At 50.6% G+C, this 922746-nt stretch carries 827 protein-coding genes, 7 tRNA genes, 2 pseudogenes and 2 riboswitches (2 of these 838 cut by a window edge); of the genes and pseudogenes, 440 read left to right on the top strand and 396 right to left on the bottom strand.

Features of this window, described 5'->3' with window-relative positions; genetic code table 11:
- The 4 genes from GS398_RS11910 to GS398_RS11895 all read left to right on the top strand — a co-directional run.
- On the top strand, positions 1-733 hold the 3' portion of the coding sequence (locus GS398_RS11910; protein WP_160906973.1) for a Gfo/Idh/MocA family protein. The gene continues 398 nt to the left of window position 1, outside the view; only the last 733 of its 1131 coding nucleotides appear in the window; its start codon lies beyond the left edge, outside the window; it ends in the stop codon at positions 731-733.
- A gap of 78 nt (positions 734-811) precedes the next feature.
- Positions 812-1432, top strand: coding sequence for a hypothetical protein (locus tag GS398_RS11905; RefSeq protein WP_160906972.1), 621 nt, complete (start codon positions 812-814; stop codon positions 1430-1432).
- Positions 1433-1455: 23 nt separating this feature from the next.
- Positions 1456-2007, top strand: coding sequence for a hypothetical protein (locus GS398_RS11900; protein WP_160906971.1), 552 nt, complete (start codon positions 1456-1458; stop codon positions 2005-2007).
- Complete coding sequence (locus GS398_RS11895; RefSeq protein ID WP_160906970.1) at positions 2004-2939, top strand: alpha/beta hydrolase; 936 nt, start codon at positions 2004-2006, stop codon at positions 2937-2939. The genes GS398_RS11900 and GS398_RS11895 overlap by 4 nt, the downstream gene beginning before the upstream one ends.
- Before the next feature lie 116 nt (positions 2940-3055).
- On the opposite strand, the gene hrpB is transcribed toward GS398_RS11895, so the two are convergent.
- Entirely contained in the window at positions 3056-5542 is a 2487-nt protein-coding gene (gene hrpB, locus GS398_RS11890; RefSeq protein ID WP_160906969.1) for an ATP-dependent helicase HrpB, read from the bottom strand.
- Positions 5543-5749: 207 nt separating this feature from the next.
- Between hrpB and GS398_RS11885 the strand changes: the two genes are divergently transcribed.
- The 7 genes from GS398_RS11885 to GS398_RS11855 all read left to right on the top strand — a co-directional run bounded on the left by GS398_RS11885 (position 5750) and on the right by GS398_RS11855 (position 18278).
- On the top strand, positions 5750-7675 hold the full coding sequence (locus GS398_RS11885; RefSeq protein WP_160906968.1) for a 7TM diverse intracellular signaling domain-containing protein: 1926 nt from the start codon (positions 5750-5752) through the stop codon (positions 7673-7675).
- Between the two features lie 429 nt (positions 7676-8104).
- A complete protein-coding gene (locus GS398_RS11880; protein WP_160906967.1) occupies positions 8105-11173 on the top strand; it encodes a SusC/RagA family TonB-linked outer membrane protein in 3069 nt (1022 codons plus the stop codon).
- Positions 11174-11185: 12 nt separating this feature from the next.
- Positions 11186-13066 carry a RagB/SusD family nutrient uptake outer membrane protein gene (locus tag GS398_RS11875; RefSeq protein ID WP_160906966.1) on the top strand — a complete coding sequence of 627 codons (1881 nt, stop codon included), beginning with the start codon at positions 11186-11188 and terminating at the stop codon, positions 13064-13066.
- 87 nt (positions 13067-13153) lie between these two features.
- Positions 13154-15061, top strand: coding sequence for an ulvan lysase-like protein (locus tag GS398_RS11870; RefSeq protein ID WP_160906965.1), 1908 nt, complete (start codon positions 13154-13156; stop codon positions 15059-15061).
- A gap of 255 nt (positions 15062-15316) precedes the next feature.
- Positions 15317-16177, top strand: a complete 861-nt coding sequence (locus GS398_RS11865) for an alpha/beta hydrolase (protein WP_160906964.1) — start codon at positions 15317-15319, stop codon at positions 16175-16177.
- Between the two features lie 361 nt (positions 16178-16538).
- The gene (locus tag GS398_RS11860; protein WP_160906963.1) at positions 16539-17204 is read left to right on the top strand and encodes a GDSL-type esterase/lipase family protein; all 666 of its coding nucleotides are present in this window, start codon (positions 16539-16541) and stop codon (positions 17202-17204) included.
- Positions 17205-17555: 351 nt separating this feature from the next.
- Positions 17556-18278 carry an SGNH/GDSL hydrolase family protein gene (locus GS398_RS11855; protein ID WP_160906962.1) on the top strand — a complete coding sequence of 241 codons (723 nt, stop codon included), beginning with the start codon at positions 17556-17558 and terminating at the stop codon, positions 18276-18278.
- Positions 18279-18311: 33 nt separating this feature from the next.
- On the opposite strand, the gene GS398_RS11850 is transcribed toward GS398_RS11855, so the two are convergent.
- The 5 genes from GS398_RS11850 to tgt all read right to left on the bottom strand — a co-directional run bounded on the left by GS398_RS11850 (position 18312) and on the right by tgt (position 24906).
- The gene (locus GS398_RS11850; RefSeq protein ID WP_160906961.1) at positions 18312-18581 is read right to left on the bottom strand and encodes a hypothetical protein; all 270 of its coding nucleotides are present in this window, start codon (positions 18579-18581) and stop codon (positions 18312-18314) included.
- Positions 18582-18589: 8 nt separating this feature from the next.
- Complete coding sequence (locus tag GS398_RS11845; protein WP_160906960.1) at positions 18590-21442, bottom strand: TolB family protein; 2853 nt, start codon at positions 21440-21442, stop codon at positions 18590-18592.
- Between the two features lie 221 nt (positions 21443-21663).
- The gene (locus GS398_RS11840) at positions 21664-22557 is read right to left on the bottom strand and encodes a DMT family transporter (RefSeq protein WP_160906959.1); all 894 of its coding nucleotides are present in this window, start codon (positions 22555-22557) and stop codon (positions 21664-21666) included.
- Positions 22554-23633 carry an LptF/LptG family permease gene (locus tag GS398_RS11835; RefSeq protein ID WP_202406028.1) on the bottom strand — a complete coding sequence of 360 codons (1080 nt, stop codon included), beginning with the start codon at positions 23631-23633 and terminating at the stop codon, positions 22554-22556. Before GS398_RS11835 ends, GS398_RS11840 begins: the two co-directional genes overlap by 4 nt.
- A gap of 142 nt (positions 23634-23775) precedes the next feature.
- The gene (gene tgt, locus GS398_RS11830) at positions 23776-24906 is read right to left on the bottom strand and encodes a tRNA guanosine(34) transglycosylase Tgt (protein ID WP_160906958.1); all 1131 of its coding nucleotides are present in this window, start codon (positions 24904-24906) and stop codon (positions 23776-23778) included.
- 235 nt (positions 24907-25141) lie between these two features.
- On the opposite strand from tgt, the gene GS398_RS11825 reads away from it, so the two are divergent.
- From GS398_RS11825 to GS398_RS11810, 4 genes are read left to right on the top strand one after another with little or no spacing between them, the layout of a single operon-like run.
- The gene (locus tag GS398_RS11825) at positions 25142-26257 is read left to right on the top strand and encodes a glycosyltransferase (RefSeq protein ID WP_202406027.1); all 1116 of its coding nucleotides are present in this window, start codon (positions 25142-25144) and stop codon (positions 26255-26257) included.
- Positions 26248-26853: an RNA polymerase sigma factor gene (locus tag GS398_RS11820; protein ID WP_160906957.1), complete on the top strand. Its 606-nt coding sequence runs from the start codon at positions 26248-26250 to the stop codon at positions 26851-26853. The genes GS398_RS11825 and GS398_RS11820 overlap by 10 nt, the downstream gene beginning before the upstream one ends.
- A complete protein-coding gene (gene rsmG / locus GS398_RS11815; RefSeq protein WP_160906956.1) occupies positions 26850-27476 on the top strand; it encodes a 16S rRNA (guanine(527)-N(7))-methyltransferase RsmG in 627 nt (208 codons plus the stop codon). The genes GS398_RS11820 and rsmG overlap by 4 nt, the downstream gene beginning before the upstream one ends.
- Positions 27477-27529: 53 nt before the next feature.
- Entirely contained in the window at positions 27530-28945 is a 1416-nt protein-coding gene (locus tag GS398_RS11810; protein ID WP_160906955.1) for a dihydrolipoamide acetyltransferase family protein, read from the top strand.
- A gap of 9 nt (positions 28946-28954) precedes the next feature.
- On the opposite strand, the gene GS398_RS11805 is transcribed toward GS398_RS11810, so the two are convergent.
- The 4 genes from GS398_RS11805 to GS398_RS11790 all read right to left on the bottom strand — a co-directional run bounded on the left by GS398_RS11805 (position 28955) and on the right by GS398_RS11790 (position 33646).
- On the bottom strand, positions 28955-30322 hold the full coding sequence (locus GS398_RS11805; protein WP_160906954.1) for an NAD-dependent succinate-semialdehyde dehydrogenase: 1368 nt from the start codon (positions 30320-30322) through the stop codon (positions 28955-28957).
- A gap of 304 nt (positions 30323-30626) precedes the next feature.
- Positions 30627-31661, bottom strand: coding sequence for an oxygenase MpaB family protein (locus GS398_RS11800; protein WP_160906953.1), 1035 nt, complete (start codon positions 31659-31661; stop codon positions 30627-30629).
- 9 nt (positions 31662-31670) lie between these two features.
- Positions 31671-32996, bottom strand: a complete 1326-nt coding sequence (locus tag GS398_RS11795) for an ABC1 kinase family protein (RefSeq protein WP_160906952.1) — start codon at positions 32994-32996, stop codon at positions 31671-31673.
- A gap of 2 nt (positions 32997-32998) precedes the next feature.
- On the bottom strand, positions 32999-33646 hold the full coding sequence (locus tag GS398_RS11790; protein ID WP_160906951.1) for a TetR/AcrR family transcriptional regulator: 648 nt from the start codon (positions 33644-33646) through the stop codon (positions 32999-33001).
- A gap of 109 nt (positions 33647-33755) precedes the next feature.
- Between GS398_RS11790 and GS398_RS11785 the strand changes: the two genes are divergently transcribed.
- On the top strand, positions 33756-35600 hold the full coding sequence (locus GS398_RS11785) for an ABC transporter ATP-binding protein (RefSeq protein WP_160906950.1): 1845 nt from the start codon (positions 33756-33758) through the stop codon (positions 35598-35600).
- A gap of 126 nt (positions 35601-35726) precedes the next feature.
- Here GS398_RS11785 and GS398_RS11780 read toward each other — a convergent pair whose 3' ends face one another.
- Positions 35727-37025 (bottom strand): M20/M25/M40 family metallo-hydrolase, encoded by a 1299-nt coding sequence (locus GS398_RS11780; RefSeq protein ID WP_160906949.1) that lies wholly within the window; start codon positions 37023-37025, stop codon positions 35727-35729.
- 11 nt (positions 37026-37036) lie between these two features.
- Positions 37037-38383, bottom strand: a complete 1347-nt coding sequence (locus GS398_RS11775; RefSeq protein ID WP_202406026.1) for a metal-dependent hydrolase family protein — start codon at positions 38381-38383, stop codon at positions 37037-37039.
- 78 nt (positions 38384-38461) lie between these two features.
- Between GS398_RS11775 and GS398_RS11770 the strand changes: the two genes are divergently transcribed.
- Entirely contained in the window at positions 38462-40858 is a 2397-nt protein-coding gene (locus GS398_RS11770; RefSeq protein ID WP_160906948.1) for an ABC transporter permease, read from the top strand.
- A gap of 54 nt (positions 40859-40912) precedes the next feature.
- Here the strand turns inward: GS398_RS11770 and GS398_RS22270 are convergent, their stop codons facing one another.
- Positions 40913-41107, bottom strand: coding sequence for a hypothetical protein (locus GS398_RS22270; RefSeq protein ID WP_202406025.1), 195 nt, complete (start codon positions 41105-41107; stop codon positions 40913-40915).
- Positions 41108-41809: 702 nt separating this feature from the next.
- Here GS398_RS22270 and GS398_RS11760 point away from each other — a divergent pair.
- From GS398_RS11760 to GS398_RS11745, 4 genes are all read left to right on the top strand, one after another.
- Positions 41810-44995: a SusC/RagA family TonB-linked outer membrane protein gene (locus GS398_RS11760; protein ID WP_160906947.1), complete on the top strand. Its 3186-nt coding sequence runs from the start codon at positions 41810-41812 to the stop codon at positions 44993-44995.
- Between the two features lie 10 nt (positions 44996-45005).
- On the top strand, positions 45006-46817 hold the full coding sequence (locus tag GS398_RS11755; protein WP_160906946.1) for a RagB/SusD family nutrient uptake outer membrane protein: 1812 nt from the start codon (positions 45006-45008) through the stop codon (positions 46815-46817).
- Between the two features lie 174 nt (positions 46818-46991).
- Positions 46992-47738 carry a hypothetical protein gene (locus tag GS398_RS11750; protein WP_160906945.1) on the top strand — a complete coding sequence of 249 codons (747 nt, stop codon included), beginning with the start codon at positions 46992-46994 and terminating at the stop codon, positions 47736-47738.
- A gap of 62 nt (positions 47739-47800) precedes the next feature.
- Positions 47801-48010 carry a hypothetical protein gene (locus GS398_RS11745; protein WP_160906944.1) on the top strand — a complete coding sequence of 70 codons (210 nt, stop codon included), beginning with the start codon at positions 47801-47803 and terminating at the stop codon, positions 48008-48010.
- 76 nt (positions 48011-48086) lie between these two features.
- Here GS398_RS11745 and GS398_RS11740 read toward each other — a convergent pair whose 3' ends face one another.
- The 4 genes from GS398_RS11740 to GS398_RS11725 all read right to left on the bottom strand — a co-directional run bounded on the left by GS398_RS11740 (position 48087) and on the right by GS398_RS11725 (position 52290).
- Entirely contained in the window at positions 48087-49523 is a 1437-nt protein-coding gene (locus tag GS398_RS11740; RefSeq protein ID WP_202406024.1) for an NAD(P)(+) transhydrogenase (Re/Si-specific) subunit beta, read from the bottom strand.
- A 22-nt stretch (positions 49524-49545) separates the two neighbouring features.
- Positions 49546-49860 carry an NAD(P) transhydrogenase subunit alpha part 2 gene (locus GS398_RS11735; protein ID WP_160906943.1) on the bottom strand — a complete coding sequence of 105 codons (315 nt, stop codon included), beginning with the start codon at positions 49858-49860 and terminating at the stop codon, positions 49546-49548.
- A 2-nt stretch (positions 49861-49862) separates the two neighbouring features.
- Complete coding sequence (locus GS398_RS11730; protein WP_160906942.1) at positions 49863-50978, bottom strand: NAD(P) transhydrogenase subunit alpha; 1116 nt, start codon at positions 50976-50978, stop codon at positions 49863-49865.
- A 268-nt stretch (positions 50979-51246) separates the two neighbouring features.
- On the bottom strand, positions 51247-52290 hold the full coding sequence (locus GS398_RS11725; protein ID WP_160906941.1) for an NAD(P)-dependent alcohol dehydrogenase: 1044 nt from the start codon (positions 52288-52290) through the stop codon (positions 51247-51249).
- A 379-nt stretch (positions 52291-52669) separates the two neighbouring features.
- On the opposite strand from GS398_RS11725, the gene GS398_RS11720 reads away from it, so the two are divergent.
- Both GS398_RS11720 and GS398_RS11715 read left to right on the top strand, forming a co-directional pair.
- Positions 52670-53041, top strand: coding sequence for a hypothetical protein (locus GS398_RS11720; protein WP_160906940.1), 372 nt, complete (start codon positions 52670-52672; stop codon positions 53039-53041).
- An 11-nt stretch (positions 53042-53052) separates the two neighbouring features.
- A complete protein-coding gene (locus GS398_RS11715) occupies positions 53053-54087 on the top strand; it encodes a hypothetical protein (RefSeq protein WP_160906939.1) in 1035 nt (344 codons plus the stop codon).
- A gap of 342 nt (positions 54088-54429) precedes the next feature.
- Here the strand turns inward: GS398_RS11715 and GS398_RS11710 are convergent, their stop codons facing one another.
- On the bottom strand, positions 54430-54609 hold the full coding sequence (locus GS398_RS11710) for a hypothetical protein (RefSeq protein WP_160906938.1): 180 nt from the start codon (positions 54607-54609) through the stop codon (positions 54430-54432).
- Between the two features lie 197 nt (positions 54610-54806).
- On the opposite strand from GS398_RS11710, the gene GS398_RS11705 reads away from it, so the two are divergent.
- Positions 54807-56027, top strand: a complete 1221-nt coding sequence (locus GS398_RS11705) for a hypothetical protein (protein ID WP_160906937.1) — start codon at positions 54807-54809, stop codon at positions 56025-56027.
- Complete coding sequence (locus GS398_RS11700; RefSeq protein ID WP_160906936.1) at positions 56027-56779, top strand: hypothetical protein; 753 nt, start codon at positions 56027-56029, stop codon at positions 56777-56779. Before GS398_RS11705 ends, GS398_RS11700 begins: the two co-directional genes overlap by 1 nt.
- Positions 56780-56833: 54 nt before the next feature.
- On the opposite strand, the gene GS398_RS11695 is transcribed toward GS398_RS11700, so the two are convergent.
- The 3 genes from GS398_RS11695 to GS398_RS11685 form a co-directional block, all read right to left on the bottom strand.
- Positions 56834-56918: transfer RNA gene (locus tag GS398_RS11695), tRNA-Leu, on the bottom strand.
- Positions 56919-56968: 50 nt separating this feature from the next.
- Positions 56969-57044 (bottom strand) — tRNA-Gly (locus tag GS398_RS11690).
- Positions 57045-57267: 223 nt separating this feature from the next.
- Entirely contained in the window at positions 57268-58560 is a 1293-nt protein-coding gene (locus GS398_RS11685) for a C1 family peptidase (protein WP_160906935.1), read from the bottom strand.
- Positions 58561-58776: 216 nt separating this feature from the next.
- On the opposite strand from GS398_RS11685, the gene GS398_RS11680 reads away from it, so the two are divergent.
- A complete protein-coding gene (locus GS398_RS11680; protein ID WP_160906934.1) occupies positions 58777-60036 on the top strand; it encodes a carboxypeptidase-like regulatory domain-containing protein in 1260 nt (419 codons plus the stop codon).
- A gap of 3 nt (positions 60037-60039) precedes the next feature.
- Here GS398_RS11680 and GS398_RS11675 read toward each other — a convergent pair whose 3' ends face one another.
- Together GS398_RS11675 and GS398_RS11670 are read right to left on the bottom strand one after the other, a co-directional pair.
- Positions 60040-60762, bottom strand: coding sequence for a LytR/AlgR family response regulator transcription factor (locus tag GS398_RS11675; RefSeq protein WP_160906933.1), 723 nt, complete (start codon positions 60760-60762; stop codon positions 60040-60042).
- Positions 60755-61804, bottom strand: coding sequence for a sensor histidine kinase (locus GS398_RS11670; RefSeq protein WP_160906932.1), 1050 nt, complete (start codon positions 61802-61804; stop codon positions 60755-60757). The genes GS398_RS11675 and GS398_RS11670 overlap by 8 nt, the downstream gene beginning before the upstream one ends.
- Positions 61805-62001: 197 nt before the next feature.
- Here GS398_RS11670 and GS398_RS11665 point away from each other — a divergent pair, with 197 nt between their 5' ends.
- From GS398_RS11665 to GS398_RS11650, 4 genes are all read left to right on the top strand, one after another.
- Positions 62002-64386, top strand: coding sequence for an outer membrane beta-barrel family protein (locus tag GS398_RS11665; RefSeq protein WP_160906931.1), 2385 nt, complete (start codon positions 62002-62004; stop codon positions 64384-64386).
- A 76-nt stretch (positions 64387-64462) separates the two neighbouring features.
- Positions 64463-65662 carry a hypothetical protein gene (locus GS398_RS11660; protein WP_160906930.1) on the top strand — a complete coding sequence of 400 codons (1200 nt, stop codon included), beginning with the start codon at positions 64463-64465 and terminating at the stop codon, positions 65660-65662.
- Between the two features lie 6 nt (positions 65663-65668).
- Positions 65669-67324: a DUF8832 domain-containing protein gene (locus GS398_RS11655; RefSeq protein WP_160906929.1), complete on the top strand. Its 1656-nt coding sequence runs from the start codon at positions 65669-65671 to the stop codon at positions 67322-67324.
- A gap of 106 nt (positions 67325-67430) precedes the next feature.
- Positions 67431-68453: a DUF3500 domain-containing protein gene (locus GS398_RS11650; protein ID WP_160906928.1), complete on the top strand. Its 1023-nt coding sequence runs from the start codon at positions 67431-67433 to the stop codon at positions 68451-68453.
- Here GS398_RS11650 and GS398_RS11645 read toward each other — a convergent pair.
- On the bottom strand, positions 68447-68905 hold the full coding sequence (locus tag GS398_RS11645) for a regulatory protein RecX (protein ID WP_160906927.1): 459 nt from the start codon (positions 68903-68905) through the stop codon (positions 68447-68449). The genes GS398_RS11650 and GS398_RS11645 overlap by 7 nt on opposite strands.
- 85 nt (positions 68906-68990) lie before the next feature.
- Here GS398_RS11645 and GS398_RS11640 point away from each other — a divergent pair, with 85 nt between their 5' ends.
- The 7 genes from GS398_RS11640 (at position 68991) to GS398_RS11610 (ending at position 76493) form a co-directional block, all read left to right on the top strand.
- Positions 68991-71453 carry a bifunctional UDP-N-acetylmuramoyl-tripeptide:D-alanyl-D-alanine ligase/alanine racemase gene (locus GS398_RS11640; protein ID WP_160906926.1) on the top strand — a complete coding sequence of 821 codons (2463 nt, stop codon included), beginning with the start codon at positions 68991-68993 and terminating at the stop codon, positions 71451-71453.
- A gap of 84 nt (positions 71454-71537) precedes the next feature.
- A complete protein-coding gene (locus GS398_RS11635) occupies positions 71538-71786 on the top strand; it encodes a type B 50S ribosomal protein L31 (RefSeq protein WP_160906925.1) in 249 nt (82 codons plus the stop codon).
- Between the two features lie 99 nt (positions 71787-71885).
- Positions 71886-73061, top strand: a complete 1176-nt coding sequence (locus GS398_RS11630) for a putative sugar nucleotidyl transferase (protein WP_160906924.1) — start codon at positions 71886-71888, stop codon at positions 73059-73061.
- 11 nt (positions 73062-73072) lie between these two features.
- Positions 73073-73843: a triose-phosphate isomerase gene (gene tpiA, locus GS398_RS11625; RefSeq protein ID WP_160906923.1), complete on the top strand. Its 771-nt coding sequence runs from the start codon at positions 73073-73075 to the stop codon at positions 73841-73843.
- Positions 73840-74688: a 50S ribosomal protein L11 methyltransferase gene (prmA, locus tag GS398_RS11620; RefSeq protein ID WP_160906922.1), complete on the top strand. Its 849-nt coding sequence runs from the start codon at positions 73840-73842 to the stop codon at positions 74686-74688. The genes tpiA and prmA overlap by 4 nt, the downstream gene beginning before the upstream one ends.
- 59 nt (positions 74689-74747) lie before the next feature.
- Positions 74748-76109, top strand: coding sequence for a UDP-N-acetylmuramate--L-alanine ligase (locus tag GS398_RS11615; RefSeq protein WP_160906921.1), 1362 nt, complete (start codon positions 74748-74750; stop codon positions 76107-76109).
- 42 nt (positions 76110-76151) lie between these two features.
- Positions 76152-76493, top strand: a complete 342-nt coding sequence (locus GS398_RS11610; protein WP_160906920.1) for a helix-turn-helix domain-containing protein — start codon at positions 76152-76154, stop codon at positions 76491-76493.
- 37 nt (positions 76494-76530) lie between these two features.
- Here GS398_RS11610 and GS398_RS11605 read toward each other — a convergent pair whose 3' ends face one another.
- From GS398_RS11605 to scpB, 3 genes are all read right to left on the bottom strand, one after another.
- Positions 76531-77664, bottom strand: coding sequence for a GNAT family N-acetyltransferase (locus tag GS398_RS11605; protein WP_160906919.1), 1134 nt, complete (start codon positions 77662-77664; stop codon positions 76531-76533).
- A 63-nt stretch (positions 77665-77727) separates the two neighbouring features.
- On the bottom strand, positions 77728-77940 hold the full coding sequence (locus tag GS398_RS22265; RefSeq protein ID WP_202406053.1) for a hypothetical protein: 213 nt from the start codon (positions 77938-77940) through the stop codon (positions 77728-77730).
- A gap of 116 nt (positions 77941-78056) precedes the next feature.
- The gene (gene scpB, locus GS398_RS11600; protein WP_160906918.1) at positions 78057-78617 is read right to left on the bottom strand and encodes an SMC-Scp complex subunit ScpB; all 561 of its coding nucleotides are present in this window, start codon (positions 78615-78617) and stop codon (positions 78057-78059) included.
- Between the two features lie 163 nt (positions 78618-78780).
- On the opposite strand from scpB, the gene GS398_RS11595 reads away from it, so the two are divergent.
- The gene (locus GS398_RS11595) at positions 78781-79473 is read left to right on the top strand and encodes a ferritin-like domain-containing protein (RefSeq protein ID WP_160906917.1); all 693 of its coding nucleotides are present in this window, start codon (positions 78781-78783) and stop codon (positions 79471-79473) included.
- A gap of 11 nt (positions 79474-79484) precedes the next feature.
- The gene (locus tag GS398_RS11590; RefSeq protein ID WP_160906916.1) at positions 79485-80339 is read left to right on the top strand and encodes a ferritin-like domain-containing protein; all 855 of its coding nucleotides are present in this window, start codon (positions 79485-79487) and stop codon (positions 80337-80339) included.
- Between the two features lie 152 nt (positions 80340-80491).
- Here GS398_RS11590 and mqnC read toward each other — a convergent pair whose 3' ends face one another.
- Positions 80492-81616, bottom strand: a complete 1125-nt coding sequence (mqnC, locus tag GS398_RS11585; RefSeq protein WP_160906915.1) for a cyclic dehypoxanthinyl futalosine synthase — start codon at positions 81614-81616, stop codon at positions 80492-80494.
- Between the two features lie 62 nt (positions 81617-81678).
- Positions 81679-83328: an adenine deaminase gene (gene ade / locus GS398_RS11580; RefSeq protein WP_160906914.1), complete on the bottom strand. Its 1650-nt coding sequence runs from the start codon at positions 83326-83328 to the stop codon at positions 81679-81681.
- A 76-nt stretch (positions 83329-83404) separates the two neighbouring features.
- Between ade and GS398_RS11575 the strand changes: the two genes are divergently transcribed.
- The 8 genes from GS398_RS11575 to trxB all read left to right on the top strand — a co-directional run bounded on the left by GS398_RS11575 (position 83405) and on the right by trxB (position 94953).
- Positions 83405-84286, top strand: coding sequence for a lysophospholipid acyltransferase family protein (locus GS398_RS11575; RefSeq protein WP_160906913.1), 882 nt, complete (start codon positions 83405-83407; stop codon positions 84284-84286).
- A gap of 8 nt (positions 84287-84294) precedes the next feature.
- Complete coding sequence (locus GS398_RS11570; RefSeq protein ID WP_160906912.1) at positions 84295-85575, top strand: M16 family metallopeptidase; 1281 nt, start codon at positions 84295-84297, stop codon at positions 85573-85575.
- Between the two features lie 12 nt (positions 85576-85587).
- Positions 85588-86859: a M16 family metallopeptidase gene (locus GS398_RS11565; protein ID WP_160906911.1), complete on the top strand. Its 1272-nt coding sequence runs from the start codon at positions 85588-85590 to the stop codon at positions 86857-86859.
- Between the two features lie 84 nt (positions 86860-86943).
- Positions 86944-88413 (top strand): IMP dehydrogenase, encoded by a 1470-nt coding sequence (gene guaB / locus GS398_RS11560; RefSeq protein WP_160906910.1) that lies wholly within the window; start codon positions 86944-86946, stop codon positions 88411-88413.
- Between the two features lie 273 nt (positions 88414-88686).
- Complete coding sequence (locus GS398_RS11555) at positions 88687-91260, top strand: TonB-dependent receptor (RefSeq protein WP_160906909.1); 2574 nt, start codon at positions 88687-88689, stop codon at positions 91258-91260.
- A gap of 107 nt (positions 91261-91367) precedes the next feature.
- On the top strand, positions 91368-91958 hold the full coding sequence (locus tag GS398_RS11550; RefSeq protein ID WP_160906908.1) for an LOG family protein: 591 nt from the start codon (positions 91368-91370) through the stop codon (positions 91956-91958).
- Positions 91959-92091: 133 nt separating this feature from the next.
- The gene (locus GS398_RS11545; protein WP_160906907.1) at positions 92092-93723 is read left to right on the top strand and encodes an acyl-CoA carboxylase subunit beta; all 1632 of its coding nucleotides are present in this window, start codon (positions 92092-92094) and stop codon (positions 93721-93723) included.
- 261 nt (positions 93724-93984) lie between these two features.
- Positions 93985-94953 carry a thioredoxin-disulfide reductase gene (gene trxB, locus GS398_RS11540; RefSeq protein ID WP_160906906.1) on the top strand — a complete coding sequence of 323 codons (969 nt, stop codon included), beginning with the start codon at positions 93985-93987 and terminating at the stop codon, positions 94951-94953.
- Here trxB and GS398_RS11535 read toward each other — a convergent pair.
- Entirely contained in the window at positions 94950-95492 is a 543-nt protein-coding gene (locus GS398_RS11535; protein ID WP_160906905.1) for an RNA recognition motif domain-containing protein, read from the bottom strand. The genes trxB and GS398_RS11535 overlap by 4 nt on opposite strands.
- Positions 95493-95808: 316 nt before the next feature.
- On the opposite strand from GS398_RS11535, the gene GS398_RS11530 reads away from it, so the two are divergent.
- Positions 95809-98532 (top strand): PKD domain-containing protein, encoded by a 2724-nt coding sequence (locus GS398_RS11530; RefSeq protein WP_160906904.1) that lies wholly within the window; start codon positions 95809-95811, stop codon positions 98530-98532.
- Between the two features lie 99 nt (positions 98533-98631).
- On the top strand, positions 98632-99642 hold the full coding sequence (locus GS398_RS11525) for a PorP/SprF family type IX secretion system membrane protein (RefSeq protein WP_160906903.1): 1011 nt from the start codon (positions 98632-98634) through the stop codon (positions 99640-99642).
- On the opposite strand, the gene rpoN is transcribed toward GS398_RS11525, so the two are convergent.
- On the bottom strand, positions 99639-101111 hold the full coding sequence (gene rpoN, locus GS398_RS11520) for an RNA polymerase factor sigma-54 (protein ID WP_160906902.1): 1473 nt from the start codon (positions 101109-101111) through the stop codon (positions 99639-99641). The genes GS398_RS11525 and rpoN overlap by 4 nt on opposite strands.
- A gap of 237 nt (positions 101112-101348) precedes the next feature.
- Between rpoN and mscL the strand changes: the two genes are divergently transcribed.
- Positions 101349-101762 carry a large-conductance mechanosensitive channel protein MscL gene (gene mscL / locus GS398_RS11515; protein WP_160906901.1) on the top strand — a complete coding sequence of 138 codons (414 nt, stop codon included), beginning with the start codon at positions 101349-101351 and terminating at the stop codon, positions 101760-101762.
- A gap of 3 nt (positions 101763-101765) precedes the next feature.
- On the opposite strand, the gene GS398_RS11510 is transcribed toward mscL, so the two are convergent.
- Entirely contained in the window at positions 101766-102644 is an 879-nt protein-coding gene (locus tag GS398_RS11510) for a ChaN family lipoprotein (protein ID WP_160906900.1), read from the bottom strand.
- 154 nt (positions 102645-102798) lie between these two features.
- Here GS398_RS11510 and rpmH point away from each other — a divergent pair, with 154 nt between their 5' ends.
- Genes rpmH through tsaB form a run of 4 tightly spaced genes read left to right on the top strand, consistent with a single transcriptional unit; the run spans position 102799 to position 104325 of the window.
- Positions 102799-102957, top strand: coding sequence for a 50S ribosomal protein L34 (rpmH, locus tag GS398_RS11505; protein WP_160906899.1), 159 nt, complete (start codon positions 102799-102801; stop codon positions 102955-102957).
- A 48-nt stretch (positions 102958-103005) separates the two neighbouring features.
- On the top strand, positions 103006-103398 hold the full coding sequence (locus GS398_RS11500; RefSeq protein ID WP_202406023.1) for a ribonuclease P protein component: 393 nt from the start codon (positions 103006-103008) through the stop codon (positions 103396-103398).
- Positions 103382-103624, top strand: a complete 243-nt coding sequence (gene yidD / locus GS398_RS11495) for a membrane protein insertion efficiency factor YidD (protein WP_160906898.1) — start codon at positions 103382-103384, stop codon at positions 103622-103624. The genes GS398_RS11500 and yidD overlap by 17 nt, the downstream gene beginning before the upstream one ends.
- An 11-nt stretch (positions 103625-103635) precedes the next feature.
- Entirely contained in the window at positions 103636-104325 is a 690-nt protein-coding gene (gene tsaB, locus GS398_RS11490; RefSeq protein WP_160906897.1) for a tRNA (adenosine(37)-N6)-threonylcarbamoyltransferase complex dimerization subunit type 1 TsaB, read from the top strand.
- On the opposite strand, the gene GS398_RS11485 is transcribed toward tsaB, so the two are convergent.
- Positions 104322-105701, bottom strand: coding sequence for a DUF5723 family protein (locus GS398_RS11485; protein WP_160906896.1), 1380 nt, complete (start codon positions 105699-105701; stop codon positions 104322-104324). The two genes, tsaB and GS398_RS11485, sit on opposite strands and share 4 nt — an antisense overlap.
- Positions 105685-108330 carry a chromate resistance protein gene (locus GS398_RS11480; protein WP_160906895.1) on the bottom strand — a complete coding sequence of 882 codons (2646 nt, stop codon included), beginning with the start codon at positions 108328-108330 and terminating at the stop codon, positions 105685-105687. The genes GS398_RS11485 and GS398_RS11480 overlap by 17 nt, the downstream gene beginning before the upstream one ends.
- A gap of 131 nt (positions 108331-108461) precedes the next feature.
- On the opposite strand from GS398_RS11480, the gene GS398_RS11475 reads away from it, so the two are divergent.
- From GS398_RS11475 to GS398_RS11465, 3 genes are all read left to right on the top strand, one after another.
- Positions 108462-108851: a DUF423 domain-containing protein gene (locus GS398_RS11475; RefSeq protein WP_160906894.1), complete on the top strand. Its 390-nt coding sequence runs from the start codon at positions 108462-108464 to the stop codon at positions 108849-108851.
- Positions 108851-111331 carry a replication restart helicase PriA gene (gene priA, locus GS398_RS11470; RefSeq protein WP_160906893.1) on the top strand — a complete coding sequence of 827 codons (2481 nt, stop codon included), beginning with the start codon at positions 108851-108853 and terminating at the stop codon, positions 111329-111331. The genes GS398_RS11475 and priA overlap by 1 nt, the downstream gene beginning before the upstream one ends.
- A gap of 77 nt (positions 111332-111408) precedes the next feature.
- Entirely contained in the window at positions 111409-112065 is a 657-nt protein-coding gene (locus GS398_RS11465) for a protein-L-isoaspartate(D-aspartate) O-methyltransferase (protein WP_160906892.1), read from the top strand.
- 26 nt (positions 112066-112091) lie between these two features.
- Here GS398_RS11465 and smpB read toward each other — a convergent pair whose 3' ends face one another.
- From smpB to GS398_RS11435, 6 genes are all read right to left on the bottom strand, one after another.
- Positions 112092-112541, bottom strand: coding sequence for an SsrA-binding protein SmpB (gene smpB, locus GS398_RS11460; RefSeq protein ID WP_160906891.1), 450 nt, complete (start codon positions 112539-112541; stop codon positions 112092-112094).
- Positions 112542-112689: 148 nt separating this feature from the next.
- A complete protein-coding gene (locus tag GS398_RS11455; protein WP_160906890.1) occupies positions 112690-113916 on the bottom strand; it encodes a hypothetical protein in 1227 nt (408 codons plus the stop codon).
- Positions 113913-114365, bottom strand: coding sequence for a QcrA and Rieske domain-containing protein (locus GS398_RS11450; protein ID WP_160906889.1), 453 nt, complete (start codon positions 114363-114365; stop codon positions 113913-113915). Before GS398_RS11450 ends, GS398_RS11455 begins: the two co-directional genes overlap by 4 nt.
- Before the next feature lie 2 nt (positions 114366-114367).
- Entirely contained in the window at positions 114368-115573 is a 1206-nt protein-coding gene (locus GS398_RS11445) for a di-heme oxidoredictase family protein (RefSeq protein ID WP_160906888.1), read from the bottom strand.
- A 12-nt stretch (positions 115574-115585) separates the two neighbouring features.
- On the bottom strand, positions 115586-117457 hold the full coding sequence (locus tag GS398_RS11440) for an Nramp family divalent metal transporter (RefSeq protein ID WP_160906887.1): 1872 nt from the start codon (positions 117455-117457) through the stop codon (positions 115586-115588).
- Positions 117447-118103, bottom strand: a complete 657-nt coding sequence (locus tag GS398_RS11435; protein ID WP_160906886.1) for a metal-dependent transcriptional regulator — start codon at positions 118101-118103, stop codon at positions 117447-117449. The genes GS398_RS11440 and GS398_RS11435 overlap by 11 nt, the downstream gene beginning before the upstream one ends.
- 124 nt (positions 118104-118227) lie before the next feature.
- Between GS398_RS11435 and GS398_RS11430 the strand changes: the two genes are divergently transcribed.
- Positions 118228-118698 (top strand): Lrp/AsnC family transcriptional regulator, encoded by a 471-nt coding sequence (locus tag GS398_RS11430; RefSeq protein ID WP_160906885.1) that lies wholly within the window; start codon positions 118228-118230, stop codon positions 118696-118698.
- A 125-nt stretch (positions 118699-118823) separates the two neighbouring features.
- Here GS398_RS11430 and ung read toward each other — a convergent pair whose 3' ends face one another.
- The gene (gene ung, locus GS398_RS11425; protein ID WP_160906884.1) at positions 118824-119501 is read right to left on the bottom strand and encodes a uracil-DNA glycosylase; all 678 of its coding nucleotides are present in this window, start codon (positions 119499-119501) and stop codon (positions 118824-118826) included.
- Positions 119502-119580: 79 nt separating this feature from the next.
- Between ung and GS398_RS11420 the strand changes: the two genes are divergently transcribed.
- The gene (locus tag GS398_RS11420; RefSeq protein WP_160906883.1) at positions 119581-120123 is read left to right on the top strand and encodes a tetratricopeptide repeat protein; all 543 of its coding nucleotides are present in this window, start codon (positions 119581-119583) and stop codon (positions 120121-120123) included.
- Positions 120124-120130: 7 nt separating this feature from the next.
- On the opposite strand, the gene GS398_RS11415 is transcribed toward GS398_RS11420, so the two are convergent.
- From GS398_RS11415 to GS398_RS11390, 6 genes are all read right to left on the bottom strand, one after another.
- A complete protein-coding gene (locus tag GS398_RS11415; RefSeq protein WP_160906882.1) occupies positions 120131-120346 on the bottom strand; it encodes a hypothetical protein in 216 nt (71 codons plus the stop codon).
- Between the two features lie 103 nt (positions 120347-120449).
- A complete protein-coding gene (gene lysS / locus GS398_RS11410; RefSeq protein WP_160906881.1) occupies positions 120450-122186 on the bottom strand; it encodes a lysine--tRNA ligase in 1737 nt (578 codons plus the stop codon).
- Positions 122187-122442: 256 nt separating this feature from the next.
- Positions 122443-124356, bottom strand: a complete 1914-nt coding sequence (locus GS398_RS11405) for an AMP-dependent synthetase/ligase (protein WP_160906880.1) — start codon at positions 124354-124356, stop codon at positions 122443-122445.
- A gap of 79 nt (positions 124357-124435) precedes the next feature.
- The gene (locus GS398_RS11400; RefSeq protein WP_160906879.1) at positions 124436-124762 is read right to left on the bottom strand and encodes a HesB/IscA family protein; all 327 of its coding nucleotides are present in this window, start codon (positions 124760-124762) and stop codon (positions 124436-124438) included.
- A gap of 93 nt (positions 124763-124855) precedes the next feature.
- A complete protein-coding gene (gene iscU / locus GS398_RS11395) occupies positions 124856-125269 on the bottom strand; it encodes a Fe-S cluster assembly scaffold IscU (protein ID WP_160906878.1) in 414 nt (137 codons plus the stop codon).
- Positions 125270-125345: 76 nt separating this feature from the next.
- Positions 125346-126557 (bottom strand): IscS subfamily cysteine desulfurase, encoded by a 1212-nt coding sequence (locus tag GS398_RS11390; protein WP_160906877.1) that lies wholly within the window; start codon positions 126555-126557, stop codon positions 125346-125348.
- A gap of 157 nt (positions 126558-126714) precedes the next feature.
- Between GS398_RS11390 and mce the strand changes: the two genes are divergently transcribed.
- The gene (gene mce / locus GS398_RS11385; RefSeq protein ID WP_160906876.1) at positions 126715-127119 is read left to right on the top strand and encodes a methylmalonyl-CoA epimerase; all 405 of its coding nucleotides are present in this window, start codon (positions 126715-126717) and stop codon (positions 127117-127119) included.
- Positions 127120-127137: 18 nt separating this feature from the next.
- Positions 127138-127734, top strand: coding sequence for a DUF502 domain-containing protein (locus GS398_RS11380; protein ID WP_160906875.1), 597 nt, complete (start codon positions 127138-127140; stop codon positions 127732-127734).
- On the opposite strand, the gene GS398_RS11375 is transcribed toward GS398_RS11380, so the two are convergent.
- The 3 genes from GS398_RS11375 to GS398_RS11365 are packed head-to-tail and all read right to left on the bottom strand — an operon-like array spanning position 127718 to position 130534.
- Positions 127718-128245: an O-acetyl-ADP-ribose deacetylase gene (locus GS398_RS11375; protein WP_160906874.1), complete on the bottom strand. Its 528-nt coding sequence runs from the start codon at positions 128243-128245 to the stop codon at positions 127718-127720. The genes GS398_RS11380 and GS398_RS11375 overlap by 17 nt on opposite strands.
- A gap of 46 nt (positions 128246-128291) precedes the next feature.
- Positions 128292-128996: an LOG family protein gene (locus tag GS398_RS11370; RefSeq protein WP_160906873.1), complete on the bottom strand. Its 705-nt coding sequence runs from the start codon at positions 128994-128996 to the stop codon at positions 128292-128294.
- Positions 128997-129025: 29 nt separating this feature from the next.
- The gene (locus tag GS398_RS11365; RefSeq protein ID WP_160906872.1) at positions 129026-130534 is read right to left on the bottom strand and encodes a sodium:solute symporter; all 1509 of its coding nucleotides are present in this window, start codon (positions 130532-130534) and stop codon (positions 129026-129028) included.
- A 67-nt stretch (positions 130535-130601) separates the two neighbouring features.
- Here GS398_RS11365 and recR point away from each other — a divergent pair, with 67 nt between their 5' ends.
- Both recR and GS398_RS11355 read left to right on the top strand, forming a co-directional pair.
- Positions 130602-131219: a recombination mediator RecR gene (gene recR, locus GS398_RS11360; RefSeq protein WP_160906871.1), complete on the top strand. Its 618-nt coding sequence runs from the start codon at positions 130602-130604 to the stop codon at positions 131217-131219.
- Positions 131220-131270: 51 nt separating this feature from the next.
- Complete coding sequence (locus tag GS398_RS11355; RefSeq protein ID WP_160906870.1) at positions 131271-132083, top strand: SDR family oxidoreductase; 813 nt, start codon at positions 131271-131273, stop codon at positions 132081-132083.
- A gap of 14 nt (positions 132084-132097) precedes the next feature.
- Here GS398_RS11355 and GS398_RS11350 read toward each other — a convergent pair whose 3' ends face one another.
- The gene (locus tag GS398_RS11350) at positions 132098-132985 is read right to left on the bottom strand and encodes a YitT family protein (protein WP_160906869.1); all 888 of its coding nucleotides are present in this window, start codon (positions 132983-132985) and stop codon (positions 132098-132100) included.
- Positions 132986-133230: 245 nt separating this feature from the next.
- On the opposite strand from GS398_RS11350, the gene trpD reads away from it, so the two are divergent.
- From trpD to GS398_RS11315, 7 genes are all read left to right on the top strand, one after another.
- Positions 133231-134217: an anthranilate phosphoribosyltransferase gene (trpD, locus tag GS398_RS11345; RefSeq protein ID WP_160906868.1), complete on the top strand. Its 987-nt coding sequence runs from the start codon at positions 133231-133233 to the stop codon at positions 134215-134217.
- Positions 134214-134855: a phosphoribosylanthranilate isomerase gene (locus GS398_RS11340; protein WP_160906867.1), complete on the top strand. Its 642-nt coding sequence runs from the start codon at positions 134214-134216 to the stop codon at positions 134853-134855. The genes trpD and GS398_RS11340 overlap by 4 nt, the downstream gene beginning before the upstream one ends.
- A complete protein-coding gene (trpB, locus tag GS398_RS11335) occupies positions 134855-136036 on the top strand; it encodes a tryptophan synthase subunit beta (protein ID WP_202406022.1) in 1182 nt (393 codons plus the stop codon). The genes GS398_RS11340 and trpB overlap by 1 nt, the downstream gene beginning before the upstream one ends.
- Positions 136037-136047: 11 nt before the next feature.
- Positions 136048-136821: a tryptophan synthase subunit alpha gene (trpA, locus tag GS398_RS11330; RefSeq protein WP_160906866.1), complete on the top strand. Its 774-nt coding sequence runs from the start codon at positions 136048-136050 to the stop codon at positions 136819-136821.
- A gap of 336 nt (positions 136822-137157) precedes the next feature.
- Positions 137158-137328 (top strand): beta-propeller fold lactonase family protein, encoded by a 171-nt coding sequence (locus tag GS398_RS22825; protein WP_160906865.1) that lies wholly within the window; start codon positions 137158-137160, stop codon positions 137326-137328.
- A 144-nt stretch (positions 137329-137472) separates the two neighbouring features.
- Positions 137473-137697: a hypothetical protein gene (locus tag GS398_RS11320; RefSeq protein WP_160906864.1), complete on the top strand. Its 225-nt coding sequence runs from the start codon at positions 137473-137475 to the stop codon at positions 137695-137697.
- Between the two features lie 73 nt (positions 137698-137770).
- Positions 137771-138583: a DUF72 domain-containing protein gene (locus GS398_RS11315; RefSeq protein WP_237488158.1), complete on the top strand. Its 813-nt coding sequence runs from the start codon at positions 137771-137773 to the stop codon at positions 138581-138583.
- A 131-nt stretch (positions 138584-138714) separates the two neighbouring features.
- Here the strand turns inward: GS398_RS11315 and GS398_RS11310 are convergent.
- Positions 138715-138796 (bottom strand) — tRNA-Leu (locus tag GS398_RS11310).
- A 166-nt stretch (positions 138797-138962) separates the two neighbouring features.
- Between GS398_RS11310 and asnS the strand changes: the two genes are divergently transcribed.
- The 9 genes from asnS to GS398_RS11265 all read left to right on the top strand — a co-directional run bounded on the left by asnS (position 138963) and on the right by GS398_RS11265 (position 149520).
- Positions 138963-140411, top strand: coding sequence for an asparagine--tRNA ligase (gene asnS, locus GS398_RS11305; RefSeq protein ID WP_160906863.1), 1449 nt, complete (start codon positions 138963-138965; stop codon positions 140409-140411).
- A 126-nt stretch (positions 140412-140537) separates the two neighbouring features.
- Entirely contained in the window at positions 140538-141578 is a 1041-nt protein-coding gene (locus GS398_RS11300) for an iron-sulfur cluster-binding domain-containing protein (protein ID WP_160906862.1), read from the top strand.
- A gap of 132 nt (positions 141579-141710) precedes the next feature.
- On the top strand, positions 141711-142331 hold the full coding sequence (locus GS398_RS11295) for an L-threonylcarbamoyladenylate synthase (protein WP_160906861.1): 621 nt from the start codon (positions 141711-141713) through the stop codon (positions 142329-142331).
- Positions 142332-142357: 26 nt separating this feature from the next.
- A complete protein-coding gene (gene nhaA, locus GS398_RS11290; protein WP_160906860.1) occupies positions 142358-143509 on the top strand; it encodes a Na+/H+ antiporter NhaA in 1152 nt (383 codons plus the stop codon).
- Positions 143510-143686: 177 nt separating this feature from the next.
- Entirely contained in the window at positions 143687-145033 is a 1347-nt protein-coding gene (gene tig / locus GS398_RS11285) for a trigger factor (RefSeq protein ID WP_160906859.1), read from the top strand.
- Positions 145034-145138: 105 nt separating this feature from the next.
- Positions 145139-145831, top strand: coding sequence for an ATP-dependent Clp protease proteolytic subunit (locus GS398_RS11280; RefSeq protein ID WP_160907112.1), 693 nt, complete (start codon positions 145139-145141; stop codon positions 145829-145831).
- A 1-nt stretch (position 145832) separates the two neighbouring features.
- The gene (clpX, locus tag GS398_RS11275; RefSeq protein WP_160906858.1) at positions 145833-147074 is read left to right on the top strand and encodes an ATP-dependent Clp protease ATP-binding subunit ClpX; all 1242 of its coding nucleotides are present in this window, start codon (positions 145833-145835) and stop codon (positions 147072-147074) included.
- Positions 147075-147174: 100 nt separating this feature from the next.
- Complete coding sequence (locus tag GS398_RS11270) at positions 147175-148038, top strand: AMP nucleosidase (RefSeq protein WP_160906857.1); 864 nt, start codon at positions 147175-147177, stop codon at positions 148036-148038.
- Between the two features lie 120 nt (positions 148039-148158).
- Entirely contained in the window at positions 148159-149520 is a 1362-nt protein-coding gene (locus GS398_RS11265; protein ID WP_160906856.1) for a pyridoxal-phosphate dependent enzyme, read from the top strand.
- On the opposite strand, the gene GS398_RS11260 is transcribed toward GS398_RS11265, so the two are convergent.
- Genes GS398_RS11260 through truA form a run of 3 tightly spaced genes read right to left on the bottom strand, consistent with a single transcriptional unit; the run spans position 149517 to position 153835 of the window.
- Positions 149517-151076, bottom strand: a complete 1560-nt coding sequence (locus GS398_RS11260; protein ID WP_160906855.1) for an ArnT family glycosyltransferase — start codon at positions 151074-151076, stop codon at positions 149517-149519. The genes GS398_RS11265 and GS398_RS11260 overlap by 4 nt on opposite strands.
- A gap of 41 nt (positions 151077-151117) precedes the next feature.
- Positions 151118-152947 (bottom strand): ABC transporter ATP-binding protein, encoded by a 1830-nt coding sequence (locus tag GS398_RS11255; RefSeq protein WP_160906854.1) that lies wholly within the window; start codon positions 152945-152947, stop codon positions 151118-151120.
- A 6-nt stretch (positions 152948-152953) separates the two neighbouring features.
- Positions 152954-153835: a tRNA pseudouridine(38-40) synthase TruA gene (gene truA / locus GS398_RS11250; protein WP_160906853.1), complete on the bottom strand. Its 882-nt coding sequence runs from the start codon at positions 153833-153835 to the stop codon at positions 152954-152956.
- A 143-nt stretch (positions 153836-153978) separates the two neighbouring features.
- Between truA and GS398_RS11245 the strand changes: the two genes are divergently transcribed.
- From GS398_RS11245 to GS398_RS11215, 7 genes are all read left to right on the top strand, one after another.
- Positions 153979-154740 carry a hypothetical protein gene (locus GS398_RS11245; protein ID WP_160906852.1) on the top strand — a complete coding sequence of 254 codons (762 nt, stop codon included), beginning with the start codon at positions 153979-153981 and terminating at the stop codon, positions 154738-154740.
- 287 nt (positions 154741-155027) lie between these two features.
- Positions 155028-156953, top strand: a complete 1926-nt coding sequence (gene thrS / locus GS398_RS11240) for a threonine--tRNA ligase (RefSeq protein WP_160906851.1) — start codon at positions 155028-155030, stop codon at positions 156951-156953.
- A 13-nt stretch (positions 156954-156966) separates the two neighbouring features.
- On the top strand, positions 156967-157536 hold the full coding sequence (gene infC, locus GS398_RS11235; protein WP_160906850.1) for a translation initiation factor IF-3: 570 nt from the start codon (positions 156967-156969) through the stop codon (positions 157534-157536).
- Between the two features lie 145 nt (positions 157537-157681).
- Positions 157682-157882 (top strand): 50S ribosomal protein L35, encoded by a 201-nt coding sequence (rpmI, locus tag GS398_RS11230; RefSeq protein ID WP_160906849.1) that lies wholly within the window; start codon positions 157682-157684, stop codon positions 157880-157882.
- Positions 157883-157957: 75 nt separating this feature from the next.
- Positions 157958-158302: a 50S ribosomal protein L20 gene (gene rplT / locus GS398_RS11225; protein ID WP_160906848.1), complete on the top strand. Its 345-nt coding sequence runs from the start codon at positions 157958-157960 to the stop codon at positions 158300-158302.
- A gap of 342 nt (positions 158303-158644) precedes the next feature.
- Entirely contained in the window at positions 158645-159559 is a 915-nt protein-coding gene (locus GS398_RS11220; RefSeq protein ID WP_160906847.1) for a DUF72 domain-containing protein, read from the top strand.
- Positions 159560-159696: 137 nt separating this feature from the next.
- A complete protein-coding gene (locus GS398_RS11215) occupies positions 159697-160332 on the top strand; it encodes a peroxiredoxin (RefSeq protein ID WP_160906846.1) in 636 nt (211 codons plus the stop codon).
- Between the two features lie 113 nt (positions 160333-160445).
- Here the strand turns inward: GS398_RS11215 and GS398_RS11210 are convergent, their stop codons facing one another.
- The 4 genes from GS398_RS11210 to GS398_RS11195 are packed head-to-tail and all read right to left on the bottom strand — an operon-like array spanning position 160446 to position 164063.
- Positions 160446-161642 carry a class I SAM-dependent methyltransferase gene (locus GS398_RS11210; RefSeq protein WP_160906845.1) on the bottom strand — a complete coding sequence of 399 codons (1197 nt, stop codon included), beginning with the start codon at positions 161640-161642 and terminating at the stop codon, positions 160446-160448.
- A complete protein-coding gene (locus GS398_RS11205) occupies positions 161639-162904 on the bottom strand; it encodes an aspartate kinase (protein ID WP_160906844.1) in 1266 nt (421 codons plus the stop codon). Before GS398_RS11205 ends, GS398_RS11210 begins: the two co-directional genes overlap by 4 nt.
- Complete coding sequence (locus GS398_RS11200) at positions 162891-163370, bottom strand: GNAT family N-acetyltransferase (protein ID WP_160906843.1); 480 nt, start codon at positions 163368-163370, stop codon at positions 162891-162893. Before GS398_RS11200 ends, GS398_RS11205 begins: the two co-directional genes overlap by 14 nt.
- Before the next feature lie 3 nt (positions 163371-163373).
- Positions 163374-164063 (bottom strand): YggS family pyridoxal phosphate-dependent enzyme, encoded by a 690-nt coding sequence (locus GS398_RS11195; RefSeq protein ID WP_160906842.1) that lies wholly within the window; start codon positions 164061-164063, stop codon positions 163374-163376.
- A gap of 39 nt (positions 164064-164102) precedes the next feature.
- On the opposite strand from GS398_RS11195, the gene GS398_RS11190 reads away from it, so the two are divergent.
- The 6 genes from GS398_RS11190 to GS398_RS11165 are packed head-to-tail and all read left to right on the top strand — an operon-like array spanning position 164103 to position 167762.
- Complete coding sequence (locus GS398_RS11190) at positions 164103-164630, top strand: DUF4296 domain-containing protein (RefSeq protein WP_160906841.1); 528 nt, start codon at positions 164103-164105, stop codon at positions 164628-164630.
- 4 nt (positions 164631-164634) lie between these two features.
- Positions 164635-165579, top strand: a complete 945-nt coding sequence (locus GS398_RS11185; protein WP_160906840.1) for a YbbR-like domain-containing protein — start codon at positions 164635-164637, stop codon at positions 165577-165579.
- Positions 165579-166178 carry a dephospho-CoA kinase gene (gene coaE, locus GS398_RS11180; protein ID WP_160906839.1) on the top strand — a complete coding sequence of 200 codons (600 nt, stop codon included), beginning with the start codon at positions 165579-165581 and terminating at the stop codon, positions 166176-166178. Before GS398_RS11185 ends, coaE begins: the two co-directional genes overlap by 1 nt.
- Positions 166175-167122 carry an MBL fold metallo-hydrolase gene (locus GS398_RS11175; RefSeq protein WP_160906838.1) on the top strand — a complete coding sequence of 316 codons (948 nt, stop codon included), beginning with the start codon at positions 166175-166177 and terminating at the stop codon, positions 167120-167122. Before coaE ends, GS398_RS11175 begins: the two co-directional genes overlap by 4 nt.
- Positions 167116-167274, top strand: coding sequence for a C1orf53 family protein (locus tag GS398_RS11170; protein ID WP_160906837.1), 159 nt, complete (start codon positions 167116-167118; stop codon positions 167272-167274). Before GS398_RS11175 ends, GS398_RS11170 begins: the two co-directional genes overlap by 7 nt.
- A 38-nt stretch (positions 167275-167312) precedes the next feature.
- Positions 167313-167762: a MarR family winged helix-turn-helix transcriptional regulator gene (locus tag GS398_RS11165; protein ID WP_160906836.1), complete on the top strand. Its 450-nt coding sequence runs from the start codon at positions 167313-167315 to the stop codon at positions 167760-167762.
- Positions 167763-167767: 5 nt separating this feature from the next.
- Here the strand turns inward: GS398_RS11165 and GS398_RS11160 are convergent, their stop codons facing one another.
- Positions 167768-168478: a ZIP family metal transporter gene (locus GS398_RS11160; protein WP_160906835.1), complete on the bottom strand. Its 711-nt coding sequence runs from the start codon at positions 168476-168478 to the stop codon at positions 167768-167770.
- Complete coding sequence (locus tag GS398_RS11155) at positions 168460-169038, bottom strand: phosphatase PAP2 family protein (protein ID WP_202406020.1); 579 nt, start codon at positions 169036-169038, stop codon at positions 168460-168462. Before GS398_RS11155 ends, GS398_RS11160 begins: the two co-directional genes overlap by 19 nt.
- Positions 169039-169175: 137 nt before the next feature.
- On the opposite strand from GS398_RS11155, the gene glmM reads away from it, so the two are divergent.
- The 3 genes from glmM to GS398_RS11140 all read left to right on the top strand — a co-directional run bounded on the left by glmM (position 169176) and on the right by GS398_RS11140 (position 172291).
- On the top strand, positions 169176-170570 hold the full coding sequence (gene glmM, locus GS398_RS11150; RefSeq protein WP_160906834.1) for a phosphoglucosamine mutase: 1395 nt from the start codon (positions 169176-169178) through the stop codon (positions 170568-170570).
- 4 nt (positions 170571-170574) lie between these two features.
- Positions 170575-171708, top strand: a complete 1134-nt coding sequence (locus GS398_RS11145) for a cysteine desulfurase family protein (RefSeq protein WP_160906833.1) — start codon at positions 170575-170577, stop codon at positions 171706-171708.
- A 103-nt stretch (positions 171709-171811) separates the two neighbouring features.
- The gene (locus tag GS398_RS11140) at positions 171812-172291 is read left to right on the top strand and encodes a hypothetical protein (protein ID WP_160906832.1); all 480 of its coding nucleotides are present in this window, start codon (positions 171812-171814) and stop codon (positions 172289-172291) included.
- A 95-nt stretch (positions 172292-172386) separates the two neighbouring features.
- On the opposite strand, the gene accD is transcribed toward GS398_RS11140, so the two are convergent.
- Entirely contained in the window at positions 172387-173232 is an 846-nt protein-coding gene (gene accD / locus GS398_RS11135) for an acetyl-CoA carboxylase, carboxyltransferase subunit beta (RefSeq protein WP_160906831.1), read from the bottom strand.
- A gap of 108 nt (positions 173233-173340) precedes the next feature.
- Between accD and fbaA the strand changes: the two genes are divergently transcribed.
- The 3 genes from fbaA to GS398_RS11120 all read left to right on the top strand — a co-directional run bounded on the left by fbaA (position 173341) and on the right by GS398_RS11120 (position 175519).
- Complete coding sequence (fbaA, locus tag GS398_RS11130; RefSeq protein WP_160906830.1) at positions 173341-174420, top strand: class II fructose-bisphosphate aldolase; 1080 nt, start codon at positions 173341-173343, stop codon at positions 174418-174420.
- A gap of 163 nt (positions 174421-174583) precedes the next feature.
- Positions 174584-175087 (top strand): low affinity iron permease family protein, encoded by a 504-nt coding sequence (locus GS398_RS11125; protein WP_160906829.1) that lies wholly within the window; start codon positions 174584-174586, stop codon positions 175085-175087.
- Positions 175088-175096: 9 nt separating this feature from the next.
- The gene (locus GS398_RS11120) at positions 175097-175519 is read left to right on the top strand and encodes a GNAT family N-acetyltransferase (RefSeq protein WP_160906828.1); all 423 of its coding nucleotides are present in this window, start codon (positions 175097-175099) and stop codon (positions 175517-175519) included.
- Positions 175520-175523: 4 nt separating this feature from the next.
- On the opposite strand, the gene GS398_RS11115 is transcribed toward GS398_RS11120, so the two are convergent.
- From GS398_RS11115 to cmk, 9 genes are all read right to left on the bottom strand, one after another.
- Complete coding sequence (locus GS398_RS11115; RefSeq protein ID WP_160906827.1) at positions 175524-176372, bottom strand: hydroxymethylglutaryl-CoA lyase; 849 nt, start codon at positions 176370-176372, stop codon at positions 175524-175526.
- Between the two features lie 86 nt (positions 176373-176458).
- Positions 176459-177763, bottom strand: a complete 1305-nt coding sequence (locus GS398_RS11110) for an NAD(P)/FAD-dependent oxidoreductase (protein ID WP_160906826.1) — start codon at positions 177761-177763, stop codon at positions 176459-176461.
- A gap of 53 nt (positions 177764-177816) precedes the next feature.
- On the bottom strand, positions 177817-178137 hold the full coding sequence (locus tag GS398_RS11105) for a 2Fe-2S iron-sulfur cluster-binding protein (protein ID WP_160906825.1): 321 nt from the start codon (positions 178135-178137) through the stop codon (positions 177817-177819).
- Between the two features lies 1 nt (position 178138).
- Positions 178139-179143, bottom strand: coding sequence for an NAD(P)/FAD-dependent oxidoreductase (locus tag GS398_RS11100; protein WP_160906824.1), 1005 nt, complete (start codon positions 179141-179143; stop codon positions 178139-178141).
- A gap of 5 nt (positions 179144-179148) precedes the next feature.
- Positions 179149-179583 (bottom strand): MarR family winged helix-turn-helix transcriptional regulator, encoded by a 435-nt coding sequence (locus tag GS398_RS11095; RefSeq protein WP_160906823.1) that lies wholly within the window; start codon positions 179581-179583, stop codon positions 179149-179151.
- 95 nt (positions 179584-179678) lie between these two features.
- Positions 179679-182636, bottom strand: coding sequence for a protein translocase subunit SecDF (gene secDF / locus GS398_RS11090; RefSeq protein WP_160906822.1), 2958 nt, complete (start codon positions 182634-182636; stop codon positions 179679-179681).
- A gap of 109 nt (positions 182637-182745) precedes the next feature.
- Positions 182746-183228 carry a dihydrofolate reductase gene (locus GS398_RS11085; protein WP_160906821.1) on the bottom strand — a complete coding sequence of 161 codons (483 nt, stop codon included), beginning with the start codon at positions 183226-183228 and terminating at the stop codon, positions 182746-182748.
- A 10-nt stretch (positions 183229-183238) separates the two neighbouring features.
- Positions 183239-184033: a thymidylate synthase gene (locus tag GS398_RS11080; protein ID WP_160906820.1), complete on the bottom strand. Its 795-nt coding sequence runs from the start codon at positions 184031-184033 to the stop codon at positions 183239-183241.
- 3 nt (positions 184034-184036) lie between these two features.
- A complete protein-coding gene (cmk, locus tag GS398_RS11075) occupies positions 184037-184714 on the bottom strand; it encodes a (d)CMP kinase (protein WP_160906819.1) in 678 nt (225 codons plus the stop codon).
- 58 nt (positions 184715-184772) lie between these two features.
- Here cmk and arfB point away from each other — a divergent pair, with 58 nt between their 5' ends.
- A complete protein-coding gene (arfB, locus tag GS398_RS11070) occupies positions 184773-185186 on the top strand; it encodes an alternative ribosome rescue aminoacyl-tRNA hydrolase ArfB (protein WP_160906818.1) in 414 nt (137 codons plus the stop codon).
- Positions 185187-185192: 6 nt separating this feature from the next.
- On the opposite strand, the gene GS398_RS11065 is transcribed toward arfB, so the two are convergent.
- The 3 genes from GS398_RS11065 to lon all read right to left on the bottom strand — a co-directional run bounded on the left by GS398_RS11065 (position 185193) and on the right by lon (position 189322).
- A complete protein-coding gene (locus tag GS398_RS11065; RefSeq protein ID WP_160906817.1) occupies positions 185193-186152 on the bottom strand; it encodes a lipid A deacylase LpxR family protein in 960 nt (319 codons plus the stop codon).
- Positions 186153-186215: 63 nt separating this feature from the next.
- Positions 186216-186788, bottom strand: coding sequence for a hypothetical protein (locus GS398_RS11060; protein ID WP_160906816.1), 573 nt, complete (start codon positions 186786-186788; stop codon positions 186216-186218).
- A 59-nt stretch (positions 186789-186847) separates the two neighbouring features.
- Positions 186848-189322 carry an endopeptidase La gene (lon, locus tag GS398_RS11055; protein ID WP_160906815.1) on the bottom strand — a complete coding sequence of 825 codons (2475 nt, stop codon included), beginning with the start codon at positions 189320-189322 and terminating at the stop codon, positions 186848-186850.
- A 264-nt stretch (positions 189323-189586) separates the two neighbouring features.
- Between lon and GS398_RS11050 the strand changes: the two genes are divergently transcribed.
- Both GS398_RS11050 and GS398_RS11045 read left to right on the top strand, forming a co-directional pair.
- Positions 189587-190240: a tetratricopeptide repeat protein gene (locus GS398_RS11050; protein WP_160906814.1), complete on the top strand. Its 654-nt coding sequence runs from the start codon at positions 189587-189589 to the stop codon at positions 190238-190240.
- A gap of 40 nt (positions 190241-190280) precedes the next feature.
- Entirely contained in the window at positions 190281-190616 is a 336-nt protein-coding gene (locus GS398_RS11045) for a hypothetical protein (RefSeq protein ID WP_160906813.1), read from the top strand.
- Here the strand turns inward: GS398_RS11045 and GS398_RS11040 are convergent, their stop codons facing one another.
- The 3 genes from GS398_RS11040 to gpmI all read right to left on the bottom strand — a co-directional run bounded on the left by GS398_RS11040 (position 190617) and on the right by gpmI (position 193255).
- On the bottom strand, positions 190617-191096 hold the full coding sequence (locus GS398_RS11040; RefSeq protein WP_202406018.1) for a CAP domain-containing protein: 480 nt from the start codon (positions 191094-191096) through the stop codon (positions 190617-190619). It lies immediately after the preceding gene.
- A gap of 87 nt (positions 191097-191183) precedes the next feature.
- Positions 191184-191732: a hypothetical protein gene (locus GS398_RS11035; protein ID WP_160906811.1), complete on the bottom strand. Its 549-nt coding sequence runs from the start codon at positions 191730-191732 to the stop codon at positions 191184-191186.
- A 2-nt stretch (positions 191733-191734) separates the two neighbouring features.
- Positions 191735-193255: a 2,3-bisphosphoglycerate-independent phosphoglycerate mutase gene (gene gpmI, locus GS398_RS11030; protein ID WP_160906810.1), complete on the bottom strand. Its 1521-nt coding sequence runs from the start codon at positions 193253-193255 to the stop codon at positions 191735-191737.
- A gap of 88 nt (positions 193256-193343) precedes the next feature.
- Between gpmI and GS398_RS11025 the strand changes: the two genes are divergently transcribed.
- From GS398_RS11025 to GS398_RS11010, 4 genes are read left to right on the top strand one after another with little or no spacing between them, the layout of a single operon-like run.
- A complete protein-coding gene (locus GS398_RS11025) occupies positions 193344-193769 on the top strand; it encodes a DUF4783 domain-containing protein (protein ID WP_160906809.1) in 426 nt (141 codons plus the stop codon).
- 26 nt (positions 193770-193795) lie between these two features.
- Positions 193796-194650, top strand: a complete 855-nt coding sequence (gene nadC / locus GS398_RS11020) for a carboxylating nicotinate-nucleotide diphosphorylase (protein ID WP_160906808.1) — start codon at positions 193796-193798, stop codon at positions 194648-194650.
- A 41-nt stretch (positions 194651-194691) separates the two neighbouring features.
- Complete coding sequence (gene plsY / locus GS398_RS11015) at positions 194692-195339, top strand: glycerol-3-phosphate 1-O-acyltransferase PlsY (protein ID WP_160906807.1); 648 nt, start codon at positions 194692-194694, stop codon at positions 195337-195339.
- A gap of 38 nt (positions 195340-195377) precedes the next feature.
- Positions 195378-196160: a M48 family metallopeptidase gene (locus GS398_RS11010; protein ID WP_160906806.1), complete on the top strand. Its 783-nt coding sequence runs from the start codon at positions 195378-195380 to the stop codon at positions 196158-196160.
- A gap of 73 nt (positions 196161-196233) precedes the next feature.
- On the opposite strand, the gene GS398_RS11005 is transcribed toward GS398_RS11010, so the two are convergent.
- The 4 genes from GS398_RS11005 to GS398_RS10990 all read right to left on the bottom strand — a co-directional run bounded on the left by GS398_RS11005 (position 196234) and on the right by GS398_RS10990 (position 201666).
- Positions 196234-197535, bottom strand: coding sequence for an anthranilate synthase component I family protein (locus GS398_RS11005; protein ID WP_160906805.1), 1302 nt, complete (start codon positions 197533-197535; stop codon positions 196234-196236).
- 20 nt (positions 197536-197555) lie between these two features.
- On the bottom strand, positions 197556-198830 hold the full coding sequence (locus GS398_RS11000; protein WP_160906804.1) for an adenylosuccinate synthase: 1275 nt from the start codon (positions 198828-198830) through the stop codon (positions 197556-197558).
- 32 nt (positions 198831-198862) lie between these two features.
- Positions 198863-199336: a Fur family transcriptional regulator gene (locus GS398_RS10995; protein WP_160906803.1), complete on the bottom strand. Its 474-nt coding sequence runs from the start codon at positions 199334-199336 to the stop codon at positions 198863-198865.
- A gap of 101 nt (positions 199337-199437) precedes the next feature.
- The gene (locus tag GS398_RS10990) at positions 199438-201666 is read right to left on the bottom strand and encodes a RelA/SpoT family protein (RefSeq protein WP_160906802.1); all 2229 of its coding nucleotides are present in this window, start codon (positions 201664-201666) and stop codon (positions 199438-199440) included.
- A 230-nt stretch (positions 201667-201896) separates the two neighbouring features.
- On the opposite strand from GS398_RS10990, the gene GS398_RS10985 reads away from it, so the two are divergent.
- Genes GS398_RS10985 through bshB1 form a run of 3 tightly spaced genes read left to right on the top strand, consistent with a single transcriptional unit; the run spans position 201897 to position 203746 of the window.
- The gene (locus GS398_RS10985; RefSeq protein WP_160906801.1) at positions 201897-202514 is read left to right on the top strand and encodes a DUF4294 domain-containing protein; all 618 of its coding nucleotides are present in this window, start codon (positions 201897-201899) and stop codon (positions 202512-202514) included.
- A 3-nt stretch (positions 202515-202517) separates the two neighbouring features.
- Complete coding sequence (locus tag GS398_RS10980; protein ID WP_160906800.1) at positions 202518-203030, top strand: glutathione peroxidase; 513 nt, start codon at positions 202518-202520, stop codon at positions 203028-203030.
- Positions 203027-203746 carry a bacillithiol biosynthesis deacetylase BshB1 gene (gene bshB1, locus GS398_RS10975; RefSeq protein WP_160906799.1) on the top strand — a complete coding sequence of 240 codons (720 nt, stop codon included), beginning with the start codon at positions 203027-203029 and terminating at the stop codon, positions 203744-203746. The genes GS398_RS10980 and bshB1 overlap by 4 nt, the downstream gene beginning before the upstream one ends.
- On the opposite strand, the gene lat is transcribed toward bshB1, so the two are convergent.
- The 4 genes from lat to GS398_RS10955 all read right to left on the bottom strand — a co-directional run bounded on the left by lat (position 203741) and on the right by GS398_RS10955 (position 208399).
- On the bottom strand, positions 203741-205072 hold the full coding sequence (gene lat, locus GS398_RS10970) for an L-lysine 6-transaminase (RefSeq protein ID WP_160906798.1): 1332 nt from the start codon (positions 205070-205072) through the stop codon (positions 203741-203743). The genes bshB1 and lat overlap by 6 nt on opposite strands.
- 51 nt (positions 205073-205123) lie before the next feature.
- Entirely contained in the window at positions 205124-206350 is a 1227-nt protein-coding gene (locus GS398_RS10965; RefSeq protein ID WP_202406017.1) for a sterol desaturase family protein, read from the bottom strand.
- Between the two features lie 82 nt (positions 206351-206432).
- Positions 206433-207308 carry a 1-aminocyclopropane-1-carboxylate deaminase/D-cysteine desulfhydrase gene (locus GS398_RS10960; RefSeq protein ID WP_369410255.1) on the bottom strand — a complete coding sequence of 292 codons (876 nt, stop codon included), beginning with the start codon at positions 207306-207308 and terminating at the stop codon, positions 206433-206435.
- 23 nt (positions 207309-207331) lie between these two features.
- The gene (locus GS398_RS10955) at positions 207332-208399 is read right to left on the bottom strand and encodes a DUF6588 family protein (protein ID WP_160906796.1); all 1068 of its coding nucleotides are present in this window, start codon (positions 208397-208399) and stop codon (positions 207332-207334) included.
- Between the two features lie 90 nt (positions 208400-208489).
- Here GS398_RS10955 and GS398_RS10950 point away from each other — a divergent pair, with 90 nt between their 5' ends.
- The 8 genes from GS398_RS10950 to GS398_RS10915 all read left to right on the top strand — a co-directional run bounded on the left by GS398_RS10950 (position 208490) and on the right by GS398_RS10915 (position 217110).
- The gene (locus tag GS398_RS10950; RefSeq protein ID WP_160906795.1) at positions 208490-209527 is read left to right on the top strand and encodes an RluA family pseudouridine synthase; all 1038 of its coding nucleotides are present in this window, start codon (positions 208490-208492) and stop codon (positions 209525-209527) included.
- Positions 209520-210356, top strand: a complete 837-nt coding sequence (locus tag GS398_RS10945; RefSeq protein WP_160906794.1) for an aminotransferase class IV — start codon at positions 209520-209522, stop codon at positions 210354-210356. Before GS398_RS10950 ends, GS398_RS10945 begins: the two co-directional genes overlap by 8 nt.
- A gap of 62 nt (positions 210357-210418) precedes the next feature.
- A complete protein-coding gene (locus GS398_RS10940) occupies positions 210419-211450 on the top strand; it encodes a sulfite exporter TauE/SafE family protein (protein WP_369410254.1) in 1032 nt (343 codons plus the stop codon).
- A gap of 77 nt (positions 211451-211527) precedes the next feature.
- Positions 211528-211601, top strand: a tRNA-Arg gene (locus GS398_RS10935).
- A 264-nt stretch (positions 211602-211865) separates the two neighbouring features.
- Positions 211866-213041, top strand: a complete 1176-nt coding sequence (locus tag GS398_RS10930; RefSeq protein ID WP_160906793.1) for an ATP-binding protein — start codon at positions 211866-211868, stop codon at positions 213039-213041.
- A gap of 459 nt (positions 213042-213500) precedes the next feature.
- Positions 213501-214583, top strand: a complete 1083-nt coding sequence (locus GS398_RS10925) for a DUF3500 domain-containing protein (protein ID WP_160906792.1) — start codon at positions 213501-213503, stop codon at positions 214581-214583.
- Between the two features lie 159 nt (positions 214584-214742).
- Complete coding sequence (locus tag GS398_RS10920; protein ID WP_160906791.1) at positions 214743-215834, top strand: DUF3500 domain-containing protein; 1092 nt, start codon at positions 214743-214745, stop codon at positions 215832-215834.
- A gap of 19 nt (positions 215835-215853) precedes the next feature.
- Complete coding sequence (locus GS398_RS10915) at positions 215854-217110, top strand: HupE/UreJ family protein (RefSeq protein WP_160906790.1); 1257 nt, start codon at positions 215854-215856, stop codon at positions 217108-217110.
- A gap of 16 nt (positions 217111-217126) precedes the next feature.
- On the opposite strand, the gene GS398_RS10910 is transcribed toward GS398_RS10915, so the two are convergent.
- Together GS398_RS10910 and GS398_RS10905 are read right to left on the bottom strand one after the other, a co-directional pair.
- Positions 217127-218317 (bottom strand): HupE/UreJ family protein, encoded by a 1191-nt coding sequence (locus GS398_RS10910; RefSeq protein WP_160906789.1) that lies wholly within the window; start codon positions 218315-218317, stop codon positions 217127-217129.
- A 19-nt stretch (positions 218318-218336) separates the two neighbouring features.
- Positions 218337-219548, bottom strand: coding sequence for a DUF3500 domain-containing protein (locus GS398_RS10905; RefSeq protein WP_160906788.1), 1212 nt, complete (start codon positions 219546-219548; stop codon positions 218337-218339).
- Positions 219549-220614: 1066 nt separating this feature from the next.
- Here GS398_RS10905 and GS398_RS10900 point away from each other — a divergent pair.
- The 5 genes from GS398_RS10900 to GS398_RS10880 all read left to right on the top strand — a co-directional run bounded on the left by GS398_RS10900 (position 220615) and on the right by GS398_RS10880 (position 226342).
- Positions 220615-221010, top strand: coding sequence for a BlaI/MecI/CopY family transcriptional regulator (locus GS398_RS10900; protein ID WP_160906787.1), 396 nt, complete (start codon positions 220615-220617; stop codon positions 221008-221010).
- A gap of 4 nt (positions 221011-221014) precedes the next feature.
- A complete protein-coding gene (locus tag GS398_RS10895) occupies positions 221015-222454 on the top strand; it encodes a M56 family metallopeptidase (protein WP_160906786.1) in 1440 nt (479 codons plus the stop codon).
- A 70-nt stretch (positions 222455-222524) separates the two neighbouring features.
- Positions 222525-224042, top strand: a complete 1518-nt coding sequence (locus tag GS398_RS10890) for a serine hydrolase domain-containing protein (RefSeq protein ID WP_160906785.1) — start codon at positions 222525-222527, stop codon at positions 224040-224042.
- Between the two features lie 40 nt (positions 224043-224082).
- On the top strand, positions 224083-224832 hold the full coding sequence (locus tag GS398_RS10885) for a hypothetical protein (RefSeq protein WP_160906784.1): 750 nt from the start codon (positions 224083-224085) through the stop codon (positions 224830-224832).
- A 1-nt stretch (position 224833) separates the two neighbouring features.
- The gene (locus GS398_RS10880; protein ID WP_369410253.1) at positions 224834-226342 is read left to right on the top strand and encodes a serine hydrolase; all 1509 of its coding nucleotides are present in this window, start codon (positions 224834-224836) and stop codon (positions 226340-226342) included.
- A 78-nt stretch (positions 226343-226420) separates the two neighbouring features.
- Here the strand turns inward: GS398_RS10880 and msrB are convergent, their stop codons facing one another.
- From msrB to GS398_RS10865, 3 genes are read right to left on the bottom strand one after another with little or no spacing between them, the layout of a single operon-like run.
- On the bottom strand, positions 226421-226924 hold the full coding sequence (gene msrB / locus GS398_RS10875) for a peptide-methionine (R)-S-oxide reductase MsrB (protein WP_160906782.1): 504 nt from the start codon (positions 226922-226924) through the stop codon (positions 226421-226423).
- A gap of 53 nt (positions 226925-226977) precedes the next feature.
- Positions 226978-227247: a hypothetical protein gene (locus GS398_RS10870; protein WP_160906781.1), complete on the bottom strand. Its 270-nt coding sequence runs from the start codon at positions 227245-227247 to the stop codon at positions 226978-226980.
- 11 nt (positions 227248-227258) lie between these two features.
- A complete protein-coding gene (locus tag GS398_RS10865; protein WP_160906780.1) occupies positions 227259-227825 on the bottom strand; it encodes a sigma-70 family RNA polymerase sigma factor in 567 nt (188 codons plus the stop codon).
- A 126-nt stretch (positions 227826-227951) separates the two neighbouring features.
- Between GS398_RS10865 and GS398_RS10860 the strand changes: the two genes are divergently transcribed.
- The 6 genes from GS398_RS10860 to GS398_RS10835 all read left to right on the top strand — a co-directional run bounded on the left by GS398_RS10860 (position 227952) and on the right by GS398_RS10835 (position 232748).
- A complete protein-coding gene (locus GS398_RS10860) occupies positions 227952-228719 on the top strand; it encodes a DUF1223 domain-containing protein (RefSeq protein ID WP_160906779.1) in 768 nt (255 codons plus the stop codon).
- Between the two features lie 4 nt (positions 228720-228723).
- Positions 228724-229437 carry a cytochrome b/b6 domain-containing protein gene (locus GS398_RS10855; RefSeq protein WP_160906778.1) on the top strand — a complete coding sequence of 238 codons (714 nt, stop codon included), beginning with the start codon at positions 228724-228726 and terminating at the stop codon, positions 229435-229437.
- Positions 229409-230194, top strand: coding sequence for a molybdopterin-dependent oxidoreductase (locus GS398_RS10850; protein WP_160906777.1), 786 nt, complete (start codon positions 229409-229411; stop codon positions 230192-230194). Before GS398_RS10855 ends, GS398_RS10850 begins: the two co-directional genes overlap by 29 nt.
- A 291-nt stretch (positions 230195-230485) precedes the next feature.
- Positions 230486-231562 carry a PDDEXK nuclease domain-containing protein gene (locus GS398_RS10845; RefSeq protein ID WP_160906776.1) on the top strand — a complete coding sequence of 359 codons (1077 nt, stop codon included), beginning with the start codon at positions 230486-230488 and terminating at the stop codon, positions 231560-231562.
- 84 nt (positions 231563-231646) lie between these two features.
- Positions 231647-232330, top strand: coding sequence for a peroxiredoxin-like family protein (locus tag GS398_RS10840; protein WP_160906775.1), 684 nt, complete (start codon positions 231647-231649; stop codon positions 232328-232330).
- Between the two features lies 1 nt (position 232331).
- Positions 232332-232748 (top strand): thioredoxin family protein, encoded by a 417-nt coding sequence (locus tag GS398_RS10835; protein WP_160906774.1) that lies wholly within the window; start codon positions 232332-232334, stop codon positions 232746-232748.
- Positions 232749-232776: 28 nt separating this feature from the next.
- On the opposite strand, the gene GS398_RS10830 is transcribed toward GS398_RS10835, so the two are convergent.
- Positions 232777-233121 carry a TfoX/Sxy family protein gene (locus GS398_RS10830; protein WP_160906773.1) on the bottom strand — a complete coding sequence of 115 codons (345 nt, stop codon included), beginning with the start codon at positions 233119-233121 and terminating at the stop codon, positions 232777-232779.
- A 250-nt stretch (positions 233122-233371) separates the two neighbouring features.
- Positions 233372-233923, bottom strand: a complete 552-nt coding sequence (locus GS398_RS10825; protein ID WP_160906772.1) for a fasciclin domain-containing protein — start codon at positions 233921-233923, stop codon at positions 233372-233374.
- A 348-nt stretch (positions 233924-234271) separates the two neighbouring features.
- On the opposite strand from GS398_RS10825, the gene GS398_RS10820 reads away from it, so the two are divergent.
- Positions 234272-236233 carry a PAS domain-containing sensor histidine kinase gene (locus GS398_RS10820; RefSeq protein ID WP_202406016.1) on the top strand — a complete coding sequence of 654 codons (1962 nt, stop codon included), beginning with the start codon at positions 234272-234274 and terminating at the stop codon, positions 236231-236233.
- A gap of 254 nt (positions 236234-236487) precedes the next feature.
- Here the strand turns inward: GS398_RS10820 and GS398_RS10815 are convergent, their stop codons facing one another.
- Positions 236488-239136 carry a tetratricopeptide repeat protein gene (locus tag GS398_RS10815; protein ID WP_160906770.1) on the bottom strand — a complete coding sequence of 883 codons (2649 nt, stop codon included), beginning with the start codon at positions 239134-239136 and terminating at the stop codon, positions 236488-236490.
- Positions 239137-239313: 177 nt separating this feature from the next.
- Here GS398_RS10815 and GS398_RS10810 point away from each other — a divergent pair, with 177 nt between their 5' ends.
- Entirely contained in the window at positions 239314-241857 is a 2544-nt protein-coding gene (locus tag GS398_RS10810) for a right-handed parallel beta-helix repeat-containing protein (protein WP_160906769.1), read from the top strand.
- Here the strand turns inward: GS398_RS10810 and GS398_RS10805 are convergent.
- From GS398_RS10805 to GS398_RS10760, 10 genes are all read right to left on the bottom strand, one after another.
- On the bottom strand, positions 241838-242617 hold the full coding sequence (locus tag GS398_RS10805) for a WecB/TagA/CpsF family glycosyltransferase (RefSeq protein ID WP_160906768.1): 780 nt from the start codon (positions 242615-242617) through the stop codon (positions 241838-241840). The two genes, GS398_RS10810 and GS398_RS10805, sit on opposite strands and share 20 nt — an antisense overlap.
- Before the next feature lie 20 nt (positions 242618-242637).
- Positions 242638-243729: a glycosyltransferase family 4 protein gene (locus tag GS398_RS10800; RefSeq protein WP_160906767.1), complete on the bottom strand. Its 1092-nt coding sequence runs from the start codon at positions 243727-243729 to the stop codon at positions 242638-242640.
- Between the two features lie 10 nt (positions 243730-243739).
- Positions 243740-244276: a serine acetyltransferase gene (locus GS398_RS10795; RefSeq protein WP_237488157.1), complete on the bottom strand. Its 537-nt coding sequence runs from the start codon at positions 244274-244276 to the stop codon at positions 243740-243742.
- A 54-nt stretch (positions 244277-244330) separates the two neighbouring features.
- Positions 244331-245326 (bottom strand): glycosyltransferase family 2 protein, encoded by a 996-nt coding sequence (locus GS398_RS10790; RefSeq protein ID WP_160906766.1) that lies wholly within the window; start codon positions 245324-245326, stop codon positions 244331-244333.
- Between the two features lie 4 nt (positions 245327-245330).
- A complete protein-coding gene (locus GS398_RS10785; RefSeq protein ID WP_160906765.1) occupies positions 245331-246800 on the bottom strand; it encodes a lipopolysaccharide biosynthesis protein in 1470 nt (489 codons plus the stop codon).
- Positions 246784-248106, bottom strand: coding sequence for an O-antigen ligase family protein (locus GS398_RS10780; protein WP_160906764.1), 1323 nt, complete (start codon positions 248104-248106; stop codon positions 246784-246786). The genes GS398_RS10785 and GS398_RS10780 overlap by 17 nt, the downstream gene beginning before the upstream one ends.
- Positions 248107-250569: a GumC family protein gene (locus GS398_RS10775; protein WP_160906763.1), complete on the bottom strand. Its 2463-nt coding sequence runs from the start codon at positions 250567-250569 to the stop codon at positions 248107-248109. It lies immediately after the preceding gene.
- Positions 250570-250574: 5 nt separating this feature from the next.
- The gene (locus GS398_RS10770; protein WP_160906762.1) at positions 250575-251360 is read right to left on the bottom strand and encodes a polysaccharide biosynthesis/export family protein; all 786 of its coding nucleotides are present in this window, start codon (positions 251358-251360) and stop codon (positions 250575-250577) included.
- A 429-nt stretch (positions 251361-251789) separates the two neighbouring features.
- Positions 251790-253127 carry a right-handed parallel beta-helix repeat-containing protein gene (locus tag GS398_RS10765; RefSeq protein WP_160906761.1) on the bottom strand — a complete coding sequence of 446 codons (1338 nt, stop codon included), beginning with the start codon at positions 253125-253127 and terminating at the stop codon, positions 251790-251792.
- A gap of 15 nt (positions 253128-253142) precedes the next feature.
- The gene (locus GS398_RS10760; protein WP_160906760.1) at positions 253143-253436 is read right to left on the bottom strand and encodes a hypothetical protein; all 294 of its coding nucleotides are present in this window, start codon (positions 253434-253436) and stop codon (positions 253143-253145) included.
- 180 nt (positions 253437-253616) lie between these two features.
- Here GS398_RS10760 and GS398_RS10755 point away from each other — a divergent pair, with 180 nt between their 5' ends.
- On the top strand, positions 253617-254732 hold the full coding sequence (locus tag GS398_RS10755) for an acyltransferase family protein (RefSeq protein ID WP_160906759.1): 1116 nt from the start codon (positions 253617-253619) through the stop codon (positions 254730-254732).
- Between the two features lie 102 nt (positions 254733-254834).
- Here GS398_RS10755 and GS398_RS10750 read toward each other — a convergent pair whose 3' ends face one another.
- From GS398_RS10750 to GS398_RS10725, 6 genes are all read right to left on the bottom strand, one after another.
- Entirely contained in the window at positions 254835-255197 is a 363-nt protein-coding gene (locus GS398_RS10750) for a DUF2200 domain-containing protein (protein ID WP_160906758.1), read from the bottom strand.
- Positions 255198-255299: 102 nt separating this feature from the next.
- A complete protein-coding gene (locus GS398_RS10745) occupies positions 255300-256655 on the bottom strand; it encodes a rhamnogalacturonidase (protein ID WP_160906757.1) in 1356 nt (451 codons plus the stop codon).
- Between the two features lie 84 nt (positions 256656-256739).
- On the bottom strand, positions 256740-258368 hold the full coding sequence (locus tag GS398_RS10740) for a right-handed parallel beta-helix repeat-containing protein (protein ID WP_160906756.1): 1629 nt from the start codon (positions 258366-258368) through the stop codon (positions 256740-256742).
- A 185-nt stretch (positions 258369-258553) separates the two neighbouring features.
- Complete coding sequence (locus tag GS398_RS10735; RefSeq protein WP_160906755.1) at positions 258554-260239, bottom strand: hypothetical protein; 1686 nt, start codon at positions 260237-260239, stop codon at positions 258554-258556.
- 47 nt (positions 260240-260286) lie between these two features.
- Positions 260287-261846 carry a RagB/SusD family nutrient uptake outer membrane protein gene (locus tag GS398_RS10730; protein WP_160906754.1) on the bottom strand — a complete coding sequence of 520 codons (1560 nt, stop codon included), beginning with the start codon at positions 261844-261846 and terminating at the stop codon, positions 260287-260289.
- Positions 261847-261857: 11 nt separating this feature from the next.
- Positions 261858-264842, bottom strand: coding sequence for a SusC/RagA family TonB-linked outer membrane protein (locus GS398_RS10725; protein WP_160906753.1), 2985 nt, complete (start codon positions 264840-264842; stop codon positions 261858-261860).
- Positions 264843-265223: 381 nt separating this feature from the next.
- Here GS398_RS10725 and GS398_RS10720 point away from each other — a divergent pair, with 381 nt between their 5' ends.
- The 3 genes from GS398_RS10720 to GS398_RS10710 all read left to right on the top strand — a co-directional run bounded on the left by GS398_RS10720 (position 265224) and on the right by GS398_RS10710 (position 270877).
- Positions 265224-267905: a glycoside hydrolase family 2 TIM barrel-domain containing protein gene (locus GS398_RS10720; RefSeq protein WP_160906752.1), complete on the top strand. Its 2682-nt coding sequence runs from the start codon at positions 265224-265226 to the stop codon at positions 267903-267905.
- A 2-nt stretch (positions 267906-267907) separates the two neighbouring features.
- Entirely contained in the window at positions 267908-269425 is a 1518-nt protein-coding gene (locus GS398_RS10715; protein WP_160906751.1) for a right-handed parallel beta-helix repeat-containing protein, read from the top strand.
- 267 nt (positions 269426-269692) lie between these two features.
- Complete coding sequence (locus GS398_RS10710; protein ID WP_160906750.1) at positions 269693-270877, top strand: alginate lyase family protein; 1185 nt, start codon at positions 269693-269695, stop codon at positions 270875-270877.
- 121 nt (positions 270878-270998) lie between these two features.
- On the opposite strand, the gene GS398_RS10705 is transcribed toward GS398_RS10710, so the two are convergent.
- Both GS398_RS10705 and GS398_RS10700 read right to left on the bottom strand, forming a co-directional pair.
- A complete protein-coding gene (locus GS398_RS10705; protein ID WP_237488156.1) occupies positions 270999-272573 on the bottom strand; it encodes a hypothetical protein in 1575 nt (524 codons plus the stop codon).
- Between the two features lie 37 nt (positions 272574-272610).
- Positions 272611-276783, bottom strand: coding sequence for a hybrid sensor histidine kinase/response regulator transcription factor (locus GS398_RS10700; protein ID WP_160906749.1), 4173 nt, complete (start codon positions 276781-276783; stop codon positions 272611-272613).
- 283 nt (positions 276784-277066) lie between these two features.
- Between GS398_RS10700 and GS398_RS10695 the strand changes: the two genes are divergently transcribed.
- On the top strand, positions 277067-277492 hold the full coding sequence (locus GS398_RS10695; protein WP_160906748.1) for an EamA family transporter: 426 nt from the start codon (positions 277067-277069) through the stop codon (positions 277490-277492).
- Between the two features lie 121 nt (positions 277493-277613).
- On the opposite strand, the gene GS398_RS10690 is transcribed toward GS398_RS10695, so the two are convergent.
- The 4 genes from GS398_RS10690 to GS398_RS10675 all read right to left on the bottom strand — a co-directional run bounded on the left by GS398_RS10690 (position 277614) and on the right by GS398_RS10675 (position 284462).
- Positions 277614-278093 (bottom strand): SusE domain-containing protein, encoded by a 480-nt coding sequence (locus GS398_RS10690; RefSeq protein ID WP_160906747.1) that lies wholly within the window; start codon positions 278091-278093, stop codon positions 277614-277616.
- A gap of 14 nt (positions 278094-278107) precedes the next feature.
- Complete coding sequence (locus GS398_RS10685) at positions 278108-279811, bottom strand: RagB/SusD family nutrient uptake outer membrane protein (protein ID WP_160906746.1); 1704 nt, start codon at positions 279809-279811, stop codon at positions 278108-278110.
- 23 nt (positions 279812-279834) lie between these two features.
- A complete protein-coding gene (locus GS398_RS10680; RefSeq protein ID WP_202406015.1) occupies positions 279835-283038 on the bottom strand; it encodes a SusC/RagA family TonB-linked outer membrane protein in 3204 nt (1067 codons plus the stop codon).
- Between the two features lie 209 nt (positions 283039-283247).
- Entirely contained in the window at positions 283248-284462 is a 1215-nt protein-coding gene (locus GS398_RS10675) for a FecR family protein (protein WP_160906744.1), read from the bottom strand.
- A gap of 201 nt (positions 284463-284663) precedes the next feature.
- On the opposite strand from GS398_RS10675, the gene GS398_RS10670 reads away from it, so the two are divergent.
- Both GS398_RS10670 and GS398_RS10665 read left to right on the top strand, forming a co-directional pair.
- On the top strand, positions 284664-285251 hold the full coding sequence (locus GS398_RS10670; protein WP_160906743.1) for an RNA polymerase sigma-70 factor: 588 nt from the start codon (positions 284664-284666) through the stop codon (positions 285249-285251).
- A 37-nt stretch (positions 285252-285288) separates the two neighbouring features.
- Positions 285289-286413, top strand: coding sequence for a glycoside hydrolase family 43 protein (locus tag GS398_RS10665; RefSeq protein ID WP_160906742.1), 1125 nt, complete (start codon positions 285289-285291; stop codon positions 286411-286413).
- A gap of 51 nt (positions 286414-286464) precedes the next feature.
- On the opposite strand, the gene GS398_RS10660 is transcribed toward GS398_RS10665, so the two are convergent.
- Positions 286465-287025, bottom strand: coding sequence for a DUF1543 domain-containing protein (locus GS398_RS10660; protein WP_160906741.1), 561 nt, complete (start codon positions 287023-287025; stop codon positions 286465-286467).
- A gap of 62 nt (positions 287026-287087) precedes the next feature.
- Here GS398_RS10660 and msrA point away from each other — a divergent pair, with 62 nt between their 5' ends.
- On the top strand, positions 287088-287576 hold the full coding sequence (gene msrA, locus GS398_RS10655) for a peptide-methionine (S)-S-oxide reductase MsrA (protein WP_160906740.1): 489 nt from the start codon (positions 287088-287090) through the stop codon (positions 287574-287576).
- A gap of 458 nt (positions 287577-288034) precedes the next feature.
- Here the strand turns inward: msrA and GS398_RS10650 are convergent, their stop codons facing one another.
- Positions 288035-289000: an SAM-dependent methyltransferase gene (locus tag GS398_RS10650; RefSeq protein WP_160906739.1), complete on the bottom strand. Its 966-nt coding sequence runs from the start codon at positions 288998-289000 to the stop codon at positions 288035-288037.
- 188 nt (positions 289001-289188) lie between these two features.
- On the opposite strand from GS398_RS10650, the gene GS398_RS10645 reads away from it, so the two are divergent.
- The 13 genes from GS398_RS10645 to GS398_RS10585 all read left to right on the top strand — a co-directional run bounded on the left by GS398_RS10645 (position 289189) and on the right by GS398_RS10585 (position 300641).
- The gene (locus GS398_RS10645) at positions 289189-290433 is read left to right on the top strand and encodes a hypothetical protein (protein ID WP_160906738.1); all 1245 of its coding nucleotides are present in this window, start codon (positions 289189-289191) and stop codon (positions 290431-290433) included.
- Positions 290421-290783: a type II secretion system protein gene (locus tag GS398_RS10640; protein WP_160906737.1), complete on the top strand. Its 363-nt coding sequence runs from the start codon at positions 290421-290423 to the stop codon at positions 290781-290783. The genes GS398_RS10645 and GS398_RS10640 overlap by 13 nt, the downstream gene beginning before the upstream one ends.
- Positions 290773-291246: a PulJ/GspJ family protein gene (locus GS398_RS10635; RefSeq protein ID WP_160906736.1), complete on the top strand. Its 474-nt coding sequence runs from the start codon at positions 290773-290775 to the stop codon at positions 291244-291246. The genes GS398_RS10640 and GS398_RS10635 overlap by 11 nt, the downstream gene beginning before the upstream one ends.
- 39 nt (positions 291247-291285) lie before the next feature.
- On the top strand, positions 291286-292422 hold the full coding sequence (locus GS398_RS10630) for a type II secretion system F family protein (protein ID WP_160906735.1): 1137 nt from the start codon (positions 291286-291288) through the stop codon (positions 292420-292422).
- 73 nt (positions 292423-292495) lie between these two features.
- Positions 292496-292912 carry a type IV pilin protein gene (locus GS398_RS10625; protein WP_160906734.1) on the top strand — a complete coding sequence of 139 codons (417 nt, stop codon included), beginning with the start codon at positions 292496-292498 and terminating at the stop codon, positions 292910-292912.
- Positions 292912-293424 (top strand): hypothetical protein, encoded by a 513-nt coding sequence (locus tag GS398_RS10620; RefSeq protein WP_160906733.1) that lies wholly within the window; start codon positions 292912-292914, stop codon positions 293422-293424. Before GS398_RS10625 ends, GS398_RS10620 begins: the two co-directional genes overlap by 1 nt.
- A complete protein-coding gene (locus tag GS398_RS10615; protein ID WP_160906732.1) occupies positions 293421-294854 on the top strand; it encodes a GspE/PulE family protein in 1434 nt (477 codons plus the stop codon). The genes GS398_RS10620 and GS398_RS10615 overlap by 4 nt, the downstream gene beginning before the upstream one ends.
- Before the next feature lie 36 nt (positions 294855-294890).
- A complete protein-coding gene (locus tag GS398_RS10610; protein WP_160906731.1) occupies positions 294891-296837 on the top strand; it encodes a type II secretion system protein GspD in 1947 nt (648 codons plus the stop codon).
- Positions 296838-296839: 2 nt separating this feature from the next.
- Positions 296840-298054 carry a hypothetical protein gene (locus tag GS398_RS10605; protein WP_160906730.1) on the top strand — a complete coding sequence of 405 codons (1215 nt, stop codon included), beginning with the start codon at positions 296840-296842 and terminating at the stop codon, positions 298052-298054.
- Positions 298055-298056: 2 nt separating this feature from the next.
- Complete coding sequence (locus GS398_RS10600; RefSeq protein WP_160906729.1) at positions 298057-298599, top strand: hypothetical protein; 543 nt, start codon at positions 298057-298059, stop codon at positions 298597-298599.
- On the top strand, positions 298596-299549 hold the full coding sequence (locus GS398_RS10595; protein WP_160906728.1) for a fibronectin type III domain-containing protein: 954 nt from the start codon (positions 298596-298598) through the stop codon (positions 299547-299549). The genes GS398_RS10600 and GS398_RS10595 overlap by 4 nt, the downstream gene beginning before the upstream one ends.
- Positions 299550-299556: 7 nt before the next feature.
- On the top strand, positions 299557-300042 hold the full coding sequence (locus tag GS398_RS10590; protein WP_160906727.1) for a hypothetical protein: 486 nt from the start codon (positions 299557-299559) through the stop codon (positions 300040-300042).
- 2 nt (positions 300043-300044) lie between these two features.
- On the top strand, positions 300045-300641 hold the full coding sequence (locus GS398_RS10585; RefSeq protein ID WP_160906726.1) for a toxin-antitoxin system YwqK family antitoxin: 597 nt from the start codon (positions 300045-300047) through the stop codon (positions 300639-300641).
- 140 nt (positions 300642-300781) lie between these two features.
- On the opposite strand, the gene GS398_RS22670 is transcribed toward GS398_RS10585, so the two are convergent.
- A complete protein-coding gene (locus GS398_RS22670; RefSeq protein ID WP_255494199.1) occupies positions 300782-300916 on the bottom strand; it encodes a hypothetical protein in 135 nt (44 codons plus the stop codon).
- A gap of 110 nt (positions 300917-301026) precedes the next feature.
- Between GS398_RS22670 and GS398_RS10580 the strand changes: the two genes are divergently transcribed.
- Positions 301027-301827 (top strand): helix-turn-helix domain-containing protein, encoded by an 801-nt coding sequence (locus GS398_RS10580; protein WP_202406014.1) that lies wholly within the window; start codon positions 301027-301029, stop codon positions 301825-301827.
- 63 nt (positions 301828-301890) lie between these two features.
- A complete protein-coding gene (locus GS398_RS10575) occupies positions 301891-302292 on the top strand; it encodes a DUF1398 domain-containing protein (RefSeq protein WP_160906725.1) in 402 nt (133 codons plus the stop codon).
- 282 nt (positions 302293-302574) lie between these two features.
- Here GS398_RS10575 and GS398_RS10570 read toward each other — a convergent pair whose 3' ends face one another.
- On the bottom strand, positions 302575-303480 hold the full coding sequence (locus GS398_RS10570) for a helix-turn-helix domain-containing protein (protein WP_160906724.1): 906 nt from the start codon (positions 303478-303480) through the stop codon (positions 302575-302577).
- Between the two features lie 132 nt (positions 303481-303612).
- Complete coding sequence (locus tag GS398_RS10565) at positions 303613-304332, bottom strand: 3-keto-disaccharide hydrolase (protein WP_160906723.1); 720 nt, start codon at positions 304330-304332, stop codon at positions 303613-303615.
- 275 nt (positions 304333-304607) lie between these two features.
- On the opposite strand from GS398_RS10565, the gene GS398_RS10560 reads away from it, so the two are divergent.
- Entirely contained in the window at positions 304608-305768 is a 1161-nt protein-coding gene (locus GS398_RS10560; RefSeq protein ID WP_160906722.1) for a sialidase family protein, read from the top strand.
- Positions 305769-305804: 36 nt separating this feature from the next.
- Here the strand turns inward: GS398_RS10560 and GS398_RS10555 are convergent, their stop codons facing one another.
- The 3 genes from GS398_RS10555 to GS398_RS10545 all read right to left on the bottom strand — a co-directional run bounded on the left by GS398_RS10555 (position 305805) and on the right by GS398_RS10545 (position 310465).
- On the bottom strand, positions 305805-306908 hold the full coding sequence (locus GS398_RS10555) for an ATP-binding response regulator (RefSeq protein ID WP_160906721.1): 1104 nt from the start codon (positions 306906-306908) through the stop codon (positions 305805-305807).
- A 73-nt stretch (positions 306909-306981) separates the two neighbouring features.
- Positions 306982-307416, bottom strand: a complete 435-nt coding sequence (locus GS398_RS10550) for a response regulator (RefSeq protein WP_160906720.1) — start codon at positions 307414-307416, stop codon at positions 306982-306984.
- A gap of 256 nt (positions 307417-307672) precedes the next feature.
- Complete coding sequence (locus GS398_RS10545; protein ID WP_160906719.1) at positions 307673-310465, bottom strand: hypothetical protein; 2793 nt, start codon at positions 310463-310465, stop codon at positions 307673-307675.
- A 159-nt stretch (positions 310466-310624) separates the two neighbouring features.
- Here GS398_RS10545 and GS398_RS10540 point away from each other — a divergent pair, with 159 nt between their 5' ends.
- From GS398_RS10540 to GS398_RS10515, 6 genes are all read left to right on the top strand, one after another.
- Complete coding sequence (locus tag GS398_RS10540; RefSeq protein WP_160906718.1) at positions 310625-311392, top strand: CHASE3 domain-containing protein; 768 nt, start codon at positions 310625-310627, stop codon at positions 311390-311392.
- A gap of 41 nt (positions 311393-311433) precedes the next feature.
- Positions 311434-314292, top strand: coding sequence for a PAS domain-containing protein (locus GS398_RS10535; RefSeq protein WP_160906717.1), 2859 nt, complete (start codon positions 311434-311436; stop codon positions 314290-314292).
- Positions 314292-314594: a hypothetical protein gene (locus GS398_RS10530; protein WP_160906716.1), complete on the top strand. Its 303-nt coding sequence runs from the start codon at positions 314292-314294 to the stop codon at positions 314592-314594. The genes GS398_RS10535 and GS398_RS10530 overlap by 1 nt, the downstream gene beginning before the upstream one ends.
- Position 314595: 1 nt before the next feature.
- Positions 314596-315474 carry a diiron oxygenase gene (locus GS398_RS10525; RefSeq protein ID WP_160906715.1) on the top strand — a complete coding sequence of 293 codons (879 nt, stop codon included), beginning with the start codon at positions 314596-314598 and terminating at the stop codon, positions 315472-315474.
- A 165-nt stretch (positions 315475-315639) separates the two neighbouring features.
- The gene (locus GS398_RS10520; RefSeq protein ID WP_160906714.1) at positions 315640-316470 is read left to right on the top strand and encodes a fumarylacetoacetate hydrolase family protein; all 831 of its coding nucleotides are present in this window, start codon (positions 315640-315642) and stop codon (positions 316468-316470) included.
- A gap of 68 nt (positions 316471-316538) precedes the next feature.
- Complete coding sequence (locus tag GS398_RS10515; protein WP_160906713.1) at positions 316539-317417, top strand: methylated-DNA--[protein]-cysteine S-methyltransferase; 879 nt, start codon at positions 316539-316541, stop codon at positions 317415-317417.
- Positions 317418-317485: 68 nt separating this feature from the next.
- On the opposite strand, the gene GS398_RS10510 is transcribed toward GS398_RS10515, so the two are convergent.
- Entirely contained in the window at positions 317486-318289 is an 804-nt protein-coding gene (locus tag GS398_RS10510; protein WP_160906712.1) for an alpha/beta hydrolase, read from the bottom strand.
- Between the two features lie 170 nt (positions 318290-318459).
- Here GS398_RS10510 and GS398_RS10505 point away from each other — a divergent pair, with 170 nt between their 5' ends.
- The 9 genes from GS398_RS10505 (at position 318460) to GS398_RS10465 (ending at position 327300) form a co-directional block, all read left to right on the top strand.
- Complete coding sequence (locus GS398_RS10505; RefSeq protein ID WP_160906711.1) at positions 318460-318906, top strand: cold-shock protein; 447 nt, start codon at positions 318460-318462, stop codon at positions 318904-318906.
- Between the two features lie 137 nt (positions 318907-319043).
- Positions 319044-320090: an AAA family ATPase gene (locus tag GS398_RS10500; RefSeq protein ID WP_160906710.1), complete on the top strand. Its 1047-nt coding sequence runs from the start codon at positions 319044-319046 to the stop codon at positions 320088-320090.
- A gap of 25 nt (positions 320091-320115) precedes the next feature.
- On the top strand, positions 320116-320997 hold the full coding sequence (locus GS398_RS10495) for a DUF58 domain-containing protein (protein WP_160906709.1): 882 nt from the start codon (positions 320116-320118) through the stop codon (positions 320995-320997).
- A 33-nt stretch (positions 320998-321030) separates the two neighbouring features.
- A complete protein-coding gene (locus tag GS398_RS10490) occupies positions 321031-321942 on the top strand; it encodes a BatD family protein (protein ID WP_160906708.1) in 912 nt (303 codons plus the stop codon).
- Entirely contained in the window at positions 321929-322933 is a 1005-nt protein-coding gene (locus GS398_RS10485; RefSeq protein WP_237488155.1) for a vWA domain-containing protein, read from the top strand. The genes GS398_RS10490 and GS398_RS10485 overlap by 14 nt, the downstream gene beginning before the upstream one ends.
- Positions 322933-323970, top strand: coding sequence for a vWA domain-containing protein (locus GS398_RS10480; protein ID WP_160906707.1), 1038 nt, complete (start codon positions 322933-322935; stop codon positions 323968-323970). The genes GS398_RS10485 and GS398_RS10480 overlap by 1 nt, the downstream gene beginning before the upstream one ends.
- Complete coding sequence (locus GS398_RS10475; RefSeq protein WP_160906706.1) at positions 323967-324740, top strand: tetratricopeptide repeat protein; 774 nt, start codon at positions 323967-323969, stop codon at positions 324738-324740. Before GS398_RS10480 ends, GS398_RS10475 begins: the two co-directional genes overlap by 4 nt.
- Before the next feature lie 18 nt (positions 324741-324758).
- Positions 324759-326549 (top strand): BatD family protein, encoded by a 1791-nt coding sequence (locus GS398_RS10470; RefSeq protein WP_160906705.1) that lies wholly within the window; start codon positions 324759-324761, stop codon positions 326547-326549.
- Between the two features lies 1 nt (position 326550).
- On the top strand, positions 326551-327300 hold the full coding sequence (locus GS398_RS10465) for a tetratricopeptide repeat protein (RefSeq protein WP_160906704.1): 750 nt from the start codon (positions 326551-326553) through the stop codon (positions 327298-327300).
- Between the two features lie 2 nt (positions 327301-327302).
- Here GS398_RS10465 and GS398_RS10460 read toward each other — a convergent pair whose 3' ends face one another.
- The 3 genes from GS398_RS10460 to GS398_RS10450 form a co-directional block, all read right to left on the bottom strand.
- A complete protein-coding gene (locus GS398_RS10460; protein ID WP_160906703.1) occupies positions 327303-327932 on the bottom strand; it encodes an alpha/beta hydrolase in 630 nt (209 codons plus the stop codon).
- Position 327933: 1 nt separating this feature from the next.
- Entirely contained in the window at positions 327934-328869 is a 936-nt protein-coding gene (locus GS398_RS10455; protein ID WP_160906702.1) for a ring-cleaving dioxygenase, read from the bottom strand.
- A gap of 151 nt (positions 328870-329020) precedes the next feature.
- The gene (locus GS398_RS10450; protein WP_160906701.1) at positions 329021-329602 is read right to left on the bottom strand and encodes a Crp/Fnr family transcriptional regulator; all 582 of its coding nucleotides are present in this window, start codon (positions 329600-329602) and stop codon (positions 329021-329023) included.
- Positions 329603-329716: 114 nt separating this feature from the next.
- Between GS398_RS10450 and GS398_RS10445 the strand changes: the two genes are divergently transcribed.
- The 4 genes from GS398_RS10445 to GS398_RS10430 all read left to right on the top strand — a co-directional run bounded on the left by GS398_RS10445 (position 329717) and on the right by GS398_RS10430 (position 333997).
- Positions 329717-331078: a 3-keto-disaccharide hydrolase gene (locus tag GS398_RS10445; RefSeq protein WP_160906700.1), complete on the top strand. Its 1362-nt coding sequence runs from the start codon at positions 329717-329719 to the stop codon at positions 331076-331078.
- A gap of 20 nt (positions 331079-331098) precedes the next feature.
- Positions 331099-331932 carry a sugar phosphate isomerase/epimerase family protein gene (locus GS398_RS10440; protein ID WP_160906699.1) on the top strand — a complete coding sequence of 278 codons (834 nt, stop codon included), beginning with the start codon at positions 331099-331101 and terminating at the stop codon, positions 331930-331932.
- A gap of 86 nt (positions 331933-332018) precedes the next feature.
- On the top strand, positions 332019-333128 hold the full coding sequence (gene dinB, locus GS398_RS10435) for a DNA polymerase IV (RefSeq protein WP_160906698.1): 1110 nt from the start codon (positions 332019-332021) through the stop codon (positions 333126-333128).
- Between the two features lie 107 nt (positions 333129-333235).
- On the top strand, positions 333236-333997 hold the full coding sequence (locus tag GS398_RS10430) for a sulfite exporter TauE/SafE family protein (RefSeq protein WP_202406013.1): 762 nt from the start codon (positions 333236-333238) through the stop codon (positions 333995-333997).
- Between the two features lie 26 nt (positions 333998-334023).
- Here GS398_RS10430 and GS398_RS10425 read toward each other — a convergent pair whose 3' ends face one another.
- A complete protein-coding gene (locus GS398_RS10425) occupies positions 334024-334365 on the bottom strand; it encodes a hypothetical protein (protein WP_160906696.1) in 342 nt (113 codons plus the stop codon).
- Positions 334366-334452: 87 nt separating this feature from the next.
- Here GS398_RS10425 and GS398_RS10420 point away from each other — a divergent pair, with 87 nt between their 5' ends.
- The 9 genes from GS398_RS10420 to GS398_RS10380 all read left to right on the top strand — a co-directional run bounded on the left by GS398_RS10420 (position 334453) and on the right by GS398_RS10380 (position 341908).
- Entirely contained in the window at positions 334453-335394 is a 942-nt protein-coding gene (locus tag GS398_RS10420) for an alpha/beta hydrolase (RefSeq protein ID WP_160906695.1), read from the top strand.
- A gap of 54 nt (positions 335395-335448) precedes the next feature.
- Positions 335449-336588 (top strand): putative sensor domain DACNV-containing protein, encoded by a 1140-nt coding sequence (locus GS398_RS10415; RefSeq protein WP_160906694.1) that lies wholly within the window; start codon positions 335449-335451, stop codon positions 336586-336588.
- A gap of 66 nt (positions 336589-336654) precedes the next feature.
- A complete protein-coding gene (locus GS398_RS10410) occupies positions 336655-337584 on the top strand; it encodes a type III polyketide synthase (protein ID WP_160906693.1) in 930 nt (309 codons plus the stop codon).
- On the top strand, positions 337584-337739 hold the full coding sequence (locus tag GS398_RS10405; RefSeq protein ID WP_237488171.1) for a 3-oxoacyl-[acyl-carrier-protein] synthase III C-terminal domain-containing protein: 156 nt from the start codon (positions 337584-337586) through the stop codon (positions 337737-337739). Before GS398_RS10410 ends, GS398_RS10405 begins: the two co-directional genes overlap by 1 nt.
- Positions 337740-338243 carry an isoprenylcysteine carboxyl methyltransferase family protein gene (locus GS398_RS10400; protein WP_160906691.1) on the top strand — a complete coding sequence of 168 codons (504 nt, stop codon included), beginning with the start codon at positions 337740-337742 and terminating at the stop codon, positions 338241-338243.
- Positions 338244-338279: 36 nt separating this feature from the next.
- A complete protein-coding gene (locus tag GS398_RS10395; RefSeq protein ID WP_160906690.1) occupies positions 338280-338891 on the top strand; it encodes an START domain-containing protein in 612 nt (203 codons plus the stop codon).
- Between the two features lie 12 nt (positions 338892-338903).
- The gene (locus tag GS398_RS10390; RefSeq protein ID WP_160906689.1) at positions 338904-339956 is read left to right on the top strand and encodes an MBL fold metallo-hydrolase; all 1053 of its coding nucleotides are present in this window, start codon (positions 338904-338906) and stop codon (positions 339954-339956) included.
- Positions 339949-341133, top strand: coding sequence for a cation:dicarboxylate symporter family transporter (locus GS398_RS10385; protein WP_160906688.1), 1185 nt, complete (start codon positions 339949-339951; stop codon positions 341131-341133). The genes GS398_RS10390 and GS398_RS10385 overlap by 8 nt, the downstream gene beginning before the upstream one ends.
- 4 nt (positions 341134-341137) lie before the next feature.
- On the top strand, positions 341138-341908 hold the full coding sequence (locus tag GS398_RS10380) for an SDR family NAD(P)-dependent oxidoreductase (protein WP_160906687.1): 771 nt from the start codon (positions 341138-341140) through the stop codon (positions 341906-341908).
- Between the two features lie 26 nt (positions 341909-341934).
- On the opposite strand, the gene GS398_RS10375 is transcribed toward GS398_RS10380, so the two are convergent.
- Together GS398_RS10375 and GS398_RS10370 are read right to left on the bottom strand one after the other, a co-directional pair.
- Positions 341935-343206, bottom strand: coding sequence for a DUF1501 domain-containing protein (locus tag GS398_RS10375; protein ID WP_160906686.1), 1272 nt, complete (start codon positions 343204-343206; stop codon positions 341935-341937).
- Between the two features lie 209 nt (positions 343207-343415).
- Positions 343416-345407 carry a DUF1800 domain-containing protein gene (locus GS398_RS10370; protein WP_160906685.1) on the bottom strand — a complete coding sequence of 664 codons (1992 nt, stop codon included), beginning with the start codon at positions 345405-345407 and terminating at the stop codon, positions 343416-343418.
- Between the two features lie 105 nt (positions 345408-345512).
- Between GS398_RS10370 and GS398_RS10365 the strand changes: the two genes are divergently transcribed.
- Together GS398_RS10365 and GS398_RS10360 are read left to right on the top strand one after the other, a co-directional pair.
- Positions 345513-346232 carry a proteasome-type protease gene (locus GS398_RS10365; protein WP_160906684.1) on the top strand — a complete coding sequence of 240 codons (720 nt, stop codon included), beginning with the start codon at positions 345513-345515 and terminating at the stop codon, positions 346230-346232.
- 20 nt (positions 346233-346252) lie between these two features.
- Positions 346253-347095 (top strand): transglutaminase-like domain-containing protein, encoded by an 843-nt coding sequence (locus tag GS398_RS10360; RefSeq protein ID WP_160906683.1) that lies wholly within the window; start codon positions 346253-346255, stop codon positions 347093-347095.
- Positions 347096-347099: 4 nt separating this feature from the next.
- Here GS398_RS10360 and GS398_RS10355 read toward each other — a convergent pair whose 3' ends face one another.
- Positions 347100-347828 carry an acyl-CoA desaturase gene (locus GS398_RS10355; RefSeq protein ID WP_160906682.1) on the bottom strand — a complete coding sequence of 243 codons (729 nt, stop codon included), beginning with the start codon at positions 347826-347828 and terminating at the stop codon, positions 347100-347102.
- Positions 347829-348044: 216 nt separating this feature from the next.
- Here GS398_RS10355 and GS398_RS10350 point away from each other — a divergent pair, with 216 nt between their 5' ends.
- The gene (locus tag GS398_RS10350; RefSeq protein WP_160906681.1) at positions 348045-349079 is read left to right on the top strand and encodes a glycosyltransferase family protein; all 1035 of its coding nucleotides are present in this window, start codon (positions 348045-348047) and stop codon (positions 349077-349079) included.
- Positions 349080-349085: 6 nt separating this feature from the next.
- Positions 349086-350438 (top strand): GH1 family beta-glucosidase, encoded by a 1353-nt coding sequence (locus tag GS398_RS10345; protein ID WP_369410252.1) that lies wholly within the window; start codon positions 349086-349088, stop codon positions 350436-350438.
- On the opposite strand, the gene GS398_RS10340 is transcribed toward GS398_RS10345, so the two are convergent.
- Positions 350435-351286 carry a UDP-2,3-diacylglucosamine diphosphatase gene (locus tag GS398_RS10340; RefSeq protein ID WP_160906680.1) on the bottom strand — a complete coding sequence of 284 codons (852 nt, stop codon included), beginning with the start codon at positions 351284-351286 and terminating at the stop codon, positions 350435-350437. The genes GS398_RS10345 and GS398_RS10340 overlap by 4 nt on opposite strands.
- Before the next feature lie 164 nt (positions 351287-351450).
- On the opposite strand from GS398_RS10340, the gene GS398_RS10335 reads away from it, so the two are divergent.
- From GS398_RS10335 to GS398_RS10325, 3 genes are all read left to right on the top strand, one after another.
- Entirely contained in the window at positions 351451-353226 is a 1776-nt protein-coding gene (locus tag GS398_RS10335) for a tetratricopeptide repeat protein (RefSeq protein WP_160906679.1), read from the top strand.
- Between the two features lie 356 nt (positions 353227-353582).
- On the top strand, positions 353583-353774 hold the full coding sequence (locus GS398_RS10330; RefSeq protein WP_160906678.1) for a hypothetical protein: 192 nt from the start codon (positions 353583-353585) through the stop codon (positions 353772-353774).
- 44 nt (positions 353775-353818) lie between these two features.
- The gene (locus GS398_RS10325) at positions 353819-354262 is read left to right on the top strand and encodes a nuclear transport factor 2 family protein (protein ID WP_160906677.1); all 444 of its coding nucleotides are present in this window, start codon (positions 353819-353821) and stop codon (positions 354260-354262) included.
- On the opposite strand, the gene GS398_RS10320 is transcribed toward GS398_RS10325, so the two are convergent.
- From GS398_RS10320 to GS398_RS10310, 3 genes are read right to left on the bottom strand one after another with little or no spacing between them, the layout of a single operon-like run.
- On the bottom strand, positions 354252-354815 hold the full coding sequence (locus GS398_RS10320) for a C40 family peptidase (protein WP_160906676.1): 564 nt from the start codon (positions 354813-354815) through the stop codon (positions 354252-354254). The genes GS398_RS10325 and GS398_RS10320 overlap by 11 nt on opposite strands.
- Positions 354816-354843: 28 nt before the next feature.
- Entirely contained in the window at positions 354844-355362 is a 519-nt protein-coding gene (locus tag GS398_RS10315) for an ExbD/TolR family protein (protein WP_160906675.1), read from the bottom strand.
- Between the two features lie 49 nt (positions 355363-355411).
- On the bottom strand, positions 355412-357328 hold the full coding sequence (locus GS398_RS10310) for an ABC-F family ATP-binding cassette domain-containing protein (RefSeq protein ID WP_160906674.1): 1917 nt from the start codon (positions 357326-357328) through the stop codon (positions 355412-355414).
- A 143-nt stretch (positions 357329-357471) separates the two neighbouring features.
- Here GS398_RS10310 and GS398_RS10305 point away from each other — a divergent pair, with 143 nt between their 5' ends.
- Entirely contained in the window at positions 357472-358509 is a 1038-nt protein-coding gene (locus GS398_RS10305) for a quinone-dependent dihydroorotate dehydrogenase (RefSeq protein ID WP_160906673.1), read from the top strand.
- A gap of 29 nt (positions 358510-358538) precedes the next feature.
- On the opposite strand, the gene GS398_RS10300 is transcribed toward GS398_RS10305, so the two are convergent.
- Positions 358539-360023 (bottom strand): S41 family peptidase, encoded by a 1485-nt coding sequence (locus tag GS398_RS10300; RefSeq protein ID WP_160906672.1) that lies wholly within the window; start codon positions 360021-360023, stop codon positions 358539-358541.
- A 163-nt stretch (positions 360024-360186) separates the two neighbouring features.
- Here GS398_RS10300 and GS398_RS10295 point away from each other — a divergent pair, with 163 nt between their 5' ends.
- Genes GS398_RS10295 through GS398_RS10285 form a run of 3 tightly spaced genes read left to right on the top strand, consistent with a single transcriptional unit; the run spans position 360187 to position 361368 of the window.
- Positions 360187-360738 carry an RNA polymerase sigma factor gene (locus tag GS398_RS10295; RefSeq protein ID WP_160906671.1) on the top strand — a complete coding sequence of 184 codons (552 nt, stop codon included), beginning with the start codon at positions 360187-360189 and terminating at the stop codon, positions 360736-360738.
- An 11-nt stretch (positions 360739-360749) separates the two neighbouring features.
- Positions 360750-361145: a hypothetical protein gene (locus tag GS398_RS22260; RefSeq protein WP_202406012.1), complete on the top strand. Its 396-nt coding sequence runs from the start codon at positions 360750-360752 to the stop codon at positions 361143-361145.
- Positions 361146-361155: 10 nt separating this feature from the next.
- Positions 361156-361368 carry a hypothetical protein gene (locus tag GS398_RS10285; RefSeq protein ID WP_160906670.1) on the top strand — a complete coding sequence of 71 codons (213 nt, stop codon included), beginning with the start codon at positions 361156-361158 and terminating at the stop codon, positions 361366-361368.
- Between the two features lie 525 nt (positions 361369-361893).
- On the opposite strand, the gene GS398_RS10280 is transcribed toward GS398_RS10285, so the two are convergent.
- The 4 genes and pseudogenes from GS398_RS10280 to GS398_RS22935 form a co-directional block, all read right to left on the bottom strand.
- Positions 361894-362067 (bottom strand): spore protein, encoded by a 174-nt coding sequence (locus GS398_RS10280; protein WP_160906669.1) that lies wholly within the window; start codon positions 362065-362067, stop codon positions 361894-361896.
- A 28-nt stretch (positions 362068-362095) separates the two neighbouring features.
- Positions 362096-362166: transfer RNA gene (locus tag GS398_RS10275), tRNA-Cys, on the bottom strand.
- Positions 362167-362252: 86 nt separating this feature from the next.
- Positions 362253-362780: an RNA methyltransferase gene (locus GS398_RS10270; protein ID WP_369410251.1), complete on the bottom strand. Its 528-nt coding sequence runs from the start codon at positions 362778-362780 to the stop codon at positions 362253-362255.
- 3 nt (positions 362781-362783) lie between these two features.
- Positions 362784-363029: pseudogene (locus GS398_RS22935) on the bottom strand (RNA methyltransferase); the annotation flags it as partial.
- On the opposite strand from GS398_RS22935, the gene tamL reads away from it, so the two are divergent.
- Positions 363020-365383, top strand: coding sequence for a translocation and assembly module lipoprotein TamL (gene tamL / locus GS398_RS10265; RefSeq protein ID WP_160906667.1), 2364 nt, complete (start codon positions 363020-363022; stop codon positions 365381-365383). The pseudogene GS398_RS22935 and the gene tamL overlap by 10 nt on opposite strands.
- On the opposite strand, the gene GS398_RS10260 is transcribed toward tamL, so the two are convergent.
- Positions 365380-365919, bottom strand: a complete 540-nt coding sequence (locus tag GS398_RS10260) for a hypothetical protein (protein ID WP_160906666.1) — start codon at positions 365917-365919, stop codon at positions 365380-365382. The two genes, tamL and GS398_RS10260, sit on opposite strands and share 4 nt — an antisense overlap.
- A 78-nt stretch (positions 365920-365997) precedes the next feature.
- Positions 365998-366639, bottom strand: coding sequence for an outer membrane beta-barrel protein (locus GS398_RS10255; RefSeq protein ID WP_160906665.1), 642 nt, complete (start codon positions 366637-366639; stop codon positions 365998-366000).
- A gap of 255 nt (positions 366640-366894) precedes the next feature.
- On the opposite strand from GS398_RS10255, the gene mgrA reads away from it, so the two are divergent.
- The 3 genes from mgrA to GS398_RS10240 all read left to right on the top strand — a co-directional run bounded on the left by mgrA (position 366895) and on the right by GS398_RS10240 (position 370616).
- A complete protein-coding gene (gene mgrA / locus GS398_RS10250; RefSeq protein WP_160906664.1) occupies positions 366895-367881 on the top strand; it encodes an L-glyceraldehyde 3-phosphate reductase in 987 nt (328 codons plus the stop codon).
- An 18-nt stretch (positions 367882-367899) separates the two neighbouring features.
- Entirely contained in the window at positions 367900-370236 is a 2337-nt protein-coding gene (locus GS398_RS10245) for a DUF2339 domain-containing protein (RefSeq protein ID WP_160906663.1), read from the top strand.
- A 182-nt stretch (positions 370237-370418) separates the two neighbouring features.
- Positions 370419-370616, top strand: coding sequence for a hypothetical protein (locus GS398_RS10240; RefSeq protein ID WP_160906662.1), 198 nt, complete (start codon positions 370419-370421; stop codon positions 370614-370616).
- Here the strand turns inward: GS398_RS10240 and GS398_RS10235 are convergent.
- Complete coding sequence (locus GS398_RS10235) at positions 370613-371560, bottom strand: NADP(+)-dependent, decarboxylating phosphogluconate dehydrogenase (protein ID WP_160906661.1); 948 nt, start codon at positions 371558-371560, stop codon at positions 370613-370615. The two genes, GS398_RS10240 and GS398_RS10235, sit on opposite strands and share 4 nt — an antisense overlap.
- A 68-nt stretch (positions 371561-371628) precedes the next feature.
- On the opposite strand from GS398_RS10235, the gene GS398_RS10230 reads away from it, so the two are divergent.
- Positions 371629-372438 carry a HipA family kinase gene (locus GS398_RS10230; protein ID WP_439649217.1) on the top strand — a complete coding sequence of 270 codons (810 nt, stop codon included), beginning with the start codon at positions 371629-371631 and terminating at the stop codon, positions 372436-372438.
- The gene (locus GS398_RS10225; protein WP_160906660.1) at positions 372416-372805 is read left to right on the top strand and encodes a DUF3037 domain-containing protein; all 390 of its coding nucleotides are present in this window, start codon (positions 372416-372418) and stop codon (positions 372803-372805) included. The genes GS398_RS10230 and GS398_RS10225 overlap by 23 nt, the downstream gene beginning before the upstream one ends.
- 25 nt (positions 372806-372830) lie before the next feature.
- On the opposite strand, the gene GS398_RS10220 is transcribed toward GS398_RS10225, so the two are convergent.
- Positions 372831-373625: an SDR family oxidoreductase gene (locus GS398_RS10220; RefSeq protein ID WP_160906659.1), complete on the bottom strand. Its 795-nt coding sequence runs from the start codon at positions 373623-373625 to the stop codon at positions 372831-372833.
- Positions 373625-373915 carry a hypothetical protein gene (locus GS398_RS10215; RefSeq protein WP_160906658.1) on the bottom strand — a complete coding sequence of 97 codons (291 nt, stop codon included), beginning with the start codon at positions 373913-373915 and terminating at the stop codon, positions 373625-373627. The genes GS398_RS10220 and GS398_RS10215 overlap by 1 nt, the downstream gene beginning before the upstream one ends.
- Positions 373916-373990: 75 nt before the next feature.
- Between GS398_RS10215 and GS398_RS10210 the strand changes: the two genes are divergently transcribed.
- From GS398_RS10210 to GS398_RS10200, 3 genes are all read left to right on the top strand, one after another.
- The gene (locus GS398_RS10210; RefSeq protein ID WP_160906657.1) at positions 373991-374371 is read left to right on the top strand and encodes a ribosomal maturation YjgA family protein; all 381 of its coding nucleotides are present in this window, start codon (positions 373991-373993) and stop codon (positions 374369-374371) included.
- Positions 374371-375138, top strand: coding sequence for an oxygenase MpaB family protein (locus GS398_RS10205; protein WP_160906656.1), 768 nt, complete (start codon positions 374371-374373; stop codon positions 375136-375138). Before GS398_RS10210 ends, GS398_RS10205 begins: the two co-directional genes overlap by 1 nt.
- Positions 375139-375222: 84 nt before the next feature.
- Positions 375223-375609, top strand: coding sequence for a hypothetical protein (locus GS398_RS10200; RefSeq protein WP_160906655.1), 387 nt, complete (start codon positions 375223-375225; stop codon positions 375607-375609).
- 35 nt (positions 375610-375644) lie between these two features.
- On the opposite strand, the gene GS398_RS10195 is transcribed toward GS398_RS10200, so the two are convergent.
- From GS398_RS10195 to GS398_RS10185, 3 genes are all read right to left on the bottom strand, one after another.
- On the bottom strand, positions 375645-377564 hold the full coding sequence (locus tag GS398_RS10195; RefSeq protein ID WP_160906654.1) for an OmpA family protein: 1920 nt from the start codon (positions 377562-377564) through the stop codon (positions 375645-375647).
- A gap of 84 nt (positions 377565-377648) precedes the next feature.
- Complete coding sequence (locus GS398_RS10190; protein WP_160906653.1) at positions 377649-378431, bottom strand: dienelactone hydrolase family protein; 783 nt, start codon at positions 378429-378431, stop codon at positions 377649-377651.
- Positions 378432-378484: 53 nt separating this feature from the next.
- Positions 378485-379108: a 7-carboxy-7-deazaguanine synthase QueE gene (locus GS398_RS10185; RefSeq protein WP_160906652.1), complete on the bottom strand. Its 624-nt coding sequence runs from the start codon at positions 379106-379108 to the stop codon at positions 378485-378487.
- Positions 379109-379192: 84 nt separating this feature from the next.
- Between GS398_RS10185 and GS398_RS10180 the strand changes: the two genes are divergently transcribed.
- Entirely contained in the window at positions 379193-379540 is a 348-nt protein-coding gene (locus GS398_RS10180; protein ID WP_160906651.1) for a Rieske (2Fe-2S) protein, read from the top strand.
- 13 nt (positions 379541-379553) lie between these two features.
- Here the strand turns inward: GS398_RS10180 and GS398_RS10175 are convergent, their stop codons facing one another.
- The 3 genes from GS398_RS10175 to lepA form a co-directional block, all read right to left on the bottom strand.
- Positions 379554-380399, bottom strand: a complete 846-nt coding sequence (locus tag GS398_RS10175) for a CvfB family protein (protein ID WP_160906650.1) — start codon at positions 380397-380399, stop codon at positions 379554-379556.
- The gene (locus GS398_RS10170; protein ID WP_160906649.1) at positions 380399-381283 is read right to left on the bottom strand and encodes a bifunctional 5,10-methylenetetrahydrofolate dehydrogenase/5,10-methenyltetrahydrofolate cyclohydrolase; all 885 of its coding nucleotides are present in this window, start codon (positions 381281-381283) and stop codon (positions 380399-380401) included. The genes GS398_RS10175 and GS398_RS10170 overlap by 1 nt, the downstream gene beginning before the upstream one ends.
- Before the next feature lie 101 nt (positions 381284-381384).
- Positions 381385-383172, bottom strand: coding sequence for a translation elongation factor 4 (lepA, locus tag GS398_RS10165; RefSeq protein ID WP_160906648.1), 1788 nt, complete (start codon positions 383170-383172; stop codon positions 381385-381387).
- A 41-nt stretch (positions 383173-383213) separates the two neighbouring features.
- Between lepA and GS398_RS10160 the strand changes: the two genes are divergently transcribed.
- Entirely contained in the window at positions 383214-384092 is an 879-nt protein-coding gene (locus GS398_RS10160) for a fructosamine kinase family protein (RefSeq protein WP_160906647.1), read from the top strand.
- Here GS398_RS10160 and GS398_RS10155 read toward each other — a convergent pair.
- The 6 genes from GS398_RS10155 to GS398_RS10130 are packed head-to-tail and all read right to left on the bottom strand — an operon-like array spanning position 384089 to position 388295.
- On the bottom strand, positions 384089-384955 hold the full coding sequence (locus tag GS398_RS10155) for a hypothetical protein (protein ID WP_160906646.1): 867 nt from the start codon (positions 384953-384955) through the stop codon (positions 384089-384091). The genes GS398_RS10160 and GS398_RS10155 overlap by 4 nt on opposite strands.
- A gap of 55 nt (positions 384956-385010) precedes the next feature.
- Positions 385011-386195, bottom strand: a complete 1185-nt coding sequence (locus GS398_RS10150) for an acetyl-CoA C-acyltransferase (protein WP_160906645.1) — start codon at positions 386193-386195, stop codon at positions 385011-385013.
- Positions 386196-386250: 55 nt separating this feature from the next.
- Positions 386251-386421, bottom strand: coding sequence for a type II toxin-antitoxin system antitoxin (locus GS398_RS10145; RefSeq protein WP_160906644.1), 171 nt, complete (start codon positions 386419-386421; stop codon positions 386251-386253).
- A gap of 6 nt (positions 386422-386427) precedes the next feature.
- Complete coding sequence (locus tag GS398_RS10140; RefSeq protein ID WP_160906643.1) at positions 386428-386913, bottom strand: hypothetical protein; 486 nt, start codon at positions 386911-386913, stop codon at positions 386428-386430.
- Positions 386914-386920: 7 nt separating this feature from the next.
- Positions 386921-387436: a hypothetical protein gene (locus GS398_RS10135; RefSeq protein ID WP_160906642.1), complete on the bottom strand. Its 516-nt coding sequence runs from the start codon at positions 387434-387436 to the stop codon at positions 386921-386923.
- 1 nt (position 387437) lies between these two features.
- Positions 387438-388295 (bottom strand): SPFH domain-containing protein, encoded by an 858-nt coding sequence (locus tag GS398_RS10130; RefSeq protein WP_160906641.1) that lies wholly within the window; start codon positions 388293-388295, stop codon positions 387438-387440.
- Positions 388296-388514: 219 nt separating this feature from the next.
- Between GS398_RS10130 and GS398_RS10125 the strand changes: the two genes are divergently transcribed.
- Both GS398_RS10125 and GS398_RS10120 read left to right on the top strand, forming a co-directional pair.
- A complete protein-coding gene (locus GS398_RS10125; protein WP_439649216.1) occupies positions 388515-390596 on the top strand; it encodes an HD family phosphohydrolase in 2082 nt (693 codons plus the stop codon).
- A gap of 122 nt (positions 390597-390718) precedes the next feature.
- A tRNA-Ser gene (locus GS398_RS10120) sits at positions 390719-390808 on the top strand.
- Positions 390809-391167: 359 nt separating this feature from the next.
- On the opposite strand, the gene GS398_RS10115 is transcribed toward GS398_RS10120, so the two are convergent.
- Genes GS398_RS10115 through GS398_RS10105 form a run of 3 tightly spaced genes read right to left on the bottom strand, consistent with a single transcriptional unit; the run spans position 391168 to position 394811 of the window.
- Positions 391168-391800: a TVP38/TMEM64 family protein gene (locus tag GS398_RS10115; protein ID WP_160906640.1), complete on the bottom strand. Its 633-nt coding sequence runs from the start codon at positions 391798-391800 to the stop codon at positions 391168-391170.
- Positions 391801-391810: 10 nt separating this feature from the next.
- Entirely contained in the window at positions 391811-392851 is a 1041-nt protein-coding gene (locus tag GS398_RS10110) for a ferritin-like domain-containing protein (RefSeq protein WP_160906639.1), read from the bottom strand.
- 10 nt (positions 392852-392861) lie between these two features.
- Positions 392862-394811: a hypothetical protein gene (locus GS398_RS10105; RefSeq protein ID WP_160906638.1), complete on the bottom strand. Its 1950-nt coding sequence runs from the start codon at positions 394809-394811 to the stop codon at positions 392862-392864.
- A 444-nt stretch (positions 394812-395255) separates the two neighbouring features.
- Here GS398_RS10105 and GS398_RS10100 point away from each other — a divergent pair, with 444 nt between their 5' ends.
- From GS398_RS10100 to GS398_RS10090, 3 genes are all read left to right on the top strand, one after another.
- Entirely contained in the window at positions 395256-398696 is a 3441-nt protein-coding gene (locus GS398_RS10100; RefSeq protein ID WP_160906637.1) for an ABC transporter permease, read from the top strand.
- 361 nt (positions 398697-399057) lie between these two features.
- A complete protein-coding gene (locus GS398_RS10095; RefSeq protein WP_160906636.1) occupies positions 399058-399951 on the top strand; it encodes an SDR family oxidoreductase in 894 nt (297 codons plus the stop codon).
- Positions 399952-399964: 13 nt separating this feature from the next.
- Complete coding sequence (locus GS398_RS10090) at positions 399965-400885, top strand: helix-turn-helix domain-containing protein (RefSeq protein WP_160906635.1); 921 nt, start codon at positions 399965-399967, stop codon at positions 400883-400885.
- A 135-nt stretch (positions 400886-401020) separates the two neighbouring features.
- Here the strand turns inward: GS398_RS10090 and GS398_RS10085 are convergent, their stop codons facing one another.
- Together GS398_RS10085 and GS398_RS10080 are read right to left on the bottom strand one after the other, a co-directional pair.
- Positions 401021-401743: a LytR/AlgR family response regulator transcription factor gene (locus tag GS398_RS10085; RefSeq protein WP_202406011.1), complete on the bottom strand. Its 723-nt coding sequence runs from the start codon at positions 401741-401743 to the stop codon at positions 401021-401023.
- Positions 401740-402846: a sensor histidine kinase gene (locus GS398_RS10080; protein WP_160906634.1), complete on the bottom strand. Its 1107-nt coding sequence runs from the start codon at positions 402844-402846 to the stop codon at positions 401740-401742. Before GS398_RS10080 ends, GS398_RS10085 begins: the two co-directional genes overlap by 4 nt.
- A gap of 220 nt (positions 402847-403066) precedes the next feature.
- On the opposite strand from GS398_RS10080, the gene GS398_RS10075 reads away from it, so the two are divergent.
- The 10 genes from GS398_RS10075 (at position 403067) to GS398_RS10030 (ending at position 412567) form a co-directional block, all read left to right on the top strand.
- Entirely contained in the window at positions 403067-403918 is an 852-nt protein-coding gene (locus GS398_RS10075) for an ABC transporter ATP-binding protein (protein ID WP_160906633.1), read from the top strand.
- On the top strand, positions 403918-404679 hold the full coding sequence (locus tag GS398_RS10070) for a hypothetical protein (RefSeq protein WP_160906632.1): 762 nt from the start codon (positions 403918-403920) through the stop codon (positions 404677-404679). Before GS398_RS10075 ends, GS398_RS10070 begins: the two co-directional genes overlap by 1 nt.
- A gap of 1 nt (position 404680) precedes the next feature.
- Positions 404681-405364 carry a hypothetical protein gene (locus GS398_RS10065; RefSeq protein WP_160906631.1) on the top strand — a complete coding sequence of 228 codons (684 nt, stop codon included), beginning with the start codon at positions 404681-404683 and terminating at the stop codon, positions 405362-405364.
- Between the two features lie 269 nt (positions 405365-405633).
- Positions 405634-405957, top strand: a complete 324-nt coding sequence (locus tag GS398_RS10060) for an ArsR/SmtB family transcription factor (RefSeq protein WP_160906630.1) — start codon at positions 405634-405636, stop codon at positions 405955-405957.
- Positions 405958-405999: 42 nt separating this feature from the next.
- Positions 406000-406491: an SRPBCC family protein gene (locus GS398_RS10055; protein WP_160906629.1), complete on the top strand. Its 492-nt coding sequence runs from the start codon at positions 406000-406002 to the stop codon at positions 406489-406491.
- 90 nt (positions 406492-406581) lie between these two features.
- Positions 406582-407022 (top strand): VOC family protein, encoded by a 441-nt coding sequence (locus GS398_RS10050; RefSeq protein ID WP_160906628.1) that lies wholly within the window; start codon positions 406582-406584, stop codon positions 407020-407022.
- 215 nt (positions 407023-407237) lie between these two features.
- On the top strand, positions 407238-407831 hold the full coding sequence (locus GS398_RS10045; RefSeq protein ID WP_160906627.1) for an RNA polymerase sigma factor: 594 nt from the start codon (positions 407238-407240) through the stop codon (positions 407829-407831).
- Positions 407832-407876: 45 nt separating this feature from the next.
- Positions 407877-408866 (top strand): FecR family protein, encoded by a 990-nt coding sequence (locus tag GS398_RS10040; protein ID WP_160906626.1) that lies wholly within the window; start codon positions 407877-407879, stop codon positions 408864-408866.
- Between the two features lie 233 nt (positions 408867-409099).
- Positions 409100-411760 carry a TonB-dependent receptor gene (locus tag GS398_RS10035; protein WP_160906625.1) on the top strand — a complete coding sequence of 887 codons (2661 nt, stop codon included), beginning with the start codon at positions 409100-409102 and terminating at the stop codon, positions 411758-411760.
- A gap of 3 nt (positions 411761-411763) precedes the next feature.
- On the top strand, positions 411764-412567 hold the full coding sequence (locus tag GS398_RS10030; protein WP_160906624.1) for a DUF4249 domain-containing protein: 804 nt from the start codon (positions 411764-411766) through the stop codon (positions 412565-412567).
- A gap of 53 nt (positions 412568-412620) precedes the next feature.
- Here GS398_RS10030 and GS398_RS10025 read toward each other — a convergent pair whose 3' ends face one another.
- Positions 412621-413946 (bottom strand): serine hydrolase domain-containing protein, encoded by a 1326-nt coding sequence (locus GS398_RS10025; protein ID WP_160906623.1) that lies wholly within the window; start codon positions 413944-413946, stop codon positions 412621-412623.
- A 316-nt stretch (positions 413947-414262) separates the two neighbouring features.
- Here GS398_RS10025 and GS398_RS10020 point away from each other — a divergent pair, with 316 nt between their 5' ends.
- The 5 genes from GS398_RS10020 (at position 414263) to GS398_RS10000 (ending at position 419490) form a co-directional block, all read left to right on the top strand.
- Positions 414263-414916, top strand: a complete 654-nt coding sequence (locus GS398_RS10020) for an NAD-dependent epimerase/dehydratase family protein (RefSeq protein WP_160906622.1) — start codon at positions 414263-414265, stop codon at positions 414914-414916.
- A 29-nt stretch (positions 414917-414945) separates the two neighbouring features.
- Entirely contained in the window at positions 414946-415227 is a 282-nt protein-coding gene (locus tag GS398_RS10015) for a hypothetical protein (protein ID WP_160906621.1), read from the top strand.
- Between the two features lie 206 nt (positions 415228-415433).
- Positions 415434-417296, top strand: coding sequence for an ABC transporter ATP-binding protein (locus GS398_RS10010; protein WP_160906620.1), 1863 nt, complete (start codon positions 415434-415436; stop codon positions 417294-417296).
- A 22-nt stretch (positions 417297-417318) separates the two neighbouring features.
- Complete coding sequence (locus tag GS398_RS10005) at positions 417319-418293, top strand: glycosyltransferase family protein (protein ID WP_160906619.1); 975 nt, start codon at positions 417319-417321, stop codon at positions 418291-418293.
- 72 nt (positions 418294-418365) lie between these two features.
- Positions 418366-419490, top strand: a complete 1125-nt coding sequence (locus tag GS398_RS10000; protein ID WP_160906618.1) for a D-TA family PLP-dependent enzyme — start codon at positions 418366-418368, stop codon at positions 419488-419490.
- 10 nt (positions 419491-419500) lie between these two features.
- Here the strand turns inward: GS398_RS10000 and GS398_RS09995 are convergent, their stop codons facing one another.
- The 5 genes from GS398_RS09995 to GS398_RS09975 all read right to left on the bottom strand — a co-directional run bounded on the left by GS398_RS09995 (position 419501) and on the right by GS398_RS09975 (position 424993).
- The gene (locus GS398_RS09995; protein ID WP_160906617.1) at positions 419501-421087 is read right to left on the bottom strand and encodes an ABC-F family ATP-binding cassette domain-containing protein; all 1587 of its coding nucleotides are present in this window, start codon (positions 421085-421087) and stop codon (positions 419501-419503) included.
- 339 nt (positions 421088-421426) lie between these two features.
- On the bottom strand, positions 421427-422068 hold the full coding sequence (locus GS398_RS09990) for a DNA-3-methyladenine glycosylase family protein (protein ID WP_160906616.1): 642 nt from the start codon (positions 422066-422068) through the stop codon (positions 421427-421429).
- A 152-nt stretch (positions 422069-422220) separates the two neighbouring features.
- On the bottom strand, positions 422221-422724 hold the full coding sequence (locus GS398_RS09985) for a methylated-DNA--[protein]-cysteine S-methyltransferase (RefSeq protein WP_160906615.1): 504 nt from the start codon (positions 422722-422724) through the stop codon (positions 422221-422223).
- A gap of 10 nt (positions 422725-422734) precedes the next feature.
- Entirely contained in the window at positions 422735-423862 is a 1128-nt protein-coding gene (locus tag GS398_RS09980) for a TFIIB-type zinc ribbon-containing protein (protein ID WP_160906614.1), read from the bottom strand.
- A 15-nt stretch (positions 423863-423877) separates the two neighbouring features.
- Positions 423878-424993, bottom strand: coding sequence for an SPFH domain-containing protein (locus tag GS398_RS09975; protein ID WP_160906613.1), 1116 nt, complete (start codon positions 424991-424993; stop codon positions 423878-423880).
- 172 nt (positions 424994-425165) lie between these two features.
- Here GS398_RS09975 and GS398_RS09970 point away from each other — a divergent pair, with 172 nt between their 5' ends.
- Both GS398_RS09970 and GS398_RS09965 read left to right on the top strand, forming a co-directional pair.
- On the top strand, positions 425166-425648 hold the full coding sequence (locus GS398_RS09970; RefSeq protein ID WP_160906612.1) for a hypothetical protein: 483 nt from the start codon (positions 425166-425168) through the stop codon (positions 425646-425648).
- A gap of 16 nt (positions 425649-425664) precedes the next feature.
- The gene (locus GS398_RS09965; protein WP_160906611.1) at positions 425665-427329 is read left to right on the top strand and encodes a beta-N-acetylhexosaminidase; all 1665 of its coding nucleotides are present in this window, start codon (positions 425665-425667) and stop codon (positions 427327-427329) included.
- Between the two features lie 383 nt (positions 427330-427712).
- Here the strand turns inward: GS398_RS09965 and GS398_RS09960 are convergent, their stop codons facing one another.
- Genes GS398_RS09960 through GS398_RS22820 form a run of 3 tightly spaced genes read right to left on the bottom strand, consistent with a single transcriptional unit; the run spans position 427713 to position 432695 of the window.
- Positions 427713-429455 (bottom strand): bifunctional lysophospholipid acyltransferase family protein/GNAT family N-acetyltransferase, encoded by a 1743-nt coding sequence (locus GS398_RS09960; RefSeq protein WP_160906610.1) that lies wholly within the window; start codon positions 429453-429455, stop codon positions 427713-427715.
- The gene (locus GS398_RS09955; protein WP_160906609.1) at positions 429452-430879 is read right to left on the bottom strand and encodes a purple acid phosphatase family protein; all 1428 of its coding nucleotides are present in this window, start codon (positions 430877-430879) and stop codon (positions 429452-429454) included. The genes GS398_RS09960 and GS398_RS09955 overlap by 4 nt, the downstream gene beginning before the upstream one ends.
- A 10-nt stretch (positions 430880-430889) precedes the next feature.
- The gene (locus GS398_RS22820; protein ID WP_160906608.1) at positions 430890-432695 is read right to left on the bottom strand and encodes a cytochrome-c peroxidase; all 1806 of its coding nucleotides are present in this window, start codon (positions 432693-432695) and stop codon (positions 430890-430892) included.
- Positions 432696-432797: 102 nt separating this feature from the next.
- Here GS398_RS22820 and GS398_RS09945 point away from each other — a divergent pair, with 102 nt between their 5' ends.
- The 5 genes from GS398_RS09945 (at position 432798) to GS398_RS09925 (ending at position 441684) form a co-directional block, all read left to right on the top strand.
- Entirely contained in the window at positions 432798-433853 is a 1056-nt protein-coding gene (locus GS398_RS09945; RefSeq protein ID WP_160906607.1) for a LacI family DNA-binding transcriptional regulator, read from the top strand.
- Positions 433854-434179: 326 nt separating this feature from the next.
- Positions 434180-436024, top strand: coding sequence for a hypothetical protein (locus tag GS398_RS09940; protein WP_160906606.1), 1845 nt, complete (start codon positions 434180-434182; stop codon positions 436022-436024).
- 17 nt (positions 436025-436041) lie between these two features.
- Positions 436042-437562 (top strand): hypothetical protein, encoded by a 1521-nt coding sequence (locus tag GS398_RS09935; RefSeq protein ID WP_160906605.1) that lies wholly within the window; start codon positions 436042-436044, stop codon positions 437560-437562.
- Complete coding sequence (locus GS398_RS09930; protein WP_160906604.1) at positions 437552-441073, top strand: DUF6443 domain-containing protein; 3522 nt, start codon at positions 437552-437554, stop codon at positions 441071-441073. The genes GS398_RS09935 and GS398_RS09930 overlap by 11 nt, the downstream gene beginning before the upstream one ends.
- Positions 441073-441684 (top strand): hypothetical protein, encoded by a 612-nt coding sequence (locus tag GS398_RS09925; RefSeq protein ID WP_160906603.1) that lies wholly within the window; start codon positions 441073-441075, stop codon positions 441682-441684. Before GS398_RS09930 ends, GS398_RS09925 begins: the two co-directional genes overlap by 1 nt.
- 50 nt (positions 441685-441734) lie before the next feature.
- On the opposite strand, the gene GS398_RS09920 is transcribed toward GS398_RS09925, so the two are convergent.
- Positions 441735-442088, bottom strand: a complete 354-nt coding sequence (locus tag GS398_RS09920) for a helix-turn-helix domain-containing protein (RefSeq protein ID WP_202406009.1) — start codon at positions 442086-442088, stop codon at positions 441735-441737.
- Positions 442089-442110: 22 nt separating this feature from the next.
- Between GS398_RS09920 and GS398_RS09915 the strand changes: the two genes are divergently transcribed.
- The 4 genes and pseudogenes from GS398_RS09915 to GS398_RS09905 all read left to right on the top strand — a co-directional run bounded on the left by GS398_RS09915 (position 442111) and on the right by GS398_RS09905 (position 445052).
- Positions 442111-442863, top strand: a complete 753-nt coding sequence (locus GS398_RS09915) for a PDDEXK nuclease domain-containing protein (protein WP_202406008.1) — start codon at positions 442111-442113, stop codon at positions 442861-442863.
- Between the two features lie 886 nt (positions 442864-443749).
- A pseudogene (locus GS398_RS22665) lies at positions 443750-443894 on the top strand (RHS repeat domain-containing protein); the annotation flags it as partial.
- Complete coding sequence (locus tag GS398_RS09910; protein WP_202406007.1) at positions 443885-444532, top strand: hypothetical protein; 648 nt, start codon at positions 443885-443887, stop codon at positions 444530-444532. The pseudogene GS398_RS22665 and the gene GS398_RS09910, both read left to right, overlap by 10 nt.
- Before the next feature lie 7 nt (positions 444533-444539).
- Complete coding sequence (locus GS398_RS09905) at positions 444540-445052, top strand: hypothetical protein (RefSeq protein ID WP_160906602.1); 513 nt, start codon at positions 444540-444542, stop codon at positions 445050-445052.
- Positions 445053-445150: 98 nt separating this feature from the next.
- Here GS398_RS09905 and GS398_RS09900 read toward each other — a convergent pair whose 3' ends face one another.
- Positions 445151-445303: a hypothetical protein gene (locus GS398_RS09900; RefSeq protein WP_202406006.1), complete on the bottom strand. Its 153-nt coding sequence runs from the start codon at positions 445301-445303 to the stop codon at positions 445151-445153.
- Between the two features lie 88 nt (positions 445304-445391).
- Here GS398_RS09900 and GS398_RS09895 point away from each other — a divergent pair, with 88 nt between their 5' ends.
- The 6 genes from GS398_RS09895 (at position 445392) to GS398_RS09870 (ending at position 447369) form a co-directional block, all read left to right on the top strand.
- The gene (locus GS398_RS09895) at positions 445392-445763 is read left to right on the top strand and encodes a site-specific integrase (RefSeq protein WP_160906601.1); all 372 of its coding nucleotides are present in this window, start codon (positions 445392-445394) and stop codon (positions 445761-445763) included.
- A 17-nt stretch (positions 445764-445780) separates the two neighbouring features.
- Entirely contained in the window at positions 445781-445999 is a 219-nt protein-coding gene (locus GS398_RS09890; RefSeq protein WP_160906600.1) for an integrase, read from the top strand.
- A 92-nt stretch (positions 446000-446091) separates the two neighbouring features.
- Positions 446092-446382: an ORF6N domain-containing protein gene (locus tag GS398_RS22445; RefSeq protein ID WP_160906599.1), complete on the top strand. Its 291-nt coding sequence runs from the start codon at positions 446092-446094 to the stop codon at positions 446380-446382.
- 58 nt (positions 446383-446440) lie between these two features.
- On the top strand, positions 446441-446590 hold the full coding sequence (locus GS398_RS22440) for a hypothetical protein (protein ID WP_160906598.1): 150 nt from the start codon (positions 446441-446443) through the stop codon (positions 446588-446590).
- A 150-nt stretch (positions 446591-446740) separates the two neighbouring features.
- A complete protein-coding gene (locus GS398_RS09875; protein ID WP_160906597.1) occupies positions 446741-447031 on the top strand; it encodes a PH domain-containing protein in 291 nt (96 codons plus the stop codon).
- An 86-nt stretch (positions 447032-447117) separates the two neighbouring features.
- A complete protein-coding gene (locus GS398_RS09870; RefSeq protein WP_160906596.1) occupies positions 447118-447369 on the top strand; it encodes a hypothetical protein in 252 nt (83 codons plus the stop codon).
- Between the two features lie 309 nt (positions 447370-447678).
- Here GS398_RS09870 and GS398_RS09865 read toward each other — a convergent pair whose 3' ends face one another.
- The 8 genes from GS398_RS09865 to GS398_RS09830 all read right to left on the bottom strand — a co-directional run bounded on the left by GS398_RS09865 (position 447679) and on the right by GS398_RS09830 (position 454624).
- Positions 447679-448221, bottom strand: coding sequence for a hypothetical protein (locus tag GS398_RS09865; RefSeq protein WP_160906595.1), 543 nt, complete (start codon positions 448219-448221; stop codon positions 447679-447681).
- 2 nt (positions 448222-448223) lie between these two features.
- A complete protein-coding gene (locus GS398_RS09860; RefSeq protein WP_160906594.1) occupies positions 448224-448703 on the bottom strand; it encodes an RNA polymerase sigma factor in 480 nt (159 codons plus the stop codon).
- Between the two features lie 12 nt (positions 448704-448715).
- A complete protein-coding gene (locus GS398_RS09855; RefSeq protein WP_160906593.1) occupies positions 448716-448907 on the bottom strand; it encodes a hypothetical protein in 192 nt (63 codons plus the stop codon).
- A gap of 441 nt (positions 448908-449348) precedes the next feature.
- Positions 449349-449795, bottom strand: coding sequence for a hypothetical protein (locus GS398_RS09850; protein ID WP_160906592.1), 447 nt, complete (start codon positions 449793-449795; stop codon positions 449349-449351).
- Positions 449796-449798: 3 nt separating this feature from the next.
- Entirely contained in the window at positions 449799-451658 is a 1860-nt protein-coding gene (gene hscA, locus GS398_RS09845; RefSeq protein ID WP_160906591.1) for a Fe-S protein assembly chaperone HscA, read from the bottom strand.
- A gap of 230 nt (positions 451659-451888) precedes the next feature.
- A complete protein-coding gene (locus GS398_RS09840; RefSeq protein WP_160906590.1) occupies positions 451889-453223 on the bottom strand; it encodes a dihydroorotase in 1335 nt (444 codons plus the stop codon).
- Between the two features lie 2 nt (positions 453224-453225).
- Positions 453226-453978, bottom strand: a complete 753-nt coding sequence (locus GS398_RS09835; protein ID WP_160906589.1) for a DUF3307 domain-containing protein — start codon at positions 453976-453978, stop codon at positions 453226-453228.
- Positions 453953-454624: a hypothetical protein gene (locus GS398_RS09830; protein WP_160906588.1), complete on the bottom strand. Its 672-nt coding sequence runs from the start codon at positions 454622-454624 to the stop codon at positions 453953-453955. Before GS398_RS09830 ends, GS398_RS09835 begins: the two co-directional genes overlap by 26 nt.
- Positions 454625-454776: 152 nt before the next feature.
- On the opposite strand from GS398_RS09830, the gene GS398_RS09825 reads away from it, so the two are divergent.
- The 15 genes from GS398_RS09825 (at position 454777) to GS398_RS09755 (ending at position 466051) form a co-directional block, all read left to right on the top strand.
- Positions 454777-456135 (top strand): DEAD/DEAH box helicase, encoded by a 1359-nt coding sequence (locus GS398_RS09825; protein WP_160906587.1) that lies wholly within the window; start codon positions 454777-454779, stop codon positions 456133-456135.
- A gap of 2 nt (positions 456136-456137) precedes the next feature.
- Complete coding sequence (locus GS398_RS09820; RefSeq protein ID WP_160906586.1) at positions 456138-456392, top strand: hypothetical protein; 255 nt, start codon at positions 456138-456140, stop codon at positions 456390-456392.
- A 35-nt stretch (positions 456393-456427) separates the two neighbouring features.
- Positions 456428-456778: a gliding motility protein GldC gene (gene gldC / locus GS398_RS09815; protein ID WP_160906585.1), complete on the top strand. Its 351-nt coding sequence runs from the start codon at positions 456428-456430 to the stop codon at positions 456776-456778.
- 34 nt (positions 456779-456812) lie between these two features.
- Positions 456813-457232: a hypothetical protein gene (locus tag GS398_RS09810; RefSeq protein WP_160906584.1), complete on the top strand. Its 420-nt coding sequence runs from the start codon at positions 456813-456815 to the stop codon at positions 457230-457232.
- Positions 457233-457242: 10 nt separating this feature from the next.
- On the top strand, positions 457243-457902 hold the full coding sequence (locus tag GS398_RS09805) for a heme exporter protein CcmB (protein WP_160906583.1): 660 nt from the start codon (positions 457243-457245) through the stop codon (positions 457900-457902).
- Positions 457903-457965: 63 nt separating this feature from the next.
- Complete coding sequence (gene ccsA, locus GS398_RS09800; protein WP_202406005.1) at positions 457966-458643, top strand: cytochrome c biogenesis protein CcsA; 678 nt, start codon at positions 457966-457968, stop codon at positions 458641-458643.
- Positions 458640-458846: a CcmD family protein gene (locus GS398_RS09795; RefSeq protein ID WP_160906582.1), complete on the top strand. Its 207-nt coding sequence runs from the start codon at positions 458640-458642 to the stop codon at positions 458844-458846. The genes ccsA and GS398_RS09795 overlap by 4 nt, the downstream gene beginning before the upstream one ends.
- A 154-nt stretch (positions 458847-459000) precedes the next feature.
- Positions 459001-460431 carry a Glu/Leu/Phe/Val family dehydrogenase gene (locus GS398_RS09790; RefSeq protein WP_160906581.1) on the top strand — a complete coding sequence of 477 codons (1431 nt, stop codon included), beginning with the start codon at positions 459001-459003 and terminating at the stop codon, positions 460429-460431.
- 232 nt (positions 460432-460663) lie between these two features.
- The gene (locus GS398_RS09785) at positions 460664-461080 is read left to right on the top strand and encodes a cytochrome c maturation protein CcmE domain-containing protein (RefSeq protein WP_160906580.1); all 417 of its coding nucleotides are present in this window, start codon (positions 460664-460666) and stop codon (positions 461078-461080) included.
- Positions 461080-463542, top strand: coding sequence for a heme lyase CcmF/NrfE family subunit (locus tag GS398_RS09780; protein WP_160906579.1), 2463 nt, complete (start codon positions 461080-461082; stop codon positions 463540-463542). The genes GS398_RS09785 and GS398_RS09780 overlap by 1 nt, the downstream gene beginning before the upstream one ends.
- Positions 463543-463544: 2 nt before the next feature.
- Positions 463545-464321 carry a Rossmann-like and DUF2520 domain-containing protein gene (locus GS398_RS09775; RefSeq protein WP_160906578.1) on the top strand — a complete coding sequence of 259 codons (777 nt, stop codon included), beginning with the start codon at positions 463545-463547 and terminating at the stop codon, positions 464319-464321.
- A 26-nt stretch (positions 464322-464347) separates the two neighbouring features.
- A complete protein-coding gene (locus GS398_RS09770) occupies positions 464348-464680 on the top strand; it encodes a 2Fe-2S iron-sulfur cluster-binding protein (RefSeq protein WP_160906577.1) in 333 nt (110 codons plus the stop codon).
- A 10-nt stretch (positions 464681-464690) separates the two neighbouring features.
- Positions 464691-464933 carry a Fe-S cluster assembly protein IscX gene (iscX, locus tag GS398_RS09765; RefSeq protein WP_160906576.1) on the top strand — a complete coding sequence of 81 codons (243 nt, stop codon included), beginning with the start codon at positions 464691-464693 and terminating at the stop codon, positions 464931-464933.
- Positions 464930-465463, top strand: a complete 534-nt coding sequence (locus tag GS398_RS09760) for a KdsC family phosphatase (protein ID WP_160906575.1) — start codon at positions 464930-464932, stop codon at positions 465461-465463. The genes iscX and GS398_RS09760 overlap by 4 nt, the downstream gene beginning before the upstream one ends.
- Before the next feature lie 9 nt (positions 465464-465472).
- Positions 465473-466051: a Maf family nucleotide pyrophosphatase gene (locus tag GS398_RS09755; RefSeq protein WP_160906574.1), complete on the top strand. Its 579-nt coding sequence runs from the start codon at positions 465473-465475 to the stop codon at positions 466049-466051.
- On the opposite strand, the gene GS398_RS09750 is transcribed toward GS398_RS09755, so the two are convergent.
- Together GS398_RS09750 and GS398_RS09745 are read right to left on the bottom strand one after the other, a co-directional pair.
- Positions 466048-466971 (bottom strand): Ppx/GppA phosphatase family protein, encoded by a 924-nt coding sequence (locus tag GS398_RS09750; protein ID WP_160906573.1) that lies wholly within the window; start codon positions 466969-466971, stop codon positions 466048-466050. The genes GS398_RS09755 and GS398_RS09750 overlap by 4 nt on opposite strands.
- 9 nt (positions 466972-466980) lie before the next feature.
- Positions 466981-468255 (bottom strand): exo-beta-N-acetylmuramidase NamZ family protein, encoded by a 1275-nt coding sequence (locus GS398_RS09745; protein ID WP_237488154.1) that lies wholly within the window; start codon positions 468253-468255, stop codon positions 466981-466983.
- 42 nt (positions 468256-468297) lie between these two features.
- Here GS398_RS09745 and GS398_RS09740 point away from each other — a divergent pair, with 42 nt between their 5' ends.
- On the top strand, positions 468298-469524 hold the full coding sequence (locus GS398_RS09740) for an ABC transporter permease (protein WP_160906572.1): 1227 nt from the start codon (positions 468298-468300) through the stop codon (positions 469522-469524).
- Between the two features lie 6 nt (positions 469525-469530).
- Here GS398_RS09740 and GS398_RS09735 read toward each other — a convergent pair whose 3' ends face one another.
- The 12 genes from GS398_RS09735 to GS398_RS09680 all read right to left on the bottom strand — a co-directional run bounded on the left by GS398_RS09735 (position 469531) and on the right by GS398_RS09680 (position 483947).
- Positions 469531-471018: a PorP/SprF family type IX secretion system membrane protein gene (locus tag GS398_RS09735; protein WP_160906571.1), complete on the bottom strand. Its 1488-nt coding sequence runs from the start codon at positions 471016-471018 to the stop codon at positions 469531-469533.
- On the bottom strand, positions 471005-471565 hold the full coding sequence (locus tag GS398_RS09730) for an RNA polymerase sigma factor (RefSeq protein WP_160906570.1): 561 nt from the start codon (positions 471563-471565) through the stop codon (positions 471005-471007). The genes GS398_RS09735 and GS398_RS09730 overlap by 14 nt, the downstream gene beginning before the upstream one ends.
- Before the next feature lie 14 nt (positions 471566-471579).
- Complete coding sequence (locus GS398_RS09725) at positions 471580-472005, bottom strand: hypothetical protein (protein WP_160906569.1); 426 nt, start codon at positions 472003-472005, stop codon at positions 471580-471582.
- 134 nt (positions 472006-472139) lie between these two features.
- Positions 472140-472949, bottom strand: a complete 810-nt coding sequence (gene mazG, locus GS398_RS09720; protein WP_160906568.1) for a nucleoside triphosphate pyrophosphohydrolase — start codon at positions 472947-472949, stop codon at positions 472140-472142.
- A 21-nt stretch (positions 472950-472970) separates the two neighbouring features.
- Entirely contained in the window at positions 472971-475385 is a 2415-nt protein-coding gene (locus tag GS398_RS09715) for a response regulator (RefSeq protein ID WP_160906567.1), read from the bottom strand.
- A gap of 50 nt (positions 475386-475435) precedes the next feature.
- Positions 475436-476239 (bottom strand): alpha/beta fold hydrolase, encoded by an 804-nt coding sequence (locus GS398_RS09710; protein WP_160906566.1) that lies wholly within the window; start codon positions 476237-476239, stop codon positions 475436-475438.
- An 89-nt stretch (positions 476240-476328) separates the two neighbouring features.
- Entirely contained in the window at positions 476329-476793 is a 465-nt protein-coding gene (locus tag GS398_RS09705; RefSeq protein ID WP_160906565.1) for a methionine-R-sulfoxide reductase, read from the bottom strand.
- Between the two features lie 99 nt (positions 476794-476892).
- On the bottom strand, positions 476893-477774 hold the full coding sequence (gene sucD, locus GS398_RS09700) for a succinate--CoA ligase subunit alpha (protein WP_160906564.1): 882 nt from the start codon (positions 477772-477774) through the stop codon (positions 476893-476895).
- 222 nt (positions 477775-477996) lie between these two features.
- Positions 477997-479322, bottom strand: coding sequence for a UDP-N-acetylglucosamine 1-carboxyvinyltransferase (gene murA / locus GS398_RS09695; protein ID WP_160906563.1), 1326 nt, complete (start codon positions 479320-479322; stop codon positions 477997-477999).
- Positions 479322-480038 (bottom strand): DUF4290 domain-containing protein, encoded by a 717-nt coding sequence (locus tag GS398_RS09690; protein WP_160906562.1) that lies wholly within the window; start codon positions 480036-480038, stop codon positions 479322-479324. The genes murA and GS398_RS09690 overlap by 1 nt, the downstream gene beginning before the upstream one ends.
- Positions 480039-480138: 100 nt before the next feature.
- Positions 480139-482424, bottom strand: coding sequence for an ATP-dependent helicase (locus tag GS398_RS09685; RefSeq protein WP_160906561.1), 2286 nt, complete (start codon positions 482422-482424; stop codon positions 480139-480141).
- A gap of 53 nt (positions 482425-482477) precedes the next feature.
- Positions 482478-483947, bottom strand: a complete 1470-nt coding sequence (locus tag GS398_RS09680) for a tetratricopeptide repeat protein (RefSeq protein ID WP_160906560.1) — start codon at positions 483945-483947, stop codon at positions 482478-482480.
- A gap of 148 nt (positions 483948-484095) precedes the next feature.
- On the opposite strand from GS398_RS09680, the gene GS398_RS22660 reads away from it, so the two are divergent.
- The 8 genes from GS398_RS22660 to GS398_RS09645 all read left to right on the top strand — a co-directional run bounded on the left by GS398_RS22660 (position 484096) and on the right by GS398_RS09645 (position 487007).
- Positions 484096-484230 carry a hypothetical protein gene (locus GS398_RS22660; RefSeq protein ID WP_255494197.1) on the top strand — a complete coding sequence of 45 codons (135 nt, stop codon included), beginning with the start codon at positions 484096-484098 and terminating at the stop codon, positions 484228-484230.
- Positions 484231-484283: 53 nt separating this feature from the next.
- On the top strand, positions 484284-484445 hold the full coding sequence (locus tag GS398_RS09675; RefSeq protein ID WP_160906559.1) for a hypothetical protein: 162 nt from the start codon (positions 484284-484286) through the stop codon (positions 484443-484445).
- A 50-nt stretch (positions 484446-484495) separates the two neighbouring features.
- Complete coding sequence (locus GS398_RS09670; protein ID WP_160906557.1) at positions 484496-484657, top strand: hypothetical protein; 162 nt, start codon at positions 484496-484498, stop codon at positions 484655-484657.
- A gap of 52 nt (positions 484658-484709) precedes the next feature.
- Complete coding sequence (locus tag GS398_RS09665; RefSeq protein WP_160906558.1) at positions 484710-484871, top strand: hypothetical protein; 162 nt, start codon at positions 484710-484712, stop codon at positions 484869-484871.
- A gap of 50 nt (positions 484872-484921) precedes the next feature.
- Positions 484922-485083 carry a hypothetical protein gene (locus GS398_RS09660; protein ID WP_160906557.1) on the top strand — a complete coding sequence of 54 codons (162 nt, stop codon included), beginning with the start codon at positions 484922-484924 and terminating at the stop codon, positions 485081-485083.
- Between the two features lie 52 nt (positions 485084-485135).
- On the top strand, positions 485136-485303 hold the full coding sequence (locus GS398_RS09655; protein WP_160906556.1) for a hypothetical protein: 168 nt from the start codon (positions 485136-485138) through the stop codon (positions 485301-485303).
- A 68-nt stretch (positions 485304-485371) separates the two neighbouring features.
- Positions 485372-485545, top strand: coding sequence for a hypothetical protein (locus GS398_RS09650; protein ID WP_160906555.1), 174 nt, complete (start codon positions 485372-485374; stop codon positions 485543-485545).
- An 85-nt stretch (positions 485546-485630) separates the two neighbouring features.
- Complete coding sequence (locus tag GS398_RS09645; RefSeq protein WP_160906554.1) at positions 485631-487007, top strand: dipeptidase; 1377 nt, start codon at positions 485631-485633, stop codon at positions 487005-487007.
- On the opposite strand, the gene GS398_RS09640 is transcribed toward GS398_RS09645, so the two are convergent.
- Complete coding sequence (locus tag GS398_RS09640; protein ID WP_160906553.1) at positions 487004-488101, bottom strand: mandelate racemase/muconate lactonizing enzyme family protein; 1098 nt, start codon at positions 488099-488101, stop codon at positions 487004-487006. The genes GS398_RS09645 and GS398_RS09640 overlap by 4 nt on opposite strands.
- Positions 488102-488191: 90 nt before the next feature.
- Here GS398_RS09640 and GS398_RS09635 point away from each other — a divergent pair, with 90 nt between their 5' ends.
- On the top strand, positions 488192-490210 hold the full coding sequence (locus GS398_RS09635; protein WP_160906552.1) for a thioredoxin domain-containing protein: 2019 nt from the start codon (positions 488192-488194) through the stop codon (positions 490208-490210).
- 79 nt (positions 490211-490289) lie between these two features.
- A complete protein-coding gene (locus GS398_RS09630) occupies positions 490290-490787 on the top strand; it encodes an FKBP-type peptidyl-prolyl cis-trans isomerase (RefSeq protein ID WP_160906551.1) in 498 nt (165 codons plus the stop codon).
- 86 nt (positions 490788-490873) lie between these two features.
- Here GS398_RS09630 and GS398_RS09625 read toward each other — a convergent pair whose 3' ends face one another.
- The 3 genes from GS398_RS09625 to GS398_RS09615 form a co-directional block, all read right to left on the bottom strand.
- A complete protein-coding gene (locus GS398_RS09625) occupies positions 490874-492112 on the bottom strand; it encodes a homoserine dehydrogenase (RefSeq protein WP_160906550.1) in 1239 nt (412 codons plus the stop codon).
- Between the two features lie 18 nt (positions 492113-492130).
- Entirely contained in the window at positions 492131-493192 is a 1062-nt protein-coding gene (locus tag GS398_RS09620) for a homoserine O-acetyltransferase family protein (RefSeq protein WP_160906549.1), read from the bottom strand.
- A 208-nt stretch (positions 493193-493400) separates the two neighbouring features.
- Positions 493401-493511, bottom strand: a riboswitch (SAM riboswitch).
- A gap of 238 nt (positions 493512-493749) precedes the next feature.
- Positions 493750-494139 (bottom strand): response regulator, encoded by a 390-nt coding sequence (locus tag GS398_RS09615; RefSeq protein WP_160906548.1) that lies wholly within the window; start codon positions 494137-494139, stop codon positions 493750-493752.
- 248 nt (positions 494140-494387) lie between these two features.
- Here GS398_RS09615 and proB point away from each other — a divergent pair, with 248 nt between their 5' ends.
- Positions 494388-495422, top strand: coding sequence for a glutamate 5-kinase (gene proB / locus GS398_RS09610; RefSeq protein ID WP_160906547.1), 1035 nt, complete (start codon positions 494388-494390; stop codon positions 495420-495422).
- A 3-nt stretch (positions 495423-495425) separates the two neighbouring features.
- Entirely contained in the window at positions 495426-496679 is a 1254-nt protein-coding gene (locus GS398_RS09605; protein ID WP_160906546.1) for a glutamate-5-semialdehyde dehydrogenase, read from the top strand.
- Here the strand turns inward: GS398_RS09605 and GS398_RS09600 are convergent.
- From GS398_RS09600 to trpS, 7 genes are all read right to left on the bottom strand, one after another.
- Positions 496676-497833, bottom strand: coding sequence for an AI-2E family transporter (locus tag GS398_RS09600; protein WP_202406004.1), 1158 nt, complete (start codon positions 497831-497833; stop codon positions 496676-496678). The two genes, GS398_RS09605 and GS398_RS09600, sit on opposite strands and share 4 nt — an antisense overlap.
- Before the next feature lie 36 nt (positions 497834-497869).
- Complete coding sequence (gene pbpC, locus GS398_RS09595; protein ID WP_160906545.1) at positions 497870-500257, bottom strand: penicillin-binding protein 1C; 2388 nt, start codon at positions 500255-500257, stop codon at positions 497870-497872.
- Positions 500258-500264: 7 nt separating this feature from the next.
- The gene (locus tag GS398_RS09590; RefSeq protein WP_160906544.1) at positions 500265-501251 is read right to left on the bottom strand and encodes a c-type cytochrome; all 987 of its coding nucleotides are present in this window, start codon (positions 501249-501251) and stop codon (positions 500265-500267) included.
- Positions 501252-501321: 70 nt separating this feature from the next.
- Positions 501322-502644 carry a M23 family metallopeptidase gene (locus GS398_RS09585; protein WP_160906543.1) on the bottom strand — a complete coding sequence of 441 codons (1323 nt, stop codon included), beginning with the start codon at positions 502642-502644 and terminating at the stop codon, positions 501322-501324.
- A 73-nt stretch (positions 502645-502717) separates the two neighbouring features.
- Positions 502718-503470: a 3-deoxy-manno-octulosonate cytidylyltransferase gene (gene kdsB, locus GS398_RS09580; RefSeq protein ID WP_160906542.1), complete on the bottom strand. Its 753-nt coding sequence runs from the start codon at positions 503468-503470 to the stop codon at positions 502718-502720.
- Positions 503471-503492: 22 nt separating this feature from the next.
- Positions 503493-504107 (bottom strand): deoxynucleoside kinase, encoded by a 615-nt coding sequence (locus GS398_RS09575; RefSeq protein ID WP_160906541.1) that lies wholly within the window; start codon positions 504105-504107, stop codon positions 503493-503495.
- A 93-nt stretch (positions 504108-504200) separates the two neighbouring features.
- The gene (gene trpS, locus GS398_RS09570) at positions 504201-505196 is read right to left on the bottom strand and encodes a tryptophan--tRNA ligase (protein ID WP_160906540.1); all 996 of its coding nucleotides are present in this window, start codon (positions 505194-505196) and stop codon (positions 504201-504203) included.
- A 40-nt stretch (positions 505197-505236) separates the two neighbouring features.
- Between trpS and GS398_RS09565 the strand changes: the two genes are divergently transcribed.
- From GS398_RS09565 to GS398_RS09540, 6 genes are all read left to right on the top strand, one after another.
- Positions 505237-505968, top strand: a complete 732-nt coding sequence (locus tag GS398_RS09565) for a lysophospholipid acyltransferase family protein (RefSeq protein ID WP_160906539.1) — start codon at positions 505237-505239, stop codon at positions 505966-505968.
- Positions 505965-506252: an Asp-tRNA(Asn)/Glu-tRNA(Gln) amidotransferase subunit GatC gene (gatC, locus tag GS398_RS09560; RefSeq protein ID WP_160906538.1), complete on the top strand. Its 288-nt coding sequence runs from the start codon at positions 505965-505967 to the stop codon at positions 506250-506252. The genes GS398_RS09565 and gatC overlap by 4 nt, the downstream gene beginning before the upstream one ends.
- A 45-nt stretch (positions 506253-506297) precedes the next feature.
- Positions 506298-507062: an ABC transporter ATP-binding protein gene (locus tag GS398_RS09555; protein ID WP_160906537.1), complete on the top strand. Its 765-nt coding sequence runs from the start codon at positions 506298-506300 to the stop codon at positions 507060-507062.
- Between the two features lie 92 nt (positions 507063-507154).
- Positions 507155-507703, top strand: coding sequence for a cob(I)yrinic acid a,c-diamide adenosyltransferase (locus GS398_RS09550; RefSeq protein WP_160906536.1), 549 nt, complete (start codon positions 507155-507157; stop codon positions 507701-507703).
- An 80-nt stretch (positions 507704-507783) separates the two neighbouring features.
- Entirely contained in the window at positions 507784-508005 is a 222-nt protein-coding gene (locus GS398_RS09545; protein ID WP_002996718.1) for a DUF2795 domain-containing protein, read from the top strand.
- Positions 508006-508147: 142 nt separating this feature from the next.
- Entirely contained in the window at positions 508148-508294 is a 147-nt protein-coding gene (locus GS398_RS09540; protein ID WP_160906535.1) for a lmo0937 family membrane protein, read from the top strand.
- Here the strand turns inward: GS398_RS09540 and GS398_RS09535 are convergent.
- Both GS398_RS09535 and queA read right to left on the bottom strand, forming a co-directional pair.
- Positions 508291-509004 carry a 2-C-methyl-D-erythritol 4-phosphate cytidylyltransferase gene (locus tag GS398_RS09535; RefSeq protein ID WP_160906534.1) on the bottom strand — a complete coding sequence of 238 codons (714 nt, stop codon included), beginning with the start codon at positions 509002-509004 and terminating at the stop codon, positions 508291-508293. The two genes, GS398_RS09540 and GS398_RS09535, sit on opposite strands and share 4 nt — an antisense overlap.
- Before the next feature lie 71 nt (positions 509005-509075).
- Positions 509076-510125 (bottom strand): tRNA preQ1(34) S-adenosylmethionine ribosyltransferase-isomerase QueA, encoded by a 1050-nt coding sequence (gene queA / locus GS398_RS09530; RefSeq protein WP_160906533.1) that lies wholly within the window; start codon positions 510123-510125, stop codon positions 509076-509078.
- A 144-nt stretch (positions 510126-510269) separates the two neighbouring features.
- Between queA and GS398_RS09525 the strand changes: the two genes are divergently transcribed.
- On the top strand, positions 510270-511520 hold the full coding sequence (locus tag GS398_RS09525; RefSeq protein WP_160906532.1) for an ABC transporter permease: 1251 nt from the start codon (positions 510270-510272) through the stop codon (positions 511518-511520).
- A 20-nt stretch (positions 511521-511540) separates the two neighbouring features.
- Here GS398_RS09525 and GS398_RS09520 read toward each other — a convergent pair whose 3' ends face one another.
- From GS398_RS09520 to GS398_RS09505, 4 genes are all read right to left on the bottom strand, one after another.
- Positions 511541-512527, bottom strand: coding sequence for a bifunctional heptose 7-phosphate kinase/heptose 1-phosphate adenyltransferase (locus GS398_RS09520; protein WP_160906531.1), 987 nt, complete (start codon positions 512525-512527; stop codon positions 511541-511543).
- The gene (locus GS398_RS09515; RefSeq protein ID WP_202406003.1) at positions 512502-513722 is read right to left on the bottom strand and encodes a pyridoxal phosphate-dependent aminotransferase; all 1221 of its coding nucleotides are present in this window, start codon (positions 513720-513722) and stop codon (positions 512502-512504) included. Before GS398_RS09515 ends, GS398_RS09520 begins: the two co-directional genes overlap by 26 nt.
- Positions 513723-513801: 79 nt before the next feature.
- Positions 513802-514596 carry a glycosyltransferase family A protein gene (locus GS398_RS09510; protein WP_160906530.1) on the bottom strand — a complete coding sequence of 265 codons (795 nt, stop codon included), beginning with the start codon at positions 514594-514596 and terminating at the stop codon, positions 513802-513804.
- Positions 514597-514625: 29 nt separating this feature from the next.
- Complete coding sequence (locus GS398_RS09505) at positions 514626-515462, bottom strand: polysaccharide deacetylase family protein (RefSeq protein WP_160906529.1); 837 nt, start codon at positions 515460-515462, stop codon at positions 514626-514628.
- A gap of 69 nt (positions 515463-515531) precedes the next feature.
- Between GS398_RS09505 and GS398_RS09500 the strand changes: the two genes are divergently transcribed.
- From GS398_RS09500 to GS398_RS09485, 4 genes are all read left to right on the top strand, one after another.
- Entirely contained in the window at positions 515532-516506 is a 975-nt protein-coding gene (locus GS398_RS09500; RefSeq protein ID WP_160906528.1) for a cation diffusion facilitator family transporter, read from the top strand.
- Between the two features lie 14 nt (positions 516507-516520).
- Positions 516521-516997 carry an NUDIX domain-containing protein gene (locus GS398_RS09495; RefSeq protein ID WP_160906527.1) on the top strand — a complete coding sequence of 159 codons (477 nt, stop codon included), beginning with the start codon at positions 516521-516523 and terminating at the stop codon, positions 516995-516997.
- Positions 516990-518279, top strand: a complete 1290-nt coding sequence (bioA, locus tag GS398_RS09490; protein ID WP_160906526.1) for an adenosylmethionine--8-amino-7-oxononanoate transaminase — start codon at positions 516990-516992, stop codon at positions 518277-518279. Before GS398_RS09495 ends, bioA begins: the two co-directional genes overlap by 8 nt.
- 101 nt (positions 518280-518380) lie before the next feature.
- Complete coding sequence (locus GS398_RS09485) at positions 518381-518908, top strand: hypothetical protein (RefSeq protein ID WP_369410249.1); 528 nt, start codon at positions 518381-518383, stop codon at positions 518906-518908.
- Here GS398_RS09485 and GS398_RS09480 read toward each other — a convergent pair.
- Together GS398_RS09480 and GS398_RS09475 are read right to left on the bottom strand one after the other, a co-directional pair.
- The gene (locus GS398_RS09480) at positions 518905-520770 is read right to left on the bottom strand and encodes an LTA synthase family protein (protein ID WP_160906524.1); all 1866 of its coding nucleotides are present in this window, start codon (positions 520768-520770) and stop codon (positions 518905-518907) included. The two genes, GS398_RS09485 and GS398_RS09480, sit on opposite strands and share 4 nt — an antisense overlap.
- Positions 520771-520831: 61 nt before the next feature.
- Positions 520832-521491, bottom strand: a complete 660-nt coding sequence (locus tag GS398_RS09475) for a hypothetical protein (RefSeq protein WP_160906523.1) — start codon at positions 521489-521491, stop codon at positions 520832-520834.
- Between the two features lie 120 nt (positions 521492-521611).
- On the opposite strand from GS398_RS09475, the gene GS398_RS09470 reads away from it, so the two are divergent.
- From GS398_RS09470 to GS398_RS09450, 5 genes are read left to right on the top strand one after another with little or no spacing between them, the layout of a single operon-like run.
- On the top strand, positions 521612-522415 hold the full coding sequence (locus tag GS398_RS09470) for a PorV/PorQ family protein (protein WP_160906522.1): 804 nt from the start codon (positions 521612-521614) through the stop codon (positions 522413-522415).
- Positions 522405-524450, top strand: a complete 2046-nt coding sequence (locus tag GS398_RS09465) for a helix-hairpin-helix domain-containing protein (RefSeq protein WP_160906521.1) — start codon at positions 522405-522407, stop codon at positions 524448-524450. The genes GS398_RS09470 and GS398_RS09465 overlap by 11 nt, the downstream gene beginning before the upstream one ends.
- A complete protein-coding gene (locus GS398_RS09460; protein WP_369410248.1) occupies positions 524432-526576 on the top strand; it encodes a ComEC/Rec2 family competence protein in 2145 nt (714 codons plus the stop codon). The genes GS398_RS09465 and GS398_RS09460 overlap by 19 nt, the downstream gene beginning before the upstream one ends.
- Positions 526576-527352, top strand: coding sequence for an enoyl-CoA hydratase/isomerase family protein (locus GS398_RS09455; RefSeq protein WP_160906519.1), 777 nt, complete (start codon positions 526576-526578; stop codon positions 527350-527352). The genes GS398_RS09460 and GS398_RS09455 overlap by 1 nt, the downstream gene beginning before the upstream one ends.
- Before the next feature lie 55 nt (positions 527353-527407).
- Entirely contained in the window at positions 527408-528460 is a 1053-nt protein-coding gene (locus GS398_RS09450; RefSeq protein WP_160906518.1) for a metallophosphoesterase, read from the top strand.
- A 16-nt stretch (positions 528461-528476) separates the two neighbouring features.
- On the opposite strand, the gene GS398_RS09445 is transcribed toward GS398_RS09450, so the two are convergent.
- Both GS398_RS09445 and GS398_RS09440 read right to left on the bottom strand, forming a co-directional pair.
- Complete coding sequence (locus GS398_RS09445) at positions 528477-529358, bottom strand: diacylglycerol/lipid kinase family protein (protein ID WP_160906517.1); 882 nt, start codon at positions 529356-529358, stop codon at positions 528477-528479.
- Positions 529359-529385: 27 nt separating this feature from the next.
- Positions 529386-529721 (bottom strand): MerR family transcriptional regulator, encoded by a 336-nt coding sequence (locus GS398_RS09440; protein ID WP_160906516.1) that lies wholly within the window; start codon positions 529719-529721, stop codon positions 529386-529388.
- Between the two features lie 112 nt (positions 529722-529833).
- Here GS398_RS09440 and alaS point away from each other — a divergent pair, with 112 nt between their 5' ends.
- On the top strand, positions 529834-532473 hold the full coding sequence (gene alaS, locus GS398_RS09435) for an alanine--tRNA ligase (RefSeq protein WP_160906515.1): 2640 nt from the start codon (positions 529834-529836) through the stop codon (positions 532471-532473).
- Here the strand turns inward: alaS and GS398_RS09430 are convergent, their stop codons facing one another.
- The 3 genes from GS398_RS09430 to GS398_RS09420 are packed head-to-tail and all read right to left on the bottom strand — an operon-like array spanning position 532474 to position 534784.
- On the bottom strand, positions 532474-533124 hold the full coding sequence (locus GS398_RS09430) for a uridine kinase family protein (RefSeq protein ID WP_160906514.1): 651 nt from the start codon (positions 533122-533124) through the stop codon (positions 532474-532476).
- Complete coding sequence (locus tag GS398_RS09425; protein ID WP_160906513.1) at positions 533114-534001, bottom strand: septal ring lytic transglycosylase RlpA family protein; 888 nt, start codon at positions 533999-534001, stop codon at positions 533114-533116. The genes GS398_RS09430 and GS398_RS09425 overlap by 11 nt, the downstream gene beginning before the upstream one ends.
- Before the next feature lie 27 nt (positions 534002-534028).
- Positions 534029-534784 carry a DUF4905 domain-containing protein gene (locus GS398_RS09420; RefSeq protein ID WP_160906512.1) on the bottom strand — a complete coding sequence of 252 codons (756 nt, stop codon included), beginning with the start codon at positions 534782-534784 and terminating at the stop codon, positions 534029-534031.
- A gap of 140 nt (positions 534785-534924) precedes the next feature.
- Between GS398_RS09420 and GS398_RS09415 the strand changes: the two genes are divergently transcribed.
- Positions 534925-536745, top strand: coding sequence for a UbiD family decarboxylase (locus tag GS398_RS09415; protein WP_160906511.1), 1821 nt, complete (start codon positions 534925-534927; stop codon positions 536743-536745).
- On the opposite strand, the gene bioD is transcribed toward GS398_RS09415, so the two are convergent.
- The 5 genes from bioD to GS398_RS09390 all read right to left on the bottom strand — a co-directional run bounded on the left by bioD (position 536690) and on the right by GS398_RS09390 (position 540460).
- On the bottom strand, positions 536690-537304 hold the full coding sequence (bioD, locus tag GS398_RS09410) for a dethiobiotin synthase (protein WP_160906510.1): 615 nt from the start codon (positions 537302-537304) through the stop codon (positions 536690-536692). The genes GS398_RS09415 and bioD overlap by 56 nt on opposite strands.
- Positions 537301-538425, bottom strand: a complete 1125-nt coding sequence (locus GS398_RS09405; RefSeq protein ID WP_237488151.1) for an aminotransferase class I/II-fold pyridoxal phosphate-dependent enzyme — start codon at positions 538423-538425, stop codon at positions 537301-537303. Before GS398_RS09405 ends, bioD begins: the two co-directional genes overlap by 4 nt.
- A 77-nt stretch (positions 538426-538502) precedes the next feature.
- Positions 538503-538889 carry a DUF4890 domain-containing protein gene (locus GS398_RS09400; protein WP_160906508.1) on the bottom strand — a complete coding sequence of 129 codons (387 nt, stop codon included), beginning with the start codon at positions 538887-538889 and terminating at the stop codon, positions 538503-538505.
- A 244-nt stretch (positions 538890-539133) separates the two neighbouring features.
- On the bottom strand, positions 539134-539604 hold the full coding sequence (locus tag GS398_RS09395; RefSeq protein ID WP_160906507.1) for a Spy/CpxP family protein refolding chaperone: 471 nt from the start codon (positions 539602-539604) through the stop codon (positions 539134-539136).
- 79 nt (positions 539605-539683) lie between these two features.
- Positions 539684-540460: an XRE family transcriptional regulator gene (locus GS398_RS09390; RefSeq protein WP_160906506.1), complete on the bottom strand. Its 777-nt coding sequence runs from the start codon at positions 540458-540460 to the stop codon at positions 539684-539686.
- 124 nt (positions 540461-540584) lie between these two features.
- Here GS398_RS09390 and GS398_RS09385 point away from each other — a divergent pair, with 124 nt between their 5' ends.
- Complete coding sequence (locus tag GS398_RS09385; protein WP_160906505.1) at positions 540585-540929, top strand: GIY-YIG nuclease family protein; 345 nt, start codon at positions 540585-540587, stop codon at positions 540927-540929.
- 743 nt (positions 540930-541672) lie between these two features.
- Here the strand turns inward: GS398_RS09385 and GS398_RS09380 are convergent.
- From GS398_RS09380 to GS398_RS09370, 3 genes are all read right to left on the bottom strand, one after another.
- Positions 541673-542350, bottom strand: coding sequence for a fasciclin domain-containing protein (locus tag GS398_RS09380; protein WP_160906504.1), 678 nt, complete (start codon positions 542348-542350; stop codon positions 541673-541675).
- A 234-nt stretch (positions 542351-542584) separates the two neighbouring features.
- The gene (locus GS398_RS09375) at positions 542585-545749 is read right to left on the bottom strand and encodes a PD40 domain-containing protein (RefSeq protein ID WP_160906503.1); all 3165 of its coding nucleotides are present in this window, start codon (positions 545747-545749) and stop codon (positions 542585-542587) included.
- Positions 545750-545885: 136 nt separating this feature from the next.
- A complete protein-coding gene (locus GS398_RS09370) occupies positions 545886-548318 on the bottom strand; it encodes a transglycosylase domain-containing protein (protein WP_160906502.1) in 2433 nt (810 codons plus the stop codon).
- Positions 548319-548475: 157 nt separating this feature from the next.
- Between GS398_RS09370 and GS398_RS09365 the strand changes: the two genes are divergently transcribed.
- Positions 548476-549354, top strand: a complete 879-nt coding sequence (locus GS398_RS09365; RefSeq protein WP_160906501.1) for a polyphosphate kinase 2 family protein — start codon at positions 548476-548478, stop codon at positions 549352-549354.
- 1 nt (position 549355) lies between these two features.
- Here the strand turns inward: GS398_RS09365 and GS398_RS09360 are convergent, their stop codons facing one another.
- Positions 549356-549640, bottom strand: a complete 285-nt coding sequence (locus GS398_RS09360) for a GNAT family N-acetyltransferase (RefSeq protein WP_160906500.1) — start codon at positions 549638-549640, stop codon at positions 549356-549358.
- 392 nt (positions 549641-550032) lie between these two features.
- Between GS398_RS09360 and GS398_RS09355 the strand changes: the two genes are divergently transcribed.
- Entirely contained in the window at positions 550033-552246 is a 2214-nt protein-coding gene (locus tag GS398_RS09355) for a T9SS type B sorting domain-containing protein (RefSeq protein ID WP_160906499.1), read from the top strand.
- Here the strand turns inward: GS398_RS09355 and GS398_RS09350 are convergent, their stop codons facing one another.
- Positions 552247-553485 (bottom strand): TCR/Tet family MFS transporter, encoded by a 1239-nt coding sequence (locus tag GS398_RS09350; protein WP_160906498.1) that lies wholly within the window; start codon positions 553483-553485, stop codon positions 552247-552249.
- Positions 553486-553599: 114 nt separating this feature from the next.
- Between GS398_RS09350 and GS398_RS09345 the strand changes: the two genes are divergently transcribed.
- A complete protein-coding gene (locus tag GS398_RS09345) occupies positions 553600-553908 on the top strand; it encodes a hypothetical protein (protein ID WP_160906497.1) in 309 nt (102 codons plus the stop codon).
- A gap of 199 nt (positions 553909-554107) precedes the next feature.
- Here GS398_RS09345 and GS398_RS09340 read toward each other — a convergent pair whose 3' ends face one another.
- Positions 554108-555202: a glycosyltransferase family 2 protein gene (locus GS398_RS09340; protein ID WP_369410247.1), complete on the bottom strand. Its 1095-nt coding sequence runs from the start codon at positions 555200-555202 to the stop codon at positions 554108-554110.
- A gap of 46 nt (positions 555203-555248) precedes the next feature.
- Here GS398_RS09340 and GS398_RS09335 point away from each other — a divergent pair, with 46 nt between their 5' ends.
- Together GS398_RS09335 and corA are read left to right on the top strand one after the other, a co-directional pair.
- Positions 555249-555857, top strand: coding sequence for a WbqC family protein (locus GS398_RS09335; RefSeq protein WP_160906496.1), 609 nt, complete (start codon positions 555249-555251; stop codon positions 555855-555857).
- Between the two features lie 2 nt (positions 555858-555859).
- A complete protein-coding gene (gene corA / locus GS398_RS09330) occupies positions 555860-556978 on the top strand; it encodes a magnesium/cobalt transporter CorA (RefSeq protein ID WP_160906495.1) in 1119 nt (372 codons plus the stop codon).
- Between the two features lie 18 nt (positions 556979-556996).
- On the opposite strand, the gene GS398_RS09325 is transcribed toward corA, so the two are convergent.
- Positions 556997-558598: an arylsulfatase gene (locus tag GS398_RS09325; RefSeq protein ID WP_237488150.1), complete on the bottom strand. Its 1602-nt coding sequence runs from the start codon at positions 558596-558598 to the stop codon at positions 556997-556999.
- 22 nt (positions 558599-558620) lie between these two features.
- The gene (locus GS398_RS09320) at positions 558621-559043 is read right to left on the bottom strand and encodes an acyl-CoA thioesterase (RefSeq protein ID WP_160906494.1); all 423 of its coding nucleotides are present in this window, start codon (positions 559041-559043) and stop codon (positions 558621-558623) included.
- A gap of 56 nt (positions 559044-559099) precedes the next feature.
- Between GS398_RS09320 and GS398_RS09315 the strand changes: the two genes are divergently transcribed.
- The 11 genes from GS398_RS09315 to GS398_RS09265 all read left to right on the top strand — a co-directional run bounded on the left by GS398_RS09315 (position 559100) and on the right by GS398_RS09265 (position 571298).
- Positions 559100-559540 carry a DUF5990 family protein gene (locus tag GS398_RS09315; RefSeq protein WP_160906493.1) on the top strand — a complete coding sequence of 147 codons (441 nt, stop codon included), beginning with the start codon at positions 559100-559102 and terminating at the stop codon, positions 559538-559540.
- 4 nt (positions 559541-559544) lie between these two features.
- Complete coding sequence (locus GS398_RS09310; RefSeq protein WP_160906492.1) at positions 559545-559739, top strand: hypothetical protein; 195 nt, start codon at positions 559545-559547, stop codon at positions 559737-559739.
- Between the two features lie 4 nt (positions 559740-559743).
- Positions 559744-560358, top strand: coding sequence for an IMPACT family protein (locus tag GS398_RS09305; protein WP_369410246.1), 615 nt, complete (start codon positions 559744-559746; stop codon positions 560356-560358).
- A 112-nt stretch (positions 560359-560470) separates the two neighbouring features.
- Positions 560471-560749: a 30S ribosomal protein S15 gene (rpsO, locus tag GS398_RS09300; RefSeq protein WP_160906491.1), complete on the top strand. Its 279-nt coding sequence runs from the start codon at positions 560471-560473 to the stop codon at positions 560747-560749.
- A gap of 126 nt (positions 560750-560875) precedes the next feature.
- Positions 560876-563020, top strand: a complete 2145-nt coding sequence (gene pnp / locus GS398_RS09295) for a polyribonucleotide nucleotidyltransferase (protein WP_160906490.1) — start codon at positions 560876-560878, stop codon at positions 563018-563020.
- A gap of 171 nt (positions 563021-563191) precedes the next feature.
- Entirely contained in the window at positions 563192-563857 is a 666-nt protein-coding gene (rpe, locus tag GS398_RS09290) for a ribulose-phosphate 3-epimerase (RefSeq protein ID WP_160906489.1), read from the top strand.
- A gap of 2 nt (positions 563858-563859) precedes the next feature.
- Positions 563860-566277: a carboxypeptidase-like regulatory domain-containing protein gene (locus GS398_RS09285; protein ID WP_237488149.1), complete on the top strand. Its 2418-nt coding sequence runs from the start codon at positions 563860-563862 to the stop codon at positions 566275-566277.
- A 48-nt stretch (positions 566278-566325) separates the two neighbouring features.
- The gene (serC, locus tag GS398_RS09280) at positions 566326-567393 is read left to right on the top strand and encodes a 3-phosphoserine/phosphohydroxythreonine transaminase (RefSeq protein ID WP_160906488.1); all 1068 of its coding nucleotides are present in this window, start codon (positions 566326-566328) and stop codon (positions 567391-567393) included.
- A 170-nt stretch (positions 567394-567563) separates the two neighbouring features.
- On the top strand, positions 567564-568520 hold the full coding sequence (locus GS398_RS09275) for a D-2-hydroxyacid dehydrogenase (protein WP_202406002.1): 957 nt from the start codon (positions 567564-567566) through the stop codon (positions 568518-568520).
- A 131-nt stretch (positions 568521-568651) separates the two neighbouring features.
- On the top strand, positions 568652-569899 hold the full coding sequence (locus GS398_RS09270) for a DUF1015 domain-containing protein (RefSeq protein ID WP_160906487.1): 1248 nt from the start codon (positions 568652-568654) through the stop codon (positions 569897-569899).
- A gap of 103 nt (positions 569900-570002) precedes the next feature.
- Positions 570003-571298 (top strand): flavin monoamine oxidase family protein, encoded by a 1296-nt coding sequence (locus tag GS398_RS09265; protein ID WP_160906486.1) that lies wholly within the window; start codon positions 570003-570005, stop codon positions 571296-571298.
- Here GS398_RS09265 and GS398_RS09260 read toward each other — a convergent pair.
- The 3 genes from GS398_RS09260 to GS398_RS09250 form a co-directional block, all read right to left on the bottom strand.
- Complete coding sequence (locus tag GS398_RS09260) at positions 571280-572665, bottom strand: MBL fold metallo-hydrolase (protein WP_160906485.1); 1386 nt, start codon at positions 572663-572665, stop codon at positions 571280-571282. The two genes, GS398_RS09265 and GS398_RS09260, sit on opposite strands and share 19 nt — an antisense overlap.
- Positions 572666-572772: 107 nt before the next feature.
- Complete coding sequence (locus tag GS398_RS09255) at positions 572773-573276, bottom strand: hypothetical protein (RefSeq protein WP_160906484.1); 504 nt, start codon at positions 573274-573276, stop codon at positions 572773-572775.
- Positions 573277-573427: 151 nt separating this feature from the next.
- Positions 573428-574207, bottom strand: coding sequence for an SAM hydrolase/SAM-dependent halogenase family protein (locus GS398_RS09250; protein WP_160906483.1), 780 nt, complete (start codon positions 574205-574207; stop codon positions 573428-573430).
- A gap of 99 nt (positions 574208-574306) precedes the next feature.
- Between GS398_RS09250 and GS398_RS09245 the strand changes: the two genes are divergently transcribed.
- From GS398_RS09245 to GS398_RS09225, 5 genes are all read left to right on the top strand, one after another.
- Positions 574307-575266 (top strand): PhoH family protein, encoded by a 960-nt coding sequence (locus tag GS398_RS09245; protein WP_160906482.1) that lies wholly within the window; start codon positions 574307-574309, stop codon positions 575264-575266.
- A gap of 105 nt (positions 575267-575371) precedes the next feature.
- Positions 575372-576319 (top strand): phosphoribosylaminoimidazolesuccinocarboxamide synthase, encoded by a 948-nt coding sequence (locus GS398_RS09240; protein ID WP_160906481.1) that lies wholly within the window; start codon positions 575372-575374, stop codon positions 576317-576319.
- A gap of 46 nt (positions 576320-576365) precedes the next feature.
- Complete coding sequence (locus GS398_RS09235) at positions 576366-576743, top strand: STAS domain-containing protein (protein WP_160906480.1); 378 nt, start codon at positions 576366-576368, stop codon at positions 576741-576743.
- Positions 576744-576759: 16 nt separating this feature from the next.
- Entirely contained in the window at positions 576760-577671 is a 912-nt protein-coding gene (locus GS398_RS09230) for a ribonuclease Z (RefSeq protein WP_160906479.1), read from the top strand.
- A 64-nt stretch (positions 577672-577735) separates the two neighbouring features.
- Positions 577736-578455, top strand: coding sequence for an RluA family pseudouridine synthase (locus GS398_RS09225; RefSeq protein ID WP_160906478.1), 720 nt, complete (start codon positions 577736-577738; stop codon positions 578453-578455).
- Between the two features lie 34 nt (positions 578456-578489).
- On the opposite strand, the gene GS398_RS09220 is transcribed toward GS398_RS09225, so the two are convergent.
- Both GS398_RS09220 and GS398_RS09215 read right to left on the bottom strand, forming a co-directional pair.
- Entirely contained in the window at positions 578490-579023 is a 534-nt protein-coding gene (locus GS398_RS09220) for a DUF695 domain-containing protein (protein WP_160906477.1), read from the bottom strand.
- A 140-nt stretch (positions 579024-579163) separates the two neighbouring features.
- Positions 579164-580555, bottom strand: coding sequence for an arginine decarboxylase (locus GS398_RS09215; protein ID WP_160906476.1), 1392 nt, complete (start codon positions 580553-580555; stop codon positions 579164-579166).
- A 60-nt stretch (positions 580556-580615) separates the two neighbouring features.
- On the opposite strand from GS398_RS09215, the gene prmC reads away from it, so the two are divergent.
- From prmC to GS398_RS09200, 3 genes are all read left to right on the top strand, one after another.
- A complete protein-coding gene (gene prmC, locus GS398_RS09210; protein ID WP_160906475.1) occupies positions 580616-581503 on the top strand; it encodes a peptide chain release factor N(5)-glutamine methyltransferase in 888 nt (295 codons plus the stop codon).
- A gap of 99 nt (positions 581504-581602) precedes the next feature.
- A complete protein-coding gene (locus tag GS398_RS09205) occupies positions 581603-582187 on the top strand; it encodes an HD domain-containing protein (RefSeq protein WP_160906474.1) in 585 nt (194 codons plus the stop codon).
- Positions 582187-583068, top strand: a complete 882-nt coding sequence (locus GS398_RS09200) for a YitT family protein (RefSeq protein WP_160906473.1) — start codon at positions 582187-582189, stop codon at positions 583066-583068. The genes GS398_RS09205 and GS398_RS09200 overlap by 1 nt, the downstream gene beginning before the upstream one ends.
- Before the next feature lie 81 nt (positions 583069-583149).
- On the opposite strand, the gene GS398_RS09195 is transcribed toward GS398_RS09200, so the two are convergent.
- Positions 583150-584193, bottom strand: a complete 1044-nt coding sequence (locus GS398_RS09195; protein WP_202406001.1) for an adenylate/guanylate cyclase domain-containing protein — start codon at positions 584191-584193, stop codon at positions 583150-583152.
- Positions 584193-584570 carry a response regulator gene (locus tag GS398_RS09190; protein ID WP_160906472.1) on the bottom strand — a complete coding sequence of 126 codons (378 nt, stop codon included), beginning with the start codon at positions 584568-584570 and terminating at the stop codon, positions 584193-584195. The genes GS398_RS09195 and GS398_RS09190 overlap by 1 nt, the downstream gene beginning before the upstream one ends.
- A gap of 369 nt (positions 584571-584939) precedes the next feature.
- Between GS398_RS09190 and GS398_RS09185 the strand changes: the two genes are divergently transcribed.
- Positions 584940-586688, top strand: coding sequence for a glycoside hydrolase family 99 protein (locus tag GS398_RS09185; RefSeq protein WP_160906471.1), 1749 nt, complete (start codon positions 584940-584942; stop codon positions 586686-586688).
- Between the two features lie 46 nt (positions 586689-586734).
- Here GS398_RS09185 and GS398_RS09180 read toward each other — a convergent pair whose 3' ends face one another.
- The 3 genes from GS398_RS09180 to xerD are packed head-to-tail and all read right to left on the bottom strand — an operon-like array spanning position 586735 to position 591236.
- Positions 586735-588876 carry a sensor histidine kinase gene (locus GS398_RS09180; protein ID WP_160906470.1) on the bottom strand — a complete coding sequence of 714 codons (2142 nt, stop codon included), beginning with the start codon at positions 588874-588876 and terminating at the stop codon, positions 586735-586737.
- A 29-nt stretch (positions 588877-588905) separates the two neighbouring features.
- A complete protein-coding gene (locus GS398_RS09175; protein WP_160906469.1) occupies positions 588906-590261 on the bottom strand; it encodes a sensor histidine kinase in 1356 nt (451 codons plus the stop codon).
- A 54-nt stretch (positions 590262-590315) separates the two neighbouring features.
- Positions 590316-591236, bottom strand: a complete 921-nt coding sequence (gene xerD, locus GS398_RS09170) for a site-specific tyrosine recombinase XerD (RefSeq protein WP_160906468.1) — start codon at positions 591234-591236, stop codon at positions 590316-590318.
- An 88-nt stretch (positions 591237-591324) separates the two neighbouring features.
- Between xerD and aroQ the strand changes: the two genes are divergently transcribed.
- The 6 genes from aroQ (at position 591325) to GS398_RS09140 (ending at position 597114) form a co-directional block, all read left to right on the top strand.
- A complete protein-coding gene (gene aroQ, locus GS398_RS09165) occupies positions 591325-591744 on the top strand; it encodes a type II 3-dehydroquinate dehydratase (protein ID WP_160906467.1) in 420 nt (139 codons plus the stop codon).
- 116 nt (positions 591745-591860) lie between these two features.
- Complete coding sequence (gene mgtE / locus GS398_RS09160) at positions 591861-593210, top strand: magnesium transporter (RefSeq protein ID WP_160906466.1); 1350 nt, start codon at positions 591861-591863, stop codon at positions 593208-593210.
- A gap of 10 nt (positions 593211-593220) precedes the next feature.
- Positions 593221-593787, top strand: coding sequence for a UbiX family flavin prenyltransferase (locus GS398_RS09155; protein ID WP_160906465.1), 567 nt, complete (start codon positions 593221-593223; stop codon positions 593785-593787).
- A 21-nt stretch (positions 593788-593808) separates the two neighbouring features.
- Positions 593809-595128 carry a tRNA (N(6)-L-threonylcarbamoyladenosine(37)-C(2))-methylthiotransferase MtaB gene (gene mtaB, locus GS398_RS09150; protein WP_160906464.1) on the top strand — a complete coding sequence of 440 codons (1320 nt, stop codon included), beginning with the start codon at positions 593809-593811 and terminating at the stop codon, positions 595126-595128.
- Positions 595129-595162: 34 nt separating this feature from the next.
- Positions 595163-596326 carry a prolipoprotein diacylglyceryl transferase gene (locus tag GS398_RS09145; protein ID WP_160906463.1) on the top strand — a complete coding sequence of 388 codons (1164 nt, stop codon included), beginning with the start codon at positions 595163-595165 and terminating at the stop codon, positions 596324-596326.
- Positions 596326-597114, top strand: a complete 789-nt coding sequence (locus tag GS398_RS09140; protein WP_160906462.1) for an inositol monophosphatase family protein — start codon at positions 596326-596328, stop codon at positions 597112-597114. Before GS398_RS09145 ends, GS398_RS09140 begins: the two co-directional genes overlap by 1 nt.
- A 101-nt stretch (positions 597115-597215) precedes the next feature.
- Here GS398_RS09140 and GS398_RS09135 read toward each other — a convergent pair whose 3' ends face one another.
- Complete coding sequence (locus GS398_RS09135; protein WP_160906461.1) at positions 597216-597779, bottom strand: NifU family protein; 564 nt, start codon at positions 597777-597779, stop codon at positions 597216-597218.
- A 96-nt stretch (positions 597780-597875) separates the two neighbouring features.
- Complete coding sequence (gene purB / locus GS398_RS09130) at positions 597876-599219, bottom strand: adenylosuccinate lyase (RefSeq protein WP_160906460.1); 1344 nt, start codon at positions 599217-599219, stop codon at positions 597876-597878.
- Positions 599220-599445: 226 nt separating this feature from the next.
- On the opposite strand from purB, the gene GS398_RS09125 reads away from it, so the two are divergent.
- From GS398_RS09125 to GS398_RS09110, 4 genes are all read left to right on the top strand, one after another.
- Positions 599446-600057: a TetR/AcrR family transcriptional regulator gene (locus GS398_RS09125; RefSeq protein WP_160906459.1), complete on the top strand. Its 612-nt coding sequence runs from the start codon at positions 599446-599448 to the stop codon at positions 600055-600057.
- 21 nt (positions 600058-600078) lie between these two features.
- On the top strand, positions 600079-601398 hold the full coding sequence (locus GS398_RS09120; protein WP_160906458.1) for a TolC family protein: 1320 nt from the start codon (positions 600079-600081) through the stop codon (positions 601396-601398).
- A 25-nt stretch (positions 601399-601423) separates the two neighbouring features.
- Positions 601424-602524: an efflux RND transporter periplasmic adaptor subunit gene (locus GS398_RS09115; RefSeq protein WP_160906457.1), complete on the top strand. Its 1101-nt coding sequence runs from the start codon at positions 601424-601426 to the stop codon at positions 602522-602524.
- A gap of 84 nt (positions 602525-602608) precedes the next feature.
- Positions 602609-606013 carry an efflux RND transporter permease subunit gene (locus GS398_RS09110; protein ID WP_160906456.1) on the top strand — a complete coding sequence of 1135 codons (3405 nt, stop codon included), beginning with the start codon at positions 602609-602611 and terminating at the stop codon, positions 606011-606013.
- Positions 606014-606122: 109 nt separating this feature from the next.
- Here GS398_RS09110 and GS398_RS09105 read toward each other — a convergent pair whose 3' ends face one another.
- From GS398_RS09105 to GS398_RS09095, 3 genes are all read right to left on the bottom strand, one after another.
- The gene (locus GS398_RS09105; RefSeq protein ID WP_160906455.1) at positions 606123-606317 is read right to left on the bottom strand and encodes a hypothetical protein; all 195 of its coding nucleotides are present in this window, start codon (positions 606315-606317) and stop codon (positions 606123-606125) included.
- Positions 606318-606444: 127 nt separating this feature from the next.
- Complete coding sequence (locus GS398_RS09100) at positions 606445-606651, bottom strand: hypothetical protein (RefSeq protein ID WP_160906454.1); 207 nt, start codon at positions 606649-606651, stop codon at positions 606445-606447.
- A gap of 143 nt (positions 606652-606794) precedes the next feature.
- Positions 606795-606986: a hypothetical protein gene (locus GS398_RS09095; RefSeq protein ID WP_160906453.1), complete on the bottom strand. Its 192-nt coding sequence runs from the start codon at positions 606984-606986 to the stop codon at positions 606795-606797.
- Between the two features lie 130 nt (positions 606987-607116).
- Between GS398_RS09095 and GS398_RS09090 the strand changes: the two genes are divergently transcribed.
- Both GS398_RS09090 and GS398_RS09085 read left to right on the top strand, forming a co-directional pair.
- Complete coding sequence (locus tag GS398_RS09090; protein WP_439649221.1) at positions 607117-607683, top strand: RNA polymerase sigma factor; 567 nt, start codon at positions 607117-607119, stop codon at positions 607681-607683.
- Between the two features lie 12 nt (positions 607684-607695).
- Positions 607696-608793 (top strand): S1C family serine protease, encoded by a 1098-nt coding sequence (locus tag GS398_RS09085; RefSeq protein ID WP_160906451.1) that lies wholly within the window; start codon positions 607696-607698, stop codon positions 608791-608793.
- Here GS398_RS09085 and GS398_RS09080 read toward each other — a convergent pair.
- The 3 genes from GS398_RS09080 to pdxH are packed head-to-tail and all read right to left on the bottom strand — an operon-like array spanning position 608790 to position 611167.
- Positions 608790-609959 carry an NADH-quinone oxidoreductase subunit D gene (locus GS398_RS09080; RefSeq protein WP_160906450.1) on the bottom strand — a complete coding sequence of 390 codons (1170 nt, stop codon included), beginning with the start codon at positions 609957-609959 and terminating at the stop codon, positions 608790-608792. The genes GS398_RS09085 and GS398_RS09080 overlap by 4 nt on opposite strands.
- A 52-nt stretch (positions 609960-610011) precedes the next feature.
- Positions 610012-610512, bottom strand: a complete 501-nt coding sequence (locus GS398_RS09075) for an NADH-quinone oxidoreductase subunit C (RefSeq protein WP_160906449.1) — start codon at positions 610510-610512, stop codon at positions 610012-610014.
- 1 nt (position 610513) lies between these two features.
- Positions 610514-611167 carry a pyridoxamine 5'-phosphate oxidase gene (pdxH, locus tag GS398_RS09070; protein ID WP_160906448.1) on the bottom strand — a complete coding sequence of 218 codons (654 nt, stop codon included), beginning with the start codon at positions 611165-611167 and terminating at the stop codon, positions 610514-610516.
- Positions 611168-611305: 138 nt separating this feature from the next.
- Between pdxH and GS398_RS09065 the strand changes: the two genes are divergently transcribed.
- A complete protein-coding gene (locus tag GS398_RS09065) occupies positions 611306-611869 on the top strand; it encodes a YqgE/AlgH family protein (RefSeq protein ID WP_160906447.1) in 564 nt (187 codons plus the stop codon).
- A 2-nt stretch (positions 611870-611871) separates the two neighbouring features.
- Here GS398_RS09065 and purE read toward each other — a convergent pair whose 3' ends face one another.
- From purE to GS398_RS09035, 6 genes are all read right to left on the bottom strand, one after another.
- Positions 611872-612339 (bottom strand): 5-(carboxyamino)imidazole ribonucleotide mutase, encoded by a 468-nt coding sequence (gene purE / locus GS398_RS09060; protein WP_160906446.1) that lies wholly within the window; start codon positions 612337-612339, stop codon positions 611872-611874.
- 18 nt (positions 612340-612357) lie between these two features.
- Entirely contained in the window at positions 612358-613497 is a 1140-nt protein-coding gene (locus GS398_RS09055) for a 5-(carboxyamino)imidazole ribonucleotide synthase (protein ID WP_160906445.1), read from the bottom strand.
- Between the two features lie 24 nt (positions 613498-613521).
- The gene (locus GS398_RS09050) at positions 613522-615204 is read right to left on the bottom strand and encodes an ABC transporter ATP-binding protein (RefSeq protein ID WP_160906444.1); all 1683 of its coding nucleotides are present in this window, start codon (positions 615202-615204) and stop codon (positions 613522-613524) included.
- The gene (locus GS398_RS09045; protein WP_160906443.1) at positions 615201-615914 is read right to left on the bottom strand and encodes a 3'-5' exonuclease; all 714 of its coding nucleotides are present in this window, start codon (positions 615912-615914) and stop codon (positions 615201-615203) included. Before GS398_RS09045 ends, GS398_RS09050 begins: the two co-directional genes overlap by 4 nt.
- Positions 615915-616094 (bottom strand): hypothetical protein, encoded by a 180-nt coding sequence (locus GS398_RS09040; protein WP_160906442.1) that lies wholly within the window; start codon positions 616092-616094, stop codon positions 615915-615917.
- A gap of 105 nt (positions 616095-616199) precedes the next feature.
- Complete coding sequence (locus GS398_RS09035) at positions 616200-616889, bottom strand: arylesterase (RefSeq protein WP_160906441.1); 690 nt, start codon at positions 616887-616889, stop codon at positions 616200-616202.
- 157 nt (positions 616890-617046) lie between these two features.
- Between GS398_RS09035 and GS398_RS09030 the strand changes: the two genes are divergently transcribed.
- The 3 genes from GS398_RS09030 to GS398_RS09020 are packed head-to-tail and all read left to right on the top strand — an operon-like array spanning position 617047 to position 621049.
- Complete coding sequence (locus tag GS398_RS09030; RefSeq protein WP_160906440.1) at positions 617047-617727, top strand: ABC transporter ATP-binding protein; 681 nt, start codon at positions 617047-617049, stop codon at positions 617725-617727.
- 11 nt (positions 617728-617738) lie between these two features.
- Positions 617739-620294, top strand: a complete 2556-nt coding sequence (locus GS398_RS09025) for an ABC transporter permease (RefSeq protein WP_237488147.1) — start codon at positions 617739-617741, stop codon at positions 620292-620294.
- 38 nt (positions 620295-620332) lie between these two features.
- A complete protein-coding gene (locus GS398_RS09020; protein WP_160906439.1) occupies positions 620333-621049 on the top strand; it encodes a phosphatase PAP2 family protein in 717 nt (238 codons plus the stop codon).
- A 13-nt stretch (positions 621050-621062) separates the two neighbouring features.
- On the opposite strand, the gene GS398_RS09015 is transcribed toward GS398_RS09020, so the two are convergent.
- Together GS398_RS09015 and GS398_RS09010 are read right to left on the bottom strand one after the other, a co-directional pair.
- Positions 621063-622607: a M56 family metallopeptidase gene (locus tag GS398_RS09015; protein WP_160906438.1), complete on the bottom strand. Its 1545-nt coding sequence runs from the start codon at positions 622605-622607 to the stop codon at positions 621063-621065.
- Positions 622608-622619: 12 nt separating this feature from the next.
- Positions 622620-623015, bottom strand: coding sequence for a BlaI/MecI/CopY family transcriptional regulator (locus tag GS398_RS09010; RefSeq protein ID WP_160906437.1), 396 nt, complete (start codon positions 623013-623015; stop codon positions 622620-622622).
- Positions 623016-623098: 83 nt separating this feature from the next.
- Between GS398_RS09010 and GS398_RS09005 the strand changes: the two genes are divergently transcribed.
- On the top strand, positions 623099-623830 hold the full coding sequence (locus GS398_RS09005; RefSeq protein WP_160906436.1) for a DeoR/GlpR family DNA-binding transcription regulator: 732 nt from the start codon (positions 623099-623101) through the stop codon (positions 623828-623830).
- Here GS398_RS09005 and GS398_RS09000 read toward each other — a convergent pair.
- From GS398_RS09000 to GS398_RS08990, 3 genes are read right to left on the bottom strand one after another with little or no spacing between them, the layout of a single operon-like run.
- The gene (locus GS398_RS09000; protein ID WP_160906435.1) at positions 623827-625476 is read right to left on the bottom strand and encodes a response regulator; all 1650 of its coding nucleotides are present in this window, start codon (positions 625474-625476) and stop codon (positions 623827-623829) included. The genes GS398_RS09005 and GS398_RS09000 overlap by 4 nt on opposite strands.
- The gene (locus GS398_RS08995) at positions 625457-626104 is read right to left on the bottom strand and encodes a hypothetical protein (RefSeq protein WP_160906434.1); all 648 of its coding nucleotides are present in this window, start codon (positions 626102-626104) and stop codon (positions 625457-625459) included. Before GS398_RS08995 ends, GS398_RS09000 begins: the two co-directional genes overlap by 20 nt.
- Before the next feature lie 8 nt (positions 626105-626112).
- Entirely contained in the window at positions 626113-626577 is a 465-nt protein-coding gene (locus GS398_RS08990; protein ID WP_160906433.1) for a hypothetical protein, read from the bottom strand.
- A 163-nt stretch (positions 626578-626740) separates the two neighbouring features.
- Here GS398_RS08990 and GS398_RS08985 point away from each other — a divergent pair, with 163 nt between their 5' ends.
- Positions 626741-626941, top strand: coding sequence for a YqaE/Pmp3 family membrane protein (locus tag GS398_RS08985; RefSeq protein ID WP_160906432.1), 201 nt, complete (start codon positions 626741-626743; stop codon positions 626939-626941).
- A 78-nt stretch (positions 626942-627019) separates the two neighbouring features.
- Positions 627020-627802, top strand: a complete 783-nt coding sequence (locus GS398_RS08980; RefSeq protein WP_160906431.1) for a hypothetical protein — start codon at positions 627020-627022, stop codon at positions 627800-627802.
- Positions 627803-627804: 2 nt separating this feature from the next.
- Here the strand turns inward: GS398_RS08980 and GS398_RS08975 are convergent, their stop codons facing one another.
- The 3 genes from GS398_RS08975 to GS398_RS08965 are packed head-to-tail and all read right to left on the bottom strand — an operon-like array spanning position 627805 to position 630983.
- Complete coding sequence (locus GS398_RS08975; protein WP_160906430.1) at positions 627805-629274, bottom strand: T9SS type B sorting domain-containing protein; 1470 nt, start codon at positions 629272-629274, stop codon at positions 627805-627807.
- Positions 629275-629295: 21 nt separating this feature from the next.
- The gene (locus GS398_RS08970) at positions 629296-630198 is read right to left on the bottom strand and encodes a prohibitin family protein (protein WP_160906429.1); all 903 of its coding nucleotides are present in this window, start codon (positions 630196-630198) and stop codon (positions 629296-629298) included.
- A gap of 53 nt (positions 630199-630251) precedes the next feature.
- Positions 630252-630983: a GntR family transcriptional regulator gene (locus GS398_RS08965; RefSeq protein ID WP_160906428.1), complete on the bottom strand. Its 732-nt coding sequence runs from the start codon at positions 630981-630983 to the stop codon at positions 630252-630254.
- 165 nt (positions 630984-631148) lie between these two features.
- Here GS398_RS08965 and GS398_RS08960 point away from each other — a divergent pair, with 165 nt between their 5' ends.
- The 10 genes from GS398_RS08960 to GS398_RS08915 all read left to right on the top strand — a co-directional run bounded on the left by GS398_RS08960 (position 631149) and on the right by GS398_RS08915 (position 649134).
- On the top strand, positions 631149-632711 hold the full coding sequence (locus GS398_RS08960) for a sulfatase family protein (RefSeq protein WP_160906427.1): 1563 nt from the start codon (positions 631149-631151) through the stop codon (positions 632709-632711).
- An 86-nt stretch (positions 632712-632797) separates the two neighbouring features.
- Positions 632798-635995 (top strand): SusC/RagA family TonB-linked outer membrane protein, encoded by a 3198-nt coding sequence (locus GS398_RS08955; protein ID WP_160906426.1) that lies wholly within the window; start codon positions 632798-632800, stop codon positions 635993-635995.
- Between the two features lie 12 nt (positions 635996-636007).
- Positions 636008-637936: a RagB/SusD family nutrient uptake outer membrane protein gene (locus GS398_RS08950; protein WP_160906425.1), complete on the top strand. Its 1929-nt coding sequence runs from the start codon at positions 636008-636010 to the stop codon at positions 637934-637936.
- An 11-nt stretch (positions 637937-637947) separates the two neighbouring features.
- On the top strand, positions 637948-638697 hold the full coding sequence (locus GS398_RS08945) for a DUF3823 domain-containing protein (protein ID WP_160906424.1): 750 nt from the start codon (positions 637948-637950) through the stop codon (positions 638695-638697).
- Positions 638698-638888: 191 nt separating this feature from the next.
- A complete protein-coding gene (locus GS398_RS08940) occupies positions 638889-640703 on the top strand; it encodes a class I mannose-6-phosphate isomerase (RefSeq protein WP_202405999.1) in 1815 nt (604 codons plus the stop codon).
- 51 nt (positions 640704-640754) lie between these two features.
- Complete coding sequence (locus GS398_RS08935; RefSeq protein WP_160906423.1) at positions 640755-643085, top strand: GH92 family glycosyl hydrolase; 2331 nt, start codon at positions 640755-640757, stop codon at positions 643083-643085.
- 26 nt (positions 643086-643111) lie between these two features.
- A complete protein-coding gene (locus GS398_RS08930; protein WP_160906422.1) occupies positions 643112-644461 on the top strand; it encodes a sugar porter family MFS transporter in 1350 nt (449 codons plus the stop codon).
- Positions 644462-644541: 80 nt separating this feature from the next.
- On the top strand, positions 644542-645414 hold the full coding sequence (locus GS398_RS08925; protein WP_160906421.1) for an ROK family protein: 873 nt from the start codon (positions 644542-644544) through the stop codon (positions 645412-645414).
- Complete coding sequence (locus tag GS398_RS08920; RefSeq protein ID WP_160906420.1) at positions 645411-647759, top strand: GH92 family glycosyl hydrolase; 2349 nt, start codon at positions 645411-645413, stop codon at positions 647757-647759. The genes GS398_RS08925 and GS398_RS08920 overlap by 4 nt, the downstream gene beginning before the upstream one ends.
- Positions 647749-649134 carry a sialate O-acetylesterase gene (locus tag GS398_RS08915; RefSeq protein ID WP_160906419.1) on the top strand — a complete coding sequence of 462 codons (1386 nt, stop codon included), beginning with the start codon at positions 647749-647751 and terminating at the stop codon, positions 649132-649134. Before GS398_RS08920 ends, GS398_RS08915 begins: the two co-directional genes overlap by 11 nt.
- Before the next feature lie 87 nt (positions 649135-649221).
- Here the strand turns inward: GS398_RS08915 and GS398_RS08910 are convergent, their stop codons facing one another.
- Positions 649222-652389, bottom strand: coding sequence for a GH92 family glycosyl hydrolase (locus tag GS398_RS08910; RefSeq protein WP_160906418.1), 3168 nt, complete (start codon positions 652387-652389; stop codon positions 649222-649224).
- 330 nt (positions 652390-652719) lie between these two features.
- On the opposite strand from GS398_RS08910, the gene GS398_RS08905 reads away from it, so the two are divergent.
- The gene (locus GS398_RS08905) at positions 652720-653445 is read left to right on the top strand and encodes a ThuA domain-containing protein (protein WP_202405997.1); all 726 of its coding nucleotides are present in this window, start codon (positions 652720-652722) and stop codon (positions 653443-653445) included.
- Positions 653446-653514: 69 nt separating this feature from the next.
- Here GS398_RS08905 and GS398_RS08900 read toward each other — a convergent pair whose 3' ends face one another.
- A complete protein-coding gene (locus tag GS398_RS08900; RefSeq protein WP_160906416.1) occupies positions 653515-654303 on the bottom strand; it encodes a M90 family metallopeptidase in 789 nt (262 codons plus the stop codon).
- Positions 654304-654388: 85 nt separating this feature from the next.
- Positions 654389-654700 carry a hypothetical protein gene (locus GS398_RS08895; RefSeq protein WP_237488146.1) on the bottom strand — a complete coding sequence of 104 codons (312 nt, stop codon included), beginning with the start codon at positions 654698-654700 and terminating at the stop codon, positions 654389-654391.
- A gap of 137 nt (positions 654701-654837) precedes the next feature.
- On the opposite strand from GS398_RS08895, the gene GS398_RS08890 reads away from it, so the two are divergent.
- On the top strand, positions 654838-655683 hold the full coding sequence (locus tag GS398_RS08890; protein ID WP_160906414.1) for a sugar phosphate isomerase/epimerase family protein: 846 nt from the start codon (positions 654838-654840) through the stop codon (positions 655681-655683).
- A 138-nt stretch (positions 655684-655821) separates the two neighbouring features.
- On the opposite strand, the gene GS398_RS08885 is transcribed toward GS398_RS08890, so the two are convergent.
- The 4 genes from GS398_RS08885 to GS398_RS08870 are packed head-to-tail and all read right to left on the bottom strand — an operon-like array spanning position 655822 to position 661076.
- Positions 655822-657771: a tetratricopeptide repeat-containing sensor histidine kinase gene (locus tag GS398_RS08885; protein ID WP_160906413.1), complete on the bottom strand. Its 1950-nt coding sequence runs from the start codon at positions 657769-657771 to the stop codon at positions 655822-655824.
- A 19-nt stretch (positions 657772-657790) separates the two neighbouring features.
- A complete protein-coding gene (locus tag GS398_RS08880) occupies positions 657791-658378 on the bottom strand; it encodes a TMEM175 family protein (RefSeq protein ID WP_160906412.1) in 588 nt (195 codons plus the stop codon).
- A gap of 3 nt (positions 658379-658381) precedes the next feature.
- Positions 658382-659917, bottom strand: coding sequence for an ATP-binding protein (locus tag GS398_RS08875; protein WP_160906411.1), 1536 nt, complete (start codon positions 659915-659917; stop codon positions 658382-658384).
- Between the two features lie 16 nt (positions 659918-659933).
- On the bottom strand, positions 659934-661076 hold the full coding sequence (locus GS398_RS08870) for an FIST signal transduction protein (protein ID WP_160906410.1): 1143 nt from the start codon (positions 661074-661076) through the stop codon (positions 659934-659936).
- 300 nt (positions 661077-661376) lie between these two features.
- On the opposite strand from GS398_RS08870, the gene GS398_RS08865 reads away from it, so the two are divergent.
- Positions 661377-663938 (top strand): phosphoenolpyruvate carboxylase, encoded by a 2562-nt coding sequence (locus GS398_RS08865; RefSeq protein WP_160906409.1) that lies wholly within the window; start codon positions 661377-661379, stop codon positions 663936-663938.
- 124 nt (positions 663939-664062) lie between these two features.
- Here the strand turns inward: GS398_RS08865 and GS398_RS08860 are convergent, their stop codons facing one another.
- Positions 664063-664257, bottom strand: a complete 195-nt coding sequence (locus GS398_RS08860) for a cold-shock protein (protein ID WP_160907085.1) — start codon at positions 664255-664257, stop codon at positions 664063-664065.
- A 92-nt stretch (positions 664258-664349) separates the two neighbouring features.
- On the opposite strand from GS398_RS08860, the gene GS398_RS08855 reads away from it, so the two are divergent.
- Positions 664350-665363 (top strand): Gfo/Idh/MocA family protein, encoded by a 1014-nt coding sequence (locus GS398_RS08855; RefSeq protein WP_160906408.1) that lies wholly within the window; start codon positions 664350-664352, stop codon positions 665361-665363.
- Here GS398_RS08855 and GS398_RS08850 read toward each other — a convergent pair.
- Positions 665329-666375 carry a glycoside hydrolase family 43 protein gene (locus tag GS398_RS08850; protein ID WP_160906407.1) on the bottom strand — a complete coding sequence of 349 codons (1047 nt, stop codon included), beginning with the start codon at positions 666373-666375 and terminating at the stop codon, positions 665329-665331. The genes GS398_RS08855 and GS398_RS08850 overlap by 35 nt on opposite strands.
- A 72-nt stretch (positions 666376-666447) precedes the next feature.
- The gene (locus GS398_RS08845) at positions 666448-667518 is read right to left on the bottom strand and encodes a sugar transferase (protein ID WP_237488144.1); all 1071 of its coding nucleotides are present in this window, start codon (positions 667516-667518) and stop codon (positions 666448-666450) included.
- 434 nt (positions 667519-667952) lie between these two features.
- Here GS398_RS08845 and GS398_RS08840 point away from each other — a divergent pair, with 434 nt between their 5' ends.
- The 3 genes from GS398_RS08840 (at position 667953) to GS398_RS08830 (ending at position 671609) form a co-directional block, all read left to right on the top strand.
- Positions 667953-668462, top strand: a complete 510-nt coding sequence (locus tag GS398_RS08840; RefSeq protein WP_160906406.1) for a hypothetical protein — start codon at positions 667953-667955, stop codon at positions 668460-668462.
- Positions 668463-668547: 85 nt separating this feature from the next.
- The gene (locus GS398_RS08835) at positions 668548-669066 is read left to right on the top strand and encodes a DUF3347 domain-containing protein (protein ID WP_160906405.1); all 519 of its coding nucleotides are present in this window, start codon (positions 668548-668550) and stop codon (positions 669064-669066) included.
- A 2-nt stretch (positions 669067-669068) separates the two neighbouring features.
- Positions 669069-671609, top strand: coding sequence for a M20/M25/M40 family metallo-hydrolase (locus GS398_RS08830; RefSeq protein ID WP_160906404.1), 2541 nt, complete (start codon positions 669069-669071; stop codon positions 671607-671609).
- A gap of 225 nt (positions 671610-671834) precedes the next feature.
- Here GS398_RS08830 and GS398_RS08825 read toward each other — a convergent pair whose 3' ends face one another.
- Positions 671835-672368: a DUF8685 domain-containing protein gene (locus GS398_RS08825; RefSeq protein WP_160906403.1), complete on the bottom strand. Its 534-nt coding sequence runs from the start codon at positions 672366-672368 to the stop codon at positions 671835-671837.
- Between the two features lie 188 nt (positions 672369-672556).
- On the opposite strand from GS398_RS08825, the gene GS398_RS08820 reads away from it, so the two are divergent.
- The 3 genes from GS398_RS08820 to GS398_RS08810 all read left to right on the top strand — a co-directional run bounded on the left by GS398_RS08820 (position 672557) and on the right by GS398_RS08810 (position 674702).
- Positions 672557-672901: a hypothetical protein gene (locus GS398_RS08820; protein ID WP_160906402.1), complete on the top strand. Its 345-nt coding sequence runs from the start codon at positions 672557-672559 to the stop codon at positions 672899-672901.
- A gap of 164 nt (positions 672902-673065) precedes the next feature.
- A complete protein-coding gene (locus tag GS398_RS08815) occupies positions 673066-674256 on the top strand; it encodes a BaiN/RdsA family NAD(P)/FAD-dependent oxidoreductase (RefSeq protein WP_160906401.1) in 1191 nt (396 codons plus the stop codon).
- A 47-nt stretch (positions 674257-674303) separates the two neighbouring features.
- Positions 674304-674702, top strand: a complete 399-nt coding sequence (locus GS398_RS08810) for an META domain-containing protein (RefSeq protein ID WP_160906400.1) — start codon at positions 674304-674306, stop codon at positions 674700-674702.
- Between the two features lie 88 nt (positions 674703-674790).
- Here the strand turns inward: GS398_RS08810 and GS398_RS08805 are convergent, their stop codons facing one another.
- The 4 genes from GS398_RS08805 to GS398_RS08790 form a co-directional block, all read right to left on the bottom strand.
- The gene (locus GS398_RS08805) at positions 674791-678033 is read right to left on the bottom strand and encodes an amidohydrolase family protein (protein WP_160906399.1); all 3243 of its coding nucleotides are present in this window, start codon (positions 678031-678033) and stop codon (positions 674791-674793) included.
- A gap of 58 nt (positions 678034-678091) precedes the next feature.
- Positions 678092-678919, bottom strand: a complete 828-nt coding sequence (gene murI, locus GS398_RS08800) for a glutamate racemase (protein WP_160906398.1) — start codon at positions 678917-678919, stop codon at positions 678092-678094.
- Positions 678920-678928: 9 nt separating this feature from the next.
- A complete protein-coding gene (locus GS398_RS08795; RefSeq protein ID WP_160906397.1) occupies positions 678929-679666 on the bottom strand; it encodes a class I SAM-dependent methyltransferase in 738 nt (245 codons plus the stop codon).
- 129 nt (positions 679667-679795) lie between these two features.
- Positions 679796-680086, bottom strand: coding sequence for a YciI family protein (locus GS398_RS08790; RefSeq protein WP_160906396.1), 291 nt, complete (start codon positions 680084-680086; stop codon positions 679796-679798).
- Between the two features lie 74 nt (positions 680087-680160).
- On the opposite strand from GS398_RS08790, the gene GS398_RS08785 reads away from it, so the two are divergent.
- Positions 680161-681459, top strand: coding sequence for a PQQ-dependent sugar dehydrogenase (locus tag GS398_RS08785; protein ID WP_160906395.1), 1299 nt, complete (start codon positions 680161-680163; stop codon positions 681457-681459).
- Positions 681460-681554: 95 nt separating this feature from the next.
- Positions 681555-682955 (top strand): DUF4403 family protein, encoded by a 1401-nt coding sequence (locus GS398_RS08780; protein WP_160906394.1) that lies wholly within the window; start codon positions 681555-681557, stop codon positions 682953-682955.
- Between the two features lie 117 nt (positions 682956-683072).
- On the opposite strand, the gene GS398_RS08775 is transcribed toward GS398_RS08780, so the two are convergent.
- Both GS398_RS08775 and GS398_RS08770 read right to left on the bottom strand, forming a co-directional pair.
- Positions 683073-683963 carry a 3-hydroxybutyryl-CoA dehydrogenase gene (locus GS398_RS08775; RefSeq protein WP_202405995.1) on the bottom strand — a complete coding sequence of 297 codons (891 nt, stop codon included), beginning with the start codon at positions 683961-683963 and terminating at the stop codon, positions 683073-683075.
- An 18-nt stretch (positions 683964-683981) separates the two neighbouring features.
- Positions 683982-684479, bottom strand: a complete 498-nt coding sequence (locus tag GS398_RS08770) for a SixA phosphatase family protein (RefSeq protein ID WP_160906393.1) — start codon at positions 684477-684479, stop codon at positions 683982-683984.
- A gap of 129 nt (positions 684480-684608) precedes the next feature.
- On the opposite strand from GS398_RS08770, the gene GS398_RS08765 reads away from it, so the two are divergent.
- From GS398_RS08765 to GS398_RS08750, 4 genes are all read left to right on the top strand, one after another.
- Positions 684609-687629, top strand: coding sequence for a SusC/RagA family TonB-linked outer membrane protein (locus GS398_RS08765; RefSeq protein WP_160906392.1), 3021 nt, complete (start codon positions 684609-684611; stop codon positions 687627-687629).
- A gap of 11 nt (positions 687630-687640) precedes the next feature.
- Positions 687641-689149 carry a RagB/SusD family nutrient uptake outer membrane protein gene (locus GS398_RS08760; protein WP_160906391.1) on the top strand — a complete coding sequence of 503 codons (1509 nt, stop codon included), beginning with the start codon at positions 687641-687643 and terminating at the stop codon, positions 689147-689149.
- A gap of 11 nt (positions 689150-689160) precedes the next feature.
- Positions 689161-689670: a DUF4843 domain-containing protein gene (locus tag GS398_RS08755; protein WP_160906390.1), complete on the top strand. Its 510-nt coding sequence runs from the start codon at positions 689161-689163 to the stop codon at positions 689668-689670.
- A 216-nt stretch (positions 689671-689886) separates the two neighbouring features.
- Positions 689887-690555, top strand: coding sequence for a hypothetical protein (locus GS398_RS08750; protein WP_160906389.1), 669 nt, complete (start codon positions 689887-689889; stop codon positions 690553-690555).
- Between the two features lie 2 nt (positions 690556-690557).
- On the opposite strand, the gene GS398_RS08745 is transcribed toward GS398_RS08750, so the two are convergent.
- The 3 genes from GS398_RS08745 to sppA are packed head-to-tail and all read right to left on the bottom strand — an operon-like array spanning position 690558 to position 694990.
- A complete protein-coding gene (locus GS398_RS08745; RefSeq protein WP_160906388.1) occupies positions 690558-691517 on the bottom strand; it encodes a glycosyltransferase family 9 protein in 960 nt (319 codons plus the stop codon).
- Positions 691514-693196 (bottom strand): DNA polymerase/3'-5' exonuclease PolX, encoded by a 1683-nt coding sequence (locus tag GS398_RS08740; RefSeq protein ID WP_160906387.1) that lies wholly within the window; start codon positions 693194-693196, stop codon positions 691514-691516. The genes GS398_RS08745 and GS398_RS08740 overlap by 4 nt, the downstream gene beginning before the upstream one ends.
- Before the next feature lie 24 nt (positions 693197-693220).
- On the bottom strand, positions 693221-694990 hold the full coding sequence (sppA, locus tag GS398_RS08735) for a signal peptide peptidase SppA (protein WP_160906386.1): 1770 nt from the start codon (positions 694988-694990) through the stop codon (positions 693221-693223).
- An 88-nt stretch (positions 694991-695078) separates the two neighbouring features.
- Here sppA and folK point away from each other — a divergent pair, with 88 nt between their 5' ends.
- A complete protein-coding gene (folK, locus tag GS398_RS08730) occupies positions 695079-695564 on the top strand; it encodes a 2-amino-4-hydroxy-6-hydroxymethyldihydropteridine diphosphokinase (protein ID WP_160906385.1) in 486 nt (161 codons plus the stop codon).
- A gap of 12 nt (positions 695565-695576) precedes the next feature.
- Positions 695577-695963 carry an Hpt domain-containing protein gene (locus GS398_RS08725; protein WP_160906384.1) on the top strand — a complete coding sequence of 129 codons (387 nt, stop codon included), beginning with the start codon at positions 695577-695579 and terminating at the stop codon, positions 695961-695963.
- Between the two features lie 35 nt (positions 695964-695998).
- On the opposite strand, the gene pssA is transcribed toward GS398_RS08725, so the two are convergent.
- Both pssA and rho read right to left on the bottom strand, forming a co-directional pair.
- Positions 695999-696694 carry a CDP-diacylglycerol--serine O-phosphatidyltransferase gene (gene pssA / locus GS398_RS08720; protein WP_160906383.1) on the bottom strand — a complete coding sequence of 232 codons (696 nt, stop codon included), beginning with the start codon at positions 696692-696694 and terminating at the stop codon, positions 695999-696001.
- A 17-nt stretch (positions 696695-696711) separates the two neighbouring features.
- A complete protein-coding gene (gene rho, locus GS398_RS08715; RefSeq protein ID WP_160906382.1) occupies positions 696712-698382 on the bottom strand; it encodes a transcription termination factor Rho in 1671 nt (556 codons plus the stop codon).
- A gap of 237 nt (positions 698383-698619) precedes the next feature.
- On the opposite strand from rho, the gene pyrF reads away from it, so the two are divergent.
- The 3 genes from pyrF to GS398_RS08700 are packed head-to-tail and all read left to right on the top strand — an operon-like array spanning position 698620 to position 700992.
- Positions 698620-699453, top strand: coding sequence for an orotidine-5'-phosphate decarboxylase (gene pyrF, locus GS398_RS08710; RefSeq protein WP_160906381.1), 834 nt, complete (start codon positions 698620-698622; stop codon positions 699451-699453).
- Between the two features lie 32 nt (positions 699454-699485).
- On the top strand, positions 699486-700799 hold the full coding sequence (locus GS398_RS08705) for a DUF2851 family protein (protein ID WP_160906380.1): 1314 nt from the start codon (positions 699486-699488) through the stop codon (positions 700797-700799).
- Positions 700771-700992 carry a PspC domain-containing protein gene (locus GS398_RS08700; protein ID WP_160906379.1) on the top strand — a complete coding sequence of 74 codons (222 nt, stop codon included), beginning with the start codon at positions 700771-700773 and terminating at the stop codon, positions 700990-700992. The genes GS398_RS08705 and GS398_RS08700 overlap by 29 nt, the downstream gene beginning before the upstream one ends.
- Here GS398_RS08700 and GS398_RS08695 read toward each other — a convergent pair.
- From GS398_RS08695 to lpdA, 5 genes are all read right to left on the bottom strand, one after another.
- Complete coding sequence (locus tag GS398_RS08695; protein WP_237488143.1) at positions 700989-701603, bottom strand: hypothetical protein; 615 nt, start codon at positions 701601-701603, stop codon at positions 700989-700991. The two genes, GS398_RS08700 and GS398_RS08695, sit on opposite strands and share 4 nt — an antisense overlap.
- On the bottom strand, positions 701569-702372 hold the full coding sequence (locus GS398_RS08690) for a metallophosphoesterase family protein (protein WP_160906378.1): 804 nt from the start codon (positions 702370-702372) through the stop codon (positions 701569-701571). The genes GS398_RS08695 and GS398_RS08690 overlap by 35 nt, the downstream gene beginning before the upstream one ends.
- Positions 702373-702475: 103 nt before the next feature.
- A complete protein-coding gene (locus GS398_RS08685; protein ID WP_160906377.1) occupies positions 702476-703315 on the bottom strand; it encodes an MBL fold metallo-hydrolase in 840 nt (279 codons plus the stop codon).
- Between the two features lie 20 nt (positions 703316-703335).
- Positions 703336-703653, bottom strand: coding sequence for a DMT family transporter (locus GS398_RS08680; protein WP_160906376.1), 318 nt, complete (start codon positions 703651-703653; stop codon positions 703336-703338).
- A complete protein-coding gene (gene lpdA, locus GS398_RS08675; protein WP_160906375.1) occupies positions 703653-705041 on the bottom strand; it encodes a dihydrolipoyl dehydrogenase in 1389 nt (462 codons plus the stop codon). The genes GS398_RS08680 and lpdA overlap by 1 nt, the downstream gene beginning before the upstream one ends.
- A gap of 308 nt (positions 705042-705349) precedes the next feature.
- Here lpdA and GS398_RS08670 point away from each other — a divergent pair, with 308 nt between their 5' ends.
- Entirely contained in the window at positions 705350-708739 is a 3390-nt protein-coding gene (locus tag GS398_RS08670; RefSeq protein WP_160906374.1) for a TonB-dependent receptor, read from the top strand.
- Between the two features lie 97 nt (positions 708740-708836).
- Here GS398_RS08670 and GS398_RS08665 read toward each other — a convergent pair whose 3' ends face one another.
- Both GS398_RS08665 and GS398_RS08660 read right to left on the bottom strand, forming a co-directional pair.
- Positions 708837-710015 (bottom strand): AIR synthase related protein, encoded by a 1179-nt coding sequence (locus GS398_RS08665; RefSeq protein ID WP_160906373.1) that lies wholly within the window; start codon positions 710013-710015, stop codon positions 708837-708839.
- 96 nt (positions 710016-710111) lie between these two features.
- Positions 710112-712283: a glutamine synthetase III family protein gene (locus GS398_RS08660; RefSeq protein WP_160906372.1), complete on the bottom strand. Its 2172-nt coding sequence runs from the start codon at positions 712281-712283 to the stop codon at positions 710112-710114.
- A gap of 97 nt (positions 712284-712380) precedes the next feature.
- Between GS398_RS08660 and GS398_RS08655 the strand changes: the two genes are divergently transcribed.
- Positions 712381-713301, top strand: a complete 921-nt coding sequence (locus tag GS398_RS08655; protein WP_160906371.1) for an energy transducer TonB — start codon at positions 712381-712383, stop codon at positions 713299-713301.
- 73 nt (positions 713302-713374) lie between these two features.
- Here GS398_RS08655 and GS398_RS08650 read toward each other — a convergent pair whose 3' ends face one another.
- Entirely contained in the window at positions 713375-714319 is a 945-nt protein-coding gene (locus GS398_RS08650; protein ID WP_160906370.1) for a sensor histidine kinase, read from the bottom strand.
- A 157-nt stretch (positions 714320-714476) separates the two neighbouring features.
- On the opposite strand from GS398_RS08650, the gene GS398_RS08645 reads away from it, so the two are divergent.
- From GS398_RS08645 to fbp, 5 genes are read left to right on the top strand one after another with little or no spacing between them, the layout of a single operon-like run.
- Entirely contained in the window at positions 714477-715673 is a 1197-nt protein-coding gene (locus GS398_RS08645; protein ID WP_160906369.1) for a PAS domain S-box protein, read from the top strand.
- The gene (gene gloA2 / locus GS398_RS08640; RefSeq protein WP_160906368.1) at positions 715670-716059 is read left to right on the top strand and encodes an SMU1112c/YaeR family gloxylase I-like metalloprotein; all 390 of its coding nucleotides are present in this window, start codon (positions 715670-715672) and stop codon (positions 716057-716059) included. The genes GS398_RS08645 and gloA2 overlap by 4 nt, the downstream gene beginning before the upstream one ends.
- Before the next feature lie 55 nt (positions 716060-716114).
- Complete coding sequence (locus GS398_RS08635; RefSeq protein ID WP_237488142.1) at positions 716115-716774, top strand: tRNA1(Val) (adenine(37)-N6)-methyltransferase; 660 nt, start codon at positions 716115-716117, stop codon at positions 716772-716774.
- A 6-nt stretch (positions 716775-716780) separates the two neighbouring features.
- On the top strand, positions 716781-717275 hold the full coding sequence (locus GS398_RS08630; protein WP_160906366.1) for a metallophosphoesterase family protein: 495 nt from the start codon (positions 716781-716783) through the stop codon (positions 717273-717275).
- Positions 717276-717294: 19 nt separating this feature from the next.
- Positions 717295-718362, top strand: coding sequence for a class 1 fructose-bisphosphatase (fbp, locus tag GS398_RS08625; RefSeq protein ID WP_160906365.1), 1068 nt, complete (start codon positions 717295-717297; stop codon positions 718360-718362).
- Here the strand turns inward: fbp and rnhA are convergent, their stop codons facing one another.
- Positions 718363-718836: a ribonuclease HI gene (gene rnhA / locus GS398_RS08620; RefSeq protein WP_160906364.1), complete on the bottom strand. Its 474-nt coding sequence runs from the start codon at positions 718834-718836 to the stop codon at positions 718363-718365.
- Between the two features lie 72 nt (positions 718837-718908).
- On the opposite strand from rnhA, the gene GS398_RS08615 reads away from it, so the two are divergent.
- A tRNA-His gene (locus GS398_RS08615) sits at positions 718909-718984 on the top strand.
- A gap of 222 nt (positions 718985-719206) precedes the next feature.
- Entirely contained in the window at positions 719207-720181 is a 975-nt protein-coding gene (locus GS398_RS08610; protein WP_160906363.1) for a DUF7802 domain-containing protein, read from the top strand.
- Positions 720182-720371: 190 nt separating this feature from the next.
- Here GS398_RS08610 and GS398_RS08605 read toward each other — a convergent pair whose 3' ends face one another.
- Positions 720372-721052: an ArsR/SmtB family transcription factor gene (locus GS398_RS08605; protein ID WP_160906362.1), complete on the bottom strand. Its 681-nt coding sequence runs from the start codon at positions 721050-721052 to the stop codon at positions 720372-720374.
- A 61-nt stretch (positions 721053-721113) separates the two neighbouring features.
- Here GS398_RS08605 and GS398_RS08600 point away from each other — a divergent pair, with 61 nt between their 5' ends.
- The 6 genes from GS398_RS08600 to GS398_RS08575 all read left to right on the top strand — a co-directional run bounded on the left by GS398_RS08600 (position 721114) and on the right by GS398_RS08575 (position 724702).
- The gene (locus tag GS398_RS08600) at positions 721114-721509 is read left to right on the top strand and encodes an amino acid-binding ACT domain-containing protein (RefSeq protein WP_160906361.1); all 396 of its coding nucleotides are present in this window, start codon (positions 721114-721116) and stop codon (positions 721507-721509) included.
- Positions 721510-721525: 16 nt separating this feature from the next.
- Entirely contained in the window at positions 721526-721999 is a 474-nt protein-coding gene (locus tag GS398_RS08595; RefSeq protein WP_160906360.1) for an OsmC family protein, read from the top strand.
- Positions 722000-722145: 146 nt separating this feature from the next.
- The gene (locus GS398_RS08590; RefSeq protein WP_160906359.1) at positions 722146-723183 is read left to right on the top strand and encodes a GNAT family N-acetyltransferase; all 1038 of its coding nucleotides are present in this window, start codon (positions 722146-722148) and stop codon (positions 723181-723183) included.
- Between the two features lie 80 nt (positions 723184-723263).
- Positions 723264-723698, top strand: a complete 435-nt coding sequence (locus GS398_RS08585; protein ID WP_160906358.1) for a helix-turn-helix domain-containing protein — start codon at positions 723264-723266, stop codon at positions 723696-723698.
- A 49-nt stretch (positions 723699-723747) separates the two neighbouring features.
- Entirely contained in the window at positions 723748-724161 is a 414-nt protein-coding gene (locus GS398_RS08580; protein WP_160906357.1) for a VOC family protein, read from the top strand.
- A 100-nt stretch (positions 724162-724261) separates the two neighbouring features.
- Positions 724262-724702, top strand: coding sequence for an SRPBCC family protein (locus tag GS398_RS08575; protein WP_160906356.1), 441 nt, complete (start codon positions 724262-724264; stop codon positions 724700-724702).
- Between the two features lie 9 nt (positions 724703-724711).
- Here the strand turns inward: GS398_RS08575 and GS398_RS08570 are convergent, their stop codons facing one another.
- From GS398_RS08570 to GS398_RS08560, 3 genes are all read right to left on the bottom strand, one after another.
- Positions 724712-725071 (bottom strand): GNAT family N-acetyltransferase, encoded by a 360-nt coding sequence (locus GS398_RS08570; RefSeq protein WP_160906355.1) that lies wholly within the window; start codon positions 725069-725071, stop codon positions 724712-724714.
- A gap of 342 nt (positions 725072-725413) precedes the next feature.
- A complete protein-coding gene (locus GS398_RS08565) occupies positions 725414-726178 on the bottom strand; it encodes a formylglycine-generating enzyme family protein (protein WP_160906354.1) in 765 nt (254 codons plus the stop codon).
- 3 nt (positions 726179-726181) lie between these two features.
- Positions 726182-726553 (bottom strand): VOC family protein, encoded by a 372-nt coding sequence (locus tag GS398_RS08560; RefSeq protein WP_160906353.1) that lies wholly within the window; start codon positions 726551-726553, stop codon positions 726182-726184.
- A gap of 477 nt (positions 726554-727030) precedes the next feature.
- On the opposite strand from GS398_RS08560, the gene GS398_RS08555 reads away from it, so the two are divergent.
- From GS398_RS08555 to GS398_RS08450, 22 genes are all read left to right on the top strand, one after another.
- Entirely contained in the window at positions 727031-727915 is an 885-nt protein-coding gene (locus GS398_RS08555) for a diacylglycerol/lipid kinase family protein (RefSeq protein WP_160906352.1), read from the top strand.
- Between the two features lie 8 nt (positions 727916-727923).
- On the top strand, positions 727924-728460 hold the full coding sequence (locus GS398_RS08550; protein ID WP_160906351.1) for a protein-tyrosine phosphatase family protein: 537 nt from the start codon (positions 727924-727926) through the stop codon (positions 728458-728460).
- 50 nt (positions 728461-728510) lie between these two features.
- Entirely contained in the window at positions 728511-730046 is a 1536-nt protein-coding gene (locus GS398_RS08545) for a carbon-nitrogen hydrolase family protein (RefSeq protein WP_160906350.1), read from the top strand.
- Between the two features lie 149 nt (positions 730047-730195).
- On the top strand, positions 730196-730483 hold the full coding sequence (locus GS398_RS08540) for a hypothetical protein (RefSeq protein ID WP_160906349.1): 288 nt from the start codon (positions 730196-730198) through the stop codon (positions 730481-730483).
- Positions 730484-730653: 170 nt separating this feature from the next.
- Positions 730654-730818, top strand: a complete 165-nt coding sequence (locus tag GS398_RS08535) for a hypothetical protein (RefSeq protein WP_237488141.1) — start codon at positions 730654-730656, stop codon at positions 730816-730818.
- Positions 730819-730999: 181 nt separating this feature from the next.
- A complete protein-coding gene (locus GS398_RS08530) occupies positions 731000-731476 on the top strand; it encodes a GbsR/MarR family transcriptional regulator (protein WP_160906348.1) in 477 nt (158 codons plus the stop codon).
- A gap of 166 nt (positions 731477-731642) precedes the next feature.
- On the top strand, positions 731643-732986 hold the full coding sequence (locus tag GS398_RS08525; RefSeq protein ID WP_160906347.1) for a TolC family protein: 1344 nt from the start codon (positions 731643-731645) through the stop codon (positions 732984-732986).
- Positions 732987-732995: 9 nt separating this feature from the next.
- Positions 732996-734063, top strand: coding sequence for an efflux RND transporter periplasmic adaptor subunit (locus tag GS398_RS08520; protein WP_160906346.1), 1068 nt, complete (start codon positions 732996-732998; stop codon positions 734061-734063).
- 31 nt (positions 734064-734094) lie between these two features.
- Positions 734095-737289: an efflux RND transporter permease subunit gene (locus GS398_RS08515; RefSeq protein ID WP_160906345.1), complete on the top strand. Its 3195-nt coding sequence runs from the start codon at positions 734095-734097 to the stop codon at positions 737287-737289.
- Between the two features lie 140 nt (positions 737290-737429).
- Positions 737430-738122 carry a response regulator transcription factor gene (locus GS398_RS08510; RefSeq protein WP_160906344.1) on the top strand — a complete coding sequence of 231 codons (693 nt, stop codon included), beginning with the start codon at positions 737430-737432 and terminating at the stop codon, positions 738120-738122.
- Positions 738119-739483, top strand: a complete 1365-nt coding sequence (locus GS398_RS08505) for a sensor histidine kinase (RefSeq protein WP_160906343.1) — start codon at positions 738119-738121, stop codon at positions 739481-739483. The genes GS398_RS08510 and GS398_RS08505 overlap by 4 nt, the downstream gene beginning before the upstream one ends.
- A gap of 197 nt (positions 739484-739680) precedes the next feature.
- Positions 739681-740172, top strand: coding sequence for a hypothetical protein (locus tag GS398_RS08500; RefSeq protein ID WP_160906342.1), 492 nt, complete (start codon positions 739681-739683; stop codon positions 740170-740172).
- Positions 740173-740204: 32 nt separating this feature from the next.
- Positions 740205-741131 carry a bestrophin family protein gene (locus tag GS398_RS08495; protein WP_160906341.1) on the top strand — a complete coding sequence of 309 codons (927 nt, stop codon included), beginning with the start codon at positions 740205-740207 and terminating at the stop codon, positions 741129-741131.
- An 80-nt stretch (positions 741132-741211) separates the two neighbouring features.
- Positions 741212-741553, top strand: coding sequence for an ArsR/SmtB family transcription factor (locus GS398_RS08490; protein WP_160906340.1), 342 nt, complete (start codon positions 741212-741214; stop codon positions 741551-741553).
- Positions 741540-742049, top strand: a complete 510-nt coding sequence (locus GS398_RS08485) for an SRPBCC family protein (protein ID WP_160906339.1) — start codon at positions 741540-741542, stop codon at positions 742047-742049. Before GS398_RS08490 ends, GS398_RS08485 begins: the two co-directional genes overlap by 14 nt.
- A gap of 242 nt (positions 742050-742291) precedes the next feature.
- Complete coding sequence (locus tag GS398_RS08480) at positions 742292-742597, top strand: hypothetical protein (protein ID WP_160906338.1); 306 nt, start codon at positions 742292-742294, stop codon at positions 742595-742597.
- Between the two features lie 193 nt (positions 742598-742790).
- The gene (locus tag GS398_RS08475) at positions 742791-743336 is read left to right on the top strand and encodes an RNA polymerase sigma factor (RefSeq protein WP_160906337.1); all 546 of its coding nucleotides are present in this window, start codon (positions 742791-742793) and stop codon (positions 743334-743336) included.
- Positions 743317-743583 (top strand): hypothetical protein, encoded by a 267-nt coding sequence (locus GS398_RS08470; RefSeq protein WP_160906336.1) that lies wholly within the window; start codon positions 743317-743319, stop codon positions 743581-743583. The genes GS398_RS08475 and GS398_RS08470 overlap by 20 nt, the downstream gene beginning before the upstream one ends.
- A gap of 16 nt (positions 743584-743599) precedes the next feature.
- The gene (locus GS398_RS08465) at positions 743600-744295 is read left to right on the top strand and encodes an ATP-dependent Clp protease proteolytic subunit (protein ID WP_160906335.1); all 696 of its coding nucleotides are present in this window, start codon (positions 743600-743602) and stop codon (positions 744293-744295) included.
- Positions 744296-744371: 76 nt separating this feature from the next.
- The gene (locus GS398_RS08460; RefSeq protein ID WP_160906334.1) at positions 744372-744959 is read left to right on the top strand and encodes a TetR/AcrR family transcriptional regulator; all 588 of its coding nucleotides are present in this window, start codon (positions 744372-744374) and stop codon (positions 744957-744959) included.
- 53 nt (positions 744960-745012) lie between these two features.
- Positions 745013-746227 carry an MFS transporter gene (locus tag GS398_RS08455; protein ID WP_160906333.1) on the top strand — a complete coding sequence of 405 codons (1215 nt, stop codon included), beginning with the start codon at positions 745013-745015 and terminating at the stop codon, positions 746225-746227.
- 101 nt (positions 746228-746328) lie between these two features.
- Positions 746329-747987: a M28 family peptidase gene (locus GS398_RS08450; protein ID WP_160906332.1), complete on the top strand. Its 1659-nt coding sequence runs from the start codon at positions 746329-746331 to the stop codon at positions 747985-747987.
- A gap of 84 nt (positions 747988-748071) precedes the next feature.
- Here the strand turns inward: GS398_RS08450 and GS398_RS08445 are convergent, their stop codons facing one another.
- Positions 748072-748890 (bottom strand): sulfite exporter TauE/SafE family protein, encoded by an 819-nt coding sequence (locus GS398_RS08445; protein ID WP_160906331.1) that lies wholly within the window; start codon positions 748888-748890, stop codon positions 748072-748074.
- A 588-nt stretch (positions 748891-749478) separates the two neighbouring features.
- On the opposite strand from GS398_RS08445, the gene bioB reads away from it, so the two are divergent.
- The gene (gene bioB, locus GS398_RS08440) at positions 749479-750462 is read left to right on the top strand and encodes a biotin synthase BioB (protein WP_160906330.1); all 984 of its coding nucleotides are present in this window, start codon (positions 749479-749481) and stop codon (positions 750460-750462) included.
- A 31-nt stretch (positions 750463-750493) separates the two neighbouring features.
- Positions 750494-751843 carry a murein hydrolase activator EnvC family protein gene (locus tag GS398_RS08435; protein WP_160906329.1) on the top strand — a complete coding sequence of 450 codons (1350 nt, stop codon included), beginning with the start codon at positions 750494-750496 and terminating at the stop codon, positions 751841-751843.
- A 7-nt stretch (positions 751844-751850) separates the two neighbouring features.
- Here GS398_RS08435 and GS398_RS08430 read toward each other — a convergent pair whose 3' ends face one another.
- Entirely contained in the window at positions 751851-752312 is a 462-nt protein-coding gene (locus GS398_RS08430; RefSeq protein ID WP_160906328.1) for a GNAT family N-acetyltransferase, read from the bottom strand.
- 222 nt (positions 752313-752534) lie between these two features.
- Here GS398_RS08430 and GS398_RS08425 point away from each other — a divergent pair, with 222 nt between their 5' ends.
- The gene (locus tag GS398_RS08425; protein WP_160906327.1) at positions 752535-753008 is read left to right on the top strand and encodes a ferritin-like domain-containing protein; all 474 of its coding nucleotides are present in this window, start codon (positions 752535-752537) and stop codon (positions 753006-753008) included.
- A gap of 11 nt (positions 753009-753019) precedes the next feature.
- Complete coding sequence (gene ku, locus GS398_RS08420) at positions 753020-753784, top strand: non-homologous end joining protein Ku (RefSeq protein WP_160906326.1); 765 nt, start codon at positions 753020-753022, stop codon at positions 753782-753784.
- 122 nt (positions 753785-753906) lie between these two features.
- Here ku and GS398_RS08415 read toward each other — a convergent pair whose 3' ends face one another.
- The 4 genes from GS398_RS08415 to GS398_RS08400 all read right to left on the bottom strand — a co-directional run bounded on the left by GS398_RS08415 (position 753907) and on the right by GS398_RS08400 (position 759873).
- Complete coding sequence (locus tag GS398_RS08415) at positions 753907-755091, bottom strand: tetratricopeptide repeat protein (protein ID WP_160906325.1); 1185 nt, start codon at positions 755089-755091, stop codon at positions 753907-753909.
- A gap of 6 nt (positions 755092-755097) precedes the next feature.
- A complete protein-coding gene (locus tag GS398_RS08410; protein ID WP_160906324.1) occupies positions 755098-756201 on the bottom strand; it encodes a tetratricopeptide repeat protein in 1104 nt (367 codons plus the stop codon).
- 14 nt (positions 756202-756215) lie between these two features.
- Complete coding sequence (gene gyrA / locus GS398_RS08405) at positions 756216-758810, bottom strand: DNA gyrase subunit A (protein WP_160906323.1); 2595 nt, start codon at positions 758808-758810, stop codon at positions 756216-756218.
- A gap of 94 nt (positions 758811-758904) precedes the next feature.
- Positions 758905-759873 carry a 3'-5' exonuclease gene (locus tag GS398_RS08400; protein WP_160906322.1) on the bottom strand — a complete coding sequence of 323 codons (969 nt, stop codon included), beginning with the start codon at positions 759871-759873 and terminating at the stop codon, positions 758905-758907.
- A gap of 73 nt (positions 759874-759946) precedes the next feature.
- Between GS398_RS08400 and GS398_RS08395 the strand changes: the two genes are divergently transcribed.
- Positions 759947-761917, top strand: a complete 1971-nt coding sequence (locus tag GS398_RS08395) for a DUF3858 domain-containing protein (protein ID WP_160906321.1) — start codon at positions 759947-759949, stop codon at positions 761915-761917.
- Positions 761914-763821, top strand: a complete 1908-nt coding sequence (locus GS398_RS08390; RefSeq protein ID WP_160906320.1) for a DUF3858 domain-containing protein — start codon at positions 761914-761916, stop codon at positions 763819-763821. The genes GS398_RS08395 and GS398_RS08390 overlap by 4 nt, the downstream gene beginning before the upstream one ends.
- A gap of 117 nt (positions 763822-763938) precedes the next feature.
- On the opposite strand, the gene GS398_RS08385 is transcribed toward GS398_RS08390, so the two are convergent.
- From GS398_RS08385 to mutS, 4 genes are all read right to left on the bottom strand, one after another.
- Positions 763939-764544 carry a thioredoxin family protein gene (locus tag GS398_RS08385; protein ID WP_160906319.1) on the bottom strand — a complete coding sequence of 202 codons (606 nt, stop codon included), beginning with the start codon at positions 764542-764544 and terminating at the stop codon, positions 763939-763941.
- A gap of 5 nt (positions 764545-764549) precedes the next feature.
- Positions 764550-765032, bottom strand: coding sequence for a TlpA disulfide reductase family protein (locus tag GS398_RS08380; protein ID WP_160906318.1), 483 nt, complete (start codon positions 765030-765032; stop codon positions 764550-764552).
- A 91-nt stretch (positions 765033-765123) separates the two neighbouring features.
- A complete protein-coding gene (locus GS398_RS08375; protein WP_237488140.1) occupies positions 765124-765687 on the bottom strand; it encodes a C40 family peptidase in 564 nt (187 codons plus the stop codon).
- Positions 765688-765747: 60 nt separating this feature from the next.
- Positions 765748-768357: a DNA mismatch repair protein MutS gene (gene mutS, locus GS398_RS08370; protein WP_160906317.1), complete on the bottom strand. Its 2610-nt coding sequence runs from the start codon at positions 768355-768357 to the stop codon at positions 765748-765750.
- 345 nt (positions 768358-768702) lie between these two features.
- Between mutS and GS398_RS08365 the strand changes: the two genes are divergently transcribed.
- Together GS398_RS08365 and GS398_RS08360 are read left to right on the top strand one after the other, a co-directional pair.
- A complete protein-coding gene (locus GS398_RS08365) occupies positions 768703-770223 on the top strand; it encodes a sensor histidine kinase (protein ID WP_202405994.1) in 1521 nt (506 codons plus the stop codon).
- An 89-nt stretch (positions 770224-770312) separates the two neighbouring features.
- Positions 770313-770990, top strand: a complete 678-nt coding sequence (locus GS398_RS08360; RefSeq protein WP_160906316.1) for a LytR/AlgR family response regulator transcription factor — start codon at positions 770313-770315, stop codon at positions 770988-770990.
- 89 nt (positions 770991-771079) lie between these two features.
- Here the strand turns inward: GS398_RS08360 and GS398_RS08355 are convergent, their stop codons facing one another.
- A complete protein-coding gene (locus tag GS398_RS08355; RefSeq protein WP_160906315.1) occupies positions 771080-772318 on the bottom strand; it encodes a metallophosphoesterase in 1239 nt (412 codons plus the stop codon).
- Between the two features lie 74 nt (positions 772319-772392).
- Here GS398_RS08355 and GS398_RS08350 point away from each other — a divergent pair, with 74 nt between their 5' ends.
- Both GS398_RS08350 and GS398_RS08345 read left to right on the top strand, forming a co-directional pair.
- Entirely contained in the window at positions 772393-773658 is a 1266-nt protein-coding gene (locus GS398_RS08350) for a type IX secretion system plug protein (RefSeq protein WP_160906314.1), read from the top strand.
- 56 nt (positions 773659-773714) lie between these two features.
- The gene (locus GS398_RS08345) at positions 773715-774224 is read left to right on the top strand and encodes an acyl-CoA thioesterase (RefSeq protein ID WP_160906313.1); all 510 of its coding nucleotides are present in this window, start codon (positions 773715-773717) and stop codon (positions 774222-774224) included.
- 53 nt (positions 774225-774277) lie between these two features.
- On the opposite strand, the gene GS398_RS08340 is transcribed toward GS398_RS08345, so the two are convergent.
- Complete coding sequence (locus GS398_RS08340; protein ID WP_160906312.1) at positions 774278-774694, bottom strand: EVE domain-containing protein; 417 nt, start codon at positions 774692-774694, stop codon at positions 774278-774280.
- Positions 774695-774956: 262 nt separating this feature from the next.
- Here GS398_RS08340 and GS398_RS08335 point away from each other — a divergent pair, with 262 nt between their 5' ends.
- Complete coding sequence (locus tag GS398_RS08335) at positions 774957-775421, top strand: DUF2062 domain-containing protein (protein WP_160906311.1); 465 nt, start codon at positions 774957-774959, stop codon at positions 775419-775421.
- A gap of 430 nt (positions 775422-775851) precedes the next feature.
- On the opposite strand, the gene GS398_RS08330 is transcribed toward GS398_RS08335, so the two are convergent.
- On the bottom strand, positions 775852-776724 hold the full coding sequence (locus GS398_RS08330; RefSeq protein WP_160906310.1) for a carbon-nitrogen hydrolase: 873 nt from the start codon (positions 776722-776724) through the stop codon (positions 775852-775854).
- Positions 776725-776818: 94 nt separating this feature from the next.
- Here GS398_RS08330 and cmoA point away from each other — a divergent pair, with 94 nt between their 5' ends.
- Both cmoA and GS398_RS08320 read left to right on the top strand, forming a co-directional pair.
- Positions 776819-777562 carry a carboxy-S-adenosyl-L-methionine synthase CmoA gene (gene cmoA / locus GS398_RS08325; protein WP_237488139.1) on the top strand — a complete coding sequence of 248 codons (744 nt, stop codon included), beginning with the start codon at positions 776819-776821 and terminating at the stop codon, positions 777560-777562.
- An 81-nt stretch (positions 777563-777643) separates the two neighbouring features.
- A complete protein-coding gene (locus tag GS398_RS08320) occupies positions 777644-778366 on the top strand; it encodes a methyltransferase family protein (RefSeq protein WP_160906308.1) in 723 nt (240 codons plus the stop codon).
- 35 nt (positions 778367-778401) lie between these two features.
- Here the strand turns inward: GS398_RS08320 and GS398_RS08315 are convergent, their stop codons facing one another.
- The 4 genes from GS398_RS08315 to GS398_RS08300 form a co-directional block, all read right to left on the bottom strand.
- On the bottom strand, positions 778402-779634 hold the full coding sequence (locus GS398_RS08315) for an alkaline phosphatase family protein (protein WP_160906307.1): 1233 nt from the start codon (positions 779632-779634) through the stop codon (positions 778402-778404).
- Between the two features lie 24 nt (positions 779635-779658).
- Positions 779659-780576 (bottom strand): metallophosphoesterase family protein, encoded by a 918-nt coding sequence (locus tag GS398_RS08310; protein WP_160906306.1) that lies wholly within the window; start codon positions 780574-780576, stop codon positions 779659-779661.
- 5 nt (positions 780577-780581) lie between these two features.
- Positions 780582-782369 carry a RagB/SusD family nutrient uptake outer membrane protein gene (locus tag GS398_RS08305; RefSeq protein ID WP_160906305.1) on the bottom strand — a complete coding sequence of 596 codons (1788 nt, stop codon included), beginning with the start codon at positions 782367-782369 and terminating at the stop codon, positions 780582-780584.
- 124 nt (positions 782370-782493) lie between these two features.
- A complete protein-coding gene (locus GS398_RS08300; protein ID WP_160906304.1) occupies positions 782494-785703 on the bottom strand; it encodes a SusC/RagA family TonB-linked outer membrane protein in 3210 nt (1069 codons plus the stop codon).
- A 185-nt stretch (positions 785704-785888) separates the two neighbouring features.
- On the opposite strand from GS398_RS08300, the gene GS398_RS08295 reads away from it, so the two are divergent.
- Positions 785889-786515 carry a TetR family transcriptional regulator gene (locus GS398_RS08295; RefSeq protein WP_160906303.1) on the top strand — a complete coding sequence of 209 codons (627 nt, stop codon included), beginning with the start codon at positions 785889-785891 and terminating at the stop codon, positions 786513-786515.
- Here the strand turns inward: GS398_RS08295 and GS398_RS08290 are convergent.
- Complete coding sequence (locus GS398_RS08290) at positions 786483-786746, bottom strand: CBU_0592 family membrane protein (RefSeq protein ID WP_439649215.1); 264 nt, start codon at positions 786744-786746, stop codon at positions 786483-786485. The genes GS398_RS08295 and GS398_RS08290 overlap by 33 nt on opposite strands.
- 150 nt (positions 786747-786896) lie before the next feature.
- Here GS398_RS08290 and GS398_RS08285 point away from each other — a divergent pair, with 150 nt between their 5' ends.
- Positions 786897-787733, top strand: a complete 837-nt coding sequence (locus GS398_RS08285) for a maleylpyruvate isomerase N-terminal domain-containing protein (protein WP_160906301.1) — start codon at positions 786897-786899, stop codon at positions 787731-787733.
- Between the two features lie 135 nt (positions 787734-787868).
- On the opposite strand, the gene rpmA is transcribed toward GS398_RS08285, so the two are convergent.
- The 6 genes from rpmA to proS all read right to left on the bottom strand — a co-directional run bounded on the left by rpmA (position 787869) and on the right by proS (position 793554).
- A complete protein-coding gene (gene rpmA, locus GS398_RS08280) occupies positions 787869-788336 on the bottom strand; it encodes a 50S ribosomal protein L27 (protein ID WP_160906300.1) in 468 nt (155 codons plus the stop codon).
- 47 nt (positions 788337-788383) lie between these two features.
- The gene (rplU, locus tag GS398_RS08275) at positions 788384-788695 is read right to left on the bottom strand and encodes a 50S ribosomal protein L21 (protein WP_160906299.1); all 312 of its coding nucleotides are present in this window, start codon (positions 788693-788695) and stop codon (positions 788384-788386) included.
- Positions 788696-788802: 107 nt separating this feature from the next.
- Positions 788803-789267 carry a hypothetical protein gene (locus GS398_RS08270; protein WP_160906298.1) on the bottom strand — a complete coding sequence of 155 codons (465 nt, stop codon included), beginning with the start codon at positions 789265-789267 and terminating at the stop codon, positions 788803-788805.
- A gap of 39 nt (positions 789268-789306) precedes the next feature.
- Positions 789307-791124 carry a MutS-related protein gene (locus tag GS398_RS08265; protein WP_160906297.1) on the bottom strand — a complete coding sequence of 606 codons (1818 nt, stop codon included), beginning with the start codon at positions 791122-791124 and terminating at the stop codon, positions 789307-789309.
- On the bottom strand, positions 791108-792013 hold the full coding sequence (locus GS398_RS08260; protein ID WP_160906296.1) for an aldo/keto reductase: 906 nt from the start codon (positions 792011-792013) through the stop codon (positions 791108-791110). The genes GS398_RS08265 and GS398_RS08260 overlap by 17 nt, the downstream gene beginning before the upstream one ends.
- A 68-nt stretch (positions 792014-792081) precedes the next feature.
- Positions 792082-793554, bottom strand: coding sequence for a proline--tRNA ligase (gene proS, locus GS398_RS08255; protein ID WP_160906295.1), 1473 nt, complete (start codon positions 793552-793554; stop codon positions 792082-792084).
- Between the two features lie 156 nt (positions 793555-793710).
- Between proS and GS398_RS08250 the strand changes: the two genes are divergently transcribed.
- The gene (locus GS398_RS08250) at positions 793711-794643 is read left to right on the top strand and encodes a hypothetical protein (protein ID WP_160906294.1); all 933 of its coding nucleotides are present in this window, start codon (positions 793711-793713) and stop codon (positions 794641-794643) included.
- A gap of 32 nt (positions 794644-794675) precedes the next feature.
- Positions 794676-796196: an OmpP1/FadL family transporter gene (locus tag GS398_RS08245; protein WP_160906293.1), complete on the top strand. Its 1521-nt coding sequence runs from the start codon at positions 794676-794678 to the stop codon at positions 796194-796196.
- A 118-nt stretch (positions 796197-796314) separates the two neighbouring features.
- On the opposite strand, the gene pckA is transcribed toward GS398_RS08245, so the two are convergent.
- From pckA to GS398_RS08200, 9 genes are all read right to left on the bottom strand, one after another.
- On the bottom strand, positions 796315-797940 hold the full coding sequence (gene pckA / locus GS398_RS08240) for a phosphoenolpyruvate carboxykinase (ATP) (RefSeq protein WP_237488138.1): 1626 nt from the start codon (positions 797938-797940) through the stop codon (positions 796315-796317).
- Between the two features lie 152 nt (positions 797941-798092).
- On the bottom strand, positions 798093-799016 hold the full coding sequence (locus GS398_RS08235; RefSeq protein ID WP_160906292.1) for a DNA-3-methyladenine glycosylase family protein: 924 nt from the start codon (positions 799014-799016) through the stop codon (positions 798093-798095).
- Positions 799017-799331: 315 nt separating this feature from the next.
- Positions 799332-800417 (bottom strand): AI-2E family transporter, encoded by a 1086-nt coding sequence (locus GS398_RS08230; RefSeq protein WP_160906291.1) that lies wholly within the window; start codon positions 800415-800417, stop codon positions 799332-799334.
- A 34-nt stretch (positions 800418-800451) separates the two neighbouring features.
- Positions 800452-801159, bottom strand: coding sequence for a copper homeostasis protein CutC (locus tag GS398_RS08225; RefSeq protein WP_160906290.1), 708 nt, complete (start codon positions 801157-801159; stop codon positions 800452-800454).
- Positions 801160-801254: 95 nt separating this feature from the next.
- On the bottom strand, positions 801255-802265 hold the full coding sequence (locus GS398_RS08220; RefSeq protein WP_160906289.1) for a hypothetical protein: 1011 nt from the start codon (positions 802263-802265) through the stop codon (positions 801255-801257).
- Positions 802228-803271, bottom strand: a complete 1044-nt coding sequence (locus GS398_RS08215) for a cytochrome-c peroxidase (RefSeq protein ID WP_160906288.1) — start codon at positions 803269-803271, stop codon at positions 802228-802230. The genes GS398_RS08220 and GS398_RS08215 overlap by 38 nt, the downstream gene beginning before the upstream one ends.
- Positions 803272-803273: 2 nt before the next feature.
- A complete protein-coding gene (locus GS398_RS08210) occupies positions 803274-804041 on the bottom strand; it encodes an MbnP family protein (protein WP_160906287.1) in 768 nt (255 codons plus the stop codon).
- 154 nt (positions 804042-804195) lie between these two features.
- Entirely contained in the window at positions 804196-804528 is a 333-nt protein-coding gene (locus tag GS398_RS08205) for a hypothetical protein (protein ID WP_160906286.1), read from the bottom strand.
- Between the two features lie 48 nt (positions 804529-804576).
- Positions 804577-805053, bottom strand: coding sequence for a DUF6702 family protein (locus tag GS398_RS08200; RefSeq protein ID WP_237488137.1), 477 nt, complete (start codon positions 805051-805053; stop codon positions 804577-804579).
- A gap of 57 nt (positions 805054-805110) precedes the next feature.
- Between GS398_RS08200 and GS398_RS08195 the strand changes: the two genes are divergently transcribed.
- The 5 genes from GS398_RS08195 to GS398_RS08175 all read left to right on the top strand — a co-directional run bounded on the left by GS398_RS08195 (position 805111) and on the right by GS398_RS08175 (position 812176).
- Entirely contained in the window at positions 805111-805719 is a 609-nt protein-coding gene (locus GS398_RS08195) for a HupE/UreJ family protein (protein ID WP_160906285.1), read from the top strand.
- Complete coding sequence (locus tag GS398_RS08190) at positions 805719-808055, top strand: M1 family metallopeptidase (RefSeq protein ID WP_160906284.1); 2337 nt, start codon at positions 805719-805721, stop codon at positions 808053-808055. Before GS398_RS08195 ends, GS398_RS08190 begins: the two co-directional genes overlap by 1 nt.
- A gap of 135 nt (positions 808056-808190) precedes the next feature.
- Positions 808191-808396: riboswitch (cobalamin riboswitch) on the top strand.
- A gap of 164 nt (positions 808397-808560) precedes the next feature.
- Positions 808561-809529 (top strand): ribonucleoside-diphosphate reductase small subunit, encoded by a 969-nt coding sequence (locus GS398_RS08185; protein ID WP_160906283.1) that lies wholly within the window; start codon positions 808561-808563, stop codon positions 809527-809529.
- A 45-nt stretch (positions 809530-809574) separates the two neighbouring features.
- Positions 809575-811965, top strand: a complete 2391-nt coding sequence (locus GS398_RS08180) for a ribonucleoside-diphosphate reductase subunit alpha (RefSeq protein WP_160906282.1) — start codon at positions 809575-809577, stop codon at positions 811963-811965.
- Positions 811940-812176 carry a cysteine-rich CWC family protein gene (locus GS398_RS08175; protein WP_369410245.1) on the top strand — a complete coding sequence of 79 codons (237 nt, stop codon included), beginning with the start codon at positions 811940-811942 and terminating at the stop codon, positions 812174-812176. Before GS398_RS08180 ends, GS398_RS08175 begins: the two co-directional genes overlap by 26 nt.
- Positions 812177-812178: 2 nt before the next feature.
- On the opposite strand, the gene GS398_RS08170 is transcribed toward GS398_RS08175, so the two are convergent.
- From GS398_RS08170 to GS398_RS08150, 5 genes are read right to left on the bottom strand one after another with little or no spacing between them, the layout of a single operon-like run.
- Positions 812179-813474, bottom strand: a complete 1296-nt coding sequence (locus GS398_RS08170) for a M20/M25/M40 family metallo-hydrolase (protein ID WP_160906280.1) — start codon at positions 813472-813474, stop codon at positions 812179-812181.
- Positions 813475-813484: 10 nt separating this feature from the next.
- Positions 813485-814975 (bottom strand): YfcC family protein, encoded by a 1491-nt coding sequence (locus GS398_RS08165; RefSeq protein WP_160906279.1) that lies wholly within the window; start codon positions 814973-814975, stop codon positions 813485-813487.
- Positions 814976-815005: 30 nt separating this feature from the next.
- Positions 815006-815770, bottom strand: coding sequence for an NIPSNAP family protein (locus tag GS398_RS08160; RefSeq protein WP_160906278.1), 765 nt, complete (start codon positions 815768-815770; stop codon positions 815006-815008).
- A 58-nt stretch (positions 815771-815828) separates the two neighbouring features.
- The gene (locus GS398_RS08155) at positions 815829-816344 is read right to left on the bottom strand and encodes a hypothetical protein (RefSeq protein ID WP_160906277.1); all 516 of its coding nucleotides are present in this window, start codon (positions 816342-816344) and stop codon (positions 815829-815831) included.
- Positions 816345-816346: 2 nt separating this feature from the next.
- Entirely contained in the window at positions 816347-817720 is a 1374-nt protein-coding gene (locus GS398_RS08150; protein ID WP_160906276.1) for a dicarboxylate/amino acid:cation symporter, read from the bottom strand.
- A 66-nt stretch (positions 817721-817786) separates the two neighbouring features.
- On the opposite strand from GS398_RS08150, the gene GS398_RS08145 reads away from it, so the two are divergent.
- The 4 genes from GS398_RS08145 to GS398_RS08130 all read left to right on the top strand — a co-directional run bounded on the left by GS398_RS08145 (position 817787) and on the right by GS398_RS08130 (position 819436).
- Positions 817787-817993 carry a hypothetical protein gene (locus tag GS398_RS08145; protein WP_160906275.1) on the top strand — a complete coding sequence of 69 codons (207 nt, stop codon included), beginning with the start codon at positions 817787-817789 and terminating at the stop codon, positions 817991-817993.
- Positions 817994-818056: 63 nt separating this feature from the next.
- On the top strand, positions 818057-818305 hold the full coding sequence (locus GS398_RS08140) for a hypothetical protein (RefSeq protein ID WP_160906274.1): 249 nt from the start codon (positions 818057-818059) through the stop codon (positions 818303-818305).
- 41 nt (positions 818306-818346) lie between these two features.
- The gene (locus GS398_RS08135; RefSeq protein WP_160906273.1) at positions 818347-818844 is read left to right on the top strand and encodes an RNA polymerase sigma factor; all 498 of its coding nucleotides are present in this window, start codon (positions 818347-818349) and stop codon (positions 818842-818844) included.
- Complete coding sequence (locus GS398_RS08130; RefSeq protein ID WP_160906272.1) at positions 818831-819436, top strand: hypothetical protein; 606 nt, start codon at positions 818831-818833, stop codon at positions 819434-819436. The genes GS398_RS08135 and GS398_RS08130 overlap by 14 nt, the downstream gene beginning before the upstream one ends.
- Positions 819437-819456: 20 nt before the next feature.
- Here GS398_RS08130 and GS398_RS08125 read toward each other — a convergent pair whose 3' ends face one another.
- Positions 819457-819948 carry a D-glycero-alpha-D-manno-heptose-1,7-bisphosphate 7-phosphatase gene (locus GS398_RS08125; protein WP_160906271.1) on the bottom strand — a complete coding sequence of 164 codons (492 nt, stop codon included), beginning with the start codon at positions 819946-819948 and terminating at the stop codon, positions 819457-819459.
- Positions 819949-820019: 71 nt separating this feature from the next.
- On the opposite strand from GS398_RS08125, the gene GS398_RS08120 reads away from it, so the two are divergent.
- The gene (locus GS398_RS08120) at positions 820020-820589 is read left to right on the top strand and encodes a 2'-5' RNA ligase family protein (RefSeq protein WP_160906270.1); all 570 of its coding nucleotides are present in this window, start codon (positions 820020-820022) and stop codon (positions 820587-820589) included.
- A gap of 13 nt (positions 820590-820602) precedes the next feature.
- On the opposite strand, the gene dprA is transcribed toward GS398_RS08120, so the two are convergent.
- Positions 820603-821694: a DNA-processing protein DprA gene (gene dprA / locus GS398_RS08115; RefSeq protein ID WP_160906269.1), complete on the bottom strand. Its 1092-nt coding sequence runs from the start codon at positions 821692-821694 to the stop codon at positions 820603-820605.
- A gap of 265 nt (positions 821695-821959) precedes the next feature.
- Between dprA and GS398_RS08110 the strand changes: the two genes are divergently transcribed.
- On the top strand, positions 821960-822331 hold the full coding sequence (locus GS398_RS08110; RefSeq protein WP_160906268.1) for a BlaI/MecI/CopY family transcriptional regulator: 372 nt from the start codon (positions 821960-821962) through the stop codon (positions 822329-822331).
- Positions 822328-823749: a M56 family metallopeptidase gene (locus GS398_RS08105; protein ID WP_160906267.1), complete on the top strand. Its 1422-nt coding sequence runs from the start codon at positions 822328-822330 to the stop codon at positions 823747-823749. Before GS398_RS08110 ends, GS398_RS08105 begins: the two co-directional genes overlap by 4 nt.
- Here GS398_RS08105 and GS398_RS08100 read toward each other — a convergent pair.
- Complete coding sequence (locus tag GS398_RS08100) at positions 823733-824977, bottom strand: competence/damage-inducible protein A (protein WP_160906266.1); 1245 nt, start codon at positions 824975-824977, stop codon at positions 823733-823735. The genes GS398_RS08105 and GS398_RS08100 overlap by 17 nt on opposite strands.
- Before the next feature lie 4 nt (positions 824978-824981).
- Entirely contained in the window at positions 824982-827624 is a 2643-nt protein-coding gene (locus GS398_RS08095; RefSeq protein ID WP_160906265.1) for a putative LPS assembly protein LptD, read from the bottom strand.
- 135 nt (positions 827625-827759) lie between these two features.
- Between GS398_RS08095 and GS398_RS08090 the strand changes: the two genes are divergently transcribed.
- Together GS398_RS08090 and GS398_RS08085 are read left to right on the top strand one after the other, a co-directional pair.
- Complete coding sequence (locus tag GS398_RS08090; RefSeq protein WP_160906264.1) at positions 827760-828623, top strand: N-acetylmuramoyl-L-alanine amidase family protein; 864 nt, start codon at positions 827760-827762, stop codon at positions 828621-828623.
- A gap of 24 nt (positions 828624-828647) precedes the next feature.
- Positions 828648-829595: an MlaD family protein gene (locus GS398_RS08085; protein WP_160906263.1), complete on the top strand. Its 948-nt coding sequence runs from the start codon at positions 828648-828650 to the stop codon at positions 829593-829595.
- A 45-nt stretch (positions 829596-829640) separates the two neighbouring features.
- Here GS398_RS08085 and GS398_RS08080 read toward each other — a convergent pair whose 3' ends face one another.
- Positions 829641-830915, bottom strand: a complete 1275-nt coding sequence (locus tag GS398_RS08080) for an MFS transporter (RefSeq protein ID WP_160906262.1) — start codon at positions 830913-830915, stop codon at positions 829641-829643.
- A 145-nt stretch (positions 830916-831060) separates the two neighbouring features.
- Here GS398_RS08080 and GS398_RS08075 point away from each other — a divergent pair, with 145 nt between their 5' ends.
- Entirely contained in the window at positions 831061-832524 is a 1464-nt protein-coding gene (locus GS398_RS08075; protein ID WP_160906261.1) for a DUF6600 domain-containing protein, read from the top strand.
- A 76-nt stretch (positions 832525-832600) separates the two neighbouring features.
- On the opposite strand, the gene GS398_RS08070 is transcribed toward GS398_RS08075, so the two are convergent.
- The 5 genes from GS398_RS08070 to htpG all read right to left on the bottom strand — a co-directional run bounded on the left by GS398_RS08070 (position 832601) and on the right by htpG (position 839803).
- The gene (locus GS398_RS08070; protein ID WP_160906260.1) at positions 832601-833410 is read right to left on the bottom strand and encodes a phosphatase PAP2 family protein; all 810 of its coding nucleotides are present in this window, start codon (positions 833408-833410) and stop codon (positions 832601-832603) included.
- Between the two features lie 54 nt (positions 833411-833464).
- Entirely contained in the window at positions 833465-834025 is a 561-nt protein-coding gene (locus GS398_RS08065; protein ID WP_160906259.1) for an RNA polymerase sigma factor, read from the bottom strand.
- Positions 834026-834127: 102 nt separating this feature from the next.
- Entirely contained in the window at positions 834128-834757 is a 630-nt protein-coding gene (locus GS398_RS08060; protein WP_160906258.1) for a response regulator, read from the bottom strand.
- 57 nt (positions 834758-834814) lie between these two features.
- The gene (locus GS398_RS08055; RefSeq protein WP_160906257.1) at positions 834815-837895 is read right to left on the bottom strand and encodes a ligand-binding sensor domain-containing protein; all 3081 of its coding nucleotides are present in this window, start codon (positions 837893-837895) and stop codon (positions 834815-834817) included.
- Between the two features lie 84 nt (positions 837896-837979).
- A complete protein-coding gene (htpG, locus tag GS398_RS08050; RefSeq protein ID WP_160906256.1) occupies positions 837980-839803 on the bottom strand; it encodes a molecular chaperone HtpG in 1824 nt (607 codons plus the stop codon).
- A 142-nt stretch (positions 839804-839945) separates the two neighbouring features.
- Between htpG and GS398_RS08045 the strand changes: the two genes are divergently transcribed.
- On the top strand, positions 839946-840278 hold the full coding sequence (locus GS398_RS08045) for a hypothetical protein (protein WP_160906255.1): 333 nt from the start codon (positions 839946-839948) through the stop codon (positions 840276-840278).
- A gap of 46 nt (positions 840279-840324) precedes the next feature.
- Here the strand turns inward: GS398_RS08045 and GS398_RS08040 are convergent, their stop codons facing one another.
- The 3 genes from GS398_RS08040 to GS398_RS08030 form a co-directional block, all read right to left on the bottom strand.
- Positions 840325-841854 carry a malate:quinone oxidoreductase gene (locus tag GS398_RS08040; RefSeq protein WP_160906254.1) on the bottom strand — a complete coding sequence of 510 codons (1530 nt, stop codon included), beginning with the start codon at positions 841852-841854 and terminating at the stop codon, positions 840325-840327.
- A 217-nt stretch (positions 841855-842071) separates the two neighbouring features.
- Positions 842072-842530 carry a YMGG-like glycine zipper-containing protein gene (locus tag GS398_RS08035; RefSeq protein ID WP_160906253.1) on the bottom strand — a complete coding sequence of 153 codons (459 nt, stop codon included), beginning with the start codon at positions 842528-842530 and terminating at the stop codon, positions 842072-842074.
- 182 nt (positions 842531-842712) lie between these two features.
- On the bottom strand, positions 842713-845538 hold the full coding sequence (locus GS398_RS08030) for an FAD-binding and (Fe-S)-binding domain-containing protein (RefSeq protein ID WP_369410244.1): 2826 nt from the start codon (positions 845536-845538) through the stop codon (positions 842713-842715).
- Positions 845539-845608: 70 nt separating this feature from the next.
- Between GS398_RS08030 and GS398_RS22245 the strand changes: the two genes are divergently transcribed.
- Genes GS398_RS22245 through GS398_RS08020 form a run of 3 tightly spaced genes read left to right on the top strand, consistent with a single transcriptional unit; the run spans position 845609 to position 848334 of the window.
- A complete protein-coding gene (locus GS398_RS22245; protein WP_202406052.1) occupies positions 845609-845830 on the top strand; it encodes a hypothetical protein in 222 nt (73 codons plus the stop codon).
- The gene (locus GS398_RS08025) at positions 845831-846031 is read left to right on the top strand and encodes a hypothetical protein (RefSeq protein ID WP_160906251.1); all 201 of its coding nucleotides are present in this window, start codon (positions 845831-845833) and stop codon (positions 846029-846031) included.
- The gene (locus GS398_RS08020) at positions 846028-848334 is read left to right on the top strand and encodes a DUF5703 domain-containing protein (protein WP_160906250.1); all 2307 of its coding nucleotides are present in this window, start codon (positions 846028-846030) and stop codon (positions 848332-848334) included. The genes GS398_RS08025 and GS398_RS08020 overlap by 4 nt, the downstream gene beginning before the upstream one ends.
- A gap of 26 nt (positions 848335-848360) precedes the next feature.
- On the opposite strand, the gene GS398_RS08015 is transcribed toward GS398_RS08020, so the two are convergent.
- From GS398_RS08015 to GS398_RS07965, 11 genes are all read right to left on the bottom strand, one after another.
- Positions 848361-850382, bottom strand: coding sequence for an aceric acid hydrolase (locus GS398_RS08015; RefSeq protein WP_160906249.1), 2022 nt, complete (start codon positions 850380-850382; stop codon positions 848361-848363).
- A 6-nt stretch (positions 850383-850388) separates the two neighbouring features.
- Positions 850389-853709, bottom strand: coding sequence for a glycosyl hydrolase (locus GS398_RS08010; protein WP_237488135.1), 3321 nt, complete (start codon positions 853707-853709; stop codon positions 850389-850391).
- Positions 853710-853795: 86 nt separating this feature from the next.
- On the bottom strand, positions 853796-854821 hold the full coding sequence (locus GS398_RS08005) for a substrate-binding domain-containing protein (protein WP_160906247.1): 1026 nt from the start codon (positions 854819-854821) through the stop codon (positions 853796-853798).
- Between the two features lie 25 nt (positions 854822-854846).
- Positions 854847-857252, bottom strand: a complete 2406-nt coding sequence (locus GS398_RS08000; protein ID WP_160906246.1) for a glycoside hydrolase family 2 TIM barrel-domain containing protein — start codon at positions 857250-857252, stop codon at positions 854847-854849.
- Between the two features lie 162 nt (positions 857253-857414).
- Entirely contained in the window at positions 857415-857909 is a 495-nt protein-coding gene (locus tag GS398_RS07995) for a hypothetical protein (protein ID WP_160906245.1), read from the bottom strand.
- A gap of 12 nt (positions 857910-857921) precedes the next feature.
- The gene (locus GS398_RS07990) at positions 857922-858725 is read right to left on the bottom strand and encodes a TlpA family protein disulfide reductase (RefSeq protein ID WP_160906244.1); all 804 of its coding nucleotides are present in this window, start codon (positions 858723-858725) and stop codon (positions 857922-857924) included.
- Positions 858726-859035: 310 nt separating this feature from the next.
- Positions 859036-861189: an alpha-L-rhamnosidase-related protein gene (locus tag GS398_RS07985; RefSeq protein ID WP_237488134.1), complete on the bottom strand. Its 2154-nt coding sequence runs from the start codon at positions 861187-861189 to the stop codon at positions 859036-859038.
- A 42-nt stretch (positions 861190-861231) separates the two neighbouring features.
- Positions 861232-862821, bottom strand: a complete 1590-nt coding sequence (locus GS398_RS07980; protein ID WP_160906242.1) for a sodium:solute symporter family transporter — start codon at positions 862819-862821, stop codon at positions 861232-861234.
- The gene (locus GS398_RS07975) at positions 862818-863858 is read right to left on the bottom strand and encodes a Gfo/Idh/MocA family protein (protein WP_160906241.1); all 1041 of its coding nucleotides are present in this window, start codon (positions 863856-863858) and stop codon (positions 862818-862820) included. The genes GS398_RS07980 and GS398_RS07975 overlap by 4 nt, the downstream gene beginning before the upstream one ends.
- A gap of 2 nt (positions 863859-863860) precedes the next feature.
- Positions 863861-864553: an L-rhamnose mutarotase gene (locus tag GS398_RS07970; protein WP_160906240.1), complete on the bottom strand. Its 693-nt coding sequence runs from the start codon at positions 864551-864553 to the stop codon at positions 863861-863863.
- Positions 864546-866459 carry a right-handed parallel beta-helix repeat-containing protein gene (locus tag GS398_RS07965; protein ID WP_160906239.1) on the bottom strand — a complete coding sequence of 638 codons (1914 nt, stop codon included), beginning with the start codon at positions 866457-866459 and terminating at the stop codon, positions 864546-864548. The genes GS398_RS07970 and GS398_RS07965 overlap by 8 nt, the downstream gene beginning before the upstream one ends.
- 161 nt (positions 866460-866620) lie before the next feature.
- Here GS398_RS07965 and GS398_RS07960 point away from each other — a divergent pair, with 161 nt between their 5' ends.
- The 4 genes from GS398_RS07960 to GS398_RS07945 are packed head-to-tail and all read left to right on the top strand — an operon-like array spanning position 866621 to position 871206.
- The gene (locus GS398_RS07960) at positions 866621-867865 is read left to right on the top strand and encodes a ribulose-bisphosphate carboxylase large subunit family protein (RefSeq protein WP_160906238.1); all 1245 of its coding nucleotides are present in this window, start codon (positions 866621-866623) and stop codon (positions 867863-867865) included.
- Positions 867865-869244, top strand: a complete 1380-nt coding sequence (locus GS398_RS07955) for a four-carbon acid sugar kinase family protein (protein ID WP_160906237.1) — start codon at positions 867865-867867, stop codon at positions 869242-869244. Before GS398_RS07960 ends, GS398_RS07955 begins: the two co-directional genes overlap by 1 nt.
- Before the next feature lie 19 nt (positions 869245-869263).
- The gene (locus tag GS398_RS07950) at positions 869264-869917 is read left to right on the top strand and encodes an aspartate/glutamate racemase family protein (protein ID WP_160906236.1); all 654 of its coding nucleotides are present in this window, start codon (positions 869264-869266) and stop codon (positions 869915-869917) included.
- Positions 869918-869922: 5 nt separating this feature from the next.
- Positions 869923-871206 carry a bile acid:sodium symporter family protein gene (locus tag GS398_RS07945; protein ID WP_160906235.1) on the top strand — a complete coding sequence of 428 codons (1284 nt, stop codon included), beginning with the start codon at positions 869923-869925 and terminating at the stop codon, positions 871204-871206.
- On the opposite strand, the gene GS398_RS07940 is transcribed toward GS398_RS07945, so the two are convergent.
- The 13 genes from GS398_RS07940 to GS398_RS07880 form a co-directional block, all read right to left on the bottom strand.
- Positions 871193-872341, bottom strand: a complete 1149-nt coding sequence (locus GS398_RS07940; RefSeq protein WP_369410243.1) for an ABC transporter permease — start codon at positions 872339-872341, stop codon at positions 871193-871195. The two genes, GS398_RS07945 and GS398_RS07940, sit on opposite strands and share 14 nt — an antisense overlap.
- An 80-nt stretch (positions 872342-872421) precedes the next feature.
- Positions 872422-873171, bottom strand: coding sequence for an ABC transporter ATP-binding protein (locus GS398_RS07935; RefSeq protein ID WP_160906233.1), 750 nt, complete (start codon positions 873169-873171; stop codon positions 872422-872424).
- Positions 873168-874415 (bottom strand): efflux RND transporter periplasmic adaptor subunit, encoded by a 1248-nt coding sequence (locus GS398_RS07930; protein WP_160906232.1) that lies wholly within the window; start codon positions 874413-874415, stop codon positions 873168-873170. The genes GS398_RS07935 and GS398_RS07930 overlap by 4 nt, the downstream gene beginning before the upstream one ends.
- A gap of 4 nt (positions 874416-874419) precedes the next feature.
- The gene (locus GS398_RS07925; protein WP_160906231.1) at positions 874420-875763 is read right to left on the bottom strand and encodes a TolC family protein; all 1344 of its coding nucleotides are present in this window, start codon (positions 875761-875763) and stop codon (positions 874420-874422) included.
- Between the two features lie 129 nt (positions 875764-875892).
- Positions 875893-877146 carry an L-fucose:H+ symporter permease gene (gene fucP, locus GS398_RS07920; protein ID WP_160906230.1) on the bottom strand — a complete coding sequence of 418 codons (1254 nt, stop codon included), beginning with the start codon at positions 877144-877146 and terminating at the stop codon, positions 875893-875895.
- A gap of 1 nt (position 877147) precedes the next feature.
- Positions 877148-877588: a MaoC family dehydratase gene (locus tag GS398_RS07915; protein WP_160906229.1), complete on the bottom strand. Its 441-nt coding sequence runs from the start codon at positions 877586-877588 to the stop codon at positions 877148-877150.
- A gap of 3 nt (positions 877589-877591) precedes the next feature.
- Positions 877592-878668, bottom strand: a complete 1077-nt coding sequence (locus GS398_RS07910) for a Gfo/Idh/MocA family protein (protein WP_160906228.1) — start codon at positions 878666-878668, stop codon at positions 877592-877594.
- Positions 878669-878671: 3 nt separating this feature from the next.
- Positions 878672-879916, bottom strand: coding sequence for an extracellular solute-binding protein (locus GS398_RS07905; RefSeq protein ID WP_160906227.1), 1245 nt, complete (start codon positions 879914-879916; stop codon positions 878672-878674).
- 3 nt (positions 879917-879919) lie between these two features.
- The gene (locus GS398_RS07900; protein WP_160906226.1) at positions 879920-881062 is read right to left on the bottom strand and encodes a CaiB/BaiF CoA transferase family protein; all 1143 of its coding nucleotides are present in this window, start codon (positions 881060-881062) and stop codon (positions 879920-879922) included.
- On the bottom strand, positions 881049-882215 hold the full coding sequence (locus GS398_RS07895; RefSeq protein ID WP_160906225.1) for a CaiB/BaiF CoA transferase family protein: 1167 nt from the start codon (positions 882213-882215) through the stop codon (positions 881049-881051). Before GS398_RS07895 ends, GS398_RS07900 begins: the two co-directional genes overlap by 14 nt.
- Positions 882212-883369, bottom strand: coding sequence for an ABC transporter substrate-binding protein (locus GS398_RS07890; RefSeq protein WP_160906224.1), 1158 nt, complete (start codon positions 883367-883369; stop codon positions 882212-882214). Before GS398_RS07890 ends, GS398_RS07895 begins: the two co-directional genes overlap by 4 nt.
- 2 nt (positions 883370-883371) lie before the next feature.
- Complete coding sequence (locus GS398_RS07885) at positions 883372-884487, bottom strand: glycoside hydrolase family protein (protein WP_237488133.1); 1116 nt, start codon at positions 884485-884487, stop codon at positions 883372-883374.
- A gap of 2 nt (positions 884488-884489) precedes the next feature.
- Positions 884490-887198: a family 78 glycoside hydrolase catalytic domain gene (locus GS398_RS07880; RefSeq protein ID WP_369410242.1), complete on the bottom strand. Its 2709-nt coding sequence runs from the start codon at positions 887196-887198 to the stop codon at positions 884490-884492.
- A 210-nt stretch (positions 887199-887408) separates the two neighbouring features.
- Here GS398_RS07880 and GS398_RS07875 point away from each other — a divergent pair, with 210 nt between their 5' ends.
- The gene (locus GS398_RS07875) at positions 887409-888182 is read left to right on the top strand and encodes an IclR family transcriptional regulator (protein WP_160906222.1); all 774 of its coding nucleotides are present in this window, start codon (positions 887409-887411) and stop codon (positions 888180-888182) included.
- A gap of 4 nt (positions 888183-888186) precedes the next feature.
- Here GS398_RS07875 and GS398_RS07870 read toward each other — a convergent pair whose 3' ends face one another.
- The 22 genes from GS398_RS07870 to GS398_RS07765 form a co-directional block, all read right to left on the bottom strand.
- Positions 888187-889005: an RpnC/YadD family protein gene (locus GS398_RS07870; RefSeq protein ID WP_160906221.1), complete on the bottom strand. Its 819-nt coding sequence runs from the start codon at positions 889003-889005 to the stop codon at positions 888187-888189.
- A gap of 125 nt (positions 889006-889130) precedes the next feature.
- Complete coding sequence (locus GS398_RS07865; RefSeq protein WP_160906220.1) at positions 889131-890015, bottom strand: sugar phosphate isomerase/epimerase family protein; 885 nt, start codon at positions 890013-890015, stop codon at positions 889131-889133.
- Positions 890015-891403: an alpha/beta hydrolase family protein gene (locus GS398_RS07860; RefSeq protein WP_160906219.1), complete on the bottom strand. Its 1389-nt coding sequence runs from the start codon at positions 891401-891403 to the stop codon at positions 890015-890017. Before GS398_RS07860 ends, GS398_RS07865 begins: the two co-directional genes overlap by 1 nt.
- The gene (locus GS398_RS07855) at positions 891400-892965 is read right to left on the bottom strand and encodes a sodium:solute symporter family protein (protein WP_160906218.1); all 1566 of its coding nucleotides are present in this window, start codon (positions 892963-892965) and stop codon (positions 891400-891402) included. The genes GS398_RS07860 and GS398_RS07855 overlap by 4 nt, the downstream gene beginning before the upstream one ends.
- Positions 892962-894143: a four-carbon acid sugar kinase family protein gene (locus GS398_RS07850; RefSeq protein WP_160906217.1), complete on the bottom strand. Its 1182-nt coding sequence runs from the start codon at positions 894141-894143 to the stop codon at positions 892962-892964. Before GS398_RS07850 ends, GS398_RS07855 begins: the two co-directional genes overlap by 4 nt.
- Positions 894140-895189, bottom strand: a complete 1050-nt coding sequence (gene pdxA / locus GS398_RS07845) for a 4-hydroxythreonine-4-phosphate dehydrogenase PdxA (protein WP_160906216.1) — start codon at positions 895187-895189, stop codon at positions 894140-894142. Before pdxA ends, GS398_RS07850 begins: the two co-directional genes overlap by 4 nt.
- Entirely contained in the window at positions 895186-896124 is a 939-nt protein-coding gene (locus GS398_RS07840; RefSeq protein WP_160906215.1) for a dihydrodipicolinate synthase family protein, read from the bottom strand. The genes pdxA and GS398_RS07840 overlap by 4 nt, the downstream gene beginning before the upstream one ends.
- Positions 896124-897269 carry an iron-containing alcohol dehydrogenase gene (locus GS398_RS07835; protein WP_160906214.1) on the bottom strand — a complete coding sequence of 382 codons (1146 nt, stop codon included), beginning with the start codon at positions 897267-897269 and terminating at the stop codon, positions 896124-896126. The genes GS398_RS07840 and GS398_RS07835 overlap by 1 nt, the downstream gene beginning before the upstream one ends.
- A 1-nt stretch (position 897270) precedes the next feature.
- On the bottom strand, positions 897271-898449 hold the full coding sequence (locus GS398_RS07830; RefSeq protein ID WP_237488132.1) for a sialidase family protein: 1179 nt from the start codon (positions 898447-898449) through the stop codon (positions 897271-897273).
- Positions 898450-898456: 7 nt separating this feature from the next.
- On the bottom strand, positions 898457-899152 hold the full coding sequence (locus GS398_RS07825) for a DUF3826 domain-containing protein (protein WP_160906213.1): 696 nt from the start codon (positions 899150-899152) through the stop codon (positions 898457-898459).
- A 2-nt stretch (positions 899153-899154) separates the two neighbouring features.
- Complete coding sequence (locus GS398_RS07820; RefSeq protein WP_160906212.1) at positions 899155-901908, bottom strand: alpha-L-rhamnosidase; 2754 nt, start codon at positions 901906-901908, stop codon at positions 899155-899157.
- Positions 901909-901921: 13 nt separating this feature from the next.
- The gene (locus tag GS398_RS07815) at positions 901922-904717 is read right to left on the bottom strand and encodes a glycoside hydrolase family 2 protein (protein WP_160906211.1); all 2796 of its coding nucleotides are present in this window, start codon (positions 904715-904717) and stop codon (positions 901922-901924) included.
- A complete protein-coding gene (locus GS398_RS07810) occupies positions 904714-906144 on the bottom strand; it encodes a sialate O-acetylesterase (RefSeq protein WP_237488131.1) in 1431 nt (476 codons plus the stop codon). Before GS398_RS07810 ends, GS398_RS07815 begins: the two co-directional genes overlap by 4 nt.
- 36 nt (positions 906145-906180) lie before the next feature.
- Entirely contained in the window at positions 906181-908031 is a 1851-nt protein-coding gene (locus GS398_RS07805; RefSeq protein ID WP_160906210.1) for an exo-alpha-sialidase, read from the bottom strand.
- A 3-nt stretch (positions 908032-908034) separates the two neighbouring features.
- Positions 908035-908967: a glycoside hydrolase family 43 protein gene (locus tag GS398_RS07800; protein WP_202405992.1), complete on the bottom strand. Its 933-nt coding sequence runs from the start codon at positions 908965-908967 to the stop codon at positions 908035-908037.
- A gap of 16 nt (positions 908968-908983) precedes the next feature.
- Positions 908984-910381 carry a glycoside hydrolase family 140 protein gene (locus GS398_RS07795; RefSeq protein ID WP_237488130.1) on the bottom strand — a complete coding sequence of 466 codons (1398 nt, stop codon included), beginning with the start codon at positions 910379-910381 and terminating at the stop codon, positions 908984-908986.
- On the bottom strand, positions 910363-913497 hold the full coding sequence (locus tag GS398_RS07790; protein WP_202405991.1) for a DUF6298 domain-containing protein: 3135 nt from the start codon (positions 913495-913497) through the stop codon (positions 910363-910365). Before GS398_RS07790 ends, GS398_RS07795 begins: the two co-directional genes overlap by 19 nt.
- Positions 913494-915128 carry a pectate lyase family protein gene (locus GS398_RS07785; RefSeq protein WP_160906209.1) on the bottom strand — a complete coding sequence of 545 codons (1635 nt, stop codon included), beginning with the start codon at positions 915126-915128 and terminating at the stop codon, positions 913494-913496. The genes GS398_RS07790 and GS398_RS07785 overlap by 4 nt, the downstream gene beginning before the upstream one ends.
- Positions 915128-916795 (bottom strand): pectate lyase family protein, encoded by a 1668-nt coding sequence (locus GS398_RS07780; RefSeq protein WP_160906208.1) that lies wholly within the window; start codon positions 916793-916795, stop codon positions 915128-915130. Before GS398_RS07780 ends, GS398_RS07785 begins: the two co-directional genes overlap by 1 nt.
- A gap of 211 nt (positions 916796-917006) precedes the next feature.
- The gene (locus GS398_RS07775; RefSeq protein WP_160906207.1) at positions 917007-919019 is read right to left on the bottom strand and encodes a RagB/SusD family nutrient uptake outer membrane protein; all 2013 of its coding nucleotides are present in this window, start codon (positions 919017-919019) and stop codon (positions 917007-917009) included.
- Between the two features lie 29 nt (positions 919020-919048).
- Positions 919049-922291 (bottom strand): SusC/RagA family TonB-linked outer membrane protein, encoded by a 3243-nt coding sequence (locus GS398_RS07770; protein ID WP_160906206.1) that lies wholly within the window; start codon positions 922289-922291, stop codon positions 919049-919051.
- A 63-nt stretch (positions 922292-922354) separates the two neighbouring features.
- On the bottom strand, positions 922355-922746 hold the 3' portion of the coding sequence (locus GS398_RS07765) for a DUF3826 domain-containing protein (RefSeq protein WP_160906205.1). The gene runs 289 nt beyond the window's last position; only the last 392 of its 681 coding nucleotides appear in the window; the start codon falls outside the window, past its right edge — the gene reads right to left on this strand; the stop codon is at positions 922355-922357.

Genomic DNA, 922746 nt, shown 5'->3' with positions numbered 1-922746 from the left:
GGCCGCGGCGAAAAAAATGCAGGACCTCGCCCGTAAATATAAGATCCACTTGCTTACCGACTACGAGACATCCTGGTACCCGGCCGTAGAAAAGGCCTTTCAATTGGTGAAGGACAGTAATTTCGTGGGGCAGGTGCGTAAGGTGGTAATCCACGACGGGCACCAGGGGCCAAAAGAGATCGGTGTGGGCCCCGAGTTTTTTAACTGGCTGACGGACCCGGTGCTGAACGGCGGCGGAGCCCTCATCGATTTCGGATGCTACGGCGCCAACCTGATGACCTTCCTGATGAAGGACGAAAAACCCATTTCTGTTACGGCCGTTACGCAGCATTACAAACCCGCGATCTATCCAAAAGTGGAAGATGAAGCAACTATCGTGGTAAATTATCCATCAGCGCAATGCATTATCCAAGCATCGTGGAACTGGCCTTTCAGCCGCAAAGACATGGAGATATACGGTGATGCGGGATATATCGTGCAGGTGGATAAATCCGCTATGCGCATCCGCGGAAGGAAATTCCCTAAAGAACAGGCAGTGCAGGTAACCGATAAAGACATTGCGGTATATACCGATCCGTTTACCTACCTGGCCGACGTGATCCATGGGAAGATCACCGTGCCTCCCCATGGATTATATGCGCTGGAAAATAATGTGGAAGTAGTAAAGATCCTGGACGCGGCACGTACTTCGGCGAAAACGGGTAAAACGATTTACTTTAAACCGGGGAAGTGAACTAACCTCTTTGTTTGCGGGGATCAGCTGAAATTTCTTAATTTTAACTGATCTCTCAAAACTATAAACTATTAGCGTATGAAACTGGCAGCATTTATTGTACTGGCGATGCTCATGCAAACCAAGGTAGAGCATTACGTATTCACTAATTTTGAGCGTGGGGTTATCAAGTATAAAACGGGGAATCCGCTTACGGCGATGATCAATTACAACACCCTCACCGAAGAAATGGTATTTAAGAAAGGTGACGCTTATATGGCCATGACCGAAACCGCGAAGATAGATACAGTATTCGTGGCAGGGCATAAGTTTGTTCCGGAAGGGGAGACATTTAAGGAAGTGCTGCAGGTAAAAGATAAGACACTGTACATTCGTTATCATTCAACTGCTGTGGCGGTGGTAGCCAAGGCGGCCGGCGCCGGTGCTATTTCTCAGAATGCCAGCCAGCTGTCTACCAAAAGTTCTAAAGGTATTGCGGGTGTGTACAATATGAACATCCCGGAGGAGTTTAAGATCACTTCCGCCAACGAATGCTATATTAAAACTGGCAAAGGCATTTACCAGCGTATTACCAATACCAAAAGCCTCGAGGTGATTTACCCTGGCCGTGGAGATGACATCAGGAAATATGTAAAGAGCAATCACCTGGAACTTAATAAGGTGGCAGACCTTACCCAGTTGATCGAATATCTTGGTTAACCGCGGTATTGCTATTCCGCTGTATGAAAAAGCAACGTATCATCCTGGTCACTTCCGGGATATTTTTTTTCTTTCTCAGCCTGCCTTCGAAATCGTACGGACAGCAACATACCGTAGATGCCGGGCTCCGGTTCCAGAAAGCTGTCGGCCTTTATTATGAGAACGGGCTTACCGCACAATACAATTACAGCCGGCGATGGGTATTCGGCGTCTCTTACATTACCAGCCGGCTAGGCTCCGCGAGCCGCTCCAATGCCATTAAGCAAGATAATTTTCTCATTTCCGGCGCTTATTTGTTCAAGGCGGCTGCGGCGCTGAATCCTTTCGTGCGCGCCAATACCGGATATTTTCGTGCCGATTACGAGACAGAGATCTTTAACCGGCTGCCAAAGAGCTCGGTGCTCTTGTCGGCGGATGCCGGATTGATGTACCGGTTTAAGTTTCCCCTGAAAATGAACGTGTCTATCGGCTATAACGCCATCACCGGCGACGGAGAAAGCGGTCCTGGCACGCTCTACCCGCTATTTTACCAGTTAAGCGCTCTCTGGAACCTTGGAAAACACCAGGCTAAATGAAGAAAAAAATCCTGTTAGCCGCTGCCATGATATGGTTAACCTCCTGCGGTAAGGAGCCTTCACTCGGAAGTGCTTCGCTCGACAGCGGGTTTTATATGGATCCTTCGCTAACGGATCCCGGTAACTACCTGTTGTCTTCAAAGAAACCCAACCCTACCATCCCGGAAATGCAGAAGCCGGTAATTATCGCCATCCACGGCTTTGGGGCGACCACATTTGAGTGGGACGAGCTCCGTACCTGGATGGGCGCAAGAACGGATTTTTACCTGTCGCAGGTATTGCTTGGCGGACATGGCCGTGATTTCCACACGTTTAAAAGCGCCAGCTGGGAAGATTGGCGGGCTCCCATCATGACGGAATACGAGAAACTGGCCAGCCTGGGCTATAACAATATCAGCTTTGCGGGTTCGTCGGCCGGCTGCACCCTGCTGCTGGAGATGCTTGCCGATGGCTATTTTAATGACCGGCTAAAACCGAAACATATATTCATGGTCGATCCTTTCGTGATCCCGTCTGATAAATCGTTATCCATAGTGGGATTGCTGGGGCCGATGGTCGGGTATACTACTGTGGACAATACCTCGGGGGAGGAGCGGTACTATTATAACTTCCGCCCGGTGGAAACGCTGAAGGAGCTTAACGAAATAAGCGGGCTGGTACGTAAGAAGCTCGAGCAAGGTTTCAGGCTGCCGGAGGCCTGTACCTTGAAAGTTTTTAAGTCGGACAAAGATGAGGTGGCCGACCCGGTGAGCGCACTGCTGATCTACAAGGGGGTGAAAACCCGTGGCGGCGAGCCTATCCAGGTGACGATGATATCGTCGAAACTGCATGTTTTTACCCGGCTCGATGAGCGTAAAAACAGCCCGACCGCACAGGATCGCGCTAACCAGCTGGCGGCGTTTAGCGAAATGGCGATGGTGGTAACCCAGTGATGGGCGCATAACCTAAGCTCCGTTTCAGTTTCACCGTTTTTCGTGGTGTTGGGCTAGGGGGCGCCATGGTGTTGTTACCAGTATTCATTGTGCGCTATCGCAGGAAAACTCGTTAATTACGGTTGCCGCTTTCTGGCGCCGCTTACTGCTTCGGCCACCAGCGGATTCTCGGGCCAGGAGTGTTTCGGGTACCGGCGCTTCAGCTCTTTACGCACCTCGAAATACGTGTTCTTCCAGAAGCTCCGGAGGTCGGTGGTAACCTGTACCGGTTTAAATCCCGGGGAGAGCAGGTGCATCACGATCGCTTTCTGACCGTTGTTTACGCGGGGCGTTTCCATCATCCCGAAAACTTCCTGCAACCTGACCGCCAGCACGGGATCTTCGCCATGGGCTGGGTAGCTCAGCTTAATCGTTGAACCGCTGGGTACGCGTATGGATGCGGGTGCCAGTTTTTCCAGGGCCAGTTGTTGCTCATAACTTAATAGCTGCTGTACTGCTCCTGTTAAATTGATCTTTTTGAGATCTTCAGCTTTCTTTACCTGTGGCAGCCACGACCACAACCAGTCTTTATTTCGTAACAGTAATGCCTGGGTGCTCACCTCCGGCCAGTCTTCGTCGGGCCGCCAAAGGCGAAGCGCATTTACCCGGCTTTGCCATTGTTCCAGCTCTTCTGTGAAGTTGAGCAGGGCGCTGCCTTCGTCTTGTATCGCCTGCGAGATCACCCCGGTAACGAGCGCTTCAGCCGGCGCTGGTAAGGCAACTGACCGGATCACCAGGCTGCCGATGCGCAGATCCCGGGAGGCGATGAGGCCTCCTTTGCGTGTATTCCAGCTGATGTTGTCGGAAGGCGCGGCCATGGGCAGCAGGTCTGCGGGGTTCAGCGGGGCGGCCAGGAAGATCTTTCCCAGGCCTTTCCTGTCGTCTACCTGTGCAATAGCGAGCCAGCTTTCTTCTGCCAGTTCATCCTCCCGGGAGGTAGCCGCATTTTTGCCATTTGCCAGCTGGAACTGCCCGGGTTGCCCGGCTTTTGCGGAAGCGATCCTTTCGGGGTAGGCATAGGCGAGCAGGAGACCGGTTTCGTAAGGATCTGTTGCCTGGTTGTTTACCTCCGTCCGGAAAAGACGGCGGTACGAGGAAGCGATCTTTTCAATGACGTCCATGCGCCGGTCTTTGCGCTGCTCGCTGCGGTGCCGCCTTAAAGCCTCGATGCGAAGATTGAGGTCGATGCCGGCGGTTTTTTCCAGCGGGTCGCGCTCTTCCAGCAAGGCAGCGAGATCGGCGGCCAGGTGCAGCACCTGGCGCGCTTTGGCGATGATCAGCATGTTTCCCAGCCTGGGGTGAAGCGGCAGTTGCTGAACTTCCCGGCCATGTGGTGTAATGCGGCCGTTTTTTAGCGTTTGCAGTTGGGTGAGAATTTCCACCGCCCGTGTGAGCGCGTTGGCGGGCGGCGGCGAAAGCCACGTGAGGCGTGAAGCGTCATAGATCCCCATTTCGGCCAGGTCCAGCACCAGGGGCGCGAGGTCGGCCTCCATGATCTCGGGCACGCGGAACGGCGCCATACGTTCCTGGGTGGCCTTGCTCCACATGCGGTAACAGGCGCCTGGACTAAGCCTGCCCGCACGACCTGCCCGCTGGTCTGCGGAATCGACGGAGATAAGGGCGGTCTTTAGTACCGACAGCCCTGATTTGGGGTCGAAGCGCGCCGTGCGCCCATAACCGCTGTCTACCACAATGGTAACGCCCTCGATGGTTAAGCTTGTTTCGGCGATCGAGGTGGCGAGCACGATCTTGCGGCGCCCATGCGGATCGGGGAGGATAGCCGCCTGCTGTTCTATGCCCGGCAGCTGACCGTACAGCGGGTACACCAGCGCGGACGCCGCATTTCGTTTCAGCAGGTCGGCACAACGGGTAATTTCGCCCTGTCCCGGCAGGAAAGCGAGCACATCGCCTTCTTTTTCGCGCAGGGCGCGGTTAATTACGGAGGCACACTGTTCAGGCAACTGCTGCGGGTCGCAATCTTCGGTGTAGATCACCTCAACCGGGTAGATCTTTCCTTTGCTCTCTACCACGGGCGCCTTTAGCAGGCTGGACAGCCGGGTCATGTCAAGTGTAGCCGACATTATCAGGATGCGAAGATCGGGCCGCAATACTTCCTGGGTTTCCCTGCAAAGCGCGAGCGAAACATCGGCATGGATGCTGCGCTCGTGGAACTCGTCAAATATTACGAGGCCTACGTCTTCGAGGGCATTGTCGTGCTGGAGCATGCGCGTAAGGATGCCCTCGGTTACTACCTCTATGCGCGTTTGGGGGCTTACCTTATTTTCAAAACGGACTCGGTAGCCTGCGGTCTTGCCAACGGGCTCGCCCAGTAAGGAAGCCATACGGCTGGCAATAGTGCTGGCGGCGAGCCGCCGTGGCTCAAGCATGATGATCTTCTTGTTGCCAAGCCAGGGCAGGTCAAGCAGCGCCAGCGGCAGGAGCGTGCTTTTCCCGGCGCCAGGCGGTGCGCTTACGATCAGCGTCGGGTTGGCTGCAAGGTGATCGCCCACAGTCTGCAGGATCTCCTTAACGGGAAGCGGGGTGCTATAAGGATTAAAAGTCAATTTTAACGGATTGAACGGTCAAAGATAAGTTTCACGCGGGCTGGTGCAAACGATAGCGGCAAATCATTCAAGAAGCTAGTGATAAATGGCTTCTGAACGTGTTTGATACGCTTAGTCCGCAAACGTTTCCGTAATTAACCCGCAAGATATTTGTAGCAGGCGCCATTTGTTTTTACCTTCGGCAGTAACCAATTATCTATATTCCCTATGACGATAAGCTTGCTGAACCGATTGGTTTTCCTGTTCCTGTGTTTTGGTGTTCTGCCTTCATTTGCCCAAAAAACCATCACCATTGGTGAGAAAACAGATGAATATATCTTTAACACGTCAGATCTCGCAGGATTGGAAGATCCCTCGGGAAAGCTGACTTTCGAACAGGTTTCGTCCGCGGCTTTCGAAAATCGTTTCACCACTAATAAGGATTATTATCCAAAGAACTATCACCAGGCTTCGGCCTATTGGTATCGTATTAAAGTGAAACTCCCTGAAGGGCTGGCGGGTAATTCCCTGTTTGAGTTTTACGACCAGACCACAGATGCGATCGAAGCTTACGTACCCGGACCAGGAGGCAAATACCTTAAAAGCGTAGCCGGGGCCAGGCTGCACTTTACCGAGCGCATGTTTGAGCATAAAAATTTCGAGTTCCTGATCCCGAAGAATGCCAGCGGCGAGCGGCTGTATTATTTCCGCGTGAAATCTGCGCAGCCGGTGAACGTGATCGTGGTGTTCAGGACCATGGGCCGCTTTATTAAATACGGACTCACCGAGTATTTTACCTACGGACTGTTTTACGGGATGATCCTGATATTTAGTTTTCATAACCTGCTGATGTTCATGGCAGTGCGAAGGCGGCAGTATCTTTTCTATGTGTTATATATTCTTAGTATCGGCCTGTATGAGCTTTCGGCTGATGGGATTGCTTTTCAATACATCTGGTCGGATTTCCCGAAATGGAATCATTACGCCTATGGGATCGCACTTTACATGATCAGCATCTTTTCCCTGGTTTTTACCAACGAGCTGCTGCACGTAAAATCAAAAGCACCGTTAATACATAAGGTCTTTAAGGTGGTAATTGTGCTGCGGACCGCCTTTTTCCTGGTAAGCCTGTTTTATAAGCCGGAGTGGTTCATTTATAAGTTCATCGAATTTGTGCCGCTCACTCTTGCCTTTTTTACGGGGATGTGGATCTGGCGCAGCGGTTACCGGCCCGCACGGTTTTTTGTGATGGCTTACGGGTTCCTGTTCGTGGGATTCACTATGAAGGTGCTTAACGTGTTGGGTTACAGTCGGTTTATTCCCGGTTACATTCTTTATTACAGCCTGAGCTTTTGTTTTGTCCTCGAAATGGTATTGCTCTCTTTTGCCATTGGCGACCAGGTTCGTCTCCTGAAAAAGAAGAAGGACAAAGCCCAGAAGAAGATCATCAGCCAGATGGAAGTAAATGCCCGCCTGAAAGATTCCATTAACAAGGAATTAGAGGCACAGGTACTAAAGAGGACGAGAGAGGTGGTCGAGAAATCCCGTGAGGTGTTCGAGAAGTCCCAGATCATAGAGGACCAGAATGCCGAGCTGATCTCCATCAATCTTATACTGCAGCGGCAGGCGGAAGAGATCTCGCGGATGAACGTGCTGCTGGAGAACGACAACATCACGCTTAAAACCAATATCGAGAAGGTAACGGATGCACGTGTGCTGTCTACAGACATGGAATTCGATGAGTTTAGCCAGAAATATCCGGACAGGGATTCCTGTTATAAATTCCTGGCGGATCTGAAGTGGGAGAAGGGTTATTCCTGTGTCCGCTGCGGTAACCAAACGTTTTGCAATGGCCGGATCCCGCATAATCGCCGTTGTACTAAATGCGCCTACGAGGAATCGGTGCTCCATAATACCATTTTCGAAAACAACCGCATCCCTATCAATAAGGCGTTTTACCTCGTGTACCTCATGTACACCAGTAAGGGCACTATCTCGTCGCATAAGCTGTCAGAAAAGCTGGGTATCAGGCAAAGTACCTGCTGGGTATATGCCAGCCGCGTAAAAAAGGTGCTGGATTCCCGAAAACGGGCGCTTAAAGGGAGCGGTAATTCCGGGTGGAGTAAGATCCTGTTCGAAACGGTCCCCCAATAACCGCTGAATCCCCATCCATCCTGATCTATGCTGTTCTGCACGGCATTTGTGGATAATTTTTTTAATGCTCATGAACCGTATCATCCATAGCGAGAGCTATCGGATTGCCGTACGATCTGCTCAGATTTATATCACGATACCAGATTTAATTTTGCTTGGTACAATATCAAGTAACCTCATCAATTTTAACTAGTTGTAACCGGCGGGGCACAAGTAGTGTGGTGATTATGTAGTGTTATCTGGTGATTTTTTTGTTCTGCAGCTCATTTCCCTCCGAAAATGCAGGAACGTCCCGCTTGCGACTGAAGCGTATTAAAATATTTGTAACGTCCTAATTATCAGTACGTCACGAGTTTTTTTATTTGCTTTTTAAACTTGAACACCTTTAAATTTAGCCCACCAAATCAATTAACTAACCAAATAATTCGTATGAAAAAACAAATTACTCTTCTTATTGCGTGCTTGTTTTCTGCCATTTCCCTTGCTGTGGCCCAGCAAACGGTTACCGGTACGGTGAAAGACAGTAAGGGCGAGGTGCTGCTGGGTGTAACCATCAGGGTAAAGGGATCTACCACGGGTGTTTCGACCGGCATTAACGGAACGTATTCCATTTCCGCCCCTTCAGACGCGGTGCTGGTAGCCAGCAGCATTAGTTATGTAACACAGGAACAGCCGGTAAGCGGCCGTTCGACGGTTGATTTTATACTGGTGGATGATAAGACCCAATTACAGGAAGTGGTAGTGATCGGCTACGGTACTGCCCAAAAGAAGGACGTGACCGGGGCGGTTTCAAGCGTACGTGCCACGCAGCTCGAAAACGAAAATCCACAAAGTGTGGCAGATATCCTTCGCGGTAACATCGCCGGTTTGAATGTCAGCTATAACAGTTCGGCAAAAGGCGGCGGCGACCTCCTGGTACGTGGCAAAACTACCCTGAGCGCGAGCACTTCCCCGCTCATCGTATTGGACGGTGTGATCTACATCGGGCAGTTGTCTGACATTAACCCGAACGACATCGAAACCGTAGACGTATTAAAGGATGCGAGCTCTCTTGCAGTTTACGGCGCAAAAGCGGCTACCGGTGTGGTAGCCATCACCACAAAAAAAGGCAGGGCAGGCGCAGCGCAGATCAGCCTGAATTCGAATGTTGGTCTGGCGACGATGTCGGTAAACCAGAACGTATATGACGGCCCGGGCTTTTTGAAATGGCGCGGCGACGTGGCCCGCAGCGGCGGAACCACCCCGGCGTACATTTACCTCGATCCCAACAACCTGCCTGCCGGAGTTACCCTTACACAGTGGCTGAACGGGCAAACCACCACTAACCCCACCGATCTCTGGTTGACCCGCCTCGGCCTCGTGGATAACGAAAAAGCCAATTATCTCGCCGGTAAGACAACAGATTGGTATGACCTGCTCTTTCGCGATGGCAAACGCCAGGACCATACAGCCAGCTTATCCGGCCGCAAAGAAGACGTGACCTATTATATGTCGCTCGGCTACCAAAAAAATGAAAACCTGATCGAAGGCGGCGATTTCAGCTCGTTCCGTTCGAGAGTGAACCTGGAAGGTAAGGCTGCGAAATTCCTCACTGTAGGGATGAACCTGCAGTTCGCTAACCGGAATGAAGGCGCTATCGAAGCAGATTGGGGCCAGTTGGTGAACCTCTCGCCTTACGGCGATTTCTACAATGCCAACGGAACGATAAGAAGGATCCCGACAGACGACAACGGCTTGAACGCCAGGAACCCGTTCCTTGCCACTACCTATAACTCGAGGTTACAAAAACAGGGTACCGTATTCGGAAGTCTTTACGCGAAAGCGGCACTACCTTTCGGCATCACTTACTCACTGAACTTCAGTCCTGGCTATGACAGCTATCGCACGTTTAACGCCGGCTCTTCACTCAATCCGGAAGTTACCACACCGGGCGGCACCGCGTCACGTGCTACCGAAACCCGTTACAACTGGCAGATAGATAACCTGTTAAAATGGAACAAAACCTTTGCGAACATCCATAACGTAGATGTTACCTTGCTGGCGAACGCAGAGAAATACCAAACCTGGTATACCATTGCATCCAACACCGGGTTTGTGCCAAGTGACATTCTCGGTTACCATAACCTGGCCAGCGGAACCACGCCAACCGTAAGCAGCGACGACCGGATCTATACCGGCGACGCCCTGATGGCCCGTTTGAATTATTCGCTGATGTCACGCTACAGCCTGACCCTTTCTGTTCGCAGGGACGGATACTCCGGGTTTGGTGCGCAAAACAAGCGTGCTACATTCCCCGCCGGCGCACTGGCATGGACCTTCACCGAGGAGCCCTTCCTGAAATCGATCGGTAACGTGCTTAACTACGGTAAGATCCGCCTATCATACGGTATCAACGGTAACCGCGAGGTGCGCAGTTCAGGCACCATCGACCCGTATGTGGCGTTATCACAGCTCGACGTGGGTAAATACCAGCTGGTGAACAGCAGCGGTTCGGCAAGCGAGATCAACACCGTGTCGGTAAACAACAGGATCGGGAACAGCGGTCTGAAGTGGGAGAAGACAGCTTCCCTCAACTTCGGGCTCGACCTGGCGTTCCTTAATAACCGGTTCACCGCCACCTTTGATGGTTACGACAAAAAAACCACCGACCTGCTGATCAGCCAGACATTGCCTAACATCACCGGTTACTCTAACGTAACATCGAACCTGGCACAGGTAAGTAACCGCGGTTTTGAGGCCAGCGTAACCAGCAAGAATATGTCTACCAAGAACTTTAGCTGGAACACCAGTGTAAATTTCTTCCTGAACCGCAACAAGATCGACAAGCTGGCGACACCTGCCAATGATCTTGGCAACGGCTGGTTCATCGGTAAAGACATCGACGTGATCTGGGACTACAAGATCCTTGGCGTATGGCAGGCGGATGAGCTTACCGAAGCAGCCAAGTACACCAAAGCGGGCATCAAGGCGGGTGACTTTAAGCTTGAGGACGTAAACGGAGACTATTTGTACACCGATGCCGATAAGCAGTACCTCGGTTACAGTAACCCACGCTTCAACTGGTCGATGCGCAACGAGTTTAACATCTACAAAAACTTCGACTTCTCGTTCCAGTTGGTTTCCAGCTGGGGCCAGTATGCTACAGATAACCTCCGCAAGAACAACATCGGTGGGGTAGGTTATTTCAGGACCAACTCTTACGCGGTTCCTTACTGGACGCCTGAGAACCCGATCAACGATTATGCGCGCATCAATTCAGCATTCAGCGGAACAAGCTTTAACGTGTACGCAAAAAGCTCGTTCATCAGGCTGAATACGGTTGCGCTTTCTTACAGTATCCCTAAAATGCTGCTTACCAGGGCTAAGATCCAGAACGCGAAGCTGTACGTAAACGTAGCGAATGCAGGCGTGTACGCTCCTGACTGGAAATATTGGGATCCGCAGAACGGCGGCCCGACCCCAAGGTATTACACGCTTGGCTTAAATGTTTCATTGTAAAACTGAACAGACATGAAGATCAATCATAAATTAATTATCATGAGTTCCGTGGCGGTACTGCTGTCGGCGAACGCGTGTAAAAAAGACTATTTAGACAACAACGCGCTTTCGAAATACGAGCCTGCGGCGTCGCTAACTACCCCTGCCGCGATGAAAGCCGCCCTCGCCGGCGCCGGTTTAACTACCCGCGGCGAATTCTTCGGAGATATGGCGCCAATTGTTACCGAATCTATCTTTTCTGATGTGGCGGTTGACGGTACCACCGATAAATCTACACAGGCCCAGGATATGATCAGCCGCGTGACTCCCGAAGCAGAGCTGGATAACCCGGATTATAACCGCATCGGTTACTACTGGACGAACTTTTTTAGGGGCATACGCCAGGCCAATACGGTGATCTCTAATATCGACGTGCCAACCTATGCCAACGCAGCGGAGAAAAACTCCATCCTGGGGTCGGCTTATTTCTTCCGCGCGTATTTTTACTACCGGTTAGTACACCAGTTCGGCGATGTGCCGCTGCTGTTAAGCGACCTGGATGCGCCGAAAGACGACTTTTATTCCACTAAACGTGAGGTGATCCTCACCAAAATGAAAGCAGACCTCGAGTTTGCGCAGGCAAACGTAACTGACGTAGCCAACAGGGGTGAAGTAACCAAAGGAGCGATCAGCCACCTCCTCACTAAAGTGAACCTGGCATTGGGCAAATTTGACGATGCGATCGCTTCCGCCAGCAGCGTGATCGGCGGAACTACCTATTCACTGATGCGTACACGTTTCGGCAGTACGGCCGGCGATGCTTCAAAGAACGTGATATGGGACCTTCACCGTATGGATAACAAAGCCATCGCAGCTAACAAGGAAACTCTTTACCTGGTGATCGACCGGGAGGCATTTGTGAGCAGTTCGACCGGAAGCGGCTCGCAGGTAATGCGTAACTGCGTACCGATGTGGCACCTGAACTTACTCAGAACGCCGTCCGGCGCTAACCAGGCCATCACCGATGCGGTAACCGCCGAGATCCCGCTTACACTGATGTATGGCCGCGGCATCGGACGCTACCGCGGTACGCCTTATGCCACTAAATATATCTGGACAGACAATACCGATTATCGCCATGCGAAAGGCATGTGGATGGATATGACAGACCTGGTATACAACAACCCGGCGCTCAAAACCTCTACCAATCCAACTGAAAAGGCACTTTACGGGCAACCGTTGGTGCAATACAATTCGACTACGGTAAATAACATGTTTACCAACAAATCGCTCGATACGATCCGTCACTGGTTCGGATGGCCGCATTACAAAACCTTTATCAACTCCACCAACGCGTTGGCGGTAGATAAATGGTGGTCGCCGCCAAGAGGTACCAATACTGACTGGTATGTGTTCCGTTTAGCGGAAACCTACCTGCTGCGTGCGGAAGCCTACGTCTGGAAAGGCGAGCTGGCTTTGGCCATGGCGGATATCAACCAGGTCCGGACACGCGCAAACGCTGCGCCGCTGACCGATGCCTCGAAAGTTAATATCAGCACTATTCTCGATGAGCGTGCACGCGAGCTTTATTACGAAGAGCCCCGCAAAAGCGAGCTGACCCGTATTGCTTACATCTTTGCATCGACCGGTAAAACGGCTCCGAACGGTAAAACCTATTCGCTTGCTACGTTCTCAGACAACAACTATATGTACGATCGCATTATTGAAAAGAACGAATTCTACCGGGATAAGGTTCCTACCGTGAGTGGCGTGAGATTCCAGATCGCACCGTACCACGTATTATGGCCGGTTCCGGCAAGCGCCCAGCGGTTCAATACCAACGGACGTATCAACCAGAACAAAGGATATACAGGCTATGAACTTAACGTTCCTGCCTTAGACAAGCTCCCTTAGTTAGTTAGTTAGTTAGTACAATGGCGAGGCCTCATTCAATTGAATGGGGCCTTTTTTATAACTTACATTCATTCGTATAAACGCTATATGAAGCAGATCCAAACCCGCCGAGATTTTATTCGCACCACCGCCATAGCAGGCGCCGCTGCCGGTTTTCAATTACCGGATTGTTTTGCCGCTATACCGACTGCCGCGTCGTCGCCGCTATACGCACTCAGCAAATCGCTGGTTGAACAATGGGCTAAGGCGTTGCTAGCGCTGCAGGTTACCGATGCTGCCCGTGACGCCGATTATGGAGGTATCTGGTGCCCCGCCAATAAACTGGTGCATGGCCGTGTGGCCGATAGCATCTATCCCTTCGCTTATATGGCCGCAAAAACCAGCGACAGCCGTTACCTCGACGCTTCGGTATTACTGTATCGCTGGATGGAGCGCCGCGTAAGCCAGGACGACGGGTCATGGCTTAACGAACCGGTAAAGGGATCGTGGAAAGGGACGACCGTGTTCACCATCATTGCCTTTTGCGAGACACTGAAGAACCATGGCGCCATACTCGACCCATCCTTTAAAAAGGAGATGGAAGACCGCCTGCGGAAGGCCGGCGAATATGTGTACGATACATTTTCGATCGATTACGGAAATATCAACTACCCCATCTCGGCATCGTACGCGCTCACACTCCTCGGCACGCTGTTGGATATACCTAAATACCGGGAAAAGGGGAAGATGCTTGCCAAACAAACCCTGCCCTTTTTTACGAAAGAGGGATTCCTCTACGGGGAAGGAAGGCCTTACGACCAACCGAGTAAAAAGGGTTGTTTTTCCGTTGATCTTGGCTATAACGTAGAAGAGTCGCTCCCCTCGCTGGTTTTGTACGGCCTGTTTACCGGGGACGAAGAAGTGCTCGCCGCCGCCACCCGCTCGCTTCAAACCCATATGGAATTTATGCTGCCCGATGGGGGATGGGACAATAGCTGGGGAACCCGCAACTATAAATGGACGTACTGGGGCAGTCGTACTTCGGATGGTTGCCAGCCCGCTTATGCCTTGCTGGCAGACCGTGATCCGCGGTTCTATAAAGCGGCACTGCGTAATACGGAGCTGCTGCGGCAATGTACAGACGGGGGGCTGCTGTATGGCGGCCCGCATTATCGTTCGCACCAGGTACCGCCCAGTGTGCACCATACGTTCTGCCACATCAAGGCACTTACTACTATTCTGGATCATGGCAATGCCGAAAAGAAATATGATCTCCCGAAGATTGTTCTTCCCCGCGAAAAAGTTTACGGCGGGCGATTTTTTAACGACATCCAGACCTGCCTGGTCTCAACCGGTAAATTCCGCGCAACCGTAACCGGCTACGACCGCGAATACCACCCCGACCAGAATGGTCACGCATCCGGCGGCGCACTTTCCATGTTATGGCATGAGCACGCCGGCCCGATCCTGGCGGCGAGTATGACGGATTATACGTTGATTGAAGCCGGCAACATGCAGGCAGATAACGACCCGCTGAGCATGCCGCTTACACCAAGGCTGGAGTGGCGAACCGATCACAACACGTACAGGAATATAAGCGATCTGCAGGCGGTTGTGAGCGACAGCAACGAAAAGGGAAAAGTAATGGTGAAAACACGTTCGCGCCTCGTGGACAAAGCCCAAAAGGATCCGTCGACCGGTCCGGTACATTGCGAAGTGAGCTATATGTTTTCTGCGGAAAAAGTAGTCATTACTTTCACACACGATCAGCCGGAGAACCGGGAGATCAGGCTGATCTTACCGGTGATCTCACGCGCAGATGAAACGGTCCGGGTGTTATCCGACCGGAAGATCACCGTTAAAAAAGCAAGGTCAACCGTAACCATCTTATCAGACCAGTTGTTGACCCGGCTGCCCGTTACGCAGCAAAGATTGTTTAATTTCGTGCCCGGCCTGGAGGCGGTGCCAATATCCGCCGGCGGCGGTAAGATTACGATAGAGATCCTGGTAAGTTAATACGGGGTCGACGAACTTGCCCTATTGACCGGCATTATCGCCGGGTGATGCCTTACGACCCTGCTCATATACCCGGTATTGGATGAAACGCCGTTAGGTGGCGGTCGCCATTCCCGCCATTATGGCTTATTTTTTAAGCGGACCTGGTGACATAATTAGGACACCCAAAAACAGCAATCGCGGATTTTTAGAAAATAAAGATGCGAATTTCGTGAAAGCTTACGATCTTTCGTAGAATTAACTAACCAAACCGCAATGAAACGATTCTCCTTTCTCACAGTATACGCGTTGATTACCTGTTCTGTATTCGCGCAAAGCGGAAAAGTGTATGACAACCTCACAGTGCCAAGTAAGCTGTTAAAGATGGAGCGCAAATACGCCGTTTACCTGCCACCCGATTACGAAACTTCTGGACGCAGCTACCCGGTACTTTACTTGCTGCATGGCGCCGGCGATGACCAGACCGGTTGGGTGCAATTTGGCGAGGTGCTTAACATCACCGACCGCGCCATCGCCGAAGGAAAGGCTACGCCTATGATCATTGTGATGCCCGATGGGAATACCGGCCGCCGCGGTTACTTTAACGATCCCAAAGGCGACTGGAATTACGAGGATTTTTTCTTCACGGAATTTATGCCCACCATTGAGAAAAAATACCGCATCAGGGGCGAGAAGCGGTTCCGCGCGATCTCAGGCCTTTCCATGGGCGGCGGCGGTACTTTCGTGTATGCCCTTCACCACCCGGAGCTGTTTTCGTCTGCTTGTCCGCTAAGTGCCGCAACCGGTCCGCTTACGCTGGATGAGGCCCGCCGTAACATTACCCGAACCCTGCCCGCTGCCACGGATACCCTTGTTACCGGGTACTATAACCTCCATAGCGTAGTGGCCATGATGAATAACATGCCCGATGTTCAGAAAAAGGCCGTTCGCTGGTTTATCGATATCGGCGACGATGATTTCCTGTACGAGGGTAATGACCTGGTACACATCGCCATGCGGAAGAAAGAGATTCCGCACGAGTTCCGTATCCGCGAAGGTGGCCACACCTGGACCTACTGGCGCGGCTCACTTCCCGTGGTGCTGGAGTTCGTGTCGCAGGGGTTCCATCAGTATTGATGGCGCTTTCTGTCAGCGTGTCATCCTGAGCCTGCCGAAGTAACTGACACCCGGGATACAGGTAAAATGGCTACATCCAACGACCCGTACCCCCTGGGAATCCTTCGTTTTTTTTCGGGAATACGGTGCGGTTACTTTTCGTACATTTACGTTTCCGGCTAACGAACAGGAAGGAGCTACCATGATACTTAATAACGTCTGCCAGGTAAAAAGACCCCGACGGGGAGGCCGGGAAGATACTGGAGCAGGTTTACTATGGTAAGAAATTTTAACTGGTACCGATAGCTGACCACCCAAAACCGATTTAACCACGTTCACCATAATTACCACAGACCCAACCGGAAAACTGACAACTGACAATATGCTTACACCAAGATCACTATTCCCAATCGTATTCTTACTTGTATTTTCCGCGCAAGCCTATGGCCAGCAATCTCCCCGCTTTTCCGAAGATGTAAAGATCATTAAGGCATACGATAAGCTTTTTGAGCCGCCGGCTGACCCGATCCTGTTTGTCGGCAGCTCCTCCATCCGCAAGTGGACGCGGTTGGAACAGGTTTTCGGCGCTTATAACGTCATCAACCGGGGCGTGGGCGGAACCGTTACCAACGAGATTACCGGTTTTGCAAAAGATATCATCTTCCCGTACAATCCCCGGCAGATCGTGATCTACGTAGGCGAAAACGATGTGGTGAACGAACAGGCGTCTGCCGACACGATCTTTAACCGCTTTAAGGTGCTGTATGCTACCATCCGCCAGCAAATGCCGGTGGTGCCCATCGTATACATTTCCTTAAAACCAAGCCCTTCACGCGAAAAGTTCGTGGAGAAGACCAAAGCCGTAAACAAACTGATCAAAACCTATCTTGCGGCCGAGAAGAATACCGCGTTTGTAGATGTATTCAGCAAAATGCTGGATAAGAACGGGAAAATGCGCCCGGAACTGTTCGTTAGCGACATGCTGCACATGAAACCGGAGGGCTATATGATCTGGGAAAAGGCGGTGAGGCCGTACTTGTTGAAGTAGCCATTAGCCAATAACTATCGGGGCACATGATGAGCGCGTAGCCGTAGCTATCGCCCGCCGATGCACAGCAGCCGGTGAATACGTCCACCTGTATATCCCGGAGATTAATATTAACCCTTGCCTTGTTTGGCTTTACGGTATATATGCTCACCGGCGAAGTACGCTTCTACCACAATTTTATTTATGTTTGACCCTTTATACAGGATCGGTGATCGGCCCGTGGCATAGCGAATTGCGTTTCGGATCCGCGGGGAAGAATGAGGAAAAGGATAAGGCAGCTTAAAAATGCTCCTGTGCCACAGCCGCGCATGTATAGAAGTAATTAAATGACTAACCATCCCGGAATCGCTAATGAAGCTCAAGCTCTTATTTCCCGCGTTAATGCTGTTCGCTAGCGCTTACGCGCAGCAAGGTACACCGGTCGTCCAGGCGCCAGCCGCCAAAGAAGATTTTAAGGACGACTGGGCAGACCTGAACCACTATTCAAAAGAAAATAAATTGTTAGGCGACCCGAAAACGGGGGAGAAGCGCGTGGTGTTCCTGGGGAGCTCCATCTTTGAAAACTGGAAGAAAATGGTGCCGGAGTTTTTCGCAGGAAGGCCTTACATCAACCGCGGGGTGAGCGGCCAGATCTCGCCGCAGCTGCTTATCCGTTTCCGCCAGGATGTGATCGACCTGAAACCCAAAGCGGTGATCATCCTCGCAGGAAGTAACGATATTTCCGGCAGTACCGGGCACGTTACCAACGAGACCATTATGAATAACATCCGTTCCATGGTGCAGCTGGCCAAAGCCAACAAGATCAAAGTGATTCTCTGCGCATACCTCCCTGTGTTCGATTATCCCTGGCGGAAAGGGATCGAACCGGCGGGTAAGATCATGTCGCTGAACAAAGAGATCATCGCGTATGCGAAAAAGAACAAATTGGTGCTGCTGGATTATTTCACCCCCCTGGTGGACGACAGAAATGGCCAGAAGGCCGAATTGACCCTGGATGGCGTGCATCCGAACGTGGCGGGATATGCCATTATGGCTCCGGTTACGGAGGCGGCAATTGCGAAAGCGTTGAAATAATCACCACATAACACGCAGGTCCCGGTCACCCAACTATTTGATATATTCTTCGTCTTCAGCACTAAGCTCTTTCCGTTCGACGGGGCTGCCTTCCAAGCTGGTGTTTTCCACTGGTTTCTTCTTCCTTGGCCTTCCCAGGATAAACCCGAAGACCAGCCCGAGCCCGAACATCGTACCCAGCACGGCGAGCTTTTGTACATACCTGTCGCCGAAGATCCAGAACTTTACCTCGTCGGTATTTTTCATCAGGATGATGGTGACCAGTACGGTGACAATAACCAGGAAGATATATTTCGGTTTCATGAGCGGAGCTAGTAGTTATAGGTGAATCCGGCATCTAATATCGTTTTTTTGCCGCTTGCCGCATCCGAGAAAATGATTTTGGTGCTGAACGAGAAGTCGGGAAGATAAAACCGGAGCAGGTTCATGTCGGCCCTCACCTCGGCGCCGAACGTGCGTGGCGCAAAGCGGTTGCCGTGCCCTGCGTTCTCGAAATCGGCGAAAAAGCCCCCGGTGAAGCGCTTGATATAGGCCAGCGGACCGATCTCCCAGTCGGGATAGAAAAGCGGCATCCGGTAAGCCGTTAACAGTGTATTGTGCACGGCGCCCGCCGGAGGCAGGTTGCTGTAACCGCTTACCCGCGGGATATCGTTCGTCATGTCGTAATTGCCCGAGCCTTCCTGGTAGTTGAAAGATGCCTGCAGCGAGTGGTTGAGGAACAGGCCCGGGAAAAAGAACGTGCTCTTAAAGGTAAGCAACTCGCCCTGCAGCTGGTTCTCGAAAGGAAAGTGCCGGTATTGAACCGACATGTTCTGGCCCCAGCGCGGCGCCAGGTCACGTGCGCTCCGCTGGGTGTTCATGCTTTCGTAAAACCGGTAAGACATCGGGAACTTCAGCCGGGTGACTACATTTCCGGGCCGGTTCTCGAACCCGTAACGGGTAACGTACGACGTAGACACCTCGAAGCCCGTGCCGTACGTTTTGTTGAGCCGGTTAAATACCAACGGGATCTTCATGGTGGCTTCCCACGCATTTTCGCGCCAGCTTACCGGCACATCCGGCAGCGGGGAAGTAGGCAGCCGTTTCACGTACGTGAAGCGGGCACGGTTGAGGTAACTGAGGTCGAACACCGGGAACAGTCGCGACCAGGTGAGGCCGGCCAGGTATTCGCTCCTGCCGAGCGCGTTGTTGTATTGGTAACCGACGTACGCGCCGAGCGTGTTCAGCTTGTTGTTTGACTGAAGCTTGAGCCCGTAGTTGTTGTCGTTGAAATAGTCATTCTCTTCCGCGATGGGTACCAGGCTGTGAAAATAGAACAGGTTGGCAAATTCCCGGTAGGGTTTTGACGGGTAGTTCACAGCCGGGATGCTATCGAACACATCGCGGTTGCCTTCCTGCTTCGCTACCGGCTCTATGTAGGGAAGCACTTCACTGCCCGGCGCCGGGCGACTGCCGGAAAGTTCAGCCGCGCTAATGGCGGCGGCATTGTAACCCGATGGCTGGTAATCATTGAATAATACCCGGTTCGTGGCAGCGTCGTAAGAAGGATTATAAGCGCCGTAGGGCGATGATGTGACCTGCAGGGTACTCCTGCCAGGATCGAGCAGCATCAGGTTGTCTGTGCCGTTATTTTGTCCTTTGTAAAGGATCTTGTTTTCTATGTACACCGGCTTGGAGATCAATTGCAGCAGGTAAGGCATCAGCATAGTGAATTTCCCGGTATTGCAGTCGAGCTCGTACAGCGTCTTGCCTTTCCCGGAAACGCCGGTCACCACTACCTTTTGCCCGCTGGCATGCCACGACGGGTTTTGCAGCATGTCATTCCCCGGGCTGGGAAATTCGCGGAGCGTTTTCCCGTTTCGGTCCATCTCTACCAGCGAGATCACGTTGGCATACGAAACCGCCACCGCGATGATCGTTTGACCGTCGGGCGAAACGTTCGGTGCAAACAGCCGCGTTTTATGGGTAAGCTGCCGTTTGGCGCCGGTAGCGGGATCATAGCTCATGACCACGTTAAAGGAGCGCTTATGGAACCGGGCATCGAAACGGAATTCATCCCACACATACAAACCGGCCGCGTACCTGAAATACGGCTCCTCCTGGATCCCGATCCGCACGAGGGTGGTTTCTTTGCCGGCGCTGCCGAGCAGGACGATGGCGGGTACCTGGCCGACACCCCGCCGGAGCACGGCTGTTTTGCCGGGCGCAACGGCCACCGGCATCAGGTAATTGAGCTCGGCCCGCGTGCGCCGTTTATTGATAGGGGCGTAGGGGGCAACGCCCGCGGCAACCTGTTGTTGTTTCCATAGACCGGTGAGTTCCGCGACGGTAGAGTCATGCAGCTGCCGCGTATTCATGCCCGTAAGTTTCTTGATGGAGCGGCTCAGGCGGTAGGGCAGGAAAGGCGCGCGGGCCACCCGGCTGAGGATGCTGTCCATAATACGGGGGCCATAATCGCGCCGCAGTTTAGCAGTCATAAAATAACCGAGCGGGTAGTAGCCGGGAGTATTATCGGTAAGCGAGCCGAGGTAGTTTTTCGAGTAGCTGAACCGGCGTCCGCTGAGCAGGTTTGCGCGGAACGGAAGGTCGAACTCCGCCTGTCTCCCGCGCCCAGCGTGGGTAAGCGCGGTCTCGGTTACCACGGCATCCCCTTCGTAAAACCAGGGGGGTAAGGTGATACCGAAAATGGCCAGTCCGAGGCTTTCCAGGGGCGCCTTAAAACCGCCCGCCAGCTTGTCGAATTGCACTACGTGGCGGAGCTCATGAACGGCCAGGCTATTGAGCCAATCCTGGTAATCGAACTCTTGCGAAGGGATGGTAAAAAACTCCGAACGGCGCGGCGCCAACTGTACGAAACCGTTGGAAGTGGTGCCCTGGTTTTGCAGGATCACGGTGATCTTTCGCGGGACTTTATGATAAGAGCGGCTCACTTTTTCGATGATCGCGGTAAGCGTATTGGCCATGCGGCGGGCCTCGCTCTCCAACCCGGCGGGATACACGACCTGGAAGTTTTTGGTATTCAGCTGCCGCCATTCCAGGGAAGGAGGATTTTGGGATTCGTCGAATAACTGTGAAAATGCCTTCTGGAAAGTTAAGGTTAATATTATCGTAAGCAAGTATTTGATCGATAACGTTTTATAGTTATAAATGCTGGCTCTTTTCATGGAATGCTAAAAAATATAGTACTAATCGGTCTCCTGGCGCTTCATTACTTGAATCTACACTTGTATTGATATTAAATAATCCACTGGTTTACAGCATCATATTAATATATTTTAATTCGTGTGAAGTACAGGTAATTATTAAAAATAAGCCGTAACTTACTGGAATAAATGTAGGAAAAAAGTTTTATGCCGGAAGGTATACGTTGACGTTTGGCGGTTCCTCACCTACCCGCCCTTCCTCTTCCCATCTTATTTTTCACTACCGGGTAGAGGAATATGGCGCCCAGGATCATCACCGATCCGCCATAAAAGCCGGCGGTCATCTGCTCTCTTTTTCCGAAGAAAAGAAAGGCCAGTATGATGCCGTATACCGGCTCTAAATTGGTGATGAGGGCTACCCGGAAAGCCGACAAAAACTTCATCACAGAAACGCCCGCCACGTATGCGACGGAAGTGCACAGGATGCCCAGAATAAGCAGGTAAAAGAGGTCCGAAAGACGCAGCCGCATCTCCTGGTTAAAATTTCCGGAGACCGCCAGGTACAATGAAATCCATATCCATGCGCCAAATAATTCATAGAACCCGATGATGGGCGCCGGGCGGTTTTGCACCTGCCTGGAGTTGATGATGGAGAACAGGCTGGCACAAACCGCGCTGGCCAGGCCGCAGATAATTCCGGTGGTGTATTGCGACTCGAAAGTAAAGATGAGACAGATCCCGGCTATGATCATCAGCCCGGTGAAAATCTCCAGCGGCGAGATCTTCTTACGGTTAATGATGGGCTCGAAAATAGCCGTAAACAGGGTGATGCTGGACAGGCACACCAGCGTTACCGATACCGTGGACGACTTGATGGCCTGGAAAAAAAGGATCCAGTGCAGCCCCACGACGGCTCCGGTAAAGAACAGCTTGAAGAACACTTCGCGGGAAACCCGGATATCGGTTTTCTTCCACTTAAAATAGACGAACAGGGTAACGAAAGCGATCAGTACGCGATACCAGACAAGGTGCGCCGCTGAAACGGATATGAGCGCTCCCAGCACACCGGTAAAGCCCCATACCAGTACTGTAATGTGCAGGATAAGCAGGTCTGTTTTAATCTGCTTATTGGTCATTTGGGCGCCTGCTTGATGAGGTACGTGCCTAAAGCACCGAACAGGATGTTAGGGATGAATACGGCGATCAACGGCGACAGCCCGCCTTTGAGCGAGAACATCGTGGTGAACTGGATAGACAGGATGTAGGCAAAGCTAAGGAAGATCCCGATGCCCAGCGGCAGCCCGATCCCGCCTCTTACCTTGCGGGAAGAAAGCGCCACGCCCATCAGCGTGAGTACGAATGCCGACAGCGGGTACACAAAACGCTTATATTTCTCCAGCTCCATATTTACCATCAGGCCGGTGCCGCGCAGCTTTTCCTTGTTCATCCGGTCGTTCAGCTCCTTCATGGTCATCGCCTGGAAGATGTTATCATAGGCTTCGAAATCGCCCGGGCGCATGTCCAGCACGGTGTCTTTAGCGGCGCCGTTGCTCATCTTTTCGTGCAGGCCGTCTATTTTTCGTATGGTGTATGTAGAGAGCTTCCACACATGTTTCAGCGAATCCCAGGCCACCTGGTCGGCCATTAACCGTTCCTTCATCTCGTCGCCCTTAAACTTCTCCATGGTAAAGCGGTAGCCTACTTTGCGGTTATTGTCGAAACTTTCAACATACACATAGGTGTTTTTATCGAGCTGCATATGTGTTTCCCGCTTGGTATTATCGGGGTTGGGATTGATATATACATTTTCGAAATCGACCTTCCAGCGATTGGTCCTGGGTATCACGTAGATATTGAAAAATAAGGTTACCAGGAAGATCACCAGCGACGATATAAAATAAGGGTAGAGGAACCGGTTAAAGGTAACGCCGCTGCTCAGGATGGGGACGATCTCCGTCTGGTCGGCCATTTTCGCGGTAAAAAAGATCACCGCGATAAAGTTGATCAGCGGCGAGAGCATGTTCAGGTAAAACGGGATCAGGCCTGCGTAGTACTGTGTTACGATGCTCGAGAGCGGCGCGTGGTGTTTCAGGAAATCGTCGAGCTTCTCCGAAACGTCAAATATCACGATCACCACGGTAAATATCGCCATAGTGAATGCGAAGGTACCGAGGTATTTTTTGATGATGTACCAGTCGATGATGCGGATCATGTTGTTGCGGTATGGTTCGACGTTTTACGCCTGGTTAGGTTAACTAACGGGTTTCCTGGTTATTTATGTTTATCGTTACATGTTTTTACGCACAGGCTGTTACGTATTTTGGCGGCACGCCCAACCTTTATCGTTCAACCTCCTACAATCTTTGCGCGAGCGTCACTACCATTTTCTGTTTCCATTCATAAAACGTGCCGTCAATGATCCGTTCTCGCGCCTCGCGGACCAGCCACAAATAAAAATGCAGGTTGTGCAAGGTAGCGATTTGGGCGCCTAAAATCTCTTTTGAATGGATGAGGTGGCGCAGGTAGGATTTGGAATAGGCGAGATCGGCGAAGAGGTCGCTTTCGGCATCGACGGGGCTGAAATCGTTCTTCCATTTTTCGTTGCGGATGTTGATGATCCCGTCCCGGGTGAAGAGCATGCCGTTACGGGCGTTGCGTGTGGGCATTACACAGTCGAACATATCGATGCCGAGGGCGATATTTTCGAGAATATTCACCGGTGTTCCTACCCCCATCAGGTAACGGGGTTTGGATTCGGGTAAGATGCCGCAAACCAGCTCGGTCATGGCGTACATTTCCTCGGCAGGTTCACCTACCGAAAGACCACCGATGGCATTCCCTTCGCGCCCGAAGGAGGCGATGGTTTCGGCCGATTTTATCCGGAGGTCCTTGTACGTGGAGCCCTGTACGATGGGAAACAGCGCCTGGTCGTAACCGTATTTTGGCGTGGTTTCGTCGAACCTGTCGCAGCAGCGTTTCAGCCAGCGGTGCGTCATTTCCATCGACTTCCGGGCGTACCCGTATTCGCACGGGTAGGGGGTGCACTCGTCGAACGCCATAACGATGTCGGCACCGATGACGCGCTGGATATCCATTACATATTCGGGCGTGAACAGGTGTTTGGACCCGTCTATATGCGACCTGAAAGTAACCCCTTCCTCTTTGATCTTGCGCACGTCGGTGAGGGAATACACCTGGTAGCCGCCGCTGTCGGTAAGGATGGGCCCTTGCCAGCCGTTAAATTTATGCAGACCGCCCGCCTGCTCAAGGGTATCGAGCCCCGGGCGTAAATATAAATGATAGGTATTTCCTAAGATGATCCGGGCCTCAATATCATCCTTCAGTTCGCGCTGATGTACCGCTTTTACCGATCCTGCGGTGCCGACCGGCATAAAGATAGGCGTTTGTATGGTTCCGTGTGCGGTAACGATCTCGCCTGCACGTGCCTTCGAGAACTTATCTGAAGAATGTAAACTAAATTTCATCTGGTGCGCAAAAATAAGAAAATAACCAGCGGCGCCGTGCTCAATTTTTTATCAACATTCATGCGTACGGTCGGGTTAAAAATGCCAACTTTGTTTTTTTGCAGCTAGCTGCTGCCCATTGATAGTTAAGCGCTGTCAGCGGTCAGCTGCCAGCTGGTTAACGTAACGATCCCGATCAGTAAACACAACAGGGCTGGTAGCTGATAGCTGACAGCTGATAGCCGGATAAGACATTTTGGATTACCTTCTCATTGCCATCTTCATTCTCTTCCAGGTAACCTTCCTGGTGCAATTATATTTTATCCTGGTGATCCACCAGAAACTGCGTGCTAAAGCTCCTGCGGAGCCGCTGTTCGAATCGGTGCTGCCGGTTTCGGTGATTATTTGCGCCCGTAACGAGGATGCCAACCTGCAGGCAAACCTGCCCCTGGTGCTGGAGCAGCGGTATGACGATTTTGAAGTGGTGGTGGTGAATGATTGCTCATCCGACGAGTCGGAAATGACCTTAAAAGCGTTCACTGAGCGGTACCCGCAGCTGCGCGTGGTAACCATTGACGAGCACAAACGCTATAAGCATGGTAAGAAATTCGCGGTAACGCTGGGCATTAAAGCGGCCCGGTACGACCATTTACTGTTTACGGATGCCGATTGCAAGCCGGCATCGCCCAACTGGATCGCGCTGATGGCTTCGAAGTTTCGCCATGGGGAAAGTATCGTGCTGGGCTACTCGCCGTACATGGCCGAGGGTGGTTTTCTGAACAGGCTGATCCGTTTCGAAACCTGGTATACAGCCATGAATTACCTGTCGTTTTCGCTGGCCGGTAATCCTTATATGGGAGTGGGCCGTAACCTCGCTTATACCAAATCGCTGTTCTTTAAAGGGAAAGGCTTTGCATCGCATATGCATATCCAGTCGGGCGACGACGATCTTTTTGTGAACCAGCACGCAAACGGGCTTAATACAGTGATCGAGATCAGCCCGGATGCGCATACTTGGAGCGAACCTAAGCATTCATTCAGCGCGCTGATGCGCCAGAAGATCAGGCACCAGGGCGCTGGCGGTGCTTACCGGCGTGAGCATAAACGCATCCTGGCTGCACAGGCGGCTTCCGGTTTGCTGTTCTATGTTTCGCTGGCCTGCCTGATCGTGCTGAAAGCACAATGGTGGGTTCTGCTCCCGGTATACGCCGTGCGCTTGCTGGCGCAGTTATGGGTATATCTCCCGGTATTTAAAAAGCTGAGATACAGCGACCTGGCCTGGTGGTTGCCATTATTTGATTTAATTTATTATTTTTATCTATTCGCGCTCACTTTCATATCCCTATTTAAGAAGAAAATTCAATGGAAATAAATCCGAATTTTTCAGAGAATGCGAAAAATGATTTTAACCTCGTACTGCGTGCCAAAGAAGGCGATCAGCGGGCGTATGCCGAGCTGATGCAGCGCTACAAGGACGCCATTTACTTCATGGCGCTCAAAATGCTGAATAATAAAGACGATGCCATGGACCTGGCGGTAGAAACTTTCGGAAAGGCCTTCGAAAACCTCGATAAATATAAACCCGACTTCGCCTTCAGCACCTGGCTGTTCCGCATCGCCACCAATAGCTGCATCGACTTTATCAGGAAGAAAAAGCTGAACGTGGTTTCATTGAACACGATGGTGGACGATGACGGCGACGATCGTCCGCTGCAGATCAAATCAGACTCACTGAATCCCGAAGAAAGCTCCATCCGCAAGCAGCAAAGCAAGCAGCTCAAAATGATCGTAGACAACCTGCCGCAGCGCTACCGTAACCTGATCGTCCTGCGTTATTATAACGAACTTTCGTACGAGGAGATCGCCCGGCAGCTCGACCTGCCGCTGGGCACCATTAAGGCGCAGCTTTTCAGGGCACGCAGCCTGCTGTATCATATTATGGACCGAAAACGAAAAATTGAGCTGTGACCACTGATCTCATCTATTCTTATTTCCCTGACCTTACTACCCATCAAAAGGACCAGTTTACCGAGTTAAATGCGCACTACCGTCACTGGAACGCCCAGATTAACGTGGTATCGCGTAAAGATATCGACAGCCTGTACCTGCACCATATTCTTCATTCGCTGGCCATCGCCAAAGTGATCAGTTTCCTGCCGGGCGAGAAGGTGCTCGACGTAGGTACCGGCGGCGGATTTCCGGGCATCCCGCTGGCTATTCTTTTCCCGGAGACAAACTTTCACCTGGTAGATTCTATCGGCAAAAAGATCAAGGTGGTGAATGGTGTGGCAGGCGGCGTGGGGCTGGGCAACCTGGTGGCAACACATGCCCGCGCTGAGCAGATCAACGATAAGTTCAACTTCGTTGTTTCGCGGGCCGTTACACAATTGAAGGAGTTTTATCCCTGGATAAAGGGCAAGTTCCTAAAGGATTCGCGCAACACCCTGCAAAACGGCATCCTGTACCTGAAGGGCGGCGACCTTTCGCAGGAGATCCTGGAATCCGGGCTGCAGGCAACGCTGATCCCTGTTTCCGACTTCTTTAAAGAGGAACACTTTAATACCAAATACGTGGTATATATTCCACAGTAATAGCTAGCGAGGCTAAAAATCATTAATTTTGTTTTTTCTAACCAAACACATCCATGGCACAAATTGAATTACTACTTCCAAAAATGGGCGAAAGCGTTGCCGAAGCGACCGTGATCAAATGGTTGAAGAAACCCGGCGATATGATCAGCGAGGACGAAGCGGTATTGGAGATCGCCACAGATAAGGTAGATTCAGAAGTGCCTTCTCCCGTTAGCGGTCGTTTGATAAGCCAGTTATATAAAGAAGAGGAGGTGGTGCAGGTAGGCGACGTGATCGCACTGATAGAAACGGCAGCAGCAGCAGCAACACCAGCCGGGGGAGACACGGTGGGCGAAAATGCACCCGCGGTCGAACCGGTCGAACCGGGAATCCCGTTGGAGGACATTTTTCCGGGCATGGACATGCTCAGTCAGGCGCAACCCGAGCCCGGGAAACGGGAAACAACTGCCGCAGCACCCGCAACGGTGTCCGGCAGGTTTTACTCACCATTGGTGAAAAGTATTGCAGCCGAAGAAGGTATTTCACCCGAAGAGCTTGAAAAGATCACCGGAAGCGGCTCTGAAGGACGATTGACCAAGGAAGACCTCCTGGGCTATGTAAAGAACAGGAAACCCGGCGCAGAAACCGCGGGCCCCGGAGCCCTGAATGAAGCGTCGAAAGCCGAAGAGCCTGCTCCAGCCCCGTCAAAAGAAGCTGAAGCTCTTAAAACAGGTGTAAACAAGCCGTCAGCCGGCAGCCAACAGCCGCCGCCCGCAACCGGCAACATCGAGATCATCGAAATGGACCGCATGCGCCGCCTCATCTCCGACCACATGGTGATGAGCAAGCAAACCTCGCCGCACGTAACCTCGTTCGTGGAGGCCGACGTAACGAATATTGTGAAATGGCGCGATCGCGTGAAGAACAGCTTTGAAAAACGCGAGGGACAGAAGATCACGTTTACGCCCATCTTTATCGAAGCGGTAGCGAAAGCCATCAGGGATATGCCGATGATCAACGTGTCGGTAGACGGCACGAAGATCATCAGGAAACGCGATATCAACATCGGTATGGCTACTGCGCTGCCTTCGGGTAACCTGATCGTCCCGGTGATCAGGAACGCGGACTTCCTGAGCCTCGTCGGCCTCACCAAAACCGTGAACGACCTGGCCAACCGCGCCCGTAACAATAAGCTGCAGCCCGACGAAGTAAAAGACGGTACCTTTACCATCACCAATGTGGGTACCTTTGGCAATGTGATGGGCACCCCCATCATTAACCAGCCCCAGGTAGCTATCCTCGCCATCGGCGTGATCAAGAAAAAGCCCGCGGTAATAGAAACCCCCGACGGTGATATGATCGCTATCCGTCATATGACCTATCTTTCGCTGTCTTATGACCACCGCGTGGTCGACGGTGCGCTGGGCGGCTCCTTCCTGAGAAGGATAGCGGATTATTTGGAGGGGTGGAATGCGGGCCGGGAGTTTTAATCAACCCGTCTATTTAACATACACCGTTTTAATATTCACAAATTCATGAATTCCGTACAGGCCGAGCTCGCGCCCGTAGCCGGAGGCGTTGATGCCGCCAAATGGCAGCCTTGGGTCTGACATTACCTGCGTGTTGACGAAGCAGGAGCCCGCGTTTAGCTCCAGCCGGGCGATACGTTCGCCTTTTTGCAGGTCGTTGGTAAACACGGCGGCGCCTAATCCAAAGGGTGTGTCGTTCGCGATGCGGATGGCATCGGCCTCGTTTTTTGCGGATATGATGGCCGCAACAGGGCCAAACAGCTCATCGTCATAAGCCGGTGCGCCCTTTTTTACCTGGGTGAGAACGGTAACCGGATAGTATGCGCCCTTGCCCTTTGGGATCTTTCCGCCCAATACCAGGCGGGCGCCCTTGCCAATGGAGTCGCCTACCTGCCGGTGAAGCTGGTCGCGGAGATCGGTGCGTGCCTGCGGGCCAATGTCGGTGTCTTCCTCCCTTGGATCTCCCAGCTTTTTGGCCGACATTTTTTCCACAAAAAGCCTGGTGAACGCTTTTTCCACCTGCTTAACCACGATAAATCGCTTGGCGGCAATACAACTCTGGCCGCTGTTGATCAGGCGGCTGTCTGCACATACACGGGAGGCCAGCTCGAGATCGGCATCTTCCAGCACAATGTAAGGGTCGCTGCCGCCGAGCTCAAGCACGGTTTTCTTTAAGAGTGATGCAGCTTTGGTCGCCACTTCCGTCCCCGCGGAAGTACTACCGGTAAGAGTTACCGCTTTCACCAGCGGGTTTTCGATCACGGCGCCTGCTTCTTTGCCGCTAACAAGGAGGGTTTTAAAAACGTGTTCGGGAAAGCCGGCATCTGCCAGCATCTCCTCGATGACCAGCGCACAGCCCGGTACGTTTGATGCGTGTTTAAGCACGCCGCAGTTCCCCGCCATCAGCGCAGGCGCGAGGAAGCGGAACACCTGCCAGAAAGGGAAGTTCCAGGGCATTACGGCGAGTACAACGCCCAGCGGTTGAAAGGAAACATAGCTTTTGGCGGCTTCTGTTTTTACCGGCCCGTCGGCCAGGAAGGTTGCGCCGTTCTTTGCATAGTAGTCGCAAACCGTGGCGCATTTCTCTATCTCGGCGATGCCCTGTTTTATCGGCTTGCCCATTTCCAGCGCCATCAGGTTTGCCAGTTCCGCTTTGCGGCGATGCAGCACCGAGGATATATTGCGGAGCAGCGCGGCACGCTCATTAAAGGTGGTTTGTTTCCAGGAAAGCCAGGCCTTATGGGCCTGCGAGATCTTTCTGGTAACCTGTTCAGGAGTGTGAGCGCGGTAAGTTCTGATCACTTTGCCGGTAGCCGGATTAACGGATTGAATTGCCATAGTTGCACAACAGTTCGGTTAGAGAAGAGTTTGTAAAGTTTCCCCTTCGCCTCTTTGCGTGAAACGAAGCGCTTTATTTCACACAAAAAATACGCAAGCAGGATCAAGAATAATAGAATCGTCCTTGCCGATCAGGATGCCGCGCTGACATGCCGGAAAATTCGATCGCAGCTCCCGCTGAACCCTGGCAAAATCACGCTAATACCCGGATCATATTAGTTGTCACCCTGAGCTTGCCGAAGGAACTAACACCCTGAACCTGCCGAAGGAGTATCCGGACTACGCCGGCGCTTCACCGGCATCATCACCTTCGTTGAAACGTACGGGATTTTCGGTACCAGGCCGCATCAGCGGTTTCACCGGGTGTGAAAGCGAGAACGGCGCTATTGATCCTGAGCAGGTAGGGCAGGTGAACAGGAACCGGCTCGTCTATTCCCAGCAGGTTTGCGGGCTCGTCGCCAAGCAGGTAACGCATCAGCTGGCGGATTTCTTTTTCCGTAACACGGGAGCTGATGGCGCCGGTAAAATACGCAGTCAGCGATCGCGTCAGTTCCCTCCCGTGTTCCGATGCTTTAAAATGTCGCGTCCTGATCGCCTGCTCGAGCAAATTGGCTGATTTCCCGTCGTGTGTAATGAGCGGTTCCCGGATCCCCATCAGCGAACCGATCACATTCCATAAATGGAGGAACGCTTGCTGGTCCGCATACGAAATGGAATGACCGAGCTTACGCAACCCGCGGATCACGATGAGGGAGAATGCGAGGTTAGTGCCGGCCATGTCTTCCTGGTTGATGGGATAGCCATCTGCAAAATCCCAGGTTCCCGCACGCAGCAGGTAGTAACGCCCGGCGGCATGCGTAAGCCTGATCTTCAAAATAGCGGTAAATCCCTTTCCCCCAGGAGCGAAAGCCCTGGGCGATAAAACGTCCCATACAAAACTTGCGGTATCGGTAAGGCGCTTACCTGCATCATGCGTGAGCCGTTGCGAGAGATGGAGCACTTTTGCACCATCTGCAGCTGCGTAACAATAGGGCAGGGAAAGGAGGCCGAGCAGTTGCATGATCTGTTCGGCGTGTTTAGCGAAGAAGGCGGCGCCATTGGCCATCATGTGCCTGTTCGCCCAGGCCGGGAGCTGCAGCGCCGGGGATACCGGCGGACATTGATACGCCGCAGGGAGGTGCCGGAGCGCTTCGTTGCTTCCGAGGCTGTTCAGCCATTGCTGAAAGGCCAGTTTAGACGATGTATCGGTAAATTGAGTTTCGATAAACCGGTCGGCCTCGTCGTCACCCGATACGCGTTGGGAAGAGAGAAACTCGGTTGACCAGGATACCGCGACCATGTTTTTGTGTTAATGCTGCAGGGCCAGGTCGGCTACGAACGTATCCGTGCGTACGGTTGCCTTCAGTTCATGCAGGATATTGTACAAACCGAAATTCGTGCGGTTAATATAGATGAAATGTTTCACCCCGCGGGCCTGCTTAAACTCCGGCATCCGGGCGATCATTTCGCCGTAGCGGTAAATGTCTTCGAAAAATTCCGTTCCGGTGAAATCAAATATACCCGTGGAATACGGTTTGGCAAACAGCCCGATCATCTGGCAGTACATCTCGTAGTAAAAGTCGACCTGTGCAGGGGTGTCGTTCGGCTGTACCATCTCCAGCTCCCTGAATGCCCGGAGTGTTTTTTCGCGGTCATCTAAAAAGCCGGAAGAGGTGAGGGAAAAGAACGGGTAGTAAAAATCGTCGGGCAATACCTTGATACAACCGAAGTCGATGATGCCAAGCTTTCCATCCGGGGTTACCAGGAAATTCCCGGGGTGGGGATCGGCGTGTACGGCGCGCAGCTCGTGCTGCTGGAAATTGTAGAAATCCCACAAGGCTTGCCCGATGCGGTTTCGGTCTTCCTGCGAAGGGTTGGTTTGCAGGTATTCTTTCAGGTGCATGCCCTCCAGCCAATCCATGGTGATGGTCCTCTTACTGGAAAGTTCCGGGTAATAGGTCGGGAATATGATATTTTGCAGGTTGGCACAGGCCTGCGAAAACTCCACGGAGCGGCGTACTTCCAGCTCGTAGTCGGTTTCTTCGAGCAGGCGCTCTTCTACCTCTTTCATGTAAATGTCCAGTTCTTTTTCGCTCATGCCCAGTAAACGGAACGCAAAGGGTTTGATCAGCTTCAGGTCTGACGTGATGGAATCACCTACCCCCGGATACTGGATCTTTACCGCCAGCCATTTCCGGTTGAGGGTGGCTTCGTGTACCTGTCCGATAGATGCCGCATTGGTTGACCGGATATTGAACGTGTCGAAAACCTGTTCCGGTGTTTTTCCATAGAATTTCCTGAAGGTTTGCACGATCAGCGGGCCCGAAAGGGGAGGCGCATTATATTGCGATTTCGAAAACTGGTTGATATATGCTTTGGGCAGGATATTCTTATCCATACTCAGCATCTGCGCCACCTTAAGTGCGCTGCCTTTCAGTTTGCTGAGCGACTCGTAGATATCGGTCGCGTTGTCTTCATTCAGCTCATCCCGGCTGAGGTCAGGGTTAAACAGCTTTTTGGAGTAGTGTTTTACATAGTTCCCGCCGATCTTAAGTCCCGTTTTTACAAATTGAGTAGATCGCTCTGCTTTGCTGGTGGGAATGCTGTCCTGCTCCCTTGCATCTTTTCCGGCCATGATCAGAAGGGCATTTTAATGCCTGAGTTTTTTGCGAGGAATTTCCCGTAGTCGAACAGCTCGTCTACCGGCGACCGCTGGAAGAAGTTATAAGTTACGTTTACGCCCCGCTCGATGGCCTCATCGGTTTTATCAAACCCGGCGGAGGTATCGTTGAGCCAAAAGTTGAGGATGAAACCGAATTGTGCCCACAACGCATCTTTGTATCTATTGGCGAAGAAGGGCCGGTCCATCAGTTCGCCGGATTCGATTCCTTCGCGGATGATCTCCGTGCCGAAGTTCTCAAATTCGGTTTTCAGTCCTTTCAGCACGGGGCGCGTGCCAAGGGTCCTGCCTGCCTGTTTCAGGCTGAACGTGGCAAAGCTGCGTTTACTTTTCATGAACTGGATAAAACTGTAAAACAGGCTGAGCGCTTTTTCGCGCGAGGTGTATTGCGCCCATATTTCCTGGTTCTTTACTTCGGCGATGGTGTGCGACATAAAATCCTTCCAGGTCTGGTGCTCGATGCTTTCAAAAGAACCGAAATAATTGTAGAATTCTTCTTCGGCCATGCCGTTCTCCTTTGCAAACAGGTATACGGATTTAGGTTGTTCGCCATGGTTCAGCACATGGTGAATGTAAGCGTCCTGGAGCGTGTTTTTGATATCCATATAATGGGAACGTTTTTGAAGAAGTGAAATTATAGGGCAAATATCGTGATTTATATTAACTTGATCAGATGCCCCGTAATCTCCATTAATTCCCTAAATTTTGCCCGAAATGGCAAGATCACGAATTTACCCGAAACCCGAAGATGCACCTACACCGACTTTTAAGGAGCGTCTAAGCGCGCTTGGCAATGTGCCCAGGTTCCTGCTGCTGGTGTGGAAAACCAACCCAGGCCTGGTTATAACCAGCGCTGTGCTGCGGGTGCTCCGCTCGGCGGTGCCGCTGGCTATCCTGTATGTAGGCAAGCTGATCATCGATCACGTGGTGCTTTTTACCCGCGAGCCTGCCGGTGTTTCGCATGAGCGCCTCTGGGAGCTTGTGGCGCTGGAGTTCGGGCTGGCCATTGCCGCCGACGCGCTTAGTCGGGGCATCTCGCTTTGCGACAGCTTGCTGGGCGACCAGTTCGCCAACCAATCATCGGTAAAGATCATGCGGCACGCCGCGAAACTGGACCTCGACCAGTTTGAGGATTCGGTGTTTTACGATAAGCTGGAACGTGCGCGGCAGCAAACTGTGGGGCGCACCCTTTTACTTTCAGCCGTAATGAGCCAGGCGCAGGACCTGGTAACTATGGGTTTCCTTGCCGTAGGATTGCTCGCGTTTAGCCCCTGGCTGATCGCGTTGCTGCTGCTGGCCATCATCCCTTCTTTTTTGGGCGAATCGCATTTTAATAACCAGGCCTATGTAATGAACCGATGGCAAACACCCGAACGCCGCGAGCTGGATTATGTGCGTTATCTTGGGGCAAGTGATGAAACGGCTAAAGAAATAAAGATCTTCGACCTTTCTGATTTTATCGTGGAACGATTCCGCGCTCTTTCTGCGAAGTTCTATAACGAAAACCGCAGGCTGGTGATCCGCCGGGCTACCTGGGGCGTCTTCTTCTCCATGTTAGGAAGTGTTGGTTACTATGCCGCCTACGTAATCATCCTGGTGCGTACCATCAATGGACGTGTGACTATCGGCGAGCTGACGTTCCTGGCAGGTTCCTTCCGGCAGATGAAGGGGTACCTCGAGGGGATCCTCACGCGGTTCACCGGGATCTCGCAGGGTGCCATTTACCTCGGCGATTTCTTTGAGTTTTTCGAGATCCAGCCCAAGATCCGGACCGCGGCAAACCCGCTGCCATTTCCACGGCCCATAAAAACCGGTTTCACGTTCGAAAATGTGGGCTTCCGTTACCTTAATTCCGAACGCTGGGCAAACCGGGGACTGAGCTTTACCCTTCACCCGGGCGAAAAGCTGGCCCTTGTCGGTGAGAATGGCGCCGGCAAAACGACGTTGGTGAAGCTGCTCGCCCGCTTGTATGATCCTACCGAAGGCCGCATCCTGCTTGACGGCGTCGACCTGAGGGAATACGACCTCAGCGACCTCCGCCTGAACATGGGCATTATTTTCCAGGATTACCTCCGCTACCAGATGACGTTGGCACAAAATATCGCCGCAGGAAATATCCGCGAAGCGGATAACCGGGAACTGATCATGGCTGCCGCGAAGTCGAGCCTGGCCGATGAGCTGGCCAACAGGCTGCCCGGGCAATATGACCAGGTGCTTGGCAAACGTTTTGCCAATGGGGTGGAGCTTTCAGGCGGCGAATGGCAAAAGATCGCACTCGCCCGCGCCTACATGAAAGATGCGCAGTTGCTGATCCTTGATGAGCCCACGGCGGCACTCGACGCCCGGGCCGAGTACCAGGTGTTCGAACGGTTCGCGGAGCTAACGAAAGGAAAATCTGCCGTGCTCATCTCTCACCGGTTCTCCACCGTGCGCATGGCCGACAGGATCCTGGTGCTCGAGAAAGGCCGGTTGATGGAGATCGGCAGTCACGAAGAACTCCTGGCTAAACGGGGAAGGTATGCAGAACTGTTCGAGCTGCAGGCGATGGGGTACAAATAAGAGCACAATTATTTGTTTGAATAGTGTGACCAGGAACATAACAAATGGTTTCATGCCGGTTGAATGCTTACGCACGACGAAAGGTTTAAGCGAATTACACTTTTACAGCTATGACCTGGCTGTTTTCTATTCCTTGTCTTCTAACGACAGGCGATAAATAAGCAATGCCGCCCGCTGCACCAAATAAGGAAACTGTTTAAGGTTGATGGTTTCGCCGGGATTGTGTGAGCCGCCGCCGGAAGCCCCGAGGCCGTCTAAGCAATCGGTGTATTGCGCCACGAAGGAAATGTCTCCGGCCCCGCGCGACCCGGGATCGCCGGCATTGGTTGCACCGATACCCATATCCCTCGAGATCTTATCCAGCACGGTAACCAGCCGGTTATTGCCTGCGGTAGGCGACATGGCCGGGTAACCATCGCTAAAGGTGAGCGAGGATTTTGTACCGTTGAGGTTTTGCGCGGCTATTGCCGACATTTTTGCCCGGGCGGCTTCTTTTTGCGCTTCGGTAATAAACCGAAGGTCGCCGGTTACCAATGCTTCCGGGGCAATGATATTGGTTTTCGAAACCGTTTCGCCGCGTACCAGTGCGGCATCTTTTTTGATCTCGGTACCGCCGATAAACATGCCCGGGTTAAATGTGAGGTATTTTTCGGCTGATAGCTCTTCGCGGAAGCTGTTCACTACCCGGGCTGCTTCGTAAATGGCGCCATAACCGGAGCCCCTGCCGAACACGCCCGAAGAGTGGCCCGTTTTTGCGGTCACCCCCAATGTCCAGCTGCTGGACCCGCGGCGGGCCGTAGCCACCGTATTGAGCCCCTGTGCGCCTTCAAAGCCCAGGGATATATCGCTTATCTTTGCTTTGGCAATAAAATCCGCCCGGGCTACGCTGTAGGGGAGGCCCGGCTTTTCCTCGTCACCTGTTAGGTAAGCGATGATGCTGGCGTCCTTTAACGACCCTGTTGCGTTAAGCGCCTGCAATGCGGCGATCATGATCACGTCGCCGCCCTTCATGTCGTTGGCGCCCTGCCCCGTGGCTGTGGAATCGTTAAGCCTGGTATAAGGCGAAAACTTCATGTCGAGCTCGAATACGGTATCCAGGTGACCGATAAGCAACAGCCGCTTTTTTCCGTTGGCGCCCTTGCGCACCGCCACCAGGTGACCGGCACGATTCAGTGAGTCGGGGAGATTTACCCATTCGGTGGTGAAGCCGATCTTGTCGAATTCTTTCCGGAAAATATCGCCGGTTCTGCGCACGCCTTCTTTATTGAGGGTGCCGCTGTTAATGTTCACTGTCTGGATCAGCAATTGCTCTGCCGCGGGCAGGTTCCTGTTTACATAGTCGATAATTTTGCGCTCCTGCGGGCTCAGCTGCGCATGGGTTGTGATAGCGGCGAGAATTAACAGGAAGGTCAGTCGTAGTTTCATACATAAAAATATCACTTTTTAAGGTAGATCACCCCGTCTTTCATCACGAATATCACGTTGCGCGTGCGCGTGATGTCGAGGGAAGGATCTCCCTGTACCGCCACCAGGTCGGCCAGCATGCCATTTTGCACCCTGCCCACCTGGTCCCCGATGCCGAATACCGAAGCGTTTACAGAGGTAGCGGATTTGAGCACGTCGAGTGGCTTCATGCCGTATTGCACCATCAGCTCCATTTCGCGGGCGTTGGTGCCGTGACTAAACACTCCTGCATCGCCTCCCATACAGATGGTAACGCCGCTGCGCAATGCTGCCTGGAAGCTTTTTTTCTTTTCGACGATACGCTCCGGATCTGGTTCCGTTCCTTTCTTCCACCCGTTGTATTGTTGGGTAGCATCGCTAGCGGCAAGCGTGGGACATAAGGCCACTCCTTTTTCTTTCATCAGGCGGAAGATCTCTTCATCCCCGAAATCGCCGTGTTCGATGGTAGATACACCGCCTGATACCGCTCTCCTTATACCTTCTTTGGTTGAAGCATGCGCTGCCGTTTGCCGGCCACCGCTTTTGGCGATAGAAACGGCCATGGCGATCTCTTCCAGGGTAAATGTAGCGGCCGGCGCTCCCCCCGCTCCCCAACGATAATCTGCGTAGAGCTTAACCACATCCGCCCCGCGGCTTACCTGGTTACGTACTTCGGCAGCCATTTCCTGTACGTTGCCTACCTCGGCGGCGCCCTGCGGCAGGTCGAGATCCGGGTTGCCGTAGTTTGGGCCGTAGCTTCCCTTGGCTACGATGCCCTTCGTGGCGATGATCATCCTCGGACCGGGGGTGATCTCTTTCCCGATGGATTGCTTTAACCCTACGTCGTCATATGCCGCCCCCTCTGTACCCAGGTCGCGAACAGTGGTGAAGCCCGCCATCAACGTGGCCCGCGCATGCGTAACGGCCCTTACGGTGCGTTCCGAGCGGCTTTCTTTTAATACCTGGTCGTTCCACGAAGCTTCGTTATAAGGGTGTAGGAAAAGATGGGAATGCCCTTCGATAAACCCTGGCAGTAACGTTGTGCCGGGCAGTTCGATCACCCTGGTTCCTGCAGGAAGCTTAAACTGCATGGCGCCTGCGGCTTGTATGGTATTGCCTTTTACCAGGACCACCCAGCCGGTATGCATGGTTTCGCCATCAAATACACGCGTTGGCTTAAGCAGGTAAACAGAATCGGTTTGGGCGCAAACGCCGCAGCCAAAAAGCAGTAGTACGAAGATGTGGAGATATTTCATGCCTTGCGGAGCTAAAAGCTTGATCGGGGTAATATAGGTGATTTCCTGTCCAAAACCGTGCGCTCCCTGTGCGAAAATGAACACTCTATTGCGTGTTTAAGTAGTAATCAACTGATAGTTAATGAAATGCATAAATGGTATGAACTTTGGCAATGATCGGTTATGATAAAAAGTTACCTCAGGTCCGCATGGCGCAATACCTGGAAGAATAAGGTTTTCTCGGCCATTAACATCGCCGGCCTGGCCGTGGGTATGGCGGCTTGTATTACGATACTCCTGTTTGTCTCGTACGAGCGGAGCTTTGATAATTTCCATGCAAAGAATCTCTACCGCCTCAACGAGGTGCAGAAATTCCCGGGCATGCTGGCGTCGCAAAAGGTGGCGCTTTCGATGTACCCGATGGGGCCGGCGCTTAAAAGCGATTTTCCCGAGATCCTGAATTTTACACGGGTAAGCTGGGGCCAGCAGTACCAGGTAACTTACCAGGAAAAGCGCCTGTTCCTGCCACAGGCATTGGCGGTTGATTCGACGTTCCTGCAGTTGTTTGATTTTAAGCTGGTTAAAGGAAATCGCGCCACGGTGCTCCAGAAACCGAACAGCCTGGTACTTACACAGGCTGCCGCGCAGAAGCTGTTTGGCGATACCGACCCGGTCGGTAAAACGGTAACGCATTACGCCACCGATACCGTTGGATTCGTGGTTACGGGTGTGCTGGCCGATGTACCGCAAAACTCGCAGATCCAGTTCGATGCTATTTACCCGATCAGCACCAACTACCAGTCGTGGATGAACAGATGGGGTGGCAACTGGCTGAATACCTACTTCGAGCTTGCTCCGGGCACGAGTCTTGCTTCGCTGGAGAAGAAGTTCCCTTCATTCCTGAAAAGGCATATGAACGCGGACCAAGCTACGTATTACGAGCTTTTTATGCTTCCGCTGACGGACGTACATGGCGGTTCGGCAGACATAGGCCTGGATTACCTCAACTTCCAGAAGTTCGATAAAAAGACCACGGCGTTGTTTACCATCATCGCCTTTATCGTGCTGGCCATTGCAGCCATCAATTTTATGAATCTCTCTACCGCCCGTTCTGCGGAACGCGCCAGAGAAGTGGGCGTGCGTAAATCTATCGGTGCGAAACGCTCGCAGCTAGCCGGGCAATTCCTGGGCGAAACCCTTATGCTGGCGATGATGGCGCTGCTGATCGCCATTGGCCTGGTGGAGCTGGCTTTGCCGTATATTAACGGGCTCAGTTTACGCGACCTGCATTTCCCGCTGTTCACCAACGTAAAAGTGCTGCTGACGGTGCTTGGCGGAACCGCGCTTTTGGGACTGGTGTCTGGGATCTACCCGGCTTTATTTCTTTCGTCGGTGCAACCTGTAAAGGTGCTGAAGGGGGTTACCGATACAGGCGGCGGTAAAAGCTCCCTGCGCAATATGCTGGTGGTGGGGCAGTTCACCAGCGCAGTGTTCCTCATGATCGCCACCATTTTCGTAGTGAAACAGCTGCATTTTATGAAGGATAAGGATCCCGGCTTCGTACGCAGCCAGGTGGTGACCATCCCCCTGAGTCGTGTAACCTCGCAAAAATATGCCTTGCTGAAGCAGGAACTACTGGGAAATAGCCTCATTTCCGGCGTAACCGGCTCTATTGATAACCTCGGCAGCCACCTCGACCAGGGTGGGGTGATCTTTAAATATGGCAATGACCCGGTGCGCGAAATTACGGCCACGGGTCTTATCGTAGATCACGACTACCTGGACCTGTACGGCATCCAATTGCGGGAAGGGAAGAACTTCTCGCATGAAAAGTCGGCTAACGGACGCGAGTACATTATTAACGAGGCCATGGCGAAGGAGCTGCTGAAGGATCATCCCAAAGCTGCATTGTCAACGCTTATCGGTAAACAATTCGGCGTCGATTCGCTGGGTAAGATCACCGGGATCGCAAAGGATTTTAACTTTAATTCGATGCATCATAAGATCGAAACTTTGTATATGTTCAACCAGTCTGATTGGGGCTTCAGGTATATGTCTGTTAAGATCAACGGACAGAAGGCAAAAGAATCGCTGGCATTTATAAAACAAACATGGCAGGCCATTCAGCCCGATTTCCCTTTCGAGTACCAGTTTCTCGACGATCATTTCGAGGAAGTTTACCAGGCCGATAACCAGGTGAGCAAAATCGTGAGCCTGCTGGCCGGCCTGGCGATCTTTATCTCGTGCCTGGGTCTGTTCGGCCTGGCTTCGTATTCTGCGGAGAAGCGGGTGAAAGAGATCGGTGTAAGAAAAGTGCTGGGAGCATCCGTCAGGAATATCGTGGCCTTACTTGCGGGGCATTTTATCAAGCTCGTACTCATTTCCAACCTCATTGCGTGGCCCATCGCCTGGTATGCCATCAGCAAATGGCTGGAGGGTTTTGCCTACCGCATTGAAGTGAGCTGGCTGGTTTTTGCTGCCATTGCACTGGTATCGGTGCTGATCGCGATGATTACCATCAGTTTCCAGTCGGTAAAGGCGGCGATTGCCAACCCGGTACGGAGCCTAAGGAGCGAGTAAGAAGCTACGGATGCGTCTTGGCAAGCCCAAAACGTTCGATCTCCTCCAATTCTCTTAATTAGTACTGGCCGACGCCGATTGAGGTTTTTCCAATACTGCTTTGGCTGGCTCCGTAACTTCATATTTCCCGGTCTGGAACAGCAATTTATCGGAAATATCGATGTACACTACGCCTTTGTTTACTTTAATGTTGATATCCTTGTCGTTGAGGTTGCCTATAGCGCCTTTCAGGTTCATAACCAATGCCATGTTGAGCGAATCTTTCGCGAGATAGCCGATTGCAGGTTGCGGATGTACGAATCTTTACCGCTGATGTTATCGAGCGATTCTTGATGCTCTCCGCCTGGGAACCGGAAATTACCGAAAGGTCCTTTAGCTGGTTTACCAATTGGTCGTTGGTGCTGCTTTGCCGGCTTACCTGATCCCGGGCCGCCAGCAGCTGTTCGCGCAATAACCTGTTTCTGCCCTGGTAGTTGCGGATGGTGTCCTGCGCCGCGCCGTATGAGCGCTGTAATACCTGGTAATTACTATCAGACGTATTGTAGCGTACCGCTGCAGACTGGAGCTCTTTCTTGAATGGAGTGTACCGAAATTGTTGCATGGCTTGCGGTTTTTCTGCGGTTTTTTGGATGCCATTTGTCGGTGGGATCCTTTGCCGCATGTTTTTTGCAACCTGCGACATTGCGTAGAAAATAACCTGCTGTTTTATATCATATTGATAATCAGTATCTTTTTTGAGTAAAAATATTCCCGGAGCGTTACGGAAACGTTTGCGTAAAACGATTTATAAAAAACAGGCAGTTAGTGTTGTGTATTAAAAATATTACTAGCTTTAGTTAACTAACTAAAGCTAAATTAAATTCCCACCATGCTCACAAGACTAAACACTTCGTGAACCAGGACTTCGTATTGTCCAAGGTTGTAAAATCACTTATTTCTTAAAAACTAACTATGCTAATAAATTTACCAAATGGCAAGATTTTGTCCATTCGCAAACTCTTGTGCCTTATTGCCGGCATTTCACTATGTGTGCCACAGCTCACTAAAGCCGCTAATGACAAAAACGGGTCGACCCCCGCAACAGGAAATTACCTGCCCATCGCCGTAGTCACCGGGAAAGTGGTCGACCAGGCGAACATGCCCCTTCCGGGCGTAAACGTGGTGATAAAAGGGACCACCGCCAGCACCACCACCAACGCTGATGGTATTTACTCCATCAAAAATGTGCCCGATAACGCCGTCCTCGTGTTCAGCTATGTCGGCTACCTCACACAGGAAATTCCCGCCAGGGGCGAAACATTGAATGTAACCATGACCGAAAAGGTTAACGACCTTAGTGAAGTGGTGGTGGTGGGTTACGGTACCCGCCAAAAAAGGGACCTTACAGGCGCTATTTCCCAGGTAAAGGCCACTCAACTGGAAAACCAGCACCCGAATAGCGTGCAGGATCTGCTCCGCGGAAATGTACCGGGACTTAACGTGGCTTTTTCCGCTTCACCTAAAGGAGGCGGCAACGGCGACCTGCAGGTGAGGGGACGGGCATCGCTTATCGCGGGAACCACCCCGTTGCTGGTGGTCGACGGGGTAATTTACCCGGGCCAGTTAAGCGACATCAACCCCAGTGATATCGAAACGATCGACGTACTGAAAGACGCAAGCTCTGCCGCTGTTTATGGCGCCAAAGCAGCTAGCGGTGTGGTGATCATTTCGACAAAAAAGGGGAAGGCGTCTAAACCGACCGTCAACATCAATACCACTACCGGCGTCGCTTCGCGGGAAGTGACAGAACACGTGTATGATGCAGCCGGTTTCGTGAACTGGCGTACCGAAGTATTGAAAAGTATCAACGTTACCACTGCCGCAACCCAGCCTTACCGGTTTAATGATCCGCGCACACTGCCGCCATCTGTTACACTGGCGCAGTGGTTTGCGTACGATGCCACCCCTGCAACGGCCGATCCGGTAAACACCTGGTTAACACGGCTGAAATTATTTCCCGTGGAAATTGCTAATTACAATGCGGGCAAAGAGACCAGCTGGGAGGACCTCATTTATACCAATGGCCGCCGCCAGGACCACACGATGAGCCTTTCGGGCAGGAAAGAGGAGATCACCTACTATATGTCTGGAGGGTATACCAATAACAACGGGCTAACAGTGGGCGACCAGTACAAAAATGCACGCGCCCGGTTAAACCTGGAAGGCAGGGCGGCGAAATTCGCCACGGTGGGTGTCAACTTCCAGTACGCAGGACGCGATGAGAGCGCCGTACCGATCGATTACGGCCAGGTGAAAAATGCTTCGCCTTTGGGCGAAATGTTCCAGGCGGACGGCGTCACCCTGCGATCGAGCCCCAACGATGATTTTGGTAACAACAGGAACCCGTTCCTGGATAATTACTACCGCACCCGCGTGTTGAAGTACAATACGATATTTTCTAGCTTATTCGTGAAAGGCGAACTGCCGTACGGCTTCTCCTACAGCGTTAACCTTACGCCGAGCTACGATCAAACCCGTGAGTTTAATCACTACAAGATCACCCATCCTGATTACACCGCGCGTAAAGGTTATGCCAACCGTACCGGCACTACCCGCTTCAACTGGCAGATAGACAACGTATTGAAATGGAACAAGACTTTCGCCAGCAAGCACCAGTTCGATGTAACGCTGCTTGCAAACGCCGAAAAGCTGTCGCAAACCTCCGAAAAAATGGAGAACGAAGGCTTTGACCCGAACGATAAGCTTGGCTACCACAATATGGGTGCCGGTATCAAGCCGGTGATCAGCAGTAACGATATCCAGACTACCGGCGATGCCCTGATGGCAAGGCTTAACTATACACTTGCGTCAAAGTACATGATCACGGGAACCGTTCGCAGAGACGGCTATTCTGCCTTCGGTCAGAAAAACCCGCGTGCCACGTTCCCGTCGGTAGCCCTTGGATGGGTGTTCAGCGACGAAAGCTTTGTAAAGAAAGCAAACTGGCTAAACTACGGAAAGCTCCGCCTGTCTTACGGCGGAGTGGGTAACCGCGATATCGACGGCTACCTGGCGCTTTCCGATCTCTCTACCGGTAAATACCTGTATGTAACACAAGCAGGAGTGGTTACCCCGGTTTCGCAGTTATTTGTGAACAGGATGACTAATAAAGACCTGAAATGGGAAACTACTTATTCGCTCAACGGCGGACTCGATTTCGCGGTGCTTAACAACCGCATCGACGGTTCGGTCGAAATTTATAACCGCGATACCCGGGACTTGCTTCTTAACCGTGCCCTGGCGGATGTAACCGGGTTCACCAGCGTAGCATCTAACCTCGGAAGCGTGCGTAACCGCGGGTTCGAGCTCGCGCTGAATACCAAAAACGTTCAAAGTAAGAACGTTTCGTGGAGGTCGACCCTGAATTTTGCCCTGAACCGCAATAAGATCGTTCACCTGTTCGGCAAGGTGAACCAGCTCGACGCGAAAGGAAACGTCATCGGGCAGATCGAAAATGACGATATCGCGAACAACTGGTTTATTGGTAAAGACATCAACGTGATCTGGGATTACCGCGTACTCGGCGTATGGCAAACCGAAGAAGCTGCTGAAGCGCTGAAATACGGCGTTAAACCCGGCGATTTTAAAGTACAGGACCTGAACGGCGATTTAAAATACACCAATGCCGATAAACAATTCCTCGGTTCACGAAATCCTAAGTTCACTACCTCCCTGCGCAACGAGTTCAACCTCTTCAAAAAGTTCGATTTCTCATTCTCGATGTACTCTTACTGGGGAGCGATGACTGACTTTAACGAAGCCAAGAACAACGCCGGTTTCCAGGACCGGCAGAACTCATACAAGCTGCCATTCTGGACCGCCGAAAACCCGATTAACGATTACGCAAGGCTTTACTCGAGCAACGGCAGCGCCAACTATAGCGTGTACCGTAAAACGTCGTTCATCAGGCTCGACAACGTTTCGCTGGCTTACACGTTGCCGAAATCGCTGGTTCAACGTGCCAGGATCAGCAATGTAAGGGTATTCGGTACCGTTCAAAATGCCGCCATATACACCCGGGAGTGGGAGTACTGGGACCCGCAGAACAAAAACCCTACACCCAGATATTCTACCCTTGGTTTGAACGTAACGCTATAAAATTGACATCATGAAAAGTATATATAAGATATCCGTCACCGGCTTTGCCGCATTGATGCTGGTTGGAACAAGCTGCAGCAAAAATTACCTGGAACCGGAGCCGCTTTCATTCTATGCACCTGAAAACGCCTATGTAGATGCCGCAGGCTTTCGCGCCGCGCTCGTGGCCTGCGCACGTAACCTGCGCAACGAGTACTATGGCGACGGTGCTCCGTTTATTACTGAGCAGATCTTTACGGATATAGCCGTTGAAGGCATCACCGATAAATCGGGACCGGCACAGGACCTTAACCTGCTGATCACTCCCGATGCACAGCTGAATAGCGTAGACTACAACCGGATAGGCTACTATTGGATAGAAGGATACAAAGGCATCAAATATGCCAATACCATCATTACCCGTATCGACGATGCAAAATACAAGGATGAAGCCGAACGTAATTCGATCCTGGGTTCAGCGCTGTTTCACCGCGCTTTTCGCTACTACCGGCTGGTAAACCAGTTTGGCGACGTTCCGCTTTCGCTGGAAGAAGTTTCAACCGCTAAGGTAGATTACTATACTACCAAACGGGAGGTGATCCTTCAGAAGATGAAAGAGGACATGGAGTTTGCCGCAAAATGGGTGACAGACAACGTGAGCCGGGGTGAAGTTACCAAAGGAGCGGTGAATCACCTGCTTACCAAGATCAACCTCGCCCTGGGCAAATTCGATGACGCCATCGCTTCTGCTTCCGCGGTAATTACCGGTAGCCCGTACTCGCTGATGACCGCCCGTTTCGGCACCACCAAAGGCGATCTGACCAAAAACCTGGTATGGGACCTGCACCGTCCCGACAATAAGTCGCTGGCAGAGAACAAAGAAGGATTGTTCATGATCATCGACCGGCAGCAGGAAGGCGGATTCGAAGGCTCGAACCTGATGCGTAACTGCGTTCCCCAGTTCTATGGCCCAACAAATACGCCGAATGGTAAAAAAGGGCTCAGTGACCTGGCCACCGCCGAGATCCCGCTTTCCAGTATGTATGGAAGAGGGATCGGCCGCTTACGCGGAACATCTTACAGCACACAGGCTATCTGGGACGATGCTAACGACCTCAGGCATATTAAAGGCAACTGGATGAATATGGAGGACCTCGTTTACAACGAGCCCGCTTTAAAGACTACTGATCCCACCTATTATGGTAAACCGGTTCAGCTACGTAATGCCGCCGGCGGTTTATTATGTACCGACACCATCAGGAGTTATTACGGATGGCCTCACTACAAGCTTTACCTGCCCGACCTGGAACGTACGCCTATGACGGGAGGTCACTCTGATTGGTACGTGTTCCGCATTGCGGAAACCTACCTGCTGCGCGCCGAAGCCTATTATTGGAAAGGCGATGCCGCCAGCGCCGTAGCCGACCTTAATAAAGTGAGGGTCCGGGCGAACGCCGCTCCCTATACCGCCGCGCAGCTAAACATCGGCACCATCCTCGACGAGCGCGCCCGCGAGCTTTTCTACGAGGAACCAAGAAAATGTGAGCTTACCCGTATCGCTTACCTGTTTGCCATGACCGGCAAAACAGCTTACAATGGGAAAACCTATACGCTGGCGAACTTCTCAACCGATAACTTTTATTACGATCGCGTGAAAGAGAAGAACGTTTTTTATAAGAACGGCGTGCGTACTAACCACGGCGACCAGTACACCATGAGCCCTTACCATGTGTTATGGCCTATCCCACAGGCAGCCATTACCGCCAATGTATTAGGTCATATTAACCAGAACAAAGGCTACAACGGCGCCGAAAGTAATATACCCCCGTTAGATAAGATCTAAAAAGACCTGCCTTACTTAAACCTAAGCCTGTTCCGGATCAAACCGGGGCAGGCTTTCTTCATTTATTTCGCGTATTTTGCGGCTGGCATGTGGTGTCGCGGTATATTTTTACGATGGCTAACGGGGATCTTGCTGATGTGCGGTTCCGGTTGGCTGCACGCCCAGCCTCGAAACATGACGGGAACCTGGGCGGGGGCGTACCTTTTGCCCGGCGTACCCAACGCACACATTATTCTCAACCTTAAACAAGATGGGAATACCGTGAAAGGAACCTCGAAAATTTACTCAGATATGGACAGCATGTACGTGGTATATGCTATAGAGGGCACGATCAATGGCAACGGTGTCGTGCTCAACGATGCAGGCGTAGCCGATCACAACAGCAAAACCAATAATTACTGGTGTAAACGTATCTCCAAAGGCACGATTTCCATGGAAGGCGATTCGCTGGTGATCAGGGCCGACGTAAGCTCTACCGGTTACGGATTCAGCGGCAACAAAGCTATCCGGATAGACCGGGATTGTGCGCCGGGTAAATTCACGGTCTTTAAAAGCTTACCGAAACCGGTAAAGAGCGTGGTAAGCAGCCCCGCTGCCGGCCCTCGCCGGGTACGCCTCGCTATTACAGACCGCGGCATCGCCGATAACGACCGGGTGACGATCAGTTTCAACGGGCGGCCCCTCAGCGATGTATATAACCGGCCGCTCAGGGATGCCGCGCTTACCCGGAACCCGCTGTATGCGGATGTGGTACTATCGGCCACGGGGCCAAACCTCCTCGAAATCGCGTCCACCAGTACCGGGAAAAGCGCAACCAGCACCTTATTGGTTACCTTCTGGAGCAAAGCGCTGCGGAAACGGGTAGAATATACCGTGGATTGTTCTCCTGGTAAAAATGGAGCAATTTCCATCGATCAGTAAAAGTGCCATCAAACAGCGGTTCTGCACCACCAACCGTAACAATAATTGGTCATTTTGATGGTATGAAAAGTTTGCTGGTATATGATATTCCGGGCAATTTCGACCGTTTTGATGTGCAGCCGTTCCAGGTGTATTGTATGGTGCCGGGCCCCGGCAGAAGGCTCATCCGCGCTGCGTGCCAAATGTCCAAGATACAGGCGGGGGAATATGTTCAGTACTGGCTTACGCCGGGGCTGCATTTTAATAAGGAGATGGCGGGTAGTGATCAGTAATCAGTGATCTGTTCCTGCATGGCGCCAACGTTGGCTGACACTGACCGCTGATAACGTACTGACGAATGACGACTCATTACAGTTCCTTTATCGCCCCTGCCAGGTTTTGCAGCACGCTTTTTGCGTCGCCAAAGAGCATAGAGGTATTGGGCTCGGAAAAAAGGGCGTTGTCGATCCCGGCATACCCCGGACGCATGCTGCGCTTGTTGACCACCACGGCTTTCGCTTTGCCCACTTCCAGTATAGGCATGCCGTAAATGGGGCTCGAAGGGTCGTTTTTAGCAGCTGTATTCACCACGTCATTGGCGCCGAGGATCAATACTACATCGGCGGTTGCCAGGGCATCGTTGGCGGGCTCCAGGTCGAGCAGCTCATCGTAAGAAACGTTCGCTTCGGCCAGGAGCACGTTCATATGGCCCGGCATCCGGCCCGCTACGGGGTGGATGGCATATTTCACTTCCACGCCTTTATCGCGCAGCAGCTTTTCCATTTCGTGGCAAACATGCTGCGCCTGGGCCACTGCGAGGCCGTACCCCGGCACGATCATCACTTTACGGGCATACGCCATCAGGATGGCCAGGTCGTTTAAGCCAATCTCTTTATAGTTGCCTTGCTCCCCGCCAGACACCGGGCCGCCGGATGCCGTGGCGCTGAACGACCCGAGCAGCACATTCCTGATGGAACGATTCATCGCTTTGCACATCATAATGGTGAGAATGGTACCCGCGGACCCCACAAGGATGCCGCCGGTAAGCATCACCTGGTTGTCGTACAGGAAGCCGCCAAAAGCCGTTGCAACGCCTGTGAACGAGTTTAACAGGGAAATAACCACGGGCATATCCGCCCCGCCTATCGGGATCACGAATAGTACCCCGTAAAACAGCGAAAGGAAAGTAACGGTATAAAAGATGAGTGCGGGCTGACGGGGATCGCCGCAAATGAGGTAGACGGACAATGCCGCAATGGCGGTGATCACCGCCATGTTCACTACCTGCTGCCCGGCGAAGTTCCGGTCGCTGATCTTGCCGTCCAGTTTACCGAAAGCGATAACGCTCCCGGCGAACGATACGCCGCCGATCACCAGCCCGGCAAGGATGGCGAGCACATAGAGCGACAATTGCCGGCTTTCGAGCACCTGTGCAAAGGTGACCGATGCATCTTCGGGTAATAAGCGGTTGAACTCGATCACGGCGATCAGCATGGCGCATAAGCCGCCCATCCCGTTAAACAAGCTCACCATCTGCGGCATAGCCGTCATTTTTACCTGTCGCGCCGCCATCGTGCCTACCACGCTGCCAATGACCAGGCCACCTGCGATCCACCCGTAATTATGCAGGTGTTCGCCATCGTGCCGGTAAAGGAACAGGGTGCCCAGGATAGAGATCACCATTCCTGCCGCTGCCAGCCAGTTGCCTCTCCTGGCGGTTTCAGGGTGCGAAAGCATCTTTAAACCGACGATGAAAGTGACCGAGCCAATAAGATAACAGACTGATAATATACTGGAAGGTATCATGGTATATGCTCTTTGCGGTGAGTTATTTCTTTTTGCTTGATTTGAACATTTCGAGCATGCGGTCTGTTACCACGAACCCGCCGACCACGTTCAGCGTCCCTACGATCACGGCGATAAAACCCAGGAACAAGGCGGTGTAATTTCCGCTGTCGGCTTCGCCCATCACAATGATGGCCCCGATAATGATCACGCCGTGGATGGCGTTTGCGCCGCTCATCAACGGGGTATGCAGTACCGCCGGTACGCGGGAAATGACCTCGATGCCCAGGAATATCGACAGGATTACGATGTAGAACATCTGGAGATTGGTGTGGATAAAACTCAGGATTGCTTCCATAATCAGGCTTGTAATGCGTTAAGTCGTTCGTTTGTAATGGCTCCGTCATGCAGCATGCAGGCGCCTTTTACCAGGTCGTCGCCGAAATTGAGGTTGAGCGCGCCTGTATCATCTATGATCAGTTTCAAGAAATTCATCACGTTTTTGCCGTATAGCTTGCTGGCATCGAAGGGGAGAGAGGCCGCCAGGTTCGAATCGCCGATGATGGTAACTCCACCGTGGACCACGTGCTCATTGTCTTTGGAGAGCTCGGTGTTGCCGCCGGTAGAAACTGCCAGGTCTATGATCACGGAGCCCGCCCGCATGGTGCCGATCATTTCGGCGGTAACCAGTACAGGCGCTTTTTTGCCGAAGATCTGCGCGGTGGTGATCACGATATCGGCCCTGGCGATGCTGGCCGCAATACAGGCTTTTTGCTTCCTGGCGAACTCTTCCGATTGCTCTACGGCGTACCCGCCCGCCTGCGATACATCGGCGGTCCCTTCTACCTCCACGAAACGGGCGCCTAGGCTCATTACCTCTTCTTTTACGGCGGGGCGTGTATCAAACACTTCAACTACGGCGCCAAGCCTGCGCGAAGTGGCAACTGCCTGCAGGCCTGCTACGCCGGCGCCCAGTATAAGCACTTTCGCGGGAGCGATACTGCCCGCCGCTGTCATCAGCATCGGGAAATAACGGGGATATTGAGCTGCCGCCAGTAACACTGCTTTATAACCGGCAATATTTGCCTGCGAACTGAGCACGTCCATGCTTTGCGCACGTGTGGTACGCGGCAGCATATCGAGGCTGAATACGGTATGCCCCGCAACCGCCCAGCCGGCCATCAGGCCCGGGTGATATAGCGGCTGGTAAACACCTGCCAATACTTTGTTTTTTAAACCTGGGGTAAGTGCGGGATGGTTAATAGCCAATAACAGGTCAGCTTCCGCGAAAATCTCGGCGGCAGATCTTAGCAGGGCACCTTGTTTTACGTAGTCGTCATCTGTGCAAAATGCGCCTGAACCAGCGCCGGGCTCTACCCAGACTGTTACTTTTCGTTTTAGCAAAGCGGCTACCTCATCCGGCAGCAATGATACCCTTGATTCGAACGCAGGTTCTTTCAATATGGCGATGATCATCAGTATAATGGGTTAGTAAACGGACCAGGCGATCCGTTTCCGAAAGTAGTAAAAATTAAGAGGTTGCCGCTAAGGTAAAGATGATTTTACCGACGGCGAAATCGGTCGGTCATAACCCCCTTGGAGGTAATTTGTAAAAAGGTAAAAGCATAAAACCTCCGTGCGCTTGCGTACGCTGTGGTTTTACCAGGCCGCATTACTTACCAAGCAGTATACAGGGGCACGGAGGGGGGAATTACACAGGCTTAAGCCTGTGTAAAACAAACGATTATAACGTCGCCAGGTCGATCACGAACCGGTAGCGAACATCACCTTTTACCATGCGGGCGTAAGCAGCCTGGATGTCTTTGATGTCGATCAGTTCAATGTCTGATACGATGTTGTGTTCGGCACAAAAATCCAGCATCTCCTGGGTTTCGGCAATGCCGCCGATGCCCGAGCCGGCCAGGCTTTTACGTCCGCCGATCAGGCTGAATGCCTTGATGGCGGCAGGATTTGGCGGCACGCCCACGGAGATCATCACCCCGTTTGTGCGTAACAGCGACAAGTACAGGTTGAAATCATGCTCGGCAGACACGGTGTCGAGGATAAAGTCGAAGCTGTTTTTTGCTTCGGCTAGCTGTGTTTCATCCGTGGTGACCACGAAGTGATGGGCGCCTAGTTTTTTAGCGTCCTCCTCTTTATTTGGCGAGGTACTTAACACGGTAACGTCGGCACCAAAAGCCACACCGAACTTAACCGCCATATGACCGAGACCTCCAAGGCCAAGTACGGCGAGTTTATGCCCTTTACCTACTTTCCAGTGTCTTAACGGCGAATAGGTGGTAATGCCTGCGCAAAGCAGCGGCGCTACGGCAGCAAGGTCCAGCTTGCCGGAGATGTGCAATACAAACTCTTCGCGTACCACGATGGTATTGCTATAGCCCCCATAGGTAGGCGAGGAGCCGTCGCGCTCCATCCCGTTATAGGTCTGTGTGTTACCTTCAAGGCAATATTGCTCCAGGTCTTGCCTGCAGTTTTCGCAAACCTGGCACGAATCAACCATGCAGCCTGTGCCTGCGAGGTCGCCAACCTTAAATTTCTTTACGTGGTCGCCTACTTTAACCACGCGGCCGACAATTTCATGACCGGGCACCATCGGGAAGATCCCCGGGAACCAGTCGTTATTCACCTGGTGCAGGTCTGAGTGGCAGACGCCGCAGAATAAAATATCGAATTGCACATCGTGCGGACCGACCTCGCGGCGGTTAAAATTCCAGGGAGCTAGTTCGGCATTGGGTGTTTGGGCAGCGTATCCTTTTGCAGGGTTCATATCAGTAAATAATTAGGTATGTGAATTATCGTGCAAGATACGAATCAATTCCTGATCGTGATCGCGTTTGACGGTGTATCTGAATAACTATCATGGCCGGGGAGGGCTGAGCATGGATCGATGAGTGTGGGTCTTTCACAAACAATATTTTGTGCTGAAGGACAAATACAGGTGTTTTCTGCTTATAAGATTAACGGACTTAGTTATACACATTATTTTATTTAATATTACCCCTATATTCAGCAATAATTGGTAGACGCCAATGTGTTTTATACAGTAAAATTACATCTCCAGTGTTTGTAAGGCGTTTATTCGAGAGCGCTAAGCGAATTTTGGTTTTTTAAATAACCGTCCATTTATTATTCAACTTAAAAAAAGCATGAAAAAAATTACCCTTGGGCTCCTGTTTTTTATTGTTTCCACGGCTTATTCGCAAAGCGTTCCGGGAAATGCAGAGCTACTGAGTATGTCTGTGACCTTGAAAGTACAGGATATCGCTTCAGCGGTTTCTCTTACGGATGCAAAGAAGGTGGCCTTGTCGGCTTTCTTTCAGAAAGAAGAGAAAGCCATCGCCGCGGCGGCGAGCTCCAATATGAACGCCGGCCAAACCGTAGCGCTGACAAAACAGTTACAGGCAGAGTTTAGGTCAATATTAACGGCGGAAGAACTGAAAATATACAGCCATAAAAAGAAAGGTTCGATATACGCATTGCCTGATACGATTAAACCAGCCACCATTCAAACTCCCTAACCGATATCTTTATGAAAACGCTCCTTAGCTTCTTCGCCCTTTGTAGTGCGTGCCTGTATGTCCATGCCCAGAGTAATATCTTTCCGGCCTCAGGTGACGCCGGTATTGGCACCACCTCTCCCACCTATTATCCTGGTTTTTCAAACCTCACGCTTAATAACTCGACGGGCGGGGTGTTGGATATCAAACAAAGCGGCACCGTGAGAGGCCAGATTTGGGGTACCTCTATCAACGTGGGTATGTTCGCCAATACCGGTGTTGGCCTGACATTCTGGACGGACGGGAATGAGAAAATGACCATGTTGACTAACGGGAACCTGGGTATTGGAACCAATATTCCGTCCGCAAAACTGGACGTGGCAGGGAACACCCGTTTAGGTGGCGCTATCAGCGCCGGAGACAGCGGGATTATGCCGGCGAGTGGATCCATGAGCCTCGGTAATTCTTCCGTAAGCTATTCACCGGATATCATTAACTGGCCCAGCAGCGGCTCGACCCTTTTACTTAGCGGCCTCGATTATTCTACGCTGGGGTTTCATGACTCGGGTTTACGAGTCGACTTCATCCGTGCCGGGGCGGGAAAGATCCAACTGGGCTACGATGGCGGTTTCGGTGAAGCCAGCATCGGGATGCCAGGAACAGGGATCTGGAATCATGACGGAAACGTTGGTATAGGAACGGTGAGCCCGGATGAAAAGCTAACCGTAGCCGGTAAAGTGCATTCGCGGGAAGTGATCGTCACCATTGATGCCGGTGCTGACTTTGTTTTCGCAGATGATTACGCATTGAAACCGCTTGCAGAAGTGGATAAATATGTGAAAGCGAACAAGCATCTGCCAGAGATCGCGCCAGCGGCCGAAATGGAGAAGAGCGGGCTGCAATTAGGGGAGATGAATATAAAGTTGCTTCGGAAGGTAGAGGAACTGACGCTATATCTTATCCAAAAAGATAAAGAAGTTACCGCATTGACTGAAGCGCTGAAAGAACAAAAAGAACGAAATGATCAGCAGGATCGCCAACTTCAAAAGCTGGGAGTAAAGAATTGAATGGGCTGCTGTTTAGTCAGGAACTTTTTGCGTACTTCCCACTGATAATGGAATATTTAGTTTATGGTGCATATCAAGTAGGTGAAGTAGTGTAGTTTCTAGGGTTTGACTGCCACTCTCCGCGTAGGAAAGTGACCTCCCGGGAAGGCAAGTAAAACCGTTGATCGGCGCTGTCGGTTTTTTCAGGGAATAGCTTTTTAAACACTTCAAGAAGTGATTTCCGGTGTTAATTTTAGCTTTCCTGTTCTTACTGAAAATCATCTCTTTTTATCATCTGTCACTGACCCCGTTACTTACTCATTTTTTATTCTTCCCCCGTTCAACCATATCTTTGCATCTGAATTAACGCCTCTTTTTTTGTCTGCTTCCCTGAGGCAATCCCTCTTTCAGGCCGTTGAGATATTCGTTTTTCTCGGCCTGTGATGCGTTAAGATTTTTGGCAAGTTCCGGCTTATACTTATTATCCAGTATCCGGCCATCATTATAGCCTTCGACAAGTTCCTGTACGTTATCTATGGTCATGATTATCTGCCTGATTTTTTCTTGCTTCTTAGATACGCGCCGAGCGAGGCTGTTTCATACATATAAATCCTCGGATACCTGTGGTTGGATCTACAACTTGAAAAATCTAATTTCAAAAAAATAGATTTACAGGAGCGTATAATATCACTATGTCGCAATTTCTTATATATTTGATTGTCCACTTAAACCCGCAGACAATGAAAACAAAAAAAATCTTATCCTTTTTGATTGGACTATTTATAACAGGCGCTGTTATCCATTCCTGTAAGAAAGACGACACCATTTCAAAAAAAGACCATATCAGTGGAGTAAAGAACTGGTATGAACAGGCTATCGGAAAAAAAGAACAAAGCGTGTCGATTTTCAAGCCGCTAAGCGATGGAAATTCTATTTCGTCGGAAACCGCCGCTTTACCAATCATTCCCGATTGGGAGAGCGCGATCGTTTACCAATCAGGCGACAGTACGATTTCGGAAATTCCTGTCGGCAGCACAAAAACCTTTGCCGTTTCAATAAACAGCGACGGTAAAAAAGCCGATGAAAAAAAAGCCGGATCGTTTCTAAGACTGATCTTCATCGAAAGCGCAGGAACGACTTCGGCTTTTTATATGACCGTTATCGGAGATAAACAATATCTCGCCGCCAATCCCGGGTCACTGGTAAAAAACACGTTTAAAGCGAAAACGGGTAATTTCTCCGGCACCGTGTTGATTAATTCCCTTTCCGGTCAGTTGATAGGTGGCAATGGCTATAAAGACGGTGCCGCTGTAAGCACTATTCATGCGGCTTCAGTTCCCAAGAAAACGAAGGACGATAAAATGAAGCTTGTGAACCCGGATGATTGCGTCCCGTTCACAATCGATTGGTATTGGTACGAGTGCGATTATCTTCTCGGAGCATGGTATTGCGATGAAACATATATGTATTCGGAAACAGTTGATAACTGCCCCACAGGCGGCGGCGGAAGTGAGGCGCCACCAAAAACTTGTTTGGAACTTGCAGAAGAGGCATTTGACGGGATGGGTTGGACGGTAGCCAATAGCGAATCCGAAGCGGCTAATCCAAATTATAGTGAGGCTGTAGACAACATATACCCCATGATTTACGTGTGGTATCCGGCACATGCCAGCGCCGTTGCGGCGAACAAAATTAAAAGTGTGGAGCTAGCCACAGTAAAAGTGATCACCAGCACCAATCATCAGTATCAGACATTTACGCATCAGTCATTGACGTATGTCGGAGCAGGCCCGCTAAGCTATGAAACCGCATCAATCACCGCAGCGCCGTATATCTATCCCGGTCATAAACAGGTATCAATGGCGATTGCCGCGGTAATGACTTCTTATTGTGACTGTTCGCCAAAGGTTCCGGTTAAAAATATCGATATTAACACGATAAAATCCTGGACACTGCCATAATGATGTTTCGAAAAATCTCTTTGCTATTGTTATCCGGGTTGGTTTTATACAGTATCGTGTCATGCGATGCGCATTACATGGCACAAAAAACTTCACAGGCTTTTGTGCTGATAAATCATTTTCATTGGGTCGATACGATCACAAATAAAGTAATGATCGATGACGACAGCCTTGAAGTGATGCCTGTCGGCGATCTGATATTCTTTAAGCGGTTTTATGAAGAAATCTTTGAGAATTTGCAATTCGATCCGGCGACCAACACGGAAAAAACGCTAAGCTTCAAGAGTACCAGGAATGCGAAGTATGTCGTGCAATCCGGTCGAAACGCCACAGGCATAATTTTTAACAGCTATGCGGATAGTCTCGGTAAATCGGCGCGGATCGACTCCATCCTTATGCTATATGGCTTTAAAGGGGCGCAGTTTTTCGATTTGACCCAAAAACTGTTCAAAACGGAAAACGATCAGACGGGTAAGGTAAAAGAAACTTATCTGCCTGACAAAACCGTTAGCAGTAAATACCCGGATACCATGATTTATACCTACGATAAGCGATTAAATCATATAGCTTACTCTCTTGCGCCCGGCAGGGATAGCACCCTTACCGGAAAGCTCGTTGACGTTAAGATGATATTTAATAGGAAAAAAGGTGTCCCCAGGCGAATTTTCGAATTCGAATTGAAACCTTCCGCCGGACTTGGCAAAGATGAAATAGAAACCATACAAAGAAAGTTCCGATCGCGCCGCCAGTGATTACAAAACAAAAAAACCGCCTCATAATTGACTTATGAGACGGCTTCTTTTTTGTACTCGGAGCGGGAATCGAACCCGCACGCCTGTTGAGGGCACAGGATTTTAAGTCCTGCGTGTCTACCAGTTCCACCATCCGAGCAACTGTTTTTAAACTTTAAATCCCTTCTTTTTCAGGGAAGGGATCTATTATGGAGCGAAAGACGAGGTTCGAACTCGCGACCTCAACCTTGGCAAGGTTGCGCTCTACCAACTGAGCTACTTTCGCATGTATGTTTTGTGGTCTTCGAAACTTGCTTTCTCTAACCTCCCAGCCCGTTCTTTCGTGTTGGGAGTGCAAATATAGAGAGATTTACAACGCTGTCAAGAAGTTTTTTAAAAAAATGGCTTAGCGCCTGAATTTGAAATGAATAGACATTGTAAGACGGGTGCCTTGTAAGCGGGGCCGCCTGCACGTGCAAACGGCCCCGCTCGCTCATAGGCGGTCTTTCCTAATTAGGAAGAGTGTAAAATGGTAAGCCATTATATGTCCATCCGGGGAAGGGGCTGGCGGCGTTAATATTCGTAGAATAAAAATGATCTCCCGAGCCATGCCAGAACTCGTAAACGGGTACCGTTCCGGGTGCATTGTAGGAGTAGGCATAAAATACGATCCCGTCGTATACGTAATAAGGTCCGAATCCAGGATACCGGTTAGTGGTATATACATGATCCGCGTTTGAATTATTAAGGAACTGGTAAACCGGGACGGTGCCTGTGAGGTTTTTGGCATATGCTTTAAAAGGCTGCGCATTGTGATTCCATCCTGCGTGTAAAGATGGCAGACCGTAATTTAAGCTAAGCGCGTGGTTGCCCAGGGATGAGTTGTAGAACTCGAATACCTCCTGCGGCGATCCGCTGTCGGGACTAGCTACAAATAGCTGTGTGCCCATCGCACCATTAAAGAGAACGCCGTAATCAAGCCACATACAGCCCGGGTAAGTGGCATCTCCACCAAACGTACCCCATGAGTTCTGTATCAGCACCGCATTTTTGGCATCGTCATACCCCACGATACAAACGGCATGCGCGCCGCGGTAATTACCGCTGACGGAGGAGAATGTAGTGCCGAAAAAAAACGCATCGTCGAAGCTATCAAATACATTAAAGCCCATTTCTACCGGGAGGTGCAGGCTTAGCGCTGTTTTGATCTGCGTGAGGTTAGAAATGGTGCCATACCGGTAAAGCACCTTATTGGTTGCAGCATCGGCATTAACCGTAGAGGAGGGGGCCACGCAGGGCGACCCAAGCGAAGGGTCGAGGCTTTCGGCCGGAACGCCGCTGTTGGTGGCGATGGTCATTCCATTCACAATGGTCATACCATCCTGGTCGCTGCAATTTCCAACCGCAGAGTGATCTTTTTGATAGATGTACCATCCGCTGCGTGGATTTACCACATTTACCGTTGGAAATTCATTGTTCAAAGTACCCATCAGCGCATAACCGATGGACCATGACACGCAAGTTCCCGTAAAACCCTGGTCGCCGGCAGCGGGATGATTCAATATCACACTGCCGGGTAACACAGATACGCGGTCTGCCGAATACCCTAACTTGCTCAGCGTCTTCCTGATCTCGTTAAAGTCTGCCGGCTGAATTTTTTGGTAAGCTTTGTTGTCGAGAATGGCCCCTAATCCATGCTTGGGTTTTGCCTCGTCTGAAGCTCCAGGTTGGTTTTTTTTACAGGAACCGATGGTTAAAACCAGTAAGAAAGCCCATAGGACTGCCAGGTAATGTTTTTTCATAAATTTTTGATTATAGATTTTCTATTTTTAGACTTATACTGTTTCAGAATAAAAATGTTGCAAGGTATGCAGATAAAAGTCGACGGGTAAATCGCCTACGGCGGATAAAAGTCGTCGAATAACGATAGGTGGTCTCTTTATTATGCTGCGTGGTATACTTTAGGCCTGGCATAAGTTACTATTGCGCATCTTGAGCCGGTAAATATCTTGCAAATCATGAGCATAAAATTTCGGGCCTTTCTTTTGTTATCGCTTCTTACCCTCGCCGGCCTTGCTTCCGCCCAAAAAAACACCATTGTGATCAGCGGCAACGTCAGCGCTGCGGAGGACCGGCAGCCGGTGCCTCATGCCAATATCAGCATCAACGGCAAAGGGATTGCTACAGCCACGAATACGGCGGGCAGGTTTGCGCTCATTATCCCGGAAGAAAACCTCGGCGACACCTTAAAAGTATCATGCATTGGGTTTATGACCAGGTATTTTCCTGTTTCCGGGCTGTCTGACAAGCAGGCGTTAATTATATCGCTTACAAAAAACGTAACGGCACTTAAAGAAGTGAACGTGATCTATTACGATGCGCAAAAGATCCTTCAAAAGGCTATTGCCCGTATTCCGGGGAACTATATCAGTCATCCCCATATCCTCCGCGGCTTTTACAGGATGTATACTCATAGGGATTCTTTGCCGCTGCAGCTGTCTGAAGCGGTGTTCGATGTGTATAACTTTGGTTATGGCGACCAGCATGCCGACCAATTCAAGCTGCTAAAAGCACGCAGCGAAACGAATTCCCGCGATTTCGATATGCTGAAATTAGGGCAGAAGCCTAACTCCGTGTTCGAGGACGACATCATCAACCACCGTGCGGCCAGCGGCTTTTTAAGCGATAAGGGGATACCCAATCACCAGTTTCACGTAACCGACGTGGTCGACTTCCAGGGCTACCAGGCTTACGAGATGGAGTTTAAAGAAAAGCCCGGATCAGAAGGCGCTACATTTCGGGGCAAAATGTACATCGACACCAGGACCTTCGCCTTTATTTATTTCGATTTCGGCCTGAGCCCTTCGGCGATAAGCGACTGGCGGTCGTCGAATTTTATTGCGCATGCGCTGGTAAGTGCAGGTGATGTAACCATCGGGCTTAAACAGGATAGTACCGGGGTTCTTTACCAGCAGGTGGGCAAAAACTGGGTACTCTCTCATGTGCAGGGAGACCACCTGCTGGCACTTAACACCTCCGACGGGAAGGCCGTTCTCGCCGCACACGTAAAATTTAATTACCAGGTAACGGCCGTGGATACGGTGGCGAAATCGTCCTTCAATACCAAACTGGGTCGCGGAGAGAACATCAACGACTATAAAGGAAACGACGATCCGAAATTCTGGAAGGATTATAACATTTTGTTGTCGGATTATGATGCGGAGGGTACGTTTAAAAAGATCCAGGAGATCAATAAGGGCTTATCAAAGCCCAAATAAAAGCTACCTGTAAATATACCCGTCGAGCCTTCCCTTAAACGTATCGCTCACCGGCAGCAGTTGCTCCCCGATGGAAACGCGGCTTCGTTCCACAAAATTGATCTTGTCCAGCGCAACGATATATGATTTGTGGATCCGCATAAACCGGTTTCCCGGCAATCTTTCTTCGAGGTTTTTCAGGCTCTCCAGCGTTAGCACCTGCCCTTCGCGGGTGTGGATCACCACATAATCCCGCGCGCCTTCCAGGAACAGGATGTCGTCGAACTCGACTTTCAGCATGCGGTACTCTGTTTTAACGAAAATGTTGTTCGGGACGCTGGCGTGTTGTGCAGGATGCCCGGTGATTGGTTGGATCAGGGGAAAACGCCCGGTCGCTTTTTCCACGGCGATAATGAACCGGTCGAAAGTGATCGGTTTCACCAGGTAGTCTACCACATGATGCTCATAGCCCTCCAGCGCATATTCGCTATAAGCGGTGGTAACGATCACCAGGCTCCGTTGGCCGAGGATTTTCATGAACTGCAGGCCATTGAGCTCGGGCATCTGGATGTCGAGGAAAATGAGATCGGCTTCGCCGGAAATAGCCAGCGGCAAGGCTTCCATTGGGTCGGAAGTGGCCTTGTACAGGTTCAATTGCGGGATCTTCCTGATGTAGTCACTCAGCAGCGATAGTGCAAGCGGCTCGTCATCTACCACCATACAATTAAGTACCCCTGGCTTACTCATGCAATTGAATGTTCAGTTGGACGGAAAATAACAGGTCCTGGTCGTCGATCGTTAGCTGGCGACGTTCTCCATAGATCAAAGTTAAGCGTTTTCGCACATTATCGAGGCCAATCCCGCCTGTTTCATCTTTCTGGTGCCGACCTTTTTTATTGATTACCTCAAAAAATAAGCGACCCTCGTTTACCGCTATGCTGATCGTGAGCGGGAACGACGCATCCTTCAGGTCGCCATGCTTAAAAGCGTTTTCCACGAAGGGGATCAGCGTAAGCGGGGCGATCTTGAGCGGGAGATCTGCGGGAATGCCGGTCGTTACCGCCAGGGCGGGCTCGAAATTGTAGCGCATCAGCTGCAGGTCGATGTAGTTACGCAGAAATTGCACTTCCTTTTGAAGCGGCACCAGCTCGGCCTTTTCATAGAGCATGTAACGGAGTAATTCAGAGAGCGTGCTGATGGAGGGCAGGGCGTTGGGCGAGCCCTGGTAAACCAGGGTATACACGTTATTCAGGCTGTTGAAAAGGAAATGCGGGTTGATCTGCGAACGCAGGAATGAAAGCTCCGCATTGCGGTTCTGCAGCACCAGTTCCTGTTGACGGCGTTGGTTATAGCTGCTTAGTTGCAGGAAGAAGAACACGATGCCAAACATGCTGTAATAGATAGCGAAGTAAATATTGTCCATGAAATACCGGGCAGGTACGCGCATATGCTCACCGTAATTGTGGTAGCCGAACAAGGAGTAGAACAACGTTTCCTGGATGAGGTAGCGTCCGCAGATCATCACGGGAATGGTAACCAGCAGGTAACCTGTTATGGCCGCCACCTTTAGTCTCCGGCGGTAATAGAGCACAAAGAATAACCCGTAGCTGAGGAGGTTATCCAACAGGAAAGGGAGAAAATTAGAAACCTCCACCGCCAGTCCGCGCCAGCTCTTAAGGAATCGGTAAATGTCGTTCCCCGCGAGGTAATTCCCGATCTGCCAGTTCATGTCTGTGAACAGGTAAAACAGCAAAAAACAAAGCGATAACAATAATAAGCGGGGCTTCATGGCCTAAAGCTAAAAGAACCGCCGGAGGTTTACGGCCAGAATCGTACTCCCCCAGGATTTTATCTGCAAAATGCGGCTATTTGTCTGCGATAGGGTTACAGACAAAAACAGGCAGGTTGCCGTAGAAAAATGCCCGAACAAAGAATCCGTGCTTTAGCCGTTGGAGCCGCAAATATATTTGATGATAATCTTATCACATGACCAGGTTTTTGCTGACTATTTTCTTTCTCGTGCCGTTATTACAAACTTTCGCACAAACCCCAAAAACGTTTCGTGGAACTGTGCTCGACACAGCCGGCGGACCAATTGCCGGGGCCACGATCACGCTCTACGGCGCCGATTTCAAACCCACCGGCAACGTCGCTACGGGAGCCGATGGCACATTCCGCATTCAGGTTCCCGCAGGGGCCTCGTATGGCTATATCACCCATACCGGTTACTTTCCTTTCCGGATCAACAGCCTGGCGAAAGATTCGGTGCTGATCTACCTGAGGCCGGAAACCCGTCAGCTCGCCGAAGTGAACATCCGGTCGGAAAAGCCTTTCATTGAACAGCAGTTCGATCGTATGGTGGTGAACGTGGATGGCGATCCCAAGACCGGGATGAATGTGCTCGACGTGCTGAAGAAGGTCCCCGGCCTGGTGATTCCCAATGAGAACAGCGTCGTTTTCGAAAATAAAAGCGTCAGTATTTTAATCGATGGTAAGCTTACCCGTCTTTCGGGCCGCGAACTGGTGACCTTGCTGGCCAGTACGCCCTCCTCCGGCGTGAGCCAGATCGAAATAATGCCTACTCCCTCCGCGAAATATGATGCACAAGGCGACGGCGGTCTGATCAATATCAAAACGATTAAGCGGGTGAAGCCGGGCTACGACGCCAATGTTAGTCTCACCGGCGGACATGGCTGGAAGTATTTGTCCAACAACAGCGCCTACGCCGGGTTGAACTACCGGTGGGGCAAAAACTATGGGTACGGCAGCTACGGCTACGGTTTTGGCAAACAATCCCAGGAGATCCAAACCACCACTTACCTGGAAGGTGCGGGGCAGCGGTTGCTCGATTCGCTCCGTTATAAAACCCCGTACCGCAATCAGAATGTACGGTTAGGCTGGGACCACTACCTGGATAAAAACGAGGTGTTCGGTGCGCTGCTTACCGCCTACCGCGGACATTATGACCCACAAACCGTTTCTCAGACAGGCATTTACCGCTTAAAAGATTTCCGGCCCGACTCGGTGCGTTATGCCGATAACGCGACTTTCAGGACCACGCAGGGTGTTAACCTTAACCTGAATTACAAAACCCTGCTCGATTCGGTAAAGAAAAAGGAACTTAGCATGGACGCCGATGCAGGGCTTTTTCATTACCAAAACGATAACCGCATCGGTCTCCAGCTAAAAAGCAACGGGGGAAGCGCCCTTTCGCCGGTTCAGCAGCTTTCGCAAAATGGGGAAACGCTCACAAAAATTTACAGCTACAAAGCAGATTACCTGCAGAAATTTAAAAAAGGGACTCTTGAAACCGGCATTAAAGGAAGTTACGTAACTATCGAAAATGATTTCCTGGCCGAAAGCGGCATTGCGGGGAGCGTGTTGAGCGATAATGGCAGCAATGACTTCCGCTACCGCGAAACGGTGCTCGCGGGGTACGTCACCTCCAAACAAACATTCGGGAAGCTTACGCTCCAGGGAGGATTGCGGGCCGAACAAACCTTTACGCAGGGAAACTCGCTAACGCTCGACAGCGTGGTGGACCGCCATTACCTGAACCTTTTCCCAAACCTCATTGGCGGTTATAATTTCGGGAGCGGCTCGCTGAATGCTTCCTACGCCCGCAGGATCGGGCGGCCTTCCTACGGTTACCTCAACCCGTTCCGCATAGTAAGGGGCGCTTACTCGGTTTTCAGGGGCAACCCTTACCTTCAGCCCTCCTTTACCAGTAATTACCGGCTGAGCTATACTGCCAAAAGTAACTTCAGCTTTACGGCAGCGTATAGCCGGTCAGAAAACGTGATCGCCGACCTGAGCCTGGTAGACGAGCAAAGTAAGGTGACCACCGCCTTAAAAGCCAATTTAAACGACAATATCAACGGCAGTATGCAGGTTAGCTATTCCGGGAAACTGTTCGGCTGGCTAGCGGCAAGCTATACCGCCGGCATGGCCCGCAACAGTTATCATTTCGATTACCTGCAGTCGCCGGTAACGGTGAGGCAGCTTACCGGGTATACCTACCTGGATAACCAGGTGGAGCTGCCCGCGGACTGGTGGCTCGATGTATATATCTACGCCCAGTCGCGGGTAACCTACGGCAACGAGGTAAACCTGCCGCTTACCACCACACAGCTAAGCGGCGGTAAGAAAGTGCTAAAAGGAAAAGGCAGTTTCTCGTTCAGCATCAACGACATTTTTTTTACAGGTGTACAGCGAAGCCGCGCCAATTACGGGAACGTAAACAACGAAACCCGGAGCCGTTACGACAGCCGGAATGTGCGTCTCAGCCTGAGCTATAATTTTGGCAGCGCCAAAGTGGATGTACGGAAGCGAAATTCAGGTTCGGCGGAGGAGCAGCGGAGGAGTTTGTAAAAAGGCCACGAAACTTTATGTAATCTCATTACGCCGCCGGTTAAAAATCAATATCTTTAGCTCGTAACCCTATTTTATGAGCGCTATTACCTTATCACCCTCCGGTCTTTCGGTGGCGCAGGACCGGCCTGCCGCAGCCGCTGCGAAAGTTCCCCTGTACATTTATGCCACGGTATTTTCGTCGCTGAGCATCATTATCGGGCTGATCTGGGATATTTCCTGGCACATGAGCATTGGTCGCGACGGGCTCTTTTCCCCCCCGCACCTGGCCATTTATCTTGGAGCGGTAGTAGCGGGTACGTTTTCCGGGTACCATGTGCTGCGGGTTACATTTGCGGGCAGTGCGGCAGAACGGAGCCAAAGCGTTAAGTTCTGGGGGATGTTTTACGGCTCGCTGGGCGCGCTTTTCGCGATATGGGGCGCTTTTACCATGATCACTTCCGCACCATTCGACGATTGGTGGCACAATACTTTCGGTCTCGATGTGCAGATCCTGTCGCCACCGCACACCGTATTGCTGCTGGGAATGGTTACTGTACAGTTCGGGGCCATAGTGAGCGTGCTCGCGCTTGGGAACCGGCTGGATGCCGGCGCCAGCAATGCCACGCGTACGGTGCTTCGCTGGAGCTTTGCTCTTTCTTCCGGGTTCATGCTTATCATGCTGTTCACCATCGCGTCCGAATATCTTACCCGTCATGATATGCACAGTACGGTTTTCTACCAGGTAAGCGGCGGGCTTTTCCCGCTCTTTATGGTGGCGGTGTCGGTTTCTTCATTTTCGCGTTGGGGCGCTACCGCGATGGCGGCCGTTTATACCGTCATCATGGCTTTAATGGTATGGGTACTTCCGTTATTCCATGCCGAGCCTTTACTGGGGCCGGTACTTAACCGGGTCGAATCTTTTCAAAGCTTCCATTTTCCGCTGCTGCTTATTGTTCCGGCTTTTGGCATCGACCTCGCGCTTCAGCGCCTGGGCGGGAAGAATATTTTTATCCGGGCGCTGGCGACGGGCGTAATTTTCACCGCCTTGTTATTCGCGGCGCAGTGGCCGTTCGGTAACCTGCTGATGTCGGGCAGCCCCAATCGTTTCCTGGGCACGGATTCTTGGTATTTTGGCTCTTCGCCGGATTATGCGTACCGGTACCTGTTTTACCCGGGCAACGTGGCTTCGGGCGTTTACCTGGTAAAAGGAATGGCTATCGCATTGGTGGCAGCCATCATCTCCTCCTTTGTTGGATTAAGCTGGGGAAGCTGGATGAAATCTGTAAAACGTTAAACGGCGATGAGAAACCTGTTTATTTTCCTGTTTGTTGTTGCCTGTTCGTTCAGCGGTTTCGCCCATGTTGGCAGTCCCGGGGTTACCTACGAGGGCAAGGCGGGCCCGTATAAAGTGTTGGTTAGTATTGCGCCGCCGGATGTGATCCCCGGAACCGCGCAAGTAAGTGTATTCCTGGAGGGCGCTACCAAAGATGTGCGCATCACGGCCATGCCCGTATATTTTATGAGCGGGAAGGAGGGGACGCCTAAGTCTGACGAAGCGAAAGCCACCGATCAGCCCGGGCGGTATGATGTAAGGCTCTGGTTTATGAGTGCCGGCGCATCGAGTGTGTCGGTTAAGGTCGACGGGCCGGCGGGTAAAGGCGAAGTGCTGATCCCCGTAATGGCCGTTTCTACTGCGGTAAGGACCATGCCGCCCGGCCTTGGCTGGGGATTGCTGGCCATGGCGGTCTTCCTGGTGATATTGATGGTGACCATTATCGGCTCGAGCGTAAGCGACGGGCAGCTGATGCCAGGTATCTCTACCGATAGTAAAAGGGCAACCCGCAGGATCATCGGTTCGGCAGGCTCTCTCGTAGTGCTGGCCCTGATCCTTTGGGGCGGGAAAACCTGGTGGAACGGCCTTGCCGCCGATTACCGCGATTATCTTTACCAGCCGTTCCAGGCCACCACCATCGCCGACGTAGACAATCATATACTCACGCTCAGGATCGATTCCATGCTCCTGCATAAAATGAGAACCACGGGCCGCTTCGTTACCACCCGGAAGTTAAACTACCTCGTACCTGATCATGGCAAACTGATGCACCTGTTCCTGGTAAAGGCAGGCGAGCTGGATGCCTTTGCGCACCTGCATCCGAAAAGGGTCGATTCGGTGACCTTCGAGTCGGCCTTGCCGGAACTTCCTGCAGGTAAGTACTGGCTGTATGCCGATATCACGCGGTTGAGCGTTTTTGCCGAAACAATTGTTGATACCGTTGAAATTCCCGGTATGCGCATGCGCAATGCCGCTTATTCGCCGGTTAGCAGCGCTCCCGACCGGGATGATACGTGGTTTGTTACCAATGGCATTTCTGCCGCTTCAAGGAACTTGCGCAATGCGGATGTGGCGATCTGCGGGAGCCCCGGGGTAAGTGTTCCCCTGGCCGATGGGTCCGCCGCTACCTGGATGCGCAAGTCCGGAGAGCGTCTCCAGGCGGGCAAACTTACCGACCTGCGCTTTGCCTTTACCGGTCCCGAAGGAAAGCCAGCCTTACTCGACCCTTACCTGGGGATGATGGCTCATGCGGTGATCCTGAAGGATGATGGCACCGTCTATATCCACCTGCATCCAAACGGCAATTACTCGATGGGCTCACAACGTGCCATCCTCGATCGCATTGCGTTTCATAAACCGATCTCGGAATACCTGCCCAGGCCGAGGGTGTTTGCAGACAGTATCGACCATTTTGTACGGAAGCTCGATGAAATGGACGATAATACCCGCAACGCGCTGCTGACGCTGGGCATGGATCACACCGCAAGTGCCGGAGGGCATACCGCACATGAGGTTAGCTTTCCATACGCATTTCCGAAAGCAGGCAAATACAGGGTGTGGGTGCAGGTAAAGCGTAACGGGAAGATACTGAACAGCGCGTTTGATGCGGAGGTGAAAGATTAAAGTGACAGTGCTTCGGCAAGCTCAGCGTGACAGCGCTTCGGCAAGCTCAGCGTGACAGTAAAGATGTGGGAGAATATTTATAGCTTTAAGCACCAATTAATCCCTAATGAAACCAAGGTTAATCCTGCTCGCCCTATGCCTGTCCACTTCACAGTTGCTGCATGCGCAAACCGATAAAGCGTTCAACCTCGCCACGAAATTTGTTTCCGGCTTAACAGAGGACCAAAAAGCGAAGGCGCTTTATGCATTCGAAAGCGACGAACGCTACAACTGGCATTTCGTTCCCCTGCAAAACCGCATCGGTGTTAAGTTTAACGAATTAAGCCAGGCGCAGCGCGACCTCGCGCTCGAGCTGCTGCGGGCCTATATCGGCGATAAAACGTACCAGAAAACGCTCGACATCATGAAGATGGAGCTGTTGCTGCACGAGCTCGAAAAGCGCGAACCGGGTAGCTGGAACCGCGACCCGGGCCGGTATTCGCTCACCTTTTTTGGTACGCCCGCTCCTGGTCATGCCTGGGGCTGGCGGTTTGAGGGCCACCATGTGTCGTTCAGCTTTTCGAGCATCAATAACAAAGTGATCGCCTCAACGCCCTCGTTCATGGGCGCTAACCCGTCGATCGTTCTTGCAGGCCCCGAAAAGGGAAAACAGATCTTTAAGGACGAAGCACAACTCGGTTTCGCTTTGCTGCATAAGTTTTCGCCCGAACAGGCGGCAAAAGCGGTTTACACTACCACGGCGCCGGGCGACATCATTACGATGACAAACAGGACGGCGCTGATCACACCCTCCGCCGGGATTCCCTATGCCGAACTTAACAAGGAACAGAAAGCGTTATTTATGCAGCTGATGAGCCTGTATATCAATCGCTTTTCGCCGCGGTTCGCGGATGACATGATGCACGAAATAGAAATGGCCGGTGTGGATAAACTGCTTTTCGCATGGGCAGGCGCCACCGTAGAGGAACTGGGAAAAGGACATTATTACCGCATCCAGGGGCCGACCGTATTAATTGAGTATGACAATACGCAAAATGAAGCGAACCATGTGCATACCGTGGTGCGCGACCTGAAACATGATTACGGCGGCGATGAGCTGCTGGCGCATTATAAGAAGTTTCATTATTGAAGGTCCAGCTCCTCTATGGCAGAGACGATCAGGTCTGATTCAAACCCCTTGCCGTACGCAAACTGCATAAGCTGGTAACGACGCTTAAGCGGGCTTTGCTCTTTAATCGAGAACGATTTTTTTTCGAGCAGCGTTTTGAGCGTTTTTTCATATTCCCGGGCATCCAGGCCGTTTAGCGCCTTCGCGATAAGCTTGTCGGGAACTTTCCTTAGCTTTAACCCCTGTTTGATCTTTGTCTTTCCCCAGCGCTTGATGCGGAATTTGCCGCTGGCATACGCATTGGCAAACCGCTCCTCGTTTAAGAAATTGCCTTCTATGAGGGCTGAGATCGTCGCTTCCACTTCCGAAGGAAAAACACCCCATTCATACAGCTTATCACGGACTTCCTGCTGCGCACGTTCCCGGTAAACGCAGTAGTTTTCGATGCGGGTGAGTAGTTTCGGATCAGGCATGTCGTTTGGCGTTGGCAGAAGCGGTGAATTCTATTCCCTGTTTCCCATTCCTTATTCTGGTAAAAATAATGGAAATTAGCACCACATGAACCATAAAATCTATCCTGTTACGGAAGTGGGTAAAGTGACCGGGGCGTTTACGCATTTTTCTGATCCGGGAGCGGGGATCAGGACACTCAGTACCGACAGCCGTAAGCTTGCGGATATGGACCACGCCGTGTTTTTTGCGCTGGCAGGGCGCCGCGACGGGCACCAGTTCATCCCGGAGGTGTACCAGGCAGGTGTGCGGAATTTTATCGTTTCTGCGTATGATCGCGACCTCGACCGGTATCCCGGCGCAAACTTCCTTGTGGTACCTGATACGCTGAAGGCGCTGCAGGCACTTGCGGCACATCACCGCAGCCAGTTTTCATTCCCGGTGATCGCCATAACGGGAAGCAACGGCAAAACAGTCGTAAAAGAGTGGCTGTACCAGTTGCTCGCGCCCGAATATCATGTTATCCGGAGCCCTAAGAGCTATAACTCGCAAATCGGCGTTCCCTTGTCCGTTTGGGAAATGAATGAGAGCCATACCCTCGCCATCTTTGAAACGGGGATCTCCCGCACGGGTGAAATGGAAGCGCTAAGAGAGGTGATCCAGCCGACTATCGGCATCCTTACCAATATCGGTGAAGCGCACCAGTCGGGCTTTTCTTCCCGGGAGGAAAAGATTGCAGAGAAACTGCGGCTGTTTAAACAGACCGGTTTGTTTATTTACGCCCCGTTTTACCTGGAAAATTATATCGGGGAAATTCCCGGTGAACGCCGTTTTACCTGGAGCCGCCACGGTCATGCAGACCTGGAGGTGGTCGACGACGAGATCCTGGAAGATAAATATCAATTCCTCCGCGGACGTTTCGGAGCGGAAGAAGTGCAGTGCCTGGTACCGTTCATGGACGCGGCTTCGGTAGAGAACGTGATCTGCTGCTGGGCAACCTTGCTGGCGCTTGGCTACGATCCGGAAGTGGCCGACGATCGCCTGGAAAAGCTGCAGCCCGTAAGAATGAGGCTGGAACTAAAGAACGGTATCAATAATTGTTCGGTTATCGACGACTCGTATAGCCTCGATACTTCGTCGCTGGCTATCGCGCTCGATTTTTTAAAGCAGCAAAATCAACATCCCAAGCGTACACTGATACTTTCTGATCTGCCCGGCACGGGGCCGCAGGATGACTTGTACGAACAAGTGGCGTCGCTGCTCGGGAATAAGTTCGTGGACCGGCTGATCGGGGTGGGGCCGGTGATCGGAACGCACCACGACAAGTTTAAGATGCAGGCACAGTTTTTTGACTCCACAGAAGAGTTGCTCGATAACCTCGGCAACCTGAAGCTGGTAAGCGAAACTATCCTGCTCAAGGGGGCGCGCATTTTCGGGTTCGAGCGCATCAGCAAAGCGCTTACACAGAAAGTGCATGAAACCATCCTGGAGATCAATCTCAATGCCCTTGAGTTTAACCTGAACTTTTACCGTTCGCAGCTGCGGCCGGGAGTTGGAATAATGGCCGTGGTCAAAGCGTTCTCGTACGGCAGCGGCAGCTTCGAGATCGCCAACCTGCTGCAGTTCAATAAGGTAGACTACCTGGCGGTTGCGTTTGCAGATGAGGGCGTCGCATTGCGGAAGGCGGGGATCACCCTGCCCATCATGGTGATGAGCGCCGATGCGGGCTCGCTCGATACGCTGATAGCGCACGGGCTGGAACCGGAGGTGTACAGTTCCCGGATCCTTGAAGAGTTAATTACCGTGCTTAGCCAGAAGAAAACAGAGAAATACCCGGTGCACATTAAACTGGATACGGGAATGCACCGGCTCGGCTTTATGCCCGCGGAGGTTGGCGGGATGCTTGAATTATTGAGGAATGCACCTTCAGTAAAGGTTAAATCGGCTTTTTCTCACCTCGTTTCAAGCGAAGATGCGGCAGACGATGCATTTACCAGCCACCAGGCCGCGTTATTCAGTGAGCTTACGGCTACGATGGAGGAAACGCTGGGCTATTCCTTCCTGCGGCACCTGTCTAACACATCGGGCGTTACCCGGCATCCTTCGGCACAGTTCGATATGGTTCGCTTAGGCATCGGTTTATATGGCATCGATACGGCTTTTAAAACGCGCTCGCCGCTGCAGACCGCTGTGGTGCTTAAAACCAGTATTTCGCAGGTAAAAATACTTGAGCCGGGCGAAACGGTGGGCTACAACAGGAGGGGAGTGCTGCCGCACGGCGGAAAGATCGCTACGGTAAAGATCGGCTATGCGGATGGGTATGATCGCCGCCTCGGTAACGGTGCAGGTAAAATGAGTATAAACGGCTACCTGGTGCCTACCATAGGCAATATCTGCATGGACATGTGCATGCTCGATGTTACTGGTACCAATGCCCGCGAAGGGGATGAAGTGATCGTATTTGACGAAGAGATCAGGATAGAGGAAATGGCCAGGCAACTGGGCACGATCCCGTATGAGATCCTGACAGGCGTTTCGCAACGGGTAAAACGGGTGTATTTTTACGAGTAGGAATGGGGGAAAAAAGATTCCGTCACGTTTTGTACTTTCAAACAAGATCGTTATCTTTGCACCTCTTAAAACGAATAGAATATCATGAAGGCGGACTTACATCCTAAAAACTATAGACCAGTTGTGTTTAAAGACATGTCTAATGACTATGCCTTTTTAACCCGGTCATGCATTGATTCAAAGGAAACGATCCAGTGGGAAGACGGAAATGAGTATCCTTTAATAAAGCTTGAGATTTCTCACATGTCGCACCCTTTTTATACCGGCAAAATGAAACTCGTAGATACCGCAGGACGTATCGATAAGTTCCGTACCCGTTATGCAAAGAAATAATTCTGCGATTAAAAAAATATCCCTGGTCCCGGTTCAATAACCGGGACTTTTTTATTTTTGCCGGGTAAGGCTCCCTGGCGGGGCTTTAAGAAAGAATGCATGAAGATCACCTTATTTGATGATTCAAGCCGGCAAACCCTGCTTCCGCTAACCTTTACGCGTCCGGTGGCAGGTATACGCATCGGTATCCTCACAATTGCCGGGAAATGGCAAAAATGGCTAGGCGCCGAAGTGGCTTTCCATACCGAAGATTATTTGCAGGAGCTCTTCCCGCCGCATACCGATCGTTCCTCATTGTTTATAAATGGGTCCGTTTGCCCTGATGAGCCGTTGCTGAACGCCATTTCGGCGTTGAATACCGGTGATGCGCTGATGGCCGGGGACCTGCTGATCGCGGTAGCCACCGGAAATGCGGATTTTGAGGGAACGGCTGCCAGCGACTTCAAACCGGTTCCTTACACAGGAAGTTTTACACGGCTGGTTTACCCGGAAGACATCTTTAAGAATAACGATACCGAGCTCAGGAAAGATTTCGCGCTGCTTACCACAGGCAGGAGCTCCGCAAGCCTGAGCGCTACCAATACGATCATTGGCGACCATTTATTCGCAGAGGAAGGCGCGGAGGCCGAATGTGCGACCTTTAACACGTTGAAGGGCCCGGTTTACCTGGGCCGGAACAGTGCTGTATGGGAAGGCAGCAACATTAAAGGGTCGTTTGCCCTGTGCGATAACTCGCAGGTAAAAATGGGTACAAAAATTTACCCGATGACCACCATCGGTCCTTACTGCCGCGTGGGAGGCGAGATCAACAATGCGGTCATTTTCGCTCATTCCTCTAAAGGGCATGAAGGCTACCTGGGTAATTCCGTGCTCGGGGAATGGTGCAACATCGGCGCCGACAGCAATAACTCGAACTTAAAAAATAACTATGCGGAGGTGCGGCTTTGGGATTATTCCAGGGATGATTACCGTAAAACAGGACTGCAGTTTTGCGGGTTGATCATGGGCGATCATACCAAATGCGGGATCAACACCATGTTTAATACCGGCACCGTGGCGGGCGTTTGCGCGAACGTTTTCGGCGCGGGCTTCCCGAAGAACTTTATCCCCGATTTTTCATGGGGCGGCTCAGCAGGGATAGAGACATATCGCCTCGAAAAGCTCTTCGATACCGTGGAACGGGTGTTCGAACGCCGCGACATAAAGCTCGATGCTGCTACCAGGCGCATGCTGACCGCCATATTTGAAAAAACAGAAAAATATAGAAGTTTTTAACAGGAAATATCATGAGAAAAAAAATTGTAGCTGGTAACTGGAAAATGAACCTGGACCATACCGCGGCGCAAAGCCTCTTTTCAGAGATCGTGAACATGGTGAACGACGAGGTGCTGGGCCAGCAGGAAGTGGTGGTTTGCCCGCCCTCAGTTCACCTGTATACGCTGGCACAGCTTGCCGGTAAAGATGCAAAGGTGGCGATTGGTGCGCAGAATTGCCACCAGGCTGCTTCAGGAGCCTTTACAGGCGAAATATCTGCTTCGATGGTGAAATCGACCGGTGCAAGCCATGTGATCCTCGGTCACTCGGAACGCCGCCAGTATTTCGGCGAAACCGACGAACTGCTGGTACTAAAGGTGAATACCGTATTGGAAGCCGGTCTGACCCCTATTTTCTGTATTGGCGAAACACTTGAGGAAAGAAATTCCGGGAATCATTTCGACGTGATCAGCGGTCAGCTGAAAAATGGCCTGTTCCACCTTCCTGCCGGATCATTCGGCAAAGTTGTGCTCGCCTATGAGCCGGTATGGGCCATCGGCACCGGGTTAACGGCGAGCCCGGAGCAGGCGCAGGAGATACATGCATTTATCCGTCAGCAATTGGCTGATCAATACGATGCGACGTTCGCCGGATGCGTTTCCATTCTGTATGGCGGAAGCTGCAACGCGAAAAACGCACCTGAATTGTTCGCTCAACCCGATATAGACGGTGGCCTGATCGGCGGTGCATCCCTTAAATCAAGGGACTTTACAGATATCGCAAAGGTTTTTAATCATCAATGAATTACAGGGAAGTAGTTTTTAAGGTCGGTAAAGGAGAGGCGTTTCACCGCGACCTGCTGATCGCGGCACTTGCCGATGCAGGTTTTGATACGTTTGAAGAAAACACGGAAGGCTTTAATGCCTACATACCCGACGGAAATTTTAGCCAGGAAGCGCTGGAGTCCCTGGCGGCCTCTTTCCTGACCCGGGAATTTGAATTTTCGTTTGAAACGAATTTTATCGCGCATAAGAACTGGAATGAAGTATGGGAAAGCAACTTCGAACCGCTTCTTATCCGCGATGCGTGTTATGTGCGCGCCACATTCCACGAACCGCACCCGGAATACCCGCACGAGATCGTGATCGACCCGAAGATGGCCTTTGGCACCGGGCACCACGCCACCACTACTCTCATGATCAGCTATATGCTGGATGAGGATTTTACCGGTAAATCGGTACTGGATATGGGATGCGGCACAGGGATCCTGGCGATCCTGGCAGCCCGCTCCGGCGCCGAAAAGATCCTGGCGATCGATTATGATCCCCTGAGCTATGACAGCACCGTCGAAAATTCGGTGTTGAACGGCGTGCCCCGGATCGAAGCGCGCTGCGGCTCGAAAGAAGCGATCCCCGACACCGAATTCGACGTCATCCTGGCCAACATCAACCGCAACATCCTGCTGGACCAGATCGGCCGTTATGCTGAGGTGATGACCCCTGGCGCGGTTCTTTATCTCAGCGGGTTTTACGAAGAGACTGACCTCCCGATGCTTATCCAACAGGCAGGAAGCGTGTCGTTAACCTATATCGGCCATCGTAAATCAGGCGAGTGGGTAGCCGCGAAATTTATGCGGCAGCTCGTGTAATTCCTTTTTTACTGAAAAAATTTTTACTTCTTAAAAATATTTTTTACGTTAGCGTTTCAATGTACACACATTTTATTGCAATTGGCGGAAGTGCGATGCATAATCTTGCTATAGCTTTAGTCAAAAAAGGAGTAGAAGTAACCGGGTCTGACGACGTGATATTCGAACCCTCGCGATCGAGGCTGGAGCGCTATGGATTGCTTCCCGCGACCATGGGATGGGATACAAATAATATTACAGCCGACCTGGATGCCGTGATCCTCGGTATGCATGCGCGTCCGGATAATCCTGAACTGCTAAAGGCCAGGGAGCTCGGTTTGCGGATCTATTCGTACCCCGAATATGTATACGAGCAGGCCAAAGAGAAACTGCGCGTGGTGATCGGCGGCAGCCATGGTAAGACCACCATTACGTCGATGATCCTGCATGTGCTGAAAGCGAACAACAAGGATATCGATTACCTGGTAGGTGCGCAACTGGAAGGCTTCGAAACGATGGTGAGGATCACAAGAGATGCGCCGGTGATGGTGATCGAGGGCGACGAATACCTGGCATCGCCGATAGACCGCAGACCTAAATTTCACCTGTACCGGGCTGATATAGGGGTTATAAGCGGGATTGCCTGGGATCATATCAATGTGTTCCCGACATTTGAGAACTATGCAGATCAGTTCAGGCAATTCCTGGATACCATTACACCGGGAGGTACCATCATCTATTGCAGCGAAGATCCGTTGTTGAACGAAATGGTGAAACATTATGACATTCAACTGGAAAAAATTCCATACCAAACACCGGCATATGTCGTTAAAGACGGAGTTACCGGATTGGTAGAGAATGGTGAGCGGGTTCCTTTGAAAGTATTCGGGCGACATAACCTGTTAAACCTGACCGCCGCCCGTCTCGTGTGCGGGAAATTGGGCGTGAGCGACCGCGAATTTAATGCCGCCATCAGCACTTTCACCGGTGCTGCGAAGCGGCTGGAAGTGATCGGCAGGGGTGCCGGTACCATGGTTTATAAAGATTTCGCACATTCTCCTTCCAAGCTTACGGCAACCACCAGTGCGGTAAAAGAACAATATCCCGACCGCGAATTAATTGCCGTGATCGAACTGCATACTTTTAGCAGCTTAAACCGCGATTTTCTTAAGGAATACGAGGGAAGTATGAAACTTGCCAATGAAGCAATAGTTTTTATAGATAAGCACACTTTCGAGCAAAAAAAGATGCAGGAATTTAGTGAAAGTGAGGTTAAGGCTGCCTTTGGCGACAATAAGTTAAAATTTTTCAATAACACTGAAACTTTGGAAAGGTTTTTGAGTTCCCTTAATTATAAGGGTAAAAATTTGCTTCTGATGAGCTCTGGCAACTTTGGCGGTATGAACTTGCAGGAATTAGCGGAAACAGCAGTTAACAGTTAAACAGTAACAAACACACACACAGGATAATTAATTAAGAAGTAAATGAAAACGTTAGGAAAAAAGATCAGGTTGTTAAGGCACCAAAAGGGTTGGAGCCAGGAAGACGTAGCAAAAAGACTGGATATTTCGATCCCTGCTTTTTCAAAGATAGAAACCGGAATTACAGATATTAACTTATCGCGGCTGGAGCAGATCGCTACCTTGTTTGAGATGAGCGTAGTGCAATTGCTCACGTTTAACGATTCGGAGCAGCAGGAAAAATATGTCTCCGAGCTGGAAATACTCACCAAAAAGCTGCAGGAGAGAGAAGCCGAAGTGATCGGTCTTCAGAAAAAGATCATCGACCTGTTCGAGGAGATCAGGAGAACAAAAATTTCTGTGTAAAATGCCGGGTCGGGTATCAGCTGATTTAACTGGTACCTTACGCCTGGTCCTCTTTAAATAACTTACGCATCGTGAGGTGTTTCTTTCCGGGAACCGCCCCTGTTGCTTCATGGATCGCCAGCATCTTGCTGTTAAAATCGCCTACCCACGAAAGTTCCAGCTCTTCGTATCTGTTAAGCGGAAGCACGTATTCTTTTAATTTGATAAACATGGCCGATTCGAGCCCATGTTTCTGGTATGCCTGCTTGGTGCCCATCACAATTGCACGCATCCGGTTTACGCCGCGGTAGCGGTAATACAGGAACTTTAGCTTTCCGATAAGGCCCAGTTTTCCATTTAGCGGTTTTATGATCTGGTTGGCATCCGGCATAATTACCACGAAACTGGCGGGCTCGCCATTGATATAGGCAAACCAGATCAGTTTCTCGTCCATGATCGGTTTCATTTTTTCGAAACTTTCCAGGATGGTTTGCCTGGTGATGGGAACAAAATTCTTGAAGTCCTTCCAGGCATCGTTGTAGATCTCCATAAAGTCTGTGGCGAATTTACCGAACTGCTTTACTTCGAGGTGCCTGAACTCGTAACCGGGCTTTTTAGCCACCCACTCTGCGATTTTTGTGAACCGTTCGGGGAACGGCTTCTTAACTGCCAGGTGGTTGGTGATCTGCTCGTAAAGCGTTTGGAAACCGTACGCATTAAACAACCGGTGGTAATAGGGCGGGTGGTAATTCATCCCGAAAGAGGGGTGTGTGAATCCTTCTACGAGGAGACCCCAAAAGGTATCGTTCTCGCCGAAGTTTATGGGGCCGTCCATGGCCTGCATCCCGTTTCCGGTAAGCCAGTTGCGCGCGGTATCAAACAGCATTACCGATGCCGGTACGCTGTCGATACATTCGAAGAAACCGATCCCGCCGGTCGGTTGTTCATTCGCGTAAGCTTTTAGCTCGTCGATAAACGCGGCGATGCGGCCGATGAGGTTCCCCGATGCATCTTTAAGGATCCAGCGGGTTATTTTGCCATGTTTATGGAAATTATTTCTCGCGGGATCGAATACGCTTTCGACCATCTCATCGAGCGGACACACCCAAACCGGGTCGTTCCGGTAAATGGTCCTTGCTGCATCCAGGAAATCTTTTTTGTCTTGTCGGGAAATAACTTCGCTTATCACCATCCGCGCTAAAATAAAAAAGCATCCGTAGAAATCCGGATGCTGCGCCAATTTTATCTGTAATGATTAATAATCGTCGTCGTCATCGTAGCTGTTCAGCTCGTCAAAACCATCAATCTCGTCCAGCGGCATGCCGTCGAAATCATCGTCGTCGTCGTCACCCGTGAACCGGCTGTTCATCATTTTATCCTCGGCTGGTTTACCGGCTGTGTTCTTAATCTCTTTGCCAGGAGTTTTATTAATGCCTGCCTTCTTATCGGTTTTCTTTGGAGTCTTCATCGAATTAAATTGTGATAAAACGAATGGTTGTTACTTCCTGTACTTTAAAATTAATAAGATTTTTACTTCTACCAAATTTACAAGAAATCATAGTTTCTGAAATAGCAGAAAATAATTTATTCGGCATGTTCGCCGATTTCATTTTGTTCGCCTGAGATGTCTTTCATCTCAGGAAGTTCGGCCATCGAGTTGATCCCGAAATAATCCATGAACAGCGAACTGGTGCTGTATAAGATGGGTTTTCCTACGGTTTCGGCTTTGCCGGAGATGCTGATAAGCTCTTTATCGAGCAATTTTTGTACCGAGTAATCGCAGTTTACACCCCTGATCTGCTCGATCTCCAGCTTGGTGATCGGCTGCCGGTAAGCGATGATGGCCAGCGTTTCGAGCGCCGCCTGCGAGAGTTTTTTCCGGGAACGCTGTACCTGCAGCTGGTTAATCACGGGGTAAAATTCCCTGGCGGTAAGAAACTGGTAGCCGCCGTTCAGCTCGGCAAGCCGGATAGCGAATTGACCGTCGCTGTATTTTTCCCGGATCGTGTGAATGGCCGATAAAATCGCTTCGTAGTCCGGCGCAGGCTCGATGAGCGTTTGCATAACTTCCCTGATATCGGCAATTCCCACACTTTGCTCGGAGGCGAAGATCAACGCTTCAGTATATAAAACCAGCTTGTCCAAGTATGTATGTTTTGAGGGCAATTATAAGGAAATGAACTTTTGCTACACAATTGTCAGGAAAAAATCATGTTGCGAAAACTGGTCCTGGTTTTTCATCGTAAGTTCATTTAACCGATATGAAAATTCTTACTCAATAATTATACATCACTTTAACAATTAACCTATGGAAAAATTAACTTATGCTGAAGAGAAGAAAGAGAAAGCCTTTCTATCCGCCAGTCTCCAACGCCGTTCGTTCCTGAAATATGCAGGCGCAGGAGCAGCATCGATCGCTTTGCTGGCTGCGGGTTGCGATAAGGACGACGAAATAAACGGGGTATATTTCGGTACGGGGGATATCGCCATCCTTAACTATGCATATGCGCTGGAGCAACTGGAAGCCGCATTTTACACCCAGGTGGTGGCTACACAGTACGCCTCGATCACAGCGATGGAAACGTCTTACCTGACCGATATCCGCGACCATGAGATTGCCCACCGCGAGTTTTTTAAGGCGGCGCTTGGGGTTAATGCGATCGCCGCATTGGAGGTGAACTTCTCGTCGATCAATTTTAACAGCCGTGATAGCGTGCTCGCTACCGCGAAGGCCTTTGAAGACCTCGGTGTTTCTGCCTATAACGGCGCCGGGTTCCTGATCCAGAATCCCGAATACCTGACGCTTGCGGGCAAAATCGTTTCTGTGGAAGCCCGGCATGCTGCGCTCATCCGCGACCTGATCAGCAACGGCACGTTCGTTGGTACCGATGTGTTGGACGGTTACGCGATGGAGAAATCACGCAGTCCTTCGGAAGTATTGGCGATCGCAGGCGCGTACATCAAGACAGCAATTAACGTAGAAGGACTTCCAACCTATTAAAAACAGCAAACATGAACTTATTAAACATTATAAAAGAAATTGAGACCGTTGATCCCGAATTTAATGAGCGCATTAGTCCGCGCCGTGCCGCGATCAAGAATATTACCAGCTTCGGCTCAAAAATTGCCATAGCGGCATTACCTATGGCATTTGCGACTCTTTTCAAGAAAGCATACGGACAGCAGTCGACTGCCGACGTAAACGCGGTACTGAATTTTGCGCTTACGCTGGAATATCTCGAGTCGGAGTTTTATGCGGCGGGCACCAATTCAACGCGCAGCGCATTGTTTACCACGCAGGGACAGAGTACTGCCGCGGCAAGTGCATTGCTGCGTATCGCCGGGGATGAAAACGCGCATGTGGCGTTCCTGAAGTCTGTATTGGGCACTGCCGCCATCGCCAAGCCTGCCTTTGATTTTACAGCAAAGGGCACTTTCCCAACGGTATTTACCAACTATGACACGTTCCTGGCCGTCGCCCAGGCATTTGAAGATACCGGCGTACGTGCCTACAAAGGACAAGCTCCTTCGCTGGTGGGAAATAAAGTAGTGCTCACTGCGGCATTAAACCTTCATTCCGTGGAAGCACGTCACGCTTCTCATTTGCGGCAGATGCGCAGGGGAAGAGCCACTTCAATCGCCGCCTCGGCTATGAAGCCTTGGATCACAGGAACCAATGATACCGGCATCGGTACTTCGGTCGACGCGATCTATGCGGGTGAAAATAACGTGTCGCAGAGCGGTGTTACTATTACTTCCATTATGGGAGTGGGCGGCAACATCTCTACCAACGCGGCTACAGAAGCCTTCGACGAACCGCTCACCAAAGCAGCTGTTCTCGCAATAGTTACTCCGTTCCTGGCTTAACGGTCGTTCGGGGAACTATAAAAGAAAGAGGCGGGAGAAATCCTGCCTCTTTCTTTTATATATGGAATGTTATACGTTCGGCGCTGTACACCCGGGTGCATACGTCCGCAATGTGTTTTAAGCGGGGGACAGGAACGTCTAAATGCCGTACCTTAATAATTAATTACCTGTTCCTCAATTTCCGCCGGGATGTCGCGGAACCGGTAGCGCTGATCGCGCAGTTGTGGTTCGAACCCTGCTTCGATGATCGCTTCCTGGATCCCTTTGGCAGTGAACCGGTGAGGTGCACCCGCAGCCGAAACCACGTTCTCCTCGATCATAATAGAGCCGAAGTCGTTGGCGCCGCCGTGCAGGCATAGCTGGGCTACCTGTTTTCCCACGGTGAGCCACGAAGCCTGGATATTCCTGATGTTGGGAAGCATGATGCGGCTGAGTGCGATCATGCGGATATATTCATCGCCGCTTACGTTGTTGGTAATGCCGCGTACTTTCCGGAGCAGCGTACCGTCGTCCTGGAACGGCCACGGGATAAATGCGGTAAAGCCCATGGCGTGTTCGGGCTTTTCGGCCTGTACCTGCCTGATCCATACCAGGTGTTCGAAGCGTTCCCCGACGGTTTCCACGTGCCCGAACATCATGGTTGCCGATGACGGAAGATCCAGTTTATGTGCGGCGCGCATCACGTCGAGCCACTCCTGGCCGCCGCATTTACCTTTAGAGATCAACCTGCGCACCCGGTCATTCAGGATCTCGGCCCCGGCGCCGGGAAGCGAGTCAAGCCCGGCTTCCTTCAACGCCTTCAATACGTCGTAATGCGACATGCCTTCGAGCTTTGAAACGTGCGCAATCTCCGGCGGGCCGAGCGAGTGTAATTTCAGGTTAGGATATAATGATTTTAATTCCCGGAAAAGGTCCGAGTAGAACTGAAGCCCCAGGTCGGGGTGATGCCCGCCCTGTAGCAGCAGCTGGTCTCCGCCATAGCGGAAAGTTTCTTCAATTTTTTGTTTATAGGTTTCGATCCCGGTAATGTAACTGTCGGCATGCCCGGGACGGCGAAAGAAATTACAAAACTTGCAGTTGGCAATACAAACGTTCGTGGTGTTTACATTGCGGTCGATCTGCCAGGTTACCTTGCCATGCGGTACTTGTTTTTTCCGGAGTTCGTTGGCCACATGCATCAATTCGGCGGTGCCGGCATGTTTAAAAAGAAAAACGCCTTCTTCTTCCGAAAGAAAATCGAACGCCGCAGCGCGGTTAAGGAGCTCCGAAACAATCATAAAGCAAAGATAGCGAGTAGCGATCCAGATTGAGAATGGGAGGGGGGTTATTTTACATTGGGTCAACGTGAGGCGTTAACCAGGCTGAACTTCTCCCCGTCAAACAACCCCATATCACTCAGTTTAAGTGAGGGGATGACCAGGAGTGCCATAAAAGAAAGCGACATGAAAGGTGAGGCGAGGGTTGAGCCCAGATTTTTTGCAAAAGCGTCGATATGGGTGTAGGCGGCCGCCACCCGGTAACCATCGTTATCGCTCATCAGGCCGGCTACCGGGAGCGGAAGCACGAGCGCCTGTACATGATCATCCACCGCGCTGATGCCTCCTCTCGCCCCGATCACCAGGTTGACGGCCCGGGCGATGGTTTCGTCGCTGGTGCCAACTACTACGATATTATGACTGTCGTGCGCTACCGACGACGCAATCGCGCCCCGTTTAAGGCCGAAATTATGAATAAAAGCCGTAGCCACGGGTGCTTCGTGGTAACGGTTCACCACGGCGATCTTTAAGATATCACGGCTAAGATCGGGACGGATCATCCCGTTCGTTACCGCCACAGCTAGCATGAGCTTGTTGGTGATGAGTTGCCCGTCAAGCGCTTCTATTACGGGAACGTTTATTTCGGGAACGGTTTCTGTGGTGTGAACGGCAAAATCGGCGGGAACTTTGGATTCGCAATTGAACTGGTTGAGCGGCACCACCGGTTGGCGATCGATAAACGAGACGCCGTCTTCCGCGACAAGGATACCGTTTATGTAAGTCTTAACAATTTCGAAACGCACGAGGTCTTTTAGCAGGATAAAATCGGCGGTATCGCCTTCCCGCAGCAAACCGACGTCGAGCGAATAATGTATGACCGGGTTGATACAAGCCGCTTTCAGGACGTTATATAACGGGACGCCTTGTTGTACCGCACGGGCGCATAGCTGGTTAATGTGCCCGGCTATGAGGCTATCGGGGTGTTTATCGTCGCTGCAAAACATGATGCTATCCGGGTATTCATGCAGCAAACCGATCAACGCGTCGAAATTCTTTGCGGCGCTTCCTTCCCTGATCAGGATCTTCATGTTATGGTCCAGTTTATCCCGGGCTTCTTCGCGCGTAAAACATTCGTGGTCGGTACTGATGCCTGCGCCACCGTATTTTTTTATTTTCTCACCGCGTAGCCCGGGTGCATGGCCATCAACAGGCTTGCCCAGCCGGTGGGCTGCGGCGATCTTTTGCAGCACTTCGGGGTCGTCAGACAGCACGCCCGGGAAATTCATCATCTCCGACAGGTACTTAACATCGTCGCGTTCAAGCAGTGCGGTCACTTCGGCTACGTTGAGCCGGGCGCCGGCGGTTTCAAATGAAGTGGCGGGGACACAGCTCGGTGCGCCGAAATTGAACTTAAACGGTACGGTTTTGCCGTTTTCGATCATGAATTCTACGCCGGCCATGCCGCAAACATTGGCAATCTCGTGCGGGTCGCTTACCGTGGCTACGGTACCATGTACCACTGCAAGCCTGGCAAATTCCGAAGGCACCAGCATAGAGCTTTCGATGTGTACGTGGGCATCCACAAATCCCGGGAGGATAAAAGGAGCCCCGGGATCCGCCATCGATTCCAGCGGCAGGATCCGGGTGATCCGTCCGTTTTCTACGAAAATGGTTGCGGGAAATATGGCGGATCCTGCAATATCAACAAGGTTCCCGGTGAGGTTGAAAGTCATTCCTGGGTTTAATTTCGGACGGAAGATAGGGAAAACAGAATAATTGATAAGTTTGAATGTTCAAATTATCGCCTTAATGATAAGATCGGGATTGACAAGGATCGCCATCGGGTTACTGTTTTTGCTTTCGCTGCTGCCGTTTGGGGTGTTGTACGTTGTTTCTGACTTCATCTTCCTGGTGCTGTATCACGTGGTGAAATACCGCCGGCCGGTGGTCCGTATGAACCTGCGCAACGCCTTCCCGGAAAAAACGGAAGCAGAGTGCGCCGAAATTGAAGAGGCTTATTACCGTTATTTATCGGATCTGATCGTGGAATGTGTAAAAATGATCACCATTCCTTACAAGGAGGCGGCCAAACATTTCGTATTTCTTAACCCGGAGGTATTGCACAAGTATTTTGCTGATGGAAAAAGTGTTATTTTGGCCGCCGGTCATTACGGCAACTGGGAGATGGCGGCTACGATCGGGTCGTTAACGGATAAAAAAGCATTGGTGATCTATAAGCCGTTGGCGAGCGGAATTTACGAGGATTTCACCAGGAAGGTACGGTCGCGGTTTGGGGCGGTAATGGTGCCGATGAAACTTACGTTGCGAAAGATCGCGGAATTCAGGCGTGAGCCTTCCATATCGGTTTTCCTAAGCGACCAAACCCCGGTAAAGCACGAAACACAGTTTTTTACCTCGTTTCTAAACCAGCCGACAGCGGTATTCCTTGGGATCGAGAAGATCGCAAAAACAACCAATTATCCTGTCGTGTTCTGTGATGTCAGGGTGGTGAAGCGAGGGTACTATAGCTGCAATTTTGTGCCGTTGGTAGAGAACCCGGCCGAAATGAAGGAGCACGAAATTACCGAAGCGCATGTGAGGTGCCTGGAGCGCCTCATTATTCGGGAACCACGGTATTGGCTTTGGTCGCACAGGCGATGGAAGTTCAGGCCGGAGGATTATAAACGATAGAAAACTACATGGTAAAATTTAACCGGTTTACACTCGCAAATGGGCTGCGGGTGATTGTGCATGAAGACAAAACCACCCCCATGGCGGTGATGAACATATTATACGATGTAGGTGCGAGGGATGAAAACCCGGAACAAACAGGATTCGCCCACTTATTCGAGCACCTGATGTTTGGCGGCTCGGTAAACGTGCCGAGTTACGACGAGCCCTTACAGCGCGTTGGCGGGGAGAATAACGCCTTTACGAGTAATGATATCACCAATTATTACATCACACTGCCAGCGGTAAATCTAGAAACCGCCTTCTGGCTGGAAAGCGACCGGATGCTCGGGCTGGCGTTCAGCGAGAAAAGCCTGGAAGTACAGCGGAACGTGGTTTCGGAAGAGTTTAAGCAGCGATATCTTAACCAGCCATACGGCGATGTGTGGCTTAAGCTTCGCCCGCTGGCTTACCGGGAGCACGCGTATCAGTGGGCCACAATCGGTAAAGATCTTTCCCATATCGAAAACGCAAAGATCGAAGATGTGAAAGCGTTCTTTTACAAGCATTATAACCCGCAAAACGCGATACTGGTGGTGGGCGGCGATGTTGAAACGGCTGCGGTTAAATTGCTGGCGGAGAAATGGTTCGGGAACATCCCCGCAGGAGAAAAATATGTGCGCAACCTGGTGCAGGAACCTGCGCAAACCGCAGAGCGACGGCTGGTGGTGGAAGCGAAAGTACCGGTGAACGCGATCTATATGGGATTTCACATCCCGGCAAGAAGGACCGGCGGATTTTATGAGTCGGACCTTTTGTCGGATATCCTGTCGAGGGGGAAATCTTCACGGTTTTATCTCAGCCTGGTAAAAGAGCAGCAACTTTTCAGCGAAGTGAACGCGTATCATACCAGCAGTGTTGATCCGGGCCTGTTTATCCTGGAAGGTAAACCGGTTGCCGGCGTAACGCCCGGACAGGCGGAAGCGGCGCTTTGGGCAGAGCTGGATGTGCTAAAAAACGGGCTGATTGGCGACGATGAACTTACCAAGATTAAGAACAAGATCGAATCGACTGCCGCTTTTGCGGAGATGAGCCTGCTGGATAAGGCCATGAACCTGGCCTATTTCGAGCTTCTTGGCGATGCCGGGGACCTGAACCGGGAAACCGAAAAATACCTGGCCGTTACTTCCGAAGATCTGCGGAACCGGGCCCGCGAGGTATTTACCAAACAAAACGCCTCTGTAATGTACTATCTCGCCGAAACGCCGGGAAAGGTAGCCGAAACCCCGGAAGCTTTACGGGCATCCTGATAAGAAAGAAAAATGGATAGAAAAATAGCGCCTGCCTTCAGGCAGGTAGAAAATATTGAGCTTATACGCCCGCTTAAGCACGTGCTGCCAAACGGGATAGAAATTTTTACAATCGATGCCGGCGACCAGGAGCTTTGCCGGATTGAGTTTATTTACCAGAACGTAAACTGGGATGCTGCAAAACCGTTGCAGGCCCAGGCAGTGAATACCATGCTGAACGACGGCACAGGCAAGCTGAAAGCTTCGGAAATAGCCGGGCGCGTGGATTACTACGGTGCATTTATCCAGATGGAGCACAGTGTTGATCAATCGTCCGTAGTGCTTTATACGTTAAATAAGCACCTTCGATCGGTATTGCCGGTGGTGCGGGAGGTGATCACAGATTCGATATTCCCGGGGCAGGAACTTAAAACTTTTAAACGTAACCAAAAGCAAAAGCTGCTGGTGAGCCTGGAAAAGAACGACGTGGTTGCCAGGAGAGCATTCTCGTACGCCTTGTTCGGAACGACGCCTTACGGCTTCCCGGTACAGGCCGGCGATTATGACCGGCTGACCCGGGAGGATCTCCAGCATTATTTTAAGAAGTGCTACCGTCCTAAGAACTGCACCATCATGATAGCCGGCAGGGTAACGGGCGATATGATCGACGCGATCGGCGAATATTTTGGCAGCGATGCAGACTCCGGCGCACCCGCAAGAAAAAACAATTTTACTTTTTCGAAGGGAGCAGGGCAGGAGCATTACGTAGAAAAGCCGGGCGCGCTGCAGTCTGCTATCAGGATCGGGCAGTTGTCGGTAAATCGTACGCATGCAGATTTCCCGGGATTGCAGGTGCTGAATACCATTCTGGGCGGCTATTTCGGCTCGCGGCTGATGGCAAATATCCGCGAAGACAAGGGCTATACCTATGGCATCGGCTCGGGCCTTGCGTCGATGCAGCATGCCGGGTATTTTTTTATCTCTTCCGAGGTCGGGGCGGAAGTATGCAGCGCTGCCGTTAACGAAATTCAAAAGGAGATCACTTTGTTAAAAGAGGAACCGGTGGGCGGGGAGGAGCTTGGGCTGGTAAGAAATTATATCCTGGGGTCGTTCCTCGGCGGCCTGGAGAATGCGTTCTCACATGCCGATAAATTTAAGAACATTCATTTTTTCGGATTGGATTACGATTATTATGACCGCTACCTAGAGGTGATTAAAACGATCTCGCCTCATGAGCTGCTTCGGCTGGCCAACGAGTACCTGCGGTTTGAAGATATGGAGAAAGTGATTGTGGGCAAGCGGTAGGCTTTGACGTTAAACGTACATAACTTTCCAAAAAGATTCCATACCTTTGCCCGGCAAATAAGCGTTCCTAAAACCCTGTTTGCTATGTATCTTGATCCAGAAAAATTCGTAAGTGAAGGCCTTACTTATGACGATGTCCTGTTAATTCCTGCTTACTCCGAAGTACTGCCGCGCGAGGTAGACACGCGCAGCTGGCTTACCAAAAAGATCCGGCTAAATGTCCCCGTGGTGTCTGCGGCTATGGATACCGTTACCGAGTCGGGTCTGGCCATCGCCATCGCACAGGCTGGCGGTATCGGCATGCTGCATAAGAACATGAGCATCCGGCAGCAGGCCGAAGAGGTACGTAAGGTTAAGCGCTCTGAAAGCGGGATGATCCAGGATCCCGTTACCCTCCATGAACGCGCGCTGGTAGGAGATGCATTCAAGATCATGCGCGGGCATAGTATAGGGGGGATCCCGGTAATTAACGACGAAAATATCCTGGTCGGGATCATTACTAACCGCGATCTGCGCTTCCAGAAGGATATGAGGAGACCGATCAGCGAAGTAATGACTTCAAAAAACCTGGTCACCGCTCCCAAGGGGACCACCCTGGTGCAGGCGGAAGAGATCCTGCAGGATATGAAGATCGAAAAACTGCCGGTGGTTGATGATCGCGGCGAACTGATCGGCCTTATCACGTTTAAAGATATTCAAAAAGTAAAAAATTACCCGGCCGCCTGTAAAGACGAGCACGGACGGCTGCGCGTAGGAGCAGCGGTGGGCGTAACCGCCGATACCCTCGATCGCGTAGATGCCCTGGTAAAAGCGGGTGTGGACGTGGTGACCATCGATACGGCACACGGCCATTCTAAAGGCGTGATCAGTATGCTGAAGGAGGTAAAAGCGGCGTTTCCTGATCTCCAGGTAATTGTAGGTAACATCGCCACCTCCGAAGCCGCCGCGGCATTGGCCGAAGCAGGAGCAGATGCCGTGAAAGTAGGCATCGGTCCTGGCTCGATCTGTACCACGCGGATCATAGCCGGGGTAGGTGTTCCACAGTTATATGCTGTTTACGAATGCGCTAAGGCGCTCCGCGGAACCGGTGTTCCCGTTATAGCCGATGGCGGAATTAAACATACCGGCGATATTTCTAAAGCCATAGCCGCCGGTGCAAGCTCTATTATGGCGGGCTCATTATTCGCCGGAGTGGAGGAATCTCCGGGCGAAACCATTATTTACGAAGGGAGAAAGTTTAAGTCTTATCGCGGAATGGGATCCATCGAAGCGATGGAATCGGGTTCTAAAGACCGTTATTTCCAGGATGTGGAGGATGATATCAAAAAACTTGTGCCTGAAGGCATCGTGGGCCGCGTTCCATTTAAAGGCACGCTCGCCGAAGTGATGTACCAGTATGTTGGCGGCCTGAAGGCAAGCATGGGCTACTGCGGTGCAGCCACCATCGAAAAATTACAGCAAGCCAGGTTCGTGAAGATCACTGCGGCAGGGATGAAAGAAAGCCACCCGCATGATATTACCATTACGAAGGAGGCGCCCAACTATTCGAGGTGAGAAATGGGGAATGGAGAATAGAATCTGTTCCCGCTTTCTCCTTTTACTCTTCTTTTTTTAAAAAAAGTTTGCAGCATCCGATCTCTCACCGTATAATTGTCTATTAATCCTATAGACTTTGTAATTAATGAACCGGATCATTCATTCTTCATCTCCATGTTGCTGCTGTTGTTGCGTCTCCTGCAACTGAACGGGACCTGTTTCCCGACAGCTTCGTTTATTTCCCGGTAACATATCATTCCTTAACACAACTTTTTATATCCAACTCACATTATGAAACGTTTACTTTACGTAATAAAATTTTTGCCTTTATTCGTTCTGCTCTTACCAAACACGGCGGCGCTTGCCCAGGGCACGTTAACCGGCGTGATAAAGAACGGCAAAGGGGAGGCGGTACCACGCGCAACGGTGGCGATAAGAGGCACCACGGTTTCCGTAAGCGCAGATGACAATGGCGCCTTCAGCATCAATGCAAGGCAAGAGCCGCCGTTCTACATCAGGGTTAGCTCGGTTGGTTATACTCCCCAGGACTTCCAGGTGCTGAAGCTCCAGGATACTCCGCTGGAATTAGTGCTCGTAGAAAATGCGCTGCTTGACCAGATCGTGGTAACCTCCAGGCGGCGTGCGGAGGTGCTGCAGGATGTGCCAATTCCTATCTCGGTGGTAAGCGGCGCCCAGATAGAACAGTCGGGCGCGTTCAACGTAAACCGGTTGAAAGAGGTAGTTCCCTCGCTCCAGCTTTATACGTCAAATCCCCGCAATACGGGTATCAACGTCAGGGGCATCGGCTCGCCGTTCGGGCTTACCAATGACGGTCTCGACCCGGGTGTGGGATTTTACGTGGACGGCGTGTACTACGCACGACCGGCCGCCGCCACTTTCGACTTTATCGATGTAGAGCGCGTTGAAGTATTACGTGGTCCGCAAGGCACCCTGTTCGGTAAAAACACCGCAGCAGGTGCGATCAATATTACCACCAGGAAGGCTAGTTTTATCCCCGACGCCGATTTCGAGACCAGCTTCGGCAATTATGGATATATCCAGGCCAAAGCTTCGGTTACAGGACCGTTAAGCAAGAAGTTTGCCGGCCGTCTTTCCTTTTCTGGGACGCAGCGTAACGGCCTGGTTGAGAATGTAAGAACGGGAAGAGCGACCAATGACATCAATAACCTGGGCGTTCGCGGTCAGCTGCTGTTCAAACCATCTGAAAATACGGCCATCACGCTCGCGGGCGACGCATCAGATCAAAAACCGGATGGTTATGCCCAGGTAGTGGCAGGCGTGGTTACTACGTTACGACCTGCATACCGCCAGTTTAACGCCATCATTGCTGATCTTAATTACACGCTGCCAAGCCTGAATGCTTTCGACCGCAAGATAGATCACGACACCCCATGGAGGTCAGGCAACCAATTGGGCGGCGTTTCACTGAATGTTGATTCAAAGATCGGGTTCGGTACGCTCACCTCTACCACGGCATGGCGCTATTGGAACTGGGACCCGTCTAACGACAGGGATTTTACCGGTCTCCAGGCACTCGCAAAATCACAGAACCCGGCCGAGCACAGGAGCTGGTCGCAGGAAGTGAGGTACGCCGGGGAGTTGTCGTCCAGGCTTAGCGGCGTTGTCGGCGTATTCTATTTCGACCAGGAGGTTAAAATCCATGGTACAGAAGAGTCTGGTTCCGCGCAATGGCGCTTTTCGCAAAGCTCGACCAGCGCTTTATGGAAAACACCGGGCCTGTTCGAGGGGTACGGAATTTATACGGAGGCTTCTATCAAGTCGAAAAGCGCGGCGGTATTTGCTAATCTTGACTGGCAGATCTTCGAGGGATTCCATGTATTACCCGGTGTGCGCTTCAACTACGACAAAAAAGACGTCGTATACGACCGTGTTGCGAAAGGTGGTCTCCAAACTACAGATGCCGCCTTAATCGCTTTAAAAAATGGTGTATATAGCAGCCAGTCGTACGCTGCAGATGCGGATGAAAATAATTTTACCTACCAGCTTACCCTGGCTTACAAGCCCACCGGCCGTATCAACGCGTTTGCTACCTATTCTACCAGCTACAAGCCTGTTGGGGTGAACGTCGCCGGTCTCCCTACCGTTAATGGCGCTGCAGCGACAGACCTGGCGGTTATCAAGCCCGAAGACACTAAACATTATGAACTTGGGGTTAAAACCACGCCCGCAGATAACCTCACCTTCAACGTAACCTTCCATAATTCTGATATTAAAAATTACCAGACAAACGTTCAGTCGGCCGAACTTGGCGTTAACCGCGGTTACATCGCCAACGCCGAAAAGGTAAATGTAAAAGGGGTGGAGCTGGATGCCAATATCAGGGGCGGGCAGCATTTCTCGTTCTTTGGAGCCGGCGCCTATACCGATGCCAAGTATGTTCGCTTTACCAATGCACCGCTTCCGCTGGAAGAAACAGGTCTTGCCAACAGCAGCAATGTACAAATAGCCTTTAAAGATATCTCGGGCGGCGTACTCCCGGGTGTATCGAAATGGGCCGGATCGCTCGGAGGCGAATTCTCTGCTGCGGCTAAATTTGTAAGCCACGGCTCGAAATTCTTTTTCGCGGCCGACGGATCTTTCCGGTCGCATTTTTCTTCGAGCCCGTCTCCGTCAAAATACTTGAATATCGATGGCTATACGCTGGTTAACGCCAGGACGGGTTTCAGGGCGACTTCGGGCCTCTCGGCTTTTATCTGGAGCCGTAACCTGTTTGATAAGAACTATTTCGAACAACTATTGCCGGCCGGCGGCAATGCCGGGCATTATGCAGGGGTATTGGGGGATCAACGTACTTTTGGCGTAACCTTACACTATTCTTTTTGATAACCAGCATATTACATGACGAATAAATAAGACTTGTTTGTTTGATTGAGGAAAAGGGAGATCCATAGCGGCTCCCTTTTTTATTTAAGTCTTGTTACATTTGCCCGATGAAATTAAAGGCGATTTGTATTTTTTGTGGCTCAAATTTTAATGGTGATCCGGCGTTATCTGCTGCGGTTGAACAATTGGCGGCGATCCTCGTCCGCAATAACATCACGCTTGTTTACGGTGGCGGTAAAGTAGGCGTAATGGGCCTTATAGCCGATGCCGCACTCGCCAGGGGCGGCAAGGTGATCGGGGTGATCCCGCGGTTCCTGGTAGATAAGGAGGTAGGGCATACGGGGATTTCGGAGTTGATCATCATTGAAAACATGCATCAGCGGAAGCAAAAAATGGCTGATCTGTCTGACGGATTTATCGTGCTCCCAGGCGGATTCGGTACCCTGGAGGAGTTTTTCGAAGTACTGACCTGGCTGCAGCTGGGGTTACATGGAAACCCGGTCGGCGTTCTGAATATCGGCGGCTTTTACGATCCGCTGTTTGCCCAGATGGACGTAATGGTACGGCACCGCTACCTGAAGCCGGCGAACAGGGAACTGGTCTTCAATGAACCAGATCCACAGACGCTGGTGGAAAAGATGAGTAAGTACGACGCTAAACCCGATGAAGTTTGGTTCAGGGACCGAAACCTTACCTGACCGTTTTTCCTGCACGGTACCGGAACATATTCCTGGTAACCCTGTTTCTCCTTTGGATAAAGCTGCGAAAATACCATAGCTTTATCCGTACCCCCAACCGTGAATCCCCGTAAACGCCTAGTTACTAACCATTATGACCGATCTGAACTTCAACAAGAATGAGGATGTTAACAAACAGCTGAGCTATGAACTGGGCACACGGCTAAAAAAAGCGTTTGCCGGTGGCGGCGAAAAGGCGGCGCTCAGACAAAAAGAGCGGGGTAAAATGCTGGCCCGCGAACGCGTCAGTTACCTGATCGACCCCGGAAGCCAATGGCTGGAGATCGGCGCACTGGCGGCGGAAGGTATGTACGCCGAATATGGCGGTTGCCCATCGGCCGGGGTGGTTTGCGGTATAGGGTATGTGTCAGGACGGCAATGCGTTATCATTGCCAACGATGCCACGGTGAAGGCCGGCGCCTGGTTCCCCATGACGGCGAAAAAGAACCTGCGGGCGCAGGAGATCGCCATGGAAAACCGGTTGCCGGTGATCTATCTGGTAGATTCCGCAGGCGTTTTCCTGCCGCTGCAGGATGAGATCTTTCCGGATAAAGAGCATTTCGGCCGCATCTTCCGGAACAACGCACGGATGAGCAGCGAGGGGATCATACAGGTTTCGGCCATTATGGGCTCTTGTGTGGCGGGAGGCGCTTACCTGCCGATCATGAGCGACGAAGCGATGATCGTAGAAGGCACCGGTTCCGTATTTCTCGCGGGAAGTTACCTGGTGAAATCCGCCATCGGCGAAGACATTGACAACGAAAGCCTCGGTGGCGCTGCCATGCATTGCGAAATTTCGGGGGTGACGGATTACAAGCATAAGGACGATACCTCGTGCCTCGACTCGATCAAGAAGATCATGAGCATGACAGGGCTCCCCGAAAATGCAGGATTCGACCGTGTAAAACCGGCCCCCCCCGTCAAAGACGAAAAGGAACTCTACGGGCTGCTGCCGGACAGCCGCGAGAGCCCGTACGATATGCTGGAGATCATTTACCGGATCACCGATCATTCAGAATTTGAAGAATATAAGAAACTGTATGGGCAGACAATAATCTGCGGGCTTGGCCGGATCGATGGTTGGGCGGTAGGCATCGTAGCTAACCAACGAAAAGTGGTGAAATCAAAAAAAGGAGAAATGCAGTTTGGCGGTGTGATCTATTCGGATTCTGCTGATAAAGCGGCCCGTTTTATCATGAATTGTAACCAGAAGAAAATCCCGCTGGTTTTTCTCCAGGATGTAACGGGTTTTATGGTGGGCAGCCGCTCTGAACAGGGCGGGATCATCAAAGACGGGGCTAAAATGGTAAACGCAGTAGCCAATTCAGTCGTCCCTAAGTTTACCATCGTTATCGGAAATTCTTATGGTGCAGGTAATTACGCCATGTGCGGCAAGGCATATGATCCCCGGCTGATATTTGCCTGGCCTTCGGCGAGGCTGGCGGTAATGGGCGGCAGCCAGGCGGCGAAAACACTTTTGCAGATCCAGGAATCTGCCCTGCGGGCGAAAGGACAGGAAATCAGCGCGGAAGAAGAGGCGGAACTCCTCAAGAAGATCAGCGAGCGGTATAATAGTCAAACGTCGCCATATTACGCATCTGCACGCTTGTGGGTGGATGGGATCATCGATCCGCTGGAAACAAGGAAGGTGATCTCGATGGGGATTGCTGCGGCCAACCAATCCCCGATCGTGAAGAAGTTCAACCCGGGTGTAATACAAACCTGATCATCGTTTGATGAATAGGACAATCAAGCCAAAGGTGGATAAATCTGTGCGCCCCAGAAAATGAACATACATTTAATTATTAAGAAATAAAATACGACTTTAGGCAATTTATAGAAAATTTTAATCTTATTTCCTGGCGCTTGTCATCTTTCGATAAATTACAGGAGAATTATTTATCCCGCGTCATTTTAGTCGTCCTCCGGCTGATACCTGTTGTACAACCCTTAATAAACCCTTAAATTTGTGTTTCGAAATACTTCAATGTCACAAGAAAACGAACACGTTCACTGCCTCATTATAGGCTCCGGTCCGGCCGGTTATACTGCCGCTATTTATGCTGCCCGTGCAGACCTGAAACCGGTAATGTATACCGGGATTGTCCCCGGCGGACAACTCACCCAAACTACCGATGTAGAAAACTTTCCCGGTTATCCGGACGGCATTATGGGCCCGGAGATGATGGAAGATTTCCGCAGGCAGGCAGAGCGTTTCGGCACGGAGATCCGTTTCGGATATGTCACTTCGGTTGATTTTTCCTCGCTGCCTCACCGCGTGGTGGTGGATGAGCATAAAACGATCACTGCCGATACCGTGATCGTGGCAACCGGCGCTTCCGCCAAGTGGCTCGGCCTGGAAAGCGAACAGAAATACAACGGTTTCGGCGTTTCAGCATGCGCGGTTTGCGACGGATTTTTCTTCAAGGGAGAAGAAGTGGCGATCGTTGGCGCCGGCGACACCGCCGCAGAAGAAGCCACCTACCTGGCAAAGCTTTGCCGCAAGGTGCATATGCTGGTACGTAAAGGAGAATTCCGCGCCTCGAAGGCCATGGTTAACCGGGTGCTTAATACGCCTAATATCGAGATCCACTACCATACCGAAACCCGGGAAATTATGGGGAACGGCCAGAATGTAACGGGCGTCCGCGTGTTAAATAACAGCACCGGCGAGGAGTCGACCATCCCGGTTACCGGTTTTTTCGTGGCCATCGGGCATAAGCCCAATACCGACATCTTTGTGAACTGGCTCGATATGGACGAAACAGGGTACCTGATCACCAAACCGGGTACCACGCAAACCAACATCGATGGCGTATTTGCTTGCGGCGATGCGCAGGACAAGATCTTCCGCCAGGCCGTAACGGCAGCCGGAACAGGTTGTATGGCTGCGCTGGAAGCAGAGCGCTACCTGGCCGCTAAAGAGTACGAGCCGCAAAAAGAAGTACAGCTCTAAGGCTTTCTTTCGGTGCGGGGGCGTGTGCCTGGCCCGGAAGTTCCATTGGTACGTTTACGGTATCCGCCGGTGCGGATGGTGGCATTGTCGCCGCTGGTACTCTGGTTATAGCTGTTTGCGTTGTTGCCGTTGTAGTTCGTGTTTGATGCATAGCTGGAGCCTGCGGTATTGCTGTTATAGGTATTCCCGTTTACACCGGCACTGGTTTTGTTCCGTTTAGGCGCATAGCCGCTTTTGGCAGGGGCATTGCCATAAGGTTTGCGCGCTCCTTTTACGAAAGGCTTTTTAGGTGGTTCCACTTTTTCAACTCCGGCTTTTACGCTTACCGTCATCCCGTCGACCACCGCTTCATGCAGTGCCTCGATAGCGCGCATCGCCTGCTCGCGGTCGGGCATCTCTACAAATCCATAGCTTCGGCTGATACCGGTCTTTTTATCAGTTACCACCCTGGCAGAGCTTACTTGTCCAAAATCGGTAAAAGCGTCGAGCAGATCGCTGTCCGTAATATCTTTCGGTAGTCCTCCTACAAAGATTTTCATGAGAATCGGTTTTTTAAAGGTGAGCTGACAGATAAGCTGTTAGTCATTTTATCGGTATAGGTAAATCTTTTTGTGAATGTCACGAAGTGCGCGATCATCGCGTAAAGATAAAGAAATTAGCCATAGCTGCAAAAATCATGAGGTATTAGTAGATTGCACCGTCAATTTTTTATTGCAGGACAATCCGGCGGGTAGTTTCTGCGTTGTGAAGGAATCAATAAGACCGGGAGGGTTGCCGTTGCGTATTTATACAAATATTGCTTCTGTTTACAAAGTTAGCTATGCGGCACACGCATGTGTGTTATCGCTGTGCCTGTTGTTTTCGTTATTCGCGGGCCGCTGCCTGGCGCAAAACGTATCGAACGAAGGTACGGAGTTTTATGCCGTATTTCCCACGCACGTGCCCGGCTCCGCAAGTACCGGTATCGGAAGGCCGGTACCTTCCCTCGCAAAGTATAATATCCTGATCACGGGCCGTCAAAAGTCGTCGGGCGTAGTTTCGGTCGGCAACTTCTCCACCCCGTTCGATTTCGATCCGGCCAAAGAAGCGGTGATCAGCATCCTCATTCCCAGGGACCAGGCTTATATCAGCAGTGCCGACAAGGACCAGGTCATTAAAAAAAAGGTCATCAGGGTTTCTGTAAATCCCGGGCAGCCTCGGGTGGTGGTATACGGTCATATTTATGGGGAAGCGCGTTCCGCAGCTTCGCTGATCCTTCCCGAAAATGCGCTCGGCCAGCGTTACATCGCGATGAGCTACAACCAGTATCCCACTTCCGATGCCGACCTGGAACCCCGGCTTTCGATGATCACCATCGTAGCTGCTGATGACAATACCGACGTGCTTATCCGCGTTCGGCAAAATAACCAGCCCACCGGTAACATTGTGCGTATCAGGCTTCCCCAAAAAGGCGATGTGTATGAATACACAAATACCCAGGATCTTACCGGGACGATCGTTGAGGCAGATCCGTCCACTTCCAGCTGTAAACGAATTGCCGTTTTTACGGGAAGCTCGGCCACTACCATTTATGCCCCTAATTGTTCTCCCCGCAATATTTCGGCAGACCCGCTTTACCAACAGGCTTACCCGGTAGAAAGCTGGGGAAATACTTACGGATTTGTCCCATTCAGCACACAGCGTCCCGGCGGAAAAAGCGCCCGTACCCGTGGCAGTATTTACCGGGTAGTTGCTAAAGAGGACCTGACCACGGTGCGCTCGGATAACCAGGTGATCGCTACCTTAAATGCGGGACAGTTTTATGAGCTGCCGTCGCCTGCCACGGCTGCGTCGATGATCACTGCCGATAAACCCATCGCGGTAGCCCAATATGCGCTTACACAGGATTGTGCCGGAGGCGCGCCCAGCGACCCGGATATGGTGCTGCTGAACCCGGTAGAGTACAATATTTCGAATATTACGGTGTTCTCATCGCCGCTGCAGAATATCCAGGAGAAATACCTGAACGTGCTGATCAAGACCACAGCCGCGGCGAGCTTCAGGATCAATGGCGCCATGCCGGCGGGTAATTTCACCGCGATGGGTACTTCCGGGTATTCTTTTCTTAAATTGATCCTGAACGGGAATTACTTCAAGCTTTCGGCGAGCGAAGGCTTTAACGCGATCGCGTACGGATTTGGTGACTACGAATCGTATGCCTATTCAGCGGGAACGAACCTTGCCTCCACACAGACGCTTACGGCGGTAAGAGTAACAGGGGGGCAGGAGACCGGTCCTGAATTATCAAACGCCTGTACGCTGGAGGATTTTAGATTCAGGTTGGTGTTAAATGAACCCGCAATAAGTCTCCGCTATAATTTCGCCGACGGCTCTGAAGTTGTTTTTGACCCGAATCCTGTTCCGAAGGTTATTGTGAAGAATGGCAAAACACTTTATCAATACTTTCATCCGAAAACCAAGACCTTTGAAACCGCGGGACAACGGAATGTGGAAGTCACTGCCCAATATGCCGGCGTAGGAAGCTGTAACCTGGCTTTCCAGGACATCGAATTTATTTTCGATGTGTACGATCCGCCGACGGCCGACTTCTCCGCGGCGACGGCGGCCTGCGCTAAAACGGGGATCTCTTTTACGGATAAGAGCACCGACAAGGTTAAGGAGATAAGTACCTGGACCTGGGATTTTGGCGATGGCGAAATTTCTTCGGAGCAAAACCCGGTACATAGCTACGCACGACCAGGAACGTATATCGTTAAGCTCAGCGTGGCCAGCGGCACCGGTTGTACCAGTAACGTAGCCGAACATACGGTGACGGTACGACCGCTGCCGGTCGCCGTTTTTGCCAATACCGACGGAACCTGCGAGAACAACACATTCACCTTCACCGGTTCATCGCAGCCTGCCGAAGGGACGATCGTTAAATGGAGTTGGGACTTTGGCGACGGTACTACCGTGGAACGGATATCCGGAGGCTCTTTTAATCACACCTTCGCTAAGGTGGGCAATTACCCGGTAGCGCTCCGCGTAACCAATTCGCTTGGGTGTACCAGCGAACCCGCCGTGCGTGTAGTAAACGCATTCGCGCCCTCCCTCGAAGCCGGTCCTGACATGGTCATACTGGTAGACGGTGAAAAGAAAATGAACATCTTCGCAGATGGCAACAACATTCGTTATAAATGGACGCCGTCCGCAGGCCTGAGCCGCGATGATATCAAAAATCCCGTAGCGTCGCCAAAAGAAACCACCATTTACTCGGTCACCATCACTACCGGGGAGAACTGCACCCGGACCGACCAGCTGGAGGTGCGCGTGATCCCTGATTTTAAAGTTCCCAATACTTTTACCCCCAATAACGACGGGATCAACGATCATTGGACGATCAATTACCTCGATAGCTATCCCGACGTGCTGGTTACGGTGTTTAACCGGTACGGCATCCGGGTATTTATGTCTGTCGGATATACCCAGCCATGGGATGGCACCTCCAATGGAAACCCCGTGCCGGTGGGGACCTACTATTACGTGATACAGGCCCGCGACAGGAAGCCGCATTCGGGGTATGTTGCCGTGGTGAGGTAGATCTGTCATCCGAAAGAAATATTCCTAATGCATTTGTTCTGAGATAATTTATGGGGGATATACCCGTTTAATTATATTTATGCACGATTTGTAACGCTTATGAAGAAATGGCTACCCGGGATGTTGTTGTTATGCAGTGCTACGTTGACCTTTGCCCAGCAGCGGCCGCAGTATACCCAGTACATTTTTAACAGCTACCTGCTTAACCCGGCCATTACAGGAATTGAAAACTACATTGACGTGAAAGCAGGTTACCGCAACCAGTGGAGCGGCCTGGATGGTGCGCCTGTGACCTCTTATATTTCTATTCATGCCCCGCTTGGCAAGAACTTTTTATGGAGCTCCGCTAATTCGTTCGGCGGCCAGGGTGACAACCCGATGAACCGTAGTTACGTACAAAACTACGCCGCTTCTGAACCGCATCATGGCATCGGTTTCCACGCAGTGGTGGATAAGGCCGGCCCCATCAGGCGTACTGACGTGAACGGTACCTATGCTTACCACATCGGCGTAAGCAACACCGTAAATGTTTCTTTGGGCGTGTCTGCCGGTTTTTCGCGCATTAGTCTCGACCTGGATAAGATCAGCCTGGAAAATGCGGTAGATCCCGCTATCGTAGAAGATGAGAATAACCGCGTAAAGCCTGATATGGGCGCGGGTATTTATGTATACGGCGCCCGCTATTTTGTGGGACTTTCGGCGCAGCAGCTATTAAGCCGCCGCATAAACTTTACCAACGACGATACCTATACGCAGGGTAAACAGGTTCCGCACTTTTTTGGCACTGCGGGGTATAAGTTCTTTCTGAACGAAGATATTGCAGCCATTCCATCCGTAATGGTAAAATACGTATCCCCGGCGCCTACCTCGGTGGATGTGAACATGAAAGTCGCTTTCCGCGATAAGTTCTGGCTCGGCGGCAGCTACCGCAAGAACGATTCGTTTTCGGCGCTCGCCGGGTTTAATATCAGTTACCTGTTTAACCTGAGCTATTCGTACGATTTTACTACCTCGGATCTCCGCACCGTAAGCAACGGCTCGCACGAATTTGTACTGGGAATCTTGCTGAATAACAGGTATAAGGTAACGTGTCCGCAGAAAACGTTTTAAAGCTCCTTCCTCAGCCTGGCCACCGGTATATTCATCGCTTCGCGATATTTTGCGACCGTTCTCCTGGCGATGTTGTAGCCCTTCTCCTTAAGGATCTCGGTAAGGCGTTCGTCGGCGAGCGGGCGGCGTTTATCTTCTCCGCCGATGCATTCCTCCAGGATCTTCTTCACCTCTTTGTTCGATACCTCTTCGCCGCTATCGGTTTGGATAGCCTCAGAAAAGAAAGATTTGAGAAGGAACGTACCGAATTCCGTTTGCACATATTTTGAGTTGGCAACACGCGAAACCGTGGAGATATCCATCCCGATCCGGTCGGCAATATCTTTGAGTATCATGGGACGCAGGTTACGCTCATCACCGGTGAGGAAATAGTCGTACTGGTAGTTCATGATGGCGTTCATCGTTTTCAGCAGTGTTTGCTGGCGTTGCTTAATGGCGTCGATAAACCACTTAGCCGAATCAAGTTTTTGCTTAACAAACTGAACGGCTTCCTTCAGTTTCTTATCTTTCTGCGATGCTTTGTCGTAATGCTGGAACATGTCCTGGTAAGAGCGGCTTACCTTCAACTCCGGCGCATTCTTCGCGTTCAGGGTCAGGATCAGGATCCCGTCGTTATTGGCGATGTGGAAGTCGGGGATCACCTGTAGCTGTTTGGTGGTCGCTTCGCCGGTATCGCCCGGTTTAGGATTTAATTTTATGATCTCGTTCACTACCTCTTTCAGCTCGTCGGAATCCATATTCAGGATGCGTTCCAGCTTGTCGTAGTGTTTCCGGGTAAATTCGTCCAGGTAATCTTCCACCACGCGGATCGCCTTCTGGATCACCGGGCTGTAAGCGTCCTTTTTTCGAAGCTGGATGAGCAGGCATTCCTGCAGATCGCGGGCGCCGACTCCCGGCGGGTCAAAGGACTGGATCACTTTCAGCATTTCCTCCACTTCCTCGTCTTCCGCGAAAACGTTCTGTGAAAATGCCAGGTCGTCTACCAGCGAAGTAACCGCGCGCCGCAGGTAGCCGTCGTCGTCAAGGCTGCCTATGATCTGCATGCCGATCTGGAAATCTTTATCCGATAGCGGCACCAGGTTAAGTTGTTGTTCGAGGTTCTCGAAAAAAGAGTTCTGGATCGCTATCGGGATCTCTTTGCGTTCCTCGTCGTCGTCGTTGTTCTGATCATACTTGGAACCGTAATCGTTGATATTATCTTCCTGGAGGTATTCCTCCACGTTAAACTCGTTGAATTCGTCAGAGCTGTCGTCCTTATCGAAGTTGTCGTCCGGGTCTTTGTCCGGGTATTCTTCAACGGGCTCGTTCATGTTTGCCAGGCTCAGGTCCTCCAATGCGGGATTATCCTCGAGCTCCTCCTTGATTCGCGTATCCAGCGCAAGCGTAGGTACCTGTAAAAGCTTGATGAACTGGATCTGCTGCGGCGAAAGCTTCTGTAATAATTTCTGTTGAAGATTTTGTCTTAGCATGTTGTGTGTAGAAAACCAAAATTACATTAATATATTGATTAGCGGAACAAGGTTTTAGGGGAAATGTTCGGCGGCCGGCAAGTGATTTGGAAGTGTAAACGAAAAATAAGAACTTCGGTTTGGAGTTTGACTTTCGGGGTTTTACGTTCCGGCACCAGGCACGGCTGCGCGCTTATTTATAGCCGTGACAGAACGTATAACGTCGAACGTACTATTCCAAAACCCTAAAAGATTACTATGGGCCTTCTCAAAGAATTCAAAACGTTTGCGATAAAAGGAAACGTGATCGACCTGGCGGTAGGTGTGATCATCGGCGCGGCATTCGGCAAGATCGTTACTTCGATTGTTGACGATATTATTATGCCGCCGATCGGCTACATCTCGAATGGGATAGATTTTAAGGAGATGAAGTATGTGCTGGTTAAAGCCGATGAAGCCAATAAGGTAAGCGAAGTGGCCATCAAGTACGGGAATTTTATCAACACCGCTATCCAGTTTCTTATCGTTGCCTTCTGTGTGTTCCTGATGGTGAAGCTGATCAATTCCCTGAAAAGAAAGGAAGAAGCTGCCCCGTCCGCTCCACCTGCGCCTGCAAAAGAAGAAGTACTGTTAACGGAGATCCGCGACCTGCTGAAAGAGAAAAACCTTTAATGTTCAATAGCTCCGTTTCACGCCCGGGTCGGTGATGATTATGAAGTCTCCCAGCGAGGCCAGCTCATCCCAGGAGGGGTTTGGAAAGCCCTTGTCGGAAAAGCTTGATATATTCACAATTTCCAGTTTAGGGGCATACCGGGCCAGTTGTGCGGCGGCGCCGAATTTCTGGTCGCTATGGAAGCGCCCGTTCACCTGGAAAACTTTCGCATCCTTATTTTTCTTCAGGTAACGAAGAATGCTGGAAGCCATGGTGGCATCCCAGAGGTTTTGCGATTGGTAGATCTTCATGCCGCCCATCGCGCTGTGGCCTCCCATAGTTGTCACGAACTTCTCGTAGTAAGCACCGGTTGCGGTGTCGATCGGGAGCGGCGCAAGATAGGCTTTCGCTGCTTTCCCCAGGCCGTTAAGAGCGGGCAGACCGCCGCGGGTGACCATATTCGTATAGCGTGCGGGCGCGTTTGCAGCGATCACGGGCAGGTGCTTGCTTTTGGCGAATTCTATCATGGTACGGTAGTCTTTGTAATTAGACCAGGCACGTGCATCTTTGATGAAGTTCTTCTCGCGGATCAGCCCTTTAAGGTATTCGTCTACCACGATCTGCACGTCGTTTTCGAACATCTCCATGGAAAGGGCCATTTTTTCGCCATAGTTGTCATATAGCTTCTCAAAGATCCGGTTTTCCAGGTAGTGCCCGATCGAGTCGTTATGCTCTTCCCCGAAAAATACCACGTCGGCATTCTTTACGTTTTTAACAAGCTCGTCGATGGTGATCACCTTTTTCTGAGCCGCATCATAGACGCGGTAGTGCGCTTCCATGTTCGCCTGTGAGAAACCGGTAAACGGCATAAGCATGGTGAATAAAAAAAGCATTCTTTTCATCTCCGCAAGTTAACAATTCACGCGTATATTCGATGCCCGGCACGCCGGTCATAACCGCCCGGACCTCCGTCAAAGGATAAAACATTTCTTGCATTTTTGAAATCATTCTCCTATATTTGCGCTCTTGTTTTTTAGAGCATAGTAAAAAAACGTCATGAAAAGAACATTCCAACCTTCCCAGAGAAAAAGGAGAAACAAGCACGGTTTCAGAGAGCGCATGAGCACTGCAAATGGCAGAAGGGTGCTGGCTTCCAGGAGAGCTAAAGGCAGAAAAAAACTGAGCGTATCTGACGAGAGTCGTCATAAAGCATAATTTTGATTGCAGGCCTTTCTGATCTGCATCAGGGCTTATTCAATCAAAATGTACACTTTTAGTAAAGAAGAACGGTTATGCGGAGAGAAGCTGGTTAGCAAGCTTTTCCATAGCGGTTCTTCTTTTGTTTTATATCCTTTTAAGGTGATGTGGCTTAAGGAAACGGAAGCCATGATGTTCCCGGCAAAGATCGTGATCAGCGCACCCAAACGCCGGTTTAAACGGTCCGTGGACCGCAACCTGTTAAAACGGCGCATTCGCGAGGCTTACCGTCTCCATAAGGAAGAGCTGCTGTACGCTTTCCTCCGCGATCACCAGCTCCAGTTGTTATTGGGGATTACTTTTATCGGCAAGGAGGTCATCGGGTATGATTTTATCGAGAGGAGAATGAAGGCGATGCTGGAAAAACTTAAAACAAGTTGTAATGAAGCAGCCGGGTGATGCCATCGCAAGAGTTATCGGATTCTTGTTCCTGCTCATTATCAGGTTTTACCAGTATACCATCTCGCCGTTGCTGGGCCCTTCCTGCCGCTTTACGCCCACATGCTCGGCTTACGGGGTGGAGGCGATAAAAAAATATGGACCTTTTCGTGGCGGTTGGCTTACGCTGAAACGCATCGGCCGATGCCATCCATGGGGAAAACACGGGCACGATCCTGTACCCTGATCAATTACAGTATGGCACTTATCTTACAAATAGAAACCGCAACGGTTGCCTGTTCGGTAGCGCTGGCCGCTGACGGCGAATGTATCGCGCGCAAAGAGCTGGCAGAAAGGAATGTTCACGCAAGCCACATTACGTTATTCATCAAAGAAGTGGTGGAAGCAGCCGGGAGATCGCTGCATGAGCTCGACGCGGTGGCGGTAAGCATGGGCCCGGGCTCTTATACCGGCCTGCGGATCGGCGTATCTACCGCCAAAGGACTGTGTTTCGCCCTTGATAAGCCGCTGATCGCCATCAATACCCTTCAATCGATGGTTTACGGCTTCGCCGGAAGTAATCCCACCGCGCCAGGAAGCCTTTTTTGCCCGATGATAGATGCCCGCAGGATGGAAGTATATACCGCGCTTTTTGAATCGCCGGTACGGGAAGTGCTTCCGGTGCAGGCGATGATCGTAGACGGGCAGGCGTTTGCACCTTTCCTGGAAAATAAACAGGTATATTTCTTTGGAGATGGCGCTTCAAAATGTAAACAGGTACTTGACCATGCCAACGCGGTCGTCGCCGAAACTTTCGTGAATTCCGCGGCGGATCTTTCGGCGCCTGCTTTTGCAAAATTTAACGCCGGCGATTTTGTAGACGCCGCCTATTTCGAGCCGTTCTACCTGAAAGATTTCATCGCCGGAAAGCCGGCCATAAACCCCTAATAAGTGCCGGGGATCCGGTTCGTGTTCATGGGATGTTCGACCACCCGCCCAAAATTGAAAGCCATCCCCCAATAAACAGAGGCGCCCACATGCCCGGAGCCGAATTCTTTATCGCCGTTAATCGCGCCCCGTATCATGGAGTAGGTTTTAAACACCTGGTCGCATCCCAGGAACACCTCGAAACCAGGCGTTTTATAAAGGAGCGAGCCGCCCGCCATAAACGCTTTCGAGGTATTGTATACGGTAGATACGCCAAGATTCCAGCTACCGTACTTTATTTGCTGGATCAGGCCGATGTCGCCGCCCCTGAAAAAGGTGTTTTTTGAAAGCAGCAGCGACGGTTCGTAATGTTCGTAAGTTTTGGTGAGCAGCATTTCTGCCTTTCCATTGAGCAGCCCGATAAAGCTTTCGGTTTTATAGCTCTCGTTAATGGCGCTGTCGAGCTTGTTTCCCAGGCGTGAGGAAGCGTTCTTACTCTGTGCGTTCTCCACCGTAATGGTTTGCTTTAGCGAGTATTTCGGCGAGTTATTGTTCCAGCGGATAAAACCTATATCTTTTAAATGTCCCGAAATATTCCAGTTGTACCGCAATTTATAGGTCGCGCCTACGGTAACCGCTGCGCCCGGGTTGGTGAATCCCGGAACGGCGGATGCCGAAACGATACTGTCGGCGCCATCAAACGCGAAACTTGAACGATATACGCCGTCCATTTTAAGGTTATACGTCCTGAGCTGCGGGTTTACAAAAAGAGAGGACTGCCTGACGTTTATTTTCTGGTAAACGATGCCGCTCAGGTAACTCAATTTAAAGCCCACACCAAGGCGTTTGTCGTAGTTTTCTCGGTAACTGAAGCTAAACTGGTGGTAGTTTTGGCTAACCGCGAAATTATTGAACGGATCTGTATAATTGGGATCGGTAAACAGCCGGTAATTGTCGAGAATGGCGATCGTTTCGTCAGATGCGCGAACATACGTATCCGATCTCAGCTGCCAGGCAAAGCCGAATTCGCTGTGTCTTAACACATCGTGGTAAACACGAAGCATCGCCAGGTAAGTATTATTATTGATAATGAGATTGTTAAAATTTTTCTTCCCAATGGTAACGCCCGTTCCGGAAAAGACGCCTTCACCGATCATTCTCCGCAGGATAGGTTCGGCATTGCCGGCAGCGATCGCATTGGTCCCCATGTTTGGGAAGAAGAAGTTGAAGGAAAATTTCCGGCTCGTATCCTGTGTGTACACTTTGCGTTCGGGGTTTTCGAATGCATCGAAGAGCGTTTTCGTATTATAAAGCGCGTATTGCTGTGCCGATAACTGGCCCGCATAAGTGAACGCCAGCAACAGCAGCAGGCTTTTTAGTCTAAAGTTTATACACATACAGATAATTATCGGTTTTCCCACATATAAAGTACCTGGCGCGGCCTTTATCCAACGTGCCGGTATAAAAATCCGGCAGGCAATGGAAAGGGAAACCTTTCAAAATACTTCCATCGTCATTAAAAAGATATACCAGCTGATCGCTTGCGGACGCCACACCCAGCTGGTAAGATTGAGACTCCATCGAGAAAAACTCCGGGCGGCTCAGAATATTGTGTCCAAACTCATAATTAAATACGAGATTACTGTCGGCGCCGAAAACATATAATTGGTTGTTGTCGAGATAGATCAGCTCCTTCGACTCGTCATTGGCTATGTTGTACGTATCGAAGAAATGCCCGGCGGACCAGCTTCCCATATTTTTAACGTTCATTCTGCCTTCCAGGTTTACGGTTACCAGTTGCCCGGCCTGGTTAGTGGTTACCATAAAGGTGCTTTTTAAGTCCGCGCCGTTTTGAATAGTTACGGGATTCCGGTATTGCGGCGTTGGTGTGGGATCGGCTGCCCGGGTAACTATTTTCCCGCTAAGATCAAATACGGTGAATTTTCCATTTTCTGTGCAGGCGGTCACGTAGCTGGTTTCGTTTACGGTGGCGATCTTAAGTTCTTGCACAAGTTGTCCGCCCGTATTTTTGTTCCATCCGGGTACGTCGTGTCCAGAGGCGTCAACAGCGGCGATCATGTCGCCGCAAGGGATAAAAATAATTGCCGCCGCCGGGTCAATGCTGCTGAACGTGGCGCCTGCCGAAGCCCTTAAGGCGAGTTTACGCGGAAATCCGGCCATCATACTTCCGCCGGTATTCAGGCGGTATAGGTAATCCGCCGTGGTACATACCAGCGAACGGTCGGTTAGCTGGGTGATCGGCCCGGTAAGGCGACCGGTTAGCTGTAAGGCCCAGCGTTTTTTCCCTTCGGGCGATAAGGCATACAGGTTATTCACTTTATCCTGTACCACCAGGAAGGGGGAGCCCTGTTCGTCACTAAAAACCTGCGGCGTGTTTGCGATTTGTGCATTCAGGCGATATTTCCACGCAAGCTGCATGGGCGAGCTGGCGGTATCGGCGTACCCGGCATACAGGTTGGTAAAGAAGTGATCGCCGTCGCCGCTCCATTGCCATTGCCACCCGAAGAAATTCTTCAGCCCGTACGCCTGGTCGGAAAAGGCGTCTGCGTAAGGCAGTTTTAAGTCCGACCGTACGATCGATTTCGAATTCGCCGTGTGAAAAAACATCGACACATTGGATTGTGCCGCCACAAACTGGTTGAAACTGGTAAAATCGGCAGACCTTGTAAGCAGCTTTGCCGACGAATAGTCGCTCATGAACCGGTTAACCGTAGAAGCGGCGTTGGCAATTACCAGGTAGCTGTCTGTAATGGTGTAGTAAGGTCGCGCGAAAGCCCGGAAGGGATCGCCAAAAAAGTAATACGGAATATTGGCATTTTTTAACTGGAAGAGGTTTTCCGTTACCGGTGAGCTTACCTGCGCGAGTGCGGCAGACAACGCCTGCGTATTCTGGATCTTAACGATGCCGATCTTCTGCTGGTCGGCGAGCTGGATCATAGCGAATTCATTACCGATGAGTGGTTTAAGCTGCTGTTCGACGTCGAATCCCGTACTGTTTCGCAGCAGCTTATATTGCGTTTCGAGCCTGGCTAGTTCACCCCGGCGGGCGAGCAGCTGATGCAGCGCCTGGTAAAATTCGTTGTAGGAGGAAGTCCCGAAGGCCACGTAATTGGCGGTAGCTGCCGGGAATGTTTGCTGCAGGGTTAACGGCACCGGTGTTTGCCTGAGAAACAGGTCAAGGTAACTATGTGAAGCCGTATCGGGTTTACTGATGCCGCTAAACATCAGCGCATCACTTTTATAATTCAGGTTTAACGTGGTCTGCCCCGACATCCCGCCGAGTAAACCAAAATTACCGTTTAACTTCCCCTTCACCAACAGGGTTAGGAAGGAGGCTGCCGCATGGTGGTTAATAAACAGGTTCACGGGGGAGGCTTCCGTTTGCCGGCTTCCTGCGCTGATCTCGCGGATAAACTCTTTGCCGATCCTGGACTGTGGCGGCCTCTCCAGCGAACGCTGCAATACCGACCTGGAAAAACTGCCGATCGCCATGCCATCTCCTACGAAAAGGTAGAAGCTTTTTTTCAAGGCGGTAAGTGTAACCTGCATCACCGTCTTCCCCGAAAGGGTGATTTTGATAGCGTTAAAGGTTTCATCCGGCTGCAGCAGTATATCCACAAGGTCGTTTTTGTCGGCCTTATCACTAAGGGTCATCAGCAGCAGCAAGGAAATGCCATCCTGCTTTTCGGTATGAAAGCTTAGAAAAATGTTCTGTCCTTCGGCAGCTTCCATGATGCCCGGACGTAACAGCAGCAATTGCTGAAGCTGCCGCAGTTCTTCCGTATGTACCGTTCCGAGCACCGCGCTGAACAACTGGTAGTCGCGGAAAATGTCGTAAAAAGCTTTCTCATTCCTGAATCCGGCAACCATCGCGGCATCGCCGGGTATGAATGCCAGCGCCTTATCGTTACTACGGGTGGAGATCCCCAGCGTCGAAAAGTACAGTACGGCCACAGCGATAGTGGTTACGGTCAGTAATGAAATAAGAATAAGAATTTTCCTCATCGGGAGCCCCTGTACAAAATTAATTTTTTAAGTTGAAGAATGGGGAGTAATTTAGCTGATCGGTAGCTGTTTGCCGCTGGCCGGCGCTCGATTACCGGCAGTTTCTCACTGATACGATCAAAATCTGCTAAATGAAACAATCCTTTGTTATTACCGCATGTGTTTTTGGCCTCATTGCCGTGGTGCTCGGTGCTTTTGGCGCCCACGGGCTAAAAGATAAGCTAGCCGCCGATCAGCTGGAGAACTGGAAAACCGGTGTGAGCTATCAATTCTACCACACCCTGGCGATCCTGTTCCTGGCGAGCCTTTCCGGCGATATGGATAAGGGCTGGGTTAATTACTCGTTTATTTGCTTCGTAGTTGGCATACTTTTTTTTTCAGGGTCGTTATACCTGCTTTCCACGCGGTCGCTGACCGGTATTACGGCGACCAGAATCCTCGGCCCTGTTACGCCGGTGGGTGGCTTGGCATTCGTTCTCGGGTGGGCGTTCCTCTTAGTCTCTGCACTTAAAGGCAAGTAATGCTTGAGCTGAACCAGGAACAGGCGGGCCGGACTACGCTTTTTGTGGAAGTGATCCTGCCGTTGGCTATTTCCAGGAACTATACTTACCGGGTTCCGCTTTCCATGAACGATGGGATCAGGATCGGCTCGCGCGTCATCGTACAGTTCGGTAAGAGCAAGATCTATACGGCGATTATTTATTCGGTGTCTGAAACGGCCCCGGAGCTATACGAGGCCAAATACATTCTCGATGTGCTGGATGAAGAGCCCGTGGTCAATGCCCAGCAATTAAGGCTGTGGGAATGGATAGCGGCTTATTATTTCTGCAGCCTTGGAGAAGTAATGCAGGCCGCGTTGCCTGCCGCCCTTAAGCTCGCCAGCGAAACCAGGATCATCCTCATGGAGGATCACGAGACCGATAAAGCTACCTTAAATGATAAGGAATACCTCATCGTAGAGGCGTTGAGCATCCAGCCGGAGCTGAAGATCAGCGAAGTGACGAAATTGCTTGGCCAAAAAACGGTTTACCCGGTGTTAAAATCGCTTTTTGGAAAGGGCGTTATCCACATTTCGGAAGAAGTGATCCAGCGATATAAGCCAAAGAGAAAGGCGTTTTTCGAGCTCCACACCGATTATGCCGACCAGGAGAACCTGCGCGCGTTGTTCACCGTACTGGAAAGAGCGCCAAAACAGCTGGAAGCGTTGATGGGTTATATTAAGTTAAGAAGGCAAGGACCGCAGATCTCGAAAAAAGAACTGTTAGAGGCCGCTAACTGCGGGGAGGCCGCCATAAAAGCACTGGTAGAGAAAGGGATCTTTATCCAGGAAGAGCGGATCGTAAGCAGGCTTTCGACGGACGAAGCCGAAACCTATACCAACTTTACCCTGACCGTAACGCAGGAACAGGCTTTACAATCCATCAGGCAACAATTCGACTCGAAAGAGGTTGTACTGTTGCACGGCATTACTTCGTCAGGTAAAACGCTGATCTATATCAGGTTAATAGAAGAGGTGATCACGTCCGGCAGGCAGGCGCTGTTCCTTCTTCCCGAAATTGCGCTTACCACGCAGGTGATCGAGCGGTTAAAGCAATATTTCGGTAACCAGATCGGGGTTTACCATTCGAAGTTCAGCGACAACGAACGCGCAGAAACCTGGACGCAGGTGCTTAAGGGGCAGTACAGGCTCGTGTTGGGTGCGCGGTCTGCGGTACTGCTGCCGTTTGCAGACCTCGGACTGATCATCGTTGACGAAGAGCACGAAACCTCGTATAAACAATTTGACCCCTCACCTCGCTACCATGCGCGCGATACGGCGATCTACCTCGCCCACGTGCATCGCGCCAAAGTACTGCTGGGATCTGCGACGCCCTCGCTCGAAAGCTATTACAACGCCGAAGCCGGTAAATATGGCCTCGCCACCATTTCCGGCCGGTTCGGTAACTCGCGCCTCCCCGAGATCCGGGTGGTAAGCATTGCCGAGGAGACGAAGCGTAAAACGATGGTTTCGCACTTCACTTCCGTGCTCATTACCGAAATCGGGGACGCTTTGAGCCGCAAAGAACAAGTGATCCTTTTCCAGAACAGGCGCGGGTATACTTCCTTTTTGCTTTGCCGCACCTGCGGATTCACCCCAAAGTGCATTAACTGCGACGTAAGCTTAACCTACCATAAAAGCACACAAAAGCTGCATTGCCATTATTGCGGGTATAAACAGGAAACCGTGTCGGTTTGCCCGGCATGCGGATCTACCCACATCGAGCAAAAGGGATTCGGTACCGAAAAAGTGGAGGATGAGCTGGCGATGATCTTCCCCGGGGCCGTGATCGCGCGGATGGACCTCGACGCCACACGCACAAAATACAGCTTCCAGAAGATCCTGGCCGATTTTGAAGAACGCAAGACGGACATCCTGGTAGGCACGCAAATGATCACCAAAGGCCTTGATTTCGACCATATTACGCTTATAGGCATCATCAATGCGGATAGTCTCCTCAATTACCCCGATTTCCGGGCGTACGAAAAAAGCTTCCAGCTGCTATCGCAGGTGGCCGGTCGTGCCGGAAGACGTGAGAAAACCGGGAAAGTAGTGATCCAGGCTTATGATACCCAGCATCGCGTGCTGCACCAGGTGATCAGCAATGATTATCATGCGCTTTATAAAACGGAGCTTGCCGAACGGAAAAACTTCGCTTACCCGCCATTTTACCGGCTCATCCGGCTGGACATTAAACATAAAGACCAGCAGAAAGCAGAGATGGTGGCCACCCGGATGGCCGCTGAACTGAAGGTAACCTTCGGCGACCGGATCCTGGGGCCGCAGCCGCCGCTGATCGCCCGCGTGCGCAACTTCTATATCCAAACGATCCTGATCAAGTGTGAACGTGCAGGCGATTCCATCCAGAAAATAAAGCAGGCGCTTGCCGCGATCCTACTGAAGTTTGAAGCGGATAAAGCGAATAAGGGCATCCTGCTAAGGGTAGACGTCGATCCGTTTTGATGCGTTTGCCTTTGACAGCCAGCGATCAATAAATATCTCATACATTTTAAGCACGCGAGCCGTATTTTAGTACCCGGATGGCCTATAAATTCGTTGATAATTACCGTGAAAAAGGAGCAAGAAAACGTCTCGTAAATAAATTGCGCGAAAACGGGATAGACGACGAGCGTGTACTTGCCGCGATCGGACGCGTGCCCCGGCATTTCTTTTTTGATGAAACATTCTGGGTGCAGGCCTATAAAGACATCGCTTTCCCGATAGGGGATGGACAAACTATCTCGCAACCATATACCGTGGCCTACCAGACCCAGCTGCTGCAGATCAAAAAAGGGGATAAAGTACTCGAAATCGGCACCGGCTCGGGTTACCAAACGTGCGTACTGCTGGACCTCGGCGCTAAGGTTTTTACCATCGAGCGACAGGAGAAACTCTTTAAAAGGACTGAGTACGTGCTCCCGAATATCGGGTACCGGCCGGCATTCTTTTGCGGTGACGGCTCGAAGGGAATCCCGGAACATGCTCCTTATGACAAGATCCTGGTAACCGCCGGCGCACCGTTTGTCCCCGGGCTGCTGCTAAAACAGCTTAAGGTGGGCGGCACCCTGGTGATCCCGGTAGGTGACGAAAAGGAACAGAAAATGATCACGGTTCTCCGTGTAAGCGAAACGGAATATGACCGGATCGTACTGGATACCTTCCGGTTTGTGCCACTGGTAGGCGACCAGGCATGGTAGGGTAGTGACACCTGGTTACTGACGACTCACCCTTTCAGCGCCCGTTCCATTTCGATCTTTGAATCGCGCTCCTTCATGGTTTCGCGTTTGTCGAACGTTTTCTTTCCCTGTGCAAGGCCGATCTCGAGCTTGGCAAACCCGCGGTCGCTGATATATAATGAAAGAGGAATAATGGTGAGCCCCTTTTCTTCGCCTTTTTCCCTTAATTTTTTTAACTCTTTCCTCGTGAGCAGGAGTAACCGGTCGCGCTTCGACTCATGGTTGTAAAAAGACCCGTGCGAATATTCGGCGATGTGCATATTCCGTACGTACAGCCCCTCGTTCATGAACGTACAGAAAGCATCGTTCACATTCGCCTTGCCTTCGCGGATGGATTTGATCTCCGTGCCAAGCAGCTTAATACCTGCCTGGTATTTCTCGAGGATATGGTATTCGAAATATGCTTTTTTATTCCTGATGTTCAGATCACTTCCCATAACTGCAAATATACTAAACCTGCAACTTAAGTGGCGGCTGCAGGACTGGAGAATAATCCCTGGACTATTTCCATCTCCGGTCGACGGATCATCCGGCAGGGCCGGCATGCGCATGGTCGTGCAACAATCACTTAAGCCCGTAGCTGCCCTAAAAATAAGTGGAGAACCCGGCCTGGAAGCCCGCCGTCCGCGCCGGGGGATTGCCCAGCAAATCGGTTTTCCACTGGTACCGGTAGTTTAGCCTCAGCACCGTTTGCGCAGAAGGGCGCCAGCTAACGGCAGGTACGATGCTGTAGACATGATCGGCTATATTGGTGCCGGTAGAAGAAAACGTGCCCTGGTTAAAATCGGCATATTCCAGTCGCAGGGCGGCGTTTAGTACTGCGTCGGGAAAGTCGAGCATCCTTCTTTTTAACAGGGGCTGCACGATATCTACGAAACCGCCTGCCTGTTTCCTGCCGAATTGCTCGGTATAAGTTTCCGGAACGTCGACGGCAAGCCACGCCCACTCGCCATTGATGAACGTACCGGTTTTAGCTAAGGTTGTGTTAAGATCTAACGCAAAAGTCCGTACGCTGCGTTTTTTGTCTAACGTGAGGCCATCTTCCTCAAACTTGTTGTAGATCCCGCCCATATATGATAAGCCCAGTTCCCCCAGTTTCTTGTGCCTTAATGCTACTTTCCCCGTGAACAACGGAATCCCGTTAAAGCTTTCTTCGAACCGTTCACGATTTTCTTTGGTGGCGGGCAGCGAAGTGCGGTTCCCGCTATTGCTGATGATCTTATCGTCGAACCCGTTGGTAAGGTAAGCTTCATAGGCATACACCCAGTTTCCTGTGTATTGCTTCCCGAAAATGCCAAAGCCGGCATTGCTCCAGGTCGCAGGCAGCAACCGGGTGGCGGAGATCGGCCGGTCTACAAATTCCCATTTAGGGCCGTCGTGGTTTTGGTTGAAAGCCCCGATCGGGTTCATGATAATACCGCCACGGATATTCAGGAGGGAAGCGAGCTCAAAGTCGACGGAAGCGAACTCGAGGCTGATCTCCCGGGTGCCGTCTTCAAATTCGAGCTCCGACAAAAACCTGATCCGTTTGTTCACGGCCGATGACAGGAAAAAAGTAAACCGGCGCATCTGGAACTGGTGACCTTCACTGATCCCGTCTTCATTTAAGTATTGGTAGTTTGCTTCCACATATCCGCCAACGGCGACCGGTGTTTTGCCAAGATTCATGAAAGGCCGTTTGTATACCGCGTCCATATTAAGCTGCAGGCCCGTTGTATCGCCAGCGGGTTTCTTCAGGAGATCAGGATTAATCTGCGCCCGGCAGCAGAGCCCGGCCGCCGAAAGCAATATAAAGATCAAATTTCCTTTCATGCTTTTTTTCTTAGATCGATGAATAGCTGGGCGTCGTCCTGCACAATTACGGGAAAATTTAATAGCTGCCTGTTTGCCGGTCCCGAACTCACGCTGCCGCGGTTATCGAATTCACTGCCATGCGCCGGGCATTGCAGCGAATCGCCGAATACCTGTAGTTCAGCGCCCTGGTGCGTGCATTGCATCCATAGCGCCACGTACTGTGTGCGGGAAAAACGGTAGAGGCAGATCGGGAATTTCAACGCACTGTTGCGGACCACGAGGTAGGGATGGAAGTGGTCCCCGCCTTTTTTCCCGTTCCTGAAATTGGCCGGATCAACCACCAGGCCGTCTTTAACCAGCAACCCGGCGATATAACGGGATGTATTGCACGACGAAATAATTCCGCCCAGGAATCCGGCAGCAATACAGGCAGTACAGGTTTTGGTGATAAAATCTCTTCTGTTCATGATCATAACGATTCCAGGAAGTGTATCAAACTGCTTTTCTCTTCGGCGCCCAGGCCCTGGAAACTGGTCTTGCTTTTCAGTCCCTCGCCACCATGAAACAGGATGGCTTCTTCAATAGACCTGGCCCGCCCGTCATGCAGCAGGAAATAGCGGCCTCCCTGGGAGTTTTTCGACAGCCCAAGCCCCCATAATGCAGGCGTTTTCCATTCGGACGTTTTTGCGCTTCCTTCGGTGAAGCCATCATCCAGCGCATTGCCCATATCATGCAGCAAAAGGTCTGTATAAGGGTAAAACTGTCGGTTGCTGAGGGCTGCGATGGTGGACGTTCCGGTTGTTAGCGTCTGTTTATGACAGCTTTCGCACCCAATGCGGATAAAAACCGCCTTTCCCTTCACTACTTCCGGGTCGCCGGGCATGCGCTGAATAGGCGCTTTGAGCGTTTTCAGGTAAAATACCACGTCGTTTACCGTTTTATCGGACACCTCGGGGTCTATCTCCAACCCGCTATAAGTATCCACAGGCTCGAAAGACGATGTGATGCCCATATCCTGGTTATACGCCGTGGCGGTTTGCTGCAGCAGGTCGTACACACTTCCTTTTTTGCCGAAACGGCAGATGTAGAGACCGTTTTTAACCACCGTATTCTTTCTTATGGTTACGTAAGGCGGGATCTTGTTCCAGTTAACCGCGCCCGAAATGCCGTCCCCGTTAAGATCGTCGGGATCGGCCATCGCCAGCAGGTCGGCATCAGGAACGAGATCGATAAAGCCCAGGCCGGTATTGGCCGGTGGCGTGAATTTCGAAAAAGGCACGTTCCTGGGAAGCTGCTCCGGCAGGAACCCCGGGATGGCCCGGTTCTGCAGTTGGGTAGGGCCCTGATCGAGCACGGTATTGCCGGTACTGTCTTTAGCAGCGGTGAACCGGATCAGTGTCGAAAAGGGATGGCCCTTTCCATCGCCTGCGTGGCAACTTCCGCAAGAAGTCGCTACGAATACCGGTCCCAGGCCGGTTTCCGTCGTAAATACTTCGTCATTAAACGCAATGTCGCCATTAAGAAATTGCCTGTTTTGCCCGCCCGTCAGGTCTGCTACAGGGCCGTCCAGCAGTCTGTCGTCTGCGGGCGCAGGCGGAAAGATCTTCTCACACGATGCCATGACAACAATTAAGGAGAAGATCGCGCACAGCAGGAGCAGGTGTTTTTTATTCATAGGGAGATGCCGCTACCGGATGATCATTACCGGGATCTTTACCTGGTGGCGTACGGAATCGAGCGTAGTGCCGAAAATCAGGTCCTTCAGCCCTTTATGGCCATGCGCGCCCATCACCAGGAGGTCCATGTGGTAGGTTTGGGCAAGGGCCGAGATCGCTTTAGACACGTTTCCATACCCGATATGCGTAGCCGCACTATATCCAAGGTTGCCCAGGTCTTCTTTATACTTTTCGAGATTTACCAGGTCGCTTTGTGTTTCGTGATCCATTACTTTTTCGCCATGGTATCGCGCGGCGGCGGTTTCCACGATGTGAATGAGGTGATAATCGGCCTGTTTTCCGCCCTGCATCAGCGCATGGCGGATAGTTTGCAGGTCGTTTTTTGAGAAATCGACCGGGATGCCGATATGCAGGTAATTCACTTTTTCAATTTCTGTGATCTGCAGCGCCTGCCCGTGCGGGATGTTGGAATTGGAGATGCCGTTTTTCCTGAAAAAAGGTTTCAGGAAAACATAGACTAACAGGCTGAAAACAACCAGGGTAAGCGGGATCACCAGCAGGTAGATGAGTACGGGGTTGTCTGCCGTGTTTAACCAGCCTGCGATCTCCTCAAAAACGAGCTTAATGTTTAGTCCCACGATAATGCATGCACTCAGCCATGCAAGTACCTTCGTCCAGGTCTTGATAGCGAATTCTTTCATTTGCACTTTATCTGAGGTGAAATGGATCAATGGGATAATGGCAAATCCCAATTGGAGGCTCAGTACCACCTGGCTCATGACGAGCAGGTCCCCGAGGGCTTCTTCACCAAAGTACAGGATAGTGAAAATGGCCGGAAGGATGGCGAGCAACCGCGTAAGCAGCCGGCGCATCCAGGGTTGAATGCGCAATTTTAGATGTCCCTCCATAATAATCTGGCCGGCCAGTGTTCCCGTGATCGTAGAACTTTGCCCGGAGGCGATCAAAGCAACGGCAAACAGGGTGGGGGCAAGCGAACCGAAAATGTTGTCGAGCAATTTATGCGCATCCTGGATCTCAGCTACTTCATGCAAGCCATTTTTAAAGAAAGCGGTGGCAGCCAGGATCAGGATCGCGGCGTTTACGAAGAATGCCAGGTTTAAGGCAATCGCGGTATCGAAAAAGTTAAATCGCAGCGATTCGCGGATGCCTTCGGACGTCCGGTTGATCTTTCTTGTTTGTACCAGCGAAGAGTGCAGGTAAAGGTTATGCGGCATCACGGTGGCGCCAATGATCCCGATGGCGATATATAGCGCGCTGCCGCTTAAAATAGATGGCTTAAACCCCGACGCAATTTCGACAATGTTAGGTTTAACGATAAACATCTCCGTTAAAAATGAGACGCCAACGATAAATACCATCGACACGATGAATGTTTCCATCATACGCATGCCTTTATTCAGCAGGAACAGGAGCAGGAACGTGTCGAGGATAGTAACCGAAACGCCCCAGATAAGCGGCAGCCCGAATAGCAGGTTTAACCCGATGGCCATCCCGATGATCTCCGCAAGATCGCAGGCAATGATCGCGGTTTGCGCCAGCACGAACAGCGGCAGATTAACCATTTTGGGATACGCATTGCGGGATGCCTGTGCGAGGTCAAGGCCTTTTACGATCCCAAGCCGTGCGCTGAGCGATTGCAGCAGCAGCGCGATGAGGTTCGACATGAGCAGGATCCAGATCAGCTTATACCCGAACTGGCTGCCCCCGGCGATGTCGGTAGCCCAGTTCCCGGGGTCCATATAACCGACGCTTACGAGGTAAGCCGGCCCGATAAAAGCAAGCAGTTTCCTGAAACCGGTCTTCCCGGCGGTGTTTACGGAGGAGTGGACTTCGCTTAAAGATTCAGAATTTTTATTGCTCATATACCAGGATGTTTTTTGCTACGTCGCGACTGACGGTGATCTCCTGGTTGTCTACCAGCAGGGTTACCGAACTGTCGAATTCTATTATTTCGTAGATGACCACCTTTTTACCAAGCACCAGGCCGGTTTTTTCCAGGTAACGGAGAAAGCCCGCAGAGTGCTCGTTCACCCCCGAAATGCTTCCTGAATCGCCCACCTTCATCTTCGATAAACGGATCAGCTCTTTTTTGTGGAACTTTCCATGTTTGTCGGGGATCAGGTCGCCATGCGGATCTGATTTCGGGTTCCCGAGAAACTCCTGTAACCGGTCCACCAACTCCTCAGAACGGATGTGCTCCAGCTCCTCGGCAATATCGTGCACCTCATCCCACTTAAAGTTCAGCTTCTCCACGAGGAAAACTTCCCATAAACGGTGTTTCCGGATAATGCCGAGTGCGGCCTGCAGACCTTCGCCGGTAAGGCTCACCCCCTGGTACTTTACATAGTGGATCAGGTTCTTATCGGCCAGCTTTTTAAGCATGTCCGTTACAGACGATGCCTTGGTGCTCACCGAATCCGCAATGTTATTGGTAGTCACCAGGGCGTTTCCTTCTTTGCTCAAGTGATAAATGGCCTTGAGATAATTCTCTTCAGTTAACGAGTTCACGAAAAAATTGTTTTTGCAAACCTAAGTATAAATTTAGATTTATCTAAAAATTATTATTAAATTTTAGTGCTATTGAGAGAATTAAATTCTGTACATCGAATAAAAAGTTATTTTTGTACTACTTATGGCACTAGAAGCAGATAAAATTGATTTTCAGATACTAAGGATTTTGCAGGAGAACGGCAGGATCACCAACCTTCAGCTTTCGAATGAGATCGGTCTTTCGCCGGCTCCAACCCTCGAACGGGTAAGGAAACTCGAGAACGCAGGGTATATTAAAAGTTACCATGCCCTGGTAGACGAAGAACTGTTGGGTCTTGGTATTAAAACCTTTATCCAGGTCCAGCTGGACTTCCATAAGAACAATACTATCCAGACGTTTGTAGACGAGATCCGTCTCATCAAGGAGATTACGGAATGCCACCACGTAACTGGCCAATGCGATTTCCTGCTGAAGGTGTATGTAAAGGACATCAAGGCATACGAAAGACTGATCATGGATAAGATCAGCAAAATCACCGTAGTGAAAACCTTCCAAACGATGATGATCATGTCCACCAGCAAAAAGGAGCCGGCAGTTCCGCTGGAATATTAGGAGGGGGAACAGGGAACGGGAAATTGGGAATGGAAAATAGAGAATAGAGAATAGAAAATGGAGAATGGAGAATAGGCGGCGCAAAGTCCCTATTCTCCATTCTCTATTCTCTATTCCCCATTCTCCTACACGATCTGCCAATCAATCCCCGTTTTGCCGTTTTCTTCGAGGATCGCATTCGTTTTCGAGAAATGTTTACAGCCAAAAAAGCCGTCGTTAGCAGAATACGGGGAGGGGTGTGCGGCTTTAAGCACCGTGTGCCTGGCCGAATCGATCAGCAGCGCCTTGGATTGTGCAAATTTCCCCCATAGAAGGAAGATGATCCCCTCGCGTTTCGCCGAAAGGCGTTGAATTGCATTGTCGGTGAACTCCTCCCATCCTTTCTTCTGGTGTGAGGCCGGCTGGCCTGCGCGCACGGTAAGCGTGGCGTTCAGCAACAGTACGCCCTGGTCGGCCCATTTGGTTAGCTCGCCGTGCGGCGGATAGGTAAAGCCCGGAATGTCGTCCTGCAGTTCTTTGTAGATACTTCGCAGTGACGGGGGAATGGTAACTCCTTTTTGCACAGAAAATGACAGACCGTGTGCCTGGTTTTTGCCGTGATAAGGGTCCTGGCCGATAATTACTACCTTTACTTTGTCGAACGGTGTATGGTTAAACGCGTTAAAAATGAGGTTTCCAGGGGGATATACCGTTTGGCCCGTGGCTTTTTCCTCCTGCAGGAACGCTTTCAGGGTTTTCATATACGGTTTTTCAAATTCATCCTGCAGTTCTTCTTTCCAGGAAGGCTCGAGTTGGACGCTCATAATTATCGGGCAGCTATTGGTTAAACGCGCAAATAAACAGATATTTGCAATCACGAATTTAGAAGATTGAACTAGAAATATGCCTAATTTTATCAGATTAATTATCGCATTTGCATTCCTTGGGTCGGCGGTTACCCTGTTTGTATTCGGTTTTTGGGGGTGGGGGATTTTGGGAATTTTCCTTGCGATACTGGTTGCAGTAACCTTCTTTTTTAATGAGAACATGCTGGTCGCCCAGTTCTACATGCGTAAAGAGAACATGGACAAGGCAAGCCAGTGGCTCAACCGGATTACCAACTATGAGAAACAGCTGATCCGTGCCCAGCACGGTTATTACAACTTACTGATCGGGCTCATCGAATCGCGTAAGGCGCCGATGCAGTCGGAGAAATACTTTAAACGCGCCCTTTCCCTGGGTATGACGATGGACCATAACGTAGCGCTGGCCAAATTAAGCCTGGCAGGTATCGCTATGTCGAAGCGCAATAAACGCGAGGCCACTATGTACCTCCAGGAAGCCAGGAAGGCCGACAAAAACAAACTGCTTGCCGAGCAGATCAAGATGATGAAAGACCAGATGGGGATGATGGACCGCCAGGTAGTGAAGGGCGGGTACCGTTAATTACCAGTTATTTATCATCAAGATTATCATGCCACGGAGTATCCGCCTCCGCGTTGCGGCTGATAATGTCTTCTTCCATTTCCATAAACGCGTTACGGCTAAAAAACGATTGTTCAGACTGGATCCTTTTCAGTAGCTGGTTAATAAACGAAAGGTCAAAGTCATCTTTATTCAACCTGATCAGGTATTCCTGCCCGGTGATCTCTAAGCTTGATGTTCTCATAATCTCCATATATCTTGGGATTATAAAAATAGAAAAGGCTTATAAACGTGTTGTTTATAAACCTTTAAGATTGTGTTAATCCCGGTTTTAAGGTAAGGATTACCTAACCCTCACCTGTAGTTGAGAACCAGGTCATAGCCTCTTCTTTGGTGGGCAAGGCAATAGCAAGTTTTAATTTCTTCCGCATGCTTCCCAGGTCGTTAAATACCTTGTTTGGGTTGGCTGCCTGCAGCTCTTCAGGGGTGTTAAAGCCCATTTTGTGCAGAACAGGAACCCATTCCGCAGGTACGCCAATTTTTAAGAAATCATTTGCGGTAATAACGCGTGCTTTTTTCTCGGGACGCATCTGCGGAAAGAACAACACTTCCTGGATGGTGCTTTGACCGGTCATCAGCATCACCAGCCGGTCGATACCGATACCGAGGCCGGAGGTAGGCGGCATGCCGTATTCAAGTGCGCGAAGGAAGTCGTCGTCCATTGCCATGGCTTCCTCATCGCCGCGATCGGCCAGCAGCAGTTGTTCTTCAAGCCGTTCGCGCTGATCGATCGGGTCATTCAGCTCTGAATAGGCGTTTGCAATTTCTTTCCCGTTTATAAAAAGTTCAAAACGCTCTACCAGGCCTTCTTTGCTCCGGTGTTTTTTGGCCAGCGGGGTCATCTCGATCGGGTAATCGGTGATATAGGTGGGCTGGATGAGGTTGGCTTCCACTTTTTCACTAAAGATCTCGTCGATCAGCTTTCCGCGGCCCATGGTGCCGTCTACTTCGATAGCAAGTTCCTGGCAGAACTGGCGAAGAGCGGTTTCGTCCATGTCGGTAACGTCAGTGCCTGTATATTTCCCGATCGATTCGTACATCGACATGCGCTCGTATGGCCCCGCGAAATTAATCTCGTGCGTGCCTACCGGTATTTTCGTGGTTCCATGTACTGCGAGGGCCACTTTTTCCAGGCAGTCCTCTACCATCTTCATCATCCAGATATAGTCTTTGTAAGCTACATAGATCTCCATCGAGGTAAATTCAGGGTTATGGGTGCGGTCCATGCCTTCATTCCTGAACATTTTACCAAACTCGTACACACCGTCGAACCCGGCTACGATCAGTCTTTTAAGGTACAGCTCGTTCGCGATGCGCAGGAAGAGCGGCATATCGAGCGTGTTATGATGCGTTTTAAACGGACGTGCCGCCGCACCGCCATGTACTGGCTGCAGGATCGGTGTCTCTACTTCCATCCATCCCTGTTCATCAAAATAATTCCGCATGGTGTTGATCACCTTCGATCGCTTGATGAAGATCTGTTTAAAATCGGGGTTTACCGTAAGGTCCACGTAGCGCTGGCGGTACCGCAGCTCGGGATCGGTGAACGCGTCAAAAATATTGCCTTCCTCGTCGCGGCGCACCACCGGCAGCGGTTTCACGGACTTCGAAAGTATGGTGAGCTCTTTTGCATGGATGGAGGTCTCGCCAGTTTGGGTAATGAACACGAAACCTTTTACGCCGATAAAGTCACCCAGGTCGAGCAGCTTTTTAAAAACGGTGTTGTAGAACGTTTTGTCTTCGCCCGGCGAAATATCGTCGCGCTTTACATAGACCTGGATACGACCCGTGGAATCCTGGAGCTCCACGAAAGATACGCTGCCCATGATCCGGCGGCTCATGATCCGGCCTGCGAAGCTGATATCCTGGTATAATTCCGTATTAGCCGGGTAATGCTGTTTTATTTCTTCTGCCGTGGCACTAACGTCAAACGACCCGGCAGGGTAGGGGTTGATGCCAAGATTGCGGAGGTCCTGCAACGCCCCGCGGCGTAATATTTCCTGTTCGGATAATCCGATGCTCATGTTTAAATTTTTTGCGAAATTACGTTTTTACGCCCGATATTAAAGTAATTTGTGCGATTCACCCGTGGCTCCCGCCCGGGAGAAAGATAAAATATAGTTTTGTGCATGAGTAAAACCGGAGCTTCCAGGTGGTTCTGAGATTTGGTCACCTGCTCACGTTATAATAGGTCGTTCCTCTGGTTTTTTAACGTAGAAGTAGCCCCGGAAAAGAGCGATCCGGAGCTTTACGTGTTAGCGAATGCGTAACGATGGATGGTTATTCGGCTTCGACCTCGCCGGCATACATCTCTTCGATCGTTTCGGCGTACTTTTTTTCGATCACTTTTCGCTTGGCTTTTAGCGTGGGGGTGATCTCACCTTCCTCGATGCTAAAAGGCAGCCTTTTGACCTTGAAATTCTTGATCCGCTCAAATTTCGCCAGTTCTCCCGAAAGCTTTCGGATATCCTGGCCAACCCAATCAATAATGTGCTCATCCTGGATGAACTGATCCGGTTGCTGGAAGAAGTCTTCTTTCAGTCCAAATACCTCTTGCAGGGTTTCTTTCGACGGTACCACGATGGCAGTGATATATTCCCGTTTATCCCCTACCAGGAAGATCTGTTCGATCTTCTGGCTTTTCAGGTAGGTGTTTTCTACCGGCGTCGGGTAGATGTTTTTCCCATAGGCATTTACAAGCATGTTTTTGATACGGTCGGTGATCTGAAGGTTGCCTCTGTAGAAACGACCGATATCGCCTGTGTGGAACCAGCCATCGGGATCTATTACGGAACCGGTTTCATCCGGCTTTTTCCAGTAACCCTTCATTACGCAATGGCCCCTCACCACGATTTCGCCTTCGGCGGATTCGAACGTCTCCTTAAAAGTATGGTGCGTTTGTACGGTAACGAAAGCCTTGGTGTCTACATCCTGGATGCCAACTTCGATGCCTGGGATCACGCGGCCAACGGTACCATATACCTGCCGGTGGTACTCGGTAACAGACATCACCGGTGATGTTTCCGTAAGGCCAAATCCTTCCAGGATCTTGACTCCCAGGTTCCCAAAAAACTCCCCGACATTTTTAGGTAATGCGGCGCCTCCTGAAAGCATGAATTTAAGGCGGCCCCCGGTTTTTTCTCGGATCTTGCTAAATACCAGCTTGTCGGCAAGTTTTTGGCGTATGCTTAAAAAGATTCCGGGCTCCTTGCCTGCTTCTTTGATTTCCCGGTAGGTTTTACCCACATTAAGCGCCCAGAGAAATATGCCTGCTTTAATTCCGCCGGGAGCCGTGCCAGCTTTCATTGCTTTGTCGTGGATCTTTTCCAACAGTCTCGGCACGGCATTCATAACCGTGGGCCGGATCTCGCCCATGTTTTTTGCCAGCAGCTCGAGGCTCTGGGCGAATGCGATCTTACACCCCTTTGCACAACAAACATGATAGGTAGCTGTGCGCTCAAAAACATGCGATAATGGTAAAAACGACAGGAAAAGATCGTCTTTGTCGATCATGGGGATCTGCTCGAGGCAAACCTTTACGTTCTCTACAAAATTTGAATGTGTTAACATCACCCCCTTGGGGATCCCGGTAGTGCCGGAGGTATAGATTAATGAGGACAGGTCAGAAGGGAGGATCGATTCGCGTAAGCTTTTGATGGCAGGTGCATGTGCAGCCAGAACTTGCTTTCCTTCTTCGATCAGCGGGCCTAAGCCGATCACACCTGCTTCCAGTGAGAGTTTCGCGGTAAATTTCTCATAATCCGTAAATACGGGGATGATCCGTCGCAGTTCCTTACAGTGGTTGGCTATCTTCAGCACTTTCCGGAAAAGGAAGGGATTGCCGGCAAGAATGGTTCTTGCGCCGGAGTCGTTTAAGATATATTCCAGTTCCTGTTCAGACAAGGTAGGGTATACGGAGACGTTCACGCAGCCGATCTGCTGCAATGCCTGGTCATAAAAAACGTATTCGGGCGAGTTTTCGATCAGCAAGGCAAGGCGGTCGCCTTTTTGGATGCCCATTTCCAGGAAATAAGCGGCGATTGCATCCGCCGTATCCAGCGTTTTTTTGTAAGAGATCTCCTCCCATACGGCCCCCGACTTCCTGATCAGGAACGTTTGGTCTTCGGGATGGATATTGGCTACTACGTTGCGGAGTAATGAAGGAACAGTGTTTTTATCCGTTATCAGGCTCATTCGAATAAACTGGTTGTGGAAAACAAGTATACGAATTTAGCGTGAAATTGAAAGAAAGCCGTTAGCTGATCGCTACTGCTTACACTGAAAAACTCTCCCCGCATCCGCAGGTGCGCGATGCATTAGGGTTATGGAAATTAAATCCTTTCCCGTTCAGCCCATCGGTAAAGTCCAGTTCTGTGCCGGCCAGGTATAGGAACGACTTCATATCGAGCGCCATCCTTATGCCTTTGTCTTCAAAAAACTGGTCGCCTTTTTTCTCTTCGTTATCAAAATCCAGGTTGTAGGACAATCCTGAACATCCTCCGCCCTGAACAGATACGCGCAAAAAGTAAGAGCTATCCAGTCCGGAAGTACGGACCAGGTCTTCTATCTTGCTTTTTGCCTTATCGGTTACTGTTACCATGAATCTTATAGTTTCAGTAACCAGCGATCAATAGCCAGTATCTTTTAGCGCCCTGGCGGGCCTGATAACTGGCAACCGATCACTGATCACTCATTAATGATGTACCTTCGCCACCTCCAGCACTTCCATGCCGTTTTTTACGCGATAGTCGTTAATCGCTGCTTTGATTGCGTCCTCCGCGAGTACAGAGCAGTGAATTTTCACCGGTGGTAGAGAAAGTTCTTCCACGATGTCCATGTTGTCGATTTTCATGGCATCGTCGATGTTTTTGCCTTTCAGCCATTCGGTGGCCAGTGAAGAAGAGGCAATTGCGGATCCGCAGCCGAAGGTTTTGAACTTCGCATCGGTGATCACGTTGTTTGCATCTACCTCGATCTGGAGGCGCATTACGTCGCCGCATTCCGGAGCGCCTACCAGGCCCGTGCCCACATTGGATTTGCTTTTGTCCAGTGTGCCTACGTTGCGCGGATGGGTATAATGATCGATTACTTTATCTGAATAAGCCATAGCTTTGTTGTTTATAGTTTCATATGATGGCACGTTTCACACTGAACGTGGTACGTGCCGGTTTGATTGTTTTTTGTTAGTGCTCTACCCATTCCACCTTATCCAGGTCGATGCCTTCTTTAAACATTTCCCATAACGGGGAAAGGTCGCGCAGGTGGGTTACCGCTTGTTTGGTTTGCGCTATCGCGAAATCGACTTCCTCTTCTGTCGTAAAACGGCCCAGCCCAAAACGTATCGAAGAGTGTGCCAGGTCGTCGGACAGGCCAAGACTTTTTAATACATAAGACGGCTCTAAAGAGGCGGAAGTACAGGCAGAGCCTGAAGATACGGCCAGGTCTTTCATTGCCATCATGAGGCCTTCCCCTTCCACGTATTTGAAAGAGATGTTCGCTACATGTGGCAGGCGATGTGCCGGGTTACCGTTCACGTAGCTTTCTTCAAGCTGCAGCAGCGATGCCTGGAGCTTGTCGCGCAGCGCGGACAAACGGGTTGCCTCTTCGTCCATTTCAAGGCGGCAAAGCTCGCAGGCCTTACCAAAGCCTACAATGCCGGGCACATTCAGCGTGCCTGAGCGCATGCCGCGTTCGTGACCACCGCCATCCATTTGAGCAGTTACCTTCACCCTTGGGTTTTTACGGCGAACATACAGCGCGCCAACACCTTTAGGACCGTACATTTTATGTGCGCTGAAAGCCATCAGGTCTATACCGTCATTAATCACGTTCACCGGGATCTTACCAACCGCCTGGGTAGCGTCTGTAAAGAACAGGGCGCCATGCTTATGGGCAAGGTCTGCGATGGCACGTACCGGCTGGATTACGCCGATCTCGTTGTTGCCGTACATGATGGTCACAAGGATGGTTTCGCTGGTAATGGATGCTTCCAGCAGCTTAAGATCGATCAGCCCGTCTTCCTGCACCTGCAGGTAAGTTACGCGCGCGCCCAGTTTCTCCAGGTGCTTGCAGGTATCGAGCACCGCTTTATGTTCTGTGGTACAGGTGATAATGTGGTTACCTTTGTCTTTGTACATCTCGAATACGCCTTTGATCGCGAGGTTGTCTGACTCGGTGGCGCCGGAGGTAAAGATGATCTCTTTTTCGTTTGCACCTATCAATTTTGCTACCTGCTCACGGGCGTAGTCCACGGCTTCTTCAGCCACCCAGCCAAAAGGATGGTTGCGGCTAGCCGCGTTACCGAACTTGCTGTTAAAATAAGGAAGCATGGCATCCAGTACCCGTGGATCCATTGGAGTAGTTGCGTTGTTGTCTAAATATATAGGGAGATTCATGATTTGATCCGTATAATTCCTAGTGAGAGACAAAGATACGAAAAACTTTATGAGTAGTTATCAATAGCTATGGCGCGGATATGGTTTAAAATGGTCATTTTTATGCCACAATCTGTCCGGGGATCAATGGTGATCTGCGGAAGATCAGCACAGCAGGATGGAACGGATAGAACATATCGGCATTGCGGTAAAGAGCCTGGAAACCGCCGGGCTGTTATACAGGAAGCTGCTCGGCACGGAGCCGTACAAAACGGAAACGGTGGAGCCGGAAAAAGTTTCTACGCAATTTTTTAACGTGGGCGGCAACAAGATCGAACTGTTGGAAGCTACCTCGCCCGACAGTACCATCGCCCGGTTCATCGAGCGGAAAGGAGAAGGGATCCACCATATCGCCTTCGAGGTGGACGACATCGCAGCAGAAATGGCGCGTCTCCGCGAAGAAGGCTTTATCCTGCTGAGCGAAGAGCCGCTGCCCGGCGCCGACAATAAATGGGTGTGTTTTGTGCACCCGCGCACTACCGGCGGCGTGTTGGTGGAGCTATGCCAGGAACGCTCCGTATAATTTGTTTACTTTTGCGTAATGAACAGGTTGTTAACTGCGCTTTTAAAATATTTCATTAAAGGAATTCTCGTGGTGGTGCCGTTGGGCGCCGCTATTTTCCTGGTTTACTGGATCGTATCGTCTGTAGACGCCCGGCTGAACGTAAGCGACCTCCTTCCGATGAACAGTGAAACCGGCCAACCGGTCTACATTCCGGGCCTGGGCATCGTAACCGTACTGGTGCTTATCCTGCTGGCGGGGATCATCGTCACCAATTTTATTACCGACCCGATCAAGCAATGGATCGGCCGTTGGCTGAACAGGCTGCCGCTGTTTAATTTCCTGTATTCTTCGATCAAAGACCTCACCGAAGCTTTTGTAGGCGATGAGAAGAAGTTCAACGAGCCCGTACTGGTGGAAGTGAACGAGTCCGGCCTCCGGAAAATTGGTTTCCTTACGCAAAAAGATCTCTCCGCGCTGGATCTTCCTGGCGACGTGGCGGTATATTTCCCTTATTCGTACTCGTTTGCCGGGCAGTTATGCATCGTTCGGAAAGACAAAGTTCATCCCGTTAAGATGAACGGTACCGATGCCATGAAGTTTGTGGTTTCCGGCGGCGTTAGCGGCCTGGAATAAGCTCCCGGTAGATCCGTTCGCTTTCCTCGTCAAAACATACGAACAGCACTTCCCGGATCCCGGTTAGTTTGTGCAGGTGTTCCGTCACGGTTTCCACCGCTACCTTCGCGGCGTCTGCTTTGGGGTAGCCGTATATCCCGGTACTGATCCCCGGAAATGCGACAGACACAACCTGGTACTTGTTGGCCAGGTCGAGGGAATTCAGGTAGCAATTCCTTAAGAGCCCCGGTTCACCGTCGTTCCCGCCCCGCCAAACCGGCCCCACGGTATGGATCACGTATTTCGCCGGTAGTTTGCCTGCGGTGGTGATCACGGCTTCGCCGGTAGCCAATCCGCCTTGCCGGGCCACAATATCACGGCATTCGTCCAGGATCTTTGGTCCGCCCTTACGGTGTATCGCCCCATCTACGCCACCGCCGCCCATCAGTGAACTATTGGCCGCATTCACGATTGCATCTGCCGCGATTTTCGTAATATCTCCTTTAACTACGGTTAATTTAGCAGGTTCCATATAACGAAAACGGTTTGGGAGGGGAAAGGTTTGGAAGGGGATTTCCTTAAAAATTCGGCTTCAGCACATATTTGTCATAGAACCTGAAGATGTGTTCTACGGCGTCTTCAGCGGTATCTACCAGCCGGTAGAGGTTCATGTCTTCGGCGCTGATATTTCCGGCTTCGATCATCCGTGTTTTTACCCATTCCAGCAATCCGCCCCAGTAATCCGATCCCACCAGTACGATGGGGAAACGGGCGATCTTACCGGTCTGGATGAGCGTGATGGCTTCGAACATCTCGTCCATGGTGCCGAACCCTCCCGGGAGGACGATAAAGCCTTGTGAATATTTCATGAACATCACCTTACGCACAAAGAAGTAATCGAACTCCATCAGCTTGTCGCGATCGATGTATTTATTGTGGAACTGCTCGAAAGGAAGCTCGATATTCAATCCCACCGATTTGCCGCCGGCTTCATAAGCGCCTTTGTTGGCAGCTTCCATGATCCCGGGGCCGCCGCCGGAGATCACCCCGTACCCGCGTTCAGAAAGCAGCCGCGCCGTATCTACGGCCATCTGGTAATATTTGCTGGTATTTGCGGTACGTGCGGAACCGAATATGGATACACAAGGACCGATCCTGGCCATTTTCTCAAACCCATCTACGAACTCGGCCATGATCTTAAAGATCTGCCAGGAGTCTGTCACCTTGATTTCCTGCCAGTTACGGTTCGCGAACGCGTTTCTTATTTTATCATCACTATTCATTTCACTAAAATTACAACGTTAAATTATTACTAATACTGAGTTTTTCCGGCCGTAGGTTTGCTGATCGCCATCAGCCCGGCGAACGTAATAAGCCCGTTTACGAGGATCAGCTCATTGTCAAATACGTATCCGCCCAGGATTGTTTTCGAATTTAAATTAAGGAAATAGCATACAACGGGGGAGAGCAGGCAGATGAGCGGCACCAGCTTGTCGTGCACTGTACGGCCCTTCATAAACAGGCCGAAGCCGTACAACCCGAGCAACGGGCCGTAAGTGTAAGAGGCCACCGTGAATATGGCGCTTACCACCGACTTGTCATTTACCGAATTAAATAACAATATCACCAGGAAGATAAGCAGCGAGAAAGCCACATGTACCCAATGGCGAAGACCTTCACTCCCTTTTTTCTGTTTGTTCTCTGTTTTGTCCATTCCCAGGAAATCCACGCAGAAAGAAGTGGTTAGGGCGGTCAGCGCAGAATCAGTAGTGGCGAAGGTAGCCGCGGTAAGTCCCATCATGAAAATGATCCCTGGCAGGATCGACAGGTGATTTAACGCGATCTCCGGGAAAAGAAAGTCGGTACGCACGACGCCTGTATGTGCATCCACCGGCATGGCGATGCCGTTTTTACCGGCGTATACGTACAACAGGGCGCCTACGCTGAGGAAGAACAGGTTGATCACCACGAAAATCGACGTAAACGTGAACATGTTCTTTTGTGCTTCGCCGATGTTCTTACAGCTCAGGTTCTTTTGCATCAGGTCCTGGTCTAGGCCGGTCATGGCGATGGTGACAAAAATTCCCCCGATCAGCTGTTTGCTTACGTGAAATTTACTGGCGGCAAAATCCTCCACGAACACGATCTTTGCGTAACCGCTGTTCTTTACCGTTTCGAACGCTTCTGCGATGTTGAGGCCCAAACTGCTGCAGATGAAGTAAATGGTAAGGAACACCGAAGAAACCAGGAAAACCGTTTGCAGGGTATCGGTGATGATGATCGTTTTTAAACCGCCTTTAAACGTGTACGACCAGATGAGCACCAGCGAGATGAGCACCGTCGCCCAGAAGGGAATATGGTAAGAGTCGAAGATGAATCGCTGCAGTACGATCACTACCAGGTAAAGCCTGAACGACGATCCGATGGTGCGGCTTAGTAAAAAAATGGATGCGGCCGTTTTATAGCTGTAAGTGCCCAGGCGCTGTTCGATGTACCCGTAGATCGAAGTGAGTTTCATCCGGTAGTAAAGCGGAAGCAGCACGGTAGCGATGATTACGAACCCGATGGCGTTGCCCAGCACAAACTGGAAGTAGGCAAACTCTTTACCCGCCGCGTTCCCTACTTCGCCGGGCACGGAAATAAAGGTGACCCCCGACAAAGCCGTGCCAATCATACCGAACGCGACCAGGTACCATTTTGAATTCCTGTTGGCGATAAAGAACGAAGAGTTATCTGAATTATTCCGCGACGTAAAATAAGAGACCGCGATCAGCAGCAAAAAATACCCGATAATAAACGATAAAAGGATAGACGGCGCCATGTGGAATTTTTGTTGAGGCGCTAAATGTAGTAATTAAGATTGAAAAGCAAATCTTACCTTTGTGTACATGAATTTCTCTTCGCGCCTGCTCGAATCTGCTGTTGATGAATTTGCCAGACTGCCCGGTGTGGGACGAAAAACCGCGCTGCGCCTCGTGCTTCACTTGTTAAACAGGCCGGAGGCAGAGGTGGAACGGTTCAGCTTGTCGATGACCAGCCTTCGCAGCGGGATCCGCTTTTGTAAAGTATGTCATAACATCTCGGACCAGCTTGTTTGCGGGATATGTACGGCGACCCGGCGCGACCGTTCGCTGGTTTGTATCGTGGAGGATATCCGCGATGTGATGGCAATTGAAAATACCAACCAATACCAGGGCGTTTACCATGTATTGGGAGGCGTTATTTCGCCCATGGACGGCATCGGCCCGTCAGACCTGAATATCGCCACGCTGGTAGAACGTGTACAGGCCGGCGAAATTAAAGAGGTAATTCTTGCCCTGTCGGCCACCATGGAAGGCGATACCACCATTTTTTACATTTATAAGAAACTGAAAGATCTGCCGGTACGCATCTCTGCTATCGCCCGCGGAATCGCCTTTGGCGGCGAGCTGGAGTATGTAGACGAGATTACCTTAGGCCGCTCCATCGCCACGCGCGTGCCTTATGAAAGCACCTTAATGAAATAACAGGATCCGGGTTATCAGCTATCAGCCAGCTATAAAAATAAAGAAACCACTATGTCCCTGAACAATAAAGTAGTAATTATTACCGGTGCTTCGTCCGGGATCGGTAAAGCCTGTGCCGGGGAGTTCGCGCGCCAGGGGGCAAATATCGTGCTCGCCGCCAGGCAATATGTAACGCTTTGCGAAATCGCGCAGGCGATAGAAAAAGAGTTCAGGGTGAGGGCGCTGGCCGTACAATGCGATGTAGCCCATGAGGATGATTGTGATCATTTGATAAAGCAGGCCATCGCCACCTTCGGGCGAATTGACATCCTGGTAAATAACGCGGGGATCAGCATGCGTGCCTTGTTTAAAGATCTCGACCTGGTGGTGATCCGGAACCTGATGGACGTAAATTTCTGGGGGAGCGTTTACTGTACTAAATTCGCCCTGCCGGAGTTGCTGAAGAACAGGGGCTCGGTAGTGGGAGTAAGTTCGCTCGCAGGTTACTATGGCCTCCCGGGAAGGACGGGTTATTCGGCTTCGAAGTTCGCACTGAAGGGATTCCTGGAGGCGCTGAGGATCGAGAGCCTGCAAACCGGGCTTCACGTGATGGTGGCCTCGCCGGGTTTCACCTCCTCCAACATCCGCAAGGCGGCACTTAATAAGCGGGGTGCCTCACAGGGGGAAAGCAGCATGGACGAAGGTAAAATGATGACCCCGGAAGAGGTTGCCGGCATTATCGTGAATGGCGTGATCAACCGCAAACGGAACCTGGTGATGACAAGCCAGGGGAAACTATCGGTGTTTCTCAACAAGGTAGTGCCTGCCGTGCTCGACAAGCTGGTGTTCAAGCATTTTAAAGGCGAAAAAGATCCCCTGATCTAGGCTGGTCCTCCGGGCTAATGCAGCGGCCTGCGTTTAACGATCCCGCCCTTGGTATCGGTGATCACATTCATCACCATAAACGCCTTGCGGTCGATTCCCAGCACTACTTCCTTTAATTTAGAGACTTCCAGCCGGGTGATCACCGTGAAAATAATGTTGATGTCTTTATTTCGTACGCCAGTGCTTCCAAAGCCGCGTTCCCCTTTGTAGATGGTTACTCCACGGCCAAGGTGATTGATGATCGCTTCCCTGATCTCGTCGCTTTTGGGGGATACGATGGTAACCCCTGTGTATTCCTCGATGCCCTGGATGATAAAATCCACCGTTTTTGCCGCTGCGAGGTAGGTAAGGATGGAGTATAGCGCGGTTTCGAGCGTAAGTACGAATGCGGCGATCACGAAGATCAGCACGTTGATCAGCAGGATGATGTCGCCGATGCTGAATACACTTTTCCGGTTAATATAAACCGCCATGATCTCGGTGCCGTCAAGTACGCTGCCGCCTCTCATGGTAAGGCCGATCCCCGCACCCACGAAAAATCCGCCGAAGATGGACGTTAATAATTTATCATGGGTGATCACGGGGAAGTCGATAAAAAAGATCACCGTTGCCAATACCAAAATGGCAAGTAAAGTGGTGAGGGCGAATCGCTTACCGATCTGTTTCGCACCGATGATGATAAAGGGGATGTTGAAAATTACCAGCCAAACCGAAACCCGTATATGCGTAACATGTGCCGCCAGCAGGGAGAGGCCGGTTACCCCTCCGTCGATAAAATCGTTGGGAATGATAAACCCCTTTAGCCCGAACGAAGCAAGCAGTACGCCGATCATAATGAACAGCCCTTTGGTGAAATCCTGTTGAAAGTGTTTGTATCGTCTATGCCATTTATTGATCTTCATCCCGTAAGATAGTAAAAAAAATGGTGCCCCAAAATAATGGGCTAACTCTTGCAGCAGATAAAAAGAATAGCCATATTTGTCGCGGAACGATGATGAACAATACCAGATACAACAGTTGGTGGCTTCCCGAAAGAGGATAGCAGCCATCCGCATGTATTCAATTTTGAACTAAATTTGAACTAAAGATATTGGGAAGGGTTGCTTAACAGGCAGCCCTTTTTCTTTTTACAAACCGTGCATCAACCATGAAACAGATACTGAACCACCTTTTCGAGCATAAAACATTTAGCCGCCCGGAAGCGATGGAGATCCTTACCCATATTGCCACCGGAAAGTATAACCCTTCGCAGATGGCCGCTTTTATGGCGGTATATTGTATGCGCAGTATCACGGTAGAGGAACTGGCGGGATTCAGGGACGGCATGATCAGCCTTTGCCTGGACCCGAAACTACAGGATTATGAGCTGGTTGACCTTTGCGGCACGGGCGGCGACGGGAGAGATACGTTCAACATCTCTACACTGGCTTCGTTCGTAGTGGCAGGAGCTGGCCATTTAGTGGCAAAACACGGCAATTACGGCGTTTCGTCGGGCTGCGGCTCTTCAAACGTAATGGAACACCTCGGCCACCGGTTCACCAGCGACCCCGGTATCTTAAAACGTAACCTCGACGAAGCGGGCATCTGCTTCCTGCATGCCCCGCTTTTTCACCCGGCCATGAAAACGGTAGCGCCCATCCGCCGTGAACTGGGCGTGAAAACCTTTTTTAACATGCTCGGTCCGATGGTGAACCCCGCAAAACCGGCAAACCAGCTGGTAGGCGTATTTAACCTGGAACTTGCACGGTTATACGCGTATCTTTACCAGAAATCGGGCAAGAACTATACAATACTGCATGCCCTCGAAGGTTATGACGAGGTATCGCTGACCTGCGACTTTAAAACGTTTTCAAATGCAGGGGAACAGATCCACCGCATTGCCGACCTGGGTTTCGAAAAGATCGAAGCCGCCAGTATCGGCGGCGGAAGCACCGTAAAGGAATCTGCAGAGATCTTCCTTTCGGTACTGAATAATGAAGGCACTACCGAACAAACGAACGTGGTGCTGGTAAATGCGGCGATGGCGATCAAAACCATTCACAGCGAGCGCTCTTTCGCCGATTGTTTCTACAAGGCAGAAGAATCGTTGTTAAGCGGCAAAGCCATGAAGAGCTTTAAAAAACTGGTAGCATGAAGATAAAAGTATGCGGGATGCGCGACCCGGAGAACATCAAAGCGGTTGCAGCACTGTCGCCGGATTATATGGGGTTTATTTTCTATCCCGGGTCGGAACGTTTTGTCGCCGGCCTTCCGCCAAAGGCGATCTGGTCGCTGCCGGAAGATATTATTACTACCGGTGTGTTTGTGGATTCCGGTTACGACGAAATTATCGCAAATGTGGAAAAGTTCCGGTTACAGGCGGTACAGCTTCACGGCAGCGAGACCCCCGAATTATGTGGAAAACTCTATGCGGATGGATTGCAGGTGATCAAGGCCTTCGGCGTAAACGAGCAATTCGATTTCGATACCACGGAGCCTTTTTCTGAATATGCGGACTACTTCCTGTTCGATACCAAAACACCCGGGCACGGCGGCTCCGGTGCTTCCTTCAACTGGGCGCTGCTGGAGAATTACCTGCTGGATGTGCCTTATTTCCTCAGCGGGGGGATTGGCCCGGATGCAGTGGACGACCTGAAAGCGAACTACGATCACCGGTTTTATGCCGTCGACCTGAACAGCCGCTTCGAGGTTTCCCCCGGCCTGAAAGATGTGGAAAAACTAAGAAACGTATTTAAACAACTAAGAAGCCCGGTAAGAGGGCAGGAGAAATAATGAGCTATCACGTAAACGAAAAAGGCTATTATGGCGACTTTGGCGGCGCCTATATCCCGGAAATGCTGTACCCGAACGTAGAAGAACTGCGGTCGAAATACCTGGAGATCATCCGAGAGCCGGGTTTCACCGCCGAGTTCGAAGCGTTATTAAGGGATTATGTAGGGAGGCCCTCTCCGCTGTTCCTGGCGGGAAGGTTGTCTGAAAAATATGGCGCGGCAATCTACCTTAAACGGGAAGACCTGAACCATACCGGCGCGCACAAGATCAACAATACCATCGGGCAGATCCTGGTGGCCGAACGGCTTGGCAAGAAGCGCATCATCGCCGAAACAGGCGCCGGTCAGCATGGGGTGGCCACCGCTACCGTATGCGCGTTAAAGGGACTGGAATGCGTGGTATACATGGGTGAGGTCGACATTGAGCGGCAGGCGCCCAACGTAGCCCGCATGAAAATGATGGGCGCCACGGTGATCCCGGCCACATCAGGCAGCAAAACGCTGAAGGACGCCACTAACGAGGCGATGCGCGACTGGATCAATAACCCGGAAAATACCCATTACATTATCGGGTCCGTTGTAGGCCCGCATCCCTACCCGGATATGGTGGCGCGGTTCCAGTCGGTGATCTCGGAGGAGACCCGCTGGCAGCTTAAAGAGAAAACCGGCAGCGAAAGCCCGGACTATGTACTGGCCTGCGTAGGCGGCGGAAGTAACGCCGCGGGCATGTTCTACCATTTCCTCGACGATCCGAAAGCAAAACTGGTTGCGGTGGAAGCCGCCGGTAAGGGAGTTCACTCCGGCGAATCGGCAGCCACTACGGCGCTTGGCAAAGAAGGGGTGCTTCATGGCAGCCGTTCTATCCTCATGCAAACGGAAGACGGACAGGTGGTAGAGCCTTACTCCATATCGGCGGGCCTGGATTATCCGGGTATCGGTCCGCAGCACGCACACCTCTTTAAGGTTAAAAGAGCCGAATATGTGAGCGCCACAGACGACGATGCCATGAGGGCCGGCCTGCTGCTGGCGCGCCTGGAAGGCATTATACCTGCCATTGAGAGCGCACATGCGCTGGCGCACCTCGACAGGATGACCTTTACCGGCAACGAGACCGTAGTTGTTTGCCTCTCCGGCAGGGGGGATAAGGACCTGGCAACGTACATGAAATTCTTTGGTTTATAGCCCGTACCGTCATGAACAGACTCAATCAACTTTTCGACACCAAAAAAGAACCCATACTTTCCATCTATTTTACTGCCGGTTACCCGGAGCTGAACGCCACGCTCGATATTGCGGAAGCCCTGGAAAAGGCTGGCGCCGATTTCCTCGAAATTGGCTTTCCGTACTCTGATCCCGTAGCCGATGGTCCCGTTATCCAGGAAAGCTCCCAACGGGCACTCAATAATGGCATGACGCTCAACGTGCTTTTCGACCAGCTGAAAGACCTGCGAAAACGCGTTTCTATCCCGGTACTGCTGATGGGCTATGTAAATCCTGTGCTCCAGTATGGCGTGGAGCGGTTTTGTGCCGCTGCCGCGGAAGCGGGTGTCGATGGCGTGATCGTACCAGACCTGCCTATGTACGAATACGAGGAGCTGTACCGCGATTGTTTCGGGAAACATGGCTTAAGCAACGTGTTTCTTGTTACGCCGCAAACAGCGGAGGCAAGGATCCGCAAGATCGATGAGCTGACGAACGGGTTCATTTACCTGCTGTCGTCGTCGGCGACCACGGGGAAAAACCTCGATGTTTCTGTTACAACGGAAAGTTATTTCTCTCGTATCCGCGATATGGAACTAAAAAATCCGGCCATGATCGGCTTCGGGATCTCAGATCACCGCAGCTTTCAGAAAGCGGCACAATACACCCGCGGCGCCATCGTGGGAAGCGCCTTTGTGAAGATCCTGGGCGCGTCGGACTACCTTGCAAACATTCCCGCGTTTATTAGGTCGATTAAAGAAGGGTAGGGGAATTATCCCCGGTATCAACAGCATAAGCTTTGCCAGGGCCAATGATTAATGGTTAATGCTCGTCAAGGTTAATACGGAGATCCGGTATCCGCTCTCAAGAAAACCTACGTGATGCCGTTTGGGGGAACGGCAATCATCCGTTCGGTTTGGTTCACCGGCTGTTTTAACGCTTCTCGCGCCCGATGCCGGATACGGTTGCCGTACAATTATATGCCGGCATCAGCCGGTTGTCTGTGAGGAGCTGCAGATGGGTGGCCGGCACGTTGCGCACACGGCTGTTTCTAAGATGGGGCGGATGATTCCGTAAGCGAGTTTACGGCTGGCCGGGGTTCGGTGCATTATATCTCCTTCGAAGGAGAAGGCCCTGCGCTAGCCCGGAAGGGACTTGCGCACTTACACCGTGCGGCCATCTCTCCCGGTAACCGGTTTCTTTTCGCGAATGATTCCGGCAGCGACCGGATATACGTATTGCGGATCAGTAACGCAAAAAGATGTCGCCCCTGACCGGCATCCACGTGTTTTCTTTGTTGAAGTGAGTGTTGTTACGGTCTTTATAAATGCGTAATTTTTCCGGACATAACGAGTACTTCTAACAAGAACACAGCAACGGGCATGGTGTTATTTATCTAATTATTAAAACACGACATTATGTATCCCGATCAGCAAGAGCAAAATTCAAATAATAAACCTGGCTCAACCGGCTCTAATCCCGGCGCGCCCGGGGGAACGCGCGAAACAAATGATGACGAAATCGTTAAAGGTGCCCAGCAGGACGACCAGCTACAACGGCTGCACCCTGACGCGGAGGTAACGCCCGGTGAAAATGAAAATACCGGTTCTCCCCCGGACACGACCGTTGAGAATGGGGAATAACTGAATCGACAGTTTTTTAAACCTGCCTGCTATTTAGCGCCTGGTTAAAAGAAAAAGGTATTTCCGGCATTAAATGCGTAATAACAAGGCAAAACAAGATGCGGACGTTTACGTTTCCAGGAGCGACCATATGAAATTACACTGGCACACCGGCTGTTCAGGCTTTCATTATAAGCATTGGAAAGGCGTTTTTTATCCTGATGGCTTGCCGCAACGCTTGTGGTTCGAACATTACTGCAGGCACTTCCGCACGCTGGAGCTTAATGTAACGTTTTATCGCTTCCCAAAAGTGTTGTTTTTGAAAAGTTGGCACGAACGAAGCCCTGAAGATTTCCGCTTTGCGTCCAAGGTTCCGCGGGCGATCACGCATTTTAAAAAGCTGATCGGGACAACCGGTATGTTAAACGACTATTACGGTGCGGTTCGCGAAGGATTACAGGAAAAACTAGGCTGTGTACTTTTCCAATTCCCCCCTAATGTGCCCTATTCTGAAAAATTTCTCCAGCGAATTTGGGATAGCCTGGATCCGGCTTTTCAAAATGTGGTGGAGTTCCGGCATGCCAGTTGGTGGCAGGCTGAAGTTTACCAGCGCCTCGCAGAAAGAAATATAACCTTTTGCGGCATGAGTCACCCCGGGCTGCCTAAAGAGATCGTGACGAACACCAGGTTCGTATATTACCGGTTCCACGGCGACGAACAGCTCTATGCATCGTTATATAGCCCCGACATTTTGCGGGAGGCCGCCCACCACATCGCTGGCGTAAAGTCAGTCGAAGATGCTTACATTTTCTTCAACAACGACATACATGGATATGCAGTGACGAACGCCGGGCAAATGCAGGAAATCGTAGCGCAGCTAAAGGCGCCAGAGGCGGAGAAGGATTAATTCCCGGATCTACTCCTCCGGATTTGTTGCTTGATCGGATACAATCGATGTCCCCTAAAATATCGCCCGATCTCTTTTTTACGCATAAAAAAAGGGACAGCTGCCTTTGAAATTGGAAGTGTCCCTTAGTGTGCGGAAGAAGGGACTCGAACCCCCACGCCGTGAAGCGCCAGATCCTAAGTCTGGTGCGGCTACCAATTACGCCACTTCCGCAGTTAGGAAGTGCAAAGGTAAGAAATCGTCGCAGGAACACAAATCTTTTTTAACGTATAGCGTACAACGTCAAACGTATTTCCTAATGCCGCCCCTATTTGTATTTTTGCGGGGAACACAAGACAAGTCACGTAAACATACAATGTATTACGTCAAACGTACACTCATGATGAAGCGCACTAAGATTAAAGATCTCTTATCGTCAACAGAATTCGGCCGCCAGGTGGTAGTAAAGGGCTGGGTAAAAACTTTCAGGAATGACCGGTTTATCGCTATCAACGATGGTTCGACCCTGAATAATATCCAGGCGGTAGTTGATTTTGAGCATACCGGCGAAGCGCTATTGAAACGTTTAACCACCGGAGCGGCAGTTTCTGTGACCGGCGAGCTGGTGGAATCGCTGGGGAAAGGGCAGCGTGTGGAGGTAAAGGTTACGGAACTCGAAATACTGGGCGACAGTGATGCCGAGAAGTTTCCGCTGCAGCCCAAAAAACACAGCCTCGAATTTTTACGGGAAATTGCACACCTGCGGTTCCGCACCAACACATTTAACGCGGTTTTTAAGATCAGGCATCATCTCGCGTTTGCGGTACACCAGTTCTTCTACAGCAAGGGGTTCGTGTACATGCACACGCCTGTGATCACGGGGTCTGATGCCGAAGGCGCCGGCGAAATGTTCCGCGTATCGACGATCGATTTCGATAACATTCCGCGTAACGAAGACGGCACGGTAGATTATACAGCCGATTTCTTTGGAAAACCGACCAACCTTACGGTGTCAGGTCAGCTTGAAGGCGAGCTGGCCGCGATGGCGTTCAGCGATATTTATACGTTCGGACCTACCTTCAGGGCGGAAAATTCGAACACTACCCGTCACCTTGCCGAGTTCTGGATGATTGAGCCGGAAATGGCTTTCTACGATATCCGCGACAACATGGACCTCGCCGAAGAATTGCTGAAATATGTGATCAAAACGGCATTGGAAAATTGCCCAGATGAACTGGAGTTTTTACGGAACCGCTTACTGGAAGAAGAGAAATCGAAACCCCAGAATGAGCGCTCGGACCTCGACCTGATCGCCAAACTTAATTTCTGCCTGGAAAATGAATTTGAACGCCTCACTTATACGGAAGCCGTTGAAGTGTTAAGGAACTCGAAACCTAACCAGAAGAAACAGTTCAAATACCCCATCGAAGGCTGGGGCGCCGACCTGCAATCGGAACATGAGCGCTACCTCGTAGAAAAACACTATAAGAAGCCGGTGATCCTGACGGATTACCCCGCAGACATCAAATCTTTTTACATGCGCCTGAACGACCCGGATGCGCAGGGCAGGAGAACGGTACGCGCCATGGACATCCTCTTTCCCGGCATCGGGGAGATCGTTGGCGGCTCGCAACGCGAAGAACGCTACGATCACCTGGTAGGCCGCATGGATGAAATTGGAATTCCCAGGCACGAGATGGACTGGTACCTGGATACCCGGCGCTTCGGCTCGGTGCCGCATTCAGGTTTCGGACTGGGATTTGAACGACTGGTGCTGTTCGTTACCGGCATGACCAATATCCGCGATGTGATCCCTTTCCCGAGAACGCCGAAGAATGCGGAATTTTAGGGGTCGGAGCGTTTGACGTGGACGTTAACGCGCCGCGCAACAGATCAGGAATGGAGGAATAAACCTATAGATGATTCCGGGCAAACGTACACGTAAACGTATTACGTTACCACAAAATCCACATTGATGCCGCTCAGATTCCGCATTGTTTCGATTGTACAGGAAACTTCCCAGGCGAAGACCTATACGCTTGAGCAGGTCGGGGCAGACCAGGTTTCATGGGAACCCGGGCAGTTCCTTACCTTTATATTCGGGATCGACGGCAAGGAATTGCGCCGGTCGTATTCCATCGTTTCGCTCCCGGGTGAGCCGCTGCAGGTTACCATCAAGAAGGTAGAAAACGGGGCCGCTTCCAGGTATGCGCTTATCCATTTGAAAGAAGGACAGGAGATTGCGGCGCTCGCCCCGGCAGGCAGGTTCGTGCTTACCCCTCAAAAGCTGGTGCAGCGCGATATTTTCTTCATCGTCGCCGGAAGCGGGATCACCCCGGTACTTCCGCAGTTGAGGCGTCTATTGGTCGCCGAGCCGCAAAGCGCTATTCACCTTTTTTACAGCAATCATTCGGAGCAGGACACGCTGTTTATGGAACGGTTAACGGCGTTGCAACGTAGTCATCCCCAACTGCAGGTTTACTGGTTTTTCAGCGATCCCGCCAGCCGTTCGTTCCCGCAGCGGCGGCTTAACAACGGGATCCTCGAGATCATGGTGAGAGAGAAAATGCGGTTTGCGCCCGGGCAGGCCGTTTTCATGATCTGCGGACCGTTCACCTTTATGCGGATGGCAAGGATCACCCTGATCTTTATGCACGTTGAGGAAGACCGGATCCGCCGGGAAAACTTCCTCCCGGAGATCATGCGCAGCAGCCCGGGAACGGCCCATCATTTCGAAGATCATACCGTTACCCTAGAGTTTAACGGCACCAGTTACCGCTTGCCCGTTAGGCACGATGAAACGATATTACGCGCGGCGATGGCACACCATATACCGCTTCCCTACAGCTGTGAAGGCGGCGTCTGCTCCACCTGCGCGGCCAGATGTACCCGTGGAAAAGTGGAAATGACCGTTAACGAGGTGCTTACCAACCAGGACCTGGCCGAGGGTTGGATATTAACCTGTACGGGGCACCCGGTGAGCGAAAACGTGTGGATAACGTTTGACGTACGTTAGACATTGTATGTGCCTGCAAGGCGCCGGTGGGAGTACCCGCCCGCCGGGATAAACACCGCCTGGGCGCATGGTCCCGGAGCGGTAACAACGGTTGTAAAACTATTGGCTCCCGAAATTGTACTTTACCCTATCATGCTAATCCGTATTTATAAAGAGAACCCCAACGAGAAATCCATCCAGCAGGTGGTTGATGTGCTGAAAAAAGGCGGTCTTGTTATTTATCCCACCGACACGGTATACGGGCTTGGCTGCGACATTACTAACCAACGCGCCATTGAAAAGATCTGCCAGATCCGAGGAATTAAACCGGATAAGGCGAACTTCTCCTTCATCTGTTACGACCTGAGCCATATTTCCGACTATATAAAGCCGATCGACACCACCGTGTTCCGCGTATTGAAAAAAGCGCTTCCCGGGCCGTTCACTTTTATATTTAACGCCAATAACCAGGTACCCAAGTTGTTAAGCTCCAATAAAAAAACGGTAGGTATCCGTGTACCCGACAATAATATCGCCCGATGCATCGTGAAGATGCTTGGTAACCCGATCATCTCCACTTCTATCCACGACGAAGACGACATCGTAGAATACTCCACCGACCCGGAGCTGATCCATGAAAAATACGAGGACCGCGTAGACATGGTGATCGATGGAGGTTACGGCGAGAATATCCCTTCAACCGTGATCGATTGCACCTCCGGTGAGTTCGGGATCGTTCGCGAGGGTAAGGGTAACCTGGAAGATTACCTGTAGAGAGCAAATTCCAGTATCTTAGCCGGATGCGGAAACAGGTAGCCCATGCTTTCAGGGATTTCTTTCGTTCGGAACAAACCGGCGGTTTGATCCTGTTCTTTTGTGTGATCCTTTCGCTGGGCATTGCGAACTCGCCTTTTGGCGATGCTTTTGCCGGTCTGCTCTCCTGCCGGCTTTATTACCCCGTACTTTCCTGGATCAATGACGGGCTGATGGCCGTTTTTTTCTTGCTGGTTGGCCTGGAGATTAAACGTGAAATGCGTACCGGGGAACTTTCTACTCCACAAAAGGCCGCCATGCCTGTTCTCGCCGCACTTGGAGGGATGTTGTTCCCGGCCGCCGTTTTTGCATTTATTAACCAGGGGGCGCCTTCGCGTGCAGGCTGGGGGATCCCGATGGCCACCGATATCGCGTTTGCGCTGGCAGTGATCGGGTTGTTGGGCAAACGGGTGCCGGCATCGCTAAAGGTGTTCCTGGCAGCGCTGGCTATTGCCGACGACCTGGGAGCCATTATCGTGATCGCCGTGTTTTACACCGACGGACTGCATGCCGATCACCTGTTATATGCGGCAGCCATATTACTGGTATTGATCATTTTCAACCTGCTGAAAGTGAAGAGGCTGTATTTTTACCTCCTCCCGGGAATTTTACTCTGGTATCTCATTCACCATTCGGGGATCCATGCCACCATTGCCGGGGTGTTGCTGGCGCTGGTCATACCTGCACACGGTTCGCAGGGAACATCGCCGCTCGTTAGGCTGGAGCATATTCTCAATAAGCCTGTCGGCTTTATCATCATGCCGCTTTTTGCGCTCGCCAATACCAATATCCGGTATGAACCGGGAATGTTTGCGGGTTTGTCCTCGCCTTTGGGACTGGGGATCATGGCCGGTTTACTGCTCGGCAAGCCGGTCGGGATCGTGTGCTTCTCATGGCTGGCGGTTAAACTAAAACTGGGTGCGCTTCCCCACCGGGCAGGATGGATACACATGGCCGGTACCGGTTTACTCGCGGGTATCGGGTTTACGATGTCAGTGTTTATCGCACTGCTCTCGTTTAACGATGCAGGCCAGCAGGCAACGGCGAAATTTGCGATCCTCGTTACGTCTGCCGTCGCCGGCACTTGCGGGTATTTGCTGCTTACACGTGCCCGTACGGCCAGGCCCAAAGCGCGTTAATTAATCAAGCGCTGGGGCGCTCCCGCGTGGTATCTTCCCTGCCATGGCTTCCCCCGGCATAACATTTGTTATGCAAAACCCGTTAAAAAATCTTAATTTCGCGCCCCTTAAGTAGTCGCTAAAAAGGCGGGTAACGTGAAGTCAAATTTAAGTAAAAACGTACAAAACGAATAAACTATGAATATTACCCAGGAGAAAATTGATAACCTGAATGCAGTTGTTAAAGTTGTCATCAAACCTGAAGATTACCAGGCACGTGTTGAAAAAGCGATCAAGGACCAGGCAAAAAAAGCGAAGCTTCCCGGATTTCGCCCGGGCATGGTGCCGCCCGCACACATCAAAAAGATGTATGGCAGGAGCATCCTGGTGGATGAAGTGAATAACCTGCTCAGCGATTCGATCAACAATTACATCACCGACAACAAAATCGACGTGCTCGGTCAGCCATTGCCGAAAATGGATACCGGGAAAGCGTTCAACTGGGATTATAACGACGAGTTTGAATTCGATTATGAACTGGGACTGGCCCCGGAATTCGACCTTAACTTTTCGTCGAAAGATGCATTAACCTCATACGAAATCCGGATCGACGAAGAAACCCTGGCATCGAGGATCAAGAACCTGCGCAAAAGTTATGGCAAAATGTCAAATCCTGACGTATCGGCAGAAGGTGACGTGCTTTATGGGGAATTAAAACAGCTTTCGTCGGATGGTGCTGTTTTTGAAGAAGGAATTACCAGCACCGCATCCGTACGTCTTGACCAGGTAGAAGACGGGGAAATTTTGAGATCACTTACCGGCTTGAAAAAAGATGACGTGGTTACTTTCGATATTCGTAAAGCGTTCCATGGAAACGCGACGATCATCGCCAAAGTGCTGAACATCTCCGAAGAAGATGCACAGGACCTGAGGTCTGACTTCCGGCTTACGGTTAAAAATGTGAACCGTTTAAGCGAGTCGGACCTTGACCAGGAGTTCTTTGATAAGGTATTTACACCGGGTACCGTAACCACGGAGGAGGCTTTCAAAGCCAACGTGACGGCGGAGCTGGAGTCGATGATGGAACAAAACTCCGAGCAAAAGCTGCAGAATGATCTTCACAAGTTCGTTACAAGGCAGGTGAACTTCGAGCTGCCAGACGAGTTCCTGAAACGCTGGCTGAAGGCGACGAACGAGAAGCTTACCGACCAGGAACTGGAAGAGGGGTACGACGATTTCGCCGCTAACCTGAAGTGGACACTGATCGGCAATAAGATCGTGAAAGACAACGGGATCGAGATTAAGTACGAAGATGTGTTTAAAACAGCAAAAGCGCGCCTTGACGCACAGTTCAGGATGTATAGCCCGCAGCCGATCCCCGAGGAGCAGCTGGCGCAGTACACCGTACAGTTCCTCCAGAACAAAGAGAATGCGAACAAGATCTTCGAAGAAGTGAAATCTCTGAAAGTTTTCGAATACCTGAAAGACGTGATCACGATAAATAAAGAGACGATCGGGTACAATAAATTCCTCGAGTTGGCATAACGGAAAGTTGTCTGTTGTGTGAGTGTAGAGGGTCGGAAAAATTGTTAGCACATTGTCATTTGTATTTATCTTAAACTTTACACTTTAAAAACTGTATAACTTTAAATTATGATTGATAAAAAAGAATTTCGCAACTACGCGGTTAAACACCACCGCATAGGAAGTCAGCACGTAGATAGTTTTATCGGCCGCGTGGAGAATAATTTCCCGAAAGGAATGACGCCTTACATCATAGAGGAACGTCAGTTAAATGTGGCCCAGATGGACGTGTTTTCGCGGCTGATGATGGATAGGATCATTTTCCTGGGCGATGCCATCTACGATTCGAACGCCAACATTATCCAGGCGCAGCTATTGTTCCTGCAATCTGCAGATACCAAGCGCGATATCCAGATCTATATCAATTCACCGGGAGGTTCGGTTTACGCCGGCCTGGGGATCTATGATACGATGCAGTATATTTCGCCCGATGTGGCAACCATCTGTACCGGTATGGCCGCATCGATGGGAGCGGTATTGTTATGTGCCGGCGCAGCCGGGAAAAGGGCGGCGCTGCCGCATTCCCGTGTGATGATCCACCAGCCGTCGGGAGGCGCGCAGGGCGTGGCTTCGGATATGGAGATCAACCTGCGCGAAATGTTGAAGCTGAAAAAAGAATTATACGATATCCTTTCAAAACACTCCGGCCAAAGCTACGAGTGGGTAGAGAAAGCATCCGACCGCGATTACTGGATGATCGCATCTGAAGCGAAAGAATATGGCATGATCGATGAGGTCCTTGCCCCAAGCCCTAAATAAAATGAGTAAAAGCAATAAGGATATCAAGTGCTCTTTTTGTGGTTCCGGCAAACAGGACACGCTGATGCTGATCGCGGGCCTCGATGCCCATATCTGCGATAAGTGTGTAGCCCAGGCTAACCAGATCCTTTCGGAGGAATTGGTAACCCGCAAATATAAATCCACGCAGTCCCACCTCACGCTGCTGAAGCCGCAGGAGATCAAGACGCACATGGACCAGTACGTGATCGGGCAGGACGATGCCAAGAAGGTGTTATGTGTGGCCGTTTATAACCATTACAAACGCCTTAACCAGAAGATCGACAAAGACGAGATCGAGATCGAGAAATCGAACATCATCATGGTAGGTGAAACCGGTACCGGCAAAACCCTGCTGGCGAAGACCGTTGCCAAGATCCTGAATGTTCCGTTCTGTATTTGCGATGCCACCGTGTTAACGGAGGCCGGCTATGTAGGCGAAGACGTGGAGAGTATTCTCACCCGCCTGCTGCAGGCCGCCGATTATGACGTGGCGGCTGCCGAAAGAGGCATCGTGTATATCGACGAAGTGGACAAGATCGCCCGCAAGAGCGATAACCCTTCCATCACCCGCGATGTGTCCGGAGAAGGCGTGCAGCAGGCATTGCTTAAGATCCTGGAAGGTACGATGGTGAATGTTCCGCCACAGGGCGGGCGAAAGCACCCCGACCAGAAAATGATCGCGGTGAACACCAACAATATCCTGTTTATCTGCGGCGGCGCATTTGACGGCATAGAAAAAAAGATCGCCAATCGCCTGCGTACCCAAACCGTCGGTTACAAAGTGAGCCGCGATGAGCTCTCGATCGACCTCAAGAACCTGTATAAGTACATTACTCCGCAGGATCTACGCGCATTCGGGTTGATCCCGGAATTGATCGGAAGGCTCCCGGTGATCACGCACCTGAACCCGCTGGACCGCTCAGCCCTGCTGAACATCCTTACCGAGCCGAGGAATTCGCTGATCAAACAGTATAAAAAGCTGTTCGACTATGAGAACATTAGCCTCGATTTCGACCAGGAGGTATTCGAATTCATCGTAGATAAGGCTATGGAGTTCAAGCTTGGCGCGAGGGGGCTGCGCTCTATTTGCGAAGCCATTATGATCGACGCCATGTTCGAAGTTCCTTCCGCAAAGAATAATCCCAAGGACCTGTACATCACCCTGGATTATGCGGAGGAGAAATTTTCGAAATCGGATATTAAGAAATTAAAAGTAGCTTAGAACGTTGGACGTAATACGTTAAACGTTGTACGTAGATCCGTAATACGTTGTACGTGTAATGCCCCAGGCAGGAGCGTCCGACGTATTACGTACAACGTATATGAACGAAGAAAAAGACATTAAAAAAGATCCCGGGATCGTGGCGCAGGCCGAAAAGATCCGGGAAGTGGAAAGCCCGGTAAAAAAGGGCCTGAAATCTAAAGAAGAAATTGTGAACAACTGGCTGCCGCGGTACACCGGCAGGCGACTCGACCAGTTCACCAGCTTTATCCTCCTCACCAATTTCTCGAAATACCTGCAGCTCTTTTCGGAGTGGCATGACAATGCACCGATCATGGGCCTTGACAAGCCGATGCAGAGCGTTTCCGCGGAAGGCATTACCCTCATTAATTTCGGAATGGGGAGCCCCCTGGCGGCGACCATGATGGACCTGCTGAGCGCGATAAAGCCAAAAGCGGCGCTATTTCTCGGCAAATGCGGCGGCCTTAAAAAGAAAAACAACCTGGGCGACCTGATCCTGCCCATCGCGGCCATCCGGGGAGAGGGAACGTCCAACGATTATTTCCCGGCAGAAGTACCTGCGCTGCCTTCCTTCGCGTTGCAAAAAGCGATCTCGACCACCATTCGCGATCATTCACGCGATTACTGGACAGGAACGGTATACACCACCAACCGCCGCGTTTGGGAGCACGACAAAGAGTTTAAGAAATACCTGAAAACGCTGCGTGCGATGGCTATCGACATGGAGACCGCCACGATATTTACTACGGGATTCGCCAATAAGATCCCTACCGGGGCGATCCTGCTGGTGTCTGACCAGCCGATGATCCCGGAAGGGGTGAAGACCGCGGAAAGTGATTCTGCCGTTACGGAGAAATACGTGGAAACACACTTGAAAGTAGGCATCGATTCGCTGAAACAGCTGATTAACAACGGGCTGACCGTACGTCACCTGAAATTCTAAACCTGGACATCGCCATTACGCCGCGCCCTTTGCCGGAACCAGGCGCCTTTTCAAGCGAAGGCCGCAAAAAGGGCTTTAGATTCTCTATAGAATTGATATACTAAATACTACCTTTGCCCGATGTGGTACAAGAATATATTAGAAACGATCGGGAATACCCCGCTGGTCCGGTTAAATAAGATCACCAGGGATGTGAGCGCCACCGTACTGGCTAAAGTAGAGACTACCAATCCAGGCAACTCTATCAAAGACCGGATGGCCATCAAGATGATAGAGGACGCCGAGCGGAGCGGTGCATTGAAGCCCGGCGGCACCATCATAGAAGGTACATCGGGCAACACCGGGATGGGTCTTGCGATCGCGGCGGTGATTAAAGGCTATAAATGTATTTTTACCACAACTGATAAACAATCGAAGGAAAAAACCGACGCCTTGCGGGCATTTGGTGCGGAGGTGATCGTTTGTCCCACGAATGTGGACCCGGAAGATCCAAGGTCCTATTATTCGGTGTCGTCGCGATTAGTACGCGAAACCCCAAACGCCTGGAAACCCAACCAATACGACAACTTATCAAACAGCCAGGCCCATTACGAGCAAACAGGCCCCGAGATCTGGGAACAGACGGAAGGCAGGATTACACACCTGGTAGTAGGGGTGGGCACGGGCGGAACCATCTCCGGTGCCGGAAAGTACCTGAAAGAGCGAAATCCCGGCATCCAGGTATGGGGTATCGATACGTTCGGCTCCGTTTTTAAGAAATATAAGGAAACGGGGATCTTTGATAAAGACGAGATCTATCCTTATATCACCGAGGGGATCGGCGAAGACTTTCTTCCGCAGAACGTGGATTTTTCGGTGATCGACCTGTTTGAAAAAGTAACGGATAAGGATGCGGCGTTGACCACGCGCGAGATTGCCCGTAAAGAAGGCATTTTCGCCGGTAACTCGGCTGGCGCGGCAGTGGCCGGATTGCTGCAGCTAAAGGACCGGCTGAAACCGACGGATGTCGTGGTGATCATTTTTCACGATCACGGATCGCGTTATATGGGTAAGATGTATAACGACGACTGGCTGCGCGAACGCGGCTTCCTGCACGACGAGAAGTTAACGGCGAAGTCGATCCTGGCCAAACGTGATCGACAGGAGATTGTGACCATCGACGCCGATAAAACCATCCTGGAAGCGGTGAACACGATAAAGACCCTTAATATTTCCCAGATCCCGGTTACCCAACAGGGCATGGTGATCGGGAAGATCACGGAGAGCGACGTACTTTCAGCGTTGCTGGAAAACCCGTCGCTTAAGGCAAGCAAGGTGCAAACGATCATGACGCAATCATTTCCTTTTGTGGACCTGAATACGTCGATCGATAAGATCTCGTCGATGATCAGCAAGGAGAACACCGCGGTGCTGCTGGAAGATGAGATGGGTAAGATCGAGATCATCACCCAGTACGATATTATCAGCGCCATTTCCGGTTAGTCGCTTTTGCCGGAGCGGGCTTCTTTGAGCTTGGCTTCGTACGTATTACGGATGCCGTCGAGCGGGTTCCAAAGGAGGTATACCGAGGCGCCTTTTTCGCGTGCGTAAGGATTAAGCACTTCGCCAACTTTCTGAAAAGACTTGAAACCTGCGCTGACCCTGGGCACACCCCGTGCTTCCGACACATAGATCAGGTATTTAGGCTCGATGCTGGCCGGCGCCCAGAGGAGGTAGCTGCTGTTAAAGGAAACGGCTTTGGGCAACAGGTACTTCTTCCCGAGGTGGTCTATTGCGCCCGCCATTCCATAATTTTCCGCAAAAATGGTCACGAATTTTTTGTCGGCGGCACTCACCAGGCTATATGCTTTTTCCACGTGATCGGTTATCTCGTTCCATCCGAGCATATCCGCATAATCCTGTGTAGTGGCGTGCATTTGCTGGTCCTCCCATCTCAGCGGGAAGTCGATGTCCATCTTTTCTGAGGCGAAAGCGAAGAACTTTACGGTGACAGGGAGCGACAGGACGGGAATGGCAATAGGTACGAATAACAGCGCGGGCACGAGGCAGGCGCCGAGGATGGTATATCTCCCGGGGGAAGTAAGGCGGGTCATCACGCGGTCCCAGGCAAGTCCGCCGGCCGCGAACAGGGCGGGGTAAGCGCCAAACCCGTAGTACACCTTTCCATGAAGAAGGAGCAATACCACCATCGTGGTAACGAATGCGTACGAGATGAAGGTAAATTTGCTCTTTACCCGGCTGGCGAACAGGTATACCATTCCGGGGATCCAGATCAGCAGGCCGGTAGCATGGATCATAAGCGATTCAAGGAGGAATGTGAAAGGATCTACATATTCCAGCTGGGTCTTTTTGAGCTCCCGCATGTGTGCGAGCACCGGGAAATCATGGCTGATCTGCCAAAGCAGGTTAGGCAGGAACAACAGGAGGGCCACCAGCATGGCGCCGATAACATGCCGGTTAAACAGCATTTTGCGTTGTGAAGAGATCAGCAGGCCAACAAACAGGCTGAATCCGTACAGGAGCATGGTGTATTTATTGAGCATCCCGATGCCGCATGCCACGCCGAGGCAGTACAGGTAAGTGATCTTTTTCGTCTGGATATACTTTACCATGAAATAGGCCGCAAGTGTCCAGAAAAGCTGGTCGAATACGACGGGCTGCAGCAGGTATTGGCTGGCAAGAAACGCGGGCGATAAGATCACGCCGATACAGGCGGCGCTCACGGCAAACCGTTTTCCGCCCATATGGACCACCATCAGGCCGGTAAGATAGACGATGAACGCGCCGGCGATAGAAGGGATCAGCCGGGAGGCGAATACTGAATCTCCAAAAAGATGCCCCGACAGCCAGGAAATAAACGCAATAAAAGGAGGAACTTCCTTAAACCCCCAATCCAGGTGATCGCCCAATGCCAGGTACAGCAGCTCATCCCGGTGAAAACCGAAATTGCTGTTTGCGGCAAGATGAATAACGAGCTTGAGACAAGTGAAAAGGAGGATCAGGCGGGCTTCTTTTAGGTTTCTCCTGAAGATTGACATGTAGCTGTGAAGTTAGTCCGGATAAATATAAAGAAAGAAAGTTACTTGTTTATTCCTGCAGTGGTAAACTGGAGGTCATATAATCGCTTATAATAGCCGTTCATCTGGAGCAGTTCCTGGTGCGTGCCGGCCTCCCTGATCTCTCCTTTATCGAGCACCAGTATTCGGTGCGCGTTCTGGATGGTCGACAGGCGGTGAGCGATCACGATCGAGGTGCGGCCGGTAAGCAGCTTGCTGATGGCATTTCGGATGAGCAGCTCGGTCTCGGTGTCCACGGAAGAAGTCGCTTCATCGAGTACCAGTATTTCCGGGTCGTTCACCAGGGCGCGGATAAAGGAAATGAGTTGTGCCTGCCCTGTAGAAAGCGTGGCCCCACGTTCCATCACTTCATAATCATATCCGCCGGGAAGGCGCTCAATAAATTCGTGTGCGCCCACTTCTTTTGCTGCTGCGATCATTTTTTCACGGGAGATGGCCGGGTTGTTCAGGCTGATGTTACCCGCAACGGTATCGGAAAAGAGGAATACGTCCTGGATCACGGTGCCGATCCGCGAGCGCAGGAAGTTAAGCTCGTATTCGCGGATGTCGATGCCGTCGAGCGTAATATGGCCGCGGCCGATCTCATAGAAGCGGTTCAGGATATTTATTACGGACGATTTCCCGGCGCCTGTAGCACCAACCAGCGCCAGTGTTTCGCCGGGACTGATATGGAAATTGACGTCTTTCAGCACCCATTTATCGGTATCGGGAGGCGTTTCTCCTTCTTTGGGTGCTGTCGGGTAGGCGAACCAGACCCCGTTAAAACGTATTTCTCCCCGGATCGTTGCGGGCTGCAGGTGGCCTTCGGAAGAAGTGAACTCGTTAGTATCCAATACCTGGAAGATCCGGTCGGCACCAACCATCCCCATTTGTAGGGTGTTAAACTTATCGGCCATCTGGCGGATAGGCCGGAAGAGCATGTTGGTGAGCGCAATGAACGAGATCACCAGTCCGGGGGTAACGCCTTTGGCGGAAACGGAAAGCTCCGCCAGTTGCTGGTCGGATAAGATGCGCCCCGACCCGTACCAAACCAGTAGCCCCATAGAAAGTGCCGAGATCAGCTCCACTACCGGGAAAAAGATCGAGTAATACCAGTTAGAGCGGATATGCGCATCGCGATGCTTTTGGTTCACCTCGTTAAACCTGAGCATTTCCTGCTTCTCGCGGGCAAAATACTGGATGATGGCCATCCCGGTAATGTGTTCCTGCAGGAATGTATTGAGCCGGGCCACTTGCGTGCGCACTTCCTGGAAAGACGATTTGATCGCTTCCTGGAAAATATACGTGGCGAGGATCAGCAGCGGCAGCGGTACGAGCACCACCAGGGTAAGTTTCCAGTCTTTTACCGCCATAAAGATCACGATGCCGATCACCAGCAACAGGTCGCCGAGGATGGAGATGAGGCCTTCGGAAAAAATATCGGCGATCGTTTCCAGGTCAGAAACGGTGCGGGTGATAAGCATGCCGATAGGTGTACGGTCAAAATAACTGAGCCGGAGTGCGGTGATGTGGTTGAAAACCTTGATGCGGAGGTCCCGGATCACCGATTGCCCGATGGAATTGGTAGAATAGGTCTGGAAATATTGTACCAGCGTTTGCACCAGCAGCAGCACGATCATGAGGATGATGATAAAGGTGAGTCCTTCAAAATCGTCTGCCAGGATGTATGAGTCGATGGCCTTTTCCATCAGCAGCGGCTGCGACAGCGAAATCGCCGACAGGAATATCGTGAAAAATGCAGCCAGGATGAACGTAGCCCGGTAAGGGGCAGCCAGCTTTAATAAGCGGCCGAGCAGCCTGGTGTCGATGACTTTACCGGTTACCTGCGACATGAGCGTTTAATTGTTAACGTGGGTAATATACGGATACTCCACCGCTGTTAGGTAGAGTCCGCAGGCTGGAACCGAAGCGCCGGCGTTCGACCTGTTTTTGCTTTCAATGATCCCCCGGATGGCAAGGGGCGATATCTTCCCCCTGCCGATCTCCATCAGCGTACCTACAACGGCGCGCACCATATTGCGCAGGAACCGGTCGGCAGAGATGTAAAATACCAGGCTGTCATCTCGCCATAGCCATTCGGCCTTCGAAACGGTGCAGTTATTGGTAAAAACCTGGGTGTTCGATTTGCTGAAACAACTAAAGTCTCGAAAATCGGCCAGCTGTACAGCAGCCTGGTTCATGGCAGCTACGTCAGGAACATCGCGCAGCAACCACGAAAAGCCGTGCTTAAACGGATCTTTCATAAAATGTACGTGGTATTCATAAGACCGTAACGTAGCGTCGAAACGTGCATGCGCCCCTTCATTAACCGCGATCATCCGTTTTACGGCGATCTCAAACGGGAGGAGGGCATTAATGCCGTTGGTGACGTGCTGATGGCTGATAGCTGACTGCTGTTGGCTCATAGCTGATAGCTGACTGCTGATAGCTGTTGACTGATGGCTGATAGCTGACGGCTGACCGCTGATAGCTGACTGCTGATGGCTGATAGCTGATAACTCATCCCTTCCTTCGAGGTCGAAATGTAAATAGAATTGTTTGGCATGTACACCGGTATCGGTCCTTCCGCAGCCTACGGTGGCTATTGGTTGCCGGAAATAAATCGACAAGGCTTTCTCAAGCACCTCCTGCACGGTCGCTGCATTGGGTTGCACCTGCCAGCCATGGTACTTGCTGCCATCGTAGGCGATCTCGAGAAAGTAGCGGCTGGGTCGGTTCACGGGGCGAAGATAAGAAACAATGGATAATGAAGCATAGGCTGGCCATGATCCCGTTTTAACACTTCTTAACCTTTTTTAACAACTCCGCTTTACGCGATGCCTTAATTTCGGTAATTATTAATTTCAACTTAAAACGCAAGCATATGTTAAAAAAGTTTTACACAATTTGTCTCCTGGTAACTGCCGCAGTTATCAACATACAGGCGCAGGACAAAACGTCGGGAGTGATCTACTATGAGCAGGTGATCGAGCTCAAGATGGCGAACGGGCAACCCGGCGGCGGCGTAGTCGCTTTTGGCGGCGGTGGCAGCGTGACCCTACCTAAAAGCATAACCAACCATTACGAGATCGAATTCAGCCCGGCAGGAGCGAAATACCAGAAGACGATAGAGGACGTAGCCCCGGCCACCGGCGGACTCGTAATGCGCATGGGCGGAAGCGAGCGTGAGATGTTTTTCAGGGACGAGAAAGTGATCGAATCTTTCGAGCTCGACGGTGAGCCCCTGATGATGGAAAATAAGCTTGGTTACGGCTCCGCAAAGGCGGAAAACACCGACGAAACCAAAATGATTGCCGGTTATACGTGCAAAAAGGCGGTGATCACCGGCCTGAACGATGCGAAAACCACGATCTGGTATACCCCTGAGCTGGCGTTCAAAGCTTCGCCTTTGTCTGCTTTCTGGACAGAAGGTGTGGTGCTCGGCATAGAGAACGACCGCATGAAGATGTTTGCCACCAGCATTGAGTACCGCAAGGTAAAGGATTCCGAATTTACCCTTCCCAAAAAAGCCAGGCTCCTTACCCAGGAAGAATATGCCAAAAAGATGGAAGAGTTTCGTGCTAAAATGGGCAACGGGATTTCTGTCGGCCCGAACGGGGAACGGAGGGTGATCAGGATGAACTAAACAGGTTTTTAGGGTAGACGTTCGACGTTGTGCGTGATACGTGCTGGTGTAGAGCAGGTATGATGTGCAACGTTTTTATTTTGATCGGTTGCTGCAAGTTAAACGCACCGGCATCATGCACGTACCGCGCCATGCGTAACGTTAAAGCAAAATATCTTGTATTAGAAAGTTTTGCCTACTTTTGCCCCTCATAAAATATCACGTCGTAAGTGATAGCAGAGAACATATTTTATTAACCGGTTCCTGGCTTTTTCGAAAGTACAGCCAGTACCAGATCATAGTTGTAGATGATTAATATTACACTTCCCGACGGATCCGTCCGTCAGTACGACAGTGGGATCACTTCGTACCAGATTGCGCAATCAATTTCAGAAGGACTGGCCAGGAATGTGCTTGCCGCCGAAGTAGACGGACAGGTTTGGGACGCAGCACGCCCGATTGACGCGGATGCTTCTGTAAAGTTGCTCACCTGGAATGACCTTGCCGGCAAATCCACGTTCTGGCATTCGTCGGCACACCTCATGGCCGAAGCGCTGGAAGCGCTGTACCCCGGTACTAAGTTCGGCATCGGCCCTGCCATCGAAACCGGGTTTTATTACGATGTCGATTTCGGCGATCGCGAGTTTTCTTCCGATGATTTCAAAAAGATCGAGGATAAGATCCTCGAACTGGCCAGGACAAAATCTGAATTTATCCGCAAACCGGTAACTAAAGAGGATGCTATCGCCTATTTCACCGAAAAGGGCGACGAATATAAGCTTGACCTGATCAGGGACCTGCCGGACGGATCGATCACGTTTTACACACAGGGCGAGTTTACCGATCTTTGTCGCGGACCGCATATTCCAAATACCGGCTTTATTAAGGCCGTAAAACTGACCAACGTAGCAGGCGCTTACTGGCGTGGCGACGAGACCCGCAAGCAGCTGACCCGGATCTATGGGGTAACCTTTCCAAAGCAAAGCGAGCTGACCGACTACCTCCACATGATCGAGGAAGCCAAGAAACGCGATCACCGCAAGCTGGGGAAAGAACTGGAGCTATTCACCTTCTCTGAAAAAGTAGGTATGGGCCTTCCGTTGTGGCTGCCAAAGGGCGCGATGCTTCGCGAAAAGCTGGTGAATTTCCTGCAGAAGGCACAGGTGAAATCGGGATATGAGCAGGTGATCACGCCGCATATCGGTCATAAAAACCTGTATATTACTTCAGGACATTATGAAAAATACGGCGCGGATTCTTTTCAGCCGATCAGGACCCCGCAGGAGGGGGAGGAGTTCTTCCTGAAACCGATGAATTGCCCGCACCATTGCGAGATCTATAAGTCGAAACCGAGATCGTATAAAGACCTTCCTGTTCGCTATGCGGAGTTCGGCACCGTTTACCGGTACGAACAAAGCGGGGAGCTGCATGGATTGACCCGTGTACGCGGGTTTACACAGGATGATGCGCATTTATTCTGTCGCCCCGACCAGGTGAAGGAGGAGTTTAAAAAGGTGATCGACCTGGTGCTGTACGTGTTCGGGGCCCTTGGTTTTGAGAACTATACCGCACAGGTTTCCCTGCGCGACCCCGCCAATAAAGCCAAATATATCGGCAGCGATGAAAGCTGGGCATTAGCGGAGAGCGCCATTATCGAAGCGGCGGAAGAAAAAGGATTGCCTACCGTCGTAGAACTCGGCGAAGCAGCATTTTACGGCCCGAAGCTGGATTTTATGGTGAAAGATGCGCTTGGCCGCAAATGGCAGCTCGGCACAATCCAGGTTGATTACAACCTCCCCGAGCGATTCGAGCTGGAATACACTGGCAGCGACAATCAAAAACACCGGCCGGTGATGATCCACCGGGCACCGTTCGGCTCCCTGGAGCGTTTCGTGGCGGTATTGATCGAACACTGTGCAGGCAACTTCCCGTTATGGCTCAACCCCGTACAATTCACCGTGCTGCCGATCTCTGAAAAGTATGAAGATTATGCAAAAAAAGTTTTAGAATCGCTTAATAATTCCGATATTCGCGGCTCCATTGACCTGAGGGATGAAAAGATCGGTCGCAAAATACGCGATGCCGAGGTGAAGAAGGTACCATATATGCTGATCATCGGGGAAAAAGAGATGAACGATGATCAGGTATCCGTGCGGAAACACGGTCAGGGAGATTTAGGAAGCATGCCTGTTGGAAGCTTTAAGGATCAGTTAATTACAGAAATAACAATTTAATATAACATAGCATTTGGCATTAGGTAGACCAGGATTCAACAGAGGGCCCCGTCCTCCGTTCAAGAAAAAAGAAGCAGAGCACAACATTAACCAGTTTATCAAAGCGCCTGAAGTGCGGCTGGTAGGCGATAATGTTGAGCAAGGCATATTTTCATTGAAAGATGCATTGGCGATCGCCCATGAGCAGGAACTGGACTTAGTCGAAATATCGCCAAATGCGGTTCCCCCGGTTTGTAAGGTTGTTGACTATAACAAGTTTATCTATGAGCAAAAGAAGAAGCTCAAAGAGATCAAGGCCAACGCTAAGCAAACGGTAATTAAAGAGATACGTTTCGGTCCGAATACCAACGATCACGATTTCCAGTTTAAACTGAAACACGCGATCAGTTTCCTGGAGGCAGGCGAAAAGGTGCGGGCCTATGTGCACTTTAAAGGCAGGGCGATCGTGTACAAAGAGCATGGAGAGATCCTGTTGCTGAAGTTTGCCCAGGCCCTTGAAGAGGTAGGGAAGGTAGAGCAACTGCCAAAGCTGGAAGGAAAACGGATGTTTTTAACCGTTGCCCCGAAGGCCGGGAAGAAGTAGTAACGTTTGACGTGAAACGTTTGACGTTGTACGTTTGATACGAGTTAAATGATGTCCGGCTTTTCCCGGGCAGGAGTAGGATAATAATAGTTAGTAGTAAACAAAACGTCTGACGTAAAACGTCAAACGTCCAACCCAAAGTGTTATGCCAAAAGTAAAAACCAATTCCAGTGCTAAAAAGCGGTTCAAGCTTACTGGAACAGGTAAGATCAAGCGCAATAGTGCGTACATGAGCCACATCTTAACCAAGATGTCGACTAAACGTAAGCGTAACTTAAGCCACAGCAGCCTGATTTCGGATGCTGACTTAGGTAACGTAAAACGGATGCTCGGTATCGGTAAGTAATTAATTAATTTTTAACCCAGGCTTTCGGTATTAAGTTTCTGTAACAAGAGCGCCGTCCGCCAAAAACAAACAAACATGCCACGTTCGGTTAACGCAGTCGCGTCAAGAAGAAGAAGAAAGAGAATCCTCGACCTAGCCAAAGGTTACTGGGGATCAAGAAGCAAGGTTTATACTGTTGCTAAGAACACGGTGGAGAAAGGTTTGCAATATGCTTACCGCGACCGTAAAACCAAGAAAAGAGAATTCAGGGCGCTTTGGATCCAGCGTATCAACGCAGGTGCCCGCCAGCACGGAATCTCTTACTCACAATTGATCGGTAAATTAGCTGCTAAAGAAATCGGCCTGAACCGTAAGGTATTGGCTGACCTGGCGCTGAATAACCCCGACGCTTTTAAAGCGGTGATCGATGCGGTGAAATAAGGGATTTTAATTCCGGTAATAAAAAGAGGGATGACGTAAATGTTATCCCTTTTTTGTTAAGACGCAGTGCTGGAGCGGGCTTTCTTGATCAGGCAATATTTTGGGGCGACCCAGCTCATTCCTCCCTCCCCTTCGGTGAACTGTCCAGGTCGCTTGGCGTGTCAACCTACTATTACTAATGCCATGTACTACCCATTGCATTGCGCGGTAGTTACTCCATTACCGGGGAGCTATCATTGAACGAAAGATGGATGGTATATGGAATAGCAGGCTTTTTAAAGGAAATGGAAAATATTCTTTGATGGATATTCTTACGAGATAATTATCAATTATCTTCGTTCTATGGATTTCGGTCGTCTCCCCCAAGAAGAGCTAAACAGCGTAGATTTTACGCTGCCCCCTGATAAAGCGCTCACCCAACAAGTGCTCAATGGTACAAGGCTAGACGAAATTGAACTTTTTGTCGGTTGTGCCAAATGGGGACGCAAGGAATGGGTCGGTATGATCTATCCGCCGAAGACGAAAGAAGCAAAATTCCTGGATGAATACGTAAAACACTTTAACAGCATCGAGCTGAATGCCGTTTTTTACGGGATGCCTAAAAAGGAGCAGGTGCGTACCTGGCGCGAGAAGGCGGAAGCGGGAAGGAAGGGTTTTAAGTTTTGCCCCAAGTTTACGCAAAGCATCAGTCATATCCGCCGGTTAAAGAACGCCGACGAGGAAACCTCGAAATACCTGGAAAGTATTTCGGAGTTTGGCGAATACCTGGGACCCTGTTTCCTGCAGTTAAGCGACAACTTCGGTCCCAATAATTTTGATACGTTAAAAGAATATCTCGAAAAACTTCCCCACGATTTTAAAATGTTCGTGGAAGTACGTCATAAAGAATGGTTCGCCGATCTTTCCGTCCGCAACGAGCTGTTCGATATGCTTCACGGGCTTAACAAAGGCGCCGCAATCACCGATGCCAGCGGTCGCCGGGATTGCGTGCATATGGAACAGCCGACAGCGGAAGCGTTTATTCGCTTTGTTGGGAACGGGCTGCACCCAACCGATTTTACCCGGATAGATGAGTGGGTGGAACGCCTTGCGGTTTGGGTAAACAACGGCTTGCGGTCGATCTGCTTCTTCCTGCACCAGCACGACGAGAAAGACACCCCGATACTTGCAGATTATACCATTAAAAAGCTCAACGAGCGGTTGGGAACTAACCTGGCGCCCCCCGGGTTTATCGCAAAAGAGCCACTGCTCCTGTAGTGCGGTCTGATTCACCCGGTAGTGTCACAACTTATTTTCTACCTTATTCTGACACTGCCGCTTGCATTACTGGATAAAAACCTACTAAATTAGTAGATAATTAACCTGATTAGCATTAACCCAAAATATAACTTATCATGAGTTTAAGATTAGGCGACAAAGCCCCCAATTTCCAGGCCCACACTTCGCAGGGCGACATTGACTTTTATGAATATACCGGCGATAGCTGGGTAGTTTTGTTCTCGCATCCGGCAGATTATACACCTGTTTGCACCACCGAGCTTGGCCGTACCGCTTCGTTAAAAAGCGAGTTCGACAAGCGGAACGTAAAGGTGCTCGCATTGAGTGTTGACCCTGTGGAGAAACACCACGGCTGGATCAGCGATATTAACGAGACCCAAAACGTGGAGGTGAATTTTCCCATCATCGGCGATGAAGACCGCAAGATCGCGGAAGCCTACGATATGATCCACCCGAATGCGTCGCTCACCGCTACGGTGCGGTCTTTATTCATTATCGCCCCCGATAAAACCATCAAGCTGATCATTACTTACCCGGCTTCAACAGGCCGTAATTTTGTGGAGATCCTGCGTGTGATCGACTCCCTGCAGCTTACCGCCAACTACAGCGTAGCTACTCCGGCAGACTGGAAACATGGTGAGGACGTGGTGGTGGTACCGGCCATAAAAACGGAAGATATTCCCGCTAAATTCCCGAAGGGTTATACAGAGGTGAAGCCGTACCTGCGTACTACGCCTCAGCCGGATATTTGAAGGGATGGAGAAAGATGGAGAATAGAGAATAGAGAATAGAAAATAGAGAATAGAATACAGGCGCCCATTCTCTATTCTCTATTTTCTATTCTCTATTTACTAATTACTATTTTCTATTTTCTATTTCCCCCCCTCACAGGTGCCGCATCTATCACCACCAGCTTATCCGGGTGAACGGTGGTAAAGAACAGGTATTGTTCGCCGCCTTCCGCGATCTTGTGTTTCGTCCTGATCTGTCCGACGGTGAGAGGGAAGTTCCTGGAAATGATATTCGCTTTTTTAAGCTGGCTTCCCTTGCTGAAGTCTTTGTATGATGAAACTTCGTTGATCGTAAACGTACGCCCGATAAAGTCCTCGCGGGCTGACCCGGCGGTGTACAGGTGCGAGTGCTGATGCAGTTTTTGGATGCCGAACCGTTCGCCGATAAGCTTAAATGCGCCTCCTTTCATCAGGGCGGCATCGGGCTCATATAGGTATTTACCAGGAGGGAACCATTCGCCCGTGGTATGTTCCCGTTCCACGGACGCTTTAAATGAAAAGCTCCGGGTCTCCGTATCTGCCAGCGCGGAGCAGGTGATGAGCGGTTCGCCTTCGAAATCGCGCTCTATGAGCCAAAGCACTTCTTTACATTCGTTTTTTACACTCAACACGTGGATTTGACTTACGTGCGATAGCTCTCTCAACCCCGATTGGATATCGAGCAGGGGAGCGGTTTTTACCAGGATGCGGGGTGCTCTGCGGAGCAGCAGGGGGAGAGTGGACACTATATCTGGCTCGCAATCTTTCAGGAAGAACACTTTCCCGGCACTCGTTCGGCGGGAAGGATCTGCATAGATAGTGTCGAATTCCGCCTCCGCCGAAGCGATCCGCGAGATGCCGTTTTCGGCTTTGTACCTGATGTTGCCCGCTCCTAATAGCGCGGCATTATGTGCGGAAATAGCGGATAGCTCCGGGTTTAGCTCGCAGTGGATAACCTGTTCCGCGGTTAGCGAAAAGTAATAGGAGTCGACGCCAAAGCCGCCGGTAAGATCGATCACCGAGCCGCCTGTTAGTAAGCTGCTTTTGTATTTCGCCGTCAATGCGGAAGATGCCTGTTCGATAGAGATCTTTGGCGGATAGTACACCCCCTCCGTGCTGAACCATAAGGGAAGCTTTTTCTCGCAGCGTCTCCTGCTTTCTACCTGCCCGGCAAGTTCCCGGGAAGATACAGCGGGGAAGGGACTTTTAGAGAGCAGGATCCGGGTCACGTCCTTATCCGTGTGAGAACGGATAAACTGTTGTACAGCGGTATCGGTTATTGCCGGGTTCAATCTGGTATTTTTACAACTAACTGCGCAGTGTTACGGCTCAGCTGTTCGAGCAAAACTACGCGGCCGGCGGTTAATTCGGTGATCAGGTCGCGTTTATAATGGCGGATAGTAATCAGCTGGAGGGGCGAATTATATTTCAGGTGATATACGCTTCCCAAGGCGGCGACCAGTTTCGCGAAACGTTTCTCATCAAAATCAAAGCATACCGAGAAACTTATCGCAGATATCTGCATCATGTTGATCTTTACCTGGTGAGTGGCAAACGTTTTGAAGATCTCGCTCAGGTGTATTTCGGTAATGAACGAGTGGTCTTTTGCGGCCATAGACACCAGCGCCTGGTTGTTTTTTACAATAATGGCCGGTATGGAAGTATCCGTTTGTGAAGTTTCGCTAACCAGCGTCCCGGGTTCTTCAGGTGCGTAAAAAGGTTTTACATACAGCGCTATCCGTGCGTTTTGAAGCGGCTTGATGGTTTTAGGATGGATCACGGTGGCTCCATAGTAAGTCATTTCCAGTGCTTCGGGATAAGAAAGCTCACTGTACTTTTTCGTGTCGGTAAACAACCTCGGATCGGCATTCAGCACACCCGGAACATCCTTCCAGATGGTCAGTGAACGCGCCCCGAGGCAGGAGGCGAAAATTGCCGCGCTGTAATCGGATCCTTCACGGCCAAGCGTGGTGGTGTAATTCTCTGACGTACCTCCTATAAAGCCCTGCGTTACCAATACCTTGCTTTCTAATAACGGAAGGAGCTTTTTGGTGCTCTCCGCACGTGTTTTCTCCCAGTCTACCTGTCCTTCCCGGTAGGTGTTGTCGGTATGGATAAAGCTGCGGGCGTCTACCCATTGTGAACTGATGCCGGTATATTCGAGATAGGCGTTCACGATGCGGGTGGATACCAGTTCGCCGACAGATACCACCTGGTCGTAAATAAAGTCGAAGTCTTGGTGCGGCTCTTCTTCCAGGATCCAGTCGATCTCTACGAAAGTGTTGGCTACCTCGTTAAAAACCGGGTGCGAGGTTGTACCGAAGAGGTCAGCCAGGACCTGTTCATGCGAATGCTTTAATGTATCGAGTAACGAAAACGCGTCGCCGCCACCCACGTACGCCGTCGTGATCGCTTCCAGTGCGTTGGTTGTTTTACCCATGGCCGAAACTACGATCAATAAAGGTTCTTCCCCGGCAAGAGATACGATCCTGGCCAGGTTTTTCACGCCTTCGGCGTCTTTAACGGATGCCCCGCCGAATTTATAAACCCGCATGCGCCGTTACCAGTTCCTTTGAAAGCGAAACATTCAGCCAGCCTGGTTCCAGGTGGGCCTTGTATTTATTGTAAAAATTAATGGCGGGCTCGTTCCAATCGAGCACCTGCCACACCATCCCGTTAAAGCCCCTCTTTTGCGCTTCGGCGATGGTGCGCTCAAAAAGCAGCTTCCCGAGCCCCTGGCCGCGCATGGCTTCCGTTACGATAAAATCTTCGAGGTACAATCGGCATCCTTTCCAGGTAGAGAAACGAATGTAATAAAGCGCAAAGCCGTGTATCCGCCCGTCGGATTCACCTACGAACGCTTTCCATACGGGGTTTTCGCCAAAGCCGGCATCTTCAAATTCCTGCAGGGTTACGGTCACCTCGTCAGGTGCTCGTTCATATTCGGCCAGTTCTTTTACCAGCTCGAGTAGCCGGGGGCAATCCTGTTTTTCGGCTTCGCGAATGATGATGTTGTTCATGAATTAATTATTTTTCCAATGGGGGATCACCCGTTTTCCAAAAATGGTGCTTCCCATCCGTACCATGGTGCTTCCTTGTTCTACCGCGATCTTGTAATCGCCGGACATGCCCATGGAAATCTCCTTAAAGGAGTCTTCTTTCCGGAAATAACTTGCTTTCAGTCCTTTAAAAAAGGTGGCCAGCTCATAAAATTCTTCGCGGATCTGTTTCGGGTTGTCGGTGTTCGTGGCAATACCCATCACACCGGTGATACGCACATGCTGTAACGCGGAGAACCCGGCCGAGCCGAGCAGTTCCACCACTTCGTCGAATCCGAGGCCAAATTTGGTGGCTTCATCCGCAATATACACCTGCAGCAGGCAGTCGATCACCCGGTTGTTTTTAGCGGCTTGTTTGTCGATCTCCTGGAGCAGTTTCAGGCTGTCGACCGATTGGATGAGCGTTACAAACGGTGCGATATATTTGACTTTGTTGGTTTGCAGGTGCCCGATCAGGTGCCATTCTATATCTTTCGGCAACTGCTCGTATTTTTCGGTCATTTCCTGGACGGTATTTTCGCCGAACACCCGCTGACCGGCTTCGTAAGCTTCACGGACGGCTTCTACCGGTTGTGTTTTAGAAACAGCAACGAGCTTTACGTTCACCCGTTCAACTTCGCTCTTTAACAAGGATATATTAGCCGCAATGCTCATTTATGTGTAATTTTGCACGAAACACGGCAAAATTAACAAATGAAGCGTTTAATCCCTTTCTTTTTTATTTTCATTTTTTTTGCCAATTGCCGCGACAATGAAGCTGAAAAAGGGATCCTGCCGGAAGAAAGAATGATCAGCCTGCTGGTAGATGTTCACCTGGTAGATGGTTACACCAATTCCGTAAGCGCCGATTCGCTGGCTAAATACGCCCCGGTTTATTACCACTCCGTTTTCCAGAAGCACCATACCAATTTCTGGGGCTTTGAGCGGAGCCTGAAATATTATTCGGAGCAGCCTGCCCGTTTTTCGCGGATGTACGATACCGTGAAGGTACGGCTGGAAAGGCTTCAAAAGGTCGAGGATAAACGTGTTAAAGACGAAGCCGTCCGGAAAGAGCGCGCAGAGGCGAAGAAAAGAAAACGAGCCGAAGCGCTGAAAAAGCAGCGTGAGGCTGATGAAAAAAAGAAAGCCGATTCGTTAAAGAAGGCAAAAGATTCCCGTTTGAAGAAACGGACGGACTCCCTGCAGAAAGTAAAAAAGCGCCCTGCAACCAAACCCAAATAAAAGGATGGCGATCCTGATGCTGAATAAGTCGGAACAGCGTAAGCTCACTTTGTTTGTTACCTGCCTGGGTGCTGCGGTGGGCGTGTGGCTGCTGGTCGCCCTTTCGAAGCATTATGTTTATAAGGTGCAAACACCGGTTCACTATGTGAATTTCCCGGGTAATAAGTCGGTACATCCGCTTCAATCAGATTCGGTAAACCTCCAGATCCAGGGAACGGGCTGGCAGTTGATGTTCGACCGGATCCGGCTCAGGCCGGGCACCATTAAGGTAAGCCTCAGGCGGCTGGACCGCCAGAACTTTGTAACATTTACCGACCAGTTGACCGCCATAAACGCCGATTTTGGTTCGGATCAGCGCATCGTATCGGTAAACCCGGATACCCTGTATTTTGATTTTTCTCCGCGCGCAGTAAAACAAGTGCCGGTACGGGTAGCCTATCGTTTCCAATTCGTTAAACAGTTCGATATTTCCGCACCGCTGAAAGTAAGGCCGGCGTATGTGAATGTTACGGGCCCGAAGGAAGAGCTGATCCATATTCGCGAGTGGGTAAGCGACAGCTTGACAGGGAACCGGATCTCTTCCGGTGTAAACCGGAAAGTGTTGCTGAGACAAAGTGATAAACCCGGTATCGATGTTTACCCCGGGGTGGTGGATGTGCGCGTGCCGGTAGAGGAGTTCACAGAGAAGATCATCGAAGTGCCGATAAAAGTTTTGAACAACCGGAGCTACCAGGTTAAGCTGCTGCCTGAGAAGGTGAAGGTTACTTTTATGACTTCGTTGTCTGATTATCAAAATGTGGATAAAGATGACTTTACGGTGAGCGTCGACCTTGCTGACTGGATTGATAAAGGCTTTCCGCAGTTGCCGGTGATACTGGGCAAAAAGCCGGTGTTTTGCCGGATCGTTAGTATAGAGCCCCAAAATATCGATTTTATTATACGTAAATAATGCTGAAAGTTGGAATAACCGGCGGAATAGGAAGCGGTAAAACTACCGTATGCATGATATTTGAGGTGTTAGGAACCCCCGTATTTTATGCAGACGACGCTGCCAGGACTGTTATGAACACTGACAACGACCTGGTAAAAAAACTCATCGCTGCCTTTGGGAACGAGACTTATATTAACGGCCTTCTTAACCGGAAGTACCTGGCGGGAATAGTTTTCAACAATGCAGCTAAGCTTGCCGAGCTGAACGCGCTCGTGCATCCTGCTGTTTTCCGGGCGTTCGATAAATGGGTGGCCGCACAAACGCGCGCACCCTATGTGCTCAAAGAAGCGGCATTGTTGTTTGAAAGCGATTCTTATAAACTGTGCGATACCAGTATCCTGGTAACGGCCCCGGCTGAGCTAAAAATTGCGCGGGTAATGGCCCGTGATAAAGTTAGCGCCGCCGAAGTGCGTGTACGTATGGATAAACAACTAAGCGATGAGCAGAAATCCCGGCTTGCCGGTCACCTCCTGGTAAACGACGAAACGCAGCTCCTCGTTCCCCAGGTGCTTAGTCTTCATGAGGAATTTATCCGGTTATCTGTTGCCGCGCTATGATCGTCCCCGATTTCCTGGTGATTAATGAAAACGGGATTTATTGCAGGCCGGGCAATTTCTACCTCGACCCACAGTTACCGGTTCAAACGGCGGTGATCTCTCACGCGCACAATGACCATGCGGTAAAGGGTAACCGCGCCGTTTATTGCACACCCTCCACCAAGACCATTATGGAGCTAAGGCACGCGAAAAACCATGCTACACAATTTAATACGGTAGGGTACCGCGAGCCCTTCTCTATCGGAGACGTTACCGTTACCTTTATCCCGGCTGGCCATATATTGGGTTCGGCACAGGTGGTGATGGAGTATGCAGGAGCCCGCTACCTGTACACCGGCGACGTTAAACTACAGGCCGACCCTACCTGCGAGCCAGCCGCTTTTTGCAAAGCGGATGTGCTGATCACCGAAACTACTTTTGCAGACCCGGCCGTTTCGCACCCTGACCAGGTATCGGAAATAGAAAAGCTTAGCGCCAGTCCCCATAATATTTTACTGGGAGCGTACAGCCTTGGCAAAAGTCAGCGGTTAATCAGCCTGCTAAACAGGCATTGCCCCGAAAAAACGGTGCTGGTGCATCGTAACGTGCTGTCGATCAACCGCGTTTACGAGTCGTTTGGTTATCCGCCGGGAAAATACCTGCCCTATAGCCGTAAGCTGATCAGGGAGGCGGCAAAGAACTACGTCTATATCGTTCCCCCGCTGACATTTAATAGTTACTTTAGGGCAAAGAACGTGTTGAGGGTCTTTGCTTCCGGCTGGAAAAAGCTGCATCACCAAAATGATATAACATTACTTATCTCGGACCATGCCGACTGGAACGACATCCTGGCGATTATTACCGAGGTTGAACCAAAGGAAGTGTGGACGCTGCATGGCGATGGCAGGCATCTTGCGCATCATTTCCAGGACCGCCCGGTTGTTAAGATCCTGAATAAATGCTGAAAGAAGGGGTTGACTTCTATTATGAGAACGGTTTCATGGTGTTTACCGAACAATATCACCTGAAACGCGGTAGCTGCTGCAAAAGCGGCTGCAGGCACTGTCCATGGAAATATACCCGTCCTAAAAATACGGACGGCGGGCAAACAAAATAGCCGCTGGTTTATTTACTATGAAATTTTAGGTGTAATTCATGGAGCTCGAGAAGGAAATTGTAAGCGATAAGTTCAAAGATAATTATCATAAAGCGGTAGTAAACCTGGTTTATACCTATAATTGGTTAACTAACCTGCTGAAACAGAAGCTTGATCAGTACCAGATTACCCTGCAGCAGTTTAATTTGCTGCGGATATTACGGGGACAATACCCCAAGCCGGCTACCATTAACTTGTTAAAAGAGCGAATGCTCGATAAAATGTCTGATGCTTCCCGGATCGTTGAACGGCTTGTTCAAAAAGGGATGGTTACGCGGTGCACCAACCAGCGCGACCGGAGAGCGGTAGACATCATCATCAGCCAAAAAGGGCTTGACCTGCTGAAAAAGCTGGACACGGAGATGACCGGGGCTGACATTTTAGAAAAAAATCTTACTGAAACCGAAGCGGGGCAGCTGAACGTGCTCCTCGATAAGCTGAGAGGCTGATGCCGTTACACTAAGAAGCTGAGCAGCGCGATAGCCGTTCCGGCCAGCACTGCCAGCAGCTTTTTCCTGTTAAAGTGATGATCTACGCTTGATTCGAAAAGGATCGTGGTAGATATGTGCAGGAATATCCCGATCACGATGCCCATCATCCTGGGGAAATAAGCGCTGATCGTAACGGAAGAGCTGTTGCTGATGAGGTTGCTCAGTAAATAACCGGCCGGTGTCATTAAAGCGAAAACGAAAATTATCACCAGTATGCTCTTCCTGGAAATGTGCCGCTCCAACAGTAGGCTTCCAAGGGCAAATGCCGCAGGAACGTGATGCAGCGCGATGCCGAATACCAGCTCATTCCGGTGGCCGCCCGATAGTGGCATCCCCTCCAGCAGGGCATGCAGGCATAAACTCAGGATGATCCCGAAAGGAAACGAATGATGACCATGCGGGTGGCTGTGCATATGTCCGTGTTCGATCCCCTGTGAATACTGCTCCAGCAGGACCTGGAAAAGAAAGCCACCCAGCACGAAAAGGCCGATATAACGATCGCCTTCGATATATACTTCCGGTATCAGGTGCAATATGGTAATGGCAAACAAGTACGCGCCGCTAAAAGAGAGGATGAGCTTGAGGCGCCGCGTATTGTTGCCTTTGGTGAAAAAAATAGTAATCCCGCCTGCGAAACAGCCCGCAAACAGGATGATCAGCTGCCAGGGTGCCATTGCTTGCCTGTTTGAAGGGTGAGAAATATAGTGCCGGTAACATAGCCGATCATGCAGCCCAATACTGCGCCGGCGATAACGTCTAACGGAAAATGCACGCCCACGTACACCTGCGCCAGGGAAATAGAGAACGCCCAGCCAAGGCCAAGTGCCATGATCCATTTCCATTTACGGCGGAACACCGTAATTAAGAAAAGCGCGATTGCAAAATGATTGGCGGCATGGGAGGAGGGAAAGCTGAATCCCGACCCGCAGGCAACGATTGAATTGACGTCGTGTTTTAACGTTACATCGTTGCACGGCCGCAGCCGGTGGATGGCCGGTTTGATCATTCCCGAGCTCAACATATCTGTAATGGCGAACGTAACCAGCAGGAACACAACCAGTACAAATCCTTTGCGCCCGTAGTTCCGGGTAAAAAAAATGATCCAGAAGAGGTACAGCGGGGCCCAGAAAAACCGGTTCCGCAGGAACGGCATCAGCCAATCGAAAAAGGGATTCGAAAGCCCGTTATTAATGGCGAAAAAGAGCTGGTGATCTAACTGGATCAGTTGTTCCATGATGGGGTTTGGCGGGCTGAAAATAACTGTTCCGTTGCTGGCACGAACGCGGCAAATATAGGAAATTCGGGAATGACTGCATTATGCTGTTGAAGGATGTGCTTTTATTCCTAATTTTGGCGAGAAAAAAATATACGGTGACGCTCATAAAATCTATCTCTGGCATACGCGGGACGATCGGTGGAACCCCCGGAAACGGTCTTACCCCGGTAGACATTATAAAATTCACAGCTGCATTCGGGCAATGGGCAACCGCCCGTTCAGGTACCAAAACGATGGTGATCGGGCGCGATGCGCGGATCTCGGGCGACATGGTGCGCAACCTCGTGGCGGGCACATTACAGAGTATCGGGATCGATGTGATCGACCTCGGCTTGTCGACCACTCCCACCGTGGAGCTTGCTGTTCCGGCGGAGAACGCTGCGGGTGGCATTATCCTCACCGCAAGCCACAATCCCAAGCAATGGAACGCGCTGAAATTACTGAACGATAAGGGTGAGTTTATCAGCGAGGCTGACGGGCAGGAAGTGCTCGACCTGGCAGAGTCGGGCGAGCTCAGCTTTGCCGACGTAAACCAGCTGGGAAAAGTAACGTTTGACGATTCCTGGATGCAAAAACACATCGACCATATCCTCGGGCTTGTACTGGTGGATGCGGATGCCATCAGGAACGCCGGTTTCAGGATCGCTATTGATTGCGTAAACTCCAGCGGCGGTATTTTTGTGCCGGCCCTGCTTAAGGCGCTTGGCGTCGGCACGGTGTATGAGCTTTATTGCGAGCCCGACGGGAAGTTTCCGCATAACCCTGAACCACTGCCCGAAAACCTCACCGATCTCTCAAAGGAGGTGGTGAAGAACCGGGCGAGCCTGGGTATTGCCGTTGACCCGGATGTTGACCGCTTGTGCTTCGTTTGCGAAGACGGCTCGATGTTCGGTGAAGAATATACGCTGGTAGCCGTAGCAGACTACGTGCTGGGCCAAACTCAGGGAAATACGGTATCAAATCTTTCTTCTACGCGTGCATTGCGTGATGTAACGGAACGTGCCGGCGGATCTTATCATGCCGCCGCCGTAGGTGAGGTGAACGTAGTGACAAAAATGAAGGAGGTGAATGCCATTATCGGCGGTGAGGGAAATGGCGGCGTGATATACCCCGAATCACATTACGGGCGGGATGCGCTCGTGGGCATCGCCTTGTTCCTCACACACCTGGCCAAAGTGAACAAGCCTGTTTCGTTGCTCCGGAGCAGCTACCCTAACTATTTTATTTCCAAGAACAAAATCACGCTGACCCCGGAAATGGACATCGCGAAATTGCTGGTCCGGGTAGAGGCGAAATACCAGGCACAACCCCATAGCACGATCGACGGGCTGAAAATAGAATTCGATGAAGAATGGGTACACCTGCGCCGTTCGAACACCGAGCCGATCATCCGGATCTATTCCGAGGGAAAATCGGAGACCGTAGCCGATAACCTCGCCAGAAAGATCATTTCGGATATCAAAGAAATATTAGGGGATAAAAATAGCTGAAGCAATGCGCGTATACTTAGATAATGCGGCCACAACACCCGTTGACCCGGAAGTGCTGAAAGAGATGTATCATATCATGGAGAACCAGTTTGGTAATCCATCGTCTATCCATTCTCACGGGAGGGAAGTGCGTACCATCGTAGAGAAGGCGCGTCGTTCGGTAGCGGCGCTGCTGCACGCCTCGCCGTCAGAGATCTTTTTCACCTCCGGTGGCACCGAGGCCGATAATACCGCGATCCGCTGCGGGATCATAGATAACAAGCTGTCGCACGCCATCACCTCCCGGATCGAGCATCACGCGGTGGTGCATACGCTCGAGGCGATGGAGAAAAGCGGGCAGATCAAGCTGAGCTTCGTGGATGTCGACGGGAAAGGGAACGTCGACCTGGCCCATCTCGAAAACCTGCTAAAGGATAACGAGCGCTCCTTCGTTTCGCTGATGCATGCCAATAACGAGCTGGGAACGCTTACAGATATCGTTAAAGTGGGCAACCTGTGCGAGCAATATGAGGCGGTCTTCCATTGTGATACGGTTCAAACCATGGGACACTACCCGCACAATGTGAAAGAGCTCAAGGCTAACTTTATTGTTTGCGCCGCACACAAGCTGCACGGGCCCAAAGGCGTGGGTTTTTTATATGTGAGCAGCCGCACAAAAATAAACCCCATGATCTTCGGCGGCTCGCAGGAGCGGAACATGCGTGGCGGAACGGAAAACGTATACGGCATCGCCGGCCTCGCAAAGGCGCTCGAGACGGCTTATACGGAAATGGGAGAACACCAGCAACATATACAGCAGCTGAAAAGTTATATGATGGCCCGGTTACTGGAAAATATTCCCGGTATCCACTTCAACGGCGAAACAGAACCTGAGAAAAGTCTCTACACGGTGTTAAATGTATCGTTTCCCGAAATGGAGATGGCGGATATGCTGCTGTTCAGCCTGGATATCGCGGGCATCTCTGCGTCAGGCGGAAGTGCATGCAGCTCGGGTACCAATATCGGTTCCCATGTGCTAAATGGTATCGGCGCCAATCCTGACAGGCCGGCCGTGCGCTTCTCTTTCAGCAAGTATAATACCCGCGGGGAGATCGACTACGTGGTAGCGAAACTAAAAGAGATCCTGGCCGGTAAATAAGGGAACCGGGGGCATCTCAGCGGTCTGCCGGCAACGATTTCATTTTTTCAAAACAATACCTGCCTCCCGGCGTGTTTACCTAGTACATTTAAACACGAAAGCCATGGAAAACATTCAGAATGATTTCAACGACTACAAAGATGAGAACGCAGGTCACGACATCCAAACGGTGACCCCAAACAACGACAATGAGCCCGATAACATCGTTTTCCGTGTAGGCGGTGATGATGATGACGGCGATGATGACGAGCTGATCCCTGTTGAAGGCGATGACTACGAGGATACCGATGCGGACGACGCCGACCTGGATGATGACACCCTGGATGATGACACATTGGATGATGACACCCTGGAGGATGACACATTGGACGATGACACCCTGGAGGATGACACTTTGGAGGATGACACCCTGGACGACGATTTCGAAGAGGAGGATGATGACGAAGAGCTCGACCCGTTAGCAGACCGGCCGACCACCTTTGAAAGCAACGCCAATTTTTCGAATAACTCGCACGGACGCAGCACCGGCACCATGGTAGATCATGAGCCCGGTATCCCGGGGCCCATCGGGGGAAGGCAGTAACTGCAGCAAGCTAAGCGTTAAACAACAAAGCTTAAAGCTGAAAATATAAGCTCCGGTGTGGCGCTTCATCTTTCAGCTTTAAGCTTTTTGATTTATTAGTTCTTCATCATGGTGAGGAAAGAAGCCAGCTTGGTTTTCATCTCCCTCCTGTCTACAATAAAGTCGAGGAAACCGTGCTCAAGTACGAACTCGGCTGTCTGGAAACCTTTGGGAAGGTCTTTCTTGATGGTTTCTTTAATTACCCTCGGTCCGGCGAAGCCGATAAGCGCCCCCGGTTCGGATATGGTAATATCGCCCAACATGGCATATGATGCGGTAACGCCGCCTGTTGTCGGGTCGGTGAGCAGGGAAATATAAGGGATCTTTGCCCGGCTTAGTAGGGCCAGCATCGCTGACGTTTTCGCCATTTGCATCAGCGAGAACGCGGCTTCCATCATCCGGGCGCCGCCCGATTTGGAGATCATCAGGAACGGGATTTTATTATCGATGCAGTAGGTGATGGAACGCGCGATTTTTTCGCCTACCACCGAACCCATAGATCCCCCGATAAAGTTGAAGTCCATACAGGCGATCACCAATTCCTGGTCACCTATTTTGCCGTGGGCTGAGCGGATCGCATCGTTAAGGCCGGTTTTAGCATAGCTTTCTTTTAACCGGTCGGTGTATTTTTTCGTGTCTTCGAACTGCAGCGGATCGCCGGAACGAAGGTTGTTGAATAATTCTGTGAACTGGTTGTTGTCAAATAAGATCGAAAAGTACTCTTTCGACCCTATGCGGAGGTGGTACCCGCAGTAATGACAAACATATTTATTTTCAACCTGCTCAGCGTAGTGCAGCGGTTTTTTGCAATTTGGGCATTTATTCCAGATCCCGTCAGGTGCCTCTTTTTTATCTTCGGTAGAAGTGATAATCCCCTTTTTCTCTCTTTTAAACCAGGCCATATGTGTTTGGAATGAACATGCAAAGGAACGAAATTTTAATTTATTTGTTGATGCGCCGCCTTAAGTTAAAATCTTTAATTTCGGGAAATTTAAAATCATAGCAATATTATGGGTCTGAAAGATTATAAGGGTGTTTTGTATGGCGATCTTGTTCAGGAATTGTTTGAGCACGCCAAGAAGCATCAGTACGCAATTCCGGCAGTGAACGTGATCGGTACCAACAGCATTAACGCGGTACTCGAAACCGCTAAGGCGGTGAACTCGCCGGTCATCATCCAGCTTTCTAATGGCGGCGCGCAGTTTTACGCAGGTAAATCGTTACCGAACGATCAACTGCAGGCATGCATTACCGGTGGTATTTCTGCCGCGCAGCACGTGCACCTGCTTGCAGAACAGTATGGTGTTGCTGTGATCCTGCACACTGATCACGCGGCCAAAAAATTGCTCCCCTGGATAGACGGTATGCTCGACTTTGGCGAGAAGTTCTATAAGCAGAACGGCAAACCTTTGTTTTCATCGCATATGCTTGATCTTTCTGAAGAGCCCATTGAAGAAAATATCGGGATCAGCAAAAAATACCTCGAGCGTATGAAGGCACTCGAAATGACCATTGAAGTGGAACTTGGCGTAACCGGCGGCGAAGAAGATGGTGTGGATAACTCGGATGTAGACAGCTCCCGCCTATATACTCAACCTGAGGAAGTGGCGTATACCTACGAAGAGCTGAAGAGCGTAAGCGAACGTTTTACCATCGCAGCAGCTTTTGGTAATGTACATGGCGTTTACAAACCCGGCAATGTAAAATTGCAGCCCGTGATCCTCAAAAATTCGCAGGACCACGTGAAACGGAAGTTCGGTATAGATGCTGAAAAGCCGGTCAACTTCGTGTTCCATGGAGGTTCCGGCTCTTCACAGGAGGAGATCAGGGAAGCCATCTCGTACGGCGCTATCAAAATGAATATCGACACGGATATGCAATGGGCGTTTTGGGAAGGGATTCTCGGGTATTATAAATCCAAAGAAGCCTACCTGCAAGGCCAGATAGGCAGCCCCGAAGGCGAAGATTCGCCCAACAAAAAATACTACGATCCCCGCGTATGGCTTCGTAAAGGCGAGGAAGCCTTCGTGAAACGCCTTAAACAAGCTTATGAGGACCTGAATTGTATCGGGGTGAATGATAAGTTGTAGTGAGTTATCAGTGGTCAGTTATCAGTGGCCAGTAGTCAGTTCTGGTATTGCGGCTGTAGCCGGCCGCTGATGCCGGTAACCGCTCACTGACAACAATAATAAAAATGCCATCGTTACCTAAACAACGATGGCATTTTTGTTATTATTGACGTAAACAGGTACCATGACAAAGAAAAAGGAAAAAAGGGGGATTTTTGAACGTTTCTCTAACGCAGCAACACAGGCAACGGGCAGTTCGGGGGCTTTTATCGCCGCCGTTTCGGTAATAGTGGTGTGGGCGTTAACAGGCCCGATCTTTAATTATTCGGATGTTTGGCAACTGATGATCAATACCGGCACCACGATCATTACGTTCCTGATGGTGTTTTTGATCCAGAAATCCCAGAACAAGGATTCGAAAGCCATCCACCTGAAGCTGAACGAGGTGATTGCCGCGCAGCAAGGCGCCAGTAACCGGATGGTAGACCTGGAGGACCTTTCGGAGGAGGAACTTGACCAGCTTCATAAATTCTATGCAAAACTGGCGCAGCTGGCTAAAAAGGACAACGACATCCTGTGCTCTCATTCGATCGACGCAGCAGAGGAGATCAATACGGAGAAGGAAGCCAAGTTTAGTCCCATACGTAAAAGAAAATCGAAACCGGCGCACACCGCCAAAAAACCATAGCTTTATTTCATGGAAAATAATATAGTGGTCAGGAAAGTCTCCGATCCTGCAGCACTCGAAAAAGTGTTCGCCATACGGCGGATCGTGTTTGTGGGCGAGCAGAACTGTCCGCCCGAATTGGAATGGGAGCATGAAGATGAGTCCACGCATTTCCTTGCTACAGTAAATGATGAGCCTGCGGGAGCCTGCCGCTGGCGGAAGACAGAGAATGGCTATAAGCTTGAACGGTTTGCGGTGCTTAAAGAGTTTCGCGGCCAGGGAGTAGGACAGGAACTTGTGAGAACCGTGTTGGCAGATCTGCCGGAGGACGCTTCGTACGTGTACCTGAACGCGCAGATCGATGCGATCGGTTTATACCAGAAGTTCGGCTTTAAGAAAGTAGGAGCGCAGTTCGAGGAAGCCGGGATCCAGCATTTTAAGATGGAGCGATAACCCGTTAGCGTAAAAATACCTTACCGGAGAGGTCCATGGCTTCCTGCCATTTTGAGTAGTTTATTCCCGGAAGGTCTTTTTTTTCTGCAAGGTATGCCAGCAGGTTTTCGGTGGCGATGTTTCCCGTAAGCACATCGCTGGCCATGGGGCAGCCGCCATACCCTTTTAATGCGGAATCGAAACGCCTGCAGCCTGCTGAATAAGCCGCGTCTATCTTTTCCCGCCACGATGCCGGCGTGCTATGCAGGTGAACGCCGAGTTCTGCGGCCGGGAACGTAACCGCCAATGACGAGAAGAGCGTTTCAATGTCTCCGGGCTGCGCGCTTCCCACGGTATCGGCCAGGGAAAGTATAACAACGCCTCTTTTTACCAGTTCAGCGGCCCAATGTTCGGCAATTTCTATGTTCCATGCATCGCCATAGGGATTGCCGAAAGCCATCGATAAGTAGATCACCGGCGTTTTATGATGTCGGGCAGCAAGTTCCACCAATTTTTCAACCGTTACCAACGATTCCCGGATGCCCGAATTGGTATTTCTTTGCTGGAAAGTCTCCGAAATAGAAAACGGAAAGCCAAGATAAATGATCTCGTCGTATTGTACCGCTTCTTCTATCCCTCTCAGGTTGGCCACAATAGCCAGCAATTTCGTGGATGACGCCGAAAGGTCCAGTTTGGAAAGTACGCCGGCCGTATCCCGCATTTGTGGAATAGCTTTCGGAGAAACGAAACTGCCGAAGTCGAGGGTGTCGAATCCTACTTGCAGCAACAGGTTAATATAGCTGGCCTTTAAGTCTGTCGGGATAAATTCATGGAGGCCCTGCATGGCATCACGGGGACATTCGACCAGTTTCATAGATTTCAATGGAATCAACTAACCTAAGTTATGTTTAAATTACCGGATATCGCTGCGTACCCGGCATATCACTCGTATTGCGGCTATTACTTGATCCTCGTGTCCTCTGTCATCGTCCCCCGGTTAAAAGGACGGATGATAAGCCTGGTCCCGCGATCGTAGCTGAAATAGCTCCACATCCAGTTTACAAATGTTACTACCTTATTCCTGAAACCGACGAGCGACATCAGGTGGACGAACATCCATACAAACCACGCGAATATGCCATGAAAGTGAATTTTGCCGATATCCACCACCGCACGGTTTCGTCCCACGGTTGCCATGGAACCTTTATCGAAATAGTCGAACGGTTCCGTTTTTTCCTTGCTGATCAGTCTTAACAGGTTTTTCGCCAGGTGCTGTCCCTGTTGTTGTGCCACTGGAGCCACCCCCGGGTGCCCATGCGGGTATTTCTCTGTGATCATGGCAGCCACATCGCCGATGGCAAAAATGTCGTCCTGGCCCTTTACCCGGTTGATCTCGTCTACCTGGATGCGGGCCCCACGCCCGATCGCTTCTTGCGGAAGACCGGGAACCACCTGGCCAACCACGCCCGCAGACCATAACACGTTTTCGGTATTGATCTCCTGGCCGGTAGAGAGCGTGACCGTATTGCCGTCATAGTTTAATACCCGGGCATTAGTCAGCACATTTACCCCCATATCTTCGAGGAATTTTTGTGAGCTGCGCTGTGATTTCTCAGACATTGGCCCCAGTACTTCAGGTGACCCTTCGATGAGATAAATGTTCATGGATGAGATGTCCAGTTCCGGGTAATCCTTAGGAAGGATATGTCTTTTTAACTCGGAAATGGCGCCTGAAAGCTCTACCCCGGTAGGCCCGCCGCCAACTATTGCGAAATTCAGGAGACCGGCTTTTTTTACGGGGTCTTGTTCGACCAGCGCTTCCTCCAGGTTCTGAAGGATCATACTGCGAAGGTTGAGCGCCTCCGGGATGGTTTTCATCGGCATGGTATAATGCTCGAGCTCCTTGGAACCAAAGAAATTGGTATCTGAACCGGTGGCGATTATAAGGTAGTCGTATTCGATTTCGCCAATTGATGTATGCACAACTTTGCGTTCAGGTTCGACGTTGGTTACTTCCGCATTGCGAAAGCTAAAGTTTTGCTGGTTCTTAAAGATTTTCCGGAGCGGGAATGCGATGGAATCTGCCTCGAGGCCGCCGGTAGCTACCTGGTATAGCAAGGGTTGAAATGTATGGTAGTTGTGGCGATCGAGCATTACCACGCGTACTTCTTTGTTTTTAAGCTTTTTGGCCAGCTCGATGCCGCCAAACCCTCCGCCTATGATCACAATCTTGGGAAATTCGACAGGCTGTTTAGGTGCTTCCATGTTTTTAGTGATTAAGATGATTGTAGAACCCGTTTTTAAAGGAAATGTTGGGGCTAATATTCATTCCCCAGGATGCATAGTTCCATGCCGTCGAGGTTTTCGTGCACGCGGACCTGGCAGGCGAGGCGACTGTCAGGTCCTGCATCAGGCAATGTATCGAGCATGTCGAGTTCCGCGTCGCCGGGTGGCGGCAGTTGTTCTCCGCCTTGTACTACCCGGATATGACAAGTAGCACAAAGGGCCATTCCGCCGCAGGTAGCCATAATGGGGTAGTCGTATCCTTTCAGTACTTCCATCAGGCTAAGGCTGATATCTGTTGGTACCTCTACCGGTTCCCGGCCGCCGGTTTCATTCCGGACATATAACGTGATCATGCTAAAATGTATTTACTCCGTAAACGGTGGTATATTTAAAGCTCAGTTTCTGGTCGGGGTATACGTACCTGAAAGCGCTTTGTGCCATCAGCGCCGCTTCGTGAAAGCCGCAGAGGATCAGTTTCAGTTTGCCGGGGTAGGTGTTGATATCGCCAATGGCATAGATCCGTTCGGTATCGGTGGCATAATCGAATGTGTTTACCTGGATAGCCGACCGGTCGATCCCGACGCCCCAACCGGCAATCGGACCGAGTTTAGGGCTTAACCCAAAAAGCGGGATGAGGTAGTCGGTATCCAATTGCTGGTCGGTTCCGTCGCGCCCTTTTACGGTGACTTGCTGCAGGTGACCGTTGCCGTCGATACTCATTACGGTGGATTGAAGCAGTAAATTAATGCGGCCGCCGCGGGCGAGCTCCGCTACTTTTTCTGAAGAGTCGGGCGATCCCCGGAAGGTATCTCCCCGGTGCACAAGTGTAACCTCGCTGGCTATTTCAGACAGGAACAACGTCCAGTCGAGCGCCGAATCGCCGCCGCCGGCGAGGACCACCCGTTTATTGCGGAAGAGCGCTGGGTTCTTCACCATATAGGCGACGCCTTTCCCCTCAAATTCGGCGAGGTTGGTGATATCGGGCTTCCGCGGCTCAAAGCACCCGAGGCCGCCCGCGATAACGATTACCTGGCAGTGTACTTCCGTGTCGTCATCGGTACGGATGATGTAAGAGCCATCAGGTTGCTTTTCCACTGTCTCTGCACGTTCGCCAAGAGTAAATCCCGGCTTAAACGGGCTGATCTGTTCCATCAGCTTTTCAACGAGGTTCTGCGCGTTTATCGCCGGGTAACCCGGGATGTCGTAGATCGGTTTTTGAGGGTAGATCTCTGAAAGCTGCCCGCCCACCTGTGGCAGCGCATCGATCAGGTGGCAGCGCATTTTTAATAAGCCGGCTTCAAATACAGCAAAAAGGCCAACGGGCCCGGCACCGATAATTCCTATATCTGTGGTGATCATCTTGTTTATAAATCAAGGTTCGAATAAATTTTATTGAGGATCTTTTTTAGCAATTCGTAATCTTCTTCCGTAAGGTTCTCCCAGGCTTTCATCCTGATCTCGGCGACTTTTGGCGACCATACCACTACGCTTTGTTCCCCGGCCTCCGTTAGGTGAACGGTAAAGCTCCTGCGATCGCCAGGATGCACACGCCGTTCCGTAAGGCCTTTTTTACACAACAGGTCGATGATCCGGGTTAGGGTGGGATGGTCTTTGCCGGTGAGTTCGGCCAGCTCGCTTTGCGAGAGATCAACCCCTTTGTTCAGGTTTTTCAGGATCAGCCATTGATCTACGGTAACGTCCAGGTTTTCCTGGTTGAACCTTCGCTGGGCATATTGTTTTACCCTGCGCGCCGTTCGGTCGAGCAGGTAGGAATACATAGAGAATTTTTCTGTTGGCATGATAATAATTAGTATGACAAATATATTAAGAAATATTGGAAACAAAAAAGGCCCCGGGAATTAATTCCGGGGCCTTTACGAGGAGGTAAGGTATATTAAACTTTTTCCTTGATCTTACGTTGGAATTCAACCACGAACGGCGTTGCCACGAAGAGTGAAGAGTAAGTACCAAAAATTACACCGATCAGCATTGCGAAGGAGAAGCCGCGAAGGGTTTCGCCACCGAAGATGAAGATGATGATAAGCACCGCCATGGTACAGAGGCCTGTGATCACCGTACGGCTGAGGGTACTGTTTAATGCGTTGTTGATCACCGCCGGCAGCGATTCATCTTTAGAATGATGTTGCTCGATGTATTCGCGTACGCGGTCGAATACCACCACCGTATCGTTGATCGAATAACCCATTACGGTAAGAATGGCGCCAATAAATACCTGGTCGATATCCAGCGCGAACGGAACGATGCCGTTCAGCAGCGAGAACAGCGCAAGGAGCACCAATACGTCATGCAGCAAGGCCACGATGGCGGCCAACCCGAACTCGTACCGGCGGAACCTCGCCAGGATATAAAGAAAAATACCAAGGATAGAGAAAATTACGGCCCATACCGCGGAAGTCTTAATGTCTTTTGCGATAGTAGGCCCAACCTTCTGGGCATCCATGATCACATATTTATCGCCTACTTTTTTAAGACCGGTATTCAGCTTCTGCGTTACCAGGGCTTCGCTGGCCTCGCTGGTAGAGTCGCTCATAAAGGGTGTGGTGATCTTTACCTCGTTGTCTTTCCCGTAGGTTTTTACTTCTGATGTTTCCTTAAATTCTTCATTGAGGATATCGCGAAGCTTGTCCTTATCAACCGCTTTATCAAATTGTACGAAGTAAGAGCGGCCACCTTTAAAGTCGACACCCAGGCTGAAGCCGCGGGTGAACATAGAGATGATCCCTGCCACGATGATGATCGTAGAAAGTGCATAGAACTTACGTCTTCCGCTGATAAAGTCGAACTTGGAGTCTTTGAAAAGATTTTGGGTTGCTTTGATCGAGAAAGAGATCTGGCGATCTTTTTTCAGCATGCCTTCGAAGATGAGGCGGGTGATAAAGATCGCTGAGAACAACGAGGTGATGATACCGATCATCAGCGTAGTGGCGAAGCCCTGGATGGGGCCCGTACCGAACGCGAAGAGGATCAAACCGGTTAAGAAGGTAGTAATGTTTGAGTCGAGGATAGACGACATCGCTTTCTGGAAACCCGTCGCGATGGCAATCCGCATGCCTTTGCCTTCAGCAAGCTCTTCACGCACACGTTCGTAGATCAGTACGTTCGCGTCTACCGACATACCCAGCGAAAGTACGATACCTGCAATACCAGGCAAGGTGAGCACGGCGCCAAACGAGGCGAGCACTCCCATCAGGAAGAATAAGTTAATAACAAGGGCAACGTTGGCTACCCAACCGGCCTGTGAGTAGTACAGGGCCATAAAGATCAGGATAACGGCGATACCTACCAGGGAAGAGATCATACCTGCGCGGATCGATTCCTCACCCAGTGAAGCGCCTACCTGGTATTCGCTAACGATGTTGGCTTTGGCAGGTAAACGACCGGCCTTTAGCACGTTTGCAAGGTCCTTGGTATCGTTGAGCTGGAAGTTCCCGGAGATGGAGGAGGTACCGTTGGGGATTTCGTTCTGTACGGTCGGTGCTGAGTAAACAAGATCGTCGAGCACGATCGCGATACTTTGCTTGTTCTGCTGGTCGGCAGAAGCTGCTGCCGTAAGGATCCGCCATTCGCGGGCGCCTTCCGCATTCATATACATGGTAACCTCTGGATCGCCATTCGGGCTGATGTCGTCGCGGGCATCGATCACTACGCTGCCTTTTAATGCGGCCGAGCCATCGGGTTTGGTCACCCGGATCGCGTACAGCTCGAACATTTTGCTTTCAGGGGTCATTGGTTTTACACCCCACAATAACCGGATATTCGAAGGCACCACGGCTTTAACGGCCGGTGTGCGGAAGTACCGGTTGATGTCGGCGGTATCTTTTTGAGCGGCGTAACCTACAACCGGCCCGCGTCCCAATCCCTGCTGACCATTAGGCCCCTGTGTAAGGTTCGGTGCAAGTTTGGCAAATAAGGGGTTCAGTTTTGCTTGTGCTGCCAGTGATTTGGCGGCTGCCGAAGTATCTTTGGAAGCGTCTTTTTTGCTCCCGAGGGCAGCCAGCTTACCGGCAGCACCGGCGGTGGCAGTATCCGCTTTTGCGGTAGTGGTGGTATCGTTCGTTTTTTCGGTCGACGCCAGGATCTTGTTTACGTTGTCGAGCAGCGGGAAGATCTGGCTGTTATCATAAGTTTCCCAGAATTCCAATGCTGCAGATCCCTGTAATAATTTACGCACGCGCAGGGGATCTTTTACGCCAGGTAACTCGATCAGGATCCTGTTGGTCCCTTCCTGCAGCTGGATGTTTGGAGACGTCACCCCAAATTTATCGATACGTGTACGCAGGATGTTAAAGGAGTTGCTGATCGCGCTTGCAGACCGTTCTTTCAGGAAAGAAATAACGGTTGAGTTGTTTGCATCTGGTTTTACATAGGCCGCGTTTTCGGTAGTTGCAAAGAACTTGGAAAGTTTACCGTCGTTAGAAAGCTTTTTGTATTCGTCGGCGAAAACTTCGATGAAATTAGCGCCTGTTTTCTTAACGCGTTTGTCTGCTTCGTTCAACGCGGTGTTAAAAGCCGGATCGGTCGGCGAATTGGCCAGGTTACGTACAAGGTCCACGAGGGAGATCTCCATGGTCACGTTCATACCGCCTTTAAGGTCGAGCCCGAGCGGGATCTCTCTCGCTTTTGCGTACTGATAGGTAATATATTTCGGAAAATCTAACACTGGCAGCGAAGCGACCGAATCTAAATACCCGTTGTATTTATCGTTATCCCCCTTTGAAAATTTTTCCGCATCATTCTCAACCTTTCTCGCAAGCCAGGTGAATGAAAGGCAATACAAACAAATGATAGCAAATACTATCGTGAAAACTTTAATGAGTCCTTTACCTTGCATTTCAATTAATTATGTAAACTTTTTTTATATGGCGCTTCTAAACAAGTCGGCAAACTTAGATAAAATTTTTGCCTTTTGAAGAAATGAAACAAAATTTTTTATAGGCTGTTTAGCGGCGGCGGTAGGTGATAAATGAATAGGGGAAGGGGTTCTTTTCATTGGCTTCGTGATCTTTCCGCCCGGTTTCTTCCCAGGTATGGGGATCTATCGCCGGGAAAAAAGTGTCGGCCTCAAAAACGGCATGGATCCTGGTCAGGTAGATCACGTCGGTAACGTGGATGGCTTGTTCGTAAATAGTAGCGCCTCCCACCACGGAAATATGACTGGTCCCGCCGCACAATTCCAATGCTTCGGGGAGTGAATGAACAACTTCGGCACCGGCTATTTCAATATCCTGCGTAGTGATCACGATATTTCTTCTCCCCGGTAACGGTTTGCCTACCGAGTCGAACGTTTTTCTTCCCATGATCACCGGGTGACCGATGGTTAGTTCCTTAAAGTGCTTCAGGTCTGCCGGCATATGTGCAAGCAATGCGTTATCGCGGCCGATGCCGTTCTCCCTGTCTGCAATCACTACGATCCTTACTTCCATTTACGTGGTACTAAACGGCTACAGGCGCTTTGATGTGCGGATGCGGATCATAGTTACTTAGGGTAAAGTCGCCGAACTTAAAGTCGAAGATCTCTTTAACGTCCGGGTTCAGCGTCATTGCCGGCAGCGGCCGCGGTTCGCGGCTCAGCTGAAGTTCAGTTTGTTCGAGGTGGTTATTATAAAGGTGTGCATCGCCCAGGGTGTGGATAAAATCGCCTGCCCGGAGACCGGTGACCTGCGCCATCATCATAGTTAGCAGGGCATATGATGCGATATTAAATGGCACTCCAAGGAAAATATCCGCGCTGCGCTGGTAAAGCTGGCAGCTCAGTTTGCCGTCGGCCACATAAAATTGAAAGAAACTATGACAGGGGGGCAGCGCCATATTTTCTATTTCCGCCACGTTCCAGGCGGATACGATTATCCTGCGTGAATCCGGGTTATTGCGGATCTGGTTCACCACTTTGGTGATCTGGTCGATCGTACCGCCATCCGGCGCGGGCCACGAGCGCCACTGCGATCCGTACACCGGGCCTAGCTCGCCATGCTCATCCGCCCATTCGTCCCATATGCTGACGCCGTTTTCCTTCAGGTAACTGATATTGGTTTCTCCTTTAAGGAACCAGATAAGCTCGTGGATGATCGAACGCAGGTGGACTTTTTTGGTGGTTACCAACGGGAATCCGTCAGCCAGGTTGAAACGCATCTGGTAACCAAATACGCTGATGGTGCCCGTGCCGGTGCGGTCATGTTTTTGCGTGCCGTTCGTAAGCACGTGGTTCATCAGGTCGAGGTATTGTTTCATGGTCTAACTCTTCAAAAACGGTTCTATTTTCTCCGTAGCGAAATCCAGCTGCTGGGCTTCTGTCAGGTTGGTATTATCGAGAATGATGGCATCTGTTGCCCGTACCAGCGGACTTTCTACCCGGGTAGTGTCCTGGTAATCTCGGTGGGCCAGGTTCTCAAACACTTCTTCGAGGGTGATCGGGTCGCCTTTGGCGGAAAGCTCTTTAAACCGTCGCTCTGCGCGGACATTGGGATCGGCGGTCATAAATATTTTCAGCTGGGCATCCGGGAATACCGTAGTGCCGATATCCCGGCCATCCATCACGATGTTTTTCGACTTTCCCATGCGCTGTTGCTGCTTCACCATTTCATGACGAACTTCACGTATGGCGCTCACAGCGCTTACATACTCAGAAACAGGCATAAGCCGGATCTCTTCCGACACCTCTTCGTCATTTAGCGTGATATGCGTCTGGTAATCGCGTGCGTGAAAATTAAGGTGAATATCTTTAAGCGCGGCGATCACTTTATCATGGTCGTTCACATCGATGTTATTTCTCAGGAAATAAAGGGTTACTGCCCGGTACATCGCCCCGCTGTCGATATAAATAAAATGAAGTTTTTTGGCAAGGGCTTTTGCCAGGGTGCTTTTTCCGCAGGAGGAATACCCGTCGATCGCGATAACTAGATTTGTTCTCATCAAAGCACAAAGATAGTGCTTCATTTAAAAACCCATGCCGATTTAAGTATTTTTGGCGATGATCATTTCTGAGGAGGCGCTGTTGCCTTATATTTCATTTAAAACCTCCCGCAGCGGCGGAAAAGGCGGTCAGCATGTAAACAAGGTGTCGAGCAAAGTGGAGCTTAACTTCGATGTGGAGGCGTCGGCTCTGTTTACTCCCGGGCAAAAAGACAGGATCCGAGAGAAACTGGCTCACCGGCTTACCGCGAATGGAATGGTACAGGTGATCAGCGAAGCCGACCGCAGCCAGTATAAAAATAAAGCCGATGCCATCGAACGCTTAATCGTGCTCATCGTGCAGGCTCTCCACCAGCAAAAACAGCGGAAGCCGACAAAGCCTTCCCGGCAGGAGATCGCGAACCGTGTTAAAGACAAACAGCAAAAGGCATTGAAGAAGATCATGAGACGGAAGAACTTCCCGGGAGAATGACCGGGCCTAGTTAAACCGGTAATACAGGTTTGCCGTTCCGAACTGGTGCGCGCGTGCGGCGCTTTCGATCTCCCTGGTTTGGAACACCGCCGAGAAATTGGCCGACCAGCGCTTATGGGCGAACATCACCCCGGCCTCCTGCGAAAAAACGAGCGGTTTAACATCATACGTTACCGGGCCTTTGTTATCGCTAAACAAGCCACCCTGTATGGTGGCATCATAGGCCACGTACGCAAGCCTGGGACGTAAATAAAAGAAGAACTCCTTAGCCGGGGCAGCATTACTCCCGGAAGCGGAGATCCGGCTGTTTGCCGATACCGAGCCCGAAAGCGGGTTGAGGGCACCAAGGCGAATGAGGGCCCCTGCGCCAAGCCCGGAGAAAGTGGTACCCGCTTTTAACGCAGTTTCAAATAGCACGTCGGCGTTGCTGTCGCTGGTTCGTGCAAGCAACTGGCTATAACTTAACGCGGTGTTTAACTGTAATTCGTTATTCACCTGGAACTGCCAGCCGTCTATTTCATAAAATCCGATGATCTTATGAAGCAGTTCCTGCACATCTTTACCGAATGCGTGCGGGCCTATAGTGCCGCCGTGCACGGAAAACTGGAGCAGCTTATCGTTCTTGTAAAACCAGTTTAATTTTCCGCCGGCATACAAATAAGCGGCGAAAGGGCGATCCACCAGCCCGATGGTGGGGACCGAGCCTGATTGTGCGTTGTACATTCGCTGCCCGACCTCCGCTTCCCAGGTCTTTTTTATTGCCTTTTTTGCGTTTTCAGGCATCGTTATGGCATGCCTGAAAGTAATGAATAAGCCATTAGTATAATAGCGGTCAGAACCCTGGGCGAGATAAGCGTCGTTATCGCTCTGGAAGCCAAATTCATTACGGAAGTTTTTATCCTGCGCATAAGCGACCAAAGGAAGCAGGAAAAGAAGCGGAACAATGGTTTTTATAGCGATCTTCATGTGAACCAATGAAAAGCCCGGTAACAAATGGTACCGGGCCGCCAGGATTACCTGGATGTGTTGTTAAAAAGTATAACCAAGACTTACCCCTGCATAATAGGGGACGAAGAAGTCGCCGTTAAATACCGGGGTAAAACCCGCCCTTAGTGAAAATCCTTTGTCAACAGGCTGTAACCGGTAAGCAAAGCTCATGGTTCCCACTACGTTGCCGCCGTTTTCGTCAAAGATGATAGAATCGTCGTCAGAGCCTGCCGTAACTACCGTTGCACCCAGTCCGATCTCGAAAAAACTCCTGCCTTTGCCAAGCAGGTAATTCAATGAAAGCGGGATGGTGGTTACATGCTCGCCGTCAACCGCAAGGTAGCCGATACCTGCACGGCCGCCAAGCCCGTCGCGGCGGTTGCCAAAACGGGTATCGTAGTTTACGGTAAAGAGGAGACCCTGTCCGCCTAACTCGACAAATACGTTCTGTGCACGCGGACCTGTAGTTTCTGCCTTAGGAAGCTTTAAGTCCATGGGGGCTTTAAGGTCCATTTTTACCGCCCTTGCTTTGGCATAGTTAAACTGCTGCGCAAAGGAAACAGACGTTGCCGCCATCAAAAGCAGGGTAATACCTAATAAATAAATTTTTTTCATTGTTGGTAAGTTTAGTTCCGGGGTTGAATATAATAAACCGGATCGAACGAACAATGCCTTTAATTTAAAACGGTTGCCGGTTGTTCCCTTACCTTAAGGTCTACCGGGTTCTTCACCTTGTCGGCCGTTAAAGCGAGATTGATCACTTCCGTCATTTCGGTCACGTAGTGGAATTTAAGGTCCTTGATATAGTCTTCTTTAATTTCCAGGATATCCTTCTGGTTCGATTTCGACAGGATAATTTCTTTAATGTTGGCACGTTTTGCCGCCAGGATCTTTTCCTTAATGCCGCCCACCGCCAGCACTTTCCCGCGAAGGGTAATTTCGCCGGTCATAGCAAGGTTCGGTCTCACCCTTCGTTGGGTGAACGCGGACGTCAGCGCCGTAAGCATGGTGATCCCGGCAGAAGGGCCATCCTTTGGCGTAGCCCCGGCCGGTACGTGCACATGCACGTCCCATTGTTCGAATAAGCGGTAATCGATGCCGAAATCGCCGGCATGCGCTTTTAAATAGGCCAGGGCGATGCTGGCTGATTCTTTCATTACCTCTCCCAGGCTGCCGGTTAGCGAAAGTTTTCCTCTTCCGGGGCTGAGGCTGGCTTCAATAAAGAGGATATCGCCGCCTACCTGCGTCCAGGCCAGGCCAGTAACAACGCCGGCAACATCATTGCCTTCGTACAGGTCCTTGTCAAAGACCGGCGGACCGAGAAATACTTCTACATCCGCTTTGGTAACGGCGGAAGAGTGTTCTTCCTCCATGGCCAGCTTCGTGGCAATCCCCCTTACCAGGCCACCTATTTTTTTCTCAAGCCCGCGCACGCCGGATTCCCTGGTATAATCTTCGATTACTTTTTCGACCACGTTGCTTTTGATCGTGATCTGGTTGGGTTTCAGCCCGTGCTGTTCGCGCTGTTTGGGCAGCAGGTGTTGTTTGGCGATCTCGATCTTCTCTTCGATGGTGTAGCCGTTCACCTCGATCACCTCCATGCGGTCGACAAGTGCCGGCTGAATCGTGCTCAGCGAATTGGCGGTGGCGATGAACATCACGTTCGAGAGGTCGTAGTCCATCTCCACGTAGTGGTCGTAAAATGCGTTATTCTGTTCGGGGTCCAGTACTTCCAGTAACGCTGATGATGGATCGCCGCGGAAATCGCTTCCCACTTTGTCGATCTCGTCGAGCACGAATACCGGGTTGGAAGTGCCGGCTTTTTTCAGCGACTGGATGATCCTGCCGGGCATCGCCCCGATATATGTTTTCCGGTGACCACGCACATCGGCCTCATCGTGGATCCCGCCGAGCGCCATGCGCACGTATTTCCGGCCAAGCGCACGTGCGATGGATTTCCCGAGCGACGTTTTGCCCACCCCCGGAGGGCCCACCAGGCACAGGATCGGCGCCTTCATATTGTTCTTAAGCTTAAGAACGGCCAGGTATTCGATAATGCGGCGTTTCACTTTGTCCAGCCCGTAATGGTCTTTTTCCAGGATCCGCCGGGCGCGCTTCAGGTCGAAATTATCCCTGGTGAATTCGTTCCAGGGCAGGTCGAGCAGGAGTTCGAGGTAGTTGATCTGCACCGAGTAATCGGCTGCCGCCGGGTTAATTCTGCCCAGTTTTTCGATCTCTTTGCTAAAATGTGTGCCGATCTCTTTCGCCCATTTCTTTTTCGCCGCACGCACGCGAAGGTTTTCGATCTCCAGGTCGGGCGAATTGCCGCCAAGCTCTTCCTGGATGGTTTTTAGCTGTTGGTTGAGAAAGTAGTCGCGCTGTTGCTTATCCAGGTCGGTACGCACCTTCGACTGGATCTGGTTGCGAAGCTCCAGCATCTGCAGTTCCCCGGTTAAATGCTCGAGCACCATTTTCGCGCGCTCGCGCAGGTTGGTCACCTCCAGTAATTGCTGTTTTACCGGCACGTCGGCGTTCATATTCGACGATATGAAATTGATCAGGAACGAAGTACTCTCGATATTCTTGATCGCGATGCCCGCTTCGCTCGGTATGTTGGGCGAAAACTGGATGATCTGCATGGCCATTTCTTTCACAGAAGCTACCATTGCCTTAAACTCCTTGTCTACCTTGTTTTTGGTTTCCTCGAACTTATTGATGGTGGCCTTGATGTAGGGTTCGCTTTGTACCTCCTGGTTCAGCCGGAAACGTTGTTTGCCCTGGATGATCACCGTGGTGCTTCCATCGGGCATCTGCAGCATCTTAATGATCAGGGCCAGGGTACCCACCTGGTTCAGCTGGTCGAACGCCGGATCTTCCACCGCCACATCGCGCTGTGAAACCACACCGATCATTTTATCGCGGCGGTAGGCATCTTTAATTAATTTGATGGATTTATCACGCCCGACCGTGATCGGGATCACCACACCCGGGAACAATACCGTGTTCCGGAGCGGGAGAATGGGGAGAATTTCAGGCGTTTGTTCATTGTTCATTTCCTCTTCGTCCTCCTGGGACATTAACGGAAAGAACTCGGTATCTTCATTTATAATAGGTAGCGCCTGGTTAAAATCGAACAAGTCGTTATTCATGAATTGCGGTATATAGTCAAACTGACAGTAAACTGGAAAAAACAGGTTGGTTATTCCAGTAATAAGTAGTCATGCAATGGATATGCCAAGCCGTTCGCGATTCAAAAATATAATTAATGTGCTGCTAAACGGTAAATATTTGTTAGGTTCAGATCAGGATAACTGTTAAAACGTCAGGTGCGAAGTCCGTACGCATTTCCCGCACCTTTGGGAAATAATTTATATACTTGCTTCGTTTAACTAACAACTTAACGTAAGAGATAAATGAGAACCGTTTTCCCTTTATTTGCCTGTTTTTTAGTGAGCGTTGGCATTTCCGCAGTCGCTCAGCCAAAAAAAGATACTCCCAAAAAAGAAAATCAATATGCACTGATCGGCAACAAAGATCTGCTCGACGGCAAGTTCGTGGAAGCCTCGGCCAACCTCGAAAAAGCCTTGCTGGCAGACAGTAACAATGTTGAAGTGCTGTATATGCTGGGCTATTCGTATTACCATTCGGGCAATTATGCCAAATCGGTCGCTTCTTTCAGTAAGGTTGTTTCTTTAAAGCCCGGTGATGGTTCGGCCTATTATTACCGCGGGAAAGCGAGAGATATTCTTGCCACGCAATCAAACACCACGCTTTCTTATGCGGAACGCGAAAAGCTCCTGCAGGCGTCGGTGAAAGATTTTACCCGGGCGATAGAATTGGCCGCAGACGACATGAAGCTATACCAGAACCGCGCCATCGCTTACCGCGACCTGGGAATCTTAAAGAGCCAGAAGATCCCGAAGTTTTATGATAAGGCTGTCGCCTCTTCCGCTTACAAATCCTGTATCGCCGACTTCCAGAAGGTGCTCGACTCGAACCCTACCCGCCAGGACCTGCAAATGGAGATGAAAAAAGCGCGGGTATACCTGGCTAACCTGGACAACTAATTGGTTGGACGTAATATGTCAAACGTCCAACGTTCAGAAAATGCATCTTCGTAAGCTCGAAAACGCCCATATCGCGTTATGGTTACTAAAGGACACTTGCTGGGTGATGGATTTGCATGTGCCGGGCCTGGTCATGATCGCGCCTACGCTTGCGCTGGCGATCTTTATCACGGCCAGGTTTCGCCGGTATACGGCAGAGTTATTTCATAATATTGCGGTCTGTCTCTGGATCACCGCGAATTCCGTGTGGATGATCGGAGAGTTCTTTTATGATGACGGGCTGCGGCCCTACGCTACCGTACTTTTTGTAGCCGGGCTGATCACGGTAGCTTATTACTACCTGTTCTTATCGCGGAAAGAGATCCGGGAAACCTGATTACTGTGTAGCCTGGTAGTTTTCTTTAAAGGGAACCCGACCGCCAAAATCCTGTACCCAATATAAGTTTTCTACTGCAACGCCAACTTCCCGGAAATCAGGGTTCATCAGGTTTTTGCAGTGGCCGGGGCTGTTGAACCAGTCGTTCGTTACCTCGCGGATGGAACGCTGCCCCTGGGCGATGTTTTCACCTATCGTCCAGCTTTTGTAACCGGTAACAGCGTAACCGGCGGCGAAAGTGCGATCGCGAAGCTTTCTGCCGTCCAGGCTGTAATGACTGAAATAGCGATTGGCCGCCATGTCACGGGCATGCGCATACGCCGAAATGGCGAGGTTATCATTCCATACTACCGGGTCGGCGGGCGGCATGTAGGTTCCGCCGCAATTACACCCTTTTGCACGCATGGTGTTAATCCGGCCTAATACTTCATATTTGAAAGTTTCGTCGGTATGGGCGGGTTTGCCCGTGGTAAACGACATCAAGATAAACAGGGCTCCCAGGGCCCCAGCTACCATTCTCCTCATAAATTCTCCCTGATCTTGATAAATAACGACGAGCAGTGTAAATTATTGGGAGCTGGTATTTATTTTTCCTGTTACCAGGTAACTGGTTTCCCCCAGCAGCATTACCTGTTGTTTCTTTTCCACCTGGTAAAGCGAGTCAGGAAAGAAATCGAGCACCTCGTTGGAGGTGTACAGGTAATTCGAGGTATGGTTCACGATCCTGATGTGCGTTACGCGCCCCTTGCTGTCAGAGCTGATGCTTAGCTGCCGTGTTCTCAATTTCGGGTCTGTGGAGAGGTAGCTAACCTCCCCCTCCTTTTTTACCTCACGGTAACTGGATCGCCAGGCGGGCTTGTTGATGTCGGATCCGGCGAATATCGCCAGCTCACGTTTCCAGTTAACGATCTGTTTCGTTTTACTTTCAGGTATGCCGTTCTCTGTTACCGACTTAAGCACTTCAGGGTGAGTCTTCTGCATGGCTGCCACCTGCTGGCGCATATACGAGGCCAGGTCAAAGTAGCTTTGCTTCTTTGTTTCTACCCCCGCGTGCTCCGTTTGCATGCAGGAAGAAAGCACAGCGATCAATCCCAGGACACCGGTGAGTCGTTTCATGATCAGACCAGCACGTTCCCCGTCATTTTTTCCGGGGCGGCAATGCCCAGGATCTTCAACACGGTGGGGGCGATATCGCCCAGTTTGCCATCGCGCACGGCTTTATAGTCGCTGTCGATCAGGATACAAGGTACCAGGTTGGTGGTATGGGCAGTATTGGGAGATCCGTCTTCGTTGATCATAAACTCCGCATTGCCATGATCGGCGATAATAATGAACGAATAACCCAGCCCGATACCAGTTTCCACCACCGTTTGCGCACAATGGTCGACCGTTTCTACGGCTTTTACCACGGCTTCGAAACTCCCGGTATGACCCACCATATCCGGATTAGCGAAATTCAGGCAGATAAAATCAGGATGATTATCCTTCATTTCCCTGCAGATCGCGTCGCGGATCCCTTCGGCGCTCATTTCCGGTTTAAGGTCGTATGTTGCCACTTTGGGCGAAGGGATCATCAGTCTTGTTTCACCTTCAAACGGCTGCTCTCTTCCGCCGGAGAAGAAGAAAGTTACATGCGGGTATTTCTCTGTTTCCGCTATGCGGACTTGTTTTCTGTGATTTCTTTCGAGTACTTCGCCCAGCGTATCGGTAAGGTCGTCTTTGCGAAAAACTACCTGGACGTCCTTAAACGTTTCATCGTAGCTGGTCATGGTGATATAATTCAGCGGGAGCGGTTCCATCTGGTAATCAGGAAATGCTTTCTGTGTAAGCGCGATGGTGATCTCGCGCCCGCGATCGGTGCGGAAATTGAAGCAGATCACCACATCACCGGGACGTATCACGGCGAGCGGCCGGTTGTCGCTGCCAACTTTTACGATAGGTTTGATGAATTCATCGGTCACCCCCTCATTATATGATTTTTTAACGGCGGCAGCGAGATCGCTCACCGCTTCGCCGGTACCATGTACCAGCAGGTCATAAGCCATTTTTACACGTTCCCAGCGGTTATCGCGGTCCATGGCATAATATCTTCCGATGAGGGAGGCGATTTTCCCTGACGAGGCAGCAAGGTGCTCTTCCAGCGCGGCGATAAAGCCGAGGCCGGAATTCGGGTCCGTATCGCGCCCGTCCATGAATGCGTGGACAAATACCTGGTCGAGGCCGGCGGCTTTTGCGGCGTCGCACAGCCCCGATACATGGCCGATGTGTGAATGTACCCCGCCGTCAGACAATAACCCGATGAGGTGCACCGGCTTATTTTCGCGTTTGGCGTAGGCAAAAGCTTCAGACAGTACCGGGTTGGTGGTCAGCTCGTTATCGGTTACCGCCTTGTTGATCCTGCCCAGTTCCTGGTAAACGATCCTGCCGGCGCCGAGGTTCATGTGCCCCACTTCCGAGTTGCCCATCTGCCCGGCGGGAAGGCCAACGGCTTCACCGGACGCTTCAAGCTTCGAGTTGGGATAGGTGGCGACAAGTTTGTCGAAAAAAGGAGTATCAGCCTTTAATACAGCGTTCGAGCGGTCGTTTTTTCCGTATCCCCAGCCGTCGAGGATCAGGAGCGCGAGTTTTTTTTCTTTCACGGCACAAAATTAAATATTTAGCCCGGCGTTTTTATGAAAAGGCATTTTATTTAAAGTGTTTGTACATCGTTTTCGCTATTTTTACCATATGCTCCCATCCATACATACCCGGATCAGTCCTTCTTTTAGCAGCCTTCTTCTATTGATGTTGCTGTCTGTTAACTCATTAGCAACAACGCCGGCGGATGCCGCCGACGATCTGCTGGCGCTCCTTAAAGCAGGCAATGCCAAAGAGATCGCCAAATCGCTGAACGCCACCGTAGAGCTGACGATCTTAACCGAAGAAAATATGTATTCGAAGGTACAGGCGGAGGCCATCCTGAAAGATTTCTTTGCCAAGCACCAACCCTCGGCTGTTAAGCTGGTGCACAAGATCGCTTCCAATCCCAATCACCGGTTTGCCGTAGTATTGTTAACTACCAACAATGGCATTTATCGGTTGTCATTTGCCATGAAGAACACGGAGGGCACCTTCCTCGTGACCGAAATGCGGATCGAGGCTGCCAAGGAGTGAAATAATTCCGTTATTTTCGCCCTGTTATGCAAGAATACCAGGAGCTGCTTCAAAAATTTATCGTAAATGCGTTAGCGGAAGACGAGGGCGACGGAGACCACACGTCGTTATCCACCATCCCGGAAGGAAGTACCGGTGCGGCTAAATTACTCATCAAGGAAGAGGGCGTGGTTGCCGGGGTGTCGGTTGCGCTCGAAATATTCAGGTTGGTGGATCCTGGTCTTGAAGCAGAGGTGCTTATAGGCGATGGCGCCCGCGTTTCACCCGGTGATATCGTGCTGGTAGTGAAAGGCAGCGACCGGTCGATCCTGCTCGCCGAGCGGCTGGTATTGAACACGATGCAGCGTATGAGCGGAATCGCCACTGCCACCAGATACATTGCAGAGCGGCTGGAAGGTACCCGCACCCGCGTGCTCGACACCCGCAAAACCACGCCCAATCTGCGTTTTCTCGAGAAAATGGCCGTTAAGATCGGCGGGGGGACCAACCACCGCTTCGGATTGTATGACATGATCCTGATCAAAGATAATCACGTAGATTATGCAGGCGGGATCGCCAATGCGCTGAAAGCGGCCCGGCAATACCTCGTAGAAAAGCAAAAGCAACTCGCCATTGAGATCGAAGTAAGAAGCATCGGCGAACTGGAACAGGTATTGGCGGAAGGCGGCGCCGATAGGATCCTGCTTGATAATTTTGACTACGAAACACTGCGTACCGCCGTAAAATTGATCAACGGCCGTTACGTAACTGAAGCATCGGGCGGTATTACGGCAGAAAATGCCCTCGAATATGCCGGATGCGGCGTCGACTTTATTTCGATGGGCGCCCTAACGCATTCTGTAAAGAGTCTCGATATGAGTCTAAAAGCTATGCACGAATAATTTTTTTATTATACGGCCTTTTCTTTTATTATTGTAGCTGAATGATATCCATTTTCTCCCTTTCGGCTTTACTTACTGCATATTTATTCGGATCTATTCCAACAGCTGTCTGGATAGGACAAGCGTTTTATGGTATAGATGTGCGCGAATACGGAAGCGGCAATGCGGGCGCTACTAACACTTTCAGGGTACTTGGCAAGAAGGCCGGTATCAGCGTTATGCTGATCGATATTTTTAAGGGGTATACGGCAACCAACCTGGCCTATTTTATCGGCATCTCTATCACGGGGCCGCACGATTCGGTTCAGTTTGTGAATTTCAAACTTGCGCTTGGCATTATCGCAGTAATGGGCCATCTTTTTCCCATTTTCGCCGGTTTCAGGGGAGGCAAAGGAATCGCTACCTTATTCGGTATGATCCTGGCTATCCACATCGAGGCCGCGTTGCTTTGTGTGATGGTTTTCCTGGTGTTTTTCATTATCTTCAAATATGTTTCGCTGGGATCTATCATGGCCGGTTTTACCTTCCCACTGAGCATTATTTTCATCTTTCACTCGCCCATCCGTTCCATGGTGCTTTATGGCATGTGTATTACCGTGCTGATCCTTGTTACCCATCAAAAAAATATCGAACGTTTGCTGAAAGGAAAAGAGTCGAAAATCAGTCTCTTCAAAAAACCGCAAAACTAAATCGCTGTTAACTGTTTATTGATCAAATAAACATAGTTATGAAACAGTTGAAATTCCTATTTACTACTATCGCTATACTCGTACTCGCCGCCTGCGCTACCGTACCGCTTACCGGGCGTAAAAAGTTAAGCCTGGTAGACGAGGCTTCTATCCAGACGGAAGCGGCCACCGCTTACAAGCAGTTCCTCTCCGATCCCAAAACAAAAGTGATCGCCAATTCTACTGACGCGCAGCGTGTTAAGCGGGTTGGTACCGCCATAGCGGGCGCCATAAGCCGGTATATGCAAGCCAACGGGTATGGCACCCAGTATAATTACAACTGGGAGTTTAACCTGGTAGAAAGCAAGGACATCAACGCCTGGTGTATGCCCGGCGGAAAGGTTGCGGTTTACACCGGGATCTTGCCGGTTACCCAATCAGATGCCGGCCTGGCCACCGTTATGGGACACGAGATCGCCCATGCCATCGCCGGTCACTCTTCAGAACGGGCTTCGCAAACTGCCCTGGCCCAGGCAGGGGGCAGCGTAATTGGTGCCGCTACCGGTTCGCAAACTGTTGCACAATTGTATGGCGTAGGCGGTCAGCTTACCCTGCTTAAGTACGGCCGTAACCAGGAATCTGAAGCAGACCGGCTAGGGCTTATTTTTATGGCGATGGCCGGCTACGATCCGCAGGCCGCGGTATCTTTCTGGCAGCGGATGGCTACAGCTTCCCAGAACGGCGGTACGCCCGAATTCCTGAGCACGCACCCCAGCGATGCTACCCGGATTGCCGATATCCAGAAACGTTTGCCGGAGGCGATGAAATATTACAAGAAATAACAAGCTTCAATAGGCGCATCTCAAGCCTCTCTTTTGCTTCGCGTTGTTGCGGGTAAGAGGGAGGCTTTATCAATTAATCCCAGGACTTCCCCAGGATGCTCATAATTCCGCTGACCTTTAGCAGGCACTCCCCGTATTCCTTTTCCGGGTCGGAATCGTAGGTAATGGCGCTGCCTGCCTGGAATGACAGGTATTTTTCGGCCGCGTTGTAGAGTAAGGTCCGGATCACTACGTTGAAATCAAAATCGCCTTCGGGCGTAAAGTACCCGATGGCACCGGAAAACGCCCCCCGTTTTGTGCGTTCATATTGTTCGATCAGCTGCATGGCGCGAAACTTCGGCGCCCCGGTCATAGAGCCCATGGGGAATACGGCGCTTATCAGCGAGGCAGGGCCTTTTGCGGGATCGGGATTGCTTACGATCGTCGAGATCATCTGGTGCACCTGGCTGAAGCTGTAGATGCCAAACAATTCTTCTACTTTTACGGATCCCGGTACAGAACAACGGGTAAGGTCGTTGCGCACGAGGTCCACGATCATTACGTTCTCCGCCTGTTCTTTTGCGTCCGAGCGTAATTGCCCGATGATCTCCCGGTCGGTGTCCGGGTCGGCGCTCCTGCTGGCCGTACCCTTAATGGGTTGTGAGATCAGCCTGTCCTTCGCTTTTTTAATAAATCTCTCCGGGCTCGCCGAAAGAATGTACCGTTCGTTATGTTTCATGAAACCCGAAAACGGAGTAGGAGAGATCGCATTTAAGGCAAGGTACAGGCTTACCGGGTCGATCGATGCGTTTTCTGCATAGAACTCCTGGCAGAAATTCAGCTCATAAACATCACCACGGCGAAGGTGTTCGCGGATAGCCTGCACGGTTGCGATATAGTCTTCCCTGCTGAAACGGGCGTTGATGAGGAGGTTTTCCTGGCGCGTAGTTGTTGTCATCTCTTGCATACGCCCGATGGCAGCCAGTACCTCATCCGGGTTTGCCGACATTATGGTGAGTTCGCCGCCTTTCACCAACAGCAGGTGGAGTGGCTGGAAGAAGCAGAGATCAGGAAAACGCAGATGGTCCGCATTCGCTGAAGTTAGCTCTTCGACGTCGTTTTTCAGGTCGTAAGAAAGAAATCCGAAATACCATCCGGGTTCTTTTTCCAATAGCGCCCCGAGTTCGCCGAAGGCATTCTCACCCTGCGGGGTGATCAGCCTCCTGGTCCCGGCTGCGATGGCCAGGTCGAATGAAGTATAAGGGTCGGTGAACCCGTTAGAATCGAGCAGGCATGCCGTATCAAACGAAGAGGCCCATTGAAGGGCCTTTTCTTTAAATTTATCAATAGCTGGCAGGGCGGTTTTCACCTGCAGAAGATCATCATCAGCGTTCATCTATGCTGGTAATAGCGTAATTATTTCATCACCAGTGTTTGTACTCTGTCTGGTCCTACAGAGAGGTATTTTACCGGTACTTCCAGCGCATTCTCCAGGTATTTAACATAAGCGGCAAGTTTTGCGGGCACTTCCGCCGGTGTGCGGATCCCCGTAAGGTCTTCATGCCACCCTTCGATCTCCTCGAGTACAGGTTCCGGTTTAATGGTGCAAATGTCGTAGGGCATGTAGTCAATTTTTTCGCCGTTATACTGGTAATGCGTGCAGGCATAAATTTTCTCGAAACCGCTCAATACGTCGGCTTTTGTCATTACCAGCTCGGTTACGCCGTTTAGCATAATGGCATATTTAAGCGCAGGGAGGTCGATCCACCCGCATCTCCTGGGCCGGCCGGTGGTAGCGCCAAACTCATGACCGATACGGCGGAGCTCTTCCCCGGTATGGTCATTCAGTTCGGTTGGAAATGGCCCGCCGCCCACCCGCGTACAATATGCCTTAAAGATCCCGATCACGTTGCCGATATTTTTAGGAGCCACGCCAAGCCCTGTGCATGCGCCCGCGGTGGTGGTATTGGAGGAAGTAACAAAAGGGTAGGAGCCAAAATCAACGTCGAGCATAGCGCCTTGTGCACCTTCGGCCAGCACGGTTTTCCCCTCTTTAAGATATTTGTTTACGAAATGCTCGCTATCTACCTGTTCAATGGTTTTGAGGAACTCTACTGCTTCAAAAAAAGCGGTTTCTTTCTCGCTGAAGTCAGCAACTTCACCGTAATGCGATAAGATCGACCGGTGTTTGCCGACGAGTTTCTCATAACGTTCGCGGAAATCCGGAAGAGTGGTGTCGCCTACACGCAAGCCGTTACGACCGGTTTTGTCCATATAAGTAGGACCAATACCTTTTAGCGTAGAACCGATCTTGCCTTCGCCCATACGGCTTTCAGAAGCCGCATCTAATAATTGATGAGTCGGCAGGATCAGGTGCGCTTTACGCGCGATCACCAGTTTGCCCAACCCTACAGGGTCGAAGCCATTTTTCTCCAGGTTATCGAGCTCTCTTTTTAAAATGATGGGGTCGATCACCACGCCGTTACCGATCAGGTTCATGGTCCCCGGGTTAAAAATGCCGGAAGGGATGGTGTTCAGCACATACTTTTGTCCGTCGAACTCGAGTGTATGCCCTGCATTGGGGCCGCCCTGGAACCTGGCGATGAGGTCATAATGCGGGCATAGCACATCAACGATCTTTCCTTTGCCCTCGTCACCCCACTGGAGCCCCAATAATACGTCTACAGCCATTAATTATGGATTATACTGGTAAAAAAGTTAAGTTAATTTTTGGAATATGATTCGCAAAAGCCCTGTTTCAGCTTCGCGCAATCACCGTACATGTTTAATGAATGGTGTTTGATCTCGAATTTCAGCAGGTCGCCCATCATGCTTTGGATCTGGCCGATCCGCGGATCGCAGAATTCCACCACTTTACCGCAATTAAGGCAAATGATATGGTCGTGCTGTTTGTACCCGTACGATTTTTCGAACTGCGCCATGTTCTTGCCGAACTGGTGTTTGGTCACCAGGTCGCAGGAAACAAGCAGTTCAAGCGTATTGTATACCGTGGCGCGGCTTACACGATATTTTTTATTCTTCATGTGAATGTAAAGCGACTCCACATCGAAATGGTCACTTCTCGAGTATATTTCTTCCAGGATAGCGAAACGCTCAGGAGTTTTACGTAGGCTTTTATTTTCGAGATAGGCCTCGAAAATCTTTCTAACCATATCAATGGTTTCTTGTACTGCCATATAAGTGATGTAGTAAGAGGCAAAGGTAATATTATAAAGAACAATTAGCAACGGACAATTGGGTTATTAACTATCAGCTATCAGCCGTCAGCTATCAGTCGTCAACCATTACTCGTTACCGCCGCCTGCGAGTCGAACCGGGTGACTGCCGTTACGCCTTTTACCTGTTTTAAACGTTTAATGAGGTTATCGAGATGTTGCGTGTCATTTACGTAAACCATAATGGAGCCTTCAAAGATCCCGTCGTTGCTATCCACGGTAATAGAGCGCATGTTTACCTTAAAGTCGTTGGATATCACGGTAGTAAGCTTGTTAATAAGGCCCACGTCATCTATCCCCCGTATGCGCAGCCCGGTTAAAAAGGCGAGTTCTTTCTGCGAAGTCCACCGCGCTTTTACGATCCGGTAACCGTAGTTCGACATCAGCTTGGTGGCATTCGGACAATTAGTGCGGTGTATCTTGATCCCTTCGTTAATGGTAATAAACCCGAACACATCGTCGCCCGGGATCGGGTTGCAGCAGTTCGCCAGCTTGTAATCTATTTTCTGGAGGTCTTCGCCGATGAGCAACGTATCGCTATCCTTGGCTTTTACCCGGTTCATCAAGCCTTCTATCTGGGCGCTTTCGATCTTCTCGGGAGAGCGGTTCTCTACCAGCTTTTCAGATGCGTGGAAGTCCTTGAGGTCGCGGAGGTCGATCTTTCCACGGCCTACTTCGTAAAAGAGATCGAGTGAAGAGTTCAGCTTGAAAAAATAGGTAAGCTTGTAAATGTTGTCGGTATTATAAGTGATTTTCAGCGACTTAAGTTTCCGTTCGAGGATCTCTTTACCTTCTTCCGCGATGCGGCGCTTTTCTTCTTTCAGGGCCGATTTTATCCGGGCTTTGGCTTTGGCGGTTACCACGAAATTCAGCCAGTCTTCTTTCGGCGACTGTTTTGATGAGGTAATGATCTCTACCTGGTCCCCGTTCTGCAGCTTATAAGAAAGCGGCACCAGCTTATGGTTTACTTTTGCGCCGATACAGCTTGCCCCGAGATCTGAATGGATCTCGAACGCAAAATCAAGCGCCGTGGCATCTATCGGTAACTGGATGAGCGCTCCCTTGGGAGTAAAAATGAAGATCTCGTCAGAAAAGAGGTTCATTTTAAAGTCGTCCAGGAAGTCGAGCGCATTAGATTCGGGGTTGCTCAGCAACTCGCGCACCTTCTGGATCCAGATATCGAGGCCATGCTCGGCTGACGACTCTTTGTATTTCCAATGTGCCGCAAATCCTTTCTCGGCGATCTCGTTCATACGTTTGGTACGGATCTGGATCTCCACCCACTGGCCTTTGGCACCCATCACGGTGGTGTGCAGCGACTCGTATCCGTTGGCTTTTGGCGATGAAACCCAGTCGCGCAGCCTGTCGGGATTGGGCCGGTAGAGGTCGGTAACGATGGAATACGCCTTCCAGCAGTCAGATTTCTCGTGCTCCGGGTCACTCTCCAGGATAATGCGGATCGCAAAAAGATCGTACACTTCTTCAAAAGGAATACTTTTCTTGCGCATTTTATTCCAGATCGAATGGATGGATTTCGGCCGTCCATAAACCTGCGCATGCAGCCCCTGCTCCATCAGGATGTCTTTTATCGGTTCAATAAAATTCCGGATATACAGCTCGCGTTCCGTTTTCTTCTCATTCAGCTTTTTAGCAATGAACTTGTAAGTCTCAGATTCCATGTACTTCATGGCCAGGTCTTCCAGCTCCGACTTCATCGCGTAGAGCCCGAGCCGGTGCGCCAGCGGCGCATAGAGATACACGGTTTCGGAGGAGATCTTCAGCTGTTTGTCACGCGGCATGTAATCCATGGTGCGCATATTATGCAGCCGGTCCGCGAGCTTGATGAGGATCACCCGCACGTCGTCTGCCAGGGTAAGCAGCATCTTGCGGAAATTTTCGGCCTGCAACGAGCTGTTCGTGTCGAAAACTCCCGAAATCTTGGTGAGCCCATCGATAATGCGGGCCACTTTTTTACCGAATTCCTGTTCGATCTCCTCAAGCGTGATAGCGGTATCCTCCACCACATCATGCAGCAGCGCGCAAACGATCGAGGTGGTGCCAAGCCCGATCTCTTCCGCTGCAATCTGCGCCACCGCGATGGGGTGATAAATATAAGGCTCGCCGGATTTGCGCCGCATATCTTTGTGGCTATCCAGCGCCATATCGAACGCCCGCCGGATCATGCGTTTGTCACCTTTTTGTAAAGTTGATTTGCATGCCCGTAAAAGCGCCCGGTATCGCTTCAGGATTTCCAGTTTTTCGGCTTCGAGATCGATGAGTAGTTCTTTCATTTTTCAGTGATCAGCTTTCAGCAATCAGCTGTCAGCCCGGTTTATCTAACTTAAATGTGCTTATTTTAACCCGCTAAATTGTTCTTCCCCTGTAATTTAAGCTACTTTAAGGAGCTGACAGCTGACAGGCGATCGCTGAAAGCCGTAAACAAACTCGTTGGGTTACTATTCCACAGATGTTGTATTAATAAGTAAACGAAATTTAATGTAATTTTGCACTTATCTAATATATGAAAATTTTTAGGTACATCGCTGCGATCTCACTCCTCCTGTCAGGCATCACCGCTTTTGCCCAGGAACCGGAAAAGTATGATCCTTATGTGAAGGGGAAAAATGATACGTTAACGGTGGCCTTAACAAAGGTGAACGATGTGATGATCCCCTGGCTTCCCTTGTCGGATATCGATATCCGGGCTAAAGGCAGGATACTCACCGCCGAAGAACGGGCAAAATATAATCGCCTTCGTTACAATGTGCTAAAAGTATGGCCTTATGCCATCTTCGCCAGGAACCGGTACGCCCAGCTGCAAAAGGACCTGGCCCTCACGGGCGATCGCAAAGCCCAGAAAAAGCTGGTAAAGGCCTGCGAGCAGCAGATCAAAGACATGTTTAATAAGGAAGTGAAGAATATGACCATTACGCAGGGCGAGATCCTGATCAAGCTGATTGATCGTGAAACCGGTAACAGCAGCTACGAAATGGTGAGACAGCTTAAAGGCGGGATAACGGCCTTCAGCTACCAGGTGGTGGCGCGTGTGTTCGGGCACGATCTCAAAGAAAAATATGATCCCCAGGAACAGCGTGACATTGAGGCTATTATACAGTCAATAGAATACAGATATAATTAAAGCATGAGTGATAAGAGTATTTATCAGTTCGAAGTTCAGCGTTTGAACGGCGAAACGATAAGTTTAAGTGAGTACAGGAATAAAGTTCTTCTCATTGTAAATACCGCTTCCGAATGCGGATTTACCCCCCAACTGGAAAATCTGGAGCACCTGAGGCAACTTGTCGGAAGCGAGGATTTCGAGATCCTGGCATTTCCCTCTAACGATTTCGGCGGGCAGGAACCCCTGGAAGGTTCGGCCATCGGGAAGTTCTGCAAGATGAACTTCCACACCAAATACCCTGTTTTTGATAAGATCCATGTGCGGGGCGCCAAAGCCCACCCGCTATATAAGTTCCTCGCGGCTAGACGCCAGAACGGCCGCAACAGCGCCTCCCCAAGGTGGAACTTTCATAAGTACCTGATCAATCGCGAAGGCGAGGTAGAGGATTACTATTATCCCTTCACCAAGCCCGATTCCGGAAGGATCGTTAAACGGATCCAGCGTTTACTGGACCTGATGCCCGTTCTGCAATGAAATTAGACCTGCTGGTATTGGCTGTGCATCCCGACGATGCAGAGCTGGGTTGTTCCGGGACGCTCCTGAAATATATTGCCCAGGGAAAAAAAGCCGGGATCATCGACCTGACGCGCGGCGAGCTCGGCACGCGCGGCACCGCAGAAACCCGTGATAAAGAAGCGGCGGATGCCGCGGCAATCCTGGGCCTGTCTATGCGTGGTAACCTCGCCATGCGCGATGGCTTTTTCCGGAACGACGAAGCGCACCAACTACAGGTTATCCACGCGATCCGGAAGCACCAGCCCGAAATTGTTTTTACTAACGCGCCTGCCGACCGGCACCCCGATCATGGACGTGCCAGCGACCTGGTAAACGATGCCGCTTTCCTGGCAGGATTAAGAAAGATCGTTACGCACGATGCGGAGGAGGTCCAGGAGCCCTGGCGCCCCAAACTGGTACTCGAATTTATACAGGACCAATACCATCAACCGGATATCATTCTCGATGTAACAGCGCAGTGGGACAATAAATTGAAGTCGATACTGGCTTATAAAACGCAGTTCTTTAATCCTGATTACGACGAGCCTGATGCTACTTATATTTCCTCGCCCGCATTTCTCAGGATCGTGGAGGGACGGGCCAGGGAGTTCGGTAAATCCATCGGTGCAGAGTATGGCGAAGGTTTTGTGTCCCGGAAACTGCTTGGAGTAACTGACTTGTTCAGCTTGTTATAACTCAGCCAGCACCTCTTTCATTACAGCGATACCTTCGTCGATATGTTCCCGCTCCATGATCAGGGCGGGCCTGAACCGGATGCTGTTGTGTGAGCATCCCAGGAACATTACATGCTTTTCCATCCCTTTTTGTACAAAACGGTTCCGCATTTCTTTATCCGGGAAATCGAAGGCCGTTAACAGGCCCCGTCCGCGAACATTACTGATGCGCTGATCATTTTCCGCCACTTTTGCCAGCTCATCTTTAAGATAGCTGCCTATGGTGGCCGCGTTTTCCACCAGGTTGTCTTCTTCAATGATCTGGAGAATGCGGGTGGCTCGCACCATGTCGGTGAGGTTGCCGCCCCAGGTAGAATTGATCCTTGAGGGAACGCGGAAAACATTGGTCTCTATTTCGTCGACCTTGGCGCCTGCCAGTATTCCGCAAATCTGCATCTTCTTGCCGAAGGCGAGGATATCCGGGCGGGCCTTCTCTCCAAAGTGTTCATGGCACCAGAATTTACCCGTAAGGCCAACGCCGGTTTGTACCTCGTCATACACCAGCATGCATTCGTTTTCATCCGCCAGCTGGCGGAGCTGCTCCAGGAACTGCTGCCGGAAGTGATTGTCGCCGCCCTCAGATTGAACGGGCTCGATAATGATCGCGCAGATTTCGTCCTTATTGGCCGAAAATACTTCGCGAATTTCTTTCAGGGATGTTTTTTCCCTTTGTAACAGGTCCGCGTGGTTTTCGTCGTTAAGGGGGAACCTGATGTAAGGCGCCGACACCCTTGGCCAGTTAAACCTGGCATACCAGCGCGTTTTTTCGGGCAGGGTGTTGGTGAGGCTCAGCGTGTAACCGGTGCGTCCGTGAAACGCATGCTCGAAGTGGATCACTTTTGTCCCTACCTCCCTAGTGTATCCTTTTGCGAAATTCTTTTGGACTTTCCAGTCCATCGCTGTTTTCAGGGCATTTTCGATGGCCAACGCACCGCCGGAGATAAAAAATGCATGCGGCAGGTAGGAGGGGATCCCGAACCCGGAGAACGTTTCTACAAATTGGGCATATTGGGTGGTGTAAATGTCTGAATTAGAAGGGTTGGTAAGCGCAGCCATCAGGAGACTATTCTTAAACGCTTCGTCGCCGGTCATCTTGGGATGGTTATACCCCAGCGGAACCGACGCAAAACAGGTAAAGAAATCAAGCAGCGTGCGCTGGTACCGGGAATCGAAGATCCGTACACCGTTGCTCTTTTCCATATCGAACGTCAGGTCGTACCCATCGGCAAGAATATGCTTCGACAAGGTTTGCTGAACGTCTCCCGGGGAAACGGTTAGTTTATACATGGCAGGATGCTTTATGCAATGTTAAGGGAAATTTTCCATTCCCCATTTTCTCTACGCCAGTTCCGGTCTTTCCTCGAATAACCGTTTATGGTACCATTCCTGCAGCGGGAACAGCATGGAAACGATAATGAAAGTAACCGTCATGGTGATCAGGAATTCGGGACCTGCATACTGCTGACTTACGTAAATGATCGGGATAAAAAAGCGGATGATCTCGAGATAGTAGATCCATCTTTTCTGTTCGAGTAACGCGCCGCAATTAATCAGCGTAACGAGAATGGTGGAGGAGATGGCTACAATAGAAGCTGTTTCCATTTGATCGTACATCACCGACATCACAAACAGCGAAATAATGCTCACGGCCAGCTGGAAATTAAGGTAAAACCGGAAGTTTGCGTTAGTCTGTGCCTTTTCCGTATGGATCTTGTACTTGCGTTCGAGCGCCGGGCGAATTCGCGGGTCCATGTTTTCCGGCGGACCGAACACGGCGAGGAACTTATCCTTAAAGGTGGCAGCCCGGTTTACCGCTACCGCGATCTCCAATACGTAGTGAAAATGCTGCCATAAAAAGCTGTTGCTTTTCAGCGGATGCGTGATGCCATAGGTGGGCGCTTCCTGCTCGCGCTGGAACGTGCCGAACAGCATATCCCAAAACACGAAAACGTCTCCATAATTTTTATTCAGGTACTTTTCGTCGGAAGCGTGGTGTACCCGGTGATGTGAAGGTGTGATGAGGATATTTTCAAGGAAGCCAAGTTTCCCGATCATCTGAGTATGCGTAAAGAAAGAATAAGCGCCGTGGAACAACAGGATCGGGATCACCATATCGGGGTGAAAGCCCACAAGCGGCAGGAAACTCCAGAAAACGGTGCGCACAAAAGCCTGGAAAATGGTGATACGTGCGGAGACCGTGTAATTAAATTCTTCGCTTTGGTGATGGACGATGTGCGCACCCCAGAGTACATTCACCTCATGGCCGAGGCGATGGTACCAGTACCACACCAGGTCGGTGGCCAGGATAAGGATCACCCAAACGTACCATGATTTGCCAATATCGAAGAAATGAAAATTTTTGTAAACGTAATAATAGAGTGCGTAAAAGCTGCCGGAGAAGAAAAGGTCCATCAACCGGTCCGCCACTCCAATACTGATATTAGTAATGGAGCTGCTAAACTTAAAGATCTCCTTTTTCTTTTTACGGCGCGCATAGATAAACTCGATGGCCATAAAAAGCAGGAAGCCCGGTACAGCAAATGCTTCGTATACGTGGTTGATCATTGTGAATAAATAAACGTTTTAACTACAGGATACATTTAAGATTAAGTTCTGTAAAAAAACGTTGCAAATTGCCTAAAATATATCAGGAAATCAAATTAAAGCTGAAATCGTTGAGTTTCCCGGCGATGCCGGTCAGGCCGCCGGAGTGGATAATAAGCAGCTTTTGATGCGGTTTGAACTGGTTTTTAACAGCCATATCAGCAACTGCGTAAACGAGTTTCCCCGTGTAAACGGGGTCGAGGAGAATCCCGGTGGCCGCCCCGAAGTCCATAATGAAAGCGGCTAACGATGGCGGGCATTTAGCGTACCCGCCGAAGTGGTAGCCGGGATGAATATGGCCGTCGAATTTACCCGTCAGCTGGTGTTGTATGGTTCCGGGTAAGCGCTCTCCCTCCTTTAGCACCGGCACCAGGTGCAGGGTGTGGGAGCGGCCCCGCAGGTGAAGTCCGTTCCAGAGACCGGCTGCGGTGGTGCCGGTCCCGCAGGCGCAGAATACGTGGTCAAAATCTGTGGCAAGTTCGTCCGCCAGTTCTGCGCAGCCCTTAACCGCATCCGGCCCGGCGCCACCTTCATCGATAAAAAATCCCTGGGAATCATTGCCAAAATGTTGGTTAAACAGGGCTTGCTTATCGCGATAGCTTTCCCGCGAGGTGAAGATAAGCTGCATCCCAAAGATGCGGCATAATGTGAGCGCCAGGTTTTGTATCTCTTCGCCCCGAACAAAGCCGGTACTTTTGAACCCGAACTTTGCCGCAGCGCACGCCGTAGCCACGAGATGGTTTGACCACGCGCCGCCAAAGGTGACCAGGTGCCGTTTCTGTTCCTGCTCCGCCCTGCGCAGCGTGTACTTGAGCTTACGCCATTTGTTACCCGAAATGTAAGGGTGGATCAGGTCGTCGCGCTTGATGAAAACCCTGAGCTGTTTCTCCGCAAATACGGGGTAAAGAACAGGTTCCACCGGGCTGTATACAGGCAGCGTGATCAAATTCCAATCCCGATCCCTGCGTTAAATAACTTGTATTGCGCCGCGGTGAATGATCCGTAGAATTTGAGGAATGCCATGTCGAGCTGGAATCCTACCGTGCTTTTTAAGCCGTTTACGTCTTTTTGTTTTATGGAAACCGGGTCTGTGAAAGTAGTGTACTGTTTTACGCCCAACACCACATCGGTAACCAGGGGGTAATTGCCTACCAGCCCCACATTTGTTTTCGAGGAATTGTAGCCTACGCTAAAGAACGGCGTAAAGAAAAGCAGTTTTTTAGAGATGATGGCATCGGCGTTGAAGCCTGAGAAACTGGCGTCTACACGCTGCCCGGAAAAATCCTTTACCTGCGAGATATCTTTCGGCGCCGAGCCTCCTGGCGGATTGATGTCCAGGTCGTACGTGTATTTTAAACGGGTATAGCCGAGGCCCACGGCAACGTTGAAAGGCAGGATCCTGTCGGCGGTTTTATTAAGGAGTGGCAGCACTTCAAACTTAACGCCGCCGCCTATCAGGCTTACTTTGCCGAAATCGTCACCCAGTTTTGTTTCGGGGATATAGCGTGCCGTAACGTCAAAGTTTTTGGGCAGACCGAGCGTGACCTGCAGCTGCGGAGCCGGGACCAGGGGAATCCCGGTACCCTTGGGGAGGCTGAAGGTTTCTACCACGTTGCCGCTGTTGTCTTTTACCTGCATGGTGGGACCGGCGGTCTCCCTGCCGAAAAACGTTTGCGCCGTGGGGCCGCTTCCTGGTGCAAGCGCTATTTTATTAGAAAGGCCGAGGGTAGTTACATCGAAGGTCTTATCGTCTTTTGGGACAAAGGCACCGGAACCGCTGAGCCGGATCTCTATATGGCCCGTTTGTTTTGTTCGCCCGGTATTCATCCAGCCGGAGTTCAGGCCAACGCCGAATCCTTTGAACAGCGGATCGAGGTATGCGGCGGCAAGCCTGGTGGCATCCGCCGGGCCGGATTTGATCAATTCAGACAGATCGCCCTGCGCAAATACGGGCAAGCGACCGGCCGAAACCAACAAACAGATCGCAAAGAAGCTAACAGATTTTTTCATGGCTTATCAGGTATTAATGGCATAAAGATAAAATATTCCGGCGATGTAGAATTAAGCGCGTAATCTTCCGCCAAACCTTATTTTTGCCGGATGTCAGAAGCCGAAGATTTCCAGGATCAGGAAGAACAGGATCTTTATGAACATTTGCGGGTGGTGGTCGACAAGGGCCAATCGCTGCTGCGTGTGGATAAGTTCCTGATGCACCGTGTGGAAAACGCATCCCGTAACCGCATCCAGAATGCTATCGAAGCCGGCAATGTGCTGGTGAACGGTCATACGGCAAAGCCGAGCTACAAGGTGAAACCGAACGATGTGATTTCGGTGGTTCTGCCTCATCCTCCGCGGGATACAGAAGTTTACCCGGAAAATATCCCGCTGGAGTTATTGTATGAAGACGACGACCTGATCATTGTGAATAAACCCGCCGGGATGGTGGTACATCCTGGTTTCAACAATTATACTGGCACGCTGGTGAACGCGCTCGTTTATCATTTTCAACAACTTCCGCAGCTGCCGGGAAACGATGGCCGGCCCGGTTTGGTGCACCGTATTGACAAGGATACCTCAGGCCTGCTGGTGATCAGCAAGAACGAACGGTCGATGACCTACCTCGCCCGGCAGTTTTTTGATCACAGCATCACACGTAAATACCTGGCGCTCGTTTGGGGCGATCTTACGGAAGACGGTACGGTGACCGGGTATATCGGCCGCAGTGTGAAAGATCGCCGCGTGATGTCGATCTACGATGACGAAGCGAAGGGCAAATGGGCCGTAACCCACTATAAGGTGCTGGAGCGTTTTAACTACGTTACCCTGGTGGAGTGCCAGCTGGAAACCGGTCGTACCCACCAGATCCGCGCGCATATGAAGCACATCGGTCATCCCTTGTTTGGCGACCCGGTTTATGGCGGCGATAGAATTATTAAGGGTGCTGTTTATGCCAAATACAAGCAGTTCGTAGACAATTGCCTGGATATCCTTCCCCGGCAGGCATTGCATGCGCAAACGCTCGGGTTTACGCATCCTTCGAAGAAGCAGTACATGCACTTTGAAGCTCCCTTGCCGGAAGACATGCGGCGGGTGATCGAAAAGTGGAGAAAATATGTAACCGCAGCCGGGGATGAGTAGGTATATCAATTTTAACGGGACGATAGCGGCGGCAACGGAAGCCGTGCTAACAGCCGATAACCGCGGATTTAAGTATGGCGACGGGCTCTTCGAATCCATGCGCTACCTGAAAGGGACATTAAAGTTCGCCGACCTGCATGCCGAAAGGCTCCAGCGTGGCATGAGGGCGCTGAAAATGGATGGGTGGGAGAAAATGAATGCCCGGTTCCTGGCCGAAGTAACCGAAAGCCTGGTACGGCAGAACCGGCTTGGCGCCAACGCCCGCGTGAGGATCACCGTTTTTCGCAATCCCGGCGGATTATACAGTCCTTCTGATAACGGTTCCGGTTACGTGGTGGAAGCGGAGAAATCAGACGAGTCCAGTTATAAAAGCAGTTCGAAAGGATACATTGCCGATGTGTTCACCGAGCTGCATAAGCCTGTGAATTTTCTTTCGAATTTTAAGACGTGTAATTCGCTGATCTACGTGCTGGCGGGAATCTTTCGCACACAAAATGCACTCGACGATGTGCTGATCCTTAATCAACATGGGTTTTTATGCGAAACCATGACCTCTAATCTTTTCGTGGTGTATGATAAGCAGATCTATACTCCTGCATTAAGCGAAGGCTGTGTGGCCGGCGTGATGCGGCAGGTAGTGATGTCGCTTGCCCGCAAAAACGACCTGCGTGTAGTAGAGGCCCAGATCAATCCGGCGATCCTTCACGAAGCGGATGAGCTGTTCACCACCAATGCCGTACGCGGGATCCAATGGATAATGGGACTCGACAGGAAACGTTACTTTAACGAGACCAGCAAGTTCCTCCTTCAGCAATTGAACGGCATTTAGCTTAACGATAAATTATTTTTAAATAATACACTACCAAGTAAGTAGAGTATTATATTTGTAATGTGTCAGTAAATGAAAAAGAGCTATTAGCGGTTGACATTGAACCGGTAAGAAAGGAAGCGCTTCCAGCAGCGGAGCCGAAGGAGGAGGAATATGCCAGGCCGGTGAAGGATGGGATCGCCGACGAGCAGTCGAACAAGCTTGCTGAAAAACGCTGGAAGCAGTTTGCCAACAGGTGCTTGTTTGCGCTGGCGTTTATGTTGATAGGCCATGCTATTTTTTCTTATTTCCCGATCATAAAAGGGTGGGAGCTGCTCGTTGCACAGTTCAACCGCATCGATCCGGAGTTTTTCTGGATGCTGGCGGCCGGCTTTCTCGCACAGTTGGTGGATGGCGCCCTGGGGATGGGTTACGGCGTAATCTCTACCACCATCTTGCTTTCCACGGGTCTTAATCCTGCCGCCATCAGCGGAAGCATCCATACTGCCGAGATGTTTTCAAGTGGTGCCTCCGGTTTTAGTCACTACCGCTTTGGAAATGTTAACAAAAAGCTTTTCCGCACGCTGCTTATCCCCGGTGTGATCGGCGCTATTACCGGTGCTGCCCTTTTATTTTACCTCGGCGAAAAGAATGCTGGTTGGGTACGCCCCGCGTTGTCGGTATACACCATGTTACTTGGCATCCGGATCCTGGTAAACGCGTTCCGTAAGAAAACCGCTTCCCGTAAGGTGAAGAATGCCGGCTGGCTGGCGGGAGCGGGCGGTTTCCTCGATTCATTCGGCGGGGGAGGCTGGGGACCGCTGGTAACAAGCACGCTGATCTCTAAGGGCCGCACCCCGCGGTTTGTGATAGGCACGGTAAGCCTCACCGAATTTTTCGTTACTCTTGGCAGTGCGCTCACCTTTTTTATCCTGCTCGGCGTGAGTCATATCGAAACCATCGCCGGCCTTATTATCGGTGGCGTGATCGCAGCGCCGCTCGCCGCGCGCATGGCCGGGAAACTGAAGACCAGGTCGATGATGATCGGGGTGGGCGCACTGGTGATCATTTCGAGCCTGCGTGCGCTGGTTAAGTTCGCCGCATCGTTTTTCTAGGCATGCCCAACGGCAATTAAAAATCCTTTTACCAAATCCGAAATATTCATTAGTTTTGCGTGCTTTTACAAAAGCCTGCGCCCATAGCTCAGCTGGATAGAGCAACGGTTTTCTAAACCGTCGGTCTCAGGTTCGAATCCTGATGGGCGTACCTAACAGGACTGGTCTCTTTTTTTGAGGTTCAGTCCTGTTTTTTTTTGCCCAAAAATGGCCTTGAATTTCAATTAATTGAAGTGAAAAATGGTTCGAAACCGTTCAGCCGGGTGTACGAATGATGTTTAAACATGTAATAAGCCTGGTTATGCCGGGCTCTTTTTATTTCATTCTTTACGTATCGTCTGAAGCGTAAAATTTATTTCTTACAATTGCGGAATCTAATTCCGAAATTGTAAGAAATAAGTGATATGTTTGCCTCATGGTAACAAGGAGCGTCACTAAAGAACTTATTAGTTTATCTAAGCAATTTAAGGCTATTGCTATCGTCGGACCGCGCCAATCAGGAAAAACGACCCTTGCACGAAGTGTGTTTCCCGGTAAGAAATATGTTTCCTTAGAAAATCCGGATACCCGCCAATTTGCTGTAGAAGATCCGCGCGGCTTTCTGGGGCAATATCCGGAGGGCGCCATTTTTGATGAAGCACAGCGCGTACCAGAGCTGTTTTCTTATTTACAACAAATCCTTGATGATAGCCGGGAACAGGGAAGATTTATCCTGACTGGCTCTAACAATTTCCTATTGCAGGAAAATATATCACAAAGCCTCGCCGGCAGGATCGGGTATATTTTTCTTCTCCCATTCTCGACTGAAGAAGTCAGGTTGTTTCTTGGGGAGTTTCAATCTATCGAAAGTTCAATGTTCCGTGGGGGGTATCCTCCAATCTATGATAATCCTATCTCTCCCGATCGGTGGTTACCGAACTACATTCGGACCTATATTGAAAGAGATGTGCGCCAGCTTAAAAACATAGCTAATGTGAACGCATTTGAACGGTTTATAAAGCTCTGTGCGGGCCGGATAGGCCAATTGTTAAACCTGAACAGCCTGGCTACTGAAACCGGGGTGGATGGTAAAACGATAGCTTCGTGGATCAGTGTTTTAGAAAGTAGTTTCATTATTTACCTGCTTAAGCCTCACCATAAAAACTTCAATAAAAGGCTGGTGAAAATGCCAAAATTATATTTTTACGACACGGGTTTGGCCTGTTCGTTATTAGGAATTAGTAAAATCGACTATTTGGATACGCATCCTCTCAAAGGGAGTTTGTTTGAAAACTATGTTCTAAGCGATCTCGTTAAAGAACGTTATAATAAAAACGAGGTGTTTAATCTCTACTTTTGGCGTGATAACGTAGGCAACGAAATGGATGTTGTTGTGGATAACGGGACTGATCTCTATCCTATAGAGATTAAAGCTGGTAAAACAATAACAAGTGACTATTTCAAAAACTTTTTGTTCTGGAAAAAAATAACAGGATCGGAACGAGGAACAGTCATATACGCTGGCAGCGAAACGCAAATCAGAAGCAATGGTTTAAAGGTTGTTCCATGGAATAATATAACGGATAATCTCAATTCGATATCAATTTCGTAGAGCCTGGCATGATGTTAGGCAACGGGCAGGTTTTTGCAATTTTCCCCTTCAACGGTTCGAAAACCGTTCAGCCGGGTGTACCTGGTGTTTAAAAACCGCGTTTTTAGCTCAAAAACGCGGTTTTCGTATTTTTAAATGCTTTCTTTCAGAATATTTTGAAGGTAAAAAGGTTCGAATCCTGTTGGGGTCAACCATACCGTACTTATCGAACCGTATAGGTAGATATGCATACATTTCCGTGAATTCCGTGGTTTGATGTATCTGTACCTCTTCACCGAGTCAATTCACCCTTTTACCGGGACATTATGCTTCACCGGTAGAAGTTGATTAACTTTCCCAAACGTTTAGCAATGGAAATATGTGGCTGCACTTAATTTAGCGGCGTAAAGTGTCGGATTACGGGGGGAACTGAACAATATCGTATTAAACATATTTAATTTTAAAAGAACCAAAGTCATTATGAAGTATTCGGGTTTATTTTATTTAGGAATTATTTTACCACTCTCGGTAGCTGGGATTCGGGAACTTACCGCGGATAAGCTGGCTCACGACCCATTACCCCGGTTTTCATCCGGTCACCCTGCCGCGTCCAATATTTCCAGCATAGTCAAGCTCGCTGACGCGTTTAAAGCAACATTAAGTGATGACCAGCGCGCGTTATTACAACTGGAATATTCAAAAAGCAATGCTGTAAGATGGTCAAACTTTCCGCAGATGGCCGCCAGGCCAAACAGGGTAGGATTAACGCTCGGATCGCTCAATACCGTACAAATGACCGCATTTAAAGCGTTGATGGCTGAAGCAATGGATGCCCAAACCGTAAATGAAGGTCTTAGCGAACTGGAGGGTGTACGGGTTGCCGATGATACGATCGCGAGACATACCGGCCAATCCAGGTCATTCGGTTCGGGTATCTATTTTATAGCGTTCCTGGGGACTCCGAGCACTTCAGGCTTGTGGGAACTGCAATACGGAGGCCATCATTTCGCCTTTGCAGATACGTATAACAATGGTGAACTGGTTGGGGCAACGCCTTCCTTCCGCGGAGTAGAACCCATCGTACCCATGACGGCTAACGGCAAGGTGTATCAGCCCATGAAACAAGAGCAGGATGCTTTTATCGCAGTACTGAACAGCCTGAGCGAAGGTCAAAAGACAGCGGCCAAACTCAGCGGAACCTTTAACGACATTCTGCTGGGTCCGGGAGCGGACGGAAGATTCCCGAACACTCCCCAGGGACTAAAAATTTCTGAATTGAATGCCGGTCAGCAGCAACTTATACTTAAAGCCATCGAAACCTATGTAGGCGATCTGGACAAGGATACCAAGGCAGCCTATATGAACAGATACAAGACTGACCTGCCCGGCACCTATCTGGCATTTTCAGGCAGCGGTAGTATGGAACAAATATCAGATTATATTCGGTTGGATGGCCCCCGGCTATGGCTGGAATACAATACGCAGGTGAGCAGGGACTTCCGGGGTGCCACTCATCCTCATTCTGTCTGGCGCGATAAGAAAACAGACTATGGCGGAAACTAAGCAGGCACAACACGTTCGCACCAGGTTTGGCTTTAGCTGTAAATGATCATAGCGGAAGTAGTGATTACGGGCGCTTATCGATACAAGGTTTGTGTTAATCGACTCACTGGTAATTTCACGGCGAGAGCGGGTATTTTTGAGTATTAAACGAAAGTGAAAATGATCAGATCGAAATTAATTTTAGCAGTAGTCCTTCTTAGTGGACTACTAGGATCCTGCAAGAAAGATAAATCAGCAAACTCCAATACTACTGGTTCGACAACGTACAATCCAGACCCTGTCGAGGTAACTGGTTGTGCCATTCAAACAGGTATTAGTAAGGTAGTTTGCCTGTCGGATGCATTTAAAGCAACCTTGACTTCCTCGCAGGTGGCTACCTTACAGACCGCTTATTCAAGTGCCAATGCAAAAAAATGGTCGAATTTGCCCCAGGCCCTGGTTCAAAGTTCTAACAAACGCGTTGGCCTGAATTTCGGCTCCATGACTACGACGCAGATCCAATATGCAAAAGCGCTGATCAAAGCGGTAGCTGGTGCAGGAGCTGACGAAGGGTGGGACGAACAGCAGCAATTACTAAATGCAGACGAGTATCTGGGCGCAAATGGCGGTAGCAGCGAATATGGAGCAGCCAACTATTACATCGCACTCCTGGGCACGCCGGCTACTACCGGCACATTCGAGATCATGTTCGGCGGTCATCACGATGCATTCGCAAATACATATAAGGACGGGGTTCTCGTCGGTGCAACACCGTCATTCCGCGGTGTAGAGCCATTTGGCACGTTTACCTGGAACAGCAAAAGCAATCAACCGCTACAGGCAGAGCAAGCAGCGTTTTCTGCCATGCTTAACGGGCTGACGACTGCTCAGCTCGCTACGGCGAAATTGAACGCCACTTTTAGCGATATTTTGGTTGGCCCGCAAAAAGATGCTGCCTTTCCTTCTACGCCTTCCGGAATAGCCTGCAGCTCGTTGTCTGCTTCGCAAAAAGCGCTTGTCATGGCAGCTATCGCAACGTATGTAGGTGACGTCGCTGACGCCGCCCCGATCACTGCAAAATACTCGAATGAACTGGACAATACCTACATTTCCTATTCCGGGACGACCGGTCTTGTCACGCAAAACGATTATGTAAGGATTGACGGACCATCTGTTTGGATCGAATACAATTGCCAGCACGGGGTTATTCTTTCAGGCAACCATCCGCATTCTGTTTGGAGAGATAAGAAAACCGATTACGGCAGTAATTGAAATATTGTCCGATCGGTGAATGCGTAACTATTGTTTTTTAATCGCTTTTCTTTTATTCGCCGGAGACCTGGCCGCACACCCCATGCCCGGCTCGGTGGTGAAGCTTTCCGTTCTTAACCGTGAAATACGTGGTGTAGCATTTATGCCGAAGATAGAACTGGAAAATGCGATAGGCAGGCCGGTCGGTAACTTAAACACGCCGTTTTTTACACGGTATTTTACCAGTCACATTCGGGCGATATCGGGCGGTAAACCCTGGAAAACGACTATCGATAAGATTTTAGTAGCCACCACTCAGGATTCTACAGTGGGCAGTTATGATGAGGTGGAAGTGCATTTTTTGATGATGCCACCCGATTCGGACAACCTGCGTAATTTCACGTTCGACTACGATGTGATTATCCACCAGGTGGTTACACATAGTGCGATCGTGTTTGTGGAGCAGGACTGGAAGAACGGGGTACGCGATGATTTAACCACCCGGCCCCTCGGCGTGATCAAGCTTGACGTGCCTACTGGTAAGATCTTCCCCCTCGAAGTACGTCTTGGGGAGGGCAGCAGCTGGAAGGGATTTATGAGTATGGTCAGCCTGGGCATGGAGCATATCCGTGAGGGAACGGACCATTTACTGTTCCTGCTGACCCTGCTGTTGCCTGCTACGCTGCTCGTTAAGCGCAAGCGATGGGCAGGATTCTGGGGAGTATCCCACAGTCTACGTCACATTGTAAAGATTGTTACCGCTTTTACTATTGGCCACTCCATCACGCTGATTATCGGATCAACAGGGATTGTCCACTTTCCGGTTAAACCGATAGAAATCCTGATCGCGGTAAGCATACTTGTTTCTGCCGCCCACGCCTTCAGGCCATTGTTCCCGGGAAAAGAGCTGTTTATTGCCGCAGGCTTTGGTCTCATTCACGGCATGGCCTTCGCAGAAAGCCTGGTAAGCCTTGATCTTGATGCGGGATCGCTCGCATTAAGTATACTTGGGTTTAACCTGGGGATCGAATTAATGCAATTGCTGATCATCGTAATCACTATTCCCTGGTTGATTATTTTGAGCCGGAACCGGACTTATAAAGAGGTCAGGGTCGGAGGCGCAATCTTTGCCGGAATCGCTGCGGTCGCCTGGATCATTGAGCGGGTTTCGGGAAGTCCCAATAGCATCAGTAGTGCGCTTCAGGCGATATCAGGATCTGCGTATGGGTTACTTTTTTTCCTGGCGATTCTGGCGTTACTCAGTTATTTTAAAAAGAACAGCCCTGAAGCTGATTAAAGACGATCTCGGGGCTCTAACCGCTCAGGCTATTAAAGAGAGGCATTAGTGCATTGCAAAAATAATAGAGGCCTGCGATCCCGACCGCACCGGATGCGTACCTCCGTACAGTTGGCCAACGACCGGAATTTCCGACGTCGTTGTTTACCCAACCCAGCCACCGCAATACTCCATATAGCGGCAATAGCACGATTTGATTTCCTGCCTCTACTCCAAGGCTGAATCCCAATATTGCATACAACAATATTTGCTCCGGCATGGCGTGCATTAGTTCCAAAAGTCCACCAGCAAAACCTAGTCCGTGGAAAAGGCCGAAGAAAAAAGCTACGGTAATCCGGCTGTATCCTTTGGCCTGATTCGGCCAGGCAACATTCTGAATAGCGACAAACACGATGCTCGCAGCTATGATCGGTTCAACGCTATTCTGCGGTAGATGTGCATATCCCAGAGCAGCAAGGGTGAGCGTCAGCGAGTGAGCGATCGTAAACGCAGTTACAACCTTTATAAGGTCCCATAAGCCAGCGGCACCCAATACCAGGGCGCACAAAAAAAGCAAATGGTCATAACCTGTGAGGATATGTTTAATGCCGTGCAGGAAATACGTTTTAACAACGGCCTGGTGATCTTCGCTCTTCAGCTGGTCTGCAGTTGAGGCTAGTGATATCGGCCCTGTAGTAAAATCGAGCTGATAGATGGACTGGTTAGTGTTCCGCGTCTGGCTGGTTACGTGGACGCTGGGATCGGCCGGAAGGAGGCAATTCACCAGGTATACAGCAATAGAAGGGTAGTGGCGATTCTTTAAAATGAACGTGTGTGACGGTTTTTGCTGATCGATATCACCTTCATAGTTGATGGTAATGCTACCTGTTCCTTTACTGAAATCCCGGACTGCAGGAAAACTAAAGGAAGAGAGATGGAGGGTAGTGCTGTGTCCGTCGATGGAAACCAAAAGGTCATGGCTCAACATCTTCAGGTATCCCTGTTCTTCCGCTTCTGAAATTTGGTGATCGTTGTTGAGATCAATTATTTTCAATATCGCAAGTGCGACGTCGACGCCGGGTGTTAAATGAAAGCCGAGTACTACTTTGTCACGTGAAAGACTAATAGTAGTTGCCTGGAGATATTCGTTTAAACGATGTGCGAACGCACCGGGCGTTGACACAAGCTGGAGCGCGAAAAAAATCAGTAACCTAAATTTCAGTCGCATAAGCCCTTACTAGCGCGGATTACTTCGAAAACGCATTCCCGTAACTGTTCAGCGGATCCCGGTAAATGGTATGGACATGCATTGTTGGATCTCCGCCAACGCCTTGTGGTGAAAATTCGATGATCACTCGCGGTCCCTGGATACGGTAGTAAGAATTTCCATTCTTTCCGGGTTGGTGAGTCGTAGGGCCGCTCCAGGCAAAGTACGTGTCGTTAATTCCTGCCCTGATTTCCTTCATCCTGGCTTGCACATAAACATCATTAATGATCCCGGCCCACTGTGAGATCAGGTCAACCAGCATCTCTTTTTGTTTCGTTGTCATTCCCGATGCTTTCAAACCCTCCGGCACGATCACTTCACCATCGTGACCGGGGCCAAGCACGAGGTCGCCGATGTTGTAATTCAGGATAGCTTTTTTTCGTTGTTCATCGTCGAGGGCATTCAGCAAGTCAAAAGCCTTGTCATTTTCTGCGGCCAGTACACGTACGGTTTTGCCGTTCGACTGGTAAACTGAGGGTTGTGCGCCGGTCAAGGTAGGCGTTAGCGCACCTTGTGATCCGGCGATGATCACGTTAAGGCCCAAATGATGCCCACCAAATTCGACCATCCAGGGTGTTTTAGTATTTGGGGTTCCGAAGATTCCGAGCGTGTACACATCTTTTCCTGAAGCATAGTTGGTGCCACCATCTGCCAGTGCCTGGTCAGAACCCATGATCTGTAAGACCTTTTCGTAGCCTTTGGCACTTAATAGCTGCTGAAGCATCTTCATCGCCGCTTCCCGCTGAACGGCAGTAAGGCTGCCCAACTGAAGCCCGGGCCGTGGCACGTCGCTGACAGGATAGTTCGACCATACAGCCTGACCATATTGTTCGCCGATAAAGCCGGCAAACTGTCCGCCCCTGCCACCGCCGCCGCCTCCCGGAGGGCCGCCTGCCGGACGATTGCCGTTTCCTGGTGGGCGATTGCCCTGATTTCCCCCGCCTGCCGGCTGACCTCCTGCGTTGCCCGAACGTGCGAAAGTAGCCGACACTGCAGCTTTCTGAGGCGTAAAAGGGAAGGAGATCTTTACGCGCTGTTCAGCGTTTAGTGAATTTAAAAAGAGAGTCGTCGCTTTGACAATTACTTGAGTTTGATCTACTGGGGCAATCGCCCGGTCCGAATTCCTTACAAGGCTAGACCCGAGCGAAAATAAAGCGATGATGGTGAAGGATAACAAGCTGGTCTTTGTCATGTCTCAAAAATAGTGTTAAATGGTTTTATGCCTGAATAGATCTCCCTGATCAACTGCTAAACTAATTAACGGTTTTTAAAGATCGATTCATAATCGCCGATAGGGTGTGATCTATAGACCAATAGTGATTTTCTATCGACTACAGGAACTCGCATGACGCCGAGACGATAGTTTGCCGGGGTGGCCCGCGTACCGAGATCCGTGTACGGCGAGGAAATCGCCGCCCGTATCCTTCTCGGGCTGTTTCGATAGAAATACCTTTTGTCGTTTAAACATCGGAAAGGTGGCTAAATACCTTGACGTATTCCTCGCTGAAGAGAACGAGCCCTCGGCATTGCCGGCTCTCTATCAGTAAACATTAAGATCATAATTGCCACTTTTTAGCACCTCTACCCACTAGACGTTTGAAATTTGTCCAATTGGTATCTGCAGCCGATCAATGACTTTGTTTATGGTGATTGTCCGGTTTTTTGGCTTGAAAACGATTAGCGAGTTTTGTGCATTACAGAATGCCTTATCGCCTTTATTACTATCTGAATATAAATGTCTTTTTTCTCCGTGAAACCTCGGCGACAACTGAACGCTAGTTACTTAAGGCAGTTAAAAAAAATCGCTTTTTTACGATTTTAGCTTCAATGGTTCGAAAACCGTTCAGCCGGGCGTACCTGGCCGGAGTTAGTTCCGATTTTAGTTCTAACTCCGGCTTTTTTCTTTTCTAACTTATTGTTTATCTGGTAATAAGGGATCAGGCTTAAAAGTTTGGGAGCCATTAGCTTTCAGCTATCAGCAATTAGCAATCAGCTTTGATTACACTGTCAAACCTGGAATACTACTCAGGAAGAGCTCAACGTCAATTACTTATCTTATAAGTATACTTACGGGCTAAATGCTGATAGCTGGCAGCCAAATCTACTCCCAGGAAATTCAGCTTGATCCGATGTTTTCCAATTTTCAATAGCCTGATCTACCATCTCCAGTAGTCTGCGCTATTACACGATCCTTGGCGATTTGATAAATATTTCGAGATTTATTTGTAACGTACGTTTTTAATGCATAGGTTTGCGTCATGGATTTATTTAGGAAAGATAGTGCCGGGGAAAATGCCCCAACAAAAACCGAGATGGACGTGCTGAAGATCCTTTGGGAATGCGGTCCCTCTACTGTTCGCTTTGTGCACGATAAACTTAATGAACAGCGCGAAGTAGCTGTATATACTTCTACGCTTAAGCTGATGCAGTTGATGAAAGAGAAAGGGATGCTGGACAGGGACGAAAGCCAGATGAAGCATGTTTATTCTGCTGCGGTGAAGGAGGCGCAGGTAAAAGGCTCACTGCTGGGCAAGTTCGTCGAGAATATCTACAACGGCTCTCCGAGCGAGCTGATGCTGGCTTTACTGGGTAATGATCAGACTTCGGCCGAGGAATTGAAAAAAATCAAAGAGCTTTTAAAAAATATTGATTAAGGTCATGGTAACTGCGGCGGCTTATTTTACTGATCATTTCCTGGAGGCATTCAGCTGGATGCTGATCCATTCGTTGTGGCAGGGAATGCTGCTGGCCATAGTGGCGGCGTTAGCGCTGATGGCCGGACGGGGTTTATCGTCCGCTGTCAGGTATAGGGTCGTGCTTGTATGTTTTGCTCTTTTTATCGCCGGTGCAGCTGGTACTTTTTTTTGGTATTGGACTAGTCGTGACGGTGTACTTGTAGCTTCTGTTACCGGCGCGAACGCTGGGAGCGGATGGGTACGGCTGGACCGCTCTGTATTATCAGGGATTACCGTGTATTTCTCGCGAAATGCGCCGGTGGTAGTAATGGTCTGGTTTGTAATATTTGCATTTCGCGCTGTAAAAATGACGCGCGGCGCGATGGAGTTAAACAGACTTCGTTACTCGGAAAACCAGCAGGTAACTGATTACTGGCAGGAAAAGATGGCGGAATTGGGTTCCCGGCTGGGGCTTAACCGGGTGGTCAGGCTGCTGGAATCCAGCTTGGTAAAGGTCCCGGTTGTTCTTGGACATTTTTCGCCCGTCATTCTAATGCCCGTAGGACTGCTTACCGGTTTACCTGCCGGGCAACTGGAAGGGGTACTGCTGCATGAGTTGGCGCATATTCGCCGTCACGATTTTCTGGTGAATCTGGTGCAGGCTTTTACAGAAACGGTTTTCTTTTTTAACCCGGGGCTGCTCTGGATTTCTGAGCTGCTAAAGCAGGAACGCGAATATTGCTGCGATGATCTTGCGGTGGCCCAAACCGGGAATCGTAAAGAATTTGTGCAGGCGCTGGTGAGCTTCAAGGAGTATTCCCTGGCCGCATCGGAACTGAGTGTCGGCTTTTCGGGGCAGAAGAACCAGTTGCTAGAAAGGGCGAGCCGGATTCTGGGCCTGAAACGGAGCAGTGTCCCAACTGGAGCTTATGTATTTGTGGCAATAAGCGGGTTTTTGCTGGTCTGCCTACTGAGTGCCACACTCACTGTGGCGCAAATCAGTCCTTCGATCAACAAGTCAAAACCAATACCTGTAGAACTTACCCACCTGTTTAAAAAGGAAAGTGCCCGGGAGCGCGCGGGAAAGACATTGGAAAAAGTTAGGATTGAGACTACCAAAAAAGAAGCGGCAACCCAGATGCGTTTAGCCGATACTGCAGTTAATAAGGATCCGGTTGCAAGGATTCCGGATTCGCTCAATAGTGCGGCCGAGCTCAACAGGATGGCCAGTGAAGAAAATGCGCATCACGCTACGCTTGACCGGCAACGGGCGGATCAGGACAGGCGACAGGTCATGGTCGATAAAGCGTTGGCCGAAAAGGAGCGGGAGCAGGCCGAGGCGAAGCGCCTGGAAACGATTCGCAATAAGAGCAGACCAATTCCCGTAATTAAAAATATCATCGTTCCGGTAAATAAACAATAAATTTTGTCATAAGACCTGTCACTGGCTCCTTTATTAGTCAGCAGGGAATTCTATTGCCTAAAAATTAAATATGAATCAGGAGAATTTTAAAAAGGCTACCGCATTGATGGTGCTTTTATCCGCCTGCTTACCTACCCGGATGCTTGCTCAGGAGACCAGCCAGCGGTTGGACAGTCAGTTTGTAAATTTGGTCCGGCACAATGAGTTTAACGGGAACGTGCTGATTGCGCAGCAGGGGAAAACCATTTACAGCAAATCGTTCGGCTTTGCTGATGTAGCGGGCGAGCGGTTGAACGACGCAGCGACAACCTTCAACCTGGCTTCGATCTCGAAGACTTTTACCTCGGTTGCGGTATTGCAGCTGATGGAAAAAAGGAAGCTGAAACTGGATGACCGTTTTGTTAGATACTTTCCCGAATTCCCTTTCGCGGACATTACCATCTCCCAGCTATTGAGTCATACTTCGGGCCTGATTGATTACCAGATTTTTGAGGGGTCATACCAGCGTGATTTCAAACAGATCTATACATTAAAGGATCTGATCCCGGCGATTAAAGCAGACAAAAGGGCGCTGGGGGCAAAGCCCGGTGAGCGCTGGAGTTATTCCAATACCGGTTACGGTCTGTTGGCGCTGCTGGTGGAAAAGCTGAGCGGTGAGGCTTTCCAGGATTATTTGTCCAGGCATATTTTTTCTCCTGCGGGTATGAACAATAGCTATGTGACCAGCCCGCTAATTCCTATTAAGGATAGTCATAGGGCTACCCGGTATGAATATGTCCCTTATGCCCCTTCGGTCTTCAGGCCGGTAGATTCTGTAAAATCTGATTACATAGATGCAGTCGTGCTGGGTGCGATTCTGGGACCAACGGCGGTAGTGAGCAACTGCCAGGATTTATTGAATTATGACCAGGCGCTATATGCTGGCAAGCTGCTCAAAGCGAAGACCCTGAAGCTTGCTTTTACTCCGGCGGTGTTGAACAGCGGTGAAAAAGTGCAGATGGGCTGGGGTGGCAGCTATTATGGTCTTGGCTGGATGATTCTTCAAACCCGCTTCGGGAAGGTGGTCTGGCATTCTGGCGGCGCAGCTGGGATTGTTACCGCTTTTATCAGGAACCTCGACAAAGGTCAAACGCTGATCGTACTGGATAATGTGACGCACCGCGGTCTGCATGCGGACGCGATGGATGCCTTTTATTTGCTGAACGGAGCTTCCGTTGCTAAAAAAAAGCGCTCCGCGGCGGCGGCTTACATCGCGGTTTTACACCGGGATGGCGCTAATGCGGCAGCTGCCCAGCTACTGACTATGCGCTCGGATACGGCGGCTTACTTCCTGGACGAGCGGGAAATGAACCGTTTGGGTTACGCCCTGGCTGGAGACGGGTTTTCGGCTGAAGCCCTTGAGGTCATGAAGGTGAATACCTTACTGTTCCCTGCCAGCTTTAATACTTATGACAGTTACGGTGACCTGCTTAAGCGGGCAGGCAAAAAGCAGGAGGCGATATTGATGTTTGAGCGTTCGCTTGCATTAAACCCTAATTATGAAGGCGCGAAAAAAGCCCTGGCGGAACTAAATTCCGGTAACCATTAACCATTGAATTTAATTTTTAAAACCATAAAAAAAGAACAATATGAAAACTACAACAATTTTAAACGGCTTGCTTATGCTGAGCATGCTGGCCATGAGCATTAACCTTTGCGCGCAAAGTTCAACTGAGAAAATCGAGTTGCGGGAGTCTGCGCATGGGAAAGTAAGCGCCCGGATCAGTAAAAAGCTCGGTGGAAAGGACTTTGAGCTGAATTTATCCGGAGAAAAGGTGACAGCCCTTTCCGTCGATGGCAAAGCCGTCCCCGAATCCGGATGGGATGCTTATGCTTCGGAGATTAGTGAGCTTAAAACCCAGCTAAAAAAGAATGAGCAGCGGGCGAAAACTGAAAAGGCCAGGTCCGTGGGTGATCAGAAGAAAAGCCTTGTAGAAAAAGAAAGAACGCTGAATGTAAAATCACAAACGCTGGCAGCAAAATCTGCTGCGGAGCAAATGAAGATTAAGGCTGAAAAAGATAAAAATTTGGCCGGGAAAGACCGTGCCAAGGCGGATGCAGCAAAAGTTATTGCGGATGGTGACCGCCTAAAGGCAGAAAAGGACCATGAAGCGGCGGAAACAGATCGTAAACTTTTGGACGAGCTGATGACTGAGCTGGTTTCCGATAAGATTATTGGGGCTAAACATGACTTAAAGAGTCTCCAACTGGAACCTTCAGGTATGCGGGTGAATGGCAATTCGCAGAGCGGGGCAATACTGGATAAGTATCTTAAAAAATATCCATCCCTGGTCAGAACAGGGGTGAGTTACAACTTTGGGGTCAATAAAGCGAAATAGGGTGAAAAGTTATTTTTTGAGTTGGAACAGGCTATTCGTGTTATTACAGTTAATCGTTAACTGTTCAGCTGCCGTTGCTCAGCATCTGCCTGTGCAGCTGGACAGTTTTTATAATGCCCTAGATGCCGATAGAAAAATTAATGGCAATGTGCTTATTGCTGAAGGTACGGATCTGATCTACGAAAAGTCCTTCGGATTTGCCGGTCTTACTCCGCAGATACCGAACGCAGCTGATACCCGGTTTAATATGGCCTCTGTGTCAAAACCTTTTACTGCGGTCGCGATTTTCCAGCTGATTGAAAAGAAAGAGCTGCATCTTGACGATAAATTGAGCAGGTATTTTCCTGATTTTCCCTTTGAATCGGTAACCATCAGGCACCTGTTGTCCCACACCAGCGGACTGCCCAATACCGAAGCCCTTTTCTCGCCGCTGTTAGAGCGCGCACCTGGTTACCAGGTAAAGAACGCAGACCTGGTGCCGGAACTGAAAGCATATGCTAAACCTTTGCAATTTTCCCCTGGTGAAAAATATGAGTACTGCAATACCGGGTTTAGTTTATTGGCACTCCTGGTGGAAAAGTTGAGTGGCGAAAAATTCCCGGCTTACCTGAAAAAACATATATTTCTGCCTGCTGGTATGCTGCATTCCAGTGTGGGGGGGCCGCCCGGAAGCGCCGGGCGGAGCGGCACGGCAGTCAATTTCATTAGACCTGCTCCCTATTCCAGTACCTTGCAGCCGGTTAATGAAGTTCCTGTTTTGCGCAAATGGACGTTCAACTGGTCCATGCTCTATGGGCAGGGAAATATATATGCCACCGGCGGCGATATGTTGCTGTTTGACCGGGCGCTTTTTTCAGGCAAGCTGGTATCGCCTGGCAGCCTGAACCAAATGTTCAGCCCGGTCAAACTCAACAATGGCAGCATTCCGTATTTCCGGGCGGGAATTGATGAAGCGAGCTATGGCCTGGGCTGGTTTATTTATAAGCATGATGACGGGGGTAAAGTGGTATGGCATAGTGGGGGGATACCCGGCATGAATTCTTTTTTTCTGCATAACCTGAAGACAGGGCAGGTGATAGTGACTACGGATAATGCCGGGAATGCCACCATTGCCCCGGAGACGTATTTGCTGTTAAGCGGGAAATCTTTTGTTTACAAAAGGTCATTGGCGCTGATCTACGCGAGGCTGCTGCTGGAACAGGGCATCGATCAGGCTAGTTCCAGCCTGGCAGGCTTAAGAAATGATCAGCGATATGTATTAAGCGAAGGGGAACTTAATTTTTTAGGTCTAAGGCTTTTTGAAGATGGTTACACCCAACTGGGAATGGAAGCGCTGAAAGTAAATGCGCTTTTATTTCCTGAAAGCTTCAATGTGTATGACAGTTACGGGGAGGTGCTTTTGAAAACGGGTAACAGAGAGGCAGCAAAACTTATGTACCAAAAATCTGTCAATTTAAATCCTAAAAATGAGGGTGGCCTCAAAGCACTCAGGCAACTGGCGAACGAATGATCTTCGTCTGTTTTTGCGCAAGCCCGGATAGCGGCTATGGCGGTCACGAGTAGGTATAAACTTATTTCTTCATCTGATTTATTTGGCTGGGATAAACTTCAATGCGTAAGAATTCATACAGTAACGCTTGCCGGTGGGAGCGGGGCCATCGTCGAACACATGGCCCAGGTGCAGCCCGGTACTCCGCTCAACCACTTCTTCGCGGACCATTCCGAGCGAACTGTCCCTGATGATCATGATATCCTTTTCATTGATCGGCTTAAAGAAGCTCGGCCAGCCAGTGCCTGATTCAAATTTTGTATCCGAACTGAACAGCGGTTTGCCGGTTGCCGCGCTCACGTACGTACCTTTTTGGTGATTGTTCCAGTAGGGATTTTTAAAAGACGGTTCCGTACCCTTTTCTACCATAATGTGGTAGGCCTCCGGCGTAAGGGTTTGTTTCCAGTAGCTGTTCGGTTTGGCTCCGGGGAAGGTACCGGCATCTTCGGAAGTTGCCGCTTTCATTTTCTTCGGGTTACCCTGGCTGCAAGCCTGTAACGAGACCAGCAGCAGGGGCGCTATAAACAATTTTAATAATTTCATAGTCAGTGATTTTAGTTCTTTAGTGATCTCCATCTTCTCCTCCTTATAACCAGTTAGTTTTTATTTAACCGCTCGTCGATCCGGTTTTGCAGCTCCTGTTTGAAAGTTTCATCCAGCGGCTTTTCCCGGCTCGATTTCAACAATTGTTGTACCGCACGCCCGATCATACCGCTCTGCTGCTGGTATAACCGGCAGAGGGAACAGCCTGCCAGGTGGATACGCAGTTCGATCGACTCGCGCAGACTGAGCCTGGTAAGGCTTTGCTTCTCGATCAGGAACGTAGCTTGTTTGCAGTTGTGTTGTATTTTCTTTAATGCGTTCATCGTTTGTTCGTTTAAATCCAGTTCTTTTGAAGACAAGCCCGCAGGCTTAATTTTGCCCGGTGAACGATCACCCAGTAATTGGAGGAACTGATGCGCAGCGACTCGCAGATCACGGGGGTGGTTTCCTCATCCAGGTGCTTCATCGTAAAGACGGACAACCAAAGGGCGGGCAGTTTTTCCATGCACCGCTTAAGGACCTCACCGAACTCTTTTGCCTGCAACGGATCGGGTTCCGTTGAAATAAAGTTCTCCGGGTAATGCGCCGGTATCCAATGCCCGAAATCATTGAAAAAGTCCTGCTGCTGCAGCGCCTCATGTTCTTCCGTTCTCAGCTCTTTCAAACTTCCCGACTTCTCCCGGTATACGTCGTAAATCTTGAATTTGATAATAGCGGTAAGCCAGGTGCGTTCGCTGCTCCGTCCTTCAAAAGCGGCGGCTTTTTCGAGTGCGGCCAGGAAGGTATCCTGCACAAGGTCGCGCGCGATATCTGCGTCGTTCACCCGCTTAACTGCATATTGGTACAGGTAATCGGCATGGTTGGTCACCCAGTCGGCAGGTTGTAAATGATCGTTGGTCATTGATGAAGCGTCAGCTATGTTATCGCTTAGTCGCGGCGAAAGCGGGTTCCTTACAAAATACTTATTGTTTGTAAGGTATCCGTTAATATGCCGACTAAACCCCAAAACCAGTAAATTAATACTATTATGAGTATATACGTAAAAATCACCGTGCTGGTCGTAAGCGTAGCGATCCTGGCAATTGCCGGTTTCTCCTTTACAGGTGGTGAGGCATCCGCCGGTGAGCCGCTTCCAGGCTTCGCATTCATCGAGCTGTTTACTTCCGAAGGTTGTTCGAGTTGTCCGCCGGCCGATGAATTAGTGAGCCGGATAGGGAAAGAATACGCCGGGAAACCGGTGTATATCCTGGCTTATCATGTAGATTATTGGGACCGCCTGGGCTGGAAAGATCCGTTCAGCAGCGCGCAATGGTCGGAGCGTCAGCGGCAGTATTCCCGATGGTTTCATCAAAACGGCGTTTATACCCCGCAAATGGTGGTGAATGGCAAAACGGAATTTGTCGGATCTGATGAAAGTAAATTACGAAAAGCGATTATGTCGCCGGGGACGCCGGCGTCTACCCCGCTTAATCTTCAATTAAAAAGCCTTTCACCCGGCGTTGCCGTCATTAACCTTACCTTTCCCAAAGTTGATGGCCAGGAATTATACCTTGCAAGTGTTCAAAAATCGGCGACAGTGAAAGTTACCCGTGGCGAGAACAGCGGCCTGACCTTGCCTCATACCAACATCGTTCGGTCGCTTCAGCAGGTTGCCCCAGGAATCGGCCAGGTATCGCTTGTGCTGCCAAAGGATTTCGATCCGCGCAATTGGGAGATCATCGGTTTTGTTCAAAACACGCAAACCGGGGAGATCCTTGCCGCCTCAACCGTAAACTCAGCGCCCCGCCTAAATTAAGCCTATGAAAACGATGAAAGAGAAGCACCCGTTAGCCATCCGCTGGTTCCATTGGGTGAACTTCCCGGTGCTTACCATCATGACCTGGAGCGGACTGCTGATTTACTGGGCAAACAGTCATTATACGATCACGCTTTTCGGGCATACCTTTTACCTGTTCTTCCCGCAGGGATTTTATAAAGCACTCCATATCCCGTTCCGGCTAGCCGAAGGGATGGCCTGGCATTTTATGTTCATGTGGGGTTTCTCTTTAAATGGGCTCCTGTACGTGCTTTACACCTGGGTTTCCGGTGAATGGCGGCACCTGCTCCCGAAACGCAATTCTTTTAGAGAAGCCTGGCTGGTAGTATTGCACGACTTCCATATCCGGAAAGGCCTTCCCCCGCAGGACAAATACAATGCCGCTCAACGGATCGCATACACATCGATCATCGTGATGGGGTTTGGCTCGCTGGTAACCGGCCTTGCCATTTATAAACCCGTGCAATTTTACTGGCTCACCTGGCTTTGCGGGGGTTACCACCTCGCCAGGATCTTTCATTTCGCCTTAACCATTGGCTACGTCTTGTTTTTCCTGGTCCATATCGTCCAGGTGTTCCTTGCGGGATGGAACAACTTCCGCTCGGTGATCTCGGGCTTCGAAGTGATCGAATCTCCTAATATCAAATCTTTAACTATTCCTTCAAACGATGAACAACCTGCCGAAGAAAAACCCTAAACAGCCGCTCACTGTAGAGCAGCAGATCAAACGCAGGAACTTCATTTCGTTTACAGCCTTTGCCGGGTTAAGTGTCGCTGCTTATGGCGGATGGAGCTGGCTGAAGAAGTCGCCAAAAGAAACACCCGGGATAACGGGCAAGGCGCAGGCGCCTTTTCGCCGTGCGTTAAACCAATCGGAACTGGCTTTCCGGAATTTCTTCAGCAGGAACCATTTGGTAAAAACGTATCCCAAATCCGGGGCTGCAAAGAAGGTGAGAGAGAATAGCCATGTGGGTATGAAAGAAAAGATCGACGTCTCGTTATGGAACCTGTCTGTAATGAAGCGATCCGGGCAGGTGCTGCTCATCGGCCTGGACGACATAAAGGCTTTACCGAGAACGGAAATCGTCTTTGACTTTAAGTGCGTGGAAGGCTGGGACCAGGTCCAATACTGGGCAGGTGTGAAATTGATCGATTTTATGGATCATTATCGCTTGAACGACGAAGCGGCAATGGCTTATCTTGGGTTGGAAACCCCGGATGAGAAGTATTACGTGGGTATCGATATGGATAGTGCGCTGCACCCGCAAACCATCCTGGCCTATGAAATGAACGATATGCCGCTAACCGACGGACATGGCGCGCCACTGCGGCTCATCATCCCGGTGAAATACGGGATCAAAAACCTGAAGCGAATCGGGACAATGACGTTCAGTAACGAGCGGCCCAGGGATTATTGGGCGGAGAGGGGGTATGATTATTATTCGGGGTTGTAGTGTAAGTTCCAAACTATTTTCCCTACCCCTCATTTTGCCAACTCCCACCTGGCACCCAAATTTCCTTCGCCTTTTTTTAATCCCTACCTTCACTTCGCCGAAAATGAGTAGTGATAACCTGAATTTATCATCCTGAGAAAGGCGTATATAGATTCGCGGTATAAGTTGAGGTATACTGTAAGTGAGGAAGACCTGGAATATTTGGCGGGAACGGTATTGAAATTGAAGGAACTGACTGAAGTGGTGTGTGTGAAACAAATCGAAGCATTAAGGGGGGAGGAATAAGGCAAAATGAAATCTGTTGAGAATAATTATAGCGAACTGATCAGACAAATTAGCCTGATCGTGGAGCAATCCAGGAGGAATATCGCCCGCAATATTAATATAGCGCTACTTCAAACTTATTGGACAGTGGGTCAATTGATTGTTGAAAAGGAAACAAGCGAAAAGTATGACGAAGTTTCCACTCGTCAAATGCTCATTGATCTGTCAAAAGAGCTCACAAGGGAATTGGGCAAAGGATTCAGTAGAAGCCAACTTACATACATGCGATTATTTTATAAACGATTTGTTGTTTTTCCGCAGGCGTCTGGTAATTCTGCGGTTGGTGTGACGCCGTTACACCAACAGGCAACGTACGAGACCCCGACTGGTCTGACAGTGTCACACCACCTCAGCTGGTCTCATTACTATGATCTCTTGAAATGTGATAACGAGCAGGAAATGAGTTTCTACCAACAAGCATCCATTCAAGAAAATTGGTCTGTAAGAGAACTACGGCGGCAAATGGACAGCGCTTTGTTTGAGCGCATTGCCATGAGCAAAGACGCTAAGGGGGTCAGAGAACTGGCGGGTAAAGGAAGTATTGTACAAACGGAAACTGACCTTATTCGCGACCCTTATGTCCTTGAGTTTCTGCAAATCCCCGAAGCGCAACAATACGACGAAAAGCATCTGGAGCAACGGATTGCCGACAATTTGCAATCGTTCATTATGGAACTCGGCAAAGGTTTCGCTTTTATCGGCAGGCAATACCGGGTTACGCTCGATAATACTCATTTTTATGTCGATCTGGTTTTTTACCACCGCATACTGAAATGTTTCGTGCTGATCGATTTGAAAGTAAAGTCGGTAAAACACCAGGATATCGGCCAGATGAATCTCTATCTGAATTATTTCGAGGTGGAGCAAAACGTGGAAGGCGATAATCAGCCGATAGGGATCATTTTATCCAAATACAAGGACGATGTAACGGTAGAGTACGCCACACGGGGAATTTCGAACAAGATCTTCGTCTCGAAATACCAGTTATACCTGCCGGATAAGAAAGTATTGCAAAAAAAACTAAAAGAGCTGTTGGCCGAATAACGCCCGGAATAGGTCTGTAATTTAATCCCGCTTTTCTTGTAAGGTTTAATTATTGCACCCGACTAAGCTGTTAAAATCCTTATCATGACTATAAAGTTGATCAATCAGTTGGTAGTGAAATTATCCGAAATCATTTTTATCGTATTTATTTTCGCATTTTCAAGTACAACTTCACTAAAGGCCGGAATACTTCCTGCCGATACTATCAAAATGACCGCGGGCGTTCCCCTGAAACCGCAAGATATCAGCCCGCTGTTAATCGGGGAATCAATTCCAAAACTGGTATTACCCAAATCCTCAGGCGAACCCTTCGACCTTAACCTGGCCGTTGCCGCCAAACCCACCATCCTCGTATTTTACCGCGGCGGCTGGTGCCCCTTCTGCAATAAACAATTAGCAGGCTTACAAGCCATCGAAGCCGACCTCAAACAAATGGGTTTCCAGGTCATCGCCATTAGTACAGATAGCCCGGAGAATCTTTCGCAGACCATGACCAGGAACAAGCTTTCGTACACGCTTTTGTCGGATGCGGATCTTAGCGCCGCCAAAAAGTTCGGGATCGCTTTTAAAGGGCCGAAGAATTACGATAGCTTTTTACCTGCCGCATCAGGGGGAAAGAATACAGACAAGTTGCTGCCTGTACCTTCGGTGTTCATCCTCAACAAAAAAGGCAATATCCGTTTCGAATACATTAACCCGGATATCACCCAGCGATTGAGCGCCTCGCTCCTGAAAGCTGCCGCCACATCCCTCCACGACGAACTATAATATGAAGAGCTTATTCGCTATCGTTCTGTTTTTTGTTATCACCGCTTTACGGCCGGCAGAGAAGCCTTCTATTAAATTCATAGAAAATTCCTGGCCGACGGCTCTTGCAAAAGCCAAAGCGGAGCATAAGTACATTTTCGTAGACGCTTACGCCACCTGGTGCGGTCCCTGCAAGCTATTAAAGTCGACCACTTTCGCTGATCCTGAAGCCGCAGCATTCTTTAACGCGAATTTCGTGAACGTTTCCATCGACATGGAAAAAGGAGAGGGGCCGAAACTGGCTGAGCGCTGGCAGGTGGAAGCTTACCCTACGTTGATCATCTTCGATCCGGAAGGTAAGCCGGTGCTTGGAACTGCCGGGTTTATGAAGGCAAAGGAGTTGATCCGCTTCGGAAAGCAAGCGCTGGCCAGGAAATAGCGGAATTGAACGGCTAAGAAGAAGCAGGTTATTTCTGTTTCTTCCTGGCCGCTTTCGCGAATTTATTGAACGCCAGGCAAAGGCCGATCCAGTGGTCGAACTCCTGGTCTGTCCGCATGCCTTCATCAGCTACAAGTACGTATCCCTTCATCGGTCGTTTGGTGAAATCCATTTCGCGGCAACCGTTCTTTTCAAGGAGCGCTTCCTGGAAAACAGGATCTATGCGGCACATCATCTCGTCTTTCAGGATGCCGACACACATTTTTTCATTCACCATAAAGACTAAACCGCCCATCATCTTCTTTTCTTCCACGTGCGGCAGGTCCATCAGCTTTTCGCGTATACGGTTTGCCAATTGTTCGTTGTATGCCATGGGCCTGTTTTTTTGATTCAACTCAAATCTAAGGATACTGCGGGCTACCTAACAACAGTGTCTTTTTTAAATGAATTTTAATAACCTAAACCCCGTGGGGGAACGTTCGCCGCTGTGAGCGATCCGGATGGTAACGACCTAAGCCTGTCCAGGACAATTAGTTTCGCACTGGTTTAAACAAAAATCCCGGGCATCACCCGGGATATTAACCGCTTTTGTGCAGTTTCTTACACTGGCCTTTTTGCGTAGGTTATTTCGGGGTTACTACGCCGTCGATTACATGGATCACGCCGTTCTTCTGGAACACGTCGGCAATGGTCACCTTGGCCGTAGCGCCGTTCTCGTCTTTCAGCACCACGTTTTTTCCCATCATCATGATCCAAAGCTTGCCTCCGCTCACGGTAGTAAATTCGGCAGTGCCTTTGCCCATCTTGATCTTTTTGGCGATGTCAGCTGCTGAGTACCTGCCGGCGATTACGTGATAGGTCAGGATTTTGGTCAACATAGGTTTGTTCTCCGGTTTAAGCAGGGTTTCAACGGTCCCTTTCGGCAGTTTGTCAAAAGCCGCGTTAGTGGGGGCGAAGACGGTGAACGGGCCCGCGCCTTTAAGTGTTTCCACCAGCCCGGCTGCTTTTACAGCGGCGACCAGCGTAGTGTGGTCTTTTGAATTTACGGCGTTATCAACAATGTCTTTGGTGGGATACATGGCAGCGCCGCCAACCATTTTAGTTTTCTGAGCGAAAGTTTGTGAGCTGATCGCCGAAACTGTCAGGGCGATAGCGAGAATTAAAGTTTTTTTCATGAGTTGTTTTTAATTGTAACTGCATGAATTACGCAATCGGGAAGGCGCCTGGTTTCGTAAACAAACTATAAATTTTTTTTCAATCTAAACAGGAGCAGATCACGTAAATATGCCCCGGCTGTGTACCAGGTTTTCTATACTGGTTTGAGTGGGCGCCTTAAAATGTTCTTTTGATCGTGAGCAAATAAAAGTGAGCATCTATCCAGGATGCGTTTGTATGGAAACATATACACCGCCATATGTTTTTCTAAATTAAAAACTTCTATTATCTTAGTTGTTAAACCCGTAACGGGATATTCCATGTTTTCGAGTAACCCTTCTTTATCCTTTTTAGCCGGAGGCGGTGAAATGGGACAACTGACCCGGGAGTTCGATTGGGCCGGCACAACGCTCGGTTCACCGACCACGTGGCCGCAAAGTCTCCGTACGACGCTAAGCATCCTGTTGAACTCACGGTTCCCGATGTTCCTGTTCTGGGGCCCGGAACAGATCGGGTTTTATAACGATGCCTACAGGCCGAGCCTGGGGATCGATGGTAAGCATCCTAAGATATTGGGAATGCCCGGAGCGGAGGCATGGCCGGATATCTGGCACATCATTAAACCCTTGATCGATGGCGTACTTGCTGGCGAAGAAGCTACCTGGAGCGAGGACCAACTGATCCCGATCGAACGCAACGGCAACCTGGAGGATGTGTACTGGACTTTCAGCTACAGCCCGGTGCGAACGGAATCAGGATCTATCGAAGGCGTATTTGTCACTTGCAGCGAAACCACTTCCAGGGTAAATATGCTAAGAGAATTAAAGGAGAGCAACTACACCCAGCAGCAGCTGAACGGGGATCTGCAGCACTCATTAAGGGCTACGCAACTGAGCGAGGCGCGTTTTCGTAATCTCGTTGAGCAGGCTCCCGTGGCCATCGCGATCCTTGAGGGCCGCAGCCTGGTCATCAGGGAAGTAAATGAAATGATCCTTCAGATCTGGGGCAGGGACCATTCCGTGGTAGGCAAGCCCATTCACCTGGCCTTACCCGAAATCCAGGGGCAGCCCTTTTTAGCCTTGCTGGATCACGTGTACATTTCCGGCATCCCTTATTACGGAAATGAAGCGAAGGTATTACTGGAACAGCAGGGAGAACTGAAAGAGCTATATGTGAACTTCGCTTATAAACCTGTTAAGGATACGGACGACACCACACATTCGATCATGGTGATCGCTATTGATGTGACCGAACAGGTGGAGGCCCGCAAAGCGATCGATGAGGTCAATGCCCGGCTTACCATTGCGATGGAAGCGGCAGCATTGGGATCTACGGAAGTTGAATTCGCAACGGGGAAAATGCAGGCGACCGCGCAGTTCAAAAAGAATTACGGGCGCAACCCGGAAGAAGACTTTACCTACGCGCAGTTATTCGAATCTATAATGCCTGAATACCGCCAGGAGATCAAACATCGGGTGGCTGCCGCCGTAAAAAACCGTACGGTATACCAGGCCGAATATGAAGTACGGTGGCCCGACGGAACGCTGCACTGGATCGCCGCTTATGGGAAGGCACGCTATGACGACGAAGGAGTAGCAAGAAGGATCGTGGGAATGACGGCGGACATCACCGACCGGAAAACATTCGAGCGGCGCAAAGACGATTTTCTGAGTATTGCAAGCCACGAGCTCAAAACCCCGCTTACCTCGCTTAAAGCGGTGCTGCAGTTCTTAAATCTTATCAAAGATCAGCCATTTACCAAACGGCATGTTCAACTGATCGAACAGGCTAACCGGAGCATGGATAAAATGGGCAGGCTGATGGACGATCTGCTGCATGTGAACCGGATCAGCGAAGGACAGCTGCAGCTGCAAAAAACATGGTTCAACAGTGCTCGCATGTTAGAAGGCTGCTGTTCCTCCGTAGGCCTGAACGCTGATGAAGAATGTGCCGTCACCGGTGACCTTGACCTGGAACTTTATGCGGATGAACAACGCCTGGGGCAGGTGGTGATCAATTTTATCACCAACGCGGTCAAGTACGCCCCGGGATCGCCCATTTCGATCAGCATAGAAAACCTCGGCGACCAGGTGAAGATAACGGTTGCCGATAATGGCCCCGGCATCCCGGAAGAGGCAAAATCGCAGATATTCGATCGATACTTCCGCGCCAGTCATTCCAGTAATGAGTACACTGGTCTTGGGCTGGGATTATACATCAGCGCAGAAATAGTGAAGAGGCATAACGGCCGGATCGGTGTGCACAGCGAGCCCGGAAAAGGCAGTTCCTTTTGGTTCACGCTGCCGCTGGAAGACCGGTCCAAACGCTGACCGCAAATTTATTTACCGGAGATCTAATTTGAATGAAGCTGGGAGTAAAAGATTCAGCGCTGGTCACGCTTTCGGAAGACTAATTAATTAACATCGCAAAATTGGTCGCATAATGATGGATTTAAACTCAGAGTACAACTGATTCGCGCCAAAGCGATCCAACCTCATTGGTGTCTCATTTATATGCTGAACGGCGAAAGGGGGAATTTACTATTCGCGTGGATAAAAGAGCGTCGTTTAAAAAGATGAACGGATCAGGTACACATGCCTGGTAAGCGGACCAAAAACGTCGCCCCGTCTTCCGCAGGTAAACATTCGATAGTTCCGTGATGGCTCTTGGTGATGATATCATAGCTCAGCGAAAGCCCCAGGCCGGTTCCTTCTCCCGTCGGTTTGGTAGTAAAGAAGGGTTGGAAGACCTTATCGCGGATGGATTGATCGACCCCGGGGCCGTTGTCCATTACCCGGATCTCAGCCCCGCTACCCGAATACCTGGTGCGTACGCTCACTTTAGGCTTGTACCCTTTATGGTTTTGTCGCTGTCGTTCGGCGGTGGCCTGGAACGCATTGTTGAAGAGGTTCAGGAGCACCCGGCCCAGGTCCTGTGGGATCGCATCGACCTTTGGCAGCGAGGGATCGAACTCCGTTACCAGCTCTGCGTTGAACGATTTATCCTTCGCCCGTAATCCATGGTAACTGAGCCGTAAACATTCATCGGCAAGCGCATTGAGGTCGGTCGGTTCTTTTGCGCCCGGGTTGGTGCGCGAGTGCTGGAGCATACCTTTTACAATGTTGTCCGCACGCTTTCCATGATGACCGATCTTTTCGAGGTTCTGGTCCAGGTCGCCGGCAATGGCCAGTACGTCGTCCGTATTCCCTGCCGAAAGCTCTTCTTTCAGTTCATAGAGCAGCTCGCGGCTTACTTCAGAAAAGTTATTGACGAAATTTAAAGGGTTTTGTATCTCGTGGGCGATACCGGCGGTAAGCTCACCCAACGAAGCCATTTTTTCTGACTGGATAAGCTGGTCCTGGGTGACTTTAAGTTCCTGGAGGGTGATTTGGATCTGTTCCTTTTGTTCCTGCAGCAACGCGTTGGCGCGCTTACTCTGGCGGTTGGCCCGCAGGATAACCCAGGCAAGGAAGGCCAGGCTGAGTACGACCACTCCTAACCCCACGATCCCTGCGGTAAGGAACCGGGAGCGTGCGCGGCCGGAATCTAACTCGGCTTTCTGCAGCTGCAGCGAAGCGGCCGACGCTTTCAGCTGTTGCATATTCGCCCTGCGTTTATTTTGCTCGGCCTGCAGCCCGGCCTGGGTTCTTAAAAAATTCAGGCGTTCGATGTCTTTTTGTTTAGTAGTGATGGAAAGCTGCTGCTGATTCAGCTGGAGCGCCTGCTGCTGCTGCGTAGCGAGCAGGGTTTGCTGCGCAAGCCTTGAGCTCACCAGCTGTTGCTGGTAGCGCAGTGAATCTTCCTTCCTGGCAAACTGCAACGCGCTTTCTCTTCTTACGAGCTCGGCCCTGTTGTTAAGTTTGACGATACTGTCACTGAACCCGACGAACTTTTGGTAAGCGGAGTAAGCCTTAACATAATCTTTATCCAGCTCATATATTTTTGCGAGCTCCCCGTAGTTGTCTCTCATGTAATTAAGATCCTGCCGGCTTTCAGGCGTGTTTACGGATGCGGATAACAGCCCGGCGGCTTTATTATAACGATCCGCCGGGCGAATCCCCGCCTGTTGCAGGATAGAATCGGGGGCATAGGCGTAAATCTGTCCCAGGACGGTATTAACCCGGCCGGTGGTTCGCGCCATATTAGAATTGAGGGCCTGGGCGCGCTGCGTATATTGTAAAGCCTTGGAAAAGTCTTTGTTCTTGTAATAGGTCCATGCGATCTGGTTAAGGATCATAATTCTGACTTCCCTGTCATTTATCTTATCAGCGCTTCCGATCAGGCTAAGCGCTTTCTGGCTATAGCTAAGCGCGTCGTCGAAATCATTCAGCCCGGCATAATCCTCTGCGAGCGTCATCAGCGCAATAACAAGCCCATTGCGTACACTCGCTCCTGATTTCGGGTCTTCTATTAATTTCAAGGCCTTTACGTGATAATCCAATGCCATTTTCCATTCATCCAGCCCGGCATAAATATTGCCGATCAGGGTGTTACAGATAAACAGGGAACCCACATCCGATGCGTTTGCTAACCTGAGCGCCTTGTAAGCATACGTCAGGGCAGATGGAAAATCGTTGCTGGATTGATAGATACTGGCGATACTGGAAAGCGTACTGACGTGTTCTTGTGAACGATCATCTTCCTTAAATTGTTTAAGCTTTGTTAAATAGGTCTGAAGCGCCGGTTTACGGTTTCCCTTCATCATCTCAGCCTGGGCCATATAGGTTTGGATCGTTTCAATAGTACTCTTAGCATTTTTTGATATATAGTAATCCAGCGCCTGCTTTCCAAATCGCAGGGCCTGATCAGCCTCGCCCAGGAGTGTATAGGAATATCCCATATCATAAGCCAACCGGTTTACCAGATCGTCCCGCCCCGCTTTAACGGCCATGTCGTACGCTGTTTGATAATGTGCGATGGCTAATTGAGGCTTATCGGCCCGATAGGCGTTTCCCAGGTTCGCATTTCCCAGCATAATGCCCCGCCGAAAGCCCAATTTTTTCGAAAGCTCTATGGTAAGATTGCCGTATTTTACCGCCTCTTCCATATTAATCACCCGGTTCTCATAAGAAATGGTATTGTATAAAAGGCATTTAAGCGAATCTTCCTTCATAAATGAGATTCTCGATTTTAGTGAATCGATGCGCTCCTGTCCCTTTTTTTGTGCAAACAGGACATGCGGCAGGACCAGTAAAAAAAGCAGCAGAACTTTTCGGATAATATGATTATGCATGATAGGGTTTTCTATTCGCTAACGCAGGAGGATCGGCTTCATCGTTTTAAATTCAGAAATATGATAGAAGTCAACCGGGTAAGTCTTAAATGTTTAAAGAATTTAATTATCTAAAATGTAATTTTTTTTTAATATCATCGTAAAAAAAAAACTGTGGGCCTAAAACAAATCAGACTAATGTCTGTATTGTACGGATTTTTATACCTGATTTCCGGCCAGGCCTATTCAAACACTTATTACTTTTCCGCTAGTTCTGGCAGTGACAATTACACGCAAGTACAATCGCGCAATCCATTAACACCCTGGAGCAGCATTAACCGATTAAATGCGTTCTTTAGCCGGCTCGCCCCGGGCGATTCCGTATTATTTAAAAGGGGGGACACTTTTACAGGAACGCTATCGGTTACCAGATCAGGGGCCGCATTCGCCCCAATTTACTTCGGAGCTTACGGAAAAGGAGAGAAACCGGTCATAAACGGGCTTGAGGAGTTAAAAACGTGGAAACGCGCAGGCAATGGAATTTACGAAGCGTTTTGTACGTCGTCAAAAGGTGGGTTAATTATTAACGGGTTTCACCAGGTCATGGGGCGCTTTCCTAACCAGGGTTACCTTTCGCCCGAATCACATACCGGGAATATTTCAATCACTGATAAACAGCTGACCGGTTCCACCTGTTGGGTTGGGGGAGAATTAGTGATCAGGAAAAACAGGTGGACGATCGATAGAAGTACGATCACAAATCACCTGAAAAATACGCTTAGTTACGCAGCCGGGAATGCTGCGGTTCCGATGAATAATTATGGATATTTTATCCAGAACCATATCAAGACACTGGATAGGGAAGGGGAATGGTTTTACGACAAGGATCAGCAAAGAATGTTCGTTTTCTTCGGAGTAAAGAAACCCTCATCGTTTATCGTCAGCGTAAGTGTTAGCGATAACCTCGTAGAAATTAATGGACAGCAGTTTATCACTTTTCAAGATTTAAAGTTCGTTGGTGCGGGGAAGAGCGGAATCGCTATCAAGGGTTCCGGTAATATAACCATCAGGGATTGCGGCATTAGCCTTTCCGGTACAGAGGCTGTGCTTGCTTCTTCCAGCACCTGGCTAACGATTGAAGGTACGCACATTGACCATTCATTAAGCGGCGGAATCCATCTCGATGCAGGATGTTCTTATGCGGCGATAGCGGGCAACAAAATAAGTAACACCGGCCTGATAGCTGGCGCGGGGCGAAGCGGTACCGGGACTTACGAAGGTATTACTTCGTTCGGCGACTTCACCCGGATTGAACGTAATATCATTGACAGTACCGGCTACAACGGGATTTATTTCGGCGGGAACTCATCTATTGTTAAGAACAACGTGGTTAACTTCTTCTGCCTTACAAAGGATGATGGTGCGGGTATCTATGTGGGGGATTGGTCAAAAACAACGAATAAAAAAGTGGTCGGGAACATTATCCTGAACGGGATTGGCAACGGGGACGGAACCAATAGTCCTTTTAGCCTGCATGCTGAAGGTATTTATGTCGACGACAATACAACTGGTGTAACGGTCGCCGGAAACACGGTTTCGGGCTGTGCAAACAATGGGATCAAGATCCATAACGCTGCTGAAATTTCCGTATTTGACAATACGGTGTTCGACAACGGTGTGCAGCTCCGGCTCGAACAGGACCACTATCTCTCTACCAGCAGTTTGATACGGAATACCACTATCAGGAATAATATCTTTTTTTCGAAGAACAATATTCAACCACTTGCAAAATTCTCAACTTACCAGGATGATATCGCCCAGTTTGGCCGGTCAGACAGTAATTTCTTTTATCAACCCGTTAATGAGCTGGCGGGAATAATGTCGTCTATAAACAAGAATGGAAAAGAGATCAACCAGCTTTTCGATCTCCAGGGCTGGCAATCGGTTTATGGGACGGACCACTTTTCGTCGGAAGCGCCGCATAACGTTCCTGCATATGCCGTAACGAAGTTACTTGGGCGCAACAGGGTGGATAATGGCGAATATGACAAAGATATAAACGGTACAAATTTTTATTCAGCAAGTAGCAATTGTACGGCGTCTTTCACCCGTGAAGTTATGGATGGCGGGTCATTACGGTTATCATTTATCCCGGTTGCAGATGGCGGCCGTACAACAGTAAATATCAAAGTTGGCAAAATAAGGGCGAAAAAGAATTACCTGTTGAAATTCAGCTTGTCAGGAACGGCGAAGAGCCACTCGCTTGATATCTTTCTGAGGAAAACCGGCGCTCCCTATAATACGCTCAGTAATCGCAAGAACAGGAAGATAAATACATCAAGAACAGAAATAGAGTGCTTGTTCGTAAGTACCGCTGATGACGACGATGGGAGTGTGATATTTGAGATTGACGAACCGGCCGGTGAGCTTAATCTGGACAACGTCAGGTTATATGAAGCGGAAATAACCAATACCACCCCGGATGAATACTTGTTTTTCGAATTTAATGCCAGCAATGAGCCGAAGATCGTAACATTAAAGAAAAATTATACCGATGTACACAACCATCTGTATTCAGGAAACGTAACGATCAATCCGTATTCATCCCTTGTGTTGGTGGTGTCAGATCTTGAAAAAGTTCTGCGGGAACGCAATAGTTATATTGCGGTGCTGGAAACCGGGGCGAAGAGTTCTGCCCGGGATGTTACCTTGCCGGCAGGGCCTAGTCCGCCCGATAAATAATTTTGTTACGAGCGGGAACTTTTTTTCCGGAAGATAGCTGTAAATACTTTTCTTTCAGGATCAACCATATGAACTGCGGCCCGAAATAAAGGTATCGCATACTCAAGCGCCGGGGTTCCTTTATAAGGCGTATAAACCATTCCAATCCCAGGCTGATCCATACTTTACCAGGACGGGTGAGTGTCCCGGCATAAAAATCAAATACCGCGCCTATCGTACAAATAATCCTGGTATCCAGCTTTTCTTTATGAAGATGCACCCATATCTCCTGTTTCGGTGCCGTCATGCCAACGAATAGTACATCGGGCTTAAATGTATTTACTGCGCGGATCATGCCGGCATCGTCGTGGCTATTAAAAGTTGTTTTATAAGGCGGCGCATAGGATCCTACCTGGATATTTGGAAATTCGGCTGAAAGCTTACTGGTGATCTTTGCTAACGTGTCATTCGTACTTCCGAGGTAAAAACAGCTTCCGGATCGATCATTGAGCCGACGGAGCATATGTTCGTGAACATCTGTTCCGGCGATTTTTTTTATCACTTTACCAGTTAAAAAACGTATGGCCATTACAATCCCGATGCCGTCGGGGAGCAAGATATCCGAGTGCTGCAGTGATTTTTTAAAGATGGAATTTGCCTGTGCAATACAATACGAATATTGGTTGATAGTGTTTACCAGCAACGTTTTACCCGAAGGCAGGTTATTCAGGGTTTTTGTGAAAACCGAATAATCCAAAAAATTCTTTCGTTGGTTGTTCATTTGAGGTGCGTTACCTTTTGTTACAATTCAATTATTTCTGACAATTCTGACGACACCTGCTCTTTGCTGAAAAGCCGGGCTTTCATTATATTATTTGTTTTCATAGTGCGCATGAGCTTTTCCGAGCCAAGCAAAGTGTTCAAGGCATTTGCGACACTGCCGCTATCCTGCGATTTCACCCAGATGCAATTTTCCGGATCCGACAGAAAGTCGGTAGCGGCGCGGGTTGGTGTGGTAATGATCGCAAGACCGGCACCGACGGAATTGAACAGTGCCATAGAAAATCCTTCCGGGAAGTAGGTGGGAAAAACCAGGATGTCGCTGTTAGCGTAGAATTCTACTACTTCGGGTTCTGGAATAAATCCCGTGAAAATTACCCGGTCGCCTGCCGCCAGTACGCTTGCGAGCCCTTTTATGTTTTCAAGTTCGCCGCCGCCGCCAACCACAATCAACGTAGTTTTATAACCTTCGCCGATTTGTGAGAACGCCTCGATCACCTCGTATATCCCTTTCTCCCGGATAATGCGGCCGCTAAAAAGCAAGATTTTATGGTCCAGCGGAATATTTAGCCTGGTCCGGAACCCGCTATCAATTTTGAATTGATTCGTACGTACGATATTCTTTGTTACGAAAATTCGCTTTGGGGATAAGTACCCGTTTTTAGCGACTTTGTTGCGTTCTTCGGTCGACAGGAATAACCACCCGGAAATGTTTTTCCTCAGGTAAGGTAATGTGATCTTACTTACCAGGAAGTTTTTACTTTCCAGGACTTCGAGATCTGAGCCATGCGATTTCAAAAAAAACCGGACCTTTTTGTGATAACTGGCTTTAAAGATCACAATGGTGAGGAAGTCGCGTATAGTTGGAAGTACTTCCAGGCGCGAATTCAAATAGATAACGTCGGGCTGAAACCGGTAAGCCACTTTTACCAGGTTAAAGGCATTTTTTAGGATCATTTGGATGCGGCTGAGTTGGGATCCGTTACTGTCTTTTGCCGCAAACGGGAATTGATCACAATCGTACCCGTGATCTCTCAGGCCTTCGATCTCGTCAACCGCAATCTCCACATGGGTTTGACTGGGCATGCTAAATAGAATTTTTAATTTGTTCATAATTAATGTTTTAACTATTGGTGGTTGATTTTCTTTCGGTACCGGCGTACCCGGTTACTGTACTATGCGCGGATACGTTTCTCACCACGACCGTTCCGCAGCCTATGTTTACATAATCCCCGACGGTAATGCTTCCGATGATGCAGACATTACTGCCGATATCCACATGATTGCCGATGACCGGCGATGAGCTTACAAGCCCGTTTCGAAGTTGTTTATTGCCTATGGTAGTACTTTGCCGCAGCGTACAGTTCTCCCCGATGACCACATCCGCAGCCATCACCAGCGCCTGCGCGTGGAACAGGGACAGGTTTTTGCCGATCTTAACGTTCCAGGGAATTTCTACGCTAAAGAACCATTCGACGAGCACACGGTAAAATAGGAGATAAGGAAACCCCAGGTAATAATATGCCCTCCGGGTGGAGCAAAAGTTGGCGGTGCGGAACAGGAGCAGCAATAACCTCCCCTTGGTGTTCCCCCGGTTTACACGCCAGTCCTGGACAATAAATTCGAATAAATTCATAAAATAAAGGGCGTACTTTGCCATAACCATGGCGATGATTAGATTTTTATAGGTGGATGATGGAGCGGTGAGGCCTGTTTAGCTTCTGGTCACTACGTCAGATCGGGTGAGAAAGCAGTATAGATACATTACCCAGGTATAGATGACCGGCGAAACCGAAAATAATTGAAACGCATACTTATGTTTCTTTCGAACGGAGGCCGCCTCCAGGATAAATGTTGCATGACCTTTGAGGTTATCCACCACTTTATTATACTGGCTGACGTAAGTGTTCTTTTTAGTAAGCAGTAATAGATTAAGCAGGGAAATATTTGCCATTACATCAAATGATTTGGCTTCGGCAATACAGCACTTGTTACTGGCAGAAACAAGTTGTACCATTTTAGCCGACACTGCAATGGTTTCCATATAATCCAGGTTAAATTTGGTCATGCTGGCAGAATTCGCACGGACGATGTAATTGTATTTCACCGTATTTTCCAGCACTGTTTTCCCGGCGGCGAGAAACGCGCGGCAGGTATAAAGAATGTCCTCATAAATATGGCCCTCGAACTGGATCTGCCTGGCAATTGCTGCTTTGTACAGTTTATTGTTGGCGCTTTGGTCAAATTCTCCCTTGAAGTACGATGATAAGGCTTCGTCATGACTAAAAACCAGCGTTCCTGTTGTTTCAGGGTGACTTGTCGTTTTATTAAAGGAAATTAACTTCATCCGGCACACAGAGATATCCGCGTCAAAAGCCATGGAGTTTTTCAGGAGTAACTCGTACATATCGGGTTCAATGGTATCATCGGCGTCTACGAAACCGATATACAGCCCTGATGACCAGGAAACCCCGGCATTCCTTGCGGCCGAAACCCCCTGGTTGTGCTGGTTTACAACGACTATCCGTGAGTCATTCATTGCATAGTCACGGCATTTCGTCTGGCTGCCATCTGTTGAGCCATCATTTACAAGTATCAGTTCGATATCTTTAAACGACTGATTGAGTATCGATTGGATGCAGTCGTCCAGGTACTCCAGCTTATTGTAAACCGGAACGATGATTGAGATTGTCGCTAATGGAAATTCCATAATTTTAGGATAATACGGGCTTACCCGGCTTGGCGAGGTTTAAACTTCGCCATGGTGAAACAGTTAGTAATGCTGCCGCACAAGCAATGCCGGCAGCAAGGAGACAGAATACCAGGTACGGGTTTGCAATTGATGAGGCGAACCAGTAGCTGAAAAGGAAAAGCGTCAGTACGCCGTAAAAGCATAGGCAGTTTTTAAAAGAGGTAATTCGCCTGGATATTAATAATGCATCCTGGGAAAGGTGGAAGACGAGGAAGGAGAACAGGATGGCATAATTGATGACCGCGAGTGAGCTGAAAAACAGGAGGCCGGTAATACAGCCCGCCAGGTAAACCAGCAGGCTTACCACGTTGAACCACATATCCCGTTTTTCGAGCCCCATGGCTACCAGTAAATTGGCTTGCAGCAGCACTGTCGGCATCAGCAAAAAGGTAAGCGACATTTGCTGCAGACACTTGCCGGCACCAGGATAACCATCCCCGAACGCAAACGGGACGGCCAGGCTCGAGAAGGAATATACAAATGCGTAAGCCACGATCGCAAATAAAGAGTAGCCACGGAAAATGGCCTGGTAAATTTTTTTCAACCCGGCGAGGTCGTTGTCCGCGATATACGTAACCAACCGCGGGAAAATGGTTGCTGAAGCTATTACAGGGAGGATCTGCATTATTGAAAAGATCCGGAATGCGATCTCGTAATCTGCAACGTCTGCGAGCGACATCGTTTTCGAGATAATAAGATTTCCTATTCTCCAGTAGATAATAGAGATACTGCCAATTACCACGAATTGCCAGTTCTTAGTGATCAGTTCTTTTAGGTCTCTAACTGAGATAGCGGTAGTGAAGATTGATCTTAAACTAATCGTACCGGCTGATCCTATCCTTGTGAATAATCCGGCCGTTATTATTCTGGCAACGATGGTTAAAAGGGCAAGCATCACCGGCGTAATAGCTAGGATTAGTACAAAAATTCCTGCCAAAAGCTTCAGAAAACCATCAATCACCAGGATGGTCGCGGTAGTTCGCTGCCTTGATTCGACAATATTTAAACTACGGATAGCATTTATAAAGTTATCAAAAATAATGTTGGTACCCAGAATCAGGCAAAGCATCCTGACCTGCCCGTCTGGGTATACCAGGTAAGCCAGGCAAATATTCACCAGGTAAAATAAAAGGCCCAGCACAGTTTGCATCTTTAAGAAGCGTGCCGTAAAGCCAATCTTATCATCTTCGCGAATGTATTGCCTGATAAACCACTGCCCCAGGCCCATGGAAGCAACAGCTGCCAATAATTGGTAAACGGTTGAGGCTATAAGGAATTGAGCGAAGGTTGCGGCATCGTAGCTGCGCGCCATAATGGCGAAAAAGAGGCATATGAATAGCGTTTGCAGCATACTTGACGCAATGCCCCAGGCGCTATTGCTCACCAGCTTTGACCTGGTAAATTTCTGACCGGTCTTAATGATCTGGTTCATAATTAATTAAGGATTTTTTCGGATAAGCGATAAGAAGGGCGGTCATACTGCTCATCATCAGCAGGATCCGGGTATCATAAATGGAATAAACCGTGTTAAATGCTACCATCCAACTGAGCAGAGAAGCCACGAGGAACACGATCCGCTTATCGAAAATGCCTGCTGCAGCATATATAACGCCCCTGGCCGCCGGCAACAACATAAAAACAAGGAAGATACTGAAGCCGGCAAGCCCTAGCTCTACAAGGATCTTTAAGTAACCATTTTCCGGCTGATCGAAATAGACAAGCTTGCCTTCTTCTATCTCCAGGTACTGGCCCTGGGCGTGGATCATCACATGGTCCTGGTAATTTCCCGACCCAATGCCAAGGTAAGGGTGTTTTTGAAATATCTGGAAAGCCTCTTTCCAAATGGACTGGCGAAACAGATAGTCGTCTGAAAGGTTTTTCGCCCGGTCGAACACGCCGGTATACGACGATACCAGCACGTAGGCGAGCAGGCCGGTTACCACCATCGCGCTTCCAAGGATGCGGAACTGTTTCCCGGCCATGAAGATCACCAGGAGCAGGCCTGCGGCAAATCCGCCGAATGCCGCACGGCTTCCGGCCAGAACGATTGCAATTACTGCCAGCGCAAAAATGGCATAACTGGTAAACACGCGCTTCCTGCCTGCAGGCTGTTCGACATACAGGAACAGGAAGCTGCCCATAGCGAGGTATTGACCATGGGCCTGTGGATCGTAAAACACACCCGGGTAACGAATGATGTGGAACACGGTATCGACCGTATTCGGGCCCAGCTCAGGGTAAAATGTGAACTTCAGGCCAAATATTACCTGTAATATCAGGAACCCTAAAGCAGTCAGGTAGCTGATCTTTAACGCCCGTATTACGTAGTTGATGAACAAGCGGTCCTTCAGGCATTCTGTGACCAGGAACCTTCCAAAAACAAATACGGGCAGGATCTTAAACAGCCCCAAAAATGCTTTACCGGGAAATTCGGACATAAGACCTCCAATCAAAACAGCAATACCGAACAGCATAAAGAGCGCGAAATAGCCGTTGTTCCTGCTCCTGAGGTTAATTGTGGTGAAGTCTTTGAAAAGAAAGATAAAAGCATAAAGACAAATAACGTCGAGCGTTTTAAACCCTCCCAATGCTTCGGGCGTGATTTTCAGGTTCATCAGCGGCAGTAAAGAGAGAATAAACAGCAGGCAGGTTCGCACTGAACTCCCTTTATATAAAATAGTGAGGAAAAACAGGATCAATACGATGCCTGCCATGATAATAATCAGCTTGTCTGGCATTTAAAACCTGCTTAAAAATGTTTTGAATGATGCGCGTGAGGCCGGTTTTGTCTTTCCGGTATAATAGTAGCTGGTATCAAAGCCGTAACCATAGCCGTATTTAGCTTTATTGATCCCATTAAACACGATGCGCATATTGGGCAGTTTATCCTCGTCGTGTATTTCCGAGATAAAGTCCAGCTCATTTTTGCCGGTTACACCCTGTCTGATGAGGTATAAGGATACATTGGCTTCCATGGCTATGATCATAGCATCAGTTACTAGATGAATCGGCGGGGTATCGATGATGATATCATCATAAATAGGCCTTAGATCGTCGATCAGCTTCTCAAGTCCGCCGTTGCTTAATAATTCGGAAGGATTATCGGCGATCGCTCCACAACCTATAACGTCCAGGTTAGCAACAGCGGATGCCTGAGTGATATCTTCTGATGACAGTCGTCCCGATGAGAGGAAGTCGGTAATTCCCGGGTGACGTGACGGGAGTTTAAACATCGCGGAAATTTTTGGCTTGCGCAGGTCCATTTCCAGGATCACTGTTTTTTTGCCCGAAGCCGCAATGGAGACAGCCAGGTTTGAACTTACGAAGCTTTTTCCTTCATTGGAAACACTCGACGTTACCAGGGTAACCCGCCCGTGGGGGGCCGGGGAGCTTTCTTCTTCAAGCGGCCAGCGGGAAACGCTACCCGCCATGGCCGGTATCCCGGTATGATCGGCGAGTCGTTCATGGCGGTTCACGGATATGCCGGTGTTTTGCTGATGTAAATAATGCAGGTTAGTGCGTATCGACCTGAACTGTTCGCTGATCATCGGGTTTGTTTCATTGGTGAGGACTATGTTGCCGCCTGCTTCCTGGTAAGAGAGCTCTCCGATGATCGGTATTGCTAACGCTTCTTCTATTTCATTTCGCCCGGTGATTTTTCTGTTGAAGGAATGCCGGAAATAAATGACCAGGAACGGTAGCCCAAGCCCGAAGATAACCGCCAGCGCGCCTACCAATGGCAGCCGCGGCCAAACTACGTCGCCAACGCTGGCATAATCCACTATTCGGGCATCCGAAACGGTACCGGCATAGCTCAGCGCCATTTCTTCTCTTTTTTGTAATAAATAAACGTAGAGGTTTTCCTTAATGGCCTGCTGGCGTTTCATGCCAACGAACTGGCGTTCCTGCCCCGGTATATTCCTGATCGACGACTCGAACTTGTTGTTGAACGACTGCAGCTCACGTTTGGTACTAAGCAGGCCGGACTTTATACCCTGTATATTTTCCTTTATTCCTGCCCGGGTCTCCCTGATCTGATCGTTAATCGGTATGAACTCCGGGTTTTTTTCAGGCGTAGTAGCCAGCAGGGCAACACGTTTGAGTTGTAGTTGAGACAGCTTTTCTACCAGGTTGTTCAGTGCAGGATCGGCAATGCCGACCATCGCCGGTGCATTTTGATTAGCCGGGCTGGAATTAACGTACTGCTCCACACCGCTAAGTACATTTAACTGTACGTTCACCTCGTTGAGCTTACTATCATTCATCTGCACATTTTCCAGGTAAACTTTTGATTGTGAATTGATATCGGTTAACCCTTCCGACGTTCTGAAGCCTTCTACTTCTTTCTCTGCGTTATTTAATTCGCCTGTTAACGAAGCCAGGCGGCTGTCGATAAAATCGATAGTGCTTTTGGTGGTGCGTTTCTCCTCCGCCGCGGTCAGGATATTGTACTGGTTAATGATATGGTTCAGCACATCTTTACCCCTTGTCGGAACTTCGTCGTTGATAAACAAGCCAATAGTCGGCGCAAGTTTATCGAGTAAATGTACATCCAGCGCTTTCATGTAAGCATTACTGGTTTTATCCGGGTCGTTAAACGCTATATTTATGGTCGAACCAATATGGCTGTGTAATGTTCGGGCCGGTTCAATCGCCCATCGTCCCAAATGACTGCTAACCTCTTTTCCGAAAGCTGCCGTTTTCCGGGCACCGTCGGGATCGGTAAATTCGAACCGTTTATCGTCAAGGATCGTTACGCTTAGCTTTTGGCCGGTCAGGTCGCGGCCTTCATGAAGCAATGTGAACGTGAACGGTTTTGCCTGGTAAATATCCCGGGAGGTCATTCCCTCTGTTTTCGTATATACCGTCCAAAGCTGGAGGTCGTTTACCACTGCCGCAATCAGGCCCCTGGACTTTATGATCTGGATTTCGCTTTCCGCGTTATTGGGGGCGCTTGACTGGTTCAGCTCTTGTAAAGCAGATTTCTCCCGCGGCGATTTCTTTTCGTCTTTCACGAGGATCGTAGCGCTGATCCCATATACCGGCTTTGTTATTTTCAGGTAAAATATGCCCGCTGCAATAGAGAGCCCTGCGCCGAGTACGAAAAGCGGCCAGTGATAGACATACCTTGTCAGCACAGTCCAAAGGTCCGTAATATGGTGTTTCGGCAGCTGACGCCTGTTTGATAGGTGATTTGTCATCTTGGTTATTTAAGGATGGAAATGGTGATTGCGAGCAACGAAAGCGCAGAGATCACCAGGCTGGCATTGCGGTAGCCGGTGTCTGCTGATGTCAGTTTAAGCTTTCCGGGTTGTACCACTAACTGGTCGTTGCTTTTAAGATAGAAATAGGGTGATTCGAACAAGTCTTTCTTTTTAAGATCGAGCCGGATAAACATGCGTTTTCCGTCTATCTCCCTAACCAGGACGATCTCGCGTTTGGCCGTAATATTCAGGTCACCGGCAAGGCTGAGCGCTTCGGTAACGGTAAGACGTTCACTGGCGCTCCTGTAGATATCAGGTCTCAGGACATCTCCGAGCACGGAAACTTTGAAATTGAGCACCTGTACAGATACCGTAGGCTCTTTGAGGAAAGGTGATAATTTCTGGAGAAGTTGTGATGATAGCTGCGCGGTAGTTAATCCCGCCGCTTTAATGGTACCTGCCAGCGGTAACGTGATGTCGCCTTCCGGACTAACGAGATACCCGTAGGTTGAATTGCCGGAATTGCCGCCGTTTTGCAACGTCTTATTAAATAGATTAGCGGTCTCCGGGTTTAAACTTCCCACATTGATGGCTAACTGGTCCCCGGGTTGTATGGAAAGAGAACTATAATTGGTAAGATCACCGGTGGTGACGGGCGATGCGCTCAAATCCTGGAGGTAAGGAATGTCTTTGTACGAACTGCAGGCCGATAGCATCGAAAGCAATGCCATACTAGTGATAAGGATTTTAACGCGTCCTGCGTAATGATTTTTTAAGGTATTATTCATAACATTAGTTAATGGTTTGATGTACCGGCAGCAATGGCGGTAACCGTTTAAAAGAATAGATTAATGGGAGGTAAATGACAACACGTTGCCCGGCACGATTTTGCGTGCCTGTGTGATTTGAATGAAAAACCTTCTGGAGGTAGTAAATTTACTTTTTCTGCTGTATTGCAAAAAAGCCTATGCGAGATCTATTTCAACTCTAATCAGGCAACCATCATGCCTGCTTGTGCTTTATAATTAAATATAGGTTGCCGATAATCTTACCTATTGTTTTAAAAATAAAAAAGATAAAAGGCGGGATATATTTCAGATTTCAGAGCAATGACATTTAAATAACATGTTTTTGCCTTATTGCAATACCTATGGGAATCCCGCTATTCCCCGTTTTGGGATATGTGGGAATTATATTGCCCGGGTAATGTTCCTGAACTAGTGTTCGAAAGCGCCTATATCATTTGGCACGGTCCGCGACCGATGATTAAAATCGCCCTTACTATAAAGTCCGCGATTACCCCGGTTAATGGCAGGGCTATGGGGGCTGAGGTTAAAATCGGCATCGAGGCTCTTCCGCGGTGATATAAATCCAGGGTCGAGACCCACTATACAGCTTGCATTGGAAATAGCCGCTTTTATTCGCCCGGGGGCTGTAACATTAAAGTGCAGGTTATTTAAATAGGTAAGTTGCGTATTCGCGTAGTTTGTATTATAATTATTCGAACCATCGGCTACCAGGATATTATTAACGATCCTGATATCACCGCTCGCTCCCGCGAGGATCTGCCCGGCGGTTAGCTCTTCGCTCTGAGAGTTACAATAAGCCGTGTTATTAATAATATCGACATGATCACTTTGGAAAGAATGTATACCTGTTCCGCCATTGAACCAGCAAACGTTATTTTCGATCAATGTTCGTCCTTTGTAGCTGCCAAGGCGTGAGCCGTTTTGCTTATTCCTGAAATCATCTATAATGATCCCATTTCCATCAGTAATCTCGCAATTGACGAACCAGGGCACATAAGAACGGTTGTTGAAGCATTTATTGCGTCTGATGACATTGCGATATCCCGCGGCGCGGTCGTAGTTCCAGAATTGGTAGAAGGAGATCGCGCTCGCTCCGAACAGGGTATATAAGCCGGTGTTATATACAATGTTGTCTTCGAAAGTGATGTAATCTGCTTGCGATGCGCTTATACCGCCACCGCCGCAATCGTGTACTGTGTTGTTCGAGATTATGATATGATGCGGGTGTTTTCCGCTTCTACCATCAATGGCTATCCCGTTACCATTATATGCGGGGTCGTAGCTTCCTTTTTTGTTTATACAACCCTTCGGCTGCCGGAGCGCAGCGGCCAGTGTAACGTTCGCATTGTTACCGATTATTTCGAAACCGCTGATCTTTATATAACTAACGTTGTTGCGGACCGAGAATCCACCCCAACCGTTAAAAGCGATAACCGGGTGGTGACCGCGATAGTTAGTAAAAACGATGTATTTGTCTTTAGTCCCGCCCTTGACTACTTCTATCACATTGCATGACGGACAACTGTTTCTATAGGTGCCGGCCATCACAAAAACCGTGTCTCCCGGGCGGGTTAAATTAGCGGCATCTTGTATCAGGTTTTTTGGTCTTGATGGCGAACGGCCGTTAAAACGGGGATTACCGCCGGGGCTTACATAGTAATTTGTGGCCGAAACGTGGCAGGAAACGATAGATAACAGGCAGAATATGCTGATTTTCGTGCAGGTTATTTTAAGAGAGGCCGACACTGCGCTTATGGCTGTTTAGCTTACTTTCTCATTGAGGAAATCAGTGAGGTGTTGTTCCAGCAGTGCCGTATTGTGTTCAGCGCCGCCGGGAGCATGTGTTAGCGTAAGCTCATCGCCGGTAACCGTTATCGTGAAAGTGGTCACGCCGATCACTTCTGCAAAAGATATATTGATTATATCCTGCACATGCGCAAATTCTACTGCAAGGTTTGACCCAAGGCGTGAGTTGACATAATCGGCGAATTCGGTTTTTAAAGACGAAAAAAGCGTTTCTGCACTAACAGGCGTTATTGTTTTAATGGAAAACATAGGGAGTAGAATAAGGAATGAAATAAAACAACGAACCATAACAGGTATTGTTTGTTAAAGTTGCTTTTTGTCCATTGGTTCAGGCGGCATTTCAAGCTCCCTCCGGGAACTTTTAAATAACTTGTACCCGGGCAAATCAGGGGATATTCCCTTAATTTAACCCAGGCCAGGCATGCGTCGATGGATACGAACAATACCACACCAGCAATGCTGAAAATGAAGCGTCACTTCGAAATTCTCGACGGGTTAAGAGGGATTGCCGCCCTGGCGGTGGTAACGTTTCATTTTATGGAATGGGTTTACACCGATGCCGGCAAAAATTTTATCGGGCACGGTTTCCTGGCGGTCGACTTCTTCTTCTGCCTTTCGGGATTTGTGATCGCATATGCTTACGATGATCGTATCGGAAAAATGGGCGTTCCCGAATTCTTTAAATCAAGGATCATACGCCTGCACCCGCTGGTCGTGGCAGGATCGGTACTCGGCCTGCTTGCATTTTTATTCGATCCGTTTGGCGGCCATCCCGGATCGTACGGCGCAGGCAGGATCATCCTGGTGTTTTTTTGCTCGGTGCTGCTTATTCCCTTTCCCGTTATAGAAGACCGTGGATTTAACCTGTTCAGCTTTAATGCGCCATCGTGGTCGTTGTTTTGGGAATATGTGGCCAATATCGTTTACGCATTTGTGCTTTGTAAACTCAGCCGCGGTTACCTGCAGCTGTTAGCCCTTCTATCGGCGGTGGCCATTTGTTGGGTAAGTTACCGTTCCGGCAATTTATTGGGAGGGTGGAGCGGCCCCACTTTCTGGGACGGGAGCGCCCGGATCTCCTATTCTTTTTTGGCAGGACTGCTTATTTACCGTTCTAACTGGATCATTAAAAACAAACTGGGATTTCCCGGCGTAGCCATTTTATTGTTCCTGACTTTTATCATGCCATTCTCTCAATGGAATTGGATAACCGAACCGTTGGCAGTGCTCGTTTATTTTCCGTTACTAATCGCTTTAGGCGCAGGGGCCAGGTTAACGCCCCGCTTAAAAAATGTATGTACATTCTCGGGAAAGATCTCCTACCCGTTGTACATGACCCATTATGCCGTGTTATGGATGTTCGGTAACTATTATACCAGCCACAAACCGGGAGCCACGCAATTGGCGGTCATCATCATAGCGGGGATCGTCCTGCTGTTCGGGGCAGCTTACCTGGTTATGGTCGCTTACGATATTCCCGTGAGGAAATATTTAACCGGCAAGCGGAATAAAGGTCTTGCCGAACAAAAAGCCGGCGGTACGCCATAGGGTTATTCCGAAGCCAGCAATCCATCCAGCTGCTTAAGGGTCGGGCTCATGCCGTTTTCAAAGCCGCCTTCCGCGAACATTTGATGGTGGATCCGTGTGTGATCACCTGCGGAGGATCTTTTCCATTTTCCTTCCTTTCGCCAGCTCGTCCACCAACTTATCCAGGTACCGGGCTTGCTGTGTTAACGGGTTTTCGATCTCTTCCACGCGGTATCCGCAGATCAGCCCGGTGATCAGGTGCGCAGCAGGATTTAGGGAAGCCTGCTGAAAAAACGCTTCAAACGTTACCCTTTCCTGTATAAGCTCCCGGAGCTTGTTATTGTCGAAGCCGGTTAACCAGGTTATCACCTGGTGTAATTCCTCTTTTGTGCGGCCTTTCTTTTCTACTTTCGCCACGTAATGGGGATACACCGAGGCAAAGATCATTTTTGCTATACGCTGATCGTGTGTTTGTGAATTGTCCATAGTTGCATTCGTATTATCTATCGCGCCGTAGGTTCAGGATGCAAGCGGTCTGCCAGGCGGCGGAAGTATGGAGAAGCGCATGATTTTTTCGTTGACTATCTCCTAAAATATCTTTTTCCCGTTAACATTTACATTCTTTAGTATGAAGTTCTTCACCACCGAAGTGTCTGCCTGCGGGTTTTTTGCGGTGATATGGAGGTTTTCAAACGTAAAATCAGCTAACGTATACTTAAAGCCATTAGCAAGGCCGCCGGCATCCGGGAGCCCTACGTTAAAAAAGTTGGTACAATCCAGTTTAATATTGCGCATGGTGATGTTGCTGCCAGACGATGTCCTCACTTCCTTCACTCCTTTGAGATCGAAGAACTGTGTCCACGGGCGTATGAATAAGAAGTTCGAAATATTGCTTCCTTCAATGTCTTCTACCCGTACGTATTCATAATTTTGGGGGGTGTCGCCACGCATTTTAAGCCAAAGCAGGCGCTCCGCATTTTGTATCCTGATACGGCGCAGTATGATGTTGCGGTTGTGAATGGATTCACTCCCCAGCGTTAGCGCACCATGGCAAAACCCGTATGTGCAATCTTCGATGATGATATTCATGTTCTCCCCGTTATTTTCATCCTTATCAGCTAAGGGGCCTTTACCGCCTTTAAGGGCTACGGCGTCGTCATTTACAGACATGTAGCAGTTTTTAATGAGGAAATTTTTGCACCCATCGATATCAACTGCGTCGGTACTCGGCGCTTTAACGGGTTCTTTCGGAGAAGAGATGTGCAGGCCGAGGAGTTTTACGTTTTCACATTTATAGAAATGGGTCGTCCAGAATGGCGAGTTCATTAGTTTTACATCCGAAAGCCTGACGTTCCTGCTGTTCGAGATGTATACAAGCCGGGGGCGCATTTCATCCATATTGGTACAGTTTGGATTGAACTGGCGCCTTAACCAAAATGCTTTCCAGTACCGCAGCCCGTTACCATCGATGGTTCCTTTCCCCGAAATGGTAAATCCGTCAAGGCCGTCGGCGTTTACCAGCGCAGCAAAATATTTTAAGGTTTGCCCTTCCATACGGGTCATCACCAGGGGAAAATTACTGATGTCGTCGCTGCCTTTCAGCCTGGCGCCTTCTTCCAGGTGGAGATGTGTTCCCTTTTTGAAGAACAGCGAGCCGCTTAAAAAGGTTCCCTTGGGAATAACCACCACGCCGCCGCCGTTCTCATAGGCTTTGTCGATAACGTCCTGTAGCTTCTTTGTCTGCACCACGGTACTGTCTTTAGCCAGCTCGTAATCGGTAATACGGTATTGTTTACCCAATGTTGATAGGTCGGTAGGGGCATTTTGCCTGAACCAGTCAGGTATCGGCGAGCCGTCAGGAAAAACCTCCAGGGCATAGCTTTGGAGTGTCAGCATCATGGAAGCCACAAGAAACAGGGCGAGCTTAAAGGTTTTCGTTTTCATGATTTTGCGCTTGGCGTTATTTATGCCGGATAAAGATACTTATCCGCCGCCAAATAGCCTGAAAATACCCCGGGGAACCGGTATTCAATGTCCAGGCTCTGCCACGCCCACTGAAGGCGATCGTTGCAACGGTAATGCCGTGCCAAAATAGTCCCGCTTTCCGGCATCGTCAACGCGTACCCCCGCACCAACGGCCGGAGATCGAGGGGCCGGGCGGTACCCTGCGGGGTCGCCTTTCCCGGGGTTGACCAGCAGGGGATCAGTACGCAACGCTTTACTATCGCCGGGCTGTTGTGTTGCCGGCTCACCGAAATAAAGGTTGTTCCCGAAAAAGCTGTTTGTACTCTCCCCCAAATCGTACGCAGCGTTTTTGCCGAGGTTGTAAAAGATGTTGTTCTGGTAGATGGTTCCGTCCGGGGCGGTTTTCCAGGTCTCGTGGGATACGATCTTAATATCGGCCTGGTCAGGTCCCAAATACACCACGTTGTTGTAGATCCGGGTGTTTGTGGCGCTGCCTCCTACGCGGAGCACGCATTTTCCATGGGTGGGATGCGCATAGCGTCCGTCGTTCTCAAAGATGTTGTAGCGTACCAGGGTGCCATCGTTGAATTGCGCGGGGCCGCCGGTGATCAGCATACCGTAGTCGTTATCATGTACAAAATTGTATTGCACGATAGTGCCCCTGGTCTTATAATCCGAATCGATCCCGCCGGCGTCGCGATCGTCGATATTGGCTTTGGTGAACCGGCACTCGTTGAACTGCCACAAAGCACCGTCAGAATTAAAGCTGAAGGCGGCGTTGCCGGAGGCTTTAATGGCGCAATGATCAAACAGGTTATACTCCATAAGCGGGTCCAGGGCAACGCGCACGATCAGCGCATTGGCGCCCGTATTACTAAATACGTTCTTGCGGATCACGATGTTTTTCGAGGGCGTCCAGTTGCCGTTCCCCGTAAAAGTGCGCTGGCTCCACGTTGAGCTGCAGATCACCATGCCTGTGCGGTCTACATCATGAACGGTATTGGATTCGATCAGTATGTCACTGAACCAGGTGGGTTTTACCATACCGGTGATCTTAAAAAAAACGCCGCCATTGTCTTTGCTGGCCTCGTCTGCCTGGTCGATGTAGCCGTTTACGCCGTGGATGTCCAGGTCAACGAGGCTGAGGCCTGACAGTTCACCGGCATCTTCGCCCTGTACATAGATGCCGTATTTGGGTTGGTTTTTATTCTTAAATTGAGGTGGAAGCGCAGGTTTGACATAACTGGTAGTATTCCGGTTTTCCCACTCCTCCAGGCTCAGGCCGGTTTCTTCGTCCGCACGGTAGTTTGTGATCTCCAGGCTGCTGATGCGCCAATATTGCTGATTGTAGAGGTAAACGGTGCCGTTCGCGGTTCCACCACCCTCTAAATGCGGACGGCGGCCTTTGCCATATTTACCTATGCGAATGGGGTTTTGTTTATTCCCCGAGCCTTTTGGGTGGAGTTGCCCTTCCCATTTGCCGGAAGCTTTAAACAGCAACTGATCGCCCGGCACAAAGGTGGCTGCGTTTACTCGTGACAGGCTTTTCCAGGGTTTTGCCTGGCTGAGACCGTCGTTGCGGTCGTTACCGTTCAGGGCATCGATGTAGAAGGTACGGCCGTTCATCGCAACAGGCTGATTGGTAAAGGAAAATGAAAACATGATCAGTAATGCCGATACAAACGCGACCATAATCCTGCCGGTTAGGAAAGAAAAATGAAACATATAAAAATTATAAGATGAGGACAAATTTGGTTAATGGGGGGGAATAGAGAATGGAAAATAGAGAATAGAAAATAGAAAATAGAAAATAGAGAACGGAATTCCCTATTTTCTATTTTCTATTCTCTATTTTCCATCCCCTCCCAACCTTAAAATCACAGCCCGGCCCCGTTGTACGCCCCAATATTAGGCGCTGTAGTAGATGACACCGGATTGCCAAAATAATCCTTCCCGCCGTTCCCGGTGATCACTTTCCCGGCAAGCAAAGCGACCGAACCCGATTGCAGCTTATAACCGTTCGGGTCGCCCGCGCCGGGGTTCACGAATTTAACCAGCCCGGTCACGTTATGTACCTGCGAAGGCTGGTTGGTTGCCGTATTCATGTTGAAAATATTGTAATCAAATACGTTTCCGGTGCTGCCGCCAAATACGTAAGCGGAACTGGCCGCCGCGTTGCGGATGATGTTGTTATAGTAAGAAGTATTGGAAGGCCATACCGTCCACTGGGAATGTACCACGATGTTGTAATTCGTCCATCCCGCCTGGCTGTTGATCACGTTGTTGTAGATCTGTGCATTGGTGGTAGCGCCGGCCACTTTCACGGCGAATTTGCCGTTCGATGGGTGTGCGTATTTTCCGTCGTTTTCAATGATGTTGTATTTCACCTGGGTTTGGTCGTTAAAGCTGTTTCCGCCGCCGGTGATCAGCATGCCGTAGTCATTGTCGTGCAGGTAATTATACTGGATGATCGTGTTCTTGGTCTTGTAATCCGCATCCAATCCCCCGGCATCGCGGTCATCTATATTGGCCTTGGTGAAACGGCACTCATTGTATTGCCACTTGGCATAATCGGTATTGAAGTTAAAGGCGGCATTCCCCGAGATCTTGATGGCGCAATGATCGAACAGGTTATGCTCCATCAGCGGGTGGTCGGCAACGCGCACGATCATGGCGTTGGCGCCGATGTTGCTGAAGGTGTTGTTCCTGAAGATGATGTTCAGGCCCGGTTTCCAGTTGGTGTTGCTGGTAAATGTGCGGTCGTCCCAGGTAGAGCTGGTGAACGCGCCGGTACGGTCAATGTGGGTAAATGTGCAATTTTCCACCAGGATGTCATTATACCAGGTCTGTGTGCCGGTACCGGTAATGCGGAAAGCGAGGCCGCCGTTTTCTTTACTGCCTTCGTCGTCCTGGTCGATCGTGCCGTTCACGCCGTGGATAGTAACGTTTTGGAGGTAGATATGGTCCACCTGCCCCATATCCGATGCGGTAACCAGGATGCCCAGTTTGGCCGTGTTGTTGTTAACCGCTTGCGCGGGAAGTGTGGCGTTTGCGTAATTGGAGAGGTTGTTCGATTCCCAGGTAGCGAGTGAGATGCCGCCTTCCTCAGAAGCATTGTAATTAGTCACTTCGATATCCCGGATCTCCCAGTATTCCTGGTTGGTAAGGCAAATGGTGCCGTTCGCTACGCCTGCGCCGTTGATCTTCGGTTTAGCCCCGCTGCCGTAGCTGCCGATCACGATCGGGCTTCCGCTGGTCCCCGAGCCTGCGGGCGCCAGTCGGTTAGTCCAGGAGCCGCCTGCTTTAAACAGGATCTGGTTGCCCGGCGCAAAGGTTACGGAGTTCACTTTGGAGATGTTTTTCCACGCCGTGGTGGTAGATAAGCCGTTATTGCCGTCATTGCCGTTCACATTGTCAACGTAATAGGTAGCGGTAACGGCGGCGGTTTTCGCTGATTGTTTGGAAGAACCAGAGATCTCTTCCTCGGTGGTGATCGCCGTTTTTTTACAGGATGCAAAGCAAACAGCCAGGGCCAGGATGGCCAGTTTTGATTGATTTTTCATAAAATATAGTTATTGGTTAGTTGTTTTGTTGGGGAAGGGTGCCCGCATCACTGCGGATACCCCGGGTTTTGGGTGAAAGTACCTTTACCTTTCATATTGTCTATTTCCGATTGCGGGATCGGCCACCTGACGTGGTAATCCTGGATCCCGGTACGGGCCTGGATGGCGCTTACGGCCGGGTCGCCGGCATACAGTTTTACCCGTTCAACGAGTTTGCCGAGCCGTTTCAGCAAATACCAGCGCTGACCTTCGAACGAGAGCTCGCGGGCATCCTCGTCTATGATTAGGTTTTCGGTCACGGCGCCGGTGAAGACGCCTAACCCGGCCCGTTCGCGGATGGCGCTCATATATTTCACGGCCAGCGGATCATTGGCTCCGCCTTCGCGCATATGGGCCTCGGCGCCGATCAGGTAGGTTTCGGCGAGGCGGTAGATGATGATATCTTTAAAGCTTTGGGCTTCATTCGGGGCAAGCTTCGTCCACAGGTCAACATACTTAAAGCATGCGGGATATAACTGGTCGAAATAGATGGAGGCGTTGGTGGAAGTCACTTTATCGCCGAGTTTCTTGCCGGCGGGCAGTGTCGCCGGATCGTCGTACACCCAAAAAAGCTTGTAGAATGCCGCCAGTCTTTTGTCGTTGGCCGGGTACAAGCCGATCAGGTACGGATTGGGATAGGTACGGCCCCAAGCAGATCCGCCGTTGGCGTCGGTTACCAGTATCCCCGCCTGTTTAAAATAGTTGGGAACGAAATACTGCGCCAGGCGGTGCCCTACAGGATTACCCGCGGAACCGCCGGATGCACGGTCCCATTGGCTCACGAAGATCGCTTCGGAGTGGTTCAGGTTTGCACCTTTAAAAATGTCGGCGGGATCGGCCAATAGCTTATAAGGACCTTTCGTAATGATCTCATCGGCCTGTAATGCGGCTTCTTTATAGTCTTTTCTCCACAACGCTACTTCCGCCTTCACGTGGCGGGCTACGCCCTGCGTAAAACGTCCCGGGTTTTTAGCAGTGTAGCTGAGTTTCCCGATCGCATAATCCAGGTCGCTGTACATTAATTTATAAACATCTTCCGGTTCAGCGGGGGCGTAGGTCCGTTCGAGGTTATCCACCGAAGTGGCTTCGGTATTCAGGATAATGCGGTCGAACGTGCGAAGCAGGTAAAAGTAGGACCGTGCGCGAAAACAACGGGCTTCGGCTACGGCCTGGGCAACTTCAGCGTTACCAAGCCCTACGGCCTCGCCGGAAGAAATGATCTTGTTGGCCCGCTCGATGATGGTGTAATAGTGGCTCCAGAAAAGGCCGACCTGCGAGGTGGAAGCGTTCACGGTGTTATCGTACCGGGCAAAGCCGACACCGCTCCCTGCGCGCGTTACGGTGATGTCCTCGGCGCGGATAAAGCTGGTCCACACGGTAGATTCCGCATCGTTCCGGTAAATGTTCCGGTCCAGGTTATAGAGCGCAATGACGGCGGTGCTTAATCCTTCGGGAGTGCTGAATACGGATTCGGAGGTGATCTTGTCTTTACTGGTTTCTTCGAGCATGTTTTTACACGAGCTTGAAAGAATCGCAAGTACGGCGGACAGGTAAATTAATTTCTTCATTATGATTGCGTTTAGAATGAAACATTAAGGCCAAAAAGGAAGGTGCGCGGGTCGGGATAACCACCGGCGGTTACTTCGGGATTGTACGACGAGTAATCTGTTTTGAAGAACAGGTTGTTGCCGGTTACGTAAGCACGCGCCTTTTTAATACCCACAGGGCTGAGGATCTTTCCCGGAAGGGTGTAACCCAGCGTGGCCGAACGGAACTGGATGTACGAGTTATCCTGGTAGCCAAGTGCCGAGAAATACAGGATGGTAGAGCTGAAGCGGGGGCGCGGAAACGTATTAGACGGATTCTCGGGTGTCCAGTAATCTACTTTGATGCCGTTGTTTTTGCCGCTCAGCGATCCGCCGCTGTTGAAATCGTAGAGGTACGGGTTGCTGCGTACGGACCCCTGCACGGTGTAAAAGTCAACCAGCATATCAAACGCTTTGTATTTGAGCGTGGTACCCAATGAACCGTACCATTTCGGGTCGCGGAAGATAATGTCGCGGTCATTGGCGTCGATCTTGTTATCGCCATTGAGGTCTTTCACCCGGATGTCGCCTGGTTTTGCCGCCGGCATATGCGAACCTGCAATGTTGTCGCCGGTCTGCCAGATCCCGTCGAAGATGTAATTATAATACACATTGATGGGCTTGCCGATGAACCAGTTATTATTCAGGTCGTTGATGGGATTACCTGCCGCATCGACATCCCCGGTGATCTTCACCAGCTTGTTGCGGTTAGCGGTAAAGGTAAGGTCGACGCCCCAGGTGAAATCCTTCTTCCGTACGGGCGTGGTGCTGAGCTGCATTTCAACCCCTTTGTTGTTTACTTTGCCCAGGTTCATCAGCACGGAGCTGTACCCGAGCGATTGGTTGATGGATTTGGAAACGAGCAGGTCTTTGGTATCGGTGTTGTAATATTCGAGTGCCCCGGTGATCCTGCTGTTAAAGAAGCCGAAATCCACGCCCAGGTTCAGCGAAGTGGTAGTTTCCCATTTCAGGTTAGGATTGGAGAGCTGGCTGTTAGGGAGATAGCCGGTTTGGAAAGACCCGTCGCCGAAAAGGAAAGGGTAGGAGTTCACTTCGCCGAGGGTGGTATACGGGCTTACCGCCTGGTTACCCACCTGGCCGTAGTTCACACGGAGTTTCAGCTGGTCGACCCAGGCGGCATTTTCCAGGAATTTTTCCTGTTCCATTTTCCAGGCGAAGGACGCGGAAGGAAACACCCCATATTTATTGCTGGGACCGAATACGGTGGATCCGTCGATACGCGTGGTCACCGTAAACAGGTATTTATCGAGCAGCGTATAGCGGAGGCGGCCCATGTACGAGAGCAGCGTCCGGTCGGTCACGCTGCGGCCGGGAGCGGCGGTGGTTTGCGCTGACGGCAGGCCGTTATAGCTGAGCAGGTCGGTGGGGATGTTGGAGCCTGATAAGCTGGTGGTACGCCCCACCTCTTTATAAACGCTTTGCAGGAGGGTAACATCCAGCAGGTGCTTTTCCGCGAAGTTTCTATTATAACTCAGGATGTTCTCTATAAGGTAATCGTTATAGTTCCCCGAGGAGATGGACGCGGCGTTCCCGATATTGCTTCCTTTAAGGTAGGCCTTGGTGCGGTAGGTGCCGGCTTCATTGTTCCGGGTATTTACGTTCGCATTCACGCGGTAGCGGAAACCTTTGAACAGGTCCACGTTCCCGAAAACGTTAAATAACAAGCGATTGGTGGTATTCTCGTTCAGCGTTTGCTCGTTCAGGAATTTCGGGTTGGTAGTGTTCTCCCCGTTTACGAACAACTGGAGGTTTCCGTTAGCATCATAAGGTTTAGCCAGCGGCGAAGTGATAATGTATTCGTTGAGATTACCATCTTCCTGGCTGATCTTGGAGCGGGTGAACGAAAGGTTCGCGCCGACGCTTATCTTATTGTTGATCTTTTGATCGACATTCATCCGGCCCGTGCCGCGAAGAAAACCTGATCCATCCACCATTCCCTGCTGGTTGAAATAACCCAACGATGCGGCTACCTGGGTTTTATCGCCTCCGCCGCGCACGCTGATGTCGTGTTTCTGCGACCAGGCGTCGCTGATCATGAATTTTTGCCAGTCAATGGCGTTCCCGCTGTTAAGCACTTCGAGCGCTACCTTATCGAATACCACGGCATCCGATTCATAGTTGCCGGCCGCGTTTTCGGTGCGGAAAGCCTCGCGGCGCATGGCAGCCCACTCGTTTCCGTTGTAAAGGGAGAAATTCTTTTTCAGCTGCTGGATGCCGGTATAGCCGGTATAGTCAACGGCGATCTTGCCGGAGGCGCCGCGTTTAGTGGTGATGAGGATCACGCCATTGGCCGCACGGGTTCCGTAAATGGCCTGCGAAGCCGCGTCTTTCAGGATCTCCACGGATGCGATATCCGCCGAGTTTATGTCGTTGATGTTATTCACCGGTACGTTATCTACAATGTACAGGGGCGCGTTCCCGCCGGATAACGAGCGCTGTCCGCGGATCAGGATATTGGACGATCCGCCGGGACGCGAACTCTCCGTGGTGATCTGCACGCCCGCAGCCTTGCCTCTCAGCATTTCGCTGATGCTGGTGGTCGGGATGGCGTTCATGGCATCGGGTTTTACGGAAACGACCGAGCCGGATACGTCGCTCTTCCGCTGCGTGCCATAGCCCACTACCACTACCTGCTGAAGCTCAGAAACCGAACTTTCCAGCACCACGTTCAGCTCATTACCGCTGACCGCAGAGACCGCTGCTTCTTTCGGGGTATAGCCGATATAGCTGAACACCAGGATGTCGCCATTGGAAACGTTTATACGATAGTTGCCTGAAGCGTCGCTGGAAACGGCCTTGCCGGTACCTTTAATCACTACGCTCACCCCCGGCAGCGTTTCGCCGGCCGACGTGACTTTCCCCGAAATGGTGCGTTCCTGCGCAAAGGCGATTTGATGTAGTAGCAGGAACAGGAACAGGAGAGAAAATCCCGGCATGTTTTGGTAACATGAACTCATAAGATGGTTAAATTAGTTTTGGTTATAAATTGGTTCGTTAACCCGCAACCGGTTAGCTCATGAGATTAAAAAAAAGGATAGCCGTAGCGATCAGGAAGATCGTTACAAGCACTAACCCAATTTTGTTCTTCTCCATAGTGAGGTTGGTTTAACGTCACTAAAGTAGCTGGCGACGAAACGGGATGCCTGGCAGTTTTCTTCCAGATTTGCAGGGTAAATCATTCATTTCACGGGTCGTTGTGAAGAAAGGCTCCTATTCCCCCCGAGACTTACGGCCTGGAGAGGGGCAACCGATTTACCCGGGCTTTTTGAAAGGATTACCGGGTAGGAGAATTTTCAGCGCGGAGTACCTTGCTGATCAATTTTACGATACCGCCCGCTATGCTGTCTGCTCACATATTGCGATCACCTGCTTTTTTTATTTGCCTGCTTCTCTTCTTTATTGCGCCTGCAACTGCCGGCGCACAGCGGATCACGATCTCTGCCAATTCCGATTGGAAGTTCCGCCAGGGCAGGATCGTTAATCCTGGTGTGCTGCCTGCTGCAGGTTGGCAGGCCGTTACCCTTCCGCATAGCTGGAACCGGTTTGACACACAGGATGACGAACCCGGTTATTACCGCGGTGAGGGCTGGTATACACGCCGGATCATATTTCCCCCAGGCTGGAAAGAAAAGGAGATTTTCCTGGAGTTTGGTGGCGCAAACCAGGTGACGGAGGTTTTCCTGAACGGGAAGAAAGTGGGGGAACATACGGGCGGCTATACGGCGTTCAATATAAATATTACGTCAGCTGTTATATTCGGCCCTGCCGGGAACGGGTTGACCGTAAAAGTAAACAATTCGCACCAGCCCGATGTCCCTCCGCTGAGCGCCGACTTTACATTTTTTGGCGGGATTTACCGCGAGGTACATATAGTTGCCACGGAAAAGATCCATTTCGAAAGAGACCAATATGGCTCCCGGGGGATAGTGATCACCACACCTGTAGTAAGCGCAGAAACCGGTGAGGTGCATGTGGAAGGCACGCTCACGAACAGCGGGCCGGCTGAACGAAAGGTATCGGTGCGCGCCTCCGTTTATTACCGTGATTCTTTAGTTTCGGCAACAGCTACGACATTGATAGCTAAGCAGCGGTCGTCGTTTACGATCGATTTACCTGCGGTTAAAAATCCGGGGTTATGGTCTCCTGCCGACCCGGAGCTGTACGTGGTGCGTACAACGATCATCGACGCTGTTACCGGGATCGTTAAAGATGAGCTCAGCTCCCCGCTCGGTTTCCGCTGGTTCAGGTTTGATGCGGAGAAGGGCTTCTTCCTGAATGGCGAACCGCTGAAGCTGATCGGTGCCAGCCGTCACCAGGACTATCAGGACATCGCCAATGCGGTGCCCGCCGAACTTGCCCTGCGGGACGTGGAGCTGCTTAAAGAGATGGGCGGCAACTTCCTCCGCGTAGCGCATTATCCGCAGGACCAGGTGGTGCTCGATGCCTGCGATCGCCTGGGGATCCTGGCGTCGGTTGAAATCCCGATCGTTAACGCCATTATCGAAACACCCGCTTTTTCGGCCAATTGCCTGAACATGCAAACGGAAATGATCAGGCAAAACCGCCACCATCCAAGTGTGGTAGTGTGGACATATATGAATGAAGTGCTGCTTCGTCCGCCGTTTGCAACCGATAGCCTGCGCCGTGAAACCTATTTCAGGAACGTAGCGGCCCTGGCCCAACGACTGGAAGACCTTACCCGGAAAGAAGACCCGACGCGCTACACGATGATCCCCAACCACGGGAATTTCGCATTGTACCATCGCGTAGGGCTTACCCGCATCCCGATGATAGTAGGCTGGAACCTATACCAGGGTTGGTATTCCGGCAAGCTTGCAGGTTTTGCGGACTTCCTGGATAAACATCACCGCGAGCTTGGCGATAAACCGTTGCTGGTTACCGAGTATGGTGCCGACGTGGATTCCCGGATCCACTCTGATCACCCGGTGCGCTTCGATAAAAGCGTGGAATATGGGTTGACGTATCACCAGGTATATCTCAAAGCCATGATGGACCGTCCCTTCGTCGCTGCGGGAATCGCCTGGAACCTCGCCGACTTCAACTCGGAAGAAAGAGGAGAGAGTGATCCGCACATCAATAATAAAGGCCTGCTGACCATCGGCCGCAAGCCCAAGGATACGTATTATTTCTACCAGGCAAACTTGTTAAAAGTACCGTTCCTGAAAATCGGGTTGGGCGGACGCAGCTTCCTGTCAGGCGAAGCTAACGGGGAGGGGATTTTGATACAACGCGTTCGTGTGTACAGCAATCAGCCGATAGTGAGCCTGTTCCTTAACGGGAAAAAGTTAGCGGAACAGCGTCCTGTACAGGGTGTAGCTACGTTCGAAGCTGGTTTTCGTGCCGGTAATAATGTACTGCTCGCACGTGCCGGCGAAGGCGATGCGTTAACCGATCAGTACGTGGTGGAGGCAATGCCGGTTCCGGGGCAGCTTTCCGCGATTACATCCGGCTTCCCGGCTTTAAACATGTGTTTAGGTGATCCGCGCCATTTCACGCAGGAAAACGGCCGGCAGGTGTGGTTGCCGGAACAGCCTTATAAAAAAGGGTCTTGGGGATATGTCGGCGGCAGGCGTTTTACGATGAAAGATACTACCCGACTAAGTTTCGGGACCAACGAGGCGATCGCCAACACAGACCTCGACCCGGTATATCAAACGCAGCGGGTCGGGATCGAGCAATTTATTGCCAGTGTACCTGCAGGACAGTATGAGCTTACCTTGCATTTCGCAGAGTTGCTTTCTGCCGGACCGGCGAAAGTATTGGCTTATGACCTGGGCGCAAAAAGTGCAGCAAAAGATGAGTTTAAAGGCCGTATGTTCGACGTGCAGGTAAACGGTGTCACCGTCCTTGAAGGAATAGGCGCAGAACTCACGGCGGCGGATGCCGTTTCTTATAAAATCCCCGTAAGCGTGAATAATAAAGAGGGGCTTGTTGTTACTTTCGTGCCCAGGAAAGGGGAAACGATCCTTAATGCCATCCAAATCCGTAAAATTTATTAGTTATGCCGCGGTTTAAACTCTTTTCTTTTTTTCTCCTGGCGGTAAATCTCGCGCAAATACCAATGGCCGGCCTCTGTCAATCAAAGCCGGCGCCTACCACCTACTACCTGGACGCGGCGAGCGGGAACGACCAGCAGGACGGGCGCAGCCCGGGTACGGCATGGCGAAGTCTTCCCCGCGCGGGCGGCCAGGTGTTCCTTCCCGGGGATTCTTTACTGCTCCGCCGTGGCGGCAAATGGAACGGGCAATTGACGCTCCAGGGCTCCGGGGCGGCGGGGGCGCCGGTTGTTGTTGCCGGTTTCGGTACAGGTGCACGTCCGCTGCTCAACGGAAATGGCGCAACCGGCCCCGTGGTATCGCTCCCGGAAACCGATCACTGGGAGATCCGGGGGCTGGAAATCACGAACCCGGCTTCAGGCGTTGGCAGCAGGACGGGTATCCTCGTCAGGGCGATGACCGGTACACGGAAGTATTTCCGCTTTAACGACTTATTTATCCACGACATTACGGGCGATTATTCCTTCGAAACCAAAGGAAAGAATACCGGCGGCATCGGCATCATCGGCGGACCGCAAACACGCTTTGAGGATATCGGGATCGAGAATTGTGAGATTTCCAATGTCGTTAGGGTAGGCATTTTTACCAACCTTACCGATGGAAAGCAGGCTACCCGCGGAAATCGTCCGATCCATGGTCTTGTTATCCGCAACAACCGCATCCACCATTGTGCCGGCGACGGCGCGATCATTCGTTATGCTTACCGACCGGTGATCAGTCATAACCTGGCATATGAGAATCATTGTGCGGCAGAAGACCTGGTGAAACATGGTGTCGCCCTTTGGTGCCGCAGCACGGACGAAGCGCTTTTTGAGTACAACGAGGTGCATCATACCCGCGGCGGCATGGACGGGCAGGCATTCGACGCGGACCTGGACAGCTATCGCACGGTAGTGCAATACAACTACACGCATGATAACGAAGGCGGAATGATGTTGGTCTACGGATCTTCCGGCGAGGCCGTCGTGCGCTACAACCTGAGCGTAAATGATGGCGAAAAAGGGAAGCACCTTTTCGACTTCCCGGTTTGGACGGCGCCGAGAGGGTCGGGGATCTTCCATAATAATACGCTGATCAGCACATTAGCCGCGCCGCCGGTAATCGCCGACGAGGCCCTCGAAACGGCAAGGTTCTATAATAATGTATTTTACAGCACGGCCGGTGCCGCACCAGTTATCCCTTCGGATGGAAAGCAGGCTTTTTTTAGCAATAACTATTATGTGGGTTACAGGTTCGGGACGCTTGGGGATGTGAAAGCTGTTAAGGGGCGGACGTTGAAGAAGGCGATAATTTATGGGAATGGGTTTGACCGTGTTCCCGTATTAAATCTCAAGATCCGCCAAAAAGGCGAGCTGGTCTCAATTAAAGAAAAGGGATATTGGCTGCCGGATACCGGGGCCGTTAACCTTGGCGACCGGAAGGTTGGGAAACGTAAAATAGGGATAGGAGCGGGTGAGCGGTAGAGGGCCGGGGAATCTCAAACGACGTTTTGCCAGCAAAAGCGGCTTTTTCTTGTGAATTAAACGCGTCAAAAGAATTTTTTTTCGTGATGAAGGTGTCTGCCGCTAAGCACAGACCTCAAAATCCTATTCAATATCCATTGCGGATTAAGCGTATCAATTTGTTAACAGCTGAAATACAGCTTGTTATGTAATTTTTTTTCTTCAACTTAGCCACCGGCTCAGCAAGCGCTTGTTGTTGCCAACCATTATAAACTAAACTAAAATTTTATGAAAAGACAAGTAAAGAAAAGTCTGGTACTGGCGTTTTCTATGGTAGTTGCCGGTGTGTTGGTTACCAATTGTACCAAAAAAAGCACGTTAGCGGAGGAACCCGGCAGCTCCGGTCAATGGGCGGAGAAATCGGGTAAGGCGGTGGTAGCTGCCGATGTATTTAAGCATCCCGGGGTACTGAACACGAAGGAGAGCCTCGACATTATAGGCAACGAAGTGGATGCCAGCCCTACCGGGGCTCGGGGAATCGCCTATAACCAGGTTAAAAGTTACGTGGACAACGTACAACCCAGCAATGCCTATGTAGCGGTGGTAACCGTTGCAGGCGGCTCTTCGCCCCAGAGCGAAACTAATTTTAAAAAGGACGCCATTCTTTCGTATGCGCTCGCTTTGCGGTGGGCTAAAACGGGCGATGCCCAGTATGCTACCAAGGCGAAAAATATATTGAACGGTTGGGCGTATGCCTTCCAGTCGTTCGCTGTTACCGGGGGTGAATCAAGGCAGGCTGCGCTGGAAGCCTCCTGGGCGGCTCCGAACTTTACGGCGGCTGCGGAGATCCTGCGTCGCTACACTTGCCGGAATGGCGCCACCAGCGGCTGGAGCAGTACGGATATCAATAAGTTCACCTCCTTTTTGAACAACCTTAACCAGAACTATATCGACAAAGTGGTGAATACCTACCACATGACCAATAACTGGGCGGTGTCTGCCGGTTATGCGAAAATGGCGATAGGCGTATTCGAGGAAAGCCTCAACCTGTATAATACGGGGCTGGGAATTATTAAGGAGCGGTTGCCTAACCTGATTCAAGCGGATGGGTCAATGCCCGGCGAAACTTGCAGTCACGACGATTTCGTTCATTTTCAATATTCCCTGACCGGGTTTTCATACGCCGCCAATATCGCCGCTATTCAAAATGATGCATCGGTCTATTCAGATGGCAGCTCCAGGCTTCGTACGGGATATATTTATTTAGATAAGATAATCCGCCATGCGGTTACCGATCCTTGTGGAGTAACTTGGGATAATTCGCAGATCCAGCCCGGTATCGATATTGCAAACAGGCGGTATAACACGGTTGAAACCAATCGTATACAGGCAATGGGAGATCCTCATGGCCCAACCGGTGATAATTGCTTCCTCGGATTTACCACTTACACCCATCACCAGGTTTTCCCATAAGCTTCAGGGTAAATACCATAAGGCGGTAGTATCTACTAATAAGCTCTGTGTCCCTCTGTGTTTAAATTGACGCCAAATAATAACATGGGGGGCACAGAGCTTGTACGAAGTTTCCGTAGTGTTACTTGCCTTCATTCACCTTTACCTCCTTAAACTGGAACAAGTTATCGCTAACCCTTACCGGTTTCCCGCTCGCCGTGGTTACGTTCTTTAGGGTGACCTCTTTCGTTTTTACATAAGGAAATTGCTCCCGGTACGTACTGTCTTTCATCTCGGGGTTGAAATTCGCGAAGATCGATGGGCCTTCGTACTTTTCCGGGTGACCGGAGTCGTCGATACGGAGATTTTCGATGGTGATGCGTTCAGGCATGTAGCATACGTAACCAAAATCATGCTGGCCGGAATTGGACCCGCTAATGATGGAGGCATTGATGGGTTTGCCGTTTGCGGGTATGAAAACGCAGTTGCGGATCACCAGCTCGCCCTGCCAGGTGCTGCCGTAATCGGGACGCAGGTTAACCACGCTTCTGCCGCGGATGGTGGAGTTCTCGATCAATAGTTTCCCGCTGCCGATAGCGTTGATCCCCATGTGCCCGAGCGTTGAGTTGCGGATGGTAGCGTTGGCTACGCCCTGGTGGGCATCGAAGCGGGATAGCGTGCACCGGTCGTAGAGCAGGTTCTTGCAGAAGTTAGAGCCCAGGATCCCCCAGTATTTGGTATCGTTAATATCGTTCGTCTGGCTGCAATTGATAAAGGAAACGTTAAGCGCCCGGTTAGCGGAAAGGTCGTAAGTGCCCATAGAAACAGGCTTGCCTGCCGCGCCGACGGTGTTATAAGTGAGGTGCCCGGTGAGGATGGTATTTTTTACCGTTACATAAGCGCATTCGCCGATATTGATAAAACCTCCGTAGGGAGCACCATGATCGCCTTCTCCGGTAACCCGGTGTTCCAGCCCTTCAATCGTTACATTGGACCGCCTTACAGCGATATTCCGGTTGTAATAAGTATACTTTGATTCGGCGTTGTTAGCGATGGTGGTGAAACGTCCCCCGGTGATCTTCAGGGGTTTCTCATCAATGGGACGGGCCGTGATATCCGTGATTTGATCGAAATCCCAGATAATGGGAGCGTTCATATCTACGTTGCCGTTTTTGTCGGCCACGAAGATATCCGTCTGCGAAGATCCGTTATTCTGGTTGAGGCCAAACCGGATGTACTGCTTAATATGCGAGTTCGTGACCGTGATCAGGCAGGGGCCGGGCAAAGGCACGCCGATCTTTTTTTGATCTCTTTTCAAGGTAGTTACCGTCGGCAGTTTAAATGGCTGAAGGGTAGAGCTCACCGTGAAAATGGCCCCATCGCGGTCCTGTACTTCGGTATCGTCGATGATGAAGTTCGCTTTACCGAAATCGGTGTCGGTCCGGACCACTACAGTGCGCGCTTTCCCGCCAATGTAGTAAGTGGCTTTATCGTCGGCTTTCACCGGCAGGCCGTGCAGGTTGGCGAATTCGTGCGCTGCGGCAATGGCGTCGAGATCATCGGTTTTGCCGTCGCCTTTGGCGCCAAAGTCATGGTAGCTTACCGGTGCGCGGGAACTGGATGGATGGAGCCGGTTATCCTGGCCCTTAGTATCACGTGCACAAATGAGAAGGAAGGGTATTAGCAGTGCATACTTCATCATTAAATTTTCTATCATTGTTTTAGGTAGTGCAGGGCGATATAACCTGGCATATTTACAATTTCATCCCGTCAATGGTTTCCTTTGCTGCGTATTCTTTCGGCGTAACGCCAAATTGCTCCTTGAAGCATTTCCTGAAGTAATCCTGGTCGCCAAAACCTACAAGATACGTTACTTCGCTTATATTCAGCTTTTGCTGCAAAAGTAGTTGCGCCGCCCTGTTCAGCCGGATGCTGCGGATGAATTCGTTGCTGTTCTGCCCGGTAAGCGCTTTAAGCTTGCGGTACAGCGTAGTTTTACTCATGTTCACCCCGCGGCTTAGTTCTTCTACGCCGAGACTTTCTTTTGCGATGTTGTCTTCCACATAACGCAGGGCCTTTTCGAGAAATTTCTCGTCCACCGAGCTGATCGCCACGTTGGTAGGCTGGAGCGTCACGTTCCTGCTGTATTTTTCGCGCAGCTTGTTCCTGGATTCCAGCAGGTTCCATACGCGGGCATCGAGGTAGCGGAGGCTGAAGGGTTTCACGATGTAGTCGTCGGCACCGGTTTCCACGCCCTCGATCTTGTAGAGCAGCGTTTCCCGGGCGGTGAGGAGTATTACCGGGATGTGGCTGGTCCTTACGTCTTCCTTTACGCGGATGCAAAGTTCGGTTCCGGTCATTCCCGGCATCATCACGTCGCTGATGATCAGGTCGGGGATGTGTTCGAGGGCCTGCTGCCAGCCTTCGTTCCCGTTGGCGGCGGTAAGCACGTGGAAATCGTCCCCGAAATGTGAAGCGACGAATTGGAGCACCTCGGGGTTATCTTCTACGAGCAGCAAGGTAGGAGGTTGTTCCGATCCGGCTAAAATAAGCTGCTTTTTGCCCGGCAACAGGGCTGGAGGCAGTTCTGCTTCGTTTTGCCGGTACGCCTTAATGTCTTCGCTGTTGCTATAATCGGGTATGATTTCTTCGGCAGAGAGGTGGTCCTTTCCCAACGGCAACCCGATGGTGAAAGCGGTATGACCGCGTGCTCCGGGTGTTGCGGGCGTGCTTTCGGCGCGAATGGTGCCGTGGTGCATCTCTACCAGGATCCGGGCAAAGGAAAGCCCCAGCCCGGTGCCTTCCTGGTTGGTGCCGTGTGTATCGTACGTTTCAAAAGGATTAAAGATGAAGGGCAGGCGTTCCGGCGCGATGCCGGTACCATTGTCGGTCACCCGGAGGATCGCCCGGTTTTGCGGTTCCTGCGTGTGCACGCTGACGGTGATCGTTCCGCCGGAAGGCGTGAATTTGAGCGCATTGGAAACCAGGTTATACAGCACTTTCTCCATTTTGTCGCGGTCGAACCATACCCGGACGCTTTTTTGCCCCGCGTCCAGGCGGAGCGTAATGCCTTTGCTTACCGAATAGGATTGGAAAGCGGTTAGCACCTCCCTGGTGAAGCGCACCAGGTTACCTTCTGCGGCCTGCAGGTTCAGGTGGCCCGCTTCGAAGCGCCGGTAATCCAGCAGCTGGTTGGTGAGGTGCATAAGCTTTTCGCCGTTGCGGTGGACGAGCTGCAGCTGGTGCTGCACCTTGTTGTTCAGGCTGTCGTTGGTCATTAATTTCTCGATGGGGGAGAGTATCAGTGTGAGCGGCGTTTTTATCTCGTGGGAGATGTGGGTAAAAAAGCTCAGCTTGCGCTGCGAAAGTTCGAGGTCTTTTTCATGGTTGAGCTGTTCGAAGTCCAGCTCGCTTTTGAGTTTCGCCGTTTGCAGCGAGAAATAATAGAACAGGTAGAGCAACGCGCAAAACACGGAGATGTAGAGCAGGTAAGCCCACCAGGTTTTGTACCAGGGCGGGAGCACCAGGATATGGATGCGGGCTTCGGCGCCTGGAGAAGGGCCCGCTTCGGCATTGGCTTTTACCATAAACACATAATCGCCGGGGCGGAGGTTGGTATAGGTCGCCGTTCGTTGCTCGCCTACCTGGTGCCAGTCGTCGTTTGAAAAGCCCTCCAGGCGATAGGCGTAGCGGTTCTTGGAGGCATTGATGTAGTTCAATGCGGCAAACCTGATGGTGAAATTCGCCTGGTCGTAGGCCAGTGTCACGTTTCGTTCCGCGTTGATGTGCGCTTTCAGCGGAGAATCCCTGGTGCCGATCGGCGCGCTTTTGTTATTGATCAGGAAATCGGTGAACACCACGGGGTAGCGGCTGGTATTTTTGCGCATTTTTTCGGGGAAGAACCGGCTGATGCCGTTGATCCCGCCAAAAAAGAGCTCGCCGTTTTCAGAGCGGGCAGTAGCCCCGGAGAGGAACTGGTTGCTTTGCAGTCCATCGGTAACGCTGTAATTTGCCAGTTCCCGCACCTTTAGTTCCGGGCGCCCGGGCCATACGTCGACCATGGTGAGACCTTTGTTGCTGCTGAGCCAGATCCTGCCCTGAGCATCTTCGTTCATGGCGCGTATCACGTTGTTGGCCAATCCGTTTTGCTCGGTAAGGGCGTAGAACCGCCCGGAGCGCTCGTCGAGGAGGTTCAGCCCGCCGCCGCGTGTTCCTACCCAGAGATATCCCCGGGAGTCGGCCAGGAGGCTCGTGATGTTGTTATTGGTCAGGTTGTAGGGCTTTCCCCGTTCTCCCGGGAAGCGGGTAAAACTTTTGCCATCGCGGTCGAGGCGGCACAAGCCCTGCAGGGTACCTATCCAGAGACGGCCGTGTTGGTCTTTGGCGAGGGCGCTGATGTTGTTGCCGCTGATGGAGCGGGGGTTGCCGGCTTCGGTCACATATACCTGCTCCTGGCCATTGTTGCTGATATGTACCAGCCCGCCGCCGTTGGTGCCTGCCCATAATCCTTCCTGGTCGTGAAGAACGGCGTACACCTGTGTACGTCCCTTGTATTTAGCGTCCGGCAGGAAGGGGTGCGGCTGCATCGAGCGGGTGCGTGTATCGAAGCGGTAGAGGCCATCGAAGGCACCCACCCACAGGGTACCGCCGGTACCCCAGGCGATGGATTTGACAATATTCTCGGGGGATGCGTTGTCTTTTTTGGGCAGCGTAAAAGACTCGCAGCGACCGGTTTCGAGGTCCAGCCAGTTCAAGCCGCCGCCCTCCGTACCGATCCAGAGCTCGCCGTTCCTGCCAGTTAACATCGTGCTCACGATCGGGTTGCTGAGCCCGCTTCGTGTGCCAAATTGCTCGCCGATGTAACCGAAAGTTTGGTTCTGAGGGTGATAGACATTTACGCCGCCGGCATAGGTGCCCACCCAGATGCTGCCGTTGTTATCCCTGAGGATCTTTAGTACCGACTGGTGGGAAAGGCTTCCGGCCTGGTATTTATCGTGCCCCAGATTGGTGAACGTTTGTTTCACCGGATCGAGGATGCTCAGGCCCTTACGGGTGGCGATCCAAACGGTACCATCCGTGTTGAAGAAGACATCGCGCACCACGTTGGCTGGAAGCGACCCTGTACCGGCCACGTACCGGTTGCATACACCAGCGCTCCCCCGGTAGCAAAACAACCCGGATGTTTCGGTTCCCAGCCACAAGTTTCCGGCGGGGTCTTCCCGGATCACCCGGATGGTGCTTGGGTGCTCTTCCAGCGATCCTGCCAGTACCAGGGGTATTGGCAGCGCTTTTTTCGACCGCAGGTCGAAACACTTCAGCCCGCTACGGAAGCTCACCCAAAGCCGGTTAGTACGATCTTTGTAGATGGCCTGTACGTTACCCTGCAGCAGGGAATCAGGTATGCCAGCGGCGATGAACGCGTTGCGGCCCAGGTCGAAATATTTTAACCCGTCGTAAGTACCGATCCACAACCGGTCCCTGCCCTCCAAAACCAGTGAGGTCACGAAATTGGCCGACTGGTTGTCTCTTTTTACGGAAGGTATGGGGACGTTCAGGAAATCCTGGGTCCTGCGGTTGAAAAGGCTGATGCCGCCATTGGTGCCGGCGATGAGCCTTCCCCTGCCGTCTTCGGCGATCACGTTCACCTGGTTATTACCGAGGCTTCCCGGTTTTGACAGTTCGTTTTTGAAGATCCTGAATTCATAACCATCGTAACAGTTCAGGCCGTCTTCGGTCCCCAGCCAGATAAAACCGTTATGGTCCTGTAAAATACTGAACACGGTATTTTGCGAAAGACCTTCGTTGATGGTGAGGTGTTTAAATTGCAGGGTGTTCTGCTGCGCGCGGAGGGCGGGTATTTGACACGATAACGCTCCGGCAACAAATAATATTAAAATGATAACTCTCTTCGCTAATCGGGGGAGCATGGGCTTATGATGGTCGTTCTAATATACGACGTTGGCGCCGGAATCGGGAATGGAGGGCGAATTAGAACGATTTACACGGTTGATGTGGATGAATTGCCATGCTTGTAACGGTCATATCATACAGTTTTATTTTTTTTGTCGGCCAATTTTAAATCTATCACGTCCCTTTAGCAGGCTCGCCCGGTTTATGGCACAGGTTTTTACGCAGAAGCGATGGGAAAGAGTTAAACATTATCTGCAAAATAAGGTTAATAACGAGCAGCTTACCAACTGCATTCGGATCATGTGGATAGTTTATGCATTGCTTGCTGCGCTTACAGCCGCCATTGTAGTGGTGGCAACCAAGGCTGGTCTCGAACAGGTGGCGCCAGCTACGGCGCTGGCCATCCAGGGAGTATTTATATTGGTGATCTCCTGGTCGCTGGTTTTATTCGGCGGGCATTTCGCCAAACTGGCCGAAATTGATCGCCGCGCCTGGATCTTCCTAATAGTGGCAGGCGTAGCCACCACCCTGTCGTCTTTCTTTTCCTACAAGGCGCTAAGCCTGGGAAATGCTTCGTGGGTGACTTCCGTCGAGCGGTTGTCGATCGTTATTGCGCTGATCCTGTCGGTTACGTTCCTGAAAGAAAAGCTCAGCTGGCAGCTGGTCACCGGGGCGGCAATCATGATCGTGGGGGCGGTGATGATCGCGATGGCGGGAAAGGGCTGATAAGGCGATACGCGGGATCCGCCATAAATCCAAAACGCAGTTTATAAAGAAAGCCGTGGAAGAATTCCGGCAGGGAAGCCGGGAACACCCGTTAAGAGCGCTCCCGGCTTGTAGATTAAAGCTATTTCGGAATCACCTTAACGGTGAGGGCGTTTGATAACGCGGTTTTATCATTAATGCTGACTTTTGCTTTAACAACGGCCTGTATATCCTTTTCTGTATTAGCGGCGAGACCCAGCTTGGTCACCAGGATCGCATTCAGCTCTGCGTTGGTATATGATTTTGTCAGGGCGTTCTGGGCGATCACGGTGGTGTCTGTTTTTGTACCCGACGACAGGATTAACGAGTACCTCACCAGCGAGTTCGGTACGGCCGTCCACGTAAACTTAACAGCTTCCGCGGTTGGTTTGGTGAGGTCTACTTCCACCGCGGTTTTGGAAGCTGAGAATGTGCCTGTTTCTAAAGGCGCCGGTTCCGGCGCGTCCAGCGTTTTATCACAGCCCATAATAAAAAAGCACAACATAATGGAGAAAGTGCATGTCCTGAATAAGCCGCTTCCGCTTATCCCGGCCGTTTTATCGAAAAATGGTATGGTGTTCATTGATTTAGCTAAGTTTAATTGTAACCAGGATTCTGTTTTAGGTTGGGGCTGATATTCAATACGTTCTGCCCGATGGGGTAGATCTTGGTATGGTCGTCCGCATCTGCCTCTTTGTCCCACCAGATGCCTGTATTGAAAACGTTCCAGCGGATGAGGTCGGTGCGTCTTCTGCCTTCGGCTAAAAATTCCCGGCCCCACTCGTCAATCATTTCCCGGTCTGTAAGCTCGCTTCCCGACGCGCTGTATAAGCTTGGGGAACCGGCAGGGTAATACCGTTTCCGCACGGAATTTAAAAGCGAAGCCGCTTCCACTTTATTTCCCTTGCGGTATACGCATTCGGCGAGCGAATAGTAAATCTCGGCCAGCCGGATCTCGGCATACGAGGAGGTGATTTTATTGGCATCGTCTGACGGGTAGATGGGGTATTTGGCAGGCCAGATACCGGAGTTGTCATCGGCATGGTCCATGTTAGAGACTTTGTCGGCGATCTTTTGTCCCGGCGGCGTGGCCTTAAACCAACCTACCATATCCCGGGCGAAAATGGTGTAACCCCTATTGCTCTTTACCAGCTGCTTCGGATCCTTGTAGTACGGCAGGTAACCGTGCAGGAACATGCCTTCGCGCTTGCTGTTCCCGAGGTTTTTATACTTCACCAGGCGCACGTCGTCGGTATATTTTTGGAACTTAACAAACGGCTTACCAAGAGTGAAGGCGTATTCTACGCTATCCACATCTCTTCCGGGCTGCATGCTGAACCGGGTGTTCATGTTCCCGAAATCGGTGAACCCGAAGAAATTGCTTGCCTGGTGCGGCGCCATCCAGAAATACATGTCGCCGCTATACTGCCAATGTGTTTGGGCAAAGCTGCCGGGGAAGCCGAAAATAACCTCGCCCGATTGCGCGTTGTTGTAATCGTAAGGAGCGTCCCAGCGGTTCTCCAGCGCATAAGTCCCGTATTTGCCGCTGAGGATGTCGCGGCACACCGCTTCGCATTGCGTAAACTTATCCTGGTCGGTATACACTTTTGCGTTCAGGTATAAACGAACGAGGATGGCGGCGGCGGCCGCTTTTGTCCAGCGGCCCACGGCATTTACGCCCAGCTCCTGGCGTGTAGGCAGGTTGGGAATGGCTTCCAGCAGTTCCTTTTCAATAAAATTGAACGTTTCCGCCGGCGGCGCCTGGTCGGGCGTTAAGCTTTCGCCTTTCACCCTGGTAATGATCGGGATGTTGCGGTAGAGGTCAAAAGCCCTCAGGTTCATCCAGGCACGCAAGGTCCTTAGCTCGGCGATAAAGCCGTCCTTATCCTTTTGTGTTAACCCGAACTTTGCAGGGTCGATGGCTTGTATATCTTCGAGGGAGTTGGTAGCTAACGACACGCCCTGGAAAAGGCCGTTCCACATGTTAGAGGTGTAATCATCCTGTATCGTCCACTTATGGTAATGCAGGCGCTGGTATTTCCCGCCGTCAAACCAATCGCCGTCGCGGTTAGGCGTCATCAGCTGATCGCCGGGAAGCTCCTGGGCGTAGAATAATCCGTTGCCCTGGATCGTCCAGTAGCCATGTTCAAAGGGCCTTAAAAAGGTGCGGATCACATCGTCCTTGGTTTGCAGGAAATTCTCCGAGGTGATGCGGTCGTACAAGGTTTCATCTAATTTAGTACAGCTTAAAAAAAATAGCAGGCACGCAAAAGCCATTACTGCTTTATTTTTATATTTCATTGTAGTTTATTTTAGGTAACTGGTTAAAATCTGAGTTGCAGGCCTGCGAGGATCTGCAAGGAAGAAGGATAATAGCTCAACGATGTATTTATCCCGGGGGTAAGTCCGTTCACCTGGATATATTCAGGATCGCCTCCCGTCCACTTCGTAAACGTATACAGGTTACGCCCGGTTAAGTAAACCCTGGCGGAGCTGATGTACTTCACGGGCGACTTCAGGTTAATTCCGGCCGTTATGTTATCGATCTTAACGAAATCACCCGGCTCGAGAAAGTAATCGGAGAGGCTTGAATAGGTTTCTGAATTGGTTAATACGGAATATTTCCCGCCATCGTAAGCGCTGGTAAGCACGTTTGATCCCGATTGCGTTACCGGCGTACCCAGGTAGAATGCCGCCGTATTAAACAGGTCGTACCCGAAAGCGCCTCTCAAATTGATGGAGAGATCGATGTTACGGTATGCGAAATGATGCCCCATGCTTGCGGTGAATTGCGGCAGCCCGTTTCCTACATATTGCTTGTCGTTTACCGTTGCGCGGTTGCCGGGTATGATATTCCCGGTGCGGTCGTAAACCAGGAGCCGGCCGGTGGCGTCGATACCCGCGGAGCGCAGCATAAAAAAGCTGCCGATGCGGCGGCCTTCCTCCAGGCGCTGAGAGGCGCCGGGCGAGCCGGGGGCGGGCAGACCCGCCATTTCCTGGAATGCCTGTCCTTTGTACACATCGTTCGAGAACGATACGAACTTATTCGCGTTTGTTGCGCCGCTAAACGAAACGTCGTACTTGAACTTCTCGCGGCTGAGAACCCCTCCGTTTAGCTGGATCTCGAACCCGGAGTTTTTCATGGTGCCAACGTTTACGAAAGTAGTGGTTTGCACATTGGGCGGAACGGAAACGTTGTAACTGCCAAGCAGGTCTTTGTTGGTCCTGATGTAATAGTTAAAGCTTCCCGAGATCCGGTTATTCAGCATGCCGAAATCGAGCCCCGCATTAAAGTTAACCGACCGTTCCCATCTTAAGTCATAATTGGTGTTTTGCGATGGCCCCCATACCTGGTAGCTGATGCCGTTGTAGAGGTAGTACCCGTAGCCTCCGTAGGTGTCGAGGGAGAGGTAGTTGCCAAAGTTTTGATTCCCGGTAACGCCATAATCGGCGCGAAGCTTCAGGTCATCAAGCCAGCTAACCTGGGGGAAGAAATGTTCGCCGTTGACTCTCCAGCCAATGGAAGCCGCAGGAAAATAACCCCATTTATGGTTATACCCGAATTTTGACGATCCCTCTTTGCGGACACTCGCCGAGAGAAAATACTTTTTGCCGAAGTCGTAGTTTAAACGGGAGAAAAAGCCGATCAGCTTAGAATCGTCTTTGGAGGAACCGACACCGTTTACGCCCACCAGCAGGTTATAGGCGCCCGAGCCCAGGTTGTTGTAAGTTAATACGTCCGACGGCAGCCCCTGGTTAGACGCACTGAGTGAAGACCCGGTGAAATAATTATAAGAATATCCTCCCAGCAGTTTAATGTCGTGGTCGCCGAACTGGCGTGAATAGTTCCCGATCCATTCAAGGCTTTTCTGTTCCCCTTTATTATAGTTCCGGTTGGCCAGGTTCCGGCCGCCATTTGAATTGATAAGCGCCGTATTATAAGAAGGCGTAAATCCAAAGCCGAAATTGTCGTTATTCTGGCTTCCCAGGGTGATTTGCGTATAAAGTCCCTTTACCAGGTTGAGCTTAAAGGACCCGCTCCAGTCCATAAATTTTCCCTCGTTGCCGCTCAGGATCGTATTGGCTTCCTCTACGGGATTGTAAGCGCCGTTAAAACCTACCGTGATGTTGCGGTACCTGATCGGGTTTGCAGGATCCATCACCGTATAGGTTGGATTTAACGTGAGGCCCTGGCTGAATCCGCCGCCGGCGGAGTTGGCTGACTTATAGAACCTGGGGGCGATGGAGATATTAACGGCATACAGGTTATTGCCAGAGGTATGACTCAGGTTAAGGCGTCCCCCGTATTCTTTGCGGCTCGACCGCAGCTCCAGGCCTTCCGCGTTGCGGTAATCAAGAGATAACCGGTAGTTGGTTTTTGCGCTTCCGCCCGATAAAGAAAAGGTGTGCTTGTAGGAGATCGCCTTGTCTTTGGCCACCTCTTTAAACCAATCGGTAGTTCCCCCGAAGTTGGTGCCCCGGTTATGCGCCAGGAACTCTTCGGCAGAAAGTACGGAAAGCTCGTTGGTGGGCTGGTCATAAGTAGCGTACCCGTCGTACGCGGCGTAGGATTGGTCGCCGCCTTTTTTGGTGGTAATTATAATCACGCCGTTGCTGCCCCTGGTGCCATAAATGGCAGATGCCGCGCCGCCTTTTAATACGTCTATGGATTCGATATCGTTCTGGTTAAGGTTATCGATGTTGTCTGTAGGGACGCCGTTGATCAAAAATAACGGGCCTAACCCGGCATTTCGCGATGATACGCCCCTGAGCTGTATACTGGGACCGGAATTCGGGTTAGCGGTTTGTGTGTTCGTGATCGATAAACCGGCTACTTTTCCCTGTAGCGACATCAGCGCGTTGTTGCCGCCCACGCTCAATAATTCTGCGGCCGAGATATGGGTAACGGCGCTGGTAACTTCCCGTTTATCGAGCGTGCCATAACCGATGGATACGATGGCGACTTCGGCCAGCGAGGTGGCAACCGGTTCGAGCACGATGTTAAGGCGGGTGAAGCCGCGTACCGGTCTTTCCAGGGTAGCAAAGCCAAGGGAACTAAAAACCAGCACCGCATTTGAATCCGGCACGGTAATGGTATACGCCCCCTTGAGATCCGTTTGGGTATCGGCGCCGGAGTTTTTAATCTTTACGGTTACTCCCTGGAGCGGCGATCCCTTGTTATCCGTTACACTCCCCGAAATAGGGAACGGGAGCGGAGACGGCTTAACGAAAACGCGCTTGCTCTTGATCAGCACCGTGGTGTTAACGATCGTATACTCGATATTAAGCCCTCTGAAGCACTTATCCAATACTTCGTAAATCGGTGCGTTGGTAAGCCGGAGGCTAATAGGCCTGGCATTGGTTAAAATTTCATCGTCATAGAGGAAATCATAATTGGTCTGCGATTTGACACCCTTAAGCACTTCCATGACGGAAGCGTTCTTTACATTAATGCTTACCCTCTGTGCATATATGCTCGCTTTCGTCTGAAGCAATATCACAAACACTAGTGCTAATGTCAGCTTCATTATTAGAAGAAATTTTTGTAAAAAGCTGGCAGGCCTTCTGCCATAAAAAGCTGTAAAATTTAGGTACATTTGGTTGTTAGTTAGTTAATAGTCTATTGATACAGGTTATTTTCAACAACTGACGCGCCTTCGTCCAAGTGGGCGATAACCAGGGGCGGGTCCAAACGCTCCTGGTTTCAATGGTTGATCTTTTCCGGGGGTAGGTAAGGTCAATTCATGATCACGATCCTCCTTCCTTCTTTGCTGAAACGTGCGCCGTCTAATTTTTCCAGGTAGCTAAGTAATTCTTCCACTTTCTTGGAGCGATCGAATACGCCGCTGAAATATTGATCGGTTTTGGTTGACCCCTTGTATACGATCTCTACATCGTACCACCTGGATACCTTTTTCATAATGCTGGCAATGTTTTGGTGCTCGAAAACGAAAAGGCCGTCACGCCACCCGGTGGCCTCTTCTACATTCGCATCGCTGATGACAATATGATCAGAGCCGTTCTCCACAACGGCTTGTTTCCCGGGTGTTAACATGGCCACCGATCTGTCCTTTTTGATCCTGACCGACCCTTCCAGCAGCGTGGTGTTTACAAAACTGTCGTCGTGGTAAGCCGATATGTTGAAGTGAGTACCCAGCACCTGTGCCGTTACCCCGTTAAATGCCACGTTAAAGGGTTTATCTTTATTTTTTGCGACTTCAAAATACCCTTCGCCGGTTAGCTCAACGTTTCTTTGCCCGCCAGTGAATGTGGTAGGGTAGCGCAGCGAAGAGGCGGCGTTTAAACAAACTTTGGTGCCGTCGGCCAGTACGAGCTCAAATTTGCTGCCTTTTGGGGTGGTCATTACATTGTATTCAACATCGGCATCCCGCTCGCTTTTTGGGTGGTAGGCGATCTGGCCTTCCCTGGTTTTTAAAATGGTCGCCTTGCCCTGGTGAGGCAGCTGCCCCATTTTCGCGTCGCCCAGGTCGATGGTTTCGCCATTGGCCAGGGTTAACACCGCCCTGTTCGAAGCAGGCAGGAGATCGGGCTGTTTTGCCGTTTTTGGAATGCCTGCCTGGTTGGGCTTACCGGCGTTTTGTGACCGGTTAATGTATAAACCCAAGCTTACCGCGAAAACGAGCATGGCGGCAACGGCAAACCATTTGTAAGGAATACGGCGATGGCCGGTGCCGGTGTCGCCGGTCTCGTTGTAAGCGTCGTCCGCTGAAGTGATGCGGGGACCCGCGATCGAAGGATTTTTAATGTCGTGGAGGATCTGATCGAACAATCGTTTTTCGAAGGCCTCCCGTTCTTCGGGGGTAAGTTCGACCAGTTCGTCCGCGACCGATCCGTAGGAGTTAAACCATTCACTTACGGCTTCGCTTTCTTCCTGCGAACAACTGCCGGCGAGGTATCTGCGGATTATTTCAATCGAAATAAATTTCTTCATAGAATTGTGTCGTAAAGGTTTATGACACCTAAGTCGGTTGCCGGCGCCCTTACCCCTAAAAGAAAATAAAAAAACGCCGCTGCTGCGTTGTTAAAACGATTTTGTAGGCTGCCGCCCGCCCTTCATCAGCAATTTCATTTTTTTTGTTTTACTTAGCAGGAATTATAAACCCCAGGCCGATTTTTCTTAGCAAGTGCACTGATGCATAATTTTGAAAGTTATACTGACAATGACCTGCTTAGCGTTTTCCTTAAAAATGAGGATGCTGTTTTTGCACAGATTTACAAACGTTATAGCTACAAGCTATTTGTGTTCGTAAACAAGCGCCTGCGGGATGTGCAATCTTCGGAAGAGATCATTCAAACCATATTTGTAAAGTTTTGGACGAACAGGTCGAATCTAAAGATCTCCAGTTCGCTGAAAAGTTATTTGTATTCGGCCGCGCAATACGCAACCATCGATTTCCTGCACAAGGAGGCCGTCCGCAAAAAGTATTATGACCTTGCCTATTTCAATGCCGTTGGCTCCGATCTTTCTACCGAAGACCAGGTGTTGGTGAAAGACCTGGAGGGCAGCATCCGGCGGGCGCTGAGAGGGCTGCCTGCCAAGTGCCGGTCCGTATTTATGCTGAGCCGTTACGAGTACAAAAGCAACAAAGAGATCGCCGCGGAGCTCGGCATTTCTGAGAAAACCGTGGAAAACCACATTACCAACGCCATCAGGAGACTCCGGTTATCACTAAAAGACAGTATTTGCGTGGTCATCGCTTTCGTGCTTTTAGAATTATAGGTTTAATTGATCCTCCATATTTCCATATTTATTGTATATGAAACGATTTCTCCTGCTGCTGGTCCTGTTGTCCGCTGTCGCGCCGGGCGACGTCCGGGCACAGCAACCCACCGCCAAAGTCCCGGCTGCCACTTTTACGAACCCGCTCCCGGTAAAGTTTGGCGATCCGTACCTGTTGCAAACCCGCGGGATGTATTATATGTACGGCACCGGTGGCGGTGCGCGGAACGGGTTCGCGGCCTATCAATCGGCCGACCTGGTGAACTGGAAGCCGCTTGGGCAGGTGTATACCAGTAACCGGGAAACATCGTGGGGCGTCGGTGCGTTCTGGGCTCCCGAAGTGTACGAGGTAAAGGGAAAGTATTACCTGTTCTTTAGCGCCCAGTGGCGGAATAACCCTACCAACGAGCTGGAGAATTTCAAGATCGGCATTGCGGTATCCGATAATCCCGGGGGGCCGTTCGTCGACTTTTCCGATAAGCCGCTGTTCGACCCGGGCTACCCGATCATCGACGCCAACGTGTTTTTCGACAAGAACGGGCGGGTTTACCTGTATTATTCCAGGTGCTGCTACAAGCATGCCGTAGAAAGCGACATAGCTGCCCTGGCGCGAAAAAACGGGTGGTTTAAAGAGATCGAGGAGAGCTGGGTATATGGCATCGAGCTCAAACCCGACTTTTCGGGCGTGATCGGGGAGCCGGTGTTGTTGCTTCGGCCGCCGGTGAGCTCCGCAGATAAACAGGCGGAATGGGAAAGCAGGTCGGTTACTTCGGGAGAGGTCAATCGCCGGTGGACCGAAGGGTCGGTGACATTCAGAAAAGACAATACTTATTATCTGATGTACTCCGCTAACCATTTCGGCGGCCAAAACTACGCCGTGGGATACGCTACCTCAGCCTCGCCGCTGGGCCCTTTTAAAAAAGCCGGGAATAACCCCGTGCTGGAAAAAAACACCGGCAAAGGCGGAACGGTGACCGGAACAGGGCATAACAGCATTACTTACTCGCCCGATGGCAAGGAAATGTTTTGTGTTTACCACGCCAGGACCAGCGCTACCGGCGACGAGCGGGTGGTTTTTATCGACCGCATGACCGTGAAAAACGGCAGGATCACGGTGAACGGGCCTACGACGGTACCGCAGCGGGTGCCCTCAGGGAGGTGAGCCAGGGTAGTGATTTTGTTGAGATGACACTTATGAAAAACGGTCGGCAGGTCATTCCAGTTCACTTAATTTCAGGTATCCGAGATGTACTTCATCGCCGGGCAGGCCGGTTTGAGGCGTCAGCCGGATGTGGTAGCTGTTTTTTTGCCGGGGTGAAAGGATCTCTTCTATTTCGTACAGGTCGTCTACATCGATGCCGTATTTATCGTCGATGTGCGCATTCGCGTCTTCGAAATGGTTATGTTTAAAAAAGAGCGTTTCTTTTGCTTCCCGGAAGGCGGCGGCCCGGTCCGGTTTAACGGTAAGCACCGGGTAGTGCTGTTCCTCGAACTTATTAGGCTGGTAGCCGCCTAAGTTAATAAAGAACAGCCTGCCGGGCGATTGCTTATTGCCAGCCGGCCCTTCGTGGACGGTCACCCTAAAGTCGTCGACCGCCGTAACTTCCCGCCAGGCGTCGATGTGGATGCGCTCCGGTTCCGGCCAGAAGGACCTGATCGCCGGGACCAATTCATTTAACGAACCCGCGATAGCAAAGAAAATATCGTGTTGCTCGGTATGTCTTCCCGGTGGCTTACAGCCCAGCAGGAGCATGAAAAGTTTAAGTTCTGCCATGGTACTAAGGTATTGCTATCCATTCATTTCTGTGTTACCTTTGTTTTTTTAAACGAAGCGATATGCAAACTGAGAGAGCGATCCTGGCCGGCGGATGTTTTTGGGGAGTTGAAGAGTTGTTCAGGCATCACCCGGGGGTTATTTCTACGGTAGTAGGGTATACGGGCGGCGATGTGCCCAATGCAACTTACCGTAACCACGGCACGCATGCCGAAGGGATCGCCATCGAATTCGATCCCGCGCGTTTAACTTACCGCAAGCTGCTCGAATACTTCTTCCAGATCCACGACCCAACTACCCGTAACCGGCAGGGGAACGATATCGGGGCATCCTATCGTTCGGCCATTTTCTTCATGAACGAAGCGCAGCGCGGAACCGCTAACGCGTTAATTGCCGAGATGGAGTCTTCCGGCAAATGGCCCGGTAAGATTGTAACAGAGGTGGTACCAGCCGCAGATTTCTGGAACGCCGAAGAGGAGCACCAGGATTATTTGCAAAAACATCCCTATGGGTATACCTGTCACTTCGAAAGACCAGATTGGAAGCTGTAGGGCTGATCTCCGGAAGTATTGATACCGGACTGAGTGGCTGTTGCACAACATCAATTTTCCACATACAAAACAAGCGCATTAGCAAAGGCTTTAAGTGCAGCAAGTTTATTCGCTAAGCTAAACTCAGGCGAGAGACTCTCCGGCAAGCCACCCAAAGCCTATTGATTTCATTTTTGATATGTCTTGCTATTACCTGCGTATTTCTTACCAACTCATTGCCCCGGTATTTAAGCATCTTTTTGAGATCAGCTTTGATTACACTGTCATACCTGGAATGCTGCTCAGGAACAGATCAACATCAATTACTTATCTTATCAGGTATACTTCACAGGCTGAATGCTGATAGCCAAATATACTCTCCAGAAATTCAGCTTGATCCGATAAGTTACTTCCGTGAGACCGGGATCTTATCCTTCTTCAGAGGAGGTGAAGACGGAGGAGGCAATAAAATCGCAGGCCTATTTGAGGAAACTTTCAAAATGCGGATCTGTGCCCGTTACATAATTGAACCTGATCTCGCGGCCTTCCAGTCCCTCCGTATCGCAAATCCTCATGGGAACGGTCAGGTTAGATTCGTTGGTGGAGATCATTTCATTTCCAAAAACCAAAATATCGGTAAACAGGCTAAGCATGGTGAAATCGCCCACCGTGTCGGGGACCCGGATCGTTTGTTCTGTGTGTGGAAAGGGCGTTTGCCGGCTGATGGCGTAGACCGTTCCAAGGCCGATCCTTTCAGCCATGCTCCCTGTTTGTGCGGCCGCATATTCGGCTTCGCTGCTGGTGAGTTTTGCAGTGATGCTGATCGCTTGTGGTATAAAGACCGTATTGCTGTCCAATTGCGGCACCAGGTTTTGCATGATCTGTACCTGCGGTTCTTTGGTTAACGCCTGGTTCATGGTTTCCGAAATTACCAGGTGTATAGCATCGGGATCCCGCAACCGGTAAGTTACGGCATCATCAAGGATATATTCTTTTACGTACGCTTCCAGCGCCAGCTGTCCGTACAGTTTTTGGACCGCAGCAAGCGAAGCGGCGTTAATATCCATAAGGGTAAAGCTCAGTTCCCCGGCACTGAACACGGTGGTCATGGGTGTGAGCAGCGCCGCGTACGGGCCGCAGCCTGCATAAAAGATGCCGATCTTTTTGCCGGGGTAACGCGCCTGCTGCTGCAGGATGGCCTGGTGAACCCCCCGCACAAATTTGGTGGTGCGTGCAAGCTCGAGCAGGCATTGTGCCGCCCCGGCAGGGCCGATGGCTTTTCCCCATGGGAGGTCGATATCTTCCCCGGAAGGCTCGCCCGCAGAGATCCCGCTAAGCGAGGCATAAAACTGGTGAAGCTCGTGCAGCTGGTCGAATAGCCGGTTATAGTTCCCGGGATCGCGGAGAATGGTAGCGGTACTGGCGGTCAGGATGTCGGGAAGCATGCCGGTGCATTTAGAAAGAAGCCAATAATATTCATTATTATCGGTGTTTTATGCGTGACTGACATTTTCCGGGTGTTCCGCGGCTCGTTTAATAGTTCTGCGGGCTTGCATGTATTTATTAACCTCGCTCATTTTACCCGTTGATCCTGCCCGTTTTCCCTGTAAAAAATCTAATTTCACAGGGCCGTATGTTAAAAGCGTCTTCCTTATACATCGTATTGATCATTTCGCTGATCATCGCCATTTTATCGGCCTCGCTCATCAGCATCGCGTTCTTTTACCGGTCGGCCTCACAAAAAAGCAAACGGATGAACCGCTTGCGCATGAACGCCGAATCAGGACGGGCACTGCTGTTGTCGCGCGATGCGAAGGTGACGGATTTCCAGCGGCTGGACCTGTTCGACGAGGGAACGGACAGCGTGGTCCTCCAGAAATCAGCCTGGGGGCTGTTCGATGTATGTTCAGTTAAAGCTTTTGCGCAAGCAGATACGGTTAAGGAGGCATTCTTAACGGGTACAATCACGGCTGCAGACCAGGTAGCGCTGTTTCTTTCGGATGAAGACCGCCCGCTATCCGTGAGCGGGAGCACCCGGATCACGGGGTCGGCGCAAGTGCCCAAGTCAGGCGTGCGCCAGTCTTACGCCGATGGAAGACCGTACACCGGGACGGAGCTGATCTATGGTAAGATATCCGACAGCAAACGTACCCTGCCCGCGTTAAATGAAGAGCGGCTGGGCGTTATCAGGTCGAAGTTGTCGCCGGCTGATAAAGAGGTGGTTACCGGCAATTTGCCGGATTCGGTTTTCCGGTCTTTTTTTAACCCGGGGCTGGAAGTTCATCTCGACAAGTCGCAAACCAGGATCAGCAGCAAGGTGATTTCGGGCAGGGTAAGCATTTATTCGGATACGGTGCTCACCATCCCCGGAAATACGCTCTTAAAGGATGTGGTCATTTATGCGAGGTCTATCGTCATTGAAGAAGGATTCAAGGGGAATTGCCAGCTGTTTGCGCGCGATTCCATCGTGAGCGCCAGGGGATGCGTGTTTAACTATCCTTCGGTCATGGCCATCGTTAAGGCTGGCGACAGCAACATCCAGCCGAAGATATCCCTTGGCGAAGACACCCGCTTCGCAGGTATTCTTTTATCGCGCGAAGACAACCGCACCGCGCTGCAAACCATCATCAGCATCGGCAAGCAAAGCCACATTAAAGGTGAGATCTATGCTACGGGTTACCTGAAAATGCAGGCACCGGTAACCATACACGGGAAGGTGTCGTGCATTCGTTTTATCATGCAAACGCCGGCTACGCTTTATGAGAACTTCCTCATCGATATCACCATCGATCGCACGGCAAGGAGCAAATATTATTTATCATCGTCCATATTCAGCAATGAAGCGGAAGAAAGGGAGATACTGCAATGGGTGCGGTAGCGGGTAAGAAAATAGCTGCGGCTACCCTGGTGGAAGTGTTGGTGGCCATGGTGATCATCATGGTGGTATTCAGCCTGGCGATCGGTATTTTTACGCGGGTTACCGGTTCCGGGCCTTCGGCCGGCAGCCAGCAGGCGAACCGGCAGATGCGTCGGCTGATCGCCCTGTGCCGTGAAATACCGCAGCCCGGGGACCTCGATACCGTTGCCGACAGTATCCGGTATAACAGGGTGGTAGCTCCTTACCGGAACAGCCGCGACGTGTTATTGGTGACCGTTACCGCCACGCAGCGCGGAAGGGTGTTGGGCGTGAGCAAAGCGCTGATTAACATACATGAGCATGGTCAATAAAAAAGCCCCGGCATTCACCATCCTGGAGGTAACCGTCGCCATGCTGTTGTCGGCAATCGTGATCTCTATTGCTTACCTGGCTTTTACGGTGGTTAACGGGTATTACGCCCGGTATAGCGGGCTTAATGCGCGGGTTGCCGAATTCCTGCTTGCCGATAACGTACTCGGCAGGGATGTACGCGACGCCAGCCTGGTAATGGGCACCGCGACCGGCATCAGGCTGCAAACCACCGCCGGGGAGATCGAATACGTCTTTCAGCCTCAATACATACTGCGCAGTCAATATGGCTTAAAAACCGATACCATCCGGGTGCAGGCAACAAGTCCCGAATTAACTTTCGAGCGTGCGCCGGCTGGCGAAGGCCAGAAAGCCGACCATATTTCGTTCGTCATTAACCTGGAAGGAAGACTGGTGCCGTTAATTTATCAGAAACGTTACGGCGCCTCGCAACTTTTCGAATAAGGCTGCCTTTAGAAACACCGGTATTCGTTATCATTGTATATGCCTTCTATCGACCTGTCACAATATAAAGCGCCTAAAGCCAAGCCTGGGCCTGGTAAGGTTAACTGGGCTGAAGTGCTTAACCGCGACATTAGCTTTGGCGGGAGCGATCTTCCCGACCGCAGGAAAGAGGCGTTTTATGCCGGGCTCAGTATGTTGCTGTTGTCGGGCATAGACCTCCGGATGGCATTCGAACTGATCGTAACGGACGAGGCCTCCGGGAAAGACAAGAAGATGTTTAGCATGATCAAATCGGGTATCGAGTCGGGAAGCGCGCTTTCAGACGCTATTAAGGCGGCGGGGAAGTTCGGCGACTATGAGTATTACAGCATCCGCATCGGCGAAGAAACTGGAAAGCTCGGCGAGGTACTTGCCGGTTTGGCGGCCTACTTCAAAAGCAAGATCAGGCAGCGGCGCAAGGTGATCAGCGCGGTAACATACCCGCTCATTGTGTTGTGCACCTCGTTTGGCGCCGTTTTTTTTATGATGAAATTTGTAGTGCCGATGTTCGGCGATGTATTCCTCCGCTTTGGCGGAAAGCTTCCGTGGATCACGGCCCTGATCATCCGGATCTCGGGCTTTATCGATGCCTGGTCGCTCTACGCGATCCTGTTCCTGCTAATCGCCGCGGGATTCCTGTTCGCCGCTAAGGAAAAGCCATGGCTGCGAAAAACATCGGCGAAGCTGGTACTGCGGGTGCCCGTGGTAGGCGAGATCGTGCGTAAAATCTACCTGGCGCGTTTCGCCAATACCATGCGGTTGCTGGTAGGTACCAATACGCCGTTGCTGCGTGCCATCGGGCTGGTGCGGCAAATGATCCCGTTTTACCCGGTAGAATCGTCGCTCGCCAGGGTAGAGCAGGATATCATGCGGGGCGAGTCGCTGCACCAAAGCCTCTCGCAATTTGGCTTTTACCCGCCGCGTTTGATCCAGCTGATCAGGGTGGGTGAAGAAGTGAACCGCCTCGAACATTTTTTTGAGAAGATAGCGGAGCAATACACGGAGGAAATTGAGTACCGCACTCAAACGATCAGTACCGTATTGGAGCCATTAATCATCATCCTATTGGGTATCGTGGTAGGCGTAATCCTGATCGCGATGTATTTACCTATGTTTCAATTAAGTAACAGTTTCTAATTCATTTCCCCCTGTTTTCCACACTTTGAAATCACATTTGAGTTGTTAATTTAGTGCAGGCAACAACCCCATCATGAAATCCATCATCAAAAAGAAATTACCCGCATACACGCTGACAGAGATCCTGGTGGTATTGGTTATTATCGGCATCCTGGTGCTGCTGGCGCTGCCCAATTTGCTGCCGCTTATCACCAGGGCAAAAAGCACCGAGGCCAAGCTTCAGCTGGAGCACCTCCATATGATGGAGCGTAATTATTTCTTCGAAAATTCGAAATACACGAACGACCTCAGCGCCATCGGCTTTATACAGGAAAAGTTAACCACCGACGGAAAAGACGGAAAAGCCAACTACCGGATCGAAGTGATCCAGTCAGGCGCGTCCACCTTCGTAGGTCGTGCCACGGCGGTAACCGACTTTAACGGGAACGGCATTTTTAACGTTTGGGAGATCGACCAGGATAAGAATCTGAAAGAAGTAACCCCCGACTAATGCTGATCAGTATATGGTTAACGGTTTGCCTCCTGTTTATTTTTATCCAGGACCTGCGCTCCAGGGCGGTTTACTGGCTCTTGTTCCCGGTTTTGCTTGCGTTGCTGCTTACTGATGCGTATCGCGGGCAAACAACCGGCACGCTGCTGTTTAATATTTCGGTAAACCTCTCCTTTGTGAGCATACAGCTGCTGGTGCTGAGCGCCTGGTTTTCGTATCGGGAGAAAAAATGGGTATGGATCACCGATGGCTATCTCGGCTGGGGCGATATACTTTTCCTGGTTTGCGTGGCTTTTTACTTTCCCCCGGTCAACTACGTGGTTTATTATATGGCGAGCCTGGTAGTTACCCTGGCGGTTTCGCTGCCATTCCTGGCGAAGTCGGGCGGAAGCTGGAAGGTCCCGCTCGCCGGCATCCAGTCGATCCTGTTGCTGGGCCTGCTTTCGGTTTGCTGGGCATTTAAATGGAGCCCTTTCGACGACAGCTTAATCATTTCGTTCCTGCAGCCATGAACCGCCATGAAGTCATAGATATCCCCAAAAGCACCCTGCATATTCTCAGTAAAGAACAGGCGCGCCATTACCGCATCCTGCCCAAAGAGGAAACGGGAGCAGGTATCGTGTTTTTTTGCGACGACTCATCAGACATCTCCGCGCTGCAGGCAGAGCTCGAAGTGATCCTCGGGAAAACGGCCATCATGGAGCCGTTACCGGCGGAGGCGATCTCCCGGCTGCTGAACACGTTCTATTATAGCGCCAAAGAATCGGAAACAAGTGCCAAACAGTCGCTGCCGGCCGACGGAAAGGATTTCCTGAATACGCTGATCCGCGAAGCCAGGAGCCTTAAAAGCAGCGACATTCATCTCGAGATCTATGAGAGCCGCTGCCGCGTACGGATCCGTATAGATGGGATGCTCGTGGAGCGCTACCTGCTTAACAAACTGGAATACCCGGCCCTGATCAATAAGATCAAGATCCAGTCGAACCTGGATATTGCCGAGAAGCGGCTCCCGCAGGACGGTCGTTTGCTGTTTGAGGGGAACGGCGAGAAGTTCGACATCCGCGTATCGGTACTGCCGACGCTGCATGGCGAAAAAATGGTACTCCGCTTGTTGAACAACAATGCGGCCAACATCGACCTGGAGAGGGTGGGTTTCTCGGCGTTCGACCTGGCAAACTATCACCAGGGCATAAAGCGGCCAAACGGGATACTGCTTATCAGCGGGCCTACGGGGTCGGGTAAAACCACTACGCTGTACGCCACGCTGAAGCACCTCAATAAAGAAACCCGCAACATTCTTACCATCGAAGACCCGATCGAGTATACGCTTGAAGGGATCAACCAGGTACAGTTAAAAGAAAATATCGGCCTGAGCTTTGCTTCCGCGTTGCGGACTTTCCTGCGGCAGGACCCGGATGTGATCATGGTAGGCGAGATCAGGGACCCTGAGACGGCGAATATGGCGATCCGGGCAGCGCTTACGGGGCACCTGGTGTTATCGACCATACATACCAACTCGGCGTGGGGAACGGTCTCCAGGCTTACTGACATGGGGATCCCGGGCTTCCTGGTGGCCAATACGCTGAATACCACCGTTGCACAACGGCTGTTGCGGTTGTTGTGTATCCATTGTAAACAGGAGACGCCGTTTACCAACGACCTTTACCCGGGGCAGTTCGTTCCCTATTTCCCGGTTAGCAGCCATTCGGTGGCCCGGGGCTGCGAGCATTGTTACTATACCGGTTACAGCGGGCGCAAGGCGGTGTACGAGGTGATCCCCGTAGACCACGAGCTAGCTATGCAAATAAAGCAGGGAAATATGTATATTGATTCCATGCTAAAGGAGCGCGGGATTAAAACGCTGGCCGAGAACGCATTCGGGCTTTTTGCCTCCGGGCATACGTCTATCGAGGAGATATATCCTCTACTATTTAACTACTAAAATCACCTGGCGGAGAACATTGCTGAAACCTTATTTATGAAAAAAGTCTTACTGCTGGTATTTTTCTTTGTCTCAGTGTTCCAGGTGCAGTACCTGTTTGCGCAGGGCGATGCACGTGCAGAGCGCCTTCGCCTGGTTGATGAGCGGTTGCGTAACCTCGCCATCACCGTGCCCGGTCTCAACCAGCGGGTGCAGCTGGCGGTGTCGGGCGCTTCTGCACAGGAGTTCCTGCGGGCGCTGGCCCAATCGAATAACCTGAACATCAATGTCGATCCGCAGGTGAGCTTTAAGGTGTACAATAACTTTACGAATGAGACCGCGCTGAACGTGCTCTTGTTCCTGGTGAAGGAGTTCGACCTTGATATGAACCTTACCGGGTCCATCATATCCGTAACGCGGCCGCCGCTACAGCGCCCGCTGGTAGTGCCCCGTGATATAAACGCACGCTATAACGCGCAAAACAATACGCTTAGCCTGGAAGTCAGCAATGATACGCTCTCGCAGGTGGCACGTAAGATCACCCAGTTGTCGCAAAAGAACGTAGTAGTGCCGCAGGCGCTGCTTAACGCCAGGGTAAGCGGCTTTTTCAGCGAGGCGCCTTTTGAAACGGCACTGGAAAAACTCGCTTATGCGAATAACCTGAAGCTTACGCGTACCAGCGATAACGTGTATGTTTTCCAGTCGCTGGAGAATGGCGAGGAACTGTTCATCGACGGCGACCGCAATACTTCGGTGAGGCGTACGCCGAGGCAGGTGAACGCGGGGCCGGGAGGCGCTGCAGGTCCCGGGACTTACAGCCTTTTCAGCCGGACAGGGCCACAGGGAAAAACCATCAGCGCCGATGCCACCAATACGCCGGTGATCGACCTGGTAAGAGGTGCATCGCAGGAGGTGGGGGCAAATTATTTTATTTATTCCGAAATCCGGGGGAATATTACTACCAAAGTAACCGATATCAGCTATGAGAACTTTCTCAGCTCGCTATTCCAGGCAACCGAGTATACATATAAAAAGGAAAACGGGATCTACCTGATCGGCGAGCGGCGGTTGGAAGGATTGCGCACCAACCGCGTGGTGCAGCTGCAGAACCGGTCGATGGACACCATCCTGGCCATGATACCTACCGAGTGGAAACGGGGCGTGGAAATTAAGGAGTTCAAGGAACAGAATACCCTGCTGTTATCGGGCTCGTCGCCGCAGATCACCGAGATCGAAAATTACATTAAACAGATTGACCGGCTGGTGCCGATGGTGCTCATAGAAGTAACGCTCCTGGATGTACGTAAAGGCCACGGTGTTAAAACCGGGATTTCCGCAGGCGTGTCTGACAGCGTTAAAACCGGGGGTACCGTGATGCCGGGCCTTGATTACACGTTCGGTGCGGCTTCTATTAACGATTTCTTGTCGCGGCTCGGCCGAAACAGTTCCATCAATATCGGCAGGGTGACGCCTAACTTTTACGTAAGGCTGAGCGCGCTCGAGCAGAACAACAACGTAGAAGTAAGGTCTATTCCCAAGCTGTCCACGCTGAACGGTCATGCCGCGTCGCTTTCTATCGGGAGCACGCGCTACTATAGCCAAAAGACACAGAACGTGATCCCCTCGCTCACCACTCAAACCGTGGTTACCGAGCAGTTCATCGAGGCCAAGGCCAACCTGGTGATCAACATACGCCCGATCGTTTCCGGCGACGACCAGGTGACGCTCAACATTAAAGTAGACATTTCTGACTTTATCGGCAATCCGCCGGAGAATGCCCCGCCGCCCACTTCTAACAGCAAGTTCGAATCCATTATCCGCGCCAGGAACGAGGACATGATCGTGCTCGGGGGATTGGAGCGTACGGAAAACAGCGACTCGGGATCGGGTGTACCGTTCTTATCCCGCATCCCGGTGATAAAATGGCTCTTTAGCAGCCGGGAAAAAACTACCAGTAAGGTGGTTACGCTGGTGTTTATCAAACCGATCATCGTTTATAACTAGCCATGGCCGGATGGTTCAACCAATACCAATGGCTTAACGCCTGTACGGGACTGGAAGTGCATATTCTTCCAGACCAATCGTACAGCGTAAGGGCCGTGCAGGTATCGGCCCGCAAAGGGCAGCTGGACATCACCAGCAAGGAGATCTTCGACGGCAGTATTCCCGCCATTATTAAAAAGCTCCCCGTGGAATTGCCGGTGGCCATTACCTTAACAGGTAAAGGGGTGCTTACCAGGCAGGCGTCCGGTACGGGCGGCGATCATATACATCACCTGTTCCCGAACCTGGACCCGGCAAACTTCTGCATACAGCAGTTCGTAACGGGGGACCAGGTGTATGTTTCGCTGGTGCGCAGGGAGGTGGCAGAGGCGATTACCACACAACTGCGGCAAGCAGGGCTCATGGTGCTTAGCCTAAGCCTGGGCGTGTTCCCGGTTGCGCATGTACTGAAGCAGTTTAACTCGTACGGTGCTGAAATTGATTTCGATGGACACCGCATTATCTCAACGGATAAGGAAACGTGGGAAAGTTACCGGTATGAGCCCGGCGTTACCGCCGAATACCCGTTAAAGATCGATCGCGAGGTGCTGGACGACCGGCTGATCATCGCCTATGCCACCGCCTTTCAGCTGGTACTGTATAACTACCTCGTCCCGGTGGTAACGCAGGACCCGGCGATGCTGAAGGTACTGGACGAATTCAGGGAGGGGAAGAAGTTCAGGTTCCGGTTTGCCGCTACGGTGGTGGTTTTCTTTGTGATCCTGCTGGTTAATTTTATCGTTTTTAGCACGTACCACACCCGTAATACCGAACTGGCAGGCCGCGTAACGCTGGGTTCTGACAATGAAAGCCTGGTGCGGAGGCTCGCCGGCGAAATGCGGAGCAAAGAGCGCCTGCTGCATGACCTTGGCTGGAACGGCGGCACCAGTTACGCGTTTATCTGCGACCAGGTGGGGCAAACGGTGGCCCGCGGCATTACGCTTACGGAATTGTCTATAAACCCGGTAAGCAAAACCTTTATTGGAGGGGTGCAGGCCGGGGAAACGGAGATCGGCCGGGTGCGCATCGTGGGGTCAGCCACCGGGATAGAACCGGTAAACGAGTGGATCTACCTGTTAAAACAAAAAAGCTGGGTGAAAGAGGTTAGTTTACTGCAATACGCGCCATCAGCAGACGACCCGGAAGAGAAACAGTTTTCGCTAAGCCTCAGTTATTGAGTATGACGACCAAGCTCTCTTTTAAAAACAAGAACCGGTTATTGGTAGCCGGGGCGGCGGTGTTCCTGCTGGTAGCCTGGAACCTGGCCATCCGGAACACGGTGAACGCCCTCTCGTTAAACATGCAACTGGAGAAACAATTGAACGAGCAGGAAAACCTGCAGGACAACCCCGCTTATATGCGCAGGAACCTGCAGGAGATCGACCTGCTGCTGGCGAATTACCGGGTAGATTCCCTGGGCTGGAGCAATGAGTTTTGGCTAACAACCTCGGGGATCGCCGCCCGTAAAAAAGCAGAGATCATGTATGAACCGGCGAGGAGATCCGCGGAAGACGATAGCGTAAAAACAGTGCTGACACAAAGCATCAGGATGAAGGCCGGCTACCGCACACTGGTGGTTTTGCTGGATACCTTGGCCCGTGTAAAGCACATGGGGATGATCAGCACGGTGTCTATTAAATCGGTAAGGCAACCGGGGCTGCAGGAAAGTGGTCAGCCGGTAATGGAAGTAAGTTTTAGGGCGATAAAAAATATCAAAAAATGAAGCATCATCACACCAGGATCATTTGCGGTTTCTTGCTTATGGCACAGCTATATGCCTGTACCGAATTTATTGAGCCGTCGGTGGCTGAAAAGCAGGTGACCCTGCTGGCGCCTGCCGACCAGTACGAAAGCGGTGAATATATGCAGAACTTCTGGTGGGACGAGGTAGAATATGCGTTGTCGTACCGGTTCCAGGTAGTTACGCCATCCTTCGGCTCGCCGGCAAAACTGGTGCTTGATACGCTGATCTCCGGGAGCGAGCAGTTCCGCGTTATCCTCGATCCCGGGCTTTACGAATGGCGCGTACGGGCCGAAAACGGCAGCAGCCATACCGCCTATGCTACGCGTGGGTTCAGGATCTACCGCTCGTCTATCAAGGAGCAGCAGGTAATACTGGCCCTCCCCGCCAATAATACGCTTACCAACCAGGCCGATGCTACGTATTCGTGGTCGAAACTGTATGGTTCTACCCGTTACCGGCTGCAGGTGGATACGAATAATTTTGCCGACGAGTCGAAACTGGTGTTTAATGCCACCACACCCAATCTCGGGTATACCGTGCCGTTGTCTGCCAACAAAATACAATACTGGCGTGTAAGGGCTGAGAACGATACGGAACAGTCCAAATGGTCTGATATCTACAAAATCGTATCCGATCAGCTTGCACCGGCTACCGTGGCCTTAACACTTCCTGATGACAATAAGGTGCTGCCGAAACCCGTTTCGCTCCAGTGGGCCGTTGTAACGGGTACAAAAAGCTATGAGCTGGTGGTCATGAAAAGCGATTCGGCGACGCCTTACAGTTCCGCATTCCCGGTAACACTGAACGGTACTTCCTATTCCTTCAACGAATCGGCGGCAACAGGCAAGCTTTACTGGAAAGTGAGGGCGATAGACGAAGCCGGGAACAGGGGAGCATACAGTGCGGTAAGAGGTTTTACCATCCAGTAAGCCGGGGATGAAGTCAAAAGCGACTACTTATTGGTTAATCGTGGTTGTGATCGCCCTGTGGGGAATGATCATCTACCGGGTGATCAGCGCTACGGGAAATGAAGAGGCTATACCCCTTCGCATGGCGGTGAAAGCCAAAGAGCCTCTCCGTCGCTATAAGATAATGGATACCGTTAGCCTGGTATTAAACTACCGCGATCCTTTTGCCGGCGACAAATATCGCCAGGAGCAAGTAATCGTCCCGGCAGCGCCTTCGAGCAGGCAAGGTCCGCCGCCCATACAAGCGCCCACGATGCCGGCACCCCAGGTAAGATATCTGGGTTACGCCACCAGCCCCGAGACGAAAAAGATCTCTGCCATTATCATTATGAATAACAAAGAACAGATGGTTTCCGAAGGTCAAACGATAGATGGACTTAAGCTGCTTAAGAACCTGAAGGACTCGCTCCAGGTTAGCTACCAGGGGAAAACTATGTTCATTAAACTGAATTGAGGATGAAAATTATTTACCTGTTTGTGTTAAGTATTTTGTGCGCGCCGGTGTATGCACAGCGTGCCGGGGAGTATAAAGCGTTGCTGAATGATAAGATAACGGTAAATTACCCCGACTATACGGTCACCGCCGGGGTTAGCAACCCTAAAAACAATTTTATTGCCAGGCCTGGGAAGACTTATCATTGGTATTCGGCCAACCGGATCCGTACCACGCAGGGCGGATTTAGCGGGAAACTGCTCGATGGAAATTATACGGAATATTACCTTAGCAAGGACCTTAAAGAGAAAGGCAGCTTTAAAAATGGTCTCAAGCACGGTGAATGGTTGGCCTGGTCGGCCGATGGTAAACTAAAAAGCCGCGAACGATGGCGTACAGGTGCAAAATACGGGGATTATTTTGTGTACGATCCAGCCGGGAAATTGCTGGAACAAGGGACATACCGCAACGATAAATTGAACGGGAAAGTGCGTAAATACGTGGCAGATTCGGTGGTGGTTACCCGTTATAAAAACGGGAAGTCTTTTGTTCCTAAAAATAGTGTGGCGGACTTTTTAAAGCGGGTTAATCCCTTTAGGCGCGCTCCTAAAAAGAAATAGGGGAGTGCCCCGGCATGTGCGAAATTGTCACTCACTTCCTTTCGTTTCCTTGGGCTGCCTTTATTCCTGCTTCCAGGCCTTCGTTCCAATGTTTGTATTCAGGGGTATAGTACAGGTACAGGTTGCTCGCTATCGAACAATTAGTAATAGGCCACCTCGTTTTTCTCCGTGAGCTCTTTTAACTGCCACGGCTGCGGCGATAAGCCTCCCGGGATACCGATCTTGGCAACGGCCATCGGCTGAGGCGTTCCGGCCGTATTCCGGCAGGAATGCAAGTAGCGATTTCAGCATAAGCGCAGCACAAGAGTGAGCCGTTATGTGCTCACTCCATGGGGATGCATGGGGACAGGTTTTCCATAACAAATGTTATTTTTGACTGGAGCTTTTGAGCCCATTCCTTACCATGAGGTACGAGATCTACGCGCCATGCGAACGTTTAAAGCCCTACGTAAAGCACCTGGTAATTTCCGAAGCCGGGGAAGCGCAGACGTACCCCGTGCTGCCGGGAGCTGCTGTAGTGATGGGCTTTCAGTATCGCGGGAAGCTTGAACTGGTAGAAAAGGGGCAGCCACAGGCCCTGGCCAGTTCGGGGATCACAGGTTTGCTGGACGCTTACAGGCTTTTTAAAAACAGCCCTCAAACGGGCACGGTGCTGGTGGTATTTACAGAGACGGGCGCCTCTCATTTTATGGCGATACCCATACACGAGCTATTCCGGCAAAGCATTGCGCTGGATGCGCTTTTTAGTCGCCGGCAGACCAGCGAAGTAGAAGAGCAGCTGCAGTATGCTGGCAGCGACCGGGAACGCATCAGTATCGTGGAACGTTTCCTCGTTGGTAACCTTATTAGTCTAGGGCGGGATAAGCTGGTTCAGCAAGCGATTCATCACATTTATCAATCGGGTGGTACCGTACGCATCAGCCAGGTGGCTAAGCTCCTGAACAGCAGCCAAAGCCCGCTCGAAAAGCGTTTCAGGGCGAAAGTTGGCGCATCTCCCAAAAAGTTTGCCGGGATTGTAAGAGCCGGGAACATGGTAAACGCCTTAGAACGCGGCAGGCTGCACCTTGCGGAATACTTATCGTCGTACTATGACCAGGCGCATTTTATCAAGGACTTTAAGAAATTCACCTCTTATACGCCGGAGCGGTACCTTAAGGCGGTTCGCCGTAACAGCAAGACGGGATAAACGATTTTTTACAATTCCGGCCCAGCCATCCCCGGTAGTTTTGCAGTATAAAATCGAGACACTATGTTCACATTACAGCAAGTAAAAGAAGCGCACGGTAAAGTAAAAACAGGCGCTGATTTTCCGGCTTATGTCCGGGAGATTAAGGGATTGGGACTATTGACCTATGAATTTCGGGTTGCCGACGGATCGGTGACCTATTTTGGCGGCAACCGGTACCGGGTGACGGATCACGCCAGGTATGAGCCGTTAACGATCAATAAAGTGGCCTCTGCCGATGAATTACGCCATGTCATTGCCATTCACCAGCAGGGACAGACTGATTTTCTGACATTTTGCAGGCAGGCGGCGGCAGCAGGAGTAGAGAAGTGGACAGTTGATACCGGGAAAATGGTATGCAGTTATCTTGACAAACAACAGCGGGTGATGGTGGCGGAGCCAATCCCGGATGGCGATTATATTTAAAAATCCACGGATTATCATCTGATTGTAATCAACCGTCTTTTCCTGTTTGGCGTTAAACCATCGGGAGGATCTAGCAGTCCAACCATCATAAACGCCCGCAGCAGGGACCTGGAAAGTGAGAAGCAGGGCGTGAGGTTTAGTTTTAAGTTGAGGTTTGTTGATTGAAAAGCCGGGATCATTCCCGGCTTTTTTTATTGACCGGTTCGGCGAGCTGTCAACCGCATAACGGACCAGGCAAAATAGTTGGGGATCGGGATATGTTTTAATCCCCCCGCTTCTCTTCTATCCCCGGAATGCTGCCGGGGAGAACGACGTTCGTTTGCGGAAAAAGTTAGAGAAGTGTGCGATCTCTTCGAAGCCCAGCGAGTAAGCGATCTCCGAGATATTCCAGTCGGTTTGTTTTAGCAGGATCTTGGCTTCCTGGATGATACGGCGGGCGATCATTTCCGTGGTGGTTTTCCCTGTGTTTTCCTTTAGCACCTTGTTCAGGTGATTTACATGGATAGCGAGCGTATCCGCATAATCCTTCGCGGTGCGTAGCCTGAGCTTTTGCCTGGGGGATTCGATGGGAAACTGGCGCTCGAGCAGCTCGGCAAATAAGGAAGAAACCCTTGCCGATGCATTGTGGGCCGGGTAAAGTGCGGTAGCAGGCTGCAGTTTCTGGCCATAATGGATCAGCTCGAGCACATAATTTCGCAGGAGATCGTATTTATAGGCATAGTCTGAGGAAAGTTCGTTGGTCATCTTTTTAAAGATCGCGTCAATTTCCGCAGCGGCGCCGTCCGACACTTCGAACACCGGAATGCCGCCGGATTTGAAGATCGGAAGCTCATCCAGCATCACGCCGCTCTTTGCTTGTACCAGGAATTCGCCTGTGAAAATGCAGAACCGGCCGGATTGTTTAGTGTCGTAGGGTATGTAGTTGTACGGGATCTTTGGCGTGGCGAACAGCAACGCACTTTTTTCGATCTCGATCGTCTTGTCTGCATATTCGGCACGGTTATGTCCTTTTATGAGGCTGATCTTATAATACGCGCGCCTGTTATAGGGCATTACCGGTTTTGCACCTGCCCGCCCAACCAGCTCCTCCAGGTCGAAAACGTTAAAATGCCCGATCTCTTTGCTGATCCCCTCCGGAATCAGTGCCGATGTTTCCCGGTAAAACTCTTCTACGGTAGTGGTTTTCATCAGGCTTGCCATTAACTTTCTAATATAACAGATTTTGAAAGGTGATCGTTCATGCAATGGTTCAGGTGGGAAAATCCATAGAAAAGCCCCATTTACCGGTGTAAATGGGGCTTTTTTACGTCCTGTCGCCGTCTACAGCGGAAGGATCTTGATGTTCCTCCAGGCGCTTGATCCAGGGTGTTCCTGCAAAGCGATCTTGCCTTTTGCCACCTTGGCGAAATTTTCAAAGCCTTTGCTCGCAAATTTGCTGTTGGCGATCATCTTGTTCCACTCTTCGCTGCCGATCTGGCCTTCGAATGTTTTGATGCCGTTAAGGTAAAAGGTAAGGTGACCCTTGTTCTGAATGATCCTTACTTTATTCCATCCGCCGACGGGCACCGGTTTTGAAACGGTAGCGTCGCCTGCCATGTCATATAAACATCCAGCAAGGTGATTTTCTTTTTTATTGTCGGCTGCGTCGATATTGTCCAATACCTGCATTTCAGGGCCGGTCTGGTAGGTTGCGCCAAACTGGGGTTGCTCCTGGATGTCGAAGATGATGCCGCTGTTGCCGCCTTTAGAGATCTTCCATTCGAGGTTAAGCTCATAGTTCTCGTATTCTCCATTGGTTACGATGTCACCGCCGCCACTTCTTGGCTGTGAGGGATCAAAAACGATGGTCCCGTCTTTAACCTGCCATTTTGAGCCTACAGTATCTCTGCGGTAGGTATGCCAGCCGGTAAGATCTTTACCGTTAAATAGCAGCTTCCAACCTTGTTTTTGTTCTTTCCTGGTGAGCGTATTAGGGGCTTGAGCCATACTTGCAGCACCCGAAAGTGCGAAGGCCATGAATAGAATGAGTGTTTTTTTCATTAATTTTTGGTTTTGCTAAATCGAAATTAGCAAATAAAATCCGAGTGTATTAAATATCGTGTCAAATTAATATTACATAATATCACCGGGCCCTGCGTAGTATCCGACGATCTGGTGGAGATAGTGCTCCGGAGGCAATTGCGCATACCAGGTTCCACGGCGTTATTTTTCATAACGGGTATTTGTAACAAGCTTGGCAAATTTGCCGGTAAACGTTAAAAAGACGTATTATTGAGTACTTGTTACAGGCATACTAACCATTAAAACCTTACCGGATGTTCAATTTCAGCAAAGTTGCTAAAACGATTATCGCATTCGCGATCTTTCTCCCTGCCAGTGGTGCGTTTGCACAGCGGGGCGACATTGTGTGGGACCAGGCCACGCTTGTTAAAGTGTCGTCTTCTGCCAGGGGCGAACGCAACTGTGGTTACGCCAGGATGGCACAACTACCGGGCGGGACACTGCTGGCAGTTTATGAAGCCGACGGAAGTATAGTAGCCGTGAAAAGTATCGACGCCGGCGTCCATTGGGGCGATCCCGTAACCGTAGCCGCCAAAACCGAAGACACGAACATGGCAGTGCCCGATCTCCTGGTACTCGCCAATAACGACATCCTGGTTTGTTACAATCCCCGTCCGTTTCGCATAGATCCGTCGCGTAAGTTCGGGATCAGGATTAAAATAAGCCACGACAACGGCGCTACATGGTCGGCAGAAAGATCATTATATGAAGCCGGCCATCTTTTCAGGGACGGTTGCTGGGAACCATCCGCAATTCAGCTCCGCAGCGGCGAACTGCAGCTGTTTTTTGCCGATGAGGGCCCGTTTACCAATTCAGATGAGCAGAACATCAGCATGCTGAGATCGCTGGATAACGGTAGAACTTGGTCGCCGGAACCGGTTGTGGTGAGTTTCAGGCCCGGCAGCAGGGACGGGATGCCGGTACCGCTCTTATTGCGCAATAAGCGCGAAGTGGTGTTTGCCATTGAAGATAATGGATTCCGCAATTTTAAGCCGGCGGTGATTCGCAGCTCCCTCAAAAATAACTGGTCGAAAACCGTTGGTGCAGAAAGTCCCGACCGCGCCTTTGCCCTGAAAGAACCATTACCGGATACCATTTACGCTGGTGCGCCTTTTTTACGACAGCTTACTACCGGGGAAACCATCTTGTGTTACCAGGGTACCGAAGGGAGACGTAACCAGCTCCGGTTTGCCGAAATGAAGGTCGCAATAGGCGATAACAGGGCGCGTAGTTTCATAAAAACCAGCAACCCGTTCCTGATTCCTGCCAGTAAATCGGGACTGTGGAACAGCCTCTGTATTTTAAACGACGATACCATCATCGCCATAACCAGTACCAATGCCTTTTCGGCAAACGGAAGATCAGAGGTATGGATGATAAAAGGCAGATTCAGGAAAGACGGACCACGTTACTGACAGGCGAGCCGGCTGATACGGCCGCCGATGGTCACGTTATTTCTGCCGGTTTTGCAATTGAACTGATACCTTACCGATCACGTCGCCTACGGTATCTACCAGGCGGGGGATCTTCTGCGAGGCAGGTTCGGTGTTGGCGAGCGTTTCCAACTCTCTCACCACCTGCCGCAGGGAAGCGATTTCGAGGCTGTCTATAGCAGGTTTTATCTTATGGGCAACGGCGGCGATGGCTTTTATATTCCCCGCCTCATAGGCGGCCCGGATCTCCGCGACCGATTGTGGCATCTGTGTCAAAAATAAGCCGACCATCTTATCAACGAACACATCGCTGCCCTGGCTGATCTTTTCAAGTTTTGACAAGTTATATAGCGGTGTATTGCCGGGAACCGGGTCAACTTCAGCTTTAAGCGGCTTGTTTTCAGGCACCTGCTGGTGGAGGCAGGCGGCGATGGTATTCACCAGGTCGTCCTCTTCGAAAGGTTTTGCTACGAAATCGTTCATGCCAATGCCCATACAACGTTCGCGTTCTCCTTTATTGGCATTTGCGGTGAGTGCAATAATGGGTACCTGCAATTTCATATCCCGGCGGATCACGTTCGTAGCCTCCAATCCGTCCATTACGGGCATCTGAAGGTCCATTAATACCAGGTCATAGGGAGTGCGGCTCAGTTCGTCCACCGCCTCTTTGCCGTTGGAAACCTCGGTTAGCCGTGCCTGGTAATTTTCGAGCATTTCGGCTACCACCAGCCTGTTCATCTCGTTGTCTTCCGCCAATAGGATCCGGCAGTTGCGCAGGATGGTTTTATCTGCTTCGGGCCTGGGGGTACCAGTGTCTATATCCATTAACCCATTCACTGTCTGGATCAGGCGGCGGGTGGCAGACATCAGCGTTTTGAGGTAGAACCGCTGCTGGCTGTCCATGCGGGTTTTTTCGAGCTGCCTGCTCATACCCAGGATGGCATTCATGGGTGTGCGTACCTCGTGACTGATGTTTACCAGGAATGCCGATTTGCCGCTCGCCAGCCGTTTCATTGTTTCCCGGGACGCGTTCAGCTCTTCCTGCAGCGCCGAAAGCCTGGTTTTAAGGCCGGCGATCTCTTGTTTAAGTCCATCGGTGGAAAGGTCGTTTATCGGCTCCATGTTTGTCGCTCGCAGGCAGGTTTATAAGGTGATCTCTTTTCCCGGATCATTTGTAGCGGTAGATTTCCCGATGTTAAAATGAAAAGAACCGTGAAATGAAGCCGTTTTTCCGTTTATCAGGCGATAAACCTTTGGATTCGATGATCTTGCCCATTACTTTTTCAATGTTCTCCAGTTCGTATTCCCCTTTAAAAATGTACTCGAAAGCGCCTTGCTGCAGCGATTTAATCACCGTTTCTGTGCTTTCCTGGCCGGAAATGAACACAATGTAGATATCCGGCATCACGCGTTTCACCGTTTTAAGGATCTCCATCCCGTTGAGGCTGTCCATGTTATGATCGAGGAAAATAACGTCGGGTTTTTCTGCCAGTTGTTCAAGGCATGCGGTGCCGCTGCTAAAAGTCTTTACGTCTTTGTAGCCAATATTATTCAGATGCTTTTCATACATGTAAAGGCAAAATGGATCATCGTCAACCAGGAAAACTTTTAACTTTTTATCGGCTTTCATAAAATTGTTATTAAGGGATAGTCTAATAATGGTGCCAAATATAACCAATTGATATACAGTAATATTGTTTCCCGTACAAAATGCTGGTTCCAAAATGCGGGATTTGTTTCAAATCCGGCCTGTCGGACCTGAACGGGATAGAGCTGATAACGACCGCGGTTGTAAACACCGCCGGCCCGGCGACGTACGCGGTAAAGCACAAACTGGTGGAGGTTTAGTAGCTGCCTGCTCACACCGTTTATTACCTGATTTCCCGTTATTTCTTTACAACGATGGTTTTTGCGCTAACGCCGGCCTTTCCGTTCATATCTGCTCCTTCAATTAATAAAGTATAGGTGCCTGGTTGTGCGCCCGCGTAAAACGAAACGAATGCGTTCCCCGATGCGTTGGTAACAATGTTCGGCTCCCAGTGAATGGTGGTGCGAAGATCGGGAGCGGTGCTGCCGGGCAGGTATTTAGGGCGATAGAATTTTCGCGGGAACGTGAACGCCAGTGGCTTATGTAAGGCTACACCTGCCGTCTTCTTCATAAAAGGACCTTTGCCCGACCGGGTAGTAACTTCGATGAAGGCCCAATCCACCGACGTCGGGTAGCCCGGTGTAGCAAGCTGGTCGAAAGTGAGGAATTTCTGGCCATATTTGTAGTTATTCGTACCGCTGTACATCAGCTCGATGCCGGTTATCTCATCCGCCGTAAAGAATTCCATGAGGTCTTTCAGGTACATGAACCTGCCGTTGATGGTTTGTTCGTCCTCCACAAAAAAGTAATCGGCGTCGATACCGTCGATCACCAGCCGCATTTCTTTTTCCTTTACCAGGTAACTTTGTACCGGTGGCCTGGATTTTGGCGGGAAAATACCCGGCCCGAATCCCCTGATGTTTTTTGCCAGTAATTCACCCAATGTGATCTTGCCAAGCTTTGCGATGTCTTTTTCATCCATCGTGAAATCAGACTTCCCTGCGCCGTTGAGGTTTTTCGAGCCTTTAACCACTTTCCGTCCTACAATGGAGATCTCATTCAGCAGTTTCCCGTTTTCGGGAAGGTTGACCTGCTGCTGTCTTTTGCGGGTGGTTTTAAAGTAGCTGAGCAGCGTGGTATCGGCATTAACGAATGAGGGCGGCAATCTTCCGGCGCCCGCCGTGAATTTCGGCGGCGGAGGTGCATCAATTTCCAGGTTCACATTAAAGCTTTTACCCCTTTTATTACGCGTTTGGAGCATAAATGACAGGGTATCTGCGGGCGTAAACCCGGCGAACCTGAAGGAGCCCAGCGAATCGGTCACGGCGCTCATCAGTACCGGCGGTTTGCGGGTGGATAATAGCAGTACCTCCGTTCCGGCAACAGGCTTATTTAACAGGCTTTTAACTTTTCCCTGTACGGTAAATTCCGGTTCCGCGGCATAAGTTACCGGTTCGGCGGGTTTGGTTACCTGGTTCCAGTCGTAGCCTACCCAACCCTGGGTAAGCATCAGGTTATCAAGGTCTGTATCCGCATCCGCGTTGCTGCGGTCGAAGTAATAGCCGGGGCGTTCCACCGTGCCCTGGAGCTCGGAGGTAAGCAAGAGGTCGGTAAGGATCGTGGGGGCGAAGGTATCGGTTTTCACGAGGTTGTCGGTAGTTACCGCAAGTGAGAAGCTTCCTTCGATGGGAGCGCCGTTGCGGTCTGTCACATGGATGTTTACCGGTACGCTGTCGCGCGCGGTAACGCTCATCGCTTCCTGCCCGTTCATGCGGATATCGAGATCGTCGGGCTGCCGGATAAACACGATGCGTTCGTTCAGTGGCTTACCGGCTGCGTCGAGCAGGGTGAACCTGGCGACACCGGTAGGGAAGAGGTCCCTGGAGATTTTGCGGACCGTATTCGCGGTAAGCCTTACCTGGAAAGCATGGCAGATCACACCACGCGATTGGGCGATCAGCGAATAAGTAACGTTACTGCTCATTCCAGGGTTTAACACCCCCATGCTGATGATCAGCGAATCCTTGTTTGAGAGGTTATCCACATGCAGCACCGTGCCAACAGGGGCAACTGCCGGAAGCGGGTAGCTTTTAATGCTCTTATCGGGAAGCTGTACCAGGGCGGTGTATTGTTCACCGGCTTTTGCGGCGAGGTTAAACGAGCCCATTCCGAGATGGCCGGTGTTAAAAACAGCCACTTCCTGCTGGTTGCCGTTGCGCACGACCCGGCCCCTTACCTCCGTTCCTTTACCGTCTTCGCCGATGGCTTTAAAGCCGACGCGACCGGGCAAGCCGGCCACCAGTGAACCGCCTTCCGGGAGGAATTGCACGTCGACGGTCCCGGGACGGTTAACGGGCAGCGGGATGGAGATCTTTCGTCCGCCTTCACCTTTGCGCAAGTCCTCCGCCAGTAAAGTCAGTTGGGTCGCCGGTGTTTTCGGCGGTAACTGCATGGCCAGGTCCAGGCTGCCGTCTGTGCCCGTTTCCACGTTTTTACGGAAGATCTCTTTCTTCCCGTCCAATACTTTTACCAGCATTTCACGTAGCCCCAGTGCCTGCGTATTATCTTTATCGAAGCGGAGAGAAAGACGAAGGCTATCCCCGCTGAGCTGGTTGGCGAGTTTCACACGCCAGCTTTGTTCGCCGCCGGCGATGCGGAGCTCACGCTTAAATACGTAGGTCTCCCCAAAATTACGCATCCATTGGGTATAGGCCCGCAATACATAATTCCCGTCTGCCACCTCATCCGCGTTAAGCGCAATATTACCCCAGGTTAGTCCCATTATCACGGGCAGCATGACGCGCCTGATCACACGGTTACTGTCATTGGCAAGCTCAACGTACAGTAATCCGCTCCGCTTTGACGCGGTCAGGTAATCGGCATTAACTACGTAAGCCTTGTACCAGATGGTGTCGCCCACGGCATAATAGGGTTTATCGAGGTGCAGCGAAACTTTTTCGACGGGAAGCGCTTCCTTTATCTTTTCGAAGGCGGCCACCTGGTATTTCAAACCCTGGCCGAAGGCGTTGGAAACGAGTAGAAGCAGGCCTGAAAGACAGGGGAAACGGCAAATATGAGCGGGTATCTTCATCCCCTAAACCTAGTAATTTTTAAGAAAAATCTATCCCTGCCGCTTCCGCTTTCATTTATCGGAGATGTTACGAACCCTTCTTATTAAAAACAATCTCCACCCAAATACCTTTACATGAGAATTTTTTGAAACCGTTTTCAAAAAATCATACATTTCCGCATGAAATCCAAGAATTCTCAAAAGAACATTTTTTGGGCCTACGCCTTATCACTCATCATCCTGGTCGCAAGTACGGTACTATCTTACCTGGCGCTGGAAAAGCTCCTGGACACCACACGCTGGGTAGACCACACCAATGTAGTGATCATTAACCTCGAAGACGTTGTTTCTTCTATGAAAGATGCCGAAACCGGGCAGCGCGGCTATCTCCTCACCAACGACCCCGATTTCCTGGAACCTTACACCGGCGCTAAGGAAAGAGCGAAAGCGGCGTTTGACAGTGTACAGTTTCTTACCAGGGATAATCCCCGGCAGCAGCTAGCCTGCGATACGCTGCTGGACCTGCTTAAAGCGAAAAACCTGAAGCTGGCTGATATGATCTCGCAGAAGCGGTCGGGAATTACAGTCAATGCCGACAGCCTCCGCAGCGGAAAGGCCACGATGGACCGCATCCGCGGCGTGATCAGCCGTATGCAGGCGAGGGAGCTGAGCCTGCTTGTCACCCGCACCGCCGAGATGGAACGATACGCTTCCTATACGCCGCTGGTCGTTGTGCTCGCCTCGCTGATCGCCATCGTGCTGACCGTCGTTTTTTACCTCCGGATCAAGAAAGACCACGAAGCGAGGACGCGCCTGGAGCAGGAACTGGTATTGAAGGATGCCGACACCGTCCGTAAGATCTCGGTGATCGACCACATGGCTAACCAGATCGCCGACGGCAATTACGGTCTGAGAATAAAAGATTCGGATTTCGGTGATCCGAAATAGCGCAGTGGTTTAGTATTATTGTATAAAGTTTACTCAAAATTATGAACGGCGAAACGGGTCTTTCACCAGAGATGATGAAAGTTTTTGAAACACTGCCGGGGCTGTACCTGGTGCTTTCGCCCGACCTGATCATGCTTACGGCAAGCGACGCCTACCTGCGGATAACGGCAAAAAAAAGAGAGGACGTTGCCGGTCGCCATATTTTTGAAGTGTTTACGCCCGGCGCCCGGGACCAGGGCGGCAGGGACGTCGCCAATTCGCTGATCCGCGTAATCAATACCCGCGAACCGCATGAGATACCGGTTGCCCGGTTCGATTTCCCTGATCCCGCAGATCCCGCCGTTACCAGGAGCAGCTATTGGCGAACCTCGCATACCCCGGTACTGAACAGCAGGGGCGAGATCCGTTACATCATTCACTTTACGGAGGACGTAACGGCACAGGAGGTTGCCCGCCAGCAACTCACGGCCAGCCTCGAAGAACAAACGCGTTCGGCGGCGAAAGCGCTGCAAATGAGCAACCGGATGGAGAAGCTGGTGAGGGAGATCCCCGCCAGGATTGCCATCCTTTCTGGCCCGGATTGGGTATTCGAATACACCAATCCTCATTTCGAGGCATTCTTTTCACAACGCAGCCTGCGGGGCAAGCCGCTGCTGGAGGCGATGCCGGAACTGGCCGGTCACGAGGTGCTAAAAGCCCTGAAACATGTTTACGATACCGGCGAAACCTATTCAGGTACCGAAATGCGTATCCCGATGGTCCGGCAGGACGGTGGAAAACCGGAAGACCATTACTTTAATTTCGTTTACCAGGCCAGGTACGACGAAAACGGGGTCATCAACGGCATCCTCAGCTTTGCCTATAACATTACCGAATTGGTGACTGCGCGCGAATTGCTCCAGGAATCGGGCGAGGAGATCCAGGCCACCAACGAAGAGCTGAAAGCCACTAACGAAGATCTTTACCAGGCGCAGCGCAACCTGCAGAAGTTGAACGAAGACCTTGAGAAGCGCGTAGGGCTCAGGACGAGCCAGCTGCTGGCCGCCCGGGAGGACGCCATCCGCGAGCGCGACAGGCTGAACGCTTTTTTCATGCAGGCGCCGGCAGGTATTTGTGTGCTCGACGGCCCGGAAATGATCTTCGAGCTTGTGAACCCGCCTTACCAGCAGCTCTTCCCCGGGCGAAATTTGCGTGGAAAGCCCTTGCTGGAAGCTTTACCTGAGTTTGCCGGGCACCCGATCTGCGACATCCTGATCGATATCTACCGCACCGGCAAAACGTTCGAAGGAAAGGAGGTGATGGTGCCCCTGGCCAGCAATGATGACGGCCCGGTAGAAGAACGGTACTTCAATTTTATTTACCAGGCGAAGCATGATATCCACGGTATGGTAGACGGCATCCTGGTGTTCGTGTTCGAAGTGACGGAAACCGTGCTCACCAGGCGAAAAAAAGAAGAAAACGAAAAACGGTTCAGGTTCCTGCTTAACGCGATCCCGCAGCAGGTATGGACCTCGCGTCCTGATGGCGCCCTCGATTATGTGAACCAGGTAGTGTGCGACGACTTCGGCCAGCCGATGGAGGTCATTGTAGGAAGCGGGTGGAATGAGTTTATCCACCCCGACGATCTCGGCGATTGCCTCAGGAAATGGCGCCATGCGCTGGAAGCCGGTACCGCGTACACGGTAGAATTTCGCCTGCGGTTTAAAGACGGCGACTATCGCTGGCACCTTGGACGTGCCCTGCCGCTGATCGAAAACGGCCAGATCGCCTTTTGGCTGGGCACCAATACCAATATCGACATCCAAAAGGACAATGAACAACGTAAGGACGAGTTCCTTTCGATCGCCAGTCACGAACTGAAAACGCCTCTCACCAGTATCAAAGCGTTTAACCAGATGATGCAGCGCACCGATGACGCGGAAAGGCTTGCCGGTTTTGCAAAGAAATCTGCGGGCCATATCTTTCGCCTCGAAAAACTGATCAGCGACCTGCTCGACGTGACCAAGATCAACGCAGGTAAGATGATCTACAACATGCAGCCTTTCAGCCTTAAACAGATGCTGGCAGATACTATCGAAAGCGTACAGCATATGGCGCCCAGCCACCAGCTGATACTGGAACACGCCGAAGACGTGGAGTATACCGGCGATCGCTTTCGGCTCGAGCAGGTGGTGAGCAACTTCCTGAACAACGCCATCAAATACTCTCCCGGCGAGAAAGAAGTGATCATTAATTGCGAAGTGGAACGGGATAACGTAGTAGTGTCGGTGAAGGACTTTGGCATCGGCATCGCCGAAGGGGACCTGCTCCACCTTTTTGAACGTTATTACCGTGTGGACAATACGGCGATGCGCTTTGAAGGACTGGGTCTCGGTTTGTTTATCTCTTCCGAGATCCTGAAGCGGCACCAGGGCAGTTTCTGGATAGAGAGCCAACCAGGTGCAGGTTCGACGTTCTATTTCCGGCTTCCGCTGGATTCGCACAACGTCGCGAAAGCGAAACGCATCGGCAACACGTTTTACCAGGACACAACCATTACCATCACTTACTACGAACGGTCTCACAGGATATATGCCGATTGGACGGGTTTCCAGGACCTGGATTCGGTAAAGAACGGCTGCCTGGTATTGCTGGAAATGGCGGAGAAAAACCGGTGTAGTAAAATTGTGAACGACAATACGCATGTACTCGGCAGCTGGTCGGAGGCCGTAGATTGGGTGAGCGGCGTATTTTTCCCGATGTTGGAAAAAGCCGGCATCACCCACCTGGCCTGGGTATATGCGCCAAATGTGTTCAGCCGGCTGTCGGCGAATAAAGCCGCCGGTGTTGCCGCCGGAAATATTGATACGCAGCTTTTTACGGCGCTTTCTGAAGCAGAAAAATGGATTGATAACAGGTAATGAACAGGGGAAACGATAAATCGCCGCACATCCTTAACGCTTCGTCAAACTTGCTGGGGCTATGCTTTGTGATGGTAACCTCCCTGAAGTTCCTGAAAATGAATGAACGGACCGTGATAGATGAAACCATAACCATAGCCATCGTCTTTTTTATGCTTAGTTGTATGTTGTCGTTCCTCTCTATCCGCGGCAGCATCAAATCAGGCACCCGGTATGAGTATCTTGCAGATTTTCTCTTTTTAGCCGGGCTGATCATTTTGTTCGTGACGGCTATTTTATTCCTGTTTAACATTATCAGCTAAAATGGAAACCCATGAGATAGAACGGCTGATCCGCATCAGCAAGGAGCATCCCCTGCTGCCGGAAACCTACATTCCCTGGCAGGATGATCCGCTGCCCGGTGATGTTTTCCTCCCCGAACGGCTGAACTCCCTGCACGGCCTCCCGGTATACGATACGCTGACGCCCGGGCAAAAACTCGATCTGGGCCGGCATGAGACCGTACAGGTGATGTATTCGTACGGGTGGGGAGAGCAGCTGTTTTGTCTTTTCGTGAACCGTTATATCCTGGATATCCCGCCGCACCACGCCGAGCACCGCTTCCTCATCCGCGAAGTGATCGAGGAATACCGCCACCAGGAGATGTTTACGCAAGCCATCATGCGGTTAAACGGCGACCCGGTAAAACCGACACGGTGGCATCGCTTTGCGGGCACGTTTACCGCGAAATACCTGCCGCCCGACTTTATGTTCATGACGGGATTATCCGTTGAACTGGTAACGGATAAGTATGGTTACTACCTCCGGAAGGAACCAGGCGTTTACAATGTGCTGAAAAAGGTGAATGAGCTGCACTCTATCGAAGAGGGCAGGCATATTCATTTTACTAAAGGATTGCTGGAACGGTATACCGCCAAAGCCGGCTTTTTTAAGAAGACCTTGTACAGCCTGCTGGTATTGGGAAATATCTACTTCCTCAGAAGCCTGTACATACGCAAGGAGATCTACCAGCGGATCGGAATCCCCGACCCGGAAAAATTATACCGGATCGCTTATCGCAACTACAAAGCTAAGTTTGCCGAAAACTGTCTCGGCGGGGTAGTGGAGTTCGTAAATGACTTCGGCGGGTTCAACCTGCTAACACGCCCGCTCTGGAAATCGATCCTGGGCGTCCGCTTTTAACCTGTGCGTGGGTTTTGCCCTGCACCACCGGGCGTGTTCACCATCGTACCAGTCGCTTTGCCCACGTAACCAGTAATCATAAACATTGCAGGATAAATTCTGTGAAAAGCAAAAAATGCACGACCGCCGGGGAAAGGATTAAGCCGGAAACCTTACCTTGCCTGTATGAAATTGTATAAAACATTAAACGGCATTGTTCTGGGATACGAAGATTCGTTATACGAGGTGGAACAGGATTGGGACACGCTGGTAAACCGCGATCATTTGTATGGATTCCTGCTTGGCTTGATGCCCGGGTTGAAGACCGCCACCTTATCAGGTATCTGCGCACCTGTTGGCGGCCAGGAGATCTGGGCAGCTGGCGTAACGTATTCGCGCAGCATGGAGGCGAGGATGGAAGAATCTAAGGAATCCGGCGCCGCCGACCTGTACGACCGCGTTTACCATGCGGCGCGCCCCGAACTGTTCTTTAAATCGGCGGCCTGCCGGGTATCGGGACCAGGGGAGCCGGTTTATATCCGCAAGGATTCGGCGTGGAACGTACCAGAGCCCGAACTGACGCTTTTCATCAACTCGAACGGGAACATCCAGGGATATACCGCAGGTAACGATATGAGTTCCAGGAGCATAGAAGGGGAGAACGCCCTGTACCTTCCGCAGGCGAAGATCTACGATCGCAGCGCCGCTATCGGTCCCTGCCTATATGTTCCGGAATCGCCGGTAGCGGACGATACGGAAATCGCCATGTCGATTTTCCGTAAAGGGGAGACGATGTACCACGACGCCGTAAAGATCAGCCGCATGAAACGCAAGCACGAAGAGCTGGCCGGCTACCTTTTTCGCGAAACCTCCTTCGAACATGGCTGTTACCTCATGACCGGCACGTGCCTTGTGCCCCCCAACGAGTTCACCCTGAAACCAGGAGACGTCGTAGAGATATCCATCGATGCCATCGGCACCCTCAAAAACACCGTTTCCCATAACTCCCACCGCTGACAACTCCGCAAGATCCGGGTTTCTTCGCTTCCCGTTACGCTTACTTTTGTATCGATAAATCGTAACACATGGAAACTCAACACGAAATTGATTATAAAAGGATCGAACAGGCGATCGGCTTTTTAAAGGGAAATTACAAGCGCCAGCCTTCGCTGGAAGAGGCGGCCGCGCATGTGAGCCTCAGCCCCTTTCATTTTCAGCGTATGTTTAAGGATTGGGCGGGAATTACCCCCAAACAGTTTCTTCAATACCTGAGCATAGAACACGCTAAGAACATATTGAAGGATAAACAGGCTACCCTGTTCGACACCGCCTATGAAACCGGCCTCTCGGGTACCGGCCGTTTATACGACCTGTTCGTGCGTATAGAAGGGATGACGCCCGGCGAGTATAAGAATGGCGGGGAGCAACTGAAAATCAACTACAGCTTTGCAGAGAGCCCCTTCGGAACGCTACTGGTGGCGGCCACCGCCAAAGGGATCTGTTACATGGCGTTTGCCGATGAAGGACAGGAAGCCGCCTTCGCCGGGCTTCAAAGGCAATTCCCGAACGCAACTTACCAACACCTGCTTGATACGGTCCAGCAAAACGCGCTCTTCATTTTTACACAGGACTGGAGCCGGCTGAACGAGATCAGGCTTCACCTGAAAGGTACGTCATTCCAGGTGAAAGTATGGGAGACGCTGCTCAAGATCCCGATGGGCGGACTGACAACCTACTCGAAAATCGCCGAAGAGATCCAACATCCCAAAGCCAGTCGCGCGGTGGGCTCTGCCGTTGGCGATAACCCGGTGGCGCTGCTTATTCCCTGTCACCGCGTGATCCGCGCCACGGGCGAAACCGGGCAGTACCACTGGGGAAGTCAGCGCAAAAGCGCCATGATCGGTTGGGAAGCGTCGCGCGTCTCAAATGAGGCCAGGGACCACTCAATCACCCTGGGCTTATAATATTTCATCCCTGCGGAGTGCGAAGACAGCGAAGCCTCCGCAGGAAGGATGCGGAGTAACTTACTCACTTATTTATAGAATCCGCCTGTTGTAACCGCCTCGGGTACGGCATGTTGTTCCAGCCAGGTGCAGGTGTATTCCGCTACTTCCGCCCAGCCGGGCTGCCCGCAGATAAAATGGCCGCGGTTGGCAAATTCCTTAAAGGAGGTGACGCTGGCTTCATCGGTATAGGCCTTGAAATTCTTCTCGTTCAGCGTATTGGGAATGATCTCGTCTTTTTCACCTGCGACGAAAAGTAACGGCACATGCGGCAGTTCGGTATCAAGCTGGCCCGCCTCGCCCATACAATCGCGCAGTACGTTTCGGCTGTCGTGCGTCGCGTATTGCCCGTACGGTTCGCGGGTTTCTTCCAGCGTCATGGTATTGCAGAACGACGCATGGAAATTCTCCAGGTCCATATAAAAAGGCTCATTACCTTTCAGCGGGTTGGCGATCATTGCGCTGTTTTTTAAAAACCCCCAGTCGAAATCGAGCATGGCATTGGGTGCAACCGAGTTAATGGCTACGCCTGCGCTCACCATTTCGCGGTTAACCAGCAATTGTACGATCAGGCCGCCGACAGAATGACCGATCACAATGGGTTTTTCGTTAAGGCCCAAAATGACCTTTTCTATCTCGCCCACGACGTCGTTAAGCCGGAGGTCGCCCAACCCGGCAGGCGGATTCTCTCTCAGGTCGCGCGGCTCGCCGCTATGTAACGGCCAGGCAGGGGCCAGGCAGCGGTATCCTTTTTCACTAAAATAATTGGTCCATTTTTCCCAACTTTTGGGATTTTGGAACATTCCGTGGATAAATACGATGGTGTTTTTCATGTTGTCTCCTGGTAGTAGGTACCAACTTATAACGACAGGAAATAAGCCTGGTTTGACCGTAACCCGGAATAAAGCAGAGCTTATAGCTCTAAAACCTGTAAAAAACCTCGTGAATTGCCGGATAAAAAATCGTAACTTACACCCATATAAAAACTAAAAAACACACACCATTGGGTAAATCAACAGAAACCTTCGGCAAGAAGGAAAAAGAAAAGAAAAGACTAAAGAAACAGCAGGAAAAAAAAGAGAAAGCCGAAGAGCGTAAAAATACTTCGAGCAAGGGAAAGGGCCTCGACGACATGCTGGCTTACGTGGACGAAGACGGAAATATTTCCTCAACGCCCCCCGACCCTTTCAAAAAGAAAAAAATTGACGCCTCCGAGATCCAGATCGGTGTGGCAAAAAGGGTGGACGAACCGGCAGCGGCCCGTACAGGAACCATCACCTTCTTTAATGAAGCCAAAGGATACGGGTTTATTAAAGATCTCCAGTCGCAGGAAAGCGTTTTCGTGCACATCAACGCCCTCACGGTGCCCGTGAAGGAGCGTGATAAAGTAACTTTCGAGACCGAATCAGATCAGAAAGGCCTGCATGCCATCAACGTCAGGAAGATTTAATATATAGGGAACGGAGAATAGGTTGATAGATTCTCCATTTCTCTTTTTAACAAATTTTAACAAATAACCCTCCGCTTCGTGCTTGAAAAAAATGTTTGTGTGTTTAAGTTTGCTTCCTGAAAAATAAAAACGACCTCATGGAAGAATATAACAGCAACACCCTACCGCAGGACACTCAGCCGCCGGTTTCTTACTCAACGGATATCAGGGCGCTGAACGAAATGATCCAGCGGGAAAGCGCCTTTATCGACGTGCTGAAGATAGAGATGGATAAAGTGATCGTTGGGCAAAAATACATGGTAGACCGTTTGCTGATAGGTTTGCTGGCCGACGGGCACATTTTACTGGAAGGCGTGCCAGGTTTGGCGAAAACATTGGCGATCAACACCCTTTCTAAAGCCATCCAGGCGGATTTCAGCAGGATCCAGTTCACCCCCGACCTTTTACCCGCCGATTTGATCGGCACCATGATCTATAACCAGAAGAAAGAAGAGTTCATTGTGCGGAAAGGTCCGCTGTTCTCCAATTTTATCCTGGCGGATGAGATCAACCGTGCGCCGGCAAAAGTGCAAAGCGCCCTGCTCGAGGCCATGCAGGAACGGCAGGTGACCATCGGCGACCATACCTTCCCGTTACCCGCGCCGTTCCTGGTGCTGGCCACCCAGAATCCCATCGAGCAGGAGGGTACTTACCCGCTTCCCGAAGCGCAGGTAGACCGCTTTATGCTGAAGGTAGTGATCGGCTATCCCGGCAAGGAAGAAGAAAAACGCATCATACGGGCCAACATCTCGCCGCAGGGAATGATGAAGCCTACACCGGTGATCCACCCGGAAGATATCTTGAAAGCCCGAAAAATCGTGCGCGAGGTGTATATGGACGAGAAAATCGAGCAGTACATTATTGATATTGTTTTCGCTACACGTTTCCCCGATCAATATAAGCTCGCTAGTTATAAGAACCTCATCTCCTTCGGCGCATCGCCACGTGCCAGCATCAACCTCGCCTTAGCGGCAAAGGCATATGCCTTTATCAAGCGGCGTGGTTATGTGATCCCCGAAGATGTACGGGCCGTTTGTCACGACGTGCTGAGGCACCGCATCGGCTTAACCTATGAGGCGGAAGCGGAGAACATGACCGCCGAAGACATCGTTACCGGGATCCTGAACGCCATCGAAGTACCTTAACCCGCACATTTCTTATTTATTGACTATGGCCCGCGATACCAAGGAGCTGCTCAAAAAAGTCAGGAAGATCGAGATTAAAACCCGGGGCCTGAGTAATCACCTGTTTTCTGGTGAGTACCATTCGGCCTTTAAGGGGAGAGGTATGGCTTTCAGCGAGGTGCGCGAATACCAGCCGGGTGACGAGATCCGTACCATCGACTGGAACGTGACTGCCCGGTTTAACCATCCCTACGTAAAGGTGTTCGACGAGGAGCGCGAACTGACGGTGATGCTGTTGATGGACGTAAGCGGCTCGAAGAATTTTGGCACCCAGCAGCAGTTAAAGCAGGACCTGGCGACCGAACTTTGTGCCGTGCTGGCTTTTTCGGCCATCCAGAACAACGACAAGGTGGGTGTGCTGTTTTTCAGCGACAAAGTGGAGAAGTTTATCCCGCCCAAAAAAGGCCGGAGCCACATCCTGATGATCATCCGCGAGCTGATCGATTTCAAGCCCGACCATACAGGAACAGATGTGGCCGGCGCGCTCAAATACTTCACCGGCGCGCTCAAAAAGCGATGCACCGCGTTCCTCATTTCGGATTTTATCAGTCCGGCGTTCGAAAGCGAATTGAAGATCGCCAATAAGAAGCACGACATCATCGCGTTAAAGCTATTTGATAAACACGATGAGGAGTTCCCTGATCTTGGGCTCATCCAGTTAAAAGACGAAGAGACCGGCCGGCTAGCCTGGGTAAATACGGGGAACAGTGAAGTGCGCAAAGCCTTTAAAGCGAATGCGTTAAGAAGAAATGCGCAAGTGAAGGAGAGCTTTCGTAAATCGGGCGTTGATTTTGCGGCGATAGGCACACACGAATCCTATGTCAAACCACTGATGACACTTTTCAAAAAGCGGGAAAGCAAGCGTTGAGACATGAGAAAATTTAAAACGTTTTGTTGGTTAATGCTCCTCGTCGCCGGGTATTTGCAGGCAGCCGCAAGGCAGGTTACGCCTTCAGCAACAGCGGAGATCGGCAAATCCTCGCTGCTGATCGGCGAACAAACCACCATTCAGTTGACTGTGAAGCTGCCCGCCGGCGCTTCGCTGGTATTGCCGGCGTTGCTGGATACGCTGGCGAATCACGTAGAGGTGGTGAGCGCCGGGAAAACCGACACCGCGAAAGATCAGCAGCATCCAGGTAACGTTACGGTAAGACGTATCTCGCTGATCACGTCGTTTGATGCCGGAACTTATATTATTCCGCCTTTCCGCGTGATCGCCGGTAAAGATACGATCTACACCAACCCGCTTACGCTGCAGGTAACCACCGTTGCGGTTGATACCACCAAAGCCATTTATGACATCAAGCAGCCCTTGGGAGTGACCTATACGTTCCTCGATTTTTTACGTGATAATTGGCACTGGATCACAATCGCCCTGCTCGTTGCCGGGCTTGCCGCAGGGTTGGTGATCTACTTGCGGAAGCGGCCGAAACCGGCCCCGGCACCGGTTAAAGAGGTGGCGGCGGAAATTCCCCCTGGAACGGCGGCACTGGCGAAGCTCCGGGAGCTAAAGGACAAAAAGCTGTGGCAGCAGGACCAGGTGAAACAATACCACAGCGAACTGACCGACGTTATCCGCGAATACCTTGAAAAACGCTACGGGGTAAAGACCTACGAAAAAACCACGGAAGAGATCTTGCATAGTTTGCATTATAGCGGCATTGCAGCCGAAGACATCAATCGCCTGAGCGGCATCCTGGTAATGGCCGACCTGGTGAAATTTGCGAAGGAACGTCCATTGCCCTCAGATAATGAACAGAGCATGGAGCGCGCAGTAGATTTCGTTGTAAGAGGAGGCAATGCACATGTTTAAAGGCATCGAGTTTGCTCATCCCGGGGTTTTCTGGCTGTTCCTGCTTATCCCCCTGATGGCGGGATGGTACGGCTGGCGTGAGCGGAGTTTCCAGGGCAGCCTGGGCGTATCCGGTTTAAAAGGATTTGCCGCGGCGCCAAAAAGCGTCGTTCCGCGGTTGCGGCATCTTACCATTTTGTTGCGTCTCCTGGCATTATCGGCATTGATCGTAGCGCTCGCGCGACCGCAATCTTCGCTGAGCTGGCAAAATACCACCACCGAAGGGATCGACATCGTAATTTCCTACGACATCTCCGGGAGTATGCTCGCCGAGGATTTCAAACCGAACCGCCTGGAGGCGGGTAAACAGATCGCCATCGATTTTATCAAAGACCGGCCCAACGACCGCATCGGCCTGGTGGTTTTCAGCGGCGAGAGCTTTACGCAATGCCCGTTGACCATCGACCATGATGTGCTCGTTAACCTGTTCGACGACCTCAGTTACGGCATGATAGAAGATGGCACGGCCATCGGGATGGGCCTTGCCACGGCGGTGAACCGGTTGAAGGGCAGCGAAGCAAAAAGCAAGGTCGTGATCCTCCTCACCGACGGGTCGAATAACATGGGCTCCATCGCCCCGCTTACGGCCGCGGAGATCGCTAAACAATTTAATGTACGGGTTTATACCATCGGCATGGGAACCAACGGCTACGCCAATATGCCAATTCAGACCTCCATGGGTGTGCAGTACCAACGGGTGAAGGTGCAGATCGACGAGCCGACACTGAAGGAAATTGCGGCCACTACCGGGGGTAAATATTTCAGGGCCACCAATAATGAAAAACTGGAGCGGATCTATGAATGGATCGACCGCATGGAGAAAGCGCGGATAGAAGTAACGCAGTACCGTAAAAAAACCGAGATGTTCCTCCCATTTGCCCTGGTGGCGCTGGGCTTAATTCTGGTTGAATTTATTTTAAGAAACACTTTGCTGAGGGGGGCTTTAACCTGATGTTACGCTTCGCACATACCGGATTTTTATGGGGACTGGCAGCCATACCTCTTTTCATCCTGTTTTTCGGCTGGTTAAGCCAGTGGAAGAAACGCGCCATTGCCTCCCTGGGCGATAAACACGTAGTAAAGCAACTGATGCCGGCCGTTTCTTCGTCGACGCCATGGATCAAGTTCGCTTTGTTCCTGCTTGCCTATGCTTCGTTGATCACGGGGCTGGCAGATCCGCAGGTCGGGTCGAAAATGGAGGAGGTGAAACGCGAGAGCGCCGACCTCATGATCCTGCTCGACGTGTCGAACAGCATGTTATCTGAAGACCTGGCGCCAAACCGCCTCGAAAATGCCAGGCGCGCCATCGCCCAACTGATCGATAACCTGCATAATGACCGTATCGGCCTGGTGGTATTCGCCGGCCAGGCGTATGTGCAGCTGCCGGTTACGACCGATTACTCCGCCGCCAAACTGTTCCTGAACACCATCAACACCAATATGGTGCCCACCCAGGGTACGGCCATAGGTGCAGCCATCGACCTGGGAATACGGTCGTTCGATTTTAAAAACGGCACGGGCAAATCCATCATCATCATCACCGATGGGGAAAACCACGAGGACGACGCCATCAGCGCTGCAAAAGATGCGCTGGAGAAAGACGTAACCGTGAACGTGATCGGTGTGGGCTCGGTTGATGGCGCCCCGATCCCGATGTATTATAACGGCCAGAAATCGGGTTTCAGAACAGACAGTACGGGCAAGCCGGTGGTGACCAAACTCAATGAGGACATGTGCAAGCAGATCGCGGCAGCCGGGAACGGCACATATGTGCGGGCTTCGAATGCCAACAGCGGGTTAAATATCATTATGGACCAGATCGCCAAAATGCAGCGTAAAACGGTAAGCAGCAAATCGTTCAGGGATTTCGAAGACCGCTTCCAGTTCTTCCTGGGGCTGGCCCTTTTATGCCTGGTAGCCGAGTTTTTTATCTCTAACAAAAAGAGCTCAAGATTAAGTAAGGTGAAATTATTCGAGGTAAGATCATGAGAAAGCGCATTACACTCCTGTTGTTATTGCCCTGCGGGCTATTGTTTGCACAGGAAAAAGCCCATATCAAAAAAGGCAACGACCTGTATAAGCAGCAGGATTTCGCGGGCGCTGAAGCAAATTACCGTAAGTCTATCGCGAAAAAAAGCCAGACGCTGGAAGGTAATTTTAACCTTGGAGATGCACTTTATAAGCAAAAGAAATTTGCCGAAGCGGCTGAACAGTTTAACAAGATAGCCGGCGCATCGAACGCCAAACCGGTACTGGGAAAAGCCTATCATAATATGGGAAATGCCTTGCTGGAAGCCAATAAGCTGGAAGAAAGCATCGCCGCGTATAAAAAGTCGCTCATCAGCGATCCGAACGATGACCAGACCCGCTACAACCTGGCGTATGCACAGGAAAAGCTGAAACGGCAGCAACAGCAGGATAAGAAAGACCAGCAAAATAAGGATAAAAACAAAGACAAGGACCAGCAGAACAACGACAAGAAAGACGATAAAGACAAGAAAGGCGATAAAGACAAGAAAGACGATAACGACAAGAAAGGCGATAAAGACAAGGATAAAAAAGACCAGGATAAGAATAACCAGGACAAGAAAGACGAAAATAAAAAGGACCAGCAGGAAAAGCCTCAGCCGAACAAACTTTCTAAAGACGATGCGGAGCGCATGCTTGAGGCGCTGAACAATAACGAAAAGGAGACGCAGGATAAGATGAAGAACAAGAAGCTGAAAGGCGTAAAGGTGAAAGTGGCGAAAGATTGGTAAAACGGTCGGGAAATATCGATGAAAAAGTCAGTTATATTTTCGGTAATGCTATGTTGGTCGGCCTTCGTGTTGGGGCAGGGGGTGAAGTTTACGGCATCCGCAGACCGGGCACAGGTGGGTAAGGGGGAGCAATTCGAAGTGTCGTTTTCGCTGAATGCAAACGCTGACAAGTTCGCGCCGCCGGATTTTAGCGGCTTGGAGGTGCTTGCCGGGCCGAACATGTCGAGCAGCATGACGTCTGTTAACGGAAATACGTCCATGAGCATCGGTTATAGCTATGTGCTGGTAGCGACCAGGGAAGGCAACTATACCATTGGCGCCGCAACGGCCGAGGTGAACGGACGCCGATACAGTACCCAGCCGCTGAAGATCCAGGTGGTAAACGGGCGGCCGACGCAACAAAGCCGCAACGCCCGGCGTGACGATGAGCCGGAAGCGTTAAACGCCGATCTCTCGAAAGAGCTTTTTATCCGTGCCGTGGTCGATAAATCAACGGTATACCAGGGAGAACAGCTTACGTTAAGTTACCGGCTGTATACACGGATCCCCCTGCTCAATAGCGAAGCCGGTAAGATCCCGGACCTGAACGGGTTCTGGAGCCAGGAGATTGCAAGCAACGGGCAGAACACGCAGTGGCGGAAAGAAGTGTACAAAGGAGTGGCATATAACGTGGCCGACATCAAGCAAAGCATCCTGTTCCCGGAGCATTCGGGGAAGCTGGTGATCGATCCGCTGGAAATGATCTTTATGGTAAGGCAGCAAACCCGGCCCCGCGACATGATGGAAGAGTTTTTCGGCTCCTACAAGGAAGCGCGCGTTATCGTAAAAAGCGCCCCGGTTACCATTACGGCCAAACCGCTTCCCGAAGCCGGGAAGCCCGAAGGCTTTAGCGGCGCGGTCGGCAAGTTCTGGATCGAGGCTTCAGCCGATAAAAAAGCGCTTAAAACCAACGAGGCGCTTAATTATAAGGTGAAGATCACAGGATCAGGTAACCTGAAGCTATTGAAGGACCTGCCTATTGAGTTCCCGGAAGACTTTGAAAAATATGACCCCAAGCTAACGGATAAGATTTCCGAATCTCTTGCCGGCGTTTCGGGAAGCAGGACCTACGAATACCTGCTGATCCCGCGTCACGAAGGTAATTTTACCATAGGCCCCAAGAGCTTTTCTTACTTCAACCCATATGAAAATAAGTACGTTACGCTGCCGATCTCTCCTTCACCCGTTAAAGTGAATAAAGGTAAGGACGAGGGGAACGTAACCGCGCTTGCCGGCGGCCAGCAGGACGTTAAATTGCTGGATAAGGACATCCGTTACATTAAGACCGGCGACACTGAACCGGGAAAAGCCGGTGAAGGCTGGTATGGCTCGGGCTTGTTTTATTTCCTGCTTTCGGTGGGGCCGATTGCCATCGCGGCAGCCCTGCTTTACCGTAAATGGGACGAACGCAACAACAGCGACCCCGTACGGGTGAAAAGCCGGTTAGCCGGGAAGCTGGCCTCAAAACACCTCGCCAGTGCACAAGCCAGGCTGGCGGCCGGGCAGCAGCGCGAATTTTACGACGACTTGTTTAAAGGCCTTTACGGGTACCTGGCCAACAAACTAAATATTCCGTACGCCGGCCTGAACCGCGAGAATATCGCGGATTCGCTGAACGCAAGAGCGGTTGATGCGAAGCTGGTCCGGTCGCTGCAGGAAACGCTCGATCTCTGCGAAATGGCCCGGTATTCGCCGGTGCAAGGGATTTCGCCGGGGGAGGTGTTCGAAAAGTCGAAGAAAATAATTGCGGATATAGAAGGTTCGATATAATATGAAAAGACTGGCCTTATTTTTATTGCTTGTGCTGCCTTTTTGCGCCTTCGCGGAAGACCCGTCGTTGTTCGGGAGGGCAAACGCGCAATATGCAAAATCACAGTATAAAGAAGCCGCTGCTACCTACCGGCGGTTAATTTCCGAAGGCTTTCAATCCGCTCCTTTATATTATAATATGGCCAATGCCTGTTACAAAACCGGCGATATCCCGTCGGCCATTCTCTATTATGAGAAAGCAGCCAGGTTATCGCCGGGCGATGAGGACATCCGTTTTAATCTCTTGCTGGCGAACTCGAAAATCACCGATAAGATCGAGGCCGTGCCCGAATTCTTTCTTGCCAAATGGTGGCGGTCGGCGATCCTGGCCTTCCCGGCCGATGCGCTGGCGGCTTGCGCGGTGGTGTTTATTTTGCTCGGCTCCGCGGCTGTGATCGCCTATTTTTTCGCGGGATCGGTGGCGCTCAAAAAAGGCGCGTTCTTCGTTTCGCTGATCCTGGTGCTGCTTGGCCTGGCGGCCATTTTGATGGCCGGCCTGCAGGAGCGTTATTTCCGGGACCATCACCAATCGGTGGTGTTCGAAGGATCGGTTACGGTTAAGAGCGGTCCTTCCGTCCAGTCGAAATCACTGTTCGTAGTGCACAGTGGAACGAAAGTCGACGTGCTCGAAACAAACGGCGGCTGGATCAGGATCAGTCTCGCCAGCGGAAACGAAGGGTGGATGCCGGTTGCCGCCACCCGGGAGATCTGAGCTTATCCTGTTTTAAGCACCAGTTTCCGGGCCAGTTCCAGTTCAACCGGCTGAACGGTATGCGCCCTCCCCTTGTACACTTTTAGAATTACCGAAGCATTCAGCTTTTCCAATACCGTCACCGTTTCGTTCACCCTGGATAAAGGTACATGCGGATCGGGATCGCCGGTGGTGATCAATACGGGTGTTCCCGCGAAATCGCCGGCGTAGTTACCCGGGTTCAGCGTCTGGCCGATCAACCCGCCGGTAAAGGCGATCACCCCGCCAAAGCGTGCGGCATTCCGGGTCGTGTATTCCAATGCGAGACAAGCGCCCTGTGAAAAGCCGAGGAAGCAGACCTCGCCGGGAGGGATCCCGGCTTCCTGGAGGTCTCCGACGATTTCGCCCACCAGGGCAAGTGCCGAATCCAGTGCGGGCTGGTTGTCTGCAACAGGCGCCATAAAACTATAAGGATACCAGCTGTGATTGGTGGCCTGGGGCGACAAGATCGCGGTGTCTGCCAGTTCCAGGTGCCTGGCGAGCGACTGGATGTTACCTGCCGAGTCGCCCCGCCCGTGGAGCATGATGATCGCTCTCTTTGCGCCGGCAACCGGTGTCCCGGTTACCAGCACTTCTTTGCTGTGGGTATACATTTTAAATGAGCTTGGGTAATTTACTGCTAATGTCTTCGCGGATATGTTCGTACCGGGCGGGCAGCTTAAGGCCGGTGCCGAGTTCTTCTATTCTTTCGTCGATAGTGAAACCGGGGTTATCGGTAGCGATCTCGAACAATACGCCGCCCGGTTCGCGGAAATATAGCGAGTAGAAATAATTGCGGTCGATCTTTTCGGTGATGTGCAGGCCGGCGGCAACGATCTTGTTCCTGAACTCCATAAGCACCTGGTCGTTTTCTACCCGGAAGGCTACGTGGTGTACGGATCCGCCGGCTACATGACCGATGGGTTCGCCAGGCACTTCTACCACATCCACGATGTTCGCGTTCCCGGCGGCACCGGTTACAAAACGGAACCGGTTTACATGCTGTTCGGCCAGTTTGTAACCAAAAATACCGGTCAGTACATCTGCAGTTGGCTGTAACTGGTTGGTAGTGATGGTCACATTGTGAAAGCCTTTGGTGGCATGTTCGGCGGTTACTTCGCCGGTTTCCCAGGGCAGGCGGTTGTCGGGCGTTTTCGGGGTGATCAGTTCCAGCTTCAGTCCGTCGGGATCCAGGAAAGTCAGGTACTGCTCCCCAAACTTTTCGGCGGGCTTATTAAAGATCACGTTGTTGGCTTCGAAGCGTTTCAGCCAGAAATCGAAGCTGTTTTCGGGAACCGAATACCCGATCTCGGTGGCCTGCCGTGAACCGCGTCTTCCGGCGGTAATGCCTTCCCACGGGAAAAAGGTGAGGATGCTGCCCGGCGTTCCCACACGGTCGCCATAGTAGAAATGATAGGTGAACGGATCGTCGAAGTTAACGGTCTTCTTTACCATCCGGAGACCCAGTACCCGGGTATAAAAGTCGTAGTTCTTTTTTGCCCCGCCAGCGATCGCGGTGATGTGGTGGAGGCCTTGAATGTTATTTTTCATAATCTTGTTTTTTTAAAAGCTGTTGGTTTGTTTAGAAGTCGCGAGCCATCGTCATTGCTGTTTGTCGAAACAAAATTATGGGGCATAATGCGGGGGAAAATTGATGTAGGATAAGAAATGAGGCATCAGCTATCAGCAGTTAGCTAAAAGCTCACTTTCTCGCCATGAGCTGCTTCTTAATCCTGCTTAACGATTCGGGGGTAATGCCGAGGTAGGAGGCGATCTGTTGCTGCGGTACGCGTTGAACGATCTGCGGGTACCGTTTTACGAAATCGAGGTAACGGGATTCGGCGGTATGCGTAATGGCGGCATAAAAGCGGCTTTCGAGCACCGAGTACGACCGCTGCACCATGATGCGGAAGACCCGTTCGAGGCGGGGGACCTCTCGGAACAGGATCTCTTTGTTCTCGAAGTCGATCACCAGCAGCTCGGTATCCTCCAGCGTCTCGATGAAGAGATTCGACGGTTTTTGTTCCGAAAAGCTGCCGATATCGCTGATCCACCAGTCCTCTACGGCGAACTGGAGGATCACCTGGTCGCCCTGCTGGTCGATATAATATTTTTTAACGCAGCCTTTGATGATATACGCTTCAAAACGGCAAACCTCACCCTGCCGCAGCAACAGGGTCTTCTTTTTTACGGTCTTACTTTTTAATCTCCCGTGAAGGATTTCCAGCTCGTAGCCGCTAACGGGCGCACAGCGTGTAATATGTTTGTCGATTTCCCGGAACATGGCCAAATATAACGGCGTTGCTTTCTTTTTGAAATGCAATTGTATATTTACTGCTGAAATGAGCACCTGCGTTACACGCTTGAACCGCGGTGTATAACCAATTGAAATACGATCATGACCCCTAAGATTTTTATCGGCCGTTTATCGGTGCTGCTGGTGCTGTTTGCCACAAACGCACAAGCACAAAAATGGACAAGCCTGTTTAACGGCAAAGACCTAACCGGCTGGAAACAGCTGAACGGAAAGGCCAGGTACGAAGTAAAGGACGGCGAGATCATCGGTACCACCGTGGCAGGCACGCCAAACTCTTTTTTAAGCACGGAGAAAAACTATGGTAATTTTATTCTCGAGCTGGAGTTGAACGTAGATACGTCGATGAACTCCGGGATCCAGATCCGCAGTGAGAGCAAGCCGGAATATAATAACGGCCGGGTGCATGGCTACCAGGTAGAGGTAGATCCGTCGGCTCGTCAATGGAGCGGCGGTTTATACGACGAAGCCCGCCGCGGCTGGCTTTACACCCTGGAGTATAATCTCCCGGGAAAAAAGGCTTTTAAGAACGGCCAATGGAACAAATACCGCATCGAGTGCATCGGCAACGTGATCCGCGTATGGGTGAACGGTATACCTACCTCTAACACGGTAGATGCCATGACACCTTCGGGATTTATTTCCCTGCAGGTACATGCCGTGGGCAGCAGCGACAAGGCGGGTAAGCAAATACGCTGGCGCAAGATCCGCATCGCTACCGAAAACCTTAAGCCGTCGCCCCCTGACAAGATCTTTGTGGCCAACCTGGTGCCTAATAACCTTTCAGCACAGGAGAAGGCCAACGGTTATTACCTGCTGTTCGATGGCAAAACCACCAAAGGCTGGCGCGGCGCTTATAAGCCGGCGTTCCCCGCCAAAGGATGGCAAGTAAAGAACGGTGAGCTGAGTGTGCTCGCTTCTACGGGAGCGGAGTCTACCAACGGCGGCGACATCGTCACGGAAAAAGAATACGGCGCTTTTGAGCTTCAGTTTGATTTCCGGCTTACAGAGGGCGCCAATAGCGGCGTTAAATACTACGTAACGGAATCCGAAGGTAACAAGGGATCGGCCATAGGCCCGGAATACCAGGTGCTGGATGATGAGCGTCACCCCGATGCTAAGCTTGGCAAGAATGGAAACCGCACCATGGCATCGTTATATGACCTGATCGCTTCTAAAAAGATACCTGCCCTTTCGCAGAAAAAGATCGGGGAATGGAACCAGGCTATCATCCGCGCATACCCCGATAACCGCATCGAGTACTGGCTGAACGGCTATAAAGTGGTGGAATACACCCGCGGTTCCCCCGAATTCCTCGCCCTGGTGGCGGAAAGCAAGTATAAAAGCTGGCCAAACTTCGGGATGGCGCCGAAAGGACATATCCTGATCCAGGACCATGGCAACCTGGTTTCGTACAGGAGTATTAAGATTAAAGAGTTGAAGTAAAAACTGCTAAAAACACATTCATGATCCGCCGCACCTTCCTGCACCAGCTCACCGCCCTTGCCGCGGGTTGCGTTGTGCTCCCGTCATTTATCGCGCCCGAAAGAAAAGTGAAGAACATCGGGGTGCAGCTGTACACGTTTCGCGATTCGATGATGAAAGACGCCCGTGGTACGCTCGAACAGGTTGCAGGCCTCGGCATTAAACAGATCGAATCTGCCGGAAGCGCCAAAGGCAACTATTATGGCTTAAAGCCGAAGGAAATCAAGGAAATCTGTACCGCGTTGGGCATGACGCTCCGGAGCGGACACGTACACATAGACGGGCAATGGAAAAAAACGATAGCCGAGGCCGCTGAGGCGGGACAGGAATACCTGATCTGCTCTTCGATGCCAACCAGCGGACAAACGGTAAGCAATTACCGGAAGACTGCCGACACCTTTAACAAAGCCGGTGAGGAGTGTAAAAAAATGGGCCTCAAATTCGGGTATCATAACCACGATTACGAGTTTGGGGAGGAGAACGGGCAAGTGTTGTACGATGTGCTGCTTAGCGATACTGATCCGAAACTGGTAAATATGGAACTGGACCTCGGCTGGGTGATCGCATCGGGCAAAGATCCGCTGGCGTATTTTAAGAATCATCCCGGCAGGTTCCCGCTGTGGCACCTGAAGGACATGGACCTGGCAAAAAAACGAAGCACAGAATTTGGTAAAGGCGGACTTGACATCGCTGCCATGCTCGATCATGGTAAGGAATCGGGCCTGCGGTACTTTTTCGTGGAACAGGAAGAGTATGCCAGCTCCCCGCTTGAAAGCATGAAACACAATGTGAATTATCTTCAAAAGCTATCATAGGTGCCGAAAGATCATCCGTTTCCTACCTTTCCGCCAGGGGCTGCGTTGTAGGTTTATCTTATATTTGATCCGATACTCCAATTTTCATGGATCAGCCTTCTGCACCGGTTGTACGTAAGATCATTCACATTGATATGGATGCCTTTTACGCATCGGTGGAACAGCGGGACAACCCCGAATATCGCGGTAAGCCCATCGTGGTCGGCGGTTCGCCGGAGGGACGCGGAGGTGTGGTGGCCACCGCAAGCTATGAAGCGCGAAAGTTTGGTGTTAAATCTGCCATGTCATCAAAAAAAGCGCAGCAGCTTTGCCCGCAGGCGATCTTTATCAGGCCGCGTTTCGCGGTTTATAAAGAGGTTTCCAATCACATCCGCGAGATTTTCAGCCGGTATACCGACCTGATCGAGCCTTTGTCGCTCGACGAGGCTTTCCTCGACGTTACCAGCGATAAGGCTGGCATCGGGTCGGCCATCGATATTGCGAAAGCGATCAAGGCCGCTATTAAAGCGGAGCTGCAGCTCACCGCATCCGCGGGTGTTTCTGTGAATAAATTCGTGGCCAAGACCGCCTCAGATATGAATAAACCCGATGGGCTCACGTTCATCGGGCCGTCATCTATCGGGACATTTATGGAAAAGCTACCGGTGGAGAAGTTCTTTGGCGTAGGGAAGGTCACCGCCGGAAAGATGAAGAGCCTGCACCTGTTCACCGGCGCCGACCTGAAGAAACTGCCGGAGCAGGAGCTTGTCCGCCATTTTGGCAAACCCGGCCGGTTTTATTACCAAATCGTACGGGGTATCGACAACCGGCGGGTACAGCCCGACCGGGAAACGAAATCGGTAGGTGCGGAGGATACTTTCGCGTTCGATCTTACCACGCTGGAGGAAATGAACCCGGAACTGGAAAAGCTATCGGTGATCGTAAGCAAGCGGCTTGAGAAGAACGAAATCAAGGGACGCACTATTACGGTAAAGATCAAGTATGCCGATTTTAAGCAGATCACCCGGGGTACCTCGCTCGCAACCGCCGTGAATGATGCAGATGCCATCGCCCGGGTTTCTAAAAGCCTGCTGGCTGCTACGTTTGAAGAAAATCAGCGGGTGAGGCTGCTTGGGGTGTCACTTTCGAACTTTAAGGAGCCTGATTTGAAACGGTCGGCAAAAGATCCGTCGGTGTTGCTTTTGTTCCCGGAATAGGGAGAAGTGACGTAACGGGGGCGGCGCCCGCGGTCTTTTTTATACACTTTACCATGGATCGGGAACTTCGTGCGAAAAAGATTTAGGTATTTTTGCCGCCGATGGAAATGACCACTTTGTTATTGCTCTGCCTGGCCGCTTTTTCCGCAGGATTTGTAGATGCTATAGTGGGCGGGGGCGGGTTGATCCAGCTGCCGGTAAGCCTCCTGTTACTCGGCAACTTCCCGGTGGTTACGGTGATAGGCAGTCTTAAGATCCCGGCGTTTAGCGGCACGAGCTTCGCGGCCTGGCAATACCTCAAAAAAGTGCAGGTGAACTGGAAGCTGCCGGCCGTGATGATGGTGGTGGCTACTGCCGCCGCGTTTATGGGCTCGTACCTGCTTACCCATGTAAAGAACGACTTTATGAAGCCGCTGCTGCTGGCGGTTCTCTCGCTGGTAGCCATTTATACGTATTCGAAGAAGGATTTCGGCCGGCATATCCTCAAAAACCATTCTCCGGCGCGGCAAATGACTTACGCGGTGCTGATCAGCATGATCATCGGGGTGTACGACGGATTTATCGGCCCCGGTACCGGCAGTTTTCTTGTGCTGGCCTTCGTGGTGATCCTGGGCTTCGATTTTCTCCACGCATCGGCCAATGCCAAGATGGTGAACCTGGCCACTAATTTCGGCTCCATTTGCCTGTTCCTCGTAAAAGGCAAGATCATTTGGGCAGTGGCGCTCCCCATGGCGGCGAGCAATGCGGCCGGCGGATGGCTGGGCGCAAAACTGGCGATAGCTAAGGGAAACGGCTTTATCCGCGTATTTTTTTTATTGGTGGTGGTAGGTACCCTGGCGAGATTTGCCTATGATGTGCTGTTCAAATAGACCAACAGGCCAGGTTAGCTAAATAACTAGTCCAGCCCCGGCGCGAGCAGGCGGGGCTCCACTTCTCCATCGTTCGCTTCCGTGATCTTACTCAGGTTGTACACCATTGCTCCTTCGTGTTCAGTGCCTTTTAGCAAGCCTTTTTCATAGAGCCGTTGGAGGATATCGCCCGTAGAGATCATGGTGCCTTTATCCTGGAAACCTGGCTCAAACTCCGTTATCTTGCTAACTACCTCATCGGCTGTGCCCTTGCCAAGATCGGCGAGGGCAAATACCACTTTGTTCTCTTTCGTATCACTTACGTCATAGGAAGGGGGCACCTGTAAGGGCTTAAATTCTTCCCTGAATTCCTGGTCTGATAATGTCATGTACGAATAAGCAGTTCTTCGCCAGAAATGTTTTGCCTGGAAATAAAAGAATGCGGACGAATCTTTACTATTGTTCGTTATTATGCTATGTTGAAACGAATGGTTTTCCTGCTGCTGCTCACGGCGGCATCCCGGTTATACGGGCAGCGTACCGACGGCCTTACCGGGAAACGCGATACCTCTTATACTACCTGGAGCGCTTTTCAAAGCACGGTAAAAAAATACCCCGAGATCCGTATTGCCGCGGTAGGCCAGGCGGCTTCCGTAAAAGAAGCTCCCGCGATGGTCTACCGTTCTTTGAACGACCGGGACCTGCATCTCGACGCCTTTTACCCGGCCGGCAAGCGCCGTAAACTTGTTCCGGCGATCCTCATCATCCATGGAGGAGGCTGGCGAAGCGGCGATCGCTCACAGCATATCCCGCTTGCCCGGAAGCTGGCAGAACGGGGGTACGCCTGTTTCACTGTAGAATACCGGCTGTCGACAGAGGCGCTTTACCCTGCGGCCATCGAAGACCTGCAGGCGGCATTGGAATGGGTGCGCAGCAACTCAACGCAGTTTCATGCCGACCGTAACAAGGTAGCGGTGCTCGGTTTTTCTGCCGGGGGCGAACTGGCGGCTTACCTGGGCACTACCCAAAAGGTGCAAGCCATTGTAGATATCGACGGCACCCTGTCATTCGTCCATCCCGAATCGGGGGAAGGCGACGACAGCCGGTCCGTTTCGGCCGCTACCTGGTGGTTTGGCTTTGCAAAAAAGGACAACCCGGCATTATGGGCACAGGCATCGCCGCTGGCACATGTTGGAAAAAATACCCCGCCAACTTTGTTCCTGAACAGCGCGGTGGACCGCATGCATGCCGGCCGCGACGATTTTCGAAAGGTGCTCGATACCTTTCATACCTATTCAGAGGTGCATACTTTTGAAGGCGCTCCTCATTCATTTTGTTTGTTCGAACCCTGGTTTACACCAACGGTAGCGTACACCGACCAGTTTTTAAGGAAGATCTTTGGGGGGAACAGGAAATAGGAAGCGCTCTATTCTCTATTTCCTAATCCCATTTTTTAAGATATTTTTACATCGATGATCCAGGAATCTACCTACAAAGCCGCCCGCTCCGTTTCAGCTACCATCGAATCGCACTTTCTCCATCATCATGCATCGGTGATGGCCAGGAGCATGCACGAGGTTGCCCCTTGTCCTACGGAGTACCTGATCGAGATGATGATCGATGCGGCGTTCTGGGCCAGCCTCCGTAAGGAAGAAGGGCACCCGCCCAAGATCTCGCTGGCGTTACTGCCGCCCGAAATGGCCATGCACCCGATGGTTTTTGAGCATCCGCTGAAACTAAGCCCTGCACTGCTTACCAAGCTTGCACCCGCCGTTGAGCGCTCCGGAAATCACCTGGGCGTGTGGCACCAGCAGGGGGAGCTGTACGTCTGGGGCACTACGCGGGTAATTCCCGGTTTGTGTTTCGTGCTCGAAGTAGTGGAGCCGGGATTACTGGTGATCAAACACCGGCGTATAGACGGTTTCGGGAAGTTTGTGAATATCGCCGTATTGAAAGGCGACGAAGTAAAGATCGTAGACGACACCAGTGTGGCATTGCCGGACTGCCCAGCGTTATTAACATCGCTGCTGGGTTTTACCGGTCTCGAAGGCTGGAGCGACTCCGTAAGTGTGCTCGTGCAACTGGCAGCTTCGATGCGCGCACATGGCAGGGGTGGTGCGCTGCTGGTGGTGCCTTCCGGGAGCACTGCCTGGCGCGATTCTATCGTTCATCCCATTTCTTACCCGGTAATGCCTGCTTTTGCCGGTCTCGCCGAGCTGGTGAAGCAACATCCCGCGGAGCGGAATTCCGTATGGCAGGATTCGCTGACCCGTGCCGTGGAAAGCGTAGCCGGGGTTACCGCGGTAGATGGCGCCACCGTGATCAGCGACCAGCACGAACTGCTGGCTTTCGGCGCCAAGATCATCCGCTCGTTCCACGGCAGCCCCGTAGAGCAGATCATGCTTACAGAGCCGGTGGTTAACAGCCCGGTACGTGTTATCCATCCTACGCAAAACGGGGGGACACGGCACCTCTCGGCCGCGCAATTCGTACATGATCAGCATGATGCGCTGGCGCTGGTGGCATCGCAGGATGGTCGTTTTACGGTATTTTCCTGGTCGGAATGCGAGGGGATGGTACATGCCCACCGCGTAGACGCTTTGCTGCTCTAATCTCAAAAGTTAAGCACCGGTAAAACAAGCCAACCACTTAATTGCTTATAGACGTATACTCTATATATGCCTTTCATAGCCGCAGTTTCTACCATCGATTTTCCGGACAGGACAGACCAGGAAGCGGTAAAAAAACAAGCCCGCGAGTTGTTCATCGGGAATTTTCCCCAGATAGACCGGCTGCTGGCCGCGTTTGACAGCACCGAAATAAAAACCCGCAATTTCTGTAAGCCACTGTCGTATTACGCCGCTAACAATACCTTTGGCGAGCGGAACGACCACTACATTGAATTATCCCTGCGATACGCGATAGAAGCGATCACCCACTGTCTCGATCGGGCGGGAACTGCGAAGGAAGATATCACCGATATTTTGTTCGTATCTACTACCGGCCTGGCCACACCGAGTATGGACGCGCTCATTATCAATGCCATGAGGCTTGATCCGGGGATCAGCCGTACACCGGTTTGGGGATTGGGGTGTGCCGGGGGGGTATCAGGCATGGCAAAAGCGAATATCGCTGCAAAGGCAAACCCGGATGCGGTGGTGCTGCTGGTATCGGTGGAGCTTTGCTCGCTTACCCTGATCAAAAACGACTACAGCAAGAGCAATTTCATCGGTTCGAGCCTGTTCTCGGATGGGATTGCCGCATGTATCATAAAAGGAGACAACCATGCACCAAAACAGGATTGGTTTACGGAAGCCGGGAAACAGGTGTTCATCATCGATTCGGGCAGCAAGCTGTATTACGATTCGCTCGACGTGATGGGATGGGACTTCCGGGATACCGGTTTTAAGGTGTTGTTTTCAAAAGATATTCCCACGCTTATTCATCAGCACGTGCGGCAGGATATAACCGGCTTCCTGGCGCGTCATAATTTAACGCTGGAAGACATCCGAAGCTTCGTGTTTCATCCCGGCGGTAAAAAGGTGCTCGATGCGTACGTAGATGCGCTGGAGATCGATCGCGACAACTTAGCCGCACCGCCGGTGTGATGCAGCATTATGGGAATATGTCGAGCGCCACGGTTTTATACGTGCTCGAACAGTTTCTCCGGGAGGGATTTGACGACGGGTATGGATTAATGCTCGCTATGGGCCCCGGCTTTTCCAGCGAAATGGTACTTTTACGCATGACACATTCGAAATAAATGGCCTTCCTGATCTTTATCTCTTTCCTGGTAGCGCAGCGTCTTTCGGAACTCTATGTTTCTTCGAAAAATGAGAAGTGGCTGCTGGCTAATGGCGCCGTACAATACGGGCAAAAGCATTACCCTGTTATGGTTGGGATGCATACCTGCTTCCTGGTTTCGGTGATCGTGGAGTATTACCTGCGGGGTGGCACAGGCATGAATATACCGGTACTCGTTATTTTCCTGGCGCTGCTGGCCTTTAAATACTGGGTGATCGCATCCCTGGGCACTTTCTGGAACACCAAAATATACCGCATCCCGGGCATGCAGCCTGTCACCAGGGGAATCTACAAAGTGGTTAAACATCCCAATTACATGATCGTGGTCGGCGAGATCGCGCTCATCCCGCTGGTTTTTCACCTGTATACCACAGCTATCGTGTTCAGCATCCTCAATGCGGCGATGTTATATGTGCGAATTTCCGAGGAGAACCGGGTTTGGAAGATGATGAACGATAAATAGCGATGTAAATTCGTATTTTGGTACTCAACCCCACGTATGTACAGGCCGGTCTTATCGATACTTCTTATTTTTTGCGCTTCCACAGGCTTTTCCCAGGAGAAATGGGACCTTAAACGAAATGAAAACGGGATCGAAGTATATACCCGTAAAACCGATAGCGAAAAGTTTAAAGAGATCCGCGTGGTGTGCGAGTTTCGCGCAAATTTCGCGCAGTTGATCAAAACACTGCAACAGGTACAAGATCATTATAAATGGTCATACGCCACCAGGAAAGCGTACATGCTCAAACAGGACAATCCTTACAAATTCATTTATTACTCCGAGATCGGGCTGCCCTGGCCATTATCTAACCGGGATGCGATCACCCGGATCGTGATATCGGTAGATTCGGTAAGCAATGTATTGAGCATCACCGGATCAAGCATGCCAGACTTTGTTCCCGAAAAGAAGGGATTGGTGCGTACCCCGTATTCACTGGCGGTATGGAAAGTGAAGGCGCTGCCAGACAATAGGTTGGCCGTTGACTATACCTTTTCGGTAGATCCCGGCGGATCGTTGCCTGCGTGGTTTGTGAACATGGCCAGCTCCACCGGGCCGTATACCTCGTTCATGAAATTGAGAGACATCGTTCAGAATCAAAAACTATAGCGCGTTATCCCTATGAGTTTACTTGCCGCATTTGGTTCGCTGCCCTCGGGGAAAAGGCTGGAACAGATTAAACAATCGCCCAACTACCGTGATGGCTCGTTCCAGAACCCGGTGCCCACGGAAGTCACCCTGAAAGAAGCGTCGCTCATTAAGCTGCTGTTCCATACCATGAACAAGCCGGCCTCCGTTCGCCCGCCGTTTCCGCTCCCCTCGGTAAAAACAGACCTGGCCGCCCTGGGCGATGAGCGGCCGGCAATCGTGTGGTTCGGGCATTCTTCTTATATGATCCGGTTTAAAGGCAAGACGATTCTTGTCGACCCGGTTTTTAGCGGTAATGCCTCGCCCGTTTCTTTTATCGCGAAAGCGTTCGCCGGCACCGACGTATATGATACCGAAGATTTCGTAAAAGTCGACATCCTGGTGATCACACATGATCATTACGACCACCTGGATTATAAAACCGTGATAAAGCTCGCACCCAAGGTGGAGAAGATCTGTACTTCACTGGGAGTGGGCGCACACCTGGAGCGTTGGGGTATCGATCCCGGGAAGATCACCGAGTTCGACTGGTTTGATTCGGCAGCCGTTTTCCCGGAGGTCACCCTTACAGCCGTTCCCGGCAGGCATTTCTCGGGCAGGGGCATAAAACGCGGCCAGTCACTGTGGAGCGCTTTTGTACTGAAATGGGAGCGGTGGTCGTTGTTCATAGGCGGAGACTCCGGGTACGGGGACCACTTTAAGGCGATCGGCGCCCGGTTCGGCCCGTTCGACATCGCCATGCTGGAAACCGGGCAGTACAACAAGGATTGGCCGTATATCCACATGCATCCGCAGGAAGCGGTACAGGCAGCGCTCGACCTGCAGGCGAAGGTGCTGATGCCGGTGCATTGGGGAAAGTTCGACCTCGCCTTCCACCCCTGGGACGAGCCCGCAAAGTTAACCGAGGCCGCAGCGAACGAAAAAAAACTCAGGTTTACGATGCCGTTGATCGGCGAACCAGTTATATTAGACCTGACCTATCCCGCCAGCGGCTGGTGGCGGGAAAAACCTCATCAGGATGCATAAAAAGCTGCTAACCAACCTTACTTTCTGGGTGCTCATTGCAATTATCTGCGGCATCTTATTGGGCCATTTCTTCCCGGCAACGGCCGTGAAAACCGAAAGTATCGGCAAGGCTTTTATTTCCCTGATCAAGGTTTTTATTGCGCCGATCATTTTCCTTACCATCGTGCTGGGTATCTGCGGAATGGAGGACATGAAAAAAGCCGGTCGGATCGGTGTAAAAGCATTGTTGTATTTCGAGGTAGTCACCACTTTTGCGTTAGCCATCGGGGTAGCCGTGGCACTGCTGGTCCGGCCCGGCAAGATCGATAAAACCCAACTTCAGGTCGGCGATGCCAGCAAATACACCGGCAAAGCTGGCACGGGTGTAGACTGGGGCGGGTTACTTTCGTCTAACCTTACCTTGCAGGTGCTGATCGCTGCCCTCGTAGCGGGCATCGTGTTAAATTACCTGCCTAAAAAAGACCGGTTAGTGGCGGGGCTCACCAGTGTATCGAAGATCGTTTTCCTGGCCCTTAAGTACGTAATGTACCTGGCGCCGGTCGGGGCGTTTGCAGGAATGGCCTCTACCATCGGAAAGTTTGGCTTAAGGACGCTGGTCCCGCTGGCGCAACTGGTAGGAAGTATCTACCTGACGATGATCATCTTCGTGCTGGTGGTCCTTGGCGCCATCCTGCGGTATTACCAGCTTAGCATCTTTAAGTTCCTGAAATACATCCAGGAAGAAATTTTACTGGTGCTTGGCACATCGTCATCGGAGCCGGCACTGCCCGCGTTGATGAGTAAGCTGGAAACCATCGGTTGCAGCAAATCGACGGTAGGCCTGGTAGTGCCTACAGGTTATTCTTTTAACCTGGACGGTACGTCCATTTACCTTTCGATGGCGGTGATCTTCCTGGCACAGTTGTATGATGTGCACCTGAGCACGGCCGAGATCATCAGTATCATCGGCATCCTCATGATCACCTCCAAGGGCGCAGCCGGGGTTACGGGAAGCGGCTTCATCGTGTTGGCTTCTACGCTAACGGCGCTCCACAACATCCCGGTAGAAGGATTGGCATTTTTATTGGGCGTGGATAAGTTCATGAGCGAGGCGCGTGCCATTACCAACCTTATCGGTAACGGGGTGGCCACTATAGCGATCGCGAAAAGTGAGAAAGAAGTCGTGATCATCCCCTGAATACATGAAAAGATACGTAAATAAAACCGTCCTGGTAACCGGCAGCAGCCAGGGGATCGGTGCCGCCTGTGCGCTTCGCATGGCCTCGGAAGGGGCAAAGGTGATCCTGAACGGACGTAAGCTGGATGAACGCGGAGAAGCGCTGATCCGCGCCATCACAGAAATGGGAAGCAAGGCCGAATTTATTACCGCCGACATCAGTATCACCGCTGAGGCTGTGCGGCTCGTAAACGAAGCCACCGGGGTGTTCGGCGCTTTAGATATCCTCGTAAATAACGCGGGGGTGGAGAAAAAGCATGATTTCTGGGACGTTACCGAAGAAGAATACGACCTGGTAATGGATACTAACCTGAAAGGTGTCTTTTTTGGAATACAAGCATTTGTAAAATACTGCATGGCCGGTAAAAAGCCGGGCGTAATAGTGAACATGAGTTCCGTCCACGAGGAAATTATTTTTCCACATTTCGCCGCTTATTGCGCCAGCAAAGGCGGATTGAAAATGTTAACAAGAAACCTGGCGACAGAGCTTGCCCCGTACCAGATCAGGATAAATAACGTGGCGCCCGGGGCGATCTCTACACCCATCAATAAATCATTGTTAGAAAATAAAGAACTTCTTAACAGCGTACTGGAAAATATCCCGATGAAAAGATTGGGGAAACCGGAAGATGTGGCGGCCATTGTCGCTTTCCTGGCATCGGATGAAGCTGCTTACGTTACCGGGTCCACGTATTTCGTCGACGGCGGGCTGACGTGGCATTATGAGGAACAATAAGTCACTTACAATATTCTTGTACGCTGTTAACCTTTCATCACCGTGATCTTTTCTCCCTTCCAATCCGGGAAGAGCACTTTATCGTTGTTAATCGACAGGTGTTTATCCGCTACGGCGCTGAACATGCTCCTGAAGTCGGTACTCACTGCGAGGTCGCGGCCGTCTTCCAGGTTATCAGCCGATAGCGGCCGGATGTTTTGGTGAACGATCCCGCCATTTACGTCGTTGCCGAGGATAAAGCTGCAGGATGCACGACCGTGATCGGTGCCGCCGGTACCATTTTGCTTCACCGTACGTCCGAATTCGGTCATGGTCATCAGCGTTACGTCATCCTGGTACCCGCTCATGTCGCTCCAGAAAGCCATGATACTATTGCTGAGGTCGCTCACGTTGCGGGCGAAGATCCCCTGTTCGGTACCCTGGTTGAAATGGGTATCCCAGCCGCCCGATTCCGCAAACGCTACCTCCATGCCTACGTCCATTTTGATCAGCTGCGCGATCTGTTTGAGCGCGTTGCCAAGCGGCGAAACAGGATATACCACGTTATTTGCAGGCCGGTAGTTCTTAATGTCCGTTTTCTGCAGCATCTTCATCGCATCGAAACTTTCTTTACCGGTTTCTTTGAGCAGGCCCGGGGAAGTTTGATCGTACAGGTCTTCGAAGCTTTTTGCGGCCATGCTGGCGCCTTTTACGTTTCCCCGCATCTGTATGGAGAAATCCTGGAGGTTATTGATCGCTACCGCCGGGCTGTCTCCATAAAAGGAGCGCGGCATGGACGAGGTCAGGCTTACGGCCTGGAATGGAGTGGCTGCTTCATGCCCCAGCAATCCTACGGCGCGGTTTAACCAACCGCTGGGTGTCCCTTTGCTGTAAGGTGTTCCTGACTCCATATAATCCTGCGCGTCGAAGTGCGAACGTGTTTTGTTCGGAGAACCCACACCATGTACAATGGCGAGTCGTTTTTCCAGGAACATCGGTTCAAAAGCCTTCATGGCAGGATGCAACCCGAACTGTCCGTCGAGGTCGATGAGGGGAGTGCCTTTTCCGCCTTTTGCGGCCGACATAAAGAGGGTAGGACGTGCCGCTTTTAAATACTGGTCGTTGAATGGTGTCACTGCCATGAGCCCGTCCATCGCTCCGCGCTGGAAGATGCACACCAATACCTTACGCCGCTTAAACGGGTTGATGAGGGTGTTACCCGTTTCTGCAGCGCGCGCTAAGAATGAAGGTAAACCACCCAGCCCGATCCCAAACAGGGCAAGGCCGCCGGATTTTAGAAATGCTCTTCGTGTTGTCATGATCGGTAGTTGTCAGCGGTCAGCAGTCAGCTTTCAGCCGGATTTGAGTGTAAATGAAGTTTATTTTTTTGTAACATATTTTCCGGCCTCGCGCCGAATCCTAGCTGATAGCTGATAGCTGATAGCTGATAGCTGATAGCTGATAGCTGATAGCTGATAGCTGATAGCTGATAGCTGATAGCTGATAGCTGATAGCTGATAGCTGATAGCTACTTCCTCTGGAACTCCGGTGACCCGATAATGATCCCAATCACCTGGGCCAGCATGGTATTCGTTCCCGGTGCGTAGGAAGAGGTATTATTTCCAGTGTTCTTGGCGTTCTTCTTCAACGGCTGTTCGACGGTTTTTTTCGCGGGAGCTGACGCCATCAACGGTTCTTCGGTCATCGTGGCGGCGCCGGGTTGTGCGGGCGGAGCGGTTTTCCCCGCTGCGGCGTCGATCTTCTTTTCCAGGTTAGGGTCGTTCAGCATTGGGGTGAGGCGCTTAACGGTCGCTTCGATATCGCGTTCGGGCATTACCAGCTTGCTGTAAGTAACCAGGGCGGCGACGGCGCTTTCCGGCTCATGGTGATCGTTGAGCGCAGCAAGGTCGATGGTTACGCCCGGGATCCGCTGGGAGGCGAGGGCCAGGCCGAAGTTCATACGGTTTAATAACGAGCCGGTATTGATCCAGTAGTGCCCCTTATCAGGGAACCCGGTTGGTGCCTGGTAATAATACATCTTCTGACCCATCTTAGCGATCCAGGTGTAGAGTTGGTAGGGTTGCCTGATATCGGCATTCAGCGCCCTGGCCGAACTCATGGCCAATTCAAATGGCGACTTGGTTTTTTCGCGCAGCGCCTCTTTGCTCCAGAATTCCGGGGAGGATACCATCGTATAGATCACTTCGCGGATATCGCCATCCTTGTCGGTAAAAGTTTTTGCCATTCTATCCACCAGGCTTTGCGGCGGGTTATCGCTTACAAAGCGGATAGCGATTTTTTTCGAGATAAATTTAGCCGTGGAGGGGTGGCGAGCCAGCATATTCAGCAGCGCTTCACCTTCTTCCATCCCGCCATTGGCGGGGAAGTTTTTGCCGAGAACAGTCTTCTCATTTGGGTCGTGGCGATTGGCGGCAAACAGGAAATCACCTTCGGTAACTCCTCCCTGCCGTTGTTGCCTGTTCAAACCGGCGTTGGCCATTGCTTTTTGTACCGCGGGATTAACGTAACCGGTAATTGCCGGGTTAACCGTCCAGCCGGTGAGTACACGTGCAGCCTGGGTAACATCTTCCTGGGTATAACCGCCATCAACGCCCAGGGTGTGCAGCTCCATCACCTCGCGGGCATAATTCTCATTTAAGCCCTGTGCTTTTTTTGCCTGCTGAAGCCGTTGCGCGACCGGGTTGTTCATGGTATCCATCCTGCCGCCCTGTGCCATGATCCGTTGTTCCACCCGCTTACGGAGCTGCGCCGCACGCGGATCGGGAGTACGCGCATTCGCGCCGGAACTGCTGAAGTTATCCAGGTAATAGAGCATGGCGGGCGATTTCGCGGTAGCCATCAACAAGGCGTTAAACCTGCCGAATACGTTCGGACGGATCACTTCACGCTCGTAGGCCGGCACATAGGTGGCGCAATCGTTCTTGGTAAGCGAAACATTAAAGTGGTTGAACCAGAAATCCGTCATGATTTCGCGAAACTGGTTATTGGAATAAGCCGCACGAAGGATCTTCTGGTTAAAGAACTGGCGGAAAAGCTCCTGCTGCGGTTTCATGCCCTTGCTGTCCATCAGTTGTTTTAGCTGGGCGCGGTATTCGGATTTGTCGCTTTTATTGACGGAATCCTTGCTGATGATACCCTCCTTTACTCCTATACGGATGATCTGTCCTGGTTTGGGATACGTTTGTGCGACCTGTTCATTGCTGAGATCGATCGCATCGTAAATTTCCAGGCGCTGGTTCAACGCATCGTCAGGCATCTTGCCGTCGAGCTGTTCCCTGAGCCAGTTTTCGGGCCCCATCTCGGCAACTGCGGCTACCTGGCCCGGCGTTGGACCGTAGCTGAAACGGCTAAGTAAATGTGCCGCAGCCTGTTTATCGGTAAGTCCCGCCTTTTTATAGGGCAGGGTAAAAGGCGCTTTATCATCGCTTAGCGACGAAAAAAAGAACCCGGTGAATATAAACGCCAGGAGTACAGGGAGGGGTCTCGTTGCTTTTCTCATAACCGGTTGTTGCGTTGTTTGGAGGTGTGACTATTAAAGTGACAAGAGGTTTAACAGCAACCACTTTTTTTGGTATTTTGCCCATTCAAACACGCATCGATCAACATGACTTATTGCCTCGGAATTAAAGTGAAAGAGGGACTCGTGGCTATAGCCGATACCCGGATCACTTCCGGCACCGATACCACCGTTAAAAAGAAGATCTTTACTGAACAAAAAGAGGGTTATTCTCTTTTTATCATGACCAGCGGCCTGAGGTCCGTCCGTGATAAGGCGATCGTGTACTTTAAGGAACTGGTGGAACGCGAGGAGTACAATAAACTGTACAAAGCGGTAAACGCCTTTGGCGAACAGGTACGCAGGGTGGCCGAGGAGGATAAAACCTCCCTGGAAAAATCTGGATTTAAGTTCGATCTCAACACGATCATTGGCGGACAACTGAAGGACGATGAGGAGCATAAGCTTTTCCTGTTGTACCCAGAAGGAAACTGGGTGGAGCTGGGGCAGGGCGCACCCTTCGTGATCATTGGCAACTCAGGACATGGAAAAGCGATCCTGAACCGGGTGATCGACGAAGGTTCAGACCTGAAGCTGGCGCTTAAGGCGGGTTTTCTTTCTTTCGACTCCACCCGGGTGAGCTCCAATAACGTAGATTTTCCCATCGATGTGGTATTATACCGGAAGGGTAGTTTTTGCATCGCCGAACACCGGTACGAGAAAAAGGACCTCGAAAGCGTATCGGATCAATGGGCAAAAGAGCTGCTTACCGCCTTGCAGAATATCCCGGATAAATGGATGGACCCGGCATTTAAGAAACTTACGTAACACAATAAATATCCTGTACTATGAAATTCGAGATCGCTGCAGACATGGAATACGGCGTAACGGGCAAGGGCACGATCATTTTAAACATCCACGCGCTGCGATCGCCCAACCAGGCGGTGCTGTTCGAGACTTTTTCCGTTGAGCCCTACGTAAGAACGGAAGAGCTCACTTCTGCTCACGGCGAAAACCGGTTTATCCGCCTCGATATTCCTAAGAAAGCGGATCTGAGGATCTCGTATAAGGCCACCGTAGATACGTCGCACAAGATCACCGATCACCGGAAACAAAAACCGGTTCCGGTGGCGCGGTTGGAGCCCTCGGTTTTTCCATACCTGTATCCTAGCCGGTATTGCCAGTCGGATAAACTGTACAGGCTGGCTAACAATAAGTTCGGGCATATCCGCAACCCCTATGTGCAGGTGGTTAAGCTTACCGAGTGGATCCACCGTAACGTAGAATACCTGAGCGGCTCTACCAATTCACAAACCTCCGCTTACGATACGGTAACGGAGCAAGCCGGTGTATGCCGTGATTTTGCACACCTGGGTATTGCGCTTTGCCGGGCGCTTTCTATCCCGGCGAGGTATTTTACGGGGTATTCTTATAAGCTGGTACCGCAGGACTTTCATGCCTGTTTCGAAGCTTACCTGGGTGGAGACTGGGTATTATTTGACGCCACGAAGCTTGCTCCCCTTAACGGGATGGTTAAGATCGCTACCGGACGTGACGCCGCCGATACTGCGATTGCCAACATATTCGGCAATATCACAGGTGGTTATATCCAGGTTTCGTGTAACGCGATAGACGGGTTCGTGCCGCACAATTATATACCATCAGAGATGAAAGGGGTAAGTTACCTGTAGGCTACTATACTTTTCTCAGCCTGATGATCCTCAGCGCATGCATCGCCTTGATGATCGGGTAAGAAGGGTCGAGCTCAAACCATCGTTTCGCAAAGTTTACGTCGTTCGGTTTTTTGTGGTGGTTATTCTGGAAAAGCTCACCCAGCATCAGGAAATCGAGGGGAAGGGTGTTCTTGCTATGGTCGTGGTTGTCGTAGTTGGAATACCCGTACTTATGACCGCACCAGTTAACGATGGCGCCATGGATAGGCCCCATCAGGAAGTGGACAGGAAGCAGCAGGTACATCCACCAGTACTCGGCGAAATACACATAAAAAGTAATGTAAAAAGCGATAAAGCAGGCACGGGTGATCCAGAGGTCGCCAAAACGGTCCACGAATGACCAGGTAGGGTACCTGTCTATGAACTGCTCCTCGGGCTCGATCTTATAACGAAGGTAATCCAGGTAAATGTTCTTGGTTTTGATCATCAATCCCCATACGTCTTTAATGAAGTGGGGGGAATGCGGGTCTTTCTCTGTATCGCTGTACGCGTGATGCATGCGGTGCATAATGGCATAAGCCCGGGGGTTCAGGAAAGATGAACCTTGCGAAAAGAAGGTCATAAAGTAAAAGACCTTTTCCCAAAACTGGTTCATCTTAAACATTTTATGAGATGCATAGCGATGCAGGAAAAATGTTTGAAAGAATAAGGAGAGGAACCAATGGGCGAGAAAGAAAGCTAGAATGATCATAAAAATGAGTAATCGGCCGGCATTAAATTATGTTTACTTACGGCCGGTAGTTTAAAACGCGAAGATAACATTTTTTGGGTAATAGCCCGCGCCCTGTCCGGCTGTTTTGCGGCTAAAACACAGCACCTCATCAGCTTATGACCTGTTAACAATATCTTAATATCAAAACCTTACCTTTACCATACTGTTTGCAATGAGTAAACTTCGTCGGCGCTTATGAGGATCCTTTATGCTATCCAGGGTACCGGGAACGGTCATCTCGGTCGTTCCATGGACGTAGTACCCTGCCTGCGGCAACATGGCCAGGTGGACGTATTGGTAAGCGGGATCCAGGGCGACCTCGTGCTGCCATTCCCCGTTAAATATAAACTAAGAGGACTGAGCTTCATTTTCGGAAAAAAGGGTGGCGTCGACCTGTGGAAAACTATTGCCAAAGCCAGTTTCAGAAAATTCATTAAGGGTGTAAACACTTTGCCGGTAGCGGATTACGACCTGGTGATCAACGACTTCGAACCCGTTTCGGCATGGGCGTGTTATGCTAAGAATAAGCCTTGTATCGCCTTGAGCCACCAGGCCGCGGTGCTGGCGCCGGAATCCCCGCGCGCGGAACATACCGACATGATCGGGAAGATGATCCTGAACAACTACGCGCCTTCCAGCAGCCAGTATGGTTTTCACTTTGCGGCTTATAACGAGTCGATCTTTACGCCCGTGATCCGGAGCCAGGTAAGAACGCAGGAACTGAAGAATAAGGGACATATTTCTGTGTACCTGCCGGCATACGATGACGATCAACTGGTGAAACGGCTTTCGGAGTTCCCGGACGTAGAGTGGGACGTTTTTTCCAAGCATAACAGGAAAACTTCGCGTATCAGGAACGTAAGCCTGCAGCCGGTAAACAACGCGAAGTTTATCGAAAGCATGGCCGCCTCCGCGGGCGTACTGTGCGGGGCGGGGTTCGAAACACCCGCAGAAGCGCTTTTTATGGGCAAAAAACTGATGGTAGTGCCTATGAAAGGCCAGTATGAGCAGCACCTGAACGCCGCCGCACTCAAAACAATGGGCGTGCCTGTAATCAATAACCTGAAGCCCAGGCACGAAGAGGTGATCTCTGCATGGCTCGGCAACGACACCATTATCCCGGTTAATTACCCGGACATGACCAGCGGCATCGTTGAAAAGATCGTAGCCAGGCACACGGCCGATCCGTTCGCCGAATGGGATTCTTACAATTATTTAAAGCAATCGTAGCGGGCTGTGGGGGGAGAGGAACAATTGCAGGCATCATCATTCGGGGAAAAGTTTTCATGGGGTGTTTCATCGGCGGCCTGCCAGACCGAGGGCGCTTACCTTGACGATGGTAAAGGCCCCTCTATCTGGGACACCTTTACCGACCGGAAAGGGAAGATCTGCAACAACGATCACGCCCGGGTAGCCTGTAATTTTTATCATTTGTACCCGGAAGATCTTTCGATCATCCGGCAGCTGAATATTCCCAACTTCCGGTTCTCACTGGCCTGGTCGCGCATCATTCCCGGGGGTACCGGTGCGGTTAATCCCATGGGGCTCGACTATTACGACCGGTTGATCGACAACTGCCTGGAAAAAGGGATCGATCCGTGGGTAACCCTTTATCACTGGGACCTGCCGCAAGCGCTCGAGCTGAAGGGCGGATGGACCAACCGGGACGTTGTTTCGTGGTTTAGCGACTATGTATCGGTTTGTGCCAAACGTTTCGGCGACCGGGTTGGTCATTGGATGGTGATGAACGAGCCGATGGTATTTACCGGTGCCGGGTATTTCCTGGGTGTGCACGCCCCCGGCCGGCGGGGGGTGCGTAACTTTTTTCCGGCGGTACATCACTCGGTACTGGCTATGGCCGAAGGCGCACGCATACTTAAGTCGGCCTGCCCGGATGCGGAAGTAGGAAGCACCTTTTCCTGCTCGATGATCGAGCCTCAAACGACCAGTAGATGGGACACGGCCGCCGCCAACCGCGTAGATGCCCTGTTGAACCGGCTATTTATCGAGCCTGCCCTTGGAATGGGATATCCTGTTAAAGACGTGCCGGTGTTGCGGAAGCTCGAAAAATACATGCTTCCCGGCGACGATCAAAAGATGATTGCCAATCTCGACTTTGCGGGTGTGCAGAACTATACCCGCGAAATTGTGAGCTTCAGCTTGTTTACGCCTTACGTACACGCGCGGCTGGTGGACGCAAAAAGGCGCACAAAAGACATTACTGAGATGAACTGGGAAGTGTACCCGCCGTCGATTTACCACATGCTGAAGAAGTTTGATGCCTACCCCGGCATTCCCAAACTTTACGTTACCGAAAATGGCGCCGCCTTTAAAGACGTGGAGACTGCCGGCAGGGTACACGACGAAAGGCGCATTAATTACCTTAAAGATTACATTGCCCAGGTATTTAAAGCCAAACAGGAAGGGTGCAAAGTTGAGGGATATTTTGTGTGGACCCTAACGGATAATTTCGAATGGGCGGAGGGCTACCGCCCGAAGTTCGGAATCGTAAAAGTCGACCCGGAAACGCAGCGGCGAACCGTCAAAGATTCCGGGCGCTGGTATGGCGACTTCCTTTCGGGCCGTTAACCGATCTCCGTTTTAAACTTGCTGAGCAGGATATTTACATCCAGCATCGAATTGAGGTCTTCTTTGTCGAGCGCATCATTGTCATCGGCATTGTTCTTCGCAAAATCGCGCGGATCGTACTTGAAAATATTCCACGCACCTTCGTGGAATTCCAATGCGGTGAGGCTTTCTACCCAATCCCCGGAATTGAGGTATAGCACACTGCCTTTTTCGGTAGTGATCCCGCGCATTTCGGCCTGGTGGATGTGGCCGCAGATCACGTAGTCGTATCCTTTGTCGATGGCGAGGTCTGCAGCGGTGAGCTCAAACTCGTTGATGAATTTTACGGCGTCTTTAAATTTCGCTTTCACCCGCTTGGAAAAGCTCATTTTTTCTCGTCCCGCCAGCTTTAAGCACCAGTTTACCAAACTGTTCAGCAGGATCAGCGTGTCATAGCCCACGGCGCCAAGCTTGGCCAGCCATTTTGAATGCTGCATGGTCACGTCGAACACATCGCCGTGAAATATCCACGCTTTGCGGCCGTTCACTTCCGTCACCATTTTGTCGAGCAGGTGAAAACTTCCGATGCTCATGTCGGAGAATTTTCGCAGCATCTCGTCGTGGTTTCCCGTGAGGTAATAAACAGGGGTGCCTTCGGTTACCAGCTTCATGATCCTGCGCAGCACCTTCATGTGGGTTTCGGGCCAATAGGATTTGCTGAATTGCCAGATATCGATAATGTCGCCGTTAAGCACCAGCTTGCCCGGAGAAATACTTTTTAAATACTGCAGCAGCTCTTTTGCGTGGCAGCCGTAAGTGCCCAGGTGCACGTCGGAAAGGATTACGAGATCCACTGCTCTTTTGGCCATAGTTCTGTGTTAAGTTACACGATAGGCAAATGTCGGGGTTGCACTTCAAGTGAAGATTAAGCGCATGTTAACAAATAGGCGGGGGCAGGTGTTGTTGAAAACTTAAGTGCAGTTTATTTTCCCGTTGGCTTAAATTTGAGCTCACACAAAATTACCGCCAGGCAATGGTCATCTACAAATTTACTTCCTGGTATCCCCATGGGGTAATGTGGACGTTGTGTTTCGTTATGTTGCCGGCGCTGTCAAAGCCGGCGAAGGTGTTTACAGCTGCCGCGACGGTAGGAGAGATCAGGCGCCTGCCGGAACCCGACCGTATCAAAAGGGCGGTAGCGATTTATAAAGAGCGGTTCAGGAAAGCGGATGAGGCGACAACGGAAAGGGCAATGGATGAACTGTTAAAGATCGCCGCCGAGATCACCGACAAGAAGCTGGAATGTGCGGTGTATGAATTGTGGGCAGATTACTACTCGGTGAACCGCGGATTTAACCAGCGGAGCGACGAGCTATATGAACAAGCGATCCGGTTAGCTCAAACCTACCGCCTTCCCTACGAAACCGGCCTATACCTGTATAAAAAGGGCATGTATTATGCCACTTACAAGAAGAACACCGAAGCTTGCCTGTACTTCCTGAGGTCGCGGGAGCAGTTAAGCGCGATCGGCTTTGCACGGGTTCCCGATTGTGGGTTGCTTTTGGGCAATGTCGCTTCCTTCTACTACACGCTCGGCGATTACGAGAATGCGCGCACCCTGCTGCTTGAGGCGCTCCGGTACCAGGTGACAGCTCCCCGAGACCTGGTTAATTTCACCAACACGCTTGGGTTGATCTATCGCAATTGCGGCCATTACGACAAAGCGATGGTCCAGTTTAATAAAGCCGTGCAGCTGGCCGGGAAAAGCAACGACAGCGTTTGGGTGACCATTGCCAAGGGAAATATAGGCTCGGTGTATTTTTACCAGAAGGATTATGCGCGGGCGCTGCCTTACCTGGAGCTGGATTACAAAGCGTCGGCAGCCTACGGCGATAAGGTGAACGCGGCAGCGGCGATGCTGCGAATGGCGAGGATCAGCTTTGAGGAGGGACGTTCAGGTGAGGCGGCGGCACGGCTAGGTATCGCCGAGGAGCTGATTCGGAATTACCCCGGGCAGCTGCAGCTTTGGATCAGGCTGCATGAAATGCGATCGGAGATCTACCAGCAGCAAAAAGATTTCGGCAGAGCACTCATCGAGTTGAAAAAAACACAGGCAGCCAAAGACACTCTCGCCGCACATAACAATATCGAGGCGGTAGAGCGGGTCCGGCTGAAGTGGAAGACTACCAACTACCTGTCTACGTTAAATAAACTGGAAACCCGCGCGGAGATTGAAAAAGTAAGACGAAACGGCATGCTCATCGTAATGGCCTTGCTGCTGGTGATCTTCTTCCTGATCTATAACCGCGCAAGGCTGAAATCCGCAAAAGACCACCAGCTGCTGGAGCTTGAAAAGCGCAGGCTTGACGCCGAGCTGGCCAGCACCAGTTCTTTACTGCAGCAATACATAGAGAACCTGCTGCAGAAAAATCTCATGATCGAGAACATCAGGAATGAGCGTGCACATCTGCAGGTGCTTCCGGATAGTCCCGAAAAAACGGAAGAACTGGTGAACCTGGAAAAACTGATGCAGGCCACCATCATCACAGACGAGAAATGGACGGAGTTTAAGCGCCTGTTCATGAAAGTACACCAGGGTTTTTTTACCGAACTCAGGAAAAAATACACCAATCTCACCGAAACGGATCTCCGGATAATCACCCTGATCAGGCTCCGGCTGGGTAACCGCGAAATGGCGAACATGCTGGGGATCACTATTGATGGCGTAAAAAAATCAAAGCAACGTTTGAGGAAAAAAATGGGTTTAAGTGAAGAACCCAGCCTGGAGAAGACAATAGAGTCTATTTAAGGCTTGTAACGTTTTTGTCCCCTATTTGTCCACCCCTTACAGTAGGCGCCAAGCACCTGCTATTTGTATCTTAGGCAAATATTCAACCTTAATGTTGTAATAATGGCACAAAAAGTTAAGATAAAGTGCAGAAAGTGTAATCAAGGCTATCTCAGTTCCCGGGTGAGGAGGGCTTCGCTGGTCAAGATTTTCCTCTTTTGGCTGCCTATTAAACGGTTTGAATGTAACCGGTGCAATGAGAAAAGTTACGTTTGGCTTAAAGGCGAACCGAAGTTATCGGTATCGGAAAGTAAGTAACAAGAACTTGTGGCAGGGAAATTAGTTGTAGTGAGTGAACAGCATTAACAACACGACCCATGCCATCAGCCTTCTTTACCCTAATGATCGACAACGAGATCGTTACTTTTGAAAAGAGCCGGATCATAGCCATTGAGCCCGCATACCAGGGTACCCGGATCGTTCTCGAGGCCTCTCATACCGAAGAAGAGCCGATCATTTATTTAACTCCCGAAAGTTACGAGGATGTGATGCGGTCATATTCTTCCTGAATCTGGCCGATTTTTTCTACTTTAGCCGGAAGCCAATTAATCCAATGAAAAGACTATTTTATTTTGTCCTGCTTTTTCTCGCGTTCCAGGTTGCCGCCCGGGCACAGTCGAAGAATGAAAAAGAGGTGACTGCCGCAGTCCAGGTGTTGTCGAAGGCAATGCTTGACGGTAACCGCGCCCAGCTGGAAGCCAGCGCTTCAGATAATTTAACTTACGGCCACTCCAGCGGAAAGATGGAAGATAAAGCCGCTTTTGTGGAGAGCCTTGCCAGCGGAAAATCCGACTTCGTGACGCTTGACCTTACCGAACAAACCGTGAAAGTGGTCGGGAGTACCGCGCTGGTACGCCACAAGCTAAATGCCAGGACTAACGATAACGGCGTTGCCGGAACTACAAGTCTCGGTGTGCTGCAGGTATGGCAAAAGGAAAAAGGCACATGGAAACTTATTGCCAGGCAGGCGTTTAAGCTGGCAGCGCCTACTCCTTAAATATACGGATCACTTTCACAAACCTCCCCATGTAATAGGGGTTAAGCGTGGTTTCGGTAACCCCGTACGCTTTGCCGGAAGTGGAGTGCACAAATACCGTGCTGTCGCCCGAACGGGTGATGATACCCATATGTCCTACCGTTCTGATGGTGCTGTCTGTTCCTGTGAACAGGATCAGGTCGCCGGGTTTTGCTAAACGAAGCTCGGTAGGCTTTCCCTGTTGGGTAAAATCCACCGAGCTTCGCGGAACGCTGATGCCAAAATGGTTGAAAACGTAGGTGATGAAACCGGAACAGTCAAACCCTGAAGCCGGGTCAGCGCTCGCGTATTTATAAGGAGTTCCTTTCAGTGTCAACGCATAGGCTACCAGTTTTCCCGGGTCGGTGGTGCCGGTATTAATTTCGCCTTCCGGGTTTATTACGCTTACCGGCTGTGTAAGCGAGTCAGTTTTCACCTGGTTGGCCGCCTCTATTTTAACGGGATATTGTTCCGGGGCGCTTCCGCAGGCAAAGAGGACAACAGGCAGTCCGCACAGTATCATGATTTTATGCATGTGCAAACTTACTAAACTGTTCGTCTCTTTAGAGACCGGCAAGCATCTTCTTTTCTGCAGGTGCGGCGTCTACGATCGCATAGCGGGATATTTTGGTGATGTTGATCTCGTCGAGCACATCCACCAGGTTTTTTACCTTACTTTTTTCGCCGGGTTTAATGAGTACGATCATGTCCTTCCCGGTCGACTGCCGGATGGCTGCGCCCTGGCTGAGCATGATCTTGCGTAAGCCGTTGCCTGAATACCTGGTGTGCTGAAGCGGGGTATGATTTTCCGGCGATCCCACGTACCACGCAACCCGGTCATTGTTTCCCATAAAAATATTCAATGTTCTTTTTTCAGGAACCGGCCTATCGGGTTCAGTGTCGTCTGCCGGCATGGTCACCGCCATCGCGTTTTGTTTGGCGAGCGTGGTGGTAAGCATGAAAAAGGTGATCAGTAAAAAAGCCAGGTCGACCATCGCCGTGAGGTCAACCCTGGGTAAGGTTTTGGAAAGGGTTCTTCCGTGGGAGCCCCGCCCGGCGGAAGAGGTAGTTAGTTCAGCCATAAGATTGAGTTTTCTTATGGGATGAACTAACCGTTAGTTTTTCATAATATTATTGTTCGAGCTCCAGGATCTGTTCCGCCAGGCTTTCCCAGTCGCCCTGTACCGTTTCAAGTTCCGCTTTGGTCTTTTTGTACTGATCGTTGGCCGCGGCAAGCTTCTTCGAATCCAAATAAATTTCCTGTTTAGAAAGCTGGGTCTCCGTGTCAGCCAGCGCGGTTTTAAGGGTGCCGATCCGCTCTTCCAGCTTCAGCAGCGTTTGGTTCAGCCTCTTCAGCTCTCCGCTTTTATCGGCAGAAGGTGCAGGTTTCGGTTTCTCCGCCGGCTTTTCCTCCTTCTTTGGCGGCGTTGCGGGTTTACCGGCCTGGGCTGGACGTTTTGACTGCCACTCCTCGTATTCCGCATAGGTGCCGGGGTATTCTTTGATCTCCTGGTTTTCGATATACCAGATCTTATTGGCGATGTTATCCAGGAAGAACCGGTCGTGGGAAACTACGATGAACGTCCCGTCAAACTGTTGCAGCGACTGGATAAGGATATTCACCGATTGAATGTCAAGGTGATTGGTAGGCTCATCAAGTACCAGGAAATTGGCATCGGAGGTGAGGGCTTTCGCCAGCGCAACCCTCGATTTTTCTCCCCCGGAAAGTACCTTGATCTTTTTGAACACGTCGTCGCCGGTAAAGAGGAAACATCCCAGGATACTGCGCAGTTCCGTTTCGGTGTGTTTCGGTGCAAATGCCTGGAGCTCGCGGATGATCTCGTTTTCCAGGTGCAATGCTTCCAGCTGGTGTTGCGCAAAGAATGTTTGCGTTACGTTATGCCCGGTTTCAGACATCCCTGTGAAATCTTTATCGGCGCCGGCGATGATCCGCAGCAGCGTCGATTTTCCTTTACCGTTGGCACCGATCAGCGCGATCTTGTCGCCCTTCTCGATCACGCCTTCCGCATTGTTCAGGATGGAAAGACCGGGGTACGACTTGCTAAGATGTTCGATGCGGACCACGTGCCGCCCGGATTGCTTGCTGAATTTAAAGCTGAAATTTACGCTTGGGTTGTCGTCATCCACATCATCCACGCGTTCCATTTTATCCAGCGCCTTGATGCGCGATTGCGCCATTTTCGCCTTGCTTGCCTTTGCACGGAAACGTTCGATAAGCCTTTCTTCCTGGCGGATCCTGGCTTGCTGGTTCTTATACTGACCGCTTTGGATCTCTTCACGCAACGCTTTTTCTTCCAGGTAGAAACTGTAGTTACCGGCATACGGTGTCAGCTTTCCTTTACGGGATTCCACGATCTTCTTCACCACGCGGTCGAGGAAATACCGGTCGTGCGAAACGATCACGATCGCTCCTTCGAACGCCTGCAGGTAGGTTTCGAGCCATTTGATGGATGGAAGGTCGAGGTGGTTGGTAGGTTCGTCAAGCAGGAGGATGTCAGGAGCCTGGAGCAGGATCCTTGCCAGCATCACACGCATCCGCCATCCGCCCGAAAAGGTGGAGAGCTGCCGCGTTTGTTCTTCCTCGCTAAAGCCGAGGCCCGCGAGGATCTCGTGTGCGCGATACTCGATGCTGTACCCGTCCAAAGCCTCGAACTCGTGCTGCTTATCGCTTAGCTTATGCAGCAGGTCGTCGGAATAATCCGTTTCCAGTTTTTTGAGGATATTCTCTATCTCGGTATGCAGTTGGTTCTGGCGCTCGAAAGCCTCCATGGCCACATGCAAAATGCTCTTGTCAGACTGGTAGGAGAGCAGGTCCTGGTTCAGGTACCCGATCTTAATGTCTTTGGCCATCGAGATCGTTCCGCTGGTGGGCGAGTACTGACCTACGATGATCTTAAGTAAGGTGGTTTTCCCCGTACCATTTGCGCCGATCAGGCCGATTTTTTCTCCGGGTTTAATATGCCAGTTCGCTTCGTCGTATAATGCCCTTGCACCGATCTCGAACGTGAGGTTGTTGATTGCGATCATTTGGCGCAAAAGTACGTAATTTTTCGGTTTGACGTTCGTCGTTTTACGTTATGCGTTTTATACCGCGTGTATGGCCGGGTTATCTGCACGGGATATAAAACGCATAACTTGAAACGTAAAATGCCTAACGTATATTTGTCTCCATGTACCACCTTGTCCGCCCCCTTTTTTTTCGTTTCGAGCCTGAGAATATCCATCACTTTGTAACGTCGTTGTTAAAACGGGCGCACCGAGTGGCGCCTTTAGCGGCCGCGATGAGGCAGCTTTATACCGTTAACGAAGACCGGCTGGAGCGGGAAGTGTTCGGGTTAAAATTCAGGAACCCGGTAGGGCTGGCGGCCGGTTTCGATAAGAACGCCGAGTGGGTGACCGAATTAGGAGATCTCGGATTCGGCTTTATCGAGATCGGAACGGTTACTCCCATGCCGCAGCCCGGGAACGACCGGCCGAGGATGTTCCGTTTAAAGAAAGACAGCGCCTTGATCAACCGCATGGGTTTTAATAACCAGGGCGCCGAAGTAGCGGCGGCAAGGCTACGCAGGTTAAAGCGGCGCGGCGGCGTGCTGATCGGCGGGAACATCGGCAAGAACAAAGTGACGCCCAATGAGGAAGCGGTAAACGACTACATTAAGTGTTTCGACCTGCTGTTCGGGGTGGTGGATTATTTCGTGGTGAACGTAAGCTCACCCAATACGCCGGGGCTGCGCGAGCTCCAGGAAAAAGGCCCCCTTAAGGAGATCCTCGAAACGCTGCAGAAGCGTAATACCGCTAACGCACGTCCGAAACCCATTTTATTAAAGATAGCACCGGACCTGACCGATCCACAATTGGATGATATCATCGGGATTGTGAACGAATCGGGCATCGCAGGCGTGATCGCTACCAACACCACCCTTTCCCGGGAGCACCTCGAAACACCGGCCCCGCTAAAGCAGGAAACGGGCGGACTGAGCGGTCGGCCGCTTGCCGCGAGATCTACAGAAGTGATCCGTTATTTGTCGGAAAAATCGGGTAAGGCATTCCCGATCATCGGGGTAGGCGGAATACATTCGCCCCAGGATGCACTCGATAAACTGGAAGCCGGCGCCTCATTGGTACAGCTCTATACCGGCTTTATTTATGAAGGTCCGGGCCTTGTTAAACGGATATGCAAAGCGATCCTGGCGGGCGGCCAACGTTAAGATAACCTCATCAATAGTGAAATTGCTTGTTACTTCACATCCTTAACCGTTTTAAGCCATTCAAGGGCCTTTCTTAATGTGTCATCCCCGGTAGTTTCGATGCCCTGCACTACGAGGACGTCGGGGTTAATGGAATCCTGGTAAAGTTTACCAGAGCGGTCGGCCATTACCGTGGAGGCAAGCATGATGCGGGCGCCGTCGGCCAGCTCGAAGCTCCTGTTGCCGATGGTGAGTCCCCAGGTAGGGAGCCCGAACGATTTCGTGCAGGCATTTCCCGTAAAGGAGAGCGCCACTACCTCACCGGAGCTGCCCGTTAAGCCGCCGGTAAGTACCGCGATCGGCCTGTTTTTCGAAAGGGTTACGGGCTGCGTCACCTGCAGTACTTTTTCGCCGTTCCATCCGTAAACGCCGTTCTTATAGTACCAGTATTGTTTGGTGTTATTTACATTCACCAGGTAACCGAGTTTGTCGGCGCTAAAAAACGGGCCCAGGCCGGCGATCATCGGTCCCTGGTTTCCGCCTGTATTTTCGCGGAGATCGATCACCCAGCCACGGATGCTTTCCTTGTCGAGCATGGCGATCATCTTTTGCAGCGTATCTGCATACGTGGCGGCAAGTTTTTTATTTCCCGTATAAAATGCAGGTACCAGTAAGTAGCCGCAGCTATCCACCACTTTACCAACCGGCATCCTTACACGGGCCATGGTGTTTTCGCCGTTTTGCCACCTGGAAACTTCGGGCGCACCCATAAACAGCGAATGTTCATCGCCATAGGCGCGGAGCGAGGAAAGGAGATATTCCACTGCCAGGTAACAGTCTGCGCATGTTTTTGCGGGACCGGCGATAAGCAACGCTTTCTTTTTTAGCCCGTCGATGTCGATCATGTCTTTTACCAGCGAATGGCGCATGATGGTATCGCAGGCGGCTGACAGGTATTCCTGCGCGACGGGACTGATCTTCTTTCCCTTGATGTTGGTGATAGTTACCTTAAAGTCGTCGAATCGGGCCGTTCCCTTCCCGTAAAGGATGGCGCCGACCCTGACCCTGGCCGATCCTTCCGGGCATATTGACCTGATCCTGTACACCTTCCAGCCAGTGGTACCATGTATCCAGCTAAAGGAAGTGTGGCCCATATCTTTGTTGTTGAGCAAGCGGTCTTGAGCGTCGTAAATGCCGATGTTGAGCCCGGCTCCTTTGCCGGTCGCATTTTCGGTACGGATCCTTGCTGAAACCTCGATGATGCGGAGACCGGGTATTTTCGGCAGTGCAGCTGTTTGTTCACTGTAACCCACCGAGGTGAGGGCTTCCCCTCGGATCAGCAGTCCCGGGTTGTTCGCCTCTGCATACATTGAGCACGAGCCCCTGGTACCGTACGACAAGTCCCAATAACATAGGCCTGTTTTTGAGGAAGCGCAGCGTGACGAGAAATCGAGGTTGCGGAACTGCCCCTTTGCCGCGAAGGCCGCGGCAAGCAACGGTAGTATCAAGTATAAAATGCGCCTGGCCGCTCTCATCGTTCTCCCGGTATAAATGATGGATGAAGGTAGGCAGGATAATGATCCTGGCAATCACCCTAAGGGGGGTAATTATAAACAGCAAAAAAAAGCCGGCGGCATTGAAATGTTTTTATACATGGTTCGTCTTACCTTTAAACAACGTTATACAGTGAATGCCCTAATGCCCGCAGATAAAGAGTCCTTCATACTACACGCCATCAAATCGTATGGAAGGAACTTGTTCAGCTTTATCCGGAAACGGGTAAAAACAGAGGCTGATGCGGAAGATATTCTCCAGGATGTATGGTTCCAGTTAAGTTCGGTGGTAAACGCGGAACCGATCGAGCAAACGGGCGCCTGGCTTTACCGGGTGGCACGGAACAAGATCATCGACAAACATAAGAAGAAACGCGAGGAGCTTTTTGAGCCGGCAGATGGCGGGCAGGACGAAAATGAGCCGGATTTCCGCGAGATCTTATTTACCGACGATACTACCCCCGAAACGGAATACCTCCGCAACCTGTTCTGGGAACAGCTATTCCTGGCCCTCGAAGAACTCCCTGAAGAGCAGCGGCAGGTTTTTGTATGGCATGAGCTGGAAGATGTTCCGTTTAAAGAGATCGCTGAGATGACCGGGGAGAACACGGCAACATTGATCACGCGTAAGCGGTATGCGGTGTTGCACCTGCGAAAGCGGTTGAAACAATTGTATACGGAGATTACCCACTATTAAGTAAAAACGACATGAGACCGAGAAATTTTAATAAAAAGAAACTGTTTTTAATTCCATTTGGCATCGCCGCATGCCTGTCGCTGGTGAGCTACATCGTTATGCAGCTATGGAATCATTTGTTGCCCGATATCCTGCATGCTGGCACGATAACGTTCTGGCAGGCGATGGGGATCTTTATCCTGTGCAAGATCCTGTTCGGATTTGGCGGCCGCGGTAAATTTGGCGGCGGAAACCACTGGATGCGCGATCGCATGGCCGAGCGCTTCCGCAACATGGAACCCGGTGAACGCGAAAAATTCCGTGCGGAGATGAAGGACCGTATGTGCGGCTGGGGACGCCGGTTTTCGGGTGCTCCCGGCAGTGGGCCTGAAAAAAGCGCCTCGTCGTTTACCAATGATCAACTTTAATTGCCTGCCGATGATCCTTGTATTTAAAACCAATGTAAAAAATCGCCGCCAGGTGCAAAAAGTACAGCAGTTGCTGTTTCCGCTAAGCTCGGTAACCCGGTGGAACTTCGACCTCGAGGATTGCGACCGCGTGCTTCGCGTGATCGCTAACGACATTCCGCCCAGGTACATTGAAGAACTGCTTACTACGGCAGGGATCTATTGCAGGGAACTGGAGGATTAACGACAACAGGCAGCGATACCGATATGGCTTTTTGCCTGAGCCCGGATCAGTCCGGAAGCTGCGGAGACGATAATTATCCTTCTTCCCTGCGGGACTCCCTCCGCGAGGGAGACAGGATTTCATTACAAATAAGTAACTTGTTTTTATTAAGTTACTTCAGTAAGACCTGGATTTTATCCTCCTTCGGGGGAGGTGCCGAAGGCGGAGGAGGATAAAAACGGATCAAGCTGAATTTATAGGGAGTAGATTTGGCCGTCAGCTATCAGCATTTAGCCCGTAAGTATACCTTTATAAGATAAGTAATTGACGTTGAGCTATTCCTGGGTAGTATTCCAGGTTTGACAGTGTAATCAAAGCTGATTGCTGACAGCTAATAGCTCCCAAACTTTTAAGCCTGATCCGATAAAACATACCAGATCCCCAATTATTTCGCCTGATCCCTGATCCGTCTTCGGCAGTGCGCCGCAAATAATAAAGCCCCGATCACCAAATGACCGGGGCTTTATTTTACGTGTGAGCCCGAAATTACTTTCCTTCAATCTTCGCAAGCACTTCGTTGTTCTTGCTCAACTGGCTTTTCTTTGACTCCGCAGAACGGCTTCCTACTTCGATGTTACGTCCCAGTTTAAGGAACTGTACTTCGAGGCGTGAAACGGTTTTATTCTTCCTGTCTTTTCTTTTTAATCGTGTAACTCCCATGATATTTCTTTATATATTTTAAATCCTGAGGTCGGAAGCGGATTCGAACCGCTGTAAAAGGTTTTGCAGACCTCTGCCTAGCCACTCGGCCATCCGACCCTGTAAAGGCTGCAAAAGTAGTAAATTGCTTTTGTTTATAAACTATACCCAAGAGATTTTTTTAACTAATATCCCATTTCCGTTCCCTATTCTCCATTCTTTATTTCCCTTACGTTGCTCTCTTCCGTCTCTTCCCTTATCTTGGTACAAAATATTGCCGCCGACACCGCTACGTTCAATGACTCTGCCTGGCCGAAGCGTGGAATGGTAACCTGATGAGTAACCAGTTTTTTAACCTCATCGCTCAACCCGTTGCCCTCGTTGCCCAGCACCACGATACCTTCGCGGCCGAAGCGCGTTTGATAAATGGACGTGCCTTTAAGCAGCGCGCCATAGATAGGTATCTGTGCATCACGGAGCAGGGGCACCAGTTCGTCGTACATCACATCGATCCGTGCCAGGGACCCCATAGTGGCCTGTACCACTTTCGGGTTATAAGCCTCCACGGTGCCAGGCGAGCAGATGACCCGGTCGAAGCCAAACCAATCCGCCGTGCGGATAATGGTACCCAGGTTGCCCGGGTCCTGTATATCGTCGAGCATTAATGTGAACGTTTGCTTAAAACTTTCCGGTAAGATCTGGGTTTTTGGTGGGATGCAGAGTAATGCAATCATGTCCTGCGGTGCGGATAAAGTACTTACCTTAGCAAGCTCTGCGGGAGATATTTCCTGTACCTTTACTTTTTGTGATAAATTGAGCAATTTTGGAGCTTGTGGCGTATAATAGATGCTATCGATAACATAACCGGAATGAACAAATTCAGCCACAGTTTTGCTGCCCTCTGCAATAAAAAGGCCATGCTCCTTCCTAAACTTTTTTTGATGTAATGACTTTATAAAACTAATTTGAGGCTTTGAAAGCATATTTAAGGAGATCTTTCTATATAATTACAAGTTTAACGATTTTAACGGGTTGCAACGCCACCCGTTATTTAAACCAGGACCAGGCACTCGTAAAAAACGTGAAGCTAGAGGGCATCGATCCGCAGTATGTAGAAACGGTATACCAGTATGTGCAGAAAGATATCAGGCCTAATTCCCGTCTTAACCTGGCCCTTTACAATTTTTTTAACACACGCAATGGTAAGTACCGGACCGATAAGGTTAAAAAGATCGGGGAGGCGCCAAACCTGCTGGACAGCGCGCTTGTAGAGATCTCCCGCAAGGAAATAGAGAAATACCTGGTAACCAAGGGTTTTTTTAAGGCGAAGGTTACGGCCGACATGCAGGTGAAGAACAAACGTGCCAACATCACCTTCTCTGCGGAGCGCGGCCCGATGTTCAGGTTCAGGAACTATACCTACGTAATTGAAGATACCACCGTAAGGAGCCTGTATGCCAGGTACCGCGACTCATTTACAAAGATCCACGCGGGAAAGCGCTATGACCGCGACTCGGTGATGTACGAAATAGAAAGTATTTATGCACTGATGAAACGCCACGGTTACTATGATTACCTCCGGCAGAATGCGCATGCAGAAGTAGACAGCAATTTCTTTTCGAGCCAGGTGGATGTGAAGCTCACCATTTCAAATCCTGATAAGGAGCCGAAGCATCATGTATATACCCTCGACAGCTCGCTGGTGATCATTTCGGACAGCGACGGAGAAAAACGTGGTAACCCTGATATCTCGGTAGTAGACTCGCAGCATGTATTTACCGATTTTTCAAAGCGTTTTAACACCAAAGCGATCAGTAACTATATTTTCCTGGAAAAGGGCGACATCTACAATTCAGACAAGAATAACCTGACCAATAACCGGCTGTACGATCTTAACATCTTTAAAAACCTGAAGATCTCCTACGAGAAGATAAATGACAGCACACATCGCCTTAATCCCGTAATCGAAGCGGTGCCGCTAAAGCGGATGAGCAACCGCATAGAAGGGGAGTACACGTTCAACTCGGGCCGCAACGGGTTTAACATCGGGAATACCTATACCAACCGGAACCTGTTGGGCGGTGCAGAACAACTGGATGTGAAGCTTCGCTACGGCATCCTGTATGACTCAGGTATAGACGGGAAAGCTTTTGCCAGCATTTTTAACCGCGACCTCCAGTTGGGAGTAAACCTCACCATCCCGCGTTTGCTGGTGCCGTTCGGTATTCCGCAGAGTAACCGGAACGGTGTTCCGCACACTACGTTTTCTACCAGCCTCCAGATCTTCGACCAGCGCAACGCTTTCAGGAACCGCATCTTTATCAATTCGGTTACTTACGACTGGACGGAAACGAAATACAAGCTGCATAGCCTTACACCGATCAATTTCGAGTACCGCCGGGGCAGTCTCGATCCCGCATTCCGCCAGTCGCTCGAAGAACAGGGTTACCAGCTTTATATTCTTACCAACGACCGCAAATATGTAAGCCTTGGCTCGCAGTATTCTTTTACGCTGAACGCAGTACGCCTCAACAACTACGAAAATTTTGTGTACCTGAAAACCACTAACGACCTGGCGGGCAATTCCATCGGGTTGTTAAGCCAGGTGCTTAATCTCAGGAAACTGAATAATGGGGATCGCACCATATTTGGCGTAAGTTACCTGCAGTACGCTAAAACGGAACTGGACCTGCGCTATTACCGGTCGCTGGGCGGCGAAAAACAAATGGTGGCCAGGATCAACCCCGGGTTTGGTTATCCTTATGCCAACTCGAAGTTAGGCCTGCCTTTCGAGAAGAACTTTTATGCCGGCGGCTCCAACGGGATCCGGTCCTGGCAGGCGCGCACGCTGGGCCCGGGCCAGTACAACCGGGCTGTGATTAAGAATGACACCACTCGTCGCAACCTGCGCAACCTCGACCAGCTGGGAGAAATAAAGATTGAAGGAAACATCGAGTACCGCTTCAAAATGGTCGATAACCTGTTCGGGGCCAAATTAAAAGGTGCGGTATTTACGGACTACGGCAACGTTTGGCGCCTTCGGGAAAACGCCGCCAACCCCGGAGGAACGTTCAAATTCGATAAATTCCTTAACCAAATGGCTATTGGCGCGGGTATGGGACTAAGGTTCGACCTCGATTATTTTGTGTTCCGTTTCGATGTAGGGGCCAAATTGCGTGATCCGCAATTTGTCGACCCCGTTTACGGCGAAGACAGTCCCTGGGTGATCCGACATTTCTTCGACCAGAAAGATTTCAAAGCCCGTTATAAAGCCACTAACTCGCCCGACCCTTACCGGTTCGTGCAATATAATTTTGGGATAGGCATGCCGTTTTAGGCCACCAGCCTTTTCATCCCATCAATCACCGTCTCAAAAAATGTTCCCAGGCCCAGTCCCTGGTTGTGGTTGAAGAGGAACAGGATAATGAGCAGGATGGCGGCGATAATAATGAACCGCTTAAAAAGTATCGAGAGTATTACCAGTACCAGCGGCACGATAATGAGAAAGGCCCAGTTGATGTGGTAGGGATCGAGGTTATCGTCTTTTTTGACCACGTAATACAACCTGGAGTGGGTGCCCGAATCGTTTACATGCTTTACATACAGGAAAGTAGAACGTTCCAGCTGCTGCGGTACCACTGCTACACCGTCTTTAAAGGTAAGCTCCTGCCTGAACCCGTTCACGCTGAATATGAAGGTGCCGTTCACGGTATCTACCGGCACATCTTTCTGTGTGGCTGCAATAATGGCTATCTTGTTGTTTTTTAGCAGGTTCTCTTTAACGATGAAATTTTCGAGCCCGATTTCCCCGGCGAATACGCCGGCTGGAACCATAACAAGGGCAGTGAGGAGGATGCGGAGGGGTAATTTCATTGACCTAAGGTAATAAAAAAAGAGGGCTGGTTAAGCCCTCCTTTATTTTCCCGGACCAACCGGGTTACAGATCAGTTGTTAGAACAGGAAGCCGGCAGAAAACGACCAAACACGGTTGGTTTGTTTCCCGTTACCGCCAGAGCCTCCCGGACGAAGGTCGGTAAGGCCCATGCCATATCCTGCACCCAGGGTAAAGCCGCTGCCCATCTGGAATCCGCCGAGGAAATTAACACCAAAGTCGGTACCTTTCAGGTTGTCGCCGGAATCATCGCCAAAGCTGATATCGCTTTTGGTCTCCGCGTTATTGGTGGTCAGCTTGTTTTCACCGGAGATGCCGAAACCTGCATACGGGCCTGCGCCGAGGAACAGATTGGTACCCTTGCCGGTCCCCAACGGGAGCTTAGCCACAAAGTTCACCGGTACTTCAATCCAGAGCGTGTTTTGCTCTGCCTGCAGGTTATTGTTGTCGATGTACTTTCCGCCTTTACCCTGCAGGGAAATACCCGGCTGGATAGAGAACATGCTGCTTAAAGGCGCATCCGCGTACCCGGTAACATGGAAATTAGTGGTGGTTTTGGTATCAGGGTCTTTACCGTCTACCTGTTTGAACTGGTATTTGGGCAAGCTTACACCGCCTTTTAAACCAAATTTCACCGTCGACTGTGCATATGATGCTCCACCTATCAGGGAAGCGATCGCGAGTATAATTACCTTTTTCATTTTATATGTATGTTTAGTACACCGCCTTAAATACAATGATTTTGCCAGAATCGCTTATGTAACCATAATCTGGCTGGTTGATAGGTATTTATACGTTTTAAACTACAGGCCGCGCTACCCGACTATATCCGCTGATTTGACGGGTATTTGTTGCAGGCTGTATTTATTACTGGACAGACCATCCCGGTCAACCTTTTTCCTTTCATCTTTCACCTTTAACATAAAACACGTAATATCGTACCAAACCCCATTTATATGTACCAAGCTTCCGATTCACGTTACCAATCCATGACCTATCGCCGTTGCGGCAACAGCGGGTTAAAACTACCTGAGATGTCGCTGGGCTTATGGCATAACTTCGGGCATGTTAATATGCTCGAAAACAGCCGGAACCTGTTAACCACCGCGTTCGATAACGGCATCACCCATTTCGACCTGGCCAATAATTACGGGCCGCCCCCGGGATCCGCCGAAGAAAACTTTGGCAAGATCCTTTGGGACGATTTCCGCAGCTACCGCGACGAGCTGGTGATCTCCAGCAAGGCGGGATATCATATGTGGGAAGGGCCATACGGCGAATGGGGATCGAAAAAATACCTTGTTTCCAGCCTCGACCAGAGCCTCAAAAGAATGAAGCTCGATTACGTAGATATCTTTTATCACCACCGGCCCGACCCGGAAACTCCCCTGGAGGAGACCATGACGGCGCTTGATCTCATCGTGCGGCAAGGCAAAGCCTTATACGTGGGCATTTCCAATTATGATGCGGAAGGAGCAAAAAAGGCCATCGATATCCTCCGCAAACTTGGCACGCCCTGTCTCATCCACCAGCCTAAATATTCTATGTTCGAACGTTGGGTAGAAGACGGGTTACTGGATGTGCTGGGCGATGAAGGTGTGGGCTGTATCCCGTTCTCGCCGCTGGCGCAGGGGTTGCTCACGGATAAGTACTTGCATGGCATCCCCGCGGATTCACGTGTGGCCACCAGCGGCGTGTTCCTTAACCGGGAGCACATCACGCCCGGGCGGCTCGAAAAGATCCGTCAGCTGAACGGCCTTGCTCAGCAGCGCGGACAAAAGCTGGCGCACATGGCGCTTTCCTGGATCCTGAAAGATCCGCGCATCACCTCGGTGCTCATTGGCGCCAGTAAGCCGGAGCAGATCACAGATTCGCTCAGGAGCCTGGCAAATACACATTTCACGGAGGAAGAGATCGGCCAGATCGACAAGATTTTGGCTTAAAAACAAGTTGTTTTACTTATGGAGATTCTAACGATCGTACTCCTGGTGTTGATCATTGTCATCCTCCTGAATGGCAATTTTAAAACCGGCGACCGGATCGGGCAATTGGAGAGCCGGATCAACGCGCTCCACCAGCTGCTGAAACAATTCCAGGAACTTCCAAAACCTGAACGTCACAAACCGGCAACCGTAACGCATCCTGCCCCGGCAGAAAAACCGGCAGTAGAAAAGCCACCGGTGATCGTCCGCGAACCGGAAGTGGTAGCCTTCAAAGAAATGATTGAGCCGCCTGCACCGGTAAAGGCTGTTCCGGAAAGGGTACCCGTAAGGGTATCAGCCCCGGAGCCGAAACTTTCCTTTTTTGAAAAACATCCAGACCTCGAGAAATTTATCGGGGAAAACCTCGTGAATAAGATCGGGATCGCTATACTGGTGCTGGCCATCGGATATTTCGTAAAGTACGCCATCGATAAGGACTGGGTTAGCGAGGCCGGCCGGGTGGCCACCGGTATCGCCTGCGGCGGAATACTTATCGGTATTGCGCACCGGATGCGAAACAGTTACAAAGCGTTCAGCTCGGTGCTGGTGGGCGGCGGCCTGGCCGTATTTTATTTTACCATTACGCTGGCGTTCCATGAATTTCACTTATTTACGCAAGTCACCACCTTTGTGATCCTGATCGGTATCACGGCCTTCGCGGTAGCGCTTGCTTTGCTTTACGACAAACAGGAGATCGCAGTTATCGCACTGCTGGGCGGATTGGCGAGTCCATTTATGGTGAGTACCGGGAAGGCCGATTACAACGCCCTGTGTGTATACCTGGTGCTGCTCAATACGGGTTTGCTGGTTATTTCCATTTATAAGTCATGGCGTATCCTGAACGCGTCGGCCTTTGCTTTAACCGTGATCGTGTTTGCCGGCGTAGTCTGCAGCCTGGAGATATCCACCTATAAAACCGGGTTTATTTATGCGGGTGTGCTTTACCTTTTGTACACGGTCATCAATATCGCCCATGCCGTAAAGGAGGGCAAGAAGTTTATCGCGTCTGATTTTAGCATCCTGCTGATCAATACCGGGCTCTATTTCTCGGCAGGCTTATACCTTCTTAACAGGATGGAGGCGACCGCGTTCCGCGGGATGTTTACTGCGAGCCTCGGGGCGGTAAACCTGGTGCTTACATGGCTGTTATTCCGCAGCCCGAAAACGGACCGGAATATCTTGTTCCTGTTCATCGGTATCACCTTGTCGTTTATCTCATTAACTGCGCCAATCCAGTTAAGCGGTCATTATATCACCTTGTTCTGGGCAACGGAGACGGTATTGTTGTACTGGCTGTTCCAGAAATTGTCCATTAAATTATTGGGCACCAGTGCGCTGCTGGTTTGGCTGGCTATGGTCGTCAGCCTGGTGATGGATTGGCTAAACGTATACGGTACCGCCGGCGCACCCGTTGCGGTGATTGCCAACAAAGGGTTTATTACGTCGCTATTCGCAGGGAGCTGCACGGCAGTGCTTGCCCGCCTGGCAAAAAACGGGGAAAGCGACCGGCTGCATTTCTTTAAGATGAACCTGCCTGTGCTCCGCATTGCCACCGTCCTGGTGTTTTTTATCGGTGGCGCCGCGGAAGTAAATCACCAGTTCACCAGCCATTTCCCGGGCACCGGGTTGAACCTTATTTACCTGATGTTGTACCTGCCCCTGTTTGTATGCGGCTTACAGCTGGTAATCCGCATGCTTAAGATGGAGGTCGATCAGATGATCATCTTTTTCGTGCTGGCCGGCTGCATACTTGTTTATTTCGCGTTTATTCCTTCGTTTTTTGATGCGCAGTACGAGACGCTGGAGCACCATGGGTATCCGTATGCCCATTTTAATGCACATTGGGCGGCTGCGATTTTTCTTGGTATCGTGATCCGGGATATGGCCCGGATGCTGAAGCTTTTTAACCCGAACGCACGGAATACATTTACGTGGCTGCTTTCCATGGCGGTGGTGGCGTTCCTTAGTGTCGAAATAAACATGGCTGCTAACAGTCTCTTTTATTCCGGGGCCGGCTCTCTCGCCCGGATCGGGGATGTGTATACCCGTACCGGTCTGCCAATTTTATGGGGTCTCCTTTCTTTTGCGCTGATGTGGATGGGCATGCGCGCAAAAGCCCGGAACCTGCGCATAATCTCGCTTACGCTTTTCACCATCACCCTGGTGAAACTGTTCACCTACGATATCATCCATATACCCGCCGCGGGGAAGATCGCTGCTTTCTTTTGCCTTGGCATTCTATTGCTGATCATTTCGTTTATGTACCAGAAAGTTAAAAAGATCATTGCAGAAGATGAGCCGCTAAAGATCGACTGATATTTTTCCGCTGCTGCGGAATAACATGGCTATGCCTGCTGGCGTTAACAAGCGCCGGGCAGCAAAATTTTCGCTTTCGCGCGAAGATCCCGGTCGTCGATTCGCCAGGTTTTTATAAAATCCTTCTTAAGCCGGAACGGTGGCGCTGTGCCGCTGGGGCTTGCCTGATCTGAGGCTGTAGGATGACCGGGATAAGTGGCCAGGTACCTGGCTTCCCGGGCAGCGACGATATTTCGAACTGGTACGCCATCCGCGAGTTTGCAGATCTTCAGCCGGCCGGCGGGGGTGGGGGCACTTCCTTCGAGCAGCAGCCGGAGATCCCGGAAAGCAACTACAAGTTTAAAATAGAGATCAATGGCAGGAACAATAAGACCGCTTAGAAGGGGAATCCGCCTACACGCCCGTGTTTTCGTTCGTACTTAATGGCCTCGTCGGGTCCGAACGGGTGCCCGCCAAAGCCGTTGCGCATCATAGCCACCGCCCGCGCCCAGGTATGTTCCGAATCGCGGGACGCGATCAGCTGCATGATCGACTGCGCAATAACCGGCACCGAAACCTCCATTTGCATGGCATCATGCACCAGCCAGTTCACTTCGCCGGTATCTTCCACGTAAGAAGGTACGTTAAAGCCCTGTTTTTCGTCGTAAAGCCGTTTCATCAGTTCCACCAGCCACGACCGGATCACCGACCCGTTGTTCCACGTAAGCAGGATCTCGCTGATATTCAATTGTTCCGGGTAGTGCGATAGCAGGTCCATGCCCTCGCCGATGGCCTGCAGCATACCGAATTCGATGCCATTGTGTACCAGTTTCACGAAATGGCCCGAGCCGGATCCGCCGGTATGCGTATACCCATTTGGCACGGCCATGGCGCGCAGGAAGCCCGCAAGCTGGTTCACCGCCGCCGTTTCGCCGCCCACCATAAAACAGGCGCCGTTTCTTGCGCCATCCACGCCGCCGCTGGTTCCGCAATCTACCAGGTGAATACCTTGCTCGCGCAGTGTTTGCGCACGGCGGATGCTGTCGCCCCAGTAAGAGTTTCCGCCGTCTACGATAATATCGCCCGGTTGCAGTAACGGCATAAGTTGCGCGATCAGGTCGTCGATGGCCTTCCCGGCAGGAATATAGATGAAGATCTTCCTGGGGCCGTCCAGCCTGGCTGCCAGGTCTGCGAGGCTGTCTGCCAGCACCAGCCGGGAGTTTTCCGGTAGCGACACCGCATAAGGGTCGTAACCAACAATATTATATCCTAACTCCGTTGCGTGGATGGCCAGGTTAAGCCCCATTTTGCCGAGGCCAATGATGGCGAATGTGTTTGCGTTCATATACAATGATAAGGATTAACAGGTAACAAATTAATGAGTAAGGTTAATGCGGAAGGAATAATATCTTTATGGCGGGAGAAGTAATGAATAAAGAAATAACACTTCGTACGGTGAATGTCACCCGCTATGTAACGCCCTTGCGCGAAGGCGGATCGCTTCCCGCGATCGCGGAGGCTGACGACGGTTTTTTATACGTGCTCAAATTCCGGGGAGCAGGGCAGGGGGTAAAGGCGCTCATTGCCGAGCTGATCGGTTGCGAGGTCGCCCGTGCTCTCGGGTTAAAGGTCCCCGAGCTGGTGTTTGCTAACCTCGACGAATCATTCGGCCGCACGGAGCCCGATGAGGAGATCCAGGGCCTGCTGAAGTTTAGCGTTGGCCTGAACCTGGCGGTCCATTACCTGGCGGGCTCCATCACGTTCGATCCCGTTGTAACGCGGCCCGATGCCTTCCTCGCTTCGCAGATCGTGTGGCTGGACTGCCTGCTTACCAACGTAGACCGCACGGCCCGGAACACCAATATGCTGATATGGCACAAAGAGTTATGGCTCATTGATCATGGTGCATCGCTGTATTTTCACCATAGCTGGGATAACTGGGAGACGCAGGCCAAACGACCGTTTTTACAGGTAAAAGACCATGTATTATTGCCTTTGGCAACGGAACTTGCCCGGGTAAACGAAATTTCCCGCGCCGTCCTTACACCCGGCAGGATCAGGCAGATCGTTTCGTTAGTTCCCGGCGACTGGCTGGAGAATTGGCCGTCCGGGGAGTCTGCCGCGGAAATCAGGGACGTATATGCGCAATTTCTTACCGGGAGGATCGCCTCCTCGGATGTTTTTTTAACCGCTGCAGAAGATGCCAGGACCGGACATTTTTGAGTACGCCGTGATCCGTGTGATGCCGAGGGCAGAGCGCGGTGAGTTCCTGAATGTCGGGGTGATCTTGTATTGCAAGCGCCAGAAGTTTCTCGGGCTGCTGTTTAGCCTTGACGAACAACGACTCGGCGTGTTCTCCCGGGAGCTTGACCTGGGTGAACTGCAAGTACAGCTCGAAGCTTTTACAGAGATTTGCCGGGGAACAAAAAAGGGGGGGCCGATTGCGATGCTGGAAATGGCCGAACGGTTCCGGTGGCTTACCGCGGCCCGCAGTACCGTATTGCAGGGCTCGGCGGTACACCCGGGGTTATGTACCGATGCGGGGGGGACGCTGGAAAAGCTGTATGCTGAGATGGTCTTATCCTATTAAACGGACCATGCGATGCGACCTTTACTCAGGCCAGGCCGTCGAACTTGTAGCCCAATACTGATTCCGCTTTTTTACTAAGAACTAGCTTCCATAGGATAAGCTCGTCGATAAATTCGGGCACAGGCAAACCGGAAATGTTAGCGGCCCGCTCATAGAAATCTTTCTTTTCCGGGTGATCTGCTGAGCAGGCGTTGAATATATCGCCGAATGCGTCGTGCACTAATATCGCTTTGGTGATCCCGATGCAATCGTAGAGCTGTACCAAATTAACCGGTGCTTTGCCATTGGCGATCTGTTTCTTGCCCGCGAAAAATCGTCCCGGGTCACGGCCCGGCCCGATGAGGCCCCCAAAACGGATCACCGTTGTTTTAAATTCCGGGCAGCTTCTAAGCAGGTTTTCCGCGTTAAGCAGGAGTTTGCCGGAATCACTGTCGGGCTGCGGCGGGGTATCCTCATCAACGATCGAATTGTGATCGCCATACACGCCCGTGGAACTGGTAAAGATCAGCCGGGGAACCTTGTATCGTATCGCCGCTTTTTTTAGGTATTCGAGCCGGGTAAGATAGTCTTCCGCACCGTCCCGGCCGCGTTTAGGAGGCAGCGTAACGATCAAAACATCGCAGGTAAAGAAACCCGGATCGGTTTGACCAGGTTTTTTGCCCAGCTCGATGAGGAACGGCTGGATACGCTTTCCGCCGAGCAAGTCTAATTTATCTGCGGAAGTAGTCGAACCTTTTACGGTAAAACCGTCACCTACCAGCGATTCTGCCAGCGGAAGGCCGTACCAGCCACAGCCAAGTATGGAGATCGTTTTAAACATCAACGCGGAGCGATATTGTTGCCGGTTTCCGCAATTTCAGCAAAGTTTTCGGTATCCAGGAAACTCTTCATGGTATTACTGGCATAGTTGCCGGTAAAGAAGAAATGAGTGCTGTTTACCAGTCTTGCAAACGACTGCCGCGGCAACGTGCCGGAAAATGTGCAATTGCGGACGCCCTTCGCGCCAAGGGTAGTTGTCACCCAGGTGCCGGGTTTTGCCGGTCGGGCAATTCCTTTGACCGGGAATATCGCGGTTAGCAGTAAACGGAACAAGATCAGGCTGTTTTTCATCGAACCGCATATTACTGCTTTATCCCTTTGAATTCAAGATAATATTGATAACTTTGTATATCAAAGTACTTTTCTATGGCGATTTTAAAACTTACGTTCAATAAAAGGTATTTCGCCATAGCGGTGCTGTTGTTCCTGTGTGAGGTATACATAGCTGCTTTTGTGAACGACACGTTCATCCGCCCGGTTTTTGGCGATTACCTGGTGGTGATCCTGGTATATTGTTTTATAAAAAGCTTTTTTAATATGCCGGTTCACGTTACGGCGTTGGGGACACTGTTGTTCTCGTACCTGATGGAGTGGTTTCAGTATATCCATCTTAACCGGGTGCTGGGGCTCGAGAATTCCAAATGGGCACATTTGCTAATGGGAAGTTTTTTCCAGTGGGCAGACATAATTGCGTATACGGCAGGCATCCTTACCGTGGTGCTGGTAGAAAATAGAAGGAGGAAGTGATGAATTTATTTGTTGATAAAAACTCGATTGTACGCCAGGTATGGGGCAAAGCAGATACCATCCTGTTCATATTTGCCGGCGCATCCGCGGAATTTGCCGTAAATAAGGCCGTAGATTGGCTTTACTATACCGGGAAGCTGCCTGCGGATCCGCTGGGCCGGTTGTTTTCTACCGTGGAATATGCGCGAATGATCATCTTCTCTGACTACGATGAGGCGATCCGGTCTATCGACAAGATCGCCGCCATTCATCGTGGAGTGGAAGCGAGCCGCGGGCGCAATATTCCCGACTGGGCGTATCGCGATGTGTTATTTATGCTCATCGACTATTCGATCCGCTCGTTCGAACTGCTGGAGCGGAAGCTGTCGGACGCCGAAAAACGGGAAATATTCCTGGTTTTTTACCGTGTGGGGCACCGGATGGGCCTAACGGGCCTGCCTGCCGATTACGAAGCCTGGGTAGTGATGCGTGCCGGACATTTGCAGCAGAACCTGGTGTACAGTCATTTTTCAAAGGACCTTTACCGGCAATATAAAAAGCATCTCGGGTTTGCCAGGTACCAGGTGCTCCGGCAAGCCCAGCAAGTGATGGCGCCGCCACGGGTGCGGCGACTGTTATCGCTGGGCGAGATCCCGTTCCTCGCCCCGGTTATCCTGCTCTATAAATTCTCCCGCAAGGTGAAACTCGACAAGCTGTTGAAAGAGGCCATTCTTCCGCAGGACTACCAGCGGCAGATTAACGCGCTCGACCGTTATGCCCGGCAGTAGGCGGCGCCAAATTGAGATCATTTTAAACAACCCTTGGTATCGATTGTATTTAACAGGCGTTACAACGCTGTTTTTTATCGGACCATGGACTATACTACGCAACTAACCTGGCTATTTACATTGGCGATCCCGATTGCATGTGTGGCCTGGACTGTCACGCACGAGCAGATCTTTTACGAGCCCCGGGAATATTGCAAACAATGCAGCGAGAAGGGCAGGACCCTTTTTATCCGTAAATTCTTTTACGTATTTACCTGCGAATATTGCTTTAGTTTTTACGTAACGGCTTTTTTTATCGCCCTCACCGATTACCAATTGCTGCTTACCGGCTGGCGCGGATACCTCATCGCCGAGTTCGCGCTGATGTGGATAGCCAATATTTATATGAGCTTATTCCTGTTTCTCCGTACAGGCATCAAAAAAGAAAATGTGGAAAGCAAAGTGCTGGAGGAGGAGATGAAAACTAAATAAGTGCGAAATAGGCCCGGCATCAGGCAAAAATCCGCCTATTTGGCGGTAACCCTGAACTCCGTCCTCCTGTTCGTTTTTCGCCCCTCTTCAGTGGCATTGTCTGCAATAGGCTTCCCGGCTCCGTAACCTTTAAACGTAAGCCTTTTTGCTGCAATTTTATTGGCTACCAGGAACTCATAAACCGCTTTAGCCCTGTTTTCTGAAAGTACCTGGTTTAATTTATCGTCGCCCTTGTTATCGGTATGTCCGCTGATCTCGATCACCAGGGAAGGGTTGGCTGTTAACAGCTTAATCAGTTCCTGCAGTTCTGAGCGCGATTCTGGCAGCAACTCATATTTATTGGTATTAAAGAACACGTTATTGAGTACCACCATACCTCCCACTTCGATCTTTTCCAAAAGGGCCCTGACCAGGAACGGCCTGGCTACAGAAGCGGGGGTAGTAAGCGTAAAATTGGCGGAATAAAACAAGTATCCTTCTTTTTCGATCGCCAGCGCGATCACTTTTCCTGCCGGCAAAGTAGCCAGGAATTCGCCGCTTCCGGGATCTGAGGTGTCGTCGTACAATAATTCGCCGCTGGTTACGTCAGTGATGCGGAGCGTAGCAAACAAGAGCTCGCCGGTTTTTTTGTCGGCCACGGTGCCTTTTACATAAGTAACAGGTTTAGGCGCTATTTTGGCAGGAAGCCCGAAGGAAAAGAGGTCCATTCCCTTCGAATCGTCGGCCTTCGTGGCAGAAAAGAATGCCGTTTTCCCGTCGCTGCTAATGGTCAGCCCGGTTTCTTCCCCGGCCGTATTGATGGGATAACCGAGATTTTGCGGAGTTTGCCAGTTACCCTGCGCATCTTTCCGGGAGAGGAATATGTCCCTGTTTCCAAGGCCGGGCCACCCGTTGGAAGAGAAATAGAGCGTTTCGTTGTCTGCGTGGATAAACGGCGCCTGTTCATCATACGGCGTGTTCACTTTTGGCCCGAGGTTTACCGGTTGCGACCATTCGCCGCCTTCCACCAGGCTGCTTTTCCAGATGTCGTAGCCGCCAATGCCGCCGGTACGATTGCTCACAAAATAAAGGGTCCGCCCATCAGGGCTGATGGAGGGCTGCGACTCCCAGCCGTCCGTATTTACCGGCGGCCCGATGTTAAATGGTTTGGCCCATTCCTTTCCTTCTCTCCGGGTGAGGTAAATATCGCAGCGTCCTTTGCCATCGGGCCGGTTGCAGCCGGTAAAGAACAGGTACAACCCGTCCGGGGAAATACATTGAGCGCCCTCGTTAAACTGTGGCGTGTTAATGGCAGAACTGAGCGGGGAAGCGGTAGTCCATTTTCCGTCGATGAGGTTGCTTTTATAAAAGTCTTCGTTCTGGCCAATGCGACGGGTGAAAATGAGCGTTTCGCCATCCGCGGTTAGCACCGGGAAATACTCATGGTCGTTAGTATTTACGCCGTCGTTAAGCCGTACGGGTTTAAACGGCACCGGGTCGCTCACCGCCTTAAGGCTGAATTCCGCATCGCCGATGTATTTTGCAATAAGCTTACGGGTAGCCTCCAGGATGTCAGGGTAGCTTTCATATTTACGGAGATGCTGCAGGGCGGATGTATAGTCGGCGGTGTTAAGCTCGCTTTCTGCCAGGCCCAGGTAAGTACCCCGGTAAAACTCCGGGTCGATGGCAAGCACTTTCCGGTAGTTCTCTTTCGCGGAGGTATAGTCCTGGCGGATCCTCGCAAGGTCGCCCATTTGTTGCCAGGCTTTTGCGAAACGCGGATCGAGTTTCACCGCTTTACCCAGGAGTTCGGCGGCTTGTCCATATGATTTGATAGCGATCATCCTGCCGGCCTGTTCATACGCCTGCTGTGCCTCCTTGTTCGGTGAATTTGCTTGAAGCTGGGCATATCCTATTTGCATGTGACCACATAACAGGAAGAAAAGCGCCAGGGACAGGCTGAAACGGGACATCATTTTCGAGATATTATCAAGTCAGCTGCGCGGCAGGACCTGCAGCAGGCGCCGGCGTAAGATCTAAACGTAAAATGCCTGGGGTAATTATTGCTTAGCAAATATTTCAGCCAGGAACAGTTTCATATCCTGCCAGGAACGCTTTGCTGCCAGCTCGTTGTAAGCGGCGCCTTTGGAGTTGTCGTTCCCGGCCTCTTTCTGGGTAAATGAGTGCACCGCGTTGGCGTAATAGTTCATTTGCCATACCGCTTTGGTGTCGCGCATTTCCTGCTGGAATTTTTTGATCTCTGCTTCCGGTTCATAAGGGTCGTCGGCCCCGTGCAACACCAGTACTTTCGGTTTGATGGCATCTGCCGGGCGTTTTTCATCTTTAGCAAGCCCGCCATGGAAAGATACCACGCCCTTTACGGGAAAGTTGGCACGTGCCGCCTCAATGGCGCCGGTGCCGCCAAAGCAATAACCGATCACGGCGATGCGGTTGGGATCAGCGCCCAGCTTAACCAGTTCGGTGATCGCGGCTTTGATCCGGCCCTGGTAGATCTGCCAGTTCGTTTTGTAATATCCGGCTTTCTCACCGGCTTCTTTCATGTCCTTAGGACGTGCATTCGTTCCGTACGCATCGGCGGCAAACGCGTTGTAGCCGAGCAGGCTCAGTTTACGGGCAGATTCTTTCTCGTGATCGGTGAGGCCAAGCCATTGATGCAGGATCACCACCCCGGGAGCGCCGGGTTTAGCGATGTTCGCTTTTACAAAATAGCCGGTCAGCCCGGTGGTACCGTCTTTGTAAACAACATTCTTTCCCTGGGCGAAAACTGCGGCAGGCATAGCCAGGAGAACAATTAATGGAAGGATTAACGACGAAAGTTTCATGTGGATTTGTGTTGAGGATTTACCTGTTTAAACGTATAAAAACGCCGGATGGTTTACGGGATATTGAGATATTTATGCGTTTGCAGCGAAATTTCCCATTGTGGATTCTGCATTACGTAATCCACAATTAAGGGCGTAACCAATTGGTGTTTAGACCATTCTGGTTGGAAGTAACGCTTGCACCCCGGCGAAACCAGCCGTGCATGTTCTTCGCCCCATTTAAAGTCGCTTTGGTTGAACACGATCACTTTCAGCTCGTGAGCGGCTGCCGCGATGGATTTTACCGGCGCCTTAAATTTCTTGGGCGACAGGCAGATCCAGTCCCAATGGCCCGAAAGCGGGTAAGCGCCCGATGTTTCAATAAATGTTTTTATCCCGCGCGCTCTCAGCTTGGCGGTAAGGTAATCGAGGTTATAAATGAGCGGTTCGCCGCCTGTAATCACTACGGCCTTCCCGGGATATTTCGCCGCATTTTCAACGATCTGGTCGGCGGCGGTAAGCGGGTGCAGCCCGGCATCCCAGCTTTCCTTCACATCGCACCAGTGGCAGCCCACATCACATCCGCCAAGGCGTATAAAATAAGCCGCCTTGCCTGTATTGTATCCTTCGCCCTGGATGGTGTAAAACTCTTCCATCAGGGGCAATAATGTTCCGTCGTCTGGTACCTGGTGCGCCATAAGCCCGCAAAAGTACGAAACACTGCCCGAAAACGCGGGTATTTACTATCTTCCCCTGTTATATTACATGCAGATGAAGTTTTAATGGAACGGAACTGGATCAAAGTTTCCCCGCCGATAACCGGGGCCGAAGATTTTGTGAAACCTGTGCTCGCCGACGGCAAAAAGCTGGCGCTGGTGTTCGGCGATGGAAAGTACTTCGCTACGCAATCTTATTGTCCGCATGCCGGCGCCGATCTGTCACGGGGCTGGTGCAAGTCCGGTAAGCTGATCTGCCCGCATCACCGGTATGAATATGACCTGGTTACAGGCCGCGGAAACCCGTTGCAGGGCGATTACATCGATGTATACCCCGTGGAGGCGCGTGCGGATGGTATCTACGTGGGTTTCGAGGTGAAAAAGAGTTTGTGGGAACGTTTTTTCGGGAAATGATCGGCTTAACGTATCACTCCTTATTATCGCCGTGCACCAATTTCAATTCATGGTCGGAGAGGGTAATGAGCCGCTCCTTGTACAACATGCCGATCGCCTGTTTAAAGGATTTCTTGCTCATTTTAAGCCGGTAGCGGATTTCTGCCGGGTCGCTTTTGTCACCAAGGTCGAGCACCCCGCCGTTTGCTTTTATCATATTGAGTATGAAATCTTTAGACTCAAGTATGAAATCGAATCCCACCTGGCGCATACTCAGGTCGATCTTACCGTCTTCCTGTCGTATCTTTTTGATGTAGCCGGTACATGACTGGCCGATCTGCAGGTTTTCGTACACTTCGTCGCGGTAGAGCAGGCCAGGATAACGGTTGTTGATGATGGCGCTGTAACCCAGGTCGCTGATATCGGTGATGAGCAGGCTCACTTCTTCGCCTTCTTCCAGGTCCTGCAGGTCGGTATCGAGGTGTTCGTCGAGCCAGGTGGTGGCAACCAGCTTTCCATCCTGCTCGTCGAGGTACACATATACCACGTAACTTTTCCCTGCCTCTAGCGGCAGCCGCTGTTTAGAAGAAATAAAGAGGTCTTTGTCGATACCGAGGTCAAGGAATGCGCCGTTGTCTGTGGTGTCGACCACTTTCAGATACGCGAAATCGCCGGTACAGGCATACGGGCGTTTACTGGTAGCTACCAGCCGGCCGTCTTTGTGGTGGTACACATAATAGAAAACATCGTCGCCAACCTGCACGTCGTTGGGTACCTGCGGCTTCGGCAGCAATACATCCTGCTCACCGTCGGTAAGGACCAGGCCCTCTGCCGTACTTTTCTTAACGCGAAGGTGATTATAGGTGCCGATGTGTATCATTAGTCGTTCCCGTAGATTTCTTTTTTTGCGGATGCAAGGGTGTTTTTTAGCAGCCCGATGATGGTCATGAGCCCCACGCCGCCCGGTACCGGGGTAATGTATGCACATTTTGGCGCTACGGCCTCAAAATCCACGTCTCCATATAATTTGTAGCCCGATTTGGTGGCTGCCGAAGTCTCGCGGTTAATGCCTACATCGATCACTACGGCGCCTTCTTTTACCATGCCGGCCGTGATGAAGTTCTTTTTCCCGATCGCAGCAATGATGATATCGGCTGAACGCACCACGTCGTCCAGGTTTTTGGTACGGCTATGGGTGAGGGTTACGGTGCAGTTACCGGGGTAGGCATTACGGGCCATCAGGATGCTCATGGGACTTCCCACGATATTACTTCTGCCGACTACCACGCAATGTTTACCGGAGGTTTCGATCTTATATTCTTCCAGCAGCAACAAGATCCCGTAAGGTGTCGCCGGGATAAAGCAGGGGAGATTGCGCATCATGCGGCCGAGGTTCACCGGGTGAAAGCCGTCCACGTCCTTGTGGTGATCGATGGTGGCGGTTACCTTTTCGGGATCGATGTGCTTAGGCAGCGGCAGCTGGACGATCAGGCCGTCTACATAAGGGTCCCGGTTAATTTCTTCGATCTTGGCAAGGAGCTCGGTTTCAGACACCGATTCATCGTAGCGCACCAGCGTGGACTTGAAGCCGACTTTCTCGCAATTCTTCATCTTGCTGGCCACATAGGTTTCGCTTCCGCCATCGTGACCCACCAGGATCGCCGCCAGGTGAGGCTGACGGCCGGTTGTTGCCAACACCGCCGCCGCTTCGGCGGTTATTTCTTCTTTGAGCTTTTCTGATACGTATTTTCCGTCGAGTAACATTTGTTTGAGTTGGACGTGAGACGTTTAACGTTCTACGTTTAATTCGCGTAACAATATAGACCACGTTTAACGGCTGTTTAGGCACGTAAAACGTCCGGCGTTTAATCCAGTTTCAGCACCGCCATAAACGCCGATTGCGGGATTTCTACATTGCCCACGGACCGCATGCGTTTCTTGCCTTTTTTCTGCTTTTCCAGCAGTTTCCGCTTACGCGAGATGTCGCCGCCATAACATTTTGCCGTCACGTCTTTGCGGAGCGCGCGTACGCTTTCGCGGGCGATGATCTTAGCGCCGATCGAAGCCTGGATGATGATCTCGAACTGCTGGCGCGGGATCAGCTCCCGGAGCTTTTCGCAGATCTTTTTCCCGAATTCGTAGGAGTTGCTGCGGTGGATCAGCGAGGAAAGGGCGTCAACGGGTTCTCCGTTCAGCCTGATGTCGAGCCGTACCAGGTCCGATTGTTTATATCCTGTCTGGTGGTAATCGAATGAAGCGTACCCTTTAGAGATCGTCTTCAGCCTGTCGTAGAAGTCGAATACGATTTCGCCCATCGGCAGCTCGAAAGTTAGCTCCACCCGATCAGCAGTGAGGTAGGATTGGTTTATGATAACGCCTCGTTTCTGGATACAAAGCGACATTACCGGCCCCACGAACTCGGATTTGGTAATGATGCTGGCTTTGATGAACGGTTCTTCCACGAACTCCAGTTTATTGGGATCGGGCAGGTCCGAAGGATTATTGACGATGATCTCATCGCCTTTGGTGGTATAGGCCTTATAGGATACGTTCGGCACGGTAGTGATCACCGTCATGTCGAACTCGCGTTCGAGGCGTTCCTGGATAATTTCCATATGCAGCATCCCCAGGAAGCCGCAGCGGAAACCGAAGCCAAGCGCTGCCGAAGATTCAGGCTCGAATACGATAGAAGCGTCGTTTAGCTGCAGCTTGTGCATACTTTCGCGCAATTCCTCGAATTCGTCGGTGTCTACCGGGTAGATACCGGCAAATACCATCGGTTTTACCTCTTCAAAACCCTGTATAGCGGTAGTGCTCGGGCGGTCAACATGGGTAATGGTATCGCCCACCTTCACTTCCCGCGCTTCCTTTATCCCTGAAATGATGTAACCCACGTCACCCGTTTTGATCACATCCCTGGGCTCCTGGTTCAGTTTTAGGATACCCACTTCATCGGCGCCGTATTCTTTGCCGGTGGCGATGAACTTTACTTTATCATTTTTGCGGATCTCGCCGTTCACCACCTTAAAATAAGCGATGATGCCGCGGAACGAGTTAAAAACGGAGTCGAAGATCAATGCCTGGAGCTCGCCGCGGGGATCGCCTTCCGGCGCCGGAACGCGTTCTACGATAGCGCGCAGGATATCAAAAACGCCCATACCCGATTTACCGGAGGCGGGAATGATCTCTTCGCGTTTACAGCCGATCAGCTCTACGATCTGGTCTTTCACTTCCTCGGGCATGGCCCCGGGAAGATCCATTTTATTGAGTACAGGAATGATCTCGAGGTCCTGTTCAAGTGCCAGGTATAAGTTGGAAATGGTTTGTGCCTGTATGCCTTGTGAAGCATCCACGATAAGCAGTGCGCCTTCGCATGCGGCGATCGAGCGGGATACTTCGTATGAAAAGTCGACGTGCCCGGGCGTATCGATGAGGTTCAGGACATATTTCTGTCCGTCGAGCTCATAGTTCATCTGGATGGCATGACTTTTTATGGTGATACCGCGTTCGCGCTCCAGGTCCATATCGTCCAGCAGCTGCGCTTTTTCGTCGCGTTTGGAAATGGTTTGCGTGTATTCCAGCAGGCGATCGGCGAGCGTGCTCTTCCCGTGGTCAATGTGTGCAATTATGCAGAAATTACGAATATGCTTCATCAGTTGCGCAAAGATAGGCTTTTAGCCCTAATTTTAGAACGATGTTCCCAGATGACCTGTTGTTAAAGCATATCGAGCCGCTCATAGCCGGCGATAAGGAGCGCATTCCGCTACGGGTGATGCGCGAAGTTTCTGGCGGAAGTATCAATAATTGTTACCAGTTAAAGAGCGGCGGCAGGTTGTTCTTCCTGAAAGTGAATGATCACCAGCGGTTTCCGGGGATGTTCGACGCCGAAAAACGCGGGCTGGAGCTCCTTGGGAAGTATGGCGCTCCTGTACCTGCGGTGGTAACTTCCGGCAGTTTCAGCACCCGGCAGTTCCTGCTGATGGAATGGATCGCTCCCGGTGCCGGTAACCACCTGTCGCAGGCCGCGCTTGGCCGGGAACTTGCCGCGCTGCACGGGCATGCGGGTATACAATTTGGCCTCGATCACCACAATTACATGGGTTCGCTGGCGCAGCGAAATGACCAGGGCAGCTCGTTCACCGACTTTTTTGTGACCTGCCGGCTGCTCCCGCAGGTAAAGCTGGCGGCAGATCAGCGGCTGCTGGATAGTTCGCTGGTGAAACGGTTCGGGCAGCTTTGCACCGCCTTTCACGGGTTGTACCCGCATGAAAAGCCGGCGCTGGTGCATGGCGATTTTTGGGGAGGTAATTACCTCATCGCCGACGGCGGGAAGCCCGTGCTCATCGATCCGGCGGTCGCGTGGTCGCACCGTGAAACGGACCTTGCAATGACCAGGCTGTTCGGCGGATTTACCGAGGCTTTCTATGCGTCTTATATCGAGTTATTTCCGCTCGCCGCCGGCTGGCAATCGCGTATCCCGTTATGGAATCTTTACCCGTTGCTTATCCACCTCAACCTCTTTGGTACGGGGTATCTCGGGCAGGTAAAAGCGGCGCTGGCCCGGTTTGTTTAAAGCTTACGCTGGATATTTTTAATGGTTCCCGGTAATTTCGGGTCGTTAAAAAGCTCGTCTTTCGCCGAAGGGGGATTGGTTAGCCGAAGGTCGCTCTGCAGGCGCCAGCGGCCGTTGGCAAGCCGGAAGGCGTCGTACGACATGTCGGGACCATAGGTGTCAAATGCGCCCTTCATGCGGTCGTCCATGGGAGCGAGATGGTCGAAAACGACAGTGGAGGTAGCCGGCTGCCATTTCAGGAGCATGGTGGCTTTTCGCGAGTATTCGAAAATGATCCGTTTACTGTTGACATTGTCTTTATCTCCGTCGAAAACCGGCATGCCGAACACCGGTTTATTGTCTTTGAAAGACAGCACTTCAATTACTTTACGGGTAGATTTTACCGTGTTCCCTTTCCAGCCGAGGAGCAGGTAATACGGCACACGTGCTGAGTAGACCGGGATGATCGAGTAGTATTGGGCACCGTACCACTTGCTGTTGTCGGTAACGGTATCTTTTGGATTTTTTATGGCGGGGGTATAATCCACCAGGCCGTGCATGAGCAGTTTACCGTCGGGGTTATTCATTTGCACGGCGCCATAGTAGCGGTAGCTGCCATCATCGAACATCACGTACCAGCTAAAGATCCGGAACTTACGGTCGGGCGGGTATTGGATACTAATGGTTTTTAACGAGTCGAAACTATAGTTAAAGGAATTCGGTGTCTTAAGCGCTCTTACCAGCAGCTTCGCAAAAGCGTAAGAGGAATTAAGCCGCTCGGGACCTGAGGCATCGTTAATGATCTTGTTCCCGTAAATCACCAGGCTATCCTGGTAAAGGTTAAGCTGCGTACGGTATTTGGCAGCATCTGTGTGCTGGGCCATGACGCCGTTCCCGCATAAAATCAGTAGTAGGAGGGAGAGATAAGCGCGCATCATATTAGCTGGCAGACAGGTTTTCGATCACAATTGCGCTGGCGCCACCGCCACCGTTGCAAATTCCGGCCACACCGTACCGGGCATTATTTTGCTGAAGTACATGGAGCAGCGTCACCAGGATCCTGGCGCCGGATGCGCCAAGCGGGTGCCCCATAGAAACCGCGCCGCCATTCACATTTACCCGGGCCGGGTCGAGCTCCAGTGCCCTGTTATTGGCGATGGATACCACGGAGAAGGCCTCGTTTATTTCGTAAAAGCTGATATCGGCGGGGGTAAGGCCTGCATTTAAGATGGCTTTCGGGATCGCCTTCGACGGTGCGGTGGTAAACCACTCCGGCAGCTGCTGTGCATCGGCGTATCCGCAGATACGGGCAAGCGGCTTAAAGCCATGTTGCCGTACGGCGTCTTCCCCGGCAAGTACGAGGGCTGCAGCGCCGTCGTTCAAAGTCGAGGCGTTGGCGGCCGTTACGGTACCGTCGCCGGCGAAAACGGGTTTCAGCGAAGGGATCTTTTCGAAGTTTACAGCACTGGTCTCCTCGTCTTTTTCGAACAGGGTTACATTTCCCTTTTTATCTTTTAATTCTACCGCGATGATCTCTTTGTCGAAAAGCCCCCTCGCCTGCGCGTCTTGTGAGCGGCGGTAGGAGGTGATGGCAAATTCGTCCTGGTCGGCGCGCGAAATACCGCACTCGGCGGCACATAATTCCGCAGCCGAACCCATGTGGTAGTCGTTATACACGTCCCAAAGACCGTCTTTTAACAGGCTGTCTATCAATTGCCCATGGCCGAGCCGGTAGCCCGTACGGGCCTTTTCCAGGTAATAAGGCGCGTTGCTCATGCTTTCCATACCGCCAGCAATGCGCACGCTTCCCGGTTCGAGCGCAATGGCCTGGGCTGCCAACATTACCGCCTTCATTCCCGAGGCGCAAACTTTATTTACGGTGGTAGCGGGCAGGTCGGGCAAGCCGGCAAATTTAGCGGCTTGTGTGGCAGGCGCCTGGCCAAGGCCGGCCGATAATACGTTGCCCATCAGTACTTCCTGAACCAGCTGCGGGTCGACGGCCGCGCGCGCCACCGCCTCCCTGATCGCTATCGCCCCGAGATGAGGCGCAGTAAGCGAAGAAAGGCTCCCGCCAAAGCTCCCGATAGGGGTGCGAACAGCGGAAAGGATGTATACTTGTTTCATGGGTCGTTAATTAGGGTTACAACGCTGGCAGTCGTTTTTTCGTACAAGTATAAGGTTAAGTTTCGGGAGCGGATTTTTTCGGGCGCTTTTTCCGGGCCTTCAGCGCTTCGCTCAGCAGGAACTCGATCTGCCCGTTGGTACTCCTGAACTCGCAGGCAGCCCATAATTCGATCTCCTGTAAGGTATCGGCGCTGATGCGCAGCACAAATGCTTTTTTTTCGGCCATGGTATCTCAGCTAACGATCTGGTCCAGGTGATACTCGCTTTGCAGGTTTGACAGGAACGACGCAAGCTCCATGGGTTTGCGGGTTCCGATGAGCAATTTCCTGCCGCTGTTAAATTCAAGCTGCAGCCCGTTATGGCCCGACATATTCACGGCGGTACCCGCCCCGAAAGCGAACCTGTATCCCCACCCGCCATATTCCATCAGCGGGCTGTATTCCCTCAGCTTTGCTTTGCGGATGCCGGTCCACGGGTAGGTTTTTAGCGGCTGGAATGGTGCAAACCGGTACGAGATCCCTGTTTCGTCGATCACTGTTTCCAGTTTCAGCGCCTTAAACACCAAAGCCACGGCCACCGAAACAGCCAGCCCGATGGCCAGCGGTGTTATTGCGATCTTTTCCCGCCCGGTAAGCACCAGGATGAGCATCAGTATTTCTGGGATAAAGACCAGCGCGATAATCAGCGGGTTAAAATGTTGTTCCTCGCGGTATTTCATAACAGGGTCAGGTTGATGCGGCAGCCTGTCTCCGCGCCACCATGATGCGGTGCAGGCCTAAAAATGCCAATAATAGCAGCCATGGATTGTTTTTGAGATCGTCTTTGAAGGTGATCACTACATCCCGGGTAAAAGCTTTGCCGTCCAGTTCCATCACCTCACCGCGTGCGGGATCGGTCCACACGAAGCGGTTCTTCCAGGCCGACGGACGCGAAAATTGCATGGTTTTTCCATCGGGAAATGTCAGCGTCGATTTCATTCCCCACCAGCTTGTGGAGAGAAACGCTACCGTCGTATCGTTTTCGTCGACGATCTCCAGGTCCTTGCGCCATGCCCCGGAAGCGATAAAGCGCCACTTTTGCCCGCTGGTCTCCACAACGATATCGTGTTTGAACAGGCCGCTGTACGAGAGCTTGCCGTAACTGTACAGGTCGTCGGTGATCTCCATGTTCCGGCTAAGCCAGTTACCTGACCGCACCGCCCGCAGTTCTAACGCGGTACGTTTCGAAAATTCCTGGTACATATTAATGATATAAAGTTCCTGTATTTACTACCGGCGAAACATTTTTATCGCCGCATAACACCACCAGCAGGTTGCTTACCATGGCCGCTTTCCGCTCTTCATCCAGTTCTACGATGTTCTTTTCGGATAGACGGGCCAGCGCCATCTCTACCATGCCTACGGCGCCTTCTACGATCTGTTTCCTCGCAGAAACCACCGCTGTCGCCTGTTGGCGCTGCAGCATCGCGCCCGCTATTTCGGTAGCATAGGCGAGGTGGCTCAGGCGTGCCTCGATCACATCGATGCCTGCGCGCAGCAAACGTTCGTTTAGTTCCGCCTCGAGCATGGCGCTCACTTTCTCCGCTCCATCCTTTAAAGTGATGTTGGCTTCTTCATCTTCAAAATTGTCATAGGGGAACATATTGGCGAGGTGGCGTACGGCGGCTTCACTTTGTATATTGATGTACTGTATGTAATCGTCGACCTCGAAAATCGCTTTCGCCGTGTCTTTTACCTGCCACACGATCACTGCCGCGATCTCGATCGGGTTACCGAGCTTATCGTTCACCTTGATCTGCTGACCGTTGAGATTGCGCGCCTTTAATGACACCATCTTTTTAACGGTGAAGGGATTCACCCAAAAGAAACCGTCTTCTTTTATGGTGCCCACATAATTACCAAAAAGAGTAAGCACTTTGGATTGGTTCGGGTTGTTGATCAGTAATCCCGGCAGCACCAGGATAAAGCCGGTGAAACAGCAGATCGCCCCGATCACCGGGTGATAGGTGATAAAGGAGAAAATAGCGCCCCCCACCAGCGCCAGGAAAAGGAAGAGTGCAATATAGCCGGAGATCGGGCTAATGGTTTTTTCTGTGTTCATTGTTGTTAAGATTTGATATCATAAAGATATCATAATGGAATCGGAATCTGCAAATTTTTTTATGTTTTCCGTTATGCGCCCGGTGTTATACGCCCCGGTGCTTAGCTACGCCATTGAACATGCGATAGGAGCGTATAACGTCTAACGCAGAACGTCCAACCTTCCTTCCCGTACGTTCAAAAAAAACATTAGTTTTGTATTACTACATACAAGCTACAATTGGCAAAGCTTAAAAAGAATCCGCAGCAGCTCATTCACCCGAAGTACTCGTCCAAGCTGAAATTTGTGATGATGGGGTTTTGCATACTCATTATCACTATTTCATTGCCCAAGCAGGCAAAGTTCAGGTACGAGTTTGAGAAAGGTACCGTATGGCTGCATAAAGACCTGGTGTCTCCCTATAGTTATGCCATTAAAAAAACTTCCGCGGAAATAGAGAAGGACCAGGCGGATATTTTAAAATCGGTACTGCCGGTATACCGCAACAATACCGTTACCGCGGAAGAGCAGGTGGCCGCTTTTGCGTCTGATCTTGACATTAAATGGAAGAGTTCCGGGGAAGACGTTGAATTAAAGCCCGTATACCTCAGCACCGGGCAGCGAATTCTCGGAACATTGTATGCACGCGGCATTAGTACACCGAACCGAAAATACCAGCGCCGGGGAACGTATTATAATTTCCTGTTGCTTACCAACAATGTAGAGCGGCATTTAAATACCGTCGAGATCTTTACGCCCGAAGCTGCCGGGAAATACATCAGCGGGCAGCTGCAGCTGTTACCTGCTATTAAGAATAAGGCCTGGCTGGCCGACGTGATGAACGATCATATCGAGCCCAATTACTTGTACGACGAGCATGTTTCTGAGCGACTCGAGGCCGACGCCATTTCAAATATTTCGGTGGCGCGCGGGATGGTGCAAAAAGGTGAACTTATCGTGTCGAGCGGTACTATTATCACGCCGGAGATCTTTAAAAAGCTCGAATCGCTCCGCGAAGCCTATGAAGAAGACGCCCGGATCGCCGGGAACAGGCAGGTCCTTGTAGTCGGGCAATTTTTGCTGGTATCGCTTTGCATAACCATGCTGATCGTTTTCCTGTTTCTTTTCAGGAAAGACATCTATGCCGATAACCGGTTGATGTCGCTTATCCTGATCGTGGTTACCGGTATGCTGGTAACGTTGTCGCTGGCCATGCGGATGAAGATCCCGAGCGTGTATTATATCCCTTATTGCGTGGTACCGATCATTATCCGCATTTTGTTCGATACGCGGCTGGCGCTTAACATTCATACGCTGGTGATCCTCATTGCAGGTTTCTATGTTCCAAACAGCTTCGAGTTTACCTATCTGCAGATCACTTCGGGGATGGTGGCCTTGTACAGCATCAAGAGCCTGGTGAAGCGGGAGCAGTTCCTGATCTCCGCTTTCCTGATCCTGTGCAATTACTTTGTCGGGTTCGTAGGGATCTCTTTTATCCGCAACGGGTCGCTGGCCGACATCGAGTGGATCAACTTTACCCCGTTTGTGTTCAGTGTATTGTTGTCGCTGCTGGCGTACCCGCTTATTTACGCGTTCGAGCGACTGTTCGGCATTATTTCCGACCTGACGCTGATCGAGCTTACCAATACCAACTCGCGGATCCTTCGCGATCTTTCGTATAAGGCGCCGGGTACGTTCCAGCATTCGCTCCAGGTGGCCAACCTTGCCGAGGCGGCCATCTTTAAGATAGGAGGAAACGCCCTACTGGTAAGGGCTGGAGCCATGTATCACGACATCGGGAAGATGGAAAACCCACAGTTCTTTATCGAGAACCAGAATAAGGGCACCAATCCGCACGACAATTTATCTTACGAGCAGAGTGCGCAGCTCATTATTCAGCATGTGCACAAAGGTATCGAGCTTGCCCGCCGGAGCCATATCCCGGAGATCGTGATCGACTTTATCCGTACCCACCACGGCAATACCCGCGTCGATTATTTTTACCAGTCGTTCCTTAAGAATTTCCCCGAAAAGCTGGTAGATGAGAACATCTTCCGCTACCCGGGCCCCATCCCATTCTCGAAAGAGACCGCGGTGCTGATGCTGGCAGACTCGGTAGAAGCCGCTTCCCGCAGTATCAAGGAGCCGTCGGTACAAAGCATCAGCGACCTTGTCGACCGCATTATCGACTATAAACTGGAGCAGGACCAGCTGAACGACAGCAACATCACCCTCAAAGACATCGAAACCATCAAGCTCATCTTTAAAACCATGCTGATGGGCATCTACCACGTGCGTATCGACTACGCCGCGGTGAAATGAAATTTTTTTTGCAGGTTAAGTTTGAGCGTCTATATTTGCAGACCTTTTAGGGGTGGTCAGCCACCGGTGGCCGTTATCAGTTCCTTTACGGCGCTTTAACAACCGGCTACTGAAACTAAAAAGGTGAGGTGCCTGAGAGGCCGAAAGGATCAGTTTGCTAAACTGACGTACGGGCAACCGTACCGAGGGTTCGAATCCCTCCCTCACCGCCAAGCTTAAAAGCTCGATTTTGTATCGGGCTTTTTGCATTTTTGGCGCTTTTGAGGGCATTTTAGGTGTTCAAATTTTGTGACATTAATTGGATCAAGCTGAATTTCCGGGGAGTAGATTTGGCTGTCAGCTATCAGCATTCAGCCCGTAAGTATACCTTATAAGATAAGTAATTGACGTTGAGCTCTTCCTGAGTAGTATTCCAAGTTTGACAGTGTAATCAAAGCTGATTGCTGATAGCTGAAAGCTAACAGCTCCCAAACTTTTAAGCCTGCTCCCATTAATTATGAATAACCAGAAGGCGTTACATTGCCTGTACAACGCGCACTTCGAATAAGACTGCTACGCTAGGTAAGCTATGTTAAGCAGCTGCAGGTTTTTCATGTTTTTTAGAGATCATGCTCCTCCCATACCAGAAAGCCGCGGATATGCCCAATGAACAGCCCAGCGAAAGCAGGAATATGCCCTGATCATATCCCTGGCTGCCGCAAAATGCATAGAGCATGCATAAGGGAGCATAGCCAGCCAAATTGAGCAGAAGATATTTCTGCAGCGGCATCCCATTGTACCCGCACACAACGCACACGCTCTCGGATAAGACTGGAATACCCCGCGATAAAAGAACCGCAACCATACCATACCGCGTCAATATGGAATTGGCGCGCTCATCATGTTCAGAGCGGATGCTAAAGGACGTGAACTTGCCAATATAATATCCCGCAAGCGAACTTACCATAAGCGCCGTTAACGAGGTAAGCGAGCCATAACCCATGCCCAGCACATACCCGTTCATATACATGACGATGCTGGAGGGTACCGGAAGCACGATGTCGAACGCCAGTACCAGCATGCTTATGCCTGAGTATGTGCCTCGATGTTTTGAAACATCATTCAGCAAGGTAGTGAAGTACGATTCCAGGGTGTTAAATAACAGGAAAGAGACTATGACAATAGCAACTACGATCGCAAAGGGGATAATGATTTTTTTGCTCATCTGCTGTTACTTATGGCTGTGGAAACCACTCATAAGGCGCACCGATCGTATAGCCCTGCTGACCCGGGAAGGGTGTTGCGTTCAACTTCTCAGACAGCAACTTCAGGTCGAACATAACACCGATCGTATTGTCGAGATAGCCAGGTTCGCCATTGAACGTACGGTGCAACCCGTTAAGGAGCGAACTGTAGGCATTATTGAATTCGTCAACACGCCGTCGTTCCTCAGTTCCCGGGATAAGCATCTTTGCCTTTGTATTTGAATAAACGGGATAAACGTCATTCGGATCGAACGGTATCGGATCACCGGAAAACGAATAAGAGCCATCGTTACGAACGACAGCCTTCTTTCCTGCAACGATTTCCGCAAACTTGTAATAATGCGCGAGTTCCTTTTCGGGATCCAGGGGCGAATGGGTAGTACCTTCTCCTTGCTCTACGATGATATTGATGGCGTTGACCGCATCTTCTTTGGTGAGGATGGGAAAGAGCTCACTGCTACTAAAAAAGTTTGAGGTAACCTGCTTCGCAGGATCGCCGGGCAGGTTATCCGGGGCAAGGTGCTGTATCTTATCGCTTAACGTCATATAAAACTGTCCTATGGTAGCATATTCAGGACTTGCCTCAGCCGCCAGCATAAGGGTTGGAGGGATAGGATTCTCCGGCTCTTCGATCTCCATGAAAATGCTCTGCACGATATTTATACTGAACGGGTTGAGCCCTACGATGAGCCCTTCGCTACTGCCTATACCCATAGGCAACGGGGTGGGATATTCGGGAATAAAAGACTTGTCGTTGATAAGCGGCCTCCCGCCGAGGGCATTCAGTATATTGGCGGCAATGGACATATGCAACATTTCTTCGATGACGATGGAGTGAATTATTGCTCTTATTTCATTACCGGTATTCGGTTTAAATGAGAACATCGCCGTGAGGTATGGAGGTATAGTGGAGTGCTCCAGTTCTATAGCATTCTGAACAAGCGGAAATAGCTCTTCGAGGCTTGATGCAGATACGGCCTCCACTATATATTTCGGTTCTATTTTAAGCATGATGTTTATGTTAGTATTCAAACAGGTTATCAATTTCAGGATAAGACAGCAGCGCGCCATTTTTCATCATCACCGCACGCTTTAGCTTTGCCTGTTTTTCGGGGATCGGTGCACCAGCCTCCGGGACATTCCGGATTTTTGCAGGCTCTGCAGCCATTGCTCCCGCAAGCCCTATATCAACAACCGGCTGATCGGCAGACAGCCAGTTGAGTATGGCCTGCTTCTTTGCTTCAGACAGATCGCGGGTCACCGGCATATAAACAGGATCGGTAATATCGCGGGTGAAGGCAAACTTGAGGATCTCCTTTTTTGAAAACAGCGCCAGGGGATCTGCAAAATTCAAAAAGTACTTACTCATAATAGGGTATAAATTGGCAAACTGCACCATAATCTCTGATATGTCGCTCCACGACGGATTGGCCGGGGCTTCGAAATAATTCCTTACGTGGATGAAGATCCCGTCGGAAACTATATTTCCCGGAGCTGCAGGATCTGGCTGCTGACCGGAAAGTGCATAACTTAAGGTGTAAATTTGGCCGTCGATATATCCCCTGGGGTTATTCACATTGTTACCGGTAATATCCAGGCTGGCGTAACCATTCGCATCTGTATTGATCGTTTGGGAGAAACTTATACCTTCAACGGGAGTGTTGTAATTAGGTATGTCACAAACCGGGATGAGTGGGTTCTGCGACTGAGATCCCGCTGCAGCTCCTCCGCCTTCGGGGTCCATGTTGATGGTTATCACGGCATTTTGCAGCGGTTCCCCCCATTGATACGCATACAGATTTACCGGTACCGTTTGACCACAATCGATGCGGCAAACGAAATCGTCGGCTCGCAGTACCAGTCCATCAATAGCTTCGCGTGCGATAACGATGTAATTTCCGCCGCTACCAGGGGTTAACAAGAGCAGCTGGTTATTGGCAAGCGCATGTGTAACGTCATCGGGCAGGTCAGTGAATGACGCAATCCCGCCGGTATTATTAAGCCACGCGGCATCGTAATTGATCTGGCCGATCATGATAATCTCGTCGGAGGCTAGTATTACATTCGCGGAACCCGGCGCAGGCATAGTTACAGGCACTTTACTGACAGCCATGTAGAGCTTACTGTTGAGACCTATAGTACCTATGGAGTCGATCACCGGAAATGAACCGCTAAAGTCGACGGTTAACCTTTGTTGCTGCTGCTCGAACAGAAAGTTCGAAAAATTGAAAAAGGTATTCTGATTGGCGTCTTGTATTATTCCGTATAGTCTGCGGTAAGGTGAAAGTATTTCCGGTTCATTTTCAAGCCACGGCCCAATTGTCCCGATAATACGCCCGAGAGAAAATCGCCCGTCAGCAGCATGGTTGTAGTAATACCCGTAACCGCTAAGGTTAATACTCAGTTTATTTGAAGCCGAGGCTGCCTTCAGTTGCTGTAAAAACGGTGAATCGGCGGCCCTATCGCCCCACACCACATTTTCCAGAACGGAAGTCCACATACCGCCCAAAGGTTGCCCGTTAACGCGCGCACCCTTTTGTTGCCTCATCTGCAAGTCGCGAAACCCGGTCGCCTTGATGTTCCCGGACACAAGCAACTCGCCGTCACTGGTAGAAATGAAAACGCTGACTCCCCAAAGCTGTGAACTCATTTGCCACTGCGGATCGAGGTCTACCATTTTGCCCGAGTTTCTGCCCGCCGCGCTGCTTATTATAGCGCCAAAGATAGGGTCCTGGAAATCCGGATCCCCGGTACCTTCTTTACTCGATAGCTGCTTCATCCGGCAGTTCTGAAATCCGAATGTGGCGCCGCCCTCAGGGTTCCACCATCCATTGAGATTGCCTGATCCGGGTGTTTGAAATGAACTTGCGAACGTAGCGTTATTATAGTGCGCCGGGTCATTGTTGACCGTAGATACGTCTGAAACAAAATCGCCCGTGAAAACAAAATACGGTGAATGGAGATATGACATGGTTTTCGTTTTTATAATTGACTATCGCGTGGAATAAAATTAGAGTAAAATTTGAATAAAAGTGTATCAATAACAAAAAACAAATAAAAATAAGTTATTTATTTGACTAACATAGATTCATTAAATATCGGCTCAGGTATTGTTAATATAGACCTCTCTAATTACGCTTAAAATTCCTTGCAGGCTTCTAACTTGCTCCGTCTCCGGGAAAGTAAAATAAGCATGAAATCCTGTCTCCCTGCCGGAGAGAGTCACGCAGGGAGGAAGGATAATTATCGTCTCTACAAATAATATCAGTATAGCTGATTCCGGACGATCATTTAATATTCAAAACCGGACATGCCCATGTTCGGTTCTGTTACACAATACATAATCATTATTATATAACTACCTGCTTATTAATTGCTTGTAATTTTGGAACATGAATTGACCTAAGTGCATAACTTGAAAGTAGATAACTTGCATACCGACCTTTATGAGCTGGCTTTGCTGGGAACGATATTCGTCGGGCTTGCTTTCAGCCTGCTATTGTTACTGATCCAAAAAGGTAACAAGGCCGCCAACCGGGTCCTTGGTTTTATTCTCATGGTTACCGTCCTCGGGATGATCCGGGCCTTGTACACTGGCATTCACCCGGAACTACCGCCATTTTCGCTGGCTTTAGGTCCGCTCATCTATTTTTATGTAGGGAGCATAACCCGGCCAAACTATAAATTCCGTTCCGGAGACCTGTTGCATTTCTTTCCCATGTTAATAACAGTAGGCGTAGGTATTCTTTATACACCAGGCTTTCCGGGCCGGATCCCGCTGTTCCGATCACTGGTATTTATTTCTGTTTGCGTCTATTGGTATGCCGCTCATCAGCTGATCAAAGAATTCTCGCGGGACCTGAAATTTAACGGGGGCGATCGTTACCGCTTAAAATTGCGGTGGCTGAACAAGTTGTTGACAGGTTTCGCCATTTTATGGCTATTGTGGATACCCTTTACGATCATCGGCTATCCTTATCCTGTATATCTCCTTTTAGCCGCCCTGGCAATTGGCACGGCCGGGATGGTGATCTTAAGACCCGAAATGAACTCGCCCGCAGATGAACCCTATTTTTTGAAGTTACCATCGCCGGATGAGTTAAAGCATAAAGCCAGCTGGCTTAAGCAAATGGTAAAGAACGGCGCTTATTACAAAGACCCGGAACTCAGTTTGACCTCACTGGCTGAAAAGCTCGGATTGACGACCCACGAATTGTCCCGTATCATTAATAGCGGGCTCAAGAAAAGCTTTAATGATTTTGTCAATGAATATCGTATAGGCGAGGTGGCCCGCAAGATGCAGGACGCAGCTTTCGGGCACCTTACCTTGCAGGGCATTGCTTATGACGCAGGTTTTAATTCGCCGAGCACCTTTCACCGCGCATTCAAACAACTGACGGGAAAAACGCCCGCGGAGTATAAAAAACAACTCCCATCTTATAACCTGACATATGATTCACGGCCCGTTGCGGTAATTTCGAACCAGGTAAACCGCAATCATATGTTTAAAAATTATTTAAAGATCGCCTGGAGAAATACGGCCAGGAACAAAGTTTCTTCCCTGATCAATATTGCCGGCCTCGCAGTGGGTATGGCTGTGGCTATGCTGATCGGTTTATGGATATGGGACGAAGCGTCCTTCGATAGGTCCAATAAGAATTATGACCGCATCGTACAGGTTTTGGCGAATGTCAACGCCGGCGGCGGCCTGGTAACGCAATCCTCGCTGCCTTTGCCCTTATCGGCGGAACTACGGGATAAATATGCCGGCGACTTTAAGCAAGTGGCCTCGGTTATTACCATGGAACAGAACCTGAATTATAATAACCATGCCTTTTCAAGCGACGGCTGTTATGCTGAACCTGCCATTACAGAAATCATCACCCTGCATATGCTCAGGGGATCGAAAAACTCCCTTAAAACGCCCGGCGCCATATTAATCAATGAATCACTGGCCCGGGCACTATTTGGTGAAACCGATCCGGTCAACCAAACGATCAGGCTCAACGATGCTTTCCTGGTGCAGGTAACAGGCGTGTACAGGGACCTGCCAAAGAATACGCAATTCAGCGATATCAATTTTATCGCGCCTGTCGCTCTCCTCACGCAGAACGGCGATGGCATAAATAACTGGTACAATAGTTCATTCCAACTATATGCCTTGTTAAACCAGGGCAGCGACTTGCGGCAGCTTTCGCATAAAATTCAGAACATCCTGTATAAGCATGCAAAGAATGCCACTAAGCCCGCGCTCTTCCTGTCCCCGATGCGCGAATGGCACTTGTATGAATTCAGGAACGGCGTTGCCGTTGCGGGGCGACTGCAGTTCGTATGGCTCTTCGGTATCATCGGCCTGTTTGTGCTGTTGCTGGCCTGCATCAACTTTATGAACCTGAGCACGGCACGGAGCGAAAAGCGCGCTAAAGAAGTGGGCATTCGTAAGGCCATCGGTTCCTTGCGCGCGCAACTGGTAGCGCAGTTCCTAAGTGAATCCTTTTTGATCGTTGCCGTAGCCTTCCTGATCGCTATGCTGCTGGCCTGGCTGGCTTTGCCGTTTTTCAATGACGTCTCGGGAAAGGACCTTCACCTGATCTGGACCAACCCGCTGGTTTGGCTGACCTGCGTTTGTTTTTGCCTGTTCACCGGACTTCTTGCGGGAAGCTACCCGGCGCTTTACTTATCGTCCTTTAATGCGGTGAAAGTATTAAAAGGCACTTTCAAGGCGGGCCCTGGAGCTGCATTACCCCGTAAGGTTCTCGTGGTGGTGCAATTCTCAGTTTCGGTTACGATGATCATCGGAACCATCATTGTTTTTAAACAGATCGAATTTGCCAAGGACAGGCCGGTAGGTTATAACCGGGACAACCTGGTATCGATCTCTTATAACGCTATCAAGGGATACAGCGCTTTCCGCGAGGAGTTGTTAAGGACCGGCGCAGTATCCGGCGTATCGGCTTCCTCCAATCCGATGACCGGCATCTGGTCGTCGGCAGATAACCTGAGCTGGCAAGGAAAGGATCCTAACCGGCAGGAGGTATTCGGTACCGTGCTGGTAGACCCCGATTTTGGCAGCGTAGTGGGCTGGCAAATGAAAGAAGGCCGGAGTTTCTCCAAACAGTTTTTGAGCGATTCGTCGGGCTTTTTGTTTAACGAAGCGGCAATCAGGCAGATGGGATTGAAGGAGCCTGTAGGTAAAACCATTAAATGGCACGGAAAAGACTGGAAAGTACTGGGTGTAGTAAAGGACATGGTCATGACCTCGCCTTTTGATCCTATAACACCGGTGGTATTTTTGATGGATGATCGCGAACGCTCATTCAATGTGATCAATTTGAAGCTCAGGGCTGGTATGCCTGTCGCTGATGCGCTCGTCAGGATCGATGCGGTTTTCAAAAAGTTCGCACCGGATGCGCCGTTCAATTACAAGTTCGCGGATAGTGAGTATGCGCAAAAGTTTATAGCGGAAGAACGTACCGGAAAGCTGGCCTCCGTGTTCGCTGTGCTCGCTATCTTCATATCTTGCCTTGGATTATTCGGGGTGGCGTCGTTTATCGCCGAGCAGCGCGTCAAAGAAATCGGTATAAGAAAGGTGCTGGGCGCATCGGTGTTTAGCATCTGGGGTTCCTTATCCAGGGACTTTGTCACCCTAGTGGGGATCGCCCTGCTCATTGCCGTCCCTGTTTCCTGGTATTTCATGCACCAATGGCTGCAGCGTTACACTTACCATACCGGGTTGTCCTGGTGGGTATTTGCATTAACCGGGGCAGGCGCCGTGCTCATCACTTTACTCACCGTTAGTTATCACAGCATCAAGGCAGCCTTGACCAACCCGGTGGAAAGCCTTCGCTCAGAATGATGCGCCGACGTCGCAAGCCCAACCTTATGCACCGCAGAGCGAAAGGGATGAGACAGAGATAATTTTAAAAGGAGCTGGAAATGATCGCATAACATCGTATGATCAAGTACCGTAAAATAACTGAGGTGAGGTGTTTGAAACGCTGGCAGCGTTACGTGGAGCTTCCCGTCAGGCTACTCATTTAATGTCTGAACCTATTTCGGACTCCCGCTTTGCGATTTTGGCTAAATTAAAGCCTGATCCGGTTAAATATTTTCAGTCGGCCCGAATGATCTTTGCAGGGTTCATTTACGCACAACAGGTGAATCCCACGGGATCAATTAAGAACCGGATAGAAATACTAACATCTAACATTATAACTATGAGAATTTTTGTTACAGGGGCGACAGGATTTGTAGGCTCAGCAGTAGTTGCTGAACTGATCGGCGCCGGGCACCAAGTGATTGGCCTTGCCAGGAATGAGCAGGCGGAAAAAACGCTTCAATCTTCAGGCGCAGAGGTACATAAAGGCGACCTGGAGGACTTGAACAGCCTGGCAGAAGGTACAAGATCTGCAGACGCAGTTATCCACACAGGATTTATCCACGATTTTTCAAGGTTCGGGGAAGTCTGTGAAATAGACCGCAAAGCCATCAAAGCCCTGGGCAATGCACTGGCGGGTACCAACCGCCCATTGATCGTAACTTCGGGAACGCTTGTGGTGGGAGGCGGACAGATGGTGACGGAGGATTCCCTTCCCGATTATGCGCACTCCCGTAACCCACGTGCAGCATCCGAGCAGGCAGTGGACGAACTGGCTGAAAGGGGGATCAATGTATCGGTAGTTCGTCTTTCTCCCTCAGTACACGGTGATGGCGATCGCCATGGATTTGTTCCTATGCTGATCGATCTGGCCAAAAAGACTAGGGTATCCGCCTATATAGGCAAGGGGGAGAACCGGTGGACAGCCGTACATCGCCTGGATGCAGCCGCTCTGTATAGACTCGCACTGCAAAACACCGTTCCCGGAGTTCGTTTTCATGGCGTGGCGGAGGAATCCGTTACGCTAAAGTCTATAGCAGAAGCCATCGGCTCAAAGCTTGGATTGCCTGTAGTTTCCAAATCGGGGAAAGAAGCATCCGAACATTTCACCTGGTTTGAACACTTCGCAGGCGTTGACGGTCCAGCCTCGGCCTTCAAAACCAGAGAGCAATTGAACTGGCATACCAGCCACCCGACACTGCTGCAGGATTTGCGGGGTAATGTATATTTTTGATATCATTAACTCAATGGAGCGTATTAAAAGATATCATTTCAAGACCATTTCAGAATACCACAAACTGGCGGGCCTGCCAAAACCAGGACACCCGCTGGTTAGCGTGGTGAATATGCAGGACGTTAAAATACCTTTGACAGGTGGCGGCTTAAGCATGATCTACGATTTCTATTCCATCGCGCTGAAAAGGGTGCCCGATGCCAGGATCAAATACGGCCAGCAGGTCAGCGATTTTGACGACGGCGTGCTCTTCTTTATGGCTCCCGGCCAGGTATTTACGGTAGAAGTCGTCGGTAGCAGGGAACATCGCCCTACGGGATGGATGATCCTATTTCATGCCGATCTGCTGTGGGGAACGCACCTTGCGAAAGTGATCAAACAATACGACTTTTTTGACTACTCCCTGTACGAGGCCCTTCATGTATCAGAGGCAGAAGAAAATACACTCAACGCTATATCTGCACAACTCGCAGTCGAAGCAAACGCCAATATTGATCGCTTTACCCAGCAGGTGATCATTGCGCAGCTTGAATTGCTGCTCAGTTATTCCGAGCGCTTCTATCAACGGCAGTTCATCACCAGGAAGGCGGTGAGCCACGAGATCTTAAACCGGTTGGAAGATTTGATCGGGGAGTACTTTCAGAACGGCCACCTTGCAGATAAAGGTCTGCCAACGGTAAGCTACATTGCAGAAAAGCTGAATATTTCGGCGGGATACCTAACCGGGATGCTCAAATCTCTAATTGACCAAAGCACCCAGCAGTACCTGCATGGAAAGCTCATAGACCTGGCAAAGGAAAAGCTTTCTACAACCAGCCTGTCGGTCAGTGAGATCTCCTATGAGCTGGGGTTTGAGCATTTGCAGTCCTTCAGCAGGTTGTTTAAGACGAAAACGAACCTTTCGCCAAAGGAGTTCAGGGAATCTTTCAATTAATCCAGGAATGCCTGTTTACAGATATTAAACCGTTCTCATGTGGAGTTTTCAATTCCCCGAATATACGGTTCAACAGATGAATCATGTCCTGGTTGGTTTACAACAAACCATCCGGCCGATCCGACGCCAATCACCTTATATTCGTAACGCCGCCAGTAAATCATCCCGGTAGTTTGCACCTATCGGGATCTCTATATCCACCAGTTCCGCCATATTCCCTTTAATAGACACGATCTTAGTAAGATTGACGATGTAGGACCGATGAATGCGTATAAAACTTGCTTTGGGCAGTGTATCTTCAAAAAGCTTGAGGTGCATGCTCGCTAAGAGACGCTTATCCTCCAGGTACACTGAACTGTAGTCCTTCTCAGCCTGGATATAATTGATCTGGTTGTAATTAACGCGGACTAACTTAGTGTCCTGTTTAATAAATATATAATCAATAGATTGCGTCTGGCTTGGTACCGATGGTCGTACAGCCGATTTGTAAGCAAGGCGCTCCTTTACTTTTTCTATGGCCTGGTAAAAACGGTCATAAGTAATGGGCTTTAGCAGGTAATCCACCGAATTGAGTTCAAAGCCTTCCACGGCATATTGCTGGTAAGCGGTGGTAAAGATCACCAGCGGCGGGTTGCGCAAAGACCTTAAAAAATTGCTGCCGGTAATAACGGGCATCTGAATGTCGAGAAATATCAGATCAACTTTATATTGATGCAAACCTTCATACGCTTCAGTAGCGCTCATACAACTTTTTGCCAGTTCTAAGCCGGGTGTTTGTTCAATATGGCTGGCGAGTATATCCCGGGCGATGGGTTCATCGTCAACTACCATACAGTTAATGTGTGTATTACTTTTCATAAGCTGATCTCTAAACTGGCGGTATATAACTGGCCCGTATCAGTCGCCTCGTAGTTATAATTACCGGGATAATAAAGCTCCAGGCGTTTCTTTAAATTCTGCAGGCCTATGCCGCCGCTGGTATGGAGTTGCCGGTTTACGTCTACGGTATTGGTTACGCTTAGTTGGAGGTTGCTGGCTTTAATCACCAACCTGATGCTTATCATAGCACCTGATCGGTCGGCGCTGTATTTAAACGCGTTTTCGATCATCGGGATCAATAATAAGGAGGGCAATACCTGATTTTCATTTTGAGATTCTAGTTCAAAATTCACAGCGGTATGGTTTAGCCTGATCTTTTCCAGGTCGATATAGTCCTGTAATAGTTTAATTTCTTTTTGCAGCGGCATTTGATCGCTGCCTGGGCTGTGCAGGGTATAACGCATAAACTCCGCCAGCCCGGCAACTGTCGCGGCGGCTTTATTATTTTCTTTTTTCAGGATCAGACCGTAGATATTATTGAGGGAATTAAACAGAAAATGCGGGTTCACCTGCGATTTGAGAAAATTAAACTCCAATTCCACATTTTCTTTGGCCAGTTTAACGACAGCTATCTGCTGGCGGAAAGACTGGATTGCGATCCTGATCGCCAAGGGTACGCTTACAGAAAATACCAAGCCGATCAGCATCCCCATACTGGCTAATTTAGCGAACAGCCGGCTGAGCAAGCCGAGATGCAGAAACTGGTAATAATCATTATTACTCCTTTTAAGCATTTCCATACAATCGGCACAACGGACAAGCACAAGCTTTTCTGTGAGCGAATTGATCAGGGTATAAACGAACAGCAAGCCGATGATACCCGCCACCCCGGCGAAGTTTCTTCTTTTCCGTAACTGCGGGATAAACAGGTAAACAAAGGGATAATAAAACAGCGCAAGGTTCAGCGTATTAATAAACGATAGTTCCCAGACCGGCAGGTCGCCCAGGTTGCGATACGTATTGAATGATATGATAGTGGTGTACCAGGTTAAAAGCAGTTCGGCCAGCCAGAAAATCAAATGCGCGCTAACCCGAAACGCTTTACGGTTATAAATCTTTTCGCTTAATTTTTCCAGGTCCATCCCGCTAATTTCCGCTTAAGGAATGTTATTTGCTAAATTTTACGACAGATGCCACTTTTTAACTGATGAACAGGCATATAACGCCAACTAAAATCCATGCGTGTTAATTGGCAGGTTAGTTGGCGTAAATACAGGTTCCAACCGGCCTTATTCCACGTCGGTCGATCTTCTTTTTCGGAACCGGCTATTATGCTTCCATTTGTCGTTAAAATCAACAGGTATGATCACGATCAGGAACTTAATCTACCGCTATAACAAACATACAGTACTGTTTGACGGCTTGAACCTGGAAATGCAAGCCGGGAAGATATACGGGCTGCTTGGCAAGAACGGCGCCGGTAAATCAACGCTAATGAAAACCGTTACCGGTTTGCTTTTCCCATTTAAGGGGACTTGTAAGGTAAACGGTTTACAGCCTTTTAAACGGGAACAGGGATTTTTGGAACAGTTGTTTTTTATCCCGGAAGAGTGCTATTTGCCCTCGTTAAGCATCAACCGGTTTTTAGCTATTTATGCACCTTTCTATCCTTCTTTTAGTCATTCTGCTTATAAAGAATATTTAAAAGAGTTTAATATTCCTATAGATGGAAATTTGCACCAATTGTCCTTCGGACAGAAAAAGAAAGCATTTATCGCTTTTGGGCTGGCCGCTAATACCCGGCTATTGGTAATGGACGAACCCACAAATGGTTTGGATATCCCTTCAAAAGTTCAATTCCGTAATATCATGAGCCGGGCCAGCAGGCCGGATAAGGTTATCCTGCTTTCTACCCACCAGGTGCGTGATCTGGACGATCTAATCAGTTCGGTTATCATTATGGACGACAGCCGCATTTTATTACATGAAGAAAAAGACCGGATCATGGAACAATTGAGCTTTTACAACAAGCAGCGGCATATCCCGCAGGATGATATTTTATATGAAGAACAAACACCCAACGGCCTGGTGGCCATGTGCCGTAACCCGCAGCATACCGAAACTTATATTGACCTGGAAATATTGTTTAACGCCACATTAAGCAACCCGGTACTGATCAATTCCATTTTTAATCAAACAAAACCTGGCAAATAATGAGCTTCACACATTTCATCCTGCTATTTAAGCGCCAATGGTTCGAGAACCGTAAGGCGTGGCTGGTAGGTTCGGCGGCTATCGCGGCCATCCTGGCTTTCTTATTTCTGCTTGCCTGGCAATGGCAAACGAGCTTTAACGGCGATACTACGCGTGGAATTTTCCTGATCTTATTGTTTTGCGGCGGCGGTGTATTTATGTCGGCTATTTTAAATGACCTGGGCAATAAGCAAAAAGGGACCTGGTTCCTGGTATTGCCTGCTTCGGCAGCCGTCAAACTGGGTATGGCTTTGGTTTACGGCATTGTTGTTTACCTGGCCGCCTATTTCGTTTTGTTCTACAGCGTAAAGGAAGCAGTAGTAACCGTCGTAGCTCCCGCCGGATCGTCCTGGGGAAACTTTGACCTTTTTAAAAATGGCTTTTACCAATTTTTGTTCACGTTCGTCGGCTTTCAGTCAATCATCCTATTGGGTAGTGTTTATTTTAATAAGAGCCGGTTTCTTAAAACTTTGCTAATTATCATTATTGGGCTTTTTGTCTCTTTTAACGGTAATTCATTGCTGTTGAAACTAATCACTGGTGAAAGCCACATCGATTCAAATATACCACTGGATAGTTTTCAGTTTACTTACCAGGGCGAAAACATGTATGTATATCTTCCTGATTCTGCCGGTTTAGCTACGTCGATTTTGTTGTGGGTAATTGTTCCGGTCTGTTTATGGCTGATTACCTGGTATCGCTTAAAAGAAAAAGAATTATAATATGAGAACCAGTAATAAAATATTAATAAGCTTGTTGTTGGTTTTACTTGCAACGACTATTTCCGCAGATTTTTTATTAAAAAAGGTCTATTTAAAAATCAATTTAAACGATCCGTTTAAAAATTATCAGCCGGTGGCAATACGACCCTTTAAATATCTTAAAATACGGGGTGGTAATGGCTATGCTATTGAAATAAAGCAGGCGCCATTGGATATGAAGGTGATGACCAAGCGTAAAAACTTTTTGACTGTAAGGCAAAACGGCGATACGCTGATCATCGGATTTACGGTGATAAGCAGTATGTCCATGCGCGATCCTGAAAATTTGCCACATGGTATTATCATTAGCAGCCCTAAAATCACGGCAATAATTGCTCACGGCAGTAATAACATCCTCTCTGGCTGGAGGCTGAATAGTTTAAGGCTAACGCTGTCAGGCAACGCCGCAGCTAATATCAATGGTGCCGCAATTGGGAAATTAACCGCAATTGGCAATTATAATACGATTTTTAACTTTCGTTCGGCAAATAGAGTGCGGAACTTAGACTTGCGGCTTAGCGATAATGCTACCGCCATTTTAAAAGGCATCGACTATACCGTTTTAAATCCGCGGCTAACAAATGAGAGCCAGCTTATTTTTGGTGCGCATGCTGCTTCGAAGATTTCCAGTTCACTACCTGACTAATGGAGTGCGACCTTTGCTATTTCTTTTCGACTATCTTCTGTGCATTAATAATCCATAGATATTTTTAAATAAAATGGTTATGAATGCCTGTAAGTTCGACTCGCTTCTTCACGTAAAGTAAGACACGGCCCGTTAGTATTGTAACGAATACCACAATTACTACAAATCTTCCCGTTATTACACTCAGCAAAAAAATGTAAATATATTTGCGCAACTCAAAAGTTGCATATATATTTGCAACCTGAAAGTTGCGCAATTGATAGTCAATAATGAAACAAGATATATTCCAGGCCATATCAGACCCAACACGCAGGGCGATTTTAACGTTAATCGCTATTAAGGCATTAACACCAAATGCCATGGCTGAGAAATTTGATATGACCCGCCAGGCAGTATCAAAGCATATTAAAGTATTGCACGAATGCGAATTGATTAAGCCTGAGCATAGCGGCAGGGAGATCTATTATCACTTTAATGCGAAAAAAATGCAGGAGTTTGACCATTGGTTAGCCCAATTCAGGCAAAATTGGGAAACTCAATTTACCCAGCTTGACCACTTATTAACAACAATTAAAGAACAGGCTACGAAGTAGTATTGATGATAATAAAAATTATTAACTAATAAATCAATCATAATGAATAACGATTTGCTTTTTGATTTTAATGTTGACAAAACCGCGAAAACGGTTTATATAACCAGGGAGTTTAATGCCGGGCAATCTTTAGTATGGGATGCCTTTACCAAAGCCGAACTACTTGACCAATGGGGCGCGCCTGCACCTATGCGCGCCAAAACTAAGTATATGAATTTTGAAGTAGGCGGGCGGCGATTTTACGCGATGATAAGCCCCGACGGGCAGGAGCGTTGGGCCGTACAGGAATTTACATCCATTACCCCGAAAACCAATTTTAAGATGTACAACGCGTTTGCAGATAAAGATGAAAATCGTGAACTGCCGGGTTCTGAATGGGATTACAACTTCAGCGAGCAAAACGGCATAACCACAGTGAACATCACCATTTTTAATGAATCGTTTGAGCGATTGGAAAAATTATTGGAAGGCTTCAAAATAGGCTTCACCATGACCTTGAAAAACCTGGAAGAGCTGTTAACCTCCTTATCTTAATAGTTATAAGAAGAAAATTGTCGGGCACATTCACAACCCGGATGCCCGGGGAGCTTAAGGATAAAAATTAACCATTCAAAAATAAAAACTATGAGAACAATTAACCCCTGGATCAACTTCAACGGAAATGCCGAAGAAGCATTCACTTTTTACAGGTCAGTTTTTGGCGGAGAATTTACCAGGGTCATTCGTTTCGGGGACCTGGCAAGTGCTGAATTTCCGGTAGCGGAAAGGGAAGCAAATAAAATAATGACCATTGCCTTGCCACTTGGTAAACACAATGTGTTGATTGCCAATGACGTTCCTGAATTTATGGGACCGGTAAACGAAAACGAAAACCGGTCTAAAATAGTGGTTAGTGCCGAAAGCAGGGAAGAGGCCGACCAAATATTTAACGGATTATCGGCAGGCGGGGATATTGAAGGCCCCATTGGCGATAGTCCCTGGGGTACATATGCCGGAATGTTCAGAGACAAATATGGTATTGAGTGGATCGTGGAATTTGATCCCGATTATCACGGGCCAATTTAACCGAAGAAAGAAGATTTGATTACGAAGCGCATTTGCTAACGGTTCCTTTCACCCCGCCTGGCGAAATGAATAAATTTGTTAGGCGGCTTTCTACATACGGGAACCATTTTTCTTTGAGCGTCATATAGTATGTGTATCAGATCTTGCCGGGTATCGCGTCAGATCTATCAGGCAGCGGGCCGTTGGAACCCGGGTTTTTACACTTATTTTCGTGAATGGAAAAAGGGGAAACATCTGTGGCGTTACTGGTTACCGAGATGCAAAAAGGCGACATCAAAGCGTATGATGCCCTTTTTTGGCGCTATCATCAAGCTATCTATCGTAACATACTCAAATTCGTAAAGGATCACGATGCGGCGCAGGATCTGCTGCAGGATGTATTTATTTCCCTGTGGGAGAAGCGCCACATGCTGGATTCGCAGCAACCTGTAAGCAACTGGCTTTACGTAGTAAGCTACAACCGGGCGATCAGCCACATCCGTAAACGATTGCGCGATCAGGTGTTGCAGGAGTCGATGGCTGCAGAACTGCGGTTAGATGAGGCCGGCGATAAAGCATTGGTAGAGAGCCGGTACACCTTGCTGAATGAGGCGCTCCAACAATTATCTCCCCAGAAAAGAAACGTTTTTACCCTTTGCAAGATAGAGGGCAAGAGCTACGAAGAAGCGGCGGAAACGCTGCAGATCTCTAAGCACACTGTTAAAGAATATCTCTCGCTGGCCACCATAGCCGTAAAAGCTTATATCAAAAGCCATCCCGGTGCCGGAGATAAGGTTGGGATGCTGGCGTTTTTTTATTTTTTTATATAACCCCCCGCAATTTTACTTTCCTGCGTATTCAAAGAAAATTAACGCATGGAGGACACAAACGAACGGTTGAAGCGGATCCTTGCCCGGGAGGGCGAGTACAACGAAGATGATCGCCGATGGCTGCTGGATTACCTGGACAATACGGATACGGAAGCGCTCAGGTATCTTGCTGAAACGCAGTACAGGGACGACCTCGGTACGGTACGGCAGTCACTATCGCCAGTTGATTCGCGGCGGATCCTGGAAAAACTTCACCGGAAGATCGGTGTTAAGCGACCATTGATCAGCCGTCTTCCTTTCCGCATGGCGGTTGCCGCCTCACTCTTGCTGATGATGAGTATCGGTTTCCTGTATCGCGGCGCTATTTCCGATCGCCTCTCAGCCGCCCGGCTTACCACGTTAACTACCACCTGGGGCGAACGTAAAAAAGTATTATTAGCAGACGGCACCCAGGTGTGGCTGAGTCCTGGTACAAAGTTAAGCTACCCGGACCGGTTTCACGGCGATACCCGCACCATTAGCCTGGAGGGCGAAGCCTTTTTTAATGTGGCACACGATGCCGGCCATCCGTTCATTATTAACAGTGGCGGCATCAGCACCACTGTATTGGGTACCAGTTTCAATATTGACGCTTACCGGGATCACACGAGCATGAGCATTACCGTGGTTACCGGAAAAGTAGCGGTTGCTTCGCAGGAGCACGTCACTCGCCAACAGGTAGTCATGACAGCCAATCAACGGGCCGTATATAATAAAGCCACGAACTCACTCACCAGGGAAGATTACCCGGAGGCGTCGGCTTACCTTGCAGAACGTGAAGGGATCTTTACCTATCGTGGCGCGCGGTTACATAACATCACCCCGGAACTCGTGGAGCAGTATCATATCCGCGTGTTGCTGCACGACGACGTCAGGAACAAAGCATTTTACGGAACGCTCGACCTTAAAGAGCCCGTAGAGCAGGTATTGAACAAGCTTTGCCTGGTAACCAACGTGAGCTGGCAAAAAAGCGGAAATACATATATCATAAAGTAATGGATAGGCGCTTCCTTCGACTTGATTACCGCAAGGTAGTGAGTCGCAGCGATGCTCCCGTTTTTAACAGTTAATTCAAAGTCACACAACTATGACCACATTGAGATCACCCTGAACCCTACAAAAAAGCCCGATCCTGCACAGCAGAACCAGGCCGTTAACGTCAACAAAAGCTTGCCGCAGCCTTCGAAAACTTAAGGCAGGCTAATTATTAACATGATAAATTTAAAGTTATGAAAAATTACGGACCAATCAGGTTCTTCTATTTTATCCGCGTTGGCGTTAGGCCTGCGCGTTTCTTCTTACTCGTACTTTGCCTGGCAACGCTCACGGTGCATGCGCAGGATCCATTAAACAAGAAACTCTCTGTAGAGCTGCAAAACGAACTGTTAAAACCCGCACTCGATAAGATCACTAAAGCCAGCGGCGTGAACTTCACTTATACTGACGATGTGGCCAAAAGCACACTTCGCATAAGCATCCGTGCAAAAGACAAAAGCCTGAAATGGATCTTGAACGAGCTGTTATCCGGTTATCCATATAGTTTCGCCGCGCTCGGGAGCGAGGTGCTGATCAGGTTGGAACTTTCCGGGAGGAAGAAAGCAGGAGTAACGGCGGATGGCGCCGGAATCTTAACCGCGAAATACGCCCTGAGTGGTATCGTCACAGATGCCGGCACGGGGGAAACGCTGATCGGCGGCACTATCCGGGTAGCAGAGCTTTCGCGCACGATCATCACCAATGAGTACGGATTTTACTCGCTCGCCCTTCCCCGGGGAACGTATACCCTGGTGATCACCGCCATGGGTTACCGTTCGCGCACGGCGATCCTGGCGATAAAAGCGGATACGGCGCAAAACTTTGCGCTGGACGCTTATCCCCGTGCGCTGGAGGAAATTGCCATTAACGCTAACCGCAGCCAGTTGTTAAACGGCACCCAGATGGGCCTCGAAAAGATCAATGTAAGCCAGACGAATGATATCCCGGTATTACTGGGCGAGCGGGATATCGTGAAAACCATCCAGCTATTGCCAGGCATTAAAGCGGCCGGCGAAGGAAGCAGCGGCTTTTACGTTCGGGGCGGGGCGTCTGACCAGAACCTGGTCTTGCTTGATGAGGCTCCTGTGTATAACGCATCCCACCTGCTAGGGTTCTTTTCTACGTTCAACTCCGACGCTATTAAAAATGCCAGTATTTACAAGGGCAGTATGCCGGCGCAATATGGCGGCAGGTTATCATCGGTGCTCGATATTAAGATGAATGACGGCAACAACCAGCGTCCCGCCATCAGCGGTGGCATCGGACTGATAGCCAGTCGGCTGAATGTAGAAGCGCCGATTCAAAAAGGGAAGTCGTCCTTCCTGCTTTCGGCCCGGAGAACGTACGTAGACGCATTTTTAAAAATGGTGCCCGATACCGCTACCGGCGATGCGAAGCTATACTTCTACGATGTAAATGCCAAAGCGAATTACCAGTTGGGAGCGCGCGACCGGCTGTATGTTTCCGGCTACTTTGGCAAAGACCTGCTTGGGGTTGAAAAGATTGGCGGCATTAATTGGGGAAACACCACCGGTACATTTCGGTGGAACCATATTTTCGGCAACAGGGTATTTTCGAACAGCTCGTTTATATACAGTAATTACAATTACAAGATCAACGTGGGCCTCGGGATAAACGAGTTCATCATCTTCTCGCAGATTCGTGACTGGAATTTTAAAGAAGACGTTCAATGGACCCCGGGAGCAGGCAATAAGCTCAGTTTTGGCGTCAATTCCATCTACCATACCATCAAGCCCGGCGAAATTTCCACTAAAGGTAATTCCGGCGTGCTCTCAGAAAAATTGCAAAACCAGTACTCGCTGGAGAATGCGGCTTACCTGAGCGATACCTGGGATGCGAGTGATCGCCTGAGCCTGACTTTCGGGTTGCGGGCATCGGGATTCACCATTCTTGGTAAAGGCGATTTTTACGATGTGGACGCACAGGGCAAGATCACCAACATTACCAGGTACCGTAAAGGCGAGGTCGTTAAAACTTACTACAATTTGGAGCCGCGGGCAGCCGCCGGGCTTAAGCTTAACGCCACCTCTTCTTTAAAAGCCTCCTACGTGCGGAATGTACAGAACCTGCACCTGATCAGTAACTCCACCAGCGCCTCGCCAACGGATAAATGGGTAGCCAGTACCAACCTGGTAAAGCCCGAAACCGCCGACCAGCTATCGCTGGGTTACTATAGGGAGCCGGAAGCGGGCCGCTATGAATTCACCGTCGAAACGTACTATAAAAAAATGACCAACCAGATCGATTATCGCGGCGGTGCAGACATCTTTACCAACGAGCCCATCGAAACCCAACTGCTGTACGGTAAAGGAAGAGCGTATGGGGTGGAACTGCTGGCAAAAAAGAAAAGCGGGAGACTGACCGGTTGGGTGAGCTATACGCTTTCTAAAACCGAACGTAAAATAAACGGCATTAATAACGATCAATGGTATAATGCCAGGCAAGACCGTACCCACGATATTGTCGTGGTAGCCGCTTACCGCGCATCCGGGAAGTGGACGCTCTCCGCTAACTGGGTATTTTACACCGGCGATGCAGTGACCTTCCCGGCAGGAAAGTATAGCATAGACGATCAAACCGTGTATTACTACACCGAACGAAACGGCTATCGTATGCCCGCCTACCAGCGCCTGGACCTTGGCGCTACCCGGCAGCTTAAAAAGTCGGAAAAATTTTCGTCAGAGATGGTACTTGGCTTATATAACGCTTATGGATATAATAACGCTTACCGCATTACCTTTCGCGACAGCAAAACTAATCCAAACCACACCGAAGCGCTTCGAACTACGCTGTTTAAATATGTTCCATCCATTACTTACAATTTTAAATTTTAAAAAATGAATACGATACTGCGGTTCTTTTCCTTAACGCTTGTGCTGGGCGGTCTCAGCGCCTGCGAAGAAGTGATCGATATAGATTTAAAAGACAGTGAAGCCAAATATGTTATTGAAGGGGTGATTGCCAACGAGGCCGGGGCATGTAAAGTGCTGATCAGCCAATCCCGTAAGTTTGCGGACGACAACACTTTCCCAGGGATCAGCGGCGCAACGGTTACCGTAGAGAACAAGGGCGTTACCCGTACGCTTAACGAAACCGGCAAAGGCATTTACCAAAATACGTCGGTTACCGGTATCCCGGGCGAAACCTATTCGCTTTCGGTTAAAATAGGAACCAGGTTATTTACCGCTTCCTGCACCATGCCCGCCCCGGTACGTTTTGACAGTCTGTACCTTACGCGCGACGATTTCGACCGCTCCATCCGGTACGCCACCGTTTCTTACCGGGATCCGCTGAACCAAAAAAACGCTTACAGGTTCGTTCAGTACAAGAATGGGAAGAAGGAAAAAAGCATCTTCGTAGAAAACGACGAGTTTACCCAGGGTGAACAAGTAAATACGCAGCTTGACTATTACTCAACCATCGACGACCAGAATACGGCCTTTAAAAAAGGTGATAAAGTGGAGATAGAAATGCAGTGTATTGACGCCGCAATTTATACTTACTGGTTTAGTTTAGCGGACGGTGCCAGCGGAAATGGCGAGAATGCCGCTCCCGCTAACCCGGTAAGTAACCTAAAAGGCGGGGCGCTGGGATACTTTAGCGCGCATACGGTGCAGCGCAGGTCGCTCTTGGTACGTTAGTGTCATGGAGTTTTTATAAGTCTTTGAATATTTACATCGATGGGGTGAGGTGGTTAATTCTCTTTGGTGAATACCCTTTCGCCGCCGCCTCGCTTAATAGTCATTTGCTTTTTGGCGGCGTCGAACTCGATCACCATAGCGCCTTCGATCTTAAACTTATCAGGTGCGGTGGCTTCGAGCGGGGCGGGCGACTGTCCTCCCGGCGGGTGGAAATAAAGCGTTGAGCCGTCCCGGGTAACGGTAAATTTTACGGGCGCTCCCGGCATCGAATAAACCCCGGTATAGCTGTCGAGTATTTCCTGGCTGATAGAAACCGTCTCAAAAGTGGGAATGGTATAGGGCTTATTATAGTAAATATCTACAATGCCCTGCATAATATCGGCTACCGGGTAGCCCTTCGCGTTTGAAGCGTACGCCACCGCAAGCTTTTCTTCCGGGAGGTAAGCTAACCATGCACCGTAGTTGTCGCCGCCGCCTGTGTGCCCGTAAAAGGTTTTGCCTGTGAACAGGAAGGTTTCCATACCGAACCCGTCGCCGTCCCTCATCGTTTTCGCCAGGTCGAGGTGCTCGCGGGAGATCAGCTTCCCCCCGAACAACGCCTGGGCGAACCGGGCCATATCGTTAGGCGTTGAAACGATCGAGCCCGCACCGAATAGGATGCTTGGATGGGTTTCGGGCATTTGCTTCCACACGCCATCGATATAAAAGTAGGTGAGACTTTCATTCTTGTTTACATCGATGCCGCCGGTAGCCACGTAAGTGTCTTTGAGCCCGGCTTTCGACGTAATTCTTGCTGCAAGCGCTTCCCCGTAAGGTTTCCCGGTGAGCTTTTCCACTATAAGGCCCAGGAGAAAATAGCCGGAATTGCTGTAGATATGTTTCGTGTCCGGTTCAAAATCAGGAGCCGCTTTGGCGATCAGTGCGAGCATTTCGTCCTTCGTCACCGGCGCCGTTTTCTCTTGTCCGGGCTTTACGTTGGGAACGCCGCTGCGGTGCGAGAGAAGCTGTGCGATGGTGATCTTCTGCGCGTTCGGTACCTGCGGGAAATAGGTGTGGATATTGTCGGTCAGTTTAAGCTTTCCTTCTTCTACCAGCTGCAGGATCATCACGGACGTAAACATTTTAGTAACCGAAGCGATCCGGTACCTGCTCGCCTCAGTCAATGGCTTCTTCGCGGTTTCGCTGATCTGGCCGTAACCGAAAGAACGGGTATAAACGGGATTACCGTCTTTTGTGATGACGAGTGTACCCATCCCTTTGTTTTTCTCCGCGAGGCGATCGAATAGCTGGTCGAGCTTGGCTTTATCGGGCATTTGCGCGGTTGCCGCAAAGGAAAAAGCCAGGGTTGTGATTGTGGCAAATAGTATTTTAACGTTCATAATACCAGGATTTGTTTATTAATAAAAGTTCTTTGTTTTGCAAAGTTATGGATAGTACTTTGCATTTCAAAGTGTTTTTAAAAGGATTTAATTTCCCCCGGGAATGTTCACATTTAAAAACGGTGGTAACCACGTAGCGGCGGATGCCGGCCATAGGCATAGCATCGGGCACGGCGGCGCAGGGGAGGCGCCTCAATCGGTCGCTATTCTATAAAAAGACTTTAAATGACACCAAGATAATAGTTTCCTTCCGATAAAATATGGCGTGCTGCTGATCGACTACCTTTATAACAAGCAACACTTAAACGTAAACAACATGCCGCTAAAAGTAATTATCACCGGCGCTACCGGGATGGCCGGTGAAGGCGTACTCCTGGAATGCCTTCAGAACGATGCCGTTTCGGAAGTCCTTATGGTGAACCGGAAGCATTCCGGGATTAAACATGCCAGGCTCAAAGAACTGATCGTGCCCGATTTCTTGGAAGTGGAAGCGTACAGCACGTCCCTTGAAGGTTACGATGCCTGCTTCTTCTGTGCCGGGATCAGCTCCGTGGGCATGAGCGAAGAAAAATATACCCTGATCACCTACGATACCACCATGCGTTTCGCGAAAACCCTCGTTGCCATTAACCCCGGGATGGTTTTCAACTACATTACCGGCTCGCATACGGACAGTACCGAAAAAGGTAAGCTTATGTGGGCGCGTGTAAAGGGTCGGACAGAAAACGACCTGATGAAGCTGCCCTTTAAGGCCCAATATAACTTTCGCCCGGGCGGGATGGAGCCGGTAAAAGGCCAGAAGAACGCTAAAGCGATCTACGTAGCGATCATTCGCATCATCAGGTTTTTCTCTTCCAAAGGGATTATCAGCCTGCACGAGTTGGGACGCGCCATGATCAACGCGGTAATAAAAGGCTATCCCAAACAGGTGCTGGAGATCAGCGACATCAAAGCACTTGCAGCCCGATAGCCGATGAGGAAATTTTGGAACGTGGTTAAATGGTCCGGCATCACGCAGCTGGGCTTGCTGGCGTTATTTACGGCATCGGGGTATTTTTATATGCGGCAGCCGCAATTCGCCTCCCTTCCGGCGAAAGACAGTTGCGCGTGGAAAGGTCCGCACATTACCTCAACGGGCGTTTTATGAACCTTGTAGAACGACCGATCATCACACCGGGTTACAGTATGCTGGGCGAAAGTTATAAAACCCTGTTTGCCGGGAGCCCCCGGAGGGAGCCTGCGGACGGGATCCCCTCGGCCCGCCCTGCGTCCTTTGAATAATTCTGGTCATCGGCCGGGGACAGCAGATCGGGGTAACACCTATGTAACAGCCGGTTAATCACAGGTTTGGGTGAAACGACGCCGGTTAATAGGGAGCTGTCCGGCGATGTGCGGAAGATATTTTCCCGTTCATTTTAGTCAATCTTGTTACGCCTGATGCCAAATCTGCGTATGGATTATACATTCACGCACTCGCCGCAGACACTATGAAGACCTATTTCCGCCTGTTATCCTTTGCGCGCCCTATCGGGAAGTTCGCTTTCCCATACGTGCTTTTCACGGTATTGAGTGTCATATTTAACACGCTGAACCTGGCGCTGCTCGCGCCGCTGGTGACCACGCTATTCAGCGCACGCACGGCAACCGGAACGCTTACCCGGCCTGATAGGTGGACGGACGTGCTCGGTTATTTCAACTATACGGCGCAGGAAGTGAACCGCGCATTCGGGATCTATGCCGCCCTTCAGCTGGTGTGCGCGGTGATCGTGGTTTCGGTGTTGTTAAGCAACCTGTTCAGGTATTTTTCGCAGCGTATTATCGAGAGCCTGCGCATCCACACCTTGCTGAACCTGCGAAAAGCGGTGTTCGAGAGCGTGATGGACATGCATACCGGCTACTTCAGCAGCGAGCGAAAAGGGGACATCATTTCAAAGGTGACCACCGATGTGCAGGCTGTTCAGTTTTCCGTAACCGGCACGCTCCAGGTCGTTTTTAAAGAACCGTTCCAGCTCGTCGCTTACATGGTTACGCTTTTGGCGATCTCTGTAAAGCTCACGCTGTTCTCTTTGCTTATCATCCCGGTATCGGCCTGGCTGATCGCCAGGCTGGTAAAAAGCTTAAAAAATGAGGCATCGCGCGCGCAAAGCTCATTCGGCACGCTGGTGAGCCAGCTGGAAGAAGCGCTCACGGGGATCAAGATGATCAAGGCGTTTAACTCTACCCGGTTCATCAAAGACAAGTTCCACCGCGAGAACGAGAAATTTTCTGACTTCGGCAGGCGGATCTCCCGACGGCAGCAGCTGGCCTCTCCGGTTTCGGAATTTCTGGGGGTGACCATGATCGCTGTGATCGTATTATATGGCGGGCAGCTGGTAGTATCCGGCGGGCAGCCTGGCTTTACAGCCGAAAAGTTCATTACCTATATCGCGATCTTTTCGCAGGTGATACGTCCCGCGAAAGCGCTGACCGACGCTTTTACTAATATTTCTATGGGAATTGCCTCCGGCGAGCGTGTGCTGGAGATGATCGATCAGCAGCCGCTCGTAGCGGACTCGCCGGCAGCCGTCAGCATTACCGGCTTTAACGGATCCATCGATCTTTCGGCGGTCAGCTTTTCGTACGGCAATGCCGAGGTGCTGAAAGATATTCACCTGCGCATCCGCAAAGGCGAGATGATCGCGCTGGTGGGGCCTTCGGGTGGCGGGAAATCGACGCTGATGGACCTTGTGCCCCGTTTTATGGATGTTCAAAGCGGCTGTATCGAGGTGGATGGCCGGGATATCCGCGATGTAAAGATCGAATCGCTCCGCAGCCTGATGGGAATTGTGAGCCAGGAAACCATTCTCTTTAACGATACGATCTTTAACAACATCGCCTTCGGCTTACCGGGTATGGCCGCGCATGCGGTGGAGGAAGCCGCCCGCATTGCCAACGCGCATGATTTTATTATGGGCACCGAGCACGCGTACCAAACCATCATCGGCGACCGCGGCATGAAGCTGTCGGGCGGACAAAAGCAGCGTATCTGTATCGCCAGGGCTGTATTGCGTAACCCGCCGCTGCTGTTGCTGGATGAGGCCACTTCGGCGCTCGATACCCGGTCGGAGCGACTGGTGCAGGACGCCCTCAACAAACTGATGCAAAGCAGGACAGCCCTGGTGATCGCCCATCGCCTGAGCACGGTAAAGAACGCCGACCGTATCGTAGTGATCGAAGCCGGACGGATCGTGGAAGAAGGCACCCACCATGAGCTGATGCACCGGAACGGGGTGTACCGGAAATTGGTACGACTGCAGGAATTTACAGATGACCAACCGCTTGCCGCGCCTGTTGCGGCGACGCTAAACTGAACAGTGAGCTAACAAGCAGGACATGAAACCTTTCAAGAAGAAGAACAAGCTGCAAAAACTCTGGCTAAAAATAACCGACCGGGAGAAATACCGGGAGTACAAGGCCTTCCTGCGTGCAGGCGTACCGGCAGAACCGCCCTACACGCTGGCCGGTAATATTGAGTCGATCCGGCGATCGCTGCTTAACGCCAATTGCCTGAATATCAAGCATAGCGGCAATTCGGGCGATGTGATGTACGCGCTACCCACCATCCGCAAGATCTACGAGCTTACCGGCGCCAAGATGAACCTTTACCTGCTGCCCGATCAGCCGATGCTGCTTCCGCGCGGCCGCACACATCCGCTGGGAAATGTAATGCTTAACCGCAGGATGATCGGCATGCTGGTGCCGCTTATCGGCGCGCAGCCTTACATTCATTCCTGCAACGTATTGGAAAACCAGCACATCGACGTTGACCTCGACGGTTTTCGCAAAGCGGGCATCCCGCTGCACCAGGGAAGCATCGCCCGCTGGTGCAGTTATGTAACGGGCATCACACCCGATATTGCCAGGCAATGGCTTCATGTATCGCCTGATAACAGCTTTAACGAAACCATCGTCGTTGCCCGCAGTTCGCGGTACCGGAATCCGATGATTGATTACTCATTTTTGTCCGCATACGGCAATATCTTGTTCGTAGGCGTCGAGGAAGAATACCTGGATATGAAGAAGTCGATCCCGGCGCTACGATGGCACCCGGTATCGGATTTCTACGAGCTTGCTTCCGTAATTGCCGGCTGCAGGCTTTTTATAGGTAATCAGTCGTTCCCGTTCTCTATCGCGGAGGCATTAAAAGTGCCGCGTATCCTGGAAGCTTCTTTTGAAGTGCTGAACGTGATCCCGGAAGGCGGCAACAACCACCACGAGTTTTATTTCCAGGAGCATTTCGAGCTGCTGGTGCAACAGCTGGCGCAGCAGGCGGTGACGCAGAAGTGGTTGGTAGCGGTAGGCATATAAACCGCTTCCGGCGGTTCCGGGCGTGCATAATGTAAACCGATCCGTACCTTGGAGGCCATTTACTGCTAAATTATGATGACGATACCCACCGATGCCTGGTATAAACTGGCCGATGCCGCCCAAACAGACTCTCCGGCGCTGCTGGTCTACCCGGAAAGGGTCAAACAGAACATTCAGCATGCCGTTGCAATGGCGGGTGACGTCGCGAAGCTGCGTCCGCATATTAAAACCCATAAAGCCGCTGAGCCGGTGAGGCTGATGCTCGAAGCCGGTATCACGAAGTTTAAATGCGCCACCATCGCGGAAGCGGAGCTGCTGGGAATGTGCGGAGCTCCCGATGTGTTATTAGCCTACCAGCCGAATGCCGCGAAGCTTTCGAGATTCATCGGGCTCGTCAAGCATTTCCCGCTCACCCGGTATTCCTGTATTGCCGATAACCGGGATACTTTGCAGATGATCTCGCAGATGGCATTGGCCGGGGAACTTGTCCTTACCGTATTCCTCGACCTGAACGTGGGCATGAACAGGACGGGTATCATCCCCGGTGAGGAAGCCGTTTCGTTATACCGTTTTGCATCGGCCCTGCCGGGCACCAGGTTAGCCGGTTTGCATGCCTACGATGGCCATATTAACCACGAAAATTTTGCTGAACGCGCCCGCCTTTGCCAGGCGGCCTTCGCCCCGGTGGAAGCGATGCGGCGGGAACTTGCTGCGAAAGGCCTGGGATTCCCCCTGCTGGTTGCAGGCGGAACGCCCACCTTTGCCATGAACCTGGAACGCGAACAAGTGGAATGCAGCCCGGGTACCTTCCTTCTCTGGGACCAGGGGTATAGCGTATCCATTCCCGAGCAACCCTTTATAGTTGCGGCGCTGGTGCTTACCCGGGTGGTATCGAAACCTGCGCCGGGCCGGGTATGTATCGATATGGGCCACAAGTCTGTCGCATCAGAGAACGTGCTGCAGCGGCGGGCGGTTTTTTTGAATGCCGAAGGACTGTTACCCGTGGGCCACAGCGAAGAACACATGGTGCTGCAAGTGCCGGAAGGCTGTTCCCTGGAAATTGGCTCCGCTCTATACGCCGTACCTTATCATGTTTGCCCTACCGTGGCACAGTATGACCACGCGTGGTGCGTTACGGATGGCGAAATAGCCGGGAACTGGCGGATCGTGGCGCGTGACAGGGCGTTGAGGTTCTGAAAAGCAGCTGCTACAACACGATCTCCTTTTCAACCATTGCCTGTTCCAGGAACCATCGGTCGTGCGAAATGACGATAAGCGTTCCCCGGTACTCTTTAATGGCGCCGGCCAGGATCTCTATATTCCGGAGATCGAGGTTATTGGTAGGCTCATCCAGTACGATCAGGTCCGGCGCCTGCGCGCTGATCATTAACGCGCACAACATCAGGCGCATTTTCTCGCCGCCGCTGAGCGTCCTGCAGGACTTACCCCAGTCGTTTTTGCCGAAGAGAAACCGATCAAGGCGAATCTTAATGTCGTGTTCCTGTAAGTCGCCCGGGTTATACCGCCCGGCCTGTTCGTACACGGTAAGCCTGTCGTCGATCAGCGAGTACTCCTGGTCTATGTATACTGAGCTCACCGCTGCGCGTGAAAGTGTGCCCAGGGTAGGGGCCATATCGCCGAGGATCATCCGGATCAGCGTGGTTTTCCCGGAACCGTTTGCTCCTTTAATGGCCACCCGTTCGCCGCTAGTGAGCTGGAAACTCAGCGGTTGTCGCCATAGGGGCTGGCCGCCATAATGATAATTTATGCCGGTTGCGGTAACCAGCGCTTTGCCTTTGTGAAGGGTGACGTTATCAAAATCCATTTGCATCTTGTCGGCACCCGGTAAGACTTCGCGAAGCAGGTTTAGTTCCTTTGCGATTGCGCCTATTTTTTCGGCGTGTATTTCCTGCACACGTGAAGTGCTTTTTTCCGCATTGTTGCGGAGCGTATTCAGCATAATGGTAGGTACGCCTGCCTTGTCCTGTTTTTTCCTGCCGCGGGCGTCCAGCTTTTGCTGCCGTTCTATCGCTTCGCGTGCTGTTTCTTTTGCTTTGCGAAGCGCCTTTTCTTTATTCTTAAGGTTATGTTCCAGGGCCTGTTGCTCGATGGTTTTCTGCGCGGCGTAAAAATCGTAGTTCCCGCCGTACCGGGTAATTCCGCGGTTGCCGAGTTCGTAAACCACATCCAGGAGGTTTAACAAGGTGCGGTCGTGGCTTACCACTATCAGCGTATCCTGTGTACGGGTAATGTAATTATATAAGAGTTCCCGCCCGCCGGCGTCAAGGTGGTTGCTGGGTTCGTCGAGCAACACCGTTTCCGGCCGGTGAATAGTTATTCCCGCCAGGAAAACCCGTGTTTTCTCACCGCCGCTTAATGATCTCATGGGCTGTTCGGGGTCGAGATGGCCAAGCTGCCACTTAGCGAGGGCGTCGCCGCAGCGGTCTCCGATCACCCAGTCGTCGTTGAGCTGGGTCATGTTTTCTGCCGTTACTTCGCCAGCGAGGATCGCTTTTAACGCACGGAGCTTATCGTGTACCTGCAGCGCTTCGGCCACGGTTTGGTTATTAAACTGCCCGAAGAGTTGTGGTACATAATAGGGGTGCGGCTCCGCTTTTACAAGTCCTGCTGCGGGACGCAATTCACCCGCCAGGATCTTTAACAGTGTCGATTTTCCTGCGCCGTTGTTGCCGACCAATGCGGCTTTATCATGGTTATTAATCGCCAGGTCCAGTTCATCAAATAGCAGGTCCCGGTTGGGATGGGTATAAGTAATACCCTGTAGAATAAGCATAGTTCATTTCTTAGTGAGTGAATAATTACAGCGGCGGTGCACACCGCTTGTTTATTTTCCCGGGGAAGAAATGAATCCTACATGAAGGTGTTTTTGGGGTTAACGGTGCAAAAATAATAAAAGTTGCGGAACACGGGAACTTTGCCGGCAGGTTACTTTTTTCGCAAGGGATATTCGCCCCAAAAGTCGGTTACCGACAACGTCTTTACCATGACAGGTGGCGGAAGAGGGGCGTTAGCGCGCTGCTGTCCGGCCCCGGCGCCGCATCATTGTAGATTGATATTCGGCCGGCATTTGTAATCCCATACATGTTTTACCGTACGGGGGAGGAATTAATAACTAACCCTGTTTCCTGGTCCTTACCGATAAATAATGATGCCAGAGGATCATCGTCGCTACGGTACGGTATGGCTGCCAGGAGGCTGCAACGGCCAGTATTTCCTCCCGGGAAGTGTCTTTAGGCAATGCTTTTACTTGTTTCAGGGCATTCACGGCGGCAAGATCGCCAACGGGAAACACGTTTGCGCGCTGCAGTACAAACATCAGGTAGACGTCGATCGTCCAGTTCCCGATGCCTTTCAACGTGCTCAGGCGTGAACGGATCTCGTCGTCGGGGAGCTCTTCCAAAGCGGCAAGCGAGATGGCGCCGCCCAGGACAGCTTCCGCTAAATAACGGGCATAACTCGTTTTCTGCCGGCTAAAATAGCAGGCACGCAGCTCTTCGTCGGTTAACATCAGCAATCGTGCGGGGGTTACTTCCGTGATCCGTTCCCGCAATTTATTGAGCGTGGCCAGGGCCGAAGCCAGCGAAACCTGCTGCTCCAGGATAATGTGGATAAGTGTTTCGAAGGTGTTCGGTCTTGTCCACATCGGCGGGTAGCCGTTAAGCCGAATGATTTGCGCCAGGTCGTTATCGGCAGCTGCGAGTGTATCGCATAGCAAGTGGAAATTGGCGGAGGAAAATGCGGTGATCTTCTGCATTTATTTTCTCATCGGGATATTGTTATGCAGCTTGTTATTTCCATCAAAATCAAAGTAAACGGCAAAAATGGCGATGGTCGGTACGATCGCCCCATCGCGATTAAGGCGGTATTCATGGGCCGGTTGATAAAGATGACCACTGTATTCCAAAGTTACCAAAGAGTCGGGTTTTTGCGGCTATGTTCCAGCTTTAAAAGCAATGATTTATTGGCGATGCCGCCGCCAAAGCCCACCAGCTCGCCGGAAGCGCCGATTACGCGGTGACAAGGGGCGATGATCGGGATCGGGTTCCTGTTGGCAGCGGCGCCTACCGCACGAACAGACTTCGGGTTGCCAATTTGTTTCGCTACCTGGCCATAGGTGCGGGTTTCGCCAAAGGGAATGGTAAGCAGTGCTTCCCAAACCTTTACCTGGAATGGCGTACCGCCGGAGAAATCAAGCGGAAGCGTGAAGGCGATGCGCTGTTTGTCGAAATATTCCGTAAGCTGATCCTTTGTTTCGAGCAATAAGGGGTGGTTAATGTTTTCCGTGCTGCCAGCCATAAAAGTGGCGCTATAATCGTTATCGTGCCATAGGATGGCTGCCAGGTGGATGTCGCTGGCAACCAATGTTAATTTTCCGACAGGAGAAGCGATATGGGAATGGTAGTATGTCATCGCATTCATATCAGCCGTTCCCTTGCTGCCGGCTTACCAGCAGCCATATCACCGCCACCAGGATCAGCCCGGCCAGCACTGTCAGCGTGATCTTTATCCAGCTCAACGGGCGTTGGCCGATCACCTCGCCGGTACAGGCATTGATGGTGAACTGGTAGGGTTTCTTGTTGTAATTGTAAGAGCTTACCCAAACAGGGAGCATTATATACTTAATACCCAGGTTATTGTACATGGTCGACTGTTCGTCTATCCGCTGTTCGTCGCCTCCGATATCATCAATGATCGCCGCCTCGATATCCGGTGCGATCAGTTGTTTGGCGGTTTCCAGCGTCTCTTCCGGACCTGCCTGGAAGGTCTCCGACCTGAAGCCGCTCAGGTAACGCTCATCGAACGTCTCCAGTTGTCCGAAGTCCCAGGGGCCAAGCGTCAGCATCGTCTTTTGCGGCAGCGACCGGCTCGACGGTACGGTAACGTCTTTAAATGAACGCCGTACGGTGCCGCTGGTGTAGTGCCAGCGGGTATGGCGTACTTGCCGCGTCCGGGTTTCGGTTTTGCCGTTCACGGTAACGGTGTACGGTTCGGTGGTGTAGTAGTATTCGCCCCGTTGACCGGTGTAATCTGTAACCGTATCGGTATTGTAGGCGAAGTAAGGCATATACACGCCCTGCAGCGGGGACGAGGAAGCTCCGTTCACCTTTTTTAGGAGGTCGCCGGGCGCAAACCAAAGCCCTTTGAGCCATTGCTGGAAGTACCTGGCCGCTGCATTGCGGTCGACCGCGAACGGCAGCACGTAATGCGGACGTAATACCTGCTGCCGGTCATCCAGCCCGAGAACCAGCGGAGAGGCGCAAAAGGGACATTTATCGGCAATAATGTTTTCCTTAAATACGGTTTGTGAGCCGCATCCCTTGCAGCTGAGGCTTTGCAGGCCTGGCATTTTTCCGGTCACTTTTTCCTGCCGGATGAAGGTATCGTAATCCACCGCCTCAATTACCGTCTTTTCTGCCCGGATGTTGTTCGCAACGCCGCAATAATCACATTTGAGGCTGTGCGTACCGGGTACAAAATGAAGCAAGGCGCCGCAATTGGTGCAGTTCAGCGAATCGCTGGCAACCGCCCGTGAAGTTTCCTGGTCCATAATTCCGGTGCGCCGTTAGGTCAACGGGGGAGGGGTGTTGTTAAAAAGCGATGCCAACTCGTCAAGTTTTTCAGCGGCCAGCCATTCGTTCATTCCTTTTTTCCACACGGGTGATGACGCGGTGAGCTTACCGCTATCAGCCATCTGCGTTAGCTCGTTCAGCGTATGAGGGCCTTCTGATTTGCCGTTTATACCGATAAAATACTGTACGGCCCCCGGCATGGGCGGCGGAACATCTGCCGGGTTTGGCCGGTTGGCGTCGAAATGATTTTGCTGGAAGATGTTTCCCGCCTGGCCCATCATGGCCGCACCAACTCCCAGGCCCATGCCTGCGGCGCCGAGGTTGCCGCCGATGCTGTTCTCCGCGGATTTTTCGATGGCGTTGGCCGCCTGGAACTGCGCATAGGCGCCGAGGTTGCCGATGATCCCCATTTGGGTGCGTTTGTCGAGCGCCTCCTCTACTTCCGGCGGAAGCGAAATGTTCTCTACCATCAGCATGGGCAGGTTAAGCCCCATGTGATTAAAGTCGGGTTGGATGGTGTTTTTTATCACGTTGGCTACTTCATCGTAGTTTGCGGCCAGGTCCAGTACCGGGATGCGGGAAGAAGCAACGGCATCCATGCCCCGCGATACGATGATGTTGCGCAGTTGCTCGTTGATCTCGTCGATGGTGTATACCGGTTTGGTGGCCGAGATCTCCGTTAAGAATAAGCGGGCGTCGTTTACTTTAACGCCGTAAGAGCCGAATGCCCGTAACCGTACCGGGCCGAATTCTGCATCGCGCAGCATGACCGGGTTTTTCGTGCCCCATTTCTGGTTGGTGAACAAGCGCGTGCTCACGAAATATATATCTGCTTTGAACGGGCTTTCGAAGCCATATTTCCAGCCTGCCAGCGTGGTGAGGATGGGCATATTCTGCGTAGTAAGAGTGTACATGCCGGGCTCGAATACGTCGGCAATTCGTCCCTCGTTCATAAAAACGGCGACCTGCGATTCGCGCACCGTTAGCTTTGCGCCCATTTTGATGGCGTTGTCGTTGCGCGGAAACTTCCAGATAAGGGTATCATTGGTGGTGTCTACCCACTCGATGATATCAATTAATTCATTAAGCAAACGGCTGAAAAGACCCATAGTGTTGATATTTACATGTGACCGGTTCGTTATGGAGGCAATGTTCCTGATAGATCACGGACATAAGCACAAGTTACACAAGGTTACTTATTTTTTTTAGCAAAAAACACTACCTTATTGCCGGAAATACGGGTCCCGCCCGAAGCTGTCCGCCGCAGTTAACCTTGTATGTATGAAGATCGCAGTTACCATCCTGGGAATCATTATTGTTGCAATTGTATTTGGAACGACCATTATGGACTTAAATGCTGTTGGCAGCGGGTATTCGCCTGCCGGCGGAAATAGTGCCAGGGATGTCGCTGACCGGGTCATTGCTAACCTCGACCGGGAAAGCGTGGAAGTGAATTTCCCCGAGAAGTATTTTCCGCGGGACCAGCTGCGGCCATTGCTTGCCGGTTTGCGGCAGCAATGTGACTGGAAGAGCCGCGACGGGAAGTTTGTCGATTACATAACGCGCCCAGACGCCGGCGGCGTTAACCAGTCGACCTTTATTTATGAATATTACCTGAAATGCGATTCCCTGCGTTTCCTCCTGTCCGTAAAGGGCGGGAGCGAGCCCGAGCTCACGGGCTTTAACGTCGAGCCCATCGAAAACGCCAATCCCCTGATCATTCATGCCGAAAATCAATTAAAGAACAGGAATAACAATTACTAATCTCATACCGCACCAAATGAAACAAGTTTTTTATGTGATCTTTTTCTTATCGCTTGGCCTGACAGGATATTCGCAGGTGAACATTATTCCCAAACCGGCAGCGGTGTCCATGCCGGCCGTGAAAGGGGAGCTGACTATCGACGCAAGCACCCACCTGGTTGCAGCCACCCCGGCACTCCAGCCCGCGGCCGATTTTTTAAACGCTTACCTGATGGAGTATTACGGGTTCTTTCTTCGCGGGATCAAACCCAAAGGAAGTGCGACAACTGTTCGCCTGGCTATCAGCACCGCCACGAACGGCCCTAAAGAAGGGTACTCGCTCGAAGCCGCCAAGGGATCGGTGACCATAAAGGGGCAAGATGCGGCCGGCGTTTTCTATGGCGTACAGTCGCTCATCCAGCTGCTTCCGGTACAGAAAGCTGCGAGGCTCGCTGTTCCGTTCGTAACCATCAGCGATTACCCGCGTTTCGCCTATCGTGGCATGCACCTGGATGTGGCCCGCCATTTTTTCCCGGTTTCCTTTATCCGGGAATATATCGATTACCTCGCCCTGCACAAGATGAATTATTTTCACTGGCACCTTACCGATGACCAGGGATGGCGCATAGAGATAAAAAAATACCCGAAACTTACACAAATAGGCGGATTTCGTAACGGCACCATCATTGGCCATTTCCCCGGAACAGGCAATGACAACCAGCACTATGGCGGTTTTTATACACAGGAACAGGTAAAAGAGATCGTACGGTATGCGGCCGGGCGTTCCATCACCGTGGTTCCGGAGATCGAAATGCCGGGGCACGCATCGGCGGCGATTGCCGCGTATCCTGAGCTGAGCTGTTTCCCTAACGAGCCGACCACCTACCCGCGCCGTACCACGGTAGCCGGCGATACCACCGGCAAGCAGGTGCAGCAGACATGGGGCGTTTTTAACGATGTGTTCGCCCCCACGGAAACTACGTTCACGTTCCTCGAAAATGTACTGGATGAAGTAATGGCCCTGTTCCCTTCGAAATTAATCCACATCGGGGGCGACGAATGCCCGAAAGAGAACTGGAAGCGTTCAGCGTTCTGCCAGCAGCTCATCAAGGATAAAGGACTGAAAGACGAGCACGGCCTGCAGAGCTACTTTATTCAGCGCATAGAAAAGTACATTAACGGAAAAGGCCGGTCGATCATCGGCTGGGACGAGATCCTGGAAGGCGGACTGGCGCCGAATGCGCTGGTAATGAGCTGGCGGGGCGAACAGGGCGGTATCGATGCGGCAAAACAATCGCACTACGTGGTCATGACGCCCGGCAGCCACGTATACCTGGACCACTCGCAAACACGCCGCGACGACTCGTTGACCATCGGCGGATACACCACCGTGCAGAAAACGTACAGTTATGAGCCGATCCCCAAGGAGATTAATCAGGCAGAGGAAAAGTTCATTTTAGGTGCACAGGGCAACGTATGGACCGAATATATGGCCTATCCTTCAAAGGTAGAATACCAGATCTTTCCGCGGATGACCGCCCTCAGCGAAGTGTTATGGTCGTCCAGGGCGCTTCGTAACTGGACCGATTTCGAGCCACGTCTCAAAATACAGCTGGACAGGTACGATCGTTGGGGCGTTTCATACAGCAAAGCGGTGCTGCAGCCGGAACCGGAGCCGCCTGTAAAGCGTAGTAGTAACTAGTGGGATCGATCGGAAGTATAACGTCAAACGTGCATCGGGATGAATGAGGCAGCGGGAAGTTTAGTGTAAACGGGTACTCTCCCGGGTTTTAATAAAAGACATCACCTTAACGTTATGTTAATATGCGTTCCCTAGTTTTGTAGCGTTTTAATAGCCGAGACAAGAATTTATGCTTTTCCGTAAGGGGGCTGCCACGTAAATGGCGGTCCCTTTTTATACTCAGGAAGAGCTCAACGTCAATTACTTATCTTATAATGTATACTTATGGGCTGAATGCTGATAGCTGACAGCCAAATCTACTCCCCGGAAATTCAGCTTGATCCGTTTTATTAAATTACTTCAATAAGACCGGGGTTTATCACGTTGTCCGGGTTTACGGACGCCTAACTCAACCGGTCTAATTTTGCCTCCGGGACTTTTTCGAGGTCTAATACCAGGAACCCGTCAAGCGCGTCACAGAACTTAGGGTCCCGGTTAAAGCCGATAAACCAGGCATTCAGCGAGATGTATTGTCTCAGCAGCACCGGTACTTTCAAATGCCCCGGTTCGAGCTCGGCAATCAGCTGGTCGAGGTCCCTGATGGAGCCGCGGTTTTCGAGCAGGATCTCCCGGTCGATCCCTGAGAAATCGGGAGTGAATTTCTTTCGCGCTTTCACATAGCCTGCCAGCTCGTGGTTAAAGTGATTGCGGGTAATGTATTCGACCATCAGCGACCTCGAGAACTTCGAGTACCGGTTGCTGATGCTTACCGGCCCCACCAGGTAACGGTAGCGCGGGTTAGATTGCAGGAAACAAAGCACCCCCTTCCATAAGAGAAACAAGGGTAGCGGTTTTTGCTGGTATTCTTTGCGTACCCATGACCGCCCCAGCTCGAGCGATTTTTTCAGCAGCGGCGTAATCCCTTTTTTTAAGCGGAACAGCTCCGACAGGTAGAGCCCCTTCTTGCCCATGCCGTAAAAGATCTCGTCGCCCTTGCCGATCCGGTAGGCGCCCACCAGCATCTTTGCGGTGGTATCCCACAGGAAAAGGTGCGAGTAATAGATATCGAACCGGTCGAGATCGATGGACTTATTGGTGCCTTCGCCCACTTCCCGGAAGGTGACTTCGCGCAGCCGCCCGATCTCTTTTAAGATGACCGGGATGGCCGATGAGGGCGCGAGGTAGGTTTCGTAGTTCTTTTCTACGCTGATGCGGTATTCGCTGATGTTGGCGATCTCTGTTTCAAGTACGTCCCAGAATGTTTCGGCAACAACGGGCTGGGGCTCTTTCTTTACTTTAAAGAGCTCGCCGGGTTTAAAGATCCGGGGCTCATCGTCGAGGCCCGCGCCCAGTGCGTAGGTCCTGGCCCGGCAGTAACCGAGCAATATGCTGGAATTTTCGCCCCCCGGAACGTCGGCGGGCAGCAGGGCCTTCCCGATCCGCATTTTTAACACGTGCCCTTGTTTGTTAAACAGTTCTGAAGGGAGTTTCGCGGTTTGCAGGGAGGGGTGCAGAAAGCGTAAGATGCTGAACCACAATCCGTTATTGCCATGGAAATAGACCGGTACTACCGGTACGCCGGCTTTCGCGATGATCTTGCCCACCACCGGATGCCATTTCCTGTCGGTGATGCGTTGTTTCGACGGTTTAAACGACGAAACTTCACCGGCAGGAAAAATGCCTACCGGCGTGCCGTCTTTCAGCAGCCGCAATATATTTTTTATGCCGCTGATGCTCGACTTATTATCCACCGTTTCAAAGGGATTTACCGCGATGATATAATCGGCCAGGTTAGGGATCTTTTTTAGCAGGAAGTTGCCCATAAAAAGGGTGTCGGGCCGTTTGCTGCAGAGAATATGGAGCAGTACCAACGCTTCGACGGCGCCGTAAGGATGATTGGCCACTACGATGAACGGGCCTTTGGCAGGGATATTAGCCAGGTCCTTTTCGTCTAACCCGATAGAGATCCCGAGGTTAGCGAGCAAACGCGCTGCAAAACCGGGGCCTTCCAGCGCCGATGCATTCCCGATAAGCCGGTTAAGCGCATCGATCTTCATCAGCCGCATCATCAATGCGGTGAGCCCCGGCATCGGGATCTTATGGAGGCCGGTTGCCTTCGAAAATTCCTTCCGTGAGATAATCGTCATTCCCTGGATAATTGTTTGTCTTGTTTGAGTGCTTTTTCGTCGGCCGGGCTAACATCTTTCATCATGGTAAAGTGGTCGCCAACCTTTCCTTCGCCGGTGATCCATTTCAGGCTGAGTCGGTTGCCCTGTGCTTCGAGCAGCACGATGCCGCCCACCTCGTTGTTGGAATAGTACATGGCGTTGTGAGGGTAATTGTCCATGTGGCCGCCCAGGGCACCCGAGGAGCCGCTTACCACGTACACCGTTCCTTCGTTATTTTTGGTGCTTTTAAGGTAAGGCGCCGAGTTTTTCGTACCATCGTACAGGCCGGTGGAGCTGCTGATCTCGTATTTCTGTGCATCGTAATCGGCTTCCATGCCATAATAGCCCTTAATGAGCCTGGTACGTTCATACACGTGGCTATGACCGCAAAGCACGAGGTCTACGCCCCGGTCTTCAAGGATCTTAATAAAATTCTGCCGGATCTTTACCAGGAGCTGTTCCGTGTTCGAATCGTGCGAGCCCATGGTATACGGCGGGTGATGCCAGTACGCCACCACCCATTTGCTTTTATTGGCGTCGAGGTCTTTTTTCACCCATTCCGCCTGTTCGCCCATTTCGTTGTACATATAAGTTCCTTTCTTGTCGGGCCCGTAGGAGTCGAGCGCGAGGAAATGTACAGGACCGATATCATACGAGTAGTAGGATTCGGTGCCGGAAGGAATTCCGCCAGCTTCACCTTTGGCGGGAAGCGAGAAGTTCTGGTAATAGGCGATCTTGTTAATCGCGGCGATAGAAGAAGACCTGTAGTTATTATAGTCGTGGTTCCCCGGCACGGGGTATAACGGGTACTTTTTGAGCAAATTGTCTTTGTAGATGTTAAAGAACTTGGCCTGGAACTCGGCATCCGTACCGTCGTTATAGGCGTTGTCGCCCATCAGGATCCAGGCATTCAGGTAGTTATCGCCCAGGTACTTAATTGCCTGGTCGCGTACGGTACGCTGGTTAATGGAGTTATTGCCGCAATCGCCAAACCCGGCTACGCGGATCAGCTGGTCGCTGTCTTTTTCGGGGAGCGTATAAAAGTAGTTATCGGCATTGCCCTGCAGGATGGTATCGGCCAATCCGCCAATGGTATAATAATATTTGGTGAAGGGTTTGAGGCCGGTCAGGGTAATGATGTGTTCGTTCACCAGCGTCGAGTCGTCCATACGCCGGTCGAGTCTGTCGGGCGCGCTGCCGTACTGTACCCGGCTGTGATCGAATACATTGGTGCGCCAGCGGATGGTCATACCGGTAGGGGTTGCCATTTGCAGGTAGGGGCCGCGCAGCAGCTCGGGTTGCACACCCATGGGCCCTCTTCTTAATGGCCGGATAGCGGCGCCTTCTTGTGCGAACGAAGCGAAAGACAGCAGCAGGAGGAGGAGCGTGTTAACAATTCTCATGTGTTATAGGTTAATTGCGTTTATCTGTTAGCGATTCAATAAATGATTTAATAGCAGCGGTTTCTGTTGGCGTAAGCCCGAGCGGTTTGGCGGAGAGCGTTTGATCGGGCACATCGAGCCCAATGCCGCGACCACCGCCGAGGTTATAGAATTCAATCACCTGGTCGAGCGTTACGAACGCGCCATGGTGCATATACGGTCCAGTTTCGGCGGCATTACGCACCGTAGGGGTTTTAAAAGCGCCATCATAATATCGGATGCGGAACTGGGCGAATCGTCCTCGGTCGGTGTCGGCTACAGGCTTTTTAAAGTCAGGGGTAGCAGGCGTTCCGGGTATTTCTACTTCCGAAAGGTCGTACAAAGGCGGCACGAGCGAATTAAAATAGGGCGGAAAATGGCAGGTACCGCATTGCGCCTTGCCCATGAACAGGTTAAACCCGGCAACCTGTCGTGGGGTCATGGCCTTACTTTCGCCCGCCAGGTAACGGTCGAAGGGGGAGCTAAGGTCGCCCAGTTGCGTTACAAAGGCCGATAGCGCCGCGGAGACCTCCCGGATGCCCATATCGCGCAACCTTTTCCCTGGAAAGGAAGCGGCGAAGAGATGCCGGTATTTTTCCTTTTTCAGTACACGTTCCGATAAGGCCGCGTTATTGCCGCCCATTTCCAGCGGGTTGAAGATCACCTCGTGCACCTGGTTTTGGAGGCTGCCCGCGCGTCCGTCCCAAAACTGTGTATGTTGTTTGCCGGCATACAGCAGGGTAGGGGTGTTGCGTTTTAATACCGAGTCGCGGTGGAGAGACGGGCTTTTCGCCAACCGGTCGGCAAAATAGTTGCCCGGTTGGTGGCAGCTGGCACAGCTTACAGACCCGTTCCCCGAAAGGGCGCGATCTGCGAAGAGCAGCCTGCCAAGCATGACCTTTTGCCTGCCGGCCGCATCGTGTGCCCCGGCCAGGTTAATGGCACCCGGGCGGTAAATATGGTCTGCGCGGTAATCGAGGAATGGCGACGTGTTGAGTTCGAGCCCGAGCCGCCTGGTAAAGAGCCCCAGCTGTTTTTGCATGGGCAGGGCGAACTTAACCAGGTACTCCATCCGGTTGAAGGAATCGAAATCCGGGTGCGCTTCCAGGTAGGCCAGCGAATGGGCGGTCAGCCTGCGCAGCGTACCGGCTGCAAGAGTATCTTTGCGAAAGTACGGCTCCAGTACCGCCGAAATCGCGCGCGTAGCTGCGGCAGTTTCCACGATACCGCTTTTGAGCATCGGCGCATCGTACCCGGAAATATATAAAGACGATAACCGGATGAGCTCTACCCGTACACTTTCCAATAACCGGGCGTCGGTTGCCTCGAAACCATACAGCAGCGCGCCGAGGTCATCGGCAGAAGTGCAAAGCGCCTCGCACTGGGCGAGGAGGGCGGGTTTGGCGGCCGGCAGGTCGTCGTCGTACAGCATCGTTTCGATCTGCTGAAGGCCCATCGGCTCAACGAGTTCCAATGTAGGCTCCTCTACTTCGAACTTAGGTGCGGCATTGTAGAACCGTGTTTCGCTCGGAAAAAAATATGCCGTAAAAAAGGCAATCTTTTTATAGCTTACACGGCAGTTGATAAGGGCTTGTTTCGCCCGTAAAACGGATAGGGTATCACCGTTAATTTTATCGATGGCTGCATACAGGCGTTTGTTGGCCCCGGCAAATACCGCCAGTTGTTCCCGGAAATAAGTTACGCCGTTTGTTACGCCTATCGTGTTACGGGGCCCGTTCCATGCCAGGGAGATGGAAATAAATGCCGCAATTATCAGAATGGTGATTACTTTATACACACTGCCAGCCATTGTCCGCAAGCAGCCAAGGTAATTTTTGTTCGTTAATTGCGCGTTAAGTTAGCGTGGAGTTTTAGCGTTAGTGTATATTTGACTATTCAGATGAAGAAAAGAATTTCGATCAGGGACCTTGCCGCGCAGCTGGACGTGTCGGTAACAACCATTTCGTTTATCCTGAACGGGAGAGCCGAAGAGAAAAGGATCAGCGCACAGCTGGTAGAGCGGGTATTAAAGCATGTGAAGGAAGTGGGCTACCGCCCCAACTCGCTGGCCAGGAGCCTCCGTACAGGCAAAAGCCATATCATCTGCCTGATGGTGGAGGATATAGCCAACCCGTTTTTCGCCAACATCGCAAGACTGATAGAGGAACGTGCCTATAAAAGCGGCTATAAGATCATGTATTGCAGTACAGACAACAGCCTGGTAAAGACGCGGGAGATGATCCACATGTTCCGTGAGCGGCATGTAGACGGGTTCATCATCGCCCCGCCGGAGGGCGTTGACGAAGAGATCAACGCGCTGATAAATGACGGCCGCCCGGTGATCCTGTTCGACCGCACGCTGCCGCAGGTAAGCACCGATCATGTGATGATCGACAATGCCGCCAGTACCTATCTCGCTGTGAAACATCTGGTGGCCGAAGGGTTTAAAAACATCGCTTTTATAACGCTCGATTCGCTGCAATCGCAGATGCAGGGCCGCCTGGAGGGTTACGAGCGTGCTTTGAGAGAGCATAACCTGAATTTTCATATTAAAGAAGTCGCTTTTACGCTCGATGAAGAAAATACCATCCGGCACATCGCCGCGTTCCTGCAGCGAAAAAAGGAGGTAGACGCCATCCTGTTCGGTACCAACTACCTCGCCATTCGCGGCCTGAAAGCTATTAACCAGCTAAAAGGGCAGATCGCGCCAAAACTGGGCATCGTTGCTTTTGATGACCACGACCTGTTCGAGCTAAATTCACCCTCTATCACGGCCATTGCGCAACCCATCGAAGAAATGGCCGATAAAGTGATCACGCTGCTGCTGAACAAGCTGAACTCCCTCAATAAAAAGAAGCCCAATCAATCGGTGCTCATGAATACGAAGCTCGTGATCCGCGAATCATCTAAGGGTGCAGGCCCGGAGCTGACGGTAGTGTCGCGGGCATCATCCTAACGGCGACAGGAGTTATAGGGAAGAACTCACCAATGTGGAAAAGTCTTATGGAAAGCATGGCGGTTTATCATCCGTACTTGTGTAAACTTGGAAGAAATTCAACCTAAAGTTCAATCACGATGAAACCATTCTCCGGCACGCTAGCCGTGCTACCGCTTTGTGCTGTTTCCGCCCGCTCGAAGGAAACACCGCCCCTCTCCCGGGAGGTAAAGTACATAAACACAGCACGGGCTGGAAATTGCGGCCGTGATAGAACGGCCGAAAAGCTGGAAGCTCCCAAAAAATAACTCCCTGCCACTATCATTCCCGCAAAACGTACTTTCCAGATGAAAAAAGTGTTTTTTTCAGCCATCGCCGTCTTTGCCGCGCACCTTTGCTGCGCGCAGACCAACCTGCAGCTTCCCTCGGTATTGCCGCCGGCGCCAAACGCGGCCGAGCTTGGCAAGGTCGCCAGGGTCCCGGTATCGCTCACCACCGGCAGCATGGCTACCAGCATCCCCATGGTGAGCCTCAATGCCGGTACCATAAAAACCGACATCTCCGTCTCCTATAATGCCGGCGGTATCAAAGTGGACCAGGTCGCCTCCCGCGCCGGGATGGGCTGGGTGCTTAACGCCGGCGGGATGGTTAACCGTACGGTGTATGACAATGCCGACGAACGTTCCACCTGGCGCGCGGCGCCCCCTGGTGTAGACCTTTCCACCTCGTTCGATACCGCAGCGACCAACTTTTTAACCGATGCGGCACTAAGCCTCGACCTGTACGATACGCAGCCGGACGTGTTCAGCTTCAACTTCAACGGCTATTCCGGCCGCTTTTTCCTCGATCCTGCGGACCGCACCAAAGTGATCTTCCTGGAACACTCCAACCTGAAGGTGGCCACCAACTTCCACTATGTGTCTGACAGTACCTGGACGCTCCGGATCACCGATGCCGAAGGCCGGAAGTATTTTTTCGGCGGAAACACCGCCACGGAAAGTTCCCGCTCGGGCAGCGCGGGCACCGACTGCGGCAAGCACTACAGCATCCCCATCGAAAACGCATGGTACCTCAAACGCATCGAGGACCTGCAGGGCAATTACATGACCTTTACATACCGCAAGCACAGCTTCGAATACTGGCCGTCGTTCTCCCAGAACAGCGTGGCTACGCCGGATTATACGGCCGTGCGCGCAATGATCGACCCACTGTCTAGCCCTCCCTCTGTCCCTGCCGCCGACCTGACATCCAACACGGTCTGTGCATCTACCATTTACAATAACGGCGTATTCCTTCAAAAGATCGTCTCCTCCAACGGCAGCGAAGTGCGGTTCTGGTACGGCAGCCGGCCCGACGTCCCGGGCGATTCGCTGGTGACAGCCGTAAAACTATACGCGCCCGGCTCCGTCGTGCCGGTGAGGAATTACGGGCTGGAATATACCACTTCTTCGCCCATAGGAAGCTACTACACGGCAATCGCCGGGGAAACAATGCTTAATTACCGCCCCTTCCTGGTAAGGGTGAGCGAATACCCCGTTTCAGGAAGTGAAGTAAAGAACCATTATTTTGCGTATAACCGGGTAAATGACCTGCCGCCGCGCCTGGCATTCGCCCAGGATGAATACGGCTTTTTTAACGGGCAGAATAACATCAACTTTTTACCGGCGCCGGGCGTCGACTCGCTCGCTAATTATTTCCCGAACTCTACGGCTAACCGCAGCACCAATCCCAGCCTTGCCGGGGTGGGTATGCTGAGCAGGATCATTTATCCCACGGGAGGGCAGGACTCGGTGGTTTATGAGTCGAATGACGTATATACTTCCTATACCCAGCCGGCGCCAAAGTCCACCATCACGCACCACGTCACCGGAACGGGTAACCGAGGCCTGGTAGAAATGGATTCGGCCATGGTGATCACTGCTGCCCAAAAGGTAAGCGTGGTATTCAGTTGTACTTATAATACAGGGGTCGATGACGGCATTCACCAGGTATCCACCTACTCCATTTTTGCGTATGGGGCGGGCACACCGGTGTATACCAGGCAGCTGCACCCCGGCGATGCAGCCTCGTTTAAGGTAGACCTCGATCCCGGCACCTACACCGTGCAGCTCTCTTCCAATGGCGTGGCAGCCCAGGGCTTCGCGGCCACGGATATACCATCGGGTCGGATTCGATCAAGTACCACAACGTAGCCGTAGGTGGCGCACGCGTGAAACAGGTGCTCACCTACGACCCCGTTACCACCAGAACGCTGTCCCGCATTTACCGGTACTACGACCACGAGGATCCCGCCCTCTCCTCGGGAAGGCTTATGCACGGCAAGGTCAGCTATTACTCCAACCTGGAGGTCAGGCAGGTTTCGCACAATTCATCCATGATCCTGAACTATTACGCGGCAAGCTCGGGAGGCAATATTTCCCTGTTCAGCCAGACGGGCAACCACGTGGTTTACCAGGACGTGACCGAAAGCGAGGATACCGCATATACCAACGGTGCTACCTGGCACCACTTCCAGGTAGCTGCCGATTCGGTGGCCGCTACCATCCGCGGCGGCGGAGTGCCCCACGCGCCCTATTACCAGGACGGTACGCCGCAGGCACTGGAGGTCCGCACCGTTCAATACAAGTCCGGTGGTCCGGGTGAGCTGGTAAAGCTGCAGGAAACCCGGCAGCATTATGTAAATACGGTGATGGGTACACCGGTGACCGCTTATGCGGCCCGCAAGAACTGGGAGGACCCCGTATTCACCGGTTTGCACCCCTATGATCTGTCCATGTACACCCTGAGCACCAACTGGGTGTACAGCGACAGTACGATCTCGGTTAATTACGATGCCGGGACGTCCCGGCCCGTACAAACCGTTACCCTCACCGAGTACGCCAACGCCGCCCACCTGCAGCCCACCAAAACCACCACCACGGGCAGCGACGGCCTGGTGCGCTACAGTACGTTTCTTTACCCGGCCGAGAAAGTGGCGGCAGGCGCCACAATACCCTACCAGGCCATGATCGACCAGAACCAGGTGACCGCCCTGGCAGAGAAAAAGGATTTCGTGAACGGCGCCTTCCAGGAGAAAACCATCAATACCTACAGCAATGCGCTCTCGGCCAACACCACCCCGTACCTGCTTTATAAGATACAGACCCAGCATAAGAACGAAAGCGCCGAAGACCGCATCGAGTATAGCGCCTACGACAACCTGGGCAATCCCGTGACTGTTTCCATGGCCTCCGGCCCGAAGATCAGCTACCGCTGGGGCTATAACCAGCAGTACCCCGTGGCCGAGATCAAAAACGCGTTAAGCACAGAATGCTACCTGCAGGATTTCGAGGCGGGCGGTGGAAGCGCCAGCAACGCCTCCCATACCGGCACCTCCCGCAGCAGCGGAAGTGCATATACCGTGAGCTTTACGCTCCCCAATGCCCGCGGCTACGTGATCAGCTACTGGTATATGGATGCCGACGAGCGCTGGCATTATTCCGGCGAGCTGCCTTATACGGGCTCTTCTTACGCCCTTTCCGGTCATTCGTATTACGACGATATCCGCGTGTACCCGGCCGACGCACAGCTAAGCACCTTTACTTACCTGCCGCAGGTCGGCACCTGGTCGTCTATCGATTCCAGGGGCGTAACCACGTATTACCAGTACGATGTGTTCCGCCGCCTGCGGGCCATTAAAGATACCGGGGGAAATACCGTAAAAACGTTCACTTACCATTATGGCAACTAACATGAAAAAGCTGCGGGTATACATCACCTTACTGGTCGTGGCGGTGTGTTTCAATGCCCGGGCACAGCGGTCGGTTATCGCCAGCGCCTACCATGGCCAGAGCGAGATCACGGCTACCGACACCATTCGCCTGGCGGCAGGGTTTAACACGGGCGGCATCCGGTATTTCCGGACCCGCCTCACACCCAACGCGGCAGGCTGCGCTATCCTGGCCACCGCCCCGACCGGCTCGCGCAACTACGTGATCGTAAGCACCATGAAAAAGGAAGGGGTGTCCACCGATACAGGGGCCACCAATTGCCAGGTAAGCCAGGTGGTGCAGTACCTCGACGGGCTTGGTCGCCCGCTGCAAACCGTACAGGTAAAGGGCAGTCCTACGGGGAAAGACGTAGTGCAGCCGCAAGCTTACGATGCCTTCGGCCGGGAAAATATCAAATATCAGCCTTATACCACCACTGCCGGCAGCGCGGGCGCTTACCGGGGCGATGCGTTGGCGGGCACAGGCGGCTATACCGGCAGCGCCCAGTATACTTTTTACCAAAGCGGCAGCGACCATGCCACCACCATTGCTCCCTACGCCCGCACCGTGTTCGAGCCCTCGCAGCTGGGCCGTGTGCCGGAGCAGGGCGCTCCCGGGCAGGCCTGGCGACCCTCGGCCGCACGCACAGATACCGCCGGCCGTACCGTTCTCACCGTATTGGGCGCCAACGACAACAGCGGGGCGTTCACCTCCACCGGTTTCGGTGTACGCCTCTGGAAAGCCGATACGGTTCCCACCGGTGGCCAGTTGTACAAACGCCGCCTGTCTACCTCCGGCTTCTACTATGCTGACCAACTGACCCTCACCATCACTAAAGACGAGAACTGGCTGAGCGCCGACGGCAAGGCCGGCACCATCGAGGAATACAAGGACAAGCAGGGCCGTGTGGTGCTTAAGCGCCTCATCAACAAAAAGCCCGATAACAGCCTGGAAGCCCTGTCGACTTATTATGTGTACGACGCCGAAGGTAACCTCAGCTTCGTGCTTCCGCCGGGGGCGAACCCCGATACCACCGGTCTCGGCCAACCGGCGCTTGACGACTTCTGCTACCAGTACCGCTACGATGGTCGTCACCGTCTCATCGAAAAGAAGGTGCCGGGCAAGGGCTGGGAATACACCGTCTACAACAAGCTCGACCAAGTGGTGATGACCCAGGACTCGGTGCAGCGGACGAACAACAAGTGGCTTTTTACCAAGTACGACGTGATGGGCAGGGCCGTCATTACGGGGATCGCCTCGAGCGGCTCTTCAAGAGATACCTGGCAAGCCAGCGTCAACGGCCAGCCTTACCTGTGGGAAGCGCGCGACAATGCGAACGCATCCTCTTCCGGCACGGGCTATACCAATAACAATCTCCCCACCAGCGGGGTGGACCGGTATCATACCCTCAGCTATTACGACGATTACGATTTCCTGGGGAACACCTTCGGCTCCGCCGGCCAGGACAAGAACGTAAGAGGCCTGCTAACGGGCACTAAGGTGAACATACTGGGGAGTGACATCATGCTGCTGTCCGTAAACTATTACGATAAGGAGGGCCGGGTGGTCCAGTCCAAAAGCGGGAACCACCTGGGGGGAACGGACATCACCGACAACGTATACGGCTTCACCGGCGAGCTGATCTCCGGTACCCGCATCCATATCAGCGTGAGCGGGAGCGCCACCATCGCCACCCGGTACGAGTACGATCCGGCGGGGAGGAAGAAGAATACATTCGTAAAGATCAATTCAGGCGCGGAGGTGAAAACCTCGGACATAGAATACAACGAGCTTGGACAGCTAAAGCAGAAGAGTCTGCACGATAGCTTGCAGGTAACCAGCTACGTCTACAACCCGCGCGGCTGGCTGAAGAGCAGTACCTCCCCGCAGCTGGCCATAGGGCTGAACTACGAGGATGGTACGGTAAAGCAGTTTAACGGGAACATCGCTAACCAGCTTTGGGGGACGGCGGGGAGCCTTACAAATACGTTCAAGTACTACTACGACAAGCTCAACCGTCTTACCGCCGGCGTAAGCGCCGACTCGGCCATGCGGGAAAGGCTGGCCTACGACCCGATGGGCAACATTACCCGCCTGGAGCGGAACGGGAGCAGGGGGAACTATACCTACACCGGTAACCGGCTGAACGGGATCTCAGGGGCATGGAGCACGGGGAGCTACGCTTATGACGGCAACGGGAACGCCACCACCGACGGCCGCAACAATAAAACCCTTACCTATAACCTGCTGAACCTGCCGGCAACGGTGAACGGCACGGAGATCGTATATACCTACGACGCGGCAGGCAACAAGCTCCGCAAAGCGAGCAGTACCACAGGAACTACCGATTACGTCGGCGGCATCCACTACGGCACGGTCAGCGGCAGCTATGTGATCAATTTCATCCAGACGGAAGAAGGAAGAGCGGTACGGCAATCGGACAACTCTTACAGGTTCGAGTATAATCTTACCGATCACTTAGGAAACGTAAGAAAAAGCTTCGATATTTACGCGGGCGCCGCGAGGGTGATCCAGGCAGACAACTACTACCCGTTCGGGATGCAATATGCGGTGACGGTACCGGGGAATGTAAGTAAGTATCTTTATAATGGGAAGGAGCTTCAGGAAGAACTAGGTTACTATGACTTCGGAGCAAGAATGTACGATCCCGTAACGGGGCGATTTAACACGATTGATCCAATTTCCGAGCAAATGCGGAGGTTCTCCCCGTACAGTTACGGATTCAATAACCCCATGCGTTTTATTGATCCTGATGGCAGGGCACCTTTTGATTGGGTCAAGGACCAGGAAGGAAATGTTAGATGGGACAAGGATGCTAATTCACAGGCATCGACCCAACAGGGAGAAACGTATTTAGGCAAAACGCTGACGTTCGCATTCAACAGTTATATTGATGGCGGGAAATGGGATGGGCCAACGTTGTTCGGCCTAGTCGATCCGTCGGGAGATAAATTAACCAGTACCGTAACGCTCCAAGCCAGTGAAAACAATAGCGGAGAATTAACCGGCATCTCCGCTACCAAGTCGGTGGCTGTTGGAGACACACCGTTCGGCTTAGCACGAGACTCTTACCCTGGCGAGGGAGGCAGTAACAACATGCTTACTTCGAGCAGTAGTAAAACGTCAAACGGCGGCCTGAGTTCCTATAATCTGACTTTTGAACAGCACGCAAGTGTATCCAAATCAGAGGAGTTTGCATTAAATGGTATCGGCTTCAAAATAGTGGACGTTGCACAAAAGATGAATATAAGCTATAATGGAGCTAACGGAGCTTTGTCGGTTTCGGCTTATACGAACGTTTTTCCATCGGCTACTTTGAAGATGAACGGGAGTAAGATCATGCAGTATAATCAACCGTCATTCATAGGCACTCATTCCGCTCCGATAGTTGGTTCCTCCAGTCCATCTTCGGGATCGCTGCCTATTCGGGACTTCTCTTATTATCCTTCCAAGTTTTACAAGCGCAATTAATGAAATCAAGAATACAGATCATCGTTGGAATACTGGCATTGCTGGTACTGATTTATGGATGTTACACAATATTAGAAGCGCCTACGATGATCCTGCCTTCGTGGTATATTCTTATCGTATTGGCTGTTGTTGTATTGAGTGCGTCCCTGGGAGTAGGAGCGCTTGTTAAGGCGGTTTTTAAGCTCAAATGGAGTGTGGTCACGCTTTCCCTAAGCGTAGCAGCCATCTTTTGCCTGGTATATTTAGGGGCGACCTCTAAGCCGACGTGTACAGTTGTAGTAAAGCCGGGTTACTCCGGTGAAGTAAGGTTGTTTGTTTCGAAAAGCCCCGAGGGTACTGATAAGATCATTTTGAACGATTATGGCGTTGGCTACATTGATCAAGAGAAGTTCGAAAAGGGCTTCACTCCGGTAATACTCAAAGAAAACGATGACATTACTGGCGAGGTGAAGGAATATCGCAAAAACACGTTTACGTCAACTTCTTTTAATGGGTCGTTAAACTACCTGTCGTTTGATATTCCGGGAGGCTCAGGTGTCCCGGCGAAAACCATGGACGAACTGATAGAACTAAATGCTGTCGATACAAATAAGATAGGCCCAACGCATTGAGCACCTTCGTACAATCATAAAGAAGCCCGGAGCGTCGCTCCGGGCTTTGTTCATTTATTACCGAACGCCTGCCTGGTCTTGGCTTCGCGAATGAGTGCGGCGAGTGTTCTTAGGATATGTTCCTGGTCTTCGGGCTTTAGCGTTTGCAGTTCGCTGATCTGCCGGACGGCCTCCCGGTCGAGCTCCTGGTCGACAAGGCCGGTGAGATAATCGAGGGAAGCATCCAAAGCATTTGCCATTCGTGCGGCCGTTTCGATGGACGGCTTTACCTCCCCGCGCTCGTAGCGGCCGATCACCGGCGCGTGTACGCCAATCTTTTTGGCCAGCTCTTCCTGCGACACTTTCCGCCGTTTGCGTACCTGCAAAAGGCGTTCTCCAAACAATAAAAGTTCTGAATCCATCATCAAATCGGCTTAATGGGCATATATGCGCCAGTTCTACAGCTTGTTTGAAAAAGGTCACGCACTGCGTGACGAATTGAGCTGGACACATTACCGGCTCCTGTTAAAGGTTGAAAAAGAAGCGGCAAGGTCGTTCTATGTGACCGAAGCGATCGCCGGCAACTGGAGTACCCGGACACTGGAAAGACAGATCAACAGCTTTTATTACGAGCGAATATTATTAAGCGGCACGGAGGGAAAGCCATTGGTAAAACAGGAAGCGGAAAGCAAAAAAGAAGAATTGCAGGCCCGGGACATTATCAAGGATCCGTACGTGCTGGAGTTCCTGGACCTGAAACCGAACACCGGCTTTTATGAGCGGGAGCTGGAACAGGCCATTATCGACAAATTGCAGGAGTTCCTTTTGGAGCTTGGGAAAGGCTTTTCCTTTGTGGGAAGACAGCGCCGGATCAGCGCCGAGTATGAACACTTTTATATCGACCTGGTGTTCTACAACTATATCCTGAAATGCTTCCTGTTGATCGATCTTAAAACCGGGAAACTGACCCACCAGGATATCGGACAGATGGATATGTACGTGCGGTACTTCGAAGACCAGGTACGGCAGGAAAACGATAACCCGACGATCGGGCTGATCCTCTGCGCCGAGAAGAATAACGCCCTGGCAAAATACAGTCTATTGAGTGACAGTAAACAGATCTTCGCTTCAAATACAAGACCTATCTGCCTACAGAAGAAGAACTACAGCGGGAGATCGGCAGGGAAATCGAGATCGTAGAACAGGAAAAACGGCTGAAGAATCCGGATCCTGATAGCGTTCACGTTCCTTTTCACGGCAGGTTAAGCGGCATTCGTCCTCGTCAGTCAGCGCAAAAGCCACGCCAGCCCGTCCGGCGCTTTGAAGTGCCGTTTACCCATCAAATAATCGTCCAGCGCCTACCTGGCTGTCATGTCTTTCGCCTTCCTTCCTCTTCCTCATAGTCGGCTCCCCTGTCTGCTCGTTCCTCGCATCCAGCCGCCGCCTTATTGTATGGCTCGCCTGCGGGTCGCTCGGGCTTCGGGCGACTTGTTTAGTTGCCTGCGGCAGCATGGCCGCCCTCGTGTAGTTCGGCCGGGCCGGCACGATCCGTTTACCCCTGACGATCACAGCAGGCCCGGCCTCCTACATGTGCGCCGGTCACGCTCGTGCCTCGCGCTTCTCCCGGCACACCCTCGCTCCACTCGCGGACGGCTCGCAACGAAGATCCTGCCTTTAGTGACGATCCCCGCTAACCTTCACGTTTACAGCAAAGCACTTTAGGGGAAGTGCCAGCCTGGCCGGGGGAACAGCGGCATCCTCCGAATCAGGGACAGTGCGCCCGTCCAACCCGGTTATGGTGGTAAGGGCCACAAGATCCTGCTAACCATTGCGTTTGGTGGTTTCTGGCCCTTACCACCATAACCGGGTCAAAATGCAAGCTGGTACCAAAAGTTTGTTCTGATATACCCTTTCCCTCCGAACGAAAGGCAGTGCCGGAACTTTGGCCACTGCACCGATCAACACAAAAAAATCGGGTGGAAAACCGACAGCCAACATCTATCTTTGGTGGTAACGTTCTTTGAAGTAAACCGGGAAGTGTGCCGGAAAACCTGCGGAACTGTAAAAACTGCGGTGAAGGGAATAAGATTACGGGGCCAGGTTCTATGATCCGGTAATTGGTAGATGGACAAGTGTGGACCCTTTGGCGGAGAAGATGAGGAGACATTCTCCTTATAATTATGGATTCAACAATCCTTTGAGGTTTATAGATCCTGATGGGATGGCACCTAATCCCATTTATGGCACAGACGGCTCGTTGTTAGGCACGGATGATAAGGGATTACAGGGACAAGCTATAGTTATGAAGAAAGAGGACTTTAAACAAGGAATGAGTCATGACGAAGCAGTAAAAAATAGCACCTATAAAGAGGGCGATCCCAATTACGGATTTGATAGTAAAGAAGCTGCAAATAAATACGCCGCTAGCTACGTTACCTTAAAAGATCGACCTGACTATGATGGTTTTTTAACCAAATCCGAGGCTGATGCTTGGTGGAATGGGAAATCTGGAGATCCATTATTTGTAGACGAGAGTAAAATAAATCTTCCTGGCGTAACTACCGCATCATTCGGGAATCAAGATGGTGGCACATTTTCTAAAAATTTTGTTTGGAATCTAGGAGGCGACAACGGGTTGACTACTACAGGTAAGGTATACGGATCGTTAAATATGACCCTATTGGATTCAAAAACAGGGGCTGTGATGATTGGAAATGAAAACAAGGTAGATAGGTATAAATTCGACATGCAAAAAAATAGACCACTAAGAAATGTTGCTACCTGGGCGGGTAGACCAGGCGGGGCAAATGACGGGAAAGATTATGACATTAGAGGTTATGGCCACGCAACTGTGCCTGTAGTTAAATAAATTAACAATGAAAAAAACATTTATATTACTATTTGTTTTGTTACTATTAGTAGCCTCGTATTTATTTTATAACGAAATTTCTTTCGACCCTTTAAAGAAAGTTGATTTTACTAGCTTATTCGAAGGCTACAAGGGTAACGCAAAAGTTCTTTGCAAAAAAGACTTCATCGGCATCACTACAAGTGGGGATTTTTTTGAGCTTTATGTGTATTCTCTTGATGATGTCAAGATTAACAATGATTATCCTCAGTTTAGTAATTGGGAGAATAGTACTGCTACCAAGGAAACAACTATTGGTAAATGGCGGAATTGTCCTATTAATAAAGATGTTATAAACCTGTATAGATTTATTATAGGAGCCAATAATCTTAACACTTCTGATTGCGGTATTTCATTTAAAAACGAGATACTAAATCCCCGAAATTTCTACAGTTATATATCAATTAGCGACACAGAACAATATTTTCTCCTTTATTCATCAGCGACAAACAAGCTTTACTATATTCGCCGAAAAGGGTAGTGTATTCAGCAGAGGGCGTGTACCTAAATTATGGTTACATAACAACTTGCAAGCTCTATGAATAAGCTAAACAAGCCCCTTAATCGGTGCTTTGTTGTTTATAAGGCAGCTACATTCTTTTGAAAGAAGTCTTTAAACTTCTTATTGGTGAGCATTTTATCAATGAGCTTAAACACCATTGCCCTGTCGTCCTCGTCGAGCTGGCGGATCAGGCGCAACTGCTCGGAGGCGTCCTTGTCCTCGATCACCACTTCCACGGGCAGTTCCCCTTCACCAGTTGGTCGAGCGTGATCCGGAACAGTCCGGACACCTTCTGCAGCTACGCCGAAGCGAAGGAGTATGTCCCCGCTTAACTTTAATGACTACCTGGCACAAAAGAAGATGGCCTCGAAAACGATCAGCCAGCACCAGGCTAACCTTGAAAACCTGTACGAGCGGTATGAGATCAGGGACGAGCGGACGCACCGGAACAAAGTGATCTTGGGACTGCTGGTGTACCAGGGCTTAACAAGGGAAGAACTGGAAACATTGCGGCCTGAACATCTCAAACTCCGGGAAGGCAAAATACAGGTACTGGCAACCGGGAAACTTAATGGCAGGATCCTAAGACTGGAACCTCACCAGGTGATCGACCTGCAGGAATACGTGCTGCTGGTACGCCAAAACTGCAACGCAAAACGGAAAGGCTGTTTACCGGCAGAAATGACCTGAAGAGCCTGAAAAATACTATGCTTCACCTGAAATATGCGCTGCAAAGAATCGATCCGAAAGTAAAGAACGCCATGCAGATCCGGCAAAGCGTGATCACCGAATGGTTAAAGGAAAAGAACCTGCGGATCGTTCAGTACATGGTCGGCCATAAATACGTGAGTTCGACGGAGCTGTATAAAACGACCAACCTGGAGAACCTGAAAGAGGCATTGAATAAGTTCCATCCATTGAAGTAAAAGAGCAGATAAATATCTTTGGAGGTCGCAGATTGCGTCCTCCGTTAAACCTCAATTATGGCACCTAACCTGATGATCCCCGATGAATTGTAATGAATAAGATCTATGTGATCCGGGGTTATAAAGTAATGCTGGACAAAGACTTAGCAGAGCTTTACGAGGTGACCACCGGTAACCTGAACAAGGCCGTAGCCCGTAATCTCAAACGGTTCCCTGATGACTTCATGTTCCGGCTGGACGAGGAGTTCAAAAACTTGCTCTTCCAAAATGGAATAGCAAGATGGGGCGGTACCAGGATCCTGCCTTATGCGTTCACCGAACAGGGTGTAGCGATGTTATCGGGCATCCTGAATAGCGACCGGGCGATCTCGGTGAACATCTAGATCATGAGGATCTTTACCCGGATCAGGCAGATGCTGGCCCGATAATACCGAGATCCGTTTGGAGATCGAGAAGATCAAAAAAAAGCTGGACAACCAGGACAAGAATATGGAGATCGTGTTCCGCTACCTGGATGAACTGCTGGAAAAGAAAGACGAGCCAAAGCTGGAAAAACCACCGATAGGTTACAAGCTGAAAGGCAAATCCTGAAAAAGATCACGTTCAGCGCCTTCCTGGCTGTCATGTCTTTCGCCTTCCTTCCTCTTCCTCATAGTCGGCTCTTCTGTCTGCTCCTTCCTCGCATCCAGCCGCCGCCTTATTGTATGGCTCGCCTGCGGGTCGCCCGGGCTTCGGGCGACCTTGTTTTATTGCCTGCGGCTGTGGTTCGATACCTGGTACGCCATTAAGGAAGGCAAACTGGAATACAGGTCGGGGCCGTTCAGGGACGTTATAGAAGTGGACAGGATCAAGACCATCACCTTCAGCAAAAGCATAATGAGCGGTTTCCGGCCGGCCCTGGGGTTTCACGGGATGATCATCAGGTATGACCGGTGGAACAATATTTATATTGCGCCTAAGGACAGGGAGGAAATGACGGCGGAACTGGTAAAGATAAATGGAGAGATTGAGGTGGTAAGGCATGACAATTGATCAATTTATAGGGGTTCGTTGGTTATTCTCCGGATAGCGCGTATATTGCATATCACCCGAACCAATTGCGGGTTTAATAACTGTTGATGCGCTTATCCCACAGCATGAAATACTGCCTGGCGAAAATGCCTGTTTGTTTTTTTATGCTTGCGGTATTCGTTATTGCCGGTTGCGCGCAGGGTGGCGATACGGTTCAGCACCAGGTGGTTAACACAGCCAAGCCCGGTAACAGCAAGGTAGTGAGCGTGCCGCGTTCGCCCAATGCGCCATCGCTGCCCAAAGCTGCCTGCTGTAAGGGGGCGCCGTCGCGTATGCGGGTGCTATCGGCTGGAAAATAACTATGAGATCTTTACGTGCAGCTATTCTTTTCGCATGGATCGCGATCATGCTGACATCTTGTAACCAGGGAACTAAAAGCCCCGGCGCCGCAGAATCATACACCCAGCCTGTGATACCGTTCCGGCCAAAATGGTATGGGTGCCTCCGGGTACGTTTAAGATGGGCACCAATGATCCCGCTTATACGGATGCTGCGCCGCGCGCGGGAAGCCGTGGAAAGGGGGAGATAAACAGTGCGTCTAATAATTGGGGGTTCAGGTGTGTAAAGGGGAAAAGCGGGTAGGAGATGTGGAGATTCACGGTAGCGGATCAGCGGAGGGCGCTGATTGTTTTGCCAAGTAACGAGATCCTTTTATTCCACATTCGGAGCAGCAGCCATATCTGCAAGGCAAATACCAGGGCGATCGCGCCTAACGACAGCATTCTTGTTAAATTGAGTCTTAATCCATAGGTAAAAAATAACACCAGGCCCGTGCCGAATAATGTGCGCGCGGCAACGGATAAAGCTGCGAACGTTTTTAACGACCTGTGATAATTTTCCAGCGATCGTTTCAAGTCAGTGCCTTTTACCAGGTTCTTTGCGCCAAGGTAACCGGCCGTATTGTGGGCCAATGGCAGGAGCACCGAAATGACGAGCGTGATATTGATCCACAGCGGTTTGCGGTCGCCGTCAAACATCGTGTAACAACATGCGAGAAAGATCGTCCACCCGGCGATCTCCAGCAGCGACTGCCGCCTGATCTGTTTGAGCACGGGGTGCCTGTTTTCCGATAGCATCGTTTTGATGTCGGCAGGTGTTTTTGAGAGTGATACGGGCGTGTTCCAGGCGGATCTAAATTCGTCGAGTTCCATGGTTAGGTTGTTAAAAGTTTCCTGATCTTGTTTTTTACCCGGTTTAGTTTCACACCAACATTGTTTTCGCTGATCCCCATGATCTCTGCGATCTCATGATACGTTAATTCTTCCAGGTAAAGTGTGATGAGCGCTTTTTCACTATCGTCCAGCCGTGCAATCGCGTTAAAAAGCTGATCCTGCCTGAGGGCCTGCTCCTCATTTACCCGGGGTTCTTCGTGCAGGTCCGGCAGCGCGTCGGGATACGTGATGTCGGGTTTTTTCTTTCGGAAGGATGCGATGGCCGTATTCAGTGCGATCCTGTACATCCAGGTGCTTACCCTGGCGTTTCCTTTAAAGGCAGGGAACGCTTTCCATAGCTGGAATACGATTTCCTGGAACAGGTCCTCGCGATCTGTTGTACCATTGCGGTACAACCGGCAGATCTTGTGGATAATGCCCTGGTTGGCGGTAACCAGTTGCAGGAATACGGTTTCATCCATCGCGGCAGCGGCTTATTGCCCCTTGATCTCTTGTATTTGCCGGCTTAATGAGCGGATACTGTCCATCATAGACAGGTTCTCTGCTTTAAGGCTGTCGACGGCCGCGTGTAATTTTTCGTCCCTGAGTTGCGACCTCCCTTCGGGGGAGGACTCACGGCCGCAGGACATCAGCGACAGGAGAAGGGCGATAGTCAGTAATTTCATATGGTTATTTACCGCTATTAGTTGACAGATAACCGTAAACCTTACAGGTGGCGGCAAAAAAATGCACCGTTTATAACGGGCTCTGTACGAATGTTATCCCGACCGCAAATTTTGAATCTCCAGTTTCTCAATCTTGAGAAGGTGAGGTAACAAGGCTTATCGGTTTCGTTAACATGACTTTCTTGTCGGGTTTCTCGTCCGGGTGAGTTTCCGGGTGTTTTTCAAAAAGCTCAATACCGTGTAACAGATCGACAGGTGCATCAATGCCTTCAATAATTTCTTTGACCAGTACCACTGCGTTTTTCTGTCAAGTAGCGAGGTCGACCGGATCGTCTGCGAAACGGCTGGTTTCGAAACGGAAGGTGAGCCCATAACTCTCGCAACCCCAGGGTTGGACCTCTGCTCCGCCGGGGGTAAAAAAATCTTCGCGGGGAAAAAGCTTTACCTGATGCGTTTCATCCGCGAGAACGGGTACCCGTTGCACCCTTTTTTGGGGTTTTTACGATCGGCAACAGCCGTAGCTTCCGCGATGGAGTCGTTGGCGGCATCATACGCGCTGAGACAAAAGCCCCATTTCCAGGGGTCCATGCCTTCAAATTGCAGGTAGTCGATCCGGGTGTATAAGCCGGGTTCTCCCGGGTTCTTTGCATCGTTTCGCGCAACCAGGTATTGATCTTTCGTGTTCCAGCGAATGATGTGGAACCGGGTACGCGGAAGCTGCGTCCATAGCGTGTCGGTGATGGTGTATTTGATCCCGTAGTCGTCGGTAAAGCTGCCTTTCACAAACGCGGGTGCGGTACCCTTTGTGCGGTCTGTTGCGAAACTCCCTGAAATAAGGAGCAACCCGACCAGGATCCCGGGTTTGCGGAGGAATAGATAGTGCATCATATGTCAGGATCCGATCTCTTTTCCCTTCATGGCTTTGCCGATGGCGAGGTCCATTACCCGTTCGGCAAAAGGGCGGGTATAGTCGTTCAGTTCATCCAGTTTCTTCAGGATCAGGTCTTTATCGCCGGATTCCAGCGATTGTTTCAGCAAGCCGATCATTTCATTTGTTTTGGTGATCTCGTCTTCCGCCAGGTATTCCCTGTTCTTTTCCACGAAACGTTCTGCGGTATACACCATTTGGGAACCTTCTGTTCTGGCTTCGATCAGCATGCGTTGGGTAACGTCTTCCTTAGCGTGCGTCACCGAATCGAGGAGCATCTGTTCCACTTCCGCATCCGTAAGGCCGTACGTGGGCTTTACTTCTACCTGCTGTTTTACGCCCGAGCGCAGCTCTACCGCCTGTATGGTGAGGATCCCGTCTGCGTTTAACAGGAAGTTAATGTCAACTTTGGGGAAACCAGCCGGCATGGCAGGAATTCCTTTAAGATCGAACTCGGCCAGCTTCCGGTTTTCTTTTACCAGGTCCCGTTCTCCCTGGTAAACAGCGATCTTCATGTTCACCTGCCCGTCTTTCGAGGTGGTGTACTGGCGGCCGGCCTTGGTGGGGAGGCGCGCGTTCCGCGGGATGATCACATCCATCAAACCGCCCATGGTTTCGATGCCGAGCGATAGCGGGGTGACGTCCAGCAGGAGAATATCCTTGCGGTTTCCAGATAATATGTCGGCCTGGATGGCTGCGCCCAGCGCCACTACCTGGTCGGGATCAATGTCGTCGTGTACCGGTCTTCCAAAAAAACCGGCCACTTTCTGTTTAACCAGCGGGGTACGGGTAGAACCCCCTACCATGATCACCTCCCTTATCTCGCTGGTTTGTATGCCCGCATCTGCCAGCGCGTTTTTGCAGCAGGTAATGGTTTCTTCTACCTTGGCAAGAATAAGCTCCTCGAACGTAATCCGGGTAATGGCGCAGGGGAATCCTGCCGCGGTGTCGTTGAATAGGTTCTGGGTGCTCAGCGCTTTTTTTGCCTCTTCTGCCTTGAGGCGAAGGGCTTGTGCCAGCTCTTTGTCTGAGGCCAGTGCTCCCGGGTCTATCTTGTTCATTTCCACCCAGTAATTCACAATCATCCGGTCAAAATCGTCGCCGCCCAAGAATGTATTCCCATTGGTTGCCAATACTTCGAAAATACCGTTCTGGATGCGCAGAATGGACACGTCGAAAGTTCCGCCGCCCAGGTCGTACACGGCGATCACCTTCTCCTCGGCGGGGTCGAGCCCGATGCCGTAGGCCAGGCTTGCCGCGGTAGGTTCGTTAACGATGCGCAGCACATCGAGGCCTGCCAGTTTCCCGGCATCGCGCGTAGCCTGGCGCTGACTATCGTTAAAATAGGCAGGAACGGTGATCACAGCCCGGGTGACCGCTGTTTTTAACGCGTGCTCGGCACGCGCTTTCAGCTCCTTAAGGATCATGCCGGAGAGTTCCACAGGCGTAAAAAACTGGTTGCCCACGTTTATTTTCACGAGGCTTTCGGAGTTGTCGTCGATGATCTTGTAGGAAAAAAGGTCTTTATAAGCTTCGATGTCGGCATACGACCTGCCGAGCAACCGTTTCACCGAGAAGATGGTCCTCCCCGGGTCGGTAAGCAGGAAACCGCGTGCCTCGTTGCCTACCGTAACCTGGTTATCGGCGCCGAAATGGATAATAGACGGCACGAGCACGCCTTTGCCGGTGTCGTTTATTACCTGTGGGTTGCCCTCGGGGGTAATAAAGGCAACTAAACTATTGGTAGTACCGAGGTCGATCCCGGCGATAATATCTTCTTTTTGAATGGAACCTGTTGCCAGGTTGATGGAAACTTTTGCCATAAAAGGTGTTTGTACTGGTGTTCAAAGGTAGGTAATGAATTACTTAATGAGTAGCGAATAACCCGTAACGGGTAGTTGCCCGCGGATAATCAGCCGAAAATGACACTCGCTAAATAATTGTTTTGGATCAATTCTTCAAGGTTAAAGCATAAAGCTGAAAGCATGAAGCCTGTTTTCGAACAATATGCTGCGTTTACTTGAATACACCTGAGCTTTCGCCTTTTAGCTTATTATACGGAGAACCTGAGCCGCTCGCCCATTCTTGATTCATTGAACTTCCCGTTGTGGTAAGCCAGGTGCCCCGAAACGAGCGTGTGGGTAACCGCCGACTGAAAGGTTTGTCCTTCAAACGGGCTCCAGCCGCATTTAGATAGTACGTTGGCGTGGTTCACTACCCATGGCTGGTGCAGGTTTACCAGCACGAGATCGGCCGCATAGCCTTCCCGGATAAACCCCCGGTTGGCTAACCGGAAGCAGATTGCCGGGTGATGTGCCATTTTTTCGGCAATATCGTCGAGCGATATTTTTCCTTGGTGGTACAATTCAAGCATCGCCGTTAAGGCATGTTGTACCAACGGGCCGCCAGATGGCGCCTGGCTGTAGGGCTGCGACTTTTCGGCGATGGTATGTGGCGCGTGGTCGGTAGCGATCACGTCGATGCGCCCGTCGAGCACCGCCCGGAAGATCTCCCGGCGATCGTCGTCGGTTTTGATGGCCGGGTTCCACTTGATCCAGTTGCCTTTTTCGGCGTAGTCGGCGTCTGAAAACCATAGATGGTGGATACATGCTTCGGCCGTGATCTTTTTTTCGCTTAGCGGAACAGCGTTACTGAACAGGCCGGTTTCTTTCCCGCTGGAAATGTGGAGGATATGCAGCCTCGACCCATGCTTTTTTGCGAGCGCCACCGCGAACGAGGAGGAAGTATAACAGGCTTCCGCGCTGCGGATAAGTGGATGCATTTCGGGGGTTAAATTTTCTCCGTACTTGTCTTTGAATAGTTGCAGGTTGCGGCGGATGGTGTCTTCGTCCTCGCAATGCGTGGCGATAAGCATCGGGGTGGAGGAGAAGATGTTCTCGAGCGTTTTCTCATTATCTACCAGCATATTACCGGTCGATGAGCCCATAAACACCTTGATGCCGCAAACGTTGGCCGCATCGGTGCGCAGCACTTCTTCGAGGTTGTCGTTAGAAGCACCCATGTAAAAGGAGTAATTGGCCAGCGAGTTTTTTGATGCGATGCTATACTTATCGGCCAGTAACTCCTGGGTAAGTGTGTTGGGTACGGTGTTGGGCATCTCCATGAAGGAAGTGATTCCCCCGGCTACGGCAGCCCGGCTTTCGTTAAAGATGTCGGCTTTATGAGTGAGCCCGGGCTCGCGAAAGTGTACCTGGTCGTCTATACACCCGGGAAAAAGATGCAATCCTGCCGCGTTGATCTCCGGTCCCGAAAAATCACCGATCTCCGGGGCGATCTTTTCGATCAGGCGGTCCCTGATGAGCACATCTGCGGTGAATTGCCGGCCTTCATTAACAACCGTTGCAGATTTAATGAGTAATGATGACATGGTTATGGCGTAAGTTGAATAAAATACAAGGCGATGATGCCGGTAATGATCGTAATACTGAAGCTAAGTAACGTGCCGATTAAAATGTATTCGGTTTTTCGGTGGTCCTTGTCGTCTCTCAGGTCGCCGATGCGCAAGATCGATTTTGCAGCCATCAGGAAACCGATGGCCGCCAGGCTGCCCTGTAAGATGAAGCTGAGCACCAGCGCCCGTTCAATGAGACCGATAAGCTTGCCTGCATTCGGCAAACCGCCGGTAACTGGCTCCTCCCATCGTTTTACGCAGATGCTGATAAATACGGATGCAGGGAGGCTCACCGCCAGGTAGGCCACAAGTACGATCCATATTTTGGCCGGCAAGGGTTGCCCGAGTGCGCTATATTGGCCGGTGGTCCACGCCCAGCAGGCCACGATCACTACGACGTGCGCCGCCTGGTCGAGCGCAAAAGCGATAAGCGGCCGGTGCTGTACATCCATACCGGGGTCGCGCTCCTGCGCTTTCCGCAGGCGTAGGTGATACCCTATCTTGCCCATATCGATCAGGAGGTGGCTTACGAGGATAACGATGACCACGAGGTAGTCTATATTAAACAGGAACAGTGCCAATATACAAGCGGCGTGGATGAGAAGGTGTTTAACCAAGGCGAGCGTGAGGATCTTCCTGTTCTTCGCTTCCGCATCTTTTCTTCCCTGGAAGATAAAGTCGCCGAGCAGGTGCGCCGCCAGCAGTTTAAGCAGTATGGTGATCCCGGTCATTGAGCAATTCGTTAACGGTTTTCCTGAAGTTCTCTTCGCAGAAAGCAAGGTATTCAATCTTCGCCTGTTGAAAGCGTTTATGAGCGCCCGGCTGCGTGATCCCGAATGCGGCGGCGATCTCAGACTGGTTAAGCTCTTTCAGCCAGTGCAGGTACAGCGTATCCGCCGATGCGGCCGACCAGTTCGAAATAATGTGATCTGCCCAGCGGGTAGCTACGTTCAGCAGGTTAATCCATGCCGGGTTGTTCATACCCGCAACCAGGTTATATTTTTCCTTTTCCAGCCCGTCGAGCAATTTTCCGGAGATGATAAACGCTTCCTCGTTCGATTCTCCGGGCTTGTGTTGAACACGGGCGAGGTTACCGATGCCCATGGCGATCCGGGCATCGAACCTGGCAGGAAATTCCGGGTAGATCGTTTCACTTTTCAACCCTGCACGGATAAGAATAGCCGCTTTTAAACTTAAACCCGCGTTTCCGCGCAGTACGAACTGGAAACTGTCGCCACGGTATATTTCATAACGGTCATGCCGGGCAGAAAACTGTTGGTTTACGTCGTGCAATACCCGTTTCAGCTTAGGCAGGAACTCCTGGTCTGTCCTGGTTGATCCGATCACATCGCCTGTTAATACTGCGCCTGTTTCCATAGAGAATAAAGTACAAATATAACCATTACAAGTTATATTTAAAAAGTATAACCTTAAATGGTTATAATATGTTTGTATAACCTTATATGGTTATAACCATGGCATTTGTCCGTTGGCCGCCGGACGTCCGTCGAATTCCGTACCTTTACCGCATGCCTTCATTCGAAGATTTTAAACTAAACCGCCAGATCCTGAATGCGGTAGCGGAAGCCGGTTTTACGGAGCCCACGCCCATTCAGCTAAAAGCGATCGCGCCAATACTCGCGGGCCAGGACATGATGGGGATCGCGCAAACGGGGACCGGCAAAACGGCGGCTTACGTACTGCCGATGCTGATGAAGCTGAAATATGCCATAGGAAACGACCCGCGCGCACTCATCCTTTCGCCAACCCGCGAGCTTGCTATGCAAATTGAGGAAAATATTAAGCTTTTTGCGAAATATACCGATCTGCGTACACAAGTGATCTATGGGGGGCTTGGCCCGAAAACACAGATCGCAAAGCTGGAAGAAGGAGTTGACATCCTGGTGGCCACCCCGGGGCGATTCCTGGACCTCTACCTGGCCGGCCACATCGTTACCAAACAGCTCCAGTTGCTGGTGATGGACGAAGCAGATAAGATGATGGACATGGGCTTTATCGGCTCCCTCCACCGGATACTGGAAGTGGTGCCAAGAAAAAGGCAAAACCTGCTGTTTTCCGCTACCATGAGCGAGCTGGTGCATAAGATCTCGGGCGACTTTTTAAAATTCCCCGCTATTGTGGAGGTCGCCCCCCAGGCAACCCCGGCACATACCATCAGCCAGGCGCTTTATCATGTGCCTAATTTAAAGACCAAGCTGAACCTGCTCCAGCACCTGCTCAAAGACGATGCGCACTTTAACCGGCTGATCGTTTTCTGTAAGACAAAAACGGTGGCCGACAATATTTTCCACTTCCTGCAGCGGCGGTACGGGGAGGAAGCGGTGCGTGTGATCCATGCCAATAAAGGGCAAAATACGCGTATCAACTCCATCACCGCGTTTAAAGAAGGCTCCATCCGTTTCCTCGTAGCCACTGATGTGGCCTCGCGCGGGTTAGACGTTAGCCAGGTGAGCCACGTGATCAATTTCGATGTGCCCATTATTACCGAAGACTACGTACACCGCATCGGCAGGACGGGCAGGGCCGAGCACGTTGGAGAAGCGATCACCTTCGCCAATATTGCCGAAGAGTATTATGTGCGCAAGATCGAGAAACTGATCAGGCAACCCATCCGGCTGCTGCCGCTGCCGCCGGAGGTATTTGTGGACGAAACGCCGTATGACGAACGCCAAGCGATCAACAAAGAGATCGACTTGCAAAAAAGAAAGGAAAATCCTGACTTCAAAGGAGCTTTCCACGAGAAGAAAGGGAAACCGGGCACAAACGCCCACAAATCGACCGCCCCTAAAAAAGGCGCGGCGACGCCCGGAGCATCCTCCGTTAAGAAAAAGGGAAAGCGGTTCGACAAGCCAAGTCGTACGAAATAGCGATGAAGTATAAACTGACCCTGCTTAACCTGCTGGTAGCAGCCTGCCTGGCGCTGGGCCTGTATTCTTTTTTAGGTGCCGGCAATGTGAAAGGACTGATGCGGACGGCGTTTCTCTTCCTGGCATTTATTTTTTTCGTTACCGACCTGGTATTCCGCCTGGCGCTGCCACATGCCAATCTTAAAAAGCTATGGCTATTGCAGCTGGCATTCGTCATCTTTGTGGCAGTTTTGATGCTGATCATCAGTAAAATTTAAATAATAGATACTTTTGCGGCAGAAATGTCCGATCAATGAGAAAAGAAGAAATAAACATCAAAGTCGAGCTCGACGAAAATAACGTCCCCGAGAATATTTACTGGGAGGCAACCGATTCTGATAACAAAGATGTAGTACCGGTAAAAGCGATCATGCTTTCGGTATGGGACCATAATTATGGCAACACGCTGAATACCAATATCTGGACCAAAGAGATGCCGCTTGATGAAATGAAGCTTTTTTTCTACCAGACTTTGCTGACCATGGGCGATAGTTTTTTGCGGGCTGCGGGTAACCAGCCGCTCGAGACCGCGGTTATCGAAGACCTTAGGGACTATTGCCTTCATTTCGCCGACAAGATGGAATTGAACATACGAAGAAGCTGATACGCAGCTAATTATATTATTTTAATCCCCCAATATGATGACCCTGAAGAACTACCTCGGATTTTTAGGATCGATCCTGGTGATCGTCGGTGCGCTGAGCCCGATGCTGCACGTGCCCATCGTGGGTACCTGGAATTACCTGGATATCGATACCGTATTGGCCTCGCTGGTGTTTACTCTCGCTATCCTGGGCTTCCTGGCTGCATTATTCAAACGGCCCGGTTTTCTCCGCTTTTGCGGATGGGCCCTGCTGGTGATCATCCTGTTTACCCTGGTGGCCGTTTATTTTAAGGTGAACAGCTCCTTCAGCTTCATCCCGTTAAAAAAACTGGCTGCAGCGGCCGCAAAGCTGATCAGGTACCGCTGGACTGGGTGGTTCGTGATGATCGTGGGCGCCGTACTGATGATCGCGATGGGAAGAAAAGACCGTAAAGCCGATATCGAAGTGGTATAGCCGCAATGCCATGTCAGAGCTCTCCCAGATTAAAACCCTTCTTCGCAAAGAGGTACTCCTCGAATGGCGTTCGAAATATGCCCTTAACGGGGTGATTTTATACGTGGTGTCCACGGTGTTTGTATGTTACCTGTCCTTTATCCGGATAGACCCGGTGGTATGGAACGCGCTTTTCTGGATCATCCTGTTGTTTGCCTCTATCAACGCCATTTCTAAAAGCTTTGCACAGGAGAGCAAGGGCAGGCAGCTTTATTATTATACTATCGCGTCGCCGCGCGCCGTCATTCTTTCCAAGATCATTTACAATGCCGGGCTCATGCTGGGGCTTTCGATCGTCGCCCTGGTAGTATACAGCGTGGTGTTCAGCAACGAAGTAGGCGATCCGCTATTCTATTTCCTGGCCGTGGTAATTGGCAGCGTCAGTTTTTCCTCGGTATTTACTATGGTGTCGGCCATCGCTTCGCGCGCCGGGAACAGCGGCACCTTAATGGCCATACTCAGCTTCCCGGTGATCATTCCGCTGCTGCTGCTGCTGATCAGGCTATCCAAAAATGCCATGGACGGGCTCGACCGCAGTGTTAGCTATGATGAGATCGGTGTGCTCGCACTCATTAACCTGATCGTGGTTACGGTATCAGTGATGCTGTTTCCGTTCTTGTGGAAGGAATAAGGAGAGGGAGTATTCTCCATTACTATTCCCCAAAATCCCGATTAATATTACCTTTATCCCCGAATGAGCTTCATATATAAATCCTGGTGGAAATATTTAGGTGTAGTATTGGTGCTTTACAGCATCGTTGGCGGTTTTTTAGTGCCGGTACCCGAATTGCCCATCCTCCGGGAAACTATCAGGAACCTGTATTTCCACGTACCGCTATGGATGGCCATGATCGTGCTGTTTTCGATCTCGGTATTTTACAGCATCCGCTACCTGGTACAGCCCGACGATGATTTCGACCTGGTTGCCGTAGAAAGCGTGAATGTAGGCATCGTATTTTATATCCTCGGTCTCGGGACAGGCATGATGTGGGCCAATTACACCTGGGGAACGCCCTGGAATAACGACATTAAGCAGCTCTGCGCAGCCATCGCCTTCCTGGTGTACTGCGCTTATCTTGTGCTGCGCAACTCGGTAGAAGAGGAGCAGAAACGGGCTAAGATATCGGCCGTTTACAACATTTTTGCCTACCCCATCCTGGTGGTGATGGTTTTTGTGCTTCCGCGGATGGGCGATTCGCTGCATCCCGGCAACGGTGGAAACCCCGCATTCGGCAAATACGATCTCGACAGTATGATGCGGCTGGTATTGTACCCGTCGTTTATCGGATGGGCGCTCATCGGCGTGTGGATCGCTACCCTTCGGTACCGCATACGTTTAATTGAAAGAAAAAGACTTGACGAAAACCTATGAGAATCCTAAAACTGGTATTGTTCCTTTGTTTACTATCTGTTACCGCTTTCGCCGCGGGCGACGACAGCACCATGGCGTTTGACATGCGGCAATCGGGAATGATCTACGTGGTAGTAGCCACCATCGCCATCGTCTTTGCCGGAATTGCCGTTTATCTTTTCAGCATCGACAAAAGATTAAAAAAAATTGAGCGGAATAATTAAAATCAAAACCGGCGCTTACGTGTTCTAAACATGTTTTTTAATGGTTATTAAATTGGTGTTCGCGGTACACTAAGGATGAGCAGGGTTGGAAGATTAAATAATTTTACCACAACTTTGCACCACTAACCAATTATTCCTGTATAAAATTTACATTATGAACAATTCTCTTGTTGTTGACGATACTCACTTTTTCGCCGACGTATGCCAGTTCTTTGATCACGCGGCGCAGTTTACCAAGCATCCGCAGGGTTTGCTCGACCAGATTAAAACCTGTAACAGTGTATACCGTTTCCAGTTCCCCATCCGTAAAGGCAATAGTTTTGAAGTGATCCATGCATGGCGCGTGGAGCATTCCCACCACATGTCGCCCACCAAAGGCGGTATCCGCTACAGCGACATGGTGAACGAAGATGAAGTAATGGCGCTCGCGGCGCTGATGACGTATAAATGCGCGATCGTAAATGTGCCGTTTGGCGGTGCGAAAGGCGGGATAAAGATCAACCCGAAAAACTACACCGTTGCCGAACTGGAGACCATTACCCGCCGTTACACGGTAGAACTTATCAAAAAGAACTTTATCGGCCCCGGCATCGACGTCCCTGCGCCTGATTATGGCTCCGGCGAACGCGAAATGAGCTGGATCGCAGACACCTATTATACCATGAATCCGGGTCAGCTCGACGCGATGGGTTGCGTAACCGGGAAACCGATCGCCCTGCACGGGATTGCGGGACGACGCGAGGCAACCGGCCGCGGGGTAGCCATTGCCGTCCGCGAATGCGTAAGCGTTGCCGAAGATATGAAACCGCTGGGCTTAACCGCCGGCCTCGAAGGCAAGAAGGTGATCGTGCAGGGATTGGGTAATGTAGGTTACCATTCTGCAAAATACCTTACCGAATACGGCGCTACGGTAGTTGGCCTTTGCGAATATGACGGTGCATTGTACAACCCCGACGGCCTCGACTTTGAAGCGGTAATGAACCACCGGAAACAAACAGGCTCGATCCTCGGGTTTAACGGAGCCACCCAGGAGTTTAAGAACCCCGCAGAAGGATTGGAGCAGGAATGCGATATCCTGGTTCCGGCAGCGCTCGAAAACCAGGTGACAGAAGCAAACATCGGCCGCATCAAGGCAAAAGTGATCGCCGAAGGCGCCAACGGGCCTACTTCTCCGCAGGCCGCAGCGGCATTCCTGGAACGCGGCGGAATTATTATTCCCGATATGTATTGCAATGCCGGCGGGGTAACGGTTTCTTATTTCGAGTGGCTTAAAAACCTCTCGCACGTGGCCTTCGGCCGTATGGATAAACGCTACGAAGAAAATGCCAACCTCAACCTGGTAAATACCCTCGAAGCCATGACGGGCGCTACCCTGGGCGCTGCGGAGCGGAAAATGATCATTAAAGGCGCCTCAGAACTTGAGCTGGTGAACTCCGGTCTCGAAGATACCATGATCCGCTCGTACCACGAGATCCGCGAGATCAAGATGCAAAACCCGAAGATCGATAGCCTGAGGACTGCCGCTTTTGTCGGCTCGATCGATAAAGTGGCGGTTTCGTATATGAATATGGGGATCTGGCCGTAAATAATAGGTTTGACGTAAAACGTTCGACGTCGTACGTACTGCAAAACGCCTGGAGAGATCCGGGCGTTTTGTGTGAAACGCCGCTCCTGGAAGACGTCCGGCATCTGGCGTTTAACATACAGGTATTTAGATTGATTCTTAATAATCCTCTTCTATTGTAAAAGTCTCGCGAAAGTTCATGTTTTCGTAATTTTGCGCTCCAAAGATCGTTTCGATTTTAGTAAACAGTACAATGAAGAAAACTTCCATTATAGGCCTGATCATTATCGCCATCTCCATCGGGGTAATCATCAGCATTTACGCCGACACCAGCACTTATGGTAATTTCAGCGAAGCACAGGAAAAGCAGTCTGAGCTGGTGGTGGTAAGCCACCTGAACAAGCGCAAGAAATTTACGTACGATCCGCATAAGGATGCTAATTACTTCGCGTTTTACGCGATAGACAACAAAGGCAAGGAGTGCCAGGTGATATTTAACGGCACAAAACCCCAGGATTTCGAGAAATCGGAGCAACTGGTGATCACCGGTAAAATGTCGGGAGAGAATTTTTATGCCTCCAGGATCCTCATGAAATGTCCTTCCAAGTACAACAAGGACCAGGTGGAAATAAAGGCGAACGGTAGTTCTGCGGTAAAATCTGGTATTTAATGGATCAGACATTCTCAGGTGAGCACCTGTTCGCTGGTCATGCCGGCCAGTTTTTCGTAGTTCTCTCGTTTGGTACGGCGTTGCTGGCTGCGATCTCCTACTATTTTTCGACGATAAAAGATACCGCCGATGGCTCATGGCTGCGGATTGCGCGGATCGCCACCTGGCTGAATACCGTTTCGGTGATCGGCATCGGCGCCAGCCTGTTCTACATCATTTATAATCACCTGTTCGAGTATCACTACGCCTGGGCGCATTCGTCCAGGGCGCTGCCTGTATATTACATTGTTTCCTGTTTCTGGGAAGGGCAGGAGGGCAGCTTCTGGCTATGGACGTTCTGGCAGGCCGTGCTTGCCAATATCCTGGTGTGGAAAGCGAAAACCTGGGAAAGCCCGGTGATGACCATCGTGATGGTTTCGCAGGCAATGCTCGCCTCTATGCTGCTGGGCGTGGAAATATTCGGCGAACGCATCGGCAGTTCACCGTTCATCCTGTTAAGAGACGCGGTAAACCTGAAAGAAATGGCGCCGGTATTGTTTGCCGATCCGGCCAATTATGCCAACTATCTTACCTATATCCAGGATGGTAACGGGCTAAACCCGCTGCTGCAGAATTACTGGATGGTCATTCACCCGCCTACTTTGTTCCTCGGGTTCGCTTCCATGATCGTACCTTTCGCTTACGCGATAGCGGGACTGTGGCAGCGCAGGTTTAGCGAATGGGTGAAGCCGGTGTTCCCGTGGGCGCTTTTTGCCTGCATGATCCTGGGAACGGGCATTATTATGGGCTCTTTCTGGGCTTACGAGGCGTTAAACTTCGGCGGCTTCTGGGCATGGGATCCGGTTGAGAACGCTTCCATCATTCCATGGATCACGCTCATTGCCGCCATGCACGTGATGCTGGCTTATAAAAACTCGGGCCATTCTTACTTTACGGCCACTTTCCTGGTATTGATCAGCTTTGTGCTGGTGTTGTATGCCTCGTTCCTCACCCGGAGCGGCATCCTGGGAGAAACTTCCGTGCACGCGTTTACCGACCTCGGGATGTTCTGGCACCTGGTGATCGACATCGTACTGTTTGGCCTGCTTGCGATCTATTTCCTGGTGAGCAGGTGGAAGCAGCTGCCCATCACAAGGAAAGATGAAGAAACCTATTCGAGGGAATTCTGGTTATTCATAGGCTCTTTGGTACTGGTAGTGGCTTGCCTGCAGGTGATCGGTACCACTTCTTTACCGGTGGTGAACGCCATGTTCGGCACGAAATTCACCATCAAAGAGCCCATTGAAACTTACAATAAGTGGCAAACAAATTTCGCGACGGTGATCGCCATCCTGTCGGGCCTTTCGCAGTTTTTAAAGTACAAGAACAGCGATCCCGGCAAGTTTTATAAAAAACTGGGTATCACCGCGGCGATTTCGGCTGTGCTTACCGTTGGGGCCATGCTGCTAACCGGGGTATATTCCAACCCGATGCTTGCCATTCTTTCTTTTGCGGCATTTTTCACGATCGCTGCCAACGGGGATATCCTGCTTGGGGCTATCAGGGGGAAATGGAAGCTCGCGGGTTCGTCTGTAGCGCATATTGGCTTCGGGCTGATCCTGGTAGGAGCGCTGGTGGCCGCGTATAAAAACAAAGTGATCTCCATCAATAACAGCGGCGCCGGTATTCCCGTGAAAGATTTTGAGAAGACCAATAAGTCCGGCGAAAATATCATGCTTTACAAAGACGAGCCTGTGCAGATGGATAAGTATACGGTTACTTATGTAAGCGATACCACCGACTACCCCAACACCTTTTATAAGGTAAACTATAAGGTTTTCGATAAAGACGGCAAAATAGAGGAAGAGTTTAACCTTTACCCTAATGCTCAGCAAAACGAAAAGATGGGGCTGATATCATCGCCCGACACCAAGCATTACCTGACCCACGATATTTACACGCACGCCACTGCCGCCCCGCAGATCGCTGATCACCAGGAGCACGAGGGTCATACGGAATCGGAGGAATACCAGGAGCCTTTAACGTTCGAAGTGAACGTTGGCGACACCGTCCGCTATAAAGGCGGTTTTATCGTGGTAGTATCGGTTAACAAGAACGCCACCATTAAGGATATTCCGCTGGAGGCGAACGATATTGCCGTGGGAATGAACCTGGAGGTCCACGCAGGGGAGAAAATCTACCCGGCAGAGCCACTGTACCTGTTAAAGGGTGGCAACCAGCCGATGGATTTCGGCCGGCGGGTCGACGATGCCGGCTTAATGGTGCGTTTCACGAAAATAAATCCCGATAAGAATAATCTTGAGCTGTTGGTATACCAGAAAAAAGTGCAGGAACGTAAATGGATCGTTATGAAAGCCATCGTTTTCCCGTACATCAACCTTTTCTGGGGCGGCACCATCATTATGGTCGCGGGCTTTCTTCTTTCCATTCTCCGAAGGAACAAGGAGCTTAAACGGAACTGATCATGCGCATTACGCTGATCGGTTCCGGGAATGTGGCCACCCACCTGGCCGCGGCGTTTAAAAATGCCGGGCACACCATTGCGCAGGTCTGGAGTCATACCTACCAGCACGCGGCGTTACTGGCCTACCATGTTAAAGCAACGGCAGCGGAACATCTAGGCGACCTCGACAGTTCGGCCGATATTTTTGTGATCGCGGTAAAGGACGATGCTATACCTGGCGTCGCCGGCCAGCTTAATGCCGGAAACCAACTGGTGGTGCATACTTCAGGTTCTACCGCAATGGACGTGCTTGCAGGCGTGTCAACACGCACCGGCGTAATTTACCCGCTGCAAACAATCTCTAAATTGCGGGAGATCGATTTCCGGCAAGTGCCGGTAGCCGTTGAAGGCAGCACGCCCGACGTTGCCCGTGAGCTGCATTTGCTGGCGTCAGGTATTTCTGGTAACGTGCTGGAGCTTAGCTCGGAAAAACGCCTTTCGCTGCACGTGGCGGCGGTATTCGCCTGCAACTTTACCAACCACCTGTACCAGCTGTCTAAAACTATCCTGGATAAATACGGGCTGGATTTCGATCTAATCCGTCCGCTTATCGCCGAAACGGCGGAAAAGGTGAGCACGGTTGACCCGGCCAGCGTACAAACGGGCCCGGCGGTACGGAACGACCGGCTTACGATGGATAAGCATCTTCATTTCCTCGAAAAAGAACCTGAACTACAGGATCTCTACCGCAGGCTCAGTCAGAATATCATCAATTTCCATAACAAGCAGCAGGGGTAATGCTATTTTATTAATTTTGCGGCTGAATGAATATTTTTAAAGTCAAGATCAATTTTGAAGAGGCCGGCGAAGAGTCTGTCGAACTGTCTATTGCGGAGGGAGAATCTATCCTGGATATCTGCCTCGACAACGGGATTGAGCTGCAGCATAACTGCGGCGGCGTATGCGGATGCAGCACCTGCCACGTATACGTAAATAAAGGGATGGATCACCTCCAGGAGATATCAGATAAGGAAGAGGATTTTATCGACCGTGCCGTGAACCCGCGCATCAACTCCCGTTTAGGCTGCCAATGCGTGGTGATAGACGGCGATATTGAAGTTACTTTACCAGATCAGACACAGTTCCTCGGCCACTAAGAACATTTACATGAACGACGATAAATTTGCCCTTCCTATTCATTGGAACGATATTGAAGATATTGCCATGGGTCTTTATGAGAAATTTGGTGACGATTTTACGGAGTCAAAGATCTACCGCATCCGTTTTACCGACCTGATGGAATGGGTGCTGTCACTGCCCAATTTCGCCGGGACGAGGGAGCAATGCACGGAGGGCTACCTGGAGCAGATCCAGTCGGCCTGGGTTTATGAGTGGCGCGATAACCAATGATCTTATCAAAGCTGCTTGTAATAAAGTCGTTTATACTCGACGTAGATGGCGTGCTTACGGACGCTACCGTCCTCGTTACCGAAAGCGGCGAACAGCTCAGGCGGTTTAATGTGCGCGACGGATACGCGATTAAGCTCGCTATCCGCAAAGGATTTAAGATCTGTGCCATCTCGGGCGGGTATTCCGAAACCATCGCTATGCGGTTGCGCACGTTGGGCATTACCGAGATCTACCTCGGCGCCGAACAAAAATTACAGACCTACAAAGATTTTATGGCCAGCCATGCCCTCGCTGGAGCGGAGGTGCTGTATATTGGCGACGATATTCCAGATCTCCCGGTGATGAAGCTTGCGGGTGTTGCCGCCTGCCCGGCAGATGCCGTAGAAGAAGTGAAGGCGATAAGTGCCTATATCTCGCCGAAAAAGGGCGGAGAAGGTTGTGTAAGGGAGATCATAGAAAAGGTGCTGAAGCTCCAGGACAAGTGGTACAGCGAGGAGCACGCTGCCGACGAACAGATCACCTCCACCTGATAATACCTGATGACCGTAAACACGTTTCCTCCCATTATCCTGGCATCCAAATCTCCGCGGAGGCAGGAGCTGCTTACGCTGATGGACATTACTTTCAGCGTCATATTACGCGAAGTGGATGAAACTTACCCTCCCGGGCTGCCCGTGGAAGAGGTGGCCTCGCACATCGCCGAAAAAAAGGCGCTCGCATTCGACCACCAGTTAAACGGTGAGCTGGTGATCACGGCCGATACCGTGGTGGTACTGGATGACCAGATCCTCGGGAAGCCTGCGGGGCCGGAAGATGCCATGACGATGCTCCGCTCACTGTCGGGCCGTACACACCGCGTTATCACCGGCGTTTGCCTGCTGTATCAAGATAAGCTGGTTAAATTTTCGGATGTAACCGAAGTAGTTCTTAGGGAACTGACCGGGGATGAGATCCGCTATTATGTTGAAAAATACCAGCCGCTTGACAAAGCCGGCTCTTATGGCATCCAGGAGTGGATCGGGTTAACCGCCATCGAAAGCATCCGGGGATCGTATACCAACGTGGTCGGGTTGCCCACGGAGAAATTATATAAAAACCTGCTCGCTGTTACAGCCTAGCTGATTACGTCTGCCAGCACGCCTTCCTTCAGGGAGTATGCCGACATCGATACCCGTGTGATCCCTGATTTCCGCATCACGAAGGCGGTCACCAGCGAAGCCACCACGATCATATCGACCCGTACCGGTTCGATGTCCTGCCGTTCCTCCCGTTGCCGGTGAGTCGAGTTCCGGAGCCAATCCATCACTGCCGCTAATGCCTGAAGGTTAAAATGATAGGTTTTAATGCGCTCGTTGTCTGCAGAAGCCCCGGATGTCCCGGTCATTTCTACGAACGTTTCGAACGATCCAGCCGATCCCACCAGGTGTTTTACCGGGTACGTTTTTACGGCCGCAAATAATGGTTGCAGCTGCTCTTCCAGGTATTGTTCAAGCCGGGCGATTTCCCGGGCCGCGATCGGGTCGCTATGATGATAGCGGTCCATCAGCCTCGCTGCGCCAATCTCGAAGCTTTGTTTCCACAGGATCCCGGATTGGGTACAGAGGATAAATTCTACGCTTCCGCCACCAATGTCCATGATGAGCGAACGATGGGGGCCAAGACTGCCGGATGCGCGGATCCCCTTGTAAATAAAAGCGGCTTCCTGTGCGCCGTCGATCACCTCGATACAAATGCCCGTTTCCTGTGCTACCTTTTTGATAAATTCAGGGCCGTTTGCGGCGTTCCTGATCGCCGAGGTGGCTATGGCGCGAACAGGGGAGGCGTTATTTTCGTGGATCTGCAGGGCATAGTTCCGCAGCATGGTTAACCCGCGTCCGAATGCGTCGTCACGGATGCGGCCGCTGTTAATGCCTCCTTCGCCAAGCTTCACGGCGTCGACCCGGTGCACCACCTCGCGTATAGCCCCCGCCTCAACGATGGCGATAAGCAGGTGGAACGTATTGGTCCCAAGATCGATCACGGCAACGGGGGCAGGCATGCGGTACAGTTACAGGTATAAAAGATACTTCTTGCGCATGATCTTATATTGCGAAAGCTGGGGCTCCCAACTGAGGCGGATCTCTTCTTCTGATTTGCCGGCAATGATCTGCGCGCGGAAATCTTCTGTGCCGGCCAGCCTGTCGATACTGTTTATTTCTTTGCTGAGCTTGCTGTCGAAAAACTTTCCTTTATATGGCGAGGCTTTATAAAGTTCCATCATCCAGGAGATGTTTACCTTGCCGCTTTTAACGAGCTTATCAGTGTTGTACTTCCGGAGGTCGAGCCCATAGCAGACTTTGTCCTGGAACAGGGGTGTTTCGCTCATGCCCGGGATGCTGGCAGGGGTAAATGAAAATGCGTAAATTCCTTTCAGTTCCGGGCTGCCGATTACGGTGAATGGATAATATGTTCCGCGGCCGTGGTTCAGGTAGGTGCCCTCGAAAAGGCAAGTTGACGGATACAGCAATACCGATTGTTGTGTGTTAAGGTTAGGCGACGGCTTTACCGGCAACACATAGGGTGTTTGGTGGGTGTAGTTGGCCACCCTGATAATATTCAATTTGCATTGAACTTTACCGGTAAGCCACCCTTCGCCGTTAGCCATCTGCGCAAACTCAGCAACTGTAAGGCCGTGACCGATCGGGACAGGGAACATACCGATACCTGATTTAAGCTTCATATCCAATACCGGGCCGTCAACCAGGTAGCCGTTGGGATTTGGGCGGTCGAGGATCATCAGCTCCTTGCCATTTTCGGCGCAGGCTTCCATTACCCGAGCAAGCACATTGATGTTGGTATAAAAACGTACCCCCACATCCTGCATGTCGTAAATTAGCAGGTCGAGGTCTGCCAGGTCTTCGCGGGTCGGCTTAATCTTTGGTCCGTATAACGAGATCACCTGGATCCCGGTAGATGGATCGACGGCATCTGCCACATTAACGCCTGCGCTCGCATTGCCCCGGAAGCCATGCTCAGGCCCGAAGATCTTTACGATATTTACCCCCATTTTTTTGAGGCTGTCGACACTCAGCTTGTGCCCGATCACCGACGTCAAATTCACCACCATGCCCACGCGTTTGCCTTTCAGGTAGGGGACGTATTTTTCGGTTTGGTCGGCACCGGTCACCAGGCGGCCCTTATGTTTCGGTTTATCGAGGTCTTCGGCCCTGATTTTCCTGGGGTCCGGCACCCGGTTGCCCCCAAAAGGAACATTCTGTGCACACATGGTAAATGATGCAGCCATCAACATCAGCATGGCCGGAACAAAACGATAGGGTTTCATGTTAGATTACTTAACTTCGCTAAAAATACAAAATCCATCCAGTTGAATCTGCCTTCTTTCATCGCCCGGAGAATTACTTTTCAATCTAAACGAACATTTTCGAAGCTCAGTGTACGCATCGCCATTTTGGGGATCATGCTCAGCCTGGCGGTAATGATCCTCTCCCTGGCGGTGATGCGTGGGTTTAAGGAAGAGATCCGGGAAAAGGTACGCGGTTTTTCGGGCGACGTGATGGTGATGAAGTTCGACCTGAACGCATCGCTGGAGAACTCGCCGGTGACCGCTAGCCCCGAAAGCATCCGCAAGATCAGGGCGTTGCCGGCGGTCGCGTTTATCCAGCCCGTGGCCAATAAACCCGGGATCATTAATGCTAACGGCGAAGTAGAGGGCGTGGTATTAAAAGGAGTGGACAAAACCTATAATTGGGACTTTATGAAGAAGATCCTGGTGGCAGGCCGGGTGATCGATTTTACCGACAGCGTGGAGGCAACCAAAGAGATCCTGGTGTCGCGGTATACAGCCGCGCGGCTGAAACTGAAGGTAAACGACGACTTCCTGATGTATTTTTTCAGGAATAATGCGCCTCCGCGTCCCCGGAAATTCAGGATCGCCGGCATCTATAACCTGGGAGTGGAAGAGGTAGACCGGATGTACGTGATCGGGGCGCTTCCCATGGTACAGCGTTTAAACAACTGGTCGCCTCAACAAACCGGTGGTTACGAGGTGCGCATCAGGGATTTTGATCACCTGGAAGAAGCTGCCGCCCGGGTAGATGATGAGTTGGGCATCGATCTGAAATCAAACACCATCATCGAGTCGTTCCCGGCTATTTTCCAGTGGCTTTCGCTGCTCGACGTTAATACGGAGGTGATCCTGGTGCTTATGATCGCGGTTGCGGTGATCAATATGATCTCGGCATTGCTCATCATCATTCTCGAGCGTACAGGGATGATCGGGATCCTGAAAGCGCTCGGGCAAACCAATTGGGGGATACAGAAGATCTTTCTCTACAATGCCGCTTACCTCATCGGGTATGGCTTACTGCTGGGCAATGTGCTGGGGATCGGGCTGGGCTTATTCCAGGACCGCACGCATTTCTTTACGCTCGACCAGACCTCGTATTATGTAAACTTTATACCGGTGATGCTGGATTTCACCGATATCATGCTCCTCAACCTTGGCACGCTCGCCATTTGTCTGCTGGTGATGCTGCTTCCGTCGACATTGGTTACAAGGATCGCACCTGTTAAAGCGATCGCATTTAAATAGCGCCGCTTATTTTCCCCGGTTGAAGTTGAACTTTAAGGAAACACCGCCGGAACCAAACGGGATCTTTTCGTATCCCATTCCCTTCAGCGGGTATTTAAGGAACGGCTCCACGGATAAGCCAGCTTTTTTCCCCACAGGGTAACCGAACCCGACCGATAAGTTCAGCGTGCCCGCGACGTCGAACGTGCTGAATGATTTGTTCACCGTTTCCTGCAGGGGTAAATTAGTGGCGGCCATTCCCGCGTTCGTGCCGGGTGTGATGACGCTATAGCTCGTTACATATTTCTCGTCGATGAACGTATACGAACTGAGTCCTGCCGACATGAAAAACTGGTACTTGCGCTGCGGGAATGTGTATTTCAGGTTGACCGGCAAATCAAGCCCGATAAAATGCGCATCATAGCTGTCGAGCGCCAGGTAAAACGACTGGCCGCTATTACCGTATAAACCGTTTTGCGCCAGCTGGGCCGGGTTAGCGGCAGTGGAAAACAAATTGGATGACGATTGCGGCACACCCCGCTCAAACGAGAGGTCGTTACGTGCCAGGCCGATACCGGTCGACAACTTTAACCGTGGCGATAACTTAAAATCGGAAGTTATGCCTGCGCTCAGGTTCAGCTGGCTGGTACTTCCGTTGGCATAGCTGAAAAAGCTCGCTGCATAGATCCCGAAAGGAAATTTAGGCTGTTTGATTGTCCTGGCGATGGCGGGCGGGAGCGGCGGTAAGGCACGGGCCGAATCAAGTGTTCCCTGTAGCCTGGTGTGAGCAACTACCACGGAGGTTAACGGCTGAACAACCGCCGGCTGTATGCTGTTGTTTGCTACCGGAATTGCCGGGATAATATCTAATGAAGCCACCCGGTTCCCAAGTATTTTCTCAAATTCCCCGGGAGAAAGCTCGGCTCCCGCAGAGGTTACCGGTGCACCGGGCAGGTAAGGGAGCTGCACCTGCGCGCGAACGCCGGCTATTGCATCAGGACTGGTTGGTAAACTGGCTGCGGGCGATTTAACAACCTGGTCTGGGTGGCCTTCTTCGGGCTTAATTATCGTATTTTCCTTGTTTCTTACCCGGTTCGCCGCATTTGCGATCTTAACAGGCCCGGTAGCGGTTGATTTGTTTAATGCTGATCGTTCAGTTGTTTTAGTACTCATGTTACCTGGCTCCTTTGCCGGCAGCGTGGCGGTTTTTACAGTCCCCCGGGCGATGTGGGCGGAGCTATCGCCCGGGGCCGGCGAAGGTTGATTATATTTCGTGGCTGCGGTTTCACTGCCGGTCTTTTTAACAGGTGAGTTAACAGGTATGGACAGCCACGTAGCGGCACCCACGACCAAAATAGCGGCGGCGCTGCTCAGCCACCATACCAGCGGGCGACGATTATCGCGCTCCGGGTATTTTTTGCGCAGCTCCTGCCAACCTTCAGCGGCGCCGTCTTCCGAATAATCATCGAAGACATCGCGGATGTGGTCAGCAAGTTTCTTGTCAAATGGATCCATTGTACATATGCTGATTTATTATCGCCTTTTTTAATTTATCCTTTGCCCTTCCGAGGTAAACACGAGAGGAGCTGGCGGGGATCCCAAGCATATTCCCGATCTCCTCATGGCTGTACCCGTCAATTTCAAAGAGGTTGAAAATGGTCCGCTGTGCTTCCGGCAGGATACTGAGCAGGTTCAAAATGTCTCTCGCAGACATGACCTCGATGTGTGTATGCTGGCTGCCCACATGTGCCGCATCCTCAATATCGGTAATAGCCACCTGCCTGCCGTTCTTTCTCCGCCTGTCGAGGGCCGTATTTACCAGCACTTTCCTGAACCAGGCTTTAAACGACAGGTCTTCGTTAAAGGTAGAGATTGACTTAAATACTTTGATGAAGGCATCATTTACGATCTCGAGTACGTCGTCCCGGTCATCGAGGTAACGCAGGCCAACACCCATGGCATAGCCATAGAACTGTTTATATAGCAGTTCCTGTGACTTTAAATCGCCTTTTTTACATTTCCGGATGAGCTCAGCCTCGGAAATGCCAGGTGTTATGGCCATGCAGATCTATACCATCAATTTTTTTTCAAAGCATAACGATAGATCGTCGGATACTTATTGTCGCCTTGTTCGGCTGTTTTTGTCAGGATCAGGCTATCCGCTTTTACCTGGTAGTCGTAAGTACCTTTAAGGATCATGTTCCAGTCGAAGTCTGCTGTCCACATGCTTTTTTCTTCGAACTTTACTTTGTTTCCTTCCATGGAAAATGTCCCCGAGCCACCGGCCGGCTTCTTGTCGGGAGCGCCCGTGGCATCGTAAATATATCCTGAAAAAGAGACTGTTATGGGTGCGCTTTGCGCGCTGGCGTTACTTTGCGGATTGTAATACCGGAACTCCCCGCTGTATAGTCCTTCAAATTTCTGGGGCGTCGTCACTTTGTGGCTGCAGGCACCGGTTCCAAGTGCAATACAGGCGGCAATGCCTGTTTTTATTAATCTCATGTTTACTAGTACGATGTTTGGGGGGAAAAGTAACAGGAGAGGAGAAGTTTTTAGCTAGGAGATGTCAGCGATCGGCTATGAGCGATCAGCAATCAGCTATCAGCGTTCAGCTATCAGCGTTCAGCCACCGGCAATCAGCTGTCGGTTCTTTTCGCTTCGTTCCAGAACACGTCCATTTCTTCCAGCGTCATATCTTTCAGTTCTTTCCCGTTTTCCTTCGATTTGTTTTCCAGGTATTGGAAGCGCTTGATGAACTTTTTATTGGTCTTTTCCAGCGCGTTTTCGGGGTTGATATTCACAAAACGGGCGTAATTAACCAGGGAGAATAACACATCACCAAATTCGGCTTCGGCTTTTTCGTGGTCGGCTATATCACCTTCAATGTTAAATTCATCGCGGAATTCCTTCAGCTCTTCTTCCACCTTTGCCCAAACCTGTTGTTTTTCCTCCCAGTCGAACCCTACGCCGGCCGCTTTTTCCTGTATCCTGGCCGCTTTTACCAGCGATGGCAAAGAGCCCGGCACACCTGCCAGCACCGATTTATTGCCTTCACGCAGTTTGATCTGTTCCCAGTTGCGTTTTACATCCGCTTCATCGTTTACGCTGGTTTCGCCGTAAATATGGGGATGACGGGTGATCAGCTTCTCGCAGATCCCGTTCAGCACGCCCTGGATATCGAAGTCACCGGTTTCCGAGCCTATCCTGGCATAAAATACCAGGTGCAGCATCAGGTCGCCGATCTCCTTTTTAATCTCCTGCATGTTTCCTTCCAGGATGGCGTCAGAGAGCTCGTATGTTTCTTCGATGGTAAGGTGGCGAAGCGTTTCCATGGTCTGTTTCTTATCCCAGGGACATTGCTCGCGCAGGGTATTCATAATGGTGAGCAGTCGCCCGAAGGCGGTGGCTGGAGAGTCGCCGGTGGCGGGGATCGGGTTATTTGGCATAAGGGCCAAAGATACTTATTGTTATTTAGTCAGGCGATTTTTGATCTCCGGTACCCATTTATCGAGCTTGTCTTTGATGTCCTGGATCTTAAAGGGCTTACTGATATAGTCGTCCATCCCCGCGGAGATCGCCTCGTCTCGGTCGCCATCCATGGCGTTGGCAGTCATGGCTATGATCACGGGCTTATTACCGGGAAAGTTTTCTACGAGGTGACGAGTGGCTTCATAGCCATCCATTTCGGGCATGTTCACGTCCATAAACACCAGCGGGTAGTAATTCATTTTAAAGGCATTTCCCACTTCGAGCCCGTTAAACACCACGTCGCTGGAATAGCCCAGTTTCTCCAGCGCACGGCGGATAAGCTTCTGGTTGATGTCGTTATCTTCTGCCACCAGGATCCCGAACTTAAAGATCTCTTCTTCGGGCCGCGCCTCCGCCGCCTCTTCAGGCGTTTCGGTTATGGTATGTGCCGAAAGAATGTTCACGAGGATCTTATACAGTACATTATATTTTAACGGCTTAGAAAGTACTGCCGCAAACAGGTTCTGTTCGCGCGCGCCTTTCATCGCCACATTTCCCGCAGAGGAAAAGAGTACTATCGGCAGATTGTGGTTGGCATAGCGGCTCTTGATAATGTGTGCCACATCTACGCCGTCAATTTCGGGCATGATCATGTCGATGATCGCCAGGTCGTAAGCGTTATGTGCGATCGAATCTACCGCCGCTTTATAATGCATAAATACCGACGCCTCCATTCCCCATAGCTCGCAGTGCCTTTTCAGGATCTTCAGGTTGGTTTCATTGTCGTCGAGGATCAGGAGCTTCTTCCCGGTTACCATGGCCTGGCTTTTGCGGTCGGATGTGCCCGGCAATTCCGCTGAGCGATTCCCTTTTACCTTAATGTCGAAAATGAACTCGGAGCCTTTGCCGACCTCGCTTTCTACGCGGATATGCCCTTCCATCATGCTGATGAGGCGCTGGCAGATAGCCAGGCCGAGGCCGGTACCGCCGAATTTGCGGGTGGTCGACGAGTCGACCTGCGAGAAGCTCTGGAACAACCGGTGAAACTTATCTTCCGGAATCCCGATCCCGGTGTCTTTTACGGTAAACCCGATGCGGTAATTATCGTCTTCCTGTTCGAGGGTGCGCACGTTAATGAGAATTTCGCCGGTCTGGGTGAACTTAATTCCGTTCGACACCAGGTTCACCAGGATCTGTCTTACCCGGGTAATATCACCTATGATCCCGGCAGGCACGTTCGAATCAATGAAGTACAGCAGGTCGAGATGTTTTTCGTTGGCTTTTACCGACAGGAGGTCGTACGTTTCTTCGATCACCGTACTTAGTTGGAACGGATACTTTTCGAGCTCCAGCTTACCGGATTCGATCTTCGAAAAATCGAGGATATCGTTGATCAGGGAAAGCAGCGTGTCGCCGCTGATGCGGATAGTTTCTACGTATTCACGCTGCTCGGTATCGAGGTCGGTGCCGGTTAACAAGCTGGTCATACCGATCACCCCGTTCATGGGTGTGCGGATCTCGTGGCTCATGTTTGCCAGGAAGTCGGATTTTGCACGGTTCTGGTCGTCGGCTATCTTGCGTTTCTCCGCCAGCTCGATGTTCAGTTCCTTCAGCGACTCGTTGGCGAGGTATAGTTCGGTAATGTCATCGAACACCCAAAGCATGCCTTTTACGTTCCGGGATACGGTAGGTGAGCAGGCCACGCTGAGCACCATATTTACGGGGTCGCCATAGATCCATTTCCAGTTCCTGATACTGCGCTCGGGCGAGCTGAACAGCCGGGCGCCTTCGGCAGCGATTTCCGCCTGGTTTACGGCCGCATTTCGCAGGTCGGTCATAGCACGGGCAATCACTACCGGTTCGTTCTGGTGACGGTTTACGCCCAATAGGGCGGTAGCGACCGCGTTGGCCCAGGTATTTTTCCCGGTATCGTCTATAAAGACCACACCTTGCGGGACGGTTCCCAATATGGCGTTAAAACGCGTGGTGAGCTCCTCTGCCGCATAATAGGTTTTCGCCAGCCGGATGGTTTCGTTCAAACCGCTGAGGCTGCTTGCCAGGAACTCACGGAAAGCTTCGTCATTTTCGGGGAGCTTTTCAAAGCAGAGTATGAAAGCACCGTTTTCACCTTTCTCACAAAAGGGAAGGTAGACCAGCGTACCAGTGCTTCCGGCGAGGGGAGATTTACGGATGTCGATCGCCCCGGAGTCACAGATATCGTGCATGATCACCGCATCGATAATAGCCGACGGCGGATTGCCGGGAATGCTGTAAAGCGTTTTCACGGTAATCCGGTCTTCAATCCTGGCAAGGGCGATCGAGCTGGCGCCCGAAGCTTCATAAAGCGCAAGGGTGGCGTCGCGGTATATATCCGTCAGCCCGGTATGTTCACGCGCTTTGGAAAGCCCGGTCATTAGTTGAAGCCGCCGCTTTAACCGATATGTATCTGCAAGCAGGTTCAACGTTAACCGATAAATTCTTTAATTGCTTTAATGATCTCTGCCGGCGCGCTGATCTGCGGAAAGTGCCCCCGGGCATCAATGATCGCCAGTTTACTGTCTTTTATGTGGCGGTGAAGATATTCTGCCGTTTCGCGCGGCACGGCGATATCATGTTCGGTCTGCAGGATCAGCGTGCTGGTATCCACGTCCTTCAAGAGGTGACGATAGTCGGATTCGAAGATCACCTTGGCGACCGATTGCGCAATATCCGGCCGGATGCTGGCCAGTGTACTGGCAAAAGATTCTGCCAGCTGCGGGTTTTCGGGATTCTCCATCGCCATCGCGGCGAAACCGCTTACCCAGGCAAAGTAGTTATTGTTCATAGCCTGGTAGAGGTCTTCGAGGTCTGATTGGTTGAGCCCGCCTATGTAAGGGATATCATTGAGATACCGGGGCGAAGCGCCCACCAGGACGATCTTTTTAAAATATTCCGGGTTCCTCAATGAGGTGATGAGGCTTATCATCCCGCTCACCGAGTGGGCGATCATTACCGCATCGCGGACCCGGAGAGATTCGCAGATATCCACCAGGTCGTCTGCATAGCTATCGAGCGTATCGTACTTGTTGGGGCTGAAAGCATCCGGATCGGCTTTTCCGCCGCCGGTATTGTCATAACGAATGACGCGGTGATCTTGCTCGAAAGCTGGGACCACCCTTGTCCAGGATGTTTGATCGGTACCAAAACCGTGAGAAAAGATCAGCGTGGAACCTGATAGAAGGTTGCCTGAAATAGTAACATTGTTTTTCTTGATAGGATCGGATAGCATAATGTAAATGAGGCGTTAAGTAAGCGCCCCGATAGGCGCACCTACTCCATTCAAATTACGAAAATAATAATTATCCGGATTTAATTTATTTATTTATCAGGAACAAATGCCATAGATATGGAATTTACGCAATGGCGGGTATCCTTTGCAGTAAATCCTTCGCCGGTGAAAACATGGCCTAAATGTGCCCCGCAGTGGTTGCAGGTGATCTCTACGCGCATGCCATCCGGATCGGGCACCCGTTTTACCGCGCCTTTAATTTCATCGTCAAAGCTAGGCCATCCGCAATGCGAATCGAATTTGGTTTCCGAGCGGTAGAGCGGTGCATTGCATCTTCTGCAGACGTACGTTCCTTTCTCTTTGTTGTTAAGTAATTTACCGGTTCCGGGATATTCCGTTCCTTTGTGTACGATCACACGTTCTTCTTCGGGAGTTAATTTATTCCAGTTCATTTTGTCTTTAATTGGAGGGGTCTGGGCCTTAGGTTTATCGTTTTTTTGAGCACAGGCGGTCAGTGTAAAAATACAACTGAGGAGGCAAAGAAAATGTTTCATAAGAGGGTTCTCTGTTTATTAATAGTACGAAAAAACCCCAGGGTTAGCGCCCGGGGTTAATAACTTATGACAAAACTCAGACTAATGCCCGCTGACCTGTTATGCTCTCAGTTTTGCGATCTCTTCTGCCATTGCTGCACCGATCTCTGCAGGAGATTCTACTACACGGATCCCGCACTCGCTCATGATCTTCATTTTTGCTGCTGCAGTATCATCGGCGCCGCCAACGATCGCCCCTGCGTGTCCCATACGGCGTCCCGGAGGCGCTGTCTGTCCGGCGATAAACCCGACGACCGGTTTGGTGCCATGTTCTTTAATCCAGCGTGCGGCTTCCGCTTCCATGCCGCCACCGATTTCGCCGATCATGATAATGCCTTCTGTTTCAGGGTCGTTCATTAACAGCTCAACCGCCTGTTTGGTGGGTGTACCGATGATCGGATCTCCGCCGATACCGATCGCGGTGGTGATGCCAAGGCCGGCTTTCACTACCTGGTCTACCGCTTCGTAAGTAAGCGTTCCTGATTTCGACACCACACCGATAGAGCCCTTTCTGAAGATGAAGCCGGGCATGATGCCGATTTTCGCCTCGTCGGCGGTGATGATTCCCGGGCAGTTCGGGCCGATCAACCGGGTGTCGCGATCCTTGATATATTCTTTTACCTGGATCATATCCTTTGTGGGGATACCCTCGGTAATACAAACAATAACCTTTATACCTGCTTCTGCAGCTTCCATGATCGCATCGGCCGCAAATGCCGGAGGTACGAAAATGATGGACACATCGGCGCCGGTTTCAACGACCGCATCTTTCACAGTATTAAACACGGGACGCTCGAGGTGCTGCTGTCCGCCTTTGCCGGGAGTTACACCACCAACAACCTGCGTTCCGTACGCTATCATTTGCGATGCGTGATAGGTTCCTTCATTGCCGGTAAAGCCCTGGACGATAACTTTTGAATCTTTATTAACTAGTACGCTCATGGATCGGATTTTAGTACCGCAAAGCTAGGAAAAACGAGGGGATCGGCAAACTGTTTGTGTAAGTTATCGGTGGCCAGTTGTCAGTTATCAGTAATCAGTAATCAGTTGTCAGTAATCAGTAGTCAGTAATCAGTGGTAGTTATCGGTAATCAGTAGTCAGTTGCTTTATCGCGCTTTAAAGGAACTGACTACTGACAACTGATCACTGATAACTGACAAGGGTTAGTGCCCTTTAGGTGCCGCCTCAATCCTCCTGATGTCGGCGCCGAGTGCCCTAAGGCGGGTATCGATGTCCTGGTAACCGCGTTCGATCTGTTCGATATTGTAGATGATGGAGCGGCCGTTGGCCGATAAGGCGGCAATGAGCAGTGAAACGCCGGCCCTGATATCAGGTGAAGTCATTTCGATCCCGCGCAGGCTGGCTTGTTTGTTAAGGCCCATTACGGTCGCGCGGTGCGGGTCGCAAAGGATGATCTGCGCGCCCATGTCGATCAGCTTGTCTACGAAGAACAGCCGGCTTTCAAACATTTTCTGGTGGATGAGCACATTGCCTTTAGCCTGTGTAGCCACTACGAGGATGATACTCAGCAGATCCGGGGTGAAGCCTGGCCATGGCGCATCGGCGATGGTCATGATAGAGCCGTCGATAAATGTTTCGATCTCGTAGCTGTCCTGTGCAGGGATATAAATGTCGTCGTCTTTTACCTCGAACCGGATGCCCATACGCCGGAAAACCTCCGGTATAAGCCCAAGTTCCTTGAATTGCACATTTTTAATGGTGATCTCGGAGCCGGTCATAGCGGCTAATCCAATAAAGGAACCGATCTCGATCATATCCGGCAGCAAGCGGTGTTCCGTACCGCCAAGGCTGTCTACGCCTTCGATGGTGAGCAGGTTAGAGCCGATGCCGGAAATCTTAGCGCCCATGCGATTCAGCATTTTGCAAAGTTGCTGCAGGTAAGGCTCGCACGCGGCATTATAAATGGTGGTGGTGCCTTTTGCGCGTACGGCGGCCATCACGATATTAGCGGTGCCGGTTACCGACGCTTCGTCAAGCAGGATATAGGTTCCCTGGAGGTTGCTGGCATCCACGTTGAAAAAGCCAGTTTCGGGATGATAGTTAAATTTAGCACCCAGTTTCTCGAAACCGAGAAAATGCGTGTCAAGTCTTCTTCTTCCGATCTTGTCGCCGCCCGGTTTTGGGATCGCTGCTTTGCCGTACCGGGCAAGCAGCGGCCCTACGATCATGATGGAGCCGCGGAGGCTGCCGCCTTTCGACCGGAAGGCGTCTGAATGAAAAAAATCGAGATCGATATTGGCGGCTTCGAAGGCGTAAGTGTCTTTGCTTAGCTTGTCGACTTTCACACCCAGATCACCCAGTAGTTCGATAAGCTTGTTTACGTCCTTGATATCCGGGATGTTGCTGATCGTTACTTTTTCTGCGGTTAACAGCACTGCGGAGATCACTTGTAATGCCTCGTTCTTGGCCCCCTGGGGAATAATCTCGCCTTTCAGTGGTGTTCCGCCGCGGATTTCAAATGCGCTCATTAGTATCTTTTTCCGGGGTTATTGTTGCCGTTACGTTGCCTGTTTTGCCCGCCGCCTGTGTTGTTGCTGCGGTTATTGTTGCTGCCGTTGCCGTTGTTCTGGCGCCCTTTATTGTTCTGGTTCTGGTTCGCCGGACGCGGGCGGCCGCTTCCCGGGGGCGGAGTACGGAACTCCACTTTGGTGAGATTCACGTTCTCCTGTAATGACAATTCACCCTTGGAAAGCTCTTTCAGATCGCTCAGGATGGTTTCGTCGGCTACCGAATCTTTGTTCCAGGTAACATACGCCATCTTCATAAAATTGGCAATAGACTGCACCATGTGCTGTTTGCGGTCGGCATCTTCAATTTGCCTCGCTTTATCGATCATCACTTCGATGGTTTTTCCATAATGCTTATACCTGATGCGCCGCTGCGGGTATGGCATCGGGTTCGGTTTAAAATGGATGGCGTCTTCGGATGGTTTCGGGTAGGGGGAGTCCACATCGATCTTAAAGTCGGAGATGATGTGCAAGTGGTCCCATAGTTTATGTTTAAAGTCGGCTACGTCGCGCAAATGCGGGTTCAGGAAACCCATCAGGTCGATCACTACCTGGGCGTAAGCGTTGCGCTCGTCCTTGTTTTCGAGCGCACAAATATAGGCGACCATGTTTTGCACGTTACGGCCGTATTCAGCAAGGAGCAATTTCTTCCTTGTGGTGTTGTAATCAAAATTCATGAGATAATTTAAGTATCTATAAAAGTACCGGGGAGCCGGATAGTTTTAGAAATAGGGGTTATGTTACAAATTTAAATAAATTTTCGGAATCAAGCGTTCTTTACACGATCCGTAATTTGGCAAATTTTAACAGCAATTGTTTCTGACCCAACTCTTTAAAAAAGATCGTCGCTTTTATATCCGGTTTGTTGCCTTCCAGGCTGATCACCTTGCCGAAACCGAAGCGTTCGTGCTCAACTTCCATCCCAACCTGCAGGTCCGAGGTGTCTGACGCGGCAAAGCCCGGGCTCGGCACATGTGCTTTAGGAAGAATGGACGTGGTTTTGGCCATGGCGGCCGGTTTGGGTTTGCCAAAGGTATCTTCTTTAGCGGGTGAGGGCTTGCCGGACCAGGCGGCCCGTTCGTCGTCAAAGAACGGGTTCCCGGAAGGTTTTTGTGGCTGTTTGAAGTCGAGCTCGAGGTATTTTGGGTCGATCTCGTCGATAAAACGACTGGGCTCGCAGCTGGTAAGCGTACCCCAGCGGTAACGGGAGGTGGCGTAACAGAGCGTCAGTTTCTTCTCGGCACGGGTGATGGCCACGTAGAACAACCGGCGTTCTTCCTCGAGGTCCGTGCGCGAATTAAGCGACATCTGCGAAGGGAAGAGGTTCTCCTCCAGGCCCACTACGAACACCTGCTGGAACTCCAATCCCTTCGCCGAGTGAATGGTCATGAGGGAAACGGTATCCGCGTTCGGGTTTTTGTCGTTATCGTCGTTGGTAAGCAGCGCCACATCCTGCATAAAGATATCGAGGCCTTTATTTTCGATGTCTTCGCGTTCGCTGAATTCCTTGATCCCGTTCAGCAGCTCCTGGATGTTTTCGTAACGGCTGAGGCCCTCCACCGATTTGTCTTCGTGGAGGTCTTTTAACAGGCCGGAATGCTGCGCGATATGCAGCGCCGCATCATAAGCCGTATGGGTTTTAGCCAGCACCGGGAAGCTCTGTACCAGCGTGCCAAAGTTGGCAATTGCCCCCGCGGTGCGCGAATCGAGGTATTTATGGGCATCCGCAATCACTTCCCACAGGGTGAGCTGGTGCTGATCGGCGGCGATGATGATCCGCTCAACGGAGGTGTCACCGATCCCGCGACGCGGATAATTGATCACGCGTTTAATTGCTTCCTCGTCGTTCGGGTTAAACGTAAGCCGGAAATACGCGATAAGGTCCTTAATCTCCTTGCGCTGGTAGAACGAGAGCCCGCCATATATTTTATAGGGCACGTTGAGCTTACGGAGGGCTTCTTCCATGGCGCGCGACTGTGCGTTGGTGCGGTATAGGATGGCGAAATCATGGTATTTCAGGCCTTTCACCGAGCGGTCCTGCACGATCGCTTCCGCTACGATCTTGCCTTCCTCGTTATCGCTGAAGGCGCGAACCACTTTGATCTTGTCGCCGGTTTCATTCTCAGAATAAACGGTTTTCTTTAACTGGTTCTTGTTGTTGGCAATAATGCTGTTGGCCACGTTCACGATATTTTGCGTCGACCGGTAATTCTGCTCCAGTTTAAACACTTTCAGATCGGGATAGTCTTTCTCGAAGTTGAGGATGTTCTGGATATTCGCTCCGCGGAAAGCGTAAATACTCTGCGCATCGTCGCCCACCACACAAATGTTTTCGTGGATGGCGGCGAGCTTCTTTACGATCAGGTATTGGGAGAAGTTAGTGTCCTGGTACTCGTCTACCATCAGGTATTTAAATTTGTTCTGGTATTTATAAAGGGTTTCCGGGTGTTCGCGCAGCAGCACATTTGTTTTAAACAGCAGGTCGTCGAAATCCATCGCGCCGGCTTTAAAACAGCGCGCGGCATACAGCTGGTAAAGCTCGCCCAGTTTTCCTCTTCCGCTGGAAAAGTCTTCGGCCTGGATATGCTCATTATTGAGGTATTCGGCGGGGGAGATCAGGTTATTCTTGGCCGAAGAGATCCGGTTATACACAAAATTGGCGTTATAAAGCTTGTCGTCCAGTTGTTGTTCCTTCAGGATCGCGCGGAGCAGGCTTTTGCTGTCGTCGGTATCATAGATCGTAAAATTGCCGGGATAACCGATCTTGGCGGCTTCAACGCGCAGGATCTTGGCAAACACCGAGTGAAAGGTACCCATCCAGATGTTTTTTGCCTCGGCGCCAACCACCTTCGTAATACGTTCGCGCATCTCTTTAGCTGCTTTGTTGGTAAACGTAAGCACCAGTATGTTAAAGGGATCTACGTTCTTTCGGACCAGGTGCGCCACCCGGTAAGTGATCACGCGTGTTTTGCCGGACCCTGCGCCGGCTACGATCATTACGGGGCCTTCTGTTTGTTTTACCGCCTCTTGCTGTGAATAGTTTAAACCCTGTAAATAATCCATCTCCGTCAAAAATTAGAGGTCAAAAGTAAGAAAAGGAACGAAGAATGGAGGGATCAGAGATCTTTATGCAGTTCGCTTTTGAAGCCGTACTTGTGAGGATCGTGCAGCATGTCGTTAATGTGAAGGATTTTGTCGTCGATGTCGTTTACGCATTTTTCCATTTGCTGGATCACTTCATCTTTATCGATCAGCCCCTCTTTATCAAGGTTCATCAACCCTTTCAGCGTAGCCACGGGGCCGCGGATCTGGTGCGAGAGGTGCGACGAATATTCGGAGAGCTTTTTGTTCTTGATCTTCAGGTCGCGCGTACGCTCGTCGATAATTTCCTCGAGGTTGTGGTTAATGCGGTCGAGATTTTCCTTCTGCGTAGAGATCTCCAGGTTCAGGGCGGTAAGCTGTTTGTTGGTCTTGGCTTTCTTCCGCACGTTCCCGGTAAGCAGCACGATCACCACTACCAGCAGCACGGACACGATCACGCTGGCCCAAACGAACAGGATGTTGTTCTTTTGCCGCTCGATAGTAAGCTCGTTCTCTTTCTGGATCTGTTCCTGTTTGTTCTTGGCCTCCTGCAGTTTGTACTTCTCTGATGCATCGTTGGAATATAATTCGCTTTCCTCTTTATACACCTGCTGGAGGTACTCGAACGCTTTTTTATAGTTGTTCCGCTTGCTTTCAAGGGTATAGGAAATCACCAGGAAGTCGCGTTTAAAATTCTTATCGGTACCCGCATATTCACGTCCCTCATCGATGGCCTTTTGTGCTTCCCTGTATTTTCCCATCGTTACATAAATGCCTGATAGCGTGAGGTTAGTACTGGCAACGGTGAAGTTCTCGTCCACGGCCTTTGCTTTTTCGATGGCCTCTAACGCGTATTTCTCGGCAGTTTCCAGGTGGCCCAGTTTTTTATGAACGGCGCTCAGGTTTTGAAGACACTGGGTGATCCCCGTGGTGATCTTGAGCTCGGTAAAAAGCGCATAGCTTTTTCCGTAGTACTCCAGCGATTTGGTATAAAAATTCTGCCGCTGATAAGTAGAAGCGATGTTCAGGTATAAACCGGCGATCAGGCTTTGCAGGTTCAATTTCTTGGCGATCACGAATGCTTTCCTAAAGTAAGTAAGGGCGTTACCATAGTCCTTGGTCATCGTGAGGTACAAGTTACCGATGTTGTTATACACTTTTGCCTGGCCGCCGAGGTTCCCGCTCCGGGAAAAATAATTAAGTGATTCAAGGTAGTTCTGAACGGCGCTGTCGGTTTGGAACTTGTAATAATTCCCGATCCCTTTTACGCGGTACGCCTCGGCGATACCGTTGTCGTAATTAAGCTTCCTGGCCAGTGCCAATGCTAGGTTGGCATACTCCAGGGTTTGTTGCGGATCGGTTAAGCGGCTGTTATTTCCCAGTATATTCAGCTCGATAACCCGTGAAGTGTCCTCTTTGGTGCCTTCATAGGCGACTGATGACCCATAACCTGTTGAAGAAGTACAAATAAGGAAGAGGAACACTAAAAAATTAAAGATCTTCATCAGCAGGTTTTACGAAACACTAAAGGATAAGTTTACGTAATAAAAATAATCAAATATTATTTAATCACTAAAAAATTTAAAGCGTTAACTTTGAGGTACTTCTAGAGAAAATATTAATTTAGTTAACCTCAAAATCCATCTAAAGCTCATGAAAAAATTAGCACTCTCTCTACTCGTTGTCGTGATCGCTTCTGCCGCTCCCCGGAAAAATAAAAAGGTTTCTTTCCGGGTATTACACATAAAAACGCTCGTTGAATCCCGTACGATCGGGACCTGGGATTAATATACATCCCGTATATTCTACTTATCTATTTATTCATTCATTCAAAAATTAACATGAAAAAACATGCGCTTGCATTATGCATTGTAATGGGATTTGCCCTGGTTTCCTGCAAAAAAGAAGAAACAGCTCAACCGGTCTTGAAGATCAAAAAAGTAGCGGACATCCGCGACATCGGTACCTGGGACGGAAGAAGCGATTCCCTCAGCAACCCGTAATTATCAACAGACCAGTAAATAAGTTATTAACACCTTAACGATTAAAACACATGAAAAAGACAGCATTCGCCCTCATCATCCTTTCAGGGATCGCATTCACCTCGTGCAAAAAAGAAGAAGCAGCTCAACCGGTCTTAAAGATCAAGAAAGTAGCGGATATCCGCGACATAGGTACCTGGGACGGAAGAAGCGATTCCCTCAGCAACCCGTAATTATCAACAGACCAGCAAAATAAGTTATTAACACCTTAACGATTAAAACAACATGAAAAAGACAGCATTTGCCCTCATCATCCTTTCAGGGATCGCATTCACTTCGTGCAAAAAAGAAGAAGCAGCTCAACCGGTCTTAAAGATCAAGAAAGTATCGGACATCCGCGACATAGGTACCTGGGACGGAAGAAGCGATTCCCTCAGCAACCCGTAATCATCAACAGACCAGTAAATAAGTTATTAACACCTTAACGATTAAAACACATGAAAAAGACAGCATTTGCCCTCATCATCCTTTCAGGGATCGCATTCACCTCGTGCAAAAAAGAAGAAGCAGCTCAACCGGTCTTGAAGATCAAGAAAGTAGCGGACATCCGCGACATCGGTACCTGGGACGGAAGAAGCGATTCCCTCAGCAACCCGTAATTATCAACAGACCAGTAAAATAAGTTATTAACACCTTAACGATTAAAACAACATGAAAAAGACAACACTTGCCCTCATCATCCTTTCAGGGATCGCATTCACCTCGTGCAAAAAGGAAGAAGCAGCTCAACCGGTCTTAAAGATCAAGAAAGTAGCGGATATCCGCGACATCGGTACCTGGGACGGGAGGATAGATTCAGGCAGCACTGGCAATCTGTAATAGTTCAACATTTATTATCAATGCCATCAATTAACGCATCATATTAATAACGCTCAACGATAACAATCATGAAAAAGATCGCCATTTTAAGTTCAGCAGCAGTATTGACAGCCATTTTAGGCTTTACAACTTTAGCTAAGGACCATCCTGCAAAACCAGCTGGCAAACAAGTCATCGGGATCAGGAAGACCCTGCCGCAGGCAGAAGTATTGATCTCGAAAGAAATCGGCACCTGGGATTAACAGTTACCGGGTTTCATCTGTTTACGCGGGATGTTCTTCTTGCCTCATAAGCAGAAGTTATATATTTGCCGTAAACCCTATTGACATGCAAAATATCAAACAATATATAGCCGATAACAAGCAGCGTTTTCTGGATGAACTATTCGAGCTGCTTAAATTCCCGTCCGTGAGTGCGGATCCAAAGTACAAAGCCGATGTATTGAGCACCGCCGCCTACGTTGCCGCAAAGCTGACAGAAGCCGGTGCAGAGCACGTAGAAGTGTGTGCTACGGCGGGATATCCAATCGTTTTTGGCGAGAAGATCATTGATCCGGCGTTGCCGACGGTGCTGGTATATGGCCATTACGACGTACAACCGCCAGACCCGCTGGAGTTATGGGAAACGCCGCCATTTGAGCCTGTTATCCGCGACGGCAAGATCTTCGCGCGCGGCGCCTGTGACGATAAAGGCCAGTTTTACATGCACGTAAAAGCATTTGAACTGATGATAGAAACAGGCACGCTGCCCTGCAACATTAAGTTCATGATAGAAGGCGAGGAAGAAGTCGGCTCTAATAACCTGGGGATCTTTGTCGGCGCAGAAAAAGAGCGCCTTAAGGCTGATGTGGTACTGATCTCCGACACCGCGATGATCAGCCTGGAACATCCTTCCCTTGAAACCGGTTTACGCGGTCTTACTTATCTCGAAGTGGAAGTCACCGGCCCGGATCGCGACCTCCATTCAGGCGTTTACGGCGGTGCGGTTGCAAATCCTGCCACCATCCTGGCAAAAATGATCGCGTCGCTGCACGATGATCAGAATCGCATTACCATTCCCGGGTTCTACGATGACGTTGACGATCTAAGTGCCGCCGAGCGGGATGCGCTGAACCAGGCACCCTACGATGAAGACGCGTACAAAGCTGACCTCGGCGTGAACGCGCTTTGGGGCGAAGAGGGTTACACCACGATAGAGCGCACTGGTACCCGCCCGACCCTTGAGGTGAACGGTATCTGGAGCGGCTATATCGGTGAGGGCGCCAAAACGGTGCTGCCGTCAAAGGCCAATGCCAAGATCTCGATGCGGCTGGTGCCTCACCAGCAGTCAGGCAAGATATTCGAACTGTTTAAGACGCACTTTGAAAAGATCGCTCCTCCTTACGTGAAGGTAAAGATCACCCCGCATCATGGCGGCGAACCGGTGGTAACACCAACCGACAGTATAGCGTTCCGGGCAGCGGAAAAAGCCGTTGAGGAAGCCTTTGGTAAGAAGCCTATTCCTACGCGCGGAGGTGGAAGTATACCCATCGTGTCGCTTTTTGAACAGGAGCTTGGCATAAAGACGGTGCTTATGGGGTTCGGTCTAGATAGTGACAACCTCCATTCGCCAAACGAAAAGTTCGATGTGGCAAATTTTTACAAGGGTATAGAAACGATCCCGTTATTTCACAAATACTATGCGGCGCTGATGAAAGCAAATTAAATAACGATCTTTTCACATTTCTGAAGAAACGCTTCATTGGCATCCGCGCCAATTCCGGGTGTATCTTCAATGTCGAGCAAGAAACCGCTGAACCGTATGCCGCCCTCGCAGGGATCTTCGAGATGGCCGAGCATACAGGTATCCATGTCATGAAAGACGATACCGCTGCAAGCGTAAGCAAAGTGTAGCTTGGCGCTAAGCGCGATCCGGCTTTCGAGCATTCCCCCGATCATACAGGGGATGCCGGCTTTTTTCGATAGCTCGTGAATTTTGAGCGCCTCCAGTATCCCGCCTGATTTGGAGAATTTGATGTTGATGTAGTCGCATGCTTCGGCGGCAGCCAGTCGCCCGGCATCATGATGATCGAAGCAGCTTTCATCTGCCATGATCTTAATGGCCGTAGCTCTCCGCAGTTCAGCAAGACGGTGGTCATTCCATTTTCGCATTGGCTGCTCACAAAACTGTATGTTATAAGGCTCCATGCCTTTTAAGGCGGTGGCCGCGTCTTCGAAGTCCCAGCCCTGGTTGGCATCAATACGGATAACCGGCGCTTCGCCCACCGACTGTCTGATGGCCTTCACCCGGTTAATATCCTGGGCAGCGTTTTTTCCCAACTTAATTTTAAGCTTAGTGGCGCCCATCTCTATAAAATGCGCTGCCTTTGCCGCCATTTCTCCGGCAGCGGCAATACCTACCGTGATATCGGTTTCAATTGTACGCCTGGCCCCGCCGAGAAACCGGTATAAGGGTTGGTTTTCCGCCTTGGCGGCGATGTCGTATAATGCCATATCAAACGCGCTTTTGATAGTGGCGTTGCCGGCAGTAAAATCATGGAGCTCCTGCATCCTGGCCGGTATATCGAGCGGGTCTTTTCCTTTCCACAAGGCAGCGAAATCTTTTGCCATCGCCAGGCAGGTGTCCTGGGTTTCCCCGACGATCATCGGGAATGCAGAGCATTCCCCTACGCCGTAAAAACCTTGGTTGGTATACACGCGGATAAATACGTTCTGCGCATAAAACATGGTTCCCGTGGCGATAACGAACGGATGCATTTTGATACTGAAACGGTAGATTTCGATGTGCGTGATAAGCATAAATGACGATGGCGTTTCAAAACTAGCCACACTTTTTCAAAAGTTGCAAAACATTTCCACATTCCAACCTTTACCTTTATAACAGTTACTATGCCTAATAAACTCATCGGCGAAACGTCGCCTTACCTGCAGCAGCACGCCCACAACCCGGTAAACTGGTATCCATGGGGAGATGAAGCGCTCGATTTGGCAGTAAAAGAAAATAAGCTGATCCTGGTGAGCATCGGGTATTCAGCCTGCCACTGGTGCCATGTAATGGAACACGAAAGTTTTGAAGACGAATCCGTTGCCGCTATCATGAATGCACATTTTGTGTGCATCAAGATCGACCGGGAGGAGCGTCCGGACATCGACCAGGTTTACATGTACGCCGTTCAGCTGATGACAGGCGGCGGCGGGTGGCCGTTGAATTGTTTTTGCCTGCCCGATCAGCGTCCGGTATACGGCGGTACTTATTTTCGCAATGGCGACTGGAAGAACCTGCTGCTTAACCTCTCCGCATTCTGGCGCGACCGGCCCGCAGAAGCTGTGGAGTACGCGGAACGCCTTACTGAAGGCATCCGCAATAGCGAGATCCCAGGCATAGCGGAACCGGTGGATCTTTATACCACCCGCCATCTTGAAGATATTTTCACACCCTGGAAGCGTTATTTCGATACTACGGCGGGCGGGTATAACCGGGCGCCAAAATTTCCATTGCCCAATAACTGGCAATTTATGTTTCGGTACGCTTGGTTAATGGAGGACGATGCCGCCAACCTGGTAGCCAGGCTTACCCTGGAGAAAATGGCTTATGGCGGGATCTATGACCATATTGGCGGGGGCTTTGCCCGGTACTCGGTGGACGGCGAGTGGCACGTGCCCCATTTCGAGAAAATGTTATATGATAATGCACAGCTTGTAAGCCTGTACGCAGAAGGATACCGGTATTGTGGCGATCCGCTGTATAAACAGGTGGTGTTCGAGACGCTTGACTGGCTCGAACGCGAGATGACCTCGCCCGAAGGCGGTTTTTATTCCGCACTCGATGCAGATAGCGAAGGGACCGAGGGTAAGTTCTATACGTTTACACGAAGTGAGCTGCAGGAGCTCCTGGGCGGGGACGAACCCGTGTTCAGTACTTATTTTAACGTAACGGAAACGGGGAACTGGCAGGAAGAGCACACGAATATTTTCAAAAGAAAAGAGGACGATAGCGCTGTGGCCCATAAGCTTGGTATGCCGGAAACAGAAATGCTTAAGATACTGGCAAGGGCTAAAGATAAAGTTGCCCGCTATCGCGATACACGCATCAGGCCGGGCCTGGATAACAAGATACTGGCGTCATGGAACGGGTTGATGATAAGGGGCCTGGTGGACGCTTACGACGCATTTGCCGAAAGACCTTTCCTGGACTCCGCCCTGAAAAATGCCAGGTTCGTAAAAGAACACCTGGTGCTTCCGGATAATTCGATCAAAAGATTATACCAGGCGAGCCCTGGCGAAGGTTGGAACGGGGCCGGCTTCCTGGACGATTACGCATTTATCATCGACGGTTTCATCGCCCTGTACGAGGCGACTTTTGATGAGAACTGGTTATCAGATGCGCGAAAGCTGGCTGACTACGCCATCGCTCATTTTTTTGACCGGCAATCCGGCCTGTTCTTTTACACCTCCGCGGGAGATAAAGCACTCATCGCCAGGAAGCTCGAGATCATGGATAATGTGATCCCTTCGTCAAACTCGATGATGGCACATAACCTGTACCGGCTGGGACACTTGTTTAACGACGATAAGTACGTAGCCACTGCCAGGCAGATGCTTGCCAATGTGTTTCCGCATATCAAAGGTTACGGGTCCTCTTATTCCAACTGGGCCGGTTTATTGCTGTTTGAAGTGTTTGGGTTGTACGAGATCGCCATAACCGGCCAGGGATCCATGGAAAAGAGACAAGAACTGGCCACCCATTATGTTCCTAACAAAATTCTTTTTGGTGGTAAAACAGGAACGTTACCTTTGCTCGCCGACAAGTGGCTCCCGGAGACTAAAATATTCGTCTGCAAAAACAGAACCTGCCAATTGCCGGTTAGTGAAGTGGCAGAGGCATTGGAACAAATTAGCGATCAGTGACCAGTGATCAGTTTCCGGCGACAAACTTAAAGGAACTGGCGACCTGTACCTGACAGCTGATTAAACAACAAAAGATATTATGACAATAGAACCAAAAAGCGTAGTGGCGCTCACGTACGATCTGTACACCACCCAAGACGGAGAAGAAACATTTGTTGAAAAAGCTGACGAAGCAAACCCATTGGTGTTTCTTTACGGAGCAGGCATGATGCTTCCAAAATTTGAAGAGAATTTAAGTGGCCTCTCCACCGGTGATACTTACGATTTTCAGTTAGCCGCCGAAGAAGCCTATGGCGGGAAGGATGAAGATGCGATCGCTGAGCTTCCACTGGATATGTTTGGCGGAGACGAAATTCCCGAAATCGGCGCCGTACTTCCTTTACAGGATAACAACGGTAACCAGTTCAGGGGCCAGGTAACCGGTTTAACCGACATTTCGGTAACGGTTGACCTCAATCACCCCATGGCCGGCCAGGACCTGCATTTTATAGGAAAGATACTCGAGGTGCGTAAAGCTACGGAAGAGGAACTTGCTCACGGCCATGCACATGGTATCGACGGACAACACGGCCACTAATTGATTCCAGGTATTGCAACTAACAATAAAAAGGCGCCTTTTAAGCGCCTTTTTCTCACTACTAAATAAACAAAACAACTAAGATCTTAATATTCCGCTTCCTGGAGCTCGGCAAATTCGCCCGGGCCTCCCTGGAGAGTTTTATTGCCTGTTTCGGCGATAAATATCCCTGGCTTACGGAGCTCGTCCTGGTGCTTAACCAGGTTTGCCAGCTTGATCGTCCCCGTTACATACCGGAAATTATGCGTGTAGAACCGCTCGGTAATGTCCTCGAATTCTAGTTTTTCCAGCTGGAATTCGTCGGTATAACGCAGGTATACGTTCAGCTCATGATCGTTCGTTTGTACAAGCGCATTGGGCTGCTGGTGTTTTTTGTACTCGTAATGGTAGTCGTACCGCAGCGCGGCGATGTCGGAAAGCACGGCAGAACCTGTTGGGTGCCCGCCGGCGCCTTTTCCGAAGAAAAATTGCTGATCCGCGAATGCGGCCTGTACGATCACGCCGTTGTATTCGTTTTCTACATTGTAGAGAAAATCATCATTGCGGATCAGTTTAGGCAATACATATAGTACAACCCCGGTTTCGCTTGACTTAAGTGCCGTTGGAACGAGTTTGATCTTATAATTTTTCTCCCGCGCGTATTGAATATCCTGGGCGGAAAGGTTTTGGATCCCCACATTTAGGATGTTATCCGGGTGGATAAACAGTCCGTATGCATGCGCGGTGGCGATGGCAAGCTTAAATTTCGGATCGAAGCCGCCAACGTCCATGATCGGGTCCGTTTCGGCAAAGCCGAGGTCCTGCGCCTGTTTTAATGCCGTGTCGTATCCAAGGTTCTCGTTAAAGATCTTTGACAGGATATAATTGGATGACCCGTTAAAAATTCCGCGTAACGAATAAAGCAGCTCATTGTCATAATATTCCTCCAGGTTCCGAATAATCGGGATGCTTCCGCAAACCGCACCTTCGTAAAGGAGAGAGGTTCCGTATGTCTCCTGGATCGCAACAAGTTCCTGCAGGTGATTGGCGATCATTTTTTTGTTGGCCGATACCACGTTTTTCCCGCTTCGGAGTGCCGTGGTAACGATTTCGTAAGCGGCATCTGCATCGTTGATCAACTCAACAACGGTGTTGATCTCGGGGTCGTTCAAAATTTCGTGACTGTCGGTCGTAAACAAATGCCCGGGAAGTGAACGTTGTTTGCCCGGGTTCTTAATAGCGATCTTCCTGATCGTAAGGTTCAGGTTTTTACTCCGTATGATGTCATACAAGCCTTGTCCCACCACGCCAAACCCAAACAAACCAAGCGTTAATTTTTTACTCATTATCGATGTGCCTTAATGTTATGCTATTTTATGTAAAGTGATCACGTCTTTATCCGAATCTACCTGTTTTAAAAAGATACCGATCGCCTTGGCGATCACACCGGTCTCCACCAGGAAACCATCATGCCCGTAAAACGAATTGATCTCGGTATAATCGGCGCCCTTGATGTGTTTCGCCAGGTATTTTTGCTCATCCGGCGGAAAAAGCAGGTCTGAATTAATGGCGATTACCAGTGTTTTGGCTTTTATGCGATGAAGTGCGTTTTCCACCGATTCACGTTTCCGGCCTACATTATGGCTGTCCATCGCTTTGCTAAGGTACCAGTAGCTAAATGCGTCGAAACGTTTTACCAGTTTTTCGCCCTGGTAGTTCTGGTAAGAAGACGCCTTAAACTGGTCGGATTTATCCAGCGAGATCTCCTGCTGCGATATTGCATACGTTTCGTACGTGCGGTAGGAGAGCAGCGCAATGCTTCGTGCGGTTTTTAGCCCTTTGCTTCCGCCATCTGGTTTCTTAGCAAAAAAAGTACGGTCGCTGGTAATGGCCAGCCGCTGACTTTCATTAAAAGCGATTCCCCATGGAGAATGCTGTGCATTGGTAGCCAGCAAGATCAATTTTAGGATCCTGCCAGGTTCGGCGATACTCCATTCCATCGCCTGCTGCCCGCCAAGCGATCCCCCGATAAGGATACTGATCGTATCGAAGTCAAGGTGATCGGCCAGCAACTGGTGCGCCGCTGCGAGATCACGTATGGTGAATTGCGGGAATGAGAGGTAATACGGCTGCCCGGTTGCTTCGTTAATGCTTAACGGATGCGTGGTGCCATAGGGCGAGCCGATAATATTGGCGCAGATGATAAAATGCTCCGCGGGGTTAAACAAGGCGTTGTCGCCAAAAAGTCCTTTCCACCAGTCGAACACATCGGCGTTGGCCGTTAACGCATGGCAAACCCAAACGATATTGTCTTTTTTTTCGTTGACCTTGCCGTAAGTATGGTAGGCAATTTCGAGATCTTGAATAATTTTCCCGTTTTCGAGTTCGAAGGGTCGGTTATGCTTGTAAACGTGTACCTGGCTCATAAATAAAATCTGACTTTTAATCGCAATGTGACTGGTTGGTTGAAGCTGAGCGGGTTGTAATACGCTGTCTCCGCCGCAAAGCGCTGAATCTGTGAACCGGGAAGCGGGACGATCAGCAGGCCTGGCTTGTTAGCACATGCAACAACACATCACGGAAGTGGTGCGAATCGAAAAGTCTCTTGGTGTTTCCTTTTTCATGGTTTTAAAACATTTATATTTTCCCGGTTCTTACCAGGACAGGATTTGGCACCTTCCCCAAATACTCAGGGGGGTTGTCAGTGGGTCTCGGAGCCTGTCTCTCACCACTTCTTTATAAATCAAAACCTCATTAAGGGGCCTGATAGGATTGGTATTGCTACCAAATAATATTCCAAATATAGGATGCTTGGTTAGTAAAAACAAAATATAATTTTCAAGCAAAACTTAACTAGTTGAAAAACAGTAAGTTATTTTGTTGGTAATTGTGTGCAGCAAAGGTTGGGGACTGGGGTAATCCGGTGAAAGCGAAAACCCGCCGGCGGATATGCAGGTATAAGGGAGACCGGTAAATGCGGACCTTAATCTACCTTTAAAAGTGACACCAGCAGCGCAGAAGAGATAGGCTTCGAGATAAATCCTTTTACGTAGGAATAGGCTTTTGAACGCAGCTTGTCATTCTGGTCCACAGAGGATGATACGATATAGATATCGGCTTTTTTCGCAAGATCGGGCATCAGCGTTTCATACTGATCGAGGAAGCCCCAGCCGTTCAGCACAGGCATATTCAGGTCCAGTAGGATGACATCCGGCAAATTATCCGGTATATCCTTGTGGTCTTTTAAGTACTCAAGCGCATAGATAGCCTCGGTGTAGCTGGTGTATTCATCAAACAGCTTATGCTTGTTAAGCATGATCTGCGCGATTTTTTGATGGATCGGATCATCATCGATGATGAAGGCTTTTCTCATGCCTGTATTTTATAAAAGTAGACCAATAATCAACATTAAATGTTACAACGCCTGATAAAAAACCATTTTCCTTGAAATTGGCATAGGAAATGGATGTGTAACCAAATTTACGAGTTTAATGCACTTTTTTACGTTTTTTAAAACATTTCGTTACCTGTACGAAATAAATACATATAAAACATTAATATGTTAGTCTACTAATTTTATAGGCAAATTTAATTAAGTTTGCTCTTTTAATTATCGATAAATTGGCACTACCAATATTAGTTATAAAATTCGGAACGGCATCAATTACTACCCGGCAGGGAGGGCTCGATGAAACAGTAATGGCGGAGATTGCGAGGCAGGTTGCGGATGTGCATAAAGCGTATCGCATCGTATTGGTTTCTTCGGGCGCGGTTACAGCGGGGAAAAAACATATCCGAAATTATTCTGGCAGTATCAGTGAGCGGAAGGCGGCGGCATCCATCGGCAATCCATTGTTGCTGAACAGGTATTCCCATTATTTCGAACCTTACGGGATCCCTATTGCGCAGAGTTTGTGCGAGCGGGGACATTTTTCTAACCGCAGCCAGTTCCTGCAATTGCAGCGTACGTACGGGGAGCTCTGGAAAAACGGTGTGATCCCCATCGCCAATGAAAATGACGTGGTGAGTGACGTGGAACTTAAGTTTTCCGACAACGATGAGCTCGCAACGTTAATCGCCGTTGGTTTTGGCGCCTCGCTGCTGTTATTCAGTACGTCGGTGCCGGGGGTGCTCGATAAGAACGGCCAGGTGGTACCGCGCATTGAAGAGATCGGTAAGCAAGCGCTGGCGTTGGCCGATACCAGCAAGTCGGCGGTCGGGCTGGGGGGCATGGTATCTAAACTCACCTTCGCACGTTTGGCCACCAGGATGGGCATTAAAGTAGTGATTTTTGGCATACGTACGGCGGACGGGATCTTAAAAGCCATGAACGAAGAAACCGGAACCGTCTGTCTTCCCCAGGAATGTGCCATGCCGGCGCGGAAGAAGTGGCTCGCCAGCGGAAGCCTGGTTACCGGTCGGGTGGAAGCCGATGCCGGGGCGTGCAAGGCTTTACGAAACCGCCATAGTTTGCTCGCAGTTGGGATAAGCCGGGTGATCGAGAAATTTGAGTGTGGAGAGGTATTCGAAATCGTGGATGACCAGGAGGTGGTAGTGGCAGTCGGCCGGGCGAAGATCTCGTCGGAAACGCTGGTTTCCGGTTCCCGTCTCCAGAATATTGAAGTGGCGCATGCCGATGACCTCGTATTGTTATAAGAAATGATTACCACCACCATTCAGCAGATATTGGAAGACGCCAGGAGCGCCTCGTCTGAGGTGAAAAAACTTTCGGATGCCGATAAGCAGCGGGTACTCCGGAGGTTAGCGGACGGGATCCTTGGAAACGCCGCCAGCATTATGGCAGCAAACCGGGAGGACCTGGCGAAAATGGACGATACAGATCCAAAAAAAGACCGGCTGCTGTTAACCGGACAACGGATCGGCGACCTCGCTGCCAGCGTACGGGAAGTCGCAGGCCTGGCTGACCCCGCTAACCAGGTGCTTTTAGAACGCACAAACAGCAATGGGCTGCATATCCTGAAGAAGACGGTGCCGTTGGGTGTGGTAGGGGTGATCTATGAGTCGCGCCCCAACGTTACCGTTGATGTAGCCGCCTTATGCCTCCGGTCTGGAAATGCGTGCTTACTCCGTGGTGGTTCGGATGCCTTTGCCACCAATACCGTGCTTGTTAACCTGGTCCGCTCGGCGCTCGAAGAATCGGGGATGAACAAAAATGCGGTACAGCTACTTCCGCCCGGACGGGAATTGATCCTGGAGATGCTTGGCGCGGTTAGGTATGTGGATATCATTATTCCGCGCGGTTCGCAGCAGCTGATAGAGTACGTAAGAGAGCACTCTCGTGTACCCGTTATCGAAACCGGCGCCGGCGTATGTCATACTTATGTGGAAAGTTCAGCCCGGCTGGAGGATGCAGTTATCGTTGTCGTTAACGCTAAAGTTTCGAGGCCTTCTGTTTGTAATGCGCTCGATACGGTGTTGGTAGACAGGAATATAGCTGAAAAGTTCCTCACATTGCTCGCCCCGGCGCTGCTGCCCTGGCATGTGGATATTTTTGCGGATGAAGCCGCCTTGCCGTTGTTAAAAGAAACGGGTTATCCACATCTTTTTGCGGCGTCGCCGGAAGATTTCGGGAGAGAATTCCTCGATTATAAATGTTCGGTAAAAGTGGTGGAAAACTCCCGTGAAGCCATTGCGCATATCGCTAAGTATTCTTCCAGGCATTCTGAGGCGATTCTAACACAGGACGCCCGGTTGGGTGACGATTTCCTCGAAGAAGTGGACGCCGCCGCCGTGTACGTGAATGCTTCCACCCGTTTTACCGATGGAAGCGTATTCGGTTTAGGGGCCGAAATAGGCATTTCTACGCAAAAGCTGCACGCACGCGGACCGTTTGCACTGGAAAAACTGGTTACCGAAAAATGGGTGGTCCGTGGTGCGGGACAAACACGTTAGGCGTCCTTTTTCCCGGTATGCTTGATCTTGTTCTGCTTTTCGAGCTTTTCCTGTACCTTTTCATCGGCCGAACGGAGCTCGGGAACGGTCATCGGGCTTTGCAGCGGTCGTTCGTCGCCCAGTAATACGCCCCAGTGCCTGAACATTTCCGAGCGGTCGAAAACCACTTTTAATATCGCGATTATTGGCAATGCCAGGAACATCCCGGAGATCCCTGCCAGGCTCCCTCCCAGGAAAACGCCAACAATGGCTCCCAGGGCGTTGATCCTTACTTTCGAGCCGACGATCCGCGGCATCAGGATGTTGTTATCGAGGAACTGCACGAATGCGATGCTGGCCAGTACATAAATGATCGGCAGCAAGTCGGGCGATGAGGTAAGCGTGAGCAATACACCCAGCAGGTTCCCGATCAGCGCGCCCACATAGGGGATGAGGTTAAGGAATGCGAAAATCACGGCGATCAGCAGGGCGTGTTTAATGCCGATGATCATCAGGATCCCGCCAAGCAGCACAGTGACATACGTGATCTGGATCAGCAGCCCGATCAGGTAGCTTTTAATGATCACCTTTGTTTCGAGCATGGCTTCTTTCACTTTTGGGTGATGGCTTTCAGGAAACCATAGGAATACGAACCTCAGCAGCAGGTTTTTATAAAACAGCAGCAGGTAAATATAGATCGGTAACAACCCCATAAATACCAGCATAGAGGATACGGACCCTGCGGCGCCACCGAGCAGGGCGGAAGCAAAATTCAGCAGTTTGTTGCTTTGGTCGCGGATAAAATCAAGTTGCTCTGTTGTCGAGAAATTGCTTACATCGTTGATCCAGCGGCTCAGCGAATTCAGGTGCACCGACACATTTTTACGGATCTGCGGAAAATCAGCTACGAGGTTTGCCACCTGCGACGAAAAAAACCAGGTTATTCCCCCAATTATGATTAGAAGGATCAGGATGCACATGCCAATGGACAACGCCTCCGGGAATTTTCTTTTTCTAAAGAACTGGAATACCGGCAGCATCACGATACTGATAAAGAACGCCATGAGCAACGGCATAATAATCCCCTTGCCGATCACCAGCAGCGTACCCACCAGGAACAATCCCAATAGCTCCAATGATCGTTTTACGGTGATAGGGAGTTCTTTTATCGTCATAGGTTGAAGCAATAACAAAAATATCTGTAGAATGATTTACCTGTCTTTTTCTTTATCAAGTACCTCGAACACCTGCACCAGGCGGTTCCCTTTCTCATCGACCAATGTGATGGTGTGTTTACCGGGCGGAGGGCTGAGTGATACCTGGTGAAAATCAGTGGTTGTGGCAAGGTACTGGTCGTCGAGGTGCCAGAAGATCCGCGTATGTCGCATCCGGTGAGCCGCATTAAAGATCACGTTCCCCCGCTCGCCTGAGATCTCGATGGGGATATATACTTTGGCGTCGTTCTTCGGGTAGATCAATTCCATCTGGCGGGTGGCGCCTGCGTCCGGGCAACCGGGTTTAAACGGGGGAAGCTCCAGGTAGTCGCTATGGCGCAGCTTGTAGTAATATTCCATCGCCGGTGGCAGCACGAACCAGGGCCTGTGAATCATCGCCGAAGGCGATTCACATTCGGAGCTTACCTGGAATCTGCCCGTTTGATCCAGGTGAACCAATTGATGCCAGGGACATGACGATGTTTTTATCCCCGCAGCAGGGATATATTTTTGCTCTTTATCGGGGCAGTTCGGGCCGGCGCGATAGCCGCTTTGGCGGCAAACAGGCACTTGTACCAGGAAATCAGCCGGCCCCTCGAACCATCCGGAGGCAGGCAGCAGGTTAAATAGTTCGAACAGTACGGGTGCTGCCGTTTCAATCCCGGTTAGGCCGGGACGCCCCTCGCCATCGGCGTTGCCAACCCATACGCAAATTACATGGGAAGGAGTGAGACCGATGGCCCATCCATCGCGGAAGCCAAAACTGGTACCTGTTTTCCAGGCGACTTTCCTCGACGACGCGAATTGCTGCCATAAACCCTCTTCCCCGGGCCGCATTACTTCCTGCATGGCATTAAAGGTGAACCAGGCGGATGCGTAGTCGATACCCGCTACGCCTTGAGCTACCGGGCTGGCGGCCCTGGCCGGTTGTCGCCCGGAAATATACCGCGGCATGCGGAAATCATTGGGATCATATTTCGCGTGATTGGCTCCGTAATGATCGAGCGTCCTGGCCATGCTCGCGTAAACACCGGAAAGCTCCCACATCGATGTTTCGCAGCCTCCCAGGATGAGTGAGAGTCCGTAGAAATCCGCTGGTTTGTTTAACGACGTGATGCCCAATCTTTTTAGCTGCTGGTAAAATCGCTGATATTTATACTGCTGCAGCATTTTTACTGCCGGAATATTCAGCGAGCGGCTTAATGCCCTCGAGGCGGGGATGGCGCCGTCATATCCAAGGTCGAAGTTCCTGGGAGAATAGCCGCCGATCTGTGTAGGAATATCGGGGATCAATGCATCCGGCAGCAATTGGCCGCCCGCCAGCATCGAGGCGTAAAGCAGGGGCTTCAGGGTGCTTCCCGGGCTTCTCAGCGCAGGGATCATGTCCACATCTCCCTGCATCTCGGTATCGCCGGGAGCGGAGATATTCCCGACGTAGGCAAGTACGTTCCCGGTCTCCACTTCCACCACCAGTGCGGCAGCGTTGTTGATCCCATTTGCTTTAAACTGCTGGTGATAGCGATTAATTACCGCGTTCACTTGTCGTTGGAGATCACCATCCAGGGTGGTTTTTACCCGCGCGGAATCGCTTGAAGCGAAGTCCTTTTTAAAGCGGTCGAGCAGGTGAGGCGCTCTGCGTGGCAGGGGCAGGGGACGATCGGGAATAGGCTCTAGTTTAGCGAGTGCGGCCGTTCCCTTGTCGATCACATGTTGCCTGACCAGCTTGTCCAGCAGGCGGTTCCGTTTTAAGCGGAGCCTTTCGCGGTTGCGTCCCGGGTGGATCAGGGAGGGTGCGTTAGGAAGCACGGCCAGGGTGGCGGCTTCACCCCAGGAAAGGTTTGCGGGACCGCGTCCGAAATACCGCCACGACGCAGCATCGAGGCCGATCACGTTTGTACCGAATGGTGCGTTTGCGGCGTACAAGCCGAGGATCTCGTCTTTGGAATAGGTGAGCTCCAGCCGTACGGCAAGAATTACTTCCACCAGTTTCTGCCATAAGTTGCGCCGTTTTTGCCGGCTGAGGCGGATCACCTGCATGGTGAGGGTACTTCCGCCGCTTATTATGCGCTGTTTTCCGCTGTTCTGCCGGATGGCGCGTGCCATAGCGATCGGGTCGAACCCGGGATGGTAACGGAAACGGGTATCCTCGAAGGCGATAATACACTGCCCGAATTTGACCGGGACTTTGCCGCCCGCCTGGAACCTCCATTGGCCGTCGGCGGCGATGGAAGCCCCAAGCAGGACGCCCTTTGAGTCTTCGATCACGTAAGAATACGGTGACGTAAACAGCGGATCGGGCAGGCTGAACCAGAATGCGATAGCCAGTAATACCGCTGTTAGCAGGTACCATGTCCGCCGGCGCTTAAGATCCAGGATTTTCTTCATGAAAAGGCTACCTGCCCTTATTAACGGGTTTAAACCGCGTTACTGTGTTGTTAATGGGCTTTAGCGTTTTAAGATAAGCATAAATAGATTCCAGATCGGCAGCATCCATGCCGCTGTACATTACCCAGGGCATAATGGTTTGAAAGTCACCGGGATTTATTTTTCGGGCATGATAAGCGCTATCGGTATACATTTTAAAACGACTTACAAATTGCTCACGGGTCCAGCTGCCGATGCCGGTTTTTACGTCGGGCGTGATATTTGCAGAATAAATAGCTCCGCCGGGCAGGTTGAATTCGAACCCGCCGGCAAATTCCATTCCTTTGATTTTTTGTCCTTTTTCCTGTTTGGTGTGGCACTCGCCGCAGCCGGCCGCATTTACCAGGTAGCCGCCATATTGCACGGTGTCTGTTTTGGGCGGCATTTTCGCGAAAGAGGCTTTGGCAGGAATGGTATTAATGATGAAATTCATCGGGAAATCGGGGTTTGAGGTACCCGGTTCATTGTTTTTTGCCGGCAATGAGCGGATGTATGCAATGATCGAGTAAACGTCTTCCTGGTCCATCCTCCCGAAGCCGAGGTAGGGCATCACCGGGAAAAGCGCGTGCCCGTCTTTGCTCACGCCTGTGGTGATGGCGCGAAGCAATTCGCCGTCCGTCCAGCTGCCCAGGTGCTGTGGCGTTATGTTGGGCGCATAAAAAGTACCCGGGAATCCCATAGATTGATCGAACTTCTCGCCGCCGGCGCCAATGGTTGTAGTATCAAGCGGGGCTGCGAAGGTGTCCCACTGGCGTGACGAATGGCAGTCGATACACACTGTAATGTGGTTGGCCAGGTATTTTCCGCGTTCCAATCGTTGGGGGGTAGCGGTTATTTTTAACGAAGGCGCGTCTCCAACATTGGGGAGTGCTGTTTTAACGAAGCCGAGCAGTGCGCCAACAATCACAAATATCCCGATGAGGATATAGATGACAATCTTTCCTGATTTTTGCATAAACACCAGATACAGGTTTAAGGCTATTAGTTATAAAGATTGTAAATTTTTTTCGGAATAAACCCGGATATTACCGGGCGGCGCGGTGGATCCATCCCCGCAGTTCACCCGATATCACATATTCGAACGTGTTGAAAATACCCGCTACCTGGACCGGATCACCGGCTTTAAGAACCGACATCCTGGCCGCTGAAGTATCCGGCCGGTCGAACAGCGGCACGGCGTTTTTTAAGTTGTATTTCCGGATTGCTGCGGTACCGGGCGTAATCGCCGAGCCTGCTACATAACCTGTCCGGCCATCCGGCAGCGTAACTGTGTAGCGGTTCCCCGAAGCTGCTTCCAGTCTCAGCAGGGTATTCACCGGGAGTTCCTGCGGCTGTGTCATCTCCGCCGCAGGCGTGGAGAATGTGACCTTCCTGTTTAACCGCGCAGTTTTACCCAATTGCGAAGAGGGAACGCCGATGGCGGGCGGCTCCCTGATCAGCGGATCGATAAACGGGAAGGGATCTACCGCGCCTGAATTGGTGTAAATGCCAAAATGAAGGTGCGGAGGTGTGTTCACGGCATTACCGGTATTCCCCATCAGCCCAAGGGTATCGCCCTGTTTCACCAGTTGCCCGTCGCCCACCAACTGCGAATCCAGGTGCGCGTAATACAGCGTGTATCGCTTTTCCGAGGGACGCATAAAAACGACCTTTCCGCCCAGGTTATTGATGGTAACATGGCTTACCATCCCATCCGCGGCTGCGATAACGGGCGTACGGAAGGAGGAGAAGATATCCACGCCTTCATGTTTCCGGGCGCCTGCATCGCGCTCAACGCCCCAAAAGCTTTGCACCTGGTTCCGGTTGGCCCGCTTTAACGGGAAACCGATCGATGGCCCGGCAGTGATCGTTAAGGTGTATTCGCCGCCACGCAGCAGCTCCGGCTGCAGGGTGAGCACATACCCGAGATCATCTTCGATCTCGTATTCCAGGATGGTTTTACCCGTATCTGCAGCGGCGAGGTGTTTCGGAGGATTTCCGTCGCCGGCGCCCCGCCAGAGATCAAGGTAAATGCTGAAGTTGGACACCGGCTTTTTCTCCAGGCTGATCAATATTTTTTGTCCGCGCTTTGCGCTGAAGGAGAACCCGGTCGCCTGCGCCCTTTCGGCGGAGAAGTACCCGGCTTCTTTATAGGGGAGGGTGATCGGAAGGGGGCTTGCGAGGCTTTTTGCGGCGGCGTCGAACCAGGCACGGCCCAACGCGGTTTCGTGGAGGCCCGCATCAGTAAGCCGCTGACCATACAGGTCACGAGGGCTTTTTTTGTTAAACAAGCCGCCCTGGCCGGTAGTGCCGCAACTATACAGGCAGGCCACCGCCAGGAGACTGACGATATAGAATAGCGGCTGCATGAATTTTACCTGCATAGGCGAACACTGATCATATTTTAACTGGAAGAGAAGGCAAAAGTTTGCCAACCGGCGGCTAAATATTCTTCATAATGTCCAGGTTCACCAGGATACGCTGAAGGTCTTCAGGCGTATCTACCGCCAGGGTCTCGAGCTCGGTAATGGCTACGCGGATGGGGAATCCATTTTCAATCCACCGTAGCTGCTCAAGTGCTTCTGCTTTTTCAAGCGGGGAAACGGGGAGCCTGGTGATCGCTTTTAACGCCTCCGCCCGGTAACCGTAAATGCCGATATGCTTGTAGTAGGCGTGTTTCAGGTGCCAGCTTTCCTGTTCCTGCCCCCGAAGGTAAGGAATAGGCGCGCGGCTGAAATAGATCGCGTTGGAAACATGGTTTAGCACCACTTTGGGGCTATTGGGATTCAATAACTCATCGGTAGAGGAGATCTTTTTGGCAAGCGTGGCCAGTTGCGTACCGGGGTCGGCAAAACAGGTGCAAAGCAGGTCGATCTGCCGCGGGTCAATAAAAGGTTCGTCGCCCTGGATGTTCACCACCGTATCAAACGCCGGTAGTTCCCCGAGCACTTCCGCGCAACGGTCGGTACCGCTCTGGTGAACGGGAGACGTAAGGATGGCGCGACCGCCAAAGTCGTGTACGTGCTGCAGTATCCGTTCATCATCCGTGGCTACCACCACTTCAGCAAGGCCGGTAGATTTTGATGCTTGCTCGTATACACGCCTGATCATGCTTTTGCCCAGGATATCCGCCAGCGGCTTTCCCGGGAACCTTGTAGAAGCATAACGTGCGGGTATAATTCCGAGTGTCTTCATGTTTGACGTGACGCGTATAACCTCAAAACAATCCGTGCATTTCCCGCTCGATCGATTGGATAATAAATCCGAGATCTTCGGGGTTGTTGGCAAAATCGAGCTTATCCTTGTCAAGCACCAGCAGTTTTCCCTCCTTGTATCCGTCGATCCATTTTTTGTATTTATCGTTCAGCTTGGATAGGTAATCCAGCCGGATGCCGGCCTCGTATTCGCGTCCGCGCCGCTGGATATTGTTCACCAGCGTAGGCACGGATGCGCGAAGGTAGATCAGCAAGTCGGGCGGTTTGATGAACGAGGTTATATTTTCGAATATCGAGCGGTAGTTCTCGTAGTCGCGGCTGGTCATCAGTCCCATTTCATGCAGGTTTTCTGCGAAAATATAGGCATCCTCGTAAATGGTACGGTCCTGTACAATATTATGCAGCTGTTTCTGGATTTCCACGATCTGCTGAAAACGGCTGTTCAGGAAATAGATCTGCAGGTTGAAGCTCCAGCGTTTCATGTCGCTGTAAAAGTCTTCCAGGTAGGGGTTATGATCTACCGCTTCGTATTGCGGTTCCCATCCGAGGTGCTTGGAAAGTAATTGTGTGAGCGTTGTTTTTCCGGCACCGATGTTACCGACAATGGCGATGTGCATATTTTAGGTATCAGTTGTCAGTTATCAGTTATCAGTTATCAGTTATCAGTTGTCAGTTGTCAGTTGTCAGCTGGAATTGCAAGTCAATATAGGTTAAAAATTTTTAAATCCGATGATCTCGCGTACGTCGCGGATAGTTTTCGAAGCACTTTCACGCGCTTTTACGGCGCCATAACGGGCAACTTCGCGGAGGTAGGTTGTGTTTTCGGCGATCTCGCGGATGCGTTCGCGCACGGGCGCCGTAGCCAGGACCATGTCTTCGGCCAGTTGTTTTTTCAGGTCGCCGTAGCGGATCCGGCAGGTGTTATAAGCGCTTTCAAAATGATCGCAGGTTTCTTGCGCGGAAACTACCTTCATCAGGTCGAACAGGTTTTGAACGGCTTCGGGTTTAACTGAATTGTTTTCCACGGGGCCTGCGTCTGTTACCGCGCGCATCACCTTTTTACGGATGATCTCCGGGGTGTCCGACAGGAAAACCGCATTTGCTTCACCTTCCGATTTTCCCATTTTTCCCTTACCGTCAAGCCCGGGGATCTTAACGAGCTTACTGGTGAAGTTAAATGCGTAAGGTTCGGGGAAATAATCCGTTTTATAGAGCCTGTTAAAGCGGTTTGCAAAGGTGCGCGACATTTCCAGGTGTTGCTCTTGGTCTTTTCCTACCGGCACTTTAACCGCGCGGTGGATAAGGATATCAGCCGCCATCAGTACCGGGTAAGTAAGCAGGCCGGCGTTCACATTATCTGGTTGCGCACGGACCTTGTCTTTAAAAGAAGTGCTGCGCTCCAGTTCGCCCAGGTAAGCGTTCATGTTCAGGTACAGGTAAAGTTCGGATACTTCGGGAATATCCGACTGTACGAAGATCGTTGCCTTTTCCGGGTCGATACCAGCCGCCAGGTATTCGATCAATACCTGTTTAACATTCCCGTGAAGATTCGCGGGAGTGGGATGGGTGGTTAGTGAATGATAGTCGGCGATAAAGAAAAAGCAACGGTATTCATCCTGCATTTTCACAAAGTTTTTAACCGCTCCGTAATAATTTCCCAGGTGTAATTTTCCGGTACTCCGGATGCCGCTGACAACAGTTTCCATACATCGGCGAAAGTAAGTATTTTTTATATTTTTGAGAGCTATGAAGCGATTTTTGAAAAGGGTGCACTTTTATGCCAGCGCGATCAGCCTGATGTTTTTTTTTATCTTGCTGTATCCGTGGCTTTATTATTATTCGAGGAAGCCCGAACGATATGATCGCTTAAATCGCGTCCGCCGTATTTTCGGTTTCCTGAGCTCGGCCGCCGTCGGGATCTTTTACAAATACCGCTACGAAAAGCAAATAGACTGGTCGCAATGTTACATCGTTTGCCCCAACCATACCTCGAACCTCGATATTACTGGCATGGCTTGTTTAATTCCGGGCAATTATGCCTTCCTTGGAAAGGATACACTGCTGAAAAACCCTGTTACCGCGATATTTTTCAAGACGATCGACATTCCTTTTAACCGTGACAGCAAAATCTCGTCGTTCAGGGCATTCAAGCGGGCGGGAGAGTACCTGCAGCAAGGGATCAGCCTGGTGATCTTCCCGGAAGGAAAGATTCCCGAACATTTTCCGCCTTCGCTGGATCCGTTTAAGAACGGCCCGTTCCGCCTGGCTATTGAACTGAATATACCGATTTTGCCGGTGACTATCACCGATGCCTGGAAAAAAGTGTGGGACGATGGCAAGACCTATGGCTCGCGACCGGGAATTTGCGATATTTGCGTACATAAGCCGATCTTTACGACTGGTTTAACCGTAGATGATGCCGATGCATTGCGCGATCGCGTACACAACATTATCGACACCGAGTTTAAGAAGAAATGAATATAGACCATAATACCATTAACCGGATCGCCCACCTGGCACGCCTTGAAGTAAATGAATCCGAAAAGGAAGCGCTATTGGAGGATATGAATAATATTCTTAGTTTCATGGACAAGCTGAATGAACTGGATACAACGGGTGTCGAGCCGCTTATTTACCTCACCGACGAAGTGAACGTTTACCGCGACGATGTAGTGAAGCAGGAAATCACCGTTGCAGACGCCCTGCGTAACGCACCCACGCAGGATGGTAAATATTTCAAGGTCGCTAAAGTGATCCGGTAAGAGTTGTAACAAACCAATACGCCCCAGCGTCTAAACCCAAAAAAAATGCCTAAGCAGACCGAAAACCTTATCACTATCAAAGAAATCGGGCGTAAATATGTCATCGGGTCAGAAACGATCCACGCGCTGAAATCCGTGAGCCTTACCATACAAAAAGGAGAATTCGTGGCCCTGATGGGTCCTTCCGGTTCCGGGAAATCAACCCTGATGAATATCCTTGGCTGCCTGGATACGCCTACCAAGGGGGAGTATACGCTGAATGGCATTAACGTGAGCCAGATGTCTGAAAATGAGCTCGCCGAAGTGAGGAACAAAGAGATCGGCTTCGTTTTCCAGACATTTAACCTGCTTCCGCGCTCTTCCTCCCTGGATAACGTGGCGCTGCCGCTGGTATATTCGGGTGTAAAAAAATCCGACCGCGAGGCACGTGCTCAAAAAGCCCTCGAGAACGTGGGTCTCGGCAATCGCGTGGAGCATAAGCCAAATGAGCTTTCAGGCGGACAACGTCAGCGTGTCGCGGTGGCCCGTGCACTTATCAACGACCCTTCAATTATCCTGGCTGATGAGCCTACGGGTAACCTCGATACCAAAACCTCGGTAGAGATCATGGGCTTGCTCGAAGAGATCCACTCCAAGGGAAATACCATCATCCTTGTAACACATGAGGAAGACATCGCCCAGCATGCTCACCGCATTGTGCGTATGCGCGATGGGCTGATCGAAAATGACTACTTAAACGAAAATATTAAAACAGTTTCCCCGCGTCTCGAAAATATCAAAGCAAAGGGCGATGATTTTGAGAATATTTAATTAGCAGTTACCGTCGGGCAGTTGCCGGTAATCAGTTCCTGTATGCCGGGGATGACTGACGATCGTTTACTGACAACTGATTACTGACACCCATGAAGATCTATACCCGGACCGGCGATAAAGGCTACACCTCCCTTATTGGCGGCGTACGTGTTCCGAAATACGACCTGCGGATCGAAAGTTACGGAACCGTCGACGAACTGAACGCCTATATAGGCCTGATCCGCGACCAGGATATCGCTCCATCTTATAAGTTGTTGCTTAAGGAAGTGCAGGACAGGCTGTTTGTGATCGGTTCTTCGCTGGCTTCCGCGCCCGGGAAATCGAAGATGAAGCTCCCGGAGCTCAATAGTGCCGACATTACGAAGCTGGAAAATGAGATGGATGAGATGGGCCTGGTGCTTCCTGAGCTCCGGCATTTCGTCCTCCCGGGAGGCAATACCACCGTATCGTATTGCCACCTGGCCAGGGTAGTTTGCCGCAGGGCGGAACGTATAACAGTACACCTGGCCGAAACGGAGGAAGTAGATGAGGAGGTGATAATTTACCTGAACAGGCTCAGCGATTACCTGTTCGTGTTAGCCAGGAAGCTTTGTTTTGATAGCGGAATCTCTGAAAATCAGTGGCTTCCGGTCATCTGAAAATCCTGTTAAAAACTTTTTTATAATCTTATTTTTTTTATTATACTTTTGCGGAAAATCTAAATATAAATTCTAAGAATATGTACTGGACATTAGAATTGGCATCGCATCTTGAAGATGCACCCTGGCCGGCAACCAAAGATGAACTGATTGACTACGCGATTCGTTCCGGAGCTCCTGTGGAAGTGATTGAAAATTTACAGGCGCTGGAGGATGATGGTGAGCCTTACGAAAACATCGAGGAGATTTGGCCGGATTATCCTACCAAAGACGACTTCTTCTTTAATGAAGACGAATACTAAACTGAAGCCCTGGAAAGGGCTTTTTTATTTTAAGCAATATTACTTGTGGAGAAAATTTTTGTGAGGAACTAAAAACAAATGACCTGTTTTACGTATTACTGTAATTAATTCATCTAATCTAGCTACTTAAAAAAATAAAATCATGGGAAATTTACTTTATGTCATCGCTGTGGTTCTGGTAATCATCTGGGCAATCAGCTTCCTGGGGAATTTTTATACTGGTGGAATTATCCACGTTCTCCTGGTTATTGCAATTGTTGCAGTATTGCTTAGAGTGATCAGGGGTTAACCCGGTATGCTAATGATTGAATCCGGCGCCTGAGCCGGATTTTTTTTTGCCAATAGCCATTCGGCGATCAGCAGGTCACCTGGGAAGGTGATCTTGAGATTGTCGGGGTCGCCCTCGACCAGGTTAATGGCGATGCCGGATTTCTCTACTACCGAAGCATCGTCGGTAAACTCGGGGCTGAAGGCCTGTGTATAAGCTGCCTTTAAAATCCCGGAACGAAATGTTTGCGGCGTTTGTACCAGGAATATGTTCTTCCGGTCGAGCGCTACCGAATGGCCATCGGCGTTAACCTGCCTTATCGAATCCTTGCTTGGGATCGCTACGATGGCGTTGCCCCCTTCTTCGGCAATACGGAAAGTATTGCTGATGATCTTATTGCTGATAACTGGCCTGACTGCATCGTGTATGGCGATCACGGATTCTTCTGTGATCGTTTCCAGGGCGTTTTTAACGGAATGAAAACGTTGCTCGCCGCCGGCCACGAGGGTAACAGGGACCGTAAACCCGGCTTGCATGCATAGCCTAGACCAATAGTCATGATGCCCGGAAGGCAAAACCAGCAAAATACCTGGCCGGAAATCAGAATAATAGAACGCTTCGATCGTGTGCATGAGCACCGGTTTCCCCGCAACCTGCAAAAATTGTTTCGGGATTTCGGAGCCCATGCGGCTTCCGGATCCGCCTGCAACGATAATGGCGTAGTATTTCATGGGCCGGTTTAACAGGAAACTGGTTACTGGCTACTGATTACTCATGGCTAATGATTACTCATTCCTGATGGCTAAATGATCAGCATCGCATCACCATAGCTATAAAAGCGATATTTCTCTTTTACGGCTACTTCATATGCACGCATTACGTGCTCATATCCGCCGAAGGCGCTAACCATCATCAGCAGCGTTGATTCGGGTGTGTGAAAGTTAGTGATCATGCTGTTCGCAATACTGAACTCGTAGGGCGGGAAGATAAATTTGCTGGTCCAGTCGTTTGCCGTTTTTAACGTACGATTTGCAGATACAGCAGATTCGATGGCGCGCATGCTGGTGGTGCCCACTGCACAGATCCTGTGTTTGTTATCGAGTGCCTTGTTTACGATGTCAGCGTCTTTTTGCCGGATGATGAACTGCTCGGAATCCATCTTATGTTTGGTCAGATCTTCTACTTCCACCGCCCGGAATGTACCGAGACCCACGTGGAGGGTTACTTCAGCAAACTCTACGCCCTTTAATTCAAGGCGTTTCATCAGCTCGCGGCTGAAGTGTAAACCGGCAGTAGGAGCGGCCACAGCACCTTCTACAGACGCGAAAATAGTCTGGTAACGCTCTTTGTCCTCCGCGGTGGCTTTTCTTTTAATGTATTTAGGAAGTGGTGTTTCGCCTAGGATCTCGATGTTGCGGCGGAATTCTTCATCCGTACCGTCGAACAGGAACCGGATCGTACGGCCGCGGGAGGTGGTATTGTCTACAACTTCAGCAACCAACAGGTCGTCGTCGCCGAAATATAGTTTATTGCCCACGCGGATCTTCCGTGCCGGATCTACCAGGACGTCCCACAGGCGGAGCTCATTGTTTAGCTCACGAAGCAGGAAAACCTCGATGGTGGCGCCGGTTTTTTCCTTATTACCGTACATGCGCGCAGGGAAAACCTTGGTATTGTTCAGGATCATCACGTCGTTCTCGTCGAAATAACCAAGAATATCCTTGAAGATTTTATGCTCAATGGCTCCTGTTTTACGATCGAGAACGAGCAAACGAGCTTCGTCACGTGCGTCTGCGGGCTTATGAGCAATTAAGGACTCCGGAAGATCGAACTTGAACTGGGATAATTTCATACGTATAGCTTATTGAATTTCAGGGCGCAAATTTAAAAAAAAATTATCGTTAATTTAGTAAGTATAAAATGCTGATTTTGTTTGCCTTTAAACTGTTTTACACAACTACCTGTAACGTTTTTAAGTACCTTTGGTCTAAGCATTATGATCTTATTTCTCAAACTTTTCCTGGAGAGCATCAGCTTCGCGTTCGATGCGTTGCGGCAGAATAAATTACGCGCATTTTTGTCGTTGATCGGGATTACCATCGGGATCATGACAATTATCGGTGTGTTTTCTGCGGTAGACACATTAAGGAACAACCTCCAGGCGAGTGTGGATAAACTGGGCAGTAACACCATTTACGTTCAAAAATGGCCGTGGATCTTCGATAGCGGTTTTCCATGGTGGAAATATATGAACAGGCCCAGCCCGCAATTAAAGGATTATGAACGGCTGGTAGAGCGTATAGAAGGCGCTGAAGGGGTAGCCTTCGAGATCGGGATGGGCGGCCGCATGGTTAAATATAAAAGCAACAGTGTTGAGGGCGCACAGCTTTCTGCCGCTTCGCATGATTACTATAAAACGCGGACCGTTGAGTTCCAGGACGGCAGGTATTTCACCGAGTCGGAATCCAGGGCTGGAAGCCCTGTTGCCATTATAGGCAGCGATATCGCCGATGGTTTGTTCCCCAACGCCGCACCATTGGGCAAGGTGATCAATGTGCTAGGCCGGAAAGTGACCGTGATCGGCGTATTTCAACGCGAAGGGGAGGACATGCTGGATGTCTCTCCGGATAAAACCATTTTACTCCCGTTGAATTTCGTGCGCGGCGTGATTGATATCAAGAGCGACCGGTACGGCCCCCAGATCACCGTAAAGGGCAAAGAAAACGTTTCGGTAGAAGAACTCGAGAGCGAGCTTAAAGGCCTTATGCGGTCTATTCGCAGGCTGAACCCAAAAGAGGATGATGATTTTTCGTTAAATAAAACAACGATGCTGACCGCTCAGCTCGACGTAATGTTCGGGATCGTTAATATTGCCGGGTTGTTTATCGGCGGGTTGTCCGTACTCGTTGGCGGTTTTGGCATTGCCAACATCATGTTCGTTTCTGTAAAGGAGCGTACCAACATCATCGGTATTCAAAAATCGCTTGGCGCGAAGAACTATTTTATCATGTTCCAGTTCCTGATCGAAGCCATCCTATTGTGCCTGATGGGAGGGGTGATAGGTCTTGGAATGGTTTACCTGCTGGCGTTCATTACCAAGCTGGCTGCCGACATAACAATTGTAGTCGACTTTGGGAAAGTGATCATCACCTTTATAACGTGCACGCTGATCGGCCTCCTTTCAGGATTTATCCCTGCATTTATGGCGGCGAGATTAGACCCGGTGGAGGCGATCCGCAGTAAGTAAGCGAAGTTTTCGTTCTTGAATTAATGGTTACCCAGAATCTTACTGGCTTCCGCCTGTAAATGCTCCTTGTCGATTGGCACCACGCCGGTGTGCTCACATACCAAGCCGCCCGCAAGATTGGCGATGGCGGCAGCCGTAAATTCGTCAGCGCCGGCAGCCAGGCAGCAGGTAGCGGTGGCAATAACGGTGTCGCCCGCTCCAGATACATCCGAAATATCACGCACATGAGCCGGCAAGAGGCGTTTATCTGTTTTGGAGCTCATATACACCCCGGCTTCAGAGAGTGTGACCATCACAAGCGATGCGTTTAACGTCTTTTGCAGTTTAGTTACCGCAGCCTCGAGCTGTTGGTGATCGCCGGGAACTATTTCCATCTTGAGCCCTTCTCTCAACTCTTTAAGGTTAGGTTTAAAGAGCGTAACATTATGGTAATCAAGGAAGTTTCGTTTTTTAGGATCAACCACCGTAATAATATTACGCTGGTTGCCTAACGTTACAATCTCATGGATCATTTCCGGCGAGATGACGCCTTTATCGTAATCTTCGAATATGATGGCATCCACCCGGCGTTTATCGAGCAGCGCAATGATCTTATTGGTAAGTGCCCGTGAATCGGCTTCCTGCAATTGCTTTTCTGTCTCAGAATCGATACGTACAATTTGTTGGCCCTGGGCGATCACACGTGTTTTCACCGTCGTAGGTCTCCCGGTAACCTGGATAATTCCTTCGTCAGAAAGTTGTTTGCCGCGGATGATGTCCAGGATCTCGTCTCCGGCGGTATCATCGCCAATGGCCGTACAAACCAGCGGAGTTGCACCGAGTGCCATTACGTTAAGGACTACGTTCGCCGCGCCTCCCAGTCGCGATTCTTTCTTTTTTACGGACACCACAGGCACGGGAGCTTCCGGAGATATACGATCGACGTTTCCCCAGAGGTAAGTGTCGAGCATCACATCGCCGACTACAAGGATGGTGAGGTCATTAAATTGCCGGAACAGCTTTTTCATTCTTCAATCCTTCCAGTGCAAATTTTATACGTTTAACGGCTTCGACCAGTTTATCATCGGCCGCTGCGTATGAAATGCGGATAGAGGCAGGATCTCCGAAGGAATCGCCGCTTACGGTGGCCACGTGGCCCACATTTAGCAGGTAAAGTGCAAGATCGCCGGCATTTTTTATTACGTCGCCATCAGTCGTAATGCTGCCAAAAAAGGAACTTACATCCGGGAAGAAGTAAAATGCACCATCCGGGAGATTCACTTTCACGCCCTGGATCTCTTTCAGGAGGCCGTAAACAAGGTCGCGGCGACGCAGAAAAACCTCTCTCATTTCCTTAATAGTATCCAGTCCGCCTTCGTATGCGGCAACGCCTGCTTTCTGGGTGATCGAACAGGTGCCGGAAGTGATCTGGCTCTGGAGTTTATCGCAGGCTGCGGCAATTTCCTTGCTGCTGGCAGAGTAACCGATACGCCAGCCTGTCATCGCGTACGCTTTTGATAGCCCGTTGATGATGATAACACGGTCTTTTACGCTTTCAAATTCGGCGATAGAAACGTGTTTGTCGAGAAAGTTGATGTGCTCGTAGATCTCGTCGGAGATGATAAAGATATCAGGATGTTTTTCGAATACTTTTACCAATGCGGCCAATTCCTCGCGGCTATAAACGGCCCCCGTAGGATTGTTTGGCGACGAGAACATGAAAAGCTTTGTTTGTGGCGTGATCACTGCCTCCAGTTCGGCAGGAGTGATCTTGAAATCCGTATCGATGCTGGTGTTGATAAATACCGATTTTCCTTCTGCGAGCTTTACCAATTCTGAATAAGAAACCCAATAAGGAGTTGGGATCACCACTTCATCTCCAGGATTCACCAGGCAAAGAATGGCATTGGCCAACGATTGTTTCGCGCCGGTGGATACCACGATCTGGTCGAATTCATAATCAAGGTTATTTTCACGTTTTAGCTTGGCAGCGATGGATTTTCTCAGTTCGGGGTACCCAGCAACCGGTGTATAGTAGGAAAAGTTTTTGTCAATGGCTTCTTTTGCAGCGTCTTTCACGAAATCCGGGGTAAAAAAATCAGTTTCTCCCAGGCTGAGGCTGATCACATCCACGCCTTTTGCCGCCAGCTCGCGACCAAGCTTAGCCATTTTTATGGTAGCGGATTCGTCGAGGTTATTTATTCTGTCTGATAAAATTGCCATATGCTTTTTATAAAAATGCAAATATATAAACAACGACCTAAACGCTGAATAAATTTCACTTTTTCGAAAAAGCGGCTAACTAGTAGTAAAGAGCTGAGATCAGTGTCAGTTTAAACAGGATATCGTAGTTATATCGTACCTGCCGGTAAGCGTTTCGAACGAATGCCAATACCGGGTTGTCATGCGATCTCCAGCTTTCCCGCCGCATGGTACTTCTCTCGCTGGGGGTGTTCACGTGTTTAAATAAGGTTTTAAAACCGTTGTAAAGCACCGCTTTTCCCTTGTTCTTAATAAAAGAGATACACATGTAATACTCTGTTCGGTCGCCGGTGAGGCCTTCGCGGTATCTCCCGAACTTTTCAAAGAAGGTACTTCTTCGCAGGTGCGGATTGTCGCTGTAAGCGTAGATCTTGTGGTAGTCGAGCGCAAAGATAGGTACCAGTAATTTCGAGAAACCTTTTTTGAAGTTCTTCATATAAGGAAACCTGAAATTCGCGAAATACCTTACCAGGTCAAGGTCCTGGTCGGCATTAAATAAGGCAACAGAATCTGCCAGCACCGTTGCGAAACGGCCGGAGGGGATAAAATCCTCCTGTACATATAAAGTAAACGGTGTTTTTACGGCATCTTGCCCTTTATTGATGTTGTAGCCAAGTCCCCCGTTCACTTCCGTGCCCACTAAGGTAAAATTGTACACCGCGGCGAGATCGGTCAGTTTTTGAAAATGTTCCTGGCTGCTCCCGTCGTCGGATACGATTATCCCGGCGAATCCCAGTCCATGCATCTTCATGGCCGATAATAGCCGTTCGAGCGAGCTGCTGCGGTTATAATGCGTTACCAGGAGCGTAATATTTTCGAAGGTATGCGCTGTCATTCTGCTATATATACCTGCTATTGCCGCTTTTAGTTTTTATTTGTTCCGGCCAGTTTGTCCTTCACCGATTTCAGGAAGTCTTTTAACTGTGTGTGCCGGAAGACAGACCATCTTAATTTTGCAATAACTTTTTCTTCTATGCTGCTATAACCTGTTGTTACTTTGGTGGCGAATAATTCAAGCGTGTCCGACAGGTTTACGCCCACCCGCGGGATCCTTCTCAGGTCGGAGCTGTTTTTGGCAAATCCCGGATGCACTGAAAAGCCTGCCTCAAAACCGGTTTTCGTCAGCGTGTTTAATACCAGCGTGCTGTATTTTCCATAGGGAAAGGCATAATGTATGACTTTACGCGATAAATGTTGTGCCAATTCATCCTTACAGCAAACGATCTCATTCATCAAATCTCCGTATGATAGTGCATTGTGCGCGAAGTGCCGGTGTCCATGCGCCTGGATGTCCCAGCATGTGTTTTCCATGATGCGCAGTTCTTCCCATGTCAGCGGCCTGTCACCGGGTGGATATGATATTTCCCCTGCAAGCGGTAAACTGTTAACGTTACTTCCCACTACCGCCGTTGTTAAAAAAAGCGTCGCTCTAAAGTTATAAGCCTGTAAGATAGGTGTTACGTGTTTAAGCAGGGAGAAGTAACCGTCATCGAAGGTAATTGTTACAAACTTGCCGTCTGCCTGGTTGTTTCTTATCCGTTCAAGTAATTGGGGGGTGGTGAGTGTCCGGTAGCCGTTTTCGGCTAACCAGCTCATTTGCTCGCGGAAAGATTCAACACTTACATGTACCGGATGTATCCCTGGCCCTGCATGATCTGCGACCGCATGGTAGGTTAACACAGGGATCCCTTGTTTTTTCATGATTGTGTCGTAAACAATTATATACGATTATAAGAATAGATTAGCTTTGCACTTGTTTTAAACAGTAGTTTGCATTCACCGAAAAAAATTATTCTTCTTTCCCTAGTCGTCAGCGCCTTGCTGATGCTGGGAAAATTCGGCGCTTACATGATCACTTCCTCCAATGCCATCCTTACCGATGCAGCGGAGAGCATCGTGAACGTGCTTGCCAGCGCTTTCGCCTTTTATAGTATTTACCTTTCGGCACAGCCGAGGGATGTAAATCACCCTTACGGGCATGGTAAGGTAGAGTTCTTTTCCATGTTTGTAGAGGGTGCGCTGATCCTTACCGCCGGGATACTGGTGATATTTAAGTCTGTGTATAATTTGTTCTACCCGGAAGCGGTTAAAGACCTGATGGATGGCGCGTTGATCATAGCTTTCACGGGTGTCATTAACTTTGTTTTGGGATATTTTCTCGTCAAAGAAAGTAAAAAATATCACTCCTTTACGTTATATGCCGACGGTAAGCACCTCCAAACCGATGCTTACAGCAGCTTAGGTCTCGTTATCGGCCTGTTGCTGATCGTTGTTACTAAGATAAATTACCTCGATAGCGTCATTTCCATCGGGTTGGGCGTGTATATAATTTTTAACGGCTATAAGCTGGTCCGGAGGTCCGTGGCAGGGCTAATGGATGAATCGGACTTCGAGAAAGTGACGAGCCTGGTGAATGTGTTGAATGCCAACCGGCACGATGCCTGGATAGACGTGCATAACCTGCGCACACAGCAATACGGGCATGAGCTTCATATAGATTGCCATGTAACGTTGCCCTATTACCTTGACCTGAACCACGTTCACGAAGAGATTTCGCAGATCGATGCCGTAGTGAACGAGAAGAGCAGTATCAGGACGGAGTTTTTTATTCATGCCGACCCATGTCTGCCGGCTTGTTGCCATTATTGCAGGGTGAAAGGCTGCCCTGTACGAAGCGAGGAACAAAGGCTGGATATTGTGTGGACAATGAATAACGTAACGCGTAACCACAAACATTTTGAATAAACCGACGAGCTGTTATGTATCTTTTTAACGTAAGGGTGTACGGCCTGCTGATCAACCGTTTCAACCAGGTGCTTATCAGCGATGAAGAAGAATATGGAGTTCGTTTCAGCAAGTTCCCGGGCGGAGGACTCGAATACGGGGAGGGGTTGGCCGATGGCCTCAAACGCGAGTTTATGGAGGAATGCCAGGCGGATATCGAGGTGCTCCGTCACTTTTACACAACGGATTTTTTTGTGAAATCGGCATTTAATGAAAGCCAGATCATCAGCGTATACTACCTGGTGCGCCCCTTGCATGAATTAAACCTCAATTTCAAGGATAAGATATTTGACTTTGACGGTACGGGCGATATTTTGCAGGCGTTTCGCTGGCGACCGATCCCGGAGCTGTGCGGCGATGACGCCACCTTCCCAACCGACCAACGGGTGATCGAACTCCTGCAGGAAAGCTTTAACCTGGGCAGTTTACCAAATTATATTGATCATGAATGAATTTGAACGGTCCCGTTCGTCGTTAGTAAGCCGCGACCAGTCCGTTATCTGGCACCCGTACACCCAAATGAAAACGGCGCTTCCGCCTATTCCTATCGTTAAAGGGAGCGGCGTTTACCTGGAAGATGAACTTGGAAACCGGTATATCGACGCCGTATCATCGTGGTGGGTAAATATCCATGGACATTCACATCCATACATTGCGGCCAGGGTAGCAGAACAGCTGCACACGTTGGAGCATGTTATTTTTGCCGGGTTTACACATCCGGGTGCGGTTGCGCTGGCAGAGCGTTTGATAGGCATATTACCTTCCGGGCAGCAAAAGATCTTTTATTCGGATAACGGCTCTACCGCGGTGGAAGTGGCGCTTAAAATGTGCTTCCAGTTTTGGGCCAACCAGGGTGAGCAGCGCACCAGGGTGATCGCGCTTAAAAATTCGTATCATGGCGATACGTTCGGGGCGATGGCCGTGAGCGCCCGCAGTGCGTTTACCGGTCCGTTTGACCGGCTGCTGTTCGGGGTTGACCATATAGATGCACCCAATGGCGAAAATCTCGCGGCAATCCGTAAGCAGGTAACCGCCTTGAAAGGAAAGGCTGCAGCCCTGATCTTCGAGCCCCTGGTACAAGGGGCAGGAGGAATGCTGATGCACGACCCGGGACACCTGGATGAACTGGTTGCCATCTGCAAAGAAAACGACATCCTGGTAATAGCTGATGAAGTGATGACGGGGTTCGGCCGTACCGGCAAGCTTTTTGCCATGGAGCACCTTGTGAACCGCGCCGATATTATGTGTCTCTCAAAAGGGCTGACCGGCGGAACGATGGCATTGGGCGTCACTTCTTGCACCGATCGCATTTATCGCGCTTTTCTCTCGGATGATAAGCTCAAAACGCTGTTCCACGGGCATTCTTTTACTGCCAACCCGGTAGCCTGCGCATCCGCGCTCGCCAGCCTTGATATCCTGCAAGAGGAAGAAACGCGCAGTAACATTAAACTGGTTGTGGAAAAACACGGGTCGTTTAAGGAGAAGATCAACGGTCACCCTAAGCTTAAGGAAGTGCGCCATACCGGGACTATCCTTGCGCTTGAATGGGAAACCGGCGGCGATACCTCTTATTTTAATAGTTTAAGAGACGAACTGTACAATTTCTTCCTGGGCGAAGGCATCATACTTCGTCCCCTCGGAAATATTATTTATGTGATGCCTCCTTATTGTATTAATGAAAAGGAGCTGGACTATATTTACACCAAAATCGAAGAGGCACTGGCCCGGTTTTAACAATAGTTATCAACATTTACTTTATGGAGCTTAAATCGATCCTTCAACCAATTGTAAATAATCCTGTGCGGCATGCGCGTTGGCTGAATACACTTTCGTTGATGGAAAATACCGGGGCACGCAAGATCTCGGCTTCGGAACATAAAACTGCGGTTACCTTGATCATCTTAAAACACGCGGCAGAAGAACACCGGCACGCTTACTATCTAAAAAAACAGATCGATAAGCTATCCCCGGTAACTTGCCCGGACTACCGCGATGAGTACTTGCTCGCACCCGGAGAAAGCCGCTTTTACCTGAACAAACTGGACGTAGAGGTTTGCCGGTATCTAAAAGCAACGTTAAGTCTCTCGGGCGCGGAGCTTCGCTTTGCCGCATACCTATTGGTTACCTACGCGATTGAGGTGCGTGCGGATGCGCTTTATCCCGTTTACCAGGAGGTGCTTGAGGAAACCGGCAGCAAGGTGAATGTGAAGTCGATCATCCTGGAAGAGGAGGGGCACCTCGAGGAAATGCTCCACCAGCTCCGGTTGTTTTCCACAGAGTGGGAACAATTCGCGGATGTTGCTGTGGAAATCGAGACCCGGCTTTTCAATGATTGGTTGCAAGCGCTGAAGATCGTCGCTTAATAGTTCATATAGTCGCTAAATACCTGCTGCATACAAGCTTTGCCAACCCTGGAAAGGGAGTCATCTGTTTTTTTATCAACTTTGTTCTTCCGGTAGATCAGGTGTTTGCCAATATTGTCGAAAGAAATGGTCTGTTGGGGTGTCGCAAAACCGAATCCATTATCCCAGTTGTAAAATGCGAAAGCGGGCGTGCCGGGGTTAAATACATCCTTACTCCACTTAAATGAGGCAGACGGAAGGTTCAGTTGCCCAAGCAACGTAGCGGCGATGTCGGTTTGACTCATGATCTTATCGGCCACCTTACCTTTAAAGGACTCTTTAATGGGTTCTCCGACCACCAGCAAAGGAATGCGGAAACGGTGGGGGTCATGGATCTCGTACTGCTCTTTAGGCAAGTGATGTCCGTGGTCGGCTACTATTACGAACAATGTGTTGTGATACCATGGCGCTTTCTTCGCCTTTCGAAAATAATCTCCCAGGCAGGAGTCTGCATAGAATGCCGTACTCCTGAACTTGTTAGGAATATCTTTCCCCGGAAACTTCGAAGCAACGGGAAGTTCAAACGGTTCGTGGTTAGTAAGGGTTAGCAGGGTGGAGAAAAATGGCTGCGGTTCTTTTTCCAGGTCCAGTAATTGTTTGTTAAAAACCACGTGATCATAGGCACCCCATTTCGAGTTCATATCCGCGCTGTTAAAAGCGTGTTTATCCACAAGTCGTTTTACGGAATGGCTCAGCATATACGATTTCACATTGAAAAACTCGCTTTCACCGCCATAATAGAAGGAGGTATGGTACCCATTTGATGAAAGCTCACGGGAAAGAGCGGGGAGATGCTCTTGTTTCGAATTAAAGTTGATGATACTCCTGATCGCCTGTGAAGGAAAACCGCTGAGCACGGCGATCATGCCTTTATCGGTCCGGTCGCCGGCGGCGTATGCATTGGTAAAGCGAATACCTTGCTTCCCAAGCGCCTCCATATTAGGATCGATGCCCTTTTCGCCACCCAGATATTCAACCACGTCAGCGGTGTAACTTTCTAATATGATGATCACCACATTCGGCCGGTTATTGCTAAGTATATTGATACGACTGCTATCCGGGTCGGTTTTGAAGAGGTCAGCGACAACCCGGGCAGATTCTTTGGGTGCGAAATAGTTATAGGGATTCTTTTTCCCGTATTTGTTTTTCAGGATGTCGCGCATCAGTGTCCATTCCGTATTAATGGCCGCGTGGTTCAGGAAGGGCTTGTCGGAAAAATAAGCCATGCTTTCGTTCATCGGCGACAGTTGCCAGCCGCCGCGGATCGCCAGGAAATTAATACCTGCCAGTAAAACGCAGCAGGCCACGCGGATCCACGGTTTAGGATACGCAGGTACCTTGTAAATAATGATCTTCTTCTCCAGCCACAATATTATGGCGGCAAACGCAAAGAAGATCAGGAAAGAGTAAAAGATCGGGGAGGATGCGCTCGACGCGAAGGCTTCGTTTGGCGTGCTGAACAGGAAGTCAAGCGCCTTAAAATTGATCTTGGTACTCCATTCCCGGTAGATGTTAAAGTTTGCGATCGTGAGGATCCCAAATATCGCTACCCAAAACCGGGTGTAGATCTGCAGCGGCTTTTTTGAAATCTCCAATTTGGGATTTGTCCAGGCAAAGAAAAATCCCAATAAAGGTAGCACGCAAATATAACCGGTCATGGAGACGTCCATCCACAAACCGTAGATAAACGTTTTTGAAATCTCGAGCGCCGGCAGTCCTTTTAGCCGGGATGGGAAATAAACCAGGAACAGGACCCGGTCGAGAAAAAAAAAGACCAGCCAAAAAAGAAAATAGCGGCCTAAAACAACAAGACTTTTCAACATCGCCGCAAAAATACTGTTTTATGCAGGTGTTGAAAAGCCTTGATACAAATGTTAGGACCGGTTAACCACCGGTCATTATTTTAGTGAGATCTTGTATAGCGATCGATTGGAAATCCTTCGGTGTGGAAAACGTGCCCGCAGCAACAGGGCCGGCTTTAAGTTCCTTGAAGGTTACTTTGATAGTCAATCCGTTGGCTTGCGCAGCCGTAAAGACAAGTGGTAAACCTAACGATTCGTCGATCTGGGCGGTCAGGGAGTTTTGTACCACGGAAACATCTTTCGTAAACCAGGCTTCACTGGATACCCCGGTCTTTTTGTTCTTCTGGTCGTATTTTAATGCTTTATAGCCACCGATAGTTTTTGTCTCGGTTCCGGCGGTATAAGCATATTCGGGGAGCGCCATTAATCCTTCTTCCTGTTGGGCCGGCGTAAAGCTGACGTATACCTTCTTAACACCAGCCTCTAACAGCAGGCGCATAAATGAAGCATTGATATCGGTAATTACGGACGTAGTCGACCGGGTGGATACCTGCACACTTTTCGCGGAGTCACCTTTGAAATATACGGTTGCTTCGCGCGGAAAAAAAGATGCATAAGGCTTCATTGCGTCCGGTAACTGGTATTCGACGGTGTAAATGATCGTACCCTCTTTGATTTTCTCCTGTGCGAATGCCGCTGTGGCAAATACGAAGGCTAGCGCACTTAGTATGATTTTTTTCATCTGGTTTATTGGGTTTATTAACACTTAGATGAATGTGGATAATAAATGTTACGGATAAATTTATTAACAATTTTATTGCTTATTTGTGTTATTAATTAATTTTGAAGAAAATTATTTGAGATGTCAAAATGGTATTTGTTTTCGGTTTGCGCTATTGGTTGCGCCGCCGATTTAATGGGGCAATCAAATGCGGGCGCACGGTTGTGTGCCCTGGGAGGGTCGGGAGTATCCGTTCGGGATGAATGGAGCCTTATATCGAACCCCGCGGGGTTGGCGGCGATACGGAAGGCGGTATTACTGGTATCTTCGGAATCAATATTGACGGATCCCGTGCTTTCTACGCAAGCGGCCGCGATATTGGTCCCGGTTAAAAGTTATACCACTGGTATACATATCAGGAGTTATGGATTTGCGGGATATAAAGAGCAGCGTGCGGGACTCGCCGTGGGAAAGCGATTCGGCCCGAAGTTATTGATAGGAGCAAATTTTAACTACCACCAGGTTGCTGTAACAGGTTACGGAACGGCATCCGCATGGTCTGCAGACTGGGGAGTGCAGTACGTTTTGAACAAGCGGTATGTGTTTGGCGCACAGGTCTCAAATCCCGCTCGTAATAGTTATGTGCGGGAACTCTCATCAGGTATCCCCGTAAAGATAGGTTTTGGAGGATCATGTTTTTTCTCCGACAAGGTACTGGTTACATCTGCACTTCAGAAAACGCTCGACGGGGAAACCGAGTGGTGTTACGGATTGGAGTATACACCGGCCAGGTGGTTTGCGCTTCGGGGAGGCGTTACCACCGGATCCGTTCATTATTCCGGCGGGGCCGGGTTTCAGTATAGGCAATTTAAGATAGATACCGCGGCCATTATACGTTCTGACCTGGGCAATTCATCTCAAATATCGATCAGTTATGAATTCTAATTTGATCGTCCTGAAGGTAATGGCGCTTTTGCTGATCGCGGGGGTAACAGGTGCCGCTCAAAATAACCCCGCCGAAGATCCATCGATACAAGAAGCGTTGGAAGCTGCCGCGGAATATGGAAATGAAAGCGCGGATTATACAGTACTGGCAGAACACCTTGCTTACCTCCGCAAACACCCGGTTGATCTGAATGATGCTGCGAGGTCCGAGCTGGCGGAACTAGGCTTCCTGTCTCCCCTGCAGGTGAACGCTCTTTTATCGCATCGAAGCGAGCACGGCGCTTTTATCGACCTGCTGGAACTGCAGGGATTAGATGGCTTTGGACTGGATGTGATCAGGCTGATGTTACCTTTTATTGCGCTTCACCCGGTAAACCCTCTCAGTAAATTGACCTTAGGGAAAATGATCACGCACGGCGAACACGAGATGCTGATGAGCTATGGTCGTATCGTTGAACGTCAGCAAGGTTATCTCCGCAACGACAGCGGTGTAAGTGCTTATCCTGGGTCGCCCGCGCGGCTGTCCGTCCGGTACCGCTATAAGTACGGGAACTTGTTAGGGGTATCGATGACCATGGAAAAAGATCCTGGGGAAGAATTCTTTTCGGGAAAGCAGCATGCCGGTTTCGATTTTTACTCGGGAAATATCTTCGTCAGGCAGAACCATACAAAAATAGTTCTCGGAGATTACAGTCTTCAATTCGGGCAAGGTCTCTCTTTATGGTCAGGCACTTCGTTTGGAAAAGGTGGCGCAATTTCCACCATTCCCCGGCAGGGAACAGGACTGAAACCCTATTCCTCTGCCGGTGAAGTACTATTCTTCAGGGGAGCAGCCACTTCGGTAAGCTGGAAACGATTTGGTGTTACTACATTTATTTCTTCGAGAAACGAAGATGCGGAAGTTGAAGGTGAAAATAAGGAAGTTTCTACCATCAGCAAGACCGGGTTGCATCGCACCGGGACAGAGACCGATCGAAAGGGAATGCTCACCCATCGGTTGACGGGAGTTAACCTGGTATATGCCGCCCCCCATTTTTCAATCGGTGTCATTAATTATTATACAAGATTTAATCATTCCATTGCCGCCGGTAATTATCAATATAGCAAATATGCTTTTTCTGGTAATTCGCTGGTTAACAATGGCTTTTACTTTCAGTGCAATTGGCGGAATACTTATTTCTTTGGTGAGGCAGCACAGAGCGATCCGGGTGGCGGTGCCGGCGTTTGTGGGGCGATAGCAAGTCTTTCACCCGGGATTGCGATGGTAGTCCTATATAGAAATTACCAGGAAGATTTCCATTCATTTTTTAACCAGGCGGTCTCTGAGGCTAGTACCGCGGTTAACGAAAAAGGGCTCTATGAAGGGTTGTCTATCTCGCTTAACAGGAACCTGGAGCTGCAGGCTTATACGGATTATTTTAAGTTTCCCTGGTTAAGGTACCGGGTGGACGGACCATCACAGGGCTACGAACAGTTCGTGCAGCTTAATTATAATTACAAGAAATCGTTAAAGATCAGTTTTAGGTATCGTAACAGGAAGAAAGAGGAGAATGGCGACGAAAATACGCCCGTTACTTTTCTGCAACCTGTTGAAAAGCGTAATTGTCGCCTGGAGGCCGATCTTCAACTCGCCAGGAACCTGGAGATTCGCAACAGGGTCGAGTGGGTAAGGTATGCTAAAGGACCGGCGACGGCCGAATCCGGTTACCTGATGTTCCAGGATCTTGTGGCTGCACCGGCAGGATCGCGATTTTCAGGCAATATGCGCTTCGCGGTTTTTGATACGCCTTCATTTAATTCCCGTGTATACGCTTACGAGAACGATATTTTGTATGGGTATTCGGTACCGGCCTTCCAAAATAGCGGTACGCGTTTTTACATAAATCTGAGGTTCAGGCTCTCCCGCCACGTAGATGTATGGTTTCGTTACGCCGTGACGCGTTATACACACCTGGATGAAATTGGCTCAGGCATGGACCGGATAACCGGGAATCGTAAACAGGATTTTAAGGTACAATGCAGGTTTGCGCTATGATGTCGATGTCAAGGCACGAAATTCCGTTTGTTCGTTTATTACTGCCATTGACGGCAGGAGTCGTTGCTGCAATAACGGCGGGCGGAGATCTGTATCTTAAGGCGTTGCTGGGATCGCTTGTTTTATTTAGCTTTTTATTCGTCCTTTTATGTGTTGTGGCTTATCAGGAGTGGGGCTTACACAGGTTTAGATGGTTACCAGGTCTGACGATATACGGTTGCCTGTTTTTTGCAGGCTATTTCCTCACCTTAGAACGCTGCGAGCGAATGGAGAGATCTCATTTTAGCAATAAAACAGCGGACGCGTTTGTCGTTAGGATTTCGTCGGAACCAGTCCGAACAGCCGCTGTTACCCGGTTCGAGTGCGAGGTTATATTCGCGCTGCGTAGCCATAGGTTGCATAAAACGACCGGGAGAATTCAACTGATGGTAAAAAATGATTCCGCATTTTTTTTATATGGAGATCTGTTCCTGGTTCCGTCCGTTTACCAGGAAGTAGCGACCGCGTTAAATCCTGCGGAATTCGATTACAGCAAGTTCCTGGCGAATAGGGCGATTTATCACCAGGCGTTTTTAAATAGAGCGGATATGAGGCTATTGAGACGGGATACAGGCAGCCCGCTGATTGCCAGGGCGTTTGCTATAAGGCAGAAAATGGTAGCCAAGTACGCGGCGTATATCCACGATGCAGACGCCGCCGCATTGGCGTCGACCCTTATTCTGGGTTATCGGGCAGGCCTCGATCGTGAAATAGTGAATGCCTACTCGAAAACAGGTACCACACATGTATTATCAGTCTCCGGGATGCATGTTGGCATTGTGTTCCTGGTACTTGTAATGTTATTAAAGTTTATGGACAGGTCGATTACACTGAGAATAATACGCGCGGCGCTGGTAATCGTTCTGATCGCAGGATATGCTATATTAACAGGCTTATCCCCGGCAGTATGTCGGGCTGCGCTAATGTTAAGCTTCGTAGTGATTGCAAAAGCGGTCAATCGCGATATGAATAGTTACAACCTGGTAACCACTTCCGCTTTTTTACTGCTGCTGTATAACCCGTATTTACTCGTCGACGCAGGATTCCAGCTTTCTTACCTGGCAGTGCTTGGATTGATAGCGATCTATCCCGCTGTATATGAAAAGATCTTTTTTAAAAACCGCATAGCGGATAAGCTCTGGAGTTGTACAGCGGTTTCCATAGCGGCGCAATTGGCCACATTTCCGCTTAGCGTTTATTATTTTCACCAGTTTCCCGTGTATTTTCTGATAAGCAATATTTTTATCTTATTACCGGTGACGATTTTAATGTATGCCGGGTTGCTTTTCCTGTTCTTGCCGGGGCCGTCAGTCCTTGAGCCTTTTGGATGGATTTTGGAAAAGATCATTTCCTTTATGAACCATGGGTTGATGTACCTGGAAAAGCTGCCCTGGGCAACAGCGGATGGCCTTTGGATCAGCTCCCGGGAATGTTTGATATGGTACCTGCTGCTGATCGCTACAGGGGCATATTATATAAAAAGACAGCTGCTGCCAAAATATCTTGCCCTTGTGTGTATCAGCTTGCTTGTGCTTATTAACAGTGTCAGGCATTTTACGGCGATAAAACAACAGCGCGTGATCGTGTACAGCCTGAGAGGCGCCCAGGCGATCAGCTTTGTACAGGGCAGATTTGCCTATGTCTTAACAGACCTGTTACAAACAGACAACCTGTACAATTTTTCTGTTAAACCGTCCCTTTCCGCTGCGCACGTTGCCTGGATTGAGAGAATTCCGTTTAACAAAGTGAAAAGTGACCGTTTTCTTTTTACAGACGGGGTTTTTCTGAAATTCAGAGATTTTAAGATGCTGATATGCGATAGTATGTTTATTACCAGGCGGTACCGTGACCCTGTCAGCGTCGACCTGGTGATGATCAGGGGAAGCCCCGCGGTATCTCTGCAGGAGCTTTCATCCGGTGTGAAAGCGACGGAGTTTATTATCGATGGGAGTAACCGGCCATATCTTATCAGGCAATGGCAGGAAGAGGCGAAACTATTAAATATCCGCACGTATTTACTAAAGAAACACCAGGCCCGGCAGATAGATCTCAAAAGCTTAACTTTGAGAAAGTTGAATAAAGGCTAATGAATCAATTGATAAAAATCGATATCCAGGACAAAGTGGCACACCTCACGCTGGATCGTCCGGAGAAGAGAAATGCGCTGAATCCGGCAATGATCGCTGGGTTAAAGAACGCGTTTACGATGCTGGAATCGGATGACAACATCAGGGTGATCCTGCTGAAAGCGACTGGAACTATTTTTAGTGCCGGCGCAGATCTTGGATACCTTCAGCAACTTCAGCAGAACTCATTCGACGAGAACCTGGCAGATTCCGCTTTGATGAGGGAAATGTTGTATACGGTCTGGTCATCCGCTAAAATCGTGATTGCGCAGGTAGAGGGGCATGCAATTGCGGGCGGTTGCGGACTTGTATCGGTATGCGATTTTGTTTTCGCCACACCTGAGGCAAATTTTGGTTATTCGGAAGTAAAAATTGGGTTTGTTCCTGCAATAGTCGCCAGTTTTCTTGTCGATAAGGTCGGGAAATCGCGTGCATCGGAACTGTTGTTGAGCGGGGCGACGGTCCCGGCAAATACGGCAAGCAGGTATGGGCTTGTTAATTTTATAGCAGAACGGAATTCGATCGCATCGGAAGCGAACGCCTATGCTGTAAAATTGAGCAACGAAACATCTGCAGAATCGATCAGGAGAACTAAATCACTGTTACGGGCGACCAGGGACCTTTCTATGGAAGCTTCGCTGGACCAGGCAGTAAAAGCAAACGCAGAATCGCGGGAGACAGCGGACTTTAAAAAAGGGATACAGTCATTCCTGGAAAAGCAAAAGTTATCATGGTAGCAACAAGTTTAAAATAACCTTGTTATCACTCGATGAAATTAGCCTTGCATGCCTGATGACCGATGAAATACCAGTACCCTTTGAAGTTTTTCTGGTAGGAGACACCGGCGGTATTAACCGCACAAAACCGGACCCTGTATTGGAAACTTTGAAGGCGCACCTTATTCCCCGACAGGAATCGGCCGTGATCTTTCTTGGAGACAACGTGTACCCCCGCGGTTTGCCGGAGCCAGGCCATTTGCTGCGAAAGGATGCGGAAGCTACGTTAAAAGCGCATCATGAAGCATTGAAGGATTATCATGGTAAAGTAGTTTTCATCGGTGGCAACCACGATTGGAATAAGGGACGATCAAATGGCTACGATTATATCGTTCGGCAGGAAAAGTACATCGAGAAGCTTTTCGGAGGTAAAAACGTTTTCTTGCCAACCAATGGCTGTCCTGGCCCCACCGAGCTTAATGTGAGTCCTCATCTAACGATGATCATGATCAATACACAATGGTGGATGCAGAAAAATCCACGACCGGTCGGTAAACAGTTTGGATGCCGTGTCTCATCGGAAGATGATTTCTTCAAACAGCTTGAGGATATGATCGAAGAAAATAAGCACCGCCATATTTTAGTGGCCGGCCATCACCCGGTATATAGCTATGCCATACATGGCGGCAAATTTAAGCTGAAGCATCATATTTTCCCGCTGACATTGTATGACCCGGACGCTTATATACCCTTGCCTTTCATTGGCTCGTTGCTGCCACTATACCGGAAATGGTTGGGAGCGAAAGAAGACATGTCGCACCCCCGCTACCGTGGTATGCGAAACAAATTGAAGGAACTTTTTGCCAGGTACCCTAACCTGATCTATGCTTCCGGGCATGAACATAACCTTCAATATATTCACAAGAACCTTAACCATTTTATCGTAAGCGGGGCGGGATCAAAGCTTAAGTATGTGCTCCAGAACGGACGACATTTAGAATTCGGGCAAAAATGTAAGGGTTTTTTTAAGCTGCGATTCGAGAATGACGGCTCGGTGACCACATCTGCCTGGACGGTCGACCGGGCAAACGCACAAGGACAGCGGATCTTTGAAAAAAAGTTAATGTAAACCTGTGCGGTTGAGGTTAACCCTTTAGCTGTTCCGGCATAATTACGGTTAACGCCTGATGGATCATTTCGATCCTGATATGTTTGGTCTTTCCGATGACTTCACCGTCAACCTGCAGCACCGTTCTTCGATTGGAATAGATCAGTGCCTTTTCACAACTGATCACCCGCACATACTCCGATGTATCGAGCGTACCATTAAACATCTTCCATACAATGGAAAGTAACTTTCGCTGGGGAAATGGCTTGACGATCACTAACTCGAATTTTCCGTCGTCAAGCTTTCCGGTAGGATTGATCACTGCACCTGTTCCGTATTTTGACGCATTAGCGAAGGTAAGTGAAACAGCACGAAAGGTGACTTCCTGCAAGTCGTGGGTGATATAAAAAGTGTATTTCCTTAGCAGGAACACTTCACTAAATAAATGACGGGCGTAGGTAAACAGACCACGGGAGGTGCCATGTTCAAATCGCTTTACGATGCGGGCATTTAACCCGACATCCGCAAGGTGCACACAGATTTTACCATTTATGCTAAGAAGGTCGATCTTTTTCTTCCGGCCGTGGATAAGGGTTTTTAACGCCGTGTTTATGTTTTCGATGCGGAGTTCCCGGGCCATTCCGTTTGCGGAACCAGTGGGGATGATCGCAAGTGGAATGGATTTCCCGTTAAGCAGCCTCGCCAGCAGGTTAACGGTTCCATCTCCTCCAGCACAAGCGATAATGTCTGGTGAACAGGCGTCGATATCCTGTAGAATAGCCCATTCTTCATCACGCGATCTCATCTTGTGGATGACATAGGTAAAATCATCCAATGCCGCCTGTTCCGCTATTAACTGCTCCAGCGTTCCCCTGGCATTTGTGCCCGACTTCGGGTTAATAATGAAAAGGACTTTCAAGTGGTTGTCGGGAAGATATTGTTAAAGCTAAAGTTGCTCTTTCACCCCGAGCAAAAATTCCTTCAGCCGCTCCAGCGAATCGATGATTTTTTGGTTCTCTTTAATGTCGGTACGATTTGCTTTCAGGTGATCTTTCGCTCCTTGTAAAGTGAATCCCTTTTCCTTTACCAGGTGAAAGATCGCCTTCAGGTTTTCTACGTCTTCCGGAGAAAAGAGGCGATTTCCTTTCTTGTTTTTTTTGGGATTGAGGATCTCAAATTCCCGCTCGTAAAACCTGATCTGGGAAGGATTAACATTGAACATGCTGGTTACTTCCCCCATCGTATAGTATAACTTGCTGATCTCTCGTTCTTTATATGGCATTTGGTTGGAGGTTAGACGTTTAAGATTGATGTCAAACGCTTCACTTAAAACATAACGAAGATAGGGTAAGTTCTTACAACATTCTTCTAACTTTGCACAAATTTTACCAAAAATGACCACGAAAGAGATCAGGAAGGCTTTTTTAGATTTTTTTGAAAGTAAAGGACACCAGGTAGTGCCATCCGCGCCGATCGTTGTGAAGGATGACCCGACGCTGATGTTCACCAATGCGGGGATGAACCAGTTTAAAGATCTCTTCCTCGGTGAAGCGGTCGTGAAATATCCGCGTGTGGCCGATACCCAGCGCTGCCTCCGGGTTTCGGGTAAACATAACGACCTGGAGGAAGTAGGTATCGATACTTATCACCATACGATGTTCGAGATGCTGGGCAATTGGAGCTTCGGCGATTACTTTAAAAAAGAAGCCATTGAATGGAGTTGGGAACTGCTCACTAAAGTATATCGGATCCCGGAGGACCGGCTGTATGTGACTGTATTCGAGGGCGATGAGAAAGAAGGGCTTCCCCGCGACCAGGAAGCGTATGATTTGTGGAAGCAGTTTGTGCCGGCCGAACGGATCATTCTTGGCAATAAAAAAGACAATTTTTGGGAAATGGGCGACACCGGTCCCTGTGGGCCTTGTTCTGAAATCCATGTGGATTGCCGCCCTCCCGGAAGCCGCGCCAAAGGCGATGGCGCAAGCCTCGTAAACCACGATGATCCCCAGGTGATCGAGATCTGGAATAATGTATTCATGCAGTTTAACCGGCTGAAAGATGGTTCGTTACAGCCGCTGCCTGCTAAGCATGTCGACACAGGGATGGGCCTGGAGCGGCTGGTGCGCGTGATGCAGGAAAAAACGTCAAATTATGATACCGACGTTTTTCAGCCACTGATCCAATTCGTTGCAAGCGAAGCAAAAGTAACCTATGGAACGGATGAGAAACTGGACATAGCGATGCGCGTAATGGCCGACCATGTACGGGCTATTGCCTTCGCCGTTGCCGATGGCCAGCTGCCGTCCAATAATAAAGCTGGATATGTGATCAGGCGGATCCTCAGGAGAGCGGTAAGATATGCCTACCAATACCTCGGCTTTAAAGAGCCGGTGTTAAATAAGCTGGTGCCAATTTTGGCGAAACAGTTTGAAGGGGTTTTCAAAGAACTGGAATCACAGCAGGATTTTGTGCAGAAGGTGATACAGGAGGAGGAAATCGCCTTTTTACGGACGCTCGCAACCGGCATACAACGTTTTGACAATTATATTTCGCAACCTGCATCAACCGGTTCGCACGGGGAAGAACAGGTGATCAGTGGTAGGTTCGCTTTCGAGCTTTCAGATACTTTTGGTTTCCCCCGCGATCTCACCGAGCTGATGGCACGTGAAAAAGGATGGACGGTAGATGTTGCCGGGTACGAACAAGCGCTGCTCGGGCAAAAAAATCGCTCCCGGGCTGCTACGGCCATTGATACGGGCGATTGGCTTTTGCTGCGGGACGATGAGGGTGTTACATTTACCGGTTATGATGAACGTGAAACGGTAGCGCACATCGTTAAATATAGAAAAGTGACGGCGAAAGGCAGGGATCAATACCAGTTGGTGCTGGATAAAACACCTTTCTATGCGGAAAGCGGTGGCCAGGTGGGCGATACCGGCGAACTGGTGTTCCCCAACGGAGAAATTGTTCATATCACCGATACGAAAAAGGAAAACGGCCTTATCGTTCACTTTGCCGATCGTTTGCCCAGCAACCCTTCCGATGCGCTCACGGCGATCGTTGATGGTAAACGCCGGACAAATATCGAAAGCAACCATACGGCAACACATTTGCTGCATGCCGCTATGAAACAGGTGCTAGGCGCCCACGTGAATCAGAAAGGTTCCTTGGTTAACGGAGACTACCTGCGATTTGACTTTTCTCATTTTAGTAAAGTAACCGGGGAAGAGATCGCGCAGATCGAGGCGATCGTGAATGAAAAGGTCCGTGAGAATATCCCACTCGGGGAAGAGCGCGAAGTAGCCTATCAATTGGCGGTGAGCAGCGGCGTAACTGCCCTGTTCGGCGAAAAATATGGAGATTTTGTCCGCGTGATCACCTTTGATGAACAATTTTCGAAGGAGCTCTGCGGCGGTACGCACGTGAAGGCTACCGGCCAGATCGGCTTCTTCAAGATCGTTTCTGAAAGTGCGGTGGCAGCAGGAGTGAGGCGTATCGAAGCCATTACAGGCGAAACTTCGGAAATCTTTATTAATCAGCAGTTGACATTGGTTAGCGACCTGAAGACCCTGTTGAAGAATCCCGGAGAGATCGCGAAGTCGGTTGAAAACTTATTGGAGGAGAATAACCGGCTGCGTAAAGAATTAGAGAAGGGCGTCGTGGAAAAGGCCGCGGGTTTAAAACATGACCTGGTAAATAAGGTCGAGCAGGTAAACGGCATAAACTTCATTTTAGCGAAAGTAGACCTTCCGAACCCGGAAGCAATCAAAAACCTGGCTTATAACCTGAAGGACATTGTTACCGACCTGTTCCTGGTGCTGGTGGCCGACCTGGATGGAAAGCCGAATATCACGGTAATGATCAGCGAAAATGTAGTAAACGAACGCGGGCTGCACGCCGGAAATATCATTAGGGATCTTGCAAAAGAAATCCAGGGCGGCGGCGGCGGCCAGCCGTTTTATGCCACAGCCGGCGGCAAAGATGTTAACGGACTGGATAACGTGCTGAAAAAGGCACGGACCTTTATGGGCTGATCACCCCCCGATCCGTTTTGGCAGAACGGATTCACGAAGCTCATTCGAAATTGATTCGGTGATCCTGATAATATCTTCGGCAACGTGGGTATTATTGGTGATCACTTTTTGGCAGCCCGGCTTGTACGGTAACAAGAATTCACGGTAAGCCGGCATCACATGATTTATCCATTTGTACATCACGTCTTCCTCGAAATAACCACGTTCAATCAGGTCGCGTTTTAACCGCCGCTTCAGCGCGATCTCCTCTTCGGTATCTATAAAGATTTTCAGGTCCATTAACGAGGCGATCTCCTGGAAATGCAGAATAAAGAGCCCTTCAATGATCAGCACCGGGGCGGGCTTGATCTCCAGCAACTTAGGAACGGCATTGGGGTTATTAAAAGTATATTCTTTTTTATACACCGTTTTGCCCTCTATAAGATCCTGGATGTCCTTCAAAAAATGGGAATCATCAATGGTCGACGGCAGGTCGAAATTGTAGAGCTTGTTCTCTTCCTGTGTCATCTCGCCGGCCGGGATATAGTAATCATCCTGGGAAACGAGACATACCTCGTCTTTATTAAAATGGTTCAGGAAGCAATGAAGAAAGAAAGTTTTGCCCGAGCCGCTGCCCCCGGCGATGCCGATCACATAAGGTTTAATTGTCATTCGAAACGCCGTATACGATAGTTATCTGGAAACGTTTATCCAATATTCCGATCCGGTCGGCTACTGCTTTGGTGATCACGATGATCACGTCTTTCGTAGTCTCGTTTTCAGTGAATTTTCCGAGTACTTTCACATAAGCGCTTATTCCCGTCATCGGATTCGTTACTTTGATCACGGTTCCGGGAGGAACGGACCGGTGAAGCGCAAGCATCTTCGAGCCGTCAAGGTTTTCGTCCGCGATCCATACGCCGACACCGCGCTCATCATGTTCGCGCAGTCCATACTTGTTTTGCTTCAATTTAGCGTCTACCGTATTCGTATCTGGTGGCGCTATCACCGTTTTTGGCTCATTTTGTACCGGGGCCGGTGTAACGACCGGGGCTTTCTTTTCCTCGGGAGCCACAGCCTGCCCCGGCGCCTGTTGCCTGACTTTGAGCACCTGGCCGACAACCAGGTTGTTGTCTTTCAGGTTATTTAGTTCCGAGAGGTCTTCTACCGTAGTGTTAAACCGCTTGGAAATGGCATATAGGGTCTCTTTTGGCCCCACTTTATACTCAATAATGGGAGCATCTTTTTGAACCGCCGGCTTTCCGTCGCCTGCCTGTACCTGTTTCGGATGCTCAAAAGGTCTTTCGGTCGGAATTTTAACCAGCATTCCCGGTTTAAGTGCTTTCGAATCATTAAATAACTGGATGGTTTTAGCCGGGATGCTGAACTTCCTGCCTAGCTGGTAATAGGTGTCTTTCGCCTCGACTTTATAAATGATCACTTCTTTCCCGTTTGAGTTTTCCACACCAATCGAATCGACAATGGATCCGGCAAAAAGAGAAGTGGAAAAGCTAAGGAAAAGGAAGGTGAATAGATATCTGAACTGCATTAGTTGAGCATTAATAAACGGTTGCAATTATACTAAATACGAAACAATTTCAACCTTGTTCCTTATACAGAACAATTGGTTGCTGTGGATAAAGAACGCTTCGGGATTAAATTTTTGTATGTTTTCGTCCAAAAAAACGCGAATCACCGGTGCGTTATCCTTCATGATCAAGAGTACCTGGTCATATTTGCCCTGCCTTTCACGGTGATAAGCCCAGCATGTTTTGTCGCCTGCCAAGGCATATAATACCGGTCCCGCTGCGTCAGCAATAAATGCGGGCAGCGGCATTGCCGACGGCCATACTTGTGGAAAACGAATATCCTGGATAATTGGTGCAGGTAACCCGTTCTGCACCACGGTCGTCTCTCCGGTAACCGGCGACAGCAGCTGCAGGCGTTTGGGTGTGAAGCTGGTGGCGTAGGCCATTAAACCGTCTTCGGTGACGTGATCGAGCGCCATATGGTGTTGCTGCCACGCAATACCTCCCGTAAAGGCATGGATCGCTACGATCCCTTTTCGCTCCGGTGTATTCCCGGCAGCATAGCCGTGCAGGAAGACCATGCCCTCATGCACCTTGTCGAGACCGAACCACCAGCTATGTTCGGGGCTGACTTCCCTGAAATAGCAATGCCCGGTCCTAAAGTTAAAAGCAGAGAACGCCGCGGCACGCGACGACGCATCCCGCGATTCGATGGCGATCATATCCTTTCTTCCGTCAATTTCGACCTTCCAGATTATGCCGCTGAATTTTTCATGCAGCAGTATTGTCGGTAAACCTTGCATTGGCCAAAACTAACTCATTAGTATGTCAAAAAGGTATTTGGAATGGCCCATTTTAAACGAATCAATCGCAACTACGTGGATGGCTCGTGCTTTTTGCGGAAAAAAATAGATGAAATCAGCGATCCTTATACCTTTGCCGTATGGGTTATAAGAATCTGCGGGAATGTATTACTGATCTCGAACATCATGGCCACCTGATCCGGGTCTGCGAAGAAGTTGATCCTTTTCTTGAAATGGCCGCCATTCACCTGCGCGTCTATGAGCAGCAGGGGCCTGCCATCCTTTTCGAGAACGTAAAGGGAAGCAAGTTCCCGGCGGTATCCAACCTTTTCGGAACGCTCGACCGGTCTAGATTTATGTTCAGGGATACCCTGGAGAAGATAAAGGTACTGGTGGACCTTAAAAATGACCCCGTACAAGGCATCCGTAACCCCTTTAAGTATTTAAATGTTGCCCTTACCGCCTTTTCGGCATTGCCGATGAAGGTAGGCACTCACGCGCCGGTAAGTTATGGAAGGACAACGATCGGCGAACTGCCGCAAATAGTAAACTGGCCGCTTGACGGAGGGGCATTTGTTACCATGCCGCAGGTTTATACCGAAGACGCCGATAAGCCGGGCATCATGCAGGCAAACCTGGGAATGTATCGCATCCAGTTATCTGGTAATGAGTATATTCCAGACAGGGAAGTGGGGCTTCACTACCAGCTGCACCGCGGCATCGGGATCCATCAGGCAAAGTCGAATGCCAAAGGGCAGCCGCTGAAAGTGAGTATCTTTGTAGGCGGGCCTCCTTCGCATCCCCTGGCGGCCGTGATGCCGCTGCCTGAGGGTCTCTCCGAAATGACTTTTGCTGGTGCGCTTGGAAATCGCAGGTTCAGGTATTTTTATGATTCGGAGGGTTTCTGCATATCCGCCGATGCGGATTTTGTGATCACGGGTACGGTATATCCGCAGGAAAATAAGCCGGAAGGTCCCTTTGGCGATCACCTGGGATATTATAGCCTTACCCACCCGTTCCCGTTGATGAAAGTGCACAACGTATACCATCGTAAGGATGCGGTTTGGTCTTTCACTGTCGTGGGAAGACCGCCCCAGGAAGATACGAGTTTTGGTGCGCTGATCCATGAGATTTCGGGTGCCGCCATTCCAAAAGAGATTCCCGGGCTGCACGAAGTGAATGCGGTAGATGCTGCTGGTGTACACCCGCTATTGTTTGCTATCGGGAGCGAACGGTATACGCCATTTTTAGCAGACCGGCGTCCCCAGGAACTGTTAACTATCGCAAATCATATCCTTGGAAAAAACCAGCTAAGCCTGGCTAAATATGTGTTGATCGCCTGCCGGGAAGACGATCCGGGGCTGCATACACATGATGTCGGGAAATTTTTAAAGCACATGCTGGAACGGGTTGATTTTCGACGCGACCTTCATTTTTATACGCGTACCACCATCGATACACTGGATTATAGCGGAACGGACCTGAATGCAGGTTCGAAAGTAGTTATTGCCGCCGCCGGGCCTCCATTGCGCGAATTGAAAAGTGAGTGGCCCGCCGATACTGCGCTTCCCGACTTGTTTACCGCCCGCTATTTTGCGATGCCGGGTGTAGTAACACTGCAGTCGCCCGCCTATACAAATGTGGAGAAAACAACGGATGAGATCAGGCTGCTGGAGGAACGTTTAAAAAACGAAGATCTTTCTGGAATAGCGATACTTGTTTTATGTGATGACGCCGCTTTCGCCGCCCAAACCCTGGATAATTTAGTGTGGATAACTTTTACGAGAAGCAATCCATCCCACGACTTGTTCGGCATCGGCAGCTTTACAGAGCACAAGCATTGGGGCTGCAGAGGCCCGCTGATCATTGATGCACGAAAAAAACCGCACCATGCACCCGAGCTGATCAAAGATCCTTCCATAGAAAGGAAAGTGGACCAACTGCTGACGAAATATCTATAGGCGACATTTTCGGAATGCGTCCGAGGTAAAAGATATCTGAGTATTGCAGGATATATTTTTCTGAGGAATGGTCTGCATCACCATTAAAAATAATTCCTTTTACCGCGACCCCGTGCATTCTCAATACCTCCAGCGATAGCAAGGTGTGGTTAATGCTGCCGAGATAATTAGCGGAAACCAGTACCACCTCCGCATCAAACTTCTTGATGAGGTCGAGCATCAGGAAATGATCGTTAATAGGTACCATCAAACCGCCCGCGCCTTCAATAACCAGGCGGTTACCTGTTTCAGGAATGTTGATCCGTTCAGGATCCAGCGTGATCCCATCCAGCGCTGCCGATTTATGGGGAGAAAAAGGCTGCGTTAACCGGTAGGCTTCGGGATGAAACCCCGATCTGGGATTTATAACCAAGCCCTGTACCGTCATCGTATCAGTTTGTTCAAGATCGCCGGCCTGGATAGGCTTCCAGTAATCGGCCTGCAGTAGTTCGGTTAACACAGCCGAAACGATAGTTTTGCCGATCCCCGTGCCGATTCCGGTAACAAAAATTGGTTTCATAGGTGATTTTGTAATGTGTTAATTAAACCGCTGATCTCTTCATCGCTGTTGAAGGTATGCAGGCAAACCCTTAGCCGCTCTTTGCCGGCGGGCACAGTGGGATGGAGGATGGCTCGCACGTCAAATCCATGACTTGCCAGCTTTAACGAAAGTCCCTTGGTCCGTTCATTACCGCAAGTAATAATGCCCTGGATGGCCGATTGGCTGTCGGAGATCGCTACCGGCAGGTGGCGGCTAAGCGCCTGGAATAAGGAAATCTTTTTTTCGATAGACACCTGGTGGTCGGTTTCCTGTAAATATTGGTAAGCCATTTTTACCGAAAGGTGAGTATAAAATGCCGCAGCGGTAGAATAAACGAATGAGCGGGCAAAGTTAATGAGATACGAACGAAGCGCCCGGCTTCCCACCACGATCGCACCATGGCAGCCCAGTGCCTTGCCGAAGGTAATTACACGCGCGAGCGCTGTGTTCTGCAAACCGTGCAGGTTTACGCAGCCCCGCCCGCCCGGTCCTTTAATACCTACCGCATGTGCTTCATCAACGATCAAACCGGCTCCATATTTTTCTGCCAGTTCGGCGATCTCGTTCAACGGTGCTTCATCGCCATCCATGGAATAAACGCTTTCCACGGCAATGTATATCCTGCCTTTCGCAACTTTGAGCTTTTCTTCCAGGCTTCCGGGATCGTTATGTTTAAAAATGTACTTGTTGGCATGGCTCATCCTTGCGCCGTCTATTACAGAAGCGTGGATCAGCTCATCGGTGATAATGGTGTCGCCGCGTTGCGCCAGTGAAGAAAATAATCCAACGTTAGCCGCATAGCCGGAGTTAAATATTAAACCTGCCTCCTCCTGGTGGAAATCGGCTATTTGCTGTTCAAGATCCTCTGTAAATGTGTCGTTTCCCGAAATTAAGCGAGATCCGGTGGAACCGGTTGTATAGCCGGGATTCGCGTCTAAGCCTGCCAGGACCATTTCTTTTAATCTTGCGGAGGAAGCAAAGCCGAGGTAGTCGTTCGAACAGAAGTCAACCAGGCTGGCAGGCGGACGAAGTACGCGCAGCGCATTGTCCAGCTCACGCTGGTATAGCCTGGCTTTGATGTGGTTTGTTATACTTTCCAATCGTGAATATTTGACCAAAAATAAGAAAGCGGCACTGTAAACAATGCCGCTTTCGATATTCATAGGATTAAATAGAACTACACTTTCTGCTTACCGGGATGGTTTTTGCCTTTTCGGCCGGCATGTTTAGCATGGCGATCTGCCTTTATTTTTTGGTATGCTTTTTTCTGGTCGCTATTTAACACGGAAAGCAATTTGTTTTCGTTGGCTTCCGCCGATTTTTTCCACTCTTGTTTGTCTGCTTTTCCGCGCTTTCCGTTCATAGTCTTAGCGCGGTCAAGATTAATGGCGTATATTTTCTCGCGTTGGGCGGAAGATAGCGAAAGGCTTTTATCCAGGTGAGCGGTCATTTTTTCTGCGCGTTGCTCCGGGGTCGCCTGCTCTCTTTTTCCGGGACCCGTTTGTGCCATGGCTGCCCCGGTAACGGCCAGGAACAGTGCGGCGGTGATCATTAACTTCTTCATATCTCTTGTTTTTGTATATATGATAGAGTGTATGAAACGACGATGGTTTAAGCGGGAGAGTGTTAAAAAGTGTTAAAGAGTAGCAGTGGATCATGCGATAAATCTTGGGAGAGCCACAAAAGGAGGAGGAATAGGCCGGATCTACCCGATAATATTACATGATCCATAGTCCTTCCCCACAGTTATGCCCAAGCAAAAAGCCCCCGGCCATTGGCCGGGGGCTCTTAAGTCCTAACGACTTTAATTAGTTGTTAGCCGGACGCTGACCGCCTTGGCCGCCACCCTGGCCACCTCTGCCGCCGAAGCCGCCACCAAGGATGCCTGTAGCATTGGGGTTTCTTTCTTTTGCAGCTGCCAATGCAGCATCATAAGCTTTTTTCTGCTCTGGAGTTAACCATGAAATAAGCGCGGTTTCTGCCGGAGCGGTAAAAGCCGTCATTTTTGGCATAAGAGCCATCATAGCATCCCTGTCGCCCTGTGGAGCTGTAGCTCTTAAGCTATCTATGGACTTGTTAGCCTTAACCAGCAACGGAAGCAATTTGGCTTTCTGGTCATCGGTAAGCGCCAGCGAAGTAAGACGCTGACCGTCAATTGTCATTTTTGCTCTTTCTTCCGGAGTTCCCATCGGACGGCCGCCGCCTTGACCACCACCCTGAGCCATGCTTAATGAAGCTGTGCTTACCAGCAGAGCAACAATAAATAGTACTTTTTTCATCTTTGGTTATTTTGATATTTTAGTAATAGACTCCTAAGGTATTGATAAGTTTAATTGGGTTGATAGTGATTTTTGTAACTTAGTTGTTGCCTTTTTGAAGCGTTGCGATCGATTTTTGCATTTGCGACATCATAGCGGTAAGGCTTTCCATCGTAGGCTCGGGTGTCGGCTCAGGGAAGCTGGTAGAAATATAGGCTTTTGAGCCCCAGATCTCCAGGATATCGTCGGCAGGAATGGAATAAGGTTCGTAGACCGTATTGTCTGATATTAGTTTGATGGACTTGTTTTCCCTGAATTTGCTGCCCGCACGTTTATAAACAATTCCTTCCGACTTACTGATCACGATGTATGTTTCGCCGATCTTAACATCGTTCCAGTTCTCCAGGTATTCGCCGATAATGATCGACCCCGGTTGGATAGGAAGCATGGAATCGCCGGTTAACTCGAACGCGCGATAGGTTCCCTGCCTAAAGATCGGCAGGTGGAATTTTGGCAGTTCCCCGATAAACTCGGGGTCTCCGTAACCATTGAGGTAGCCCGCGCTCGCTTTCACCGGTACTAATTCTATATTCTCCCGGTCGTGCTGATCCACCGAAATACTCAGGATCCGCAGGTTACCCGCATCGGTTTTTTGCCTTGGCTTCCACTTCTCGTTGATCTTCTCATTTACCAGCTCATCCATACTGAGCTCGTAAAAATCTGCGAACTTTTTTAGCAATTCATATTTCGGCTCTGCACGGTCTTCTTCATAAGCTCCTACAAGAGACCTCTTAATATCCATATTATCAGCGAATTGCTGTTGTGTTAGCCCTTTTTTCCTGCGAAGGAAACGGAGATTGGAGGAGATGTTGCTCATTTTAAAATAAATTTGGATTTACTAAATTAGTTAGTAACTTTATGCTCATAAAATTAGTAAATATTTTTAACACAGCAAAAATAAACTAATACAATTAGTCCGGCAACAATTAAGCAATATAATAATGAAAAAGTATGTATATGTAGTGACCGACCGAAACCGCAGCTCGCTGCATGTAGGAATGAGCGCCGACCTGGCGAAAACCATGAAGTTTTACAGGGAAATGCCCAACCTGTTCTTTGATTCGGGTCAGCAATTAACGCGGCTCGTTTATTTTGAGGAGCTCAACTCAGAGGAAACCGCCTTGCAGCGTTTTAAATTAATCAGCAGGTTTACACGTATGCAAAAAGAACGGTTGATACGCCCGGTAAACCCGGATTGGCTTGATCTTTCTATCGGCTTAAATTATGAAAAGGTGATGTTTACCCGCCACGCGGCGCAGCAACAGCAGGTGATTAGTTTGTTTTGATGCCATCCTTCGCCCGGAGTAGATTGTACCATGAAAATAGTCTTGTATAATTCATACAATCGTTTCGGCCGTGATCATTACCACTTGCTGAAGACTTATAGATCGCCGACAGCTATATTGCGAATTCCGGCACGCCTCAAAGAATTTGTCAGCCAGTTAACAGGCCGCAAATTGTGTTAAAACGGGTAAGCACGGTGTAAACAAGCCGCCCCAAAGTTTCACGAACTGATCCTGAGTTAATCCTGTGGACCGTAAGGTGCCGATAAGGGGAAGTCGCTGTCAGCCGTTCGGGCGGATTCCTTATATTAACTATGAAATATAGTAACCATTAAAACGCTTGTTGGACGGCTATGCCTTTGGAGAGAGCTCCGAAAGGGGAGAGGAACAGGTTAAGCCTTCCCAATATATTGCTTAATCCGATGTAACTGGGAGATAACTGGGGCCACATTGTTGTGGCTGTACGCCGCCGCGATACGGTCGCTGTAATCGTTTCTGGAAACCATATGGAGAATTTGCGTAAAAACAGGAACACGCCATCGGAGCAGCAACAGGAACTTATTATATTAAGATAATGATCATTTAAATGATCTTTATTGCCCTGATTATTGTCTCCGCAGGTTCAGGGGTGATCTCCTAAGTTGTCCTTATCTGCTTAGAACAAGGTAAAAGCTAAGAAAGCTCCCCATAACCACGTTGAAACCTGGTTATGGAAAGCTCTCTTCCATAGGTAACATTTAAACTGTTTACTTAGGCAGTAACACGTTATTAATTACGTGTACTACGCCATTGGATTGTTCTGCATCGAACGTGGTAACCAATGCTTTGTTCCCATTTGAATCGGTAAGCTCCAGGTTGTGATTTTCATTTACCGATGCGGTGATCACATCACCTTCAACCGTGGTTAATTCGGCTTTGCCTTTTCCTTTGGCAATAGCCAAGGCGATATCCTTCTTGGTGAATTTCCCCGGAATTACATGGTACTTCACTACATTTTCAAGCTTGTCCTTACCGGCTGCGGTAGTGGTGTCGATGCTTCCCTGCGGTAATTTCTTAAACGCGTCGTTTGTCGGTGCAAACACGGTAAAATTGCCGCTTGCTGCAAGGGTGTCTGTAAGGCCTGTCGCTTTAATTGCACTTACCAGCGAAGTAAGTTCGGCCGCTTTGGAGGTATTGTCAATGATGCTTTTGCCAGGTACCATTAATACACCGCCGGCTACTTTTCCTTCGGTAGCGGCCTGGGCAGCGGGAGTTTGTGTCTGAACACTCGTGGTAGCGGTAGAACGACTGCTATCCTGTTTGGTTACGGGAACCTGCCGGGTGGCAATAGCCTTTTTTGAACTGTCGATCACCTGAGCATCCGATGAAGTTGAAAACAAGATCGCTGATGCGCTAACGGCTAAAATTAAAACGGACTTTTTCATAACGTTCTGCTTTTGGTTTTTATTCAATTGCTTTGGTTGTGTAGAATATTCCGTATGTTAATCCTTCCTTTAATTGTGTTGTTATTAAATTAACTTCTATATAATAAACTCATTTTTGGACGAGTTGTTGCCTTTCTCTTTTCCTGCCCTTATTAAATAATTGATTTGCAGCGTACTAAAAAACAAAAAGCGGCTGTTTTAAGTAGCCGCTTTTTTATTTCAAGTATGTGATGATTACCAGCCTGGCGCGAAATTAAGTCCGAAAACAGGTCCGCTTACATCTTTACGCTGGAACGGAAACGCTGCGTAGGGCTCAAGTACAAAGTACCCGAACACATTCACACGTAAAGATACACCGGCACTCATTGCGGGTATGCGTTCGTAAGATATCAAGGAGTTTCCCTGCTGGTCGGTAATTGGCTGACCATTAATATCACGTTGTATGCCAACTGCGCGAGGTGTGCCGCGGAACGCTACTTTCGAGTCGTTGTCATAAGCCAGTCCCATATCGAAGAACACATTCAGGTCGGAGAACAGGAACTTTGATGCAAAAGCGGATAGTTTTTCAGGGCCGGTAAAAGGCAACCTTAACTCGAGATTGGCAACTGCTATTTTTGTACCGATCAATTGGTTCAGGCTAAATCCTTCATTAGAACCGCGCAGTACACCATTTTTGTAAAACGAATTGTATTCGTAACCCCTGATCAGGTTTGGATAACCAACAAATTCACCGTAAAGCTTGCCCTGGTCGGGACCGAAACGGCTGGTATTGTACAAGCGTCCCGCAATGGTAACTGGCTTCAGGCGGATATAACGTCGCGCATCCGCGATAAGCGTTCCGAATTTATAATCGCCCATATAATTCGATACGCCGAAGCGGTAGCGGAAACCGCTTAAAGGGCTGGTTACGCCGAAAAAGGTATTATCTCCCACGAAGGCGGAGTTTACCCCGAATACATTGAAGTTAACAAAGTTCAGCCCGTATTGATTGTAGCTTGCGTTGGCCTCGTCAAGCGAAATCTTGTTACGATCGGAGCCACGGTAAGCGCCGCTCTGGTCGTAATAATCGCTGTAACGGTCGACACGATAATAATAGCGCGAGTAAGCGCCACCTAACTCGAACCTGGCCGTTCTGGAGAAGGGATAGCTGCCAAATACCTGGAACTGGTCTTCAAAAGTGCGGATAATATCATAGCTCGAGCGGTAGTACTGATCTTCGACGCCGTAGGACGAATAGGCAGACACATAAGGGATGTGCGATACTGCACCACCCCAGTTGATCCGGCTCTTCTGGTTCACATAAGCTACAGATCCGCCAAAATCGTAGATCTCGCCATTGATAGAAAGTGCGCTATAAATTTGGTTGCGGCCGAGGATGTCACTAAAAATGCCCTGGATCCCGCTGGATAAGCCGGAACTGAAACGTCCTACCGAAGCCCCTACGCCATTGCTGGATAAATAATCAAGCTTAAATTGGGAGCGGTAAGGAACGGTCCGGATCGAGTCGTTGGGGATCTCTTCAAACCGTTCGAAGTTGTCGAGGTTGGCGTTGATCAGGTCCACGCCCATCGACTTGGCAGGAGGGAGGTTGGCTGCGTCGAAGTTCAGGTCGTTGGTCTCTACCTTCACCGCCTTAAAATCCTTCGGTTTTGCATTATAAATGGTGTAGCGTTGCGCGCGGTAATAAGAATAAATAATGTCGTCGTTCCTGGAAACGCTTAGTGCTGGCGAGAACTCGGTAATGCCGCTGATACCGGTAAAGTAATCGGTAAGCTGCTCGATGCCGCCGGTTGCCACCGTGTAACGGTACATGTTGCGGAATCCATCGCGGTTAGACAGGAAATAGATCTGGGAATCGTTTGCCGAAAACTGCGGGTTCAGGTTATTGGCGCCCTCGAACGCGTTCAGGCCGGTCACTTTTTTGGTAGCGACGTCGATAATAGCCAGGCTGAAAGGTATTTCTACTGTTTTATCGCTGCTGTCATAGGTAGTTCGGTCTGTGCTGAACACGATACGTTTTCCGTCTCTCGAGAAGCTCGGGTGATAATCAGAATATTTATCATTGGTAAGCTGCGTGATGCGTTTCGCGTTCAGGTTAAACAGGTAGAGATCGCTCTGGCCATTTTTGAGACCTGCAAAAGCAATATCCTGCCCGTTTGGCGACCAGGTTAAATTTCCAAACTCACCCACCTCGTCCATACTTTCGGTGGCAAGGTTTCGTCCGGAGTTAGCGTCGACTATAAACAACCGGATCTTGCCCGAGCTGTATGCGCTGAATGCGAATTTGCTGCCATCCGGCGACCAGGCGCCTGCCGACTCGATAAAGCTGAATTCGTCGATATGCGAGTTGCGGGCTTTACTGGTGAGCTTACGTACGATTTTGCCTGTTTGTGCATCCGCGAGGAAAAGGTCGATGCTCAGCAGGTCCTTCTCCGAGAGGAAAGCTACGTATCTCCCGTCGGGCGAAACAGCCGGCGCCACGTTATAGGTCTCGCCGCCGTTCTTTTCATCAATGATCTTACGCCCGGTAGGGATTTGCGAAGTATCTTTTAAGAAAGGCTTGTAGGTGTTTTCCACGCTTGTTTTCCACAAGCTCGACAGCGTACGCTCGTCATAGCCGAAGGTGCGGCGAATGGCCATCTGGTAACCGTATTTGGCGGTCATCTTGAAAAACGGTACGATGATCGTGTCCCCATAGGTCGACCCGATATAAGACCAGAACGCCTGTCCGTAACGATAAGGGAAATATTTATTGCTTTCGGTAAGGTCCCTTAATGATGGAATGTCTTTATTCAGGTATGCATCCCGCATCCACATCGAGGTGTACGAATCCCGTTTGCCGATAGAGAGGTATTCTGCCATCCCTTCAACCATCCATAACGGCAGGTTTCCGATGTTCTCCAGGTTGGTCGAATCCCCTTCGATCAGCGAGTGATACTGGAATGCGTGCACCAGCTCATGCCCGAGAACGTGCCGTGTTTGTGCGTTTATCTGCGTGATCGGCATTACCACACGGTTTTTCATCCCTTCGGTAACACCGCCGGTCCCCACCCCGATCTCTCCGTCAATCGCCGTGGTCTGCTGGAAGTCAGGCGCGTTTTCGTACAGGATAATGGGGTTCTTGCGCTTAAACGTATCGCGGAACACCTGCTGGTGAAGATCGTACCATGTTTCGCTTTCCTTGGCAAAACGCTTGATAAGGCTGTCATTATTAAGGTAATAATAAAGCTCGTAATGCGGGGTCTGGTAGACTTTGAATTTCAGGTTCTTGTAGCGAACCTTGTTTTGTCCAAAATATTGAGCGCTGGCAGGAGTGACCGCAGCCAGCAACGCGACTAAAGTAATTACGGAGAAAAAGCGGAGAGGAGCTTTATACCGCGGTAAGTCTGTGTGTTGCATATAAAATGTATAGATTGGAATATATTCTAAGTTACGTATTTTTCTGGTTTACGGTTGGCGGCCTGGTTATGATTAAATCAATTGGTAATCAAATTGTTTTAAGGCGATCGATCGTACAGGTGCCAAATTAAAAACGTTACATGAAATCAAGATGAAATAGCCTGCGGCCTATGAGCCTTTTTTCGCCAGGAACATCTGCGATGATCTTTCTCAGGCTTGATGGCTGTTTGCCGCCCTGGTCCCGTGTTCCGGCGCCGGGGTTATTGCCTGTTCCGGGCTCTGGAAGGGGCTCTTCACCCGGGGGAATGATCAATGAATCGATCGCCGTGCTGTCTGAAGTGGTGCTGTCTGGCTCGAAATATTGCGGGGTGGGGCAGTAATAATTGCGGTTTATTTTTACACCGGCTTTCGGGAAGGGCCCCTGGGTGATCCCGGTTTTGGGATCTTTATACACCTTATCCATAAACCGTCCGAAGATGGGAAGGGCGGTATGCGCGCCTTCGCCGGTGCCGGAGGAGTTAAAATGAATGCTGCGGTCGTCGCAACCCACCCATATCCCTGTTACCAGGTCTTTGGTGATGCCCATGTACCAACCGTCTACGAAATCGGAGGAGGTGCCTGTTTTACCACCGATCTGGTTGCCCTTTTTCCATAGATCGGGAAACTCCCAAAGGGATTGTGAAGTACCGCCGGGCTCTTCCATGCCCCCGCGGAACATATACAGCATCAGCCAGGCGATTTCTTCGGAAATGGCACGTTCCTGCTTGGGCTGGAACTCCGCCAGCAGCGTACCGTCCTGGTCCATGATTTTTTCTACCAGGATGGGCTCGGTCTTCATTCCTTTATTCAGGAAGGTGCCATACGCTTTTACCATTTCAAAAACCGACACATCATTCGGTCCGAGGCTTACCGAAGGCACGGATTTAAGCGGGCTTTCGATACCACAGGCGTGGGCATATTTAACCACGTTGTCCCATCCTACCTTTTCGGTAACCTGCGCCGTAATAGAGTTTACCGATTTACCCATCGCCCAGCGCAGCGACATAGGGCGCCAGCTAAAGTTCCAGTCGGAGTTTTTAGGTTCCCAGTATTCGGTTTTGCCGTCTTCCTGGTATGGAATGCGCACCGGGCGATCGATCATCGTATCGCAGGGAGACATACCGGCTTCGAGCGCGGCGAGGTAAGCAAAAGGCTTAAAGGTAGAGCCTGCCTGCCGTTTCGACTGGTTTACGTGATCGTATTTAAAATAGTTGAAATCGATGCCACCCACCCAAACTTTGATCTTCCCGGAAAACGGGTCCAGTGTCATCATGCCGGTATTTAACAGCTTTACATAGTAGGTCACCGAGTCGATGGTGGAATATTCCACCTCCTTATTGCCGCCCCAGCTGAAGATCTTCATTTTCTTTTTGCGGTTCAGGTAAAAACCGATCGAGTCGGCATTGCCGGCGAAACGTTTCCTGAGGTATTCGTATACCGGCAATCGCTGAACGGTTTTGTCGATAAAATCAGGGATTTCCACGCCCTTCGAATCACGCCAGGGGTTCTGGCCGCTCCAGATGTTGTCAAACCGCCGCTGCAGCAGCTTCATTTGTTCGGCTACGGCTTCTTCGGCATGGCCCTGGAGCCGTGAATCGATGGTGGTGTAAATTTTCAGTCCGTCTTCATTCAGGTCGCGGTCGTTTTCTTCGCACCATTTATCCAGGTAACGGGCCACCGCGTTGCGCAGGTAGGAATCGCCCTGGCTGTCGTTCTCCAGGTTTCCCTGCGAGACCTTCAGCGGCTTTACGGTGTCTGCCTTAAACTCAGCATCGGTGATGTAGTCATATTTCCGCATTTGCGAAAGCACTACGTTCCGCCTTTTCAGCGCGTCCTGTGGGTTGTTAATCGGGTTATACAGCGTGGTGCCTTTCAGCATGCCTACCAGCGTGGCCGATTCCTCTGTACGAAGCATGCCGGGTTCACGGTTAAAGAAGCGTTTCGCAGCGGTTTTTATCCCATAAGTGTTGTTGCCGAAGGGAACGGTGTTCAGGTAAAGCGTCAGGATCTCGTCTTTGGAATAGTGGCTTTCAAGCTTAAATGCGGTCGACCATTCCTTTAGTTTGAACACAATGGTCCGCACGAGCGGGATGTGCCTGATCAGCCCCTGCGATTTATTATAACGTGTACGATAGAGATTTTTTGCGAGCTGTTGGGTAATGGTGCTGCCGCCGCGCTTATCGCCGGACGCTGTAGATATCCCGCTGGAGATCAGGGAAATAATATCGACTCCCGAATGTTTGTAAAATCGCACGTCTTCTGTGGCCACCAATGCATGGATCACACTGGGCGCGATCTTATCGAAGGCCACCGGCGAACGGTTTTCGCGGTAGTACCTGCCTATGAGTACGCTGTCTGCCGTATATAGCTCTGAAGCAATGCGCATGTTCGGCTTACGTATATCGTTGATATCCACAGAATAACCGAAAAGCCAGAGGAAATTGAGTTCGAGCGCACAAAAGAAAAGGATAACGGAATAGATGAAAATAACGGCATAACGGAGAGGCTTATTCCTGATCTCTTTGAACATAACTGATTAGCAAAAAAACTAGATTAATGTTTTATGTTAAGCGCAAAATGGCGTCCCGTCAGTGAAACCTTTTTCGCTTTTGCACCTTTGCATAAAACCAGCTTTGATAACGAATTCGGGCAATTAAAATTACAGCGATAAATATATAAACTTACAAATGGATTCATGGATTAAAAAATTCAGGGTGGCTGAAGGCGCGCACGTCTCACTGGCTGAACACGCAACAGATTTTACCGGCGACATCGAAAAAGAAGATGCGGTAACCTTGCTCAACGACCTGAAACTGCGTATGAGCGGGTTACAGGAGAAATTATACGCTGGTGGTAAATATTCGCTCCTGCTGATCTTCCAGGCGATGGACGCGGCAGGTAAAGATAGTACCATTATGCATGTAATGAGTGGTATAAATCCGCAGGGATGCCAGGTATATAGTTTTAAGCAACCGTCGCTGGAGGAATCTAAGCACGATTTTTTATGGCGCCATAACAACGCCCTTCCGGGAAAGGGGAGTATCGGTATCCATAACCGCTCGCATTACGAGTCGGTGCTGGTAACACGTGTCCATCCTGAGTTCGTACTGAAAGAAAACCATGAAGGCATTAATAAGGCCGCCGATATTAAGGCCGGCTTCTGGAAGCGGCGATATCAGAGTATTGTAAATTTCGAGAAACATATTTCGCGCAACGGTACTGTGGTGGTTAAATTCTTTCTTCATGTATCAAAAGCGGAACAAAAAGAGCGCTTTTTAGATCGGATAGCAGATCCGCTTAAGAACTGGAAATTTTCTGCTGCTGATCTTGTTGAGCGTGAGCGCTGGGACGACTATATGGACGCTTATGAAAGAGCGATGTCTGCCACATCAACCTCTCATGCGCCATGGTACGTTATTCCTGCCGATAAAAAATGGTTTGCGCGCATCGCGGTAGCGAGATGTATCGTAAACGCCCTCGAATCCCTCGACCTGGAATTACCGAAATTAACGGGCGAAGCGACGGCGGAGCTTGAACGCTGCCGCGAACAGCTTCTGAAAGAGTAGTTTACCTGATGTAAACGTCGTTGTAGGCCGCCACCTTCCCGAATACGGAACGCGCAAACGGGCAGATAGGGAAGATCTTGAAAGAATTGTCGCGGGCATAGCTCACTGCCGCATCAACAAGAAGGTTACCCACGCCCTGCCCGCGCAAAATATCCGACACGAAAGTATGGTCGATCACGATCTTGTCGATCCCCGCAAAACTATAGGTCATTTCTGCCAGCAGCGTGCCGTCGGTTTCAACGTAGAACGACCCTTTCTGACTGTTTTCCTGGTGCTTGATTTCCATTGGGTTCTTTTACTTTTTTTACTGGCTGCCGGTCAATTTCTGTGCCGGAAGTTTACCCGGGAATTTATATCAATTTAACGGTTGCCGACAAAAACAGTTTCATTAAACGCTTGTTATTGGGATATGAATCTCTCAAAACATAGCCGCCGCGGGGTTTCCGACACCTTCATTTATGTGCTGGCCGTGACTGTAATACTCGTCCTTATGAGGGTGATCTATTTCAGCATGCTCTAGTCTGCCGGGATAAATCGGGTTTGAGCAAACCAATCGTTATTATTTCTCGTAACGACTAATATACAATAGCAATACTGTAAATTTGGTTAACAGCCAATTGCCATTATATCATGGAGATAAGGATCAAGCCTATTTTTCTTCCTGGGATTACAGGGCTTATGCTGTTTTTTTCTGTGAGATTGTGCGCGCAAGGCATTCCTTATGTTGAATGTCCGCCGAATATCGGTTTTGAACAGGGCGATTTTACAGGATGGGTATGCAAAACCGGCGATACCGATGTAGGCCTTCTTAACACGGGCGTTGTGCTGGGCCGTCATACCATCATTAACAGCGCCAGCTATGCTGAAGTGGATCCTTACGGTAATTTCCCCATCCTTTGCCCTAATGGCAGTAACTTTACCGTAAAGCTTGGAAATAACTCAACTTGTAAGGAAACCGAATCAATCTCGTATACTTTTAAGATTCCTGACGGCGCCAAAAACTATACGGTTACTTACAATTACGCGGTCGTTTTTGAAGATCCTGAACATGGAGCCAGCGAGCAGCCGCGCTTCGTGGCCAAAGTGTACGATGTGGCTACAGGCCGCGTTGAGCTTTGCGGCTCTGCGGATTATGTTTCTTCCTCGGCTATTCCCGGGTTTCAGAGATCGGATGCCAGGGGAAATGCGGGCCGCCCCCCGGGATGCCCCGACACCGGGCGTGGTAACGGCCAGGGAGGGGGAAACAATAACGGCCCGGCTACGGTCTATTTCAAACCGTGGTCGGCTGTAAATCTCGACCTTTCGGCGTATGCCGGAAGAGAGATCCGGCTGGAGTTCACCACGATGGATTGCACCATGGGCGGCCATTTCGGCTACGCTTACATCGATGTAAATGAAAATTGTACGTCGCCGATAGCGGGCAGTACCATTTGTCCGGGATCAGGTAACACCATGACGCTGGTCGGGCCGTCGGGCTATGCGTCTTATACCTGGTACACATCAGATTTTAGCAAGGTGCTTGGTAACGAATATACGCTCACCATCGATAACCTGCCGGCAGTTGGTACCATATTCCCCCTGAAGATCGTTCCTTACCCCGGTTATGGTTGTGAAACTACCCTTTATGCCGTTATAACCGCCTATAACGAGCCGATACTGTTAAACCTGCCCGAAACCATCGTCGCCTGCCGAACGGAACCGGTTGACCTCACAAGCCCGGCTTATGTAGCGGGCAGCACGCCTTATTTGAAGTATACTTATCATACCGACCCGGAAGGGCGCTTCTTTTACCCCAATCCCAAGTCGATCACATCCAGCGGCACGGTGTACGTAAAGGGATATATTCCCTCGGGTTGTTTTGTGATAAAGGCGGTGAACGTCATCGTGAATGAGCCGCCCGTATTAATAGTGAAGAGCCCGCCCAACGTATGTTACCCTTTAACCACGGATATTACACGGCCGGAGATCACCGCAGGCACCGATGTCGGCGTAACCCTATCTTACTGGTCTGATAGCCAGGCCACCAGGCGTGTGCTCAATCCAACCGCCATCGATTTAACCGGCACTTATTACATTAAGGCCGCCGATAAAAAAGGATGTTATGCCGTCAGGCCGATCAGCGTGGTAGTGGGTACCGTGCCGGTGATCAAAACCGCGCCGGTGATGGCCTGCGTCACGGCAAATATCACTGCCTCCTCTGTAACAGCGGGCAGCAGCAGCGGGTTGTTTTATACGTATTATACGGACGCGGATGCTTCAAAGGTCCTCGAGAGCCCGGCGGCTATCACCGAATCCAATACCTATTACATTAAAGGAACAAATTCCGCCGGTTGCTCCGGGATCTCGCCGGTGAAGGTTACCGTTTACCAATTGCCCGAGTTTACCTTAATACAACCGGAAGCGGTAGTTTACCCCACCGCTATCAGCCTCCCGTCGTTGATCAGTACGGTTAAGGATGGGCAAACCTATACTTATTCACTGGATGAAGCCGGTAAAAAGCCGGTGAAAAAAACTGCGGTGAACATCACCGGTACTTATTATGTTACGGCCACCAACGCCGGTGGCTGCAGTGTTACCAAACCGGTGTATATCCTCATCAAACCGCCTGACGACCCGGTGGTGACTTCCATCAACACTTTTACCCCCAATGGCGATGGGGTGAACGATTTCTTTAAGTTGGATATCACAGGCTTCCTGCGGGTGGTGTACTTTCGCATTTATACCCGCTGGGGCGAGCCGGTGTTCGAAACAGCGGACCTGAACCAGTTTTGGGACGGCACGCACCGAAGCAAAAAAGCGCCCATAGGCACTTATTACTGGGTGTTCGACTCTTTCGACGATTTCAGGAAAAAAGAGATCCGGCGTTCCGGATACATCACGCTGGTGCGGTAATTACGCTTTCCCGGTTCCCCGGTTTATGAACGAAGGTTTCTTCATACTTGCTGCCGCGATAACGATGCTGATGACCATAAAAATAGCTCCCGCCAGGAAAGGAGCTCCCGGGAAATAGATCGCGGCGCCTTTGCCCGTACACCAGGAAAATAGGTTGTTCATCAGCATCGGTCCGAAGATCATGGTAAGGCTCATGAGGCTGGTAAGCGTTCCCTGCAGCTCACCCTGCTCGTTTGATGGCACATGTTCGGTGATCACTGATTGAAGCGCCGGCCCCGCGATCCCGCCAAGGCAATAAGGCACCAGGAATGCAAACATCATCCACCCCTGGTTAGCGAACGCGAACAGTACGAGGCCGGCCGCATAAAGCCCAAGACCGACGTAAATACTTTTTTCGTTCCCTAACCGCGGGTTGGTAAAACGGATCAATCCGCCTTGCACACCCGCCACCAATACGCCCACTACGGTTAACGAAATACCAATGAGGCCTTCGCCCCAGTTGAACTTCTCGATATTGACATATGCCCAGGTGCTTTGAACGGCATAACCGCCGATGTATACGAATACCAGCGCCAGGATGAGGCCGCCAACCCCTTTATATTGTTTAAGCTGGAGCACCGAGCCCAGCGGGTTGGATCTTACCCAGGAAAAAGGGCGGCGGTTTTCGGCTGATAATGATTCAGGAAGTACGAAATAACCGTAAATAAAATTCATTAAGGTGAGGCACGCGGCTACAATAAATGGCACGCGCGGGCCAAGCTCTCCCAGTAAGCCGCCGATGGCAGGGCCGATGATAAAGCCAAGCCCGAAAGCGGCCCCGATCATGCCGAAGTTTTTTGCCCGGTCTTCGGCCGTGCTGATGTCTGCGATGTAAGCCGATGCGGTAGTGAAGCTCGCGCCGGTAATACCTGCGATCACGCGGCCGGCCACCAGCCACCAGATGGTGGGCGCCAGCGACAGCAGGATATAATCCAGCCCGAATCCAAACAACGACAAGAGCAATACCGGCCGGCGCCCATATTTATCACTCAGGCTCCCGATGACCGGCGCACAAATAAATTGGGTAACGGCATAGGCCGACATCAGCCACGCATTCCACCGGGAGGCCTGGCTAAGGTCGCCATGGATCATTTGTTCAATCAGCCGCGGTAATACGGGGTAAATAAGTCCGAACCCGATCGTGTCTATCAGGAGCGTGACGAAAATGAACCCCATCGCTGCTTTTCTAGGTGTCGCCATATGTATCAGTACCCGCCTGTGAGCGGAGCGCAAAAATGCAATTTTTTAATGCGTTAAAACAATTTTTCCTGTTGCCTGCTTATGTAGCTATTACAACAAAATAAACTCAACAACATGAAAAAGAAAATCTATGTTCTGGTTGCATTCCTCATGATGGGATTCACTACGATGGCCGCTGATGTTAAGGACGACAAAAAAGCGCCCGAGCTTACTGAACAGCAGCAAGTACGGATCCAGGAAATAAAACAAAGAGTTGAAGAGATCAAGTCGATGGATAAATCGAGCCTCAGCCGCGAAGAACGCAAAGAGCTGAAAAGCGAGCTGAAAGCCATGAAGAAAGAAGCCCGTGCGATGGGTGGCGGCGTATACCTTTCTGTAGGTGCCATCATCATCATCATCCTGGTGCTGATCCTGATACTGTAGGAAGTTGGGAAAATGGGGAATAGGGAGTAGAGAACAGAGAACAGAAAACAGAAAATAGAGAATAGAAAACAGAAAATAGGAAACATAGAATAGAAATCCTCATTACCCGTTCCCTTTTTCTCTATTTTCTATTGCCTATTTTTCTATTTCCTATTCTCTATTTTCTGTTTTCTATTTTCTACTTTCTACTCCCTATTCTCTATTCCTCCTTCCCCCCCTTCACCACCTGCGCAAACTTCCTTTTCCCTTTCGCAAAATACGCCCACACCACGCTGCCGTCCCATTGGCCCTTGGCGTTAAATTCGGCGAAATTCTTTTCACGCTTCCGGCTTATTTTTCTGTAGTTCCAGGTGAAGTACCGGTGGGCATGGCTTATCGCGCCGGCGAGTTTAAATTTCCCTTGTAGTATAAAGCGCAGGAGCGAAATAAGATCAAGCCAGAAACGAATGAAAAGTATCATGCCTGCCTTATTGGGTGGGAGGTTCTTTTTCAGCATCACCAGGTTATTCCTGAAGTTTAGGTAAGTCTTAAACGGACTGTCGCTTTGCAGGGTGCCGGCGCCTACGTGGTACACGGTGCTTTCCGGGCACGACATTACCTTGTAGCCGCGGTTTTTAAGCCGCCAGCAGAGATCGATCTCTTCCATGTGTGCAAAAAAATCGGCGTCGAACCCGCCGCAGGCATCCCAGCAACTTTTGCGGATAAAAAAAGCCGCGCCCGATGCCCAGAAGATCTCCCCGGCAGTGTCGTACTGACCCGAATCTTCCTCTACCGAATCGAATATCCTGCCGCGGCAAAACGGGTAGCCATACCGGTCGATATAGCCACCGGCCGCACCTGCGTGCTCAAAATATTGCCGCTTATGCCACGAAAGGATCTTGGGTTGTGCTGCCGCGATGGCCGGGTCGCTTTCCATGAGCTTAATAACGGGCTCTATCCAGCCAGGAACAACTTCCACGTCCGAGTTGAGCAATACGAAATAATCGGCATCTATATGTTCCAGCAACCGGTTGTAGCCGCCGGCATAACCATAATTCCGGTCGTTTACACAGATTCGCACCTGCGGGAAGTGCAGGCGGGTAAATTCCAGCGAATCGTCCGTCGACGCATTATCGCCCAGTACCACCTCCAGGTTGGGATAAGTAGAGCCGCAAACAGCCGGCAGGAACCGCTCCAGGAAATGCCGTCCGTTCCAATTGATGATCACCACGGCCACTTTCGGAACAGAAGCCGACGGCTGATAGCTGACGGCTGATAGCTGACCGCTGATAACTGATAACTGACCCCTGATCACTGATAACTATTTATTACTTTCGGCGCCAGCAAACATACAGGATAGGATGGATAAAGGCACGATATTCCCATTATTTTACTTGCCGCCGGTACAATATTTCAGCGAGCTGAAGCATGCAAAAGATACGGTATTGCTCGAGCGCAACGAGCATTTCCCAAAACAAACCTACCGCAACAGGGCGGTGATCAGTTCGCACAATGGCAAGCTCGACCTGATCATACCGGTGATAAAAGGCTCGAAAGTGCACACACCTTTTAAGGATGTAAAAATCAGCTATGACTTCAACTGGCAGCGCCAGCATTGGATGAGCCTGCAAACCTGCTACCGGAGCGCCGCTTATTTCGAGTTTTACGAAGATGAGCTCGCATCGTTCTACGAAGAAAAAACTACTTTCCTGTTCGATTATAACGAGGCCCTGCTCCGCCTGTTGCTTAAGTTCCTGAAAATGCACATTCAATGGACATATACGACCGGTTACCAGCCTCCGTCCGCAGCCGTGGCCGATCTTCGCGGTAGCATTCACCCCAAAACGCGGTCTGACTTCCAGGCAAAGCCTTATTTCCAGCTGTTTGCCGACCGAAACGGATTTGCCTCCAACTTAAGCGTAATAGATTTGTTATTCAGCCAGGGACCCGGTAGTTCGGCGTACCTTTAACTATGTCGAAGATCAGGCGCATAACCATCAAACCAAAAAAATACCGCCAGGTAGCAGGTAACAGTCCGGGCGTGATCGAGCTCGATGCAGACGCCCTGGAACCGCTGATCACCGTTTTTTCTTACAGCGAAAGCGAGCTCATCAGCCAGGAGATTAAAAATTCCGGTGAGCTTGATGCGCACCTGGCAAAACACCAGGGCCTTACGCACTGGGTAGATATCCGCGGGCTGGGAAGCATGGAGCTGTTCGAATACATCGGCAAGCGCTTTAACATCCATAAACTGGTGCTCGAAGATATCGCGGGTACGCTCCAGCGCCCCAAGCTCGATGAATATGATGGATATCTTTTTGCTACCAGCCGCATGCTCTACCTCAACGACAACCTGGAGATCGAGAACGAACAGATGTCGTTCATCCTGATGCCCGATATCCTCATCAGCTTCCAGGAAAACTACCAGGATTGCCTGCACCCGGTAGTTACCAGGCTCGAAGGCGGAAAAGGCAATATCCGCTTCGCGGGATCATCTTACCTGATGTACACGCTGATGGACGTGATCATTGATAATTATTTCGGACTGATCTACCGGCTTGGCGACGAGCTCGACATGATCGAAGAGCTGTTATACCGTAAGCCCGACAAAAGCATTATGTACAAGATCCAGGAGATTAAGCGGGCTATGATCCTCATCCGCCGTGCGGCGTGGCCCGAACGCGACAAGATCAATGATATGATACGCAGCGACTCGCCGCTGATCACCCAGGATACCAAAACGTTCCTGAAAGATATTTACGACCATTGTATGCAGGTTGTGGACCTGGTGGAGAGCTACAAAGACGTAACCACCACGCTCATCGACATGAACCTCTCGATCATCAGCAATCGCATGAACGAGATCATGAAGGTGCTTACCATCATTTCTTCGATTTTTATCCCGCTTACCTTTATCGCAGGCGTATACGGCATGAATTTCTCCTACACCGATCCCGAAACCGGGAAGGTGCTGCATCACAACATGCCCGAGCTATACGCGGAAAACGGTTACCTGTACACATTGCTGGCTATGGGGTTGCTGGCCGCAATACAGGTCTTTTATTTCTACCGGAAAGGGTGGTTTAAGTAACGTTGGACATCTAAGGCATCAATCGCTTCTTTTCTTCTCCAGTTTGTCGAAGTCGATCACCCCGGCATGTTTTGTCCAATTTTCATAAAGGCCGACCAGCTCTTTCACTTTTGCCGGGTTTTTAGCGCCCAGGTCGTGTATTTCCGCCCTGTCTGAACGTATGTTATACAGCTGCCACTTGTTTGCCGGGAATTCCGAGACAAGTTTCCAGTCGCCCTGGCGCACCGCCCTGCTTCCCTCATGTTCGAAGAAAAGGGCCGGATGTCCTTTCCACAGGTTTCCGCGGAAGACGGGCAGCAGGCTGACGCCCTCGGCAGGGGTGATGGTGTTGCCACGATACTGTTTCGGGTAGGGAGCTGCGGCCAGCCCGAGACAGGTAGGCATCAGGTCGATTAAATGCGCCGGACGGTCGCTTTTTATGCCTGGTTTAACAATGCCCGGCCCATAAGCGATGAATGGGGTAGAGGTGCCGCCTTCGTATTCCCAATGCTTGAACATCCTGAACGGTGTATTGCTGACATTGGCGCCGGGAATGCCATAGGCCGTAAAGGAACCTGGTTCGCTGGCCATCTTCTGGCTGTTGGCGAACATTTGGGGAGTAAAGCCGGTCGGGTTAATTTTTTCGTGGCTCGCCCCGTTATCAGACAGGAACATGATCACCGTGTTTTTATCCTGCTTCAGCTCCCGCAATTTTTTACGCAGCCGGCCAATGTTCTGGTCCATTCGGTCGATCATGGCCGCATAAACAGCCATCTGGTCATCCCAACGTACTTTTTCGTCGGTGTTCAGCGTGTTCCAGTCGCGTAACGACGAATCGCGGGGAGACAATACCGCATTTGCCGGCAGGATCCCGCTTGCTTTCATTCGTTTAAATCGCTGCATGCGAAGCTCATCCCAACCCGCCATAAACTTGCCTTTGTATTTTTGGATATCTTCCGGGAGCGCCTGCAGCGGCCAATGCGGAGCCTGGTAAGCGAGGTACAGGAAAAACGGTTTACCCGATGGCTGCCCTTCGTCAATAAATTTGATCGCATAATCGGTATAGGCATCGGTGCTGTAGTAGCCGGGACCAGGATCGTACGGCTTATCATCCAGCGCGATGGTTAGCGTTTGGTTAGGGCGGTAGGGGATATTTCCAAAATAGCTGTTCGCACCGTCGATCAGTCCGAAATACCGGTCGAATCCCCGTTTTACCGGCCAATGCTCCGGGGCCTGGCCTACGTGCCATTTCCCCGCCATATAGGTGTTGTATCCACTGCGCTTCATCGCTTCTGCAATCGTTACCGAATTCTGGTTCAGGTATCCCTGGTAGGCGGGCTGTACCCGGGTATTTACCATATCGCCCACACCCGCCTGGTGCGGGTACAAGCCGGTAAGCAGCGATGCGCGCGATGGACAGCACCGCGACGCATTGTAAAACTGTGTCATCTTTAAGCCGCCGGCCGCCAGGGCATCCAGGTTCGGGGTCCGGGCGTCGCCGCCAAAACACCCGATATCTGAGTAACCCATGTCGTCCGCCAGGATAATAATAACGTTCGGTCGCTTTACTGCCTGCACGAACCCCATCGAAATCACCCCCAGCATCATCAGCGCCCCTGTAAATAATCTCCTTTTCCTCATTTTTTCAATTCTCTTTAGCCCTTCAAATCGAATACCTTCCGATCATCTCTTCCGTAACAGGCATACTCCGCCCGGATTTGATGTCGATCAGCACATAGTCGAACCAGCCGTCGCAGGCGATCTTGCCCGTTTTCTTTATCGTGATGTTAAACTGTACCCTACATCCTTTCCCGCTCATGTTTTCTATGCCTGTTTCTACGATAAATTCGTCGCCCATGCTCATAGGGCGTTTGTAATCTACGTGTGCCGTTTTTACCACCCATCCGTACCCTTGTTCCATAAACTCTTCCATGGGCATTTTATAAAAGCGCTCCATTTGGTCGTAACGGGCGGCAAGCACATAATCGAAATATTTACTGTTATGCACATGCTGAAACATATCGATATCGTCCGGCCGCACCCGGAACTCGGTGGTAAAACGACTATATGCGAAATCGTTGGTCATAAACGCATTTTTTTTCGAAATTAGGTTTTTGTATCTGAAAACCTTAATCTTAACCTATGAACCAGGAATTCATATGCAGGATTGTGCTCGAAAGCCCGAACGAAGGTGTTGACTTTAGTCTCCAGGAAGGCGGCGGCAATAACTACAAGATCGTGCAAAAGCAACGATCAGATGGCGCCAACCTGGTTTTCGAATGTATTGTCAGGGTTAAGCAAGGTAAGGACGACGCCCCCGATTTTCTTGGTAAGCAGGTGCATGGCGCTACCGGCGACCGCTTTATTTATATCGACATCGGTAAAAGCGCCGGCCAGTGGGATTCTGAATGGACACGCAGGTTAAAAGTGCCCCTGAGGGGCATCGGCTGGGATACGGTGAATATCCTGTTAAACGAAGAGTCCTTTGTATTGCAGGCGCAGGTTCCCGGCAAGGGCAGCGACGGTACGCCGAATTGTGCGACCGTGAAACCGTTTAAAGGTTGGAAACTCGAAAATAAATAAGCATATGGCGACGATTATTGGTATCGCTCCTCAGCTGGTTGTTTTTGTGATCTGCATCGAATTGACCGTTAGCGATGGATTGATATACCCGTTGGAATACAATTATTTGTTAAACCTGCTCTTTCCCGGGTACCATGATATGTTGCGTATAGCATCAGTGGAACGCCTGGAGACGGATTCCCGGATGGTAAAAATCTAACCTGGTGCTGTTCTCCGATACCTATAAAACCATAGCCGCTCCTTCCGAAGCGGCTTTCACCGATCGCGGCAGTCGTTTCATCGCCTTTGCTTACCCTGTCACTGCCGAAGAACAGGCTAAACCTTTATTAGACGCTTTACGTAAGCAGCATCCCCGGGCTGTTCATTTTTGCCGTGCAATGCGCCTTACGCCCGATCGGTCGGTTTTTCGTATCAGCGACGACGGCGAGCCGGCGGGATCTGCCGGGAGACCGATCCTCAACACGCTGTTATCGGCCGATGTTACCAACATATTTGTAGTAGTGGTGCGCTATTTCGGCGGTACGCTGCTTGGAGTGCCCGGCCTCATCAACGCTTACAAAACCGTAACGGTTCAGGCGCTCGCCTCCGCGGATATCGTTGAACGTACCATCAGCGATATTTATCGAATTGAATTTGGTTACGCCGTAATGAACGACGTGATGAAACTTATTAAGCAGCACGATCTTCCGGTTATCCACCAGCAGTTTGACAACCGATGCCTCCTTGAAATCGCAATTGCGAAAGGAAACGTTAACCGCATGATTGACATGGTGGGGGATATCAGCGGGGTTAAGAGTACTTACCTGGGTACGATTTAACCAGCGAAACACGTGTGATACAATATTGTTGATTCCCATTGTTAATTGTTCATTAATTATTACCTTTGCACCCAATTATAAAATTTTTAACCACTTTAATATTATTCAGGTAATGTATTTAAGTACAGAGTACAAAGCGAATATTTTCGCTAAGCACGGTAAAAGTGCAGCTGACACAGGCTCGGCCGAAGGTCAGGTAGCATTGTTTACCTCGCGTATCGCTCATTTAACAGGGCATTTGAAAAAGAACAAAAAGGATTTTTCAACACAGCTTGCCCTGCAGAAACTGGTAGGTAAACGCCGCGCCATCCTGGCATATCTTTACAAAAAAGATATCAACCGGTATCGTGCCATTATCAAAGCATTGGAATTAAGGGATATCATCAAATAATTCTTTGCCAAGCACATTAAAGCCATCTCAAGTTTACGGGGTGGCTTTTTATTTTTCGCAACAAAACAAAACCCAATAAAACAAGGTGCGCTCAAAAGAGGAAAAGTGCACCGAAAGCAAAACAACATGAGTTACAACGCAATTAAAAAAACGTTCGATCAGGGCGATGGCCGTATGATCGAAATCGAGACCGGTAAGCTTGCAAAACAGGCGGATGGCTCCGTAGTGGTAAAAATGGGCGACACGATGCTGCTGGCAACCGTGGTTTCGACCAGGGATGCAAAAGAAGGCATCGACTTTCTACCACTATCCGTGGATTACCAGGAGAAATATGCTTCCACGGGCCGCATCCCGGGAGGTTTCTTACGCCGCGAGGCACGTTTATCAGACTACGAAGTATTAATTTCACGCCTGGTTGACCGTGCGCTGCGCCCGATGTTCCCTGATAATTACCACGCCGACACGCAGGTAATGATCACCCTGATCTCTGCCGACAAAAACATCATGCCCGACAGCCTTGCCGGCCTCGCAGCTTCTGCGGCGCTTGCCGTATCGGATATCCCGTTTAACGGACCGATCTCTGAAGTGCGTGTGGCGAAGATCGACGGACAACTGGTGATCAACCCCCTGATGAGCGATCTTGAGCGTGCAACCCTCGAGTTTATCGTTGCCGGTTCTATGAACGACATCGGCATGGTGGAAGGTGAAGCCAGCGAGATCTCTGAATCGGAGATGATCGAAGCGATCGAATTTGCGCACAAAGCCATCAAGATCCAGGTGCAGGCACAGATCGAGCTTGCAGAGATGGTGGGCAAAACAAAAAAACGCGAGTACAACCACGAGCCGAGCAACCCTGAGCTTCGTGAGCAGGTTTTCGCCGCTACATACGACAAAGTTTACGCCATCGCCAAACTACAGTTGCCTAAGCATGAGCGCGGCGACCAGTTCGGCGCCGTATTAATGGACTTTATCGCCAGCTTAGGCGAAGAGATCGATAACGTGACCGGCTTCCTGGCTAAGAAATATTTCCACGATGTGCAGTACGATGCCATCCGCAATCTGGTCCTCGACGAAGGCATGCGCCTCGACGGCCGCGATGTACGCACCGTACGCCCGATCTGGAGCGAAGTAGGTTACCTGCCTTCCGCCCACGGATCGGCTGTGTTCACCCGTGGTGAAACTCAATCGTTAACCACTGTTACGCTGGGTGCAAAATCTGATGAGCAGATGATCGATGGCGCTTTTATCAACGGCTATAACAAGTTCCTGCTGCATTACAACTTCCCCGGCTTCTCGACCGGCGAAGTGCGTCCGAACCGTGGCGCAGGCCGACGCGAGATCGGTCACGGGAACCTGGCCATGCGTTCTTTGAAGAAAGTATTGCCTGATTCAGACCTTAACCCTTATACCATCCGCATCGTTTCGGATATTCTCGAGTCGAACGGCTCATCTTCTATGGCGACCGTTTGTGCCGGTACACTTGCACTGATGGATGCCGGCATCAAGATCAAAGCACCTGTTTCGGGAATTGCAATGGGATTGATCACCGATGAGAAAACAGGCAAATATGCCATCCTGAGCGATATTCTCGGTGATGAAGATCACCTGGGCGATATGGACTTTAAAGTAACCGGCACCGAAAAAGGTATCGTTGCCTGCCAGATGGACCTTAAGATCAACGGTTTACGTTGGGAAGTGCTCACTGCGGCACTTAACCAGGCTAAAGAAGCCCGCTTACATATCCTTGGCGAGATGAAGAAAACCATTTCTGCTTCTCGCGAAGATTATAAACCGCATGCGCCACGCATCGTTACGCTTCGTATCGATAAGGAATTTATCGGCGCCGTGATCGGGCCGGGCGGAAAGATCATCCAGGAAATGCAGCGTGAAACCGGTGCCACGATCTCCATCGAGGAGGTCGACAACCAGGGTATCGTAGAGATCTTCGCTGATAATAAAGCGGCTATCGATAAAGCCGTATCCCGTATCCGCGCAATTGCTGCCCGTCCGGAAGTAGGCGAGATCTATGAAGGAAAAGTGAAATCCATCATGCCTTTCGGTGCGTTCGTGGAGATCATGCCAGGCAAAGACGGCTTGCTGCACATCTCGGAGATCGACTGGAAACGGTACGAAACCATGGATGGCATCTTTAAAGTAGGCGACGAAGTACGCGTAAAACTGCTCGATATCGATAAACAGGGTAAACTTAAGTTATCGAGAAAAGCGCTGTTACCGCGTCCTCCTCGTCCCGACGAAAAAGGCGCTGAATAATAACCCGCTTAGAAGTTAATTTGAAGCCGTCCCATTCCGGGGCGGCTTTCTTGTTTAATAGATCCGTTTAGCGGTATATTCCCCGATGACTTCGCGGTGCCTTCTATGCGTTGTGGATAACGAAACATTGAACTTTTTGTGTCTCTTACATTATTGCTGTAAGTTTGAGCCATGAAGCACCTGGTTGCCCCATCTATTCTCGCAGCTGACTTTGCTAACCTGCAGCGCGATGTTGAAATGATCAACGAAAGCGAGGCCGACTGGATCCACGTAGATATTATGGACGGCGTTTTCGTTCCCAATATATCTTTCGGGTTTCCCGTGGCCGAGGCCATCGCTAAACACGCAAAAAAGCCGCTCGACGTTCACCTGATGATTGTAGACCCCGACCGTTATATTACCCGTTTCCGGGATGCCGGCGCAGCGGTGATCAGCGTCCATTATGAGGCCTGCACACATTTACACCGCACCGTTCACGCCATCCGCGAGGCAGGCTGTATGGCAGGAGTGGCCCTGAACCCCCACACCCCGGTGCACGTGCTGGAAGATATCCTGGAAGATATCGACCAGGTACTGCTTATGTCGGTTAATCCCGGTTTTGGCGGGCAGCAGTTTATCGGTCATACTTTTGAGAAGACCCGCAAACTGGCGGCCATGGCGGCCGGGCACGCGGTACATATCGAGATCGATGGCGGCGTGAGCAGCAGCAATGCCGGGGCGTTACTGGCGGCAGGCGCCAACGTGCTGGTGGCCGGAAACTTTGTATTCAGCGCTCCCGATCCGAGGCAGGTAATTGCAGGTCTTAAAAACCTCAGCCCCGAAGTAATGCAGGCATAACCATGAAAGCGGTGCTGCTGGTTATCTTCATGTTTGTGGCTGGTATCGCAGCGGCACAAACCGCCAGACAGGTAACCGGCACGATCAAAAATTCCCAGGGAGAACCGCTTTCGCACGTCACCATCAAGGTGAACGGTGAGAAGATCATCGCGCAAAGCGACAATAACGGCGTCTACGCCATCACCATCAGGAACAGGAATTCCAATCTCACCTTTTCATGTACAGGCTACCTGGCTCAAACCATCGAGATCCAGTTCTCCGTGGGGAATGTATTTATACAGGACGTGACGATGCAAAAGGACGTTCGTCCGCTCGAAGAGATCAGGATCCAGGCGGCAAGGGCAGGAAGCGCAAATATCATGAACGCCGGGTCCATTGCTAATTTTCCCGGCGCTTCCGGTAATTTCGAATCCATACTTAAGATGCTTCCAGGCGTTTCTGCCAATAACGAGCTGAGCTCGCAGTATTCGGTGAGGGGAGGTAATTTCGACGAGAACCTGGTATATATAAACGACATCGAGATCTATCGCCCGCTGCTTGTGCGTAACGGGCAGCAGGAGGGTTTAAGCATCATTAACCCCGACCTGGCAGGAAGGGTCAGCTTTTTCGCGGGCGGTTATGAAGCACGGTATGGCGATAAGCTGTCATCTGTGCTGGATATCCGCTATACGCGGCCCGACACCGGCGAGACCAGGGTCTCTATCGGCCTGCTGGGCATTTCGGCAGCGGTAAAATCTCCTGCGAAAGATAAAAAGAGCTATTACCTGCTGGGAATGCGCAGCAAAAATAACCAGGGCTTGCTCCGGGGGCAGGAGGTAAAAGGAAGTTATCAGCCCGACTTTTACGATTTCCAGTTCCTCTACCAGCGGGATATTCACCCCAAGCTTGCGGCTTCGCTGCTGGCGGGCTACAATTACAACCGTTTTGTGCTCGTTCCTGCGTCCCGGGAAACTACTTTCGGTACCAGTGAACGTTACCTCAGGCTGGATGTTGCTTACCGCGGAAAAGAATCCGACCGTTACGATACGTTTACAGGCGCTCTGACGCTTCTTTACAAGCCGTCGGATATCCTGAACATTAAATGGATAAATGCGGTTACACGTGCCAATGAGCAAGAAAATTTTGATATCGAGGGCGCATACCGTCTCGAGGAAACCATGACGGGCGCATCAGCAGGCGAGCTCAAGATCAACCGCGGTACAGGCTCTTACCTCGACCATGCCAGGAACGAGCTCTCTTCGCGGATATACAGCACGGAGATCCGTGCCTACCAGCAAAAAAGTACGTCCTTCTGGGAGTGGGGCGCACGGTACGAATTCTCGCATATCCGCGACCAGCTGAGGGAATACAGCGTAACGGATTCTGCCGGTTACATCTTACCGGCGAAGCTTCCTTCCGGAGATTATATCAGCGCCGACAACCGCGTGAAAGCAGACAAGGTGAGCATGTACCTGCAAAGTACCTATGATCTTTCTTACGGGCTTAAGTTTTCTGCGGGTGTGCGCAGCAACTTCAATACGCTCACGGAAGAATTGCTGCTAAGCCCCCGCGTTAGCCTGATGTACCGCCTGCCTGACAATAACCGGTTCTCCTTTCGCCTCGCCGCCGGCTCCTATAATCAACCGCCCTATTACCGGGAACTTCGCAATTTCGACGGAACTTTAAATCTCTCTACCAAAGCACAGCGCTCGTTACATTTCCTCACCGGGGCGGATTATGTATTCCAGGGACTGGGTACTACGCTTACGTTTACCTCCGAGCTTTATTACAAGAAACTCGATAGACTGGTGCCCTACAAGATCGAAAACCTGCGCATCCGCTACCTTGCCGACCAACTGGCGAAAGGATATGCGGCTGGCGCCGACCTGAACCTGAGCGGACAGTTCGTGCCAGGCCTCGAATCGGCATTCCGCCTTTCGCTCATGAAAACGGCGGAGGATATTCAAAACGATTTTTATTTTGTCAAAGATGCGGCAGGAAATACAACCCGGGTAACGCCTGGGTACCTGAAAAGGCCTACGGACCAGCGGATCAATTTCTCGGTGTTTTTCCAGGACCAGCTGCTGCAGAATCCCGCCTACAAAGTGCACCTTAATCTCTTATATGGCTCGGCGCTCCCGGCCGGTCCGCCGTCGGCAGAACGCTACCGCGATGTATTTAAGATTCCGGCCTACCGGCGGGTGGATATAGGCTTTTCGAAGGATTTCCTCGACGAACAGCTATCCAAAAAACCACGGTTCCTGGAGAAATATTTTCATTCTTTCGTGGCTTACGCCGAGGTGTTTAACCTCCTGAATATCAATAATACAGTGTCGTACCTCTGGATAAAAGATGTAAATAATAACCTCTACGCGGTACCCAATTATCTTACTTCGCGACAGCTAAATATCCGGCTGATTGCAAAGATTAAAAACAAATAAAGAAAACAATATTATTCTGCTAATTTTGACACCATTAACTTGAAAAATATGAAATATAATTTCGGTGCCGGACCATGCATCTTACCGCAGGAAGTGTTTAAACAAGCTTCACAGGCGGTGTTAAATTTTAACGATACGGGCCTTTCCATCCTGGAGATCTCGCATCGTACTCCTGAATTTGAAGCGGTGGTAGATGAATCGGTGCGCCTGGTAAAGGAACTGCTCGGAGTGCCCGAAGGCTACTCGGTGGTGTTTCTCCAGGGTGGGGCAAGCCTCCAGTTTTCAATGGTGCCTATGAACCTGCTTAACAGCGACCAGGCAGCGGCTTACCTAGATACCGGGGTATGGGCGAATAAAGCGGTAAAGGAAGCAAAGCTCTTCGGCAACGTAAACGTAGTGGCCTCCTCCAAAGCGGAGAATTATACGTACATCCCCAAGGATTACGAAGTACCGGCTGATGCGGCATATTTCCATGTTACTTCCAATAACACCATTTATGGTACTGAGCTGCACAAGTTCCCTGAAACGGCCGTTCCGTTGGTTTGCGATATGTCTTCGGATATCTTCAGCCGCCCGGTAAACGTGGCCGACTTCGGCCTGATTTATGCCGGGGCGCAAAAGAACATTGGCCCGGCAGGCGTCACGGTAGTGATCGTTAAAGACGAGCTGCTTGGAAAAGTGGACCGTAAGCTCCCTTCCATGCTCGATTACCAGGTGCAGATCGAGGGCGGTTCTATGTACAATACACCGCCGGTATTCTCTATTTATGTATCCATGCTTAACCTGAGATGGCTCAAGTCAAAAGGAGGCATCGCCGAGATCGATAAAGAAAACGCTGCTAAGGCGCGTGCTTTATACGAGGAGATCGACCGTAACCCGCTGTTTAAAGGTACCTGCAAGGTGGAAGACCGCTCGAGAATGAATATCTGTTTCGTAATGGAAAACCCGGAGTTCGAAAAACCGTTCCTTAAGTTTACAGAAGACCTCGATATCATCGGCCTTAAAGGCCACCGCAGCGTAGGCGGCTTCAGGGCCTCTATGTATAACGCACTGCCGATCACCAGCGTACACCGGCTGATTGAAGCGATGCAGGATTTCGCTGAAAAAAATAAATAGGGAATAGTTGTCAGTGGTCAGGTATCAGTGATCAGTTCCGGCGCGGTGCCTAAACATCACAGCCTTTACAGACCGCTGATAACTAAACTGAAAACTGAAAACTGACCACTGAAAACTGACCACTGAAAACTGACCACTGACCACTGACCACCGAAAACTTGATAACTGGAATGATAAAAATACTCGCCAATGATGGTATTGATCCCATAGGCAAAAAATTACTGGAAGAAGCCGGATTTATAGTAGACACCGAAAATATCCCGCAGGCCGAGCTCGCGGAAAAATTGCATGCGTATGATGCCATTACGGTAAGGAGCGCCACGAAAGTGCGCAAAGACCTGATCGATGCGGTACCAAGTCTTAAGCTGATCGGCCGCGGTGGCGTTGGAATGGATAACATCGATGTGGATTATGCACGCTCGAAAGGGCTGGCAGTTGTAAATACACCCGCTTCTTCTTCCTTGTCGGTAGCGGAGCTGGTGTTCGCGCACTTATTTACTGGTGTTCGCTTCTTGCACGATTCGAACCGCAAGATGCCTGTTACAGGCGGTTCTAAATTTAATGACCTGAAAAAGGCATATGCCAAAGGCATCGAGCTGCGCGGCAAAAAGATCGGCATTATCGGTTTCGGGCGGATCGGGCGGGAGACCGCCAAAGTAGCGCTCGGTCTTGGCATGGAAGTGCTTGCCTTCGACGTTTATGATTTCCCTACCTCGCTGGAGCTTACCCTGGCGGGCGGTATCACCGTAAGCGTTCCTGTGCAAAAAGCTGCGTTTGACGAATTGATCAGCCAGTCTGATTTCATTAGTCTTCACATTCCTTTCCTGGATAAACCGATCCTTGGCGAAGAAGAGTTCAGCAAAATGAAAAAAGGCGTCGGTGTGGTCAACTGCTCGCGAGGTGGTACCATCGACGAAAATGCGTTGCTTGATGCGCTTGATTCTGGCCAGGTGGCATTCGCCGGACTGGACGTGTTCGATAACGAGCCAACTCCGCTTGGCGAGCTGCTCATTCACCCGAAAGTTTCCCTTACCCCGCATATCGGCGCTTCTACCAACGAAGCCCAGGAACGGATCGGAACAGAGCTGGCAAGCCTGATCATTGAGTTTTTTTCGGATAAAAAGTAAATTTGTTCGAAGGTTGAAGCTGGAAATTTAAAGTTGGGTGCCGAAGTGTTTCGTTATGAACAGGACAATTAGTTGAGTAGACCCGGGCGTTCAGACTTATACCTCCGGCTTCCAGCTTTAACCAGATTTACATGCCAAAGATCAAACCTTTCCCCGGTATTCATCCTTCCCCTGCAATCGCTGCCAAGGTAGCACTGCAGCTGGAAAACCTGAGCCTGGACGACGCCAAAACGATCCGGCAGGAAAACCCGTACTCGTACGTGAACATGCTGGTGCCTAAGATCCTGAATCCCTACCTGAGGGGCTCGCGTAAGGAGCTGGCTTATAAAATCATCAACGAAAATTTTAATGATTTCCTGGAACAGGGCATCCTGGTAAGAGATGAGAAAGCGGCTGTATATGTTTATGAAATTTCTCACAACGGATTGACCCAGTGTGGGATATGGACAGTAACTTCCATAGACGATTATCTCGATAATACGGTACGTAAACACGAGCACACCCGCAAAGAGCGCGAAAATGCATTGATTGAATATATCCGTCAAACTGGCATCGACGCCAACCCGGTGCTAATTGCCCACCTGCCTAACGAACAGATTGACCGCGTGATAAGAACTGCGATGGAGACCGCACCGTTACTGGAGTTTGCCAGCGAAGGCGAGCGCCACAAGTTATGGTGCATAAACGAGCCGGACCGCCTGCAAGAGTTGGTCGGTATTTTCTCGAACCTAGGCAGAACGTATATAGCCGACGGTCACCACCGCGCGGCATCGGCCTGCGGGTATGGGATCGAACGCCGCAAACTGAACCTTAAACACCGGGGAACAGAGGAGTACAATTTCTTCACGTCGGTGTATATGTCCACCGGGCAACTGAAAGTTTACGAATTCTACCGGCTGATAAGCGACACCAGGGGGCTAAGTACCACCGCGTTGCTCGAACAGTTGCGAACACATTTTATCCTGGAAAATTCCCCGGCAAACGAACCGCTAAAACCACCAGGTCCCCGCCGATTCGGGATGTATCACGCCGGTAAATGGTACCTGCTTTCGTTAAAAGATCAGCATCCGGGCAATGACAATCCTGTAGCGGAACTTGATGTAAGCTTATTGCAGGACCTGGTACTCAATCCTATATTAGGGATAGGCGATCCCCGTACCGATAACAGGATCCAGTTTATAGGGGGTACCACACCGCTCCAGGAGCTGTCCAGGATGGTGGACGATGGCGGGACTGCCATTGCATTTACCTTGTATCCCACTTCGATAGATGAGCTCATCCGCGTGGCCGACTCAGGTGAGGTAATGCCCCCCAAATCGACGTGGTTCGAACCGAAGTTTCGTGCCGGGTTACTTATTCACCAGGTCGACGAACTCTGATCTTTGCGCTTGCGAAGGTCTTGTTTCATTGCGTGAACCATTGAACGCCCGGAAAAGCAAAGCGGGTGTCTAAACAATTTGAATCTTTAATTTGTAATCTGTAATGCAACCAGACAGGATCATCATCGGCGCCGGGATCTCGGGCTTAGCCGCCGCCCGTCAATTGGCAGAATCAGGCCTGCAAGTGCTGGTACTCGAAGCGAGAGACCGCATCGGCGGAAGGATCAACACCATTGTTTCCGGCGTTGCCGGCCAGGTCATTGAACTAGGCGCAGAATTTATCCATGGCAACCTGCCCGTTACCATCGGCCTGCTGCAAGAAGCGGGAATCCCCTTTGAAAAGATCACCGGAACACGTATCCACCTAAATGGCAATGGATCGTCCGCGGAAGAGGAAGGTCCCGGTGATTGGGTTGAGTTTGAAAAAGCTATTAATGGGCTCACCGCCGATATACCGCTAAGTGAGTTTCTTCAAACCTATTTCAGTGACCGGCGCTATGCCGGCTTACGGAATGCCATTGAGCGATTTGCCTCCGGCTATGATACCGCCGACCCCCGAAAGGTGAGTATACTGGCTTTAAAAGACGAGTGGTTCGGCGAAGACGAAGATCAATACCGCATTGATGGGGGGTATGTGCGGCTCGCAGACTTTTTAGCGGGCAAAATAAGACGGCTGGGAGGAACTATACTGACCGGCAGGACCGTAAAGGAGATCAGGTGGCGCAGCGGCGAAGCGGTTGTTGTTACGGGTGACGGGGACTCCTACCGGGCAGCAAAAGTACTGGTCACCATCCCGGCAGGAGTGATGCAAAGACCGGAGACCGCCGAAGCGCCCGTATTTTCTCCGCCTTTGCCGGATATTACCAAGGCCTACCGCCACATTGGTGTTGGACAGGTGGTGAAGGTATTGCTCGGATTCACCGGGCCATTTTGGGAAAGAGCCGGAAATGGCGCCGATCTTTCTAACGTGGCCATGTTCTTTTCTGAAGAAAAAGTGCCTACCTGGTGGACCCAGCTTCCTGCCCGAAGCAACTTACTTACCGGTTGGTTAGGCGGACCGCCTGCGGGCGAATATGCCGCATCACCAGATGATACGATAGTGGCGCATGCGCTCCAATCTCTTTCAGCGATCTTCGGCGTAGAGGTGGCATGGCTCAGGCAGAACCTGGTTTACTCCCGGGTAGCTAACTGGAGCGAGGAACCGTTTTCCCGCGGCTCTTACGCATACGCAACCGTGGATACTCACCACGCAAGAACCATGCTCAGCGAACCTGTTGCCGAAACCCTTTACTTTGCCGGCGAGGCCCTTTACGACGGCCCGCTTATGGGAACCGTAGAAGCAGCATTAAACAGCGGGTTAAAAGCGGCCGGTTTAATGACCTACAATTCAAACACCTGACCCTTTTCGGGGATCTCTACCCGGTAGCCCCTGTCAAACAAGTCTTCTTGTAGCAGTTGCATGCTTTGCGTCTCGCCATGTACCAGGAAGATCCTGCGCAACTTCGCAGGGTCCTGGTGTGTAATAGTATTTACCAGGTCGCTATGGTCGCCATGCCCGCTTAACAAATCCGTTTGCCTGATCGTGGCATATACAGCCAGCTCGCGGTCGCGGATATGTACCACAGAATCGCCGCGAAGCAACCGGTGACCTAACGTTCCCTTCGCACAGTAGCCAATGAACAGGATGGTACAGTAGTAGTTCTGGATGTTGTAAAAAAGATGGTCCTGGATGCGGCCGCCTTCCAGCATTCCCGCCGAAGAGATAATGATACCAGGCTCAAAATAATTGGCCAGTTCGCGGCTCTCTTTCATGTCCTGGACATACACGAGGTTCTCAAATTCAAATTCATCGCCTTCGCGGCGATAAAACTCCTGTGCTTCCTGGTTCACGAGGTGATGGTGCTTTCTGAAAACGTCTGTGGCAAGGGCAGCGAGCGGGCTATCAACATATACTTTAACTGGTGGCAATAACCCATTCGTAAATATCTTGTTAAGCGAATATACCAGTGCCTGTGTGCGCCCGATGCTGAAGGCGGGAATGATGAGGCGCCCCGGGTTTTTTATGCAGGCCTCATTGATCACCTCCGTCAGCATCTTGGTCAGCGTTTTGTCTTTGCTGTGAAAACGGCCGCCATAAGTAGATTCGCTTACAAGGTAATTAACAGGCGGGATCATTGCGGGATCGTTCAGCACCGGGTAATTTTTCCGGCCAACGTCTCCGGTAAAAGCGATCGTCTTTTCCTCACCCCTGTCCTGTACCCGCAGCACGATAAAAGCGGCGCCCAGTAAATGTCCGGCGGGGATAAAAGTGACTTCCACGTCGCCGTTCAGCCTGAATGGTTTATTAAAGCCGATGGTCACGAACCGTTGCACGGTATCCATCACATGTTTTTGCAGGTATAAAGGCTTCGGGCCTGAATTTCCCCGTTTTCTTTTCGAATGCCGGCGCTCCCGGCTTAAAAAAACGTTCACCGAATCGAGCAGGAGCAGCTCGCTGAGGTCTGCGGTAGGGCCGGTGCACAGGATCTGTCCTTCGAATCCCATCCGCACCAGCGTTGGCAGGTTCCCCGAATGGTCGATATGAGCATGGGTGAGCAATACCACGTCGATCTCCGCCGGGTCAAAGGGGAATAACGCGTTTTCTTCCTGCCAGGTGCCTTTTTCGTAGTCGAGGCCGCAATCTACCAGGATTTTATAATGGTCGAGCTCCAGCAGGTGCATGCTCCCGGTCACTTGCCTGGCCGCACCGTGTATGGTAAGTTTCATAGTACGTTTAAGGTTACACGCCGATCGATTAATTTAAGTTTAATTGCCAGGTGTTAAAATATATCTTTAAGCCGGGGATCGAATGGCCGATGTAAAACGTGCGGCGTCTAACGCCCTTTCAGCTTATTTTTTGCTACAAATAGCAAGATTAAAATAATTGCTATACAGGCAAATAAGCCGAATTGCAGTTTGCTGTTTTTGCTGTCGGCCTTCTCTGCCGCTGCCTTCAGTTGTTCGTTCTGCTGCTGAAGTTTGGTAATGGTGGCCATGTACGCGTTCACCCGCTCTTCTACGTTGGTGGCCTTTATTTCCACCCGTGTTTTTTCCAGGTCTTTGTAATCGAGCAGCACCTTGGTTTCGCGCAGGATGTTATTATCCGTTTCGATGATCCCGGAAAGGATATCGATCGATCGCTGCATGTCTTTCTTGGTTTTAAGGCCAAAGATCCCGGTACGTTTCGTAAGGCTTTCCTGGTATTGCCCGTAGTCGCCCGCACGATTATCCAGCAGCGTATTGATCTTGTCGCGCTGCAGATCGTAAGCCGGGTTACTTTGCTGGGCAAACGAAATCCCGGGAAGGGAAAACAGGACCAGGAGGAGGAGTTTTTTCATAAAGTTATCAGTGATCAGCTTTCATAGACCAGTTTTTAACAGGTCCTGCTGGTAAAAATGTTATCGATTTTTTTGTGTAAACTGCATATTAACAACTAACCCGATAATTAAGTTCTTCCCTGACCGATCGCTGGAAATTAACAACTGATCACTACGGATAAAACTCAATCCTCACGATATCTCCCACGTTTAAACCCAGCAGGCCGCTTGCGTTTCCTTTATTGATGGCAATTTCCAGGTGATTACTGATCCCGAACAAGCATAGTTTTTCGCCTTCCGGCACTTCGTTGTAATGCCAGCTTAATTGCGAGATCGATTCGTTACGCCTGAAAAAGAGCGTAAACTCACGGTTCTTTTGTATCCTGGTAAACAGGTCTTTGGTAATGTTGGTGATCACGTTCTGGAAGATGTCCACATAGATCACGCTTCCGCGGATGATATTGCGCTCGATCACCGGCTGCAGGCTCATCTTTTCTTCCAGGTCTTCAACCGGAAGCCCGATCTCTTTCAGCTTTCCGCCTTTGGCGAGGTGGCAGGCAGCTTTAGCGAATATGTCCGTTAGCGGAAAGTGCAGGAATTTCAGGTCCTGCATTATGTTCAGCTCCACGATCTCCTCCGGCGCTTCATCGAAAAGAAGCGAAAAGATACCGTTATCGGAGCCTACGAAAAAGTGCCCTTTGTAGCGGGTAGCCAGGTAGCGGGTATCCTGGTTAAATACCGAATCGATGCCGATGAGGTGTACCGAACCCTTGGGGAAATAGTTGAAGGCATTCTTTAAAACGAAGGCTGCCTGGGGAATATTGAAGGCGGAAATGTCGTGTGTTATATCTACAAGAGTCACATTTGGCGCCAGGCTCAGGATACTCCCTTTGAGGGCGGCCTGGTAAAAATCTTTATAACCGAGGTCGGTCGTCAGAGTGATTATTGCCATTAAAATGTGAATAATTATTATTAATCTTGCATAGGGAGTTGCCCCTGCAAATATTGAATTTTAATCCCATAAAAATATCAGGAACTAAAAAAAGCCATTTTGAACGAACTGAAACTATCTCTTGAAAACATCAACCCCGTGGTGCTCTGGGGACCAAATAATGAGTACTTCGAAATTATAAAAAGGCAGTTTCCTAAGATAAAGATCGTAGCGCGCGGGAGCGAAGTAAAGGTACTTGGCGACGAGAATGAGCTCAATGCCTTTAACTTGCGTTTCACCGAGTTGGTAAAGCATGTAGAGAAATTCGAGTCGTTAAGCATTAACGACCTCGAAAGCATGCTGGGCGCGCGCGTGCCCGTTTCGGGTGGCGGCGAGTCGCCGGCCGATAAGCCGGGGAGCGGAGAAGCTATCGTTTTCGGCCCGAACGGCATCGTGGTGAAAGCACGCACCAAGAACCAGCGGCGCATGGTGGAGAGCATCAACACCTCCGATATCCTGTTCGCCATCGGCCCTGCCGGAACCGGTAAAACTTATACGGCCGTAGCGCTTGCCGTGCGGGCGTTAAAAAACAAAGAGATCAAGCGCATTATCTTAACGCGTCCGGCAGTTGAAGCAGGAGAGAACCTGGGTTTCCTTCCCGGCGACCTCAAGGAAAAGATCGATCCCTACCTCCGCCCGTTATACGATGCGCTGGATGACATGATCCCTGCCGAAAAACTAAAGCTATACCTGGAAAACCGCACCATCGAGATCGCCCCGCTGGCGTTTATGCGCGGAAGGACCCTCGACAATTGTTTCGTGATCCTCGATGAAGCGCAGAACGCCACCGATATGCAGCTCAAAATGTTCCTGACCAGGATGGGCCCCTCGGCGAAGTTTATCGTTACCGGTGACGTGACACAGATCGATCTTCCCAAAAAACAGCAATCAGGCTTACATACCGCACTGCGCATCCTTGCAGACATCAAAGGCATCGACATCATCTACCTCACCGGCGAAGATGTGGTAAGGCACAAACTGGTGAAACGGATCCTGGAAGCGTATGGGGATATTCAGTAAGGTGTTACGTTAAATATTTGACGTGGATTCAAGCTCAACACAAGAATTATCTTAATACCTGGCAATAAACAAGCGTCTAACGTCCCACGTAAAACGTCAACCAAAATGTCATCAATCAAAGAAACCCACTTTTCCTTACCCGGACAGACCCATTTCTACAAAGGCAAGGTCCGTGATGTTTATACGATCAGCGATAAATACCTGGTCATGGTGGTCTCCGACCGTATTTCGGCGTTCGATGTGGTGCTGCCCGAGGCTATCCCTTACAAAGGCCAGGTACTTAACCAGATCGCTGCAAAGTTTTTAAATGCTACACAGGACATCGTTCCCAACTGGGTGATCGACGTGCCTGACCCGAGCGTTACCATCGGCCGCATTTGCGAGCCCTTTAAAGTGGAAATGGTGATCAGGGGATACCTCGCCGGGCACGCCTGGCGCGAATACAATGCCGGTCGGCGGTCGGTTTGCGGTGTTTCATTGCCCGAAGGCCTTAGAGAGAATGATAAGCTTCCCGAGCCGATCATTACACCCACCACCAAAGCATCTGTAGGGCACGACGAAGACATCTCCCGCGAAGAGATCCTGAAAAGGGGCATCGTTTCGGAGGCGGATTACGTCCAGCTCGAGTCGTTCACCCGGCAGTTGTTCCAGCGCGGTACCGAAATGGCCGCAGCACGCGGATTGATCCTTGTGGATACCAAATACGAATTCGGCAAAGCCGACGGGAAGGTGATCCTGATCGACGAAATACACACCCCTGATTCGTCGCGCTATTTTTACCAGGATGGCTACCACCAACTGCAGGCCAGCGGATCACCGCAGCGCCAGCTTTCAAAGGAGTTTGTGCGGAAATGGCTGATCGAGAACGGCTTCCAGGGAAAGGAAGACCAGGTAGTACCGGCTATGACCCCCGAAATCGTGTCCTCTATTTCAGAACGTTACATCGAATTGTATGAGCATATCACCGGCGAAACCTTCCGCAAAACAGACGGCGAAGAAGTGATAGCCCGCGTGGAGAGAAACATTACCGAATTTTTGAATCGTTTGAATTAAACGGATTATTTCCTAATATTGTGCAAACCTATAAGGGTTACCGGATATGAAATTTACGCTAGATAAGCACGAAAAATACGTTTTAATAAAGCTGAACGAACCTAAACTGAATACCCTGATCACCCCTCAGCTTAAGTCTGAGCTGATATTGATCAATGCGGAAGGACAACGGAATATTATTCTTGACTTGTCATCCGTAAAATATTCCGACTCGTCTGGTCTCAGCAGCCTGCTTGTAGGGCATCGCCTTTGCAACAATGCCGACGGGTCGTTTATCATTACCGGCATCAACGATAACATCACCAGGCTCGTAAATATTTCGCAGCTCGAGAATGTGCTTAACATCGTACCTACGGTAGAGGAAGGGATCGACCTGATCTTTATGGAAGAAATCGAGAAAGACCTTAAGAAAGAGGCGAGATAATTGCTGTGAAACCAGCATGAGATTCGAGGTAACCATTTTAGGCAGCAGTTCGGCAACACCCATTTTTAACAGGAACCCCAGCGCACAGCTCCTCAATATTAATGAAAAGTATTTCCTCATCGACTGCGGTGAAGGAACTCAGCTCCAGTTGATCCGGTTCGGGTTAAAAGCGCAGCGCATCGACTATATCTTTATCAGCCATCTCCATGGCGACCATTACCTGGGCCTTGTCGGCCTGCTATCCTCTTTGCACCTGAATGGCAGATCGAAACCTATGAATGTTTTCGGTCCGCCGGAGTTGAAAGAGATCATCGACATCCAGCTGCTGTATTCACAAACCAACCTGCGGTACCCCATCCTATTTTATGCAACGGATCCGGCTGCACCGGGCGTGATCTTCCAGAATAACGACATCACTGTAGAAACCTTCGCGCTAAACCACCGCATCCCGACCACCGGTTTCAGGTTTACCCAGAAAAGAAGGCAACGCCGGGTGATCAAAGAGAAGATAGACGAGCTGGGTATCCCGCCGGAATGTATTCCGCTGCTGAAACGCGGGATCGATTTTACCGATAAGCAGGGCGTGGTACACCTGGCCGCCGACCTCACCCGTGAAGCGGAGGTGCCCAGGTCATATGCTTACTGCTCGGATACACTTTGCGACGGCAGCTATTTCCCCGCGATCGCCCGGGCGAATACACTTTACCACGAAGCTACTTTTATGCACGATATGATAGACCGTGCCCGGGAAACCTTCCATACCACGGCATTGCAGGCCGGACAGGCGGCGGCGGACGCCGGTATCGGGTATCTCCTGATCGGTCACTTTTCCGCCCGCTACCGCGACCTGGCCCCGCTTCTCGACGAGTGCCGCACCGTATTTACGAATACGTTGCTGGCTGTTGAAGGAAATACGTTTACTTTGTAGCTGTCATTTGAGCTGATGGCTGCCGGCCATTGACTACCGGCTCTGGTTGTACAAAGAGAAAAACATGAAATTCCCCAAATTCCAAGACCTCATACTATTCGAAAACGACGACCTCATCGTGATCAACAAGCCCCCTTTTATCAGCTCCCTGGATGAGCGGGAGGGCGGGGAAATAAATATCCTCCGGCTGGCAAAGCAATATTCGCCCGATGCGCAGGTATGTCACCGGCTCGATAAGGAAACTTCGGGCGTGCTCATCATCGCACGGAACCCGGAAAGTTACCGGCTGGTGTCTATGCAGTTCGAGCGGCGTAAGGTGAAGAAGGTGTACCACGCAATTATCGATGGCACACACGTGTTTAATGAGCTACAGGTAGACCTGCCGATCCTGAACATGGGCAATAAGAATGTGAGCATCAACCGCCAGGAAGGTAAGCCTGCAGAGACGTGGTTTAACTCCCTGGTGTATTTTAAGCACTATACCCTGGCAGAGTGCCGGCCGGTAACAGGCAGGATGCACCAGATCCGCATACACCTTGCTACGCAGCGCGCTTCTATCGCCGGAGATGAAATGTATGGCGGCAAGCCCGTTTTTTTATCCTCGCTGAAGCGCGGTTACCGTCTCGGTAAAGAACAGGAGGAGCAACCGGTCATGAAGCGTTTCGCCCTCCACGCTAAAAGCACTACGTTCCGGATCAACGAAACGGATGAGATGACGTTCGAAGCTCCCTATCCAAAGGATTTCGCTACGTTGCTGAAGCTGCTGGAAAAGTTCGATTCCTGAGAAGGGGACAGAGATAGAGCGCAGGGAATGGAAACTATTTTCTATTCTCCCCAACCGCCCCGTAAAATTCCCCAACCCCTTCCCACAGTGCATCGTTTTCAAACGTGAATTCTTTCAGCCGTGCTTGCTTCTTTTTGATTTCCCCAACCACCCGGCTGATTTTTGGCTGATCTTCTTTTTTGATGTAGAAGATCATATCGCGGTAGCCCTTTACCGTGGTTTTGCCGATGTAACAGGTTTTAAAGGGCGCAAGCGCTGTGGTCAGCTTCGTTTCAATCGACGTGAAAACAGCCGCTTCCTTCGCGGTCGGGAATCCGTCTGCATCCTTTTCTTCAGTGTTGATAGTAATGAATAATGAAATCGGGAAGGCTGCCTTTTGGCCGAATTTCTTGTAAGTGGTGTCGATCGAGATCACCGCCTTGTCGGTGCCCATCATGAATGGCAGGAGTACGAAGCGCTCACGGGGCAGCGAATCGCGCACTTCCGTCGTGCCGGAACTGGCCATGGTTGACGGATGATTGGTACAGGCCAATAAGGGAATAAAGAGGACAATCAAGATCAGTCGCATACCGGGTGATAATAAGCAAATATAACGTTATAGATGACCCCGTATTTTAATTCGTATGTTATTGACGGTAACTAACAACATAACCATCTCCGGATAGAAGCTCACGGCAGCAACGTTGAACGTGAGCAGTCGAACGTTTTCTACACATATCCCAATATCTTCAACACCTGTTTTGAGTTCTGCTCTTCTCCGAATACTTCGAAGTTAAACGTCTCATCGCGGTTCCTGCGGATAATGACATGTTTGGGCGAGGGCAGCAGGCAGTGGTGAATACCGCCATACCCGCTTAATACTTCCTGGTAAGCACCGGTGTGGAAGAATCCGATATATTGGAGTTTCCTGGTTTTGGGCATGAACACGCTGTTCATATGGGCTTCCTGGTTGTAGTAGTCCTGGCCGTCGCAAGTGATTCCGCCAAGATTTACACGTTCGTATTCAGCATCCCAGTTGTTGATGGGGAGCAGGATGTATTTTTGGTTCAGGGCCCAGACATCGGGCAGGTTGGTGATAAATGAACCGTCGAGCATCAGCCAGCGTTCGCGGTCGTTCTGCTGTTTGCGGCCTAATACTTTGTAAAGTATCCCGGACGCTTCCGCCACCGTGTATTTCCCGAATTCGGTAATGATATCCGGTTCCACCACGTCGTTTTCCGCGCAGATCTCTTTGATTCGTTTTACGATCTCGTTCACCATGTACTCGTAATCGAAATCAAATACCAGCGAATCTTTAAAAGGCATTCCGCCGCCTATATCCAGCGTGTCCAGGTGCGGGTTAATCTTTTTGAACTTGCAATAGAGCGTTACATATTTCTCGAGCTCGTTCCAATAGTAAGGCGTGTCTGAAATCCCCGAGTTGATAAAGAAATGCAGCAGTTTCACCCGGAAGGCGGGATTATGCGCTACCTTGCTGTTATAGAACTCGATCACGTCTTCCATGCGTATACCCAGCCGCGAAGTATAAAATTGCGAGTCGGGCTGTTCTTCTGCCGCTATGCGGATGCCCAGGTTACAGGGCGTGTCCATCTCCACCTCATCGTCGTAGATGTTGAACTCCTCTTTATTGTCGAGTACGGGGATAATGTTGATGTACCCGTCGTGCAGCATGTCGATAATGTATTGCTTATACTGGTAAGTTTTAAACCCGTTGCAAATTACCGTCATGTCCTTTTTTACCACGCCTTTTTTCTGCAGCGCGTCGATCATCGGCATGTCGAAGGCAGAAGACGTTTCCAGGTGGATATTGTTCTTCAGCGCCTCTTCAACCACATGTTTAAAATGCGAGCTTTTGGTACAATAACAATATTTATAGCTGCCGCGATAGTTGTTGTTAACGATCGCTTTTTTAAACAGCAGCTTAGCTTGCTGGATCTTTTTACTGATAATCGGCAGGTACGTAAAGCGCAGGGGGGTGCCATACGTTTCGATCATTTCCATCAGGTTCAGGTCGTGAAAATATAGCTCATCGTCGATCACCTCGAAGCCTTCCTGCGGGAAGCCCACGCTCAGATCAATAAATTCCTCGTAACTCTGCATTCAATATAGTTTTCGCAAAAATGTAAAAATTTTGGGTAATGTTTTTATTTACTTTGTCAAATGACATTGGCTACAGCTGAGCGTCTCCTGACCGACCGTCTCCTGCAAATTTACGATCCTGTTGAAGCCGCCAGCCTCGCACAATACGCTTTAGAGCATGTTTGCAGCCTCAGCCGCCCGCAATTGCTGATAAATCGCGACCGCCCGCTTTCGCTGATGGAAGAGACCTCCCTGGCGCAAATGGAAGACGGGCTGCTAACCGGTAAACCCATCCAATACATTATCGGCGAAGCACCTTTTTACGGCTTAACCTTTAAGGTAACGCCCGCCGTATTGATCCCACGCCCCGAAACAGAAGAACTCGTCGACTGGATCAGGGCAGAGCTATCAGCTAACCGCTACCAGCTATCAGCCGCAGGCTATCAGCCATTAACTCTCCTGGATATTGGTACCGGTTCCGGCTGCATCGCCATTTCGCTGAAGAAACACCTGCCGCACGCGGATGTTTGGGCGAACGATATTTCTTTTGACGCGCTGGAGGTGGCGCTTTATAATTCGGTGAAAAACAAGGCTGAAGTACGTTTTTTACAAGGAGATATGCTTAGTGAAGAAATTGACCGGAAGATCGCAGGCAGGCAGTTCAGCATGATCGTTAGCAACCCGCCCTATATCGCCGAAGCAGAGAAAGATTCGATGCACCGGAATGTACTTGATTTCGAACCACATACCGCGTTGTTCGTAGATGACCCGGACCCCCTGCTGTTCTACCGGAGAATTACGGCACTCGCCGTCCGGTTGCTAGTACCAGGCGGTCTGCTTTTTTTTGAAATTAACGAGGCATACGGCGAACAGGTTGTTCAGCTAATTTCTAACGCGGGTTTCGCTTCTGTCCAATTGAAAAAAGACATGATGGGGAGGGCGAGAATGGTTCGCGCTGCAAAATTGTAAAGGGATTCGTGAGGCTGTGAGATAGCGGTCTTTTAACAACGGAGAAGTAAACAACTTCTCCGTTGTTCATTAAAGATTCATCCTTATCTTCGCGCTAACATGCAATTTGAACAAGCCCGTGATTTTATAGCGGAAAAGTTAAATAAGGAGCTGCCGCCTTATTTAACATATCATACCCTGGCACATACGCTCGATGTACTACGCGCCGCAGAAACGCTCGCAACAGCGGAAGGCGTAACGGGATACGAAAAGACCCTGTTACAAACGGCGGCGATGTTTCATGATTCCGGCTACCTGTCGAAAGCGGCGGGGCACGAAGACGAGTCCTGCCGGCTTGCGATGTCATACCTGCCGGGATTTGGCTATACCGAAAAGGAGATTACCGCCATTTGTGGAATGATCCGGGCTACTAAACTGCCGCAGTCACCAAAAAATCATCTTGAGGAAATACTTTGCGACGCAGATCTTGACTATCTTGGCAGGGGCGATTATTTTATCGTGGCGGAGCGCTTTTTTCAGGAGCTATCTGCGGCGGCGTTGGTAAATAGTGAAGCAGAATGGAATACGCGACAAGTCAGTTTCCTGGAAACCCACCGGTATTTTACCGATACCGCTATTCAACTGAGAAAAGCAACGAAGATAAAGCACCTTCAATCAATCAAACTTAAAATGCAGCAGCCTTAATGCAAATATTAACTACTTCAGTTCCATCAGTAATAAAGGATACGATCTATATTATTGCGGGTATATTATTTTGTTCGTTTGCGCTGAAAGGGTTCCTGATGCCAAACCAGTTTCTCGACGGTGGGGTAACCGGGATGTCGCTGTTGATCCATGAGTATACGCACATCAACATTACTTATGCCATTATTCTCACCAATATCCCGTTCGTGGTGCTCAGCGCATTCCAGGTGAGCCGGCATTTTGCCGTTAAAACCATGGCGTGTATCGTAGGGCTCTCTATCAGCCTGTATTTTTTTAATTTCGAGGTGGCGCATATCGCCGACGACAAATTGCTCGCTGCCATTTTTGGCGGGGTTTTTATGGGGATCGGGATCGGCCTGGCCATGCGTGGCGGATGCGCACTGGATGGCATCGAAGTGCTGGCCCTGTACACGCTTAAACGGAGCAGCTTTACCATCAGCGAGATCATTCTCGGTATCAATGTGATCATCTTCCTCATTGCGGCCCTCTTTAGCGGCCTGGCGACAGCCTTATATTCCGTGCTTACCTATTATACTGCCTCCCGCACCATTTCTTTCGTGATCGAAGGCCTGGAAGAATACACCGGTGTGACCATTATTTCGGGCAAGAGCGAAGAAATTAAAGAGCAGCTGGTGATGAAGCTCGGTCGCGGTATCACTATTTATAAGGGGGAACGCGGTTTCCTGAGAGACAGCTTTCACATCAGCCAGCCGGCAGATATCATTTTCACCATCATCACGCGCCTGGAAGTACGCAGGCTCCGCAACCTGGTACACGAGATCGATGAAAAAGCATTCGTGTTCACCAATACCATTAAGGAGGCTGCGGGCGGAGTGCTGAAGAAAAGAGCAAGACATTGACAGGTTGGATGAGGTATACGTCCGACGTAACGGCATGTCGCCGGATGGGAGACGTTCAGCGTAACCTCCCAACCTCCTTCCTCAGTCCACTACTTCATAAATCATCACTGCCTTCGCCTTGTTCTTCAGATTTACTTCGCCGATGCGCTGGCAATTAAAGGATTCTTTTGCGCGTTCGTACACCTCTTCAGAGATCACGATCTGGCCGGGCTGTGCCGCCGACTGCAAACGCTGTGCGAGGTTCACAGAATCACCGATCACCGTATAGTCCAGCCGGCGGAGCGAGGCAGAGCCGATGTTTCCCGACACCATTTCGCCGGCATTGATGCCTACAGAGATCTGCGGAGTGAATACCTTTCCTTCCAGGGCGATCTCTTCGGCAGTTTTAAACTGCTCGCGAATGGCCAGGGCCACGTCGATGGCACGGTCGAGGTGGTAATCGCCACGGAAAACGGCCATCACGGCATCACCCATAAATTTATCGACATGCCCTTTCTGGGCGATGATCTCCTTTACCATCAGGTCGAACAGCTTGTTGATCAGCTGTACCACGGTGTTGGCGGGTAAGTGCTCCGAGATCGCGGTAAAACCGCAGATATCGATGAACATAACGGTGGCGTCGAGCGTTTCGTTGGCCAGCAGGCTGTGCTCAAACTCCTTGTGGGTCATGAAATTGAGCACGTTTTCATCCACGTACATTTTCAGGATGTTGTTCTCCTTAATGGCCTTCATGGTTTCCCGCAGCTGCTGTACGTGCAGCACGGTTTTATCCATGGTAAGCTCCAGGTCCTCGAAATTCACCGGTTTGCACACGAAATCGAATGCACCGCGGTTCATCGCCATGCGGATGTTTTCCATATCGCCATAGGCGGAAACCATTACGGCTTTGATCAGCGGGTTGGCTGCAGGGAGCCTCGTCAGGAGGGTGAGCCCATCCATTTCGGGCATGTTGATATCGCTGAGCACGATATCGATATCAGGATTTTCGGCCAGGCGTTCCAGCGCCTCGATGCCGTTATGAGCAAAAACAAATTCATATAAATTCTCCCGGATCTTGCGACGGAACTTCTGTTTTACCAGCAGCTCCAGGTCGGCCTCATCGTCAACTACCAGTATCTTGGCCATTATATCTCTAAGCTTCTAAGTTTCTCTTTTAATGTATTAAAATCCAGCGGCTTTGTCAGGAAGTCGTTCGCGCCGTGCTCTATGGCATATTTGCGGTTGTCCTCATCGCCGTACGCCGTAATCATCATCACCACCGGCGGTGGAGTATCGTACTTCTCGCGGATACGCTCGAGCAGGTCGAGGCCGCTCATTCCGGGCATGTTAATGTCCGAAAGAATGAGCACGATCTCGGAAGGGTTTTGCTCAAGGTACGACAATGCTTCTTCGCCCGAAAGGGCAAATGTGAAATCGATCTCGTGGTTGCGTATCTCCTTTCTGAAACGCTGTAAGAACAGGGGCTGCACGTCTGTTTCGTCGTCAACGACAAGTATCTTCATGTGTAAGGCAGGATTAAAATAGTGAACATTCGGATCACTCAAATTTAGTTTAAAAAGCGGGAATAGGCAAGATGCCATGTTTGCTTTATCATCAAAAGCCACCGGGCCCCGAACAATATTGCCGTCAATGATCATTATCTGCGGCGGCGATCCGTTCATTAAGGAGTTATTAACAAAATATTATGGGCTGCCTATAAATTAGTTGATAATTAGCCTCTTATTATCGCCGGTTACCGGTAACGCTCCCGGCCGCCAAACCGGCAGCATGGTATCCTGGTGCAGGTGTACCGTGTATTTCGTGCGAACAACTAACCCAATTATAAACCGGCGATTAAACTGCCTGGCAGCGCATCGCCTTACTATTTAAAAATGAAACCAAACATGAATGGCTTTAAAGCCAGGGCTGCTGCGCCCGGAACGAAAAAATCAGTAGCATTCGGCCTGTTGGCAATTGCGCTTGTTTCCTGCTCTCAAAACGATTTGTACGACGGTTCGGGAAGTGAATCGTCGGGGAATAAGTTCGGCGCATCTGTTTTCGGCTCACCCGTGGGCGATGTGGTGGGTAAAGTAACGGTTGGCTACCAGGGATGGTTTGCGGCAGCCGGCGACGGCTCTCCTTATAATAGCTGGCAGCACCAGAACCTTGAAATGTGGCCCGATTGCTCGGAATATACGTCTACTTACGCGGGAAGCCCGTTTACCCAGGCCGGTGTAACGCAGCCGGGCTATTTTGGAAACCTGGGTAATGGCCAGCCAGCGAAGATGTTTTCTTCGTACGATCAGCAGGTATCTAACGTACACGCGCTTTGGATGCAACAAAACGGGATAGATTGTATCGCGCTCCAGCGATTTGGCAGCGCTATTGTAGCGGGCAGCGTTAAAAAGGCCCAGTTCGACGGTATTGCTACGCGGATGAAAAATGCCGCTCAAACATATGGCCGTAAATTTTATATCATGTATGATTGCAGCGCTACGGACCCGATAGACGCAGACTGGACGAGTACCATCACCGGTACCCTTAACCTGGTGGCTTCACCCAATTATGCAAAACAGAATGGGAAACCGGTAGTTTGCTTCTGGGGAGTGGGCAAATCGGGACGTGGAACAACCGCCGATTGGCTGACTAAGATCAATTGGTTTAAGGCCCAGGGATGTTATGTAATAGGGGCGCCGCTGGCCAATTTTGCTACGGATACTCCAAACCAGCCTGCCTATAACGCCTGCGACATGATCATGCCCTGGCATGTAGGTAAACAAGGAGGCTTCCAGGCCACTTATACAAGCGACCTGGCTTATTGTAACGCCAATGGGCTGGACTACCAGGCGATGAGCTACCCGGGAACGGCCTTTTACAACACCAACGGAGCCAGCTCGCCGCAAAACCAGATCAAGCGCATGTACGGTAATTTTATGTGGTCGCAATTCGCTGGCATGCGGAACGCCGGCGTACAAAGTGTATATGTTGCCATGTTCGATGAAGCACAGGAAGCAACCTCCATTTTTAAATGCGCCGAGGATGCGTCGCAGATCCCGGCAGGCAAATATTTCCTGACACTGGACGCAGACGGGGTGGCTTGTTCTAAGGACTTCTACTTGCGCCTGGTAAATAACGGCGGAAAAATGGTGAAAGGGATTATCCCGTACCAGGCCACCCATACCACCCCCTATACCAATTATCTCGACGTTTGCGATGCCAGCACAGGCTGGATCTCGGCAAATACCCTGTCCGTCAATACAACTGATAAGAAAGAGGGCACCGCTTCACTTCAATCGGTTGGCAGCGGTACCGATGAATTCAAGAAGGTGTTTACCCCATTTAATTCGGGTGCATCGGTTGCGACCGGTAAAATCCAGTTCTGGTATTATGTGTCTGATATTACCAGGTTCAGTGCTTCCAACCAGATCGAAGTGGGAAGCGGGGGAGCAGCCGATGTTAACGAATACAACTGGAACATCGGCCCCCTGGTAAACGGGTGGAACCTGGTGACTAAAACGTTTGCCACGGCGTCGACCACCGGCGGTACCCCTAATCTCAATGCGATTAATTGGATCAGGATATACCACAGCAAAACAGCCAGCATAACAACCAAAGTGGATGCGATCCAGGTGTTTCCATAGTAGCGAGGTGGCCGGAAGTTATCTCCCGTGAGCTACAACAGTGTGACTAGTCGCGGGGAACCCTGATCCTAAACCTTGCAAATTCTCCTTCCTCCGTTTCCGCCAGGAGGGTGCCGCCATGGCCTTTCGTTACGATATCATAGCTTAACGAAAGGCCAAGGCCGGTGCCTTCGCCGGTGGGCTTGGTAGTAAAGAATGGCTGGTAGATCTTGTCCAGCACTTTTTGCGGGATGCCGGAACCATTGTCGGTAACACTGATCTCGATCTCCTGATCGATGAGCCTGGTTTGCACGGTTACTGTCGGCTCATATCCGTCACCAAGCCGTTTCTTTTTAGCGGCAACGGAATAAAACGCGTTAGCGAAGAGGTTAAGCAGTACCCTGCCCAGATCCTGTTTGGCTACCGAAACGGGGGGAAGAGCGTGGTCATAATCAGTTACCAGCTTCGAATTAAACGACTTGTCCTTGGCACGCAACCCGTGGAAACAAAGGCGCAGGTATTCATCGGCCAGGGCATTCAGGTCCGTAGGTTCTTTTTGTCCCGAGCTGCTCCGCGAATGCTGCAGCATACCCTTCACGATGGCGTCGGCCCGTTTACCATGGTGGTTGATCTTCTCCAGGTTCAGCTTCACATCTTTCGCAATTTCGCCGGCTATTTCCCATTCGCCGTTTCCCATTTCCTCCTCCATCTCTTCGAGCATCTCCATGCTTACTTCCGAGAAATTGTTGACGAAATTGAGCGGGTTCTGGATCTCATGCGCAATGCCCGCGGTAAGATCTCCCAGCGATGCCATCTTCTCTGACTGGATCAGCTGTGCCTGGGTAGCTTTCAGCTCGTGCAGAGATTGCTTCAGCTCGGCGGTGCGTTCCTGTACTTCTTTTTCCAGTTCCACCTTTTGCCGGGCGATAAGCTCGTTACGTTCAGTTTCCTTTTCGCGGGCCATGCGCTCTTTTTCGAGTGCCTGCCGCGCATTTTCGTTCAGCAGGCGCTTAAACCGGAGGAACAGCGACCAGGACAAGACCAGGATAGCCCACAACACGCTGAACAGCATTACCGAAGCCAGGTAAGGCTGCAGACCGCGGTATTTTAAACCGAGCGTGATCAGCAAACTTACCAGGAAAGCCACGAAAGGCGCAAAAGCGAGAAGGAAAAGGCGTGCTTCAGAGAATCTCTTTCCCAGGAACAGGAGTGGGGTAACCGCCAGGGCCCCAAGGACGGTAAAGATGATGACCTGCGGGATGGACCGTATAATGTTAAAGCGATCGTTTGGGGCGATGACCGCCAGGGGGACGAAGATCAGCATGATCCACGAGAGCCAGTGCAGGAACTTATCCCACCGGGGGTAGTGCAGGTTGGTACGCAGGAAATGGCGGACCGTGAACAGGGAAAAGAAGATGGCGAATAACAAGATGGTGTTCCCGGCGTCCGATGACCGGGCGGGATCTTCGGGGATAAGGTCCTGGATCCAGAGATGAAAGTAACACCAGTCGCCGAACAGTAACGTGAGTCCGTAGTAGAGATACACACGCTCACGGATCATAAAAAAGAAAAAGAAGTTGATCACCGCCGCGAACAGTACTACGCCGGCGATTAATGCCAGCACCAGTTTCATGGTTTGTTTCCGCTCGCTGATGTACTCCTGCTGGATGGTAGTGCGGGCAAAGCCGATCCTGACGCCGGGGCTGATAGTTTGCCAGTTGTTGTATTGCCGTTCGTAAATAAGTACATGCTCACCGGGTTCGAGCGTGTAGGTAACCGTGTTAATGAGCTTCAGGTCATTACGTTTGCTATAAGGAACCCGGTAACCGGTTGTTTTATGCAGCCATTTTTCGCCCGCCTTTCGAAAGTAGAAGTCGACGGTGGAATATTCCGTTGAAAGTGCGATCTCCTTAGCTTTATTAGCCCGGTTGTGGAGAAGATACCTGGTCCATAATACGTGGGAGCTCATGGGATGCCCGGGCGGATATTTCTTTTCGCCCCCTTCAAATTTCGCCAGCCACGTGTTTGTCCTTACCTGGTTAAAGGTGAGCGCCATGCCTGTATCCCTTAATACCTGGAAATACTTACCGGGCAGGTTAAAGGCGGTGTCGCTATTCGCCGGCAGGTTAAACCGCGAAGGCAGCCTGCCCTGCGCAAAAGTGCAAGCCCCAAGGCCCAGCAGTAAACATATGGATAGGATCTTTTTCAAACTTACCTGATTTAGCGGATGAAACGGTTTCAGGAACGGGGCAGGGTGATCAGGAACTCGGTAAATTCACCCTCTTTTGTATCTACTTCCAGCTCGCCGCCATGTACTTTGGTAATGATATCATAGCTGAGGGAGAGGCCGAGCCCAGTTCCTTCGCCGGTAGGTTTGGTAGTAAAAAAGGGCTGAAAGATCTTGTCCAGCACTTTTTGGGGAATACCGATTCCATTGTCGCGGATCCGCAGCACCACCTCGTCGCCATGATTTTTGGTACTGATGCTTACCGTTGGCTCATACCCGGCAAGCTGTTGCTTTCTTTTTTCGTTCACCGCGTAAAACGAATTGTTGATGATGTTGAGCACCACGCGGCCGAGCTCCTGCGGTACCGCCGCAATCGTTCCTGCTTCGGGATCATAATCGGTTTGGAGTACGGCGTTAAAGGATTTATCCTTTGCCCTGAGACCATGATAGCTGAGGCGTAAATATTCATCGGCCAGGTCGTTGATGTCCGTCTGCTCTTTCTGACCGGTGCTTTTCCTCGAATGCTGGAGCATGCCCTTTACGATGCTGTCGGCGCGTTTGCCGTGCTGGCTGATCTTTTGCAGGTTTTGTTTGATATCCGCAGTCAGGGCGATCACCTCTTCGGTGTCGCCGTTGTTAAGCTCGGATTCCAGTTCATCGAGGAGCTCGATGCTCACTTCCGAGAAATTATTGACAAAGTTAAGCGGGTTCTGGATCTCGTGGGCGATGCCGGCAGTGAGCTCGCCAAGCGATGCCAGCTTTTCCTGTTGTATGAGCTGGTCCTGGGTAGATTTCAGTTCGGAGAGGGTAAGCTCGAGCGCTTCTTTTTGCCGGGTAAGCTCTGCGGTACGTTCTACCACGATGTCTTCCAGCTGCGCTTTACGTTCGGCGATAGCGCGGTTCATTTCGTTTTCCATACGCCGTTTCTCCCGTTCCTTGTCAAGTGCTTTTTGCTGCCTGTTGTAGGTGATCCAGAGGGTGATCATCCAGATAACGGATACCAGGATGGCATTGCTGAAATAACTCTCCACCGTTTCGAACACGTCTTTCGAGATCGCTTTGAAAATATCTTCGACGATAGAGACAACGATATAGGGGAGGATGCCCAATGCCAGCTGGCGGCCTGCCGCAAAATCTTTTTCGCGGTAGATGGCCGCCACGATCAGCAGCATAAACAGGTGCCAGGTCCAGGCGGTAAACGTTTCGAGCATGAACGTGGATCCCAGTGCGAACAGCGCAATGCCGCCGAATAACATCCATTTTAGCTGTTTCTCCCACTTAGGAAGCAGGTTCTGTTCTTTTAGCGATTTACGCAGCCGGCCGTAAATAATAAGGACGATAATGAACGGGAGAACAGAAAACTTCATAGGTGCGTAGTGAATTTAATCTCAAATTTATCATTTACCTGCAGAGTGACAAATTCACTGCTTGATTTTACGCCGTTCGCGGCCCCGCGGATGGTGCGAAATGATGGTAGAACGCAGGTAATCGCGGTCGAGGTGCGTGTAGATCTCGGTGGTGGTAATGCTTTCGTGCCCAAGCATATCCTGGATAGCCCGCAGGTCGGCCCCGTTTTCGATGAGGTGCGTAGCGAAGGAGTGCCTGAAGGTATGGGGACTGATGGCTTTCAGAATGCCCGCTCTTAACGCCAGGTCGCGGATAATAATGAAAACCATCACCCGGGTAAGCGGGGCGCCCCGCCGGTTAAGAAAAGCGAAATCTTCTTTCCCGTGTTTCACCGGTATGTGTACCCGCACTTCGTCCAGGTAAATGCGCAGGTATTTAATCGCGTACGAGCCGATGGGTACAAAACGTTCTTTGTTGCCCTTGCCTACGATCCTGATAAATCCCTCGCTAAAATGCAGGTTGGAGATAAGCAGCCCGGTAAGTTCCGAGACACGCAGGCCGCACCCGTACAGCACCTCGAGCATCGCTTTATTGCGCATCCCTTCCGGTTTCGAGAGGTCGATGGCGTCGATCATCCGGTTGATCTCATCGAGACTAAGCACATCCGGCAGCTTGCGCGACAGCCGCGGGCTTTCGAGCAGGGCGGAAGGATCGTCGGTGGTGATGTTTTCGAGCACCATGAACTTAAAAAAGGCCCGCAGCCCCGAAAGCACCCTGGCCTGTGTGGCAGCCAGCATCCCCAGCTCATTTACCCACACTACGAATTTTTTCAGATCGGTTACGGTTACTTTATCCGGGGCGATCCCGCCAACCGATTCTGCATATTCCTGCAGCCTGCGCACATCCCGGAGGTAGGCATCCACACTGTTGGCAGAAAGCGAACGCTCGATGCGAAGGTAGGATTTGAAACCGGAAGTGGTTGATTGCCAGTCCATTATATGGTACGTTGGATGTTTTACGTTATATGTTGAAGGTCAGGCGTATAGCATCAAACCTGCCGCCTTTTTACTAAATTTGAACCCTATGAAGATACAAATTATCAACGGGCCGAATTTAAACTTACTGGGGATACGCGAGAAATCAATTTACGGCAGCAGCAGCTTTGCGGATTACCTGGAAACGCTTCGTGCAAAATTCCCGGACGTGGAGTTCGATTATTACCAGAGCAATGTGGAAGGCGAGCTGATTAACAAACTGCATGAGGTGGGGTTTTCGTATGACGGGATCGTGTTGAACGGGGGAGGATATACCCATACATCCGTTGCCATCGCCGATGCCATTGCAGCAATAAAAACGCCCGTTGTTGAAGTGCATATTTCCAATATATATGCCCGGGAAGAGTTTCGCCACGTTTCGCTTACCGGGAAGAACTGCAGGGGAGTGCTCACAGGCTTCGGTATGGATGGGTACCGGTTGGCGGTATTAAACTTGTTGGAGAGTTAAGCGTTGTATGTTATAGGTGGGACGTTCGACGTTCCGGTAGGGTGCGTGCTGTGCCTGATAGGAACGTAATGCGTATTACGCCCGACGTATAACACAAAAAATGTTACTTTCGCACCATGCAGTCCTTCGAGCTTGATAAAACCGATATCCAGCGTATCAGGCAGGCGCTTGACGGAGACGAAGCGGTTCTGACTGCCTTGTTGTCGGAGTATCATGCATCGGAGATTGCCATTATTTTCGAAAGCCTTCCGCAGGAGGCGCGCGACCGCATCATCCATATACTGCCTTCCGATATCGCCTCGGAAGTGATCGCGGAAATGGATTACGAGATCCACCCCGAGAAGATCATTGAAAACATGCATCCCGGCAAACGGTCGGAGATCATGGAAGAGCTGGATTATGATGATGCGACCGACATTATCAGCCAGCTTCCGGAACACCAGCAGAAAGAGATCCTCCGGGAGATCGACGAAGAAGACGCCTCCCATATCCGTACGCTGTTAAATTACCCCGAAGACACCGCCGGCGGGCTGATGAACACGCAGGTGATCAAGGTGAACGGAAATTACACCAAGAAAGATGCCCTGAACGAGATTATCCGCCAATCCGAAGAGATGGAGGAGTTTTATACCATTAACGTGGTCGACGACGAAAATTACCTCAAAGGCATCGTATCGCTTAAAGATATTATTAAAGCAAAATATTCCACCGTTATTAACGACCTGGTGAACCCGGAGTTCGTATATGTGAAAGCGGAAACCGACCAGGAAGAGGTTGCCAGGCTCATCTCCCAGTATAACCTGACCAGTATCCCGGTGGTGGATGATGACATGCGGCTGCTGGGCCGGATCACCTTCGACGATGTAATAGACGTACTGCAGGAAGAAAATACGGAAGACATCCTGAAGTTTTCCGGGGTATCCGAAGACGAGGAACTCTCCGGAAACTGGAAGGAGGCGGTAAAGAGCCGCCTGCCCTGGCTGGTGCTAAACCTCGGCACGGCGTTTCTCGCGGCCTCGGTCTCGCGGCACTTCGATAGCACCATCAAAATGATCCCCATGCTGGTGGGATATATGGGCATGATCGCCGGAATGGGGGGGAATACCGCCACCCAGGCGCTGGCGGTAACCATCAGGCGTATCTCGCTTGCCGACCTTACCGATAACCAGGCCTACCGCACCGTGCTCAAAGAGTTTACCGTTGGGTTGATCAACGGCGCCGTGAACGGATTTATCGTGCTGCTGGTGTCTATGTACCTCGACAGCAACCCTATGTTCAGCCTGGTGATATTTTTATCGATGATCGGTAATCTCGTCATCGCCGGTATTGCGGGTTCTTCTATTCCCTTAATCCTCAAGCGGGTAGGGATCGACCCGGCCATCGCATCGTCAATTATCATCACCACTTTTACCGACGTGTTCGGATTTTTGCTGCTGCTGGGACTGGCGAGCAAGCTGCTGTTGTAATTAACATGTTATGAAAAAAAAGAAGATTGTGGTGGCTGTTACGGGTGCGAGCGGTTCGGTATATGCCAAGGTATTGCTGGATAAGCTGGCAGATTTAAGCGACCAGCTGGAAGCGGTGGGTGTGGTGATGTCTGACAACGCGAAAACTGTTTGGAAGCATGAGCTGGGTGCCGGATACGACGATAATTACCCGTTTGCCAGCTACCATAAGCATGATTTTATGGCCCCCTTCGCCTCAGGTTCGGCGAAGTACGATACCATGATCATTTGTCCTTGTTCGATGGGAACGCTCGGGCGGATCGCCGCCGGTACTTCCGACGACCTGGTGTGCCGCGCCGCCGACGTAATCCTTAAGGAGAGGCGAAAGCTGATCCTGGTGGTCAGGGATACGCCTTTTAGCCTTATTCACCTCAATAATATGAAAACGGTAACCGAGGCGGGAGGAATTATCTGCCCCGCAAACCCTTCGTTTTACAGTAAACCGGTAACCCTGGAAGACGTTGCCGCCACGGTGGTCGACCGTGTGCTCGACCTCGCAGGACTTGATTTACCCTCCTATCGCTGGGGAGAATCGTAATATTCCTTATCTTTGCACCTTATGCGTAAAAAAGTAGCCTTTTACACATTAGGTTGTAAGCTCAATTATTCGGAAACCTCTACCATCGGCCGGTTGTTTAACCAGGCAGGGTTTGATACCGTGGAGTTTACGGCGCAGCCGGACGTGTATGTGATCAATACCTGTTCTGTTACCGACCACGCGGACCGAAAATGCCGCAAACTGGTAAAAGAAGCGCTGAAGCATTCGCCGGATGCGTATGTGGTGATCGTGGGCTGTTATGCCCAGTTAAAGCCGGCGGAGATCTCGGAGATCCCCGGCGTGGACATGGTACTGGGCGCCGCCGAAAAGTTTCGCATCACCGAGCACCTTACTGAATTGGTGAAGCGTCCCAAAGCGCTGGTGCTTAACGGGCCGATTCACGAGGCCATTCACTTTAACGCTTCCTACTCAATGAATGACCGCACACGTACCTTTCTTAAGGTGCAGGACGGTTGCGATTATTCCTGTACTTTTTGTACCATCCCACTGGCAAGGGGATCGAGCCGGAGCGATAGCATCGAAAATATCATCACCCGGGCCCGGTCAATCGCGGCAGAAGGAGTTAAGGAGATCGTGCTCACCGGCGTAAATATCGGCGACTTTGGCATTCGAAACGGTAAGCGCGAAGAACGTTTCTTCGACCTTGTAAAAGCGCTCGACGAAGTGGAAGGGATCGACCGGATCCGGATCTCTTCGATCGAGCCCAACCTGCTGAGCAACGAGATCATAGAATTCGTGGCACAATCGAATCGGTTTGTACCGCATTTTCACATTCCGCTGCAGTCTGGCTCCGACAAAATCCTGGGACTGATGCGCCGCCGCTATCGCAAGGACCTGTTTGAAGGTCGTGTGGCAGCCATTAAAACGCTGATGCCCGATTGTTGTATCGGGGTGGATGTGATCACCGGCTTCCCCGGCGAAACCAGGGAGGACTTTCTTGAAACCTACGACTTTTTGAACGGGCTAGATATTTCTTACCTCCACGTGTTTACTTACTCCGAGCGCGAAAATACCATCGCTGCGCAGATGGAGGGCTCCGTACCGGGATCGCACCGCTCCGACCGCAGCAAGATGCTGCATATTCTTTCAGATAAAAAACGGCGTGCTTTTTATGAGAAAAACCTCGGTAAAAAATATGACGTGATCTTCGAAATGGAACATAAGGACGGCATAATGCATGGTTTTACACAAAACTATGTGAAAGTGAGGGCCAGGTATGATCCGCTGGCCGTTAATGAAGTACGCCACGTAACGCTTACGGCTATTGCCGCCGACGGTAACGTAGAGGTTGAAGAAGCCGCAGAGATATTTGTGCATTAACATAAAATAGACTTTCAACCGCTATCTTTAGCCCATGTTTCCAACCATCTCATACCTGATAGAGTATCTAACCGGTTTTCGGCTGCCGCTTCCTTTTCAAACTTTCGGCTTCTTTGTCGCGCTGGCTTTCATGGCTGCTTACTGGGCATTTTCGCAGGAACTTAAGCGTAAAGAAGCGGAAGGTATTCTTCACCCTTTTAAAAGAACGGTAACGGTAGGGGAGCCGGCAACCATTGCCGAACTGGTGTTTAACGGTATTTTTGGATTTGTGATCGGCTTCAAAGTGCTGGAAGCTGCGCTTCACTACCAGGACCTGGTGGCAGATACACAGGGATTTATTCTCTCTTCGCGCGGGAATATTTTTGGCGGGCTGATCCTCGGCGCCATATTTGTATACTGGTATTGGTCTGATAAAAAGAAAACCGTCCTGCCGGTCCCAAAACAGGTCGAAGAAACCGTACATCCCTACCAGCTTATGGGGGTGATCGTGGTTTGGGCTGCCGTAGCGGGTTTTCTCGGTGCGAAGATCTTTAACAGCCTCGAATACTGGGATAACTTCATTAAGGACCCCATAGCCGACCTCATGTCCTTTAGCGGGCTTACATTTTATGGCGGACTGATCTGTGGTGGAGCCGCCGTGCTTTACATCGCAAGCAAAAACGGCATCAAGCCGGTACATATGCTTGATGTGGGTGGCCCTGGTATGATGCTTTCCTACGCAGTAGGACGGATAGGCTGCCAGATGTCCGGCGATGGCGACTGGGGTATCGATAACCTGTCGCCCAAACCGGGATGGCTCAGTTGGGCGCCCGACTGGATGTGGTCGTTTAAATTTCCCCATAATGTAATAAACCAGGGCGAACCGATTGCTGATTGTGTGGGTAATTATTGCCGGCAGCTGCCGAATGGCGTTTATCCCACGCCGTTTTACGAGGTGATCATGGCCGGGATCCTGTTCCTTATTCTTTGGTCGCTGAGAAAGAAGCTGAAGCCTGCGGGCCTGGTGTTCTCCGTTTACCTCATCATGGCCGGTGTTGAGCGCTTCCTGATCGAGCTGATCCGTGTAAACTCTACTTACCACGCTTTCGGTTTAACTTTTACCCAGGCGGAAATGATCTCGCTCATCCTGGTGCTGCTTGGCATCGCCGGCGTTACCTGGTCGCTAAAAAATCACAAAAAACAAGTGTTAACTTCCTGATGGACCTTCAAAATTTAATAGGCCAGGTGGCGGAGCTCGCCAAACAGGCCGGTGCTTTTATACGCGGTGAATCGGAGAAATTCAGTACGCAGCATATCGAATATAAGGGACTGAACAACCTGGTTTCGTACGTCGACAAATCGGCGGAAGAGATGATCGTGACCGCATTGGCGGAGTTGCTTCCGCAGGCCGGGTTCATCACGGAAGAAGAGACCATCAATGTGGCGGGCGATGAATACAACTGGATCGTAGACCCGCTGGATGGAACTACCAACTTCATCCATGGTTTGCCTACCTATTCCGTAAGCATCGCGTTGCAGCACCGCGAAGAGCTGGTGCTTGGCGTAGTATACGAGATTAACCGCGATGAATGTTTTTACGCCTGGAAAGAGGGCGGCGCCTGGCTAAACGGCAAGCGAATCGCTGTTTCCGCCAACGAGAAGCTTTCGCAGTCGCTGCTGGCTACCGGGTTTCCGTATTATGATTTCGAAAAGCTGGAGAAATACCTGCAGGTTTTTCGTGAGCTAACACAAGTTACCCATGGGCTGCGCCGGGTAGGTTCCGCCGCCGTTGACCTGGCGTATGTGGCTTGCGGTCGTTATGAAGGCTTTTTTGAATACAACCTGAACTCTTACGACATGGCGGCCGGCATTGTCCTCGTTAACGAGGCGGGCGGTAAGACCGTTAACTTTAAGGGGGAGAAGGAATTCTTTAAATCGAGAGAAATAGTCGCCACAAACGCAGAAATCGCACCTAAATTGCTGGAGGTGATACAGAGGTACTTTTGAGTGGTCAGGTATTAGTAGTCAGTTATCAGTTATCAGTGGTCAGTTCCGGTAAGGCGCTTTAAAGAAACTGACAACTGATAACTGACAACTGACAACTCAAACTACATAGCTTCAGATACTACTTCCGTTACTTCGGGCACCATTCTTTTCAGCAGGTTTTCGATCCCGGCTTTCAGTGTATAGGTAGAGGAAGGGCAGCCGCTGCATGATCCGCGTAATTCTACCGTAACCACACCTTCATTAAACGAGCGGTAGCTGATGGCGCCGCCGTCCTGTTCTACCGCCGGACGAACATAATCGTGCAGGATCTGCTGGATCTTGATCTCGGTTTCGGTGCCTTCAAAAGCTTCGGTCCCGGTTTCAACGTCCTGCACTTTCAGTTCTGACTCGACCGCGCCTTTTACAAATTCTTTTAAGATAGGCTCTACGTCCGCCCAGTCCGTACCTTCGGTTTTGGTAATCGTAACAAAATTGCTGGCGAAAAATACGCCGTTCACGAAGCTGAACTTAAACAGTTCTTTGGCAAAAGGCGACTTTTCCGCGCTCTCCCTGTTAGCAAAATCAAGACTGCCGTTCGCCAGCAGCTTGTTTACCAGGAATTTCATCGTGGCAGGGTTCGGGGTGGTTTCGGTATATACATTGATGTTGGAAGTTGCTGTGCTCATGATCTGATTTTTTTATCGGATACAAAAATAAGTATAATTTGAGGGTTGTATGGCACGGGACAAGTTTTGACAGGGAGATGACCGGATAGCTAGCGGCTATATTCCAGTGTAGTTCCACGGTGTGATCTGTTTGATCTCTGTTTTTACCGCCTCGCTGATAGCCAGTGTTTCTACGAAATCCGCGATGGTATTGGCATCCACCTGCGAATTGGTACGGGTGAGCTCTTTCAGCGCATCATACGGGTTGGGGTAACTTTCCCTTCGCAGGATGGTTTGAATAGCTTCGGCGGCCACTGCCCAGTTATTCTCCAGGTCGTGGCGGATGGCGGCTTCGTGAAGCAGCAGTTTCCGCAAACCCTTCGCGGTAGATTTAATGGCGATCAGGGTATGCGCTACAGGTACACCGATGTTGCGCAGCACGGTAGAATCGGTAAGGTCGCGCTGGAGTCTCGAAACGGGGAGTTTGGCAGCGAAATGCTCAAAAAGTGCGTTCGCGATGCCCAGGTTGCCTTCGGAATTTTCGAAGTCGATCGGGTTCACCTTGTGAGGCATGGCCGATGATCCTACTTCGCCGGCTTTGATCTTCTGTTTAAAATAGCCCATGGAAATATAGGTCCAGAAATCGCGGTCCAGGTCGATCAAAATGGTATTGATCCGTTTTAGCGCATCGCAATGGGCGGCGAAATTGTCGTAATGCTCAACCTGGGTGGTGTACTGTGAACGGTTGAGCTTTAACCTGTTATTCACAAAATCGTTGGCAAAGATGCGCCAGTCTATTTCGGGGTAAGCACAATAGTGTGCGTTGAAATTACCGGTTGCTCCGCCGAACTTGGCGGAGTGCGGAATGTGCTGGAGCAGCTTGAGCTGGGCCTCGATGCGGTCGATGAACACCGTTACCTCCTTACCCAGGCGGGTGGGCGATGCCGGTTGTCCGTGTGTATGCGCGAGCATGGCTACATTTTTCCATTCTGCGGCAAGCTTTTTTAGCTGCTCGAGCAGGCTGTTCAAGGCTGGCAGGTAGGTTTTTTCGATCGAGAGCTTGAACGAGTGCGGTATCGCCGTATTATTGATATCCTGCGAAGTAAGGCCGAAGTGGATGAATTCCTTAAAGCTACTAAGCCCCATTTCGTCGAACTTGTCGCGGATAAAATATTCTACCGCCTTTACATCGTGGTTGGTTACCTGTTCGATCTCCTTAATCCGCTCGGCGTCGTCCTCATGAAAACGTTCGTAGAGTCTCCGCAAATCGGTAAACCGAGCCTTGTCGAAACCCGACAACTGCGGCAGCGGCAACTCGCATAAAGCGATGAAGTATTCGATTTCAACCATCACCCGGAACTCGATGAGCGCCGCCTCTGAGAAGTAGGCGGCAAGCTCGTGGGTGGTGTGGCGATACCTGCCGTCTACCGGAGAGATCGCATATAAAGAGGAAAATGCCATGTGCTTTTAATTGTCGTTTCAGTGGTCGGTGATCAGTTCCTGCAGAAACCCCGACAGTATTCGTTACTAGTAACTAACCTGATCATTAAACGCAAAGGTACGGTTTTCGGAAAAAAAGCAATTGGAAACTTTGGAGTTAAAAAAAGTTTCCATAGTTTTGTCCTGTCATCGGTTATGAATAATGAGTATACCGGAACTGATCACTGACAACTGAAGTACGATAAGCGTGGATATAAAACAACATATACTCAAAGAGTCCGACCAGCTTTTTTGCCGTTACGGCATTAAAAGCGTAACGATGGATGATATCGCCAAACACCTTGGCATGTCGAAAAAAACCATTTACCAGCATTTCCAGGATAAGGACGAACTGGTATACATACTTATTAAGAACAAAATGGAGCAGCAGACCTGCTCGATGGATGATACCGCCGCCAACGCCGAAAATGCGGTGCATGAAGTTTTTCTGGCTGTAACACAGATGGAGGTGATGCTCTCTAACATGAACCCGATGCTTTTTTACGACCTGCAGAAATATCACCCGGAGGCCTGGCAGGTATTCAGGAGCTTCAGGGAAAAGAACCTGTATCAAACTATCCTCAACAACATCGACCGGGGCATACGGGAAGGCTATTACAGGGAAACGGTGAACAGGGAGCTTATCGCCGCGATGCGGGTGGAGCAGATCGATATGGTACTAAGCCCCCTTACCTTCGCCGCCGGCAAGTACAGTATGCTGCAGGTGATGGCCGTTCATACCGAGCATTTTGTTTACGGCGTGTGTAACCTCAGAGGTCATCGTCTCATCAACAGCTATAAAAATATCAATGAACAATAAAACCTCAACATATATATCATAATGAAATCTTCATTTTTAACGTTAACCGCCATGTTGTGCTTCTTGGTTCCACCGGGAGTGAAAGCGCAAAATGCACAGCAGGAAACCCACCTGTTTAATTTGCAGGAATGCCTGGACTATGCCAATGAGCACCAGCAGGACCAAAAAAATGCGAAGCTGGATATCCAGAACGCTGAATATGTAATTAAAGAGCAGAATGCACTCGGTTTCCCGCAGATCAGCGGTACCGCCAGCCTGCAGGATTACCTTAAGATACCCTCCGTATCTATTAACGGGCAAACCATCCAGTTCGGTACCAAGTACCAGTCGAGTGCCGGTATCAGCGTGTCGCAGTTGCTGTTCGATGGCGGGTACATTACCGGCCTGAAGGGCTCGAAAGCTTATCGCGAACTGTACCAGCGCAGCTATACCCGCACGCGGATCGCTACCAACGTGGCTGTTACAAAGGCTTATTACCAGCTGCTTACCAACGAGGAACGCTTCCGGCTGCTCGACGCGAACATCGCGCAGCTAAAGCAGCAGCTCGATGAGACCATCCAGCTGAATAAGCAGGGTTTTGTGGAAAAAATCGATGTAGACAGGCTGTCGGTTTTATATAACAACCTGATAACCGAGCACGATAATACGGCCGAGCTACTTAAGCTTGGGATCCAGGTCCTTAAGTTCCAGATGGGCATGCCGGTTACCGACGATCTGAGGATAAAGGAGAGGATCCAGGATATTAAGTTTGCGGAAGTTCCAGCGGCTGCGTTAGACACAACCGCTTACAGGAACAGGGTAGAGTATGGCATTTTACAGTCGAACCAGCGGCTAAACGAGCTCGATGTAACGCTGGCTAAATCTGAATACCTTCCCAAACTTTCGGCCGTTGGCAGCAGCGCCGTGCAGTTCATGAACACCAGCTTCGGCAATCTCTACGGGAACAGCCTTCCAAGTACCTATGTCGGTCTCCAGCTTTCCGTGCCGATCTTCAGCGGCTTTATGAAAGCCAGCCGGATCAAGCAGAAAGAAGTGATCGTGCTTAAAACGCGGAATACCATGGATATGTTGAAAAATTCGATCAACCTCGAGATAGACAACGCCCGGACCATGTACGCTACCAACTTAAAATCGCTTGACAACCAGCGTAAAAACATGGAACTGGCCAGAGAAGTGCTACGTGTTTCGAAGATCAAATACGAGCAGGGCGTTGGCTCAAGTATCGAGGTGACCCAAGCGCAAACCGCTATCCAGGAAGCCGAAGGTAATTATGTATCAGCACTTTATAATGCATTGGCAAGTAAGGTCGACATGGATGCGGCTTACGGAAATATCAAATAAAAACAACCTATACAATAATAATATCATGAAACAATTCATTTACGCTTCGATACTTATTTTTCTCGCATCCTGCGGAACCGATAAGCCTAAAGATAAAAGCGCGGAGCTTGCCGACTTAAAAAAGCAACAGTTAGAGATCAATAAGAAAATCGCCGAGCTGGAAACACAGGTGGGTAAAAAGGATTCGGCACGGACCGTAGACGTATCGGCGGTCGCTGTTCAGCCAACCTCTTTCACCAGTTACATCGAGGTGCAGGGCGCCATTGACGCCGATGAGAACGTTTCGGCTAACCCTGAAGCTCCGGGAATCATCACGGCGGTATATGCCGTTGCCGGTCAGCAGGTGAAAAAAGGACAGCTCATCGCCAGGCTCGATAACCGCGCGCTGGAACAGCAGATCCTGCAGGCACGGAGCTCGCTCGAGCTGTCAAATACCTTGTACCAGCGCCAGAAGAACCTTTGGGACCAGAAGATCGGTACCGAGGTGCAGTTCCTGCAGGCAAAAACCTCCCGGGATATTGCGCAGAAATCCCTGGATGCTTTAAACGCACAAGCGTCTATGTACCGCATTGTTGCACCTATCAGCGGAACGCTGGATAAAATGGACCTTAAAGTAGGGATGGCTGTTCAGCCGGGAACACCGGGCGCGCAGATCGTCAACCTTAGCAAACTTAAGGTGAAAGCATCCGTAGCGGAAACTTACGCCGGAAAAGTTAGCAAGGGCGATAACGTGCTCGTTGCGATTCCCGATGCCTCCGATTCCGTGAAAACAACGGTTAGCTTTATTTCGAAAGTGATCGATCCTGCGTCGCGGAGCTTTATCGTAGAAGTAAAGCTGCCCGCCAGGAACAACCTTAAACCCAATATGACCGCGGTGCTTAACATCGTTGACTATGCGAAGAAAAATGCACTTGTGGTGCCCGTTAAAGCCATCCTGCGTTCAGAAAAAGGTGAATATGTGTTTATTTCTGAAAACGGTAAGGCGAAACGTGTAAACGTAAGCGTAGGTAATAACTACCGCGGCCAGGTGGAGATCGTTTCCGGCTTAAAGGCCGGCGATAAGGTGATCACCGATGGTAACCAGGATGTCGAAGAAGGAGATATTTTAAAGACAGGCGGAATTTAGTGGTCGGCCGACAGCTGATTACTCCCACGATAATTTAGTTAACCCAGGCCGACGCTGAAAGCTGAAAGCTGAAAATACTTCGAAATGAAGGACCTAGAAAAAGAATTTAAGCCCTCCAGCTGGGCGATCGATAACCGGACGGCGATCTATGTACTGACGCTGATCATTTCGGTGATGGGGCTGATCGCCTACAATAACCTTCCGAAAGAGAACTTCCCGGAAATCCAGGTGCCCAAGATCTTTATCCAGACGCTGTACCCCGGTACGTCGCCTGAGAATATGGAGAAACTGATCACCAAACAAATAGAAAAACAGCTTAAGTCTGTTCAGGGGCTTAAAAAGCTTACCTCGAACTCTTACCAGGATGTATCGATCATCACTGCGGAGTTTGCGGTGAATGTCGACATCAAGGATGCCAAACAACGCATCAAGGATGGCGTCGACAGGGCCAAGACCGATCTCCCGCAGGGCGACACCAGGTTAAAGGAGCCGCAGATCCTCGACATTAACCTATCTGATCTCCCGGTGATGTACGTGAACATTTCAGGCGATTACGACCTTAAGAAGCTTAAGGAGTACGCAGACGATATCCAGGAGCGCATCGAAGGTTTTCCGGAGATCTCGAAAGTGGATATCGTAGGTGCGCTGGATCGCGAGATCCAGATCAACGTCGACCTTAACAAGATGTCGGCTGCATTTGTAAGCTTCCAGGACATCCGCAATGCGGTAGGTGCAGAAAACGTGACTTCCTCGGCAGGTACAGTGCCCGTCGACGGAGTTCGCCGGAGCATTAACATCAAGATGGATTTTAAATCTGCGGAAGAGATCGCCGAAATAACGATCGTGAACCCGCAGGGCAGGCCTATTAAGCTAAGCGATATCGCGGAGGTAAAAGACTCTTTCAAAACCCAGGAAAGTTACGCACGCCTGTATGGTAAGAACGTAATTACGCTGAATATCATCAAAAGAGCGGGGCAGAACCTGATCGAAGCCTCGGACAAGATCCAGGCGCTCATCAAAGAGATGAAAGAAAGCGAGCTCCCCAGGGGATTAGAAGTTAAAATTACGGGCGACACCTCCAATAAAACCCGTGTTACGCTTCACGACCTGATCAATACCATTATTATCGGGTTTATACTGGTTACCGTAGTATTAATGTTTTTCATGGGGGTTACTAACGCGATCTTCGTAGCGCTTTCGGTGCCGCTTTCCTGCTTTATCGCATTCCTGGCGATGCCGGCATTGGGCGGGGTGATGGACTTCAACTTTACGATGAATATGATCGTGCTGTTCTCGTTCCTGCTCGCACTCGGTATCGTGGTAGACGACGCGATCGTGGTGATCGAAAATACCCACCGTATATTCGAAAACGGGAAAGTCCCGATTAAGAAAGCCGCAAAAATGGCCGCAGGTGAGGTATTTATGCCGGTGCTTTCGGGTACGCTGACCACGCTGGCGCCATTCGTTCCGCTGCTGTTCTGGAACAGTATTATCGGGGAGTTTATGTTCTTCCTGCCGTTAACACTGATCGTAACACTCCTGGCATCGCTCGTGGTGGCCTATATTATTAACCCGGTTTTCGCGGTCGACTTTATGAAACCACACGTAGAGCACGAGCACGGCAAGCCCAAATTTGATCGAAGGGTGATGATCACCCTGGGCGTATTCGTCTTCGTTGCTTTACTGGGCTTCCTGGTGAACGTGGGTTTAGGGCGCTTTGTGTTATTTGTGGCTTTATTATACTTGTTGAACCATTTTGTGCTCGGCGGCCTTATCCGTGGGTTCCAGGAACGTGCGTGGCCTGCTTTCCAGGGTTGGTATACCAAACGACTCGACTGGTTCCTTCACCGGCCGTGGACAACCCTGGGGGGAACCTTTGTGCTGTTCATATTATCGATCGTATTTACGGTGATCCGCAAACCTAAGGTAGAATTCTTCCCTTCCGCAGATCCGAACTTCGCGTACGTATATATTCAACTACCGGTAGGTACCGACCAGGCGTACACCAACATGGTGACCCATAAGGTAGAGGATAAAGTAATGGCGACCGTCGGTAAAAATAACCCGCTGGTATCTTCCATCATCTCGAACGTTACGGTGGGGGTTACCGATCCCCAGGACGAGGACCAGGGTAACTATCCCAACAGGGGAAAAGTGACCGTCGCTTTCGTGGAGTTCGGTGAGCGCGACGGTGGAGACACCAAGGTGCTGTTAAACAAGATCAGGGAATCGGTAAAAGGGATCCCGGGCGCCCAGATCAGCGTAACGCAGGAGCAGGGCGGGCCGCCGCAACAGAAACCGATCGCTATCGATATTACGGGCGATAACCTCGATTCGCTGGTGAGCGCTTCTGAGCGGCTTCGTAACTACCTGGTAAAGAAAAATATTCCCGGTGTGGAAGAGCTGAAGTCCGACTTCCAGAACAACAAACCGGAGGTGATATTTAACATCGACCGGGAGCGGGCCAACAGGCAGAGCGTATCTACCGGCCAGATCGCACAAAACCTGGGAACAGCCATTTACGGTGCCGAGCTTTCTAAGTTCCACGACCAGAAAGAGGATTACGAGATTAACGTAAGGGCTAAAGAAGACCAGCGCAATAACCTGGATGCCTTAAAGAACATGAAGGTAACTTATCGTGATATGGGTATGGGCGGACAGATCAGGCAGGTGCCGATTTCTTCGTTTGCCGACATTAGCTACCAGAATTCGTATGGCGGTATTAAGAGAAGGCAGGAAAAGCGGATCATCATTCTTTCGTCGAACGTATTGAGCGAGTTCAATCCTAACGAAGTGGTTGGCGCGGTTCAGCAGGAAATCAATAATTTTAAAGCTCCTGCCGGGGTAACTATTAAAATGGGCGGCGGGCAGGAAGAGCAAGCCGAGGCGGGTGCGTTCCTGGCAGGCGCGTTATTATCTGCGGTCGGCATGATCATCATTATCCTGATCCTGCTCTTTAACTCGGTTGGTAAGATGCTTATTATCCTGAGCGAGATCTTGTTCAGTATTATCGGGGTACTGCTCGGGCTTTCTATCTTTAACATGAACTTTAGCGTAGTAATGACCATGATCGGCATCATTGCGCTCGCCGGGGTGGTGGTCCGCAACGGTATCCTGCTCGTGGAGTTTTCTGATTACATGATCGAGCAGGGTATGAGCCCTTATGAAGCTACGCTCGAAGCAGGGCGCACGCGTATGACGCCGGTAATCCTGACCGCCATCGCGGCGATCCTCGGGCTAATCCCGCTGGCCGTTGGCCTGAACATCGATTTTACCACCATGTTCACCGAATTTAACCCGAAGATCTACTTTGGAGGAGATAACGTGGCATTCTGGGGACCACTGTCGTGGACGATGATCTTTGGTTTGGCCTTCGGTACTTTCATCACGCTGATCCTGGTGCCGTGTATGTACCTCCTGCGCATCAAGGTAAAGAACCAGTTCTCGCCGGCTAAAAAGAAGACAGCGGTAGTTGCTGAACATAATTAAGAAAGTAACCGGCAACCCCGGTTACTCCCAATAAAAAAAACCGGTAAGCATAGGGCTTACCGGTTTTTCGCGTTTACAGGCTACCTGTTGTAAGTAGAACTGTTCCTGATTATTTTACAGAATCAGTTTTAGTAGAGTCCATAGTGGTAGAATCAGTCATGGTCGAGTCAGTCATAGTAGCTGAAGAATCAACGGTTACTGAATCAGAATCAGCAGCGCCAGCTTCTGTTTTGCTTGAGCTGCAAGCGGCAACTGATAAAGAAAGAGCAAGAGCTAAAAAGCCGAATTTAAATAAATTTTTCATGTTGTTTTGTTTGAGTTTGTTGAGTTTGATTGTGAGTTATGCGAAAATAGTAAAATTTGCAATATATTATAAAATATTAACAAAAAAAGCCGCTAAGTTTTAGCGGCTTTTAATTTCTTTCGAAAGATTAGTGTTTTACTGAATCTTTTGCAGCGTCTGCAGTCGAATCAACCGAATCAACAGTAGCGGAAGCAGTAGAATCGATAGAATCAACAGAAGCAGCGGCGATTGAGTCAGAATCAGCACTACCTTCTGAAGTTTTAGAAGAGTTACAAGCAGCTACAGATAATGCGATCGCTAAAGCTAAGAAGCCGAATTTGAATGAATTTTTCATGTGTTTTTTCTTTGTAATTTTAACTAAGTTTCAATGCTTAATACCGCGGGACCGAAAAGGTAACCCGGTGAAATGTATTTTTTTTTATTTTTTTAATTCGATTTTTTCAAGCCCCTTTCCGGTCCGACGGCTGGCTTTGAAAGTTAAATACTGTCTTTTTTTACAATCCCCACGGTATCTACCTGGGCTGTATCGGGGTTAAGGGAATCGACCACCGAAGTATCTACCGAAGTAGAGTCGCCGGGGTGGGTGCCGGTGTTGTTGGGTGGGTCGCAGGCCATTGCGCCTAAAGCGATTGTCATTGCGAGGAAGGCAAGTTTAAGTGTGTTTTTCATGTTCGTTAAGTTTTAAAGTCGTTCGGATTTTTGAATTGATACGCCGTTTGTAAAAAAGGTAACCTGCTGTTTTGCCCTTAAATATTTTCTTTATCATTGGGTTACAATTGAGCAGTGTAGCGTATTAATGGTGAAAAACGAGATTAAAAAGCCTGGGCCAACAGATAGTGATTTTGTCTTCGGTCTCTTAAATGGATCGAAGGAAACATTAAATGAGTTGTACAAGGCATATTTTCCGATGGTGATGCAGTTAGTGATTACCAACAATGGTGATGAGGATGATGCGAAGGATATTTTCCAGGAGACGGTGATCGTACTTTACAATAAAGTTCAGCAGGGTAATTTTGAACTGAGCAGTAAACTAAAGACGTTCATTTATTCGGTCGCAAGGCGATTATGGCTTAAGAAACTAACGTTACTGGCCCGGAAATCGGGATCTATCCGGGATTTCGAAGATATTCTCCCGGTAGAACAGGACCTGGAGCAGCACGAGGAAAAGGATGAACAGTTCAGGATGATGGGGCTTGCGCTTGGAAAGCTGGGGGAGCCCTGCAAAACCATCATCGAAGATTTTTATATACACAACAATTCCATGCAGGATATTTGTGAGAAGTTTGGTTACACCAACGCGGATAACGCCAAAAATCAGAAGTACAAATGCCTGCAGCGCCTGAAAAAGCTATTTTTCCAGGTTTAATACCACGTAAGAATGAAAAGTGAAACAGATTTGATCAACAAGGCAGAGGCGTACTTCAGGGACGAGCTGTCTGCGGAAGATCGTGAACGTTTTGAACAGCTGCGCGAAAATGACCCTGCCGTCGACCAACTGGTAGTGAATCATTTCAACTTTATGAAACAGCTGTCTGATTATGGCAAACGGCACCAGCTGCTTGCCGACCTTGAGGATATCCACAGCGAACAGGATATTGCGTCCATCAGGCGCTCGGTTACGCCCAACGAGGTGATCATAAAGAAATTATGGGCAAAACATCGCTTTAATCTTGCGATTGCGGCTTCGGTTGCGTTGTTCACCCTGCTTTCTACCTTGCTGTATACGGGTACTTTCAGCCCCACCAAGAGCGATTTAGTGCAGCTGAGCCAGGATTTTAAAGATAAGCTTAGGATGACCGACAGGGAAATACGCTCTGTTAAAAGTCGCTTGAATCATGGCCCGGTAAATCCAGGTACTTACGGCGGTACGGGCTTTGCGTTATCCGGTAATTATATTGCCACGGGCCTGCATATCGTAAAGGGTGCTGATTCGGTATATATTCAGAACAGCGACGGCGAATCATATAAAGGCAGGGTAGTTTATACGGATGCTACCTATGATGTGGCCATTCTCCAGATCACGGATCCGCATTTTAAGGCATTTACGACGTTGCCTTATTTCATTAAGAAGTCTGAATCCGGCCCGGCCGAAGATGTGTTTACCGTCGGTTATCCCCGTGACAGCCAGGTATACGGAAAAGGTTACTTGAGTGCGTCGACGGGCTACCGGGGTGATACGACGCAGTACCAGGTTTCCATCGATGTGAACCCGGGAAACAGCGGCGGACCATTGATTGACAACCGGGGTAACGTGATCGGTTTGATCCAGGCTAAACAGGCGAGTATGGAAGGTGCGGCATTTGCCACCAAATCAAGCTTTCTTTTAAAGGCCATTGAGGCGATTCCTTCTGACTCGTTAACCGATAAATTAGTACTCAGTAAGAAAAACAGTCTTTCCGGTCTGAGCCGCAATGAGCAGTACAATAAACTGAAGAAGTATGTATTTATGGTGAAGGCATATTCGGCCAAGCATTAGCGGTCCACTTCGCCCAGTACAATATCAATGGATCCGATGATCGCTACCAGGTCGGCGATCAACACTCCCCTCGAAATTTCTGAGATCACAGATAAATTGTTAAAGCTCGGTCCACGGGCTTTAACTCGTTTAGGGATCTCTGTTCTGCCATCGCAAACGAAATAGAAGCCCAATTCTCCTTTGGGATTTTCTGCCCGAACGTAAAAATCCTGGGCTTTGGGTACGATCTTACGGGGAAGTTTTCCGCGCGGATCGAAATCCGGTGTACGTTTCAGTTCTTTTTGAAGCCGTTCAAGGCACTGTTCGATGACAAATACCGATTGTTCGATTTCGTCGATGCGTACTTTGTAGCGGTCCCAGCAGTCGCCCACGGTGCCCATCAGGCCTTTGCCTACCGGGATGTCGAATTCCAGCTCGGGGTAAGCCGAGTACTCATCCGCCCTGCGAAGATCCCATTTTATACCCGAACCTCTTAGCATAGGTCCCGAGCAGCCGTAATTGATGGCGACATCGGCAGGTAGTACGCCCACATTCGCCGTCCTGGAAATAAAGATCTGGTTATCCGTTAACAACTGGTTCAACTCAACCATTTTGGGTTTAAAATAGTCGACGAATTCGCGGCATCTTTCTTCAAACCCTACCGGGAGATCATAAAATAAACCGCCTACCCAAATGTAATTGTACAACATTCTTGCACCCGATGCCCATTCGAGCATGCCCATAATATGTTCGCGGTCGCGAAAGCACCAGAGAAACGGGGTAAAAGCACCGATGTCGATGCCATAAGTGCCCACCGCTATCAGGTGAGACGCGATTCTGTTCAGTTCACAAACCAGCACCCGGATATATTCCACCCGCCTGGGAATCTCTTTGTCGATACCGAGCATACGTTCAACGCCCATCGCCCAGGCGTGGCTGTTATTCATCGACGCCAGGTAGTCCATGCGATCGGTAAACGGAATAGTTTGCTGGAAAGTAAGGTTCTCGGCATGTTTTTCGAAACAGCGGTGCAGGTAACCTATATGCGGGATTACCTCCTTTACGATCTCGCCGTCGGTGATCAGCTCCAAACGCAATACGCCATGCGTGGAGGGGTGCTGGGGACCCATGTTCAGGATCATTTCCTGGGGCTCGATATTGGATAGGAGGGCTTCGTAACGTGTCATATTTTAGCTGTCAGCTAGCAGCTGAAGGCCATCAGCCAATCGCAGATAGCCCTCAGAAATCGATTTTAATTCCGTTGTAATATTCTGCCGTTTCATAGTCCTTTCGTAACGGGTGGCCTTCCCAGTCGTCGGGAAGCAGGATCCGCCGTAAGTCCGGGTGACCGGTGAAGTAAATGCCAAGCAGGTCGAAGGCCTCACGTTCATGCCATTCGGCGGTTTTCCAAACCGGGGATACGGTATCAAAAAAGGGCATTTCTCCGGAAGTTTCGTTAACCTGTTTTTTTACTTTCAGGACCAGCTGCGTGTTGTAAGGTATCGAAGAAAGGTGGTATACCACGCTAAAAGCCCGTTCGTCAGCACCATGGTCAACTCCCGTGAGGCAAGCCAGGAAGTCGAAATACGTAGCGGGATTATCTCTTAGTTCGGTGCAGATACCGGCGATTCGGTCGGGTTGGACCAGGAGGGCAGGCTGTAACCCGGTTTCTTCTGTTCCCAGGATAGCATCGGGACCGAACCTCTCTTCAATCAATACTTTTACGTCATTGAAATTCATCTTATGGTGCTAAGCGTATGATTTTCCAGTTCTTTTTATCGGCTTTGCGGTAAACGATCCGGTCGTGAAGGCGGTTGCTTCGTCCTTGCCAGAATTCAAACACCTGGGGACGAACCACATAACCTCCCCAATAGGCAGGTTTAGGGATCTCGCTATCCGCATATTTTGCTTCTAGCGCTTCCCATTGATTTTCGAGTGCCGCTCTGTCGGTAATTTCCTGGCTTTGCGGCGAAACCACGGCGCCGGCCTGGCTGCCTTTTGGCCGCGAATGGAAATATATTTCGGATTCTTCTTTACTTAATTTCTCGACCGTACCTTCAATGCGGACCTGCCGCTCCAGTTCTCCCCAATGAAACACGAGGGCTACTACCGGGTTTTTAGAAAGTTCCTTTCCTTTGCGGCTCAGGTAGTTAGTGTAGAAGAAGAGACCATCGCGGTTAAATCCTTTTAATAGCACTATCCTGGCAGAGGGTTTTCCATCATGTGTGGCGGTTGCAAGCGTCATGGCATTTGGCTCATGCAGGCCGCTTTCCATCGCCTGCGAAAACCAGTGGGAAAACTGGTTAAAAGGATCGGGCGATACTTCCTTTTCAGAAAGTGTAGCTGACTGGTAGTCGCGGCGGAGATTTTCAATTATTTTATTGTCAAGTGCCATTATGAAGAGTTTATGCAAACTTAACAAATATGACGAATGGTGCGTTGATGCTTCGTCATAAACAAACTTTTGCCCCGATTTTTACGTACTTGGTATAGTGATCATTTATTGTTATTACCGCGTAAACAACTTAACCATATGTTAAATCCAACCACTCCCAGGACATCGGGTTTATTGGTGTCCGAACCGTTCATGCTTGATCCCAATTTTAAGCGTTCTGTGGTACTACTGACCGAGCATGATGAAAACGGAACGGTAGGCTATGTGCTCAACCAGCGCAGCAACCTGTTGCTAAGGGATATTCTCGAAGAATGCCCCGAAGCAGATCATGCGGTGTTTGTTGGCGGGCCGGTAGGAGGTGATTCGTTGCATTTTATCCACCGGTGTTATGACAGGATGAATAGTGGCGAAGAGATTGGTAACGGTATTTATTGGGGCGGAAATTTTGAAACCCTCAAGCTGCTGGTAAACAGCGGGCAGGTAGAACCCCACGAGATCAAGTTTTTTATGGGATATTCCGGCTGGGGCGTTGCACAGCTAGACCAGGAGATCGGGCAGAATTCGTGGCTGGTTACCAACCACTACAATAACGACATCGTTTTTCTCGATGATGAAGAAAACTTGTGGAAGGAAGTGGTGATAGGGCTTGGTCCACGTTATGCGCATATCGCCAAGTTTCCCGAGAATCCTATGTGGAATTAATCTCAGATCGGGTTCTCTTCCACCTTCTTTCTTAGCTCGTCTTTAAAGGCGGCTAACCGGTTAACCAGTTGATCGTCGGCAATGGACAGCATTTGAGCAGCCAGGATGCCGGCGTTTTTTGCTGCATTCAGCGCGACCGTAGCCACCGGAACCCCATTGGGCATTTGCAGTATCGATAGGATAGAATCCCAGCCATCAATAGAGTTCGAAGATTTTACCGGTACGCCAATTACCGGTAGCGTGGTTAACGAAGCTACCATACCCGGGAGATGAGCTGCTCCGCCCGCGCCGGCGATGATCACTTTTAAGCCCCGCTCCGCGGCAGACCGCGCATAGGTAAACATTTTTTCAGGGGTGCGGTGGGCTGATACCACGTTCAACTCGTAAGGAACCTGTAATTCTTTCAAGATATCTGCCGCGTCCTGCATAATGTGGAGGTCAGATTTACTGCCCATGATGATGCCTACCATTTTTTTGTGTTAGTGGTGTTAGATTTTTACTTTAACGGTGTCCTGTATCAATCGTGCCTTGCTGATCGCGTTATCACGATCGTCATCTATAACGGTTACATGTCCCATTTTCCGGAACGGCTTGGTAAACTTCTTTCCGTACAGGTGCACATAAATTCCATCCAGTTTTAGGATCTTATCCAGCCCTTCGTATTCTGCGAGCCCCTCAAAGCCCTGCTCTCCCAGCAGGTTTACCATGATGGCATTGCCAATGCAAGCGGTGTCGCCCAATGGCAGGCCGAATATCGCACGAAGATGCTGCGCAAATTGCGATGTCCTGTTGCCCTCGATACTGTGGTGCCCGCTGTTATGCGGCCGGGGCGCCAGTTCGTTTACCAGGATAGTGCCGTCGTTGGTAAGGAACATCTCTACGGCCAGCAAACCGGTAATTTTCAGGTCTGATGCGATTTTTACTGCCAGGGCCTCCGCACGATCGGTCACCTCCCTGGGGAGGGAAGAAGGCGATATCAGGAACTCTACCAGGTTCGCCTCCGGGTTGAATTCCATCTCAACCGTTGGAAAGGTTTTAATCTCGTCTTTCGAATTACGGGCTACGATTACGGCGATTTCTTTATCGAACTCGATCCAGTCTTCCACCAGGCTAGGGGCGTCAAAGGCCTGCTTGAGGTCTGCAGCGGTGGATACTTTATAAACGCCACGGCCATCATAACCATCACGCCTTAATTTCTGAATGTAAGGGAACGGAACGCCCGCAGCCTCCAGGTGCCGCCTCGACGAGAATAGCCTGAACGGGGAGGTGGGAATATCATTTTGTTTGAAAAACTCTTTCTGCAGTCCTTTATCCTGGATCAGCCGGATGACCCTTGGTTGGGGATAAACGAGTACGCCTTCGTCCTCCAGCTTTTGTAAGGCGTCAACGTTTACCTTTTCAATCTCTATGGTGATGAGGTCGAGGTTTTTGCCGAAGTTGTATACGGTGCTGAAATCTGTTAACGATCCCTGTACGAACCGGTTACAAAGGTCTTTACAGGGGGCGTTAGGATCGGGATCGAGAATGTCGACGCTCACGTTAAAGTTGATGGCTTCCTGGATGAGCATGCGTCCAAGTTGTCCACCACCAAGGATTCCTGTACGGAGGTCTCCGTAGAATGCTTTCATAGCTGCAAGTTTAGTGAATTATTATTAAACGATCGACCCGATCAGCTTCTTGGTGTATGCTTCCTTGGGATGATACAGGATTTGTCGCGGATCTCCGCTTTCTTCTATTTTTCCCTTATTCATTACGATCATGCGGTCTGCCAGGTGGTAAATAACCGAGAGGTCATGGGAGATAAAGATATAAGTGAGCTTGAATTCCCTTTGAAGCTCCTGTAACAGGTTTAGCACTTGCGCCTGTACGGACACGTCGAGCGCGGAGACTGATTCGTCGCAGATAATAAATTCCGGACGAAGTGCCAGTGCGCGTGCGATGCCGATGCGTTGTCGTTGTCCCCCGGAAAACTCGTGCGGGTACCTGTTAAAATGATCGGCGGAGAGGTTTACCCGTTCCAGGAGGCTGATCACCTGCTCGCGGCGCTGGTTGTCGTTCACAAATAGCTGGTGAACGCGCATCGGCTCCAGGAGCGATTCGCCGATCGTGGTGACTGGGTTGAGGGCGGAAAACGGGTCCTGGAAAATGATCTGTATGTTCCTGCGGTACTTCCTCATTTCGGTCGCAGGCAACCCGAGCAGTTCTTTTCCTTTAAACAGGATGCTGCCGGACGTCGGCTCGATCAACCGGGCGATACTTCTGCCAAGGGTGGTCTTGCCGCACCCTGATTCTCCTACAAGGCCAACAATCTCGCCTGGATATACATCGAAGCTTACGTCATCCACGGCTTTTACAAACTCTTTGGGTTTTCCGAAAAAGCCTTCTTTTACCGGGTACCAGGTCTTCAGGTTGCGCACCTGGAGGAGCGGGGGAGCCCTATGGAGCGTTTCGAGGCGGCTGTCGAGCTCACGGTCGGTCAGTTTAACGGGAACGAAAGCTGGTTTCTCCCCGTTGATATCGATAAAGTCGCTCATCATCGGCAATACCTTCAGCTTTTGACCCATTACAGGCCTGGAGGCTAACAGTCCTTTGGTGTATGGGTGTTGCGGATGTGCGAACAACGCATCCAGCGTATTGCTTTCAACAATATTACCCTTATGCATTACCAATACATGGTCAGCAATTTTCCGGATCACACCGAGGTCATGAGAAATGAAGATCATACTCATGTTACGGTCTGATTTTATTTTGAGCAGTAACTGGAGAATGAAATGCTGCACGGTTACATCCAGTGCGGTGGTAGGCTCGTCGGCAATTAACACCTCCGGGTCGCCGGACAGCGCCATGGCGATCATCACCCGTTGTTTTTGTCCGCCGGAAAGCTCGTGCGGATAACTGTCAAATATTTTCTCCGGGCGCGGAAGCTGCACCTCGTTAAAAAGGCTGATGGTTTTTTCCCTCGCTTCCGCTACAGAGATTTTCCGGTGGAGCCTGATCGCCTCGGCGACCTGGAAGCCACAGGTCAGCACGGGATTCAGCGAAGTCATGGGTTCCTGGAAGATCATGGCGATGCCTTTCCCGCGATAGCGCCTCATTTCCTTTTCAGGGATTGCCATAAGGTCTGTATCGTGGAAACGGATACTCCCGGTGATCCGGGTGGCGGAAGGGTCGTGGAGACGCATGATGGATAGGGCGGCGACAGATTTGCCCGAGCCCGATTCTCCGACGATACCCAACACGTTACCCGGTTGAAGCGTAAACGAAATGCCCTGGACCACTTCGGCCCAACCGGTTTCCGTACGGAAACTGATCGCAAGATTTTCAGCGGAGATCATGTTACAATGGTAATGTTATTTTCAGTCACTAAGGGTAAGCCCTTAAATCGCAAAAGCAGTTGTGCGGTGGTGATCACGTCTTTCTGGCAATAGTTGCTTATTCGTTGTACGTCGCCCTCTACCCAGTAAACGCGGCCGACGTCAGCTCCACCTATATCGTTCTTTGGTGTAGGAATGCCGAACACCGCTGCCAGCAGATTTAAGGACGTGTAATTTTTATAGTCGCCGAATTTCCAGAGCTCCATGGTGTCGAGGTGACCGACCTCCCACGGTTTTTTACCGGCCATATTCAACTGCTTCGGCAGTTTCAGCCCGTTGATCAGCATACGCCTGCAAAGGTAAGGGAAATCGAATTCCTTCCCGTTATGTGCACAAAGGCAAAGGGAAGCCGGTTGACGGTTAAGCAGGCTAATAAAATCTTCGAGGATCAGCCGTTCATCGTCACCGGAAAAAGACTTTATCCTCAAGCCGGTCTCCGGTGGTTTTCCGTTAAAGATGCCGACCGAGATGCAAACGACCTTTCCGAATTCGGCCCAAATGCCGGCGCGTTGGTAGTATTCTTCAGCCGTCTCGCTTTCCTTACGCAGGCTTCGGGTTTTTAATTCCCACAAGTCAGCAAAATGCAGCGGAACCTCCTGCCAGGATGCAAATTGCGGCACTGTTTCTATATCCAGTACCAGCACTTGCTGAAGATCGATCGTTTCGAACATTTAGCAGATACTTACAAGCCCGGTTAATGCATGATCAGGACTTTCGGGGTGGACGATCAGCGCCTGCGGTTTGACCATCACGTTCAGGCGTCTCAATTTATCTTTATCTCTATGTCCTTTTCTAACAAAGGCCAGGTCATTTTCGTTTGCCGGCTCAATTTCCGCGTGTATTAAATCCATTTTTATTAATCCTGTGCCGTCAATAATAGAAATTTATTTTCTTAATTTGGAATATATAAACGCTTAAAATTAATTTAGGTAAGACTTAGGAAAATATTTAGACAATTATTCGTGGTTTTCTTTAATCATTACTTCTAACACCTCCCAGACATTGGCGGCCACTATCCTGGTCCCTTCTTTGGTAGGATGGATGCCGTCCTGCTGGTTTAATTTCGGGTTACCTGCCACGTGATTCAGCATAAAAGGCACAAAAGCCATGTGATTTTTGTCGGCGATGGTGCGGAATATCGCCCTGAATTGCGTTACATACTGGTTTCCCATATTGGGAGGGACCTCCATACCGAGCAATAATTGCCTGGCATCGGGATATTTCGTCCGCACCTTATCTGTAATTGCCTGCAGGTTGGCAGAGGTCTCGGCAACAGGAATACCCCTCAGGCCATCATTTGCACCCAGCTCCAATACAAAAACATCGATCTTTTGCTTGAGCAGCCAGTCGATCCGCGCTTTTCCGCCGGCTGTTGTTTCCCCGCTCAAGCCCGCATTAACCACTTTATAGGAAAACCCTGCCGAGTCGATCTTTTCCTGGATCACGGCGGGAAGCGCTTCTGAAGGATCGTCGAGCCCATAGCCCGCGGTGAGGCTGTTGCCAAAGAATAGGATGGTCTTAGCAGTTTTTCCTATGGCGTCGGTTGCTTTAGTGGTATCGGGCATCTTTTCTGAATTATTAACGGGCTTGTTATTGCAACTGTAAATTAAAATGAGGATCAGCGGAGCAAGGTGAAAAACTTTCATATTACTTATCTAACGTGTTGTGGGTGCGAGGGTTTCTGCAACTGTAACATTCTTTGCAATGTTTGGTCTCAAATTAAGTCATTTATAGTTACTCATCTACACGGTCGCGCGATATTTCCTGTTGAAATTCACGATATTGTGTCCTTATCATTTAGCCGTGCAAATACTCTCCGCAGAAAACCTGTCCAAAACTTACCAGAATGCTGGTCGCACCCTCACCGTGCTCGATAATATCAGTTTCTCCATCGAAGAAGGCGCTACGGCGGCCATTGTTGGGCCTTCTGGCAGCGGCAAAACGACGCTGCTGGGTCTTTGCGCCGGGCTCGACCGCGCGAGTTCGGGAATAGTTAAGCTTAACGATATCATGCTGAACAAGTTAAGCGAAGATGAACGTGCCTTGTTACGAAACCAATACGTCGGGTTCATTTTCCAGAATTTCCAGTTGCTTCCTACGCTCACGGCGCTGGAGAACGTGATGGTTCCCCTTGAGCTGCGCGGCGAAAAGAACATCAAAAGCCGTTCGATGGAGCTGCTCGACAAGGTGGGACTGGCCGATCGCGGTCACCATTACCCCACGCAACTTTCAGGTGGCGAGCAGCAGCGTGTATCGCTGGCAAGGGCCTTTTCCAATTCACCTAAGATCCTTTTTGCGGATGAGCCTACCGGGAATCTCGATGCCGAAACCAGTGAAAAGGTGGTGAAGCTGATCTTTGACCTCAACCGCGAAGCCGGCACCACGCTGGTACTGGTTACCCACGATATGGAGCTTGCGGCGATGACGCAGCGCACTATCCGGATCAAAGGCGGAAAGCTGGTTGATGGGGGAGCGCAGGTATGAGAAATAGCAACATGAGGTGGCTGGTCACGATGGCGTGGCGCGACAGCCGCAAGAACCGCTCACGTTTATTCCTGTTCATCTCATCGATCGTCCTTGGTATCGCTGCGCTGGTGGCGATCTACTCGTTTGGTGATAACCTGCAGCGCGACATCGACGGGCAGGCGGCCTCGCTGATTGGCGCCGACCTGGTGGTGAGCTCCGGTAAAGAGGTGTCGCCAAAAATGGAAAAGATGCTCGGTTCACTCGGGGATGAGCGTTCCGAGGAGCGCAGTTTTGCTTCGATGGTGTTTTTTCCATTCACCGGCGGAACGCGGCTCATCCAGGTCCGTGCGCTGGATGGCAGCTTTCCTTATTATGGTGAGCTGAAAACCGTTCCTTTATCAGCGGGCAAAACTTTCCGGCAGGGGAAGACCGCATTGGTCGATAAAACGCTGCTGCTGCAATTCAACGCGAAAGTTGGCGACCCGGTTACTATCGGGAACGTTACTTTCATCATCGCGGGAGCCCTCGAGCAAGCGCCCGGACAGAATGGGCTCACAGCCACCATTGCACCCATCGTATATATTCCGCTCGGTTACCTCGAACAAACCGGCCTGATGCAGCGCGGAAGCCGGGTGAGCTACAAATATTATTACCGTTTTAACAAGCCTGACGAGGTTGAAAAGCTGGTGAAAAAACTCGATCCTCAATTTGAAGGCGAGCGGATCGATTCACAGACCATTCAATCACAAAAACGGGATACCGGAAGGGCGTTCGAAGACCTTACCCGTTTTCTTTCCCTGGTTGGCTTTATCGCGTTACTGCTTGGCTGTATCGGCGTAGCAAGCTCGATCCATATTTATATCCGCGAGAAGCTGTCAACCATCGCGATCCTTCGATGTATGGGCACCACCGCTTCGCAGGCTTTCCTGATCTACCTGGTGCAGATCGCCGGAATCGGCCTGATCGGTTCGGTGCTGGGCGCCGCCCTGGGTACCGTGGTACAACAGGTGTTGCCGGTTGTGCTAAAAGACTTGCTGCCGGTGTCGATCACTTCGGCGATCTCATGGATAGCGATCCTCCAGGGGATCGTAGCCGGGCTGCTTGTTTCGCTGCTTTTCGCGATGCTGCCGCTGGTGTCTATCCGGAATATTTCTCCGCTCAATACTTTGCGGATCTCTGATACAGAAACACGCGGAAGCCGCGATCCGCTTAAGTGGCTGGTATACCTGCTGATCCTCGCTTTTATCGTTGGCTTCAGCTATCTGCAGCTGCGGGATTGGAGCGGGGCGTTTACATTTACCGCTGCGGTAGTAGCGGCATTTCTTGTGCTGTCGGCGGTAGCGTCGGCGCTGATGTGGCTGGTGAGGCGGTTCTTCCCGTCGGGGGCCGGCTATTTGTACCGGCAGGGGCTGGCCAATCTTTTCAGACCGAATAACCAGACGCTGATCCTGATGGTCTCTATCGGGCTCGGTACCGGGTTTATCAGCACGCTGTTTTTTGTACAGGATACGCTGGTGAACAGTGTTTCGCTTTCGGCGGGCGGCCAGAAGCCGAACATGATCCTGTTTGATATCCAGACTACCCAGGCAAAACAGGTGGCCGACCTCGCCCGGAAACACCGGCTGCCGATCCTCCAGGAAGTCCCGATCGTTACCGTGCGGGTAGAAGAGATTAACGGTAAGACGGCGGCGGCTGTTAAAAAAGACAACGAAAAGCGTAAGAAACAACCCGGCAAACCCGAACAACTCCCGCCCGGGGCGATCTCGCTGCGGGCATTTAACGGGGAGTTGCGGGCAACCTACCGGGATTCTGTAACCAATACCGAAAAGATCATTGAAGGCAAGTGGCACGGAACGGTAGCGAAAGACGGTATAATCTACGTGTCGCTCGACGAGCGGTATGCCCGATCCATTCGCGCCAGGATAGGCGATAAATTTGTGTACAACGTACAAGGTGCGCTGATACCGACGGTGGTGGGCAGCATTCGTAAAGTGGACTGGAACCGGGTGCAAACCAACTTTCGCCTGGTATTCCCAAAAGGGGTGCTCGAGGATGCGCCTCAATTCAGGGTACTGGTAACCAGGGTGCCGTCCAACGAGGCTTCGGCGAAGTTCCAGAAAGACCTGGTGAGCCGTTTTCCCACGATTTCGGTGATCGACCTTGGTCTTATCCTCAATGTACTGGATGAGATCGTAGATAAGATCGGGTTCGTGATCCGTTTTATGGCCGGGTTCAGCATCGTTACCGGGCTTATCGTGCTTATCGCTTCGGTGCTGATCAGCAAGTACCAGCGGATCCGCGAAAGCGTGCTGCTCCGTACCCTGGGCGCCACCCGCCGGCAGATCCTGGCGATTACCGCCCTGGAGTACTTTTTCCTGGGAAGCTTTGCCGCGGGAACCGGCATCCTGCTTTCCTTCGCCGGAAGCTGGGCGTTGGCTGCTTACCTGTTCGAAACGGCTTTGGTGATAAAGCCGCTGCCGGTGATCTTTATCTTTGTGTCGATCTCGGCGTTAACGGTGCTTATCGGCCTGTTTAACAGCCGGGAAGTAGTAAACCGGGCGCCGCTGGAAGTGCTGAATGCGTAAACCAAACCTTTCTCCATACTGAAACGTATCTAATAGCGATGCTCCGCTCTACAAAGAAAGTCATTCACAAAGTCATCGCCGAGGTTGCGCTGCTTGCGGCAGAAACGCTGGCCGGCCTGGCGCTCTTCCTGGTGTCGTCTATCCTGTTCTTTGTCATCGCCGGCTATGTTTTTCTTGCCCATCGCAGTAGCTTCGACAACCGGGTTTTCAGCTATCTTTCCGGTTTCGTAAGCGATAGCAACAGCCGGTTAATGCTTTTTTTCAGCATCCTGGGCAACGCGGCTTTCCTCGTTACAGCGAACCTTTTACTGATCCTTTACTTCCTGTTTATCCGGAAACGACGGTGGTACTCGGTCCGGATCGTGTCTGTAGCGCTTAGCAGTGTGCTGATGATGCTGATATTAAAGGAATGGTTCGCACGTCCGCGCCCCCCGATGCCCTTGCTCGACCCTGCTATCGGGCTGAGCTTTCCCAGCGGGCATGCTATGAGCAGTGTGACGTTTTACGGGCTGATCATCTTTTTCACGTGGCGCAACAGGCGTATCAAACCAGGTTACCGGGTGGCGATCGCGGCGCTCCTCGTTGCGGTAGTGTTCATGATCGGGCTGAGCCGCGTTTATCTTAAAGTACATTATGCCAGCGATGTACTCGGCGGTTATTGCGCCGGGGCGATCTGGCTATGTCTTTCGTTATACGTGATCCGGAAAATCGAAGAGTACAGCCGCAAAAAGCTGCAGCCCGTGGTAGAAAATTAGTTTGCCCCGGCGTTTACCTGCTATCGGCCTGGTTGAGCAGGCTCCTTAAATTACCGATCTCGTCTTTTTTTACGCCGATCTCATCCTTTGCCACTTGCATATCTTCCTTGATCAGCCTGATCTCTTCCAGTATCCTTGGAGCATCCTGTTTGTTTCCCGCTAATTCTTCGCGTTTAAGGTTAAGGCCGTCGCGTTTATACTGAAGGTCGGCCCGCATCAGTTCGAGCTCCTTTAGCCTGGCCAGGATCTGTTCGTTAATATGTTCCGGTTGAGATAGATCAGGGTTTTCTGCGGGCAGTGCCCTTGCCAGTGAATCTTTTTTGTTAAGATCGGCCGCGGCCGGAAGGGTCGTTTTTTTAAATAAACGCAACGTATCGGGCGTGAAGATAATTGCCTCGCACTTTTCGGGAGAACGAGTCATTTCGGTTCCGCGGCGGGTGGTCTTTGGGCGGACAAGTTCCGCGGGCAACGGCGATGCAAGCGCGTTTGCCGGCCCGGTCTTTGAATAACGGCCAGCCTGTAACAGTTTTACTGTCGGCTGTTCCGCCGATGCGAAAGCAAGTAAACTGATGATCGTAACCGCAAAGATCAGCAGCAGCGCTTCCCGGAATGACGGCATTTTGTTCTTTTTTGTAAGCATTCTCTCCAGCCGGTTTACCAGTTGAGAAGCGGGACCACACAGTGCGAGATCAAAGCCTTTAGGGGTAAGCGCATACTCCTGGAATGCGATCAGCGCTTCGATGTACAGCTTTTTATGCGGCGTATGGTTAATTACGAGGTCGTCACAGCAGGCTTCCCGTTCCTGGCGGATGAGCGACGACAGCCATAACAATGCCGGGTTAAAGAAAAACACCGTTTCGACAACCCGCTGCACCACGTTTACCAGGTAATCGCCCCGGCGGATATGTGCCAGTTCATGGAGAAGGATCGTTTCGGCCTGGCCGGGCGGGAGCTGGGCCAATAATCCCACCGGGATGAGGATGACCGGCTTTATGTAACCGATGGTAACGGGCACGCTTACACGAATAGATTCCAGTAGGGTAACGTTTTTTTGAACCCCGAGTCGCTGTTTAAGCAGCGGAAGCCGGGTTTCCCAATTGGCGGCGACGCGGTTCGTGCCAGCCGACCTGACGGAATAGACATACCGGAAACCGATCGCTATTTTGAAGAGGTGGTAAAGGAAAAGAGAAAACCAGCTGAGCATTAGCCAGGAAGTGTGCGTGCTGATGTAGTTAACGATAAGATTAATGAAGGTTTGATCTGGCAGCAACACACCTGGCTGGCTGCCAGACCCGGCCGCAGGCAGCATAAGAGCATCTTTTTCGCCTGCTGTTCCTTTGGCGATCTCTGCACAAAATGTAAAAACCGTTGCCGTAACGAAAGCCGCAAACAACGTAACCAGGATATTGTACCTGAACGCGGCCGACGACCGCCTGGTGAGCCCCAGCACCATGCCTGCAAGCGATGCCAGCAATGCGCCCTGCCATAATGAATGTGACAGGGTCCAGAACAAGGGATTAACCAGGTTATTTAAATTCCATTGAACAGTGGTTGTCATCAGGCTGCTAACTTATGATTCCATTTTCTTTACCAATTCTTTAAATTTTTCCAGTTCTTCTTTGGAGGGCCTCGTACTGCCCAGCAGGTGCATCATCAGGCTGCTTGCCGATCCATCATAAATGGTATCTACAAACCGGTCGAGCAACGCTTTTTTTGTTTTGTGCTCCGCGGTGGCGGCCCGGTAAACATGGGTCATCTGGCTGTTGTCGCGGGTTACCAGGCCTTTATCCAGCATGATCTGCATCAGTTTCAGGGTAGAAGTATATTGCACGCCTGCTTTCTGTTCGTTCAGCCGGTCGTTCACAAAACGTACCGTCGCCGTGCCCGATTCCCACAGTACCTTGAGGATCTCTAATTCAGATCTCGAAGGTTCCTGGATATCGCTTTTTGGTCTGCCTGGTTTCATCCCGTAAAGATATGAATATATTCGTACGAAAATAAAGATATGAATATATTCGTAGGTTAAGAAAATTCCACATCTTTGTGTCCATGCTAAAGAAGGAACGTCACGCTTATATACTCAGGTACCTGGCGCTGCATACCAGGGTGGTGTCGGCGCACCTGGCGGCGGCGATCCGCGTTTCCGACGATACCATACGTCGCGATCTCCGGGAGCTGGCAGACCAGGGTAAGGTGATCACGGTACATGGGGGGGCGTTGGTGCCGGGTTACGACAAGGTTGAATTGCCCGTTTCACCCAGCCGGGTCATCGCGGGCAAGATCCTTCCGTTACTGGCTGAACACACCTATATTTTGACCGGGGGAGGTGAGCCGCTCGTGGAACTGGCCGCTATGCTTCCGGCTGATTTCAAGGCGACGTTACTTTCCGTAAGCATGAAGGTGGCCGCTGCCTACAGTGATCATCCTTCGGTGGAAGTGATCCTGATAGGCGATAAGATCGTTAAAAGCTCTAAACTGGCTATCGGCGGTGAAGCTATCGCGAGGATCAGGCAGGTACGCGCAGACATTTGCCTGGTAGAAGCAGGCGCCATAGACCCCGGGCGGGGATTGATGGAAGATGACTGGGAAACGGCGCAGGTTAAAAAAGCGATGATTGAAAGTGCCGATAAGGTGGTGTGCATAACTGCGCCCGGGGCCTTAGCAAGGCGTTTGCCGGTACAGGTTTGCGGGTGGCAAAAGATCGACTACCTGGTTACGGAACTGGACGCCGCAGATCCATGTCTTAACGCCTACCGGGATTGCGGCACCGGCATTCTTTAGGAAGCTTCTTCCAGCAGTGCCATCAGCGCTTCCAGCCGGATGGGTTTAGAAATGTAATTGTTCATGCCAGCCTTAAAGCATTCCTCCCGGTCTTCGATCATGGCGTTGGCGGTCATGGCGATGATATGGGGCTGTTCGGTATAGTTTCTGCGGATCTGCCGGGTAGCTTCAAGGCCATCCATATCAGGCATCTGGATGTCCATTAAGATCAGGTCGTAGGACTTTTCGTCCAGCTTTTGGAGCACCTCCACACCACTCACCGCCAGGTCGGGCGCATATCCCAATCTTTCAAGGACCTTCATGATCAGTTTCTGGTTAACCAGGTTGTCTTCCGCTACGAGTACCTTCATGGGGTGCGCAACCGCAAATGCGGTGCTTAGCACATTCTTTGGCTTTTGTGCCGGTTCAGGTTTTGCCTGCTGGAAGGCCAGTAAGATCGCCCTGCCAAGTTGCTGCTGTTTTACGGGACGGGGTAACACGGCTACAAACAACCCAGGGTGTTTTCGTTTGGTCTCTTCGCCGCCATGGCTTAACACGATAATGGGTAGTGCGGAATATTGGTCTTTTATCGCGGCAGCAAGCTGCACCCCGTTTATTCCCGGCATATGCATATCTGTGATCACCAGGTCTACCAGTGGATGACTGTTTAGGTAAGCGAGCGCATCGGCGCCGGTTGGCATCATTACCGGCCTGAGGTTCCATTCTGCCAGCTGAAGGCCGAGGATGCGGCGATTGGTGTCATTATCGTCTACTACCAGCACGCGGCGTCCCTCGATCTCCACCATGTTTACCTGCCCGGCAGCTGCCTGCAGTTCGCGGCTTATGTGGCATCGGATGGTAAAGCTGAAGGTGCTGCCGAGGCCAGGCTCGCTTGTCACGGAGATGGTACCGTTCATCAATCGCACCAGGCGGTCGCAAATGGCAAGGCCCAGGCCCGTACCGCCGTACTTACGGGTGGTGGACGAGTCGACCTGCGAAAAGGCGTTAAAGAGGTTGTTCACCTGTGCCGCGGGAATGCCGATCCCGGTATCGCGCACTTCGAATCCCAGCTCCAGTTCCTGGTCGCTTACGTTTTTTATCAGCGACACGCCAAGAAATATTTCGCCCCTGGCCGTAAATTTCATGGCGTTGCCCACCAGGTTTACCAGGATCTGGCGGATGCGCATGCCGTCGCCAACCAGCAACGCCGGCAGTTGGTGGTCCACTTCGCACATCAGGTCGAGGCCGGATTCCGCCGCTTTGCCGGAGAACAAGTCGAATACCTCTTCTACGCAGTTTCGCAGGTCGAAGCTATGCAGATCAAGCTCCATTTTTCCGGACTCTATTTTCGAGAAGTCGAGGATGTCGTTGATCACGCTGAGCAATGCTTCGCCGCTGTTGATAATGGCTTGTGTGTATTCCTGCTGTTCGCTGTTCAGCTCGGTTTCATTCAGGAGTGAAGCCATACCCAGCACCCCGTTCATAGGTGTGCGGATCTCGTGACTCATGGCGGCAAGAAATGCGCTTTTGGCCTGGTTGGCGCGTTTATGGCGAAAAACGTCGAGTTGTTTCCGATAAATTACGATAAGAAAGCAGATAACGACCGTGAAGGAGCACATCATAGCCGTTATCACTAATACATCGATGTTATCTTTGACGTTGTTCATTCATTATGGCCCGTAAAAAAAACAGGTACATGATCAGCACGAACGTAGCATGCAGCTCCCAGATCAGCAGTTTGATGTTTTTGGGAACGGTGGCGCTTACCACATTGGAAAAAATGAACTGGAAAAGCGAACTGCAGAAGTATACCAGGAAACCGCTGGCCACCCATCTTCCCGAGGTGGTGGTAGGGTCGCGATGTGCCACGTTGTTCTGCCTGGACAAGTATATTCCGCTAAATACGATGATAATTATTGCTTCTAACGGCCGGGTATAGGTATTGAACCGGTAAACGGTTTGCACGAACATGTTCAAAATGCACAGCAGCGTAAAAGCGATCATAATGACCGTGATCCAGTAGCTGGCCCTTTTATCCGCAAATGCATGCAGGTAATAGAAAAGTACCGTTACCAGTTCAAAAATAGTGTACAAGTGAAGCAGCAGCAGGTTATTCTGGTTATTCAGCGCCATAATAGTCGCCACTACATTAACCACAAAAGCGCCGCACAAATAAATTAAAAGTGCACGCAGCGGCTTATTTATGCGGTCGTAGAAAATAAACCCGGCAACGACGGGTATAAGTGTGCTTGCGGGCACCACATATCCCACGTAGATGTAGAAAAAAGAGGCCATAGATCAGCCTATTTTTTTTTCTTTAAGGCTCCGTTATATAGCGGGCTTAATGTATCGCAGCAATCGGGGCAAGGCATGGTAAAATCGTAAATATCTGAATCTCCCGGGTCCGGATCGCCCATGGTGCTCTTCAGGGAATCGGGGGTGGTAAGAACGTCCTTTCCATTGGGGTATTTGGGGTCTTGGGTGTCCTGGACGAGCACCAAAACGAAGGTTACATTATTTGCCAGTATTTCGGCAGCCTCATTATCGAGCGTGAAATAGGCACGTGCACCGACTAAGGTATCGTCTTTTTCCATTTGTTCGGCCAGCCCGAGAATATCTGCCCTCGAGATGTACACAGCTTTCGGTATTTTGCCGGCTTCGGCAGGGCTGGTTTTGGAGGCCATAAACTCGCGCCAGTTGGTGGTTTTCCTTACGGCGGTTTTTAACGGGATTTTTACGGTGGTAGGTTGGGTGAGTGGGTTTGACATGGTATTAATCTATTTGCGATAAAAATACATTTCTCGTTGGACAAAGATTATTTTTTCTTTGTAGAAAGGCGTTATATTGGAATCTATTATGTTTGAAATAACGAAACAAATCGCTGTTTTTTTTATCTGAAGTAATAAATACTAAAATCTTAACATTAATAACATGTTGCTGGCTATTCTTCTTCCGTTCCTCTCGTTCATTGTTAGGGGAAAGATTCTCACAGGAATTGTTTGCCTGATCCTGCAGATCACCCTGATCGGCTGGCTGCCTGCGGCGATATGGGCGGTAATGTCGTTAAACAACAGCCGGGCAGACCGGCGCAATGAGAGGCTGATCAGGGCGATCAACGCATCAAAGCGCTGACCGCACGTACGCAATTGTTTTATAAAGTGACGGCAGGGGTTGATAATTTCTCCCGCGCCGCTTATCTTTCTACCCGATATGACAGAAGAGCATGTAACGATCAAAGCGGTTCATTCCGCCCATGGCTGCAAAAACTGCGGTACCGATTTTACAGGAAGTTTTTGCAATAGCTGCGGGCAGCGCGCATCGCACCGGCTAACGGTAGCACATTTGATGCACGACCTTGGCCATATTTTCCTGCACGCCGATAAAGCGATCTTCCCCTTCGCCTGGAGCGTGACCATCCAGCCCGGCGTTAAAGCGCTGGAGTTTGTAGAGGGTAAACGGAAGATGTTTAACCCGGTGCAGTACATGATCCTGAGCGTTGGCCTGGTGATGCTGCTGATGTCGAAAACGGATTTTTACCAGTCGATGTATGCCATGCGCAAAGATATTTCCGCGCAGGGATCCAATAAGTTCCAGGAGAAACAACTGGCGATAGATAATTTCACAAAGGAGCACACCAATATTATTTCGCTCATTATGGTACCGGCATTTGCGTTGTTTTGCTGGTGGCAGTTTAAGAAACGCGGCTATAATTATGCGGAAAACGTTATGGTGATCGTTTTCGCCATGTGCCAGATCAATACGCTCAATATATTGATCCTGCTGGTGGCGATGCTGCTGCACCTGCAGGCGCCGGCAATTATCATGCTTACCTTTTTGCTTACCATGGCCTGCTTTTCTATCACCTTTATGCAGTTCTTCCAGGTGAAATGGTACACCGCCGCTGCGAAAAGCGTGCTTACCTATTTATTGTCGATGGTGGTGCAGATAGTCGTTATGGCGATCGCCGTATTTATTTATATGCTCGCATTTTAGGATTATCTCACCAGCATCAGCCAGCCCGAAAAGGTGCTTCCATCGTTCAGCCTGATAATATAGTTATAGGTGCCGGGGCCTGCTTTTTTACCGTCTATCGAACCGTCCCACACCAGGTTGGTGTTTTTACTCTGGTGCACCATCGAGCCGTACCGGTCGTAAATACGTGTGATGGATTGGACATACGAACTTAGCCCGATGATTTGCCAGGTATCGTTAATCCCATCGCCATTTGGCGAGAACGTATTGGGGATCACCAGGTTATTATACACTTTTACTTTCACCTCGCCGGCGGCTGAACTGGTGCAGCCATCGTCAGAAGTGATCAGCAGCCGGTACGTCATGTCTGTGGGCGGGCTTGCCAGCGGCTGCAGCGAAGTAGGATCGTCGAGGTAATCGGCCGGGGTCCACAGTACGGTGTACTTTTTCCCTGTGGCTTTTCCTTCAAGCTTTACCGGCTGATTTTCGAAAGTTACTTTATCAGGACCGGCATCTGCGGTAACCTTCGGGACCACCGGCAGGTCAAATGGCAGGGAATATACACGGCACCTTGGCGAACCTATGTTGGCACGTTCTGACGATGCCAGCCTGAAACTATATCCTTTTGAGCTGGCGGCATTTACCGGGTACTGGCTCGTCAGACCGGTGGCTCCCGCAATATCGGTCCATCCGGTGCCGTCGTTCTGGTTCACCTGCCATTGGTACACGGGATCGCTAAACCCGGCCGAGGTGGTAGCCAGCAGCTTTACCGTGCTGGCGGTACCTTCGCAAACTTCGCTGGAATTGGCCTGCGAGGTATTTTGCGTATTCAATACCGGTCCGCAGGCGCGGAAGGTAATGTCGTCCAGCGCGAGGTCGTTTCCCTGTCCGCCAGGGGCGTTGTTACGGATCACCAGCACTACGTCCTGCACGCCCGGGGTGGTGCTGAACAGGAAGCCATATTTAACCCAGGTGGGTGTAGAAGAGTTTTGGATATTACCGGTAGAGTAGGGTTGCGACAGTACCTGCCCCGAAGTTGTTTCAATGGAAAAGGAAATGTTCGGGAGTATTGGATCAGATTTATCGATATTGATGATCCACGCCGCAAACTCATACGTGGTGTTGGGGCATAAGCCCGTTACCGTTTGCTGGTAAAATACCCCAGGGTTGTTTGATGCGTTTACGATCATCATGTTACCTCCCTGGTCTCCCGGGGTATGATCTTCAGTAAGCTGCCACCAGGTACCTGTGTGGCAGTTGGTAATATTGCTGGCAACCTGGTAATAGCCGTCGTTCAGGCATCCCCAGGAGGGGAGATACGTATAGTTGGTAGCGGCGCCGGGCAGCGGGACAGATTCGGCAGCGCCTTTACCAAAAGTAAAGTTTACTACCGGGTCGCCGAGGCTACCGCTGCATGTTTGCGCCGCGGCTAAAACCGGTAACCAGCAGAGTACAGCGAAAACGGCGAAATAACGGGCGAAAGGGCTCTTCATAGTATTGCAGCGGGCGGCGGATCAGTTGCCGCCCAGTATTACCGGATTTTTTCCATTTCCCATTAAAATGATCTTGGTGTTAGGAGATAAAGCGATGGCTTTTTGAGCCAGGATCGATTCGTATTGCAATTGCCTGTCGGTGAGGCCGGTCGACAAAATGCGCTGGTAATCGGCAATGCCCTGAGCTTCAACGCGTTTTCGTTCCGCTTCTTGTTTTTCCTTTTGCAACACGAACTGCATCTTCTGCGCATCCTGTTCTGCGTTGATCTTCGATTCGATGGTTTTGCGGACAGATTCCGGGAGGGTTACATTCCTGATCAGGAGCTGTTCGAGCTTCAGGCCGCGTTTGGCGAAGCTCTCATTAATTACGTTAAAGATCTTGTTCTGGAATTCCTGGCGGCGGATGGAATACAGGGAGATGGCTTCGTACGACACCGCGTTGTCGCGGATTGCGGTACGCGCGATCGGCCTCACGATCTTGTCCAGGTAGTCCGGCCCGATCTCTTTAAGGATCTTGGGTGCGTCATCGGGACGAACGCTGAACAGTACAGAAAGATCGATCGTTACTTCCAATCCGTCGGAAGTAAGGATGCGGATGGCATCGTCGGTAGATTTACCGTCCTCGTTATGCTGACCGGACATCGTGTAATTTTGTGTTTTAATGTCGAACGTAGTTACGTCCACCAGCGGGTTTATGATGTTGAGGCCGCTGTACAGCACGTCATCGTCCACTTTACCGTATAGTTTTTTAACGCCAACCTGTCCGGCGTCGATCACCTTAAACATGGAGAATGCCGCGCCGATGAGGGCTAGGCCAATGCCGGCCAGCCGGATAATTCCGCTGAAACGTTTGGCAGGGCTTTCGCCGCGGGAGAGAAAAAAGCCGATGACGATGATAAGTACGCCCAGTATAATCAGAAACATAGTCGGTTAAATTTGTTAAGCAGGGTAAAGATAACATTCGGCGGGGAAGTTGGCTATTCCCTCCGGCTTTCCGTGGTGTATACGAAGCTATCGGCACGGTAATAGCCGATATTATATTCGATTGGCCTGTCGCCCTGGTCAAAAACGAAACGCTTACGCATCAGGATGGGTGTTCCCTGGTCTACTTCCAGTTTTTTAGAGATGAATTTATCGGCAGCCTTGGCACTCACTTCTTCTTTTGAGAGCGTGGCCACTACCGAATGGTCCTTTTCCAATACTTCGTAAAGCGGGCGTTTAAAATCCTCGTCGCCGGTTAGCCCTACCCGCGGATGGAAGTAGGAAACGAAATAAACGAACGGCCCTTCCTGGCGGCCGCGGAGGCGTTCGAGGCGCAGGATCTTCTTATCCATGCCGATCTCGAAAAAGTTAGCCACGCTTTCTTCAGGGGTAACCCAACTAATATGCAGCTCGAAATTGCGGATCGGGATACCCCGCGCAGCCATCTCCTGCGAAAAGCTAAGCCAGTTGTTCGACCGGGAACTTACTGTTTTGCTGGCCACCTTGGTGCCTACCGCTTTTTTACGTACCAGCAGCCCCTCAAAAACCAGCTTGTTAAGCGCCTGCCGGAGCGTGGTGCGCGAAATCGCCAGTTGCTTGGCCAGTACTACCTCATTTGGCAGCAGTTTTCCACTGGCATATTCCGGGTCGCTGATCATCTTCCTTAGAAGCTCTTCTGCCTGGATATGGAGAGGAATATGGCTCTTATGATTGATACTGTACTTCATTGATCGGTCGGTATAGCGCCAAATATAGTTACAATAATGATTGAATGTATGAACAGGCAGGCAATCCCGCCCCTGTCGCTCTATACCGGAATGAAAACACTATGTTTGTACATATAAAATATGCTGGTATTAACTACCTGGTAACATTTTACTAACTGTTCGTTAATGGATATACATAAATGCAACTTTTTCGCGACAAGGTTCGTGGTTGTTTCTGCGCTGTTAAGCCAGTTGATTTCCTGTAATGCAAAAAAAACGGTGACTGCCCCCGAGCGGCGGCCCAATATTGTTTTCATCATGTCTGATGATCATGCCTACCAGGCGATCAGCGCTTATGATACCTCGCTGGTGCGTACGCCAAACATCGACCGCATTGCGCGGGAAGGTGTATTGTTTGAGGAGGCCTGCGTAACCAACTCGGTGTGCAGCCCGAGCCGGGCGGTGATCCTTACCGGCAAATATTCGCATGTGAACGGCTTGCGCGATAACGGGACCTTTTTTGACGGTGCGCAGGAAACCTTCCCCAAAATATTGAGACAGAACGGTTACCGCACCGCCATGATCGGGAAGTGGCACCTTTGGAGCACGCCTACGGGGTTTGATTACTGGAACGTGCTGCCGGACCAGGGCCATTACTACGCTCCGTCATTTATCAGGATGGGCAAGGATACTACTTACCAGGGATATGTGACCGATATTATCACCGACCTGGGCATCGATTGGATCAGCAGGAATCGCGATGCACCTTTCTGTCTCATGCTGCAGCATAAGGCGCCGCACCGGAATTTTATGCCGCCCATTAAATACCTCGATACGTTAAATAAACGTAAATACCCGTTACCTGCCAATTTTTACGATAACTACGAAGGACGACAAGCCCTTCAGCGCCAGCACATCACCGTAAAAGAAGACCTCGACATCCGGTATGACAGTAAGATCCCATGCGATTCCTGCCCGGTAAATCCCATCAATAACTGGGCTCCCGCCGAATATGAAAGGGAGCTGAAAGGGCTTACTCCCGCGCAGCGAAAAGCCTGGGATGCGGCTTACGCCATCGAATATGCAAAGTTCAGGCAGCTGAAAACGAACGACGGGGTGGTCAGGTTCCAGTTCCAGCGATATATGGAGGATTACCTCCGATGTGTGGTTTCTGTGGATGATAACGTCGGCCGGTTACTTAAATACCTGGACGATAACGGCCTGGCAGATAATACGATCGTGGTTTACCTTTCAGACCAGGGCTTTTACCTCGGCGAGCACGGTCTCTACGACAAACGGTTTATGTACAACGAATCTTTCCGCACGCCGATGATGATCCGCTATCCCAACGGAATAAAAAAAGGAAAACGGCTCAGGGATTATGTACTTAACCTGGATATCGCCCCCACGCTGCTCGACCTTGCGGGGATCAAAGTGCCATTGGCGATGCAGGGCGCCTCGATGAAAACGTTGCTCCGTTCCGGGACCGATAAGAACTGGCGGAAGGAAGTGTATTATCATTATTATGAACGTTCCTTCGGGCTTACCCCGCATTTCGGTATCCGCACATCACGCTACAAACTCATTCATTTCTACGAATTTATGGATTCCTGGGAACTGTATGACCTCAAAAAAGATCCCACTGAAATGCATAACCTGTACGGGGAACCGGCTTATCGGCATACCGTCATTCAGCTGAAAGGGAAACTGGCCGCGCTTCAGAAAAGATATGGCGACAAACCGCAGTAAGTTTTTAACAAAAAGTTTGCAATTAAATAATATGTAACTATGTTTGTACATACTAACTTAGTAACCAATTTATAAACCCAATTAGCATGAATAGATTAATACCTGATCACAGGAGACCGAGGCTGTTTTTAAGCCTGTTTCTCCTTTTGTTAGTTCCGGGCATGTCGCCGGCAAGAGGAGTGTACCCGCTTGCCCTGGCGTCCACACCGGGAGCTTCGCTAACCAAAGCTGATATTACCGTTAAAGGGCAGGTTTCCGACGACAAGGGGCCGCTTCCCGGTGTGTCGGTTATGGTAGAAGGCTCCAAAGCGGGCGTATCCACCAACGGCGACGGCAATTACACCATCACCGTCCCAGAAAACGGTACCCTGGTATTTTCTTCGATCGGCTACGTTACCCAAAAGATCCGGGTAAGCGCCGGCCGGACCGCTCTTAACGTGGTACTGGTAACAGACAGCAAAGCGCTCGGCGAAGTGGTAGTGGTGGGTTACAATACGCAAAAGAAAGCTACGTTAACCAGCTCGGTGTCTACCGTTACCGCCGAAGAGATCGTAACGACCAAGAACGAGAACATCCTGAATACCCTTTCGGGAAAGGTTCCGGGGCTGCGTATCGTGCAGAATACCAGCGAGCCGGGTTCGTTCAATAACTCCTACGACATTCGCGGCATGGGCAGTCCCCTTATCGTGATCGACGGTATCCCGCGTCCCGATATCGCCCGTGTAGACCCGAACGACGTGGAAAGCATCTCGATCATGAAAGACGCGTCCGCAGCGGTTTACGGGGTACGATCGGCGAACGGGGTTATCCTTATTACCACCAAGAAAGGTAAAAAAGGAATGCTAGAGTTAAACTACACCGGTACCTATGGTATCCAGCGGCCTACGGGCTTCCCGGGATCTGTGGACGCCGTCGACTACATGCTTCTCAACAACGAAAAGACGCTGCATGCAGGCGCATTGAGCGGAAACTTCGCTGTGCCGTTTTCGCAGGCGGCGATCGACGAGTACCGGAACGGCACTAAAGTTAGCACCGACTGGCACGACGCAACCATAAAGGACCAGGCGGGGCAGACGCAGCACAACCTGAGCGCTACCGGAGGTACCGATAACAGCAACTACTTTCTAAGCCTTGGTTATACCGGGCAGGACGGTATCCTGGCCTCGGACGATCTCGTTTACCGGCGATATAACCTACGCTCGAACTTAAGCTCCAGGATCAGCAAGGCGCTGACCTTTGACCTGAACCTTTCTGGTACGATGGATACAAAAGACCAGCCCGTACAGGACGCTTACTGGGTGTTCAGGAGTATGTGGTACCAGCCGCCGATCAACCCGGTATATGCGAATAATAACCCGATGTATCTCAATTCGCTGCCCAATCCCCTGCATCCTGTAGGGCAATCGACCGTGGCGCTTGGCGGGTACCGTGTGTTCAACAATAAATGGTTCCAGTCGTCGGCGCAGCTCAGCTACGAGGCACCTTTTCTCGAAGGCCTCGACATCAAAGGGCTTTACAGCTTCGATATGACGCTGAACAGTAATAAATACTTTAACAAGTCGTACAACCGCTATACCTATAACGCAGCAACAGACAGCTACTTGATTTCGGGTACCGAGCAGTCACCCAGCACCGTGAGGAGAGAGGTATTCGAATACCCGACCCGGCTTGCGCGTTTGCAGTTGGATTATAATCACCGCTTCGGCGACCACAACGTTTCTGCTACCGGGCTCTACGAAATGAGCACACGCAGCGGCGATAACTTTTTTGCGCAGCGTGAGCTTTCCGTTCCCGTCGACCAGTTATTTGCGGGCAACAGCACCAACCAGAGCGCCAGTCAAAGCTCGAGCCAGAATAATACGTTTACTTTTAAGAACGCGGCATATGTAGGCAGCTTCGGGTACGATTTCCGTTCGAAATACATCGCGCGGTTCGCCTTTAGGTATGACGGTTCTTCAAAATTCCCGGTCAACAAACAATGGGGTTTCTTCCCTGTGGGCGAGCTTGGATGGAGGGTTTCACAGGAAGATTTCTTTAAAAATATCAACGCCTTGTCGTTCATCAATGAGTTCAAGCTTCGCGGTTCCTATGGCGAAACCGGCGACGATGGTGCCGCTGCATACCAATTTGTTTCGGGATATAACTACCCGGGCAGCGGATCGGCTACCGGGCAGCCTGCCGGATCAGTGTTTGACGGGACGTATATCGCCGGCGTCCAGAGCAGGGGCGTTACCAACCCGGCCATCACCTGGTATACGTCAAAAACACTCGACGTTGGATTCAACCTCGAAGCATGGAACGGCAAACTGGGCCTTAATATGGCTTTCTTCCGCCGCGATCGTACCGGTACGCTTACTACGCAGGCGCTTACACTTCCCGATGTGGTAGGTGCGACGCTTCCCCAGCAAAACCTGAACAGCGACCGCAACAAAGGTTTTGATATGGAGCTGAATCACCGTCACGTGATCGGTAAACTGGGCTACAACGTGAAAGGCATCTTTTCTTATACCCGTATGATGACCATCGACGTAGTGCGGGCACGAGAAGGTAACTCGTACCTCAACTGGCGTAATAACACCAATGGCCGCAATACGGCTGTTTACTTCGGTTACGGGCAAAACGGCCAGTTCGAAAACTATAACGCCATCCGCAACAGCCCGATCTATGTAAACCGTGCTACCGTTGTAGGCGACTACCGGTACGAAGACTGGAACGGCGACGGACAGGTAGGTGTTGACGATAGCCGGCCGATCGCTAACACCGGCTTACCGCTGATATCTTACGGCCTGAACCTGGGAGTGGATTATAAAGGGTTCGACCTTAACCTGTTGTTCCAGGGTGCGGCCATGGTATATGCCAGCTACACCGAGCAGCTGCGCGAGCCCCTTTGGGCGGGCGGTAATGCACTGGAGCAATTCCTCGACCGCTATCACCCGGTAGATCCTGCCGCAGACCCATACGACCCGAATACGCAATGGGTGTCGGGATACTACGCTTACACAGGCACGCTGCCCTTCCAGAATACACTTTCCAATACAAAAGACGCCACGTACGTTCGCCTGAAAAGCCTTGAATTCGGTTACTCTATACCAAAAAAATGGGGTGCCAGGGCGGGTATCAAAAACGCCAGGGTGTTTTTTAACGGATACAACCTGTTTACGATCACGGGGCTCAAGTTCCTTGACCCGGAACACCCGTCGTCGCTCTCCGTTGTCGATTCTCAATTTGGTTACGCTTACCCGATCGACAAAATCTTCTCGTTTGGCTTAAACGTAAAATTCTAACCCGGAAACAGCATGAAAAGAAAATTATACCTGTTGCTTCTAGCGACAATTGCACTCACTACTCCTACGTGTAAACAGGACCTGGATGTGCCGCCATTAAATATAATCAAAGATGCCGACGTTTTCGGTAATCCATCCGGTATCGAAGCTTACATGGCCCGTATTTACAGCCAGATCCCCATGGAGGATTTTAAGTACGACAATACCAGCGGTTTTAAAACCTTCTTTAACGGTTCGCCGTACGTGATCACCGGTGAGGCGATAAGTCGCGACCAGGCAAACGGTACGGAAACGTTTAACTACTGGGCGGATGCCTATACCCTGATCCGCGAGTGCAACTATTTTATGGAGACGCTCCCGGGCTTTGCCTCCGGTTACAGCGCCACCCAGGTGAACAATTGGCTGGGTGAGGCCCGCTTCATCCGCGCTTTTGCTTACTACGCACTTGCGAAACGCTACGGCGGGGTTCCGTTGGTAAACAAGGTGCTCACCCAGCCCGGGCAGAGCATCGAGGAAGTGACCGCGAACATCGAAGAGTTGAAAATCCCCCGCTCGTCCGAACAGGCTACCTGGGAGTTTATTGCGGCCGACCTCGACTACGCCTACACCAACCTGCCCGAAACCAATAAAAAGGGACGTGCACATCGCTATGCCGCCGCTGCGTTGAAATCGCGGGTGATGTTGTTTGCGGCTTGTATCGCCAAATACAATACCATCAACCTCACCACTAACGGTGTACAGGTATGCGGTATCCCGGCTGCAAAAGCTACCGACTACTTTAAAGCAGCATACGATGCGGCGAATCTTTTGAACGGTAAAAGCTTCGTATTATACAAGGCGGCCTGGTCTGCTACCGATAAAGCGGCACAGGCAAATAACTTCGCAGCGCTGTTTCTCGATGGCGGCAGTGCCGAGAACGTGTTCATCCGCATGTATAAATACCCGGATGCCGTTCACTGGTACGACTATAACCAGGTACCGCGCCAGCTTTGGAACGGTGGCGGGGCCGCTCAAACCAGCCCTACGCTCGACCTGGTGGAAATGTATGACGGCTTACCCAAAAACGCCGATGGCACCTTCCGTACCACCGATGCAGGCGGAAAGTATGTGCTGTGGGATAATACGCTTCAGCCTTTCCAGAACGCCGAAGGCCGTCTTCGTGGTACCGTAGTTGCGCCGGGCGACCTGCTGAAAGGTGTCGCGATCGAACTGCGCCGGGGAATTTATACCGCCCCTTCTGCGGGCGGTATCAGCAGGCTGCTGCCCGTCGGGTCAACCGCCGCTTATCCGTCGACCAATATCGTACAGTCGGCCACAAACACCCAGACGCCGTATAAACTGCCTGACGGAACGCTCATGAACCCCGCCGGCGCCAGCGGCTTCTTCACCGGCATCAACACGGTTGCAGGTACCATTTCCGGCTTTACTATCCGCAAATATATCGATCCCAATAAGCCGACCGCCGAAGTGAATAACAACCGTTCGGAACAAAGCTGGCTCGAGATCCGCTATGCGGAAGTATTGCTTAACCGTGCCGAAGCGGCTTACGAGCTTAACAGCGCCGGGCAGGGAGCAAGCTACCTCACACAGGCCATGGCCGATATCAACGCCGTTCGCGAACGTGCAGGAGCGGCACCCGCCACCGCGGCCGATATGACCTCCGTCGACGTCGTTCGCAAAGAGCGCCGCAAAGAGCTTGCCTTCGAAAACAAAACCGCCTGGGATATGAAGCGCTGGAGAATCAGCGACAAAGAACAAAACGGACGCAGGTACCGGATCCTCAATGCGTTTTATGTCGCCGACAACGGCAAGTACTTCTTCGACGATCGTTTCGATGAGCGCGGCAACGTGTTCACTTTCGATCCAAGGTGGTATTACCAGCAGATCCCGACGGCGGTGATCGGCAGAAGCCCCAACTTAGTTCAAAACCCCGGCTATTAAATACTACGACAATGAAACTGAAACTTCTTTATACGATCCTTAGCCTGGTTGCACTTACAACCGGAGCCTGCAAGGAAATAGACAATTACGACGGCCCGACCGAAACCCTGCAAGGCAAGATCATCGACGGCGCTACCGGGCAAACGCTGCAGGGCGAGGTTTCCGGCGACAACGGCCAGGGTACCCGCATCAAGCTCCTCGAAACAAGCTGGAGCAGCACCCCTACGCCGCTTTTCCTTGCCACCAAACAGGACGGGACCTACCGAAATACGAAAGTATTTGCGGCCACCTACAACATATCCGCAGAAGGCGCCTTCGTACCGCTGGTACAAACAGGTAACGATAAAAGCGTAAACCTGGAGATTAAAGGAGGTGGTGTTCATACGCTCGATTTCACGGTCGAGCCTTTCCTGAGGCTGGAATGGATAGGGGAGCCGGTGATGAACGCCAATGGCACCATCACCGCACAGGTTAAAGTAACGCGCGGAACCTCCAACGCATCTTTCCAGCAGAACATTACCGACCTGGGCCTGTACCTAAGTCCCTCAGAATACGTAGGCAACAATAACTACGACAGCCGGTATTCGCCGCGTACCACTTATTCAGGTACCACCGGGAACGCCATCGCCGGTACAACGGTGACCCTTGTCACCACGGGCGTGCTGCCGAAGAAAGACTGGTTCCTAAGGTTCGGATCGCGGATCGATTACGGCACAAAGCAGTTCAATTACAGCACCATCAAAATGGTGAGCGTGAAATAGAGAAACGTTATTACTGAATCCTTCAGCCGGTCCTTTCCCATAATGGGAAAGGACCGGTTTAATAAATTAAAATACTATATACGTACGTACATAATTACATTTTTTTGTTCTATGTATGGTCGCTTATAGCTGAATAAACGGTATAAACTACAAATTCGAACCGAGTATCCCACTGTACATAGTTAGAGCACATGGAAATAAGCCCCAATATTATTAAGAAGAACGACTTACTGCCTTCCTGGCGTACCGGCACTCAGCCGCTGATGCCGATGCAGGCAACCTTCCCCAAAGACGCATCCGGATACGATATCTACCCTTTACATACGCTCGGCGATGGCAGGATCACCAACGGCTACGCGAACCTGGCGAAATGGATCATGAAATACCGGCAGGTGGCGATTGACGGTTATGCAGGCGTGTTCTGGGATACCGTTGAACAGGAGCTTAGCGAAACGTTCCGTGAGCATGGGTTAACCGTGAACTGGGTGCGTACCGGCGAGCGAATGAAACCGCTGGAAACCATTCGCGGACTGGTGCAGCCGTTCCTGGGGATGCCGGGCACCGTTTGGGGAACTAAATGCAGTCTCTCGCTTAAAGATCTTTATGAGGCTGAGCCTGTGGATGCTGAACCAGGAGCAGATCTTACCGTGGTGATCGGGCCGGGCGCCTCCCTGTTCGACGCCGTGTCGCCGCTTATTTACATCGATCTGCCCAAGAACGAGCTCCAGCTGCGTATGCGTGCCGGCTCGGTCTTTAACCTGGGTGAAACAGTTTCTGAAGCGGACGGCGAAATGTACAAGCGTTTTTATTTCGTGGATTGGGTGCTGCTCAACGCGCATAAAAAGGACATCATGAACCGCATCGCCGTGATGGCCGACGGGCAATGGGGCGGAAACATCAACTGGTGCCTTACCGCCGACCTCTATCCCGCCATGCGAAAAATGGCCAAACACGTGTTCAGGGTGCGGCCCTGGTTCGAGCCGGGCGCATGGGGCGGCCATTGGATGAAGGACCGGATCGGCAGCCTCAGCCAGGAAGAGGTAAATTATGCCTGGTCGTTTGAGCTGATCGTACCCGAAAACGGTATCCTGTTCGCCAGCAGTGGCCTGGTACTCGAAATTTCTTTTGATTTCCTGATGTTCTGCTGCCGCAACCAGGTGATGGGTAAACATGCGGAGCGTTTCGGCGACGCGTTCCCCATCCGGTTCGATTTCCTCGACACCTGGAAAGGCGGCAACCTTTCTATCCAGTGCCATCCCTCGCTGTCCTACATCCAGCAGGAATTCGGCGAAACGATCACACAGGACGAAACCTACTACATCCTCGATTGCGAAGATAATGCGGGCGTATACCTTGGTTTCCAGGATGATATAGACCCGGGATCATTCCGGCGCGAGCTGGAAGAAAGCCGCGATAAAAAGATCCCCGTCGATATCGAAAAGTACGTACAGCTTCACCCCGCGCATAAGCACGACCTGTTCCTGATTCCCAATGGCACCGTTCACAGCGCTGCCGCAGGGAACCTGGTGCTCGAGATCAGCGCTACTCCTTATATCTTTACCTTTAAAATGTACGACTGGCTGCGGCTTGGCCTTAACGGCGAACCTCGCGCCATTAACATCGATCATGCCTTTAATAACCTGCGTTTTGAACGCAAAGGCGAAAAAGTAAAAACGGAGCTGATCGCTGCGCCGGTTTTACTAAGGCAGTCGCCGGAAGAGAAGCTATGGCACCTGCCCACGCATGCCGATCATTTCTATGACGTTTACCGCGCGGAGTTCGATAAAGAGTTCACGGCATCAACAAACAATGGTCCGCAGGTATTGATGGTGGTAGAAGGGACCGCCGTTTCATTGAAAAATGCAGATGGCGCCCAAACCCGTTACCACTATGCCGAAACCTTCGTAGTGCCTGCCGCCGCCGAAACGTTTACGCTGGTAAATGAAGGTAAGGAACGGGTGAAGGTGGTGATTGCGTTTTTAAAGGAGGTGGGAAGGGGAGGGTAGAGAATGGATAATGGATAATGGAGAATGGAGAATAGATAATAGATAATAGAGATGAATATTCGGCTTTATAAAATACTGGTCATCTGTTTGCTGGTTGCCTGGCTTCCGCGGATGGTTTTCGGACAGGTAAAGCAACCAATCGATTATGCCGACCCGCTGCTGGGAACGTCAGAGTCGCGCTGGATGCTTAACCCGGGTGCGACAATGCCTTTCGGGATGGTGCAGATCAGTCCTGATAACCAGGGAGAGGTGTGGAAGTCGGGGTACGAATATTCCATCAACAACATTGGCGGTTTTAGTCACATTCACTCCTGGACGATGGCGGGACTTTCAGTGATGCCGACCGTAGGGGTGCTCAGCACTTTTCGCGGTCCTGCGGATGCGCCGACCATCGGATGGACCTCGGGCTACCGCTCGCGCATCGATAAAGCTACCGAAAAGGCCAGTCCCGGCTACTACGCGGTAACGCTGATGAATGGCAACATCCGCACGGAGATCACCAGCACCACCCGCGCCGGGTTCTTCAGGTTCACTTTTCCCCGCGAAGAGGATGCACATATCCTGCTCGACCTCGATGTGCCTAACGAAGCGCCTACCGAGATACTTGATGCCGGCTTTAAACAGGTGAGCGATACGGAGATCGAAGGCTGGTCGCACCAGAAATGGAGCTGGAACGAGTATACCGTGCATTTCGTGGTGCGGTTTAACAAACCCATTAAGTCGTTCGGCGGCTGGATCGGGAGCACCGTAAAAAAGGAGGCCAGGGAGTTCACCGGCAAAGGGAAAATGGGCGCCTATGCCGATTTTAACCCGCAGAAAGGCGAGACCATCCTGATGCAGACCGCCATTTCGCTGGTTAGTATAGACCAGGCGAGGCTTAACCTCGTTACCGAGATGGGTCCCTTTAAATGGAATTTCGACGGCGTTCATCGCAATGCACGCACCGTATGGAATAACTTGCTCTCCAAAATAAGGGTAGAAGGCGGTACTGAGCTTAACAGGAAGAAATTTTACTCCAACCTGTACCGCAGTTACGTGGCGCGTACCACCTGGAGCGATGTGAACGGCAAGTACGTGGACGTGAACGAGGTAGTACGCCAGGTTGACCCGGATTCGCCGGTGATCGGCTCTGACGCGCTCTGGAATACCTTTTGGAACTTAAACCAGTTATGGACGCTTGTAAACCCCGATATTGCCAGCAAATGGTCGCGTTCACTGGTGGAGATCTATAAAACGGGCGGCTGGTTGCCTAAAGGCCCGGCCGGAATCGAGTATTCGGGTATCATGGAAGGTTCGCACGAGATCTCGCTGATAACCAGTGCCTACCAGAAAGGGATCCGCGATTTCGAGGTGTCCACCGCCTTCCAGGCGATGATGCACCAGCAAACTACCCCCGGGCGCCGTACACCCGAAAACGGGTATGCGGGTAACCGTTTCTTTGAATCGTACCTGAAGCTGGGATATGTGCCCAACGAAGAAGGCCAGGTATCCAATACGCTCGAATATGCGTACGACGACTGGTGCGTGGCGCAAATGGCCAAAGCACTGGGCAAGGAAACCGAATACGGGCAGTTTATAAAAAGGGCAGGGAATTTCAAGAATGTATGGGATCCCGTAACAAAGTATATCCGTATGAAAAACCGGGACGGCAGCTGGGTGAAAGACTGGAGCCCCTATTGCTGTACCAATTTCTCCGGCCCCGGTTACCTCGAAGGCAATGCCTGGCAATACAGCTTTTTTAACCCGCACGATGTGCAGGGCATTATCAACCTGATGGGGAAAGAAGAATTTAATCGCCGCCTGAATGAAGGCTTCGAAAAATCCGCCCGTTTTAATTTCAACGCGGAAGGCGACCGTTACGATCTCGTACCTATTAACCATGGCAACCAGCCGAACATGCAGGCGTCGTGGCTTTTTAACTACTCCGGGAAACCCTGGCTTACACAACATTGGACACGTGAGATCATGAACTATTATTACGGGTCGACTCCTTATCACGGCTGGCTCGGCGATGAAGATGAGGGCCAGATGGGCGCCTGGTTCGTGATGGCCGCGATGGGATTGTTCGAAACAGACGGCGGCGCCTCTGTTAAACCTTTCTATGAAGTGGGCAGTCCGCTGTTCCCGAAAATCATCATCACGCTCGATCCCAGGTATTATCCAGGGAAAACGTTCACCATCGAGGCCAGGGGCACTTCCGATAAGAACCGTTACATCCAGTCAGCTTCGCTCGACGGAAAACCGCTTACCCGCCCCTGGTTCTACCACGCCGACCTGGTGGATGGCGGCAGCCTGGTGCTGCAGATGGGTCCGCGGCCAAACAAAAGCTGGGGTAGCAGGACGGGAGATGCACCGCCGTCGATGTCGCCCGCAACTAACTAACTTAACCGGTCAATAAATCGATAAAAATGAACAACGAACAAAAAACGATCAGCCTGACGCTAATCACCATTGTCGCCTCGCTCGGCGGCTTCCTGTTTGGCTTTGATATGGCGGTGATCTCCGGCGTATTGCCGTTTGTGGAAAAGCAATTTTCTTTAACTGCTGCGCAGGAGGGCTGGTTCGTATCGTCGGCGCTGGTAGGTTGCATCATCGGCGTTGCCCTTTCCGGCGAGCTGAGCGACCGGCTCGGCAGGAAGAAGCCGCTCCTGATCTCCGCGATCTTATTTACGCTGTCGGCCATCGGTTGTTCCATGTTGCCTTCGCTTGCAGGAGTGATCATTTCCCGGGTACTTGGCGGCATCGGGATCGGCATCGCCTCGAACGTAGTGCCGCTCTATATCTCTGAAATTGCACCCGCCGCTACCCGCGGGCGTATGGTTACTTATTACCAGTTTGCACTTACCCTCGGCATCCTGGTGGCTTACCTCAGCAACGCCGCACTTGTTTCTGCCGCAGGCAGCGGTGGCAGCCTCATGGGCACCGATACCTGGCGCCTCATGTTCGGCGTAGGCGCTATCCCCGCCATCCTCTTTTTTGCTGGCCTGTTTACCGTTCCGGAAAGCCCCCGCTGGCTGCAGTTAAAAAATAGCCAGGCAGCTACCGGTATGGCAACCGCGTTAAAACGGGTTTCCTACAGCGACCTTTTTGCGCCCGGTATCCGCAGGGCGATGCTGATCGGGATCCTGCTGCCCCTGTTTTCGCAGTTTAGCGGCATCAACGCCATTATTTATTACGGACCGAGCATCCTCAGCAATGCGGGCGTTTCACTCAGCAATTCGCTGATAAGCCAGGTGATTTTCGGGCTAGCCAATATGCTGTTTACCCTGGTGGCCATCTGGAAGGTAGATAGCTGGGGCCGCCGTCCCCTTTACCTTTACGGCACCGCCGGTGCTGCCGTCACCTTGTTATTAACCGGTTTATGCTTTTATTATGGCTATACTACCAGCGTATGGCTGCTGGTTTGCGTGCTGGCTTTCCTGGCCTGTTTTGCGTTCTCCATCGGACCGCTCAAGTTCGTGGTGGCCTCAGAGATCTTTCCCAACGCAATTCGTGGTCGCGCACTGGCCATCAGTATCATGGTGATGTGGGTGGCCGACACCATTGTCGGGCAGCTAACCCCCATCTTCCTCAAATCCATCGGCAGCGGCGGTACTTTCTGGTTCTTCTCCTTCTTTTGCGTGGTTGCCTTCGTCTGCGTATACAAGCTTCTCCCCGAAACCCGCGGCAAATCGCTGGAACAGATCGAGCAATACTGGAAAGACCGGGGTGTCGAAATGGATCCGTCTGCGGGAAACGAAACCATTATTATGCATTAAAACCAGCTGATAGCCATCAGCTATCAGCTGGTTTTAATGCCAACGGGATAAATGATTACAGCCAACAGCTAAAAAAATATATGTCTCAACAATACGTCATCGGCGCCGATATCGGCGGTACCCACATCACCGCAGCCCTCGTTGATCTGGCCCGCCACCGGATGCTCCCGGAAACATTGATCCGTGAGAAGGTGGACTCCGGCGCTGCGGCAACTGCCATTATCGAAACATGGGGCAGGGCCATCCGGCTGGCGAAAGGATCGCGCAGCATCCACCAGGTAAGTCTTGCCATGCCGGGTCCCGTAGACTATGAGCAAGGTATTTGCCTGATCAGGGGACAAGAGAAATATGAGCAGTTATACGGAATGAACATCAAACACCTGCTCGCAGACGAACTGGGAATCCCTTCCGCAAATATTTTTATGGACAACGATGCGGCATCGTTCCTGCAGGGCGAAGTGTTCGGCGGCGTGGCCAAAGATGCACGCAGCGCGATCGGCGTTACCCTTGGCACCGGACTCGGATCTGCGCTATACGCGGACGGGAGGGCCACCAGCTGCGACTTGTGGAATATGCCTTTCGGTGGCCATATTGTCGAAGATTACCTGTCGACCCGTTGGTTCGTCAAACGTTGTAAGGAGCTTGGCGGTGGCAGCGTCACCGGCGTAAGCGAGCTGAAAATGTTGCCCAACGCGAAATTGCTGGAGCAGATCTTCGACGAATTCGGTACCAACCTCGGTAAGTTCCTCCTGGCCTTTATCGCCGGCACCCTCCCGGAAGTGGTGGTACTGGGTGGAAACATTTCCCGCTCGTATGCACTGTTTAAAGAGAACGTATTGCGGCAAGTACAATCAATATACCCCACCGTTTCCATCAGGACCGCCGGGCTGGGCGAAGAGGCCGCCTTGCTGGGCGCCGCAAGCCATTGGAAACCATCAGGACAAGCACGATGAAAAACTTAAAGAAACTATGCCTCGCTATCGCTGTGACGGCCACCGGCCTTACCGATCCCGCATCTGCCCGGAAAGGCCACGGGCTCGTGCAATATGTTGATCCGAAGATCGGTACGGCGCACAGCCGCTGGTTCTTTTTTACCCCGGGCGCACTGCCCTTCGGTATGGCCAAGCCGGCGCCATCCACCAACGGTTCATATGGTAACGCACACGGATGGGATGCAGTAGGGTACGACTACCGCCACGAATCGATCGAAGGCTTTGCCAACTTCCACGAATTCCAGGTGGGGGGTGTGGTTTTTGCCCCGATCACCGGCAAGCTGCAAACCATCCCGGGCAGGCTGGAGAAGCCGGATGACGGCTACCGTTCCCGTTTCGACCGTAAAGACGAAATAGCGACCGCCGGCTATTATTCCGTTCTGTTGAAAGATTATGGAATTACCGCGGAGTTAACGGCCACCAAACGCGTTGCTTTTCACCGCTATACGTTCCCGGCAGGCAACGAGTCACATATCCTGTTCGACATCGGCAACAAGCAAGGCGAAAGCGGGGAAGTGAAATCCGCCAAAGTAACCATCACCGCCGACGGGCATATAGAAGGGTACGTGACCACCTTGCCCGTTTACGTACAGAAATACCAGCCCGGGGCCGAGGTCACCATGTACTTTTCCGCTGTTGCGGATAAAAAACCTTTAAAAACGGGCACGTTTAGGGGAGCGGAACAGTTCCCGGGCCAAACCAGTATCGAGGGCAAAGGGGCCGGTGTGTACCTCACCTTCGCTACCAGGCGGGGCGAAAAGATCAATGTAAAGGCGGGTCTTTCCTTTACCTCCGTAGAAAATGCACGGCTCAATCTGCAGGAAGAAGCCGCCACCCTTGACTTCGATCGGGCAAAGGCACGCGCGCTCAGGGAGTGGGAACAGCAACTGGGCCGGATCCGTGTAAGATCTGCCGTTAAAACCGACATGGTGAAGTTTTATACCGGCTTGTACCATTCCCTGCTGGGGCGCGGGCTGGCGAGCGATGTTAACGGCGCCTATCCTAAAAATGACGGCACGGTTGGCCAGATCCCGCTTAACGCGCATGGAAAACCGTTGTTTAACCACTACAATACCGACGCCGTCTGGGGCGCTTTCTGGAACCTCACGCAGTTGTGGGCCATCGCGTACCCGTCGTATTATTCTGATTTTGTGAAAAGCCAGCTGCTGGTGTATAAGGATTCGGGCTGGTTGGCCGATGGAATTGCCAACAGCCGGTACGTTTCGGGCGTAGGTACCAACTTTGTAAGCCTGGTGATGGCCAGCGCCTACCTCTCCGGTATCCGCGATTTTGATGTAAACCTCGCTTACGAAGCTTCCATGAAAAATGATACCGATGGTAAGGACCGTCCCCGGGGCGCCGGAAAGCTTGATGTTGCCAGTTTCGTTGAAAAGGGTTTTGTAGATCATTTCGATAAAGGTACCGGCGGCGACGAAAAATGGCGTTATTCCGCCTCGCACACCATGGAGTATGCCTTTAGCGCCTACGCGATGGCAAACTGGGCGCAGGCATTGGGCAAGCAGCAGGATTACGATAAAATGAGCAAGTTATCTGCCGGCTGGGAGAATTTATATGATCCGCAGATGAGCCTCATCCGCCCTAAAATGGCCAACGGCGAATTCATCGCCAACTTTAATCCCAACGAAGTGTGGCGCGGTTTCCAGGAAGGGAATGCCTGGCAGTACACCTATTATGTGCCCCAGGACCCCGAAAAACTGATCGCGAAAGTGGGTAGAGACAACTTCAACGCACGGCTCGATAATGTGTTCGTTACCTCCCGGAAGAACGTTTTCGGCGGCGGCACCACGCTCGACGCTTTCTCGGGCCTGGAAGGATTATATAATCATGGCAACCAGCCCAACCTGCATATTTCCTGGCTGTTTAACTACTCGGGCAGGCCTTCTCTTACACAGAAATGGGTACGTGCCATCTGCAACGAGTTCTACGGCAGTGATGGCATCCACGGTTATGGATACGGCCAGGACGAAGACCAGGGACAACTTGGCGCCTGGTACGTAATGTCGTCCATCGGCCTGTTCGATGTGAAAGGATTTACCAGCGCCAGCAATACCGTGGGCCTGGGCAGCCCTTTGTTCAGCAGCGTGGAGATAAAACTGGATCCCAGATACTTTACCGGCAAAAAGTTCACCATTACCGCAGATGGCGGAAGCGCCGTCAACCAATATGTGCAATCGTTCCGGTTGAACGGGCAACTGGTGCACCAGCCGTTCATTAAGCTCACCGACATCCAGTACGGCGGCAAACTGCAACTTAAAATGGGAGAGTCCCCCGTTGATGCGTACTAGGCTACTCTTTGTCGTAGGCCTGCTTTGGTCATGCCCGGTTTCCGCGAAGGTGGTATTGCCCGACATGATCAGCAGTCACATGGTGCTCCAGCAACGGTCTTCTGCGCGGCTTTGGGGGAAGGCGCTGCCTGGCGCGACGGTCCGGGTAATCACTTCGTGGGACGATAAAGTGTACCGCGTTCGGTCTTCCGTATCCGGCGATTGGAAAGTAACCGTAAACACACCGAAAGCCGGCGGACCATATGCGATCAGCTTCAACGATGGCGTTGAACTGACGTTGACGGACATCCTTATCGGCGATGTTTGGGTATGTTCGGGCCAGTCGAATATGGAGATGCCGCTTGCAGGTTGGGGAAGGATAAACGATTATGAGCGGGAGATCGCTGAGGCCAACCACCCGGAGATCAGGCTGCTGCATGTGAAACACGCCGCCAGCGAGGTTCCGCTCACGGAAGCTGCGGTAACGGCCAACGGCTGGCAGGCATGCTCACCGCAAACCATCCCCGAGTTTTCTGCCGTGGCGTACTTTTTTGCACGCGCCATCAACCGCCAAACCCATGTCCCCATTGGACTCGTCAACAGTACCTGGGGTGCAACTGCGGCCGAAGCGTGGACAAGCGCCGCCGGCCTGCAAGCGCTCCCGCCGTTTAAACCCCAATCCGCCGATAACCGCAACCAGCTTTCTGCCTTGTTTAACGCCATGATCCACCCGTTTTTACCCTGGAAGATTAAAGGCGTTGCCTGGTACCAGGGCGAAAGCAATGTAGACCGCGCCCAACAATATTACCAATTATTTCCGGCGCTGATCGCCGATTGGCGCCGCCAGTGGCAAGCGCCGCGCCTGCCGTTCTACTTCGTCCAGCTTGCCGCGTTTACAGACCGCAAGGCGGAACCCGGGGAATCTAACTGGGCCGAAATAAGGGACGCGCAACTGAAAGCGCTTGCATTGCCGAATACGGGTATGGCGGTGACGATCGATATCGGCGATGCGAAAGATATACATCCAAAAAACAAGCAGGAGGTGGGGCGAAGGCTTGCGCTTATCGCGCTGGCTAAGCTTTACGGGAGCCCCGCCGGCTATTCCGGGCCCATTTACCGGGCCCATAAGACCCGTAAAAATGAAATAACTGTTTCGTTCCGTTTTGCGGAAGGATTAAAAGCCAGCGGTGGGGTGCAGGGCTTCGAGATCGCAGGTGCTGACAAAAAGTTTTACAAAGCTACCGCGATCATTAAGGGATCGAAAGTAATCGTCTCTTCATCAGGAGTTGCTAATCCTGTAGCTGTCGGCTACTCGTGGGCAACAAACCCCGACGGAAACCTGTATAATAGCGATGACTTGCCTGCTTCTCCTTTCAGGACGGACTTTAAGCAATAGCCGTGGCAGGTTAAGATAGCCCACCCCGTTAAAACCTGCGCCGCAAGCAGGCGATCTAAATGTTTCGCAGGTGTTAATCCCTACCGTTTATTTTGCTGCCGCGGGCAGGTTCGCGATGCCCCAGTTCTTATTCGGCTGCGGGCCCATTACCAGTTCCAGTTTTCCGCCTTTCAATAGCTCGCTCGCCGGGAACCAGAAGGTATCGAGCTTTTTGCCGTTGAGCACGGCGCTTTGCACATACTTGTTCCCGCGCGAAACGTTCAGCGCGTTAATGTCGAACGTTTTGCCGCGTCCGTACCTGCCGCCCAGGTCGATGGTTACTTTCGGGAACACGGGGCTTGCAATTTCGTAGATCGGGTCTATGCGGCTGCCGCCATCTGTCTGGAAAAGCCCCAGGGCAGCCATGATGAACCAGGCGCTCATCTGTCCCTGGTCTTCATCGCCGAGATAAGCGTTGGCTATATCGTAGCCATAATAGCGATCGATGATGGAACGGCTCCATTGCTGGGTAAGCCAGGGCTGTTTCACCCAGTTAAACAGGAACGCGAAGTGCATAGACTGCTGGTTACCCTGGATCACCGGGTAGTCCCAATATGCATCGTTGGGCGCATTGAACCGCCATTTAACACTCTCGTTAAAACCCCATTGCAGGCGCTCCCTGAACTTATCTTCGCCTATAGACTTTGCCAGTCCCGGAATGTCCTGCGGCACAAAAAAGGTGAGCTGCCAGGCATTTCCTTCTACGTAATGTTCGTTGGCGCCGGAGCGGAAAGGATCGAAGCCCGGGAACCAGCTGCCGTCAGATTTGCGGAGCCGTGCATAGCCGGTTTCTTCATCGATGGCATTCTTCCACCATAAAGATCTTTTAGAAAACTCCTCGTATTCAGATTTCTTGCCAAGCGACCTGGCGAACTGGGCTACTGTCCAGTCGTCAAACGCGTACTCGAGCGTGTTGGAGAAACGTCCTTTATCATATGGAACGTAATGGTATTTCATGTACGCTTCATAATCGGCATTGCCGGCCAGCGCGCCGCCCACCCTGGTTTGTGGGGACGATACCGTTTTACGGGCCGCCTCGAAGGCTTTATTGACATCGTAATCGCGGATGCCCATCTGGTAGGCGCTGGTGATCAGCGGGATCTCGTGCTCCGCCACCATCACCGGGATGTATTCCATACCCGCGGGCCCTTTTGCGAGCCAGCCGTTGGCATCGTACATGGCCAGCTGGGATTTGACCCAGCGCGACGACCAATCGGGCGTTACCAGGTTCCAGAACTGGTTGAGGTTCCAGAAGGTGTTCCAGAACGCATCGCAGCCGAGGGCCACTTCATTTGCGTTCTTCAGCTGCTGTACTTTTTCGGTGGCGTCTACCCATTTGCCGTCTACATCGCTGAAGGTGTTGCGGCTGCATAGCGCACGGTACATGTTAGTGTAAAAGCGGACCTTTTCGCGCCGGTCGCTGGTAGTGATCTTTACCCTGCCAAGTAAGCCGTTCCATGTTTCGCGGTTAAAGTCGCGCACCTTGTCAAAGCTCCAGCCGAAAGGACCGGTGATCTCGGTCCAGAGGTTTTTAGAAGCGCCTGCAATGTCTACATATGACATACCAGTGCGTACCTGTACCACCTGGTTTTGCCTGGTATCGAACTCCACGAATGCGCCGGCGTCTTTCGCATCTTTTATGCTTACAAGATCACCGTCCTTCACGTCGTCGTTTATCCAGGTGCCAAACTTGCGGATGGGCTGATCGAACTCGATCACGAAATTCACCGTGTATTCCTGTTCGCTGGCGCCGGCCTGCGCGATCCATACCTGCGGGGCGAGTTGTTTGCAATACCCTTCGATGCGGCGGTCGCTTACTTTGCGCAGGGTGACTTCATTTAACAGGTACTTGTTCTCCGCCGGCACCTGCAGGTCGATCATAATGCGCGAATCGGTGCCTTTCGGATAAGTATACCGCTGGAAGCTCGCACGGGTGGTGGCCGTCATCTCCGCTTTTACCTGGTAATCAGTTAGCTGTACTTTATAGTAGCCGAGCGGTGCTTCTTCCGACTGTTTATCGATCTGCGAACGGTATCCTTCGCCGGGTGCGGCACGCTGGTCGCCTACTTTTGTTTTTAAAGGTCCGTTAACAGGCAGCATACCCAGGCCTGCCATGGTCCATTCATGGATGTGGGTAAAGGAGCCGACACTTTCGAACGTTGGGTCGTAGCCGGCCTGCCAGCCATCGTTCTGGTTATCGGGGCTCATTTTTACCATGCTGAAGGGCATCCACGGACCGGGTGCGATCATCCACCGGGAATGAGCCGTGCCGAGTTTCGTATCTACATAGTCGGCATAGGTGGTCAGCTTGTTGGGCGAGCGGTCTACGCTGCCGCTTTCGATCGTCCGGCCATCCGCCAACACCTCGTACCTGCTCCTTTTAGCCGTAGTTACGGGCGGCATAGGTGCTTCGAACTGGTGACGGCCACGTTCTATGATTTCTTCAAAGATCAGCTTGCCGTCCATGCGAACGCTGAGACGCGGTGTGCCCGATAAATGTTCCAGGTCAACCAGCAGCGGCTGAAAGCGTTTTCCTTCCTGCATTACTTCATAAGAAGCGGGCTTTATTTCGCGGATAAATATATTTTGCGGGGATTCAAGCTTCACGCCTTCGGGCCCGACCAGCTTTACCTGGTCGAATACCATCCAGGAGCCGTCAAGCGAAGTTACCCGGATCTCGTTCCCGCCCGTATGGAGCGTAGCGGCGTCGATGGGTACGTTGAGCAGGTATTCCTTACCAGCAGAGGGAGCGCCGGTAGGTAAAGGTTTCACCGGCCCTTTGGGAAGCTGGAAGATGGAAGGCTTTCCGTTCACCGTAACCTTTACCAGGGGAGGGGTTTCGTAGTTATAGCCCAGCAGGTCGATCACCAGGGCGTAATTTCCGCCGGCGGGGAGTTTATCTACGCCAAACAACAAGTTCAATAAATGAGAACGGATGCCTGACGTGGATGCCGTACCGCCCCAGCCATCCTTAGGGCCCGGAAGCACATAGGGAAAATCCTGCTCCGGTTTGGAATACCCCACGAGGTAAAACCGGTCTTCCCAGCCGAAGTCGAGCTCTAAGAATCTTTTGTAATCTGCGGGGGCGAGCGCCAGCCCGGTACTTTGGTTATCTGCCGCGCCGATCTCCCAAATGGTTTTGTTCTGTCCCCGGGCGGAAGCGGTGAGGAGGCAGAATAACAACAAGAGCAGTTTCACGGGTGATTTCGTTTGCATGTTGAGGGTTAGTTGGATATGCAAGTATAAGGAATACGGGTAAATGTACAAACATATTGAGGGTGAATTTTAATTATGTATGTACATTTATCTGGTGGCAAATTGCCGGCACAGAACCAGAAAGAAACTTATATGAGTGACATCAAAGTGATCGGCCGCCAGGCTATTTCCGGTCCCGATAAAGTTGTTATCAGCCCTACTTAACCTCTACTGCGGCGGCGGTGTCTGCCAATTGGTATAAAGTTTCCTTAATATTACCCGGCTGATCCAAATGCCGCTAATATGAAATACCTGACCCCGACACTTCTAAGTGTTCTTCTTATCTTTTGCATGCTTCCCGTAGTAACGGCACAGCCGAAAGTTAAACCCAGGTTCCGCGCTCTTGCGGTCGCCGAGACAGGCGGCGGGCACGCGTTGTTTGATGCCGTGGCAAAGACCTGGCTAAATAAGCTGGCTGCCGACAGCAATTTTACGATCGACTACCTGGCTGACACCAAACAGATCAACGAAAAGTTTCTTAAAAAATACCAATTGTTCATCCAGTTAGATTACCCGCCTTATCCCTGGAAAGCGCCTGCGCAAAAAGCCTTCGAAAGCTATATTGAAAAGGGCAAAGGTGGCTGGATCGGTTTTCACCACCCCACGCTGTTGGGTGTTTTTGACGGGTACCCGATGTGGCAATGGTATTCCCGTTTTATGGGAGATATCCAATTCAAGCGCCACATCCCGGGAGGTACTTCCGCTACGCTGAACGTAGAAGACCCGGCGCACCCGGTTATGAAAGGGCTCCCGGCTTCCTTTTTAACCAAAGACGAATGGTACATCTACGATAAAAGTCCCCGCCCCAACGTACACGTGATCGCCAGCATCGATGAGGCGACTTACGATCCCGACAAGGCAGTGAAGATGGGTGATCACCCAGTGATCTGGACCAACGGACATGTAAAAGCACGTAATTTGTATATCGCGATGGGGCATTTCCCCGAATTGCTGGAAGACGAATCGTTTACGAGGTTGTTCAGGAACGCGATCTTTTGGGCCACTGAAAGGCGGTAACGGCGGGAGATGCCGTGTTATGCGGCTAAAGGATATGCCGGATCAAAGATCATGAGTACTACAGTTCTTCTACTTATGATCCGTGCCGGCAGGGTCCTGGTCGAAGATCTCGCTTAGCTGGCGGTAAATTTCCGGGTGCTTTTCTTTGAACTTACCGGGCTTTTCAAAAAAGTATTCGGACGCTACTGCGAGGAACTCTGCTTCGTTGGTGAGCGCATAAGGATTAATGTCTGATTTTCCCTGCTGGATGCGCCGCATCTCCCCATGCATCAACTTAAGCCAGGGAACGCTGTAGTCATATTTCATCACGGTTTCGGGTACGCCGTCTGTAGATCCGTCCGATTTATCCACCAGGTGAACAAACTCGTGGATCGCGGTATTCTCCTTTCCTGAAGCGCTGGAAAAACCTTTAAGCAATGCCGCACGCGACAAGATCATCTGCCCATTCATATAGCCGGTACCTACCATGCCCGTGATGTTGCGTTTGCCGCCTTGAAACTGGAATTCTTCATCGAAGGTATCGGGGTATAGCAGCACGTTGGTAAGGTTCTGGTATCGCCACCCGGGAAAACCGAAAACCGGGATCACCGCACTGGAAGCTACCAGCACGCGATCGGTATCGGTAAGTGAGGCGCCTACGCATTCAATGCGAACATATTGCAAAAAATCTGCGATACGACGCTCGAACAGGCGCTTATCCTCGTCGGCTAGCTCGTCGTAATAATCTACGCGGGTTCGCAGGATCTCCTGTTGCTGCGGCGTAAGGCGGCCTGTTTCCGCAAGTGCGGTTTTTTTCCTGCTCCTTAGAATAAAATAAAGAACTAACAGGCCCGCCAGTATTAAAACGAATTTGATCATGCAGCTAAAGTACGGATTAACTGCATGATCGGGTTATCAGAGTTAGCTATCAGTAATCAGCTATCAGCCATTAGCCATCAGATTACTAAGGTTTATTCTTTAGCTGTGCTGCGGTTACGTAAACCTTGCCGCCTTTTTTGTTCACGTAGTAATATTTGGCGTGTTTGTCGATGTAGATCGTCTGTCCACCGGGGCCTACTTTGTCTTTATAGGTTTTATCCGTCACTTTTGAGGTCCCTTTCACGGCGGTTTCTGCCGTTTTGTTACCAACTGCCTTTGCAGCTTTTTTAATCTTCGAATCGGGATCTAACTTCAGCGTATCTTTTTTCTGTGCGAAGCTATCGTTGCCCCAGCCGATGGCGGCAGCCAATACTGCGATTTTTATGAATGTTTTCATGTTTTTTTTCAATTGTTTCAATAAAAACACATAGTTGACCGAACAGTTTTAAAAACGTTTAGTGGCGGCACTTTTGCAGCCCGCAGGCATGATCTGTAACGATCTTTATTTACCTTTATTTCGACTAACCGGTACATATGAATATTGGTATTAACACCTATCTGTTTACTTCACCTTTTAACAACGATTCTGTAAGACTTTTCAAGCGATTTAAGGACTGGGGGTTCGACTCCGTAGAGATCGCCCTGGAAAATGCCGCGCATATCGATGCCGCCTACATCAGGAAAGAGCTCGACCATAACGGGTTAAAATGTCATGTGGTATGTGCCGCTACCGGCCCTGATACCGATTTGCGGGGAACCGCCGATCAACAGCAGAATGCCCTGCATTATATTACCGGGTTGATGGATGCCATGGTCGTGTTAAACGCATCGGTGCTTTGCGGACCTGTTTACTCATCGGTTGGCAGGGCCGATGCCGTTTCGCCCGACGAATACCGGCAACAGTGGGAAACGGTGAAAGCGCACCTCAAAACGCTGTCGGCGTATGCGGAAGAGCGCGGCCTTAAGATCGCCATGGAACCGCTCAACCGCTTCGAGACCGATTTTATGAATACCGTAGACCAGGGCCTGCAGATGGTACGCGAGGTGGGGAGCCCCGCACTCGGTCTGCACCTCGATACATTCCACATGAACATAGAAGAAAAGGACCAGGCAGATGCCATCCTGAAAGCAGGGTCACGCCTGTTCCATTTCCACGCTTGCGGAAGTGATCGGGGTACCCCGGGGAACGACCATATCCACTGGACGGCCATCGTACGCGCATTAAAACAAGTTGGCTACAAGGGAAGCGTAAACATCGAATCCTTTACCCCCGACGTGAAGGTGATCGCCCGCGCCGCAGCTATCTGGCGCCAGATCGAGCCCTCGCAGGAAAGCATCGCCACCAATGGGCTTGATTTTTTAAAGAACGTGCTCGCTTAGCGATTATACCGGATATCGGCAGCAACTACCGGTAACTACAGGCTTCCGGAACGATCTTATCTATTGGGCGGGTATCTCCCGGCGCTGAAGGGATATCGCTATTTGGACAAAAGCCGTACGCCGGGAAAAGGGCGGACGCTATGTCCTCAGCGAAAAAATAAACTCCGTTCCTTGTCCGGGCTCACTCGTTGCCGAGATCTTTCCGTGGTTGGCTTCGATAAATTCTTTGCACATCACAAGCCCCAGGCTGGTGCCTTTTTCGTTGTTGGTTCCCTTGGTGCTGGTATTTGCCAGGGTGAAGATGTTAGGGATGCGTGCGGGATCGATCCCTACGCCCGTGTCTTTTACATGAAAGGTGAGGCAATTTTTTAATTCGTGCGAGGTGCTGACGGTCACACTTCCCTGCTCGGGAGTGAACTTGATGGCGTTCGAGATCAGGTTCCGCATTACGAACTCAAAGTGATCGGGGTCGGCAAAGATCGTTTCGTTTTCGCCCGAAAGGTCCTCGATCGTGATCGACTTCTTTTCCGCGTCCACAGATAACAGTGCGATGGTGCGTGCAATGACTTCTTTCGGACGAAATTCCATGGGGTTGAGCAGGATGCCCTTGATCTGCGTTTCTCCCCATTTCAGCAGCTTGTTCAGCGTTTCGAGCGAGGCATTGCTGCTAACGGCAAGCCGGTTGATCACGTCCTTGCGCTCGTCGGCGGAAAGATCGTCTTCGTTAACCAGGTAGAGCAAGCTGATGATGGAGGAAATCGGCGCACGAAGATCGTGCCCGAGGATCGAAAACAGTTTATCTTTTACCGAGTTTGATTCGACGAGCTGTGTATTCAGCTTGTTTAGCAGGTTATTCAACTTACGGGTGCGGTAGTAGAAGGTAGCCACCACGGCCAGCAATACGATCATACCGGCGGTAATCCCCAAACTCACGTTGCCCTCCAGCTGCTGCCTGTTGTTTACGTATTTAAGCTCCTTAATGTGCGCCTTTGACTTATCAAGCTCGTACGCTGCCTGCAGGTTGGCGATCTCTTCGGTCATGTTCCGGTAGAAGAAACTATCGGCCAGTTCGTACTGCATTTCTTTCATTTTGAGGGCTTCGGCCTGCCTGCCCAGGAAACGGTATAGCTTGCTTAACCGGTCGAGCAGGTCGATTTCCTGTTTATGGGCGTTTTTGTCGCGCGCAAGGGCGAGTGCTTCCTCCAAATAGCTCAATGATCTGGCGGCATTGTCCTGGCCGTAAGTATCTGCCAGGCTGGTAAGAACCTGCAGCTCGCGGATATAGTTTTTTATCTCGCGCGCCCTTTGCAACGCTGTTAGCTGCAGGGCGATCGATTCCTTTTTTAATCCTTTCCTGTTATAAAGAGCCGCAAGGTTGTTGGTAAGCGTAATAAACAGTCCCTGCAGTTCCGGCTTATTGCTCAGGCCGATGCCTTTGCGTAAATAGGCCTCTGCCAGGGGGAAGTTGCCCGTCTGCCGGTAAACGGCGCCAAAATCGTTGTAAAGGTTCAGGGTCAGGCTCGAAAAGGGCAGTATATCGTTCAGCCCTTCGGCGGTTTTAAGGTAGTTAATGGCGGTATCGTATTTTTGCTGACCAAGATAAGCCTCGCCGAGGGTGATGTAGGCTTCCATCATACCAGGCGTGTTTTTTGCCTGTTCGCTGATCTTTAGCGCCTGTAGAAAGTAACCGATCGCTTTGTCGTAACTGCCCTTGCGAAGCTCCACCACACCAAGCCGGATATTCTCGGCGGCCATTCCCTTTTTATCGCCGAGGCGGGTAAACAATTCAAGGGAAGTGAGGTACTTTTTGCGCGCATCGTTGTACCTGCCGAGATTATCGTCGATCATACCCAACTGGTTCAGCATCCTGGCTACGCCGTTGCTGTCGCTTGTTTTGCGGGCATGACCGATGGCTTTCTGTGCAAAGAAAATAGCTGAATCAGGTTTATAATACCGATAGCCGCTTACCAGTTTTTCGTAATCCGCTATGCTGGGTGCTTTCACCGGGGCTTCCTGTGCCGACGCCGGGTGACTGATCAAGGCGAGAAATAAGGAGAAACGCTTGAAGAACATACTTACTTCCTGCAAAGGTACACAGAAAGGTTAATTATGGTTCTTTCTTTGTTACGAGGTTTTCTATCCGCCGGTCGGGAATGAGCCAGACGAGCGCCACCAGCGTATACAATCCGAGGCTTATCATTGGGTTGTTAAAGCATGCAATAGTAATGGCGAGCGCGTAGATCACCACAGATATTTTGCCTTTGGTATCTTTCCCGATAGCCTCCGCCAGCAGCGAATCTTTCCCGTGCTGCTTAACCAGCGCACCGGCCAAAATTGCGTACGCCACACCGTTCATCAGCAGCACTAAGCCGTAAAAAGCGACGGGCCACCGGGCGAAATGATTCTCGCCCATCCAGCCTGTTACGAACGGGATCAGCGAAAGCCAGAAAAGCAGGTGGAGATTGGCCCAAAGGATCCCGCCGTTCACAGACTTTGCCACGTGGATCATGTGGTGATGGTTGTTCCAGTAAATACCGGTATAGATAAAGCTGAGCACATAGCTCATAAACACAGGCAGTAACGGTTTCACCGACCCGATGGAATCGCCATGGGGCACTTTCATTTCCAATACCATAATGGTGATGATAATGGCGATCACCCCATCGCTAAAGGCCTCTAATCGTCCTTTTCCCATAGGTTACGACGCTTCTTTAAGCCGGGCGTATGACGCGATCTTCCGGTACAGCTCGTCGGGATTAAACGGTTTGCTGATATAATCGTTCATCCCTACCACAAATGCCTGGTCCTTGATATCAAGCATAGCCGATGCCGTTAACGCGATAATAGGGAGGTTCTTAAATTTATCGCCCTCGAGCTGACGGATGGCCATGGTTGTTTGATAACCGTCCATTTCAGGCATCTGGAGATCCATCAACACCATGTCGTAGTCGTTGGTTTGCACCAGTGTATAGGCGATTTCGCCGTTTTCGGCTACGTCGCATTCCACATCCCACAAGCGCATATACTGTTTGGCCAGGATCACGTTGATCTGGTTGTCTTCTGCGATCAGCAGTTTTACGCCTTTCAGGCTTTTAACCGGAACGGAAGACTCGCCTGAGTAGGTACTTACCACTTCTTTGTGGTCGCTGTTTTTAAGCTCCAGGCTGAAATAGAATACCGAGCCCTCGCCGGGGGTGCTCTTTACCTTGATCTCGCTGCCCTGCAGTTCGAGCAGGCGTTTAGTAATGGTAAGGCCGAGGCCGGTGCCGCCGAATTTGCGTGTGGTGTCTGAATTAGCCTGTGCGAAGCTCTCGAATATATACTCGATCTTTTCCGGCGGAATGCCGATGCCGGTGTCTGACACTTCGAAATCGATCACGGTCGTGTTGCCGGTCGCTTTGCCGAGCGAAGCCATAATGGTCACCTTGCCCTGTTTGGTGAATTTTACCGCGTTGCTGATCAGGTTGGTAAGGATCTGCCCAAGGCGGACAGGATCTCCTTTTACCACGTTCGGCAAGTCTTCATCCAGCATCAGCTTGATCTTAATGTCCTTCTCGTTCGCTTTCTGGAGAAGCGCCAGGCGGATGTTGCTCACCAGCTCGCGCACGCTGAAATCGGCTTCTTCAAATTCGATCTTGCCCGCTTCGATCTTGTTAAAGTCGAGAATATCATTAATGAGCACCAGCAGGTTTTCGGCGGAGAACTTAAGCAGCTTCAGGTATTCCATCTGCTCGGGGCGCGGGTCCTGCTGCAGGAGCAGGTGAGTGAACCCGATCACGGCGTTCATCGGCGTGCGGATCTCGTGGCTCATGGTGGAAAGGAACTGCGACTTGGCGATTGCGGCTTTCTCGGCCAGCTCCTTGGAAACGATCAGCGCCGATTCCAATTCTTTGGCCTTCAGGATCTGCGCCTGCAAGTATTCGATCATATGGATCAGGTCTTCGTCTGAACCGTCGAGCCCTTCCACCGGTTCAGGTGATAACGAGCGGATCGCTTTTTTCAGCTCGCCGATCGATTTCTGGCGGATCTCGTTCTCGCGCATCAGGTTGGCATTTACTTCCTGGTATTCACGTTCGCTCAGGTTAAACGCGTGATCCGCGATCTTTTTCGACCGGTCGAAAGAATGGTAGGAGGTGCTGATATTTTCAAGAAAGCTAAGCATCACCGGATCCTGCAGGTAAGCTTCGGGCAGTAATTTCCTGATCTGCTTGCTTAGTATATGATGGTATTCCATTTTTCGCAAGTACGTATTATAGTTCTTTAAAGCTGGTGATGGTCATGGTTTGGTTGTGCAGCTCACATTGCGAACCCGTACCGAACGGAGAAATTTCTCCATAAGAGTAGAAGCCGGTGATGGATGCCTGTGCGCCCAGCACGTCTTTGGCGGCAATGATCTCCTCGTCTGTGCGTTCCTGGAGGATCAGCTTGCGGCCCACGCAGCTCACCAAAATGGCGAAATCCGGGTGATGGTCCTTAATGGCGGTAAACGAATCACTGGCGGCGGTGGATGACGCGTCGATCAGCTTATCGAAGTTGGCCTTCATCAGTCGCACTTTACTGCCTTCGGGCAGGTTGCCTGCAAAAGTCATGGATTTTTCGGCTTCGTTCACACTCAGGATCGTGCGTACCAGGTTTTTTTCCGAGCCTGCGAGTTTCAGCGAAAGCGGGAAGAGCAACGCAGAGCCGGGCAGCTCATTTACGTAATCGCCCAGGTAATGTTTGTAAAGGTCGAGCGCGTTCTTGCCGTCGATCTCGAAAAGCACGTTCTTCTCCGAACGCGTTACGGTGCGTTCCTGGCCGAATTCGTCCCAGCCGCCAAAAGATCCGTGTCCTACCTGCAGGCTGCTGCCGTAGAAGCCTACGGCCACTACGTTACCTTGCGCGGGGACCTGGTTAAGACCCGTAAATGTTTTGGCGAAGCGCGCGGCGTCTCCGGCGAGGCCGCCTGTTACCGGGATATTGCGGGTATTGTCCCTGTTAAAACCGGCAACCAGTTCGCTGCCATTGATGAATGTACCGTCGGAAATGATGAATACGCCGCAGAGATCTTCCGCCGATAGCTGTTCCATCAGGAACACGCCGGTATCATAACTGCTGGCATGGTCTGTTACCCGGGTGGTTACCGATTTTACGGTGGTTTTTTCAAACTCGATGGCGCTGGCCACCACGCTGTCGTCGAAAACTGAATCATCTATGATCTCGCCGGCTGTCGAGGAAAAAACGAGCGCAGCGTTTGGATATCTCTCCCGGAGATAGTTGAAAACCGCCGGGTTCACAATCGCTTCCGACGATCCGAAAGCCAAAACCAGCTGACAATTTGAAGCTTCAGACGCGTTAACCGAAGGAAGATCTTTCCATTGGTCGTGCACAAAATGATGCTGGAGAACTTTCATTACTGTGTGTTGTTTAATTTAAAGGCCCGCAGGAAAACGGCGAATAAAAATACGAATATTTATCATGCCGGCCATACTTTTTTAAAACCCGGAGCGATTAATTTTTAAGCATGAGGAACGCTTTTTAACTTTTATTTCACAGTCACGATTAACCTGCTATTTTTGTCGGCGCGTGTATTGGCTATTAGCTGACGGCTGGTAACCGGTGGCACCGCAACAGCTCAGCTACAGGTTTTACGCACAGGAATAAAGACAACAAAGCCAATAGTCAATAGCTATCGGCCAAATAGATAAGATCATATGAAACTCAGTCAAAAGGAAGCCGTTTTTGCCAGTGAAGTGGTTACGAGATTCGAATTATACAACAGCCTTTTCCTCACGCTGCCCTTTTACCAGGTAAAACATACCGGGATGCTGCTGCCATTTTTCACGTCGCATTGCGAGGAAGGAGTGAAGCAGCAGCTTTCGCCGGAAGACATCATCGCCAGTTTCTTCGGGCAGTACGAGCAATATGTGCAGGCCTCGGACCGGTTCGACCTGTTGTTCCGCTTTATCCGTTACATTGAGCGGCAGGTGGTATTGTTCGATGCCATCGAAGATTCGGCTTTTACCCGCACTGGGCGCTCTGAAGAAACCGGGAACCTCGAAGTGCTGCTCCGGCAGGTGGCAGAAAACCCGGCGCTGAAAAAGGAGCTGATCGAAAAGTTTAAGGATTTTTCACTCCGGTTGGTGCTCACCGCTCATCCTACGCAGTTTTACCCGGGTACGGTGTTGTCGATCATTACTGACCTGACCGAGGCCCTCAAGACCAACGATATCAACATGGTGAACCAGCTGCTCCAGCAGTTGGGAAAAACGCCGTTCTTTAATAAAAATAAGCCTACGCCGGTTGACGAAGCGATCAGTCTGGCCTGGTTCCTCGAGAATGTATTTTATACGGTGGCTTCTACCATCCAGTCGCAGATCGAGAACGAGTTTGATGTGCCGCTTTTTGATACGCACCAGTTGATCGAGCTTGGCTTCTGGCCGGGCGGCGACCGTGATGGCAACCCGAACGTAAACTCGGGGAGCACCAGGGCGGTAGCCGAGTTGCTGCGTAAGATCCTGTTCCGGTGTTATTACCGTGATTTCAGGGTATTGAAGCGCCGCATCACCTTTAGGGGTGTAGAGGGTTTTATGAATAACCTCCAGGACCTGTTCTACGAAAACAGCTTTAACAATGTAGCCGACCCGAGCGACCGCCAGGCGGAGATCATCGAGAACCTGCAGCAAACCAAAGACGTGCTGATCAAAGATCACGATGGTCTGTTCGTGGCAAAGGTCGACGACCTGATCCGTAAAGTAAAACTGTTTGGCTGTTATTTCGCTTCGCTTGATATCAGGCAGGATAGCCGTATCCTGCGTACTACACACCAATCCTGCCGCAGCGAAGGGCTACTCCCGGCGGGTTACGACGGGCTTTCGGAAGAGGAGAAACTGGAAGTGCTGCAGTTTACCGAGGAAGATCATCCCTGCGCCGCCGATGCAGACGACCTGGCGAAAGATACCCTCGAGACCATTCGCCTGATGAAAAAGATGCAGCATGCGGGCGGCGAAAAAGCTTCTCACAGGTTCATTATCAGCAATTGCCAGCAGGCGTCGGATATTCTCCAGCTTATCAACCTGTTTTTATGGAGTGGCTGGAAGAAAGAGTCGCTAACCGTTGATTTCGTGCCCTTGTTTGAAACGGTACAAGATCTTCACGCGTCGGCGGATGTAATGGAAAGATTATATACGCACCCGTTCTACCAGGAACATCTTGCCAAACGTGGCAATCGCCAGGTTATTATGCTTGGATTCTCGGACAGCACGAAAGATGGAGGTTACCTAATGGCTAACTGGTCTATTTACCAGGCAAAGATCCGCCTTACCGCCATCGCCCGCAAGTATGGCGTTCAACTGGCCTTTTTTGACGGCCGCGGGGGGCCGCCGGCACGTGGCGGCGGCAAAACCCAGCGTTTTTATGCTACCATGGGTAAAGAGATCGCCAACGAGCACATCGAGCTGACCATACAGGGGCAGACCATCAGCAGCCAGTACGGTTCTTTCGATACGGCGTACTATAACATGGAGCAGCTGATAAACGCAGGGATCATCTCTTCGCGGCAGGCCGATGATAAGGATACCCTGAACAGCGGGCAAAAAGGGCTGATCGACCAGATGGCCGAAGAAAGTTACAAAGCCTTCGTAGGTTTAAGGGAGGATCCCCTGTTTCTCAAATATCTTGAAAACCACAGTCCCCTGAAGTTGCTTTCGCAGATCAATATCAGCAGTCGCCCGGTTAAGCGTAACTCCGGCTCAGAGCTAAAACTCGAAGATCTTCGCGCCATCAGCTTCGTAACGGCCTGGAGCCAGCTTAAACAGAATATTCCGGGTTTCTACGGGGTAGGAACGGCGCTGAAAAAAGCCAAAGACGACGGCCTGTGGCACGAAGTAAAGGACCTCTACGAACAGTCGGGCCAGTTTAAAACCATTGTGGATAACTGCATGATGTCTATGTCGAAATCCGATTTCCGGGTCACGTCCTACCTGAAGCAGGACGCGCAGTTCGGTCATTTCTGGGAAAGGCTGAGTGCGGAGTTCGATCTTACCCACCAGATGATCCTCGACCTTACCGGCAACTGCATGCTGATGGAGCAGTACCCGATCGAGCGTAAATCCATCGGTATCCGCGAAAAGATCGTGCTGCCGCTGGTGATCATCCAGCATTATGCGCTGCAGAAGCTGAACGAGATAACCGACGAAGAGCAGGCGTCTATCTACCATAAACTGGTGATCAGGACGGTTTATGGTATTGTGAACGCGGGAAGGAACCTGGCGTAGGATTGGGACTGGTTTTATGGCTAGTCCCTAATTTTTATGCCTGACCCAATTGAATCCCGGAAAGGTCGGAGCACAAAAAAAGCGCCTGTTACGGCGCTTTATAAAGATCATCAATAGTTAAGGATTAACCTACTACCTTAACATTAACTGCGTTAAGACCTTTTTTGCCTCTTTCTGACTCGTATTCTACTTTATCATTTTCACGGATCTTGTCGATCAGGCCTGAGGAATGAACAAAAATATCCTCACCACCGTTTGACGGGATGATGAAACCGAATCCTTTTGTTTCATTGAAAAATTTTACTGTACCTTCTTGCATTGTATTAAATATTAATTTGTGGCGCAAGATAGCTATATAAATCGGATTATCATCCCGCCGGGAAATTATTCTTAAAACCGTAATATTGCCGTATGCAACCCATTTCAACAGGAATTTTATCTTATGGCATGTCTGGAAGGATCTTTCATGCCCCATTTGTAGCCGCTCACCCGGGATTCAAATTTCACTCCGTAACAGAGCGTTCCGTAAAAAAAGTAAACGAACGCTACCCGGGCGTGATCAGTTATGACGATGTGGCTTCCCTGCTGGCCGACGACGCCCTGGAGCTCGTGATCGTTAACACGCCGAACGACACGCACTATCCGCTGGCCAAACAGGCTTTGCTGGCAGGCAAACATGTATTGGTAGAAAAGCCGTTCGCCGCCACGGCTGTTGAGGGCAAAGAACTGTTTAGCCTCGCCCGTGAAATGGACAGGCACGTGATGGTGTACCAGAACAGGCGCTGGGACAGCGATTTTCAATCGGTAAAGAGCGTGATCGAAAGCGGAGAGCTGGGGAAGCTGATCGAGGTGAACTTCCGGTTCGACCGCTACCGCCGCGAGATCAGTGTAAAAAAGTTTAAAGAGGAGCTCGTACCGGCAACCGGTCTTACTTACGACCTTGGCCCGCACCTGCTCGACCAGGTGATCAGCTTGTTTGGCAAACCGCTGCAAAGCAGGAAGGTAACCGGTACCTTCAGGGAGGGCTCGAAGGTAGACGATTACATGTCGTTCCAGCTTACCTTTGAGGGGAACGTGAATGTGTTCGTCACCTCCAGCCTGTTAACAGCTAAGCCGTTGCCTTCTTTCGTAATCCATGGCGCTAACGGTTCATTTATCAAAGACCGGGTGGATGTGCAGGAAGCGCAGCTTGATGCGGGTACATTGCCTACCGATGCATCGTACGGTGTGGAGCATGCCGGTAGCGAAGGTGCGCTTACCGTAGTTGCCCCCGACGGTACGAAAACTACCTCCGCCATTACGGCACCCAAAGGCAACTATATGGGTTTATTTGACGCGGTACATGTACAGATCCGCAACGGGGTGCCTTACCCGGTTAAAGAAGAACAGGTTATCTGGCAGCTGGAACTCCTTCAGATGTCATAATTACCCGTTTCATGGTTCCGTCTTTATTGTAATAGAGGTAATCGATACAAACCGAGCGGTGAAAGCTGCCGTAGTCGGGCACCAATGCTCCGTTATGGTAAATGAAGTAGGTTTTGCCTTTGAAGTCGATGATGGCCTGGTGGTTGGTGTTGGAGTTCCCGGCGAGCTCGTTCAGGATCCCTTTGTATTCCCACGGGCCTTCGATGTTGCGGCTCATGGCATAGGCCGTTTTCTCCGGGAAATGAATGGCATATGAAAGATAGTACCAGCCATTTCGTTCGTGTACCCAGGGCGCCTCGGTGAAATTAGGCAGGTTGACGGTTTTGATCGGGCCATCGAGCTCGATCATATTCTTTTTTAATTTGGCATAGTAACAAGCGGTATTCCCCCAGAAAAGCCAGGGCTGCCCGGTACGGTCGATGATCACGGTGGGGTCTATATCGTCCCAGCTGATCCTGGTTTGTGCCGTGGTCATGTTGTTGGTGATCAGCGCCGCACCGATCGCGTCTTTAAAAGGACCTGTCGGGCTATCGGAAACAGCTACGCCGATCGCCTTACCGGGGACGGTGGCATGGGTGATGGCTACATACCAGTAGAATTTCCCGTTATAGGGGATTACCTGTGCGGCCCACGCATCGTCTTTGGCCCATTTAAAATCTTTAACCGATAACGGGGAAGGATGTTCGGTCCAGTTTACCATATCCGGGGACGAAAAACAAAGCCATTCGTGCATTTCATAACCGTTCCGCTTCGCGGGAGCTACGTCGTGCCCGGTATACAGGTATACTTTTCCATCGTACACCATAGCTGCCGGGTCGGCCGTGAATTTATGGGTGAAGATCGGGTTTCCGTTCGCTTTGATGAGCGTATCCACAACGGGATTGCCGCCTGCGAGCGCTGACAGCGACCAAAGAAACGGTACGCCCGGAAGGAGTGATTTAACAGCTTGTTTTAGAACAGTTAATGGCTGGTAAAAAATTGCTGATCCCTTGGTTGAAGTTTGAATTGTCATTACGACATTTATTAAGTGTGTCGTAAAGATAGGAAAAAGGTTAAAGTTGAAAGATTAAAGCGGGTTGGGTGATTAAACTTTTTCTTTTTGCAGGAGCGCGGGGATCGTACCGATAATTATTTTCATGTCGAGCCAGAAGGAATGGTTGATTGCATAAAAGTTATCGAGTTTTTTACGTTCACGTTCCGACATTTCTTTTTGCCCGCGTTTACTGATCTGCCATAGGCCGGTGAGGCCGGCAGGCCCGAGGAAACGCATAGACCATTCGTTAGAGGTAAGCATCTCCGCTTCGTACAGCGGAAGGGGCCTGTTACCCACCAATGACATATCGCCTTTAAATACATTTACCAGCTGCGGCAGCTCGTCGATGCTGGTACGCCTGATAAAATTACCCACCTTGGTGATCCGGGGATCGTTCTTGATCTTTACGAAGGCCGATTTTCCGTCGGCGCTTTCTACGTCGTCGTACTGGTTAAGCGAAGCCATGCTGGCAAGCATCTTGTCGGCGTCCGAGCGCATGGAGCGGAACTTATAGAAATCGAAGATCTTGTAACCGGTACCTACGCGCTTGCTTTTGTAGATGATCTTTCCTTTCGACTCGAGGCGGATCACGATGGCTACGATCAGGAAGATAGGCGACAACACCAGTAAGGCGCAGCCTGATGCCAGGATGTCGAAATACCGTTTAAACGTCGGAGTCTTATACGTTACGTCGACCTCTTCCGATAATTTCGCCAAACGGGGCTTGATCAACCTGAATTTAACCAGGAAGTTCAGTCTTTCACAGAGATCTTCGGTAGGGAAAGGGTAAGTATAGTAATCGTGTACTTTTAAGGCAAAGGCTTTTTGTTTCCACTCGTTGCGCTTCTCGCCCGAAACGAGTACGATGATAAGGCCTTGAAGCAGCGGGTTTTTCCGGATCTTCCCGATAGCTTTAAAGCATTCTTCGGCAGGATCGGTTTCGATGAGGATGATGTCGGGCAAGCTTAACAGCGACTGTTCACTCAGGTAAGTATTCAAATCGGCCGTCGGCATGGCTGTCTGGATCCGGAACTGGGCACCAAGATCGGCAGCAAGGAGGTTCTTTAATGACGAACCGGCATATACTACGCTCGCTTTCATCCCGATATCGGAATTGGACATATTGATAACTTCAGTATTCATAGTTGCTTGCGCGCCTTGATTGGTTAATCTTTTGTTATGGTGGATAGATTGTTTCCGGTGATTCTGCCCTAAAAATAAATAAAATTTAAATCTTTTAAAATGTCTGGCGATATTTTAAAAGAATGTAAATAATTCTAGTCATCTATTGCTAAAAATAAAGGACACTGTCACCGATGCCCATCTTGCGCGCTCCCGCGTCATAATAAAGCGGGAAGGCTCTGTATGAATCTATTACGGTGTTTATTCCCTGCAATATGCAAAAATTAATGCTATCTACTAACATAATGGTATGGATGTTGCACTTAGTCGGTATCAGCAGCAATAAAAAATCAAGGTGATGAAAACCGTTAGAGCTGCTGCTGAGAAACAAAGAGGGCTCCGCGGAGCTTCATCACTACCTAAAAATGCAAGAAATGAATAAAATGATCAAAAGAATAGCTTCTGCAGCAGCTGTAGTCGCTTTAGTTTACACAACAGGTTATGCACAGTCGGCGGGTGATTCCAAAAGTACCCGCCTGGGATTTGGCTTCAATGCAGGCATACCTACCACTGACGGTTATAACGTTTCCCTCGGCGGTGACGCCCGTTTACAGCAGGACTTTACCTCCAATGTAAGCGGTATGCTGACAGTAGGTTATACCAATTTTTCGCGTGACGGTGAAAATGCCGGCAGCGTTGGTTATATTCCTGTTAAAGCGGGAATAAAGATCTTCCCGGTAGAAAGGTTCTATTTCTCGGGTGAAGTTGGCCCGGCTTTCGGTACCGATGATGGCCAGAAAACGGCGATCGTATGGGCTCCGGGTATCGGCCTTGGTTTTAACAATGGCGTAGACCTCGGACTTCGTTATGAAGGGTTTTCTGCTAACGGAAGCACGCTCGGACATGTTGCGCTGCGCGTAGCTTATGGTTTTGCCCTGAACTAACACGTCGAATTTGATACGAAGCCCTGTCTCACCTGTGTGAGACGGGGCTTTTTTTGTTAATTTTTATAGCTTTACAAAAAAGTTTATGAAAAGATCACCCCTATTCGTCATACTGGCGGCCGGAATTTATTTGTCGGCATGTCAGTCGCCTACTACGAAAACGACCGAAAAAACAGACACTATTATCACCGCACAACACGTCGTGATCGGCGATGCGGTAACCAACCGCCTGTATGCAAACTACATCCTTTTAAAAGATGCCCTGGTTAAAGCAGATACTGCTACGGCGGCCAGCGCAGGTGCTTCCGTAGCCGCCGACCTTCAACAGATAGCTGGTTGTGAAGAAGCGGCGAAAGTGGCTTCGGGCATAGCTACCGCCGCTACGATAGAGGCGCAGCGGAAGGGTTTTGTAATACTGAACGGGGAGGTGATCCCGGTGATCAAACACGCCGGTCTTACCAGGGGGAACATTTTTGTGCAGTACTGCCCGATGGCAAACGACAGCAAAGGCGCGTACTGGCTGGCTTCCGAGAAAGAGATCAGGAATCCCTATTACGGCGACGAAATGCTGACCTGCGGTGAAGTGAAAGAGGTGGTAAAATGAGCATGCGTTTACCGGTAACCATCGCCCTGTGTTTGCTGTTTATTTCCTCGCGGGGACAGAACCCGGCTAAAACCTTTCCCGAAGCGGAAGATAACTGGAAACAAGGCAAATATATTGAGGCGCTCACCGGGTTCAAACAGGTACTTAACGGTCGTGATGGCGAGGCCTGGCTGGATAGGATCGCGTTGACCACCGGCGAGCTTTACCAGGTAAACGAACTGTCGGCAGATGGCAAGCTTGCCCGGTTTTCCCCGGATGGGAGCTATGCTATATTTGAAAAAATTGAGAACGGCAGGGATATTTCGGTTTATTATTCCATTGCCGGGAGAAAAACGGGAATTATAGAAGGCAAGAACCTGCTTATTGGTAACGGGCAACTGGTGTTTCTCCGCACCATCCCGACAGATAGTTTAACCGCTGCCGCAAAAAGGCGGGATGAACAATTGAAAACCATCGGGAACGATCCTACCCGTCGTGCACAGGTTAACAACGCCTACAATAAACTTGCGGCAGCGCAAACCTTTTTATTCAGCTACGACCTTAAGAAAAAGAAAACTGTCCAGCTGTTGCCGAAAGGCTACCTGGTGAGCGAGCTGGTGGCCGGCCCCGGGCTCAATAACCTGTATTTGCTGGCATTAAAGGAAGGCAATGCTTATCCAGCTGTTTATAAGCTGGCGCTGGAGGATCGAAAAGTGACCGAGCTGGTTACCGGTAAAAACTTTCCCGGAGGTTTGCAGGTATCGCCAGCGGGTGATAAACTGCTGTTTGAATACCTGCCGCGGTTCGCCTATGCAGCCAGCGACGTGAAGCCTGAAAGGGCGGAAGGAACCGTATTAGTGGACCTCGCAGACCAAAGCATCAAACAGTTTCCCGGGAGGATCGCCGCCGTAAACGCTGCGTTTACCCGGTTCATGTATCTTGTTAAAGATGATGCGCAGAATATCCTGGCCGTCACCAACACCGATAATTTTAAACTTGAGGTGGTTTACACCACTGATAAGCTGATTGCCGATCCGGTGTTTTCGCCCGATGGGAGTAAGGCCGCCCTTGCGGTGAAGCTGCTGGATGATTACGAGATCTTTACGGTCGATCTCGCGACGAAGCAGGCCACCCGCATCACCTCCGAGATCCAGCACGACCGCCTGCCGGTATTTATCGGCAACGATCGGCTAATGGCCGCAAAAGGGGAGCCCCGGCACCGCAGGTCTTACCTGTATGACCTGAAAACAGGCGAATCGATCAAGCTTTTCCACAACAATACCGTGCGGACACTGGTACCGGAATATGACTGGGAACCCGATGTTTCCGGCCGGTACGTGCTGGTTACCGCCGAGCGGGATGGCAATACCATTTCCCCCGAACGGGGCGTATACCTGGCAGACCTTGGCCAAAAGGTGACTAAAACTGAAGTACTGGCCCGGATCGAGGCTGATATCAAGGCAGAAACAGACCTTCGTACAAGGGGAGAGGCCTCTTATGCAAAGATCGCGGAGCTGGTAAGATCGGTTACCAGCCAGGCTTCGGTACACCGTGTTTACGATTACGAGAACAGCCTCTTTAAATTCGGTTCCAAACATATTACCCAGCCGGGAAACAACAAGGCGGCAGAATACCTGTTCGACCAGTATAAATCGTTTGGGTATGAGCCGCAATACCAGTGGTTTACGCCCCGTGCTTCCACTGCCAAAACAGCCAACGTTTTTGCGGTGCTAAAAGGCACGGTAAATCCCGAGATCGTGTACGTGGTAAGCAGTCACTATGATTCTGTGGTGATCGGTCCGGGGGCGGACGATGACGCCTCGGGAACGGCTGCCCTCCTTGAGGCGGCCCGGATCCTGGCTGATCATCCCATGCCCTGCACCATTATTTTCGCTTCTTTTACCGCCGAAGAAGCCGGGCTGCAAGGCAGCCGCGAGTTTGTAAGACAAGCGCAGGCCAACCATATGCAGATCGCCGGGGCGCTGAATAACGACATGATCGGATGGGCCAATGATAGCCGGCTGGACAATACGATCCGCTATTCCAACCCGGGGATCCGCGACATCCAGCATGCAGCGGCATTCCTTTTTACCAACATGGTTACCTATGACGTGGTTTATTACAAAAGCACCGATGCGCAGTCATATTATGATGCTTACGGCGATATCGTGGGAGGAATAGGCTCTTACCCGGTATTGGGAAGCCCATACTATCATCAATGGAACGATTTCCTGGAAACCATTAATCACCAGTTGGTTATAGAAGTAGCGAAAACAACCGCTGCTACCCTGATGCTGCTGGCATCGAGCCCTTCGCGCTTAAAGGGCGTTGCTGCTCACAAGGAAGAGGACGGGTCATATAAGGTTAGCTGGCAGGCTTCACCGGAGAAAGATGTTACCGGCTACATCGTACGGTATACCGATGCGAAAGGTAAAAAAGAGCAGGTAGCCGTTAAAGGGCTCTCTGTTACCCTCAACGCTGCGGCCGCGAAAAGCCTGGTGGAAGTGAAAGCGGTGAATCAACGGGAAATGCAGGGCTGGGATTGGGCTCGGGTGGAACTTTAGAGGAGTTATTTTGATAGACGCAAGTTTCAGTCTTGTTGTTTACGTTATTTCTACGCTGACGCTTTTCATCTACTACCAGGCAGGAGAGAATAGACGCATAAGCTTCGATATTTTTCCTGCTTGCTTATCTCGTTATGGTGCAGCGGATGAACGCAAGGAGGTTACATGGTTTAATTCCCTGCATGGAAGTCACTTGTAACTAAGGTGATTTATCGTTCGGCCTCCTTAATCACCGCTGCCCTTTTCGCCTACAAACTGGTCTTCTTTTAATTTAAACAGCACGTTAAAGGTAGTGAGGCTGCCGTAGATGCGGGTAATATATTGCTGCAGGTTCACTTTCTCTTCGTTATCCAGGTTGCTGCTGTTAATGCGTTGTTCCATTACGCGCACGCGGTCGCGTACCATTACGATCTTATAAAAGAACTGATCGATGGAGATCTCCTTAGCAGTTAAGCCCGTATTGCCGGGCTGCAGGATCATTTTCCCGCCTTTCCATTTGTCGCCAAGAGACACCGTCTCGGAGATGCCAGACCAGCGCTGAAGTACCTTTTTCAAGGTTTTTTCCACTTCGTAGAGGCTTACCATATCGGTATCGGGTGCCATATCGTCAAGTACGGTAATTTCTTCTCCTACCGGGATTTCTTTGTAACCGCTATCGATAAATGTTACCTGGAATGCATCGGAGCGCACGTTGATCACTACGCCTTTGCCATATTTCGAATGCTGGATCCTGGAGCCGATGCCGATATTTTCGTTCATGTTATTTGCTTGAATAGGAGCGTCAAAAATAGTGAAAAATAGCTATCAGCTGTCAGCCATTAGCTGTCAGCTATCAGTCATAGGCCATCAGCTGCCTGCTACAAATCTCACATTTTTCAAACAAGCCCGGTAAAACAGGCGTTAAACTTTAACAAGTTACGTACATCACCTATTTAAAAGCTACGATTATGAAAAAGTTAAGTTTAGCGTTGCTGGTAATGGTTGCCGTCAGCGCATTTGATGCGGCGATGGCGCAAACAAGGCGCGATACCACCAGCAGGCGGGTGCCGACACGGTCGCCGCAGGACACCACCAGGCGGATTCCAGCACCTTCGCCGCTACCAACGCCTAACCCGAACCCTAAACCGACGCCGACCCCCAACCCGAGCCCGATACCTACGCCGGTTCCTAACCCGTTGCCGAATCCAACGCCTTCGCCTACACCAAATCCGCAGAACCCGGCCCCTGTACCATCGCCTGCTCCAAGCCCTACACCGACGCCGGTGCCTAACCCGGTGCCTAAGCCAAGGTAAGAGTTTCGCGCGAAGCGCTCAAAAAGTTTCGCAAAGGGCGCAAAGTTGATTCCTGCTTTGTGCCCTTTGCGTTTATTTCCTTGCTATGTATGCGATCCGTGCGGTTTTGGCCAGGCGGCAGCATTACGCCGGGTTGAATAATGAAATCCTTATCTTGGCCGCCAATGAACTACCAGGCAATTATTATCGGCGGCGGTGCATGTGGGTTGATGTGTGCGGTACAGGCAGGGTTTCTTGGTAAAAAAATATTGGTACTCGAAAAGAATGCCAGGCCGGGCGCAAAGATCCTGGTATCCGGCGGCGGCCGTTGTAATTATACCAATCTCTACGCTTCGCCGGTGAACTTTATCTCCGAAAATCCTCATTTCTGCAAATCCGCATTGTCGCAATGGACAGTGGCGGATACTATCGCTTTTTTTGAGTCATATGGTATCACGGGGCACGAAAAAACGCTGGGACAGCTCTTCCCGGTAAGTAACAAAGCGAAGGATATCGTCGACGTTTTTGTTTCCCTGTGTAACGACCTTGGACAAGGTCTGCAATGTAATGCGGAAGTTAAATCGGTCGCCCGGGAAAACGGATCATTCCGGGTAAGTTACCTGGTCAACGGTATGTTAACTGAAGTAACCGCGCCGGCAGTGGTGATGGCCAGCGGTGGTTTGCCCGTTTCAAAAATGGGCGCATCCGATTTCGCGCTGCGCATCGCCAGGCAATTTGGAATGCGGGTTACCGAAACCGCTCCTGCACTGGTTCCGCTTACCATCACGGGAAAAGATGCCGACTGGTTTGCAGAGTTGTCTGGAAATACCATTTTTAGCCGCACCTGGAACGATGAGATCGGCTTTGAAGAGAACATCCTCTTTACCCATTGGGGATTGAGCGGCCCGGCGATCCTGCAGCAATCGTCGTACTGGCGGCCGGGCGAAACGCTTCTTATAGACCTGTACCCGGGCGGCGAGGTCCTGGCGCTGATCTCGGCGGAAAAGGTGGTGAACGGTAAACGGTCATTGCTTACGCTGCTTTCGCAGTTGTTTACACGAAAGTTTGCGGAGGCATTAGGAAAGTTCCTGCCCGTCCATAAGAACCTGGCATCGCTCAGCAATGCCGACCTGGAGAAGGTCCAACAGATGATCCATCATTTTACCGTGAAACCTGCCGGAGACAAGGGATACGACAAAGCGGAGGTGATGCGTGGCGGCGTTGCCACCGGTGAGCTTTCATCGAAAACCCTCGAGGCAAAGCAAGTTCCCGGTTTGTTTTTTGGCGGGGAGTGTGTGGATGTAACCGGCTGGCTGGGTGGTTATAATTTCCAGTGGGCATGGGCGAGCGGTTTTGTGATCGCACAGCATCTGTGAAACTATTATTACCTTGGTCCGTTATAAATTAAGTCAAACCGACAGTCATGAAAGCCATTCGCCTGCTACTCCCCATCGTTGTTTTTATCTCATCATGTAAAGTATTAAGCGGTACCGGCGAGCAGCCTGTGCTGGAAGGAACGCATTGGAGGCTGATCGCCCTTAACCAAAAACCGGTAGAACCCAGTGAACAGGCTTTTTTGGAATTTAAAGAAGGGAAGGCATCCGGGAAAGCCGCCTGCAACTCTTTTTCTTCGGAGTACGAGCTTAAGCGAAGTCACGTGAAGCTAGGCCCGATCATGTCCACCAAAATGTTTTGCGACGGGCTGATGGACCAGGAGAACCAGATCGTGCAGAACCTGCAAAAGGTAACGCGGTTCGAGATCCGTTACGGGTTGCTGTACCTCTATGAATCGAATAATTTGCTGATGACCTATAAGAGGTAGTTGCTTCGGCAGGCTCAGCATAGCAAACTAACATGATCGCGCGTTATCGTGTTTTCGTAATACTGAGCCGGGCGAAGGGAGATCCTGCTTAATCCACCGAAGGCACCGTAAACGTATACGTTTCCTTGTTTACCGGGTAGCTAAAATCGCCGGAGCGTTCAGTTTGCCACCAAAATTTGTTCCTGATCTTTTCCTGGTTTCCGATTTCGTTCATAGTGGGCGCGTCGAAAATGCGGCCGTTTATCATCACGTACCTGATCTTTTCGCTGTTGCGGATATCTTCGAGCGGGTTCGCGTCGAGCACGATGAGGTCGGCTAATTTACCGGTTTCCAGCGATCCGATCTCTTTACCCATACCTAGGTATTGCGCTCCGTTGAGGGTTGCGCAGCGTATGGCCTGCAGCGGGGTCATACCTCCCTGCGCCAGCATCCAGAGCTCCCAGTGCGCTCCTAATCCCTGGAGCTGGCCGTGTGCGCCGAGGTTGATCTTTGTGCCTCCGTCTGAGATCTGTTTTACCGCCTTCGAGACCTCGATATGTCCGTAGTCGCTGTATTCGGAAGTAGTGCGGCGCCTGGAACGGGCGTCGATAATGCTCCGGGGAGTAAAGCTCATCAGGTGTTCATTCTCCCAGACATTGGTACGATCGTACCAGAAGTTTTCGCCCGATTGCGATCCGTAGCTTACGATAAGGGTAGGGGTATAAGCCGTTCTGCTTTCGTTAAAAAGAGATTTCATGTCTTTGTATACCGGTACTACCGGAATATTGTGTTCTATGCCCGTATGTCCGTCGAGGATCATACTCATGTTAGTAAAGTAGGTTGAGCCGCCTTCGGGCACTACTTCCATTTTTAGCTCGCGGGCTGCCTGGATGATCTGCTGGCGCTGATCACGGCGCGGCTGGTTATACGATTTCACAGAAAAGGCGCCAACGGCTTTCAGCCTGCGCAGGTGCGAGCGGGCGTCGTCGAGGTTATTCACCACTGCTTTAAAATCGCCCTCCGCGCCATACAAAATGGTGCCGGTGGAATATACGCGTGGCCCGGTGATCACACCCGCCTTTAACATCTCCGATTGGCTGAATACCATTTCGGTATTGCTTGACGGGTCGTGTGAAGTGGTTACGCCGAAGGAAAGGTTCACGAAATATCCCCAGTCCTGCTGCGGCGTAACGCCGTCAGGGCTGGTACGTAAGTGTGCGTGAACGTCTACGATGCCTGGCATGACGGTTTTTCCCGCCACATCAATCACCCGCGCATCTTCCGGTAACGGCACCTGTGCGGTTGTGCCGATGGCGACGATCCTGTTCTGATCGATAATGATGGTGCCTTTAGCGATCACTTCGTCGCCCTTCATGGTAATAATTCTTGCACCCGTCAGTGCGATTTTCCCTTGCGGGCGATCGGTGGTCAGGCGCAGGCCGATATCGGTGCCTACACTGTCAATGGCGGGCAGTTTTGCAGGTGCGCCATCGGCAAAAGAGAATGAGTTTTTGATCTCGCGCGAGAAATATTGCGGCCCCAGTGTCCACATCAGCCGCTGGCCGTCTTTGCTCCAGTGCAGGTAAGTGCCGGCATCGCGGGTAACTCTGGTAAGCGGGATGGCCTTGTTGGTGGCGGAGAGGTCGAAACTGCCGCCCGATTGCACCATGGGCGTGATGTAAGCGTTGTAAAATTCCGTAAAGGCGATCCATTTGCCATCGGGACTTGGCGCGAATTGCGTGGCGTTGGTGGAGGTATACAGCGTGCGTTCGTTGGCGCCGCTGAGGTCCATCACTTTAAACGCTTTTTTGGCACCTTCGGACGACTGGAAAAAGATCTTGCTGTCGTCGGCGCTGAAGGAAGGTTTCAGGCCGCGGCTGCTGATAAGGACGGGTTTAGTGCCATCCAATGTCATCACGTACATGCCCGGGTTTTTGCCGTAGCTATAACCCAGCATGTCGTTACCTACGCCTTTGCGGAAAGCGATCTTATCTCCTTTATTCGAAAATTTAGGGGAATAGTAGAAGCCGCGTTCCATGGTGAGGCGGGTTACCAGCTTGGTTTTGATATCCACCCGGTTGATAGAGCCTTTATATTCGTCGCTCCAGGAAACGAACACGAGCGATTTACCATCAGGGCTGTAATCAGGTTCGAATTCAAAATCTGTGGCATCCGTTACACGCGCTGGTTTCCCGTTAGGAAGGTCTTTTACATAAATGTGGCCCGCAGAGTTAAATGCCACCTGTTTTCCGTCAGGGGAAGTAGTTAGCTGGCGAACCATTTTAACATCGAATTCGTCCTGGAACACCTTCTGTTCAAAATGAAGGGATTCGGTAATATTTTGTTGTGAGGTCACCTCGAAGGGGATCACCGAGGCTGTTTGCGTGAGCAGGTCGAGATCGCGGATCTTTCCTTTGGCGTAAAAGATGATATGCTTACTGTCTGGCGTCCACGCGAAGTTCGTGTACAGGCCGAATATCGCCCATGCTTCCTGCTGATCGCGGGAGAGCTCGGTATAAACAGGCCATTCCTCCCCGGTTTCGAGATCCTGCAGGTATAGCACAGATTTTAACCGCACGCGCCGCACGAAAGCGAGCATTTTACCATCGGGCGAGATTTGGGGACGTACCGCGCCGCCTTGTCCGCCTGCTATGGTTTCGAATTCACCGGTTTCGCGGTTCAATCTCCGGATGTTGTAGATCTCGCCATTCGGATCTTTATTATATTGAAAAAAAGGGCCGGGGCTTACATCCTCACTAAAATAGACGAATTTTCCATCGGGGGAAACTTCCGGCTCGCCCTGGTCCTGCTGGTCGTTCTTACGTTTAGTGAGCTGTACGCCGTCTCCACCGGTAATGTGATACATCCACAGTTCGCCGGCGCCAAGCGACCGGGTCCCGGTGAAGTGTTTCCTGGCTACCAGGTATTGCGTACCCGGGATCCATACCGCGTTGTTGAGCAGGCGGAAAGTTTCTTTAGTCACTGCGTGCTTATTGCTGCCGTCGGCATTCATCACCCAGATGTTGTCGCCGCCGTCTTTATCGCTGGTATACGAAATATATTTCCCGTCTGAGCTGTAGCGGGGCTGCACCTCGAACGCCAGCCCGCCGGCCAGTAAAGCCGCCTTGCCACCTGCGGCGGGTATTTTGTAGATGTCGCCTAATAGATCGAAAACTATGTCCTTCCCATCGGGACTTACGTCGAGGTTCATCCAGGTGCCCTCGTCGGTATTGAATGACACGGATTTTGATGGACCTGAAGGTTTTTCCACATTCCATTTGGCGGGCTGCGCATGTACAGAAAAAAGAAAAGCAGGAATAGAAAGTAAAAGCAGGCAGGTAATCTTTCTCATAATGTTGCTGAAGGAATTACAAATATAAGAAAAACCCGGTCGCGATGCGGGAACCGGCTTATAAAGGCAGGTGAACCGATCTCACTTCTTTCCCGAAGAAAATGGCAGCATGCCGGTCGAAGTCAGTGGCCGACTCGGTGGTGAAAAAAGACTGGCTGCCGTTTTTGCTGCAGCGTGCCGCCATTTCCGGGTGACGCAGGAGATAATCTTCCAATCGTTCCGCTACGATGGCCCCCTGCGACAGTATCCTGGTGTTTTCGGGTACGTACTCACGTATCTTATTGATGAGCAAGGGGTAGTGGGTGCAGCCGAGGATGATCACGTCGATGTCCGGCGATTGTTCCAGCAGGTTATCCAGCCCTTGTTTGATGAAATAGTCGGCGCCCGGCGATTGGTGCTCATTGTTTTCGACCAACGGTACCCACATGGGGCAGGCTTGCTGGAAAACGGAGAGGTCGGGATAAAACTTACCGATCTCTACAGGGTAGGAGAGCGAAGAAACGGTGCCGGTAGTGGCGAGCACCCCCACGTGTTTTGTCAGCGACAATTCACCTACGAGCTCGGTGGTGGGACGAATAACCCCCAGCACCCGGCGCAATTCCTCCTTCTTTGGCAAATCCTGTTGCTGGATGGTGCGCAGCGCTTTCGCGGAAGCGGTGTTACAAGCGAGAATTACCAGGTGGCAACCCTTGTCGAACAAATGGTTTACACATTCGAGCGTGTATTGGTAAACGGTTTCGAACGAACGGTTGCCATAGGGAACACGCGCATTGTCGCCAAGATAGATGTAATCATATTGCGGAAGTCGCGCTGCGATCTCTTTAAAAACCGTGAGCCCGCCGTAGCCGGAATCGAAAATGCCAATGGGGCCTGTGTGCTCTGCCATAAAAGCTGCTTAGATATCGTTCCTGGCTACGCGAAGCAATACCGGGAAGCTTACCTTACGCGGCTGGTCGCCCCAGCTCTGTGCCAGGGCTGTAGCAAACTCATCTACCAGGTTGTACCCGTTTTTGGCAATGAAGTGCTGCACGGCAGACCAGGTTGAAAAATAGCCTGCCGCCTGCTCTGCCGTCCAATAATAATTCATGGTAAAATCGGGTACGGGAATATCCCTGAACGGGAAAGGAATGGTCCGGTAATCTTCGTCGATATAACGGCGCTCGGGGTCCCAGTACGGGCCGGTCACGCGTACGTAGAAATCCCGGATCAGCGGGTTAACCTCGTCGTCGGCAATGAACATTTTATACCCCGCGACCGCTAAAATGCCGCCGGGTTTGAGGGTTCGTTTTACTTCCGCATAAAAGCGGTCGAAATCGAACCAGTGAATGGCTTGCGATACGGTTACCAGGTCGAACATGTCGTCTGCGAAGTTTGTGCTTTCCGCAGGTTGCAGGCTGTAAACTATATTCGGCTGTTTTATAGCATGTGCCAGTTGTTTTTCGCTGATATCTGTGGCATATACCTGCTCAAACACGTTCGCCAGTTCCCCGGCTACCTGCCCGTTGCCGGTGCCGCAATCCCACGCGCAATGTTTGTGCGTCACGAATGAGCCGATAAGGTCGAACATCTCCTTCGGGTAAACGGGCCGGAACCGCGCATAAGAAGCTGCCTGGTTGGAGAAATTGTCTTTCATACGTTATGCGTTGGACGTTTATTACCCCTTGCCGTCATTCGTGAATGGTCCGGATATTGAAAAGTTGTATGTTAATTATTACTGGTCATGTAAAACCTCGAACGCACCAGGCAAACTTGCGCCCCCGATTCACACGTTAGCCACTCTAAACGATGTCACGGTCACCTTATCCCAAACCTTCCTCAATATATAAGGCTCGTTTGCCAGCCATTCATCCAGGTCAGCGGGAGTTTCAAACTGCACCATCATGGTAGAGCCGACCATTTTGCCATCGTCGTTCAGCATAGCGCCGCCCAGGACGAACTGGTTTTTTGACTTCAGCGTGCGTGCACCTTCCAGGTGGTCAGGACGAACTGCCATGCGGCGATCGAGGGCCTGTTCGTCTGTGAAATCGTAGGCGGTGATTAAATATTGGTTCATGAGATCATAAAAAGTATACTACAAAACTAATTCAATTTTAGTTTTGTATACCTTTGACGCGAAATAAAATGAACATGAAAACAACGCTTTCAAGAAGCATCATGATCGCAGGTGCGACCGCTGTCATCTTTAGCATGTATGCGGCAAGAAATGCCGCGGCACCATCGGGGATAGAGGTTAAGCCCGACGCTGGTAATGCCGGTTTGATCCTTCCTGCCGGATTTGGCGCGCTGGTGGCGGCCGACACAGTGGGTGGGGCTAGACATATCGCGGTGACTAAACAAGGAGACTTGTATGTAAAGCTCAGCCGTCCCCGGAACGGGAAGAGTATCATCTTCCTGAAAGATAAGGATGGCGACGGGAAGTTTGAAGAAAAAACCGGTTTTGCGGGTTATAGCGGTACGGGCATCGCCATAAAAGACGGGTATTTATACGCCTCCTCTAATACCGAAGTGTTCCGCTATAAACTGGATGGAAACGAACGGGTGGTGAATACCGGCGTCCCGGAGAAGATCGTAACCGGCCTGATCGATCGCAGGCAGCATGAAACGAAATCGCTGGCGCTCGATAACGACGGAAACATCTATGTAAATATCGGCGCGTTCTCCAATTCCTGCCAGATCAAAGACCGGGAGAAAGGCTCGAAAGGCAGAGAAAACTGCCCTGTGCTCGACTCGGCAGGCGGTATCTGGCAATTCCGCGCGGATAAGTTGAACCAGCAATATAGTGACGGCACCCGGTATGCCACCGGTTTACGCAACGTGGTGGGCCTCGATTGGAACCAGCAAAACAATACCTTGTTTGTGATGCAGCATGGACGCGACATGTTGAACATGTTCCCTGAATATAACGACAAGCAATCTGCCGAGCTACCGGCCGAATGTATGTTTATGGTTAAAAAAGGCACGAACGGCGGCTGGCCATATATTTATTACGATCCGGTACAGAAAAAGAACATACTGGCCCCGGAATATGGCGGCGACGGTAAGAAAGAAGGTGATCCTGCATTTACCCAACCTGTGGCGGCCTACCCAGCACACATGGCGCCTAACGGGTTGCTTTTTTATACCGGCACACAGTTTCCTGCGAAATACCGGAACGGCGCTTTTATCGCATTTCACGGGTCCTGGAACCGTGCACCGGAACCGCAGGCAGGCTATTTCGTGGTGTTCCAGCCATTTAAAGACGGCAAGCCCTTCGGCGATTGGGAAGTTTTCGCCGATAATTTCTCAGGCTCGAAAGAAGCAACCGCGGCCGGCGGCAGGTCTGCACAGCATCGCCCTTGCGGATTGGCGCAGGGACCTGACGGTTCGCTGTACGTTTCTGACGATAGTAAGGGGACGATTTACAGGATCGTGTATAGAGGGAAGTAGAGAGTTGTCAAGTTATCAAGTTGTCAGTTATCAGCTATCAGCCGTCAGCTATCAGTTGTCAGCTATCAGCTATATTATAATTATCAAATAAATCGATGAACCAGCGATTATCATTTATCCTGATCCTGGGTGCTGTTTTAGTTAGCGCCTCCTGCAGTACGGGAAGCAAGATTCTTACGTTAAAGCCTGCCCCGGATTATAATAACACCCAGGTAGTATATGATAAACAACTTTCGTTTGTAAACCTGCCGGTGGAATTGAGCATTGCCGATATTCAGAACCAGACCAATAAGTACCTGAACGGTGTGATCTACGACGATGTTTCGATGGATGGGGACAACATGATGCTGAAGGTGTCGAAACAGGCGCCGATCGCGATACGCGAAGAATCGGGCAGGCTTTACATGGATCTGCCGTTAAAGATCTGGGCGCGGGTGAAATACGGGATCGAGAAATTCGGCATTTCCGCCATGGACACCCGTGATTTTAACCTGAACGGTACCATTAAGCTGAGTACCTCCGCCGGTCTGACCAACTGGAAGGTGACTACCAATACCACCATCGAAGGAATTGAGTGGGCGGAAAGTCCGAGCGTAACCGTAATGGGCAAAAGCGTGCCGATCACCTACCTCATCAATCCAACCTTATCGGTCTTTAAAACAAAGATGGCAAAGATAATGGACCAGACGATCAGCCAGTTTGTGGATATTAAACCATATGTATTAAGTGCGCTCGAAGAAATGAGCAAACCTACCGAGGTAGATCCGGAATACCACACCTGGTTCGCTATCCAGCCTGTTGAGCTGTATGCCACCAGGTCGGTGATTGCCAATAAGAAGATCACCGTTAATTTGGGCATGAAGTCGTACCTGGAAACCAGTGTAGGAGCCAAGCCGCAACTGAGCTTCGATAAATCGAAACTCGTACTGAAGGCCGTAAATACCATGCCGAACGAGTTTAACGCAAACATTGCAGGATTTGTAAAATATCCCGATGCCGCCGCACTGATGCAGAAAAACTTTGCCGGGGAGAAATATGAATCGGGTGGCCGCGCGGTTACCGTTAATAAGGTGGACCTTTGGGGTAAGGATGGCAAGATCGTAGTACAGCTGGGTATGTCGGGCTCGTTAAACGGCGACATTTACCTTTCGGGATTTCCCATTTACAACGCCGCCACTAAAGAGATTTATCTTGACCAGGTAGACTTTGTACTCGATTCCAAAAACCGGCTGATGAAGGCGGGCAGCTGGCTGGTGCATGGCATCATCATTAAAAAGATCCAGCAAAATTGCCGGTTCTCCATACTTGAACAGCTAATTGAAGGACAGAAGACCATGGCTACGTACCTGAACGGCTATCAGCCTGTGAAAGGGGTGAAGGTAAACGGCTCGATGACGGAATTGACGCCGAATAAGATCTTCCTTACGCCGAACGCCATCGTTGCCATGGTGGTGGCAAAGGGGAAGGTAGCGATCAGTATCGATGGGATGGAGTAGCGGTTTAGCCGTAGCCATACCCGACAGCTAATAACTGGTAGCTGCTGATAACTGACGGCTGATAGCTGATAACTGACAGCTGATAACTGATAACTGATAACTGATAACTGATAACCGTTACCTAAAACTAGGTGCTACTACTAACTCTTTACGTCCTTTCTCATAAGTATAAAATCCGTTTCCTGATTTAATGCCCTTATGACCGGCGTTCACCATGTTTACGAGCAGGGGGCAGGGGAAATATTTGGTGTTACCAAAGCCCTGATAAAGCACCTCCATGATAGACAGGCAAACATCCAGCCCGATAAAGTCAGCTAGCTGAAGCGGTCCCATGGGATGTGCCATGCCGAGTTTCATTACCGTGTCTATTTCTGTGACACCGGCCACGCCTTCGTGCAGCGCATAGATCGCTTCGTTGATCATTGGCATGAGGATCCGGTTGGCCACAAAGCCCGGGTAATCGTTCACCTCTACGGGAGTTTTCTCCAGTTTCTCTGAGAGCTCCATCACCAGCCGGGTGGTTTCGTCGCTGGTAGAAAACCCCCTGATCACTTCCACCAGCTTCATTACAGGGACCGGGTTCATGAAATGCATGCCGATCACCTGCGCGGGCCGTTCGGTAGCTGCCGCGATCCTGGTGATGGAAATAGAGGAGGTGTTGGTGGCCAGGATCGCTTCCGGCTTGCAGCAGGCCGAAAGCTGTTTAAAGATCTTTAGTTTAAGGTCGGTGTTTTCTGTAGCTGCTTCCACCACCAGGTCTGCGCTCATCGTTCCTGTTTCCACATCGGGGAAGGTGGTGATGTTTTTTAGCGTACTTTCCTTCCCGCTTTCGCTGATGAGCTCTTTGGCTACCTGGCGGTCGAGGTTAGCGGTGATAGTTTTAATGGCGCGATCCAGCGCTTCCTGTGAAATATCGACCAGGTTAACCATGTATCCATGTTGGGCAAAGCTGTGTGCAATGCCGTTTCCCATGGTTCCGGAGCCGATCACGGCGATATGTTTGATCATACGATACGGGGTAAGGCGCTAAAGTAGGGTATTCTTGGGAAAATCGAACAGGCGGAGGTCGCCGGTATTGAAGCTGATCTCCCGCCAGTCATGGAAAGGGAACCCGATCAGGGCTACGGCGCAGGTAGGCATGTTACCGATCTCCCGTCCCGATAAAGCGGTGGTGAGCATCGTAATCCCTGGGTTGTGCCCAAAAAGTGCCACCAGGTCATATTGGTTGTCGAAGGCATTTACCGTTTCAAGGAGGGTATTTACCGACGCCTCGTAGATGGCTGGGCAGGGCTGGATCGATTGTCTGTCGATACCCCACGCCTCAGCGAAATATCCCGCGGTGGTCCATGCACGGACGGCGGGGCTGGACACAATTTTCTGCGGGAGTATTTTCGACTTCATCAGCCGGGTGGCCATCATGGGCGCATCCCGGTGCCCGCGGGCGTTCAGCGGTCGCTCAAAGTCGCTCAGATTCCGGCCTTCCCAGTCCGATTTGGCGTGTCGTACAAGTAAAATAGATTTCATTTTTAACAAAACTAAAGTTCAAACTGAGTTGAAAAAGGTGTTTTTTACACATTTGTATAGAAAATATGTAAAAAATAGGTTATAACACCTTACCTTGCACTCTGTTTTAATTAGTAAATGATAAAGCGTATGAAAAAAGAATTACTTAAATGGTGCTTACTATTCGTATGTGTAATTTCGCAAGCTTATGCTCAGAACCGGACCGTTACGGGTGTGGTGACTGACAAAGCCGACGGAACTTCACTACCAGGAGTAAGTGTGGTTGTTAAGGGCACTAAAGTAGGTACCCAAACATCAGTTGATGGAAGATATTCCATTGTAGTAGCAACGGGGCAGTCGCTCACGTTTACCTATCTGGGGTATACTACTCAAACATTACCGGCAACAGGCGCTTCGGTGAATGTCGCATTGGATCCTGATGCACGTCAGCTGAGCGAAGTCGTGGTTACGGGTTACGGTGTTCAGCGTAAGAGGGAAGTCGGCGGCGCGATTGCAAAGATCAGCGGGGAGGATTTTCAGAACGCTCCGATAGCGTCTTTTGACAAAGCGATCCAGGGACGTGCGGCAGGTGTTGTTGTACAGGCTAATAACGGTATCCCCGGTGGTGCGGTGAACGTCCAGATCCGTGGGGTCGGGTCGTTCTCGGCGGGAACACAGCCGTTGTACATTGTTGACGGTGTGCAGTTAAATGGCGCTACCAACTCTGGTTTTACCCAGTCGAACTCACTGGCGGCCATTAACAGCAACGACATCGAATCGATCGAGATCCTTAAAGATGCGGCTTCCGGCGCGATCTACGGGGCACAGGCTGCAAACGGGGTAGTGCTTATCACTACCAAAAAAGGCAAGAACGGAAGAACCAAGTTTGACCTTAACTATTATACAGGTCGTGCGGACGTGATCAAGCAGTATGATGTACTGAACACGCAAGACTATGTGAAACTGCGCCTGGAAGCGGTTCAAAACGCGAATCCTACCGCTACGGCTACGGCGGTCCGTAACTCGGTATTGGGTGAGATCGGGCAGGCAACTACCCTCACAGACGCCGATATCGCTGCGCTGCCAAGCTATAACTGGCAGGATGAGGCATTCAGGACCGGTGTCGTTTCTAACTATGAGCTTTCAACAAGCGGTGGAAACGATAAAACCACCTTCTTCCTTTCCAGCTCTTACAATACCCAGGACGCTATAATGACCAAGGCGGATTTTAAGAGAGGAACTTTTAAGTTATCACTTGATCACAAAGTGAGCAGTAAATTTAGTGTGAACGCAAACCTGAACCTGAGCAGCTTCAAACAGAAAGCGCCTTTTTCCATTTCAGGTTCCACCATCGGTAACCCGGCGTTCTCTTCCAGTCTGATCCTGCCGTTCAACCCGGTTTATAACCAAGACGGCACATTTTTCGGTATGCCGGGTTCAGGGCAAACGTTCCGTGGCGTTCTTAACCAGAACATCGTGGCTACCAACGAGTATAACATCAGTAACCAGCGTACCAATAACCTCATCGGTTCGTTCTCAGGAACCTACAAGTTTATGCCTGAGCTGAGCCTTAAGTCATTCTATTCACTTGACTACAGGATGCTTACCGGAAAGAACTTCCGTGATCCGCGCACGCAGGACGGCTATAACCGTAAAGGTTATGGTGAAGTGCTGGCAGATTATAACACCAACTTCATGACCACTCAAACGCTGAACTACAGCAAAGTGATCAACACAGATCATAAACTGGACGCGTTAGTTGGTTTTGAGTACAGAAGCGATATGAACGAAGGTACTTACGGCTTCGGTGACGGCTATCCAACGCCACAGTTCACCAATCTTGGCGCCGCTGGTAATGCGCTCGACGTAGATGAGTATTCAACCGGTTATAAACGTGTCGGTTATTTCAGCAGGGTGAACTATAGCTTCAAAGGCAAATATATCATCAATGGTATTTTACGTTACGATGGTTCTTCCAGGTTTGGTTCCGACAATCTTTTCGGATGGTTCCCTGGCGTAAGCCTTGTGTGGAATATCTCTGACGAGCCTTTCCTTAAAGCACCATGGATTAACGATATCAAGCTTCGCGCCAGCTATGGCCAGGCAGGTAACGACAGGATCTCCAACTTTGCCTCACGCAGCTTATTCAGCAGCAGCGGCGTATACAATGGTTCGCCGGGTATCGCGCAATCATCATTGGGTAACGTCAACCTGCAGTGGGAAAAAGCAACTACCTATGATTTAGGTGTCGATTACTCCATCGTAAATAACCGTATCTCAGGTTCATTTGGCGTATTCCTCAAAAGAAGCAGCAACCTGCTGCTCGGACAGCCGTTATTAGGAACTTCCGGCTTTACTTCTATCACCACCAACGTGGGCTCGATGGATAATAAAGGTATCGAAATCGAGCTGAACACCACTAACCTGGAGTTTAAAGGGTTTAAATGGGTTACCAACTTTAACTTTACTTACATCAAGAACGAGATCAAAAAACTTTACGGCGGGCTTTCACAGCTTCCAAGCGATCCTTCGGTACGTGTAGGTTGGGACTACGGCGCCATTTTCCTTGCTGAATACGCAGGTGTTAACCCGGCTACCGGTCGTCCATTGTTCTACGACATTAACGGTAACTACACTTACTCCCCAACCGCTGCCGATCGTAAATACGTGGGATCTACTTTCCCTAAATACACCGGTGGTTTGAATAACACGTTCTCTTACAAAGGCTTTGATCTCGACTTTCTCTTCCAGTACCAGTATGGAAGAAAGCAGACCGATGACCAGGAGCGTTTTATTTCGGAGCTTTCGCAAAGAGCCCTTAACACCACTTACGATCTTTACAACCGCAGGTGGACCACTCCGGGCCAGATCACCGACGTGCCAAGAGCATACAGCGGTGGTATTGAGCCGCAGGGTGTTAGCGCGCTTAGCGGAAACAGGTTCTACAAGAAAACCGATTACATTCGTTTAAAGCAGATCCAGATCGCTTATTTACTTCCTAAAAACCTTGCTACGAAACTTAAAGTAAACAGTGCAAGGGTATACGCAAACGGTACGAACCTTTTCACCTATGATGATTGGGGTGGATACGATCCGGAGTTCTTCAATTCTCCGCTAGGAATTATTCCTCAGTCTAAAAACTTCACATTTGGCCTTCAGGTTGGATTTTAACGACTAAGAACATGATAACATTAAATAAATACGCAAAAACGATCTTACTTGCAGGCGCGCTGGCTTTTACGGCGGTATCTTGTAAGGATACCATCAGTGTGGATCCGGTTGACCAGATCCCTGCTGATGACGCATTGAGTACTAAAGAGGGTATCGACGCGGCTATCACTTCCATTTATGCCACGCTTAAAACCGAAGTAATGTATGGAAACAGGATGGTGATGCTTGGTGACGCACTGTCTGATAACGGCCAGGGTACCAATAAGGGCGGGAGATACCTTTCTGAATCACGGAATACCCGTGGTGCTCACTATTCACAGTGGTCTACCGCTTACGTAGTTCTTAACAGGATCAACCGCGCATTGGAGGCTGCCCCTCTGCTGAACCCGCCAGTTGTAACCCAGGCGCAGAAAGATGCATGGGTTGGCGAGTTGAAATTCTTAAGAGCACTGTATCATTTTGACCTTGTTCGTACCTATGCCTATATCCCGGGAGCGGTGGTAGCTGCACAGGATAAAGGTGGCGTTCCTATTTCAGACAAGTCGACCAAGACAGCTGAGGAAGCGTTGAACTTTTCGTCGCCAAGAGCGACCATCAAACAGGTATATGATTTTATTTATGCCGACCTTGACGATGCGGTGGCAAAGCTGGCCAGTATGACCGGCACCACCTCTCCGGCGAAAGCCAACAAGCAGGCCGCCCAAATGCTGTATTCGAGAGTAGCCCTTTACAACAAGGACTATCCTAAAGCGATCCAGTATGCAACTGACGCGATCAATGTAAGGGGAACAACATTGTTAACCCCGGCAAACTATGTGAACGGTTGGAGCGTCGCCGTAAACCCTGAGTCTGTTTTCGAGGTAACTTCATTCAATACTTCAGAAACGTTAGGTGTAAACCTTTCGCTCCAGACTAACCTCACTACCCTGGTTGCCCGTGGCGACCGCGCGCGTAAAGGCGGTTTTGGTGATCTTGTAGCCACCGTCGACCTCGCCAACGCGCTGGGAATCACCGTTACCGGAAGCGGTAGCGCGACTGCGGCAATCACAGCCAGAACGGCCGATGTGAGAAACCAGCTGTTCGAGCTGAGTGCAACTTCGAGCTCCCCTTATTATGTAGAATGTACCAAGTACCTGGGTAAAGGCGGTGCAATTAACGTGGATAACTTCCCGTTGTTCCGTATCGCGGAAGCATACTTAGTGCGTGCGGAAGCTTACTACAATACGCCCGGAAGCGAAGCGCTTGCGCTTGCAGATGTGAATAAGATCAGGACCAATCGCGGCCTGGCGGTTTCTGCCGCAACCGGCACTGCATTGCTGACCGAGATCCTGCTGCAGAGAAGAGTTGAATTCGCGTTTGAAGGACAACGCTTTTTCGACCTGAAACGTCTTGGTTTAGATATTTTCAAACCAGCTAGCAACACAGTTGTGGCTTTCACAGACCCGGTAATTCTTCCTGCTATCCCGCAGGCTGATGTTGACGGAAGCAAGGGTACCATTCCTCAAAACTTTAGTTATTAATAAAATTAGCAATGAACAAAATAAAATATCTATTAGGAATCGTCATCCTGCTCTTTTCATCTTCTTGTATCAAGAATGACGAGATAACTGTCCAAAGCACTGTGATAGAATGGGATGCAGCTACTTATAATGCCAACTCAGCAGGGCTTTTATACCCGTTGCTAACCCGCTATACCGGCTATGGCAGGGCAACCGTAACCACCGACCCGTTGCTTACCAGGACATCCGGTACCGTTAAGTTGCGTGTTAACCTTGTCGGCCCGCAACGCAGCACAGCTACAGAGATCTCTTACTCTGTACAAGCCGCAGGTACTACCGCTGTTTCTGGTACACACTTTACTACCACGGGCAAAGCCACCATTCCGGCAAACTCAAGTTTCGCTGAGGTTGAGGTGGTGATCCTGAACCCTGGAGCAAGCACCGGCGGCGCGAAAACATTGGCGCTCGAATTGCTGCCCAGCGGTGACATTAAGCCCAGTGAAAATGAGAAGTATATTGGTTTGAGCATTGCCCAGAACTAAATAATACACGTTATTGAGTTATCTGGAAAGTCGCCTTTGGCAGGCTTCCCGCGGGTACTTTAAAAGCAGCAGTTAACCACTGCTGCTTTTAAACATTTTAGTGATCGCTTCTTTAGGAATATAAACTTTCATTAAACTAATACTTCTTATATTTATACGTTCGGAGCTTTAACAGTGCCGGGACATTGAAATCGGATAATTTAAATATTAACAAGTATGAAAAAGGTACTATTAATAGCAAGCTTGCTTTTTATAGGCGTCAACGGGGTAAAGGCCCAGGGATTTGTAACGGACATTAACGGCAAACCGGTTCTTACGAAAAACTATTCGGAAGTACAGGGAGATCCTAACCTGTATAAAGATTGGGTAAATGGTCTTGTGAAATTCAATGAAGGAAAGCCTTACCGTTATGATAAGCTGAATTATGACCAATTAAATGACAATCTCTTGTTTCTGTCGAAGACCGGGGAACCGTTTAATTTTATCGATCCGGTGTCGGAGTTTACGCTAAGCAGCGGAATGATGGAAAATCAGACATTCAGGAACAATTATCCTGCAGCCAAAAATACTACCGAGAAATCTTTTTTCCAGGTGCTGGCCGACGGAAAAGTTCAGTTTTTAAAGCGCAGCATAAAATCGATCATTGAAACTAAAGAATACAACTCAACAGCCGTTAAGACATTCGTACCTGTAATTAGCTATTACATCTTTAAGTCGGGGCAAATGATCCCCGTTAAGAAAGATAAAAAGATCATTCTTGCCGTTTTAAGCGATAAAGCAGCAGCGCTCGAAAAATATATCGACAGCGAGAAGATCAGTTTTAAAGACGACAGCGATATATCGAAGTTGATCGGGTATTACAACACGATCAACCAGCGTACATAAGATCATATTGCAGATGCTACCAGTTTGGCATCCAGTTCCTTCATACATTTAAAATGCCCGAGGGGGCATTTTTTGTAACCGATCTTTGAGCAGGGCCGGCATTTGAGCCCGGGATGCTGTACGAGCTTCGACCTGTCGGTTCTAAATGGGTACATGCCAAATTCGGGAACTGTATTTCCCCAAACAGACGTGATGGGTTTGTTAAAAGCTGCCGCGATGTGCATAAGGCCGGTATCGTGTGTAATGATGCGTTCAGCCATTTTTACCACGCAGGCGGATTGATTTAGCGATAACGCTCCACAGGTGTTTAGTACATGGCTGCCAGCAGCTTCCGCTATGATGTCGCCGCGCTCCGCATCGTCTTTTCCTCCCAGGAGTACAACAGGAGCCTCGATGAGGCGGCATACCTCCACCAATTTATCTACCGGCATCCGTTTAGTGGCATGCTGCGCACCGATCGCAATACCAACGTACCCCAGGCGATGCGAGGGCGGAAGTAACTCGCTTAGCTCATAATCCCTTTCCAGGAAATAGTCGAGCCCTTTTCCGTCATCAATTATGCCGAGGAATTTTACGGTGTCCAGGTTACGGTCTACGATGTGTACATCCGGCATCAGGTTTACCTTAAAATTAACCAATAACCATTTCCGGATATTCAGCTTGTTAAAAGAGACGGCATGAACTCCCAGTTTTAACTTAAGGATACGGGTACGCAGGTTGTTGTGAAGGTCGATGATGTGATCGAAATGTTCATTCCGAAGGGATTCGACGGTTTCATCCCATGAAGCTGCCGCTAAATGCAGCTTATCGATGTATGGATTGTGTTCCAGCACCGTTTTAAACGCGGGTTTGGTAATAAAATGGATCTCGGCTCCGGGAAGCTGCTGTTTCAGGCAACGGATCACCGGCGTTGTTAATACGATGTCGCCGATAGAGCTGAACCGGATGACCAGGATCTTCATGTGTTATTGCTTGACCGTACTTTTCTCTGATCAAAAAAACGGCTGATCTCTTCCATTGAGAACGTGTTCAGGCAGTTTGCAGCCGCGAGGCCTCCTTTTCGCGCCACGAGAACGCCATAGTGCATGTCGTGAAATCCTTCGGTACGGTGAGCGTCCGGGTTCACCGACAACAAGACGCCTTTATCTGTCGCGTAGCGGTGCCATCTCCAATCCATGTCCAGCCTGAGCGGGTTTGCATTGATCTCGATCACTACGCCATTCGCCGCGCAGGCGTCGATGATCTTTCTAAAATCCACCGGGTACCCGCTTCTGCTGAGTAATAAGCGCCCGGTGGGGTGGCCGAGGATCGTGGTGTATGGGTTTTCGATTGCTTTGACCAGGCGTTCAGCGGCGCGTTCCTCCGTCATTTTAAACGCGGAATGGATAGATGCAACCACGAAATCAAAGGTAGCCAGTATTTCGTCCGGGTAATCAAGTGATCCATCAGATAAAATATCCGATTCAATTCCTTTAAAAATCTTGAAAGGTGCCAATTTGTGATTAAGCAGATCAATCTCCGCATGTTGTGCTATTACACGTTCTTCAGATAACCCTTTGGCATATACGGCCGATTTGGAATGATCGCAATTACCAAGGTATTCGAGATTAAGCACATCCCGGCAATACAGCGCCATTTCTTCCAGTGTGTTTACGCCGTCGCTCCAGGTACTGTGATTGTGCAGGGTACCTTTAAGGTCGTTATACGTAAGCAATTCCGGGAGTTTGTTTTCGCGGGCGAGCTCCAGCTCATTAAAGCCTTCGCGAAGCTCGGGCTCGATATAAGATAACCCGGCCATTTCATAGATTTCGGGTTCCGTGTAAGTAAGCAGGTCTTTACCCGCTAACAGATCTTTTAGGGAAGAAACATGAGACTCGTTGCCTGTATGATGGATAAGTTCCCAACCCATTTCGGCGGCGGCGCAAAAATGAATGTTCACCTTGAGGCCGTTGTTTGCTTCCGCGGTTATCTTGTCGCCTGTCCTGCCGATGACGGTAAGCCTGTCTGTGATCGGTTCAAAAGAAGATGCAGGCTTGTCACAAACCAGGAAGTCGAGGGAGTTAATGATCTCACAACGGCGCCTGAACTCACCGGTAATGATCACGGGAGCGTCGCCGGTACAGGTCTTTATATCTGCTAAAAGCTGCTCTGCCAGGAGCACCAGGTGTGCGTAGAGGAATTTGCCGCTGCCTGCGAGTTTAAACTCGATGGCCTTGATAATCTCTTCCTGGGTTTTGCTTCCAAATCCTTTTGCTTCGATCAGGCGGTTTTCATTGCAGGCGTACAGGAGCTCACCGAGGTCTTCGATGCCCAGCGTCTTCCAGATCACCGATGCCTTTTTAGGCCCCAGCCCTTTAACAGACATGATCTCGATCACACCCGAAGGTGTTTTAGCGATGAATCCCTCCAGTTCGGCGAGCGTTTGCGTATCCAGCAGTTCCCAAACCTTCGCGGCGGTGCTTTTCCCTATACCATCTATCTTTTCAAGTTCCGCAAGCGGTTTGCCGGCTGCCTGGAACGGGAGCTTGTCGATCTTGAAGGAGGCGTTCATCACGGAGCGCACCTTAAATGGATTCTCGTCATGCAGCTCCATCAGCTGGCCGAGCAGTTTTAACCGGCGTGAAATGGTTTTATTATCCATCGATTTTATTTGCCCAAAAATATCCTATTTCACGGAGATCGTAAAGGGCATTCTCGCCTGTACGCCGGTTAGCCGTACGGCACTTTTAAGCTGTTTGTAATAGGTATATTCTTCGCCCAGCTGCATCCTGGTCACATAGTCTTTCATGCGTTCGCCGGAATTATCGAATAACGATTGGAAGGGGTCTTTCATTACCGGGTAATTTACCAGCTTATAGTCTTTCAGCTTCGCCATCCCGGCAGCACTGCGGATGGCGTCATTTATGCTTCCCAATTTATCTACCAGGCCTATTTTTAATGCTTCTGTGCCGCTCCACACCCGACCCTGGCCGATGCTGTCGACATACGCCTGGCTCTTTTTACGGCCCTCGGCCACGCGTTTGGTAAAACCGTCGTATACCCGGTTTACTTCACGCTGGAAGATCAGGCGTTCGGCAGGGGTGAGGGGGCGGTCGATGCTGCCCATATCGGCATATTGCCCGGTTTTAACGCCGTCAAAGGTAATCCCGAGTTTGTTATTAAAGAATTCTTTCATGTTAGGGATAATACCGAAAACGCCGATCGAACCGGTAATGGTATTGGGCTGCGCGAAAATTGAGTCGGCACCGCAGGCGATGTAGTATCCGCCGGATGCGGCAACATCGCCCATTGATACCACCACGGGTTTCACTTTCCGCGTAAGCACCACTTCCCGCCAGATAACGTCAGATGCCAGCACCCCCCCGCCGGGCGAATTCACGCGCAGCACTACTGCCTTTACGTGATCGTCCAACCGTACTTTACGCAGATCGCGGGATATTTTTTCAGAGCCCATCACTTCGTCGCTGCCCTCACCGCCGGCTATCTCGCCCACAGCATATACTACTGCAACCCGGTCGCCGGTAACGGCAGTTGTTTTCCCGGCATTACCGCTGTAATCTTCGATGCTGATCGAGTTTACGTTCTTCTTTTTATCGATCCCCGTGGCGGCTTTTAATTCGTCGAGCAGTTGGTCCTTATACCGAACGCCGTCCGCCAGCCTGTATTTTACCGCATCAACAGCCGTGCGCACCTTCAGCTCATTGGCAATTGCGAACAGGGAATCTTTGGGGATCTTCCTGCTGGCGGCAATAGAGAGGAGGTAGTGGTCGTACATCGATCCGAGGAAAGAGGTCACCTGCAGCCGGTTGGCATCGCTCATGTGGTCGAGTATAAAGGGCTCTACCGCGCTTTTATAGGTGCCCACTTTGATGATCTGCGCCTCGATCCCTAACTTATCAAGGGCGCCCTTAAAGAAGGTGATGTCGGAATTGAATCCGCTGAATTCCAGGAAACCTTCGGGGTTAATGTATACCTTATCCGCTACAGAAGCGAGGTAATAGTCGCCTTTGGTATACACCTCACTGTACGAGTAAATAAACTTATGCGAGGTTTTAAAGTCGATCAGCGCGTTCCTGATCTCTTCGATGGTTGCCATACCAGCCTGTATGCCGCTGAGGTCGAGACAAATGCCCTTTATATTGTCGTCGGTCCTGGCTTTTTTTATGCTTGCCAGGATGTCGTTAAGTCCCAGTGATTTGGTTGATTTAAACCCGGGTATGTTCAGGCCCTCCAGCGGGCTGCTGATGGTGCGTTCGTTGATCGGGTAGTTAAGGTCGATACGCAGTACCGAGTTATTACTAACGTCAGCCGGCGCTTCATTTCCCGCTGCCGCGATCATGGCACTAATGCCGATAACAAAGAAGATAAAGATCACAAATATTGAAATAAGGAAGCCTAGCATAGAGGCCGCCACAAACTTGAAGAATTGTTTCATCAAAGGTGAATTAGTACATTACAATAATACTAATTTAGACCCTCGAAGGTGGGATAAGTTTCATAACATTGCAAAATATTAACTGTTCATGGAACTTGTTTACCTGCTCCTGGGAAGTAACCTGGGTAACCGCGAATCCTACCTGCAGCAAGCCCGCCTGCATATCGCTCATAAGATAGGCGAAATAGCAACGGAATCTTCTTTGTACAGCACCGAGTCGTGGGGAAAAACGGATCAGCCGGAGTTCATCAACCAGGTGATCGTCGTAAACAGCGCGCTTTCCGCGGAAGAGGTCCTGCGCGAGGTGCTGCACATCGAGCAGCTGTTGGGACGTGAGCGCAGCCAGAAATGGGATTCGAGAACGATCGACATCGATATCCTGTTTTATGGCGCCGAAATCATTGATACGCCTGACCTCGTAATACCGCATCCGCAGCTCCATCTCCGCAATTTTACGCTGGTGCCGCTCGCCGAACTTTCTCCCGGCCTGGTACATCCGGCATTACATTTGAGCATCGAAGAAATAATTGAAAATTCTTCTGATAAATTGGCGGTAAAAAAGATAAACCATTAAATTGCACCCATTATGTTTGAAGAAAGCAATAACGCCGGCCAGGGATCCGAACTGGATTTATCTTATTTAAATGATATTTCTGGTGGAAATGTGGAGTTCATGGTAGAGATGATCGATATTTTTCTGGAGCAGACCCCAATCTACTTCCAGCAGCTTTCTGAGGCGATACAAGAAAGCGACTGGAAGCAGGTGGCCGAAGCGGCACATAAGATCAAGCCAACCCTGGCGTTTATGGGGGTGGACCATGCCCGCGAGGAAATGCAGGTATTAGAAAAGAATGCAAGGATGGGGGAGAATCTCGGAACGATCGAACCGGCCTACCAATCGCTGATCAAAACCTGTGATCAGCTTTTCATAAAGCTCGAAAAGTATAAGAAAGAGCTGCTTAGCCAAATCTGACCGATATTCCGGCGATTTTTTTGTTATTTTCTCCTTTACTTTACTACTTTAAACTGAACGAGCGACAATCCTACGTAGATGAAGAATATCATCGGGAATGCCGTGAATTTAAAGATAAGGATCAGTATCGACCCGGATATCAGCAAAATATACCGGAAAAGATTATCGTCCAGTTTCTTACTTCTGAACTTCAGGGACATGAGCGGGATCTCGGCGATCAGCAATAACCCCATGCCCAGCGTAAACACAAACAGGAAGAAGGGATTCAGGATATAGTTTGAAAGCGTGACGTTCGCCTCAGAGATTCCGGGTAGGGAAGCGATCACCAGCGCGTTCGCCGGTGTAGGCAAGCCGATAAAGTTATCTGTTTGCCGCGGATCGATATTGAATTTCGCCAGCCGTAACGCGGAAAACACCGCAATGAGGAACGCAGAGAAATTGAGAAACGTGCTTACGGTACCCAATGAAGGCGAGCGAAGAAACAGCTGGTAAATGATCACTGATGGCAGGATGCCGAAGCTCACGATATCTGCCAGGGAATCCAACTGTTCCCCGGTTTCTGAATAGGCTTTTAGAAGACGGGCCGTTAACCCGTCGAAGAAGTCGATGATCGTTGCCAGGATGATAATAAAGCCCGCATAAACCAATTGGTCCTGGAATGCCAGTACAATACCTACACAACCGCTGAAAAGATTGAGGCAGCTTAGCGCGTTGGGAACGTGTTTCTTCATGGATATCTAAGGCGATCTTAACTATTCATGGATATCAAGAACTCTTCGTTGGTTTTGGTGCCTCTCATTTGACCTTGCAAAAATTCCATCGCTTCCTGCGAATTCATATCGGCAAGGTGGTTACGAAGGATCCAGATACGCTGAAGCGTCTCTTTATCATGCAGCAGGTCGTCGCGGCGCGTACTCGAAGCCGTAAGATCGATGGCCGGGAATACCCTTTTGTTAGAAAGCTTGCGGTCGAGCTGGAGCTCCATGTTACCGGTGCCTTTAAATTCCTCGAAGATCACCTCGTCCATTTTAGATCCCGTGTCTGTAAGGGCAGTGGCAAGGATGGTAAGCGAGCCGCCGTCTTCGATATTCCGGGCGGCGCCGAAAAAGCGTTTTGGTTTATGAAGCGCATTGGCGTCCACGCCACCCGAAAGGATCTTTCCGGAAGCGGGAGCAACAGTGTTATAGGCACGTGCCAGCCTGGTGATCGAGTCGAGCAGGATCACAACGTCGTGGCCGCATTCTACCATGCGTTTTGCCTTCTCGAGTACGATATTGGCGATCTTTACATGGCGCTCTGCCGGTTCATCAAAGGTAGATGATACCACTTCGGCGCGTACGCTGCGTGCCATATCGGTCACCTCTTCCGGGCGTTCATCGATCAGCAGGATGATCAGGTATACTTCCGGGTGATTCTTTGCGATCGCGTTCGCTACATCCTTAAGCAGCATGGTCTTACCCGTTTTAGGCTGCGCTACGATCAATCCGCGCTGGCCTTTGCCGATCGGGGTAAAGAGGTCGATGATCCTGGTAGAATTATTGCCCGGCCCGGTAAAAAGGTTTAGCCTTTCGGTGGGGAACAGCGGGGTAAGGAAGTCGAAAGGAACGCGGTCCCTTACATCGGCAGGGATCCGTCCGTTAATGGCTTCTACGCGCACCAGCGGAAAATATTTCTCCCCCTCTTTGGGAGGACGGATACTCCCGCGGACCGTATCGCCCGTTTTCAGGCCGAAGAGCTTGATCTGCGATTGTGATACGTAAATGTCGTCGGGAGAAGTAAGATAATTATAGTCAGAAGACCGCAGGAAACCATAGCCATCGGGCATGATCTCCAGGATGCCTTCATTTACGATCACGTTATCGAAATCGAGGTTTACCACCGGCTCAGGCGCTTTAGGTTCCACCGGTGTTTTAGGCGCTGGTGGCTGCGTATGCTGATTTGAGTTCTGGTTTCCCTGGTTCTGGTTTCCCTGGTTCTTGCGTTCGAAACGCGTTGTTTTACTTTCTGAAGGGGCTTTTTCCGGTTTGGTCACAGGCTGGGCGGGGGTTTCCACGCTGACGGGCTCAACCGGTTCGGCAGGAGGGGCTTCTGTTTTCACAGGTTCCCCGGTGCGGGGAGCCTCAGCAGGCGGGTCGAAGAGGTCGCTGTCTGCTACCCGGGTATCGGGTGCATGCGCATCCTCTTTCGCCTTTACTGAACGTGTGCGTTTGCGTGGCTTCGCTTCAACCGCCGGTTCCGCGCCCGCGGAAACCAGTTCCGGCTCAGGTGCAGCCGCGGCAGGCGGGGCGCTTTGGTGTTCGGTGATCCTATTGATCAGCTCCTGTTTTCGCAGCGCATCTGTATCGGCTATACCAAAAGACTTCGCAATTTCACGCAGCTCCGATACGAGCTTGTCGTTCAATTCATTACTTGTTAACATCAAAATATGTTGAATTATTGATAGGATTTATTATTTAATGAAACTCGCCCGGTCGCTACAGACTCAACATGGTTGCTTATATCCACGCTTGATTAAGAAGTTTTGATGATTTCCTGTCGTGCAGGGCAAATTGAGATATCGTTACAATTGTACTGCAATAAAATTTAAAAATCAAAAACTTTAAAAAAAAATTCATGCCAGCTACTCATTTTGCTAATTTCGCCGCACATCGAACGCATGAATCGCAACACCCTTATTGAGCAGATAAAAACCAAGCGATCCTTCCTGTGTGTTGGGCTTGATACCGACATTAACAAAATCCCGCGTTTTTTGCTTGAAAAATCTGATCCGGTTTTTGAATTTAATAAAATGATCATCGATGCAACGCATGATCTCTGCGTTTCCTACAAGATCAATACGGCTTTTTATGAATCGAGGGGCATCGCCGGATGGCAGAGCCTGGTAGCTACCAGCAACTATATCCCAAAAGAATGCTTGGGTATTGCAGATGCCAAGCGGGGCGATATCGGCAACACCTCCGAAATGTACGCCCGGGCGTTTTTCGACCCGGAAGCATCAGGTATGAACTTCGATTCGGTAACCGTTGCGCCCTATATGGGCAGCGACTCTGTAAAGCCGTTCCTCAGGTTCCGGGATAAATGGGTGATCTTGCTGGCGTTGACTTCTAATGAGGGCAGTGCTGATTTTCAGAACATTAAAAACGGGCAAAATGAGAGCCTGTTCGAATCAGTTATAAGAACAGCCAATACTTGGGCAGATGCCGACCGGTTGATGTACGTGGTAGGCGCAACCAGGGGAGAGGCATTCCTTACTATCAGGAAACATGCCCCCGATAATTTTCTCCTGGTTCCCGGCGTGGGCGCCCAGGGCGGAAGCCTGCAGGACGTTTGCCGCTATGGGCTTAACCGCGATTGCGGGTTACTCGTGAACTCATCGCGCGCAATTATTTATGCTTCCGGCGGTGAGGATTTCGCCGTGAAGGCAAGAGAAGAAGCGATGCGTTTACAGAAAGAGATGGAAGTAGAATTAAATAAATTTAATTTCTATTGAGTTAATTTATTATTTCTTTGGTAAATTTACGCATGTTATTTACCGAGGAATTGTTACAGTTTACCTGGCAGTTTGGGTTGTTCCGCCTGGGCGGCCTCACTACTTCGGCCGGTGAAGCGATCGAACTCATCTCGCCCGGAACCATCAATCAGGATGCCGGTCCGGATTTCGACAACGCCAGGGTCAGGATCGGCGGCACGCTATGGGCCGGCAATATAGAGCTCCATTTACGATCTTCTGATTGGGAACGCCATGACCATACCAGCGACAAGCGTTATGGTAACGTGATCCTTCACGTGGTTTACGAGCACGATCGAAAGGTATTCCGGGAGGATGGCACAGAGATTCCCGTGCTGGAACTAAAGGAACGCATCACCGAACGGGTTATTTCCGGGTACCGGCAACTCATGGAGAATATGAACTGGATTCCATGCCAGAAGCATATCTCATCAGTAGCAGAACCCTATATTTCCGGGTGGCTGAGCCGGATGCTGGTAGAAAGGCTCGAACAGCGTGCAATGCTGATAGACACCTTACTGCAGGAGTACAAAGGGAGCTGGGAAGATGCGTTTTATGTAATGCTGGCGCGTAATTTTGGCTTTAAAACGAATGCCGTTCCATTCGAATTGCTGGCCCGTTCGCTGCCGCTTAAACTGCTTTCGAGGCACCAGGGCAATGCCATACAGATAGAATCGCTCGTGTTCGGGCAGGCGGGCTTTCTCGGGGAGAAGTTTACAGAGGCTTACCCGGCTGCGCTGGTGAGTGAGTACGCTTACCTGCGGCGCAAATACCGGTTGCGGCCGATAGATGTTTACGTATGGAAATTTTCACGGTTACGGCCCCAGAATTTTCCTACGCTTCGGCTGGCGCAATTTGCCGCCCTTGTACAGGAATCGCAGCACCTGTTTTCAGGGCTTGTTAAAGCATTGAACAGCAATACGATCGAGAAGCGATTCCTGAACCTGGAGGTGAACCCTTACTGGGCAACACATTACCATTTTAAAAATGAAGCAGCACCGTTCTCCCCGTTAATGGGCAGGGAGTCTGCTCATGTACTGCTCATCAATACGGTTGCGCCGTTCCTGTTCACCTACGGTAAGCTGGTGGGAGGTAAAGAGTTTATCAATAAGGCGATATCGATGCTCGAAGATCTCCCGCCTGAAACAAACCAGGTGATCCGTCGTTTTACCAAAGAAGGCGTGATATGCACCAGTGCAGGAACTTCGCAGGCCTTACTGTATTTACAAAAAATGTACTGCGAAAGAAAAAAATGCTTAAATTGTGGAATCGGAGTTAAATTGCTAAAAACCGGGTTAAATGATACAGCGCATCTTAACATATTTTGAAAAATACTCTTTTGGGGTATGCGCTTACCTTGGAGAGCGTTTTAGCGTGTCGATTTCGAAGATCAGGCTTTTCTTTATCTACTCTTCTTTCCTGGCTGTGGGATTTCCCCTGGTGTTTTATTTCCTCGCAGCCTTCGTGCTCGACATCCGTACTTATATTAAACGGATCCGCACCCGCACCTGGGATTTTTAAAAGTAGACCCTTACACCGAACCCCATTTTCACGGCATCAAAAACGGAGATGCTTTCACGATTTTTTGCCCAGCTCACCAGGTACAGGTCGTTGGTGTTGAACTCATTGTAAACACTAACCTCTCTTATCCGGTGACTAGCAGGCGTTTTGCCTGAATGGAACCTGATTTCATTACTTAACGACAAATGCGGCCGGAACGCGGGCGACCACCAATAATAGCCTTTGGGATACTGTTCGCTGCTCCAAGAAAAATTGAACTCCTTGCCGAAATGATACGAAAAAAACGCGCCCGGGTTGGCGGGGTAGATGGTGGCTGTTTCCCCTATTCTGATCCTGAAGGGGCGATAAGAAAACTTCGCGGTGGCGATGTGCAGGCTGCCGCCTTTTGATTTGGGCACGAAACCGTATAAGAGATCAGCAGTCCCTTTTCCTTTCCAGAGATCATAAGTACCTCCAATGCTCCCAAAGCCGATGCTTCCCGCATATTGAGCGATTACCGCATCGGGCGCAACCGTTTTAAGAAACTGGGATTTCACCGTAAACGGGAAGGCAAGCAGGATAAGGAGAATGCCCGCTTTAAAAACTGATCGTACGGGTGTGAAGTATTCCATGGGTAATCTCTATAAGCATACATTCGCGGTTGCCAATGGCATTGGTAGTGTAAACCGGCGGGCTTTCTCCGTCGTCGGGATACCAGGTCGTTCCTTTATCGATATGGGCATACACAGAGCCCAATGTGCTGCCCGAGTAGTTAATGGCATGGAGGTAGGCTGACTCGAGGTCATGGTCGAAATCGGGGTCGGTGGGAGGTACGTGTGCGAGGCCCACAAAAGCCGTAACTCCCGGCTGAGCTTTGAACTCGTTGGTTAGCCAGGTGATATCAGGAACGGCATGATTAAAGTTGTATTCGCGGCTGTTGGTATTGTGGCAGACGAATTTTATCCCGCCATAAATAAAGCTGTAGTTCAAAGGGCCGTACATCCGGCGGAAAATGTCTTCGCCGCTGGCCTGCAGGTCATGATTGCCAATAACAGCGACATATGGGACGACTAACTTACCATATATTTCGTGTACCCATTCCATCTCCTGCAGTAAACCGAAATCTGAGAGATCTCCGTCGACAACAACAAAGTCGATACCTTTTAATTTATTTATTGCAGCGACAAAATCTTCGGCCTGGTTGTAAGCGCGCTGTGGATCGCCGCTTACGATAAAACGGACGGTATCGTCGCCCGCTGACGATTGTAACCTCGCGATGTTAATGGCGTTGAGGTTTTCGGGGGTATTCTGATGGAATTTCTGATTGGGACTGAATTCAAATTTTTCGCAGCCGGCTAATGCCACCACGATAAAAAGCAGGAACGGAATAATTCTCTTCATCAGCATAGCTGTTCTGACAGAGGAACCTTACTCGCTTTCGAATTGTTTTGTGCGGGTGTCCGCACGTAGTAAAGAGCGCAGAGTTTGATAGTTCTATGACCGTTTACAGGTCGGCGAGCCTGAATGTTTCTGCTGCCCTGATCCCTTTTTCGGTCCGGGTAAGGGTACAGCACTCATTAACCGGGTCGTGTTCCAGGAAAAGAACATAATTGTTTTCTACCGCTTCTTCCAGGAATTGCCTTTTTTCGTCGAGTGTTTGCAGGGGGAACATATCATATGCCATTACATAAGGCAGCGGCAGGTGGCCCGTAGAGGGGAGGAGATCGGCCATATAAACGATCGTTCTGTCTTTATAACTGATCTGCGGAAGCATCATTGCCTCTGTATGCCCATAAGCAAAGCGCACTTTTACATGAGTGCTGAAAGAGAAAAGCCCGGTTTCTTCGACGAATTTAAGTTTACCGCTTTCGCGGATGGGCAGGATATTCTCTTCCAGGAAGGAAGCCTTTTCGCGGTCGTTAGGTTTAGTAGCCCAGTTCCAATGTTTTTCGTTAGTCCAGTATACCGCATTGCGGAAGGCTGGAATAAGCTGGTCGTTTTCGCGGATGATGGCGCCGCCGCAATGGTCGAAATGAAGATGGGTAAGAAATACGTCGGTGATATCGGCCGGCGAAAATCCATGTCCTGCGAGGGAGTTTTCAAGCGTCTCCTCACCATGCAGGTGATAATGGCCCAGGAATTTGGGGTCTTGCTTATTACCGATCCCGGTATCGACCAGGATCAAACGATCGTCGTCTTCGATCAGCAGGCAGCGCATCGCCCAGGTACAAAGGTTATTCTCGTCGGCGGGGTTGGTTTTTTGCCAGATCGATTTCGGCACTACGCCGAACATAGCGCCGCCGTCGAGTTTAAAGAATCCGGTATCGATGGTGTGGAGCGTCATTTGATACGATAGGGATATGGTTATTCAGAAACAATTTTCAACCCGATAATTGATGTTACCAGGGTAAACAGGAACACCATCCGCCAAAAATCCGAAGGTTCCTTAAACAGCAGGATTCCCGCGATGACTGATCCGGCGGCGCCGATCCCTGTCCATACGGCGTACGCCGTGCCGATGGGAATTGTTTGAACGGCTTTGTTCAACAACAGGAAACTCACGGTAATGCAAATAAAGAATCCTGCGCTCCACCTGGAATTGGAAAAGTTCTGGGAATATTTGAGGCAGATCGCAAAACCTACCTCAAATAATCCGCCCAGAACCAGGAAGATCCAAGCCATTATAAGTGGATCACTTCACCGTACGCATCGGCGGCGGCTTCCATGATCGCCTCACTCATGGTGGGGTGCGGGTGTACCGATTTAATAATTTCCATACCGGTGGTTTCCAGTTTACGGGCTACCACCACTTCGGCAATCATTTCGGTTACGTTGGCGCCAATCATATGCGCTCCGAGGAACTCGCCATACTTGGCATCAAAGATCAGTTTTACAAATCCGTCCTTGTTGCCGGCAGCGCTCGCTTTTCCGGAGGCAGAGAACGGGAACTTGCCAACCTTGATTTCATACCCGGCTTCTTTGGCCGCCTTTTCGGTGTATCCAACTGATGCGATCTCCGGTGAACAATAGGTACAGCCCGGAATATTGTTGTAATTAATGGGTTCTGGATGGTGACCTGCGATCTTTTCCACACAGGTGATGCCTTCAGCGGAAGCAACATGCGCAAGCGCCTGGCCGCCCACGATATCGCCGATGGCATAAACGCCTTCGACGTTGGTCTTATAATAAGGATCGGTTATTACTTTACCGCGTTCCGTTTTAACCCCTACTTCTTCAAGCCCGATATTCTCGATGTTAGGGGTTACGCCTACGGCTGAAAGTACGATATCCGCCTCAAGTGTTTCAGTGCCCTTGGCAGTTTTAACCTGTACCTTACAACCGGTGCCGGATGTGTCAACCGATTCAACGTTCGAGCCCGTCAGGATATTGATGCCCGCTTTTTTGAGACTGCGGAAAAGGGCTTTGGAGATCTCCTCGTCTTCCAGGGGTACGATATTGTCAAGGTATTCTACCACCGTTACCTGTGTGCCGATCGAATTATAAAAGTAAGCGAACTCGATGCCGATAGCGCCGGAGCCCACTACGATCAGCGATTTAGGCTGCTCGGGGAGGTTCATCGCCTGGCGGTAGCCGATCACTTTCCTGCCATCCTGTTTCAGGTTGGGCAGTTCGCGTGAACGTCCGCCGGTAGCGAGGATCGTGTGTTTTGCGGTATATTCCTTGATGCTGCCGTCGGCTTGTTTTACCTCCGTAACATTACCCTTTTTGATTTTGGCGGTGCCCATGATCACATCGATCTTGTTCTTCTTCATGAGGAACTGGATGCCTTTACTCATGCCATCGGCTACGCCACGGCTGCGTTTGATCACTGCTGGAAAGTCGACCGAAGAAGAGGCGACATTGATCCCGTAGTCTGCCGCATGGTTAGTGTATTCGAATACCTGGGCGCTTTTGATGAGCGCTTTGGTAGGAATGCATCCCCAGTTCAGGCAGATGCCGCCGAGGGACTCGCGCTCAACGATCGCCGTTTTTAATCCAAGCTGCGAAGCACGTATGGCTGCCACATATCCGCCGGGGCCGCTTCCGATCACTATAAGGTCGTAGTTCATATTTATGAGTTATAAAGTGGCCAAATCTAACAATTGTATAAAAATAACAAAGGATGAATATTTAATGACCAGGGTTTTCCACATTCCCATGACGATAGTATAGCGAAAGTTATCCACAATTATGATTAAAAAAACGGGAATTGGAAAAACCGTAACGGGGAAAGGAAAGTTTATTACACATTTGTTAACACAGGCTTGATATTTTAAAGAATTAATATTAAGTTAACAACGGCAATGATAAAAAGACAAAAAAACGCTCTATCTTTGCAAATCATTACAAAAAACAAACTCATTAACAAACAACATTTATGAACAAGTTTTTACTCTCAACACTTGCCCTGTTGCTAACGGCCTTCGGCTTGTCGGCCCAGGTAACCACGAGTAGTTTAACAGGTACGATCAAAGATTCTAAGGAAACGCTGATCGGAGCCACCGTCAAAGCTACGCACCAGCCGACAGGAACAGTTTATGGATCGTCGACCAAAGCCGATGGCCGGTTCACCATCCCTAACATTCGTGTGGGCGGACCTTACCTGATCGAAGTAACCTACGTAGGTTATGAACCCGCTAAGTTTGAGGGAATCAATATCAAATTAGGAGAGCCTTTCGTGCTGAACGTTACGCTTCAGGCAACAGGAACTACCCTACGCGAAGTAAGTGTGGTTGCCGCTAATCCGAATTCGGTGCTCAACGCAGACCGTACGGGTTCGACAACGAACATTTCCAGGGCACAGCTTCAGTCGTTGCCCACCATCACACGCAGTGTGAACGATATGACCAGGCTTACTCCACAGGCGAACGGTACTTCGATCGGCGGTGGCAGCTACCGGTCGAACAACTTCACGGTCGACGGCGCTAACTTTAACAACCAGTTTGGTATCGGTCAGAACATTCCGGCAAACGGTTCGCCTATTTCGCTTGATGCGATCGACCAGATCTCTATTAACGTTACTCCTTTCGACGTAAGACAAACCGGCTTTACCGGTGCTTCTATCAACGCGGTTACCCGTTCCGGTACGAACAACCCTTACGCAACCGCTTTTTTTACGCTGCGTAACGAAAAACAGCAGGGTGATAAGGTAGAGGCCAATCCATCGTTGGTTCGCCAGCAGTACGACCAGAAACAGTACGGTGTGAGCGTAGGCTTGCCGATCATCAAAAACAAGCTGTTCTTTTTCGGGAACGTTGAATACAATAAGGAAACACGTCCGGGACAGGCGAGGTACACTTCCGGCGCAGTTCCTTATCCTACTACCGGGAACACGCTTGTTTCCCGTCCTACCAGTGCATTCCTGAACGATGTTTCGGCGTACCTGAGATCGAAATACGGTTACGAGACCGGCGTTTTCCAGGGCTATAGCAACAAAAGCTACAACGATAAGCTGTTCGCACGTTTAGACTGGAACATCAGCTCCAAGCACTCGCTGAACGTTCGTTACAACCAGGTAGAAAGTAACGTGGCGAACTCGTTGAGCAACTCGACCACCAACTCAGGAACTACTTATACCGGTTCACGTACCGGGAACAACGCGCTCCACTTCGCCAACTCCAATTATGGCCAGGAAGCAAATCTTTATTCGGGAACTGCTGAGTTAAACTCCAGCTTTGGCAGCAAGTTCTCTAACGTATTAAGGGCTTCCTATTCGCACCAGAATGACCCAAGAAGCTCAACCAGCTCACCTTTCCCGCTGGTGGATATTCTGGAAGGGGGTACACCGATCACCACGTTCGGTTACGAGCCATTTACCTATGGAAACCTGAGGGACGTTAACTCGAAGACCCTTACCGACGAGTTGACCATGTCGCTCGGCAAACATAGCGTGTTACTTGGCGCGCAGATCGAGAAGAGCAAAACGAAGAACGGTTTCCAGCGTTTCGGTACCGGTTATTATGTGTTTAACTCATGGGCCGATTTCGTGAACGGTGCTAAACCTAACAACTATGCGGTAACTTATTCGTTAAACGCTGATGGCTCGCAGGCATTCCCAAGCTTTAAGTTCGAGCAGTATTCTGCTTATATCCAGGATGAGTTCACCGCATCCGACCGTTTGAAATTCACAGCAGGTTTAAGGGTTGAAAAATCTGATTATCCTGACCTGGATGAAGTGAAAACGCATCCTTTACTGGCTTCACTTACTTTCGCACAAGGTCAGAAACTGAACAGCGGTGAGCTTCCGGAATCTAAAGTATTGCTTTCTCCAAGGTTCGGATTTAACTGGAACGTAAAGGGCGACCGTTCGCTCCAGGTTCGCGGCGGGACCGGGATCTTTACCGGAAGAATTCCATTCGTATGGATCGTTTCTCACTCTGACGTAGGCTTGCTGCAATTCCTGCAGACTTATGCCGGAACTGCGAACACCCCTACATTTAATCCAAGCATCGCTCCAAACCTGCTTACTCCTAAGGTAACGGTTGCTACTGCCGGTGAAACGCTTCAGTCTGCCATCAACCTCATCAGCCCTGACTTCCAGTCTCCACAGACCTGGAAATCAAGCCTCGCTTTTGATACCAAACTTCCTTTCGGAATTACGGGTACCTTGGAAGGTATCTACAATAAAGATATTCACGCGGTTTATGCAAAGAACGTGAACCTGGTAGATCCAACTTCATTAAACGTTTCCGGTTATGCGGATAACAGGCCGATCTATCCTTCCGCAGGTGGTTTACCTACTACCGCCGCCGCTGCTTTTGCACGGCAACTGAATTCGCTGACTGGAGCCGGTAAAGTAGCTACTACTGCCGCTACTACCAACTCGTCGGGATTTACTACCGTTCTGCTGGATAACACGGAAGGCGGGCACTACTGGTCGGTAAGCGCCCAGTTAAGCAAACAGCTTTCAAAAGGCCTTTCGGTTTCTGCTGCTTACACCAGGAGCGGTGCCAGGAACTACGGTGATGCCGGTGGTGACCAGATGACCAACGTTTGGACATACCCGGTAACCAGCTCTAACTCAAACATCCCAACTCTGAGCTATACCAGCAACGTACTTCCATCGAGGGTGATCGCTACCCTGAACTACCGTAAAGAGTATCTTAAGAACCTGGCAACCCAGGTGTCGTTCTTCTACGAAGGCGCTGCTTCTGCATCATCTAATGCATCCCGTTTCTCTTACACCTACACTACCGACTTTAACCGCGATGGCGTGATCAACGATTTGATCTATGTACCAAAGGATGCCAGCGAAATCACTTTCGTTGCGATCCCCGCAGGGACTTCAGGTTACCGGGCGGCTGGTTACACCGCACAAGAGCAAAGCGATATTTTCTTTAATTACGTGGAGCAGGACGATTACCTGAAAACCCGTAAAGGTAAGTACGCTGAGCGTAACGGCGCGCAGTATCCATGGAGAAACCAGGTTGACTTTAAATTTATCCAGGATGTGTTCAAAACACATGCTATGGGTAAAACCAAGAATACCTTCCAGTTCACCTGGGACATCTTCAACCTGGGTAACCTGCTTAACAGCGATTGGGGTGTGTACAAGTTTACACAGGCATTCAGCGTAGGCAGCAACAGCAATGCGATCGGCCTGCTGGTTCCTCAGAACGTTGGCGCACTTAATGCCAACGGCACCACCAAACCTACTTTCAGAATGGCGACCGCTAACAACGAGATCGTTTCAAAAACGTTCGTTACTAACAACAGCATCACGTCTACTTACTTTATGCAATTCGGTTTCCGTATGACTTTCCAATAGCCGATAGGGACCCAACAATAAAAAGCCGCTCCATCATTTGATGAAGCGGCTTTTTATTGTTTAAGAACCGGTAAGTAATTACAGCCGGCGATATTATTTACTGATACACAAACTCGCCGAACTCAGATTTAATGGTTACTCGTTTTCTGTCTGACGACACCACGTTTCCGATGATCCTGGCATCGATGCCGAATTCTTCGGAAATGCTTACCAGGTCGTTTGCAATTTCCCGGGGAACATAGAGCTCCATCCGGTGCCCCATATTGAACACCTTGTACATCTCCTCCCAGGGAGTGCCCGATTCTTCCCTGATCAGCCGGAAAAGCGGCGGAACCGGGAACAGGTTATCTTTTATTACGTGAACGTCATCAATAAAATGCAGTACCTTGGTTTGTGCGCCACCGCTGCAATGAACCATACCGTGGATCTGGCTGCGATACGTTTCCAGCATCTTTACAATTACCGGGGCATAAGTGCGGGTAGGGGAGAGCACCAGTTTCCCGGCGGTAACCTGCTGTCCGTTCCCAATATCAACAAGGTCTGTAAGCCTCCTGGAGCCTGAAAATACGAGATCTGGGGGCACGGACGGATCAAAGCTTTCCGGGAATTGTTCGGCGATGTGTTTGCCGAAAACATCATGCCGCGCAGAGGTCAGCCCGTTTGATCCCATCCCGCCGTTATATTCCTTTTCGTAAGTCGCCTGGCCGTAAGACGCCAGCCCAACGATCACATCGCCGGCGGCAATATTACTGTTGGAGATCACCTCCGATCGTTTCATACGGCAGGTTACGGTAGAGTCGACGATCAGGGTGCGTACAATGTCGCCCACATCTGCCGTTTCACCCCCGGTGGAGAAGATCCCGACCCCCATGCCGCGCAGTTCCGAAAGGATCTCCTCCGTACCATTGATCAGTTCGGCGATCACCGCTCCCGGGATGAGGTTTTTGTTCCTGCCGATGGTTGAAGAGAGCAGGATGTTATCGGTAGCGCCAACGCATAACAGGTCGTCGAGATTCATAATGATGGCGTCCTGGGCAATCCCTTTCCACACCGAAAGGTCGCCGGTTTCTTTCCAGTAAATATACGCCAGGGAGGATTTCGTACCTGCACCATCGGCGTGCATGATATTGCACCATGCGTCGTCGCTGCCGAGTATATCGGGAATGATCTTACAGAAAGCTTTAGGGAATAAGCCCTTGTCGATGTTCTTTATCGCCTGGTGTACGTCTTCTTTGCCCGCAGAAACGCCGCGGAGGTTGTATTTTAAGTCTGACATTGAGCACAAAGGTAGTTATCAGTTTTCAGTTATCAGTAGTCAGCTTTCAGTCTTCCGGCGCTATAAAAGAACTGTCTGCCGATAACTGAAAACCCGCTACTTAATAAACAACAACTCCCTGAATTTCGGCAATGGCCATTTGGCGTCGTCTACCAGCAATTCGAGTTTATCTACGTGGTAGCGTATGGGATCGAAATAGGTTTTAACGGTTTCGTCGTAAGCGATCGCCTTTTCACGCACATCGTCGATTACGTTGGCAAGTTTCCGGGCGTTGATCATCTTAACCACGTTATCGCTTATAAAGTTAACATGTTTGGAAATGTCCTTGATGATGGTAAGTTGGGCGGAATAAGAATCCGTATCGAGGCCAAGATCTTTCAATCCCTTCACATTGTTTAGGAGATCAGTTTGGTACGAGATCGCGGCGGGAAGAATTACGTTGGTCGCTAATTCGCCCATTGTCCGCGCTTCGATCTGCAGTTTCTTGTAATAGTTTTCCAGGAGGATCTCGTGGCGGGCATGTGCTTCCCGTTTACTGAACACGCCGGTCGTTTCAAACAGCTTGTCCGTTTTTTCGCTAACCAGTATATCAAGTGCAAGCGGGGTTGTTTTGATATTTGACAGGCCGCGTGCGGCTGCTTCTTTCGCCCATTCGTCGCTGTAACCGTTGCCCTCGAAGCGGATCGATTTAGATTCCTTAATGTAGCGTTTAATGACGGTCATCAGCGCCACGTCTTTCTTTTCGCCTTTTTTAAGAAGTTTGTCGACCTCGGTTTTAAATTTCACCAGCTGGTCGGCAACGATGAGGTTAAGGATCGTCATCGGGTTGGCCGAATTAGCGGAAGAGCCAACAGCCCGCAGTTCAAATTTATTGCCGGTGAACGCAAAAGGAGAAGTACGGTTGCGGTCGGTATTATCGAGCAGGATTTGCGGGATTTTAGGGATGTTAGTCCATAAGGCATTTTCCTGCTTCATTTTTGAGGTTACCCTCGAGGTTTCTATTTCATCGAGTACATCCTTGAGTTGTGTGCCCAGAAAAATCGAGATGATAGCAGGCGGGGCTTCATTGGCCCCGAGGCGGTGGTCGTTATTCACCGATGCGATCGAGGCCCTTAGCAGGTCGGCGTGTTCGTGTACGGCTTTGATGGTATTCACAAAAAACGTAAGGAACATGAGGTTGTTCTTTGGCGTTTTACCCGGAGATAGCAGGTTCTTTCCCGTATTGGTGATCAGCGACCAGTTGTTATGTTTGCCTGAGCCATTAATGCCGGCATAAGGTTTCTCATGTAAAAGTACCTTGAAATTGTGGCGGCGGGCGACGCGGTCCATCAGGTCCATTAATAGCTGGTTATGATCGATGGCAAGGTTGATCTCTTCATACACCGGGGCAGCTTCAAACTGTGAGGGTGCGACTTCGTTGTGGCGGGTTTTTAAAGGAATTCCCAACTGCAGCGATTCTACTTCCAGGTCCTGCATAAAGGCATACACACGCTCGGGGATCGACCCGAAATAATGGTCTTCCAGCTGCTGGTTCTTTGCCGACATATGACCGAAAAGCGCCCTGCCGGTTAAGAGCAGGTCGGGGCGCGCGTTGTATAATGCCAGGTCGACCAGGAAGTACTCCTGTTCGATACCCAGGGAAGCATTTACTTTTTCGACGCTTTTATCGAAATACTGCGCAACGCCAACCGCCGCTTTGTCGAGGGCGTTTAACGCTTTTAATAACGGCGCTTTGTAATCCAGCGATTCTCCGGTGTAGGATACGAAAACCGTTGGGATACAAAGTGTCCTGCCGAGAATGAAGGCCGGCGACGACGGGTCCCAGGCCGTATAGCCGCGTGCCTCAAATGTGCTGCGGATCCCGCCATTTGGGAAACTGGAAGCGTCAGGCTCCTGTTGTGACAGCGCTTCGCCGGAGAATTTCTCAAGTCCGCCATCCTGCGAAGGCTCGAAAAATGAATCGTGTTTTTCTGCAGTAGAGCCTGTTAACGGCTGGAACCAATGTGTATAATGAGTAGCTCCTTTACCGATCGCCCAGGATTTCATCGCCGAGGCCACCTGTTCCGCGATCTCCCTGTCGATGGGAATGCCCATGGTAATCGATTCATTTACACTATCGAAGGCATCTTTTGACAAGAAATCCTTCATCTTTTTCTTATCGAAAACATTACAGCCAAAATAATCTGATGTTTTTGCTGACGGTGATTTTACTTCTGGAATAACGCGCGTAAGTACGGCGTCTAATGCCTGGAAACGAATGCTTGACATAGTAATGTGATTTAAAGCACGTGAGGTTAGTTATATGGTTTTCAAAGATTTGAAAAAATCGGAACAATCAGGGAATAATCGGTAAATATTTTATCCCATGGCCACGAAAGTATTTACTAATTCATTATGGAATAGCCTGCAGCCGCACATCCATTTATTAAACCCACAGGATATGCTAAGCTTTAAAACCAATGTGTACAGGAACGAGTGGCTCGATCTTGTATTCGCCAAAAGAAACCAGCTTTACGGAGCCTATGAACTGCGCCGGAATTATTCTTCCAGGCTCTCCCACGCGATGCTTATTTCGGCAGCACTATTCGTAAGCGCTATTACGGGACCGTTCCTGTATAACAAGTACAAGGGCCCGGAACAAGCGAACGTTCCCGCACTTCCGGCGACCGATTCTGTCGTCGTGATACTTCACCCGGAAATAGAACCTCCGAAAAAGAAGCCCCTCGAGCTTCCCAAAGCAGCAGCAGCTGATCCTGTGAAGGTTAAAACGGTAAGGTTCGTAGCACCGGCAGCTGCACCCGAACAGGATGTAATTGAAGACATGCCTGATCTTACCGATCTCCGCGATGCGGCCATCGGCGATGCGAAAACCGATGGCGTACCGGTTGAGGCAGGCGTTGCGCCAATAGAGAGCCCGGGGAAGGGCGGTACCGGAACCGCCCCTGCTGAAGAAGGAGAAGGCGACAAAGAGATCTTCCGTACCGCGGAGGTGAACCCGCAATTTCCCGGCGGGCAGGAAGCCTTCGCCAAATTCATCCGCAAAAACCTGCATTATCCCCCGGCTGCTGTGGAAGCGGGGATTAATGGTAAGGTGATCGTGAGTTTCGTGGTTGAGCGCGATGGCAGCATCTCGAACGTACAGCTGATGCGCGGCATCGGGTACGGCTGTGACCAGGAAGCCATCCGGGTGCTCAAGAAAGTTCCTAACTGGATCCCCGGGGAGCAGAACGGGCGAAAAGTCCGCGTAATGTATACAGTGCCATTAAACTTCCAGACAACAGAATAAGCACATCATAAGTGACAGATAAAAGGCCCGCCCGGTGATCCGGCGCGGGCTTTTTTAGTCGCGGACAGTCACTTTAATAAGGTATCACCAGCGTAAAAGTCGCGCCCGATCCTTTTCCCTCACTTTTGGCGGTAATGCGGCCGCCATTGCTTTCGATGATCTTTTTACATAAATGGAGACCGATTCCGTTCGAAACCTCTCCAAAAGTACCTTCGCGCGATAGCCTGGTGAATACGTCAAATAAACGGGATGTGTCCTCGGTGTTAAAACCTTCGCCTTCGTCTCTCACGCTCAGCTGGAAATGATCTTTGTGCCTCGCTCCCTCAATATAAACAGGCTGTCCGGGCTGGCTGAATTTAATCGCGTTAGTTAGTAGGTTGTTAATAACCAGTTCAACGGCTTGCTTGCTGATGTTTATTTTATGGTTGGCCATAACGTTCACGTTAACTTTTAAATCCTTGGCCGTAATGTTCATCGATAGGTGTTCGACACAGCGGTTAATCACTTCCTTTACATTTGTTTGTTCGGAGGTTTGAGAATGCCTGATTTCCAGTCTCATCAGCTCCAGTACATTGCCCAGGATGTTTCGCTGGTGTGCTGCTGCCTGGCGGATATAGTGTACATATTCCTTCAGGCTTTCCTCATCCTGGTTCCCGTCTATCAGCTCAGTGATCTGTATAATGTTGTTTAAAGGCGCCCGCAGGTCGTGCGCCAGCAGGTTGGTAATCGCCTTTTTTTCCTGGATGTGGTTATCAAAGGTGTGTATGGCCATGGTTAACCCGCGCATCAATACGCCAATCTCGTCAGGAAATGATTTGGGAATATTGGGAAGCTGCTGCTTTTCTACATAATCGGTCAGCGCATCCCGGCATACCCGGATGGGCTCCATCAGCGCATGCTGCACCCATAGAGTAGCCGCTGTGGCCGACAGCGTGACAATAAGCGTTACCACGATAATATTAAACGCATCAAAAGTATGTTTACCGGAAAGGGATATCAGCAGGATAATCGCGATCAAAGGCAGGTGAATTCCTATAAAAGCTACGAAAAGGAATTTATAGGAATACTTGTTTCTTAAAAAAGCTACTCTTGATAGTAGCGAATACAATTTCATTGGCGGGTAGTAAAAGTGACAGAAAGGTATGGATTTTTTTATATTTGACCGGACTTCACCTATGAATAAGTTAAAAACCAAGTGGAATGACCTGATTGGCTCAGCTAAAGAGTTTTCCATGGAAGCAAGAACTTATCATGCTGCCTGTATCATCAGCATTATCGTGCTTACGGGGTTCCTGCTGGTTAATCTTTTGCTGCATTTGCTGCCTGTAATAGTGCTTAGTATCAGCGTTTTGATATTGCTGCTTACTTTTTACTGCCTTTCGAGGTTTAAAAAATTGTTCAGGTTTAGTGTGATGGGAAGCGCCGTTATTAGTTACCTGGCGCTTATTTCCAATTATTATTTTAATTCGGGAATTAATGGTCCAACCATTTTCTTATTTTTTTTTACGTTCAACCTGCTGATTATCATTACTCCCCGGCGGCAACATATTGTCTGGATCGTTCTGCACGTAGTGGTTGTGATGAGCCTGCTGTTCGTGGAATCGGCCATGCCGGATATTTTTCGCAATACGTATCCAAACGCCCGGTGGCGGACCTATGATATCTTTTTTACCTACCTGATTACCCTGCTGTTCATTTATTACGTTACCATTTACATTCGCAATTATTATAAATCAGAAAAAAAACTGGCGCAATCCCGCGCACTCGAGCTGGAAAAACAGATGCTCATCGCCGAAAATTCGGAGGCGAAGCTCCGGGCATTCTTTCACAGTTCATCGATCTGCCATGTGCTGCTTGACAAGGGGATGCATATCCTGGATTTTAACAACGCGGTATCCGAATTTATCGGGAAGGCGCATTCAAGAGAAATCGTGCTCGGGAGCAACATTATGGAATACCTGAGCGAATCGTATAAAGAGCGCTTTTTGTCGAGGTTCAGGCTCGCCATTGAAGGGATCACGGCGTATGATGATCTTTGGATAGATTACGGGGAGTTTTCGATCTGGTGGTCATTTAAGTACGAACCCGCCTGGGATACCAAAGGCGACATCCTGGGTATCTCGTTCAACGGTGCAAATATGAATGAGCTCAAGAAACACGAGATCGCTTTACGCGAAAAAAATGAAACGCTTCTTAAGATCGCTCATTTTCAATCGCATGAGCTGAGGGCGCCGGTGGCTTCGATCCTGGGGCTAATGAGCATTATCAGGGAGTCGGGGTATAAGGATTCCGAAGAATGCCTGCTGCTGATGGAAAAAGCGGTGAGGGACCTCGATCAAAAGATCCATCACATCGTAAAACAAACAGAATGATCAAGTTAAACCGCATCCACCACTTAGCCATTATCTGCAGCGATTACGCCGTTTCAAAAAAGTTCTATACGGAGATCCTCGGGTTTGCGATCGTGGCCGAAGTATACCGGTCCGAAAGGGAGTCGTACAAGCTCGATCTTGCCATCAACGGCCTTTACCAGGTCGAGTTATTTTCGTTCCCGCAGCCGCCAGTACGGGCCTCACGCCCCGAGGCAGTTGGTTTAAGGCACCTAGCCTTTGAAGTGGACGATATTGCAGAAGCGATATCAAACCTGCAGGCACACGGCGTGGCTACTGAGCCTGTTCGCATCGATGAGTGCACAGGCAGGAAGTTCACGTTTTTCAGCGATCCAGACCAGCTTCCGCTGGAACTTTACGAAAAGTAATATGGCGGGTGTTTTCCGTTTCAAACAATTTGATGTCGATCAAACCGGCTGCGCCATGAAGATCAATACGGACGGGGTACTGCTCGCCGCCATTGCCGGTCAGCCGGCCCCGAAAGCCATACTGGATATTGGTACCGGAACCGGCGTAATTGCGCTGATGCTGGCGCAGCGATTTCCCGGCGCCGTTATTGACGGCGTTGAAATTGATCAGGCAGCCGCCCAAACAGCCGGAAGTAATTTTAGCAGATCGGTGTTTGGGCCGCGACTGAGGGTGTTTCACGATTCTTTCCAGGCTTTTCTTAACCGGCACGGGCATTTAAAATACGACCTGATCGTTTCAAATCCGCCCTTCTTTATCAACTCCCTGAAAAGCCCACATGCAAAAATCAATACGGCAAAGCATACGGGCGAAATATTTTTTGAGGAGCTGGTGGCACAGTGCGCCGCGCACCTGGCTGCGGGCGGGTCGGCCTGGTTCATATTGCCGGAAGGAACAGCCGGACCAGTGAAAGAGACAGCCGCCCGTTACGGGCTTAAACCCAGGCATTGGATCGGGGTAAAATCGTTCGGCGGACACCCGGTGCACAGGGTGATCTTTTCGCTCGGGTTCGACGAGAGAACCCCCATCGAAAGCGAGGTGGTGATATATGAGAGCCCCAAAAACTATTCATCCGCGTTCGGGCTTTTATTAAAAGATTTCTTTACCATTTTCTGATTACCCATGAAACGGATCGGTTTACTTTCTGATACGCATAGTTACCTGGACGATGCGGTCTTTAAACATTTTGAGCAGTGCGACGAGATCTGGCACGCCGGCGATTTTGGCGATCCTGAGGTAGCCGAACGGCTAAAACGTTTTAAACCTCTCAGGGGAGTTTACGGAAATATAGACGGTAGGGAAATACGCCAGGAATACCGCGAGCACCTCCGTTTTATGTGCGAAGAGATGAAGATTTGGATGACACACATCGGCGGTTACCCCGGTAAATACAGCCCCCAGGTAAGGCCCCAAATCTACGCCGACGCCCCCGATATTTTTATTTGCGGGCATTCGCATATCCTTAAGGTGATCTATGATAAAAAAATTAGTTGTTTACACTTAAATCCCGGTGCCGCCGGCAGGGCAGGATGGCACAAGACGCGAACTTTGCTTAGATTTTGTGTTTCAGAGAAAAAAATACATACCTTAGAAGCCATAGAATTAGGTAATAGATAATGTATAAAATACACTAAGTATGTCTGGAGTCAAAACCCTCGGCCAATTTATCATCGAAAAACAAGCGGATTTTCCTTATGCCAAAGGAGAGCTTTCACGTCTCCTGCGCGATCTCGCAATCGCTGCGAAAATTGTGAACAGGGAAGTAAACAAAGCCGGCCTGATGGACATCATCGGCGACACGGAAGATATCAATGTGCAGGGTGAAACACAGAAAAAACTGGACGTTTATGCCAACGAGCAATTTATCTCCGCGCTGAAGAGCGGCGGGGAATGCTGCATCGTAGTTTCGGAGGAGAATGACGATTATATTTACATCGACTCCGAGATCTCCAGGAACGCCAAGTACATTGTCGCCATCGACCCGCTTGATGGTTCATCCAATATCGATGTGAACGTAGCCGTGGGCACCGTATTTTCCATCTACCGGCGTAAATCAACCGAAGGAAAAGCCACGTTGCGGGATGCGCTTCAAAAAGGCACGGAGCAGGTGGCCGCGGGTTATATCGTCTACGGAGCTTCCACCATGCTGGTGTATACTACCGGTGTAGGGGTGAACGGCTTTACGCTCGATCCTTCTATCGGCGAGTTCTGCCTTTCGCATCCGCAGATGAAGATACCTAAAGACGGCAAGATCTATTCGATCAATGAAGGTAATTACAAACGCTTCCCGGAAGGCGTAAAAAAATACATCAAGTACTGCCAGGTAGAGGACGACGCCACTAACCGCCCGTACACTTCCAGGTATATCGGTTCGATGGTGGCCGACCTGCACCGGAACATTATTAAAGGCGGGATCTTTATTTATCCTACCACGGCAGGCTCTCCCAGGGGAAAATTGCGGCTGGTGTATGAATGTAATCCCATCGCCTTCATCATCGAACAAGCAGGGGGGAGGGCCACCAACGGATTCTCGCGGATACTCGATACCGAAGTGGACTCGCTTCACCAGCGTTCGGCCATTTTCGTGGGATCCGAAAATATGGTGTTACTGGCCGAGAAATTCATGAGCGAATACTCTGAGGATATTCGTGCCGACACAGAATCCAGGCTGGAAAACCTGGGTATCATCGGCGGCATCGACTAACTATAGCAGCTGATCTCGCTGACTTTCTGCTTCAAATACCGAATCGATCCCTAACCGGTCCTTTTGCTTTCCGGCGGCTACCGCCAGTACGTCGCATCGTTCGTTCTCCGGGTGCCCGGCATGGCCTTTCACCCAATGGAACCGTACGGTATGAAGTTTATACACGTCCAGGAACCGAAGCCAGAGGTCTTTATTTTTTTTTCCCTGGAAACCCTTTGCGAGCCAGCCAAATACCCATTTCTTCTCTACCGCCTCGATCACATATTTCGAATCGGAGTAAATGGTTACCTGCTGACCCGGCTTACGGAGCGCTTCGAGCCCTACGATCACGGCCATCAGCTCCATCCGGTTGTTGGTTGTTTTGCGAAATCCCGCCGAAAGTTCTTTATAATGTTTTCCCGAGCGGAGTATCACGCCGTAACCCCCCGGACCCGGGTTACCGCTTGATGCGCCGTCTGTAAATAGTTCGATCATTGGCGCAAAAATAGATTTTCACGATTGAATTTGGTTGGCGCGAGAAATTTATTATTTTTGCATCCCCAACACGGTGGTTTTAGCTCAGTTGGTTAGAGCGCCTGATTGTGGTTCAGGAGGTCGTGGGTTCGAGCCCCATATTCCACCCATCGTGTAAAAGCCCTTATTGCCGGAATAGGGGCTTTTTTATGCGTTAAAGTTCGGAACCGCGGACCAAGCGTAAGGTTGTATCAGGCTTAAAAGTTTGGGAGCTAAAATTGGGAGCCATTATAAGTCCAATTTTACATGATCTTACCCTGCGATAAGAATATCTCTTATTTTCGTTCGCGCTGTAATTAAACGTCAGCTGCCGCTATTTAGAAAAAAAAGAATGGACCTGCCTTACGCCGGAATACCTTACGGCCCGGCCCCTGCCTGGTGTTTCCCCTTATTTGAATGCGGGCTTTACCTGTTGTTTATTCTATGCCTGGTGCATGCCGCCGGGAGAGGTGCGCGTAATGTGCTGTATATATTGGGCGGGTTAGCCTTCGGGCTCCTGTTGGAGTACATGGAGGTGTTGATGGAAAGTTATACGTACGGCCGTTTTTGGGTGATGCTGGGTAAAGCGCCCATGGATATCCCGCTCTGTATCGGTGTTGGCTGGGGAATTATTATGTATACCGCCCGCCTGTTTACAGACCGGTTCGGGCTGGGCCTGCTGGCCGCGGCAGCTTTAGATACGCTGCTGGCGCTGAACATCGACCTGGGCATGGATACGGTGGCTTACCGTACCCACATGTGGCATTGGAACTGGGTGGGTACGGGATTGAATCCCTTAACCGCGCAATGGTTCGGTATTCCGTACGGAAATTTCATCGGCTGGCAAACGGTAGTGTTCTGTTACTCGGCCTTCAGCCGCACCTTTGAAAAGTGGCTGATGCGAAATAAAACCGGGGCTCTTAAATTTACGGCCATCGCGGTGCTTGCGCTGCTGTCTTCACTGTTCGTTTTATACGCGTCCGAAGTTTACCTGTTCCCGTTTTTAAACAAGTACCTGGGGATTAAATCGGTTCACCGCTTTTACGGGATCAGCGTTATCCTGCTCGGCCTGGTAATAGTGGGATGGGGGAAGAGAAAGGTTGCGGCTGAAAACTTACCTGCCATCACCTGGATGGTCCCGGGCTGGTTCCACCTGTTTTTTACCGCCTGCTTTTTTATTCTCGGATTTTATAAAGAAAATACCTGGATGACCGCAGCTGCCTGCATTAACCTGCTTATCGGTGTTATCATTCATTTGCCAGGTTCTTTCAAAAGCGCGTCCCAGGATTCTGTGAGCACAGCCGGCAAAATTCACCATACATCATGACAGAGCCTGTTATAGCGGCCGGGCTCTGCTTATCGGGATCTATCGGGGATATATTTAAACTGTTACAGAACGAACGGTTAAAATAGCGAAGATCAATAAGTTGTCGTACCCGGATTATTTGTGAGACTTTAAATAACTGCGTCACAAAAGCGTCCCTTCGTGTCATCCAGGATGAACAGGAAGGCAAAAGTCAGAGTGCAAGTCCAAGCCGTTCCAGAAGCTGTTGACGCCCTTTAACGGTGACGATCAATTCCCGGGAGAATTTAACTTTTCTGAACCAATCGTTTTCCAACGTCCTTTCCAGGAAGGCGGCTCCAAGGGCGCCGGCCAAATGAGGGCGGCGTTCACTCCAGTCCAGGCACTGCCTGCTTAAGGCTCTCCTGGACGAGGTTACGTCGCCTTTTAAGATATTCAATGTCGCAAACCACTCCCATCCGCTGCCAGCTACCAGGTAAATGTTCCCGGATTTTTCCAGGTAGCCTTTTTGTTCCAATGCTTCGGCGATCAGCACGCTCACATGCCCAGCCAGGTGATCATAACAGGTACGGCAAAATCGAACAGGCTTCATGGCTTCTTTCACTGTACCCGGTTTTTCATTTCTGGATAAGCTGGCCAGGGACTCGATGACATAGGCGACCTCGGGGCTGGCAAACGAATAGTACCGGTGCCTCCCTTGTATTTCCACTTTGATTAATGCACTATTAAGCAGTTTGGAAAGGTGATTGCTGGCCGCCGCTGGCGAAATATCGGCCGCCAGCGCCAGTTCGCCGGCTGTATAGGCACGGCCGTCAAGCAGGCTCCAAAGCATTTTTGCCCTGACCGGCTCACAGATCAGCGAAGCTATCTCTGCAAATTTATGATCTGCCTCCATTGTTCAGTATATAATGAAATATAAATGTAAGTTTTTCGCCTACTTTGAAAAAAAAATCAGGATGAAAGACATAGAACTATTATTAGAAAATGCACCGGGCTCGCTTGCGTTACTGGGTGAAACCTTAGGCCAAAATGGGATCAGCCTGGAAGGTGGTGGCGTATTTTATTACGAACAGAAGGCCATAGCACATTTTTTGGTGAACGAACCGGAACGTGCAAAAAGCCTTTTGGAAGAAGTGCAAACCAACGTAGTGAAGATCAATGAGGTCATCATCCAGAAGCTCAGGCAGGATGTACCCGGGCAATTAGGGGCATTTTGCCGGAGAATGGCTTTAGCTGGCATAAATATCCTGGTCCAATATAGCGACCACGCCAACCAATTGATACTGGTTGTCGATAACCTGGAAAAAGGTAAACAGGTATCAGATGAATGGATGAAAGAATGGTGGGGATAATTAAATACTAAATATTATGAATAAAGAACATCGCTACCAGCTTATCATGAAATGGACGGGAAATACCGGTTCCGGAACTGCGGGCTACCAGGGCTATGATAGATGCTATACTATCTATAGTGAAGATAAGGCGGTAATTTACGGATCTTCTGACGCCGCATTCCGCGGTGATAAAAGCAAATACAACCCGGAGGAATTGCTGGTGGCTTCTCTCTCATCCTGCCACATGTTGTGGTACCTGCATTTGTGCGCAGAATCAGGCATAATTGTAACGGATTATATTGATCATGCTAAAGGCGTCATGGTCGAAACCGCGAACGGCGGAGGGAGATTCAAAGAGGTGATTTTAAATCCTGTAGTTACCGTAAAGACAGTTGATATGATCGATAGAGCGGCCAGGCTTCATCACCAGGCGAACGCGCTGTGCTTTATCGCCAACTCGGTAAATTTCCCGGTAATTCACAAATCACAAATAAAGCAATCACAATAAAGTAAGCGGCGGTAAAAATTCACGACATTATGCCTCCTTAATGCGTCCGCCAAAGGCAGTATACCCGGACCCAAAACTTTTTCCGGCACCCATTAAGGTATGATCCGGTTTTATAAAAATAGCACCGTTCCCTATCTTTGGAAAACATGGACGACATACAGATCATAAGAATCTTCGAAGACCAGGTGCATGCCTTAAGAGAACTGGCCGTAGAAACGTTTAAAGAAACGTTCGCGGAAAGCAATACGGAAGCCGATATGGATAAGTACCTGGAAAGCGCGCTGAGCACGGGGCAGTTGACCAGCGAACTGGAGAACCCCGGTTCAAGGTTTTACGTGGCATGCGAGCATGGTGAGCCGGTAGGGTACCTGAAACTGAACTTCGGGAGCGCGCAATCAGATCTGCGGGAGGAAGCGTCGGTCGAGATCGAAAGGATCTACGTGAAAAGCAGTCACCAGGGAAAGAAGATCGGGAAGCTGCTGTACCAAAAGACGGTAGAGATCGCAAAAAAAGAAGGGAGAGAAAGTATCTGGCTGGGAGTTTGGGAGAAGAATGCCCGGGCGATAGCGTTTTACCGGAAACAGGGGTTTGAAGAATTCGGGGAGCATGAGTTTATGGTGGGAGATGATACACAAAGAGACGTGCTGATGCGGAAGGCATTGGGGAAACCTGCGGGCGTTAGGAGCGTGCAATTACACGATATGGCCGCCGTCGACCCCGGGACGCTGCAAAAGCTCGCTAACGAACCCGGGATTGCAGGTAATATGCGCGACATCTTCCCGCATCCCTATACGCTTAATGATGCCGAGACCTTCCTTGGGCTGGTAAAAGACGGCACCATCAAACAGGTTTTTGCCATTTTCGAAGAAGGGGTTTTTGCGGGCGTGTGCAGCGTGACGCCCGGGCAGGATATTTACAGGCTAAACGGGGAGATAGGTTATTGGATAGGGAAACCCTACTGGAACAAGGGGATAGCAACCGGGGCGGTCAGGTTGCTGGCGGATTACGCGTTCCGGGAGCTCGGCTTGGTAAGGGTGTACGCAAGTGTGTTCCACACGAACAAAGCGTCCATGAGCGTGCTGGAAAAAGCCGGATTTACCCTGGAGGCGGTGATCCGCTCATCGATAATAAAAAACGGGGAGCTGCACGACGAGCACCTGTACAGCAGGCTTAAGTTGTCGTAAGGCTAGGGTGCCTCATAAACGGAGACAAGGCTGAATAAGTAAATTTGCCATACAAGGGTAATTTCGTAAGTTCGCTTACTATGCCTGTCTTTCCACGGATCTATCTTTACCGCAGGGTGCTCAGCGCAAAGCGCTATATCGAAGAAAACTACCACCTGCCCATCAATCTGGACGAGATTTCCGGCGAGGCCGCCTTTTCCAAGTTTCATTTCGTACGCATCTTCAAAATGGCCTACGGGAAAACGCCTCACCGATTTTTAACCGGGCTTCGCATCGATAAAGCGAAATTGTTGCTGCAAACCGGGATGCCGGTATCCGGGGTCTGCTTCTCGGTAGGCTTTGAAAGCGTCAGCACGTTCACTACGCTGTTCAGGCGTTTCGTTCTTCAAACGCCGGCAAAGTACCAGCAGCTGCAGCTTGCACGAAAAATGCAGATGAAGGTTTCGCCGCTGAAATTTATACCGGGTTGTTTTGTCCAAAAGATCGGCTGGGCGAAAAACAGCAATTTTCAATAAGGGGCATTTACCGGAACCGGCCATCTTTGTAAAAACAACCCGATAAAACATGATCACCAGATTAAACCACGTCAGCGTATTTGTACTGGACCAGGACAGCGCTTATGATTTTTATGTAAACAAACTGGGCTTTGCCGTACATACCGATGCCGCTATGGGACCGGGTATGCGCTGGTTAACGGTATGCCCGCCGGAGCAGCCTGAGCTGGAGATCAGCTTAATGGCCATCACCGAAGGCATGATGTTCAAGGCCGGGTCTGCCGCGCAGATGCGGGCGCTGGTGAGCGCCGGCACCTTCGGGTTCGGGGTGTTTGAATGCAACGACTTATTAGCAACTTACGAGGAATTAAAAGCCAAAGGCGTTGAGTTCACCAAAGAGCCTACCCGGGAGTTTTATGGCTTCGAGGCGCTCTTTAAGGATGATTCCGGAAACTGGTTTTCGCTGGGGGAGAAGAAAGGTTAAGGTACGAATTGCAACATGAGCCCTCAATTGTTGGTGACAGCATGGATGCGGCTATAGAGCCCGCCCGATGAACTTATTCAATAACTTAATAACTAACGCGATGGAAACAAAACCACTGGTTGTAGAACGCATCTACAACGCACCTGTTTTAAAGGTCTGGAGAGCCATAACCGATAAGGACCAGATGAAACAATGGTATTTTGAACTGGAAGAATTTAAAGCCGAGAAAGGATTTAAGTTTACATTCACAGGCGGGGACGATAAGGAACAATACCTCCACGAGTGTGAAGTGATCGCCGCCGACCCGCCTCATAAGCTCAGCTACAGCTGGACCTACCCTAAGCACAACAACGGGTATTCGGTGGTCAACTGGGATCTGTCCGAAGAAGGGGAAAAAACAAGGCTCAGGCTGACCCACGAAGGACTGGAAAGCTTCCCGAAGGATCATCCCAGTTTCGCCGTCAGCAGCTTTACCCAGGGCTGGAACGCGATACTCGGTGAGTCGCTGAAAAAATTCGTGGAAGAAGAGAAAGCCGGTTAAGAGATGAAGTTACCGGGTGCTTCCATCCACCCTCCGTTCCATCCCGTAAACCCGGCACCGGTCCTTGCCGAAAACCTGCTCCCGCAGGAAGGTAAACTCCATAGGTTCGTAAAACCGGTGCGCACGGGTATTATTCCCGAGCGGGTCGATAAGCACCGCGGTAACTCCGGGCGGGGCAAAACAGCGTGCAAGGGCGAGTTGCATCATCTGGGTGTCGTAACTCTTGTTAAGCTGGTCCGCCTCACCGATCCAGATGTCGATAGCGCGAAGACCAGGCTCAACGTCGCCCCAGTAATGCGAGTCTTCAAGTAAAGGGTCGATGATCTGCACGATGCCTATGGGTTTGCCGCAGACTACCGCGATAAGCATTCCCAGACATGGGGCTGGGTGTCCCAGTAGCGCACCCTGGGGTCTTTTATCCGTCGCAACGGCTCGTCTGCTTCGTAAACGTTACCGGCAGCTCAAAGTCATCAAAGAACGGGATCGGTATGGGCTTGCTTTTCCACCACCCGGGAAGGCGCTCATCCTATTTAAGGGTACCGGCAATAGGAGACGTAATCTCTGCGCTCATGATTAGCAAGATGTGATTAAATAGGGCACAATATAGAAATTCCTTACATTTCGAATATGCAGCGATCCGAAGCTATTCCTTAACAAAAGAAGCTGTTACCATGTTACTTATATACTGAACCGGGAATGCCCGGCGTGAAGTCAGGAGTCCCGGAATAAAGCTAAACGAAAGCCGATACAGCCGTCGAAGAACTGCGGACCGATTGCATAGCGCTTGGTATTGGTGCAATGTACAGCCCAGTTATGGTGGCAGCCGCCGCGCAAGACTTTTTCGTTAGTGGGAAAGAAATAGGGGCTGCCGTCCTTAGGAACCGCGCCGGCATCCGGGATGAACCAGTCCCGGCACCATTCCCATAAATTACCATTCATATCGTACAACCCGAGCTGGTTCGCTTTTTTTTGTCCTACGGGATGCGTCCGGGTGAGTTTGGCGGTGTTTTTCAGACCGGTAACCAGGGTCAGCGCATACGGGCCGCTGTTTCCTTCATACCAGGCTACCTCCTTAATATCATTACTTCCAGCGAAAATATAGCCGTCATGCCAGTGCGATCCGCCCCGTGCGGCATATTCCCATTCGGTTTCCGACGGCAGGCGAAAGGTGCCGAAGTCTTTAAATCTTTCGTTTATCTTATCAAGGAATCCGCCGGGTCCGCAGATCCCGTTCCAGGATACGTGTTCAACGGGATGCCGGTCACCGCGATTTGCGGAACGGTTGGCCTCATCGCCCATGATGAATTTCCACAAGGCCTGCGTGGTCTGGAATTTCGCGATATAGAAATCAGGGATGCTGATCGCCTGTTCGGTGCCGAAAAGGAACGGGTCGTCGGCGGGTGTTCCGGCGACAAAGGCAAGGTCGATCGCATATTGCGTTCCCCGGTAATCAAATGGAATATTCAGGTCATTCATTTCTCAGTGGATATTTTGACAAAACCGAAGCGTATTGCCGTCTGCGTCCGTTACATAAAATTCGCGCCTGCCCCAGGTTTGATCAACGGGCCCCTGGTGAACCGGGGAATTTGCTTTAGCCGAAGTATCCAGCCCCCGGCTGATAAATCTGGCGAACAATGTATCCACGTCAGGAACCCATATGTTTACTACGGATCCGAACAATCGCTCACTTTCATACGTGGTAAGCTGCAGCTCCGTGTGTTCATGGCCCAGGTCTACGACAGGGGAATCTGCTGTATCACCAGGGCAGGTCATTGCGAAATCAAGAATCCCGGTATAATGCCGTATCGCTTCCCACATATCGCGGACTTTGAACAAAGGTATAAACTGCATGACGCTAAGTTAATTAAGGAACAGCGACAATAAAAAGTTCAGGGATAATCGGCCCGAAAAGCTCCGTATCATGCACCAACGGGCGGATACCCGGCGTATTAAGAGACAGACCCCGGAACGACGGGCCAGTTCGTAACCGCCGAATTCGGGCTGGCCGTCACTTCCTGCAAATAGGTGGCGGCGTTTCAAACTTGTGCATTGCCTGGGGCATATCGAACTCATTTTCAGCGATCCAGAGCTCTTTACCTGCAGAAAAGTACCGGTCGGGGACCATGGTAATGCCTGGGCCCCAGGTACAGGTATCGTAGTTTTAACAACGCAGCGCATTCATAGCAGCAAACAGGTAAACTCCCCGCAGTCCGGTTAAATCGTGGTGATCGTTGAAGCATAACCAGGCAGCACGTGGAACTTTGGTCGTGGTAAAGTAAACCATTCGGTCGTGTTGGTGTTGAAAGGTAGCTTAACACCACTGCACCTATGAGATTCCGGAACGTCCATTTTATCATTAACCCGGTTTCGGGCAAAGAGGAGCCGATCCTGTCGTGGATCAGCAAAGTATTCTGCGATACACGGATCCGTTGGGACGTTTCGGTTACCAGGAAGGACCTTACTGCAGGTGATATCGCTAAAGACCTGATCGGCAAAACGGACCTGGTGATCGTGTATGGTGGCGACGGTAGTGTAACCGAAACGGCAGCGGCGCTGCAAGGCACCGGCACCCCGATGGCCATCGTACCCGGCGGGACTGCTAACGTGATGGCCAAAGAGCTGGGCATTCCGCAGGATTCCGTGGAAGCGCTTGAGCTGTTAATCGGTAAGAGCCATACGTTGAAAGGGGTCGATATGGGCAGTGTGAACGGCAAGCCATTCCTGCTTCGGGTTAACCTGGGAATTATGGCCGATATGGTATTGGAGGCAGACCGTAAGCTGAAGGACAGGCTGGGCCAGCTGGCTTATGGGATCACGGCCGTTAAGTCTATAGCGGGCGCAGAAGCGATCGGGTACGAGCTGGAGATAGACGGAAAGATTTGCCGGGAGGAGGGAGTATCGCTTACGGTGACCAACTCGGGCAACGTAGGGATCGGGGATTATGACCTGCAGCCAGGTATAAGTATTACCGACGGTTTGCTGGACATCATCCTGCTCAAAAATGCCGGCCTTGGATCCATCCTGAAAGCGGCAGGCAGCGCCCTGCTGCAGCAGCCCACGGATGCGGTAAAGCACTGGAAGTGCCGCCAGGTCATTATTTCCCTGCAAAAAAAACAGCGGTTCATTTGCGATGACCGGGAAGAATCGGGAAAAAAAATCGATATCCGGGTAGTGCCTGCCGCAGTTAAAATCCTTGTCCCCAAGTCTGAATAATTCCCGCCATGCTTACCAAGATCCGAAGTCTGCTTACCCTCGTCGTTATTTTTTTCCATAAGATCTACGATAATCTTTACCGCTATATTACCGGGATACCAACGCTGAAAAGGAGCCGGATCACTCCCGACCTGTTCCTGGGGAGCCAGTACAGCCGGATCGGGCTCGGAAAGCTAAGAGCGCTGGGAATTACCGCTATTATCAATATGCGCGAGCATTCGGTATACGAGGAGGCACGGTACCAAGGGATCAAATACCTGCATCTTCCTACGGTTGATAATACGCCGCCGCAGCTGGAAACGCTGGTAAAAGGCGCAGATTTCGCCGCTAAAGAGATCAAAAGCGGGGGAAAAGTATACATTCATTGCCGCCAGGGCCTTGGCCGCGGGCCGACTATGACGATCGCCTACCTGATTAGTACGGGGTTGACCTTTGACGACGCCTTCGCGCTGGTAAAAAAGGTGAGGACCTTTATCAACCCGCGCCCCGGGCAGGTTACCCGCCTTAAAGAACTGGAACGATATTATAAAGAAAAACGTCTATGAACGTATCAGTCATGGCAGGAGATGTTACCTTTACCCCCTAACCTAAACCTATGATAGAACAGGTCAATATCGGTCCGTTACATTTTGAAGATTACCAGGAGCTGCTGGATGCTATGAAGGCATCCTACCAGGGCTGGCAGGGCGGGTACTGGAGTCCAAGCGCTATTGAAAACCTGATAAACAGGTTCCCCGAGGGCCAGATCGTTATTAAGGCGGGCGGTGTGGTGGTAGGCTGTGCGCTTTCCATTATCGTGGATTATAAGAAATTCACCGATGAACATACTTACAAACAGATCACGGGTAACTACACTTTCCGCACGCACAATCCAAAAGGGGATGTACTGTACGGGATAGAGATCTTTATCCATCCTGATTTCCGTGGGCTCAGGCTGGGTAGAAGGCTTTACGATGCAAGAAAGGATCTCTGTGAAAACCTGAACCTGCGGGCGATCATTTTCGGCGGACGGCTTCCAAATTACCACGAATATGCAGGCGAACTCACCCCCAAGCAGTATATCCAGAAAGTAAAGAACAAGGAGATCTATGATCCGGTGCTTTCCTTCCAGTTGTCAAATGATTTCCATGTAAAAAAAGTCCTCGCCAACTACATGCCGGAGGACGAACAGAGCAAGGAATTCGCCACCCTGCTGCAATGGTTCAACGTGTATTATGTATCGGATCTTAAGAACCTGTTCAACGTAAAAACTTATGTTCGTATCGGGCTGATCCAGTGGCAGATGCGGTTATACAAGGATCTTGACGAGATGTTCAGCCAGCTGGAATATTTTGTCGATTCGGTATCTGCCTATAAATGCGATTTTGCGGTATTTCCCGAGTTATTCAACGGGCCGCTGCTTGCCGGGTTCAACCATATGTCGGAAGCCGAGGCAATGCGCGAACTGGCGAAATATACGCCAGCGATGAAGGACCGGTTCCGCGAACTGGCTATCCGTTACAATGTCAATATCGTCACCGGGAGCGTGCCAAGCCTGGAGGGCGATACCTTAAAAAATATTGGCTATCTGTGTCACCGGAACGGAACGGTAGACCGGTACGAAAAGATCCATATCACGCCCGACGAAACCAAGCACTGGGGTATACAGGGCGGCGATAGCCTGAAAGTATTCGAGACCGATGCAGGCCGTATCGGCATCCTGGTATGTTACGACGTGGAGTTCCCTGAACTGGCCCGCCTGCTGGCTGATGACGGTATGCAGATCCTGTTCGTTCCGTTCCTCACGGATACCCAGAACGCCTATATGCGCGTAAGGCTTTGCGCACAGGCACGGGCCATCGAGAACGAATGCTTCGTGGCCATAACGGGAAGCGTTGGTAACCTGCCGCAGGTAGAAAATATGGATATCCAGTATTCACAGTCAGCCGTATTCACACCGAGTGATTTTGCCTTTCCTTCAAACTGCATCAAAAGCGAGGCCACGGCCAATACGGAAATGATCCTGATCGCGGAGGTGGACCTTTCATTGCTTCATGAGCTGCACAGCTACGGAAGCGTAAGAAACCTGAAAGACAGGAGGACCGACTTTTACGAGCTGAAGCTAAAAAACAAGATACAACAGGACCAGTAAGTTGAACCCGGCCATACTATGCCTGATTTTACTCCTGGCCTGCCTGGAAAGGAACGCAGAAGCGGGTCTTATCATGTTACCCCGATTGCGGGCCGGGTCCTGTGGAAAACTCATATCGCCTACGTAAAATATAATCCGTATTTTTCAACATGATATCCTGTGACACAATTAATGAAGATCCCGAGAAGCAGGAGCAGCTCCTGGCGGGGCTGAAAGAAGCGCTTCAAGATAAGCAGGAAAGTACAGACGGTTTTGTTTACGCTTTCCAGGGTACCGACGATATGATCAGGCGCCTGACCACTTTTATACTTTACCAGCGGACAAATTTGCCTTACTTTAAATTCGAGCTTACGATTAAAGATGCCGGTACGCACGTGTACCTTAAGATCACCGGTGGTGAAGGTGCCAAAGACGTAGAGAGAGAGATGCAGCTGTAACAATATCCCGTTAAGCTACGCGAAATGGATGCTTTGGAGCGGTTAAGAATCACCATCAATACCATCTCCGGGATGAGTCAGCAGGATTTGATCCCTCCAGGTCTTACTGGCATTTTAAATCGTACAAAAAGGGAGAGTTTTACAACGAAGCACATGCCGGCTGCTTTACTATGGCCGTTGGCGCTGCGTTAACCCAGGGCGGTTTTACACCCGGCGACCTCACCACCGATGCCCTTCTCGACCTCGATATGGCTTCGCTACGAGTTACCAGAATCCATTTAATGCTCAAAGCCAGCTCAATAGCTGGCGTAGACGAAGCGCACTTCAGGCCGTAGCCGAAGGCGCAAAAGCCAATTGAATCATCTCTAAGCGTTGAGCGTGCCTGTTACGATGGATGTCACTTACGCTTAAACGGCGGAGACCAAATAAAAAGACCGGCATGTGACCCGTTTTTTTATTTGGTTCTTTATTTTGTGAACTAAAAAAACTTACTATCTTTGCGGAGATTTAACGCTCATGTCAGGAAACAAAATTTCATTAACGAAAGAACAAGTGACGCTCATCGAAGAGCTTGCCCAGGTGAACGAAACGTTTGGATCACAGCCGGCAATGTCCAAAATTTTAGGCCTGCTGGTAGTCTCGGATGAAACGGAACTTACTTTCGACCAGATCAAGGATACGCTGGCGCTTAGTAAGAGCGCCGTCAGCCAGGCGCTAAGCCAGCTTCTTATGGCCAAAAAGATCAGCTATAAAACCAGGATCGGCGACCGTAAACGGTATTTTCATGTACGCGTGGCCGACTGGGACACCCAGGTACTGGAACAGTTCAACGGGATCTTGTCGCTGACCGCTGTTTACAAAAAGGTGTTGCAGGTAAGACCGGATAGCACACAAGAGTTTAATGCAAACCTGAAACGGATGACGGAGTTCCTTTCCATGCTGCACAACCAGGTGATCGCTACCTATCAAAAATACCAGGAAGAAAACAAGTAACTTTTTTTGATCGGTTAGTTCTTTAAATACTGAACTAACTGGTAATGAAAATAATGATAAAATAAGAGTACTAACAACGACCAGGTTAACGCCAGGTGAATACCCAGCCGGCTGAGCATAAAATGAGCCGATAATAATTGAAGAGTAATCAAATAATGAATAGAGAATGAAAACGAGAATTGAGATCGCCAGGGTGATACTTGTTTTATTGGGGATGACCGCTGCGCCGCAATTTGCAATAGCCCAGCAAAAGATCACCTTGGGTGAAGCATTGAATTTCGCCCTTCAAAATAATACGAAGATACGCAAGGCAAGGCTCGACGAGCAAGGCGGGAAATATAAGGTGGCAGAAGTACAGGCACAGGCTTTGCCCCAGGTAAGCGGTACCTCCGGGTTAACCTACAATGCGATCATCGGCCAGCAGGTGGTCGACTTTGGCGGCACCACCCAGACGCTGAAGTTCGGTCAGAAATGGAACTCGACCGCAGGCGTCCAGCTCTCGCAGCAACTGTTTAACCAACAGGTTTTTACCGGGTTGCAGGCGGCCCGGTCGAGCGCGGAATATTACAACCTCACCGCACAGTTAACAGAAGAACAGATCATCGAATTGGTTGCCGGCAACTACTACCAGGTACTGGTGAACAGGCAGCAGCTTACGGTGGTTGACAATAACATCAAAAACGTAAGAGTGGTAGAGAAGATCATTGCCAACCAGTACCAGAACGGCCTGGCTAAAAAGATCGATGTAGATCGCATCGCGGTTAACCTCACCAACCTGGAAACGCAGCGGGCGCAAATACTCAATGCGGTTACGCAGTTAGAAAACCAGTTGAAGTTTTCGATGGGGATGGAGGTAAACACCCCCATCATTTTACCTGATACCGAATTGGCGCCTGTAACACAGCTGCCTGAGTTGGCAGATTCGGTGGCATTAGCCGGCAGAACAGAGGTCAGGCTGCTTAATAACCAGGACAAACTGCTGATGCTGCAGCGTAAAGCCTACGTATCAGAGTATTATCCAACGTTGTCGTTATCGGGCAATTACACCTATTCCAGCCAGAGCGGTGGGTTCGACTTTTTGAGCTCGAACCGCGCCGCCATCGGCTTTGGCGCATCCTCCGTTGGATTAACGCTGAAGGTGCCGATTTTTAACGGCTTCTTAACGCGATCTAAAATTCGCCAGGCAGAAGTGGATATCAGGAAAGCGCAGGAGGACCGCGTAGAGACGGTGAACTCGCTGAACCTGGCGTACGAAAACGCGAAGCTTCAATTGCGGAACAGCTTAAATACCATCAACGCACAGCGGAAAAATGCCGACCTCGCCCAGGAGATCTATAAAAGCACCCAGAATAATTACAATAACGGGCTGGCCAGCCTGACGGACCTGCTGGACACGGAGAACTCGATGACCGACGCGCAAAACCGGTACACCGAAGCGTTGCTGAACTATAAGATCGCCGAAATACAATTAATCAAATCAAACGGAAATATCAAGTCACTGGTAAAATAAGAGGAAGCCATGAAAAAAGTAATCACCATAATCATCGTGATCGTTGTCGCCCTCGGCGCGATCGCCTACGTGTTAACGAACAACAAAAAGAAAAATGAAGCAAAAACGGCGTTCATTGCCGAAGGAGGGGGCGCCGTCGCCGTACGTGTGGCAACGGTAGAAAAGAAAGTGGTGGATCTCGACTTTAGCGCAAACGGAAACTTTATCGCTAACCAGGACCTCGACTTTTTATCGGAAAATGCAGGCCGCGTGAGCGCGGTATACGTAGACGAAGGTGCTACCGTGCGAAAAGGTCAGGTGCTGGCCCGTATCGACGCCGAAATTATCAATACCGACAGGGAAACTGCCGAAGCCACCTACCAAAACGCATTGAAGGACGAAGCCCGGTATAAAAGTGCTTTCCAGACAGGTGGAGTTACCCAGCAGCAGCTGGACCAGGCGGTGCTGGCTACACAAAATGCCAGGCTGCGATTACAGGCATCGCAAAGAAAGGTAAGCGATGCCAATATCAAATCGCCGATCAACGGCGTGGTAAACAAGCGGTACATCGAGGTGGGCGCTTTTGTTACTGCCCAGGGAACCAGGCTGTTTGAGCTGGTGGATGTTTCTAAACTAAAGCTGAAGGTAAATGTAAACGAATCGCAGGTGGCGAACCTGAAGATAGGTGACCGCATCGACATTAAATCTTCCGTTTTTCCAAATGAACGGTTTTCGGGGAAGGTTTCCTTCATCGCCGCCAAGGCCGACGAAACGCTAAATTTCCCCATCGAGATCGAAGTGTTTAACAACACCAATAATAGCCTGAAAGCGGGTATGTATGGTACCGCGATATTCAACTTCCCCGGACAAGCGCCGGGCATCCTGGTCCCCCGCACCTCGTTTGTGGGCAGTGTGAGCAGCAACCAGGTATTTGTATTTGACGGGGCGACAAAAACGTCGAAACTGCGAAAAGTGGTTGCCGGCCGCATCCTCGGCGAAAGCGTGGAAATCCTCGACGGCCTGAAAGAAGGCGAAATGGTGATCACCAGCGGCCAGATCAACCTTACCGACGGCAGCGCGGTAAGTGTCGTTAATTAATACGCCACAACAACCTACTAATACGAAGAAGATGTTAATAACAGATATATCTATAAAGAGGCCCACCCTGGTGATCGTGGTTTTTACCGCGCTTACCTTACTGGGGCTGTTAAGCTACTTTTCGCTGGGCTATGAGTTACTCCCAAAGTTCTCTCCCAACGTAGTATCCATTGCCACGATCTATCCCGGCGCCTCGCCGAATGAAGTGGAGAATACGGTCACCAAAAAGATCGAGGATGCGGTATCCTCTATGGAGAACATAAAAAAAATAAACTCAGTTTCATTCGAAAGCTTATCTACCGTAACCATCACCTTAACCGATAAAGCGAATATCGATGTTTCGCAAAACGACGCCCAGCGCAAGGTGAACGCCATCCTTTCGCAATTGCCCGATGATGTGAAGACACCTTCGATCAGCAAATTCTCCCTTGACGATATGCCGGTGATCACCATGTCGGCCTCCGCCAATATGGACGATGTCGCTTTTTACGACCTGATCGATAAACGGATCGCCCCCGTAATTTCGAGGGTAACGGGAATTGCCCAGGTGAATTTGATCGGTGGCTCGGAGCGTGAGATCAAGGTTTCGTTAGATGCCGATAAGCTGCAGGGCTATAACCTGTCAGTGCCGCAGGCACAGCAACTGATCTTAAGCTCCAACCTGGATTTCCCGACGGGGAGCGTAAAAACGGCGAACCAGGACGTATTGATCCGCCTGTCGGGCAAATACCGGAGCATAAAGGAGTTGCGCAACCTCGTGCTTAGCACCTCGAACACCGGTGCACAGGTGCGTTTAGGCGATGTAGCCGATGTGCAGGACGCGCAGAAAGAAACCGAAAAACTGGCACGTATCGATCAGAAAGCGGCCATCGCCATCCAGATCATCAAGCAAAGCGATGCCAATGCGGTGGAGGTGAGCAAAGGAGTTAAACTGGCCATTGCCAGGCTGGAGAAGGAATACGAAGCCAGCAAGCTTAACATCAGGATAGCCAATGACAGCTCGGTGTTCACCCTCGAATCCGCCGATGCGGTGATCCACGATTTAATGCTTGCCGTGGTGCTGGTAGCCTTTGTGATGCTGTTCTTTTTACACAGCCTGCGAAATGCGCTGATCGTGATGGTTTCTATCCCGGCATCGCTGGTGGCTACGTTTATCGGTATTGGTTTGCTGGGTTATACGCTAAACCTGATGTCATTACTCGGGCTTTCCCTCGTGGTGGGGATCCTGGTAGACGATGCCATCGTAGTGCTGGAGAATATCCAGCGGCACATGGAGATGGGAAAGAATAAGGTACGTGCGGCTTCGGATGCAACGCGGGAAATTGGCTTTACCGTAGTGTCTATTACGCTGGTGATCGTAGTGGTTTTCTTCCCGATCGCTATCAGCACCGGGTTGGTATCCAATATCCTGCGTCAGTTCTGCGTGGTGGTTATTATTGCCACGCTGCTTTCCCTGCTGGCTTCATTTACCATCGTGCCGCTGATTTTTTCCAGGTACGGTAAGCTGGAACGTATTGAAGGGAAAAACATCTTCGGTCGATTTATCCTGTGGTTTGAAAAGCAGCTGAAGAAATTCACCTTATGGATCACTGGTATATTAACCTGGTCGTTAAACCACAAGCGGCGTACCCTCTTTGCGGTAGTAGTGTTGTTTGTGGCTGCCATGTGGCTGGCCGGCGCGGGATTTATCGGGTCCGAGTTCTTTCCAAAATCAGACAAAGGCGAATTCCTCGTGCAGGTAGAGCTGCCCAAGGATGCTTCTTTGGAGCAAACAAATTTTTATACCCAGCGGGCAGAAGCTTTTTTAAGAAAACAACCGGAGATCAGGCAAATGATCACCACGGTAGGGCAGGCGAGCGGTGATATGGGTACCTCGCAGGCTACGGCCTATAAGTCGGAGATCAACGTAAAGCTGGTGGAACGTAAAGCGCGTAATAATGTCTCTTCGGATATTTTCGCTACCAAAATGAGCCGTGCGCTGGCCAGGGAACTGGTGGGCGCAAAAGTAAAAACGGTACCGATCAGTATATTGGGCACCGCGGAAAATGCGCCGATCCAACTGGTGGTGATGGGCGCCAACCTGGATAGTGCGCTGAAATATGCCGCAGGCGCGCAAAAGGTGCTGGCCGCTATACCGGGCGCCACGGAGATCAAGCTTTCGGTAGAAAAAGGCACGCCGGAGATCAATGTGCAGGTAGACCGCGATAAAATGTCGGCGGTAGGCTTAACGCTTCAAACCGTAGGTGCAACCATGCAAACAGCTTTTGCCGGGAACACAGACGGGAAGTACCGGAGCGGCGAATACGAGTACGACATCAATATCCAGTACCAGGATTTTAACCGGAAAAATATCGATGATGTGCGTAACCTGGTATTTATCAATTCCGCGGGGGCGAAGATCAAGTTATCGCAATTTGCCAATATTACGGAGAGCTCCGGACCGAGTCAGCTGGAGCGCCTTAACAAATCGACATCCGTTTCGGTAAAAGCGCAGTCGATAGGCCGGCCGACCGGCACCATAGTAACCGAGTTCCAGCAGAAGTTGGCGGAATTGCAAAAGGATGGCAGGCTAACAGCCCCGGTAGGCGTAAGTTATACCTGGGCCGGCGACCAGGAAAACCAGGCGGAAGGCTTCGGTACGCTGGGGATCGCTTTATTGGCGTCGATTATCCTCGTGTACCTGATCATGGTGGCTTTATATGATAGTTTTGTGTACCCGCTCGTGGTGATGTTCTCGCTGCCATTGGCATTGATCGGTGCGTTCCTGGCGCTTGCTTTAACCAATAACTCTATCGGCATTTTTACGATACTGGGCCTGATCATGCTGATGGGGCTGGTAGCCAAGAACGCGATCATCCTGGTGGATTTTACCAATCACATGAAAGCGGAAGGAAAGTCGACCGTAGAGGCCCTCGTCCTGGCCAATCACGCCCGTTTACGCCCGATCTTAATGACCACTATCGCCATGATCTTCGGCATGCTGCCCATCGCGTTAGCCAGCGGCGCAGGTGCGGAATGGAAAAACGGGCTGGCATGGGTGATTGTTGGGGGCTTAACCAGTTCCCTTTTCTTAACACTGATCGTGGTGCCGGTGGTTTACCTGGTGTTTGATACCATGCTGGAGAAGTTCGGCTTTAACAAGAAAGGTAAATCGATCGAAGAATTATTGGAAGAGCCCTATGATCATAAAGATGTGCATGAATATGAGCTGGAGCACCAGGGGTGATCAATTGTTCGCCAGTGCCCGAACCGGTGTAATAGCGCGTGAAGTTCCCGGGGCCTGATTATCTCCCCCGTTCCGTCATCAAAACGTAAAGTGTTCACATGGTATTTTATAGCCGGCGGGAAACGGTTATTTTCCGCCGGATGAGTCAAAAACTGTTGCTGATTGAGGATGAGCCGGGCCTGGTATCAGTAATTATCAGGGGACTTTCGCAGGCCGGGATGGAAGTGAGCGTAGCGGGCGACGGCCTTACGGGACTTGAAATGGCCCTCCATCATCAGTTCGACCTGGTGATCCTCGACGTAATGCTGCCGGGGATGAATGGCATCCAGGTTTGCCGCGAATTGCGAAAAGCCGATGCGCATATACCGGTGCTGATGCTTACTGCGCTGAACAGCACGGAGAATATCGTAACGGGGTTGAACAGCGGTGCCGACGATTATCTCGTAAAGCCGTTCAAGCTGGCCGAACTCGAAGCGCGGATCCGTTCGCTTATCCGGCGAAGCGGCGCACCACAGCGTTCGAAATCAACCATTGTTGCAGGCGGACTGGAGATTGACCTGGAATCAAAACTGGTGACACAGGAAGGAGCGCCCGTAAGCCTTACCTCTACGGAATACCGCCTGCTGGAGTTTTTTGTACGCAACCCCAACAAGGTGCTGTCGCGCGTGGAGATCCTGGAGCATGTTTGGGATATCGATTTCAATATGGGCACCAACGTGGTGGATGTGTATGTGAACTACTTGCGGAAAAAGGTAGACAATAACCGGTCGGTGAAGCTGATACATACCGTATTCGGTATGGGGTACCTGTTTAAAGAGGAGGCGGTTAATTGAAAATTCAAACCAAGATCACCATCCTGTTCTTTGCGATATCAACCGCGGGGCTGGTGCTGCTCAACGCTTCCATTTTTTACTTCGTATCGGAGTTTAATTTCGAAGACTTTTTTAAAAGGCTCGAAGCAAGGGTAAAACTCTCAGCGCAGATCAATATTTCGCCCGATGAAAAGTCGGCCGCGTACCAGGAAGTGCGTAACCGGTACCTCGAAAAGCTCGACGACGAACAGGATTTCGTAGTGCGCATCGACAGCGGCGGCCGGTACGTGTTTAAACGACCGGTAAACCTGCCCGAAAAATTCTACCGCGAGGTGATCAGGAACGGGAAAGCCCGCTATGATTCAGGCAACCGGTTCTATGCCGGGGGTTTTTTCAATACGGAGAATGGCCGGTACATCGTTATCGTAACGGCATCAGACCCGTATGGTTTCAAGGAACTGGCGCAACTGCGGAAAGTGCTGCTTATCAGTTTCGTGATCTCTATCCTGGTCACGTACGTTGCCGGCGCCGTTTTTTCGCATTATACTATGAAACCCTTTCGCGGTATCATTAAAAGCGTAAAGAATATTTCGGCCAATAACCTGCATTCCCGCCTGGAAGAGGTGAAGGGGCGCGACGAGATCGCGGAGCTGATCTATACTTTTAACAACATGCTCACCAGGCTCGAAACTTCGTTCGAAACCCAGAACAACTTTGTAAGTAACGCTTCGCATGAATTGCGTACCCCGCTTGCTATCATTACCTCCGAGGCGGAACTCCTGCTCACCGAAGACAAACTTCCCGCTAAAACCAGTGAGACCGTAAAAACGATCCTCTCGGAAGCCGGTAAGCTCGAGCACATCCTGAAGAGCCTGCTCGGCCTGGCACAGTCGGGATTTGACGGCAAGAAGCAGAACTGGCAAAAGGTACGCGCCGACGAGCTCATCCTGACCGTGATCGCTTCGGTAAAGGAAATTGACCCGGAAAGCAAGCTGCGGCCGGACCTTTCGGGGCTTCCCGCCGACGAAACCATGCTTATTACGGAGGGAAACGTCAACCTGCTGCAGCTCGCTTTGAGCAATATCGTACTTAATGCCTGTAAATATTCAGCCAACCAGGAAGTCACCATCCGGCTAACGATCGGGGGTGAACGGATCTCGATCTCGGTAACGGACAAAGGGATCGGGATCCCTGAACAAGAGCAGCAGCATATTTTCGAGCCTTTCTTCCGGGCGTCCAATACGGTGGAGTTTGAAGGATTCGGTATCGGGCTTCCGCTCGCACTTAATATTATCCGGCTTCATAAGGGTTCCATCGGCATCCGTTCGGAGGAGAATGTAGGCACCGAAATGCAGATCTTATTGCCGATCAGCCGCAATTGACCCTTCCTTTCTAACCAGATTCTAATAAGTGCCTGCAGGTTTCTTATTTTTATTTTATAAGTAATTGAAAGTCAATGCTTAATAGCATTTTCTTTTTTTTAATTCTAACCATTCTCTAATTAATCTCTTAACAGGCTTTAATTCCCCGGCGATAAAATTGCATTAATAAATTAATTGATTCACTCATTTATCCCGTTATGCGAACTATCCTGATCCCCACTGATTTTAAAGTTTCGGCCCTGAACTGCGTTCCCGCACTTTGCGAGCGCTTCGGCGAAGAAGAAGTTGTGCTCATTTACCTGCACATGATAAAGCTTTCGGATTCCATTAGCGAGTTGCTGATGCTGTCGCGCAGAAGCCGGGAGACCGAAGCCATCAGCGACGATTTTTTCTTCCGCTGCCGCGAGCTGAAGGCGGCACATCCCACCTTAAAAGGACTGCGCGTGGAGTTCTTCTACGGAAGCACGCTTCGCATGTTCAGGAACTTCCTGGAGGCCAACCAGGTAGATTATATCCTGGATGTGAACGACTGTTCGATCTCCCGGCTGCACCCCGAAAGCGCCGACCTGCTCACGCTCGCCAAACGCAGCGAACTGCCCGCCATCAGCGCCGCCAGGCCGCAACCCGTGCAGCAGGCAGGGCGGCAACTGCCCGAACCACTGGCGTCGATCGTTTTTGAAGAAGCCTGATCTGATTATTAATTCATCAATTCATCGAAACTATGCTATTAAAACACAATATACCGGTAACCTATATTTTTGGAAAGATCCGCAACGAGGCGTTAATGGTAACGGTTTATTCCGTGGTGATCGCCATTATTTATGACCGTCTGCATTTTACCCGGATCTCTATCCCGATCGCCGTGCCCACTATCCTGGGCACCGTGATCTCCCTGCTGCTGGCCTTTAAATCAAACCAGGCGTACGATCGCTGGTGGGAGGCCCGCAATCTCTGGGGCTCTATTGTAAACGATTCCAGGACGCTCACCCGGCAGCTGCTCACGTTTGTCGATACGCACCTGGCCGCTAACGAAGGAACGGCATTTTGCGAGCGTGTAGCTAAACGGCAGATCGCCTGGTCGTACGCACTCAGCCAGCAGCTTAGGAAGAAGGACGTTTTTGAAGGGCTCGGTAACTTTATTTCCGCGGAAGACCGGGAATGCCTGGAACGTTATGATAATGTGCCCATGGCGCTGCTCGAGCTGCAGGCGCACGACATCCGCAACGCGTATAAGCTAGGCTGGCTGAACGATCTGCAGCAGGTAGAGCTCGATAAAACGCTTACCCGTTTTTCCAACCACATGGGTGGCTGCGAGCGGATCAAGAACACCGTATTCCCGGCTACCTACAGCGTATATATTCATTTCTCGCTGCTGTTGTTTATCATGCTGCTGCCCTTCGGGCTCATCGAGTTTTTCGGGATCGTAGAGGTGCCGCTGGTAGTAGCCATCTCCTGCTCTTTTTTCCTGATCGAAAAGATGGCTATCCACCTGCAGGACCCTTTTGAAAATAAACCAACGGATACACCAACAACCGCGCTTTCGCAAACCATCGAGCGCGATGTGAAGCAGATGCTGAAAGAGCATTGTACGCCTAAAAAGAAACCGGCAAAGGACCTTCGCGAAAGAGGCGTATTTTACATCTTGTAAGCTCTTGAGAAAACCGGGAGTAAAATAAATTTGGGCAATCAAATGATTGCATTATATTTGGGCAACTATTTGATTGCATAATGATAACGAGAAGAGATGTATTCCAGGCCATCGCCGATCCCACCCGCCGCGAGATCATACAGCGCATTGCCGGCGGGCCGTTAAATTTTAACTCGGTGGGGGAGACGCTCGACATCAGCCGGCAGGCAGTGGCCCGTCACATCCAGATCCTGACGGAATGCGGCCTGGTGGTGATCACCCGGAAAGGCCGCGAGCGTTTTTGCGAAGCCCGTGCGGAGAAGCTGGATGAAGTGACAGATTGGGTGATCCAGTTTAAAAAACAATGGGTAACCCGCTTCAGAAAATTGGATAGTTATTTGGACGAGCTACAAACCAATAGCCCCGATAATGAAAACAAGTGAAAATTCTGCTAACGATCGGCAGGCGAAAGAGCTGCTGATCACCCATCTTTTCGAAGCTCCCCGCGAGCTGGTATTTGCGGCGTGGACAAACCCTGCGCATTTACGGCACTGGTATGCGCCAGACGGCTGCACCATCGAGTTCCGGTCCATTGACGTACGGGAAAGAGGCGCTTTCCATTCCTGTATCCACGACCCCGTGCATGGCGCGTGCTGGATAAAAGGTGTTTACCTCGAAGTCTCCGCTCCCGAAAAACTGGTGTACACCATGGTGTTAACCAATGAAAATGGCGATTCCGTGGAATCCATGGAGGCCGGTAAACCGGAAGACTGGCCGGAGGAGATCCTGACAACGGTAACTTTCACGGCCGTGGGCAACCATACTAAACTGACGCTGCATCAAACCGTAGCCGAAGAAAATGCCCGGCAGACAGGCGCTTACCAAAGCTGGATCAAAATGCTTAACAAGCTCGACGCAATGCTGGCAACGGCCTCATAATGTCGCTACACCGCGTTTTAGTCTATAACAATTCAACTTTGAGCCCGAAATCAGTCGGGCTCATTTTCCCTTTTTACAGCTGGCTGATGTACTTTTAATATCCCGGTTTATTCCAGCTCCTCCCCGGGGGCGAGGCGGTCTTCCGGGCTGTCCTGGAGCTTCACGCGGATTTTGTTGCGGGAACTGATTGTGTTTAATTTTATGTATTTTTATACCAGTACAACCCGCTGATCCAAAACCTGATGAAAACAATCGTCGATTTTTCTAAAGTTACGAGAGAGGACAAGACCATTTTCCTGCTGAGCCTCGCCGTTGCCTCATTCTGGATAATTGGTAACCTGGTGAACGTTTACCATTTCGCCGTAGTCGGCGCCGTATTTGAGCTCCTTTGGCTAGGTGTTGTAACCCTCACACTGCTCCTGCCGGTAATGGCTTTTACCAGGTGGGTGAAGGAAAAGTTTAGCCTGAAAACGTTGTCGCTATATTCGATCCTGGTGGTAGTAATAACGATCGCGATACTCATCATTACCTATAAAACACCCGTATAAAATTAACGACCGCGTTTACCTGCTTCCCGGCGGCGGTAAACCGCAGCGTACCTGCCTCTATTGATGTACAACGCCGGCAGACGGGACGCGAAACCCGCGAAACTCGTCGTGGTAATTTGCCCGAAATAAATTTTACCTTTTGCGGTGATAATTTCCGGATATCTTGCACTTACCCATAAAGCGTTGTTAAAACATGAAGACAGCAACACCAGGCACCACAGCCGCAGGCAGGCCATATCTTTTCAGGATGCTTTATAAAAGCGTCTTCCCGTCCGCAGCGGCATGGATCGCCAGGCGGGGCGGTACTTTTGATGAGGCCGAAGATGTTTTCCAGGATGCGCTCCTGGTTTATTATGAGAAGGCCATGGCGGGCAAAAGCACGGCCGGCCGGGATGAAAAAGCTTACCTGTTCGGTATCGTGAAACACCTGTGGGTACGGAAATTTCGCCAGCGAATCACCAATGTTACGTTTGAGGAAGTGGATGCGGATCTGCCGGATGAGGTGATTTCTCGTGAACCTGCTGCGGAGGTATTATTGCAGCACCTGTCATCCGCCGGGAAAAAATGTATGGAGCTTCTGAAAGCCTTTTATTACGATAAATTACCCGCCAGGCAGCTCTCGGAAATGTTCGGTTTCAGCGGCACCCGGTCGGTCACCGTACAAAAATACAAATGCCTCGAGAAAGTAAGAGAAACCGTTAAACAAAAAGCATTGACCTATGAGGACTTCCTTAAATGAGCTGAAAGCCATCGACGATCATCTTTTTAAACGGTCATCGCCCGCAGACCAAACGGTGTTCCAGGCGAGAATGATCCTGCAGCCCGATCTCCGGAACAGCATCGCCCTGCAGAAGCAAACTCTTTGGCTGGTAGAACAATACAGCCGCAGGGCGCTTAAAGCGGAAATTAAGGAAGCCTGCGATCAAGTAAAGCGTGATCCGTGCGAAACAGCTTTTATAGCCCGGATCAGGCGATTATTCCGGTAAATAACCATCCCCCTTTATGAAAACAGATAAGAATGAGTTCCGCAAGTATGCGGTAGGGCACCGCCATGTGAACGGTTTACATGTCGACCAGTTTATTGCACAGGTAAATAGCGCGGGAATTCCCATAATGGGCCTCACGCCGTATATTATGGAGGAACGCCAGCTGAATATCATGCAGCTGGATGTATTCTCCCGGTTAATGATGGACCGGGTGATCTTTCTCGGTACCGCCATCGACGACCAGGTGGCAAACATCATACAAGCCCAGCTGCTGTTCCTGCAATCGGCAGATGACAAGCGCGACATCCAGCTGTATATCAATTCGCCCGGAGGTTCCGTATACGCGGGATTGGGTATCTATGATACCATGCAATATATTTCGCCCGACGTGGGTACCATCTGTACGGGTATGGCGGCTTCCATGTCATCGGTACTGCTGTGTGCCGGTGCGGCGGGCAAACGGTCGGCGCTTAAACACTCCCGTGTGATGATGCATCAACCTTCCGGCGGCGTGCAGGGCCCGGCTTCCGATATCGAGATCACGGCAAGGGAAATCCTGAAGCTGCAGCGCGAACTTTACGAGATCCTCGCAAAACACAGCGGGCAATCTTATGAAAAGGTGCACGAGGTATCAGACCGCGACTATTGGATGATCGCGCAAGAAGCAAAACAGTTCGGGATGATCGACGAGGTGCTGGGCGGCGCAGACTGATTCATGGCTAATTGTTTCAATTAAATGACAAACAGGATATTAATATAAGACCGATCGGTCTTATATTTGTTTCGTCATGACGAAAGCGGCACGCACACGCCAGTTTATAATTGAGAAGGCCGCAACGGTTTTGAATAAGAAGGGCATGGCCGGCACTTCCATCAGCGACATCATGGAGGCTACCAAGCTCGCCAAAGGCGGGATCTATGGTAATTTTAAGGATAAAGAAGAGATTTGCCTTGAGGCTTTCAACTACCTTTCTCAAAATCTTTCCGGTGCTGCGCAGCTGGCGATGTTGGACAAAGCAGGTCCGAAAGAGAAACTGTTCGCCTTGCTTGACAATTACAATGAAAAGCTGGTGTCGGGTACCGGCGGCGGTTGCCCCATCCTTAATTTCGGCGTGGAGGCGGATGACACCAGTCCGCTACTTACACGCCGGGTAGGGGAAGCCATCAGCATCGCGCAGCTGAGGATAAAAGACCTGGTAACCGAAGGGATCGCATCAGGCGTTTTCCGGCAGGGTCTGAATGCGGAAGAGTTCGCTATCAAAATGTTCACCATGCTCGAAGGGGCTATCTTTACCAGCCGTGTTTTCGGTCACAACAAACAGATGCAGGTGGTGATCAGCCTCCTTAAGTCAGAAATCACCTCGTTTAGCGGCTGATTTTTTGCTAAATACCACACCGATTGGTCTGGCACCGCTTAACACGATCAAACATGAGAACGATTAAAGAGAACCACCGTGGTTTAACCACCGTCCTTGCGTTTGCGTTGATCCCGCTTTCGGGATTCGCAACGGATATTTACCTGCCATCGCTGCCGGCCATGGCCACCTGGCTTCACGTACCCGGTACGGCCGTACAGCTTTCGCTGGTTATTTTTATGGTGAGCTCCGGCATCAGCCAGTTATTCGTGGGAAGTTTACTGGATAGTTTCGGACGTTTCAGGCTCAATATTGCCGCGCTGGCCGTATTTGCGCTGGCGTCATTTATTATCGCGCTATCCAGGGATATTTACCTGATCTACCTGATGCGCGTGGTACATGGCATTACGGTAGCGATTATTGTAGTCAGTAAGCGGGCATATTTTGTAGATATGTACTCCGGCGATAAGCTGAAGCATTACACCAGTTTGTTTTCCATTATCTGGGCATCGGCGCCTATTATTGCGCCATTCCTGGGAGGATTCCTGCAAGCGTCTTTCGGATGGCAGTCTAATTTCTACTTTCTTGGTTTTTTCACCCTTGCGATATTGTTCACCGAATTTTTGTATGGTGGCGAGTCTTTAAAAAGCTTCCAGCGGTTTAACGGAAAAACCATATTCAGGGTGTATACTTCTATGATGAAAACCGCCGATTATACGCTCGGGCTGTTTATCCTCGGGCTCTCGTATTCCATGCTGATGGTATACGGCATGGCGAGCCCGTTTATCATCGAGAAGGTGTTCCGGTATTCACCCGTTATTACCGGGAATTGTGCCTTACTTTCGGGCGTTGCATTAATGGCAGGCGGAACCATTTCCAAATTGCTGATTAAAAAGTCGCTCAATACGAAAATCGTATCGGCGGTAAGCCTCCAGTTTTTGTTTGCCCTGGCAATGATCTTTACCTCGCAATTTAAAACGGGCCTGTATACTATGATGCCGTTCGTTTTGGTGGTACACTTGCTGTCGGGTTTCGTATTTAATAACCTTTTTTCGTATTGCCTGGGCCGCTTTTCAAAAAATGCGGGTATTGCGAGCGGTATCACCGGCGGGTCGATGTATATTATTACCTCATTTTTTAGTTCCGGGATCATCAAGACGCTGGAGATTAAGAGCCAGGGAACGCTGGGGGTGGCTTACGTGATACTGGCGCTGTTTGTTGGAATCGTATTCTTTCTCTTCACGAGGGCGCAAAATACGTACCGTAGCAATGCGGCGGCATTTGCCTGAGCGCTTTGTTCGTAATCCGTTAACGTTGCTTTGTTTATTCTTTGTTACAAATCGCATTAGGAGGTATGTCCCACCGACTATTCAGCTATCTTCGGGCTACCATGAAGCATAAGCTATTTTTACTGACATTATTATGCCCGTTATTATTTGTGAACGGGTTTGCTCAAACGGTTACTTTATCCGAAGAAATAAAACAGGCGCTGGAGACAGTAAAGGCCAGCGAAATAAAAGCGGATATCGCCTACCTGGCCGACGATAAACTAAAAGGAAGAGCTCCCGGAACGGAAGGCTTCCAAATGGCCGTAGACTATGTGGTCGACCACCTGAAGCAACTAGGTGTACGGCCGGCAGGCGAGCATGGCTCCTGGCTTCAAACGGTCAGGTTCCGCAAGGCTTTTGTCAAAGAGCCGGTTTTTACGATCAAAGACGGGCAGGCGGCCGTTGCTGCGACCCAGAACGACCTCACCATCAGCCCTAACCCGGTAGTTCCCGAGGTGAGTGTACAAGGGGCGCTGGTTTTCGCCGGATATGGCATCAGTGAGCCCGGATTGGGTTATGACGATTATGCCAATCTGAACGTAAAAGGGAAAGTCGTCATCGTGGTTCGTGGCGCGCCCGAAAAGTTTGCGTCATCGGTATCCGCCCATGTAATGAATGGCAGCACCATACTTCGCAAAGCCGCCGAGCATGGTGCCGTGGGGGTGATCGTCGCGTCGGTGGATTCCACGGCACGCGTATTTGGCGGCGGCGGTAACGGTAGCGGCGGCGCCCCGCGCGGCGTAAACAGCATCATGGATGAGAAAGGTCGTGTTGCTGTTTCCAGGAGCTACGACCCGGGGCTTAAAGTGTATGGTACCATGCGGTATGCATTGGTAAAATCTCTTTTTCAGAAAGCCGGGAAAAGCATCCCGGCAACGATCGATCAGCTGAAGGCAGGTAACCCGCAATCGTTCGCGGTCCCGGCGCAGATCTCACTTTCTTACAAGTCGGTTTACCAGGACATGGTAAGCTATAACGTGGTCGGTAAGATCACCGGATCCGACAGGAAGCTAAAAAAACAATACGTGGTGCACAGCGCGCACCTCGATCATCTCGGCATAGGCAACCCTGTGCTCGGCGATTCTATCTTTAATGGTGCGCATGATAATGCTTCGGGTGTTGCCAGCTTGTTAGGTATTGCAAAAATTTATAGTAACATCAAGGCAAAGCCGAAGCGTTCCGTCCTCGTGGTGCTGGTTACCGGCGAGGAAATGGGCGACCTGGGCTCGGGGTACTTTGCACAGCACCCCACGGTACCGGTAAAAAGCATGGTAGCCGACGTAAATACGGATATGCCTACGGTCATTGCGCCGCTGTTATCCATTACGGCGCTCGGCGCCGAACACTCGTCGCTGGCCGCTAAAGTAGACCAGGCGGCAGGATATTTCGGCATCACGGTAGAACCAGACCCGGAGCCAAAGCAGGCGCGCTTTACCAGGAGCGACCAGTACAGTTTCGTGGTAGCTGGTATCCCGGCGCTGCACGTTAAATATGGCAGTAAAACCGCCGACGGGAAAAACAACCTGAACGACCTGGTGGCTCCCTGGAGAGCTAAATACTATCATAAGCCACAGGACGATATCAATGGCCTCTTCGATTTTGAAGCCGGCAAGACCTATGCACAGCTAAACTTCCTGATCGGCTACCTCGTGGCGCAGGACCGGGCGAAGCCGACCTGGAATTCAGGCGATATTTTTAGCAGCGGGCCGTCCGGGAAATAAGTATAGTACGTGATCACAACGCATAGGATACCGAACCGTTGTAGCTGTGGTGTCTGCATCGTACTGGTATCCGTGAAAAAATGATTATACCATCCAGAGGATCCGGATGGCGACGATTCCGAGCGCTACGGCAAGGCTGCGGATAATGATGGCCTCCTTTACTTTGTTAGAAAGGGCGGCCCCGACCTGCGCTCCGCCAATTACGCCCACGCCAAGCCAGATCACCTGGTGGAGGCCTTCCTGGAGGTCGCCTTTTAGCCAGTGGACGGCAGACCCGGAAAAGCCCATCAGTGCGAGTACGAAGTGCGAAGTTGCCGTAGCGATGTGTACGGGGAAATTGAGCAGGTTTACCATAGCGGGCACATGGATAATGCCACCGCCGATTCCCAGCAGGCTGGATGCGATACCTACAAAAAAACTGAGGATACAGGCCGTGATAATGTCGTACCGATAGGTGTATTTTTCACCATACTTGTCGGTCATTTTTCGTATGGTGGGGAATATAAATTTAGAAGCGAGGTCATTGCCTGCAACGGATGAGCGAAAAGGCTTGATAATCAGCATAGCAGATATCATGACCAACATGAGGCCGAAAACCAGGTTAAACACGTGGCGGGGGATATACCCGGTAAGGTAAGACCCGATAATGGAACCCGGCAGCGTCGTAATGCAGAAGATCAGGGCCGATTTATAATCTATCCGTTTTTTAAACGCATAGGCAACGGACCCGGATGCCGCGTTGAGGCATACCACCGCTAAGGAGATGCTGGTGATCAGTTCCGGCTTTTTTTCTGGGTAAGCGATTAAAAGAACAGGCACCAGGATAAATCCGCCGCCGGCGCCGATCAGCGTTCCAAACGCGCCGACCGCCAATCCCAGTATTACAAGTATCAGAACAGACATGGTTTAATTGCCGGCTAAAGTAAGATTCTGGCCCCGCACCTGCAATGTGTATTTGTTTTCCCATATTTCCATAGTTGTGCGTATTTTTCACACTTTGCCACAGTGTGAACCTGGGAAATTGAGGATTTTGAAGAAGGAAGTGTTTGGTATAACCTTTGTCTAAGAATAAATGTCCTCCCAAAGGACATGTTTTTCATAGGTAGATGTAAGGCCGGTTTGCGTTAGCAATCGGCCTTTTTTGTAGGTGAATGTAAGACTGGTACCTTATCGATGTATGGTAAGAACAAACAAAGGTAGCAACGGTTTTAGTTATTTTATAATAACGGTACATAGGTACCATATTCATTCCAAACAGGCGGCCCGGTGACCTAATTTGGAATTAACTAATTGATAAATAATATCTTAAGGTGAAATTACGAGTTTAAACAATTTTTCCGTTTATTGTTGGTAATGTCATTTTATAGTTATATTTGTAACGCCCTTCCAAGGGCATGTTTTTCATAGGTAGATGTAGGGTCGAATACTTGTATTCGGCCCTTTTTTGTAACGACGATTTTTTTCCTCATATTGGCACCGCTACAGAATATCATGAACGAAATAAGACATAACTGGACAAAAGAAGAGATCGAAGAAATATATCACAGTCCGTTGCTGGACCTGATCTACCGGGCAGCTTCCGTGCACCGGGAAAATGAGGATTATGCAGAAGTACAGATCAGCAGTCTCCTTTCGATCAAAACCGGCGGCTGCCCGGAGGACTGCGCTTATTGTCCGCAGGCCGCGCGTTACCATACCGATGTAGCCGTTCACGCATTGATGTCGCTGGACCAGGTGACCGCGGCAGCCGCTAACGCGAGGGATAAAGGTGCGTCCCGTCTCTGTATGGGCGCGGCCTGGCGGGAAGTGCGCGACAACCGCGATTTCGACAGGGTGCTCGGTATGGTAAAGGCCGTAAACGGTATGGGTATGGAAGTTTGCTGCACGCTTGGCATGTTAACCGAATCGCAGGCCGAAAGGCTGGCCGATGCGGGCCTGTACGCTTATAACCATAACCTGGATACTTCTGAAGAAGACTATAAACGCATTATTACCACACGTACGTTCGATGATCGTCTTCAGACCATTGAAAACGTACGAAAAGCCAGGATTTCGGTTTGCAGCGGCGGGATTATCGGGCTGGGGGAGACGGTAGAAGACCGGATCTCTATGCTTAAAACGCTCGCGAATATGACCGCGCACCCGGAATCGGTACCCATCAACGCACTGGTCCCGGTAAAAGGAACGCCAATGGCCGATCAGCCAAAGGTGCCCGTATGGGATATGGTGCGGATGATTGCAACGGCCCGGATCATTATGCCGAAAACGGTGGTGCGGTTATCTGCCGGGCGCACCGAAATGAGCATGACCGACCAGGCGCTTTGTTTCATGGCAGGTGCGAATTCTATTTTCGCCGGAGATAAACTGCTCACCACCCCGAACCCCGCTTTCAGCGAGGATATGCAGATGTTCGAACTATTGGGCCTCAAGCCGCGTGAAGCGTTTAAAAATAAGAAAGAGCAGGTAGAGGCTTAGTTTTTCCTGCTCAATTCTTAGCTTTGCGGCAATGAAGCTCTACCGACTGCTATCTACGCTTATCGTTTGCCTTTTTTTTACTACGGTAGCCGCGCAGCCGAAATCTGAGCCCCGAAGCAGTGCGGAACTTAAGAGGCGTAAAACTGAGATCACCAAAGAGATCGCTGCGCTGAATAAAAGCCTGAACCAGACTGCCGGGAGTAAAAAACTTTCGCTTAAACAGATCAATGCCCTAACGGCACAGATCCGTCTCCGCGAGGATAAGATCAATACCATTAATTCGGAGATCCGGCTGCTCGATAACCAGATCAGCGGCAATACGCAAACCGTTAGAAACCTGCAGACGCAGCTGAACAAGCTTAAGAAACAGTACGCCGCTATGATCCTGTTTGCTTTCCGGAACAGGAGCTCGTACAGCAAGATCATGTTTGTTTTTGCGTCCAAAGACTTCAACCAAGCCTATAAAAGGCTCAAATACCTGAGCCAGTTCAGCGAATACCGGATCAGGCAGGCCGGGGAGATCCAGCATACGCAGGGGGAACTGAAAGTAAAGATCAAGGAACTGGATAACGACAAGAAAGAGAAAAGCTCGCTGCTGGTCGACGAGGAAGAGGAGAAGCAAACACTGGGGAAACAGAAAAACAAGCAAAACGAGGAGCTTGGAAAACTTACGGAGAAAGAGAAAAAGCTCCGTCAGCAGTTATCTGCCAAACAGCAGGAGGCCATCAAAGTAAATAAGGCCATGCAGGCCGCTATCGCCCGGGAGATACAGCTCGCCCGTGAGCGGGAGGAGCGGGAGATCGCGCGTGCTGCGGAAGCTGCGAGAGTAAAAGCCGCAAAGGAGGCTGCGGAAGCCGCCGCCAAAAGAAAAGCCAACCCCGAGGCGCTGCCGGCACCCAAACCGGTGGCGCCAAAACCGGCTGTAGTATCGAAAGGATCGGATGTGCTGATCAGTAACCCGGGCGCTGCCAAGTTATCCGCAGAATTTGCCGGTAACCGGGGGCAGCTGCCATCCCCGGTATCGTCCGGAAGGATAAGCCGTGGTTTCGGCAAGAACAAAGACGGCGTGAACGTAATCACCGAGAACTATGGAATAGACATCAGCACTTCCAGCGGAGCTGAAGCCAGGGCGGTATTTGAGGGTGAAGTGAGCACCGTACAAAACATGGGAGGTTTTTATGCGGTACTGATCAGGCATGGCGAGTATTTTACGGTATATTCTAACCTGCGTTCGGTAAGCGTTTCGCGGGGACAAAAAGTAAGCACCAAACAGTCGGTCGGCACCATCTTAACGGACCCGTTCGATGGCAGTACACAGCTTCATTTCGAAGTTCGCAAGGGAATGACACCGCAAAATCCCGCGGCGTGGATAGCGCGTTAACGGGTGTTCAGGAGTTCGACTGCAAAGATTCGTACATTTTTGGTTTGGTGATCTCCATCAGCCGATCCGGGAATTTCGGCGAAACAAAGCCGAACTGTCCATATAAGCCATGTGCATCAACCGTCGCCAGGGTGAACCGGCGCAGTTCACGGATCCAGGGCAACTCCATGATCAGCTTCATCATTAATTTCGACAATCCTTTCCCGCGGTGCCCGTCGAGCACGAATACATCTGCCAGGTAGCCAAAAGTCGCGTAATCTGAGATGATACGGCAAAATCCGACCTGGTTTCCTGCCACATAAATACCGATGCAGAAGGAATTTTCAATGGCAGTCCGTACGGTATGCCCGGGGATCTTTTTGCTCCAGTACGCTTCTTCAGACAAGTATCGATGGATCACCCCGAATTGAAGTAACGACTTATCGGATGATACCACGACATCGTTTGCTTGGTATTGAATGTGGTTCATAGAGGATATTAATGAATGGTATAACGGCTGCAAAATAACGTTGAAGGATCACAAGTTTAGCATACGAAACAAAGTTTTTGCATAAAAAATCATCATGGCTATTTTATTGTATAATTAATATTATGTTAAATAGAAATTTTCGCTTCCATCCTGCTTTCCCGGGTCGAAAACTATTCGTCCGGGCTGCTGTTATCAACGCATAAACCTCATCTCAAAAAGCGTATGGAAACTTATACTGAAAACCACGGTCAGAAGTTGGAGCAACTGTTATCATTATTGAACGATGGTAAGATCGGTTACCGAAATGCCGCACAGCAAACGGAGAACCCGGATCTACGGACCATTTTCATGAGATTCGCCGCGCAGCGTGAAGAGCTTGCCGACCAGCTGAGGCCTTTTGTAACGACATATGGCGGTGATCCCGATAATATCGGCGGCGGTGCGTTGGGCGCCATACACCGCAGTTGGATGAATATTAAAACGGCGTTTACAGACAACGACGACCAGGCGATCCTTGAAACGTGCAAAAACGGCGATTTAGCCGCATTGGACGCTTACGATGACGCCCTCCAGGGTTCTATACTTGAAACGCCGCTGAAACCTATACTAATGAATCAGCGCATCGATATCCACCAGGCCTTCCTGGAAATCGACAAGTTATATTTTGGTCTTTTTAAGACCAGTCCTGGTATATAAATTATCTTATTATGAGAGCAATCTGGAAAGGTTCGATCGGGTTTGGTTTGGTTAACATTCCCATTAAGCTATATTCTGCCGTACAGGAAAGTTCTCTCGGGCTGGATATGCTCGACAGCCGCGATCACGAGCGGATCCGGTACCAGCGCATCAATGAAAAAACCCGGAAGGAAGTTCCTTACGAAAAAATCGTAAAAGGGTATGCCGTAGGCGAAGCGTATGTAATATTGGAGGAGCAGGATTTTGAAGATGCCAGTCCTGAGAAAACCAAGATCATAGAGCTTGAAAATTTCGTGGAGCTTGACGAAGTGAACCCGATCTATTACGAAACTTCCTATTATTCTGAACCCGAAACGCAAGGCCGTAAAGCCTACGCCCTACTGCTTAAAGCGCTCCAAAAATCAAAAAAAGCGGGACTTGCGCGTTTTGTGCTGCGCAGCACCGAGAACCTTTGTATCATCCACCCGGTAGAAAATGTGATCGTGGTGACCAAGATCCGCTTCGCGGAGGAGATCCGCCCCGTGGAGGAGATCTCTACTCCCGATTTGACCACGATCGGTAAAAAAGAACTGGATATGGGGCTTGCGCTGATCAATCAATATTCTTCCAGGTTCGATATCAACAAGTTCAAAGATACCTACCACGCCGAACTTTTGAAGATCATCAAGGCAAAAGCAAAAGGAAAACGACCCACTATCAAAAAGCTGAAACCTAAAAAGGATGTCGGCGACGACCTGTACGAACAGCTCATGCAGAGCCTGGGTAAAGGAGCTTGATAATTTCGGTTGCCTCCATAAAGTTTCGGGGTTAAACGTGAAAGGTTGGACGCTTTATTAAACGCCCAACCTTTCACTCAAACTTTAACCTTTAACTTTAAAAATGCCGGTTGCTGTATAAGCTACAACTCATCCAGTTTTTTCTGTACTTCATCAACCTTTGCCTGGTTGTTCTTAATCATATAGTAAGTTCTCAGGTTTCTCCAGGCCAGTTCCGATTTAGGGTTTAGCTGTGTTGATTTTTCCAGGTAAGGCAACGCGCGGTCGAATTCGGCATTTGCCTTAGCCATACCAGCCTTGTATTCTGCCGTTTTGCTGGCAGGAAGCTTGTTGGTGGCGTTATAGATCTCGATGCCGGAGTTCATGATCAATCCGCCGAGGTTGATGTTCGCGTTATCAAAAGAAGGGTCAATAGCGATCGCTCTTTTATACGCGTCTTCCGCTTTTTTATAGTCTTTTAGTGAATTATAGGCGATTCCAAGGTAGTAAGGTAATAGCTTGTTGGTGGGCTCTTTTGCAGCCTGGGCATCTATCTTACCGATGATCTCTTTCTCCTTACCTGTCATGAGGCTGAACTCGATCTCGCGGGTGGCTAACACAGAATTCTTAGGAAAGCGTTTCACTCCTTCCCCGGCGATCCGGATCGCAGCAGCGGTGTCTTTCACTGTCGGAGAGGCATAAAGGATAGAAAGGTTCGAATATACATCTTCCAGCATCGAGTAATTTGAGCTTAATAACGCGGTATACTGCTTGATCGCTCCCTGGTAATCTTTTGCGTTCTGTGCGGAAATGGCTGAGTAATATAAGGCGGTAGTATCTTTGCCTGCGCCTGAAAACGCCGCAGATTCTTCGAAGGCCTTGAAAGCATCGCCGTACTTGGCGCTTTTGTATGCCCTCACCCCTTTGTTAAGGGCAATTGAAGCCAATGTTTCTGTTGCGATCGCGATATTTGCTTTTTGCTCGCCTTTCGTATCGAGCTCTGTCGCCTTTTTAATGGCTTTTGCGGATTCCGCGATCATCGGATCGATCTTCGCATTAATGGTATCAAGCGAAGCGAGACCGGCATAAATGTTCGCGCGGTAGCTCCAAACTTCCGGATCGGCCAAAGTTTTTTCGTGTATTGTGGCTTTGTCGATCGCCACCTGTGCTTTCTTTAAGGAGGCTGTACTCAACGCGGCAGCGCTGCTCCTTAACGACTGGTACTCTTCGTAACCCTTCTTTGCGTTCGTTAGTTCTGATTTTTGGGCATAGGTCGTTGCGCCGGAGATCAAAAGGGCCAACCCTAAAATAAAACCGCTATTTTTCATAATCCGTTAATTTAATATAATCTGGTTTAAAACATTTTTTACTTTTTCCGCTTCGCCGGTATCGTTGGTGATGCCATAATACACGATCAGCGATTTTAGCAGGTTCACCTGGTTCGGGCTAATCTCACGCGCCCGTGCCAGGTATTTTCCCGCGTCCTGTAACGTTTCTTCTTTGTTGTTCTTTGCGTATAAATTTAGATAAAGTAATCCTAACGAATAATTCGCGTCGTAATTATTGGCATCGAGGTCGATCACTTTTTTGTAGTACCCTTCGGCAAGCGACCGGTTTCCGCTGTATTCGTAAGAAAACCCTGCAAGATAATTTAAATTTTGATTTTCAGGATCCAAATTTAGGGCATCGCCGATAAGGGTGGTTACGGCGTTGTACTGCCCGTTATCTGCGTACCGGTTAATCATTTTAAACAGCATATCCCGGTTGCCGGGGAATAGCTCCCTGCCCTTTTGAAGCACCTCCATCGACTTGTTGAAGTCTCCCCGGTTGTCGTACAGGTTGGAAAGCGCCATAAAGTAATCCGGCAGTGCATGTTCTTTGTCTTCAATAAGTTGCTTGTAATAGCTTTCCGCTTTAACCGCCTGCCCGAGACGTTCGCTCAGCAAAGCCAGGTTATGTTTCACCTTGATATCGCCGGAGGTAAGCGAATCTACCATCCGGTACGCGTAAAGCGCATTCGAATAATTAAGCGCACTTAGCTGTCCGTTGGCCCTTACCAGGAAATAATTGGCCAGCTGTTTCCTGATAAATATGATCTCGGCGGAATGCTCGTCGTTCTGCTTTACATTGGTCAGTTTCCGGAGCGAGAACAACGCCTCGTCGGCCGGATCTTTCTTGTAAGCGAGCTTTCTCTTCGCATCCGCATTCGCCAGGTTGGCGTAGATCATGCTGCGAAGCAGGTTATGGCGGTAAGAAACCGAATCTTTCCTGGTTTTGTACACATCGTCTATGGATTTTTTTGCTTTTTCCAGCAAAGCGAAATCTTTCGACGTGGAGTACAACGCCAGGTTATTAGCCGCTTCTTTGATGACCGTTTGCGCCTGCACCATAAAAAAGCAGCCAATAAATCCAACCGTTAAAATTGCCTTTTTAACCATGTATCGTCAAATCGTTATTCTTCTGGTAACGATCCTTCTCCTGTTGTATTATTTTCTTCTGTTGAATTGTCCTCTTCCGGTGCCGTTTCCGCCTCATCAGTTCCGGCGATCTCTGTTATTTCGGCATCCACTATTTCTTCCTCCCTATCTACTTTTGCGATAGAGGCGATCTCGTCGTCACCTTTAAACGTGATCAGCCTTACCCCTTGTGTGGCACGGCCCATAATGCGCAGGTCGGCTACACCGATGCGGATCACGATACCCGAGCGGTTGATGATCATCAGGTCCTCTTTATCCGTCACATCTTTGATCGCCACCAGCTGACCGGTTTTCTCGGTAACATTGATGGTTTTTACCCCCTTGCCGCCACGGTTTGTCACGCGGTAGTCTTCGATATCGGTACGTTTTCCGTAGCCTTTTTCCGAAACTACGAGGACGGTAACCTCGGGACTGTCGACGCTGATCATACCCACCACTTCGTCTTTCACGCTTGCCAGTGTGATACCTCTCACCCCGGTAGCGGTTCTGCCCATCGGGCGAACGGTTGCTTCGTTGAAACGAATGGCGCGGCCTGAGCGCAGCGCCATTACGATCTCGGCGCCACCGCTGGTGAGGCAAGCCTCCAACAGCTGATCGCCCTCGTTGATGTTAATGGCGTTAATGCCATTCGCACGCGGTCGTGAGTACGCTTCCAGGGACGTTTTCTTGATCACCCCTTTCTTGGTACACATAATGATGAAGTTGTTTTCAAGGTAATCCTGGTCTTTCAGGTTCTTCACCCTGATATAGGCCTTGATCTTCTCTTCTTTAGGAATGTTGATGATATTCTGGATGGCACGCCCTTTACTGGTCCTCGAGCCTTCCGGTATTTCGAATGCACGGAGCCAGAAACACTGCCCGGATTCGGTAAAGAACAACATGTAATTATGCGCGGAAGCCGTAATAATGTGTTCGATAAAATCTTCGTCGCGCGAGCTCGACCCGATCGATCCTTTTCCTCCTCTTCCCTGCTTGCGGTACTCCGCCAGCGGTGTGCGTTTGATATAGCCTTCGTGCGAAATGGTGATCACCACATCTTCATCGACGATAAAATCTTCCATCCGCATGTCTTCCGCCGAGTGGATGATGTTCGTTTTACGTTCGTCGCCGTATTTTTCGCGCACTTCCAGCAGCTCATCAGTGATGATCTTCATACGCAGATTTTCGTCGGCCAGTACAGCTTTCAAATAATCGATGGTTTTCATCAGCTCTGCATACTCTTCCTTGATCTTATCGCGCTCGAGCCCGGTTAACCGGCGAAGCGTCATGTCGAGTATCGCACGTGCCTGGATATCTGAAAGTCCGAATTGTTCCATCAACCCGGCCCTTGCGTCCTCCGGCGTAGCCGATGCCCTGATAAGGCGGATCACTTCGTCGAGGTGATCGAGCGCGATCAGCAATCCTTCAAGGATATGGGCTCTTTTTTCGGCCTCCGCCAGTTCGAATTTCGTTCTGCGGATCACTACCTCGTGCCGGTGGTCCACAAAATGACGGATCAGGTCTTTGAGGTTCAGCATCATCGGGCGGCCGTTCACCAGCGCGATGTTATTCACACTGAACGAGGTCTGTAAGGCTGTGTACTTAAACAGGTTATTAAGTACGATAGAGGCATTTCCGTCGCGTTTGATCTCGTAGACGATGCGCATCCCTTCGCGGTCCGATTCATCGCGGATCTCCGAAATGCCTTCGATCTTTTTCTCGTTCACCAGTTCGGCGGTACGCTCGATCATGTCGGCTTTGTTGATCATGTACGGGATTTCCGTTACGATGATCCGTTCGCGATCGCCTTTATAGGTTTCGATCTCCGCTTTTGCACGCATCACGATCCTGCCGCGACCCGTCTCAAAAGCTTCGTGCACACCGGAATAGCCATAAATGGTACCGCCGGTAGGAAAATCGGGGGCTTTTACAAACTGCATCAGCCCGGCTACATCGATATCGTTATTTTCAATATAGGCTACGGTGGCGTCCACCACTTCGCGCAGGTTATGCGGCGGCATGTTGGTGGCCATCCCCACTGCGATACCCGAAGCGCCGTTCACCAGCAGGTTAGGGATCTTGGTGGGGAGCACGGTAGGCTCTTCGAGGGAATCGTCGAAATTAAGCTGGTAGTCGATCGTATCCTTGTTGATATCGGCCAGCATCTCCTCGGCGATCTTTTTAAGACGCGCCTCTGTATAACGCATGGCCGCCGGGTTATCGCCGTCAATGGAACCGAAGTTCCCCTGCCCGTCTACTAACGGGTAGCGGAGGCTCCAATCCTGTGCCATACGTACCATGGCGCCGTATACCGACGAGTCGCCATGCGGGTGATACTTACCCAGTACGTCGCCCACGATACGGGCAGATTTTTTATAAGGTCTGTTACTGGTAACACCAAGGTCTAACATGCCGAACAATACCCGGCGGTGTACGGGCTTTAAGCCGTCGCGTACATCGGGCAGCGCGCGCGAAACGATCACGGACATTGAATAGTCAATGTACGCTGATTTCATTTCTTCTTCGATGTTTATTGGAATGATCCGGTCGTGAGTAGGTAGTTGGTCTCCGTTTCCTGTTTCTTCAGCCATCTTTTATGATTGGTTCTTCATTAAATAGTCATGCCCATAGGCAAATGCGTGAATTCGCCGTAGCGAACCCGCGAAGTTAGTAAAAATCGCTGATTTATTTCCCGAATTTCATCTTTAACTGGGCAAGCATATCGTCCGTCACGGGCGTGATTTCTTCCGGTTTGGCCGGCTTTTGAGGCTTCTGGAACGAACGCTGCCCCTGAGCGGGTTCGCGTTCTATTTTCGTAACGGTTTCGGTGGTTTTCCGGATCACCACTTTCTTTTCATTCCAGCGCACCCAGATCTTTTCGAGGCAGCGTTTGGTATAGAGCGGGAAATCGCCCTGTTTCATCCAGGCATAATAGCTGGGTTCGGCGTCGAACACCTCTTCTACCCGCCTGCCTTTATGTTTGCCAAAATTGATCAATTCATCGCCCTCTTCGTTGTACACCATCCGGGCGGCGAAGTCTACGGGGCGGTTAAGGTTGGTGAATTTATGGAGTGCTTCCACATCGTTTTGTACGGGAAAGGATTTGTTGCCTTTTTTATCTTCAAACTCGGTCTCCTTATACTTGTCGAGTTGGGCCAGCAACACCTCGTATGTAGCTTTGATGTCCGCTTCTGCCGAATGTGCGTTCTCGATGGATTTACCGCAATAAAATTGGTAGGCCGCTTTCAAGGTACGTTGCTCCATCTGGTGAAAGATGTTCTGAACGTCGACGAAGCGGCGGTTTTCGAGGTCGAAATCAATGCGGGCACGGAGGAATTCTTCCAGCAGCATCGGGATATCGAATTTGTTCGAGTTATAGCCTGCCAGGTCAGCATCATCAAGGAAACGGGCAAGCTCCTCTCCTGCTTCTTTAAAGGTCGGTGCGTCCTTAATGTCTTCATCGTAGATCCCATGGATCAGGGAGACCTCCAGCGGAATCGGGATCTCCGGGTTTATGCGCATGGTTTTGATCTGCTCCGTCCCGTCAGGCATGGCCTTGAGTATAGAGATCTCCACGATCCGGTCGGAAGCGACATTGACGCCGGTTGCCTCCAGGTCGAAAAAGGCCAGGGGGCGTTTAAGGTTTAATTTCATATTCGTTGTGAGAACGACGAAGGTCGTAAAACTATTGTAATTGTGTACATGAATTGTTACTTTGACCGAACATATGAAACTAAGATTACTCCTCTTTTTCTCCCTGCTACCGGGTGTGTGCATGGCCCAGGATTTCGAATTTGGCAAGTTCCTGGCAAGTGAGCTCGGTATGAAATCGTATGCACCGGATACCAGCGCCAACGCCGTCGTACTGCATGAATTCGGCGATACTTTTATGAGCAGCGGCGAAGGCACCCCGTTGGTCTACAAATACCACGTTAAGATTAAAATATTTAATAAAGAAGGGTTTAACCAGGGTGATGTGGTGATCCCGGTCTATAAATCAGACAACAACCGGTTTGAATCCGTTTCCGAAATTTCAGGTATCACCATTTCTCCCGGCCCGAACGGCGAGATGAAGCGCACCAACCTCGACCCTAAGAAGGTTTACCGCGAAAACAAGAACAGTCACTGGGACGTGGTTAAGTTCGCAATGCCCAATCTCGCCGAGGGCTGTATTATCGAGTACAGCTACGAAATTACCAAGCCGTATATTTTTAACTTCCAGCCCTGGGTATTCCAGTCGGAGATCCCCAAAGTGCATAGCGAGTATATGGCGCATATCCCGGCTATGTTCAACTATAATGTGTCGTTAAGAGGATTGCTTAAGCTATCGAAAACAGATGCCCAGCTGGAGAAAGAATGTTTTACACCAGGCGGTGGTATCAAGGTGGATTGCTCGAAGATGACCTACATCATGACCAACGTACCCGCGCTGGTGGAAGAAGATTATATGACCTCGCCCAACAATTTCCGCTCGGCGATTTATTTCGAACTGGCCGATTACCAGAACTACGAAGGTACCAAGATCAAGGTGACCAAAGATTGGAAGGCGATCGACGTCGACCTGCAGCGGCATGACGCTTTTGGAGCCCAGATCAAGAAGGGAGATCTGTTTAAGGATAAGCTTACGCCTGTTCTCGCCGGTAAAACCGCCCCGCTGAGCAAGGCGAAAGCTATTTATGCTTACCTGCAGAAATGGTATAAATGGAACGGTTTCGACGGGATTTACAGCATGACCGGGATCAGGAAGGCTTATGAAAGCCATACCGGCAGCAGCGGCGATATCAATCTCGCGCTTGTTGCTGCGCTCTCGTACGCCGGGCTGGATGCAGAGGCCGTGCTGTTGTCGACCCGCGAGAACGGCTTTATCAATAAACTTTACCCGGTACTCAGCGACTTCGATTACGTGGTAGCCCAGGTAAATATTGACGGGAAAAGCTACATGCTGGATGCCACCGACCCGCTCCTGCCCTTTGGCTTGCTGCCGTTCAAGTGCATTAATGACCAGGGACGTGTGATCAGCCGGAACAAACCCTCTTACTGGATCGATATGACCGCCGCCGAGAAAAAGAGCCGCACGTTAAACCTCGATCTTACTATCAACGACAATGGAAAGATCACCGGTGCGCTGAAATGTTACTCCAAAGGCTATGAGGCTTACAACAAACGACGGGCGATCAAGAAGTTCAATTCAGTAGAAGAATATGTAGAGAACCTGGACGAGAAGATGCCCAGGATCAAGCTGTTAAAAAGCCAGATAAACAATATCGATAGCCTGGACCTGGCGCTTGAAGAGATATACGAGGTACAGATCGATGCTTTTAGCGACCTTAACACCGGGTCTTTTTCGTTTAACCCTTTTTTCATGGAAGCCATCCGCGAGAATCCTTTTAAGCTGAAAGAACGTACCTACCCGGTTGACATGGGATCGCCGTCTGATTACCGTATCCAGATGTCGCTAAGATTCCCGGAGCGGTTCGAGGTTGCCAGCAAGCCGGCGCCCATTGGCCTGGCGCTGCCGCTAAGCGGCGGACGATATACCAGCGAGACCAACATCGATGGCAACCAACTGGTTTATACACAGATCACACAGTTCAATAAGTCTGTTTACAGTAACGAAGAATACTCCTACCTGAAGGAGATGTACAACAGGATCATACAAACGCAAAAAACAGACATCGTTTTTCGTAAGAAACTATGAGATTTTTCAAGATGTTAATTTTGCTGCTGCTGACGGGACCAGGTGCCGTGGGGCGGCAAACGTATACCGTAGCGTCTATCCCTCCAGGGTTGTCGTCGCGCGCAAGCGCCGTGGTCCGCAACATGCAGCTTACCATCGAAGTAAAAGACCTGGAGAATGCCACGCATACGCTTAAAAAATCAGTAACTGTACTCAATAAAAATGGCGATGCGGAAGCACAGATCTACCTTTGGTATGATAAAACCCGGCAAATAAAGTCGGTGCGGGGTACCATTATGAATGAGTTCGGGCTCCCCATTAACCGCTTTAGTGAAAAGGATTTTAAGGACCAGAGCGCCATCAGCGATTTCTCTCTTTACGAGGATTCGCGGATCAAATATTACCGTCCCGCCATAACCACGTACCCGTATACGGTTGAATATGAATATGAAGTGAAGGTAAAGCAAACGTTGTCGTTCCCCGATTGGCGCCCCAACCCGGAACCAGGCGTATCCGTAGAAAAAGCCGCATTTACCGTGAAGGCTAAACCCGGCTTCGAGATCAGGTACCTTGAAAATAACTTCCCCGGCAAACTGGTAAAAGGCACTTCGGCCGATGGGTTTAGCACCTGGTCATGGGAGGTTTTTAACATGAAGGCGTATCGCGACGAGCCGTTCAGCCCGAATGAAGAAGTGCTGATGACTTCGGTACAGGTGGCGCCGGTACAGTTCAGCTATGACGGTGTGAAGGGCTCTTTTACCAATTGGGACGAATTTGGGCGCTGGGTATATGATAAGCTGCTGACCGGTCGCAGCGCCATCCCGCCGGAAACTGCCGCACAAGTACTGGAAATGACCAGGAACGTCGCCTCGCCGAAAGAGAAAGCAAAGAAGATCTACGAATACATGCAGCAGAAGACGCGCTACATCAGCGTGCAGGTGGGCATTGGCGGCTTTCAGCCAATCCTGGCCTCCGAAGTCGACCGTACCGGCTACGGCGATTGCAAAGGCCTGGTAAACTATATGCACGGCCTGCTTAAGGTGGCGGGCATTAAATCCTGGTATACCGTAGTGGAGGCTGGTAATGCCAAAGTGAGCGCTTCACCGCATTTTGCTTCCATGAACCAGGGAAACCACGTGATCCTTTGCGTGCCTTTTGAACGCGACACCACCTGGCTCGAATGTACCAACCAAAAGATCCCTTTCGGTTTTCTCAGTGATTTTACCGACGACCGCCTGGTAGTAGCCTGCACAGAAAATGGCGGTAAGGTAATGCGCACCCCTGTGTACTCCGCTGCGATGAACTCGCAGGTACGCGAGGCGAAGTTTACCCTGGATAGCCGGGGCGTTCTCAGCGGCGAGATGGTTACCCGTTTCGCGGGAACTCAGTATGACAACCGCGGGGAGCTGTTTAACTCCCCCTACACGGAGCAGGTTAAGAAGCTGCATGATATCTACGTGATCGATAACCTGGAAGTTAAGTCGTTTAAGCTCACCCAGGATAAACAAATAAACCCGGTGGCTACCGAGCAGCTGGTATTTACTGCCGAAGGATATGGCGTAACGAACGATAAGCGAATGTACATCCCGGTTAACGAGGTGAACAAGATCTCCAGCGGTATCCGGGAAGTAAATAACCGGGTCAATCCCGTATATATCAACCGCGGTTACCTGGATGTAGACAAATTCATTTTTACTTTGCCCGAAGGGTTCCAGCCCGAAAGTTATCCACAGGATATGAAAGTAGAAAAGCCGTTCGGTACGTTCAGCATTTCCTCGGAACTGAAAGGCAACCAGCTGACGTATACCCGCACGATGCAGATCAACCAGGGCACTTACCCGGCCGGGAAATACCAGGAGCTTTTTGAGTTCTACCAGCTTGCCGCTGATGTGGATAACCGGAAACTGGTGCTGTTGAAAAAATAATTAACTGAATACCAGGATACCCAGGAGTATGATCAAGATCATGCTTACATACATCAGGATCTCGGTGGTGGCGAAACGTTTGTATTTGTTCCAGAAATTTTCTTGCATCGGTTTTTATTAATTCTTGTATGTTATGCTGCAACCGAAGGCTTTGGTGGTATTAACAACAGGCTTCCTGCCCTCAAGCAGGGCATCTACCGCTTTTTCCACGTAGTTGGTCCGGTTGGGATCGCCGTCTTCAGCATTGTTGTCAATGGCGCCAACGTATTCGACTACGTTACCGGCGCCTGTTTTTTGAATTACGAATGCATGTGGCGTCGCCCGTGCGCCAAACGCTTTGCTAACCGCCTGGGTTTCGTCGATCAGGTACGGAAAGGTGTACTTATGAGCGGTAGCGACCTTTTGCATGTTTTCATAGGAATCGGCAGGCACCGAAGCCGGGTCACTCGGGCTGATCGCCAGCACCGGGTATCCTTTCTGCGCATATTTTTTATCCAGCGCAATGATCCTTTGTTCGTACCCTTGGGAAACAGGGCAATGGTTACAGGTAAATACCACTATAAAGCCTTTCGCGGTTTTATAGCCGGCCATAGAAAGCATTTTGCCGTCTACGTTTTTTAACCTGAAATCTGCGGCTCTGTCGCCTGCCTTATAGCCTTCAGCGGGAATTTTTGCGGCAAGCGCGGCAGCCGCGGCTATAACAAGAATCATTAGTTTTTTCATGACCGTTATTTATAAGTCTGATACAGTGTGTTCAGTTCCTCATGGGTAAGCGGCTTCTCGAAGAATTTGCGCACCGCTTTGGCATTATTTACGATGAGCGTACCCGGCAGAGACCCGCTCCACCCCTTGTCTATCGCATCGATAAACCCCTGCTCGTTTTTCCTTGAAGCGATCAATATTTCGGCTTTTAACTTTTGCCTCCTGGCAAAGGGCATTACCGCCGATTTTACCTTCGACTCGTAATCCATGCTTACCAACAGCAGTTTAAGCGGCTGATCTTTGTGATCTTCTCGGAACTTTTCAAATTCGGGTAATTCTTTCACGCAAGGTACACACCAGGTGGCCCAGAAGTTGACCACGTACACCGTATCCTTGCCCGACCTGAACCGGGATTCTAACTGGCTGGCCGTAACAGGCCTTACTGTTTGTGAAAATGCCGGCCACACGAATAGCAAATAAAGTAACTGCGTAACAACGAACCGTTTCATACCGCAAATTTACGATTCTGAGTGGTTATTTAATTCGTTCCAGCTGCTCAATAACCGGGGGGAATAAAAGAAGGGGGAAATATCTAAGGCGTTATTGTCCACCGGAAGTCGCGGTATCATTTTTCGGGCTGCCAGCTCTCGAGAAATATTTGTAATACCAGGGATCCTTCAGGTCGCTGATGATCACTCCTTTACTGGTGGAGGCGTGTACGAATTTATTGTTTTTCAGGTAAATACCTACGTGACTGAATTTTTGTCCGCTGAAATCAAAGAAAACAAGATCTCCTTCCTGCAGGTCCTCTTCGTATTTCCGCTTTACATTCTCGGCCATCTGTTTCGCTATACGTGGTACCGATACATCGAAAACTTCTTTTTCCAGTAGAGTGGTAAAGCCCGAACAATCTACCCCATCCCTATCCATTCCGTTGGCGCGATAAGGCACGCCCATCCATTTATCGATGAATTTGTACAGTTTTTCGTTGTCGATCTCGCGTTCTTTTACGTTAAGGGCGGCGGCGTACCGCTCTTTCAGCGAGCCCGATACCGGCTTATTCCGCAGGTCGCGTGCATCCGTTAGCAGCTTCCCGGATTTGCAGGAAACAACTGCCGAGGAGACCAGTAACAATATCAGCAAACGGAAAACGCTTTTTTGCATGGCACAAACGTCAGGAACTGACCGGTAACATACAGGCGGAAGTTATTAACATGTGTGGAATCAGGCCTTCAATACGCGCTGAATCTCATCGAGCTTCATTAAGGCTTCTACCGGTGTGAGGGTGTTTACATCGAGGTTGTTCAGCAGGTCGCGGATCTTGATCAGTACCGGGTCGTCTATGGAGAACATCTGCAGCTGGTAGGCCTGCTGCTGCACCTTCTTGATGCTGTCTTTGATATGTTCGCCGCCGGTGCGTTCCTGCTCGAGGCGTTTCAGTATCTCGCTGGCGCGCGAAATCAGCTTTTGCGGCATTCCCGCCATTTTAGCCACGTGGATCCCAAAGCTATGTTCGCTGCCGCCCGGAACCAGTTTGCGCAGGAAGATCACCTTGTTGCCGACCTCTTTCACCGATACGTTAAAGTTTTTGATCCGGCTAAAAGAGTTCGTCAGTTCGTTCAGCTCATGGTAATGGGTGGCAAAGAGCGTTCTCGCCTTTGCGTGCGGCTGGTTGTGCAGGAACTCGGCGATAGCCCAGGCAATGGAGATCCCGTCGTAGGTACTCGTGCCACGGCCGATCTCGTCGAGCAGCACCAGGCTTCGCCCGGAAATATTATTGAGGATACTTGCCGTTTCGTTCATTTCCACCATGAAGGTAGATTCGCCCGAAGAAAGGTTGTCTGAAGCCCCTACACGGGTAAAGATCTTGTCCACCAACCCGATGCTGGCCTCTTTTGCCGGTACAAAGCAACCCATCTGGGCCATCAGTACGATCAGTCCCGTTTGCCGCAGCAGGGCCGATTTACCCGCCATATTGGGGCCGGTAATGATAATGATCTGCTGATTTTCGCTGTCGAGGAGTACATCGTTCGTGATGTATTCCTCGCCGGGAGGCAGGTTCTTTTCGATCACCGGGTGCCGGCCGCCTTTGATATCCAGTTCGCTGCCGGTATTGATCACCGGGCGAACGTAGTAATTTTTGAGGGCAAGCTCTGCGAAGCACAGCAATACATCGGCCCTGGCCACTAAACGGGCGTTCAGCTGAACCGGGTTGATATAACTGCCGAGAAATTGTACGAGCTCGCTGTAGAGCCGGTTCTCGATCAGCATGATCTTTTCTTCGGCACCCAGGATCTGCTCCTCGTAGTCCTTTAGCTCGGGCGTAATATAGCGCTCGGCGTTTACAAGCGTTTGTTTGCGGATCCAGGAGGCCGGCACTTTTTCCTTATGGACATGTGTTACTTCGAGGTAATACCCGAATACGTTGTTAAAGGCCACTTTCAGCGAAGGGATCCCGGTACTTTCCGCTTCACGCTTCTGGATCTCCAGCAAGTAGTTCTTGCCGCCGTAGGCGATCTTTCGCAGGCGGTCGAGCTCCTCATCTACGCCATCGGCCATCACGCCGCCTTTTGCCAGCAGCACGGGCGGCTCAGGGCTCAGTTCCCGGGCAATCCGTTCGCGCATCAATGCACAGGGGTTCAGCTGTTCTGCGATGATCCGGAGCGCGTTGTTATCGGTCGCCTCGCAGGCTTTTTTAATGGTTTCTATGGCGGTTAACGCACGTTGCAGCTGGCAAACCTCCCTGGGGTTCACCTTTTGGAGACCCACCTTGGAAATAAGCCGCTCGAGGTCGCCGATCTGTCGGATCTCTTGTGCCAGCTTTTCACGCAGCGTGTCGTCCTTCAGCAGGAAATCGACCACTTCCAGGCGCTCTTCTACCGGTTTCTTTTCTTTCAGCGGCATCACGATCCACCGGCGCAGCAGCCGCGCTCCCATGGGTGAACAGGTACGGTCCAGCACATCCGCGAGCGTTTTCCCGTTCTCGTTTGCCGAGCCTACCAGTTCCAGGTTACGGATGGTGAAGCGGTCTAGCCACATGTACCGGTCTTCCTCTATCCGCGAAAGCGAAGAAATATGCTGCAGGTTGCGGTGCTCGGTTTCGTTGAGGTAATGCAATGCCACCCCCGCAGCGGTAGCGGCCAGGGGCAGGTGAGCGATTCCGAAGCCTTTCAGCGATTTTACGTCGAAATGCTTCAGCAATGTTTCCGAAGCGTAATCGCCTGCATACGGCCATTCATCGAGGGCGTAAGTATAAAAATTGCTTCCGTAAATTTCCGCAAACTCGCGGCTGCGGCTCTTTGGGAAGATCACTTCACTCGGCTTAAAGCTCTGCAGCAGCTTGCCGATGTAATCGATACCGCCTTGCGCCGCCATAAATTCGCCGGTAGAAATGTCGGCGAAGGCGGCGCCGGCCTGGTTCTTGTCAAAATAAAGTGACGCGAGGTAATTATTGGATTTTTGTGCCAGGATCTGGTCATGATGCGCTACCCCGGGCGTGATCAGCTCGGTAACGCCCCGTTTCACAATGGTCTTGGTGGTTTTGGGATCCTCCAGCTGGTCGCAAATGGCCACGCGCTGACCGGCCCTTACCAGCTTCGGCAGGTACGTATCTACCGAATGGTGCGGGAACCCCGCCAGCTCGATGTGCGTTGCCGCACCGTTCGCCCGCCGGGTAAGCGTAATCCCGAGAATGCCGGCCGCTTTGATGGCATCCTCACCAAACGTTTCGTAAAAATCCCCCACCCTGAAAAGCAGCAGCGCGCCGGGGTATTTCGCCTTGATGGCATAATACTGCTGCATTAAAGGCGTTTCTTTGTTCGCGTCTTTTGCCAACCCGTTCAGTTTAATCCGGCGAATTTAATGGATTGACTTGCTTTTAAGGGGAATGTTGAAAAAATTGACCGGTCATTATCCGGAATGTGAATAACTATTTTCAGGATAATATTTGCTCAGCGGATAGACAGTTCTTGCGGCTGGCAATATTCCTACTGATTCCCCGGTAAATAAAATACAGGTCCGTTGGTCTCTCGCATGATATCGAACCGGAAACGACGATATATTTTTTTATGCTTGTGTAATGAGGGTACGTAAGGTTCCATCCCATGAAAATGCCGCTCTGTCACATTTTTTTTCGCTCCCGGAAAGTTCCGGTTACCATTGTATCATCAAAAAATGAATATGGAAGATCTTTTAAAGAAACCTTTTGACCTGAAGAGAACCGAGTTCTGGTTCGCCACCGTGCTATATGTATTTACGATGTTTTTTCTCGTATCGCGGGCGGTTACGCAAAGCGATACTGATGGCCTGCAATGGCGGTTTAACGATGCGCATGTGGAATATTCGTATTTCGCCAACTACTTTCTCCCGAAAATGGTGCGCTATACGGTGCTGTATGCATCGTTCGTACTGTTGATCCTTAACATCACTCCAGCGTTGCTGAGCCGCAGGAACGTAGCGTTAAACGTGATCTTTTGTCTTTTCCTATTTGTGGGACTGGGGTTAATTTTCGCGGTCACCGATACCTGGCTGAGAGGTTACGTGGTGGTAGACCATCCCGACCTGGACGCTTTTTACGGCCAGGTGTTTAAGGAAAACATGATCTACGGATTCTGGCTTATGATGATGTTCGTGTTCTATACCGCTATTAAATATGCGGCCAGTTACATCCTGTTGAATACCAATAAGATCGCGCCCAAGTACCAGGCAATAAGCCGCGAATGTGCCGTCGCCCTGGTGATCTGGATGATCATAATGCTGATGATGATGGGCGGTAATGCTCCAAAAGAGGCCATCGGGTTAGTTGGCCTGATCGCGCCGTTCGCTATTGGCCTCTATTGGTACTCGATCTACGACTTTATTCCAAGGGTGCTGGCCGCGAAGCAAAAGTTCGGCGCATACCTCAGGCTGGTAGCGCTGTCGGTTGCCGCGGGCACGCTTCCGATCTCTTTTATCGTGCTGATCATTTATTACAGCTGGGATGCCGGTCTTATCATCAACCTGTTTAATGCCGGCTTCCAGCTGCTGATCACTGCACCGCTGGCCTGGCAGGTATACAAAAGACGTGAATCGATGAACACCGAACTGCACCAGCTCAAAACCGATCTGGGACGGTCTGAGGCCGGCCTCGATTTTCTTCGCTCGCAGATCAATCCGCATTTCCTCTTCAACTCGCTGAACACGCTGTACGGAACCGCATTGCAGGAAAACAGCGAGCGCACCGCGAACGGCATCCAGAAGCTCGGCGACATGATGCGTTTTATGATCCATGAGAATCACCAGGACAAGATCGTACTCGCCCGGGAACTGGATTACCTGCGTAACTACATCGATCTCCAGTTGCTCCGTACCCAGGAATCACCTGATATACGTGTTGATGTAAATATCGAGGAAGCGTTGATAGACAAGCGTATAGCGCCGATGCTCCTGATCCCTTTTATCGAGAACGCCTTTAAACATGGGATCAGTTTATCAAAACCTTCCTGGATCCGGATCACGCTGAACACCAATGAGAACGAGCTTTATTTTGATGTATATAACAGTATTCACCCGCGGTCGGGCGACGACCCGGAAAAGGACCATTCAGGCATCGGTCTTAACAACGTCAAACAGCGCCTGGCCTTATTATATCCTGATAAACATAAGCTCATCATCCGGGAAACCGCCCGTGAGTTCTTCATTCATTTGACTGTACAATATTAGCATATGTAATTTTATTTAGCTTTATATTAGTTAGTTATATAAATTACCTTTATAATTACTTTTAACCGGAATTTCCTAACTTAGTCGCCATGATAGCCATAGCCCTCGACGACGAGCCGTTTGCGCTCGAAGTGATCCGGTCACATGCTTCAAAAGTTTCCTTTATCGAGCTGAAAGCCGTGTTTACCGATGCCTTTAAAGCGATGGAGTATATGCGGCGGGAACAGGTCGACCTGCTCTTCCTGGATATTAAAATGCCGGATATTTCCGGGATCGAATTCCTGCATAGCCTGAATAAAAAACCGCTCGTGGTTTTTACCACCGCCTACTCCGAACATGCGGTGACCAGCTTTGAGCTCGACGCCGTGGACTACCTGCTCAAGCCCTTCTCCCTGCCCCGCTTCGTAAAAGCGTGCAACAAGGTACAGGAGCTATATGATGCCCGGAACAAGAATAACAGCGTATCCTATGTTTTTCTTAAAACCGGGTATGAACAGGTAAAAGTGAACTTCGACGATATCTATTACCTCGAGGCGGCAGGCAATTACGTGAACTTCGTGATGAAGGACCGGAGCCTGCTCTCGCGTATGACTTTCGGCGAACTGGAGAGCCTTTTGCCAGAAGCGAAGTTCATCCGCATCCATCGTTCGTATGTGGCCGCGATAGATCATATCGATCGCATCGAGCGTCACCAGGTGCATATAAACGGGAAGACCATCCCGGTAGGCGAGTCGTATATGGACCGGTTAAAGATCAGCAACCGGTAGGTGCTGAGTGATGAAGGAAGGCTATCGATCGTGTCTTATTAGTGCTGATGCAGCCCTCCGGGTATTGCTATGCCAGCTGTGAACGGTTCTCAGCCTTTCCTTAATACCACCTCCGTGATCTCCGGCCAGATCCCCACCCTGCCCGAAAACCCCAGGAAGCCAAATCCCCGGCTTACATACAGGTAACGCCCGTTCTCTTCGGCCAGGCCGGCCCAGTTAGCATAGCGATATTTTACCGGGCTCCATTTAAAACCGAACGCCTCGATGCCAAATTGCATGCCGTGTGTATGTCCCGAAAAAGTAAGGTGAATCTTTAGCGGATTGTTTTTCACCTGTTCATCCCAATGAGAAGGGTCGTGCGACAGTAAGAGGTTAAACTCGCCATTGGTGATGCCCGACATCGCTTTTGCGAGATTGCCGCGTTCGCCGAAACCTTTACCCCAGTTCTCTACCCCTAGCAGGTTGACATGCGACTGTCCCCGGGTGATACGTACATGTTCATCCAGCAACAGGCGAAAACCCATCGAGCGGTGGTGATCTTTCAGGCTGGCGAGGTTCTTTCGTTTCTCGTCAGGCGTTGGCCAGCTTACATAGTCGCCATAATCATGGTTACCAAGGATAGAGAACTGTCCGTAAGGCGCCCTGATCTGCGAAAATACCGGGATGAGGGGCACGATTTCTGTCGAGCGATTGTTTACGAGATCTCCTGTAAATATAAAAAGATCAGGTTTTTGTGCATTTATCATGTTTACACCGCGCTGTACTTCCTTCTTGTTGGTGAGGCTCCCGGAATGGATATCGGATATCTGGATGATCCTGAACCCGTCAAACGCTTCCGGCAGGTCGGCAAAGGTAAGTATGGTGCGGTGTACCCGGTAATGATATTTACCCTTGGTAATGCCGAACAGGAAAGCGAAAAACGGGATCAGTGAAACCACCGCCGCGCCCAGGCTGATCCATACCGATCTCGGCGCGCGGCCGGTAACGGTTTCACCCTGCGTAACTACCAGCTTGATGAGGTAAAAACCGAGCCGGAAGATATCTTCACCCAGCAACACCAGGCAGAACACCAGTTTGGTGACAAGCAGGGTAAGAAAAGTGTTCACCGCTACGTTAAAAAGCATGGTTGCTTTGCGTTGTGCCACGTAACGGGCGGTAGCCACGATCAGCAACCCCACCGATGCGGCCGAGATCATCCAATAAACGGGGTCGGCGATGGCTGCCGCTTCGAAATATGCCGAGATGGTGTGTACTCCCTGGAAGGCGTACCAATCGATCAACGCGGATAAGAAAACCAGGATAAAGACGGGAACGAGAAAACGTGGCATATAGAATAAAATGATACTTTTATGGGAAAGAAAGGCAAATATATTATTACGTAAGACGTTGGACTTTATAAAATATGCTAAAAAAAATCGTAATACTTTGCACATTCATCATTCCGGGTGTAGTCTTCCCGGGTCACGCGCAGCAAACCAGCAACATAAACGCCGTATATAAGCCCTACATCCGTTCCGTAGAATTCTATAACCGCCGGAAAGAGCAGTCGTTCCCGGTCCTGGTCATGGGCGGTTCGGAGGAATTGCTGCTGACGTTCGATGATCTTCGTACCGGTACCCATAATTTTTCGTACGCCCTCGAGCATTGCGATGCGGAGTGGAACACCAGCCGCATCTCCCCGCTTGATTATATGGAAGGCTTTACGGAGGACCGGATCACCGACTACCGCATCTCTGTAAACACCCTTAAGAAGTATACCCATTATGAGTTGGTACTCCCGAATTTCACCATTAAGCCGAAAATCTCCGGAAATTACCTGTTGAAGGTTTACGAGGACGATGCGCGGAAACCGGCTTTTACGCGCCGCTTTTACGTGGTGAACCAGCAGGTTTCCATGACCACCGACGTAGGCCCGTCTACCAACGTCCGCGAGCGCGAAAGGCGACAGAAGATCAATTTCTCGGTTAACCACCAGTTTATGATCCAGAACCCGTATCTCGATGTAAAGGCGCTGGTGATCCAGAACGGTCGCGATGACCAGGCGCAATGGGCCGGCCGGCCGACCTATGTGCGGCAGAACCAGCTGGTGTATAACGATCTGCAAAAACTCGATTTTTTGGGAGGGATCGAATTCCGGAGACTGGATTTCATCAGTCTCCGCTACCAGTCTGAGCGGATCGCCAAGATCGTGAAAGACACGGCCAATGCGGTGTACCTGCTTAACGACCCGGATATAAGCGCTGCTGCCTACACTTATTTTTACGACAATAACGGTAATTTCCTCGTGAGAAACCAGGAAGGCCGCGACAGCCGCACCGACGCCGATTACGCCAGCGTGAAATTTGCGCTGTCTGCCGTTCCGCCCACGGAAGGCGGCAGCGCCTACATTGTCGGGAAGTTTAACGATTACCGCCTCACGCCGGAGAACCGGATGGCCTATGACGAGGCGCATAAACGCTTTACAGGCTCCCTTTTCCTTAAACAGGGTCTTTACGACTACCATTATGTATGGGCCGATGATAAAGGAAAAGTAACCGATGATACGGTTTTTGACGGTTCCCACTTCGAGACCAACAACACCTACCAGTTGCTTTTTTATTACCGCAAGCCGGGAGGAAGATGGGATGAGCTGGTGGGATATAGAGAGATCGTGGTGAATGGCAGGTGAGGGAGGTTGGACGTAAAACGCCCAAACATGATTATTACTCGCTATCTTTGCTCCCGATGACTTCAAAGACCCCCAAAGATTCGTTCGTTATAATGAACGAGCTCGTGCTGCCTAACGATACCAATACACTGAACAACCTGATGGGAGGCCGGCTCCTGCACCTGATGGATATCGCCGCTGCGATTTCGGCGCAAAAACACTGTAACTGCATTGTTGTAACGGCATCGGTAGACAATGTGTCGTTTAAGCAACCCATCCGCCTGGGCGATGTGGTTACCATCGAAGCAAAAGTGACCCGGGCGTTTAATACCTCCATGGAGGTAAGGCTGGATGTATGGGCGGAAAATATCCCCTCAGGCACCCGTATCAAATCAAATGAGGCATATTACACCTTTGTAGCCGTGCAAAAAGAAGGCGTCGCTACGCCTGTGCCTTCGCTGGTTCCGGAAACCGAAGAAGATCACCTGCTGTTCGAGGGGGCTTTGCGCCGCCGGCAGCTGCGCCTCATCCTAGGCGGGAAAATGCAGCCCGCCGATGCCACGGAGCTGAAAGCGCTTTTTAGTTAATACTGACTTTTTATGGGGATGAATTAGGAGAGTAAAGGGTTTAACGTGTAATGTCAACGTAAAACGTTCGCCGACAGTTCCAGTATCCTGTCGAACTCCTCCGGTTTTAAGGGAACGACAGACAGCCTGCCGAGCCTCACCAGTGCGATATCTTTCAGGGCGACGTCTGCCTTGATCTGGGTCAGGGTTACCGGGTTTTTCAGCGGCTCTACGGGCGAAAGATCTACCACCAGCCAATTCGGATCTTCGGTGGTGGGGTCCTGGTACGATTCCGCCACCACTTTGGCAATGCCTACCACCTCTTTGCCTTCGTTGCTGTGGTAAAATAATACGAGGTCGCCCTCCCGCATGTCGCGCAGGTTGTTACGCGCTGCATAGTTGCGTACGCCGTCCCAGGAAGTACGCCCATCTTCATTGAATTTTTCCCAGGAGTATTTATGGGGTTCGGATTTTACGAGCCAGTGGTTCATGTGATAGATGATGTTTTAAGGTGTTATAGTCGTTTAAAGCCCGCACGCGGGAATGCATATGGAGACAAAATTAAGTATTAGAAAGTAATGAAGGAGGTCAAGCTGGGGATTACTTTTATCGGCGCTTTTATTCCCGCTATTCGTTTATGGAACCGTTTGGTATCGCAGAGGTGATACAAGTATGTAATTGTTGCTGCGGCGGTATTCACGAATATTTTCCGGTAATCAGTGTTTCCTTTCTATAAATCTCGTATATCGCAGCATGTTTGCCAAACTATTTCAAAAGGTCAGGGGATTTCTCACGATGGGCATCACGCCGCATAAATTGGCGCTGGCATCGGCCTGGGGATTGTGTATCGGGATCATTCCGTTGTTGGGTTCGACCACCGTTTTAAGTATTACCTTGTCGCTGGTGCTGAGGATCAACTTAGCGGTCAACCAGCTGGTATGTCACCTGGTTTATCCTTTGCAGCTGTTGTTGTTCATTCCCTATTTGAAGTTCGGCACAACGCTGCTGAGTGACCGGAAATTTAACTATACCCTGGCAGATATCACCTCTATGATCACGAAAGATCCCTGGCACGCCATTACCACGCTGTTCGTGGTAAATATGTTCGGGCTCCTGTTGTGGCTCCTCACCTGCCCGTTCCTGTTCGCGGGGATGTATTATGGATCGAAGGCAGCGTTTGCGAGGTTAGAAAGAAGGAAAGCGGGTCAGCGGGATTAGTTATCAGTGATCAGTTGTCAGTAATCAGTTCCTATCCCGGGTTATCCGGGGGCTACAACCGGAAACTACACGTAATTAAACTGGCAACTGATGACTGGCAACTGACCATTCATAACCGATCAGTTATCAGTGATCAGTTGTCAGTAATCAGTAATCAGTTCCTATCCCGGGTTATCCGGCGGCTATAACCGGAAACTACACGTAATTAAACTGGCACTGATGACCGGCAACTGGCCATTCATAACCGATCAGTTATCAGTGATCAGTTGTCAGTAATCAGTTCCTATCCCGGGTTGTCCGGCGGCTACAACCGGAAACTACACGCAATTAAACTGGCAACCAATGACTGGCAACTGACTATTCATAACCGATCAGTGATAACTGACAACTGATAACTGATTACTGACCACTGACAACTGATAACTACCACCTACTCCTCGTCAATATACCGCTTCGTGATCTGGCTGTAGGAGTCGATCCTCCGGTCGCGCATAAACGGCCAGTGCGTGCGGTAGCTATCGGTTTTAGCGAGGTCGATTTCCTGCACGATCACTTCCTCGTCGCTGTGCGAGGCCTGGTAAATGACGCTGCCGAACGGGTTGGCTACAAAAGAACCGCCCCAAAACCTGATGCCCGCTTCGCTTCCCACGCGGTTTACGCTCACTACGTGTACGCCGTTGGCTACTGCGTGGCTGCGCTGGATGGTTTGCCAGGCGTTATATTGCTCGGTATTGGTGTCGTCGTTCTGTGTGTGTGCCCAACCGATAGCGGTAGGGTAAAACAGGATCTCGGCGCCCATGAGCGAGGTAATGCGGGCAGCTTCGGGATACCATTGGTCCCAGCAGATCAGCACGCCGATGGTGGCGAATTTTGTTTTAAATACTTTATAACCGAGATCCCCGGGAGTAAAATAAAATTTCTCGTAGAACCCGGGATCGTCAGGGATATGCATTTTGCGATACTTGCCGAGATAGGCGCCATCCGCATCCAGCACGGCTGTGGTGTTGTGGTAGATCCCCTGGGCGCGTTTCTCGAATAGCGACGCGATGATCACTACGTTCAGCTCCGCCGCAAGCGTTTTCAAAACGTCGGACGACGGGCCGGGTATACTTTCCGCCAGGGCGAAATTGTCATAATCCTCTGCATCACAAAAATAAAGAGAGGTAAAAAGCTCCTGCAGGCACACGATCTGCGCGCCTTTCTGGGCGGCTTCCCGCACTCTTTCCACTGCCTTGGCCAGGTTTTCCTGTTTATCGGCAGTACAGGTCATCTGTACCAATCCTACTTTCACTTGCTTATTCATATTTCCGCTGCTATCTAATGAGGCCGCAAAATTAATGATTTCTCCATTATTCCTTATTCATTGTTATCTTTATGCCTTTAGTTAAATGAAGCAAATGCCTGCCGCTCCAAAACAACCCAAAGACGAAGTTTTTAAAGAAGAGATCAATAAGGTTTCGGATTTTAAGTTCGGCGCAAAAGTCGCCAGTGTGTTCGACGACATGGTGAGCCGCTCGGTGCCCTATTACGGCGAGATCCAGCGCATGATCGCTGAGCTGGCGGCCGACCGCGTTCAGCCGGGAACCGATATTTACGATCTTGGCTGCTCCACCGGCACCACCATGATCGGCATGAATACACTGGTTTCACCGGATATCCGTTTCGTTGGTATCGACGATTCAGTAGAGATGCTCGAAAAATGCGATGTAAAACTCAGGGAGGCCGGTTTTACACGTCCGTACGAACTACGCGTAGCCGACCTGGGCGATAACGTGAAGATCACCAACGCCTCGGTGGTGGTGTTATGCCTCACGCTCCAGTTTATCCGTCCGCTGTACCGCGATAAGCTGCTTCGCGCCATCTACGAAGGCCTTACCCCCGGGGGCGTACTGATCCTGTCTGAAAAGATCCTCGCGGAGGAAACTTCTTTTAACCGGGATTTTATCAAGTATTATTACGACTATAAACGCCGGAATCAGTACAGCGACATGGAGATCTCACAAAAGCGCGAAGCACTCGAGAACGTGCTGATCCCCTATAAACTGAGTGAAAATAACCTCATGCTCCGCGAAGCAGGCTTTACCCATTGCGAAACTTTCTTTAAATGGTATAATTTCTGCGGAATGATCGCAGTGAAATAGAATTACGTTATACGTTTGACGCCGGACGTTATGCGTGCCGGGCGCCTGCATATAACGGAGAACTTATAACGTACAACGTAAATGATACAAATCGGTAACTTTTTCTTTAAATATAGGAACAACCTATTCATTTTTCTTTACCTGGCATTGTTTATTCCATCGCGGAAAGTATTCGGACCGGAGACGTTTGGCGACCATTATTATTTATGGCCGATCATTATCGGGCTGGTAGTAACGGTAACCGGGCAGGTGATCCGGGGAATTACCATCGGCCTGGCGTATATCGTCCGTGGCGGAAAGGATAAAAAAGTATACGCTGAGAACCTGGTTACGGAAGGGATCTTTAACCATGGACGCAATCCTTTGTACGTAGGTAATATCCTGATGCTGGTCGGTGTGGGGATCCTGAGCAACTCCCTGTTGTTCGTTGCACTGTTCATCCCGCTCTTCCTTTTTATTTACCAGGCGATTGTACTGGCGGAGGAAAACTTTTTGCGGAACAAGTTTGGCAGGCAGTTCGACGAATATTGTGCACGCGTTAACCGCTGGGTGATTAATGTGAAGGGCCTGAGCACCACCATGGGAAGCATGAAATTCAACTTTAACCGCTGGATCCTGAAAGAGTACAATACCCAGTTTGTATGGTTGATGGGGATTGGCGCGATCCTGTTATTTAAGTACGATGATATCCTTTTCAGCGATGAGCGTTTACGGAACATCCTGGCTATTACCGTGCTGGTAGTGCTGGTGTTATTTTACGCAACGGTAAGGTACCTGAAGAAGTCGGGTAAAATGGTAGAATAAACGAATTTACTCTACCATTTCGTTTTTAACCGGAGTTATTTTAAACTGATCCATTTATTGACGCTGTTAGCCGGCGCCTCGACAATCAGCTTGTAGAATTCGGAGGGGTAACCTGTTACGTTTGCGAAGTAATGCTGCTGCGCCACGTCCACCTCTCCCAGGAGGTGATAGGTGTCTTTCTCCCCTGTTTTAAAGTTGTTGGTGGTGGTCACCCAGATCTTTACTTTACCCTTTTTTTCCAGGGCTTTCCAGCTGATGTCGAGGTGCTGCTGTACGTAATTAGCTTTGAGGGCGGTGATGGATACAGGACCGATAAAAGGCGTGCCGTCAATTTCGCGGGCGACGCTTTCAGGCAGCGCTACGTCAAGGTAACGGGCGATAGATGGCATGATGTCCACTACCCCCATATCGAAATATTGCGCGTAGGTGTTCAGGTCCTTAAAATTAGTGACCATCCAGGTGGTGCGCTGCCTCTCCGACTGCCCGCCATGACCACGACCTGTTTTTTCATCCCGTCCATGATCAGTGGTGATCACGATCAGCCAGTCTTCTTTAAATTTCGCCTGGCGGTAATTGATCGCGTCCCAGATCTTGCCCACCTGCACATCCAGCATGGTCATGGCGTTGGCAAGCTCAGGGCTGTCGCCATAGCGGTGACCCATGTCGTCGGTATATTCCAGGTAAACCCACGAAAGATCGGGCGCATTTACGCGGAGGGTATTCGCCGCCTGTTGCGCTACTTCATCGTCTATCAGGTGCATGTAATCCGATTTTTTATCGTGTTTAAAGCGAACGGTGTCCAGCTCGTACCCGTCGGAAACATAATCCGGCTTAAAGTTGCCGGTTGCCGGCAGTCCGTCTCCCAGGAGTTTGGTGCGGTTATCGGTCCAGCTGGAAAAAATGCCCGTCTTTTTTGCGGGGTATTGGCTTTTAAATAACCTGAAAATGTGCTGGTAATTGTAATTCGGCGCCTTAATGTTATTGTCGGGCACGTTATGTTTGTTCACCCAGGTGCCGGTAAGCAGGCTGTTATAGCCTACGGCGGAGATGGTGGGGGTTTCATTGTAGGTTCCCTTATCGCCACCTACGTGTATGCGCGAGTACGATCCGGCGGCAATGATCTTTTTAAAATTAGGCATGGGCGACCGTTCCATCACGTCCGCGGGAATGCCGTCGGCAATAATATAAATCGCCTTCTTTTGGCGCTGCTGGGCATACGCGGATGCCGACAAAGAAAGGCATACTATGGGGAGGATGATCTTTAACATCGTCTTTGATATGTTTGTAATGTGTTAAAATGAATGCGAAAAATAGTCGTTTTCTACGGTCCCGTCGGCGTAGAGCTTCAATATAGCATATCCAGGCGGCGTTTCCAGGTAGTACCCTTGTCCTGCCGATTCTGCATCGCCTTTCCCCCACCAGTAACCGCTCATGGCACCATTACAGCAATAAAGTACATTATTATAGCTGGTGCGATCTGATAAATGATTGTGCCCGCTCAGGCAAACCTTCACTTTATCCCGGTGCTTGTAAAACAAGTCCTTTAGCTTCTTGCAGTCCGAATGCCCGCCGCCTACCAGCACCTGCGTGGTACCCAGGATGGGATAATGCGACATCAGCAGCGTCGGGATTGATGCGGGTATCTTTTCCAGTTCCCGTTCAAGCCAGGTGTATTGTTCGGCGTCCAGGGAGATCTTTTCGTTGTTTCCGTCGAGGATAATAAAGTGCCAGTTCTTTTTAGAGAAACTGTAATAGCGGGCCGGGATTTTCAGCCGCTTCACCACGTAATCCTTCCCGTACATTTCGTCGGTTTTGGCCGGTGCCTTCCACCATGGGTCGTGGTTGCCAATGCAGCTGTAGATCTCGTATTCGCTCAATAGTTTCAGGCAATCGTCCCAGATGGCCCATTGTTCTGTCACCTGTTCACGCACCACATTGTCATACGAGGCATCGTGGATAGAGTCGCCGCCATTTAAAAAGAAATCAGGTTTGTGCTTATAGATGACCTGCTTTAAGGCGTTTTTGAATCGCGCGGGGGCGTTTTCTCCTGCGTGGATGTGCACGTCTGTGATGTGCGCTATGGTGAGCACGGGACCTTTGCCCCTCTCACGTTCGGCTGGCGGCGATGCAAAAGCAGGCAGGCCGCCTGCAGCAGCCGTGCCTGCAGCCATTGCGGCCGCTTTCAATAAGGTTCTCCTGCTTATTTCCATGGGTATTACCAGCCGAAGATCTGTTTTAATTTAGGATTTAACGTTACTTGCTGTTGTGGGATGGGGCGATAATAATGTTTCGGCTCCTCGAAGTTCCGCACAACATTTTCGGTAATGATGACGCCCCCGTTGTTTCCATTTTTCAGGTAAACGGTGGCGTCAGAACCGATTACGCCTGCGCGGTAATATACCAGCTTCACACCCAGGGAGTTTTTCTCCTTCTGATCTTCTGCAGGGATGGTCACGGTGCGGTCGATCAGGATAATATCATCTACCCCATCGCCGGTCATGTCATATTTTCCTAATCCTTTAAAGTACATACCCTCGGGGCTTTTGGTGAGCAATTTACCTGCTTTCCAGCGCATCAGGTCGTCGAAGCGCATGTTTTCAAAGGCGAATTCAACCCTGCGTTCGCGACGGATCTCCAGGATCACACCTGTATTGGCAGCCACGCCCGGGTATTGCAGTTGCAAAACCGGGTCGGGGCCGGCGTTGGCGGCTGCCAGGTTCAGGTCGGGCAAGCCCGCTCTTTTCCGCAACAGGTTCAGCGATTGGTCTAATTGAGTTTGTGTTAACGTACCCAGTTCAGCCAATGCTTCCGCATAAGTAAGAAGCACTTCCGCGTAGCGGTAAACCGGGAAATCCACACCGTTTAAGATGGCATTATCGGTACTGTTCACATAGCCTTTCAACTGGTGATAGCCGGTGAAGTTTTTATTTAACCGCTGAATGTATGGTGTCGCGTCAGGCACTCTCACCCATCCCGGGTATACCATGGTTTGCGACATGCGCGGATCACGGTTTTTAAATTCGTCTACGAAACCGAGTTGTATATAATTCGCGACATCGGTAAAGCGGCTTCCGTTTCTCATCAGGTAGGTTTGCACCAGGTCTTTCGCGGGAGCCTGCTCATAATCGCCGAATACGGTCGAGTTTACGTTTTGGCTTTTTCCTTTGCTGAGATCGAAAATATTGACCAGGATCACTTCATTATTACCTGTCAGGTCCTGGCTCGAGAACAGCGTTCCGTAATCCTGCTCCGGCCGGCCGGTATTATAGATGCTGTACTTTTTAGCGGCGATCATTTCACCGGAAATCCTTGCGGCGGTTTCGAGGAAGGTATTGGCCGTACTTTTTAGGTTGAGCTCGTCGTGGTATTTACGATAAGTACCTTCATACAAGGCGGCGCGGGCGTATAGCGTCGCCACTGCCCACTTACCGGGTGTTCCTGAGGGTACGCTCTCTCTTACGTTCCTGTACGCAAAATCAAGGTCGGCCATAATGCTGTCGGTGATAAGGGTGCGCGGGTCGCGTGCTTTAAACAGTTCCTCGTCGGTAGGATCGAGCGTGGTCGAATACCAGGGCACATCAGAGAAACGCTTCACTTTGTCGAGGTAAAACTCCGCCCGGTAGTACCTGGCCAAGCCCGCATAATGGTTCTTTACGGCAGCGGTTACCTGCGCTTTGGGATAGTTCTCGAGGAAGTAGTTGATGTTACGCAACCTGGTCCAGCTCCACCCGGTAGTGATGTTCTGGGCGTTGGCGGTCCCAACCATGATATTTTTTACCTCGACTGCCGCGGTGGTGGTCACGTTATCGGTGCTCTGATCGTTGAGGTAAGTGCCGCGATCTGGCTGCGACAATAAACCGTTTACGTACAGCGACAGGTCTTCTTCGGTGTTGAAAAACAGGTTCGGCGAAGTAGAGGTTTGAGGAAAACGGTCAAGCTCCCCCTTTTTACAGGCAGCAAGCATGCTCACCGCCGTGATAAATAATACGATATACTTTTTCATCAGAATTAACTGTTTTTTTTGGTGGTGAAACTATCATGTGCCGGCAGGTCCTTCAGCGACGTTTGTATGGTATCGGCGTAGTATGGTTTCATTAGAGTAATTTAAACGCTTATCTGTTAATGAGTTAAAATCCAAGGTTTACGCCAAAAGCATACCTGCGCTGGAACGGATAGGCCCATGCGCTTGGCCCCTGGTTAACCGCTTCCGGGTCGATGTATTTTTTAATGGAAGAAAACTCGTATAAGTTCTCGCCGGTAGCGAACACACGTAAACGGGCGATGCCCGCCTTTTTTGTCCACCTGGCCGGGAATGTGTAGCCTAAAGCCACGTTCTTAATCCTCAGGTAAGCGCCATTTAGCAGGTACTGGCTTTGCGGAATATCCAGCCCGGTTCCGTAGTTGGCATCTGCCAGCCAGGATTGCAGTACCGGGTAGGCGGAGTTTTTGTTCGCATCGGCGAGTCCGGCAGCGATATAAGAGGCAGAATGTTTAGCGCGTTGTGCCGCAGATTCGTCCGCACCGCGGTAAAAATCAAGGTTCCAGGGATAAACGTTCGCATAAGGTTGCTGGTAAGGCCCCCAGAACAGGTAGTGGTGCGGGTAAAAATCTCTTTTCAATACTCCCTGCAGGAACACGGAAAGATCGATACCGGCATAATCCATGTTCAGGTTGGTGCCGATGCTGTAGCGATCAGAACTATTACCGATGATTTTCAAATCTTTAGGGTCATTGGAGCTCAGGCCGCGCTCGATCTTTTTATTCCCGTCGAGGTCCCTGTATTTCGGCCAGCCTTCTACGATCGACAGCGCTCCCCAGGGGATCACGGCAGATTCGTTCAGCGCGGCAATTTCCTCTTTGCTGCGGAACATGCCGTCGTTTTCCAGTCCCCAGATCTCGCCAAGCGTTTGTCCTATGCGATAGCTGGAAAACAGGTTCTGGTCGTTTTTAAATTTGGTGATCTTTGCTTTTGAGTCGGCCAGGAAAACCTTGGCTTCGAAGCCGAAAGCTTTTGACCCCAGTTTGAATTTATCGCGGTAGGAAACAGACAACTCCCATCCTTTGGTGCGCAGATCTGCTACGTTCTGCCGCGGCACGCCAGTACCCAGCACGCCCGGTAATTCCTGTCCGGCAGTTAGCATGCCTTTGGTATCGCGGATGTAATAATCGAACGTGGCGGATAATTTATCGTTCAGGAAGCTGATGTCGGTACCCATGTTCAGGGTTGAAACGCGTTCCCAGGTATACGTTTGCGGGTCGACGCTGAGCCCCGGCGCGCCGGTAATGACCTGGTTTTGTCCGGCGCCGCCGATCAGGTAACCGGAAGTACCCGTTGACAGCGATTGGATATACCCGAAATCGCCTACGTTCTGGTTACCAAGATCACCATAAGAAGCACGCAGTTTAAAGGTCGTTACCGCGGCCGACAGCGGTTCGAAGAATTTCTCGGCGCTTGCTACCCAGGCAACTGAAGCTGATGGGAAAAAGCCCCAGCGTCTTTCGACCGGGAAACGCGACGATCCGTCATACCTGCCGGTAGCTTCCAGGATATAGCGGTCCTTAAACGTGTAGTTCAACCTCGAAAATACGCTGTTGGTGGCATAGGCCGAATAGCCCGCGCTTGCCGTAGCGGTACCGCTGGTAAGCGACAGGTACGGCAGGGACGAGGAGATAAGTACATCTTTAGAAGCAGTTACCGTGGAGTAGTTGTAGTCTTCGCTGTTAAAACCGGCCATGGCGCTCATAAAATGATCACCAATGGTTTTCTTATAGGTAGCATACAAGTTGAACGCGTTGTTATATAAGTAACTGTTCGCCTCTCTTACTGATCCTGTTCCGCCTTCTTCGCGGATATCGTTCGGTCCGTAGCCTATTTTATATTTCCTGGCATCGGCATGTGTTTTCCACAATTCGCGCTTAAAAGAGGCGTCGCCGTTCACCTGGAGATCGCCGTTCAGGAACATTGCGGTAGCGCCGGTAATATTCTGGAAACCGAACATATCCTGGTTGCTGTTGCCCCCGTCGACCAGTTTAGCCGCAAGCTTACCCGCAGCCGTGTTGGCCCAGGTACCGTCGGGATTTCTTGCCACGTCAGTTGGCATCAGGTAGTACAAATCGGTGATGCTCGAATTCGGAAGTGCGCGCTTGGTTTGGTAGATATTCAGGTTGTTATCTACTTTCAACCATGTAAGCGGCGAAAAGCCTACTTTGGACCTGCCTCCGAAACGGTCCCAGTAGTCGGCTGTCAGCTTGTTCAGACCGTTCTCTCTGGTGTAATCAGCCGATAAGTAATAAGTCAACGGCTTGCCGTTCACGGCGGCGCCGCCGGACAGGCTCAGCGTATGGTTTTTAGATAAACTCGCATCGTTAAAGAAATATCCATACCAATCGTTACTACCCATATATGACCATTTCGTCGGGTCGGCGGGGTTGAGCCGGGTGTCGGCAATAGACGGGTTTTCCGACCGCTCTTTCGCCCAGCGATAATACTCATCAGAATAATTCACGTAATCCCAGGGTGTATTATCGGTCGACGTCTCCAAAACCCTCGAAAAGATGTAAGGATCCGTAACCGGTTTGGGCAATATAGTCGGCCTCGACCAGGAAGCGAACGTATTATATTTGATCTCGTTGTGCCCGGCCACACCCTGTTTAGTGGTTACCAGGATCACGCCAAATGCCGCCCTGGCGCCATAGATAGCAGCCGATGCCGCATCGCGCAGTACGGTAAACGAAGTGATATCTGCCGGCGTTAACCTCAGCAGGTCGTCGTTGCTGGTTGCCGGGATGCCGTCGATTACGATCAAAGGGGAACCGCCGTTAATAGAGGTATACCCCCTGATGTTAATGTTTGGCACCGTACCGGGAGATCCTCCCGGGTAAGTGATGTTCAGGCCCGGGCTAATCCCCTGCAAACCTTGCAGCGCGTTGGTAACAGGCCGGGATTCGAGCTGTTTCCCCGAGATCTGGTCTACCGCACCTGCAACGTTGATCTTTTTCTTGGTACCGAAACCGATGACCACCACTTCACCAAGGTTGGCATAGTCGGCAGACAGCGCTACGTCGAGTTCCCGTTTTCCGCCCCAGGCCACTTCCTCCTGTTTGTACCCTACGTAGGTAAAAACCAGTATTGCATCCGGTTTAAGATCGTTCAGGGTATAAACGCCGTCGCTGTTGGTCGCGATGTGCACGCTCGTTCCCTTTACCATAATGTTTACGCCGGGAAGGGTTTCCCGGGTCTTTGCATCCGTGACAACACCTTTTACGGCGATGCCCTGCGCAAAACTGCTTGCTGAGGTAAATAGAAGCAGGAAAGCATAAAGTAGCTTTGTTTTCATTTGATCCGTAGTTATTAGTTTAGATAAAGACAGGCTTTTTAACACAGCGAAGTTCCCCTTGCCATATTAAGGCGAGGTTAAGGACTGATTAATATATTAATTGAACGTACAGTCAATTTATTATTTAAATTTGGCCGGAAGGAATACTTTTATTTAGATTGCATCCTCCAAAAAATCAGTACATAATGGGGCGAAAAAGTCTTAAAGAGACGAGACAACAAGAGATCATCGACGTATTTTACCGGGTCGCCAAAAAGGAAGGATATGAGAATACCTCCATCGCCAAGATTGCGAAGGTGATGGAGGTTAACCCCAGCCTGATCATCCACTACTTTGAAACCAAAGAAGATCTCACTTATGCGCTGATCGACCACATTCTTGAACGATACCTGCTGATCTACACCATCAAACACCAGGACCAGGCAACGCTGAGGAATTTGCAGAACACCATCGAGATGTTATTTTCCAAGAAGTGGAACCTGTTGTTCGACGACGGGCTGTTTTACACGTTCTATGCGCTGATCTTTCGCGAGCATAAGATCAAGGTAAAGTATAAGATGATACTCGACTCGCTTCGCCAGGGGTTGGCGGCGATCATCGAGCAATGCAACGCCAAAGCGCTTACGTCGGTTAAGGATCCGCAGACCACCGCCGATCTTATTTTCGTGTTGGTGGACGGCGCCTACTTCTACCTGTCGCTGGAAAGTGATAAAGCGGCTTATGCGGAAAGGCTTAGTTACTACAAGCAAAAAGCCTATGAAGCGCTCGCCATACCGCAACTAACTGTTGCCGGCGCGGTTGCGGGTTCGTAGCTGCCTGCCCAGCGCGTAGATGCCGATAAACATCCAGAACAAGTTTGCGGTTACGTTCGGAAGATCGTGGGTATCGAACGCGGTAAATGCCAGGCAAAACCCCCCGACGATGTTGAGGGACTGGAACACCCGGGACTCTGCCTGAATGACCTTCATGCTTAACAGTAGGTACGCCAGGGTGCATGACACTACCCCCAACCACCCTATGCCTGCCGACACTATTTTTGACATATTACTACGCTCCGATCTGACTTTAGCTTATCACACAGCAGGCTAAATTACTATTCAGAGGTTAAGATAATGTAAAGTCTTTGACCGATCCGTGCGTCACTTTTTGTGCTTTACTGTTGAATGATCGGGCGCTATCGGCTATTTTAGCAGATGCATTACCACGTAACCTCTATCAGCTTAACCGGGTTGCTCCCGTTGCTGGACGACTTGCTTATCGATCTCCTGAAGTCGCTTTCACCGGAAGAGTGGCGGGCGCAAACGGTGGCAAAACACTGGAAAGTAAAGGATGCGGCGGCGCATTTGCTCGACGGCAATATCCGCGTACTTTCGATGCTGCGGGACGGGTACCAGGGCGAGAGCAGCTCCGTTTCTTCTTACCAGGACCTGGTTGATTTTCTAAACGGGTTGAATGCCGATTGGGTGAAGGCTATGAAAAGGGTAAGTCCGCAGGTGCTCATACTGCTGCACGAGCTTACCGGGAAAGCGTACTGTGAGTATTACGCATCGCTCGATCCAATGGAAAAGGCTGTGTTTCCCGTTGCCTGGGCCGGCGAAAGCGAGAGCCTTAACTGGATGCATATTGCCCGGGAGTATACCGAAAAATGGCTTCACCAGCAACAGATCCGGGAGGCCGTGAACAGGCCTGCGCTGATGGCGCCGATGTATTTAAGGCCATTTATCCAGGTGTGTATGTATGCGCTGCCCTATACCTTCCGGGATGTGAAGGCAAAAAAGGGAACGATCGTGGCCGTCACCGTTACCGGCGATGCAGAAAGCACATGGCCCATCGTGTACGACGGCGAAAAATGGTATGCTTATAGCGGCAGCTCCAGGGCCTTCGTAACTGAAGTGATCATCGGTCCGGATCTTGCGTGGAAGCTGTTCTCCAAAAGCCTCCGTCCCGCGGACGCAGGTGACCAGGTCATCATTAAAGGAAACCGGGAATTGGGAGAAGTGGCAGCGGGGATGGTGTCGTTTATGGCGTGAGGTTGCCGGAGCACTGCATGTTAGCGCTGGCGTTAGCCCGTTCTCCTTCGGCAGACCAGGATGACAGGAATATGTTCCATAAAAAAAGCCCTGATCAGGTAAACCGACCAGGGCTTTTTATGCCGTCAGGTATGCTTATTCAGCAACCGGTGCTTCGTCGTCAGCTACCAGTTCGGTGGTAGCAGGTGCGGCTTCAACTTCGGCGGCAGGTGCTTCTTCGGCAACCGCGGCTTCAGGAGCAGCTTCTTTTTTTGGTGCTTTTTTAGCAGCTGGTTGTTCAACCCCGACCTGCTGTGGTTCAGCGGCGGTAACCGGGGCAGCCTTTACAGGCGCCTCAACAGCAGCTTTTTCTGCAGGAAGTACCGATACGTATGATTTGTCATCCGCTTTTTTACGGAAAAAAACGGTTCCGTCTATCAATGCAAACAGGGTATGATCTTTACCCATGCCTACGTTTTTATCCGGGTGGTGTTTAGTTCCGCGCTGACGAACGATGATGTTACCGGCAATTGCCTCTTGTCCGCCATAAATTTTGATACCTAAACGCTTGCTGTGCGACTCGCGACCGTTCCTAGAACTACCCGCACCTTTTTTATGTGCCATGTTTCTTTATGTTTTAGGGTATAAAACCCGGTGTTAACCTTAATGAATTAGAGAGAGATACCAGTAATTTCGATCTTGGTGAACTGCTGGCGGTGACCATTTTTCTTTTTGTAACCTTTTCTGCGTTTTTTCTTGAAAACGATCACTTTATCACCTTTTAAATGAGACACGATCTTAGCTGAAACCGTAGCGCCTTTCAATGCTTCCGCACCTACTTTGAACTTTCCACCATCTTCTGCTAACAACACATTGTCAAATTCAATACTAGCGCCCTCATCTCCCTGTAAACGGTGCACAAAGAGGTGCTGGTCTTTTGCAACTTTGAATTGCTGTCCGGCTATATTTACTATTGCGTACATTGTTAATAAATTTTTGTTAACTGTTTTTTTAATTGAAGCGCAAAGATAGGAAACTTTATTTAAAAATACAATTGGGAGAAGAGAATAGAATGCTAAACGTGCCGCGGCTATTCCCTATGCTGCGTAACCGACATCCTGTTCACGATCAGGGAGATAGGCAGCCCTATCATCAGCATAAGGATAACCAGGTTGATGAGGGCCGAAACCGGGTCTGCAGGAAATTTCCCGATGAGCGTCATGGGAACTACGGCGAGGTTCATGGCGATCCACACGAACACCCCGTAAAGAAGACCGGAGATCACCGGGTAACTGCCGAATACGCGGATCTTTTGGTAAGCCACATAAAACAGGATAGTAAAACCGAAGGCGACCACGTAATGAAAAACCAGCCCCCAGATCCAGAGGTTGTTATCCCCGTAAGCCGTTTTACCGAACACGGCGCTGGCTATATATTGAAGCACCATAACGGGGCTTTTGCCGGTCGCCCGCATAAAGTTGAGCACCGCTGCGGTAATGTCGAGGGTGCCGGCCGCCAGGCCCGCGTATAGAATGGTTTTAAGAGGGTTGCTCATCGCATTTTTCATGAAAGTTAACGGATTCTGCCGTCACCATCAAGTGTTTTCTACCTCAATGCCAAGCTGTTTAAGCAGCAGCGAGGCGTTAAATGTTTTGCATTCGCCGTTCTTGATCTTATAGTCGAAGAGCATTTCGCCGTGTTCAACCCGTATATCGAAATAGAAATTACGGATGTAACCGGGATAAGCTTTCTCCAGTTGGGCGATCTGAAGATCGTGGGTGGCCACAATGCCCACGGCCTGCTGCCGGATGAGCTGCTCGATAATGGCCCGCGATCCTAAATACTTGTCTGCAGAATTGGTGCCCCTGAGCATTTCGTCGACGAGAAAATAAACCCTGGTGCCTTGTGCGAGCGTGGTAAGCAGCAGCTGCAGCCGGTCAAGCTCTGCTTTAAAGGTAGAGGTGCTTTCATTCAGCGAATCTTTAATACGCATGTAGGTAAACAGCTGTACGGGCGTAATCTGCATGTACGAGGCGCATACCGGGGCTCCGCAAAAGGCCAGAACTCCATTTATGCCAAGTGTGCGGAGAAAAGTGCTTTTTCCGGCCATGTTCGAGCCGGTGATGATGTCGATCTTCCGCGTTTCCGTGAGTGTAAAATCATTGGTAACCCGTACGGCGGAAGGAATGAGCGGATGCCCGGCATCTTTAATTTCCAGGGTGTAGTCTGCGTGATCGTACACCGTTGGGAAGCACCATTGCGGGTAGTTGGTACGAAGGCTTACGAGGCTCAGTATTGCTTCAAAGGTGGCAAGGGTAACGAATGCACTTTCGAGGTACGGATTATTCTCCTGCTTCCAGTCTTCGATGGCCAGGTACTGCCGGAGGTTCCAGGCCGACACCAGGTTGAGCACCGGCCCTACCAGCGACATTCCCCCTGTTTCGAGGTAGTTCAGCAACCGGGAAAGCTTTTTTACCCTGAGGGAAAGACTGACCTCGCTTTTGGTGTCGGCCGCAAGGGCAAGCGCTTTTCCCATTTCTGATGACCAGGCTTTACGCTCGATCATCTTGAATGCCCCTGAATAATGATAAAGCGCATCGCCTGCTTTTTGCGTCATTCGCTGCGCTTTGTTGATCATCAGCTGGTTTGCCAGCACCAGGCAGGCATTAATACCGATCAGCAACAGGACCGGGACCAGCAGGTAAGCAGAAAAGAAGCTGCCGGCAAGCAATGTGGCAATGACCCACGGCACCCGGCGGATATACGTTCTCAGGAAACCGCTTCGCACCGCAGCCGACTGAGAGAGGTACTGCATCAGCTGCGCCGGTACGTCCGCTTTACTTTCCGCAGCGAACAATAACTGCGCCTGCAGGTTCAGCTTCCAGCGCGGCAAGGCGGTCAGCTCACGGATAAATTCCTGTCGTTTTTCAATTTCGCCCACTTCCGCCGGTGCGGAAAGCCACGAGGCCAGTAAACGGTTGCCCGGGAGCGTCGCACATCGGTTTACGAGCGCAAACAGCGACTTCGTGCCATAAATATCCAGGTCGGAGGTATAAGGGTGTTTGTCGTCCTGCCATTCTTCGCCCTGCGGATAGATCGTTTTGCCGCCGGCCATGATGGTAAGCTCGTTCTGACTAACCTGCTGTAATGCGATATAGAATTCTTTTTCGCGGGTGTAGCCGGATTGTTTTTTTACCAGCAGCGTAAACACCAGCATCATTAGCAGGATGGAAAGCTCGGTCAGGATCACCATCTCGTATTTAACCGTGTAGTAAACCAGGGGACCGCAGAGCAGCACAGCAGCGAGCCGGGCCAGCGAGTACCGGTTGATGAGACGTTCGAAATGACTGATCCTGCTGGTGGACTCGTTTATAAATTGCTGGTAATCGGGGATGCTATCGGTGTTGCTCATAGGTAAGCAGGCTGGCTTCGTCTGCGAGAAAATGGTACTCGTCATCGGTAAGTGAACGTACCTGGTTAATGCTTAGTAGTTCGTCGAGCTGGCCGTTGGTGCGTATCCCGGCAACCACGCTGGCTATCGCCGGATGGCGGAGTACAAAGAGAAGCGCCACCTGGGCGGGTCCTATGCCCTCGTCCATCCCGGCAGTAAGTTCCTTTACCGCGCCGGTAATGCGTTTGACTTCTTTTTCCGAATGCCCTAAAACCGGTTTTGCGGGTTTACCGGCTAACAGGCCTTGCGCCAAGGCGCCCCTTGCGAGTACCCCGATAGATCTGTCTGCCAGCAGGTCGAGGCACGTTTCCTCGGGCCGGCGGTCGAGCAGGCTGTATTGCATCATTACGCTGGAAATGGCCGACCTGTTTGCGTATTCACGGATCACGTTGGGCCGGATAGACGAGATCCCGTAATAACGGATCTTTCCCTGCTGCTGCAATAGTTCGAAAGCTTCGACGGTTTCATCAATCGGGTCTTCGATGGTGCCGCCGTGTAACTGGAAGAGGTCGATATAGTCGGTTTGCAGGCGTTTGAGGCTTTCATCGGCCGCTGCCAGGATATGTTCCTTCGTTGGATTCCAGTCCAGGCCGCTTCCATCGGGTTTCCACTGGTTACCGGCCTTGGTTGCCAGCACCACTTTATGGCGTTTCCCTTTCAGTACTTTGCCCAGGCGGCGTTCATTGTCACCATGCTCATAAATATCGGCTGTGTCGAAGAAATTAATGCCCGAATCGATCGCTTTACTGATCAGCCTGTCGTTATCATCCTGGTGCCGTTCGAGCGACATGGCGCCGAAAGAAACAGCACTTACGTGCAGATCGGAACGGCCGAGCTTGTTGTATTTCATAGCAGATGGTTTATGTGAGACGTTTAACCTGGTTGATATGTATCACGTACAGCGTTAAACGTGCAACATCAATAGGCTCTTGCAAACAATACCCGTTGTTTTGATGGATTCCCGGTCAGGATACAGGTTCCTTCCTCCTGCCTGTTGTTGAGCGGGATGCAGCGGATGGTGGCCTTGGTTTCTTCCTTGATCTTCTTTTCGGTTTCGCCGGTGCCGTCCCAATGGGCAGAAACGAAGCCTGGTTGTTCATCGAGAAGGCGTTTAAATTCCTCGTAAGAATCGGCCTCGCGGGTATTTTCGGTCCGGAATGCCAGTGCCTTGTTGTAAATAGCCTGCTGGATTTCGTCGAGCAGGTCGCTGATGTACAGATCGAGGTTTTCGCGGCTGACGGTTTGTTTTTCGCGGGTATCACGGCGTGCGATCTCGGCGGTTCCGTTTTCCAGGTCGCGTCCGCCAATGGCCACACGTACCGGGATCCCTTTCAGCTCGTACTCCGCGAATTTGAATCCTGGCCGCTGGGTATCCCGATCGTCGTATTTAACGGAGATGTTACGTGCCCTGAGGCTGGCCGAGAGTGCGTTCGCCGCTTCACTGATCTTTGCTTTTTCTTCGTCGTTGCGGTAAATAGGCACAATGACCACCTGGATAGGCGACAGTTTAGGCGGGAGCACCAGGCCCGAATCGTCGGAATGCGCCATGATCAGCGCACCGATCAGCCGCGTAGAAACGCCCCATGAGGTTGCCCATACGTGGTCTAGCTTACCTTCTTTGCTGGTGAACTTCACGTCGAACGCCTTTGCGAAGTTCTGGCCGAGGAAATGGGAGGTGCCTGCCTGGAGCGCCTTGCCATCCTGCATCAGTGCCTCGATACAATAGGTTTCGATGGCGCCGGCAAAGCGTTCGTTAGGGGTTTTAACGCCGCGTACCACCGGCATCGCCATGAAGTTCTCCGCGAAGTCTGCATACACTTCAAGCATGCGTTCTGCTTCTTCTACGGCTTCTTCCCGCGTAGCGTGGGCTGTGTGGCCTTCCTGCCAGAGGAATTCGGCGGTACGGAGAAATAGCCGCGTACGCATTTCCCAGCGTACTACGTTGGCCCACTGGTTTACGAGGATGGGCAGATCGCGGTATGACTGGATCCACCCCTTGTAAGTATTCCAGATAATGGTCTCCGAGGTTGGGCGTACAATTAATTCTTCTTCTAATTTTGCATCTTCGTCCACAATAATATTACCTTTACCATCGTTCTTAAGCCGGTAATGTGTCACAACGGCACATTCGGTCGCAAACCCTTCAACGTGCGAAGCCTCTTTTGAGAAAAATGACTTTGGTATGAAGAGCGGGAAATAAGCGTTACTGTGACCGGTGTCTTTGAACATTTTATCTAAAGCGGCCTGCATTTTCTCCCAAATGGAATAGCCGTAGGGCTTAATGACCATACAACCCCGCACCGCGGAATGTTCGGCCAGGTCAGCCTTAGTAACAAGTTCGTTGTACCATTGCGAATAATCGTCGTTTTTGCTTGTTAAGCCCTTACTCATAATATGATTTGTGGAATGAAATTTGTACTTTTACTTATAGATATTAACCTGCGGACAAAGTTATAAAACTACCTGATGTATTTTATAAAATCCGGGTGCAACCATTTATAACCGCTAACCGTCTGCTATATAAGATCTGATTAAACTATTACGGCCATGAAAAAGAATCTATTAATTCCCGCACTTGCAGCTATAGTCATGCTGGCTGGATCGTGCTCCACCTCTAATAAATTAGCCCACCAATCATCGCAAGATGATGACGTATACTATACCGCGGCGGTAGCTAAGGAGGAGCCTGTACGCGCGGATAAAAGCGAACCTGCAAATAGTGGTAACCCGGCTACCCAGTTGAGCGGCAATGCCGAAGATGCGTATTACGAGGGTTATTATGATGGCAGCTACGCCAGCCGTATCAACCGTTTCCGTTACGGATCTGCTTACCGCGGATATTATGACAGCTTTTATGCATACCCGTATTCTCCGTATAACACCTACGGATATAACACGATGTACGGATCAGGCTTATCGTTGTATTTCGGCCTGGGTTCCCGTTTCGGTTATAACCCTTATGGCTACTCAGGATATTCGGGATTCTTCTACAATCCGTACTATTATGGCGGGAGCTACTGGGGATCGAATTCCTACTACTCTTACTTTCCAGGGTATGCATATGGCGGCGGCTTCTATAGCCCGGGCACCATTTATAACAACAATAACGGCTACAACTATAACCGCACCCGGCCTAACCGTGATGCAATTGCAGGACGCGGAAACGGTTACTCCACTCCTATCACCAATAATCCGCCAAGCAACAGCCGCCCGGCACGTACCGGTGCAACACCGGCTAATGGCGGCGCCGGCGACAGGATCACCTCTCAGCCATCAACATCACAGCCTTCATCGAGGCCGGTGAGAACAGAAAGTACACGTACGCAGGACCAGCCACAGCGTCAGCCGGATCCGGTATCCAGCAGGCCTGAAAGAACGCAGCCCTCGTACACACCTTCTTCTTCACCGTCATCATCACCTTCGTCTTCTCCTTCATCGTCACCATCTTCTTCCGGAAGACCGACAAGAGGCGGCAGGTAATTCGTACGGAGCATTTATTTAACAGCTTATTTATGAAATTGAAGAACATATTGCTTCTAACTGGAATGGTATTGCCTCTTGGAAATGCTTTTGCCCAGTATACATCTGATCTTTTACGGTTCTCACAAACGCAGCAGGGCGTAACAGCACGTTTCAGGGCGATGGGTAGCGCACAAACTGCACTAGGCGGAGACCTCAGCTCTTTATCTGGGAACCCGGCTGGCCTGGGCATGTTTACCCGGAACGATCTTAGCTTAACCACGGATTTTAGCAGCGTAACAGCTAACTCCACCTACCTGGCTACCTCTACCTCTGCTCAAAAAGAAAAGCTCGGCTTTAACCAGGCTGGCGCGGTGTTTCACCTGGCTATTCCGCGGCCGCGCGGAAGCGATCTTACCCGGGGCTGGCTTGGCCTTAATTTCGGTATCGGCTATAACCGCACCAATAACTTTAACCTCGATAACAGGTATGGCGGCACCAATACCCGGAGCACCTTTGCTGATTTCATCGCGGGGAGCGCAGCCGGGTATTCGGGTCCTTCTGCATTGGCCGACGAAAGTCTTGAAGGTATGGCCTATGATAGTTTCCTGATCGATTACAGCAACGGTTTTTTTGCCACAACCAACACTCCTAACTCGCAACTGAGCTCTTCTTTTTATACCGGGGGGCAATCTGAACTAAATCTTGCCGTAGGCGCCAATTACAGCAACCAGTTATATATTGGCGGGAGCATTTCGCTTACTTCGATCAATTTTACGGCCGATAAAGAGTTTACCGAGAGCGGTAAAACCGCCCCTTATGCTACCCAGCCTGCCCAGCTGATAGGTGCCGGTTACCGGCTGGACTATCACTCGAGCCAGGTGACCGATGGCTCGGGAATAAATGCCAAGCTCGGACTTATTTACCGCGCCAGCCCTGCGGTGAGACTGGGTTTGAATTTTGTATCCCCTACCTGGTATACGGTGGATGATGATTACGCCGAAGGGATTGAAACGCGGTACACGCCGGCTACCGGTTCGGCGTATGCACCCTATACGTATAATGATGCCGATTACCCTTCGAGCTATAGCTTTCGTTCGCCTTATAAAGTAAGCGGCGGGATCTCGGTAGTGGTTGGCGGCACAGGCCTGATCACCGGTGATGCGGAGTATGTCGACTATTCAAGTATCCATTTTTCTTCTGATGACAGGCCGACTACCACGTTCATGAATAAGGACATCAAAAATGCTTTTCAGCCTGCGACTAATTTCCGGGTCGGTGGCGAATTGAAGATCAGTTCACTAACGATGCTCAGGGCGGGTTATAATACCGCGGGCAACCCGTACAAAGAGGCTGACTATTCTTCGGAAATCATTTCTGCAGGTATCGGTTACCGCAAGAATAACTTCTATGCTGACTTCACCTACGCCAACTCGACCACCAGGTACAACACACGACCTTATGTGATCTCTCAAGACCTGTCGTACTATAACCAGACCGGCCCCGGCGAAGCGGCCGATATTGAAGAAAAGAGAAATAATTTTTATGTAACCTTTGGGATCCGGTTTAAATAAGGCGGCACCCTATTGCAGATCCGTTTGTAAATTAAAGGCCGGGCATACAGAATGCTCCTGGCCTTTAATTTTACCTGTGCTGTCGTGAGATTGTAGCTGCGGCACACCGGGGTTAGTATTACGTTCTCAGCAATTCGCGGTTATATTTCGCGGTTTTGGGGGCGGCGGCTAACGTGCTTTCGTCTACCAGGTTGGCAAACATCTTAAAGTTTTCGTTAAACATTGCGGCCAGGCGGTTGGCAGCCTGGGTGTAATCGTCTATGCTATGCCAGGTGGCCGCCGGGTGTAAGATATCACCGGGTACACCGGGACAATGATCTGGCATCATCAAACCGAAGCCTGCATGCCGGGTATAGCCCGCGTTGTTTAACTGCCCGCTTAAGATCGACCGGATGATGGTCCGGGTATATGTTAACGGGATCCTTTTACCGGTTCCATAGGCACCGCCTATCCAGCCGGTATTGATAAGCCAGATATTGACGTCCGCCATGCGAAGTTTTTTTCCAAGCAGGTTGGCATAGAGCACCGGGTGCAAGGGCAGGAAAGCCTTGCCGAAACAGGCAGAAAAAGTAGCTTGCGGCTCCTGTATGCCATGTTCGGTACCGGCTACCTTGGCAGTGTATCCTGACAGGAAGTAGAACATCGCCTGTGCGTGGTCGAGTTTAGACACAGGCGGCAGTACGCCAAATGCATCCGCGGTTAAGAAAAAGATATTTGCCGGTGCGTTGCCTACAGACGGGATCACGGCATGCGTAACGTGATCGAGCGGGTACGATACGCGGGTGTTCTCTGTTTTGGAAATGTCGTGAAAGTCTACCTTAAGGGTCCCCTGCTTGAAAACGGTATTTTCCAGCAGGGCCGAGCCGTAGATTGCCTGGAAAATGAGCGGTTCCCGCTCTTCGGTTAACCCGACGGTTTTGGCGTAGCAACCGCCTTCAAAATTAAAGATCGAGTCGTCTGTCCAGCCATGTTCGTCGTCGCCGATCAGGTCGCGGTACGGGTCTGCTGATAGCGTAGTTTTTCCTGTTCCCGAGAGACCGAAGAAAATCGCGGTATCGCCATCTCTGCCGCGGTTGGCGGCGCAATGCATCGGCAGCACCTGTTTATATTTCGGCAGGATGAAATTGAGTACGGAAAACACCGCCTTTTTAATCTCCCCGGTATAGGCCGATCCGCCGATCAGGACCACGCGTCGCGTGAAATTGATGACCGTAAAATTATGCTGACGTGTGCCATCCGTTTCTGCAGTCGCCCGAAATCCCGGTGCGCTGATAATGGTCCACTCGGGTTGCCAGCGCGGTTCATCTTCGGGCGCGATGAACATATTGTACACAAATAAGTTCTGGAAAGCGTGCTCGGTGATCACGCGGAGCGAGAGACGGTGACGTGGATCTGCACATGCGCTGACGTCGCGCAGGTAGATATCTTTTTCAGAAAGATAATCGATCATTTTGTTGTACAAGCCGTAAAAGTTTTCGGGACTGAAAGGGATGTTTATATCTCCCCACCATACATTTTTTTCGGTGATAAGGTCGGCGACGATGTAGCGGTCTTTGGGCGACCTGCCACGAAATTCGCCGGTGTCGACCACAAGCACCTGGTTGCCGGAAAGCACCCCTTCTCCCCTGGCCAGGCTATGGGAAATTAACCCGGAAGGTGATAGCTGGTAATGGATTTTTTGTGCGGGAGAGATTCCCAAATAGGTAAGATCGGGCATAGCCCTGTCGGTAGTGATTTGTCTCATATCACGTTTATAATTGGTTAGTTGGGTGTAAAAGTATCCCGGTAAATCGGGATTCGCAAAGAAAAAATGACCGGCAACCAGGTAATTGTACCGCGTACACTAAGATGTATCGTATTGTAAATCAGTCGAATGTAGTATAACTTGTGTGGTGGTTATTCAAGCCGATTTTTTTGGAGCGTCGAACGTCCAGCCTCTTGCGCCAGGCTTCTCCACAAGTAGATCACCAGGTATGATTGCCATCCCTGGTAATGTTCAAAAACAGCGTCAATTTCTTTATTGGTTGGTTTCCGGGAGGTATTTTTAAGCAGGTGAAGCGCTTTGTTTAGGCCTGCATCGCCATAGGGGATATTGGTGGCATTGCGGAGGCATTTCATGAGCGTATAGTGCGCCGTCCATGCTCCTATGCCACGGATAGAAATCAATTTGCTGAATGCTTCTTCCGGCGAAATTTCCTCTAGCATGGCTTTGTTTATTTCACCGTAGGAGAACAGTGACGCCAGGTGCAGGATATATTCCGCTTTGCGGCCGGAGAATTGCATCGCGCGAAGCTGATCATGGGAGGCATGCTGTAATTGTCCGGGAGTGGGAAATGCGTAGCAGGTTCTGCTTTCAAAGAGCACGGAACTCCCGAACTTCTCCACAAGACGCCGTTTGAGCGTGTAGGCAAACGTAAGGTTGATCTGCTGGCCGATGACGCACCAGCACAGGGCTTCGAACAGGTCGGGAATACCAATGAGACGGAGCCCGTTGAAATCATGTGCCATAAAAGCAAATTGCGCGTCTTGCGAGAGCAACTGGTAAAACGGTTCGATGTCCCGGTCGATGTCTAGCCAATCGCGCACGTAACGGGCCGCATCCGGAAGCAGGTGGTCGTTTCCGGTGGGCAGCTTTACTTCGAGCGCATGCTTAGTTCCCGATAATTGAAGGAGCACAGGCGTACCGGCCAGGTCAAGCAGTTTGGTAAGCTGGTTGTCATGGATGTGGTGAAGGCAGTCGTCGTAATTCCGGTCCAGGTACCAGAGGCATTCGGCGAAGCTAAAGTTCAGGGGAACGGGAAGCAGGATTTTGGCGCACATCGGGCAAAGATATCATACTAACGGTATTGGTATCGTATGCTGTCAAATAAGTGGAAAGAAGACACGTTTTCGTGTTTATTTACCCGATGAGGCGGGCCGGTTACCTGCAACATAATTTACAGGAACACACTTTATCTTGCCGGCGGTCTTGCCTGCCTTTTTTAGGCTGATCTATCCTGTTGAGCTTTCGGGAGCGGCAAAAACAAACCGGCGCATAACCCGTCAGACAGGCTGAAGCTTGCGGGACGTGCGATCTTTTGTTTGCTGCCGGGAAATGGCTAAAAGTCGTTACACCCGGCTAATGTAATAAAAGGATCATCGTCCGAACAGGCTCTTGATCCGCTCTGCCAGCTTCCCTCCTTTTTTGTCGCCATTGCCGATAAGATAGCCATAGGGTTTTAAAGGGGTTACATGATCGCAAACGATCTTAAGGACGCCCATCATGGGGATGGCCAGGAACATGCCTGCGATGCCCCACACCGCTTCCCAGATCACGATGGAGAGGATGGTGAACAGGGGGTTGAGGTTCACTTCCGACCCCACTACCAGCGGCTCGATGATATACGTTTGTGCAAACTGAACTACGGCGTATACGGCCAGTACCGAGAAGATCATTACGATATCGCCGCCCTGGATCATCACCATCATTACGGTGAGCATGGTCCCGGCCAGGTTTCCCGCGAAGGGAATGATTTCCAGTAACCCGCACAGCACTGCAAAAAACAAGGCATTTTTCACCCCTACGATACTAAACCCGATCCCATACAGCACCCAAAGCATCACGATCATAACCGCCAGCCCGGTGAGGTATTGCTGGGTCATTTTTACGGCGCCGCTAATGATAGCGGTGGCCTCTTTTTTGTCCTCTCCGGCCACAACGCGGAGTACAAAACCTTCAAGGTGATCCCTCGATAACAAGAACAGGAATAAGTATACGACCACGAGCACGAAGTTAACGGTGGCGTCGAACAGGAAAGCAGCGATGGTGCCCACCTGGCTGCCGCCCGCGCCTGCCATAGCCGACTGGCCATCGATGATCTCTTCCTGTTTTTTATAGCTTACGCCCAGGTTCTGGTTAATATATCGTTTTATTTCGCGGGAGATGTCGGAGAGGCGATCTCCTATTTTATCGAGATCGGTCGAAAGATCGCTTAGCTGCCACTTGAGGAGCCCGATGATCACGGCAAGGAAACCCAGCAGCGTGAGCACGCAGAGCAATGCGGCAACCGCTTTCCTACATTTTTTCCGTTGGAGAAAGTCGGCAAGCGGAGTGAGCAGCATAGCCAGAACACCGGCAATAGCCACCGGCACCAGTACCGTTTTGGCGAAATACAGCCCGGTAAAGAGCAGGACAAGGAACAGGAGCAAATGAACCGGCTTGGTTAACGAGGGTGACTGCATGGCGATACAACACCAAACTACCGGGAAAGTTGCGTCAGGCGAGTGAATCCAGTTGTAAACGCATGGCATTTACCTTTGCGGCACTCGTGCGGGTAATAACGGCATTGCCGCCTGATACAGGAGCGCCGACAGCTATCTTTGCCGAGCCATGAAACTCTGAGGCGCCGCTCAGGCGCGCCACGTCTGCGATGGTTGTTTCGTTGACACCTGCGCCCGGCATGATACTGATGCGATTACCGGCGGCAGCTACCAGTTTCCGGATCATGCTGATCCCTGATAAAGCAGATAACTGGCCGCCGGAGGTGAGCACACGATCACAGCCGAGGGAAATAATGTCGTTAAGTGCGGAAAGAAGGTCATCGGCCTGGTCGAATGCGCGGTGGAAGGTGACCTGCATCGGCCTTGCCAACGAGATCAATGCGGCCGTTCTGGCCTTGTCTACGGTGCCATCGGCCAGTAAAATGCCGGTGACGATCCCTTCACAGCCAGCTTCCCGGCAATGGATCACATCCCGCTTCATCACTTCGAACTCGTGGTCGGTATATACGAAGTCCCCGCCTCTTGGCCTGATCAATACCATCACCGGGATACTAAGCGCTTGTTTGCAGTAACTGATGGTACCGTAAGAGGGTGTCGTACCGCCTTCTCCCAGGTTATCGCAAAGTTCGATCCGCGACGCACGTCCCTCTTCAGCCGCAATGGCGGAAGTGATGGAATTGGCGCAGATCTCAAGGGTTAGCATGGGGCAAGATAAAAAGGAGTTTCCAGTTTCCAGTGATCGGTTTTCAGTTCCCTGTTATTTTCGTACTGCGGGCAAAACCGATCATTGGAAACTGGTCACTTTAACGCATAATATAACTGTTTAAAACTATATGTAATACCCAATACCACTCTTCCTGCGGGTTGCGGGTGATCGTCTTTAGCTGACCATACACGTGATTGCAGGGCGAGGTTAAACGTGAGGTTGTTTACAAACAGGTCCAGGCCCGCGCCGGCAAGGAGGTTGTTCATTACATGCTCGCCGGTTTTTATTCCCTGGTATTTTTCTCCGGCGGAATATTCGTAGGCAAGCTGTGCCGAGGGGATTAATTTAACCCGCTGGCTGATGCCTGCAGAATAAAATACATTCAGGTTAGCAGTGGTGCTGTTTGCGATGCTCTCCTGTTCCTTGTTGCGACCGTTTACTTTGTAAGTGGTATTGAGATTAAGCCCCAGTTTTTTGACGCTGGCCAGGTAGTTCAGGTATACAAAACCATCGGTGCTGCCCGTACCGGTTTGTGTTAACGCATTAAAACGGATCCCTTCCGCGTTTTCGGCATCGTTTTTCCCCGTAGGCAGTTTGACGCCCGCGCCGGCGATAAGCCGCTGGTTCACCCGTTCTCCGAGCTTACGAAGAAGGTGATAGCCGGCAAATAAATTGATATCGCCAGCGCCGGCAAGCGTATTGAGGTTACCGTTGTACCGTTCGGAGTTGGATATATAAGGCAGGATAGCGTTCAGCTCCAGCCGCTGATGGATGAAGTAACGGCCACGAAGCTCTAATGTGCGGTACGCCTCGAAATCGGAAGGGTCGCCATTGTGATCCGTAACGGGTGAGCCGGTATCTTTTCCTGCCGGGAAGAACTTTGCCCCTTCCGGGAAAATGGGATGCGCCTGACCGTCGTACCCGCTAAAGGTGCGGAAACGGTATAGCATGGCGAAGCTGCTCTGGTTGTCATAGGGTGTGATGCCCATAAAACAGCCGCAGATCTCGCAGGCTTCGGAGGTGAGGACCGGGCCAAGCAGGATTAGAAGCAGCGCGGCCACTTGTTTATAACTCGGCGAAACGGTGATCGTGAATAAACTCATTGTCTGTAAGGGTTTTTAAAAAGCTGATAATTTGTGACTGTTCTTTAGGGGTAAGCGGGATCCCGGGCGTCGGATTCTTTTTTAGGCCGGGATCCAGTGCGGGGCTTTGCTTAACACCTGCATGATAATGTTCCAGCACGGCTTCCAAAGTGAGAAAACGGCCGTCGTGCATATACGGACGGGTAAGTTCGATGTTGCGGAGGGATGGCACGCGAAACTTCCCCCGATCTGCGCCCGTGGCCGTAATGGTATCGCGGCCGGGGTCTTTCGAATAACCGTCGAGCCCGTTTGAACGAAAAGAGCCGTCGGTAAACAACGGTTCCTGGTGGCAAACCGCGCATTTTTGCTGGAATAGCCGGTACCCTTCCTGCTCATCCGGGGAAAAGGAAGCGCCATTTTCCTTTCGCATCACTTTATCGTATTTCGATGAAGCAGAAACCATCATGCCCATGAACTGGGTGAGCGCTTTAAACAAACGCTGCGAATTGATCACGGGTGAGCCGAAAGCTTCGCGAAATAGCTCCGGGTAGGGCGCTGTTTGGCTGAGCGTGGCGGTGATCCTGTCGAGCGTATTGCCCATTTCGCAGGGGTTGGTAAGCGCGTTGAGCGGCGATAGCTCGATGTGGCCGACACCGCCATCCCACATGAAGTCCTTCTGCCAGGCGAGGTTAAACAAGGGCGGGGCATTGCGGGTACCGAAGCAATTGTTGATCCCATGGCTTACCGAATGATCGAGGTTAGCAAAAGCAGCAAAAGGCTGATGGCAGGTCCCACAGTTTACGCTGTTATCTGCCGACAGCGCATCTTCATAAAATAATTTATGCCCCAGCTCAAAGCCGGCTTTGGTCAGCGTGTTTTCTTCGAAATTGTATGCAGCAACCGGGAAATTGGCAGGTCTCCTGAAGCTGATTGCCGCCCCGGGCGTTGCCTGGTCGTTTTTTGTGCAAGATTGGCCTGCGACAAGCCATCCCGCGAGAGCGGAAAATATAATTACAAGGCGTTTCATGGCTAATTATGGATGTGATCAACCCGGAGGAGACCGTTCACATAATTATCGGCCACCAGCAGGCCGTTCGCGCCGCCATGGAACCCGCTGACAGCCGCGAAAGAGATCGTCGTTTTGCCCTTAAACAGCGCCGATACATCGGTATAGATATGGACGTCGGGGTCGCTGTTCGATCGTATACGAAGTACCGTTGGAAAGGTGAGCACGGTTCTCCGTACGGCATTGGCAGGATCCTTAGCACCACCAACGTGGAAGAACAACTGGTTAGCACTTTGGCTTGATTTGGAGGAAGTTCCTTCGAACATCAGGAAAATATAGCCGGTATTCCAGCTCCAGAACATCCCTTTTGCCGGATCGAGCGACCCGGTTTGAGCGCCCGCAAAGTTACGGGCTTCATCGACACCGAGCGTTAGTTCCACACCGGTATAATCGCCTGCCGGAATATTTTCGATGGTTTGCAGGGCGCTTGCGTTATCTGCGGCATTTACCAGCAGGTAACTTTCGGGGATAGATACTTTTGATCCGTCGGCTTTCAGGAAGCTGAAATTGCTGACGTAGTATTTAAAGGTGGTCACCTTATAATCGTCGCCGTTGGCATTGGTATAGGTTTGTGTATTCAACTGCAGCGCCTGGCTGCCTACAACGTGTTGAAATTCTAAGTTGACTTTCCCGGTTCCGGTGATCACGGGTGTCGTACCTGTTTTTTTACAGGAAAAAAGTATGCAGGCAAGACTCACCCCAAAGGCAGCCCTGAAAATGAAGGTCTTCATAATGGTTATTTATGGAATAACAGTTACCGCAAATACGAGTGGTATCGATCAGCAGGTTGCCTGTAGCCGGCATAAACCCGCGGACTGATGGCACAGCCAGGTTGCAGAATGCTTTCCGTGAATGATTTTAGTTAAGAAATACGCATATACAGGATCAGGAGGCCTGCGGCGGATGGAAAATGGCGTCCCGGTGTTCTCTCGGACAACATGAAGCGGGCTGTGAGACAGTTACCGACACGAAATAGAAAGGAACGGATAATTTATCGCTTGCAGTTAAGAACGCTTCCTGGAACCTGAACTTTTGCCCGTTCCTTTCTTCGTTCTTATCCTTCTCTTCGGCTTGCTTTAATTTTTTGGCGAGATAGCATTTACCGTTACAATGCAGCTGCGGTTTTTCTTTATTGATACAGAGCACTTTGGCGATATACGTTTCGTTCAGCTTAAATTCCGTGTAAACGATGGCCACGGTGAAGTTGGAGAGCAACATTGCCAGAACCAGGAAAGAAGCTAGTAACCGCCGGACCATGGCACAAACTTAAAAAGAAAAGTTGGCTATAGCCTCCGGATTGTCCAGTTTCGTGCTTTTGCGCAGGCCGCTCACCGTAACATGCATCATGTTGATCTGTTCGGGATGCTGTTCAAACAGCAGGTTGTCCATCACCGTGATCTTTTTGGCGGTGTTCACCTGTTTCGCCTCGAAATAACTCCAGGCGCCGTCTTCCTGGATCTCGTAGCCAAGATACGTAAGCTCTGCCTTCTTACCGTCGACGGTGATTTCGAGGTGTTTGCGAACATAATCGCCGATAAGCTGGTCCATTTGCCGCTTGTCTTTCGGCTTGAGGATGTCTAGCGGCTGGCGGCTCTGTTTCTCGAGCACCTTCTCGAGATCGTCATAAAACATCTTGCAGCTGACCTCCATCGTTTTTGCCCGGCTGTTATAGCTTATCTCGGTAACACTCACATAAAAAGGGTGGAAAGCAAGCAGGCACGAAAACAGCAGGGTCTGAAACATGAGCTCAATGGTTAAACTGACGACAAAAAAAGCTATAATTAACCGGAAATTGAGTAAATGGCTGATTTTAATTTGTACTTCACCCTCGGCTGGCAGCATATCTGCGATTGGAAAGGGTTCGATCACATCCTTTTTGTGATGGTTTTATGTGTGCCATACGCACTTTCGCAATGGAAAAAAGTGCTGGTGCTGGTAACCGCTTTTACGGTGGGACATTCTATTACGCTGGCTTTAAGTACGCTGAGCGTGATCCATGTAAATACCAGCCTCATCGAGTTCCTGATCCCGTTAACCATCGTTTTTACCAGTCTTTTCAACATTTTATGGCGAAAGAACACCATTAAAAAGCCGTTTTCCACAACAACAGAATCTGGGATCGCTTACCTGCTGGCCTTGTTTTTCGGGCTTATTCACGGTCTCGGTTTCTCTACCTACCTGAAAAGCCTGCTTGGGAGCGACTATAACGTCATTCCCCGGTTACTGGCTTTTAACGTGGGACTGGAGGCCGGGCAGCTTTGTATCGTAACGGTTACGTTACTGGTATCGTGGTTTTTTGTGAGGATATTTAAAACGCCGGTGCGCGACTGGATATTATTCCTGTCATCTGCTATATTTGGGCTGGCCGCGGTGATGGCCGCCGAACGCATTTCGTTAATTAAATTCTGATGAACAAACGATCCTGTTTTATTGCTTCTTTATTTCTTTTGCCGGGTATTTCCATGGCGCAGAACATTGGTAACCCGGGTTCCAACCATGGCAATAAGTTCGAACAGCTGGGAACGATCCTGCCTGACGCGAATGTTTACCGTTCCGCTTCGGGCGCTCCGGGGCCAAAATACTGGCAGCAAAAAGCCGATTACGAGATCAGCGCCACGCTGAATGATGAAAAGCAGCGTCTCGACGGTTCGGAAACCATTACCTATACCAATAACTCGCCCGACGCCCTCACCTACCTATGGCTGCAGCTGGATGAGAATGAGCATAAAAAGGATGCGGAAAGCGCTGCGTTCGAGACCAGCAAGATCCAGCCTAAAATGAGCACCAGGGATCTGCAGACCATCATAGGACATAACCTCGACCTGGGGAATCACATCGAGAGTGTAAAAGACGCGGCAGGCAATTCCCTTAAATATACCATCAACCAGACCATGATGCGGATCGAACTGCCTAAAGTGCTGCTTCCCAACCAGAAATTCGTGTTCAAGATCGTTTGGTGGTACAATATTTCCGACAGGAACACGATCGGCGGCCGCGGTGGCTATGAGCTTTTCCCCGAGGACGGCAACTACCTGTATACCATGGCGCAGTGGTTTCCAAGGATGGCGGTTTACAGCGATTTCCAGGGTTGGCAGAACAAGCAGTTTACCGGTCGCGGGGAGTTTGCATTAACGTTTGGCGACTACAAAGTGAGCATTAACGTACCTGCAGATCACGTGGTAAACGGGACCGGGCTATGCTCGAACTATGCGCAGGTACTTACTTCGCAGCAATTAACGCGCTGGAGCCAGGCGCAGACTGCCAAAGAACCGGTAGAGATCGTTACGCTCGCCGAAGCAAGGCAGGCCATGAAGGGAAACGTAAAAACCCGTAAAACATGGAACTTTCATGCCGAAAACGTGCGCGATTTTGCCTGGGTGTCTTCCCGCCGGTTGGTGTGGGATGCCATGGCAACCGTCGTAGACGGCGGTAAGAAAGTAATGGCGCAATCGCTTTACGGCCCGGAAGCATATCCATTGTACCGCCGCTATTCGACGAAACTGGTGGCGCATACATTAAAAGTATACTCGAAGCATACCATCACCTATCCTTACCCCTCGGCTATTTCGGTGGAGGCTAATAACGGGATGGAGTACCCGATGATCTGCTTCAATTATGGCAGGGCCGAAAAAGACGGCACATATACCGAGGCCACAAAAAACGGCATGACCGGCGTGATCATCCACGAGGTAGGGCATAATTTCTTCCCGATGATCGTAAATTCCGATGAACGCCAGTGGACCTGGATGGATGAAGGCCTGAACACCTTTTGCCAGTTCCTGGCGGAGCAGGAATGGGACAACCGCTTCCCCTCGAACCGCGGGCCCGCGCATAAGATCGTGGATTATATGAAGCTGCCCAAGGATGAACTGGAGCCGATCATGACTAATTCTGAGAACATCGTCCGTTTTGGCCCGAGCCAGTACGCTAAGCCCGCAACCGGTCTTAACATTCTCCGCGAAACGATTATGGGACGAGAGCTGTTCGATTACGCCTTTAAAACATATGCCGGGCGCTGGGCTTTTAAACATCCTACGCCGGCAGACCTGTTCCGCACGATGGAGGATGCCTCGGCAGTTGACCTCGACTGGTTCTGGCGCGGGTGGTTTTATGGCACCGACCCCGTTGATATTTCGGTTGACAGCGTAAAGTACTACCGCATGGATACCAGGAACCCGAACTTGGAAAATGCGTACGACCGTGCTGTTGCCGACCGCGCACTGGAAAGCATCAGTGCAAAGCGAAACCGTGAATCGGGCGTCGACTTTGCCGTGAATACAGATACGGCTTTGCTGGATTTTTACGGCAAGTATGATAAGTTCGCCACCACGCCGTCGGCTACACAAGCCTACCAGAAACTTTATGCCGGTTTAAGTGCGGAAGAGAAAGCGTTGTATGACGCTAAGAATTATTTTTACGAAGTAAGCTTTTCCAATCGCGGCGGGTTGGCCATGCCGCTGATTATCGAGTGGACGTATGCCGACGGTTCCCGCGAGGTGGAAAAGATCTCCGCCTATATCTGGCGGAAAGATGAGCGGCATATCTCCAAAGTATTTGCAAAAACGAAAGAGGTAAAGTCTATCAAGCTCGATCCGTACCGCGAAACCGCAGACATCGATGAAATAAATAATAGCTGGCCGCGTGAATACGTGCCGTCACGTTTCGAGATCTTTAAGCAGCAGGTATTACCAAGAGGCAGTGCGCCGGGTCTGAACCCCATGCAGCAGACACGCGGAAATCAATGAATTCGTGGTTGTCGCGACCGCCCGGCCGCGACAACCACGTCTTAAATTCCCAGGCCGGGATATGTGGATAATCCACACGATGTTTAAAACTACTTTCTTCGGCCACCCGCATTTCTCCCTACTTTTACAGCTCGTTCTTTGCCAAACTATCCTGGTGCATCGCCCCGGCGGGTGATGATTAAAAGGGAACCGTGTGAGAATCACGGGCTGACGTGCAACTGTATGAGTAATCAGTTGTCAGCTATCAGTGACCGGTTCCGGGTAAGCGCCTGGAGAACTGCAACTGGCAACTGATCACTGACAACTGATAGCCAGATACCTGCCAAGATAGTATTGCCAACTTTCACGAATAAGGTTTGGCAAAAGCCTTTTCCCGGCTACCACGGGTTCAGTGTCTTTTGTAGAATCGCTTTAATTATAGCTATTGGCTGATAGCTGTCGGCTGATAGCATTTCTATCGCCGGAAGCGGCCAATCGCTGAATACATCAGCCACTATCTAAAACTATGTACGAAGAACCGCTGCTTAAAGAAAACAAGGATCGATTTGTGATCCTTCCCATCAATTATCCCAAAATCTGGGAGATGTACAAAAAACATGAGGCCAGTTTCTGGACGGCTGAAGAGATCGATCTTTCCGGCGACATGAAGGATTGGGAGAATCTCAACTCCGGGGAACAGCACTTTATTTCGCATATCCTGGCCTTCTTCGCGGCAAGCGATGGCATTGTGAACGAGAACCTGGCCGTAAACTTTATGAGCGAAGTACAGGTGCCCGAAGCGCGTTGTTTTTATGGGTTCCAGATCATGATGGAAAATATCCATTCCGAGACTTATGCACTGCTGATCGATGCCTACATCCGTGACCCGAAGGAAAAAGACCGGTTGTTCCACGCCGTGGACACCGTGCCGGCAGTGAAAAAGAAAGCGGAATGGGCATTGCGGTGGATCGAGAAAGGCAGCTTCGCGGAGCGGCTTGTGGCTTTCGCCGCTGTAGAAGGGATATTTTTTTCGGGCAGCTTCTGCTCGATCTTCTGGTTGAAAAAGCGCGGTTTAATGCCGGGGCTAACCTTTAGTAACGAGCTGATCAGCCGCGACGAAGGCTTGCATTGCGAGTTTGCCTGCCTGTTATACGGTATGCTGGAGAATAAGCTTTCGCGCGAGCAGATCTACCGGGTGATCGGTGATGCCGTGGAGATCGAAAAAGAATTCATCACAGAGGCGTTGCCCGTGGACCTGATCGGCATGAACGCACGGCTGATGAAACAATACATCGAGTTCGTAGCCGATCGCTGGATCATGGAGCTGGGCCACCCTGCGCTGTTTAACGCCACCAACCCGTTCGATTTTATGGAGATGATCTCCCTGCAGGGTAAGACCAATTTCTTCGAAAAACGGGTGGGCGACTACCAGAAATCAGGCGTGCTTTCTACGGATAAGAACGCACAGACTTTTTCGCTGGAAGAGGATTTTTAATTCACTGCTTTCCACATAATACTACACTACTAAACAAGATATAGCATGTTCGTAATCAAGAGAAACGGCAGAAAAGAGAGCGTCAAATTTGACAAGATCACCGCAAGGATCCAGAAATTATCGTATGGACTAAGTCCCCTGGTGGATGTGATCGACGTGGCGAAAAAAGTGATAGAAGGCATTTATGACGGCGTAAGCACCACGGAGCTGGACAACCTGGCGGCGGAAATGGCTGCGTCGTTAACTACCAAACATCCCGATTATGCGCTGTTGGCCAGTCGCATCGCGGTGAGCAACCTTCATAAAAATACCGCGAAATCATTTTCGGACACGGTCCGTAAGCTATACCATTATACCGATGCGGCAACCGGCCGCAAAATGCCGCTGATTGCGGAAGACGTACTCCAGGTGGTAGAGGAGCATGCGGAACTGCTCGACAGCTCGATCATTTACGACCGCGATTTCGGGTTCGACTATTTCGGGTTTAAAACCCTGGAAAAATCGTACCTGCTGAAAGTTGACGGGAAGATCGTGGAGCGCCCCCAGCATATGTACATGCGGGTGGCGCTCGGGATCCATAAGGAAGATATCACGAGCGTAATTGAAACCTATCACCTGATGAGCGAGCGCTGGTTTACCCACGCTACGCCGACACTTTTTAACGCAGGGACGCCAAAACCGCAGATGTCTTCGTGCTTTTTGCTGACCATGAAAGATGACAGCATTGACGGTATTTACGATACCCTGAAACAAACCGCCCGCATTTCGCAAAGCGCGGGTGGCATTGGTCTTTCCATTCACAATGTGCGGGCTACCGGCAGCTATATCGGCGGTACCAATGGCACCAGCAACGGCATTATCCCGATGCTGAAGGTGTTTAACGACACGGCGCGGTACGTAGACCAGGGGGGCGGCAAAAGAAAAGGTGCGTTTGCGATCTACCTGGAACCCTGGCACGCCGATGTTTTCGAGTTCCTCGATCTGCGTAAGAACCATGGCAAGGAAGAGATGCGCGCGCGGGACCTTTTTTACGCCCTGTGGATACCCGACCTGTTTATGCAGCGCGTAGAAAGCGATGGCGATTGGAGCTTGTTCTGCCCGCATGAAGCGCCAGGTCTGCACGAATGTTTTGGTGCGGAATTCGAAGCGCTGTATGCCCGCTATGAGCGCGAAGGCCGCGCACGTAAAACTGTGAAAGCGCAGGACCTATGGTTTGCCATTTTGGACGCGCAGATAGAAACAGGTACTCCTTACCTGCTGTACAAGGACGCAGCCAACAGTAAAAGCAACCAGCAGAACCTCGGTACCATTAAGAGCAGTAACCTTTGTACCGAGATCATGGAGTTTACGAGTGCAGATGAAGTGGCGGTTTGTAACCTGGCCTCTATTGCACTCCCAAGGTTTGTGATCAACGGTAATTTTGATTTCGAAAAACTTTACGAGGTTACATACCAGGCTACCAAAAACCTGAACCGGATCATAGATAATAACTACTACCCGGTAGAAGAAGCACGCCGTTCTAATATGCGCCATCGCCCGGTTGGTTTAGGCGTGCAGGGCCTGGCCGACGCATTTATCCTGCTGCGACTTCCTTTTGAAAGCGAATTGGCGAGGATCCTTAACAGGAATATTTTTGAAACGATCTATTTCGCGGCTATGACCGCCAGCAAGGACCTGGCCGTAGAACAGGGCCACTACGAAACGTTTGAGGGATCCCCCCTCTCGAAAGGCCAGTTCCAGTTTGACCTCTGGAATGTGCAGCCTTCCGGCAGGCACGATTGGGAGTCGCTGCGGAAAGAAGTGATCGGGCATGGCGTACGTAACTCGCTGCTGGTGGCGCCAATGCCAACCGCCTCCACCTCTCAAATACTCGGAAATAACGAGTGCTTTGAGCCGTATACTTCTAATATCTATTCGAGAAGGGTCCTCAGCGGCGAGTTTATCATCGTAAATAAGCACTTGCTTAAAGACCTGATCCAGTTGGGCCTGTGGAACAACACGATGAAAAATAAGATCATCGCTGCCAATGGTTCGGTACAGGCGATTGATGAGATACCTGCCAACATTAAAGAGATCTACAAAACGGTATGGGAAATTAAGCAGCGTAACCTGATCGATATGGCGGCAGATCGCGGTGCGTTTATCTGCCAGTCGCAGTCGCTAAACCTGTTTGTAGATAGCCCGACCGCCGCGAAGCTGACATCGATGCACTTCTACGCATGGAAAAAAGGTCTTAAAACTGGGATGTACTACTTGCGTACACAGGCAGCTACCCGTGCGGTGCAATTTACCGTGGAGAAACAAGGCGGGAAGAACATGGACCCCGTGGTTCCGCAGATCGACGCGGCGAAGAGCGACGTCGCAGATATCGAACCGGATATAATTGCCGGTCCCACCTGCAGCATGGAAGATGGCTGCATCTCGTGCAGCGGTTAACGGGCAGATGACCAAGCACGAGATCATATCCTGCGAACGGTGCCGCACACGCATTGAATGTAAAGCCAACTCCTTTACCAAATGCCAGTGCAGCACCGTTCGCTTAAGCCTTAACGAAACGCAATTTATCAGCGAAAGATTTGACGGATGTTTGTGTGCCCACTGCTTGCTTGAGTTACAACAAGCGTATAAAAACGAGCTTACTGCCTGACTTTACTTCGCCAGCCCCGCTTCGGCTACCAGGATCAGCAATGCGTTTTGAATTCCCAGGTATCCCTTCTCGTTAATCCACCACTCGTCCAGCGAATGCGTGTTGCCGCCAACGCCACCTTTGCCGATCGTTACAGCCGGTACCTTTTTTGAAATCGGGATGTTGGCATTCGTGGAACTAAAAGAAAGTACCGGCCTGGCGCCCAGGAATCCGGCGGATGCCATAGCGCGCCGCACCAGCGGGATGTTTTGTTCCTGCACGGCAACAGGGCGCTCCCCTACCAACCTGATGTCGGCCGTTAGTTTAGGACCGGAGCGGAGCAGGGAATTTTCCTCATCGAGGCCCTTCTGGATGGCCTCTTTAAATAGTTCGCCGATCCCCGCCAGTTTTTCCGGGCTCTCGGAACGCATATCCACTTCCATCCACGATTCGTAGGGAATGGCGTTTACCGACGTTCCTCCGCCGATGACGCCTACGTTGTAAGTGGTTTTAGTGCCGGTGCGTGTGTATGGATCTGCCTCACGGATAAAGTTACCGATGGCACGCGCCAGTGCATGGTGCGGGTTGGCAAGACCGAACGCGCCATAAGAATGACCGCCTGGTCCCTTGATCGTTACCCGGTAGCGCATGGAACCAACACCGCCGTATACGATGCCTCCGATCCCTCCGCCGTCTATGGCAATATACGAGTCGATCTTAGGGGCGCCATCGCCAAACAGGCCTTTTACTCCCCTAAGGTCGCCGAGACCTTCTTCGCCAACTGACCCGATAAACAGGAGGTTTGCTTCGGTCTTAATGTTTGCCTCACGCATGGCTTTCGCGATAGCAAGTACAACGGCAAGGCCGCGGGTGTCGTCACCTATACCGGGAGCTTTAAGGGTATCGCCCGCATGTTTTACCGTTACATCGGTCCCTTCCGGGAAGACGGTGTCTAGATGGCCTTCGAGCACAACGGTCCTTTTGCCGTTTTTCCCCTTCCTGAGAGCCAGCACATTTCCTGTGCGGTCGGTCCATACAGAATCGAAGCCGATCGCTTTGAGCAACTGGTAGAATTTCTCGCCGCGCTGTTTTTCCTTAAAAGGAGGAGCGGGAATTTCGGTGAGCAGGATATGGTCTTTCAAGGTAGCGGGTTCCAGTTCGAGGATTACCCGGAGCGCTTTTTTGATGACGGGTTGCGCAGCCAGTTTCGCCATTTCCGACTCGTACTTGCTGCTTTCGGGCGATGTTTGTGCCTTACTGGTCTGTAAAGCAAGCGCCAAAATAACAGGCGCCATAAAGCACCGGGTTTGATATCTCATATTTAATATATTACAGCCTGATTCCCACCAGCAGGAACACCACGCATACCAGGAAAATGATCACCATAAACGGCCAGATAAAACGCAGCCACGCCTTTAGGTTAACGTTCGCAAGGGCCAACGACGGCAGGATCAATCCCGCGGGCGTGATCAATCCCATAATCCCCATCCCATAAAGGTAGCTGTTCACGATCTCCCTCCCGGGAACCCCGATCATGATGGCCAGCGAACCGATGATCGGCATCGTTACCACGGCCATGCCGGAAGAGCTGGAAATAAACAGGGTAAACACCATAAACAATACCAGCAGCATGATGATGAACAGCGACGACGGCATCGAATCAACCAATTGAACCGAACCGTAAATGATGCTGTCGCTGATGGTGCCTTCATTCAGGATGATGGTTATACCGCGCGCCACGCCGATAATGAAAACAACACCCAGCAGTTCCTGCGCTCCTTTGATAAATTTCTCGAGGAATTGTTTTTCGGATAACCGCGTGATCATGGCCACGATAATGGCGGATATCACAAATACGGCCGACATTTCGAGAAGCCACCAGTCCAGGAACACCACGCCCCCGATCATCACCAGGAACGTGACCAGGAACAGCGCTAGCAGCAGGTTGGTGCGGCCATCGGGTTTCGGTACAGCGGTCCCGCTTATATATGCGGGAAAATGGGGCTTAACCACTCCATCAAACCGGTATACAAAAGAGGCGGTGGGATCTTTCTTTACCTTACCGGCATACTTTAACACGTAACCGGTAAAGATCCCCGTGCTCACGACAAATAATAATAAGCGGCCATAAATGCCGTCTGCCCAATTGATCCCGGCGGCATTTGAGGCGGTGATGGTAGAAAACGGGTTCGAAAACGAGCTTAATGTACCCAGTTGCGTACCGCCAAAGATCACGGCAACCGGTACGATCAGGTCATAGCCCGCTGCCAGGAAAAGCGGTACGAGTATGGGGTAAAAAGCGATCCCCTCTTCGGCCATGCCATATGATGTACCGCCAAACGAAAACAGGAAGGTAAGTATAATGATAAGCCATCCCTCCCTGCCAGCCATTTTGTAGGAGAGATAAGCGAGCCCTTTTTCCATGGCACCAGAAGAATAGAACACCCCGATAAATCCGCCGATCACCAGTACGAACAGGATGATGTCTATCGTGTCATAAATTCCTTTTAGCGGCGCCTCCACGATATTGACGATGCCTTGCCGGTTACCCGGCAGTTTTTGATAAGTTCCCGGTATCGATACCGGCTTCCTGATATCCCCGTTCCCGAAACTCGTCAATTTCACCAGGATGTGCAGGCTGTCGAGCGTTTGCTGCGTAAACGGAAGCGCCTTTTCTCCCGATGGGGAGGTCACCGTAAACGATTTATCCCGGTATGTTAACGTGCTGTACCTGCCTGCCGGAAGTATCCAGGTTAATGCCGCGGCGACCACGATGATGAGCACCAGGATGGTAAGCGGTTGCGGGATCTTCTTGAACATCGCGAATAGGATCAGGGCGAAAAGCGGGAATCAGATATCGGAATAGTCTGTCGGGGTTAAAAAGATGATCGTGTTTTTCGTTGCGGTATTGCTGTATTTTGGCAGGCCACTGATCTTTTTGTACTCGGGGCCAAAATCTGCCCAATGCTTGTCGCGATCGGCCTTGTTGTTAAACGTGGTGAGGTACATCAGGTTAGGCATGCGCGGTCCGGATACCACCTGCCCATAAAATACCGCGTTAAAATTGAGGTTGGTAAAGATGGTGATCTCATCCTGGTTAAACATCCCGATCTTGTTGGCGGTAATGGCCTCTGTGGCACTCTCGTAACTGCGCAACTCGTAAACCCGTTCACTTTTAGGAGAAGTTAATTTTGGCGCCATAGGCTCGGGCATTCCCGAGAAGGCACGCAGCAGGATCGACTCCATGCGTGTGTAAACGGGGTCGGTGTTAATCGCCTCAAGGTAATCTTTGCCGTCGGCCAGGTACCGGGTATCTTTTTCGAGCCGGCCGCTAAGCGCCAGGAACTGGTCGAATTTTTTGAACGGAATGAATACGTATACCAGCTGATCCGTGGTGTCTTTTACCACCGGTTTAAAAACGCCGGCCATTTTAACGCCTGCGCGGTGAAGCGCCGGCAGGTAAGCATCTTTTAAAAAGGCGTCGAGCCTTGTCGCCTGCCGGGTAGTTTTCAGGTGGTAAACTTTTAGCTGATAGTAATACGCGTCTGCAGCTTTGGCGGAGCTGTTTACCAATTGCACGCAGCAGAAAAAGATAATAAAAAGCGCTTTTTTCATTTCAGTTTAGTTTTGTTGTATTGAAGCTCGGGTAAAGGGCCTTGCCTCATGAAGTTAGTTAGTTGGTTTTCGCTCTTCTTACGCGGTCTTCCGCATCGTTAATGCTTTTCTCCACCTCGTCGACCAATGATTTCGCGGCATCCGCCAGTTGCTGGTCGCGGTTGAATCCTGTACTAAACAGCAGCCGCTTGGATTTCCTTGCATATTTAAATTCGAGGTAGTAATGCAGGTCGTTTTTCGCGCCGACCGAATCATTGCTTTCCAATACCTCGGGAAAATTCCAGAACCCGACCTTCCTTGCCTTGGTATGCAGGTACTTAAGGTCTTTTTCGCGGAGCCTGAGGGTGGTTTTAATCAGCGAATCCTTGTCGTCAAGGTATTGGTAGGCGCCCGTTTTCGAGTCGTATTGATTTACCAGGCCGGTACCGGCCCCGTATTTAAGGGTGATCGATTCCAGCTCCGAATACTGGTAAGGCGCATTTTTGATCATCATCCCGTAGTAATATACGCAATAAATTAAGAAGGGTACCACTATGGTTAATCCCAGGAATATCTTTTTACTCGTACTGTTCATGTTTAACTTTTAAGCTCCCCTTCCCATTTGCTCACTACGGCTGTCGCCATGGCGTTACCCACCACGTTGGTAGCCGAGCGGCCCATATCCAGTAAAGGATCTATCCCGATGATCAGCGCCAGCCCGGCTTCGGGGATGTTAAAGGAAGCGATGGTGCCCGCAATAACCACCAGCGAAGCGCGCGGCACCCCGGCAATTCCCTTGCTGGTGAGCATGAGGATGAGCAGCATGGACAACTGCTGGTCGAACGATAAGTGGATATTATAAGCCTGGGCGATAAACAGCGATGCAAATGTCATGTACATCATGGAGCCGTCGAGGTTAAAGGAATAGCCCAGCGGAAGCACAAAGCTTACGATCTTATCCTTACATCCGAACCGTTCCAGTTCGAGCATGGTGCGCGGGTAAGCCGCTTCGCTGCTGGCGGTACTGAATGCCAGGAGCATGGCGTCTTTCAAGCCGTTTATGAGGTTAAACACCCGTTTGCCAAGTATGGCGAGACCTACAAGTGCCAGCAGGATCCATAAAATGAAAAGCCCGGAGTAAAACTCGCCGATAAAGATCGCGTAGGTCGACAAAATACTGAGCCCCTGCTTCGCTACGATCACCGTCATGGCTCCGAATACGGCCAGCGGCGCGAAGTTCATTACATAGCCCGTTATCTTCAGGATCACGTGCGCTATGGCGTCCATGGCTTTTATCACGATGGCTCCTTTCTCGCCTATGGCTGCAGTGGCAATGCCGAAGAAAAGCGAAAATACAACGATCTGCAGGATTTCGTTGTTCGCCATCGCCTCCACGAAGCTTTTCGGGAAAACGTGTGCGATAAAATCTTTTAGCGAGAGGGCCGATTTCTGGATATCCGTACCGAGATGGGTATCGGGCAGCGCCAGGTGCATGGTTTTCCCGGGCTCGAACAGGTTTACGAGGATCATGCCGAGCATCAGCGAAACCAGGGTGGCTGAAAGGAACCAGATCATAGTTTTGCCGCCGATCCTGCCCACCGCTTTTACGTCGCCTACCTTGGCCACGCCTACTACCAGCGTGGTAAACACCAGCGGAGCCACGATCATTTTGATCAATCTCAGGAAAATGTCACTTAACAGGGCAAAGTATTCAAGTTTGCCTTCCCGCGTAGCGGTAGCCTCTTTGCGCACGGCGATCTGGGCCTTTTTAACCGCCTTTTGCTCCTGGTACGCCGAAGAAAGTGTATCCTTGCTGTTGACCATCACGGTTTCTGCATTTTTTATCAGCGCCTCGGCTTTCAGGATCTTTTCGTTATAGGGATTAATGCTGCGGATGTTGTATAAATACCCTACCGCGATACCGGCCACGAGCGCGATAAAAATGAAAAGCGTGAGCTTGTTTTTGGTCATAAATTTGCTTGATCTTTAAAACTTCGACAATTTACTATTTTGCCGCAAAATACTACTTTATCGCCGATGCAGCCTGCCCTCAGGGAAATTAAAAAGGAACTCGTTCACCTGGGTCGCGAGGAGCTGGCAACGCTGTGTCTGAGGCTGGCCCGGTATAAAAAAGACAACAAGGAGTTGCTCAGTTTCCTGTTGTTTAACGCGGATGACCTGCCGGCTTATACCACGATAGTGAAAGAAAGCCTCGCAGAAGAATTTACGCACCTGAACCGGTAAAATTATCAATGCGCCAAATCGCTTCGTAAGATATTAAGGATCATCGCCAGGCATGCGCGGTACATGGCTTCGAAAGAACAGGAGGCCGACCTGCTGGTATGGTTTTGTCGCAATTTCCTGGCGCACGTTAACCTGGGCAGTTCTTATAAACCGCTCCGCACGCTGTTTATCAGGCAGCTTCAAAAGGTGGTTGCGCTGGCTGCTTCTCTTCACGAAGACCTCCAGCATGATCTTCGGCAGGATATCGAATTCCTGGCCGGCCTGGCCGATGAAAGGTTAAAGGGTTTTAGCCGCAAGGATGTAAAGATGTAACAAAACGCCACCTAAGCGATCTAAACCCGTATACGATCCGAATGGACACCAAAGAACAGCGTTTCAAAGTAATTTTCCAGGCCAATTCGAGGAAGATATATCATTTATGTTATGGATATACCGGCGATAGTGATTCTGCGAATGACCTGATGCAGGAAACGTTCATGAAGGTATGGCAGAACCTCGACAAGTTCCGCAACCAGGCCATGATCTCTACCTGGATCTACCGGATCGCCGTAAATACCTGTCTGTCATACCTGCGGGTGGAGAAAAGGCAGCCAAAGGATGAGCTGACAGACAATATTATTGAAACCCGGGGCGAAGAGCTTTCGGAAAAAAACGAACAGGTGGCGTTGTTATATAAGTGCATATCAAAACTGGAAGAGAACGAAAGGATCATTATTACCCTGGTGCTTGATGAGGTGCCCTACCCGGAGATCGCCGAGGTGTCGGGTATTTCCGAAGGAAACCTTCGGGTAAAAATCCACCGTATTAAACAAAAACTGACCGAAATATATAACCGTTATGAAAGATTTTGAGGAGTTGAAGAATATATGGCACGGTCAGGCCGAGCTTCCGCGGGTCAGTTACGAGGAGGTGTTAAGCAAGGTAAAGAAAACACGCCTGGTGTTTTCCAATAAGTTGCTGCTACAGGTCGTCAGCCTTTCGCTTGCCATTGCATTGATGGTGCTTATCCTGTTTAAGGTCGATTTCAGGCTGGATACTTCCTACCTGGCCATCGTTATTTTTATCTTATGCTGTTTGTTTTACCTGTATGTACAGGTGAGGGATTACCGGAAGATCAGTCGCAGTGAAACCTTACTCGAAATGCCGGAGGAGTATATTTCTTATCTCAAATCCTACAAACAAGCGAGGTACATACTTAATACCCGCATTTACCGCATCTACATGTTGTTTATGGGGATTGGTTTTGCGCTTTACTTTATCGAAGTGTTCTTCTTCGTTTCGATGGTGCAAACGCTCATCGCCGTCGCATTTACCGTTGCCTGGTTCTTTGTGTGTTACTATGTATTTATGCGGATGTACATTCGTAAGGAAGAAGCCCGGTTAAACGAGATGATCGGAAACCTGGAGCGGCTGAAGAAACAATTCGAGGTAGAGGAAGTATAAGACTAAAGTAAGCCACAGCCTCACGCGATCAGGTGGAGCACTTCACCGATCGGCTGATCCGAGTCGATCAATATGCCTGTCATGCCTGCTGCTTCTCCGGCAAGCACATCGCGTTCGCGGTCGCCGATAAAATAAGACCGGGAAGGTTCGGCTCCGAACCTTGCGGCGGCCTTTTCCAGCATGATCGAACCAGGCTTACGGCATAGACAGTTACCGTTATATTGCGGGTGATGACGGCAATAATATATTTCCGTTAATGTGATGCCGTTGGCCGAGTAAACGGCCCGAAGTTTATCGTGCATTTCGCTAAGGTCTTTTTCAGAATACCAGCCTTTGGCGATGCCGCCCTGGTTAGTGATCACGATAAGCAGGTATCCCCTGTCCTGCAGCTGTTTTAATGGCGCGAAATTATGCTCCAGTACCTCGAAATCTCCTGCCGAACAAACGTAATCGCCAAGCTCTTTATTTAACACACCGTCCCGGTCGAGGAATACTGCTTTGTTAGGTCTCATCGGGCAAAAATAAGAAATGTACCGGGGTATGATCTGGTTTTGTTTTACTAAAATAATTAGTAATTTTGATTATGGAAAATTTATACCTCCTGGCTATCCTGCCCCCGGCACAACTCGGCGGGCAGATCCACGAGATCAGGGAGGAATGCGCCCACCGGTTCAATGTAAAGGCTGCGCTTAAGCCGCCAGTGCATATTACCCTGTTCAGACCTTTTAAGCTGGGCCCCGTGCTCGAGAAACATCTCTTACGACAACTTTCGCCTGCGGCCGTACATCCGGATATCGAGATCATCCTGGAAAATTTCGACTCTTTTAATGTACATACCCTCTACATCCGGGTTGTTAAAAACCCCGGGCTGTCGTCGCTTCAACGCGGTATCGCCCGCATTATGAACCAACACAAGTTCGCTCCCAGGGAGACTAAAAATGGGAATACTACATTTACCCCCCACATTACCATTGCCTATCGTGATATTCCCGCAGAGACGTTTCCTTTGATGTGGGAAGAATACAAGGACCGTAAGTTTCAGCGGAAATTTACGGCTGACGGTTTTACGCTGTTAAAACATGACGGTAAGAAATGGCAGATTTTTAAAGAATACCGGTTAAAACAGGAACCGGAAGCGCTTACCTTATTTTAGGATACGGGGGCCGCTAAGCCATCCGGAATAATTTACCGGGCATACTTACTACAATACCCTGCATTTCGAGGCCCAGTAAGACAACTACCATTTTGCTCTGAGGTGTTTGCGCTTTGAAACAAAGATCGTCTATGGAAGTGGCGCCATCCGCTTGCAGGATATCGGTTACAAGCCGTTCTTCTTCGGTGAAATTTAATAACAGGGCAGTTTGTTTCGGTTTTGCCGGTGAGTGATCAGTCCAGCCCAGGAGATATTCGATATCCCTGAAACGTGATACAAGGTGGGCGCGATTTGTTTTAATGAGGAAATTACAGCCCGCGGAGTATTCGCTGAAGACGTCGCCGGGGAAAGCAAAAACATCCCGGTTATAAGAATTGGCGAGATCAGCGGTGATCAATGCACCGCCTTTTACGCCGGCTTCCACCACGATGGTGGCATCGGCCATGCCGGCGATGATTCGGTTACGTTTGGGAAAGTTCTCCCGGTCGGGCTTGGTACCCGAGGGAAATTCGGTAAGCAACCCGCCGTTCTCCAGCATTCGTTCTGCAAGGTCGCGATGCTGCAGCGGGTATACGCGGTCCAGACCATGTCCCAGTACCCCGATGGTGCTCACCCCGTTTTTAACACAGGCCCGGTGGGCCAACCCGTCGACGCCATGGGCGAGACCGCTTACAACCAGTATGCCTTTTTCATGCAGGTCGGCAACCAGGTGCTTCACCAGCTCCCTGCCATAGGGCGTTGCATTGCGGGTGCCTACAATACTTACGACCTTTTTGGCGTTCAGTGCTGCCGGGCCTTTGTAGTATAACATGGCCGGTGCATCATAGCAATTCCGCAACCTCGCCGGAAACCTGTCTTCCGTAAAGAACAGGGGCGTGATCATATGCCGGTCAATGAATTCCACCTCCTTCTCCGCCCGCGCAAAACATTGCTTCCTGGCGATCAAGCCCGCTGTCCGTTCTCCTACTCCCTGTATCGTTAATAATTTCGACTTCTTCGCCGCAAACACTTCTTCCGCTGTGCCAAAACCTTCAATGAGCGCACGGGCGGTAACGCATCCTATTCCGGGAATAAAGTTTAATGCTATTTGCTCCAATACAGCCACCAGGCAAATATAGAAAATAAATTAACTTTAAAACAATAATTATTCTAGTATAATTTTAATTGGCTGATTATCATTATGAATTTAAATAAACTATATAAATAGTTTGCAAACTATAAAAATAGTTAATACCTTCATTTTTGTGAACTATAAAAGTAGTTTGGAGGATGAGGTAACAGGTATTATCGCTCCCGCCAGCTATGTGTTCCGGCTGATACCTGGCAGCCGCGGCTTAAGATATTCACACGAAACTTAAAAATGCAACTCAATGAAAGAACTCACAAAAGCTGAAGAGCAGATCATGCGTATCCTGTGGGACCTGAAAGAAGGAATTGTAAAAGATATTCTTGAACAGCTCCCCGATCCAAAACCGGCTTATAATACGGTTTCGACGGTAATACGGGTGCTGGAAACCAAAGGCTTTGTAGACCACAAAGCGTACGGGAACTCACATGTTTACTTCCCGTTGATAGCGGAAAAGGATTACAAGCATTTTGCCTTCGACAAAGTGATGACCACCTATTTTGATAACTCGTACGAGCACCTGGTGTCGTTCCTGGTAAATGAGAAGAAGCTTGATATAAACGAACTCGAAGAACTCACCCGGTTAGCAGAACAGCTCAAAAACAAAAAGTTATGAACCTCATCTATTACATGCTGGAAGCCAACACCTACTTGCTGGTGTCCTGGTTCTTTTACCGGCTGGCCCTGCAGCGGGAGACCTTTTATACGCTTAACCGGTTTTATCTGTTAGGCACTACGCTCCTCGCGTTCGTAATGCCTTCTATCAGCCTTAGCGGGCTGCGGCCGGCGGTTGCGGAATTGCCCATTGAGTACGCTGTTGCTGCCGAAAAGGCGCCCGGAGTTCCGTTACTCACCCTTGGCTGTGGTATATACCTGGTAGTCGTATTATTCTTTATGGCCCGGTTTGTCCTGCGGATTTACCGGATCAGCAGGATGGTTGCCGGTGCATCAACCGCCGATGCCGATGGGATCAAGACCGTACCCATCAGCGAACCGAATTTATCGTTCTCATTTTTGAACTATTTGTTCATTCATCCCGGGGCAGAAAAAGCTGAGACGATCATCAGGCACGAGCTGGTGCATATCAGGCAGCGGCATTCGCTTGATATCCTTTTTTTTGAGTTAGTCAGGATGGTTAACTGGATCAACCCGCTGACGGTGCTGATCCAGCAGGAGATAAAAGCGCAGCACGAGTTTATTGCAGATGAAGTGGTTGCTAACATTGAGAACAACGCCGGCGATTATGCCCTGTTCCTGATCCATAATTCTTATGGAGCGGTTCCGAGGCATCCTGGCAGCACCATGTTTAGTCATTCACTATTAAAGAAAAGAATCATGAAATTAAATCAAAAAAGATCGTCGAGCTGGGCCAGGTTAAAATACCTGCCGGTGCTGGTTTTGCTACCTTCCATGCTTTGCGTTACCGCAACGGCGTTTACGAAGGATTATGGCATGATAGACCTGATGCCCGCAGACACCATTAAAAACAAATCCAGGCAAAAGATCGTGCCTCCGCCTCCGCCGCCTGCTCCGCCAAAGCTTACTAAATCTGCGGGTAACGCCACGAAGGTTTCGCCTTCCCCGCCCGCAGGGACACCGGAAGCCAAAGCGAGGAATGAAGCACGGTTTAAAGCCAAAGGTGGTAAGGATGTCCCTCCTCCCCCTCCACCTACCCCGCCGGTGCAAAAACCTGAGGTAGAAGAGGTTACGGAAATCCCTCCTCCAAAAGTAAACCAGGTGCGGTTTCCGCCGCCAAAAGCGAAGTCAAAGTTAAAAACCTCGCCAAAGGTAGAACAGGTACGGTTCCCTGCCCCGAAATTGAAATCGAAAAAGAGCCCGCCAAAGGTAGACCAGGTACGGTTCCCGCCACCTGAGCCGAAGCCGCCCGTAAAAGAAAAGCCGGCAGGGAGCGATAACGCAAGTAAGGGTAAAAAGGAGTCCGAACCGGTGGTTAGGCGAAATCAGGGCCGTGTACGGGACGCAAAAATAGAAGACCTTATTGTCCCGAGCGCTGACGCTAGGCCAAACCCTTAACCCGGGCAAGGAGTAGTATAATGGCGTTTACCGCCGCCCTTTCGATATTTTGGGCACGACGGTTACCGAACTTGAACAGTTTGGTAACCGTTTCGTTTTTCCCGGCCACGGCTACCCAAACAGTACCCACGGGCTTTTGGGGCGTGCCGCCGTCGGGGCCAGCCACCCCGCTTATTGCCACGGCGAAGTCGGAGCCGAAATTTTTACGTGCGCCTTCTGCCATTTCAGTCACCGTTTCTTGACTTACCGCCCCTTTTTCTGCAAGTGTTTCGGGTAAAACGCCGAGAACGCTTTGCTTTAACTGGTTTGAATACGTAACGGTGCCGCCCACGAATACGCTGCTGCACCCCGGATGCTGTGTGATCAGGTGCGACAGGTAACCGCCCGTGCAGCTTTCTGCTACCGAGAGTGTGAGTCGTTTCGATTCCATAAGGTCGAGCAATGCCTTTTCGAGGGGCTTGTCTTCATCAGTGACCACGAAATCGCCTACTCTTTCCCTGATCCGGGTGCTAAAAACGCCGATCTCCCGGGTGAGTTCGTCGCGGCTCTCGCCGTATCCGCTGAGGCGTAAACGTACCTGCCCGAGTTTTGGCAGGTAGGCAAGCTTAATATGTGCGGGGAGCGAATCCTCAATGTCGGCGATCTCCTCTGCCAGGAAAGATTCGCCGACTCCTGCCGTAAGCATGGTATGGTGAACGATCGAACTTAATTCGAAACGGACCTTTAACCTGGGAATTACCTCTTCCTCTACCAGGTACATCATTTCGAAAGGTACGCCCGGCATGGAAATAATAATTTTGCCGTTATATTCAAACCACATACCCGGAGCGGTGCCATTCTTATTCAGCAATACAGTACAGTTTTCGGGTACGTCGGCTTGCCGGATATTTACCTCCAGCAGCGGCCGGTTATTACGGGCAAAGATCTTCCTGACCTGTTCGAGCGTAGCCTCATCACTTTTAAAACCTACACCAAAGTATTCGGCAAGTGTTTTCTTGGTGATGTCGTCTTTCGTGGGGCCTAAACCACCGGTGATCAGCAGCACATCTGCTCTTTCACATCCCGCGGCCAGGGCCTCGAGAATATGTGTGCGCTCGTCGGAAACCGAGGTGATCTGCTTAACGCGGATACCGGCATCGTTCAGTTTGGAGGCCATCCAGGCCGAATTGGTATCCACTACCTGGCCGATGAGGATCTCATCCCCTATCGTAATGATCTCAGCTAACATAGTTTTAGTAATATGGGCGGCGACGGCTTAGTTTAAGGTCCTGGAGAATGGCCGCTTTCACCTTCAGGTCGATGCTGTAGCTCCTGTAGGTGCCAAAAGGTACCCAGTTGATCGCCATATCCCAGCAATGGAGATCGCGGTAGATGGCGAATTGTGTGATGCTGATCTTTTTAGCGTAAAAATCGTAGCCGGAGTTATAGGTCACTTTCCATTTCGGAGTGACGGAGAAATCACCGGAGAAGGAAAAAGTATTGGTTACGTTCGATACAAACGCCGGCTTTGAATAGTTGAATGTATAAGATAAATTGATATTCCAAGGAACGTTAAAATCTACGAAGGCGTTAGGGTCGGTGCTGATCTGCGAAAGTTGCTGTGCCTGGTCGGGCGAGATGTTGCGGTTAGCATTATTTGCCTGGTTGGCATTGTTGGCCCGGCTTTTTGCCGCGGCAGAGTTAAAGCTGTAGTCGAACCCAAAGCCCATGAAAACCAGCCTGGCCAGCTTACCGTTCCTAAAGGCATATTCGTTTACCCGGAAACCTCTTTCGTTGAGGACATAGGGGTCGAATGTACCGCTAAAGTTGATGCCAAGTTTCTGTTTAAAAAGCGCAGTACGACCGGAGAAACCGATGTTTGCCAGCCTGAAGGAGTCCGCAGCCATGTTGTAACTCGTATTGAAGGAGAGCCCCTGGAGGATCGGGAATTTTTCGACCGCGTTGGTGGTGTCGCTGTTCGAGCGGCGTTTGCCCTCGATGGTGTTATCCAGGGTAAAATTGATGCTTCCCTGTTTTCCGGCCCCGGGCGCGCCGAATACCGCCTGCTCGAATATAGAATACCGCTGCCGGAGGTTGTTTTGCCCGTCGCGCAGATCGCGGTAAAAACCGTACTTATCCTTTCCGAAATCGGGCTGGAAGAAAAGGCTTACGCTCGGGGTCATGGTATGCCTGATGTCGGTGATCTTGCCCTTTTTGAAATGGAACTGGCCGTAAACTTTCGTGGAGAGCCCTGTAGTAAAATTGTAATCGTAGGCCCTGGAAAACCCTCTCACGGTGTCGATAAGCACCGTATCGCTTTGCGCGACGTAATTTTTCCGGATCGTTTGCAGGGTCCATGATTCACGGTAAGGCACGCCGATGTTGAACTGGAAGTACTTTAAAACGTTTTGCGAAAAACCGGTATTGAAACTATGCTGCATACCGTTCACGAAACGGCTGAGGGCTTCTTTTTTGAAGAGCTGATCTTCGCGTGCGGAAATGGAGTTCTTTGCCTGCATGTTGTAGCCGACATTTATTTTCTGGAACCATTTCTGCTCGCCTGTCCGGTTTTTCGAGTCGAACGGGTTGAACGAACTCATGGCGAGGGTTACTGCGGGAAGCTCTAGTTGAACCTGCTTGGTTTCGATATCCTGCGAATGCTGAAGCGAAGCCGTCATATTAAACAGGGATCCCAGTTGTTTGGCGTAAGAAACGTTTGACCGCAGCGCATTGTTGGCAATTGCCTGGATGTTGTAACTGCCGCCCGCGGCCGTCACCGAGTTATAGCTGCTCGACTGCACGTTCACCGAAGCGCTAAACGAAGTTCCGGGGTTAGCCTCGTTCCGCATGGAGTGCGACCACTGGATGCTGAAGTTCTTTTTAGGGGCGTATTCCGGGGTGCCTTCTACCCCCAGGCGGGTGGATGCGTAATTAAGCATGATGTTTCCGTCATACTTATAGTTTTTCCGGTAACGTGCGGCGAGACTTCCTTCATAAGATCCCTTGCTGTACAACGTTCCCCTGATCTCGGCGTCCCAGTAGTCGGTAAGACCGATGTAGTAACCAAGGTCGCGCATGTAGAAACCGCGGGTCGCTTCCTCCCCAAAAGTGGGAAACAATACGCCCGACGCCCGTTTATTCACCTTGGGAAAAAAACCGAACGGGATGATCGCGGGAAACGTAACGTCTTCGATCACCAGGTACGCCGGCCCGGTAACTATCTGTTTATCCGTTACAATTCCCTTGGTGATGGCGATATAGAAATGCGGATCGGGCAGGTTACAGGTACTGTATTTCCCGTTCTTGATCGAAATTTCGTCGTACTCGTTCTTTTTGGATTGCTGCGCCTGTAAATACCCGCCTTCTACCTCCGTGGAGATGCGGTATAGTTTGGCCCGCCTGGTCTCGAAATCGTAAAATAAGGAGTCGGTATAGGCGGGGGCCTCCGCTCCCTGTTTAATGATGGGTCTTCCCCGGTACTTTTTTGTTTTCGGATCAATACTTCCGCGGGCAAAAATGGTGTGTTTCTCCTGGTCGAGCAGCATAAAGTCCGAGCCCAGCTCCAGGTCGTTGTACGATACGCGTGCTTTGCCATAAAGGTATACCAGCTTACGCTCGTGGTCGAAGATCACGGAATCTTCCGCCGAATAATTTACGGTAGAATCGAGCCCCGAAACGTTACGTGCTTTTACAGTGTCGGCTTTTAGTTTCTTTACAGAATCTGCGCTTGCCTTCAGCCTGGCGCTGTCGGCGTTCGTTTTTTTGTCGAGGGCCTCTGTGCCGCTTCGTAAAAACGGCCGCGTTTGCGCAGACAGCTTCCCTCCCGACAACAGTAACAGGATGAGAAGAAAAGGAAAAACCCTGGCAGAATGAAAAAAAAGTATAATAAATTTCAAATTTCCCGTTGAATAGTATTTTTGCAATAGAGCATTAGAAAATCCTTCAAAATTAGTGAAACCTTCAGGGTATGCAAGTACAAAAGATGTATAACGCGTCCCGGGTTTCCCTTTATTCTTACAGACAACGATAAAATGAAAACAACCGTATTCAGGGCCGTGATTTTTAATGCCCTTATTTTCCTTGTCCCGCTGCTGTCGTTGGCTGTTGAGCCGCCATACCGGATAAAAACGATCGTAGTAGATGCCGGGCATGGGGGCCGCGACGGAATCACGCACGGTCTTTTTTCGAAAGAGAAGGACGTAGCGCTGCAGGTGGCCCTGAAGCTTGGCAAGGCCATAGAGGAAAACCTGAAAGATGTGCGCGTACTTTACACGCGTACCGAAGACGTTTACCCGGAGTTACGTGCCCGCGCTGCGCTGGCCAACGGTGAAAAGGCCGACCTGTTCATCTCCATTCACTGCAATTCGATGCCTGTTGTGCGCAAACAGGTAATATCAGGATATAAAAAGAACAAAAAAGGTAAACGCGTGCCGGTTTATAAAACGGTGACCTCACAAAGCACTTCTACGCGCGGGGTAGAAACGTTCGTGGCGGGTTTTGGACGCCTGGATGAGCAGGATGTAGCTTTACGCGAAAATGCGTCCATCCTGCTGGAAAAGGATTACAAGGAAAATTATGATGGATATGATCCGAACGATCCCGAAAGCTTTATTATTTTCCAGCTGATGAAGAACGCTTTCCGCGAGCAGAGCATCCGCTTCGCATCGCTGATCCAGAAGGAATACGTGGCCACCGGGAGAATAGACCGGGGCGTAAAGGAGATGAACCTCCTGATCCTGCAGCGCGCGGCCATGCCTTCGGTGCTAACGGAGATCGGCTTTATCAGTAACCCGGAGGAAGAAGAATACATAAACTCGGAGAAGGGGCAAAACGAAATAGTGACTTGTTTGTTAAATGCAATTCAAGCCTATAAGAAACAGGTTGAAGCTGAATAATAACAAGTACTAAATCCAGGACCATTGAAAATTTCGAACGAGACCAAAGTAGGAGTATTAGCCATAGTTGCCATTGTGATCCTTGTGGTTGGATACAGTTTTTTAAAGGGCAACGACGTTTTTACCAACGAACGCGAATATTACGCGATCTACGATGATGTAGGCGGGCTTGCCGTATCAAAGCCCGTGCTGGTGAACGGGTACCAGATCGGGCGCGTATCGCACCTGAGCCTGCAGCCCAACGGACAGATCATCGCGGAGTTTAAGATCAAACCGGAGTATGAGATCCCGGTGAACACTATTGCGAGACTGGAAAGTACCGACCTGCTGGGAAGCAAAGCGATCATATTCGAGCTTGGCAACAGCGGCAAATCCGCAGCAGACGGTGATACGTTAAATGCTAACGTGCAAAAAAACCTGATGGAACAGGTGCAGCCGGTGCAGAAAAAAGCCGAGATGATGATCGCTCGTATGGACTCCATCCTAATGTCGATGAATGCGGCATTAAATCCGGACTTTCAGCGCAATTTTAATCGCAGCTTTGCCAGCATCGCGCATACGCTGGAAACACTCGAAAGTACTACCCGGCGTGTTGACGGCCTGGTAGGTACGCAAACCGATCATGTGGCGGCTATTATTGCCAATCTCGAGTCGATTTCTGCCAACTTTAAGAACAATAATGCCAAGCTTACATCGATCATGAATAATATCGACAAGGTGACCGATGAGGTGGCAAAAGCCAACTTTACCCAGACGATTCAAAATGCCAATAAGGCCATCCTCGATTTCCAGTCGATCGCTAACAAGATCAACAGCGGCGAAGGATCCATCGGCATGCTCATTAACGACAAGCAGCTGTACAATAACCTGAACAACTCTGCCGCAGATCTCGATAAGCTGATGATCGACCTCAAAGCGAACCCGAAACGCTATGTGCACTTCTCGGTGTTCGGGGGAAAAAAGAACGATTGAGGCGAAACGGATAACAGAAGATAGAAACCGGGAATAGATGCTTACCTATTTTCTGGTTTCTATCCTCTCCTTCGTCTCCCTGGATGCCACGTAAACGACCAGTGAGATGAAAATCGCCCCGGTAACATACCAGTAATAGGAGCTTTCGTGGCCTGCGTCTTTAAACCAAAGTGCCACATATTCGGCGGTGCCGCCAAAAATAGCCACAGTAATGGCATAAGGGAAACCTACACCCAATGCGCGTACTTCTGCGGGGAACATCTCGGCTTTCACGATGGCGTTTACCGAAGTATAACCGCTAACAATGAGAAGGGCGGCCAGTATCAGGAGGAACGCGGTTACTTCGGAGGTAGTTTGGCTCAGGGTATAAAGAATCGGGACCGTGAAGATCGTTCCGGCAACGCCGAAGTAAATGAGCAGCGGCTTACGCCCGATCTTATCAGAGAGCCATCCGAACAGCGGTTGCATAGACGCATAGATCAGCATCAGCCAAAAGGTGAGTAAGGTGGAACGGTCTTTGGTAAGATGCACGGTATTTACCAGGAATTTCTGCATATAAGTGGTGTACGTATAAAATGCAAGCGTACCGCCGAGGGTAAGACCGACCACCGTAAGCACTGCCCGCGGATGTTTCGTGAACAGCTCCTTAAGCGAACCCCTCCGCGAAGCGTTGGAATTATTAGTCAGCGTAACCGATTCCTGCATATGACTGCGCAGGTACAGTCCGGCGAAAGCCAGTAGCGCGCCGATCACAAACGGGATACGCCATCCCCAGTCGCCCAGCTCTGCCGGCGTGAGCCACACTTTTTGCAGCAGCACCTGGATGCCAAGTGCCAGTAATTGTCCGCCGATAAGCGTTACGTACTGGAAACTGGAATAAAACCCCCGTCGTTTTTCGTACGCGATCTCGCTCAGGTAGGTGGCCGACGTACCGTACTCCCCTCCCACGCTCAGGCCCTGCAGCAAACGGGCAAACAATAGAAATACCGGTGCGGCAATGCCGATAGCGTGATAGGACGGGCAAACAGCGATAAACAATGAGCCGAACGACATGAGCAATACGGAAAGGGTCATGGCTGTTTTTCGTCCCCTCCTGTCGGCGATGCGGCCAAACAACCACCCGCCTACGGGTCTCATCAGGAAACCGACCGCAAATATCGCGGCCGTATTCAGCAATTGCACCGTACTGTTTCCTTTTGGAAAGAAGGCCGGCGCAAAGTATAACGCAAACGAAGAGTAGGCATACCAATCGTACCATTCTACAAGGTTACCTACGGAGCCGCTAATAACGCCGCGGAGGCGGGAATTGCTATTTAACATAGGAGGATATAAACAGGTACGCGAAAACGGGTGGTTCTGTCACGACTTCGTAACAATCTTAATAAAATTTATCGACGCTGTAAACGTTTAGTTAACAGTTGTCGTCAATATCAAAACGAAGGCGACTTCATAAACCGATTGAGAGATGGAAAATTTATTGAGAACATGGACTTTTCGCCTGCTAACGCTCGTAGCAGCAGGTTTAGCTATGCCAAACTATAGCCAGGCTGCTAAGCCTGCGGCTGGCGTTTCGGTATCGTTCCAGGTATTTTACGATAACCTGGAGCCCTACGGGCGATGGGTAAACGACCGAGAATACGGGAATATCTGGATCCCCGATGCCGAAGAGGATTTTCAGCCTTATGGCACCCGGGGACATTGGGTGCAAACGAACTATGGCAATACCTGGGTTTCTGATTACGATTGGGGATGGGCGCCTTTCCACTACGGCCGTTGGGTATACGACGATTATTACGGTTGGGCCTGGATCCCCGGCGAAGAATGGGGACCAGCCTGGGTGAACTGGCGCTCGGGCGGCGGCTATTACGGCTGGAGCCCTATGGGACCTGGCGTTAGCGTGAACATTAACATCAACATTCCGCTGGCCCGCTGGATCTTTGTTCCCCAACGTTATTTCTGCGATCCGTACGTATATCGCTATTATGCGCCGCGCAATTCATACGGCAATTTCTACCAGCATACTACCATTATTAATAACTATTACAATTATGGTAACCGCAGGTATGCAGGCGGACCAAGGTTTGACGATATCCAACGGGTAACCAACCGCCCGGTGAGGGTATACAATGTTAATAATGGCGATCGTCCAGGCCGGGTTTCTGTCGACCGCAGTGCCGTAAATATTTATCGTCCATCGGTAGACCGGCGCGAGGTCGCTTCAGGCCCTTCGCGGGTAACCGACGGCAGAAATTATGGACGGAACAACGACCGGAATATCGGGCGATACGACAATGGCCGCAACGATAATAGTGATCGCAACGATCGTGGAGACCGTGTTTCCAATGACCGTAACGATAACAACGGGAACCAGGACAGGAGCAACCGCTACGGCAACGTAAACCAGGACCGCTCTGAAAGACCCGACCGGGCAGCGGCTGATAGAAGCGCCAATCCCGGCGATCCGTCAAACGACAGGCAGCGCGCCGACCGCGACAACAGCTCCGTTTGGGGGAACCGCAATGCGGACAACAGGACTCCCGATAAAGGTAATTCCGAAAGCAGGAACGTGGATAACCGCAATTCCGGATATGGAAACCAGCAACAACAATCCGAACCTGCCAGGACCCGCGGCGACGACTGGGCGCAGCAGCGCGAACAACAGCGTGTTGCCCAGCAGCAACGTGACCAGGCCGAACGGCAGACCAGTCAGCGCAGGCAAACGGAAGAAGTGTTCAGGAACCAGCAGCGCGAGCAGCAGGCGGCCAGAGAGCAGGTGCAGCGTCAGCCACGCGAACAGCCCCAGGGTGACCGTCAGCGCGGGCAAGTACAGCAACAGCAACCACAACGCCAGGAAAACCGGCAGCCTCAGCGCAGCGAGGGAAGAAGTGAAGGAAGAGGCGACAGCAGGCCGCAGCGCACCAGGGGTTAGTGAATTTTAATTTTAACAAGTTCAAAAAAGGCCGCTTCCTGTTTGGGAAGCGGCCCTTTTTATAGCGATTTTGTGGTTAACGGAACGTATAGGTCGCGGCCACCGTTTGATACCCGGGCGTAAACACCGGGACTACGCTGAGCGAGTTTGCTGAAGTTTTTTTATGCAGTTGCGGAACCAGCACCCCCACTCCTGCTCCTACGGCGTAACCGAGGAGATTATCACTCAGGAAATGCATTCCGGCTTTAAGCCTTAAATAGCCAACGGCTGCAGGGACCACGGCTGCGGCGGTCCAGATATAGGGTTTCGCAGGCGAATCGGGGTTAAAGTCAGAAAATACTTTGGCTGCAAAGAACGTGGCGGACGCCGTGGCAGCCGTATGGCCGGCGTAAAAGGACCGTGTGGCCCCTTTCTTGGTCCGTTGGTCAAGCGGCGTTTCGGTGCTGTAGGTATAAGGCCTGTTTCGTTTAACATTACCTGCCGCCATGGTATACAAGGTGCCGGTAATGGCCATCGTTTCCACGTATAACGCCAGTACCTGGCCAGTATGGTTATTTATCTTGCCGTTAAACAGGATCACCACCGGCATGGCGAATGCGCCGTAAAAAGGATAATAGCTGTGCTTATCCGCAGTTTTGGAATAGTTTCCCGCGCTGAAGCGGTCGAACCCGTTCACATCATCTTTGGAAAGTGCGGCCAGCTCTGCAAGGGTAAGGCTCTCCTTGTCCTGGATCAATTTTAGCCCCAATACGCTGAGGCCGATCCCGGCGGCGGTGACGGGTGCATCTGCTTTAAAAGATGTTTTATAGGGCGACTCCGTATCCTGGGCTGCGGCAGTAACGGCCTGCAGCCCAAGAACAAGTGCAAGTATGTTTTTCAATTTCATGATTTCCGTATTTGAAAAGCATAACGTGCGGAGAAAAGATATGTTTGTTAAGAACTAAGCGCAGAAGACAGGTTCGGCGTTCCTGATCTTCTGCTGAAGCTGTTTTCGCGCCCTAAAAACGTGGATCTTGGAAAGGTCTTCGGTAATCCCGAGTATCTCGCCGATCTCTTTGTGCGAGTAGCCCTCTATTACGAACATGTTAAAGGCTATCCTCAGGTGCCCGGGCAACCCCTGGATCAGGCTTAACAGGTATTTCATTTCGGTGGTATCGTCCTGGTAGGCTACGGCTTCAGTATCGGGCTGCACCGCGTCGATGTCAACGGTATACATTCGTTTCGCGTTTTTCCGGTATTCCGTCAGGGCGGAGTTAACCATGATGCGGCGTATCCACCCTTCAAATGATCCTTCACCTTTATAGGCATCGATCCGGGTAAAAACTTTCGTGAACCCCATGATCATCACATCTTCCGCTTCATCGTGGTCCCGGCAGTAACGAAGGCATACGGCAAACATTTTCCTGGAAAAAAGGCTGAAAATGGTTTCCTGGGCTTTCCGGTCGCCCTCGCGGCAACTGGCTACCAGTAATTGCAATTGTTCCTCTTTGTTAGTTGACATGACGGGTTTTCGGTTTCATTTTGTTTCGGTTAAGAAACAATACAAAAGTAGATCTCCCGTTAAGGCACATCAATCACATAAATATGGGGTTTGGAAGTAAGCTTAGAACAGCCTTGTTTTTAAGGCTTTGGCAACTGCTTCGCTTTTAGAGTTTACGTGAAGCTTTTCGTACACTTTTTTGATGTGCGAGCGCACCGTATCGATCGAAATAAACAGCTCTCCGGCGATCATTTTATAACTATGCCCGTTCACCAATAACTGAAGCACGTCTCGTTCCCGGTCTGAGAGGCTGAAATCGTCGGTAGATGAATGGCTGCTGCTAAACATTTTCAGCACCTGCGTGGCGATAGAGGAAGTCATCGGAGCGCCTCCTGATTGCACGTCGTGGATGTATTCAAGTAGCTTCGCCGGAGGCGTTTTCTTTAAAATATAGCCGTTCGCGCCGCTTTTAATCGACTCGAATACGCTTTGATTGTCGTCGAACACGGTGAGCATCAATATCTTAACCTCTTTGTTAAACTGGCGGATAATTTTTAATCCCTCGATGCCGTCCGTTTGCGGCATGTTAATATCCATGAGGATCACATCAGGGTTCAGCTCTTCCACCTGTTTTGCAACGGCCGTACAATTGCCGAAGGCGCCCACCAGTTCGAAGCCGTCTGTGCCGGCCAGCAGGATAGCGAGGCCCTCCCTTAGTTGCGAGTTATCTTCGTACAGCAGTATGCGGATCATTTAGCATGTTTGAGAATTGCAAGGTAGCGGTTTCAAAACCGGGTGTCAATCACATGTTTATGTTAGCGGCATTTCAATCGTCATACGGGTGCCCTTTCCTGCTTCGGAAAAGATGGCAAACTTACCCTGGAGCATTTCCGTTCGCTTTTTCATATTGGCGAGGCCGTTACCTGTCGGCACTGCGGAGGTTTCGAACCCTTTTCCGTCATCCTCTATCGTTAAAAAGAGTGTCGACTTGTCGGTTTTAAAGTGAATGAGCACGTTTTGTGCCGCTGCATATTTGGAAATATTATTCAGCGACTCTTTAAAAATGAGGAAGAGATTCCGCCGTGCATCCATATCCAGTTTAACGTGGTGGCTTTTTTCGTTGGTGGTAAAAGTGTAAAGAATGTTCTGCGGCTCCAATACCGTGGCGGCGTATTCGCGCATACGTGCCGACAACTTGGAGAGGGTGTCATTCGAAGGCTTGATGGTCCATACGATATCGTCCATCGCATCCATCATTTCGCTGCTATTGCTGCTGATCCTGCCGAGGTAGGTCTTAACCGTTTCATTTTGCCCGTTCAGCTTCATGCCTGCCATCTCGCTCAGGATATTGATAGAGGTTAAGGTAGAGCCCATGTCATCGTGCAGGTCGCGGGCCACTTTTTCGCGCAGCGAGTGCACTTCTTTCAAACGTTTGATTTTCAGCCGGTAGATCAGGTAAAACGGCAGTGCGGCGCCGAGTACCATCAGGATGGCAAACCACCACGTTTGCCAGAAAGCGGGACGGATCTCGATCTTTAACGTGGTCACTCCCGGCGACCAGAGGCCTTCACTGTTCACGCATTTCACCCTGAAGGTATAGGTGCCATGGGCCAGCGAAGCAAAGGAGGCGCTGGGGTTATTTTCCGCCCGCATCCATTCATCGCCCGCTCCTTCCAACTGGTAATAATAGTTCAGCTTGTCGCCCTGTGTATAACTGAGCGAAGCAAACTGTATGGTTAGCGAGTTATCGCGGTGCGAGAGCCTTAATCCGCCGGCCTTCTGGATAGAATCCACGGGCAAGTGATCAGAGAATAACAGGATGTCTGTTATCGATACGTTTTTGGGCCGCTGCAGGTCGCGGACATATTCCGGGTCGAAAATAATGAACTTATTAGCGCCGGCGAATACCAGCTCTCCCGATGCCAGTTTGGTGCTGGACGACAGCAGGTTCTCATTGTTGAGCGTAGTAATCAGCCCGTCGCGCTGGTCGAACATCCGGAATGTTCCTTTTCTGGGGTCGTACCTGCAGATGCCTGCGATGGTGCTCATCCAAAGCTGACCCCTGGCGTCGACCTGCAGCGAGGTAACGATACGCTGCGGCAGCCCGTTATAGGTCGAAAACTGCCTGATCCGCCGGGTAGCCGTATTCAGGATGTCCAGGTTGGCAGAGCAGGCGACGGCGAAAGTAGTATCGCTGAGCTGTGTGATGTCGTTCACGGTCGATGTGGTGAGGCTCTTATCGGCGCCCGCCTTCGAGTCGTAGCGACTGATGATCTTTTCTGTAAGCGGATCAAACAGGTACAGTCCATTGCCCGACGTAGCCACCCAGATCCGCCCCTGCCGGTCTACAAAAAGCCGTGTCACTATCGCACCCAGGTTTTGCGCTATCCTGAAGGTTCCATCGGCATCGCGCTTAAACAACTTGCCTGACTGCGTGCCGAACCAGAGCGAATGCTGCCGATCTTCCACCACCTGTCGTATGGTGCTTCCTCCGAACACGGCCGGGGTAAGAAAGTGGGACCTGTCTTTTTTTCGCTCGTACCAAACAAGGTGACCCTCCTGGCAGGTGAACCACTGATCGCCGTTTACACTATGTTCACGGCTATCCCAGATGGTGCCGAATGCCGGGTTAGGGTCTTGCTGGCTGCGGTAGATCTTCCGGATCAACGAGGTATCCTCTTTTATCACCAGGTTTTTTCCGATGAAGATCGGTACGGATCTTCGGCCCCAGCTATTGATCATCACCCGGTTCCCGGAGATGGCACGGATAGAGGTGATGTTCGCTTCTTTAAACTGGCGGATAGAGCCGTGCCGGATCCCCTGCCGGAGCATCGAAGTCAAATACAAGCCATTATCGGTAGCCACCCATATATTGTGGTCATTATCCTCAAAAAGCTGCCTGATCGCCGTAAAGCGAATACCGAAGTTGGTATTGGAAGGATCGTAAAACCGGGAAAATTTAGCCGTTCCGGGTTCAAGAATATTAAACAGGCTAACGCCATATAACCAAGTTATCCCATTGCTATACAGTAGGTTAGTAACTTCAGAGTAAACGGTTCCTTCCGATGGCTCTTTGTCATACTTGCGGTAAACGAGCTTTTTCAGGTCATAAGAGCTGACCTGCAGCCCGGCAGGCGGCCAGCTGATGATCCAGAGAAGTCCCCCGGGCTCCAACATCATGTGGGTGAGGTGGGGCCCGATCGCTTTCTCGGCGAGGGCCGGGATATGTTTCGGGTTATTTCCCGCGTGATAGAACTGCCCGTTTTCCCGGTCGAATAGGCCGAGGCCCGGTCTCCCTCCCACCCATATGTTACCGGTTGCGGGGTCTTCGGCAAAGATCGTAGGCATCCAGTGATCCGGAATGTCCAGTTTTGACTTATTATGTTCGAATGTGTTGGTGGCTGGATTGTAGACCAGGATATCGAACCCCACGATAATGAGATACATATTACCCCTGCTGTCTGTCTTCAAATGAAACTGGTGACGGTCAACCGGGATGCGTAGTTTAGCGATATTGGCGCGCTTAAACATAAACGTTTTCAGGTCATATTGCCCAAGCACCTGTCCCATTCTCAGCCAGAGTACGTTTCGGTCTTTCCTCCCGGTGATCTCGTCTACGGGCAGCGAAGGTAACTGGTATTTGTCGTCACGGTAGATCTGGATGAATTTCCGCCCGTCAAAACGCTGGAGCCCATTCTCCGTTCCTACCCATAAAAAGCCATCTTTCGATTGCCATACGCAGTTTACGAAATTGGATGAGAGCCCATCGTTTACCGAAATGCGGTTGAACAGAATTTCGAGTGCTGCCGCGTTCTTTACAAAACCGCAGATCAGTAAAAAGAGCAGTGAAAATTTCCTGGAATAATGCATCGCTAAACCATGAAGATGCATAAAATAGGGAAAAGTAACAACGGCTGTATTTACAAAAAAAGCCGCCATCGGCTTGATGGCGGCTTTGTAGTTATGATTAACCGTTTATCCCACCGTGATGTCTACACTTCTGCGGATAAAGTTAGTCAGATCGCTTCCGGTAAGCATACCCTGCGACAATAAGGCGAGATCATAAGCTTGTTTCGCCAGATCGATCTTTACGGATTCATCGCCTTCAGCAAGGATCTTTTTAGCCAGCGGGTGGTTGGCGTTCACAGCTACATTCAGCATTTCGGGCATATTGCCCATAAACTGCATGCCGCCACCGCCAAGTGCCTGCATGTCCTTCATGCGGCGCATAAATTCGGGCAGCGTAACGGTAACCGGGAGCTCATCGGCCGGCATCGGCTCGAAGCTCACCCTGCGGTCTTTGTTGTTCACGGCTTTGTCGAAAACTTCTTTTAGTGCTTCTTCTTCTTCCTTGGTGAGGGTACTTTCGAGCGTATGCTCTTTTTCGATCAGTTTTTCGGCAGTGTCAGAATCCACGCGTTTTAACGTGAACTTCTCTACTTTCGATTCCAGCATCTGGATAAAGTGACTGTCGAGCGGGTGTGAAAGCTCAAGTACATCGTACCCTTTCTTTTTGGCCGACTGGATAAATGAATCCTGTTTCTTTACATCACTCGCGTAGAGCGCCACCAGGGTTTCGTTCTTATCCTGCTGGTTTACCTGTATGTGCTCCTTGTATTTATCGAGCGTGAAGTACTCGCCATCGGTGTTTTTGTAGAGGCAGAAGTCCTTAGCTTTATCGTAGAACTTGTCATTGCTGATCATTCCGTACTTCACGAACAAACCGATATCGTCCCATTTTTCTTCAAAAGCCTTCTCATCCTTGTTGTAAAGCTCCGCCAGTTTATCGGCTACCTTCTTGGTAATGTGGGTATTGATCTTCTTCACGTTCGAATCCGACTGCAGGAAGCTTCTCGACACGTTCAACGGAATATCCGGCGAATCGATCACGCCATGCAGCAGCATCAGGAATTCGGGCACCACATCCTTCACTTCATCGGTGATAAATACCTGGCGGGAATATAACTGGATCTTACTGCGCTGGAATTCAAAGTCGTTTTTCAGCTTAGGGAAATACAGCACTCCCGTGAGATTGAACGGGTAATCTACGTTGAGGTGGATCCAGAACAACGGTTCTTCAGAGAACGGGTAAAGGTCCTGGTAGAACTTCTTATAGTCTTCGTCTGTTAATTCTGAGGGCGATTTGGTCCAGATCGGGTTAGGATCGTTGATCACTTCGCCTTCAAACTCGATCTCTACCGGCAAAAAGCGGCAATATTTTTTCAGGATGCCTTCTAACCGCGCTTTATCGAGAAACTCTTTGGAGTCGTCGGCAATGTGCAGGATCACCTCCGAACCGCGTTCCTCTTTTTCTGTGGAGGTGATTTCGAACTCGGTGCTGCCGTCGCATTCCCACCTTACGGCCTCGCTGCCTTCTTTAAAGGACAGGGATTTGATCTCAACTTTGGACGAAACCATGAAAGCTGAATAAAATCCGAGCCCAAAATGGCCAATGATCTGTTTATCGTCGCCTTTGTCCTTATACTTTTCCACGAACTCGGTAGCGCCCGAAAAAGCGATCTGGTTTATGTATTTCTTGATCTCGTCGGCAGTCATCCCGATCCCGCGATCAGAAATTGTGATCGTACCGTCAGCTTCGCTAAAAGACACCCTGATCTTTGTATCGCCCTGTTCGCCATTAAATTCACCCAGGCTGGAGAGGCGCTTTAGTTTTTGAGTAGCGTCTACCGCGTTGGATACCAGTTCCCTCAAAAAGATCTCGTGGTCTGAGTAGAGGAACTTTTTGATGATCGGGAAAATATTCTCGGTGTGAATAGAAATTGAACCTTTTTCCTGCATAACTAATATTCTTTTATGTTTTTAACCGGCGATCTGTTCTCAATTATAGTTCCAAAACCGGGGTTGTGACAGGATGACAGTAGACTGTCGGCCTGATCACAAAAACTGGTGCGGTTTTAGCTTACATTTTCTAAAAACTGTTATGAAAAAATTACCGCTTATCCCCTTGGTTTTAAGTGCATTCATGTGGGCCGGAAACGCGTATGGCCAAACGAAGACCAGTAAGACGAAAGCCAAAACCAAAATCACGCATACGCCGCCAGAAGCGACAAAGAAACCGGTAAAATCGGTGGTAATGACAGGCGACACCGCTAAGGTTTACCGCGACCGTGACAAGGTGAAAGATATCGACTTCCGTCCGCCTTCACCAACTTCGCCCTCTCCGAATAACCCCAACCCGCATAATGCGCAGCCAAACCCGGTGGATCCGCATCCGCCATTGCGGCAAGATCCTACGTTAAAGCCAAAGCCGTGAGCCGCTTAACCAGTAGGTAATCTTATTATAACTCTGCGGGCGCGGGTTAGTATACCGGGTCCATTACCGGCGCAACCTCTTCCAATTCGAGCACTTTAGTTGTTCGGGCGCGGGTGACATGTAATAGTTCGGGATCCTTTGCGAGGGAACGACCGTAAGAAGGGATCATTTTTTCCAGCTTTTCTTTCCACGCCGCAGACGCCGTTTCTTTCTGGAAACACCGGCCGAGGAGGTCGAGCATAATAGAAACGGCGGTAGAAGCGCCTGGCGAAGCGCCCAGCAATGCCGCTATCGAGCCGTCGGCGGCGCTTACCACTTCGGTACCAAACTCCAGCACGCCGGTATGTTCGTCATCTTTCTTAATCACCTGGACGCGCTGGCCGGCTACTTCCAGTTCCCAGTCTTCCATTTTTGCACCCGGGAAATACTCTTTCAGCGCCTCCAGGCGATCTTCCGGCGATTGCCGTACCTGGTCGATCAGGTATTTGGTAAGCGGCAGGTTATCTAAACCGGCGGCCAGCATGGGCAGGATATTGTTGAGCTTGATCGACTTGGGGAGATCGAACAACGAACCATTTTTGAGAAATTTTGTCGTGAAACCGGCATAAGGCCCAAAGAGCAGCTCTTTTTTGCCTTTGATCATGCGCGTGTCCAGGTGGGGAACAGACATGGGCGGTGCGCCTACAGACGCCTTACCATATACTTTGGCATCGTGTTGTTCGATAATATCGCGGTTTACGCATTTGAGCCATTGGCCGCTGACCGGGAATCCACCGAATCCTTTGGCCTCCGGGATACCCGATTTCATCAGGATAGGCAATGCGCCTCCTCCTGCGCCGATAAACACGAAACGGGCGCGTGTCTGCCTGCTTTTTTTTGTTTGGGTATTTTTTATTTTGATGTTCCAGCTACCGTCATCCTGTTTTTGCAGGTCGCGTACTTCCTGGTCGAAATGCAATTTTACGCCGTCCATCTCCTTAAGCCGGTTAAAAATGGCTCGGGTAAGCGACCCGAAGTTCACATCAGTACCGAGGTCCATACGTGTGCCAGCCACCTTTTCGCCGGCTGCACGTCCCTGCATTACCAGCGGCATCCATTCTTCGAGGGCCTCACGGTCTTCTGAATATTCCATACCCTCGAACAGGTGGCATTTTTGAAGCTCGGTATATCGTTTTTTAAGATAATCTACATTGTCCTCTCCCCAGACAAAGCTGATATGGGGGATGCGCCGGATAAAGCTCTCCGGCATTTTTACCAGTCCCTGCTCTACCAGAAAGGCCCAAAACTCTTTCGAAACTTCAAAGGATTCGGCTATTTTAACCGCTTTCGCAACGTCCACCGAACCATCTTCGCGCTGTGGCGTATAGTTCAGTTCACAAAAAGCCGAGTGGCCCGTTCCTGCATTGTTCCAGGCGTCAGAGCTTTCGGCCGCTGCCACGTCTAAACGCTCGATGATTTCAATGGTGAGCCCGGGTTCCAGCTCTTTAAGAAGCATGCCCAGGGTTGCGCTCATAATTCCCGCACCTATCAGTACTACGTCTGCACTTTTCTTCGATTTAACCGGTTTGATAGTCATTTCTTTATGATATGTTTCGTGAAGCAAAACTGAGAAAAAATCCGCTTATTTTTGGTGAAAATGATAAGTAAAATGAATTCATTTTATTATAATGACAAAGAAACTGTTTTTTTGTTGATAAAAATGATATTATTACCAGGCGTAAAAAAGAAGGCCGTCCTGCATGCTGCGGGACGGCCTTCTTTAACCGCCGTTAACAGGCAGCTATATTTTAATATTATGGATTTCGTCCGGATTTTTTATCCTTCGAACGACCGATCGCGTACCCGGTACCGGCACCAACTACGCCGCCGATCACCGCACCACGACCATTTTTCTTATCTACCAGTACTCCGGTAAGGGCGCCGGCGCCGGCACCGATCAGGGCGCCTTTAGCAGCGGAGCTCATACCCTTTTTCTGCTGTACAACCGGGGCGGTGTAGCCAGATTCGGTATAGCCAGCCACCCTTGTGCTGCGTGCGGCTGCCGCCTGGCGTCGTGCCGCTACAGCTTCACGTTCTGCCACCTGTTGTTTCTGGAGCGCCAGCTCCTGTTCTCTTTTTACACTATCTAACCTCATTTGAGCCTGTACCGCCTTGAGGGAATCCCGGGTTGCCTGTAAACGCTGCTCTTCTGCCTTGTTGTTACATGCCGCAAAAACTGAGGCCATGGCAACTGCTATTAAGATCTTTTTCATGATTTTCAATTTAGTTGTTAACTATACGTGTTATGAAATAATGATGCCAAACAGGTTTATACTCGTCAATTGTCCCTAACCGGCTTCCGATCGTAGCAAAAGCGTACAAATACATATCGGGCTATCTATTATTTTGGACACCCGGGGACGCCGAAGGTTTAGTTTCCTACGTTGTACCGGGTTTAACTGCACTCATCCAGCAGGTAGATGATCGATTCGTAGTTCTTTCCGACTGCGTCTGAGAGGGCCATTTCGCAGGTTTTAGCCGAAGAATAATAGCCGTCGAAATCCTGCTGCTTAACCTCCGCCGCTTCGCGTGAAGTGGCAGAAGCGGTGAGTTCCGGGTACAGGAAACCGCGGTCGCCGGCCATCCCGCAGCAGCCGGTGTGCAAAGGGATAGTTACCTCGTGCGCAAGTTCCGCTGCGATAGCGGCAAACCTGCCCTCCAGCCCGGCTTTTTGCAGGGAACAAACGGGGTGAAGTACTACCTTGTCTTTTTTTCGTTTAACGGAGATGCGTGGAAGGAGGTGGTCGAGCACGTAATCAACGCTGTCTATGATAGTGAGCCGATCGAAAAGCCGCTTATTTTCTTCGGTAAGGAGCGGGCGGCAACCCTGCAGCTGGAATGTGCAGGAGGTAATATCGGTCACCACAGGAAGTTTCCCCTCCAGTGTCCATTTCCATATCTTACGGATGGTTTGGTTCGACGTATGTTCGAGTGCCTTTGAAAATCCTTTCGACGAATAGATCTGGCCGCAGCAGGTACCCGTAACATCTTTGGGAATAATGGCGTTGACGCCCGCTTTCCCGGACACGCGTACGAACGCGGATGGCAGGTTTTCTTTCCCCTGGTAACTGCCTCCCATCACGCGGGAGATGCAGGTAGGGAAATAAACGATCGAAGCCTCTCCTGCCGGGTTTTCTTGCTTACGTGCTTTTCTTAACGACCCCGAAGGTTTTAACTGATTTGACCATAGGGGGAAAGCGGGTATGATCTTTTTCGCAGCACGTGTCAGGCCGTGCATGGTGTTTTTACCGAATATGGAATTTATTGCCTCACCGGCCCGCAGCGCTGTCTTTACGGTCCATTCCACCTTGCCAAAATTGCGGGCTATCAACAGGGCGTTGCGGTTGGCGAACTGGCTGTGGCTTTCGCGGCGCAGGCGTTTTACCAGCGAGCCTGTATTGATGTCGACCGGGCATGCGGTTGCGCAGAGGCCATCCACGGCGCAGGTTTCCAGGCCATCGTACTGGTATTGGTCCAGCAGCTCCTTATATTTCGCTTCCTTTTTTTGTTCTTTAAACTTAACCAACGCACGCCGTATCACGATCCGCCTGCGGGGAGTGGTGGTGAGGTGACGGCTGGGGCATTTAGGCTCGCAGAAACCACACTCGATACACTTATCTACCTCCTCTTCTACCCTGGGAAGTGCTTTCAGGTTCCGGATATGCGCCTGTGCGTCGCTGTTGATGATCACGCCGGGATTAAGCAGGTTCTGCGGGTCGATCACGTGTTTCAGCGATTTCATGATGCGGTAAACGTCAGGACCCCATTCCGTTTGCACGAACGGGGCCATGTTGCGGCCGGTGCCGTGTTCCGCTTTAAGCGCCCCGTTATACTTTTTTACCACCAAAAGCACCACCTCGTTCAGGAAACGGTCATAACGGTCGATTTCCTGGCTGGTATCGAACGGTTGTGTGACCACGAAGTGTATGTTGCCGTCTTTGGCATGGCCGAAAATGATCGCCCGTTCGTAGGCATATTTTTTAAACAGCAGCTGGAGGTCAGAAATGGCATTGCCCAGCTGCGCTACCGGGAACGCAACGTCTTCCAGTATTACGGTGGTCCCGCTCGCGCGAATGGCGCCTACCGCCGGGAACATGCCTTTGCGGAGCTTCCATAAAAAGGCCTGTTGTGCGGAGTCGTTGGAGAATACCGGCTCATTCAGCATTGCCAGGTTGTTGCTCATGCCGAGGAAACTGTCGACCTTATCCTGTACCTCCGCCATGGTAGCGCCCTGGAATTCGACCAATAAGGCGGCCGCTGTTTCGGGCAGTATTTTTAACACGTCAGGGATGCCATGGATATGTTCGATAGAACGCAGCGAGGCCCTGTCCATCAGCTCTACCGCCTCGGCGCGGGCAGCCGTAAGCGGCATAATGGCGTTACAGGCATCGAAGATCGTTTCGAAGTATAGCAAACCGGTCGATTTATGCGGATGATCAGGCACCGTATGCAATACCGCTTCCGCGATGAATCCCAGCGTTCCCTCTGCGCCAATAAGCAGGTGCGCCAGGATATCCATCGGTTCTTCATGATCGATAAACGCGTTTACCGAGTAACCAACCGTATTTTTTGTTTGATACTTGTTGCGGATAAGAGCGTGCAGGCTGGCATCTTCACGGACCTGGTCGCGCAAAAAGCCAATTTGTAAGAAAATATCAGGGCATTCGGTTTTAAAACGCCGGTAGTCGTCCGGGTTTTCCGTGGAATACGTCATCCCGTTCGGCAGAATGAAGCGGATGTATTTCAGGGTATGGTATGAATTGCGGGTAACGCCGCAGCACATCCCGCTGGCATTGTTAGAGAGAATACCGCCCATCATCGCGGTATTAATGCTCGCCGGGTCCGGCCCGATCTTACGGCTATATTTTTTGAGATGCGCGTTTACCGTGGCGCCGATCACACCCGGCTGCACGCGTACCAGCCCGCCGCCTGCCTCTACGTGCACACCCTCCCAATACTGGCTCAGGTCTACCAGGATGCCATCCGTGATCGACTGGCCGGATAAGCTTGTTCCCGCCGTTCGGAAAGTAAGCGGCACCTGGTGGTTTGCGGAGAAAATAAAGAGCGCCGCAATTTCTTTTTCCGATACAGGCTGAACGACCGCTTTAGGCACCAGGTGATAAAAACCGGCATCGGCCGCATAAGATACCAGGTCGATAAGCCTGCTCTTGATCCTCCGGGAATGGATCACCTCCGACAATAATTTTACCAGGTCGCTCACACTTGCAAAAGTAACCCATCCGGTGATACAGCGATGTACGAATTTTTCATAATTTGCATCATTTACCGCTATGACTAAACTGCCCGCTTTTTTTTGCATACTGATGCCCGGTTCCATGAACGCCGCGGCAGGTACTTTTCAAAAAAACGCAAACGATCGGGCTTACGAATCGCTCGCCGTACAAATTAACATACAAAGCGATCTCCGTTTCGCGCAAACAGCGGCCTATTTTGAAACGTACCTGAAATACCTGGTCAAACAACTTGGTAAGGTAACCCTATCAGTGAATTAAATGATCTCACCCGAAAAAATCAGGCAAGTTGCGGATGCGCTCCTGCCGGGGTTTATCCCAAAAGACGATCGTATGACCACGTTATCCTTCCATTTCACCCTGGTGCCCAAAGACACGTTTAAAGTGACTTACGAAAAAGATATTGCCGGCAAGCAACCAGGATGGACCTTCTTAACTTACGAAAAGATAGATATCATATGAGGCGCTGGATTATCCTGTTGCTGGTGTTTTCTGGAAAATTGGCTTTTTCTCAACAGGTCGATCAATACAATTTAACCTGGAATAGTCCCAGCAAAAATGCCGGCGAGTCCATGCCTTGCGGCGGAGGCGATACCGGGCTAAACGTATGGGTAGAAAAGGGCGACCTCCTGTTTTATATCGCCCGCAGCGGAAGTTTCGACGAAAACAATTCCTTGTTAAAAGCCGGAAGGATCCGTATAAAGCTTTTTCCGAACCCATTTGAAAACGGTACAAGTTTCACGCAGGAGTTGGTATTGCGGGATGGCTTCATCAGCATACGTGGAGTTAAAAACGGCCTCCAAGCGCATGTTAAGATCTGGGCCGACGTGTTTCAACCTGTAGCGCACGTTGAGATCGTTGCCAATAAACCGCTATCGGCCAGCGTGGCTTATGAAAGCTGGCGTTACCGCGACCGGGTGATCACCGGTCGGGAGAATAACGGTAACTCTTGGAAATGGGCGCCGCAGGGCGAGGTAAAAACGGCAAAAGACGAGGTGGGGTTTGACGGTGACCAGGTCCGTTTTTTTCACGGCAACGCAGAAAGCACGGTATTCGACGCGGTAGTTAAGCAGCAAGGGCTGGACCAGGTAAAAAGCCAGCTCTATAATCCGCTGCACGGGCTCGTTTTTGGCGGAATGCTTACCGGTAAAGACATGAAGGCGGCCGGCACCTATGAAGGCAAATACCTTGATACCGACTTCAGGGGCTGGAAGCTCGAAAGCACCCGGCCTGCAAAAACGCACCAGGCGGCGGTTTTTCTTCATACGTCGCTCGCCGGATCCGCATCGGAATGGCAAACCGGGCTGGAAGCCGTAATGACTGCCGCAAATAAAACGAAGTACGTGGTCTTAAAGAAGAACCTCGAATGGTGGCATAGCTTCTGGGACCGCAGTTTTGTATTGATCGATCCCGGCAAAGCTGCCAAGCCCTCCGCAGAATGGCAGGCGGGGCGAAATTACCAGTTGTTCCGGTACCTGCTGGGATGTAATGCAACAGGAAATTGGCCCACGAAATTTAATGGCGGGTTGTTTACGGTCGATCCTTCGGTTACCGACTCCGCGATGAAGTTTACGCCCGACTTCCGCAATTGGGGCGGCGGCACCCACACCGCGCAAAACCAGCGGCTGGTATACTGGCCGATGCTGAAAAGCGGGGATGCGGACCTGATGCGCCCGCAGTTTGATTTTTATCTCCGCCTCCTCCGCAACGCGGAATTGCGCACGGAAACGGCATGGAACCACAAAGGCGCTAGTTTTACCGAACAGCTGGAGAATTTCGGGTTGCCGAACCCGGCGGAATACGGCTGGAAGCGGCCTCCAGGTTATGACAAAGGCATGGAGTACAATGCCTGGCTGGAATACGAATGGGACACCGTGCTCGAGTTTTGTTTGATGATGCTGGAAACGGAGCGGTACGCCGGGAAGGACATTGCCGAATATGTGCCGTTTATCGAAAGTTGTCTTACCTTTTTTAACGAGCACTATCAATACCTGGCAAAAAATCGCGGGAGCAAAGCGTTCGATGCCGCCGGGAAGCTGGTGCTGTATCCCGGATCAGCGGCAGAAACGTATAAAATGACGTATAACTCCTCCTCGACGGTTGCCGCGCTGAAAACCGTGCTTACACGTTTGCTCATGCTTCCGCCTTCCGCCGTGCCGGCATCGCACCGCAAGGACCTGGAAACGATGCTTGGCCGCATTCCTCCCGTTAATTTTCAGCAGTTCAGCGGGCATCCCACTATTGCTCCTGCGAAGGTTTGGGAGCGCGTTAACAACACCGAAAGCCCCCAGCTATACCCGGTTTTCCCTTGGGGGATGTATGGAATAGGCAAACCCGGGCTCGACACTGCGATCAATACCTATCGTTTCGACCCGGATGTGTTAAAGTTCCGCAGCCATGTGGGGTGGAAACAGGATAATATCTTTGCCGCGCGACTGGGGCTTACCGACGATGCCGCTGCGTTAACGCTGGCAAAACTAAAAGATTCGGGCAGAAGGTTCCCGGCATTCTGGGGCCCGGGCTATGACTGGGCACCCGACCATAACTGGGGCGGTTCGGCCATGATCGGGCTCCAGGAAATGCTCATGCAAACTGACGGCAGGAGGATCCTGTTGTTTCCTGCCTGGCCAAGCAGCTGGGATGTGCACTTTAAGTTAAGCGCCCCCTACCAGACGACGGTTGAAGCCGTATTTAGCAACGGGAAAGTAGTTTCTGTAAAGGTAAGCCCGGAATCCCGGCGCAACGATGTAGTACTCATGAAATGACGGGTTAGCCGGTCAGTCAGGTCGCGTTATTTGCTAACCGGCAGCCATACCGCCATTTCCGAATGCCCGCGATTGCCCCACGCGAAATAAGGGATCAGCCTGATCCGGGCGGGCACATTCGCATTCGAAATTTCCCGGTAAAGTACATTATTCCAGTCCGGGTTCTTTACCATTATTGCGGTTCCTTCCAGGCTTAGTACCGGCGCCTTATCGATGGTGATCATTTTTGGGGTGAACACGATCTTCGAAGGAATGGTATAATCAAATATCTTCTTCCCCGGGACATCGACCGATTCGAGGCAATAGATCACCGGGCCAAAACGTACCGCGGCCTGGTTTCGTGTTTCTTCTACCAGCGGGTTCGACTCCAGCAGGGTGGCTTTCATGGGCATATCGAGCTCGATCACATCGCCGGTTGCCCAGGTGCGGTTAATTTCCTGGTACTTCCCTCCTGCCACGTTCTGCGAAAAGCTTTTCCCGTTCACCAGGATCCCCGCACTCCGGCACCATCCCGGGACGCGGAGAAACATCGAAAATGGTTTGGCCGAAGCCTGTCGTACGGTGATGATCACCTTCCCGTTCCAGGGGTATGCGGTTTCCTGTTTCAGTTCCAGGGCCGATCCGTCATGCAGCCTGGTCGACAGTGTGTTGCCGCCATACAGGTTCATCCAGATGCCTTTTTCGGAAATGCCGTACGCGTAATTGCTCACTTCGGCAATGGTTCGTACCAGGTTTGGCGGGCAGCAGTCGGAATAGCTGATGTATCCGACACGGTCTTTTGACCAGCGCTGTTTAAAGGGCAAGTCATCTGTGTAGCTGAGCGGGTTGGTGTACAAGAATCTTTTACCGTCCATACTTCCGCCCGAAAGCACGCTGTTATAGAGCGCTAATTCCAGTACGTCGGCGTATTTGGCGTCGCCGGTGAGCTGCAGCATCCGCCAGTTCCACAATACGTTACCGATATTCGCACAGGTTTCGTTATGAGCGGTAAAGCTGGGCAGCTGGTAATCCCGGCCATAGGCCTGGTGGATCTTTTGTACATCGTTCGGGTTATAGGAAGTACCGTCCGGGGAAACGCCATCGTATAATGAACCGCATCCGCCGGTAACGTACATTTTATGACGGATCACGTCATCCCACATCAGGTTGAGGGTTTTAAGGAGTGATTCATCGCCTGTTTCCGCATACAGGTCGGCTGCACCGGCATACAGGTAATTAGCGCGTACGGCATGGCCCGTTGCTTTGGTCTGCTGGCGAAAAGGAATCCTGTCCTGGTTGTCATCCGTTCCGTCGTCGATCTTTCCCTTAATGTCTATGAGGTGTTTTGCAAGCTCCAGGTACCTAGGGTCTTTCGTAGTCCGGTACATTTCTATCACGCCCATATAATGTGAGGGACAGATGGCGTTCCTTGCAAGGGCCGGTGACGCCTGGCGGTAAAAATTATACAGGTAGTCTGTCGCCTTTTTGGCCACATTCAGCAACGTGGTTTTCCCCGTGGCACGATAGTGGATACAGCCCGCCGTCATCAGGTGCCCGATATTGTAAGCCTCGAAGCTCAGCCGGTCCTGGAACTGGTTTTTCGTCCCGGTTTTCTTTTGCTCAATCATCGCCCTGGTGTAAATGTATCCGTCTTCGCGCTGCGATTTCGCGATCACTGCGATGGCCGAGTCCATCATCAGGTCCAGTTTTAGTTCGCCGGTTGTCGCATACAAACTCGCTACAGATTCGAGCAGTTTATAGAAATCACCATCGTGGAAAGAGGGGCCTTGGTGCGAGCCGGTGTCGAGGCCGGCGGCAATTTCGAAATTCTTAAAGGCGTGGCTGATTACCGGGTCTTTGTATGTTTTCCAAAGATGCGGCATCATGGAGCTCTTCACCACCGATACGCGCTCTGACCAGAACCCGGTCGTCCATTTCACGTCCTGCATATCGGGTGCATGGAGTTTTGCGTAGGGGCTTGAAGTGGTGTTTACCAACGATTTGTTTTGTGCGCCGGCCGGGACCGTAAACAAAAAGAGCGGCACGAAAATAACGTGTAATGTTTTCATAATCGTTTATTGATTGGTTTGCAGCATTACCGGGCCGAGCAGCCCCGCTTCCTGTAAGGGTTTGCCTTCCAGCCTGAACGGTGCGGTGGTTTGGGTGATCCGTCGATTTTCCGGGAGCCGGTGATCGCCGATGAGCCGGTTGGCCCACGTATTGGTAATTTCAATGGTCAATTGGTTGTCGCCCTTTCGTACGGCTTTGCTGATGTCGACACGGTATGGGGGGGTCCACAAGGTGCCGCAGTAGATACCGTTTAACCTGACGACCGCAAGATTGGCTATCCTCCCTAAATCTACGAACATGGTGCTCTCCGGGACATTTACGGTGAAGTTTTTCGAATAAGTAGCCGTGCCGGAATAATACCTGATCAGCGTATCGGCACTGTTGGTCCAATCGCTAAGTGTATTAAACGTTACCGGTTCTTTCGGTCCGCCGGATGCAGGATCGAATTTAACCTGCCATGTTCCGGTTAAAGATTGTACCGGCTTAAACTCTGGCCAGTTTTTGCCGCCAGTCGCACTGCCCGCCCCGTTTGACGGGCCAAAAATAACGAACAACGAGGCGTTCGCGGCCAGCTTAAGCGTTATAGCGGTCCGGTTGTTTTCGACCCGCCAGTCGGGCAAAGCCGTGATGATATCGGTTACGGGGTCGTAAACGACGGGCGTTTTGGCCGTTACCCGGAACGTAAACCTGAGGATGCGCTCCTCTGCTTGCTGGTTGGCAATAAAGTAGATCTCTTTCGAAGCGCTTATCCGGTGATTCCAGGCAATACCGGAGACATATTCGCCGGAAGCGTCCAGTACTTCCACATCACGCGCGACGCCCGCATCCGAAAATGTTTTAGACTTGTAAGGCGCTTTGATCACGTTTTTCGGCCCCGCATCGCTCCATAAGTTAGCGGTTACCTGGTCCAACTGTTTATCCGTTCCATTAAGACCTGTGACGCCGGCTGGCTTTTCACCTATCACGATAATTGCGCCCAGGCGGGCAAGCTCCGCGAGTTTACCGGCGATCCGTAGGCTCATGCGATTAGACGGATCCATTTTCTGCCTGCCGGGAATAACCAATATCTTGTAAGCTGCGCCTGATGGAAGCACAACTTCGCGGTTTACTACGGTAGCGGTCATCAGCGCATCCGGGTTCACCGAATCGTAGGCATAACCGTTTAGCGGGTTTACCCAGTTTTCGGCGTCAGCCATGTTCGCGGTATTGGTAACGCCTGCGGGAACCTGCCGCATGGGCTCGCCCTTGTTCGCCAGTCGCCTGGCTTCGCTTTCCACGCGGGCCTCGCCCACGATCCCGGGCAATAACGGCACCAGCCGGTCGGGAAGCACGGCGCGTCCAGGGAGCTCTTCGCCTGTAAATACCGCGATATCCGCTACCGGCTTTCCCTGCTGCAGCCATGCCTGGCATCGCTCTGCGTAATCTACCCAGGCTTTACCCGGTTTCCACCAGGTTTGATCGCGCTGGAAATAGAGCCCTACCCCATCCAGGGTCATGCCTGGTTTACGGTCGGTCCAGGGATTATGTGAAAATACATGGTAAACTAACTTATTCACGCCCAAGGCATAATTCCGGTCCTGCAGGGTTTTCAGCATCCCGGGATGTTCGTTCCACGCCATCCTCACGGTGGTAAAACCTTCGGCCTGGATAATATTCTTACCATAAATATGTGCGCCCGATATGGCATCGAGCATGTCGTTGGGCTTGTCGTGCGTGGGACTGTTATGCCAGAATTCGCCCATTGGCAAGTCTACCCGTTTATAGTGCAGTAAACCGTCGCTTGTCATGGTCGGCGCTACGCATTCGGCGGAGAAGGCCACGCCTTTTGCTTTCGCCAGCTGTGCCAGTGTTTTATAGAAACTATCGGATACCAGTTCGGCGATGGTGAGTCTCACATCATAGAGTACTTTCTCGGACACATCGGCGCTAGCTACCGGGATTCCCGTCATTACCGGTAGATATGGCAGGAGATCATAACCCCGTCTTTTTTTAAATTCCGCGGGGAAGGTATCCGACCAATTCTGACTTCCGCATTCCCAGCTATCTACATGGAATGCCGACAATACCTTCGACAGCGCCGGTCCTGCCTGCCTGAGCGCTTCGCCATACCACTTGTTAAACTGGAGGGTAACGGCTGCGGGGTTAAACTTATCGCATTCGAGGCCTTTTCCCGCCCCGCCGGTGTCATTGCGGTGACCCGTTGACGTATGCCCGATGCGGAGAATTGTCCAGCTCCCGGCGGGAACTGTCCAGTTCAGGCGACCATCGGCCGTTAATTTAGCGGTGAGGTTTACCAGTTTATCTTTCGGGATGCAAAGTACGTCGGGCACTTGTGCGGCACTGGTGCGTCCGCTTACCCGCCAGATCTCTCCGGTTTTGCCTTCATATTGGTGAATAGTTGCCGCCGCAGACAATTCTAGGGCTACGAGTTTGAGTGTCGGTTTCCATTTAGCGGCGTCGAGGTCCTCGGATCCGGGCTCAGTTCCTGTTTTATCGTATACGAAACGAAAATACCGGGCAGTAACCGGGACCATGGAATACGTAAAATCGGCGTCGGTGTCCTGCCATCCCGCCCGGGGAGGAACGAGTCTGCCGGCTGAACGGAATGCCTGCCCGTCGTCGCTTACCTGCACTACCAGCCGTTGTGCCTGGAAATTATTGCCGTTGGTACGGACCGTAAGTGTGCGGCAGGTAAATGGTTTGTCGAAAGCATACTGGATCCAGCAGGTGCTGTCGCTCCGGAAACTTTGTTTCGTTTGGTCAAGTGTGAGGAATCCAGCTTCTGCGCCGTTACTCGTGCTCACTACCGGCGGGACGGTGCGGGTGTTAATGCCCGTTCCTTCAGGCGACGGGTAGGCATAAACGGCGATATCACGGTAATAATGTTCAGTGGTGGTTGGTTGTGCCAGTTGACCGTTAAATTGCTGCCCGCCGGCGATGGTCAGGGACGATGACACGATCTTTTGCATGGATAATTCCGGGGTGATCCATGGTCCGCCGGCAAGCGCAAAACCGTCGCTCAGATGCATACCGATCTTAAGATCGAGTCGTTTGGCCTCCTTAAGGGAGAATTTCACCATTTCCCACCATTCCGGTGTAAGCTGATCGCTGGATGGCGTGTATAGAGGCGGGGTGGCTGCGCCTTTAATGGGCATCAGGTAGGCCCCGGCAATGCCTGCGGCTTTCATGGCTTCGAGATCGGCGGTAATGCCGGGTTTGGAGATGCCGGATTGGATCCAGTACCAGAAGGTCCATGGTTTGGACGATTGGGAGTATGAGGGTATGGTAAGGAAGACGGGAAGTATGAGGGCGGTTATTTCACGCAAAGGGCGCAAATATTTTCGCAAAGAACGCGAAAAATGTCCCGGGCCCTTTTTCGAAAAAGCTTTATGTGTCCCCCAGGATTTCCTTTTCATAGCGAACCCCTTAGTTGCAGTTCATAGCTTAATTCCATTTTTGCGTTCTGCTCCTCCCTTATCATTTTTGCCGCTAAACTTCCCATTTTATGGTAGTCGACAGAAAAAGTGCTGACTCCATTTAAGATATATTTCTTCAGAGGCGTATCATTATAAGAAAGTATTCCGATATCAACCCCGGGCGTTAACTTGCTGTTGTTCACCTGTTCAATTAACGTCACCATATCCTCTTCACGCAGGCAGATATAAGCTTGCCCGGCTTCCGGGTTGCCTTTTTTTGCCTGGTTGATCACTTTGCGTTCGAAAGCGTATTCCATGCAGAACGCTTCAAAGCCGGCAACGAGCTCTTCGTTAAAGGAGTTATCGGCCGGGAACACGAGGTTCAGGGTATCATATTTGCTCAACGCGGGAAGCGCTTTTTCCAGGAGCTCGAAGCAGCATTGTTTAAAGTTGAGGTATACGGCGCCAAAACTGCCGTTAACTTCCGACGGCAGTGCGTCGAGGAGGATCAGTTTTTCTTTGGGAATGCTGTCTATCAATTCAGCGGCCAGGTCGGCATCTTCGTTAAAGTTGGGGATGATCAGGTAGTGTGAGTAGCCCGATTTAGCCATCAGCAATCTTTTAAAGAACTGGTATTCATTGTTATATACGTAAAAATCGAATGCGGCGGGTTCCCCGAGCGAGTTTACGAAAGCATCGTAAAAGGCTTTTCGTTCGTCGTTCAGCTCATTTACCAGGATCAGGATATTTAGCTTTTGCTTGATCGATGCAGTGGTGGTAAAATGCCCTTTACCTGGGATCACCTTTAACACCCCCAGCTCATTCAGGTACTTATACCCCCGGTCGGCGGTGTCGCGCGAGATCTCGAGGTTAAACCGAAGGTCGTTGAGCGATGGCAGGAGCCTGTTTTTACCGATCACGCCTGCTTCGATGGCGTTTAAGATCGAGTTTGCCAGCTGCAGGTACTTGGGCGTGGCAGAATAAACATCCACGTTAATATATTCATAAAAGTCGCTGCTCATAATAATTGGGAAAATAAGGGGTAAATTATTTAGAGATTAACGTAATGGTTTTAGGTAGCAGGTTTGGTGACGACGCCGTTAGCGTAATTGTCCCTGCCTTTACCGGCGACCGTACGATCGCCAGGCATTTGCCATTGTATGCTTTACGCAGTGGCGAATAAAAAGGTTCGGGGCTTGCCTGGTAGCCGTTGTCTGTTCCTGCAAGTGTGCCTCCCGTTACATTAAAGGTGATCTCGTTCATGGCGTTGGGTACCGGGATGCCGTCTTTGTCGAAAATCTGCGCCGTTACAAACGAAAGGTCGGTCCCGCCGGCTTTAAGGAGATCCCGGTCGGGCGTCAGGCGGATCTCCGCGGGCGGTCCCGCCGTCTGGATCTCGCGCGTAAGTACCATTTTGCCGTTCTTCCTGGAAACAGCCTTAACGGTTCCGGGCTCGTAAGCCACCCGCCACAGTACATGGAGAGCTTCACCCTGTTTGCGTTTTGTGCCGAGCGACCTCCCGTTCAGGAACAGCTCTACTTCATCGGCCTGGTTAAAGTATGCCCAAAGGTCTACGATCTTTCCTGGCGGCCAGTTCCAGTGCGGGAAAAGGTGCAGTACCGGCGTGTTTGTCCACTCGCTTTGATAGAGGTAATAAATGTCTTTTGGAAATCCCGCCAAATCAACGATCCCGAAGTAGGAGCTGCGTGCCGGCCAGGGGTATGGGTGAGGTTCGCCGAGGTAATCAAAGCCCGTCCAGATAAACAGCCCGGAAACAAAATCGTATTTTTTTACTTCTTTCCAGGTTTCTTCGTGGGTAGAACCCCAGTACGCCGCGGCATTGTCATACGAAGAAGCGGTCCAGTCGGGGTTGGCACCTGTAAGCTTGGTTTTTCCATCTTTCGGCCAGCGCCGGATGCTGTCGGAATTCATATCGTATTGCCCGCGTGTTTCTAGTGCGGAAGTAGTTTCTGTGGCGATGAGCTTTTGCCCGGGATAATTCACCGGGAAATCCTTGTATAATTTATGGTTATAATTCAGCCCATACAGGTCGAGCGCGCCGGCCCGGTAGATGAAATTCTTTTCAGCGACCGTTTCCGTGAGCGCCGAAGTAACCGGTCTTGTAGGGTCAAGCGATTTTACGATCGCGGTCAACTCCCTGGTAATGGCGACTCCTGTACTGTCAAACTGCTCCCGGATCTCGTTGCCAATGCTCCAGATCATCACGGAGGGATGGTTACGGTCGCGTTTAACCTGGTCTTCAAGGTCGGTTTTATGCCATTCGTCCCAGTCCAGGTGATATCCTTTAGACGTCTTCTTCTTCTTCCAGACATCAAATGCCTCGTCCATCACGATAAAACCCATTTTATCACATAGGTCGAGCAGTTCGGTAGCAGGCGGGTTATGCGCGGTGCGGATGGCGTTACACCCCATTTTTTTGAGTATTTCCAGCTGGCGTTCCATGGCGCGTACATTAACGGCGGCACCGATGGCGCCAAGGTCGTGGTGGTTGCATACACCCAGTATTTTAAGCGGTTTGCCATTGAGGAAAAATCCCTTCGCGGCATCGAAATAGAAATCACGTATGCCGAACGTGGTTTCCTCCTGGTCGGTAAGCTGGTTGTTGGCAAATACGCGGGTACGAAGCGTATAGAGCGATGGCGATGAAACTGACCAGCGCTTAGGGGATGGGATCGTTAGATCGACCGTGTTAAGTGCTGTTGTGTCAACGCTGTATAGCGGATCCCGGCGGGTGGCGATCACCTTGTCCCTGTCCATGATCGTGTATTCTATTGATATCCTGAGGCCCGGCCGTGATGTTTTAACCGTGGTTTTTACCCTTACGGTGGCGTTAGCGGCAGTAACTTGCGGCGTAGTGATAAAAGTTCCCCAATGGGCTATCGCGACGCGGTTTTTGCTGACCAGCCTCACATTGCGGTAGATGCCGGAGCCTGTATACCAGCGGGAATTTGGCTGTTCGGCATTATTCACGCGTACGCTGATCACATTTTTCTCCGCGCCGTAGTGCAGCCATCGGTCGAGGTCGTATTTGAAGGAGATGTAACCGTTGGGCCTTTTGCCAAGGTAGTGCCCGTTAATCCACACTTCGCTGTTGCGGTAAATGCCGTCAAATTCTACCGAGACAGATTTGTTACTGGCCGATGCAGGCAGCCGGAAGGTTTTCCGGTACCAGCCGATACCGCCGGGCAAAGCGCCGCCTTGCGTGGTAGCGGCTGCATTCTCGTCAAACTGTGCTTCGACGCTCCAATCATGTGGCAGGTTTAATATGCGCCAACCGGTATCGTCAAAATTGGCAGCAGAGGCCTCCTGGATATCTCCCGGGTAAAACTTCCAGTCCTGGTTAAAATTAATCGTTGCACGTGGCGATGTTTGTCCATACCCTTCCAGGCACAGTACAAGTAACAGAAAAAATAAAGATCCCGGGAATCGCACGAAGAGGTCTATGTTAATTTACAGGAATTAGTTAGCCGTTTCCACAAATATATAGGGGGTTGGACCGGGTTTTTTGTATTATTTTCTCAAGGTGATGTAGGATATTGCCATTGCGGAAATCACCGGGAACCGGCGAAGGGTATCACCTGCTGCGCATCGCTCTCAATAGCGGAGCTCCGTCCAGTGCACGATCCTTCCTTTAAAACCTTTCGGTGAGTTTTGTGCCATCCGGGCGATAGAATCGAAGCCGTTGTTGAGGGCGAACGCTTTCTTTTCTTCGTAAGAAAGCTCGCGGCCGTCGATGAGGAGAATTTTGTTTTCGTTAACGATAAATTCAATTTCCTGTACGGAGGTGCAGGGAAGCGCGGGCGCGAACTGGAAGCGGCTGGCCGTGCGATTATTCACTACGAAATGGATGAGGTTACCGGGTTTCCAGCGATGATGCCTGTCGCGGCGTACGGAATGGTACTTAGGTTGGAGGTCTTCCAACTGGGTGCCGTCCCATTCCCGCCCGAAGGTGGCGGTATATTTAAGAAGGTAATCGGAATAAGCGTCGCTCATTTCCCTCCCCGGCCAGGTTTCGAACAGGCTCTGCCACACTTTTTCGACGAAGTAGTTGGGCTGATCGTTCATGATCGTGGTAAAGCCGAGAGTCATGGCGGGAGCGTATTAGTTTACCAGTGAAGAACTGTGCCACTTCCCCGCCGCTTCCTTATTTAGCGCCGCCACCAGTTCATCGGCGGTGCCGAGCACTTTAGAGATCGTACCCTGTTTGTCAACAATCATATGGGTGGGATATGCGTCTATTTTAAGCACCTCGCGCAAGTACTTGTCTTTATCAGGCACTACCGCATAACTGAACGTGGTGGTTTTCAGGAAAGCCTGGAGGTCTTTTTTCGGATCAAGCGCAAGGCTTACGAACAGGATATCTTTGCGGTCCTTATACCCGGCAACCATCCTGTTAAGCCCCGGCATTTCTTCCGCGCAAGGCTTGCAGCTTATAAACCAGAACTTTAAAACTACCAGCTTGTTCTTGGTCGACTGTGCGTTATAAAGTTTGCCATTTATATCTGTAAAGTTGAAATCCGGTAGTTTCTTTCCTTCCATCAGGTAAAATTTATATCGTTCGCCGCCTTTCCATTCCAGTAATGCACGCATTATGCTTTCGGCGGGAAGTTTCGCCGGGTAGAGCTTGTATATGAGACTGCCATCTTTGGCGACAAGGCGTAGCGGGAGGTATTTTCCTGTCGCATTCTGCTTCAGGAAATCAGCTTCTTTTAACGGGTGCATCGACGCATCGTATCCTTTAAAATCGTCCCAAAGGCGCACTTCGCTTACGTAATAACGGCTGAGCGTCTCGTAGTCTTTCAGGATATTAACCACGGGCATAACCGGCTCGCCCACCTGGAGGGTTGCCTGGGCAAACCCCGTAAGCAATGCCATGAACAGGAAGAAAATAGTCGCTTTTTTCATGTCTTAATTATTGCCGGGGATGATCTCAAAACCCAACGTGAAATAAACGAAGATAACGATTTACAAGTTGGACGGAGGGCCGAATTTTATTTTGTGGTTGCGTGTTGGGTGATATTTTTGCATCGTCCGTGAAGAACGCCGTACCAGGCTTGTTAACCGGTGAAAAGGTCCGCCTGCTGTTTGCCGCCCGGATGGGCGCGATGCGTTTAGCTGTGATAAATATAGCGTAAAGCATCGCCGTGAATTCGTTAAATGTGGCAAAATAAAATATCGGCGTGACCAGGCATAAGTTTGACTAAGCTTCCAGTGGCTAGAGGTTTACGGTGTACTCCTTCCCTTTCCCGATGGTCATTTCATAAATGCCGGCTCCTTTATCGGTAATCGCTGCATTTTTGCTGACCGGCTTTTTTGCGCTCTTAAAGCGAAGCGTGCCGTTGCCTTCATCCGACTTTACCTTGATCTGTTTCGTGCTGCAATACAATTCGATCTTACCGTTCGGTGTGGGTACGGTTCCTTGCATCCATGCGAGTCCGCCAAGGTCCGGCTCTACCACGTAAGTTGCGTACGCCGGGGAGGTAGGTTTTATACCCAGGTAATATTTGCCCAGCAGGTACACCGGGCTGGCGCCCCAGGCATGACAAAGACTTTTGCCGAACGGCCGGCCGTACATCTCCAGGTGTTCCGCTCCTTTTTTATTGGGATTATATTCTTCCCAAAAAGAAGTAGCGCCTAATTTTAGCATACCGCCCCAGTAATCTTTTATTTCTTTGAGCACCAGCGGCTGTTCGCCCATGGCGCATAAAGCTTCCAGTTCGTAAAAACGCATATAGGGCGTAGTGATCTTCTGGATCTTATCGTTTAACAGGACATTCTTTTTCACTCCCTGTTTTTGCGCCTCCGTGAAATAGTTGAAGAAAATGCCGAACATGTTTGAATAACGGGTAACATTATCGGTTTGCCGGCCATTTACGCGGCTATGTACGAGTGCCTGTTTCGAATCGTTCCAGTAATAGCTGAACAGTTTGGTGCGCAGGTCGGCCGACAGTTCCTTATACTTCGCCGCATTGGTTTTGTCGTTCACCAGGTCCGCGCAAATACCCATGGTTTCGAGGCTCCGGGCAAACAGCAGCTGCTCGAAACTAACTTCTCCCTGTTTGCTCAGGCCGTCGGCCCAATCGATAAAGATCCAGTCGCCGGGCAGCCCCTCCATTAACCCGTTCGCATTTCTTCTCGAAAGGCAATAATCCATCAGGCTTTGCATCCGCGGGTAAAACTGGCGGATAAATGTTTTGTCGCCGGTATACTGATAATAATCGTAAATGCCTAAGAACCAGTAAAAAGTATAATCCATAATAGTGTTTATGTGACTGGTTACCGGGTCTTTTCCGCGCAAGGCGAGTAAGGTACGCGTTACCGTCGGAGAATCGAACGTGAGGTAGTAATTCATCAGGTAGCTTTGGTAAGCATCGCCGGACCATATCCAACGATCGCGTTTAATGCCATCTATAAAGAATTCGCGTGTATTGAGATGCAGCGTGTATTTGGCGACGTCGTAAATTTTATTGATCTGGTTATCCGAACACGTAAAACTGCCGCGGTCTTTTACGTCGGCATATTCATACAACATGCTCACCGGCGCAAGTTTTACGCCCGTGGAGGGCACCACCTGTACGTACCTGAACGCTTTCGATAACTGGATGGTGGTGTCACGTTTTTCTTTAAAGTTTACATCGATTCGATCGATGGTTTCTCCGTGGTCCTTTGACAGTGCTTCCTCGCGCGATTCTCCGTAATAAATAGCCACCGTTCCGCTTCCTTCTACCCCGTTCAGTTTGATAAACCCAAACGTTTCTTTACCAAAATCGTAAAGGGTGCCGTCGCTGGTTTTTTCGCTGGCTGCCGGCTGCATGGGCTGTACCGGCAGCCGGAATTTTGAAGGGGCGGCTGCAGGATCGTTAAAATTCCAGTTGCCGGCATTGAGCCAAACCGTTGCCGACTGGTCGGAGACCTTGCCGGTTTGGTCGATCCATTCCTTGTCTTCGAAGGTTACCAGCCAGGTAGAATCTGAAACGACCTGTTTTCCCCTCACGAAGATCGCCGGCACCCGGTCCTGTGAAAACACCTTAAGACTGATGCGGTGTTTTCCTGCCGGAATGCTTATCCGCTTAGGATAGCCGAACAGCGCTTTTCCGTCTATTTTTACATTGTATTCGCCTTCCACGAACAGGTCCGCTTCTTCGGCCTCTTTGAGGTCGAACACTTTATGGAAATCTATCAGGTTATAATGGCTGTCAAGTTTCCAGAAAGGAGGAAGAAAGGAACCTCTTTCTGTACGGCGATTTTGCATTTTGTTACCGAGCCATACCTCGAAATCCCCAGGGTACCAAATCCAGGTGGCCTGCCGGGCGATGGCCTGGATGCAGCAGAGCAGTGTGATCGTGATCACCAAAAGAACTCTTTTCATATTATGCATGTTAAATTGAAGTACGAATGCTGGTTGTTATTATTAGTTACCGTTAAAATACAGGTATAGCCCGATCATCACCGCCGCCAGTGCACCCCAGAGGATCATTACCCGCCTGGTCGGTTTTGCGGGCTTTGCCATTTCGGCTGTCTGCCCGACGGTGGTGCCGCCGGTATTGAGCAGCGAGATAATGATCGCCGCAATGAACAGTATTACGAAAATGTAAAAGGACAACAGCATGTAATGCGGCCAGAAAGCGTACCGGTCAGGCGTAAATACCCATAAGTACAGTACGCCTGTGCCGAGGCTGAAGGCCGATCCTGCGGATAAGATCGCGTTCACGGCCAGTTTGGTTGTCCGCTTCCAGAATACCGTAAGCAGGAAAACTACCGCTAAGGGGGGCGCGATAAAACCGAGTACCGATTGAAAGACGTCAAACAGGTTCAGCCCTTTTATATTGTCGATGGCCAGCGCCACGGCGACAGCAAAGATGCAACCGGCGATAACCGACAACCTGCCCACCTTCACGATTTCTTTATTCGTGGCGTTTGGGTTGATCTTTTTCAGGTATACGTCCATGGTAAAGACGGTGCTCAGCGAATTCAGCGAAGACCCTATGGTTCCCACCAGCACCGCGATAAGCACCACGATCACGAGGCCGTTCATCCCGGGAGGGAAAAGATTGGTTACCATGGTCATATAGGCCTCATTGGGATCTTTAAGCCCGGGGAAAAGGATGAAGCAAAGGATTCCCGTAAGGATAAACAGCGGTAGCGAGAGGATCTTTAACCAGCCGATGAAGTTTATGCCCAACTGCCCTTGTTCCAGGCTTTTGGCGCCCAGCACAGATTGTACCATCGCCTGGTCCGTACAGAAAAAAGCGACCGCGGACACCGGGTAGCCAAGCAGGATGGCGTACCATGGATATTTGGGATCGCTCGCCGGGTGCAACAGGTTCCAGTACCCGGGCGGAACGCCGTGAAACACCTTGGCCAGGCCACCCGCTTTCATGATGCCAAGCACGCTTAAGGTCAGTGAAACCACGATCAGCAGGATCATCTGGAACACGTTCACTTTCGCGATGGCTTTCAAGCCGCCGGCAAACGTAAATATCCCGGCGAAGGCGACTAGTACGACGATAGATTGCGCCATCGGGATGCCCAGGATCTGCCGCACCAGGAAGCCGCCGGCAAACAACCCCAGCGACAGCCAGGAGATCAGGATCTTCACCAACGCATACCAGGCGAGGATGTCCTGTGTGGAATCCCCGTACCGGTTCCCCATAAATTCGGGCATAGTGCTCACCTTAGCCGCCAGATAGCGTGGCGCGAACACAATGGCAAGCAGGAAAAGAAAGATAAACGCATACCAGTCGAAATTAACCGCCACGATACCTGTCGTATAGCCAATGCTCGCGAAAGCCAGCAGCATAGAAGGCCCTACGTTCGTGCCCCACATGTTAAAACCGATGCTCGGCCAGCTTAAGGATTTATTGGCCAGGAACAGCGATCCGCCAGTTTCCCCCTTTTTCGAGAAACTTGCCCTGAAGCCAATGATAAAAAGGACCGCCAGGTAGGCCACAACGATCGCGTAATCCAGGGCGGTAAGGTTACCGGTGATGTTTCCTTTCATAGTTCGATCTTTACGGGTTTACCGGTTTCCAGCGAACGGTCCATGGCCTGCAGCAGCGTTACCGTGCCGATCCCTTCTTTAATGTCGGGGAATGCGGTTTTTCCTGAGGCGATGCAATCCGCAAAATATTCGAGGTAGTTCTGGTATTCGCCCGCGTGGTGACTCTTGCCTTCGAAACGGAAATAATGCTTGAGTTTATGTTCCCAGGTGATGATGCGCTCTTCCCCGGTACGGTCAGTAATGGCGTAACGGAGGTCCATATAATCCGCCTGGCTGCAGCCGTGCGTGCCGCGGAGGATACAGCTCATTTCACTGTCGCGCGTAACCGGCTGAACCGGGCCGGTGTAGGCGCCGCTCACCCGGGCGATACGTCCGTCTTTGGCCTTGAAGATGAAGTGCATGGTATCTGCATTTTTTAACCCGCCCTTAACGCCATTGGCGCTTAACATGCCGTAGCCCATCACCTCTTCGATCCCGGGAAGGTACCATCGAATGAAGTCGACCGGGTGACTCAAGCCTCCGTACAGCCACTTGAACGCATTATCCAGCGACCATCCCTTCTCCAGGAACCAGCGGTGATCGGCATGGTAATAGCCCTCGATGGTGACCAGGTCGCCGATCAGGCCCGCTTCAAAATCGGCGCGCTGGCGCTTCATGGGCTCGAAAAAGCGTGAACTTTGACCTACAAATACCTTCTTCCCGGTTTGTTCCGCGAGATCGAGCAACTCCTGCCCCCGCGAAACGTCGTCAATAAACGGCTTGGTACAAACCACGTGCTTGTTGTGCAGGAGCGCCTGTTTAACGTGATCGGCATGCAGGTGATCGGGCGTGTAGATGGCGATTACGTCGATCTCCTCATCGTCGAGCATCTCCTGGTATTGCGTGGTGTAATGGTGAAAGTTGAACTCTTCCGCCCGGTGGCGACACAGCGCTTCGTTGCGGTCGCAAATGGTTTTTAACTTCCACTTGGCACTGTTAAGGGCTGCGGACATGGTGCTGCGGCCTTCACCGAGGCCCAGGATTCCTAAGGTTAGCATATTCAGTTAATAGGTTTTAAGAAGACCCAGGTCTCGCCCGGGGCAGTGCCCGGGATGCCTTCCTGGTATTTTGTCATGAGTTTGTTCCAGTCGTCCATACGCGGATTGTTTTCGGTGGTCCGGGGATTCAGTTCGTCCAATGTCTTTCCTTTGGGGATGCTGATGATCAGCATCAGTTGGCGCTGGTTCCGGTAAACGAGCAAGTGCCGGAAATCGGCGTTGCAAAAGCCGGCGGATACTTCGGGCCATTCCTTAAACTGTATCTTATGGTAATTAAGGTACTCGTTTTGCAGGACGGTATCAGCTACGAGGCTGGCCGTGAGCAGGATATTTTCGCACTCCCCGGCACCTGTGGCGTCTTTACACAACCTTCGGTTGAAATGGTAGAAGGGCGTTTCGTATAACTTGACATCTGCTCCCGGAAATGCTGTTTTGACCGTTTCTTCGGGGAGCTCAGTTTGGTTACTCATCGTGTAAATAACCGCATGGTTCTTCCACCGATAGACCGATCCCGCGGGCAGGTCATGTGTTTTACTAAATGCCAGGAGCGTCGTCGTGGCGATCGAGTCGCCTGCCGGCGCGATCAATTCGATCACCGGGAATACGTCTTTGGTTGTGATTTCCTTCTTTACTTCCCCGCAACTCAAAAAGAGCGGCGGCAACAGGCAAAAAAGCAGGAACACTGGTTTACTCATGATTAATAGGCCAATTATTACGGAGCACTGTTTTCTCTTGGAGAAGGTGTTGATAATCTTTTTCCAGCCCGGCGTTGCGTTTAATGTCGGCGGAAACCATCGGCCCGTTATTTTCCCAAACATTACCGGGCCCATTGGCATTTTGCAAAAACTTTTGGCTTGGACACCAATTGTCCTTAACCGTGATATACGAAGAGCCTTCATCGCAATAGAGATAGAACCAGTGGTGCGGATCGTGTGCGTAGGGCGCCAGGTAAATGCTGTCGGCATAATTTTCGGTGATCATCGACGCTGGTTGCGCGGAAAGCGTATAGATCGCGGCAACGTCATACAGATGCCGCGCATAATGATGGATCTTGTTTGCGGTTATTATGTTGTTTTTCATCGCATTAAGGGTTTTGGTCCATCCCCAGCCTATACTGATGCCAGTATAAGCCACTTCCGACACCTCGTTGTGCGCTATCCGGATATCACGCACATAGCCCGCCCCGATCCCCACACATCCCCAGTCTTCGTTGGCGGCGTCCTGTATCAAATTATTGCTGATCAATAGCTTAGTTGTAATCTCGCGCTCGTTGGAGGGGTTGTAAGGTAGGTGTACCTCTGTCGATTCGTCGGAAAAGACCCCGGCATGGATCGCGGTCCCGCCGATGTCCTGGAAGATGTTCCCCTTGATCTCATCGGACATATTCCCCCGGTGATAGTCCAGGCCGGTAGCCGCCATATGCCTGAAACGGCATCCGTAAAACCCGGTATGGTCTGTATAATTTAACTCGATGCCTGCGGCGGGCCGGCCCACCCAAGCCTGGTTTTCCAGTGTCTTTTTGTCGAGTGTACCTGGAATTTCCAATTTATAGGCGTCGAGCATGTACATTCCTGCCTGGTGGGGAACACTGCCCGTTAGTGACGGGCGAAGCCATGCCGTATGTTCGAACGAAATTTCCCGGAAGTAAAGATGCGAAACCGGGTGGTCGGTCGTTCCCGTTACCTTAACGAGTGTTTCCAGCTTCGGCACGATGATACTCGAAGTCGCGGGGTTCTCTTCTGGCCTTGGCCAGTAATAAATCTTTTGTGAAGCTTCATCGAGGAACCATTCGCCCGGCTGATCCAGGAACCGGATCGCGTTAGTTAAGTAAAATGGGGAGTTGCCTGTTTTTTTAGAGATCCAGGGCGCCGGCCAGGGATGTTCAGACTGTACCCTGCCTTCCGGTTCAACAAAGCTGAGTTGGATGCTGTCGCCTTGTATCCGGGTCGTTTTAATGCGGAGCACCGCGGTAGCCCACCATTGCTGGATCAGCATTTCCATGCCGTTAGCCCCGGCGGACGTAAACCCTTTCGGTTTGGGTATCCAGCAGGTTTGGGAGCGATGGTCCCATGATAAGATACGCGACATACTATCGGTATTGCGATCGCGGGCGCGGGTTGCTTTCAGGTTGTTTATCCAAAGCTGCCGGGTGAGCAAAAGGTGTCCGCCAGCGCGCGGTGCAGGTGCTTCCCACACCTTGTTTTTCGCCGATATGGGCAAACCAGGCACGATGCCCGTGGTTCTTTTCCAACCGGTTACCTTTACGCCGCCCGAAAAAACCGGGTGTTCCCCGGGAGCCGCCATAATGGTGGTAGGTGATGACGGGGTGCCGGAATCTTCCGGCCGGATAAATACAGGTTCGCCGAGCAGGTAAATTCCGCCCCTTATAATCACCCGGATACCGTCTTTTAGGGCGGGGTCGTTCAACCTGCGCAGTTCTCTCGCTTTGCGGATCGCCATGTTTAAGGTGGCCAGCGGCGACTCCCTGGTCCCAATATTCCTGTCAGAACCGGCGGGAGAAACCCAGATCTCGGCGCCTGTAACTTTGAAAGGCGAAAACAAGACCAGGGTCAATGAAAATAGTAGGATAGCTCTCTGCATGCAGGTTGACTCGGGATTGGCTAGCATTCAAAACTACCACTACCTGATCCTGCTTCATTATACCATTTTTTCAAACTAATGTATGATGTTATCCTAACGTTAACGGCCAATTGCTAAAACAGTTAACTTTCCCGGCACAACCAATTTAGCCAGGAAATTTGATGGAAAGGATCATTGCCACCTATTTTATTGAGACACCGATAGCGATAGAAAAAGCCGCCGCTATTCTTGCGGGCGAACAGTCGTCGGGCACTTTTGTAGCCGTTCCCGGTGAAACCGAAGCATTAAAAGCGCGTTTTGCGGCCCGGGTAGAATCCGTCGAATTACTCGAAGCGGTTACTGAGCCTGCCATCCCAGGGAGCGCCGCCGGAACCGGGCTTTACCACCGGGCCATCATTAAAGTCTCCTGGTCGATTGAAAATTTTGGTTATAACCTCCCGGTGCTGGTTTCTACGCTTCAGGGGAACTTGTACGAGCTTACCCAGTTCACGGGTCTGAAATTGATGGAACTGGATGTTCCCCCCTCTTACGCGGATCATTTTCCGGGCCCGCGTTTTGGCATCGAGGGCTGCCGCAGGTTAACCGGGGTTACCGGCCGTCCGCTGATCGGTACCATCATTAAACCAAGTATCGGCTTAACGCCCTCGGAAACCGCCACGCTGGTATCGACCCTGGTAACGGCCGGCATCGATTTTATTAAGGACGATGAGCTGCTTTCTTCTTCCGCCAATTCGTTGTTCGAAGACCGGGTGAACGCCGTTATGCGCGTGCTTAACCACCACGCCGACCGGACCGGGAAAGAGGTGATGTACGCTTTCAATATCAGCGGCGAAATCGATGAGATGATGTATCGCTACGAACATATCCTGGCGGCCGGTGGCAACTGCGCCATGATCAGCCTGAATAGTGTGGGGCTTTCGGGTACTAAAAAGATCTGCGACCAGGGAGAACTAGCCATACACGGGCACCGGAACGGTTGGGGAATGCTCAACCGGCATCCATTGCTGGGGATCGGGTTCCCTGCCTATCAAAAGCTTTGGCGGCTGGCCGGTGTAGACCAGATCCACGTAAACGGCATTCAAAATAAGTTCTGGGAGTCCGACGATTCGGTGGTGCGCTCCATAATGGCTTGCCTCGAGCCTATGCTGGGCGGCTTTTCGATCATGCCCGTCGTATCCTCCGGGCAATGGGGAGGCCAGGCGCCGGAAACTTACCGCCGGACAAAAACCATCGACCTTCTTTATATGGCGGGCGGCGGTATTATGGCGCACCCGGACGGCCCTTCTTCCGGCGTGGAGGCGGTGAGGCAGGCATGGAAAGCGGCGGTCGATGGCTTGTCGGTGGAAGAAGCGGCAAAAACCTACCCTGCTTTCGGGCGCTCTGTCGAAAAGTTTGGCACTAAATAATGCAAAGTAGTACGCAACTTTTACTGGGGTATTACGGTGACGATTTTACCGGGTCGACCGATGCGATGGAGATGCTGAGCCGGTCGGGCGTACGCACCGTGCTGTTTATTACGCCGCCTTCGGCTGAAACGCTGCGTAACTATCCAGGTATCCGGGCATTCGGCGTTGCGGGACTCAGCCGTTCGCTGGAACCGGAAGATATGGCAAGCGAGCTCAGCTCCGCATTCTGGAAAATGCGGCAAACCGGCGCGCGGCATATCCATTATAAGGTGTGTTCTACGTTCGACTCGTCGCCTGCTATAGGGAATATAGGTACGGCGATCGAGACCGGAACCGCCTTGTTTCCCGGAAGGTATGTGCCACTGCTGGTGGCGGCGCCTACGCTGGGCAGGTATTGCGTGTTTGGAAACCTGTTCGCAAGCGTGGGAATTGGAAGTGCCGGCGAGATCTTCCGGCTCGACCGGCATCCTTCAATGAAAAACCACCCGGTAACGCCGGCAGACGAGGCCGATCTGCGTGTGCACCTGGGCAAACAAACCGGGAAGAAGATCGGCCTGGTAGATATACTGGATCTTGGGAAGCAAACCCATGAAGTGCGCGGGCTGATTGACGCCCGGCTTAAGGCAGGCCACAGGATTATTCTTTTTGACGGGTTGTACGATGATCAGCTCCGCGTGACCGGCGAAGTGATAGACCAGGAAGCTGAAGATAGCCGGCAGCCTTTTTTTTCAGTAGGTTCATCGGGCATTGAAATGGCACTGGGAAAATATTGGACGTCGAGAGGTATGCTTACTCCTCCCGTTTACTGGCCCAACCCTGCAGCACAGAAAGCGATCCTGGTAATTTCCGGCAGCTGTTCACCGGTTACCGCCCGCCAGATCGGCACGGCCGTTCAATCCGGGTTTGCCGAGATATCGCTGGAGCCTGCGGAAATGTTGACGGATGACCCACAGGCTGTAAATGTGCCCGGTTTAAAGATCGCCGGGTGGCTGAAGAACGGAACCAGCGTAATCGTACATACCAGTAAAGGAATTGACGACGACCGGATCGCGCGTTCCCGTGCACTTTTCGCCAGCCGGGGTATCCCGAAATCACATACTTCACGTATTTATGGTACCGTGCTGGGTAATATAGCCCGTGCGGTCGTACAACATGGTGATGTTAGCCGGATCGTGATCGCCGGCGGTGATACCTCCAGCTTCGCCGCCAGGGCGATGGGAATTGAGGCGGTGGAAATGATCGCGCCTTTGTCGCCCGGTGCACCTTTATGCAAGGCGTACGCGCCGGGATCGCCGCTTGACGGTAAAGAGGTGGTTTTTAAAGGCGGACAAGTAGGTGGAGATCATTACTTTATAGACATATTGAACGGAAAAATATAACCTGATTAACCTAAAACAAATGAAAACTCTTGGACTGATCCATACTTCCGCTACGCTTGTTCCGGTGTTTCAACAACTATGCAGCGAGCATCTGCCGGGCATCAACGTATTTAATATCGTAGATGACAGCCTGATCAAAGATGTGATTACGCGTAACGAGCTTACCAGCCTTACCTCACGCCGGGTGGTAGATCATGTCGGTTCGGCAGAGCTGGCCGGTGCGGATCTGATCCTGGTTACTTGTTCCTCCATCGGAGCTGCCGTAGAAGCATCTGCATCATTGACCCGGGTCCCTGTGCTGCGTGTTGACCAGCCAATGGCCGACCTCGCTGTTCAAACGGGAAAACGCATCGGCGTGATCGCTACGCTGCCTAGCACCCTGGGGCCTACCAGCGACCTGGTTAAACGCCGGGCATCGGCCGTCGCGAAGGAAATCGAACTCACATCCGTGTTATGCGAAGGCGCTTTCGAAGCCCTGATGGGCGGAAATCCTGCAAAGCACGATGAAATGGTTTCGGCAGCACTCAAACAACTGTCGGACCAGGTCGATGTCATTGTGCTCGCACAAGCATCAATGGCACGTGTGGTCGACCAGCTTGGGGAGGCGGCGAAACGTGTTCCCATCCTGGCAAGTCCCGCATTGGCGATCCAACACCTGAAAACAATTTTATAGCCACCATGAATGCATTCCGGAAGTTATGCCTCATTTTGGCGGCAGCGCTGCTGCTTATCTTTTTCGGCGGGATTTTTACCGGGCATACCCCCACTATACAGGCTTCGGGAGTGGCCATCGCGGTTTTTACGGCGATCGGGATCTGGGCGCTTCCGGCACTAAAAAGCTACCAGTATACCGCCTGGATCATCGTAGCGGTGGTCGTCGGGATGACATATCCCGGCGCCTTCCTGAAATGGGGCCCGTTTGATCTGAGGAATAAGTGGCTCATCCTGGTGATCGTGCAGCTGGTGATGTTCGGTATGGGGATTCAAATGAGCCTGCGCGATTTTTCCGGCCTGGCGCAAACCGGGCGTGGCGTACTGATCGGCCTTTTATGCCATTTTACCATCATGCCGCTGGTAGGTTTCGGTCTCACCCGCATTTTCCATTTCCAGCCCGAGATCGCCGCCGGCGTTATCCTGATAGGCTCCTGTTCAAGCGGGCTAGCCTCGAACGTGATGGTGTACATCGCCCGTGCGAACCTGGTGCTTTCTGTTACCGTTACCGCCATGGCCACTCTTGCTGCACCGTTCCTGACCCCGTTCTTAATGAAGATCCTGGCCGGTACGCTTCTCGAAGTGAAATTCCTGAATATGATGCTGGAGATCATTAAGATCGTATTGGTGCCCATCGGCGCTGCTTTATTGCACGATTACCTGAAAACAGCATCGCCAAAAAGTGTTAAGATCTTTGGCGCTATCTTATCCGGGTGCGTAATATGGCTGATTTTCTTGCCGTTAGGATTGTGGGAAACTTTATCCGCCAATCTTTCGGAGCCGGCAGTCCATTCCGCGGAAATCTTCGGCTTCCTTGCGGGAGCGGTAGCTGCCGGAGCGCTGTATCACTGGTGCTCGACACGTTTTCGTAAGCTGGACGACCTGATGCCGTATGTTTCCATGTTCGGTATCGTTTACTTTACCACGGTGACAACTGCGGCGGGTCACGACGACCTGTTAACCGTAGGGATGATCCTGTTCCTCGCATCGGTTTTTCACAATGCAGCCGGGTATTTTTTCGGTTACTGGCTGGGAAGGGCATTCGGCATGGACGTCAACTCATCCCGCACAATCGCCTTTGAGGTCGGCCTCCAGAATGGTGGTATGGCTTCGGGTCTTGCCGGAAGTATGGGGAAGCTTGGCACCGTAGGCCTCGCGGCCGCAGTATTCAGCCCATGGATGAATATCTCGGGATCTATCCTCGCCAACTACTGGCGAAAAAGACCGGCAAACGATGCTACTCGTACCTGAGCGCTTCGATCGGGTCGAGTCTAGAAGCCTTCTGTGCCGGGTAATAGCCAAAGAAGATACCAGTGATCGCGCATACGATGAAGGACAGCAAGATGGACGATCGCGAGATCACCGTCGGCCAGTTTAACGTAGAGGATACGATCATCGACGACGATACGCCGAGCAACACACCGATCACGCCGCCGGTAATACTGATCATGATCGCTTCAATCAGGAATTGAAGAAGGATATCGGTTCCGCGTGCACCGATAGACATCCTCAGGCCGATTTCACGGGTACGTTCGGTTACCGATACGTACATGATATTCATGATGCCGATACCCCCTATCACCAGGGAGATGCCGGCCACCGCCGTAAGTAGGGTGGTCATCATGCTGCTGGTAGATCCCAATGTCTGGATGAGTTCCGCCTGTGTACGTACGCGGAAATCGTCCTCATCCGAATCCCGCAGCCGGTGACTTTCACGCAGGATGCTGGTGACCTCCTGGGTAGCGGCTTCGGAGGCATCTTCATTGATTGCGGATGCATAGACGTTGGAGAAATAGATCCGCGAAAGGATCCGTTTCTGAACGGTGGTATAGGGCGCAAGGATAATATCGTCCTGGTCCTGGCCGAAGCTGCTTTGCCCCTTGGGCGACAACACCCCGATCACTTGGAACGGGATCCGGTTAAAGCGGATGGTCTGCCCTACCGGGTCTTCGCCGGCGGAGAACAGGTTATCTACAACGGTCTGACCCAGCAGGCATACTTTTGCTGACGACCGTACGGCATCGTCCGAGAACATGATCCCTTCTTTTACAGAGAGCTTGCGGATATCGAGGTACTCCGGGGCCACTCCCTGTATAGTTGTCGGCCAGTTTAATGCGCCTTTGATCGTTTGGCCGCTCGACGATACCGCGGGCGAAAGGGCACTGATCTTGGTAGCGTCGCGTTTCAGCGCTTTAACATCATCTATCGTAAGGGTCTGGATGCTGCTGCCCTGCGTGCGTGCGCCGCCTTGCTGGTTGCTTTGCGGCGAGATAGTGATCATGTTAGAGCCCATGTTCGATAACGAGCTTTGGATACTTTGCTTGGAGCCCTCCCCGATGGACATCATCGTGATCACTGCCGCCACACCAATGATGATTCCAAGCATTGTTAATAAGGCGCGCAGCTTGTTACGCTGTAAGGCCCTTAATGCGAGTCGGATGAGGTTGAAAATGTTCATAACTTAATTTAGTAGTCGTCTGTTTCCGGTAACGAATCAAGTAATTCTCTTGCCGATTTCCTGTTTGTATTAGCGGTATCCTTTTGCACTTTCCCGTCGCGCAGCATTACGGTCCGGCTGCTGAAAGCCGCAATGTCGGGCTCATGTGTCACAAATACGATGGTTTTTCCCTGCTGCTGGTTCAATTCCTGCATCAGCGCCATGATCTCGTAGGAGGTACGTGTGTCGAGGTTCCCGGTAGCCTCATCCGCCAGGATCATTACCGGTTCATTCACCAGTGCGCGTGCAATGGCCACCCGCTGCTGCTGCCCGCCGGATAGCTGATTGGGCGTATGGTCAAACCTGCCGTCGAGCTTTACGGCTTTCAGGGCATTAATTGCGCGCTCTTTTCTTTCTTTCGTGCTGATCGCTGCATTATAAAGCAGGGGAAGCTCCACGTTTTCGAGCGCCGAAGTACGGGGCAGCAGGTTATACGCCTGGAATACGAAGCCGATCTTATGGTTCCGGAGACGGGCCAGCTCGTCGCGCGAGAGCCCTTTGATGTCGACGCCATCCAATAAGTACGAGCCTGACGTGGGTTTATCGAGGCAACCTAGCATGTTAAGGAGGGTGGTTTTACCCGAGCCGCTGCTTCCCATGATGGTAATGAACTCCCCTGCCTCCACATTGAACGAGACCCCTTTCAGCGCGCGTACCACTTCTGTGCCCATTTTAAACTCGCGCTTTACATCGTGTATTTCCAGGATCTTCTTGCTCATCTTCCCCGACGTTGTGGCATGAAAGGGCTGGATGCCTGTCCCTGCTGTGTTTTCTTACCTGCCGGTGCGGTAGAACCGGTTACCACGATGTCTGTCGCGGAAAGCCCTTCAAGCACCTCGATCTTGGTATTGTCGTTTAGCCCTGTCCTGATCTTTTTTTGCACCAGTTTTTCGCCCTGCAGCACCCATACCGAAGCCCGGTCGCCGTCTGATCCTGATGATTTGCCCCGGGTTTTTCCGCCCGGCCTGCCGGCGCCTGCACCCATGCCCTTCTTCCCTTTTCTGCTCATGGAAGTGTCGGGCACCAGGGTGTATTGCTTGCTGAGGGAAGAATCCGGGTGGAATTTAATAGCCCGTGCCGGGATCAGCAACGCGCTGTCGACCTCCTTCGTGTAAATGGCAATGTTGGCGGTCATACCTGGTTTTAGCTTTTTGTCGTCATTCTGGGCATCGATGAGCGTGGTGTAAGTAACTACGTTTGATGAAACGGAGGGCCGCAGCCTGATCTCGCGCACGGTACCGCTAAACTCATCTTCGAGAAAAGCATCTACGGTGAAACTAGCCCTTAACCCCTCGCGGATGTTGCCTATGTCTGCTTCGTCGACGTTGGCCTGCACCTGCATTTTGGTAATATCTTTCGCCAGGGTGAATAACGTGGGTGTGCTGAAGCTCGCGGCCACCGTTTGCCCGATGTTCACATTTTTGTTTAACACCACCCCGTCAATCGGTGAATAGATCTCTGTAAATGAAAGGTTTCGCTGCGCCGACCTTAACTGAGCTTTTACGCTGTTCACATTCGCTTTGGCTGCGTTAAAAGTATTTTGAGCGATCTCATAATCTGCCCGGCTGATGGAACCTGTCTCAAATAGCTGTTTCTGGCGGTTGAAGTTGCCCGCCTGGTAGGTGAGATTACTTTCCGACTGGGTAAGATTGGCTTTGATCTGGTCGACGGCCGCCTGGAGCAATAACTTATCTAATTCGGCAAGCAGCTGTCCTTTTTTTACAGTCGCGTTAAAGTCGGTATAGATCCTGGCGATCGTGCCCGAAACCTGGGTACCTACCTGCACGGTGTCCACCGGCTGGATCTTACCTGTGGCCGTAACGCTTTCAGAGATGTAGCCTATTTCTGCCTTCTCGGTTTCCAGCTTTACGGGCTCTTCTTTTTTGTGTATAAAAAACCACCAGGCCAGTGCCAGTACCACCAGCGTGATCACAATATAGGTGATTGTTTTTTTTCGGGTCATGCCATTATAGTTTAACCGGTACACCGGAATAGAATTCGTATATTTTTGTTGAAAGGGCCGCGTTGTACTTAGCCTGGATGTACCGTTGCATCGCCTGTATGTAGAGGTTTCGCTGCTGGTAAAAGTCCACGATATTGGCGGCTCCGAGGCGCAGCTCTTCACTTGCGATCCGGTACACTTCGCGTGTATATTTTAATTGTTCCGCAGCTGCGTTAAACTGGTCGCCGGCATTTATTACGTTGAGATAGGATTGTTCTACCGCCTGGCTCAACGTCGTTTTCGTATCTTTTAAAGAAAGCGTGGCTTGCTCGATGGTGATTTTCGCTTCCGCGACATTTGTTTTATTTAGTCTTTTCGTGAAAAGTGGCACTGATAAATTAATGCCAAGTGATTGTGAGAAGTTACGGTCGAACTGCCGGAAAGCACCGAAGCCCGTGCCGTTGGCGTAGCTGGTCCCCAGTCCCGCGCCTACGCTAATGGAAGGGAGATAACCGGTTTGTGCTTTGCGTAGCCCCAGCTCAGATACCTGTACGCCCAACTCGCTGCTTTTTACTTCCGGGCGATTGTTGAGCGCAAACTGCTGGACCTGCCGTACGGGCGGAACCGCGGCGGCGGCAAGGATGGTATCGGGCTTTACCACGTCGAAAGTATATTCCGTGGGCAATTGAAGAATCTGCTTCAGCGTAAGTTTGTCTTGCCTCTCCGCATTTTGCGACGTGGTTAGCATATACCGGTCGTTAGCGAGTTGTGCTTCAAACTGGGCAACGTCTTTACGTGCCACGCTACCGGCCTCGAACCTGCGGCGGGCCTGTTCCAATTGCGCCGTCGAAGTATTTACCAGGTCGCCGGCATAGATCACCGATTCTTTGTCGACCAGGATGTTCAGGTAAGCCTGCGTGATCTGGAGCGTGATGTCGTTTTCGCCGGCCTGTACGTTTAGTTCCGACGACTGCAGCAGGAGATCTTTCTGACGGATATCTGTTCTCAAGAAACCGCCGCGATAAAGTGTCCAGTTTGAGTTGACACCATAAGCGCCGGAAACACCGATCGCGCTTCCGTTAGTACGTCTCCCGGAATAGTCGAGCGATTGCGAGGCGGAGCCATACAGGTCGGGTAATACGGCCGACTTTGCCAGCAGCAGCTCTTGCTCACTGATCTGCCGCGTAAGGCGGAGGTTGTTCAGCCGGATATTATTTTCTCTCGCGTAGCGGAGGCATGCATCAAGGTCCCAGCTAACGGGAGACGTTTTCAGGCTATCCTGTGCAAATGCCGCGCTGCCCAGGCCGATCAACAGCAGCAGCAACAGTCTTGCTGGTCCTGCCCGGAAGTATTTTTTTCGGTTTATCATCAGGTTTAACGATACCTGATATTAACCGTGAGTATACTTCCTTGTTTTAAACGAAGATTATGAAAGCGATCACACCCAGCGAATTAGCGACAACCGTAAGCCAATATTGCGACGAAAGTAACGATGAATTTACACCGTTTTTACCTTGTATCCCCGCCATGCGAAGAACAGGATAACGGCATAGCAAATAAGTGGTATTGTATAACCCGGCTGGATAAGGTCGTGGTTGAGGTCGATCATCGTGCCCATCAGGTATGGCAATACCGCTCCGCCCACTATTGCCATAATGAGCCATGAGGAGGCCGGTTTAGCGTCTTCATTCAAACCTTTAATTCCAAGCGAGAAGATAGTCGGGAACATGATCGACATAAAAAACCCTAATCCGCCGAGTGCGTAGATCACATAAGCGCCGTCGCCCAGGATCGCGATCGCGCAAAGCACGATGGAAGCCAGCGCGTAAATAAACAGCAAGCGTTGCGGCGTGGTAAAACGAAGCAGGAAAGTGCCCGCAAATCGCCCGGTCATGAACAACGTACCATAAACAGACAAGTACCAGGCCGCTGTTTTCTCATCCATACCGGCGCCCTGTTCCGCCATGCGGATAAAGAAACTGGTGACACAAACCTGCGCACCCACATAAAAGAATTGTGCGACTACTGCCCACGAAACGTGCTTATTACGAAGTACGGAGAAAAGATTTCCTTTTGGCACTGCGAGATCTTCGGCTGGTTTGATCTCCGGGATCCTGGTGAGATAAAACAGTAGCGCCACCAATAACAGTGCGCCGCTTAAAACCAGGTACGGCAGTTTTACAGATGCCGCTTCCGTAAACAGGTAGTCGTTCCGCGTTGCGTCCGACATCGCCTGTAATCGTTCAGTTGTGTAGTTCTTTCCCGAGAAAATGAATATACTGCCCACGATCGGCGCTACGGCTGCAGCCAGACCGTTAAAAGACGCGGCCAGGTTCATGCGGATGGTGGCTGTTTCAGGCGCGCCCAGTGCTTCGGTATACGGGTTTGCAGCAGTTTCGAGGATGGCGATCCCGCACCCGATAATAAACAGGGCCCCGAGAAACATTTCGTATGCACGCTGGTTGGCTGCAGGTACAAACAGCGCTGCGCCGGCGGCGGCGATCACCAGTCCCGTTACGATGCTGATCTTATATCCCCACTTTTTCAGTAACAGCCCTGCCGGGATGGCCATGATAAAATAAGCCAGGAAAATGGCGGTATCCACCAGTGTCGATTGCCGGTTGTTCAGCTGACAGGCTTTTTTAAGGTGGGGGATCAGAATGCCATCGAGGTTGTGCACCATTCCCCAAAGGAAAAACAGGCTCGTAACGAGAATGAAAGGAACCAGGTAAACGTTGTTGGAGGCTTTCATATCATGATTTTTTAACAACCAGCAAGTGATCGCATACCAGTACCACTTCGCCATGCTGGTTAATTACTTCCACATGTTCCGTTACGGTACCATATCCCGGTTTTTTTGCTTCCGATTTTTCGGAAATCGTTACTTCCGAATGGATCGTATCGCCTACAAAAACCGGTTTTACGAAGCGCAGCCGGTCGTATCCTTTCGAAAAAGCTTCCGGGTTGATCTCGGAGGCGGTTAGCCCGATACCGATGGCAAAGATCATGGTGCCATGGGCGATACGCTGCCCGAAGGGCTGCGTTTTACACCACTCCGCATCGAGGTGGTGGGGAAAGAAATCGCCGGTATGGCCTGCGTGTACTACGAAATCGGTCTCCGTGACGGTACGGCCAAGGGTAACCCGTTTATCATTTATCGTGTAATCTTCGAAGAAAGTAGATTTAAAATACATCGCTTAGTTGCTTGATCCATAATTTATCGGCGTACCGCCGCTGTCGCTCGAATTATACGCCGCTTCTACTACGGCCATCGTTTTTATGACGTCTTCTACATGGGTAGGCAATAGATTGGACTCGCCGTTCTTGTACCGCATCAGGCTGCTCATGGTGCCGGCAAACGCATCGGGGAACCACGAGCCTTCGAGCGCTGCAGTTTCCCATTCGGGTGGCTCGTGATCATTGCGGATACAATATTCAAAATGATCCGGCACGCCATGCGGATAATCCATCAGCAGGCCCATTTTAGCCTTGATGGCGCCTTTTGTCCCCTCCCATTTAATGTAGCTTTCCTGGTTATGCGGACCAAAATCGTGGTCGTGGTTGGTATTGATCACGGCGTGTATGGTATCCCCGTAGTCGAACAAAATAGTAGAGCGCGATGAAGAAAGCGTTTTAGCAGGATGTTTGAGTGTTTTAGCCATCACGTTCCGCGGATCGCCAAGGAACGAGCGCACCAGGTCGATGTAATGGATGCTATGATACTGGATCTCCAACCGTGGGTGGACCATTACATGCGGAAACAATTCCCACGGGGTTTTCACCGTCACGCGCACCTCCATATCATACAGCTCGCCGATCATGCCGCGCTCGATCATGTGCCGGGCTGCGCTCACGAACGGCGCAAAACGCAGCTGGCAGTTAACGGCGGCGGCAAGGTTCTTTTTGCGGCAAACCTCCAGGATCTCTTTGCTCTGGCTAAAGTAATCGCCCATCGGCTTCTGGATCAGCACCCCGCTCCCGTCCGGCAATTGGTTCAGCGTTTCCAGGAACTGTTGGGGCATAATGGTAATATCATATACTGCATTACCTGGTGCATGATTTACGGCTTCATTTACCGAAGAATACACGTTTTGGATCCCGAACCTGCCGGCAAGTGCTTCGGCCTTTTCACGTGTGCGGTTCGTAATGCCATGTACGGTGAAACCAGCCTGCTGGTAGGCGGGTAAATGCGCATCGCCTACAATTCCGCCTGCGCCTATAATTACGATGGGGAGCGGTGTCCTCGGTAAGAGCGGTTTATATAATAATTCCATTCGCTAAGCCTTATTAAGTGACAGGATCTTTCCCTGGCCCCGGGCCAGGAGCTGGTTAATTGGTTTTTGCGTGCCGGTGGCTTCGAGCACCACTTCATCAATTACAGCGGCAATGGCATTCCAGTTATCTTTAAGCGGCAGCGTGCGTGCGTGCCGGTGTAATTCCTCCAGCTTATGGTAGTATGGGATCAGCTGATTGATCTCCGGGTCGGTCCAGGTAGAAATGCGGCAGCCAATGCCACCTTCCAGGGTGAGCAGCCTGTCGTTTGTTTTGCTTAACGCGAAGCGGATAAAATCATAAGCCGTTTGCTTATGGCGGCTCCCGGACCCGATCGCGTAAAGCCAATAAACATTTAACGAGGCAGTTTCGTGCGGCATGGCGGCGGGGACGTTGGTGATATCAACCTTTCCCTTTACCTGCGATGTTTCTGAAACTTCGCAAACCGACGCAAATCCAAACCAGTTTACCATCATGGCGGCTTCGCCACGGGCAAATGCGGCGCCGGCTGCCACCGAATCAAAGCCCGCCGAGCCGGGATGGACCGCCGATACGTCGTTCACCATGTCGCGGTAAAACTTCAGCCCTTCGGCAGCTTCCGGGGTGTCTATATCTATTTGGCCGAGCCTATTAACGAGGGATCCGCCGCGTGTCCAAACTTGCAGGCTGAAATCAAATACGGTATTGTGGCCGTCGGGGAAACAGGCGAACACGGCGCCATACCGTTGCTCGCCCGGCCGGTTAAAAAAACGCGCAATGTCCCTGAACTCCTCCCAGGTTACTGGCGGCGCCAGTTTCTTTCCGTAAAGTTTAAAAAAAATCTCCTGCTCCCGCGGGTCGCCAAAAAGGTCCTTGCGGTAAATAAGGCACTCCGGGCCGTCATGAAAAGGTAAGGCTCCAATCGTGCCGCCGAACTGCTGGAGGCCGAGTAAAGACTCGCTCCAGCCGTGAGGAAAGTCTTCGGGCGGGACATTGCCCAAGTAAGGCGCCAGGTCTTCGAGCGAACCGCTGTTATACGCTTCATACAACCAGTCGGTACTGATATGAGCCACGTCCCAGTCTCCGTTTTTCAGGCCGCCATCCGTTAGCAGGGTTTGGTGCAAAGGATGAAGGTCGAGCGCAACCAGTTCTCCGGCGAGGCGGCAGCCTGAATGGCTGCAGTATTCATCCCACGTCTTTTGAAGCATGGTTTCGAAAGGGCCAAATTTTCGCACGGCGATGCGAAAGTGGTCAGACTGTTGTAGAGACATTGGTTAGTTAATTGATAAGTCGCTAAATACACGACTATTATCTTCGCCTAGCTTTGGCGATCCTTTAGCCGATGTCATTAGTTCACCATCTATCCGGATCGGGCAGCGGGTAGTACGGTAAGTAAACCCGTCGCTCATTTGTACTTCCTGGACCATTTCTAACGACTTAAAGCCGTCGTGCTGCATCAGCCTGTCCCAGGAAAGCACGTCCGAACACCAGATATCCGCAGGTTCAAGTACGGAAAGCCAATATTCGGTGGTGTTTGTCAATAAATGGCCAGCTAAAATAGATTTTATTTCGTCACGGTGTTCAAATGCGGCATCAATGCTGTTAAATTCAAGCAGTCCGCTACAGTTTAACAGTTTGCCCAGTTGCGGAATACTTCCCATGGCCAGCGCAATGTAGCTGTTTACTGTTTTATAAACCCCGTAAGGTGCGCTTAAATACGCGTGCGCGTTGTTTTGCCGGGAGCGTTCGGGCAACACCCCATCGCGGTAAAAGGTGGTAATCGTTTCAAACTGCAGGTCGAGCGCCGATTCCAGCATGCTCACCTGCACCAGCGAACCCTGTGCATTAGCGGTCCGCTGAAGCAGGCAGGCGAGAATACCTTGCGAAAGATGCATACCGGCCAGCATGTCGATGATCGAGAGCCCCATGGGTACAGGCCCGTTCCCTTCGTTACCGCTCAGCCAGGTAAGGCCGGAGAGCGATTGCAGCAGGAGATCTTGCCCTGGCTTATCTTTCCAGGGCCCTTCTTCGCCGTAACCGGATATTTCGCCGTACACCACACCTGGATTTACTTTTCTTACTGCTGCGTAATCCAGGCCAAGCCGTTTCATTACGCCCGGGCGGAAGTTATGCATTACTACATCGGCTTTTACGATAAGCTGCCAGATGGCTGCCCGGTCGTTTTCGTCCTTCAGATCGGCGGCGAAACTTTCCTTATTGCGGTTGATGGCGTGAAATACCGATGATTCGCCATTCATCACTACGTTGGAAGTATACAGACTCCGGCAAATATCACCGGTAACCGGGCGCTCTATTTTAATGACCCGCGCTCCCATGTCTGCCATTTTAAGGCTGGCGGATGGTCCCGAAAGGAATTGGCTGAAATCTATTACCAGGTAATCCTCAAGTGGTTTCATGAGTGGTGAGGTTAAATTCGTGGTTAATGGAATCGGTATCGGCGCCTGCCAGCGGTGCGGCTACCGGCGAATAGATCTTTTGCCGGTTGATCCGGATGGGGCAGCGTGTAGTAGTTAAGGTGTTGTCGCCTGACAGCTGCACTTCCTGCGCCATTTCCAGTGATTTATAGCCTTCGTGTTCCAGCACATCGCGGTAGTTAAATACGGCCGAGCACCAGATCTTTAACGATTCCAGCAATGCTACCCAGTATGAAGTGGTTTGTTCCCGCAGGCAATCGGCTATGTGTTTAGCGATATCGTCACGCTGGCCGAACCAGCGCGCCGGGTCGGGGAAAAGTACGGTTATCTTGCAGCCGATCGCATCGCCGATGGCAGGAAGATCGCCCATGGCCATGGCGAGATAGCTGTCTTTTGTCCGGTAAACGCCATATGGCGCGTTCAGGTAAGCATGGCCGGTGCCGTTCGCCGCGCCGCGCATGGGTAGTTTGCCGCCATCGTTCAGGTAAGTGGTAATTACCTCGAACTGCATGTCGAGCGCAGACTCGAGCAGGCTTACTTCCACCAGCACGCTTTTATTGGTTTTTGCCCGTTTCAGTAACGCGGCAAGCAGTCCCTGGGCGAAATGCGCGCCGCAAAAAATATCCGTAACGGCCAGGCCGAAGGGCACCGGGCCGTCATTGCGCGTTCCCGAGAGGTAGGTGAGGCCGGAGAGCGATTGTACCAGCAGGTCCTGCCCGGGTTTTAGCGCCCAGGGACCGTTATTCCCGTAACCGGTAACCACACCATAAACGATCCTGGGATTGATCGCCTTTGCCGATCCGTAATCCAGGCCGAGCTTTTCCATTACGCCTGCACGGAAGTTATGCGTGATAATATCCGCATGTGCGATCAGCTTTTTAACCATCGCAAGGTCGGCGGGATTCTTCAGATCAGCGGCATAGGATTCCTTGTTGCGGTTGATGGTGTGAAAAACCAGGCTGTTTCCTTCGATAAAAATGTTCTTTATGGCAATTTGTCTGCCTGATTCGCCGTGAACGGGACGTTCAATTTTGATCACCCTAGCCCCGAGGTCGGCTAGTTTGAGGCCCGCAGACGGGCCGGCCATAAACTGGCAGAACTCAAGCATCACGATGCCTTCCAGGGGTTTCGTCATAATGGTTGCGCTTTTTGCGATTGATGGTAGATGTCGTTCAGCTTTTGCAGCAGGGGGCGTTCCTGACCGCCGTCCAGTAAATATTCTCTTACGTAATCGCCCGCATGGTCCTGGAAATACATGTGCCCATGGTACCGTGGACGCAGGAAGGCGCGTTCCAGCGCAGGTAAAGTATTGGTAAAATAGTCGGACGACGACGCGTTAACTTTTTCGTTCTTCCAGGCACTTAAATGTCCCGGCTGTCCGCCGTTCTGGAAATAAAGCGTCTGCTGGCAAACTGGCGACGCGACATATTCTGCATACATCAGCGCTTCCCGGCGATGTGTACAGTTGGATGAAACCGCCAGGCCGGTCCCGCCAAGTGTACTTTGCATAGGCGTAATTCCGTCGAGGCTCACCAGGTCGTGAAAATGCAGGAGCTTGCGTGCATAGCCGTCGCGTGCATAATTGGAATACCCGTAAGCAAAGGGGCAATAGGCTATCTCGTCGGTCAGGGTCATGGTCTCATAAACAGCGATGGGATTCTTCTCAAAAAAATCGCGGTTCACGAGGCTGGCGAGCTGCCTGAACAATTGCAATGCCCGGGTGCCGGTCTTTTCGGAGATCACCTCTTCCGTTCGCAGGCAGGGCGGTTCACCGAGTGAGCAGCAGAACATGTAAAAGCTCATTAGTGTATCTATGGGGATGAGCGAAAACCCTACGAGGCGCTGTTTGGCAAGTTCAAGCAGGTCGTTAAAGCGCGCAGGCAGCAATAAGCCGTGTTTAGCCAGCAGGTCCGGCCGGCTTGAGGCTACAGGCGTGGCTGCGTCTATTGAAAGAGCCCATTGATGACCGCCGTAGGTATAACTCCCGTATGAACGGCCGACACTGTTTTTGCGCTGATCATCGATAAACCCAGCCGGTAAATATTGGTCTAACGGCAACACTGCCGCGGTTTCGGCGGCGAAGCCAGCCCAGGGATGATCAATCATCAGCAAGTCAAACCTGGCGGCCAGTTGCCCGATAGACAGGTCGGCGAACTCCTGCAGCGACCGTTTTTCCCAGGTGATCTCTATATGCGGATGCAGCTCATTAAACCGTTGTGCAGTCGCCGCCATGGGCAGCAGGCCGCGGCTATGATTCCAGGTAATGCCCTTTAAACGGATCTTCTCCATACTCACTTTCCCGCAGGTATAAAATTAAGTTTACTTTTTCCTTTATCGACAGAAGTAGCTACCGCTATACCCCGTTGTTCCTTTTTATTTACGGCGCAATAGAAGTGATATACTACTCCTTTATGCTTCACTACAAATGACTTATGTGCGTATAACTCATCAAACGGTTCGGACGACGAGACCAGGTTTTCTCCTGTCCAGTCAGTCCAGTTCACGAGGTCGTAAGAGCAGGCGAATCGATTAAAAGCCCCTTTCCGGTCCTGCCAGAAGGCGCCGAAATAGAACATTACCCATACATCCCCGATCTTTTGGATCACGGGGTCGCCGGTAATACCGACCGGGTGATGTACCAGCGGATCGTTCACCATGCGTTTCCAGGTGACCATATCGTTTGACACTGCCATCCCGATCCGTTCAAACCACCTTGTTTTTACGTTATTAACTGCAGAATCGCCATTGGCGTTGTAGTACATTACGAAAGGATAACCGGTCAGCTTTTGCTTATCGCGGATCACGGTGCTTTTAAAAAGTTTCCGGTTTTCCCACCAGCGTACACCGGGATCCCTGGCGGTAAACACGGGTGAGGCTGCATGCTCCCATTCATGGGCGGTTGCTACATCACCGGTAGTATGCGCTATGGCGATGGATAGATCGCCCGCCTCGTAGCCCTTCACGTTTCCCCCAAAGTACGACATCCAACGCCGGCCATTATAACGGCCGAGCCGGTACCCGCCTCCCCATTTGGTGTCGCCAAGCGAAGGGTAGCCAGCCAGCTGGTTGGCGTCCCATTTTGCGGTATCCGCGCTGCGGGAAAGCACCTTCCCCATTGCTTTCCAGTCGAGCAGGTCGGTGCTGGCGGCCAACCAGGTTTCGTAGCCGCGACCGTCAAATACAAGGTAGGTCATGTACCATTTGTTCCCTTTTTGAAAAACGGTAGGGCAATCAATTTTACTGGTATTGTCGGCCGGAACGACCACCATGCCGTATTTATAGGGCGTTTTAACTTCCTCGTAGATTTGCCGCATTGCAGCGGCAGGCACCGTTTTCCCGTCCTGCCGGGCGGTAGCTCCGCCTGCGAAGACCACCAGCGCTAACGCTATTTGCCCGAGTATTTTCATGATCATTTCTTTGTTACCACGAAATGGTATATACCCGACCCTGTTTTAATCGCGGTGCGCCCGTTTTCGTTCTTCAGCACTTCTAACCCACGGGTGCCGGCAAGCGATTTTCCATTTTCTTGTATATTGTCGTTTTCTCCCGCGGGGAGATAAATGGTTGCAAGCGTGTTCGGCGGAATGGTGACGTTCAGTTCAAACGTAACGTCGTCTCTTTTCCAGTCGCTCGAAATCATCCCATAAGGAGAATGGTATGAACCATGTGCGGAAGAGATATCACCTACCACTTCAGGCTGGATGTGTATGCGGTTAAACGCGATGGATCCGGCAGCGGGACGAATGCCGGCGAGCCCACTGTAAAACCATTCCATCACATGCCCCAGCATCAAATGATTATTTGATACCGTTGGGAGCGCTTGCCACGATTCGGTTAAAGCGGTGGCGCCTTTCGCTAATTGGTACCCGTAGCCAGGTACATCATCGCGGTTATTCATATCAAAGATCACGTCCGAGCGCCCTTCCTGTTCCAATACCCGGAGCAGGTAACGGTAACCGATATCACCGGCAGTGAGGCTGTTATTATGGCTTCGGATCTCTTTTACCAGGTTATCCATCACTGCCGCCTTATCAGCGGGATTAACCAATTGCATGTAAATGGCCATCGCGTTAGCGGTTTGACTGCCGGTAGCGTACTGTTTGGTCTCGCTGTTGAAAAAGGTATCGTTAAAGGATTTTCTTACTTTTTCCGCCAATTGTGAATAGAGAGATACGTCGTTTGACTTGCCAAGCAGGGCCGCAATTTCACAAAGCACCTTCAGGTCGTAATAATACATGGCGGTGCCCGTAACTCCCATCGGGGTAAGTTGCGACACGCCCGGCGGTTTTGGTCCGAGGTCGTACCAGTCTCCCAGCCCCTGCGAAAGAATATTGTTTTTAGCTTTCGTGCCGAGGTAAGCGATGTAGCGCTGCATCATCGCGTAGCTGTCACGCAACACCCGGCTGTCTCCATACCATTGATAGGTGTACCAGGGCACCAGGATGCTGCTGCTGCCCCATTCCGGGGAGTCACGGAACATATCGCCACCCCATTCAAATTTCACATATTCAGGTGCGATCCCGGGCACCAATCCGTCTGCAGTCTGCGAACTGATCATGTCTGAAATGGTCTTGCGGCATAATGTTTCAATATCATAATTGTAGCGTACCGACGGTCCCACCAGGTGAACTTCCTCCAGCCACCCGAGTTTCTCGCGGTGCGGACAATCCGTAAAAACGCTTACTATGTTGCTTTTAACCGCCCAGTCGATAAGCTTACCGGTACGGTTGAAAAGGTCGCTGGAACTGGCAAAATTGCCGGCGCGTTCTGCTGCGTTGCGGATATGCAAGCCAGTAACCGCCAGGACCTCAGCCTTACGGGAAGGATTTGGCTGCCCCCCGGGCATTGCGCCTTTTACCTGGAGGTACCTGAAGCCGTAATAAGTAAAACGGGGCTGCCACGTTTCTACGCCTTCGCCTTTTAATACGTATTCAAAATAAAACGGGCTGCCAACGGGACGCTGGTTTACATTTCCATCTTCTTTTAACAGCTCCGCAGGAACGATCCTAACGGTATCACCCTTGTTCCCTTTTACCTGGATCTTTACGATCCCGGAGGCATTTTGACCGAGGTCGAACACCCAGTCGCCCGATGCCAGTTTCGTGGATTTTGCCGGCGCGAAGTTCTCAAATATCCTGAGGGGCTCCTGTTGCTGGGCATACAGCCGGGGCGGACCATCTGTAAGCAAAGCAGCCGTCCAGGTCCTGTCGTTAAACGATGGCGCGTCCCAGCCGTTTTGTTCAAGGTTGGCGTTATAGTCTTCACCACCGTAAATACTGGAGAAAGTGATGGGACCGGCCGCAGTTTTCCAGGAAGGGTCGCTCACGATATTTTCAACCCGGCCGCTGGTATATTCGATCACCAGCCGGCCGATCATCTTAGGAAAACCAAAAGCCGATTTCAGCTTGCGGTAACGTTGTTTAACCAGCGGAACATAATAGAAGCCATTTCCCAACATCACGCCGAGTACATTTTCTCCCGGGCGCAACTGCGATGTGAGATCAAAAGGGACATACTGGGCCTCTTTGTCATATTTGGTCCAGCCGGGGTCGAGAAAGTGATCGCCGATTTTCCTGCCGTTTACGTGCAGCTCAAAGTGACCTAACCCTGAAATAAAAAAGGTCGCCTTCTTAACCCGTTCTTTTAGCGAAAAGCTTTTCCGCAGCAGCGGGAGTGTATTGTTTAAATAAATCTTGTCTTTTTGTCCGTCTACGGGAAGAATATTGCGGATCGAATCAGGCATGATCTCGTGCGTGATCCAGCGGGCGTTCTTCCAGTCCGAGGTCGTTAATAACCCCATTTGCCAAGTTGCGGTTAAACTCCAGGCGGAAGATTGGCCGTGGTTATCCCATATCATCACTTTCCAGGAATAGGACCGAATGGCCTGCAGCGATTTTCCGGCGAAAGCGACTTGAATAGACGCCGTTGAATAGGTCTTTTTCGAATCCCATACATTACCGATGTTTTTTGCAAGCATCGTGGCGTCGTCCGAAACAAGGATCCGGTAAGCCGTTTGCCGTGTATTCCTTACCGGTGAAGTAATTTCCCAGCTAAATCGGGGCGTCAGGGTTTCTATACCGGAAGGGTTCACTCTCGATTCACAGCGTAAAGCGCTCACGGTGAGGACAGCAGCTTGCGAGGCCGCCCAAGCAATGATAAGAAGCGAGGTAAGAAGATAGTTCCTAAACAAGTCAGCTCAATAATTGGTAATTCAAATATAAATATAACTTTTAAATATGAAAATATATTTTAATTATGCCGCATCACGGCGGCATAAAGTACAATACTTTGCTTAAGTTTGTCTTGGCTGACCATTGTAAAAACCATTATGCAGGAAAAAGAAAGCAGGTACCAGGCGCCCGCCTTAGATAAGGGACTCGACATCCTGGAGTATCTTTCGTCTCAATCGGCTCCGCAATCGCAAACGGAGATTGCAACGGGGATTGAACGAAGTCAAAATGAGATCTATCGCATGCTGATGTGCCTGGAAGAACGTGGTTATATTCTTAGGGAAGAAGTTTCCGGCAAGTACAAACTTTCGCTGAAGTTATATCATATTTCGCACAGGCATTCGCCGGTAGATGAGCTGCGGAAAGCGGCACAATACCCGATGGAGGAGCTTTCGCAAACTATTCGTCAATCTTGTCACCTGAGTATTTTATATCATAACCAGTTGATGGTGATCATCCATTCGAAAAGCCCGGGACCTATCGCACTGTCCATCGAGGAGGGAAACCTGTTCCCGTTACCGCTTACCGCATCAGGCCGCGTATTACTTGCTTATCTTCCCGAAGATGAACAGCGCGCGATGTTAAAGAATATCAAGATCTATAAATCCTACCCCGACCAGCAAAAAAAAGATTTCATGCAAACGCTGACGAAAATCCGGGCAGACGGTTATTATATCAAAAACAGCGACCTGGCGGAGGGAGTGACCGATATTTCTATCCCGGTAGGAAATAAGACTTCGGGCATTATCGCTTGTTTAACGGTTTCGAGGTTAACAACGCTGCACAATATCGATATGGGCGTAGCTAATGAAAAAATCCTCGCTGAAGCTAATCTTTGTGCCAAGAGGATCGAAAAGAAGATCGGGGTATGATAAACTATTGATCTTTGACGGCAGCATCGTTTAACGCCATTACGCGATTGATCTCTTTTTTCGAAAGACCAAAGAAACGTTGTATTTCGGTTTGTGAGTAGCCTTCGCTGAGCATTTGGTTAATCCCTTTAAAAAATCTCTCCTGACCTTTTTCCAGGCCGGCCCGATATTTTAAATCCCGTGTGATGTCTATTGTAACCGCCATTTTATCTTCCTTTTTATTAACTAATCGCTGTACGTCTTCTCCTCTCAGTAATGACAGTAACTCCAGCTGCCTGATCCGCTTTTTCAGCTCTGTTTTATCATTATCTAAAAGTTGCTGCAATTTAACAAATATTCTATTTACGACCTGTGACTTGTCGTTTTCTCCTCCCGCCAGCACCGCCAGTATTATCTCGCCAGGGTCATCCGACTCCAGGAACATGGAAGGATCAAATCTCCTGATATCTAATATGATACATTTATAACGCAACCCGGCGAAAGCGAGTTTTCCCGTCATGGTCATTTTGGATCTACCCACATACAGTACCACTCCAATCACATCTTTCTCATACGTTTGATGCAGGAGGAGGTCGTAGATCGCCATCCTAAGGCCCATTTTGGGGTCGTTCGAGCTTTGCCATTCTATATGCAGGATCACCAGTTTACCGTCGCTGGTAAGCACCTCGGCAATGGTGTCGGTTTCCCGTTCGAGAATCGTGTGCTGGATTTTTGGTACCAGCGGCACCACGCGTACAGGATCGGTGTTCAATAGTTCACTAACCAGCAGTTTTTTAGGCTGCCGGAAATTCTCTCTCAGGATCTTGTCGTAATTATTCGCCATCTGCACATTAGCGGGACGCGAAAATGGATAGTAATCCTGATATCTACAAGCGCTGGTATCATTTTGACAACCAATGAATTATGAATAATTTCGACACTTAACTCCAACTTGTCAAAATGGAAATCTTATTCCTGGAAGACGGACTTTACATACGCGGTATTTGCGGTAAAATTCTTTTTCACATTCGTAGGTTCTTTCGCGTCCCTAGAGCGTTCGATGACCAGCCAACCCTTCCATCCCATTGAATCGAGGGTCTGTTTAACTTTTTTTAGATCGAGACGGGTATTATTTTGCAGCCACACGCCGTCTTCGTCCGTGCAATGGATCTGGCAGATCCGCTTTTTGCCGAGGATGCGGAGCTCCTGGTGCAGGTCTCTTCCCGCTTTCAGCGGATTTGAAAAATTGAAATAGACCTGGATGTGTTTCGACCCGATCTCGTTTAATAAAGCTACCTCTCCAGCTGCATCCAGTGCGGTTTCGATTCCTACGATCACCCCGGCTTTGGCCGCCATCATGGCAACCACTTTCAGGCGTTCTACAATGGCCGGCCGCAGTTCAGGATACTTTACCAGGTCACCTTTTATGCCAAGCGGCAGGAAAGCGATCTTTACATCCATGGCCTTCATTGCATCAAAGCAATCACGGATCATGCGCTGGTACGTAGGGCGTTCGGCGAAAGACTGGGCGTAAAACCCCGTCATGGCAAGCGAGCAGATCTCCACGTTCAGCTCTCTCGCTTTGGCCAGGAACTGCTTGCGCATTTCGCCGTCTCCAAGCTGGCTGTCGAACGTTTCGCGATCGCCCAATCCGCCCATATCCACTTCCAGTCCATCTGCGCCCAGTTCTTTTGCCAACGGGAACGCGCTTAATTTTTGTCGCTTCAGGATCATCAGGTCAATAACCGCCACTTTGTACCGTTGTTTCTTTGCTGCGCCCGCTTTTGAAATCGCGGGAAACAGTAATCCGCCTGCAAGTAACGCTGTACGCCCGATAAATTTTCGCCTGTTCATTACTGAGTGGTATACCGTGTAAATATCTTTTCCAGGTCTGCAAAGCTGCGGATGGCATTGGCTGGCAGCTTCTCCCCTTTTTCGCCGAAAACGTATTGAGCGGCTTCCGTTTCTATGGTCACCGGGGTTTCGTCGATCTTTCCATTTGCGTCCCCGATCTTTTTCAGATCGAGGTGAAAGTTCCCGGCAATGAACCGGTACATGGCTAACCGCTTACTGAGACCGTAGTCATGCCCTTCCCCGGGAAAATGCGCGTTTTCTGCAAGCTCACTTCTTCCATAAAATCCATAGATCTTCTGCAGGAAAGGAAATTCTGTTTGTGGTACATTTTGCGTCCAGTCCTTTCCGTCTGAGATCACCAGCTGGGGTTTGGGTGCGGACATGGCCGCGATCTCCACGTTATTGGTACCGCCACCGCAAAGATGCGTCCCCATCCCGCTTTCGCATGGACAACCTCCACTATGATAGGAAGATAGCATTACTACCGAGACGCTTAGCGTAAACCGGTCGTCGATGGCTGACAGCAGCATGGTTTGACTCCCACCGCCCGAGCCCCCGGTAATGGCGACCCGGGAAGGATCTGAATCTCTGAGAGACAGCAGGTAATCCAGGATACGCATACCGTTAAGCGCCTGGATGCTTTGTGCGATCGCCCTGCGGTGATCGGCGGTTTTAAACTGTAAGAGCGACTCGCCCCATGCGAACAGATCGTAATCCATCGCAATGGCTCCCATCCTGGCCAGCATCGCACAACGATACTGGCTATCAGCACGATACCGGCCCTTATCAAAATGACCGTCCGGGTTTAATATCACGGGCAGTTTGCCTTTTGCATTTACCGGGCGGTACACCGATCCGCAGACATATAACCCGGGTAACGTTTCGATCGCGATATTCTGCACGGTATAGCCGTTCATCTTTCTTACGGGTGTAGTTATGGGCGCCGACGCCGGTTTTACGGGTAAGGGCTGCAAACGAAGAGCAGAAAGGATCTCTTTCTTTAACACGGCTTTTCGTTTTTCCCATCCTCTGAGATCGTTGTAAAGTGTTGCGAAATAATCGAGCTGCAGTTTTCCTTCTTCAGGGGTTTTCAGGTGATATTGATAAGCTTGCAGCTTATATTTACGATCGCCTTCTTTTACGAAAGTAATATCCTGCGACGCGAAAATGTTCGCCATCGTTTTCTCTGCATCTGGAGTGAACCGCCATCCCGCATAGGTAACAAACCGGTCTTTTACGAGCTCTTCCGGATAGCGGATAGCCACCTGGTACCGTTCACGGATCCTGGAGATCACATTTTTTAACGGTTCTTTAAAGGCGTCGTCGGAAGTCTGGCCAACCGCATGCACCGACAGCAGGAGAAGGAAAATGAATGTTATTTTTTTCATGAATTTCTTTTTGCTTCGCGTTTTGCGGCCAGCCAGCCGCTGTACAATAAGTTTTTATCGAGCGCTGGTTTAGGGAAGAAGAGGCTGGCGATGTAACCAACCACGATAACCACCACGTGGCTGTATACACCCAGCATCAGTTTGTGGTGTTTAAAGTTGTAGTCGCCGAGATCGAGCAACAATATTTTGCGCTCCCCGCTGCCAATCTGTGTCGACGTTAAGAACGCATAAGCGGTAAACACCACACATACCGCGATCGCGATATTTATCCCCTGCCGGTTGGCACGTGCACTTAATAAGCCAAGCAGGAAAATTCCGACGATCCCTCCCGAAAATATGGCATACAAGGTAAAGATAATGCCTAAAACGCCTTCGTTCCCGGCGTTCACATAAATACCGCCGATCAGGATCGAAACGATGCCGGACAATACTACGATCCATTTTCCGGCGCGCAAATACTCATTGTCGGGACGGTTTGGCCGGAGCTTTTTGTAGTAATCCTCCACCCCTACTGCCGCAAGAGAATTCAGGTCGGCGCTGAGGCTGCAGACAGCGGCCGAGATCATGGCGGCCAGGATGAAGCCTATGGCGCCGTTTGGCAAGTGGGTCATGATAAAATACGGGAAAACCGCATTGGGATTCATGCCTGCAGGCAACGGATTTTGTTTGTAGAACACAAATAACGCGGTGCCGATCAGCATAAACATGGTCCATACCGGAACGGTTAGTAAAATACCCATCAGAGATGCCCGGATCGCGCCTTTATCCGTTTTCGCCGTAAGGTACCGTTGTACTACGGTCTGATCGGTGCCGTATTTTTGAATGGCGTAGAACATGCCATTGATCACCATCACGATGAACGTAAGCTTTGTTAGGTCCGCATCGTACGGCCCGAACCCGGTCCTTCCATTTGCGCCGGCCACTTCCATAATGGCCGAAGGTCCGCCGTCAACCGACAGTACAATAATCACCAGGCAGACGATGCCGCTGGCGAATAGCATAAACCCCTGGAAAACATCCAGCCAGATCACCGCTTCTATACCGCCCAACAGGTTGATCACGATAATGAGCGACCCTACAAGGACAATAATAGCGAAAGTATTGCCTCCCGTCATGTTCGACAACGCGATGGCAAGAAGAAAAAATACCGTCCCCATTCCTGAGAACTGCCGGAGCACGAAAGCCACGGAGCTGTAATAACGGGCAAAGGTGCCGAATCTTTTTTCGAAATACTCGTATGTGCTGAGCTTGATTACTTTACGGTACAAGGGTACGATGAACCAGATCGTGCCGAAGAGCACGAGCGGAACCATCAGTCCCTGCACCAGGAGGATCCAGTTAGAGGAATACCCCTCCCCGGGGTATCCCAGGAACGTGACACTGCTGATCAGCGTGGCGAGCAGCGACATCCCGATCGCCCATGCGGGTACTCTTCCTTTTGCCGAAAAATAGGCTTGTGTTGACCCCTGGTTCCGGGCAAAACGCAATCCAAAATATAGGGTAATGAGCAGGACCGCGACGATGATCCCATAGTCAATACCGCTTAAAACAGGTTTGATCATATAATTGGTTTAGTATAGTTTGCCTTTGCAAAAAAGTTGTTTACCATTTCCGGCCAATGATAACTCCCTGGCTTTATGGTGATATGAAAACCGGGATCAGCGGCCGCCTGCATCCGGACCACCCCGGCAGCCAACTCGTTTATTGGCGAAAGTGCGGTTATTTTTGCTTCTTCTAAGATAGCAGAAGCCGTGGATCCCCCTTCAATAAAAAGCTCTCTAACCGGTATGTTACGAAGCACCCGGGCTACCGCCGCGGCCATTACTTTCCGGAGATGGGTTGCCGTAGCCGATGGTTCCACCGCCGCGGGGTCTATGGCGATGATCGCGGTACCATATTGGTTAAGCAGCGAAACAATCTCGTCGCACCACGCGGTTACACCGGCCCCTGCGCGCGCTACGGCCTGCGTTAATGCCGCCGGAAGGTAGCTTACTGGTGAATTTCGTTCAAATGCCGCCCGGACCAGGTCTACCCGCTCTTTGTAGGCGCTGCCGCATACGTATAAAGAAGGGGATTCAAAACGGACTGCCTTGACATTGATCCGCGCTTTTAATCCTTCATGTTCCAGCAGCGAAGAAAAAAAACCCGCCGCTCCGGCCAAAACCCCTGGCTTGCTTTTTAGCCCGGCCCATGCGCCGAGGTCTGAACCGGATGCCGCTTCGCCGACGTAAATGCCCTTACCGGATAGTTCCCCGCGGCAGCTCAATACCTGCAGCGTATGTTCTTCCTGGCTGAACCTCCTTAAAATGTCTGACTCTGTTACCGGGAAATCCGGGTCGTGAGCAAAACCGGTCTGGTTAACCGGGGTATCATGGACCAGGTACCTGCCGTTTTTGATGGTTCGCCCAAGGTGTGGATTAGCGGGCACGATCAATGCCGTGTCGCAATTCATGGCGGTCATTTGCGCCGCGATTTCCGGGAGCAGGTGACCGCGCATTACGGAGTCGATCTTCTTATAGATCCATTGCGGCCGTAGTTTTGTCAGCGCCGAGGTGGTTTTTCCGGAGATGGCTACGGCTTCTTCCCGCGAACGCGAACGCGTGTCGGTGGCGATCACCAGCAGATCCGCATGCGAGGCTCCCGGTACTTCCATCGAGAGTTCCACGTTTAGCCCGAAACGCAGGCCGATGCCCGCGATTTCAGCAGCGCCCGTCAGGTCATCCGCAATTACCGCGATCATGTTGCGGGATACGCGGTTTTACGATACCTGGCCAATTGAACTGCCGACTCGATGGCCAGCACCATGGCATCTGCGCTGGCTACGCCCTTACCGGCGATCTCAAAAGCGGTACCATGATCAACAGAAGTGCGGATAATTGGTAACCCCATGGTGATATTTACGCCTTTTACGCTGTCCATCTGTTTCTTTTCCGGGTTCCATTTAAAGCCCGAAAGCTTGAATGGAATATGGCCCTGGTCGTGGTACATAGCGACTACACCGCCATAAAAACCGGTAGCCGCTTTTGAAAATAAAGTGTCTGCCGGAACCGGCCCTTCAACGTCAAACCCGCGGCGCCTGGCCTCTTCTACCGCGGGCAGGATCTCTTCATCGTCTTCCGTACCAAATAAGCCAGAGTCTCCGGCATGTGGATTTAATCCGGCAATGCCAATCTTTAGGTTGGTTTCGCCGAGGCTGATCAATCCGTCCTGTAACAGGCCGACCACCTCCAATATCCGGTCTTTCTTCACCAGGTCACATGCCTGCCTGAGCGAAACATGCGTAGACACGTGGATCACCTTCAGGTTATCTTCCACCAGCAGCATCGCATACTTGCGGGTACCCGTGAAATAGGCATAGATCTCTGTGTGACCGGCAAAATGATGACCCGCTTCGTTCACCGATTTCTTGTTGATAGGCCCGGTCACTGTTGCGTCGGCTTCGCCCGCGAGGGCAAGGTCTATCGCTTTTTTAACCGATTCGAACGATGCGGCCCCGGCCATGGCCGAGATCTCGCCAAAATGAAGTGTTTCCAGGTCGACGTTTTCGAGGTCGAAAACATCGATAACTCCCGGTTCAAAACGGGCATCCGACACATTGTTTACCGCGTTGACCGTGGCCTTTAATGCCAGTCTTTTAATAATATCGTTTAAAGTGGCAGCATCGCCAATTAAGATCGGTCGGCATATCGAGGTAACGTTATCTTGTAAGAGCGCCTTCACGGCTATTTCGGGACCGATACCGGCCGGGTCACCCATGGTAACCGCAACGATAGGTTTAATATTCATGGCCTGCTGATGGATAAAGGCAGTTCTTCTGCCGACAGGGTTTTACGTAAGGCTTCTTTCAATTTCGCGGCGTCCTCCGGTGTTCCTCCCGTTAACGGGGGCATCATAAACGACTCGCAGAGCTCAAATTCGCTCATCAGCACCTTTAGTGCCCAAAGGGATCCGCCCAATGTGCGGCCCGACTGGTAAATATCGCCCAGCCTGTCAGAAAGTACCTGGCAGTAATAGGCATGGTCCATATCCCCTTCGGCTACCGCACGTTCCAGCTGCTGGTAAAGTGCCGGGTGAAGATTCCCGGTGCTCGGGATCAGGCCGTCGCTTCCATTTTCAAGCCCCATGGCCGATTTGGCGGCCCAACCAAGAAAATGACTAAAATCAGGGCGATCCCTCCAGAGTGCCAGCGAGTCGTGTAAGCGTTGCTCGTTTCTTTCGGAATCCTTGGTACCCACGATGAATTCATGCCGGCTTAAGTCGTTGATGAGGTCCAGGGGAATGGACATATGTGTAGTGGCGGGAATATTATAAATGATCAGCGGACCACCGATCCCGTCTGCCAATTGTTCGAACCAGTTTTTCATCTGGTACTCTGTGAGCTGGTAATAAGAGGGCAACGTAGCCGCCACGGCATCCGCGCCTTCATCAAAGCACTGTTTGCCGAAAACCACGGCTTCCTCGAGGCTGTTAGATGAAATTCCGGCATACAGTTGCGTTCCCTGGCGTTTTAGCCTCGCGGCCTGCCTGATATAATCGTGTTTAAGTGCGTTTGACAGCGAAACCGACTCGCCTGTTGTGCCCATTACAAACGGCATGGCGCCGTGGTCCTGCGCCCGGATAACTATCCGCTCCACTGCGGCCTCGTCCAGCGCCAGCCCTGGCGTGAGGGGCGTGATCAGCGGTATCACATTTCCCTGGTATTTTTTCTTGATCCTTTTCATTAATAAGCTGCCTTGTATATGGCGACGGCATCTTCCAGCGTCACCTCCCTGGGATTGTTTTTTAATAGTCGTGTTATTTTTAACGCATCATTGGCCATCGCGGGAATGGCGCTTTCCGGGATGCCTACCTCCCGGAGTGTTGAAGGTATGCCGCACGATCTTACCAGCTCGCGTACCTTTCTGATGCCTCTTAAAGCTGTTTCATCATCTGTTCCCGCCGGTTCACAGCCAAGGGCGATAGCCACTTGTGCGTAGCGCTTTGAACTGGAAGGGGCGTTGAACTCCATCACATAGGGTAATAAAAGCGCGTTTGAAAGGCCGTGCGCGAGGTGGAACCCGCTTCCTAACGGGTACGATAGCGCATGAACGGCAGCGGTGTTAACCGGACCGAGACAAATGCCGCCCAATAAGCTGCCCATGGCTACCTGCGCGCGGGCTTCTTCGTCGGTGCCGTCCGTCACCGCTTTCACCAGGTTCCGGGCAATAAGGCGCATGCCTTCAAACGCGTACAAGTCGATAAACGGGTGCGCAAACTTGTTGGTATAGGCCTCTAAACAATGGGTAAGCGCGTCGAGCCCCGTAGCGGCGGTTACGTCTGGCGGCACGCTGAGGGTTAACATGGGATCAACATATACCATATCTGGTACCAAAAACGGGCTGATGATCCCTTTTTTCTGGTTGTCTGTATCGTCGACCAGAATGGCGTTAGGGGAAGCTTCACTCCCGGTACCGGATGTGGCCGGAACGCAAATAAGTTTCTTTTTTCTCGACCTTAGAAACCCGATGCCAACAATCTCTTCAAGCAGTTGATCGTTTTCGAGTTGTGCGGCGACCAATTTCGCCACGTCGAGCACGCTGCCTCCGCCAATTCCAACCACCACGCCGGGGTTAAAAAGAGAAACATCTTCCATCAGCGCTTTAAAGTCGTTAAACGACGGCTCGCGTGTGATGCTGGTATTTGTTTTGACCTCAATTCCCGCAGCTATCAGCTGTGCGGTAAAACCGGCCAGCGCATTCAATAGCGGCCTTATCGTAATGACCAGCACTTTCGCCGGCTGCAGCCGGATAATATCCCCGGGAAGGTCGGCCAGGCAGTTCTTTCCGAACACTAGTTTACCCGGGAAATATATCGTTAATCCTTGCATGTTATTCCCCCCCGTCTTTGGTGATCTCCGTGGCGACCGGTGCGGTATAGCCCTTGATCCCGGGCCAGGTGCCGCCTGTTATTTTCTTCAATTTCAGCTTTGACGGGTCTATGACCGTATGCTTGATGGCCAACCTTCTCCAGGTGTAGACTACATGGACCAACCCGTCGGAAGTTTGGATAATAGAGGGATATGAATATTGACTGACCGGTGAATCTTCGATGATCGCGCCGGCATACCAGGTTCTTCCATCTTTTGAGACGGAAATATTTAAAGGCGTTCTTGGGCCTTTGGCTTCTGTTCCCGGCGGTAAAACATGGTTGTACACCAGCATATGCCTGCCGTCTTTTAGTGTTACCGCATCTGTGCCGGAATTATTATTAGGCAGGGTTGTTTTCGTTGGAGTTGTCCAGGTTTCGCCGTTATCGTATGACCAGGACTCTATTAACGCCCTGTCGCGGCTCCGCGCGAGGATCTGTAGCTTGCCGTTTCCATGTTGGAGAATACTGGGTTGGATCGCGTTCAGTGTTTTCCCGTCGCTGATCGGGCCGACGGTCCTCCATGTTTTTCCGAAGTCGGGGGTTACTTCGAAATGCAGCTTCCACCCATTTCCTTCGGTACTCGACGGGCAGAATAAGTTTCCGTTAGCCAGTAACACTGGTTTATTTTTTACCGGGCCGATGTAGCCCCCGGGTAGTGCAATGGCTTTAGACCAGGTTACGCCGCCATCCGGAGAGGTTTTCATCCAGCCTTTCCAGGTCGACGGGCTTGGTCCCACTTTATAAAACAATAACAGATCGCCGCCAGGCACCTGGAAAAGCACGGGATTCCAGGTAGGGTACCGTAGTTTTTCATCCTGGATGCCGTCAGCGACGTTCGCGGGCGCCGTCCACTTTCCGTTAACCTGCCTGCTCACCCAGATACATACATCCGGGTTTCGCTCCTTAGTCCCTCCAAACCAGGCTGTTACCAGGCCGCCCGGTGTTTCTGCAATCGTTGCCGCGTGGCTCTCGGGAAACGGGGCTTTCTCGAAAATAAACTCATCGAGCAAAATCCCGGATTTCCATGGAAGCGGCTGTGCATACGAATCGGTTGCCGCTGCCAGGACCATTAGCATGACGCAAATATTTTTTCTTGTTCCTGACAAGTAGTTCTTCATTGCAGATCCTTCTTTGTTCATTACCTTTTTATTGTTTTTTGGTATCCTGCAGTTTTTTTGCTTTTACCGCATCAGTATAGGCTTTATACATCTCGCGCCAATTGCGGCCATTGGCATTGAGGTATTGCTCGGATTTGGTTTTGTAGATCTCGAAAATAGCGGAGATCTCGGTCATGTTCTTGTAATCCACGGCCTGTTCGCGTGCCTGTACCAGGAATCCCAGGATCGCTTCTTCTTCCCTGGCGGTGAGGTTGGGAACGATGGCGCGGTAACCACCCATGGTAAAAGCCACTTTGCTGATCGTGTATTTATCAAGGATCGCATTTACCTGATCAGCAGTAAGATCCTTGCCCAGGCCGGCCATCAGGTCCTGGTGAACAGACGAAGGGATTGCCGAGTCGGCGATCAACTGCCGGTCGAGATCGGATAACGGTTTGCCTGATAAGGGATTAATGCCGGCAGGAACGGTAACAGGAGGGTGGTCATTGTGCCAGTCGCGGACAGCTTTAAGGTGAGCCAGGATCACACCTTTTACCCTCGTTTCCTTTTCTGTATCGCCTAAGGTCAGTGAAGCCGCCCATTCACCGGCCTTTTTATCCAGTTCCGCATCCGATTTTGCTTTCGTTTCAGCGGTCGGCGCCGTTACTTTTGGTTGTTCCTGCGCATAGGCGGAAGTGAATGATACGGCCGCCAGGAACGCTGACGTAATTATTAATCTTTTCATATTCAATGAGTTAATGGCGATGTAAATGAATAATTTCCCGAACCTGCCTCAAAAACCTGGCGTCCTGGTATATTTTCGACGAACCGGACCCCTTGGGCGGTCGCGGCCGGTTTCCCGCTTTCGGTGACCTGTGCATTTATTCCTGCGGGGATATAGATCAGCGCTTTCGTATTGGGTGGCACGGTGATATCCCAGGAAAACTGGCCTTCACTTTTACGCCAGCTGCTTTTTATGATGCCATACATCGATCGGTACATCGCCTTTGCGGAGTTCAGCCCGTCGGCCATTTCGGGTTTCATGATAATTTTTTTAAACCCCGGCGCTTCGGCAGAGGTCTTGATTCCTGCCAGGTTTTCGTAATACCATACAACCAGGTCTCCCAGGAGCATCACGTGGTTCTGGGAGTTCATTTCAGGATCGGCGGTATTGCCGTTCCACAGCTCCCAGATGGTAGTAGCGCCATTCTCCGCCATATAACCCCAGCTCGGGTAGTCGGTATTTGAAGCGATCTTGTATGCAATATCCGCCCTTCCGTGCGAGGAAAGACCGCGCATCAGCCACTGCGTGCCGATCACGCCGGTGCTGATATGACCATTGTTCCCGATCAGGATCTTATCCCCGATGTTCTTCAGCACTTTGTCTTCACTGCCGGCCGGCACTATGCCAAACATCAGCGGGAGCAGGTTTGCGGTAACCGTATTGTTGCTGTACTGTGCGTTTGAAGTATTATAAAACTTTCGGTTAAACGCGGCCTTCATGTTATCAGACAGGAAAGCGAACGATTTTGCGTCTGATGTTTTATCGAGTAACTTGGCGAAACGCTCCATTACTGAAAGCCAGCGGATATACGTTGCGGTAGCGATCAGCTCACCGTCGGTGATCCTCGCCGGGTCCCTGGCATGAATCAGCTCTTTTGATTCGGGCGGTACGCACCAATCGCCATACTTGTCTTTTGTAATAATTCCATTTGCGGAATATTTTTCTGCCATGTAATCCATCCATTTTTTCATGTATGGATAGTGTTCGGCGACAGCGGTTTCATCACCATATTGGGTATACAACATGTCGGCCACGGCGATATAGGTCCCCGGCCAGGTTACGTTATCTCCATAGTAGCGCCAGAACGAGGGGGCCACATCCGGGATACTTCCGTCTTCCTTCTGGGATTGACGAATGTCATCCAGCCATTTGGCATACAACCTGCCATTATCGAAGATGAAGCTTTCGCCATAAGCGCCGGTCGTGCGGTCGCCCAGCCAGGGTTGACGTTCATTTCGTTGCGGACAGTCTACCGGCATTCCTTTATAATTACTGCGGATGCCCCAGTAAGCGTTTTTGTAAACATGGTTGATGGTTGCGTTCGAGGTGGTGAAATCGCCGGCGGTGATCATGTCATCATATACCACCCTGCCGTCAAAATCATTTACTGTAGGCGTTCCCGGGTATCCGGTAATTTCCGCGTACCTGAAGCCATGATAAACGAAAGATGGTTCCCACGATTCTTTCACAGTACCTTTCATCGTATATATATCGGTGACCAACGCATCGCGCAGGTTCCTCACGTAAAGTCCGCCATCCGGCTGCAGGGTTTCGGCAAAGCGAAGGGTGATCTTATCGCCGCGCTTACCGGTTGCCCGCAGCCGGAGCCAGCCGGCCATGTTCTGACCCATGTCAAGTATATAAGTATTTGATTTTAATCGCTTAACGGATACCGGCTTAATGGTTTCCATTACCTTCATATTACTATTCATCTGGGCTTCGTATGTACCACCGGGTTCTTGCACGAAGGTGGCTTTAGGCCATAATGCATCGTTAAATCCGGCAGCGGCCCAGCCTGCGAACTCTTTGGTGGCATCGTATTCTTCGCCATCATACTCATTGTTTGCGCGTATAGGGCCGTTTACATTCAATCTCCACGTGTCGTCCGTCGATATGGTCTCTTTGGAGCCGTCGGCGTATTCGATATCCAGGTTCATCAGCATCTTGGGGTAGCCGAACGTTTTAATCTTATAAGGTTTGTAGTCTTGCCGCATGGCGAAATAACGGCCGTTGCCCAAGATCGTTCCGATGGCGTTCTTACCCTGTTTTAGTAGATCCGTAACATCGAACGTGTTGTATTTAACTCCCTTATTGTAGTCGGTAGGTCCCGGCGCGAGCACTTGATCCCCTACACGAGACCCGTTTATGTAAAGCTCGTAAAGGCCTAATCCAATGATGTATATGGTTGCTTTATTAATGGCTTTTGCCGCGTTGAACTCCTTTCGCAGGTACCTCGCCGATAACCGGGAGAACTGGGTTCCGCGATCCTGTTGGGCCAGCTTGTCCAGACCGATCCACCTGCCTTTCCAGTCCACGTAATTGATCAGCCCCATCGTCCACTTCGCCGGTTCGCTCCAGGCAGACTCGCCATGGTTAGTCCATGTTTTAACTTTCCAGAAACAAGACATCCGGCTTTTTAGCGACACGCCTGCATAGTTAACGTGTACCGATTGATCGCTGGTTACCTTCCCGGAGTTCCACAGGTCACCTTTTCCTGCTTCTAGTTTCTCCGGGGAAGACGAGACGATCACCTGGTAAGCGGTCTGTTCCACGTTTCTTTGCGCGCTCACAATTTCCCAGCTTAACCTCGGGAAAACTGCATCGATCCCCAGCGGGTTTACCAGCATCTCGCAACGCGGGTTAACGATACCAGGCACCGGCTCTTCTTTAAAAGACGTGCATAAGAACAGTATTGCGATAATCAGGAGTCTTTTCATACTGCGTGTCATGTTATCTTCCGGAAAAATCAAAGTACAGCACCAGCTCTTTTGCTCGGTTCTGGTCTTTTTCGTAGTCGTAGAAGCTATATTTCATGCCCATTGGACCGGTTGTATCCGTTTTCTGTGTTTTTGTACCGATCCCAGAGATTCCCTGCATGAAAGAGATGTCGCCGGAAGGAAATGCTGGCGCCAGGTTATTATAAGGATCATCAGAAACTTTTGGTGTGTACAGTCTCAGGAAAATATCTTCTTGTTCGGCAACTACCGTAAAAGGCTGTTCAGTGGTGTTAAAGCGACACCAGTACATGTTCGAATGATAGCCTTTAAATTCCGGGTAGAGAAATGGAGGTTCACCCGTGGCCGAATTGTTATAGGCTTTTGTCCATACTCCCAGTTGGTTACCTTTCATACGGTTTTTCCATACCCGGTACGGGCCGTTGCCCATCCACTGTACGCCTTTCATTTGGGCTTCCGGGTACCCGAAGTTAACGCCGACGAAACTGGTAAAATAAGCGCCGGGGAAATACAATACCTTCATCTTTATCCATCCTGAAGGATAGATCGTCCATTGAAGGGTATTAAAGCTGTTTTTCTTATCAAATACTGATTCGATCACTACGTTATTGCCGTCCATCTTTTGGATAAAACCCGAGAAATTGGTGGCTCCCTCCTGCAATACCGGGCCGTTTCTTAAACCGATTACGCCTTTAGCGTTCTCCACTTGCCTAAGCTGTCCCGTTTTTTTACTAAAGGACACGCGCACTCCGTTCGCTGTGACGATAAATAGCGAATCAACCCCGGAAGTTTCCACCTTCCCGCTGCCGCGTTGCTTTACAACCTGGTCAGCAATGACGGAAGGCCGGGAGATGGGCCAGCTCCAGGTGAAGATCAACCGCTTATGCGGATCGGTTACCGTGACGTATAAAAAATCGTATGATTTCCAGTTGGACGGCAAATTAAGTTTTACTGTTCCCTTTCCGGATGGTGCAATGCCCGGCGAAACAATGGAGAATTCCGTTTCATTTCCCGCGGAAGCGTCGTACGGATCAGCCGCCTTCACCAGTTTTCCTGAAAATGTGCATTCCATGGTATTGGTGAATGCAAAGCGGTTCTCTACCCGGAACGATCCGTCAAAAGCCGGGGTAATCTCCCGTTTTTCAAAGAATACCGGCGACCATATCTGCCTGATGGTGAAAAAGCTTCCCTCTTTTTCGCGGTATGGGCCTACGATGCCATCCGCGCCATGATTCCCGTCGGTATCTATTTCGTTATTTTTGTCGCTTCTAACAACCCCTTCGTCAGAAAAATCCCAGAGAAATCCACCGGCAGCGAGCGGATCGCGCCACATGGCTTCCCAGTAATCCTCGAGGCCCGCACCATGTCCCCCATCGAACATGCCATGAAGGAACTCGGTTGGCATGACCAGGTCGTGTCCCTGCATGTAATTCCCGATGCCGTAATCAAATTCCCGGTAGTGCTGAGTGTCGAATCCCCTAAAGTTTTCCCAGGCATGGATCACCGGCCGGCGCTGAATATCTCCGGTGTCAAAATCAGCATCCAGCGCATAATTATGTCCGCCTTCGTTACCGTTGATCCAGAAAATAATGGACGGGTGATTTACGTCATGGCGTAATAGCTCTTTCACCAGTTTCGTTCCGGTGGGCGTATTGTATTTGCCATGCCAGCCAGCCAGTTCGTCGAACACAAAAATACCCAACGAATCGCAAACGTCGAGAAAATGATCGTCGGGCGGGTAATGCGACATGCGTACTGCGTTCATGTTCATGTCTTTCATCAGGTTTACGTCCATAATGCTGAGCTTTTTACTCAATGTACGTCCCGACGAAGGCCAGAAGGAATGCCGGTTCACACCTTTAAACTTCACTTTTACGCCGTTGACATATACGCCGTCCTTTTCTTTTACCACGATGCTGCGGAAGCCGAACTTTTGTGAAACGGTGTGTGTGATCTTTCCGTTGAGGACCAGATCTACTTTCACCTTATATAGGTGAGGGTATTCAGGCGACCACAAGCGCGGAGAGATCGTCTTCGACTGGAGATAGACGATGGAATCCCTGGCGCTTATTTTCGATGAAAATGGCACACCGATCTTTTTACCATTGCTGTCATAGACCTGGGCGGATACCGTTCCGGCAATCGCCGTTTTCGCAACGGTTAGCATGGCTTTGAAGTCGCCATTCGCCTTTGCGTCGAGGGCGAGATGTGAAATATTCGCTGCCGGCAGTACTTCAAGATATACGGGTCTGAAGATCCCGCCAAATAACCAGAAATCACCCCGTCGTTCCGCATCGTTTACGGATTCATTCGCCGAGTGTTTTGAAACCGCAACTTCCAGTTGATTTGCGGCGCCATAGGTCAATAACCCGGAAACGTCATATTTAAATGCATAATAACTTCCCTGGTGAACAGGGCCTGCCAACTTTCCATTAATTTTAACCTCGGCATCGGTCATCACTCCTTCAAATACCAGGTTGATGCGTTTACCCTTTCGGGCCGCGGGAACGTTAAAAAAATACCGGTATAGACCCTTTTCTTTGCCGCGTGTGGTATCTTTTGCAAAACCATAATCATATTTCCCAAAACCTTGCAGTTCCCAGTTAGAGGGGACGGCAATGGTGGTCCATTTACCGGAGTTTCTTCCCGCCGTGCAAAAAAAATCCCAGGTTACGGTCTGGTCATTTCCCTTACCGCTCAGGTAAACTTTTTCAGTTTCCTGCGCGTAAAGGAAACCTGGAAACGACAGCAGGAAAGCGAATGTCAGCAGGTACTTAGTCGACGGGCTCATTTTTTCGCAGTTGTTCTAAAGAGGCCCAAAAACGGATTGTCCGTCCTGAACGGAACCGCGGGAAGACCATCTTTATTAAAGAAATTAAACTTTCCGGCTTCATCCCAACCAAAGCGCACGGAAACGGGCACGGGAACGGAGGGTGCGGACACGATCACTTTATTGCCGTTGATCCTGGCGTCTGCCGGAACGAATTTTCCGTCGGCACCGGCAATGGTAAAGCCACGAAGCGTTTTACCGTCGTTGCTGGTTAATCCGGCGCCCGTTTCGGTAAATTCGAGGGATATTTTTCCTTTTTGTTTCTTCATATCAACATAAACAGGACCAGAGGACCGGATCTTTAACCCGTACGTGTGGTGGAGTGCCAGGAGAGCCAATCTACGCCCAACTTCCCATTTATAGCCGGGATGGAGATCTTCGGGGCTGTCTATCAAATCGGTAATTGTGGCCATCGCGGTATTGCGAATGCTGGCGGCGAGCGATTGTGCTTCCCAAAAGCGTGGCAATGTTTCGGTGGTTAACGGATATTTGCCCGCACTTTTAGCATAATAAAAGGGCGCTATCTGCACGTAATAAAACGGCAGTGCCGTATTCTCCCAAAGTTTCCGCCAGCCATTAACCAGCTCCTGCATTTTGTAAGTATACTCAATGGTCTCATTCTGAAAACAATTGGTTTCTCCCTGGTACCATAAAAATCCTTTCAGGGCAAACGGCGCTACCGGGGTTACCATGTTCGGGTAGAATTTTCCCGGCTTTGCGAGGTCGTAACCAGCCGGGACGACATTTCCTTTTTCATCCTTTGATAACGCGAGCGTACCCGGGAGCCATGGTTCAATATCAATTCCGGGCACGGCCGAAGAGATCATTCCTACCGGGACGCGCAACCTGCGGTTAAGCTCTTTTGCGAAGAAATACCCGGCTGCTGAAAAGGACCGCAATGCAGAATCCTGTGCGATACTCCATCCCTGGTGAGACAGATCGGGTTTTACCACTTCTTTACGATTTACCAGGAAAATGCGGATCCAGGGGTTATGAGCATAGTCGAGTTCGTCGACCGGGTTCTGACCGTCAACTGAAGGTTTGGGTGTTACTTTGCTGTTTTTGCGCATGGTATATTCCATGTTCGATTGACCCGAGCAGAACCAGACTTCGCCTACCAGGATATTTTCCAGCCGGATAGTATTTGTTCCTGATACCGTCATCACGGCAGGCCGGGCAGAAACTTTCAACGGTGAAAGATGAACCTGCCAATTGCCGGCCGCATCTGCGGTGCCGACTAATACCTGGCCGGCAAAATTAACTGTCACCTTTTCACCCGGTGCGGCTTTTCCCCATACCGGTACCGGCTGTCCTTGCTGGAGCACCATGTTGTGCCCCAGTATTTTGGGCAGCACTACCGCTGATCGTCCCTGGAAGGATATCAACATAATTAATGCGGCGAAAAAGGTTTTACACATTTTCATTTATAACCTGCTGGTTGAGAATGATTTAATATAAAATACTGCTTCCGCATCTTGCGCACCGGGATTCTTTACATCGAAATCCTGGTCAGTGGGGGTATCCGCATCCGGGAAACGGCGTACATCCCCCGTACGGAATACTACTTTTTCAAAAAAGGCAACCGGCGCAAAGAATATCTTCGGACCTTTATTTTCGCCGTTAATGGCAATCGTCAGCATGCGTTTGTCCCTGTCGAGCTCTGCGCGCACTCTAAGCGCTTTACCCGCCTCATATTTCGTAACGGTCGACGAACGATAGCCGGTTTTTACTTTCAAGAGGCTGTCGGAATCAAAAACCAGGCGCGAGGCGGCCGTTCCCTTATCGTCCTGGAATTCTACCTGGAGCTGCCCCCTGTCGCTTTGTCCCGGTATGATCGTAAATTCGACCGCCACTTTTTTCGATCGCGGAATTACACGCCCGGCGGTAGCGTAATCAAAGGGGTCTTTATCACGCAGCGTGAGTGCATTCGAGCCATCGGGAGATTTTTCAATTTTTACAGGCGCCCATAACGGGCTGTAAATGTTCCAAAATTGTAACTCTTTTCCCTGTGGAAGATTTGCAAACACCTCGTTTACAGGTTCTTTTACTTCAGAAACAACAGGAACGCGAATATTGGCTATCCAGATATCTTCCTTGTTCATGCTGTAGGTGACCCACATTTTCCCGTCTGGCGGTGTTCCGCAGCCTTCCTCTATTCCGCGCACATATTGAGGGCCATATGATTTATAGGCGCCACCATAGCGCATCGTAGTGATTTCCCCGTTTACCAGGAGCAAGTTCTTGTAATCCAGGCCATCATCACTTATTGATACCGCTAACGGCCAGCGAAATTCAGACGGATTATAAACCGTAGCATAGCGACCATCGGAAGTACGCTGCCCCCATATTTTCGCGTTGCTGTTTACAAAGCCAGGTGCCCGCAAAGGGCCATACTGCCAGGTTTTGCCATTATCGGCACTTATAGAGGTAAGCGCGTTCTTCCATAACCCCACTACCTTCCCGTTCGGAAGATGATAGTAGCTGAATGCCTTCACTTCCTTTTTGAGCGGGACCAGCGGGTCGTTGCGGTCGGCTTCTTCTACCCATTCCTGCATGGCTAGCGGATTTCCAAGCAGTTCGTTGCAGGCTTCCACGAACCCTTTGTCCTTGCTCGATGTGTAGAACGGGTAGGCGGATTTTGTTTTATCCCACCAGGTATTGTTCCTGATAAAATAGACCGGACCATATTTTCCGTCGGGATAGATCTCGCGGACCACGCGACCGATACCGTTTCCATCATTGGGATCGTCTTTCGGTTCAATGACCATTCCGTAAAAGGCCAATGTTAGTAAACGTTTGTTCCTGGCCACGTAAAAGCCCATACGCTGGTGCATCACGGCATCGAGGTTCCGCGCTTCGGGAGCATGGCCGGGTTTCTTTGTTCCGTCGGGTATGCGATAGACGGGGAAAATTACCGCCGGCGCACTCCAGTTGTACCCATCCGCAGAAGTCATAAGCAGCGTCTGTCCTGGCGGCACATGTTCCCCTACCGGGTTGCTCAGGTACTGCAGGTAAAAGGTATTATTCCAATATGCCAGCATTGGCGCGTGGTTGTAGGTCCAATTAAGCCCTGACGCCCACTCAGGGTGTTCGCGGTTTGCCCGGAATACCTGGATGTTGTGCACGCCAACCGCGGAGGCCAGCTGCCCGTGATGGTAGTCGACGTTGGAAAGCGTGGTTCCCGAATAATGGACCGTATCCTGTGCAAGGCTATTTAGATGCCCATACAGCAGGAATGCGATGATGAACGAAATATGTAGAATAAACTTTTTCATAGATCAGTTACTGGAACCGGAATATTTTTTTAGATCCTTAATCACTTTACCGGCAACCTTGATGATTGTGCCGTGTTTGTGACCGGCAGGCACTGAAACCTGTGCATCGGTAAATATTTTAAAATCAGCGGTCTGGACGGCGTTATACTTCTTATCCTGGTAAGCATCATAATAAATCAGCCATTGATCTCCTGTTTTTACCACGGAGGGCCCTTCAGAAAACCTGGATGTAAAGGCGGGAGAAACGCCGGTATACGGTCCAAGAGCGGTTTTACCGTAAGACACTCGGATGTTCCTGTTAGGTCGTGTGTTGTCCTTTAATACCAGCACGAAATCTGCTTTGCCACGTTTTACGATCACGGCGTCGATAACGCTAAAACCACCGTCATAGAAAAGCTTTGCCGGTGAAAACGTATTAAAGTCCTTCGTAACCGTATAATACATGCGGTGATTGTTCTCTTCCTCCTCCTCCCCTTTGGGGAACCGGAACGGAATCGTTGATGCCCAGATAATGATAAACTGCCCGTTATCCGCATCGTAGAAAAGCTCCGGCGCCCATACATTAACGGTAGCCGGCTCATTTTCCATTACAGGTACAAACTTCTGCTCCGACCAATGCGCCAGGTCTTTCGAGCTGGCATAGCCGAAGCCCTTATCGCCTTTCCAACTGCTGGTCCACACCAGGTGAAAAGTACCGTCGGGGCCACGAACTATCGACGGATCGCGCATGACTTTCTGGGTGCCAACGCCTGGTTTAAGAAAGATATGGTTAAGATCCGTCCAGTTTCTTGCATCCTTGCTGTACAAAAACCGCAACCCTTCGTCTGCCGGCTCATGGAAGGAGGTGAATAAATACTGGTTACCCGCGCACGCGCTTAAAAGCGATGCCGTAAACATCACTATAAAAACGCCTGGTAACTTGTAATGATTCGTCATCGCTTTTTTATGTTGTTTAAATACTTTCCAGTACCAGCACCCAGTCGTTGCCTTCTTTCTCTTCTCCCGGCGGGCCGAATTCTTTTACCCCGGAATTGCTGACGGTTGCCCCGGGTGTCGTTTTCCCCGTGCGCGGATCATACCAGGATGTTTTAACCCGGGTACCGGCGATCTTTCCCATGTTTATTTTCATCGTTCTGCCGGTATACGAATACACAAACGCGTAACGCCTGCCACGCGTAGCAGCCAGGTAATTGTACTTTTCGCCCTGGTTGGCAATAAGAGATTGATCAGGAATCCTTTCAAAGAATGGTTTGCCGAGGATCAGTTTTTTTAGCCACTGTACTTGCGAAGACCCGGGGTCGTGGATCGCCTGGTACCAATAGTCTTTTGCGCCGTATGCGCCGGGACCATCGCCTGGCCTGCGGAATTGCATTACCGTATTATCGCCATAGGTATACCCGAAGCCCCCGGCAAAAACCGACCAGTAGCCATACCTGCGCACGTCGGCATCGGTCCATAACGGCGCCAGCGTATCATGTAATCCCTGTGGAATTTTTTCGTAGGAAGGTTCTCCGTCTATCGAAGGTTTTTTGGGCAGCTTACCGAAATCCGTTCTTACATATCTCCAGTTATCCTCGCCGATGCGGATGTCGGTAGTGTCCTGTGCATAACTTTTATGCCCGGATTGGAACATGTCGAAATCCAGCCAGTTCTCGTTGTGGAACCATTCTGATGACGACGATCGTCCGCGCGGATGAAAAGTGACCAGGTGGTTTGGATCATGCTTTTTCAGGGTTGTCCCGATCGTTTTCCACACCGCGGCCGAATCGCTTCCTTTGATGTCGCCGCCATTCAACCAAATGATGTTGCCGGACCTTTTGTACCTGTTAACGAGAAACTTAGTGTAGATGGCCGCTTGTTCCCGGTTAGCCAGGCCTCCTTTAATGTTGCTTCCCCAAACAGGCACCATTCCCAGGTAAATGCCTTTGGAAGCCGCCTTGTTTACCACGTAATCCACATGGTCCCAGAAATCGTATTGCTGCTTGCTTGCGAAGGATGCGCCTGGGGTAGTAAGCGGCTTTGAAAGATCGTTATTCACAAAAGCTGAATCGCCGTATACGTTCACCGCCTTTCGGAGATCGTGCACTACCATTACCTGGATCACGTTAAATCCTTTCTGATGGCGGTCTTCGAGGTAGTTATCTACCGCTTCCCGGTCAAGTTTAACGAAAAGAAGCCACCCGGTATCACCTAACCAAAAGAACGGCTTTCCGTCGCGCTGAATAAACCTGCGATTGGCAGAAACGGATAATTTCCCGACAGTTTGAGCAGCCAGGTTTGTTGCCGACGTCAGCACCAGCAGCAATGACAGTAAATAAGAATAGGTCACTTTCATTTTTGTGTGATCCATGCGATAAAGTCCTGTCCGGGCGGCGTGAGCTCGGCAACACTTCCGCCTTTAATTTTTTCGTTCTTGTTTGATAAAGCGCCATTCCTGGTATTGATCCATTGAAGAGTCAGCGTCCCGGGAACGCGGGAAAGATCCAGCTTTACCGGTTGCGCGGAGCCGTTATAGATGATGTACCCTGATTTCCCCCCGGAAAGTGCGTACTGCCCTGTAATCTTTTCGGGCAGCGCCAATGGCTTCATCGCAGATGCCTCTTTCAGGAATCCGTCGGGCGTTTTCGGGATAGCCGCCAGGGAGCCACCGGCCATAAATACAGCCCATCCGTTATTTTCCGCTCCGTCACCTGAGTACATTACCGCCTTCGTCGGGTACTTTTGCCGGTACTCGGCTACGGCCCTGTAAACCTGTTCAAACGAGCTGGCTTTTGGTTTTAACAAGCGTGCGTGCTGGCGCGGAGCAAGGTTCTGTCCGCCGGGAGGTGCATATGCTTTCCCGTCGGCCTGGTAATGCCAGTAGCGGATATCTATGATATCCACCAATTTAGCCCGTTCCGGGTCGGCCAGGATAGCGTCCTGCACATCCTTCGTGGTGCTAAGACCTACCAGTTCCTTTTTCCCGGTTTCCTTCTCCCAATCGCCGATGTTGTCGAGCCAGAATTGTACAAAGTGAAGCGGGCCCGTAAACTCTGCACCGATCAGCTGGATCACCCCGCTGTTTCCCGTAAAGTTATTGAGGCACTGGCGGATATACGCCTTGTGGATGTTTCTCCTGGCCGGATTTGTAACGTCATAAAACTGCCCGGCCATAAACAGTCGTTTATCGCCCGCATAGTTCACCGGCTCGGGGAAACCGGTATTGTTGATGTTATTTACAGGCCTCCATGGGAAATCGGCATAGTGCGCACCGGCTTCAATGATGTTGTGCTGGAAGTAATTCTCGTGGATCAATACCAACCCTTTCTGATCTGCCAGGTCGGCGAATTGCTTCAACCTGCTCCAGTACCACTTATTGTATTTGGTGAGGTCGTAACGACTCATGCCATCCCAGGCGGTACCCTGGCCGCTTCGCGCGAAGGGCAACTCATAAAATGGAGCCCAAACGTCGCCGTCCATCCTGCGGATACGTTCGTGGTCGTCGCGGCGGCGTTCATACCATAAACCATAGTTATGATCTAACGCCACCACGTTGTTCGATACCATCGAATCGGATACCGTGGCAGGATCATCGGTCAACCCGTTTCCTGTTTTACCAGGCACAAACCGGGTGATATGTTGTTTGGCGGCAGCAAGCGCATACGGCCTTGCGCTGCCGTTCCACCAGGGAACGTCGCGCTGTTTGCCGGTTACTACGATACCGCCTCTCACCAATACGCCGTTCGCGATCTTTAATGGCGCGGCAAGCGCGGGTACAACTGGTGTTTTTACCCCGATATCATCGATGGTCTTTATCCCCGCAGGGTTAACCGGTAACGGATCCAGGTCTCCTGCACGGTCTATGAGGTCGGCCAGGAGCGGCGCTGCATTGGTCGCCTCTTTGGTTAATGCCATCGCTACGTCCACCGGCGGACTGCTGGATGCTTCTGTCTGGATATCCAGGAGGCGCATCCTCGGCTTAACCGATTCGCCCACGCGTTCTTTTAGCTGTGCATAATACAGGCTCCTCGGCTGAACCTGTTCGTTGGAGCTTTCCCAATAGCCGTCGCCGGCGAATTGCGCCCAGGAAGCGTACGACCAGTTATTAGCGCCCGGGGGCTGGTAACAGTCGATCCTGGAAGCGCTGCATTGCCAGAAAACGCTGTTAGCGGCATTCCAGCCGGCGCCTTGTCCGTCCTGCCCGCGGTTCAGGTAGCTTAACGCCTGGCCGTCGACGTTCACGATATCAAATAATACGCCCGATGCCCAGCTGTCTATCGGTCCGCTAAAACTATACGGGAGATGTGATTCGCATTGCACAAATGCATTGGGTCCCGCGGCACAAAATCCGAGACCGAAATCATGGAAGCCAAATTCGGCATAGATCCGCTGGAAAAGCGTTTGCTGGCCGGCGGTGAAAAAGGTATTCCTGCGCTCGCCGCCAATTTCTGAAACCGGGTTCAACGATTTGCAATCTTCTATCGTGATGCGTTTACCGGTTTCCTGGACCATTACCGCCGAACCTGCGAAGTTAGAGAAGTTCACCCTCCGCACCCAGGCATCTGTGGTATTGGCTATCACGATCGCCATCCAGCGGTGTGCTTCGTCCTTGGGGTTAGCTTCATCGTAAGCCGAAACCAGGCGCATATTTTCGATGCCGCTGCGTTCAATTCTACCCGGCCAGGAATATTTCGAAACCGTTCCGCCCCCGAATGCTGTGTCGAGCGCGGTCGTTAACGGTGCATCGAGGGTAAGCGTATTGCCGGATATGGAGATGATTTTACGGTCCCAAGCAACGTCGCGCTGGCCGGGTTTCCAGCCTAGCGAGGTAATGCCGCCGCCAAAATGATCCGTGCCGAGCAGGTCGATCCAGGCTTTTGTAGACGGGCGCTGCACCAATACCTGGTCGCCCGCTTTAAATGGCGATGCATCAGGTACAGTGAGCTTTGTCGCGTTTACGGGAACATACGGATCCGTTACTTTAACCGGGGCCTGGGTTTTGCGGTCGAATTTGCCTGACACCGTGATCAGGGTTTGCCGGTCGGTTCCCGCTCCGAGCAATAAGGTACCGTTACTACCGGCCCCGCTACCGCGAAGTATTACACCCGACGCGGCGATCTTTAATGCGCCCTCTACCGTGTAAGTTCCTTTTTCGAGGAGCACGGCGCCACGAAACCCGGCTTTATCGGGTACGAGGGCAGATACATAATCAATAGCCGATTGGATCCGCCAGGTAGCGTCGCCCGCTTTTACAGGCACCGTAACTTTTACGGGCACTTCCGGGAGCGCAGTTTCCCCGGCCATATAGCCGCTGTAAGAAAAGTCGGGCACCCGGTTTCCTTTGGCGTCACCGTTGTAGGTGAGTTTTCCGTCTTTTCCAACCACCAGCGGCGGAAGAGGTTTTGCCGGTTTCGGCTGCGCAATAGCCGAACCGCAGTGCAGCGCACCGAAACCAACCAGTAAAATATGCCGAAAGAACTTGCTCAAGGTCTCACATCCTCCACTTTCACTAAACTATTCAGGTATTCTTCGATCACCGAATAACCGCTTTTGGATCGGACCTTCGCGGAATCTGACGGGTCTTTCGGGTTTAAACCGTTCTTTAGTTCCCAATCGTCAGGCAGCCCGTCGTTATCGGCATCCTTGTAAGGACTGCCTTTATACTCAGGATACCCGCCTACCTGGCTGATGTCGCTGATAATCCCCTTTAAATAGGAATCGGGGCCGAGCCTTCTTTTAATATATTGCTGTCCGTTCGCGGGCGTTCCCGGCTGACGGTTCAGCGGTTTACCGGTTTTCACCTCCTCGATGATGCGAAGATCAACCGGGTCACGTTTAGGAAGCGTAGCGCCGGCATTGCCGAGCACGTATGCGTAAGCTTTTTCAGCCGAAACTTTCGTTATAGATGCCATCGGGAAAGGTTTATCTGTGCGGATGCTATCGATCAGCCTGGCGTTGTCGCCCTTGCTCTCTACCTGGACCCCACCGTCCCAATTATTTTTAGTTACTTTCTCGTTGCCTTCTATGACGTTCCCGGCAACATAAGCTTTCCCGAACACCGTCGATTTGTCTTTGGCACGCCCCGCTTCCGGTTTCAGGATACGGTAGCTGATCGGCTCGCCCGGGGGAGTAATGGGGCCGGGTTTATAATAATTGTTGATAAAGCTGTATTGCGATTCGTTATCTCCACCGTCTGCGGACCGGTTCCACCAGTTGTAAACTACGTTATTCACAAATCCAAAATCGCCGTACATACCCACAGACGGATTCCGGCTAATGTTATTCGCCCACAAGTTCCGCATAAAGGTGCTGTTCAATCCGCCGATGGTACTTCCGAATGCATGGTTATAAGTATCGAGCGCTTCAGAGAAGATCGAGTTCTGAATCGTGATGTTAACGGTCGGCAATTTTTCCTGTTTCGACCCGCCGCGATCGTATACATGCCGGTACATCGACATGTTTTCGTCCAGGCCCCAGCTTGCAGATACATGATCGATCAGGATGTTTCCCACCGGGTTTCCGCCGATGGCGTCGTCCCTGCGCGTTACGTCGGTTTCGCCCCGGCGGAAGCGCATATAACGGATCACCACATCGTGTGTATCGATCCAAACCGATTCTCCGGCGATACATACGCCATCTCCCGGCGCGGACTGACCGGCGATGGTGATATACGGAGCGCGAATGATCACCGGGCTTTTAATGCGGATGATCCCGGCTACGTTGAACACCACGATACGTGTGCCACCCTGCTCGCAAGCCTCGCGGAAGGAGCCCGGACCACTGTCGGCCAGCGTGGTTACCACGATCACTTTTCCGCCATGGCCGCCAAATGAGTGTGCTCCGCCGCCTTCCGCGCCCGGGAACGCCACTAGTTTTGACTGTGGCAGGTCCGAAGGCTTTGCCGCCCATGGAACGTAGGGTTTACCATTTTTCTCATCGCGCCGTATAATAGGAAGCGCCTTCTCCCAGGCGATATCCGAGTTTTTTTTCACGATACCGAGCGCAGCATCGGCATCTGCCTGGAGTTTTTCGGGGATGACGGGATACTGCGCAAAAGCAGTGTGTGATAAAACCGCCAGGCTTAACGCGGCAGCTATCGTAATAGAAGTCCGTTTCATTACTTTATTTTTTTTGCGGCGGGGGTTACCGCAGCGATCGCTACAATGCTATTTAAATATTCTTCGATGTTGCTGTACCCGCTTTTGCGGATCACGGCCGCGTCGGCGGCGCTCTTTGGATCCAGACCGTTCTTAAGTTCGTAGTCGTCGGGCATTCCGTCGCCGTCGGAATCCTTATAAGGGGATCCTTTATATTCCGGATATCCGCCGACCTGGCTGATATCGGTAATAATGCCGAGTTTATACGAGTCGATCGGTAGGCGGCGATGTTCGAACTGCGTAGCGGGTAATTTTACGTCTTTAATATAGTCGATCACACCGGTACGTACCTGTTTCACGATCCGGGTATCAACCGGATCCCGCTTAGGTAACGTAGCCCCCGCGTTCTCCAGTACATAGCTGTAAGCATCGCGGGCAGGAATGATCGTGAAATCGGGCATCGGCAAGGGTTTCTCCACTTTCATGGCTGCAAAATATTTGCTGGCATCCGCGTAGCTCATCAGGTCGCCTTTTTTATTTTCCACCTGTACGCCTCCGTTCCAGTTATCTTTGGTTACCTGCTCATTTCCCTCTATGATATTGCCGCTTACGTGCGCACGGCCAAACACCACGTAAGGTAGTTTACTTCTCCCCGATTCCGGTTTTAGGATCCGGTAGCTCACGGGATCTTTTACATCGGTAACCGGACCCGGTTTATAGTAGTTGTTGATAATATTGTATAGGGCGGTGTAGTCCCCGCCATCGGTAGAACGATTGTGCCAGTTAAACACAACGTTATTAGCGAAATTAAAGATCCCGTTCCACCCGATAGACGGGTTGCGGGCGCCGTTGTCTGCCCATAAATTCCTGATGAACGAACAATTTTCCCCGCCCAGCGTGCTGCCAAACGCGTGGTTCCAGGTATCGAGGCACTCGGAGAAAATTGAATTCTGGATGGTAATATTCACCGTTGCAAGTTTTTCTTCCGCTTTACCGGTGCTGTCGTTGTACATGTGTCGGTACATAGACATGTTTTCATCCAATCCCCAGCTTGCCGAAACGTGATCGATCATGATGTTGCCGATCGGATTTCCGCCAATGGCGTCATCCCGGCGGCCTACATACGTTTCGCCGCGGCGGAAGCGCATAAAACGTACTACTACATCATGGGTATTGAGCCACACAGACTCCCCGGCCACGCATATCCCGTCGCCCGGCGCGGTTTGACCGGCGATGGTGATGTACGGAGCTCTGATCACCAGGGGTGTTTTGATGCGGATAATACCTGATACATTGAACACGACAATGCGCGCGCCACCCTGTTCGCAGGCATCGCGGAGCGTTCCCGGACCGGAGTCTCCGAGACTGGTCACTACGATCACACGTCCCCCGCGTCCGCCGAAAGAATGCGCACCCCCACCTTCCGCTCCCGGGAATGCAAGAATATCAGATTGGGGAAGATCGATCGGCCGGCCCGCCCACGGAACATATGGCTTACCTGCTTTTGCTTCTCTCTCAATAACTGGTAACGCTTTCAGCCATGCGATATCTGATTTACGTTTTGCTTCGGCCATCATTTCATCGCTGGCTTTCTGCACATCTGCCGGGATCTTTGGGTATTGTGCCAGGACTGGTTTAGTAGCGCCGGCCAAAACCATCGCCATCAGCACTGCAAAATATTTCTTCATTTTTTGAGAGTTTATTCTATGGTTAGAAAGTACAAGTAAATCAAATATCCGGCTAAAGCTGGCTTGGTTTCTATAGCATTTTCTCAAAATAGTATAGGATGTTATCATAGCGTGTAACAATGGTATAGTCCCCGCAACCGGCAGATAATGAACAATGCAGTCATCTCTTTAAGGGATGCTGCATTGCTCAAAGAATCGTGCTGACCCGGTATTATTTCAACGGGTCGAACGTTCCGTTCCCGGTCAGGCTATTCCAGCCGATCGTTTGATTAAGATAGCTGGATGTGTTGAGAACCGATGAATTGATGCCGAAGAAATAATACTCGTTGTACCATTTGAATTTCCACCCGGTGGTGGGATCTACGTCGTCCTTTACGCTCACTTTCAGGTAGTTGTCATAAATATAATCCACGTAGGCATCAGCGTTGGCTACACCGGCAGGATAAGTGGTTGCATCCCTGTCTATCAGCGGCGCCGAACCTGAAGCCGGTTTTACGAAAGGATCGGCCGAGGTGTGCACGTAATCCGTACCGTTGCTGTTTCTGGCACTGAAATAGTATCCCTGGCGACGCATCCCGTCGATCGGCGTCTGCCCGAGCCGCGTACATGTACCAAAATCGTTATTGAAGAGTAGCCACCGGCGCAGGTCCCAGAAGCGTTTGTTCTCATACGCGAACTCTACTTTCCGTTCATTGATGACAGCGCCGAAGGCCTGGTCGCGGGAAGCGATACCGCTCAAGCCATACATGCCGTCTTTATTTTCGACACCAGCCCTGGCGCGAACTTGCTGGATGTAGCCCAACCCGTCGGTCACTTTATCTATGCCGGCAGCCGATTCTGCAAGATTGAGCAGTACTTCCGCATAGCGGATCTCGATGTAATCGGTCCCGCTGATTGAAAATGAGCCGTTTGTGATGGCTGCTGCGGTATTGCTTGCTTTACAAAGATAAAAGCCCGTGGCGGTCGCCGCCTTTTCAGTGCTCTTGTCGTATTTTGTCGCTGAGCTTGCCGATTTCCAGGTATACGTCCATGCGCGGTTCGCCGATGCACCGTTATAAGGGTAAAGCGCGCCGTTCCAGATAAAGGTTTTTGCGAAACGAGGGTCACGGTTCTTATAAATTTTAACAGCATCGTAGGTGTAGATAGAGGAGCCTGGCATTTTGCCGTCTTTCATGGGGAATGCATCCACTATTTGTTTGGTAGGTACCACGGAACCGCCACCACCGATATCTTTCGGCCGGATAGCTTGCTCCCAACCGTTGTTCCGTTGTGAGTTGCCTGAAGCTACGGTGTTGAACCCGGTGGTCCAGATAGCCTCAGTGTTGGCGTAACCTTCTGCGAGGAACATGTTTGCCCAGGCCGTCCCGTTGGCGGTGCCTCCAACGTTATATAAGCCAAAGCCATTAGCATCGAGGAGTGTTTTAGCTGCAAGGTTAGCATCGTAGGCTTTTTGCCAGCGGACCCTGTCATCGGCGCGGTTGAATTGCGGGCTTGCATAGGTAAGGAGTACGCGCCCTTTCAGGGCCGCTGCGGCGCCGCTCGTAATCCGGCCCCAGTCAGAAGCCGGCCATTTTGCCGGAAGCAGCTTGATCGCCTGGTCCAGGTCGGCTACGATCTGGCTAATAGTTGCATCGGTCGAACTGCGCTGGATCTTACTGCTGGTATTGCCGTCGAGGATCGGGTTGGCCGGCTCGAGCACCAGCGGAACGCCGCCATATAATTTTACCAGTTCGAAATACTGGTAGGCCCGCCAGAAATACATTTGTCCTTTCAGCGGATCTTTTACCGCGTCAGTCAAACTATACTTGTCGATAGACGTGAGGAAGATATTGATTTGTTTCATGCGCGTCCAGGTGTTGTTGGCGATGCTCGTTCCAACGGCCTGTCCGAAATACTTTACGGCATGGTTCTGTGTATAAGCGATCGAAGGCCATACCTTATTCCAGTCGTTTTCGCCCGACATCTCATCGGTGGTTTGTGTCCACGCCGTGTTAAATGCGCCGTTTTCAGCATTCGACTGGCTCTGTACGTTCGGGATACCATTATTTGCAGGGCTGAAGAGCCCGTAAATGTAATCCACATAGCCGGAAGCGAGTTGCGGTTCCTGGAAAACTTCTTCGTTGGTCCCTGTAAGGTCGCGTTTTTCTTCGAGGAAATCATCGTTACATCCTGCCGCGGCGATGATAAGCGATGCCAGGAGAAATATATATTTTGTTCGTTTCATTATCGTTTTATTGTTGTTTCGGAACTCTGTTAAAATGTAGCGTTGAGACCCAATGAAATCGTTCTCAGGTTCGGGTAAGTGTTCCAGCCTGCATCCGGATCCCTGTAGTCGTACGGATTGTAAAGGATCACCGGATTAAGCGCAGTAAGTGAAACCCGTGCATTGCTTATGCCTGCGCGCTGCACCAACTTCTTCGGAAGCGAGTAGTTCAGGTTCGCATTGCGGAATCCCATACGAAACGCACTTACCTGCCAGAATTTCGATGTCTTATCCAGGCTCACGTTCGACCAGTTCGGGTTAGGCAGGGTACCCGAAGGGTTCAGCACCGGATCGTAAATATTCGCCCAATAGGCTGGTACGCTCGAGTAAGCATTCGAGATATTCGTTTCCATCTTGTTGCGGGCATCCATTTCCGCAAAACCACCGAACGAGCCGGTAATCGCAGCATCAAAGCTCAATCCTTTCCAGCCGGCGCGCAGTACGATACCGAAGCCATAGTGATTTACCGCTTTTTTAGCAAGCTGGACCTGGTCGTTTTCGTCGATAATACCATCGGGAGCGGCGAAAGTGCCGTCTGCGTTCATTTTGCCGCGAATATCACGGTAGTACAACTGACCGGGCGTTAGTTTGTAGCTGCTTCCGATCGTATTGCCATGTACTTGTGTGATCTTGTACTCTGCCACATATGCGTCGATCTCCTCCTGGTTTTTGAACATGCCCAGTACATCATATCCCCATTTGCCGTTATCGCTCGACTCGCCATAATGCGGAGACCATGGCTGAAGCTGGGAGATGTCGGTATAGTTCATTTTAATGACCTTATTATCGCCCCAGTTAAAGTTGAGGTTGATGCCGTAATTAACGTCTTTACCAGCTTTTGCGTTCCAGCCGAGCCCGATTTCATAGCCGTAGAAGTTTGCCGCCCCGAAATTAGTAGAGGCTATTGAACCCCCGACGGTAGCCGGCACGCTTCCGATCGGCTCGATCAGGATATTAGTGGCTTTATTGTAATAGCCTTCGAGGGTCGCAGATAAGCGATTGTTCAGGAAACGCATGTCGAACCCAAGATTATGCTTAAGCTCATCGCTCCACGTCGCGTCGGGGTTAGGAGACGCCTCCATTTTATAACCGGTCGTGGTAGCGGTATTCGTATTGTTGTTACCGCCGGTACCAGGGAGCACGAGGCCCTTCCCTTCCTGCGGCGTATAGCGTTGCCGCCATAGCCATGCCTTGGTTTGGTCGTTTCCGAGTTTACCCAGTGAATAGCGAACTTTCAGGTAATCAAGCACGTGTGTTGTAAAGAAGCTCTCTTCCGAAACAACCCATCCCACCGATCCTGAATAAAAGCGGCCCCAATAATTGTCCGGAGCAAATTTGGTCGATGCGTCTGAACGGAACAGGAATTCGGCCAGGTATTTGCTGGAATAATTGTAGTTCGCTCTTCCGATGTAGCCCAATGTTCCGGACTCATTACCGGTTGTAGTACCGTCGATCGCACCGAAGGCCGTATTAAACATCCCGTTAGTGCCCTGGAGCGGTTTCTCTTTGAGAACGGTAGTACCATAAGCTTCAGCTTCGGATTTTTCTACAGTAGCGAGCGCACTTACGCTGTGCTTTCCGAAACTACGTTCATAAGTCACGAAAAAGTTGGTTTGATCTCTTTTTTGTCGTGTTTGCGAGTAATACAGGCGGTCTCCGTTAGAATACGAGCTGGTCGGCGTCGTCGCGATCGGCACTGCGTTATCATCGAGAATATGGATGTTGGTCCCGGTCCCGGTGAATTTGGTCAGCGTATAGGTAGTTCCTACCTGGCCACCGTTATTGTTGGCGAAATTCGTCGCGTACTGTAACCTGAAGCCCAGGCCTTTCACCCAGGGTAATTTGTATTCTGCAGAAACGTTCACGGTAAAGACACGGTCGTCATTAGACTGAATGTTTCCAAGACGCTCGATCTCGAAAAAGTGATATCCTGCGAACGCGTTTGTTCCGGGAATCTTTACGGGCACGCCATTGATATATTCCGGAATATAACGTGGGGTAGTAAGCAAATTCACATAGTCATTCTCCAGCGTCTCGCTACCGATCTTATTGAAGGTACGCGCCTGGTCGGTAAAATTCCCCGACAGTTGAAGGCCAACTTTTAAGTTGTTTATCGGCTCAACGTCGGCGCCGCCGCGGAAATTCCAGCGACTGAATTCGAGCGCACCCATGTTACCGTCCTGCGTATAATAAGAAGCGTTGGCAAAATAAGTCGCCTTATTGGCGCCGCCTGATACACTGAGGCCATGATGCATGTTATGTGACGCTTTCCAGGCGTCGTCTAGCCAGTTATGATCCGTATTCTCGAAAGCAGCGATTTCCTCAGCGGTGAACACATTGTCGTTGGTAACGGAATTTGTAGCGGCCCTGCCGTTCGGACCGTTCATGATATTGTAATACCGGGCGAAATCAGCTGCTGACAACATTTTGGTACGGAATGCCTCGTCGTTAACTGCGTACGACCCATTGTAAGAAATCCTTGGCTTACCGTCTTTCCCGCGTTTAGTCCGAACTACGATCACGCCGTTTGCAGCCCGTGAACCGTAGATAGCGGCCGCGGCATCTTTCAGTACGCTGAGCGATTCGATTTCACTGATATCGAGACTATTGAACAGTGTATTATCCGGAGCTCCCTGTGATGTTACCTGGATAACATCATCAATCACGAACAACGGGGATGTGGTACCGCCGTCTTTACTCAGGAACGTGTTAGGATTACGCACGGTGATCGTCGCCGTAGAGCCCGGACGCTGCGTACCGCCGCTTACCCCTACACCCAGCAGACGGCCGGCGAGCGCGGCGCCGATGTTGCTTACCGGCAAATCTTCTATGTCTTTAGTGGTGAGCGTAGCTATGGAACCGGTAAGGGTTTCGCGTTTTTGCGTACCGTAGCCTACCACCACTACCTCGTCCAGGCTTTTGGTGTCAGGTTCCATCGTAACGATGATGGACGAGCGGTCGCCGATCTTTACCTGCTGCCTGATATAGCCAATGTAGGAAAATACCAGCACTGAATCAGACGGGGTAACCCTGATTGAGAATTCTCCGTTGCCGTTGGTGCTTACATTTGACGGGCGGCCTTTCACGCTCACGATCAGCCCGATCATGGGGCTGCCATCCGCCTTATCGACCGCCTTTCCTGTCACCGCCCTTTCCTGGGCATAACCCATAGAGCAGGCGAACAACAACAGGAGAAAAGTTCCCGAAAGATTTAGTAGTTGTTTCAGATTCATAATTTGGTTTTTAATGGTTAATTTGATAATCGTTTATTGTCACAGCTTGCGCCGCAGAAACTCTTAGTTCTTTTGCTGGGCGGCCTTGATGCGCTTCTGCCAGTCCTCCCCCGCTTTTTTCATGTCGATGCCTTGTGCCGACAGGTAGTTATTGATCCTGCCTTTGTACTTTCCAAACCAGGCATGTTTTTTATCCGAAGATTCGGCATCCATGGCATGCTCTCTCGCTTCGGTAAGCCAGGCGAGCATCTGCTTTTTTTGGGGTTCGGTAAGATCGGGGAGCATTTCCTGGTAAGCCTTCCAGGTGATAGGCAATACGTTATAAGTGAGGCCGTTCTTTACCTGTTCTATCTGGTCCTGGTTAAGTTCTTTCGCCAGGCTGGCCAGGAAATGATTGTGCAGGGCGTCTAATTTCCTATTGGCTACGGCTTCCAGCCCGGCTATGCCTGAGTCGA

This window comes from Hufsiella ginkgonis (genome assembly GCF_009834915.1).
In the GTDB taxonomy this organism is placed as follows: Bacteria; Bacteroidota; Bacteroidia; order Sphingobacteriales; family Sphingobacteriaceae; genus Hufsiella; species Hufsiella ginkgonis.
The sequence above is the reverse complement of the archived record's forward strand: the minus strand, read 5'-3'. Positions and strand labels throughout refer to the sequence as shown.

What these genes read in the sequence shown, in the direction of transcription:
- GS398_RS11905 (WP_160906972.1), top strand. Translation starts at nt 812, where the DNA reads ATGAAACTGGCAGCATTTATTGTACTGGCGATGCTCATGCAAACCAAG.
- GS398_RS11900 (WP_160906971.1), top strand. Translation starts at nt 1,456, where the DNA reads ATGAAAAAGCAACGTATCATCCTGGTCACTTCCGGGATATTTTTTTTC.
- GS398_RS11895 (WP_160906970.1), top strand. Translation starts at nt 2,004, where the DNA reads ATGAAGAAAAAAATCCTGTTAGCCGCTGCCATGATATGGTTAACCTCC.
- GS398_RS11885 (WP_160906968.1), top strand. Translation starts at nt 5,750, where the DNA reads ATGACGATAAGCTTGCTGAACCGATTGGTTTTCCTGTTCCTGTGTTTT.
- GS398_RS11880 (WP_160906967.1), top strand. Translation starts at nt 8,105, where the DNA reads ATGAAAAAACAAATTACTCTTCTTATTGCGTGCTTGTTTTCTGCCATT.
- GS398_RS11875 (WP_160906966.1), top strand. Translation starts at nt 11,186, where the DNA reads ATGAAGATCAATCATAAATTAATTATCATGAGTTCCGTGGCGGTACTG.
- GS398_RS11870 (WP_160906965.1), top strand. Translation starts at nt 13,154, where the DNA reads ATGAAGCAGATCCAAACCCGCCGAGATTTTATTCGCACCACCGCCATA.
- GS398_RS11865 (WP_160906964.1), top strand. Translation starts at nt 15,317, where the DNA reads ATGAAACGATTCTCCTTTCTCACAGTATACGCGTTGATTACCTGTTCT.
- GS398_RS11860 (WP_160906963.1), top strand. Translation starts at nt 16,539, where the DNA reads ATGCTTACACCAAGATCACTATTCCCAATCGTATTCTTACTTGTATTT.
- GS398_RS11855 (WP_160906962.1), top strand. Translation starts at nt 17,556, where the DNA reads ATGAAGCTCAAGCTCTTATTTCCCGCGTTAATGCTGTTCGCTAGCGCT.
- GS398_RS11850 (WP_160906961.1), bottom strand. Translation starts at nt 18,581, where the DNA reads ATGAAACCGAAATATATCTTCCTGGTTATTGTCACCGTACTGGTCACC.
- GS398_RS11845 (WP_160906960.1), bottom strand. Translation starts at nt 21,442, where the DNA reads ATGAAAAGAGCCAGCATTTATAACTATAAAACGTTATCGATCAAATAC.
- GS398_RS11840 (WP_160906959.1), bottom strand. Translation starts at nt 22,557, where the DNA reads ATGACCAATAAGCAGATTAAAACAGACCTGCTTATCCTGCACATTACA.
- GS398_RS11835 (WP_202406028.1), bottom strand. Translation starts at nt 23,633, where the DNA reads ATGATCCGCATCATCGACTGGTACATCATCAAAAAATACCTCGGTACC.
- tgt (WP_160906958.1), bottom strand. Translation starts at nt 24,906, where the DNA reads ATGAAATTTAGTTTACATTCTTCAGATAAGTTCTCGAAGGCACGTGCA.
- GS398_RS11820 (WP_160906957.1), top strand. Translation starts at nt 26,248, where the DNA reads ATGGAAATAAATCCGAATTTTTCAGAGAATGCGAAAAATGATTTTAAC.
- GS398_RS11810 (WP_160906955.1), top strand. Translation starts at nt 27,530, where the DNA reads ATGGCACAAATTGAATTACTACTTCCAAAAATGGGCGAAAGCGTTGCC.
- GS398_RS11805 (WP_160906954.1), bottom strand. Translation starts at nt 30,322, where the DNA reads ATGGCAATTCAATCCGTTAATCCGGCTACCGGCAAAGTGATCAGAACT.
- GS398_RS11800 (WP_160906953.1), bottom strand. Translation starts at nt 31,661, where the DNA reads ATGGTCGCGGTATCCTGGTCAACCGAGTTTCTCTCTTCCCAACGCGTA.
- GS398_RS11795 (WP_160906952.1), bottom strand. Translation starts at nt 32,996, where the DNA reads ATGGCCGGAAAAGATGCAAGGGAGCAGGACAGCATTCCCACCAGCAAA.
- GS398_RS11790 (WP_160906951.1), bottom strand. Translation starts at nt 33,646, where the DNA reads ATGGATATCAAAAACACGCTCCAGGACGCTTACATTCACCATGTGCTG.
- GS398_RS11785 (WP_160906950.1), top strand. Translation starts at nt 33,756, where the DNA reads ATGGCAAGATCACGAATTTACCCGAAACCCGAAGATGCACCTACACCG.
- GS398_RS11780 (WP_160906949.1), bottom strand. Translation starts at nt 37,025, where the DNA reads ATGAAACTACGACTGACCTTCCTGTTAATTCTCGCCGCTATCACAACC.
- GS398_RS11770 (WP_160906948.1), top strand. Translation starts at nt 38,462, where the DNA reads ATGATAAAAAGTTACCTCAGGTCCGCATGGCGCAATACCTGGAAGAAT.
- GS398_RS22270 (WP_202406025.1), bottom strand. Translation starts at nt 41,107, where the DNA reads ATGGCATTGGTTATGAACCTGAAAGGCGCTATAGGCAACCTCAACGAC.
- GS398_RS11760 (WP_160906947.1), top strand. Translation starts at nt 41,810, where the DNA reads ATGCTAATAAATTTACCAAATGGCAAGATTTTGTCCATTCGCAAACTC.
- GS398_RS11755 (WP_160906946.1), top strand. Translation starts at nt 45,006, where the DNA reads ATGAAAAGTATATATAAGATATCCGTCACCGGCTTTGCCGCATTGATG.
- GS398_RS11750 (WP_160906945.1), top strand. Translation starts at nt 46,992, where the DNA reads ATGACGGGAACCTGGGCGGGGGCGTACCTTTTGCCCGGCGTACCCAAC.
- GS398_RS11745 (WP_160906944.1), top strand. Translation starts at nt 47,801, where the DNA reads ATGAAAAGTTTGCTGGTATATGATATTCCGGGCAATTTCGACCGTTTT.
- GS398_RS11740 (WP_202406024.1), bottom strand. Translation starts at nt 49,523, where the DNA reads ATGATACCTTCCAGTATATTATCAGTCTGTTATCTTATTGGCTCGGTC.
- GS398_RS11735 (WP_160906943.1), bottom strand. Translation starts at nt 49,860, where the DNA reads ATGGAAGCAATCCTGAGTTTTATCCACACCAATCTCCAGATGTTCTAC.
- GS398_RS11730 (WP_160906942.1), bottom strand. Translation starts at nt 50,978, where the DNA reads ATGATCATCGCCATATTGAAAGAACCTGCGTTCGAATCAAGGGTATCA.
- GS398_RS11725 (WP_160906941.1), bottom strand. Translation starts at nt 52,290, where the DNA reads ATGAACCCTGCAAAAGGATACGCTGCCCAAACACCCAATGCCGAACTA.
- GS398_RS11720 (WP_160906940.1), top strand. Translation starts at nt 52,670, where the DNA reads ATGAAAAAAATTACCCTTGGGCTCCTGTTTTTTATTGTTTCCACGGCT.
- GS398_RS11715 (WP_160906939.1), top strand. Translation starts at nt 53,053, where the DNA reads ATGAAAACGCTCCTTAGCTTCTTCGCCCTTTGTAGTGCGTGCCTGTAT.
- GS398_RS11710 (WP_160906938.1), bottom strand. Translation starts at nt 54,609, where the DNA reads ATGACCATAGATAACGTACAGGAACTTGTCGAAGGCTATAATGATGGC.
- GS398_RS11705 (WP_160906937.1), top strand. Translation starts at nt 54,807, where the DNA reads ATGAAAACAAAAAAAATCTTATCCTTTTTGATTGGACTATTTATAACA.
- GS398_RS11700 (WP_160906936.1), top strand. Translation starts at nt 56,027, where the DNA reads ATGATGTTTCGAAAAATCTCTTTGCTATTGTTATCCGGGTTGGTTTTA.
- GS398_RS11685 (WP_160906935.1), bottom strand. Translation starts at nt 58,560, where the DNA reads ATGAAAAAACATTACCTGGCAGTCCTATGGGCTTTCTTACTGGTTTTA.
- GS398_RS11680 (WP_160906934.1), top strand. Translation starts at nt 58,777, where the DNA reads ATGAGCATAAAATTTCGGGCCTTTCTTTTGTTATCGCTTCTTACCCTC.
- GS398_RS11675 (WP_160906933.1), bottom strand. Translation starts at nt 60,762, where the DNA reads ATGAGTAAGCCAGGGGTACTTAATTGTATGGTGGTAGATGACGAGCCG.
- GS398_RS11670 (WP_160906932.1), bottom strand. Translation starts at nt 61,804, where the DNA reads ATGAAGCCCCGCTTATTATTGTTATCGCTTTGTTTTTTGCTGTTTTAC.
- GS398_RS11665 (WP_160906931.1), top strand. Translation starts at nt 62,002, where the DNA reads ATGACCAGGTTTTTGCTGACTATTTTCTTTCTCGTGCCGTTATTACAA.
- GS398_RS11660 (WP_160906930.1), top strand. Translation starts at nt 64,463, where the DNA reads ATGAGCGCTATTACCTTATCACCCTCCGGTCTTTCGGTGGCGCAGGAC.
- GS398_RS11655 (WP_160906929.1), top strand. Translation starts at nt 65,669, where the DNA reads ATGAGAAACCTGTTTATTTTCCTGTTTGTTGTTGCCTGTTCGTTCAGC.
- GS398_RS11650 (WP_160906928.1), top strand. Translation starts at nt 67,431, where the DNA reads ATGAAACCAAGGTTAATCCTGCTCGCCCTATGCCTGTCCACTTCACAG.
- GS398_RS11645 (WP_160906927.1), bottom strand. Translation starts at nt 68,905, where the DNA reads ATGCCTGATCCGAAACTACTCACCCGCATCGAAAACTACTGCGTTTAC.
- GS398_RS11640 (WP_160906926.1), top strand. Translation starts at nt 68,991, where the DNA reads ATGAACCATAAAATCTATCCTGTTACGGAAGTGGGTAAAGTGACCGGG.
- GS398_RS11635 (WP_160906925.1), top strand. Translation starts at nt 71,538, where the DNA reads ATGAAGGCGGACTTACATCCTAAAAACTATAGACCAGTTGTGTTTAAA.
- GS398_RS11630 (WP_160906924.1), top strand. Translation starts at nt 71,886, where the DNA reads ATGAAGATCACCTTATTTGATGATTCAAGCCGGCAAACCCTGCTTCCG.
- tpiA (WP_160906923.1), top strand. Translation starts at nt 73,073, where the DNA reads ATGAGAAAAAAAATTGTAGCTGGTAACTGGAAAATGAACCTGGACCAT.
- prmA (WP_160906922.1), top strand. Translation starts at nt 73,840, where the DNA reads ATGAATTACAGGGAAGTAGTTTTTAAGGTCGGTAAAGGAGAGGCGTTT.
- GS398_RS11615 (WP_160906921.1), top strand. Translation starts at nt 74,748, where the DNA reads ATGTACACACATTTTATTGCAATTGGCGGAAGTGCGATGCATAATCTT.
- GS398_RS11610 (WP_160906920.1), top strand. Translation starts at nt 76,152, where the DNA reads ATGAAAACGTTAGGAAAAAAGATCAGGTTGTTAAGGCACCAAAAGGGT.
- GS398_RS11605 (WP_160906919.1), bottom strand. Translation starts at nt 77,664, where the DNA reads ATGGTGATAAGCGAAGTTATTTCCCGACAAGACAAAAAAGATTTCCTG.
- GS398_RS22265 (WP_202406053.1), bottom strand. Translation starts at nt 77,940, where the DNA reads ATGAAGACTCCAAAGAAAACCGATAAGAAGGCAGGCATTAATAAAACT.
- GS398_RS11595 (WP_160906917.1), top strand. Translation starts at nt 78,781, where the DNA reads ATGGAAAAATTAACTTATGCTGAAGAGAAGAAAGAGAAAGCCTTTCTA.
- GS398_RS11590 (WP_160906916.1), top strand. Translation starts at nt 79,485, where the DNA reads ATGAACTTATTAAACATTATAAAAGAAATTGAGACCGTTGATCCCGAA.
- mqnC (WP_160906915.1), bottom strand. Translation starts at nt 81,616, where the DNA reads ATGATTGTTTCGGAGCTCCTTAACCGCGCTGCGGCGTTCGATTTTCTT.
- ade (WP_160906914.1), bottom strand. Translation starts at nt 83,328, where the DNA reads ATGACTTTCAACCTCACCGGGAACCTTGTTGATATTGCAGGATCCGCC.
- GS398_RS11575 (WP_160906913.1), top strand. Translation starts at nt 83,405, where the DNA reads ATGATAAGATCGGGATTGACAAGGATCGCCATCGGGTTACTGTTTTTG.
- GS398_RS11570 (WP_160906912.1), top strand. Translation starts at nt 84,295, where the DNA reads ATGGTAAAATTTAACCGGTTTACACTCGCAAATGGGCTGCGGGTGATT.
- GS398_RS11565 (WP_160906911.1), top strand. Translation starts at nt 85,588, where the DNA reads ATGGATAGAAAAATAGCGCCTGCCTTCAGGCAGGTAGAAAATATTGAG.
- guaB (WP_160906910.1), top strand. Translation starts at nt 86,944, where the DNA reads ATGTATCTTGATCCAGAAAAATTCGTAAGTGAAGGCCTTACTTATGAC.
- GS398_RS11555 (WP_160906909.1), top strand. Translation starts at nt 88,687, where the DNA reads ATGAAACGTTTACTTTACGTAATAAAATTTTTGCCTTTATTCGTTCTG.
- GS398_RS11550 (WP_160906908.1), top strand. Translation starts at nt 91,368, where the DNA reads ATGAAATTAAAGGCGATTTGTATTTTTTGTGGCTCAAATTTTAATGGT.
- GS398_RS11545 (WP_160906907.1), top strand. Translation starts at nt 92,092, where the DNA reads ATGACCGATCTGAACTTCAACAAGAATGAGGATGTTAACAAACAGCTG.
- trxB (WP_160906906.1), top strand. Translation starts at nt 93,985, where the DNA reads ATGTCACAAGAAAACGAACACGTTCACTGCCTCATTATAGGCTCCGGT.
- GS398_RS11535 (WP_160906905.1), bottom strand. Translation starts at nt 95,492, where the DNA reads ATGAAAATCTTTGTAGGAGGACTACCGAAAGATATTACGGACAGCGAT.
- GS398_RS11525 (WP_160906903.1), top strand. Translation starts at nt 98,632, where the DNA reads ATGAAGAAATGGCTACCCGGGATGTTGTTGTTATGCAGTGCTACGTTG.
- rpoN (WP_160906902.1), bottom strand. Translation starts at nt 101,111, where the DNA reads ATGCTAAGACAAAATCTTCAACAGAAATTATTACAGAAGCTTTCGCCG.
- mscL (WP_160906901.1), top strand. Translation starts at nt 101,349, where the DNA reads ATGGGCCTTCTCAAAGAATTCAAAACGTTTGCGATAAAAGGAAACGTG.
- GS398_RS11510 (WP_160906900.1), bottom strand. Translation starts at nt 102,644, where the DNA reads ATGAAAAGAATGCTTTTTTTATTCACCATGCTTATGCCGTTTACCGGT.
- rpmH (WP_160906899.1), top strand. Translation starts at nt 102,799, where the DNA reads ATGAAAAGAACATTCCAACCTTCCCAGAGAAAAAGGAGAAACAAGCAC.
- GS398_RS11500 (WP_202406023.1), top strand. Translation starts at nt 103,006, where the DNA reads ATGTACACTTTTAGTAAAGAAGAACGGTTATGCGGAGAGAAGCTGGTT.
- yidD (WP_160906898.1), top strand. Translation starts at nt 103,382, where the DNA reads ATGAAGCAGCCGGGTGATGCCATCGCAAGAGTTATCGGATTCTTGTTC.
- tsaB (WP_160906897.1), top strand. Translation starts at nt 103,636, where the DNA reads ATGGCACTTATCTTACAAATAGAAACCGCAACGGTTGCCTGTTCGGTA.
- GS398_RS11485 (WP_160906896.1), bottom strand. Translation starts at nt 105,701, where the DNA reads ATGTGTATAAACTTTAGACTAAAAAGCCTGCTGCTGTTGCTGGCGTTC.
- GS398_RS11480 (WP_160906895.1), bottom strand. Translation starts at nt 108,330, where the DNA reads ATGAGGAAAATTCTTATTCTTATTTCATTACTGACCGTAACCACTATC.
- GS398_RS11475 (WP_160906894.1), top strand. Translation starts at nt 108,462, where the DNA reads ATGAAACAATCCTTTGTTATTACCGCATGTGTTTTTGGCCTCATTGCC.
- priA (WP_160906893.1), top strand. Translation starts at nt 108,851, where the DNA reads ATGCTTGAGCTGAACCAGGAACAGGCGGGCCGGACTACGCTTTTTGTG.
- GS398_RS11465 (WP_160906892.1), top strand. Translation starts at nt 111,409, where the DNA reads ATGGCCTATAAATTCGTTGATAATTACCGTGAAAAAGGAGCAAGAAAA.
- smpB (WP_160906891.1), bottom strand. Translation starts at nt 112,541, where the DNA reads ATGGGAAGTGATCTGAACATCAGGAATAAAAAAGCATATTTCGAATAC.
- GS398_RS11455 (WP_160906890.1), bottom strand. Translation starts at nt 113,916, where the DNA reads ATGAAAGGAAATTTGATCTTTATATTGCTTTCGGCGGCCGGGCTCTGC.
- GS398_RS11450 (WP_160906889.1), bottom strand. Translation starts at nt 114,365, where the DNA reads ATGAACAGAAGAGATTTTATCACCAAAACCTGTACTGCCTGTATTGCT.
- GS398_RS11445 (WP_160906888.1), bottom strand. Translation starts at nt 115,573, where the DNA reads ATGAATAAAAAACACCTGCTCCTGCTGTGCGCGATCTTCTCCTTAATT.
- GS398_RS11440 (WP_160906887.1), bottom strand. Translation starts at nt 117,457, where the DNA reads ATGAGCAATAAAAATTCTGAATCTTTAAGCGAAGTCCACTCCTCCGTA.
- GS398_RS11430 (WP_160906885.1), top strand. Translation starts at nt 118,228, where the DNA reads ATGGCACTAGAAGCAGATAAAATTGATTTTCAGATACTAAGGATTTTG.
- ung (WP_160906884.1), bottom strand. Translation starts at nt 119,501, where the DNA reads ATGAGCGTCCAACTCGAGCCTTCCTGGAAAGAAGAACTGCAGGATGAA.
- GS398_RS11420 (WP_160906883.1), top strand. Translation starts at nt 119,581, where the DNA reads ATGCCTAATTTTATCAGATTAATTATCGCATTTGCATTCCTTGGGTCG.
- GS398_RS11415 (WP_160906882.1), bottom strand. Translation starts at nt 120,346, where the DNA reads ATGAGAACATCAAGCTTAGAGATCACCGGGCAGGAATACCTGATCAGG.
- lysS (WP_160906881.1), bottom strand. Translation starts at nt 122,186, where the DNA reads ATGAGCATCGGATTATCCGAACAGGAAATATTACGCCGCGGGGCGTTG.
- GS398_RS11405 (WP_160906880.1), bottom strand. Translation starts at nt 124,356, where the DNA reads ATGAGCCTGATAACGGATAAAAACACTGTTCCTTCATTACTCCGCAAC.
- GS398_RS11400 (WP_160906879.1), bottom strand. Translation starts at nt 124,762, where the DNA reads ATGGTAACAGTAACCGATAAGGCAAAAAGCAAGATAGAAGACCTGGTC.
- iscU (WP_160906878.1), bottom strand. Translation starts at nt 125,269, where the DNA reads ATGGCTTATTCAGATAAAGTAATCGATCATTATACCCATCCGCGCAAC.
- GS398_RS11390 (WP_160906877.1), bottom strand. Translation starts at nt 126,557, where the DNA reads ATGAATCTCCCTATATATTTAGACAACAACGCAACTACTCCAATGGAT.
- mce (WP_160906876.1), top strand. Translation starts at nt 126,715, where the DNA reads ATGGAACGGATAGAACATATCGGCATTGCGGTAAAGAGCCTGGAAACC.
- GS398_RS11380 (WP_160906875.1), top strand. Translation starts at nt 127,138, where the DNA reads ATGAACAGGTTGTTAACTGCGCTTTTAAAATATTTCATTAAAGGAATT.
- GS398_RS11375 (WP_160906874.1), bottom strand. Translation starts at nt 128,245, where the DNA reads ATGGAACCTGCTAAATTAACCGTAGTTAAAGGAGATATTACGAAAATC.
- GS398_RS11370 (WP_160906873.1), bottom strand. Translation starts at nt 128,996, where the DNA reads ATGAATAGTGATGATAAAATAAGAAACGCGTTCGCGAACCGTAACTGG.
- GS398_RS11365 (WP_160906872.1), bottom strand. Translation starts at nt 130,534, where the DNA reads ATGGCGCCGTCTATCCTTTTATCGTTTATTATCGGGTATTTTTTGCTG.
- recR (WP_160906871.1), top strand. Translation starts at nt 130,602, where the DNA reads ATGAATTTCTCTTCGCGCCTGCTCGAATCTGCTGTTGATGAATTTGCC.
- GS398_RS11355 (WP_160906870.1), top strand. Translation starts at nt 131,271, where the DNA reads ATGTCCCTGAACAATAAAGTAGTAATTATTACCGGTGCTTCGTCCGGG.
- GS398_RS11350 (WP_160906869.1), bottom strand. Translation starts at nt 132,985, where the DNA reads ATGAAGATCAATAAATGGCATAGACGATACAAACACTTTCAACAGGAT.
- trpD (WP_160906868.1), top strand. Translation starts at nt 133,231, where the DNA reads ATGAAACAGATACTGAACCACCTTTTCGAGCATAAAACATTTAGCCGC.
- GS398_RS11340 (WP_160906867.1), top strand. Translation starts at nt 134,214, where the DNA reads ATGAAGATAAAAGTATGCGGGATGCGCGACCCGGAGAACATCAAAGCG.
- trpB (WP_202406022.1), top strand. Translation starts at nt 134,855, where the DNA reads ATGAGCTATCACGTAAACGAAAAAGGCTATTATGGCGACTTTGGCGGC.
- trpA (WP_160906866.1), top strand. Translation starts at nt 136,048, where the DNA reads ATGAACAGACTCAATCAACTTTTCGACACCAAAAAAGAACCCATACTT.
- GS398_RS11320 (WP_160906864.1), top strand. Translation starts at nt 137,473, where the DNA reads ATGTATCCCGATCAGCAAGAGCAAAATTCAAATAATAAACCTGGCTCA.
- GS398_RS11315 (WP_237488158.1), top strand. Translation starts at nt 137,771, where the DNA reads ATGCGTAATAACAAGGCAAAACAAGATGCGGACGTTTACGTTTCCAGG.
- asnS (WP_160906863.1), top strand. Translation starts at nt 138,963, where the DNA reads ATGATGAAGCGCACTAAGATTAAAGATCTCTTATCGTCAACAGAATTC.
- GS398_RS11300 (WP_160906862.1), top strand. Translation starts at nt 140,538, where the DNA reads ATGCCGCTCAGATTCCGCATTGTTTCGATTGTACAGGAAACTTCCCAG.
- GS398_RS11295 (WP_160906861.1), top strand. Translation starts at nt 141,711, where the DNA reads ATGCTAATCCGTATTTATAAAGAGAACCCCAACGAGAAATCCATCCAG.
- nhaA (WP_160906860.1), top strand. Translation starts at nt 142,358, where the DNA reads ATGCGGAAACAGGTAGCCCATGCTTTCAGGGATTTCTTTCGTTCGGAA.
- tig (WP_160906859.1), top strand. Translation starts at nt 143,687, where the DNA reads ATGAATATTACCCAGGAGAAAATTGATAACCTGAATGCAGTTGTTAAA.
- clpX (WP_160906858.1), top strand. Translation starts at nt 145,833, where the DNA reads ATGAGTAAAAGCAATAAGGATATCAAGTGCTCTTTTTGTGGTTCCGGC.
- GS398_RS11270 (WP_160906857.1), top strand. Translation starts at nt 147,175, where the DNA reads ATGAACGAAGAAAAAGACATTAAAAAAGATCCCGGGATCGTGGCGCAG.
- GS398_RS11265 (WP_160906856.1), top strand. Translation starts at nt 148,159, where the DNA reads ATGTGGTACAAGAATATATTAGAAACGATCGGGAATACCCCGCTGGTC.
- GS398_RS11260 (WP_160906855.1), bottom strand. Translation starts at nt 151,076, where the DNA reads ATGTCAATCTTCAGGAGAAACCTAAAAGAAGCCCGCCTGATCCTCCTT.
- GS398_RS11255 (WP_160906854.1), bottom strand. Translation starts at nt 152,947, where the DNA reads ATGTCGCAGGTAACCGGTAAAGTCATCGACACCAGGCTGCTCGGCCGC.
- GS398_RS11245 (WP_160906852.1), top strand. Translation starts at nt 153,979, where the DNA reads ATGTTAAAAAAGTTTTACACAATTTGTCTCCTGGTAACTGCCGCAGTT.
- thrS (WP_160906851.1), top strand. Translation starts at nt 155,028, where the DNA reads ATGATTAATATTACACTTCCCGACGGATCCGTCCGTCAGTACGACAGT.
- rpmI (WP_160906849.1), top strand. Translation starts at nt 157,682, where the DNA reads ATGCCAAAAGTAAAAACCAATTCCAGTGCTAAAAAGCGGTTCAAGCTT.
- rplT (WP_160906848.1), top strand. Translation starts at nt 157,958, where the DNA reads ATGCCACGTTCGGTTAACGCAGTCGCGTCAAGAAGAAGAAGAAAGAGA.
- GS398_RS11220 (WP_160906847.1), top strand. Translation starts at nt 158,645, where the DNA reads ATGGATTTCGGTCGTCTCCCCCAAGAAGAGCTAAACAGCGTAGATTTT.
- GS398_RS11215 (WP_160906846.1), top strand. Translation starts at nt 159,697, where the DNA reads ATGAGTTTAAGATTAGGCGACAAAGCCCCCAATTTCCAGGCCCACACT.
- GS398_RS11205 (WP_160906844.1), bottom strand. Translation starts at nt 162,904, where the DNA reads ATGCGGGTTTATAAATTCGGCGGGGCATCCGTTAAAGACGCCGAAGGC.
- GS398_RS11200 (WP_160906843.1), bottom strand. Translation starts at nt 163,370, where the DNA reads ATGAACAACATCATCATTCGCGAAGCCGAAAAACAGGATTGCCCCCGG.
- GS398_RS11195 (WP_160906842.1), bottom strand. Translation starts at nt 164,063, where the DNA reads ATGAGCATTGCGGCTAATATATCCTTGTTAAAGAGCGAAGTTGAACGG.
- GS398_RS11190 (WP_160906841.1), top strand. Translation starts at nt 164,103, where the DNA reads ATGAAGCGTTTAATCCCTTTCTTTTTTATTTTCATTTTTTTTGCCAAT.
- GS398_RS11185 (WP_160906840.1), top strand. Translation starts at nt 164,635, where the DNA reads ATGGCGATCCTGATGCTGAATAAGTCGGAACAGCGTAAGCTCACTTTG.
- coaE (WP_160906839.1), top strand. Translation starts at nt 165,579, where the DNA reads ATGCTGAAAGTTGGAATAACCGGCGGAATAGGAAGCGGTAAAACTACC.
- GS398_RS11175 (WP_160906838.1), top strand. Translation starts at nt 166,175, where the DNA reads ATGATCGTCCCCGATTTCCTGGTGATTAATGAAAACGGGATTTATTGC.
- GS398_RS11170 (WP_160906837.1), top strand. Translation starts at nt 167,116, where the DNA reads ATGCTGAAAGAAGGGGTTGACTTCTATTATGAGAACGGTTTCATGGTG.
- GS398_RS11165 (WP_160906836.1), top strand. Translation starts at nt 167,313, where the DNA reads ATGGAGCTCGAGAAGGAAATTGTAAGCGATAAGTTCAAAGATAATTAT.
- GS398_RS11160 (WP_160906835.1), bottom strand. Translation starts at nt 168,478, where the DNA reads ATGGCACCCTGGCAGCTGATCATCCTGTTTGCGGGCTGTTTCGCAGGC.
- GS398_RS11155 (WP_202406020.1), bottom strand. Translation starts at nt 169,038, where the DNA reads ATGGAACAACTGATCCAGTTAGATCACCAGCTCTTTTTCGCCATTAAT.
- GS398_RS11145 (WP_160906833.1), top strand. Translation starts at nt 170,575, where the DNA reads ATGCGCGTATACTTAGATAATGCGGCCACAACACCCGTTGACCCGGAA.
- GS398_RS11140 (WP_160906832.1), top strand. Translation starts at nt 171,812, where the DNA reads ATGGAAAACATTCAGAATGATTTCAACGACTACAAAGATGAGAACGCA.
- accD (WP_160906831.1), bottom strand. Translation starts at nt 173,232, where the DNA reads ATGGCCTGGTTTAAAAGAGAGAAAAAGGGGATTATCACTTCTACCGAA.
- fbaA (WP_160906830.1), top strand. Translation starts at nt 173,341, where the DNA reads ATGGGTCTGAAAGATTATAAGGGTGTTTTGTATGGCGATCTTGTTCAG.
- GS398_RS11125 (WP_160906829.1), top strand. Translation starts at nt 174,584, where the DNA reads ATGACAAAGAAAAAGGAAAAAAGGGGGATTTTTGAACGTTTCTCTAAC.
- GS398_RS11120 (WP_160906828.1), top strand. Translation starts at nt 175,097, where the DNA reads ATGGAAAATAATATAGTGGTCAGGAAAGTCTCCGATCCTGCAGCACTC.
- GS398_RS11115 (WP_160906827.1), bottom strand. Translation starts at nt 176,372, where the DNA reads ATGAAACTGGTCGAATGTCCCCGTGATGCCATGCAGGGCCTCCATGAA.
- GS398_RS11110 (WP_160906826.1), bottom strand. Translation starts at nt 177,763, where the DNA reads ATGGAAGCACCTAAACAGCCTGTCGAATTTCCCAAGATTGTGATCATA.
- GS398_RS11105 (WP_160906825.1), bottom strand. Translation starts at nt 178,137, where the DNA reads ATGATCACGTTATATGTCCGGAATGAAACCGGCGGCCGGGAACCGGTA.
- GS398_RS11100 (WP_160906824.1), bottom strand. Translation starts at nt 179,143, where the DNA reads ATGATCACCACAGATATAGGAATTATCGGTGCCGGGCCCGTTGGCCTT.
- GS398_RS11095 (WP_160906823.1), bottom strand. Translation starts at nt 179,583, where the DNA reads ATGCCAACAGAAAAATTCTCTATGTATTCCTACCTGCTCGACCGAACG.
- secDF (WP_160906822.1), bottom strand. Translation starts at nt 182,636, where the DNA reads ATGCAAGGTAAAGGACTCATTAAAGTTTTCACGATAGTATTTGCTATC.
- GS398_RS11085 (WP_160906821.1), bottom strand. Translation starts at nt 183,228, where the DNA reads ATGGAAGTAAGGATCGTAGTGATTGCAGACAGGGAGAACGGCATCGGC.
- GS398_RS11080 (WP_160906820.1), bottom strand. Translation starts at nt 184,033, where the DNA reads ATGAAACAATACCTCGACCTGATGAACCACGTGCTTACGAACGGCACG.
- cmk (WP_160906819.1), bottom strand. Translation starts at nt 184,714, where the DNA reads ATGAGAACAAATCTAGTTATCGCGATCGACGGGTATTCCTCCTGCGGA.
- arfB (WP_160906818.1), top strand. Translation starts at nt 184,773, where the DNA reads ATGATCATTTCTGAGGAGGCGCTGTTGCCTTATATTTCATTTAAAACC.
- GS398_RS11065 (WP_160906817.1), bottom strand. Translation starts at nt 186,152, where the DNA reads ATGAAGATCGCTATAAAAACCATTGTTCCGCTTCTTTTCCTGCTTCCT.
- GS398_RS11060 (WP_160906816.1), bottom strand. Translation starts at nt 186,788, where the DNA reads ATGAAAAAAATTTATTTATTAGGTATTACCCTGCTTTTGATGGCGGCA.
- lon (WP_160906815.1), bottom strand. Translation starts at nt 189,322, where the DNA reads ATGAATAACGACTTGTTCGATTTTAACCAGGCGCTACCTATTATAAAT.
- GS398_RS11050 (WP_160906814.1), top strand. Translation starts at nt 189,587, where the DNA reads ATGAGAACCGTTTTCCCTTTATTTGCCTGTTTTTTAGTGAGCGTTGGC.
- GS398_RS11045 (WP_160906813.1), top strand. Translation starts at nt 190,281, where the DNA reads ATGCATCTTCGTAAGCTCGAAAACGCCCATATCGCGTTATGGTTACTA.
- GS398_RS11040 (WP_202406018.1), bottom strand. Translation starts at nt 191,096, where the DNA reads ATGTCGTTTACCACGGGCAAACCCGCCCATACCGACGAAACTTTCAAA.
- GS398_RS11035 (WP_160906811.1), bottom strand. Translation starts at nt 191,732, where the DNA reads ATGAAACGACTCACCGGTGTCCTGGGATTGATCGCTGTGCTTTCTTCC.
- GS398_RS11025 (WP_160906809.1), top strand. Translation starts at nt 193,344, where the DNA reads ATGCTCCCATCCATACATACCCGGATCAGTCCTTCTTTTAGCAGCCTT.
- nadC (WP_160906808.1), top strand. Translation starts at nt 193,796, where the DNA reads ATGCAAGAATACCAGGAGCTGCTTCAAAAATTTATCGTAAATGCGTTA.
- plsY (WP_160906807.1), top strand. Translation starts at nt 194,692, where the DNA reads ATGATATCCATTTTCTCCCTTTCGGCTTTACTTACTGCATATTTATTC.
- GS398_RS11010 (WP_160906806.1), top strand. Translation starts at nt 195,378, where the DNA reads ATGAAACAGTTGAAATTCCTATTTACTACTATCGCTATACTCGTACTC.
- GS398_RS11005 (WP_160906805.1), bottom strand. Translation starts at nt 197,535, where the DNA reads ATGAACGCTGATGATGATCTTCTGCAGGTGAAAACCGCCCTGCCAGCT.
- GS398_RS11000 (WP_160906804.1), bottom strand. Translation starts at nt 198,830, where the DNA reads ATGGCTGTAGACGTATTATTGGGGCTCCAGTGGGGTGACGAGGGCAAA.
- GS398_RS10995 (WP_160906803.1), bottom strand. Translation starts at nt 199,336, where the DNA reads ATGGCAGTACAAGAAACCATTGATATGGTTAGAAAGATTTTCGAGGCC.
- GS398_RS10990 (WP_160906802.1), bottom strand. Translation starts at nt 201,666, where the DNA reads ATGAAAGAACTACTCATCGATCTCGAAGCCGAAAAACTGGAAATCCTG.
- GS398_RS10985 (WP_160906801.1), top strand. Translation starts at nt 201,897, where the DNA reads ATGAAAATTTTTAGGTACATCGCTGCGATCTCACTCCTCCTGTCAGGC.
- GS398_RS10980 (WP_160906800.1), top strand. Translation starts at nt 202,518, where the DNA reads ATGAGTGATAAGAGTATTTATCAGTTCGAAGTTCAGCGTTTGAACGGC.
- bshB1 (WP_160906799.1), top strand. Translation starts at nt 203,027, where the DNA reads ATGAAATTAGACCTGCTGGTATTGGCTGTGCATCCCGACGATGCAGAG.
- lat (WP_160906798.1), bottom strand. Translation starts at nt 205,072, where the DNA reads ATGTATAAACTAACCGTTTCCCCGGGAGACGTTCAGCAAACCTTGTCG.
- GS398_RS10965 (WP_202406017.1), bottom strand. Translation starts at nt 206,350, where the DNA reads ATGATCAACCACGTATACGAAGCATTTGCTGTACCGGGCTTCCTGCTT.
- GS398_RS10955 (WP_160906796.1), bottom strand. Translation starts at nt 208,399, where the DNA reads ATGAAAAAATCTGTTAGCTTCTTTGCGATCTGTTTGTTGGTTTCGGCC.
- GS398_RS10950 (WP_160906795.1), top strand. Translation starts at nt 208,490, where the DNA reads ATGTCAGAAGCCGAAGATTTCCAGGATCAGGAAGAACAGGATCTTTAT.
- GS398_RS10945 (WP_160906794.1), top strand. Translation starts at nt 209,520, where the DNA reads ATGAGTAGGTATATCAATTTTAACGGGACGATAGCGGCGGCAACGGAA.
- GS398_RS10930 (WP_160906793.1), top strand. Translation starts at nt 211,866, where the DNA reads ATGGTAACAAGGAGCGTCACTAAAGAACTTATTAGTTTATCTAAGCAA.
- GS398_RS10925 (WP_160906792.1), top strand. Translation starts at nt 213,501, where the DNA reads ATGAAGTATTCGGGTTTATTTTATTTAGGAATTATTTTACCACTCTCG.
- GS398_RS10920 (WP_160906791.1), top strand. Translation starts at nt 214,743, where the DNA reads ATGATCAGATCGAAATTAATTTTAGCAGTAGTCCTTCTTAGTGGACTA.
- GS398_RS10915 (WP_160906790.1), top strand. Translation starts at nt 215,854, where the DNA reads ATGCGTAACTATTGTTTTTTAATCGCTTTTCTTTTATTCGCCGGAGAC.
- GS398_RS10910 (WP_160906789.1), bottom strand. Translation starts at nt 218,317, where the DNA reads ATGCGACTGAAATTTAGGTTACTGATTTTTTTCGCGCTCCAGCTTGTG.
- GS398_RS10905 (WP_160906788.1), bottom strand. Translation starts at nt 219,548, where the DNA reads ATGACAAAGACCAGCTTGTTATCCTTCACCATCATCGCTTTATTTTCG.
- GS398_RS10900 (WP_160906787.1), top strand. Translation starts at nt 220,615, where the DNA reads ATGGATTTATTTAGGAAAGATAGTGCCGGGGAAAATGCCCCAACAAAA.
- GS398_RS10895 (WP_160906786.1), top strand. Translation starts at nt 221,015, where the DNA reads ATGGTAACTGCGGCGGCTTATTTTACTGATCATTTCCTGGAGGCATTC.
- GS398_RS10890 (WP_160906785.1), top strand. Translation starts at nt 222,525, where the DNA reads ATGAATCAGGAGAATTTTAAAAAGGCTACCGCATTGATGGTGCTTTTA.
- GS398_RS10885 (WP_160906784.1), top strand. Translation starts at nt 224,083, where the DNA reads ATGAAAACTACAACAATTTTAAACGGCTTGCTTATGCTGAGCATGCTG.
- msrB (WP_160906782.1), bottom strand. Translation starts at nt 226,924, where the DNA reads ATGAAATTATTAAAATTGTTTATAGCGCCCCTGCTGCTGGTCTCGTTA.
- GS398_RS10870 (WP_160906781.1), bottom strand. Translation starts at nt 227,247, where the DNA reads ATGAACGCATTAAAGAAAATACAACACAACTGCAAACAAGCTACGTTC.
- GS398_RS10865 (WP_160906780.1), bottom strand. Translation starts at nt 227,825, where the DNA reads ATGACCAACGATCATTTACAACCTGCCGACTGGGTGACCAACCATGCC.
- GS398_RS10860 (WP_160906779.1), top strand. Translation starts at nt 227,952, where the DNA reads ATGAGTATATACGTAAAAATCACCGTGCTGGTCGTAAGCGTAGCGATC.
- GS398_RS10855 (WP_160906778.1), top strand. Translation starts at nt 228,724, where the DNA reads ATGAAAACGATGAAAGAGAAGCACCCGTTAGCCATCCGCTGGTTCCAT.
- GS398_RS10850 (WP_160906777.1), top strand. Translation starts at nt 229,409, where the DNA reads ATGAACAACCTGCCGAAGAAAAACCCTAAACAGCCGCTCACTGTAGAG.
- GS398_RS10845 (WP_160906776.1), top strand. Translation starts at nt 230,486, where the DNA reads ATGAAATCTGTTGAGAATAATTATAGCGAACTGATCAGACAAATTAGC.
- GS398_RS10840 (WP_160906775.1), top strand. Translation starts at nt 231,647, where the DNA reads ATGACTATAAAGTTGATCAATCAGTTGGTAGTGAAATTATCCGAAATC.
- GS398_RS10835 (WP_160906774.1), top strand. Translation starts at nt 232,332, where the DNA reads ATGAAGAGCTTATTCGCTATCGTTCTGTTTTTTGTTATCACCGCTTTA.
- GS398_RS10830 (WP_160906773.1), bottom strand. Translation starts at nt 233,121, where the DNA reads ATGGCATACAACGAACAATTGGCAAACCGTATACGCGAAAAGCTGATG.
- GS398_RS10825 (WP_160906772.1), bottom strand. Translation starts at nt 233,923, where the DNA reads ATGAAAAAAACTTTAATTCTCGCTATCGCCCTGACAGTTTCGGCGATC.
- GS398_RS10820 (WP_202406016.1), top strand. Translation starts at nt 234,272, where the DNA reads ATGGGACAACTGACCCGGGAGTTCGATTGGGCCGGCACAACGCTCGGT.
- GS398_RS10815 (WP_160906770.1), bottom strand. Translation starts at nt 239,136, where the DNA reads ATGCATAATCATATTATCCGAAAAGTTCTGCTGCTTTTTTTACTGGTC.
- GS398_RS10810 (WP_160906769.1), top strand. Translation starts at nt 239,314, where the DNA reads ATGTCTGTATTGTACGGATTTTTATACCTGATTTCCGGCCAGGCCTAT.
- GS398_RS10805 (WP_160906768.1), bottom strand. Translation starts at nt 242,617, where the DNA reads ATGAACAACCAACGAAAGAATTTTTTGGATTATTCGGTTTTCACAAAA.
- GS398_RS10800 (WP_160906767.1), bottom strand. Translation starts at nt 243,729, where the DNA reads ATGAACAAATTAAAAATTCTATTTAGCATGCCCAGTCAAACCCATGTG.
- GS398_RS10795 (WP_237488157.1), bottom strand. Translation starts at nt 244,276, where the DNA reads ATGGCAAAGTACGCCCTTTATTTTATGAATTTATTCGAATTTATTGTC.
- GS398_RS10790 (WP_160906766.1), bottom strand. Translation starts at nt 245,326, where the DNA reads ATGGAATTTCCATTAGCGACAATCTCAATCATCGTTCCGGTTTACAAT.
- GS398_RS10785 (WP_160906765.1), bottom strand. Translation starts at nt 246,800, where the DNA reads ATGAACCAGATCATTAAGACCGGTCAGAAATTTACCAGGTCAAAGCTG.
- GS398_RS10780 (WP_160906764.1), bottom strand. Translation starts at nt 248,106, where the DNA reads ATGCCAGACAAGCTGATTATTATCATGGCAGGCATCGTATTGATCCTG.
- GS398_RS10775 (WP_160906763.1), bottom strand. Translation starts at nt 250,569, where the DNA reads ATGACAAATCACCTATCAAACAGGCGTCAGCTGCCGAAACACCATATT.
- GS398_RS10770 (WP_160906762.1), bottom strand. Translation starts at nt 251,360, where the DNA reads ATGAATAATACCTTAAAAAATCATTACGCAGGACGCGTTAAAATCCTT.
- GS398_RS10760 (WP_160906760.1), bottom strand. Translation starts at nt 253,436, where the DNA reads ATGTTTTCCATTAAAACAATAACGCCTGTTAGTGCAGAAACGCTTTTT.
- GS398_RS10755 (WP_160906759.1), top strand. Translation starts at nt 253,617, where the DNA reads ATGGATACGAACAATACCACACCAGCAATGCTGAAAATGAAGCGTCAC.
- GS398_RS10750 (WP_160906758.1), bottom strand. Translation starts at nt 255,197, where the DNA reads ATGGACAATTCACAAACACACGATCAGCGTATAGCAAAAATGATCTTT.
- GS398_RS10745 (WP_160906757.1), bottom strand. Translation starts at nt 256,655, where the DNA reads ATGAAAACGAAAACCTTTAAGCTCGCCCTGTTTCTTGTGGCTTCCATG.
- GS398_RS10740 (WP_160906756.1), bottom strand. Translation starts at nt 258,368, where the DNA reads ATGGTCGCGTTTGTATCGGCATTACTGATCATGTTTTCATTTTCCTTT.
- GS398_RS10735 (WP_160906755.1), bottom strand. Translation starts at nt 260,239, where the DNA reads ATGAAAAATCAATCAAAACTGGCCATCCTGGCCCTGGCTGTTTGCTTT.
- GS398_RS10730 (WP_160906754.1), bottom strand. Translation starts at nt 261,846, where the DNA reads ATGAAGAAATTAATTTACCTGTCCGCCGTACTTGCGATTCTTTCAAGC.
- GS398_RS10725 (WP_160906753.1), bottom strand. Translation starts at nt 264,842, where the DNA reads ATGAGTTCATGTTACCAAAACATGCCGGGATTTTCTCTCCTGTTCCTG.
- GS398_RS10720 (WP_160906752.1), top strand. Translation starts at nt 265,224, where the DNA reads ATGCTGTCTGCTCACATATTGCGATCACCTGCTTTTTTTATTTGCCTG.
- GS398_RS10715 (WP_160906751.1), top strand. Translation starts at nt 267,908, where the DNA reads ATGCCGCGGTTTAAACTCTTTTCTTTTTTTCTCCTGGCGGTAAATCTC.
- GS398_RS10710 (WP_160906750.1), top strand. Translation starts at nt 269,693, where the DNA reads ATGAAAAGACAAGTAAAGAAAAGTCTGGTACTGGCGTTTTCTATGGTA.
- GS398_RS10705 (WP_237488156.1), bottom strand. Translation starts at nt 272,573, where the DNA reads ATGATAGAAAATTTAATGATGAAGTATGCACTGCTAATACCCTTCCTT.
- GS398_RS10700 (WP_160906749.1), bottom strand. Translation starts at nt 276,783, where the DNA reads ATGCTCCCCCGATTAGCGAAGAGAGTTATCATTTTAATATTATTTGTT.
- GS398_RS10695 (WP_160906748.1), top strand. Translation starts at nt 277,067, where the DNA reads ATGTGGATAGTTTATGCATTGCTTGCTGCGCTTACAGCCGCCATTGTA.
- GS398_RS10690 (WP_160906747.1), bottom strand. Translation starts at nt 278,093, where the DNA reads ATGAACACCATACCATTTTTCGATAAAACGGCCGGGATAAGCGGAAGC.
- GS398_RS10685 (WP_160906746.1), bottom strand. Translation starts at nt 279,811, where the DNA reads ATGAAATATAAAAATAAAGCAGTAATGGCTTTTGCGTGCCTGCTATTT.
- GS398_RS10680 (WP_202406015.1), bottom strand. Translation starts at nt 283,038, where the DNA reads ATGAAGCTGACATTAGCACTAGTGTTTGTGATATTGCTTCAGACGAAA.
- GS398_RS10675 (WP_160906744.1), bottom strand. Translation starts at nt 284,462, where the DNA reads ATGAAGAAATTTATTTCGATTGAAATAATCCGCAGATACCTCGCCGGC.
- GS398_RS10670 (WP_160906743.1), top strand. Translation starts at nt 284,664, where the DNA reads ATGCATAATTTTGAAAGTTATACTGACAATGACCTGCTTAGCGTTTTC.
- GS398_RS10665 (WP_160906742.1), top strand. Translation starts at nt 285,289, where the DNA reads ATGAAACGATTTCTCCTGCTGCTGGTCCTGTTGTCCGCTGTCGCGCCG.
- GS398_RS10660 (WP_160906741.1), bottom strand. Translation starts at nt 287,025, where the DNA reads ATGGCAGAACTTAAACTTTTCATGCTCCTGCTGGGCTGTAAGCCACCG.
- msrA (WP_160906740.1), top strand. Translation starts at nt 287,088, where the DNA reads ATGCAAACTGAGAGAGCGATCCTGGCCGGCGGATGTTTTTGGGGAGTT.
- GS398_RS10650 (WP_160906739.1), bottom strand. Translation starts at nt 289,000, where the DNA reads ATGCTTCCCGACATCCTGACCGCCAGTACCGCTACCATTCTCCGCGAT.
- GS398_RS10645 (WP_160906738.1), top strand. Translation starts at nt 289,189, where the DNA reads ATGTTAAAAGCGTCTTCCTTATACATCGTATTGATCATTTCGCTGATC.
- GS398_RS10640 (WP_160906737.1), top strand. Translation starts at nt 290,421, where the DNA reads ATGGGTGCGGTAGCGGGTAAGAAAATAGCTGCGGCTACCCTGGTGGAA.
- GS398_RS10635 (WP_160906736.1), top strand. Translation starts at nt 290,773, where the DNA reads ATGGTCAATAAAAAAGCCCCGGCATTCACCATCCTGGAGGTAACCGTC.
- GS398_RS10630 (WP_160906735.1), top strand. Translation starts at nt 291,286, where the DNA reads ATGCCTTCTATCGACCTGTCACAATATAAAGCGCCTAAAGCCAAGCCT.
- GS398_RS10625 (WP_160906734.1), top strand. Translation starts at nt 292,496, where the DNA reads ATGAAATCCATCATCAAAAAGAAATTACCCGCATACACGCTGACAGAG.
- GS398_RS10620 (WP_160906733.1), top strand. Translation starts at nt 292,912, where the DNA reads ATGCTGATCAGTATATGGTTAACGGTTTGCCTCCTGTTTATTTTTATC.
- GS398_RS10615 (WP_160906732.1), top strand. Translation starts at nt 293,421, where the DNA reads ATGAACCGCCATGAAGTCATAGATATCCCCAAAAGCACCCTGCATATT.
- GS398_RS10610 (WP_160906731.1), top strand. Translation starts at nt 294,891, where the DNA reads ATGAAAAAAGTCTTACTGCTGGTATTTTTCTTTGTCTCAGTGTTCCAG.
- GS398_RS10605 (WP_160906730.1), top strand. Translation starts at nt 296,840, where the DNA reads ATGGCCGGATGGTTCAACCAATACCAATGGCTTAACGCCTGTACGGGA.
- GS398_RS10600 (WP_160906729.1), top strand. Translation starts at nt 298,057, where the DNA reads ATGACGACCAAGCTCTCTTTTAAAAACAAGAACCGGTTATTGGTAGCC.
- GS398_RS10595 (WP_160906728.1), top strand. Translation starts at nt 298,596, where the DNA reads ATGAAGCATCATCACACCAGGATCATTTGCGGTTTCTTGCTTATGGCA.
- GS398_RS10590 (WP_160906727.1), top strand. Translation starts at nt 299,557, where the DNA reads ATGAAGTCAAAAGCGACTACTTATTGGTTAATCGTGGTTGTGATCGCC.
- GS398_RS10585 (WP_160906726.1), top strand. Translation starts at nt 300,045, where the DNA reads ATGAAAATTATTTACCTGTTTGTGTTAAGTATTTTGTGCGCGCCGGTG.
- GS398_RS10575 (WP_160906725.1), top strand. Translation starts at nt 301,891, where the DNA reads ATGTTCACATTACAGCAAGTAAAAGAAGCGCACGGTAAAGTAAAAACA.
- GS398_RS10570 (WP_160906724.1), bottom strand. Translation starts at nt 303,480, where the DNA reads ATGAAAACCACTACCGTAGAAGAGTTTTACCGGGAAACATCGGCACTG.
- GS398_RS10565 (WP_160906723.1), bottom strand. Translation starts at nt 304,332, where the DNA reads ATGAAAAAAACACTCATTCTATTCATGGCCTTCGCACTTTCGGGTGCT.
- GS398_RS10560 (WP_160906722.1), top strand. Translation starts at nt 304,608, where the DNA reads ATGTTCAATTTCAGCAAAGTTGCTAAAACGATTATCGCATTCGCGATC.
- GS398_RS10555 (WP_160906721.1), bottom strand. Translation starts at nt 306,908, where the DNA reads ATGGAGCCGATAAACGACCTTTCCACCGATGGACTTAAACAAGAGATC.
- GS398_RS10550 (WP_160906720.1), bottom strand. Translation starts at nt 307,416, where the DNA reads ATGAAAGCCGATAAAAAGTTAAAAGTTTTCCTGGTTGACGATGATCCA.
- GS398_RS10545 (WP_160906719.1), bottom strand. Translation starts at nt 310,465, where the DNA reads ATGAAGATACCCGCTCATATTTGCCGTTTCCCCTGTCTTTCAGGCCTG.
- GS398_RS10540 (WP_160906718.1), top strand. Translation starts at nt 310,625, where the DNA reads ATGAAATCCAAGAATTCTCAAAAGAACATTTTTTGGGCCTACGCCTTA.
- GS398_RS10535 (WP_160906717.1), top strand. Translation starts at nt 311,434, where the DNA reads ATGAACGGCGAAACGGGTCTTTCACCAGAGATGATGAAAGTTTTTGAA.
- GS398_RS10530 (WP_160906716.1), top strand. Translation starts at nt 314,292, where the DNA reads ATGAACAGGGGAAACGATAAATCGCCGCACATCCTTAACGCTTCGTCA.
- GS398_RS10525 (WP_160906715.1), top strand. Translation starts at nt 314,596, where the DNA reads ATGGAAACCCATGAGATAGAACGGCTGATCCGCATCAGCAAGGAGCAT.
- GS398_RS10520 (WP_160906714.1), top strand. Translation starts at nt 315,640, where the DNA reads ATGAAATTGTATAAAACATTAAACGGCATTGTTCTGGGATACGAAGAT.
- GS398_RS10515 (WP_160906713.1), top strand. Translation starts at nt 316,539, where the DNA reads ATGGAAACTCAACACGAAATTGATTATAAAAGGATCGAACAGGCGATC.
- GS398_RS10510 (WP_160906712.1), bottom strand. Translation starts at nt 318,289, where the DNA reads ATGAAAAACACCATCGTATTTATCCACGGAATGTTCCAAAATCCCAAA.
- GS398_RS10500 (WP_160906710.1), top strand. Translation starts at nt 319,044, where the DNA reads ATGGAAGAATATAACAGCAACACCCTACCGCAGGACACTCAGCCGCCG.
- GS398_RS10495 (WP_160906709.1), top strand. Translation starts at nt 320,116, where the DNA reads ATGGCCCGCGATACCAAGGAGCTGCTCAAAAAAGTCAGGAAGATCGAG.
- GS398_RS10490 (WP_160906708.1), top strand. Translation starts at nt 321,031, where the DNA reads ATGCTCCTCGTCGCCGGGTATTTGCAGGCAGCCGCAAGGCAGGTTACG.
- GS398_RS10485 (WP_237488155.1), top strand. Translation starts at nt 321,929, where the DNA reads ATGCACATGTTTAAAGGCATCGAGTTTGCTCATCCCGGGGTTTTCTGG.
- GS398_RS10480 (WP_160906707.1), top strand. Translation starts at nt 322,933, where the DNA reads ATGTTACGCTTCGCACATACCGGATTTTTATGGGGACTGGCAGCCATA.
- GS398_RS10475 (WP_160906706.1), top strand. Translation starts at nt 323,967, where the DNA reads ATGAGAAAGCGCATTACACTCCTGTTGTTATTGCCCTGCGGGCTATTG.
- GS398_RS10470 (WP_160906705.1), top strand. Translation starts at nt 324,759, where the DNA reads ATGAAAAAGTCAGTTATATTTTCGGTAATGCTATGTTGGTCGGCCTTC.
- GS398_RS10465 (WP_160906704.1), top strand. Translation starts at nt 326,551, where the DNA reads ATGAAAAGACTGGCCTTATTTTTATTGCTTGTGCTGCCTTTTTGCGCC.
- GS398_RS10460 (WP_160906703.1), bottom strand. Translation starts at nt 327,932, where the DNA reads ATGTATACCCACAGCAAAGAAGTGCTGGTAACCGGGACACCGGTTGCC.
- GS398_RS10455 (WP_160906702.1), bottom strand. Translation starts at nt 328,869, where the DNA reads ATGAAAAATAACATTCAAGGCCTCCACCACATCACCGCGATCGCTGGC.
- GS398_RS10450 (WP_160906701.1), bottom strand. Translation starts at nt 329,602, where the DNA reads ATGTTCCGGGAAATCGACAAACATATTACACGCTGTGCGCCCGTTAGC.
- GS398_RS10445 (WP_160906700.1), top strand. Translation starts at nt 329,717, where the DNA reads ATGACCCCTAAGATTTTTATCGGCCGTTTATCGGTGCTGCTGGTGCTG.
- GS398_RS10440 (WP_160906699.1), top strand. Translation starts at nt 331,099, where the DNA reads ATGATCCGCCGCACCTTCCTGCACCAGCTCACCGCCCTTGCCGCGGGT.
- dinB (WP_160906698.1), top strand. Translation starts at nt 332,019, where the DNA reads ATGGATCAGCCTTCTGCACCGGTTGTACGTAAGATCATTCACATTGAT.
- GS398_RS10430 (WP_202406013.1), top strand. Translation starts at nt 333,236, where the DNA reads ATGACCACTTTGTTATTGCTCTGCCTGGCCGCTTTTTCCGCAGGATTT.
- GS398_RS10425 (WP_160906696.1), bottom strand. Translation starts at nt 334,365, where the DNA reads ATGACATTATCAGACCAGGAATTCAGGGAAGAATTTAAGCCCTTACAG.
- GS398_RS10420 (WP_160906695.1), top strand. Translation starts at nt 334,453, where the DNA reads ATGTTGAAACGAATGGTTTTCCTGCTGCTGCTCACGGCGGCATCCCGG.
- GS398_RS10415 (WP_160906694.1), top strand. Translation starts at nt 335,449, where the DNA reads ATGATCCAGGAATCTACCTACAAAGCCGCCCGCTCCGTTTCAGCTACC.
- GS398_RS10410 (WP_160906693.1), top strand. Translation starts at nt 336,655, where the DNA reads ATGCCTTTCATAGCCGCAGTTTCTACCATCGATTTTCCGGACAGGACA.
- GS398_RS10405 (WP_237488171.1), top strand. Translation starts at nt 337,584, where the DNA reads ATGCAGCATTATGGGAATATGTCGAGCGCCACGGTTTTATACGTGCTC.
- GS398_RS10400 (WP_160906691.1), top strand. Translation starts at nt 337,740, where the DNA reads ATGGCCTTCCTGATCTTTATCTCTTTCCTGGTAGCGCAGCGTCTTTCG.
- GS398_RS10395 (WP_160906690.1), top strand. Translation starts at nt 338,280, where the DNA reads ATGTACAGGCCGGTCTTATCGATACTTCTTATTTTTTGCGCTTCCACA.
- GS398_RS10390 (WP_160906689.1), top strand. Translation starts at nt 338,904, where the DNA reads ATGAGTTTACTTGCCGCATTTGGTTCGCTGCCCTCGGGGAAAAGGCTG.
- GS398_RS10385 (WP_160906688.1), top strand. Translation starts at nt 339,949, where the DNA reads ATGCATAAAAAGCTGCTAACCAACCTTACTTTCTGGGTGCTCATTGCA.
- GS398_RS10380 (WP_160906687.1), top strand. Translation starts at nt 341,138, where the DNA reads ATGAAAAGATACGTAAATAAAACCGTCCTGGTAACCGGCAGCAGCCAG.
- GS398_RS10375 (WP_160906686.1), bottom strand. Translation starts at nt 343,206, where the DNA reads ATGACAACACGAAGAGCATTTCTAAAATCCGGCGGCCTTGCCCTGTTT.
- GS398_RS10370 (WP_160906685.1), bottom strand. Translation starts at nt 345,407, where the DNA reads ATGAGAAAAGCAACGAGACCCCTCCCTGTACTCCTGGCGTTTATATTC.
- GS398_RS10365 (WP_160906684.1), top strand. Translation starts at nt 345,513, where the DNA reads ATGACTTATTGCCTCGGAATTAAAGTGAAAGAGGGACTCGTGGCTATA.
- GS398_RS10360 (WP_160906683.1), top strand. Translation starts at nt 346,253, where the DNA reads ATGAAATTCGAGATCGCTGCAGACATGGAATACGGCGTAACGGGCAAG.
- GS398_RS10355 (WP_160906682.1), bottom strand. Translation starts at nt 347,828, where the DNA reads ATGATCATTCTAGCTTTCTTTCTCGCCCATTGGTTCCTCTCCTTATTC.
- GS398_RS10350 (WP_160906681.1), top strand. Translation starts at nt 348,045, where the DNA reads ATGAGGATCCTTTATGCTATCCAGGGTACCGGGAACGGTCATCTCGGT.
- GS398_RS10340 (WP_160906680.1), bottom strand. Translation starts at nt 351,286, where the DNA reads ATGGCCAAAAGAGCAGTGGATCTCGTAATCCTTTCCGACGTGCACCTG.
- GS398_RS10335 (WP_160906679.1), top strand. Translation starts at nt 351,451, where the DNA reads ATGGTCATCTACAAATTTACTTCCTGGTATCCCCATGGGGTAATGTGG.
- GS398_RS10330 (WP_160906678.1), top strand. Translation starts at nt 353,583, where the DNA reads ATGCCATCAGCCTTCTTTACCCTAATGATCGACAACGAGATCGTTACT.
- GS398_RS10325 (WP_160906677.1), top strand. Translation starts at nt 353,819, where the DNA reads ATGAAAAGACTATTTTATTTTGTCCTGCTTTTTCTCGCGTTCCAGGTT.
- GS398_RS10320 (WP_160906676.1), bottom strand. Translation starts at nt 354,815, where the DNA reads ATGCATAAAATCATGATACTGTGCGGACTGCCTGTTGTCCTCTTTGCC.
- GS398_RS10315 (WP_160906675.1), bottom strand. Translation starts at nt 355,362, where the DNA reads ATGGCTGAACTAACTACCTCTTCCGCCGGGCGGGGCTCCCACGGAAGA.
- GS398_RS10310 (WP_160906674.1), bottom strand. Translation starts at nt 357,328, where the DNA reads ATGATCGCAATCAACAACCTCACGTTCGAGATCGGTGCAAGGGCATTA.
- GS398_RS10305 (WP_160906673.1), top strand. Translation starts at nt 357,472, where the DNA reads ATGTACCACCTTGTCCGCCCCCTTTTTTTTCGTTTCGAGCCTGAGAAT.
- GS398_RS10300 (WP_160906672.1), bottom strand. Translation starts at nt 360,023, where the DNA reads ATGAGAGCGGCCAGGCGCATTTTATACTTGATACTACCGTTGCTTGCC.
- GS398_RS10295 (WP_160906671.1), top strand. Translation starts at nt 360,187, where the DNA reads ATGCCCGCAGATAAAGAGTCCTTCATACTACACGCCATCAAATCGTAT.
- GS398_RS22260 (WP_202406012.1), top strand. Translation starts at nt 360,750, where the DNA reads ATGAGACCGAGAAATTTTAATAAAAAGAAACTGTTTTTAATTCCATTT.
- GS398_RS10285 (WP_160906670.1), top strand. Translation starts at nt 361,156, where the DNA reads ATGATCCTTGTATTTAAAACCAATGTAAAAAATCGCCGCCAGGTGCAA.
- GS398_RS10280 (WP_160906669.1), bottom strand. Translation starts at nt 362,067, where the DNA reads ATGGGAGTTACACGATTAAAAAGAAAAGACAGGAAGAATAAAACCGTT.
- GS398_RS10270 (WP_369410251.1), bottom strand. Translation starts at nt 362,780, where the DNA reads ATGATTGCATTACTCTGCATCCCACCAAAAACCCAGATCTTACCGGAA.
- GS398_RS10260 (WP_160906666.1), bottom strand. Translation starts at nt 365,919, where the DNA reads ATGAAATTACCCCTCCGCATCCTCCTCACTGCCCTTGTTATGGTTCCA.
- GS398_RS10255 (WP_160906665.1), bottom strand. Translation starts at nt 366,639, where the DNA reads ATGAAAAAGGTAATTATACTCGCGATCGCTTCCCTGATAGGTGGAGCA.
- mgrA (WP_160906664.1), top strand. Translation starts at nt 366,895, where the DNA reads ATGTACCAAGCTTCCGATTCACGTTACCAATCCATGACCTATCGCCGT.
- GS398_RS10245 (WP_160906663.1), top strand. Translation starts at nt 367,900, where the DNA reads ATGGAGATTCTAACGATCGTACTCCTGGTGTTGATCATTGTCATCCTC.
- GS398_RS10240 (WP_160906662.1), top strand. Translation starts at nt 370,419, where the DNA reads ATGACCGGGATAAGTGGCCAGGTACCTGGCTTCCCGGGCAGCGACGAT.
- GS398_RS10235 (WP_160906661.1), bottom strand. Translation starts at nt 371,560, where the DNA reads ATGAACGCAAACACATTCGCCATCATTGGCCTCGGCAAAATGGGGCTT.
- GS398_RS10230 (WP_439649217.1), top strand. Translation starts at nt 371,629, where the DNA reads ATGGCGGGAGAAGTAATGAATAAAGAAATAACACTTCGTACGGTGAAT.
- GS398_RS10225 (WP_160906660.1), top strand. Translation starts at nt 372,416, where the DNA reads ATGCCAGGACCGGACATTTTTGAGTACGCCGTGATCCGTGTGATGCCG.
- GS398_RS10220 (WP_160906659.1), bottom strand. Translation starts at nt 373,625, where the DNA reads ATGTTTAAAACGATCTCCATACTTGGCTGTGGCTGGTACGGCCTTCCG.
- GS398_RS10215 (WP_160906658.1), bottom strand. Translation starts at nt 373,915, where the DNA reads ATGAAAAACAGCCTGATCTTGTTCCGTTTACTGCTAACCGCGATATTC.
- GS398_RS10210 (WP_160906657.1), top strand. Translation starts at nt 373,991, where the DNA reads ATGGCGATTTTAAAACTTACGTTCAATAAAAGGTATTTCGCCATAGCG.
- GS398_RS10205 (WP_160906656.1), top strand. Translation starts at nt 374,371, where the DNA reads ATGAATTTATTTGTTGATAAAAACTCGATTGTACGCCAGGTATGGGGC.
- GS398_RS10200 (WP_160906655.1), top strand. Translation starts at nt 375,223, where the DNA reads ATGGACTATACTACGCAACTAACCTGGCTATTTACATTGGCGATCCCG.
- GS398_RS10195 (WP_160906654.1), bottom strand. Translation starts at nt 377,564, where the DNA reads ATGATGTCCCGTTTCAGCCTGTCCCTGGCGCTTTTCTTCCTGTTATGT.
- GS398_RS10190 (WP_160906653.1), bottom strand. Translation starts at nt 378,431, where the DNA reads ATGAAACTTTCGTCGTTAATCCTTCCATTAATTGTTCTCCTGGCTATG.
- GS398_RS10185 (WP_160906652.1), bottom strand. Translation starts at nt 379,108, where the DNA reads ATGGCGCACCAGGTACCAGACGACGGAACATTATTGCCCCTGATGGAA.
- GS398_RS10180 (WP_160906651.1), top strand. Translation starts at nt 379,193, where the DNA reads ATGGAACGGAACTGGATCAAAGTTTCCCCGCCGATAACCGGGGCCGAA.
- GS398_RS10175 (WP_160906650.1), bottom strand. Translation starts at nt 380,399, where the DNA reads ATGATACACATCGGCACCTATAATCACCTTCGCGTTAAGAAAAGTACG.
- GS398_RS10170 (WP_160906649.1), bottom strand. Translation starts at nt 381,283, where the DNA reads ATGTTACTCGACGGAAAATACGTATCAGAAAAGCTCAAAGAAGAAATA.
- lepA (WP_160906648.1), bottom strand. Translation starts at nt 383,172, where the DNA reads ATGAAGCATATTCGTAATTTCTGCATAATTGCACACATTGACCACGGG.
- GS398_RS10160 (WP_160906647.1), top strand. Translation starts at nt 383,214, where the DNA reads ATGTTCCCAGATGACCTGTTGTTAAAGCATATCGAGCCGCTCATAGCC.
- GS398_RS10155 (WP_160906646.1), bottom strand. Translation starts at nt 384,955, where the DNA reads ATGGCCCAGCACACAGATGCTGCCAAATACCGTACGCAGCTTAACCTT.
- GS398_RS10150 (WP_160906645.1), bottom strand. Translation starts at nt 386,195, where the DNA reads ATGAAACAAGTATACATCCTTTCCGCTGTTCGCACCCCTATCGGGAGC.
- GS398_RS10145 (WP_160906644.1), bottom strand. Translation starts at nt 386,421, where the DNA reads ATGGCCGAAAAAAAAGCATTTGTGCTGCGCATCAGCGCCGATACCTTA.
- GS398_RS10140 (WP_160906643.1), bottom strand. Translation starts at nt 386,913, where the DNA reads ATGAAATACCGCGAGGAACAACATTTTAACCCGCTGATTATCGCGCTG.
- GS398_RS10135 (WP_160906642.1), bottom strand. Translation starts at nt 387,436, where the DNA reads ATGTACCAGGAATTTTCGAAACGTACCGCGTTAGAACTGCGGGCGGTG.
- GS398_RS10130 (WP_160906641.1), bottom strand. Translation starts at nt 388,295, where the DNA reads ATGAACACAGAAAAAACCATTAGCCCGATCTCCGGCTATATTGCACTC.
- GS398_RS10115 (WP_160906640.1), bottom strand. Translation starts at nt 391,800, where the DNA reads ATGAGCAAAAAAATCATTATCCCCTTTGCGATCGTAGTTGCTATTGTC.
- GS398_RS10110 (WP_160906639.1), bottom strand. Translation starts at nt 392,851, where the DNA reads ATGCTTAAAATAGAACCGAAATATATAGTGGAGGCCGTATCTGCATCA.
- GS398_RS10105 (WP_160906638.1), bottom strand. Translation starts at nt 394,811, where the DNA reads ATGTCATATCTCCATTCACCGTATTTTGTTTTCACGGGCGATTTTGTT.
- GS398_RS10095 (WP_160906636.1), top strand. Translation starts at nt 399,058, where the DNA reads ATGAGAATTTTTGTTACAGGGGCGACAGGATTTGTAGGCTCAGCAGTA.
- GS398_RS10090 (WP_160906635.1), top strand. Translation starts at nt 399,965, where the DNA reads ATGGAGCGTATTAAAAGATATCATTTCAAGACCATTTCAGAATACCAC.
- GS398_RS10085 (WP_202406011.1), bottom strand. Translation starts at nt 401,743, where the DNA reads ATGAAAAGTAATACACACATTAACTGTATGGTAGTTGACGATGAACCC.
- GS398_RS10080 (WP_160906634.1), bottom strand. Translation starts at nt 402,846, where the DNA reads ATGGACCTGGAAAAATTAAGCGAAAAGATTTATAACCGTAAAGCGTTT.
- GS398_RS10075 (WP_160906633.1), top strand. Translation starts at nt 403,067, where the DNA reads ATGATCACGATCAGGAACTTAATCTACCGCTATAACAAACATACAGTA.
- GS398_RS10070 (WP_160906632.1), top strand. Translation starts at nt 403,918, where the DNA reads ATGAGCTTCACACATTTCATCCTGCTATTTAAGCGCCAATGGTTCGAG.
- GS398_RS10065 (WP_160906631.1), top strand. Translation starts at nt 404,681, where the DNA reads ATGAGAACCAGTAATAAAATATTAATAAGCTTGTTGTTGGTTTTACTT.
- GS398_RS10060 (WP_160906630.1), top strand. Translation starts at nt 405,634, where the DNA reads ATGAAACAAGATATATTCCAGGCCATATCAGACCCAACACGCAGGGCG.
- GS398_RS10055 (WP_160906629.1), top strand. Translation starts at nt 406,000, where the DNA reads ATGAATAACGATTTGCTTTTTGATTTTAATGTTGACAAAACCGCGAAA.
- GS398_RS10050 (WP_160906628.1), top strand. Translation starts at nt 406,582, where the DNA reads ATGAGAACAATTAACCCCTGGATCAACTTCAACGGAAATGCCGAAGAA.
- GS398_RS10045 (WP_160906627.1), top strand. Translation starts at nt 407,238, where the DNA reads ATGGAAAAAGGGGAAACATCTGTGGCGTTACTGGTTACCGAGATGCAA.
- GS398_RS10040 (WP_160906626.1), top strand. Translation starts at nt 407,877, where the DNA reads ATGGAGGACACAAACGAACGGTTGAAGCGGATCCTTGCCCGGGAGGGC.
- GS398_RS10035 (WP_160906625.1), top strand. Translation starts at nt 409,100, where the DNA reads ATGAAAAATTACGGACCAATCAGGTTCTTCTATTTTATCCGCGTTGGC.
- GS398_RS10030 (WP_160906624.1), top strand. Translation starts at nt 411,764, where the DNA reads ATGAATACGATACTGCGGTTCTTTTCCTTAACGCTTGTGCTGGGCGGT.
- GS398_RS10025 (WP_160906623.1), bottom strand. Translation starts at nt 413,946, where the DNA reads ATGAACGTTAAAATACTATTTGCCACAATCACAACCCTGGCTTTTTCC.
- GS398_RS10020 (WP_160906622.1), top strand. Translation starts at nt 414,263, where the DNA reads ATGCCGCTAAAAGTAATTATCACCGGCGCTACCGGGATGGCCGGTGAA.
- GS398_RS10015 (WP_160906621.1), top strand. Translation starts at nt 414,946, where the DNA reads ATGGTCCGGCATCACGCAGCTGGGCTTGCTGGCGTTATTTACGGCATC.
- GS398_RS10010 (WP_160906620.1), top strand. Translation starts at nt 415,434, where the DNA reads ATGAAGACCTATTTCCGCCTGTTATCCTTTGCGCGCCCTATCGGGAAG.
- GS398_RS10005 (WP_160906619.1), top strand. Translation starts at nt 417,319, where the DNA reads ATGAAACCTTTCAAGAAGAAGAACAAGCTGCAAAAACTCTGGCTAAAA.
- GS398_RS10000 (WP_160906618.1), top strand. Translation starts at nt 418,366, where the DNA reads ATGATGACGATACCCACCGATGCCTGGTATAAACTGGCCGATGCCGCC.
- GS398_RS09995 (WP_160906617.1), bottom strand. Translation starts at nt 421,087, where the DNA reads ATGCTTATTCTACAGGGTATTACTTATACCCATCCCAACCGGGACCTG.
- GS398_RS09990 (WP_160906616.1), bottom strand. Translation starts at nt 422,068, where the DNA reads ATGCAGAAGATCACCGCATTTTCCTCCGCCAATTTCCACTTGCTATGC.
- GS398_RS09985 (WP_160906615.1), bottom strand. Translation starts at nt 422,724, where the DNA reads ATGACATACTACCATTCCCATATCGCTTCTCCTGTCGGAAAATTAACA.
- GS398_RS09980 (WP_160906614.1), bottom strand. Translation starts at nt 423,862, where the DNA reads ATGGACCAGGAAACTTCACGGGCGGTTGCCAGCGATTCGCTGAACTGC.
- GS398_RS09975 (WP_160906613.1), bottom strand. Translation starts at nt 424,993, where the DNA reads ATGGGTCTTTTCAGCCGTTTGCTTAATGAATTAATTGATATCATCGAG.
- GS398_RS09970 (WP_160906612.1), top strand. Translation starts at nt 425,166, where the DNA reads ATGAAGATCGCAGTTACCATCCTGGGAATCATTATTGTTGCAATTGTA.
- GS398_RS09965 (WP_160906611.1), top strand. Translation starts at nt 425,665, where the DNA reads ATGAAACAAGTTTTTTATGTGATCTTTTTCTTATCGCTTGGCCTGACA.
- GS398_RS09960 (WP_160906610.1), bottom strand. Translation starts at nt 429,455, where the DNA reads ATGACGATTATCTCACGGAAGGAATTTTCGAAGGCAACCGGCCTCCAT.
- GS398_RS09955 (WP_160906609.1), bottom strand. Translation starts at nt 430,879, where the DNA reads ATGAGAATTGTTAACACGCTCCTCCTCCTGCTGCTGTCTTTCGCTTCG.
- GS398_RS09945 (WP_160906607.1), top strand. Translation starts at nt 432,798, where the DNA reads ATGAAGAAAAGAATTTCGATCAGGGACCTTGCCGCGCAGCTGGACGTG.
- GS398_RS09940 (WP_160906606.1), top strand. Translation starts at nt 434,180, where the DNA reads ATGAAAAAAGTGTTTTTTTCAGCCATCGCCGTCTTTGCCGCGCACCTT.
- GS398_RS09930 (WP_160906604.1), top strand. Translation starts at nt 437,552, where the DNA reads ATGGCAACTAACATGAAAAAGCTGCGGGTATACATCACCTTACTGGTC.
- GS398_RS09925 (WP_160906603.1), top strand. Translation starts at nt 441,073, where the DNA reads ATGAAATCAAGAATACAGATCATCGTTGGAATACTGGCATTGCTGGTA.
- GS398_RS09920 (WP_202406009.1), bottom strand. Translation starts at nt 442,088, where the DNA reads ATGATGGATTCAGAACTTTTATTGTTTGGAGAACGCCTTTTGCAGGTA.
- GS398_RS09915 (WP_202406008.1), top strand. Translation starts at nt 442,111, where the DNA reads ATGCGCCAGTTCTACAGCTTGTTTGAAAAAGGTCACGCACTGCGTGAC.
- GS398_RS09910 (WP_202406007.1), top strand. Translation starts at nt 443,885, where the DNA reads ATGGCACCTAATCCCATTTATGGCACAGACGGCTCGTTGTTAGGCACG.
- GS398_RS09905 (WP_160906602.1), top strand. Translation starts at nt 444,540, where the DNA reads ATGAAAAAAACATTTATATTACTATTTGTTTTGTTACTATTAGTAGCC.
- GS398_RS09895 (WP_160906601.1), top strand. Translation starts at nt 445,392, where the DNA reads ATGTCCCCGCTTAACTTTAATGACTACCTGGCACAAAAGAAGATGGCC.
- GS398_RS09890 (WP_160906600.1), top strand. Translation starts at nt 445,781, where the DNA reads ATGCTTCACCTGAAATATGCGCTGCAAAGAATCGATCCGAAAGTAAAG.
- GS398_RS22445 (WP_160906599.1), top strand. Translation starts at nt 446,092, where the DNA reads ATGAATAAGATCTATGTGATCCGGGGTTATAAAGTAATGCTGGACAAA.
- GS398_RS09870 (WP_160906596.1), top strand. Translation starts at nt 447,118, where the DNA reads ATGCGCTTATCCCACAGCATGAAATACTGCCTGGCGAAAATGCCTGTT.
- GS398_RS09865 (WP_160906595.1), bottom strand. Translation starts at nt 448,221, where the DNA reads ATGGAACTCGACGAATTTAGATCCGCCTGGAACACGCCCGTATCACTC.
- GS398_RS09860 (WP_160906594.1), bottom strand. Translation starts at nt 448,703, where the DNA reads ATGGATGAAACCGTATTCCTGCAACTGGTTACCGCCAACCAGGGCATT.
- GS398_RS09855 (WP_160906593.1), bottom strand. Translation starts at nt 448,907, where the DNA reads ATGAAATTACTGACTATCGCCCTTCTCCTGTCGCTGATGTCCTGCGGC.
- GS398_RS09850 (WP_160906592.1), bottom strand. Translation starts at nt 449,795, where the DNA reads ATGATGCACTATCTATTCCTCCGCAAACCCGGGATCCTGGTCGGGTTG.
- hscA (WP_160906591.1), bottom strand. Translation starts at nt 451,658, where the DNA reads ATGGCAAAAGTTTCCATCAACCTGGCAACAGGTTCCATTCAAAAAGAA.
- GS398_RS09840 (WP_160906590.1), bottom strand. Translation starts at nt 453,223, where the DNA reads ATGTCATCATTACTCATTAAATCTGCAACGGTTGTTAATGAAGGCCGG.
- GS398_RS09835 (WP_160906589.1), bottom strand. Translation starts at nt 453,978, where the DNA reads ATGACCGGGATCACCATACTGCTTAAACTGCTGGCGGCGCACCTGCTC.
- GS398_RS09830 (WP_160906588.1), bottom strand. Translation starts at nt 454,624, where the DNA reads ATGGAAACAGGCGCAGTATTAACAGGCGATGTGATCGGATCAACCAGG.
- GS398_RS09825 (WP_160906587.1), top strand. Translation starts at nt 454,777, where the DNA reads ATGCCTTCATTCGAAGATTTTAAACTAAACCGCCAGATCCTGAATGCG.
- GS398_RS09820 (WP_160906586.1), top strand. Translation starts at nt 456,138, where the DNA reads ATGAAGTATAAACTGACCCTGCTTAACCTGCTGGTAGCAGCCTGCCTG.
- gldC (WP_160906585.1), top strand. Translation starts at nt 456,428, where the DNA reads ATGAGAAAAGAAGAAATAAACATCAAAGTCGAGCTCGACGAAAATAAC.
- GS398_RS09810 (WP_160906584.1), top strand. Translation starts at nt 456,813, where the DNA reads ATGATGACCCTGAAGAACTACCTCGGATTTTTAGGATCGATCCTGGTG.
- GS398_RS09805 (WP_160906583.1), top strand. Translation starts at nt 457,243, where the DNA reads ATGTCAGAGCTCTCCCAGATTAAAACCCTTCTTCGCAAAGAGGTACTC.
- ccsA (WP_202406005.1), top strand. Translation starts at nt 457,966, where the DNA reads ATGAGCTTCATATATAAATCCTGGTGGAAATATTTAGGTGTAGTATTG.
- GS398_RS09795 (WP_160906582.1), top strand. Translation starts at nt 458,640, where the DNA reads ATGAGAATCCTAAAACTGGTATTGTTCCTTTGTTTACTATCTGTTACC.
- GS398_RS09790 (WP_160906581.1), top strand. Translation starts at nt 459,001, where the DNA reads ATGAACAATTCTCTTGTTGTTGACGATACTCACTTTTTCGCCGACGTA.
- GS398_RS09785 (WP_160906580.1), top strand. Translation starts at nt 460,664, where the DNA reads ATGAAGAAAACTTCCATTATAGGCCTGATCATTATCGCCATCTCCATC.
- GS398_RS09780 (WP_160906579.1), top strand. Translation starts at nt 461,080, where the DNA reads ATGGATCAGACATTCTCAGGTGAGCACCTGTTCGCTGGTCATGCCGGC.
- GS398_RS09775 (WP_160906578.1), top strand. Translation starts at nt 463,545, where the DNA reads ATGCGCATTACGCTGATCGGTTCCGGGAATGTGGCCACCCACCTGGCC.
- GS398_RS09770 (WP_160906577.1), top strand. Translation starts at nt 464,348, where the DNA reads ATGAATATTTTTAAAGTCAAGATCAATTTTGAAGAGGCCGGCGAAGAG.
- iscX (WP_160906576.1), top strand. Translation starts at nt 464,691, where the DNA reads ATGAACGACGATAAATTTGCCCTTCCTATTCATTGGAACGATATTGAA.
- GS398_RS09760 (WP_160906575.1), top strand. Translation starts at nt 464,930, where the DNA reads ATGATCTTATCAAAGCTGCTTGTAATAAAGTCGTTTATACTCGACGTA.
- GS398_RS09755 (WP_160906574.1), top strand. Translation starts at nt 465,473, where the DNA reads ATGACCGTAAACACGTTTCCTCCCATTATCCTGGCATCCAAATCTCCG.
- GS398_RS09750 (WP_160906573.1), bottom strand. Translation starts at nt 466,971, where the DNA reads ATGCCTGCCCCCGTTGCCGTGATCGATCTTGGGACCAATACGTTCCAC.
- GS398_RS09745 (WP_237488154.1), bottom strand. Translation starts at nt 468,255, where the DNA reads ATGAAACCCTATCGTTTTGTTCCGGCCATGCTGATGTTGATGGCTGCA.
- GS398_RS09735 (WP_160906571.1), bottom strand. Translation starts at nt 471,018, where the DNA reads ATGGATCCATTTGACAAGAAACTTGCTGACCACATCCGCGATGTCTTC.
- GS398_RS09730 (WP_160906570.1), bottom strand. Translation starts at nt 471,565, where the DNA reads ATGGCCATAACACCTGGCATTTCCGAGGCTGAGCTCATCCGGAAATGT.
- GS398_RS09725 (WP_160906569.1), bottom strand. Translation starts at nt 472,005, where the DNA reads ATGAGATTAATAAAAACAGGCATTGCCGCCTGTATTGCACTTGGAACC.
- mazG (WP_160906568.1), bottom strand. Translation starts at nt 472,949, where the DNA reads ATGCCAAATAACCCGATCCCCGCCACCGGCGACTCTCCAGCCACCGCC.
- GS398_RS09715 (WP_160906567.1), bottom strand. Translation starts at nt 475,385, where the DNA reads ATGACCGGGCTTTCCAAAGCGCGTGAACATACCGGGCTGACGGATATA.
- GS398_RS09710 (WP_160906566.1), bottom strand. Translation starts at nt 476,239, where the DNA reads ATGCTATCCGATCCTATCAAGAAAAACAATGTTACTATTTCAGGCAAC.
- GS398_RS09705 (WP_160906565.1), bottom strand. Translation starts at nt 476,793, where the DNA reads ATGAAACATTTTCTTTGCCTCCTCAGTTGTATTTTTACACTGACCGCC.
- sucD (WP_160906564.1), bottom strand. Translation starts at nt 477,774, where the DNA reads ATGAGCGTACTAGTTAATAAAGATTCAAAAGTTATCGTCCAGGGCTTT.
- murA (WP_160906563.1), bottom strand. Translation starts at nt 479,322, where the DNA reads ATGAGCGCATTTGAAATCCGCGGCGGAACACCACTGAAAGGCGAGATT.
- GS398_RS09690 (WP_160906562.1), bottom strand. Translation starts at nt 480,038, where the DNA reads ATGAATTTTGATTACAACACCACAAGGAAGAAATTGCTCCTTGCTGAA.
- GS398_RS09685 (WP_160906561.1), bottom strand. Translation starts at nt 482,424, where the DNA reads ATGGATTATTTACAGGGTTTAAACTATTCACAGCAAGAGGCGGTAAAA.
- GS398_RS09680 (WP_160906560.1), bottom strand. Translation starts at nt 483,947, where the DNA reads ATGAAGATCTTTAATTTTTTAGTGTTCCTCTTCCTTATTTGTACTTCT.
- GS398_RS22660 (WP_255494197.1), top strand. Translation starts at nt 484,096, where the DNA reads ATGAAAAAATTAGCACTCTCTCTACTCGTTGTCGTGATCGCTTCTGCC.
- GS398_RS09675 (WP_160906559.1), top strand. Translation starts at nt 484,284, where the DNA reads ATGAAAAAACATGCGCTTGCATTATGCATTGTAATGGGATTTGCCCTG.
- GS398_RS09670 (WP_160906557.1), top strand. Translation starts at nt 484,496, where the DNA reads ATGAAAAAGACAGCATTCGCCCTCATCATCCTTTCAGGGATCGCATTC.
- GS398_RS09665 (WP_160906558.1), top strand. Translation starts at nt 484,710, where the DNA reads ATGAAAAAGACAGCATTTGCCCTCATCATCCTTTCAGGGATCGCATTC.
- GS398_RS09660 (WP_160906557.1), top strand. Translation starts at nt 484,922, where the DNA reads ATGAAAAAGACAGCATTTGCCCTCATCATCCTTTCAGGGATCGCATTC.
- GS398_RS09655 (WP_160906556.1), top strand. Translation starts at nt 485,136, where the DNA reads ATGAAAAAGACAACACTTGCCCTCATCATCCTTTCAGGGATCGCATTC.
- GS398_RS09650 (WP_160906555.1), top strand. Translation starts at nt 485,372, where the DNA reads ATGAAAAAGATCGCCATTTTAAGTTCAGCAGCAGTATTGACAGCCATT.
- GS398_RS09645 (WP_160906554.1), top strand. Translation starts at nt 485,631, where the DNA reads ATGCAAAATATCAAACAATATATAGCCGATAACAAGCAGCGTTTTCTG.
- GS398_RS09640 (WP_160906553.1), bottom strand. Translation starts at nt 488,101, where the DNA reads ATGCTTATCACGCACATCGAAATCTACCGTTTCAGTATCAAAATGCAT.
- GS398_RS09635 (WP_160906552.1), top strand. Translation starts at nt 488,192, where the DNA reads ATGCCTAATAAACTCATCGGCGAAACGTCGCCTTACCTGCAGCAGCAC.
- GS398_RS09630 (WP_160906551.1), top strand. Translation starts at nt 490,290, where the DNA reads ATGACAATAGAACCAAAAAGCGTAGTGGCGCTCACGTACGATCTGTAC.
- GS398_RS09625 (WP_160906550.1), bottom strand. Translation starts at nt 492,112, where the DNA reads ATGAGTAAAAAATTAACGCTTGGTTTGTTTGGGTTTGGCGTGGTGGGA.
- GS398_RS09620 (WP_160906549.1), bottom strand. Translation starts at nt 493,192, where the DNA reads ATGAGCCAGGTACACGTTTACAAGCATAACCGACCCTTCGAACTCGAA.
- GS398_RS09615 (WP_160906548.1), bottom strand. Translation starts at nt 494,139, where the DNA reads ATGAGAAAAGCCTTCATCATCGATGATGATCCGATCCATCAAAAAATC.
- GS398_RS09605 (WP_160906546.1), top strand. Translation starts at nt 495,426, where the DNA reads ATGATTACCACCACCATTCAGCAGATATTGGAAGACGCCAGGAGCGCC.
- GS398_RS09600 (WP_202406004.1), bottom strand. Translation starts at nt 497,833, where the DNA reads ATGACGATAAAAGAACTCCCTATCACCGTAAAACGATCATTGGAGCTA.
- pbpC (WP_160906545.1), bottom strand. Translation starts at nt 500,257, where the DNA reads ATGAAGAAAATCCTGGATCTTAAGCGCCGGCGGACATGGTACCTGCTA.
- GS398_RS09590 (WP_160906544.1), bottom strand. Translation starts at nt 501,251, where the DNA reads ATGCAAAAATCAGGAAAGATTGTCATCTATATCCTCATCGGGATATTT.
- GS398_RS09585 (WP_160906543.1), bottom strand. Translation starts at nt 502,644, where the DNA reads ATGCAGCCGCTATTCTATATCGTCAGTCTCCTGGCGGTGGCCTGCCTG.
- kdsB (WP_160906542.1), bottom strand. Translation starts at nt 503,470, where the DNA reads ATGAAGACACTCGGAATTATACCCGCACGTTATGCTTCTACAAGGTTC.
- GS398_RS09575 (WP_160906541.1), bottom strand. Translation starts at nt 504,107, where the DNA reads ATGCACATCGCCATTGTCGGTAACATCGGTGCCGGAAAAACAACGCTC.
- trpS (WP_160906540.1), bottom strand. Translation starts at nt 505,196, where the DNA reads ATGGAAACTGTTGTCAGCGGCATCCGGAGTACCGGAAAATTACACCTG.
- GS398_RS09565 (WP_160906539.1), top strand. Translation starts at nt 505,237, where the DNA reads ATGAAGCGATTTTTGAAAAGGGTGCACTTTTATGCCAGCGCGATCAGC.
- gatC (WP_160906538.1), top strand. Translation starts at nt 505,965, where the DNA reads ATGAATATAGACCATAATACCATTAACCGGATCGCCCACCTGGCACGC.
- GS398_RS09555 (WP_160906537.1), top strand. Translation starts at nt 506,298, where the DNA reads ATGCCTAAGCAGACCGAAAACCTTATCACTATCAAAGAAATCGGGCGT.
- GS398_RS09550 (WP_160906536.1), top strand. Translation starts at nt 507,155, where the DNA reads ATGAAGATCTATACCCGGACCGGCGATAAAGGCTACACCTCCCTTATT.
- GS398_RS09545 (WP_002996718.1), top strand. Translation starts at nt 507,784, where the DNA reads ATGTACTGGACATTAGAATTGGCATCGCATCTTGAAGATGCACCCTGG.
- GS398_RS09540 (WP_160906535.1), top strand. Translation starts at nt 508,148, where the DNA reads ATGGGAAATTTACTTTATGTCATCGCTGTGGTTCTGGTAATCATCTGG.
- GS398_RS09535 (WP_160906534.1), bottom strand. Translation starts at nt 509,004, where the DNA reads ATGAAATACTACGCCATTATCGTTGCAGGCGGATCCGGAAGCCGCATG.
- queA (WP_160906533.1), bottom strand. Translation starts at nt 510,125, where the DNA reads ATGAAATTATCCCAGTTCAAGTTCGATCTTCCGGAGTCCTTAATTGCT.
- GS398_RS09525 (WP_160906532.1), top strand. Translation starts at nt 510,270, where the DNA reads ATGATCTTATTTCTCAAACTTTTCCTGGAGAGCATCAGCTTCGCGTTC.
- GS398_RS09520 (WP_160906531.1), bottom strand. Translation starts at nt 512,527, where the DNA reads ATGAAAAAGCTGTTCCGGCAATTTAATGACCTCACCATCCTTGTAGTC.
- GS398_RS09515 (WP_202406003.1), bottom strand. Translation starts at nt 513,722, where the DNA reads ATGGCAATTTTATCAGACAGAATAAATAACCTCGACGAATCCGCTACC.
- GS398_RS09510 (WP_160906530.1), bottom strand. Translation starts at nt 514,596, where the DNA reads ATGACAGCGCATACCTTCGAAAATATTACGCTCCTGGTAACGCATTAT.
- GS398_RS09505 (WP_160906529.1), bottom strand. Translation starts at nt 515,462, where the DNA reads ATGAAAAAACAAGGGATCCCTGTGTTAACCTACCATGCGGTCGCAGAT.
- GS398_RS09495 (WP_160906527.1), top strand. Translation starts at nt 516,521, where the DNA reads ATGTATCTTTTTAACGTAAGGGTGTACGGCCTGCTGATCAACCGTTTC.
- bioA (WP_160906526.1), top strand. Translation starts at nt 516,990, where the DNA reads ATGAATGAATTTGAACGGTCCCGTTCGTCGTTAGTAAGCCGCGACCAG.
- GS398_RS09485 (WP_369410249.1), top strand. Translation starts at nt 518,381, where the DNA reads ATGGAAAATACCGGGGCACGCAAGATCTCGGCTTCGGAACATAAAACT.
- GS398_RS09480 (WP_160906524.1), bottom strand. Translation starts at nt 520,770, where the DNA reads ATGTTGAAAAGTCTTGTTGTTTTAGGCCGCTATTTTCTTTTTTGGCTG.
- GS398_RS09475 (WP_160906523.1), bottom strand. Translation starts at nt 521,491, where the DNA reads ATGAAAAAAATCATACTAAGTGCGCTAGCCTTCGTATTTGCCACAGCG.
- GS398_RS09470 (WP_160906522.1), top strand. Translation starts at nt 521,612, where the DNA reads ATGTCAAAATGGTATTTGTTTTCGGTTTGCGCTATTGGTTGCGCCGCC.
- GS398_RS09465 (WP_160906521.1), top strand. Translation starts at nt 522,405, where the DNA reads ATGAATTCTAATTTGATCGTCCTGAAGGTAATGGCGCTTTTGCTGATC.
- GS398_RS09460 (WP_369410248.1), top strand. Translation starts at nt 524,432, where the DNA reads ATGCAGGTTTGCGCTATGATGTCGATGTCAAGGCACGAAATTCCGTTT.
- GS398_RS09455 (WP_160906519.1), top strand. Translation starts at nt 526,576, where the DNA reads ATGAATCAATTGATAAAAATCGATATCCAGGACAAAGTGGCACACCTC.
- GS398_RS09450 (WP_160906518.1), top strand. Translation starts at nt 527,408, where the DNA reads ATGACCGATGAAATACCAGTACCCTTTGAAGTTTTTCTGGTAGGAGAC.
- GS398_RS09440 (WP_160906516.1), bottom strand. Translation starts at nt 529,721, where the DNA reads ATGCCATATAAAGAACGAGAGATCAGCAAGTTATACTATACGATGGGG.
- alaS (WP_160906515.1), top strand. Translation starts at nt 529,834, where the DNA reads ATGACCACGAAAGAGATCAGGAAGGCTTTTTTAGATTTTTTTGAAAGT.
- GS398_RS09430 (WP_160906514.1), bottom strand. Translation starts at nt 533,124, where the DNA reads ATGACAATTAAACCTTATGTGATCGGCATCGCCGGGGGCAGCGGCTCG.
- GS398_RS09425 (WP_160906513.1), bottom strand. Translation starts at nt 534,001, where the DNA reads ATGCAGTTCAGATATCTATTCACCTTCCTTTTCCTTAGCTTTTCCACT.
- GS398_RS09420 (WP_160906512.1), bottom strand. Translation starts at nt 534,784, where the DNA reads ATGCAAGGTTTACCGACAATACTGCTGCATGAAAAATTCAGCGGCATA.
- GS398_RS09415 (WP_160906511.1), top strand. Translation starts at nt 534,925, where the DNA reads ATGGGTTATAAGAATCTGCGGGAATGTATTACTGATCTCGAACATCAT.
- bioD (WP_160906510.1), bottom strand. Translation starts at nt 537,304, where the DNA reads ATGAAACCAATTTTTGTTACCGGAATCGGCACGGGGATCGGCAAAACT.
- GS398_RS09400 (WP_160906508.1), bottom strand. Translation starts at nt 538,889, where the DNA reads ATGAAGAAGTTAATGATCACCGCCGCACTGTTCCTGGCCGTTACCGGG.
- GS398_RS09395 (WP_160906507.1), bottom strand. Translation starts at nt 539,604, where the DNA reads ATGAAAAAAGTACTATTTATTGTTGCTCTGCTGGTAAGCACAGCTTCA.
- GS398_RS09390 (WP_160906506.1), bottom strand. Translation starts at nt 540,460, where the DNA reads ATGAGCAACATCTCCTCCAATCTCCGTTTCCTTCGCAGGAAAAAAGGG.
- GS398_RS09385 (WP_160906505.1), top strand. Translation starts at nt 540,585, where the DNA reads ATGAAAAAGTATGTATATGTAGTGACCGACCGAAACCGCAGCTCGCTG.
- GS398_RS09380 (WP_160906504.1), bottom strand. Translation starts at nt 542,350, where the DNA reads ATGAAAAAGTCCGTTTTAATTTTAGCCGTTAGCGCATCAGCGATCTTG.
- GS398_RS09375 (WP_160906503.1), bottom strand. Translation starts at nt 545,749, where the DNA reads ATGCAACACACAGACTTACCGCGGTATAAAGCTCCTCTCCGCTTTTTC.
- GS398_RS09370 (WP_160906502.1), bottom strand. Translation starts at nt 548,318, where the DNA reads ATGTTCAAAGAGATCAGGAATAAGCCTCTCCGTTATGCCGTTATTTTC.
- GS398_RS09365 (WP_160906501.1), top strand. Translation starts at nt 548,476, where the DNA reads ATGGATTCATGGATTAAAAAATTCAGGGTGGCTGAAGGCGCGCACGTC.
- GS398_RS09360 (WP_160906500.1), bottom strand. Translation starts at nt 549,640, where the DNA reads ATGGAAATCAAGCACCAGGAAAACAGTCAGAAAGGGTCGTTCTACGTT.
- GS398_RS09355 (WP_160906499.1), top strand. Translation starts at nt 550,033, where the DNA reads ATGCTGTTTTTTTCTGTGAGATTGTGCGCGCAAGGCATTCCTTATGTT.
- GS398_RS09350 (WP_160906498.1), bottom strand. Translation starts at nt 553,485, where the DNA reads ATGGCGACACCTAGAAAAGCAGCGATGGGGTTCATTTTCGTCACGCTC.
- GS398_RS09345 (WP_160906497.1), top strand. Translation starts at nt 553,600, where the DNA reads ATGAAAAAGAAAATCTATGTTCTGGTTGCATTCCTCATGATGGGATTC.
- GS398_RS09335 (WP_160906496.1), top strand. Translation starts at nt 555,249, where the DNA reads ATGGATAAAGGCACGATATTCCCATTATTTTACTTGCCGCCGGTACAA.
- corA (WP_160906495.1), top strand. Translation starts at nt 555,860, where the DNA reads ATGTCGAAGATCAGGCGCATAACCATCAAACCAAAAAAATACCGCCAG.
- GS398_RS09325 (WP_237488150.1), bottom strand. Translation starts at nt 558,598, where the DNA reads ATGAGGAAAAGGAGATTATTTACAGGGGCGCTGATGATGCTGGGGGTG.
- GS398_RS09320 (WP_160906494.1), bottom strand. Translation starts at nt 559,043, where the DNA reads ATGACCAACGATTTCGCATATAGTCGTTTTACCACCGAGTTCCGGGTG.
- GS398_RS09315 (WP_160906493.1), top strand. Translation starts at nt 559,100, where the DNA reads ATGAACCAGGAATTCATATGCAGGATTGTGCTCGAAAGCCCGAACGAA.
- GS398_RS09310 (WP_160906492.1), top strand. Translation starts at nt 559,545, where the DNA reads ATGGCGACGATTATTGGTATCGCTCCTCAGCTGGTTGTTTTTGTGATC.
- rpsO (WP_160906491.1), top strand. Translation starts at nt 560,471, where the DNA reads ATGTATTTAAGTACAGAGTACAAAGCGAATATTTTCGCTAAGCACGGT.
- pnp (WP_160906490.1), top strand. Translation starts at nt 560,876, where the DNA reads ATGAGTTACAACGCAATTAAAAAAACGTTCGATCAGGGCGATGGCCGT.
- rpe (WP_160906489.1), top strand. Translation starts at nt 563,192, where the DNA reads ATGAAGCACCTGGTTGCCCCATCTATTCTCGCAGCTGACTTTGCTAAC.
- GS398_RS09285 (WP_237488149.1), top strand. Translation starts at nt 563,860, where the DNA reads ATGAAAGCGGTGCTGCTGGTTATCTTCATGTTTGTGGCTGGTATCGCA.
- serC (WP_160906488.1), top strand. Translation starts at nt 566,326, where the DNA reads ATGAAATATAATTTCGGTGCCGGACCATGCATCTTACCGCAGGAAGTG.
- GS398_RS09275 (WP_202406002.1), top strand. Translation starts at nt 567,564, where the DNA reads ATGATAAAAATACTCGCCAATGATGGTATTGATCCCATAGGCAAAAAA.
- GS398_RS09270 (WP_160906487.1), top strand. Translation starts at nt 568,652, where the DNA reads ATGCCAAAGATCAAACCTTTCCCCGGTATTCATCCTTCCCCTGCAATC.
- GS398_RS09265 (WP_160906486.1), top strand. Translation starts at nt 570,003, where the DNA reads ATGCAACCAGACAGGATCATCATCGGCGCCGGGATCTCGGGCTTAGCC.
- GS398_RS09260 (WP_160906485.1), bottom strand. Translation starts at nt 572,665, where the DNA reads ATGAAACTTACCATACACGGTGCGGCCAGGCAAGTGACCGGGAGCATG.
- GS398_RS09255 (WP_160906484.1), bottom strand. Translation starts at nt 573,276, where the DNA reads ATGAAAAAACTCCTCCTCCTGGTCCTGTTTTCCCTTCCCGGGATTTCG.
- GS398_RS09250 (WP_160906483.1), bottom strand. Translation starts at nt 574,207, where the DNA reads ATGGCAATAATCACTCTGACGACCGACCTCGGTTATAAAGATTTTTAC.
- GS398_RS09240 (WP_160906481.1), top strand. Translation starts at nt 575,372, where the DNA reads ATGTCATCAATCAAAGAAACCCACTTTTCCTTACCCGGACAGACCCAT.
- GS398_RS09235 (WP_160906480.1), top strand. Translation starts at nt 576,366, where the DNA reads ATGAAATTTACGCTAGATAAGCACGAAAAATACGTTTTAATAAAGCTG.
- GS398_RS09230 (WP_160906479.1), top strand. Translation starts at nt 576,760, where the DNA reads ATGAGATTCGAGGTAACCATTTTAGGCAGCAGTTCGGCAACACCCATT.
- GS398_RS09225 (WP_160906478.1), top strand. Translation starts at nt 577,736, where the DNA reads ATGAAATTCCCCAAATTCCAAGACCTCATACTATTCGAAAACGACGAC.
- GS398_RS09220 (WP_160906477.1), bottom strand. Translation starts at nt 579,023, where the DNA reads ATGCGACTGATCTTGATTGTCCTCTTTATTCCCTTATTGGCCTGTACC.
- GS398_RS09215 (WP_160906476.1), bottom strand. Translation starts at nt 580,555, where the DNA reads ATGCAGAGTTACGAGGAATTTATTGATCTGAGCGTGGGCTTCCCGCAG.
- prmC (WP_160906475.1), top strand. Translation starts at nt 580,616, where the DNA reads ATGACATTGGCTACAGCTGAGCGTCTCCTGACCGACCGTCTCCTGCAA.
- GS398_RS09205 (WP_160906474.1), top strand. Translation starts at nt 581,603, where the DNA reads ATGCAATTTGAACAAGCCCGTGATTTTATAGCGGAAAAGTTAAATAAG.
- GS398_RS09200 (WP_160906473.1), top strand. Translation starts at nt 582,187, where the DNA reads ATGCAAATATTAACTACTTCAGTTCCATCAGTAATAAAGGATACGATC.
- GS398_RS09195 (WP_202406001.1), bottom strand. Translation starts at nt 584,193, where the DNA reads ATGGCCAAGATACTGGTAGTTGACGATGAGGCCGACCTGGAGCTGCTG.
- GS398_RS09190 (WP_160906472.1), bottom strand. Translation starts at nt 584,570, where the DNA reads ATGAAGATACTTGTCGTTGACGACGAAACAGACGTGCAGCCCCTGTTC.
- GS398_RS09185 (WP_160906471.1), top strand. Translation starts at nt 584,940, where the DNA reads ATGAAACCAAACATGAATGGCTTTAAAGCCAGGGCTGCTGCGCCCGGA.
- GS398_RS09175 (WP_160906469.1), bottom strand. Translation starts at nt 590,261, where the DNA reads ATGAAGTTTTCTGTTCTCCCGTTCATTATCGTCCTTATTATTTACGGC.
- xerD (WP_160906468.1), bottom strand. Translation starts at nt 591,236, where the DNA reads ATGGACTGGCAATCAACCACTTCCGGTTTCAAATCCTACCTTCGCATC.
- aroQ (WP_160906467.1), top strand. Translation starts at nt 591,325, where the DNA reads ATGAAGATACAAATTATCAACGGGCCGAATTTAAACTTACTGGGGATA.
- mgtE (WP_160906466.1), top strand. Translation starts at nt 591,861, where the DNA reads ATGCAGTCCTTCGAGCTTGATAAAACCGATATCCAGCGTATCAGGCAG.
- GS398_RS09155 (WP_160906465.1), top strand. Translation starts at nt 593,221, where the DNA reads ATGAAAAAAAAGAAGATTGTGGTGGCTGTTACGGGTGCGAGCGGTTCG.
- mtaB (WP_160906464.1), top strand. Translation starts at nt 593,809, where the DNA reads ATGCGTAAAAAAGTAGCCTTTTACACATTAGGTTGTAAGCTCAATTAT.
- GS398_RS09145 (WP_160906463.1), top strand. Translation starts at nt 595,163, where the DNA reads ATGTTTCCAACCATCTCATACCTGATAGAGTATCTAACCGGTTTTCGG.
- GS398_RS09140 (WP_160906462.1), top strand. Translation starts at nt 596,326, where the DNA reads ATGGACCTTCAAAATTTAATAGGCCAGGTGGCGGAGCTCGCCAAACAG.
- GS398_RS09135 (WP_160906461.1), bottom strand. Translation starts at nt 597,779, where the DNA reads ATGAGCACAGCAACTTCCAACATCAATGTATATACCGAAACCACCCCG.
- purB (WP_160906460.1), bottom strand. Translation starts at nt 599,219, where the DNA reads ATGGCATTTTCCTCTTTATATGCGATCTCTCCGGTAGACGGCAGGTAT.
- GS398_RS09120 (WP_160906458.1), top strand. Translation starts at nt 600,079, where the DNA reads ATGAAATCTTCATTTTTAACGTTAACCGCCATGTTGTGCTTCTTGGTT.
- GS398_RS09115 (WP_160906457.1), top strand. Translation starts at nt 601,424, where the DNA reads ATGAAACAATTCATTTACGCTTCGATACTTATTTTTCTCGCATCCTGC.
- GS398_RS09110 (WP_160906456.1), top strand. Translation starts at nt 602,609, where the DNA reads ATGAAGGACCTAGAAAAAGAATTTAAGCCCTCCAGCTGGGCGATCGAT.
- GS398_RS09105 (WP_160906455.1), bottom strand. Translation starts at nt 606,317, where the DNA reads ATGAAAAATTTATTTAAATTCGGCTTTTTAGCTCTTGCTCTTTCTTTA.
- GS398_RS09100 (WP_160906454.1), bottom strand. Translation starts at nt 606,651, where the DNA reads ATGAAAAATTCATTCAAATTCGGCTTCTTAGCTTTAGCGATCGCATTA.
- GS398_RS09095 (WP_160906453.1), bottom strand. Translation starts at nt 606,986, where the DNA reads ATGAAAAACACACTTAAACTTGCCTTCCTCGCAATGACAATCGCTTTA.
- GS398_RS09085 (WP_160906451.1), top strand. Translation starts at nt 607,696, where the DNA reads ATGAAAAGTGAAACAGATTTGATCAACAAGGCAGAGGCGTACTTCAGG.
- GS398_RS09080 (WP_160906450.1), bottom strand. Translation starts at nt 609,959, where the DNA reads ATGACACGTTACGAAGCCCTCCTATCCAATATCGAGCCCCAGGAAATG.
- GS398_RS09075 (WP_160906449.1), bottom strand. Translation starts at nt 610,512, where the DNA reads ATGAATTTCAATGACGTAAAAGTATTGATTGAAGAGAGGTTCGGTCCC.
- pdxH (WP_160906448.1), bottom strand. Translation starts at nt 611,167, where the DNA reads ATGGCACTTGACAATAAAATAATTGAAAATCTCCGCCGCGACTACCAG.
- GS398_RS09065 (WP_160906447.1), top strand. Translation starts at nt 611,306, where the DNA reads ATGTTAAATCCAACCACTCCCAGGACATCGGGTTTATTGGTGTCCGAA.
- purE (WP_160906446.1), bottom strand. Translation starts at nt 612,339, where the DNA reads ATGGTAGGCATCATCATGGGCAGTAAATCTGACCTCCACATTATGCAG.
- GS398_RS09055 (WP_160906445.1), bottom strand. Translation starts at nt 613,497, where the DNA reads ATGAAAGCATTCTACGGAGACCTCCGTACAGGAATCCTTGGTGGTGGA.
- GS398_RS09050 (WP_160906444.1), bottom strand. Translation starts at nt 615,204, where the DNA reads ATGATCTCCGCTGAAAATCTTGCGATCAGTTTCCGTACGGAAACCGGT.
- GS398_RS09045 (WP_160906443.1), bottom strand. Translation starts at nt 615,914, where the DNA reads ATGTTCGAAACGATCGATCTTCAGCAAGTGCTGGTACTGGATATAGAA.
- GS398_RS09040 (WP_160906442.1), bottom strand. Translation starts at nt 616,094, where the DNA reads ATGGATTTAATACACGCGGAAATTGAGCCGGCAAACGAAAATGACCTG.
- GS398_RS09035 (WP_160906441.1), bottom strand. Translation starts at nt 616,889, where the DNA reads ATGAAAGTTTTTCACCTTGCTCCGCTGATCCTCATTTTAATTTACAGT.
- GS398_RS09025 (WP_237488147.1), top strand. Translation starts at nt 617,739, where the DNA reads ATGAGGTGGCTGGTCACGATGGCGTGGCGCGACAGCCGCAAGAACCGC.
- GS398_RS09020 (WP_160906439.1), top strand. Translation starts at nt 620,333, where the DNA reads ATGCTCCGCTCTACAAAGAAAGTCATTCACAAAGTCATCGCCGAGGTT.
- GS398_RS09015 (WP_160906438.1), bottom strand. Translation starts at nt 622,607, where the DNA reads ATGACAACCACTGTTCAATGGAATTTAAATAACCTGGTTAATCCCTTG.
- GS398_RS09010 (WP_160906437.1), bottom strand. Translation starts at nt 623,015, where the DNA reads ATGAAACCAGGCAGACCAAAAAGCGATATCCAGGAACCTTCGAGATCT.
- GS398_RS09005 (WP_160906436.1), top strand. Translation starts at nt 623,099, where the DNA reads ATGCTAAAGAAGGAACGTCACGCTTATATACTCAGGTACCTGGCGCTG.
- GS398_RS09000 (WP_160906435.1), bottom strand. Translation starts at nt 625,476, where the DNA reads ATGAACAACGTCAAAGATAACATCGATGTATTAGTGATAACGGCTATG.
- GS398_RS08995 (WP_160906434.1), bottom strand. Translation starts at nt 626,104, where the DNA reads ATGGCCTCTTTTTTCTACATCTACGTGGGATATGTGGTGCCCGCAAGC.
- GS398_RS08990 (WP_160906433.1), bottom strand. Translation starts at nt 626,577, where the DNA reads ATGTCAAACCCACTCACCCAACCTACCACCGTAAAAATCCCGTTAAAA.
- GS398_RS08985 (WP_160906432.1), top strand. Translation starts at nt 626,741, where the DNA reads ATGTTGCTGGCTATTCTTCTTCCGTTCCTCTCGTTCATTGTTAGGGGA.
- GS398_RS08980 (WP_160906431.1), top strand. Translation starts at nt 627,020, where the DNA reads ATGACAGAAGAGCATGTAACGATCAAAGCGGTTCATTCCGCCCATGGC.
- GS398_RS08975 (WP_160906430.1), bottom strand. Translation starts at nt 629,274, where the DNA reads ATGAAGAGCCCTTTCGCCCGTTATTTCGCCGTTTTCGCTGTACTCTGC.
- GS398_RS08970 (WP_160906429.1), bottom strand. Translation starts at nt 630,198, where the DNA reads ATGTTTCTGATTATACTGGGCGTACTTATCATCGTCATCGGCTTTTTT.
- GS398_RS08965 (WP_160906428.1), bottom strand. Translation starts at nt 630,983, where the DNA reads ATGAAGTACAGTATCAATCATAAGAGCCATATTCCTCTCCATATCCAG.
- GS398_RS08960 (WP_160906427.1), top strand. Translation starts at nt 631,149, where the DNA reads ATGGATATACATAAATGCAACTTTTTCGCGACAAGGTTCGTGGTTGTT.
- GS398_RS08955 (WP_160906426.1), top strand. Translation starts at nt 632,798, where the DNA reads ATGAATAGATTAATACCTGATCACAGGAGACCGAGGCTGTTTTTAAGC.
- GS398_RS08950 (WP_160906425.1), top strand. Translation starts at nt 636,008, where the DNA reads ATGAAAAGAAAATTATACCTGTTGCTTCTAGCGACAATTGCACTCACT.
- GS398_RS08945 (WP_160906424.1), top strand. Translation starts at nt 637,948, where the DNA reads ATGAAACTGAAACTTCTTTATACGATCCTTAGCCTGGTTGCACTTACA.
- GS398_RS08940 (WP_202405999.1), top strand. Translation starts at nt 638,889, where the DNA reads ATGGAAATAAGCCCCAATATTATTAAGAAGAACGACTTACTGCCTTCC.
- GS398_RS08935 (WP_160906423.1), top strand. Translation starts at nt 640,755, where the DNA reads ATGAATATTCGGCTTTATAAAATACTGGTCATCTGTTTGCTGGTTGCC.
- GS398_RS08930 (WP_160906422.1), top strand. Translation starts at nt 643,112, where the DNA reads ATGAACAACGAACAAAAAACGATCAGCCTGACGCTAATCACCATTGTC.
- GS398_RS08925 (WP_160906421.1), top strand. Translation starts at nt 644,542, where the DNA reads ATGTCTCAACAATACGTCATCGGCGCCGATATCGGCGGTACCCACATC.
- GS398_RS08920 (WP_160906420.1), top strand. Translation starts at nt 645,411, where the DNA reads ATGAAAAACTTAAAGAAACTATGCCTCGCTATCGCTGTGACGGCCACC.
- GS398_RS08915 (WP_160906419.1), top strand. Translation starts at nt 647,749, where the DNA reads ATGCGTACTAGGCTACTCTTTGTCGTAGGCCTGCTTTGGTCATGCCCG.
- GS398_RS08910 (WP_160906418.1), bottom strand. Translation starts at nt 652,389, where the DNA reads ATGCAAACGAAATCACCCGTGAAACTGCTCTTGTTGTTATTCTGCCTC.
- GS398_RS08905 (WP_202405997.1), top strand. Translation starts at nt 652,720, where the DNA reads ATGCTTCCCGTAGTAACGGCACAGCCGAAAGTTAAACCCAGGTTCCGC.
- GS398_RS08900 (WP_160906416.1), bottom strand. Translation starts at nt 654,303, where the DNA reads ATGATCAAATTCGTTTTAATACTGGCGGGCCTGTTAGTTCTTTATTTT.
- GS398_RS08895 (WP_237488146.1), bottom strand. Translation starts at nt 654,700, where the DNA reads ATGAAAACATTCATAAAAATCGCAGTATTGGCTGCCGCCATCGGCTGG.
- GS398_RS08890 (WP_160906414.1), top strand. Translation starts at nt 654,838, where the DNA reads ATGAATATTGGTATTAACACCTATCTGTTTACTTCACCTTTTAACAAC.
- GS398_RS08880 (WP_160906412.1), bottom strand. Translation starts at nt 658,378, where the DNA reads ATGGGAAAAGGACGATTAGAGGCCTTTAGCGATGGGGTGATCGCCATT.
- GS398_RS08875 (WP_160906411.1), bottom strand. Translation starts at nt 659,917, where the DNA reads ATGGAATACCATCATATACTAAGCAAGCAGATCAGGAAATTACTGCCC.
- GS398_RS08870 (WP_160906410.1), bottom strand. Translation starts at nt 661,076, where the DNA reads ATGAAAGTTCTCCAGCATCATTTTGTGCACGACCAATGGAAAGATCTT.
- GS398_RS08865 (WP_160906409.1), top strand. Translation starts at nt 661,377, where the DNA reads ATGAAACTCAGTCAAAAGGAAGCCGTTTTTGCCAGTGAAGTGGTTACG.
- GS398_RS08860 (WP_160907085.1), bottom strand. Translation starts at nt 664,257, where the DNA reads ATGCAAGAAGGTACAGTAAAATTTTTCAATGAAACAAAAGGATTCGGT.
- GS398_RS08855 (WP_160906408.1), top strand. Translation starts at nt 664,350, where the DNA reads ATGCAACCCATTTCAACAGGAATTTTATCTTATGGCATGTCTGGAAGG.
- GS398_RS08850 (WP_160906407.1), bottom strand. Translation starts at nt 666,375, where the DNA reads ATGACAATTCAAACTTCAACCAAGGGATCAGCAATTTTTTACCAGCCA.
- GS398_RS08845 (WP_237488144.1), bottom strand. Translation starts at nt 667,518, where the DNA reads ATGTCCAATTCCGATATCGGGATGAAAGCGAGCGTAGTATATGCCGGT.
- GS398_RS08840 (WP_160906406.1), top strand. Translation starts at nt 667,953, where the DNA reads ATGAATAAAATGATCAAAAGAATAGCTTCTGCAGCAGCTGTAGTCGCT.
- GS398_RS08835 (WP_160906405.1), top strand. Translation starts at nt 668,548, where the DNA reads ATGAAAAGATCACCCCTATTCGTCATACTGGCGGCCGGAATTTATTTG.
- GS398_RS08830 (WP_160906404.1), top strand. Translation starts at nt 669,069, where the DNA reads ATGCGTTTACCGGTAACCATCGCCCTGTGTTTGCTGTTTATTTCCTCG.
- GS398_RS08825 (WP_160906403.1), bottom strand. Translation starts at nt 672,368, where the DNA reads ATGAACGAAAATATCGGCATCGGCTCCAGGATCCAGCATTCGAAATAT.
- GS398_RS08820 (WP_160906402.1), top strand. Translation starts at nt 672,557, where the DNA reads ATGAAAAAGTTAAGTTTAGCGTTGCTGGTAATGGTTGCCGTCAGCGCA.
- GS398_RS08815 (WP_160906401.1), top strand. Translation starts at nt 673,066, where the DNA reads ATGAACTACCAGGCAATTATTATCGGCGGCGGTGCATGTGGGTTGATG.
- GS398_RS08810 (WP_160906400.1), top strand. Translation starts at nt 674,304, where the DNA reads ATGAAAGCCATTCGCCTGCTACTCCCCATCGTTGTTTTTATCTCATCA.
- GS398_RS08805 (WP_160906399.1), bottom strand. Translation starts at nt 678,033, where the DNA reads ATGAGAAAGATTACCTGCCTGCTTTTACTTTCTATTCCTGCTTTTCTT.
- murI (WP_160906398.1), bottom strand. Translation starts at nt 678,919, where the DNA reads ATGGCAGAGCACACAGGCCCCATTGGCATTTTCGATTCCGGCTACGGC.
- GS398_RS08795 (WP_160906397.1), bottom strand. Translation starts at nt 679,666, where the DNA reads ATGAAAGACAATTTCTCCAACCAGGCAGCTTCTTATGCGCGGTTCCGG.
- GS398_RS08790 (WP_160906396.1), bottom strand. Translation starts at nt 680,086, where the DNA reads ATGAACCAATATTTAATCACCGCCTACGATTTCACAGACGAACAGGCC.
- GS398_RS08785 (WP_160906395.1), top strand. Translation starts at nt 680,161, where the DNA reads ATGAAAACAACGCTTTCAAGAAGCATCATGATCGCAGGTGCGACCGCT.
- GS398_RS08780 (WP_160906394.1), top strand. Translation starts at nt 681,555, where the DNA reads ATGAACCAGCGATTATCATTTATCCTGATCCTGGGTGCTGTTTTAGTT.
- GS398_RS08775 (WP_202405995.1), bottom strand. Translation starts at nt 683,963, where the DNA reads ATGATCAAACATATCGCCGTGATCGGCTCCGGAACCATGGGAAACGGC.
- GS398_RS08770 (WP_160906393.1), bottom strand. Translation starts at nt 684,479, where the DNA reads ATGAAATCTATTTTACTTGTACGACACGCCAAATCGGACTGGGAAGGC.
- GS398_RS08765 (WP_160906392.1), top strand. Translation starts at nt 684,609, where the DNA reads ATGAAAAAAGAATTACTTAAATGGTGCTTACTATTCGTATGTGTAATT.
- GS398_RS08760 (WP_160906391.1), top strand. Translation starts at nt 687,641, where the DNA reads ATGATAACATTAAATAAATACGCAAAAACGATCTTACTTGCAGGCGCG.
- GS398_RS08755 (WP_160906390.1), top strand. Translation starts at nt 689,161, where the DNA reads ATGAACAAAATAAAATATCTATTAGGAATCGTCATCCTGCTCTTTTCA.
- GS398_RS08750 (WP_160906389.1), top strand. Translation starts at nt 689,887, where the DNA reads ATGAAAAAGGTACTATTAATAGCAAGCTTGCTTTTTATAGGCGTCAAC.
- GS398_RS08745 (WP_160906388.1), bottom strand. Translation starts at nt 691,517, where the DNA reads ATGAAGATCCTGGTCATCCGGTTCAGCTCTATCGGCGACATCGTATTA.
- GS398_RS08740 (WP_160906387.1), bottom strand. Translation starts at nt 693,196, where the DNA reads ATGGATAATAAAACCATTTCACGCCGGTTAAAACTGCTCGGCCAGCTG.
- sppA (WP_160906386.1), bottom strand. Translation starts at nt 694,990, where the DNA reads ATGAAACAATTCTTCAAGTTTGTGGCGGCCTCTATGCTAGGCTTCCTT.
- folK (WP_160906385.1), top strand. Translation starts at nt 695,079, where the DNA reads ATGGAACTTGTTTACCTGCTCCTGGGAAGTAACCTGGGTAACCGCGAA.
- GS398_RS08725 (WP_160906384.1), top strand. Translation starts at nt 695,577, where the DNA reads ATGTTTGAAGAAAGCAATAACGCCGGCCAGGGATCCGAACTGGATTTA.
- pssA (WP_160906383.1), bottom strand. Translation starts at nt 696,694, where the DNA reads ATGAAGAAACACGTTCCCAACGCGCTAAGCTGCCTCAATCTTTTCAGC.
- rho (WP_160906382.1), bottom strand. Translation starts at nt 698,382, where the DNA reads ATGTTAACAAGTAATGAATTGAACGACAAGCTCGTATCGGAGCTGCGT.
- pyrF (WP_160906381.1), top strand. Translation starts at nt 698,620, where the DNA reads ATGAATCGCAACACCCTTATTGAGCAGATAAAAACCAAGCGATCCTTC.
- GS398_RS08705 (WP_160906380.1), top strand. Translation starts at nt 699,486, where the DNA reads ATGTTATTTACCGAGGAATTGTTACAGTTTACCTGGCAGTTTGGGTTG.
- GS398_RS08700 (WP_160906379.1), top strand. Translation starts at nt 700,771, where the DNA reads ATGATACAGCGCATCTTAACATATTTTGAAAAATACTCTTTTGGGGTA.
- GS398_RS08695 (WP_237488143.1), bottom strand. Translation starts at nt 701,603, where the DNA reads ATGGAATACTTCACACCCGTACGATCAGTTTTTAAAGCGGGCATTCTC.
- GS398_RS08690 (WP_160906378.1), bottom strand. Translation starts at nt 702,372, where the DNA reads ATGAAGAGAATTATTCCGTTCCTGCTTTTTATCGTGGTGGCATTAGCC.
- GS398_RS08685 (WP_160906377.1), bottom strand. Translation starts at nt 703,315, where the DNA reads ATGACGCTCCACACCATCGATACCGGATTCTTTAAACTCGACGGCGGC.
- GS398_RS08680 (WP_160906376.1), bottom strand. Translation starts at nt 703,653, where the DNA reads ATGGCTTGGATCTTCCTGGTTCTGGGCGGATTATTTGAGGTAGGTTTT.
- lpdA (WP_160906375.1), bottom strand. Translation starts at nt 705,041, where the DNA reads ATGAACTACGACCTTATAGTGATCGGAAGCGGCCCCGGCGGATATGTG.
- GS398_RS08670 (WP_160906374.1), top strand. Translation starts at nt 705,350, where the DNA reads ATGAACAAGTTTTTACTCTCAACACTTGCCCTGTTGCTAACGGCCTTC.
- GS398_RS08665 (WP_160906373.1), bottom strand. Translation starts at nt 710,015, where the DNA reads ATGTCAGACTTAAAATACAACCTCCGCGGCGTTTCTGCGGGCAAAGAA.
- GS398_RS08660 (WP_160906372.1), bottom strand. Translation starts at nt 712,283, where the DNA reads ATGTCAAGCATTCGTTTCCAGGCATTAGACGCCGTACTTACGCGCGTT.
- GS398_RS08655 (WP_160906371.1), top strand. Translation starts at nt 712,381, where the DNA reads ATGGCCACGAAAGTATTTACTAATTCATTATGGAATAGCCTGCAGCCG.
- GS398_RS08645 (WP_160906369.1), top strand. Translation starts at nt 714,477, where the DNA reads ATGAATAAGTTAAAAACCAAGTGGAATGACCTGATTGGCTCAGCTAAA.
- gloA2 (WP_160906368.1), top strand. Translation starts at nt 715,670, where the DNA reads ATGATCAAGTTAAACCGCATCCACCACTTAGCCATTATCTGCAGCGAT.
- GS398_RS08635 (WP_237488142.1), top strand. Translation starts at nt 716,115, where the DNA reads ATGAAGATCAATACGGACGGGGTACTGCTCGCCGCCATTGCCGGTCAG.
- GS398_RS08630 (WP_160906366.1), top strand. Translation starts at nt 716,781, where the DNA reads ATGAAACGGATCGGTTTACTTTCTGATACGCATAGTTACCTGGACGAT.
- fbp (WP_160906365.1), top strand. Translation starts at nt 717,295, where the DNA reads ATGTCTGGAGTCAAAACCCTCGGCCAATTTATCATCGAAAAACAAGCG.
- rnhA (WP_160906364.1), bottom strand. Translation starts at nt 718,836, where the DNA reads ATGATCGAACTATTTACAGACGGCGCATCAAGCGGTAACCCGGGTCCG.
- GS398_RS08610 (WP_160906363.1), top strand. Translation starts at nt 719,207, where the DNA reads ATGGACCTGCCTTACGCCGGAATACCTTACGGCCCGGCCCCTGCCTGG.
- GS398_RS08605 (WP_160906362.1), bottom strand. Translation starts at nt 721,052, where the DNA reads ATGGAGGCAGATCATAAATTTGCAGAGATAGCTTCGCTGATCTGTGAG.
- GS398_RS08600 (WP_160906361.1), top strand. Translation starts at nt 721,114, where the DNA reads ATGAAAGACATAGAACTATTATTAGAAAATGCACCGGGCTCGCTTGCG.
- GS398_RS08595 (WP_160906360.1), top strand. Translation starts at nt 721,526, where the DNA reads ATGAATAAAGAACATCGCTACCAGCTTATCATGAAATGGACGGGAAAT.
- GS398_RS08590 (WP_160906359.1), top strand. Translation starts at nt 722,146, where the DNA reads ATGGACGACATACAGATCATAAGAATCTTCGAAGACCAGGTGCATGCC.
- GS398_RS08585 (WP_160906358.1), top strand. Translation starts at nt 723,264, where the DNA reads ATGCCTGTCTTTCCACGGATCTATCTTTACCGCAGGGTGCTCAGCGCA.
- GS398_RS08580 (WP_160906357.1), top strand. Translation starts at nt 723,748, where the DNA reads ATGATCACCAGATTAAACCACGTCAGCGTATTTGTACTGGACCAGGAC.
- GS398_RS08575 (WP_160906356.1), top strand. Translation starts at nt 724,262, where the DNA reads ATGGAAACAAAACCACTGGTTGTAGAACGCATCTACAACGCACCTGTT.
- GS398_RS08570 (WP_160906355.1), bottom strand. Translation starts at nt 725,071, where the DNA reads ATGCTTATCGCGGTAGTCTGCGGCAAACCCATAGGCATCGTGCAGATC.
- GS398_RS08565 (WP_160906354.1), bottom strand. Translation starts at nt 726,178, where the DNA reads ATGAATGACCTGAATATTCCATTTGATTACCGGGGAACGCAATATGCG.
- GS398_RS08560 (WP_160906353.1), bottom strand. Translation starts at nt 726,553, where the DNA reads ATGCAGTTTATACCTTTGTTCAAAGTCCGCGATATGTGGGAAGCGATA.
- GS398_RS08555 (WP_160906352.1), top strand. Translation starts at nt 727,031, where the DNA reads ATGAGATTCCGGAACGTCCATTTTATCATTAACCCGGTTTCGGGCAAA.
- GS398_RS08550 (WP_160906351.1), top strand. Translation starts at nt 727,924, where the DNA reads ATGCTTACCAAGATCCGAAGTCTGCTTACCCTCGTCGTTATTTTTTTC.
- GS398_RS08545 (WP_160906350.1), top strand. Translation starts at nt 728,511, where the DNA reads ATGATAGAACAGGTCAATATCGGTCCGTTACATTTTGAAGATTACCAG.
- GS398_RS08540 (WP_160906349.1), top strand. Translation starts at nt 730,196, where the DNA reads ATGATATCCTGTGACACAATTAATGAAGATCCCGAGAAGCAGGAGCAG.
- GS398_RS08535 (WP_237488141.1), top strand. Translation starts at nt 730,654, where the DNA reads ATGGCCGTTGGCGCTGCGTTAACCCAGGGCGGTTTTACACCCGGCGAC.
- GS398_RS08530 (WP_160906348.1), top strand. Translation starts at nt 731,000, where the DNA reads ATGTCAGGAAACAAAATTTCATTAACGAAAGAACAAGTGACGCTCATC.
- GS398_RS08525 (WP_160906347.1), top strand. Translation starts at nt 731,643, where the DNA reads ATGAAAACGAGAATTGAGATCGCCAGGGTGATACTTGTTTTATTGGGG.
- GS398_RS08520 (WP_160906346.1), top strand. Translation starts at nt 732,996, where the DNA reads ATGAAAAAAGTAATCACCATAATCATCGTGATCGTTGTCGCCCTCGGC.
- GS398_RS08515 (WP_160906345.1), top strand. Translation starts at nt 734,095, where the DNA reads ATGTTAATAACAGATATATCTATAAAGAGGCCCACCCTGGTGATCGTG.
- GS398_RS08510 (WP_160906344.1), top strand. Translation starts at nt 737,430, where the DNA reads ATGAGTCAAAAACTGTTGCTGATTGAGGATGAGCCGGGCCTGGTATCA.
- GS398_RS08500 (WP_160906342.1), top strand. Translation starts at nt 739,681, where the DNA reads ATGCGAACTATCCTGATCCCCACTGATTTTAAAGTTTCGGCCCTGAAC.
- GS398_RS08495 (WP_160906341.1), top strand. Translation starts at nt 740,205, where the DNA reads ATGCTATTAAAACACAATATACCGGTAACCTATATTTTTGGAAAGATC.
- GS398_RS08490 (WP_160906340.1), top strand. Translation starts at nt 741,212, where the DNA reads ATGATAACGAGAAGAGATGTATTCCAGGCCATCGCCGATCCCACCCGC.
- GS398_RS08485 (WP_160906339.1), top strand. Translation starts at nt 741,540, where the DNA reads ATGAAAACAAGTGAAAATTCTGCTAACGATCGGCAGGCGAAAGAGCTG.
- GS398_RS08480 (WP_160906338.1), top strand. Translation starts at nt 742,292, where the DNA reads ATGAAAACAATCGTCGATTTTTCTAAAGTTACGAGAGAGGACAAGACC.
- GS398_RS08475 (WP_160906337.1), top strand. Translation starts at nt 742,791, where the DNA reads ATGAAGACAGCAACACCAGGCACCACAGCCGCAGGCAGGCCATATCTT.
- GS398_RS08470 (WP_160906336.1), top strand. Translation starts at nt 743,317, where the DNA reads ATGAGGACTTCCTTAAATGAGCTGAAAGCCATCGACGATCATCTTTTT.
- GS398_RS08465 (WP_160906335.1), top strand. Translation starts at nt 743,600, where the DNA reads ATGAAAACAGATAAGAATGAGTTCCGCAAGTATGCGGTAGGGCACCGC.
- GS398_RS08460 (WP_160906334.1), top strand. Translation starts at nt 744,372, where the DNA reads ATGACGAAAGCGGCACGCACACGCCAGTTTATAATTGAGAAGGCCGCA.
- GS398_RS08455 (WP_160906333.1), top strand. Translation starts at nt 745,013, where the DNA reads ATGAGAACGATTAAAGAGAACCACCGTGGTTTAACCACCGTCCTTGCG.
- GS398_RS08450 (WP_160906332.1), top strand. Translation starts at nt 746,329, where the DNA reads ATGAAGCATAAGCTATTTTTACTGACATTATTATGCCCGTTATTATTT.
- GS398_RS08445 (WP_160906331.1), bottom strand. Translation starts at nt 748,890, where the DNA reads ATGTCTGTTCTGATACTTGTAATACTGGGATTGGCGGTCGGCGCGTTT.
- bioB (WP_160906330.1), top strand. Translation starts at nt 749,479, where the DNA reads ATGAACGAAATAAGACATAACTGGACAAAAGAAGAGATCGAAGAAATA.
- GS398_RS08435 (WP_160906329.1), top strand. Translation starts at nt 750,494, where the DNA reads ATGAAGCTCTACCGACTGCTATCTACGCTTATCGTTTGCCTTTTTTTT.
- GS398_RS08430 (WP_160906328.1), bottom strand. Translation starts at nt 752,312, where the DNA reads ATGAACCACATTCAATACCAAGCAAACGATGTCGTGGTATCATCCGAT.
- GS398_RS08425 (WP_160906327.1), top strand. Translation starts at nt 752,535, where the DNA reads ATGGAAACTTATACTGAAAACCACGGTCAGAAGTTGGAGCAACTGTTA.
- ku (WP_160906326.1), top strand. Translation starts at nt 753,020, where the DNA reads ATGAGAGCAATCTGGAAAGGTTCGATCGGGTTTGGTTTGGTTAACATT.
- GS398_RS08415 (WP_160906325.1), bottom strand. Translation starts at nt 755,091, where the DNA reads ATGAAAAATAGCGGTTTTATTTTAGGGTTGGCCCTTTTGATCTCCGGC.
- GS398_RS08410 (WP_160906324.1), bottom strand. Translation starts at nt 756,201, where the DNA reads ATGGTTAAAAAGGCAATTTTAACGGTTGGATTTATTGGCTGCTTTTTT.
- gyrA (WP_160906323.1), bottom strand. Translation starts at nt 758,810, where the DNA reads ATGGCTGAAGAAACAGGAAACGGAGACCAACTACCTACTCACGACCGG.
- GS398_RS08400 (WP_160906322.1), bottom strand. Translation starts at nt 759,873, where the DNA reads ATGAAATTAAACCTTAAACGCCCCCTGGCCTTTTTCGACCTGGAGGCA.
- GS398_RS08395 (WP_160906321.1), top strand. Translation starts at nt 759,947, where the DNA reads ATGAAACTAAGATTACTCCTCTTTTTCTCCCTGCTACCGGGTGTGTGC.
- GS398_RS08390 (WP_160906320.1), top strand. Translation starts at nt 761,914, where the DNA reads ATGAGATTTTTCAAGATGTTAATTTTGCTGCTGCTGACGGGACCAGGT.
- GS398_RS08385 (WP_160906319.1), bottom strand. Translation starts at nt 764,544, where the DNA reads ATGAAAAAACTAATGATTCTTGTTATAGCCGCGGCTGCCGCGCTTGCC.
- GS398_RS08380 (WP_160906318.1), bottom strand. Translation starts at nt 765,032, where the DNA reads ATGAAACGGTTCGTTGTTACGCAGTTACTTTATTTGCTATTCGTGTGG.
- GS398_RS08375 (WP_237488140.1), bottom strand. Translation starts at nt 765,687, where the DNA reads ATGCAAAAAAGCGTTTTCCGTTTGCTGATATTGTTACTGGTCTCCTCG.
- GS398_RS08365 (WP_202405994.1), top strand. Translation starts at nt 768,703, where the DNA reads ATGGAAGATCTTTTAAAGAAACCTTTTGACCTGAAGAGAACCGAGTTC.
- GS398_RS08360 (WP_160906316.1), top strand. Translation starts at nt 770,313, where the DNA reads ATGATAGCCATAGCCCTCGACGACGAGCCGTTTGCGCTCGAAGTGATC.
- GS398_RS08355 (WP_160906315.1), bottom strand. Translation starts at nt 772,318, where the DNA reads ATGCCACGTTTTCTCGTTCCCGTCTTTATCCTGGTTTTCTTATCCGCG.
- GS398_RS08350 (WP_160906314.1), top strand. Translation starts at nt 772,393, where the DNA reads ATGCTAAAAAAAATCGTAATACTTTGCACATTCATCATTCCGGGTGTA.
- GS398_RS08345 (WP_160906313.1), top strand. Translation starts at nt 773,715, where the DNA reads ATGACTTCAAAGACCCCCAAAGATTCGTTCGTTATAATGAACGAGCTC.
- GS398_RS08340 (WP_160906312.1), bottom strand. Translation starts at nt 774,694, where the DNA reads ATGAACCACTGGCTCGTAAAATCCGAACCCCATAAATACTCCTGGGAA.
- GS398_RS08335 (WP_160906311.1), top strand. Translation starts at nt 774,957, where the DNA reads ATGTTTGCCAAACTATTTCAAAAGGTCAGGGGATTTCTCACGATGGGC.
- GS398_RS08330 (WP_160906310.1), bottom strand. Translation starts at nt 776,724, where the DNA reads ATGAATAAGCAAGTGAAAGTAGGATTGGTACAGATGACCTGTACTGCC.
- cmoA (WP_237488139.1), top strand. Translation starts at nt 776,819, where the DNA reads ATGCCTGCCGCTCCAAAACAACCCAAAGACGAAGTTTTTAAAGAAGAG.
- GS398_RS08320 (WP_160906308.1), top strand. Translation starts at nt 777,644, where the DNA reads ATGATACAAATCGGTAACTTTTTCTTTAAATATAGGAACAACCTATTC.
- GS398_RS08315 (WP_160906307.1), bottom strand. Translation starts at nt 779,634, where the DNA reads ATGTTAAAGATCATCCTCCCCATAGTATGCCTTTCTTTGTCGGCATCC.
- GS398_RS08310 (WP_160906306.1), bottom strand. Translation starts at nt 780,576, where the DNA reads ATGGAAATAAGCAGGAGAACCTTATTGAAAGCGGCCGCAATGGCTGCA.
- GS398_RS08305 (WP_160906305.1), bottom strand. Translation starts at nt 782,369, where the DNA reads ATGAAAAAGTATATCGTATTATTTATCACGGCGGTGAGCATGCTTGCT.
- GS398_RS08300 (WP_160906304.1), bottom strand. Translation starts at nt 785,703, where the DNA reads ATGAAAACAAAGCTACTTTATGCTTTCCTGCTTCTATTTACCTCAGCA.
- GS398_RS08295 (WP_160906303.1), top strand. Translation starts at nt 785,889, where the DNA reads ATGGGGCGAAAAAGTCTTAAAGAGACGAGACAACAAGAGATCATCGAC.
- GS398_RS08290 (WP_439649215.1), bottom strand. Translation starts at nt 786,746, where the DNA reads ATGTCAAAAATAGTGTCGGCAGGCATAGGGTGGTTGGGGGTAGTGTCA.
- GS398_RS08285 (WP_160906301.1), top strand. Translation starts at nt 786,897, where the DNA reads ATGCATTACCACGTAACCTCTATCAGCTTAACCGGGTTGCTCCCGTTG.
- rpmA (WP_160906300.1), bottom strand. Translation starts at nt 788,336, where the DNA reads ATGGCACATAAAAAAGGTGCGGGTAGTTCTAGGAACGGTCGCGAGTCG.
- rplU (WP_160906299.1), bottom strand. Translation starts at nt 788,695, where the DNA reads ATGTACGCAATAGTAAATATAGCCGGACAGCAATTCAAAGTTGCAAAA.
- GS398_RS08270 (WP_160906298.1), bottom strand. Translation starts at nt 789,267, where the DNA reads ATGAGCAACCCTCTTAAAACCATTCTATACGCGGGCCTGGCGGCCGGC.
- GS398_RS08265 (WP_160906297.1), bottom strand. Translation starts at nt 791,124, where the DNA reads ATGAGCAACACCGATAGCATCCCCGATTACCAGCAATTTATAAACGAG.
- GS398_RS08260 (WP_160906296.1), bottom strand. Translation starts at nt 792,013, where the DNA reads ATGAAATACAACAAGCTCGGCCGTTCCGATCTGCACGTAAGTGCTGTT.
- proS (WP_160906295.1), bottom strand. Translation starts at nt 793,554, where the DNA reads ATGAGTAAGGGCTTAACAAGCAAAAACGACGATTATTCGCAATGGTAC.
- GS398_RS08250 (WP_160906294.1), top strand. Translation starts at nt 793,711, where the DNA reads ATGAAAAAGAATCTATTAATTCCCGCACTTGCAGCTATAGTCATGCTG.
- GS398_RS08245 (WP_160906293.1), top strand. Translation starts at nt 794,676, where the DNA reads ATGAAATTGAAGAACATATTGCTTCTAACTGGAATGGTATTGCCTCTT.
- pckA (WP_237488138.1), bottom strand. Translation starts at nt 797,940, where the DNA reads ATGAGACAAATCACTACCGACAGGGCTATGCCCGATCTTACCTATTTG.
- GS398_RS08235 (WP_160906292.1), bottom strand. Translation starts at nt 799,016, where the DNA reads ATGTGCGCCAAAATCCTGCTTCCCGTTCCCCTGAACTTTAGCTTCGCC.
- GS398_RS08230 (WP_160906291.1), bottom strand. Translation starts at nt 800,417, where the DNA reads ATGCAGTCACCCTCGTTAACCAAGCCGGTTCATTTGCTCCTGTTCCTT.
- GS398_RS08225 (WP_160906290.1), bottom strand. Translation starts at nt 801,159, where the DNA reads ATGCTAACCCTTGAGATCTGCGCCAATTCCATCACTTCCGCCATTGCG.
- GS398_RS08220 (WP_160906289.1), bottom strand. Translation starts at nt 802,265, where the DNA reads ATGAGTTTATTCACGATCACCGTTTCGCCGAGTTATAAACAAGTGGCC.
- GS398_RS08215 (WP_160906288.1), bottom strand. Translation starts at nt 803,271, where the DNA reads ATGAAACGCCTTGTAATTATATTTTCCGCTCTCGCGGGATGGCTTGTC.
- GS398_RS08210 (WP_160906287.1), bottom strand. Translation starts at nt 804,041, where the DNA reads ATGAAGACCTTCATTTTCAGGGCTGCCTTTGGGGTGAGTCTTGCCTGC.
- GS398_RS08205 (WP_160906286.1), bottom strand. Translation starts at nt 804,528, where the DNA reads ATGTTGCTCTCCAACTTCACCGTGGCCATCGTTTACACGGAATTTAAG.
- GS398_RS08200 (WP_237488137.1), bottom strand. Translation starts at nt 805,053, where the DNA reads ATGTTTCAGACCCTGCTGTTTTCGTGCCTGCTTGCTTTCCACCCTTTT.
- GS398_RS08195 (WP_160906285.1), top strand. Translation starts at nt 805,111, where the DNA reads ATGGCTGATTTTAATTTGTACTTCACCCTCGGCTGGCAGCATATCTGC.
- GS398_RS08190 (WP_160906284.1), top strand. Translation starts at nt 805,719, where the DNA reads ATGAACAAACGATCCTGTTTTATTGCTTCTTTATTTCTTTTGCCGGGT.
- GS398_RS08185 (WP_160906283.1), top strand. Translation starts at nt 808,561, where the DNA reads ATGTACGAAGAACCGCTGCTTAAAGAAAACAAGGATCGATTTGTGATC.
- GS398_RS08180 (WP_160906282.1), top strand. Translation starts at nt 809,575, where the DNA reads ATGTTCGTAATCAAGAGAAACGGCAGAAAAGAGAGCGTCAAATTTGAC.
- GS398_RS08175 (WP_369410245.1), top strand. Translation starts at nt 811,940, where the DNA reads ATGGCTGCATCTCGTGCAGCGGTTAACGGGCAGATGACCAAGCACGAG.
- GS398_RS08170 (WP_160906280.1), bottom strand. Translation starts at nt 813,474, where the DNA reads ATGAGATATCAAACCCGGTGCTTTATGGCGCCTGTTATTTTGGCGCTT.
- GS398_RS08165 (WP_160906279.1), bottom strand. Translation starts at nt 814,975, where the DNA reads ATGTTCAAGAAGATCCCGCAACCGCTTACCATCCTGGTGCTCATCATC.
- GS398_RS08160 (WP_160906278.1), bottom strand. Translation starts at nt 815,770, where the DNA reads ATGAAAAAAGCGCTTTTTATTATCTTTTTCTGCTGCGTGCAATTGGTA.
- GS398_RS08155 (WP_160906277.1), bottom strand. Translation starts at nt 816,344, where the DNA reads ATGAACAGTACGAGTAAAAAGATATTCCTGGGATTAACCATAGTGGTA.
- GS398_RS08150 (WP_160906276.1), bottom strand. Translation starts at nt 817,720, where the DNA reads ATGACCAAAAACAAGCTCACGCTTTTCATTTTTATCGCGCTCGTGGCC.
- GS398_RS08145 (WP_160906275.1), top strand. Translation starts at nt 817,787, where the DNA reads ATGCAGCCTGCCCTCAGGGAAATTAAAAAGGAACTCGTTCACCTGGGT.
- GS398_RS08140 (WP_160906274.1), top strand. Translation starts at nt 818,057, where the DNA reads ATGGCTTCGAAAGAACAGGAGGCCGACCTGCTGGTATGGTTTTGTCGC.
- GS398_RS08135 (WP_160906273.1), top strand. Translation starts at nt 818,347, where the DNA reads ATGGACACCAAAGAACAGCGTTTCAAAGTAATTTTCCAGGCCAATTCG.
- GS398_RS08130 (WP_160906272.1), top strand. Translation starts at nt 818,831, where the DNA reads ATGAAAGATTTTGAGGAGTTGAAGAATATATGGCACGGTCAGGCCGAG.
- GS398_RS08125 (WP_160906271.1), bottom strand. Translation starts at nt 819,948, where the DNA reads ATGAGACCTAACAAAGCAGTATTCCTCGACCGGGACGGTGTGTTAAAT.
- GS398_RS08120 (WP_160906270.1), top strand. Translation starts at nt 820,020, where the DNA reads ATGGAAAATTTATACCTCCTGGCTATCCTGCCCCCGGCACAACTCGGC.
- GS398_RS08110 (WP_160906268.1), top strand. Translation starts at nt 821,960, where the DNA reads ATGAAAGAACTCACAAAAGCTGAAGAGCAGATCATGCGTATCCTGTGG.
- GS398_RS08105 (WP_160906267.1), top strand. Translation starts at nt 822,328, where the DNA reads ATGAACCTCATCTATTACATGCTGGAAGCCAACACCTACTTGCTGGTG.
- GS398_RS08100 (WP_160906266.1), bottom strand. Translation starts at nt 824,977, where the DNA reads ATGTTAGCTGAGATCATTACGATAGGGGATGAGATCCTCATCGGCCAG.
- GS398_RS08090 (WP_160906264.1), top strand. Translation starts at nt 827,760, where the DNA reads ATGAAAACAACCGTATTCAGGGCCGTGATTTTTAATGCCCTTATTTTC.
- GS398_RS08080 (WP_160906262.1), bottom strand. Translation starts at nt 830,915, where the DNA reads ATGTTAAATAGCAATTCCCGCCTCCGCGGCGTTATTAGCGGCTCCGTA.
- GS398_RS08075 (WP_160906261.1), top strand. Translation starts at nt 831,061, where the DNA reads ATGGAAAATTTATTGAGAACATGGACTTTTCGCCTGCTAACGCTCGTA.
- GS398_RS08070 (WP_160906260.1), bottom strand. Translation starts at nt 833,410, where the DNA reads ATGAAATTGAAAAACATACTTGCACTTGTTCTTGGGCTGCAGGCCGTT.
- GS398_RS08065 (WP_160906259.1), bottom strand. Translation starts at nt 834,025, where the DNA reads ATGTCAACTAACAAAGAGGAACAATTGCAATTACTGGTAGCCAGTTGC.
- GS398_RS08060 (WP_160906258.1), bottom strand. Translation starts at nt 834,757, where the DNA reads ATGATCCGCATACTGCTGTACGAAGATAACTCGCAACTAAGGGAGGGC.
- GS398_RS08055 (WP_160906257.1), bottom strand. Translation starts at nt 837,895, where the DNA reads ATGCATCTTCATGGTTTAGCGATGCATTATTCCAGGAAATTTTCACTG.
- htpG (WP_160906256.1), bottom strand. Translation starts at nt 839,803, where the DNA reads ATGCAGGAAAAAGGTTCAATTTCTATTCACACCGAGAATATTTTCCCG.
- GS398_RS08045 (WP_160906255.1), top strand. Translation starts at nt 839,946, where the DNA reads ATGAAAAAATTACCGCTTATCCCCTTGGTTTTAAGTGCATTCATGTGG.
- GS398_RS08040 (WP_160906254.1), bottom strand. Translation starts at nt 841,854, where the DNA reads ATGACTATCAAACCGGTTAAATCGAAGAAAAGTGCAGACGTAGTACTG.
- GS398_RS08035 (WP_160906253.1), bottom strand. Translation starts at nt 842,530, where the DNA reads ATGAAAAAGATCTTAATAGCAGTTGCCATGGCCTCAGTTTTTGCGGCA.
- GS398_RS22245 (WP_202406052.1), top strand. Translation starts at nt 845,609, where the DNA reads ATGACTAAACTGCCCGCTTTTTTTTGCATACTGATGCCCGGTTCCATG.
- GS398_RS08025 (WP_160906251.1), top strand. Translation starts at nt 845,831, where the DNA reads ATGATCTCACCCGAAAAAATCAGGCAAGTTGCGGATGCGCTCCTGCCG.
- GS398_RS08020 (WP_160906250.1), top strand. Translation starts at nt 846,028, where the DNA reads ATGAGGCGCTGGATTATCCTGTTGCTGGTGTTTTCTGGAAAATTGGCT.
- GS398_RS08015 (WP_160906249.1), bottom strand. Translation starts at nt 850,382, where the DNA reads ATGAAAACATTACACGTTATTTTCGTGCCGCTCTTTTTGTTTACGGTC.
- GS398_RS08005 (WP_160906247.1), bottom strand. Translation starts at nt 854,821, where the DNA reads ATGAGCAGCGACTTTTATGAATATATTAACGTGGATGTTTATTCTGCC.
- GS398_RS07995 (WP_160906245.1), bottom strand. Translation starts at nt 857,909, where the DNA reads ATGACTCTCGGCTTTACCACGATCATGAACGATCAGCCCAACTACTTC.
- GS398_RS07990 (WP_160906244.1), bottom strand. Translation starts at nt 858,725, where the DNA reads ATGAAAAAAGCGACTATTTTCTTCCTGTTCATGGCATTGCTTACGGGG.
- GS398_RS07985 (WP_237488134.1), bottom strand. Translation starts at nt 861,189, where the DNA reads ATGAAAAGAGTTCTTTTGGTGATCACGATCACACTGCTCTGCTGCATC.
- GS398_RS07980 (WP_160906242.1), bottom strand. Translation starts at nt 862,821, where the DNA reads ATGAAAGGAAACATCACCGGTAACCTTACCGCCCTGGATTACGCGATC.
- GS398_RS07975 (WP_160906241.1), bottom strand. Translation starts at nt 863,858, where the DNA reads ATGCTAACCTTAGGAATCCTGGGCCTCGGTGAAGGCCGCAGCACCATG.
- GS398_RS07970 (WP_160906240.1), bottom strand. Translation starts at nt 864,553, where the DNA reads ATGAGTAAACCAGTGTTCCTGCTTTTTTGCCTGTTGCCGCCGCTCTTT.
- GS398_RS07965 (WP_160906239.1), bottom strand. Translation starts at nt 866,459, where the DNA reads ATGCAGAGAGCTATCCTACTATTTTCATTGACCCTGGTCTTGTTTTCG.
- GS398_RS07960 (WP_160906238.1), top strand. Translation starts at nt 866,621, where the DNA reads ATGGAAAGGATCATTGCCACCTATTTTATTGAGACACCGATAGCGATA.
- GS398_RS07955 (WP_160906237.1), top strand. Translation starts at nt 867,865, where the DNA reads ATGCAAAGTAGTACGCAACTTTTACTGGGGTATTACGGTGACGATTTT.
- GS398_RS07950 (WP_160906236.1), top strand. Translation starts at nt 869,264, where the DNA reads ATGAAAACTCTTGGACTGATCCATACTTCCGCTACGCTTGTTCCGGTG.
- GS398_RS07945 (WP_160906235.1), top strand. Translation starts at nt 869,923, where the DNA reads ATGAATGCATTCCGGAAGTTATGCCTCATTTTGGCGGCAGCGCTGCTG.
- GS398_RS07940 (WP_369410243.1), bottom strand. Translation starts at nt 872,341, where the DNA reads ATGCTTGGAATCATCATTGGTGTGGCGGCAGTGATCACGATGATGTCC.
- GS398_RS07935 (WP_160906233.1), bottom strand. Translation starts at nt 873,171, where the DNA reads ATGAGCAAGAAGATCCTGGAAATACACGATGTAAAGCGCGAGTTTAAA.
- GS398_RS07930 (WP_160906232.1), bottom strand. Translation starts at nt 874,415, where the DNA reads ATGACCCGAAAAAAAACAATCACCTATATTGTGATCACGCTGGTGGTA.
- GS398_RS07925 (WP_160906231.1), bottom strand. Translation starts at nt 875,763, where the DNA reads ATGATAAACCGAAAAAAATACTTCCGGGCAGGACCAGCAAGACTGTTG.
- fucP (WP_160906230.1), bottom strand. Translation starts at nt 877,146, where the DNA reads ATGAAAGCCTCCAACAACGTTTACCTGGTTCCTTTCATTCTCGTTACG.
- GS398_RS07915 (WP_160906229.1), bottom strand. Translation starts at nt 877,588, where the DNA reads ATGTATTTTAAATCTACTTTCTTCGAAGATTACACGATAAATGATAAA.
- GS398_RS07910 (WP_160906228.1), bottom strand. Translation starts at nt 878,668, where the DNA reads ATGGAATTATTATATAAACCGCTCTTACCGAGGACACCGCTCCCCATC.
- GS398_RS07905 (WP_160906227.1), bottom strand. Translation starts at nt 879,916, where the DNA reads ATGTCTCTACAACAGTCTGACCACTTTCGCATCGCCGTGCGAAAATTT.
- GS398_RS07900 (WP_160906226.1), bottom strand. Translation starts at nt 881,062, where the DNA reads ATGAAACCACTTGAGGATTACCTGGTAATAGATTTCAGCCAATTCCTT.
- GS398_RS07895 (WP_160906225.1), bottom strand. Translation starts at nt 882,215, where the DNA reads ATGACGAAACCCCTGGAAGGCATCGTGATGCTTGAGTTCTGCCAGTTT.
- GS398_RS07890 (WP_160906224.1), bottom strand. Translation starts at nt 883,369, where the DNA reads ATGGAGAAGATCCGTTTAAAGGGCATTACCTGGAATCATAGCCGCGGC.
- GS398_RS07885 (WP_237488133.1), bottom strand. Translation starts at nt 884,487, where the DNA reads ATGAAAATACTCGGGCAAATAGCGTTAGCGCTGGTGGTCTTCGCAGGC.
- GS398_RS07875 (WP_160906222.1), top strand. Translation starts at nt 887,409, where the DNA reads ATGCAGGAAAAAGAAAGCAGGTACCAGGCGCCCGCCTTAGATAAGGGA.
- GS398_RS07870 (WP_160906221.1), bottom strand. Translation starts at nt 889,005, where the DNA reads ATGGCGAATAATTACGACAAGATCCTGAGAGAGAATTTCCGGCAGCCT.
- GS398_RS07865 (WP_160906220.1), bottom strand. Translation starts at nt 890,015, where the DNA reads ATGAACAGGCGAAAATTTATCGGGCGTACAGCGTTACTTGCAGGCGGA.
- GS398_RS07860 (WP_160906219.1), bottom strand. Translation starts at nt 891,403, where the DNA reads ATGAAAAAAATAACATTCATTTTCCTTCTCCTGCTGTCGGTGCATGCG.
- GS398_RS07855 (WP_160906218.1), bottom strand. Translation starts at nt 892,965, where the DNA reads ATGATCAAACCTGTTTTAAGCGGTATTGACTATGGGATCATCGTCGCG.
- GS398_RS07850 (WP_160906217.1), bottom strand. Translation starts at nt 894,143, where the DNA reads ATGATCGCGGTAATTGCGGATGACCTGACGGGCGCTGCTGAAATCGCG.
- pdxA (WP_160906216.1), bottom strand. Translation starts at nt 895,189, where the DNA reads ATGAATATTAAACCTATCGTTGCGGTTACCATGGGTGACCCGGCCGGT.
- GS398_RS07840 (WP_160906215.1), bottom strand. Translation starts at nt 896,124, where the DNA reads ATGAAAAGGATCAAGAAAAAATACCAGGGAAATGTGATACCGCTGATC.
- GS398_RS07835 (WP_160906214.1), bottom strand. Translation starts at nt 897,269, where the DNA reads ATGCAAGGATTAACGATATATTTCCCGGGTAAACTAGTGTTCGGAAAG.
- GS398_RS07830 (WP_237488132.1), bottom strand. Translation starts at nt 898,449, where the DNA reads ATGAACAAAGAAGGATCTGCAATGAAGAACTACTTGTCAGGAACAAGA.
- GS398_RS07825 (WP_160906213.1), bottom strand. Translation starts at nt 899,152, where the DNA reads ATGAAAAGATTAATAATTACGTCAGCGTTCCTGGCGGCCGTATCATTC.
- GS398_RS07820 (WP_160906212.1), bottom strand. Translation starts at nt 901,908, where the DNA reads ATGAAAAGACTCCTGATTATCGCAATACTGTTCTTATGCACGTCTTTT.
- GS398_RS07815 (WP_160906211.1), bottom strand. Translation starts at nt 904,717, where the DNA reads ATGAGCCCGTCGACTAAGTACCTGCTGACATTCGCTTTCCTGCTGTCG.
- GS398_RS07810 (WP_237488131.1), bottom strand. Translation starts at nt 906,144, where the DNA reads ATGTTGATATCCTTCCAGGGACGATCAGCGGTAGTGCTGCCCAAAATA.
- GS398_RS07805 (WP_160906210.1), bottom strand. Translation starts at nt 908,031, where the DNA reads ATGAAAAAGTTTATTCTACATATTTCGTTCATCATCGCATTCCTGCTG.
- GS398_RS07800 (WP_202405992.1), bottom strand. Translation starts at nt 908,967, where the DNA reads ATGACGAATCATTACAAGTTACCAGGCGTTTTTATAGTGATGTTTACG.
- GS398_RS07795 (WP_237488130.1), bottom strand. Translation starts at nt 910,381, where the DNA reads ATGGATCACACAAAAATGAAAGTGACCTATTCTTATTTACTGTCATTG.
- GS398_RS07785 (WP_160906209.1), bottom strand. Translation starts at nt 915,128, where the DNA reads ATGAAACGGACTTCTATTACGATAGCTGCCGCGTTAAGCCTGGCGGTT.
- GS398_RS07780 (WP_160906208.1), bottom strand. Translation starts at nt 916,795, where the DNA reads ATGAAGAAATATTTTGCAGTGCTGATGGCGATGGTTTTGGCCGGCGCT.
- GS398_RS07775 (WP_160906207.1), bottom strand. Translation starts at nt 919,019, where the DNA reads ATGAAACGAACAAAATATATATTTCTCCTGGCATCGCTTATCATCGCC.
- GS398_RS07770 (WP_160906206.1), bottom strand. Translation starts at nt 922,291, where the DNA reads ATGAATCTGAAACAACTACTAAATCTTTCGGGAACTTTTCTCCTGTTG.